This window comes from Bradyrhizobium sp. BR14999, assembly GCF_056106085.1.
In genome coordinates, this window is sequence record NZ_CM148536.1 from 5,629,940 (window position 1) to 6,541,021 (window position 911,082).

General features: G+C 63.6%; 856 protein-coding genes, 1 tRNA gene and 13 pseudogenes (2 of these 870 only partly in view). 335 read left to right on the forward strand and 535 right to left on the reverse strand.

Annotated elements, in window-relative coordinates; genetic code table 11:
• The 4 genes from sufD to ACR9YP_RS26360 form a co-directional block, all read right to left on the reverse strand.
• A protein-coding gene (gene sufD / locus ACR9YP_RS26345) for a Fe-S cluster assembly protein SufD (protein WP_438108605.1) crosses the window boundary here: on the reverse strand, positions 1–474 show its 5' end (the start). 831 nt of this gene lie to the left of the window's left edge; 474 of the gene's 1,305 nt are visible here — the first part of the coding sequence; the start codon lies at positions 472–474; the stop codon falls past the left edge of the window.
• A 12-nt stretch (positions 475–486) separates the two neighbouring features.
• Positions 487–1,239: a Fe-S cluster assembly ATPase SufC gene (sufC, locus tag ACR9YP_RS26350; protein WP_370987465.1), complete on the reverse strand. Its 753-nt coding sequence runs from the start codon at positions 1,237–1,239 to the stop codon at positions 487–489.
• A 61-nt stretch (positions 1,240–1,300) separates the two neighbouring features.
• Positions 1,301–2,797, reverse strand: a complete 1,497-nt coding sequence (sufB, locus tag ACR9YP_RS26355) for a Fe-S cluster assembly protein SufB (protein WP_474217526.1) — start codon at positions 2,795–2,797, stop codon at positions 1,301–1,303.
• A 122-nt stretch (positions 2,798–2,919) separates the two neighbouring features.
• Positions 2,920–4,059, reverse strand: coding sequence for a cysteine desulfurase family protein (locus ACR9YP_RS26360; protein WP_474217527.1), 1,140 nt, complete (start codon positions 4,057–4,059; stop codon positions 2,920–2,922).
• 336 nt (positions 4,060–4,395) lie between these two features.
• On the opposite strand from ACR9YP_RS26360, the gene ACR9YP_RS26365 reads away from it, so the two are divergent.
• A complete protein-coding gene (locus ACR9YP_RS26365; RefSeq protein ID WP_014495555.1) occupies positions 4,396–5,043 on the forward strand; it encodes an alpha/beta hydrolase in 648 nt (215 codons plus the stop codon).
• Between the two features lie 127 nt (positions 5,044–5,170).
• Here ACR9YP_RS26365 and ACR9YP_RS26370 read toward each other — a convergent pair whose 3' ends face one another.
• From ACR9YP_RS26370 to ACR9YP_RS26380, 3 genes are all read right to left on the reverse strand, one after another.
• The gene (locus ACR9YP_RS26370) at positions 5,171–5,494 is read right to left on the reverse strand and encodes a DMT family transporter (protein ID WP_474217528.1); all 324 of its coding nucleotides are present in this window, start codon (positions 5,492–5,494) and stop codon (positions 5,171–5,173) included.
• A gap of 10 nt (positions 5,495–5,504) precedes the next feature.
• Positions 5,505–6,182, reverse strand: coding sequence for a glutathione S-transferase family protein (locus ACR9YP_RS26375; protein WP_474217529.1), 678 nt, complete (start codon positions 6,180–6,182; stop codon positions 5,505–5,507).
• A gap of 96 nt (positions 6,183–6,278) precedes the next feature.
• Positions 6,279–7,382, reverse strand: coding sequence for an anhydro-N-acetylmuramic acid kinase (locus ACR9YP_RS26380; protein ID WP_474217530.1), 1,104 nt, complete (start codon positions 7,380–7,382; stop codon positions 6,279–6,281).
• 165 nt (positions 7,383–7,547) lie between these two features.
• Between ACR9YP_RS26380 and tyrS the strand changes: the two genes are divergently transcribed.
• The 4 genes from tyrS to ACR9YP_RS26400 all read left to right on the forward strand — a co-directional run bounded on the left by tyrS (position 7,548) and on the right by ACR9YP_RS26400 (position 12,822).
• On the forward strand, positions 7,548–8,801 hold the full coding sequence (tyrS, locus tag ACR9YP_RS26385; RefSeq protein WP_474217531.1) for a tyrosine--tRNA ligase: 1,254 nt from the start codon (positions 7,548–7,550) through the stop codon (positions 8,799–8,801).
• A gap of 57 nt (positions 8,802–8,858) precedes the next feature.
• Entirely contained in the window at positions 8,859–10,118 is a 1,260-nt protein-coding gene (locus tag ACR9YP_RS26390; protein WP_474217532.1) for an MFS transporter, read from the forward strand.
• Positions 10,119–10,339: 221 nt separating this feature from the next.
• Entirely contained in the window at positions 10,340–10,777 is a 438-nt protein-coding gene (locus ACR9YP_RS26395) for a DoxX family protein (RefSeq protein WP_474217533.1), read from the forward strand.
• Between the two features lie 350 nt (positions 10,778–11,127).
• Positions 11,128–12,822: a methyl-accepting chemotaxis protein gene (locus ACR9YP_RS26400; RefSeq protein ID WP_474217534.1), complete on the forward strand. Its 1,695-nt coding sequence runs from the start codon at positions 11,128–11,130 to the stop codon at positions 12,820–12,822.
• Positions 12,823–13,004: 182 nt separating this feature from the next.
• On the opposite strand, the gene ACR9YP_RS26405 is transcribed toward ACR9YP_RS26400, so the two are convergent.
• Complete coding sequence (locus ACR9YP_RS26405; protein WP_474217535.1) at positions 13,005–16,814, reverse strand: YhdP family protein; 3,810 nt, start codon at positions 16,812–16,814, stop codon at positions 13,005–13,007.
• A gap of 195 nt (positions 16,815–17,009) precedes the next feature.
• On the opposite strand from ACR9YP_RS26405, the gene ACR9YP_RS26410 reads away from it, so the two are divergent.
• Positions 17,010–17,690, forward strand: coding sequence for a peroxiredoxin (locus tag ACR9YP_RS26410; RefSeq protein WP_474217536.1), 681 nt, complete (start codon positions 17,010–17,012; stop codon positions 17,688–17,690).
• Positions 17,691–17,801: 111 nt separating this feature from the next.
• Positions 17,802–19,169, forward strand: a complete 1,368-nt coding sequence (locus ACR9YP_RS26415) for a M23 family metallopeptidase (RefSeq protein WP_474217537.1) — start codon at positions 17,802–17,804, stop codon at positions 19,167–19,169.
• Positions 19,170–19,189: 20 nt separating this feature from the next.
• Here ACR9YP_RS26415 and ACR9YP_RS26420 read toward each other — a convergent pair whose 3' ends face one another.
• A complete protein-coding gene (locus ACR9YP_RS26420) occupies positions 19,190–20,386 on the reverse strand; it encodes a DUF5666 domain-containing protein (protein WP_474217538.1) in 1,197 nt (398 codons plus the stop codon).
• Entirely contained in the window at positions 20,383–21,294 is a 912-nt protein-coding gene (locus ACR9YP_RS26425) for a DUF6502 family protein (RefSeq protein WP_474217539.1), read from the reverse strand. Before ACR9YP_RS26425 ends, ACR9YP_RS26420 begins: the two co-directional genes overlap by 4 nt.
• A 130-nt stretch (positions 21,295–21,424) precedes the next feature.
• Here ACR9YP_RS26425 and ACR9YP_RS26430 point away from each other — a divergent pair, with 130 nt between their 5' ends.
• Genes ACR9YP_RS26430 through ACR9YP_RS26450 form a run of 5 tightly spaced genes read left to right on the forward strand, consistent with a single transcriptional unit; the run spans position 21,425 to position 26,935 of the window.
• A complete protein-coding gene (locus ACR9YP_RS26430; protein WP_438108626.1) occupies positions 21,425–21,586 on the forward strand; it encodes a hypothetical protein in 162 nt (53 codons plus the stop codon).
• 8 nt (positions 21,587–21,594) lie between these two features.
• Positions 21,595–23,523: a glycosyltransferase gene (locus ACR9YP_RS26435; protein WP_474217540.1), complete on the forward strand. Its 1,929-nt coding sequence runs from the start codon at positions 21,595–21,597 to the stop codon at positions 23,521–23,523.
• 3 nt (positions 23,524–23,526) lie between these two features.
• The gene (locus ACR9YP_RS26440) at positions 23,527–24,267 is read left to right on the forward strand and encodes an ABC transporter ATP-binding protein (protein WP_474217541.1); all 741 of its coding nucleotides are present in this window, start codon (positions 23,527–23,529) and stop codon (positions 24,265–24,267) included.
• Positions 24,264–25,643, forward strand: a complete 1,380-nt coding sequence (locus ACR9YP_RS26445) for a glycosyltransferase family 4 protein (RefSeq protein ID WP_474217542.1) — start codon at positions 24,264–24,266, stop codon at positions 25,641–25,643. Before ACR9YP_RS26440 ends, ACR9YP_RS26445 begins: the two co-directional genes overlap by 4 nt.
• 11 nt (positions 25,644–25,654) lie before the next feature.
• A complete protein-coding gene (locus tag ACR9YP_RS26450) occupies positions 25,655–26,935 on the forward strand; it encodes an O-antigen ligase family protein (RefSeq protein WP_474217543.1) in 1,281 nt (426 codons plus the stop codon).
• Here the strand turns inward: ACR9YP_RS26450 and ACR9YP_RS26455 are convergent, their stop codons facing one another.
• The 6 genes from ACR9YP_RS26455 to ACR9YP_RS26480 all read right to left on the reverse strand — a co-directional run bounded on the left by ACR9YP_RS26455 (position 26,936) and on the right by ACR9YP_RS26480 (position 35,855).
• Positions 26,936–27,883 (reverse strand): DMT family transporter, encoded by a 948-nt coding sequence (locus tag ACR9YP_RS26455; protein WP_474217544.1) that lies wholly within the window; start codon positions 27,881–27,883, stop codon positions 26,936–26,938. It lies immediately after the preceding gene.
• A 145-nt stretch (positions 27,884–28,028) separates the two neighbouring features.
• Positions 28,029–29,012: an NAD(P)-dependent oxidoreductase gene (locus tag ACR9YP_RS26460; protein WP_474221118.1), complete on the reverse strand. Its 984-nt coding sequence runs from the start codon at positions 29,010–29,012 to the stop codon at positions 28,029–28,031.
• Positions 28,913–30,044, reverse strand: a protein-coding gene (gene prfB, locus ACR9YP_RS26465; protein WP_474217545.1) for a peptide chain release factor 2 whose coding sequence is annotated in 2 segments (ribosomal slippage) — positions 28,913–29,974 and positions 29,976–30,044 — 1,131 coding nt in all. Because the reading frame shifts where the segments join, the coding sequence is not laid out codon by codon here. Before prfB ends, ACR9YP_RS26460 begins: the two co-directional genes overlap by 100 nt.
• 209 nt (positions 30,045–30,253) lie before the next feature.
• Positions 30,254–32,755 carry a penicillin-binding protein 1A gene (locus ACR9YP_RS26470; RefSeq protein ID WP_091888011.1) on the reverse strand — a complete coding sequence of 834 codons (2,502 nt, stop codon included), beginning with the start codon at positions 32,753–32,755 and terminating at the stop codon, positions 30,254–30,256.
• 265 nt (positions 32,756–33,020) lie between these two features.
• On the reverse strand, positions 33,021–34,316 hold the full coding sequence (locus ACR9YP_RS26475; RefSeq protein ID WP_474217546.1) for an N-acetylmuramoyl-L-alanine amidase: 1,296 nt from the start codon (positions 34,314–34,316) through the stop codon (positions 33,021–33,023).
• 618 nt (positions 34,317–34,934) lie between these two features.
• Positions 34,935–35,855, reverse strand: a complete 921-nt coding sequence (locus tag ACR9YP_RS26480; RefSeq protein WP_474217547.1) for a hypothetical protein — start codon at positions 35,853–35,855, stop codon at positions 34,935–34,937.
• Between the two features lie 15 nt (positions 35,856–35,870).
• Between ACR9YP_RS26480 and ACR9YP_RS26485 the strand changes: the two genes are divergently transcribed.
• The 3 genes from ACR9YP_RS26485 (at position 35,871) to ACR9YP_RS26495 (ending at position 41,094) form a co-directional block, all read left to right on the forward strand.
• Positions 35,871–38,105, forward strand: coding sequence for an Rne/Rng family ribonuclease (locus ACR9YP_RS26485; RefSeq protein WP_474217548.1), 2,235 nt, complete (start codon positions 35,871–35,873; stop codon positions 38,103–38,105).
• 217 nt (positions 38,106–38,322) lie between these two features.
• Entirely contained in the window at positions 38,323–39,819 is a 1,497-nt protein-coding gene (locus ACR9YP_RS26490) for an amidase (RefSeq protein WP_474217549.1), read from the forward strand.
• Between the two features lie 42 nt (positions 39,820–39,861).
• Positions 39,862–41,094 carry an NAD(P)/FAD-dependent oxidoreductase gene (locus tag ACR9YP_RS26495; RefSeq protein ID WP_474217550.1) on the forward strand — a complete coding sequence of 411 codons (1,233 nt, stop codon included), beginning with the start codon at positions 39,862–39,864 and terminating at the stop codon, positions 41,092–41,094.
• Positions 41,095–41,220: 126 nt separating this feature from the next.
• Here ACR9YP_RS26495 and ACR9YP_RS26500 read toward each other — a convergent pair whose 3' ends face one another.
• The 3 genes from ACR9YP_RS26500 to ACR9YP_RS26510 all read right to left on the reverse strand — a co-directional run bounded on the left by ACR9YP_RS26500 (position 41,221) and on the right by ACR9YP_RS26510 (position 44,475).
• Positions 41,221–42,555: a dicarboxylate/amino acid:cation symporter gene (locus ACR9YP_RS26500; RefSeq protein ID WP_474217551.1), complete on the reverse strand. Its 1,335-nt coding sequence runs from the start codon at positions 42,553–42,555 to the stop codon at positions 41,221–41,223.
• A gap of 84 nt (positions 42,556–42,639) precedes the next feature.
• The gene (locus tag ACR9YP_RS26505) at positions 42,640–43,197 is read right to left on the reverse strand and encodes a biotin transporter BioY (RefSeq protein ID WP_474221119.1); all 558 of its coding nucleotides are present in this window, start codon (positions 43,195–43,197) and stop codon (positions 42,640–42,642) included.
• Positions 43,198–43,287: 90 nt separating this feature from the next.
• Positions 43,288–44,475, reverse strand: coding sequence for a pyridoxal phosphate-dependent aminotransferase (locus ACR9YP_RS26510; RefSeq protein WP_438108642.1), 1,188 nt, complete (start codon positions 44,473–44,475; stop codon positions 43,288–43,290).
• Between the two features lie 193 nt (positions 44,476–44,668).
• Between ACR9YP_RS26510 and ACR9YP_RS26515 the strand changes: the two genes are divergently transcribed.
• From ACR9YP_RS26515 to aat, 10 genes are all read left to right on the forward strand, one after another.
• Positions 44,669–46,069: a M48 family metalloprotease gene (locus ACR9YP_RS26515; RefSeq protein ID WP_370990326.1), complete on the forward strand. Its 1,401-nt coding sequence runs from the start codon at positions 44,669–44,671 to the stop codon at positions 46,067–46,069.
• 100 nt (positions 46,070–46,169) lie between these two features.
• Positions 46,170–46,937: a DsbA family protein gene (locus tag ACR9YP_RS26520; RefSeq protein WP_438108645.1), complete on the forward strand. Its 768-nt coding sequence runs from the start codon at positions 46,170–46,172 to the stop codon at positions 46,935–46,937.
• A gap of 217 nt (positions 46,938–47,154) precedes the next feature.
• Positions 47,155–47,958, forward strand: a complete 804-nt coding sequence (locus ACR9YP_RS26525) for a DUF1236 domain-containing protein (RefSeq protein WP_474217552.1) — start codon at positions 47,155–47,157, stop codon at positions 47,956–47,958.
• Positions 47,959–48,187: 229 nt separating this feature from the next.
• A complete protein-coding gene (gene aroQ / locus ACR9YP_RS26530) occupies positions 48,188–48,655 on the forward strand; it encodes a type II 3-dehydroquinate dehydratase (protein ID WP_018646964.1) in 468 nt (155 codons plus the stop codon).
• A 35-nt stretch (positions 48,656–48,690) separates the two neighbouring features.
• The gene (gene accB, locus ACR9YP_RS26535; RefSeq protein ID WP_091888034.1) at positions 48,691–49,185 is read left to right on the forward strand and encodes an acetyl-CoA carboxylase biotin carboxyl carrier protein; all 495 of its coding nucleotides are present in this window, start codon (positions 48,691–48,693) and stop codon (positions 49,183–49,185) included.
• Between the two features lie 62 nt (positions 49,186–49,247).
• On the forward strand, positions 49,248–50,606 hold the full coding sequence (gene accC / locus ACR9YP_RS26540; RefSeq protein WP_474217553.1) for an acetyl-CoA carboxylase biotin carboxylase subunit: 1,359 nt from the start codon (positions 49,248–49,250) through the stop codon (positions 50,604–50,606).
• 106 nt (positions 50,607–50,712) lie between these two features.
• Positions 50,713–52,239, forward strand: a complete 1,527-nt coding sequence (locus ACR9YP_RS26545; RefSeq protein WP_474217554.1) for a sensor histidine kinase — start codon at positions 50,713–50,715, stop codon at positions 52,237–52,239.
• Complete coding sequence (locus tag ACR9YP_RS26550) at positions 52,236–52,676, forward strand: response regulator (protein WP_091888040.1); 441 nt, start codon at positions 52,236–52,238, stop codon at positions 52,674–52,676. Before ACR9YP_RS26545 ends, ACR9YP_RS26550 begins: the two co-directional genes overlap by 4 nt.
• On the forward strand, positions 52,673–53,776 hold the full coding sequence (locus ACR9YP_RS26555) for a sensor histidine kinase (protein WP_474217555.1): 1,104 nt from the start codon (positions 52,673–52,675) through the stop codon (positions 53,774–53,776). The genes ACR9YP_RS26550 and ACR9YP_RS26555 overlap by 4 nt, the downstream gene beginning before the upstream one ends.
• Positions 53,777–53,838: 62 nt before the next feature.
• A complete protein-coding gene (gene aat / locus ACR9YP_RS26560; RefSeq protein WP_474217556.1) occupies positions 53,839–54,519 on the forward strand; it encodes a leucyl/phenylalanyl-tRNA--protein transferase in 681 nt (226 codons plus the stop codon).
• Positions 54,520–54,532: 13 nt separating this feature from the next.
• On the opposite strand, the gene ACR9YP_RS26565 is transcribed toward aat, so the two are convergent.
• The gene (locus ACR9YP_RS26565; protein WP_438108655.1) at positions 54,533–55,561 is read right to left on the reverse strand and encodes a DUF2155 domain-containing protein; all 1,029 of its coding nucleotides are present in this window, start codon (positions 55,559–55,561) and stop codon (positions 54,533–54,535) included.
• Between the two features lie 209 nt (positions 55,562–55,770).
• On the opposite strand from ACR9YP_RS26565, the gene ACR9YP_RS26570 reads away from it, so the two are divergent.
• Both ACR9YP_RS26570 and ACR9YP_RS26575 read left to right on the forward strand, forming a co-directional pair.
• Positions 55,771–56,718 carry an alpha/beta hydrolase gene (locus ACR9YP_RS26570; RefSeq protein WP_474217557.1) on the forward strand — a complete coding sequence of 316 codons (948 nt, stop codon included), beginning with the start codon at positions 55,771–55,773 and terminating at the stop codon, positions 56,716–56,718.
• An 11-nt stretch (positions 56,719–56,729) separates the two neighbouring features.
• Positions 56,730–57,737: a Na+-dependent transporter gene (locus tag ACR9YP_RS26575; protein WP_474221120.1), complete on the forward strand. Its 1,008-nt coding sequence runs from the start codon at positions 56,730–56,732 to the stop codon at positions 57,735–57,737.
• Positions 57,738–58,625: 888 nt separating this feature from the next.
• Here the strand turns inward: ACR9YP_RS26575 and ACR9YP_RS26580 are convergent.
• The 3 genes from ACR9YP_RS26580 to ACR9YP_RS26590 form a co-directional block, all read right to left on the reverse strand.
• Positions 58,626–59,825, reverse strand: coding sequence for an IS91 family transposase (locus ACR9YP_RS26580; protein ID WP_438104195.1), 1,200 nt, complete (start codon positions 59,823–59,825; stop codon positions 58,626–58,628).
• Positions 59,826–59,837: 12 nt separating this feature from the next.
• A complete protein-coding gene (locus ACR9YP_RS26585) occupies positions 59,838–60,713 on the reverse strand; it encodes a tyrosine-type recombinase/integrase (protein ID WP_438104197.1) in 876 nt (291 codons plus the stop codon).
• 163 nt (positions 60,714–60,876) lie between these two features.
• Positions 60,877–61,815, reverse strand: a complete 939-nt coding sequence (locus ACR9YP_RS26590; RefSeq protein ID WP_474217558.1) for a GlxA family transcriptional regulator — start codon at positions 61,813–61,815, stop codon at positions 60,877–60,879.
• Positions 61,816–61,906: 91 nt separating this feature from the next.
• Between ACR9YP_RS26590 and ACR9YP_RS26595 the strand changes: the two genes are divergently transcribed.
• A complete protein-coding gene (locus ACR9YP_RS26595) occupies positions 61,907–62,593 on the forward strand; it encodes a DJ-1/PfpI family protein (protein WP_474217559.1) in 687 nt (228 codons plus the stop codon).
• Positions 62,594–62,675: 82 nt separating this feature from the next.
• Positions 62,676–63,395, forward strand: a complete 720-nt coding sequence (locus ACR9YP_RS26600) for a DUF899 family protein (protein ID WP_091888168.1) — start codon at positions 62,676–62,678, stop codon at positions 63,393–63,395.
• A 348-nt stretch (positions 63,396–63,743) separates the two neighbouring features.
• On the opposite strand, the gene ACR9YP_RS26605 is transcribed toward ACR9YP_RS26600, so the two are convergent.
• On the reverse strand, positions 63,744–64,154 hold the full coding sequence (locus ACR9YP_RS26605) for an NADH:ubiquinone oxidoreductase subunit NDUFA12 (RefSeq protein WP_130220578.1): 411 nt from the start codon (positions 64,152–64,154) through the stop codon (positions 63,744–63,746).
• A 245-nt stretch (positions 64,155–64,399) separates the two neighbouring features.
• On the opposite strand from ACR9YP_RS26605, the gene ACR9YP_RS26610 reads away from it, so the two are divergent.
• The 3 genes from ACR9YP_RS26610 (at position 64,400) to ACR9YP_RS26620 (ending at position 68,002) form a co-directional block, all read left to right on the forward strand.
• The gene (locus tag ACR9YP_RS26610; protein ID WP_474217560.1) at positions 64,400–65,074 is read left to right on the forward strand and encodes a BA14K family protein; all 675 of its coding nucleotides are present in this window, start codon (positions 64,400–64,402) and stop codon (positions 65,072–65,074) included.
• A gap of 253 nt (positions 65,075–65,327) precedes the next feature.
• Positions 65,328–65,750, forward strand: coding sequence for a response regulator (locus tag ACR9YP_RS26615; RefSeq protein WP_091888060.1), 423 nt, complete (start codon positions 65,328–65,330; stop codon positions 65,748–65,750).
• Complete coding sequence (locus tag ACR9YP_RS26620) at positions 65,747–68,002, forward strand: CHASE3 domain-containing protein (RefSeq protein ID WP_474217561.1); 2,256 nt, start codon at positions 65,747–65,749, stop codon at positions 68,000–68,002. The genes ACR9YP_RS26615 and ACR9YP_RS26620 overlap by 4 nt, the downstream gene beginning before the upstream one ends.
• A 76-nt stretch (positions 68,003–68,078) precedes the next feature.
• Here the strand turns inward: ACR9YP_RS26620 and ACR9YP_RS26625 are convergent, their stop codons facing one another.
• Positions 68,079–68,975 carry a DMT family transporter gene (locus tag ACR9YP_RS26625; RefSeq protein WP_474217562.1) on the reverse strand — a complete coding sequence of 299 codons (897 nt, stop codon included), beginning with the start codon at positions 68,973–68,975 and terminating at the stop codon, positions 68,079–68,081.
• Between the two features lie 760 nt (positions 68,976–69,735).
• Here ACR9YP_RS26625 and ACR9YP_RS26630 point away from each other — a divergent pair.
• From ACR9YP_RS26630 to ACR9YP_RS26655, 6 genes are all read left to right on the forward strand, one after another.
• Positions 69,736–73,506 (forward strand): vitamin B12-dependent ribonucleotide reductase, encoded by a 3,771-nt coding sequence (locus tag ACR9YP_RS26630; protein ID WP_474217563.1) that lies wholly within the window; start codon positions 69,736–69,738, stop codon positions 73,504–73,506.
• A complete protein-coding gene (locus ACR9YP_RS26635) occupies positions 73,506–74,003 on the forward strand; it encodes a helix-turn-helix domain-containing protein (RefSeq protein WP_438108665.1) in 498 nt (165 codons plus the stop codon). The genes ACR9YP_RS26630 and ACR9YP_RS26635 overlap by 1 nt, the downstream gene beginning before the upstream one ends.
• On the forward strand, positions 74,000–74,728 hold the full coding sequence (locus tag ACR9YP_RS26640) for an ImmA/IrrE family metallo-endopeptidase (protein ID WP_474217564.1): 729 nt from the start codon (positions 74,000–74,002) through the stop codon (positions 74,726–74,728). Before ACR9YP_RS26635 ends, ACR9YP_RS26640 begins: the two co-directional genes overlap by 4 nt.
• Positions 74,729–74,983: 255 nt before the next feature.
• A complete protein-coding gene (locus ACR9YP_RS26645; RefSeq protein WP_474217565.1) occupies positions 74,984–76,966 on the forward strand; it encodes a hypothetical protein in 1,983 nt (660 codons plus the stop codon).
• A 445-nt stretch (positions 76,967–77,411) separates the two neighbouring features.
• A complete protein-coding gene (locus ACR9YP_RS26650) occupies positions 77,412–77,972 on the forward strand; it encodes a phasin family protein (protein WP_439356835.1) in 561 nt (186 codons plus the stop codon).
• 243 nt (positions 77,973–78,215) lie between these two features.
• Positions 78,216–79,229, forward strand: coding sequence for a hypothetical protein (locus tag ACR9YP_RS26655; protein WP_474221121.1), 1,014 nt, complete (start codon positions 78,216–78,218; stop codon positions 79,227–79,229).
• 105 nt (positions 79,230–79,334) lie between these two features.
• Here the strand turns inward: ACR9YP_RS26655 and ACR9YP_RS26660 are convergent, their stop codons facing one another.
• Complete coding sequence (locus ACR9YP_RS26660; protein ID WP_474217566.1) at positions 79,335–80,375, reverse strand: acyl-CoA desaturase; 1,041 nt, start codon at positions 80,373–80,375, stop codon at positions 79,335–79,337.
• A gap of 205 nt (positions 80,376–80,580) precedes the next feature.
• Between ACR9YP_RS26660 and ACR9YP_RS26665 the strand changes: the two genes are divergently transcribed.
• On the forward strand, positions 80,581–81,378 hold the full coding sequence (locus ACR9YP_RS26665) for a transglycosylase SLT domain-containing protein (RefSeq protein WP_474217567.1): 798 nt from the start codon (positions 80,581–80,583) through the stop codon (positions 81,376–81,378).
• A 304-nt stretch (positions 81,379–81,682) separates the two neighbouring features.
• On the opposite strand, the gene ACR9YP_RS26670 is transcribed toward ACR9YP_RS26665, so the two are convergent.
• The 5 genes and pseudogenes from ACR9YP_RS26670 to ACR9YP_RS26690 all read right to left on the reverse strand — a co-directional run bounded on the left by ACR9YP_RS26670 (position 81,683) and on the right by ACR9YP_RS26690 (position 85,948).
• A complete protein-coding gene (locus tag ACR9YP_RS26670; RefSeq protein WP_091888079.1) occupies positions 81,683–82,189 on the reverse strand; it encodes a hypothetical protein in 507 nt (168 codons plus the stop codon).
• A gap of 402 nt (positions 82,190–82,591) precedes the next feature.
• Positions 82,592–82,873 (reverse strand): hypothetical protein, encoded by a 282-nt coding sequence (locus ACR9YP_RS26675; RefSeq protein WP_091888080.1) that lies wholly within the window; start codon positions 82,871–82,873, stop codon positions 82,592–82,594.
• 250 nt (positions 82,874–83,123) lie between these two features.
• Positions 83,124–83,774 carry a cell envelope biogenesis protein TolA gene (locus tag ACR9YP_RS26680; protein ID WP_370985302.1) on the reverse strand — a complete coding sequence of 217 codons (651 nt, stop codon included), beginning with the start codon at positions 83,772–83,774 and terminating at the stop codon, positions 83,124–83,126.
• A gap of 247 nt (positions 83,775–84,021) precedes the next feature.
• Entirely contained in the window at positions 84,022–84,423 is a 402-nt protein-coding gene (locus ACR9YP_RS26685) for a VOC family protein (protein WP_370985303.1), read from the reverse strand.
• Between the two features lie 120 nt (positions 84,424–84,543).
• Positions 84,544–85,948 (reverse strand): annotated as a pseudogene (locus tag ACR9YP_RS26690) (DUF5939 domain-containing protein).
• Positions 85,949–86,162: 214 nt separating this feature from the next.
• On the opposite strand from ACR9YP_RS26690, the gene ACR9YP_RS26695 reads away from it, so the two are divergent.
• Positions 86,163–86,513, forward strand: coding sequence for a zinc ribbon domain-containing protein YjdM (locus ACR9YP_RS26695; RefSeq protein WP_091888087.1), 351 nt, complete (start codon positions 86,163–86,165; stop codon positions 86,511–86,513).
• Positions 86,514–86,521: 8 nt separating this feature from the next.
• On the opposite strand, the gene ACR9YP_RS26700 is transcribed toward ACR9YP_RS26695, so the two are convergent.
• The 4 genes from ACR9YP_RS26700 to ACR9YP_RS26715 form a co-directional block, all read right to left on the reverse strand.
• Positions 86,522–87,442, reverse strand: a complete 921-nt coding sequence (locus tag ACR9YP_RS26700) for a DMT family transporter (protein ID WP_474217568.1) — start codon at positions 87,440–87,442, stop codon at positions 86,522–86,524.
• Positions 87,443–87,553: 111 nt separating this feature from the next.
• Positions 87,554–87,718 (reverse strand): hypothetical protein, encoded by a 165-nt coding sequence (locus tag ACR9YP_RS26705; RefSeq protein ID WP_474217569.1) that lies wholly within the window; start codon positions 87,716–87,718, stop codon positions 87,554–87,556.
• Between the two features lie 36 nt (positions 87,719–87,754).
• Entirely contained in the window at positions 87,755–88,009 is a 255-nt protein-coding gene (locus ACR9YP_RS26710) for a hypothetical protein (RefSeq protein ID WP_091888091.1), read from the reverse strand.
• A gap of 170 nt (positions 88,010–88,179) precedes the next feature.
• Complete coding sequence (locus tag ACR9YP_RS26715) at positions 88,180–88,386, reverse strand: hypothetical protein (RefSeq protein ID WP_091888093.1); 207 nt, start codon at positions 88,384–88,386, stop codon at positions 88,180–88,182.
• Between the two features lie 504 nt (positions 88,387–88,890).
• On the opposite strand from ACR9YP_RS26715, the gene ACR9YP_RS26720 reads away from it, so the two are divergent.
• A complete protein-coding gene (locus ACR9YP_RS26720; RefSeq protein ID WP_370985308.1) occupies positions 88,891–90,195 on the forward strand; it encodes a hypothetical protein in 1,305 nt (434 codons plus the stop codon).
• Positions 90,196–90,200: 5 nt separating this feature from the next.
• Here the strand turns inward: ACR9YP_RS26720 and pdxY are convergent, their stop codons facing one another.
• From pdxY to ACR9YP_RS26735, 3 genes are all read right to left on the reverse strand, one after another.
• A complete protein-coding gene (pdxY, locus tag ACR9YP_RS26725; RefSeq protein WP_474217570.1) occupies positions 90,201–91,016 on the reverse strand; it encodes a pyridoxal kinase in 816 nt (271 codons plus the stop codon).
• 17 nt (positions 91,017–91,033) lie between these two features.
• A complete protein-coding gene (locus ACR9YP_RS26730) occupies positions 91,034–91,699 on the reverse strand; it encodes an FMN-binding negative transcriptional regulator (RefSeq protein ID WP_474217571.1) in 666 nt (221 codons plus the stop codon).
• A 102-nt stretch (positions 91,700–91,801) separates the two neighbouring features.
• Positions 91,802–92,434 (reverse strand): TetR/AcrR family transcriptional regulator, encoded by a 633-nt coding sequence (locus tag ACR9YP_RS26735; RefSeq protein ID WP_438108691.1) that lies wholly within the window; start codon positions 92,432–92,434, stop codon positions 91,802–91,804.
• 97 nt (positions 92,435–92,531) lie between these two features.
• On the opposite strand from ACR9YP_RS26735, the gene ACR9YP_RS26740 reads away from it, so the two are divergent.
• The 3 genes from ACR9YP_RS26740 (at position 92,532) to ACR9YP_RS26750 (ending at position 94,327) form a co-directional block, all read left to right on the forward strand.
• On the forward strand, positions 92,532–93,197 hold the full coding sequence (locus ACR9YP_RS26740) for an O-methyltransferase (RefSeq protein ID WP_370985313.1): 666 nt from the start codon (positions 92,532–92,534) through the stop codon (positions 93,195–93,197).
• Between the two features lie 216 nt (positions 93,198–93,413).
• The gene (locus tag ACR9YP_RS26745) at positions 93,414–93,758 is read left to right on the forward strand and encodes a DMT family transporter (protein ID WP_128944295.1); all 345 of its coding nucleotides are present in this window, start codon (positions 93,414–93,416) and stop codon (positions 93,756–93,758) included.
• On the forward strand, positions 93,758–94,327 hold the full coding sequence (locus ACR9YP_RS26750) for a TetR/AcrR family transcriptional regulator (RefSeq protein ID WP_438108693.1): 570 nt from the start codon (positions 93,758–93,760) through the stop codon (positions 94,325–94,327). Before ACR9YP_RS26745 ends, ACR9YP_RS26750 begins: the two co-directional genes overlap by 1 nt.
• Positions 94,328–94,346: 19 nt before the next feature.
• Here ACR9YP_RS26750 and ACR9YP_RS26755 read toward each other — a convergent pair whose 3' ends face one another.
• The 5 genes from ACR9YP_RS26755 to ACR9YP_RS26775 form a co-directional block, all read right to left on the reverse strand.
• Entirely contained in the window at positions 94,347–94,664 is a 318-nt protein-coding gene (locus tag ACR9YP_RS26755; RefSeq protein WP_370985315.1) for a hypothetical protein, read from the reverse strand.
• A 67-nt stretch (positions 94,665–94,731) separates the two neighbouring features.
• A complete protein-coding gene (locus tag ACR9YP_RS26760) occupies positions 94,732–94,911 on the reverse strand; it encodes a hypothetical protein (protein WP_128944298.1) in 180 nt (59 codons plus the stop codon).
• Positions 94,912–95,184: 273 nt separating this feature from the next.
• A complete protein-coding gene (locus ACR9YP_RS26765) occupies positions 95,185–95,463 on the reverse strand; it encodes a hypothetical protein (RefSeq protein WP_176945616.1) in 279 nt (92 codons plus the stop codon).
• Between the two features lie 162 nt (positions 95,464–95,625).
• On the reverse strand, positions 95,626–96,618 hold the full coding sequence (locus ACR9YP_RS26770) for an SH3 domain-containing protein (protein ID WP_438108695.1): 993 nt from the start codon (positions 96,616–96,618) through the stop codon (positions 95,626–95,628).
• A gap of 154 nt (positions 96,619–96,772) precedes the next feature.
• Complete coding sequence (locus tag ACR9YP_RS26775; protein WP_474217572.1) at positions 96,773–98,695, reverse strand: FAD-binding monooxygenase; 1,923 nt, start codon at positions 98,693–98,695, stop codon at positions 96,773–96,775.
• Positions 98,696–98,797: 102 nt separating this feature from the next.
• Between ACR9YP_RS26775 and ACR9YP_RS26780 the strand changes: the two genes are divergently transcribed.
• Positions 98,798–99,262 carry a MarR family winged helix-turn-helix transcriptional regulator gene (locus ACR9YP_RS26780; protein ID WP_128947721.1) on the forward strand — a complete coding sequence of 155 codons (465 nt, stop codon included), beginning with the start codon at positions 98,798–98,800 and terminating at the stop codon, positions 99,260–99,262.
• 119 nt (positions 99,263–99,381) lie between these two features.
• Positions 99,382–99,816: a COG4315 family predicted lipoprotein gene (locus ACR9YP_RS26785; protein WP_091888117.1), complete on the forward strand. Its 435-nt coding sequence runs from the start codon at positions 99,382–99,384 to the stop codon at positions 99,814–99,816.
• An 84-nt stretch (positions 99,817–99,900) separates the two neighbouring features.
• Here ACR9YP_RS26785 and ACR9YP_RS26790 read toward each other — a convergent pair whose 3' ends face one another.
• Positions 99,901–100,497, reverse strand: coding sequence for a L,D-transpeptidase (locus tag ACR9YP_RS26790; protein ID WP_165406031.1), 597 nt, complete (start codon positions 100,495–100,497; stop codon positions 99,901–99,903).
• 336 nt (positions 100,498–100,833) lie between these two features.
• Between ACR9YP_RS26790 and ACR9YP_RS26795 the strand changes: the two genes are divergently transcribed.
• Together ACR9YP_RS26795 and ACR9YP_RS26800 are read left to right on the forward strand one after the other, a co-directional pair.
• Positions 100,834–101,835 (forward strand): hypothetical protein, encoded by a 1,002-nt coding sequence (locus tag ACR9YP_RS26795; RefSeq protein WP_474217573.1) that lies wholly within the window; start codon positions 100,834–100,836, stop codon positions 101,833–101,835.
• 382 nt (positions 101,836–102,217) lie between these two features.
• Positions 102,218–102,448 carry a DUF6894 family protein gene (locus tag ACR9YP_RS26800; RefSeq protein WP_438108700.1) on the forward strand — a complete coding sequence of 77 codons (231 nt, stop codon included), beginning with the start codon at positions 102,218–102,220 and terminating at the stop codon, positions 102,446–102,448.
• Position 102,449: 1 nt separating this feature from the next.
• Here the strand turns inward: ACR9YP_RS26800 and ACR9YP_RS26805 are convergent, their stop codons facing one another.
• A complete protein-coding gene (locus ACR9YP_RS26805) occupies positions 102,450–103,232 on the reverse strand; it encodes an SDR family NAD(P)-dependent oxidoreductase (RefSeq protein ID WP_474217574.1) in 783 nt (260 codons plus the stop codon).
• 126 nt (positions 103,233–103,358) lie between these two features.
• Between ACR9YP_RS26805 and ACR9YP_RS26810 the strand changes: the two genes are divergently transcribed.
• Positions 103,359–103,751, forward strand: a complete 393-nt coding sequence (locus ACR9YP_RS26810) for a hypothetical protein (RefSeq protein ID WP_091888127.1) — start codon at positions 103,359–103,361, stop codon at positions 103,749–103,751.
• Positions 103,752–103,859: 108 nt separating this feature from the next.
• The gene (locus tag ACR9YP_RS26815) at positions 103,860–104,108 is read left to right on the forward strand and encodes a hypothetical protein (protein WP_474217575.1); all 249 of its coding nucleotides are present in this window, start codon (positions 103,860–103,862) and stop codon (positions 104,106–104,108) included.
• A gap of 21 nt (positions 104,109–104,129) precedes the next feature.
• Here the strand turns inward: ACR9YP_RS26815 and ACR9YP_RS26820 are convergent, their stop codons facing one another.
• The 6 genes from ACR9YP_RS26820 to ACR9YP_RS26845 all read right to left on the reverse strand — a co-directional run bounded on the left by ACR9YP_RS26820 (position 104,130) and on the right by ACR9YP_RS26845 (position 108,924).
• Positions 104,130–104,315, reverse strand: a complete 186-nt coding sequence (locus ACR9YP_RS26820; protein WP_027572193.1) for a hypothetical protein — start codon at positions 104,313–104,315, stop codon at positions 104,130–104,132.
• Between the two features lie 174 nt (positions 104,316–104,489).
• Entirely contained in the window at positions 104,490–104,771 is a 282-nt protein-coding gene (gene minE, locus ACR9YP_RS26825) for a cell division topological specificity factor MinE (protein WP_091888131.1), read from the reverse strand.
• Positions 104,768–105,583 carry a septum site-determining protein MinD gene (minD, locus tag ACR9YP_RS26830; RefSeq protein ID WP_018644673.1) on the reverse strand — a complete coding sequence of 272 codons (816 nt, stop codon included), beginning with the start codon at positions 105,581–105,583 and terminating at the stop codon, positions 104,768–104,770. Before minD ends, minE begins: the two co-directional genes overlap by 4 nt.
• 21 nt (positions 105,584–105,604) lie before the next feature.
• Positions 105,605–106,300 (reverse strand): septum site-determining protein MinC, encoded by a 696-nt coding sequence (gene minC, locus ACR9YP_RS26835; RefSeq protein ID WP_130220786.1) that lies wholly within the window; start codon positions 106,298–106,300, stop codon positions 105,605–105,607.
• Between the two features lie 169 nt (positions 106,301–106,469).
• Positions 106,470–107,639, reverse strand: coding sequence for an IS481 family transposase (locus tag ACR9YP_RS26840; RefSeq protein ID WP_474217576.1), 1,170 nt, complete (start codon positions 107,637–107,639; stop codon positions 106,470–106,472).
• A 268-nt stretch (positions 107,640–107,907) separates the two neighbouring features.
• Positions 107,908–108,924 carry an ABC transporter substrate-binding protein gene (locus tag ACR9YP_RS26845; RefSeq protein WP_474217577.1) on the reverse strand — a complete coding sequence of 339 codons (1,017 nt, stop codon included), beginning with the start codon at positions 108,922–108,924 and terminating at the stop codon, positions 107,908–107,910.
• A 101-nt stretch (positions 108,925–109,025) separates the two neighbouring features.
• On the opposite strand from ACR9YP_RS26845, the gene ACR9YP_RS26850 reads away from it, so the two are divergent.
• The 6 genes from ACR9YP_RS26850 (at position 109,026) to ACR9YP_RS26875 (ending at position 114,220) form a co-directional block, all read left to right on the forward strand.
• Positions 109,026–109,673: a TetR/AcrR family transcriptional regulator gene (locus ACR9YP_RS26850; RefSeq protein WP_128934164.1), complete on the forward strand. Its 648-nt coding sequence runs from the start codon at positions 109,026–109,028 to the stop codon at positions 109,671–109,673.
• An 81-nt stretch (positions 109,674–109,754) separates the two neighbouring features.
• A complete protein-coding gene (locus ACR9YP_RS26855; protein WP_474217578.1) occupies positions 109,755–110,525 on the forward strand; it encodes an ABC transporter permease in 771 nt (256 codons plus the stop codon).
• Between the two features lie 17 nt (positions 110,526–110,542).
• Positions 110,543–111,580 (forward strand): NAD-dependent epimerase/dehydratase family protein, encoded by a 1,038-nt coding sequence (locus ACR9YP_RS26860; protein WP_474217579.1) that lies wholly within the window; start codon positions 110,543–110,545, stop codon positions 111,578–111,580.
• Entirely contained in the window at positions 111,567–112,388 is an 822-nt protein-coding gene (locus tag ACR9YP_RS26865) for a GNAT family N-acetyltransferase (RefSeq protein WP_474217580.1), read from the forward strand. The genes ACR9YP_RS26860 and ACR9YP_RS26865 overlap by 14 nt, the downstream gene beginning before the upstream one ends.
• Positions 112,389–112,394: 6 nt before the next feature.
• Entirely contained in the window at positions 112,395–113,450 is a 1,056-nt protein-coding gene (locus ACR9YP_RS26870) for a dihydrodipicolinate synthase family protein (protein ID WP_438108715.1), read from the forward strand.
• Positions 113,438–114,220: an ABC transporter ATP-binding protein gene (locus tag ACR9YP_RS26875; protein WP_474217581.1), complete on the forward strand. Its 783-nt coding sequence runs from the start codon at positions 113,438–113,440 to the stop codon at positions 114,218–114,220. The genes ACR9YP_RS26870 and ACR9YP_RS26875 overlap by 13 nt, the downstream gene beginning before the upstream one ends.
• Positions 114,221–114,364: 144 nt before the next feature.
• On the opposite strand, the gene ACR9YP_RS26880 is transcribed toward ACR9YP_RS26875, so the two are convergent.
• From ACR9YP_RS26880 to ACR9YP_RS26890, 3 genes are all read right to left on the reverse strand, one after another.
• On the reverse strand, positions 114,365–115,456 hold the full coding sequence (locus ACR9YP_RS26880; RefSeq protein ID WP_474217582.1) for a TRAP transporter substrate-binding protein: 1,092 nt from the start codon (positions 115,454–115,456) through the stop codon (positions 114,365–114,367).
• 208 nt (positions 115,457–115,664) lie between these two features.
• Complete coding sequence (locus ACR9YP_RS26885) at positions 115,665–115,922, reverse strand: hypothetical protein (RefSeq protein WP_024338019.1); 258 nt, start codon at positions 115,920–115,922, stop codon at positions 115,665–115,667.
• Between the two features lie 66 nt (positions 115,923–115,988).
• Positions 115,989–116,939, reverse strand: coding sequence for a DUF2778 domain-containing protein (locus ACR9YP_RS26890; protein ID WP_370985481.1), 951 nt, complete (start codon positions 116,937–116,939; stop codon positions 115,989–115,991).
• Between the two features lie 202 nt (positions 116,940–117,141).
• Here ACR9YP_RS26890 and ACR9YP_RS26895 point away from each other — a divergent pair, with 202 nt between their 5' ends.
• Together ACR9YP_RS26895 and ACR9YP_RS26900 are read left to right on the forward strand one after the other, a co-directional pair.
• Positions 117,142–117,582 (forward strand): DUF1810 domain-containing protein, encoded by a 441-nt coding sequence (locus ACR9YP_RS26895; protein WP_438108719.1) that lies wholly within the window; start codon positions 117,142–117,144, stop codon positions 117,580–117,582.
• 91 nt (positions 117,583–117,673) lie between these two features.
• Positions 117,674–119,755 (forward strand): methyl-accepting chemotaxis protein, encoded by a 2,082-nt coding sequence (locus tag ACR9YP_RS26900; RefSeq protein ID WP_474217583.1) that lies wholly within the window; start codon positions 117,674–117,676, stop codon positions 119,753–119,755.
• A 111-nt stretch (positions 119,756–119,866) separates the two neighbouring features.
• Here ACR9YP_RS26900 and ACR9YP_RS26905 read toward each other — a convergent pair whose 3' ends face one another.
• Together ACR9YP_RS26905 and ACR9YP_RS26910 are read right to left on the reverse strand one after the other, a co-directional pair.
• Positions 119,867–120,457 carry an NADPH-dependent FMN reductase gene (locus ACR9YP_RS26905; protein ID WP_474217584.1) on the reverse strand — a complete coding sequence of 197 codons (591 nt, stop codon included), beginning with the start codon at positions 120,455–120,457 and terminating at the stop codon, positions 119,867–119,869.
• A 50-nt stretch (positions 120,458–120,507) separates the two neighbouring features.
• Positions 120,508–121,455 carry an AraC family transcriptional regulator gene (locus tag ACR9YP_RS26910; RefSeq protein ID WP_474217585.1) on the reverse strand — a complete coding sequence of 316 codons (948 nt, stop codon included), beginning with the start codon at positions 121,453–121,455 and terminating at the stop codon, positions 120,508–120,510.
• 304 nt (positions 121,456–121,759) lie between these two features.
• Between ACR9YP_RS26910 and ACR9YP_RS26915 the strand changes: the two genes are divergently transcribed.
• Genes ACR9YP_RS26915 through ACR9YP_RS26925 form a run of 3 tightly spaced genes read left to right on the forward strand, consistent with a single transcriptional unit; the run spans position 121,760 to position 124,382 of the window.
• Positions 121,760–122,884, forward strand: coding sequence for a DUF2336 domain-containing protein (locus ACR9YP_RS26915; RefSeq protein WP_474217586.1), 1,125 nt, complete (start codon positions 121,760–121,762; stop codon positions 122,882–122,884).
• Positions 122,881–123,213: a PilZ domain-containing protein gene (locus tag ACR9YP_RS26920; protein WP_091899116.1), complete on the forward strand. Its 333-nt coding sequence runs from the start codon at positions 122,881–122,883 to the stop codon at positions 123,211–123,213. Before ACR9YP_RS26915 ends, ACR9YP_RS26920 begins: the two co-directional genes overlap by 4 nt.
• A gap of 50 nt (positions 123,214–123,263) precedes the next feature.
• On the forward strand, positions 123,264–124,382 hold the full coding sequence (locus ACR9YP_RS26925) for an HD-GYP domain-containing protein (protein WP_474217587.1): 1,119 nt from the start codon (positions 123,264–123,266) through the stop codon (positions 124,380–124,382).
• Positions 124,383–124,408: 26 nt separating this feature from the next.
• On the opposite strand, the gene ACR9YP_RS26930 is transcribed toward ACR9YP_RS26925, so the two are convergent.
• Together ACR9YP_RS26930 and ACR9YP_RS26935 are read right to left on the reverse strand one after the other, a co-directional pair.
• The gene (locus tag ACR9YP_RS26930; RefSeq protein WP_091899114.1) at positions 124,409–124,612 is read right to left on the reverse strand and encodes a hypothetical protein; all 204 of its coding nucleotides are present in this window, start codon (positions 124,610–124,612) and stop codon (positions 124,409–124,411) included.
• Positions 124,613–124,746: 134 nt separating this feature from the next.
• Positions 124,747–125,424 carry a nitroreductase gene (locus tag ACR9YP_RS26935; RefSeq protein ID WP_438108729.1) on the reverse strand — a complete coding sequence of 226 codons (678 nt, stop codon included), beginning with the start codon at positions 125,422–125,424 and terminating at the stop codon, positions 124,747–124,749.
• A 117-nt stretch (positions 125,425–125,541) separates the two neighbouring features.
• Between ACR9YP_RS26935 and ACR9YP_RS26940 the strand changes: the two genes are divergently transcribed.
• Entirely contained in the window at positions 125,542–126,504 is a 963-nt protein-coding gene (locus ACR9YP_RS26940) for an alpha/beta hydrolase (RefSeq protein ID WP_438108731.1), read from the forward strand.
• Between the two features lie 127 nt (positions 126,505–126,631).
• Here the strand turns inward: ACR9YP_RS26940 and ACR9YP_RS26945 are convergent, their stop codons facing one another.
• A complete protein-coding gene (locus tag ACR9YP_RS26945) occupies positions 126,632–127,096 on the reverse strand; it encodes a cupin domain-containing protein (protein WP_438108732.1) in 465 nt (154 codons plus the stop codon).
• 205 nt (positions 127,097–127,301) lie between these two features.
• Between ACR9YP_RS26945 and ACR9YP_RS26950 the strand changes: the two genes are divergently transcribed.
• The gene (locus ACR9YP_RS26950; protein ID WP_438108734.1) at positions 127,302–127,550 is read left to right on the forward strand and encodes a hypothetical protein; all 249 of its coding nucleotides are present in this window, start codon (positions 127,302–127,304) and stop codon (positions 127,548–127,550) included.
• 144 nt (positions 127,551–127,694) lie between these two features.
• On the opposite strand, the gene ACR9YP_RS26955 is transcribed toward ACR9YP_RS26950, so the two are convergent.
• The 3 genes from ACR9YP_RS26955 to ACR9YP_RS26965 all read right to left on the reverse strand — a co-directional run bounded on the left by ACR9YP_RS26955 (position 127,695) and on the right by ACR9YP_RS26965 (position 130,799).
• Positions 127,695–128,570, reverse strand: a complete 876-nt coding sequence (locus ACR9YP_RS26955) for an MBL fold metallo-hydrolase (RefSeq protein WP_438108735.1) — start codon at positions 128,568–128,570, stop codon at positions 127,695–127,697.
• A gap of 424 nt (positions 128,571–128,994) precedes the next feature.
• Entirely contained in the window at positions 128,995–130,617 is a 1,623-nt protein-coding gene (locus tag ACR9YP_RS26960; RefSeq protein WP_438108737.1) for an ABC-F family ATP-binding cassette domain-containing protein, read from the reverse strand.
• Complete coding sequence (locus ACR9YP_RS26965) at positions 130,614–130,799, reverse strand: hypothetical protein (RefSeq protein WP_438108739.1); 186 nt, start codon at positions 130,797–130,799, stop codon at positions 130,614–130,616. The genes ACR9YP_RS26960 and ACR9YP_RS26965 overlap by 4 nt, the downstream gene beginning before the upstream one ends.
• A gap of 750 nt (positions 130,800–131,549) precedes the next feature.
• Here ACR9YP_RS26965 and ACR9YP_RS26970 point away from each other — a divergent pair.
• Together ACR9YP_RS26970 and ACR9YP_RS26975 are read left to right on the forward strand one after the other, a co-directional pair.
• Positions 131,550–132,074, forward strand: a complete 525-nt coding sequence (locus ACR9YP_RS26970) for a DUF992 domain-containing protein (protein ID WP_091893017.1) — start codon at positions 131,550–131,552, stop codon at positions 132,072–132,074.
• 239 nt (positions 132,075–132,313) lie between these two features.
• Positions 132,314–132,910: a phasin family protein gene (locus tag ACR9YP_RS26975; protein WP_091893015.1), complete on the forward strand. Its 597-nt coding sequence runs from the start codon at positions 132,314–132,316 to the stop codon at positions 132,908–132,910.
• 157 nt (positions 132,911–133,067) lie between these two features.
• Here the strand turns inward: ACR9YP_RS26975 and ACR9YP_RS26980 are convergent, their stop codons facing one another.
• Positions 133,068–133,298 (reverse strand): hypothetical protein, encoded by a 231-nt coding sequence (locus tag ACR9YP_RS26980; RefSeq protein WP_143035523.1) that lies wholly within the window; start codon positions 133,296–133,298, stop codon positions 133,068–133,070.
• Positions 133,299–133,586: 288 nt separating this feature from the next.
• Entirely contained in the window at positions 133,587–133,991 is a 405-nt protein-coding gene (locus ACR9YP_RS26985; protein WP_438108742.1) for a VOC family protein, read from the reverse strand.
• A 213-nt stretch (positions 133,992–134,204) separates the two neighbouring features.
• Here ACR9YP_RS26985 and ACR9YP_RS26990 point away from each other — a divergent pair, with 213 nt between their 5' ends.
• Positions 134,205–136,103: an adenylate/guanylate cyclase domain-containing protein gene (locus tag ACR9YP_RS26990; protein ID WP_474217588.1), complete on the forward strand. Its 1,899-nt coding sequence runs from the start codon at positions 134,205–134,207 to the stop codon at positions 136,101–136,103.
• Positions 136,104–136,219: 116 nt separating this feature from the next.
• On the opposite strand, the gene ACR9YP_RS26995 is transcribed toward ACR9YP_RS26990, so the two are convergent.
• From ACR9YP_RS26995 to ACR9YP_RS27005, 3 genes are all read right to left on the reverse strand, one after another.
• A complete protein-coding gene (locus ACR9YP_RS26995; RefSeq protein ID WP_474217589.1) occupies positions 136,220–137,005 on the reverse strand; it encodes a hypothetical protein in 786 nt (261 codons plus the stop codon).
• Positions 137,006–137,381: 376 nt separating this feature from the next.
• Positions 137,382–139,121, reverse strand: coding sequence for a vanadium-dependent haloperoxidase (locus ACR9YP_RS27000; RefSeq protein ID WP_438108747.1), 1,740 nt, complete (start codon positions 139,119–139,121; stop codon positions 137,382–137,384).
• Between the two features lie 331 nt (positions 139,122–139,452).
• Positions 139,453–139,989: a peroxiredoxin-like family protein gene (locus tag ACR9YP_RS27005; protein ID WP_128934198.1), complete on the reverse strand. Its 537-nt coding sequence runs from the start codon at positions 139,987–139,989 to the stop codon at positions 139,453–139,455.
• A 109-nt stretch (positions 139,990–140,098) separates the two neighbouring features.
• Between ACR9YP_RS27005 and ACR9YP_RS27010 the strand changes: the two genes are divergently transcribed.
• On the forward strand, positions 140,099–140,878 hold the full coding sequence (locus ACR9YP_RS27010; protein ID WP_245508814.1) for a helix-turn-helix transcriptional regulator: 780 nt from the start codon (positions 140,099–140,101) through the stop codon (positions 140,876–140,878).
• A 142-nt stretch (positions 140,879–141,020) separates the two neighbouring features.
• On the opposite strand, the gene ACR9YP_RS27015 is transcribed toward ACR9YP_RS27010, so the two are convergent.
• From ACR9YP_RS27015 to ACR9YP_RS27025, 3 genes are read right to left on the reverse strand one after another with little or no spacing between them, the layout of a single operon-like run.
• Positions 141,021–141,224 carry a GDCCVxC domain-containing (seleno)protein gene (locus ACR9YP_RS27015; protein WP_474217590.1) on the reverse strand — a complete coding sequence of 68 codons (204 nt, stop codon included), beginning with the start codon at positions 141,222–141,224 and terminating at the stop codon, positions 141,021–141,023.
• Positions 141,225–141,238: 14 nt separating this feature from the next.
• Positions 141,239–142,078, reverse strand: coding sequence for a nucleoside phosphorylase (locus tag ACR9YP_RS27020; protein ID WP_438108751.1), 840 nt, complete (start codon positions 142,076–142,078; stop codon positions 141,239–141,241).
• Between the two features lie 21 nt (positions 142,079–142,099).
• Positions 142,100–142,768: an ArsR/SmtB family transcription factor gene (locus ACR9YP_RS27025; RefSeq protein ID WP_370985352.1), complete on the reverse strand. Its 669-nt coding sequence runs from the start codon at positions 142,766–142,768 to the stop codon at positions 142,100–142,102.
• Positions 142,769–142,841: 73 nt separating this feature from the next.
• Between ACR9YP_RS27025 and ACR9YP_RS27030 the strand changes: the two genes are divergently transcribed.
• The 3 genes from ACR9YP_RS27030 to ACR9YP_RS27040 are packed head-to-tail and all read left to right on the forward strand — an operon-like array spanning position 142,842 to position 145,157.
• A complete protein-coding gene (locus ACR9YP_RS27030; protein WP_438108753.1) occupies positions 142,842–143,582 on the forward strand; it encodes an MBL fold metallo-hydrolase in 741 nt (246 codons plus the stop codon).
• Positions 143,583–143,586: 4 nt separating this feature from the next.
• The gene (locus tag ACR9YP_RS27035) at positions 143,587–144,846 is read left to right on the forward strand and encodes an MFS transporter (protein ID WP_438108755.1); all 1,260 of its coding nucleotides are present in this window, start codon (positions 143,587–143,589) and stop codon (positions 144,844–144,846) included.
• Positions 144,843–145,157 (forward strand): GFA family protein, encoded by a 315-nt coding sequence (locus ACR9YP_RS27040; RefSeq protein ID WP_370985355.1) that lies wholly within the window; start codon positions 144,843–144,845, stop codon positions 145,155–145,157. Before ACR9YP_RS27035 ends, ACR9YP_RS27040 begins: the two co-directional genes overlap by 4 nt.
• 152 nt (positions 145,158–145,309) lie before the next feature.
• Here ACR9YP_RS27040 and ACR9YP_RS27045 read toward each other — a convergent pair whose 3' ends face one another.
• Together ACR9YP_RS27045 and ACR9YP_RS27050 are read right to left on the reverse strand one after the other, a co-directional pair.
• Positions 145,310–146,014 (reverse strand): GrlR family regulatory protein, encoded by a 705-nt coding sequence (locus tag ACR9YP_RS27045; protein ID WP_438108757.1) that lies wholly within the window; start codon positions 146,012–146,014, stop codon positions 145,310–145,312.
• Positions 146,015–146,270: 256 nt separating this feature from the next.
• Complete coding sequence (locus ACR9YP_RS27050) at positions 146,271–146,420, reverse strand: hypothetical protein (protein WP_007609497.1); 150 nt, start codon at positions 146,418–146,420, stop codon at positions 146,271–146,273.
• Between the two features lie 103 nt (positions 146,421–146,523).
• Here ACR9YP_RS27050 and ACR9YP_RS27055 point away from each other — a divergent pair, with 103 nt between their 5' ends.
• Positions 146,524–146,982 (forward strand): hypothetical protein, encoded by a 459-nt coding sequence (locus ACR9YP_RS27055; protein WP_438108761.1) that lies wholly within the window; start codon positions 146,524–146,526, stop codon positions 146,980–146,982.
• 50 nt (positions 146,983–147,032) lie between these two features.
• On the opposite strand, the gene ACR9YP_RS27060 is transcribed toward ACR9YP_RS27055, so the two are convergent.
• From ACR9YP_RS27060 to ACR9YP_RS27075, 4 genes are all read right to left on the reverse strand, one after another.
• A complete protein-coding gene (locus ACR9YP_RS27060; protein ID WP_438108763.1) occupies positions 147,033–147,854 on the reverse strand; it encodes a tetratricopeptide repeat protein in 822 nt (273 codons plus the stop codon).
• 32 nt (positions 147,855–147,886) lie between these two features.
• Positions 147,887–148,570 (reverse strand): substrate-binding domain-containing protein, encoded by a 684-nt coding sequence (locus ACR9YP_RS27065; RefSeq protein ID WP_370985358.1) that lies wholly within the window; start codon positions 148,568–148,570, stop codon positions 147,887–147,889.
• A gap of 18 nt (positions 148,571–148,588) precedes the next feature.
• Entirely contained in the window at positions 148,589–149,290 is a 702-nt protein-coding gene (locus tag ACR9YP_RS27070; RefSeq protein WP_128947761.1) for a GrlR family regulatory protein, read from the reverse strand.
• A gap of 196 nt (positions 149,291–149,486) precedes the next feature.
• Positions 149,487–150,521, reverse strand: coding sequence for a glutamine synthetase beta-grasp domain-containing protein (locus ACR9YP_RS27075; RefSeq protein WP_091892958.1), 1,035 nt, complete (start codon positions 150,519–150,521; stop codon positions 149,487–149,489).
• 539 nt (positions 150,522–151,060) lie between these two features.
• On the opposite strand from ACR9YP_RS27075, the gene ACR9YP_RS27080 reads away from it, so the two are divergent.
• Positions 151,061–151,264 (forward strand): DUF2735 domain-containing protein, encoded by a 204-nt coding sequence (locus ACR9YP_RS27080; protein WP_438108765.1) that lies wholly within the window; start codon positions 151,061–151,063, stop codon positions 151,262–151,264.
• 113 nt (positions 151,265–151,377) lie between these two features.
• Here the strand turns inward: ACR9YP_RS27080 and ACR9YP_RS27085 are convergent, their stop codons facing one another.
• A complete protein-coding gene (locus ACR9YP_RS27085) occupies positions 151,378–151,689 on the reverse strand; it encodes an MliC family protein (RefSeq protein ID WP_438108767.1) in 312 nt (103 codons plus the stop codon).
• 70 nt (positions 151,690–151,759) lie between these two features.
• Here ACR9YP_RS27085 and ACR9YP_RS27090 point away from each other — a divergent pair, with 70 nt between their 5' ends.
• Entirely contained in the window at positions 151,760–152,503 is a 744-nt protein-coding gene (locus ACR9YP_RS27090) for a tyrosine-protein phosphatase (RefSeq protein ID WP_474217591.1), read from the forward strand.
• 15 nt (positions 152,504–152,518) lie between these two features.
• Here the strand turns inward: ACR9YP_RS27090 and ACR9YP_RS27095 are convergent, their stop codons facing one another.
• Entirely contained in the window at positions 152,519–153,238 is a 720-nt protein-coding gene (locus tag ACR9YP_RS27095; protein ID WP_438108769.1) for an SGNH/GDSL hydrolase family protein, read from the reverse strand.
• Positions 153,239–153,357: 119 nt separating this feature from the next.
• On the opposite strand from ACR9YP_RS27095, the gene ACR9YP_RS27100 reads away from it, so the two are divergent.
• The 3 genes from ACR9YP_RS27100 to ACR9YP_RS27110 all read left to right on the forward strand — a co-directional run bounded on the left by ACR9YP_RS27100 (position 153,358) and on the right by ACR9YP_RS27110 (position 155,230).
• Positions 153,358–154,038 carry an SDR family oxidoreductase gene (locus ACR9YP_RS27100; RefSeq protein ID WP_438108771.1) on the forward strand — a complete coding sequence of 227 codons (681 nt, stop codon included), beginning with the start codon at positions 153,358–153,360 and terminating at the stop codon, positions 154,036–154,038.
• A 104-nt stretch (positions 154,039–154,142) separates the two neighbouring features.
• Positions 154,143–154,829: a DUF2161 domain-containing phosphodiesterase gene (locus ACR9YP_RS27105; RefSeq protein WP_474221122.1), complete on the forward strand. Its 687-nt coding sequence runs from the start codon at positions 154,143–154,145 to the stop codon at positions 154,827–154,829.
• 95 nt (positions 154,830–154,924) lie between these two features.
• Entirely contained in the window at positions 154,925–155,230 is a 306-nt protein-coding gene (locus ACR9YP_RS27110) for a hypothetical protein (RefSeq protein WP_015686575.1), read from the forward strand.
• Between the two features lie 62 nt (positions 155,231–155,292).
• On the opposite strand, the gene ACR9YP_RS27115 is transcribed toward ACR9YP_RS27110, so the two are convergent.
• Together ACR9YP_RS27115 and ACR9YP_RS27120 are read right to left on the reverse strand one after the other, a co-directional pair.
• Positions 155,293–155,898, reverse strand: a complete 606-nt coding sequence (locus tag ACR9YP_RS27115; protein WP_370985366.1) for a GNAT family N-acetyltransferase — start codon at positions 155,896–155,898, stop codon at positions 155,293–155,295.
• A gap of 149 nt (positions 155,899–156,047) precedes the next feature.
• Positions 156,048–156,449, reverse strand: a complete 402-nt coding sequence (locus tag ACR9YP_RS27120) for a PaaI family thioesterase (RefSeq protein ID WP_370985367.1) — start codon at positions 156,447–156,449, stop codon at positions 156,048–156,050.
• Between the two features lie 118 nt (positions 156,450–156,567).
• On the opposite strand from ACR9YP_RS27120, the gene ACR9YP_RS27125 reads away from it, so the two are divergent.
• Positions 156,568–157,356, forward strand: a complete 789-nt coding sequence (locus tag ACR9YP_RS27125; RefSeq protein WP_438108774.1) for a cobalamin-binding protein — start codon at positions 156,568–156,570, stop codon at positions 157,354–157,356.
• Positions 157,357–157,507: 151 nt separating this feature from the next.
• Here the strand turns inward: ACR9YP_RS27125 and kynU are convergent, their stop codons facing one another.
• From kynU to ACR9YP_RS27150, 5 genes are all read right to left on the reverse strand, one after another.
• Positions 157,508–158,710, reverse strand: coding sequence for a kynureninase (gene kynU, locus ACR9YP_RS27130; protein ID WP_438108775.1), 1,203 nt, complete (start codon positions 158,708–158,710; stop codon positions 157,508–157,510).
• A gap of 8 nt (positions 158,711–158,718) precedes the next feature.
• Positions 158,719–159,558: a tryptophan 2,3-dioxygenase gene (gene kynA / locus ACR9YP_RS27135; protein WP_370985370.1), complete on the reverse strand. Its 840-nt coding sequence runs from the start codon at positions 159,556–159,558 to the stop codon at positions 158,719–158,721.
• A gap of 35 nt (positions 159,559–159,593) precedes the next feature.
• Complete coding sequence (locus ACR9YP_RS27140) at positions 159,594–160,403, reverse strand: alpha/beta hydrolase (RefSeq protein WP_438108777.1); 810 nt, start codon at positions 160,401–160,403, stop codon at positions 159,594–159,596.
• Between the two features lie 357 nt (positions 160,404–160,760).
• On the reverse strand, positions 160,761–162,038 hold the full coding sequence (locus tag ACR9YP_RS27145) for an ArgE/DapE family deacylase (protein WP_438108779.1): 1,278 nt from the start codon (positions 162,036–162,038) through the stop codon (positions 160,761–160,763).
• 54 nt (positions 162,039–162,092) lie between these two features.
• Positions 162,093–162,818, reverse strand: coding sequence for a pyridoxamine 5'-phosphate oxidase family protein (locus tag ACR9YP_RS27150; RefSeq protein WP_438108781.1), 726 nt, complete (start codon positions 162,816–162,818; stop codon positions 162,093–162,095).
• 73 nt (positions 162,819–162,891) lie between these two features.
• Between ACR9YP_RS27150 and pdxR the strand changes: the two genes are divergently transcribed.
• Positions 162,892–164,361 carry a MocR-like pyridoxine biosynthesis transcription factor PdxR gene (pdxR, locus tag ACR9YP_RS27155; protein WP_438108783.1) on the forward strand — a complete coding sequence of 490 codons (1,470 nt, stop codon included), beginning with the start codon at positions 162,892–162,894 and terminating at the stop codon, positions 164,359–164,361.
• Positions 164,362–164,428: 67 nt separating this feature from the next.
• Positions 164,429–164,674, forward strand: a complete 246-nt coding sequence (locus ACR9YP_RS27160; RefSeq protein WP_091892928.1) for a DUF6719 family protein — start codon at positions 164,429–164,431, stop codon at positions 164,672–164,674.
• 4 nt (positions 164,675–164,678) lie between these two features.
• Here ACR9YP_RS27160 and ACR9YP_RS27165 read toward each other — a convergent pair whose 3' ends face one another.
• Together ACR9YP_RS27165 and ACR9YP_RS27170 are read right to left on the reverse strand one after the other, a co-directional pair.
• The gene (locus tag ACR9YP_RS27165; protein WP_438108784.1) at positions 164,679–165,050 is read right to left on the reverse strand and encodes a hypothetical protein; all 372 of its coding nucleotides are present in this window, start codon (positions 165,048–165,050) and stop codon (positions 164,679–164,681) included.
• A 34-nt stretch (positions 165,051–165,084) separates the two neighbouring features.
• Positions 165,085–165,312 (reverse strand): hypothetical protein, encoded by a 228-nt coding sequence (locus tag ACR9YP_RS27170; RefSeq protein ID WP_438108786.1) that lies wholly within the window; start codon positions 165,310–165,312, stop codon positions 165,085–165,087.
• A 299-nt stretch (positions 165,313–165,611) separates the two neighbouring features.
• Between ACR9YP_RS27170 and ACR9YP_RS27175 the strand changes: the two genes are divergently transcribed.
• Positions 165,612–165,821, forward strand: a complete 210-nt coding sequence (locus ACR9YP_RS27175) for a hypothetical protein (RefSeq protein ID WP_370985382.1) — start codon at positions 165,612–165,614, stop codon at positions 165,819–165,821.
• Here ACR9YP_RS27175 and ACR9YP_RS27180 read toward each other — a convergent pair.
• Positions 165,815–166,363 carry a CreA family protein gene (locus ACR9YP_RS27180; protein WP_370985383.1) on the reverse strand — a complete coding sequence of 183 codons (549 nt, stop codon included), beginning with the start codon at positions 166,361–166,363 and terminating at the stop codon, positions 165,815–165,817. The genes ACR9YP_RS27175 and ACR9YP_RS27180 overlap by 7 nt on opposite strands.
• A gap of 208 nt (positions 166,364–166,571) precedes the next feature.
• Here ACR9YP_RS27180 and ACR9YP_RS27185 point away from each other — a divergent pair, with 208 nt between their 5' ends.
• From ACR9YP_RS27185 to ACR9YP_RS27200, 4 genes are all read left to right on the forward strand, one after another.
• Positions 166,572–168,179, forward strand: a complete 1,608-nt coding sequence (locus ACR9YP_RS27185) for a L,D-transpeptidase (protein ID WP_474217592.1) — start codon at positions 166,572–166,574, stop codon at positions 168,177–168,179.
• Between the two features lie 90 nt (positions 168,180–168,269).
• Complete coding sequence (locus tag ACR9YP_RS27190) at positions 168,270–168,839, forward strand: glutathione peroxidase (RefSeq protein WP_438108791.1); 570 nt, start codon at positions 168,270–168,272, stop codon at positions 168,837–168,839.
• Between the two features lie 165 nt (positions 168,840–169,004).
• Entirely contained in the window at positions 169,005–170,027 is a 1,023-nt protein-coding gene (locus ACR9YP_RS27195) for a polysaccharide deacetylase family protein (protein WP_370985386.1), read from the forward strand.
• Between the two features lie 7 nt (positions 170,028–170,034).
• A complete protein-coding gene (locus ACR9YP_RS27200; protein WP_438108793.1) occupies positions 170,035–170,586 on the forward strand; it encodes a dihydrofolate reductase family protein in 552 nt (183 codons plus the stop codon).
• Positions 170,587–170,589: 3 nt separating this feature from the next.
• Here the strand turns inward: ACR9YP_RS27200 and ACR9YP_RS27205 are convergent, their stop codons facing one another.
• Positions 170,590–171,042, reverse strand: coding sequence for a DoxX family protein (locus tag ACR9YP_RS27205; protein ID WP_438108795.1), 453 nt, complete (start codon positions 171,040–171,042; stop codon positions 170,590–170,592).
• Between the two features lie 301 nt (positions 171,043–171,343).
• Positions 171,344–173,656, reverse strand: a complete 2,313-nt coding sequence (locus ACR9YP_RS27210) for an NADP-dependent malic enzyme (protein WP_438108797.1) — start codon at positions 173,654–173,656, stop codon at positions 171,344–171,346.
• A gap of 248 nt (positions 173,657–173,904) precedes the next feature.
• On the opposite strand from ACR9YP_RS27210, the gene ACR9YP_RS27215 reads away from it, so the two are divergent.
• Positions 173,905–175,872 carry a hypothetical protein gene (locus ACR9YP_RS27215; protein WP_474217593.1) on the forward strand — a complete coding sequence of 656 codons (1,968 nt, stop codon included), beginning with the start codon at positions 173,905–173,907 and terminating at the stop codon, positions 175,870–175,872.
• A gap of 245 nt (positions 175,873–176,117) precedes the next feature.
• On the opposite strand, the gene aspS is transcribed toward ACR9YP_RS27215, so the two are convergent.
• Positions 176,118–177,890: an aspartate--tRNA ligase gene (gene aspS / locus ACR9YP_RS27220; RefSeq protein ID WP_128941888.1), complete on the reverse strand. Its 1,773-nt coding sequence runs from the start codon at positions 177,888–177,890 to the stop codon at positions 176,118–176,120.
• Positions 177,891–178,078: 188 nt separating this feature from the next.
• Between aspS and ACR9YP_RS27225 the strand changes: the two genes are divergently transcribed.
• From ACR9YP_RS27225 to rnd, 6 genes are all read left to right on the forward strand, one after another.
• Positions 178,079–179,557: a protein adenylyltransferase SelO gene (locus tag ACR9YP_RS27225; RefSeq protein ID WP_474217594.1), complete on the forward strand. Its 1,479-nt coding sequence runs from the start codon at positions 178,079–178,081 to the stop codon at positions 179,555–179,557.
• Between the two features lie 287 nt (positions 179,558–179,844).
• Positions 179,845–180,693, forward strand: a complete 849-nt coding sequence (locus ACR9YP_RS27230) for a phosphodiesterase (protein WP_474217595.1) — start codon at positions 179,845–179,847, stop codon at positions 180,691–180,693.
• A gap of 1 nt (position 180,694) precedes the next feature.
• Entirely contained in the window at positions 180,695–181,645 is a 951-nt protein-coding gene (locus ACR9YP_RS27235) for a carbohydrate ABC transporter permease (protein ID WP_474217596.1), read from the forward strand.
• Positions 181,642–182,511, forward strand: a complete 870-nt coding sequence (locus ACR9YP_RS27240) for a carbohydrate ABC transporter permease (protein WP_438108806.1) — start codon at positions 181,642–181,644, stop codon at positions 182,509–182,511. The genes ACR9YP_RS27235 and ACR9YP_RS27240 overlap by 4 nt, the downstream gene beginning before the upstream one ends.
• A gap of 11 nt (positions 182,512–182,522) precedes the next feature.
• A complete protein-coding gene (locus ACR9YP_RS27245) occupies positions 182,523–183,857 on the forward strand; it encodes an ABC transporter substrate-binding protein (protein ID WP_474217597.1) in 1,335 nt (444 codons plus the stop codon).
• A gap of 413 nt (positions 183,858–184,270) precedes the next feature.
• Positions 184,271–185,419 carry a ribonuclease D gene (gene rnd / locus ACR9YP_RS27250; protein ID WP_091892896.1) on the forward strand — a complete coding sequence of 383 codons (1,149 nt, stop codon included), beginning with the start codon at positions 184,271–184,273 and terminating at the stop codon, positions 185,417–185,419.
• A 185-nt stretch (positions 185,420–185,604) separates the two neighbouring features.
• Here the strand turns inward: rnd and ACR9YP_RS27255 are convergent, their stop codons facing one another.
• The 5 genes from ACR9YP_RS27255 to ACR9YP_RS27275 all read right to left on the reverse strand — a co-directional run bounded on the left by ACR9YP_RS27255 (position 185,605) and on the right by ACR9YP_RS27275 (position 189,161).
• Positions 185,605–186,987 carry an aspartate aminotransferase family protein gene (locus tag ACR9YP_RS27255; protein ID WP_370985398.1) on the reverse strand — a complete coding sequence of 461 codons (1,383 nt, stop codon included), beginning with the start codon at positions 186,985–186,987 and terminating at the stop codon, positions 185,605–185,607.
• Between the two features lie 166 nt (positions 186,988–187,153).
• On the reverse strand, positions 187,154–187,336 hold the full coding sequence (locus ACR9YP_RS27260) for a hypothetical protein (protein ID WP_128941882.1): 183 nt from the start codon (positions 187,334–187,336) through the stop codon (positions 187,154–187,156).
• A gap of 17 nt (positions 187,337–187,353) precedes the next feature.
• Positions 187,354–187,917: a cysteine hydrolase family protein gene (locus tag ACR9YP_RS27265; RefSeq protein WP_370985399.1), complete on the reverse strand. Its 564-nt coding sequence runs from the start codon at positions 187,915–187,917 to the stop codon at positions 187,354–187,356.
• A gap of 25 nt (positions 187,918–187,942) precedes the next feature.
• Positions 187,943–188,563 (reverse strand): GNAT family N-acetyltransferase, encoded by a 621-nt coding sequence (locus ACR9YP_RS27270; protein WP_091892890.1) that lies wholly within the window; start codon positions 188,561–188,563, stop codon positions 187,943–187,945.
• Positions 188,550–189,161, reverse strand: a complete 612-nt coding sequence (locus ACR9YP_RS27275; protein ID WP_474217598.1) for a hypothetical protein — start codon at positions 189,159–189,161, stop codon at positions 188,550–188,552. The genes ACR9YP_RS27270 and ACR9YP_RS27275 overlap by 14 nt, the downstream gene beginning before the upstream one ends.
• Before the next feature lie 77 nt (positions 189,162–189,238).
• Between ACR9YP_RS27275 and ACR9YP_RS27280 the strand changes: the two genes are divergently transcribed.
• Positions 189,239–190,279 carry a LysR family transcriptional regulator gene (locus tag ACR9YP_RS27280; protein ID WP_091892886.1) on the forward strand — a complete coding sequence of 347 codons (1,041 nt, stop codon included), beginning with the start codon at positions 189,239–189,241 and terminating at the stop codon, positions 190,277–190,279.
• Between the two features lie 8 nt (positions 190,280–190,287).
• Here ACR9YP_RS27280 and ACR9YP_RS27285 read toward each other — a convergent pair whose 3' ends face one another.
• Positions 190,288–191,466 carry an autotransporter outer membrane beta-barrel domain-containing protein gene (locus tag ACR9YP_RS27285; RefSeq protein WP_438108809.1) on the reverse strand — a complete coding sequence of 393 codons (1,179 nt, stop codon included), beginning with the start codon at positions 191,464–191,466 and terminating at the stop codon, positions 190,288–190,290.
• Positions 191,467–191,845: 379 nt separating this feature from the next.
• On the opposite strand from ACR9YP_RS27285, the gene ACR9YP_RS27290 reads away from it, so the two are divergent.
• The gene (locus tag ACR9YP_RS27290; protein WP_008551638.1) at positions 191,846–192,052 is read left to right on the forward strand and encodes a cold-shock protein; all 207 of its coding nucleotides are present in this window, start codon (positions 191,846–191,848) and stop codon (positions 192,050–192,052) included.
• A gap of 89 nt (positions 192,053–192,141) precedes the next feature.
• Here ACR9YP_RS27290 and purN read toward each other — a convergent pair whose 3' ends face one another.
• Together purN and purM are read right to left on the reverse strand one after the other, a co-directional pair.
• Positions 192,142–192,795, reverse strand: coding sequence for a phosphoribosylglycinamide formyltransferase (gene purN, locus ACR9YP_RS27295; protein WP_438108811.1), 654 nt, complete (start codon positions 192,793–192,795; stop codon positions 192,142–192,144).
• Positions 192,795–193,868 carry a phosphoribosylformylglycinamidine cyclo-ligase gene (gene purM / locus ACR9YP_RS27300; RefSeq protein ID WP_091892880.1) on the reverse strand — a complete coding sequence of 358 codons (1,074 nt, stop codon included), beginning with the start codon at positions 193,866–193,868 and terminating at the stop codon, positions 192,795–192,797. The genes purN and purM overlap by 1 nt, the downstream gene beginning before the upstream one ends.
• Before the next feature lie 154 nt (positions 193,869–194,022).
• Between purM and ACR9YP_RS27305 the strand changes: the two genes are divergently transcribed.
• The 4 genes from ACR9YP_RS27305 to ppx all read left to right on the forward strand — a co-directional run bounded on the left by ACR9YP_RS27305 (position 194,023) and on the right by ppx (position 199,191).
• Entirely contained in the window at positions 194,023–194,565 is a 543-nt protein-coding gene (locus ACR9YP_RS27305) for a CDP-alcohol phosphatidyltransferase family protein (protein ID WP_091892878.1), read from the forward strand.
• A gap of 93 nt (positions 194,566–194,658) precedes the next feature.
• Entirely contained in the window at positions 194,659–195,336 is a 678-nt protein-coding gene (locus ACR9YP_RS27310; RefSeq protein WP_370985405.1) for a P-loop NTPase family protein, read from the forward strand.
• 144 nt (positions 195,337–195,480) lie between these two features.
• On the forward strand, positions 195,481–197,673 hold the full coding sequence (locus tag ACR9YP_RS27315) for an RNA degradosome polyphosphate kinase (RefSeq protein ID WP_438108813.1): 2,193 nt from the start codon (positions 195,481–195,483) through the stop codon (positions 197,671–197,673).
• A 15-nt stretch (positions 197,674–197,688) separates the two neighbouring features.
• Positions 197,689–199,191 carry an exopolyphosphatase gene (gene ppx, locus ACR9YP_RS27320; RefSeq protein WP_438108815.1) on the forward strand — a complete coding sequence of 501 codons (1,503 nt, stop codon included), beginning with the start codon at positions 197,689–197,691 and terminating at the stop codon, positions 199,189–199,191.
• Here the strand turns inward: ppx and ACR9YP_RS27325 are convergent.
• From ACR9YP_RS27325 to ndk, 4 genes and pseudogenes are all read right to left on the reverse strand, one after another.
• A pseudogene (locus tag ACR9YP_RS27325) lies at positions 199,160–200,364 on the reverse strand (PepSY-associated TM helix domain-containing protein). The gene ppx and the pseudogene ACR9YP_RS27325 sit on opposite strands and share 32 nt — an antisense overlap.
• A gap of 99 nt (positions 200,365–200,463) precedes the next feature.
• Positions 200,464–202,395 (reverse strand): TonB-dependent receptor, encoded by a 1,932-nt coding sequence (locus ACR9YP_RS27330; protein WP_474221123.1) that lies wholly within the window; start codon positions 202,393–202,395, stop codon positions 200,464–200,466.
• Positions 202,396–203,155: 760 nt separating this feature from the next.
• On the reverse strand, positions 203,156–204,016 hold the full coding sequence (locus ACR9YP_RS27335) for a TerC family protein (RefSeq protein ID WP_474217599.1): 861 nt from the start codon (positions 204,014–204,016) through the stop codon (positions 203,156–203,158).
• Between the two features lie 44 nt (positions 204,017–204,060).
• Positions 204,061–204,483, reverse strand: coding sequence for a nucleoside-diphosphate kinase (gene ndk / locus ACR9YP_RS27340; protein ID WP_128934245.1), 423 nt, complete (start codon positions 204,481–204,483; stop codon positions 204,061–204,063).
• A gap of 312 nt (positions 204,484–204,795) precedes the next feature.
• On the opposite strand from ndk, the gene ACR9YP_RS27345 reads away from it, so the two are divergent.
• The 3 genes from ACR9YP_RS27345 (at position 204,796) to ACR9YP_RS27355 (ending at position 207,430) form a co-directional block, all read left to right on the forward strand.
• Positions 204,796–205,053 (forward strand): sulfur globule protein precursor, encoded by a 258-nt coding sequence (locus tag ACR9YP_RS27345; RefSeq protein ID WP_091893003.1) that lies wholly within the window; start codon positions 204,796–204,798, stop codon positions 205,051–205,053.
• Between the two features lie 233 nt (positions 205,054–205,286).
• A complete protein-coding gene (locus tag ACR9YP_RS27350) occupies positions 205,287–205,460 on the forward strand; it encodes a hypothetical protein (protein ID WP_164939730.1) in 174 nt (57 codons plus the stop codon).
• A 110-nt stretch (positions 205,461–205,570) separates the two neighbouring features.
• Complete coding sequence (locus ACR9YP_RS27355; RefSeq protein ID WP_438108817.1) at positions 205,571–207,430, forward strand: ABC-F family ATP-binding cassette domain-containing protein; 1,860 nt, start codon at positions 205,571–205,573, stop codon at positions 207,428–207,430.
• Positions 207,431–207,679: 249 nt separating this feature from the next.
• On the opposite strand, the gene ACR9YP_RS27360 is transcribed toward ACR9YP_RS27355, so the two are convergent.
• The 4 genes from ACR9YP_RS27360 to leuC all read right to left on the reverse strand — a co-directional run bounded on the left by ACR9YP_RS27360 (position 207,680) and on the right by leuC (position 212,184).
• On the reverse strand, positions 207,680–208,570 hold the full coding sequence (locus ACR9YP_RS27360) for an alpha/beta fold hydrolase (protein ID WP_245473800.1): 891 nt from the start codon (positions 208,568–208,570) through the stop codon (positions 207,680–207,682).
• Positions 208,571–208,765: 195 nt separating this feature from the next.
• Complete coding sequence (locus tag ACR9YP_RS27365) at positions 208,766–210,088, reverse strand: 2-hydroxycarboxylate transporter family protein (RefSeq protein WP_438108820.1); 1,323 nt, start codon at positions 210,086–210,088, stop codon at positions 208,766–208,768.
• A gap of 66 nt (positions 210,089–210,154) precedes the next feature.
• A complete protein-coding gene (gene leuD / locus ACR9YP_RS27370; protein WP_370985411.1) occupies positions 210,155–210,763 on the reverse strand; it encodes a 3-isopropylmalate dehydratase small subunit in 609 nt (202 codons plus the stop codon).
• Entirely contained in the window at positions 210,760–212,184 is a 1,425-nt protein-coding gene (gene leuC, locus ACR9YP_RS27375) for a 3-isopropylmalate dehydratase large subunit (protein ID WP_438108822.1), read from the reverse strand. Before leuC ends, leuD begins: the two co-directional genes overlap by 4 nt.
• Positions 212,185–212,311: 127 nt before the next feature.
• Between leuC and ACR9YP_RS27380 the strand changes: the two genes are divergently transcribed.
• Entirely contained in the window at positions 212,312–213,232 is a 921-nt protein-coding gene (locus ACR9YP_RS27380; RefSeq protein ID WP_438108823.1) for a LysR family transcriptional regulator, read from the forward strand.
• Positions 213,233–213,443: 211 nt separating this feature from the next.
• Here the strand turns inward: ACR9YP_RS27380 and ACR9YP_RS27385 are convergent, their stop codons facing one another.
• The 3 genes from ACR9YP_RS27385 to ACR9YP_RS27395 all read right to left on the reverse strand — a co-directional run bounded on the left by ACR9YP_RS27385 (position 213,444) and on the right by ACR9YP_RS27395 (position 216,048).
• Positions 213,444–213,935: a hypothetical protein gene (locus ACR9YP_RS27385; RefSeq protein WP_474221125.1), complete on the reverse strand. Its 492-nt coding sequence runs from the start codon at positions 213,933–213,935 to the stop codon at positions 213,444–213,446.
• Positions 213,936–214,099: 164 nt separating this feature from the next.
• A complete protein-coding gene (locus ACR9YP_RS27390; RefSeq protein ID WP_128934251.1) occupies positions 214,100–214,552 on the reverse strand; it encodes a DNA polymerase III subunit chi in 453 nt (150 codons plus the stop codon).
• Positions 214,549–216,048, reverse strand: coding sequence for a leucyl aminopeptidase (locus ACR9YP_RS27395; protein ID WP_474217600.1), 1,500 nt, complete (start codon positions 216,046–216,048; stop codon positions 214,549–214,551). The genes ACR9YP_RS27390 and ACR9YP_RS27395 overlap by 4 nt, the downstream gene beginning before the upstream one ends.
• Before the next feature lie 337 nt (positions 216,049–216,385).
• On the opposite strand from ACR9YP_RS27395, the gene lptF reads away from it, so the two are divergent.
• From lptF to ACR9YP_RS27445, 10 genes are all read left to right on the forward strand, one after another.
• Positions 216,386–217,555: an LPS export ABC transporter permease LptF gene (gene lptF / locus ACR9YP_RS27400; RefSeq protein ID WP_474217601.1), complete on the forward strand. Its 1,170-nt coding sequence runs from the start codon at positions 216,386–216,388 to the stop codon at positions 217,553–217,555.
• Complete coding sequence (gene lptG / locus ACR9YP_RS27405) at positions 217,552–218,649, forward strand: LPS export ABC transporter permease LptG (RefSeq protein ID WP_091892851.1); 1,098 nt, start codon at positions 217,552–217,554, stop codon at positions 218,647–218,649. The genes lptF and lptG overlap by 4 nt, the downstream gene beginning before the upstream one ends.
• On the forward strand, positions 218,649–221,135 hold the full coding sequence (locus tag ACR9YP_RS27410; RefSeq protein ID WP_474217602.1) for an LPS-assembly protein LptD: 2,487 nt from the start codon (positions 218,649–218,651) through the stop codon (positions 221,133–221,135). Before lptG ends, ACR9YP_RS27410 begins: the two co-directional genes overlap by 1 nt.
• A gap of 68 nt (positions 221,136–221,203) precedes the next feature.
• A complete protein-coding gene (locus ACR9YP_RS27415) occupies positions 221,204–222,130 on the forward strand; it encodes a SurA N-terminal domain-containing protein (RefSeq protein WP_370985416.1) in 927 nt (308 codons plus the stop codon).
• Entirely contained in the window at positions 222,130–223,155 is a 1,026-nt protein-coding gene (gene pdxA / locus ACR9YP_RS27420) for a 4-hydroxythreonine-4-phosphate dehydrogenase PdxA (RefSeq protein ID WP_438108829.1), read from the forward strand. Before ACR9YP_RS27415 ends, pdxA (ACR9YP_RS27420) begins: the two co-directional genes overlap by 1 nt.
• Positions 223,155–224,012 (forward strand): 16S rRNA (adenine(1518)-N(6)/adenine(1519)-N(6))-dimethyltransferase RsmA, encoded by an 858-nt coding sequence (gene rsmA, locus ACR9YP_RS27425; protein WP_438108831.1) that lies wholly within the window; start codon positions 223,155–223,157, stop codon positions 224,010–224,012. Before pdxA (ACR9YP_RS27420) ends, rsmA begins: the two co-directional genes overlap by 1 nt.
• 93 nt (positions 224,013–224,105) lie before the next feature.
• Positions 224,106–225,164 carry an alcohol dehydrogenase gene (locus tag ACR9YP_RS27430; RefSeq protein WP_128946987.1) on the forward strand — a complete coding sequence of 353 codons (1,059 nt, stop codon included), beginning with the start codon at positions 224,106–224,108 and terminating at the stop codon, positions 225,162–225,164.
• A 169-nt stretch (positions 225,165–225,333) separates the two neighbouring features.
• Positions 225,334–225,570, forward strand: a complete 237-nt coding sequence (locus ACR9YP_RS27435) for a hypothetical protein (RefSeq protein WP_438108833.1) — start codon at positions 225,334–225,336, stop codon at positions 225,568–225,570.
• Between the two features lie 235 nt (positions 225,571–225,805).
• Entirely contained in the window at positions 225,806–225,997 is a 192-nt protein-coding gene (locus ACR9YP_RS27440; RefSeq protein ID WP_128934261.1) for a hypothetical protein, read from the forward strand.
• Positions 225,998–226,000: 3 nt separating this feature from the next.
• Positions 226,001–226,189 carry a hypothetical protein gene (locus ACR9YP_RS27445; protein WP_091892838.1) on the forward strand — a complete coding sequence of 63 codons (189 nt, stop codon included), beginning with the start codon at positions 226,001–226,003 and terminating at the stop codon, positions 226,187–226,189.
• Between the two features lie 61 nt (positions 226,190–226,250).
• Here the strand turns inward: ACR9YP_RS27445 and ACR9YP_RS27450 are convergent, their stop codons facing one another.
• The 6 genes from ACR9YP_RS27450 to ACR9YP_RS27475 all read right to left on the reverse strand — a co-directional run bounded on the left by ACR9YP_RS27450 (position 226,251) and on the right by ACR9YP_RS27475 (position 231,494).
• Positions 226,251–226,478 (reverse strand): hypothetical protein, encoded by a 228-nt coding sequence (locus tag ACR9YP_RS27450; protein ID WP_438108835.1) that lies wholly within the window; start codon positions 226,476–226,478, stop codon positions 226,251–226,253.
• Between the two features lie 86 nt (positions 226,479–226,564).
• On the reverse strand, positions 226,565–227,296 hold the full coding sequence (locus tag ACR9YP_RS27455; protein ID WP_438108837.1) for a Crp/Fnr family transcriptional regulator: 732 nt from the start codon (positions 227,294–227,296) through the stop codon (positions 226,565–226,567).
• Between the two features lie 853 nt (positions 227,297–228,149).
• On the reverse strand, positions 228,150–228,839 hold the full coding sequence (locus tag ACR9YP_RS27460) for a response regulator transcription factor (RefSeq protein WP_474217603.1): 690 nt from the start codon (positions 228,837–228,839) through the stop codon (positions 228,150–228,152).
• A 94-nt stretch (positions 228,840–228,933) separates the two neighbouring features.
• Positions 228,934–229,500: a hypothetical protein gene (locus ACR9YP_RS27465; protein WP_438108838.1), complete on the reverse strand. Its 567-nt coding sequence runs from the start codon at positions 229,498–229,500 to the stop codon at positions 228,934–228,936.
• A gap of 320 nt (positions 229,501–229,820) precedes the next feature.
• A complete protein-coding gene (locus ACR9YP_RS27470; RefSeq protein WP_438108839.1) occupies positions 229,821–230,312 on the reverse strand; it encodes a cupin domain-containing protein in 492 nt (163 codons plus the stop codon).
• Between the two features lie 210 nt (positions 230,313–230,522).
• Positions 230,523–231,494 carry an ABC transporter substrate-binding protein gene (locus ACR9YP_RS27475; protein WP_438108841.1) on the reverse strand — a complete coding sequence of 324 codons (972 nt, stop codon included), beginning with the start codon at positions 231,492–231,494 and terminating at the stop codon, positions 230,523–230,525.
• A 396-nt stretch (positions 231,495–231,890) separates the two neighbouring features.
• Between ACR9YP_RS27475 and ACR9YP_RS27480 the strand changes: the two genes are divergently transcribed.
• Positions 231,891–232,496 carry a YdeI/OmpD-associated family protein gene (locus ACR9YP_RS27480; protein ID WP_438108843.1) on the forward strand — a complete coding sequence of 202 codons (606 nt, stop codon included), beginning with the start codon at positions 231,891–231,893 and terminating at the stop codon, positions 232,494–232,496.
• A 2,237-nt stretch (positions 232,497–234,733) separates the two neighbouring features.
• Here the strand turns inward: ACR9YP_RS27480 and ACR9YP_RS27485 are convergent.
• Entirely contained in the window at positions 234,734–234,955 is a 222-nt protein-coding gene (locus ACR9YP_RS27485) for a hypothetical protein (RefSeq protein WP_474217604.1), read from the reverse strand.
• A 202-nt stretch (positions 234,956–235,157) separates the two neighbouring features.
• Between ACR9YP_RS27485 and ACR9YP_RS27490 the strand changes: the two genes are divergently transcribed.
• Entirely contained in the window at positions 235,158–235,439 is a 282-nt protein-coding gene (locus tag ACR9YP_RS27490) for a hypothetical protein (protein ID WP_474217605.1), read from the forward strand.
• Positions 235,440–235,984: 545 nt separating this feature from the next.
• On the opposite strand, the gene ACR9YP_RS27495 is transcribed toward ACR9YP_RS27490, so the two are convergent.
• Positions 235,985–236,938: an ABC transporter substrate-binding protein gene (locus ACR9YP_RS27495; RefSeq protein WP_474217606.1), complete on the reverse strand. Its 954-nt coding sequence runs from the start codon at positions 236,936–236,938 to the stop codon at positions 235,985–235,987.
• Positions 236,939–237,141: 203 nt separating this feature from the next.
• Positions 237,142–237,546 carry an MAPEG family protein gene (locus ACR9YP_RS27500; RefSeq protein WP_128934268.1) on the reverse strand — a complete coding sequence of 135 codons (405 nt, stop codon included), beginning with the start codon at positions 237,544–237,546 and terminating at the stop codon, positions 237,142–237,144.
• Between the two features lie 816 nt (positions 237,547–238,362).
• Between ACR9YP_RS27500 and ACR9YP_RS27505 the strand changes: the two genes are divergently transcribed.
• Together ACR9YP_RS27505 and ACR9YP_RS27510 are read left to right on the forward strand one after the other, a co-directional pair.
• Positions 238,363–238,608 carry a hypothetical protein gene (locus tag ACR9YP_RS27505; protein ID WP_438108847.1) on the forward strand — a complete coding sequence of 82 codons (246 nt, stop codon included), beginning with the start codon at positions 238,363–238,365 and terminating at the stop codon, positions 238,606–238,608.
• Positions 238,609–238,763: 155 nt separating this feature from the next.
• Complete coding sequence (locus tag ACR9YP_RS27510; protein WP_438108849.1) at positions 238,764–239,996, forward strand: hypothetical protein; 1,233 nt, start codon at positions 238,764–238,766, stop codon at positions 239,994–239,996.
• On the opposite strand, the gene gmk is transcribed toward ACR9YP_RS27510, so the two are convergent.
• From gmk to ACR9YP_RS27555, 9 genes are all read right to left on the reverse strand, one after another.
• Positions 239,929–240,588 carry a guanylate kinase gene (gene gmk / locus ACR9YP_RS27515; protein ID WP_091895057.1) on the reverse strand — a complete coding sequence of 220 codons (660 nt, stop codon included), beginning with the start codon at positions 240,586–240,588 and terminating at the stop codon, positions 239,929–239,931. The two genes, ACR9YP_RS27510 and gmk, sit on opposite strands and share 68 nt — an antisense overlap.
• Positions 240,589–240,591: 3 nt before the next feature.
• Positions 240,592–241,479, reverse strand: coding sequence for a YicC/YloC family endoribonuclease (locus ACR9YP_RS27520; RefSeq protein WP_370985433.1), 888 nt, complete (start codon positions 241,477–241,479; stop codon positions 240,592–240,594).
• A 114-nt stretch (positions 241,480–241,593) separates the two neighbouring features.
• Entirely contained in the window at positions 241,594–242,865 is a 1,272-nt protein-coding gene (gene mltG, locus ACR9YP_RS27525) for an endolytic transglycosylase MltG (RefSeq protein WP_438108851.1), read from the reverse strand.
• A 126-nt stretch (positions 242,866–242,991) separates the two neighbouring features.
• Entirely contained in the window at positions 242,992–244,257 is a 1,266-nt protein-coding gene (gene fabF / locus ACR9YP_RS27530; protein WP_438108853.1) for a beta-ketoacyl-ACP synthase II, read from the reverse strand.
• A 108-nt stretch (positions 244,258–244,365) separates the two neighbouring features.
• A complete protein-coding gene (locus ACR9YP_RS27535; RefSeq protein WP_008551805.1) occupies positions 244,366–244,605 on the reverse strand; it encodes an acyl carrier protein in 240 nt (79 codons plus the stop codon).
• A gap of 311 nt (positions 244,606–244,916) precedes the next feature.
• Positions 244,917–245,654, reverse strand: coding sequence for a 3-oxoacyl-[acyl-carrier-protein] reductase (gene fabG / locus ACR9YP_RS27540; protein WP_438108856.1), 738 nt, complete (start codon positions 245,652–245,654; stop codon positions 244,917–244,919).
• An 11-nt stretch (positions 245,655–245,665) separates the two neighbouring features.
• Positions 245,666–246,625, reverse strand: coding sequence for an ACP S-malonyltransferase (fabD, locus tag ACR9YP_RS27545; protein ID WP_091895063.1), 960 nt, complete (start codon positions 246,623–246,625; stop codon positions 245,666–245,668).
• 173 nt (positions 246,626–246,798) lie between these two features.
• Positions 246,799–247,824 (reverse strand): fatty acid desaturase family protein, encoded by a 1,026-nt coding sequence (locus ACR9YP_RS27550; protein ID WP_438108858.1) that lies wholly within the window; start codon positions 247,822–247,824, stop codon positions 246,799–246,801.
• Positions 247,825–247,827: 3 nt separating this feature from the next.
• Positions 247,828–248,535 (reverse strand): TetR/AcrR family transcriptional regulator C-terminal domain-containing protein, encoded by a 708-nt coding sequence (locus ACR9YP_RS27555; RefSeq protein WP_474217608.1) that lies wholly within the window; start codon positions 248,533–248,535, stop codon positions 247,828–247,830.
• Positions 248,536–248,870: 335 nt separating this feature from the next.
• Between ACR9YP_RS27555 and rpsF the strand changes: the two genes are divergently transcribed.
• The 4 genes from rpsF to rplI all read left to right on the forward strand — a co-directional run bounded on the left by rpsF (position 248,871) and on the right by rplI (position 251,349).
• Positions 248,871–249,341 (forward strand): 30S ribosomal protein S6, encoded by a 471-nt coding sequence (gene rpsF / locus ACR9YP_RS27560; protein ID WP_438108860.1) that lies wholly within the window; start codon positions 248,871–248,873, stop codon positions 249,339–249,341.
• Positions 249,342–249,346: 5 nt separating this feature from the next.
• Positions 249,347–249,586: a 30S ribosomal protein S18 gene (gene rpsR / locus ACR9YP_RS27565; RefSeq protein ID WP_007592020.1), complete on the forward strand. Its 240-nt coding sequence runs from the start codon at positions 249,347–249,349 to the stop codon at positions 249,584–249,586.
• Positions 249,587–249,721: 135 nt separating this feature from the next.
• Positions 249,722–250,702 (forward strand): YybS family protein, encoded by a 981-nt coding sequence (locus ACR9YP_RS27570; RefSeq protein WP_128942990.1) that lies wholly within the window; start codon positions 249,722–249,724, stop codon positions 250,700–250,702.
• 47 nt (positions 250,703–250,749) lie between these two features.
• A complete protein-coding gene (gene rplI, locus ACR9YP_RS27575) occupies positions 250,750–251,349 on the forward strand; it encodes a 50S ribosomal protein L9 (RefSeq protein ID WP_438108866.1) in 600 nt (199 codons plus the stop codon).
• 124 nt (positions 251,350–251,473) lie between these two features.
• Here the strand turns inward: rplI and ACR9YP_RS27580 are convergent, their stop codons facing one another.
• From ACR9YP_RS27580 to ACR9YP_RS27590, 3 genes are all read right to left on the reverse strand, one after another.
• Positions 251,474–251,941, reverse strand: coding sequence for a PaaI family thioesterase (locus tag ACR9YP_RS27580; protein WP_474217609.1), 468 nt, complete (start codon positions 251,939–251,941; stop codon positions 251,474–251,476).
• A gap of 11 nt (positions 251,942–251,952) precedes the next feature.
• The gene (locus tag ACR9YP_RS27585) at positions 251,953–252,549 is read right to left on the reverse strand and encodes a TetR/AcrR family transcriptional regulator (RefSeq protein ID WP_130217699.1); all 597 of its coding nucleotides are present in this window, start codon (positions 252,547–252,549) and stop codon (positions 251,953–251,955) included.
• Positions 252,550–252,658: 109 nt separating this feature from the next.
• Positions 252,659–253,657 carry a hypothetical protein gene (locus ACR9YP_RS27590; RefSeq protein WP_438108872.1) on the reverse strand — a complete coding sequence of 333 codons (999 nt, stop codon included), beginning with the start codon at positions 253,655–253,657 and terminating at the stop codon, positions 252,659–252,661.
• A 280-nt stretch (positions 253,658–253,937) separates the two neighbouring features.
• Here ACR9YP_RS27590 and ACR9YP_RS27595 point away from each other — a divergent pair, with 280 nt between their 5' ends.
• Positions 253,938–255,188 (forward strand): class I SAM-dependent methyltransferase, encoded by a 1,251-nt coding sequence (locus ACR9YP_RS27595; RefSeq protein WP_438108874.1) that lies wholly within the window; start codon positions 253,938–253,940, stop codon positions 255,186–255,188.
• Positions 255,189–255,292: 104 nt separating this feature from the next.
• On the opposite strand, the gene ACR9YP_RS27600 is transcribed toward ACR9YP_RS27595, so the two are convergent.
• Positions 255,293–255,499 carry a transcriptional regulator gene (locus ACR9YP_RS27600; RefSeq protein ID WP_438108876.1) on the reverse strand — a complete coding sequence of 69 codons (207 nt, stop codon included), beginning with the start codon at positions 255,497–255,499 and terminating at the stop codon, positions 255,293–255,295.
• 538 nt (positions 255,500–256,037) lie between these two features.
• Here ACR9YP_RS27600 and ACR9YP_RS27605 point away from each other — a divergent pair.
• Together ACR9YP_RS27605 and alr are read left to right on the forward strand one after the other, a co-directional pair.
• Positions 256,038–257,543 (forward strand): replicative DNA helicase, encoded by a 1,506-nt coding sequence (locus ACR9YP_RS27605; RefSeq protein WP_091895028.1) that lies wholly within the window; start codon positions 256,038–256,040, stop codon positions 257,541–257,543.
• Positions 257,544–257,597: 54 nt separating this feature from the next.
• Complete coding sequence (gene alr, locus ACR9YP_RS27610) at positions 257,598–258,872, forward strand: alanine racemase (protein WP_438110793.1); 1,275 nt, start codon at positions 257,598–257,600, stop codon at positions 258,870–258,872.
• Positions 258,873–258,954: 82 nt separating this feature from the next.
• On the opposite strand, the gene ACR9YP_RS27615 is transcribed toward alr, so the two are convergent.
• Positions 258,955–259,173 (reverse strand): cysteine rich repeat-containing protein, encoded by a 219-nt coding sequence (locus tag ACR9YP_RS27615; protein ID WP_091895024.1) that lies wholly within the window; start codon positions 259,171–259,173, stop codon positions 258,955–258,957.
• 39 nt (positions 259,174–259,212) lie between these two features.
• On the opposite strand from ACR9YP_RS27615, the gene ACR9YP_RS27620 reads away from it, so the two are divergent.
• Positions 259,213–259,983, forward strand: a complete 771-nt coding sequence (locus ACR9YP_RS27620) for an exodeoxyribonuclease III (RefSeq protein ID WP_438108880.1) — start codon at positions 259,213–259,215, stop codon at positions 259,981–259,983.
• Positions 259,984–260,106: 123 nt separating this feature from the next.
• On the opposite strand, the gene ACR9YP_RS27625 is transcribed toward ACR9YP_RS27620, so the two are convergent.
• Positions 260,107–260,475, reverse strand: a complete 369-nt coding sequence (locus ACR9YP_RS27625; protein WP_438108882.1) for a GFA family protein — start codon at positions 260,473–260,475, stop codon at positions 260,107–260,109.
• 527 nt (positions 260,476–261,002) lie between these two features.
• Here ACR9YP_RS27625 and ACR9YP_RS27630 point away from each other — a divergent pair.
• The 14 genes from ACR9YP_RS27630 to ACR9YP_RS27695 all read left to right on the forward strand — a co-directional run bounded on the left by ACR9YP_RS27630 (position 261,003) and on the right by ACR9YP_RS27695 (position 274,121).
• Positions 261,003–261,743: a FadR/GntR family transcriptional regulator gene (locus ACR9YP_RS27630; protein ID WP_370985446.1), complete on the forward strand. Its 741-nt coding sequence runs from the start codon at positions 261,003–261,005 to the stop codon at positions 261,741–261,743.
• Positions 261,744–261,796: 53 nt separating this feature from the next.
• A complete protein-coding gene (locus ACR9YP_RS27635) occupies positions 261,797–262,696 on the forward strand; it encodes an NAD(P)-dependent oxidoreductase (protein ID WP_474217610.1) in 900 nt (299 codons plus the stop codon).
• 10 nt (positions 262,697–262,706) lie between these two features.
• Complete coding sequence (locus tag ACR9YP_RS27640) at positions 262,707–263,390, forward strand: amino acid ABC transporter permease (protein WP_128942530.1); 684 nt, start codon at positions 262,707–262,709, stop codon at positions 263,388–263,390.
• Positions 263,391–263,397: 7 nt separating this feature from the next.
• Complete coding sequence (locus ACR9YP_RS27645; protein ID WP_370985449.1) at positions 263,398–264,066, forward strand: amino acid ABC transporter permease; 669 nt, start codon at positions 263,398–263,400, stop codon at positions 264,064–264,066.
• Position 264,067: 1 nt separating this feature from the next.
• Positions 264,068–264,826 carry an amino acid ABC transporter ATP-binding protein gene (locus tag ACR9YP_RS27650; protein WP_438108884.1) on the forward strand — a complete coding sequence of 253 codons (759 nt, stop codon included), beginning with the start codon at positions 264,068–264,070 and terminating at the stop codon, positions 264,824–264,826.
• 19 nt (positions 264,827–264,845) lie between these two features.
• Positions 264,846–265,640 carry a transporter substrate-binding domain-containing protein gene (locus ACR9YP_RS27655; protein ID WP_474217611.1) on the forward strand — a complete coding sequence of 265 codons (795 nt, stop codon included), beginning with the start codon at positions 264,846–264,848 and terminating at the stop codon, positions 265,638–265,640.
• Positions 265,641–265,708: 68 nt separating this feature from the next.
• Positions 265,709–266,155, forward strand: a complete 447-nt coding sequence (gene rpiB, locus ACR9YP_RS27660) for a ribose 5-phosphate isomerase B (protein ID WP_474217612.1) — start codon at positions 265,709–265,711, stop codon at positions 266,153–266,155.
• Positions 266,156–266,165: 10 nt separating this feature from the next.
• Entirely contained in the window at positions 266,166–267,083 is a 918-nt protein-coding gene (locus ACR9YP_RS27665; RefSeq protein ID WP_474217613.1) for a ribokinase, read from the forward strand.
• Between the two features lie 57 nt (positions 267,084–267,140).
• Positions 267,141–267,869 carry a sulfite exporter TauE/SafE family protein gene (locus tag ACR9YP_RS27670; protein ID WP_474217614.1) on the forward strand — a complete coding sequence of 243 codons (729 nt, stop codon included), beginning with the start codon at positions 267,141–267,143 and terminating at the stop codon, positions 267,867–267,869.
• Between the two features lie 18 nt (positions 267,870–267,887).
• Positions 267,888–269,333 (forward strand): DNA repair protein RadA, encoded by a 1,446-nt coding sequence (radA, locus tag ACR9YP_RS27675; protein ID WP_474217615.1) that lies wholly within the window; start codon positions 267,888–267,890, stop codon positions 269,331–269,333.
• A 167-nt stretch (positions 269,334–269,500) separates the two neighbouring features.
• On the forward strand, positions 269,501–270,130 hold the full coding sequence (locus tag ACR9YP_RS27680) for a CvpA family protein (RefSeq protein ID WP_091895012.1): 630 nt from the start codon (positions 269,501–269,503) through the stop codon (positions 270,128–270,130).
• A 27-nt stretch (positions 270,131–270,157) separates the two neighbouring features.
• Entirely contained in the window at positions 270,158–271,681 is a 1,524-nt protein-coding gene (purF, locus tag ACR9YP_RS27685) for an amidophosphoribosyltransferase (RefSeq protein WP_474217616.1), read from the forward strand.
• A 185-nt stretch (positions 271,682–271,866) separates the two neighbouring features.
• Positions 271,867–272,607: an SDR family NAD(P)-dependent oxidoreductase gene (locus ACR9YP_RS27690; protein ID WP_438108886.1), complete on the forward strand. Its 741-nt coding sequence runs from the start codon at positions 271,867–271,869 to the stop codon at positions 272,605–272,607.
• 287 nt (positions 272,608–272,894) lie between these two features.
• The gene (locus ACR9YP_RS27695; protein WP_474217617.1) at positions 272,895–274,121 is read left to right on the forward strand and encodes an ABC transporter substrate-binding protein; all 1,227 of its coding nucleotides are present in this window, start codon (positions 272,895–272,897) and stop codon (positions 274,119–274,121) included.
• A gap of 96 nt (positions 274,122–274,217) precedes the next feature.
• Here the strand turns inward: ACR9YP_RS27695 and ACR9YP_RS27700 are convergent, their stop codons facing one another.
• The 8 genes from ACR9YP_RS27700 to ACR9YP_RS27735 form a co-directional block, all read right to left on the reverse strand.
• Positions 274,218–275,474 (reverse strand): TCR/Tet family MFS transporter, encoded by a 1,257-nt coding sequence (locus ACR9YP_RS27700; RefSeq protein WP_438108887.1) that lies wholly within the window; start codon positions 275,472–275,474, stop codon positions 274,218–274,220.
• Positions 275,471–276,853 (reverse strand): ribosome biogenesis GTPase Der, encoded by a 1,383-nt coding sequence (gene der / locus ACR9YP_RS27705; RefSeq protein ID WP_438108889.1) that lies wholly within the window; start codon positions 276,851–276,853, stop codon positions 275,471–275,473. Before der ends, ACR9YP_RS27700 begins: the two co-directional genes overlap by 4 nt.
• Positions 276,854–276,903: 50 nt before the next feature.
• The gene (locus ACR9YP_RS27710) at positions 276,904–277,452 is read right to left on the reverse strand and encodes a hypothetical protein (protein ID WP_438108891.1); all 549 of its coding nucleotides are present in this window, start codon (positions 277,450–277,452) and stop codon (positions 276,904–276,906) included.
• Positions 277,453–277,483: 31 nt separating this feature from the next.
• A complete protein-coding gene (locus ACR9YP_RS27715) occupies positions 277,484–278,137 on the reverse strand; it encodes a tetratricopeptide repeat protein (protein WP_474217618.1) in 654 nt (217 codons plus the stop codon).
• Between the two features lie 164 nt (positions 278,138–278,301).
• Positions 278,302–279,894, reverse strand: coding sequence for a class I adenylate-forming enzyme family protein (locus tag ACR9YP_RS27720; RefSeq protein WP_474217619.1), 1,593 nt, complete (start codon positions 279,892–279,894; stop codon positions 278,302–278,304).
• Positions 279,895–279,966: 72 nt separating this feature from the next.
• Complete coding sequence (locus tag ACR9YP_RS27725; protein WP_438108895.1) at positions 279,967–280,551, reverse strand: NnrU family protein; 585 nt, start codon at positions 280,549–280,551, stop codon at positions 279,967–279,969.
• Positions 280,552–280,620: 69 nt separating this feature from the next.
• Positions 280,621–281,199: a hypothetical protein gene (locus tag ACR9YP_RS27730; RefSeq protein ID WP_438108897.1), complete on the reverse strand. Its 579-nt coding sequence runs from the start codon at positions 281,197–281,199 to the stop codon at positions 280,621–280,623.
• A gap of 322 nt (positions 281,200–281,521) precedes the next feature.
• Positions 281,522–283,144: a peptide chain release factor 3 gene (locus ACR9YP_RS27735; RefSeq protein WP_474217620.1), complete on the reverse strand. Its 1,623-nt coding sequence runs from the start codon at positions 283,142–283,144 to the stop codon at positions 281,522–281,524.
• 157 nt (positions 283,145–283,301) lie between these two features.
• Between ACR9YP_RS27735 and sugE the strand changes: the two genes are divergently transcribed.
• Complete coding sequence (gene sugE / locus ACR9YP_RS27740; RefSeq protein ID WP_091894991.1) at positions 283,302–283,616, forward strand: quaternary ammonium compound efflux SMR transporter SugE; 315 nt, start codon at positions 283,302–283,304, stop codon at positions 283,614–283,616.
• Here the strand turns inward: sugE and ACR9YP_RS27745 are convergent.
• The 7 genes from ACR9YP_RS27745 to ACR9YP_RS27775 all read right to left on the reverse strand — a co-directional run bounded on the left by ACR9YP_RS27745 (position 283,609) and on the right by ACR9YP_RS27775 (position 290,153).
• Positions 283,609–284,613 (reverse strand): inorganic phosphate transporter, encoded by a 1,005-nt coding sequence (locus ACR9YP_RS27745; protein WP_370986882.1) that lies wholly within the window; start codon positions 284,611–284,613, stop codon positions 283,609–283,611. The genes sugE and ACR9YP_RS27745 overlap by 8 nt on opposite strands.
• A gap of 72 nt (positions 284,614–284,685) precedes the next feature.
• The gene (locus ACR9YP_RS27750; RefSeq protein ID WP_091894987.1) at positions 284,686–285,330 is read right to left on the reverse strand and encodes a DUF47 domain-containing protein; all 645 of its coding nucleotides are present in this window, start codon (positions 285,328–285,330) and stop codon (positions 284,686–284,688) included.
• Positions 285,331–285,486: 156 nt separating this feature from the next.
• Positions 285,487–286,455 (reverse strand): branched-chain amino acid ABC transporter permease, encoded by a 969-nt coding sequence (locus ACR9YP_RS27755; protein ID WP_438108901.1) that lies wholly within the window; start codon positions 286,453–286,455, stop codon positions 285,487–285,489.
• Position 286,456: 1 nt separating this feature from the next.
• Positions 286,457–287,320 (reverse strand): branched-chain amino acid ABC transporter permease, encoded by an 864-nt coding sequence (locus ACR9YP_RS27760; RefSeq protein ID WP_370986880.1) that lies wholly within the window; start codon positions 287,318–287,320, stop codon positions 286,457–286,459.
• A gap of 64 nt (positions 287,321–287,384) precedes the next feature.
• Positions 287,385–288,608, reverse strand: coding sequence for an ABC transporter substrate-binding protein (locus ACR9YP_RS27765; RefSeq protein WP_474217621.1), 1,224 nt, complete (start codon positions 288,606–288,608; stop codon positions 287,385–287,387).
• Positions 288,609–288,658: 50 nt separating this feature from the next.
• A complete protein-coding gene (locus ACR9YP_RS27770) occupies positions 288,659–289,405 on the reverse strand; it encodes an ABC transporter ATP-binding protein (protein ID WP_474217623.1) in 747 nt (248 codons plus the stop codon).
• Complete coding sequence (locus ACR9YP_RS27775) at positions 289,398–290,153, reverse strand: ABC transporter ATP-binding protein (RefSeq protein WP_008551999.1); 756 nt, start codon at positions 290,151–290,153, stop codon at positions 289,398–289,400. Before ACR9YP_RS27775 ends, ACR9YP_RS27770 begins: the two co-directional genes overlap by 8 nt.
• Before the next feature lie 345 nt (positions 290,154–290,498).
• Here ACR9YP_RS27775 and ACR9YP_RS27780 point away from each other — a divergent pair, with 345 nt between their 5' ends.
• Complete coding sequence (locus ACR9YP_RS27780) at positions 290,499–291,146, forward strand: hypothetical protein (protein WP_438108903.1); 648 nt, start codon at positions 290,499–290,501, stop codon at positions 291,144–291,146.
• Here the strand turns inward: ACR9YP_RS27780 and ACR9YP_RS27785 are convergent.
• Positions 291,143–291,517: an ArsC family reductase gene (locus tag ACR9YP_RS27785; protein ID WP_438108905.1), complete on the reverse strand. Its 375-nt coding sequence runs from the start codon at positions 291,515–291,517 to the stop codon at positions 291,143–291,145. The genes ACR9YP_RS27780 and ACR9YP_RS27785 overlap by 4 nt on opposite strands.
• A 102-nt stretch (positions 291,518–291,619) precedes the next feature.
• On the opposite strand from ACR9YP_RS27785, the gene ACR9YP_RS27790 reads away from it, so the two are divergent.
• From ACR9YP_RS27790 to ACR9YP_RS27800, 3 genes are all read left to right on the forward strand, one after another.
• Positions 291,620–291,991 carry a tRNA-binding protein gene (locus tag ACR9YP_RS27790; RefSeq protein ID WP_438108906.1) on the forward strand — a complete coding sequence of 124 codons (372 nt, stop codon included), beginning with the start codon at positions 291,620–291,622 and terminating at the stop codon, positions 291,989–291,991.
• Between the two features lie 215 nt (positions 291,992–292,206).
• Entirely contained in the window at positions 292,207–292,839 is a 633-nt protein-coding gene (locus ACR9YP_RS27795) for a TetR/AcrR family transcriptional regulator (RefSeq protein WP_438108907.1), read from the forward strand.
• A gap of 3 nt (positions 292,840–292,842) precedes the next feature.
• Positions 292,843–293,625: a sulfite exporter TauE/SafE family protein gene (locus tag ACR9YP_RS27800; RefSeq protein ID WP_438108909.1), complete on the forward strand. Its 783-nt coding sequence runs from the start codon at positions 292,843–292,845 to the stop codon at positions 293,623–293,625.
• 2 nt (positions 293,626–293,627) lie between these two features.
• On the opposite strand, the gene ACR9YP_RS27805 is transcribed toward ACR9YP_RS27800, so the two are convergent.
• Entirely contained in the window at positions 293,628–294,332 is a 705-nt protein-coding gene (locus ACR9YP_RS27805; RefSeq protein ID WP_438108911.1) for a glutathione S-transferase family protein, read from the reverse strand.
• Between the two features lie 179 nt (positions 294,333–294,511).
• Between ACR9YP_RS27805 and ACR9YP_RS27810 the strand changes: the two genes are divergently transcribed.
• Positions 294,512–294,973: a hypothetical protein gene (locus ACR9YP_RS27810; protein ID WP_474217624.1), complete on the forward strand. Its 462-nt coding sequence runs from the start codon at positions 294,512–294,514 to the stop codon at positions 294,971–294,973.
• On the opposite strand, the gene ACR9YP_RS27815 is transcribed toward ACR9YP_RS27810, so the two are convergent.
• On the reverse strand, positions 294,963–295,628 hold the full coding sequence (locus ACR9YP_RS27815) for a DUF429 domain-containing protein (RefSeq protein ID WP_438108915.1): 666 nt from the start codon (positions 295,626–295,628) through the stop codon (positions 294,963–294,965). The genes ACR9YP_RS27810 and ACR9YP_RS27815 overlap by 11 nt on opposite strands.
• A gap of 505 nt (positions 295,629–296,133) precedes the next feature.
• On the opposite strand from ACR9YP_RS27815, the gene ACR9YP_RS27820 reads away from it, so the two are divergent.
• Positions 296,134–297,474 carry an RtcB family protein gene (locus ACR9YP_RS27820; protein ID WP_438108916.1) on the forward strand — a complete coding sequence of 447 codons (1,341 nt, stop codon included), beginning with the start codon at positions 296,134–296,136 and terminating at the stop codon, positions 297,472–297,474.
• A gap of 78 nt (positions 297,475–297,552) precedes the next feature.
• Here the strand turns inward: ACR9YP_RS27820 and ACR9YP_RS27825 are convergent.
• The 6 genes and pseudogenes from ACR9YP_RS27825 to ACR9YP_RS27850 form a co-directional block, all read right to left on the reverse strand.
• A pseudogene (locus ACR9YP_RS27825) lies at positions 297,553–298,073 on the reverse strand (RNA polymerase sigma factor).
• Entirely contained in the window at positions 298,070–298,279 is a 210-nt protein-coding gene (locus ACR9YP_RS27830) for a YgaP family membrane protein (RefSeq protein ID WP_474217625.1), read from the reverse strand. Before ACR9YP_RS27830 ends, ACR9YP_RS27825 begins: the two are co-directional and overlap by 4 nt.
• Before the next feature lie 95 nt (positions 298,280–298,374).
• Positions 298,375–299,559, reverse strand: coding sequence for a serine hydrolase domain-containing protein (locus ACR9YP_RS27835; RefSeq protein WP_438108920.1), 1,185 nt, complete (start codon positions 299,557–299,559; stop codon positions 298,375–298,377).
• Between the two features lie 70 nt (positions 299,560–299,629).
• On the reverse strand, positions 299,630–300,322 hold the full coding sequence (locus tag ACR9YP_RS27840) for a GNAT family N-acetyltransferase (protein ID WP_370986870.1): 693 nt from the start codon (positions 300,320–300,322) through the stop codon (positions 299,630–299,632).
• 4 nt (positions 300,323–300,326) lie between these two features.
• A complete protein-coding gene (locus ACR9YP_RS27845) occupies positions 300,327–300,674 on the reverse strand; it encodes a Lin0512 family protein (protein WP_370986869.1) in 348 nt (115 codons plus the stop codon).
• A 203-nt stretch (positions 300,675–300,877) separates the two neighbouring features.
• Positions 300,878–302,542, reverse strand: coding sequence for an acetolactate synthase large subunit (locus ACR9YP_RS27850; protein ID WP_438108921.1), 1,665 nt, complete (start codon positions 302,540–302,542; stop codon positions 300,878–300,880).
• A 581-nt stretch (positions 302,543–303,123) separates the two neighbouring features.
• Here ACR9YP_RS27850 and ACR9YP_RS27855 point away from each other — a divergent pair.
• From ACR9YP_RS27855 to ACR9YP_RS27880, 6 genes are all read left to right on the forward strand, one after another.
• Positions 303,124–303,426, forward strand: a complete 303-nt coding sequence (locus ACR9YP_RS27855; RefSeq protein WP_091894953.1) for a hypothetical protein — start codon at positions 303,124–303,126, stop codon at positions 303,424–303,426.
• A 111-nt stretch (positions 303,427–303,537) separates the two neighbouring features.
• Positions 303,538–305,280, forward strand: a complete 1,743-nt coding sequence (locus ACR9YP_RS27860) for a type I secretion system permease/ATPase (protein ID WP_438108923.1) — start codon at positions 303,538–303,540, stop codon at positions 305,278–305,280.
• The gene (locus ACR9YP_RS27865) at positions 305,277–306,602 is read left to right on the forward strand and encodes an HlyD family type I secretion periplasmic adaptor subunit (RefSeq protein ID WP_474217626.1); all 1,326 of its coding nucleotides are present in this window, start codon (positions 305,277–305,279) and stop codon (positions 306,600–306,602) included. Before ACR9YP_RS27860 ends, ACR9YP_RS27865 begins: the two co-directional genes overlap by 4 nt.
• Before the next feature lie 9 nt (positions 306,603–306,611).
• Positions 306,612–307,556 (forward strand): hypothetical protein, encoded by a 945-nt coding sequence (locus tag ACR9YP_RS27870; protein WP_474217627.1) that lies wholly within the window; start codon positions 306,612–306,614, stop codon positions 307,554–307,556.
• 70 nt (positions 307,557–307,626) lie between these two features.
• Positions 307,627–308,499, forward strand: coding sequence for a bifunctional helix-turn-helix transcriptional regulator/GNAT family N-acetyltransferase (locus ACR9YP_RS27875; RefSeq protein ID WP_091894945.1), 873 nt, complete (start codon positions 307,627–307,629; stop codon positions 308,497–308,499).
• A gap of 57 nt (positions 308,500–308,556) precedes the next feature.
• Positions 308,557–308,943 (forward strand): ester cyclase, encoded by a 387-nt coding sequence (locus ACR9YP_RS27880; RefSeq protein ID WP_438108929.1) that lies wholly within the window; start codon positions 308,557–308,559, stop codon positions 308,941–308,943.
• Positions 308,944–308,964: 21 nt separating this feature from the next.
• Here ACR9YP_RS27880 and ACR9YP_RS27885 read toward each other — a convergent pair whose 3' ends face one another.
• Positions 308,965–310,185 carry an MFS transporter gene (locus ACR9YP_RS27885; RefSeq protein WP_438108931.1) on the reverse strand — a complete coding sequence of 407 codons (1,221 nt, stop codon included), beginning with the start codon at positions 310,183–310,185 and terminating at the stop codon, positions 308,965–308,967.
• A gap of 359 nt (positions 310,186–310,544) precedes the next feature.
• Between ACR9YP_RS27885 and ACR9YP_RS27890 the strand changes: the two genes are divergently transcribed.
• Positions 310,545–311,003: a cupin domain-containing protein gene (locus tag ACR9YP_RS27890; RefSeq protein ID WP_438108933.1), complete on the forward strand. Its 459-nt coding sequence runs from the start codon at positions 310,545–310,547 to the stop codon at positions 311,001–311,003.
• 76 nt (positions 311,004–311,079) lie between these two features.
• Here the strand turns inward: ACR9YP_RS27890 and ACR9YP_RS27895 are convergent, their stop codons facing one another.
• The 3 genes from ACR9YP_RS27895 to ACR9YP_RS27905 all read right to left on the reverse strand — a co-directional run bounded on the left by ACR9YP_RS27895 (position 311,080) and on the right by ACR9YP_RS27905 (position 314,347).
• On the reverse strand, positions 311,080–312,114 hold the full coding sequence (locus tag ACR9YP_RS27895) for a D-alanine--D-alanine ligase family protein (protein WP_176945956.1): 1,035 nt from the start codon (positions 312,112–312,114) through the stop codon (positions 311,080–311,082).
• Entirely contained in the window at positions 312,111–313,139 is a 1,029-nt protein-coding gene (locus tag ACR9YP_RS27900; RefSeq protein ID WP_438108935.1) for a putative zinc-binding metallopeptidase, read from the reverse strand. The genes ACR9YP_RS27895 and ACR9YP_RS27900 overlap by 4 nt, the downstream gene beginning before the upstream one ends.
• 191 nt (positions 313,140–313,330) lie before the next feature.
• A complete protein-coding gene (locus tag ACR9YP_RS27905; RefSeq protein ID WP_474217628.1) occupies positions 313,331–314,347 on the reverse strand; it encodes an alpha/beta hydrolase in 1,017 nt (338 codons plus the stop codon).
• A gap of 134 nt (positions 314,348–314,481) precedes the next feature.
• Between ACR9YP_RS27905 and ACR9YP_RS27910 the strand changes: the two are divergent.
• Positions 314,482–314,603 (forward strand): annotated as a pseudogene (locus tag ACR9YP_RS27910) (cupin domain-containing protein); the annotation flags it as partial.
• Positions 314,604–314,619: 16 nt separating this feature from the next.
• Here the strand turns inward: ACR9YP_RS27910 and ACR9YP_RS27915 are convergent.
• A complete protein-coding gene (locus ACR9YP_RS27915) occupies positions 314,620–315,198 on the reverse strand; it encodes a DUF308 domain-containing protein (protein WP_438108940.1) in 579 nt (192 codons plus the stop codon).
• Positions 315,199–315,291: 93 nt separating this feature from the next.
• On the reverse strand, positions 315,292–315,876 hold the full coding sequence (locus ACR9YP_RS27920; protein ID WP_438108942.1) for a TetR/AcrR family transcriptional regulator: 585 nt from the start codon (positions 315,874–315,876) through the stop codon (positions 315,292–315,294).
• 76 nt (positions 315,877–315,952) lie between these two features.
• Here ACR9YP_RS27920 and ACR9YP_RS27925 point away from each other — a divergent pair, with 76 nt between their 5' ends.
• Positions 315,953–316,450: a peptide deformylase gene (locus ACR9YP_RS27925; protein WP_438108943.1), complete on the forward strand. Its 498-nt coding sequence runs from the start codon at positions 315,953–315,955 to the stop codon at positions 316,448–316,450.
• 38 nt (positions 316,451–316,488) lie between these two features.
• Here the strand turns inward: ACR9YP_RS27925 and ACR9YP_RS27930 are convergent, their stop codons facing one another.
• The 5 genes from ACR9YP_RS27930 to ACR9YP_RS27950 form a co-directional block, all read right to left on the reverse strand.
• The gene (locus tag ACR9YP_RS27930; RefSeq protein ID WP_091894923.1) at positions 316,489–316,851 is read right to left on the reverse strand and encodes an ArsR/SmtB family transcription factor; all 363 of its coding nucleotides are present in this window, start codon (positions 316,849–316,851) and stop codon (positions 316,489–316,491) included.
• Entirely contained in the window at positions 316,851–317,513 is a 663-nt protein-coding gene (locus ACR9YP_RS27935; protein WP_438108945.1) for an SRPBCC family protein, read from the reverse strand. The genes ACR9YP_RS27930 and ACR9YP_RS27935 overlap by 1 nt, the downstream gene beginning before the upstream one ends.
• A gap of 129 nt (positions 317,514–317,642) precedes the next feature.
• Positions 317,643–318,524: an AraC family transcriptional regulator gene (locus tag ACR9YP_RS27940; protein ID WP_438108947.1), complete on the reverse strand. Its 882-nt coding sequence runs from the start codon at positions 318,522–318,524 to the stop codon at positions 317,643–317,645.
• A gap of 207 nt (positions 318,525–318,731) precedes the next feature.
• Complete coding sequence (locus ACR9YP_RS27945; RefSeq protein WP_474217629.1) at positions 318,732–319,985, reverse strand: serine hydrolase domain-containing protein; 1,254 nt, start codon at positions 319,983–319,985, stop codon at positions 318,732–318,734.
• A 226-nt stretch (positions 319,986–320,211) separates the two neighbouring features.
• Complete coding sequence (locus ACR9YP_RS27950) at positions 320,212–320,850, reverse strand: glutathione S-transferase family protein (RefSeq protein WP_438108948.1); 639 nt, start codon at positions 320,848–320,850, stop codon at positions 320,212–320,214.
• Here ACR9YP_RS27950 and ACR9YP_RS27955 point away from each other — a divergent pair.
• The gene (locus tag ACR9YP_RS27955; protein WP_438108950.1) at positions 320,849–321,355 is read left to right on the forward strand and encodes a MarR family winged helix-turn-helix transcriptional regulator; all 507 of its coding nucleotides are present in this window, start codon (positions 320,849–320,851) and stop codon (positions 321,353–321,355) included. The two genes, ACR9YP_RS27950 and ACR9YP_RS27955, sit on opposite strands and share 2 nt — an antisense overlap.
• A gap of 92 nt (positions 321,356–321,447) precedes the next feature.
• Positions 321,448–321,828 (forward strand): MAPEG family protein, encoded by a 381-nt coding sequence (locus ACR9YP_RS27960; protein WP_474217630.1) that lies wholly within the window; start codon positions 321,448–321,450, stop codon positions 321,826–321,828.
• A gap of 111 nt (positions 321,829–321,939) precedes the next feature.
• On the opposite strand, the gene ACR9YP_RS27965 is transcribed toward ACR9YP_RS27960, so the two are convergent.
• Positions 321,940–322,305 carry a VOC family protein gene (locus tag ACR9YP_RS27965; protein WP_438108953.1) on the reverse strand — a complete coding sequence of 122 codons (366 nt, stop codon included), beginning with the start codon at positions 322,303–322,305 and terminating at the stop codon, positions 321,940–321,942.
• 305 nt (positions 322,306–322,610) lie between these two features.
• Here ACR9YP_RS27965 and ACR9YP_RS27970 point away from each other — a divergent pair, with 305 nt between their 5' ends.
• On the forward strand, positions 322,611–323,291 hold the full coding sequence (locus ACR9YP_RS27970) for a hypothetical protein (RefSeq protein WP_438108955.1): 681 nt from the start codon (positions 322,611–322,613) through the stop codon (positions 323,289–323,291).
• Here ACR9YP_RS27970 and ACR9YP_RS27975 read toward each other — a convergent pair.
• Together ACR9YP_RS27975 and guaA are read right to left on the reverse strand one after the other, a co-directional pair.
• Positions 323,290–323,562 (reverse strand): annotated as a pseudogene (locus ACR9YP_RS27975) (HNH endonuclease); the annotation flags it as partial. The gene ACR9YP_RS27970 and the pseudogene ACR9YP_RS27975 overlap by 2 nt on opposite strands.
• Before the next feature lie 206 nt (positions 323,563–323,768).
• Positions 323,769–325,367: a glutamine-hydrolyzing GMP synthase gene (gene guaA, locus ACR9YP_RS27980; protein ID WP_438108957.1), complete on the reverse strand. Its 1,599-nt coding sequence runs from the start codon at positions 325,365–325,367 to the stop codon at positions 323,769–323,771.
• A gap of 148 nt (positions 325,368–325,515) precedes the next feature.
• On the opposite strand from guaA, the gene ACR9YP_RS27985 reads away from it, so the two are divergent.
• The 3 genes from ACR9YP_RS27985 (at position 325,516) to ACR9YP_RS27995 (ending at position 326,912) form a co-directional block, all read left to right on the forward strand.
• Entirely contained in the window at positions 325,516–325,887 is a 372-nt protein-coding gene (locus ACR9YP_RS27985; protein ID WP_370986850.1) for a nuclear transport factor 2 family protein, read from the forward strand.
• 220 nt (positions 325,888–326,107) lie between these two features.
• Entirely contained in the window at positions 326,108–326,440 is a 333-nt protein-coding gene (locus tag ACR9YP_RS27990; protein ID WP_438108959.1) for a DHCW motif cupin fold protein, read from the forward strand.
• A gap of 262 nt (positions 326,441–326,702) precedes the next feature.
• Positions 326,703–326,912, forward strand: coding sequence for a cold-shock protein (locus tag ACR9YP_RS27995; protein WP_008141931.1), 210 nt, complete (start codon positions 326,703–326,705; stop codon positions 326,910–326,912).
• A gap of 233 nt (positions 326,913–327,145) precedes the next feature.
• Here the strand turns inward: ACR9YP_RS27995 and ACR9YP_RS28000 are convergent, their stop codons facing one another.
• Positions 327,146–328,444 carry an RsmB/NOP family class I SAM-dependent RNA methyltransferase gene (locus ACR9YP_RS28000; RefSeq protein WP_438108962.1) on the reverse strand — a complete coding sequence of 433 codons (1,299 nt, stop codon included), beginning with the start codon at positions 328,442–328,444 and terminating at the stop codon, positions 327,146–327,148.
• A gap of 35 nt (positions 328,445–328,479) precedes the next feature.
• Positions 328,480–328,902, reverse strand: coding sequence for an MAPEG family protein (locus ACR9YP_RS28005; protein WP_438108963.1), 423 nt, complete (start codon positions 328,900–328,902; stop codon positions 328,480–328,482).
• A gap of 159 nt (positions 328,903–329,061) precedes the next feature.
• Here ACR9YP_RS28005 and ACR9YP_RS28010 point away from each other — a divergent pair, with 159 nt between their 5' ends.
• Together ACR9YP_RS28010 and ACR9YP_RS28015 are read left to right on the forward strand one after the other, a co-directional pair.
• Positions 329,062–329,697, forward strand: a complete 636-nt coding sequence (locus ACR9YP_RS28010; protein ID WP_438108965.1) for an acriflavin resistance protein — start codon at positions 329,062–329,064, stop codon at positions 329,695–329,697.
• Positions 329,698–329,766: 69 nt separating this feature from the next.
• On the forward strand, positions 329,767–330,609 hold the full coding sequence (locus ACR9YP_RS28015; RefSeq protein WP_438108967.1) for a metallophosphoesterase family protein: 843 nt from the start codon (positions 329,767–329,769) through the stop codon (positions 330,607–330,609).
• 15 nt (positions 330,610–330,624) lie between these two features.
• Here the strand turns inward: ACR9YP_RS28015 and ACR9YP_RS28020 are convergent, their stop codons facing one another.
• The 3 genes from ACR9YP_RS28020 to guaB all read right to left on the reverse strand — a co-directional run bounded on the left by ACR9YP_RS28020 (position 330,625) and on the right by guaB (position 333,856).
• Positions 330,625–330,921: a hypothetical protein gene (locus ACR9YP_RS28020; RefSeq protein ID WP_438108969.1), complete on the reverse strand. Its 297-nt coding sequence runs from the start codon at positions 330,919–330,921 to the stop codon at positions 330,625–330,627.
• Positions 330,922–331,071: 150 nt separating this feature from the next.
• Positions 331,072–332,094 carry an NADP-dependent oxidoreductase gene (locus ACR9YP_RS28025; protein ID WP_438108970.1) on the reverse strand — a complete coding sequence of 341 codons (1,023 nt, stop codon included), beginning with the start codon at positions 332,092–332,094 and terminating at the stop codon, positions 331,072–331,074.
• Between the two features lie 268 nt (positions 332,095–332,362).
• Positions 332,363–333,856, reverse strand: a complete 1,494-nt coding sequence (gene guaB / locus ACR9YP_RS28030) for an IMP dehydrogenase (RefSeq protein WP_128934348.1) — start codon at positions 333,854–333,856, stop codon at positions 332,363–332,365.
• Positions 333,857–334,333: 477 nt separating this feature from the next.
• Here guaB and ACR9YP_RS28035 point away from each other — a divergent pair, with 477 nt between their 5' ends.
• The 3 genes from ACR9YP_RS28035 (at position 334,334) to ACR9YP_RS28045 (ending at position 338,652) form a co-directional block, all read left to right on the forward strand.
• The gene (locus ACR9YP_RS28035) at positions 334,334–335,824 is read left to right on the forward strand and encodes an MFS transporter (RefSeq protein ID WP_438108971.1); all 1,491 of its coding nucleotides are present in this window, start codon (positions 334,334–334,336) and stop codon (positions 335,822–335,824) included.
• Positions 335,825–336,216: 392 nt separating this feature from the next.
• Positions 336,217–336,624, forward strand: coding sequence for a hypothetical protein (locus tag ACR9YP_RS28040; protein WP_438108973.1), 408 nt, complete (start codon positions 336,217–336,219; stop codon positions 336,622–336,624).
• A gap of 267 nt (positions 336,625–336,891) precedes the next feature.
• Positions 336,892–338,652 (forward strand): peptidoglycan-binding domain-containing protein, encoded by a 1,761-nt coding sequence (locus ACR9YP_RS28045; RefSeq protein WP_474217632.1) that lies wholly within the window; start codon positions 336,892–336,894, stop codon positions 338,650–338,652.
• A 167-nt stretch (positions 338,653–338,819) separates the two neighbouring features.
• Here ACR9YP_RS28045 and ACR9YP_RS28050 read toward each other — a convergent pair whose 3' ends face one another.
• Positions 338,820–339,506, reverse strand: coding sequence for an RlmE family RNA methyltransferase (locus ACR9YP_RS28050; RefSeq protein ID WP_438108977.1), 687 nt, complete (start codon positions 339,504–339,506; stop codon positions 338,820–338,822).
• 1 nt (position 339,507) lies between these two features.
• Entirely contained in the window at positions 339,508–340,578 is a 1,071-nt protein-coding gene (locus ACR9YP_RS28055; protein WP_438108979.1) for a Ppx/GppA phosphatase family protein, read from the reverse strand.
• 209 nt (positions 340,579–340,787) lie between these two features.
• Here ACR9YP_RS28055 and ACR9YP_RS28060 point away from each other — a divergent pair, with 209 nt between their 5' ends.
• Positions 340,788–343,160, forward strand: a complete 2,373-nt coding sequence (locus ACR9YP_RS28060) for a xanthine dehydrogenase family protein molybdopterin-binding subunit (RefSeq protein ID WP_474217633.1) — start codon at positions 340,788–340,790, stop codon at positions 343,158–343,160.
• A 181-nt stretch (positions 343,161–343,341) separates the two neighbouring features.
• Here ACR9YP_RS28060 and ACR9YP_RS28065 read toward each other — a convergent pair whose 3' ends face one another.
• Positions 343,342–344,142: a hypothetical protein gene (locus ACR9YP_RS28065; protein ID WP_438108982.1), complete on the reverse strand. Its 801-nt coding sequence runs from the start codon at positions 344,140–344,142 to the stop codon at positions 343,342–343,344.
• 105 nt (positions 344,143–344,247) lie between these two features.
• Between ACR9YP_RS28065 and ACR9YP_RS28070 the strand changes: the two genes are divergently transcribed.
• The 3 genes from ACR9YP_RS28070 to ACR9YP_RS28080 are packed head-to-tail and all read left to right on the forward strand — an operon-like array spanning position 344,248 to position 347,642.
• On the forward strand, positions 344,248–344,739 hold the full coding sequence (locus ACR9YP_RS28070; RefSeq protein WP_474217635.1) for a YaiI/YqxD family protein: 492 nt from the start codon (positions 344,248–344,250) through the stop codon (positions 344,737–344,739).
• A 2-nt stretch (positions 344,740–344,741) separates the two neighbouring features.
• Complete coding sequence (locus tag ACR9YP_RS28075) at positions 344,742–346,559, forward strand: ABC-F family ATP-binding cassette domain-containing protein (protein ID WP_474217636.1); 1,818 nt, start codon at positions 344,742–344,744, stop codon at positions 346,557–346,559.
• Positions 346,560–346,562: 3 nt separating this feature from the next.
• Positions 346,563–347,642, forward strand: a complete 1,080-nt coding sequence (locus ACR9YP_RS28080) for a D-TA family PLP-dependent enzyme (RefSeq protein ID WP_474217638.1) — start codon at positions 346,563–346,565, stop codon at positions 347,640–347,642.
• 90 nt (positions 347,643–347,732) lie between these two features.
• On the opposite strand, the gene ACR9YP_RS28085 is transcribed toward ACR9YP_RS28080, so the two are convergent.
• From ACR9YP_RS28085 to ACR9YP_RS28120, 8 genes are all read right to left on the reverse strand, one after another.
• Positions 347,733–348,971: a BaiN/RdsA family NAD(P)/FAD-dependent oxidoreductase gene (locus ACR9YP_RS28085; RefSeq protein WP_438110795.1), complete on the reverse strand. Its 1,239-nt coding sequence runs from the start codon at positions 348,969–348,971 to the stop codon at positions 347,733–347,735.
• On the reverse strand, positions 348,968–349,885 hold the full coding sequence (locus tag ACR9YP_RS28090; RefSeq protein ID WP_474217640.1) for an SDR family NAD(P)-dependent oxidoreductase: 918 nt from the start codon (positions 349,883–349,885) through the stop codon (positions 348,968–348,970). Before ACR9YP_RS28090 ends, ACR9YP_RS28085 begins: the two co-directional genes overlap by 4 nt.
• 230 nt (positions 349,886–350,115) lie before the next feature.
• Positions 350,116–350,595 carry a MaoC family dehydratase gene (locus ACR9YP_RS28095; RefSeq protein WP_438108987.1) on the reverse strand — a complete coding sequence of 160 codons (480 nt, stop codon included), beginning with the start codon at positions 350,593–350,595 and terminating at the stop codon, positions 350,116–350,118.
• Positions 350,596–352,314: an AMP-binding protein gene (locus tag ACR9YP_RS28100; RefSeq protein WP_438108989.1), complete on the reverse strand. Its 1,719-nt coding sequence runs from the start codon at positions 352,312–352,314 to the stop codon at positions 350,596–350,598.
• A gap of 132 nt (positions 352,315–352,446) precedes the next feature.
• A complete protein-coding gene (gene mmsB, locus ACR9YP_RS28105) occupies positions 352,447–353,334 on the reverse strand; it encodes a 3-hydroxyisobutyrate dehydrogenase (protein WP_438108990.1) in 888 nt (295 codons plus the stop codon).
• A 258-nt stretch (positions 353,335–353,592) separates the two neighbouring features.
• The gene (locus ACR9YP_RS28110) at positions 353,593–354,660 is read right to left on the reverse strand and encodes an enoyl-CoA hydratase/isomerase family protein (protein WP_438108992.1); all 1,068 of its coding nucleotides are present in this window, start codon (positions 354,658–354,660) and stop codon (positions 353,593–353,595) included.
• Positions 354,657–355,802, reverse strand: coding sequence for an isobutyryl-CoA dehydrogenase (locus ACR9YP_RS28115; protein WP_438108994.1), 1,146 nt, complete (start codon positions 355,800–355,802; stop codon positions 354,657–354,659). Before ACR9YP_RS28115 ends, ACR9YP_RS28110 begins: the two co-directional genes overlap by 4 nt.
• A gap of 151 nt (positions 355,803–355,953) precedes the next feature.
• The gene (locus ACR9YP_RS28120) at positions 355,954–357,450 is read right to left on the reverse strand and encodes a CoA-acylating methylmalonate-semialdehyde dehydrogenase (protein ID WP_128934365.1); all 1,497 of its coding nucleotides are present in this window, start codon (positions 357,448–357,450) and stop codon (positions 355,954–355,956) included.
• Between the two features lie 101 nt (positions 357,451–357,551).
• On the opposite strand from ACR9YP_RS28120, the gene ACR9YP_RS28125 reads away from it, so the two are divergent.
• Positions 357,552–358,460 carry a LysR family transcriptional regulator gene (locus tag ACR9YP_RS28125; RefSeq protein ID WP_091895838.1) on the forward strand — a complete coding sequence of 303 codons (909 nt, stop codon included), beginning with the start codon at positions 357,552–357,554 and terminating at the stop codon, positions 358,458–358,460.
• 133 nt (positions 358,461–358,593) lie between these two features.
• Here ACR9YP_RS28125 and ACR9YP_RS28130 read toward each other — a convergent pair whose 3' ends face one another.
• Positions 358,594–359,211: a TetR/AcrR family transcriptional regulator gene (locus ACR9YP_RS28130; RefSeq protein ID WP_438108995.1), complete on the reverse strand. Its 618-nt coding sequence runs from the start codon at positions 359,209–359,211 to the stop codon at positions 358,594–358,596.
• A gap of 59 nt (positions 359,212–359,270) precedes the next feature.
• Positions 359,271–359,810, reverse strand: a complete 540-nt coding sequence (locus ACR9YP_RS28135; protein WP_438108997.1) for a PaaI family thioesterase — start codon at positions 359,808–359,810, stop codon at positions 359,271–359,273.
• A gap of 149 nt (positions 359,811–359,959) precedes the next feature.
• Here ACR9YP_RS28135 and ACR9YP_RS28140 point away from each other — a divergent pair, with 149 nt between their 5' ends.
• The 3 genes from ACR9YP_RS28140 (at position 359,960) to ACR9YP_RS28150 (ending at position 363,667) form a co-directional block, all read left to right on the forward strand.
• Positions 359,960–360,730 carry an enoyl-CoA hydratase gene (locus ACR9YP_RS28140; RefSeq protein ID WP_474217641.1) on the forward strand — a complete coding sequence of 257 codons (771 nt, stop codon included), beginning with the start codon at positions 359,960–359,962 and terminating at the stop codon, positions 360,728–360,730.
• A 341-nt stretch (positions 360,731–361,071) separates the two neighbouring features.
• On the forward strand, positions 361,072–362,259 hold the full coding sequence (locus ACR9YP_RS28145; protein ID WP_438109001.1) for an acetyl-CoA C-acyltransferase: 1,188 nt from the start codon (positions 361,072–361,074) through the stop codon (positions 362,257–362,259).
• Positions 362,260–362,371: 112 nt separating this feature from the next.
• The gene (locus ACR9YP_RS28150; protein ID WP_474217642.1) at positions 362,372–363,667 is read left to right on the forward strand and encodes an MFS transporter; all 1,296 of its coding nucleotides are present in this window, start codon (positions 362,372–362,374) and stop codon (positions 363,665–363,667) included.
• Here the strand turns inward: ACR9YP_RS28150 and ACR9YP_RS28155 are convergent.
• The 3 genes from ACR9YP_RS28155 to ACR9YP_RS28165 all read right to left on the reverse strand — a co-directional run bounded on the left by ACR9YP_RS28155 (position 363,664) and on the right by ACR9YP_RS28165 (position 367,011).
• On the reverse strand, positions 363,664–365,067 hold the full coding sequence (locus ACR9YP_RS28155) for a carbohydrate porin (RefSeq protein WP_474217643.1): 1,404 nt from the start codon (positions 365,065–365,067) through the stop codon (positions 363,664–363,666). The genes ACR9YP_RS28150 and ACR9YP_RS28155 overlap by 4 nt on opposite strands.
• A 22-nt stretch (positions 365,068–365,089) precedes the next feature.
• On the reverse strand, positions 365,090–366,106 hold the full coding sequence (locus ACR9YP_RS28160) for a transporter (RefSeq protein ID WP_438109004.1): 1,017 nt from the start codon (positions 366,104–366,106) through the stop codon (positions 365,090–365,092).
• Between the two features lie 122 nt (positions 366,107–366,228).
• A complete protein-coding gene (locus ACR9YP_RS28165; protein ID WP_474217644.1) occupies positions 366,229–367,011 on the reverse strand; it encodes an acetoacetate decarboxylase in 783 nt (260 codons plus the stop codon).
• A gap of 282 nt (positions 367,012–367,293) precedes the next feature.
• On the opposite strand from ACR9YP_RS28165, the gene ACR9YP_RS28170 reads away from it, so the two are divergent.
• Positions 367,294–368,469 carry a patatin-like phospholipase family protein gene (locus ACR9YP_RS28170; protein ID WP_474217645.1) on the forward strand — a complete coding sequence of 392 codons (1,176 nt, stop codon included), beginning with the start codon at positions 367,294–367,296 and terminating at the stop codon, positions 368,467–368,469.
• A 2,079-nt stretch (positions 368,470–370,548) separates the two neighbouring features.
• On the opposite strand, the gene ACR9YP_RS28175 is transcribed toward ACR9YP_RS28170, so the two are convergent.
• Positions 370,549–371,043 carry a hypothetical protein gene (locus tag ACR9YP_RS28175; RefSeq protein WP_438109009.1) on the reverse strand — a complete coding sequence of 165 codons (495 nt, stop codon included), beginning with the start codon at positions 371,041–371,043 and terminating at the stop codon, positions 370,549–370,551.
• Between the two features lie 118 nt (positions 371,044–371,161).
• Complete coding sequence (locus ACR9YP_RS28180; protein WP_091895861.1) at positions 371,162–371,932, reverse strand: IclR family transcriptional regulator; 771 nt, start codon at positions 371,930–371,932, stop codon at positions 371,162–371,164.
• A gap of 236 nt (positions 371,933–372,168) precedes the next feature.
• On the opposite strand from ACR9YP_RS28180, the gene ACR9YP_RS28185 reads away from it, so the two are divergent.
• The 6 genes from ACR9YP_RS28185 to ACR9YP_RS28210 all read left to right on the forward strand — a co-directional run bounded on the left by ACR9YP_RS28185 (position 372,169) and on the right by ACR9YP_RS28210 (position 378,196).
• Positions 372,169–373,329 (forward strand): aminotransferase class V-fold PLP-dependent enzyme, encoded by a 1,161-nt coding sequence (locus ACR9YP_RS28185; RefSeq protein ID WP_438109011.1) that lies wholly within the window; start codon positions 372,169–372,171, stop codon positions 373,327–373,329.
• 29 nt (positions 373,330–373,358) lie between these two features.
• Complete coding sequence (locus ACR9YP_RS28190) at positions 373,359–374,270, forward strand: amino acid ABC transporter substrate-binding protein (RefSeq protein ID WP_438109012.1); 912 nt, start codon at positions 373,359–373,361, stop codon at positions 374,268–374,270.
• Between the two features lie 62 nt (positions 374,271–374,332).
• Positions 374,333–375,127 carry an amino acid ABC transporter permease gene (locus tag ACR9YP_RS28195; protein WP_438109014.1) on the forward strand — a complete coding sequence of 265 codons (795 nt, stop codon included), beginning with the start codon at positions 374,333–374,335 and terminating at the stop codon, positions 375,125–375,127.
• Positions 375,124–375,813, forward strand: coding sequence for an amino acid ABC transporter permease (locus ACR9YP_RS28200; RefSeq protein ID WP_474217646.1), 690 nt, complete (start codon positions 375,124–375,126; stop codon positions 375,811–375,813). Before ACR9YP_RS28195 ends, ACR9YP_RS28200 begins: the two co-directional genes overlap by 4 nt.
• A 26-nt stretch (positions 375,814–375,839) precedes the next feature.
• Positions 375,840–376,607: an amino acid ABC transporter ATP-binding protein gene (locus tag ACR9YP_RS28205; RefSeq protein ID WP_474217647.1), complete on the forward strand. Its 768-nt coding sequence runs from the start codon at positions 375,840–375,842 to the stop codon at positions 376,605–376,607.
• Between the two features lie 113 nt (positions 376,608–376,720).
• On the forward strand, positions 376,721–378,196 hold the full coding sequence (locus ACR9YP_RS28210; protein WP_474217648.1) for an FAD-binding oxidoreductase: 1,476 nt from the start codon (positions 376,721–376,723) through the stop codon (positions 378,194–378,196).
• A gap of 7 nt (positions 378,197–378,203) precedes the next feature.
• Here the strand turns inward: ACR9YP_RS28210 and ACR9YP_RS28215 are convergent, their stop codons facing one another.
• The 7 genes from ACR9YP_RS28215 to ACR9YP_RS28245 all read right to left on the reverse strand — a co-directional run bounded on the left by ACR9YP_RS28215 (position 378,204) and on the right by ACR9YP_RS28245 (position 386,602).
• Positions 378,204–378,857, reverse strand: coding sequence for a TadE/TadG family type IV pilus assembly protein (locus ACR9YP_RS28215; protein ID WP_438109015.1), 654 nt, complete (start codon positions 378,855–378,857; stop codon positions 378,204–378,206).
• Positions 378,857–379,417 carry a TadE/TadG family type IV pilus assembly protein gene (locus ACR9YP_RS28220; RefSeq protein ID WP_438109017.1) on the reverse strand — a complete coding sequence of 187 codons (561 nt, stop codon included), beginning with the start codon at positions 379,415–379,417 and terminating at the stop codon, positions 378,857–378,859. Before ACR9YP_RS28220 ends, ACR9YP_RS28215 begins: the two co-directional genes overlap by 1 nt.
• Positions 379,418–379,428: 11 nt before the next feature.
• Positions 379,429–380,853: a TadE/TadG family type IV pilus assembly protein gene (locus ACR9YP_RS28225; protein ID WP_438109019.1), complete on the reverse strand. Its 1,425-nt coding sequence runs from the start codon at positions 380,851–380,853 to the stop codon at positions 379,429–379,431.
• A gap of 436 nt (positions 380,854–381,289) precedes the next feature.
• On the reverse strand, positions 381,290–382,984 hold the full coding sequence (locus ACR9YP_RS28230) for a GMC family oxidoreductase (RefSeq protein ID WP_438109021.1): 1,695 nt from the start codon (positions 382,982–382,984) through the stop codon (positions 381,290–381,292).
• A 168-nt stretch (positions 382,985–383,152) separates the two neighbouring features.
• Positions 383,153–383,686 carry a hypothetical protein gene (locus tag ACR9YP_RS28235; protein WP_438109023.1) on the reverse strand — a complete coding sequence of 178 codons (534 nt, stop codon included), beginning with the start codon at positions 383,684–383,686 and terminating at the stop codon, positions 383,153–383,155.
• 452 nt (positions 383,687–384,138) lie between these two features.
• The gene (locus ACR9YP_RS28240) at positions 384,139–385,698 is read right to left on the reverse strand and encodes an acyl-CoA carboxylase subunit beta (protein WP_438109025.1); all 1,560 of its coding nucleotides are present in this window, start codon (positions 385,696–385,698) and stop codon (positions 384,139–384,141) included.
• A complete protein-coding gene (locus ACR9YP_RS28245; RefSeq protein ID WP_176946012.1) occupies positions 385,628–386,602 on the reverse strand; it encodes an IclR family transcriptional regulator in 975 nt (324 codons plus the stop codon). The genes ACR9YP_RS28240 and ACR9YP_RS28245 overlap by 71 nt, the downstream gene beginning before the upstream one ends.
• 94 nt (positions 386,603–386,696) lie before the next feature.
• Between ACR9YP_RS28245 and ACR9YP_RS28250 the strand changes: the two genes are divergently transcribed.
• From ACR9YP_RS28250 to glsA, 4 genes are all read left to right on the forward strand, one after another.
• Positions 386,697–386,918: a biotin/lipoyl-containing protein gene (locus tag ACR9YP_RS28250; protein ID WP_128934384.1), complete on the forward strand. Its 222-nt coding sequence runs from the start codon at positions 386,697–386,699 to the stop codon at positions 386,916–386,918.
• 144 nt (positions 386,919–387,062) lie between these two features.
• On the forward strand, positions 387,063–388,229 hold the full coding sequence (locus ACR9YP_RS28255; protein WP_474217649.1) for a TAXI family TRAP transporter solute-binding subunit: 1,167 nt from the start codon (positions 387,063–387,065) through the stop codon (positions 388,227–388,229).
• 247 nt (positions 388,230–388,476) lie between these two features.
• Positions 388,477–390,552: a TRAP transporter permease gene (locus ACR9YP_RS28260; RefSeq protein ID WP_474221129.1), complete on the forward strand. Its 2,076-nt coding sequence runs from the start codon at positions 388,477–388,479 to the stop codon at positions 390,550–390,552.
• A 21-nt stretch (positions 390,553–390,573) separates the two neighbouring features.
• Positions 390,574–392,421 (forward strand): glutaminase A, encoded by a 1,848-nt coding sequence (gene glsA / locus ACR9YP_RS28265; RefSeq protein WP_438109028.1) that lies wholly within the window; start codon positions 390,574–390,576, stop codon positions 392,419–392,421.
• Positions 392,422–392,763: 342 nt separating this feature from the next.
• On the opposite strand, the gene ACR9YP_RS28270 is transcribed toward glsA, so the two are convergent.
• From ACR9YP_RS28270 to ACR9YP_RS28335, 14 genes are all read right to left on the reverse strand, one after another.
• Positions 392,764–393,066, reverse strand: coding sequence for a nucleoside triphosphate pyrophosphohydrolase family protein (locus ACR9YP_RS28270; RefSeq protein ID WP_176945636.1), 303 nt, complete (start codon positions 393,064–393,066; stop codon positions 392,764–392,766).
• 27 nt (positions 393,067–393,093) lie between these two features.
• The gene (locus ACR9YP_RS28275; RefSeq protein ID WP_091888497.1) at positions 393,094–393,621 is read right to left on the reverse strand and encodes a carboxymuconolactone decarboxylase family protein; all 528 of its coding nucleotides are present in this window, start codon (positions 393,619–393,621) and stop codon (positions 393,094–393,096) included.
• Positions 393,622–394,244: 623 nt separating this feature from the next.
• Positions 394,245–394,604, reverse strand: coding sequence for a Zn-ribbon domain-containing OB-fold protein (locus tag ACR9YP_RS28280; RefSeq protein WP_438109030.1), 360 nt, complete (start codon positions 394,602–394,604; stop codon positions 394,245–394,247).
• A complete protein-coding gene (locus ACR9YP_RS28285) occupies positions 394,601–395,737 on the reverse strand; it encodes a thiolase family protein (RefSeq protein ID WP_438109032.1) in 1,137 nt (378 codons plus the stop codon). The genes ACR9YP_RS28280 and ACR9YP_RS28285 overlap by 4 nt, the downstream gene beginning before the upstream one ends.
• Before the next feature lie 8 nt (positions 395,738–395,745).
• Positions 395,746–396,945 (reverse strand): CaiB/BaiF CoA transferase family protein, encoded by a 1,200-nt coding sequence (locus ACR9YP_RS28290; RefSeq protein ID WP_438109034.1) that lies wholly within the window; start codon positions 396,943–396,945, stop codon positions 395,746–395,748.
• A gap of 124 nt (positions 396,946–397,069) precedes the next feature.
• Complete coding sequence (locus tag ACR9YP_RS28295; protein WP_091888505.1) at positions 397,070–397,276, reverse strand: hypothetical protein; 207 nt, start codon at positions 397,274–397,276, stop codon at positions 397,070–397,072.
• A gap of 127 nt (positions 397,277–397,403) precedes the next feature.
• Positions 397,404–398,573 (reverse strand): acetyl-CoA acetyltransferase, encoded by a 1,170-nt coding sequence (locus ACR9YP_RS28300; protein WP_091888507.1) that lies wholly within the window; start codon positions 398,571–398,573, stop codon positions 397,404–397,406.
• A 59-nt stretch (positions 398,574–398,632) separates the two neighbouring features.
• Positions 398,633–399,283, reverse strand: coding sequence for a bifunctional 4-hydroxy-2-oxoglutarate aldolase/2-dehydro-3-deoxy-phosphogluconate aldolase (gene eda / locus ACR9YP_RS28305; protein ID WP_438109036.1), 651 nt, complete (start codon positions 399,281–399,283; stop codon positions 398,633–398,635).
• A gap of 16 nt (positions 399,284–399,299) precedes the next feature.
• Positions 399,300–400,286: a sugar kinase gene (locus ACR9YP_RS28310; RefSeq protein WP_438109037.1), complete on the reverse strand. Its 987-nt coding sequence runs from the start codon at positions 400,284–400,286 to the stop codon at positions 399,300–399,302.
• Between the two features lie 23 nt (positions 400,287–400,309).
• A complete protein-coding gene (denD, locus tag ACR9YP_RS28315) occupies positions 400,310–401,296 on the reverse strand; it encodes a D-erythronate dehydrogenase (protein WP_438109039.1) in 987 nt (328 codons plus the stop codon).
• A gap of 64 nt (positions 401,297–401,360) precedes the next feature.
• Positions 401,361–402,287: a carbohydrate ABC transporter permease gene (locus ACR9YP_RS28320; RefSeq protein WP_128934395.1), complete on the reverse strand. Its 927-nt coding sequence runs from the start codon at positions 402,285–402,287 to the stop codon at positions 401,361–401,363.
• Positions 402,280–403,197 carry a carbohydrate ABC transporter permease gene (locus ACR9YP_RS28325; protein ID WP_206732736.1) on the reverse strand — a complete coding sequence of 306 codons (918 nt, stop codon included), beginning with the start codon at positions 403,195–403,197 and terminating at the stop codon, positions 402,280–402,282. Before ACR9YP_RS28325 ends, ACR9YP_RS28320 begins: the two co-directional genes overlap by 8 nt.
• Before the next feature lie 100 nt (positions 403,198–403,297).
• Complete coding sequence (locus ACR9YP_RS28330; RefSeq protein WP_091888517.1) at positions 403,298–404,617, reverse strand: ABC transporter substrate-binding protein; 1,320 nt, start codon at positions 404,615–404,617, stop codon at positions 403,298–403,300.
• A 42-nt stretch (positions 404,618–404,659) separates the two neighbouring features.
• The gene (locus tag ACR9YP_RS28335) at positions 404,660–405,727 is read right to left on the reverse strand and encodes an ABC transporter ATP-binding protein (protein ID WP_091888519.1); all 1,068 of its coding nucleotides are present in this window, start codon (positions 405,725–405,727) and stop codon (positions 404,660–404,662) included.
• Between the two features lie 201 nt (positions 405,728–405,928).
• Here ACR9YP_RS28335 and gntR point away from each other — a divergent pair, with 201 nt between their 5' ends.
• The 7 genes from gntR (at position 405,929) to ACR9YP_RS28370 (ending at position 412,327) form a co-directional block, all read left to right on the forward strand.
• Positions 405,929–407,029 carry an HTH-type transcriptional regulator GntR gene (gene gntR, locus ACR9YP_RS28340; RefSeq protein ID WP_438109043.1) on the forward strand — a complete coding sequence of 367 codons (1,101 nt, stop codon included), beginning with the start codon at positions 405,929–405,931 and terminating at the stop codon, positions 407,027–407,029.
• Between the two features lie 122 nt (positions 407,030–407,151).
• The gene (locus ACR9YP_RS28345; RefSeq protein ID WP_438109045.1) at positions 407,152–408,978 is read left to right on the forward strand and encodes an IlvD/Edd family dehydratase; all 1,827 of its coding nucleotides are present in this window, start codon (positions 407,152–407,154) and stop codon (positions 408,976–408,978) included.
• A 139-nt stretch (positions 408,979–409,117) separates the two neighbouring features.
• On the forward strand, positions 409,118–409,849 hold the full coding sequence (locus ACR9YP_RS28350; RefSeq protein WP_438109046.1) for an SDR family oxidoreductase: 732 nt from the start codon (positions 409,118–409,120) through the stop codon (positions 409,847–409,849).
• Between the two features lie 19 nt (positions 409,850–409,868).
• On the forward strand, positions 409,869–410,615 hold the full coding sequence (locus tag ACR9YP_RS28355) for an SDR family NAD(P)-dependent oxidoreductase (RefSeq protein WP_438109048.1): 747 nt from the start codon (positions 409,869–409,871) through the stop codon (positions 410,613–410,615).
• Between the two features lie 7 nt (positions 410,616–410,622).
• The gene (locus ACR9YP_RS28360) at positions 410,623–411,012 is read left to right on the forward strand and encodes a GFA family protein (protein ID WP_438109050.1); all 390 of its coding nucleotides are present in this window, start codon (positions 410,623–410,625) and stop codon (positions 411,010–411,012) included.
• A 147-nt stretch (positions 411,013–411,159) separates the two neighbouring features.
• Complete coding sequence (locus ACR9YP_RS28365) at positions 411,160–411,840, forward strand: site-2 protease family protein (protein WP_474217650.1); 681 nt, start codon at positions 411,160–411,162, stop codon at positions 411,838–411,840.
• A 64-nt stretch (positions 411,841–411,904) separates the two neighbouring features.
• Positions 411,905–412,327, forward strand: a complete 423-nt coding sequence (locus ACR9YP_RS28370; protein ID WP_474221132.1) for a hypothetical protein — start codon at positions 411,905–411,907, stop codon at positions 412,325–412,327.
• Here the strand turns inward: ACR9YP_RS28370 and ACR9YP_RS28375 are convergent.
• Genes ACR9YP_RS28375 through ACR9YP_RS28395 form a run of 5 tightly spaced genes read right to left on the reverse strand, consistent with a single transcriptional unit; the run spans position 412,315 to position 417,834 of the window.
• Positions 412,315–413,130 (reverse strand): energy transducer TonB, encoded by an 816-nt coding sequence (locus ACR9YP_RS28375; RefSeq protein ID WP_438109052.1) that lies wholly within the window; start codon positions 413,128–413,130, stop codon positions 412,315–412,317. The genes ACR9YP_RS28370 and ACR9YP_RS28375 overlap by 13 nt on opposite strands.
• Before the next feature lie 9 nt (positions 413,131–413,139).
• A complete protein-coding gene (exbD, locus tag ACR9YP_RS28380) occupies positions 413,140–413,598 on the reverse strand; it encodes a TonB system transport protein ExbD (protein ID WP_091888533.1) in 459 nt (152 codons plus the stop codon).
• A gap of 3 nt (positions 413,599–413,601) precedes the next feature.
• Complete coding sequence (gene exbB / locus ACR9YP_RS28385; RefSeq protein WP_438109054.1) at positions 413,602–414,579, reverse strand: tonB-system energizer ExbB; 978 nt, start codon at positions 414,577–414,579, stop codon at positions 413,602–413,604.
• Positions 414,576–415,265 (reverse strand): Fe2+-dependent dioxygenase, encoded by a 690-nt coding sequence (locus tag ACR9YP_RS28390; RefSeq protein ID WP_091888537.1) that lies wholly within the window; start codon positions 415,263–415,265, stop codon positions 414,576–414,578. Before ACR9YP_RS28390 ends, exbB begins: the two co-directional genes overlap by 4 nt.
• A 19-nt stretch (positions 415,266–415,284) precedes the next feature.
• Positions 415,285–417,834 carry a TonB-dependent receptor gene (locus tag ACR9YP_RS28395; protein ID WP_474221134.1) on the reverse strand — a complete coding sequence of 850 codons (2,550 nt, stop codon included), beginning with the start codon at positions 417,832–417,834 and terminating at the stop codon, positions 415,285–415,287.
• A 250-nt stretch (positions 417,835–418,084) separates the two neighbouring features.
• Here ACR9YP_RS28395 and ACR9YP_RS28400 point away from each other — a divergent pair.
• Positions 418,085–418,833 (forward strand): IS5 family transposase gene (locus ACR9YP_RS28400; RefSeq protein WP_474217651.1). Its coding sequence is split into 2 segments (ribosomal slippage): positions 418,085–418,415 and positions 418,415–418,833, totalling 750 coding nucleotides; the frame shifts between segments, so codons are not numbered across the junction.
• A gap of 66 nt (positions 418,834–418,899) precedes the next feature.
• On the opposite strand, the gene ACR9YP_RS28405 is transcribed toward ACR9YP_RS28400, so the two are convergent.
• Entirely contained in the window at positions 418,900–419,139 is a 240-nt protein-coding gene (locus ACR9YP_RS28405) for a hypothetical protein (RefSeq protein WP_025035676.1), read from the reverse strand.
• Positions 419,140–419,512: 373 nt separating this feature from the next.
• On the opposite strand from ACR9YP_RS28405, the gene ACR9YP_RS28410 reads away from it, so the two are divergent.
• The 3 genes from ACR9YP_RS28410 to ACR9YP_RS28420 all read left to right on the forward strand — a co-directional run bounded on the left by ACR9YP_RS28410 (position 419,513) and on the right by ACR9YP_RS28420 (position 424,461).
• On the forward strand, positions 419,513–420,685 hold the full coding sequence (locus tag ACR9YP_RS28410) for an efflux RND transporter periplasmic adaptor subunit (RefSeq protein WP_438109056.1): 1,173 nt from the start codon (positions 419,513–419,515) through the stop codon (positions 420,683–420,685).
• On the forward strand, positions 420,682–423,828 hold the full coding sequence (locus ACR9YP_RS28415; protein WP_474217652.1) for a multidrug efflux RND transporter permease subunit: 3,147 nt from the start codon (positions 420,682–420,684) through the stop codon (positions 423,826–423,828). Before ACR9YP_RS28410 ends, ACR9YP_RS28415 begins: the two co-directional genes overlap by 4 nt.
• Positions 423,829–423,891: 63 nt before the next feature.
• Positions 423,892–424,461, forward strand: a complete 570-nt coding sequence (locus tag ACR9YP_RS28420) for an invasion associated locus B family protein (protein ID WP_438109058.1) — start codon at positions 423,892–423,894, stop codon at positions 424,459–424,461.
• Positions 424,462–424,470: 9 nt separating this feature from the next.
• Here ACR9YP_RS28420 and ACR9YP_RS28425 read toward each other — a convergent pair whose 3' ends face one another.
• The 8 genes from ACR9YP_RS28425 to ACR9YP_RS28460 form a co-directional block, all read right to left on the reverse strand.
• Positions 424,471–424,833, reverse strand: a complete 363-nt coding sequence (locus tag ACR9YP_RS28425) for a DUF1428 domain-containing protein (RefSeq protein ID WP_438109060.1) — start codon at positions 424,831–424,833, stop codon at positions 424,471–424,473.
• A 170-nt stretch (positions 424,834–425,003) separates the two neighbouring features.
• Positions 425,004–425,077, reverse strand: a tRNA-Gln gene (locus ACR9YP_RS28430).
• Between the two features lie 277 nt (positions 425,078–425,354).
• Positions 425,355–426,326 carry a Bug family tripartite tricarboxylate transporter substrate binding protein gene (locus ACR9YP_RS28435; protein WP_474217653.1) on the reverse strand — a complete coding sequence of 324 codons (972 nt, stop codon included), beginning with the start codon at positions 426,324–426,326 and terminating at the stop codon, positions 425,355–425,357.
• 142 nt (positions 426,327–426,468) lie between these two features.
• Positions 426,469–427,599: an iron-containing alcohol dehydrogenase gene (locus ACR9YP_RS28440; RefSeq protein WP_438109063.1), complete on the reverse strand. Its 1,131-nt coding sequence runs from the start codon at positions 427,597–427,599 to the stop codon at positions 426,469–426,471.
• Between the two features lie 13 nt (positions 427,600–427,612).
• Entirely contained in the window at positions 427,613–428,650 is a 1,038-nt protein-coding gene (pdxA, locus tag ACR9YP_RS28445) for a 4-hydroxythreonine-4-phosphate dehydrogenase PdxA (RefSeq protein ID WP_438109065.1), read from the reverse strand.
• Positions 428,647–429,753: a four-carbon acid sugar kinase family protein gene (locus ACR9YP_RS28450; RefSeq protein ID WP_438109067.1), complete on the reverse strand. Its 1,107-nt coding sequence runs from the start codon at positions 429,751–429,753 to the stop codon at positions 428,647–428,649. Before ACR9YP_RS28450 ends, pdxA (ACR9YP_RS28445) begins: the two co-directional genes overlap by 4 nt.
• Entirely contained in the window at positions 429,750–431,195 is a 1,446-nt protein-coding gene (locus tag ACR9YP_RS28455) for an FAD-binding oxidoreductase (RefSeq protein ID WP_438109068.1), read from the reverse strand. The genes ACR9YP_RS28450 and ACR9YP_RS28455 overlap by 4 nt, the downstream gene beginning before the upstream one ends.
• Before the next feature lie 27 nt (positions 431,196–431,222).
• Positions 431,223–432,143: a dihydrodipicolinate synthase family protein gene (locus ACR9YP_RS28460; RefSeq protein ID WP_438109069.1), complete on the reverse strand. Its 921-nt coding sequence runs from the start codon at positions 432,141–432,143 to the stop codon at positions 431,223–431,225.
• A 102-nt stretch (positions 432,144–432,245) separates the two neighbouring features.
• Between ACR9YP_RS28460 and ACR9YP_RS28465 the strand changes: the two genes are divergently transcribed.
• Positions 432,246–433,097 carry an IclR family transcriptional regulator gene (locus tag ACR9YP_RS28465; protein ID WP_244551149.1) on the forward strand — a complete coding sequence of 284 codons (852 nt, stop codon included), beginning with the start codon at positions 432,246–432,248 and terminating at the stop codon, positions 433,095–433,097.
• 14 nt (positions 433,098–433,111) lie between these two features.
• On the opposite strand, the gene rnz is transcribed toward ACR9YP_RS28465, so the two are convergent.
• The 4 genes from rnz to ACR9YP_RS28485 are packed head-to-tail and all read right to left on the reverse strand — an operon-like array spanning position 433,112 to position 437,670.
• The gene (gene rnz / locus ACR9YP_RS28470) at positions 433,112–434,014 is read right to left on the reverse strand and encodes a ribonuclease Z (protein WP_438109071.1); all 903 of its coding nucleotides are present in this window, start codon (positions 434,012–434,014) and stop codon (positions 433,112–433,114) included.
• A gap of 29 nt (positions 434,015–434,043) precedes the next feature.
• Positions 434,044–435,027 carry an antibiotic biosynthesis monooxygenase gene (locus ACR9YP_RS28475; RefSeq protein WP_474217654.1) on the reverse strand — a complete coding sequence of 328 codons (984 nt, stop codon included), beginning with the start codon at positions 435,025–435,027 and terminating at the stop codon, positions 434,044–434,046.
• A 15-nt stretch (positions 435,028–435,042) separates the two neighbouring features.
• Positions 435,043–436,440 (reverse strand): guanine deaminase, encoded by a 1,398-nt coding sequence (gene guaD / locus ACR9YP_RS28480; RefSeq protein ID WP_438109074.1) that lies wholly within the window; start codon positions 436,438–436,440, stop codon positions 435,043–435,045.
• A 15-nt stretch (positions 436,441–436,455) separates the two neighbouring features.
• Positions 436,456–437,670, reverse strand: a complete 1,215-nt coding sequence (locus tag ACR9YP_RS28485) for a multidrug effflux MFS transporter (protein ID WP_438109075.1) — start codon at positions 437,668–437,670, stop codon at positions 436,456–436,458.
• A 522-nt stretch (positions 437,671–438,192) separates the two neighbouring features.
• Between ACR9YP_RS28485 and ACR9YP_RS28490 the strand changes: the two genes are divergently transcribed.
• Positions 438,193–439,701 carry an amidase gene (locus tag ACR9YP_RS28490; protein WP_474217655.1) on the forward strand — a complete coding sequence of 503 codons (1,509 nt, stop codon included), beginning with the start codon at positions 438,193–438,195 and terminating at the stop codon, positions 439,699–439,701.
• A gap of 9 nt (positions 439,702–439,710) precedes the next feature.
• Here the strand turns inward: ACR9YP_RS28490 and ACR9YP_RS28495 are convergent, their stop codons facing one another.
• On the reverse strand, positions 439,711–440,316 hold the full coding sequence (locus ACR9YP_RS28495; RefSeq protein WP_091888566.1) for a TetR/AcrR family transcriptional regulator: 606 nt from the start codon (positions 440,314–440,316) through the stop codon (positions 439,711–439,713).
• A gap of 201 nt (positions 440,317–440,517) precedes the next feature.
• Here ACR9YP_RS28495 and ACR9YP_RS28500 point away from each other — a divergent pair, with 201 nt between their 5' ends.
• A complete protein-coding gene (locus ACR9YP_RS28500) occupies positions 440,518–441,762 on the forward strand; it encodes an efflux RND transporter periplasmic adaptor subunit (RefSeq protein ID WP_438109077.1) in 1,245 nt (414 codons plus the stop codon).
• A gap of 177 nt (positions 441,763–441,939) precedes the next feature.
• Positions 441,940–445,128, forward strand: a complete 3,189-nt coding sequence (locus ACR9YP_RS28505; protein ID WP_474217656.1) for an efflux RND transporter permease subunit — start codon at positions 441,940–441,942, stop codon at positions 445,126–445,128.
• A gap of 567 nt (positions 445,129–445,695) precedes the next feature.
• On the opposite strand, the gene ACR9YP_RS28510 is transcribed toward ACR9YP_RS28505, so the two are convergent.
• The 4 genes from ACR9YP_RS28510 to ACR9YP_RS28525 form a co-directional block, all read right to left on the reverse strand.
• Complete coding sequence (locus tag ACR9YP_RS28510; RefSeq protein WP_091888572.1) at positions 445,696–446,118, reverse strand: hypothetical protein; 423 nt, start codon at positions 446,116–446,118, stop codon at positions 445,696–445,698.
• Positions 446,119–446,130: 12 nt separating this feature from the next.
• On the reverse strand, positions 446,131–446,352 hold the full coding sequence (locus tag ACR9YP_RS28515; RefSeq protein WP_091888574.1) for a hypothetical protein: 222 nt from the start codon (positions 446,350–446,352) through the stop codon (positions 446,131–446,133).
• Between the two features lie 110 nt (positions 446,353–446,462).
• A complete protein-coding gene (locus tag ACR9YP_RS28520) occupies positions 446,463–447,281 on the reverse strand; it encodes a lytic murein transglycosylase (protein WP_474217657.1) in 819 nt (272 codons plus the stop codon).
• A 38-nt stretch (positions 447,282–447,319) separates the two neighbouring features.
• Positions 447,320–449,173, reverse strand: a complete 1,854-nt coding sequence (locus ACR9YP_RS28525) for a flavin-containing monooxygenase (protein ID WP_438109081.1) — start codon at positions 449,171–449,173, stop codon at positions 447,320–447,322.
• 175 nt (positions 449,174–449,348) lie between these two features.
• Between ACR9YP_RS28525 and ACR9YP_RS28530 the strand changes: the two genes are divergently transcribed.
• Together ACR9YP_RS28530 and ACR9YP_RS28535 are read left to right on the forward strand one after the other, a co-directional pair.
• Positions 449,349–450,974: a long-chain fatty acid--CoA ligase gene (locus ACR9YP_RS28530; protein ID WP_438109082.1), complete on the forward strand. Its 1,626-nt coding sequence runs from the start codon at positions 449,349–449,351 to the stop codon at positions 450,972–450,974.
• Positions 450,975–451,022: 48 nt separating this feature from the next.
• Entirely contained in the window at positions 451,023–452,234 is a 1,212-nt protein-coding gene (locus ACR9YP_RS28535; protein WP_438109084.1) for an acyl-CoA dehydrogenase family protein, read from the forward strand.
• A 763-nt stretch (positions 452,235–452,997) separates the two neighbouring features.
• Here the strand turns inward: ACR9YP_RS28535 and ACR9YP_RS28540 are convergent.
• Entirely contained in the window at positions 452,998–453,906 is a 909-nt protein-coding gene (locus ACR9YP_RS28540; protein ID WP_474217658.1) for an amino acid ABC transporter substrate-binding protein, read from the reverse strand.
• A 178-nt stretch (positions 453,907–454,084) separates the two neighbouring features.
• Entirely contained in the window at positions 454,085–454,504 is a 420-nt protein-coding gene (locus tag ACR9YP_RS28545; protein ID WP_128946483.1) for a nuclear transport factor 2 family protein, read from the reverse strand.
• 146 nt (positions 454,505–454,650) lie between these two features.
• On the opposite strand from ACR9YP_RS28545, the gene ACR9YP_RS28550 reads away from it, so the two are divergent.
• Together ACR9YP_RS28550 and ACR9YP_RS28555 are read left to right on the forward strand one after the other, a co-directional pair.
• A complete protein-coding gene (locus tag ACR9YP_RS28550) occupies positions 454,651–455,892 on the forward strand; it encodes an amidohydrolase family protein (protein ID WP_438109086.1) in 1,242 nt (413 codons plus the stop codon).
• Positions 455,893–456,119: 227 nt separating this feature from the next.
• Positions 456,120–456,440 carry a hypothetical protein gene (locus tag ACR9YP_RS28555; RefSeq protein WP_438109088.1) on the forward strand — a complete coding sequence of 107 codons (321 nt, stop codon included), beginning with the start codon at positions 456,120–456,122 and terminating at the stop codon, positions 456,438–456,440.
• On the opposite strand, the gene ACR9YP_RS28560 is transcribed toward ACR9YP_RS28555, so the two are convergent.
• The 8 genes from ACR9YP_RS28560 to ACR9YP_RS28595 form a co-directional block, all read right to left on the reverse strand.
• Positions 456,441–457,361, reverse strand: coding sequence for a DUF1932 domain-containing protein (locus ACR9YP_RS28560; RefSeq protein ID WP_474217659.1), 921 nt, complete (start codon positions 457,359–457,361; stop codon positions 456,441–456,443). It abuts the gene before it with no gap.
• The gene (locus tag ACR9YP_RS28565; protein ID WP_438109089.1) at positions 457,361–458,230 is read right to left on the reverse strand and encodes a substrate-binding domain-containing protein; all 870 of its coding nucleotides are present in this window, start codon (positions 458,228–458,230) and stop codon (positions 457,361–457,363) included. The genes ACR9YP_RS28560 and ACR9YP_RS28565 overlap by 1 nt, the downstream gene beginning before the upstream one ends.
• Positions 458,231–458,251: 21 nt before the next feature.
• Positions 458,252–458,935, reverse strand: coding sequence for a 4-carboxy-4-hydroxy-2-oxoadipate aldolase/oxaloacetate decarboxylase (locus tag ACR9YP_RS28570; RefSeq protein WP_474217660.1), 684 nt, complete (start codon positions 458,933–458,935; stop codon positions 458,252–458,254).
• Entirely contained in the window at positions 458,932–459,645 is a 714-nt protein-coding gene (locus ACR9YP_RS28575) for a PIG-L deacetylase family protein (protein ID WP_027517331.1), read from the reverse strand. The genes ACR9YP_RS28570 and ACR9YP_RS28575 overlap by 4 nt, the downstream gene beginning before the upstream one ends.
• A 64-nt stretch (positions 459,646–459,709) precedes the next feature.
• Positions 459,710–461,014, reverse strand: a complete 1,305-nt coding sequence (gene dctA, locus ACR9YP_RS28580; RefSeq protein ID WP_474217661.1) for a C4-dicarboxylate transporter DctA — start codon at positions 461,012–461,014, stop codon at positions 459,710–459,712.
• On the reverse strand, positions 461,011–461,889 hold the full coding sequence (locus ACR9YP_RS28585; RefSeq protein ID WP_474217662.1) for an amidohydrolase family protein: 879 nt from the start codon (positions 461,887–461,889) through the stop codon (positions 461,011–461,013). Before ACR9YP_RS28585 ends, dctA begins: the two co-directional genes overlap by 4 nt.
• Positions 461,890–461,893: 4 nt before the next feature.
• Positions 461,894–462,853 (reverse strand): amidohydrolase family protein, encoded by a 960-nt coding sequence (locus tag ACR9YP_RS28590; protein WP_438109095.1) that lies wholly within the window; start codon positions 462,851–462,853, stop codon positions 461,894–461,896.
• 71 nt (positions 462,854–462,924) lie between these two features.
• Positions 462,925–463,635: a TetR/AcrR family transcriptional regulator gene (locus tag ACR9YP_RS28595; RefSeq protein ID WP_438109096.1), complete on the reverse strand. Its 711-nt coding sequence runs from the start codon at positions 463,633–463,635 to the stop codon at positions 462,925–462,927.
• Positions 463,636–463,753: 118 nt separating this feature from the next.
• Between ACR9YP_RS28595 and ACR9YP_RS28600 the strand changes: the two genes are divergently transcribed.
• The 3 genes from ACR9YP_RS28600 to ACR9YP_RS28610 all read left to right on the forward strand — a co-directional run bounded on the left by ACR9YP_RS28600 (position 463,754) and on the right by ACR9YP_RS28610 (position 466,311).
• Positions 463,754–464,734 (forward strand): tripartite tricarboxylate transporter substrate binding protein, encoded by a 981-nt coding sequence (locus ACR9YP_RS28600; RefSeq protein WP_474217663.1) that lies wholly within the window; start codon positions 463,754–463,756, stop codon positions 464,732–464,734.
• A 10-nt stretch (positions 464,735–464,744) separates the two neighbouring features.
• Positions 464,745–465,197, forward strand: coding sequence for a type 2 periplasmic-binding domain-containing protein (locus ACR9YP_RS28605; protein ID WP_438109100.1), 453 nt, complete (start codon positions 464,745–464,747; stop codon positions 465,195–465,197).
• A gap of 190 nt (positions 465,198–465,387) precedes the next feature.
• Positions 465,388–466,311, forward strand: a complete 924-nt coding sequence (locus ACR9YP_RS28610) for a PepSY domain-containing protein (protein ID WP_438109102.1) — start codon at positions 465,388–465,390, stop codon at positions 466,309–466,311.
• 6 nt (positions 466,312–466,317) lie between these two features.
• Here ACR9YP_RS28610 and ACR9YP_RS28615 read toward each other — a convergent pair whose 3' ends face one another.
• A complete protein-coding gene (locus ACR9YP_RS28615; protein ID WP_438109103.1) occupies positions 466,318–467,460 on the reverse strand; it encodes a mechanosensitive ion channel family protein in 1,143 nt (380 codons plus the stop codon).
• 127 nt (positions 467,461–467,587) lie between these two features.
• On the opposite strand from ACR9YP_RS28615, the gene ACR9YP_RS28620 reads away from it, so the two are divergent.
• A complete protein-coding gene (locus ACR9YP_RS28620; RefSeq protein ID WP_474217664.1) occupies positions 467,588–468,832 on the forward strand; it encodes a DUF763 domain-containing protein in 1,245 nt (414 codons plus the stop codon).
• A 38-nt stretch (positions 468,833–468,870) separates the two neighbouring features.
• Here the strand turns inward: ACR9YP_RS28620 and ACR9YP_RS28625 are convergent, their stop codons facing one another.
• From ACR9YP_RS28625 to ACR9YP_RS28660, 8 genes are all read right to left on the reverse strand, one after another.
• Positions 468,871–469,113, reverse strand: a complete 243-nt coding sequence (locus ACR9YP_RS28625) for a hypothetical protein (protein ID WP_165405375.1) — start codon at positions 469,111–469,113, stop codon at positions 468,871–468,873.
• Positions 469,114–469,151: 38 nt separating this feature from the next.
• On the reverse strand, positions 469,152–469,415 hold the full coding sequence (locus ACR9YP_RS28630; protein ID WP_438109106.1) for a hypothetical protein: 264 nt from the start codon (positions 469,413–469,415) through the stop codon (positions 469,152–469,154).
• A gap of 15 nt (positions 469,416–469,430) precedes the next feature.
• Positions 469,431–469,613 (reverse strand): hypothetical protein, encoded by a 183-nt coding sequence (locus tag ACR9YP_RS28635; protein WP_245471220.1) that lies wholly within the window; start codon positions 469,611–469,613, stop codon positions 469,431–469,433.
• A gap of 48 nt (positions 469,614–469,661) precedes the next feature.
• Entirely contained in the window at positions 469,662–469,862 is a 201-nt protein-coding gene (locus ACR9YP_RS28640; protein ID WP_091888628.1) for a hypothetical protein, read from the reverse strand.
• Between the two features lie 14 nt (positions 469,863–469,876).
• Complete coding sequence (locus tag ACR9YP_RS28645) at positions 469,877–470,062, reverse strand: hypothetical protein (protein WP_438110799.1); 186 nt, start codon at positions 470,060–470,062, stop codon at positions 469,877–469,879.
• 144 nt (positions 470,063–470,206) lie between these two features.
• Positions 470,207–471,475 (reverse strand): cytochrome P450, encoded by a 1,269-nt coding sequence (locus ACR9YP_RS28650; RefSeq protein WP_438109108.1) that lies wholly within the window; start codon positions 471,473–471,475, stop codon positions 470,207–470,209.
• A gap of 102 nt (positions 471,476–471,577) precedes the next feature.
• On the reverse strand, positions 471,578–471,904 hold the full coding sequence (locus ACR9YP_RS28655; protein WP_438109109.1) for a hypothetical protein: 327 nt from the start codon (positions 471,902–471,904) through the stop codon (positions 471,578–471,580).
• 209 nt (positions 471,905–472,113) lie between these two features.
• A complete protein-coding gene (locus tag ACR9YP_RS28660) occupies positions 472,114–472,887 on the reverse strand; it encodes a ferredoxin--NADP reductase (RefSeq protein WP_438109111.1) in 774 nt (257 codons plus the stop codon).
• Between the two features lie 157 nt (positions 472,888–473,044).
• On the opposite strand from ACR9YP_RS28660, the gene ACR9YP_RS28665 reads away from it, so the two are divergent.
• Positions 473,045–474,241: an amidohydrolase family protein gene (locus ACR9YP_RS28665; protein WP_438109112.1), complete on the forward strand. Its 1,197-nt coding sequence runs from the start codon at positions 473,045–473,047 to the stop codon at positions 474,239–474,241.
• A 118-nt stretch (positions 474,242–474,359) separates the two neighbouring features.
• On the opposite strand, the gene ACR9YP_RS28670 is transcribed toward ACR9YP_RS28665, so the two are convergent.
• From ACR9YP_RS28670 to ACR9YP_RS28705, 8 genes are all read right to left on the reverse strand, one after another.
• Complete coding sequence (locus ACR9YP_RS28670; protein ID WP_091888638.1) at positions 474,360–474,815, reverse strand: MarR family winged helix-turn-helix transcriptional regulator; 456 nt, start codon at positions 474,813–474,815, stop codon at positions 474,360–474,362.
• Positions 474,816–474,840: 25 nt separating this feature from the next.
• Positions 474,841–475,545, reverse strand: a complete 705-nt coding sequence (locus tag ACR9YP_RS28675) for an ABC transporter ATP-binding protein (RefSeq protein WP_474217665.1) — start codon at positions 475,543–475,545, stop codon at positions 474,841–474,843.
• Positions 475,542–476,333, reverse strand: coding sequence for an ABC transporter ATP-binding protein (locus ACR9YP_RS28680; RefSeq protein WP_128934453.1), 792 nt, complete (start codon positions 476,331–476,333; stop codon positions 475,542–475,544). The genes ACR9YP_RS28675 and ACR9YP_RS28680 overlap by 4 nt, the downstream gene beginning before the upstream one ends.
• Complete coding sequence (locus ACR9YP_RS28685; protein WP_474217666.1) at positions 476,330–478,219, reverse strand: ABC transporter permease; 1,890 nt, start codon at positions 478,217–478,219, stop codon at positions 476,330–476,332. The genes ACR9YP_RS28680 and ACR9YP_RS28685 overlap by 4 nt, the downstream gene beginning before the upstream one ends.
• A gap of 70 nt (positions 478,220–478,289) precedes the next feature.
• The gene (locus tag ACR9YP_RS28690; RefSeq protein ID WP_438109116.1) at positions 478,290–479,492 is read right to left on the reverse strand and encodes an ABC transporter substrate-binding protein; all 1,203 of its coding nucleotides are present in this window, start codon (positions 479,490–479,492) and stop codon (positions 478,290–478,292) included.
• 79 nt (positions 479,493–479,571) lie between these two features.
• A complete protein-coding gene (locus ACR9YP_RS28695) occupies positions 479,572–480,156 on the reverse strand; it encodes an amino acid synthesis family protein (protein WP_438109117.1) in 585 nt (194 codons plus the stop codon).
• Positions 480,157–480,182: 26 nt separating this feature from the next.
• Positions 480,183–481,079, reverse strand: a complete 897-nt coding sequence (locus tag ACR9YP_RS28700; protein WP_438109119.1) for a UPF0280 family protein — start codon at positions 481,077–481,079, stop codon at positions 480,183–480,185.
• Positions 481,076–482,533, reverse strand: a complete 1,458-nt coding sequence (locus ACR9YP_RS28705) for a 6-hydroxynicotinate reductase (protein WP_474217667.1) — start codon at positions 482,531–482,533, stop codon at positions 481,076–481,078. The genes ACR9YP_RS28700 and ACR9YP_RS28705 overlap by 4 nt, the downstream gene beginning before the upstream one ends.
• Positions 482,534–482,777: 244 nt before the next feature.
• Between ACR9YP_RS28705 and ACR9YP_RS28710 the strand changes: the two genes are divergently transcribed.
• Both ACR9YP_RS28710 and ACR9YP_RS28715 read left to right on the forward strand, forming a co-directional pair.
• Positions 482,778–483,260, forward strand: coding sequence for a (2Fe-2S)-binding protein (locus tag ACR9YP_RS28710; protein ID WP_438109121.1), 483 nt, complete (start codon positions 482,778–482,780; stop codon positions 483,258–483,260).
• On the forward strand, positions 483,260–486,790 hold the full coding sequence (locus ACR9YP_RS28715; RefSeq protein ID WP_474217668.1) for a molybdopterin cofactor-binding domain-containing protein: 3,531 nt from the start codon (positions 483,260–483,262) through the stop codon (positions 486,788–486,790). Before ACR9YP_RS28710 ends, ACR9YP_RS28715 begins: the two co-directional genes overlap by 1 nt.
• Here ACR9YP_RS28715 and ACR9YP_RS28720 read toward each other — a convergent pair.
• On the reverse strand, positions 486,787–487,755 hold the full coding sequence (locus tag ACR9YP_RS28720; RefSeq protein WP_474217669.1) for a catechol 2,3-dioxygenase: 969 nt from the start codon (positions 487,753–487,755) through the stop codon (positions 486,787–486,789). The two genes, ACR9YP_RS28715 and ACR9YP_RS28720, sit on opposite strands and share 4 nt — an antisense overlap.
• 464 nt (positions 487,756–488,219) lie before the next feature.
• On the opposite strand from ACR9YP_RS28720, the gene ACR9YP_RS28725 reads away from it, so the two are divergent.
• Positions 488,220–489,959, forward strand: coding sequence for an ATP-binding protein (locus tag ACR9YP_RS28725; protein ID WP_164939471.1), 1,740 nt, complete (start codon positions 488,220–488,222; stop codon positions 489,957–489,959).
• 331 nt (positions 489,960–490,290) lie between these two features.
• Positions 490,291–490,788: an MgtC/SapB family protein gene (locus tag ACR9YP_RS28730; protein ID WP_474217670.1), complete on the forward strand. Its 498-nt coding sequence runs from the start codon at positions 490,291–490,293 to the stop codon at positions 490,786–490,788.
• 34 nt (positions 490,789–490,822) lie between these two features.
• Here the strand turns inward: ACR9YP_RS28730 and ACR9YP_RS28735 are convergent, their stop codons facing one another.
• The 3 genes from ACR9YP_RS28735 to ACR9YP_RS28745 form a co-directional block, all read right to left on the reverse strand.
• A complete protein-coding gene (locus ACR9YP_RS28735; protein ID WP_165405372.1) occupies positions 490,823–490,990 on the reverse strand; it encodes a hypothetical protein in 168 nt (55 codons plus the stop codon).
• Between the two features lie 244 nt (positions 490,991–491,234).
• Entirely contained in the window at positions 491,235–491,378 is a 144-nt protein-coding gene (locus tag ACR9YP_RS28740) for a hypothetical protein (RefSeq protein WP_164934455.1), read from the reverse strand.
• Positions 491,379–491,521: 143 nt separating this feature from the next.
• Positions 491,522–492,145 carry a ParB-like protein gene (locus ACR9YP_RS28745; protein WP_091888661.1) on the reverse strand — a complete coding sequence of 208 codons (624 nt, stop codon included), beginning with the start codon at positions 492,143–492,145 and terminating at the stop codon, positions 491,522–491,524.
• A gap of 310 nt (positions 492,146–492,455) precedes the next feature.
• On the opposite strand from ACR9YP_RS28745, the gene ACR9YP_RS28750 reads away from it, so the two are divergent.
• The 6 genes from ACR9YP_RS28750 (at position 492,456) to ACR9YP_RS28775 (ending at position 497,204) form a co-directional block, all read left to right on the forward strand.
• Complete coding sequence (locus ACR9YP_RS28750) at positions 492,456–492,794, forward strand: hypothetical protein (RefSeq protein ID WP_091888663.1); 339 nt, start codon at positions 492,456–492,458, stop codon at positions 492,792–492,794.
• A gap of 203 nt (positions 492,795–492,997) precedes the next feature.
• Entirely contained in the window at positions 492,998–493,285 is a 288-nt protein-coding gene (locus ACR9YP_RS28755) for an acyl carrier protein (RefSeq protein ID WP_007592476.1), read from the forward strand.
• A gap of 10 nt (positions 493,286–493,295) precedes the next feature.
• Positions 493,296–493,766, forward strand: coding sequence for a 3-hydroxyacyl-ACP dehydratase FabZ family protein (locus ACR9YP_RS28760; protein WP_091888665.1), 471 nt, complete (start codon positions 493,296–493,298; stop codon positions 493,764–493,766).
• Positions 493,763–494,968: a beta-ketoacyl-ACP synthase gene (locus ACR9YP_RS28765; RefSeq protein WP_438109130.1), complete on the forward strand. Its 1,206-nt coding sequence runs from the start codon at positions 493,763–493,765 to the stop codon at positions 494,966–494,968. Before ACR9YP_RS28760 ends, ACR9YP_RS28765 begins: the two co-directional genes overlap by 4 nt.
• 17 nt (positions 494,969–494,985) lie before the next feature.
• Positions 494,986–496,263 (forward strand): beta-ketoacyl-ACP synthase, encoded by a 1,278-nt coding sequence (locus tag ACR9YP_RS28770; protein ID WP_128934463.1) that lies wholly within the window; start codon positions 494,986–494,988, stop codon positions 496,261–496,263.
• A gap of 8 nt (positions 496,264–496,271) precedes the next feature.
• Positions 496,272–497,204 carry a lipid A biosynthesis lauroyl acyltransferase gene (locus ACR9YP_RS28775; RefSeq protein WP_438109132.1) on the forward strand — a complete coding sequence of 311 codons (933 nt, stop codon included), beginning with the start codon at positions 496,272–496,274 and terminating at the stop codon, positions 497,202–497,204.
• A gap of 9 nt (positions 497,205–497,213) precedes the next feature.
• Here ACR9YP_RS28775 and ACR9YP_RS28780 read toward each other — a convergent pair whose 3' ends face one another.
• The 10 genes from ACR9YP_RS28780 to ACR9YP_RS28825 all read right to left on the reverse strand — a co-directional run bounded on the left by ACR9YP_RS28780 (position 497,214) and on the right by ACR9YP_RS28825 (position 507,744).
• Positions 497,214–497,603 (reverse strand): DUF5615 family PIN-like protein, encoded by a 390-nt coding sequence (locus ACR9YP_RS28780; protein ID WP_244551153.1) that lies wholly within the window; start codon positions 497,601–497,603, stop codon positions 497,214–497,216.
• Entirely contained in the window at positions 497,572–497,802 is a 231-nt protein-coding gene (locus ACR9YP_RS28785; protein ID WP_091888676.1) for a DUF433 domain-containing protein, read from the reverse strand. The genes ACR9YP_RS28780 and ACR9YP_RS28785 overlap by 32 nt, the downstream gene beginning before the upstream one ends.
• 82 nt (positions 497,803–497,884) lie before the next feature.
• On the reverse strand, positions 497,885–498,997 hold the full coding sequence (locus ACR9YP_RS28790) for a polyamine ABC transporter substrate-binding protein (protein ID WP_438109136.1): 1,113 nt from the start codon (positions 498,995–498,997) through the stop codon (positions 497,885–497,887).
• Positions 498,998–499,004: 7 nt separating this feature from the next.
• Positions 499,005–500,183 carry an aminotransferase gene (locus ACR9YP_RS28795; RefSeq protein ID WP_438109138.1) on the reverse strand — a complete coding sequence of 393 codons (1,179 nt, stop codon included), beginning with the start codon at positions 500,181–500,183 and terminating at the stop codon, positions 499,005–499,007.
• 8 nt (positions 500,184–500,191) lie between these two features.
• A complete protein-coding gene (locus ACR9YP_RS28800; RefSeq protein ID WP_027571677.1) occupies positions 500,192–500,518 on the reverse strand; it encodes a rhodanese-like domain-containing protein in 327 nt (108 codons plus the stop codon).
• Positions 500,519–500,842: 324 nt separating this feature from the next.
• Complete coding sequence (locus ACR9YP_RS28805) at positions 500,843–502,771, reverse strand: potassium transporter Kup (protein WP_438109140.1); 1,929 nt, start codon at positions 502,769–502,771, stop codon at positions 500,843–500,845.
• A 139-nt stretch (positions 502,772–502,910) separates the two neighbouring features.
• The gene (locus tag ACR9YP_RS28810) at positions 502,911–504,809 is read right to left on the reverse strand and encodes a potassium transporter Kup (RefSeq protein WP_474217671.1); all 1,899 of its coding nucleotides are present in this window, start codon (positions 504,807–504,809) and stop codon (positions 502,911–502,913) included.
• A 180-nt stretch (positions 504,810–504,989) separates the two neighbouring features.
• On the reverse strand, positions 504,990–505,820 hold the full coding sequence (locus ACR9YP_RS28815; RefSeq protein ID WP_091888688.1) for an OmpA/MotB family protein: 831 nt from the start codon (positions 505,818–505,820) through the stop codon (positions 504,990–504,992).
• A 23-nt stretch (positions 505,821–505,843) separates the two neighbouring features.
• The gene (locus ACR9YP_RS28820; protein ID WP_018645542.1) at positions 505,844–506,617 is read right to left on the reverse strand and encodes a motility protein A; all 774 of its coding nucleotides are present in this window, start codon (positions 506,615–506,617) and stop codon (positions 505,844–505,846) included.
• Positions 506,618–506,919: 302 nt separating this feature from the next.
• Complete coding sequence (locus ACR9YP_RS28825) at positions 506,920–507,744, reverse strand: SDR family NAD(P)-dependent oxidoreductase (RefSeq protein ID WP_438109142.1); 825 nt, start codon at positions 507,742–507,744, stop codon at positions 506,920–506,922.
• Positions 507,745–507,844: 100 nt separating this feature from the next.
• Between ACR9YP_RS28825 and ACR9YP_RS28830 the strand changes: the two genes are divergently transcribed.
• Complete coding sequence (locus ACR9YP_RS28830; protein WP_091888691.1) at positions 507,845–508,138, forward strand: hypothetical protein; 294 nt, start codon at positions 507,845–507,847, stop codon at positions 508,136–508,138.
• A gap of 17 nt (positions 508,139–508,155) precedes the next feature.
• Here ACR9YP_RS28830 and ACR9YP_RS28835 read toward each other — a convergent pair whose 3' ends face one another.
• The 4 genes and pseudogenes from ACR9YP_RS28835 to ACR9YP_RS28850 all read right to left on the reverse strand — a co-directional run bounded on the left by ACR9YP_RS28835 (position 508,156) and on the right by ACR9YP_RS28850 (position 512,710).
• The gene (locus ACR9YP_RS28835; protein ID WP_128934471.1) at positions 508,156–508,875 is read right to left on the reverse strand and encodes an RraA family protein; all 720 of its coding nucleotides are present in this window, start codon (positions 508,873–508,875) and stop codon (positions 508,156–508,158) included.
• 122 nt (positions 508,876–508,997) lie between these two features.
• Complete coding sequence (locus tag ACR9YP_RS28840; protein ID WP_249761034.1) at positions 508,998–509,879, reverse strand: CDP-alcohol phosphatidyltransferase family protein; 882 nt, start codon at positions 509,877–509,879, stop codon at positions 508,998–509,000.
• Between the two features lie 86 nt (positions 509,880–509,965).
• Positions 509,966–510,679: pseudogene (locus tag ACR9YP_RS28845) on the reverse strand (phosphatidylserine decarboxylase); the annotation flags it as partial.
• Between the two features lie 72 nt (positions 510,680–510,751).
• Entirely contained in the window at positions 510,752–512,710 is a 1,959-nt protein-coding gene (locus tag ACR9YP_RS28850) for an ABCB family ABC transporter ATP-binding protein/permease (protein ID WP_474221137.1), read from the reverse strand.
• A gap of 201 nt (positions 512,711–512,911) precedes the next feature.
• On the opposite strand from ACR9YP_RS28850, the gene ACR9YP_RS28855 reads away from it, so the two are divergent.
• Positions 512,912–513,517, forward strand: a complete 606-nt coding sequence (locus tag ACR9YP_RS28855; RefSeq protein ID WP_164934453.1) for an LOG family protein — start codon at positions 512,912–512,914, stop codon at positions 513,515–513,517.
• Positions 513,518–513,520: 3 nt separating this feature from the next.
• On the opposite strand, the gene ACR9YP_RS28860 is transcribed toward ACR9YP_RS28855, so the two are convergent.
• From ACR9YP_RS28860 to cysS, 4 genes are all read right to left on the reverse strand, one after another.
• Complete coding sequence (locus ACR9YP_RS28860; RefSeq protein WP_438109147.1) at positions 513,521–513,898, reverse strand: VOC family protein; 378 nt, start codon at positions 513,896–513,898, stop codon at positions 513,521–513,523.
• A 126-nt stretch (positions 513,899–514,024) separates the two neighbouring features.
• Positions 514,025–515,623, reverse strand: coding sequence for a citramalate synthase (gene cimA / locus ACR9YP_RS28865; protein ID WP_370986723.1), 1,599 nt, complete (start codon positions 515,621–515,623; stop codon positions 514,025–514,027).
• On the reverse strand, positions 515,620–516,111 hold the full coding sequence (locus tag ACR9YP_RS28870) for a GNAT family N-acetyltransferase (protein WP_438109149.1): 492 nt from the start codon (positions 516,109–516,111) through the stop codon (positions 515,620–515,622). Before ACR9YP_RS28870 ends, cimA begins: the two co-directional genes overlap by 4 nt.
• Positions 516,112–516,227: 116 nt before the next feature.
• A complete protein-coding gene (gene cysS / locus ACR9YP_RS28875; protein WP_438109151.1) occupies positions 516,228–517,610 on the reverse strand; it encodes a cysteine--tRNA ligase in 1,383 nt (460 codons plus the stop codon).
• A gap of 289 nt (positions 517,611–517,899) precedes the next feature.
• Here cysS and ACR9YP_RS28880 point away from each other — a divergent pair, with 289 nt between their 5' ends.
• Together ACR9YP_RS28880 and ACR9YP_RS28885 are read left to right on the forward strand one after the other, a co-directional pair.
• Entirely contained in the window at positions 517,900–518,205 is a 306-nt protein-coding gene (locus ACR9YP_RS28880; RefSeq protein WP_438109153.1) for a hypothetical protein, read from the forward strand.
• A gap of 143 nt (positions 518,206–518,348) precedes the next feature.
• Positions 518,349–519,536, forward strand: a complete 1,188-nt coding sequence (locus ACR9YP_RS28885) for a DUF2865 domain-containing protein (protein WP_438109155.1) — start codon at positions 518,349–518,351, stop codon at positions 519,534–519,536.
• A 180-nt stretch (positions 519,537–519,716) separates the two neighbouring features.
• On the opposite strand, the gene ACR9YP_RS28890 is transcribed toward ACR9YP_RS28885, so the two are convergent.
• On the reverse strand, positions 519,717–520,619 hold the full coding sequence (locus tag ACR9YP_RS28890; protein ID WP_438109156.1) for a DUF2189 domain-containing protein: 903 nt from the start codon (positions 520,617–520,619) through the stop codon (positions 519,717–519,719).
• Positions 520,620–521,159: 540 nt separating this feature from the next.
• On the opposite strand from ACR9YP_RS28890, the gene ACR9YP_RS28895 reads away from it, so the two are divergent.
• The 5 genes from ACR9YP_RS28895 to ACR9YP_RS28915 all read left to right on the forward strand — a co-directional run bounded on the left by ACR9YP_RS28895 (position 521,160) and on the right by ACR9YP_RS28915 (position 525,685).
• Complete coding sequence (locus ACR9YP_RS28895; protein WP_438109158.1) at positions 521,160–521,993, forward strand: cytochrome c oxidase subunit II; 834 nt, start codon at positions 521,160–521,162, stop codon at positions 521,991–521,993.
• Between the two features lie 73 nt (positions 521,994–522,066).
• Positions 522,067–523,845: a cbb3-type cytochrome c oxidase subunit I gene (locus ACR9YP_RS28900; RefSeq protein ID WP_474217672.1), complete on the forward strand. Its 1,779-nt coding sequence runs from the start codon at positions 522,067–522,069 to the stop codon at positions 523,843–523,845.
• Complete coding sequence (locus tag ACR9YP_RS28905; protein WP_370986716.1) at positions 523,842–524,546, forward strand: cytochrome c oxidase subunit 3; 705 nt, start codon at positions 523,842–523,844, stop codon at positions 524,544–524,546. Before ACR9YP_RS28900 ends, ACR9YP_RS28905 begins: the two co-directional genes overlap by 4 nt.
• Before the next feature lie 14 nt (positions 524,547–524,560).
• The gene (locus ACR9YP_RS28910) at positions 524,561–525,283 is read left to right on the forward strand and encodes a heme-copper oxidase subunit III family protein (RefSeq protein ID WP_438109162.1); all 723 of its coding nucleotides are present in this window, start codon (positions 524,561–524,563) and stop codon (positions 525,281–525,283) included.
• Positions 525,284–525,292: 9 nt separating this feature from the next.
• Complete coding sequence (locus ACR9YP_RS28915) at positions 525,293–525,685, forward strand: cytochrome C oxidase subunit IV family protein (protein WP_438109164.1); 393 nt, start codon at positions 525,293–525,295, stop codon at positions 525,683–525,685.
• A gap of 125 nt (positions 525,686–525,810) precedes the next feature.
• On the opposite strand, the gene ACR9YP_RS28920 is transcribed toward ACR9YP_RS28915, so the two are convergent.
• From ACR9YP_RS28920 to ACR9YP_RS28930, 3 genes are all read right to left on the reverse strand, one after another.
• A complete protein-coding gene (locus tag ACR9YP_RS28920) occupies positions 525,811–527,568 on the reverse strand; it encodes an NAD+ synthase (RefSeq protein WP_438109165.1) in 1,758 nt (585 codons plus the stop codon).
• Positions 527,569–527,801: 233 nt separating this feature from the next.
• Positions 527,802–528,155 carry a diacylglycerol kinase gene (locus ACR9YP_RS28925; protein WP_128934485.1) on the reverse strand — a complete coding sequence of 118 codons (354 nt, stop codon included), beginning with the start codon at positions 528,153–528,155 and terminating at the stop codon, positions 527,802–527,804.
• A gap of 4 nt (positions 528,156–528,159) precedes the next feature.
• Entirely contained in the window at positions 528,160–529,548 is a 1,389-nt protein-coding gene (locus ACR9YP_RS28930; protein WP_438109167.1) for a class II 3-deoxy-7-phosphoheptulonate synthase, read from the reverse strand.
• A gap of 192 nt (positions 529,549–529,740) precedes the next feature.
• Here ACR9YP_RS28930 and ACR9YP_RS28935 point away from each other — a divergent pair, with 192 nt between their 5' ends.
• Complete coding sequence (locus ACR9YP_RS28935; RefSeq protein WP_474217673.1) at positions 529,741–530,634, forward strand: alpha/beta hydrolase family protein; 894 nt, start codon at positions 529,741–529,743, stop codon at positions 530,632–530,634.
• Positions 530,635–530,870: 236 nt separating this feature from the next.
• Here the strand turns inward: ACR9YP_RS28935 and ACR9YP_RS28940 are convergent, their stop codons facing one another.
• The 11 genes from ACR9YP_RS28940 to rpiA all read right to left on the reverse strand — a co-directional run bounded on the left by ACR9YP_RS28940 (position 530,871) and on the right by rpiA (position 538,444).
• Positions 530,871–531,134 carry a hypothetical protein gene (locus ACR9YP_RS28940; protein WP_370986710.1) on the reverse strand — a complete coding sequence of 88 codons (264 nt, stop codon included), beginning with the start codon at positions 531,132–531,134 and terminating at the stop codon, positions 530,871–530,873.
• A gap of 204 nt (positions 531,135–531,338) precedes the next feature.
• Positions 531,339–531,923, reverse strand: coding sequence for a TIGR00645 family protein (locus ACR9YP_RS28945; RefSeq protein ID WP_091888732.1), 585 nt, complete (start codon positions 531,921–531,923; stop codon positions 531,339–531,341).
• 32 nt (positions 531,924–531,955) lie between these two features.
• Positions 531,956–532,594, reverse strand: coding sequence for a TerC family protein (locus tag ACR9YP_RS28950; RefSeq protein ID WP_091888734.1), 639 nt, complete (start codon positions 532,592–532,594; stop codon positions 531,956–531,958).
• Positions 532,591–532,953: a hypothetical protein gene (locus tag ACR9YP_RS28955; RefSeq protein ID WP_438109172.1), complete on the reverse strand. Its 363-nt coding sequence runs from the start codon at positions 532,951–532,953 to the stop codon at positions 532,591–532,593. The genes ACR9YP_RS28950 and ACR9YP_RS28955 overlap by 4 nt, the downstream gene beginning before the upstream one ends.
• 2 nt (positions 532,954–532,955) lie before the next feature.
• Positions 532,956–533,417 carry a TerB family tellurite resistance protein gene (locus tag ACR9YP_RS28960; RefSeq protein ID WP_438109174.1) on the reverse strand — a complete coding sequence of 154 codons (462 nt, stop codon included), beginning with the start codon at positions 533,415–533,417 and terminating at the stop codon, positions 532,956–532,958.
• A 408-nt stretch (positions 533,418–533,825) separates the two neighbouring features.
• On the reverse strand, positions 533,826–534,308 hold the full coding sequence (locus ACR9YP_RS28965; RefSeq protein WP_438109176.1) for a hypothetical protein: 483 nt from the start codon (positions 534,306–534,308) through the stop codon (positions 533,826–533,828).
• Positions 534,305–534,904: a hypothetical protein gene (locus ACR9YP_RS28970; RefSeq protein ID WP_438109178.1), complete on the reverse strand. Its 600-nt coding sequence runs from the start codon at positions 534,902–534,904 to the stop codon at positions 534,305–534,307. The genes ACR9YP_RS28965 and ACR9YP_RS28970 overlap by 4 nt, the downstream gene beginning before the upstream one ends.
• 435 nt (positions 534,905–535,339) lie before the next feature.
• On the reverse strand, positions 535,340–535,648 hold the full coding sequence (locus tag ACR9YP_RS28975) for a hypothetical protein (protein WP_438109180.1): 309 nt from the start codon (positions 535,646–535,648) through the stop codon (positions 535,340–535,342).
• Positions 535,649–535,753: 105 nt separating this feature from the next.
• Complete coding sequence (gene gor, locus ACR9YP_RS28980) at positions 535,754–537,142, reverse strand: glutathione-disulfide reductase (protein WP_438109182.1); 1,389 nt, start codon at positions 537,140–537,142, stop codon at positions 535,754–535,756.
• Positions 537,143–537,188: 46 nt separating this feature from the next.
• Positions 537,189–537,728: a DUF2059 domain-containing protein gene (locus ACR9YP_RS28985; protein WP_091888746.1), complete on the reverse strand. Its 540-nt coding sequence runs from the start codon at positions 537,726–537,728 to the stop codon at positions 537,189–537,191.
• 11 nt (positions 537,729–537,739) lie between these two features.
• Positions 537,740–538,444, reverse strand: coding sequence for a ribose-5-phosphate isomerase RpiA (gene rpiA / locus ACR9YP_RS28990; protein WP_438109184.1), 705 nt, complete (start codon positions 538,442–538,444; stop codon positions 537,740–537,742).
• A gap of 166 nt (positions 538,445–538,610) precedes the next feature.
• Between rpiA and gph the strand changes: the two genes are divergently transcribed.
• The 6 genes from gph (at position 538,611) to ACR9YP_RS29020 (ending at position 544,893) form a co-directional block, all read left to right on the forward strand.
• On the forward strand, positions 538,611–539,303 hold the full coding sequence (gph, locus tag ACR9YP_RS28995) for a phosphoglycolate phosphatase (protein WP_474217674.1): 693 nt from the start codon (positions 538,611–538,613) through the stop codon (positions 539,301–539,303).
• Positions 539,304–539,437: 134 nt separating this feature from the next.
• The gene (locus ACR9YP_RS29000) at positions 539,438–539,905 is read left to right on the forward strand and encodes a hypothetical protein (protein WP_438109185.1); all 468 of its coding nucleotides are present in this window, start codon (positions 539,438–539,440) and stop codon (positions 539,903–539,905) included.
• A gap of 108 nt (positions 539,906–540,013) precedes the next feature.
• On the forward strand, positions 540,014–541,048 hold the full coding sequence (gene moaA / locus ACR9YP_RS29005) for a GTP 3',8-cyclase MoaA (RefSeq protein WP_438109187.1): 1,035 nt from the start codon (positions 540,014–540,016) through the stop codon (positions 541,046–541,048).
• Between the two features lie 172 nt (positions 541,049–541,220).
• A complete protein-coding gene (locus tag ACR9YP_RS29010) occupies positions 541,221–541,802 on the forward strand; it encodes a TRAP transporter small permease subunit (protein ID WP_370986695.1) in 582 nt (193 codons plus the stop codon).
• Between the two features lie 26 nt (positions 541,803–541,828).
• Positions 541,829–543,484 (forward strand): TRAP transporter large permease, encoded by a 1,656-nt coding sequence (locus tag ACR9YP_RS29015; RefSeq protein ID WP_370986694.1) that lies wholly within the window; start codon positions 541,829–541,831, stop codon positions 543,482–543,484.
• A 119-nt stretch (positions 543,485–543,603) separates the two neighbouring features.
• Entirely contained in the window at positions 543,604–544,893 is a 1,290-nt protein-coding gene (locus ACR9YP_RS29020) for a M20/M25/M40 family metallo-hydrolase (protein ID WP_474217675.1), read from the forward strand.
• A 172-nt stretch (positions 544,894–545,065) separates the two neighbouring features.
• Here the strand turns inward: ACR9YP_RS29020 and ACR9YP_RS29025 are convergent, their stop codons facing one another.
• The 3 genes from ACR9YP_RS29025 to ACR9YP_RS29035 all read right to left on the reverse strand — a co-directional run bounded on the left by ACR9YP_RS29025 (position 545,066) and on the right by ACR9YP_RS29035 (position 547,870).
• Positions 545,066–546,454, reverse strand: coding sequence for a sensor histidine kinase (locus ACR9YP_RS29025; RefSeq protein WP_474217676.1), 1,389 nt, complete (start codon positions 546,452–546,454; stop codon positions 545,066–545,068).
• A 1-nt stretch (position 546,455) separates the two neighbouring features.
• Positions 546,456–547,130 (reverse strand): response regulator transcription factor, encoded by a 675-nt coding sequence (locus ACR9YP_RS29030; protein ID WP_438109192.1) that lies wholly within the window; start codon positions 547,128–547,130, stop codon positions 546,456–546,458.
• A 176-nt stretch (positions 547,131–547,306) separates the two neighbouring features.
• The gene (locus tag ACR9YP_RS29035; protein WP_438109194.1) at positions 547,307–547,870 is read right to left on the reverse strand and encodes a MarR family winged helix-turn-helix transcriptional regulator; all 564 of its coding nucleotides are present in this window, start codon (positions 547,868–547,870) and stop codon (positions 547,307–547,309) included.
• A 364-nt stretch (positions 547,871–548,234) separates the two neighbouring features.
• Here ACR9YP_RS29035 and ACR9YP_RS29040 point away from each other — a divergent pair, with 364 nt between their 5' ends.
• The gene (locus ACR9YP_RS29040) at positions 548,235–549,311 is read left to right on the forward strand and encodes an alpha/beta hydrolase family protein (RefSeq protein ID WP_438109195.1); all 1,077 of its coding nucleotides are present in this window, start codon (positions 548,235–548,237) and stop codon (positions 549,309–549,311) included.
• A gap of 33 nt (positions 549,312–549,344) precedes the next feature.
• Here ACR9YP_RS29040 and ACR9YP_RS29045 read toward each other — a convergent pair whose 3' ends face one another.
• The 5 genes from ACR9YP_RS29045 to ACR9YP_RS29065 all read right to left on the reverse strand — a co-directional run bounded on the left by ACR9YP_RS29045 (position 549,345) and on the right by ACR9YP_RS29065 (position 554,292).
• Positions 549,345–549,710 carry a YunG family protein gene (locus ACR9YP_RS29045; protein ID WP_438109197.1) on the reverse strand — a complete coding sequence of 122 codons (366 nt, stop codon included), beginning with the start codon at positions 549,708–549,710 and terminating at the stop codon, positions 549,345–549,347.
• Positions 549,711–550,118: 408 nt separating this feature from the next.
• The gene (locus ACR9YP_RS29050; RefSeq protein WP_128934506.1) at positions 550,119–551,207 is read right to left on the reverse strand and encodes a TRAP transporter substrate-binding protein; all 1,089 of its coding nucleotides are present in this window, start codon (positions 551,205–551,207) and stop codon (positions 550,119–550,121) included.
• 164 nt (positions 551,208–551,371) lie between these two features.
• Positions 551,372–552,460, reverse strand: coding sequence for a TRAP transporter substrate-binding protein (locus ACR9YP_RS29055; RefSeq protein WP_091888831.1), 1,089 nt, complete (start codon positions 552,458–552,460; stop codon positions 551,372–551,374).
• A gap of 205 nt (positions 552,461–552,665) precedes the next feature.
• Positions 552,666–553,802, reverse strand: a complete 1,137-nt coding sequence (locus ACR9YP_RS29060) for an Mrp/NBP35 family ATP-binding protein (RefSeq protein WP_438109199.1) — start codon at positions 553,800–553,802, stop codon at positions 552,666–552,668.
• 52 nt (positions 553,803–553,854) lie between these two features.
• The gene (locus ACR9YP_RS29065) at positions 553,855–554,292 is read right to left on the reverse strand and encodes a VOC family protein (protein ID WP_474221139.1); all 438 of its coding nucleotides are present in this window, start codon (positions 554,290–554,292) and stop codon (positions 553,855–553,857) included.
• Between the two features lie 197 nt (positions 554,293–554,489).
• On the opposite strand from ACR9YP_RS29065, the gene ACR9YP_RS29070 reads away from it, so the two are divergent.
• From ACR9YP_RS29070 to ACR9YP_RS29090, 5 genes are all read left to right on the forward strand, one after another.
• A complete protein-coding gene (locus ACR9YP_RS29070; RefSeq protein WP_130213866.1) occupies positions 554,490–555,362 on the forward strand; it encodes an NAD(P)-dependent oxidoreductase in 873 nt (290 codons plus the stop codon).
• Between the two features lie 118 nt (positions 555,363–555,480).
• Complete coding sequence (gene nhaD / locus ACR9YP_RS29075; RefSeq protein ID WP_370986684.1) at positions 555,481–556,761, forward strand: sodium:proton antiporter NhaD; 1,281 nt, start codon at positions 555,481–555,483, stop codon at positions 556,759–556,761.
• A 165-nt stretch (positions 556,762–556,926) separates the two neighbouring features.
• Complete coding sequence (locus tag ACR9YP_RS29080) at positions 556,927–558,522, forward strand: sensor histidine kinase (RefSeq protein ID WP_438109201.1); 1,596 nt, start codon at positions 556,927–556,929, stop codon at positions 558,520–558,522.
• 44 nt (positions 558,523–558,566) lie between these two features.
• On the forward strand, positions 558,567–558,770 hold the full coding sequence (locus tag ACR9YP_RS29085; RefSeq protein ID WP_128934511.1) for a DUF1289 domain-containing protein: 204 nt from the start codon (positions 558,567–558,569) through the stop codon (positions 558,768–558,770).
• A gap of 28 nt (positions 558,771–558,798) precedes the next feature.
• Positions 558,799–559,353 (forward strand): TIGR02281 family clan AA aspartic protease, encoded by a 555-nt coding sequence (locus tag ACR9YP_RS29090; RefSeq protein WP_128934512.1) that lies wholly within the window; start codon positions 558,799–558,801, stop codon positions 559,351–559,353.
• Positions 559,354–559,358: 5 nt separating this feature from the next.
• Here ACR9YP_RS29090 and dusA read toward each other — a convergent pair whose 3' ends face one another.
• From dusA to ACR9YP_RS29145, 11 genes are all read right to left on the reverse strand, one after another.
• Positions 559,359–560,351 carry a tRNA dihydrouridine(20/20a) synthase DusA gene (gene dusA, locus ACR9YP_RS29095; RefSeq protein WP_438109204.1) on the reverse strand — a complete coding sequence of 331 codons (993 nt, stop codon included), beginning with the start codon at positions 560,349–560,351 and terminating at the stop codon, positions 559,359–559,361.
• 411 nt (positions 560,352–560,762) lie between these two features.
• The gene (locus ACR9YP_RS29100) at positions 560,763–561,524 is read right to left on the reverse strand and encodes an SDR family NAD(P)-dependent oxidoreductase (RefSeq protein ID WP_438109205.1); all 762 of its coding nucleotides are present in this window, start codon (positions 561,522–561,524) and stop codon (positions 560,763–560,765) included.
• A gap of 29 nt (positions 561,525–561,553) precedes the next feature.
• Positions 561,554–563,293 (reverse strand): nitrilase-related carbon-nitrogen hydrolase, encoded by a 1,740-nt coding sequence (locus ACR9YP_RS29105; protein ID WP_474217677.1) that lies wholly within the window; start codon positions 563,291–563,293, stop codon positions 561,554–561,556.
• A gap of 11 nt (positions 563,294–563,304) precedes the next feature.
• Entirely contained in the window at positions 563,305–564,294 is a 990-nt protein-coding gene (locus tag ACR9YP_RS29110) for an acetamidase/formamidase family protein (protein ID WP_474217678.1), read from the reverse strand.
• A 31-nt stretch (positions 564,295–564,325) separates the two neighbouring features.
• Positions 564,326–565,054 (reverse strand): ABC transporter ATP-binding protein, encoded by a 729-nt coding sequence (locus tag ACR9YP_RS29115; protein ID WP_438109209.1) that lies wholly within the window; start codon positions 565,052–565,054, stop codon positions 564,326–564,328.
• A complete protein-coding gene (locus ACR9YP_RS29120; protein ID WP_474217679.1) occupies positions 565,047–565,763 on the reverse strand; it encodes an ABC transporter ATP-binding protein in 717 nt (238 codons plus the stop codon). Before ACR9YP_RS29120 ends, ACR9YP_RS29115 begins: the two co-directional genes overlap by 8 nt.
• Positions 565,763–566,809, reverse strand: coding sequence for a branched-chain amino acid ABC transporter permease (locus ACR9YP_RS29125; RefSeq protein ID WP_438110800.1), 1,047 nt, complete (start codon positions 566,807–566,809; stop codon positions 565,763–565,765). Before ACR9YP_RS29125 ends, ACR9YP_RS29120 begins: the two co-directional genes overlap by 1 nt.
• Before the next feature lie 33 nt (positions 566,810–566,842).
• Positions 566,843–567,715: an ABC transporter permease subunit gene (locus ACR9YP_RS29130; protein WP_091888800.1), complete on the reverse strand. Its 873-nt coding sequence runs from the start codon at positions 567,713–567,715 to the stop codon at positions 566,843–566,845.
• A gap of 94 nt (positions 567,716–567,809) precedes the next feature.
• A complete protein-coding gene (locus ACR9YP_RS29135; protein ID WP_438109213.1) occupies positions 567,810–569,063 on the reverse strand; it encodes an urea ABC transporter substrate-binding protein in 1,254 nt (417 codons plus the stop codon).
• A gap of 10 nt (positions 569,064–569,073) precedes the next feature.
• The gene (locus ACR9YP_RS29140) at positions 569,074–569,739 is read right to left on the reverse strand and encodes an ANTAR domain-containing response regulator (protein WP_091888804.1); all 666 of its coding nucleotides are present in this window, start codon (positions 569,737–569,739) and stop codon (positions 569,074–569,076) included.
• Positions 569,736–570,896, reverse strand: a complete 1,161-nt coding sequence (locus tag ACR9YP_RS29145) for a transporter substrate-binding domain-containing protein (RefSeq protein ID WP_091888806.1) — start codon at positions 570,894–570,896, stop codon at positions 569,736–569,738. The genes ACR9YP_RS29140 and ACR9YP_RS29145 overlap by 4 nt, the downstream gene beginning before the upstream one ends.
• A 264-nt stretch (positions 570,897–571,160) precedes the next feature.
• On the opposite strand from ACR9YP_RS29145, the gene ACR9YP_RS29150 reads away from it, so the two are divergent.
• Both ACR9YP_RS29150 and ACR9YP_RS29155 read left to right on the forward strand, forming a co-directional pair.
• On the forward strand, positions 571,161–571,304 hold the full coding sequence (locus ACR9YP_RS29150) for a hypothetical protein (RefSeq protein ID WP_176945635.1): 144 nt from the start codon (positions 571,161–571,163) through the stop codon (positions 571,302–571,304).
• 85 nt (positions 571,305–571,389) lie between these two features.
• The gene (locus ACR9YP_RS29155) at positions 571,390–572,289 is read left to right on the forward strand and encodes a LysR substrate-binding domain-containing protein (protein ID WP_438109216.1); all 900 of its coding nucleotides are present in this window, start codon (positions 571,390–571,392) and stop codon (positions 572,287–572,289) included.
• 1 nt (position 572,290) lies between these two features.
• On the opposite strand, the gene ACR9YP_RS29160 is transcribed toward ACR9YP_RS29155, so the two are convergent.
• The 15 genes and pseudogenes from ACR9YP_RS29160 to ACR9YP_RS29230 form a co-directional block, all read right to left on the reverse strand.
• Positions 572,291–573,763, reverse strand: coding sequence for an amidase (locus ACR9YP_RS29160; protein ID WP_474217680.1), 1,473 nt, complete (start codon positions 573,761–573,763; stop codon positions 572,291–572,293).
• 16 nt (positions 573,764–573,779) lie between these two features.
• Entirely contained in the window at positions 573,780–574,577 is a 798-nt protein-coding gene (locus ACR9YP_RS29165) for an FAD binding domain-containing protein (RefSeq protein WP_474217681.1), read from the reverse strand.
• Between the two features lie 11 nt (positions 574,578–574,588).
• On the reverse strand, positions 574,589–576,976 hold the full coding sequence (locus tag ACR9YP_RS29170; RefSeq protein ID WP_474217682.1) for a xanthine dehydrogenase family protein molybdopterin-binding subunit: 2,388 nt from the start codon (positions 576,974–576,976) through the stop codon (positions 574,589–574,591).
• Positions 576,977–576,978: 2 nt separating this feature from the next.
• Positions 576,979–577,470 (reverse strand): (2Fe-2S)-binding protein, encoded by a 492-nt coding sequence (locus tag ACR9YP_RS29175; RefSeq protein ID WP_438109218.1) that lies wholly within the window; start codon positions 577,468–577,470, stop codon positions 576,979–576,981.
• A gap of 21 nt (positions 577,471–577,491) precedes the next feature.
• Complete coding sequence (locus ACR9YP_RS29180) at positions 577,492–578,598, reverse strand: ABC transporter ATP-binding protein (RefSeq protein WP_438109220.1); 1,107 nt, start codon at positions 578,596–578,598, stop codon at positions 577,492–577,494.
• Positions 578,599–578,600: 2 nt separating this feature from the next.
• On the reverse strand, positions 578,601–579,491 hold the full coding sequence (locus tag ACR9YP_RS29185) for an ABC transporter permease (RefSeq protein WP_438109222.1): 891 nt from the start codon (positions 579,489–579,491) through the stop codon (positions 578,601–578,603).
• Positions 579,488–580,366: an ABC transporter permease gene (locus ACR9YP_RS29190; RefSeq protein WP_438109224.1), complete on the reverse strand. Its 879-nt coding sequence runs from the start codon at positions 580,364–580,366 to the stop codon at positions 579,488–579,490. The genes ACR9YP_RS29185 and ACR9YP_RS29190 overlap by 4 nt, the downstream gene beginning before the upstream one ends.
• Positions 580,367–580,443: 77 nt before the next feature.
• Positions 580,444–581,793 (reverse strand): ABC transporter substrate-binding protein, encoded by a 1,350-nt coding sequence (locus ACR9YP_RS29195; protein WP_474217683.1) that lies wholly within the window; start codon positions 581,791–581,793, stop codon positions 580,444–580,446.
• Between the two features lie 160 nt (positions 581,794–581,953).
• Positions 581,954–582,136: pseudogene (locus tag ACR9YP_RS29200) on the reverse strand (hypothetical protein); the annotation flags it as partial.
• A gap of 3 nt (positions 582,137–582,139) precedes the next feature.
• Positions 582,140–582,429: pseudogene (locus tag ACR9YP_RS29205) on the reverse strand (flavin reductase); the annotation flags it as partial.
• Positions 582,430–582,437: 8 nt separating this feature from the next.
• Positions 582,438–583,691 carry a Zn-dependent hydrolase gene (locus ACR9YP_RS29210; protein ID WP_438109228.1) on the reverse strand — a complete coding sequence of 418 codons (1,254 nt, stop codon included), beginning with the start codon at positions 583,689–583,691 and terminating at the stop codon, positions 582,438–582,440.
• Between the two features lie 3 nt (positions 583,692–583,694).
• Positions 583,695–584,576, reverse strand: coding sequence for an alpha/beta fold hydrolase (locus ACR9YP_RS29215; RefSeq protein WP_438109230.1), 882 nt, complete (start codon positions 584,574–584,576; stop codon positions 583,695–583,697).
• 11 nt (positions 584,577–584,587) lie between these two features.
• A complete protein-coding gene (locus ACR9YP_RS29220) occupies positions 584,588–585,733 on the reverse strand; it encodes a pyridoxal phosphate-dependent aminotransferase (protein WP_438109232.1) in 1,146 nt (381 codons plus the stop codon).
• 7 nt (positions 585,734–585,740) lie between these two features.
• Positions 585,741–586,520 (reverse strand): SDR family oxidoreductase, encoded by a 780-nt coding sequence (locus ACR9YP_RS29225; protein ID WP_438109234.1) that lies wholly within the window; start codon positions 586,518–586,520, stop codon positions 585,741–585,743.
• 67 nt (positions 586,521–586,587) lie between these two features.
• Entirely contained in the window at positions 586,588–587,226 is a 639-nt protein-coding gene (locus tag ACR9YP_RS29230) for a GntR family transcriptional regulator (protein ID WP_438109235.1), read from the reverse strand.
• A gap of 303 nt (positions 587,227–587,529) precedes the next feature.
• Between ACR9YP_RS29230 and ACR9YP_RS29235 the strand changes: the two genes are divergently transcribed.
• From ACR9YP_RS29235 to ACR9YP_RS29310, 16 genes are all read left to right on the forward strand, one after another.
• On the forward strand, positions 587,530–588,390 hold the full coding sequence (locus tag ACR9YP_RS29235) for an ABC transporter ATP-binding protein (RefSeq protein ID WP_438109237.1): 861 nt from the start codon (positions 587,530–587,532) through the stop codon (positions 588,388–588,390).
• The gene (locus tag ACR9YP_RS29240; RefSeq protein ID WP_438109239.1) at positions 588,387–589,172 is read left to right on the forward strand and encodes a class II aldolase/adducin family protein; all 786 of its coding nucleotides are present in this window, start codon (positions 588,387–588,389) and stop codon (positions 589,170–589,172) included. The genes ACR9YP_RS29235 and ACR9YP_RS29240 overlap by 4 nt, the downstream gene beginning before the upstream one ends.
• A 23-nt stretch (positions 589,173–589,195) precedes the next feature.
• Positions 589,196–590,212 (forward strand): ABC transporter substrate-binding protein, encoded by a 1,017-nt coding sequence (locus ACR9YP_RS29245; protein WP_474217684.1) that lies wholly within the window; start codon positions 589,196–589,198, stop codon positions 590,210–590,212.
• Positions 590,209–591,024: an ABC transporter permease gene (locus ACR9YP_RS29250; RefSeq protein ID WP_438109241.1), complete on the forward strand. Its 816-nt coding sequence runs from the start codon at positions 590,209–590,211 to the stop codon at positions 591,022–591,024. The genes ACR9YP_RS29245 and ACR9YP_RS29250 overlap by 4 nt, the downstream gene beginning before the upstream one ends.
• Entirely contained in the window at positions 591,021–591,779 is a 759-nt protein-coding gene (locus tag ACR9YP_RS29255; protein WP_438109243.1) for an ABC transporter permease, read from the forward strand. Before ACR9YP_RS29250 ends, ACR9YP_RS29255 begins: the two co-directional genes overlap by 4 nt.
• 4 nt (positions 591,780–591,783) lie before the next feature.
• Complete coding sequence (locus ACR9YP_RS29260; protein WP_438109244.1) at positions 591,784–593,088, forward strand: LLM class flavin-dependent oxidoreductase; 1,305 nt, start codon at positions 591,784–591,786, stop codon at positions 593,086–593,088.
• A 348-nt stretch (positions 593,089–593,436) separates the two neighbouring features.
• Positions 593,437–593,700, forward strand: coding sequence for a hypothetical protein (locus tag ACR9YP_RS29265; protein WP_438109246.1), 264 nt, complete (start codon positions 593,437–593,439; stop codon positions 593,698–593,700).
• Positions 593,697–594,452 carry an ABC transporter permease gene (locus ACR9YP_RS29270; RefSeq protein ID WP_474217685.1) on the forward strand — a complete coding sequence of 252 codons (756 nt, stop codon included), beginning with the start codon at positions 593,697–593,699 and terminating at the stop codon, positions 594,450–594,452. Before ACR9YP_RS29265 ends, ACR9YP_RS29270 begins: the two co-directional genes overlap by 4 nt.
• Positions 594,453–594,716: 264 nt before the next feature.
• Positions 594,717–595,493 (forward strand): IclR family transcriptional regulator, encoded by a 777-nt coding sequence (locus ACR9YP_RS29275; protein ID WP_438109249.1) that lies wholly within the window; start codon positions 594,717–594,719, stop codon positions 595,491–595,493.
• Positions 595,490–596,365, forward strand: a complete 876-nt coding sequence (locus tag ACR9YP_RS29280) for an ABC transporter permease (RefSeq protein WP_474217686.1) — start codon at positions 595,490–595,492, stop codon at positions 596,363–596,365. Before ACR9YP_RS29275 ends, ACR9YP_RS29280 begins: the two co-directional genes overlap by 4 nt.
• Before the next feature lie 8 nt (positions 596,366–596,373).
• On the forward strand, positions 596,374–597,240 hold the full coding sequence (locus tag ACR9YP_RS29285; protein ID WP_438109253.1) for an ABC transporter permease: 867 nt from the start codon (positions 596,374–596,376) through the stop codon (positions 597,238–597,240).
• Positions 597,241–597,268: 28 nt separating this feature from the next.
• Positions 597,269–598,333, forward strand: coding sequence for an ABC transporter substrate-binding protein (locus ACR9YP_RS29290; RefSeq protein WP_474217687.1), 1,065 nt, complete (start codon positions 597,269–597,271; stop codon positions 598,331–598,333).
• Positions 598,330–599,400, forward strand: coding sequence for an ABC transporter ATP-binding protein (locus tag ACR9YP_RS29295; RefSeq protein WP_438109257.1), 1,071 nt, complete (start codon positions 598,330–598,332; stop codon positions 599,398–599,400). Before ACR9YP_RS29290 ends, ACR9YP_RS29295 begins: the two co-directional genes overlap by 4 nt.
• A gap of 5 nt (positions 599,401–599,405) precedes the next feature.
• Positions 599,406–600,092 carry an AroM family protein gene (locus ACR9YP_RS29300; protein ID WP_438109259.1) on the forward strand — a complete coding sequence of 229 codons (687 nt, stop codon included), beginning with the start codon at positions 599,406–599,408 and terminating at the stop codon, positions 600,090–600,092.
• On the forward strand, positions 600,089–601,192 hold the full coding sequence (locus ACR9YP_RS29305; protein WP_438109260.1) for a DUF917 domain-containing protein: 1,104 nt from the start codon (positions 600,089–600,091) through the stop codon (positions 601,190–601,192). The genes ACR9YP_RS29300 and ACR9YP_RS29305 overlap by 4 nt, the downstream gene beginning before the upstream one ends.
• Before the next feature lie 7 nt (positions 601,193–601,199).
• Positions 601,200–602,753 carry a hydantoinase/oxoprolinase N-terminal domain-containing protein gene (locus tag ACR9YP_RS29310; RefSeq protein ID WP_438109262.1) on the forward strand — a complete coding sequence of 518 codons (1,554 nt, stop codon included), beginning with the start codon at positions 601,200–601,202 and terminating at the stop codon, positions 602,751–602,753.
• A 306-nt stretch (positions 602,754–603,059) separates the two neighbouring features.
• On the opposite strand, the gene ACR9YP_RS29315 is transcribed toward ACR9YP_RS29310, so the two are convergent.
• The gene (locus ACR9YP_RS29315) at positions 603,060–603,197 is read right to left on the reverse strand and encodes a hypothetical protein (RefSeq protein ID WP_438109264.1); all 138 of its coding nucleotides are present in this window, start codon (positions 603,195–603,197) and stop codon (positions 603,060–603,062) included.
• A 540-nt stretch (positions 603,198–603,737) separates the two neighbouring features.
• Here ACR9YP_RS29315 and ACR9YP_RS29320 point away from each other — a divergent pair.
• The gene (locus ACR9YP_RS29320) at positions 603,738–604,259 is read left to right on the forward strand and encodes an FAD-binding oxidoreductase (RefSeq protein WP_438110801.1); all 522 of its coding nucleotides are present in this window, start codon (positions 603,738–603,740) and stop codon (positions 604,257–604,259) included.
• A gap of 332 nt (positions 604,260–604,591) precedes the next feature.
• Here ACR9YP_RS29320 and ACR9YP_RS29325 read toward each other — a convergent pair whose 3' ends face one another.
• The 10 genes from ACR9YP_RS29325 to ACR9YP_RS29370 form a co-directional block, all read right to left on the reverse strand.
• Positions 604,592–605,914 carry an NAD(P)/FAD-dependent oxidoreductase gene (locus ACR9YP_RS29325; RefSeq protein WP_474221141.1) on the reverse strand — a complete coding sequence of 441 codons (1,323 nt, stop codon included), beginning with the start codon at positions 605,912–605,914 and terminating at the stop codon, positions 604,592–604,594.
• A gap of 306 nt (positions 605,915–606,220) precedes the next feature.
• The gene (locus ACR9YP_RS29330) at positions 606,221–607,684 is read right to left on the reverse strand and encodes an aldehyde dehydrogenase family protein (protein WP_474217688.1); all 1,464 of its coding nucleotides are present in this window, start codon (positions 607,682–607,684) and stop codon (positions 606,221–606,223) included.
• Between the two features lie 74 nt (positions 607,685–607,758).
• Positions 607,759–608,928, reverse strand: a complete 1,170-nt coding sequence (locus ACR9YP_RS29335) for an alanine racemase (protein ID WP_474221143.1) — start codon at positions 608,926–608,928, stop codon at positions 607,759–607,761.
• A gap of 26 nt (positions 608,929–608,954) precedes the next feature.
• A complete protein-coding gene (locus ACR9YP_RS29340; protein ID WP_474217689.1) occupies positions 608,955–609,803 on the reverse strand; it encodes a GNAT family N-acetyltransferase in 849 nt (282 codons plus the stop codon).
• Positions 609,804–610,012: 209 nt separating this feature from the next.
• The gene (thrC, locus tag ACR9YP_RS29345) at positions 610,013–611,437 is read right to left on the reverse strand and encodes a threonine synthase (RefSeq protein ID WP_474217690.1); all 1,425 of its coding nucleotides are present in this window, start codon (positions 611,435–611,437) and stop codon (positions 610,013–610,015) included.
• Between the two features lie 73 nt (positions 611,438–611,510).
• On the reverse strand, positions 611,511–612,821 hold the full coding sequence (locus ACR9YP_RS29350; protein ID WP_474217691.1) for an NAD(P)/FAD-dependent oxidoreductase: 1,311 nt from the start codon (positions 612,819–612,821) through the stop codon (positions 611,511–611,513).
• 53 nt (positions 612,822–612,874) lie between these two features.
• Positions 612,875–613,753: an ABC transporter permease gene (locus ACR9YP_RS29355; protein WP_438109271.1), complete on the reverse strand. Its 879-nt coding sequence runs from the start codon at positions 613,751–613,753 to the stop codon at positions 612,875–612,877.
• 38 nt (positions 613,754–613,791) lie between these two features.
• A complete protein-coding gene (locus ACR9YP_RS29360) occupies positions 613,792–614,742 on the reverse strand; it encodes an ABC transporter permease (RefSeq protein WP_438109273.1) in 951 nt (316 codons plus the stop codon).
• A gap of 55 nt (positions 614,743–614,797) precedes the next feature.
• Entirely contained in the window at positions 614,798–616,462 is a 1,665-nt protein-coding gene (locus ACR9YP_RS29365) for a peptide ABC transporter substrate-binding protein (protein ID WP_438109274.1), read from the reverse strand.
• A 9-nt stretch (positions 616,463–616,471) separates the two neighbouring features.
• Complete coding sequence (locus ACR9YP_RS29370) at positions 616,472–618,160, reverse strand: ABC transporter ATP-binding protein (RefSeq protein ID WP_474217692.1); 1,689 nt, start codon at positions 618,158–618,160, stop codon at positions 616,472–616,474.
• Positions 618,161–618,848: 688 nt separating this feature from the next.
• On the opposite strand from ACR9YP_RS29370, the gene ACR9YP_RS29375 reads away from it, so the two are divergent.
• A complete protein-coding gene (locus tag ACR9YP_RS29375) occupies positions 618,849–620,174 on the forward strand; it encodes an NAD(P)/FAD-dependent oxidoreductase (RefSeq protein WP_438109276.1) in 1,326 nt (441 codons plus the stop codon).
• A gap of 114 nt (positions 620,175–620,288) precedes the next feature.
• Entirely contained in the window at positions 620,289–620,765 is a 477-nt protein-coding gene (locus ACR9YP_RS29380; RefSeq protein WP_438109278.1) for an Lrp/AsnC family transcriptional regulator, read from the forward strand.
• 30 nt (positions 620,766–620,795) lie between these two features.
• Here the strand turns inward: ACR9YP_RS29380 and ACR9YP_RS29385 are convergent, their stop codons facing one another.
• Positions 620,796–622,172, reverse strand: coding sequence for an aminotransferase class III-fold pyridoxal phosphate-dependent enzyme (locus ACR9YP_RS29385; protein WP_474217693.1), 1,377 nt, complete (start codon positions 622,170–622,172; stop codon positions 620,796–620,798).
• Positions 622,173–622,512: 340 nt separating this feature from the next.
• On the opposite strand from ACR9YP_RS29385, the gene ACR9YP_RS29390 reads away from it, so the two are divergent.
• Complete coding sequence (locus ACR9YP_RS29390) at positions 622,513–623,202, forward strand: haloacid dehalogenase type II (protein WP_474217694.1); 690 nt, start codon at positions 622,513–622,515, stop codon at positions 623,200–623,202.
• A gap of 114 nt (positions 623,203–623,316) precedes the next feature.
• Here ACR9YP_RS29390 and ACR9YP_RS29395 read toward each other — a convergent pair whose 3' ends face one another.
• The 3 genes from ACR9YP_RS29395 to ACR9YP_RS29405 all read right to left on the reverse strand — a co-directional run bounded on the left by ACR9YP_RS29395 (position 623,317) and on the right by ACR9YP_RS29405 (position 626,279).
• On the reverse strand, positions 623,317–624,774 hold the full coding sequence (locus tag ACR9YP_RS29395; protein ID WP_474217695.1) for an NAD-dependent succinate-semialdehyde dehydrogenase: 1,458 nt from the start codon (positions 624,772–624,774) through the stop codon (positions 623,317–623,319).
• Between the two features lie 211 nt (positions 624,775–624,985).
• Positions 624,986–625,342, reverse strand: a complete 357-nt coding sequence (locus tag ACR9YP_RS29400; RefSeq protein ID WP_438109282.1) for a cupin domain-containing protein — start codon at positions 625,340–625,342, stop codon at positions 624,986–624,988.
• A 13-nt stretch (positions 625,343–625,355) separates the two neighbouring features.
• Positions 625,356–626,279 carry a 2-hydroxyacid dehydrogenase gene (locus ACR9YP_RS29405; protein WP_474221145.1) on the reverse strand — a complete coding sequence of 308 codons (924 nt, stop codon included), beginning with the start codon at positions 626,277–626,279 and terminating at the stop codon, positions 625,356–625,358.
• Between the two features lie 347 nt (positions 626,280–626,626).
• Here ACR9YP_RS29405 and ACR9YP_RS29410 point away from each other — a divergent pair, with 347 nt between their 5' ends.
• Complete coding sequence (locus tag ACR9YP_RS29410; RefSeq protein WP_474217696.1) at positions 626,627–627,505, forward strand: GNAT family N-acetyltransferase; 879 nt, start codon at positions 626,627–626,629, stop codon at positions 627,503–627,505.
• A gap of 756 nt (positions 627,506–628,261) precedes the next feature.
• On the opposite strand, the gene lhpI is transcribed toward ACR9YP_RS29410, so the two are convergent.
• The 5 genes from lhpI to hglS all read right to left on the reverse strand — a co-directional run bounded on the left by lhpI (position 628,262) and on the right by hglS (position 634,958).
• Positions 628,262–629,224, reverse strand: a complete 963-nt coding sequence (gene lhpI, locus ACR9YP_RS29415; protein ID WP_474217697.1) for a bifunctional Delta(1)-pyrroline-2-carboxylate/Delta(1)-piperideine-2-carboxylate reductase — start codon at positions 629,222–629,224, stop codon at positions 628,262–628,264.
• Between the two features lie 93 nt (positions 629,225–629,317).
• Positions 629,318–630,601, reverse strand: coding sequence for an NAD(P)/FAD-dependent oxidoreductase (locus tag ACR9YP_RS29420; protein WP_438109284.1), 1,284 nt, complete (start codon positions 630,599–630,601; stop codon positions 629,318–629,320).
• Positions 630,601–631,845 (reverse strand): pyridoxal phosphate-dependent aminotransferase, encoded by a 1,245-nt coding sequence (locus ACR9YP_RS29425; protein ID WP_438109285.1) that lies wholly within the window; start codon positions 631,843–631,845, stop codon positions 630,601–630,603. Before ACR9YP_RS29425 ends, ACR9YP_RS29420 begins: the two co-directional genes overlap by 1 nt.
• 15 nt (positions 631,846–631,860) lie before the next feature.
• Complete coding sequence (amaB, locus tag ACR9YP_RS29430) at positions 631,861–633,426, reverse strand: L-piperidine-6-carboxylate dehydrogenase (protein WP_474217698.1); 1,566 nt, start codon at positions 633,424–633,426, stop codon at positions 631,861–631,863.
• Positions 633,427–633,542: 116 nt separating this feature from the next.
• Complete coding sequence (gene hglS / locus ACR9YP_RS29435; RefSeq protein ID WP_438109287.1) at positions 633,543–634,958, reverse strand: 2-oxoadipate dioxygenase/decarboxylase HglS; 1,416 nt, start codon at positions 634,956–634,958, stop codon at positions 633,543–633,545.
• A gap of 141 nt (positions 634,959–635,099) precedes the next feature.
• Here hglS and ACR9YP_RS29440 point away from each other — a divergent pair, with 141 nt between their 5' ends.
• Positions 635,100–635,996 (forward strand): LysR family transcriptional regulator, encoded by an 897-nt coding sequence (locus ACR9YP_RS29440; RefSeq protein ID WP_474221147.1) that lies wholly within the window; start codon positions 635,100–635,102, stop codon positions 635,994–635,996.
• Here the strand turns inward: ACR9YP_RS29440 and ACR9YP_RS29445 are convergent, their stop codons facing one another.
• Positions 635,997–636,674 (reverse strand): GntR family transcriptional regulator, encoded by a 678-nt coding sequence (locus ACR9YP_RS29445; protein ID WP_438109290.1) that lies wholly within the window; start codon positions 636,672–636,674, stop codon positions 635,997–635,999. It abuts the gene before it with no gap.
• Positions 636,675–636,847: 173 nt separating this feature from the next.
• On the opposite strand from ACR9YP_RS29445, the gene ACR9YP_RS29450 reads away from it, so the two are divergent.
• Positions 636,848–640,249, forward strand: coding sequence for a molybdopterin-dependent oxidoreductase (locus tag ACR9YP_RS29450; RefSeq protein ID WP_474217699.1), 3,402 nt, complete (start codon positions 636,848–636,850; stop codon positions 640,247–640,249).
• A gap of 50 nt (positions 640,250–640,299) precedes the next feature.
• Positions 640,300–641,754 (forward strand): short-chain fatty acid transporter, encoded by a 1,455-nt coding sequence (locus ACR9YP_RS29455; protein ID WP_438109294.1) that lies wholly within the window; start codon positions 640,300–640,302, stop codon positions 641,752–641,754.
• A 199-nt stretch (positions 641,755–641,953) separates the two neighbouring features.
• Here the strand turns inward: ACR9YP_RS29455 and ACR9YP_RS29460 are convergent, their stop codons facing one another.
• Positions 641,954–642,202, reverse strand: a complete 249-nt coding sequence (locus ACR9YP_RS29460; RefSeq protein ID WP_438109296.1) for a type 2 periplasmic-binding domain-containing protein — start codon at positions 642,200–642,202, stop codon at positions 641,954–641,956.
• A gap of 368 nt (positions 642,203–642,570) precedes the next feature.
• Here ACR9YP_RS29460 and ACR9YP_RS29465 point away from each other — a divergent pair, with 368 nt between their 5' ends.
• On the forward strand, positions 642,571–643,740 hold the full coding sequence (locus ACR9YP_RS29465; protein ID WP_438109298.1) for a saccharopine dehydrogenase family protein: 1,170 nt from the start codon (positions 642,571–642,573) through the stop codon (positions 643,738–643,740).
• Between the two features lie 295 nt (positions 643,741–644,035).
• Here ACR9YP_RS29465 and ACR9YP_RS29470 read toward each other — a convergent pair whose 3' ends face one another.
• The 4 genes from ACR9YP_RS29470 to ACR9YP_RS29485 all read right to left on the reverse strand — a co-directional run bounded on the left by ACR9YP_RS29470 (position 644,036) and on the right by ACR9YP_RS29485 (position 648,340).
• Positions 644,036–644,881 (reverse strand): carbohydrate ABC transporter permease, encoded by an 846-nt coding sequence (locus ACR9YP_RS29470; protein ID WP_438109300.1) that lies wholly within the window; start codon positions 644,879–644,881, stop codon positions 644,036–644,038.
• 1 nt (position 644,882) lies between these two features.
• The gene (locus tag ACR9YP_RS29475; protein ID WP_438109301.1) at positions 644,883–645,818 is read right to left on the reverse strand and encodes a carbohydrate ABC transporter permease; all 936 of its coding nucleotides are present in this window, start codon (positions 645,816–645,818) and stop codon (positions 644,883–644,885) included.
• Entirely contained in the window at positions 645,815–646,852 is a 1,038-nt protein-coding gene (locus tag ACR9YP_RS29480) for an ABC transporter ATP-binding protein (RefSeq protein ID WP_438109303.1), read from the reverse strand. The genes ACR9YP_RS29475 and ACR9YP_RS29480 overlap by 4 nt, the downstream gene beginning before the upstream one ends.
• 135 nt (positions 646,853–646,987) lie before the next feature.
• Positions 646,988–648,340, reverse strand: coding sequence for an ABC transporter substrate-binding protein (locus tag ACR9YP_RS29485; RefSeq protein ID WP_438109304.1), 1,353 nt, complete (start codon positions 648,338–648,340; stop codon positions 646,988–646,990).
• Between the two features lie 881 nt (positions 648,341–649,221).
• Here ACR9YP_RS29485 and ACR9YP_RS29490 point away from each other — a divergent pair.
• Positions 649,222–650,220, forward strand: a complete 999-nt coding sequence (locus ACR9YP_RS29490; RefSeq protein WP_474217700.1) for an aldo/keto reductase — start codon at positions 649,222–649,224, stop codon at positions 650,218–650,220.
• 214 nt (positions 650,221–650,434) lie between these two features.
• Here the strand turns inward: ACR9YP_RS29490 and ACR9YP_RS29495 are convergent, their stop codons facing one another.
• Positions 650,435–653,779, reverse strand: a complete 3,345-nt coding sequence (locus ACR9YP_RS29495) for an adenylate/guanylate cyclase domain-containing protein (protein WP_474217701.1) — start codon at positions 653,777–653,779, stop codon at positions 650,435–650,437.
• 411 nt (positions 653,780–654,190) lie between these two features.
• Between ACR9YP_RS29495 and ACR9YP_RS29500 the strand changes: the two genes are divergently transcribed.
• Complete coding sequence (locus tag ACR9YP_RS29500; RefSeq protein WP_438109309.1) at positions 654,191–654,469, forward strand: DUF1330 domain-containing protein; 279 nt, start codon at positions 654,191–654,193, stop codon at positions 654,467–654,469.
• A 1,319-nt stretch (positions 654,470–655,788) separates the two neighbouring features.
• Complete coding sequence (locus ACR9YP_RS29505) at positions 655,789–656,004, forward strand: dodecin family protein (RefSeq protein WP_091883835.1); 216 nt, start codon at positions 655,789–655,791, stop codon at positions 656,002–656,004.
• An 806-nt stretch (positions 656,005–656,810) separates the two neighbouring features.
• Here the strand turns inward: ACR9YP_RS29505 and ACR9YP_RS29510 are convergent.
• From ACR9YP_RS29510 to ACR9YP_RS29545, 8 genes are all read right to left on the reverse strand, one after another.
• Positions 656,811–658,055, reverse strand: coding sequence for a glycerate kinase type-2 family protein (locus ACR9YP_RS29510; RefSeq protein WP_474217702.1), 1,245 nt, complete (start codon positions 658,053–658,055; stop codon positions 656,811–656,813).
• Between the two features lie 43 nt (positions 658,056–658,098).
• Positions 658,099–658,953 carry a sugar phosphate isomerase/epimerase family protein gene (locus ACR9YP_RS29515; RefSeq protein WP_438109312.1) on the reverse strand — a complete coding sequence of 285 codons (855 nt, stop codon included), beginning with the start codon at positions 658,951–658,953 and terminating at the stop codon, positions 658,099–658,101.
• A gap of 13 nt (positions 658,954–658,966) precedes the next feature.
• On the reverse strand, positions 658,967–659,752 hold the full coding sequence (locus ACR9YP_RS29520; protein ID WP_474217703.1) for an enoyl-CoA hydratase/isomerase family protein: 786 nt from the start codon (positions 659,750–659,752) through the stop codon (positions 658,967–658,969).
• A gap of 10 nt (positions 659,753–659,762) precedes the next feature.
• The gene (locus tag ACR9YP_RS29525; RefSeq protein ID WP_438109315.1) at positions 659,763–661,388 is read right to left on the reverse strand and encodes an acyl CoA:acetate/3-ketoacid CoA transferase; all 1,626 of its coding nucleotides are present in this window, start codon (positions 661,386–661,388) and stop codon (positions 659,763–659,765) included.
• 36 nt (positions 661,389–661,424) lie between these two features.
• Positions 661,425–662,267 carry an ABC transporter permease gene (locus tag ACR9YP_RS29530; RefSeq protein ID WP_438109317.1) on the reverse strand — a complete coding sequence of 281 codons (843 nt, stop codon included), beginning with the start codon at positions 662,265–662,267 and terminating at the stop codon, positions 661,425–661,427.
• 5 nt (positions 662,268–662,272) lie between these two features.
• Complete coding sequence (locus tag ACR9YP_RS29535; protein ID WP_438110805.1) at positions 662,273–663,181, reverse strand: ABC transporter permease; 909 nt, start codon at positions 663,179–663,181, stop codon at positions 662,273–662,275.
• A gap of 13 nt (positions 663,182–663,194) precedes the next feature.
• Positions 663,195–664,268 (reverse strand): ABC transporter ATP-binding protein, encoded by a 1,074-nt coding sequence (locus ACR9YP_RS29540; RefSeq protein ID WP_438109319.1) that lies wholly within the window; start codon positions 664,266–664,268, stop codon positions 663,195–663,197.
• 109 nt (positions 664,269–664,377) lie between these two features.
• Positions 664,378–665,562, reverse strand: a complete 1,185-nt coding sequence (locus tag ACR9YP_RS29545; RefSeq protein WP_474217704.1) for an extracellular solute-binding protein — start codon at positions 665,560–665,562, stop codon at positions 664,378–664,380.
• 147 nt (positions 665,563–665,709) lie between these two features.
• Here ACR9YP_RS29545 and ACR9YP_RS29550 point away from each other — a divergent pair, with 147 nt between their 5' ends.
• Genes ACR9YP_RS29550 through ACR9YP_RS29565 form a run of 4 tightly spaced genes read left to right on the forward strand, consistent with a single transcriptional unit; the run spans position 665,710 to position 669,286 of the window.
• Complete coding sequence (locus tag ACR9YP_RS29550) at positions 665,710–666,483, forward strand: 3-ketoacyl-ACP reductase (protein WP_438109322.1); 774 nt, start codon at positions 665,710–665,712, stop codon at positions 666,481–666,483.
• Positions 666,483–666,971, forward strand: coding sequence for a MaoC family dehydratase (locus ACR9YP_RS29555; RefSeq protein WP_438109324.1), 489 nt, complete (start codon positions 666,483–666,485; stop codon positions 666,969–666,971). Before ACR9YP_RS29550 ends, ACR9YP_RS29555 begins: the two co-directional genes overlap by 1 nt.
• On the forward strand, positions 666,968–668,143 hold the full coding sequence (locus ACR9YP_RS29560; RefSeq protein ID WP_474217705.1) for a dihydrodipicolinate synthase family protein: 1,176 nt from the start codon (positions 666,968–666,970) through the stop codon (positions 668,141–668,143). Before ACR9YP_RS29555 ends, ACR9YP_RS29560 begins: the two co-directional genes overlap by 4 nt.
• A 33-nt stretch (positions 668,144–668,176) precedes the next feature.
• A complete protein-coding gene (locus ACR9YP_RS29565; protein WP_474217706.1) occupies positions 668,177–669,286 on the forward strand; it encodes a LacI family DNA-binding transcriptional regulator in 1,110 nt (369 codons plus the stop codon).
• A gap of 343 nt (positions 669,287–669,629) precedes the next feature.
• Here ACR9YP_RS29565 and ACR9YP_RS29570 read toward each other — a convergent pair whose 3' ends face one another.
• The 10 genes from ACR9YP_RS29570 to ACR9YP_RS29615 are packed head-to-tail and all read right to left on the reverse strand — an operon-like array spanning position 669,630 to position 678,800.
• Complete coding sequence (locus ACR9YP_RS29570) at positions 669,630–670,958, reverse strand: amidase family protein (protein ID WP_438109332.1); 1,329 nt, start codon at positions 670,956–670,958, stop codon at positions 669,630–669,632.
• A gap of 22 nt (positions 670,959–670,980) precedes the next feature.
• On the reverse strand, positions 670,981–671,664 hold the full coding sequence (locus ACR9YP_RS29575; protein ID WP_438109333.1) for a DUF2848 domain-containing protein: 684 nt from the start codon (positions 671,662–671,664) through the stop codon (positions 670,981–670,983).
• Positions 671,648–672,340, reverse strand: a complete 693-nt coding sequence (locus ACR9YP_RS29580; RefSeq protein ID WP_474217707.1) for an ABC transporter ATP-binding protein — start codon at positions 672,338–672,340, stop codon at positions 671,648–671,650. Before ACR9YP_RS29580 ends, ACR9YP_RS29575 begins: the two co-directional genes overlap by 17 nt.
• Positions 672,340–673,086 carry an ABC transporter ATP-binding protein gene (locus tag ACR9YP_RS29585; RefSeq protein WP_474217708.1) on the reverse strand — a complete coding sequence of 249 codons (747 nt, stop codon included), beginning with the start codon at positions 673,084–673,086 and terminating at the stop codon, positions 672,340–672,342. Before ACR9YP_RS29585 ends, ACR9YP_RS29580 begins: the two co-directional genes overlap by 1 nt.
• A complete protein-coding gene (locus tag ACR9YP_RS29590) occupies positions 673,083–674,006 on the reverse strand; it encodes a branched-chain amino acid ABC transporter permease (RefSeq protein ID WP_438109335.1) in 924 nt (307 codons plus the stop codon). Before ACR9YP_RS29590 ends, ACR9YP_RS29585 begins: the two co-directional genes overlap by 4 nt.
• Positions 674,006–674,905, reverse strand: a complete 900-nt coding sequence (locus tag ACR9YP_RS29595) for a branched-chain amino acid ABC transporter permease (protein WP_474217709.1) — start codon at positions 674,903–674,905, stop codon at positions 674,006–674,008. Before ACR9YP_RS29595 ends, ACR9YP_RS29590 begins: the two co-directional genes overlap by 1 nt.
• Positions 674,906–674,951: 46 nt before the next feature.
• On the reverse strand, positions 674,952–676,340 hold the full coding sequence (locus ACR9YP_RS29600) for an ABC transporter substrate-binding protein (protein WP_438109337.1): 1,389 nt from the start codon (positions 676,338–676,340) through the stop codon (positions 674,952–674,954).
• Between the two features lie 53 nt (positions 676,341–676,393).
• Positions 676,394–676,774: a cupin gene (locus ACR9YP_RS29605; RefSeq protein ID WP_474217710.1), complete on the reverse strand. Its 381-nt coding sequence runs from the start codon at positions 676,772–676,774 to the stop codon at positions 676,394–676,396.
• Between the two features lie 17 nt (positions 676,775–676,791).
• Positions 676,792–678,261, reverse strand: a complete 1,470-nt coding sequence (locus ACR9YP_RS29610) for a 4-hydroxyphenylacetate 3-hydroxylase family protein (RefSeq protein WP_474217711.1) — start codon at positions 678,259–678,261, stop codon at positions 676,792–676,794.
• A gap of 20 nt (positions 678,262–678,281) precedes the next feature.
• Positions 678,282–678,800, reverse strand: coding sequence for a flavin reductase family protein (locus ACR9YP_RS29615; protein ID WP_438109339.1), 519 nt, complete (start codon positions 678,798–678,800; stop codon positions 678,282–678,284).
• Positions 678,801–678,942: 142 nt separating this feature from the next.
• Here ACR9YP_RS29615 and ACR9YP_RS29620 point away from each other — a divergent pair, with 142 nt between their 5' ends.
• Positions 678,943–679,551, forward strand: coding sequence for a MarR family winged helix-turn-helix transcriptional regulator (locus tag ACR9YP_RS29620; protein ID WP_438109340.1), 609 nt, complete (start codon positions 678,943–678,945; stop codon positions 679,549–679,551).
• 836 nt (positions 679,552–680,387) lie between these two features.
• Here the strand turns inward: ACR9YP_RS29620 and dhaK are convergent.
• The 25 genes and pseudogenes from dhaK to ACR9YP_RS29745 all read right to left on the reverse strand — a co-directional run bounded on the left by dhaK (position 680,388) and on the right by ACR9YP_RS29745 (position 706,324).
• The gene (gene dhaK / locus ACR9YP_RS29625; protein WP_474217712.1) at positions 680,388–681,377 is read right to left on the reverse strand and encodes a dihydroxyacetone kinase subunit DhaK; all 990 of its coding nucleotides are present in this window, start codon (positions 681,375–681,377) and stop codon (positions 680,388–680,390) included.
• A gap of 38 nt (positions 681,378–681,415) precedes the next feature.
• A complete protein-coding gene (locus tag ACR9YP_RS29630; RefSeq protein ID WP_370986680.1) occupies positions 681,416–681,847 on the reverse strand; it encodes a hypothetical protein in 432 nt (143 codons plus the stop codon).
• Positions 681,844–683,469 carry a phosphoenolpyruvate--protein phosphotransferase gene (ptsP, locus tag ACR9YP_RS29635; RefSeq protein WP_438109341.1) on the reverse strand — a complete coding sequence of 542 codons (1,626 nt, stop codon included), beginning with the start codon at positions 683,467–683,469 and terminating at the stop codon, positions 681,844–681,846. Before ptsP ends, ACR9YP_RS29630 begins: the two co-directional genes overlap by 4 nt.
• Entirely contained in the window at positions 683,447–683,761 is a 315-nt protein-coding gene (locus ACR9YP_RS29640) for an HPr family phosphocarrier protein (RefSeq protein WP_438109342.1), read from the reverse strand. The genes ptsP and ACR9YP_RS29640 overlap by 23 nt, the downstream gene beginning before the upstream one ends.
• Positions 683,754–684,140 carry a dihydroxyacetone kinase phosphoryl donor subunit DhaM gene (dhaM, locus tag ACR9YP_RS29645; RefSeq protein WP_027557143.1) on the reverse strand — a complete coding sequence of 129 codons (387 nt, stop codon included), beginning with the start codon at positions 684,138–684,140 and terminating at the stop codon, positions 683,754–683,756. Before dhaM ends, ACR9YP_RS29640 begins: the two co-directional genes overlap by 8 nt.
• Positions 684,137–684,751 (reverse strand): dihydroxyacetone kinase subunit DhaL, encoded by a 615-nt coding sequence (gene dhaL, locus ACR9YP_RS29650; RefSeq protein WP_370986677.1) that lies wholly within the window; start codon positions 684,749–684,751, stop codon positions 684,137–684,139. Before dhaL ends, dhaM begins: the two co-directional genes overlap by 4 nt.
• Positions 684,748–685,755: an ABC transporter ATP-binding protein gene (locus ACR9YP_RS29655; protein WP_438109343.1), complete on the reverse strand. Its 1,008-nt coding sequence runs from the start codon at positions 685,753–685,755 to the stop codon at positions 684,748–684,750. Before ACR9YP_RS29655 ends, dhaL begins: the two co-directional genes overlap by 4 nt.
• Positions 685,748–686,845: an ABC transporter ATP-binding protein gene (locus ACR9YP_RS29660; RefSeq protein WP_474217713.1), complete on the reverse strand. Its 1,098-nt coding sequence runs from the start codon at positions 686,843–686,845 to the stop codon at positions 685,748–685,750. Before ACR9YP_RS29660 ends, ACR9YP_RS29655 begins: the two co-directional genes overlap by 8 nt.
• A gap of 6 nt (positions 686,846–686,851) precedes the next feature.
• The gene (locus tag ACR9YP_RS29665; RefSeq protein ID WP_438109345.1) at positions 686,852–687,064 is read right to left on the reverse strand and encodes a hypothetical protein; all 213 of its coding nucleotides are present in this window, start codon (positions 687,062–687,064) and stop codon (positions 686,852–686,854) included.
• On the reverse strand, positions 687,061–688,014 hold the full coding sequence (locus ACR9YP_RS29670; RefSeq protein ID WP_438109346.1) for a carbohydrate ABC transporter permease: 954 nt from the start codon (positions 688,012–688,014) through the stop codon (positions 687,061–687,063). The genes ACR9YP_RS29665 and ACR9YP_RS29670 overlap by 4 nt, the downstream gene beginning before the upstream one ends.
• Entirely contained in the window at positions 688,011–688,970 is a 960-nt protein-coding gene (locus ACR9YP_RS29675) for a carbohydrate ABC transporter permease (protein ID WP_438109347.1), read from the reverse strand. Before ACR9YP_RS29675 ends, ACR9YP_RS29670 begins: the two co-directional genes overlap by 4 nt.
• A gap of 101 nt (positions 688,971–689,071) precedes the next feature.
• On the reverse strand, positions 689,072–690,406 hold the full coding sequence (locus ACR9YP_RS29680; protein WP_474217714.1) for an ABC transporter substrate-binding protein: 1,335 nt from the start codon (positions 690,404–690,406) through the stop codon (positions 689,072–689,074).
• Between the two features lie 379 nt (positions 690,407–690,785).
• Positions 690,786–691,072: pseudogene (locus ACR9YP_RS29685) on the reverse strand (SDR family NAD(P)-dependent oxidoreductase); the annotation flags it as partial.
• A 35-nt stretch (positions 691,073–691,107) separates the two neighbouring features.
• Positions 691,108–691,809: an HpcH/HpaI aldolase family protein gene (locus ACR9YP_RS29690; RefSeq protein WP_474217715.1), complete on the reverse strand. Its 702-nt coding sequence runs from the start codon at positions 691,807–691,809 to the stop codon at positions 691,108–691,110.
• Between the two features lie 14 nt (positions 691,810–691,823).
• A complete protein-coding gene (locus ACR9YP_RS29695; protein WP_438109350.1) occupies positions 691,824–692,627 on the reverse strand; it encodes an SDR family NAD(P)-dependent oxidoreductase in 804 nt (267 codons plus the stop codon).
• A 7-nt stretch (positions 692,628–692,634) separates the two neighbouring features.
• Positions 692,635–694,317 carry a hydantoinase B/oxoprolinase family protein gene (locus tag ACR9YP_RS29700; RefSeq protein WP_438109351.1) on the reverse strand — a complete coding sequence of 561 codons (1,683 nt, stop codon included), beginning with the start codon at positions 694,315–694,317 and terminating at the stop codon, positions 692,635–692,637.
• Positions 694,318–694,329: 12 nt separating this feature from the next.
• On the reverse strand, positions 694,330–696,396 hold the full coding sequence (locus ACR9YP_RS29705; RefSeq protein WP_474217716.1) for a hydantoinase/oxoprolinase family protein: 2,067 nt from the start codon (positions 696,394–696,396) through the stop codon (positions 694,330–694,332).
• A gap of 243 nt (positions 696,397–696,639) precedes the next feature.
• A complete protein-coding gene (gene nac / locus ACR9YP_RS29710) occupies positions 696,640–697,578 on the reverse strand; it encodes a nitrogen assimilation transcriptional regulator NAC (RefSeq protein WP_438109353.1) in 939 nt (312 codons plus the stop codon).
• Between the two features lie 124 nt (positions 697,579–697,702).
• A complete protein-coding gene (locus tag ACR9YP_RS29715) occupies positions 697,703–698,911 on the reverse strand; it encodes an aspartate transaminase (RefSeq protein ID WP_370986665.1) in 1,209 nt (402 codons plus the stop codon).
• Between the two features lie 60 nt (positions 698,912–698,971).
• The gene (locus tag ACR9YP_RS29720; protein ID WP_474217717.1) at positions 698,972–699,712 is read right to left on the reverse strand and encodes a branched-chain amino acid ABC transporter ATP-binding protein; all 741 of its coding nucleotides are present in this window, start codon (positions 699,710–699,712) and stop codon (positions 698,972–698,974) included.
• Complete coding sequence (locus tag ACR9YP_RS29725; RefSeq protein ID WP_474217718.1) at positions 699,705–700,475, reverse strand: ABC transporter ATP-binding protein; 771 nt, start codon at positions 700,473–700,475, stop codon at positions 699,705–699,707. Before ACR9YP_RS29725 ends, ACR9YP_RS29720 begins: the two co-directional genes overlap by 8 nt.
• Positions 700,472–701,458 (reverse strand): branched-chain amino acid ABC transporter permease, encoded by a 987-nt coding sequence (locus ACR9YP_RS29730; RefSeq protein ID WP_438110807.1) that lies wholly within the window; start codon positions 701,456–701,458, stop codon positions 700,472–700,474. Before ACR9YP_RS29730 ends, ACR9YP_RS29725 begins: the two co-directional genes overlap by 4 nt.
• Before the next feature lie 44 nt (positions 701,459–701,502).
• Positions 701,503–702,375, reverse strand: a complete 873-nt coding sequence (locus ACR9YP_RS29735; protein WP_370986662.1) for a branched-chain amino acid ABC transporter permease — start codon at positions 702,373–702,375, stop codon at positions 701,503–701,505.
• A 20-nt stretch (positions 702,376–702,395) separates the two neighbouring features.
• Positions 702,396–703,583 carry an ABC transporter substrate-binding protein gene (locus ACR9YP_RS29740; RefSeq protein ID WP_370986661.1) on the reverse strand — a complete coding sequence of 396 codons (1,188 nt, stop codon included), beginning with the start codon at positions 703,581–703,583 and terminating at the stop codon, positions 702,396–702,398.
• Positions 703,584–704,185: 602 nt separating this feature from the next.
• On the reverse strand, positions 704,186–706,324 hold the full coding sequence (locus tag ACR9YP_RS29745; RefSeq protein WP_474217719.1) for an alkaline phosphatase family protein: 2,139 nt from the start codon (positions 706,322–706,324) through the stop codon (positions 704,186–704,188).
• Positions 706,325–706,636: 312 nt separating this feature from the next.
• Here ACR9YP_RS29745 and ACR9YP_RS29750 point away from each other — a divergent pair, with 312 nt between their 5' ends.
• The gene (locus tag ACR9YP_RS29750; RefSeq protein ID WP_438109357.1) at positions 706,637–707,107 is read left to right on the forward strand and encodes a prepilin peptidase; all 471 of its coding nucleotides are present in this window, start codon (positions 706,637–706,639) and stop codon (positions 707,105–707,107) included.
• Here ACR9YP_RS29750 and ACR9YP_RS29755 read toward each other — a convergent pair.
• Entirely contained in the window at positions 707,104–707,379 is a 276-nt protein-coding gene (locus ACR9YP_RS29755; RefSeq protein ID WP_474217720.1) for a hypothetical protein, read from the reverse strand. The genes ACR9YP_RS29750 and ACR9YP_RS29755 overlap by 4 nt on opposite strands.
• Between ACR9YP_RS29755 and ACR9YP_RS29760 the strand changes: the two genes are divergently transcribed.
• Positions 707,369–707,623, forward strand: coding sequence for a hypothetical protein (locus tag ACR9YP_RS29760; RefSeq protein ID WP_438109359.1), 255 nt, complete (start codon positions 707,369–707,371; stop codon positions 707,621–707,623). The two genes, ACR9YP_RS29755 and ACR9YP_RS29760, sit on opposite strands and share 11 nt — an antisense overlap.
• A 166-nt stretch (positions 707,624–707,789) precedes the next feature.
• Here the strand turns inward: ACR9YP_RS29760 and gspM are convergent, their stop codons facing one another.
• The 9 genes from gspM to ACR9YP_RS29805 are packed head-to-tail and all read right to left on the reverse strand — an operon-like array spanning position 707,790 to position 715,327.
• Positions 707,790–708,344: a type II secretion system protein GspM gene (gene gspM / locus ACR9YP_RS29765; RefSeq protein WP_438109360.1), complete on the reverse strand. Its 555-nt coding sequence runs from the start codon at positions 708,342–708,344 to the stop codon at positions 707,790–707,792.
• Positions 708,341–709,372 (reverse strand): PilN domain-containing protein, encoded by a 1,032-nt coding sequence (locus ACR9YP_RS29770; protein WP_474217721.1) that lies wholly within the window; start codon positions 709,370–709,372, stop codon positions 708,341–708,343. The genes gspM and ACR9YP_RS29770 overlap by 4 nt, the downstream gene beginning before the upstream one ends.
• Before the next feature lie 39 nt (positions 709,373–709,411).
• Positions 709,412–710,278 (reverse strand): type II secretion system minor pseudopilin, encoded by an 867-nt coding sequence (locus ACR9YP_RS29775; RefSeq protein ID WP_438109362.1) that lies wholly within the window; start codon positions 710,276–710,278, stop codon positions 709,412–709,414.
• A 47-nt stretch (positions 710,279–710,325) separates the two neighbouring features.
• Positions 710,326–710,991 (reverse strand): hypothetical protein, encoded by a 666-nt coding sequence (locus ACR9YP_RS29780; RefSeq protein ID WP_474217722.1) that lies wholly within the window; start codon positions 710,989–710,991, stop codon positions 710,326–710,328.
• A 50-nt stretch (positions 710,992–711,041) separates the two neighbouring features.
• Positions 711,042–711,461, reverse strand: a complete 420-nt coding sequence (locus tag ACR9YP_RS29785) for a PulJ/GspJ family protein (RefSeq protein WP_438109364.1) — start codon at positions 711,459–711,461, stop codon at positions 711,042–711,044.
• Positions 711,433–711,897 carry a pilus assembly FimT family protein gene (locus ACR9YP_RS29790; RefSeq protein WP_438109365.1) on the reverse strand — a complete coding sequence of 155 codons (465 nt, stop codon included), beginning with the start codon at positions 711,895–711,897 and terminating at the stop codon, positions 711,433–711,435. The genes ACR9YP_RS29785 and ACR9YP_RS29790 overlap by 29 nt, the downstream gene beginning before the upstream one ends.
• Positions 711,890–712,378, reverse strand: coding sequence for a type II secretion system major pseudopilin GspG (gene gspG / locus ACR9YP_RS29795; RefSeq protein WP_438109366.1), 489 nt, complete (start codon positions 712,376–712,378; stop codon positions 711,890–711,892). Before gspG ends, ACR9YP_RS29790 begins: the two co-directional genes overlap by 8 nt.
• Before the next feature lie 18 nt (positions 712,379–712,396).
• Positions 712,397–713,605, reverse strand: a complete 1,209-nt coding sequence (locus tag ACR9YP_RS29800; RefSeq protein ID WP_474217723.1) for a type II secretion system F family protein — start codon at positions 713,603–713,605, stop codon at positions 712,397–712,399.
• Positions 713,606–713,608: 3 nt separating this feature from the next.
• A complete protein-coding gene (locus ACR9YP_RS29805) occupies positions 713,609–715,327 on the reverse strand; it encodes a GspE/PulE family protein (RefSeq protein ID WP_474217724.1) in 1,719 nt (572 codons plus the stop codon).
• A 265-nt stretch (positions 715,328–715,592) separates the two neighbouring features.
• Between ACR9YP_RS29805 and gspD the strand changes: the two genes are divergently transcribed.
• The 3 genes from gspD to ACR9YP_RS29820 all read left to right on the forward strand — a co-directional run bounded on the left by gspD (position 715,593) and on the right by ACR9YP_RS29820 (position 721,207).
• Positions 715,593–717,908 (forward strand): type II secretion system secretin GspD, encoded by a 2,316-nt coding sequence (gene gspD / locus ACR9YP_RS29810; RefSeq protein WP_474221149.1) that lies wholly within the window; start codon positions 715,593–715,595, stop codon positions 717,906–717,908.
• Entirely contained in the window at positions 717,880–718,419 is a 540-nt protein-coding gene (locus ACR9YP_RS29815) for a tetratricopeptide repeat protein (protein ID WP_438109368.1), read from the forward strand. Before gspD ends, ACR9YP_RS29815 begins: the two co-directional genes overlap by 29 nt.
• Before the next feature lie 121 nt (positions 718,420–718,540).
• Positions 718,541–721,207: a spermine/spermidine synthase domain-containing protein gene (locus tag ACR9YP_RS29820; RefSeq protein WP_474217725.1), complete on the forward strand. Its 2,667-nt coding sequence runs from the start codon at positions 718,541–718,543 to the stop codon at positions 721,205–721,207.
• A 30-nt stretch (positions 721,208–721,237) separates the two neighbouring features.
• Here the strand turns inward: ACR9YP_RS29820 and ACR9YP_RS29825 are convergent, their stop codons facing one another.
• The 3 genes from ACR9YP_RS29825 to ACR9YP_RS29835 all read right to left on the reverse strand — a co-directional run bounded on the left by ACR9YP_RS29825 (position 721,238) and on the right by ACR9YP_RS29835 (position 724,350).
• Positions 721,238–721,861 (reverse strand): putative 2OG-Fe(II) oxygenase, encoded by a 624-nt coding sequence (locus ACR9YP_RS29825; protein WP_370986647.1) that lies wholly within the window; start codon positions 721,859–721,861, stop codon positions 721,238–721,240.
• A gap of 93 nt (positions 721,862–721,954) precedes the next feature.
• Positions 721,955–722,287 carry a hypothetical protein gene (locus ACR9YP_RS29830; RefSeq protein WP_474217726.1) on the reverse strand — a complete coding sequence of 111 codons (333 nt, stop codon included), beginning with the start codon at positions 722,285–722,287 and terminating at the stop codon, positions 721,955–721,957.
• Between the two features lie 77 nt (positions 722,288–722,364).
• The gene (locus ACR9YP_RS29835) at positions 722,365–724,350 is read right to left on the reverse strand and encodes a hypothetical protein (protein ID WP_474217727.1); all 1,986 of its coding nucleotides are present in this window, start codon (positions 724,348–724,350) and stop codon (positions 722,365–722,367) included.
• Between the two features lie 346 nt (positions 724,351–724,696).
• Here ACR9YP_RS29835 and ACR9YP_RS29840 point away from each other — a divergent pair, with 346 nt between their 5' ends.
• The 5 genes from ACR9YP_RS29840 (at position 724,697) to ACR9YP_RS29860 (ending at position 730,271) form a co-directional block, all read left to right on the forward strand.
• A complete protein-coding gene (locus tag ACR9YP_RS29840) occupies positions 724,697–725,566 on the forward strand; it encodes a peptidyl-prolyl cis-trans isomerase (protein ID WP_474217728.1) in 870 nt (289 codons plus the stop codon).
• Complete coding sequence (locus ACR9YP_RS29845) at positions 725,566–726,543, forward strand: HupE/UreJ family protein (protein ID WP_438109372.1); 978 nt, start codon at positions 725,566–725,568, stop codon at positions 726,541–726,543. The genes ACR9YP_RS29840 and ACR9YP_RS29845 overlap by 1 nt, the downstream gene beginning before the upstream one ends.
• 17 nt (positions 726,544–726,560) lie before the next feature.
• Positions 726,561–727,163 carry a HupE/UreJ family protein gene (locus tag ACR9YP_RS29850; RefSeq protein WP_438109373.1) on the forward strand — a complete coding sequence of 201 codons (603 nt, stop codon included), beginning with the start codon at positions 726,561–726,563 and terminating at the stop codon, positions 727,161–727,163.
• A complete protein-coding gene (locus ACR9YP_RS29855; RefSeq protein ID WP_438109374.1) occupies positions 727,160–727,783 on the forward strand; it encodes a HupE/UreJ family protein in 624 nt (207 codons plus the stop codon). The genes ACR9YP_RS29850 and ACR9YP_RS29855 overlap by 4 nt, the downstream gene beginning before the upstream one ends.
• Before the next feature lie 145 nt (positions 727,784–727,928).
• Positions 727,929–730,271: a TonB-dependent receptor gene (locus ACR9YP_RS29860; protein ID WP_474221150.1), complete on the forward strand. Its 2,343-nt coding sequence runs from the start codon at positions 727,929–727,931 to the stop codon at positions 730,269–730,271.
• Positions 730,272–730,835: 564 nt separating this feature from the next.
• Here ACR9YP_RS29860 and ACR9YP_RS29865 read toward each other — a convergent pair.
• Positions 730,836–731,003: a hypothetical protein gene (locus ACR9YP_RS29865; RefSeq protein WP_438109375.1), complete on the reverse strand. Its 168-nt coding sequence runs from the start codon at positions 731,001–731,003 to the stop codon at positions 730,836–730,838.
• A 656-nt stretch (positions 731,004–731,659) separates the two neighbouring features.
• On the reverse strand, positions 731,660–732,985 hold the full coding sequence (locus ACR9YP_RS29870; RefSeq protein WP_438109376.1) for a glycosyltransferase family 4 protein: 1,326 nt from the start codon (positions 732,983–732,985) through the stop codon (positions 731,660–731,662).
• 738 nt (positions 732,986–733,723) lie between these two features.
• Here ACR9YP_RS29870 and ACR9YP_RS29875 point away from each other — a divergent pair.
• From ACR9YP_RS29875 to ACR9YP_RS29885, 3 genes are all read left to right on the forward strand, one after another.
• A complete protein-coding gene (locus tag ACR9YP_RS29875; RefSeq protein WP_474217729.1) occupies positions 733,724–734,599 on the forward strand; it encodes a hypothetical protein in 876 nt (291 codons plus the stop codon).
• Between the two features lie 12 nt (positions 734,600–734,611).
• Positions 734,612–737,107 (forward strand): glycosyltransferase, encoded by a 2,496-nt coding sequence (locus ACR9YP_RS29880; protein WP_474217730.1) that lies wholly within the window; start codon positions 734,612–734,614, stop codon positions 737,105–737,107.
• An 86-nt stretch (positions 737,108–737,193) separates the two neighbouring features.
• Positions 737,194–739,452 carry a glycosyltransferase family 2 protein gene (locus ACR9YP_RS29885; RefSeq protein WP_474217731.1) on the forward strand — a complete coding sequence of 753 codons (2,259 nt, stop codon included), beginning with the start codon at positions 737,194–737,196 and terminating at the stop codon, positions 739,450–739,452.
• A gap of 60 nt (positions 739,453–739,512) precedes the next feature.
• On the opposite strand, the gene rfbD is transcribed toward ACR9YP_RS29885, so the two are convergent.
• Together rfbD and rfbC are read right to left on the reverse strand one after the other, a co-directional pair.
• Positions 739,513–740,463: a dTDP-4-dehydrorhamnose reductase gene (gene rfbD / locus ACR9YP_RS29890; protein ID WP_474217732.1), complete on the reverse strand. Its 951-nt coding sequence runs from the start codon at positions 740,461–740,463 to the stop codon at positions 739,513–739,515.
• Positions 740,463–741,017, reverse strand: a complete 555-nt coding sequence (gene rfbC / locus ACR9YP_RS29895) for a dTDP-4-dehydrorhamnose 3,5-epimerase (RefSeq protein ID WP_438109383.1) — start codon at positions 741,015–741,017, stop codon at positions 740,463–740,465. Before rfbC ends, rfbD begins: the two co-directional genes overlap by 1 nt.
• Before the next feature lie 111 nt (positions 741,018–741,128).
• Here rfbC and rfbA point away from each other — a divergent pair, with 111 nt between their 5' ends.
• From rfbA to ACR9YP_RS29920, 5 genes are all read left to right on the forward strand, one after another.
• Entirely contained in the window at positions 741,129–742,007 is an 879-nt protein-coding gene (rfbA, locus tag ACR9YP_RS29900) for a glucose-1-phosphate thymidylyltransferase RfbA (RefSeq protein ID WP_474217733.1), read from the forward strand.
• Positions 742,008–742,031: 24 nt separating this feature from the next.
• A complete protein-coding gene (rfbB, locus tag ACR9YP_RS29905) occupies positions 742,032–743,099 on the forward strand; it encodes a dTDP-glucose 4,6-dehydratase (protein ID WP_438109384.1) in 1,068 nt (355 codons plus the stop codon).
• Positions 743,100–743,156: 57 nt separating this feature from the next.
• Positions 743,157–744,020 carry a class I SAM-dependent methyltransferase gene (locus tag ACR9YP_RS29910; RefSeq protein ID WP_438109385.1) on the forward strand — a complete coding sequence of 288 codons (864 nt, stop codon included), beginning with the start codon at positions 743,157–743,159 and terminating at the stop codon, positions 744,018–744,020.
• Positions 744,021–744,023: 3 nt separating this feature from the next.
• The gene (locus ACR9YP_RS29915; RefSeq protein WP_438109386.1) at positions 744,024–744,977 is read left to right on the forward strand and encodes an alginate O-acetyltransferase AlgX-related protein; all 954 of its coding nucleotides are present in this window, start codon (positions 744,024–744,026) and stop codon (positions 744,975–744,977) included.
• 409 nt (positions 744,978–745,386) lie between these two features.
• Entirely contained in the window at positions 745,387–746,310 is a 924-nt protein-coding gene (locus ACR9YP_RS29920) for a glycoside hydrolase family 71/99 protein (RefSeq protein WP_438109387.1), read from the forward strand.
• Between the two features lie 51 nt (positions 746,311–746,361).
• On the opposite strand, the gene ACR9YP_RS29925 is transcribed toward ACR9YP_RS29920, so the two are convergent.
• The 9 genes from ACR9YP_RS29925 to ACR9YP_RS29965 form a co-directional block, all read right to left on the reverse strand.
• Positions 746,362–746,646, reverse strand: a complete 285-nt coding sequence (locus tag ACR9YP_RS29925) for a hypothetical protein (protein WP_438109388.1) — start codon at positions 746,644–746,646, stop codon at positions 746,362–746,364.
• Positions 746,647–746,699: 53 nt separating this feature from the next.
• Positions 746,700–747,800 (reverse strand): polysaccharide pyruvyl transferase family protein, encoded by a 1,101-nt coding sequence (locus tag ACR9YP_RS29930; RefSeq protein WP_474217734.1) that lies wholly within the window; start codon positions 747,798–747,800, stop codon positions 746,700–746,702.
• Between the two features lie 130 nt (positions 747,801–747,930).
• Complete coding sequence (locus ACR9YP_RS29935) at positions 747,931–748,374, reverse strand: hypothetical protein (protein WP_438109390.1); 444 nt, start codon at positions 748,372–748,374, stop codon at positions 747,931–747,933.
• A gap of 40 nt (positions 748,375–748,414) precedes the next feature.
• A complete protein-coding gene (locus ACR9YP_RS29940) occupies positions 748,415–752,377 on the reverse strand; it encodes a glycoside hydrolase family 99-like domain-containing protein (RefSeq protein ID WP_474217735.1) in 3,963 nt (1,320 codons plus the stop codon).
• 44 nt (positions 752,378–752,421) lie between these two features.
• Complete coding sequence (locus tag ACR9YP_RS29945; protein WP_438109393.1) at positions 752,422–754,491, reverse strand: tetratricopeptide repeat protein; 2,070 nt, start codon at positions 754,489–754,491, stop codon at positions 752,422–752,424.
• On the reverse strand, positions 754,488–755,831 hold the full coding sequence (locus ACR9YP_RS29950) for an HlyD family type I secretion periplasmic adaptor subunit (protein ID WP_474217736.1): 1,344 nt from the start codon (positions 755,829–755,831) through the stop codon (positions 754,488–754,490). Before ACR9YP_RS29950 ends, ACR9YP_RS29945 begins: the two co-directional genes overlap by 4 nt.
• Complete coding sequence (locus tag ACR9YP_RS29955; protein ID WP_474217737.1) at positions 755,821–758,055, reverse strand: peptidase domain-containing ABC transporter; 2,235 nt, start codon at positions 758,053–758,055, stop codon at positions 755,821–755,823. The genes ACR9YP_RS29950 and ACR9YP_RS29955 overlap by 11 nt, the downstream gene beginning before the upstream one ends.
• A 129-nt stretch (positions 758,056–758,184) precedes the next feature.
• Positions 758,185–758,799, reverse strand: coding sequence for a class I SAM-dependent methyltransferase (locus ACR9YP_RS29960; protein WP_370986889.1), 615 nt, complete (start codon positions 758,797–758,799; stop codon positions 758,185–758,187).
• 204 nt (positions 758,800–759,003) lie between these two features.
• A complete protein-coding gene (locus ACR9YP_RS29965; protein WP_249760912.1) occupies positions 759,004–759,963 on the reverse strand; it encodes a calcium-binding protein in 960 nt (319 codons plus the stop codon).
• Positions 759,964–760,465: 502 nt separating this feature from the next.
• On the opposite strand from ACR9YP_RS29965, the gene ACR9YP_RS29970 reads away from it, so the two are divergent.
• Positions 760,466–761,110 carry a nucleotide-binding protein gene (locus ACR9YP_RS29970; RefSeq protein WP_474217738.1) on the forward strand — a complete coding sequence of 215 codons (645 nt, stop codon included), beginning with the start codon at positions 760,466–760,468 and terminating at the stop codon, positions 761,108–761,110.
• 99 nt (positions 761,111–761,209) lie between these two features.
• On the opposite strand, the gene ACR9YP_RS29975 is transcribed toward ACR9YP_RS29970, so the two are convergent.
• A complete protein-coding gene (locus ACR9YP_RS29975; RefSeq protein ID WP_370986619.1) occupies positions 761,210–761,569 on the reverse strand; it encodes a transposase in 360 nt (119 codons plus the stop codon).
• A 994-nt stretch (positions 761,570–762,563) separates the two neighbouring features.
• Positions 762,564–762,875, reverse strand: a complete 312-nt coding sequence (locus ACR9YP_RS29980) for a hypothetical protein (RefSeq protein ID WP_438109394.1) — start codon at positions 762,873–762,875, stop codon at positions 762,564–762,566.
• A gap of 145 nt (positions 762,876–763,020) precedes the next feature.
• Here ACR9YP_RS29980 and ACR9YP_RS29985 point away from each other — a divergent pair, with 145 nt between their 5' ends.
• Complete coding sequence (locus tag ACR9YP_RS29985; RefSeq protein WP_474217739.1) at positions 763,021–763,833, forward strand: hypothetical protein; 813 nt, start codon at positions 763,021–763,023, stop codon at positions 763,831–763,833.
• 132 nt (positions 763,834–763,965) lie between these two features.
• Here ACR9YP_RS29985 and ACR9YP_RS29990 read toward each other — a convergent pair whose 3' ends face one another.
• The 14 genes from ACR9YP_RS29990 to ACR9YP_RS30055 all read right to left on the reverse strand — a co-directional run bounded on the left by ACR9YP_RS29990 (position 763,966) and on the right by ACR9YP_RS30055 (position 776,348).
• A complete protein-coding gene (locus ACR9YP_RS29990; protein WP_438109396.1) occupies positions 763,966–764,415 on the reverse strand; it encodes a tetratricopeptide repeat protein in 450 nt (149 codons plus the stop codon).
• A 167-nt stretch (positions 764,416–764,582) separates the two neighbouring features.
• Complete coding sequence (locus ACR9YP_RS29995) at positions 764,583–764,984, reverse strand: hypothetical protein (protein WP_474217740.1); 402 nt, start codon at positions 764,982–764,984, stop codon at positions 764,583–764,585.
• Positions 764,985–764,995: 11 nt separating this feature from the next.
• On the reverse strand, positions 764,996–766,618 hold the full coding sequence (locus ACR9YP_RS30000; RefSeq protein ID WP_474217741.1) for a type II and III secretion system protein family protein: 1,623 nt from the start codon (positions 766,616–766,618) through the stop codon (positions 764,996–764,998).
• Between the two features lie 561 nt (positions 766,619–767,179).
• On the reverse strand, positions 767,180–767,596 hold the full coding sequence (locus ACR9YP_RS30005) for a TadE/TadG family type IV pilus assembly protein (RefSeq protein ID WP_438109398.1): 417 nt from the start codon (positions 767,594–767,596) through the stop codon (positions 767,180–767,182).
• On the reverse strand, positions 767,596–768,981 hold the full coding sequence (locus tag ACR9YP_RS30010; protein WP_438109399.1) for a pilus assembly protein TadG-related protein: 1,386 nt from the start codon (positions 768,979–768,981) through the stop codon (positions 767,596–767,598). Before ACR9YP_RS30010 ends, ACR9YP_RS30005 begins: the two co-directional genes overlap by 1 nt.
• 8 nt (positions 768,982–768,989) lie before the next feature.
• Complete coding sequence (locus ACR9YP_RS30015) at positions 768,990–769,508, reverse strand: hypothetical protein (protein ID WP_474217742.1); 519 nt, start codon at positions 769,506–769,508, stop codon at positions 768,990–768,992.
• A gap of 6 nt (positions 769,509–769,514) precedes the next feature.
• A complete protein-coding gene (locus ACR9YP_RS30020; RefSeq protein WP_438109400.1) occupies positions 769,515–770,162 on the reverse strand; it encodes a methyltransferase family protein in 648 nt (215 codons plus the stop codon).
• A gap of 2 nt (positions 770,163–770,164) precedes the next feature.
• Complete coding sequence (locus tag ACR9YP_RS30025) at positions 770,165–771,073, reverse strand: type II secretion system F family protein (protein ID WP_438109401.1); 909 nt, start codon at positions 771,071–771,073, stop codon at positions 770,165–770,167.
• The gene (locus ACR9YP_RS30030; protein ID WP_438109402.1) at positions 771,070–771,789 is read right to left on the reverse strand and encodes a type II secretion system F family protein; all 720 of its coding nucleotides are present in this window, start codon (positions 771,787–771,789) and stop codon (positions 771,070–771,072) included. Before ACR9YP_RS30030 ends, ACR9YP_RS30025 begins: the two co-directional genes overlap by 4 nt.
• A gap of 209 nt (positions 771,790–771,998) precedes the next feature.
• A complete protein-coding gene (locus ACR9YP_RS30035; protein ID WP_438109403.1) occupies positions 771,999–773,375 on the reverse strand; it encodes a TadA family conjugal transfer-associated ATPase in 1,377 nt (458 codons plus the stop codon).
• On the reverse strand, positions 773,372–774,574 hold the full coding sequence (locus ACR9YP_RS30040; protein ID WP_370986607.1) for a CpaE/TadZ family protein: 1,203 nt from the start codon (positions 774,572–774,574) through the stop codon (positions 773,372–773,374). The genes ACR9YP_RS30035 and ACR9YP_RS30040 overlap by 4 nt, the downstream gene beginning before the upstream one ends.
• A complete protein-coding gene (gene cpaB, locus ACR9YP_RS30045; RefSeq protein ID WP_474217743.1) occupies positions 774,574–775,530 on the reverse strand; it encodes a Flp pilus assembly protein CpaB in 957 nt (318 codons plus the stop codon). Before cpaB ends, ACR9YP_RS30040 begins: the two co-directional genes overlap by 1 nt.
• A gap of 1 nt (position 775,531) precedes the next feature.
• The gene (locus ACR9YP_RS30050) at positions 775,532–776,035 is read right to left on the reverse strand and encodes an A24 family peptidase (protein ID WP_370986605.1); all 504 of its coding nucleotides are present in this window, start codon (positions 776,033–776,035) and stop codon (positions 775,532–775,534) included.
• Between the two features lie 103 nt (positions 776,036–776,138).
• Positions 776,139–776,348, reverse strand: coding sequence for a hypothetical protein (locus ACR9YP_RS30055; RefSeq protein ID WP_370986604.1), 210 nt, complete (start codon positions 776,346–776,348; stop codon positions 776,139–776,141).
• Positions 776,349–777,257: 909 nt separating this feature from the next.
• Here ACR9YP_RS30055 and ACR9YP_RS30060 point away from each other — a divergent pair.
• The 4 genes from ACR9YP_RS30060 (at position 777,258) to ACR9YP_RS30075 (ending at position 782,709) form a co-directional block, all read left to right on the forward strand.
• Complete coding sequence (locus ACR9YP_RS30060) at positions 777,258–778,652, forward strand: hypothetical protein (protein WP_438109405.1); 1,395 nt, start codon at positions 777,258–777,260, stop codon at positions 778,650–778,652.
• Between the two features lie 251 nt (positions 778,653–778,903).
• Positions 778,904–779,362, forward strand: coding sequence for a hypothetical protein (locus tag ACR9YP_RS30065; protein ID WP_091883555.1), 459 nt, complete (start codon positions 778,904–778,906; stop codon positions 779,360–779,362).
• 141 nt (positions 779,363–779,503) lie between these two features.
• On the forward strand, positions 779,504–781,240 hold the full coding sequence (locus ACR9YP_RS30070) for a type I secretion system permease/ATPase (protein WP_438109406.1): 1,737 nt from the start codon (positions 779,504–779,506) through the stop codon (positions 781,238–781,240).
• A complete protein-coding gene (locus ACR9YP_RS30075; RefSeq protein WP_474217744.1) occupies positions 781,237–782,709 on the forward strand; it encodes an HlyD family type I secretion periplasmic adaptor subunit in 1,473 nt (490 codons plus the stop codon). Before ACR9YP_RS30070 ends, ACR9YP_RS30075 begins: the two co-directional genes overlap by 4 nt.
• A gap of 16 nt (positions 782,710–782,725) precedes the next feature.
• Here ACR9YP_RS30075 and ACR9YP_RS30080 read toward each other — a convergent pair whose 3' ends face one another.
• From ACR9YP_RS30080 to ACR9YP_RS30095, 4 genes are all read right to left on the reverse strand, one after another.
• On the reverse strand, positions 782,726–783,508 hold the full coding sequence (locus ACR9YP_RS30080) for a LuxR family transcriptional regulator (protein WP_438109408.1): 783 nt from the start codon (positions 783,506–783,508) through the stop codon (positions 782,726–782,728).
• Between the two features lie 209 nt (positions 783,509–783,717).
• The gene (locus tag ACR9YP_RS30085) at positions 783,718–784,296 is read right to left on the reverse strand and encodes a hypothetical protein (RefSeq protein WP_438109409.1); all 579 of its coding nucleotides are present in this window, start codon (positions 784,294–784,296) and stop codon (positions 783,718–783,720) included.
• A gap of 309 nt (positions 784,297–784,605) precedes the next feature.
• Complete coding sequence (locus tag ACR9YP_RS30090; protein WP_474217745.1) at positions 784,606–787,935, reverse strand: adenylate/guanylate cyclase domain-containing protein; 3,330 nt, start codon at positions 787,933–787,935, stop codon at positions 784,606–784,608.
• A gap of 46 nt (positions 787,936–787,981) precedes the next feature.
• Complete coding sequence (locus ACR9YP_RS30095; RefSeq protein ID WP_438109412.1) at positions 787,982–789,424, reverse strand: FAD-binding oxidoreductase; 1,443 nt, start codon at positions 789,422–789,424, stop codon at positions 787,982–787,984.
• Positions 789,425–790,082: 658 nt separating this feature from the next.
• Between ACR9YP_RS30095 and ACR9YP_RS30100 the strand changes: the two genes are divergently transcribed.
• Positions 790,083–791,501 (forward strand): cytosine permease, encoded by a 1,419-nt coding sequence (locus tag ACR9YP_RS30100; protein ID WP_438109413.1) that lies wholly within the window; start codon positions 790,083–790,085, stop codon positions 791,499–791,501.
• A gap of 7 nt (positions 791,502–791,508) precedes the next feature.
• Positions 791,509–791,673: pseudogene (locus ACR9YP_RS30105) on the forward strand (acetamidase/formamidase family protein); the annotation flags it as partial.
• Positions 791,674–791,676: 3 nt separating this feature from the next.
• Here ACR9YP_RS30105 and ACR9YP_RS30110 read toward each other — a convergent pair.
• From ACR9YP_RS30110 to ACR9YP_RS30145, 8 genes are read right to left on the reverse strand one after another with little or no spacing between them, the layout of a single operon-like run.
• Entirely contained in the window at positions 791,677–792,447 is a 771-nt protein-coding gene (locus tag ACR9YP_RS30110; protein WP_438109414.1) for a polysaccharide deacetylase family protein, read from the reverse strand.
• Positions 792,444–793,289, reverse strand: coding sequence for a polysaccharide deacetylase family protein (locus ACR9YP_RS30115; protein ID WP_438109415.1), 846 nt, complete (start codon positions 793,287–793,289; stop codon positions 792,444–792,446). Before ACR9YP_RS30115 ends, ACR9YP_RS30110 begins: the two co-directional genes overlap by 4 nt.
• Positions 793,286–794,827 carry an ABC transporter substrate-binding protein gene (locus ACR9YP_RS30120; protein WP_438109416.1) on the reverse strand — a complete coding sequence of 514 codons (1,542 nt, stop codon included), beginning with the start codon at positions 794,825–794,827 and terminating at the stop codon, positions 793,286–793,288. Before ACR9YP_RS30120 ends, ACR9YP_RS30115 begins: the two co-directional genes overlap by 4 nt.
• A gap of 14 nt (positions 794,828–794,841) precedes the next feature.
• Entirely contained in the window at positions 794,842–796,449 is a 1,608-nt protein-coding gene (locus ACR9YP_RS30125) for an ABC transporter ATP-binding protein (protein ID WP_474217746.1), read from the reverse strand.
• Positions 796,446–797,258: an ABC transporter permease gene (locus tag ACR9YP_RS30130; protein WP_474217747.1), complete on the reverse strand. Its 813-nt coding sequence runs from the start codon at positions 797,256–797,258 to the stop codon at positions 796,446–796,448. Before ACR9YP_RS30130 ends, ACR9YP_RS30125 begins: the two co-directional genes overlap by 4 nt.
• Positions 797,255–798,199 (reverse strand): ABC transporter permease, encoded by a 945-nt coding sequence (locus ACR9YP_RS30135; RefSeq protein ID WP_438109417.1) that lies wholly within the window; start codon positions 798,197–798,199, stop codon positions 797,255–797,257. Before ACR9YP_RS30135 ends, ACR9YP_RS30130 begins: the two co-directional genes overlap by 4 nt.
• Before the next feature lie 12 nt (positions 798,200–798,211).
• Entirely contained in the window at positions 798,212–799,777 is a 1,566-nt protein-coding gene (locus tag ACR9YP_RS30140) for an ABC transporter substrate-binding protein (protein ID WP_474217748.1), read from the reverse strand.
• A complete protein-coding gene (locus tag ACR9YP_RS30145) occupies positions 799,777–800,940 on the reverse strand; it encodes a C45 family autoproteolytic acyltransferase/hydolase (RefSeq protein ID WP_438109419.1) in 1,164 nt (387 codons plus the stop codon). The genes ACR9YP_RS30140 and ACR9YP_RS30145 overlap by 1 nt, the downstream gene beginning before the upstream one ends.
• Before the next feature lie 100 nt (positions 800,941–801,040).
• On the opposite strand from ACR9YP_RS30145, the gene ACR9YP_RS30150 reads away from it, so the two are divergent.
• Positions 801,041–801,955, forward strand: coding sequence for a GntR family transcriptional regulator (locus ACR9YP_RS30150; RefSeq protein WP_370986588.1), 915 nt, complete (start codon positions 801,041–801,043; stop codon positions 801,953–801,955).
• 23 nt (positions 801,956–801,978) lie between these two features.
• On the forward strand, positions 801,979–803,319 hold the full coding sequence (gene aptA, locus ACR9YP_RS30155) for an omega-aminotransferase AptA (RefSeq protein ID WP_438110815.1): 1,341 nt from the start codon (positions 801,979–801,981) through the stop codon (positions 803,317–803,319).
• A gap of 69 nt (positions 803,320–803,388) precedes the next feature.
• Here the strand turns inward: aptA and ACR9YP_RS30160 are convergent, their stop codons facing one another.
• The 11 genes from ACR9YP_RS30160 to dapA all read right to left on the reverse strand — a co-directional run bounded on the left by ACR9YP_RS30160 (position 803,389) and on the right by dapA (position 812,225).
• On the reverse strand, positions 803,389–804,318 hold the full coding sequence (locus tag ACR9YP_RS30160) for a dihydrodipicolinate synthase family protein (RefSeq protein WP_438109420.1): 930 nt from the start codon (positions 804,316–804,318) through the stop codon (positions 803,389–803,391).
• Between the two features lie 18 nt (positions 804,319–804,336).
• Entirely contained in the window at positions 804,337–805,128 is a 792-nt protein-coding gene (locus ACR9YP_RS30165) for an amino acid ABC transporter ATP-binding protein (RefSeq protein ID WP_438109421.1), read from the reverse strand.
• The gene (locus ACR9YP_RS30170) at positions 805,125–805,856 is read right to left on the reverse strand and encodes an amino acid ABC transporter permease (RefSeq protein WP_061882212.1); all 732 of its coding nucleotides are present in this window, start codon (positions 805,854–805,856) and stop codon (positions 805,125–805,127) included. The genes ACR9YP_RS30165 and ACR9YP_RS30170 overlap by 4 nt, the downstream gene beginning before the upstream one ends.
• A 19-nt stretch (positions 805,857–805,875) precedes the next feature.
• On the reverse strand, positions 805,876–806,712 hold the full coding sequence (locus ACR9YP_RS30175) for an ABC transporter substrate-binding protein (RefSeq protein WP_438109422.1): 837 nt from the start codon (positions 806,710–806,712) through the stop codon (positions 805,876–805,878).
• Positions 806,713–806,819: 107 nt separating this feature from the next.
• Complete coding sequence (locus ACR9YP_RS30180; protein ID WP_474217749.1) at positions 806,820–807,137, reverse strand: hypothetical protein; 318 nt, start codon at positions 807,135–807,137, stop codon at positions 806,820–806,822.
• A gap of 11 nt (positions 807,138–807,148) precedes the next feature.
• Complete coding sequence (locus ACR9YP_RS30185; RefSeq protein ID WP_438109424.1) at positions 807,149–808,090, reverse strand: dihydrodipicolinate synthase family protein; 942 nt, start codon at positions 808,088–808,090, stop codon at positions 807,149–807,151.
• Between the two features lie 8 nt (positions 808,091–808,098).
• Positions 808,099–808,530, reverse strand: a complete 432-nt coding sequence (locus tag ACR9YP_RS30190; protein ID WP_011086090.1) for a MaoC family dehydratase — start codon at positions 808,528–808,530, stop codon at positions 808,099–808,101.
• Positions 808,531–808,533: 3 nt separating this feature from the next.
• Positions 808,534–808,941, reverse strand: coding sequence for a MaoC/PaaZ C-terminal domain-containing protein (locus tag ACR9YP_RS30195; RefSeq protein ID WP_474217750.1), 408 nt, complete (start codon positions 808,939–808,941; stop codon positions 808,534–808,536).
• Positions 808,942–808,952: 11 nt separating this feature from the next.
• A complete protein-coding gene (locus ACR9YP_RS30200; RefSeq protein ID WP_438109425.1) occupies positions 808,953–810,116 on the reverse strand; it encodes an acyl-CoA dehydrogenase family protein in 1,164 nt (387 codons plus the stop codon).
• Complete coding sequence (locus ACR9YP_RS30205) at positions 810,113–811,303, reverse strand: CaiB/BaiF CoA transferase family protein (RefSeq protein WP_438109426.1); 1,191 nt, start codon at positions 811,301–811,303, stop codon at positions 810,113–810,115. The genes ACR9YP_RS30200 and ACR9YP_RS30205 overlap by 4 nt, the downstream gene beginning before the upstream one ends.
• Positions 811,304–811,319: 16 nt before the next feature.
• Positions 811,320–812,225 carry a 4-hydroxy-tetrahydrodipicolinate synthase gene (dapA, locus tag ACR9YP_RS30210; RefSeq protein ID WP_438109427.1) on the reverse strand — a complete coding sequence of 302 codons (906 nt, stop codon included), beginning with the start codon at positions 812,223–812,225 and terminating at the stop codon, positions 811,320–811,322.
• A 187-nt stretch (positions 812,226–812,412) separates the two neighbouring features.
• On the opposite strand from dapA, the gene ACR9YP_RS30215 reads away from it, so the two are divergent.
• From ACR9YP_RS30215 to ACR9YP_RS30240, 6 genes are all read left to right on the forward strand, one after another.
• Complete coding sequence (locus tag ACR9YP_RS30215; protein ID WP_438109428.1) at positions 812,413–813,504, forward strand: LacI family DNA-binding transcriptional regulator; 1,092 nt, start codon at positions 812,413–812,415, stop codon at positions 813,502–813,504.
• A gap of 3 nt (positions 813,505–813,507) precedes the next feature.
• Positions 813,508–813,876: a tautomerase family protein gene (locus ACR9YP_RS30220; protein ID WP_474217751.1), complete on the forward strand. Its 369-nt coding sequence runs from the start codon at positions 813,508–813,510 to the stop codon at positions 813,874–813,876.
• A gap of 15 nt (positions 813,877–813,891) precedes the next feature.
• The gene (locus ACR9YP_RS30225; protein WP_438109430.1) at positions 813,892–815,034 is read left to right on the forward strand and encodes an acyl-CoA dehydrogenase family protein; all 1,143 of its coding nucleotides are present in this window, start codon (positions 813,892–813,894) and stop codon (positions 815,032–815,034) included.
• A gap of 4 nt (positions 815,035–815,038) precedes the next feature.
• Positions 815,039–816,622, forward strand: coding sequence for an acyl CoA:acetate/3-ketoacid CoA transferase (locus ACR9YP_RS30230; RefSeq protein ID WP_438109431.1), 1,584 nt, complete (start codon positions 815,039–815,041; stop codon positions 816,620–816,622).
• Between the two features lie 9 nt (positions 816,623–816,631).
• A complete protein-coding gene (locus ACR9YP_RS30235) occupies positions 816,632–817,114 on the forward strand; it encodes a MaoC family dehydratase (protein WP_438109432.1) in 483 nt (160 codons plus the stop codon).
• A gap of 71 nt (positions 817,115–817,185) precedes the next feature.
• Complete coding sequence (locus tag ACR9YP_RS30240) at positions 817,186–818,022, forward strand: transporter substrate-binding domain-containing protein (RefSeq protein WP_474217752.1); 837 nt, start codon at positions 817,186–817,188, stop codon at positions 818,020–818,022.
• Between the two features lie 42 nt (positions 818,023–818,064).
• On the opposite strand, the gene hydA (ACR9YP_RS30245) is transcribed toward ACR9YP_RS30240, so the two are convergent.
• From hydA (ACR9YP_RS30245) to ACR9YP_RS30265, 5 genes are read right to left on the reverse strand one after another with little or no spacing between them, the layout of a single operon-like run.
• Entirely contained in the window at positions 818,065–819,474 is a 1,410-nt protein-coding gene (gene hydA / locus ACR9YP_RS30245; protein WP_438109433.1) for a dihydropyrimidinase, read from the reverse strand.
• A gap of 11 nt (positions 819,475–819,485) precedes the next feature.
• A complete protein-coding gene (locus ACR9YP_RS30250) occupies positions 819,486–820,217 on the reverse strand; it encodes a maleate cis-trans isomerase family protein (RefSeq protein ID WP_438109434.1) in 732 nt (243 codons plus the stop codon).
• A gap of 10 nt (positions 820,218–820,227) precedes the next feature.
• Positions 820,228–821,004: an ABC transporter ATP-binding protein gene (locus ACR9YP_RS30255; protein WP_474217753.1), complete on the reverse strand. Its 777-nt coding sequence runs from the start codon at positions 821,002–821,004 to the stop codon at positions 820,228–820,230.
• Positions 821,004–821,855 carry an ABC transporter permease gene (locus ACR9YP_RS30260; protein ID WP_370986561.1) on the reverse strand — a complete coding sequence of 284 codons (852 nt, stop codon included), beginning with the start codon at positions 821,853–821,855 and terminating at the stop codon, positions 821,004–821,006. Before ACR9YP_RS30260 ends, ACR9YP_RS30255 begins: the two co-directional genes overlap by 1 nt.
• Complete coding sequence (locus tag ACR9YP_RS30265; RefSeq protein WP_474217754.1) at positions 821,839–822,843, reverse strand: ABC transporter substrate-binding protein; 1,005 nt, start codon at positions 822,841–822,843, stop codon at positions 821,839–821,841. Before ACR9YP_RS30265 ends, ACR9YP_RS30260 begins: the two co-directional genes overlap by 17 nt.
• 198 nt (positions 822,844–823,041) lie before the next feature.
• Here ACR9YP_RS30265 and ACR9YP_RS30270 point away from each other — a divergent pair, with 198 nt between their 5' ends.
• From ACR9YP_RS30270 to ACR9YP_RS30280, 3 genes and pseudogenes are all read left to right on the forward strand, one after another.
• Positions 823,042–823,749: a GntR family transcriptional regulator gene (locus ACR9YP_RS30270; protein WP_438109438.1), complete on the forward strand. Its 708-nt coding sequence runs from the start codon at positions 823,042–823,044 to the stop codon at positions 823,747–823,749.
• Between the two features lie 2 nt (positions 823,750–823,751).
• Complete coding sequence (locus ACR9YP_RS30275) at positions 823,752–824,501, forward strand: aspartate/glutamate racemase family protein (protein WP_438110817.1); 750 nt, start codon at positions 823,752–823,754, stop codon at positions 824,499–824,501.
• A gap of 204 nt (positions 824,502–824,705) precedes the next feature.
• Positions 824,706–825,071, forward strand: a pseudogene (locus ACR9YP_RS30280) (amidase family protein); the annotation flags it as partial.
• A 192-nt stretch (positions 825,072–825,263) separates the two neighbouring features.
• Here ACR9YP_RS30280 and ACR9YP_RS30285 read toward each other — a convergent pair.
• Positions 825,264–825,392: a hypothetical protein gene (locus tag ACR9YP_RS30285; RefSeq protein ID WP_370986557.1), complete on the reverse strand. Its 129-nt coding sequence runs from the start codon at positions 825,390–825,392 to the stop codon at positions 825,264–825,266.
• Between the two features lie 86 nt (positions 825,393–825,478).
• Here ACR9YP_RS30285 and ACR9YP_RS30290 point away from each other — a divergent pair, with 86 nt between their 5' ends.
• The 4 genes from ACR9YP_RS30290 to ACR9YP_RS30305 all read left to right on the forward strand — a co-directional run bounded on the left by ACR9YP_RS30290 (position 825,479) and on the right by ACR9YP_RS30305 (position 830,095).
• Complete coding sequence (locus ACR9YP_RS30290) at positions 825,479–825,934, forward strand: RbsD/FucU family protein (protein WP_128938430.1); 456 nt, start codon at positions 825,479–825,481, stop codon at positions 825,932–825,934.
• 369 nt (positions 825,935–826,303) lie between these two features.
• A complete protein-coding gene (locus ACR9YP_RS30295; RefSeq protein ID WP_438110819.1) occupies positions 826,304–827,929 on the forward strand; it encodes a type 2 periplasmic-binding domain-containing protein in 1,626 nt (541 codons plus the stop codon).
• Positions 827,930–828,012: 83 nt separating this feature from the next.
• A complete protein-coding gene (locus ACR9YP_RS30300) occupies positions 828,013–829,146 on the forward strand; it encodes a carbohydrate ABC transporter permease (RefSeq protein WP_438109439.1) in 1,134 nt (377 codons plus the stop codon).
• Between the two features lie 43 nt (positions 829,147–829,189).
• Positions 829,190–830,095: a carbohydrate ABC transporter permease gene (locus tag ACR9YP_RS30305; protein ID WP_438110821.1), complete on the forward strand. Its 906-nt coding sequence runs from the start codon at positions 829,190–829,192 to the stop codon at positions 830,093–830,095.
• 147 nt (positions 830,096–830,242) lie between these two features.
• Here the strand turns inward: ACR9YP_RS30305 and nikE are convergent, their stop codons facing one another.
• From nikE to hydA (ACR9YP_RS30345), 8 genes are all read right to left on the reverse strand, one after another.
• Positions 830,243–831,904: a nickel ABC transporter ATP-binding protein NikE gene (gene nikE / locus ACR9YP_RS30310; protein ID WP_474217755.1), complete on the reverse strand. Its 1,662-nt coding sequence runs from the start codon at positions 831,902–831,904 to the stop codon at positions 830,243–830,245.
• Positions 831,901–832,761: an ABC transporter permease gene (locus ACR9YP_RS30315; protein WP_438109441.1), complete on the reverse strand. Its 861-nt coding sequence runs from the start codon at positions 832,759–832,761 to the stop codon at positions 831,901–831,903. The genes nikE and ACR9YP_RS30315 overlap by 4 nt, the downstream gene beginning before the upstream one ends.
• Positions 832,758–833,789: an ABC transporter permease gene (locus tag ACR9YP_RS30320; RefSeq protein WP_438109442.1), complete on the reverse strand. Its 1,032-nt coding sequence runs from the start codon at positions 833,787–833,789 to the stop codon at positions 832,758–832,760. The genes ACR9YP_RS30315 and ACR9YP_RS30320 overlap by 4 nt, the downstream gene beginning before the upstream one ends.
• Before the next feature lie 28 nt (positions 833,790–833,817).
• Positions 833,818–835,437, reverse strand: coding sequence for an ABC transporter substrate-binding protein (locus ACR9YP_RS30325; protein WP_438109443.1), 1,620 nt, complete (start codon positions 835,435–835,437; stop codon positions 833,818–833,820).
• Positions 835,438–835,565: 128 nt separating this feature from the next.
• Positions 835,566–837,002 (reverse strand): NAD(P)-binding domain-containing protein, encoded by a 1,437-nt coding sequence (locus ACR9YP_RS30330; RefSeq protein ID WP_474217756.1) that lies wholly within the window; start codon positions 837,000–837,002, stop codon positions 835,566–835,568.
• Positions 836,999–837,760, reverse strand: coding sequence for an SDR family oxidoreductase (locus tag ACR9YP_RS30335; RefSeq protein WP_438110823.1), 762 nt, complete (start codon positions 837,758–837,760; stop codon positions 836,999–837,001). The genes ACR9YP_RS30330 and ACR9YP_RS30335 overlap by 4 nt, the downstream gene beginning before the upstream one ends.
• 1 nt (position 837,761) lies before the next feature.
• On the reverse strand, positions 837,762–838,739 hold the full coding sequence (locus ACR9YP_RS30340; protein ID WP_438109445.1) for an NAD-dependent epimerase/dehydratase family protein: 978 nt from the start codon (positions 838,737–838,739) through the stop codon (positions 837,762–837,764).
• Between the two features lie 12 nt (positions 838,740–838,751).
• Positions 838,752–840,221, reverse strand: a complete 1,470-nt coding sequence (hydA, locus tag ACR9YP_RS30345) for a dihydropyrimidinase (RefSeq protein ID WP_474217757.1) — start codon at positions 840,219–840,221, stop codon at positions 838,752–838,754.
• A gap of 153 nt (positions 840,222–840,374) precedes the next feature.
• Here hydA (ACR9YP_RS30345) and ACR9YP_RS30350 point away from each other — a divergent pair, with 153 nt between their 5' ends.
• Positions 840,375–841,037 carry an aspartate/glutamate racemase family protein gene (locus ACR9YP_RS30350; RefSeq protein WP_438109446.1) on the forward strand — a complete coding sequence of 221 codons (663 nt, stop codon included), beginning with the start codon at positions 840,375–840,377 and terminating at the stop codon, positions 841,035–841,037.
• Positions 841,038–841,053: 16 nt separating this feature from the next.
• On the opposite strand, the pseudogene ACR9YP_RS30355 reads toward ACR9YP_RS30350, so the two are convergent.
• From ACR9YP_RS30355 to ACR9YP_RS30400, 10 genes and pseudogenes are all read right to left on the reverse strand, one after another.
• Positions 841,054–841,699 (reverse strand): annotated as a pseudogene (locus tag ACR9YP_RS30355) (flavin reductase family protein).
• A gap of 18 nt (positions 841,700–841,717) precedes the next feature.
• On the reverse strand, positions 841,718–842,644 hold the full coding sequence (locus ACR9YP_RS30360; RefSeq protein WP_474217758.1) for an N-carbamoyl-D-amino-acid hydrolase: 927 nt from the start codon (positions 842,642–842,644) through the stop codon (positions 841,718–841,720).
• Positions 842,645–842,680: 36 nt separating this feature from the next.
• A complete protein-coding gene (locus ACR9YP_RS30365; protein WP_474217759.1) occupies positions 842,681–844,054 on the reverse strand; it encodes an amidohydrolase family protein in 1,374 nt (457 codons plus the stop codon).
• The gene (locus tag ACR9YP_RS30370; protein WP_474221152.1) at positions 844,051–845,634 is read right to left on the reverse strand and encodes an ABC transporter substrate-binding protein; all 1,584 of its coding nucleotides are present in this window, start codon (positions 845,632–845,634) and stop codon (positions 844,051–844,053) included. Before ACR9YP_RS30370 ends, ACR9YP_RS30365 begins: the two co-directional genes overlap by 4 nt.
• 20 nt (positions 845,635–845,654) lie before the next feature.
• Positions 845,655–846,545 (reverse strand): polysaccharide deacetylase family protein, encoded by an 891-nt coding sequence (locus tag ACR9YP_RS30375; RefSeq protein ID WP_474217760.1) that lies wholly within the window; start codon positions 846,543–846,545, stop codon positions 845,655–845,657.
• Entirely contained in the window at positions 846,532–847,347 is an 816-nt protein-coding gene (locus ACR9YP_RS30380) for an ABC transporter substrate-binding protein (RefSeq protein WP_438109448.1), read from the reverse strand. The genes ACR9YP_RS30375 and ACR9YP_RS30380 overlap by 14 nt, the downstream gene beginning before the upstream one ends.
• A 13-nt stretch (positions 847,348–847,360) precedes the next feature.
• Complete coding sequence (locus ACR9YP_RS30385) at positions 847,361–848,125, reverse strand: amino acid ABC transporter ATP-binding protein (RefSeq protein WP_474217761.1); 765 nt, start codon at positions 848,123–848,125, stop codon at positions 847,361–847,363.
• Positions 848,122–848,979, reverse strand: coding sequence for an amino acid ABC transporter permease (locus ACR9YP_RS30390; protein ID WP_474217762.1), 858 nt, complete (start codon positions 848,977–848,979; stop codon positions 848,122–848,124). Before ACR9YP_RS30390 ends, ACR9YP_RS30385 begins: the two co-directional genes overlap by 4 nt.
• Positions 848,976–849,797, reverse strand: a complete 822-nt coding sequence (locus ACR9YP_RS30395; protein WP_438109451.1) for an ABC transporter substrate-binding protein — start codon at positions 849,795–849,797, stop codon at positions 848,976–848,978. The genes ACR9YP_RS30390 and ACR9YP_RS30395 overlap by 4 nt, the downstream gene beginning before the upstream one ends.
• A 35-nt stretch (positions 849,798–849,832) precedes the next feature.
• Entirely contained in the window at positions 849,833–850,756 is a 924-nt protein-coding gene (locus tag ACR9YP_RS30400) for an N-carbamoyl-D-amino-acid hydrolase (RefSeq protein WP_438110826.1), read from the reverse strand.
• Positions 850,757–850,943: 187 nt separating this feature from the next.
• Here ACR9YP_RS30400 and ACR9YP_RS30405 point away from each other — a divergent pair, with 187 nt between their 5' ends.
• Both ACR9YP_RS30405 and ACR9YP_RS30410 read left to right on the forward strand, forming a co-directional pair.
• Positions 850,944–851,831 carry a LysR family transcriptional regulator gene (locus ACR9YP_RS30405; protein ID WP_438109452.1) on the forward strand — a complete coding sequence of 296 codons (888 nt, stop codon included), beginning with the start codon at positions 850,944–850,946 and terminating at the stop codon, positions 851,829–851,831.
• Between the two features lie 460 nt (positions 851,832–852,291).
• The gene (locus tag ACR9YP_RS30410) at positions 852,292–853,188 is read left to right on the forward strand and encodes a LysR family transcriptional regulator (protein WP_438109453.1); all 897 of its coding nucleotides are present in this window, start codon (positions 852,292–852,294) and stop codon (positions 853,186–853,188) included.
• Positions 853,189–853,196: 8 nt separating this feature from the next.
• On the opposite strand, the gene ACR9YP_RS30415 is transcribed toward ACR9YP_RS30410, so the two are convergent.
• The 3 genes from ACR9YP_RS30415 to ACR9YP_RS30425 form a co-directional block, all read right to left on the reverse strand.
• On the reverse strand, positions 853,197–854,276 hold the full coding sequence (locus ACR9YP_RS30415) for an isocitrate/isopropylmalate dehydrogenase family protein (RefSeq protein WP_438109454.1): 1,080 nt from the start codon (positions 854,274–854,276) through the stop codon (positions 853,197–853,199).
• Positions 854,277–854,413: 137 nt separating this feature from the next.
• On the reverse strand, positions 854,414–855,895 hold the full coding sequence (locus ACR9YP_RS30420) for an aldehyde dehydrogenase family protein (protein WP_438109455.1): 1,482 nt from the start codon (positions 855,893–855,895) through the stop codon (positions 854,414–854,416).
• 87 nt (positions 855,896–855,982) lie between these two features.
• Positions 855,983–856,867 (reverse strand): NAD(P)-dependent oxidoreductase, encoded by an 885-nt coding sequence (locus tag ACR9YP_RS30425; RefSeq protein WP_474217763.1) that lies wholly within the window; start codon positions 856,865–856,867, stop codon positions 855,983–855,985.
• A 601-nt stretch (positions 856,868–857,468) separates the two neighbouring features.
• Here ACR9YP_RS30425 and ACR9YP_RS30430 point away from each other — a divergent pair.
• Positions 857,469–857,978 (forward strand): hypothetical protein, encoded by a 510-nt coding sequence (locus ACR9YP_RS30430; RefSeq protein ID WP_474217764.1) that lies wholly within the window; start codon positions 857,469–857,471, stop codon positions 857,976–857,978.
• A gap of 154 nt (positions 857,979–858,132) precedes the next feature.
• On the opposite strand, the gene ACR9YP_RS30435 is transcribed toward ACR9YP_RS30430, so the two are convergent.
• Both ACR9YP_RS30435 and ACR9YP_RS30440 read right to left on the reverse strand, forming a co-directional pair.
• Entirely contained in the window at positions 858,133–858,381 is a 249-nt protein-coding gene (locus tag ACR9YP_RS30435; protein WP_474217765.1) for an Lrp/AsnC ligand binding domain-containing protein, read from the reverse strand.
• Between the two features lie 75 nt (positions 858,382–858,456).
• Positions 858,457–858,657: pseudogene (locus tag ACR9YP_RS30440) on the reverse strand (Lrp/AsnC family transcriptional regulator); the annotation flags it as partial.
• Between the two features lie 95 nt (positions 858,658–858,752).
• On the opposite strand from ACR9YP_RS30440, the gene ACR9YP_RS30445 reads away from it, so the two are divergent.
• From ACR9YP_RS30445 to ACR9YP_RS30470, 6 genes are read left to right on the forward strand one after another with little or no spacing between them, the layout of a single operon-like run.
• Positions 858,753–859,013: a hypothetical protein gene (locus tag ACR9YP_RS30445; protein WP_474217766.1), complete on the forward strand. Its 261-nt coding sequence runs from the start codon at positions 858,753–858,755 to the stop codon at positions 859,011–859,013.
• Positions 859,010–860,242 (forward strand): 3-methyl-2-oxobutanoate dehydrogenase (2-methylpropanoyl-transferring) subunit alpha, encoded by a 1,233-nt coding sequence (locus ACR9YP_RS30450; RefSeq protein WP_370986530.1) that lies wholly within the window; start codon positions 859,010–859,012, stop codon positions 860,240–860,242. Before ACR9YP_RS30445 ends, ACR9YP_RS30450 begins: the two co-directional genes overlap by 4 nt.
• A 3-nt stretch (positions 860,243–860,245) precedes the next feature.
• Positions 860,246–861,259, forward strand: a complete 1,014-nt coding sequence (locus tag ACR9YP_RS30455; RefSeq protein ID WP_249760880.1) for an alpha-ketoacid dehydrogenase subunit beta — start codon at positions 860,246–860,248, stop codon at positions 861,257–861,259.
• 1 nt (position 861,260) lies between these two features.
• Positions 861,261–862,532 (forward strand): dihydrolipoamide acetyltransferase family protein, encoded by a 1,272-nt coding sequence (locus tag ACR9YP_RS30460; RefSeq protein WP_474217767.1) that lies wholly within the window; start codon positions 861,261–861,263, stop codon positions 862,530–862,532.
• Positions 862,533–862,536: 4 nt separating this feature from the next.
• A complete protein-coding gene (gene lpdA, locus ACR9YP_RS30465; RefSeq protein WP_474217768.1) occupies positions 862,537–863,934 on the forward strand; it encodes a dihydrolipoyl dehydrogenase in 1,398 nt (465 codons plus the stop codon).
• A gap of 16 nt (positions 863,935–863,950) precedes the next feature.
• Positions 863,951–865,282 carry an MFS transporter gene (locus ACR9YP_RS30470; RefSeq protein WP_438109462.1) on the forward strand — a complete coding sequence of 444 codons (1,332 nt, stop codon included), beginning with the start codon at positions 863,951–863,953 and terminating at the stop codon, positions 865,280–865,282.
• Positions 865,283–865,315: 33 nt separating this feature from the next.
• Here the strand turns inward: ACR9YP_RS30470 and ACR9YP_RS30475 are convergent, their stop codons facing one another.
• Both ACR9YP_RS30475 and ACR9YP_RS30480 read right to left on the reverse strand, forming a co-directional pair.
• Positions 865,316–866,950 (reverse strand): flavin-containing monooxygenase, encoded by a 1,635-nt coding sequence (locus ACR9YP_RS30475; RefSeq protein ID WP_438109463.1) that lies wholly within the window; start codon positions 866,948–866,950, stop codon positions 865,316–865,318.
• 43 nt (positions 866,951–866,993) lie between these two features.
• A complete protein-coding gene (locus ACR9YP_RS30480; RefSeq protein ID WP_474217769.1) occupies positions 866,994–867,524 on the reverse strand; it encodes a nuclear transport factor 2 family protein in 531 nt (176 codons plus the stop codon).
• Positions 867,525–867,682: 158 nt separating this feature from the next.
• Here ACR9YP_RS30480 and ACR9YP_RS30485 point away from each other — a divergent pair, with 158 nt between their 5' ends.
• The gene (locus ACR9YP_RS30485; protein ID WP_438109465.1) at positions 867,683–868,483 is read left to right on the forward strand and encodes an IclR family transcriptional regulator; all 801 of its coding nucleotides are present in this window, start codon (positions 867,683–867,685) and stop codon (positions 868,481–868,483) included.
• A gap of 21 nt (positions 868,484–868,504) precedes the next feature.
• Here ACR9YP_RS30485 and ACR9YP_RS30490 read toward each other — a convergent pair whose 3' ends face one another.
• The 9 genes from ACR9YP_RS30490 to ACR9YP_RS30530 form a co-directional block, all read right to left on the reverse strand.
• A complete protein-coding gene (locus tag ACR9YP_RS30490; protein WP_474217770.1) occupies positions 868,505–870,004 on the reverse strand; it encodes a tripartite tricarboxylate transporter permease in 1,500 nt (499 codons plus the stop codon).
• 12 nt (positions 870,005–870,016) lie between these two features.
• A complete protein-coding gene (locus tag ACR9YP_RS30495; RefSeq protein ID WP_370988497.1) occupies positions 870,017–870,484 on the reverse strand; it encodes a tripartite tricarboxylate transporter TctB family protein in 468 nt (155 codons plus the stop codon).
• Positions 870,485–870,501: 17 nt separating this feature from the next.
• Positions 870,502–871,287 (reverse strand): carboxymuconolactone decarboxylase family protein, encoded by a 786-nt coding sequence (locus tag ACR9YP_RS30500; protein ID WP_370988498.1) that lies wholly within the window; start codon positions 871,285–871,287, stop codon positions 870,502–870,504.
• Between the two features lie 31 nt (positions 871,288–871,318).
• On the reverse strand, positions 871,319–872,092 hold the full coding sequence (locus tag ACR9YP_RS30505; protein ID WP_370988499.1) for an SDR family NAD(P)-dependent oxidoreductase: 774 nt from the start codon (positions 872,090–872,092) through the stop codon (positions 871,319–871,321).
• Between the two features lie 15 nt (positions 872,093–872,107).
• Entirely contained in the window at positions 872,108–873,145 is a 1,038-nt protein-coding gene (locus tag ACR9YP_RS30510) for an acyl-CoA dehydrogenase family protein (protein ID WP_370988500.1), read from the reverse strand.
• Complete coding sequence (locus ACR9YP_RS30515) at positions 873,145–874,356, reverse strand: acyl-CoA dehydrogenase family protein (RefSeq protein ID WP_438109468.1); 1,212 nt, start codon at positions 874,354–874,356, stop codon at positions 873,145–873,147. Before ACR9YP_RS30515 ends, ACR9YP_RS30510 begins: the two co-directional genes overlap by 1 nt.
• Before the next feature lie 70 nt (positions 874,357–874,426).
• Positions 874,427–875,653: an ABC transporter substrate-binding protein gene (locus ACR9YP_RS30520; RefSeq protein WP_474217771.1), complete on the reverse strand. Its 1,227-nt coding sequence runs from the start codon at positions 875,651–875,653 to the stop codon at positions 874,427–874,429.
• Positions 875,654–875,707: 54 nt separating this feature from the next.
• Entirely contained in the window at positions 875,708–877,843 is a 2,136-nt protein-coding gene (locus ACR9YP_RS30525) for an acetate--CoA ligase family protein (protein WP_438109470.1), read from the reverse strand.
• Positions 877,844–877,845: 2 nt separating this feature from the next.
• Entirely contained in the window at positions 877,846–878,616 is a 771-nt protein-coding gene (locus ACR9YP_RS30530; RefSeq protein WP_091887778.1) for an enoyl-CoA hydratase/isomerase family protein, read from the reverse strand.
• A gap of 195 nt (positions 878,617–878,811) precedes the next feature.
• Between ACR9YP_RS30530 and ACR9YP_RS30535 the strand changes: the two genes are divergently transcribed.
• Positions 878,812–879,792: a tripartite tricarboxylate transporter substrate binding protein gene (locus tag ACR9YP_RS30535; protein WP_474217772.1), complete on the forward strand. Its 981-nt coding sequence runs from the start codon at positions 878,812–878,814 to the stop codon at positions 879,790–879,792.
• Positions 879,793–879,804: 12 nt separating this feature from the next.
• Here ACR9YP_RS30535 and ACR9YP_RS30540 read toward each other — a convergent pair whose 3' ends face one another.
• Complete coding sequence (locus ACR9YP_RS30540; protein ID WP_438109472.1) at positions 879,805–880,479, reverse strand: TetR/AcrR family transcriptional regulator; 675 nt, start codon at positions 880,477–880,479, stop codon at positions 879,805–879,807.
• A gap of 126 nt (positions 880,480–880,605) precedes the next feature.
• On the opposite strand from ACR9YP_RS30540, the gene ACR9YP_RS30545 reads away from it, so the two are divergent.
• On the forward strand, positions 880,606–881,493 hold the full coding sequence (locus ACR9YP_RS30545) for an SMP-30/gluconolactonase/LRE family protein (RefSeq protein WP_438109473.1): 888 nt from the start codon (positions 880,606–880,608) through the stop codon (positions 881,491–881,493).
• 15 nt (positions 881,494–881,508) lie between these two features.
• Here the strand turns inward: ACR9YP_RS30545 and ACR9YP_RS30550 are convergent, their stop codons facing one another.
• Positions 881,509–882,423, reverse strand: a complete 915-nt coding sequence (locus ACR9YP_RS30550; protein ID WP_438109474.1) for a LysR family transcriptional regulator — start codon at positions 882,421–882,423, stop codon at positions 881,509–881,511.
• A 122-nt stretch (positions 882,424–882,545) separates the two neighbouring features.
• On the opposite strand from ACR9YP_RS30550, the gene ACR9YP_RS30555 reads away from it, so the two are divergent.
• The 3 genes from ACR9YP_RS30555 to ACR9YP_RS30565 are packed head-to-tail and all read left to right on the forward strand — an operon-like array spanning position 882,546 to position 884,508.
• The gene (locus ACR9YP_RS30555; RefSeq protein WP_438109475.1) at positions 882,546–883,634 is read left to right on the forward strand and encodes an LLM class flavin-dependent oxidoreductase; all 1,089 of its coding nucleotides are present in this window, start codon (positions 882,546–882,548) and stop codon (positions 883,632–883,634) included.
• 26 nt (positions 883,635–883,660) lie between these two features.
• On the forward strand, positions 883,661–884,185 hold the full coding sequence (locus ACR9YP_RS30560; RefSeq protein ID WP_438109476.1) for a flavin reductase family protein: 525 nt from the start codon (positions 883,661–883,663) through the stop codon (positions 884,183–884,185).
• Between the two features lie 26 nt (positions 884,186–884,211).
• Positions 884,212–884,508, forward strand: a complete 297-nt coding sequence (locus tag ACR9YP_RS30565; protein ID WP_438109477.1) for a hypothetical protein — start codon at positions 884,212–884,214, stop codon at positions 884,506–884,508.
• A gap of 104 nt (positions 884,509–884,612) precedes the next feature.
• Here the strand turns inward: ACR9YP_RS30565 and ACR9YP_RS30570 are convergent, their stop codons facing one another.
• The 18 genes from ACR9YP_RS30570 to ACR9YP_RS30655 form a co-directional block, all read right to left on the reverse strand.
• Positions 884,613–885,002, reverse strand: a complete 390-nt coding sequence (locus ACR9YP_RS30570) for an NUDIX hydrolase (RefSeq protein WP_128934670.1) — start codon at positions 885,000–885,002, stop codon at positions 884,613–884,615.
• A 55-nt stretch (positions 885,003–885,057) separates the two neighbouring features.
• Positions 885,058–886,077 carry a zinc-dependent alcohol dehydrogenase gene (locus tag ACR9YP_RS30575; RefSeq protein WP_474217773.1) on the reverse strand — a complete coding sequence of 340 codons (1,020 nt, stop codon included), beginning with the start codon at positions 886,075–886,077 and terminating at the stop codon, positions 885,058–885,060.
• A 142-nt stretch (positions 886,078–886,219) separates the two neighbouring features.
• Positions 886,220–887,167: a sugar-binding transcriptional regulator gene (locus ACR9YP_RS30580; RefSeq protein ID WP_438109479.1), complete on the reverse strand. Its 948-nt coding sequence runs from the start codon at positions 887,165–887,167 to the stop codon at positions 886,220–886,222.
• 99 nt (positions 887,168–887,266) lie between these two features.
• The gene (locus ACR9YP_RS30585) at positions 887,267–888,796 is read right to left on the reverse strand and encodes an alkaline phosphatase D family protein (protein WP_474217774.1); all 1,530 of its coding nucleotides are present in this window, start codon (positions 888,794–888,796) and stop codon (positions 887,267–887,269) included.
• Positions 888,793–889,554, reverse strand: a complete 762-nt coding sequence (locus tag ACR9YP_RS30590) for a glycerophosphodiester phosphodiesterase family protein (RefSeq protein ID WP_370988515.1) — start codon at positions 889,552–889,554, stop codon at positions 888,793–888,795. The genes ACR9YP_RS30585 and ACR9YP_RS30590 overlap by 4 nt, the downstream gene beginning before the upstream one ends.
• A 9-nt stretch (positions 889,555–889,563) precedes the next feature.
• A complete protein-coding gene (locus tag ACR9YP_RS30595) occupies positions 889,564–890,484 on the reverse strand; it encodes an ABC transporter permease subunit (protein WP_474217775.1) in 921 nt (306 codons plus the stop codon).
• 4 nt (positions 890,485–890,488) lie between these two features.
• Positions 890,489–891,376 carry an ABC transporter permease subunit gene (locus tag ACR9YP_RS30600; RefSeq protein ID WP_438110830.1) on the reverse strand — a complete coding sequence of 296 codons (888 nt, stop codon included), beginning with the start codon at positions 891,374–891,376 and terminating at the stop codon, positions 890,489–890,491.
• A gap of 149 nt (positions 891,377–891,525) precedes the next feature.
• Positions 891,526–892,857, reverse strand: a complete 1,332-nt coding sequence (locus ACR9YP_RS30605; protein ID WP_474217776.1) for an extracellular solute-binding protein — start codon at positions 892,855–892,857, stop codon at positions 891,526–891,528.
• A gap of 136 nt (positions 892,858–892,993) precedes the next feature.
• The gene (locus ACR9YP_RS30610; protein ID WP_438109482.1) at positions 892,994–894,502 is read right to left on the reverse strand and encodes a glycerol-3-phosphate dehydrogenase; all 1,509 of its coding nucleotides are present in this window, start codon (positions 894,500–894,502) and stop codon (positions 892,994–892,996) included.
• Entirely contained in the window at positions 894,502–895,251 is a 750-nt protein-coding gene (locus tag ACR9YP_RS30615; protein ID WP_438109483.1) for a class II aldolase/adducin family protein, read from the reverse strand. The genes ACR9YP_RS30610 and ACR9YP_RS30615 overlap by 1 nt, the downstream gene beginning before the upstream one ends.
• 19 nt (positions 895,252–895,270) lie before the next feature.
• Positions 895,271–896,314: a 2-hydroxyacid dehydrogenase gene (locus ACR9YP_RS30620; RefSeq protein WP_438109484.1), complete on the reverse strand. Its 1,044-nt coding sequence runs from the start codon at positions 896,312–896,314 to the stop codon at positions 895,271–895,273.
• Positions 896,307–897,887, reverse strand: a complete 1,581-nt coding sequence (locus tag ACR9YP_RS30625; RefSeq protein WP_438109485.1) for an FGGY family carbohydrate kinase — start codon at positions 897,885–897,887, stop codon at positions 896,307–896,309. The genes ACR9YP_RS30620 and ACR9YP_RS30625 overlap by 8 nt, the downstream gene beginning before the upstream one ends.
• A 2-nt stretch (positions 897,888–897,889) precedes the next feature.
• Entirely contained in the window at positions 897,890–899,005 is a 1,116-nt protein-coding gene (locus ACR9YP_RS30630; RefSeq protein ID WP_474217777.1) for an ABC transporter ATP-binding protein, read from the reverse strand.
• Between the two features lie 16 nt (positions 899,006–899,021).
• Positions 899,022–900,128, reverse strand: coding sequence for an ABC transporter ATP-binding protein (locus tag ACR9YP_RS30635; protein ID WP_474217778.1), 1,107 nt, complete (start codon positions 900,126–900,128; stop codon positions 899,022–899,024).
• Positions 900,129–900,132: 4 nt separating this feature from the next.
• Entirely contained in the window at positions 900,133–900,990 is an 858-nt protein-coding gene (locus ACR9YP_RS30640; protein ID WP_091887484.1) for a carbohydrate ABC transporter permease, read from the reverse strand.
• Positions 900,991–901,007: 17 nt separating this feature from the next.
• Positions 901,008–901,934: a carbohydrate ABC transporter permease gene (locus ACR9YP_RS30645; protein ID WP_206734794.1), complete on the reverse strand. Its 927-nt coding sequence runs from the start codon at positions 901,932–901,934 to the stop codon at positions 901,008–901,010.
• 129 nt (positions 901,935–902,063) lie between these two features.
• Entirely contained in the window at positions 902,064–903,503 is a 1,440-nt protein-coding gene (locus tag ACR9YP_RS30650) for an extracellular solute-binding protein (protein ID WP_370988523.1), read from the reverse strand.
• Between the two features lie 23 nt (positions 903,504–903,526).
• Positions 903,527–904,525: a sugar-binding transcriptional regulator gene (locus tag ACR9YP_RS30655; RefSeq protein ID WP_438109488.1), complete on the reverse strand. Its 999-nt coding sequence runs from the start codon at positions 904,523–904,525 to the stop codon at positions 903,527–903,529.
• A 167-nt stretch (positions 904,526–904,692) separates the two neighbouring features.
• On the opposite strand from ACR9YP_RS30655, the gene ACR9YP_RS30660 reads away from it, so the two are divergent.
• From ACR9YP_RS30660 to ACR9YP_RS30675, 4 genes are all read left to right on the forward strand, one after another.
• Positions 904,693–905,973 carry an FGGY-family carbohydrate kinase gene (locus ACR9YP_RS30660; RefSeq protein ID WP_474217779.1) on the forward strand — a complete coding sequence of 427 codons (1,281 nt, stop codon included), beginning with the start codon at positions 904,693–904,695 and terminating at the stop codon, positions 905,971–905,973.
• Positions 905,970–906,824 (forward strand): TIGR01459 family HAD-type hydrolase, encoded by an 855-nt coding sequence (locus tag ACR9YP_RS30665; RefSeq protein ID WP_438109490.1) that lies wholly within the window; start codon positions 905,970–905,972, stop codon positions 906,822–906,824. Before ACR9YP_RS30660 ends, ACR9YP_RS30665 begins: the two co-directional genes overlap by 4 nt.
• Before the next feature lie 10 nt (positions 906,825–906,834).
• Positions 906,835–907,866, forward strand: a complete 1,032-nt coding sequence (locus ACR9YP_RS30670) for a class II aldolase/adducin family protein (protein ID WP_474217780.1) — start codon at positions 906,835–906,837, stop codon at positions 907,864–907,866.
• Between the two features lie 201 nt (positions 907,867–908,067).
• Complete coding sequence (locus ACR9YP_RS30675; protein WP_245473177.1) at positions 908,068–908,268, forward strand: hypothetical protein; 201 nt, start codon at positions 908,068–908,070, stop codon at positions 908,266–908,268.
• Positions 908,269–908,297: 29 nt separating this feature from the next.
• Here the strand turns inward: ACR9YP_RS30675 and ACR9YP_RS30680 are convergent, their stop codons facing one another.
• The 3 genes in view from ACR9YP_RS30680 to ACR9YP_RS30690 are tightly spaced (at most 31 nt apart) and all read right to left on the reverse strand, a layout consistent with a single transcriptional unit that may run on beyond the window.
• Positions 908,298–909,305: a formate dehydrogenase subunit gamma gene (locus ACR9YP_RS30680; protein WP_438109492.1), complete on the reverse strand. Its 1,008-nt coding sequence runs from the start codon at positions 909,303–909,305 to the stop codon at positions 908,298–908,300.
• Positions 909,306–909,336: 31 nt separating this feature from the next.
• Positions 909,337–909,933 carry a formate dehydrogenase FDH3 subunit beta gene (fdh3B, locus tag ACR9YP_RS30685; RefSeq protein WP_091887497.1) on the reverse strand — a complete coding sequence of 199 codons (597 nt, stop codon included), beginning with the start codon at positions 909,931–909,933 and terminating at the stop codon, positions 909,337–909,339.
• 11 nt (positions 909,934–909,944) lie between these two features.
• A protein-coding gene (locus ACR9YP_RS30690) for a formate dehydrogenase subunit alpha (RefSeq protein WP_438109493.1) crosses the window boundary here: on the reverse strand, positions 909,945–911,082 show its 3' end. Its footprint extends 1,805 nt past the window's final position; 1,138 of the gene's 2,943 nt are visible here — the last part of the coding sequence; its start codon lies off the right edge, out of view; it ends in the stop codon at positions 909,945–909,947.

Below are 911,082 nucleotides of genomic sequence, written 5' to 3' on the forward strand. Positions count from 1 at the left end.
AATCGACAGCACGACACCGTCAGTTGTCATGGCGGCGTTCAGCGCGATCACGGCATCGGTGGACGCGGTATTGAGGAGGCTGGCGTCCTTCTCCAGCGTCTCCCGCAGCGTCTTGAGGCTCGCCTCGGAGCCGAGCGCCTTCACGTCGGAGAGATCGGCCGCAAACACGCCGTCGACCAGCACCAGCTTGCGGGCGCCCGCGATCGCATGCGCCTTCACCGCTTCCGTGGCGCGCTTCAACGCGGCCGAATCGGGCGCCGCTGCCAGCGGCAGCACCTCACCGACCAGCGCACGCAGATCGGTGTACTTCCATTCCTCGATCCGGCGGTGCGGCAGGCCGAGACGCTCATAGGTCTCGAACGCCTCGCGGCGCGCCGCGATCACAGAGGGCGAACCCGGCAAGCGGCCTTCAGCGCTGGCGAAGAGATCGCTCACCGCGCGGCCGTTCCCGGTCTTTGCCACAGCAACGTTCATCTCCAAAATTCCTTACGCGGCATCCTCGAACTGGGTGTAGCCGGACGCTTCCAGCTCCAGCGCCAGTTCCTTGTCACCGCTCTTCACGACACGGCCCTTCGACATCACGTGCACGAAATCGGGCACGATGTAGTTCAGTAGCCGCTGATAATGGGTGATAACGACCATCGCGCGCCCCGGCGAACGCAGCGCGTTGACGCCGTCGGCCGCGATGCGCAGCGCATCGATGTCGAGGCCGGAATCCATCTCGTCGAGGATGCACAGGCTGGGCTCGAACAGCGCCATCTGGAGCACTTCGTTGCGCTTCTTCTCGCCGCCGGAGAAGCCGACATTGACGCCGCGCTTGAGCATGTCCTGCGGGACGTTCAGCGACTTCGAGACCTCGCGGACCTTCTTCAGAAACTCCGGCACCATCAGTTCGCTCTCCCCGCGCGCCTTGCGCTGGGCATTCAGTGCGGTACGGAGGAAATTCATGGTGGTGACACCGGGAATCTCGACCGGATACTGGAACGCCAGGAACACGCCCTTGGCCGCGCGCTCGTCGGGATCCATCTCCAGGAGGTCCTCGCCCCTAAACAGGATCTGGCCGTCGGTGACCTCGTAGCCGGGCTTGCCGGCGATGACATGAGAGAGCGTCGACTTGCCGGAGCCGTTCGGCCCCATGATCGCGTGCACCTCGCCCTCGTTCACGGTCAGCGTCAGCCCGTGGAGGATCTCACGCTCCTCGACGCGAACCTTGAGGTCTTTCACTTCAAGCAAAGCCATTTTGGTGTCCAGTCTATTCAAATGAGGCATGGAGCGCCTAAGCGCACCGCGAGGGTCGGTGTTAACCGACCGACCCTTCAAGCGAGATCGAGATCAGCTTCTGCGCTTCCACCGCGAACTCCATCGGCAGCTGCTGAAGCACATCCTTGACGAAGCCGTTGACGACGAGGCCGACGGCCTCCTCCTGGCTGAGGCCGCGCTGGATGCAGTAGAACAGCACATCCTCAGAGATCTTCGAGGTCGTCGCCTCGTGCTCGAAGGTCGCCGACGAGTTCTTCGCCTCGATGTACGGCACGGTGTGCGCGCCGCATTTGTCGCCGATCAACAAGGAATCGCAGGCGGTGAAGTTGCGCGCGCCGGTCGCTTTGCGGTGCGCCGTCACGAGCCCGCGATAGGTGTTCTGCGATTTGCCGGCGGCGATGCCCTTGGAGATGATGCGGCTCGAACTGTTCTTGCCGAGATGAATCATCTTGGTGCCCGAATCGACCTGCTGGAAGCCGTTCGAGATCGCGATCGAGTAGAACTCGCCGCGGGAATTGTCGCCGCGCAGGATGCAGCTCGGATATTTCCAGGTGATCGCCGAACCGGTTTCGACCTGGGTCCAGGAGATCTTGGAATGGTTGCCGCGGCAGTCGCCACGCTTGGTGACGAAATTGTAGATGCCGCCCTTGCCGTCCGAATTGCCGGGATACCAGTTCTGCACCGTCGAATATTTGATCTCGGCATCGTCGAGCGCCACGAGCTCGACCACGGCCGCGTGCAGCTGGTTCTCGTCGCGCTGCGGCGCGGTGCAGCCCTCGAGATAGGAGACGTAAGAGCCCTTGTCGGCGATGATCAGCGTGCGCTCGAACTGGCCGGTGTTGCGCTCGTTGATGCGGAAATAGGTCGACAGCTCCATCGGGCAGCGCACGCCCGGCGGCACATAGACGAACGAGCCGTCGGAGAACACCGCCGAGTTCAGCGTCGCGTAGAAATTGTCCGACGTCGGCACCACGGAGCCGAGATATTTCTGCACCAGTTCAGGGTGCTCGCGGATCGCCTCCGAGATCGGCATGAAGATCACGCCAGCCTTCTTCAGCTCCGCCTTGAACGTGGTCGCCACCGAGACCGAATCGAAGACCGCGTCGACCGCGATCTTGCGGCGGGCGGGGTCTTCCTCGCCCACCTTCGGCTCGACGCCTTCGAGCATGGCGACTTCCCGCAAGGGAATGCCGAGCTTTTCGTAGGTCTTCAGAATCTCCGGATCGATCTCGTCGAGCGAGGTGACCGTCTTCTTCGGCTTCGGCGCCGCGTAATAGTAGATGTCCTGGAAGTCGATCTTGGGATATTCGACGCGTGCCCAGGTCGGCTCGGTCATGGTCAGCCAGCGCCGATAGGCTTCCAGCCGCCACTGGAGCATCCAGGCGGGTTCATTCTTTTTCTGCGAGATGAACTTTACGATCTCTTCCGAAAGCCCCTTGGGGGCCTTCTCGGAGTTGATCAGGGTTTCAAACCCATAACGATACTGGTCGACGTCGATGCGCTTCACGCGCTCGACCGTCTCTTGTACGGCTGGCATTCCATCCTCCGCTCGCGGTTTCAAGGACCGCGGTGGATCAAACTCGGACGAGTATTACGTCTATTACGATGTTTTTTGGCGGAAAGCACGCACCTAGAACCATTCAAGCCGTGTTTCGTCGCCTAGCCCTTAAGTAGGTTATTACCGAGCTTTCGCCAAGCCTCTAACGCTCGATTGATCTCCTCGAGTTCCGTGGACCAGCCAAGACTGAGGCGCACCGCTCCCTGGGCCACAATGGGATCGTACCCCATGGCCGAAAGCACGTGGGACGGCTGGACCTTTCCTGATGAGCAGGCTGAACCTGACGACACGGCGACGCCCGCGAGGTCAAAGCCGATCACAGCGGTCTCGGCCTTCAGGCCTGGCGCGGTGAAAAGGACGGTATTTGGCAACCGCTCCACATCGTCCGCAAAGACGATCACCCCGGCAATTGCGCGAAGGCCATTTTCCAAATGATCCCTGAGGGTTGCCGTTCGCTTCGCATCCTCCGGCAGAGCCTGAAGCGCCGCTTTGACCGCCGCGCCAAAGCCGGCAATCCCAGCGACATTCTCGGTGCCCGCCCGGCGGCTGAGCTCCTGCCCGCCACCCCGCAGAACCGGCTCCAGACCGGCGAGCCCTTCCGCCACCACCAGCGTGCCAACGCCCTTCGGGCCGCCGATCTTGTGCGCAGAAAAGGTCGCAAGGTCTGCGCCCACAGCCTTGATATCGAACGGAATTTTGCCCAGCGCCTGGATCGCATCGACGTGCAGGAGGCCGCCGACCTCATGAACGATCCGCGCCGCCTCCGCGACCGGCTGGAGCGCGCCGGTCTCGTTATTGGCAGCCATGATGGAGACCAGCGCCGGCGGACCGCCACCGAGCTGGTCCCTCAGATCCTCGAGATCGACGACGCCGGAATGCGTCACCCGGATCTGACTGATCTTGTCCGCCGGGAACCGGCCGCCCGTCAGCACCGAAGCATGCTCGGCTGCGGAGACCAGCAGTCGCTCAACGGGTCCGCCCGACGGCCCCCGCAGGCCGGGCGACAGCGCCAGCCCGTTGGCTTCGGTTCCGGCTGAGGTGAAGATGACGTTCCGCGGCAGCGCACCTACGGCTGCGGCCAGCGTGGCACGGGCCTCCTCGACCAGGCGCCGTGCCTCCCTGCCCTCGGCATGGACCGAGGATGGATTGCCGATCAGGTCGTATGCAGCCAGCATCGCAGCCCGCGCCTCAGCACGGAGCGGCGTAGTCGCGTTCCAATCGAGATAGACCCGGGTCGGCATTGAGTAAGATATTACCTCACATTACAGGGATGGTTGCGCCGTCCCGACATGGGCCGCGGGCACGCGCTTGGCAACCATGATTCCGAATGATGCGGTCGCGGTGACGCGACCATGACACGCTAACATCTTGAACCTGTTGGGCGATGTTCAAGATGCTTGCTTTTTGACCCTGTGCCTATGTTAGAACGCGCACCGTCAAGTCACCGCGCGCCGTCAGCGCATCACCGCACGACGCGCCCTCTCACTCTTCATTGCGCTTTCGTCGGCATCTGCCGATGAAGCCACAATCGGTTGATTGCCGAGGTCGCCTCCAGGAAATCAATCAAGAGATCATCGATGCCCGAAGTCATTTTTACCGGCCCTGCCGGCCGTCTCGAAGGCCGCTACCATCCGGCCAAGCAGAAGAACGCGCCGATCGCGATGATCCTGCATCCGCATCCGCAGTTCCACGGCACGATGAACCATCAGATCGTGTACCAGTGCTACTACGCCTTTGCGCATCGCGGCTTCTCCGTGCTGCGCTTCAACTTCCGCGGCGTCGGCCGCAGCCAGGGCTCGTTCGACCATGGCACCGGCGAATTGTCGGATGCGGCGGCTGCGCTCGATTGGGCGCAGACCATCAATCCCGAAGCGCGCGCCTGCTGGGTCGCCGGCTTCTCCTTCGGCGCCTGGATCGGCATGCAGCTCCTGATGCGCCGGCCCGAGGTTGAAGGCTTCATCTCGATCGCGCCGCCCGCCAATCTCTACGACTTCTCGTTCCTCGCGCCCTGCCCGTCCTCGGGCCTGATCGTGCATGGCGAGAAGGATGCGGTGGTGCCGCCCAAGGACGTCAACACGCTGGTCGAGAAGCTGAAGACGCAGAAGGGCATCGTGATCGACCAGCAGGTCATTCCCGGCGCCAATCACTTCTTCGACGCCAAGCTCGAGCCGCTGATGGAAACCATCACGGCCTATCTCGACATGCGCCTCGCCAACGTGCGCTGAGGCCCTATAGCGCTAAGGTCCTGTAGCCCGGATGGAGCGCAAGCGAAATCCGGGAAACTCCATCCGCAGACACAGGGCCCCGGATTGCGCTTCCGCTCCATCCGGGCTACGGGACTGAGTTCGCCGCTCAAGCCAGCTTGAGTGCGACGATCCCCGTCAGCACAAGCGCGATGCCCGCAAGCTTCAGCGCGCTCAAGGTTTCGCCGAACAGAACGACACCCATCAGGAATGTGCCGGCCGCGCCAATGCCGGTCCACACCGAATAGGCAACGCTGACCTCGAGCACCTTCAAGGCACGCCCGAGCAGGAAGACGAAGGCGGCGAGCAGCACCAGCGAGGCGAGGCTCCAGCCCGCGCGCGTATAGCCTTCCGCATATTTCATCGAGATCGCCCAGCCGACATCGAGCGCGCCGGCGATCACCAGCATGAGCCAGGCCATGGACTGCGACATTGGCGTCGCCTCAGGCCGCGAGCTTCAAGAGATGCGCGTCGTGCCGCACCAGGAAGGCCCGCAGCAATTGCGGATAGTCCGCCCCGACTGCGGTGCGCACGCTGGGTCGCTTCGCGAGCTCGGCCCGCCACCCGCGGACCCTGGCCAAATCGCTGAAGATGCCAAGCTCGGTCAATTCATCGAACACATCGAAATAGCGAAAAATCGGCGCGAACACTGCGTCGACGAGGCTGAACGCATCGCCCGCGAAATACGGCCCTGCGCCAAGCGCGGCTTCCACGCGCGCGAATTTGGCCGCAAGCGCCTGGCGCTTGCTCTCGAATGTCGCCGGATCGGTCGTCGTCTCCAGCCCCCAGAGGTCGCCAAGGATCGCCGAGCCGAACTCCATCCAGGCGCGGTGCTCGGCACGCTTCAGCGCATCCGCCGGATGCAGCTTCGCGCCGCCCTGCGTCTCTTCGATGTACTCGCAGATCACGTTGCTCTCGAACAACGCAACCTCGCCCTTGTCGGTCGCAACCACCAGCACCGGCACCTTACCGAGCGGCGATAGCTTCAGGAACCATTCGGGCTTGTTGGCGAGATCGATATCGATCCGCTCGAACGGCACGCCCTTCTCCTTGAGCGCGATGACGGCACGCTGCACGTAGGGACAAAGCTTGTGGCTGATCAGTTTGAGCGAAGCGGTCATGGTGGCGATCTCGGCGGTTAAATGCAACTGCATCTATATAGATGCAGCTGCATTAACTCGTCAAGGTCGATGCATCTGCATCAACTGCATGTGACTTCAGGGCCGTGCGATCACCCCGCCCGTCATCGGCATCGGCACGCCCGTGGTCGCCGGATAGGACAGCGGCAGGCCCTTCAGTCCCCGGACAGCAAGGAAGCCGAAGGCCTGCGCCTCGATGGCGTCGGAGGCCCAGCCGAGCGTTTCGGCAGCCTCGACGGTGGCCGAGCCCACCCGCTCGCGCAGCATCCGCAGCATGGTGAGGTTGCGGGCCCCGCCGCCGCAGACGATCCAGCTACGCGGCCGCCGCGGCAGCAGCGGCATGATGCGGGCGATCGCGGCGGCGGTGAAAGCGGTCAGCGTCGCGGCGCCGTCGGCCGGCGGCATGTCGCCGAGCTTCAGCGCGGCAAAATCATTGCGGTCGAGCGACTTGGGCGGCGGAGCTGCAAAGAACGGCCGCTCCAGTGCGCGCGCGATCCAGGCTTCATCAGCCTTGCCGAGCGCGGCGAATTTTCCTTCGGCATCGAACGCTTGGTTCATGGTGCGGTACATGAAGTCGTCGAGCAGCGCATTGCCGGGCCCGGTGTCGCAGGCGATCAGCGTGTCGTTGCCGTCGATATAGGTGATGTTGGAGACGCCGCCGATATTGACCACGACAATCGGCCCCTCGCGCTCGAGCGAATTGGCCAACGCCCGGTGGTAAACCGGCACGAACGGCGCGCCCTGCCCGCCGGCCTCGACGTCGGCGGCGCGGAAATCATGCACCACCGGGATATGGATCGCCTTGGCCAGCGCCGGCCCATCGCCGATCTGCACGGTCAGCCGCTTTTCGGGCCGGTGCAGCACGGTCTGGCCGTGGAAGCCGACGATGTCGATGTCCTCCGGCCTCATCCGGTTCTGCGCGACGAAAGTGGCGACCGCCTCGGCATGGGCCCGCGTCACCACGCGCTCGGCCTCAGCCAGGATCCCCGGCCGGGCATCGCGTTGGGACAGGTGCACGGCCTCGCTCAGCGCCTGGCGCAGCAGATTGCGCTCAGCGGCGCTATAGGGCCGGTAGCCGGTCGGCCCGAACGCCTTCACCTGCTTACCGTCGGTTTCGATCAACGCGACATCCACACCGTCCAGCGAGGTGCCGCTCATCAAACCGAGTGCCGTCAACATCATGGATCAGCGTCCTCAAAAGACCTGCCCTGGCATGCCGATCTTGTGCCAGAGGGACACATCTTATAATGCCACAGCGCCAAGTGGCGGGCAGCAATCGAGTTCCCATGCAAGACTCTTAAATTGCCCCCAAAACAGTAAACCAAGAATTGTCAGGCACGCCGACAGATGACTGCATTTAAATCGGATTTCCTCAATACCCTGCAGGAACGTGGATTCATCCACCAGTGCTCCGATTTCGAGGGGCTGGACGCGCTCGCCGCCAAGGGCGAGGCGACCACCTATGTCGGTTACGATTGCACCGCACCTTCGCTGCATATCGGCAACTATCTGACCATGATGATGCTGCACTGGCTCCAACAGTCGGGCAACAAGCCGATCACGCTGATGGGCGGCGGTACCACGATGGTGGGCGATCCCTCCGGCAAGGATGAGACGCGCGCAATGCGCACCGTTGCCGAGATCGAGGCCAACAAGGCCTCGATCCGCGGCGTGTTCGCAAAGGTGCTGCACTATGGCGAGGGCAAGAGCGACGCCATCATGCTCGACAATGCGGAGTGGCTGACCAGGCTGAACTGGATCGAGATGCTGCGCGACGTCGGCCGGCACTTCTCGGTCAATCGCATGCTCACCATGGACTCCGTGCGGCTGCGCCTCGAGCGCGAGCAGGAGATGAGCTTCATAGAGTTCAACTACATGGTCTGCCAGGCCTACGACTTCGTCGAGCTCGCCAAGCGCACCGGCTGCCGTCTCCAGATGGGCGGCTCCGACCAGTGGGGCAACATCATCATGGGCGTCGATCTCGGCCGCCGCATGGGCACGCACCAACTGTTCGCGCTGACGACGCCGCTGCTGACGACCGCGTCAGGCGCCAAGATGGGGAAGACGGCGCAAGGCGCGGTCTGGCTCAACGCCGACCAGTTCTCGCCGTATGATTTCTGGCAGTACTGGCGCAACACCGAGGATGCCGACGTCGGCAAATTCATGAAACTGTTCACGACGCTGCCGATAGCTGAGATCAAGAAGCTCGAGGCGCTCGGCGGCTCCGAGATCAACGAGGCCAAGAAGGTGCTCGCGACCGAAGCGACCGCGCTCTTGCACGGCCGCGACGCTGCTAACGAGGCAGCCGAAACCGCGCGCCGCACCTTCGAGGAAGGTACGCTCGCCGAAAGCCTGCCGACGGTGGAAATTCCGCGTGGCGAGCTCGATGCAGGTTTTGGCGTGCTCAACGCTTTCGTTAAGGCGGGCTTGGTTGCCTCCAACGGCGAAGCTCGACGCCAGATCAAGGGCGGCGGCCTGCGCATCAACGACGCGCCGGTCACCGACGAGAAGATGGCGCTGTCAGGAGCCAATCTGACGCCTGAGGGCGTGATCAAGCTGTCGTTCGGCAAGAAGAAGCACGTCCTCATCAAGCCTGCATAGCCGTATGAGCTTTTCGCTGCTTGTCAGGGCGCGCTGAAGCGCGCTCCCTGACCGGCAATGGACCAGAACACGCCCAGGGAAACCAACAAGGATGGCGTCGCGGCAACGCCGCAAGGCGCCGCGCGCATCGCGCTCACCGTGCTCGCGCTCTGCTTCACATTGGCTGTGCTGGGCCGCGGGCTCGGCGACAGCTTTACGGTGTTCCTGAAGCCGATCTCGGAGAGCTTCGGCTGGGACCGAGCGCAGATCGTCTCGGTCTATTCGCTGACCTGGCTCGCCAGCGGCCTCACCGCGCCCTTCGTCGGACGCCTGTTCGATCATTCCGGACCGCGCATCGTCTACGCGCTCGGGCTGCTTTTGCTCGGCGCTGCGTTCCTGATCGCAGCGCACGCACAGCACCTGTGGCAATTCCAGCTCTCGATCGGCCTCTGCGTCGGCATCGGCATTGCCTTCATCGGCATCGTACCGAACTCGATCCTGCTTGGCCGCTGGTTCGGACCCCGCCTGCCGACTGCGATGTCGGTGGTCTATTCGGCGATGGGCGGCGGCGTGCTGGCACTGCTGCCGGCCTCGCAGCTCCTGATCGATCACATCGGCTGGCGCGGCACCTACCAGCTGTTCGGCTTCGCGGCTCTGGGCCTGCTGGTGCCGCTCATGCTGCTGCCATGGCGGCTGCTCGCTGCCGGCTCGCCGCATGTCGTGAAGAAGACCGATCCGGATTTCGTCGACAACGGCTGGACGCTCCTCCGCGCCATGCGGCACCACGCATTCTGGGCGCTGTTCTCGACCTTCTTCTTCACCGCCGTCGGCATGTATGCGATCGCCGCGCAGATCGTGGCCTATCTAATCGACGCCGGCTTTCCGCCGCTCCAGGCCGCAACCGCCTGGGGCTTCTCCGGCGTCGTGCTGGTGTTCGGCATGTTGGGAGTCTCCGCCCTCGACGGGCTGATCGGGCGCCGGCCGTCGGTGCTGCTGAGCTACGCGATCTCGATCCTCGGCATCTTCCTGCTCTGGCTCTTGCAGTATGATCCGAACATCATCCTGCTCACCGGTTTCGTCGTCTGCTTCGGCAGCATGATGGGCTCGCGTGGCCCGCTGATCAGTGCCACCGCGATGCGAATCTTCCAGGGCAAACGCGTCGGTACCATCTACGGCACCATCTCGATCGGCAGCGGCCTCGGCTCGGCATTCGGCTCCTGGAGCGGCGGCCTGATTCATGATGCAACCCACGGCTACAATGCAGTGCTCGCCTTCGCACTTGCGAGCGTGGTGCTCGGGATGATTCCGTTCCTGGTCGTGCCCGCCTTGCGGCGGTAGGTTTCTCAGGGGTAACTTGAGTTCATTGGCGTCACCGGACAATTACGGGTGGGCATGACGCAAACACGAGCAAAAAATTCGGATCGAACGCGAACCTGCGGTGTTTTGTCTGACATGACGAAAATGTCAGCTCGGAATTCATCCTGGGTGGCTTGCGAGGCCGAACCGAATGCGGTCCAAGTCGCAGCGTTGGGTCACAGCATTGGATGGAGGGCAAACCAATGAACTTTCTTTATCTCACCCGCTTTCAACCGGTTCTCCTGAGCCTGTTCCGCTTCATCACCGGCCTGTTGCTGTTCCAGTACGGTATTGCCAAGCTGTTCAAGTTTCCGGTGCTCCCGTACTTCGCGAACATCCCGCCGATCATTTACGCGGCCGGTACGCTCGAGCTTGTGCTCGGAGCGCTCCTGATGCTCGGGCTGTTCACCCGCCTCTCGGCTTTCATTCTCTCGGGTGAAATGGCCTTCGCCTACTTCATGGGCCACATGTTCAAGGGCGAAGCGCCGGTGTTCCTGCCGCTGCTCAACGGCGGCACCGCCGCGATCCTGTTCTGCTTCGCCTGTCTCTACCTCTCGGCAGCCGGCGGCGGCTCGGTCAGCGTCGATGCGGCGATGGGCAAGGAAAGCGAATCGACCGGCGGCGCCTACGCGCGGCGCTGACGCGCTCGCGGATTTCCGACGGAAAGACCGGCGCCGGCCGATTTTGCCGGCGCCGGCTCAGCGCGCCCCCAGCACGTTCCAGATGAGAACGAGAGCCGCGACGAGCAGCGCGGACATGATGATGCGGTGAACGAATCGATTCATCGCCGTCCCGGCCAGGCTCGGTCACAGCCAAAATCCAGCATCAATTCTCTCCGCCATGCGCAGGCGAAGCACGTTGCGCCTGCACATTTGCGCATGCGTCTGCGAACGCTGCGTGCGCGGCAGCGCGTCGCACGCGTCCGTTCATGATTGGTAAGAACTTCATGCTACCGACGCGTGCAAATAACAACCATTCCGTAGAGGCCGCGATGCAGCTGCTGAGTCATCTCAAGATCCGCACCAAGCTCGCCAGCATGGTCTGCCTCGCGGCGCTCACGGTCACGGCCATCATCGGGGTATCGGCCGTGCTCAGCAAGAGCCGCATGATGGAGGACCGCGTCCAGCAGATGCGGACTGCGGTGGAGCTCCTCTATAACTACGCGCAATCGCTCCAGGACGAGGTGACGGCCGGCAAGCTCACGCAAGCCGAGGCCAAGAGCTTGTTCCACCAGCGCGGCGGACGCATGAGCTTCAATGGCGGCCAGGGCTACCCGGTGGTCTATAATCAGGACACCTCCCTCGTCGTAAACGGCGCCAATCAGCAGCTCGAAGGCAAGATCACCGGCGCCAAGGATTCCAATGGCGTGCTGATCGCCGACGCCATCATCAAGGCCGGCAGCGAGACCGCGCAGGGCGGCGTGACCTCCTATCTCTATCCCCGCCCCGGCCAGACCGAGCCGGTCCGCAAGACCGTGTTCGCGCGCAAATTCGCGCCCTGGAACGTGACCATCAGCTACGGACTCTATGTCGACGACATCGACGCCGACGTGCGCGCACTGACGCTGGAACTGACCGCCGTCGGCATCGGCCTGATGCTGCTGATGGCGACGCTGTCCTGGCTGATCGCCCGCGACGTGCTCGGCGCACTCGACCGCCAGAAGAACCGCATGCAGGAGATTTCCGAAGGCGCCATCTACAAGGTGGTCGAGGAAACCGGCCGCGGCGACGAGATCGGCCGCATGGCCGAGACGCTCGAAGTGCTGCGGCAAACTGCGCTGACGGCGCGCACCCTGGAGGCCGAGCAGGTCGCCACCAAAGCCCGCAGCGAGCAGGAGAAGCGCGATGCCTTGATCGCGCTTGCCGACCGCTTCGATGCCTCCGTCGGCCAGCTCGTCGGCCTGATGGCTTCGGGCTCCGGCGAGCTCGAGGCCACCGCCAAGTCGATGTCGTCCACCGCCGAGGGCACCAACCGCCGCGCTGCCGTGGTCGGCTCGGCCGCCACCGAGGCCAGCCAGCGCGTCCAGACGGTCGCGGCCGCCGCCGAAGAGCTCTCCTCCTCCATCACCGAGATCAGCCGTCAGGTCGCGCAGTCCGCCGAAGTCACCGGACGCGCGGTGGACAGTGCCCGCCGCACCGACACCATCGTGCGCGCGCTGTCCGATGGTGCCCAGCAAATCGAGCATGTCGCCGAGCTGATCTCCAGCATCGCGGCACAGACCAATCTGCTCGCACTCAACGCCACCATCGAGGCTGCGCGCGCGGGCGATGCCGGTCGCGGCTTTGCCGTCGTCGCATCCGAGGTGAAGTCACTTGCGAGCCAGACCGCGGAGGCCACCCGCGAGATCGGCGACAAGATCGCCCAGATCCAGGGCGCGACCAAGGAAGCGGTGGACGCGATCGGCGGCATCACCGCCACCATCGAGGAGGTCAGCCGCATCGCCACCTCGATAGGCGCTGCCATCGAGGAACAAGGCGCCGCCACCGCCGAGATCGCCCGCAGCGTCTCGCAGACGGCGGAGGCGACCAAGGAGGTCACCACCAATATCGGTGGCGTCAGCACCGCTGCGAACGAGACCGGCAATGCCGCCGGCATGGTGCTAGCGGCTGCCTCGAGCCTCTCCAAGCAGGCCGAACAGCTCTCCGGCGAAGTCGGCACGTTCCTGGCCGGCGTGCGTGCGGCGTAAACGCTCTTCACCTCTCCCGCTTGCGGGAGAGGTCGGCGCGAAGCGCCGGGTGAGGGCTTTCTCCTCATTGGGAATCTCGCTGCGGAGGCACCCTCTCCCCAGCCCTCTCCCGCAAGCGGGAGAGGGAGCGCACGTGGCTACAATCGAATCTGATCAGCTGCGAACTACAATGAGCCCCGCTTCTATCGCCGCGCGAGGCTGCAGCCGCTCGACAGCTGGCGCGTCGATCCGGTCGAACCGTCATTCGACTGCGACGGGAATTCTTCGAATGGCGAGTTCTGCTTGCCAGTGTTGAATTCGAAGATCTTGCGGAACAGGCCCGGCGCCATCGCCGAGATCGGATTGACGCGCATCACGGGCGCGGCCGGCGTGCCAACGACCTCGTAGGTCACGCCGATCAGACCTTCGTTGTTGCCGCCGCCGAGGAAGATGCCGAACAACGGGATCTGGCCGAAGATGTTGTTGACGCCATACATCGGCACGAAGGTGCCGCTCATGCAGACCTGATTGCCGGGATAGTCGATCGAGCCTTCGATGGTGGCACCGATCATCGGCCCCTTGACCACGCCGTCGCGGATCGTGAGTGCGCCATTCTGGCGGGTGAACTCGGCGCGGAGCGCGCTGAAGGAGACGCCGTTGCCGGTGCCGTTCGGCGCGCCGGCAGCAACGCGCTCGAGCTGCGCCTCGCCCTTCACGGTGAAATCACGCACGTTGATGAGGCCCTCGCGCGACGTGTTCGGCTCGGATGTCGGCGGCTCCATCGCCACCACCATCTGGCCGCCGACCGCCTTGGTGTAGGTGTCGGTGAAGCGCAGCAGCGCGCCGGCATCGTTGGTCTGGAGGTAGATCACCTCGCGATTGCCTTGCGCGCGGCCGCCGCGCAGGTCGGCCGCAACAGGCGTATCGCGGCCGATCTTGCCGCTCAACGAAAATGCTTTGATGGCGCCATTGCGTTTCGACATCTTCGCGTCGACGCTGCGCATCGCCTCGCCGTTGAAACCCGCGACGGCACCGAGCTTCACGTCGATATCGAAATCGACGTTCTTCATCTTGTTCTTGCCGTCGTCCTTGGAATTGCCTGAGATCGCCGACTTCAGGAAGCCGCGGCCGTCGAACACGTCGCCGCGCATCGTGCCGCGCAGCACGCCGTCCTGACCGCGCTCGGCCTTCAATGAGGTCTTGTCGCCGTCAGACGGCGAATAGGTTGGGAAATTCACGTTCATGAGGTCGCCGTTCGCGTCGACCTCGAGCGAGCCCTTGATCGAGGCGCCGCCGCCTTCGATGACGATATCTTCCAGGCGCGTCGATTGCGCCGTCGGCACCACCTTGAAGCTGGCTTTCCCCGACTTGCCTGGCAGCTTGACCCAGCCGGGCAGGATGTTGTCGAGCTTGACCGAGGTCAGATCGGCCTCGACGCCGAGCTTCGTGGTCTGCTCCGCGCCGCTCGCGATCTTGCCCGACAGCTTGATCGGCAACGATCCGCTGACGGCGGGGCTCAGATCAAATCCCAGGCGCGCGCGGCTGGCATCGTCCAGCGTTGCCTGCAATCTGACGTCCGCATCGCCTTCAGTCGGCTTGCGATAATCGAGCGAGGCGGCCTGTCCGTTGATCTTGACGTCGCCCTTGACCTGATAGCCTTGATTGCTCGCGACGATCTTGAGGTTGTTGGCCTCCAGCTTCTGGTTCATCACCAGCTTGTCGGCGGCAAAGCCGTTGAGGTCGGCGGTCACGGCATAGGTGGTGTCGGCCTTGGTCAGCTCGCCCTTGACCGGCATGCCGAGCTGGATATTCGCCGAGAACGTTCCCTTGCTGGTGTTGGGATCGACGACGGTCGACGACAGATCGCTCAGGCGATCATTGGCGAGCATTTCGGCCGCGGCGGGCACGGGTCCTTCGACGCGGAACTTCGTGCGCGACGGCGACGGCTTGGGCGCCATGTCCGGCACTTCGAAGGTGAAGTCGGAGATCGTGATCTTGCGGCCGGCGGGCGTATCGGCAATGCCCTGCCCGATGTTCACGGTCGCGGTGCGGCCGGTCACGCGCGCCTTCAGATCGGCATCGTGCACCACCGGCATGCCGTCCACGGGACGCACGGCGACACCGTTTGCGACGATGTTGACCGACAGGCCGTCGTCGGGGATCGGAGGCCCCTTGCGCGGAAGGTTCTTCACCGGCGAGTTGATGCCGATCTCGATGCGCTGGAGCGTGCCACGCTCGATCCGCTCGATCACCCATTCACGCAGCTCGGGAACGATCAATGTGGGCCACATCCGCTTCAGCGCCGAGGCCGACATCGGCGTTCCCGCAAAGCCCAGCGTCAGCCGCGGCTCACCCGAATAGTCGATGGCGCCGGTGCCGGCGACGCCGATCTCGCCGTTGCTGATATCGGCCTGCGTCAGCAAGAGGCGCTTGTGGTCGGTGTCGAAACGGAAGCCGATCGCAATACGGTTGAAGACGAGCGGCGGCTCGTTGTCGATGCCACCGAGCAGGATCGAACCGCCACTGAAGCCGAGCTGCCAATCATTGGTAGCGCCGTTCGGTGGCTCGAGATGCCCCAGCAGCGTCAGGCGGTTGGCACCAGAGAGAACCTTGAACGGTGCGACCAACACCCGCCGGTTGGCGTCCCACTCGACGTTGATCTCGGCCTGATCGATCGCCATCGGATAATCGGGCGTGTCGGTGTCGATGATGTTGCCCGCGCCGACCGCGATCTTGCCGCGGAAGAAGGTCGGCACGCCGTCGCGGCCGAGCTCGCCCTTCAGCTCGCCTGTCAGCGGCAGGTCGGCGGTATAGGTGAGATCCTTGACCCGCAGCGCCAACAGGATGTTGGAGGTCGAGACCTTGTCGGCGCGGATGTCGACCGAGCGCACGCCGTTCTCGACCGGCCCGATCGTGGCGCGCAGCATCCACGGACGCGCGCCCTCCTCGCCGAGGCTGAGTGTGACGCCGCCACGGCTCGGCCGGCGCAGGCTCAGCGTGATGTTCTCGAACGACCATTTGCTACCACGCTGCTGGTCGTCGACGATCAGATTGCCGTTCTTCAGACCGATCTCGTTGAGGTTCTGGCCGTCGAGGCCGGTCATGCTCAGACTGTCGAGCCAGTCGAGGCCCTGCAGGATTCCGCTCTGTGCGGTCGCCTGAGGCGCGGCCTGGGACGCGTCCGGGCTCGCAGGCGCTGTGGCGAATGGCGGCGGCGGGACGCCATTGCGCGGGAATGTCGGCGGCAGGCCTGCCTCTTTCTTGGAGGCCACGCCGGTTGCCAGCGGCTTTGCGGTGTCACCGGCCGAGACCGTGACGGTACCGTCAGGCGCAATGCGGATCGCGAGCTCGGCATCGACGAGATTGAGGCTTTCGGCGCGCAGATGCCCCATGAGGAGACCCGCACCCGATAGCTTTACCTCGGCCTTCGGCGCACTGGCGACAATGGCGTGATCGCGGTCGCGGACGATGATGTCACGGATGCGGACGGCGATCCGGACCCGCCCGGCCCGCTCGATCTGGGTGCCGCCAACCTCCACGGTGTTGCCGTGGCCGATATTGTCCTCGATGGCGGCTGCCAGCCATGGCGTTGCAATGTCGAGATTGATGGGACCCGCGCCGAGCCGCCACCACAGCGCGCCGAAACAGCCGACGAAAATGACGATGAGGGCACTGACGACGATGGCAAAGCGCATCAGCCATCGACCGCCGCCCAGCCAGCGCTGCAACGAGCTGAACCCGTCACCGAAGCGATGGAAGCCCGAATTGGAACGCGACAACAGCCGGCGCGCGCGATGGCCCGCGGCCGCCTCCTGATCCGGATCCCAGTCGGCGTCGTCCCATTCCCGCGGCTCATATTGGCCGCCGTGCCGATCGAAGTCCCGGTTGTAGTCCTGGGGCGACTTATTCCTTGCCATTGCCTCTCGATACAGGCGCCCATCGTAGGATTGAGCGCCGCCGGGACCGCAGCCGTCGAGGGGGAGCGAAGACCCCCGCGCCGGCACTGCCGCCATACCTCGAATATTCCTGCTGTTCGTCATTTCGCCCCGGGAGCGCGTTCAACGAGCAGTGGGGTGGTGCGTGGAATTCCTTGTAACCATACTCCGGCGTCGTCAGACTTGCCCAGCCGAGGGCGCGATTCCGGCACACCGGACGAGAGCTGCAATACCGCTTTGGTTGACCTGCCGAAAGCGACGAAAGGAAGGCGTATGTCCAAGAAATCCCAAAAGAAATCGTCCAAAACGCCCTCCGGCAGTCCGACGGCCAAAAAGAAGACCCTGAAAACGCGGGCAACGACTCAAACAAGATCCGCGAAAACACAGCGGACGCCGGCGAGCAAATCAACCAAGACAGCAGCAAAAGCAGGATCACATAAGGCCGCATCGAAACAGTTAAATTCCTCCAAATCGCCCGGGGCGGCGAAGGCCGCCTTGACCGAGGGTCAGAAGGCTCCCGCCTTCCGCCTGCCGCGCGACGGCGGCGACGTGGTCACGCTTACGGACTACGCTGGCCAAAAGCTCGTGCTGTTCTTCTATCCCCGCGCCGACACGCCCGGCTGTACCAGGGAGGCCATCGATTTCACCCGGCTGGCGGACGCCTTTACGGCTGCCGGCACCGCCGTGCTCGGTATCTCCGCCGACCCGTTAAAGGCCCAGGAGAAGTTCCGCGACAAGCACAAGCTCGCAATGCCCCTCATCTCGGATGAGACGCATGAGATGCTGGAGGCGTATGGCGCCTGGGGCGAAAAGTCCATGTATGGCAAAAGCTTCCTTGGAATTCTTCGCACCACGGTACTGGTCGGGGGCGATGGTAGAGTGGCCAGGGTCTGGCGCAATGTCCGGGTCGACGGCCATGCCGATGAGGTGCTGGCAGCGGCAAGAAGTCTTTAACCAGTCCTTTAAATTCGAATGTTCCCGTTTCCGGAAAATTAACCATGACCGGCCCAGATTGCTGCGGCAATTAGGCCGTTACGGACTCATCCGACCGGCGCGGGAGTGCCGATGTCGAAAAGTCCTGCCCAATACTCGCAGCTCCCCCAACATCATCCTCACGACCACGGAAGGGCCTTCCATCGCCGTCCTACCGCCGCCGCGACAGCGGTTGCGATTCCCCTTCCCGCCACCGACGACGCCTACACCATCGTCCATGCCGGCAAGCAGGTCCGCTTCGGACCCGTGGTGTTCTGGATCGTGGTCGGCACGGTGGTGCTGCTCGGGCTGTGGTCGGCCGCGACCGCCACCTATTTCGCCTTCCGCGACGACGTTCTGACCCGGCTGATCGCCCGCCAGGCCGAGATGCAGTACGCCTATGAGGACCGTATCGCCGAACTGCGGGCCAAGGTCGACCGCACCACCAGCCGGCAGCTGCTCGATCAGGAGCAGTTCGACCAGAAGCTCGACCAGATCATGAAGCGCCAGACGGCGCTGGAGTCCCGGGCCACGGCGCTCGGCGCCATGCCGGACGTGACCGGATCGATCCCGCGCTCGACACCGCAGCGTGGTGACGCCGGCCAGAACGCAACGCAGGGCACGCCGAAGCCGTCGCCGATCAGCGACACCGTGATCTTCGTGGCCCCGCCGGATCGCGAAGCGCGGCTCGAATCGCGCGCGCCGACGGTCGCGGCGCCGCCGACCAGCCAATTCGCCAAGAACCAGGGCTTCGACAACGTCCTGGTCCGGCTCACGACCTCGCTTGATCAGGTCGAGCGGCGCCAGATGGCGGCGCTCAACGCCGTCGAGGAAGGCATGGATTCACGCATGCGCCGGATGCGCGGCGTCGTCAGCGATCTCGGCCTCAACCTCGCCAGTCTCGAAGCCGCCGTACCGCGCACCGCGATGGGCGGGCCTTTCGTACCCGTCAAACTGACGTCCAACGCCGGGCCGTTCGAGAAGCAGCTCTACCGCCTCAACACCACGCGCACCGAGTTGGACCGCCTCAATCGCACGCTGGCGTTGGTGCCCTATCGCAAGCCCGTCATCGGCGAGGTCGAATTCACCTCCGGCTTTGGCGTGCGCAGCGATCCGTTCCTCAGCCGGCCCGCGATGCATACCGGGCTCGACTTCCGCGCCGCCACTGGCGATCCCGTTCGCGTCACCGCCAACGGCAAGGTGGTCTCCGCCGGCTGGTCCGGCGGCTACGGCCGCATGGTCGAGGTCGACCACGGCAACGGGCTTTCGACCCGCTATGGCCATCTCTCCGAGATCAACGTCAGGGTCGGCGAGGTCGTGAAGATTGGCCAAGTGGTCGGTCTCGTCGGTTCGACCGGCCGTTCCACTGGTCCGCATTTGCATTATGAGACCCGCATCGAGGGCGAAGCGGTCGATCCGCAGAAATTTTTGCGCGCTGGCGTGCGGCTCAGCGCGGGCTAAACCCGCGCTTCTCTCTTGCCTTAGCGCCGGCCACCGCCCATCCCGCCTCCGGGACCGCCGAAACCACCTCCCATTCCTCCCCCTGGCCCCATGGACCCGCCGGGTGCACCCAGACCGCCGGGACTTGACGGGCCACCCGGTCCTGTCGGCGCCGGGCCGGACGGCGCGCCAGGGCTCGCCCCCGGCGCAGGCGCGCCCGGTGCACCGGGCTGGCCGCCACCGGGCGTTGCGGTGCCGCGATTTGGATGCAGGATCGAGCCGCCCGGCGAGCGCCCGGGCTGGCCTGCTCCGCCGGGCACCTGCCCCGGCGATCCCGGAAATTGGCCGACCGCGCGCGCCGAATCGAGCTGAAGGCCGCGCGAGCGATCGAACACGCCGTTGACCACCATGCGCGCTTCGCCGGCGGCTGGCCCGAAGCGCGAGCTATCATGGGCGATGAGCCCGGAGCCGAGCTGGAGGTTCGATCCCATCCGCTGCACATAGGCCTCGACCGACAGGCGGCTCGCGCCGACGAGATCCGAGAAATCGTCGATCCGCGTGCGCGCTGCCTGCATCGCGCCCTGGCTCGCGCTGCCCTCGATCTGGACGCGCTGGCCGACGAGCAAGGGATCGACGCCGTTCAGCTTCAACCCGCCGATTCGCAAGCCGTCCGGCCCGCGCTCGACCAGACCCGTCACGCGCGCGGCCGCATCGCGCCGCGGCTCGACCAGGCTTGCGACGATGACCCCGTCGGTACGGCGCAAGCCGTAGACGGCGACCTGCGTGCCCGTACGGAGCTTGCTCTCCTTGTCGCCGGCAACGATCTTCTGACCGAGCACTGTCAGCTCGTTGCCCTTCACCTGCTCGATCGGACCGGAGACCTCGCTCGCGATCGTGATGTTGCGCGTGACGAGCGTGCCGTCGGCCTGACGGGTCGCAACCACGCGCGCGAGCTGGCCGATGCGCAGCGCCTTGGCGCTAGCCGCTTCACCGTCGATCCGGACCGGAACGTCGCTCGCATAGGTGACGCGCTGGCCGTTGACGTAGATGCTGCCGAAACGCTGGATCACGCCGACGATGCCGGTGCCGCCGATGCCGTGATCATCGCCGCGCGTGATCCCGGTGCCGCCGATGCCCTGATCGGTGCCGCGCTTGACCTGCGCACGGGCGAGGCCCGTGCCGGCGAGCCAAAATCCCATCAGCAGCAGGCGGCGGGAGATGAGTGGCGGCCGGCTCATGTCGAAGCGCCCTCTTTGCCACCGTCTTTGCCGCCCTCCTTCGTCCCGCCCTCCTCATCGGCATCTTCGCTGTAGATGTAGAGGCCGAAATTCCAGCGCGCGTTGCCGCCCTTGTCCTTGGCGAGAGCCCGGTTGGCCTCGCGGTTGGCCGTTTTCAGCGCGTCCATGGCAAGCTCGCGCGAGCGCGCCTCGAGCTTCCGTGCCAGCTTCGGCGAGATGTTGTTGTAGTGCACCGCGCGTTCGAGGAAGCGTGGCGCCCCAGAGACGTTTTCCGCGGCGGCCGCGATATGGTCGTGCAGATTGCGGCCGAGATAGTGCCATTTGCCGTCGTCCTCGCCGCTCGGAACGAAGGCGGCCTCGACCAGCTCGATTTCGTCGGCGTCGTTGATGGTGACGAGCTTGCGGTCGATCCATTCGTCGAGCACCGCGCGCGGGCGCACGTCCTTGGTGACGGAGGCGACGAGTTGCTCGAACGAGGGCGCATCGCCCTCGGCTGTGCGCGGCAAAGCCAGCGGCTCGCCCTTGGCATCGGTGAATTCCGGCGCGGCAAGCCAGCGCGCGATCACCGCACTGGTCAGCGATACCGCCGCCGGCGCCTCGTGCACGGGTGCGCCGGCGCCGCGCAGCCGCGCCACCTCCTTGCGATGGATGCCGGTGAGCAGGCTGACCCGGCTATCGGTCTGCTCTTTTCCTTCCAGCGCGAAATCGTGCTCGGCGACGTTGACGAAAAGCTCGCGAAGCAGCTGCGCCAGCGCCGGGAAGGTCATGCCACTGCGGATGCACAGCCGCACGAGCGGGCGCAGCAGCCGCGCCAGAGGCGCGTGCAGCTTCCCGGCGGCATTCGGCTGCGGCGCCATCGGCTTGTCGGCCGACTTGTCAGCCTCCTTGGACCCGGACTTGGCATTCATGTCTGAATTGTACCGATGCCCTACGTGGGACACAATCCCACTTTTTTCCACTAGGCCGATTGACGTGGTAAATTTTCCCACATATACGAGCCCCACCACTGAGGGCGCGACGTAGAGGGACTTAAAACCCATGGTTGACCGCTTGGTCCGCATTTCCACTTCACCGCCTGCTATGCCGGCTCCCGATTGGGGGCATGGCGCGATCGAGCCGATGCTGCCGGCGCTGCTGCGCGGCGCGATCTTCATTGCGGTGCTGGCCGCACCGTTCCTTGCCGCGCTTCTCGCAGGCTGACCACCGTCATGCATCACATCCACGAAACCCCGCGCCGCCCGTCGGTGCTGCACATCTTCAAGGTCTATTATCCCGACCTGTTCGGCGGCACGCTCACGGTGATCCGCGACATCTGCGCGAGCTTGAAAGATGCCTTCGCCTCCGCCGTGCTGGTCTGCTCGCAATCGGCCGAACGGCGCGAGATCATCGTCAATGACGTCCCGGTCGAACGCGTCCGCTCGTTCGGCAATCTGTTGTCGCTGCCCGCCGCTCCCACCTATCCCTGGCGGCTGTGGCGCAAGATCGCCGCGCACGATCTGCTCGCTCTCCACGCCCCCTTCCCGCTCGCCGACCTTGTCTTTGCCTTCGGATTCGGTGCCAAGCGGCCGCTGGTGGTGCACTGGCACGCCGACATCGTCACCCATGCCGGCCTGCGCTGGTTCATCGAGCCCCTGATGCGGCGGACCTTGCGCCGCGCCAAGGCGATCATCGTCTCGGACCACGTGCTGGTCGACAACACGCCATTGCTGCGCGAATTCGAGGACAAATGCCACGTCGTGCCATTCGGCATCGACACCTCTGGCTATGACTGGCCGAAGATCGAGCCGCACCACATCAACGATCGCGGCCGACTCGTGCTGGCCTGCGGCCGGCTGGTGCCCTACAAGGGTTTCGACGTGCTGATCCGCGCCGCCGCCGCACACAATTTCGAGGTCTGGATCATCGGCGAGGGCACCGAGCGGCCGCGGCTCGAGCAATTGATCCACGAGCTCGGACTCGGTGATCGCGTCCGCCTGCTCGGCTCGGTCAACGATTGCGAGCGCATCAAGTTGATGTGCCTCGCCGACGTCTTCGTGATGCCATCGGTGACCAATGCTGAGACGTTCGGCCTCGTCCAGCTGGAAGCCATGGCCGCCGGCCGCCCGGTCGTGAATACGGCGCTCGACACCGCCGTGCCGCGCGTCGCCCGCCACGGCATGGAGGCGATCACAGTGCCGCCCGGCGACGCCGCGAAGCTGGGCGAGGCCATCGACACCCTGATCCGCGATCCCGAGCGCCGCCGCCGCATGGGACTATCGGCGCGCACGCGCGCCCTCACCCGCTATTCGGCCACGGCCTTCAAGCAAGGCATGGAGACCGTCTACCGCGAGGCCATCGCCGCACCGAGCGAGGAGCGATCGGCGATTGCCGATCCGCCGCAGGCGACGGGGTGGGTGGACACCGTCCGGATCGCGGCGGCGCTGGCCTGGTCCGACATGCGACACCGCTATGTGCGCTCGCTGCTCGGCCCGTTTTGGATGTCGCTCCAGATGGCGATCGTGGTCGCGGTGCTGGGCTCGGTGATCGGGCAGATGTCGAACGCCGACGTGCTGTCGCGCCTGCCCATGCTGGCGCTGTCGATGACGGCCTGGACCTTCCTCAACAGCGTGGTGCTCGATGCCACCACGGCGCTGCAGAACTCCGCGAGCCTGATCCGCGACCGGGCGCTGCCGCCGGTGATCTTCCTGCTGCAATGCACGTTCCGCCAGGCGCTGTTCGCTCTCCATAACGCCTGCGTGCCGCTACTCCTGTGGCTCATCCTGTCCCGCCATGATCTCTCTCACGCGATGGCAGCGCTGCCGGGCCTCCTGCTGTTCGTGGTCTGCACTTTCGCCCTGAGCCTCGTTCTCGGTGCGATGGCAACGCGCTATCGCGACCTCAAGCCGATCATCGAATCCACCATGATGCTCGCCTTTCTCGCCTCGCCCGTGATCTGGTCGTCAGAGATGATCAACCACCGCTCGACGGTGATGCGGATCAATCCGCTGACGCATCTGTTCGCGGTGTGGCGCGAGCCGCTGGCGGGTGGCCATGTCGATCCCGTCAGCATCGTCTATGTCCTCGTCGCGTTGGCGCTCCTGATCTGCGCGAGCGTGCTGACGCTGGTCCATCTGCGCAAAGCTGCATTCTGGATCTGACGCATGGTTTCGATCAGCCTTCGCAACGTCTGTCTCGACTATCCGCTCTACGGTGCCTACGACTATTCGCTGAAACGGCGGCTGCTCGGCCATCTCATTCGCGAGCCGGGCGAGATGCGGATCATCCGCGCCGTCGATAACGTCACGATCGAGGCCGAAGCCGGCGCCCGCATCGGGCTTGCCGGCCCCAACGGCTCCGGCAAATCGACGCTGCTGCGGCTGATCGCCGGCGTCTATCCGCCGAGCAGTGGCAACATCGCAATTCAAGGCAACGTCGTGCCGCTGCTCGGCCTCAACGCGGGCGTCAATCTGGATTTCGTCGCGGAAGATAACATCGCGCTGCTGCTGCGGATCAGCGGCCGCAAGCCGACCCGCCGCGTGATCGACGAGATCTGGGCCTTCACCGAGCTCGAGGCACGCATGCAGCGGCTGCCGCTGCGGATGTTCTCCTCGGGCATGCTGATGCGGGTGCTGTTTGCGACCGCCACGGCGTTTCCTGCCGATATCCTCCTGCTCGACGAATGGCTCAGCGTCGTCGATGAGCACTTTGCGGAGAAGGCCCAGCAGCGGCTGCTGAACCTCGTATCGCAGGCGGCAATCGTGATCATCGCCTCGCACGACCAGCCGCTGCTGCGCCGTACCTGCACCAGCATCATCAATCTCGATCACGGCCGCGTCGCCTCGACCGTCACGGTCACCCCACCGGCCACCCACACCTTCGAGCTCCGCGAGAAACGTGCATGAAGCAGAACATCCTTGTCGTGTCCGAAGCACTCGGCGAGCCCAACCACAAGCGCGGCATCTTCCACTTCACGCGTGAATTGATGCGCTCGCTCGCGGCCGAGGGGCACGAGCTGACGCTGCTGGTCGAGACCACGCGGCGCTATCGCAAGCTGCACCGGCGCGAGCGACGCACCAAACTCTTTCCGGCGCAGTCGCGCAACATAGAGCTGCTCGCGCTCTACCGCTTTCTCGATGAGGTCAACATGGGCGAGCCGGTCGTGCGCGGCGGACTGCGGCGCACGCTCGACTGGATCCGCCACAAGGCCACCATGTCGGTGTCGTGGGACTACATCGTCTGCTTCCTTCGCGCCGTCGGCTTGCGCGGCCTGGACGCCCGGCTGATCGAGAACAGGACCGAGGCGCTCGAATACGTCCCGCCGGACCTGCGCCATCTCGAGCTGTTCCGCGACTTTCAGCTCGAGCCCGGCTTCTACAGCTATCAGGACTCCTCGGCGTTCTTCCTGCTGCCGCCACCGCGGGTGGACGCGCGCGACTACGACGTCATCGTCGTGGATACGCCGACGAGGGTTGCGATCAGGCGTAGGCCCGACGCCAAGGTGATCTGCGTCGTCCACGATTTGTTGCCGCTCACCGACCTCAAGCTCAGCGACGTCGCAACACGGCTGTTCCTGTCGCGGCTACTCACCAGCCTGCGCCAGGCCGACGAGCTCGCCTTTGTTTCAAACTATAGCATGATGCGGTTCAGGGAACTGTTGCCGCAATTTGCGCACCTGCCGGCGCGGGTCGTGTATCCCCGCACCCGGTTCGACGCCCCGGATGTCCTGCACCTGCCAGCCCCGTCGGGGCGTCCGGGGCGGCCGAGCTTCGTCGTCATCGTTTCGAACGAGCCGCGCAAGAACGTCGCCACCGTCGTCCGCGCCTTCCGCGGCGTACCCCACGCCGATCTCGTCGTGATCGGCTATGCTGGCGAGATCAGCCGGATGCGCAATCTGCCGCCGAACGTCCGCTTCGCCGGCTATGTCGACGAGCACGAGAAGGCGGCCCTGATCGCGGAGGCGCACGGCCTGATCATGCCGAGCTTCGCCGAAGGTTTCGGCGTGCCGATCATCGAAGCGCTGGCCGCGAACACGCCGGTGCTGTGCTCCGACATTGCTGTCTTTCGCGAGGTCGCGGGCGAGCTCGCCGACTATTTCGATCCGTTCTCGACCGAGGCGATCGCAGCCTCCGTCACCCGCGTGCTGACGCGGCAGGAGGAGTGGCGCGGCAAGATCCGGGCAAGGCGCCACGAGCTCACTGAACGCTTCGGCTACGAGACCCAGGCCCGGGATTTCCTTGGTCATGAGATGCCGAGAGAAAGCCTGGTCGCAGCACAGTAGACGTCAGCCAGATGACAGCTGAACAGGCAGCATGGTCCGGTCCGGCCAGCCCGCCAACTTTCCGCGACCGATGGCAGGCCCTGGGCGATTCCGCCGCGCTGTTCCGCGCTGCCGACATGCTCGCCGTGCTGATGGCGGCGTCACTGCCCTGGTCGACCACGGCGCCTTCGATCTTCGTCGGGCTCTTTTTGCTCGCGGTCACGCCGACCATCGACTGGCGCGACTATGCGCGCAGGCTCGCACGACCGGCGCTTGCCCTGCCCCTCGCCTTCCTGCTGCTCGCCCTCATCGGTACGCTGTGGTCGGACGGCGCATGGGCCGACCGGCTGCATGCGATCAAGCCAGAGGCAAAGCTCGTGCTCATTCCGCCGCTGCTCTATCATTTCAGCCGGTCGGAACGCGGCTTGTGGGTTTGCCTCGCCTTTCTCGCCTCCTGCGCGCTGCTTGCGGTCTTCTCCTGGATCGTGCTGCTCGATCCCAGCTGGAAGATCACCGCGACGGCGTCATCAGGCGTTCCCGTCAAGAACTACATCGACCAGAGTCAGGAATTCACGCTCTGCGCGTTCGCGCTTGCACTCCCTGCGTTGACCTTCTGGCGCAGCCCAAACCTGGCTGCGACAGCCGGCTGCCTGGCGCTGATCCTGCTGTTCGCTACCAACATGGTGTTCGTCGCGTCCGCTCGCACGGCGCTGCTCTGCATCGCGGTGCTGCTGGGCCTGTTCGCTTGGAGGCATCTGAGCCGGCGCGCGGCACTGCTCGTGCTCGCAGGCTCGCTCGCCGCGAGCGCGCTGGCCTGGACGACGTCGTCCTATCTGCGCCAGCGCATCACCGATATCGCCGTCGAATACCGCCACGGCCACGAGGACATCAGCCGCGCCTCGACGGCGCAGCGGCTGACCTATTGGCGCAAGTCGCTTCACGCCTTTGTCGAGGCGCCCCTGATCGGCCACGGCACCGGCTCGATCAAGCGCCAGTTCCAGCGCGCCGCCACAAGCGGAAGCAGCCTCGATGCCGAGGTCGTCAGCAATCCGCACAACCAGACCCTCAACGTCGCCGTGCAATGGGGCCTTCTGGGCGTCGTCCTGCTCTACGCCCTCTGGATCGCACATCTTCGCCTGTTTCTGGGCGAAGGCCTCGCCGCATGGATCGGCCTCGTCGTCGTGGTGCAGAACATCACGAGCTCCCTGTTGAACTCGCACCTGTTCGATTTCCACGAGGGCTGGATGTACGTGCTCGGCGTCGGCGTCGCCGGCGGCATGGCGCTGAAGGCGAAAGCCGGCAGCCGGCCCTGACTACTGGCTGCGCTCGTGGCCGACTGGGAGCTTACGCTCTGCGACGCGGCGCACCAGGCTCAATGTGCGTCCGTCGATCACAAGCAGCGCGCTGCCGATAACGATTGCGCCCGCGATCTCACGCATCGAGATCGGCTCGCCCAGCACCAGCCATCCCAGAAGGATGGCGGTGACGGGAATGAGCAGCGTCACCAGCATGACATTGCTCGCGCCCGAGCGCCGCAGGATCTGAAAGAAGACGATGTAGGCGAGCGCCGTCGACAGGCCGGCAAGGCCAAACACCGCAAGCCAGGTTGTGAGGCTCGGCATCGGAACTCGCCACGGCTGTTCCACCACACCGGCAACGGCCGCCATCATCACGGTCGACGCTATCAGTTGAAACGTCGCCGTGCCCAGCGGAGCTGCGTCCTTCAGCAATCGCCGCGCCGCCAGTGCCGCAAAGGCATAGCTGAGTGCGCCGCCGAGGCAGAGCAGGATACCGAGCCCATGCCCCGGCCTTGTCTCGAAGCCCCATCCGCGCAAGATGATGACACCGAGCAGCCCCAGCGCCACCCCGGCCATGCGACGCATCTGCAAGGTCTCGTCGCCTGCCGCCGCCATCACCACCACAGTGAACAGCGGCGTGGTGGCGTTGAGGATCGAGGCCAGCCCACTCGGAATGAAGGTCTGGCCGATCACGATGAGCGAGAACGGAATGACGTTGTTGAGCAGCCCGATCGCGACGAACGGCCTCCAGCCCATCGTGCCCGTGGGGAAGCCGATCCCCTGCATTCGGAGCAACGGCAGGAGAATGGCCGCGCCAAGCGCAACGCGCAGGAATACCAGCGTCAGCGGCGGCAATTCCCGTAAGCCTGCTCCGTTGAAGAAGAACGAGCCACCCCAGAGCACCGACAGCACGGCGAGCAGCGACCAATCGCGCGCATCGATCCGGTTATCGTTCGGGGGCATGGCGTCTCACCTCGGCGGCCGAGCCCATCGCCTAGAACGCTGCGGTGGACAGTGCCACCCGATTTCCGAATGAAGCACCCGGCTTATAAAACCGGTGCTCGGAATGAATGGAGCGGCCAAGGCGGCCCCATGTTGATACGCTTGTCTACGACGGCTTCTTCGGCTGCGACACCAGCTCGATCATCCTGCCCTCATCATCGTCGGGCAGCACAGCCTTTGCCTGCGCGTAGGCCTCGACCGCGGCACGTGCGACCAGCGGCTTATCAGCCAGCAGACTCTCGGCGAGCTTCACCGCGTAGGCGGCATCCTTGTGCCGCAGCGCCGACGTGAAGGTCGCGCCGCTGAAATCGCGGGCGACCATGCGCTTGGAGTGGCGCTGCACCTGGGGGCTTGCGGCGACGCCCGCCTGGATCGACTCCAGCACGAGGTTCATGTCGAGCCCGGCCTGCTCGGCGATCGCAAGGCCCTCGGCAAGGCCGGCGATCTGGATCGCGCCCATCAGATTGTTGATGAGCTTGTAGACCGTTCCAGTGCCGACCGCGCCGAAATGGCGGATGGTTGAGCCGATTGGGTCGAGATAAGGCCGCGCGCGCTCGAGATCGGCCGCATTGGCACCAACCAGCAGCGTCAGCTTTCCGCTAGCGGCCGCATCGGGCAAACCGGTCACGGGGCAGTCGATGTAAATGAGCCCACGCGCGTTCAGCTCGCGGCCCATCTCGCGGACATGGTCATAGGAGACGGTCGAGCATTCGATCGCGATGGTGCCGGCCTTCGCGGTCTTGGCCGCGCCCTTGGGCCCGAGCCAGACCGCGCGCGAGGCCTCGTCATCGGCGACCATGGTCACGACCGCGTCGGCATCGATCGCGGCATCCTCAGGGGACGTCGCCCAATGCGCGCCGCGGGCGATCAGGTCTTCCGCCTTATCCTTCCTGCGATTCCACAACGTCACGGTAAAGCCGGCATCGAGATAGCGGCCGGCCATGCCGTGCCCCATCCGCCCAAGCCCGATGAAGGCGACGCGGGGCATGATCAGTCCACGTCCTCGATGTCGCCGCTGGTGGTGCCGAAGGCGCGCTGCGCCAGCGTCGCGGCCATGAAGTCGTCGAGCTCGCCATTGAGCACGCCGGATGTGTCCGAGGTCTGCACCCCCGTGCGCAAATCCTTCACCATCTGGTAGGGCTGCAGCACGTAGGAGCGGATCTGGTGGCCCCAGCCGATATCGGTCTTGGCAGCCTGGTCAGCGGCGGCTTTCTCCTCGCGCTTCTTCAGCTCGATCTCGTAAAGGCGCGCACGCAGCATGTCCCAGGCCTGCGCCCGGTTCTTGTGCTGGGAACGGCCGGCCTGGCAGACCACCGCGACACCGGTCGGAATGTGCGTCAGGCGCACCGCGGATTCGGTCTTGTTGACGTGCTGGCCGCCAGCACCGCCCGAACGCATGGTGTCGGTGCGGACGTCGGATTCCTTGATGTCGATCTTGATGCTGTCGTCGATGACGGGGAACACCTGCACGCTCGAGAATGAGGTGTGCCGCCGAGCGTTGGAGTCGAACGGCGAGATGCGCACCAGGCGATGCACACCCGCTTCGGTCTTCAGCCAGCCATAGGCGTTGTGACCGGAGACCTGGATGGTCGCCGACTTGATGCCGGCCTCTTCGCCCTCGGATTCTTCCAGGAATTCGACCTTGAAGCCGTGGGTTTCGGCCCAGCGCGTGTACATGCGCAAGAGCATCTGCGCCCAGTCCTGGCTTTCGGTGCCGCCAGCGCCGGCATGGACTTCGAGATAGGAATCGAAGCGGTCGGCCTCGCCCGACAGCAGCGCCTCGAGCTCGCGCCGCGCCACCTCCTTCTCGAGGTTCTTCAGCGCGGCTTCGGCCTCGGCAACGACACCGTCATCGCCCTCGGCCTCGCCGAGCTCGATCATGCCGATATCGTCTTCGAGTTCCTGCTCGACCTTGCCGATGCCCGACAGCGCATCCTCCAGCGAGGTGCGCTCCTGCATCAGTTTCTGGGCTTTCTGGGGATCGTTCCAGAGATCGGGATCTTCTGCGAGCTTGTTCAGCTCAGCGAGGCGCGCCGTCGATTTCTCGACGTCAAAGATGCCTCCTCAGCAGCCCGACTGACTGCTTGATCTCTTCTACCAACCGCTCGATTTCGGCGCGCATGTCGTTCTCTGATGTCGCGGAATTGTTCCGCATTCGATTGCAACGGGGATGTAACGGCGGCGGCGCCAAAGCGCAACCGCCCGCTCCTTCAAACGTCAGCGTTATCCGCTAAAGCATGATCCGGAAAAGTGCGCAGCGGCTTTCCGAAAAGATCATGCTCAAACAACAACCTAAAGCGCGATGACGATTCGTCCTAATCTCATCGCGCTTTAGTACAGCCCGCCGGTGCCTGGCCGCATGAAGAAGCCGGAATCCGGCTGCTGCTGCTGCGACGCCGGCATGCGCCCATCGGCATCGGCTACGCCGATGACCGAATAGTTATCCGGCGGCGCCGTGCCCGGCTTGAAGGCTTCGAGGATGGTTCCGCCGGTCTCGCCGGGACCTGCGCGCATGCCGGTCTTGGAGACAACGCGCACGAGCTTGATGCCGGCCGGCACCTTGAACGGAACGGCGGGCTTGTCGGCGAGCGCAAGCTTGAGGAAATCGCGCGCGATCGGAGCTGCCAGATGGCCGCCGGTCGCGGCATTGCCTTTGCCGAGCGGGCGCGGCTTGTCGTAGCCCATATAGATGGCGACGGCGACGTCGGGCGAGAAGCCGACGAACCAGGCGTCCTTGGCCTCGTTGGTGGTGCCGGTCTTACCGGCGATCGGCTTGCCGACTTCCTTGACCACGGTCGCGGTACCGGCCTGCACCACGCCTTCCATCAGCTCCGTGATCTGATAGGCGGTCATGGAATCCAGCACCTGCTCGCGGCGGTCGATCAGCTGCGGCTCGGCCTGATTCTTCCAGCCGCCCGGCGCGTCGCAGCCGCGACATTCGCGCTGGTCGTGCTTGAAGATGGTGCGGCCGTAGCGGTCCTGGATGCGGTCGATCAAGGTCGGCTTCACCCGGCGGCCGCCATTGGCGAGCATCGAGTAAGCCGTCACCATGCGCATCGCCGTCGTTTCGCCGGCGCCGAGCGCGTAGGACAGATAGTTCGGCAGCTCGTCATAGACGCCGAAGCGGCGGGCATATTCGCCGATCAGGGGCATGCCGATGTCCTGCGCGAGGCGCACCGTCACGGTGTTCAGCGACTGCCGCAGCGCGTTGCGCAGCGTCACCGGTCCCTGGAACTTGCCCGAGGAGAAGTTTTCAGGCCGCCACACGCCGGCGCCCTGGCCCTGATCGATTTCGATTGGCGCGTCGAGCACCACGGTCGACGGCGTATAGCCGTTGTCGAGCGCGGCCGAATAGACGATCGGCTTGAACGACGAACCCGGCTGCCGATAGGCCTGCGTGGCGCGATTGAACTGGCTCTGGTCGAACGAAAAGCCGCCGACCATCGCGAGCACGCGGCCGGTCCAGGGATCCATCACCACCATCGCGCCCGACACTTCGGGGATCTGACGCAGCCGGTACTGGCCCTCGACGGGCTGGCCGTCCTTGTAGAGCGGATCAGCATAAATGACGTCGCCGGGCTGGAGCACCTGCGACACCGCCGTCGGCGTCTTGCCCCTTGTGCCGCCCTGCGTGGCCCGCGCCCAGCGCACGCCGTCGACCGTGACGATGCCCGTCTCGCGCTGCTTGCTGATGGCACCGCCAAGCTCACGGCTCGGCTGGAAGCCGATGCGCGCCGACTGGTCGCTGGTCTCCAGCACCACCGCCATGCGCCACGGCGAGATGTCGGAGAGCGACTTGATCTCGGCAAGCTTCACGCCCCAGTCGCCCGAAATGTCGAGCTTGCTCATGGCACCACGATAGCCCTGCTGCTCATCATAGTTCACGAGGCCAGCGACCATGGTCTTGCGCGCCATGACCTGGATCTTCGGATCGAGCGTGGTGCGGACAGAGAGGCCGCCCTCATACAGCTTCTTCTCGCCATAGCGCTCGAAGATGTCGCGGCGGACTTCCTCGGCGAAATATTCGCCGGCGAAAGTGTGGGCCCCGTTGGAGCGGCTGGTGACGGCGAGCGGCTCCTTGCGCGCCTTCTCGGCATCGGCCTGCTTGATCCAGCCGTTCTCCTGGAGACGGTCGATCACATAGTTGCGGCGCTCGATTGCGCGGTCGCGGTTACGCACCGGATGCAGGGTCGCCGGCATCTTCGGCAGCGCGGCCAGATAAGCGGCTTCCGCAACGGTAAGCTCGTTCACCGACTTGTCGAAATAGACCAGCGACGCCGCCGCGATGCCGTAGGCGCCGAGGCCGAGATAGATTTCGTTCAGATACAGCTCGAGGATCTTGTCCTTCGAGTAGGTCTTCTCGATGCGCATCGCCAGCAAAGCTTCCTTGATCTTGCGCGCAAAGGAGACCTCGTTGGTCAGAAGGAAGTTCTTGGCGACCTGCTGGGTGATGGTCGAGGCGCCCTGCGGACGCCGATTCGAGCCGTAGTTCTGGATGTAAAGCAGACCTGCGCGCGCCATGCCGGTGTAGTCGATGCCGCCATGCTCGTAGAAATTCTTGTCCTCGGCCGCCAGGAACGCGTTGATCACGAGCTTGGGCACCGCCTGGATCGGCAGATACAGCCGCCGCTCCTTGGCGTATTCGCCGAGCAGCGAACCGTCGACCGCGTGCACGCGGGTCATCACCGGTGGCTCGTAATCCTGAAGCTGAGAGTAGTCCGGCAAGTCCTTGGAGAAATGCCAGATCAGGCCTGCCACGGCCCCGACACCGACAAGGAACACCACTGTTCCCGCGGCGAACAGGAAGCCCATGAACCGCACCAGCAAGCGCATTATCTGTTTATCCGTTCAAACTCTGGATCAGCCCAAAGCGCCCCAAACGGGCGCCGTCCTCACGTCGCGAATTCACCGGCTTACTCAATAACATCAATGCCGGACCGAACGACGCTTGCCGAACGGGATTCTCGCCGATTCCGGAACCCCCTGCGGCTTTTTTATAAAGCGCCCGCTGTGGCCAAACTAGGGCTTTTGCGGCGGGACGGAAAAACCCTTTCAGTTCGAAGACCCCCGGGTCGTCAATTTGACGATCCCCGGATCGTCAATTTGACGATCCCGCCGTGGCCATCCGCTTGGCCAAGAACCCGTCGATCGCCTGCGCCATGGAGCCCACGGCACGGGACCGCCAGCCCTCGGAGACCAGATGCTCGAGGTCACCCTTGTTCGAGACATAGCCGATCTCGACCAGCACCGAAGGCACGTCAGGCGCTTTCAGGACCCGGAAGCCGGCCGACTTCAGGGGATGCTTGTGCATCCGCACCGTCGACTTCATTTCTCCCATCAGCAGACGGGCAAAACGGTTTGAAAAAGTGCGGGTTTCCCGCTGCGTGAGATCGATCAAGATGTCGGCGACGTCGGTCGGCTCCTCCGCGAGGTTGAAGCCGGCGATCGCATCCGCCCGGTTCTCGGCGTCAGCCAGCCGCTGGGCCTCGGCGTCGGAGGCCTTATCGGAGAGCGTGTAGATGGTCGCGCCCTGCGCATCGCCCTCGGCACGAGGCAGCGCATCGGCATGAATCGAGACGAACAAAGCGGCCTTGAGGTTGCGGGCGATCTTGGTCCGGTCATTGAGCGGAATGAAGGTGTCGTCGTCCCGCGTCATCACCACGCGATATTTGCCGGCCTTTTCCAGTCTATCGCGTAGCGCCAGCCCAAAGGCCAGGACGAGGTTCTTCTCGCTTTCGCCGCTCGATTGCGTGCCGTTGTCGATGCCGCCATGGCCGGGATCGATCACGACCACCGGCCGGCCATCGGCCTTCTGCTGCGCGGTTTCCGGAGCCGCCGCGGCTGGAACCGTGGCAGGCGGCGCCTCGGCGATCGCGGGCCTCAGCTCGGGACGGTTTTCGGGGGCGAGCGAGGGCACAAAGGCGGCGCGATCGACCTCTTCCAGCTCGAGCACGAGACGGGCCGGCTGGCCATTGGCGGCGTCGACCACGTAGGAATTGGCGATCTTCGCCGGCCCGGTCAGGTCGAACACGATTCGCGAGCCGCCGGGCATGACGAGCCCGTAGCGGAAGGCCTTGACCAGCCCCCGCCCCCCGCTGCCGGTACCGGCGGGCAGCTGAAAATTGACTTGCGGCACGTCCACCACCACGCGGTAGGGGTCGGCGAGCGTGACGGCACGAAAGGTAATGGTCTGGTCGATGTCGAGGATGAAGCGGGTCTGCTTGCCATCGCCGGCCAGACGGGCGGCCGAGGCGATTGGAAAATTCGCTACCGCAACAGAGGGTTGCGGCTGGCTTTCCGCTGCGCTCAGGCGCGAGGAATCGGCATATGGCAATGCTGCGGCGCACAGCAGCACGCATCCCAGCAAAACCCTTTGATTTGTGCGGCTCGTCACCGATTCCGTGCCTCCGAGCAGCCTCTTTAACGCAATAGAACCACAGGGTTAAACGATCCTTAATGACGGATATGCGAAACTCGCTGACTGTGACCGCCGTGCGACGCTCCCTTGCACGGATGGCTCATTCCTCGTATGTACGGACTGCTGACGGCCGATATTCCCGGTTGTGTCGCATTCAGCCTCCCGGTGCAGCGCCGGAACTCTCAAGGTTTGGGAATTCCAGCGTTTTCCGTTCCCCCTCTAAGACCAGCGCGGTGCGCGGCAACGAGATGGAGCGGGTCAAGCTCCGGCGGCGGACGGTCCTGGGTTACCACTCACGTTACCCGGGCGGTTCTGACAGCGACGTAACCCATTAACCCGGTCTCTTGATCCCAAGGGACCGGTTCGTGATCCCCCAAGGCGAGCGCGCTCGCGCCATGCCTGGCCAGCAGCAACTGATTGAGGGGCGGCCTCGCCGCCCAATGTTTCATACGGGCCGACGCTTGATGCGCCAGACTGTGCCGACGAATTCTAAAGGACCATTCGCGACGCTGCGGATTGAAAATTCCGCGCGCCACATTGGTCCTGAAGCTTTCGGTTCGGCAAGGCGCGAGAGACGGCGTTTCGGCCTTCCCCTCACCCCCGAATCAGGTGGACCGTCGCGTCACCCGGCGGCGCGATACGCGCCCACGGTGAATCGCGCCCGCCGCCGCCAAGAGTTAAGACATGCCCAACAAGATGTTGATCGATGCCACCCACCCGGAAGAGACCCGGGTCGTCGTGGTCCGCGGCAATCGCGTCGAAGAGTTTGACTTCGAGACCGCACAACGCAAGCAACTGCGCGGGAATATCTACCTCGCCAAGGTCACCCGGGTCGAACCCTCGCTCCAAGCCGCTTTCGTCGAATATGGCGGCAACCGCCACGGCTTCCTCGCCTTCAGCGAAATCCATCCCGATTACTACCAGATCCCGGTCGCCGACCGGCAGGCGCTGATCGAGGCCGAGGAACAGGCTCATCGCGAGGCCGAGGAAGAGAGCGAGAACCGCTCCCACGGCCGCCGCCGTTCGCGCCACCGCAACGCCCGTCGCCGCGGTCACGGCGAACGCGTCCGCAGCGACATCGTCGAAGGCCTCGAGGCCGGCGCCGACCCCGCGGCCCAGCCGGGCGAGGGCGAGGCACTGCCGGCGCAGACTGAAGGCGCTCCGCACGAAGGCGAGCACCTGCACGCCGATGCCGAGCATCACGGCGAGTACGACGGCCACGATCATCACGAAGACGATCATGGCGATCATCAGCCCCATGATGACGATCACCAACACGCCCACGCTGATGACGACCAGGGTGATCACAGCGAGCACGATCATCACGACCATGATCAAGCCGACGAGACGCCCGCACCTGTCGCGGCCGTCGGTGCCGAGCCCGTGGTTGCGGCCGAGACCGTTTCCGAGCCGCAGGAGACCGCCGCCCCCGAAGCCCACGCCGAGGCTTTTGCCGAAGCGGTAACTGTCGCCGCTGAACCAGCCGATGCCGTTTACGCCGCCGACGCGGCGCATGCCAAGGCCGCGGAAGTGACGGCCGACGAAGAGGAAGAGGACGAAGACGGCGAGGAAGCCGAAGAGGAACTCGTCGAATCCGTCGGCGGCGACGACGTGCTGGAGGAAGTGCCGGAGCGCACCTTCCGCCCGCGCCGTCAGTACAAGATCCAGGAAGTCATCAAGCGCCGCCAGGTGATGCTGGTGCAGGTCGTCAAGGAAGAGCGCGGCAACAAGGGCGCCGCGCTGACGACCTATCTGTCGCTCGCCGGCCGCTATGCCGTCTTGATGCCCAACACCGCGCGCGGTGGCGGCATCAGCCGCAAGATCACCAGCGCCCAGGACCGGTCGCGCCTCAAGGAAGTGGTGCAGGATCTCGACGTGCCCGAGGGCATGGGCATCATCCTGCGCACCGCCGGCGCTGCCCGCACCAAGCCCGAGATCAAGCGCGACTTCGAATATCTGATCCGGATGTGGGAGACGGTGCGCGACTTGACGCTGAAGTCGCAGGCCCCGACCCTCGTCTACGAGGAAGGCTCGCTGATCAAGCGCTCGCTGCGCGACCTCTACAACAAGGAGATCGACGAGATCCAGGTTGCCGGCGAATCCGGCTACCGCGAGGCGCGCGACTTCATGAAGATGCTGATGCCCGCCAATGTCAGCGCGGTGAAGCAGTATCGCGACGGCCAGCCGCTGTTCTCGCGGATGGGCGTCGAGAGCCAGCTCGATGCGATGTTCTCGCCGACCGTGCAGCTGCGCTCCGGCGGCTACATCGTCATCAACCAGACCGAAGCGCTGGTCTCGATCGACGTCAACTCGGGACGATCGACGCGCGAGCACCATATCGAGGACACCGCGCTCAAGACCAATCTGGAAGCGGCCGAAGAGGTCGCCCGTCAGCTCCGCCTGCGCGACCTCGCCGGCCTGATCGTCATCGACTTCATCGATATGGACGAGAAGCGCAACAACCGTGCGGTCGAGCGCAAGCTGTCCGATTGCCTCAGGCAGGATCGCGCGCGCATCCAGGTCGGACGCATCTCGCATTTCGGCCTGCTGGAAATGTCGCGCCAGCGCATTCGCGCCAGCGTGCTGGAGAGTTCGACTGATCCCTGCCCGCATTGCGGCGGCACCGGTCATGTCCGCTCAGTCTCCTCGGTGGCGCTCCAGCTGCTGCGCGGCCTCGAAGAGATCCTGATGAAGGGCGCGACCCACAATCTCGTGGTCCGCACCCGCACCGACGTCGCGCTCTACGTGCTGAACCACAAGCGCGGTCATTTGCGCGATCTCGAGAACGGCTTCAAGGTCACGCTGTCGGTCATCGCCGATCAGTCCGTCAGCGGACCTCAGGCTTACGTTATCGACCGTGGCGAGCAGGTGCATACGCTGGAAGCTGCCAAGGCGCTGCTCGCGGCACAGGCGGCTGCAAGCCCACCGCCCCTGGTCGAAGACGCCTATGAGGACGAGGAGTTCGATTCGGAGCTGGAATCCGAGATCGAGACCGAGGAGACCGAAGGTCTCTCCGAGGAGCAGGCCGCCGGTGAGGCAGCCCCCGAGCAGGACGGCCAGCGCCGCAAGCGCCGCCGCCGCCGCCGCGGCCGTGGCGGCCAACGCGACGGCGATTTGCGCGAGGATAGCGCGCCCACGCTTCCTGAGGCCGCTATGGCCGCCGGCGAAGCCGAAGAGGATTCAGAGTCCGAGCAGGATGGCGAGGAAGGCGAGGAACAGGCCGCCCGCGGCGAGCAGCAGGGCGGCGGTGAGCGCCGGCGTCGGCGTGGTCGCCGTGGTGGACGCCGTCGTCGCGGTGGCGCGGAGGAAGGTCTTGCCGGTTCCATCGGCGACGAGCTCGCGGCCAATGCGCCGCCGGAGGCGACCGACGCAGTCGCCGATTTCGACAGCTTCAGCAACGAGGCCGCGCCCTCGATTGCACAGGCCGAACACATCGCCGAACCACAGGCGGCGCAGCATGAACCGCGCGCCGACGTGCAGAGTGAGGCGCCGGCCCGGCCGGAGCCGGCTCCCGTCACGGCGACCGCAGCGCCGGTCGAAGAGCCCACCGACGACAAGGCCGCGCGACGCCGCTCCACGGTCCGGGAAAAGGTGAGCTTCCTGCTGCACAGCCAGCCCGAACCCGCAACACCGGTTGCGCAGCCGACCGAACCGGTTGCTGCGCCCGCGCCAGCAGCTGAGCCCGCACCGCAAGCCGCAAATGAACCTCCGGCCGCCCCGCGCCGTGCCGGCTGGTGGTCGCGCCGCTTCGGTGGCGGCGAATAAAGCCGAATATCGAATGCAAAACGCCCGGCTCAGCCGGGCGTTTTTGTTTCGGCGCTCTCCTTGCTCGCACGACGGCGGCAGTTCGTCGTCACCAAGCGACGCGGCGTGTCTGGCGGAGCTGGAGAGAAGCTCCAAAACGCAAAAACTCGGTGGCAGCGCGTCCAACCGAGTGTCCGGTGTGCTAGATCGTCTTCACGACTTGAAAGGGGATTGGCATTTGTCAGAGCTTTGCGATTCCGGCGCGGTCGAACTGCGCCGCCTGCTGGCCGCCCGGGCGATCTCGCCCGTCGAGCTGCTGGAGTCCTGTCTGTCGCGGATCGCCGCCATCAATCCGGCCGTCAACGCCGTCGTGACGCTGGACGTATCAGGCGCACGTGCCGCGGCCAAGGAGGCCGAGGCCGCTATCCTGCGCGGCGAGGATCGTGGCGCCCTGCACGGGCTCCCCGTTCTCATCAAGGACACCCAGGACACGGCCGGGCTGCGCAGCACCTATGGCAGCCCGCTGCTCAGAGATAATGTCCCGGCGGCCGACCAGGGCTCGATCGCGCGGCTGCGTGCAGCCGGCGCCATCATCTTCGGCAAGACCAACACGCCGGAATGGGCCGCGGGCGGCAACACCCGCAACCCCGTGTTCGGCGCGACCGGCAATCCGTTCGATCCGATGCGCTCGGCGGCCGGCTCATCCGGCGGCTCAGCGGTGGCGCTCGCCTGCGGCATGGCCCCGCTCGCCTCCGGCTCGGACACCGGCGGCTCCTTGCGCAATCCGGCAGGCTACGCCGGCATTGTCGGCATGCGTCCGTCCTACGGCCTCGTGGCAAGCGAGAAGCGCGCGTTCGGCTGGTCCAATCTGTCGACCGACGGGCCGATGGCGCGCAATGTCACCGACACCGCGCTGATGCTGTCGGTGATGGCGAGTGACGATGCGCGCGATCCGCTTGCCTATACGCTGCCCGGCGAGCCGTTGCGCGGCCGCGCCGAACGCTGGGCCGCGCCGCGTGCCGCCGAGCTCGGCAAGCTGCGCCTCGCCTTCACCGAGGACTTTGGCTTCGCCCCGACCGAGCAGGCGATCCGGCGCGTGTTCCGGCAGCGCGTTGGCAAGCTTGCTCCGCTCTTCGCCGCATGCCGCGAAGCGACGCCGGATTGCGCCGGCGCGGACGACGCCTTCGCCGTGCTGCGCGCGGGCATGTTCCTGGCGACGCACGGCAAGAACTACAAGGAGCGTCCCGAGATGCTCGGCCCCAATGTCCGCGCCAATGTCGAGGAAGGTCTCGGCTACAGCCTCGAAGACCACGCGCGCGCCGCAACGACACAGACGCGGATCTATCGCGCCTATCAGAGCTTCTTCGAAACGACCGACGTGCTGATTAGCCCGACCATCACGCTGAGCCCGCGGCCGTGGTCGGAGCTCTACCCCGCCGAGATCGACGGCGCGCCGACAAAATCCTACTTCCACTGGCTCGCGCTCGCCTATGCCGTCACGCTTCCTGGCCATCCCGCCATCAGCATTCCGCTCGGCCTCGATGAAGCCGGCCTGCCCTTGGGCCTTCAGATCGTTGGCCCGCGCGGCGGCGACGCCGTCGTGCTCTCGGTTGCCGCGAGCATCGAAGCGGCGTTCGCGGATGATGTGCAATTGTGCCGGCCGGTCCCCGATCTGGCGCGGCTCGCCGCGGCGCCGCCGCTGTCGGCCGCACCAGGCTTCCTCGCCTGGGAATGACCCGACCTCGCCCACAACCAGCCTGACAGGAGATTTCTGCCAATGCAAAGCGCGATCGTTCTCGGCGGCGGCATGATCGGCGTCAGCGCGGCGCTGCACCTGCGGCAACGCGGCTGGTCCGTCACGCTGGTCGACCGCAGGGAGCCGGGCCGCGAGACCAGCTACGGCAATGCCGGGATGATCCAGGCGGAAGCGGTCCGCCCCTATCCGATGCCGCGCGACCTCGCCACGCTCCTGAAGATCGCAACCGGCCGCACCAACGACGTGCGCTACAGCTTGGCCTCGCTGCATCTCCATATCGAGCCCCTGCTCCGCTATTGGTGGCATTCGGCCCCGAAGCGGCATCGCGAGGCGATCGAGGCCTGGGCACGGCTGATCGCCTATGCGACGGCGGAGCACGACATCCTCATTCGCGAAGCCCATGCCGACAATCTCATCCGCCGCGCCGGCTATCGCATGCTGCATCGCGATCCTGCGTCATTCGATCTCGCGATCAAGACCGCGGAGGAAGACCAGCGCGAATTCGGCGTGAAATTCCGCGTGCTCTCCGGCAGCGAGCTCGCCAAGGCCGAGCCGATCCTGCGCGATGATCTTCCCGGCGCGATCCATTGGCTCGACACCTGGACCGTGTCAGATCCAGGTGCCCTCGTCACGGCCTATGCCGAGCTGTTCGAGCGCCTCGGCGGCACCATTGTGCTCGGTGATGCCCAGAGCCTGCGGCAGACCGCGACCGGCTGGTCTGTCGATACGGACCAGGGACGCCTCGATGCTCCCCACGCGGTCGTGACGCTCGGGCCGTGGTCGCCCGATCTGTTGAACAAGTTCGGCTATCGCATTCCGCTGGTACGCAAGCGCGGCTACCACATGCACTACAGCGGCGGCGCCTCACTCGACCTCCCGCTCGTCGACAAGGGCGGCGGCTACGCCATGGGCCCAATGGCCAAGGGCATCCGCATCACCACCGGCGCGGAATTGACCGGCATGGACGCGCTCGCAACACCGGTGCAGCTCGCCAGCGCCGAGGCCTCCGCACGCGAGCTGATCGATCTCGGCAAGCGGGTCGAACCGGATCCGTGGTTCGGCACGAGGCCCTGCACGCCCGACATGCTCCCGGTGCTCGGGCAAGCTCCACGCCATCCTGGCCTCTGGATGAATTTCGGTCACGGCCACCAGGGCTTTACGCTGGGGCCCGCGACCGGACGCCTGCTCGCCGAAATCATGGGCGGTGAGACGCCGGCGATCGATCCCGCGCCCTACCGGCCGGAGCGATTTTAGCGGTCGACGTTCCGATCTGAGCACGACGACGCGCGCCTTGCGCGGATGGTCGCCGAACGAAAAAGGGCTGGTCGAGGATCTCGACCAGCCCTGCTTGCTTCTGAGCCTGACGGCGCGTCGCGCCGATCAGTCCGTCGTGATCGCCGTCTCCATGTCGGTCGGATCGATCTGCTTGGAGAGGTTGGCGTTGAGCTTGTCGCGGTCGAGCTCGCGCTCCCACCAGGCGACGATCACGCAGGCGACGCCGTTGCCGCACAGATTGGTCAGCGCGCGGCATTCGCTCATGAACTTGTCGATGCCGAGCACGATCGCCATGCCCGGCACGAGGCGCGGATCGACCACGGCGAGCGTTGCCGCCAGCGTGATGAAGCCGGCACCGGTGATGCCGGAGGCGCCCTTCGAGGTCAGCATCGCCACAACCAGGATCGTCAGCTGCTGGCTGAAGGAGAGATCGTAACCGAGCGCCTGCGCAATGAAGAGTGTCGCCAGCGTCATGTAGATGTTGGTGCCGTCGAGGTTGAACGAGTAACCCGTGGGCACGACGAGGCCGACCACCGACTTGGAGCAGCCGAGCCGCTCCAGCTTTTCCATCAAGGATGGCAGCGCGCTTTCCGACGACGAAGTGCCGAGCACGATCAGGAGTTCGTCCTTGATGTAGGCCAGGAACTTGAAGATCGAGAACCCCGCCACGCGTGCGATGATGCCGAGCACGACGAACACGAACAACGCCGCGGTGAGATAGAACGTGGCGATCAGCCCGACGAGGTTGAGGATCGCGCCGGTGCCGAACTTGCCGATCGTATAGGCCATCGCACCGAACGCGCCAATCGGCGCTGCACGCATGACGATGGAGATGACGCCGAACACGGCATGAGCGGCGTCGTCGATGAAGCTGCGGATGGTGTGGCCGCGCTCGCCGAGGCTCATGATCGCGAAGCCGAACAGCACCGAGAACAGCAACACCTGGAGGATCTCGCCTTGCGCGAAGGCGCCGACCACGGTGTCCGGAATGATGTGCAGCACGAAGTCGACCGACTTCTGACCGGCAGCCTGCTTGGCGTAATTTGCAACGGCCGCCTCGCTCGCCGCGCCACTGCCGAAGCCCGCGCCGGGCTTCACCAAGTTGCCGATGATGAGTTCGATCACCAGCGCGAAGGTCGAGACGACCTCGAAATAGACCAGCGCCTTGACGCCGATGCGGCCGACCTTCTTGGCGTCCTGGATATGGGCGATGCCCGAGACGACGGTGCAGAAGATGATCGGCGCGATCACCATCTTGATCAGCTTGATGAAGCCGTCGCCGAGCGCCTTGATCCACTCATTGGTGGCGAGCTGTGGCCACAGCCAGCCGACGATGGCGCCGAGCACGATGGCAATCAGGACCTGGACGTAGAGAATTTTGTACCACGGCTTGGCGGCGGGCGGCGCGACCGGCGCTTCCGCCATCGTTGTCGTCGTCATCGTTTCACTCCCCCTCAAACTATGGGGCCAGCCAAGATCAACTTGGCCGGCCCTGTCAATTGGAACTGCTCGTTACTGCGCGTTTTACCCGCGGCGATCGACGATCCGGCGCGCTGCCGGCATCAACGCGGCGCCGAGCGCGTTCTTGACCAGCGAAGCCGCAATAAACGGCACGATGCCGACTTGCCAGGCCTTCGCGGCGCCGAGGCCAAGGCCAAACGCCAGCCAGCCGAACCCGGCGGCGAGAATGATGATATGGCCAACGGCCATCGCCGCAAACAGCAGCACCACGCTGCGATCCCAGCCGCGCTCGGCGAGCCAGCCGGTCGCGAAGGCGGCGGCAATGAAACCGAACAGATAGCCTGCAGTCGGACCAATTAGCGGTGCAATGCCCCCCACCGGACCGGCAAACACCGGCAGGCCGAACGCGCCCTCGGCGAGGTAGGCGATCATGGTTGCGCTGCCAAGGCGCCAGCCATAGGCAGCGCCGATCATCAGCACCACCAGCGTCTGCAACGTCATGGGCACATAGGGCAGCGGCAGGCTGACCTTGGCTGATAGCGCCATCAACGCGGTGCCGAGCGCAATCAGCACGAAGGCGCGCAGGACGCCGACGGTTTCGCCCGGCCGGGTCGGCCACATCAATGCGGCGAGAGGAGAATGCGATGTGGCGGCGGGCGAGAAAGATCGTTCGGACAAGATGAACTCCGGAAGTGGATCGAAAACTGGCGGCTATTTAAGCCAGTCAGCGATCCGGTCAACTGCCTCGCGCATCTCCTCGGGCGAACGTGCGTAGGAAAAACGAACGAACGAGCGTCCATGGATGGGATCGAAATCGAGGCCGGGCGTAGCCGCAACATGAGCCTGTTCCAGCATCTGCTTGGCGAACTCGAAACTGTCGGAGGTGAAGTCCGAGACGTCGGCATAAAGATAGAAGGCGCCGTCGGCGGGCAGGAACCTGGTGAGGCCGGCCTTGGGAAGTCCCTCGATCAGAATGCGCCGGTTTTCCTGATAGCCGTGCTTGATCTCCTCCATCTCGGCCGTGCCGTCGAAGGCGGCCTCGGCCGCGATCTGTGACAGCGCCGGCACCGAGATCGAGAGGTTCTGCTGCAGCCGCTCGATCGGCCGCACCAGGATCTCAGGCACGACCATCCAGCCGACGCGCCAGCCCGTCATGCAAAAATACTTCGAGAACGAGTTGATCACGAGTGCCTGGTCCGACAGCGCCGCCGCCGTCACGGCCGGAAACGCATAATCCAGCCCGTGATAGATCTCGTCCGAGATGAAGCGAATACCTGCGTCCTGCGCGGCCGCGATCAGGCCAGTGAGCGCCTCGCGCGACATCATGGTCCCCGTCGGATTGGCGGGGCTGCCGACCAGCACGCCCTTCAGCGGCGCCTTGCGATGGGCAGCAAGCAGCGCCTCGCCGGTGAGCGCGTGGCGCGTCTCGTTCGTGGTCTCGATCAGCACCGGCTCGCAGCCGAGCGCGGTGAGGATATGACGGTATGGTGGATAGCCCGGCACGGTCACCGCGACGCGATCGCCGGGCTCGAACATCGACAGGAAGGCCAGGATAAATCCGCCCGAGGAGCCGGTCGTCACCACGATCCGCTCGGGGCTGACGTCACAGCCATAGACATCGCGATAATGCCGCGCGATGCGCTCGCGCAACGAGGGGATGCCGAGCGCGGCGGTATAATCGATCCGCCCCGCTTCGAGCGCAGCATGGGCGGCCGCGATCGCGGTCCTGGGCGCGCCGGCCGCGGGCTGGCCGACCTCCATATGGATGACATGGCCGCCGGCGGCCTCGATTCGGGCCGCCGCCGCCATGACGTCCATCACCATGAACGGGGGAACATCGCTGCGGCGGGAGGGCTCGAGCCACTGTCCCAACCGGTTCCTCAATGTCGCATCGTGCATCGATTTCTGCTATTCGCTGGCAGACCGGTCCGTCCGGTCCGGAACACGGGGGCGCTTGCGCCCCAGACTAGCCGCATTGTACGGCTCATAAGGGGTAAGGCTCACAAGGGCATATCGCGTATCCGGTCCGCCGCCAATCGCCAAAACCAATCACGAAACTGCTTGACCAAGACCGTTTGACCCAGACCGCTTGATGTTGCTCCAGATCGCATTGCGCAAGAAGGCTTCTGCCCTCACCGCCCTCGTTACGGCCACGGCGATCGCGCTGACGCCGTTCTCGGCTGCGCGCGCGCAGGCCAAGGGGCCGCCGGTCCTGCGCGACACCGAAACCGAGCAGCTCCTGCGCGAGTATACCCGCCCGATCCTGCGCGTCGCCGGTCTGGAGAAGCAGAACATCCAGATGGTGATCATCAACGACGGCTCGTTCAACGCGTTCGTCGCGGACGGCCGCCGCATCTTCGTCAATTGGGGCGCGATCCTCCAATCGGAGACGCCGAACCAGATCATCGGCGTGCTCGCGCACGAGACCGGGCATCTGGCGGGCGGCCATCTGTCCAAGCTGCGCGAGCAGCTCGCGACGGCGCAGACCCAGATGATCATCGCGATGCTGCTCGGCGCCGGCGCAATAGCCGCGGGCAGCACCCAGCGCAGCAGCGCCGGCAATAACGGCCTTGCCAATGCGGGGGCGGCCGCCATCGCCGCTCCGCAGGAGATGATCCGCCGCACGCTGTTGTCCTATCAGCGCCAGCAGGAGGAGAACGCCGACCGTGCCGGCGTGAAATTCCTGACCGCGACGGGGCAGTCGCCGAAGGGCATGTACGAGACCTTCAAGCGCTTCACCAGCGAGAGCCTGTTCGCCGCGCGCGGCGCCGATCCCTATCTCCAGTCGCATCCGATGCCGGCTGAGCGCGTCGCCGCGCTGCAGGTGTTCGCAAGCTCAAGCCCCTATTGGGACAAGAAGGACGATCCCGCGCTCCAGCTCCGCCATGACATGGTGCGTGCCAAGATCTCCGCGTTCATGGAGCGGCCGGAGACGGTGTACCGCCGCTATCCCCAGACCAACGACAGCTTGCCGGCGCGCTATGCCCGCGCCATCAGCACCTATCTGCACGGGGATTTGCGCAGCGCGCTGGCCCAGATCGACGCGCTGATCCAGGTCCAGCCGAACAACCCGTACTTCTACGAGGTGCGCGGCCAGGCCTTGCTGGAGAGTGGGAAGCCCGCCGAGGCGATCGCTCCCCTGCGCAAGGCGGTGCAGCTTTCGAACAATGCGCCCCTCATCGAGATGTTACTTGGGCAGGCTCTGGTTGGAACCGATAATAAGGCCTACACCGACGACGCCGTTCGGATTCTCCGCGCCGCGGTGGCACGAGAGCCCGAGGCCGCGCTCGGCTATACCCAGCTCGCGATGGCCTATGGCCGGAAGGGAGACTATGCCGAGGCGGATCTCGCGTCGGCGCAAGCCGCCTACTTGCGCGGCGACAACAAGACCGCCCGCGAGCTCGCTACGCGCGCGAAAACCCGTTTCGCCGTCGGCACGCCCGGATGGGTCAAGGCCGACGACATCGTGGCGGCCAAGCCGCCGCGCAACTGACGCAACGCAAACGACGCCCGACACCACGACGTCACGACATCGAGCTTTGAGTCCGCCGCGACGTTTTACCGAAACCTGCTTTGGATAAGAGGATTTGACCATGCCTTCGCTGCGCCTGCTTGCTCCCGCGCTGTTTGCGCTCGCCATGTTCAGCGCAGCCGCGCCCGTGTCGGCCGACAGTTTCTCCGATAGTCAGCGCACCGACATCGAGGCGATCATCAAGAACTATCTCGTCAGCCATCCCGAGGTGCTCGAGGAGGCCATGACCGAGCTCAGCAAGCGTCAGGCCGCGGCCGAAACCCAGAAGCACGAGGCCAGCATCGCGCAGAATGCCGACGCGATCTTCAACTCGCCGCGCCAGGTCGTGCTCGGCAACAAGGACGGCGACGTCACCTTCGTCGAGTTCTTCGATTACAATTGCGGCTACTGCAAACGCGCCATGGGCGACATGCTCGATCTGATGAAGAGTGATCCGAAGCTGAAGGTCGTGCTGAAGGAATTTCCCGTGCTGAGCCAGGGCTCGGTCGAGGCGGCCCAGGTCGCCGTCGCCGTGCGCATGCAGGATCCCTCCGGCAAGAAATACCTCGACTTCCACCAGAGACTGCTCGGCGGTCGTGGCGCGGCGGACAAGGCGCGCGCGATTCAGGCCGCCAAGGAGGCTGGTCTCGACACCGCTAGAATCGAGAAGGACATCACCAGCCCCGAAGTGCGCGCCACCATCGAGGAGAACTTCAAGCTCGCCGAAGCGATGGGCATGAACGGCACGCCGAGTTACGTGATCGGCAAGCAGATCGTGGTCGGCGCCGTCGGCGTCGAAGGCCTCAGGGAAAAGATCGGCATCGCCCGCTGCGGCAAAGCGACCTGCTGATCCCACATTTTGCGATACTGAAAACGCGAAAAAGGCCGGCAGAAAAGCCGGCCTTTTTCTTGTGCCAAATCTTGGCGCGCCTCTGCAAAATCATTCATCCGGCGTTCAACAAACAAACAAAGCTGGTCGGAACCTCTTGGATTTCGGAACGACCGCGCTCTCCTTTCGTTGTCGGCGCGGGCAATGACGCAAAGAAATCACGTGAGGAGAGGTACAAATGACTAATCGCTTTTTGGTCTCGGTTGCAGCCTTGGCGCTGATCGCCGGCACCGGTTTCGCCAATGCGCAAGGAACCGGAACCAAGGACTACGGGAGTGGCCAGCAGACCCAGCACAGCACGCAGCCTTCTGGTGAGCGCAGCGGCTCCATGGGCAAGCAAGAGTCCATGGACAAGCAAGACAAGCATGACAAGGGAACGGTCGGTCAGGCCGGCGGCATGAAGGATCAGAAGGATCAGCCGAGCGCTCATGACAAGTCGACTCAGTCCGACAAGATGAACAAGGACCAGCCGGGTGCGATGCATGAGAAGTCGACGCAGTCGGAGAAGTCGTCGACGGTCGGCCAGAGCCCGCGGAGCGACGAGAAGTCCAAGGGTAGCATGAGCAAGGAAACCGAGACCAAGGGCAGCAAGGACATGAAGCCCCAAGGTCAGGAAGACCGCAGCGGTATGAATGCGCCTGGCCACCAGGGTTCCCAAACCCAGACCCAGACCCAGACCGGGACCGAGCGGTCGCAGACGACGACCGGCCAGGCTGGCGCGGCCGCCAAGCTCTCGACCGAGCAGCGCACGCAGATCACCTCAGTGATCCGCGAGGAGAAGGTGGCGCCCGTGACCAATGTGAACTTCAACATTTCGGTCGGCACCCGCATCCCGCGTGAGGGGATTACGCTCCACGCCCTGCCGTCGAAGGTCGTGACGATCTATCCGGAGTGGCGGACCTACAAGTTCGTCCTGATCCGCGAGGAAATCGTGATCATCAATCCGGATACCTATGAGATCGTGGCGATCCTGAACGCCTAAGGCCGGATCACCGCAACCTCAGGGGGCGGGCAGCGATGCCCGCCCCCTTTGCGTTCGGCCGGCAGCCATGCTTTGGACCGGTTAACAAGCAATTTCCGCAGCTTCCGCACAGGTTTTTGCGCACTGGATGAGGTACTTGAAGCCACCCGGGAGGCTCTTCAAGGCTTCCCCTCACGCGCTTTGTTACCTATAACCCCCGCCACGCCGAGGCACCTCTTCCGGGATTGGAATGGCTGAACCTGCAACCGACACGATCCTTGTCCTGAACGGGCCGAACCTCAACATGCTGGGGACGCGGGAGCCCGAAAAGTATGGCCATGCGACGCTGGCCGACGTCGAGGCGCTGTGCCGGGAGACGGCGGCGACCTTCGGCCTCAAGGCCGACTGCCGACAGTCCAACCGCGAAGGCGAGCTGATCGACTTCATCCACGAGGCACACGCCCGCAAGATGAAGGGCATCATCATCAATGCCGGCGGCTACTCCCACACCTCGATCGCGCTCCACGACGCGCTGCTCGCGGTGCAGATCCCGACGGTCGAAGTGCACGTGACCAACATCCACGCCCGCGAGAGCTTCCGTCATCACTCCTACACCGCGCGCGCGGCCTTCGCCTCGCTGTGCGGTTTCGGCATCGAAGGCTACCGCCTTGCGATCCAGGGCCTTGCCGCGAAGCTCGGCATCAAGCCCAAAGCCTGATGCCCCCTTCCAACAGAACATTCGGATCAAACAACATGGCGCGCCAGCCAGACGACAAAGCAGCCGCAAAGTTTTCCAGCGAGGATTCCGCGCTCGTCCGCGAGCTGGCCTTGCTGCTCGATGAGACCAGCCTCACCGAGATCGAGATCGAACGTGCGGGCCTGCGCCTGCGCGTTGCCCGCAACGTCAGCGTCGCCGCGACCATGCCGATGCCGGTGGCAGCCGCTCCCGCCGCCCTGCCGGCGGCGGCAGCCGCGGTCGCGCCGGCAACAGCTGCGGCCGACCTGTCGAAACATCCCGGCGCCGTGACCTCGCCGATGGTCGGTACCGCCTATTGGGCGCCGGAGCCCGGCGCAAAGCCGTTCATCGACGTCGGCACCAAGGTCTCGGTCGGCCAGACGTTGCTGATCATCGAAGCCATGAAGACGATGAACCAAATCCCGTCGCCGCGCGCCGGCACGGTGACGCAGATCCTGGTCGAGGATGGCCAGCCGGTCGAGTACGGCGAGCCGCTCGTCATCATTGAGTAACGGCCCCCGGCGGCCAGCCGCCCTCACCGCTTCCCGCGCGCTATTCGTCCCTTAAGGGCACCATGTTCGACAAGATCCTCATAGCCAATCGCGGCGAGATCGCTCTTCGCATCCTCAGGGCCTGCAAGGAGCTCGGGATTGCGACCGTGGCCGTGCACTCCACCGCCGACGCCGACGCCATGCATGTGCGCCTGTCGGACGAGAGCGTTTGCATCGGGCCGCCACCTTCAAAGGACAGCTATCTCAACGTGCCCGCGCTGCTCGCCGCCTGCGAGATCACCGGCGCGGATGCGGTGCATCCCGGCTACGGCTTCCTGTCCGAGAACGCGCGCTTTGCGGAGATCCTCGCAGAGCACAATCTGCATTTCATCGGCCCGAAGGCCGAGCACATCCGACTGATGGGCGACAAGATCGAGGCCAAGAAAACCGCCAAGCGCCTCGGCATCCCCGTGGTGCCCGGCTCCGACGGCGCCGTCGGTCCCGATGACGATGCGATGGCGATCGCGAAGAAGATCGGCTTCCCCGTGCTGGTGAAGGCTGCGGCCGGTGGTGGCGGCCGTGGCATGAAGGTCGCCCACAGCGAGGCCGATCTCCAGGTCGCGCTGTCGACCGCGGCCAACGAGGCCAAGTCCGCCTTTGGCGATGCGTCCGTCTACCTCGAAAAATACCTCCAGAAGCCGCGCCACATCGAGATCCAGATCCTTGGCGACGGCCGTGGCGGCGCCATCCATCTCGGCGAACGCGACTGCTCGCTGCAACGCCGCCACCAGAAGGTCTGGGAAGAAGGCCCCTCGCCCGTCCTCGCCGCGGCGGCGCGCGCCAAGATCGGTGAGACCTGCGCCAAGGCGATGCGCGAGATGAAATATCTCGGCGTTGGCACCATCGAATTCCTGTTCGAGGATGGCGAGTTCTACTTCATCGAGATGAACACGCGCATCCAGGTCGAGCATCCCGTTACCGAGAGCATCACCGATATCGATCTCGTGCTGGAGCAGATTCGCATCGCCGCCGGCGGCGATCTGCCGGCCAGGCAGGACGAAGTCCAGGTCATCGGCCACGCGATCGAGTGCCGCATCAACGCCGAGAATCCGCAAACCTTCCGCCCCTCGCCCGGCCGCATCCTGCAATACCACTCGCCCGGCGGCCTCGGCGTCCGCATCGATTCCGCCGTCTATCAGGGCTACACGATCCCGCCCTATTACGATTCCCTGGTCGGCAAGCTGATCGTACACGGCAAGACCCGCGCCGAATGCCTGATGCGGCTGCGCCGGGCGCTGGACGAGATGGTGGTCGAGGGCATCGAGACCACGCTGCCGCTGTTCCGCGCGCTGGTGCGCGAAGCCGATATCATCAACGGCGACTATCACATCCACTGGCTGGAACAATACCTGGCCTGCCAGGCGGAACCCGCCCCCCGATAATCTTCCTCCCCGTGGAACCCTTTGGCCCCAATCGCGTTCTGGAAGGTTGGGGCCAGTTCCAAGGGGGGCGCTTTTGAACTCCACTGAAATAGACAGGTGAACCGTCGTGAAGGCTGAAGGCCATCGACGGCGCGCATTCTGGCAGATCCTGCTGTTTTCGGCGGGCCTTTTGGTGCTGACCGTGATCAGCGCCGGCTCGGTCTACCTCGTCAACAAGGCGCGGGGAGACAGCAAATGGGTGGTCCACACCATCGAGGCGGAGAACCAGATCAACGCGTTGCTGCTCGAGGTCCGGCGCGCCGAAAGCGCCCTGCGCGGCTACCTCCTCACGCTGGGACCCGAATTCCAGACAGATTACGAAAGGTCCGTTGCGGCGATCATTCCCGCGCTCGACCGGGTCACGCGCCTGACCCGCGACAACCCCGCGCAGCGTGAGAACATCGAGAAGCTGAGCGCGGCGATTGAGACTCGTCTGGGCCAGTTCGCTCGCGAAATCGCTGCCATCAAGCAAGGCCAGCCGGACATGGCGACGGCACTGTCACGGGAGGCGGCGGCCCAGGGCGCCACCACCACGATCGGCAATGTGGCGGAGGCAATGATCGGCGAAGAGGAGCGACTGTTCCGGCTCCGGTCGGCGAATGCCGACAGCAGCCAGACCCTCGCTGCATCGATGACCGGCATCGGCTCCGGCCTCGTCGTGCTACTGGCGCTGATCTCGATCTGGCTGGTGCGGCGCTCGGCGCGCGCCCGCGACGAGGCCGAAGCGCGCCTGCGCGATGCCAACATCAATCTGGAGACCGTCGTCGATGAACGCACGGCTGACTTGCGCGAAGCCAACGACGAGATCCAGCGCTTTGCCTATATCGTGAGCCACGATCTGCGCTCGCCGCTCGTCAACATCATGGGCTTCACCAGCGAACTCGAGGAGCTCGGCAGCGACGTCTTCCGCCGCATCGGCAGCCTCACCCATGTCCCGGCCGACGGACCGCCACTGGCGCCCGGCGCCCCCGGCGAGATCGTGCTCGAAGGCGCCGACAAGCAGCTCTCGGATGACTTCTCCGAAGCGCTCGGCTTCATCAAGACGTCGATCGCCAAGATGGATCGGCTGATCTCCGCCATCCTCAACCTCACCCGCGAAGGCCGCCGCGAATTCCAGCCGGTGAAGATCGACACAAGCGAGCTGATCGGAGCCATCGTGTCGACGCTGGCGCACCAGGCCGCCGAAGCGCAGGCCGAGATTCACGTCGAGCCCCTGCCCAACCTCATCAGCGACCGCCTCGCCCTCGAGCAGATCTTCTCCAACCTGATCGACAACGCGATCAAGTACCTGAAGAGCGGCGTGCCCGGCGAGATCAGAATCCGCGGGCGCACCAAGCTCGGCTATGCCATCTTCGAGATCAGCGACAACGGCCGCGGCATCGATCCGAAGGATCACCAGCGGATATTCGACCTGTTCCGCCGCGCGGGAACCCAGGACAAGCCCGGCCAGGGCATCGGTCTTGCGCATGTACGCGCACTTGTGCGTCGCCTCGGCGGCACCATGTCGGTATCATCGGAACTGAACGCGGGCAGCACCTTCACGATCACGCTGCCGATCGCCTGGAACGTGAGTAACCGGAAGGCAGATCGATGACCAAGCCTGTGACCATCATCATGATCGAGGACGACGAGGGCCACGCCCGCCTGATCGAGCGCAACATCCGAAGGTCCGGCGTCAACAACGAGATCGTCTCCTTTGCCAACGGCACGGACGCGATGAAGCACCTGTTCGGTGCCGACGGCAGCGGGCTCGTGCAGAAGGGCAATGCGCTGCTGATCCTGCTCGATCTCAACCTCCCCGACATGACCGGGATCGACATCCTGAAGCAGATCAAAGAGAACAAATATCTGAAGGCTTCGCCCGTGGTGGTGCTGACCACCACCGACGACTCCCAGGAAATCAAGCGCTGCTACGAGCTCGGCTGCAACGTTTACATCACCAAGCCCGTCAACTACGAGAATTTCGCCAATGCCATCCGGCAGCTCGGCCTGTTCTTCTCGGTCATCCAGGTCCCGCCCGCCGCCTCATGAACCAGCACACGCCAACACTGCTCTACATCGACGACGACGAGGCGCTGTCGCGCCTGGTCGATCGCGGCCTGACGCGACGCGGCTACAGGGTCATTCATGCCGCGAGCGGCGAGGAAGGTCTCGAGCGCATCCGCCGCGCGGGCGCCGAGGGGGGCATCGATGTCGTCGCACTCGATCAGTACATGCCGGGCCTCGACGGGCTGGAGACGCTCGAGCAGATCATGGCGATCCCGGACGCGCCACCGGTCGTGTTCGTCACCGCGTCGCAGGATTCCAGCATCGCGGTCACCGCGCTGAAAGCCGGGGCGGCCGACTATCTGGTCAAGGACGTCCAGGGCGACTTCATTCCCCTCCTCCACGTCGCCGCCGAAGGCGCGCTGCGTCAGGCCGAGTTGCAGAGGGCGCGCGAGGAAGCCGAAGCCGAGATCCACGCCTCGCGCGACCGCTATGCCGCGCTCGCCGCCGAACGCGAGCTGCTGCTGCGCGAGGTCAACCACCGCGTCGGCAATTCGCTCCAGATCATCGCCTCGCTGCTGCATCTTCAGGCGAGCACCGCCGCGCAGGAGGAGGTCAAGGCGGCGCTGACCAATGCCATGGGCCGCGTCGCCGCGGTCGCGCAGGTGCACCGCCGCCTCTATACCTCGCAGGACCTGAAGAGCGTGGTCCTGAACCAGTATCTGGACTCGCTGCTGGAGGACCTCAGGCGCTCGGCCGAAGGCAACCGGATGTCGCGCCTGACGCTGAAGGCCGAGCCGATCGAGATCGATCCGGACCGTGCGGTTGCCGTCGGCATCATCGTCAACGAGCTGGTGATGAACGCGGTGAAATATGCCTATCCCGATGGCGCCGGTCCGATCCATGTCGAGCTGATCTCGCAGGGCGAGGATCTCCTGCTGTCGATCACCGACGACGGCGTCGGCGACAACGTCAAGGCCGATCCGCGCTCCACCGGCATGGGCCAGCGCATCGTCGCGGCCATGGCCTCCAAGCTCGATGCCTCCGTCGAGCGCGACCCCGCCCATAGTGGAACCCGCATCGTGCTCAGGTTCCGCCGCGTGCCTCCGGCCCCCGGCAAGACCAACGCCGCCGCCGCGAGCTGACTGGCGCGAGGCTTTGCGCCACCCATCGCAACCGCATTGCGATCCTGCTATTGTCGCGCGCCATGACGTCTCGCGACTCTGCCTCTTCTGAAATCACGCCGGCCGTGCTGCTGCGTGCCTATGCCTGCGGCATCTTTCCGATGGCGGAAAGCGCCGACGATCCGACCCTGTTCTGGGTCGAGCCGGAGCTGCGCGGCGTCATCCCGCTCGACGGATTTCGCGTGGCCTCGCGGCTCGCGCGCACGGTGCGCTCGGATACGTTTCGCGTCACCGTCAACACCGCGTTCAAGGCGACGATCGCCGGCTGCGCGGCGCCGCAGGCCGGGCGCGAGGATACCTGGATCAACAAGCGCATCCGCGACCTCTATGGCGGGCTGCACGAGCTCGGCCATTGTCACAGCGTCGAGGCCTGGCAGGGTGACGACCTCGTCGGCGGGCTCTACGGCGTCAGCTTGGGGCGCGCCTTCTTCGGCGAGAGCATGTTTCACACCGCGCGCGATGCCTCGAAGGTTGCGCTGGTGCACTTGGTCGCGCGGCTCATCCAAGGCGGCTTCGAGCTGCTCGACACGCAATATGTCACCGAGCATTTGAAGAGCTTCGGCGCGGTCGAGATCTCGCGGCGGCGCTACACCGCGCTGCTCGACAAGGCGCTCGCCGGCGAGCCCGGCGATTTCCTGAGGCTCTCTGCCGGTGAGGCGATTCTGGGGGCGCGCGCGCTCGAGATCATCGCCTCGCGGCAATGATCGATAGCCGGACTTACCGGCCGAACCCGGGGATACCGAACAAACCTGGCCGCTGCTCTGGTGGCGGAGGCGGCGGTGGGGCCGGTTGCTGCTGCTGGATTGGTGGCAGAGGCTGCGGCGGACGCTGCTGCACCTGCTTGGGCGCAGCCTTCTTCTGCGCGGGCGGCGGTGGCGGGGCCGGCTTGGCCGCGGGGTCCGGCGCGGCGGTGGCAATGGTCTGCTGCGGCTCTTTGCAGTCGGTGAGCCAGATATCGTAGATCGGATGCTCGACGCCGTGCAGGCCGGGGCTTGCGGCATACATCCAGCCCGAGAAGATGCGCTTCACCTCGCCCTGCAAGGTGATCTCGTCGACCTCGACGAAGGCGTCGGTGTTGGTGGCCTCAGTTGCCGGCCGCGTATAGCAGGCGTCGGTCTTGACCCGCAGCGCGCCGAACTGGACGGTCTCGCCGATCTCCTCGTCGAAATTGATGATACGCCCGGTGATCTTGTCGAGGCCGGAGAAGGTCGCCTTCTTGTTCACGATCTTCTGGGCCGGCGGTTCGGTCACGACCTCGTCGCCCGGCTGGAGGCTCGCCGGCGTCTGCGGGACCGTGCCAGGTGCGCCCTTCTGCTGGGGCTGGCGCTGACCCGGCGCGCCTTGCGGACTGGGCGGGGCGATCGCCGCGGAGGGCGGCTGGTTTGGCGGCGCGACGCTGGAGCCCGGCGGCGGCGCCAGGGGCTGGGTCTCGACCGGCCCGGGCATCACATTGCCCTGCCGGCCCGGAGGCGGCGGCATCGGGCGCGACGGCAGCACCCGGCCCTGCGGCGGCAGCTCCGGCACCTCTTCGTCGTCGTCGGGGATCTGCTGCGGCTGCGGCTGGCCGCGTGGAATGTTGCCGGGCGGCCGCAGCGGCGGCGGATCGGAGAAAATCGTGCCGATCTGCGCCTGGGCCGGCGTCGCAACCGTGAGCGCGGTGGCGGCCAGCAGCGCCGCAAGGCCTGTCAGGGAAAGGGTTTTGAACATCTCGCGCGGCTTCAACAGCGAATCGGGCTTGTTGGACATTCTACAGGGGATACCGCCGCTCGCAGGCCCTCCGGTTAACACGGCGAATACGGCGGGGGAAGGGCGGCATCCCTGCCCCGCCCTGCGCCGACTGGCCAGACCAGCCCCCGGATGGGATAGTCGCAAAGACCCTTCCCCGGGGCCGCGGCGGGCGTCGCCCCCCGAAACGACAGTCCAACCATAACTGGAAACCCCAGAGGCCGCCCCCCATGCCCGTTGTGCTCGATCCCGATGCCGCCGCCGTCTACAAGGCGTTCCAGGAGGCCGGCCGGCCCGCTTACGAGACCCTGACCGCACCGGAGGCGCGCGCCTATTATTCGCAGGCGCGCTTTGCCACCAACCCCGAGCCGCCGGAGCTTGCCCGCGTCGCAGAGCTCGCAATCCCGGCGCCGCATGGCGTGATCCCCGCCCGCCTCTACGTTCCGAAGGAACCGCGCCGGCGCGATGGCCTGTCGCCGGCGCTGGTGTTCTTCCACGGCGGCGGCTGGGTGATCGGCGATCTCGACTCCCATGACGTCGTCTGCCGCCAGCTCGCGGTCGAAGGCGCGCTGATCGTGATCTCGGTCGACTATCGCCTTGCGCCCGAGCACAAGTTTCCTGCCGCCATCGAGGACGCCATCGCCGCCACCAAATGGGTAGCCGCGAATGCGCATGAGCTCGGCATCGACGCCTCGCGCCTCTCGATCGGCGGCGACAGCGCCGGCGGCAATCTCACCGCGGTCGTGGCACTCGCCGCGCGTGACGCTGGCGGTCCCACGCTCGCGGGCCAGGTCCTGATCTATCCGGCCACCGATTTCGCGATGACGCACGGCTCCCACAGCGAGCCCGAGACCAGCGTGCTGCTGACCCATTCGGTGATCCGCTGGTTCCGCGACCACTATCTCAATGGCGCGGCCGACATCCACGACTGGCGCGCCTCGCCCGCGCGCGCTGCGAGCCTCATTGGCCTGCCACCGGCCTATGTGCTGACCGCCGGCGCCGATCCCCTCCGCGACGAAGGCGACGAATATGCCGAGCGTCTGAAGCAGGCCGGTGTACCCGTGACTACCAAGCACTATCCCGGTCAGTTCCACGGCTTCTTCACGATGGGAAGATTGTTGCAAGAGGCCAATGTCGCCGTGCGCGAGATCGGCGCGTGGCTGAAGGCGCTGGGCTGACGCCGTTCCGCATGCCCTCCGTTCTTCAAACCGTCTTCGCTCTCCCCCTGCGCGGGCTGACATGGCTCGGCGGTCAGGGCACGCGCGCGGTGGCGGCCATCGCGTTCATCGCGGTCGCGGTGCCGCCGCTCGGTGCGCTGCTGCGTCCCTATGTCACCGAGGCGATCTTCCTTCTGCTCTGCATCTCCTTCATGCGCGTCGATCTCGTCGCGCTGTACGGACATCTGCGCCGGCCGGCGCTGGTCGCGGCCGCCGCGGCCTGGACCACGATCGGCGTGCCGCTGATCGTCGCCCTGGCCGTTTACGCGACCGGGCTGACCAATAGCTCGCCCGGCCTTGCGCTTGCGCTGATGCTCCAGGGCATGGCCTCGCCGATGATGGCGGCGCCGGCCCTTGCCGCGCTGATGGGCCTCGATGCCACCTTGGTGCTGGTCACGCTGGTGACCTCGACCGCGCTCGTGCCTTTCACCGCCTCGCTGTTCGCCAGCCTCTTTCTCGGCGGCATGCTCAGCATCGCGCCGCTGACGCTCGGCCTGAAGCTGCTCGGCATCCTCGCCGCATCGCTGCTGGCCGCGACGATCATCCGCCGCCTGTTCGGCACCGCAGCGATTCAGCGTCACAAGCGGCCGATCGACGGCATCAACATCGTCATCCTCTTGGTGTTCGCCTCCGCGGTGATGGGCGACGTCGCCACCGACCTCATCACCGATCCCCTGTTCACGATCGCCGTCGCGCTGCTGGCTTTTGCGGTCTATTTCACGCTGCTCGCCGTCACGACGCTGATCTTCCGCCGCATCGGCACCGAGCGCGCCTTCGCGATTGGCCTGATGGTGTCACAGCGCAATCTGGGCCTGATGCTGGCGGCAACCGCCGGCGCGCTGCCGGCCACGACCTGGCTCTATTTCGCGCTGACGCAGTTTCCGATTCATCTCGCGCCGTACCTGCTGATGCCGATCGCCCGGCGCTTGACCGCGCGTGCAGATACGTCGAGCGGGGCGGCGGCAAATAGGACGATCTAAGCAGTACGCATAATCCAGGATGTCTGCTTTCTCGCGTAATCGGACAGGCGGTCCCAGCTCGGAATGTCGCCTGTGGAACCCGAAGCAGTCATGCGGCATTCAGACACACAACGCCGGTTAACTTTGGTTATTTTTTTAATTTTAAATGGCAAATAAAATGTTTTATCTTAAATCGCAGACCGCTCGGCGGAGCGCAATCTAAGCGCAACTTAGGAAGGGGAGCGGATCCATGAAGGTCACCTGGGGCGTTCTTTCCGCAGCAGCATTTGCGTTGACTCTGGCGATGACGACCGTGCCGTCTGCCTCAGCTTGCAACGGCAATGGGAATTGTCCCAGCGCGCCCGGCCAAACGAGGGGAGCCGCCGGACCGATTGCAGGTGCCGGCCTTCCTATTCTCGCGATCGGATACGGGGTGTACTGGCTGGTAAGACGGCGGCGGACTCGCTAGTTGCGTAGTCGTCGCGATCGCTCATATTCGAGCTGATCTGATCGTCCGCTTCCGGACCCAAGGCGGACATTCGCCTTTGCCTCGTTGACGTCCGCTTTTGTGAAGGGTTTCGGATGCCGGCCGCATGACTGATGGCGCGGCACATTCGGCGGCCGGCGTCCGAAAGCCTCCAAGGGAGGAAACCGCGCATGGTGGGCAGGAAGGGTGCGGCGGGCTCTATGGGGATTTGAGCTCTGCGGGCGAACTGGCCGATGGAGTTCGAAGCAATGCAGCGAGCTGCGCGAGGGTAGCGGGGCTGGTGAATGATGGGTAGATGGCTTCGAACGTGATCAATCGTCGGCGGATTGGCGACGACAGCTGACCGTTGGGGCGTATGCCGTTGTGGCCGGTCGATGAGCGGCGGGCATGGCGAACTGCTTTGCAGAGCGACGGTTGCGCGCTCATGAGGTATCGATCCTGATGGCGCTGGTTGGCGGGGTCGCTTGATGGCGAGGCGTTGTGCCTTGTTCGAAGACCTCGATGACGATCATGCGGCCGCCGCAGCATGGACACGGCGGCCTGCCGCTGTCGACGACAGTCTCGGTCGGCTCATCCTTACGATCCTTGACGACGAGCAGTTCGCGCGCGCGTGCAACGTTGTCGGCGCAGGCGCTCCGCGCGAGCAGACCGTAGTGGCGGATGCGGTGGAAGCCCTTTGGCAGCACGTGGATGAGGAAGCGGCGGATGAACTCGTCTGCAGCGATCGTCATCCGCTTTTGACGGTCGTAGCCTTCGACCCGGTAATCCTTCCAGCTGAAGGTGACGCCGTGCCGGCCGAGGGCGATCAGGCGGCTGTTGGCGATAGCGACGCGGTGGGTATAGCGCGACAGATAGGCCAGCACGGCCTCGGGACCGCCAAACGGACGCTTGGCATAAACGACCCATTCCGTCTTGCGCGACGCTGTGAGCAACGCGGCGAATGATTGTGCTCCGGCGAGATGAGCGTCGTTGCCGAAGAAGCTCAGGCGCCCGGCCTGGTGGAGGGCGGCAAGGCGCTCGAGGAACAGCCGCCGAAACAGGCGTGAGAGCACACGCACCGGCAGGAAGAACCCTGGCCGGCAGGCCACCCAGCGCTGGCCGTCGGGCGAGATGCCGCCGCCCGGCACAATCATGTGGACGTGCGGGTGGTGGGTCATGGCCGAGCCCCAGGTGTGCAGCACGGACGTAATGCCGATCCTGGCGCCGAGATGCTTCGGGTCGGCGGCGATCGTCAGCATGGTCTCGGCCGAGACCTTGAACAGCAGATCGTAGATGGTGGCCCTGTTGTGATAGGCGATGTCGGCGATCCGGGCCGGCACCGTGAACACAACGTGATAATACGGCACCGGCAGCAGTTCGGCCTCACGGTCGGCGAGCCACTGCTTCGCCGCGGCGCCCTGGCACTTCGGGCAGTGCCGATTGCGGCAGGAATTGTAGGCGATGGACGTGTAGGCACAGTCCTCGCAGCGCGCGACATGGCCGCCGAGAGCTGCCGTGCGGCAACTCTCGATCGCCGACATCACCTTCAACTGGTCGAGGCTGACATGGCCGGCATGGGCGTGACGCCATGCCGGGCCATGGCTGCGGAAGATATCCGCAACCTCCAGAGCCGGGCGAGACATAGGTGCCCAGCGTCAGCCGGGCGGCCGCGCCTCCTTGAGCTTGAGAGCGATGTGCTCCAACGGGCTCATGACCTCGCTGATGGTCTTGGTGGCGACGCGGGTGTAGAGCGCGGTGGTATCGAGCTTGGCGTGGCCGAGCAGCACCTGGATGACGCGGACGTCGACGTTCTGCTCCAGGAGGTGAGTAGCGAAGCTGTGGCGCAATGTGTGCAGCGACACGCGCTTTTTGATCTCCGCCATCTGCACGGCGGCATGACAGGCACGATTGAGCTGGCGCGTCGTCATCTGCTGCGCCGGATCGCGGCCCGGGAACAGCCAGCCTTGCGGCCGAGCCATCTTCCACCAGGCCCGTAGCAGCGCGAGCAGGCTGGGCGACAGCATGACATTGCGGTCCTTGCCGCCCTTGCCCTGCTCGACGCGGATGATCATCCGCTTGCTGTCGATATCGGAGACCTTGAGCGAGACGACCTCGTTGGCACGCAGCCCGGCACCGTAGGCCACGCTGAGAGCCGCCTTGTATTTGAGCCCCGGTGCGGCATCGAGCAGCCGTGCCACTTCCTCCACGCTCAGTACCACCGGCAGCTTGCGTGCCTCGTGAATGAATTGAGTGTGCTCGATGATATCGTGGCGCTTCAAGGTGACTTTGAAAAAGAACCGCAACGTCGAGACAGCCTGGTTGATGGTCGGCACGCCGGCGCCGCCCGTCGCCAGATGCAGCTGATAGCGACGCACGTCCTCGAAGGTCGCAAGATCGGGTGATTGCCCGAGAAACGCGGCGAAATGCTTGACCCGTTGAACATAGTCATGTTGGGTCTTGGCTGCGAACTTCCGGATCGTCATGTCTTCGATCATGCGCCGGCGCAGTGGGCTTACTGCCTCGTCGGTCATGGGGGGCTCCTGTCTTGGGTGAAGGTTGCGAACCCCTCATCTCAAGACAGGACGCCTCGTCGCGCTATCCTCTCAGCTGCGCTGCCAGCTACCATGCCCTACCGCGCGAGCGGTTTAGTCCATTGTGGCAATGCGGACCTCGCCATTCCGCAGAGCAAACGCCCTAGCCTGCCCGCGCCGCGCGCCGCAGCGCCTGCGGCGGCTGGCCGAAGGCGCGGATGAAGGCGCGCCGCATTCGCTCGGGGTCGCCGAATCCGGTCACTTCCGCAACGAGCTCGATCGCCTCGCGCGAGGACTGCACGCGTTCGCGTGCGACCTCGAGCCTGAGCCGCTCGATCGCCTTGGACGGTGTCGTGCCGGTCTCGGCGGCAAAGGCGCGGGCGAAATGTCGTGCGCTCATGCCGGCGCGATCGGCGAGGTCTTCCACCGTCAGCGGCGCGTCGAGATTTTCGCGCGCCCAGGACAACAGCGCGCCGAAGCGCCCGTTCGGCGTCTTCAGCTCCAGCAGCGAGGAGAATTGCGACTGGCCGCCGCTGCGGCGGTGATAGAGCACGAGGTGCCGCGCGGTCTGTTGCGCGATCTCCTCGCCGTGGTCCTCGGTAACCATCGCGAGCGCGAGATCGATGCCCGCGGAGATTCCCGCCGAGGTCCAGACATTGCCGTCGCGGGTAAAAATCTGGTCCGGCTCGAACTTCACCTTGGGATAGCGTGCGACGAAATCGCGCGTCCGCCCCCAATGGGTGGTGGCGCGGCGGCCGTCGAGCAGTCCCGCTTCGGCGAGCACATAGGCGCCTGAGCAGACGCTCGCGACCCGCACGCCACGCTTTGCCAGCCGCTGCACGAAGGCGCGCGTGGCCTCGCAGCGCGCGGCATCCGCAACGCCCGCGCCGCCGGCCACGACCAGCGTCGTGATCGCATTCGCCGACTTGAAATCACGTGCCATCATCTCGACGCCCGACGAGCTGCGCACGAGTCCCGCCTTCGCCGCCAGCACGCGAATGCCGGGCGCCTTGCCGGTGCAGCGCGCGGCGACCTCGAACGCCGAGATCGGGCCCGCCGCATCGAGCAGCTGAAAGTCCGGGAAGATCAGGATGCCGATCATGGTCATGTCCGAAAGTGAGGGAATTATGCCATTTTGGACAGAAGGGCACCATGCGATCCTGCCGGCGTCAAGCTCATTTTCGGAAGCTCCCATGTCGTCACCGCTCCAGATCGGAATCCTGGTGTTTCCGCGCGTCACCCAGCTCGACTTCACCGGTCCCTTGCAGGTGTTCGCGATGCTTCCGGGCGCCAAGCTGCACCTGATCTGGAAGCGGATCGAACCGGTGCCGAGCGATTCCGTCCTGACGCTGACGCCGACCACGACCTTTGCGGACTGTCCGCAACTCGACGTCATCTGTGTGCCCGGCGGCGGCGGCGTCAACGATCTGCTCAATGACGAGGAGGTGCTCGAATTCCTGCGTCGGCAGGCCGGAGACGCCAAATACGTCACCTCGGTCTGCACCGGAGCGCTGGCGCTCGGCGCCGCTGGCCTGTTGAAGGGCTACCGTGCCGCCACCCATTGGAGCGCGATGGAGATGCTCGGCCGGTTAGGCGCAACGCCGACCAGGACGCGCGTCTGCATCGACCGCAACCGCATCACCGGCGGCGGCGTCACCGCCGGCATCGATTTCGCGCTGACGCTGGTGTCGATCCTGGTTGACCGCACCGCGGCGGAAGCGATTCAGCTCCAGATGGAATACAATCCCGCTCCACCGTTCAACTCCGGCTCGCCCGACACCGCGCCCGCTGAGGTGCTGGCCCTGCTCCGGGAGCGCGGCGCGCAAAACCAGGCGCGCCGACTCGAAGCCGTGAAGCGCGCGGCGGCGCGGGTGATGTAGACGTTCCACCTTCGGTGGTGGAACTGAGGTTTTAGGGGAGGAGTTAAACCCGCACGAAACTCACGGCATCCGGAGCGCAATCATGGAGCATCTCCACTACCCCAATGAAAGCACTGAGTATCGTGCCGCGCGAAATGCGCTGCTGGATGAGGAGATTGCCCTCCGAGCTCAGATTGAGGCCGTTGCCGCCAGGCGTCGCGCGCTACCGCTCGGCGGCGAGGTGCTCCAAGATTACGTCTTCGAACGCATCGGCAAAACGAGCATGCCAGAACAGGTCAGGATGTCGGAGCTGTTCGGCCCTCATGAAACGCTGGTTCTGTACAGCTTCATGTATGGGCCGGAGCGCGAGCTGCCCTGCCCCGGCTGCACCCATTTGCTTGACGGGCTCGACGGCGCCGCACGGCATGTCGGCGAGCGTGCAGCGCTTCACATCGTTGCGAAATCGCCGATCGCGCGTCTCGCAGCCTGGGCCCACGAACGAGGTTGGGAACATCTGTCGCTGCTGTCCACGGCCGGCAACACCTTTGATGCGGACTACTTCGGCGACACCTCGAAGTTCTCTAAGGGTATGCGCGCGCAGCACCACGTTCCCGACGGGCAGAATTGGGACGAGACGATCTTCAACGTCTTCAGGAAAGCGAATGGCAAGATCAGGCACTTCTGGGGCTCGGAGATGAGTTTCGCGCCGCCCGCGCCGAAGCAGCATCATCGCGCCGGTGATCTGGTCGATCCGCTCTGGGGCCTGCTTGACATGACGCCTGAAGGCCGCGGCGACTTCTTCCCGAAGGTGCGCTACGACTGAGGCGCACAAACCGGCTGACGAAGTGCCTCAAAGAAAAAGGCCGCTCGGTTTCCCAAGCGGCCTTTCCTGTCTTACGGCGGCTGCACATTCCATCGGGCGATTTCGGAACTTCCAGACCGGGGGCCTATCTCCCGATCGAGTCCTTACTCGGCGGCCGCTGCATCTCGGGACAGTCGCGAACTGTAGCCCGAACCGAACGCGATGGTCTCCCATCTCCGTAAGATGGGACCATTGAGCCGCATCGCTCGCGTGAGCACAACGCCGGCGCATGCGGCATCCCCGCTGTTCCCGTTGTCCACAGCGGTTGCGAGGCCGATGCGCGTGCATCCAATGACGAGTGGGCAGAACTCAGTTGCCCGGGGTCCAGGGCTGATAGTCGCCGGTCGCCTTCGGCCGCCGGCCGCTGGCGAGCGTCGAGCCCGAGGGACGATAGGCCTTCGCCGTACCGGTGAGATTCGGCTGGTGCGGCTTTTCCCACTCGCGCGGCTGGTAGTTGGCCTCGGTCGGCGGCACATCGACGACGTGGTGGATCCAGCCGTGCCAGGACGGCGGGATGCGGCTCGCTTCGGCATAGCCGTTATAGACCACCCAGCGCCGCTCGAATCCGAGCGTCGGATCAATGGCCCCGCCGCGGGTCCGATAATAGAGATTGCCCTGCTCGTCCTGGCCGACCAGCTCCCCGTACCGCTTGGTCCAGAGTTGGGTGCCAAACGTCTGGCCATTCCACCAGGTGAAGAACTTGAGGAAGAATTGTTTCATGCGGCAAGGGCCCTGCTTCGTCGGGTCCTGATGCCATCCGGGCGCAGAAATGTCCAGTTCGGCAGGAGCAGCCGCGCTCTCCGCAAATGCGGTGCCCCCGACACGGGCGTTGCCGCAAATCGGACGCGATCCGTTCATCCTGGGTACAGCGGTCAGGTGAGACGCTTCCTGCACGCATGCAAACCGGCGTGATCCAGGAACCACTGCCATTTCGCAGGGTTGGCTTCCGGGAAAGGAGCTTGATCATGAAAAGTCTGAAAGTCTTGAGTGCCGCCGCGGCCATGGCGCTGGTTCTTCCGCTGGCGAGCCCGAGCTTTGCTCAGAATCGTCCTGGCGTGGGCGGTGGCGCCCATGTCGGCGGCGGTGGAGGCGGTGCTCACCTCGGCGGAGGCGGCGCACGCATGGGTGGCGGCGGTTTCGCGGCCGGCCCCGCGGCACGTCCAAGCGGCGGCAGTTTCGCGGCTGGCCCCGCGGCGCGTCCAAGCGGTGGCAGTTTCGCGGCCGGAACCGCAGTACGTCCAAGCAGTGGCAGTTTCGCGGCCGGCACGGTGAGCCGACCCGCCATCTCCCCGACCGTCAGCGGCACCAGCGTCGCAACCGCCCCGTCCGGCACTTGGAGCGGCAGTGGCGGCACTTGGAGCGGCGGCTGGCGCCATCATCATCGCGGCGGCTTCTGGCCCGGCTTTGCGGCAGGCGCCGCGATCGGCGGCCTCGGGTCGTACGCCTATTATGGCGGTGGCTATGGCTATTACGACGACCCCTACTACTACGGCGACAGCTACTATGATGAGCCGTCAGTAGCGGTGGTGCCCGACAGCGGCGACGACTCCGCGGCCTATTGCGCGCAGCGCTACAGATCGTACGACCCGGCTTCGGGGACCTATCTCGGTTATGACGGCCAGCGTCATCCCTGCCCCTAAGCCGATCGATGACATTTATCGATGACATTTGAAGCAAAGGCGTCGCAGCGATGCGGCGCCTTTCGCGTGTCGATCGACCCTCACGGGCTTTGCGGAAACGTTACTCGCCGATTGTGACGCCCCCTACGCGACGCAGTCGGACCTTTATGCACTGCGCCGTGCATATCTACGTTGACCCAATCCAAAATTGACCCGACCCACGATTCGCGGATATCACAAACCACAGTGGGGACTTCGATTACTGGGAAGTGTCATGCCGCGTATTCTCGTGGTTGATGACGATCCGATGGTCGGCGCGACCATCGAGGTCCTCCTCCAACGTCAGGGCTTCGACGTCACGTTGACCGACGGCGGAGAAGCGGGATTGGCTGCGCTCGAAACACAGACTTTCGACGTGATGCTGGTCGACATCTTCATGCCGCACATGCGCGGCTTCGAGTCCATCCGCATCTTTCACGAGCGCGCGCCCGCCACGCCGCTGATCGCGATGTCCGGCTACGCCTTCGCCTCGTCCGCCTCGCCTTCCCCCGACTTTCTCCGCATGGCGCTGGAGCTCGGCGCGACCCGCTGCCTGCGCAAGCCGTTCACTCCGGACGCGCTGCTGACCACGATCCGGGAATGCCTCACCGGCGCGGGCGGGAGCGCACAGCCGAAGGACAAGAAAGAAGCCCCTTGATCCCAACGCAGCGCGTCATTCTCGGTGCTGGACTAGCCATCCTCCTGATCATCACCGCAGCCTCGATCGCCCTCGACGTCAAGTCGCGGTCCGATGCGGCGTGGGTCAATCACACCGTCCAGGTGCAGAAGAAGATCTCCGATCTGCGCGTGCTGATGCGCCGCGCCGAGAGCGCAGCGCGCGGCTACGAGCTCTATCGCAGCCCGGGCTTCAACGACGAGTTTCAGGCGGTACGCGCCCAGATCGCGCCGGCCCTCGCCGACCTCAAGCGCGACGTGCGCGATAGTCGGGATCAAGTGGCGCTATTGGAGGGCACCGAGCCGCTGGCGCTGCGCCGGGTCGAGATTGCCGCCGCAGCGATGCGCCTGCGTGCCGAGAACGATCAGGCCGGCATTGCCGCGCTCAACAGCAAGGCCGAGGGTCGCGGCCTCATGGACACGGTGATGGGCAATCTCGACCTTTTGAGCGCCGAGGAAGAGCGCCTGCTCACAGCGCGCTCCCAGGACTCGCGCCGCACCGGGACCGTGCTGCTCGGCATCGACGTTGCAGGCGCCGTGCTGATCCTGCTCCTGGTCGCGCTGGTGATGCGCGAGAGCCAGCGCGCCACGGTACAGCTCCAGAGCACGCTGACAGAGACCACGGCCGCCAAAGAGGCACTCGAGGCGGCGGTGGCCGAGCGCACCGAGCATCTTGTCGCAGCCCATGACGAACTGCGCCTGTCGGTCAACGTGCTCCAGAGCACCTTTCGCAGCATGGCGGAAGCGGTGCTGGTCATCGATACCGAGGGCGCCGTCCTGCTGTCCAATCCGGCCGCCGAGCGCATCTTGTTACATCGCGCCGGCATGAATTTGCGCAATCTGCGCGCGCTGTCCGACGTCTATCACGGCGACGGCGTCACGCCGCTGAAGGCCGACGAACTGCCGTCGACGCGCGTGCTGCGCGGCGAGCACTTCGAAGAGCTGGAGATGATCGTCCGCCCGCACGGCGGCAATCCTCCCCGCCATCTCATGATCAGCGGCCGGCCGATGCTGGACGGGCAAGGCAATATCTCGGGCGCGGTGCTGGTCTATCATGATGCCACCACCTCGCGCGAGACCGAGCGGCAGCTGTACCAGTCGCAGAAGCTGGATGCGATCGGCAAGCTGACCGGCGGCGTCGCGCACGACTTCAACAACATGCTGACCGTGATCTCCGGCAATACCGAGACGCTGGTGGAGAGCCTGAACGGCCAGCCCGAGCTCCAGAGCACGGCACGGCTGATCGACGATGCCGCCGAGCGCTGCGCCGAGCTGATCCAGCATTTGCTGGCGTTCGCGCGCAGGCAGCCGCTCCAGCCGCGCAACGTCGAGATCAGCACTGCGGTCGCGGACATCGCAAAACTGCTTCGCCCCACCCTCGGCGAGCAGATCCAGATCGAGACCGTGCTGGAACAGGGGCCGATGACGACGCACATCGATCCGTCTCGGCTCACCAATGCCGTGCTCAACATGGCGATCAACGCCCGCGACGCCATGCCGAACGGCGGCAAGGTGCTGTTCGAGGCCCATCGGGTCGTGCTCGACGAGGCCTATGCGCAGAACAATCCGGACGTACGGCCTGGTCCTTACGTGATGCTCGCCGTCAGCGATACCGGCACGGGCATGCCGGCCGACGTCCAGCAGAAGGCGTTCGAGCCGTTCTTCACCACCAAGGAGGTCGGCAAGGGCTCGGGCCTCGGCCTGTCCATGGTCTATGGCTTCGTCAAGCAGTCCGGCGGCCACATCAAGATCTACAGCGAGGAAGGCCACGGCACCACGATCAAGCTCTATCTGCCGCCGGGCGAAGGCACGGCGGACATGGCGGCTCCGGTCGCGCCGCAGGCCGAAGGCGGCGCCGAGACCATTTTCGTGGTCGAGGACGACACGCTGGTGCGCAACTTCGTCACCGCGCAGCTCCAGAGCCTCGGCTACAAGACGGTGGCCGCGCCCGACAGCCGGGCCGCGCTGCAATTGATCGAGGCCGGCCAGCCGTTCGATCTGCTCTTCACCGACATCGTCATTCCCGGCGGCATGAGCGGCCGCGAGCTCGCCGAGGAGGTGGCCAAGCGCCGGCCGGGCCTGAAGGTGCTCTATACCTCCGGCTACACTGACAACGCCATCGTCCACCACGGCAAGCTCGACGACGGCGTGATGCTGCTGACAAAACCCTACCGCCGCAACCAGCTCGCCGAGATGATCAGGAAGGCATTGAACGGCGGGATGGCGGCGAGCTAGCGCGAGATGCGCTTTGCTAGATCGATGTGGTCGCCCCGAATTCGGATCACCTCTCCCGAAGGGAGAGGTGAAGATCTCAGCGCGTCGCCAGCACGACGGCTCCAAGCGTGAAGATCAGCGCCGCGATCTGCCCTGGCCCGAGCGGCTCGCCGAGCGCGATCGCCGAGGTGACGACGCCGATGACAGGCACCGCCATGGTGCCGATCGCGGCGACTGAGGCCGGCAGGCGCGCCAGCGCGGCGAACCAGCTGACATAGGCGATGCAGAACTGCCCGACGACCGAATAGACCAGCAGCCACCAGCCGACCGGCGTCACCTGCGAAAGATGCGTGGTCTCGACCAGGAGCCCGATGATCGAGATCGGCAGGCAGCCGATCCCGATCTGCCAGGCCGCGGCGGTGATCGGCGGCAGGTGGATCGGGTACTTCTTCGAGAACACCGTGCCGAGGGCAAAGCCGAGCGCGCCGCACAGCACCATGATGATGCCCGGCAGCTTTTCTGCGCTGGCAGCAATGCCGTTACCGCCCATGATCGAGGCAAGGCCGGCAAAGGCCATCACCAGCCCCAGCGTGCGCAAGACCGTCGGCCGCTCACCCAGCACCGGCCAGGCGATGATCGAGGCCCAGACCGGCATGGTGTAGGCGATCAACGCCGCCTCGCTCGCCGGCAGCCAGAGCAGCGCCAGGCCCATCAGCACCATCCAGCCGGTAACGTTGAGCACGGCGGCGGTCAGTAAGCGCGGCCAGATCGCGCCGTCCACCCGCAGGCTCTGCCGGCGCGTCACCGCAAGGAGCGCCAGCAGCACGGCGCCGAGCACGCCGGTCACCCCGCGTAGCGTCAGCGGCGGCAGCTCGGCGAGCAAAAATTTCGTCACCGGCCAGTTGAAGCCCCAACCGATCGAGGTAATCGCGAGGAACATCAGGCCGGCGGGGGCGATGCGCGGTCGCTGCACCGGCCTCGTCGAATCATGCATGGGGGCAGTCCGGCAAAATCGGGCTCAGCTTGGCGCGGATTCGCGGCGCAAACCACCGCCTTGGCGGGCATGCCTGCCCTCACCTTCCGTAGGGCTACGTGAGTCCCACTGACGCAATCCCATCGCCCAAAAATATAGCTGCCCTGTGAACAGCGGGATGAAGCGCCTGCTGCATCACGGCATGCAAATTTTTTCGGTTGGGAATCCCTGAGGACTCACTGATACTTGGCTCCACAACAGGCGCGGCCGAGACCCCTGTTATCCCCCACAATCCACCATATTTAGTATTTGATTCAGGAGCTCGCACTAGTTCTTGACGGGCGCAACGGAGAGTCCTAGCTTTCGGACCGTTCGGCGCGAGTGAGTTTGCGTCCCGCCGGCACTCCCCCAAAGGGTCTCGCAAATCTCAGCTCCGCCGGCCAGCCAAAGGCAGCGGGATGAGGGCTTGTCTGCCCTCGGATAGCGGACTTTTCGGGCGCCAGAACGGGCCGGCAACAGGCTCGCATGGCAAACGGCTGAAGTGACGGTGTGGGCGTTGAACGCATGTCGGGCGCATCCCCTTGGGGGCGGATGGGTCTGGGCATGCCGGCGGATGTGAGGTGCGTGCACCGAACAATCGCGTCGGGAGAAAAAGGGCCGGGTTCACCGGCTGAACTGCGATGCCCAGAGGCCGAACGGCCAAAAGGACTCGCGAAGCGAAATGTCGACCGGGACGCCTGAACGGAGGCGGTTCGGTCAAAGATAAGGACGGGGCAAGACCATGCGGATTGAGCGGCGCCACACCACGGTAGGACAGTCACCTTATGCGGGAATCGATTTCCGGCTGACCACGTCGGAGATTCGCAATCCCGACGGCTCGGTCGTGTTCAAGCTCGACAATGTCGAGGTGCCGACCGAATGGTCGCAGGTCGCCTCCGACGTGCTGGCCCAAAAGTATTTCCGCAAGGCTGGCGTTGCCGCGCGGCTGAAGAAGGTCGAGGAGGAATCCGTCCCCTCCTTCCTGTGGCGCTCCGTGCCCGACACCGAAGCGCTTTCCTCCCTGCCCGAGAAAGAACGCTACGTCAGCGAGCTCTCCGCAAAACAGGTGTTCGACCGCCTCGCCGGCTGCTGGACCTATTGGGGCTGGAAGGGGGGCTATTTCTCCACCGATGAAGACGCGCAGGCCTTCTACGACGAGCTCCGCTACATGCTCGCCATGCAGATGGTCGCGCCGAACTCGCCGCAATGGTTCAACACCGGCCTGCACTGGGCCTACGGCATCGACGGCCCCGGCCAGGGCCACTATTACGTCGACCCCTTCACCGGCAAGCTGACCAAGTCCAAGTCGGCTTATGAGCATCCGCAGCCGCACGCCTGCTTCATCCAGGGCGTCGGTGACGATCTCGTCAACGAGGGCGGCATCATGGACCTCTGGGTCCGCGAAGCCCGTCTGTTCAAATACGGCTCCGGCACCGGCTCCAACTTCTCGCGCCTGCGCGGCGAAGGCGAAAAGCTCTCGGGCGGCGGCCGCTCGAGCGGCCTGATGAGCTTTCTCAAGATCGGTGACCGCGCGGCCGGCGCCATCAAGAGCGGCGGCACCACCCGCCGCGCCGCCAAGATGGTCGTCGTCGACGTCGATCACCCCGACATCGAGACCTATATCGACTGGAAGGTGAAGGAGGAGCAGAAGGTCGCCGCCCTCGTCACCGGATCCAAGATCAACCAGAAGCACCTCAAGGCGGTGCTGAAGGCCTGCGTCAACTGCGAAGGCTCGGGCGACGATTGCTTCGATCCCGAGAAGAATCCGGCGCTCCGCCGCGAGATCAAGCTCGCGCGCCGCAGCCTCGTGCCCGACAATTACATCAAGCGCGTCATCCAGTTTGCCAAGCAGGGCTACAAGGACATCCAGTTCGAGACCTACGACACCGACTGGGATTCGGAAGCCTATCTCACCGTGTCCGGCCAGAACTCCAACAACTCGGTCTCGCTGAAGGACGACTTCCTGCGCGCCGTCGAAACGGATGGCGACTGGAATCTGAATGCCCGCACCTCCAAGAAGGTGACGAAGACGCTGAAGGCACGCGACCTCTGGGAGAAGATCGGCTACGCCGCTTGGGCCTCGGCCGATCCGGGCCTGCACTTCAACACCACGATGAACGACTGGCACACCTGCAAGGCGTCCGGCGACATCCGCGCGTCCAATCCGTGCTCGGAATACATGTTCCTGGACGACACGGCGTGCAACCTCGCCTCCGCCAATTTGCTGACGTTCTACAACACTACGACCAAGCTGTTCGATGTCGCGGGCTATGAGCATCTCTGCCGGCTCTGGACGCTCGTGCTCGAAATCTCGGTGATGATGGCGCAGTTCCCGTCCAAGGCGATCGCCGAGCTCTCCTACGAGTTCCGCACGCTCGGCCTCGGCTACGCCAATATCGGCGGCCTGCTGATGACCATGGGCCTGCCCTATGACTCAAAGGAAGGCCGCGCGCTCTGCGGCGCGCTGACCGCCGTGATGACCGGCATCACCTACAAGACCTCGGCCGAGATTGCGGCCGAGCTCGGCACCTTCCCCGGCTACAAGAAGAACGCAGCGCACATGCTGCGCGTGATCCGCAACCACCGCCGCGCCGCGCATGGCGAAGCCTCCGGCTACGAGGCCCTCTCCGTCAACCCGGTGCCGCTCGACCACGCCTCGTGCCCGCAACAAGACCTGGTCGCGCATGCCAAGGCGGCATGGGATGCGGCGCTCGCGCTCGGCGAGCAGCACGGCTATCGCAACGCCCAGACCACTGTGATCGCGCCCACCGGCACGATCGGCCTCGTGATGGATTGCGACACCACCGGCATCGAGCCCGACTTCGCGCTGGTGAAGTTCAAGAAGCTCGCCGGCGGCGGCTACTTCAAGATCATCAACCGCGCGGTCCCCGCAGCGCTGCGCGCGCTCGGCTATCGCGAGAGCGAGATCGCCGAGATCGAGGCCTACGCCGTCGGCCACGGCTCGCTCTCCAACGCGCCCGGCATCAACGCCTCGACCCTCAAGGCGAAGGGCTTCACCGATGAAGCCATCGCCAAGGTCGAGAAGGCCCTGCCGACCGCCTTCGACATCAAGTTCGCCTTCAACAAGTGGACCTTTGGCGAGGACTTCATCCGCGACCAGCTCGGCATCGGCGCTGAAGCCATTGCCGCGCCGGGCTTCGACCTGCTCCAGGCCGTCGGCTTCACCAAGCGCGAGATCGAGGCGGCCAACGTCCACATCTGCGGCGCGATGACGGTGGAAGGTGCTCCGCACCTCAAGGCCGAGCACTATCCGGTGTTCGACTGCGCCAACCCCTGCGGCAAGATCGGCAAGCGCTATTTGTCGGTCGAGAGCCACATCCGCATGATGGCAGCTAGCCAGCCCTTCATCTCGGGCGCGATCTCCAAGACCATCAACATGCCGAACGACGCCACGGTGGAGGACTGCAAGTCCGCCTACATGCTGTCGTGGAAACTGGCGCTGAAAGCCAACGCGCTTTATCGCGATGGCTCCAAGCTCAGCCAGCCGCTCAACTCGCAGCTCATCAGCGATGATGAGGACGAGGACGAAGCGGTCGAGCAGCTCTATGAGAAGCCGATGGCCGCGCGCGCGACCCAGGTCTCGGAAAAGATCGTCGAGAAGCTGGTCGAGCGCATCATCGTGATGCGCGAGCGCGAGAAGATGCCGGATCGCCGCAAGGGCTACACCCAGAAGGCGGTGGTCGGCGGCCACAAGGTCTACTTGCGCACCGGCGAATATGACGATGGCCGTCTCGGCGAGATCTTCATCGACATGCACAAGGAAGGCGCGGCGCTCCGCTCCTTCATCAACAACTTCGCCATCGCGGTCTCGCTCGGCCTGCAATACGGCGTGCCGCTCGATGAATATGTCGACGCCTTCACCTTCACCCGCTTCGAGCCGGCGGGCCCCGTGCAGGGCAACGACAGCATCAAATACGCGACCTCGATCCTCGACTACGTCTTCCGCGAGCTGGCGGTGAGCTACCTCTCTCGCTTCGACCTCGCCCACGTCGATCCCAACGAGACGGGCTTTGACGCGCTCGGCAAGGGCGTCGAGGAAGGCAAGGAGCCGGACGAGAACGGCGGCCACCACGCGACAAAACTGGTCTCGCGCGGCCTCACCCGCTCGCGCACGGACAACCTGTTCGTGATGCGCGGCGGCTCGACCGCAGTCTCGCAAGGCAACGACAGCGCCCCCGCCGGCGGCAGCAAGGTCACGGCGCTGGCCTCGCACGGCACGTCAGCCCGCGTCGGCGACGCCCTCGAAGGCGCCGTCGCCCTGAAGCAGGAGGCTAGCCACGACCTCTCCCCGACGGAGAAGCTCGAGCAGCTGCAGTGGAGCAAGGCCGGCACCGCCGCAACCGCCGCTCCCAGCAAGGCCGAGCGCCGCGCCGAAGCCAAGGCCAAGGGCTACGAGGGCGAGATGTGCTCAGAGTGCGGCAACTTCACGCTGGTGCGGAATGGGACCTGCATGAAGTGCGATACTTGCGGGTCTACAACCGGATGTAGCTGATGGCCGCCTTTTGGGGCTTTATCGCTTCCAATTTCTCGCACCTTCCCGCGACGGGTCTCTTGCTTGTCGCGGGACTATCTCTTTTCGGCTACCTTGCCTTGAAGGCGGTCAGCCTCTTCCTCGCTGTTCGGCTTTCCAGAAAGGCTATCGAGCGGGGGTACTCCGTCGAGGTCTCGGCGGGACGGGAGTTCTATTTCCGAATTCCCGCCTCCAAAGCCGCCACCATCAGTAAAGCAAGCATCGCGAAACCGCGGCTCACTGCCCCGGGTTCGCGAATTAGAATCCTGCGGCGGAAGCGGAAATGTACGCTGGCCACGCTCTCAGCCGCGAGCAATATCGCCGTACCACGCCTTTCGGCTCTTGAAACAGGAAGGGCAGAGCTCCTCACCAGTGACATTGACGCCATCTGTCAGGCTTTACATCTGTCCGAGGAAGAAGCTGCGGATCTAAAGCGGCTTGCGGGCCCGGAAGTACACAGCACGAAGAGGGCCCGATGACCAAGCAAACGAACAGGGCTTGCGCCCGTACTGATAGTGAGATCCGTGCAGTCGCTCAACGCCTGCGGCGTGCCCTGCTCCTCACAGATCAGCATGCGATCAATGTAGTGGACGTTGTCGAGTTTGGTCTCCCGAAGTTGATACCCGATTTCACCCTCAGCATTGTGAAAGACGATGACCTCCCATCCGACACCCTTGCGTTGGCGCGCGAGGACCCTCCGGAAATTATCGTTCGGGAATCTGTTTATTATGAAGCCGCCAAGCACGAACCAAGGGCCCGATGGATTATAGCCCATGAGATCGGACACATTATTCTTTTGCATGGCAAAGTCCCTTTACGGGGCTTTCCAAAAGCGCCTGTCGACGTAGCCAGCGCAGAACACCAAGCAAACCTTTTTGCCCGGTACTTTTTGGTAGCGCAAAATCTGGCTGAGGGGTGCAACTCGCCATCAGCGATCGCAACCAAGTTTCAAGTAACCAACTCCGCAGCAAGAGCGTGCTTTGAAGAGAATTACCGGCAATTTGGAGCAAACCTGAACAATGGATCGATAAGAGATTTTTCTGCGCACTGCGCCCCGGGTGAGAATCCGGAAGACTCTGCTGATTATACGGAGCAGGGCCGAACAACTCTTAAACGAGCGGAGGATGCAATGGTGGAGCAGCCCGGCCTGCACGGCCGCCATCCCGACCAGAACGGTGAAATCCGTCACAAGAAGCAACGCTAGCCCGCGCGATAGTTGATCCCAGAACACGACCTCCATCCTGACTTCATTTGCATGGGCCAACTTCGACCCTGAATACAAGGAGGACGACATTCCGTTTTGATTTCTACGACCCGTGGGATGGGTAGAGCGAAGCGATACCCATCAATCCAGGCGCGCGAAGAGATGGTTTCAAGGGCTCACCCCCGTCCTACGAGCTTCACCGCAATCTTAAATTATTGCCGACTTTGATCGATCTAGAAATCAGAGAAGACACCAGTGCCATATTCCGCGAAAGTGATCCGCGTGCTGATAGCGTCTCCATCCGATCTCGCTGAAGAACGCAAGGTCGCAATCGAAACAACCTATGAATGGAATGCCCAACACTCCGAAGCAGAGGCCATCGTTCTGCTGCCGGTAGCATGGGAAACGCATGCCACTCCACGCTCGAATGTACGACCTCAACAGGCCATAAACGAGCAGCTAGGCGATAAATGCGATATGCTCATCGGGATGTTTTGGACCAGACTGGGCACATTCACCGGTGTCGCCGAGTCCGGCACCGTCGAAGAAATAGATAGGTTCGTCAGCGCTGGGAAGCCTGCGATATTGTACTATTCGAGCAGACCAATCGACCCGAACGCCATCGACGCCAAGCAACATCGCCGGCTAAAGGCTTTCAAGGAGTCGACCAACCAAAGGGCGCTTATTGGGTCCTTCGACTCCCTGGAGAGCCTTCGACAAGTCATTAGCGCTTCGCTTCTCTCTGAAGTCCGCTCTCTCAAACTCAAGGATACACGAGAAACGGCCGAGCGCGGAACCACCACATCAGCTGCTAGTCCATCTCATGATGCCGATCGCACCGATCGACTAAACTCCATGCCTGACGAAAGTTGGGACCGCGACGACTTTGAACGAGCGATGTTCCAAGCTATTCATGCACATAATGACGAAAGGGTAGAGACGCTCGACAAGGCCTATCGAAACACTCAACAATGCGCACTAGCTGACCACGGCGTCACATGGGAAGCATTCATTGAATGGGCGCGTATAGGCTTCGGTAAAGGTGGCCAACTTAAGCGATTGAAGGTACTTGCTGAGGCGACCCCTTCAAGCGCTGAAACTCTGTTCTATTTAGGGCGTGCTTACGCACGCTTTGATCAGCACACTCTCGCAGCCAATACGTTTGATGCTGCAATGACTGTGTCAAACATCATAGAGCGTAAAGCTAAATTTGCTTCATTGGCTGTTGAGGAGTTCAGCAAAGCAAAAGACGAAAGGCATATGAACGCAGCATTGAATTCGCTTCGAAGACTTGCCGTAGAACAGCCGACCTTAGAGTTAAACCTTACTGAGACAATTAAGAACTTGCTTGAGGCGGACGACCTGGCTCCATTCTCCATTGCTGTAATGGAGCGGCAGATAGAACTGACACCGGACGATCACGACCTGAGGTTCAAGTTGGCCCATAAGCAAAGCGAAGCGGGCAATGAAGACATAGCCTTACATCACTACAGTAAAATACCGAGGGGCGACCGGGATGCTGGGACGTGGAACAATATGGGAGTGGCCGCTGACGACTTAGGCTTACCAGTGAAGTCCGTCGAATTCTACAAAAAGGCTGCGACACTGGGAAACACTTTGGCGATGAGCAACTTGGCGAACAAGCTGATCAAGAGTGGCTTCCTGGAGCTAGCCCGCGAACAATGCATTAAAGCGCTCGCCGAGCCTAGACCACACGAGAATGTCGGGCACTCCTTTGCCTCACTGGCCTCCGTCGAAGCTGGCGAACAAATTCGCCAAACGGAAATTCTTACGGCCGTTGAGGGAAGGCTAGCGCACCTTCGTCAGTTGGGCCGAGCCGCGACTTTGGAAACGCCGGATGATATAGGGGAGGACTGGCTAGGACCGCAGTGCGCATTCAAACTGTCTCGTCGAGCGGATCAGATCTCGCTAGTAGGTCAATACGAAATGTCGGCTGGCGGTCTCCTCTCTGCATTGGTGGCAAGGGACGATTCAGGTGGTGTAGCCGGAGCTGGTTCGCAATTGCCGAAGTTCAAATATACCGTCAAACTTTCAGGTCAGATTAGAGGATTAGCCATAGTTGGTGATTGCAAGCGCGAACGCGACGGCGCTTCAATCCTGGCGGACGCAGGCGAGCTGAAGATGTTTATGATTCTTAGTGATGAAGGAGACGAACTTACGGTCATCGAGAACGCCAACGCAAATACCCCAACCGTCTATTCCCTAAAGCGCCTTTGAATTTGCATCGTCTAGAGTCCGATAACCGCCCCTATTGGACTCCAAAATTGCGCGCCGGCTACTAGCCTATATGGAGGTTCCTCGACCTTGGGCTTGACGAGGTTGAGCCCGTAGGACGGTAGCGCGTAGGGTAGGTTAGCGTAGCGTAACCTACCTCTCTAGTTTCCGGGATTGCGGTGACAGTGCACTAAGTTCATTCGCTATCGTCGAGTTGCATAAAGAACCACCAAGCGCTCCCTTGCCGATCTTGTCAAAGCGAGATCGATCGCGGATGGCGGCGAGCATGGTCTCGCGCGCAGGACGCTCAAGACCCGGCAGGATGGCCCGCCGGTATCCGGCAAAATCTCACCACATGGCCGCCACGTAAGCGACAGCCCACAATCGCGATTTCAGCGCAAACGCGGCGGAGGCTTGCGGCTTCAGAGATATTCAGGAGCCATTTGCAATGTTGAGTGCGGTAGAAAACAAGCCAACGGGCAAATCCGGCCGGCGCGGCGGGAAGAAGAAGGCCAGGCAACGGTCCGGGGCCGACGAGCAACACGCAACTGCAGCGCATCAATTGCCGGATGCCTCGGCGGGGATCAGCCAAGAGAACAGGCAAGAGACCAAGCAAGAGGTAGAGGCGAGCCGACAGAGCAGTGCGGAGGTACCCTCGGCTGCAGCCTTGCCGTCCGGGATGGAGATCGTTGCCAGCGCGCCCGTTGCACCGGTGGAACCCTCCCAGGCCAGCCCGCAGGCGATTGCCGATGCCTATAGCGGCTACATCAGGACCTCCGTTGAGCACGCCTGGGCCTTCCTGGGAAAGCTCGCGACAGCGCGCTCACCCGTCGAGGCCTTCGAGCTTCAGATGGAGTACGCGAAACAGGCGTGTGAATCGTTCGTCGCCGAGTCCCAGAAGATCGCCGGGTTGCATGAACAAATGACCAGACAAAGGGTCATGCATTTTGAGGGGTTCGTGGCCAAGCTCACCCAGACGACGCTCGAAATCCGCGCGACGCGTCACTAACGACAGCTGCGTATTTCGACGGTGCGGGGACAGGATGCCCGTACGATGGGTACGTTGATCGGCTTCGCTCCGCTCGACTCATACTGCGAACTGCTTGCGCAGTCGCGGTACTAGCCCCTACGCGCTCACGCCCGCCCCACTCCCGCGCCCGCCATAATTTTTCCTTTGCACATGCGTTGTGTTGGACAGCGGCGAGACCTATCCTTCCAGTGATCGGACTGCCTCCCATTGACGCCCGACCGGATGGAGAGCGCATCGGTGCCTGAAACGAACGACCCCAAGCCTGATATCGCCAAGCCTAAGACCGCCAAGCCCGAGACCGTCAAGCCCGAGACCGTCAAGCCGGATGAGGCGCGCGCCGACGGCGGGCTGACGCGGGCCTACGACCGGATCAAGAGCGCAGAGGAAGAACTTGCGCGGCTGGATCGGCTGGTTTCCGGAATGGAACGCGACAGCGAAGGCCAGCGGACCTCGCACGCAACCGCCGGTAGGACGGCAGCCGCCACTTCCGGAAACAAGGCGCCGACGCCGGATGCCAAGGTTCCGAATGCCGGGGTTCGCGATCAAGGTTTGAAGGGAGATCGGACCATGGTGCGCGCTTTGGTTGGCCTCGTGCTGGCGATCGGCGTTCTCGGTGCCGCCTTCGCTTCGCAATATCGCGATGAGGCCAAATCGATCAGCAAGTCGATCATGGCACGATGGTCTCCGCCGGCTGCGAGCAGCTTCCAGCAAGCGTCCGCGGTGGAAAGTCCGGCGCAGCCGCCGGCAGTGCAACTGGCCGCTGCGGATGAGCCGAGCCCGATGCCCGCGCCGCCGGTCGCCAAGGACACGGAAAGCGCCCCAAAGCCTGCCGCCGCAGCGCCAGCGCCTGACCCCTCATCGTCTGATCTCGCGCAATCGCTCAAGGCCATCACGAGCGAGCTTGCGAGCATCAACGGCAAGCTCGAGCAACTGAAAAGCCGCAACGAGCAGACCCTACGTGAGCAGGCCGACACCATTCAACAGCTCAAGGCGGCGCAGGAGAAGGATGCGGCGGACAATGCGCGCCTCGCCGCGCAGGTCCAGGCGCTGCAAACGCAACTCACCGCTTCATCCGCGTCTGCAGCCACCAAGCCCGTCGCGCGGAGCGTGATGAACAACGATGCGCATCCCCGGCCGCACGTACCAGCGGCCGAACCCCGGCGGCCCAGACCGCCGCGAGGCCCCTGGATGCCTCCGCCCTATATGGCCGACCCTTACGGCTATCCGGATTGGTGACCCCCCGCAAGGCGCGGGCTTGTTTCCCGAAGGCGCGATTGGATTTGAAGCCCTACGAGCTGCGGCTTCGACTCGCCTTTAGTGGACGGCGTTAAGCGCGCAAGTCTACCTTCCAGCCGAGCGAAGGTCTTCTGCGACGCCGTCGAATGCGTTCTGACTCGCGACGGCCCCACCCTGCTGCGCATCTGGCGCTGCAGACCGCTGACGCCCGCCGACCCCGAAAATGTCGTGCACCAGCCCGAGCTTCCCAAGCCCCAGGATGATCAGGCCATTGATGTCGATCTCGTACCAGGCGTGCGAGAGGTAGGCGTCACGCGGAAAGCGATGATGGTTGTTGTGCAGCCCTTCGCCGAAGGTGAGGATCGTGGTCACGAATTCGTTGGTCGTGCCGTCATTGGTTTCGAAGCGGCGGTAGCCGTAGCGGCCGTCGCTGTGGCAGACCGAGTTCACCAGCGAGGTGGCCATGGTCATGATGTAGCTGCGGAACAGGCCGGAGAACAACACGCAGCCGATCATGCTGTGCACGCCGCCGAACGCGTAGCCGATGGCGCCGGGAATGATCACCGCCGACAGCGCGTACCAGTACCAGCGAGTCCTCGTGAAGAACATGGCGATCGGGTCGGCCAAAATATCCCTGGCGTAGTATGCGCCATCGGTGGTGGCCTGGTCCCACACCCAGCCGCCTTGCGCATGCGACATTCCCTTGAGGAAGCTCGCATAGCGGTTGCCGAAGCCGTCATAGTAAGGGCTGTGGACGTCGCCGGGCTTGTCGGAGTGAAGATGGTGCCGGCGGTGGTTGCTCACCCACTTCAGGATCGAGCCCTGCACCGCCAGCGTGGCGATCGCGGCCAACATCGCCCGCATCACCGGACCGCAGCGAAAACTCCGGTGCACGAAGTAGCGATGCATGAAGCCGATGCCGACCGTTGTCAGCAAGAACATGCCGACGAAGACCGTAACCTCCACCCAGCCGATGCCTTGCCAAAATGCCCAGATCAGCGCCGCGATCGAACCGCCGATCATGAAGCCGAACGCGATGTAGGAATCGAGAAACTTGGCGTCGACCAACGGGCCTTCGACAACCACGCCCGGTGGCATTTTCGGGTCCGCAGCTGCCTCCGGCACCACGCCTTCAATGACGGTCATTTCAGCCGATCCATTTACACAAAATTAACTGTTCTGCGGCGCAACGTACAACCGGGGGTTATTTCTCGCAAGGATTGGAGCGGCCCTAGCAGCACGGAGCCGGGACCTGAAAAGGTGCGGTCGCGTGAAATGAAGCGAGATTTCAAGGCTTGGCGGACAGCGTTAACTAAGTCCACAGGCTCCGCAATTTACGCCCACAGCGCACATGCCAAGGAAAAGCAACAGCCTCTTCCCTCGCCTTCGCAGGTTACGGCGGGCCGCCCGGTGGGCGCGGAAGAATTTCGCGCGCGCGCCGCGGATGGTTCGGATCGCGGGCAGCCTGGCGATGCTGCTTGCGGCGATCGCGCTTCTAAACATCGTCACTCAAATGGTCCGCAAGCCGACCGAGCTGTTCGTCTTTGTCGGCAATTCCCTCGACAAGGAGCCGGCAGAGACTTGGGCGAGATACGGGCCGCTCTTCCGCAGGCATTCCACCGCTGCGATCACGCCGGAATTGCTGGCCGCGCTGGCGCAGGTCGAGAGTTCAGGCAACCCGGTGGCGCGCACCTATTGGCGCTGGCGATGGAGCTTCAATCCGCTTTCGATCTACCGGCCTGCTTCCAGCGCCGTCGGCCTTTTCCAGATGACCGATCCCGCTTACGCCGAGGCCGCACGGTTTTGTGTCCGCGGCAACGCCGTGACGGAGACTGCTTGCGGGTTCACCAGTCTCTATATCCGCGCGATCCCTGGTCATGCCATCGAGCTGGCATCGGTCTATCTGGACCGCCAGGTGGCTGACGTTCTCGCCCGCACCGGCGATGTGAAGGCAAGCCCGCAGCAGAAGCAGGATCTGGCCGCCTTCATCCATCTCTGCGGCGCAGGTCCCGCCACAGCCTACGCACGCCGCAAGTTTCAGATGATCGCCGGCGAGCGCTGCGGCGATCATCTGGTTGCAGCCTACGTTGCCAGGGTCAACGCGATGAAACGGCAGTTTCAGCGTCTTGCGGCGGATGACGACGATTAGCAGCGCGCGTAGCCCGGATGGAGCGAAGCGAAATCCGGGGTCTTGCTCCAAGCTGCACTGGTCCCGGATTGCGCGGAGCCTGTCATCGGGCGGCGCTGCGCGCCGACCCGTTGGCTCCATCCGGGCTACAGGCGCTTGCCGTGAGTGACGGCGATTAGATGATGCGTTTCGCAAGACCGTAGGATGGGCGGAGCGACTTGTCCGCCGTAGCTCGACGAGCGGAAGCGATACCAACGACGCTGGCGCGCGACGACGGGTTTCGCAAGAGCTCAACCCATCCTACGAACTACGCTCTATGCCCGCCTCAGCGTATCTCGCTCATCGTCACCTGGCCGGCGATCCCGCTCAGCTCGGGCTCTTGCGGCTCAAGCTCCTCGTCGGAAGATGGACCGACCGAGACTTCGACCATTCTGCGCTTGACCTGTTCGCATGTCTTGCGGACGTCCTCTGTGAACAGCGCGCATTCTTCGATGCGCTTGAAGATCTTCCGACCCTCTTCACGATACCCGGCCGCCGTTTCTCGCATGAAGGCGATCGCATCATGGACCTGGGCTGTCAGCGCCTCGCATTTTTGCGCAGCGTCGATCAACTCGGTGCCCATGGCCTCGATTTCTTTCGCAGCGGACTCATAGTCGCGAATGACTGCCTCTGCGCTCAGCGCGCCGACGCGCGTCACGCCCGCGGTGTGCTCGACGTAATCAGGCAGAGCAATGGAAGTAATAGAGCTTCCCGAGCGTACCGACGATATGTCCGCCTCGAGTTGGACCAGGTTAACGCCGTCCCGTCTGCGCAATTGTTCAACACTTGCCATGATTGATCCTCTCAATACGCGCCCGTACCCCTTAACAGTATTGGGTGTATTACGGGGATAAATGCCATTCTACCCCGATGTGTTCTTGACAGTCGCAGGTTTGCCATTTTTTCCCAGCCGTTGACGTCGCACGCAGCGATGTTGGACTTGGAAGCGCTCAACCTCTCCGGATGGCCAGGCTGGGAGGTGCGCAAGGGCTTGAGCTGTCGAGCGAAAATGAGCGCGTACGATCGGTGCAGGCGCGTAGCGAGCGTAGCCCGGATGGAGCGAAGCGAAATCCGGGGTCTTGCCTCAAGCTGCGCCAGTCCCGGATTGCGCTTCGCTTCATCCGGGCTACAGGCGCCAGTCAATTCTGCGTCCGTCGCTGGCCAAACTCCACATGCCACAGAATGTGATGGGTGTTCACCACCAGTATGGCCACCGCCACCCCTCATAGCGAACCCACGACGACACCAGCGGCGGACCGTAGGGATCGACCCGGTCGTCTTCAGGACGATAACGATATCGTGGAACGATATAATAATCCCACGGCGTTGGCCTGAGCACGGGCGCCGTGACGATAAGTCTCTGCTGGGGTTCGCGAACGACTTGCGCCTTGCGCGCCCGGGCTTCAGCCCCTGACATCCCAAGGCTGCTCAGCACCAGGGCCGTTCCGAGCGCACACGCGACGGTCATTTTCTTCATGCGTTGGCCTCCTTCCCGCCAGAGTGCTCAAGGTCGCAAGGCAAGGCAAGCCAATTCGCGCGCGACTTTGCTGGAATGACCGATGTTGGCTCGCAACTCTCCACCGTCATTGCGAGGAGCCCTTGCGACGAAGCAATCCAGACTGCCTCGGCGGAGGAACTCTGGATTGCTTCGCTGCGCTCGCAATGACGAAGAACGCAATGACGAAGAACGCAGCGTAGAGCTTCGCCTGCCGCCCGCACCAAACCGACTACTCCCGCGCCCGACGCACCGCCTCCTCCAGCTTCCTCCTCTGCTTGTCCCACCGGCCCTGCTCCGCCTCGGCGCGTTCATCGATCGCAGTCCGTTCTGCCTCGATCTCCTCCGCCCGCGCCTCGTGCTCGCGCTTCGCCTTGTCCAGCGCCGCCTGCGCTGCCGCGACCGCCTTGTCGCGGCGCGCGCGCTCTTTGGCGCGGGCGGCCTCTTCCCTGCGGCGCTCGGCTTCGCGCCGCCGCTCTTCCTTTTCGAAGGCCGCGGCGGCCTTGCGGGCTTGTCGATCGTCGATCTTGCGGGACGGTTTCTTTGCGGTCTTGGCCGCGCGCTTGCTCGGCTTGGGCTTACGTTTTGGCTTGGCCTTACGTTCGTCGGCGAGATCGGTCGGCAGCTCGGCGCTTTCGGTGAACGGGCCGTTCGAGCCGACCGGACGCCTGAGCACGACGCCGGGGCTTGCCATGGTCGCCGCGACGATATCGGGATCGTCGGTCTCCTTGGCCACGCCCTGATGGAACAGATTGGAGCTGGCGCCCCAGGCCTCCAGCGCCGCCTTCATCGAGGGCGCGGCGACTGCCTGGTCGTAGAAGCCGATCGAGGTCTGGTAGGTCTTCAGTTTTCTTTTCGCTTTGCTTTTCGGTTCTCTTGGCATGTCGCCCCGCGGCCCGGCGACGCATCAGCTCCCCATCGCACCGGCGCCATCATGCCAGTGTGCCCCTGTTTTGCCCGACGAGTCAAATTCTATTTCGGGATCACCGAAATCGGTCCGCATCTGCGTGTCCCGGCCTTGCCCGACGGGTCACATCATTTCGGTATCGCCGAACTGTGAATTCTCAAGGAGTTCCCTACTGTGCATGGGGTTGTTTTCGCACTTATTGTTTTGACGGGCGACGCTCGGCCTACGCCCCGAGCAACGCGTCATACCCCTGCGCGCTGAACGCCAGCAGACAAAACCCGTGCCCGAACGGATCGGCCAGCATGGCGATCCGCCCATAGGGCGCATCGCTTGCGGCAACCTCGAGGATCGCGCCGGCGCGCAGCGCGCGTTCGACGGCGGCATCGACATCGTCGACGATGACGTCGATATGCACCGGCGTCCAGTGCCGCGCGTAGCGGCGGCGATCGCCGCCGGCGCCCACCGTGCCCGCTTGCTTGGTCAGCAGATACACCGGCGCCGGCCAGCCGAGCAGCTCGACGAAGTCGTTGCCGAAGCGGCGGCCGACCGTCAGGCCGAATGCGGCGGTATAGAAGCTCGTCGCTCGCTCCACGTCGGGAACGTCGATGTTGAGGAGGAAGGTCATAGCGGGAAATGTAGCCCGGATGGAGCGTCAGCGTAATCCGGGATGGCGCCGCACCAGCTGCCCCGGATTTCGCTGACGCTCCATCCGGGCTACGCAAGCCTCACGGGATCTACGCAAGCCTCACGGTATCTCGTACACCGACACCCTGTCCGCGATCCCGCTCAGCGCGACGCTGCGACGGGTCGGGTTGAGGCCGCCGGCATCCAGCAGCGTCCGCGTCTCGGCGTTGTCGACCACCGCCTCCGTCACCACGATCGCGCGCGAGGCCGCCAAGCCCTGGACGCGAGAGGCGATGTTCACGGTCTGGCCGAAATAGTCCTGCTGGCCGTTGAGGGTGACGGCGAGACATGAGCCCTCGTGGATGCCCATCTTGAGCAACAGGCCCTGGTGCTGGCGCTGGGCGCCGAGCTCGCTCATGGCCTCGCGCATGCGGATCGCAGCCGCAATGGCGCGATCGGGCGTCTCGAAGGTCGCCATCACGGCATCGCCAATGGTCTTGACCACGGCGCCCTGCTCGGAGGCGATGATCTCCTGCAGCAGGCGGAAATGCTCGTTGACGAGATCGAAGGCGACGAGGTCGCCGACATGCTCGTACAGCCCTGTGGAGTCCTTCAGGTCCGAGAAAAGGAAGGTCAGGCTGAGGATCTTGAGGCGCTGGCCAATCGCGAGCGTGTCGGTGCGGTAGAGATCGCGAAAGGTCTGGTTGGTGAGCAGGCTTTGCAGTGAGGCTCGGCTTGCGCCGGGTCAGGAGGTCGTCGAGCCGCTGGTTCATCACCCACACCGCGGGCAGCACGCGGCCGTCGGTGCGGTTCTCAAGCGTCAGCCGCAGCGGTCCCGGGCGCAGGCTGACGGCATCGACCGGAACCTCGGACTTGTTGAAGATCAGCGACAGGGTCTGGCGCTCGGCCGTCTCCTCGCCCTTCACCTCGATGTATTGCGCCGTGTGCGTCACGGGATCGAACACGATCAGCATGCCCGGCTGCACTTGCAGGGAGAGAATGGCGCGCTCGCCCGGCGGCAGGTCGACGGATTCCAGCGTCAGCTCGCGAAGCAAGCCGTCGAGATCGGGCGGAAGCTCGATCGCCGAGCTCCAGAATACCTGGCGGTAATATTCGGCGAGCGGCAGCTCGTCGGCATTGTGCGCGGCGATCCTGCGCACGCGCGGGCTGACCGCGAAGGTCACCTCGACCAGATTGTCGAGCGTCGTCTCGTAGCCGGCGGCGCAGAAGGCGCAATGATATTGCGGGCTGTTGACCGTCTTCAGGCTCTTGTTGGCCGAGAGCACGCCGGCGCAGCTCGGGCACATCACGTTCCAGGTCATCTCGAGGATGCCGAGCCCGACCGCATGCAGCAGCCCCGCGATCACCTGCTCCTCGCCGAGACCCGCCGTCCTCGCCAGATGCAGCGCGTTCATCTTGCACAGGGCATGGTCCGGCCCCTCCCGCACCATGCGCTCGAGCATGTCGACGACGGGCGCGTCGGCCGACTGACGCAGGACACCGAACAGGGTTTCGATCTCGCTCATGCCGTGATGTTACATGGAAGGGGGTGAGGCGGACATCCGCTTTCCGATCAGCTATGCTTGGTGAGGCAAAGCACAAGCCATAGCCGTCAATTGCTGCGTCACGATGATGGGAGCTTGCCGGGCCGCGCGGCAGAGGCCGGATTTTCCTTGCTTTCCCCGTTCCCGCCCCTACGGTGCGCCCGCCCACAGGGGCCGAACAGGGGATGAATCGACGATGGACGATGCCGTGAAATGTCCGAGCTGCAACTCCGAGCACGCCTATCAGGACCGCGGTCTCTGGGTCTGTCCGGAATGCGGCCATGAATGGAGCGGCACGGCCGATGCGGCCGCGGAAGCCGCGCCCGAGGCAGGCGTGCGCGATGCCAACGGCAATGTGCTGGCCGACGGCGACAGCGTCATCGTGATCAAGGACCTCAAGATCAAGGGCTCCTCCTCGGTCGTCAAAGGCGGTACCAAGGTCCGCAACATCCGCCTCCAGGACGCCAGCGACGGCCACAACATCGCCTGCAAGATCGATGGCATCGGCGCGATGAATTTGAAATCGGAGTTCGTGCGGAAGGCGTAAGGTCGCGCCTACCTTTGCCGCTGCGCCAGGTAAAACCCGCACAGCACCGTCACCAGGCCCGCGGCCTGGAGTGCCGTCGGCGGCTCCCCGAGCAGGAGCCAGCCGACCAGGAGCGTCAGCGCCGGCACGATCGCGGGAAATACCGCGGCCCGGGCGACGCCGAGACGCTGGACGGAGACGGCGTAGAGATAGAGCGCGGCGGGACCTGCGAGCACGCCCTGCGCCAGCGCCTGGATCGCGTTCTCGGTGACGCCGATCGCCGCGATGCGGGCAAGCCCGCCAGTCGCGAGGTAGATCGGCAACAGCAGCAGCGACAGCACGTTGATGACGAGCGCGGCCGACACCGCGGAGACGCGCCAGTGCCGCAGCAGCGCGCCGAAACCGGCGAACATGAATCCGGTGAGCACGAAGATCAGATCGCCCTGCACGCCGTCGGCGCCGATATGCCCGATCGATTCCGCGCCGATCACACCAAGGCCGCCCACGATGACGAGAGCGCCGGCAAGCCGCGAAACGGAGATCTTTTCTTTCAGGAACAATGCGGCGAGCAGCAGGCCGCCCAGCGTCGCGCTGGAGGGCTGGATCACGCTGCCATGTCCGAGCGGCACGAACAGGAAACCGGTGTAGGAGATCAGCGCCATCACCGGGCCGCCCAGCACCATCAGCGCAAGGCCCCTGCCCCAGCCGATGCCGCAGAGATCGGAGATGCCGGCGCGGAAGACCAAAGGCAGGAACGCGATCCCTGACCAGACATAGCGATGCACGAGCAGATCGACCGGCGTGAAGCCAAGTTTGAGCCCGTGCCGCGTGCCGACGAAGCCGAGAGCCCAGAACAGTGCTGCGGACAGCCCGCAGACGACGCCGAGCAGCGCCGGCGCCGCGTCGTTCTTCTGAATGAGAGCGTCAGCGCCGCTCGTCCGCTGATCCATGGGAGAAGCCTTATGTCAGCGGGCCAATCCGCTCAACCCATGTGGTTGCAGGGCAAAGCAACTGTTAAAAAGATCACGCTCGTTATGAACGAGCACACATAACCGGCGCCTTCACGCGAACTTGTTCGCGGCCGGATTCTCGATCAGCGCGTCGTGGCGCAATTTTCTCGTTCGCGCGATGATCGCGCACGAGAAGAGATCGCAGCATCCCCACACGCGCGCGGCGCATGCGGGCGTCGTGACGTTCATGATCGCATGAGGCGGCGGGTCGCGCACGCGGCGAGACCCGCCTGCCCTTCATGCGATGTCAGCTCAGCGGGCTGCGCCCGTCGTGACGTCCGCGGTCTTGACCTTTCGCGAGCTGAGCACCTTCACCTGGTGCGCCGAAGCAACCGTCGTGGGCGCCGCGACCTGCTGCTCGACATGACCGGCCCCGAGCACGCCAACCTGGACGGGGGAGACCGGAAATCCATTGGCCTCATAGGTCGGCAGCTCAGCGGCGAAAGCCGAAGTAGCGCCCGCGATCGTCAGGACAGCGGCGGCGATCGTCAAAGTCTTCTTGTTCATTGGTGGTGCTCCTGATGGAAGATTCCGAGCACATTTAAGCGCGTTTTGCTGCATTGCGACATGCGCTGTTGCATTGCAACAACGCATGTAGCGCATGGCGATATGTTTAACGCGTACAAAGCCTTGGCCGAATCATGCCGGCCGCGACATGGCGCTTTTATGGGCGGTGGTCAGCCACCGAGCACGTTCCCCCAGCCGTCGAAGAGGTAGGCCTTCCAGGCTACGGTTCCATCTTCGCGCGGCCGGCTGGACTGCCGGTAGTCATCAGCCTGATCGGCGGTCCAGGTGATGATCGTGTCGGACAGACGATCATGCAGGATGGCGGGCTCGGTGGGATCGAAGGCGTCCATGGGACGAAGCGAGGAATGCGTGCTCATGGGCCGATCAACGCACGGCGCTGCGCAAAGTTGCCGCGAGGCGTCGGGCAAGACACCTTGTCACAAGACACCTTGTCAACAGCCCACGGCGAAAGCCTTGTTACCGCCTATTTCAGCGCGGTCGCGAGCGATTGCAGTTTTGCGACGAGAGCGGTGCCGAGCGCATAGATGATCTCGATGATCGCGAGTGCGATGCTGGCTGCGATCAAACTGTATTCCAAGTAAATGCGGATCACTCAATTTGACGACAAGCGGGGGCTTGCCGTTGCAGGCATTTTCCGCCGCAGTCGCGTACGGAACGCCACGGAACCCGCGTTGCAACTTCGCAACACCGCTTCGAAAAGCTTGTTTTCGCTGAATTACGCCATTGCGCCGCCACACCGTCTTCCGAACAATCAACGCGCTGCGTGCCTTTCCGTGCAAGTCTGTTCGCATCAAGACTGTTTGCATCACTGACTGTTCGAACAAGACGGGTTCGAACAGAACCGTTTGGAGGCAGGGATCATGAATGATCGGCGGTCTCTTCTGGTGGCGGTCTCATGCCCCTCGGCCGTTCTCGCCAGCTGGCTGGTGCTCTCCCTGTCCGCCTACGCGCCTGCCCTTATCGAGAACAGCGGCGCCAATGCTGCTGCTGTCTCGCACGCGAAAGATCTCGATCGCCTCGACCTCGCCGACGTCCCACGCGCTGCGACCATCGAGGACGGCATCGCCTTGACCGCCGAGATCGCTGCGGCGGCGGCGAGCCTGCCAACCGTTGAAGCGGCAGCCGCGCCGGAGGTCCCAGCCGTCCAGCTCGCGTCGGCCGATCCCGCGCTGATATTGCCGGCGGAGCAGCCCGCGCCTCAGATTTCGCCTGAACCGGCACCCAGCGTCAGCGAGGCACCTAGCGTCAGCGAGGCTCCGCCTGCACCGACGCCAGAGCCCGTCAAACTCGCATCCGCCGATCCCACCGAGATCGTGACTACGGACGCATTGTCCCCCGCGGCGATCGCGGGCGGACAGGTCCCGCCCGCAAACAAGGCGCCCCCCGCGGACACCATCGCCGTGCTCGACGAATGCTTCGTCATGGACGCCTGTATCGACCGCTATCTCTGGGCGCTCTACCAGCGCACGCCCAAGGAGGATTCGATCAAGGTCGAGGAGCGCCGCCCCGTCACAGTCAAGCGCAAGGGCAAGACGGTGACCGTGATGCGCAGCTTCACCAAGCTGGTCGACGAGGATTTCGGCTGGAAGGATCCGAAGGCAGCCGAGCACGCCGGCATGTCGATGATGGATTACGTCATCGGCGGCATGGACAAGAGCTTCAAGCGAAAACTGTTTCGCACGCTGCTCGCAGCCGAGGCCGCCGGCCTCTCGCCGGGCATCACCAGCGCGTTCCGTGACGACTATCGCCAGTCGATCGCGAGCGGCCTGAAGGCCGCCTCCGACCGCTCCTATCACGGTGGCAGCACGCGTGGTGGCTACGGCCACGGCATGGCGGCGGACATCGTCAGCACCCAGGGTAGCAACCGCGCGCAGCGCTGGGTATCGACCGAAATCCTGTGGAAGTGGGTCGACGCCAACGGCAAGGAGCTCGGCATCGGCCGGCCCTATCTCGGCCGCGATCCGCCGCATGTCGGCCCGATCGACGGCAAGGAATACATCTCGCGCCGGGGCACGGCGGACCGCAAGGAAGCTGCCAATGCGAAGCCCAGGAAGATGCGCGCCGCGGCCCATGCAAAGCCGCCCAAAGCACAAGCCGCGCGCGAGCAGAAGGGCCCGGCAAAGCCGCAGAAGGCGGCGCAATCGGCCGGCAAGCGCGCGACCTGAAGTCGTTACGGCTCGCGGCCCCGCGGCAGCGGCACGAGACGCATCTCGGCTGTGCCGGCCTCCTGCGTGCGCAGCAGCACCGCGAAGGTGGTCTCCATCGCGCGCCGCACCGCCACCTCCGTCGCCTCGCCCTTGGCCAAATGCGCCGCGATCAGACCGGTGAGAAGGTCGCCCGTGCCATAGGGCCGGATCGGCAGAAGCGGCGTCGCAAAGCGCGACAGCCGGCCGTCGGCGCACAGGATCGTCTCCAACTGCCCTTCGGGCGTGTCCGCGAGCGTGCAGCCGGTGGCGACGACGTCGATGCGGCCCTGTCCCACGAGCGCCGCGCACGCCGCAAGCAGGTCCTGCGCATCGGCAATCGTGAGGTCCGCAAGCAGCTCGAGTTCGAACCGGTTCGGTGTGGTCAGCTTCGCGGCCGGCAGCAGCCGATGCCGGAGCACGTCCAGGATTCCGTCGGCGACATAGACGCGGCCGTCGTCGCCGATCACGGGATCACAGAGGTAAACGAGCTTCGAATTGCGGACCAAGGCCCGCTCGACGAAGTCGGCAACGACGGCGGCATTGCCGGGCGAGCCGAGATAGCCGGTGACGAGCACGGCCGCCTCGTCGACGAGATCGCGCTCTTCAACGCCCTTGAGCAGATCGGCGACCAGCTCGGTCTCCAGCACCCGCCCGCGCAGACTCGGATAGCGCGGATGGTTCGACAGCAGCGTCGTCGGCACCGCCGCGACATTCACACCCTCCGCCTGCACCGCATAGGCAGCCGCGCTGTTGCCGACATGGCCGTGGACCACCTGGCTTTGAATTGAGATGACGAGCATGAAGGAGGTCCGTAAGGTCAAACATCAGACGAAGCAAGGCTTGACGGGGTCTCGTACTTGAGCTCAGGTCGTAGCGCCTGCATCCTGTGCGCCAGCCGCCGGTGGCCAGTCTCCTCCGACCGCGCCAATCGATCCGCGACCGCGACATGGTCCGCATCGCTCTTGTGCTGATTGAGCTTGGCCTGGCCCTCGACTTGATCCACCACGAGATCGATGACGCGGATCGCAGCCAGCATGCTCTCGCGCTTGCTTGGGTCCATCTGCGCGAGATCCCAAGGCTGCTTGGGCAACCGCGCCTCGGAGACGGCAAGCAGCGCATCGCCATGTCGGCGATTTTCGTCCAGCCCGCGCAGATGCGCTATGCCCGATAGGTGCACCGCCTCGTAGAGCCAGGTCGAGACGTTGTCGCGGGAGGCATACCAGTCATTGGAGACGTAGGCATCGTCGCCTGCAACGATCAGCAAGAATCGCCTGACGCCGCCGGCGAGCGGCACGAGCGGATTTTTGGCGGTGAAATGGATCTGCACGATGGCGCGCCCGCCGCGCTCGCCCAGCACGAATGGCACGTGCGAGGCCCGCGGCCCGCGCTCGTCCGCCGCCACGATCACGCCGAAGCCGCGTCGCCCAGCAAATTCCAGCGCGCGCTGCTCCTCAATGCGGAACTGGGGACGGAGGACATACATGGCGCGGCGCTCGATGATTGGATGAAGGACGAGGCGAGGCTAACCCATGATCCGGCGAAATCCGAAGAACAATCGGCCCGCAACGCCGATGTCAGCAATGCCTCAGCGCCGCGCCAGCCTCGTAAGATAAGCGCAGAACATGTCGGCCATGGCATCGGCATAGGCTGCGATCTCCGCCTCGCTCCGCGTCTCTTCCGAAAAATTCTTGCCGACCTCGCTGAGCGTCGTCGTAATCAGCTCGCCGGCGAGGCTGCGCGTTGCATCCGAGGCTTTGGGCAGCGCCTCCCGCATGAAGGCGGCGACGATGCCCTCGCCGGCTGCCCGTGCCTCATGCGCCTCGGGCGCGTCGCGATAGAGCGGTGCGGTATCACTGAGCGCGATGCGGATCGCAGCCTCCTCGCATTCGGAGCGGATGAAGGCATGGACCAGCGCGCGCAGCCGCGCCGGAGGCGGCCTCGCCCGGTCCACCAGGATGCCGGCGAGCATCTCGCTGGTGCGCCGCCATTCGTCGCTCTGGAGGCGGAACAGGATGGCCGCCTTGTTCGGAAAATATTGATAGAGCGATCCGACGCTCACCCCGGCCCGCTCCGCCACCCGCGCCGTCGTGAAACGCTGCGCCCCCTCCTTCGCCAGAACCTGAACAGCGGCATCCAGGATGGCCGCCACCAGCCCGGTGGAGCGGGCCTGTTGCGGCTGTTTTCGCGAGGAAATTGAACGGCTTCGACGGTTGGCCATGGCGCCTGCGAGCAATGCGAATAGGAAATGCGACGAATTAGTCGTATTTCGATCTCCGCGCAAGCACGCGCTTCGCTGCGAACTCTGGAGACACCAAATGACCACCCCAATCATCACATCGCTTGCGCCGCTGCTGGATCGACTGTTCAGCGAGGCCGAAGCAGCAAGCGGCGCAACGCTGGCTGCCGTCGCCAATTTGTCCGATGCCGACCGGGCGCGGATGTTGCGGAGCAAGACCGCCTACCGCGATCTCTATGGACGCCTGAAGGACGCCCCGCTCGCGGTCTCGCGCGAGACCGGTACGTTGCTCTACATGCTGGCGCGCAGCTCCCGCGCCAGGACCATCGTCGAGTTCGGCACCTCGTTCGGCATCTCGACTCTGCACCTTGCTGCAGCTCTGCGCGACAATGGCGGCGGCCGCCTCATCACCAGCGAGTTCGAGTCGTCCAAGGCGGCACGGGCGCGGGACAACCTCTCGGCCGGCGGCGTGATCGATCTCGTCGAAATCCGCGAGGGCGATGCGCTGAAGACGCTCAGTGCCGATCTGCCTGACACGATCGACCTCGTGCTGCTCGACGGTGCCAAGGCGCTCTACTCCGATGTCCTGGATCTGCTCGAAGGCCATCTCAGGCCGGGCGCGATCATCGTCGCCGACAACGCCGACGACAGCCCCGACTATCTGGCGCGCGTACGCGCGCCCGGAAGCGGCTATATGTCGACGGCCTTTGCCGAAGACGTCGAGCTCTCGGTGCGGATCAACTAAGGTCCCATCGAACCGCCAGCCCCGGGCCGCCGCACGATGCATCGCGCGGCGGCTTCGTGTTGTCAGCGACCTGTCTTGGAAACTCCGGTCCTGGCGCGTGACGCGCCTGTCGCAGCCCCGTCACTCACACGTGATACCTGCTCCTGGCAAAAGCCATGTTCCGCGTGCTAAACATACCTACCGCGCGGTATCTTTTCTGCTTGCGTTCGAGCTCTCATGACATCCGCCTTCAATGCCTACGCCGCGCTTGCTCTCGCCATCGTCTTCGAGGTCACCGCCTCCGCCTTCCTGCAGCAATCGGCGCAGTTCACCCGGCCGTGGCCGACGCTGGCGATGGTGCTGTTCTACGTCGCCTCGTTCTATGCGCTGTCGGTCGCGATCCGCGTCATTCCCCTCAGCATCGCCTATGCGATCTGGGGCGGGGTCGGCATCATCCTGACCGCCACGGTCTCCTTCGTGCTGTTCCGCCAGATGCTGGATGCCGCCGCCTTCGTCGGCATTACGCTGATCGTGTCCGGGGTCGTGATCATCAACCTGTTCTCGGAGACCACGGTGCATTGATGCCGGAAAGCCGCTACACCCGCGCCAAGCAGCCCGAGCAGGTGCGGCGCGCCCTGCTCGACCACGCTGCTGCCATTGCCATGGACCATGGCGTCTCCGGCGTCACGGTGCAGGCGGTCGCTGCGGCGGCCGGCGTCACCAAGGGCGGTCTGTTTCATCATTTCGGAAGTAAGCAGGCGCTGATCGAGGGCCTGTTCGCCGATCTCCTCGCCCGCGTCGATGCCGAGATCGACAGCGCCATCGAGTCGGATCCCAAGCCGCGCGGCAGCTTCACGCGCGCCTATGTGAATGCGGTGTTCACCGGCAAGGCCTTCGGCTTCGCAACGCCCTGGGCGGCGCTGAGCATGGTCGTCGTCACCGATCCGTCGCTGCGCCGGCTCTGGAACGACTGGATCAAAGCACGGCTGAAGCGCCATCGCGCCACCGATAGCGCGCCCGACCTTCACATCGTCCGCCTCGCCGCCGACGGCGCCTGGCTGTCCTATGTCACGACGGGACAGACACGCATGAGCGCCGACCTGCGCGCCGTGCACGACCGCCTGATCGCGCAGACCTATCGACGCGCTTAGCCGGGATTCGGGACGACAGTTATTGGCTCTGTACCGCTTTGGGCGGACGTGGCGATGATCGCAGCGGTTTTGCGCCGGGCTTGGCCGCAGGACGCGGCGGCGGCCCATCGACCGACTCCAGATAGGCGGCAAGCGCCTTGGCGGAATCGGAGCTGGTCGCGTAGTGGTCCTTCAGGAACCAGGTCAGCGTCAGGCTGAAGCGTCCCTTGGCAAGGCCCCGAGGGGTGCGGTGACAGGTTGCGCAACCGTCGGCAAAGAGCTTTGCGGGCGACTTGCCGGCGTCGAGATTCTGCGCGGCCGCAACCGTCGCCGTCAGGACGGCGGCAAGAGTCGTCAAGGGCGCGATCAAGCCGCGCCCCGGTCGAAACAGCGAAATCAATGTTGTCCCCTAGCCCGTCTTGCGGTTACGCCGCCAATAGCTGATCGAATTCGGGCGGCGCGTAGGCCTTGCCATCCTGATCAGTGATGACGACCTGCCATCCCTCACTGGCCCACACCCTTGCCTTGGCCACGATGAGCAACCGGCTCTCGCGGGCGAAACTGTACTTCTCGTTGTCGCGTTCTGCGACCATTTTGTAGGCCAATGCAAATCCCCTGGCGTTGCCTGCACCCGCTCCTCTCGTGGCAGCGGGCTTTGGCGGCAATTCGCCAGGAGCGTGGCAATTTGGTGCCATCCGCAGGCAGCACTGTGCCGGGCACGCTTCCAGCCGGGTAACCGGATGAGCGCGCGCCGCGTCCGGGACGCGATCCTGCTTGTCGCGGGCTGCTTGCCGTCAGGCGCGTCGTCATATCATGCTGAATCGGCCGCCGGTCCGTCACGACTGTCACGGGGACCGATAGCGCCTGTCCGAGCCCCGCTAGTGGACCCGGATCACGTGCGGCCGGCCGAGATTGATCAGCCCCTGCACCGCCGAGAGGCGATCGTCGAGGGCTGCGATGGTGAGCTGCAGATTGTTGCGGCGCTCGTCGAGCATGCCCATCTCGGCGCCGGTGAGCTTTGCGCTCGCCCGTTCCTTGTGGATCGCTTCGAGCGATTTGCGCAATCCGGCAATCAGGCCGGACAGCTGCTTGGCCTCCTTGGTCATCGACCGCTTCGCGACATTTTGGCGGCGCGTCTCCGCCTGGCTCTGTCTCATCGTCATCCTCCCGTGCCCCGCTGCCCCGAGTGGATGCTTACAGCTTTCGGTAGAGATATTACGATCGATGAAATCTGCCGGCGAAGAACTGACTTAAATTGTAAGGGCCTTGCGATGGCCAAAGAAAAAGCCCGGCGCTGCGGCCGGGCTTTTTTGGCAACCCTAGTGCTTTTGATGGCCGCCGCCAGGACCGCCGGCCGGCGCATTGCCGCCGCGCGGCGCCGCATTGATGTGCGGAGCGCCGCCCCCGCCCGGGTGCGACATTGCGGGCGCAGCCGCTCGCGGCGCCGGCATCTGCGCACGGGCATTCATCGGCGGACCGTGGCTGACGTTCGGCTGGGCGACATGCGGCGTCGCGGGCCGGGCTGCAGGCGCGGCCGCGCGCGGCGCTTCATGGGCGCGCGTCGGCGCTTCATGAGCGCGCGTCATCGGCTGCGCGCGAACGGCGGCACGGCTCGCAGCACGGTCGTGCATCATGCGCGCCTGCGCCTCGCGCGCACTGCGGCTTTGCACGGCGGTTCGCTCATTCGCGATGCGCTCACTCCGCGCGGCGCGGGTGCGGTCGATCGTAACCGCGGCGTTGCGCTTGGCGATCGCGGCGTTGGGCCGCGCGACCGCGGTATCCCGTCCGGTGATCGCGACATTGCCCTTGGCGTGCACACCGCTGCGCTCGAGTGCGACCGCCGCGTCACGCGTCGCCGCACGACCGATGCGGGCCGCACGTGGATCAAGCGTCATCCGCGTCGCGAAGCGCTGATGCGAAGTCCAGTAACTATTCCAATAGGCGTGGCGACGGTACCAGGGACGTCCCGCATAGTAGCTCGACCAGTACGAGGTCAGCACGAACGGGACGACGGGCACGTCGATCTCGTCGACATAGTCAGGGAGATAGACGTAGTGGTTGCGATAGAGATATTCGAGATATTGCGACGACACCCAGCCGCGATCGTCGGAGAAGCTCACATCGCACCAGGCATTGCCGCGCAGGCAACCATGGATGTTGACGCGGGCGCCGCCGGGGATGCGGTCGACCAGGGGAAAGCCCGTGCCCGGCCCGGCGCGCAGACCGGTCGAGACGGTGACGATGCCCGGCGCGGCCAGCGCGGCCGTCGGGACGAGCAGCAATGCGGCAAGTAAAACGCTTTTGAGTCTCATGGCGTGTTCCTCCTCTGCCAGTCGGAACGCGCAAGCAGAACGGGCGTTCCGCGAACGGTGGTCGCATCCGTCGAAAGATCGAGATGCACACCGCGCGCGGTTCAATATTCATTCGCCGTTCATCGGCACAGCGCCCGGTCGCGCTGCCAGGCCGTCAATTTGCTGGCAACATGACGGCGTCAAAGTACGACGCAAGCGCAGCAAAGCCGTCGAGCGGCAGCACGTTCGCGACATACTGGTCCGGCCGCACCACGACCATGCAACCCGCCTTCCGGTCGATGCCGCGCATAGCGAAGACGTCGTGCCCGCTCTTGAGATCGGGACAAAACATCTTCTCGTAATCGATCAAGCCGTAGCGGCCTTTGCGCGGCAGCAGCAGCGACGGCATCGCCTCGACGGCAAGCTCGCGATGATCCTGCTGGAAGACCGCGCGCAGGTCGATCACGCTGTCGATATCGGCGCCCGTGGGCGTGTATCGCCTGATCGGCGACTCCCTGGCATCGGTGAGGAAATTGCACAGCGCGCGAATGGCTGAGCCGGCGGCGGCGGGATCTTCCGCAGGCGAAAACGCGTAGATGCGGAAGCGGCCGTCGGCCTGCGCCGCATGGCCGAGATGCACCGGCTTGGCGTCCGCCAGCCGAATCACCGGCGCGGAGTGGAAGCGCTTGCCGATGACGAGGCCTGCCGCGAGATGCTGATGTGCGGCCGTGCCGGTGAGAAGCGACGGACGGTAATGCGTCGCGGTCCCTGCCGTGTAACGGCCGTGCCGGACGAAATAGTCCTGCGTCTTCGCCGCATCGGCACCGCCGGCCTTCGCGGCGGAAGCGAGTATCCCGGCCCATTCACGATCGAAATCGATCAGCTCCTTGGCAACCGCCTGGCGTTCGGCCGAATAGGAATGCAGCAGGCTTGGGGCGCACTGCCTGCGCAGGACGGCGGCGAGCTTCCAGCCGAGATTGAAGGCATCCTGCATCGAGACGTTCATGCCCTGCCCCGCCTTCGGGCTGTGGGTATGGCAGGCATCGCCGGCGATGAAGATGCGTGGCGGGCGGGCGGCGACGTCGACCTCCGGCACGTCGTCGAACTTGTCGGTGAGGCGCTGGCCGATCTCGTAGACCGACCACCAGGCGATCTCCTTCACCTCGAGCGTATGCGGCTTCAAAATCCGCTGCGCCTTGGCGATCACGTCATCGGCGGTGATGTTGCGATTGGCGACGCGCTCGCCGATGTCGAGCTTGGCGAGCTCGACATAGAGGCGGACCATGTAACCGCCCTCGCGCGGAATGATGAGCAGGCTGCCGTCCTTCGCCGACTGGATCAGCGACTTGAAGCGGATGTCCGGGAAGTCTGTCACCGCCAGCACGTCCATCACGCCCCAGGCGTGATTGGCGGAATCACCATGCAGCTCGCGGCCGATCGACTTTCGCACCGTGCTGCGCGCGCCGTCGCAGCCGACGACATAGCGCGCCTTGATGGTTTCGATCGTGCCCTCGTTTCCGGCATCGACGCGCTCGAGGCGCACCGTCACGGCATGATCGGCGGCACCAGCGACCGGATCGACAGCGAGATCGAGCACGCGCCGGCTGTAATACGGCTCGAGCTTGGCCGGCGATTTCCGCATCACGTCGAGAAAGCCGTCATGGATGCGGGCCTGGTTGAGGATGACATGCGGGAATTCCGACAGCCCGTCCTCGACGTCCTGCACCCGGCCGCTGCGGACGATGGTCTCGGGATGCCGCTCGTCCGGCTTCCAGAACGTCGTCTCGTTGACCCAATAGGCCTCCTTCAGCACACGCTCGCTGAAGCCAAAGGCGTGAAACATCTCCATGGTGCGGCAGGCGATGCCGTCGGCCTGACCGACCAGCAGACGCCCCGGCTTCTGCTCGACGATGCAGGTCTTGATATCAGGGAATTGCGCGAGCTGGGCGGCCAGCGTCAGGCCGGCGGGCCCGCAGCCGACGATGAGGACATCGACCTCTTCGGGCACGGCGCCCGCTGCACCCGAGGCCTGAACACGCTCGGCGGGATCCGCAATCTCGGGATCGCCCGGCTGAAATCCATTCAGATGGAATTGCATGAGCACCTCTCCCGCCAAATTTCTGTTTGGATATTGCTCAGTATGCTGACTATCAGTATACTTGTCAATGATCCGCAACGCCCCTGCCAAACGGAGACCTCGGTGAAAGACAACAACGACATGCCGGGGCATCTGGCGCGCCGGTTCCAGCAGATCGCGGTCGCGGTATTCCTGGCTGAAGTCGGAGATGCCGGCTTCGATCTTACGCCGGTACAATATGCCGCGCTGGCGACCATCAAGGCCAATCCGGGGCTCGACCAGGTGACGCTCGCAGGATTGATCGCCTACGACCGCACCACCATCACCGGCGTGATCGATCGACTGGTGCAGAAGGGCCTTATCGAGCGCCGCGCCTCCAGCCGCGACCGCCGCGCGCGCGAGCTCGAGATCACTGATGAAGGCCGGCGCACGTTGCGCAAGATCACGCCCGCCGTCGAATCTGCGCAGCGCGTCATGCTGCGCGGCCTCAGCGCGAAGGAAGGCGAGGAATTGATGCGGCTGTTGCGCAAGGCGATTGCCGCCGGCAACGAGCTCAGCCGCGCGCCGTTGCGCGATGTGCAGGCATAAGCCGGTCGTTTTGTACGTAATTGTCGCAGCGCCGCGAAACCTGGAACTAACGTTCGACTGTTACGGTCGGCCCGTTCGGCGCTTAACGCGCGATTAACTTTGCGGGTCGGGAGTTTCGGATGTTCAGGTGCATTGTTGCGGCCGCGGCGATCGCGCTCGCGAGCGGTCATGCGCTCGCAAACGGCCATGGCGGCGGCGACTCCCCGCCCCCGCCGAAACCCGAGGCAACGACCGCACCGGCGAAGGTGGTCCTGACCAAGCAGGGTCCCAAGCTCGTCGACCTCAAGGGCATGACGCTCTACTATTACGAGCGCGACACCACCGGCAAGACGTCGAACTGCAACGGCAAGTGCACCGAGAGCTGGGTTCCGCTAGCCGCGACGACCGACGCCAAAGCCGTCGGCGATTTCACCGTGATCAACCGCAACGACGGTAGCAAGATGTGGGCATACCGCTATCGCCCGCTCTACACCTCGCCTGCCGACAAGGCGCCGGGCGATGCCAACGGCAATGCCATGACGCTGCAATGGCGGATCGCCAGGCCGGGCGATTAAGACGAGATCGGCCCGCGTGCGTGAGCACCAGAGGTGCTCACGATGCCGCAGATGCCGGACACATCACGCCCGAGTGAGCTTTCCTCACCCGCGCCAGAACGCGCCAGTCACGGCCTGCGCGTTTTGCCCAGGCGGCAGCACCACCACGGTCGAGCCCAGCTTCACCCGGTCATAGAGATCGATGACGTCCTCATTGCGCATCCGGATGCAGCCCGACGAGATCGCCTGCCCGATATATTCGGGCTGGTTGGTGCCGTGGATGCGATAAAGCGTGTCCTTGTTGCCGGCATAGAGATAAATCCCCCGCGCGCCCAGCGGGTTGGCGGGACCGCCGGGAACGCGCGCCGGATACGGCCCGAGCCGCGCCTGGATATCCGCTGTCGGAATCCAGTCCGGCCATTCCGCCAAGCGGCCGACCCGCGCGACGCCTGAGAACGCCATGGCTTCCTCGCCGACCGCGACGCCGTAGCGGATCGCTTTGCCCTCGGGCAGCACGAAATACAGGTAGCGCGCGTCGGTATCGACCAGGATGGTCCCTGGCTGCTCCTTGCGCTGGTAATCGACGATGTGGCGTAGATACTGCTCAGGTACGTTGGCCTTTGCGTAAGGCGTGTGCGCGAGCAACTGCCGGTCGCGAGCCGTCATGCTCGCATCCGTCGATGGCGAAAGCGTCGTCTGCATGCAGCCGCCGAGCGGCAACAAGGCGACGACGAACAAACAGAGAAGAGATCTTGGCACCACCGGCCCCCCGATAGCGCCCCCAGCCCCGCCAGATGCTGCCCAAATCGTGCTGAAAACAAGGCAAACCGGAACACGTGCACGTGTTCGACAAAACGGGTTCCATCACCACAAACGGCAGAGGAGCGTCGCATCATCTCCATCTCCTTGCCTTGCTTTGGTCAAACCCGGCTGGACTCGTGCGTCCCAGGGATTTGGGATGGGCCCACCTCAACAGATCGGCTCCGCGCCAATGCGGAGGACCAAAACTTAAACATCTGGGCTTCAAAAGGAGCTGCGATGCTCGCGACGCTCAACAGCAAGCAAATCGTCGATGAGATCGTGAAGGACACGGTCAAGGACAACGACCCGCACGACGCGGTTCAGATTTCTCCCGAGATCGTGCTGGTCTCGCGCGCGGGGAGCGCGGCGCCAGCGCTGGCGCCGGAGGTCGCGCCCCGTCCGGAGCCGAGGTTTGCTCCGAATCCCGCGCGTGCGCCGGAGCCCACGATCAACGTCGTCTACGGCAAGCCCGCTGCGGCCCCTTCGGTCGACACGGCGGTCCGCGTGACGGCCAGCGATGGTCCGGGCCATCGCAAGCGATCCGCGGTCGGCAAGTGGCTGCGCGGTGCGTTCGTCACGTTCCTGTTCGCGGGCGGCAGCGCGGCTGCCGCGATTGCCTGGGAGAAGCACGGCGACACCGCAAAGCAAATGCTCGCCGAATGGACGCCGGTAGTGACGTCGTTGATGCCTTCGATCTCGCTGACGTCTTCGACGTCGCAGACGACGCCCGTCGCGGCAGCGGAAGCCGCCCCGCCCGCAGCACCAGCGGCAACGGAACCAACGGCCGATCAACCCGCGACGCCGCCTCCGACCCAGCTTGCCGCCGCGCCCGCAACGGCGCAGCCGGACACCGCGCAAACGGTGCAATCGATGACGAACGATCTCGCCGCGATGGCGCAGCAGATCGAGCAGCTCAAGGCCAACATCGCCGAGTTGAAGGCCGGACAGGAGCAGATGGCGCGCGAGATGGCGAAGCCGCCTGCGCCGAGGCCAGTGGCTGTCGAGACCAAGCCGGTCGATCCGCGCCCACGCGCCTCTGCGCTCCCGCCGCGGCCTGCGCCGCCGGTTCGCAAGCCCAAGCCGGCCGTCACGCAGAGTTACATGCCGGCCTATAGCCCAGCGCCGCTTGCACCTCCGCCGCCATCGCAGGCTGTCGCGGCCCCGCCGCCGGCTACGACGACGCAAGCCGTAGCCGATGACGATGGACCTGTCGTGCGTCCGCCGATGCCGCTGCGCTAGCGCAGCGCCATGCGGCACACAGCGTCGCAACGTCGCCTACGCTGTCCGAGTCGATGTGATGCGTTGAGTCCGGGCGATTACGGGAAGCGATCGTCTTCCGCTCAAGAGAAAAGGCCGTCGGGATTTATGCCGGCGACCTTCTCTTGCAACTGCCGGTTCCCGGAGCCCGGTTCTGTTGCGATTCCATGCTTCATGGTCGCGCCGCATATTTAATAAAATCTTAATGAGCTCACATGCTGCACATCATTTCTGCGCTATAAGCACAGAGATTGCGCGGCCGGATCATTCGATAAATATCGACTCGTGATACCATCCCGGATGTGTCGAGATTTCCATTGAAGACTTGTTTTTCAAACTTGGGTCATCACACCGGGGAAGTCGGATGCCTTACTACTCCTTCGATCTTGTGGTTGGTGAAGAGTTCAGGAACCAGGGCGGAATCATCCTCGAAGACATCGAGGTCGCCTCCGATCGCGCCGATCAATTGGCCACCGAACTGTCGCAGGTGAAGCCGGAGCTCCAGCAGAAGGGATGCTCGGTGCGCGTCACCGATCGCGACCACAATGAGGTCTATCGCACGCCGCTCGATCCCGTGCCGGCCTGGCAGCGCTAGGCTAATCCAGCACCGGCGGATCGAACCAGTTCGTCAGCGACAATCCGCCGTCGACGACGAAGGCTGCGCCGGTGACATAACCGGACAGTTTGTTCGACAAGACGGTGAGGGCCATCGGCGCGAGATCGGCGGCCTCGCCCAGACGCCCGAGTGGAATGTGCCGCGCCAGCGAGGGATCCGCGACGAATCCGCCGGCTGCGATGGCGCCGGGCACCAGCGCGTTGACCCGGATGTCGTGCTGGCCGAACGTCTTGGCGAGCTCCTTCACCAGCATCGCCATTGCCGCCTTCGCTGTCGAATAGTGCGGCAAATTGCGCGGCGTGCCGGCATGCAGCGAGGTGAGAAACAGGAACGAGCCCGGCCGCATCGCCGCAATCAGCCGTTTCGCGATCTCGCGCGCCAGGTGAAAGCCGGCATCGAGATTGACGGCGTGCATCTCCTGCCAGGTCTTGCGATCGACCGCGAGCGCATGGTCTGCCTCTCGCCGCGGCGGAGACGCGCTGTGGACGAAATGCGTGACGTCCCCGAGCGCCCCCTGTGCGGCGGCCAGCAGCTCATCGCAGGCTTCGAGCCTGGCGAGATCGCCGATCCAGGGCACCGCCAGCTCGGGCCTCCTGCTCGCGCCGATCGCGACCTCCACCCGCTCGGCACTGATATCGGCGAAGACGGTCCGCACGCCCTCGCCAACCAGGGCCTGCGCGATCGCGCGGCCGATGCCGTTGCCTGCGCCGGTGACGAGTGCGGTGTCGCGTGCGGGATCGAATGGCGTGCTGAACAGGCTCATGTCGCGCTCCGGGGCCGGGAGCGCCAGATTAGCGCACCGCACGGAGGGACGACAATTGCGCTCTGCTCCCATTGCAGAGCGGCGCGCCGGACGCTAGCCTCTCAAAAAACGGAGGAGATACCAAGGATGCGTACCGGTTTTCTGATGACGGGCCTCTTGCTGCTGGCTGCACCGGCCCAGGCGGCCGACGCACCGCCGCGCTCGACCTATGTGACGATGGTGTTGCAGGCCTTCGCCGCCAAGGTCGAATGTCCGGGCACGGACCTCGTCTACCAGGACCTTGTGCAGAAGGCGCAGCAGATGCACCTGCCCGACGGCACCACCGAGAAGGTGCGCAAGGCGATCGCCTGGATGCACACCGGCGGCAAGATGGGCGAGAAGCAGGACGACGATTTGATGGCCGAGGTCGCAGTCGCGACCCAGGCGACCGACATGGACCAGCGCCGCCTCGGCATGCCCGGCTGGTGCGAGGCCCAGAAGACCAACCTCGCCGGATTGATCCGCAGCAAGGGCGGCTAGCAGGCCGTTGCTGCGTTAAGCACGCTGCGACGAACCGTTGCTTCGGCTAACAATCGTCACAATCCTCCACACCATGCGGCCTCTTCGAATTCGAACCGGAGAGCCCTCATGCGGAGTATCCATTTCGTTTTCGCCGGCGCGATTGCGGCCGCCACGGTGCTGACCGCGCCCGTGCTGGCGAAAAATACCGACGCCCAGAAAGGCGAGGAAAAATCCACCTCGTCGTCCTGTAGTGCCTATCAGCAGGCGCCTGACGGATCATGGGAACCGCTCCCCTGCAAGGAGACCGGCGAGCGCGCGCAGCCCCAGACACAGCATCGCACTCCGCAGCAAGGCGTTGACCGCGGGGAGCGTTGAGCACGCCCTGGCTTACAACTGTCAGCTCTGGTGCGGACCGCGCATGATCTTCATGGCGTCGACAATGTGACGCCATTCCTTGGCCTCCTCGGCCTCGCCGCGGCCCTCGCATGCCTGCGCCTGCTCGGCGGCCTTCGCAATCGCAGCGAATCCATGCTGTTCCAGCATCTGCCGCGCGACGGTGTGGACCTGGACCTCGGACATCATGGGCGCTCTCCCGGTGGACGGAAACCGCGGTGCATCGCTCCCGCGAGTCTCTCACAACGATTGAGCCCGGGGCCTCGTTCCGTGCCGCCACCTGAGCGCACAACAAAGGCGGCCCGCCATGCCCGGCGGACCGCCTTCTCACCCACCCCAATTTGGACGCGTCGGCCGTGTCCCCTACGCGACCGCCACGCGCTTGCGCTCGATATCGTTGGGCACCTCGATATCGACCTCCAGGGTCGATACCTCGTCGCCGCGCTCGAGCCGGACGATGACCTTGGTCGGGTCCAGCGTGACGTGCTTGGACACGACGGCGAGAATTTCTTCACGCAGCACACCGAGCAGATCGGGCTGGCCACGCATTCCGCGTTCATGGGCAAGCAGGATCTGCAACCGTTCGCGAGCGACGGGCGCAGTGGCTTTCTTGCCGCGGAGAAGTCGAAGCAGACCCATGCTCATGCAGCCCTCCGTCGCAGCAGGCGGTCCATCAGACCTCTGCGCTCGGCGGGAACGTGCATCGTCACGTTCTCGCCGCAGAGGCGCTTGGCCGCGTCCATATAGGCTCGCGCCGGCGCTCCATCCGCGTTCGACAGCGTCACCGGCGTGCCGACGTTGGAGGCCTTCAATACGTCCTGGCTCTCGGGGATGATGCCGAGCAAGGGCGTTGCGAGGATCTCGAGGATATCGTCGATCGTCAGCATCTCGCCGCGCGCGGCGCGGGAGGGATCGTAGCGGGTGATGAGAATGTGCTTCTCGACCCGCTCGCCCTTCTCGGCCCGCACCGTCTTGGAATCGAGCATGCCGATGATGCGATCGCTATCGCGCACCGAGGAGACTTCCGGATTGGTCACGATCACGGCCTCGTCGGCAAAGCGCATGGCCATGGAGGCGCCGCGCTCGATGCCGGCCGGGCTGTCGCAGATCACCCAGTCGAACCGGCTGCGCAGGTCGGCGATGACCTTACCCACGCCCTCTTCCGTCAACGCGTCCTTGTCGCGGGTTTGGGAAGCCGGCAGCAACCAGAGATTCTCCAGCCGCTTGTCCTTGATCAGCGCCTGCGGCAGCTTTGCCACGCCCTGCACCACGTTTATGAGGTCGAACACGACGCGGCGCTCGGCGCCCATGACGAGGTCGAGATTGCGCAGGCCGACGTCGAAATCGACCACCACGACCTTGTCGCCGCGCTGCGCGAGCGCAGCCCCCAACGCGGCGGTCGTCGTGGTCTTGCCGACCCCGCCCTTGCCTGATGTCACGACCAGTACCTTACTCATCTGAAATGTCTCCTTTGCTGGTCAGTTCAGTGCTGTAATTCGCATGGTATTCCCCTGCAGCCAGGCCTGCGCCGGCTTGCCGCGCAAGGCGGCGTCGATGTCGTCCGCAGTCTGATAAAATCCATCGATTGCAAGCAGTTCGGCCTCGATCTTCTGACAATAGATGCGCGCGCTGGTGTGACCGTTCACGCCCGCCATGGCGCGGCCGCGCAGCGCGCCGTAGACGTGGATGGAGCCCCCGGCGACCACCTCGGCACCGGAGCCGACCGAGCCGAGAATGGTGACGTCGCCTTCGGGGAAGATCACGGTCTGGCCCGAGCGCACCGGGTTTTCGAGCAGCAGCGAGGTCGGCTTGGCTTGGACTTTATCAGCCTTCTTGGGCGCGCTCGGCTCGACCACGCAGCTGCGCCCGCCCGAGAGCAGCGGCGGCATGGATGGCGTCAGCCGGCCGTCCTCCACGCCCTCGATGCCGAGCACGCGGATGTTGCGGTCCTGCAGGCTGGTCAGCAGATGGGTGATGCCGGCTTGGCTGAGGTCGACCGAGGACAGGTCGATCACCACGGGCCGGCCGGCAAAGAAGCCCGGCGAGCGCGCAATCGTGGCATCGATCTCCTGGAGCCAGTCCTGGATCGGGACCGTTGGCACGAACACGAAGGCCACATAGGAGCGCCCGCGCAGGCGCACCATTTGGCGTTGGACTTTTGCTGCAGCCTCCATAGCGGCCGACTCGTTCCCCGTTATTGAATGGTTAACGATGCGGCGGATGTGGTTAACGGCGAGTTAATTTCCCTGTCGGGTCATGTGAGACAGCGGGAGTTGGGCTGGCCAGAGGACGTTGGTCGGGAGCTCTCGCCCAGCATAAAGCTGTCATCGCCCGGCTTGATGTTCAGCCCGGGGACATGACCGACGGGTGTTCGGGGACATAGCCGACACTTTTTCCGCTCGCCAAGTCGATGATAGCGACTTGGTGGGCGGCGAAGAAGACCCCGTATTGCGCAGCGTTTGCCGAGGGGCGGATGGCAAGGCGCTCGCCGCAGAAGGCCTGGGGGACCTTCCAAAGACATCCCTTGAAGCTGACATAGGCCTTGGTCGTGGAGACGCGGCGTACGATCTCGTGGCTGTCGTATTCGACCTCCGGCAATCGATCGGGCATGGCTCGCTGGCTCGGCCGATATCGACTGGCCGGGACCTGTTGTCCGAGCGCTTCGTGCGGTCGCTCGAAGTTGTAGACTTCCCGCCAGGCGTCGAAGGCGCGCTGTGTCTCTGCGAGATCGCGGAAGTGCCGCAGCGCGAACACCTCAGCCGCGAGCGTGCGGTGGAACCGCTCATTCTTGCCACGGCTTTGCGGGTGATATGGGCGGCTGTGGATGACCGCGATGCCGAGCTTGAGCAGCCATACCGAGAACCGCGTCCATCGTTCGCCCGAAGGATCGCCCCAAGGCGAACCATTGTCGACGAAGAAGGCCTCCGGGAGGCCGTAAAGGCGAAAGGTCTTCTCCAGGCGGCTGCGCACGGTATCTGTGCGTTGATCAGCACAGGCCTGCAGGCACAGATCATAGCGCGAGTGGTCGTCCACGACCGTCAGAGGATGGCATTGGGCATCATTGCCGAGCCGAACCCAGCCTTTGAAGTCCATCTGCCACAACAGATTGGGGGCCGGCATCTCGAAACGCTGGCTGGCCACCGCGCCGCCGGCCGGAGGCTTGATGCGGCCGGACCGACGCAAGATCTGATGGACTGTTGAGACGGCTGGCGCGCGAAAGCCATCGCGCTCGAGACAACGAGCTATCTTGCGAGCTCCCCAGGCCGGATGAGCATCGCGTACCGCGGTAATGCGCGCCTCGAGCTCGCAATCGGTCTGTCCCGGGCTCGCATGCGGTCGCCGCGAGCGGTCCTCGATGTCCTGGTCGGCCTGCCATCGTGCAAGCCATTTGTAGCCCGTATCGGGATGGATATTGAACCGCCGACAGAGTTCTCGTCGGTTCGCTCCCTCCTGCATCGCAAGCCGAACGAACTCTCGCCGCTGATCCATCACCGACACCTCTCGCCAGGGCATGGACTTGGCCTCCCACACTGCCAAATCCGTGCACTATGACGTGTCGGCTATGTCCCCGAACACCCGTCGGTCATGTCCCCGGGCTGAACACTTGACCGGGCGATCCAGTATTCCGAGACGGCTGTAGATCAAACGAAGGCCGTGGCGTACTGGATGCCCCGGTCCCGGCTCCGCCAAGGCTACGCCGGGGCCACAGGGGTGCTCGGCCGCCGAAGCTTTAGCGAAGGCGGCAAGCCGGGGCATGACAGTCGCATGTGGGGCCAGCCCCCTACTTCTTCACCTTGCTCGCATCCATCTTGATGGCGGGATCGAGCATCTTGGTCGTGAACGCCGTCGTCACATCGAACGGCTTCTCCATGCCGAGATAGGTCTGCACCAGCTCGTAGTCCTTCTTCATCCGCTCGCCGTCGATCCAGCCGAGCGCCTTCGTCGTCGTGAACTCGTCGGTCATCAGGAACTTGATGCGTTCCCACTGGCGCTCCTGGTTCTCCTTGTCGAGACCGGAGACCTGATCGAGCAGCGCTTTCAGGCACGGCGTGACGTCGGCGACGCAGGCCGCAAAGGCCTTCTGCGTGACGCGCACGAACGCCTCGACCACCTTCGGATTCTTCTGGAGATAGGCGCCGTTGACGATCAGCGAATTGCCGTAAGGATTGAGCCCGATGTCCTTCCAGTTGACGTAGCCGAGATCGGGCCCGAACTCGATCACCTTCAGATCATGCTCGTTGTAGAAGTCGCTGATGATGTCGACGGTGTGGCTCTTCAGCGCCGCGATCTTCGCGGTCGGCCCGACATTGACGAAGCCGACGGAGTCCGGCGCAAGGCCTGCGGCCTTGGCGAAGGCCGGCCACATCACGCGCGAGGCATCGCCCGGCGGATTGCCGATCTTGTGCCCCGCGAAATCCTTCACCCCGTTCACGCCGTAGCTTTTCAACCAGTAGAAGGTCTGGCCGGTATTGGCGTAGACGCTCATCACCGCAACGGCGTCGGCGCCCTTGCTCTTGGCCACCAGCATGGTGGCGAGATCGGCGACGCCGAATGGCGAGCCGCCGGAGCCGACCTTGGCCGCGGAGACGCCGGAGCCCTTGCCGGTCTCGATCGTCAGGTCGATACCCGCTTTCTCGTACCAGCCTTGCGCCTTGGCGTAATAATACGGCGAGTGATCGGCCGTCGGCGTCCAGTTCAGGATCAGATTGACCGCCTCGCCCGCGCTCGCGGACACCGCCGACACACCGAGCATCAGGGCCAACACCAGGGCAGAGCCCGCCGCCTGCAAATGCTTCATCGCACCTCTCCTCATTGCCACGACCCCGGCTTGTCGCTCTCCCCATGTGAGGATACCAATGCAACAAGCCCGCCCTCAACTTGTCAACTGTTTGGTTGGAAATGCCCGCAAAACGATCTGGCGACACCGTGCCGCAGCGCCGCGATCCCGTCGCCACCCGCAACAAGCTGCTCACCGCGGCGCGCCTCGAATTCGCCCGGCACGGCTTTGCGGGGGCCCGCGTCGACGAGATCGCCGAGCGTGCCGGCGTCAACAAGCAGCTCGTCTACCACTATTTCGGCGACAAGGACGCGCTCTATCTCGCCGTGCTCGAATGGGTCTATGAGGACATCCGCGAGCAGGAGCGCAGGCTCAATCTCGAAGGCCTGCCGCCGGAAAAGGCGATCCGCAGGCTGATCGAAGCCTCATTCGACCACCTCGCGGCAAACCCTGATTTCATCGTGCTCTTGAACGACGAGAACCGCGGCGGCGCCCGCCACGTCCGCGGCTCGAGACGGCTGGAAGCGATGCATTCCCCGCTGGTGAGAAGCGTCTCTCACATCCTCAACGAGGGGGTGCGCGCGGGCGTGTTCCGCAAGGGGATCGATCCCGTCCAGCTCTATATCTCGATTGCGGGCCTCAGCTATTTCTTCTTCTCCAACACGCCGACGCTGTCGGCGATCTTCGGCAAGGACCTGTCGAGCCGCGCCCAGCGCCGCGCCCGCCGCAGGCACGTCGCCGATCTGGTGCTGCAGTCGCTCCGGCCATAATCAACCAACTGGTTGAAACTTCCCTGAAGGCCGGTTAGGCTCGTCGCAGCGGCAGGTGACCGCGGCAACAGGGAGCAACCGGTGACAGCAGACGCGGCCCGCACCTCGCGCAGCTTTGCGATCATCCTGATCGTGCACCTCGCCGTGCTCGTGCTCTGGCAGCTCGCGGTCGATGCCTTCCACGTGCCGAAATTCATCCTGCCCTCGCCGCTTGCCACCGTGCAGACGCTGGGAACCGCAGGCTACGCCTGGGGCGCCAACACGCTGGTGACAGCCATCGAGATCCTCGGCGGCTTTACACTCGGCGCTTTCGTCGGCATCGCGCTTGCGGTGATCTTCAGCTGGGCGCCGTTGCTCAGCCTCGCGCTGCTGCCGCTGTTCGTGACGCTGAACATGATCCCGAAGGTCGCGCTCGGCCCGCTCTTCATCGTCTGGTTCTCCTACGGCATCGTGCCGAACATCCTGATCGCCTTCAGCATCTGCTTCTTTCCGATCCTGCTCACCACCGCGCGGGGCCTGCGCGAGGTCGAGCCTGACCTGCTCGATCTCGTCAAATCGCTGCGCGGCTCGCGTTGGACGCTGTTCCGCAAGATCCAGCTGCCGGGATCGCTGCCTTACATCTTCTCCGGCATGAAGGTCGGCGCCATCCTCGCGGTCGCCGGCGCCATCGTCGGCGAGTTCATCGCCTCGGAGCGCGGGCTGGGCTACCTCATGATCCAGGTGCAGTCCTCGCTCGATACCCCGGCGATGGTGATGGCGGTCGTGCTGCTGACGCTGCTCGGGGTCGCTCTCTATGGCCTGGTGCTCGCCCTCGAACGCATGTTCGTGGTCGGCGACGCCAGGCAGAACTAAGACCAAGGACCAAATCCATGCTGCTCACCCGTCAGACGCTGCCGAAGACCATTCCGGATGTCGCTGCGCTCGACGAGCTCCTGTCCCGGCCGACGCAGGCGCTGGTCGACGACCTCGCCAAGGTCGAGGGCGACATCATGATCCTCGGAGTCGCCGGTAAGATGGGGCCAACGCTGGCGGGGCTCGCGAAAGCCGCCGTGCCGGACCGCCGCGTCATTGGCGTCGCGCGCTTCAGCGATGCCAGCGTCAAGGACTGGCTGCATGCGCGCGGCGTCGAGACCATCAATTGCGATCTGATGGACGAGAGCGCGATTCAAGCGCTGCCAAGGGCGCCCAACATCGTCTTCATGGCCGGCCGCAAATTCGGCGCCGAGGGCGATCTGTCGCTGACCTGGGCGATGAACGCGCATGTGCCGGCCCTGGTCGCGCAGGCCTTCCCCTCATCCCGCATCGTGGCGTTCTCGACCGGCTGCATCTATCCCTTCGTCCCCGTCGACGGCAAAGGCTCGACCGAGGACATGGCGCCGAACCCGCCCGGCGAGTACGCCCAGTCCTGCGTCGGCCGTGAGCGCATGTTCGAGTATTTTTCGCGCAAGTTTTCGACACCGGGCCGCCTGTTCCGGCTCAATTACGCGATCGACATGCGCTATGGTGTGCTGCACGATATCGCCACGAAGGTGCTCACGGGCACGCCGATCGACGTCAGCCTGGGCCATGTCAACTTCATCTGGCAGGGCGATGCGTCCTCCCAGGCGCTGCGCTGCCTTGCCCATTGCACGACGCCGACCTCGCCGATCAATGTCAGTGGCCACGAGATTTTGGCGGTGCGCGATCTCGCGCAAAAATTCGGCGCAAGGTTCGGCCGCGCGCCGGTGCTGACAGGCAAGGAAGAGCCGACGGCATGGCTGACCGACACGTCGAAGGCAGTCGAGCTGTTCGGCCTGCCCGTCGTCGACACCGAGCAGTTGATCGCCTGGACCGCGGATTGGGTCTCCCGCGCCATGCCGAGCCTCGGCAAGCCCACCAAATACGAGGTGCGCGATGGACGCTACTGACGGCCCGCCAATCATCAAGCTCGGCGTCCAGGATGCGATCGCCGGGCTGGCGCTGTCGACGGAAGCGCACTGGAACCAGACCGAAGAGGACTGGCGCATCTTCCTGCGCGACGGCATCGTGTTCGGCATCCGCGACGGCGCGCGACTGGTGGCGACCGCAGCACTGCTGCCCTATTCCGGCAACAACGCCTGGATCAGCATGGTGCTGGTGTCTGCAACACATCGCCGTCGTGGTCTCGCGACACGCCTCGTCGATGCCTGCCTGGAAACGGCGCGCAAGAACGGTCTCACGAGCTGGCTCGATGCGACGCCCGACGGCGCCGCCGTCTACGGGCCGCTCGGGTTCACGCCGACCCTGCAATTGCGCCGGCTGAAGCTGGTGAAATCTGGGCCGTCATCCGGTCCGGTGCCGTCGGCCGCAACGCTCGAGGCGCTTTGTGCCCGCGACCGGCGCGCCACAGGTTTCGACCGGACCGCTCTGCTGACCGCCTTTGCACAGCGCTCGGGGTCACGCATCGTCACTGCAAACGGATGCATCGGGTTGGTCCGCGACGGCAGAACCGCGCGCCATATCGGCCCCTTGTTCGCAAATCATGCAGCCGAAGCGCTGGCTCTCATTCACGCGATCGCGGGGTCCGAGGACCGGCCGCTCCTGCTCGACGCAGTCGCCTCGCAGGGCGCGTTCCTGGAGGGATTGACCGCCTCGGGCTGGACAATCGAGCGGCCGTTCCAGCGCATGCGGTTCGGCCCCGCCACCATCGCCGCTGAGGAAATGCCATTCGCCGTCGCCGGCCCTGAATTCGGATAGGACATCATGCACCACAGCCAGATCAACAGCGACATCCGCAAGCTGATCGCCGAGGGCACCGTGCTGCCGGCGCATCCCCTCGCCCTCACCGCCGAGCGCCAGCTCGACAAGACGCATCAGCGCGCGCTGACGCGCTATTACATCGATGCCGGCTCAGGCGGCCTTGCCGTCGGTGTGCACACGACCCAGTTCGCGATCCGCGACGTCGGCCTCTACCGTCCCGTGCTCGAGCTCGCCGCCGAGACCGCCGCGAGCTGGACCAAGCGTCCATTGGCGATGGTCGCAGGCCTTGCCGGTCCAACCAGCCAGGCAACCGCCGAAGCCCGCACTGCACGCGACATCGGCTATCACGCCGGCCTGCTCAGCCTCGCAGCGATGAAGAGCGCCTCCGAGGACGAGATCATCGCGCATTGCACCGCGATCGCCGCCGAAATACCGCTGGTCGGCTTCTACCTCCAGCCGGCCGTCGGCGGCGTCATCCTGTCGAGCCGCTTCTGGCAGCGCTTCGCCTCGATCGACAATGTCGTCGCGATCAAGATCGCGCCGTTCAACCGCTATCGCACGCTCGATGTGCTCCGCGGTGTCGCCGCCGCCGGCGCGCTCGACCGCGTTGCGCTCTACACCGGCAATGACGATCATATCCTGCTCGACCTGATGCTGCCGTTCGACCTGCGCGACAACGGCGTCACCACACGCACCTATTTCAAAGGCGGCCTGCTCGGCCATTGGTCGGTGTGGACGGCGAGCGCCATCCAACAGTTCGAGCGCTGCAAGGCCGCGCGGCACAAGGACAGCGTGCCGGCCGACCTGCTCGCACTCGATGCTCGCGTCACCGACTGCAACAGCGCGTTCTTCGACGTCGCCAATAATTTTCACGGCTGCATCGCCGGTTGCCACGAGGTGCTGCGACGCCAGGGCCTGATGAAAGGGTTGTGGTGCCTCGATCCGAACGAGGGCCTCAGCCCCGGCCAGAAGCAGGAGATCGATCGCGTCACTCGCGAGCACGCCGATCTCAGCGACGATGCCTTCGTCGCCGCCAATTTGAACAAATGGCTGGCATGACCGAAGAGCCCTTCATCAGCCTGCAAGGCGTCCGAAAAGTCTACCGCAGCGGCGGTGCCGAATTCCTGGCGGTTTCCGACGTCACCATGGACGTGCAGGAAGGTGAGCTCGTCTCGCTGGTCGGCCCGTCCGGCTGCGGCAAGACCACGGTGATGAAGATATTGGCCGGCCTGCACGGCGCCGACGGCGGCGCCGTGAGAATAGGCAATGCCAAGAGCCCGTTCGATCCGACCCGCGATATCGGCATGGTGTTCCAGCAGGCGCTGCTCTTGAAGTGGCGCACCATCCTGGACAACGTGCTCTTGCCGGCCGAGATCGTCGGCCTGCCGATGAGGGCCGCACGCGAACGGGCGCGCGATCTGCTCAATCTGGTCGGGCTGGCCGGCTACGAGCAGAAATATCCGCAGCAGCTCTCCGGCGGCATGCAGCAGCGCACCGCGATCGCGCGCGCCTTCATCCACGATCCGAAGCTGATCCTGATGGACGAGCCGTTCGGCGCGCTCGATGCGCTGACGCGCGAGCAGATGAATCTGGAGATGCTGCGGATCTGGCGCGAGAGCGGCAAGACCATCATCTTCGTCACCCATTCGATCCAGGAGGCCGTCTTCCTGTCCTCGCACTGCGCCGTGCTGACGGCGGGACCTGCGAAGATGGCCGACTATTTTGCGATCGACCTGCCCTTCCCGCGTGATCTTCCGCTGAAGACCACGGATGCGTTCGGTGCGTATGCGCGAAGGATCTATGCGAAGCTGGGGCTCGGCGCGGCGTAGACCACTTGCTCAGGTCCCGCAGGGTGGGCAAAGCGAAGCGTGCCCACCAGGGCCAGTCGAGCAAGTCGTGGTGGGCACGGCGCAAGTGCGCCTTTGCCCACCCTACGGGAGCGCGGCGCAATCGCGGCACCGCGCCCCTCAAGCTCAGCTCTTGTTGCGCGTCTTGCTGAGCAGATAGTTGTCGTAGAAGTTTTCCGCGATCTGCGTGTAGAACAGCAGCTCCTTCATGTAGGCGTCGTGGCTGTCCTTGGTCCGCTTGAACAGGTCGCTCTTGGCGGCGAGCTCGTTCAGATGGTCCTGGGTCGCGTTGTAGCAGGCTTCCAGCACCGGCTGCGGGAACGCCTTCAACTCCGCGCCATTGGCGATCAGGCGCTTGAGCGCCGCCGGATTCACGCTGTCATATTTCTCGAGCATCCAGGCACCGGCCGCCGATGCGGCCTGGTTGACGATAGCCTGGTATTGCATGGGCAGCGAGGCCCATTTCTCGTCATTGACGATCATGTGCAGCATGGCGCCGCCTTCCCACCAGCCCGGGAAATAATAGTATTTGGCGACCTTCTGGAAACCGAGCTTCTCGTCGTCATAGGGACCGACGAATTCGGCGCCATCGATCGTGCCCTTCTCGAGAGCCGGATACACATCGCCACCGGCGATCTGCTGCGGGACGACGCCGAGCCGCGCCAGCACATGGCCGCCCATGCCGGCGATGCGGAATTTGAGGCCTTTGAGGTCGTCGACGGTCTTGATCTCCTTGCGGAACCAGCCGCCCATCTGGGTGCCGGAATTGCCGCAGAGGATGGCGTGCGCCTTGAAAGGCTTGAGCGCTTCGTTGGTGAGGCCGGCGCCGCCGCCGAAGTGCCACCATGACTCCTGATGGCGATGGTTCATGCCGAAGGGCGCGCCGGTGGCATAGGCCAGCGCGGGCTCCTTGCCGATGTAGAAATAGAGCGGCGTCTGCGCCATCTCCACCGAGGCAGTGCTGACGGAATCGAGCGCCTGCAGGCCGGGCACGAGCTCGCCGGCGGCGAAGGTCTGGATCTGGAATTTGTTGTCGGTGGCTTCCGCGACGTATTTCGCAAACGTCTGCGCCGTGCCGTAGATGGTGTCGAGCGATTTGGGGAAACTCGAGGTCAGGCGCCATTTGATCTCGGGCGCGCCTTGCGCGATCGCAGGGGCCGCAACCAGCGTCGTCGCGCCCGCGACCGCGCCGCCCTTGAGGAATGTACGGCGTTTCATGATGGGGTCTCTCCCTTGAAGTCAGTTTTCAAACATATTGGTTTGGAGCTACGGTCTTCGCGGACCGTTTGCCCGTTCCTATAGCGGAGTTCAAGCTGGGACAGAAAAGGTCTGTAGCCCGGATGGAGCGCAGCGCAATCCGGGAAGGTGCCACTGACGCGCACGACCCGGATTACGCTTTCGCTCCATCCGGGCTACGAAGCTGTCGCTAGAGCAGCTTCGCGCTGACGAACAGCGCACGCACGGCGTTGGTTGCCTGCACTGCGAGCATGGCGTTACCGGCAGCGCCCTCCAGCGCCGCGACCGCATCTTCATGCAGCGAGCGGAATTCCATCCATTCCACCGACTTGAAATTGGTCAGGAACTGATAGGCTTGGCCGACGGTCGCAATCGCCAGCGTGTCACCGTTCAGCTTGATCTTGAACGTCGTGCGCAGCGGGGTCTCGGAACTTGATGGATCACTCATGGGCTGCTTCTGGACGAGGACGATTTAACGAAGGGGAAACGGCAGCCCCGCCGCGGCAGGCAAAGATCAGGAATCGGTGCTCGCGCGCTGCGAGGCGGTCGCAGACCCGCGCAGATTCGGCACCACGACCAGACGGTTGAACTCGCCATTGTCGTAGGCCTTGATGAAACGGTCATAGTCCTTGATCGAGACGCAACCGTTGGAATCGCCGCGCGGTCCGAGCATGTAATTGTGGGTGAGCAGGCCGACGCGGCCGAGCGCGCTGGTGCCTTCGACCGGAGTCATGCGCAGCGCCCGAACGCCGTGGAACAGCTTTTCGCGCGGCTTCAGCTCGTAGGTCGCCGGCGGCGTCGCACCGACCATCCGCCGATCGACATGGTCGGGATTGTCCATCATCGGGCCGAAGCCGGAATGGGCCTCGAGAGCCACGCCGCCCGGCAGGTAAACCGCCTTGGCCGAGATGTCATAGACCGCCGTCCGCGAATCGTAGCCGAGGGCCGAAAGATCGGGCGCCTTGTTGAACAACCCGCTGTCGGGCGTCAGCGAGGCCAGCTTGATTTTGTCGGTGAATTTTTCGAAGAAATTGCGGTTATCGACCCGGGGACTGGTGTCGGCATACGCCTGGCTGGATGCGATCTGGGAGGCGAGATCGGCCTGGACCGGGCGCGAGCGCGGCATCGGGACGGCGTCGGCGCGCTGCGAGGGCCTCGCCTCCTCGGCCGGGGGCTGGTCGTCTTCGGTCAGGGTCGAGCGCCAGTCATCACCCTGCAGCTTCTCGGCGAGCATGGCCTTGGCATCGCGAAGCTTGAGCTGGACCGCGTTCAGGGCGGAGCGCTCCAGCGTCCGCAGGCCGAGTTCGCGGGCCGGCGGATTGCCGGAGGCCGAAGCGAAACGGTCCTCGAATGAAGGGGCATTGGCCGGCGGCAACGCGGCGGAGACCAGCGGGGTCGAATCGCCCATATCCGCAACCCACGCGGCAGCGCCAAGCGCCAGCGCGATCGCTGCCAGAGACAGCAATATCTTTTCGGCTCGCCCGACACGGCGGCGCGACAACAGCCTCTCGGCATGTGCTGCGTCGGAAACCATCAGATCCCCAAATCGACCCCCGGGGGCGCCCAACCCCCACCCGGAGACTCTATACCAGCTACCACATTGGGAGCCAAAAGTTAGGCATAATCGCGGCCGGCAAGGGGTCCGGTACGGCTTCCTGAGGTATCCAATGACCGATCCGTTCGATCTCAACCGCTTTGTCCGGGCCCAGGACCCGGTCTATCGCGACGTCCAGGGCGAGTTAGCCCGGGGCCGGAAGCAGACTCACTGGATGTGGTTCATCTTCCCGCAGGTCGCGGGCCTCGGCTTCAGCGCCATGTCGCAGCGCTACGCCATTGGCTCCCACGCGGAGGCCGAGGCCTACCTCGCCCATCCCGTCCTCGGGGTGCGCCTGATCGAATGCACGAGGCTCGTGCTCGCCGTTCAGGGGCGGACCATCAACGCAATCCTGGGCGCGCCGGATGATGCGAAATTCCGCTCGTCGATGACACTGTTCGGTGCGGTATCTCATGAGCCCGTCTTCGATCAGGCGATCGCCCGATATTTCGCGGGCGAACGCGACGGCGCCACGCTGGAGATCCTCGCCAAGCTCGACCGGGCATCCGGCTGAGTTGCGCGGCCACCAGCGTAAACCCGGGATTAACATCGCCTGCCTATCTTTCGCGCACAATAATTCTCCCGCGCCAATTGCCGGACAGATCATGAAAATCGGTACGCTCCTGACCACCGCCATCGTCTCGCTCTCGACCGTCGGCGGCGGCCTCGCCGTCTACGTTGCCGTGACGAAATATCAGACGATGGAGCGGATCAGCGAGGCGCAAGGCCGCCTGGCGATCGTTCGCGCTGCCAGCGACATCCCGCGCTATCTCAACCCCGAGCGCGGCTTTTCCACCAACATCCTCTACGGCCCCGCCACGATCGATCCGGCGCTGCTCGCCGAGCAGGACAAGCTGCGCAAGCAGACCAACGGCGCCCGCGACAGGATGAACGCGCTGCGCAAGGAACTGCCCGGCTCCTTCGACGACGGCAGCACGATCGGCAGCAACATCGACGGCATCAATGCGAAATTCACCGCGCTGCGCGAGGCCATCGACAAGGCGCTCGCGGGGCCTGCAGAGGCGCGCAAGGATGCCGCCAAGAAGATCGTCGCCGACAATGCCGTGCTCAACGGCGGCGTGACCGCGCTGCTCAACGAGCAGGTCCGCCGCATGGCGATTCTCAACGGCGACGCCTACCGGCAGGCCAGCTACGCCAATATCGCGATGACGCTGCGCGACGTCGGCGGCTTCAATTCCAGCCTGCACAAGAATCTCGTCGGCGGCAAGAAGCCTGCGACCGACGCCGAAAAGGCCGAGATCAGCCGCTCGCAAGGCCGCAACGATCAGATCGTGATGGCGCTGCAGGAATTACGTGGCAATCCAGCGACTCCGGCGAACGTCGCCGCTGCACTGGAGAAGTTCAACGCGGTCTATGTCGAGGAGTTCGGCCGCGAGCTCAAGCTGGTGAAGGACGGTGCGGTCAGCGGCAAGTACGAGCACGACGTGGACGCCTACTACGCCGCCACGCAGCGCGGCCTCGGCACCATCATCGGCGTCCGCGACGCCTTCTACGACAATGCCGAAGAGATCCTCGCCGGCGCGTCTTCGGGCGCGCGCACCAGCTTCACCATCGCGCTTGCTGGCCTTGCCGCCGTGCTGATCGCGAGCGCCGGCCTCATCGTGACCGTGCGCCGCCGCGTCTGCGCGCCGATCGTCAGCCTGACGACGCGGATGTCGCGGCTCGCCGACGGCGAAGTTGCGGAAGGCATCCCCGGCGCCGAGCGCTCCGACGAGATCGGGGCGATGGCCGCCGCGGTCCAGGTGTTCAAGGACAACATGATCCGGGCCGACCGGCTTGCGGCCGAGAAGCAGGCCGAGAATGACGGCAAGATGCGCCGCGCCCAGGCCCTCGACGACCTCACCCGCGCCTTCGAGGCCAAGATCACCGAGCTCGTCGGCGGCCTCTCGCGGGCCTCCTCCACGATGGAGACCACCGCGCAGTCGATGACGTCAACGGCGGCCCAGACCAACAGCCAGGCCGCCATCGTCGCCGCCGCCTCCGAACAGACTTCGACCAATGTGCAGACGGTTGCCAGCGCCACCGAGGAGCTGACCTCATCGATCTCGGAGATCGGCCGTCAGGTCGCGCAATCCACCGAGATTGCCGCCCGCGCCGTCGACAATGCTCGCCGCACCGGCGATACCGCGCGCGCGCTCGCCGAGGGCGCGCAGAAGATCGGCGACGTCGTCACGCTGATCCAGAGCATCGCCGAGCAGACCAACCTGCTCGCACTGAACGCGACCATCGAGGCCGCCCGTGCGGGCGATGCCGGCCGCGGCTTTGCGGTGGTTGCTTCCGAAGTGAAGTCGCTGGCCGGCCAGACCGCCAAGGCCACGACCGAAATCTCCGAGCAGATCACCGCCATCCAGACCGCGAGCGACGAGACCGTGGCTGCGATCCGCAACGTCGCTGACGTCATCGCCGAGATCGACCAGATCGGCACCGCGATCGCGGCTGCGATCGAGGAACAGGGCTCAGCGACCAAGGAGATCGCCCGCAGCGTCCAGGAAGCCGCCCACGGCACCCAGGAGGTCAACAGCAACATATCCGGCGTGCAACGCGCCGCCGACGACACGGGAGCCGCCGCCAGGGAGGTGCTGGGCGCCGCCGAGCAGCTCTCGACCCAGTCGCGCGATCTCGCCGGCCAATTCGACCGCTTCCTCGGCGAGGTCAGGGCCGCGTAAGCGCGCGGATTCGTAGCCCGGATGGAGCGAAAGCGAAATCCGGGGCGGTGCCGTTGACGTGCGATTTCCCGGATTGCGCTTCGCTCCATCCGGGCTACGGGACTCACCGTCTCAATAAGGCGGCGCCTTGCGCGCGCGCTGTGCTTTCGCCGCCTCGATCCACCACGCCAGATCGTCGGCAAAGCGCGGGAACGAGCGCTCCAGCGCCTTGCCGCCCTCGCCGATCGGCTCCCCGTCGGCCGACAGCGTCTGCGCGATCGGGCCGACGCCGATGGTGCTCGATACCACCACCATCCCCATTTCCGACAGCGTGCCGTGCCAGGCCGTCGCGGCGCGCGCGCCGGACAGACGGCCGGCGGAATAACTCGCGATCGCGGCCGGACGCCAGAACCACTCTTCGAGGAAATGGTCGGTGAGGTTCTTCAGGCCGGGCTGGATGCCCCAATTGTACTCGCCGGTGACAAAAACAAATCCGTCGGCGCTGCGGATCTGTCCGGCCAGCTTCTCGAGCGCCTCGGGCGCCGAGCCCTCGGGATATTCCTTGTACATGCGGTCGAGCATCGGCAGACCGATTGCCTTGGCGTCGATGAATTCGACGTCCTCGCCGCGGCTGCGCAGACGATTGATGACGAAATTCGCAAGGCGGATGCCCATGCGGTCGGAACGGTAGGAACCGTAAAGGACGAGAATGCGATTGCTCATGGTCGAACGGTAGCACGAAACCGGCGTTCGGCCCTACTCGATTTGTCAAACTATCGCCCACGTCCGCGCTCCAGCGTTTGCGATGGCGTCTCGCCGAACTGGTCGCGGTAGCTTCTGGAGAAGTCGCTGAGATGCCAGAATCCGAACGCCAGCGCCACGGCCTTGACGCTGTCCGCCCCGGCGAGCAGCCGCCGTCGCACCAGCCACAGCCGGCGCAGGCGCAAGTAACGGTGCAGGCTCATGCCGCGATAGCGTCTGACGACGTCGTGCATGGTGCGGACGGACAGGCCGAGCTTGCGCGCAATCTCCTCGCTATAGATCGGTTGCGAGAGATCGTCGGACAGCAGCGCGCGGATGTCCTGGAACATCTTGAAGTGCCGCGCATCATTGGGCAGCGCGGTCCATCGCGCGCGGACAACGCTCTCAAATGCGCCGTCAACGGCCGCAAGCAGGGATTCCTTCATTGCGGCTGCCTTGAGCGGCACGTCTGATGCGTCGATGGGCTCTGACGCCGCGACCAACACCTCGCGAACCACGCCGCGCAATCGGGCGAGGCTCGCGGCGGTCGTTTCGAAAATCCGGAAGCTCAGGCTCACTCGTGGCCAGCCGCGATCCGTCACCTCCGGCCTGAACATCACCGAGGCAATTTGCCGCTGCACCTCCTCGATGCTCGTGTAGGCGGCTCCGCCGCTGCCAATGACGACGACTGGTCGCGCGCGCTGCGCGCCATTGAACCGAATAGGAACATCGAGGTCGTCCATCGTGAACCCGATCGCCGTGCAACTCTCGACGAGTTGTCCGTCAACCACGCGCGGAAATGCGCGCGTCAAATTTACGTCGCAACCGGGCAGCGACAGAATGGTCTGCTCAGCAGAAATTCTTCGTACGAAAGGCGTGAACTCGAAATCCAGGCCTCGTATGGCGTTCCGAAATTCGTCGACGTCTGAAAAGCGGAATATCTTTGGTGCCAACCTCGGCACGTCATCAATGCTGTTCATGGCAATATGAAATGCACCGTCGTAACCGACGTGTGCATCCGGCAGCGGTACCGGTTCGCTTCCCCCCTTCTGTTTCCCGTCGGACCTGAAGAACCAATCCTAATGTGTTGCGATCAGTTGGGAAGGGTCCAGGTGAAAGGACAAGCTGGGGGCGTCAAGTCTTGCCAAATTTCGATAGCATTTTCCGAAAATTCGACGGTGCATAAATACCCCGGCATTTAATTTCTAAAATCAAAAATTAACACCTTTGAGGCGCAATAGTCTTCGTTAAATCGTCAAAGTTATTTCGATTCAGGCTCCTGCCATGATGGCAAACTCGCCTGCTGATATTCTGGTCGAGTTGGAAGATGCGGTCGCAACGTGCCCGCTGGATCGCTGCGCTCGCATCCTCGCCGGTATTATACAGCTACTTACCTGCAGTCGTGACCGGCCTCAGCAATTGCTTGCCAATGTGGTCGATGGCGTTCTTCTGCGATTGGCAGAACGGGTTGATGCCAGTGCCCTGATTCAACTGGGCGCGGCGCTTGCCGAGCTCAAGGCGGCTCCGCCGAAGACCTTGCTGCGTCTTGCCGCACACCCCGATCCGGACGTGGCGTGCCCTGTCCTGCTCAAATCGAAGACCCTCTCCAGGGTCGATCTCGAGACGATCGCCGCCTCGGGCGGCGAACGACAACAATGCGCCATCGCCGCCCGCGAGCGCGTCGAGCCGCCGCTGACCGAGGCGCTGATCAAGAGCGGCGGCCGTGCCGTCCACCTTGCGTTGATCGGTAATCCCGGGGCCAAGCTCTCGGAGGCCGCCTATTCCGCGCTGATCGCCCGGACTGGGCAGGACGACGAGATCACGAAGGCGCTCGCGCTCAGGCCAGATACGCCCGAGCTCATCGTGCGGAAACTGCTGTCCGCCTCCAACGGCCAGGAAAGGCCGGCGAAGCTCAACGCCTCATCAACGCCGCCGCACAACGCGACATCGAGCGCAACTGCCACCTTGCCACCGCCCAAGCTGCCCTGCCAGGCGGCCTATGCGAGCGCGAGGCCGGAGATCGTCGCCCTCAACCGCGTCGGCAAGCTCAACGATTCCACCGTCAACCGCTTCGCGATCCGCGGCGAGACCGCCAATCTGTTCACGGCGCTGTCGGTGCTCTCGGGGGCGCCGCTCGACATCATCGAGCACGTCATGGCCGATGAGGATTGCGAAGGTCTGGTCATGGCCTGCCGTGCTTCGCGACTGAATTGGCAGACCACGCTGGCCATCCTGAGCAACCGCAGCGGCCGACGGCTTTCCTTTGCCGAGCGCGAACGCGCGCAACGGATCTTCGACACGCTGCTTCTGTCGACCAGCCAATGGACGGTGCGCTGGGGGGAAATCACCGCAAACGCCAAGACAAACGATAGGGCACATCGCAGCGCAAGATTGGGGGACAATCAATGAGATTCGATGGCCGCAAGGCGGGGCGCGTTCGGATGGACCACCGGCAGCCCGTCAACCTGATGGGCTCAGACGGCACTTGGCGGCGCAGCTGTGTTCTGCTCGACGTATCGCAGACAGGTGCGAAGGTCGAGGTCGAGGGTACGCTGGACGTGCTCCAGGCCAAAGAATTCTTCATGGTGCTGTCATCGACGGGGCTCGCCTTTCGGCGCTGCGAACTGGTCTGGATCGATGGCACCACCGCGGGACTCCACTTCGTCACCGCAGGCGGCAAGAAGAAGCCGGCGAGCGCGCCGGCAACCGCTACGCGGAATTCCGCCGGAAGCAAATAGGCCGAGAATTCATCCCGCACATTGGACCCCACGACATCGAAGGTCAAACCGTGCAGAACCCGCGAACCACGCTCAGGCCCTTCGATCGTGACGGCATCCGGGATGCCGAGGCGGCCCGTCCCTTCGTGCATGTGCTGGCCGACACGTCCGACAAGCTGGCCCGTGTCTGCTCGATTCTCGAGGAGCGTTTCGCCGTCGCGGGCGAACGGCTCGACGCCGAGGCCAAGCTGTCGCAGGTTCCGTTCGCCATCGTCATCCGCGCAGAGCTTCGCGACCTCGACAACATCGCGGCCATCAAGAAACGGGCCGGCAAATTGGCCAAAGCGAAGAAGCGGATCTTCCTCATCCAGGACACGTCTCACGTCGGCGTTTCGCAAGCCTATGCGCTTGGAGCGACGCTCGTCCTGCCCGGCACGATCAGCCGGGCCAAATTGCTGTTGGCGCTGTCTGATCCGGCCGATCCGTCCTCTGCCTCGTCAGGCGAGACTGCACAGTTTGACGACGCAGTTGAGATCGGGGCAACCGCGTTCGCCTCGATGTTCACGGCGGTCACCCTCGACCAACCCCTCGACGTGGACGGCACCAAGGAAGCCGGCCGCCAGATTGCCGATCGCATCACTGAGCATGGTCTGTCGGAATGGCTCACGACGGTGCGGCGTCATCACGAAGGAACCTATCAGCACTGCCTGATCGTGACCGGTGTCGCCATCGACTTCGGTCTGAGCCTCGGCGTCGGAAGAGCCGATCTGGAGCGCCTCTACTCGGCGGCCATGTTCCACGACATCGGCAAGGCGCAGATCCCGCTCGCCATCCTCGATAAGCCGGGTCGTCTCGATGCCGAGGAGCGCGCCGTGATCGAGACCCACCCGGCCGCTGGCTACGAGTTTCTGAAGGGTCACGGCAAGATTTCGCCGGAGATCCTCGATGCCGTGCGTCATCATCACGAATATCTCGACGGGAGCGGGTATCCGGATGCCCTCTGCGCCGAAACCATTGGCGACATCGTGCGAATTCTCACGATTTCCGACATCTTCGCAGCGCTCATCGAGCACCGGCATTACAAGCCGACCATGCCGCGCGCGGAAGCTTACGACATACTGCGCGGGATGGCCGGAAAGCTGGAGAAGGCGCTGGTGACCGCGTTCAAACCGGTCGCGCTCACGAGGTGAGCGCAGCGACGGCGCCGCAAAACCGGCTAGTGCGTCGCGCGGTATTGCGCGCGGTGCGGAATGGAGCGGCAGGCCAGCCCGTCAGCCAGCAGCTTCATGTCCTCGTGCTTGCCGCTGCGGATCAGCCGGCCGAACTCTTCGGGTGTGAAAGGAAGACTTGGATCATCATCGATCGGGCGCCGCACTCGCGGACCGAAGAACCATCGAACCAGGCTAGCCAGCCGCCGCATCTCAATTCCCTCGCGCCAGCAACAAACCTCTCAGTCTGCATATTGTTCCTCCCGCCCCTTCGAGATTGCAAGAGCTTGCCAGCGACTCCGCACCAAAAAAAATTTCGCCAGAGAACAATCTCCTCTTTGTCGTGCTAATCGGCAAAACCCACGTACCGCACGAACTCCTCGTTAAGTTCGCGGTCCGAGCGAACGGCATTCGCGGCAAAGCCGTCGTCGGGATAGCCCATCGCGACGCAGGTCATGATCACCTCGTCCTCGGGAATCTTCGCGACCTCGCGCACGATATCCGAGCGCATGATGCCCTGTCCGTTGATCACCGAACCGAGGCCGCGATCCCACGCCGCGAGCACGATGCCGTAGCAGAGCGCGCCGAGATCGAAATGGCAGACCGCGCCGGGATCGAGCACGCGGTCATAGGTCAAGACCAGCGAGACCGGGGCGTCGAACTGGCGGAAGCCGCGCAGCACCCAGTCCTGGCGCATCGGCTTGTCGTCGCGCGCGATCCCCATCGCGCCGAACAGCTTCTTGGCGATGTCGACCTGTCGCGTGCGGTGCACGCCCTGGTACTCGCCATGGCTGACGATGTCGCGCTTGACCTTGGCGCCGGCGATCATCTCCTCCATGTTGCGGCGGCGCACCTCTTCCAGCGGCCTGCCGGTGAGCACGTGGACATGCCAGGGCTGGGTGTTCATCGACGACGGCGCGCGCTTGGCGCTCTCGATGATCGCCTCGATCACCGCGCGCGGCACCGGCTCGTTCCTGAAGCCGCGCACGCTGCGGCGCGACTGGACCAGCGTTTCGAATTCCACCTTCAAGACCTCCCTGCCCTTTTCGTCCGGCGTTGCGCTAGAACCGCCGGTTGCCGATGCCGCGCGCAAAATCTATGCTAACCCGCAAGCAAGACCAAGAACCCTGGAGGACCTGTCATGGCCGCGCCGCTCGATCCCGTGATCGCCGAGATCATTCCGCTCATGCCAATGCGCGATCCCGCGGTCATGACGCCACAGAGCGCCCGCGATTCCTTGCGCGCACTGGCTGCCTCGCGCGCCGCCATCCCGCCACCGCCCGTCGACAGCGTACAGGATATCAAGGTGAAAGGCGGCGCCGGCCCGCTCGATGCACGCGTCTATCGGGTCGGCACCACGCCCGCTCCGACCGTGGTGTTCTTCCATGGCGGCGGCTGGGTTGCGGGCGATCTCGAAACCCACGACCGGCAGGCGCGCAACCTCGCGATCGAGACCGGCGCGGTCATCGTCTCCGTCGACTATCGCCGCCCGCCCGAGACGCGCTTTCCCGGCGCCTTCGAGGACGCCTTTGCCGCGGTGAGTGACATCTTCAACCGCGTCGCGGAATTTGGCGGCGATGCAAAGCGCTTGGGCGTTGCCGGCGACAGCGCCGGCGGCAATCTCGCGGCGACTGCCGCGATCGCCTGCCGCGATGCCGGCATCGAGCTCTCTGCGCAATTGCTGGTCTATCCCGTGACCGACGTCCTCGGCAGCTATGCGGATGCGCGCGAGAACGCGCGCTATCCCTCGCGCGCCGAGAATGCCGACGGCTACTTCCTCTCCCGCGCCGTGATGGAATGGTTTTGCGGCCATTATCTCGCCGATCCCGGCCATGCTTCGGACTGGCGCGTCTCACCGCTGCGCGCGGCATCCCTCGCCGACGTCGCGCCCGCCGTCGTGACCACCGCCTGGTTCGATCCGCTGCGCGACGAAGGCGCGGCCTACGCGCGGGCACTGGAGGCCGCCGGCGTGCGCGTGAAACACCATGAGGGCCCAGGCCTGATCCACGGCTATTTCGGCATGGGCGATGCCTCAGACGTCGCGCGCGCCGAGGCGCAGCGTGCACGCGCCGACTTCAAGGCCCTGCTCGCGCGGGGCGTATAGGGATGCGACAAATCCGTAGCCCGGATGGAGCGCAGCGTAATCCGGGTTTCGTCTCACGCGGACGGTCGAGCGATACGGTTGGTCTGCCCCCGGATTGCGCTTCGCTCCATCCGGGCTACAGGACCGGCTAAATGTTCCGCGCCCGCTGCGCGTCGGTGTGCCCCCAGGTCTCGTCCCAATCCTGGCCGGCGGCATCGACGACGCGGCCATCGGCTTCGAAGAACTTGTTCGGCACCTGGAAGATCGCCAGGATCAACGCGCCGTCCGGGCACCAGGCGGCGTGCCGGCTGCCCGCCTCGCGCCAGATGAATTCCCCGGCCTTGCAGGCGATCCCCTTGGCTGGCCCGTCCTTGTCGACGAGCGCGCCCTCGATGACGTAGCTCTGCTCGATGCCGACATGCTCGTGATCGGGCAGCACCGATCCCGGGGCAAAGCGCATCAAGGCGGTCATCAGACCGCTGCTGCGATCGAACAGCAGGGTCTTGGCTTCGCACCCCGGAAAGCGCGTCTTTTGCCAGTCCATCTCCTGCGGCTGAACCAGGTGAGAATGCCGGTCGGCGGCTTCCTGGTCTATCGGGATCACGGCGTCCATCACGATGCTCCCTCTCTCTATCTCAACCGTCTGAAGCTAGCAGGATCGCCCGGCCTGGTCAGCGAGCAGTGCAATAAGTGGGAGCGTTTGCCGATCGCGCCCGAAAAATCGGCAGACAGGCCGGACGACGCCCGCTCATCCTGCTTGATTGCGCCACGATTCCCGGCTCCAATCCTCCCGCCATTTCTGGTTTAGGGAGACACCCATGATGAAGCGGATTTTCCTCGCGGCGATCGTTGCCACCTTTGCAGCGGGCTCGGCCTTCGCGCAAGAAACCTGCGAGAGCAAGGCGATCGGCAAGGACGGCAAGCCCCTGGCCGGTGCCGCCAAGACCTCGTTCCTGAAGAAGTGCAAGGCCGAGGCCTGCGCGCCCAAGGCCGTCGGCTCCGACGGCAAGCCGCTCGCCGGCGCCGCCAAGAACAGCTTTATGAAGAAGTGCGAGACCAGCGCGTAAGGCGCTACGAATTCGCAGCTTTTCTAGCGAACAGTTGCTGCACAATTCGTCATGCCCGGGCTTGTCCCGGGCATCCACGTTCTTGTTTCCGTCGCAAAGATCGTGGATGGCCGGGACGAGCCCGGCCATGACGAAAGAGAAACTTCACTCCCGCTTGAAGCGATAATCGAACGCGTCGCCGAGTGGCTTGATCAGTCCGGCCGTCGGCGCCGGAAAATGCACCGGCAGGATCAACGTGTCGGTATCCGCAACGGACGCGAAGAACTTTCGCCGCGACACCGCCGACTGCTTCGGATCCCAATCCGGCTTCGCCGACCAATCCGGTTCGCGGCACTGGATCTGATGATGCATGAGATCGCCCGCGACCACCGCGCGCTGGCCCTTCGAGACAATGTTGACGCAGCAATGGCAGGGCGAATGCCCCGGCGTCGGCGTCAGCGTCACGGTGTCGTCGAGCGCGTAGTCGTCATCGACCAATAGCGCCTGTCCCGCTTCGACGATCGGCAGGCAATTGTCGCGAAACACGGTGCCCGGCGGATTGTTGCCCTTGGCGTGCTCGGCCTCCCAGGCCGCATACTCGCGCTTGTGGAAGACGTATGTCGCGTTCGGAAACGTCGGCACCCAGCGCCCGTCGCGCAAAATGGTATTCCAGCCGGTGTGGTCGATGTGCAGATGCGTGCAGAACACGTAGTCGATCTGCTCGAAGCCGATGCCGAGCGCGAACAATTCGTTGCGCCAGCGCTCCTTGCCGGGAAAATCGAACGGCGGCGGATGGCCCTTGTCCTCGCCGGTGCAGGTGTCGACCAAAATCGTGTAGCGCGGCGTGCGGACCACGAAGGTCTGGTAGGTGATCACCATCATGCCGCGCGCGGCGTCGAACACCTCCGGCTCCATCGTCGGCAGATGGCGAGCGAACACGCCCTCGTCATAGGCCGGGAAGAAATCCTGCGGCCGCCGCCACGGCCCTTCGCGCTCGATCACCGCATCGATGGTGATATCGCCGATCCGCAGTTGCTTCATGGTGGTTTCGCTCCCCTTTTTGAGGGAGCGTAACGAGAGCGCCAGGGACCTTCAAGCAAGCGAGTTCATTGAAACTCTCTCGATTTGGTTGTAGCCCGGATGGAGCGAAGCGTAATCCGGGAAAGCCCCTCGCATGGTCCGCTATCGTCGCAATTTCGTCCCGGCCGGGACCTTCTTCTTCACCGCAACGCTGGATGATCGACGATCATCCGTGCTGATCGACCATGTCGACAAACTACGCGGCGCATTCCGCATGACGCGCGTCGAACGGCCATGCTCCATCCGGGCTACGAACGACATCAAGCGGCCTCTTGTAGCCTGGATGGAGCGAAGCGCAATCCGGGGCACAATAACCACACGGTACGACCGCGCGCGTGGCACGACCCCCGGATTGCGCTGTCGCTCCATCCGGACTACCGCCCACCTACGACCGCAACCCCGGCGCCTCCTGCCCGGTGCGCGCGACATATTCCGTATAGCCGCCGCCGTACTGATGAATCCCCTCCGGGGTCAGCTCCAGCACGCGGTTCGACAGCGTCGCCAAGAAATGCCGGTCATGCGAGACGAACAGCATGGTGCCCTCGAAATCCGACAGCGCCGTGATCAGCATCTCCTTGGTGGCGAGGTCGAGATGGTTGGTCGGCTCGTCCAGCACCAAGAAGTTCGGCGGATCGAACAGCATTTTTGCCATGACCAGGCGTGCCTTCTCGCCGCCCGACAGCACCCGACAGCGCTTCTCGACGTCGTCGCCGGAGAAGCCGAAGCAGCCGGCGAGCGCGCGCAAGCTTCCCTGCCCGGCCGTCGGAAACTGGTCTTCCAGCGACTGGAACACGGTGCGTTCGCCGTCGAGCAAATCCATCGCGTGCTGGGCGAAATAGCCCATCTTGACGCTGCCCCCGAGCGCGACCGTGCCCTCGTCCGGCTCGCTCGCACCGGCAATGAGCTTGAGCAAGGTCGATTTGCCGGCGCCGTTGATGCCCATCACGCACCAGCGCTCGCGGCGGCGGATCATGAAATCGAGGCCGTCATAGATGCGCTTATTGCCGTAGCCCTTGTGGACATTCTTCAGCGCGACGACATCCTCGCCCGAGCGCGGCGCCGGCGGGAAGTCGAACGCGACGCTCTGGCGGCGGCGCGGCGGCTCGACCCGCTCGATCTTGTCGAGCTTCTTGACCCGGCTCTGCACCTGGGCCGCATGCGAGGCGCGCGCCTTGAAGCGCTCGATGAACTTGATCTCCTTGGCCAGCATGGCCTGCTGGCGCTCGAACTGCGCCTGCTGCTGCTTCTCGTTCTGCGCCCGCTGCTGCTCGTAGAATTCGTAATCGCCGGTGTAGGTGGTGAGCGAGCCGCTATCGATCTCGATCACCTTGGAGATCACGCGGTTGATGAACTCGCGGTCATGCGAGGTCATCAGTAGCGTGCCTTCGTAATCGTGCAGGAATTTTTCCAGCCAGATCAGGCTTTCGAGATCGAGATGGTTGCTCGGCTCGTCGAGCAGCATGACGTCGGGGCGCATCAGGAGGATGCGGGCCAGCGCCACGCGCATCTTCCAGCCGCCGGAGAGCTTACCGACGTCCCCGTCCATCATCTCCTGGCTGAAGCCGAGGCCTGACAGCGCTTCGCGCGCACGGCCGTCGAGCGCATAGCCGTCGAGCTCATCGAAGCGATGCTGCACTTCGCCGTAGCGGGCGATGATCTCGTCCATCGCGTCGGCCTTGTCAGGATCGGCCATCGCGGCCTCGAGCTCGCGCAGCTCGGCTGCGACCTCGCTGACAGGACCTGCGCCATTCATCACCTCGGCCACGGCGCTGCGGCCGCTCATCTCGCCGACGTCCTGGTTGAAATAGCCGATGGTGATGCCGCGATCGGTCGAGACCTGGCCTTCATCGGGCAGTTCCTCGCCGGCAATCATCCGGAACAATGTGGTCTTGCCGGCGCCGTTCGGGCCGACGAGGCCGATCTTCTCACCCTTGTTGAGGGCCGCGGAGGCTTCGATGAACAGGATCTGATGGCCGGCTTGCTTGCTGACGTTGTCGAGGCGGATCATGGGGTCTTTTGGGGGGATTTTTGCGTTGCAGCGTCATAGGCCATGCGAGCCGTCAGGGGAAGCCCGGCGGGGCCCGGATTCAGCCCTGCCGGATACCCAATTCGGTCGTTTCCCCCCGCCGCTTCGGGCTTGTCGACCTCGGCGGTCTGCATCATTGCGATCTCATGGTTGGGAGCGGACATGATCAGCTCGCCTAGCGCGTCGATTGTGCCGAGATGCGCAATCGGTGCGCAACACGACCGAGCACCGAAGCATTCGAAACTAATGTGAAGCCAAAAGCGAAATTCATTTCACGCAGGCGCGCCGCCGGAACCTAATTAACTGCCAACAAACGACAAATTTAGTTATTTCCGATAATCATGATGACTCCAGCATAAAATACAAAAATATGTTGGGGAAAACATGGGAGGTTTGGAATGGAAGCTGCCCACCGCTTTCGCGCAATGGCGTCACTTTGCCGGCAGACTGCCGCGCTTCATCCTGACAGAAGCTGGAAACTGCTCGCAGAGGCTGAGTACTGGGAGCATCTGGCGACTGCAGCTTTAGCCCACTGACTTCGGCCTAGCGAATATTCACTTCCTTGGTCTTTTCGTCGACTTCTTGGTTCAAATCATATTCTGAGGCAGCGATGTCCAGTACTGGTCAGGTCTATACTTGCGCTGTCCTGCGCGAGCGTGTGCAAGCGATTGTGGCGGGGCTTCGAGAAGTGGAGACGCTTCGAAGCAGGCTCCGAAACGCAGAAGCGAGAACAATCGGCCGAAGACGGCGTGCCAAAGTGGGCCGCAGAGCAAGAGCCGTTTGAGGACGCTCGGTCACCTCAATATTGATCCGCATTGGGCTCACTCGCACGTCTTCGACGTGTGCCACCAACGGGAACATCGCGGGCTCAGCGCGCATTGAAGGACCATCGAATACGCTCGATGGAGGCCCTCATGATTGGGACAACGCTGAACGAAACAAGGCTGACCAATTTGGCGACAGCGTGCGCGGCCCTCGCCCTCGTGCTCGCCACGGTTCCGGCAACGGCGCAGGAGGCCGGACGACCGAGAGTCGGCACACTCACGTGCAATATATCGCCCGGAGTCGGCATGATCGTTGCTGGACAACGGCAGTTGAGCTGCATCTATGCATCGGCGAGAGGCAGGGCGCGCGAGGCTTACGAAGGCACCGTCAGCACGCTTGGTCTCGATATAGGAGCCACGTCCGGCGGTCAGCTCGTTTGGGCCGTTTATGCTCCGACCGCGGTTCGCCACGCCGCGTTGGCCGGAACCTATGCGGGCGCGACCGCCGGCGGCACAGTTGGTGCCGGAGTTGGCGCCAACCTCCTGGTGGGCGGCTCGGATCGCACGATCGCCTTGCAGCCGGTATCCGTCCAGGCGCAAACAGGTATGAACATCGCAGCAGGCATATCGAGAATGGAATTGCGGCCGGCCGCTGCGCCTGTGCGCCGCAGGTGACGGCCGTCGCCGGCGAATTGAAGTAGAAATGGCGCTTGTCGGTGAGTTCGGGTCCCGCCGTGGCCACCGGTGCCCTCAGGGAAGTTGCACCGCTCGTTCCTGCGCGCAATGGCGGAGGATTGATTAAAATTCGCTCGCCCCGGAACGGTCCAGAAATGCCCACGTTTGCTCGCGTAGGATCGCACCTGTGACGGAGGGCATAGGCTCCGACCTCACCAACAACAACGATGGAGCAACTAATGGCCAATCCACGCCAGGAGGAAAAGTCTACCCAAAGCCCTGAGGACACAATCCGCCGCGCCGCCGAGAGGACCGCGGAGCAGACCAGACGGATCGGCCTAGCTACTGCTGAGGCCGGCGAAGAGGTCGCCCAAGCCAGCAGCCATCTACTGCAACAAAATGCCGAGATGCTGCAAAACACGTGGCGTTTCGGCGTCGACATGGCCACCGCGATGATGGGCCGCTCGACTGATCAGCTTGGTCTCACGTTCGGTTTGACGGGCAATGAAGCGCAGCGGGCAACGGAACGCTCGGTCCGCAACGCCGAAGCCATCATGTACTCTACGACCGCAGTCGCCAAAGGAATGAACGGCATGTCGCGCGAGTACTTCGATTTCGTTCGACAGCAGATCGATCGGACCATGGATCGCATGAATGAACTCTGGCGCTGCCGAACTCCTCACGATTTGGCGGCCGTGCAGACTGATCTGATGCGCGACACGATCAGTAGCGCCTTGGATACCAGCCGCCGGATGGCGGACATGTCTCTGAAGGTGGCTGACGATGCCGGAAACCATATAACCCAGAGTGTCGAACGCATGCGGCACGCAGCCTAGCGCGCTGGCATAATCATGGCGCACGTGCGCGGCTGAACCTCAGCCGCTCACCGCGCCGCCAAACCTGACGGCCTTGTTCTCTCGCAGGACTGAGGACCGAAACAATGAGGGCCCCGACGTACTGGACGCGTCGGGGCCCAACCGTTACTCACGGCGGTCAGTCGCAGATGCGGCGGCGAACCACAACATCCTCACCGAACCGGTTGATCCGGTGTTCGACGATGGTGCGGCAAGCGCCGTAGTAATCGTTACCGTAGTCACGGTAGTATCGGTCCGGTCCGACATAGACGCCGCCGGGACCGATGCCAAACTCAACAGCGTTGGCTGTTGTTACCGCTCCCGCAGCTAGAGCAGCCACTGCGGCGAGCGCGAGGATCGTTCGCTTCATTTGGCACTCCTCTCGCAAGTGACGGAGCATTGGGCCAACGATCGGGCCGGAGATTGGTTTCGTGACAATGAGCGGGGACCAATGCAGAAAATCGTCGTTCCACTATGAACAGCGCGTTCACGAAGGAACGCAGGATGAACGCAGAAGCAAATCTGGTCCGCCATGCCTCAACGAACGGACCTCCGTTAGACGAGGCGTTGCTTCGCTGATGGACCAAACCCGCGTGGCCTTTGCGTTACGGCTGCAAGGGGGCGATGCCCGCCGACAACATGTGCGATCCAGCCCCAATCAGGACCGGACCGGCTGCCCGATTCCAAGAAGATTGCCTTCGCTGTCGCGGAACCACGCGCCTCGCTCACCGATACCCTTGCTGGCGTAATTCCCGGCTATTTCGGCGATCCCCTCAACGGTCTTCAGACCGGGCAGGTCATATTCCTCGAACTTGACTCCCCGCGCGCGAAGCTCGCGCACCGTTGCCTCGATATCATCAACTTCCCAGCCCATCTGCGTGTGCGTGCCGGATTGCACTCCGGCCGAGATGAATATTGCAAACTCGCCGCTTGCGCAGATGTAGCGCAGTCCACCTTCGCGTTGTTCGACAGGGTCGAGCCCGAGTTTTTCGGAATAGAACGCCCGCGCCCGATCTAGGTCCTTGGCTGGAAGACGGGTGGCCACCTTCGCGTCTGCTAGCATCCTTCTCTCCCTCTGAGTTTAAATAAGAGTTGGGCGCGTCGCATCCTCAGGCAAGCCAAAGTCCGCTCAGGGTCCGATCGGCGACATAGAGGCGCCCACTGAACAATCGGTCAGGGCAGCTAACGTTTTAGCGATGGCAAGCGCTCTGGGAACATCGCACGGTTGGCACTATCGCGCATCCGTCGTAACAATGAGCGGGTTGGAGAGCCGGCGATGGTGCAGGAGCGGCCAGCCCGGATCGCGCGCAGGCTGTCGGCGATATTGGCCGCCGACGTGGCCGGCTATTCGCGGCTCATGCACAACGACGAAGAGGCAACGCATGCCAAACTGACTGCGCTTTTGACGGACGCAGTCGCCCCGGCAGTTGCCGAACATGATGGCCGCATCGTCAAGAACACCGGCGATGGCTTCTTGGCGGAATTTCCGAGCGCGGTCGAAGCGGTTCGAGCTGCGGTACAATTTCAGACCCGCGTCAAGGAACTGACAATCGATGATCCAGAAGCCAAGCGCATAGTCTTCCGTGTGGGAATTAATATCGGCGATGTGATTGTCGAGCCGAACGACATCTTTGGCGATGGCGTGAATGTCGCGGCGCGGCTTGAAGGCATCGCGAAGGCCGGCGGCATCTGCATATCTTCCGCCGCCTACGATCAAGTCCGTGGCAAGGTCGGGGTCGAGTTCGCCGATCTGGGCGAGCAGAACCTCAAAAATATCGCTCTCCCAATCCGAGCCTATGCTTCGCAGCTCTCCGATACGCTGCCGGTCATTTCGGGCTTTCCGTTTGTCCCGTGGCCTGCGCATAGCCGGCGAGCTCGGATGGGCCTTACAATGGCGCTTCTCCTGCTCATGGCTGGCGGCGGTCTTGGTTACTGGTACATGCGATGGAATGAGCCACAATTGGTGAAGCATCGTCTATCGATTGTCGTGCTGCCATTCACGAATTTGAGCAACGAACCCGAGCAGGAGTACTTTGCGGAAGGTGTTGCTGACGATCTAAGCTCCGATCTCTCGCGGATCGAGGACAGCTTCGTGATCGCGCCGAGTACAGCCCGTGCCTATAAGAACGTTGACCCAAAGCGCGTTCGCCGCGAACTCGGCGTCCGTTATATCCTCGACGGTAGCTTGCGCCGAACGGAGTCGATTGTCCGGATCAACGCCCGGCTGATCGATACGCGAACCGGCGCACAGATCTGGTCGGAGAGCGTCGACGGTGAGTGGTCCAAATCGTTGCAGCTTCAGGATGTCATCACGGGTGGATTGGCGCGGCGGCTTGATCTCGAGCTGACTAACCACGAAAGCCGCGACGCGGAGGTTGCGCGGCCCAACAATCCCGACGCGGTCGATCTTACAATGCAGGGCCTGGCCGTGCTCAATCGTCCCTATTCGCGCGAACAGGTAGCCGAGTCGGGTGCCCTCTTCGAGCGCGCACTGCAGATCGACCCCGGCTACCCTAAGGCCCTCGTGGGGTTGGCAGATACTTTGGCAATACAAGTCAATTATCGTTGGACCGATGCACCCGCCGATAAGTTGCGGCGCGCTGAGAAAACGGTGGATCAGGTTCTGTCCCAGTTTCCCAGCGACGCAATGGCGCATTTTGTAAAGGGCGAGATCCAACGCGCCAAGGGCCGGAATCTCGGCGCTGCTGTCAGCGAGTATATGGCGGCAATCGGGATAAATCCTAGTCTCGCCCCGGCTCATGGCGCGCTGGGCGCTGCCAAGATACGTGTTGGCCGATCTGCGGAGGCATTTGCCCCACTCCAAATGGCCATCCAGCTCAGCCCCCGCGATCCGCTCCTAAGCACGTGGTACTTCTATGCCTGTCATGCGCACAGCCATCTCGCTCAATATGATGAAGCGATAGACTGGTGCAGCCGCTCCATTACAGTGAATCCCTTTTGGATTGCCTATGCAGATCTCGCCGCCGCCAACGCATGGACGGGACATGAGCCTGAAGCTCTTGCCGCCGTCGGCGAGCTTCGTCGGCTCATGCCCAACTATACCGTTGCCCTTTGGTTGCAGGATGGGTCTGAGTGGTCCGATAACGTCGTTTTCCTTGCCGAATTTCAGCGCATCGCTGAGGGTCTGCGTAAGGCGGGCCTTCCTGAACGGTGAACGAACCAAGGACCGAGCCGATCCTCACGCTCGCGGCGTGCCGGATAAGAGCTCGCCGGACCTCGCTCAGGCATATTAGAAGTGGCCTGGAAGTCTGATCCGGGTCCAGAACCGGACTACCAATTACCCTGAAGTCCAGAATGCCGTTCCGTCCACGGGGGCGGAAGTGCGGCTGCCTTCTCAAGTTCGTTGTTGGGTGCAGGTTCGTTGGACCGCGCGAAAACAAAACGGGACGTGGCGGCACTTTCTGCTTCGTCTCTTCCGTCTTGGCCGATCAGGATCAATCCAGCTCCGCCATTCGCGACGTTCAGAATAGTCGGTTCGCCGCCCCACGTCTTGATTGGCTTCATTCCGATGGTGAGAAATTCGCCCATAGGCTGGTCCAGATACTGAATCCGCAATTGCGGACCGACCTCCGCGTCGGCGAGCTTAAAGCCGATCTGCATGGCGCGCGCGTAAATAGCTGCCAAAGTCACGGTATCCGTCTTGAACCCAAGCTCGGCTACTCGCACAACGACAAGCTTCACTTCGGCTGCCTTAGTAGCAACGGTGAAGGTCGGTCGAGCGAGGATTTCGGCAGCCGTGCCACCGACACCACACCTCATGGTGTCCAGCACGTTACGCAGCGCAACAGAGTTGGCAAAGGTGCCGACCCTAATTGTCTTCCACGTCGGAACATCGCGCGCCGACTTGAACTGTTGGAGCGCATAGGATGGACGCGGCCTGTGCGCCTTCATCTCGTTTTGCAGGACATCGCGAGCTGCACATTGAGCCCACGCATCCTCTGCCAATGAAACGATGCAAGCGGCGCACACTATCGAAGCGAGCAAGTGCCGGCGGTTGCGCTCTGCAGAACGCTGATTGACCGCGCCGCAATCGGCTCGACTTTCCAGAATGGACATGTCGAAAATCGATTTGTTGGTACGCTTGACTCAAAATGCCCGCCTCCGAGTCAAGGGGAATGTCGGAGGGTAACGCGTCAAGAAACATTGCCCGGCCGACTTTGAAATGAGGTCCGGAGGCGGGGCACCAGCTGAAGTATTCCAATTGCAAATGGCAGGCGGCAGTCCGTAAGCCTGATCGCGCCCGCACCATCATACCAACGAGGAATGATGTGGTTGAACGATAGCACCGTCGTTCCCATGGTTCAATTCTGAATCAAGGCCACGCTCATCGAGGCGAGCAACTTAGGGAGCAATGGATAGAGCCAGCCCGCTGCGGCAGATGCTACTGCCGCAGCGATCGAGAGCAACATTCAGTTAGGCCGGACTCTCGCGACTAAACTATTGCCGAAAGCTTTGCCGCCTCGAGAGCAGGATCAAGGTCGTCGTCACCATCGAGGACAAGGGCTCCGTCGTAGGTGACCCTGTCCTGCTCTATCTCAACGACCTTTTTGCCGAAGCTCAGGTAGCTGAACTTCCAGGGACGCTCATGGTAGTCCCGCCGGAGGTGATACAGGACGCTCGTCGCGATCCGCTGCCCTAGAAGCATGGACGCGCTGTAGTCGGTACGCCAGTGAACGCCCGCCATGTTGCGTCCGATTGCAATGTTGGACGCGACCTTGTCGAGTTCGCCTGCAATCGTTAGCTGGTCAGCATCTGGCACTCCGACAGTTGTCAGGTCTGTTCCTTGGGACGTCGGGATAACCGGCGTAATCCCAACATCCTTGAGCTTCTGTGTTCCTGCAAAATAGGCCTTCAGCGCGGTGACGCATGCGCCGGCGACAGTGGCATGGCCCGCACCGTAGGAGCCGTGCGCCGGTGAGCCGTCGGCGAAACACATCGGCAGCAAGTAGCTGTCGCTGTTGGCGCCGTGGGCGGCGTTCGCTTGCCTGATTCTTGCAACCGCGCCGCCCGAGGCGTTGGACGCCTGCAACACCGCAAGCCCGCTTGAGAGCGCCAATTGCGCCTCGGCGGCCTTCAAACCCGTGGGGTGCAGCGCACGATGGACCAAACCGCCATAGGCTTCCGGGCGCAGGCGCAGGTTTCCGATAAATTTCTGGTACCACACCGCCTTCAACGCACATGTCGCCACCTCGCAGACCAGCGAAAGTATGAACGGCGAGCCAAAGGTGCCGAAGCCCTCCTCATGCGGAAAGACCGGCGCATCCCGGTTGTAGGGATTTCCCGCATCCAGCTTAACGCCAGGGCTACCGAGCAAGATCAGGGCAGCGTTCAGGTAGGCTTCATACAGTGCGTCAAGATGGACGTATCGCGCGATGTCGCCCGCGTTCTGAATGTACCGCGGGGTGGCCGGGAGTTCGATCGATGACGGAAAGGCTTTTCCTCTCTGCACGTCGAGCCAATCGGCCCATGCGATCATGTGAGGGACGCCTCCAGACTGATAGTCGGTGTTTACAACCCGCCCTTCAGTTTGCTTGATCCGCAAAGACCCGTACGGCACGTCAAGCCAGAGAAATTGTGAAACGAGCGGCCCAAGGTGCTCCTGGTTCGTTTGTCCCGCTGGCGTCCATTCGCCGCCTCGAAAAAGCGTTGCCGGCGTGACGGGCCGGGCAGTGTAGTTGGGATGATTACTCGAGTCGGGATGGGCATATAGCTTGAGAGCGCTCAGTTCGCTGGCTGCGGCTTGTGCCAGGGCGTTGCTCGGATAATCCAGAAAATTGACGTCACGGAGCAATGCCATCCAGTAAAGCTCGATCATCTCCGCGGCTGCAGTCTCATGCTTCCCGTCCTGCTCCGGTGGTTTCGGAATGCGGAAATGCCAACCAGCCGAGGTGAGTCGATCGGCGGCCAGACCTGCTTGCGGATTTACGAGCGGACGGAGGCCGGCTGACTCGATGTTCTGAAAATCCGCCGGGCGATGTTCATTCAGAGCTGCTAAAAATGATTTGAATGAGCTCGGGATCACTCGCCCGTCGTCGTCGTGCTTTAGCGACTTGTGAAAGTGCAACTCCGCTGCCTGGACAAGATCATTGGGTGGGGTGTGGACCAGCTTATGTACAGCGGTATTAGCTGGAGCAGGTGATGGTGGATGTGGCTTTGGATAAGAAATTGCCATTTGAATTTCTCCTATAGCCATCCCGCCACAATTGACGAGACCGGGCATCGGTGCCCTTTCGGAGTCGTATCGTGAATACTACACAACCTTTGTGGGATGCCTCACAGGAGCGCTTTTTTCAATTGGGTCGAATACGGCAGCCGGACTCACCAAGTTCAGCTGAGCACTCAGAAAAGAGTAACGGCTAGGCAAAATGGCCGCAGATTGTTCTGCGGCCTAGATTGTCGCGCGCCGCCTCAGTTCTCAGCGATCACCGGCAGCGAGCCTGGAATCTTTCGGAAAGCGGTAGCGCTAACGTTTGAGCCTGCGGGATCGAGACGGGTTCAATGTCTTAAATCGCGCCGTTATATTCTCCTCTGGCTGGATAGTCGTTCTTGATGACGAAATCCAACGCCTGGACCATTTCAGAGAAGTTGGGCCTGACGAACGGCATGGATTGGACGGAGAGATAGTAGATCGTTTGATCCGGTCTGATCAGAAACACGCCGGGTTCAGAAAACAAAGAAGGTTCTTCGATTCCGATCGAGGTCTTTCCCCGAGATGTCGAAATATACAGACCCCAATTGCGAGCATCGCTCAGTCCTAGACCATATCCGACACGCAAATTCTTGGCTTGGATCTTGTCCGCCATCTGGCGAGCTCGCTCCTCCCCATCTGAACTAATAGCGACGGTGGTGACGCCGCGGATGGCAAATTCCGGCGTCAGGCGTTCTAATTCCTTCAGGTAGTTGGCACAGATCGGGCAATGCAAGCCGCGATAGAAGCAGACGAGCGACATGCGCTCTGGGCTCTCGGTTGCCAGGTCGAAGGGACCATGGTCGAGCGTGTTTACGACAAGGGGCGGCGCTTTCTGGCGAGGTATAAGCATTTGGATTCCTTTCACGGACCAAGGGGCAGCACAGGACCGGTTGCTCCCAGATCCAGCTCATGCCACACTGGAGAGCATGAATGGTCCCCGAAACATGATTGAGAGTCCTGTGACGGCCAAGCGCGACAGGCTTTCCGCCTTCTTCGATGCCTTCCAAATGTCGGTTACGGTCGCTGCGAAAGATGCCCGAGACGCGGTCGCAAACCTTGTTGTTGTTGGAGAGGGTGGCTGCGCAAGGAGCGTCGTCTTCTGCCCCCACCGTGATGCGATGCCCGATCGGGGCGGCGATATCCTGGCTGCGGCGACCATCGAGTTCGGGGGCATCACAAACCCGCTCATGAATGCAATGCCCGAGCGGATCGTGATCCCCCTCGGCGAGTCCCCTACCCTACAAGCTCTGACTGCAGCCTTTGTAACCGAGGCCTCGGACATGCGATGCGGCAGGCAAGTCGCTCTCGACCGCTTGTGCGAGGTGATCATCTTGCTTGTGCTTCGGAGAGCAATCGATATCGGCTCAACGCGACCAGGACTTCTTGCCGGCCTATCCCATCCAGCGATCCATAAGGCTCTGGTCGCTATGCACGATCAACCCTCTCGCCCGTGGCACACCGAGGAGCTTGCGAGTATCAGCGGACTCTCGCGGAGCCGCTTCATGACTCTGTTTCCCAAAGTGACCGGCACTACACCGGCTGCCTATCTTAAGGCGTGGCGGCTGACACTTGGCCAGCGTGAGCTCCAGCGCGGCGAGCGCGTCAAGTCGGTCGCGAGGCGCGTGGGTTTTGGCAGCGCAGCGGCGTTCTCGCGCGCATACGCATTGGCATTCGGCCATTCACCGATCTCTTTGCGTAAGCCAGGTCCTGCGTCGCGGGATGTCGCTGCTGCCAATTAGCTGCTACCGCCGACAGATCGTCAAGCGTCAGGCGAAAAGGTCCGTCAAGCGGTCGTCTATGCGTGAAGGCGTAATCTCGAGAATCTCGGCAGTAACAACTTCCGCCGCGACAAATGAATCGAGAGCGACGCGCCCCTCGTGTCTACGAACAGCGCACCCCGCTCGTTTGAATCGGGGGGCATGGAACGGTCCCGTAGGAACAGAAGACGCAGCAGTCGCCCGACTTGGGCTTTAGCCGTAGGCCGCACCTCCTGCAGTTGTAAAAGAACTGGCAGGCATCCGTCGGCATGGTCTCGATCTCTTGATGGCCACACGCCGGACACGTGAGGGTCGACTCTAGCTGCATTTGTTGCCTGCGGTTCAAGCGTCGTCCGAGATCCTCGCGTCATTCTGCCAGCCGCGCGCCGCAGCGGCAATGACGGCAAGCGTGGCCTTGGTGCCGTCGGCCTCGCCCTTCTCGAAGTCGCCCTCGGTCTGCGCCATCGAGTTCGTGACGTGGGCGAAGCAGACGATCGAGTTGCCGCTCGTCGTGCCGAAAGCGTAGAGCGCCGCAGCTTCCATCTCCACGGCGAGCGTCCCCAGCTCGCGCGCTCGCGAGATCGCCGCTTCGGTCTCGCGATAGGGGGCATCCGTTGTCCAGGTCGAACCGCGATGCAGTTTCTCCGGCAGCGATCGGCCCGCCCGCTCGACGCGATCCAGAAGCGACATGTCGGGTGCTGCCGCGAAAGTCGAGCCAGGCAGGTAGTGATAACTCGTCCCCTCGTCGCGCAGCGCGCGGTCGATCAGGACGAAATACGGAGTAGGTCCGATGGGATTGATCTGGCCCGCCGAGGTGACGCTGACGAGCAGCCGGCAGCTCGACGCGAAGAGCTGCTCGGCGACCAGGACGGCGAAGGGTGCCCCGACCGCGCAGCCGACGATCCCGACCTCGCCGATGTCGTCGAGATCGAAGGCAAGAAGCTCGGTGTGGTAGCAGGCCCAACCTTCATGGATGCGGCCGGCGCCGGTCCGCTTGAGGTGACGGACGACGTCACCATCCGGATCGAGCACGCAGATTTCGGGCACAGCTACGAGCGGCAACTGCCTCTGCCGGCGCGCCTCCCTCAACAGGGATTCAGGCCGGAATACCGAGGGCGCCTTGTGATCCTTTACGCCAACGATCGGCCACGCGCGTTCCGCGCGATGAGGCTTATCATCCATGATGCACCTGATCGACCTGTTTCAAGCAACGGATTCGACCGGCAGGCCGGCGGCCTTCCACTCCGGGTAACCGTCCTCAAGGCGGCGAATGCGATAGCCGCGCGCCCGCAGCGCCGCCACGGCTTCGAACGAAAGAACGCAATAGGGCCCGCGACAATACGCAATCACTTCACGGCCTTGCGGCAACTCGCCCAAACGTCTTTCCAGTTCGGCCAGAGGAATGTTGAGCGCCCCCGGCAGATGGCCCAGTGCGAACTCATCCTCGGGCCGCACATCGAGCAACGTAACCAGATCGTCCCGCAATCGCGCGACCAGGTCGTCACGCGAGACGGGCTCTAGCGCATCACGGGCCTGGAAGTAATCGGTCACAACACGACCGATCTCGGCGACATTCCGTTCACCGACCCGACCCAGCGCCTTGACCAGCGTCACTACTTCGGCGTCGCCGGCGAGGCGATAGAGAATGTGCTTGCCACGACGCTCCGTTTCGACGAGGCGCGCGCGCCTCAAAATCTGCAGGTGCCGCGACGTGTTGGCGAATGTCAGATGTGCCCGAGCCGACAGCTCCTCGACGGTGCGTATCCCCTGCGCAAGGTGCTCCAGCAGCTCAAGCCGGTGAGCATGGCCGAGCGCCTGCGCCACCTCGGCAAGGTTTTCATAGATCTCCTGTTTCGGTCCTGAGCTTGACACGGCGGTCCTTCAATATACCATTCAGCAGATTGATTGAATGTATCTAGCGTTTCTCTCGAGGGAGTGCAAGTCCATGATTCTCCGCCAGTTCTTGCATAGCGATCCAGTCGGTATCTCCTACCTTTTCGGCTGCGGCGGCAAAGCTGCCGGCGCGGTCGTTGATCCGGTCGGCGATATTCAGCCCTACCTGCAGGCGGCCGACAATACCGGCATGCGGATCCATTTCGTCATAGACACTCATGTCCATGCCGATCACCTGTCAGCGGGACGGGTGCTCGCCGCCGCAGCGGGAGCTGAGTACGTGCTCTCGACGGAGGCTGGTGTATCATTTCCCTACAAGGGTGTGCACGACGGCGACGTTCTTCCCCTCGGCAATGTGTCGGCGACGGTGATGCACACGCCGGGTCACACGCCCGAGCACATCTGCATCCTTGTTACGGACCAAACACGCGCCAACGAACCCTGGTTCGTCTTCACCGGTCACACGCTCATGGTCGGCGATCTCGGCCGCACCGAACTTGCCGTGAGCGCAGAGGAAGGCGCCAGGCAACTGTTCCGAAGCGTGAGCAGACTGAAGGAGCTTCCTGACTACGTCGAGGTGCTGCCGGGCGCCTATGCCGGCTCGGTTTGCGGTCGGCGCCTGAGCGGCAAACCATCCTCCGCGATCGGCTTCGAGAAGCGGCACAATCAGGCGTTCAAAATCGAGGATGAAGCCGAGTTTGTTCGGTTCATGGTCACCGAGATTCCGCCGGCGCCGCCAGAGGCCGCGCGGATCAGGGCAGCAAACTCAGGCATGGCGGCGGCCGCGGCCTGATCTAATGACCGAAGCTGTAACTGGTCCACAGATTGCCTCGTCTGTCCAACTGGGGCTGAAAGAGAACTGGCCGCAGTTCGCCTTGCTCGTCCTGATCAACGCCTTCGTCGGCGGGATGGTCGGGATCGAGCGGACAGTCGTGCCGTTGATCGGCTCCGAGGAATTCAGGATCAGTTCGACGACGTTCGTCGTTTCCTTCATCGTCAGCTTCGGCGTCGTGAAGGCTTGCGCCAATCTGATCTCCGGCCAGCTCGCCGACGCCTGGGGACGCAAAAATGTTCTGATCCTCGGCTGGCTCGTCGGCCTGCCGGTGCCGCTCATGATCATGTGGGCGCCGAGCTGGGGATGGGTCATCGCAGCAAACGCCCTTCTCGGCATCAACCAGGGTCTTGCCTGGTCGATGACGGTAATCATGAAAATCGATCTCGTCGGACCGAAGTCGCGGGGACTCGCCGTTGGCCTGAACGAGTTCGCCGGTTATCTTGCGGTCGGCGTGACGGCCTTCCTCACCGGATATCTCGCCTCGAAATACGGACTGCGGCCGGCACCAATCTACCTCGGCGTTGCCTATGCGGTTCTAGGCACAGTGCTCTCGATCCTGCTGGTGCGCGACACACGCGAGCACGTTCGGCTGGAGACCGCAGCGCATGCGCGTCAAGCGTCCCCGATCAGCTTCAGGGAGATATTCGTCCTCACGTCGTTCGGAGATCGCAATCTATTCGCCGCGTCGCAGGCTGGGCTCGTCAACAATCTGAATGATGGAATGAGCTGGGGCATCTTTCCGCTGTTCTTCGCCTCGTTCGGCCTCCCCGTCGACCGGATCGGCATACTGAAGGCCGTCTATCCGGCCACCTGGGGCATCCTGCAGATCGCCACGGGCCCTCTTTCTGATCGGTGGGGCCGCAAGGGCTTGATCGTGGCCGGCATGTGGGTCCAGGCCGCGGGTCTATTCTTGAGCGCTGCAACAAGCCATTTCGAATGGTGGCTGGTCGGCAGCCTGCTTCTCGGACTTGGTACGGCCATGGTGTACCCGAGCCTGATCGCTGCGGTGTCCGACGCTTCGCATCCAAGCTGGCGCGCACGCTCACTCAGCGTCTACCGCTTCTGGCGCGATCTCGGTTACGCGATCGGGGCGCTATCGGCCGGCATCATCGCCGACCTGTTCGGCATGGCCTGGGCGATCGGAGCGATCGGCGCGCTCACTTTCCTCTCGGGGGCGATAGTATTCGTCGCTATGGAGGTCAGGCCCGGAGCACGAACGTGAGCGAAACCTTTTCAGGACGTTGCCTTTGTGGGGCGGTGCGTTTCGAGGCGCGAGGCCGGCCGAAGGGAATCTTCTGGTGTCACTGCGATAGCTGCCGCCGCCATTCCGGCGCGCCCGTCAGCGTGTTCGTCGGGTTCGAGAACGACTCTGTCACGGTGACCGAAGGCGCCATCACGACGTTCAAATCATCGCCGGGAACGACGCGCGGTTTCTGTGCCCGCTGCGGCTCGACGCTGACCTGCGCTACCGTGCACTTTCCGACGGAGACGCACTATCACGTCGGTGCCTTCGACCGGGCGGCGGAGCTCTAGCCGAGGAAGCATTTTTTCGCCAACGAGCAATTGCCCTGGCTGAAGCTTAGCCACAACGAGCAAGGTAAATGACTGCGACGGTGCGGCCGATCTATCTGGATTTCAACGCGAGCACACCGGTTGATCCAGCCGTGGCGCTGTGAGTAGATGCCCTACGCCCGCCGCATCAGCTTGAGCGAAGCGGCAAGGCGCAAGCTGCGCTTGCCGGCGAGTGCGATGCCTTCGAGCTCGCCGCTATCAGCCGTGCAGGTGCCTGAGAAGCCAATCCCGACCTCGAGGCCGCCAAAGACGGGATTTTCGCCTTTCGCCGGCGTGTGCTCCTGGTTCAGCATCTCGCCCTTCCAGCGGCCGTCCGCGGAGGAATAGGAGCCGAGATAGTAGAAGAACGCATCGCCGCCGAGGATGCGGCCGTCGATCAGCAGCATCACGCCGGAGAGTCCGGCATCCACGCCATCGAGCGCGCGCAGGCTCATCCCATAGAGCCCGTTGGCGATCCCGCCCGAACCGACTGCTCCGCTCGGCGGCAGCGCCTCGTCGTCGAGCGGGGTGAGATTGGCCCAGAAATTGGCGCCCGGCATCGTGTCCGCGCTGCCCTGAAGGCGGATCTGGTTGCCGTACAGGCGGCCGCGCGCCCCGATCGAGGCGACGTCGGCGCCCATCAGCGGCTTGTAATTGGGATCCTGGTTGTGCCGCTCGGTGATGACCTCGGCGATGATCTCGCCGTCGCGCTCGACATAGGTGCCAAGATGCGCAAAGCCCGAATTGCCGCCCAGCATCTTGCCGTCATGCAGGCACATGATGCTGCGGCCGAACGCATCGTTGACGCCGTATTCAACCTTGTACAGTCCGTCCAGCAACGTCTTGAACCCGCAAAATCGAAAAAAACTGTGGCTACCTAGCATCGTCGCCGCATTGAAGCCACCCGGCTTTTCGCGCAGGGCCGCTCGCTAGACGTTCGCCGTCATGATGCCATCATGCCCCTGTTTTGCCCGACGGGTCAACCGAATTTCGATTAATCCGCAATGTGTGCGATTTCAATCCCTTGGCTACTGTGCATGGGGTTGTTTTCGCATGTTTTGTTTTGCCGGGCTCCTGCAGGGCATTCGCCGTCCATCAGTGCCGCTTGAAGTACTGCACCTCGCGCTCGTGCTTCTCGGCCGCCGCGCGGCTCTTGAAGGTGCCGAGATTGCGGCGCTTGCCGGTCTTCGGATTCACCTTGCGTGAATAGAGGCGGTATTCGCCCGATGCCAGTTTGCGGATCATGATCGCGCCTCCCGCTTGTTGGGGGTTTAACGACCGGTGCCGAAGCTGGTTCCTGCCTGCCCCCCTTTCGAACCCGCCGGCGCAAGCTTGCGACCAAAGGGGCATGAACCAGACAGAGCCATCGCCCGAAGAGCAGATCGCCGAATTCGTCGCCAGCGCGGCGAAGCAGCCGCTGCTCGATGCCGCCTTCGAACTCTGGCGCTGGCGCTTCCGATTGAATTCGATCGAGGGTCGTCCCACCGCCGAGGAGGTCCGCATCAATCGCACCCTCACGCCGCAGCAGATGGCCGAGCAATACCGCTACGAGCGCGACCATGCCCATGAAGGGCCGATGTTCGGATACCTAAAGCGCGCCCATCCGCATGCCGACGACGATGCGATCCGGCAGGCCATCATCACCGCGGTCAAGTTCGAGGGCGCGGCCGAGGCCTATTTCAAATGGGATGGCAATTTCTGGGCCTGCGTCGTGCGCGCCGTGGCGCAGGCCGCCGCCGAGTATCCCGATTTTCTCGAGACGACCTATCGCGACGCCCGCAACAATCTCGCCTACTACATGAAATGAGTTGAGACGGTGCAGCGTGAGCCCTCACTTCTCCTGAAGGGAGAGGTGAGCTAGAAGCACAGCGTGGTGACGAGCTTGCCCTGCTTGTCCTTGATGGCATAGGGGCAGCGAATGCGCTCCAGCGCCTTCTTGGCGTCATCGTCGCCGAGCGCGGCCGCGCGCTCGTAATAGGCCTTGGCGGCGTCCTTGTCCTTCGGCCCGCCGCGACCTTCCTGGGCGAAAGCGCCCATCCGCTCCAGCGCGCCGGGATGGTTCTGCGCGGCCGCCTTCTCGAACAATGCGCGCGCCGCGGCGTCGTCCCTCTCCCCGCCATTGCCGCTCGCAAGCATCAGGCCGAGCTGGTACTGCGCCTCCGCGTTGGTCTCGGCGGCCTTGCCGAGCAGCGCGCGCGCCTGCGCGGGATCGGCCGGCGCAGCGCCACCCGCGCCGCCGAGCGCGGCGAGATTGCTGACGCCGCGGGGATTGCCTGATTGCGCCGCCTTCTCGAACAGCTTGCGCGCTTGTGCTTCGTCCTTCGCAACGCCGGAGCCGGTGCCGTAGGCGACGCCGAGCTCGACCATCGCAGAGCTCGATCCCTTGTCGGCAGCCTTGCGCCAGGCGGCGATCGCCTCGCTCGTCTGCCGGTTGGCCGCATAGGCGCGGCCGAGCGCGAACATCGCCCTGCGCGCGGAGGATGCGGCCTGCTTGCAGAACTTGATGGCGGTCGCGACGTCGGAGGAAGCGATCTCCGTCACGCCCTTCACATCGGCCGGCTTGTCGGGATCACTGGGATCGGCCGCCACCCGGTCGCACAGGACGAGATCGGCCGATTGCGCCTGCGCCGCCAGGGGCGCGGCAAGCGCCAAGAGAGCTGCGAGGAGATAAGCGCGCATGGCCACTACGTTGCGTCCCCGCCCCGGCAAATTCAAGGCTCGAGTCCCGATTGGCGCAGCACGGGCACGACCTCCGGCGAGGCCAGGTAACGCAGCAGCCTGTCGGCGGCCTCGGCATGTGTCGCATTCGCCATGCGGCCGGCGGAGAACACGGCCGGCATCTGCAAATCATGCGGGATCGGGCCGACGACCTCGATGCCATCGACCTGCTTCAGCTCGCTGATCTGCTGTACGGCGAGATCGGCCTCGCCGTTGACGAGCCGCTCCGCCGTAAAGCCCTGCTGCACGATGGTGGCCTTGGCGTTGATCTCGGCCGCGATGCCCATTCGCTGGATCAACTGGGCAAAGTAGATTCCGCTGGCGCCGAGCCGCGAATAGGCGACGGACCGCGCCGCAAGCAGCGTTGCGCGCAACGCGGCTTCGTCGGCGATGTCGGGATGCGCCTGCCCTGCCCGCACCGCAATGCCGACATAGGAGCGCGCGAGGTCAGCCGCGCTGTCAGGGACCACGCGGCCCTCACTGATCACCGCGTCGAGCCCCTCGCGGGTGAGGATGACAAGATCGGCGGCCTCGCCGTCGCGGAGCCGTTTTAGCAGCGCCTGGGTCGGCGCGAAGTCGGCGTCGATGCGCACGCCCGTCGCAGCTTCATACGCAGACGACAGGCTGCGCATCGCACCCATCAGGCCGAGCGTCGAGAGCATGCGAATGTTGTCCATATGCAATTCCTGTCACGATCAGGCGCGGTGCATCAGCTTGAGCGCAGCGGTCAGGCGCAGGCTGCGCTTGCCGGCGAGCGCCGTTGCCTCCAGTACCGCCTCTTCCGCGTCATAGCGGCCGGAGAAACCGATGCCGACCTCGTGGCCGCCGAAGATCGGATCGTCCTTGGCCGGCGTGTGCTCCTGATTGAGAATCTGGCCTTTCCAGCGACCCTTCGCGGCGGTGTAGCTGCCGAGATAGTAGAAGGCCGCATCGCCGCCGAGGATGCGACCCTGGTTGAGCAGCATCACGCCGGTGAGGCCGCCATCGAGGCCGTCGAGCATCCGCAGATGAATCGAATAGAGGCCATCGGCAATCCCGGCCTCACCAACGCCGCCGACGATCGGCACCTCGTCTTCGGTGATCGGCGTCATCAGCGACTGGAAGGGTACGCCCGGCAGCTCTTTCAGCTCGCCCTTGAAGCGATAGAGATCGCCGTCGGCCCAGCCCTTCGCGATCAAGGTGGCATCGTCGGTGCCGGCCATGGCGCGGTAGTTCGGATCGGGGTTATGGCGGACGGTCTTGATCACGACGTCGACGCCGCTGTCGGTCTTGTCGTAGGTGCCGATATGGGCGAAGGCCGAATTGCCGCCGAGCATCTTGCCATTGCCGGCATGCATCACGCTCCGGCCGACGGCGTCGCCGAGCTGAAATCTCACCTTGTAGAAGCCTTCAAACACCCGCCGTGTCCCCGGCCCTGCGCGCATCCGGGGGCACTCTCCCGCATTCGAACGCAATCGACAAGCTTCGCGCGGGAAGAGGCCGGCGGGTCACAGGAACAGCTGCCATCAGAATGCAAAAATCCGCCGGAGCCTTGCAGCTCCGGCGGATTTGAGACCAACCCGGGTCAGCCCCCAGGCCCGGGCCGGGAGGATCTTAGGCCGCGGCCTTCTTGTCGGTCGGCACGGACGCGATCGTCTTCAGGATCTGCGAGGCGATCTGGTAGGGGTCGCCTTGCGAGTTCGGACGGCGGTCTTCCAGATAGCCCTTGTAGCCGTTGTTGACGAAGGAGTGCGGAACGCGGATCGAGGCGCCGCGGTCGGCCACGCCGTAGCTGAACTTGTTCCAGGGCGCGGTCTCGTGCTTGCCGGTCAGACGCTTGTCATTGTCCGGGCCGTAGACGGCGATGTGGTCCATCAGGTTCTTCTCGAAGGCCGCCATCAGCGCCTCGAAATACTCCTTGCCGCCGACTTCGCGCATATAGGCGGTCGAGAAGTTGGCATGCATGCCCGAGCCGTTCCAGTCGGTGTCGCCGAGCGGCTTGCAGTGGAACTCGATGTCGATGCCGTACTTCTCGGTGAGGCGCAGCATCAGGTAGCGGGCCATCCACATCTGGTCGGCAGCGGTCTTGGAGCCCTTGCCGAAGATCTGGAATTCCCACTGGCCCTTCGCGACTTCCGCGTTGATGCCTTCATGGTTGATGCCGGCAGCGAGGCAGAGGTCGAGATGCTCTTCGACGATCTTGCGGGCGACGTCGCCGACGTTCGAGTAGCCGACGCCGGTGTAGTACGGACCCTGCGGGGCCGGATAGCCGGCAGTCGGGAAGCCGAGCGGGCGGCCGTCCTTGTAGAAGAAGTATTCCTGCTCGAAGCCGAACCATGCGCCGGCGTCGTCGAGGATGGTGGCGCGCTTGTTTGACGGATGCGGGGTCTTGCCATCGGGCATCATGACTTCGCACATCACGAGCACGCCATTGGTGCGCGCGGCGTCCGGGAAGACGGCGACCGGCTTCAGCACGCAATCAGAGCTATGACCTTCGGCCTGCTGGGTGGAGGAGCCATCGAAGCCCCAGAGCGGAAGCTGCTCGAGCGTCGGGAACGACGCGAATTCCTTGATCTGAGTTTTGCCGCGCAAATTCGGAGTCGGCGTATATCCGTCGAGCCAAATGTACTCGAGCTTATACTTGGTCATTGAGCCTCTCTGTAGATGATGCGAAAGGTTGGGGGCCCTGGGGTCCCCGCACGTTTGTACCCGGCCACCATCGGCCGGCCCTTTACAAGCATTTAACGTGCCAAAAGGCCGCACTGCGGGAGGTTTTCCACTGCGGCAGGCGGCTCCTCGGCGCTGACAAACCGCCCCCGGCGTCGTGCGTCATAGCCGCGCACCTTCGCGTGAAGCTGCACCGCAAAAACTCCGCGGAAACCGCCCGATTCTGAAGCAGGCGGCGCGGTGCTGGAGGATGCCGATGAAACGCGCGTCAACGTCCGGCAACTTTCGTAAAGCCCCACAGCCCTGCCCAGCAACCTTTGGAATAGCCCAGGCGTTGGTCACCGACACGGTGCCTTGGGAGATGCAGCAGGCGACCTGCCTATAAATTGGGCGGCAACTGATTTCCTTTTCAGCACTTTCCAATTCGGGGCGCGCGGCCGATATGGGGATTTCAGTAACCACAATCGAACGAGTCGGGCGCACCATGGAGGCCAAGGCGCTTCGACCAAGGAGAAATCGCAATGATGAACAATGGTCTGAGTCACGGATCTGCGAAGATCTACCAATTCCCTGCCGGGGGCCGCGCAGCTCTTGGGGGACGCCGCTATGGCGAGACCAGCCTTCCCGCCGATCATGCTTCGCTTCCCACGAACGTCTCGATCTGCAGCGACAGCTGGTACCACCAGGACGCGGTGGACGAAACCAAGCCGAAATGGGATCGCTGATGCCGGTCGCTGGTTTGATAGCGCCGCGCGCTCGCGAACGCAGGCGGCAGTTTGAAAAAGGGTCGAAACCACGATGTTTCGGCCCTTTTTGATTCTTGCGGGCACAGAGACGTTCAGATCACCGCGCAGGCGGTCACCGGCCGCTTCAGATGTCTGATCGTGGTGGTCCCGGTGCTGCCGATCGTCAGCGTGATCCCGGCTCTCGAATAGCGGGCGCCAGAGACCGTCAGCCGCTTGGCAAGCGTCACCGGCTCGCCGTCGATCTGGAGGAAGGCGCGCTTGTCGCCGTCATAAAACCCGATGATGAACTGCGTACCATCGGCGCAGCGATAGGTCTGGAATGTCTGCGCATCGGCCGGCCGACTATCGAAAATTCCGGCCGACAGCATGGTGATAGCCAAAACAATGGCCTTGTGTCGGCCCATGATCGCCCCCTGTATTGGACTTTAAGGATGCCGCAGCGCATCCGGTGGAACCATAACCCAAGCTGATCTCATGTCCGACTCCCCTGCCCGCCACCTCGCCTTGCAAGGCGCCAGCAATTTTCGCGATCTCGGCGGCTATCCGACCACCGACGGCCGCATCACGCGCTGGCGGCACATCTTCCGCTCCAACCATCTCGGCCAACTCACTGCAGCCGACATCGAGATCGTCCGCGCGCTGGGGGTGCGAAGCGCATTCGATTTCCGTGGACTGGAGGAGCGCGCGGCAGGCGTCTGTGTCGTGGACGAAATCACCGTGCACTCGCTGCCGATCGAGCCGACCGTCGTGGCTGCGCTGCGCGCCGAGCTCGCTCGGGGCACGTTGACGGCACCGGTCGCGCTGGAGCTCATGCGCGAATCCTATCGCAACTACGTGCGCCACAACACGCACAGCTTTCGCGACCTGTTCGGCCATCTGCTGGAAGACCGTGCGCCGCTCGTGATCCACTGCACGGCGGGCAAGGACCGCACCGGCTTTGCCTGCGCGCTGATCCTGCATGCACTCGGCGTATCTGATGACATCATTGCCGAGGACTACCTGCTCACCAATCAGCACTACAAGCGCGATGCGACGGCTGCTACCGACCTGCCGGAGGACGTACGCAATGCCATCGGCAGCGTCGAAGCCTCTTACCTTGCTGCTGCGTTCGAAGCCGTCGGCAGGGAATACGGCGATATCGAAACCTATTTGCGCGACGGGCTCAAGCTCGGCGCGGCCGAACGGACTGCGCTGAAGGAGCGTTATCTGCAAGCGTGATCCGCGGCGGGCGCCTCAAGCCGTCAGCCCCACGGCCTTGATCATCGCGCTCTTGAGGGCCAAGGAGATCTGCTGGGTGCTCCAATCGCTTTGGTGCAGCTTGTCAGGATCACCTGTGTCCAGCAATTGCTCGAACGAAACGTTGTTTTGCACGTGCCAATGCCGCATCAGTGCCCAACGCTGAAACAGATTCACCTCGGCCTCATTGGCAGCATCGCGGATCAGCCGGACCATCTTGTCCGAAAGCTCAGCACGGTCGTCCCAGAGCATCTTCGTCGCATATTGCGGATCAATCACCAGAACCTCGAAGCCGCGAGCGCGCAATTGCGCCAGGCCCTTCCTGATATTCCCGGCAACAACGTCCACGTCGTACTGGTCGTTGTGAAAGACCGCGTTCGTTCCAACCTGCCAGATGACCAGTGCCGGATCATCATGAAAGATATCGGCCTCGAAGCGTCCGAGTTCTTCGTTTGCCTCTTCGCCGCCCTTGCCGCGGTTCAGCACGTCAATCCGAATGTCAGGCCGGTGGACAACATCCTTGAAGTATTGCCGTAGATACATCTCCAACCGATAGGGGTACGGCACAACATCGGCTCGTCCGGCCGTTGATGACGACCCCATGGCCACGATGCGAACGGGACCCTTCCCGTCCAAAGCCTGCCGGAGCCGCATCAGCGGATATTTTAGGTCGACGATGGCAGCGGGAAATTCGATGGTTGGCAAATTGTCGGACATGAACAACCTCCTCACCGATCTAAAGTTGTAACTATAGCCCAGCCTTGAAGCTGCCGCCATTGCAAGTCCAATTCGCTGGACGCAATAGTCGCCGGCAAAGCGAAACCACGGAGAGCACCGTGCAGGGAAAAGTCATTGTCGTGACCGGCGCGCAGGGAGCGCTGGGCAAGGTGGTCGCCGAGACGGCGCTGGCACGCGGCGCGCGCGTGGCCGGCATCGATTACGCGCCATCGCAAGCCCCCGCAACGCCTGAAAACATCGAGATTGGCGGCGTCGACCTGTCCGATGCGGCGCAGGCGAAGACGGCGATCGAAGCTGCGGCAAAGCACTTTGGCAAGCTCGATGCACTGATCAATATCGCGGGCGGCTTCGCCTTCGAGACCGTCGGCGACGGCGACACCGCGACGTGGCAGCGTATGCATGCGCTGAATGTCCTGACCGCACTCAACACATCGCGCGCGGCACTGCCGCATCTCGCCGCCTCCAAGGCCGGCCGCATCGTCAACATCGGCGCCATGGGCGCGCTCCAGGCCGGCTCCGGCATGGGACCCTATGCGGCGTCGAAGGCGGGCGTGCATCGCCTCACCGAGGCGCTTGCCAACGAGTGGAAGGGCAAGGTGACTGTCAACGCCGTGCTGCCGTCGATCATCGACACCAAGGCCAACCGCGCCGACATGCCGAAAGCGGATTTCTCCAAATGGGTGACGCCACAGGAGCTCGCCGAAGTCATCCTGTTTCTCGCCAGCGATGCCGCGAGCGGCGTCACCGGTGCGCTGATCCCGGTGGGTGGGCGGGTATAGGCGTATCGCTCCGAATCTCTGCCAGACAGCCCTGATTCAATCGGAGCCGAGAAGGCTCTAAACTGCCTGCAACTGATTCTCCGATCGGACATCGGAACTTGTCTTTGGAAACCGCGCTCTATCTGCCCGTCAAACGCTTCCTCGAAGAGCTCGGCTTCACCGTGAAGGGCGAGATCGGCGGCTGCGATCTCGTGGGCCTCAGCGCCGGCGATCCACCTGTCGTGGTGATCGGCGAGCTCAAGCTCGCCTTCAATCTCGAGCTGATCCTCCAGGCGGTCGACCGCGCGCCGGCCGGCGACGAAATCTGGATCGCCGCCAGAATGTCGGCCCGCGGCAAAGGGCGTGAGAGCGATGCGCGCTACCGCAATCTCTGCCGCCGGCTCGGCTTCGGCATGCTCGGGGTGACCGATCGCGGCCAGGTCGAGGTGCTGGTGAAGCCGCCGACGGCGGCTCCGCGCCGCGAGCCGAAGATTCGCTCGCGGCTCGTCGCCGAACATCAGCGCCGCCAGGGCGATCCCGTGCTCGGCGGCAGCACCCGTTCGCCGATCATGACGGCCTATCGGCAGCAGGCGCTGGCCTGCGCCTCGGCGCTCGCCGAAGGCCCGCGGCGGGTGAGCGAGTTGCGCGAACGCTGTCCCGATGCCGGTAAGATCTTGCTTAACAATGTGTATGGCTGGTTCGAGCGTGCTGAGCGGGGAATTTACGGGCTCACCGAAGCCGGGCACGCGGCGCTGAAACGCTGGCCACAGCAAGGGATTGAAGTCGGTGCAAGTGTCGCATCACCGCCCTGACACCCGACCGGTGCATAGCTGAGATGTCACACCGATTCCATATTGCAATGCAACATTCGCGGCACTAGGTATCCCGGCATCAAAACGAGGCCGTTATGAGCGCAGACTGGAATACCAAATATGGCACGCGGCGCGTGCGTCACGATCCGCCCACTCTGGACGAGGCGATCTTCGCCGCCGTCGGCATCACCGACGACCAGGAGCAGCAGGCCGAGATCGCGGCAGCGCTGATGGGCATGCCGCTCGATGTCGTGCAGGCCGAGGTCAAGAAGCAGGCCCGCACCAACAGCCGCATCACCGCAACCCGCGTGATCGCCGGCGAACAGGGCGCGCAGCGCTCAGTGGTGGTCGAGCGCCGCGTCGTCCGCCGCTTCGGCAACGACAAGCGCACCGGCACCTAAGCGCTCTTTCCTTTGATCTGAATGCAAAAGCGGACCGGCCTTGCCGGTCCGCTTTTTCGTTTTCAGGCGGCGCGATTGCCGTACATGCTGGAGATGATCTTCCAGCAGGTCGAGTTGAAGCTGAGCAGGGCCCGGCCGGCCGTGAACGGCGAGGCCGCGAGGTCAGCAAGCTCCGCCTCGGGCGTCTTGCCGAGATCGATCGTCCCGGTCGATTCGCCGTGGCGGAAAGCCAGATGCGCACCGAACTTCCTGGCGAGCGCCCTCATGGCGTGGTTTTCGGCGCCGGTGGTGACGCGCAGGCGCTTATAGCCCTTCCAGCGCGCTTCCGCGATCAGGCGGCGGAACAGCACGGTTCCGACGCCCTGACGGCGTGCGGAGGCCTCCACGCTGAAGGCAACCTCAGGCAGCGAATCGTGCTCCGCCGGATGCAGCTCGGCCGCACCGCGGACCACGCCATCGACGATGTAGGCGACGATCACGGTGCCGTCTTCGGCGCAGCGGGCGGCGTAACGCTCGATGAAGCTGTCGTCGAGAAAACCGTTGAAACGGTCGTGCCGGCTTCCGGCATCAAGCCTCAGCAGGTGATCGCGCAGAAGCGGCAATTCTTCCTGCTGGATCAGGGTCCGCACGTAGCCCGGAGCGGTGCGGACGGTCTCTTCAAGTACCACGTCAAAACTCCTCTTGGTGTCCCTCGAGGAGGCGTTCGAATCCCTAGGCCGCCTATATTGTGCATCGCAGCAAGCTTTTCAAGACGGAGGCTTGCTCAAGTAAGTGGCACCTGACGTGACTATTTCGTTAACAAAATCAAGGGCCCTAATCATACGAGGACGAGCTGCGTCTGGGTCACGACGGCCACCAGCTTGCCGTCCTCGGTCTCCAGCCGGGTGGTCCAGACCTGGGTCCGTCGGCCCCGGTGGACCGGGGTAGCGGTCGCGATCACCGTGGTTCCTTCCTTGGCCCCACCGATGAAGTTGGTCTTGCTCTCCAGCGTCGTCGTGCCCTTGGCGTCGTCCGGCAGGTTGATCACGGTCGCAGCCGCGCCGACGGAATCGGCCAGCGCCATTAGCGCGCCGCCATGGATGGTGTGATGAAGCGTGCAGAGGTCGGGCCGGACCGTCATCCGCGCCACCACGCGATCCTTCTCGGCCTCGACGAACTCGACGCCTTTGAGCTCGGCGAACGGCATCTTCATCACTTTAAGTTTCTCGAGCGGCGTCATCGGATCTGCTCCCAATTCGTTGTTGTCTCAGCGTGAATTGCTTCGCGCGGCAAAGCAATGACGTCCGAGGTAATGGGCGGGCTGACATCGGCGCAGACATTGTGCATAGGCTCCTCGCATGCGCCACTTCCCGCCCCACCGCATCGTCTGCCTGACCGAGGAGACGGTCGAAACGCTCTATTTGCTCGGCGAGCAGGACCGCATCGTCGGCGTCTCCGGCTACGCAGTGCGCCCGCCCCAGGTGCGACGGGAGAAGCCACGGGTGTCTGCCTTCGTCTCGGCCGACATCCCGAAGATCCTGGCGCTGGAACCGGAGCTGGTGCTGGCCTTTTCCGATCTGCAGGCCGGCATCGTCGCAGATCTCGTCCGCGCCGGTGTCGACGTCCATGTCTTCAACCAGCGCGATCTCGCCGGAATCTTAGCGATGATCCGCACGCTCGGTGCGCTGGTCGGTGCGGCCGGGCGCGCGGAAGACCTCGCCCAAGGTTTCGAGCGGCGCCTCGCCGCGATCGCGGCAACGCCCCGCCCCTCGCCGCGGCCAAGAGTTTACTTTGAGGAGTGGGACGATCCGCTGATCTCCGGCATCGGTTGGGTCTCCGAGCTGATCGAGGCCGCCGGCGGCGTGGATGTGTTCCCGGAGCTGCGGTCGCGGCAGGCGGCGAAGGACCGCATCGTCTCGGCGGAGATGGTGCGCGAGGCAGCGCCGGATGTGATCCTCGCGTCGTGGTGCGGCAAGAAGGTCGTCCCTGCCCGTATCCGCGCGCGCGACGGCTGGGGCGAGATTCCGGCGGTGCGCGATGATCGTATCGTCGAGATCAAGTCGCCAATCATCTTGCAGCCAGGACCGGCGGCGCTGACGGATGGGCTCGATGCGATCGTGCAGGCGCTGTGGGGCGAGCGGTCCTGATCCCTCCGCCGTCATTGCGAGCCAACGGGTCCGCGCAAAGCGCGGCCCGATGACAGGCTCCGCGAAGCAATCCAGACTGCCGCCGCAGAGACAGTCTGGATTGCTTCGTCGCAAGAGCTCCTCGCAATGACGTCTGTGGAGGCGTCCTTCCTCACGTCACCGCGTTCACGACCTGGTACTCCGGCCGGCGCCACACATCGCCCGCGATTACCTCCTCGATGATCTCGGCGGCGCGGACCATCTCATCCTCCCCGACATAAAGCGGCGTGATCCCGAACCGCATGATATCTGGTGCGCGGAAATCACCGATGACGCCGCGGGCAATCAGCGCCTGCATGGCGGCGTAGCCGCCGTCGAAGGCAAAGGAGATTTGCGAGCCGCGCCGCTCATGCGCGCGCGGGGTCACCAGCTTCAGAGCTGGGCAGCGACGCTCGACTTCGGCGATGAGGAGATCACAGAGCGCCAGCGAACGTGCACGGACCTCGGTGATATCGATCCTGTCCCAGATGTCGAGCGAGGCCTCCAGCGCCGCCATTGCTAGCACCGGGGGGGTGCCGACACGCATGCGCTCGACGCCGCCGGCGGCTGCATAGGCAAGCTCGAACGCAAATGGCTTGGCATGGCCCATCCATCCCGACAGAGCGGCGCGGGCATTGCCAGCGTTGCGCGGCGCAACGTAGAGGAAGGCCGGCGCGCCAGGGCCGGCGTTGAGATATTTGTAGGTGCAGCCCGCAGCGAAATCGGCGCCGCAGCCGGAGAGATCGACCGGCAGCGCACCGGCGGAATGGGCGAGATCCCAGACGGTGACGATGCCGAGCGCATGCGCTTTCGCGGTGAGCTTCGCCATGTCGTGGCGGCGACCGGTGCGGTAGTCGACCTCGGTGATGTAGAGCACGGCGATCTCCTCCGACAGCGCGGGCTCGATCTCCTCCGGCGCCACCAGACGCAATCGATGGCCGCGCCCGAGCGTTTCGATCAGGCCTTCGGCCATGTAGAGGTCGGTCGGGAAATTGCCGGTGTCCGACAGGATCACCTTGCGCGACGCGTTCATATCGATCGCAGCCGCGAGTGCCTGGTAAACCTTGAGCGACAGCGTGTCTCCGACCATCACCGAGCCGGCTTCCGCGCCAATCAGTCGCGCAATGCGATCGCCGACATGACGCGGTTGGGCATACCAACCTGCGGTGTTCCAGGCACGGATCAGCTCATTGCCCCATTCGGCCGTGATGACGTGATTGACGCGCTCGGCAACGCCGAGCGGCAGCGCGCCAAGCGAATTGCCGTCGAGATAAATCACGCCCTCGGGCAGATGGAACAAGGCCTTGGTGTCGTCGTAGACGCGTAGCTTGGTCATCGACATCTCTACAGAATCGTACGCACGCGCCAGAGCTCGGGGAACAGCTCGATCTCCAGCATCCGTTTGAGATAGCTGACGCCGCCGGTACCACCGGTGCCGCGCTTGAAGCCGATGACGCGCTCGACCGTCGTTACATGGTTGAAACGCCAGCGGCGGAAATAGTCTTCGAAATCGACCAGCTTCTCGGCGAGCTCGTAGAGCATCCAGTGCGTCTCCGGCGCCTCGTAGACGATACGCCAGGCCTGGAGCACGCCTTCGTTGAAGCTGTGGGTTTCGCGGACGTCGCGGGCCAGCACGGGCGCAGGCATCTTGAGCCCGTTGCGGTCGGCAAGCCGCAGCACCTCGTCATAGAGGCTTGGCGTCGCGAGCTCGGCTTCGAGCAGCTTCGTCGTCTCCGCATCGTGCGCGTGCGGCTTGAGCATGGCGTGGTTGCGGTTGCCGAGCAGGAATTCGATCAGCCGGTATTGACGTGACTGGAAGCCGGAGGACTGCCCGAGTTGCGCGCGGAAGCGCGTATACTCGCTCGGCGTCATCGTCCGCAGCACGTCCCAGGCGCCGTTGAGCTGCTCGAAGATGCGCGACACCCGCGCCAGCATCTTCATCGCCGGTTGCACCTCGTCCCTGGCGATCGCGCGGCGCGCGGCGCTGAGCTCGTGGATGGCAAGGCGCATCCACAGCTCCGTGGTCTGATGCTGGATGATGAACAGCATCTCGTCATGCGCTTCCGAGAGCGGATGCTGCGCCCCAAGGATCGCATCCAGCGCCAGGTAGTTTCCATAGGACATGCGCCGGGCGAAATCCGTCTCGGCGCCTTCGCTTGCAGGATCGTAATCGTTGGACGTCATTGACAGGCCCTCTCGATCGATCGTCCCTCGCCTCGTCAGTCGAGGCCGATCAGGCGCGCGGTGATCTGCGACGACGGATCCTTCAGCCCGTCGATCACGGTAAAATGGTTGAGGCCGGGATCGATCACGAGATGCGTCGGCACGTCGAAACCGGTCCAGACGTTGGCCATCAGGTCGGATTGGCGGATGAATTCAGGGCGCTCATTGCCGCCGACCCAGGCCGTCACGGGCGACTGCCCCCGCGGGAGATGCAGCGCCGCACTCTCGAGCGCCGCCTCCTCCATGGTCATGCGCAGCGTTTCGTTCATCTTTGTCTTCAAGAGCGGCCGCAGATCGTGCAGGCCGCTGATCGAGAGGGTGCCGGCGATGCGATCGTAGACGGCGGGCTCGAGCCGGCTGTCGTCGCACAGCATGCGCGTGACGAGATGGCCGCCGGCGGAATGGCCGGCGAGCCGGATCGGCCCTGCCACCAGCGAGGCCGCCTTGGCGATCGCTGCAGTGATTTCCGCGGTGATGTCGGAGATGCGCGCAGCCGGCGTTAGCGTGTAGCTCGGCAGCGCCACGGTCCAGCCATGATGCCGTGCGCCTTCGGCCAAATCGCTCCAGGCCGACTTGTCGAAGCGCATCCAGTAGCCGCCATGGACGAACACGACGAGGCCCTTGCTGTCGCCGTCGGGCAGGATCAGGTCGAGGCGCTGCCGCTCACCGGCGCCATAGGCGACGTCGGGATGAAAATCCTTCAACCCTGCACGGTAAGCCGCCGCCCGCTCGGCCCACAGCGCCGGCATTTTGTCGGAGCCCGGGATATGGGCCGAATTGGCATAAGCGTCATCCCAATCGCGCATCGTGATTTTCCTCGGCGGACTCAGGCCCTGCGAACCGGACGCCAGTCTGCCACCGGCAAGGCCGGCGTCCTAGTCTTTATTTTAAGCTTAAAGGATGTGTCTGCGCGTATTTGGGACAACAGATTCTGCCCCCGCCGGAGCGCGGTAGGGTGGGCAAAGCGAAGCGTGCCCACCATTCGTTCGGAATTGAGGATGGATGGTGGGCACGGCGCAAGGGCGCCTTTGCCCACCCTACGGGCCCTCCGCCCGTTATTGCGAGCGCAGCGAAGCAATCCAGAGCCTTTCCGCGGAGGGATTCTGGATTGCTTCGTCGCTTCGCTCCTCGCAATGACGGCGGAGGGAGCAAAGCCCGGCTGCTTACGCCTTCTCCACTCCGCACCACTCGGCGATGAACAGCGCCATCGCCTTGGTCGTCTTCTTCAGCGACTCCAGGTCGACGAACTCGTTGAAGCCGTGCATCTCGCCACCGCTCGCGCCGAAGCACAGGCTCGGGATGCCGTGATTGAGGCCGTAGAAGCGGGTATCGGTGAGCGCGGTGAATACGAGGTCCTCGACCGCGCCACCGTAGACCTTGTTAAAGGCCCTGCTGAACGCGGCCTCGGGCGCGGCCGCGTCGGTGAGTTCATACCCCTCCGACAGGAAGCCCGACCATTCGACCTCCGGCGGGTTGTTGGCGAGGAAGCGGTGGTTGCGCGCGGCGGCCGCGACACAAGCCACAATCTCCTTCTGGTGCTCGGCGATCGACCAGCCGGGCAATACGGCAATCCGGCAGTCGACGTCGCACCAGGCCGGCACGCTGGAGGCCCAGTCGCCGCCCTTGATGATGCCGGGGTTGAAATTGATGGGATGGTTGACCGTCTTGAAATGGCGATCGGCTTTCGCGCGCTCGTTCCACTCGATCTCGAGCTTTTGCAGGGCCTGGATCAAATGATAGGCCGCCATGATCGCATTCGCTCCGGAGCCGGCGAAGGCGACATGGGTCGGATGGCCTTTCACGCGCAGGCGAAACCAGATCACGCCGACCTGCGAGCGCACCATCTTGCCGCCGGTCGGCTCCGGGATGAAGCAGGCATCGGCGCGGTAGCCCCGCTGAAGCGTCGACAGCGCGCCGACGCCGGTGCTCTCCTCTTCAATCACGGACTGGAAATGGATCCGCGCCGTCGGCTTCAAGCCGGCGGCCTTGATCGCATCCAGCGCATAGAGCGCACCGATCGTGCCCGACTTCATGTCGCAGGCGCCACGGCCGAACATCTTGCCGTCCTTGATGACGGGCGAGAAGGGCGGTGTGTCCCACAAATCCAGCGGCCCTGCGGGCACCACATCACAGTGGCCCTGGAGGATCAGCGATTTTCCAACGTTGGTTTGCGGACGGTAGGTGCCCACCACCGAACGCGCTTTCGAAAAATCATGCTCGATCGGACCGAAACCACGCAGGTCCTTGAGGTCGTCGACATTGACGTGCCAATCGTCGACCTCATAGCCGCGTTCGCGCAGGAGGTCGCCGATCATGTCCTGGCATGGTCCCTCCGCTCCGCGGGTCGAGGGGATCGCGACGAAATCACGTGTGGTCGCAAGCTGGGCTTCGAAGCTGGCGTCGACGGCGTCAACAATCCTCTGCTGCGTTTCGGCATTCATCAGGCAACTCCAATCGGGCATTCAGATCATCGATGGAGCGCAAGCTAGCCGATTTCAGCCGTTCGGGTACTCTACAAAATAAGCATCCCGCAATGCATCGTCGAGCAGCCGGCCTTCGGAGTAGCCATTCAAACCCGCGGGCCGGCTGACGCCGTCGAGCAGGCGCGGACACGGCTCGGGCGCGCCGAGCACCGTGCGGACCGGGATGCGCTCGGCATAGATCGGCAGTTCGTAGTCCTCATCGTCATCGGCCACGCCCTTGGCCCGGATCTTGGCCGAGGCTTCCTCGATCTCCATCGCGATGAAGGAGGTCGCCTTGGTCTCCTGCGCGGTGCTCTGACGCAGGCTCGCGGTGCGGCCCGGGAAGAAGCGGTCGACCATCGCGATCACCGCGCGCTCCTTCTCCTCGGCGTCGGTGACGAGATAGGCGGTGCCGAACGCCATCACCGCGCGGTAATCGGCGGAGTGGTTGAAGCCGCAGCGCGCCAGCACGAGACTGTCGAGATGGGCGACCGTCAGACAGACGCGCTCGCCCCTGGTCTGGTTGCGCAGCATGCGGCTAGCGCTGCTCCCATGCCAGTATAGCTTCGTGCCTTCGCGCCAGAAGAAGGTTGGCGTGCAATAGGGCTGACCGTCGATCACATAGGACACGTGGCAAAGCATCGAGGAATCCAGGATGCGGTGAACGGTCGCGTGATCGTAGAAGCCGCGATCGTGACGGCGCTTCACTTGGTTGCGCGCTGATGTCGGATAGGAATTTGAAGTCTCAACCTGGCTCACGGCCGCACCTCGGAGATTGGAACAATCCAGAAGAGTTGTAGCCGCGGATTTGGTCTGCGATAGTGCCAATTCCATGCGAAAAATTCCGACCAATTCTCCCTCGCCGGCCAAGGCCGAGCTGCCGCTCGACCTCACCGGTCCGCACATCACGGCCGGCGCCTCCGCGGCGCACCGGCTCTACCAGGCGCTGTGCGAGATGATCGTCTCCGGCCTCGTCAGGCCCGGCGAGCCATTGCCGCCCTCACGGACGCTGGCGCAGCAGACCGGCTTCCGCCGCAACGCCGTCGTCACGGCCTATGAGCGGCTGATCGCCGACGGCTTTGCCGACGCAACCGTCGGCTCTGGCACCTTCGTCGCAGCGCGCATCCCGGCGCGAGCGGCCGAGGCGAAGAAACCCAAGGCGGTTGTCGAAGCGCCGCGGCAAGGCGCATTCGCGCTCGGCTGCACCCATATCGACGAGCGCGCCGTGCAGCGCTTCCGCGCCTTCGTCGGGCGTCGCATGCGCGCATTCGGACCCGAGCATCTGCATTATGGCGATCCCCGCGGCAGTCGCGAGCTGCGTGCGGCAATCGCTGATCACCTGTTGTCGGCGCGGGGCCTGCGCTGCGACCCCGATCAGATCATGCTCACATCAGGCACGCTGCATGCGCTGCGCATCGTGCTGAGCGCGATCCTGAAGGCGGGCGACCAGGTCTGGTCCGAGGACCCCGGCTATCCGATCGCGCGCCGGACGATCGGACAATGCGGATATCGCACTGTGCCCATTCCGGTCGACGCGCACGGCCTGCAGGTTGCTAGGGGTCGTGCGGCGGCACCGTCTGCGCGCGCGGCCTATGTCACGCCGTCGCACCAGTTTCCGCTAGGCGTCCAGATGTCGATGCCGCGGCGGCTCGAATTGCTGGACTGGGCGAAGCAGGCCGGCGCCTTCGTGCTCGAGGACGATTATGACAGCGAGTTCCGCTATGACGGCGCGCCGCTGATGTCGCTCGCCGGCATCGATCACCTCCAGCGCGTGATCTACCTCGGCACCTTCGCCAAGACCTTGTTTCCGGGCTTGCGCATCGGCTATTGCGCCCTGCCCGAGCGCCTGATCGCGGATGTGACGGCTGCACGGGCCGCGCTCGATCGCTTTCCCGGCACGCTGATGGAAGGCGCGGTGGCCGACATGCTCAATTCCGGCGCCTTCGCCGCGAACCTGAAGCGGGTGCGCAAGCTCTATCGCGAGGCGCGTGATGCGCTGGCCGCGACGCTGGAAGCCAAATCAGACGGCGCGCTCTCCGTGCCGGTGCCGTCGCAAGGACTGCATCTCGTCGCACGGTTCGATCCCTCGGTCGATCCGTTGCGGGCGGCCGAGGCCAAGCGCGCGGCTGGTGCAGAAGGCTGGCTCCTGGCCGACACCTATTCTCGCGCGCGTCCCCTGCCCGGTTTCGTGCTGGGATTTTCGGGGCACGCGGTTCCGCAACTGGTGGCCTCGGCCGAACGGCTCGCGCGGGAATCGCGCTCAGTCCTGCGCGCGAGAAGCAAATCGTCGCGGCGGGCGTGACCAGGCTTCACTATCAGAATCGCCTGCCGCTCCCTAGATTGCGGCATCGATGCCAGGACCTCACACCATGTTGCTGCGCCGCGCCACCTGCCTTTCGCTCCTGATTTCCCTTGCGCTTGCCTCGACGACGCGCGCAGCAACGGTCGGTCGCGAACAGGACATCGTGGACCTCAAGCTCGGCCAACGTGTGCAAGTGGATGACGGAACCTGCCCTGCCGGACAGGTCAAGGAAGTGCGCGGCGCGAAGATGACCGACAAGGGCGTGGCGCGCACGAGCACTTGCGTGCCGCGATACGGTCCGAAATCGAAGTAGCGGGCTAAGAGCCCTGCTTCGCAGGGTCGAACATGCACTGCAAGGTCGGCTTGGCGATCTTGGTGAAGGTCGAGCCGATCTCGCCCTGCTTGGACGTCGGCACCCAGTCGGTCTCGATCGTCGGCACGCCGGTCTCGCTGATGCCGCGCAGCAGCGCCTCGCGCAAATCACGGTCCTCGACGACGGCGGCGGCATGGTCATGCAGGCAGCCGCAGACCTCTTCTGGATGCTCCCAGCGCCCGAGCATGCGCGGCGCACACTGACGCACGAATTCGCTCCGGGGATCCGGCAACCTGGAGGGAGCGCGCACCTGCGCCTGGGCGGCACTGAGCGTCAGAACGGATATCAACGCTGCGGCGCAGAAACGAACAATCATGATGGGCTTTGCCGGCTGCTTTTCTTGTTGGCGATCAGAAGCGCGTGGCGACCACGATCGGCTGAGATGCCGTGATCGTCAGCGGTGAACCGCTGTACTGGAAGGTGCCGACACCGGGCAGACTGCCGTCCGGCGAGCCCGCGAACGAGGAGCCGGCGAGCACGAAGCCGAAGGCAAGGATGAAGCTGAGCGCGCGCATGATCTTGTGTCCCGATTTCGTCGGCCGGCGGTGCGCCGTCGTCGTTGTCAAGCTGATAACCATGGGCGGTTTCGCGCGTGATGCGCCAAAAGCGGAAAATGGTTTCATCTTTCGTGAGAATTGTTTCGTCCTGCCCGAGACGACGAAACATTCGCCGGAAAATCCCAATCATTTCAGGTGAGCCGCGCCACGGCCCAAAGTGGCCTGACAGGTTCCCGCTCGAGCTTGGACCGGCCGCGGACGCGGTCGCCGTCATGCTCCCGCCTTACGCGCTTCACACGCATTTTACGTTTTTCTGCTGAAGAGAAGCCGAAATCGAGACGCTGGGATCACCGGGCGCGTTCACGTGAGGGATGGCCATCATGATGGCGACAGATCGCGCACCGACGCGCGAGGCGGAGCAACGGACGGGCCGCGGAGATCAACGATCCATTCGCGACAGCGCCACATCACTTGGCAATACGTCACCTGGTGAAATGGCGCTGCAAGCGAACCGCGGCCTTGAAGCCGCGCCGCAGACATTCGTCCGGCTGACCGGTTCGCATCTTGCAAAGCCGCGCTGTCGTCAGTGAGTGAAGAACTCGCCGCACTTCTGGACGTTTGAGTCCGCCGGTCCCCATGGCATGATCGGTACCGTCGAGGTCGAGTTCTTCGGTGAGCCCTCGATCAGCTTGTCCGAATAGACCATGTAGACCAGCACGTTGCGCTTGGCGTCACAGCCGCGCACGATCTGCATCTTCTTGAAGAACAGTGAGCGACGCTGGCGGAACATGTCGTCGCCCTGCTCCATCTTGTTCTTGAACTTGATCGGGCCGACCTGGCGACAGGCCAGCGAGATGTCCGAGACCTCCTCGGCAAGGCCGAGCCAGCCCTTGAAGCCGCCCTTCTCCGGCACGGTGAAGTGACAGGCGACGCCCTCCACCTCGGGATCATCGAGACCGTAAGTCGCGAGCTTGTCGTTCGGGCTCATCCACTTGAATACGGTCGAGCGGCGGAAGATCAGATCCGGCTCGTCGGCGGCGGAGGCGGAAGCCACCGGCACGGCCAGAGCCAAGAGGAATAAAGCGAGGCCTTTCAAGCGGATGCCGGAAAGACCGGGGAAACGAGATGACATGAAGTTCTCCGGTAGGAAGTCCCCGCAATGTAGGCATCAGGCGGCCGATCAGGAAGACGAGCGGCCAGTCGCCACGGCCGCCGTTTACCGCTCTGTGAGGCTTTTTTGCTACGCGTTGAACAAAAGTAGCTGACGGCAGAACCGCCTTGGTGGTGAACGCGTATCCTCTTTGCGAGACTAACGTCTGATTTGGATTATGGATTCGAGGATGAACAGCGTGAATGAGTCCGGTTTTGCTGCCAAGCCAACGCGTTTTTGGCAAGTCGCCATTTTGACGGCGGCGGGTGCGATCGGGACGGCAAGCCAGGCTGACGCAGCGTTTTATTATTGGACGGATTATTCCGACGGCTCCTATTACGCCCGACAGGATCGGTATCCCGAAACACCGCGCCAGAAGCCGCAGAAGCGCGGCACGGCGGGCAAGAAGGAGATCGTCGCCGAGAAGGAAGCCGGCACCAAGCCGCAAGGACCGCTCGTCATTATCGTCTCGATCGACCGGCAGAAGGTGACGGTCTACGACAGCAAGGGCGTGTTCGCGGAATCCCCGGTTTCGACAGGCATGAAGGGCCATTCGACGCCGATGGGTGTGTTCAGCGTCATCCAGAAGCACAAATTCCACCATTCCAACATCTATAGCGGCGCCCCGATGCCGTACATGCAGCGGATCACTTGGTCCGGCGTCGCCATGCATGCCGGCGTGCTGCCGGGCTATCCGGCCTCGCACGGCTGCATCCGCATGCCGATGGCGTTCGCGGTGAAGATGTGGAACTGGACCAGGATGGGCGCGCGCGTCATCGTCGCGCCCGGCCAGATGTCGCCGCAAAGCTTCTCGCATCCTCTGCTTGCTGCGGTGCGCGTGCCGCCTCAGCCCGCCGCCAGCCTCGCACCGCAGATCAATGTGGGCGACAAGGCCGACAAGGGCGCAGCGCAAACCAACGTCACTGAAGCCAAGCCGGTCGAGACGAAGACCGCCAGTGCAGACAGCCTGTTCGAGCTGCGCGCCTCGGTCGGCCACACCGTGATGTCGGATGTGACCACCGGTAATGCGCCCGCCCGCGAGGAAGCGGCTGCGCCGACCGACAAGATCGAGACCAAGACCGCCGAGGCATCTGACGCAACCAAGCCGCCGCCCGAAGAAACTGCCAAGCCTGCGAGCACGGACGCGAAGCCCATTGAGGCCGCGGAAGCGCCCAAGGCCTCGACGGCGACCGACGACAAGCTCGACGCTGCCAAGACTGAAGCTGCCGAAACCGCGAAGAAGCCTGACGCCACGACGCCGGCACTCGCCACCTCGCCCGATGTGAAGAAGGACGAGACCGGCGTTACCGATCCCGCGCCGGCAGCGAAGCCGGACGCGCCGAGGCGGGCCGGCCAGATCGCCGTCTTCATCAGCCGCAAGGATTCCAAGCTCTACGTGCGGCAGAACTTTGCGCCGCTGTTCGAGGTGCCCATCACGATCGCCGCGAGCGACCGGCCTCTCGGTACGCATGTCTTCACAGCCGAAGTCGACAAGACCGACTCCAATGCGCTGCATTGGTCGGTGGTGTCGCTGCCGGTCTCCGTCCGCGCAGCTGCGCGCGATGACGACGGACGCGTGTCACGCCGCCGTGGCGCTGTCGTGATCCCAGTTGCCGCAGAGCCGGTGGTCACGCCGGACAGCCCCGCTGATGCCCTCGACCGCATCGCAATCCCCGCCGACACCATGGCGAAGATCAACGAGATGCTGACATCGGGTGGCTCGATCATCGTCTCCGACCAGGGCATCAACCAGGGCGAGACCGGCGAAGGCACCGATTTCATCGTCCGCTTGTACTAGCGCTCCTCACCGCGTCCGATAACGCGGTGTTGAGCGGCCCGGTCGTGCCGGCGGAGTAACATGAGCCCCGGATCATTTCGGGGACGCCGCATGATGAACCGCAGGACCATGCTCGCCGCGGCGCTTGCGGGCGCCATCGCGCCGGCAGCACGCGCCTTCGCGGATGGTGGCATGAGCCGGATCTCGGCCTATGCCTTCTCCTTCCCCGCATTGTCCGGCGGCGACATCCGCCTCGCCGCGTACACCGGCAAACCGCTGCTGGTGGTGAACACCGCCTCGCTCTGTGGCTACACCCCGCAATATGCCGGCCTGCAAGAACTCTGGGGCGAGTTTCGCGAGCGCGGGCTTACCGTGATCGGCGTGCCCTCCAACGATTTCGGTGGCCAGGAGCCCGGCGGCGCCAGCGAAATCTCCGACACGGCGCACCACCAATACGGCGTTACCTTCCCGGTGACGGCCAAGGCCGTGGTGGTCGGCGCGAAGGCGCATCCATTCTACAAATGGGCTGCCGACGCGCGGCCGAGGGAGGTTCCGAAGTGGAACTTCCACAAATATCTGATCAGCCGTGACGGCTACATCGCCGAGGTCTTTCCGTCCGCGGTGGCGCCGACCGATACCCGGGTCAAAACGGCCATTGCCAAGGCGCTGGCCGACAGTTGATGCGAGTTGCGCCCATCCGGTTGGGCACAATTGTGGCAGGGCACCAAACAGCCGTTGCAATGGCGAGGGCCCACCATCTAGGCTAGGATCGTTTGGGGCAGGACGGTTTTTGTCGCAGGCGAAAAGCTGCGGCGGAACAACGGGATCAATCTCGAGGACAACACCATGCGCGTGGCGGCAGGACTGATTTTGGCAAGCGCGATGTCTTTGGCCATGACGGGTGCGGCATGGTCGCAGACCGCGGCAAAACCCGCAGCAAGCACACAAGCCGCACCAGCGGCGGCACCGGCCGCTTCAGCGCCGGCGACTGCGCCGGCGGCCGCTCCCGCAGTGGCTGCCGCACCAGCGGGCTTCGTCAACCCGCCGCCACCGAAACAGGCGCCGCAGCCGGCGCGCGCAGCCTGCAACACGCCGGGCGCGCTCGGCGTCGCCCGCACCGTCGAGATCGACACCACCGGCGGCCCTGGCTTCGGCTTCGAGCATTTCAAGGAGCTCGACTTCCTGCGCGACCACGAAGTGGTACTGACCTTCGACGATGGCCCCTGGCCCAAGAACACGCCCGCGGTGCTGAAGGCGCTCGCCGACGAGTGCACCACCGGCATCTTCTTCTCCATCGGCAAGCACGCGACCTACGAGCCGGAGATCCTGAAGCAGGTCTATGCGGCCGGTCATACGATCGGCGCGCACACCTGGTCGCACGCCAACCTCAACAACAAGAAGCTCACGGAAGCGCAGCGCAAGGATGAGATCGAGAAGGGCTTCAGCGCCGTGAAATGGGCGCTCGGCGGCATCTCGCCGTCGCCGTTCTTCCGCTTCCCGGCGCTTCAGCATCCGCCGGAGATGGTCACCTATCTCGGCAACCGCAACATCGGGATCTTCTCCTGCGACATCGACTCCTTCGACTTCAAGGCCTCCAAGCCTGAGAAGGTGATCGAGACCGTGATGAAGAAGCTCGAGACCAAGGGCAAGGGCATCATCCTGATGCACGACTTTCAGAAGCACACCGCCGAAGCCCTGCCCGAATTGCTCAAGCGCCTGAAGGCCGGCGGCTACAAGGTGGTGGCGATGCGCGCAAAATTCCCGGCGTCGACGCTGCCCGAATACGACCAGGAGCTGCTCAAGGACATCAAGCTGCCGACGGTGAGCCAGCGCCCGGTCAATTCCGTTGTGACGACCGTTTCCGAATAGAAGGCAATTGTCTTTCCGGTTCGAAGGCTACGTCATCGTCTCGGCGGACGGCATGCTCGCCGACGCGGCGCACGTCATGCCGGACAGTCTGAAGTTCGACGGCGACAAGCTGTTCTTCGAGCAGGCGCTCGATCGCGCCGCGCTGATCGTGCACGGCCGCAACTCGCACGAGCACCAGCCGAATTCGCCGAAGCGCAAGCGGCTGATCCTGACCCGCAAGATCAAGGCGTTGACCGTCGACCCTGAAATGCCGAACGCGACATTGTGGAATCCGGATCACGCGCGCTTCGAAGAGGCTTGCGCCTTTGCCGACGTCGCCTCCGGCATGGTCGCCGTCATCGGCGGCCCCGTGGTGTTCGACATGTTCATGGACCGCTACGACACGTTCTGGCTGTCGGAGGCGCCGCACGTGCGACTGCCCGGCGGCGAAGGCTGTTTTGTCGGCGTGCCCAGGCGGACCCCGCACCAGGTGCTCGCCTCGCACGGGATGAAGCCAGGGGCGCCGTACCTGCTCGACGCGGCGCATGAGGTCACTGTGACCCCGTGGCGCAGGACGTAGACGCTACACGTCGCCGTAGGCCGCTTCGGCCGGACGTGTGGTGCGGCCGTAGCCGATGATCATGCACAGCGCGCCGATGATCGACAGGTTCTTCAGCGCGTCGACCACCATCTTGGCGTTGTCGGGCGGCGCCTGGTTCCAGAAGTCATCGAACAGCACGGTCGCGACCGCGACGTAGATGATCAGCAGCATCGCGAAGAATCGTGCGCCGAAATTCAGAGCGATCATCAGTCCGGCGATGATCTCGAGCCCGCCGACGGCGATCGCCAAGAGTTGCGGCGTGGTCATGGCAGTCGCCGTCTCGAGCTGCTTGGCGTAAGGCGCGACGACGTCGGGCACCACGAGTTTGGTGGCGATGAAGTCGGCGGTCGCCTGGATGGCAAAGAGCTTGGTCGCGCCCGTGTAGATGAACAGCACGGCAAACAGAATTCGCCCGAAAGTCACGAACGCTGGCATGATCGGCCTCTTGGCTCAGGCTTTTTGAAATCGGCGTCTTGACGCGAGTGCCGGGCGATTATGAAGAGTCGTGCGACGGTTTACAAACGGGGAAATCGCAAACCGTTTTGAAAAGATTGAAGCGCGGATGCGCCGGAGGTCTGCTCCCTCGCCCCGCTTGCGGGGAGAGGGTTGGGGTGAGGGGGAGCCTCTGCGGGGACGGTGAGAGTTGGACTCGCGGAGAGTCCCCCTCACCCGGATCGCATCTGTCGATGCGATCCGGCCTCTCCCCGCAAGCGGGGAGAGGCGAAGAGATCGCGCCTCAGGTAAACAACGTCGGCTGCTGCCGCGCTGCCCGTTCCTGCGCCTCCACGACTGCAACAGCCGTCATGTTGAGGATGCCGCGCGCGGTCACCGAGGGCGTCAGGATGTGCGCCGGACGCGCCGGGCCGACCAGGATCGGGCCGACGGGGAGCGCGTCCGCCAGCGACTTGATCATCTGATAGGCGACGTTGGCGGTGTCGAGGGTCGGCATGATCAGGATGTTGGCCTCGCCCTCCAGCTTGGAGTGCGGCAGCACCATTTTCCGCGCAGCAGCTGAGAGTGCGGTGTCACCCTGCATCTCGCCGTCGGCCTCGATCTCCGGATGCCTTTCCTTCAGGAGCTGGGTGGCCCGGCGCATCTTGCGCGAGGAGTCCGTGTCGTAGCTGCCGAAATCCGAATGCGAGACGAAGGCGATCTTCGGCTTGATGTTGAAGCGCTGCACATGGACTGCCGCGAGCGACGCGATCTCGGCGAGCTCTTCCGCGCTCGGATTGGGCCGCACCTGCGTGTCCGCGATGAAAAAGGCGCCCTTGCTGGTGATCAGCAGGGCTAACGCAGCATAATCGCTGATACCGGCTGAGAAGCCGATGATCTCGCGGACATGGCGCAGATGGCTCATATACCGCCCCTCGACGCCGCACAGCATGGCATCCGCCTCCCCGCGCACCACGGCAAGCGCCGCGATGACCGTGTTGTTGGTGCGCACCACCGTGCGCGCCGCATCGGGCGTCGCGCCGCGGCGGCCGGCGACCTCGACATAGGTCTGCACATAGGAACGGTAGCGTGGATCGTCCTCGGGATTGACGAGGTCGAAATCCTTGCCCGCCTTGATCGAGAGGCCGAAGCGCTTGATGCGCGCCTCCACCACCGAGGGGCGGCCGACCAGGATCGGCGTCGCCAGCTTCTCCTCCAGCACCACCTGCGTCGCGCGCAGCACGCGCTCGTCCTCGCCTTCGGCGTAAATCACGCGGACCGGCTGGGTCTTGGCCTTGGCGAACATCGGCTTCATGACGAGGCCGGAGCGGAAGGCAAAGCGCTCGAGCAGCGCGCGATACTCGTCGAAATTGGTAATGGGGCGCGTCGCGACGCCGGATTCCATCGCCGCCTTGGCAACGGCCGGCGCGATGCGCAGGATCAGGCGAGGATCGAACGGACTCGGGATCAACGAGCCGGGCCCGAAGCCACCCGCCTCACCGGTGTCGAGGCTGCCTTGGGAGACTGCATCCGACGGTGCCTCGCGCGCGAGCTGCGCGATCGCCTCGACGGCGGCATGCTTCATCTCCTCGTTGATAGCGCTGGCGCCGACATCGAGCGCGCCACGGAAGATGAAGGGGAAGCACAGGACGTTGTTGACCTGGTTCGGATAGTCGGAGCGGCCGGTGCAGATCATGGCGTCGGGGCGCACCTTGCGCGCTTCCTCCGGCATGATCTCCGGTATGGGATTGGCGAGCGCCATGATCAGCGGCTTGTCGGCCATCGCCTTGGCCATCTCAGGCTTGAGCACGCCGGGCGCGGACAGGCCGATGAAGATGTCGGCGTCGCCGATGACGTCGGCGAGCGTGCGCTTGTCGGTCTTCTGCGCATAGACCGCCTTCCAGCGGTCCATGGAGGTGTTGCGGCCCTCGTGCACGAGGCCGTCGATGTCGCAAACCCAGATGTTCTTGCGCTGCGCGCCCATCGACACCAGCAGGTTCAGCGTCGCAAGTGCCGCGGCCCCTGCCCCCGACGCCACGATCTTGACCTCGGACAGTTTCTTGCCGTTGAGCCTGAGGCCGTTGGTGATGGCGGCGGCGACGATGATGGCGGTGCCGTGCTGGTCGTCGTGGAAGACCGGGATCTTCATGCGCTCCTTCAAGCGCGCCTCGATCTCGAAGCACTCCGGTCCACGGATGTCTTCCAGGTTGATGCCGCCAAAGGTCGGCTCGAGCGCCGCCACGGTTTCGACCACGCGGTCGATGGTGTCGGCGGCGATCTCGATGTCGAACACGTCGATGCCGGCGAATTTCTTGAACAGGACCGCCTTACCCTCCATCACCGGCTTGGAGGCCAGCGGGCCGATATTGCCGAGGCCGAGCACGGCGGTGCCGTTCGAGACCACGGCGACCAGATTGGCGCGGGTGGTGAGCGAGGCGGCCTCGGCGGGATTCTTGGCGATCTCGGTGCAGGCGGCCGCGACGCCCGGCGAATAGGCCAGCGCGAGGTCGCGCTGGTTGGCAAGCGGCTTGCTTGCCTGGATCTCCAGCTTTCCGGGCCGCGGCAGACGGTGATAGGCGAGCGCCGCCTGGTGGAGATCATCAGAATAGGACGACATGCGGTGTCTCGCCTCGCGTTACCGGCCTCAAAATGCCTGATCCGGAGCGGCCGCCCGCGCGGACGGGTATTTCCGGGCCATGGAAACGGGATGAAGCACGGCAGGCGCCCCGGTGGCAACATCCGATTGCGACCCCATCAACAGGACACGTGGTCAAATACTTGAAAACCATAGCTTTCCCTGGACCGCATAGCGTTTCGCGAATATGCCAGGTTGCACGGTGCAAAACGAGCAACTGGAGCAAGGGAATGAAGCGAATCCTGATCGGCCTGATCGTGGCAGCCGTGCTCGGAGCGGGCGGATGGTTCGGCTTCAACCTCTACGCCAAGCATCGCGCCACCGCCGAGGTTGAGGCCGCGTTCGAAAGGATCCGTTCGAGCGGCGGCAAGGCGAGCCATGGCAAGATCACGTTCGAGCTTGCGACGCGGACGCTGACGATCGAGGACATCGCTGTCGAGCCCGGCCAGCCGCAGTTCGCCAACGTCAGGGTCGCAAAGGTCACGGCGGTCGGTGTACGCCAGCCAGACGAGGTCCATTTCTCGGCCGACAGCGTTGAAGTGTCGGGGGTCGAGGTCGCCTTCACGTCCAACGAGCGGGTGAAGCTGAAAGCGAACTACAAGATCCCACAGATCAGCGCGCGCGACTTTTCCGGTCCGACACGTGCAGCAGGCGCGCCGCTGTCCGGGTCGATCATCGACATGTACCGCTTCCTGCTTGCGCAATACGCGACTGTCTCGACGTCCTCGATCACGGCGCCGACCGTCGCGGTCAACGTCGATGCGGGCAACGGCAATGCCGGCAGCGGAGATTATGTCTATTCGGGTCTGTCGATCCAGAACGTCAACCACGGCAAGATCGAAACGGCGAAGACGGACCGCGTCGCCTACACGATCGACCTGGCTCAGCCGGGCAAGCCCGCAAAGATGAGCGGCGAGCTGTCCGGCCTGGCGATCTACGATTTCGACGCGACCGCTGTGAGGGCCGCGCTCGAGCAGCAAGGGTCGAGCGACGACAGTTTCCACAGGATCTATCGACGCATCTCGGTGAACTCATACGTGGTGACGACAGCACCGGGCGTGCGCGTGCAGATCGACGGCATCAGCTTCGACGACATTGCGATCCGGCCCTCGAAATTCCGCCCGGCCGAAATCATCGCGCTGGTGCCGGCTGACGGCTCGATCCCGACGCCGGCGCAGTCGCGCGACATGATCGAGAAGGTGGCCGACTTCTTCGAGGGATTTCAGATCGGCAAGGCCGAAATCGGCAAGCAAACGGTCGAGACACCGCAAGGGACGGGACGGCTCAATGCCGTCAAATACGATCAAGACAAAATAGCGCTGGAAGGCCTCGACATGCCGATGCCGCAGGGGCAGCTCAAGATCGAGCGCTTCACGCTGAAGTCCTTCAGTGCGGCAAATCTGATGCGCTGGGCGGCAAGCCTCAGAACGCCCGGACAGCCACCCTCGCCCGATCAGATGCTGGGCCTGTTCCGGGTGCTCGAAGGCGCCGAGATCAAGGGCGTGGTCTCGCCCTACAAGAATACGCGGCAGCTCGTCACCATCGACACCATCAGCCTGAACTGGGGCCAGCTGATAGGATCGATCCCGAGCAAGGCCAGCCTGGTCGTGAAAATGGTCACCCCCACCGATCCCGCCAACCCGGCGCAGCGGCCGCTGGTCATGGCGGGCGTCGACAAGCTCGCGATCGACCTCGATCTCGGCGCCGCCTGGACGGAGTCGTCAGGTGCATTTGCGCTCGCGCCCGCCACCATCGATCTTGGCAATCTCGCCCGGGCACAGGCCCGCCTCGCACTCGCCAACGTGCCGCGCACGATGTTCACCGCCGATCCGGTGCAGGCCATGAGCCAGGCCGGCCAGATCGAGACCGGCGCGATCGAGTTCTCCTTGCGCGACGGCGGCGTCGTCGATCTCGTCGTGGCGCAGTTCTCGCGCATGCAGGATGTCAGCCGCGACGCCGCGCGCAGCGCCATCGTCGAGATGATCCGGGCGCAAGGCGAGAAGATCGCGGCGTCCAATGCCGACGTTAGAATGGCCGTCGATGCGCTCGCCGGCTTCGTCGAGACCTCCGGGCAGACGCTGACCGTCAAGCTGACGCCCCGCGCCAAGGTGCCGCTGATGCAATTGATGCAGCTCTCGCAAAGCGACCCGGAGAGCGCGCTGGCGCAGTTCAGGATCGAGGCGTCGACAGGGTTGTAGGGCTTATCGCTGCGAATGAGATGACAGCTGACCTGGCGAAAATCCCTTCCCGTCATTGCGAGCGAAGCGAAGCACTCCAGGCTGCCTCCGCGGAAAGATTCTGGATTGCTTCGCTTCGCTCGCAATGACGGGTGGAGAGAGCGGATCCAAGATCAGCAGATCGAATCGCGGAGAGTCCCCTCTCACCCGCCTCGCATCTTCGGTGCGACGCGGCCTCTCCCCGCGTGCGGGGAGAGGCGAGCCACTCACTTCTGCGGCAGGTTCACCCGCACGTGCAGCTCGCGGAGCTGCTTGGTGGTGGCTTCCGACGGCGCGCCCATCAGGAGGTCCATGGCCTGCTGGTTCATCGGGAACAGCGAGATCTCGCGCAAATTCGTGGTGCCGCACAGGAGCATCACGATGCGGTCGACACCCGCGGCCATGCCGCCATGCGGCGGCGCGCCGTACTGGAAGGCGCGGTACATGCCGCCGAAGCGGTCGACCACTTCCTGCTCGCCATAGCCGGCAATCTCGAACGCCTTCACCATCGCTTCCGGCACGTGGTTGCGGATGCCGCCCGAGGCGATCTCGTAGCCGTTGCAGGTGATGTCGTACTGGAACGCCTTGATGGTCAGCGGATCCTGGCCCTTCAGCGCTTCCAGGCCGCCCTGCGGCATCGAGAACGGGTTGTGCGAGAAATCGACCTTCTTGTCGTCCTCGTTGTACTCGTACATCGGGAAGTCGACGACCCAGGCGAGCTCGAACCGCTCCTTGTCGGTGAGGTTCAACTCCTCGCCGACCTTGTTGCGGGCCAAACCGGAGAACTTCCAGAACTTGTCGGGATCGCCGGCGACGAAGAAGGCGGCATCGCCCTCCTTCACGCCGAGCTGCGCGCGGATCGCGGCAGTGCGCTCAGGACCGATGTTGTTCGCGAGCGGACCGGCACCCTCGCCGCCCTCACGCCACATGATGTAGCCGAGGCCGGGCTGGCCCTCTCCTTGCGCCCACGAGTTCATGCGGTCGCAAAAGGCACGGCTGCCGCCGCCCGGCGCCGGGATCGCCCAGACCTGGTTCTTGGGATCTTCGAGCATGCGCGCGAACACCTTGAAACCGGAGCCGCGGAAATGCTCGGAGACGTCCTGCATCTCGATGGGATTGCGCAGGTCCGGCTTGTCGCTGCCGTATTTGCGCAGTGCCTCGGCGAAGGGAATCCGGCGCCAGCCCTTCGTCACCGGCTTTCCTCTCGCGAACTCCTCGAACACGCCGGTGATGACAGGCTCCATCGCCGCGAAGACGTCTTCCTGCGTGACAAAGCTCATCTCGACGTCAAGCTGATAGAACTCGCCGGGCAGACGGTCGGCGCGCGGATCCTCGTCGCGGAAGCACGGCGCGATCTGGAAGTAGCGATCAAAGCCGCTCATCATCAAGAGCTGCTTGTACTGCTGCGGTGCCTGCGGCAGCGCGTAGAATTTGCCGGGATGGATGCGCGAGGGCACCAGGAAATCGCGCGCGCCTTCCGGCGAGGACGCGGTCAGGATCGGGGTGTTGAACTCGAAGAAGCCCTGCCCCTCCATGCGCCTGCGCATCGACTTGATAATTTCAATGCGGGTCATGATGTTCTGATGCAGCTTCTCACGGCGCAGATCGAGGAAGCGGTACTTCAGGCGGATGTCCTCGGGATATTCCTGGTCGCCGAACACCGGCAGCGGCAGGTCGCCGGCCGGACCCAAGACTTCGATCTCGCTGATGTAGACCTCGACCTTGCCGGTCGGCAGATCGTCATTGTCGGTGCCTTCTGGGCGGCGGCGGGCCTTGCCGTCCATCCGCACCACGAATTCCGAGCGCAGCTTCTCGGCCAGCGAGAATGCCGGCGAGTCCGGGTCGACCACGCACTGGGTCAGGCCGTAATGGTCGCGCAGGTCGATGAACAGCACGCCGCCATGGTCGCGAACGCGATGGACCCAGCCCGAGAGGCGGACCGTCTCGCCGATGTTGCTCTCACGGAGCGCGCCGCATGTATGTGACCGGTAGCGATGCATGGTCGTCCCAAAATCAATGTCGGAGGAAGCGAATCGGACGGCCTGTAACGGCCGGTCCGAAGTTTCGGCAGGGTTTACCCGACGAGACCCTAGGCGGCAACCAAGGGAACGCGCTGTTTTGGGCCAGAACCGCCCATTTTCAGGGGCCGAGCCTTTGCCATCAGGCGTTCCAGCCCTATCTTGAGGCCATGACGGTCCATTTCCCCTTCCAGAACTCCTATTCGGCGCTGCCGGACAGCTTCTTCGCCCGCGTCGCGCCGACCCCTGTGGCGGCGCCCCGGCTGATCAAGCTGAACCGGCCGCTGGCGGTCCAGCTCGGACTCGATCCGGATGCGCTGGAGACCCCGGAAGGCGCCGAAATCCTGGCCGGCAAGGCGGTTCCCGTCGGCGCCGATCCCATCGCCATGGCCTATGCCGGCCACCAGTTCGGGCATTTCGTGCCCCAGCTTGGCGACGGCCGCGCCATCCTGCTCGGCGAGGTCATCGATAAAGACGGCGTCCGCCGCGACATCCAGCTCAAGGGAAGCGGACCCACCCCGTTCTCCCGCCGCGGCGACGGCCGCGCCGCGCTCGGGCCGGTCCTGCGCGAATACATCGTCAGCGAAGCGATGTTCGCGCTGGGCATCCCGACCACGCGCTCGCTCGCCGCCGTCGTCACCGGCGAGCACGTCATCCGCGAGACCGCGCTACCCGGCGCGGTGCTGACGCGCATCGCCTCCAGCCATATCCGCGTCGGCACCTTCCAGTTCTTTGCCGTCCGCCGCGACACCGAGGCGATCCGCCGGCTCGCCGACCACGTGATCACCCGCCATTATCCCGAGCTGCTGCATGTCGAGCGGCCCTATCACGCCCTGCTCGCGAGCGTCGTCGCGCGCCAGGCCGATCTCGTCGCTCGCTGGCTCCTGGTCGGCTTCATCCATGGTGTGATGAACACCGACAACACGTCCATCTCCGGCGAGACCATCGATTACGGCCCCTGCGCCTTCATGGATGCCTATAACCCCGTGCAGGTGTTCTCCTCGATCGATGAGATGGGCCGCTACGCCTATGCCAACCAGCCGCGCATCGGCTTGTGGAATCTGACCCGGCTCGCCGAATGCCTGCTGCCGCTGTTCTCCGACGACCAGGAGAAGGCGGTGGCCGAAGCCCAGGACATTCTCGGCGCGTTCGCCGAGACCTTTAGTGCGGCCTATCAGGCCGGCCTGCGCAAGAAGGTCGGCCTGTTCACGGAGCGCGACGGCGACGACGCCCTGATCCAGGACCTGCTCGATGCCATGGCCAAGAACCAGGCCGACTTCACCCTCACCTTCCGCAAGCTCGGCGACGCCACAGGCGATGAGTCCGGCAACGCCGAGGTCCGCGCGCAGTTCATGGATCCCTCGGCGTTCGACGACTGGGCCAAGCGCTGGCGCGAGCGCATTGCCCTGGAGCCGCAGACCGCGGCCGAACGGCAAGCCGCCATGCACGCCGTCAACCCGATGTTTATCCCGCGCAACCACCGCGTCGAGGCCGTGATCCAGGCCGCCGTCAACGACGACGACTATGCTCCGTTCGAGGAATTGGTGAAGGTGCTGGCCAAGCCGTACGAGGTCCAGCCGGACTATGCGGCCTACGCCGATCCGCCGCTGCCGGATCAGCGGGTGTTGCAGACGTTTTGTGGGACGTGAGAAATGCCGTTCGACGGGTAGAGCGCAGCGCACCCATCTTCCTCGGCGCCTCAACCATCCCTGCACTCGCGATGCTGATGGATTTGCCTGCGCTCGTCCGACACTGCGCACTGCGATAGGCTCGATGCCGCAACGCGAGACGACCCCGTTGACCACACTCGCCGTTCTGCCCGACAATTTGCCGCGTCGGCAACCACTGTCATCAAACTGAAACAGTCTCACTCTAACCGGCTGGCGGGCCGTCTTGCCGGAGGCGACCGTCCTCCCAGAGACCTGACACGCGCGCCATGCCCTTCAAATTCATCCACCTCACCGACACGCATCTCGCGAATCCCGGGCTGAAGCTCTATGGCCTCGACCCGCGCGCCCGCCTCGATGCCGCGATCGCCGACATCAACAAGCATCAGTCCGACGCGGCTTTCGCGGTCGTGACCGGCGACCTCACCCATTGGGGCGAGCCTGACTCCTACGCCAATTTCGCAGACGCGATGGCCGCGCTGAAGATGCCTTACATCGCCATGGTCGGCAATCACGACAAGCGCGTGGCCTGCCTCGATGGCCTTCGGGCCGCACCGCGCGATCAGAACGGCTTCGTGCAGGGCACGCGCACCACCGAGCACGGCCTGTTCGTCTTCCTCGACACGCTGGACGAGACCAGCCACGCCGGCGAGATGTGCAACAAGCGCCTCGGCTGGCTCGAAAGCACGCTGGCCGCAGCGCCCGCTGATATGCCCTTCGTCGTATTCATGCATCATCCGCCCTTCCCGGTCGGCGTGCTCGCGATGGACGAGATCGCGCTGAAGCAGCGCGGGGAATTCGCCGAGGTGATCGCGCCCTATCGCAGCCGCATCCGCCACCTCTTCTTCGGCCATGTGCACCGGCCGATCTTCGGCAGCTACGGCAAGATCCCGTTCTCGACGCTGCGCGGCACCAACCACCAGGTCTGGTTCGAGCTCAATGCCAATGCGCCGCATCTGGCGAGCCACGAACCGCCGGCCTATGGCGTGGTGCTGATCGACGATGAGAACCTGGTCGTGCACAGCCACGACTTCCTCGACACCAGTCTGCGCTTCCCCTTCGACCCGCCTGCGGGAATGGACGGCCGCGACTATGCGCTCAAGTTTGCGGCGCGGTGAGATGAGCCTCGCCGAACCCGCGGCTCTCCCGGTCGCGACCTCGGCGGCACCGCGCCTGCACGTCCTGAAGCGCTTCGCCGCCGGCTTCAAGGCATCGCTACCGGCCTATCTGCTGCTGCTGCCCTCGCTGATCTTCCTCGCGCTGTTCACCTATGGCGCGATGGGGCGCGTGTTCATCGATGCGCTCTATCAGCGCACGACGCCGAAAGCGCCCGTCCGCTTCGTCGGCCTCGACAATATCAGCGCGGTGCTTGCCGACCCCGCCTTCACCGGCGCGGTCGTTAACAATCTGATCTATGCTGTCGGCACGGCGATCCCGAGCATCGGCCTCGCGCTCTTGTTCGCGCTGGCGCTCGCGCGCACCAACGCGGTGACCAGCGCACTTCGCGCCGCGCTGTTCCTGCCGGTGCTGATCCCGATGGTGGCAGCATCCGCGCTGTTCCTGTTCATCTTCCTGCCCAATGTCGGCCTGCTCGACTACTACATCGGCCGGCTGCTTCCGGTGCTGCCGAACTGGCTGGGTGACCCCGACATCGCGCTGTCGGCGATCATGGTGATCACGATCTGGAAGAACGCCGGCTACTACATGCTGTTCTTCCTCGCCGGCCTGCAGGCGGTGCCGGAGGACGTCATGGAGGCCGCCCATCTCGATGGCGCCGGTCCGTTCCAGCGCCTGCGCTACATCATCCTGCCGGAGCTTAAGCCCACCTTCCTGTTCGTCACCGTGATCGCGACGCTCAATGCGGTGACGCAAGTCGACCACGTCTTCGTCCTGACCCAGGGTGGCCCGTCCAACTCGACCAATCTCGTACTGTTCTACATCTACCAGCAGGCGGTCGAGCATTACGACGTCGGCAAGGCCTCCGCGGCGACACTGCTGACGCTGGCCGCGCTGATGGGCCTCACCGCGCTTTCGTTCCGCACGCTGGCGAACCGCGAGGGCGGGCCATGAAGCTGATCGATGCGCTTTGGAAGGACGCCCCGCTCGCCACGCGCGGCGAGATCACGCCAAAGCTCGGCTTCGTGCTGACCGTGCTGCTCGCGCTGGTCTGGTTGATTCCGTTCCTCTGGATGGGCGTGGCGACCCTGCGCCCGGCTTCCGACGGCATCAATCTGATGGCCGAGCTGATGCCGAGCCTGAAGCCGACGCTCGACAACATCAGGGATGCCTGGGAGATCGGCGACTTCCCGCGCTACACCCTCAATACCACCATCATCTGCACCGGCATTCTGCTGGTGCAGTTCGTCACGATCACGCTGGCGGGCTTTGCCTTTGCGCGGCTCGCCTTCGCCGGCAAGACGCTGATCTTCTACCTGTTCCTGATGCAGCTGATGCTGGTGCCGGTGCTGCTGATCGTGCCCAATTTGAGCCTGATCGCGCAGCTCGGCCTCTACGACACGCTCACCGGCGTGATGATGCCATTCTTTGCCTCGGCCTTCGGCACCTTCCTGATGCGGCAAGCGTTCGAGGCCATTCCGACCGAGCTGGAGGACGCCGCGCTGATCGACGGCGCGGGTCTGTTTCAGCGCATCCGCCACATCTACGTGCCGCTGTCGCTGCCGAGCTTTTCGGCCTTCGCCATCATCTCCGTGACCAGCCATTGGAATGACTTCCTGTGGCCGCTGATGGTGATCAACTCGCCGGACAAGCGGCCGCTCACGGTCGGGCTCTCCGTCTTCACCAAGACGGCCGAGGGCACCCAGGCCTGGGGCACCATCGCCGCAGGCACGCTCATGGTGATCGCACCGCTGCTCGTCACCTTCCTGATCTTCCAGAAGCGCTTCATCAGCTCTTTCGTCACCTCAGGCATCAAATAGGAGATTTTCCGATGCTGCTATCCCGCAGGCTCATGCTCGGCCTTGCCATTGCAGGCACGATGGCCGGCGCCCTCGCCTTTCCGGCTCTCGCCGGCGAAGGCCCGACCGAGATCGATTTGTTCTTCCCCGTTCCCGTCGACGGCAAGCTCGCCCGCGACATGGGGACCTTGATCAAGGAGTTCAACGAGACCCATCCCGAGGTCAAGGCAACCGCCGTCTACACCGGCTCCTATGACGACACGCTGATCAAGACGCGCGCCGCGATCAAGGCCGGCAAGCCGCCGTCAGCCGTGATCATGTCGGCCAACTTCCTGCTCGACATGCAGATCGAGAACGAGCTCACCAATCTGGATTCTCTGATCGCCGCCGACGGCACCACCAAGGAAAAGTTCTTAGGCCAGTTCTTCCCGGCGCTGCAGGGCAACGCAGTGATCAACCGCTCGGTCTATGGCGTGCCCTTCCACAATTCGACGCCGCTGCTCTACATCAACGCCGACAAGGCCAAGGAAGCGGGCCTTGATCCGAGCAAGCCGCCGCAGACCTGGGCCGAGCTCACCGACTGGGCCAAGAAGCTCACCAGGCGCGAGGGCGACAAGGTCACCCAATGGGGCATTGCGATCCCCTGCGCCTACGACTATTGCGGCTGGATGATGGAAACGCTCACCATGTCCAATGGCGGGCGCTACTACAACGAGGAGTTCGGCGGCGAGGTCTATTACGACACGCCCTCGATGCTCGGCGCGCTCTCCTGGTGGAACGACCTCATCGCCAAGCACAAGGTGCATCCGCCCGGCGCCACCCCTGGCCCCGCCGTCAGCACCTCCTTCATCTCCGGCAACGCCGCGATGATGATGCTGTCCACGGGCTCGCTCACCTATGTGCGCGACAACGCCAAATTCAACTACAAGGTCGCCTTCATCCCGCGCAACGTCCGCAACGCGGTGCCGATCGGCGGCGCCTCGCTGATCATTCCGGCTGGCCTCGAGGCCGACAAGCAGAAGGCCGCCTGGACCCTGATCAAGTGGATGACCTCGCCCGAGAAGAGCGCCTGGTGGAGCCGCGCCACCGGCTATTTCGCGCCCAACATGGCCGCCTACAAGACACCCGACATGGTCGACTTCCTGAACAAGAACCCGGATGCCAAAACCGCCGTCGAGCAGCTCGACGTCGCAAAGCCCTGGTTTGCGACCTATAAAACTGTCCCGGTGCGCAAGAACCTCGAGGACGAGGTGATGCTGGTCCTCAACGGCAAGAAGCAACCGAAGGAAGCCCTCGCCGCCGCTCAGAAGGCCGCCGACGAGACGCTCAAGCCCTACAACGCGGAGACGTCGCTGAAACTGCCGTAAGGACTGCTGCCACGTCAAACGAACATCGGCGCTCCGTCTCATGCGGGGCGCCGAATTCGTTTGGACCGCCCCTGCCCGTTAACCTGCCGTCCACCATCCGGCTGCCCGCACCGCCGGTAACCATTGGAATTAACAGACCCTCAACGCACTCCCGACAAATCTACCAATGTTTCTGGAGATTTCGCCGTGGATCTGTTGGTTTTCGAGTTCCTGGGACTGGCTCTCGTCGCCATGTGCGTGCTCGTGGTGGCGCTGCCCTGCGCCCGGAAATCCTCGCAGCGGGTCCGCTATGAATAGGATTTTTGTCGGAAAAATGCGATTTCGACCCAAATGCAAGGCTTGAATTCGCATCGAGCCCCTTGACATCACTGCACTTTCGGCAGAACGGCTGATGATCTCGTCATGGGCCGTTCATGGATTTGATTACCACCACTGCTGACCTCGCGGCTGCCTGCAGCCGGCTGGCCAAGCACCCCGTCATAACCGTCGATACCGAGTTCCTGCGCGAAACCACCTATTACCCGCTGTTGTGCGTGGTGCAGATGGCCAGCGCCGAGGAAGCCGTCGTCATCGACGCCCTGGCCGAGGGCATCGACCTCAAGCCGTTCTTCGAGCTGATGGGCAACGAGGGCGTGCTGAAGGTCTTCCACGCCGCCCGCCAGGACATCGAGATCATCTGGCACCAGGCCGGCATCATCCCGCATCCGGTGTTCGACACCCAGGTCGCGGCCATGGTGCTCGGCTATGGCGACAGCATCGCCTATGACCAGCTGGTCGAGAAGGTCACCGGTCACCGCCCGGACAAGACTCACCGCTTCACCGACTGGTCGCGCCGGCCGCTCACCAAGGAGCAGATGCACTACGCGGTGTCAGACGTCACCCACTTGCGCGACGTGTTCGCAGCGCTTGACGCCGACCTGAAGAAGCGCCGCCGCAGCGAATGGGTCTCCATCGAGATGGAGGTTTTGACCTCGCCCAGGACCTACGACTTCCACCCCGAGCGCGCCTGGGAGCGGCTGAAGACCCGGGTGCGCAAGCCGAAGGACCTCGCGGTACTGATGGAGGTCGCGGCCTGGCGCGAGCAGGAGGCGCAGAGCCGTGACGTGCCGCGCGGCCGCGTGCTGCGCGATGAAGCCATCAGCGACATCGCAACGCATGCGCCGACCACGCTTGAGAAGCTCGCCCATCTGCGCTCGGTGCCGAAGGGGTTTGAGAAATCCAAATGGGGCGCGGACATCGTCGCCGCGGTCGAGCGCGGGCTGGCGCGGGATTTCTCGACGCTGCCGAAGCTGGAGAAGCCGCGCAACAACTCCAATGGCGCCGCCATCGTCGAGCTGTTGAAGGTGCTGCTGCGCATGACCGCGGAGCGCCATGCGGTCGCCAGCAAGGTGATCGCCACCGTCGACCATCTCGAGGAGATTGCAGCCAGTGACGAGGCCGACGTGCCGGCCCTGCGCGGCTGGCGCCGCGAGCTGTTCGGCGATGCCGCGCTGAAGCTGAAGCGCGGCGAGCTGGCGCTGGCGATCGAGAAGGGCCGCGTGGTCGGGGTGCAGCGGGCGTAGGCGGCCCAAGTGCCTCCCCAATGTCGTCCTGGCGAAAGCCAGGACCCATTACCCCTGGGCGAAGATTCGCCATTCGGCACTTCTACGAATCCCGATCGATAGATCACGCGGTATGGGTCCTGGCTTTCGCCAGGACGACACCGGCGTATGTGGCTGGCTGCTTCGGCCACACTGACAACTCGATCCTACCCCGGCGTCAGCTTCGCCACTTCCCCCTTCATGTCCTCCAGCACACCCGAGATCGCCGCGACCAGCTCGTCGATCTGGGCCTTGGTGGCGATCAGCGGCGGGCAGATGGCGATGGCATCGAGCATGTTGCGGGAGATCACGCCGCGCTCCTGCAGCATGCGGCTGGCGATGCCGCCGACGGCGCCGGGCGTAGCGGCTGCCGTCTTGCGCCCCTTGTCGAGCACGAGCTCGAGAGCGGCGATCATGCCGACGCCGCGGACCTCGCCGACCAGCGGATGACTGGCGAGCTCGCGCAGCTTGCCTTGCATATAGCTCCCCAGTTCGGCGGCATGCGCGACCAGACCGCGCTCCTCAATGATCTTCAAATTCTCCAGCGCAATCGCCGAGCCGACGGGATGTCCGCCCGCGGTGAAGCCGTGGCCGAGCACGCCGATCTTGTTGCTCTCGTCCGCGATCGGCTCGAACACGCGATCGTTCAGCATGATCGCCGACAGCGGAAAATAGCTCGAAGTGATCTGCTTGGAGACCACCATCGCGTCCGGTTTGATGCCATAGGTCTCGCAGCCGAACATCTTGCCGGTGCGGCCGAAGCCGCAGATCACCTCGTCGGCGACCAGCAGGATGTCGTACTTTTTCAAGACCTTCTGGATCTTGTCCCAATAGGTCGCCGGCGGAACGATGACACCGCCCGCACCCATTACCGGCTCGCCGAAGAAGGCCGCGATCGTATCCGGGCCCTCCTTCTGGATCAGCGCGTCGAGCTCCTCGGCCCGGCGCGTCGCGAACGCCTCCTCGCTCTCGCCCGGCGCGCCGTCCTTGTAGAAATGCGGCGAGCCCGTGTGCAGGATGTTCGGCAGCGGCAGGTCGAACGAGCGGTGATTGTTCGGCAGGCCCGTGAGGCTGGCCGAGGCGATGGTGACGCCGTGATAGGCGCGCAGGCGGCTGATCACCTTCTTGCGCTGGGGCTGGCCGAGCGCGTTGGAGCGATAGGCGATCAGCTTCAGGACTGTATCGTTCGCTTCTGAGCCGGAATTGGTGAAGAACACCTTGCTCATCGGCACCGGCGCGAGTGCGACCAGCTTCTCGGCGAGGTCGATCGAGGGCCCGTGCGATTTGGCCGAGAACGTGTGATAGAACGGCAGCGCCTGCATCTGCTTGTGCGCGGCGTCGACCAGACGCTTCTCGTTGAAGCCGAGCCCGACGCTCCACAGGCCTGCCATCGCCTCGAAATAGCGCTTGCCCGCAGCATCGAACACGTAGGGACCCTCGCCGCGCTCGATCACGAGGGGACCGGCCTGCTGATGGGTGCGCGCGTTGGTGTAGGGATGGAGCTGATAGGCCACATCCCGGGCCTCTTGCGAATTCGGCAGCATGGTCATTTGCAGGGATCCCTAAAGTCGTGACGTCGCCGGCACACAGCCAGCGTCATCACTTGATGATCAAGCCACTTGGCTATTGCGATGGGACAAAGCTTGCAACGCCAATTCGTCGGCAGCAAGCGCTCAGCAGCGTTGCACAAAGCCGCATATCGGGATGGGACGGCTCTCAGGCCGCGTCGTCGTCATCCCCATCGTCAGCGGCGGCGGCCTCCCTCACCTCAACGAGCGCCATCGAGAGCAGATAGACCGTCGTGGGCAAACCGACGCGGCGCGCCGTCTCCACGGCACGCGACAAATCGCTTGCCAGCTCCTTGAGCTGTTCTCCCCGTGACAATGTCTCGACCCCCACCCGCCGATCGCGGCCGCCTACACCGCAACGGCGCCGCTGGTTCTGATCAGTTCGGCGCTGGAATGGATCGTAGCAAAATTCCCGATGACATTCACTACTGCTCGCTTGTAGGCAGCGGCATCACCCGTGCCCGGCTGCCGGCAGGCCACGGCGTCAGCGACCACCTCGTAGCGATGGCTGCGGTGAAACCCGTCCACGGCGGTGGCCAGGATGGTCTCGTCCAGGGAAAACCCGGCCAGCACGCAGCGCACATTGTGGATATTGGACATGTAGTCCACAAACCGCGACGAGCTGTAGGCCGACGGCAGCGGATGCTCAAACGTCATTTCTCCCGGACGCGGCTTCGCCTCCGCGATCCAATCGGTCAGCCTGGATGCCGGATTGAACCAGGCCGCCTGCGCGATGCGCTTCAAATGCATCACCGGCCAGAGATTGCTGCGCCACAGCGTCAGCAGTCCCAGGCAGCGCTCGGTGGCGGCATCGCCGTCGAGGATGACGTGGCGGCGCCCAGGGGTCAGATATTCGACCTGGAGGTCCGCGCAGACCAGGATCGGCGGATCATCGTGGATGGAAACCGGCATTATCTTGCGCGCAGTTGCACCTGTTTCAGCGATCGGCGAGCGCGAGATCCCGCAGCGGCGAGGTCACCGCCCGCCCCGCCGAGGCGTCGAGTACGCCCGGCCGGTCCCAATCGCCTTCGGGCCGGATGATCACATAGGGATCGCTGTCCAGCGTGATGGCGTCCGGCCCCGGCTCGATCTCCAGCAGCATCTCCGTGTAGGAGAAATCCGAGAAGGTGATCTTGCGGTTGTGGCCTAGCGGCTTGGCACCGAAATGGGCCCAGAAATCGACCAGCCGGTCCTGCGCCTGGCCGTAGATCTTGCGGAAGCCCTTGCGCTTCACATAATCGACGCTCGCCTGCACCAGCTTGAACGAGACGCGCGAGCGCCGGTACTGGTGGCGCACCGCAAGCCGCTCCACCTTGGCGAAATCGCCGAAGAAACGCACCCGCAGGCAGCCCGCGGGCTCGTTGCCGACGAAGCCGATGAAATGCGCGGCGACCATGTCGTTGCCGTCGAACTCCTCCTCGAACGGACAATCCTGCTCGGCGAGATAGACCGCAGAGCGGATCGCGGTGACCAACATCAGATCGCTGGGATCGCGCGCAAGGCGGATGGTGATGGCGCGGGAGTCGGGCTTGGCGAGAGGAATTCTAGTACCGTGCATCTGCAAAACTCCTTGCTTGGATGATCGCATCCGGCATGCGCATCGGCTGGCGATGCCAGGGGCGCTCGTAGCACCAGAGGTCGGGTTGGAAGCTTGGGACAGGCACAAAGCCGGTCGCCTTCATGATGTCGCGTCCGGCCACGGTTGACGGCTGCGCATAGCAATCGGCGCCGCGAAACCTTAGCTGTCGCAGATGAGCCGCGGCCTTGCCGAGACCCGCGATACCGCGCCCCGTCGTCGCGATCGCCCAGATGTAGATGGCCGCAACGTCGTCTTTCGCGGACGCGAGATAGCGCGTCTTGGGCGCGGTGAGGCAGATCTCGTCGAGCAGCAGCGCATCGTGCCCGCGATCGTTGAGGAACAGGAAGGCCATGCCGCCGAGCAGACGGCCCTTCCGGCTGAAAGTCAGGATGCTCTGAGGATCGAAGGTGAAATATCTTGCAAGCTCTGCTGAACCGATCTGCACGCCCGGCACCAGGCGATGCGCCATTTCCGAAAGCGCGGCGATTTCGGAAAATTGCGCGCAACGAACGTCCACGTCCGGGCTCAGCGGCAGCGCGTCGAAATCATGCCTTGCGGCAAACGAGCCTCTTTCCATACCGAGATCGCCCCTCTATCGTTTGCGGCTTTCGTACCCCGCTATGAGGACGAGCTTAGCGGTTGGGGACCAAGAGTATGCAGCAGTTATTGCACCGGGGTGCTGCGATGATGCAGCACCGTGAAGAAGTCCTGGGTGCGTCCTGGGACGATTTGAAGCTGTTTTTAGCATGCGCAAAATATAAAAGTTTTCGCAACGCGGCCGAAGAGCTCGGCCTCACCTCCACCACCTTGATGCGCCGGATCGACCGGCTCGAAGAGAGTATCGGCTGCAAGCTGTTCCTGCGCGACCAGAGCGGGCTCACGCTCAGCGACGAAGGCACCGCGATGATCGCCGACGTCGCGCATATGGAGCGTCACGCCTTCAACGTCTTCCGTCGCGCCTCGCGTTCGTCGAACGACACCGCGGGCACCGTGCGCGTCGCGGTGACGGAGGGGCCCGGCAATTTCTGGATCCTGCCGCGGCTGATCGATTTCCAGAAGACCTATCGAAGGATCACCGTCGATCTGCGCTGCGCGATGGAGCAGGCCGACGTCGCGCGGCTTGAATCCGACATCGCGATCCAGCTCGAGCCACCGACCAATCCGGATCTGATCGTCGCCAAGCTGGGCCGGCTGCACATCTATCCATTCGTCTCCAAGGAGTACGAGGACCTCTACGGCGTGCCGGCAACGCTCGCCGACCTCAAGAACCACCGCATCATCAAGCAGAGCGCGCCGCAGGTCGATGACGGCGCCTACGCCCGCGTGCTCGGGCTGAAGTCGCTGGAAGGCGTCGTCGGGATCAAAACCAACTCCTCGGTCGGCGTGCTCTATGCCGTCGAGCGCGGCGCCGGCATCGGCTTCCTGCCGACGGTGTCGATCGCGCTCGGTGCGCCGCTCGTTGCCGTCGATCTCGGCGTCAGCCACCACGCCGATCTCTGGCTCACCTATCACAAGGAGTTTCGCACCTCCGAGCGGCACAAGATCGTGGTCGACTGGCTGAAAAAGATCTTCGATCCCAAGACCTATCCCTGCTTCCGCGACGAGTTCATCCATCCGAACGCGTTGGTGCCGATGATGACGGCCGCGCGCGAGGGTTTTGGGCTGACGGGCTATGCCGCGGCAACGCCGGCGTAAGTTTCAGCTCACCATTTATATTCGAAGCCGACCGTGCCCTGGTGCGAGGTGAGCTCGTTGCGGAACTTGCCGTCGTAATTGATGTAGAGCCGCGCGACGCTGGTCAGGCTGAGCGAGGCCGAGGCGCCGGCATCCATGCCGTAGCGGCTCTCGCCGATGCCGGGGACGACGATGCTCTGGGTCCCCAGGCTGACCTGGACCGATCCGAGGTCCTGGTGGAAATTGTCGACGAACTTGCCGTAGGCGGACAGGTCGAGGATTTTCTGGTCGATGATGAAGTAGCGGCCGATCTCGGCCCCGATCATGACGCGCGCGCGCGACAGCGCCGTCGCGCCGACGTTGAGCGGATCGAGGCCACCGGCCTCCTGGAACGCCGCGCTGGTGGCGCGCACATATTCGAGCGCGCCCTTGGGCACGATGCGCATCTGGTCCTTGGTCCAGTAATAGCTGATCTCGGTCAGCGCACCATCGACCGCGGCGCGATACCCCGCGCTCGCAAGGCCGAAGCCGGTGTCGCGGCTGGAACGGACCTTGCCGAAACCGTGCACCACCGCAAAGGCCCAGGTCCAGGGCCCCTTGTCGATGGAGCCGTTGAGGCCGACCTGGGTCAGGTCGAGTGTCGCCGACTGGAGCGCCAGCGGCACGTCGATGTCGGTGTGGCTCTGGTCGACCGAAAAGCCGATATTGACACCCGGTGCGAGCCGCGCGCCGATGCCGGCGACACCGCCAAAGGTCTTGCGCTTGTCGCCGAGAAAGTCGCCTTGCGCATCGGTGCGGACCGAGATGCCGTAACCCTCGAACCAGGTGCGGTAGCGCGGATCTTCGGTGCTCGCCGATGCGCCGCCGCCGCCGGGATTGGTGCGGGATGCCCGGTTGATGCCGCTCGATGCCTGATTGCCGAGGCGCTCCAGGAAACCTGAGCCGAGATTGAGCGTGCTGTTGCCGGCCGACTGGTCGTAATTGGTCGAGGTCGGCATCGGAACCGGGGTCGGCGACGGCGTCGGTGTCGGGGTCGGCGTGGGCGTCGGCGTCGGACTTTGCGCGAGGACGGGCGTCGCCGCCGACACCGTCACGATGAGCGCAAACGTCATAAGGGCAAAGGTCGTGGCGACCGCTGCCGCGACGCGGCGGATGCGGCTCAGCCCGACAGTCTGCCGTGTCCCTGGTGGCTGCGCGGTGCAGCGCATGACGACAAATCCCAAAGCAAATGGCGGCGCGCAAAAATGCAACAGGAGCGGCGCACGCATAAGCTGATTTGCGCCGAACTGTTACGGAGGGTCAACCAGCTGACACCTCCTGACGAGGGGGATTGCTCCTGATTGTGGTTCCCGGGCCACAGGTCGAAAATTGCACTCGAGCGTGTCCGGTGCGATCTTGAAATTCGCACCCTGCTTGCTAACGCGCGCTTTTCATGTTGCAATATTGGCCACAATCGGAATTGGCCGCTCGGCTGTGCGTTTCGCGACATTAAGACTCAAGACTCGAACAGACTTCCGGAAGCCCGTTTGTGGCGTGGCACGCGAAAAGCGGCCGCGTCTTTTTTCTATCTAGTGGAGGAGATTAGCGATGCCGCAAAAGGGCACCGTCAAATGGTTCAACCCGACCAAGGGCTATGGGTTCATCAAGCCGAACGGCGGCGACAAGGACGTGTTCGTCCACATCTCCGCCGTCGAGCGCGCCGGACTCTCGACCCTCAACGAGAACCAGGTGGTTGAATACGACCTCGTGGAGAACCGCGGCAAATCATCCGCGGAGAACCTCAAGGTCTCCTGATTTCTCTCAAAGCTACGCGCGAGAGATCATGACGTTGCCCCCGGCTCTGCCGGGGGATTTTGTTTGGGAAGTCGAAAAGCGACGTCGCTTCAGCTCACCACCGGCGCAACCAAAAAATTCTCCGACGCAGAGCTGCCCGCCGTTCTGCACACCTCGCCGTCGATCCGGACCCTGCCGGCCGCGAGCAGCCGCAGCGCCTCGGGATAGATGCGGTGCTCGACTTCGAGGATGCGCTCCGAGAGCGTGTCCGACGTATCGTTGTCGCTGACGGGAACCGCGCCCTGCATCACGATCGGTCCGGCATCGGTCTCGGGGATCACGAAGTGGACCGTCGCGCCGGACAGCTTGACGCCGGCACGCAAGGCCTGGCCGTGCGGGTCGAGACCGGGGAAGGATGGCAGCAGCGAGGGATGGATGTTGAGCATCCGCCCGTACCAAGCCTGGGTGAACTCCGCCGTGAACAGGCGCATGAAGCCGCCCAGACAAATCAGCTCGATGCCGTGCCGGTCGAGCGCGGCCTGCAGCACCTTCTCAAAACCTGCGCGGTCCTTGCCGAACGGCTTGCTCTCGATCACCTCGGTTGTCACGCCGCTCGCCCTGGCCCGTTCGAGCCCCAGTGCATCGGCCTTGTTCGAGATGACCAGCGAAATCTCTGCCGGAAAATCCGCGGCAGCCGCTGCCTTGATCAGCGCAGCCATGTTGGAGCCGCGGCCGGAGATCAGGATGGCGACGCGGCGCTTCATCACAGCGCCAGGTCGAGGTGGCCGTTATAGACGACGCGGTGCTCGCCTTCGGCCGGGATCACGGTGCCGAGCTGCGCCACGGTCTCGCCGGCATCGGTGAAGACCTTGACCACCTTGTCGACCTGGTCAGGCTCAACGATCGCGATCATGCCGATACCGCAATTGAAGGTGCGCAGCATTTCCAGCTCGGCGATGCCGGCCTGCGCGGCCAGCCATTTGAACACCGGCAGCACCGGCAGCTGTGCAAGGTCGATGCCGACGCCGAGGTGCTTCGGCAGCACGCGCGGAATGTTGTCGGTGAAACCGCCGCCGGTGATGTGGGCGAGCCCCTTCACCGCGCCGGTCTCGCGGATCGCACGCAGGCAGGATTTGACGTAGAGCCGCGTCGGCGTCAGCAGCGCGCCGCCCAGCGTCATCACGGGCGCGAAAGGCGCCTGCGCCTCGAAGCCGAGACCGGATTGTTCCACGATCTTGCGCACCAGCGAGAAGCCGTTGGAATGCACGCCCGACGAGGCGAGCCCGATCACGGCGTCGCCCGCCGCGATGTCCTTGCGCGGCAGCAGCGTGCCGCGCTCGGCGGCGCCGACGGCAAAGCCGCCGAGATCATAATCGCCGTCCTTGTAGAGGCCGGGCATCTCGGCCGTTTCGCCGCCGATCAGGGCGCAGCCGGATTCGCGGCAGCCCTCCGCAACGCCAGCGACGATCGCGGCGGTGGCCTCCGGATCGAGCTTGCCGCAGGCAAAATAGTCCAGGAAGAACAGTGGCTCGGCGCCCTGGACCACGAGGTCGTTGACGCTCATGGCGACGAGGTCGATGCCGATGCCGCCATGCAGGCCGGTCTCGATCGCGATCTTGACCTTGGTGCCGACGCCGTCGGTCGCAGCAACCAGGACGGGGTCCTTGAAACCGGCCGCCTTGAGGTCGAACAGGCCGCCGAAACCGCCGATCTCGGCGTCGGCGCCCGGCCGTGCGGTGGCGCGCACCATCGGCTTGATCAGGTCGACGAGGCGGTTGCCGGCGTCGATATCGACGCCTGAATCGGCGTAAGTGAGGCCGTTTTTGCGGTCGGTCATGCCCGATTTCCAGTGGGTTTGCGGCTGGTTACGTCGAATTCCGGGGACGCGCAATGGCTCGCATGGCGCCCGGCCCTATACTATGTAGATATCAACCGGTTCAGCCTCCGAGGGGGCCGGATCTGAGGTCAATCCGGGTGCCGGGAAGCGCCGCGTGAGTATTCCGAACATCATTACCCTGGGCCGCATCATGCTGGTCCCGATCATCGTCTGGGCCATCGTGTCGAGCCAAATGGAGGTGGCGTTCGCGGTCTTCCTGATCGCCGGTATCAGCGACGCCGTCGACGGCTTCCTGGCCAAGCGCTTCAACATGACGAGTGAGCTCGGCGCCCTGCTCGATCCGCTCGCCGACAAGGCGCTGCTGGTCTCGATCTACATGGCGCTCGGCATCTGGGGGGCGATTCCGCGCTGGATCGTCATCCTCGTGGTCTCGCGCGACATCATGATCGTCGCCGCCGTGATCGTATCCTGGCTGTTCGACCGGCCGGTCGAGATGAAGCCCTCGAAGGTGTCCAAGCTCAACACTGTGGCCCAAGTGGCGTTCGCGGCCTTGGTGCTGGCCGCACTTGCCTTCGGCTTCAAGCCGCAACCCTATGATATGATCCTGATGGGCCTCGTCACGGTTTTCACGCTCTCCTCGGTGTCGCTCTATCTCGTCGAGTGGCTGCGGCACATGAGCACGATCGAGGCCAAATGAGTTGGGATGCGGCCCCGCAAAAGGCCAACTCCCGCTCGATCAAGTCGAATCTTTTCCAACGAGGCCGGCGCGCCGGCATGGAGCAAGGCAAGCGTGGCAGGCCGCGTTCATCCCCGACAATTGGCGTTTTCGCTTCCGCATGCGGAAAGTCTCAGCCGGGACAATTTTCTCGAGGGCCCGGCCAACGCGGCCGGCCTCGGCCTGATCGACGCCTGGCCGGAATGGCCGAACCGGATCATGTGGCTGGCCGGCCCCGAAGGCAGCGGCAAGAGCCATCTCGCCGCGATCTGGGCCGAGGAGGCTGGCGCCCGCTCGACCACGGCCAATGCCCTGACCGCCGCAGCGGTCCCGGGCGCGCTCGCCACCGGGGCGCTAGTGGTCGAGGACCTCAAGGCGAAAGAATTTGACGAGCGCGCGCTCTTCCACCTGATGAACCTCGCCCGTGAGGATGGCGCCTACGTCCTCTTCACCGGGCGCGAGGTCCCGGCATCGCTCGAGATCGAGCTTCGCGACCTGCGCTCGCGCCTGCGCGCCGTGCCGGCGGTCGCGCTGCTGCCGCCCGACGACCAGCTTTTCCGTGGCCTGATCGTCAAATTCTGCGCCGACCGTCAACTCACGGTGGATGAGAGCGTGGTCAGCTACCTCGCCACCCGCCTGGAGCGGTCCTCGGCCGCCGCCCGGCGGGCTGTGGAATTGCTCGACAGCGAGGCCCTGCGGCTTGGGCGCCCCGTCACCCGGGCGCTGGCCGCCGAGCTGCTTCGGGACGCCTGACCGGCCCCGCCCGCCTCCGAGGCCGCTTGACGCGGCGGAGCGGCGGAACATCAATGTCATCGAAACGTCATCGCTCTAACACATGCTCCCGCCGGTTTTGCGCGTAAGTCGCAAATTGGGGTGAACTGGATGGATCGACTTCTCATGGACTCTGCGCAAGCCGTTGAAATCAAAGAAAAACCCCCGGAAACCGAGGGCCTGCCGGCGATTGCTTCCAGCCCCGAGCGTTTCATCAACCGCGAGCTGTCCTGGCTGCATTTCAATCGCCGCGTCCTGGAGGAATCGGTCAATCCCAGCCACCCCATGCTGGAGCGGGTACGATTCCTGTCGATTTCAGCGAATAACCTCGACGAGTTCTTCATGGTCCGCGTGGCCGGCATCAAGGCCCAGGTGCGCGAGGGCATTGCCGAGCGCGCCCCCGATGGCCTCACGCCGTCGGAGCAGCTCGCGCTGATCAACCGCACCGTGTCCGAGCTTGCCTCCGACCAGCAGGCGATCTGGCGCGACCTGCGCGGCACGCTCGCCGATGTCGGCATCGTGCTGGTTGAGGGCAAGGACGTCACCAAGGCGGAGCGGAGCTGGATCGAGGACTACTTCCTCAACAACGTGTTCCCGTTGCTGACGCCGCTCGCAATCGATCCGGCCCACCCTTTCCCGTTCATCCCGAGCCTCGGCTTCACCATCGCGCTTCAGCTCACGCGCGCCGCCGACGGCAAGCAGATGAACGCGCTGATCCGCATGCCCGGCAAGATCGACCGCTTCATCCGCCTACCAGCCGAAGGCAGGGCCGTCCGGCTGATTTCGCTGGAACAGGCGACCACCCTGTTCATCAACCGCCTCTTCCCCGGATACAATCTGCACGGTCAGGGCGCCTTCCGAATCATCCGCGACTCCGAGCTCGAAATCGAGGAAGAGGCGGAAGACCTGGTCCGCCTGTTCGAGACCGCGCTGAAGCGTCGCCGCCGCGGCTCGGTGATCCGGCTCGAGATCGACGCCAAGATGCCGGAGGAATTGCGGAGCTTCGTGCAGCACGCACTATCGGCCGCCGATGACGAGGTGTTCCTGGTCGATGGCGTGCTCGCCATGAACGAGCTTTCGCAGCTCACCCGCCTCGACCGTCCCGACCTCGAATTCACCCCTTACGTGCCACGCCATCCCGAGCGGGTGCGCGAGCATGCCGGCGACATCTTCGCGGCGATCCGGCAGAAGGACCTCATCGTCCATCACCCCTACGAATCCTTCGACGTGGTGGTGCAGTTCCTGCAGCAGGCCGCGCGCGACCCGGATGTGGTCGCGATCAAGCAGACGCTCTACCGCACCTCCAACAACTCGCCGATCGTGCGCGCGCTCGCTGAAGCCGCCGAGGCCGGCAAGTCGGTGACCGCGCTGATCGAGCTGAAGGCTCGCTTCGACGAAGAGGCCAACATCCGCTGGGCGCGCGACCTCGAACGCGCCGGCGTGCAGGTCGTCTACGGCTTCCTCGAACTGAAGACGCATGCAAAGCTCTCGATGGTGGTGCGCCGCGAGGGCGGCAGCCTCACGACTTACGTCCATACCGGCACCGGCAACTATCACCCGGTGACCGCGCGCATCTACACCGACCTCTCCTACTTCACCTCGGACGCGACCATCGGCCGAGACGCGGCGCGCGTGTTCAATTTCATCACCGGCTATGCCGCGCCGAGCGATCTGGAGAAGATGGCGGTGTCGCCATTGACCTTGCGCAAGCGCATCATCGAGCACATCCAGGGCGAGACCGCGCATGCACGGCACGGGCGGCACGGCGCGGTCTGGATGAAGATGAACGCGCTTGTCGACCCCGACATCATCGACGCGCTCTACGAGGCCTCGCAGGCCGGCGTCCAGGTCGAGTTGGTGGTGCGCGGCATCTGCTGCCTCAGGCCCGGAATTCCCGGCTTGTCGGAGAACATCCGCGTCAAGTCGATCATCGGACGCTTCTTGGAACACGGCCGAATCTACTGCTTCGGCATGGGCCAGGGCCTGCCGGGCGCGAAAGCGGCTGTGTATATCTCCTCGGCCGACATGATGCCGCGCAACCTCGACCGCCGCGTCGAGGTGCTGTGTCCGCTGCAAAATCCCACGGTGCATCAGCAGGTTCTCGAACAGATCATGGTCGCGAATCTGAAGGATAATGAGCAGAGCTGGCAATTGTTGCCGGACGGGTCCTCAACGCGTATGAAGGCCGCGAAGGGCGAGGAGCCTTTCAACGTCCACAACTACTTCATGACAAATCCGAGTCTGTCTGGCCGTGGAAAGTCGCTCAAAGAATCCTCGCCGCGCCGTCTCACGCGCCGGAACGAACGTCACCAATCCTGATCCCGGATTCTCGACGTGAAGCAGCCGCGCAAGCGCGGCGCGAGCGTCGCAGTTATCGACATCGGTTCCAACTCGGTCCGCCTCGTCGTCTATGAGGCGCTCGCGCGCAGCCTCATTCCGATCTTCAACGAGAAGACGCTGTGCGGCCTCGGACGCGAGGTGCAGAGCACGGGCCTGCTCGCGCCCGACGCCGTCGACAAGGCGCTGACCTCCCTCAAGCGTTTTCGCGCGCTGTGCCGCGTGATGCAGGTCGGGCGCGTGTTCGCGATTGCGACCGCCGCCTGCCGCGACGCCTCCAACGGCCCCGACTTCATCGCGAAGGCCGAGCGCATCTGCGCCGTGAAGATCGAGATCCTGTCGGGCCAGCGCGAAGCGCGGCTGTCGGCGCTCGGCGTGATCTCCGGTATCCATCATCCCGACGGCATCGTCGGCGATCTCGGCGGCGGCTCGCTCGAGCTGATCGACGTGCGCAGGAACAGCGTGCGCAGCGGCGTGACGCTGCCGCTCGGTGGCCTCGCGCTCCAGGACCTCGCGCACAAATCTCTCAAGCGCGCCGACCGCATTGTGCGCGAGGCGCTCGACGAGGTGCCGCAGCTCGCCGCGGGCAGCGGCCGCACCTTCTACGCGGTTGGCGGCACCTGGCGCGCGCTCGCGCGCATCCACATCATCCAGAGCGGCTATCCGCTCCAGGTGATGCACGGCTATTCGATTTCGGCGGCCGAGGCGCTCGACTTCTCGCGACGTCTGCGCCGGCTTGCGGCCGCCGACATGCTGGCCGACATCGAGATCGTCGCTGATGCGCGCCGCCCGCTCCTCACCTATGCGGCACTGGTGCTCGAGCACATCATTCGGGTGGCGAAGCCGAAAACCATCGTGTTCTCGACCTTCGGCGTGCGCGAGGGCCTGCTGCACGAGAAGCTGCCGGACTCCGAACGCAACGAGGACGGGCTGATCTGCGCCGCAGAGGAGCTAAACCAGCTGCTGTCGCGTTCGGCGAAGCACGCCCGCGAGCTGATCGCCTGGACCGACCGCCTCGCCCGTGTCGTGAAGCTGCGCGAGACAGAAGCGGACCGCCGCCTGCGCCACACCGCGTGCCTACTCTCCGACATCGGCTGGCGCGTGCATCCTGATCATCGTGGCGAGCAGACGCTGAGCCTCGTCGTCAACGGCAATTTCGGCGCGATCACCCATACCGAGCGCGCCTTCGTCGGCCTGTCGGTGTTCTATCGCTACGCGGGCCTGAGCGAGGAAAACCAGCCGCCGGCCACCATGCAGAGCCTGCTGACGCCGGCGCAGCTCGAACGTGCACGCCTCTTGGGAGCAGCGTTCCGCGTCGCGCACCTGATCTCGGCGGCGCGGCCGGGTGTGCTGCCCGCCACGCATTTCCGCAATCAAGGCCGCAAGCTGATGCTGGTGTTCGAGCACCGCCTCGTCGATCTCGTCGCCGACCGCGTCGGCAGCCGCTTCCGCCAACTCGCCCGCCTGATCAACCGCGCCGGTTCGATCGTGCGACGGTGACCCTAACCCTTCCGGGACGTTTTTTGAGCCACATGATCAGGCCGCTGACGAACAGGGCGAAAGGCGCGAATCCGGCCGCGAAAACCAACAGGCGTCCTGCGAGTCCGAACGCCGCGCCGTTGTGAAGCCAGAGCTGTTCGGCCAGATAGCGGTCCCCCATCGACATGGCGACCGGACTGCGGTCGTGCACCACTGCGCCGCTCCATGGATCGAGCCAGATCGCCCCCCGTGCCCGTACGGCGGGATCAGCACCGTCGGGACGGAACTGCACGCGCCAGGTGTTGCGCGTTGCGGTCGGCGGATTGAACATAGCAATCGCAACGCCGGGCTTGGCCGCCTGCGCTAGTCGCGCGATCGCATCGGCTGGAAGCAACGGCGTCCCTGTCGGAGGCGGCATTTCGACCCGTGGCGAGCGATCAGGCGTCGTTTGCGACAGAAGGCCAACGATGGGACGCATCACGTCGGGGAAAACGATGCCGACGCCGGTGATCGAGATCCCCAAGAGCACGAGCAGGGCCCAAAAGCCGGCCGCACTATGAACATCCAGAACAAATCGAAGCAGCGAGACGTTCTTGCGCACCGAGACCGATCGCCAGAAAAGACCCGGCCTCGGCCACCACAGGACGAGTCCCGACATGGCCAAACGAGCAGCACGAACCCGGCCACGCCGACCAGCTCCTTGCCCCACAACTCATAGAGCAGCAGCGTGTAGTGGAGACGATAGACCTTGAGGGCGAACGCGTTGACGTAGTCACGCCGCCCGAGCACCTTCCCGTTCGAAGGATCGACCATGGTCGTCCAACGGTTCGGGTAGCGGCCAGGCGCGGTTTCATGCGTATGTATCACGATCCAGACCGGCCAGGTCCGATCCGGCGCAAGGATCGTGGCAATCGGCGCTGGATCCGCCGCCGCGGCGGCGCGCATCACTTCCGACAAAGTGAACTTTTGCTCCGGACCAGCGGGAGCATAGAGCGCTGGATTCAGGGCAACATCGATCTCCCGGTAGAAGACAATGAAGCTTCCGGTGAGGCCTATCAGCACCACGACGATGCCGAAGATCAATCCGAGCCATCGGTGAGCCCACAGCAGTGTGTGCCGCGTGCGCCCGGTCATCATTCGGGATCGGGCGGGCGCGGAGCCGTCCTGTCGCGGCGCCCTGATTCTTTCGTCCATTCAGAGCACCCGTCGTCTGCGCCTGATCGTGGCTCCGCGTCTGGCCTCGGTGACGTTCGGAACGCGCATCGTCGTTGCGCGCATCAAAGCCGACCCGGTTCAGAAATCCGTCGACATCGACAATAGCAGGGTTCGCGGCGTGCCTTGCGCCAATGCGGAGAAGCTCGCCACGCCAGCCCAGTAGTTGGTATCGAATACATTCTGGACCAGGGCCCGGAGCGTGACCGGCCGGTTATTGATGCGCGTGTTGTAGCGCGCACCTAGATCGAGCCTGGTCCAGGCCGGAATAACTTGCGTGTTTGCCCCATCCAGATACTGGTGCCCGGTATAGATGGTGTTTGCGACCAGCGTCAGTCCGGGTGCAAACGGCGTGTCCCATTCGGCGGACAAATTGGCCTGCACCTGAGGCACGCCGATCGGCGTCTTGCCGAGATTGGCCAGCGTGCTCGTCTTTGTCAGCTCCGCGTCGATCAACGTCACGCCGCCAAGCACGCGAATGCCCGGCTGCACTTCTCCAAACACGGTGAATTCCACGCCGCGATTGCGCTGTTCGGCGTCGGCCCGGAAGACCTTATCGGCACCCAGCTGTCCCGACGGCTTGGTGATCTCGAACAGGCTGATCGTGGTCGCGAGCATCCCGAAATCGACCTTGACGCCTGCTTCCTTCTGCTTGCTGAAATACGGCGCCAGGACCTCTCCTTGATTGCTCGCCGTCGTCGGTGCGATGTCACCCTTGCTGAGCCCTTCGATGTAGTTGGCGTACAGCGAAACGTTGCTCCAGGGCTTGACGACCACGCCGACCATCGGCGTGAGCGCCGTCTGGTCGTAGGCGGAGGTAACGGCGCCCGTGGTGGTGTTGTAGTTGTTCGACTTGACGCCCTGTTGCCTGACGCCGACGGTCAGCTGAAGGCGCTCCTGGAAAACTGACATGGTGTCGGCGAGCGCAAGACCGGTCAGCTCGGTATCCGACAGCTTCGGCACGGTCGCGGGAGCCGGAACGAGCTGCTCGGGACGGGCGATCGGCGCATAGATATTGGACAACACCGGCGTCCCGGATACAGAGCCGCGCGAGATCTGATCCGTGTAGTAGCTGCCCTGGAAGGTCACGGCGTGACTGATCGCGGCTGTTTCGAACCGGGCACGCACACCGGCATCGGCCACGTTCCTGTCGATATCGAATTTGAAATGCCCCGGCGTCGAAGTCGTGTTGCCTGCCGCGTTCAGGATCGTCGGCGTCCCGAACAGACGATCGACCTGGGTCCTGCCACCACCGCCGTCGGCGAACACTGTCACGGAGTCCGTCACATCGTATTCGGCGCGCGCCAGCAGCGAGTTGTCGTGAACCTTGGCCCACTCCCAGGCCTGCGTGACATTGCGCCGCCCGACCGGTGCGGTCGGGACGGCGACGCCTGTTGCAACCAGAAACGGCCTCGTAGGCGCGTCGAACTTTTCCTCCTGATCGATGAAGTCGAGCGAAGCTCTGAACTTCTCGCCGCGATAGTCGAACGCTGCGGCGCCGACATGCGCCTCCCGGGTCTGGTTGTCGAGCGGCGTATCGCCATTGTGGTAGCTGCCATTGACGCGAATGCCGAATTCGCGGTTCTCGCCGAACCGTCGGCTCACGTCGAGATGCGTGCCGAGCTGGGTGTTTGTCGTGTAGTCGGTCGTGACCCGGGTGAGATCGACATCCCCAGCACGTTTTGGAACGATGTTGATGGTGCCCCCGACGCTGCTGTTTGGCGCCATGCCGTAAAGCAGCGCCGTCGGGCCCTTGATGATTTCGATGCGCTCCACATAATCGGTGAACACCCGATAATTCGGTGCAACGCCATAGACGCCGTTGAAGGCAATTTCTCCGACATTCCCCTCCCCGATCGGAAATCCGCGGATGAAGAAGGAGTCGAGAATGCCACCGGTCTGGCCAGTGAAACGCACCGAAGGATCGTTGCTGACGACGTCGGCGACCGTGGTGGCCTGTTGATCTTCAATCTTCTTCGCCGTGTAGCTGGCGATGTTGAACGGCGTATCCATGAAATCCTTGTTGCCCAGCAAGCCGACCTGGCCGCCGCGGGCGACCTGCCCGCCTGCGTAGGACGGCGGAAGCGCGCCCGGCCTCGCAGCCGTGGGGGTTGCTTCCGCCTGCAACTTGGCCCGCTCATTCGCAGGCGCGCTACGGCCCGCCCTTCGGCCTGGATTGGAGCGTGGACGTGCGCGCGGCTTCGGCGCATCTGCGCTGACGGTCACCGCCGGCAACGTGCTGCCCCGCTCCGTCTCCGGCACAGCGCTTTGCGCGTTGGTGCCGTGCAGGAGGCCGTCGCTGAACAAGGCAATGGAGACCACAGAGACCGCGAAGGCTCCCGGGCTGGAGCAGGTCAGAAGGGCTTTGATGCTAGCGGCAAGAACAGCAACAGGACGGCAAATCACTCTCGACGGCATCGCACCAGCTTCCGATTTCATGAACATGAACGTCGGAGCGACGTGCCGTGGGGACCATCGTTGAGTCAACGAAAGCACCCTTTATTTTCAATAGTTTATAATAAGACAACCTCTAAATCGCGCGTTGGTTGCGAAGGAAGAATCATCGCACGCGAGCCCAAGCGCACTGCGTGCGACCGCGCAACGCAAGGTCTGCGCGCCGGTTGTACGAACGCGATGATGGGAGACTTCGGCTCTTGCGCTGAGCCCATGGCCGGTGATCGCTCGCGTACCGCGGCCAACGCGGCGAGCACATCAGTGACATGCTCGCCTCTCATCGCTGGAGAGAAGACCAAGACCGATCAGAGCGTCGAAGTCACTTCGCCGATGCCTTGGCGTGCCCCTCGGAGGATTCGAGCGCGGCCGCGCTCAGACTGCGCCGGCGCCAGATGGTGCCGACGACCAGCACGAGGACGACGCCGAGCGCGGCGCAGAAATATTCGCCGCCTCCGCCGCCATGGGCGAACTGCGGCGGGATGCGAAGTGCACCGAGTATGCTGTCCAGCGAGGCGCCGAGCGGGCCGTCGAACAGCATGTGCAGCTTCGGTGCGACGCCGGGATCGGTCGCGATCACCTCGCCCGCGATCCAGCCGAGCAGCGCCGCGCCGGCCCAGACCAGGACCGGCAGCTTTGCGAGCAGCGCCATGATCAGAGCAGCACCGGCGACGATGAGCGGCACGCTGATGGCGAGGCCGAGGATCAACAGCGGCACGCTGCCATTGGCGGCAGCAGCCACCGCAATGACGTTGTCCAGGCTCATGACGATGTCGGCGACCACGACGATCTGGACCGCCTGCAACAGATGCGAGGCGGACTCGACGTCGTCCTCGTCCTCGTTTTCGGGCACCAGCAGTTTTGCCGCGATCACGATCAGCGCAAGACCGCCGACGAGCTTGAGGTAGGGCAGCCCCATCAGGCTCGCGACGATGCCCGTGAAGATGATCCGCAGTATCACCGCGGCGCCCGCGCCGAAGATCATGCCCCACAGCCGGTGCCGCGGCTTGAGGCCGCGGCAGGCGAGCGCAATCACCAGCGCGTTGTCGCCGGAGAGCAGGATGTTGATCCAGATGATCTTGCCGACCGCGATCCAGAAGGTCGGTTCAGCCATCTCGTTGCGAAACTGGGTGAAGAACGCCCCGATCGTCGCGGGATCGAAGATCTGCCAGAGCCAGTTCACAATACGTCCTTTCGCCCCGTCGTCCTAACTTATCGGCTGATGGATCAGCCGACGATCTCGTTGCCCGAAAAAAACTGCGCGATCTCGATTACAGCCGTCTCCGGCGCATCCGAGCCGTGCACCGAATTCTCGCCGATCGACTTGGCGTAGAGCTTGCGGACGGTGCCCTCGGCAGCCTTGGCCGGATCGGTCGCACCCATCACCTCGCGGTACTTGGCTATCGCGCCCTCGCCTTCCAGCACCTGCACCACGACCGGACCCGAGGTCATGAAGTCGACGAGCTCGCCGAAGAACGGCCGCGCCTTGTGGACGGCATAGAAGGTCTCGGCCTGGTCCTTGGTCATGCGGATGCGCTTCTGCGCGACGATGCGCAGGCCCGCCTTCTCGATCACGGCGTTGACCGCGCCGGTCAGGTTACGCTCGGTCGCGTCGGGCTTGATGATCGAGAAAGTGCGTTCGATGGCCATAAATCTTGTCCTTGGAAGGAATGCGGTGGTTCGGGAGTTGCGGGGCTTATATCGGCGCCTTTGCCGGACGGCAAGCGACCGCCGAGGCGGCCGCACAGGCGCTTCGCCGCAGGCGTCGTAACCCGCGATTTCAGCTGATTACAACGATTTCACCCAGATGAACCGATCCTGAAACCCCCGTCAGGGTTCGGTTCAGCTTCGCGGGCGTAAGGTCGGGCCCATCGAAACCCAAGCCTGATTGTGAGGCAGACCGTTTCGGCGGCCTTTCCATCGACGCGACAGGCCCGCGCCGGCAGTTTGGAGGAGATCACCATGTTGAGGAAACTTTCGCTTGCCGCCGTTGCCGCGGTCGCGCTCGGTGCCGCGCTGGCGCCGACCTCCGCCTCCGCTCACTGGCATGGCGGCTGGCACGGCGGAGGCTGGCACGGAGGCGGCTGGCACCACGGCTGGGGCGGACCGCGCTTCTATGTCGGCGGCCCCGTCTCCTACGGTTATGGCGGCTGCTACGTGCGCCGGCTGGTCCCGACCCCCTGGGGACCCCGCTGGCGGCTGATCAACCGCTGCTACTGAGCCCGACAGCACCTTCCAAAGCACTTTCCTGACAAAAGGGGTCCTATGCCCCCCAAGGCACCCCTTCAGGAGAGGCCCCGGCGTTCCCCCCGCCGGGGCCTCTTATTTGGGCGGATATGGGGCGATTCATACAACTTTGACGAGAATTTCGGACATTCTCCGCGAGCAGCGAAACCATTTTGGAGGCAATGACTTGGTACCGTGTCTTTACTTTAAGAGCATGGAACCTCGCGATGGCTGGGCCTTTTGCCAATGACAGCGTACAGATCGACCGGCGCACCAGCCGCTCGATTTGCGATGCCGTGGGCGAACGGCTTCAGCAGAATCTGCGCCCCGATCCTCACCTCCCGACGCACCTCGAGCAGCTGCTCAACGAATTGAAGCAGCGCGAGCGCGAATCGCACTGACCGGCGCATGATCGGGAAAAGTGTGAAGCGGTTTTCCGATAGGATCATGCGCAAGCGATAACCACGGAAAAACGGGTTGCGTTCGTCGCGCCTTGCGGTGACAAGGCCGCATGCTGTCCATCACCGATCTCTCCATCCGCCTCGCCGGACGTCTTCTGATTGACCAGAGTTCCGTGCAGATCACGCCCGGCTCGCGCGTCGGCCTGGTCGGGCGCAACGGCACCGGCAAGTCGACGCTGTTCAAGGTGATCCGCGGCGAGCTCGCGGCCGAGCACGGCTTGGTGACGCTGCCGCCGCGCTGGCGCGTCGGCAGTCTCGCGCAAGAGGCCCCGAACGGCCCCGAAAGCCTGATCTCCGTCGTGCTCCAGGCCGACCTCGAACGCGACGCGCTGCTCGCCGAGGCCGAGCACGCGATCGATCCGCACCGGATCGCCGAGATCCAGACCCGCCTCGTCGACATCGACGCGCATTCGGCGCCGAGCCGCGCGGCCGCGATCCTCTCCGGCCTCGGCTTCTCCGCCGCCGATCAGCTCCGCCCCTGCGCCGAATTCTCCGGCGGCTGGCGCATGCGCGTCGCGCTCGCCGCGACGCTGTTCGCAGCTCCCGACCTGTTGCTGCTCGACGAGCCCACCAACTATCTCGATCTCGAAGGCACGCTGTGGCTGGAGGATCATCTCGCGCATTATCCGCGCACGGTGATCGTGATCAGCCACGACCGCGACCTCCTGGAAAGCTCGGTCGACCAGATCCTGCATCTGGAGCGCGGCAAGCTCACGCTCTACAAGGGCACCTATTCCTCCTTCGAGGAGCAGCGCGCCGCGCGCGAATTGCTCGATGCCAAGCAGGTCAAGCGCCAGGAGGCCGAACGCGCGCGGCTGCAAGCCTTCGTCGATCGCTTCAAGGCCAAGGCCTCCAAGGCGCGCCAGGCGCAGTCCCGGGTCAAGATGCTGGAGCGGCTGAAGCCGATCACCGCGCTGGTCACCGAGGACGTGCGCGAGATCAGCTTTCCGGCACCGGAAAAAATCCTGTCGCCGCCGATCATCGCCGTCGACAACGCTTCGGTCGGCTACGATCCGGCAACGCCTGTGCTGAACCGCGTCACCCTGCGCATCGACAATGACGACCGCATCGCGCTACTCGGCGCCAACGGCAACGGCAAGTCGACGCTGGTCAAGCTGCTGGCCGGACGCCTCGCGTCGTTCTCCGGCAGAGTGACCCGCGCGGACAAACTGTCGATCGCCTATTTCGCCCAGCATCAGCTCGACGAGCTCAACGAGGACGCTTCCGCCTACGATCACGTGCGCAAGCTGATGGGCGATGCGCCCGAAGCCAAGGTGCGGGCCCGCGCCGGCGCGATCGGTTTCTCCGGCAAGGCCGCCGACACCAAGGCCGGCAAACTGTCGGGCGGCGAGAAGGCTAGGCTGCTATTGGGCCTTGCGACCTTCTTCGGCCCCAACATGATCATTTTGGACGAGCCGACCAACCATCTCGACATCGACAGCCGCGCCGCGCTTGCGGAGGCGATCAACGAATTTCCCGGCGCTGTGATCATGGTCTCGCATGACCGCTACCTGATCGAGGCCTGCGCCGAACGGCTCTGGATCGTCGCCGATCGCACCGTGACCAATTACGACGGCGACCTCGACGAGTACCGCCGCCTGGTGCTGTCCGCGCGCAACGCCGAAGCGCCGCGCGAGCGCAGTCCCGCAAACGAAAAGCCGCAGCGCCCGAAGTCGGACAATCGCGGCTCGCTGAAGAAGCGCATCGCGGAAGCCGAAGCCGAGATCGCCCGCGTCGGCGAGATCATCACGAAGATCGACACGGCCCTCGCCCTGCCCGACATCTTCACCCGCGATCCCAAGCAGGCCGCGCAACTGTCAAAGGCGCGCGCCAATGCGGCGGACGCACTGGCGCGGGCGGAGGAACAGTGGCTCGAGGCGAGTACGCAGTTCGACGAAGCGGCGGGTTGACCCTCCCGACGCGATTGGCTGCATCAAAACCGGCAAAACAACCCCATGCACAGTACCGGTATTTACGCACCCTGGTCTTAGCCAAATGCCGGCAGGCTTTCGACCCGCAAGCACCTCCCTGAGGAGGATCAGCGCCTCCGAGAAAGCGGCACTCAGAGGTCTCGCCGGGCAGCGAGCCACCCAGCATCATGAGCGTGAGATAGACCGGCGAGCGATCCTGGAGACCGCTGTCGAGACGCCTCGCCGTCGTTACGCCAAGAAGGCATTGAGCTGCTCGAGGAGCAACTCAGGTGCCTCTTCCGGCAGATAATGGCCGCAAGGCAGGCTTCCGCCTCGCACGTCCTTGGCCTTGGCGCGCCATGTGTCGAGGACGTCGTAGCTCGACCCGACAACTCCCTTGCCGCCCCACAGCACGAGCAGCGGGCAACCGATTCTCTTGTCGGAATCCGCCTCATCGTGGATCAGGTCGATGCCGGCAGCGGCGCGATAATCCTCGCAGACGGCATGCAGCGTCTCGCGGGTGTAGCACCGGCGATACTCTTCGAGTGCAACCGGGTCGATGGCGCCCGGCGTCTTGTTCTGCTTGTTGATATGGGTCTGCAGATAGAATTCGAGATTGTTGCCGATCAAGGTTTCCGGAAGCGGCGCCGGCTGAATCAGAAAGAACCACCACATATATCGCGTAGCGAACTCCTTGTTCACCTTGGCGTACATCGTCGCGGTTGGCGCGATGTCGAGCAGGACCGCCCTGGAGACGGTGTCCGGATGATCAAGCATCAGGCGATGCAGAACACGCCCGCCGCGATCGTGGCCGACAGCCTGGAAGCGGTCAAAACCGAGCGCGCGCATCACTTCGACCTGATCCCGCGCCATCTCCCGCTTGGAATATGCGATACTGTCCTTGCCGCCGTCGGGCTTGCTCGAGTCGCCGTAGCCGCGCAGATCGGTCAGCACCACGGTAAAGCGCTCCGCGAGCTTGGGGGCGATCTTGTGCCAGCACGCCAATGTCTGCGGGTGTCCGTGCAGCAACAGCAGCGGCGGCCCCTCGCCCTTCACGAGCGCGTTGATCTCGGCCCCGCTGGTCTTGAGGCGCTTCTGTCGAAACCCCGGTAGCAACTTTTGCAGCGCGCTGGTCGTCACGGTATTATTCTCCTGAGCGAAAGCACCCGGCGCCAATATGGCCGAACCGAGGGCACCGGTTGTCAACGCGATCGACATCAGATGGCGGCGCGTCAACCCGGTCTCTGATCGATCGGAGCATGATTCAATCTGTTCGAATTCGAGCATTGAGATTTCCCCTGGAACATTCGTCCTGCGCGAAGGCCGCGGCCCGTATCAGGACAGCGATTTCATCAAGAGTGTCGCGATCACGATCATGATCGCGCCGCCGACGCGGGTGGCGATCTGGGCGAACGCCATCAGGCCCATGCGATCCGCGGCGCCAAGAATGGCGACGTCGCCGGTGCCCCCGAGGCCCGAGTGGCAGGCGGTCACGATCGCCGCCTCCACTGGATACATGTTCAGCCACTTGCCGACGAAGAAACCTGACACGATCATCGCCAGCACCGTGGTCGTGCAGATCATGATGTAGCCTGGATTGAAGGAGGCAACGAGCTGCTGCCATGAGACCAGCAATGTCCCCATCGCCACCAGGATCGCGAAAGTAAGGTTGGTCGACATGAACTTGTTGATCTGATAAGCGCCGAGCTCCATCTCGGCCGGTAGTAACCTGGTCAGCTTCAATGCCACTGCGGCGATGATCATCATGATCGGCCCGGGGATGCCGGTGAGCGGCGCCAAAATCATGCCGAGCACGAACAAGCCGCACGACAGCACCATGCCGGCACCGAGCAGTCCGAGATCGATCGGCAGGTCCGGCCGCGCTTCGCCGAGAATGTCGTCGTCTCCGGTTTTGACCAGCATCCCTCTGCCATTGAGGTCGGCCCGCATCTCGCCAAGGCGCGCCAGCAGGCCCGCGCTGACGATCGCGACGACGTTGCCGAGCAGCGCAGCCGGCACCATCTGCGCCACAAGCTCGGCTTGCGACCGATGCAACATCTCGGAATAAGCGATGGACAGCGGCAGGACACCTTCCGCAAGACCGCCGCCGACGATGGGGATGATGACAAAGAAGAACGTGTCCTTCGGGGTGTGGCCGAACAGAAGCCCGACGGCGATGCCGGCGGTGACGGCCGCGATCGTGCCGATCACGAGCGGAACGAACATGCGAACGAAGCCCTGAACCAGGACCCGATAGGGCATGCCGAGGATCGAGCCTGCGACAAGGCAGGCGATGAAGAAATACTGAAAGTTGGCGGTTCGGAACGTGGTCGTGATCGCCTTCAAGGCGGCTTCTGGCATCAGGCCGTAGCTCACCAGGGCCGACGGCACGAATAGACACAGGATCGCGGTGCCGCCGATCTGCTTCAGCACCGGAATGGTCTGACCGAGCTTGCCCAGCAGGAAGCCGAGCAGCATCAGGACCGAAAGGCCGCCGATCACGTCGTTCGGCAGCTTGCCGGAATAGACAGCGGCGGCGCAGACGAGCGCGGCCGCGACGTAGATGCCGATCGGCAACGGGCCGACCTTGAGACGGGCTAGATGTGTTGCAGCAACGGCGCCAGGCGCTTCGGCCGGGCGATATGTTGTGTCTACCAAAGCTTCCTCCGCTGTTTGTCGTTTTGTCGTTGGCGCGCGGATTCGAGCCGCGCAAGGTCGTGCAGGTCAGACGATCCAGGGGTTCTCCGCCCGATGCCGCGCCTCGAAGGCGCATATGTCGTCGGCGAAGACGAGCGTGGAGGCGATGAAATCGCGGCCGGTCAAGAAGGCCTCTTTCCTGTCCGGCTCGATGTCGAACCCGATCGAGCGGCGACCGCGATCGAACCGGATCGATTGCGCAGCAAGGTCGATCGTGACGTCATTGCGCGAGCTGTCGGCCACGACGCGGGCGAGTTCCGCCACCACATCGGCATCGAGCGAGATCGTCAGCAGACCGTTGTTGGCGCAATTGTCGTTGAAGATGCCGGCGAAGCTGGTGCCGATCAGCGCGCGAATGCCGAGCTGCTGCAGCCCCCAGACCGCGTGCTCGCGGCTCGACCCGCAGCCGAAATTCGGGCCGACGACGAGAAAGTTGGCGTCGCGATAGCCTTCCCGATTGAGGATGAAGTCAGCGTTGGGCTTACCGCCGCTGAAGCGCAGTAGGTTGAAGGCGCCCTCGCCCAAGCCGCTGCGGTCCACGCCCTTGAGGAACATTTTTGGCATGATGACGTCGGTGTCGACATTGGGCGCCATCATGGGCGCAGCCACGCCCGTGACCTGACCGAACGGAATCATTGGCGTGCTCCTGCCAAGAGAGAACGCACATCCGTGATGCGTCCGGTGACGGCTGCCGCCGCCACCATGGCCGGGCTCATCAGGTGCGTGCGCGCGCCCGGTCCCTGGCGGCCTTCAAAATTGCGGTTGGTCGAGGACGCGCACCGCTCGCCGGGCCTGAGCACATCGTCGTTCATCGCAAGGCACATCGAGCAGCCGGACTGCCGCCATTCGACGCCGGCCTCGGTGAACATCTTTGCGAGGCCCTCCGCCTCGGCCTGGGCCCTGACCTGGGTCGAGCCCGGCACCACGATCGCACGCACGCCATCGGCGACCCGGCGGCCGCGGAAGATCTCGGCCGCATCGCGCAGATCCTCGATCCGCGCGTTCGTGCAGGACCCGATGAAAGCGAAGTCGATCGGAACGGATTGAATGGGCAGTCCAGGCGAGAGGCCCATATAGTCCAGGGCGCGCCTTGCGGCCGCCTCGCGCTCGGGCGCAGCCTGCTGTCCAGGATCGGGAATGGTCTCAGTGACGGCGATCGCCTGGTCGGGACTGGTGCCCCAGGTCACGAGCGGCGCGACTTCGGAAACCTCGAGCGCGATCTCGCGATCGAACCGAGCGTCGGGATCCGATGCCAGGATCAGCCAGCTCCTGGCCGCCCGCTCCCACATCTCGCCCTTCGGCGCGCGCGGACGTCCCTTCAGATAATCCAGCACCTTTTGATCCGGCGCGATCACGACGCCGCGCGCACCCGCCTCGACGATCATGATCGAGATCACGATCCTGCCCTCGACGCTCATGTTGGAGACGACGGGGCCGCTGAACTCCACGGCATATCCGGTCGCACCGTCGGCACCTATCCGCCGGATCACCTCCATCACAATGTCCTTGGGCGTCACGCCGAGCGGCGCCTCCCCCGTCAGGTGGATGCGCATCGTCTTGAGGCGGCGATAGCGTACGGTCGACGTCGCGAGATAGTGCTCGATGTCGGATGTTCCGATGCCGTAGCCGAGAGCACCGAACGCGCCATAGGCGGTGCTGTGACTGTCGCCGGCCGCGATCACCATGCCTGGCATGACGAGCCCCTGCTCGGGAGCAACAACATGCTCGATGCCCTGCCGGGGGTCGAGGATGTCAAAATATTCGATGCCGAAATCCCTGGCGTTCTCGGCGAAGTAATCGACCTGCCGCGCCGCGCCTCGGTCCGGCATCGCGCGGGTGCGCTGAGCCGCGGTCGGGTTGACGTGGTCGACGACCATCAGCGCGGCCTTCGGATTCCAGACCTTGCGCCCAGCCGCGCGCAGCCCGGCGAAGGCTTGAGGACTGGTGTATTCGTTGAGCACGGTGCGGTCCACATAGAGCAACACGAGACCGCTATCATCGAGATTGCGGACGACATGAGCGTCGACCAGCTTGTCGTACAGCGTGCGCGCGGCCATCGCGCTTTCCTCCCAGAGAAGACTTGCTGCACCGTGACGCCCACGACACTGGAAATCCAATGTCGTGTTCTGATATCGTTATGCAAGTCATGCATAAGCAATGTCTTGAACATCAGGAGGCCGTGCTATGGAGATCAACTGGCTGCACGATTTCATCGCGGTGGCGACCACACGCAGCTTCTCGCGAGCGGCCGAGCAGCGGAACTGCTCGCAGCCGGCGCTGAGCCGCAGGATCCAGGCGCTGGAAGTGTGGACCGGGGCGCCGCTGCTGGACCGCACGACGCACAGCGTCAATCTCACGGCGGCCGGCGAAGGCTTTCGCGAGACGGCCGAGGACGTTCTGCGCCGGCTTGCGGCCGGCCGGCTCGACGCCCAGGAACGGGCTCGCGGCGCCTCCGACGTGCTGAAGTTCGCCTCGACCAACGCGCTATCGCTGACCTTCTTTCCGGACTGGCTGCGCGGGATCGAGACCAAGCTGGCGTTCGTTCCGAACGTGCAGCTGGTCGCCAACCACATGGAGGCCTGTGAGCGGATCTTGCTCGCGGGCGATGCGCACTTCCTGCTCTGTCATTACCACCCGGCAGCGACCACGGCGCTGGCGCCGTCGCATTTCCGCTCGCTGCATGTCGGAGACGACAGGCTGATTCCGGCATCGGTGCCGGTTTCAAGTCGAAGCCGCAAGCCCCGCTTCAAGCTCCCGGGAACGAAAGCCGCGCCGGTCCCCTTCCTGAGCTTCCGTCCTGAATCTGGCATGGGACGAATTCTCGAAGCCGTGCGCGTGACGTCGCCGTTGGACGCGCATCTGCGCACAACCTTTACCTCTCATCTCGCAAAGCTGCTGGTGACGATGGTCCAGGCCGGCCGCGGCATGGCCTGGCTGCCGGAAAGCCTGATCAGCGATCAGCTCGCCTCGGGCGAGATCGTCGCAGCAGGCGGGGCGGAATGGTTCGTGCCGATCGAGATCCACGTGTTCCGGCCGAAGCTTCGTCTGGCGCAGGCCGCGGAGGCGTTTTGGCAGCATATCGCGAAGAGCGGCCGTCAGATCTAAAGGAGCTGCGTCTTGAGACGGAAAACCGCTTCACACCTTTCCGGATCATGCTCCAATGCACTCTCGTGTCTCGGACGCGCGGCTGCACTCTTTGCACTGCTGCGCAGAGCCGGGACCGAGCGTGCCACGAGTCTGGGCCCCGGCTCAGCAGCGCATCACTATGGTGCTGCGCGGCGTCCGGGGCACGCGACCTCAACGGCAAGCGTTACGCTTACGCCGGCTTCTTCTTCGCCTTCGGCTTGGTGGCCTTCGGCACGACCTGCGGCTCAGGATTGCCCTCGATCGAGGACAGACGTCCGGCCGTGAACGTGTAGATGCCGGCGCGCGGACCGGTCGTCCAGGTCACGACGGCGACGCGGCGGCCGATGGCGTCGTTGGAGAGGTTGACGGACGAAGGCGCGCCGATGCCGCGCACCACGTCGCATTCGGTGTGGCCGAGCGCGACCGTGCCGCCCATCGGCGCCGGCGACGTCGTCGATGCATTGGCATCGGCCGGACCGGGCGGCGGCGCCATGCCGGGACAGGCGCCGTCGGCGCTGACGAGATCCTCGGCTCCCACCGGTTTGTCAGGCGTGAGTGGCGGCAACTCGATCGAGATATTCTTGATGAAGAGACGGCCGGGCTTCTGGAACCATTCTGCGTCCTTCGACAGCAGATCGCTCGCGCCCGAGCAGCCCGCGACCAGCGGTGCTACGGCGGCCAACGCAATCATGAGCGAGCCGGGAAGCTTTTGATGTCGCACGATAAACTCATTCCCCGCGTGAAGGACCAGCCCTAAACGATTGTCCCAACATCCCTTTGCGGCACGAAGGTGGCCGAAGCCAGCATCGTTCGAAAAGTGCAAATTATCATTAATTGCGAACGGCGCTAATTCCGCTTCTGCCACCGGCCCCGCTCGTCGGCCTGCCAATAGGTGACATCAAATCCCCGCGCCTTGCAATCCGTCCAGGCGCTGCGCGCGAGCGCAAGCGCGTCGGGATCATCGCCGTTGAACAATAGCACCATGCGTTCATAGCCCTCCGCGTCCTGCGGCAGCGCGGCGCTGTCGACCAGGAATCGCACATTGGCGCCGTTCGGATTGTCCGCCTCGATCGCCAGCACGATCGGCTGGTCGGCGGCATCGTTCACGCGCCATGTCGCGTGCGGCAGGAACGAATCGTCGCGATAGGTCCACAAATGCGCGTCCAGCGCATCGGCGCGCTCTTCCGAGGTCGACTGCACCACGACGCGCCAGCCGCGCTCGAGCGATTTCTCGAGAAGCGGCGGCAACACGTTCTCCACCGTCATGTTTTGCAGATGGTAGAACAGCACTTCGGTCATTTGCGCTCGTAATGATCTGCCACCAGGCGATCCAGGAGACGGACGCCATAGCCGCTTCCCCAGCTCTGGTTGATATCGGACTTTGGCGCGCCCATGGCGGTGCCGGCGATATCGAGATGCGCCCAGGGCACACCGTCGACGAAGCGCTGGAGGAACTGCGCCGCGGTGATCGAGCCGCCGTGACGGCCACCGGTGTTCTTCATGTCGGCGAACTGGGAATCGATCAGCTTGTCGTATTCGGGGCCGAGCGGCATGCGCCAGACCTTCTCCCCGCTCTCGATGCCGGCCGTGATCAGCCGGTCGGCGAGCTCGTCATTGTTGGAGAACATGCCGGCATGCTCGGTGCCTAGCGCGACCATGATGGCGCCGGTCAGCGTCGCCAGGTCCACCATGAATTTCGGCTTCACCTTCTTCGCCACGTACCAGAGCACGTCGGCGAGCACGAGGCGGCCCTCGGCGTCGGTGTTGATGATCTCGATGGTCTGGCCCGACATCGAGGTGACGATGTCGCCCGGCCGCTGCGCATTGCCGTCGGGCATGTTCTCGACGAGGCCGATGGCGCCGACCACGTTGACTTTGGCTTTACGCGCTGCCAGCGCGTGCATCAGGCCGACGACACAGGCCGCTCCCCCCATGTCGCCCTTCATGTCCTCCATGCTGCCGGCCGGCTTGATCGAAATGCCGCCGGTGTCGAAGCAGACGCCCTTGCCGACGAAGGCGACGGGCGCCTCGCCCTTCTTGGCCCCGTCCCAGCGCATGATCACGGTGCGGCTCGGCCGCATCGAGCCCTGGCCGACGCCGAGCAGCGCGCCCATGCCGAGCTTCTGCATCGCCTTGACGTCGAGCACCTCGACCTTGACGCCGAGCTTGCGGAGTTGGCCGGCACGGCGCGCGAATTCCTCGGGGAAAAGCACGTTCGGCGGCTCGTTGACGAGGTCGCGCGCGATGACGACGCCGTCGACGACGTGGCCGGCCGCGGCGAAGGCCTTTTTCGCAGCGGTGACATCGCCGACCGCAAACGAGACATCGGCACGTGAGCCGCCCTCCTCACCGTCCTTCTTCTTGGTCTTGTAGCGGTCGAACTTATAGGCGCGCAGCCGCAGGCCCGCGGCGACCGCGACCGCCTGCTCGCTCGTCATGGCGCCGTCGGGCAGTTCCGCCATCATGGTCATGGCGGCGGTCCCGGCCGGAAGCTTGCTCGCTGCCACGCCGCCGAATTTGAGGAAATCGTTCGCCTTCAGGCTGGCCGACTTGCCGGCGCCAATCACGATCAGGCGAGTGGCCTTCACCCCCTCCGGCGCCAGGATGTCCAGTGCGGCCCCGCTTTTGCCCTTGAAGGCGGTGGCGGAGGCCGCCCTCTTCACCAGGTCCGCGGCGCCGCCGAGCGCCTTGGCCGTTGCCGGGCCGAGCTTCAGACCGTCGTCGCAGAACACGACCAGGATGCCACGGGGCGCGGCAGACAACGGGACAAAGCCGACCTTGATGGCATCGGACATGGGTAACTTCTCCAAAACATGAGGCTTTTCGCCGCCCGGCGATCCCGGCCGCGGGCCGGAGCTGAACTGCGATTCACTGAGGTTTCCGTACTATGGGCCAGCGGCCCGCCAGATGCCAAGCACCCCCGTGGCCGGCGGGCCACAACGAGCGAAATATTAACCATATGTTGAGGGTGCCATGGGGCAGCCATTTTGTTGACGGATCAAAGGGATGGTAGAGAGAGTAAGCTGGCGGAACCGATGGCTGGCCGTCCCTTGGGGATCCCGTTGCGGGATTGGGGCGGGCAGCCAGATTCCCGCCGGCATTGGGGTCTTGGTGGGATTCGTGCAGTAGCGCATGGGGTCGATCGATAGGTATATCTTCCGCACGACGCTGGCGTCGTTTGCGCTGGTCCTGGTCAGCCTCACCGGCGTGATCTGGATTACGCAGGCGTTGCGCGGCATCGACCTGATGACGAGCCAGGGTCAGACCATCCTCACCTTCCTCGGCATCACCAGCCTCGTCATCCCGGCCCTGGTCCTGATCATCTCGCCGATCGCGTTGATGATCGCGATCTCGCACACGCTGAACAAGCTGGCGACCGACTCCGAGATCATCGTGATGAATGCGGCGGGCTTCTCGCCATTCCGTCTGTTCTATCCGTTCTTCTACGCCACCTGCGTGGTGGCGCTGCTGGTCGCCTTCATCGCGGCCTATCTCGCCCCCGACGGCATGCGGCGGATCAAGCAGTGGGACGCCGAGATTACCGCCGACGTGCTCACCAACATCCTTCAGCCCGGCCGCTTCGCCCAGCTCGACAAGAATCTGACGATCCGGATTCGCGAGCGCCAGCCCGGCGGCATCCTCGCCGGCATCTTCATCGACGACCGCCGCGATCCGAACGAGCGCGTCTCGATCGTCGCCGAGCATGGCGAGGTCGTGAAGAACGACACCGGATCGTTCCTGGTGCTGGAGACGGGCAATCTCCAGCGCTTCGAAGCCGGCAAGCGCGATCCGGCGCTGGTGGCGTTCGGCCGTTACGGCTTCGACATGTCGAAATTCTCGGGCCAGGGCCGCGACGTCACCCTCGGCATCCGCGAACGTTATCTCTGGGAGCTGTTCTCGCCGTCCGAGGACGATCCCGTCTACAAGCAGATTCCCGGCCAGTTCCGCTCGGCCCTGCACGACAGCATCTTGGCGCCGATCTATCCGTTCGCCTTTGCCGTGCTGACCTTCGCGTTCCTGGGTGCGCCCCGCACCACCCGCCAGAGCCGCAATTTCTCGATCGGCTCCTCGATCCTCGCGGTGTTCGGCCTGCGCATGGCCGGCTTCGCCTGCTCGGTGATGGCGGTGAAATCGCCGGGCCCGGTGCTGGTGCAATACGCGATGGTCGTGGGCGCCATCGGCGTCGGGCTCTGGATGATCATAGGCGGCGTCGTGGTCGAGCCGCCCCCCGGCCTGATGGAGGCCATCAACAGATCGAACGCGCGGATCGCGCGGCTGTTCGGACGGCCGGCCACCGCATGAGCATGCTCACCAACACACTCGGGCGCTATTTCGCCGGCCGCTTCGTGGTGGCCGCGCTCGGCGTGTTCGCCAGTATCTTCCTGCTGCTGGTGCTGGTCGACTACATCGAAATGGTGCGCAAGACCTCTGGCCTCGCATCCGCCTCGGCGATCATGGTGGCCGAGACCTCGCTATTCCGGGTGCCGCAACTGCTGGAGAAGCTGACGCCGTTCTGCATGCTGATCGGCGCCATGACCTGCTATCTCGCGCTCTCCCGCCGGCTCGAGCTCGTGGTCGCGCGCGCCGCCGGCATCTCGGCCTGGCAATTCATCTCGCCGGCGCTCGGCAGCGCGCTGCTGATCGGCGTGATCGCCACCGTCGCCTACAATCCGATGTCGGCCAATTTGCGCGAACTCTCCAAGCGCATGGAGGCGGAGCTGTTCGGCTCGGCGCCCGGCGGCGGCATCCAGGATGCGTCCGGCTTCTGGCTCAATCAGGTGACCAGCGACGGCCAGACCATCATCAATGCCGCGCGCAGCGAGCAGCAGGGCATCCGGCTCACCGGTCTCACGCTGTTCCGGTTTGACACAGAGCAGCACTTCAAGGAACGCATCGAGGCGCGCGAGGCGACGCTGGAGGCCGGCCATTGGCTGTTCAAGGACGTCCGACGCTTCTCGCTGGACTCCCCGCCGGTCGATCAGGCTCGCCTCGAGATCCCGACGACGCTGACCGAGGCGCAGGTCCGCAACAGCTTTTCCACACCCGAGACTGTGTCCTTTTGGCAACTACCGAGCTACATCCGCTCATCCGAAAGCTCGGGCTTCGCGACAGCAGGATACCGACTCCAGTATCAGAAGCTTCTGGCACAGCCGTTTTTGCTGGCGGCCATGGTGATGCTGGCGGCCTCCGTGTCGTTGCGCTTCTTCCGGATGGGCGGCGTGCAGAAGATGGTTTTGAGTGGCGTGGGCGCGGGCTTTCTGCTCTACGTCCTGTCGAAAGTAACTGAGGACTTGAGCAAGGCTGAGTTGATGCATCCGATCGCTGCGGCGTGGTTGCCCGTTGTGGTGGGCGGCCTCACCGGCTTTTTGGCCTTGCTCTATCAGGAGGACGGATAGTGACTGCCGTCCACCGAGGGCTCGTGTCTCGTTCGACGCGGCGCACATTGGTGCGCGCGAACGGATGCGGCTGGTCCGTCCGCAGGCTTCTGCTCGCTGTCGCTGCTGCCGCCTCGCTCGGCGCGCTGATCGACGTTGCCGCAGTGGTGCCCGCCTCCGCCCAATACACCTATAATCCGCTGCCGCCGCGTCCGAAGCCGCAGAGGGCTCCGAACGACAACCAGATGCTGGTGCAGGCGACCGAGGTCGACTACGACTACAACAACTCGCGCGTCTCCGCGGTCGGTAACGTCCAGCTGTTCTACAACGGCACCAGCGTCGAGGCCGACAGGGTCATCTACGACCAGAAGACCAAGCGGCTTCATGCCGAAGGCAACATCCGCATGACGGATGCCGACGGCAAGATCACCTATGCCGAGATCATGGATCTCTCCGACGATTACCGCGACGGCTTCGTCGATTCGCTGCGCGTGGATACCGCCGATCAGACCCGCATGGCCGCGAGCCGCGCCGACCGCTCCAGCGGCAATTACACGGTGTTCGAGAACGGCGTCTACACCGCCTGCGCGCCGTGTAAGGACGATCCGAAGAAGCCGCCGCTGTGGCAGGTCAAGGGTGCGCGCATCATCCACGACCAGCAGGAGAAGATGCTGTATTTCGAGACGGCACAGCTCGAATTCTTCGGCGTGCCGCTCGCCTACATGCCCTATTTCTCGACGCCCGACCCGACCGTGAAGCGCAAGTCCGGCTTCCTGATGCCGGGCTATTTCCCGGGCACGACGAACACCGGCTTTGGCGCCGAAATTCCCTATTATTGGGCGATCGCGCCCGACATGGACGCAACCATCACGCCCCGCTTCATGTCGCGGCAAGGCGTGATGCTGCAGGGCGAATTCCGGCAGCGCCTGATCGACGGCGCCTACCAGATCCGCGCTTATGGCATCGACCAGCTCGATCCGGGAGCGTTCGCCGGGCAGCCCGGTGACCGCCAATTCCGCGGCGCCGTCGACACCAAGGGTCAGTTCGCGCTGAACGACAAATGGGTCTGGGGTTGGGACGGCGTCCTGATGTCCGACTACTATTTCTTCTCGGACTATCGGCTCTATCAGTACCGCGATCCGCTCGGCTCGTTCCTGCTGCTGCCGACGGAAGCGCTGTCGCAACTCTATCTGACCGGTGTCGGCAATCGCAGCTTCTTCGATGCGCGCACGATGTACTGGCTGAGCTATTCGGGCAACCAGAGCCATGTGCCGATCGTCTATCCGGTGATCGACTACTCGAACGTGCTCAACTATCCCGTCTTCGGCGGCGAGTTCAGCTACAAGACCAATTTCGTGAACCTGTCGCGTGACGGGGCGGTGTTCGATCCGATCACGACGACCGCCAACACCAACAGCCTGTGCACGACGGCGTCGGCCGATCCGCTGGCCCGTCTGCCTTCGCAGTGCCTGCTGCGCGGCTTCCCCGGCACCTACACCCGCCTCACCGCGGAAGCGCAGTGGCGCAAGTCCTTCACCGATCCGTTCGGCCAGATCTGGACGCCGTTCGCCAGCCTGCGTGCCGACGCGATCAATTCCTCGGTCTCCAACCAGCCGGGCGTGTCGAACTTCCTGCCCGTCGGCGACACCCAGGCGTTGCGCCTGATGCCGACCGTTGGCCTGGAATACCGCTATCCCTTCATCAACATTCAGCCCTGGGGCTCGACCACCGTCGAGCCGATCGCGCAGATCATCATCCGGCCGAACGAGACCTATGCCGGCAAGCTCCCGAACGAGGACGCCCAGAGCATGGTGTTCGACGCATCGAACCTGTTCAGCGTCGACAAGTTCTCCGGCTACGACCGCGTCGAGGGCGGCGGCCGCGCCAATGTCGGCGTGCAGTCCACCACGCAGTTCGACAAGGGCGGCGCCGTCAAGGTGCTGTTCGGCCAGTCCTACCACCTGTTCGGCCTGAACTCCTTCGCGGTCCAGGACACCATCAATACCGGCCTCAATTCCGGTCTCGACAAGCCGCGTTCCGATTACGTCACGAGCGCGAGCTACTCGCCCAACAGCACCTACACATTCAGCGTCCGCTCCCGCATGGACGAGCAGACCTGGAACGTCCAGCGTTTCGAGGCGGAAGGCCGCGCCAATTTCAATCGCTGGTCGGTCGCCGTGCTGTACGGCAATTACGCAGCGCAGCCGGAACTCGGCTATCTGACCCGCCGCGAGGGCATCCTGACGACAGGCTCGCTGAAGGTCGCCTCCAACTGGGTGGTGTCGGGCTCGGCCCGCTGGGATCTGGAGGCCAACAAGATCAACCAGTATGTGCTCGGCGCCGGCTATGTCGACGATTGCTTCGTGCTGGCGGCGAACTATGTAACTTCCTATAGCTATTCCGCGGGCAGTGCACCGCCCGTGCTGAGCCACGCGTTCATGTTCCAGATCGGCCTGCGCACGCTGGCGACCTCGTCGACGACCAGCGGTTCCTCGGGCCTCCAGTGAGCGGTTTGAAGTGCTGGCCGCGCTTGCCTCACCACAGGCTCGACGCAGCTGACATGCGAGCGATAACCATGACGATTCCGTTGCCGATCTTCCGCCCCCTTCTCGTCCTCGCCGCCCTGTTCCTGGTCGGTGCGCCGGCGCGGGCGCAGAACATCGTCGTCATGGTCAACGGCGATCCGATCACCGATTTCGACATCGAGCAGCGCTCGAAGCTCGACCAGCTCACGACGCAGAAGGCGCCGAGCCGCGAGCAGGTCATCAACGAGCTGATCGACGACAAGGTGAAGATGAAGGAAGGCAAGAAGTACGGGGTCGATCCCGGCGTCTCCGACATCAACCAATCCTATGAGGGCATGGCGCAGCGCATGCGCATCACGCCGGACCAGCTCACCAAGTCGCTCGAATCCAAGGGCGTGCGCCCCGAGACGCTGAAGGCCCGCATGAAGTCCGAGATGGTCTGGACCAGCCTCGTACGCGGCCGCTACAAGGAGAAGCTGCTCGTCGGCGAGCGTGACGTCGCCCAGGCCGTGCAGGCGCAGAGCGGCGAGAAGCTCCAGATCGAGGGCACCGAATACAAGATGCAGCCGATCGTGCTGATCGTGCCGCGCGGCTCGTCCCCGGCGTTCCTTGAAACACGCAAGAAGGAAGCCGACAGCTATCGCGCGCGCGTCGGAAGCTGCGAGGAAGCCAACTCGCTGTTCCGCTCGACGCCGAACGCCACCATCCGCGACAGCGTCACCAAGACCACCGCGGAATTACCCGAGGCGCTGCGCAAGGTGCTCGACGACACGCCGATCGGCCATCTGACCGCGCCCGAAGTGACCAAGGCCGGCATCGAGATGGTGGTGCTGTGCTCGCGCAAGCCGACCATGATCGACACGCCGAAGAAACGCGAGGTCCGCGAGAAGATGTATCAGGAGAAGTACGAGAAGACCCAGAAGGCCTATCTCGAAGAGCTCCGCAAGGCGGCGATGATCGAATATCGCAACCGCTGATGGCCGAGCCTTCCGCAGCGCGCCCGGCAAAACCCCTCGCCCTGACCCTGGGAGAGCCGGCCGGCATCGGCCCCGACATCACCATCGCAGCCTGGCTCAGGCGCCGTGAGCTGAACCTGCCCGCCTTCTACCTGCTCGGCGACGAGGCGCTGATCGCCCGGCGCGCCAAGGCGCTCGGCGCCGACATCAGGATCGCCGCGGTGAGCCCCGGCGAGGCCGAGGCCGCCTTCACCGAGGCCCTGCCCGTGGTTGCCACCGGCGAGCATGCCACGGCCGAGCCCCGCAAGCCTGACGCATCGAGCGCACCGGCCGCGCTCGCCTCGATCCGCCAGGCGGTCGCTGATGTGCGCGAGGGCCGCGCCGGCGCCGTCGTCACCAATCCCATCGCCAAGAGCGTGCTCTACCGCGCAGGCTTCCGTCATCCCGGCCACACCGAATACCTCGCCGAGCTCGCCGCGACGGACGGCCACGTCCCGCAGCCGGTGATGATGCTGTGGTCGCCGCAGCTCGCCGTGGTGCCGGTGACCATTCACGTCTCGCTGCGCGAGGCGCTGGCCCAGCTCACGAGCGAGCTGATCGTCTCGACCGTTCGCATCGTCGCGACCGAACTCAAATCCCGCTTCGGCATCACGGCGCCGCGCATCGCGGTCTCCGGCCTCAATCCGCATGCCGGCGAGGACGGCTCGCTCGGCCACGAGGAGCAGACCATCATCGCGCCGGCGCTGAAAGCGCTGCGCAACGACGGCATCGAGGCCAAGGGCCCGCTGCCTGCCGACACCATGTTCCACGAGGCTGCGCGACAGACCTATGACTGCGCGGTCTGCATGTATCACGACCAGGCGCTGATCCCGATCAAGACGGTCGCTTTCGATGACGCCGTCAACGTCACGCTCGGCCTGCCCTTCATCCGCACCTCGCCCGATCACGGCACCGCCTTCGACATCGCCGGCACCGGCAAGGCCAATCCGGCGAGCCTGATCGCCGCGCTTCGGCTCGCCAGCCGCATGGCGGCTGAAGACCGCTGATGAGCGCGATCGACGACCTCCCGCCGCTGCGCGAGGTCATCCGCCAGCATGCGCTGTCGGCCCGCAAATCGCTGGGCCAGAACTTTCTGCTCGACCTCAATCTCACCGCGCGCATCGCGCGCGCCGCCGCGCCGCTCGAGGATGCCACCATCGTCGAGATCGGGCCCGGCCCGGGCGGGCTGACGCGCGCTTTGCTCGCGCTCGGCGCGAGGCGCGTCATCGCCATCGAGCATGACGATCGCGCGATCCCGGCGCTACGGGATATCGCCGCGCGTTATCCCGGCCGGCTCGAGATCGTGCATGGCGATGCCATGACCTTCGACCCGCGTCCGCTGCTCGATGGCGAAAGAGCAAAGATCGTCGCCAACCTGCCCTACAACATCGCGACCCAGCTCCTGATCAATTGGCTCACGATCGAGCCCTGGCCGCCCTGGTACGAGATGATGGTGCTGATGTTCCAGCGCGAGGTCGGCGAGCGCATCGTCGCGCATGAGGACGAGGAGGCCTATGGCCGGCTCGGCGTGCTCGCCAACTGGCGCTGCGAGACCAAGATCCTGTTCGACATTTCGCCCTCCGCCTTCGTGCCGCCGCCGAAGGTCACCTCCTCCGTGGTGCGGCTGAAGCCGCGTGCAGAACCTCTGGCCTGCGATCGCAGGCTGCTCGAGCAGGTCGCAGCCGCAGCTTTCGGCCAGCGCCGCAAGATGCTGAGGCAAAGCCTGAAATCGCTGGGCGTCGATCCCGCGCGGCTCGCACAGGCTGCCGGCGTCGATGCGACCCGTCGCGCGGAGACCATTCCGATTGCGGGCTTTGTTGCCATGGCCTGTGAATTGGCCAATATACGAAGCGAAGCAGCATGATCCGGACCCGGAGGGCCGCGCTAGCGCAAAGTGTGAAGCGGTTTTCCGAAACAGATCATGCTCAAACAATGAGATAATTTCGGAGGAAAGAATATGGCGCTGATGCGCAGGCAGTCCCTGGTCAAGTTCGACGCGCCGTTGTGCGAGACCATCGTCGACACGCCCAAGCCGCAAGGTCGCGAGGTCCTGGTGCGCATCGAGCGCTGCGGCCTCTGCCACTCCGACCTGCACATCCAGGACGGCTACGCCGATCTCGGAGGCGGCAAGAAGCTCGACACCACGCGCGGCATGACACTGCCCTTCACGCTCGGCCATGAGATCGCCGGCGTCGTCGATGAAGTCGGCCCCGACGTTCCCGCCGGACTCGTCGGCGCGAAGAAGGCGGTGTTTCCGTGGATCGGCTGCGGCCAGTGCCGCGACTGCCAGAACGGCGACGAGAATCTCTGCGTCAAGCAGCGCTTTCTCGGCGTCTCCATCGACGGCGGCTTCGCCACCCATGTGCTGGTGCCCGACGCCAAATATCTGCTCGATTACGATCCCCTGCCCGTCAACCAGGCCGCGACCTTGATGTGCTCCGGCGTGACCGCCTACGGCGCGCTCAAGCGTCTGGTCGACCGTCCGCGCCAGCGCAACCTCCTGCTGATCGGGCTCGGCGGCGTCGGCATGATGGGCCTGTCGTTCGCGCAGGCGATGTTCAAGCAGCCGATTACGGTCGCCGACCTCTCACCGGCCGCGCGCGAGACCGCGCTGAAGAACGGCGCCGCGAGCGCCTACGATCCGGCCGAGCCTGACGTGATCAAGCGCATCCTCAAGGAGACCGAGGGCGGCTTCGACGAGATCGTCGATTTCGCCGGCAACGAGAAGTCGATGGCGTTTGCCGTCGCGGTCGCCGCACGCGGCGGCAAGATTGTGGTCTCCGGCCTGATGGGCGGCCAGTTCACGCTGCCGATGGTGCAATGGGTCTACAAGCGCATGACCATCGAGGGCTTCATGGTCGGCACCCTCGCGGAAGCCCAGGAGCTGATGGCGCTGGCACGCGCCGGCAAGATCAAGCCGACGCCGATGCGCGAGGAGCCGATGGGCGACGTCCAGAAATGGATCGATGAGTTGCGCGCCGGCAAGGTGGTCGGTCGCATCGTGCTCAAGAACTGAGATGCGCTGAAATCCGCGAATCAAGCGCCGGCGTAACCACCGCCGTCGCCGTCGCGTCCATGGCGCGATCAACCGAAATCCAACGTAAGCCGGGGTTCCGCTGACACGTATTGGTCCGGGACACGACCCGGCGCGCGGAACGGGCGCGGCTGCACGGCGTTTGCAGCGCATGACCATTCGCTGCACCGTCGAGAACGCATTCTTCATTGCCTGGAGCTTCCTGGAGAAGAGCGGCGAGCTCGGTCCGCCGGATGAGTCCGCAAACGTCATCCTCGATGCCATCGAGGCGCAGCTCAAGACCGGCGAGCGCCGGCCGTTGATGCTCGCCAACAGGGCGATCGCCCGCTACCGCGAGCACGCCGCGCGAAGCTGCGCCCCGGACGAACGCAAAGCACGGCTTGGATAGAAGCACGGCTCGGACAATGGTCTTCGCTCGGCGACTGCGGCGCCGATCGCCGTCGCAGATGTGTTCACTCCTGAACGGACCGCCACGCGCAGCCGGCGCCAGATGCCCGTAGTTCTCCGGCCGAGAACAGAGTTCTATCGCGTTTAAAATGCTTTAGAACGTAACGGCACCATTTGGAACGTCGCGAACGTTCATTGCGTTGATCTCACATCAGGCAACGATGGAGTCGATGCGCATGACGAAGCCGTTGACGAAAACGGTGCGCCCCGTTCCCGAGCAGAACCGGAGTCCCAAGGGCGCCGGCAGCGCGCCGTCAGTTCCCGTCGACACCACCAAGGGTCGCCGCGACGACGAGAAGCAGAACATTCGTGAGCAGGCCGCGCATGGCAACCTCACCCAGAACACCAGCAACAGGCGCATGGGGTAGACGATGAAGGTGTTGGACGTGACGACTCCCGGCCGATGGTACGATCCCATCTCGGAGCGCTGGATTGAGCCGCGCGACACGCGGACCGCAACGCCGCCTCGTGCGGAGGACGATGCCGTCTTCGAACGTCAAAGGACATTACAGATCGAACGCATCTGGCGCGCGCTGGTCGATTGCTGCGCGCGCGAGTGAGACAGGTGATACAATTGCAAGACTGGCGCCTTGGATGGCGTTGGCCACGCCGCCGGCACCGTTATTTTTTCTTGCCGTCGGTTCTGTTCTCTCCCTTGGACATATCCTTCATGCCGGGCCGCTTTGCCTGATTTGCATTCATGCCGGTGGTGTCCATCGCCCCCTTCTCCGTGGCACCGTTGGTGTTCTCCGGCCTTTCCATGCCGCTCTGCGGAGCGGGCCCAGTATTCTGGGCAATCGCGGACCCGGTCATGGCGGCAAACGCGATCGCTGCGATGAGAGCTTTCATGGGCATCTCCCTCGTTTCATGAATGACGTGCCCGGGAGAGAGTTGTTCCCCAGCTCGAGCTGGACCTCGCACTGGCGCACACGCCGTCACGATGCCGATTGACGCTTCAGGTGCAGATACGCCGGACTGAAATCCCCGAGCCGCTGCAATTCGCGCCATTTCAGCACGATCAGCTCACCGTCGCGCAGATCCATGGCTTCGCTCCGCCTGAGATCGGCAAGCGTTCGGTTCACGGTCGCAATCGCCATGCCCAGCGTCTCGCCAAGCTGGGCCAGGCTGATCGGCATCCGGCAGCGATTGCCGCGGACCAGCTGCGCGGCGCGGGCGCGATAGAACAGCTCGCAGAACAGGTGCGCCATGCGCGCCTGCATGGGACGGGCGCTGTTGTTGGTGATGGCCTCGCGAAAGATCGCGGCATCGAGCAGCGTCTCGCGCCAGACGGCAAACCCGAAAGTGGGCCGCCGTCGGAAGGCGGCGAACAACTCGCGATGCGGGATGAAGGCGACCGAAACCGGTCCCAGCGCGCTCAGCCCATGATCCATCTCATCGATGAACAGGCCCTGCGCGTCCGGAAGATCGCCGGTGAGATGGAACGCGAGATATTGCCGCCGCCCGTTGCCGAGCAGATGGTAGCGGGTGACCATGCCGGAGACGACCAGCGCCGAATGTTCAGATTCGTCGCCTTGACGGATGAAATCCTCGTTCGGCGCAAAGTCACGAACCGTGAAGGTGAGCGCCCGGATTTCGGCGACATCCTCCTCCGCCAGCGCGGTGTGCTCCCACAGGTTCCGGATCAGCACGTCGTGGGCTTTATCCATGCGGCCGCCAAAATCGCACCGGTTCGATCAAATGATACATCTGGGCTGTATTCAGCGGACTAGAACGCAATTCGGAAGCACAGGTTGCTAACCGGTTTGCGACGGCACCGGATCGATCGCTTCCTCCCCTCCATCACTCAGCGAACTGAGCCGACCTTCTCATGAGCCCTACCACGATCCTGGAGCGCATCCGCCGCCTGTTCGCGTCGGAGCAAAGCGAGCTGTGCAGATACTTGCAGATTTTGCGCCCGACTGTCTCACCTGAGCGTCGTCAGCTAAATTTCCGGTCGGTTACCGGTGAGAAACATTGACAAGTTCCCGCCCGCAGTGATGGTGGTTCCATTGCTGAGGGGGATGCAACCCGGGCTGATGCTAATTGCCCGCATTGCTCGCGTTCGTGGAAGGCTGGTGAGATGTCGTTTGCGACGCTCGGTGCCCGGCCAAGAGGGGCACTGGGAATGTCGCAAGAAGCGAGGGCTCTGAGCCGAAGCGCGAAACGCGGTCGACTCAGCATCACGTCATTGGCCGCGCTGGCGCTGTCCCTGGCGACATTGACATGGGCGGCAACGACACCGGCGCAGGCCCAGAACTGGAATGGCGCCACGGCGTGGTTTCGCAAGCGTTCAAAACCATCCTACGGGCTAGACGAAGTCTGCTCGCAGGTCACAAGCTGACTTCAAGCCTAGCCGCAGCGATCTCAGCTAAGGGGCCACTTCCGGACTCATGCATCGCAGCAAACTACGTTCTATTCGATCAGCTCGTCGGCGCTGGCGAGCAGGGGTGGAGGCACCCGGACCTCAATCTCTCGCCGATCGCGATCAGCGCCTGCCTGAAAGTTGTTGAGCTGAGCGTCTTAGCTAGGAGCACGGAGACAGTATCCGACACCGCGAATCGTATGGATCAGCGGATAGGCTTGCTGGTCGTCCACCTTGCGGCGCAACCGTCCGACATAGACATCAATGATATTCGATGGATCCAAATGAAGATCCCAGACGTGCTGCAGCACCATCGCCCGCGACACGATGCGGTCTTCGTTGCGCACCAGATATTCCAGAATCTGGAATTCCTTGGGCAGAAGGAGAATCTCCTTGCCGCGCCGGCTGACGGTCCGCGAGATCAGGTCGATTGTGAGATCGCCGACGCGCAGGATCGCCTCCTCGGCGATGGCGTCGCTGCGCCGGCCAAGCGCTTCCAGTCGCGCCAACAGCTCGAGGAAGGAGAAAGGCTTGACCAGATAGTCGTCGCCGCCGGCCCGCAAGCCACGAACCTTGTCGTCGACTTCTCCGAGCGCGCTGATGATCAGGAAGGGCGCGGCAACGCCACCGTCGCGCAACTGGCACATCACCGCAATGCCATCGATGTCGGGAAGCATGCGGTCGATCGTGATCACGGCATAGTTGTGTGCCGCACCGTGGCTCAGCGCTTCGCTGCCGCTGGAAGCCAAATCCACCTGGTATCCGCTGATCGTGAGCTGGTCCTTGAGCTCACCGGCGGTTTCCGGATCATCCTCGACGACCAGAATGCGGCGGTAGCCACCCGTCATGGCCGTTCTCCGACGATCGCCCCAGCCTATTCAGCTTCTCTGCGCCAGAAAGTACCCAGTGGCGATCATCACAATGATGTGGGTTCGCCAGCGTTTAGTAGCCGTAGTCGTAGCAGACGTTGATCCACTGCAGTCCATATCGCGTCCACACTCTGCGCCAGCAATCGTCATAGTTATAGGCGGCGTAGGCGAAAGGCACGCCGATGAACGCAAAGCGGTGGAAGCGATGATGGAAGAAGCGGTGATGGAAGCGAGGCGTGAACGCAGCACGCGACGCAAAGAAGCGGGCGCCGCCGAAATGCGGACCGATCATGGGTCCGGTGCGCGGGCCTAGGCCCGTACCCGCGAAGCGGGCGCCGCCGAAATGCGGGCCTATCATGGGTCCGGTGCGCGGGCCTAGGCCCGCGCCGCCGAAGCGGGCGCCGCCGAAGCCACCACCGATAGCACGCCCACCACCGAAGCCGCCGCCGCCGCCGATAGCACGCCCGCCACCGAAGCCGCCACCGCCGCCGATAGCATGCCCGCCACCGAAGCCGCCACCGCCGCCGATGCCATGCCCGCCACCGCCACCACCGCCGCGCTGGGCGAGGGCCGGCGAGGCAATGGCGAGCGCGGAGGCGAGCGCACCTGCGATGAGGTAACCAAACAACTTGTTGCTCATCGAAGAATCCTCCGTTGTTGACGCGACAGCGAGAACGCCTGTCGCAGGAAGAACAACAATGAGGGGCCGAAATTATTTCTGAAAAGTCCAATGACTAATGTGACAGATTCTGACACCCAAGTTAGTGTTACTAACGAGGATAAAATTGGCCCCGGTTAGTGGCAATCGCTGGTTTGAACCCATGTCCGCCAAGGGGTCAAAAGGCAACTTCGCCGACCCATCCGCGCTTAGTCAGATCTCCACCTGAAATGATCAGCCAAACAAAATAGGCACGTCGGCTAGGGGCGTCTTAGCTCCTGTGAGTAAATGTTTGAGCCCGCCTACCTGAATTCTTGCCCATATTTGAGAGCAATCGCGTTGATCTGCTCCCGCGTCAATTCCTTTCGAGGTTCGCCGGGTCGGCTGCAGGTTTCGCGAAAGAAACCGTCGAGACCTGGGGGCACCATGACCCACAGCAGAACCAGTTGCTGATCTGGACTACTGAAGCCATGCCACGTGTTCTTGGGTATGAAAATCGTTCCACCTCTTTCGCAAGAGTGACTCACATCATTGAGTGTAACCGTGCCACTGCCTTCCAGAACGTAGAAGGCTTCGTCCCTGTCGAGGTGTCGGGGAACTGGAATGCCTGAACCCTTGGGTAACTGCTGCGTGCCAAGGCCGAAATTGTTGGATCCCGTTACGGGGTCGACCATGATGAAGATGTTGCCGCCATCACGAAAATGGATCAGGTGTTCACCCTCGCTGGCACCAAGCACATAGCCCTGCGTCAGCGGGTTGTTCGACTTCGCCTCGATCTCCTCGCTGTTTGGCATTCGCGTGCTCCATTGGCCGACATTCAACAATGAGGAAAAGCTACAATAGCAGAACGCTGCACCACGAGCGACGCCCATGGCCAAGACGGCTTTGGGTCACAAACAGCGGTCCGACCGCACAGCTCGTCAAGTCCGGTTCTCCTCCGAGACCGGCGTTGCGGCGGCTTATAAGCAGTTCGGCCGAGGGGCCAATAAGCGACGTCATAGTGTCTATTCGATCACTACATCGGCCCACGTCAGCACGGTCGGTGGCATGTTGATGCCGAGTGCTTTGGCGGTCTGGAGGTTTATGACAAGTTCGTACTTGGTCGGCCGTTCGACTGGCAGGTCGCCAGGTTTCGCACCCCTAAAAATCTTGTCGACAAAGGTCGCAGACCGGCGAAACTGATCTGGCAAGTCAATCCCGTAGCTCAAGAGGAAGCCCGCTTCGGCGTATTCTCTCACGGCAGAGATTGCAGGCAGCCGATTTCTGACGGCCATGACGCCAATCAGGCCGCGGTGGTTGAACAGCACCCCATCGCTCAGCACGAGAAGCACCTGCGCGCGTTCTCTCACCATTGTCGCAAACGCTTGTTCAAGTATGTCCGGCCCGCCCGCCTCGGCCGGGACAAGAGTCAACGCCAGCGCTTGGGCAGCTTCCCGCAGCGACGTCAGCCGGTCCTGATTGGGCGCAAAGTCCGGATTCCACAGAATGCCAACACGCGAGAGGTTCGGCAGAATGTCCTTCAGAAATTCGAGCCGCTTGCCGTTGATCTCATCGCCGGGCTCCGAGCTGAACCCGGTGACGTTGCCACCCGGGCGCGCCAGACTGGCAACAAGTCCGGCACTGACCGGCTCGGCACTGTTGGCCATCACGATCGGAATCGCCCGGGTCGCCTTCATGGCGGCAACCGTGGTCGCATTGGTTCCGGAAACGATGACGTCCACGCCGAGCCCGGCCACCTCTGTGGCAAGCGCCGCCAGCCGCCCCATGTCTCCGTCGGCAAAGCGGTACTCGATGACGACATTCTCGCCGACGCGGTAGCCAAGGCTCCGCAGGCCCTCTTCGAAGGCTCTAACATTGCGAAGTGTTTGCTCCCGCGACGCGCTCGCGAGATACCCTACCCGGTAGACCGACCTTGCCGGTTGCTGCGCATGCGCGCCGAGCGGCCACGTCGCTGCCGCGCCGCCGATCAGCCCCATGAACTCGCGCCGTCTCATTGAGCACCACGGAGGAAACGCCCGTCCATGTCCAAAGCCTAGCACTTTGCGGCGAGACAGCGAGTGAGAATGAGCAAATAATCGGATCTCCGAAGCTGCGTCCCAATGTCCGAGATGGATCAAAGTCGGCGGTCTGCCTTCCTGAAAGCCGCATCCGGTCTACGTTCGTCAGCCGAGGTTTGCACGGGCTTCGAGCCAGGCAGCATCGGGCCAGAATCGGACATCAACCGTCAGCACTTATTGCAAAATCAAAGGCCACCCGGAGGCGGCTTCGCAACTTCAATCTGGTGTTAGTGGCTAGTCCGCATGCCGGCTATACAAGCGCGGAACGGCCCGTATCCATAGGGAATCGTTTAACCGTCCATGCGAGGAGGATGCATGACCAATGTAAAGGGTCCGATCATATCATTTGCGGACCTGCCATCCATCGAAGCCTATCTGTCTGCACACGAGGGAAGCGAGAGCGGCTTTTGGCTTAAGCTCGCTAAAGCCGGCGCACCAGAAGCAACCATCACCAAGGCGCAGGCCATCGAAGCCGCTTTATGTCACGGATGGATCGATGGTCAGCTTGGGAAGTTTGATGAGCATTACTATTTAGTGAGAATGACGCCGCGGCGAAGTGCGAGCCGATGGTCCGCAATCAATCGGGATACGGCGGAGCGTCTTATTCGCGAAGGGCGCATGCAATCTGCCGGGTTGAGCGAGGTCCAGAAAGCCAAGGCCGATGGTCGCTGGAGCGCGGCGTATCAATCCCAGGGCAAAGCCGAACCTCCGTCCGATTTCCTGGCTGCGCTGGCTGCAAATTCGGAAGCAGAACGCGCGTTTGCGACGCTCGACCGTGCCAACAGGTTCGCCTTCGTCTATCGCGTGAACGATGCCAAGCGCCCCGAAACGCGGAATAAGCGAATTCGCGAGTTTGTAGAAATGCTCGCCCGGGGCGAAACTATTCATCCAACCAAAAGTAAGGGGGCTCCAAGGGCCTGACCGAGCAGCGGAGCGGAGAATGAACGCATTGGAGGTTGGCGGAGGTCCGCTCGGGGTCAAAGGCCGCCCTCGGGAGCTTACCGGAGACGGTCGGCTCATCTCCCAGAGGCAGACATCGCGGCGTCTGATTGAGCGGCCACGGGGCCATTATCCGACATCAACCGTTCGTGGATCATGTTGGCTAGGACAGGGTAACGCCACTGCAGAACGCGACGGGAACCGCAGCCGGGCTCAAAGCAATAGCTGGGAGGCCAAGCCAAAGGATTCGTCGGGACCGACCATGCGATGCACGCGTGGATGGGGTAGGTAAGCCACTCGTCCGATCAGACTGGCAAGCAGTCGGTCCCCAATCGTTGGACTCGCCGATTGGATATCCCGCCAGTCTTGCTGACAGAAATTCCATCGCCCTGTCCGACACCCCCGTCGTTCGCAGGTATTTAGGAAGTCGGTCGGTCTGGGTTGGGGACCCATTCCTCCGCGGTTGAGTCCCAATGATGGGTGTCGTCGAACTGCTTCCAGAGTGGCTGCTTTTGCTTCCTTTCGCCGTTCTGCCGGTTTGCCTGTGTGCGGACGACAAGCGCCACAGCCATCATTACCCATTCGCGAGCACTATGTCGGGAGTTCCATTTGATTGCTGCAAGCATTGGAGGTCTCCGTCAAGGTAAGAACCTTTCTTCACATTAGCGCGCGCCGCGAGCGAAGGGATGTAAGCTACTTCACAGGCAGTCAAGATCTTCGACATAGCCGAGGACGACGGCGCGGCGAACGCGAGCAAATCGTCGGCTTACCCTTTCCGTTAAGCCTCAAGGGCAGCGGTCGGCGGCCCTGGGCGGGGATTCATCGTAAGGGAGCCACAGGCGGCCCGAAAAGCCAGTCCACCTTCCATTGCAGAGGAGCAGATCGAAGCCGACAACCCGTTGGCGCGCGGGCGAGCGTCGGTTTGCTCGGCCCGGCACCTGCAAGTGTCCTTTCCGTCGCAAGATGGAATGGGCCCGGAACAGAAGCAGCAATCCCTGCAACAATGGGCTCGCCCAACGATGTCGCTGCAATCGTGATTGTCATCAAAGATATGGCGACTACAAGCACATCGATCATAATGCGCTTCGAAAAGTGTTTCGTCATGAGTTGAGCCCTCACAACCGAGATGAAATAACTGCGCAGTTACAATCTTAGTTCGTACGCAAATGGGTATCCCGAGCCATCGCCGCTTGGTTCGTTATTGCGCCTCGTCGACGAGAGCCCCATGTCTTGCGGCCGCTTCAATTCGGCGCGCCGTAGCTGAATTCGTGCTGCGTGTCCGTCCTACCAACGCTACTGTGATCAACGTTTCACGCGAGATCAGAAGCTGATTCCGCATTTCAGCTAGGCGGGCGCGGCAGTATTCGCGGTAAAGCAGGTCGAATATGGCGGGCATGGATACCCCCATCGTTAGAGCACCACTAGATTTCCAACACGGATTTCGGATAATCGTAGCCCCGGCGATGGCTGTCCGATGTGAGCCCATTTACAGGCTGAGCCAATTCAAAAAACTCAAAGAACGATTGGCTGGCTTGTCGGTGCAAAAAGGAACAGGGCTGATTACCTAAAATAGACTATAGCAGCCTTCTGTTTCAACAGAACTTCGTCAAACAACTTAAGAGCGCTGCGCTGCGAATAAATTTCCAACTACAGCGCGAAACAACTTACCAGTGGATGCAAGCACCGTTGGCTGCAACGTCGTCTGTTAGCCACCAGACCGAAGCAAGAATGGATCGACCGAGGCGGCTAGTCGGTCTGCCACTTGCATATTCGCCGTGGACTGCTTTTCGGTAGGCAGCGAGCCGAGAGAGTTGACGGCCAGCCCGGTACCAGCGGCAAGAACAGCTATCACAATCGCAGAGAGATATTCGATCCTCATGGCGATGATCCTCCATCGCTGACGACGAGACAATTGTGTTTGCTGAAAATTAGTTCCGTTGGCAGGTCGATGGTTGCGGAGAACGGCAAAAAAGCTCGGCCGGAATTGAGGGGTGCTCCGGCCGAAGCGCCATACGCGGGTCTCTCAGAACATTCCGATCGAGGCGAAAAGCGCAATCTCGATTAGGACAGTGAGGCCCATGATGGCGACTGTGAGAATTGCTTCGCCCGGCGGTAAAGAGGTCATGGCGTGCCTCGCATATTGCGAAGCCCCGAAGCCCAATAGCCAACCTCCCGATGTCGGAAATGTTTCGGGTTCTAGGGCGTTAGGTACAAGATGCCTAACGCGTTTCGAGTTCCTTGATCGCCAAAGCCGCAATTTCTGCCGGCGCGAGAACCTCCGTTTGGGCGATCCTGATGATCTTGCTTGCGACCATTTCCGTGAGCGGATCGTCGCGATCCTTGACGCAAAGCGTATGGAGCGCCTGCTGGTAGGCTGCTGTGATACGGCTGACCATTTCCGGCTTTAAATTGGCGGTTTGTAATCGCAGGTAAGTAGACATTTCTTTGCCTCCAAGCCCACGCGGGAAGGCAGGATAACATGGGAAACCCGGTTGTTGGCGAACGGAGAACTTCGGACGCTCAGAGCACCGGTATCGGTGCAAAGCCGGGATCAAGGTGGCATGTCGCACGTTACTACGGTGGCGGCAGGATCATCCGTGCACGGCAAGGAGGCGGTGCACGTCAAGGCCAACGGTGGCAGCCATGGCAGATACCCCTTCGACCGCGCCCGTGGTCCATCCGCCAGGTTTAGATCATCCGGAGCATCGCCGGGCGATCTGCAACGAGATTGGCGAGCGACTTCGCGGCACCCTCACGGACGATCTCACTCCGCTACCATTGCGACTGCAAGGCATGGTGGAGCGGCTGACCGAGTTGGATGGCGGCGCTCCGTCGGCCGCGCCGGATCGCCAGGACGATGCGCCATCCCGGCTACTCTCGAAATTTGTGTCGGCGCTTTGGCGGGTCCTTCGAAACGGGCCTTGAGGCGCGGGGACGCGCGACCGCGCCCCTTTCGTATATTTGCGATTTTCGGTTTGCCATTTCGCTTGGCGGGCTTATCTAGCGGAATCCGCAAGATAGACCCAGGCAATGACCAATCTTGATCAGGTGTGGCAGGCATGGCGAGCGCTTTCGCGAGCTGATCGGGCTCGGTTTCTGATCATGCTCCGCGACGCTTATGCCCGGGACCGCGAGGCAGTGGTGCGACAGCACGGCATCGGCGCCGATGGCGTAAGGGTATCAAGGCTCTCGGACCTGTCGTTCCGTGAGGCGGACCTCCAACGGCCTGGGCCGTAAACGGCCACTGGTGAGTTTTTCGGCCGCCGGCTACTTCCGGGCCGAGCCGCTTGCGTAAATCGCGGTAAACCGGGTTTGCGGGGCGAGGCTGCTCTAGGGAGTGTGCTCATACGCCGCGCCGGAATCGGGCGCGTGTGACCGTCCGCTGTGCCCCTGATAGCCGCGCAATACCGGACCTCACGGAAGGTCCGAGTCGGGCCACTCCCGACTAATGCGCGCAGCAAGCAGGTCCTCTATTCGATCACCTTGTCGGCCCCGGCGAGCAGCGTCGGCGGGACTTCGAGGCCGAGCGCGCTTGCGGTCCTAAGATTGATCGCCAACTCGAACTTGGTAGGCTGTTGCACCGGCAAATCGCCTGGCTTTGCGCCGTTGAAGATCTTGTCGATGAAGGCTGCGAGCTGGAAATAGAGGTCAGGATAGTTTACGGCGTAGGCGATCAGTCCCCCGGCTTCGACGAACTCGCGGGCTGGGAAGACGGTGGGCACACGGTTGCGGGCTACCCATTCAACGATCATTTGTTGATGCATTTGGGTGAGACCGTCTGCCCCAACGACGAGGCCGTCGATATGCCGTCGCATCACCAGTTCGAATGCGTGGCTCAGGTCACCCTCGCTCCGCACGTCAAGAAGCTCAGCCTCGAGACCCAGCAAGCGTGCCGCTATCTTTGTCTCCTCCCATTCGGCTGGGACAGCTGGATTGCCCATGTTGTGAAGCAACCCAACTCGCGTGAGGCCAGGAACCAGTTCTTTGAGAACCTGAACCCGTTTCGCTGTCAGTTCGGTGCTGAAAGTAATCACCCCCGTGATGTTGCCGGTCGGCCGCGCGAAGCTCGCTACGATCGCACCGGGGCCGCCCATTGTCATCATGACTACTGGAATCGTTCCGGTCGCGTTCTGAACCGCCGTGGTGGCAGGAGTGCCTCTCGCCAGGATCAGGTCGACTTTGAGGCCAACCAATTCGGATGCGAGATCCGGAAACCGCTCGCCCCGACCGTCGGCCGACCGATACTCGATGATCAAGTTGCTTCCTTCGAAGTAACCGAAATCGCGCAGACCTTTGCGCAGAGCCTCGAGGTTGGCGGCGTTCCGTGCCGCCGGTATTGGCTCCAGAATCCCGACGCGATAGACCTTCCCGCCTCGCTGCGCACGCGCTGCGAGCGGCCAAGCCGCCGCGCCGCCGAGCAGCATGATGCATGAGCGCCGGTTCACTCCCGGTCCCTCCGTGCTTCCGACTGGAAGCATAACACACCTCGGCAACAGCAGGAGACTGCTGCGCTGCGGATTTCGATGCTGCCTATGTCGCAGATGGGTCAATCGCGTCGATTGGGGCGCGTTCTCGGCACGTCCGGTCTGGCCTCAACGGCTGGGACATGCCGAGCGCGATCCAGTCCCTAGACCATCAGCTTCCATGACCAATAGATACCTATCGCCATCTGGACCGCGAACGCGGTGAAGCGGAGACTTACTGCTATCGGACTGTTCGACGCGAGATGGATAATCGACTGCACAATCCTTGCGCCGAGAAACCAAAACGCTAGAGGGTCTGTAACATCCGTTCTTGACACCATGATCGCAATCGCCAACAAGCCGCCGAAAATCGGTAGACCTTCGATGCAATTCGCGTGAGCCCGTGCGAGGCGCTGCATGAAGGGCGATAGTCCGGAGTTATCCGGCGTGAAGGCGTTGGCCGCAACCTTTCCAGTCACGACGAGATACGTTCGGATGGTTTCCATCACGACCAGCAGAAGCAGCGCCCACGAGACGAAGCCTGCCAGTGCGTAGCCCGTGTTGGACATGTCTCCTCCCAGTCATTCCTGTTGTTCATTTGTAGCCGATCCTGTCCGAACAAGACAAACAGGACTCCTCTCCTGCTGTCCGCTTCGGATCCACCTGCTGACAAAGTCACGAAATCCGGAACGACGGATGGAGTTGATGGTGGCCCCCGGGAGGCGTCGGGCAACACACCCCGTCAAGGCCTCGCCGCGAAAATATTTCACTTTTCCGAATTTCGGATTTATGGCATACACCACGCATCCCGGCCCTGCCAAAGGGGCGTTCGCGACCGTCACGCGACGCGGGCTGGGTGGCGGTGGACGCGGCAGCGCCGGCGCGGATCAGCGGGATGACGGGGCGGGCAACCGTGAGTCGTCACGCTGGCGCGGTACGACACGGCGCCGTAACAGCGGTCTCGTTGATGCCGGGGGCGAGCACACGCAAGCCTCCAGGCATTCAGGCGGGACCGTCCGCGGACGGAGAAGTCGTGTGGTCCTGACGCCCGGGGTCTGTGCGTCAAGGCTTGCGGTGATGTGGCGGCCCGACCGGGCGCGCGCATCAGCCATCTGCAAGACGACGGGGGCAATAGTGCATCGCTCCCCGGGGAGAGCACGAAGGACACCGTTAAAACCATCCGCGCAGGGAAGGCCGGGCGTTCGGCCAACCCGTGGTCCACCCCGTGTGCACTCTTCGTGGCGCACGGACATGCGGGTGCCGCCGGCGCCCGGCCTTCCCTGCGCCCTTCGGCTTCCAAAGGGCGATGAGATCAAAGCAAGACTCGGGCGAAACGCGCCGCGGGAGCGCAGAGGTATGCCCCTTCGGCCTCGGTGCGCAGGCCCGTGATCTTACCGACTGTCGCACTGCTTTTCGCGCGCGCCCCTACGTCCGGCGCGGTCGTCGTCTCCTCGGGCAAGGTCATCGGCCAAGGCGTCACCGGTACCGTCAGCCCGAACGGCGCAGTCAGAACGGTCGGTCAAGGCGAGGGCGTGACCTTCACAGGCTCCGGCCGTCTCGGGGGCCGCAGCGGTTCCGGAACCTGGCGCCGCTCCGATGGCTGCGGCGGAACCTGGAGTTCGGCGAAATAGTAACGACGTGAAAAGGCCCGATTTCGCCGCGGAACCAACGCGCCGCAGGCCCGATTCAAGCCACATCCTCTCCGGATTTGCGGCTCATTGCCACCCAAGTCTTTGATGACAAAGGGGTGGTTAAGAGTTGCGTCATGCGTAACCGGGAGACCAGGATGGGCAACCGCACCGCAAAGTTCATATCCGCGCTAGTCGGCAGCATCATTGCTGGCGCGCCATTGGCCGCCGTGTCGCAGAACGCGCAGACCGCACCGAGCACGGCCAACGCGGCCACCGACTGCCTCGCCTCGCCGAAGGGCGTCGCGCCGCAGGGGCAGCACTGGTACTATCGCGTCGAACGCGGGACCAAGCGGCAATGCTGGTATCTGCGCGCCGCCGGCGACAAGGACAGCGCGAAGTCCGTGCAGAGCGCGCAGGCCACGAGCGATACGCCGACGGCGCAGGCGCCGGCGCCGCAGCAGCAACAGCACCCGGTGCAGGATGCGCGCGCCGAATATCTGACAGCGCGGAGCGGTATCGCCCCCCAAACACCAAACGCAGTTGCGCAGGCCGCAGCCGCGACCCCGGCGCAACCATCTGCGGACCAGACCGCTGACAGCAACGCGCAACAATCCGCGGGCGACACGCCCTGGCCCGATGTCTCCACGGCGTCCGCGCCGCCCGCGCCACAGCCGGCGCCTGCCGCGGTTGCGGCAGCCGCGCAGCCGAGCGCAAAGCCGTCAAAATCCCCTGCCCCGGCGGCGCTCGCCGTGGCAGACAGCAGCGCCGACAAACCGGCCGGCTCGGTCCAGATGTTGATGCTCGTGATCGGCGGTGCGCTGGCGCTCGCCGGTATCCTCGCCAGCCTCATTTACCGCTTCGCCGGCGCGCGCACGCGCGTCCGCGTCCAGTCCGCCGAGCGTCACGGCTATTGGAACGATTGGGAGACGCAGAACCAGCACGCAAGCCGCGCGCCCTGGCGCGATGCAACGCCGGCCGTTGCGCCGCGCGCGCAGCCGGCGCATCCGATCGACTTCGATGCCGCACGTCCGCAAGCGGCAAAACAAGTGACAAAACTCGCCGCGATTGGCCGCGAGATCGATCTGATCGACGCGCGCAAGCGGCGCGCTGCGGTCCCTGCCGCAGAACCCGACGAGATCAAGCCGGCCGAGGTCGAGATCAAGTTGTTCGATCGGGCTGCTGCGCCCAAGCTAGTCACCAACGAGATTGGCGAGGATCGCGATGAGGCGCCGGCAGGCCGCGACCAGGATGCGGTCGACGTCGACGTCATCACGACCATGCTGGAACAGTTGGCGAAGGAAGGGCCGCGCCTGTCGCGGCCTAACCTTGAAGCTGACCTTGCAAAGTTCGCACGAAGCCTACGAGGCCAATCCGCCGCTCGCGCTTGAGACGTTCGGCCTTCAGGATCGACTGTACCTCGGCGAAGGCCTGGTCGACGTCGTGGTTGATGACGATGTAGTCGTACTCGGCCCAGTGGCTCATCTCGTGGCTGGCGCGGCTCATCCGCTTGCGGATCACCGCGTCGGAATCCTGCGCGCGCGAGTGCAGGCGCTTTTCGAGATCGGCCGCCGAGGGCGGCAGGATGAAGACGCTGACGACGTCGGCGCGCGCCTTTTCGCGTAGCTGCTGCGTGCCCTGCCAGTCGATGTCGAACAGCACGTCCTGCCCCGCCGAGAGCGCCGCCTCGACCGGGCCGCGCGGCGTACCGTAACTATTGTCGAACACCGTCGCCCATTCCAGGAGCTCGCCGGCCTTCACCATCGCTTCGAACGTCGGCTTGTCGACGAACGAATAATCCTTGCCGTTGACCTCGCCGGGCCGCATCTCGCGCGTGGTCGCCGAGACCGACATTTTCAAGCCGGGCATTCGCTCGATCAAGAGACGCGACAGCGTCGTCTTGCCCGCGCCCGAGGGCGAAGACAAAACGAACATCAATCCGCGGCGCTCGACACCGTCAGTTCCGTGACCGCCCGTCGTCATCGATCACTCCAGATTTTGGACCTGCTCGCGGAACTGCTCGACCACGTTCTTCATGGCGAGTCCCGTATTGGTGAGCTCGATGTCGTTCGACTTCGAGCAGCAGGTGTTGACCTCGCGGTGAAACTCCTGCGCCAGGAAATCGAGCTTGCGGCCGATCGGGCCGCCCTTGCCGATCAGCTCACGCGCCTGCGCAATGTGCGAGGCGATGCGGTCGAGCTCCTCGCGGATGTCGGCCTTGGTTGCGATCAGGATCGCCTCCTGCATCAGGCGGTCGGCATCGAAACGATCGGAGGTGTCGAGCAGGCTAGCGATCTGCTCAGTGAGCTTCGCCTTGATCGCCTCCGGTTTGCGGCCGGGCGCAGCCTCGGCTTTCTTCGCCAACTGTTCGATCTCGTCGACCCGCTGGGTCAGGATCTGCCCCAGCGAGGTGCCCTCGCGCTTGCGCATCTCGACGAGATCGGCGAGCGCTTTGTCGAACGCCTCCACTGCGGCGGCGCGCGCGGCCTTGTCCTCCTCTTCGTCGCCCTCGGGTTCGGCGACCTCGACGACGCCCTTGATGGCGAGTAGGCCATCGATGCTCGGCGCGACCGCGTCGACCTTGCCGGAGATCAGTGCGGCCGCCTTCAGCACGGCGTTGAGCACGTCCTCGTTGACGCGGACCGTGGCGGCGGCATTGGTGCGCTTGACGTTGAGATTGGCGTAGACGGTGCCGCGCGCGAGCAGCTCACCGGCGCGCTTCTTGGCGTGGGCCTCGAGCTCGTCGAACCCCTGCGGCAGCCGCACCCTGAGGTCAAAGCCCTTGGCGTTGACCGACTTCAATTCCCATTCGAACGTGTACGGCCCGCTCGCGCCGTGGCTTCGGGCAAAGCCGGTCATGGACGACAGCGCCATCGGTTGAAATTCTCCAGAAACACGGGATTCGCGAGGCCATCAAGCCACGCGAATCTTAAGACTATTTTGCCGGAAAGTGGAATCCGCAATGTCCGCGGGCAGGTCTGCGCCAACCTAGCGCTGGACCACCGGCGGCAAGGACTGCACCGCGCCCTGCCGGGCCGGCGCGGGACCAGCGGGCCGTGATGGTTGCTTTTTCTGCTGGTTGGGCCGCGCCGGCGTGGTCGCGGTCGGCGGATCGGTGGCGGCCGGCGCAGCAGCAGCCGGCGGCTGCGCGTCCTCGGCCGGCTCGACCGTGTCGTTCTGGATCTGCTTCTCCATCGCGCGGAGTTTCGCGACGTTCTTCTGGTGCGCGTCGTAGGTCTCGGTGAAAGCATGCCCGCCGGTGCCGTCGGCGACGAAATAGAGATCGCGGGTGCGGGCCGGGTTGGCGGCGGCCTCGAGCGAGGCGCGGCCCGGATTGGAGATCGGCCCCGGCGGCAGGCCCTCGATCACATAGGTGTTGTAGGGCGATGGCTGCGTGATCTCGCTGCGCTTGATCGGACGGCCCAGCGTGCCCTTGCCGCCGACGAGGCCATAGATGATCGTGGGATCGGACTGCAGCTTGATCCTCTGCTTCAGGCGGTTGACGAACACGGCAGCGACGCGGCTGCGCTCGTCCGGCTTGCCGGTCTCCTTTTCGACGATGGACGCCAGCGTCACCAGCTGCTCCGGCGTCTTCACCGGAATGTCCTGGCTACGGCGCTCCCAGATCTCGGCCAGCACGCGCTTGTGCGCCTGCTGCATGCGCTGGATCACCTGCTCGCGCGTGGTGCCGCGCGGGAACTTGTAGGTCTCCGGCAACAACGTGCCCTCGCGCGGCAGCTCGCGCACGCTGCCGGTGAAGATGTCGTTGTCGGACAGCCGCGCCACGATCTGCTCGGAGGTCAGGCCTTCCGGGATCGTCACGGCATGCTGCACCACCTTGCCCTCGACGATGGTGGCGATGACGTCGCGCAAGGAGGCGTTCTTCTGGAACGAATACTCACCGGGCTTGAGGTCCGAACTCGCCTTCAGCGCGGCGACGCTGGCGATGAACACCCACGGATTGATGTCGGTGACGCCTTCCCGGTTCAACGTCTCGGCGATGTCGCGCTTGCCCGCGCGCTGCGGGATGTTGACGATCTTGTCTTCCCTAAGCGGCCCGGGTGCTTCCAACACCTGCCGGCCGTAATAATAGACCCCGCCGGCGCCGAGCATGGCAATCAACACCAGGGTGATGATGGCGTTGCCGACCACCACGAAGGGATTGCGCGCGCGTTCCGATCGCTTCGGCGGCGGCGGGACCTGCTCGGGCTCGAGCGCTGCCCGCGGACTCCGGGGCGAAATGGGCGGCCTTTCACTCATCGAAGCAACCTGAATTCTGCCGGTTCAATCGCGGCCTGACAATCACCTTGCCGAGCCAAATGCACGCGCCCACTTCTATGACTATCGCCGAATACGGCAAAACGGTGGATTCGTCTCAAACGCAAACTAACTGGCCAAACGCCGGACGATCACCGACGCATTGGTGCCGCCAAAACCAAAAGAGTTCGACAATGCGACGTTGACCTCACGCTTCTTCGCCTTGTGCGGCACGAGATCGATCGCGGTCTCGACCGACGGATTGTCGAGGTTAATGGTGGGCGGCACGACATTATCGCGAATCGCGAGAATGGCGAAGATCGCCTCGATCGCACCGGCCGCGCCGAGGAGATGACCGGTCGACGACTTGGTCGAGGACATCGCGACCTTGGAGGCGGCATTGCCCAGCAGGCGCTCCACCGCACCAAGCTCGATCTCGTCGCCGAGCGGTGTCGAGGTGCCGTGCGCATTGATGTAGTCGAGATCGGATGCCGTGAGACCGGCGCGCTTGAGCGCTGCCGACATGCTGCGGAAACCGCCATCGCCATCGGGCGACGGTGAGGTGATGTGATAAGCATCGCCGGAGAGGCCGTAGCCGATCACCTCGGCGTAGATCTTCGCGCCACGGCGCCTGGCGTGCTCAAGCTCCTCGAGCACCAGGACGCCGGCGCCCTCGCCCATCACGAAGCCGTCGCGGTCCTTGTCATAGGGACGCGAAGCCTTCTCGGGCGTCCCGTTGAAACCAGTCGATAGCGCGCGCGCGGCATTGAAGCCGGCAATGCCGATGCGGCAGATCGGCGATTCCGCGCCGCCGGCCACCATGACGTCGGCGTCGCCGAGCGCGATCAGGCGGGCGGCATCGCCGACCGCATGCGCGCCGGTCGAGCAGGCCGTGACCACCGAATGGTTCGGTCCCTTCAGCCCGTGCGCGATCGAGACATAGCCGGAGGCGAGATTGATCAGGCGTCCCGGAATGAAGAACGGCGACACTCGGCGCGGTCCGCGCTCCTTGAGCAGAATCGCCGTATCGGCAATGCCGTTGAGGCCGCCGATACCGGACCCGATCATGGTGCCGGTCGCGCACTTGTCCTCTTCAGTCTCGGGATGCCAGTTGGCGTCATCGAGCGCCTGGCCGGCTGCGGCCATGCCGAAGATGATGAAGTCGTCGACCTTGCGCTGGTCTTTCGGCTCCATCCACTTGTCGGGATTGAAGGTGTCGTTCGAACCGTCGCCGCGCACGACCGTGCAGGCGATCTTGGTCTGGAGATCGGAGACATCGAAGCTCGCGATCCTGCGCGCACCGCTTTCGCCGTTGAGGATGCGTTTCCAGGTCGCTTCGACGCCACAGCCCAGTGGCGAGACCATGCCGAGACCCGTGACGACAACCCGCCTCATATCCGAAAACTCCGCATCGAAAGATTCACGGCCAATAACAAGAAACCGGCTGGCCGCTGCGAAGCGGCCCGTCCGGTTTCAATGTTGTCCCCGCGAAAATGAAGAGCCTTAGCTCTTCGCGTTCTTCTCGAGAAACTTCGTGGCATCGCCGACGGTGAGAATCGTTTCCGCAGCGTCGTCCGGAATCTCGCAACCGAATTCCTCTTCGAACGCCATCACCAGCTCGACGGTGTCCAGACTGTCGGCGCCGAGGTCATCGATGAAGCTCGCGTTGTCGACAACCTTCTCGGGTTCAACACCAAGGTGTTCGACCACGATCTTCTTAACCCGCTCGCCAATGTCACTCATTGCTTAACCTCGTGTTGTTCCCTGTAGACCCGACCCCCCGGGACGATACGAGCCGTCGTGGTCGTGTTACTTGCCTTCGCTTACGAACTTTGATTTGGCCCCATCCTAACCGATACAGGGCCCGGCGAACGACGGCCAAGGCTCCGCATCGCCAATATACAGGGTTTCAAAAACCTGCAATGGCGTTCTTTGCCCATCCGTTGAAGGTCCGGTTATCATACTTCAATTGCCTTGACTACAAGCCTCATTTCGCTCCGGAAACGGCCTTGCCGCATCCCGCGCCGCCCATGTGGGCAGTGCGGAATGAGGGCTTAGATCATAGCCATGCCGCCGTTGACGTGGATGGTCTGGCCGGTGACGTAGGCTGCTTCGTTCGAACTCAGGTACACGGCGGCCGCCGCGATGTCCTCGGGCGTGCCCAGACGGGCAGCCGGAACCTTGGTCAGAATCGTTTCGCGCTGCTTGTCGTTGAGCGCATCCGTCATCGGCGTCTTGATGAAGCCTGGCGCGATGCAATTGGCGGTCACGCCGCGCTTGGCGTATTCGGCACCGAGCGTCTTGATCATGCCGATCAGGCCCGCCTTCGAGGCGGTGTAGTTGCCCTGTCCGGGATTGCCGGTGACGCCGACCACCGAGGTGATGGCGATGATGCGGCCGAAGCGCTTGCGCATCATCAGCTTGGTGGCGGCGCGTGCCAGGCGGAAGGTCGCGGTCAGATTGACGTTGATGACCTCCTCCCAATCCTCGTCACGGAGTTGCACGAAGAGATTGTCGCGGGTGATGCCGGCATTGGCGATGAGGATGTCGACCTGTCCCATCGCGGCCTCCGCAGCGGGTACCAGCGCTTCGACCTCATCGGCCTTGGAGAGATTGCAGGGCAGCACAAAGGCGCGCTCGCCGAGCTTGCCGGCAAGCTCATCCAGCACTTCCTTGCGCGTTCCGGAAATTGCAACGGTAGCGCCCTGCGCGTGCAGCGCCTGCGTGATCGCGCCGCCGATGCCGCCGGTCGCGCCGGTGACGAGCGCCTTCCTGCCAGTCAGATCGAACATCGATAACTCCCTCAACCCTGCTTCGCGGCGGCCAAGGCATCCTTGGCGGCGGCAATATCGTTGGGACCGCCGACAGCAACGCCGACGGCACCGTCCGCAATGCGCTTGACGAGACCGGTCAGCACCTTGCCGGCGCCGATCTCGAAGAAGCGGGTGACGCCCTGCCCTGCCATATAGGCAACCGACTCGCGCCAGCGCACCGTACCGGTGACCTGCTCGACCAAGCGGCGCCGGATCTCGTCGGGGTCGCTAATGGCGCTCGCCAGCACGTTCGACACCAGCGGCGCGGCCGGCGCCTTGATCGTGACTTTCGAGAGCGCCTCCGCCATGGCGTCGGCGGCCGGCTGCATCAGCTTGCAATGGAACGGCGCGGATACCGGCAGCAGCATCGCGCGCTTGGCGCCCTTGGATTTGGCGATCTCGACGGCGCGATCGACCGCTGCCTTGTCGCCGGAGACCACCACCTGCCCGCCGCCATTGTCGTTGGCGGCCTGGCAGACCTGACCCTGTGCCGCCTCATGGGCGACCTCCATGGCGGCCTCGTAGTCGAGGCCCAGCAGCGCGGCCATCGCACCGGCGCCGACCGGGACGGCTTTTTGCATTGCGAGACCGCGGGTGCGAAGCAGTCGTGCGGTATCGGAGATCGTCAGGCTGCCGGCCGCAGCCAGCGCCGAATATTCACCAAGCGAGTGGCCAGCGACGAAGGCCGCGTCCCGCCCGACGGAAAAACCGGCTTCGCTCTCCAGCACGCGCAGGGTGGCCACCGAGACCGCCATCAGCGCCGGCTGGGCGTTTTCGGTGAGCTGGAGGGTCTCGGCCGGACCATCCCATATGGTCGCCGTCAATTTCTCCCCGAGCGCGGCATCGACCTCGTCGAACACGGCGCGCGCCACCGGAAAAGCGTCGGCCAGGGCCTTGCCCATGCCAACGGCCTGGGACCCCTGCCCCGGAAATGTGAATGCTGCCGTCATCGGCGCTCCCTGCTTGTCGGGCTTGATCCTCACGAGAACCGGCAGCCGATTACGCGCGGCCTTGGGCCAAGGTTCCGGATCACGCTCCAAAGGGGGCCGTAGACACTGTCCGGGGTCGGACTGTCAAGCCAAGATGGGAACCCCGGCCGGCATTCAACCGGGGATGTGGCTTCCTAGAATCCGCCGGCCGTCTGGTTGGCGTCAACCTCTGCCCCCGCCCGCGCGCGGCGCGCGCTGTTGACCAATTGCCCTGGCCGATCGTCCCGGTTCGGCTTCGCGGTGGCGAGCCGCAGCACCGCGGCGTAGCCCGGCTGCACCTCCATGCGGCCGGCATGCCGGCTGGCGCTCAGCAGGCGATGCACCTTCGGCAAATTGTAGCAGGGCACGTAGAACAACAGGTGATGCTCGAGGTGATAGTTCACGTAGTACGGCGCGACGAACAGGCGCTCGAGAAAATTGGCATGGGTGGTGCGGGTGTTGCGCAAGGGGTCATTGCTGTCAGGGACGACGGCGTGCTCGGCGATATTGCGGATACGGGTGATGACCATCATCCAGGTCAGCAGCGGCACCAGCCATAGCAGCGGATAGGCCCACCACACGCCGGCCGCCGCGAGCGCAACGAACATTGCGGCATTGACGGCGCATTGCGGGCCGAGCTTGTCCCAGAAATGCGCCGCACGCTGCCGCCACGGCCAGTCCGTCGGCCCGAGCGCGTTGAGCAATTGTGCCTTGCGTTGCTGATAACCGGTCTGTCCGGTGATGTCGCGAATGAACTTGCGGCGATAGCTCAGCTTGGTGATTGGAAACGGCGCCGACAGCACCAGATCGGGATCGTCTTCCTGTTGGGTGCGCGCGTGATGCTGCAAGTGATAGCGCCGGTAGCTCCGCGTCTCTGCAAACAGCGGATAGGCACAGAACCATTGGCTCAGCGCCAGATTGGTTTTCTCGTCGGCGGACAGGCAGCCATGCGCGCCGTCATGCATGAGGATGGCGAGCCCAAGCTGGCGCGAGCCGATGATGGCGACGGCGAGAATGTATGTCAGCGGATTGGGCCACCACGCGACCAGAGCGATCGCGCCTACGATCAGCGCCCAGGCATGCACGATCAGTGCAACGCCTTTCCACGTCACGCGCTGGCGCACGTCGGCCAATTGTTCGTCAGTCAGGAAATCGCGGGCACGCATGCGAAGCGCGGTCATGGCCTAACTCTCCCCATCCGAAGTGGTCGATGCGTCGTGCTGCTCGACGAGACGCAGGCGCGCCGCCTCGCCCGTGGATTTCGCCTGCTCACCGAGCACGCGCAGCATCTCGGCGCAGAGCTGCTCGGGCGAACGGCCCATGGCGTAGCCTTCGAGGATGACGCCGATGGCGACGGCCCAGAACCGCCGCGAGCTTTCGTCGGGCGCGCGCAGGGAGCGCCAGCCATGCCGCGCGACCTGGCTCGCATAGGCCCGCGCGCCTTCGCTGTGCAGGCGCTCGATGGTGCGCTCGACCAGTGGCGCGAGATCCTGGCGCCGCCGCGTCAGTGTCAGGGCTTCGGCGAAGAAGGCGACCGAATCGCTCGCCGTGACCGTCTCGGCCAGCGCGTGCGTGTATTCCTGCGGCGTGCGCGTCTTCAGCGCCGCCTGCTCCGTCGCGCGCGCCAGATACAGCAGCTCGCGGCAGGCGCATTCGACGAACAGCGCCTCCTTGGTGCGGAAGTAATAGGTGATCTGGCTCGGGAACGCGTCCGCCGCGGCTGCGATGTCGGTGATCGCCGTGCCCGAAAGTCCCCGCTCCCGGAACAGCGGGCTCGCGGCATCCAGCAGCAGCGACCGCATTTTGCGGCCGGCCGAGCGCGTGGCGCGCGCGGCATGCTTGGGGTCGCTGGCGCCCGGCTCGAACGGCGCATGGGCAGAATTGTCTGCCATTGGATCCTCCCGCTGCTTTCTTTGTATGCTATACAAACAAATAGATCAAGCCGGTAAGATTTGAGGGTGGTGACCACCGCCTACGGGCGGGCGAGGCCGAGACTTGGCTCCCAATCTTGCAAAGCCGGCCAAAATCCGTATAAGGCGCGCATCCGCAGACCCCGGCCGGGAGCTGAACGGACGGTCTCAGCAAATCATTCGTGATTTTGGTGTGGCAGGGCCAGTCGGCCCGTCGTCCCGTGTTTCCGCCTTCTGAGCTTGATCCCAGAGTCCTTTCCGAAGGTCTCTTAAGGGTTTGACGCCGGGCGATGCGCCAACATGAGGAAAGGACTTCCATGCCTCTTTACGAGCATGTTTTTCTCGCGCGTCAGGACGCGAGCCCGCAGCAGGTCGAAGAGCTGACTGCGCAGATGACCGGTATCGTCGAGGGTCTCGGCGGCAAGATCACCAAGACCGAGAATTGGGGCGTTCGCTCCCTCACCTACCGCATGAACAAGAACCGCAAGGCGCACTTCGTGCTGCTCAACATCGACGCGCCGTCCGCGGCGATCGCCGAGATCGAGCGCCAGGAGCGCATCAGCGAAGACGTGATCCGCTATCTCAGCGTCCGCGTCGAGGAGCTCGAGGAAGGCCCGTCCGCGATGATGCGCAAGGCCGATCGTGATCGCGAGCGTGACGACCGCGGCGGTGGCTTCCGCGGCGAGCGTGAAGGCGGCTTCCGTGGTGACCGCGAGGGCGGTTTCCGCGGTGACCGCGGCCCGCGCCGCCCGCGCGAAGAAGCTGAAACCACGACGGATGGGGAGTAAGATCAATGGCTGAAGCTGGTGCACGCCGTCCGTTTTTCCGTCGTCGCAAGAGCTGCCCGTTCACGGGCGCCAATGCTCCCAAGATCGACTACAAGGACTCCAAGCTCCTGATGCGTTACGTCTCCGAGCGCGGCAAGATCGTGCCGAGCCGCATCACCGCGGTGTCCGCGAAGAAGCAGCGTGAGCTCGCCCGCGCCATCAAGCGCGCGCGGTTCCTGGGCCTATTGCCCTACGTCATTCGCTGATACGACCAATTCGACCGGCGGCCATTGAGCCGCCGGTCGTAAACTGATCTGAACGCATAAGGCTTCCGGGTCGTCCGGTCGCCGATGGTTGGGGCAAACGATGCCTCTAACCGCTCGAAGGGAGCGGGACAGCTGATGATGGCCTTTGGACTGATAGCCCTGATCGCCGGCGCCGCGTCGGCCCTGATGTTCGCCTCGATCATTTCGGGCGCGCTGATCTCGCTCGTCCTATTCTATCTCGCACCGCTGCCGCTGATGGTCGCCGCGATCGGCTGGGGGCCGCTGTGCGCGAGCCTCGGCGGCATTGCCGCCGCAATCGGCCTCGGCGCCCTGTTCGGCCTGCCCTATTGCATCGCCTTCGCCGTCACCGTCGCATTGCCGGCCTGGTGGCTCGGCCACCTCGTCCTGCTCGGTCGGCAGGTCGGAAGCGTCGGGCCAGACGCCTCCGTCGCCGAGCCGCCGGCCGAACCCGAGATCGAGTGGTATCCGGTCGGCCGCATCCTGCTCTGGATCGCAGGTTTTGCCGCGCTGACCACGATCGCCGCCCTGCTCACGCTCGGCACCGACGCCGAGACCATCACCGGCACGCTGCGGCGCGGCCTGATGCGCCTTCTGCGCACCACCGACCCGCAAACCTCGGGCGAAGCCAGCCAGTTCGTCGACGCGCTGGTGCGCATCGCACCGGCCGCCGCCACCATCGTCGCGATGATGACGCTGACTCTCAACCTCTGGCTCAGCGCCAAGGTGACGGCGACGTCGGGCCGGCTGCGTCGTCCCTGGCCGGACATGAAGACGGCCGAGCTGCCGCCGATGACGCTCGTGGCGCTCTGCATCGCGCTCGCCTTCTGCTTCACCGGCGGGCTGCTCGCGATCGTCGCGCAGATCACCACGGCCGCGCTGATGATGGGCTATGCGCTGACCGGTTTCGCCGTGCTGCATACGCTGACGCTGACGCTGAAGAGCCGCACCTTCTGGCTCGGCTCGACCTACGCCGTCGTCGTCGTGTTCGGATGGCCCGTGATCGCGATGGTGATCCTCGGCCTTGCGGATGCCGTGTTCGGCTTCCGCGAGCGCTTCCTGCGCAGCCGGCAGCCGCCGCCACTGCCGACCCCTTAAGTCCAACCCGAAAACTGAAACTCAGACCACTTCAAAGGAGAACGAATATGGAAGTCATTTTGCTGGAACGCGTCAACAAGCTCGGCCAGATGGGCGAAGTCGTGAAGGTTCGCGACGGCTATGCCCGCAATTTCCTGCTCAAGCGCGGCAAGGCGCTGCGCGCCACCACCGACAACCGTGCCAAGTATGACGGCATGAAGGCCGAGCTCGAGGCTCGCAACCTCCAGGCCAAGGGCGAGGCGTCCAAGGTCGCCGAGAAGATCGAGGGCAAGAACATCATCGTGATCCGCCAGGCCTCCGAAGCCGGCCAGCTGTTCGGTTCGGTCACGGTGCGCGACCTCGTCGCCGCGTTCGAGACCGACGGCGTCCACCTCGACCGTCCGCAGGTGCAGCTCGACGCGCCGATCAAGACCATCGGCAAGCACACGGTCACCGTCGCCGTTCACCCCGAGGTCGAGGTCGAGATCACCGTGACGGTCGCGCGCAGCCAGGACGAAGCCGAGCGCATCAACCGCGGCGAGGACATCTCGACCCGCAACGAGGACCGCGACGCCGCCGCCGAGGCGATCGCCGCGGCCGGCGAGTTCTTCGATCCGGAAGCCCAGCACGAGGAGGTCGAGCCGGCGCCGGCTGCGGATGAGAAGTAAGCAGCACGTACAGCTCGTCATGCGCGGGCTTGACCCGCGCATCCATCAAGAGAGTTTGCTCAAGAAGATGGATTGCCGGGCCAGGCCCGGCAATGACAACAGAGAATGGATCAGCCCGGTCGCTTCAGGCGGCCGGGCTTTTCGTTTTGGCGGCGACGTCCTCGCTCAACATCGCGATCGAGGCGAGCGCGGTTGCCGTATGCTTCTCGATGCCATCGCTGACGCAGAACACGTCGGCCGCGGCCACGGCAACCTGACGGCCCGGCTTGATCACTCTTGCCCGGCAGATCAGCTTCTCGCCGACCGCGGGCGATAACAAATTGAGCTTGTATTCCGCCGTTAGCGCCGGCTGGCCGCGCGAGGTGGCGGCAGCGATCGTCGTGGCGTTGTCGACCAGGAAGGCAGTCACGCCGCCATGGAAAAAGCCGTGCTGCTGAAGCAGTTCCGGCCGCCGCTCTACGGCGATGGTACAGGTGCCGCGCGACAATTCGGACAGCTCGGCGCCGACCAGATTCATAAAACCCTGCCGGCCGACATTGGCGTGGATGCGCTCGGCAACGGCTGCGAATTCGGGGTCCGCTTCGGCTCGCATGCTGTCTCTCCCTATTGTTTGTCGATGCGATCGAGTGGCCGTAGCGCACGGATGGCGCAGGCGATCAGCGTGTCGGCCTCAATGCGCGGATCGGCGCGCTCGCGTCCCGACAGAAAGGCGCGGCAGAAGATCTGGGCCGGGCCGATCAGCTGGCTGACGAACATCACCGGCGTCATCGGCAGCAGCTCGCCGCGCGCGACCAGCGGCGCGCGCCAGCGCTCGATGCCTTCGACAAGGCGCGCGTTCTGCGCGCGCTGGCCGTCGCGCACGTCCTCGCCCCATTCGCTGCGCGAGATCTCGAAGAGATAGCGCGCCTCGCGCCGGCTGGTGACGACCCAGTCGAGATGCGCCCGGATCAGGCGATCGATACCCTGCTCCGCATCGGGCACGGGATCGAGCGCGGCCAGCACCGCGGCGTGATAGTGTCGCAGCACTTCCAGGAACAACGCGCCGGCGAGCTCCTTCTTCGAGCCGAAGGCATGAAAGAAGCTGCCATTGGAGGCACGCGCCCGGGTACGGATCGCGGCCACCGTCGCAGCCTCGAAGCCGACGCGGTCGAACACGATTAGTCCCGCCTCCAACAGGTCATCACGCATGCTCGCCGTCATCGAGACCTCCTAGAGCGTTACTCTAGAGCAGCACTCTACAATCGGTCAAGACGGTGCGGAGGACGCGATGCGCGGCCTCCGCACCGTCGATTGGAAAATGTGGATTGGCTTAGCGCGAGATCGGCGGCGCCGGCAGGCCGGAGGACTCGGCTGGCGCTGCGGGCGGGGCTGCAGCGGTCGCGGGCGGCGCCGATTCCTGCGGTTTGACCGCGGGTGCCGGTTCGGAACTGGCGGCAGGCGCGGCTGGCTTGGGAGCGGCCTCTTCTGCCGGCTTCGGCGCGGCCGGCTCGGCCGGCTTCACGACGGCTGGTGCGGACGGCGTCACCTGCGGGACCGGATCGGGGCGCAGCGCTGGAGCTTCGCTGCCGCGCGGCTCGACCTTCGCGCTATCAGGCTTGGCCTCGGCGGGCTTCTCGGATGCCTTGCTGCTGTCGGGCTTGGCCTCGTCACGACCCGGCTCGACCTTGGCGCTGTCGGGCTTGGCCGTCTCAGGCTTTGACTCGACCTTCGGCTCGCTCTTCTTGTCTTCAGTGGCCGGCGCGGCGGCGTCGATCTTCGGTGCTTCCTCAGTCCCGGGCTTGCCTCGGCGCTTGGCCTTGCGTCCCTCCGGTGCTGCCTGGCCCTCGGACTTCGCGCCGTCCTCGGCCGGCCGCGCAGCACGCTTCTGGCGCGCGCCCTCGGCCGCCGGAGCGGCACCCTCGCCCTCCGGCTTGGCGGCCTCCTGCGACCGCTGGCGGCGGCCCTGATGTTCGGACTGGCCCGGAGCCGTATTGGCTTCCTTATCCTTGGCGCCGTCCTTCTTGTCCCTGCCGTCCTTGGCCTGGTAGCGGGTATCGGTGGCACCGTTGGAGACGAGGTAGGAGGCGAGGATGCCCGCCATGTCCGAGCTCGTGGTGTAGTGCTGGCGCAGGAAGCCCGGCAGCGAACCCGGCGCCACGGATTTCAGAAGCCCGCGGGGGCTCTTGTGGCAGGCATTGCAGGTCTGCGCGAAGAGCTGGGACGGAGACTTGCCGGCCTCGAGGTTCGTTGCCTGCGCAAGAACGGTATCGGTCGCGCCGAAGCCGATCAGAAGCAGTACCGTCGCGAGACTGAGCGCTCGGCTCGACATTTCCCATCATCTCCATTGAAATCCGAGAGGTGCAGCCGGCATCCCGCGCGGCGGCGGTCACCTTTTAGCCGATTGAGCCGCGAATGGAAGCGGGCCCGCGCGCAAGGATGTGATTAAGCGCTTTTCGAATATCGGCTTTGAACACAGCGCAATAGCGGAGCCGGACCCGCTCCCCTAGATTTAGATGCAAACGCATAGGAACCCGAGCGGGACCCTGAGCGTCAAATGTAAAGGCCGGGTTAGTCGCATCTCTTCGGGTCCGCTCGAGAGGAAGGTGTCGATGGACCGTTTGTTGCGTAGATTCCTGTCTCAATTCATCCGCCGCGGGTCGATGATGCTGACCAGCGCGAGCGGGGCGACGTTCACTGTCGGCGACGGCTCTGGCGAACCGGTCGCGGTGCGCTTCATGACCGCGGACGCGGAGCGCAAGATCCTCATCAATCCCGAGCTCGGGCTTGGCGAGGCCTATATGGACGGCGAGTTCGTGGTCGAACGCGGCACCATAGCTGATGCCCTCGCGATCCTGCTTGATCAACCCGACCTATTGCCGCAGTGGGCAAAACCGTGGTGGCACCTGCGCTATCTGACGCGCCACCTGAAGCAGTTCAATCCGCGCTCGCGCGCCCGCAGCAATGTGGCGCACCACTACGATCTCGACGCCCGGCTCTATTCACTCTTCCTCGATGCCGACAAGCAATATAGCTGCGCCTATTTCGAGACGCCGGAGACGACGCTCGACGATGCACAGCTCGCCAAAAAGCGGCACATCGCCGCGAAGCTGCTCGTCAGGAACGGCCAGCGCGTGCTCGACATCGGCTCGGGCTGGGGCGGGCTCGGGCTCTATCTCGCCGAGATCGCAGGCGCCGACGTCACCGGCATCACCCTGTCGACCGAGCAATTGCAGATCGCCAATGCGCGCGCCGCCGAAAAGGGCCTGGCGGGCTCGGCCAAATTCCTGCTGCAGGACTACCGCGACATCGACGGCCCATTCGACCGCATCGTCTCGGTCGGCATGTTCGAGCATGTCGGCGCCCGCTTCTACGACACCTACTTCCAGCGCTGCGCCGAGCTCCTGAGCGAGGACGGCGTCATGCTGCTGCACTCGATCGGCCGCTCGCAGGGGCCGGACTCGACCAATCCCTGGATCGCCAAATACATCTTCCCCGGCGGCTACATCCCCGCTCTGTCCGAGGTGCTGCCGGCGATCGAGCGGGCGGGCCTGCTGGTCTGCGATATCGAGATCCTGCGCCTGCATTACGCAGAGACGCTGAAAGCCTGGCGGGAGCGCTTCATGGCACGGCGCGAGGAGGCCGTGCAGCTCTACGACGAGCGCTTCGCGTTGATGTGGGAGTTCTACCTGGCGGCCTGCGAAATGACCTTCCGCAAGCAGGCGATGATGAACTTCCAGATCCAGCTCACCCGTCGCCAGGGCGTGGTGCCGATCACGCGCGACTACGTCACGCGCGAAGAAGCCCGGCTGCGGGCCCTCGAGGGCGGCGCCAAGCCCAGGCTGAAGCTGGCAGGTGAATAAGCCCTAAAGCGCGATGAGATTAGGATGAATCGTCATCGCGCTTTAGGTTATTGTTTGAGCATGATCTTTTCGGAAAACCGCTGCACACTTTTCCGGATCATGCTCTAGTGACGCAGGGTCGAAATCTGGGAGAGCCGGAAAGAGGCGTTTAACGCCAGTTGCGCCCGCAATTCGACGAGAAGTTCGGGTGCGACCGGCTGACGCCGCACGTCAGGCCGCTCGGCGTGCTCCATGGCCGCGATCAGTCCCGCGAGCCAGAGCCGGCTGCCTGCTTCGCTCCGCCATATCTGCTGCTGCCGTTCTGGCCGCATTGCTTGCCTCGTCTTCCCGCTGGCGCGTCGGGGACAACCCCCTGCCCGCCGGCCCGTTCCGGCTCTACCCCGAAAGAATCCGGGAAGATGTGATCTGTTTCACATAAGTCTGGTCGGACCTGACTTAGATCGTCGCCATGAGCAAAAAGACCCAAACCTCATTCGACGTGCAGGACGACCTCCGCACCGATTACGCCCTGATCGTCACCGGCGTCGGCGCGGCCCTGGTTGCGCTGGTCTACCTCCTGCTGGTCTGAAGCCGAGCGGAAAGCTCCCAGCGTGCGTCAATTCGCGCGTTCTTCGATGGGTCTATGTGCCAATCCATAAGGTTCACGACTCGAGCATTTTTCCGTGGCGCGGTTGCGGCCGCTCCCGGTTCCGCGAAAATCCGTCAAGCACGCGGCGTGCTGCGGCTGCCAATCATCCACCATTTTCACTGAGCGGTTGATAGCGGTCAGCTTTTGCTTCCGCTTTGGGCCGAGGCGGCGCTTTATCGCGCCCCGCATCCGCCCAAGAAAATTGCTAAGCACGTCCGACCATGGCCCTGACTGATTCGAACGTTCTCAAACTCGCGCCCGACGCCGGGACTCCCGCCTATCGGAGCGCGCCGCATAATATCGAGGCGGAACAGAGCCTCCTGGGCGCGATCCTGGTCAACAACGACGCCTTCTACCGCGTCTCCGACTTTCTGGAGGCGAAGCATTTCTTCGAGCCGCTGCACCAGACGATCTTCGAGACCGCCGGCAGCCTGATCCGGATGGGCAAGATCGCGACGCCCGTCACGCTGAAGACGTTCCTCCCCGCCGATACCGACGTCGGCGGCATGACCATCGGGCAATATCTGGCGCGGCTCGCGGCCGAAGCGACCACCATCATCAATGCCCAGGACTACGGCCGCACCATCTATGACCTATCGTTGCGGCGCGACCTGATCGGCATCGGCGAGGACATGGTCAACGTCGCCTATGACGCACCGGTCGATTTCCAGCCGCGGGCGCAGATCGAGGACGCCGAGCGCCGCCTCTACGAACTCGCCGAGTCCGGCCGCTACGACGGCGGCTTCCAGAAATTCTCGCAGGCGCTGACAGTCGCCGTCGATCTTGCGGCGAAAGCATTCCAGCGCGACGGAAAGCTGTCGGGCATCTCGACGGGCCTGCGCGACCTCGACACCAAGATGGGCGGCTTGCAGCACTCCGACCTCATCATCGTGGCGGGACGTCCCGGCATGGGCAAGACCTCGCTTGCGACCAACATCGCCTACAACGTCGCACAAGCCTATGTTCCGGAACTCCAGGCCGACGGCACCATGAAGGCCGCCAACGGCGGCGTGATCGGCTTCTTCTCCTGCGAAATGTCGGCCGACCAGCTCGCCACGCGTATCGTGGCCGAGCGCACCGGCATCCCTTCCTCCCACATCCGCCGCGGCGGCATCTCGGAAGCCGATTTCGAAAAGATCCGGCAGGTCTCGATCGAGCTGCAATCGCTGCCGTTCTATGTCGACGCCACCGGTGGCCTGTCGATCGCGCAGCTGATGGCGCGCGCCCGGCGGCTCAAGCGCCAGAAGGGCCTCGACCTCCTGGTGATCGACTACATCCAACTGTTGTCCGGCTCGGGCAAGCGCGCCAGCGACAGCCGCGTGCAGGAAATCACGGAGATCACGACCAGCCTGAAGGCGCTGGCGAAGGAGCTCAACGTCCCCGTGATCGCGCTGTCGCAGCTGTCGCGTCAGGTGGAATCGCGTGACGACAAACGGCCGCAGCTCTCGGACCTGCGCGAATCCGGCTCGATCGAGCAGGACGCCGACGTCGTGCTGTTCGTGTTCCGCGAGGAATATTACCTCGCCATGAAGGAGCCTCGCCCCGGCACCGAGGAGCACGCCAAATGGCAGGCCGACATGGAACGCACGGTCGGCCGGGCCGAAGTCATCATCGGCAAGCAGCGCCACGGTCCGACCGGCACGGTCGAGCTGCACTTCGATGCCTCGGTCACCCGCTTCGGCGACCTCGCCCATGACGGCCAGTTGCCGGATCGCAGCGACTACTAGAGTGTTCCCCGGGTTGAACCACTCGGGTCTCTTGCGTAAAACGGCGTCATGACAATGGCGTCCGCTCCGAAAACGATCCCGCAACCCGGTCCTCTCTCCGCGGAGGCCAATCAGGCTGCCGCGCTCGCAGCCTATGGCGGCGTGCTCACCGTCGATCTCGACGCCATCATCGCCAACTGGCGCAAGCTCGAGAAGACGGCGGTGCCGGCCGAATGCGCGGCGGTGATCAAGGCCGACGCCTATGGCTGCGGCGCCCCCGAAGTCGCGCGTGCGCTGAGCAGGGCCGGCTGCAAGACCTTCTTCGTTGCCACCATCGAGGAAGCGCGCAAGGTGCGGGAGGCGGTGCCGGAGCCCACGATCTACGTGCTCGGCGGCTATTTCCAGAACACCGGCGAGCACTATGCGAAGATCAACTGCCGGCCGGTGATCGGCGATCTCAACGAGCTCGCCGAATGGGACGTGTTCTGCCGCCGCAGCGGCTGGACCGGAGGCGCCGCCGTTCACATCGACACCGGCATGAACCGGCTGGGCCTGACGCTTGCAGAAGCGCAGGCCATCATTCCCCGCATCAATGCCGGCGATCACGGCATTACGCTGGTGATGAGCCATCTGGTCTCGGGCGAGCAGCTCAACAGTCCGGTCAATGCAAGACAACTCGCAGCCTTCCGCAGCATCGCCAGCGAATTCTCAGGCGTGCCGGCCGCGCTCGCCAACTCGTCCGGCATCTTCCTCGGTGCCCCCTTCCAGTTCGACATGGTGCGACCGGGGGCTGCGCTCTACGGCGTCAACCCGACGCCGGAGGCCGACAATCCGATGCAGCAGGTGGTCGACCTCAAGGCGCGCATCGTGCAGATCCGCAGCATCGATCGCGGCGAGAGCGTCGGCTATGGCGGCACCTGGACCGCACGGCGGCCGACCAAGCTCGCGATCATCGCGGTCGGCTATGCCGACGGCTATTTCCGCGCCGCCAGCTCCAATGACGGCACCCGCGGCGCCGAGGTCATCGTGGCCGGAAAACGCTGCCCGGTCGCGGGCCGCATCTCGATGGACCTGATCGCGATCGACATCACCGACCTGCCGCCGAACGCGGCGCGGCGCGGCCACATGGTGACGCTGCTCGGAGAGGGCATCACCGTCGACGAGCTCGCGCATCATTTCGGCACGATCGGCTATGAGGTGCTGACCAGCCTCGGCCACCGCTACGCCCGCATCTACAAGGGCGGCAATGTCGTGGAGCCGCTGGCAAAGGCGGTTGCCGCGGCGGCCGAGCAACCGCCGTCACCGCCACCCATCGAGCAGCCGACAGCCCCGCCGCCGCTGCCGTCCTAGCGGATACACGCGTGCCCCGGATGCAGCGCAGCGCGCCTTCAGCTGTGCGCTTGCGCGCTACGGCTTGTCCGGGACACGAGACTTATTTCTTCTTCCTGCTATCCAGCGCCGCCTTGCAGGTCGCAGTGAGCTGGTCGCGCTTGCCGTTGAGGCATGCGACGATGCCGCCGCCCGGCGCGATGCCGGCGCAGAATTTGTCATAGTCCGCCTTGCACGCGCCGCGCGGATCGGACGATTGTGCCGATACGGCTCCGGAGAACGCGATGACGAGTGCGACGGCAACAAAGCTCAACTTGGACATTGTGTCTCCGGTATCGGAAGGCAGTAGCGTTAGCCCTACATGAAGATTGCGACATTCAACATCAACAACATCAATCGCCGCCTGCCCAATCTGTTGGCATGGCTGCGCGTGGCGAAGCCCGATGTCGTCGCGCTTCAGGAGTTGAAGGCAAGTGATGGCGAATTTCCGGCAGCGGCCATCGAAAAGGCCGGCTATGGCGCAGTCTGGCGTGGACAAAAGACCTGGAGCGGCGTCGCCCTCCTCGCTCGCAACGCCGAGCCGGTGCTCACCCGCGATCGCTTGCCGGGGAAGGCCGACGATCACGAAGCACGCTACATCGAGGCCGCCGTGCGCGGCATCATCGTCACCAGCATCTACCTGCCAAACGGCAATCCGCAGCCCGGGCCGAAATTCGACTACAAGCTCGACTGGTTCGCGCGGCTCAAGCGCCACGCCAAGAGCTTCATCAAGCAGGATCTGCCGGTGGTGCTCGCCGGCGACTACAACGTCGCCCCCACGGAGATCGACATCTATCCGACCCGATCATGGGACAAGGATGCACTGATCCAGCCGAAGAGCCGCGCGGCATTTGCCTCGCTGGTCGACCAAGGCTGGTGCGATGCGATCCGCGAACTGCATCCCGAACAGCGCGTCTACACGTTCTGGGACTACAAGCGAAACCGCTGGCCGCGCGATGCGGGCCTGCGGCTCGATCATCTCCTGCTCAGCCCTGCCCTCGCCCCGCGGCTGGTCAAAGCTGGCGTCGACAAGAAGATCCGCGGCGAGGATGGCGCCAGCGATCACGCGCCGGCGTGGGTGGAGTTGAAATAGGTCGACGATGCCGTAGCCGTAGGGTGGGCAAAGGCGCATAGCGCCGTGCCCACCATCTCTATCCTCACCGAGGTCGAAATGGTGGGCACGCTAACGCTTTGCCCACCCTACGAAACTGTGGGCTCACCACAAATTCCTGCCGTCGATCACGGTCACCGGCACGGCCTCCAGATCGAAATCGTCGAACAGGCGCGCATTCACAGCGACCTTGGGATTGTCGAAATCGGGTTTGCCGGTCGACCAGTCCGGCGACTCCGAATAGGTGCCGCAGCCGCAGCTCGCGCAGAAATGATGTTTGACGGTGCGGCTGCCCCAGAGATAGGTCGCAACGTTCTCCGCCGGCGACAGCCGGCGGAACTGCGCCGGCGTGTAATAGGCCCACAGCGCGCCGCGCTTGGCACATAGCGTGCAGGTGCAGCGCGTCACGCTCGAAGGCGCCTCCGTCACCTCGAACACCGTCTCACCGCAATGACAGCTTGCCTCGATCGGCATGATCCTCGCTCCGTTTTGTCAGGAGGTGGTCGTAGCCGGTCCCTGCTGCCAACATGCTGTCAGCAGCGGGACGCCTAAAACAAAAACCTGAAAAACAACCCCATGCACAGTAGCCGACCCCTGTGCGCTCAATGGCTTACGCAAAATCCGAAATCCCATTTGACTCGTCGGGCAAAACACTGGCAGAATGTCATCATCGAAGAATTCTCCCGACGCTGCCAACATGCGCTCGCGCGGTCCCTATCGCGTTTCAGCCGCCGTACTTCGCCAGCGAACCTCCTTGTCACCGCCAAATCAACGTATCGGTTCAACACCGCGTCGGCGCGGTACGCCAAAATCGGATGTAATTGTCGGGCCCGCGGAACAGAGCCCTGATCGCGGCCCACCAGCGGGGCATGAATGTTGGCTCCGAAGCCCGCCGCCTCAAAGCCGGTCGCCGATTTCCACCCTCGATTAGTTAAGGCCTCTTGACCTCCGCGCCTTGGTTATCATACTGGTCTGACCAAGATCAGACCAAGAGGACTGGGATGGAACTCAAGCGGGCCACCGAGGGCGAAAAGGGGTTCGAGAAGGTGTTCGCCTTCTTGCGCGAACGCCTGCTTGCGGGCTCGCTCAAGCCCGGCGACCGCCTGATCTCCGAGCGCGAGCTGGCGACCTTGCTCGGTGTCAGCCGGCCGATCGTCCGCGAGGCGCTGCGCGCCCTCACCGTGCTCGGCATCGTCGAGATCCGCGACCGCATCGGCACCGTGGTGACGCGGCCAGACGTCTCCGTGCTGAATGACTTCTTCACCTTCGCGCTCGCCCAACAGGCGGACATGCTCGACGATGTCATGCAGGCCCGCGTCGCGATCGAATGCCAGGCGATCAGGCTCGCCTGCGAACGTGCCAACATCGCCGATTTCGAACGCCTGCAGCGCGCGCTGGCAAAAATCGGAGAAACGATCGACGAAGCCGATGCCGGCGGCATGGCCGACTTCGAATTCCATCGCGCCATCGTCGTGGCCTCGCATTCGGAGACGCTGACGGTTTTGCACAGTTCGATGGCGGGCCTGTTGACGCATTCGCATCGCAGCCGCCGCGAGCTGGTGCAGGCCTTCCCGTCGATGAAGACCTATCTGATCGACGATCACCGGCGCATCTTCGAAGCGGTCATTGCACGTGACCCGGAGCGCGCGGATGCGACGCTGCGCAAGCATTTTGCCATCGGCGACGAATACCGGCGGCGCGCCGTCGTCGGCGACATCGACAAGACCAGCGCCTCGGGCTGATCACGGACGGCGAGCCAACCAAGAAGCAATCAATCAAGAAACGGACTGACAATATGGGACGGAACGACAAGGGCAATGTCGGCTTCATCGGCATCGGCACGATGGGACGGGAGATGGTGCGCAACCTCCTGGTGGCCGGCCACGCGGTCCGCGTCTTCGATTTGAACGAAGCCGCGCTGGCGGACAGCGTCAAGGAAGGCGCGACCCGCGCCAAGGGCCCTGCCGATGCCGCGCAAGGCGCCGATATCGTCATCACCATGCTGCCCGACACCCCCCATGTCGAGGCGACCATTTACGGCGAGCACGGCCTGCTGAAATCCCCTCCTCCCGGCAAGCTGATCGTCGACATGAGCACGATCTCGCCGGTTGCCGTCCGCCGCATCCATGCCGACCTGCAAAGGGCCGGTGTCAGCTTCATCGACGCGCCGGTCTCGGGTGGGCCCGTGGGTGCCAAGAACGCTGCGCTCTCGATCATGGCCGGCGGCGATCCGGCCGCCTTCGCTCAGGCCGAGCCGTTCTTCCGCGCGATGGGCACGACCATCACGCATGTCGGCGCGTCCGGCGCCGGCCAGACCGTCAAGCTCTGCAATCAGCTGATCTGCGGCATCAACATCCAGGCGATCTGCGAGGCGCTCGCGCTTGGGCGGGCCTCAGGGGTCGACCTCAACCTGCTACGCCGGGTGCTGCTCGGAGGCTCTGCGGCGTCCTGGATGCTGGACAAGCTCGGTCCCTCCATGATCGCAGGCGACGACGGCGCCGGCTTTCGCATCGATCTGATGCTGAAGGACCTCCGCCTGGTGCAGGAGCACGCGCAGGCGCTGAGCGTGCCGCTGCCCGGCACCGCGCTCGTCACCAGCCAGTACGTCGATGCGCGCGCCCATGGCGAAGGCAGCAACGGCAACCAGGCGCTGTTCCGCGTCTATGACCGCATGACCAACCAGGTCACCGGCTGAACCGACGACGATGAGCCTCCAACTCGACTTTCCCGCAGTGCTGGAGCGTTGGCCGAGCTTCCTGGCCGGCGCCGCGCTCACGTTGGAGTTGGCATTCTTCGCGACCGTGCTCGGCGCCCTGCTCGGCACCCTCGCGGCGGTCGGACGCGGCACGCACAACGCGCTGATCGCGGGCGCCTGCAAGGTCTATGTCGAAACCATCCGGAATACGCCGCTGCTGGTGCAGATCTTCCTGGTCTATTTCGGCCTCGCCAGCCTTGGCCTGAAATACTCCGCCTTCACCGTGGCCGTGGCCGCGCTGACGATCAATGTCGGCGCCTATACCGCCGAGATCATGCGCGCCGGCTTCGAGGCGATCCCGCGCGGACAGATCGAGGCCGCCGAGGGGCTGGCGCTGTCGCGCCTGCAGATCTACTGGCACATCATCCTGCTGCCGGCGATCGAAAAGGTCTATCCGGCGCTGACCAGCCAGTTCGTGCTGCTGATGCTGGCCTCCTCGGTCTGTTCGCAGATCTCGGCCGAGGAGCTCACCGCGGTCGCGAATTACATCCAGTCGGACACGTATCGCGCGTTCGAGACCTACATCATCGTCGCCGTGCTCTACGTCATCCTCTCGCTGGTGATGCGCGCGGGCTTCTGGGGCCTCGGCCTCGTGCTGTTTCCGCGCCGGCGCCGGCTCGGCACGCCGTTGTGAGATGACCATGGGCGGACATCTCAACATCAATCATCTGATGTTCCTCGGCCAGGGCGCGCTGTGGACAATCGGGCTGTCCATGATCGCGCTGATCGGCGGCGGCATCGTCGGCTTCGTCATTGCGCTGGCGCGCATATCGCCGCTCAAATCGGTGCGGATCGCCAGCACCATCTACGTTCAGCTTGTCCAGGGCACGCCGCTGCTCGTCATCCTGTTCCTCGGCTATTTCGGCCTCGCCGCCATCGGCCTCAAGGTCTCGCCGCTCGCCGCCGCCGGCGCTTCTCTCACGCTCTACGTCGCCGCCTATCTCGGCGAGATCTGGCGCGGCTGCATCCAGTCCGTACCGAAGCCGCAATGGGAGGCCGCCGAGGGCCTGGCGCTGAGCCGGACCCAGCGCATGATGAAAGTGATCCTGCCGCAGGCGATCCGTATCGCGACGCCGCCGACCGTCGGCTTCATGGTGCAGATCATCAAGAATACCTCGCTCGCCTCCGTCGTCGGTTTCGTCGAGCTGATGCGCTCGGGCCAGATCGTCAACAACTCGCTGTTCGAGCCGTTCGCCATCTACGCCATCATCGCCGTCACCTACTTCGCCATGTGCTATCCCCTGTCGCTGTTCAGCCAGAGGCTGGAACGGCGGATGGGGCGTGGCAGGTCCAACCTCGCGACAGCCTGACATGCATCAGAACGCCCTCTCCTCCGAACCGATCGTGTCGCTCCGCGACGTGCAGAAGAGCTTTGGTCCGCTCCGGGTGCTCGATGGCGTCTCCTTTGCCGTCGCGCGCGGCGAGGTGCTGGCGCTGATCGGCCGCTCCGGCTCCGGCAAGAGCACGGCACTGCGCTGCATCGATCGCTTCGAGAAGGTCGACGGCGGCGAGATCGTCGTCTGCGGGCATCGCGTCGACCGGCCCGATATCGATCTACGCGCGCTGCGCCAGGACGTCGGCATCGTGTTCCAGAGCTACAATCTGTTTCCGCACCTCACGATCGAGCAGAACATCACGCTCGCGCCGTGCGCGGTGAAGGGCATGCCAAGTTCGCACGCCAAGGAGCTCGCGCGAAAAGTGCTCGCGCAGGTCGGGCTCGAGGAGAAGCTGCACGCCTATCCCGAGCAGCTCTCGGGCGGACAGCAGCAGCGCGCCGCGATCGCCCGCTCCCTCGCCATGCAGCCCAAGGTCATGCTGTTCGACGAGGTCACCTCCGCGCTCGATCCCGAACTCACCGCCGAAGTGCTGAAGGTGATCGAGCAGCTGGCGGCTGACGGCATGACCATGGTGATGGTCACCCACGAGATGGGCTTTGCCAAGGGCATCGCTGACCGGATCGTGTTCATGCATCGCGGCAAGGTCCACGAGACCGGCCCCGCCTCGATCCTGACATCGCCGACGACGCCCGAACTCACGCAATTCGTGGGCACTGGAAACCTGAAATCATAACAGGAGAGGAGAACTAGGGATGACCAACAAGACCTTGCTGGGCACGGCCGCCGCGCTGTGCTGCCTCGTCATGATATCCGCGACGCCGGCATCGGCCGATTTGCTGGACGACATCACGAAGGCGAAGAAAATCCGCATCTCGACGGACCTCGCCATCCCGCCCTCGGGGATGATGGATTCCAGCATGAAGCCGACCGGCTCCGACGTCGAAGTGGCCCAGCTGCTCGCCAAGGATTGGGGGCTCGAGCTGGAGTTCATCCAGACCACCGGCGCGACCCGTATCCCCAACGTCCTGACCGGCAAGGCCGACATCATCATCTCGACCCTGTCGGTGACGCCGGACCGCGCCAAGGTGATCGACTTCACCAAGCGCTACGCGACGCTGCAATCCGATGTCGGCTGCCTGAAGTCATCGACCGTCAAGGACTGGCCCGACGTGAAGGACAAGTCGATTGGCGTCTCACGCGGCACCACCCAGGACACCACCCTGTCCAACATGAAGGACAAGGACCTCAAGATCGCCCGTTACGACGACGATGCCACCATGGTGACGGCGGCCGTCTCCGGCCAGGTCGACTGCGTCGCCTCGTCCGCGACGATCATCAACCAGATCGGGGTGAAGAATCCCTCGCGCGTGTTCGAATCCAGGATTCCGCTGGCGACCTTCGATCTCGCCATCGGCCTGAAGAAGGGCGAGCAGCGCCTGATGGACAAGCTCAACGCCTGGATCACCGAGAACGTCAAGAACGGCAAGCTCAACGCGATCTACAAGAAGTTCCACGGGGTCGAGCTGCCGCCCGAGATGCGCAGCTGAACCAAAACGGAAACCGTGACAGCCGCACGCGGCTGTCACGGTCAATGCAAGATCAAGAAGGACATTACATGCGTCTCGTCATCGGATCCGACCACGCCGGCTGGCCGCTCAAGCAGACCGTCATCGATCACATCCGCAAGCTCGGCCACGACATCATCGACGTCGGCTCCCATGACGACAAGCCGGTGGACTTCCCCGACATCGCGCGCGCGGTGGCGCAGAAGGTGACGTCGGGCGAAGCCGCGCGCGGCATCATGGTGTGCGGCACTGGCGTCGGCGCCTCGATCGCGGCCAACAAGATGAAGGGCATCCGCGCCGCGGTCTGCCACGACGTCCATTCCGCCCATCAGAGCGTCGAGCATGACGACGTCAACGTCATGTGCATCGGCGCGCAAATCGTCGGCGCCTGGCTCGCCGTGGATCTGGTCTCGTCCTATCTCTCCGCCGAATTCTCCACCGACGAGGATTTTCGCCGCCGCGTCGACAAGCTGCGCGTCATGGACGAGCAAGGCTGACGGGCTGTCCATGATCCTGGTGTTCGGATCGCTCAACATCGATCTCGTCGCGGAGGTGCCCGTCATTCCGGGTCCTGGCCGGACTGTGCTGGCGCCGTCCTACCGGACCCATTTCGGCGGCAAGGGAGCCAATCAGGCCGTCGCCGCCGCGCGGATCGCCGGACCGGGACGCGTGCGCATGGCGGGCCGCGTCGGCCGGGATGGGTTTGGCGACAGCGCGATCGAGAATCTCAGGGCCAATGGCGTCGACGCCGATCTCATCTCCAGGGCCCATGAACCGACCGGCTGTGCGTTCATCACGGTCGATCAGGCCGGCGAGAACGCGATCACGGTGGCAAGCGGCGCCAATATCACTGCGAGTGCCAGTGATATTCCTGCCGAACTGTTTAATTGCGACACGGTGCTGGTGCTTCAAATGGAGGTGCCCTTTGCACAAGCGCTGGAGGCTGCGCGCAAAACCAAATCGGCTCCCGGCACCGTGATCTGGAATCTCGCACCGGTCCCGGAGAAGATGACCGGTGAGATGGTGACAGAGCTTCTCGCTGTGACCGACTATCTGCTCGTCAACGAACACGAGGCAATGGATGCCGCAGCGGCCATCGGCCTTGCGGCGGCCAGCTACGAAACGGCTGCTATGCACCTCGCCAAGGCCGGCAACCTCACCTGCATCGTGACCGCAGGTGCGCAGGGCGCGCTGGCAATAACCACCGACGGCGCCCCGCTGCACGCCGCCACGCCGCGCATCACCCCGGTCGACACGACCGGCGCCGGCGACACCTTCGTCGGCACGTTCGCAGCGATGGTCAGCGAGGGCGTGCCGCTGCAACGCGCGCTCGAGGTGAGCTGCGAAGCGGCCGCGTTGAAGTGCCTCAAGGCCGGCGCACAGACCGGCATGCCGATGCGCAGCGCATTGGGTTCCCTCGCTTAGAACGGATCGCCCGCATCGCTGACCACGGCTAAACTCTCCCGATTCGCGGAGATCGTCTTGGCCTTTCTCTTCGTCCTCAGCGTCGGCCTCGTCGCCGGCACCATTTCCGGCATCGTCGGCACGGGCTCGTCGATCATGCTGATGCCGGTGCTGGTCTATGCCTATGGGCCGAAGGAAGCCGTGCCGATCATGGCGGTGGCCTCCGTGATGGCGAACTTTTCGCGCATCCTGGCGTGGTGGCGCGAGGTCGACTGGCGGGCTTGCGCAGCCTATTCGGTGACGGGCATTCCGGCCGCAGCGCTCGGCGCGCGGACGCTGCTGGCGCTGCCCTCGCATGCCGTCGATCTCACCATCGGCATCTTCCTGATCGCGATGGTGCCGGTGCGGCATTGGCTAGCGCGGCACGACCTCAAGGCCAATCTCTGGCACCTCGCCATCAGCGGCGCAATCATCGGCTATCTCACCGGCATCGTGGTTTCGACCGGCCCGCTCAGCGTGCCGCTGTTCCTGTTCTACGGGCTCAGCAAGGGCGCATTCCTCGCCACTGAAGCGGCCTCCTCGCTCGGGCTCTATTTCGCGAAATCCGTGACGTTCGAGCGCTTCGGCGCGCTGACCGGCGAGGTCTTCGTCAAGGGCCTGATCGCGGGCGGCTCGCTGATGTCGGGCGCTTTCATCGCGAAGCGCTTCGTGCTGCACCTGAAGCCGGAGATGTTTCGCCTGCTGATGGACGCGATCATGGTCGCGGCCGGGCTCTCCATGCTATGGAACGCGACGCAATCTCCTTGAGCACGACTCGCTATCCCCATGGCCAAATCCAGTCTTTCCTTCGTCTGCCAGAACTGCGGCGCGGCCTATAACCGCTGGCAGGGCAAGTGCGAGTCGTGCGGCGAGTGGAACACGCTGGCCGAGGAGGACACCAGCGGCAGCGTGCCGGTGTCGATCCGCTCCAAGCGCAAGGGGCGCACCTTTGCGCTGGAGAGCCTCGCCGGGAAAAGCCCGGATGCGCCGCGCCTCTCGTCAGGGATGACCGAGTTCGACCGCGTCACCGGCGGCGGTTTTGTCCGCGGCTCGGTGCTGCTGGTCGGCGGCGATCCCGGCATCGGCAAATCGACGCTGCTGACGCAGGCGACCAGCCTGCTGGCGCGCGCCGGTCACCGCGTCGTCTACATCTCCGGCGAAGAGGCGGTCGCGCAGGTGCGCCTGCGCGCCGAGCGGCTCGGCCTGTCGGATGCGCCGGTGCAGCTCGCCGCCGAGACCTCGGTCGAGGACATCGTCTCGACGCTGTCGGAGGGCGCGGTGCCGCGGCTGATCGTGATCGACTCGATCCAGACCATGTGGACCGATACGGTGGAATCCGCGCCCGGCACCGTGACCCAGGTCCGCGCCTCGGCACAGGCGCTGATCCGTTTCGCCAAGAAGACCGGCGCCGCCATCATCCTGGTCGGCCACGTCACCAAGGACGGCCAGATCGCCGGCCCCCGCGTGGTCGAGCACATGGTCGATGCCGTGATGTCGTTCGAGGGCGAAGGCTCGCAGCAATTCCGCATCCTGCGCGCCGTGAAGAACCGGTTCGGGCCGACCGACGAGATCGGCGTGTTCGAGATGACGGGCCTCGGCCTGCGCGAGGTCACCAACCCCTCCGAGCTGTTCCTGTCCGAGCGCGATCTCGGCACGCCCGGCACCGCCGTCTTCGCGGGGATCGAGGGCACAAGGCCTGTCCTGGTCGAATTGCAGGCGCTGGTGGCCCCGACCTCGCTCGGCACCCCGCGCCGGGCCGTGGTCGGCTGGGACCCGAGCCGGCTCTCGATGGTGCTGGCGGTGCTGGAAGCCCATTGCGGGGTCAAGCTGTCCGGGCACGACGTCTATCTGAACGTCGCGGGCGGCCTGCGCATCAACGAGCCGGCGGCGGATCTCGCCGCGGCCGCGGCGCTGGTATCATCCCTGGTTAATGCGCAGTTACCGACCGATGCCGTCTATTTCGGCGAGATCTCGCTCTCCGGCGTGGTCCGCCCGGTGGCGCAGACCCCGGCCCGGCTGAAGGAAGCGGCAAAACTCGGCTTCCAGCGCGCCGTGCTGCCCGAATCGGCCCGCGGCGAGACCGGTGGAGACGCCGGACTGTCGCTGAACGCGGTCAACAGCCTGACGACACTGGTCGCCGAAATCGCCGCCCGCGGCTCGCGCCGGGGCGAATCGAACGGGCCGGCAGAGAAAAATGCCACACCAGCAAGATTCCGCCGCGGAGATGGTTAGCCGGAGGTGACGTCGGAGGCCCCCGCCGCTATACAGCCGTCACAAAAGCAGCACGGGATTGCGTGGTTGCGGCCTTGCCGGGAACGCCGTCTGCCCCTCTTTTAGGGCAGCGGCCAAACACCGATTCGCTGAGCACCTTTGAGAGTACGAGCGGACCAGACCAGCCGATGCCAGTTACACTCCTCGACCTGATCCTGCTCGGTGTGATGCTGATCTCGGGCCTGCTCGCGATGGTCCGCGGCTTCATGCGCGAAATCCTGTCGATCGCCGCCTGGGGCGCAGCCGCGATCGTGACGCTGTATTCCTTCTCGAAGCTGCTGCCGACCGCCAAGGCCTATTTCAACAACGACACGGTCGCGAGCGTGGTCGTGGTCGCCGGCGTGTTCGTGGGCACCCTGATCGTGGTCTCCGTGATCACGGTGCGGATCTCCGACATGATCCTGGATTCGCGCATCGGCGCGCTGGACCGCACCCTCGGCTTCCTGTTTGGCCTTGCTCGCGGGCTTTTGATCGTCGTGGTCGCCTTCCTGTTCTTCACCTGGCTGGTTCCGGACAAGCAGCGTCCAGACTGGGTCACCGGGGCGAAATCCCGCGTGGTGCTCCAGGGAACCGGGGATTGGCTGATGGCCCTCTTGCCCGACGACCCCGAGAACACCATCTTGAAGAGATTCAAGAAAAACAAACCAGATGATGATCAAGCTGAATCCGAGCAGCAGCCTTCGGGCAGTGGCGACGGATACAGTAAACCCGCTCGTGACAGCCTGAAAAAGCTGATCGAGAAACCTGCAGCGCGTTGATTGGCCCTAGAGAAAGGCGCGGACGAGATGCGACACCCTGACCAGGACGCCCAGCTTGATCTCGATCCAACGGCCGGTTTGGGCCCGGCCGCTCTGGAGGTCCAGGACGATCTGGAGGGGGATACGCTCCGCGAGGAATGCGGCGTCTTCGGCATCTATGGCCATCCAGATGCCGCCGCCATCACCGCGCTCGGTCTCCACGCCCTTCAGCACCGCGGCCAGGAAGCCGCCGGCATCGTCTCCTACGACGGCAACCGCTTTCACTCAGAACGCCGCCTCGGCCTCGTCGGCGACACCTTCTCCCGCCACGAGGTGATCGACCGCCTGCCCGGCAACATGGCGGTCGGCCATGTCCGCTACTCCACCACTGGCGCCACCATCCTGCGCAACGTGCAGCCGCTGTTCGCCGAGCTGAATGCCGGCGGCCTCGCGGTCGCCCATAACGGCAACCTCACCAATGGCCTGACGTTGCGCCGCGAGCTGGTGAAGAGCGGTGCAATGATGCAGTCGACCACCGACACCGAGGTGATCCTGCACCTGGTCGCGCGCTCCAAGCGCAGCCGCTTCATCGAGCGCTATGTCGACGCGCTGCGTGAGATCGAGGGCGCCTATGCGCTGGTCTCGCTGACCAACAAGAAGCTGGTCGGCGCGCGCGATCCGCGCGGCATCCGTCCGCTCGTGCTCGGCGAGCTCGACGGCTGCCCGATCCTGACCTCGGAGACCTGCGCCCTCGACATCATCGGCGCGCGCTTCGTGCGCGACATCGAGCCGGGCGAAGTCATCGTGTTCGACGAGAACGGCCAGGACATCCACAAGCCGTTCCCGCCGATGGCGCCGCGCCCCTGCATCTTCGAATACATCTACTTCTCCCGTCCGGATTCCGTCGTCCACGGCCGCTCGGTCTACGAGGTGCGCAAGAATTTCGGCGCGCAGCTCGCGCGCGAGAGCCACGTGCCGGTCGACGTCGTGGTGCCGGTGCCGGACTCCGGCGTGCCCGCCGCGGTCGGCTACAGCCAGTTCTCCGGCGTGCCGTTCGAGCTCGGCATCATCCGCAACCACTATGTCGGCCGCACCTTCATCCAGCCGACGCAGGCGATCCGCGAATCCGGCGTGCGCATGAAGCACTCGGCCAACCGCGCCGCGATCGAAGGCAAGCGCATCATCCTGATCGACGACTCGCTGGTGCGCGGCACCACCTCGAAGAAGATCGTGCGCATGATGCGCGATGCGGGTGCAACCGAAGTGCACTTCCGCCTCGCCTCGCCCCCGATCCTCTATCCCGACTATTACGGCATCGACCTGCCCGACCGCGGCGGCCTGCTCGCCGCGACGCATTCGCTGGAGGAGATGCGCGAGATCATCGGCGCCAACTCGCTCGCGTTCCTGTCGATCGACGGCATGTACCGCGCCATGGGCGAGCCCGGCCGCGATCCCGCCAATCCGAAATTCTCGGATCACTGCTTCACCGGGGCCTATCCGACCCACCTCACCGACCAGAGCCAGACCGAGCCGCAGCCGCGGCAATTGTCGCTGCTGGCGGAGGCGAGCTGATCCTGTCGTCCTGGCCTGGTGCGCAGTTGCGCATGGGAGCCAGGACCCATAACCACGGATCTGCGTTGTTCGAAGAGGATGGCCGTGGCCATCTTCATCCAATCATCGCCGTCACGGCGTATGGGTCCCGGCTCCCGTGCGCAATTGCGCACTAGGCCGCGACGACGCTGGATAGAGCTGCTTTAATGACAAAACCCCTGGCCAACCGCATCGCTCTCGTCACCGGCGCCTCGCGCGGCATCGGCTATGCCACGGCACGCGCGCTGGCCAAGGCCGGCGCGCATATCGTTGCGGTGGCGCGCACGCAGGGCGGGCTGGAAGAGCTCGACGACGAGATCCGGAAAGACGGCGGCAGCGCCACCCTGGTGCCGCTCAACCTCACCGATTCCGACGGCATCGCGCGGCTGGGCGCCGGCCTGCACGAGCGCTACGGCAAGCTCGACATTCTCATCGGCAATGCGGGCGTGCTCGGCCCGTCCTCGCCGATCGGCCATATCGAGCTGAAGGCCTTCAACGACGTGATGGCCTTGAACGTCTCCGCGAACTTCCAGCTGATCCGCTGCATGGAGCCACTGCTGAAGCAGTCCGATGCCGGCCGTGCCGTGTTCATCACTTCGGGTGCCGCCAACAAGGCCACCGCCTATGTCAGCCCCTACGCGGCGTCCAAGGCCGCGCTGGAAACGCTGGCCCGCGCCTGGGCGCAGGAGACCGCGAACACGAAGCTGCGCGTCAATCTGTTCAATCCCGGCCCGATCCGCACCCGGATGCGCGCCACCCTGATGCCGGGCGAGGATCCAGCGACGCTCGACACGCCCGAGCAGGTCGCCGAATTCATCGTGCCGATGTGCGCGCCCGAATGGACCGAGACCGGCAAGTTCTACGATTACAAGACGCGCAGCCTGATGAGCTTCCGCGCGCCGGCTTGATTGACTCGGACCGACAACGCAATCTTGACGTTCACGCAAAACGGCAAGTTCGTGGCCCGGATCGGCAAGATCGAAAGCGCATCCAGAAATTCAAGCTGACATCGGACGCGCTCAAATAGCGTCTCAACGCATTTTTCCCAAAAGTTAACCGATGGATGACGCTACGACGCATCGTCATCCGGCTTTAGGCGCATTGCCGCCGGCCGTGGGACAGGCTAGAGCCATCAGCCGGAAGCAAGGCTCCGCAAGAGAGCCGTCCGCATATTTGACAATGGAGGAAACCTTTTATGACCACGACATTCGCACGCCGCTCCGCGGCCCTTCTGGCCTGTGCCGCTTTCGGTTTTGCCACATCCGCCTACGCGCAGGACAAGACCGTCAAGATCGGCGTGCTCAACGACATGTCGAGCCTCTATGCCGACATCGGCGGCCCGAACTCGGTCGCCGCGGTGAAGATGGCAGTCGAGGATTCCGGATTGAAGGCCAAGGGCTGGACCATCGAGGTCCTCTCCGGTGACCACCAGAACAAGCCCGACATCGGCGTCAACATTGCCCGGCAATGGATCGACGCCGACAAGGTCGACGCCATCGCGGATACTCCGAGCTCAGGCGTGGCACTCGCAGTGAGCAACCTCGTCAGGGAAAAGAACTCGGTGCTGCTCAATTCGGGCGCTGCCACCGCCGATCTCACCGGCAAGGCCTGCACGCCCAACACCGTCTCCTTCACCTACGACACCTACATGCTCGCCAACGGCACCGGCAAGGCGCTGACCAAGGCGGGCGGCGACAGCTGGTTCTTCCTGACCGCGGACTATGCCTTCGGCCACGCGCTGGAGCGCGATACCAGCGCCGTGGTCACGGCCACCGGCGGCAAGGTGCTCGGTGGCGTCAAGCACCCGCTCAACACGGCCGACTTCTCCTCGTTCCTGCTCCAGGCGCAGTCCTCCAAGGCCAAGATCATCGGCCTTGCCAATGCCGGCGGTGACACCACGAACGCGATCAAGCAGGCCGCCGAGTTCGGCATCGTCTCCGGCGGCCAGAAGCTCGCGGCGCTGCTGCTGTTCATCAACGACGTGCACTCGCTCGGCCTGAAGACCGCGCAGGGCCTGACCTTCACCGAGTCCTTCTATTGGGATCTCAACGACAAGACGCGCGAATGGTCGAAGCGCTTCCAGAAGGTCTCGCCGAAGGGATCGATGCCCTCGATGACGGTCGCGGGCCTCTATGCCGAGATCCTGCATTACCTGAAGGCGATGGACGCGCTCGGCGGCAATCCACATGACGGCGCCAAGGTCGTTGCCAAGATGAAGGAGCTGCCGACCGACGACCCGCTGTTCGGCAAGGGCCCACTGCGCGCCGATGGCCGCCGCCTCATCCCGGCCTATCTGTTCGAGGTGAAGAAGCCGGAAGAGTCGAAGGGACCGTGGGACTATTACAAGCTGGTCGCCACCATCGCACCGGAAGACGCGGCCAAGCCGCTCAAGGACAGCGATTGCCCGCTGGTGAAGAAGTAAGCGAGATCCCGTAGGGTGGGCAAAGGCGCCTAAGCGCCGTGCCCACCATCTCTCCGCGACATTGAGATGCGGTGGGCACGCTCCGCTTTGCCCACCCTACGAGACCATCTTCGCCGCCGCCAGCGACCGCATCGCGATCGCCACGCACACCACCATCAGCACCGCCGCAAGCAGGAACGGCGCGCCGGGCAGATGCAGCGGGGCGCTGGCGCCGATGAAATAGGAAAAGGTCAGCGTGAACAGGAACGGGCCGACGAGCTGCGACACGCTCTGCACGCTTGCGGTCGCGCCCTGCAACTGGCCCTGCTGATCGGGTGCGACCAGCCGCGTCATCAGCGATTGCGAGGCGGCACCGGAGATGCCCCATAGCGACAAAATGGGAATGCCGAGCCAGGATAGCGGACCGGTCGGCGCAGCGCCCAAGACCACGAAGCCGATCGCGCCACAGCACAAGCCCAGCAGCAGCGCGTTCCGCTCGCCGAGCGCGCGCACGATCGGGCCGATGGCGAGCCCTTGCACCACCATGGCGCAGATGCCGACCATGGCGAGGGTCAGGCCCACGGTCTTGGAATCCCAACCGTAGCGATAGGTCGCATAGAGCACGAAGGTCGATGGCAGCACGACATGCGCGACCTGCGCGATGAAATTGACCACCGACAAGGCGGCCAGCACCTCATTGGACCGCAGCAGGCGCAGCGCGCCGATCGGATTGGCACTTCTCCAGCGGAACGGCGCGCGCTTGTCGGGCGAAAGCGATTCCGGCAGGACGAAGAGCCCATAGAGCGCATTGGCCAAGCTTAGGGCGGCCGAGGCCCAGAACGGCAGGCGCGGATCGATGTCGCCGAGCAGGCCGCCCAGCGCCGGGCCCAGGATGAAGCCGGCACCGAAGGCCGCACCAATCCTGCCGAAGATTGCCGCACGCCGTTCCGGCGGCGTGACATCCGAGATATAGGCGAACGCGGTCGAGATGCTCGCCGAGGTGATGCCGGAGATCACGCGGCCGATGAACAGCCACACCAGCGACGGCGCCAGCGCCATCAGCACGTAGTCAGCCGCGAGCCCGAAATTCGACAGCAGCACCACCGGCCTGCGCCCGAAACGATCCGACAGCGCGCCGAGCAGCGGCGAGAACACGAACTGCATCAGCGCCCAGGCGGTGCCGAACAGGCCGAAGATGCGGGCCGCGTGCGCGGTGTCGTTATCGACGAAGCTCTCGATCAGCTTCGGCAGGATCGGCATGATCACGCCGAGCGCGAGCATGTCGAGCAGGATGGTGACGAAGATGAAGGCGACCGCGCCGCGCCGGACCGGCGCCGCGCCTTGCGCCATCGCCTCGCCGGCCCCGTCGCTCACGACGGCCGCTTGCGCTTGTGCGCGAAGGGATTGGCCTTTTCGCGCAAGGTGATGCGCACCGGCGTACCCGGCAGCTCGAAAGTCTCGCGCATGGAATTGGTCAGGTAGCGCAGATAGGACTGCGGCACCGCATCGGCACGCGAGCAGAACAGCACGAAGCTCGGCGGGCGCGCCTTGTTCTGGGTGATGTAGTTCAGCTTCAGCCTGCGGCCGGACACCGCGGGCGGCGGATTGGCCTGGATCGCCTGCTCGAACCAGCGATTGAGCGCCGACGTCGGCACGCGCCGGTTCCAGATCGCGTAGGCATCCTGGATCGCCTGCATCAGGCGGTCGATGCCCTCGCCCATCAGGCCGGAGACGGCGACGATTGGCACGCCCTTGAGCTGTGGCAGCCAATGGTCGGCATCGCGGCGCAGGCTCGAGATCGCGCCACCGCCCTTGGTCTCCATCAGGTCCCATTTATTGACGGCGAGCACGACAGCCCGGCCCTCACGCTCGATCAGATCGGCGATGCGCAGATCCTGCTCCTCGAAGCGGTTCTGCGTATCCATCATCAGCACGACGACTTCGGCAAAGCGCACCGCACGCAGCGCGTCGGCGACCGAGAGCTTTTCCAGCTTCTCCTCGATGCGGGAGCGCCGGCGCAGACCTGCGGTGTCGAACACCCGGAAATCGCGGCCCTTCCAATTGATCTCGACCGCGATGGAATCCCGCGTGGTGCCGGCTTCCGGGCTCGTCAGCAGGCGCTCCTCGCCGAGCAGGTGGTTGATCAACGTCGACTTGCCGGCATTGGGCCGACCGACGATGGCGACCCGGATCGGGCGCGTCGCCGCCTCTTCCTCCGAGAGCGGCGCGTCGTCCTCAGCCTCGTCCTCGTCGACGGGCTCCGGCATCAGCTGGCTGAGCGCATCGTAAAGCTCGCCCATGCCCTCGCCATGCTCGGCCGAGATCTGGATGGGATCGCCGAGGCCGAGCGCAAAGGCCTCCATCGCACCGGCATCGCCATGCTTGCCTTCGCTCTTGTTGGCGACCAGCAGCACCGGCTTGTTGGCCTTGCGGGCGAAATCGGCGAAGGCGCGATCGGTGGGCGTGAGGCCGATGCGGGCATCGATGACGAAGAACAGCGCGTCGGCCTGCGCAATCGCGGTCTCGGTCTGCTCCTGCATGCGCGCGGTCAGCGAGCCCTTGGCACCCTCGTCGAGGCCGGCGGTGTCGATGATGATGAACTGGAGGTCGCCGAGCTTGGCCTCACCCTCGCGGCGGTCGCGGGTGACACCCGGCAGGTCATCGACGAGCGCGAGCTTCTGTCCGACCAGGCGGTTGAACAGCGTCGATTTGCCGACATTGGGCCGGCCGATGATGGCGATCGTGAAGGACATCGGTCATTCGTGCGCTGCCGGGGCTGCGCCTGTCAATGCAATGAAGAATATCAGCGCGAGAAGCTGCCGCTCGGCAGCGGCGCCGGGAAAGCGCCTTGCGATTGCTGCTGCGTGGTCTGGGTCGGTTGCGCCTGCTGGACAGGCTGATCCGGCGGCGGCGCGGTGGTGCGCTTGCGGACAATCTTGTGCTTGGGCGGCGGAGCGGCCGTGGGTGGCGCAGCCTCCGGCTGGGCCTCGCCATCGACCTCGCCGGCTGCGGGCGCGGCCGCCGTGGCGGCTGGCTGTCGGGACTTCGTCGCCTTGGCCCCCTTCGCAGGCTTGGCCGGCTCGGGCGGTGGCTCTGCAGGCAGAGCCGCGACGGCAGGTGCGTTCGGGTCCGGCTGCTGCTGCGCGCCCTTGTACATCTCCTTCGGCACGCCCTGCTCGAGGCCCGGCACGCCCTCCGGGAACACCGGCTTGCGGTCACCCGGCAGCTTCTTCTTGGTGTCGAGGAAGTCGAGCATGTCGCTCGGATCGAATCCGCCGCTGGAGCAGCCGCCCAACAGGCCCGTGAAGGCGATCAGGACGGTGGCTGCGATCAAACGTGGCGTGCGGCGCATCTTGTGTCTCGTTTGCGTCAGAGGGCCGTCGTCAGCTTTTGGCGACGGGCGGCAGCAGAGCCTGCAGCGCCTCGGCGCGCGAGCGCAGGCTGGGCGGCGTTTCACCGTCTTCGGTAATCGCGTCGAGCCATTTGCGGGCCGCGGTCATGTCGTTGTTGCGCCATGCCGACAGCGCCAGCATCTCGCGGGCGCTGTGGCGGAACGTCGATTTCGGCGCGGCGGAGGCTTCCAGCCGCTGCTGCATGTCGGCATAGCTGGCGCTGTCGAGCAGCAAGCCGGCGGCCCGGATCTTGGCCAGATCCTGCCACTCGCCACCCACGCTGCGATCGGCGGCAATGTCGTCGTACATCTTCGCGGCGGCCTTGGGATCGCGGCTGGCGGCCTCGCCCGCAGCGCGCAACCGCGCCAGGGTGCGATAGCCGGACGGGGCCTTGGCGGCGAGCTCGGTGAAGGCCTTCTCGGCGTCCGCGTGCTTGTCCTGCTCGGACAGCTCGACGGCCTTCTCGAAGGCCGCGCCGGCCTCGGCGGCCTTCTTGGACTCGAGATATTGGTAGCCGCGCCAGCCGCCGACGGCGGCCACGATCAGCACCATCAGGGCGATGAAGTAGATCGAATACTTGTCCCACAGCTTCTTGAGCTGTTCGCGACGTACTTCCTCGTCGACTTCGTCAAATAATTCAGACACTTAAGCTAATCCCATGCCCGTCCGGGTGCGCGCGCCAAAGCGTTCGCGTCAGGAATCCCGTCCCTCGTGGCGGCGAGGTACCCTAACGATATGGCGGTGGCAAGGCAAAGCGAGCCCGATCAAGGCGTTAACCACCCGGGAGAGCCCGGAGCCGCCTGCCCGGCTCAGCTTCCGAGCAGCTCCCGCAACTGCCGCTTCAGCACCTTGCCATTGGCGTTCCGCGGCAATGGCTCGGCGGTGATCGCCATGGTTTCGGGGACCTTGTAGTCGGACAGCCGCTCCGCGCACCAGGCCCGCAGGGCCTCGCTGGCGACCGGGCTGCGCGTCACCACCACGGCGTAGACGCGCTCGCCCAGGACCGGGCAGGCCTTGGCAATGATCGCGCTCTCGATCACGGCGGGATGGCCGGCCAGCACGGATTCGACCTCGGCCGAATAGATCTTCAGCCCGCCGCGATTGATCATGTCCTTCTGCCGGTCGAACACCCGGACAAATCCCTTGGCGTCGACCGAGCCGAGGTCGCCGGAGTGCCAGAAGCCGCCAGTGAAGCTCTCGGCCGTGGCCTTCGGGTTGTTCCAATAGCCCTTGATCACGGAAGCGCCTTGGATCCAGAGCTCGCCGATCTCGCCATGCGGCAGCTCGCGCCCATCCGTTCCCATCGCGACGATGCGCGCGCCCGGGCACGGCAGGCCGACGCTGTCGATATGGCTCTCCGTCAGCTCGCCCGGCATGATGGTCGAGGGCGACGTTGTCTCGGTCGCGCCATAGCAGTTCATCAGCTTCAGGCCGGGGATCTTCGCCTTGAGCTTCTCGATGGTCGCGACCGGCATCGGCGCGCCGCCAAAGCCGCCGATGCGCCAGCTCGACAGATCGTAGCCGTCGAAATCGGGCTGCAGCAGGCAGAGATTGTACATCGCCGGCACCATCACGGTGTAGGTGACGCGCTCGCGCGCGGCGAGCTTGAGATAATCGGCCGCCTTGAACTCCGGCATGATGATCAGCGCACCGGCGCAGCGGATCATGGTCGTGATGTTGGCGACGATGCCGGTGACATGGCCGAGCGGCACCGCGGCGATCGAGCGGTCTCTCTCCGTCAATTGCAGGCAGGACACGAACACCATCGAAGAATGGATGATGTTGCAATGGGCCAGCATTGCGCCCTTCGGCTTGCCCGTCGTGCCCGAGGTGTAGAGGATCATCGCGGTGTCCTCCTCATTGACCTCGACCGGCGCAGGCGCCGGCGTGTTGTCGGCGAGAGCGGAGAAGCGCGACCGGGCCGGATCGTCGTCGATGGCGATGCGGTGGATCACAGCGGGCACATCGCCCGGATCGGGCAGTCGCTCGGCGAGCGCGGCCTCATGGATCAGGATCTTGGCGCCGCAATCCGTGAGCACATAGGCGATCTCCGGCTTCTGCTGGCGCGTGCTGAGCAGCACTGTGACCAGCCCCTCATGTGCGGCGGCGAACAGCAGCAGCGGAAACTCGATGCGATTGCCAAGCAGGATGGCGATGCGGTCGCCGCGTTGCAGGCCGAGCTTGCGAAGACCGGTCGCAATCCGCGCGGCCTGCTCGATGGCTTCTCGCCAGCTGAGGCGGACGCCGCCGCAAATCAGCGCCTCACCATCGCCATTGCGCGCGCAGGCTTCCGCAATCATTGCCCATAGGCTCGACGGCCGATCGCAAAATGCCGGCACCACTCGATCGCCAAAGCGCGCCTCGAACCGCATCGGCGGGATCTGAGATTGCGACCAGTCCATCGAAGGGTCCTCGGCTTGTTGCTCTTGTTATCTTCCGCGCATGGACACCGGGTGTCGTCTTGTGCTGACCGGCTAGACGCCGATCACGGGAACACCGATCACGACGGGGTGGAACGCAAACGCCAGCGCCAGGTAGGCGACGACGCCGACAGCGATCGCAATCAGATCGTTGGTGACGCCGCCCACCGGGATCGGCGGGCCACCGCTGTCGGTGCGATGCTTCAGCGTAATGCGATCATACACCGCCCAACCCAGGAACGAGCCGAACAGGATGATGGAGCCGAGGTCGCCATTGGCGAGCAGATGCGCCGCCGCCCACAGCTTGATGCCGGCCAGCATCGGATGCTTCAGCGTCGCATAGATGCGGCCGCGCAGGTACGAGGCGACCACCAGGATGACGGCGGGCAGCATCAAGGCGAGCGTGATGTGCTTCAGCGCCTTCGGCGGATACCAGACGTCGATCCAGCCGGAACTGCGGTAATGGGCAAAGCCCCAGATGATCAGCACGAGCCCCGCGAGCGAAACCAGCGAATAGAGGATCTTGTAGGTCCCCTCACCTAGTCGTGCGATCGCCTCTGCGCGTGCCTTTCGTTTCGTCGTGAAAATATGGGCGGCAAAAAACAGCACCAGCCCCAGGATCATGACCACAAGACCCACGACATCCTCCCCTAAAGCAGCCCCCGCCTCTGAGGTACCATCGATTGGCCGCCGTTCGCAACTTATGCGCTACTTACCGATCTGCCGATTGTCGACGTACCGGATCGCGATTGGCCGTCCGGCCAACGCGCCGCCGAGTCCGCCAGTGAATTTCAGCGGCAGACATGCCTGCAGCGATGCGTTGATGGCATTGAGATAGGTCGTGCGGGTGCCGGCCGGCACGCCCGCGGTCGCGTATGTGAGGCGCGGCGGGCCGATCAGGCCACCGGCCTTGTTGAAGCTGAAGCGCACCGACATCTGCATGCCGGCGCGCGCATTGTCCGAGGGCGGCGACCAGCAGCTGCGCAGCTCGGCAAAGAGATCGCCGATCGTGTCGAGATCGTGATCAGGCTTCCGGTATTTGGCGCGGTCCGGCTCGGACGGCACGCTCTCGATCGTGAGCTGGAGGTTCTGGCCGTAGGGGTAATCGATCTCGGGAATGCAGGGGCCGGGCTCGAGCGGGCTGCAATAGGATGGCGTGCATGGCCGGCCGTCCAGCACGCTGCACGGCTCGTGCGAAAACGGGATCGGGTTGATCTGGCGGGGCCGCGCGTCGGCGGCGCCCACGGCCAAGAAGGTCAGCAACAGAACCAAGATTGCGCGCAGCATTGAGAAGCACCGCGATGAGCGACCGCAATCATGTTGGGAGATCTTGGAGCGGCTTCAAGCCTACCTTGTGTTCACATGCGCGCGTTCGAACGCGGTGTCGTCGCCCGGCTTGCCGTCTTCGCTAAAGCTACGCCGGCCCAACACCGAAAGCCCGGCGAAGCCTTGGCGGAGCCGGGACCGGGCGACCCAGTACTCCGAGACGGATGTGATTAAATCGAGAGGCCGCGGCGTACTGGATGCCCCGGTCAAGCCGGGGCATGACAGTGGAGGGTGTGGCTGCGTAGCGGAGGGTGTGGCTGCGGCAGCCGGGCGCGCGGCCATCCTACCCCTTCTTCTTGACGTCCTTGACGTTGGTGAACTCGATGCCCTCGGCGCGTTCCCTGGTGTAGCCGAGATAGAACTCGTTTCGCGCCAGATACACGGGATCGCCGTCGACATCGTCGGCGATGCTCGAGGTGTTGGCGGCGATGAAGGTGTCGAGCTTCTTGCGATCCTCCGAGGAGACCCAGCGCGCGAGCTGGAACTCGCTCACCTCGAACTCGACCGGCAGCGAATATTCGGCCTCGAGCCGGGCCTTCAGCACGTCGAGCTGGAGCGCGCCGACGACGCCGACCAGCGCGGGCGCGCCGTCGCGCGGACGGAACACCTGGACCACGCCCTCCTCCGACATCTGCTGGAGCGCTTCCTTCAGCTTCTTCGCTTTCATCGCGTCGGTGAGACGGACGCGGCGGACGATTTCCGGCGCAAAGCTCGGCACGCCGACGAAGTTGAAATCCTCGCCCTCGGTCAGCGTGTCGCCGATGCGCAGCGTGCCGTGATTGGGAATGCCGACCACGTCGCCGGCAAAGGCCTCATCAGCGACCGAACGATCCTGCGCGAAGAAGAATTGCGGACTCGACAGCGGCATGCTCTTGCCGGTGCGCACCAGCTTCGCCTTCATGCCGCGGCTGAGCTTGCCCGAACAGAGCCGCGCAAACGCAATGCGGTCGCGATGGTTGGGATCCATGTTGGCCTGGATCTTGAACACGAAGGCGCTCATGCGCGGATCGGTGGCCTCGACCTTGCGCTGGTCGCTGTCCTGCGCGCGCGGCTCGGGCGCGAACTTGCCGAGGCCTTCCAGCAAGTCGCCGACGCCGAAATTGCGCAGCGCGCTGCCGAAATACACCGGCGTCAAATGACCCTCGCGGAATGCTTCGAGCTCGAACGGTTTTGACGCTTCGGTGACGAGCTCGAGCTCGTCCTTCACCGCCGACGCGTCGAGGTTCGCATTGAGCTTGGCGAGTTCTTCGATCTCGATCTGCTGCGCTGCGCCGGTCTTGGCGCCGCCGCCTTCGAGCAGGCGCACGCCGCCATTGACAACGTCATAGGTTCCGAGGAAGTCGCGGCCGCGGCCGACCGGCCAGGTCATCGGCGTGGTGTCGAGCGCCAGCGTCTTCTCGATCTCGTCGAGCAGCTCGAAGACGTCGCGGCTCTCGCGGTCCATCTTGTTGATGAAGGTGATGATCGGGATATCCCGAAGACGACACACCTCGAACAGCTTCCGGGTGCGCGCCTCGATGCCCTTGGCGGCGTCGATCACCATCACGGCGGAATCGACCGCCGTCAGCGTGCGATAGGTGTCTTCCGAAAAGTCCTCGTGGCCCGGCGTGTCCAGCAGGTTGAAGACGAGGCCTTCGAACTCGAAGGTCATCACCGAGGTCACGACCGAGATGCCGCGCTCGCGCTCGATCTTCATCCAGTCCGAGCGCGTGTTGCGCCGCTCGCCCTTGGCCTTGACCTGGCCGGCGAGGTTAATGGCGCCGCCGAACAGCAGCAGCTTCTCGGTCAGCGTGGTCTTGCCGGCGTCGGGGTGGGAGATGATCGCAAAGGTCCGCCGCCGCGACACTTCAGCGGCAAGCGGAGAACGGGCCGGCGATTCGGCTGCGGTGGTGGCGATGTCGGACATGGCGGGAGCGTTTGGCAGGGAAAATGGGCCTGATCAAGCCTCATTTGGTGATTGCGGAGCCCTCCGGCCAGCCCCATATCGGCCTTTGGGAGGGACGGCTCTCCCTTTCATAGGTCATTGCCTGCGGGGACGGCCCTGCCTTGCACGGAGGGTCGTCATGGCCTGGAGCATCTTGTTCGTCGCCGGTCTTCTCGAGATCACCTGGGCGATCGGCCTGAAATATACCGAGGGCTTTAGCAAGTTTGTTCCGTCGGTCGTCACGCTCGCGGCCATGGCCGGCAGCATCATCCTGCTCGGGGTTGCTCTCAAATCACTGCCCGTCGGAACCGCCTACGCAGTCTGGACCGGAATCGGCGCGGTCGGCACCGCGACGCTGGGCATCATCCTGTTCGGTGAGCCCGCGACAGCTTTCCGGCTCGCCAGCATCGCCTTGATCATCGCCGGAATTATCGGATTGAAGCTCGTTACTTGACGATCTGGACCGCCCACCAGCTCAGCGCGGCCACGATTGCCGCGGCCGGGATCGTGATCACCCAGGCATAGACGATCGAGCTCGCGACATTCCAGCGCACCGCCGAGACACGGCGCGCCGCGCCGACGCCGACGATCGCGCCGGTGATGGTGTGGGTGGTCGAGACGGGAACGCCGAGGAAGGTCGCCATGAACAGGGTCGCAGCGCCGCCGGTCTCGGCGCAAAAGCCCTGCATCGGGGTCAATTTGGTGATGCGCAGGCCCATGGTGCGGACGATGCGCCAACCACCCATCAGCGTGCCCAGCGCCATCGCGGCCTGGCAGGACAGCACCACCCAGAACGGTACGGAGAATTCGCTGCCGAGATGGCCCTGCGAATAGAGCAGCACCGCGATGATGCCCATGGTCTTCTGGGCATCATTGCCGCCATGGCCGAGCGAATAGAGCGAGGCGGAGGCGAATTGCAGGATGCGGAAGGCGCGGTCGACCGCGAACGGTGTCGAGCGCACTGAGGCCCAGGACACGATCGCCACCAGCATCATCGCGAGCAGGAAGCCGACCAGCGGCGACAGCACGATCGCCAGCACCGTCTTGGACAACCCGCTCCACACCGCCGCCGAAATGCCCGCCTTGGCCATGCCGCCACCGACGAGGCCGCCGATCAGCGCATGCGACGACGAGGACGGGATGCCGAGCGCCCAGGTCACGATGTTCCAGACGATGGCCCCGACCAGGGCCGCGAAGATCACCTGGGCGTCGACGATCGAGGGATCGATGATGCCGGTGCCGATGGTCTGGGCGACGTGCAGCCCGAACACCATGAAGGCGACGAAATTGAAGAATGCGGCCCAGAACACCGCGAATTGGGGCCGCAGCACGCGGGTCGAGACGATGGTCGCGATCGAATTGGCGGCGTCATGCAGGCCGTTCAGGAAATCGAACAGCAGCGCGACGGCGATCAAGCCGACCAGGACGGGAAAACCCAACGCAGCATCCACGGCGCGGCCCCTGCCTTAAAGCTTACGCATGATTTGAGCGGAAAACCGCTGCACACTTTTCCGCATCATGCGCTACACTTGCTCGATGACGATGCTGTTGATCTCGTTGGCGACGTCATCAAAGCGGTCGGCAACCTTTTCGAGATGGTCGTAGATCTCGACACCGACGATGAAGTCCATCGCGTTGCCGTTGCGATGCTTGAGGAACAGCTCCTTCAGCCCGATGTCGTGGAGATCGTCGACACGGCCCTCCAGCTTGCCCAGCTCTTCCGTGATCGCGCTCAGCATGGCGACGTTCGGGCCGATCGACTGCATCAGCGGCAGCGCGCGTCCCACCAGATTGGCGCATTCGATCAGAAGCCCGCCGATCTCGCGCATCGGCGGCTCGAAGGCGCGGACCTCGAACAGCATCACGGCCTTCGCCGTCTGCTGCATCTGGTCGATGGCGTCATCCATCGAGGTGATCAGGTTCTTGATGTCACCGCGGTCGAACGGGGTGATGAAGGTACGGCGCACTGCCGTCAGCACCTCGCGGGTGATGTTGTCGGCGTCGTTCTCGAACTGATTGACGCGCTGGCAATAGACCGGCGTCTCCTCGCCCCCGTTGAGCATGCCCTGGAGCGCGATCGAGCCCTGGATCACAGTCTGGGCATGACGGTCGAACAGGTCGAAGAACCGTTCTTCCTTGGGCAGGAAAGCACGAAACCATCGCATCATGGGGACAGGCTACCGGTTGGAAATGGCCCGGCCCGGGAGGGCCGTCATGAAACTGTCATAGACCATTTTCGATCCACGCGCGTGTCATCTCGCGCCCGCGGAGCCGGGTCATCCACCGCTTTCAAGCGACTGGTAAATCGATTTAAAATCAGCTACTTAGAGCGATCGCCGGAAGTAATGCGCGATTTCACCGATGACGCCGCGGCGGAAGGTGAGCACGCAGATCACGAAGATCCCACCCTGGATCACCGTCACCCACTGGCCGAAGCCCGCCAGATATTGCTGCATGGCGATGATCACGAAGGCGCCGATCACGGGACCGAAAATGGTTCCGAGACCGCCGACCAGCGTCATCAGCACGACTTCGCCCGACATCGACCAGTGCACGTCGGTGAGCGAGGCGTTCTGCGCCACGAATACTTTCAGCGCCCCGGCAAAGCCGGCCAGCGTGCCCGACAGGATGAAGGCCAGGAACTTGTACTGGTCGGTGCGGTAGCCGAGCGAGATCGCCCGCTGCTCGTTCTCACGGATCGACTTCAGGACCTCGCCGAATGGCGAGTTGATGATGCGGAAGATCAAGAGGAAGCCGGCGAGGAAGCCGATCAGCACGACGTAATAAAGCACCGTCGGCTTGGACAGATCGAACACGCCGAACATGTGACCTTGCGGGATGCCCTGGATGCCGTCCTCGCCGTGGGTGAACGGCGCCTGGAGGTAGATGAAGTAGAGGAGCTGCGACAGCGCCAGGGTGATCATCGAGAAATAGATGCCCTGGCGGCGGATCGAGATGTAGCCCGTGATGATCGACAGCACGAACGCCGCGGCGATGCCGACGAGAATGCCGAGCTCGGGCGGCAGCGCCCACACCTTCAGCGCATGCGCACTACAATAGCCCGCGGTTCCCAGGAACATGGCGTGGCCGAACGACAGCAGCCCGCCATAGCCGACCAGCAGATTGAAGGCGCAGGCGAGCAGCGCAAAGCACAGCGCCTGCATCACGAAGAACGGATAGACTCCCGTGAACGGCACCGCCGCCAACAGCAGGGCCATCACCACGAACACGATCATCTCGTCGCGCATGGCGCGAGGGGTTGTCGGCAGCGTGTCGTCCGTCAGGGTCGTCATGTCAGGCTGCCCTTCCCGTCAATCCCGTTGGCTTCACCAAGAGCACCAGCACCATCAGCACGAACACGACGGTGTTGGAGGCCTCGGGGTAGAAATACTTGGTCAGGCCCTCGATCACGCCGAGCGCAAAGCCGGTGATGATGGAGCCCATGATCGATCCCATGCCGCCGATCACGACCACCGCGAACACGACGATGATGAGGTCCGCGCCCATCAGCGGTCGCACCTGGTTGATCGGCGCCGACAGCACGCCCGCGAGCGCGGCAAGGCCGACACCGAGACCGTAAGTCAGCGTGATCATGCGCGGTACGTTGATGCCGAAGGCGCGCACCAGCGTCGGGTTTTCAGTGGCGGCGCGCAGGTATGCCCCGAGCTGGGTCTTCTCGATCAGGAACCAGGTCGCAAGGCACACCGCCAGCGAGAACACGACGACCCAGCCGCGATAGACGGGTAAGAACATGAAGCCGAGATTCATGCCGCCCCTGAGCTGGTCCGGAATGGCATAAGGCAGACCGGAGGAGCCGAAGTAGTTCTGGAACACGCCCTGCACGATCAGCGCAATGCCGAAGGTCAGGAGCAGGCCGTAGAGATGATCGAGCCCGGTCAGCCATTGCAGCATGGTCCGCTCAAGGATCATGCCGAAGATGCCGACGATGATGGGCGCGAGCAGCAACGCCCACCAATAGTTGATGCCGCCGAGGCTCAACAGGAAATAGGCGACGAACGCGCCCATCATGTAGAGCGCACCATGGGCGAAATTGATGATGTTGAGCATGCCGAAGATCACGGCAAGCCCGAGACTGAGCAGCGCGTAGAACGAGCCGTTGATCAGTCCCACCAGTAGCTGAGCGTATAGAGCCTGCATCGATCGATCTCGTACCCAGTCCCGTTTTGTTGACGACGGTGCCCGCCAGCGGACGCTGTCGGTACTACTTCTTCACCAGCGGACAGGCGCTTTCCGAAAGCGGCCTGAAAGCCTGGTCTGCCGCCGTCGTGCCGATCAGCTTGTAGTAGTCCCACGGCCCCTTGGATTCCTCGGGCTTCTTGACCTCGAACAGATAGGCGGGATGGAGCTTGCGGCCGTCCGCGCGGATCGTGCCCTTGCCGAACAGTGGATCGTCCGTCGGAATTTCCTTCATCTTGGCGACGACCTTGGCGCCATCGTGCGGATTGCCACCCAACGCTTCCAGCGTCTTGAAATAATGGATCAGGCCCGAATAGACGCCGGCCTGCACCATCGAAGGCATCGCCTTGTTCTTCATCTTTTCGGAGAAACGCTTGGAGAAGGCCCGGGTGCCGTCGTTCAAATCCCAATAGAAGGTTTCGGTGAAGTTCAGCCCCTGCGCCACTTTCAATCCGAGCGCATGGACGTCGGTGATGAACAGCAGAAGCCCGGCGAGCTTCTGGCCGCCTGCAACGATGCCGAATTCCGCCGCCTGCTTGATCGTGTTGGTGGTGTCGCCACCGGCGTTCGCCATACCGATGATCTTCGCTTTCGACGCCTGCGCCTGCAGGAGGAACGAGGAGAAGTCCGCGGTATTGAGCGGATGCTTGACGCTCCCGATCACCTTGCCGCCTGATTTGACCACCACCGCAGCGGTGTCGCGCTCGAGCGCGTGACCAAAGGCGTAGTCGGCGGTCAGAAAGTACCAGGTGTCGCCGCCGGCCTTCACCAGCGCCTGTCCCGTGCTGTTGGCCAGCATGTAGGTGTCGTAGACCCAGTGGATCGTGTTCGGCGAACATTGCGCGTTTGTCAGATCGGACGTCGCCGCACCCGTGTCGATCAGAATCGAATTCTTTTCCCTGACGACATTGTTCACCGCCAGCGCCACGCCGGAGTTCAGCACGTCCATGAAGACGTCGACCTTCTCGACATCGATCCACTGCCGCGCGATCGCGGTGCCAATGTCGGGCTTGTTCTGATGGTCGGCGGAGATGAGATCGACCTTCCAACCCTTGGCTGCAAGCCCGGAATCCTCGATCGCCATCTGCGCGGCCAGCGTCGAGCCGGGACCTCCAAGGTCGGCGTAGAGCCCGGAGTTGTCGGTGAGCACGCCGATCTTGATGGTCTTGTCCTGCGCTATCGCGCCGCTTGTCGCGGCAAGTGCCAGCGCGGTGCCGAGCAAAAATGAAGCGATCGACCGGGTGTTCATGCGGCTTCCCTCTCTAAGTATTCTCGTTGGTTCTAACTTCTTTGGCAGTTCTAGACGCCGAGATAGGTGTGGAGCTTGTCCATGTTGGCGGCAAGCTCGGCGTTGGAAAAACCGTCAATGATCTTGCCGTGCTCGACCACGTAATAGCGGTCGGCGACGGTCGATGCGAAACGGAAGTTCTGCTCGACCAGGAGGATGGTGAAGCCCTCCTTCTTGAGCCGTGCAATGGTGTGGCCGATCTGCTGGATGATGACGGGCGCAAGGCCCTCGGTCGGCTCGTCCAGCATCAGGAAGCTCGCGCCGGTGCGCAGGATGCGCGCGATCGCGAGCATCTGCTGCTCGCCGCCCGACAGCTTGGTGCCCTGGCTGTTGAGCCGCTCCTTCAGGTTCGGGAACAGGTCGAAGATCTGATCGAGCGGCAGCCCGCCTTCGCGGACCACCGGCGGCAGCATCAGATTCTCCCGCACGTCGAGGCTGGAGAATATGCCCCGCTCCTCGGGGCAGAACGCGATGCCCATGCGCGCGATCTTGTCGGAGGTCGCGCGGATGATGTCCTGGTTGTTGAACTTCACCGAGCCCGAGCGCTTGCCGATGATGCCCATGATCGACTTCAACGTGGTCGTCTTGCCGGCGCCGTTGCGCCCGAGCAGGGTGACGACCTCGCCCGCACTCACGTCGAAGTTGATCCCGTGCAGGATGTGAGACTCGCCGTACCAGGCTTCGAGGTTGCGGACTTGAAGGATGTTTCCGCCGGTCGCAGCCTTTGCCGGAGCCTGGGCGATCGCAGTGTCAGGCATGACCGGCTCCCAGATAGGCTTCCTTGACGCGCTCGTCCTTGGTGAGCTCGGAGTAATGGCCTTGCGCGAGCACCTGCCCGCGCGTCAGCACGGTGATGATGTCGGAGAGATTGGCCACGACGCTCAAATTATGCTCGACCATCAGAATGGTATATTTCGCGGAGATGCGCTTGATCAGCGCCGCGATCTTGTCGATGTCCTCGTGACCCATGCCGGCCATCGGCTCGTCCAGCAGCATCATCTCGGGGTCGAGCGCGAGCGTGGTTGCGATCTCTAGTGCGCGCTTGCGCCCGTAGGGCATCTCGACCGCGGGCGTATTGGCAAACTCGCTGAGGCCGACATCGTTCAACAGCTCGCGCGCGCGATCGTTGAAGCGGTTGAGCACGGACTTGGAACGCCAGAAGTCGAACGAAGAGCCGTGCTGGCGCTGAAGTGCGACGCGGACGTTTTCCAGCGCCGTGAGATGCGGAAACACGGCCGAAATCTGGAAGGAGCGAACCAGGCCCATACGGGCCACATCCGCCGGCGCCATCGCAGTGATGTCCTGCCCCTTGTACAGGATCTTTCCGGCAGACGGTTTAAGGAACTTGGTCAAAAGATTGAAGCACGTCGTCTTGCCGGCGCCGTTCGGCCCGATCAACGCATGAATGCTCCCACGGCGAACCTTGAGCGCAACGTCGCGGACGGCGAAGAAGCCCGCGAACTCCTTGGTCAAGCCTTCCGTTTCGAGAATGAACTCATCGGCCAAACAGATTTCCCCCTGCCCGCGCGTGCCGCGCGTGGCTGTCCTTGTTGACTTCGGCTTTCCGGAGGCCTTGGAGCCCATTCGGAACGCCGCCTCCCGGCGCGGAATATGCCGGAGGTGACGGGGGTTAGGCAAGGCGGAAAGCTGAGCAGATCAGGCCTCCGGCTGGGATACAAATGCTCCCTTAGTCGGAGATGCTTTGATGTCGTGCCTGCCCGGCCTCCCGGTTCGCGAAGCACCGGTCATCAAGCCGTCGTTAACGGTCTTTCGTCTCCCGCGCCAGCCTTCATAGAAAATTTTCCCGCGGCGAGGATCATGTGCGGGTTTTGACATGCCGGGAATATTGTTTTGGATTTCGCAAGCACCGCGCCCTCCGTCGTCAAGTCGATCAGGCAGCGTGATCTCCTGAACACGTGGCTGCGACTTTATGCGCGCCAGCAGGTCGCACCGGCGATCTGGGAGTACCAGCCTGCGCGACTCGAGGAAGAGCTGTCCGATCTCATCTATTACACGGTGGACAATTCGACGCCGACGCCGCACCTGACCATCCAGAGCGAAGGCACGCGCATCTCGCGCGCTTATGGAAATACCGGCAAGGGCACCCTGCTGCACGACTATGTCGGACCGCGGCTCGCGCCCTTCGTGATGCCGATCTATCACGAATGCGTCGCGCGCGCGCTTCCGATCTATAGCGTTGCCGACATCGATGACATCTACGGTCGCATCGTCGCCTATGAACGGCTGCTGCTGCCGTTCCTGACCGAGGACAAGGTCAGCCACGTCATCGCGTCGGTGAAGACCTTCTGCGAAGACGGCGGCTTCGAGATCAAGAATCTGATGCGCGGAAATGACGCGCCGCCGCGTCCGAGGCTGCGGGCCGTAATTGACCGCGACCTCTTTCATCGTGCGCCCGGCCGCATCGCAGCGGCCGATGTGGTCGAGCTCGCCGATCAGCCCGGGCCAAGCATCACCGCCGAGATCATCGAGCTAAGCTAGCGCGCCTTTGCTCCAACGTTCTTGGCCGCGATTTCCTTGGTATAAATGTCGGGCTTGAAGCCGACCAGCAGCTTGCCGCCGATTTCCAGCACCGGCCGCTTGATCATTGATGGTTGCGCTAGCATCAACGCCAGCGCCTTCTTCTCACCGAGGCCTTCCTTGTCGGAATCGGAGAGCTTCTTGAAGGTCGTGCCGGCGCGATTGAGCAACGTCTCCCAGCCGACCTTGTCACTCCACTGCTTGAGCTTGTCCTTCTCGACTCCCGCCGTCTTGTAGTCGTGAAACTCGTAAGGCACGCCATGGCTGTCGAGCCAGGTGCGCGCCTTTTTCATGGTGTCGCAGTTCTTGATACCGTAGATGATGTTGGGCAAGTCGTTCCTCGCGCATGCGTCGTATCGTGACCGCCGCGTTGTACGAAACTCCGGTTCGCGCGACAATATTGCGAACGACGCCACTTCCCGAACGGATAGATCATGCACGTCACCCACGATCCCGCGGCCGCCGCCTCGCCGACCATCGACTTCAACAGCTTTCTTGCGGTCGATATCCGCGTCGGCACCATCGTCGACGCCAAGCCGTTCCCGGAGGCGCGCAAACCGGCCTGGCGGCTATGGATCGACTTCGGTCCTGTGATCGGCGTCCGCAAGAGCTCGGCGCAGATCACCGAAAATCATCCGATCGAGTCGCTGGTCGGGCTGCAGGTCGCGGCCGTCGTCAATTTCCCGCCGCGCCAGATCGGCCCGGTCGTATCCGAGGTGCTGACACTCGGTTTCCCCGATGCTGCCGGCAAGGTCGTACTGGTGCAGCCAAGCAAGCCCGTGCCGAACGGCGGACGGCTGTTCTAGCGGCACACGATCAAGGACCGGGCCGCCGCCTCTGTCGGCGTCCCGCAACGACTCAATCCGCTTTTTCACGGCGTCGGGAGGTCCGGACTTGACCGAAACATCTTTTGGCAATAAAAATGACTGACTAGTCATTTTTTATTTGGATCGGCTTGTCTTGGCTTTCATTGGCCGATTACTAAAACGATCGATCGGTCAGCTATTTAAGGGACCACCAAATGCCCAAGATCAGCGACAAGCAACGCGAAGGCCGGCGCCAGCAGATCCTCGAAGCTGCCCTCGCCTGCTTCGCTGAAGACGGTTTTCACCAGACCGGCATGGCCGACATCGTCAAGCGATCCGGACTGAGCCATGGCGCGGTCTATCTCTACTTCCAGAGCAAGGACGATCTGATCGAAGCGCTCGCCGATGACCGGCACCGCCGCGAAGCCGTGCTCAACTCGGTCGCGCAAGGATCGGGCGATCCGATCGAAGGACTTCACGCGCTGGTCCGCGTCTATGCGCAATGGCTCACCGATCCCACCGGCGAAGCGCGGCGTCGCGTCGGCATCCATGGCTGGGCCGAGGCGCTGCGCAACCGCCGCGTCCGTACCAGCGTCGTCGAGGGCATCGACATGCCTCGCGCGCTGATCGTCGCACTCATCGAGCGTGGCCAGCATGCCGGCCTCATCAAGCGCGACCTCAGTGCGGACGCGATCGCGCGCGTGCTGATCGCGATCTTCCAGGGTTTTGTGCTGCAAAAGTGCTGGGGCGAGGATGTTGACGTCGAGGCCTGCATGGCAGCCGTGACCGGCGTGATCGAGGGCTTTCGCGCGACCAAGTCTGATATGAAGCGACGAACCAGGACGTGAGCGATGTCCTGGATTAACGACCTCCTCGCTGGCGCCGGTGTCGGCCTCGTCGGCGGGCTGACATCGGGCTTCATGGGCGTGAGCCCGGGTGGCGGCCTCGTGATCTTCTCCGTCCTGCTGCTCGGCGCCGAGCAGCACGTCGCGCAGGGCACGTCGCTGATCGCGCAGGTGCCTCCGACGGGCCTTGCGGGCGTGCGCCGCTACTGGCAGAGCGGCAAGCGCAGCCGGTTGCCATGGATCGGCTGGATCGGCCTCGGATTCCTGATCGGTGGCGCCGGCGGCGGTTACGCCGCGGCCGCGGTCTCCGACTCGGTCCTGCAATGGACTTATGTCGTGTACCTCGTCGCGCTGATCGCTCTGCTGATCCTGCGCCGCGAGCGGAAGGACGCGAGCAACGAGGCCGGCGACCGCAATGATCTGCCCTGGCTACCCCTGCTTCTGATCGGCATGCTTGCCGGATTTTCGTCCGGCTTCATGGGCATCGGCGGAGGCCTCGCGATCACCGTCGGCCTCGCCGCGGGTCTTCGCGTCCCGCAGCATCAGGCGCAACTCGTCAGCCTCATCTTCTCGGTGATCCCGACCAACATTCCGGCCGCCTGGATCTACTGGAGCAAGGGCTTGATGGTCGGCTGGCCCGCCATCATCGGCATTTTGGCCGGACTCTGGATCGGCACCGATCTCGGCGCACGCGCGGCCAATGGCGTCAGCAAATCGCTGCTGCGCCGGATGATGATCGGCTTCGTCGCATTGATGGCGCTCTACATGAGTTACAAGGCGCTGTTCTAGCCTCACGGCCGCTTCGGAATATTCAGCCCTCGCTGCACCGCCGGACGCGCAAGGCCCCGTTCGAGCCAGGCACCGACCGACTTGAACTGGCTGAATGCGACGAGATCGCCGGCGCCGTAGAAGCCGATGAGATTGCGCACCCAGCCGAGCATGGAGATGTCGGCGATCGTGAAGTCGTCATCCATGAACCATTGCCGACCGGCGAGATGCGTCTCCATCACGCCGAGCAGGCGCTTGGACTCGTCCACGTAGCGTTCGAGCGGCCGCTTGTCCTCGAACTCCTTGCCGGCGAATTTGTGGAAGAAGCCGACCTGGCCGAACATCGGCCCGATGCCGCCCATCTGGAAATGCACCCACTGGATGGTCTGGTAGCGGCGTGCGGCGTCTTCCGGCAGAAGCTTGCCGGTCTTCTCAGCGAGGTATTGCAGGATCGCGCCGGACTCGAACAGCGGCAGCGGCCTGCCGCCGGGGCCGTTGGGATCGAGAATCGCCGGGATCTTGCCGTTCGGATTGAGCGAGAGGAATTCGGTCGTCTTCTGGTCGTCCTTGCCGAAATCGACAAGATGGACTTCGTAGGGCAATCCGATCTCCTTCAGCATGATCGAGACCTTGACGCCGTTCGGCGTCGGCAGCGAATAGAGCTGAAGCAGTTCGGGATGTTTCGCCGGCCAACGTTTGGTGATGGGAAAAGCAGATAGAGCGGACATCGGGACCTTTGATGCATGGACTGAGGCGTGCTCAATCTAGGCAGGACGCCGTGCGGCGCAAGTCACTATTCGTCCCTGCGAGGTCCCTGCGAGCCCTCGCTTATGGCGGCAGCGTTGCCATCGCCACGACCGGAGTCATTGCGTCGTGTTGCAGTCGGTACTCGATGAACCGTTGACCCGTGATCAACAGCAGAGCCGTAAAGGCAATCGCCAGCATCGCGGTCGCCAATTGGCAGACGTCGTACATGGTGTTTTGTCCCTCAACAGTCATTGGCCAACGACCGTTCAAGGACCATGTTCCTCGCCCGCTTGAAAATATTGCCGCTTTTTCCCACTCCCCGAGACAAGGCCATCGCACTGTTCCAACCGCCCGCGCAGGGACCATTGAGGCTTCCAAGCGTTATCGCCGGATGAGCATCGAGAAGCGCGCCCTGCTCGACCATGCTGAGCGGTGTCGCCGTGTCGCCGGCGAACTCGCGCATAACGCTGCCGCGCGGCGGTTGCAGTCAATGGCCGAGGAGTACGAGGAGAGAGCAGCAAGACTGGACGACGATGGCGTTGATGTGAAGCAGAGCCATGCCCGTCGCTGCCACGCGGGAGACGGAAGCGATCGCGAGGGCCACGGAGGCCTCAATAGTTGATCTCCATTCTCAGCCCCCGCGGATCGATCTCGTCGTCGCCGACACGTTGCGTGCTATCGCGCGCCGCGACCGCGCAGGCGCAGGCATCGATGAGATCATCGCGGCCGATACCGGTGCGGTAGCGAAGCGTCAACCATTTCGGCAGGCGCGTGAATCCGCGCTGCTCCAGGAGCGCGATGCGCTGTTCGCGGCCTTGCGCCGATGTCTTCTTCGCAAGATGGACTCGTCCTGCCAGATTCCAGAAAATCAATTCCGGATGGGCTTCGCCGATGCTGGCTTGACGCGCCGGCGTCATGATCGCGTCGACGTCCCTAATCTTGTCTCTGATGTTCCAGAGCTGCGCGGACACGCCCCTGCCCTCGCCCTCATGCGCCCAATAATGGCGATTGGCCGCCGCCATATCCGGAAACGTCCAGAGGTCGCGGCGCGCGCCGAGAAATACGGCAGGCCCGATCAATTCGCGTGCACGCAGATCGCAAGCGCGATAGCCGCTCGGATTCAACCCGATCGGCATGTCGATCATCGCACGCGCATGCGGCATCGCGAGCAGGCGCGTCAGGCCCGGTGAATAATCGAAGCCGTGATCGCCGCGCTCATCGATCCAGGCCGCGACCCAACCGAAGCGAAATCCATCGAGACCGAGATAGGTTGGCACGTCGTGCGTCCGTCATTTCCAATTTCTCACGCGCGCCGCTTGACGCCCGCAAGTTGCGGGCGTATGTCCCGCGCCCTCGCGATCACTTCCGTTCGCGAAAACAGTGAACCCAGTGATGAAGCACAGCTACGAAAGATTTGCGCGACTGTCGAATGGCCTGCGGCCAATCGATTGCGCCTGCCCGGCTCATGGGAGCGATCTTGCCTGACCGCAAGATCGACACTCCACTTCTCACGGACCCTCCCGAGCCTGCCGCTCCGGAGGGTTTTTTGTTGCCCGCCGCGCGGCCCATTCAGACATCCCGGCAATGGCCGGAACCGGAGACCCGGATCCCGGGGCTCGCGCAAACGATGCGCGTGCCAAACCGCCTGGACTCGCGTCAGCGGCTTCTCTGAGGCGCCCCGGTTGCGTGGATCGCTGCGTCGGAGACGGCGTTTAATTGATGCGCAACGACAACGACCCCGGACGCGGGACTGCGCCCCGGGGCCAAGCAGGACTCAAGGCCATGCGACGACCCGATCCCTACACGGAACGCGCCCGCGAGCTCTGCCTCGCCGCCGGCATCGATCCCGACTCGCGCGTCGGCGAAGGACGCGGCCAGCCGGCCTGGTGCTCGTACCGGGACGCCGCGCGCAAGGAGCAGCTCGCCCGCGAGGCCAACACCGCCGCGAGCGAGATCGCGAACCTGCGTCCGCAGGAGGCGCGCTTCCAGAACGCGCCGCTGAAGATCTTCGGCCCGCATGAGGAGGCGACCGTGGCGCAGATGCGCAACTGCATGGCGGTCGGCAATGTCGTATCCGGCGTGATCTGCGCCGATGGCCATCTCGGCTACGCCCAGCCGGTCGGCGGGGTCATCGCCTACGAGAAGCAGATCAGCATCTCCGGCGTCGGCTTCGACATCGGCTGCGGCAACATGGCCGCAAAGCTCGACACGCGCTTCGACGACATCGCCAACATCGTGCCCACGATCATCCGCGACGTCGCCAAGACAATCTCGTTCGGTGTCGGCCGCGCCAATGCCGAGCGGGCCGAGCACGCGCTGTTCGACGACGGCGATGCCTGGCGCGAGAGCGACATGGAGGCCTACCGTCAGAAGGCGATGAGCCAGCTCGGCACGGTCGGATCGGGCAATCACTATGTCGACCTCATGCGTGACGAGGAAGGCTTTGTCTGGATCGGCGTCCACTTCGGAAGCCGCGGCCTCGGACACACCTCCGCGACGCGCTACCTCAAGGCCGCCGGCGGCAAGGATGGCATGAACGTCCCGCCCGCCGTGGTCGACGAGGAGTCCGAGCTCGGCCGCCGCTACATCGCGGCGATGCATCTCGCCGGGCGTTACGCCTATGCGGGTCGCGAGTGGGTCGTCGAGCGAGTCCGCCAGATCATCGGCGGCAGCGTGATCGAGAGCGTGCACAACCACCACAATTACGCCTGGCGTGAGACCCACGAGGGCAAGGATCTGTGGGTGGTGCGCAAGGGCGCGACGCCGGCGTTTCCCGGCCAGAAGGGATTCGTCGGCGGCTCGATGGGCGACGATGCCGTCATCCTCGAAGGCGTCGACAGTCCGGAGGCCAAGGCTTCGCTGTACTCGACCGTGCACGGCGCCGGCCGCCTGTTCGGACGACGAGAGGCGAAGCGGCGCTTCTCGCGCGCGGAAATGGACCGATGGCTGAGCGAGCGCGGCGTCACCCTTGTTGGTGCCGACCTCGATGAGAGCCCGATGGCCTATCGCCGCCTGCCGGACGTGCTGGCGCAGCACGCCGGCACCGTGCGGGTGCTGCACACGCTGCGGCCGTTCGCCGTCGCCATGGCCGGCGAAGGCGAGTTCGATCCGTGGAAGGACTGACGCAAACAGCGAGTGGGAGGTAAGCTCCCCACTCGCAACACTTTCGTGTCTTTGCCCGGTGACGCGTTGCGCCGTGTCTCATCTCGTCAGATATTCGCGCGTCAGGGCGCGGGCGCGATGCAGGCGGGCCTTGACGGTCTGCCTGGAAGCTCCGAGCGCGGCGGCGATCTCGTCGATGGTCATTTCCTTGACGTCGCGCATCAGGGCGACATCGCGATAGTGCGGCGGCAGGCCTCGAAGGCGGCGGCCACATCGAGCCGCAGATCGGCTTCCGGGCGAGCCAGCAGCGCCGCCTCCGCCTCGCCGTCGTCGATCGCCGGCGCAAGGCCTGCCTTGCGCGCGAGCCGCAGGCATTCGCGGCGGACCGCGCTGAACAGCCAGGCCGAAAACGCCAGCAGCGAGCGGATCGTCCCGACATGGCGGAACAGGATCCACATCGCTTCCTGCGTCGCATCCTCGGCATCGGCCGAGCTGCGGCAGGTCGCCCGCGCATAGCGGCGGATGTCGGGCTGTGCCGTCTCCAGCAGACACGCGATCGCCTGGGGGTCGCCGAGCCGCGCGGCCTCGAACAGATTTGGCGAGATCGCAGCCGCGCTCACGATGTCCCTCCCTTGCCGATGCCGGCCATCGCGCACATCGGGCAATAGCCGACGAGGCCGGTCACTGCTAAGCGCGCGCCGCCGAGCGCGACCAGCCACGCCGCGGAGCCGGCGAGATAGACCAACGCTGCGACCGCGACCCCGATACCCAAGACGACCCGCACCACCTGATGCGGGCCGCCGATGTTCTTCCTGTAAAATCCCATCACATCCTCCGATATGGGCCGAGACTGATCGTCTCGACCATCTAGAGGGCGCGATCCCCAAAAAGGATTCGCAGCGTCGGAAGATTTTTTCGGGATCAGCCTCCGGCCGCCTGATAAGCTAGGCGCTTGAACTCGAAGAAGAAGGGATTCCAGAATCCCATGTAGCGCTGGGCCATCAGCACGCCGGCGGTGTTGGCCTCAGGGCAGATCCACCAATGGGTGCCAGCAAGCCCGCCCCACTGGAATTCGCCAATCGAATTCGGCGGATCGAACGACGTCGGTGCGAAGGTGACGGCACCGCCGAGGCCAAAGCCCTTGCCGGGGATCGGCCCGAGATTGGCGAAGCGGATGGTCTGGCCGGCGGGCAGTTGGTTCGTCATCATCTGCCGCAGCGTCTCCGGCTTCAGCAGCGCATCAGAACCGGGCAGCAGCGCGCGCACCAGCGCCAGCATGTCGGCCAAGGTCGAGACCAGACCGCCGCCGCCGGACAACCGCGGCAACGGCCGCCGATAGGCCTGAGGATAAGGCAGATGATCGGCCCGCGTGAGGCCGGGCTTCATCGGATCAAGCACATCAGCGCCGTTATAGAGTGCGACCAGCCTGCCCTGCTGCGCTTCCGGCACGTGGAAGCCGGTATCGATCATGCCGAGCGGATCGAAGATGCGCGCCTTGAGGAAGGCGTCGAGCGGCTGGCCGGAGACGACCTCGACGACACGGCCGAGCACGTCGGTCGCCACCGAATATTCCCAGCCGGTGCCGGGATGATAGGACAACGGCAGATCGGCAAGCCGGTCGATCATGTCGGCGAGCGGCGTCAGCGGATTGAGCACGCGCGCCTCGTTGTAGCCTTTGAACAGCACCGTGCCGGGATCGAAGATGCCGTAGCTGAGCCCGGACGTGTGGGTCAGCAGCTGGCGGATCGTGATCGCGCTCCTCGCCGGCTCGACATCGCTAAGGCTCGCAGCACCCGGCTTCAACACCTTGCGATGGCCGAGCTGCGGCAGAAATTTCTCGACGGCATCATCGAGCCCGACGCGGCCTTCCTCGACCAGCAGCATGATGGCGCAGGTGATGAAGATCTTGGTGTTGGAGAAGGCGCGGAAGATGTGGTCGGGCCGCAGCGCAGTGCTGCTCTCGCGGTCGGCGAACCCGACGCATTGCTGGTCGACGACATCGCGGCCCCGCAGCACCGCCCAGGATGCACCCGGGATGATCTCCTGATCGACGTAACGCTGCATCGCCGTCCGTGCGGCGGAAAAATCTGGTGTCCTGGCGTCCATGTGTTTTCCCCAATGATCGTCGGGTCGGATATAGCGGGAATTCGCGGGAAATGAAGATCCCCCGCGAGCGCTATCCTCCCTTCATGAACGCAGTGACATGCAGGCGACGCCGAATCCGCATGCCCTGCCGCTCGTACAGCGCAATCGCAGACGTATTCTTGGTAAACACGTGCAGGAACGGAAATTCGCCGCGGGCCTCGATCTGCCGCGCGACCGTCGCGAGCAGCGCCTGCGCATAGCCGCGCCCGCGATGATCAGGGTGGACGCAGACGGCCGTCATCTCCGTGAAATTGCCTGGCTTCATCCGCTCGCCGGCCATCGCGATCAGTTCGCCGCCGGCACGGATGCCGAAGAACGTGCCGAGTTCGTGCGTGCGCAGCGCGAATGGACCGGGCTTGGTCAGCTCGGTCAGCGCCATCATGGCAGGCACGTCGGCGGGCCCCAGCGTGACGATCTCGGCATCGCGGAGCGGACTGTCGGCCGGCGATCCGATCATCTGCTCGCCGCTCTCGGCGAGCACGACCTTGAAGCCGGCGGGGACATCGACGGGCTCCGGCGTGAACAATGCAGCGACCTGCGAGCCCGACATGAGATCACCGAGCGCGGCGAAGCTCGCCGCCGACATGTCGACCATGTCGGCAAAGGGCGTCATGTCCACGGGATAGCGCAGCGCGCGCGGGCCGCCTTCGGCCAGATGTTTCTGGCTGGTTGTCAGCGCGCTCCAAATCGGACGATCCAGCAGCGCCACATCGCTGTCGGACACCGGCCTAGTCCTTGTCGAAGCTGACGATCACCGCCGCATTGGCGATGAGAATGGGGTCGTTGGCCACTTCCGTGGCCGAGGGAATCTCCAGCCCGCCCTTGACTGCGTTGACGGTCACCGTGCCGTAAGGCAGCTCCTTGGCGACCGCTTCCTTGTCGACGGCTTCCGGATTCGGCACGCCGATCGTGACGTCGACGTACATGTCGTTCGCGGTCTTGCCGATCATCCGGAAAAATCCGAGGCTCGAATGCCTGATCGCGTCCGACACCGCCCGCTTCGCCGCCTTGGTGGCGTCCCTGCCGTGGACGTCGACGCCCATGCCCATCTCGGTGACACAACGAACGCGAGTCATTTCCTGATTCCTGTCATTGGTTTGGTGATTGAGAGTGTCGGCGATCGGAGATCGCGACACAAGTGAGATCCTCACGTTGGTAGGAGGTCTCAGCCGAAAGCTCCGTCATTGCGAGCGCAGCGAAGCAATCCAGACTGTGGCCGCGGAAAGATTCTGGATTGCTTCGCTGCGCTCGCAATGACGAGTGTGGTGAGAGCATCGACTCACGCCTTCGATTTCTCATGCGCCCGCAGCTCGTCGACAAGCACGCGCACGTTCTCCGAATAATCGATTGGGATCGAGACCAGGTGCACGCCGCCCTCCTTGAAGGCCGCCTCCAGCGTCGGGCCGAAGCTGTCGATGCTCGCGATACGATGCCCCTTGGCGCCGTAGGCCTTCGCATAGACGACAAAGTCCGGATTTCCAAAGGTCATGCCGTAATCGGCAAAATGATCGACCGCCTGCTTCCAGCGGATCATGCCATAGGCGTTGTCCTCGAGCACCAGCACGACGAGATTGAGCTTGAGGCGAACGGCGGTCTCCATCTCCTGGCTGTTCATCATGAAGCCGCCGTCGCCGGCGACCGCGAGCACGCGGCGGTCCGGATGGAGCATCGCGGCCATCATCGCCGACGGCAGGCCGGCACCCATCGTCGCCAGCGCGTTGTCGAGCAGCAGCGTGTTGGCGACACGGGTGCGGTAATTCCGCGCGAACCAGATCTTGTACATGCCGTTGTCGAGCGCGACGATGCCGTTCTCCGGGATCACTTGGCGGATCTCGTGCACGATCCGCTGCGGCGTCGGCGGCCAGCGCGCCTCGGTGGCGCGATCGCCGATGTGACTGAGGATCTCTTCGCGCAACGGCAAGAGCGCCGCCGCCTGCGGCAGCTTGCCTTCGAGCCGGTCGGCGAGCAGCTCCAGGCTCGGGCCGACGTCGCCGACGACCTCGGCGTCGGGAAAATAGACCAGCTCGACGCTCGCCGGCGTGTAGCTCACGTGAATCACCTTCGGCCCCGCCGGCCCCATGATGAAAGGCGGCTTCTCGACGGGGTCGTGGCCGATCGCGACGATCAGGTCGGCGGCATCGATCGCGTCATGGACGTAGTCGCGTTCGGACAGCGCGGCAGTCCCCATATAGAGATTGGTGCCGCCGGGCACGGTGCCCTTGCCCATCTGCGTGGTGAAGAAGGGAATGCCGGTCCGCCGCACGAAGCTTGCGATGCCATGCGTCGACCGCGGACGGCTGGTCGCAGCGCCCATCATCACCAGCGGACGCTTTGCGGTCAGGATCATCTCGGCGGCCCGATCGAGCGCGGCGCGATGGGCGACCGGAATTTCGATCGGGTGAACCGGAATGACCGGCGCGGCGGGCACTTCATCGCCGGCGATATCCTCGGGCAATTCGAGATGCACCGGCCCTGGCCGCTCTTCCATCGCGACGCGAAAGGCATCGCGCACCACGGTCGGGATGCTGGAGGCGCTGACGATCTGCCGCGACAATTTCGTCAGCGGCTTCATGGTCGCGACCACGTCGACGATCTGGAATCGCGCCTGCCGGCTGCTCATGATCGGCTTCTGCCCGGTGATCAGGATCATCGGCATCGCGCCGAGATGCGCATAGGCCGCGCCGGTCGACAGATTGAGTGCGCCAGGCCCAAGCGTCGACAGACATACGCCGGGCTTGCCGGTCAACCGCCCATGCGTGGCGGCCATGAAGGCGGCGGCCTGCTCGTGGCGGGTCAAGACCAGCTCGATCCTGGAGGTGCGGAGCGATTCGACGAGATCGAGATTCTCCTCCCCGGGGACACCGAAGATGCGGTCGACGCCCTCGTTCTCCAGCGCTGCGACAAACAGGTCCGATCCTTTGACTTTGCGATCCTGTCCGCTCATGTTGTCCCCGCTTGCTGTGCTGACTCCTGCATGTCACAGGAAGGGCCTATGGTAGCGGCTCGCGCTGCGGACACAACTCACAAAGCGGCGCGCGACCGCTTTAACATCGTCATGCGAGCGCAGCGAAGCACTCCAGACTTTTTCGGCGGATAGATTTCTGGATTGCTTCGCTGCACTCGCAATGACGGAGTTGTCGAGTGGCGGCATACCTCCCTCTCGTGTCCCGGACGCGCTGCAACGCTCTTGGCGTTGCAGCGCGTCCGGGACCCAGCAGGCCGCGCACTCGCTGATGCATGGGCCCCGGCTCTGCAGCGCATCACTTCGTGCTGCGCAGCGTCCGGGGCACGAGACCGTTACGGCGCGCAGCGCAGTCCGAGGTTTTCTGATTTCCCTTCGCTCCATCCGCGTTGCGAATCTCTTCTGCGAGCTCAGGCGCGCTGCCCTTCCCGGCTCGAAGTTCCTCGCCCAACAAATCAGCACCAAATGGCCGCATATGAGTCCGCAACCTTTGGCGGCGTGGAGGATTCATGGTCAGCGACTCTTCTGTCGCGATCTCAACTGCCAACCTCAAAGGAGTTCACATGGCTCTTCTCGGAAACCTGCTCGGCACGGTCGATGGCCTGCTTGGAACAGCAACGGGTGCGCTGTCAGGCGTCGCCGATGCAGGTGGAAGTGCAACGGCCGGCGCCAGCGGCTCGGTCGATCTGTCCCACACGCTCGATGTGGGAGCGCTGATCGAGACCAACCCCAGCATCGACGTGTCCGCGCCCGGGCTTGCGGGAACCGGCGGCATCGACGCATCGATCTCCGCGCCGACCGCGGTCGGCCTTAGTGCGGACGTCGGCCATCTCGATGTCGGTGGCCTCCTCCACGGTCTGGTCTGAGTAGCAATTCCCCAATGACCGATAGTGACGTGGGGCCTCGGCCCCACGTCACGCCATGCGTAGCCGCCAGCGCCCCGGCGCAGGCTCTTTTGACACCTTAAGGACATTCAGATGGCGGCAGCGCTCTTGACGGTCGCGGACGAGGCGGCGGAGCAGCCCTATCGTCGCGGCGACGACGTGCGCGAGGCGCTGAAGAAGCTCTGGCCACACTTTCTCTGGGCCGGACTGTTCTCGAGCGCGATCAACCTGCTCTACCTCTCTTCACCGCTCTATCTGATGCAGGTCTATAACCGCGTCCTGCTCAATGAAAACATCTCCACGCTCGTTCTGCTCACCCTCATCCTCGCCATCGCGCTTCTGACCATGGCAGGCCTCGACGCCGTCCGCGCCTGGATCCTGATCCGCTGCGGCATACGGCTCGACATGGAGCTGTCGACGCGCGTGTTCGAAGCGCTGGTGGTACGATCGGCCGAGCGCGGCGCCTCGCGTGGCGCCCAGCAGCTGCGCGATCTCGACCAGCTCCGCACCTTCGTGACGGGCTCCGGCATTTATTTTGCGTTCGACTTGCCCTGGATTCCGATCTATCTGCTGCTGCTGTTCTTCATCCATCCCCTGCTCGGCCTCGTCGCCACCATCGGCGCGCTGTTGCTGCTGGGGCTCGCAGGCGTGAACGAGGTCCTGACCCGCAATCCCATGAAGCAGGCCGAGGCGTCCGGCAACCAGTCCTACGTCTTCACCGAGAATGTGCTGCGCCACGCCGACGTGATCCGCGCCATGGGCATGCAGCCGGCGGTCGAACGCAACTGGCAGAGCCAGCGCTCCGCGATGCTGGTGCAGCAGGCGGTCGCCAGCGACAAGAATGCGGTGATGACCTCGTCGATCCGGTTCTTCCGCCTGCTGCTGCAATCCCTCATGCTCGGCGCCGGCGCCTGGCTCGCCATCGACCATGCCATCACGCCCGCGACCATTTTTGCGGCCAGCATCGTCATGGGCCGTGCGCTGGTCCCGGTCGAGCAAGCGGTCGGCACCTGGAAGCAGTTCATCGGCGCGCGCGACGCCTACACGCAGGTGCGCGACCTGCTCGCCACCATCGACCTCTCTACCCCGCAGACGATCGTGCCGAAGCAGCGCAACACGGTCGAGGTGCGCGAGCTGGTCTGCGAATTGCCGTCACGGCCCGAACCGGTGCTGAAAGGCCTGTCCTTCGAGCTCGCGGGCGGGAAGGCGCTCGGCATCGTCGGGCCGAGCGGCTCGGGAAAGAGCACGCTGGCGCGCCTCCTGGTCGGCGCGATGGCACCCGCTGCCGGACGGCTGCGCTTCGGCGGGCTCGACTACAATCACTGGGATCCCGTCGAATTCGGCCGTCATGTCGGCTATTTGCCGCAGGATGTCGGCCTGTTCGCCGGCACCGTACGCGAAAACATCGCGCGGTTCGGCGATGCCTCGACCGACGAGATCATCGAAGCTGCCGTTCGCGCCGGCATTCACGACATGGTGCTCGACCTGCCCCGGCAGTACGACACGCGGCTCGGCGTCGGCGGCGTCGGTCTCTCCGGCGGCCAGCGGCAGCGGCTCGGCCTCGCGCGCGCCCTGCTCGGCCGCCCGCCGCTGCTGGTGCTGGATGAGCCCAACGCCAATCTCGATGGGCCCGGCGAAGAGGCGCTGAAGGCCGCGCTGCTCAGCGCCAAGGCCGACGGCGCAGCCGTCATCGTCATCACTCACCGCACCACGATCCTCGACATCGTCGACGTCATGATGGTGCTGCGAAGCGGCATGCTCGACATGCTCGGCCCGCCCGGCGAGGTCTATCAGGCCTTGCAGCAGCAGGCCGCCGCACGGGCGGCCGCATCATGAGCACGCTCGGTGCAACCTATATCGCCGACCGCGAGCGCGCCCATTACGCGCGGCCGGGACGGCCCGCCCTGGTCGGCGCGATCGTGGTCGGCGCATTCGCTTCGGCCATGACGTTGTGGGGCACACTCGCCCCGATCTCGGGCGCGGCCATCGCCAGCGGCAATCTCCAGGTCGAGGGACGACGCCAGAGCGTGCAGCATCCCTATGGCGGCGTGATCCGCCAGCTTCTGGTCCGCGACGGCGCTCACGTCGAAAAGGGGCAGCTACTGCTCGTGCTCGACGACAGTGATCGCCGCGCCAAGCTCGACGTGCTGGTCGCCGACCGCGACGCCTCGCGCGCGGCGCAAGCGCGGCTGATGGCCGAGCGCGACGGCCAGGCCGCGCCGGAGTTCGGCGTCGATCCGAAGGATGCAAGGCCCGCGCTGCGCCAGGCGATGGCGAACGAGATTGCGATGATGGCCGCGCGAAAGCACCAGTTCGAAGCGGAGACCGCCGTGCTCCGGCGCAAGATCGCCGAGCTGAACGCGCAGATCGACGGCACTCAGGCGCAGCTCACCGGCGCCGAGAAGCAACGCGAATTGCTCTCTGACGAGATGACCGGTGCGCAGCATCTGTATGAACAGGGCTACACGCCGAAGACGCGAATCCTGGCCTTGCAGCGCGAGGACGCCAAGCTCCAGGCCGACATCGGCGCGCAGCGTGCCAGTATCGCCGGCATGCAGCAGCAGATCGCGCAGAACGAGGCCGAGATCGCCAAGGCCGAGCGTGCCCGGATGAGCGAGATCACCGATCAGCTGCGCTCGACCGAAAACAAGCTGGCCGAGCTCGCCCCGAAGATCGACGCCGCGACCGACGTCGTCACCCGTACGCAAATCCGCGCGCCTGCGACCGGATCCGTGGTCGGGCTCGACGTGTTCACCGAAGGCGGCGTGATCCAGCCCGGCGCAAAGCTCATGGACATCGTGCCGTCGGACAATCCGCTGATCGCGGATGCGCAACTCAAGCTGTCCGACATCAACGACGTCACGGTCGGCCGCCGCGCCGAAATCCGGTTGACCGGCGTCAACTATGTCGAGCGGCCCCGCCTCTACGGCACCGTGCGAACGGTCTCTGCCGACCGCGTCACCAACGACAAGGCCGGCGGCCCCGGCTATTACGCCGTCGAAGTCTCGCTGGAGCCGGAGGACGTCAAGAAGTCGCGCATCGAATTGCAATCGGGCATGCCGGCCGAGGTGATCGTGCCGACGCGGCCGCGCACGCTGTTCGAATATCTGTTCGGGCCGCTGCGCGACGAGCTGACCCGCGCCTTCCGCGAACGCTGACGAGGAACAATGGCAGCATCCGAGCAGAACAACCGCCGCGCCGAAAAGGCCGAGATTGCCCGCAACATCACGACGGAAGAGACGGTCGCATTCATGACCGCTCTGGTCGCCTTCCTGAAGGAGGCCGAGGCCGCCGGACATCATGGCAGCAGCGATGCTCAACCGAGACCGGTGGATCTGCCGTCCGCCCCCGCGCACCTTGGCGATCCGACGCCGGCTGAGACGACGCCGGGCGACCGCCAACCGATCTCTGGCGATCAGCATGACGCGAGCGCACCTCCGACGGACGAAACGTCAACAGCGCTTCATGCCGACGTCGCGGCTGCCGCCGTGTCGCATGCCGATGGGGGCGTCGATGTCGCCGCCACCCGGGTCGTCCCGGTCAGCGCGACGGCTCCCGCCGACAGTCACGCCGCGACTCCCATTGCTCCCGTCGCGTCCGATCATCCTGGAGGAATCAGCACCAGCTCCACTCACGCCGAAGTCGCGACCTCCGTCTCCATCGATCCGGCGTCGTCCCTGCACGAGCTCGGCAGCACAATCACGAACCTTGTCGACACCTCGCTGGCGGCGGTGTCGCACACGCTGGACAGTCTGAGCACGACAGTGACCCAGTTGACGTCGGCCGTAACCGGAACGATTGGCCAGCTCACCGACAGTGTCACTGGCCTCGTCGGCGGCTTGCTGCATTCCGTCGGTGGCGACACACATGACGCGTCCACCCCCGACCTGTTCAACGCGCTGGTCACGGATATCGTGAGCACGCCGCCGGCCTCGCATCATGACGGCGCCGCGACGCACCATGCCGATATCAGCGGACTCGATACCGCCGGCGCGGTGCCGATGGCGGCGCTGCCACCGCTGACGATGCATCTCGGCTTTCTCGGGCAGCCGAGCGACAGCCATGATCTTCATGACGGCGCGTTCTCGGCGCTCGGCGTGCATCATTTCTAGGGGCATTCCAAATCGACGCCGAAGGCAGTTTGCGTTGACAGCGGGGCATATCTGACTAAAGTCAGACATTATGCTCGACCCCGTCTCCCGCGTCCGCCGCTTCAACCGCGCCGTCACCTCTGCCGTCGGTGCGCTCGATACCTCGTTCCTGGGGCGTGGCCGGCCGCTCGGGGCGGCGCGGGTGCTCAACGCGATCGGGCACGGACGCTCGGACGTGGCGGAGATCCGCGACTATCTCGGCCTCGACTCCGGGCTGATGAGCCGGCTGCTCCGCAGCCTCGAGGACGAAGGGCTGATCGAGACCAACGCGCGTGAGGACGATGCGCGCCGGCGGATGGCAAAACTCACGCGCGCGGGCCGGCGCGAGTTCGCGGCCTATGAGGCGCTGTCGAACGCGCAGGCCGACGGCATCCTGGCGCAACACTCGCAAGCCGAGGCGCTGCTGGCGGCGATGGACCTGATCGCCTCCGCGCTGACGCGCGAGCGAGTCACGCTGGACGAGATGGACCCGCAAAGCGCGGAGGCCCGCCATTGCCTCGGCGAGTACTATGCCGAGCTCGGGCGCCGCTTCAAGCAGGGGTTTGATGTCTCGCGCTCGCGCGATCCCGATGCCAAGGACATGCGCCGGCCGCGCGGCACCTTCATCGTTGCGATCTCGGACACGCTGCCGATCGGCTGCGTCGGATTGAAGGGCACCGATCACGGCTATGCCGAGATCAAGCGTCTGTGGGTGGCGCCCGCCGCGCGCGGATTGCGGCTCGGCCGCCGCCTGATGGATGCGACCGAGGATGCTGCGCGCGAGCTCGGCATCACGCTGCTGCGGCTCGATACCAACAGCGCGCTGCCCGAGGCCGGCCAGCTCTACCGCAGCACCGGCTGGCGTGAGATCCCGCGCTTCAATGACGATCCCTACCCCGATCTGTTTTTCGAAAAGCAGCTGTGACGACGCGAGGCGAATTCGCCTCCTGCTGCGTTGTGCTTGCAGCATGGGAGCTTCCCGATGAACAGCGCCGATCTCGCCGAGACCTATCGCAGCTACATCGCCTGCCTGAACCGGCAGGACTGGCCGGCCCTCGGCCGGTTCGTGCATGACGATGTCGTCCACAACGGCCGGCCGCTCGGGCTGTCCGGCTATCGCGCGATGCTGGAGCAGGATTTCCGCGAGATTCCGGATCTGCGCTTCAACATCGCGCTGCTCACCTCAGATCCGCCCACCATCGCCTGCCGGCTGACATTCAACTGCACGCCGGCCGGAAAATTCCTGGGCCTCGACGTGAACGGCAAGCGCGTATCCTTTTGCGAGCACGTCTTCTATGCGTTCCACGATGGACGGATCCGGCAGGTCTGGTCGCTGATCGACAAGGCGGCGATCGAGGCGCAGCTCTGACGCTGCGCCTCGATCTCGAACTTACGCCGGCACCGGTGCCGCCTCGCCTTGCGGCTTTGCGAAGGGGCGGAACGTCATTGCCATCAGGAAGGCGCCGAGGCCCATCGCCCAGGAGGCGATATAGAGCCAGGCATAGCTCGAGAACGCGTCGTAGATCAGGCCGCCGGCGAGCGGGCCGGTCGCCATGCCGAGGCTGCCGGCCATCGCGGAGCCGCCGATCACCGTGCCCATCATCTTGAGCGGAAAGTTCTCGCGAATGAGAACGGCGTAGAGCGGCATGGTGCCGGCATAGATGAAGCCGAAGACGGCGCCGACCGCGTAGAACGTGGCGAGCTGATGCGCGAAGACATAGGCGAGCGCGCCGAACGCCTGGAGCAGGAGGCCCGACACCAGCACGCGCTTGGCGCCGAAGCGGTCGCCGAGCACGCCGAAGGCGATGCGGCCGCCCAGGCCGGCAAAACCCTCGATGCTGTAGATCGTCACCGCCGCGACCAGCGGAATGCCGCAGCTCACCGCATAGCTGACGGTGTGGATGATGGGACCGGAATGAGTGGCGCAGCAGAAGAAGTTGGTGGCGAGCAGGATCAAGAATTGCGGCGAGCGCAGCGCCTCGCCCATTGACAACTCGCCCTGCGCCGCGCCCTCGCCCTTTGGTGCAGCGGCAGCATGCGCCAGAGCCGGCGGACGGCGCACCAGGAACGAGACCGGGATCATGATGGCGCCGACCACCAGCGCGACGATCTGCATGGAGGTGCGCCAATCGTGGCCGGAGACGAGCCAGGCCGCGAACGGTGCCATCGTCATCGGCGCCATGCCCATGCCGGCCGAGACCAGCGACACGGCGAGGCTGCGTTGGGTCTCGAACCAGCCGGTCACGGTCGCCATCATCGGCGCGAAGATCGCCGCGCAGGCCGCCCCGACCAGGAGGCCGAATACGAACTGGAACACGACCAGCGAGGTCGCATGGCTCGCGGCGAACAGGCTCAGTGCCAGCACCGTCGATCCCGTCAGCACCACCGGCCGCGGCCCGAATCTATCCGTCAGCGTGCCCCAGACCATGCTGGTGAAGGCCATGGCCAGAAAGCCGATCGTCATCGCGCTGGAGATGCCGGTCACCGACCAGCCGGTGTCCTTCGCGATCGGCTGCAGGAACACCGGCAACGAAAACATGCCGCCGATCGCGACGCAGCCAAGCAGGCCGCCGGCGGCGACGATCACCCAGCGGTAGGGGGATTGAGTCATTTTGGTCTCCCGTCAGATCTGTCTGGGTGGAAGACGAACGGGAACAGCGCCGGCCGACAGCGCAACGTCATTTTTGCCGCACGCTTTTGTGACCTGCCAATAAAATGTGCGAAAACAACCCCATGCACAGTAGCCGGCCCCTGCCGGATCAATGACTTACGGCCTTGCGACTGCGGTTTGACGCGTCGGGCAAAACACCGACACAATGGCATCATTCGATAGATCCTGATCTCGTCCACGATTTCTGATCGTGACCATCGGTCCGTCCCTCTCCAGACGCGCGCCGCGCGGCCGCGGCACGCGGCTGTGTCCGACCATGCGCCTTGCCATCTGCTCCGTGAATTGCAGGAAATCCATCGATGCCAAAGATCGATCTCGCCACAGTGCCGGCTCGCAAGGGCTCCGGCTATCCCGCGCCCTTCAGCGCCCCATGCGCCGACCGCATCCGGCAGCGGCTCGGCAATGCCGGAGGCCTGTCAGATTTCGGCGTCAACCTGATGCGCCTGCCGCCGGGCGGCTGGTCGAGCCAGCGGCACTGGCATTCGCACGAGGACGAGTTCGTCTACATCCTTGAAGGCGAAGTGACGCTGATCGAGGACGACGGCGAAACCGTGTTGTGCGCAGGCGACTGCGCGGCTTTCCCAAAGGCAAGCGGCAACGGCCATCACATGATCAACAGGTCGAACACGACGGCCGTCTATCTCGAAGTCGGCTCGCGCTCGCAAGCCGACCTCATCACCTGCTCCGACATCGACATGATGAGCCCGGCATCCGACGGCCGTTTCCTGCACAAGGACGGCACGCCGTATCCGGACTAGGTGGATTCATGAGCCCGCGCAGCCTGCCATCCGGGTCGGGAGATGCAACGACATGCTGCCCGTCTCGCGTTGCCTCTCAGCCTACGGATACGCCCGCCTTTGCCCGGCTAATTCCGAGAGCCAGAATGCGATGCAGCAGGTCCGGGTAGTCAAGTCCGTCGTGCCGAGCCGCTGTAGCGAACTCTTGGCTCTTTGCGATCTCGGGATTGGGGTTCGCCTCGATGAAATACGGCGTGCCATCGGCCGTGAGGCGAAAATCGATGCGCGCGTATCCATCGAGCCCAAGCGCTCGGTAGATGCGCTTTGCGGCTCGCTGAATGCGAGCGGTGACTTCGGGTGCGAGGTCCGTCGCCGGTCCGTCGACTATCCCGACACGCTCCTGATAATCGGTATCGTGCTTGGCTTTTTCGGTGGCGATATGCCGTGACCTGCGCCCGCCCATGCTGCCGAACTTTAGCTCCCAAATGGGCAGAACTCGCAGCCGATTATTGCCGAGCACGCCGACATAAAGCTCCCGCCCCTCGATAAACTGCTCGGCGATGGCGGCGGTTTCGCTCCGGTCGTGGATGAACGCGACCCGCTCTGCGAGCTTCTCGTCCGTATCGACGATGGATGCCTGCGAGATGCCGAAGGATCCATCCAGGTTCAGGCTCTTGACGATCAGCGGCAGCGCGAGATGCGCAGGTCGCTTGACCTTGCGGCGCATCGGGAAGACAGCGAAGGCCGGGACCGCGATCCGGCGATGATGCACCAGCGTCTTAGACAGGTCCTTGCCGCGCGCCAGGATCAGGCCACGCGGGTTGCAGCCCGTATACGGGACCTTCATCAGCTCGAGATAGCTCGCGATGTGCTGGTCATAGGCAACGTTATAGTGGAACTCCTCCAGCAACGTGAAGGCCACGTGCGGCTTGAAGCTCTCGATCTCGTCGCGCACCGGCCTGATTTCCTCCTGCGCGCCGAGGGGGCGAACCTCATGGCCGGCCGCGCGCAAGGTGCTCACCACGTCATATTCTGTTTTCCATTCGTTGATCTGTTGCGCGGTGTATCCGTCGGTCGAGTCCGGTGGCATGAAGTCCGGATGCATGAGCACCAGAATGCGAAGTCGTCTCATAGTGCGATCCATTTGCGGCGCGATGGGCCGAACAGCGCGTGCATGGTCTTGGCGGTCACGAGGACGGTGAAGTCGAGGACGAGCTTCTGCTCCGGTCCGACGGCACGCAGATCGAGCTCGCGGCACCGAGAGATCATGTCGTCAAGCACCGCATCAAGCGTGAGCTGGTTCTCGCCCGTCCACCGCGCGACCAATTGCCTGATTTGGGCACGGTGTCGCCTGATCAAGACCGAAGCCGGTTTTCCACGTTTATGCCGTGAGTCGGCGGAAAAGAGCCTGGAGAGGTCGCGGTCGTAGGTCTTCGGCGGCGTGAAGGCGTAGAACGCCTGCTTCTTCTTGTAATGGTCTTCGAGTGTTTCGCTGAGCTGGCGCAGCGGGTCGACACGCTCTCGCGTGGTGATCAGCGGTCGCTTTCCCGCAATCTCGCCCATCAGCTCGTCGACATATTCGAGTTTCTTCAGCGCTGGCCAACCGGCATATCGCGTCCGCCAGTTCGAGCGCGGCCGCAGCCACACTGCAAAAGTTTCGGCGAAGTCTTCGTCGGGATGGCTCTGCGCGTACCAGAGGCGCAGATGCTGGACATAGCGCCGGCTGGCCGGATTGGGCCGGTAGTAGCGCGGGTAGTGTTTCGATGACGGGCCGAACAGCTGCTGCCAGCGCCGGCGGCGCTGCAATTGGTAGCCGTGCTGCATGGCATGGCCCGCCTCGTGACGGAGGATGGCCATGCACTCGCGCCAAGTTCCACCCTCGACATCGAACATCATCTTCTTCTCGAGCTTCATCAAGCGGGGATGGGCGAGATAAAATGGGATGGCAATGCCGGGAACGCCTGCCGGACTAAACCATTCGCTCGAGATCCATGTATGTGGCCGCAGCCGGATGCCCCGCTCTTCGAGCTCTTCGTGGAGAGTGCGGACACAATCCTCGAGCCAAGTGCCTTCGACCGCAACCCTCAGGCTGCTGAGCCGTTGCTTGAGCAACTGATCATCCGACAGCCGTTCCCAATGATATTTCCGGCGTGGCATAGCGGATCTGGAAGTCCTAACAACCCGGTAGTTAGATGATGTCATAGGATGCTGCTGGCAACAACTCGAGCCTTCGCAACGTGCCGTTGTTCAGCAGCCCGCATCGGCTTCGGGTCATCGGCCGCCATTAACGTCCAGGCGGGACGACTTCCGGTTTGGGCTCGGAAGCCCAACGCTTGTGAGTACATGCCCTAGTTGGCGAGGCCCTGCTTCCCGATCCAATCGTTGACCAGCCTGGCGATGTCGTCGGAGTTGCGGTCCATCATCATCATGTGGGTATTGCCCTTGATCCCCATCTTGGGCAGCTCGAACGTATCGACCTTGCCGCCGGCCGCCGCGATCGCCTGCCCCCATTTCGTCGGATTGACCACGAGCTTCGACCACACCGGGACCTTGTCCAGGAAATCGCCCCACACGATCAGATGCGGCACGCCCTTGAGTTTTGCGGCATCGGCTTTGGCGGGATCAGGCGCGCCTGACGGTTCGACGGCGATCAGCGCCTTGACTTTGTCGGGCGCATTGAGCGCGGCAGTAAAGCCGAAATTGCCGCCCTGGCTGTGCACTACGATGATGCAGGGGCACACCTTCTGCACCAGCGCGTCATAGGCTTTTTGCGTGGCAGCGTCGTTCGTGGCCCAGCGTGGAATGCCCTGCTTGGCGAACTGGTCGAACGCCTCGATCGGGAACTGCTCGCCCTCGAACGCCTCGCGCTTGCCGCCGACCTCGTAGCTCGGTCCGATCCGGAACAGCTCCCACGCTTCTTTCTTGGGCCGGAAGAACGGCTCGCTCTTGAAGATTTCAGGATAGCGCGCCCAGGAGGCGCGGCCACGCTCGACCGCATCCGAGACGTAGACGTCATAACCGGCATTGAGGAAGAACTGCTGCCAGCCCGGCTTGCCGTCGGGCTTGGTCTCCCAGGTCACACCGGAGAGGCCGCCGCCGTGCCAGAGCAGCAGCGGCAGCTTCGACTTCGGCTGCGCGAGCTTGACGAACTGGACATACATCTGCTCGACCTCGAACTCGCCGTTCGGATCGACCTTGATCGGCGGCGCGCCGGGCGAGAACACGATCTCCTTCGAGGCAAGCCCGTTCAGCGTCTCGGTGCGACCACCGATGTGGAAGCTGCCGACCTCCTTGACGAGATAGTCGGCCGCGGCCGGCGTTGCTGTTGCGATGGCTGTTGCCAGGGCGATCAGGGTCCTGCGCATGAGGCGCTTCCTCCGTTCTCGATGTTTCTTGTTGGCAGCATTGTTATGCGAAGCGCCGATGCAGGGCAAATTCGGCCGCGCCAACAAAAATTCGAGAATCCCCATGTGCAGTAGCCGCCCCTGCGTTCTCAGTGATTTATCTCGAAGTCGGCTCGCGTTCGCAAGAGGACGGCATCACCTGCTCCGACATCGACATGATGAGCCCAGCATCCGACGGTCGCTTCTGCACAAGGACGGCACGCCGTATCCGGCGTGACGTCAGCAGCGCAGCTTCACATGGCAGCGCTGCGGCGCCACGTGCTGACGGTGAGCCAGACCGCCGAGACCAGGAAGTAGAGCGCGCCGACCGCAGCATAGCCAGCGACGTTCGCGATCGACGGCACTGCAGGCATCGAGGCCTGGAAGATGAAGAAGCCGCCCGCCAGAGCCGACTGGCCACCGCTGAGCACCATGGTCCACTGCGCGCCGAAACGCTTCCAGCGCCGCACGGCCGTGCCGAGCTGAAGCAATCCGGACAGGATCGCCCAGGCCCCGAAGATTCCGAGCACCCAGTTCATGCTCACCTGCAAGGCCAGGATGACCGCGATGGTGGTCGCCAGGCTGACCAGCACGTTGAGGACCTGCGTGCGGTTTTGGGTCACCCCGCCGCTGCAGAGCGCGTCGAGATAATTGGCCGCGGCGTCCCATGCCGGATAGGCGACGAGCAACGTCGCGGTGATCACCGCAGACGACGGCGCGATCGCAAAGGCCGCGATGACCCAGGCGACGGAAAACGCCGCACGCAGGAAATAATAGTGCTTTAGCCATTGTGCATCGTCGGCCGCGTCCAAGACCATCTCACGATCACTCATTGTCTGCTCCTTACCTACTAGTTGGTAGATTTACATGCGAAGCCGAATCACCGCGCCGCCGCGATGCTTTGCAGCCTGTATCGACCTTGTCCGTCAGTGCCTGGTGGAAAGCCGGTCCAGCAGTGGCCGGGTGATGGTCCCGAACATCTTGGGATCGCCATAGGCGCGCGCCGACAGCATCGCGCCGTGAACGGTCGCCATGAATCCTTCCGCCTCGACCCGCGCGGTGCTGGAGAGCTGGAGCCGCCCCTGCCGTTTGCCGCGCTCCATCACCGCTGTCAGCCATGAGGCCAGCGCGCGGAAATGAGCCCGGACCTCGACTGCCACGTCCTCGGGCAGGATCGGAAGCTCGCTGGCCAGGAGCGCACACACGCAGAAGGGCGCCGTCGCGTCCTTGATGCACGTTTCCCAGTACGCAACGTAGCTTTTGAGCTGCTCACCGGGGTCTGGAATGTTGCGTTCGAGTGCAGCCAATCCAGCCTGAGCTTCCTCGCGATAGCGCGACACGAGGGTGCGGACCAGATCGACCTTGCTGGCGAAATGGTGGTGGATGCTCGGCTTGCGGATGCCGACCACTTCAGCCACATCGGCGTAGCTGAAGCCGTTGTAGCCGCCTGCAATGATCAGCGTACGTGCGCAGGCCAGAATGTCGTCGGCCGTGGATGAAGTATTGCTCATGTCAAGCTATCTACCTTCCAGTTGGTAGACAATCAAGAAGGGGCGCTTCAACGATCCGTGAGTGGTAGGAGCCTGCATGACCATCCGCCCGATCATCCGCTATCCCGACCGCCGGCTCGCGAGCCCTGCCCGCCCCGTCACCGTCTTCGACGACGGCTTGCGCGAACTCGCGCAGGACCTGCTCGACACGATGCGCGCTGCGCCCGGCATCGGCATCACCGCGCCACATATCGGCGTGCCCCTGCGGGTCGTGGTGCTCGAGCTCGACTCGAAAGACGGCCCGCAGACCTATGTCAATCCGGAGATCACATGGGCCTCGCCCGAGATGATCCTGCACCGGGAGGGCAGCGTCTCGATGCCTGGAGTCAACGACGAGGTGCAGCGCCACGCCCGCGTGCGGATCGACTATCAGGATGTTGACGGCAATATGCAGTCCGAGGAATCGGATGGCTTGCGCGCGGTGTGCCACCAGCACGAGATCGACCAGCTCGACGGCATGTTCTGGATCCAGCGGCTGTCGCGGCTGAAACGGGAGCGGCTGGTGAAGCGGTTCGAGAAGATATCGCGAGAGTGACCGTGATGTGATGGCGGCTTCCGCCCATCGCCACGTCCTCAAGCCCTCTTCCCGCTCCGCTTGGTCATTGGCGCGTTACGACGCTCGCGTTTGCCGCGCGCGATCTCGGTTGCCAGCGCGTCCAGCTTCGGCTCCCAGAAATTCCTGAACTGGCCGATCCAGGCATCCACCGCGCGAAGCCCGGCAACGTCGACCGAATAGAGGCGTCTTTGCGCCTCCGCCCGAACGCTTGCAAAGCCGCTCTCGCGCAGCACCTTGAGGTGCTGCGAGACCGCCGCCTGCGTGATTCCGAATTCGGCCCCGATCACGTCGACGACCTCGCCGGACGCCATTTCCTGAAGCGCCAGCAGCTCGAGGATGCGACGGCGCACGGGATCGGCAAGGACTTCGAAGACGTGCATCAGCTTCCCGTGCCGGGATGCGCGATGTCGGGCGGCATCTCGCCGCGATAGAACGCAATGGTGCGGTCCGAGCGCTGCTTTGCCGAGGCAGGATCCACCCCGCTTGCGACATGCGCTGCGCGCCAAAGCTCGCCGCTTGTCGTCATGAATTCCTTGCCCTCAGGCGAGCCCATCCATGCCTCGGCCGTCTCGTGATCGACCGATGCCCCGGTCGCAACATATCGCTCAAGTCCCGCAAGAGCGAGATCCCAACCGATACCCACCGCACCCGGACCGAACTGATTCCAATGATCCTCGATGATCGCGGTATGCTCGAGCGTCAAACGCGCCTGACTACGTTCTGCTGCCAGCTTGACATCGATCCAACTCACCGCGCCTGCAAATTCCCACGTCGCGGCGAAATGGGTCGGAGGCGTGCACGCCGTGATGGTGCCGCCCGCATTGCCCCTAAGCTGGTACCTTCCTCCGAGCTGGAGATCGCCCTCGACCGGCAGGAACCAGCGTGGAATGCGCTCGCTGCTGGTCACGGCGTCCCAGAGATCGTCGACGCTCGTGTCGTAAAGACGCGTGAGAGTCACCGCGCTCGCCGGTTTTCCGTCCTTCTCGAAATTGCGCACTGAACGCGTGACAAGCCCCAAGACCCTGGCGACGTCGATCTCCATTGCGTTCCTCCCTATTGCTTTGCGCGACAAGGAATATCGATCCGCACTAATATAAGTCAAGCCTTATATTATCGCGTAGATTGCGGCCTGCCCGCTTCTTGCGATCGGACAGGCCGCCGCCAGCAGATCCTATTTCAGCGGCAGGAAGAGTTCCGCGACCGTCTCATGCTCCGGCACCTCCGGGAAGAAGCTCAGCCGCTGGCAATAGATCGGGAAGTCGCGGGCTTCCTCGCCGCTGGCCGGGAGCCAGTCGCGATAGAGATAGAGCGCGGCGGGCTCCAGATTGTCGGTGTAGCCGACGACGCGCAGCACGGCGCAGCGTCCACCAGGGATCTCGCCGGCTTTGATCTCCTCGCCATTGGCCGCGATCGGCCGGTCGGTGCCGACGCAAAGGTCGATGCTGTAACCGGCGGGCGAGGCAGGCCGGCGCTCGGAGCGCCAGACATTGAAGGTCGGATTCGTCTTGGGGTGCACGCCCGCTGCCTTGCGCCAGGCGATGAAGCGCTGGATGGTGGCAGGAAGCGTCGCCGGGTCGCCCCGGTGCTCCATGATCGCCACCTTGGTGGTGGGCACATCGCGGATCGTCACGTCGTCAGCGGTAAAGGTCGTCTGCATGAGCTTGCTCCTGGCGTTGTCGAGAGGCCCGAAGGCCGCAAGCCACGGCTCCCAGTCGGGAGATTTCCGGAACGACGACGGCGATTGTCCGAACCGTTGCCGAAAGGCGCGGGCGAAGGCATCCGGAGCGTCGTAGCCGGCATCCATCGCGATGTCAGTGACATCAAGGGCGTCGATGTAGGCGAGCTGATGCGAAGCACGCTTCATGCGGGCCAGCTGGACATAGCGATGCACGGATAGCCCGAAGGTCGCCGCGAACTGCCGGTGGAAATGAAATTTCGAGAAGGCCGCAACACCGCTTAGGGTTTCCAGGTCCAGATCGTCGTCGAGATGCCGGTCGATATGGTCCAGCACGCGTCGCATCCGGTCCCGATAGTTTTGCAGCGCCGCCTTCATCGTCCCTCCTCCGTGGCGGCTCCATCTCGTCGCTGACGGCCGAGGCGTGCTCGACCGATCTTGCGGTTTGGCAAAGATCCGTAGCCCGGATGGAGCGCAGCGCAATCCGGGATTCTTGCCACAGAGGCAGCCGCGCGATGCGGCTGGCCAGTCCCGGATTACGCTTTCGCTCCATCCGGGCTACGAGGACCGGCGTCCCGACGCGCCCTACCCGCCCGCCATCAGCGCCTTTGCCAGCGCCATGTAGGCCGGCAGCGTCACGGGATCGTTGGCGGCGTTGCCCGCCATGGGATGCGAGGCGTAGCGCGCGATCACCATCTCGGCCCTGGGATCGATATAAATGCCCTGGCCATAGACGCCGCGCGCCATGTAGGCGCCGTGCGCGTTGTGCGTGACCCACCATTGGTTGCGATAGGAGGCGCCCGGCAGCGTGGTGTAGCCGGCCGGCTTGAATTTTTCGGGATCGCCGCCGCGCGCGATGTCCTCGACCACGGACGAGGGCACGATCTGGCGGCCGTTGAAGCGGCCGTGATTGCGCATGGTCTCGCCGAAGCGGGCGAGATCGCGCAAGCTGGTGGAGAGACCGCCACCGCCACTCTCGGTGCCGATGCGGTCGACGTGATAATGCGCGTCCTCCTCCGCACCCATCGGCTGCCAGATGCGCTCGGAGAGGAGATCGGACAGCGTCATGCCGCTGGTGCGCCTGATGATCCAGGCCAGCACGTCCGTGTTGACGGTCTTGTAGGCAAAGGCCTTGCCGTGCTCGCCCTGCTTCTTCTGTGCGACGAGGAAATCGAAGATCGTGGTAGGGCCTTCATAACCGGGCGGGATCGGCGCCATGCCGTTGGCGCGCCGCAGCCCCCACACATCCGAATTCTTGTCGGTATAGACCTCGGTGTAGGCGAGCCCCGTGGTCATATCCATGACCTCGTGCACGCGCGCGTCCCCAAACGCGCTCGCTTTCAGCTCCGGCACATAATCCGTGACCGGCGCCTGCGGATCGATCCTGCCCTCGCTGACCAGCATGCCCGCGAGCACGCCGGTGAACGATTTCGTCACCGACATCGCGATATGCGGCTTCTGCGGCTTCAATGCGCCAAAGTAGCGCTCATAGATCAGCCTGCCCCGATGCAGCACCGCGATGCCGTCGGTGTACGTCTCCTCCAGCATCTTCGCGAACGTCATGGGCCGCCCGTCCATCGTGGTCGAGGCCACCGCGCCGATGTCATGATCCTCGCGCGGCAGGGGTGATGCGGGCCCCGCCCCGCGCCAGACGTTCACAGTGGGGACGAGCTGGCGGATGTTGCTCCAGGCCCAGCGCAGCTCGGGGAAACTGCGGAATGAGCCGTCCTGGAAGGTGATGGTGCGCTCGGGCGCCGGCGGGAAGCCGCGCATCCAGCCAAAGGATTCGGGGTCAGTTTCGGCAACGGGCGGTTGATTGGGGGCGGCAATGACTGACATGAGGACGGGCTCCGGAAGCAGCGAGCTGGTGTCGTAGCATGGGACCGGGTGGCGGAGATCCTATGTTTGTGCCGAGGTGCTGCGCGGTGATCAGGATGACGGCAACTTGCTGAAGAGATCCCGTTTTGCCGCGCACGATCTCCGTTGCCAGCGCATCCAGTTTCGGCTCCCGATGGCTTCCCACGCTTATGTAAGTCAAATCTTACATCAACAAGAGCCGCATCGCTCAGCTCAACATCGGCGCCAGGTTCGGCTCTGCCTTGGCCATCGCCCGCTGATACGCGGGTCGGGCACCGACACGCTGCAGATAGGCCTGGATGGCGGGATAGCCGGAGATGTCACGGGGACTGAAGCGGCGCATCGTGGTGAGTGGAAACAGCATGAGGATGTCCGCGCCCGTCAGCTCCTCACCGGCAAAATATGGAACGTTCTTCAGGCGAGCCTCGACCATGTCGTACGCAAGGTCGAGCCTCGCGCTCAGCGACCGAGCGAGGGGATCGTCTCCGCCGCCAAGCCTCGCCACGAGCCCATTCGTCATCGCAGCCGGCATCATCGAGCCGTTGGCAAAGTGCCACCAGAACAAAAAGTCCGCGTAGTTTGGCGCGCCCGGACGGAGCGAGAACCGCCCTGCTCCGTGAGTGTGGATCACATATTCGACGATCGCGCCGGATTCGGTCAGTCGCAGGTCGCCGTCATCCAGCACCGGCGCGGTGCCGAACGCGTGGAGGGCCTTGTACGCGCTCGGCGCGAGCCTGGTGGCGGGGTCGCGCTCGTAACGCACGAGCCGATACGGCAGCGCCAGTTCCTCCAGCAGCCAAACGACACGTTCGGACTGGGAGTTGCCGAGGTGATGCACGATCAGCATGATCAATCTTCCAAAACAGTCAGCAGGGGGATATAAGGCTCATGATATTAAATATCAGGGTCCTTATATGTCAAGCCGCAATGGCAAGCAGCCCGGGCTGGCCTTCCTTCTGAAGCGGGCGCAGCACAGTTTTCGCACGCGTGTGGACGACAGGCTCCGGCCTCTGAAGCTAACTGCCCCGCAATTCGCGGTCCTCGCTGCGGTTCATGCCGATGCCGGCATTTCCAATGCGGCACTCGCGCGACTGGCCTTCGTCACGCCCCAGAGCATGCAAGGCATCCTGGCCGGCCTCGAGCGCGCAAGGCTGCTTACGCGCAGCCCGGACCCCCGGCACGGCCGTATTCTACGAAGCACGCTTACTGAGAAGGGGCGGAAACTATTCCAAGAGGCCCGCCTGCGCGTGGACGAGGTCGAGCGCCTGATCTACGACAGCGTCGGAGCGGAGAATGTCGCGCTGTTCGGCGATATGCTCGCCAGGTGCGCAGATGGGCTCGCGCCCAGATAGACGGATGCCGTTCTGATTGCACCGGGCTTGGGAAGCATGGTCGAAGGAAAGCGCGCCTTTCAAGAGGGACACAGATGAGCTTCGAGTTATCGATGCTGACAGCCGCAGTCGTTTGGGGCTTCATCCAGCTTGTCGCCGCGGCGCAAGCCACAAACGCGCAGTACGGCCTTAGATGGGCTGCGAGCCCGCGCGACGCCGAAATGCCGCCTCTCAAGCCCATCCCCGGCCGCATCAACCGGAATTTCCGCAATTATATGGAGACGTTTCCATTCTTTGCCGCTGCGATCCTCACCGCTCACGCAGCAGGTGCTCACAACGAGCTAACCCATTGGGGGGCGATCGCCTATGTCGGCGGGCGCATCGCTTACACCGCGCTTTATATCTCCGGGATACCGCTCATCCGCTCGCTGTTCTGGAACATCGCCGCCTTTGGCATGCTCGCCGTTCTGGCGGCCCCCTTCGTGCCTCACTAAAGCGAGCCAACCGGCCTATCCATTGCCAGCCGGGCAGCTCACTTGGCTGCATTCGGTCGGCATTGCGAACTGCATGAACATGAACGTCGTTGTCGACGATCTGCACGCCACTCATTTCTTTTTGAACTCAAACAATTCAACCAGATTGCCCGACGGATCTTCCAGAAGTCTTGCACGACCAGCTCCCGCCTCGCTGACTCCTCCTCTGAATTTGGCGCCAGCATCGTTCAACCGACCGACGAGGACATCTATGTCTTTCGTGACGATCATGAATCGGTTCCATCCGCCGGGCTCCGGTTTACCGCCGGCAGTTCCCCCACTGCCAGCCCCCGGAGCGCTAAGGTAAAGGGTGAGATCATCGCGAATGAGCGCGGCGAACTTGCCAGGGTTGTGCATGTCAACCTTGAACTCGAGTTTATCGCGATAAAATGCGACCGAACTGTCAATGTCTGTCACAATGTACCGGATGGATGCCATGGTCCGTTCTCCTTTCACCATAGAAAGTGAACTGGCTAATGCGAATGTGGTTGCCTTGACATTGGCAATCGCGGCCAATAGTCGGCCAGCCGACTGATGAGAACACGACCTGGCCTTTTACGGCCTGCGGAACCGCGTCGCTCGATTTCTATCGGCTGCTGTCGCCGGCCTACCCGGCGGCGACGCGCGCATCAATCTGCGCTTGAAGCGCCGTTCGCATACGGCTGAGTGTGCCGTCACCGTTGAGCCGCTGAGCGGCATCGAGGAACTGAGCCGCCCGCTCCGGCGTCTGACTGATTTCCCCGATGATGTATGCATGGAAGATGAGGCGTCTGCGAAAGGGTGACGAGCTCGATTTTCACCACCGGGCGGACCTTTTCTTCAATGCTGGCGTCGGACGCGAGAACTTTTACAACCGGCGGAAAAAGCTGCGCCGCGGCTTGCGCGAAGACGGCATCCGCGAGCTGCGCCTTCGATCCGAAGTAATAGTGCAGGCGTGCACGAGATGTGTGGGAGCCGTTACGATGAGCACACTTAATCGTCAGGGTCACCGCCTGATTCAGGCTGGTGTTGCTCTCTTCCTTTTCACCTCCTTCGAGGGCTTTGCGATCCCGTTTTTCGCCGCACCGCTCCTCGGAAGGTCGGTCCATACGCTGAGCGCCCTGTTGGGCCTCATTCTGCTGACGTTGGGGCTGGTGTGGCCAAGGCTCGTTCTCGGGGCGGCGACATCGCGGATTGCGTTCTGGTTCCTCCTCTACTCAGGTCTCGCCATTGTGGCTGCGTTCCTAATGGCGGCCCTCTGGGGAGCCGGCAACGCCAGCATGCCACTCGCGGCCGCCGCGCGCGGGACTCCTTTGGAGGAGACGTTGATCATGATCGTGGCTTACTCGTCCGCACCCACAGGGATCATCTCTTTCGCCCTCATTCTTTGGGGCCTGCGCATCGTGCCGCCTCAGCAGGGACTATCCTCGGACTCTGCACGATGAAGGCGACCGGATTGGCGAAATCGAGATAACTTCCGGGCTCGATCAGAGCGAGATACATCCCCGAAGTACCGGGGTCTGGAATAACCCGCCGAACGCGAGCAATCGCAAAGTAGCCGCGCGTCTCGGCGACCTTGCTCGGTTCGTAATAGATGATCCAATCGCCGATTCAGGCTTCGACGCGACGCAAATACTGACTAGGAAACTGGTATCGCTCAGCCGGGCTGTCATCGTAGATCGAGTCCGATCGATGGATGAAGACACCAAATCCCATGATTCAGTTCAGCCCGTCGGAAGAGACATCCATCAACTTGTCCGCAATCGCGATGGGCTTCGCCGCGCCCTACCCATCCTACGCGCTGTAACCACCGCAAGTGCTCTCACACCATAGAGAGGGCTTCGCTCAAGATGGTCTGGCGCTTCAATCGGTCCATCATCTTGAACGTCGAGACCGCCAGTACGTTGGACAGGATACCGCCCCTACTCCCACTCAATCGTCCCAGGCGGCTTGCTGGTGACGTCGTACACCACCCTGTTCACGCCCTTCACCTCGTTGATGATGCGCGTGGCGGTCTCGCCCAAAAACTTCATGTCGAACTGATAGAAGTCCGCGGTCATGCCGTCGGTGGAGGTCACGGCGCGGAGGCCCACGACGTAGTCATAGGTGCGGCCGTCGCCCATGACGCCGACGGTCTTGACGGGGAGCAGCACGGCAAAGGCCTGCCAGATCTCATCGTAGAGGCCTGCTTTCCGGATCTGGTCGATGTAGACGGCGTCGGCCTTGCGCAGGATGTCGAGCTTGTCGCGGGTGATCTCGCCGGGGCAACGGATGGCGAGGCCCGGGCCCGGGAACGGGTGGCGGCCGACGAAGATTTCGGGAAGGCCGAGCTCGCGGCCGAGCTTGCGCACCTCGTCCTTGAACAGCTCGCGCAGGGGCTCGACGAGCTTCATGTTCATGCGCTCGGGCAGCCCGCCGACATTGTGGTGCGACTTGATCGTCACCGAGGGGCCGCCGGTGAAGGAGACGCTCTCGATCACGTCGGGATAGAGCGTGCCTTGCGCCAGGAAGTCGGCGCCGCCGATCTTCTTCGCTTCAGCTTCGAACACCTCGATGAAGAGGCGGCCGATGGTCTTGCGCTTCACTTCCGGATCGGTGACGCCTTCGAGCTCGCCCAGGAATTGCTTGGAGGCATCCACGTGCACGAGCGGGATGTTGTAGTGGTGGCGGAACAGGTCGACTACGGTCTTGGCTTCGTCGAGGCGCAGCAGGCCATGATCGACGAAGACGCAGGTGAGCTGGTCGCCGATCGCCTCGTGAATCAGCACGGCCGCGACGGCGGAATCGACGCCGCCGGAAAGGCCGCAGATCACCTTGCGACTGCCGACCTGCTGGCGGATTTTTTGGATCTCCTCCTCGCGGAAGGCGCGCATGGTCCAGTCGCCGGTGAGGCCGGCGATCTTGCGCACGAAATTGCGGATCAGCTTGGCGCCGTCGGGCGTGTGCACCACTTCGGGGTGGAACATCAGGCCGTAATATTTGCGCGTCTCGTCCTGGATGACCGCGAAGGGCGCGTTCGGCGAGGTGCCGGCGACGGAGAAGCCCGGCGGCATCTTGGTGATGCGGTCGCCATGGCTCATCCAAACCTGGTGCTTGCCGCCTGATGACCAGACGCCCTCGAACAGCTGGCTCTTGGCCTTGACCTCGACATCGGCGCGGCCGAATTCGCGGTGATGGCCGCCCTCGACCTCGCCGCCGAGCTGCGCCGCCATGGTCATCTGGCCGTAGCAGATGCCCATCACGGGCACGCCGGAATCGAAGATCGATTGCGGGGCGCGGGGCGAGCCGGCCTCATGCACCGATTCCGGCCCGCCGGAGAGGATCACCGCCTTCGGCTTCATCTCGTCGAAGGCAGCTTCTGCCTTGTTGAACGGGACGATCTCGCAATAGACGCCGTCCTCGCGCACGCGACGCGCGATGAGCTGCGTCACCTGGCTGCCGAAGTCGACGATGAGAATCTTGTCGTGCGCCGAGGCCACCGAGGGCGTCGACGCGGAGCGGTCGTTTTGTGCTGCTGTCATGGCCAGCAGATACGCGACCGCGCGCCGGCCCGCAACCGCGCGGCCGCGCGCCCCACATTCTTCTTTGGGCATGGACAAATGGATATAGGTAAGTAATATTGACCTATTGTGCCCTCCGCTCAAACAAGGGCCGATCAGGGAGAATGCCATGTCACAGCATCACCAGCCATCATCGCTTGCCGCGCTCGGCCGGACCTGGGTCGAAGCCTGGAACGCACGCGACCTCGAACGCGTGCTCAGGCTCTATGACGAGGACGCGGTGATGACCTCGGACCGCATCCCGGTGATGGGGTTCGACGCCAGCGGAACCGTGCGCGGCAAGGACGCGCTTCGCGCCTATTGGGGCAAGGCGCTCGGGCTGCTGCCGGAGCTGCATTTCTCGCTGATCGATGTGTTCGTCAGCCCCGATAGTGTCGTGGTGTTCTACGCGAACGAGCGTGGGAAGAAGATCTGCGAATATCTGCGGGTGAATGCGGCGGGGCTGATCGTGCAGGGGTCGGCGAACCATTTGGTGCAGTGACGCCCCACCCACCGCCGTCATTCCCCGCGAAAGCGGGGAATCCAGTACGCCGCGGCTCATCGGTTTAATCACGACCGCTGGTGGAATACTGGATTGCCCGCCTTCGCGGGCAATGACACCGCGGACGAGGAACGTTCGTGGCCCAGGCTCGCAATGACGGAGACTGGGGCGACAGCGTGCGCTAACAGAAGCCCGGCCGGCTCAGAGACAGGACCTCCCCATGAAACTCCCCGCTTCCCCCTTCACCGTCACCGACTGGAGCCAGGTTGAGCCGACGACGCATCCCGGCGAGACCGGCCAGGCGCAGTGGCGCACGCTCAACATCGGCGATCTCCGGGTGCGGATGGTGGAGTATTCGCCGGGCTATCTCGCCGATCATTGGTGCGATCGCGGTCACGTGCTCTACGTGCTGAAGGGCGAGCTCGACACCGAGCTGCACGACGGGCGCAAATTCAAGCTGACGGCCGGGATGAGCTACCAGGTCTCGGATTTCGGCGACGCCGCGCATCGGTCCTCGACGGCGGTGGGCGCGACACTCTTCATCGTCGACTGAGACGCGCGAGTGCGGTGAACTTGCACCGCAAAATAGCAAACCCGCGCGGTATCCCGAAGCGCGGGTGGTGCCTTGAAGAAGCCCCAAATCCTCGCTATATTGTGATCATCGATACTTGGCCGAACGACTGGGCCGCTTCGCTTCGTTGCTGACGGGCGCGCACGCTTCAGATGAATTCTCCAAACATCAACTCATCAGGACTATGGGCGCAATGCTGCGTACCGGTCTGCGTGCGTATCCTCTCTAACTAAAGGAAATTCCCATGGCTATGGGCACCGTGAAGTGGTTCAACACCCAAAAGGGTTATGGTTTCATCCAGCCGGATGACGGCCAGAAGGACGTGTTCGTGCACATCAGCGCCGTCGAGCGCGCTGGCCTCTCCTCCCTCAACGAGGGCCAGAAGGTCTCGTTCGACATCGTCGCCGATCGTCGCAGCGGCAAGTCCTCGGCTGACAATCTCCGCGTCGGCTAAACGCCAGCGCACCAGCGCTTCTGACCACGGACGTACCGGCAGAAGCGCTACGAATACAGGCCCCGCGACCGGATTCGGTTCGCGGGGCTTTCGTTTTGGGGTGGAACTGTGCCGCGTCAGCCGCGGTGCGGTAGGGTGGACAAAGCGAAGCGTGCCCACCGTTGGCAGCGACAATTGCGGGAAAATGGTGGGCACGGCGCGCGAAGGGCGCGCCTTTGCCCACCCTACGAGAGCTACGCCTTCCGCAGCACCGACACGAAGAAACCGTCCGTTCCGGTCCGCCGCGGTGTCATCAGCCAGCCTTCATCTGACTGCAGCGCGGCCTCGCCAAAAGCCTCCGCCTTGTCCCAGAGCACGCTCGCGGTCTGCCCCGGCGGCACCACCGCAAACTCGGGATGGCGGGCGACGAACGCCCTCACCTGCTCGCCGTTCTCCTCCGACAGCACCGAACAGGTGATGTAGGCGATGCGGCCGCCCGGCTTCACCAGCGGAACCGCGCGCTCCAGCACTTCGGCCTGGTCCCGCAGGCGGATCTCCAGCGCGCCCGGCCGCATGCGCCATTTGGCGTCGGGGTTGCGGCGCCAGGTACCGGTTCCCGTGCAGGGCGCGTCGATCACGACCAGATCAGCCGAGGCGCGGATGTCGGCGAGCGGATCGGCCTCGCCCTTGGGCGTGCGGACATCGGCATTGTGGACGCCGGCGCGCGACAGCCGCTCGTGGATCGGGGCGAGCTGGCGCTTGTCGCGGTCGGTGGCGATCAGCCGGCCCTTGCCCTGCATCAGGGCGGCGAGCGCCAGCGTCTTGCCGCCGGCGCCGGCGCAGAGGTCGATCACCTGCTCGCCGGGTTTTGTCGCGGTGAATTGGGCTGCAAGCTGCGATCCCTCATCCTGCACTTCAATGGCGCCCTTGATGAAATCCTCCTCGGCCTGGATGCCGGGGTTGCGCGCATCGGCCGAAAGCTCGATGCGCAAGCCCGTTGCGGACCAAGGCGTCGGTTTCGCATGAAGATGAGCAAGATTGCGCAGCACCTTGTCGCGATTGGATTTTAGCGTGTTGACGCGCAGGTCGAGCGGCGCCCGGCTCGCCATCGCGGCGGCTTCCGCTGCGCGGTCCTCGCCGAACACTTTTGCCAGATGCGGATCGAGCCATTCCGGGTAGTCGCCGGCAACGGCCGCCGGGGCGTCCTTCAGGGAGCGCTGGCTGAGTGCCGCCTGCTCGGCTTCGGTCAGCGGCGCCGGCGCGAAGCGGCTGCCATCGAACAAAGCGGCCATGGTGGCCGTGTCCATGTCGCGTTCGAGGCGGAGCATGCCAATCAGCCTGGCACGCACGGTGTCTGCATCCATGAGCCAGGCGCTCGAGGCGTAGCGGCGCAGCACGTCCCAGACGAGGCCGGCGATGGCGGCGCGGTCGCCCGAGCCGGCGAAGCGGTGCGCGGTGCCCCACTCCTTCAGCGCCTTGGCCGCGGGCACGCGGTCCCTCTCGATGGTGTCGATCAGTTCGATGGCTGCGGACAGCCGGGCAGCGGGGGTCATTTCAAATCTTTCAGATTAGGTCCGACAGCTAAACGTCAGATCACCAACAGCATTCTCAGCGCGAAGTAGATCCACATCACCAGCAGCACCAGCACGCCGGCGAGCCAGATCGTGGAGCGGCGGCCGAGATCGTTGGAGGAGACGAACACGGCGGCATGGGCAAAGCGCGCCACCACGAACAGCCAGGACATCAGCACGATGAAGAGATCGGCATGGCGCAACGGCAGCGCCAGCGCTATCAGGGCGTAGAACAGCACCGGCAGCTCGAACTGGTTGCGGTAGCAATTGGCGATCTGAGTGGCGTCCTTGGGCCAGTTCGGCTCGCCGAGTGCAATGTCGCGGATCTTGGTCTCGCCGGAGACCAACGAGCGGCGGCGCGCGAAGACCATGCCGATCAGGAGTGCGAAGGTGAGACCGACCTGCACGAAGACAGGCAGCAGGACCATTTGGACGGACATCGGAACTTTCCCGTAAGGCGGAACGCCGCGGACCGTCATTAGCCGCGACTTCTGACGCTGACAATCAGCGAGTTGAACCGGTGTTCCCGCTCTTGCGACCAACCGCTGATTGTTAAAGCAATTTCGCCCCTTTTTCGGGGCGCAAGGCGAGAGCCCGCCATGAACACCCTCTCAAGCCAGATCGCCAGCCTGATCGGCTCGTCGGCCGAATCCGCTGACGGCCAGCTCGGCATCCTGATGTCGGCGCTGGCAGGCATCGCCACGGCGCTCGCGGTGGCGCTGGCAATGACGGTGTACTTCCGCCTCGGCTACCGAAGCAGGCGCGATGTCGTCAGGCACGGCCTCGCCACGCTCGCCGCCATCGCCCTGCTCGCCTTTGCCGCCTACGACATGCGTCACGCCGCCCTCGCCTATCTCGGCCTCAACCCGTCCAAGCCGGCGGTCGAGTTCGAGATCCGCATGCCCAGGGAGATGCTGGCGGCGGTCACCGACAGCCAGATCGAGCTGCACACCGACCGCAACCAGACGCTGGCGCTGGTCGACGGCGTGCGCGACCTCTCCGACGGGCGCGCGCTGCTGCGTGGCGCGGTGGCGCTCAACCACCGTACCGCCGACCGCGTGCTGGTGGTGAGCCTGCCAGGAAAGGGCACGTTCGAATTCCGCCTCCGCCTGCACGCCGAGCCGCATCGCTCCGAGCAGTTCGGCCCCTGGCACCTCGCCGACCGCATCGCCTCGCCGCTGGCCGGCCCCGTCGCCCCGCAGGACAGCTACACGATCCGCTATCGTGTGCTTTAAACTTTGTTCGTTGCGATGCATGCCCGTGCCGTCATCGTTCCGACGCGCGACAACGGGTATGATGGTCGCATGTCCGAATTTCGCCTCACGCAGATTTCCGACACCCATCTCGGCCGGCGCTTTCCCGGCCTGATCGCCAACTTCCAGCGCGTCAGCGAGCACATCGACGCCAACCGGCCCGATCTCATCGTCAATACCGGCGATGTCTCGTTCGACGGCCCGACCGGCCGCGACGATGTCGTATTCGCGAAAAGCCTGCACGACGCCCTGCCCGTCGCCTGCCGCTACCTGCCCGGCAATCACGACATCGGCGACAATCCGACCATGATCGGACCGGCGCCGAAGCCGCCGGTCAGCGAGGCACACCGCCGGCAATTTTGCGACATCATCGGCGAAGATCACTGGTCATTCGAGGCCGCGGGCTGGCGCTTCATCGGCCTCAATTCCCTTGTCATGAATTCAGGGCTCGCCTTCGAGACCGAGCAGTTCGACTGGCTGGCACGGGAGCTCGCGCGCACCGCCGGGAAGCCGGTCGCGCTGTTCCTGCACAAGCCGGTGTTTCTCAACCTGCCCGACGATGCCGAGATGGCGGAGACCGCGATCCGCTACGTGCCGCAGCCGGCCCGGGCGCGATTGATCGAGATGTTTGCGCATGTCGATCTGCGCCTCATCGCCAGCGGCCATGTGCATCAGCGGCGCGACTTCACCTATCGCCACACCCGCCATGTCTGGGCGCCGTCCACCGGCTTCGTCATCAACGACGCGCGCCAGGACCGGATTGCGATCAAGGAAGTCGGGCTCGTCGAGTACCGTTTCCAGCCTGACAGCCTCGAGGTTCACCACGTCAGGGCCGCGGGCCAGATCGATGTCGATATCGAGGAGATCCTCGCCCAGATGGGCGGCGAGCACTAGCGCGAACTTGGCGGTTCAGGCGACGCTCTTGAGGTCCTGCTGGATCGCGGCCAGCAGGGATTGCAGCGCCGCACTGTTTACCGGCTTGGTCTCGGCGATCGCGGGCTGGACCATGGTTGGCTGCGCAGCCTTGACCGGACGCTTCGGGAATGGCGGCGGTGGCGGCGGCATCGCGGGACGAACGACATCGCTCTCCTCGTCAACATGCACGAACTTGCCATGGATGACGTCGTCGCGCCGGCCCATGACGAACATCGCCACCCAATAGCTGGCCGCCAGCACGATGACGCAGAAAACACTGATCTCTAACATCGCAACACCTAAAATATGCGCGATGATTCAATGCCTTCGCCTTGGGGTCAATGAACCGGCGGTCACACCTGCGGGTTTTACGAACAGGTGTGGCCGATCGGTGACTCTTTCTTAACCATTTCCGCCCCCTCGGTGGCTCGAAGCGGCGGTTCAGGCCTTATCCGGCCCCACCCGCACCAGCTGCTTGCCGAAATTGGCCCCCTTCAGCAGCCCCATGAAGGCGCCGGGCGCGCTCTCCAGACCCTCGGTGACAAACTCCTTGTATTTCACCTTTCCGTCGCGGACCCAGGCCGACATGTCGCGCAGGAAGTCGCCGTGGCGGGCGGCGAAGTCGGAGACGATGAAGCCGCGGAAGGTCAGCCGCTTGGTCAGGGTCGCACGCATCATGCTGGCGGCCCATTTCGGCGGCTTGGCCTCGGTGTCGTTGTAATGCGCGATCAGGCCGCAGACCGGCACGCGGGCGAATGGATTGAGCAGCGGGAACACCGCCTCGAACACCGCGCCGCCGACATTCTCGAAATAGACGTCGATGCCCTTCGGGCAGGCGTCCTTCAGCTTGGCCGCGAGATCGGGGTTGCGGTGATCGATGCAGGCATCGAAGCCGAGTTCCTTGACGACGTAGTCGCACTTGTCCTTGCCGCCGGCGATGCCGACCGCGCGGGCGCCCTTGATCTTGGCGATCTGGCCGACGGCGGAGCCGACTGCACCGGAGGCGCCGGCGACGACGACGGTCTCGCCCGCTTGCGGTTTGCCGATGTCGAGCAGGCCCGTGTACGCCGTCATGCCGGGCATGCCGAGCACGCCGATCGAAGTCGAGATCGGACCGAGCTTGGGATCGACCTTGATCAATCCCTTGCCGTTCGAGATGGCGTGGGTCTGCCAGCCGGAGCGGATGCGCACGATGTCGCCTACCGCGAAATCAGGATTGTTGGAGGCCGCGACCTCGCTGACCGCCTCGCCTTCCATCACGCCGCCGATCGGCACCGGTGCGGCATAGGACGGCCCCTCACTCATGCGCCCGCGCATATAGGGATCGAGCGACAGCCAGATCGTGCGCAGCAGGACCTCGCCTGCCGCAGGCGTCGGAACAGCGAATTCCTCCAGGCGAAAATCGGACGGCTTGGGCTCGCCGACGGGACGCGCGGCGAGAACGATGCGTTTGCCTTGGGACATGGCTTCCTCCACTTTTCTGTCATTGCGAGCGAAGCGAAGCAATCCAGTTGCGTCAACACAAAAGCTCTGGATTGCTTCGCTTGCAATGACGAGCTTGCGGCAGGTGCGAACCACAAACACGCTGTCATCGCCCGCCCTGTGCGCAGTTGCGCACTGGGGCGGGCGATCCAGTACTCCGAGACGGTTGTGACTGAGTGGAAGGGCCGCGGCGTACTGGATGCCCCGCCTTCGCGGGGCATGACGCCGTCATTTTGGTACGAGCGAGCGACTAACCCCCGCCCGGATAGTTCGGGCTCTCGCGCGTGATGGTGACGTCGTGGACGTGACTTTCGCGCAGGCCTGCTCCGGTGATGCGGACGAACTGGGCCTTCTGGTGCAGATCCTTCATGTCACGCGCACCGACATAGCCCATCGCGGCGCGCAAGCCGCCGGCGAGCTGGTGCATAACGTTGCCGACCGGGCCCTTGTACGGCACCTGGCCCTCGATGCCCTCAGGCACGAGCTTGAGCGCGTCCTTGATGTCCTGCTGGAAGTAGCGGTCGGCCGATCCGCGCGCCATCGCGCCGACCGAGCCCATGCCGCGATAGGCCTTGTAGGAGCGGCCCTGCCACAGGAACACTTCGCCCGGCGTCTCGTCGGTGCCGGCCAGCAGCGAGCCGACCATGGCGATGTCGGCGCCGGCTGCGAGCGCCTTGGCGAGATCGCCGGAGAACTTGATGCCGCCGTCGGCGATGACGGGAATGTCGGACTTCTTCGCAGCTTCCACCGCATCCATGATCGCGGTGAGCTGCGGCACGCCGACGCCGGCGACGATGCGGGTGGTGCAGATCGAGCCCGGGCCGATGCCGACCTTGATGCAATCCGCACCCGCGTCGATCAGTGCCTGCGCGCCTTCGGTGGTGGCAACGTTGCCGGCAACGACCTGCACGGAATTGGAGAGACGCTTGATGCGGTTTACGGCGTGCAGCACGTGGCGGGAATGGCCGTGCGCGGTGTCGACGACGACGAGGTCGACGCCGGCATCGATCAGCCGCTCGGTGCGCTCGAAGCCGGTGTCGCCGACGGTGGTGGCGGCAGCGACGCGCAGGCGGCCCTGCGCGTCCTTGCAGGCGAGCGGATGGGCGACCGCCTTCTCCATGTCCTTCACGGTGATGAGGCCGACGCAGCGATATTGCTCGTCGACCACGAGCAGCTTCTCGATGCGATGCTGGTGCAGCATCCGCCGCGCCTCGTCCTGGCTGACGTTCTCGCGCACCGTGACGAGATTTTCGTGCGTCATCAGCTCGGAGATTTTCTGCTGCCGGTTCGTCGCAAACCGCACGTCACGGTTGGTGAGAATGCCGACCAGCTTGCCGGGCGTGGACTTGCCGGCGCCGGTGACGACGGGAATGCCGGAGATGCCGTGATCGCTCATCAGCTTCAGCGCGTCATCGAGCGTCGCCTCGGGGCTGATCGTGAGCGGGTTCACCACCATGCCCGATTCGTAGCGCTTGACCTGCCGCACCTGGGCGGCCTGCCCTTCGGGATCGAAATTGCGGTGGATGACGCCGAGGCCGCCGGCCTGCGCCATGGCGATCGCCATGCGCGCCTCGGTGACAGTGTCCATGGCGGAGGCCATGATCGGGATGTTGAGCGGAATGGCGCGGGTGACGCGGGACCGGATGTCGACCTCGCCCGGCATGACCTCGGACAGGCCCGGCTTCAGCAGCACGTCGTCGAACGTGAAGGCTTCGCGAATGCCTTGAAGTTGCACCGTGGCCATCTGCCAACTCCTTCCTGCGGCCCTGCCGCAAATGCTTATGGATGAGCGCCGCCCTCGGCGTACCTTGCGGCAACGCCGGAGAATCGGAGCCCATCGGTGGGGTTGACGCGGGTCGATAGCACGGCTGCGTGACGAATCAAAGCAATTCGGACCGCCGGCCAGCCATGCACAGGCTTTTTAGGCAAATTCGGCTGGGACAGCCCCGCGGCGCCCCCACCCATCGTCATTCCGGGGCGCGACGAAGTCGCGAGCCCGGAAGCCATTCCCCAGCGATTCCTACGGCCCAATGGATTCTCAGGTGCGCAATTGCGCACCATAGCCCGCGCCAAGCGGCGCACCCCGGAATGACGAGGGAGAGGGTCACACCGTTGTTACGCGGGACTTAGGTGCTATGCGTTGATCCGCAATGGTCCCCGGCAGGAGGCGGTGATAAGCCGCAAGTCCGCCCCTCCTTCCGATTTTCATTACCAATCCGTCATGGTCGACAAGCAACGCGTCATTCCGCTGATCGTGGCCACCGCGCTCTTCATGGAGAACATGGACTCGACGGTGATCGCGACCTCGCTGCCGGCGATCGCGGCCGACATCGGCACCAGCCCCCTGACGCTGAAGCTCGCGATCACCTCCTACCTGCTGTCGCTGGCGGTGTTCATCCCGGCGAGCGGCTGGACCGCCGACCGCTTCGGCGCGCGCATGGTGTTCGCGATCGCGGTCGGCGTGTTCATGGTCGGCTCGGTCGGCTGCGCGCTTTCGACCTCGGTCACCGACTTCGTGTTCGCGCGCATCCTGCAAGGCATGGGCGGGGCGATGATGACCCCGGTCGGGCGTCTCGTGCTGCTGCGCTCGGTCGACAAGAGCGCGCTGGTCAATGCGATGGCCTGGGTGACGGTCCCTGCCCTGATCGGCCCCGTGATCGGGCCGCCGCTCGGCGGCTTCATTACGACGTACGCCTCCTGGCACTGGATCTTCCTGATCAACATCCCGATCGGGCTGCTCGGCATCTTCATGGCGCTGCGCTTCATCGACCCCATCAAGAGTGAGACGCAGGAGCCGTTCGATCTCTACGGCATGGTGCTGGCGGGCATCGGGCTTGCCGGCATCGCGTTTGGTCTCTCCGTCGCCGGGCTCAACCTGCTGCCCTGGAGCACGGTTGCGGCCCTGGTCGTGGGCGGCGCGATCTCGATGACACTGTATGTCCTGCACGCGCGGCGGACGGGATCGCCGGTGCTGGACTTTTCGCTTCTGAAGCTGCCGACGCTGCGCGCGGCCATCTTCGGCGGCTTTCTGTTCCGTCTCGGCATCGGCGCGCTGCCGTTCCTGCTGCCGCTGTTGATGCAGATCGGCTTCGGCCTGTCGCCATTCCACTCGGGCCTGGTCACTTTTGCCTCCTCGCTCGGCGCCATGGGCATGAAGACGCTGGCGGCGCGCCTCATCCGCACCTTCGGCTTCCGCAACCTGATGACGGTGAACGCGGTCGTCAGCGCGTTCTTCCTCGGCGTCTGCGCCCTGTTCACGGTGACGACACCGCTGCTCATCATCATGGTGATCCTGGTGGTGGGTGGCTTCTTCCGTTCGCTGGAGTTCACCGCGATCAACACGGTCGCCTATGCCGACGTCGAGACCGCGCAGATGAGCCGCGCCACCACGCTGGTCAGCGTCAACCAGCAGCTCGCGGTCTCAGCCGGCGTCGCCGTCGGCGCGGCGTGCGTCGAGACGACGATGTGGTTCAGCCATGTCAGCGAGCTCAACGCCACCGTATTCGCGCCGGCCTTCGTCGTGGTGGCGCTGACCTCGGCAGCATCGAGCTGGTTCTTCTGGCAGATGCCCGTTGATGCCGGCTACGAGATCTCCGGCCGCAAGGCGGTGGAGATCGCGAGCCGCAAGGGTGCGGGCAAAGGCGCAGCCAAGGCTGCCGTCAAGGTGGCGACGGAGGACACGCAGGACGTGCGGGATCAGCGGCTGGGGTAACGGAAAGCAGGATGCCGGCTCTCCCCCGGACAAGAGTCCAAAACAGCCCCCTGCACAGCAGCCGATCATTTACATCTTTCCGAAATTAGCTTTGACCTGACCCTCGTGGACCACGCGAAAAGGATAGTCCGAAGCGAGGTCGCCGAGTGGCTTCTTGCTCCCGCGCGTACCCCTGTGGCGCGAGGTCGAACGAACGCCCGCGGAACGGCGGGCATGTGGATCTCTCCAGCCAACGCGATCGCTCAGAGGCGCCCCATCAGCACGCGCGCGTTCACCGAGATGAACGCTCGTTTATGTTCGTGACTCTTGTTCCTCGCCGGCGCGCGCTTGCAACTTTTGCCCTTCGGCAATGTTGGCACGATGTCGAAACACCAACGTAAGGAGGGACGCGCATGAAAAAGACCGCACTTGTCCTGGCAACCGTCGGCGCGCTCGGCGTGAGCGCGCTGGCGGCACCGACGCCGGCGGAGGCTCGCTGGCACGGTGGTTTTGGGCCGGCGCTGGCAGGCGGATTGCTCGCAGGTGCCCTGATCGGCGGCCTCGCCTCGTCCGCTTACGCCTACGGTCCGGGCTACGGCTACTACGGGTATCCGGGCTATTATGACGACTACTACGCACCGGCGTATTACGGCGGTTACTATCCGTGGGGCGGCTACACCAGGACTTACTACAGCACCAGTTACGCCCCTGCCTACTACGGCTACCGCTATCACCGTGTCGTGCGGCCGGCCTTCGCCTATTACGGCGGACCGTTCCCGCGGCGGCACTTCTATCACCATCGCTGGCACCCTTACTGGTGAAGCGACGCGGCAAGAGAAGGGCTGGCGCGAGGCGCTGAGCCTGCAAAGTGGATTTTTGGTCGATGTCTTTATCGCTTCGATCAAGAGAGTCCCGCGCGCAGTATCACCGAAACGGAACCGCGCGACTCTCCCGCCTGATAGGAACGATGGCATCGGCGCATCGTTCACAGGCATCGGAAAACTCGAATGAGGGCTCGTTTGTCTCGAGCCCCAAGCTTCGAAGGTTCCCCATCAACGGATGCTGCAAAGCAAATGGAGGAGGTTCAGGTGAACACGAGAAAGAACAGGTTCCTATTGACCACAGCTGTGCTGCTCGCCGGCGTCAGCCTGGCATCGGCTCAAGGCATGCGTGAAGGCGCCGGTGGCGGGATGAGCGGAGGCGCGGCCGCTGGTGCGGAATCCGGCCGATCGGGCGGCGGAATGTCGCATGGTGCAGGTGGTGCCTCTCACGGCGAAGGAATGACCCAGGGCCGCGCAGGTGGTCGGGCCGAGGGCCCCGCTGCGGCGCCGTCGCGTTCTGAGCGTAGCGAGGGAATGCCTGCTAGTGGCAAGGCCGATAGGGGCGAACGTAAGGCCGTCGATCAGGGCCGCGGCGCCCGCGACAACGCGCGTCAGTCCCAATCTGAAGGCGAGAAGCGTGGCAAGGACCAAACCGTTGGTCAGAGCCGAGGCGGCCCCGACCAAGCGCGTCAGTCCAGGTCCGAGCGCGACAAGAGCGGAATGAAGGACCAAACCACCGGTCAGAGCCGCAGCGACCGCGACGCTACGCGTCAGTCGCAAGGCGCAGAACAGGGTAGGAGCGCGACCACAGGCGCTAACACCAAGGACAATGTCCAAGGCAAGAAGGCGCAGGGTCAGAGCACGACGACGACTGGCGCGAACACCAAGGACAATGCCCAAGGCAAGAACGTGCAGGGTCAGAGCACGACGACGACTGGCGCCAAGGGCAACGCCCAGGGCCAGAGCGCGCCAACGACTGGCGCGAACACCAACAACGCGCAAGCCCCGAGTGCCCAGCAGGGCACGACGACCGGCGCCAACACTCAAGGACAGGTCAACACCCAGGCGCAGGCCCAGGGTGGGACTACCCAGAGCTTGTCCGGCCGCGTGCAAGTGAGCGCACAGCAGCAGACAACGCTGCAGCAATCGGTGTTGAGCTCACGCAATGTGGATCGCGTGCGGGTCAACTTCAATTCCATCAACTTCCGGATCAATACTGGCGTGGTGGTGCCGCGGAACATCTCCGTGGTCGCCATCTCGACATTCCCGGTGCTGATCGACATCTATCCGGCCTATCGGGACGACAGCTTCTTCGTCGTGGATGATGAGATCATCGTCGTCGACCGAAGCCACAGGATCGTCGACGCCATTCCCGCCGGCCCAAGGACGCACTTCGCCCGGCGCGGCAGCGTGAGCGGTGGCGGCGGCAACATCGCCGCGCTGGATCTCAGCCCCGACGATATCCGCATTGTTCAACGGGTGCTGATTGAACGCGGCCTGATGTCTGGCCAAGCAGACGGCATCCTCGGGCCCGCTACGCGCGAAGCGCTGATCACCTTCCAGAGACGGGAAGGTTTCCAGACCACCGGCTCGATCGATACCCGGACGGTCGCTGCACTAGGCGTCTCCAACCAGATCCGCGCCACGCAGGGCCAATCGACGACCACTGGTCAGGGGGCGACTGGCCAGTCGACGCAGCAGAACACGACCGGGCAAAGCACCGATCAGACCAACGCGCCGGCGCAGCAGAACCAGACCAATGCGCCGGCACAGCAGAACCAGACCACCGGACAGGCTGGGCAGAACCAACCATCCACAACCGGACAGGCCCAGCAGAACCAACCGGCGCCGTCGGGCCAGGCAGGCACACAACCGCCTGCTGGTCAGACCACCGGACAGGCGCCGGCCCAAAGCAACAGTCAGTCTACCAACCAGCCCAGCAACACGCCGTCTGGGCAAACCAACCAAAATAATGCCCCGCCGCCTTCGACGTCGGGTCAGCCGGCTCAGAATCAACCCAACCGGTAAGATGCCCCCAAAGCCCCGCCTCTGGCGGGGCTCTTTTTTACGGCCTGCACGGCGCCCCGGGGCGATGCGGAGCATCGAACGCGGAATCCACTTTGCCGCAGGAATACGCGGAGAAATGGATTCCGGGCTCGCCTCTGCGAGGCGCCCCGGAATGACAGAGCTTGTGGTTATGCCTTCGCCTCGCCCCGAAACCCCGTCGCCAGCACGTAGCGTTCCGAGGAATCCTGCCGGCTCGCGGCGGGCTTGACATGGCGCACGGTGGCAAAATCGCGCTTGAGCTGGGCGAGCAGGTCGGCGTCGGCGCCGCTCTGGAACGTCTTGGCGAGGAACGTGCCGCCGGGCTTGAGCACGTCGCAGGCGAACGCGGCCGCGGTCTCGACAAGGCCAACGATGCGGAGTTGGTCGGTCTTGCGGTGGCCGGTGGTGTTGGCGGCCATGTCGGACATTACGACGTCGGCGCCGCCACCCAGCATCGCGGTGAGCTTCTCGGGCGCGTCATTGTCCATGAAATCGAGCTGCGCGAAATCGACGCCGGGAATTTCGGGCATCTCCAGCAGGTCGATCGCGACGACCTTGCCCTTGCCTTCGGTAGAGCCGACGCGCTTGGCCGCGATCTGGCTCCAGCCGCCGGGCGCGGCGCCAAGATCGACCACGGCCATGCCGGGCTTCAGAAGACGAAACTTGTCGTCCATCTCCAGGAGCTTGAACGCCGCGCGCGAGCGATAGCCCGCCGCCTTGGCCTTGGCGACATAGGGATCGTTGAGCTGCCGCTCCAGCCACAGCTTGGACGAGAGCTTGCGCTTGCCGCCGGTCTTGACCTGGACGTGCAAGCGGCCGGTGGTGTCTTTCGCCATCTCACCAGCTCCTGAGCGCGCCGTCCTCGCGCATCATCTCGACCAGCATGCCCTCGCGCAGGCCGCGATCGGCGACGCGCAGGCGCGGTAGCGGGAAGGCGTGCCTGATCGCATCGAGGATGGCGCAGCCGGCCAGCACGAGGTCGGCGCGCTCGACGCTGATGCAATTGTTGCCGGCGCGCTCCTCGTAGCTCATGCCGAGCAGCTTGTTCGTGGTCGCGGTGATGTCGGCATCGTTCATCCAGATGCTGTCGATGCGGCGGCGATCATAGCGCGCGAGGTTGAGATGGATGCCGGCAAGCGTCGTCACCGTGCCGGAGGTGCCGAGCAGATGCATGTCGGTGAGATCGCGGCCGTGCTCTGCCGCGAACGGCGCGACGTGATTGGCGACCTCGCGCTCCATCGCGGCATAGATTTCCGGCGTGACGTCGCGGCCGCCGAACTGCTCGGCAAGCGTGACCACGCCGAACGGGATCGACATCCAGGCCCGGATCCGCGGCTCCGGATTTGTGGGATCGCGCTCGATCCGCACCAGTTCGGTCGAGCCGCCGCCGATGTCGAACAGGATCGCGCCGCGCCCCCTGGGATCGACCAGCGGCGAACAGCCGAGTACGGCGAGCGCCGCCTCGGTCTCGCGGTCGATCACCTCGAGCTCGATGCCGGTCTCGGCCGCGACGCGGCTGCGGAAACCTTCCGCATTCGAGGCCGCGCGACAGGCTTCGGTCGCGATCAGCCGCAGCCGCCGCGCCTTGCGCAGATTGATCTTGTCACGGCAGATGCTGAGCGCGGCGACGGCGCGCTCGATCGCGGCATCGCTGATGCAGCCCGTCGCCGAGACGCCCTCGCCGAGCCGGATGATGCGCGAGAAGGAATCGACCACGCGAAAGCCGTCGTGGGTCGGACAGGCGATCAGGAGCCGGCAATTGTTGGTGCCGAGGTCCAGCGCCGCATAGACGCCGGTTCCCGACTGTGCGGGGACGACCGGTCCAGTGGCCAATGCCACCGCCGCCATCGCCCCCTCCAGCTCACCGTGCAGCCCGTGGCCATCGCGGAGCCGCGTGTGGTCATTCATACAAACTGTCTTTCCGCGGCCCGTTGGGCCGATCTGGAATTGCTTTTTCGCCTGAAACATTAGCAGCGCGGCAGGTCTGCGCAACATCGCATCACATGGGACCATGTCCATTCGTGCGTTGTCGTGAACGGGGGCGTGGGTTATCTGAGGGGGGTCCGGTCCCCCGCTGCCGCGAAAATGCGCAAATACCGGCTTTTCAGGTCTTTCCCATGCAAGAACACACCAAATCGTCCACGCTCGAAAACGCTATTGCACTGCAAAAATATGGCGTCGGGCAGCCCGTCCGCCGCAAGGAGGACGACACACTGGTGCGCGGCAAGGGCCGCTACACCGACGATTTCAACCTACCCGGCCAGGCCTATGCCGTGATCGTCCGTTCCACTCACGCCCATGGCATCATCCGCGGCATCGGCATTGACACCGCCAAGGCGATGCCAGGCGTGCTGGGGGTGTGGACCGGCACGGATCTCGATGCGGCCGGCTACGGCCCCTTCACCTGCGGCCTGCCGCTGAAGAGCCGCGACGGCTCGCCCCTGCTCCAGACCAACCGTCAGCCGCTGGCGACCGACAAGGTCCGCTTCGTCGGTGATCCCGTCGCTTTCGTGGTGGCAGAGACGCTGGCGCAGGCGCGCGATGCGGCCGAAGCCGTCGAGGTCGACGTCGAGCCACTGCCGGCAGTGACCGACCCTGAGGAAGCGGCCAAGCCCGGCGCGCCGCAGCTCTATGACCATATCCCTGATAACGTCGCGCTCGACTACCACTATGGCGACATGGAGAAGGTGAACGCGGCGTTTGCCAGCGCCGCCCATGTCACCAAGATCGACATCGAGAACACCCGCGTCGCCGTGGTCTCGATGGAGCCGCGCGTGGGCCTTGCCTCCTACGACAAGACGACCGAGCGCTACACGCTTCAGGTGCCGACGCAGGGCGTCGCCGGCAACCGCGCCAACCTCGCCAAGAACCTGAAAGTGCCGAACGAGAAGGTGCGCATCCTCACCGCCAATGTCGGCGGCTCCTTCGGCATGAAGAACATCAACTATCCCGAATACATGTGCATCCTGTACGGGGCGAAGGCGCTGGGTCGGCCGGTGAAATGGCTGGACGAGCGCTCCACCAGCTTCCTCTCCGACAGCCACGGCCGTGCGCAAAAAATCCACGCCGAGCTCGCGCTCGATGCCGAGGGGCATTTCCTCGCGGCGAAGCTGTCCGGCTACGGCAATCTCGGCGCTTACATCACCGGCGTTGCGCCGGGGCCGCTCTCGCTGAACACCGGCAAGAACTTTTCCAGCGTCTATCGCACGCCGCTGATGGCGGTCGACATCAAGACAGTGCTGACCAACACCACGCTGATGGGCGCCTATCGCGGCGCCGGCCGGCCCGAGGCGAACTATTACATGGAGCGGCTGATCGACCGCGCCGCCGCCGAGATGGGCATCAACCGGCTGACCTTGCGCAAGCGCAACTTCATCAAGCCGAACCAGATGCCGTTCCCGGCCTCCTCCGGCGTGACCTATGACAGCGGCGACTTCCAGGCCGTGTTCAACAAGGCGCTCGAGATCTCCGACCACGAGAATTTCTCCAAGCGCAAGAAGGAGAGCAAGAAGGCCGGCAAGCTGCGCGGCATCGCGGTCGGCTCCTATCTCGAGGTCACCGCACCGCCGAGCCCGGAGCTCGGCAAGATCGTGTTCGATGCTGACGGCAGCGTGCAGCTCATCACCGGCACGCTCGACTACGGCCAGGGCCATGCCACCCCGTTCGCGCAGGTGCTGTGCGATCAGCTCGGCGTTCCCTTCGAGCGCGTCAAGCTCGTCCAGGGCGACAGCGACATCGTCCACACCGGCAGCGGCACCGGCGGTTCGCGCTCAATCACCGCGAGCGGCATGGCGATCGTGGGCGCCGCCAAGCTTGTGATCGAGAAGGGCAAGCGCGCAGCCGCGCACATGCTGGAAGCATCCGAAGCCGACATCGAGTTCGCTGACGGCAGCTTCACCATCGCCGGCACCGACCGCAGCATCGACATCATGGAGCTCGCCAGGAAGCTGCATGACAGCAAGACGCCGGAGGGCGTGCCCGACAGCCTCGACGTCGACCACACCAGCGAGCCGGTACCCTCGGCGTTCCCGAACGGCTGCCACGTCGCCGAGGTCGAGATCGATCCGGAGACCGGCGTGGTGCAGATCGTGCGCTACAGCGCGGTCAACGATTTCGGCACGGTGATCAATCCGATGCTGGTCGCGGGCCAGCTCCATGGCGGCGTCGTCCAGGGCATCGGCCAGGCGCTGATGGAGCACGTCCGCTACGACGAGAGCGGCCAGCCGATCACGGGCTCGCTGATGGACTATGCCCTGCCGCGCGCAGAGGACGTGCCAAACATGACGGTCGGCGATCACCCGATGCCGGCGACGACCAATCCGCTCGGCAGCAAGGGCTGCGGCGAAGCCGGCTGCGCCGGCAGCCTGTCGACGGTAGTGAATGCGGTGCTCGATGCGCTCTCCGACTACGGCATCAAGCACATCGACATGCCGCTGACCCCGGAGCGGGTATGGCGCGCGATCCAGGAGGCGAAGGCCAAGGCGGCGTAAGGGCCTCTTTCGCAGACGATCACTCGCCGCCGCCACACGCACAACTGTCATCGCCCGACTTGATCGGGCGATCCAGTACTCCGAGGCAGCAGTTGCTCACGGATGGGTCGCGGCGTACTGGATGCCCCGGTCAAGCCGGGGCATGACACCGCGTTTTGTGGTGACAGGCTTGCCTTCTCCATTACGCCGCCGCCTGCTCACGTGGCTGGTAGATCGCGGTGTGCTGGCAGTGCGCGAGTGGCGTCGTGCCGTTGGCAACGACGAGCGCGTCGAGCTCGACGAAGCGGTGGCCTTTCTTCTCGTAGTTCTCGGTGACTTTTGCCCGCGCGGTGATCTCGTCACCGATGCGTGCGGCTGACAAGAGCTGCATGCGGCTGCCGACGTGGATCCACGGGCCGAGGATGGTGTTGTCAACCAGCACGCGGTTCATCACCCGCTGGATCAGGCCGGGATGGCCCAGGCCCTCGCGCGCGAAGATCGGATCGGTCTCCCTGATATCCGCGAGATAATCGGTCGCATCCTGTCCCGCCCAGCGGCGCGGCGTCGTGCCGAACCACTTGCCGATCTCGAACGTCGTCGGGCTGACCGGCTTGCGCTCGGCAACCGCGGGGACCGCGACATAGTCGCTCAACGACACCGCAGGCGGGGCCGCCGGCAGCGAGGCCGTTCCGGTCGCGCACAGCTCAGTGCGGCTGAATACTTCGATCGTGAGCAGGCCATTGTGCTCGGTGGCGTCGACATCGGCGCTCTCGCCGTCATAGACCGGTTTGATGAACCGCGCCTCGACCAGCCCGCGCGACAAGAAATCGCGACCCCAGCGCGCCAACGGCACGTGCATCATGTAGGCGAACACATCGACGCCCGGCACCAGCCCGCCCTCGAAGCCGAAACGGCGCGCCACCGTGTCGTCATGCATCTTGTTCTCGGACTGTTTTGCGGTGTTGTAGGCCTCGACGCGATAGGTTTCGAGCCGGTTCGGCATGGGTCGCCTTCCCTGTGTTCTCATTGTTTCAGAGCGATCGTAGGCCCCAGGGAACACCGGTCAATCCCCTCGCCTTTGCGGCCCGAATGGGGTACCACGCGGCCAATGACTGACACCCCCACCCGCATCTATGTCGACGCCGACGCCTGTCCGGTGAAGGACGAAATCTACCGCGTCGCGCTCCGCCATGGCGTGCCCGTGAGCGTCGTCGCCGGCAATTTCATCCGCGTGCCGCAGGACCCGCTGATCGAGCGTATCGCGGCCGGCACCGGCATGGATGCAGCCGACGACTGGATCGCGGAGCGCGCCCGGCCCGGCGACGTCGTCGTGACATCAGACATTCCGCTGGCCAGCCGCTGCGTGAAAGCAGGTGCCGACGTGATCGCGCCGAACGGAAAACCGTTCACGGAAGAGTCGATCGGGATGACGCTGGCGGTGCGCAACCTGATGACGGATCTGCGTTCGGCCGGCGAAGTCACCGGCGGCCCGCGCTCGTTCGCGCCGCGCGACCGTTCCGCATTCCTCTCGGCCCTCGACCAGACCCTGCGCCGGATCCAGCGCCGCCGCACTGACGCGGCCGCAACGAGCCAGAGCTGACCATGGCGCCGCCGCTGATCCAACTGAAAGACATCAGGCTGACCTTTGGCGGTACGCCGCTGCTGAGCGGTGTCGAACTCAATGTCGCACCAAGCGAGCGCGTCTGTCTGATCGGCCGCAACGGCTCGGGCAAATCGACGCTGCTGAAGATCGCAGCGGGCCTCATCGAGCCCGATGGCGGCACGCGCTTCGTGCAGCCCGGCGCCACGGTCCGTTATCTGCCGCAGGAGCCGGATTTCGGCGAACTCAAGACCACGCTCGCCTATGTCGAGGCGGGGCTTGCGCCCGGCGACGACCAGCACCAGGCGCGTTATCTCTTGGAGCAGCTTGGCCTCACCGGCGAGGAGAATCCGCATAATCTCTCCGGCGGCGAGGCCCGCCGCGCGGCGCTCGCCCGCGTGCTGGCGCCCTCGCCCGACATCCTGCTGCTGGACGAGCCGACCAACCATCTCGATCTCTCCACCATCGAGTGGCTGGAACAGGAGCTCGACAGCCGGCGCAGTGCGCTGGTGCTAATCAGCCACGACCGCCGCTTCCTCACCAATCTGTCGCGCTCCACCGCCTGGCTCGATCGCGGCAAGATCAAGCAGATCGACCGCGGCTTTGCCTCGTTCGAGAGCTGGCGCGACGAGGTGCTGGCGGAGGAAGAGCGCGACCAGCACAAGCTCGACCGCAAGATCGTCGACGAGGAGCATTGGCTGCGCCACGGCGTCTCCGGCCGGCGCAAGCGCAACGTCAAGCGCCTCGCCAATCTGCATGCCCTGCGCGACCAGCGCCGCAATTATCGCGGCACCGCCGGCAGCGCCAATCTCGCAGCGGCGGAAGCGGAGCAATCCGGCAAGCTGGTGATCGAGGCCAAGGGCATCACCAAGGCTTATGGCGAGCGCAACATCGTCGAGAATTTTTCAACCCGCATCCAGCGCGGCGACCGGCTCGGCGTCATCGGGCCGAACGGCGCCGGCAAGACCACGCTGGTCAATCTGCTGACCGGCGGCGCGCAGCCTGATACCGGCACCGTGCGGCTTGGGGCCAATCTGGAAATGGCCACGCTCGACCAGCACCGCGAGAGCCTCGATCCCAAATCGACGCTAGCCGAAGCGCTCACCGGCGGCCGCGGCGACCAAATCATGGTCGGCGGCAAGCCGAAGCATGTCGTTGGCTACATGAAGGACTTCCTGTTCGCGCAGGAGCAGCGCGGCACGCCGCTGGAGGTGCTCTCCGGCGGTGAGCGCGGCCGACTGATGCTGGCCCGCGCGCTGGCAAAACCCTCGAATCTCTTGGTGCTGGACGAACCGACCAACGATCTCGACCTCGATACGCTCGACGTGCTCGAGGAGATGCTCGGCGATTACGAGGGCACGGTGATCCTGATCAGCCATGACCGCGACTTCCTCGATCGCGTCGTCACCTCCGTGATCGCGCCTGAGGGCAACGGCAAATGGATCGAATATGCCGGCGGTTACAGCGACATGCTGGCGCAACGCGGCGCGGACCTGAAGCGCGACACGGCGAAGGCGCAGGCGCAGACACCGGCGGAGAAAAAAGAGGAGCGCGCTGTTGCTCCCGCTCCTGCATCAAAACGGCGCCTGAGCTTCAACGAGAAGCACGCGCTGGAAACGCTGCCGAAGAAGATCGAGACGTTGCAGGCCGACATTGCAAAACTGCAGCACGTGCTCGACGATCACAACCTCTACGCCAGGGATCGCAAGACGTTTGACGACACCTCAGCCGCTATCGCCAAGGCGCATGAAGAGCTGTCTGCCGCCGAAGAGCGCTGGCTCGAACTGGAAATGCTCCGCGAAGAGATTGAACAGGCTTAAATTATGACCACTCCCCTCGCTGCTAAAATCGCCCGCGAATACGGCACCCCCTGCGCCGTCATCGACATGGACAGGGTCGAGCGCAACATCGCGCGCATCCAGAAGGCGTGCGACGACGCCGGAATCGCCAACCGTCCCCACATCAAGACGCACAAAAATCCGACCATCGCGAAAATGCAGGTCGCGGCGGGGGCGAAAGGCATCACCTGCCAGAAGCTCGGCGAGGCCGAGATCATGGCCAATGCCGGCATCGACGACATCCTGATCAGCTACAATCTGCTCGGCGACGAGAAGATGGCGCGGCTCGGCGCGCTCCAGGCGAAGGCGAACATGACGGTCGCCGCTGATAATTCGACCGTCGTTGCAGGGCTGCCCAAGGCCGCCGCCGCATCAGGCCGCCCACTCTCGGTCGTGGTCGAATGCGACACCGGCCGCAAGCGCGCCGGCGTCGAGACGCCCGCCGAAGCGGTTGCGCTGGCGCGCGAGATCGCGGCATCCAAGGGGCTGCAATTCGCCGGCTTCATGCTCTACCCGACCGAAACGGGCTGGGCTGACGCACAGAAGTTTTACGACGAGGCGCTGGCCGGCGTGCGCGCGCATGGGCTCGAAGCGAAAATCGTCTCGACCGGCGGCACGCCGAACCTGAAGAACCTCGGCAAGCTCAAGGGCGGCACCGAACACCGCTTCGGCACCTATATCTACAACGACCGCATGCAGGTCGCCGCCGGCGTCGCCAGCTGGGACGATTGCGCTCTGCACATCTATTCGACGGTGGTGAGCCGCGCCGCGCCCGAGCGCGGCATCCTCGATGCCGGCTCGAAGACGCTGACCTCGGACACCGGCGGGCTCGACGGCCACGGCCTGATCCTGGAGCATCCCGAGGCGAAGATCGCGCGCTTTGCCGAGGAGCACGGCTTCCTCGACCTCTCCCGCAGCAACACGCGCCCCAATGTCGGCGACGTCGTCCGCATCGTGCCGAACCATGTCTGCGTCGTCGTCAACATGATGGACGAGGTCGTGATGGTGCGCGGCGAGGAGATCATCGGCACGCTGCCGGTCGCGGCACGGGGGAAGCTGCGGTAGGGGCGCGCTGCTCCCACAGCCGTCATTGCGAGGAGCTCTTGCGACGAAGCAATCCAGACTACCTCCGCGGATGAATTCTGGATTGCTTCGCTACGCTCGCAATGACGATGGTGAGCTAGCGAGCCATTTCAGCACGCCCCTGCCCGCGGCCCCGCCGGTCGCAAACGAGGCCTGCAGCAGATAGCCGCCGGTCGGCGCTTCCCAGTCCAGCATCTCGCCGGCGGCGAACACGCCGGGCAGCTTGCGGATCATGTAATCCGCGTCGAGTTCGTCGAAAGAGATGCCGCCAGCACTGGAGATCGCACGCGCGATTGCCGCCACGCCGGTGAGCTTGATCGGCACGGCGTTGATGAGCTCGGCCAATCGTTGGGGCGGCATTGCCGACAGCGATTGGCCGGCGCCAGCTGCGGCCTCCTGCAACAACCCAACGGCGATGGGCGAGAGCTGCGCAGCCTTGCGCAGGAAGTTGGAGAACGACTGTTTGCCGCGCGAGGCGGACAGGCGCTCGACGAGTTCGGCCTCACCGACATCCGGGCGCAAGGCGACGTGCAGCACCGCCTCGCCATTCGCCGCGATCGCCTCACGCAATTCGGCCGACAGCGCATAGATCGCCCCGCCTTCGATGCCGGCCCGCGTGATGATTGCCTCGCCGCGCAGGCTGTGCGGACCGAAGTTTAGCGCAATCCCTTTGAGCGGCTGCCCTTCGAAGCGGGACCGAAAGACATCGGACCAGGCGACGATGAAGCCGCAATTGGCAGGCCGTAGCGGCGATATCGCGATGCCTTTGTCCGCCAGAATTGTCGTCCAGCCGCCATCGGAGCCAAGCCGCGGCCAGCTTGCGCCGCCGAGCGCCAGCACTGTCGCTTTGGCAGCGATGACAGCCGTTCCATGGCGCGTTTGAAACCGGAGCCGCCCCTCGCCATCCCAACCGGTCCAGCGATGACGAAAGGCGAACCGCACCCCGGCAGCATCAAGGCGCCGAAGCCAAGCGCGCAGCAAGGGCGAGGCCTTGAACGCCTTCGGGAACACCCGCCCGCTGCTGCCGACGAAAGTCGGCTCGCCCAGCGCCTCGCTCCAGGTGCGCAGCGCGTCGGGCGGAAAGGCGTCGATGGCACCCTTCAGCTTCGGCGCCGCGGCGCGATAGTGCGCCATGAACTGCGGCAGCGGCTCGCTGTGGGTGAGATTGAGCCCGCCGCGGCCGGCCATCAGAAACTTGCGGCCGGCGGACGGCATCGCGTCATAGACGGTGACCCGGGCGCCGCCCTGCGCCAGCACCTCCGCCGCCATCAGCCCGGCGGGACCGGCGCCGATGACGGCGACGGCTGTCAGAGCTTTACCCCCGCCCGCGCCGCGGCCTGCGCCACGTACTTCTGCGTCTGCTCGAACGCCCCCGTCAGCGCCTTGGCCTTCGACATGTCGCTGATCTCGGCAAAATGCGCGGCGACCGCGTCCGGCGTCCATTCGGGCTCCGGCAGGTTGATGCCTTCGCTCTCCAAGATCTTGATCACCGCGAAGGAGCCGGCGCCGGCGCCCATGATGGTGCGGGTCGGCGCATCCTCGCTCAGCATGTACTCGACCGCGGGCGTGATCGCGTTCGGCTTCATCAGTTGCAGCGCCTGCGGCGGCAGCAGCTCTTCGGTCATGCGGGTCGCCGCCGTCGGCGAGATGATGTTGACGCGAATGTCGTTCTTGCGGCCTTCCTCGGCCAGCACGTTCATCAGGCCGACCATGCCTGATTTCGCCGCGCCGTAATTGGCCTGGCCGAAATTGCCGTAGAGGCCGGAGGATGACGTCGTCAGCACGATGCGGCCGTAATTGCGGTCGCGCATGCCGGCCCAGGCCGCCTTGCAGCAATAGAAGGTGCCGACGAGATGCACGTCGAGCACCTTCTGGAAATCGGCCGCTTCCATCTTGCCAAACGACTTGTCGCGCAGGATGCCGGCATTGGCGCACAAGAGATCGACGCTGCCCCACTCCTTGGTGGCGCGCTCGACCATGGCGGTGACCTGCTCGAAGTTGGAGACGTCGGCGCCGTCGGCCATCGCGGTGCCGCCGGCTTTGCGGATCTCCTCGACCACGGCCTCGGCCGGCGACAGCGAGCCGCCGGTGCCGTCACGCGCGCCGCCGAAATCGTTGACCACGACCTTGGCGCCGCGGCTGGCCAATCCCAACGCATGCGCGCGACCCAGACCATTGCCCGCGCCGGTGACGATGGCGACGCGTCCGTCGAACCTGATTGCCATGAGTAAGGGTCTCTATTCTTCTTCCCTTCTCCCCTTGTGGGAGAAGGTGGCGCGAAGCGCCGGATGAGGGGTCTCTCTCTACAGATGCGCTCGCGGAGAGAGACCCCTCACCCGCCTCGCGTTCCGCGAGGCACCCTCTCCCACAAGGGGAGAGGGTGAAACCCCGCTCTGGGTTTCCTTTTTGAGCAGCGATGGATGGCCGGGTCAAGCCCGGCCATGACGGCTTGGGCTTACTCGAAGTAGATCAACCCGAGCCAGTCCGCAACCAGCGCGGGCTTGTCCTCGCCTTCGATCTCCACCGTGACGTTGGTGCGGGACTGCAATTCGTTCGGCTTGCGCAGCTTGGCTTCCGCCAGCACGAAACGGCCGCGGACGCGCCTGCCGGAGCGCACCGGCGAAATGAAGCGCAGCTTGTCGAAGCCGTAGTTCACGCCCATCGTGGTGCCCGCGATCACCGGCATCACCTCATAGGACATGATCGACATCAGCGACATCGTGAGAAAACCGTGCGCGATGGTGGTGCCGAACGCGGTTTCCTTCCTCGCCCTTTCAGGGTCGACATGGATGAACTGGTGATCCTCGATCACGTCGGCATAGGTGTCGATGCGGGGCTGATCGATCAGGTGCCACGACGACACGCCGATCTCCTTGCCGACCATGGACTGATAGGCGTCGAGCGTAATCGGCGGCTTCTTCCAGACTTCGTTCACTTAGGTCTCACTCCGTGTTTTCGCCAGCTCCGGAAAATCCTCCTCGCGGAATTCCCGGCCGCGCAGCGGATCGGTGCGGTCGTCGTCGCGCTCCAGCCTGCGTAGCTGCACGCGGCGGATTTTTCCAGAGATCGTCTTCGGCAGCTCGGTGACGATTTCGAGGCGGCGGATGCGCTTGAATGGTGCGAGACGCGTGTGCAGGTGCTTGAAGATCGACAGCGCGGTCTCGGGCGAGCGCTCTGCGCCCGACGCCAGCAGTACGAAGGCCTTGGGGACCGCGAGCCGGATCGGATCCGGGCTCGGCACCACGGCGGCCTCGGCGACGAGCTCATGCTCGAGCAGCACGCTCTCCAGCTCGAACGGGCTGATTCGGTAGTCGGACGATTTGAACACGTCGTCGGAGCGGCCGACGAAGGTGAGATAGCCATCCTCATCCGCGAACACGACGTCGCCGCTGCGATAGAGCTCGCCTTCCGCACCGGAGAGCTTGCCGTCATCACTCTGATAGCCCTGCATCAATCCGGCGGGACGGTTCACGCCCAGCACCAGCGTCACCTCGCCCTCCTTCGCCGGGTTGCCGTCGGCATCGCTGATCTGCACGCGATAGCCCGGCAGCGGCCGGCCCATCGAGCCGATCTTGATAGGCTGGCCCGGCGAATTGCCGGCGAGTGCAGTCGTTTCAGTCTGGCCGTAGCCGTCGCGGATGGTCAGCCCCCAGGCGGCCTGTACCTGGTCGATCACTTCAGGATTGAGCGGCTCGCCGGCGCCGCAGACCTCGCGAAGCGACACCTTGAACGATGCGAGATTCTCCTGGATGAACAGCCGCCACACCGTCGGCGGCGCGCATAGCGTGGTGACGCCACTGCGGCCGATGGTGGCGAGCAGGCCCTTGGCGTCGAAACGCGGCTGGTTGACCACGAACACGGTCGCACCCGCATTCCACGGCGCGAAAAAACAGCTCCAGGCATGCTTGGCCCAGCCGGGCGACGAGATGTTGAGATGGACGTCGCCGGGCTTCAGCCCGATCCAGTACATGGTGGAGAGATGGCCGACCGGATAGCTGCGCTGACTGTGCCGCACCAGTTTTGGTTTTGCGGTCGTGCCCGAGGTGAAATAGAGCAGCATCGGGTCGTCGGCCTTGGTCGGACCGTCAGGCGCAAAGCTCTCCGAAGCGGTCGCCGCCTCGTCATAGGCCAGCCAGCCATCGGACGTCGTGCCGACCACGATGCGGACGATACTCTCGGTACCGAGGCTGGCGAATTTCGCGACCTGGTCCTCGGCGGCCACCACCGCCTTCGCCTTGCCGCGATCGAGCCGATCGCGCAGTTCTTCTGCGGTGAGCAGCGTGGTCGCGGGAATCACGACGACGCCGAGCTTCATCGCCGCCAGCATCGTCTCCCACAGCGGAACCACATTGCCGAGCAGCAGCAGGAGATGATCGCCGCGCTTCAAGCCCTGCGCGCGGAGGAAGTTTGCGACCTGGTTCGAGCGCTTCGAGAGAGTCGCGAAAGAGAGCTTGGTCTGCCGGTCCTGCGCGGCATCGACGATCCAGAGCGCAGGCCTGTCCCTGCTCTCCGCATTCGTCGCGAGGTCGGCATCGAACCAGTCGAGCGCCCAGTTGAAGGGAACCGGATCGGGCCAGCGGAAGCCCTTGACCGCTGTCTCGTAATCCGTGCGGTGCTTTAGCAAAAACGCGCGCGCTTCCTGAAATGTCGTCATGATCCGGGCCCGTCGAATTGACCTTCGACTGTAGCCCGGATGGAGCGAAGCACAATCGGGGGACGGTCGCGCCAATTGAAAGAGCTGTCCCGGATTGCGCTTCGCTCCATCCGGGCTACGAGCAAAGCCTCGCTATTTTCCAGCGAGGCTGCGAACGTGCTTGATAATTCCGGAAAAATCCACCCCGCCCTGCCCGGCTGCGTCGAAAGACTGATAGATCTCCTGCGCATGCTTGCCGAGCGGCGTCGCCGCACCCGCGGCTTTCGCGGCGTCCTGCGCCAGCGTCAGGTCCTTCACCATCAGCGCCGAGGCAAAGCCCGGCTTGTAATCGTTGTTGGCCGGCGAGGTCGGCACCGGGCCCGGCACCGGGCAATAGGTCGTCAGCGACCAGCACTGGCCCGACGAGGTCGAGGCGACGTCGAACAGCGCCTGATGCGAGAGCCCGAGCTTCTCAGCCAATGCAAACGCCTCGCTCACCGCGATCATGGAGATGCCGAGGATCATGTTGTTGCAGATCTTTGCGGCCTGCCCCGCGCCGGCGCCGCCGCAATGCACGATCTTCTTGCCCATCTTCTCCAGCACGGGCTTCGCCGCCGCGAAGGCACTCTCCTCGCCGCCGCACATGAAGGTGAGCGTCGCGCCCTTGGCGCCACCCGTGCCGCCGGAGACCGGCGCATCGACCGAGAGCACGCCGTACTTGGCGGCCAACGTATGCGCCTGCCGCGCGCTCTCGACGTCGATGGTGGAGCTGTCGATGATCAGCGCCCCCTTGGCCATGGCAGGAACGACCTCGTTCCAGACGGAGAGCACGTGCTTGCCGGCCGGCAGCATGGTGACGACGACGTCCGCGCCCTTCACAGCACCCGCAGCGCTGTCGGCAATGCTGGCGCCGTCGGCCTTGGCTTGCGCGCGCGAGGCCTCGACGAGGTCGAAGGCGACGACCTTGTGGCTGGCCTTGACCAGGTTGGCGGCCATCGGGCCGCCCATATTGCCGAGACCGATGAATGCGATCGTGGCCATTGTCGTTTCCTCCGCTTGAGATGTCTCGCTGATTATAGATCGAAGAAATTAGGCACAATTGGCGGCATTGGGGTCACCTCTCCCCAACGGGGAGAGGTCGGATTGCGCCTGGCGATGCGCAGCATCGTCCAGAGCAATCCGGGTGAGGGGCCGCCGCACCCAGTGACACTGTAGCCCCTCACCCGGATCGCATCTCTTGATGCGATCCGACCTCTCCCTACGGGAGAGGTGATCCGAGTCCTTGGCTGCATCCACATACTAGTTGAACTTCAGCTCGTCGGCGCCGATTTCGGCGAAATATGGCGCCAGCATCTGCGGCGTCACGTCCTCGATGCGCGGCGGCGACCACGACGGATTGCGATCCTTGTCGATCACGGCCGCGCGCACGCCCTCGCGGAAATCGTCGCTGCGGAAGACCTCCAGCGCGGCGCGATATTCGCGCACCAGGCACTCTTCAAGGCTCGATGATTTGCGCGCGAGCCGCAGCAGGTTCAGCGTCACCACCATGCCGCGCGGCGATTTTTCGTTGAGCGTCTTCAGCGTCGTCAGAGCGAATTCGGAGCCGTCGCGCTTGAGCGCTGTGAAGATGTCTTCCATGCGGTCGAAGCCAAACAATGCGTCGATAGTCGGCTCTTTTGCGGCGACCGGGCCTGCGGTTTCACCGGTCGCAAAACCGTTGATGAGCTTGCTAACGTCGGCGGCGGTCGGGCCCGAGTGCAGCTTCGTCAGGGCTTCGCGCAGCTCCGGCAGCCTCACGGCCGGCACGACCCAGTCGGCGAACTTCGCATGGATCGCATCCGGCCCGTTCATGGTCTGGCCGGTTAGCCCGAAATAGGTGCCGATCTCGCCCGGCGAATGCGACAACAAATAGGTGCCGCCGACATCCGGGAAGAAGCCGAGCCCAACCTCGGGCATCGCCAGCTTGGTGCGATCGGTGACGACGCGGTGGCTGGCATGGGCTGACAAACCGACGCCACCACCCATCACGATGCCGTCCATGAACGCCACATACGGCTTCGGGAATTTCTTGATCCGGGCGTTGAGGATGTACTCCTCGCGCCACAGGATCTTGCCGAGGTCGCCATTGACTTTGGAGCTTTCCCAGAGCGTGCGAATGTCGCCGCCGGCGCACAAGCCACGCTCGCCGGCACCTTCCAGCAGGATCACGGCGATGCCCGGATCGGCCTCGAAGCGGTCGAGCGCCTTGTCGATGTCGCGAAACATCTCCAGCGTCACGGCGTTGAGCGCCTTCGGACGGTTGAGGCGGATCACGCCGGCTGCGCCCTCGACACGGGCGATCAGGTCGCCCTCTTCCACGCCGCTCATCGCGCGCCCTCGATCAGTTTGCGCGCCACGATGAGCCGCATGATTTCATTGGTGCCTTCGAGGATCTGGTGCACGCGCAAATCGCGCACGATCTTCTCGATGCCGTATTCGCTGAGGTAGCCGTAGCCGCCGTGAAGCTGCAGCGCATGGTTGGCGACCTCGAAGCCGACGTCAGTGCCAAACCGCTTGGCCATGGCACACAGCATGGTGGCGTCGGGGTCCTTGCGGTCGAGCGCCGCGGCGGCGCGCCACAAAAACGTGCGCGCGGCCTCGAGCTCGATCGCCATGTCGGCAAGACGGAATTGCAGCGCCTGGAATTCGTCGAGGCGCTTTCCAAACGCCTTGCGCTCCTTCATGTAGGCGCGCGCCTTGTCGAGCGCTATTTGCGCACCACCGAGCGAGCACGCGGTGATATTGAGGCGGCCGCCATCGAGGCCGGCCATCGCGATCTTGAAGCCGGCGCCCTCCTCGCTGAGGCGGTTGGCGACCGGCACGCGGGCGTTCTCGAACATCACGGCGCGGGTCGGCTGCGCGTTCCAGCCCATCTTGCGCTCATTGGCACCGAACGAGACGCCCGGCGTCTTGCCGTCGACGACGAGGGTCGAAATGCCGCCGGGACCATCGCCACCGGTCCTGACCATCGCGACCAGGAGGTCGGTGCCGCCGGCGCCCGAGATGAACTGCTTCTGGCCGTTGAGCACATAATGGTCGCCATCGCGCACCGCGCGGGTGCGCAGCGCTGCCGCGTCCGAGCCGGCGCCCGGCTCCGTCAGGCAGTAGCTCGCGATCAGCTCCATGGTACAGAGCTTTGGCAGCCATGTGTGGCGCTGGGTATCGCTGCCGAAGGCATCGATCATCCAGGACGCCATGTTGTGGATGGAGATGAAGGCCGAGGTGGTCGGGCAGCCCGTCGCCAGCGCCTCGAAGATCAGCGCCGCGTCGAACCGCGTCATGGCGGAGCCGCCGACATCGTCGCGGATGTAGATGCCGCCCATGCCAAGCGTGGCGGCCTCGCGCATCACGTCGACCGGAAAATGCTTCTCCTCGTCCCAGCGTAACGCGTGCGGCGCGATCTTTTCCGCTGCAAACGCCAAAGCCATGTCGCGAATTGCGACCTGATCCTCGTTCAGAGCGAACTGCATGCTGCCGCCTAACCTTTCACTCCACCGTCATTGCGAGCGCAGCGAAGCAATCCAGCATCCCTCCGCGGAGACAGTCCGGATTGCTTCGTCGCACCCGCGCAAAATTGCTTCGCAATATTGTCGCGGGCTCCTCGCAATGACGTTCAGAAAATCACTTCATCAGCGGGATCGAGAACTCCGCACCTTCCTTGACGCCGGACGGCCAGCGCGAGGTCACCGTCTTGGTCTTGGTGTAGAAGCGAACCGAATCCGGACCGTGCTGGTTGAGATCGCCGAAACCCGACTTCTTCCAGCCGCCGAAGGTGTAATAGGCGATCGGCACCGGGATCGGCACGTTAATGCCGACCATGCCGACGTTCACCTTGGCCGCGAAGTCGCGTGCGGCGTCGCCGTCGCGGGTGAAGATGGCCACGCCGTTGCCGTAATCATGATCTGACGGCAACGCCAGCGCTTCCTTGTAGTCGTGCGCACGCACGACGGAGAGCACCGGGCCAAAGATCTCTTCCTTGTAGATCCGCATGTCCTTGGTGACGTTGTCGAACAGCGAACCGCCGAGATAGAAGCCGTTCTCGTAGCCCTGCATCTTGAAGCCGCGGCCGTCGACGGCGAGCGTCGCGCCTTCTTTGATGCCGATGTCGATGTAGCTCTTGACCTTCTCGACCGCCTCGCGCGTGACCAGCGGACCGTAGTCGGCCGACGGGTCGATCGAGGTGCCGATCTTGAGGCTCTCGACGCGCGGGATCAGCTTTTCCATCAGACGGTCGGCGGCGGTCTTGCCGACGGGAACGGCGACGGAAATAGCCATGCAGCGCTCGCCGGCGGAGCCGTAGCCGGCGCCGATCAGCGCATCGACCGTCTGATCCATGTCGGCGTCGGGCATCACGATGGCGTGGTTCTTGGCGCCGCCGAAGCACTGGCAGCGCTTGCCGGTCTGCGCTGCGCGCTCGTAGATGTACTGCGCAATCGGCGTGGAGCCGACGAAGCCGATCGCCTTGATATCGGGATCGTCGAGGATGGCGTCGACCGCTTCCTTGTCGCCGTTGACGACGTTGAGGATGCCGGCCGGCAGGCCCGCCTCCATCATCAGCTCGGCGAGCTTCATCGGCACGCCGGGATCGCGCTCCGACGGTTTGAGGATGAAGGCATTGCCGCAGGCAATCGCGGGGGCAAACTTCCACATCGGAATCATCGCCGGGAAATTGAACGGCGTGATGCCGGCGACGACACCGAGCGGCTGGCGCATGGAATAGATGTCGATGCCGGGGCCGGCGCCCTCGGTGTATTCGCCCTTCATCAGGTGCGGAATACCGCAGGCGAACTCGGCGACCTCCAGGCCGCGCTGGATGTCGCCCTTGGCGTCAGGAACGGTCTTGCCATGCTCGCGCGCGAGCAGCTCGGCGAGCTTGTCGTAGTCGCGTTGCACCAGCTCCAGAAACTTCATCATGACGCGGGCGCGTCGCTGCGGATTCGTCGCGGCCCACTCCGGCTGTGCGGCGCGGGCGTTCTCGACGGCTGCACGGACCTCCGCTTTCGATGCCAGCGCCACCTTGGCCTGGACGTCACCGGTCATCGGCTCGAAAACGTCGGCGGTGCGGCCTGAGGTGCCCTTGACCTCCTTGCCACCGATGAAATGTCCGATTGAACGCATGGAATGATCTCCTTCAGGCTCAGCTGATCGCTTTGACAAATCCTATCGACCTGCATTTTATAGGATTCAAGTCTGAGATAATGCACCATAGATGTGCGAAAATGCTGGATCAAGGCGCTATCGACTGGGACGACTTTCGCTTCGTGCTGGCCATCGTGCGGGGCGGCTCGGTCTCGGCTGCGGCAAAACAGCTCGGGGTCGACCATGCCACGGTGATCCGCCGTGTCGATCGGCTGGAGAAGCACCTCTCGGCCAAGCTGTTTGACCGGCGCAAGACCGGCTACCTCCTCACCGAGGCCGGCCAGCGCGTCGCCGACAGCGCGGAAGCCATGGAATCCACCATCGTCGCCAACCAGGAGCAAGTCGGTGGCTCCGTGGCACGGCTGACCGGCACGGTGCGGATCGGCGCACCCGACGGTTTCGGCACCGCCTTCCTGGCACCGCGCCTCGCCCCCTTTGCCGACCGCTATCCCGATCTCGACCTGCAACTTGTGGCCACCGCGCGGCTGTTCAGCCTCTCCAAGCGCGAGGCCGACATCGCCATCAGCCTGACCATGCCCAAGGAAGGCCGCATCGTCGGCCGCAAGCTGCTCGACTACCGCCTCGGGCTCTATGCCGCGCCTGCCTATCTCGACCGCTTCCCAGAGATCGCCTCGCGGCAGGACCTGCCGCAGCACCGCTTCGTCGGTTACATCGAGGAATTGCTGTTCACGCCGGAGCTCGACTATCTGCCTCAGGTGTCGCCGAAGATTTCCGCACGTTTCCGCAGTGCCAATCTGATCGCGCAGCTCAATGCCACGCTCTCGGGGTTCGGCATCGCGGTGCTGCCGCACTTCATGGCGACCGACTATCCGCAGCTCGTTCCGGTGCTGCCGGAGGAGATCTCGATTACGCGCACGTTCTGGATGCTGATGCACGCCGACAGCAAGGACCTCGCGCGGATCAGGGCCGTGGCGGATTACATCAGCGAGATCGTGGAGCGCGAGCGGGCGTTGTTTGCGGGACGGTGAGTTGATGATTTCGTAGGGTGGGCAAAGTGACGAGACGCGCAAATGCGCGGCTCGTGGCGTGCCCACCGTATCAGCCGCGAGCGTGGAGTGATGGTGGGCACGGCGCAAATGCGCCTTGCCCACCCTACGGCACTTAGTTCTTTGTCTTCTTCACCGCCGACACCTTCGGCTCGCGCTTCGCGCCGTCGAGCGCGCTTTCCCGGCCCGCCTTCAGCACCTCGTCCGACAGCTCGCTTGAGCCCGCGATGCGCGCCAGCAGCATGGCGCCGGCCATCGTGGCGAGTGTCGCAATCGCCTGTTTTCGTGCGGCCTTGCGCGGCATGTTCGGGATATAGTCGGTCATCATCTCGATCATCTCGTCGAGCTTGCCGGCAAAGGCCTTGCGCGTCTTTGGGCTCTCGCGGGCGATCTCGGCGCCGAGCGAGGGGATCGAGCAGCCATGACCTGGATTGTCGCGATGCAGCGCGGAGAGATAGCTCTCGGCGATCAGCGCCAACCGCTTTTCAGGAGCGGCCTCGCCGGTGAGCTTGCGCCAATGGTCCATCGAGCGATCCATGGCGTAGGCGAAGGCCTCGATCACCAGCGCCTCGCGGGAATCGAAATGCGCGTAGAAGCCGCCATGGGTCAGGCCCGCCTCCTTCATGAGGTCGGCGACGCCGATGCCGTGGGCGCCCTTTTCGCGCAGCCGCACGGAGGCCTTCTTCACGATGCGGTCGTGGGTTTCCTGCTTGTGTTCCCGGGAATAGCGCATGCGCATCTCATTGAATGTCGGAGATCATCTCATAACACGCAAATGCCGCGAACGGCGCATTAATTCGCAGTTAGATTGTTGCCGATCATAGAAAAGGTTGCAGTTGCATGCACCGCCAGCGCGCCCTTCCCGTCGCGAACGAAGCCTTCGGTATAGCTGGTCTGGCGCCCCAGCTTGATCACCTTGCCTTCGGCCGAGATCAGCCCCGAACGGACCGAGAGTGGACGCAGGAAGGTCAGCTTCAAATCGAGGGTCACGGAGCCCTGCCCGGCCTCCAGTCGGGTCGAGATCGCGCACCCCATGGCCGTATCCAGCAACCCCGCGGCGGTCGCGCCGTGCAGGAGGCCGATGGTATTTTCGAGATCTTCACGCGGCTCCAGTTCCATGACGATCCGGCCCGGCTCGACCACGGCCATCGTGAAGCCGATCAGTTTTGCGAAGGGCGGCGGCGGCAAGCGGCCGTCGCGAATGCCCATCATGGCGTCCATGCCCGACAGGCCCATCACCACTTTCGCAACCGGTGCAGGCGCCTGCCAATCCACCACGCGCTCGCGCCGCTGGTCGGGCGAAAACAGGTCTAGTTGATCGGCTTGGGTCATGACGGCCTCGTTATATGACATATATCATGCTATGCTACGGACTTCCCGCTGGCAACTCCGGTCCGCCCGCTTGACAAGCCGGGCGTTTCGGCCCGGAAGTGACTTCGACCCGGCGCCTTGCGCCTGCCACGAACCGTTCGGGATGCATAATGGAAATGCTCAATCACCACTGCGGCGTGACGCGTGACGCGCGCGGCGTTGTTCACGTCGCGATCTGCAACGCCGGCCCACTCAACATTCTCGGCTCGCCCGTGACCGATGCCGTGCGCGAAGGCTTGCAGCGGCTTGCCACCGACCGCAACATCCGCGTCGTGGTGCTGCGCGGCCAGAGCGAGAAGAGCATGATCGGCGGCGCCGACATCAAGGAGATGGCGAAGCTCGACCAGAAGTCGGCCGAAGCCTTCATCGGCCGCCTGCGCGATCTCTGTGAGGCCGTGCGCGCCTTCCCGGCTCCGGTGATCGCGCGCATGCCCGGCTGGTGCCTCGGCGGCGGGCTCGAGGTCGCCGCCGCCTGCGACTTCCGCATCGCCGCGCATGATGCGCATTTCGGCATGCCGGAGGTGCGCGTCGGCATCCCCTCGGTGATCCATGCCGCGCTCCTGCCGCGCCTGATTGGCTGGGCCCGCGCGCGCTGGCTGGTGATGACGGCGGAGAACATCGACGCAGCCACCGCGCTGGCCTGGGGCCTGATCGACAAGGTCGCGCCGGAAGGCGGGCTGGATGCGGAGATCGAGCACCTGGTGAACGCGTTGCTCGAATGCGGCCCCGAGGCGCTGAGGTCGCAGAAGGCGCTGCTGCGGCAATGGGAGGAGTTGCCGCTGACGGAGTCGGTGAATTTGAGCGTGAAGGTGTTCGGCGAGTCGTTCCTGACGGACGAGCCGACGCGGCTAATGCAGGCGTTCGTGAACAGGAAGCGGTAGGTCTGCCGCCACTGTGCTGAAGAAGCTCTCGCCAAGCTAAAGGCGTCATGCCCCGGCTTGACCGGGCATCCAGTACGCCGCGGCGCCAGTTGCAAGAGCGAGTTCGCCAACACGGGTCTCTGGAATACTGGATTGCCGGCTTTCGCGGGCAATGACAGCAGAGTGTGGGGCGGTCACCGCCTACAACCGCAACTCCGTCACAACCACATCCCTGCCTCACCCAATCGAACGACCAAATCTCATCCGAACCACGACATTTTCTCATCCCCGGCGCGGGTTGCATTTTTTGCATTGCATCATATGATGATCATAATCTTACTTGTCAGCACAGGGAGTTTGTCATGGCCGATCCCGTCGTCATCGTCTCCGCCGTTCGCACCCCGCTCGGCCGCTTCATGGGCGAATTGTCGCCCTTCCCCGCGCACAAGCTCGGATCGCATGTGATCGGCGCGGCGCTGGAGCGCGCAAAACTTGCGCCCGAGAAGGTCGACGAGGTCTTCATGGGCTGCGTGCTGCCGGCCGGTCAGGGCCAGGCACCGGCACGCCAGGCCGCACGCGCGGCCGGACTGCCCGATGCCACTGGCGCCACCACCGTGAACAAGGTCTGCGGCTCCGGCATGAAAGCGACCATGCTGGCGCACGACATCATCCGCGCCGGCTCTGCCGACATCGTCGTTTCCGGCGGCATGGAGAGCATGAGCAACGCGCCGTATCTTTTGGCCAAGGCGCGCGGCGGCTACCGCGCCGGCCATGACCGCATCATCGACCACATGATGATGGACGGGCTGGAGGACGCCTACGAGACCGGCCGCTCCATGGGTGATTTCGGCGAGGCCACCGCGGAAGCCTACCAGTTCACCCGCAAGGACCAGGACGCCTACGCGATGGAGACACTCAGCCGCGCGCGCAAGGCCGTCGAGGGTGGCGCGTTCAAGGCCGAGATCGCACCGATTACGCTCACCGAGAAAGCGGGTCCCCGCGTCATCACCAATGACGAGCATCCGCTGAAGGTCGATCCCGCAAAAATCCCCGGCTTGAAGCCGGCGTTCCGCGCCAACGGCACCATCACGCCGGCTGCCTCCTCCGCCAATGCCGACGGCGCTGCCGCGCTGGTGCTGACCAAGCGCTCGCTCGCCGATCGGAGCGGCTTGCCGGTTCTGGCCGAGATCAAGGGCCACGCCACCCACAGCCAGGAGCCGCAATGGTTCACCACGGCGCCGATCCCGGCGATCCGCAAGCTGCTCGACAAGGTCGGCTGGAGCGCCAGCGATGTCGATCTGTTCGAGATCAATGAGGCTTTCGCCGTGGTGGCGATGGCGGCGCAGCGCGATCTCGGCATTCCCCGCGACAAGCTCAACATCAACGGCGGCGCCTGCGCGCTCGGCCATCCCATCGGCGCGACCGGCGCGCGGCTGATCGTGACGCTGCTGCACGCGCTAGAGACGCAGAACCTCAAGCGCGGCGTCGCGGCGCTCTGCATCGGCGGCGGCGAAGCCACGGCGATTGCGGTGGAGCGGCTGGCGCACTGACGCGAGGACGTCCGAAAACGAGGGAACTCTGTCATTTTCGACAGACGCGTCCCGTGCCATCCTGCAAGCTGACGCAGGTCTGTTGCGACCTGCCCATCAACGTTGAGGCCCAATGATCTCGAACTGGCTCGCGGCAGCACTTTCCCGCCGCAACATCCACTACGGCTGGGTGATGGTCGGCGTGACCTTCCTCGCCGCGCTGATCGGCGCCGGCACGGTCGGCGCGCCCGGCGTGTTCATCGTTCCCCTGCAAAAGGAGTTCGGCTGGAGCACGGCGGAGATTTCCTCCGCGCTGTCGATCCGCTTCATCCTGTTCGGGCTGATGGCGCCGTTCGCGGCCGCCCTGCTCAACCGCTATGGCCTGCGCAACGTCACGCTCGCCGCGCAGCTGATCGTCGTGTCGGCGCTCGTGCTCTCGCTCGGCATGACCGAGGTCTGGCAACTCGTGGCGCTGTGGGGCGTGGTGATCGGGATCGGCACCGGCATGACCGCGCTGGTGCTGGGCGCGACCATCGCCACGCGCTGGTTCGCCGCAAGACGCGGCCTCGTCGTCGGCATCATGACGGCGAGCGTCGCCACGGGCCAGCTCGTGTTCCTGCCGCTGCTCGCAAGCCTGACCGAGCGCTTCGGCTGGCGTCTCGCGCTCGGCTTCGTCTGCATCATGCTCGGCGTCTCGGCCCTGGCAGTCCTGCTCGCGATGCGCGACCGGCCGAGCGATGTCGGCCTGCGCCCGTTCGGCGATGAAGGCACCGCGCCCCTGCCCGCTCCGCCCGTGAGCCATGGCTCGATCACGGGCGTTGCGCTCGGCACGCTGCGCGATGCCTCGAAGTCGACTGCGTTCTGGATCCTGTTTGCGACCTTCTTCGTTTGCGGCGCCTCAACCAATGGTCTCGTCCAGGTGCACCTGATCCCGATGTGCCTCGATTTCGGCATCCCGCAAGTGCAGGCGGCGAGCCTGTTAGCTGCGATGGGCATCTTCGATTTCTTCGGCACCATCATGTCGGGCTGGCTGTCGGACCGCTACGACAATCGCTGGCTCTTGTTCTGGTACTACGGCCTGCGCGGGCTCTCGCTGATCTTCCTGCCCTTCAGCGATTTCTCGTTCTACGGCCTGTCGGTGTTCGCGATGTTCTACGGACTCGACTGGATCGCCACGGTGCCGCCGACCGTGCGGCTCACAGCTCAAAAATTCGGACCCGAGCGCGCCAATCTGGTGTTCGGCTGGATCTTTGCCGGCCATCAGCTCGGTGCCGGTACTGCCGCCTTCGGTGCCGGTTTTTCGCGGACGGTCTATCAGAGCTATTTGCCCGCCTTCTTCATCGCCGGCGCGCTGTGCGTGTTCGCTTCGCTGATCGTGCTGGCGCTGTCGCGGCAACCCAAGCCGAATCCGCAAGCGGCCATGGCCTAGTACCTGATCGTGGTGGTGACGCCGAACACCGCGGCGTCACCGATCCACGAGATGCCGGTCGGATCGTTCGGGTTCGGGACGCCGCCAGAGGGGCGGAACACGTACTGAAAGTAAGGCGCGATCAGCCAGCCCGGCTTGACGTGCGCCTCGTAGATCATCTCGATCAGGGTCTCGTTGCTGCGCACCGGACTCTGGATGCCCGTGAAGGCCTGCGTGTCGAGATCGAGATTGCGGGCGGTGTTCGAAATCCGCATGTAGGCCATCGCCACGCCGAATCGGTCGAGGGGACGGCCAGGCGTGAAGCCGACGAAGCCGATGCCGCCGTCCATATACAGGTCGATCAGATTGCGGTCCGGCGGGCTGTAGGCGATACGGCCGAACGCCGTGATGCCAGGGAGCGAGGCTGAGGTGCTGTTGTCCCTCACCTCGGGCGGACGATAAAGCACCTGTTCGATCACCGCGAAGATTCCGTAGTTGCCGCGAAGTTTTGCGGCAATGCCGCTGCCGCTGGGATCGGCGATCGAGACGCCCTCGGCGGTAAAACGCTGGCTGTCGAACGAGCCATAATGCTTCCAGGCGCCCGGTGTGAAATTGCCCGCGAGCGGACGGCCACCGACATCGATGTCGTAGGTGAAGCGGACCTGCCCGATCACCCAGGGCGGATCGTTGACACGAAACGCGAGGCCATGGTGGTCGCGCAATTGCGGATCGGCATCGCCCGGCCCTGAGGGATCACCATTGAAGACCGCACCGTAGGCCGTGATCTTGTCCGTCAGCGCCGCCTTGATACGAATGCCGGGCACCGCGATCGGTGGCGCCGGGCCGCCGGCCGGAAGGTTGGATGCCTTGATCGCCGGCCAGCCGAAGGTGCCGTTGATGAAGAGGTCGTCGGTCTGGCTGTCGAAGAACTCGACGTCCGCGGCCTGCTGGCCGGCCCTGATGTTCAGGCGATCATTGAAGAAGCTCTGCTCGAAATACGCATTGTAGAGCCGCTGGTCCGGCAGCGCCTCGATCTCGCTGATGGTGGCGAGATTCATCACGTAGTTGCGCGACAGCCCGCGGCCGTAGATCACCAAGGCATTGGCGTAGAAGCGGCCGCCAGTCCAGCCGACCAGCTTGTCGAGATCGGCATCGACCGACAGATCGAGACGGCCGAAATGGATGGCGCCGCGCTTCACGCCGCCGGAGACGTTGGCGATATTGTCGGCGATATAGGTCGCGCCGAAGTTCAGGCCCTTGTTGGCGAGGCCGTCATGCCATTCGTTGAACCATTTTGGAAACAGCCACTCGGCCGCGCTCTCGTCCTTGGCGCCAGCCAATGCACTTGTGCTTGCTGCCGTGCACGCCAGCGCGATTGCGGCCGCGCCTCGCAATGCAGATGTATGGGGACGCCAACTCACGATCGATACTGGCTGGCACACGCTATTTGAATATGCCCGTGCGCCGCATAAACAGGTAGGCCGCGCCGACCGAGGAGGCCATCAGCACCGCCGCCCAGAGAAACCCGCTCTCGACGTCGGTGAGCGGCAGGCCCTTGGTGTTCATACCGAAGATGCCGGTGACCAGCGTCGGCGGCAGCAGCAGCGAGGTCACGATGGAGAGCGTGTGGAGGTGGCGGTTGCTTTCCTCCTCGTTCTTGAAGCGCAGCTCCTCTTCGAGCAGGCGGCTGCGCTCGCGCAGCTCGACGATGTCGTGATCGAGCCCGTCCAGCCGCTGCGCCAGCTTGCCGGCGTGGATCCGCAAGGCCGGCGACAGATGGTCGGTGTTCTTCTGGTCGAGGCGGTGGAACAGTACGCGAAGGCCCGTGAGCTGACGATGCAGCCGCACGCAGGTCCGGCGTAGCCGGCCGAGATTGCGGCGCATCTCCGGCTTGCTATCGTCGGCGAGGATCCGCTCCTCGATGTCGTCGATCTCCTGCCCGAGCTTGTCGGCCATCCTGTCAAGCGTGTCGGCGACCTCGTCGACGATCTTTTCCAGGAGATGGGCGACATTGTCGATGCGATAGCCGCCTTCGAGCACGCGGCGCGTTGCGTCCGCCGAGCACAGCGCCTGATGGCGTCCGCTGACCAGGAGATGCTCGGTCATGGCGAAGCGCAGGAACGCGGTCTCTTCCGTCGCGCTGTCGATCTCGCGCACAAGGTCGGAGAACACGCCGTAGACGCAGTGATCGATGACGTGAAGCTGCTGGAACGTGTCGTTCGACAGCAGCAGCTCGCGCGCAAGCGGCGGCAGCGTTGATGCCGCAATCCACGGCCGTACGCGCGCATCGGTCAGGTTGAAATGCAGCCAGAGCCGGCCGTCATGACTGAACTCGATCGGCTGGTCGATCGGCAGCGCCTCAGTGCTGCCGTCGCTGTGCAGACGGAAGGCCCACACGAGACCGGCAATGGCGGGTTCGGCATTCGTTATCGCGCTGACTAGCTTTGCCGGCTCAGCCATGGCCAATCCCAACCGTCAACAATGCCCCGTATCCGGAAGATGGCTGACGGCATCTTCCGGACCCCGCGCGGCTACTCAATTACGGCTTTGTTACAGTTTGATGATGCAGAGCGACGGCCGCCCTACTCCGCGGCCAGCCCCGTCGTGGCCAATGCCGCGGCTTCCCTGACGTAGTCGTGCACGACGCGGCCGAACGGCAGCGTCAGGTCGGCGATGTAATGGTGCGCGCCGAGACAGCGGCGAACCGGGAAGTCGGCGACCGGCGCATTGACGTGCGGCACCAGATGCAAACGGCCGGGCCCCATCCAGGAGCCCTTCGGCACGATGTCGGTGAGGTTGATGGCGACGAGCTGGCAGACTTCGAGGCGACCGTCGACGCCCGGAATCATCTTCAGATTGATTTGCGTCTTCGACAGCGTGGCGCGGGTGAGATTGCCGTTGCCGGCCATGCTCTCATGCTTGTAGCCCATCGTGCCCATGGCAACGAGCTGGCCGGCATATTCCAGCGTGCCCGTCAGCGTGTCCTTGACGATCTCGAGCTTGGGATGGGCGTACTTCTTCGGAAAGCCCCAGATCTCGCGGCCGGCGGCGATCGGCGGATCGTCGTCCAGGTACATCTGCGAGACGAAATTGACCTCTTCGCCGTTGAGGCGCGCGGGAATGACGAGGCCGGACTCGGTGTAGCTACCGAAGCCGGAGGAGTCAGGCATCTTGATCCATTCGTAATGCACGATCGGCTGGTCGATCGGCTCCAGCGGCTCGGGCAGGCCGGCGCGGATCAGGTCCGGATCGGTCTCGTAGCTGATGACGAGGAATTCGCGGTTGACGAAGCGATAGGGCCCGGCGGGATAGCTCGGCCCGGCCGCTGGCATGGACGGAAGTCTCAGCACGTCTTCCCTGCGCATCGCTGGTCTCCTGTGTGATGCCTTATGTGATGCCCGCCCGGCCGCGTCAGGCTCGATGCAAATTGCTAGCCGCCGTCATTGACTGCGATGTGAAGGAATTCCGTCAGGCGCACGACCTCGGGCCATTCGCGTTTCGGTTGATCTGCAGCCGATGCATCGGCGCCGAAATTGTCATCACGCCGTCACTGCCGGACGTAATCGTCTGGCTTGTCATTGAAGCATGATCCTTTCGGAAAACCGCTGCACACTTTTCCGGCGCATGCTCGGCAGGAGGCATCGGCCATGGACGCCCGCACGTCGCAACCGACCTATCAGACCCATCAGCCGCCCGCGCGGGGCTGGCGTCCAGAGCGCTGCGACCGCGTCGCGCTGGTGCTGCAAGGCGGCGGCGCGCTCGGCGCCTACCAGGCCGGCGTCTACCAGGCGCTGCACGAGGTGGGGATCGAGCCCGACTGGGTCTGCGGCGTCTCGATCGGTGCGATCAACTCCGCCATCATCGCCGGCAACAAACCGGAGAAGCGGCTGGAGGCGCTGCGCATCTTCTGGGAGCGCATCACCAACCGCAAGATCTGGCACTACACGCCCGATGGCGACGTCTTCCGCCAGTGGCGCAATCTCTGTAGCGCGTGGATGACGTCGGCGATGGGCCAGCCGGGCTTCTTCACCCCGCACCGGGTCAATCCCTGGTTCAGCCCGATCGGCGCACGCACCGCCACCAGCTATTACGACACGATGCCGCTCAAGGAGAGCCTGCTCGAGCTCGTCGACTTCGATCTCATCAACGAGAAGAGGGTCCGCTTCGCGGTCGGCGCGGTCAACGTGCTCTCCGGCAATTTCATCTATTTCGACAACGCCCATGACGAGATCGAGCCGGAGCATGTCATGGCCTCAGGCGCCCTGCCCCCGGCGCTGCCGATGGTGCGGATCGGCACTGATCATTTCTGGGACGGCGGCATCGTCTCCAACACACCGCTCCAGCATCTGCTCGACCAGGAGGACGCGCTCAACTCGCTGGTGTTCCAGGTCGACCTCTTCAGCGCACGCGGCGTGCTGCCGCGTTCGATCCAGGACGTCATGGCCCGCCACAAGGACATCATGTATTCCTCGCGCACGCGCCACAACACCGACGTCTATCGCCGCACGCACAACCTCAAGATCCTGCTCTACAAGGCGCTGGCGAAGCTGCCGGACGAGCAGCTCTCCGAGGAGGAGCGCAAGCTCAAGGCGAGCCTGCGCAACATGCCGGAGATCGCGATTCTGCATCTGATCTACCAGCAGAAGGCCTATGAGGGAGACGCCAAGGACCACGAGTTCTCGGGCACCTCGATGCGCGAGCATTGGACAAGCGGTTACGAGGACACCAAGCGCACCCTGAAGCGTCGCGACTGGATCAGGATGCCGGACGAAGGCATGGGGCTCGTGGTGCACGACGTGCACCGGGAGACGGAGAGCGCGTGAGGCGCCTTCCGGCGAGCGCTCAAACAAAAAGTGCGAAAACAACCCCATGCACAGTAGCCCGTGCGTGGCGGATCAATGGCTTAGCCTGGTGCGTCCGCAGCGCCGTTTGACACGTCGGGCAAAACAGGGCTATAATGCGATTATTCCGAATTGACACAGACAGTGGACTTGTGACGAAAATTTCTCACATCGCGCGTGAGGCAAAAGGCTGCCGCAATACAATCGGTGTCGTCCCGGCCGGGGGCCAACTACCCCAGGCGATCATTGTGGCGCGGGAGAGGGGTCAACAGTCTACGCCAAACGTCTCCCTGTGATTATGGGTCCTGGATTTGCGCTTCTAGGCGAGTACAAGAAGGACGAGGCGCACACCAATTCGGTTGAATCGGTTTGGGCGCTCCTCAAGCGGCAGATTGTGGGAACCCATCATTGGGTCAGGCGAAGCACCTGCAACAGTATGTGCAGGAAATGACTTGGCGCCTGAATCGGCGTAGCATGAGCTCTACGGAGCGCATGAACGCCCCGTTTGACGGCGTCGTCGGTCCGCAGCCTGACAAAGTGCCGATCGCCGATGAGTAGGAAGATAAGAAGCACTCCGCCGGAGCCGCCCCTTGGCCTCAATATGCCCTTTGATGGGGCGCTAAAGCGTTTCATCGGCGCTGATCCGAGCGAGGTGGAGGCGAGCGTTACGCGGTCCAAAAAGAAAATGCCGCCGGGCAGAAAGCTGAAGGCTCCGTCCGACGGCGATGTCAGTCAAGCGAACGTGGTGTCTCTACGCGACCGACGGATGCGGAAACGGAATTGCGGTCGCTGACGTGCGGCGACGCGGCAAGCGTCGCCAATGCCCGCAAACCTGCTGAATCCGCCCATCGCGAATGCGATTATAGGTATCGATCCAAATAGAGCCGTTCATGCGTGTAGTTCCTTTCATTCGGTTGATGGGACGCAAACGCGCACGCGCGACAGCGCGCTCGGTCGTGAGGGACTGAGCGCGCTGTCGCGGCCTCGAACTGATTTTGAGGACTTGGGGAGGGCGTCGAACCTGGTTACGACGCAGCTCCTACATCCGGGCATGAAAAAACCCGGCGCGAAGGCCGGGTTCGGACGCAGTTAGCGAGTTTGCGTTTCGAGAGTGGCGCAACTCTCCTAATAGGGAGGAAATCGTCGGCTGAGTTATCATAAGCAGCGAAGCCCGGCGCTGGCCGGGCTTCGCATCTCGGTTGCATGGAGGGCAACCCAAGCTACCGTTAGCAAAGCCAGCTTTGCAGACTGGCCTAGAAGTCGAAGCTGAGTTGGTTCGGCCAAGAGCGCCAGTGCTCGCACACATGCTCTAAACGACCGAGCCGCTTCCGTGTGTACGAATTCACGTGCACACGCTTCGACCCCGAAGTGGGGTGCATTCCCATTTCGGTTCTCCACGACTTTGGCGGGCTGAAGCCCGCCTGCTCCGGACTGCGGTATTGCAGCCGCGCGGCGTGGAGCCCGACTGTCGTCGGTTCTGGAGAAGCCGCTGACGGTAGCTTGGGTGTTCTATCTGATTTGGCCGAAACCCGATTCTCAGGGCAACTACGGACAATTCTTCTAACGAGAGAATGAATCGGCTTTCGATCCATTCACTTTAGTGAGCAAGCGAACTTGCCGTCGAAGAGACCAGAGGTAGGAATCCCGCAATAGCGGAGCGCTGGAACGTAATCTCTTCGATCTAGGCACGGGACGTTTGACCGTGGCGTGCTCTACACCTGTTTTGAACTCGATACGCAGTACACCGTTCGTGGACAGACCGTTTTCTGCCCTATCCGCCAAGCCCTCAGCATCCAGTGCCTCTGAAGGGTGACTTCGCGGGCCTGTCCCGCGCATCGGTTTAGTCAACGCAAAAACTCCGGGTGGCCGGAGGGGTGGCTACAAGGGTGGCTGCGGTAATACGTGCAAAGCTTCGCATTACGCGTGGCCCCCGCGTGATCTGGCCGTGACGACTAGTGTGGCTGCCACGGTCGAATCGACCTTTCGTAAATCTGTGCCGCAACTTAGTCCTATGTCAGCTCGTATATAGGTCCCCATTGTTGCGGATGAGCGAAATCGAGGTCACTTCGCTTCCTTGTTCAATTCGATCGCGACCTCCGACATCCAGGAGCCCGGTGCTTCCATCAGAAAGGATTGATGATTGCTCCTGGTCTGGATCGTCACCAGCGCAGCCACCGTGTTTCCCTCAATTCGCGCCTCGATCAGGCCGTCCTTGTTCGTGCCATAGACCTTGCCGCCCTGTCGGTATTCGCTCTCGAACCAGTTGCCGGAAAGCTCCGTCCCGCTCTGCTCGATGTTCGCGGACAGGACCATCTTGTACGCATCGCTTGCGCAGCGCAGATCAAGTGTCAGCGACCGTCCCGGCTTGGTAACGTTGTACGCCACTTTGCAGCGAACCTTCTCACGCGGACCGTCCGACGGCTTCATGGTGCCGATGCCCGACCATGCGCCGGCCAAACTGTCGAACACCGGCTCTGCGCACAATGGGCTGATGCCGATCAGCACGAGGCAGGCCGCGCCAATGCCCATGCGCGCTGCCGGAAACTTCAATAGCATTCTGCCAATCCTGATCCGTAAAGTCTGAGCGCGTCCTATGCCTGAACAGCCGCGGGATGTTGACGAAGATGTTTAGAAATGTTGCAAAGATTGCCTGAACGTTGCCGGGATCGGCGCATCAATCAACTTGCAGAATGGTCTCCGACAGCAGAGCGGCAGCCTTTTGGAGCGGCGGTATGAACCGGTCCAGTTCGACGAAGCTCACGCGCGCCACCGGCACAGAGACACCCAAGCAAGCTATCAATTCTCGATCCGGTGACAGAATGGGGACGGCACACCCCACAACTCCCTTCACATACTCTTCGTTGGTTTTGGCCCAGCCTCGTTGCCGCGTGTCCTCCAGGACCTTCATCAGCCCGTGGACGTCGACGATTGTCGTTTCCGTGAATTTGGTCAGAGGTAGTGCGCGGCACAACTTCGCCCGGGTCCGCTCGGGCAGTCTGCTCATGTAGATTTTTCCGGTCGACGTGCAGTGTAACGGCGCCGCCTCTCCCGGATTGAACTGAAGGCCTTGCGGCTCCGAAACGCGAACGCTGTCGACATAGGCAACGAAGTTGTCGCGTACGACGCCGATCTCGCATTGTTCGCCGATTTCTCCCGCAACCGCCTGAAGCACCGCATGCCGCCGCGCAGTGCGGAAGGCCGCGCCGATAACAGTGGCGGACAGTGTGACGAGCTGGTTTCCCACAACGTAACGCTTGGTCCCCAACGCCTTCTGAAGAAGTCCGCGGTCCTCGAGATTTCCGATCAACCTGTGCGCCGTTGGAAGAGGCAGCGAGAGAGCCTTTGCGATCTCTGCCGCTGAGACCGCTTTGCGTTGGTCGGCAACGTGCCGAACGATCGCGAAGACACGATCCAATGGCCCGTCCTTCTCGCTGCGTTTCGTCATTTTCCCTCCGGCCAAATCGGCAGCAAAATCAAGACTTACGCCACATATTATCATTTTTCGGAATAAAATATATTGAAAATCGACAAAGTTGTTTGTCGAAATTCTGAAAGCTCATATTCTTGGCGTTGCCGGTGATTGACCAGAAATTGTGCAACGCAGTCTCACCGTTCCCAGAATCTCGCTCCGCCGCTTGGCCGAGAGCCAAGTCCCGACGGCGCGCCCAACAGGAGATGCGTATGTCTCGTCACTACGACGTGGACGCCGTGAGGAAGGAATTCCCCGCCGTCGAACGGATGGTCTATCTGGACTCCGGGTTTCAAACGCCGCTTGCGCGCCCGGTGAAGGCCGCGATCGAGCTCTTCCTTCGCGAGGGCTTCGAGACGGCCGGCCCGAAAAGCGTATGGCTCGACCGGGTGGAGCAGACCCGCGCCAAGGTCGCTCGCTTTCTCGGCGTGGCCGCGGATGAAATCGCCTTCACGAAAAATACGTCGGAAAGCATGAACATCGCGGCAAACGCACTGCCGCTCCGGGCCGGCGACAATGTCCTGCTGATCCACGGCGATCATCCGAACAACGCCTACGCGTTCCTCCATCTGCAACGGAAGGACGTCGAGGTCCGCTTCATCCCGATGACCGATATCGTCGATGCCGACAGCTTTGCTCCTTTCATCGACGAAAACACGCGCGCGATTTCGATGTCACACGTCACGTTCCACGCTGGTCACCGCTTTGACATCGAGAGCGTCGGCGCGATGTGCGCCAGGAAGAAACTCTACTTCGTCGTGGACGTGATGCAGTCGATCGGCGTCGTGCCTGTCAACGCGAAGGCGATTGGCGCGAGCTTCGTCGGCTCCGGAAGTCACAAGGGATTGCTGGTTCCGCAAGGGCTCGGGCTTCTGTATTGGGACAAGGCGCTCAAAGAGCTGGAGCCGGCCTATCTGGCTGCCGCGAGCCTCGCCGAGATCCCTGATGATCTCATCGCGCGCCCGGACAAGATGGCGCCCTCGCCCACCGCTAGGCGATTCGAGCTGGGCAACTTCAATCTGCCCGCGGTCCATGCACTGGGTGCTTCCCTCGACATGATCGAGCAGATCGGGGGGCAGAACATCCAGAACCACTGCTTTGATCTCGGCGATCACCTCATCGCGCGCCTGGACGAGCTGGACATCCGCCTCGTTGGCCCGCGCGATCGAAAGCATCGCGCGCCGCACATCTACGTCATCGCCCTGCCCCCATCGGACTGGCTCGGCCATTTCGAGGAGAACGATGTGCGCGTATCGCCCGAACGAGATGGCATTCGCGTCTCGCTCGGCATGTTCAACACCGCCAACGACATCGATCGCCTGATCGACGTCATCCGTCGGCGAGGGCTCGGACGCCCTTCCGCCGCAGCTTGAATTCGACAAACGAGGGAAAGGCAAAGACCATGAAGAAGCTTGTTCAGGCGCTCGGACTTCTCCCAGGACTCCTGGTTTCAGGACTCCTGGCCGTCAGCCCAAGCCCCTCGGCAGCAGCCGACAGCCCGACGCTTGATAAGATCAAATCCAGCGGCGCAATCACGATCGGCCACCGTGAGGCTTCGATACCGTTCTCGTATCTCGGGCCCGATCAGAAGCCCATCGGCTTCTCGCTCGATCTCTGCGCGGCGATCGTCGATCGCATCAAGGAGGAGCTGAAGTTGCCCAACCTCAAGGTCAACTACACGCCGGTGAATTCCTCGAACCGGATTCCGCTGATCCAGAGCGGGACGGTCGACATTGAATGCGGCGGCACTGCGAACGACAAGAAGCGGCAAGAACAGGTCTCGTTTTCCGTCGCGACGTTCGTCAGTCAGCCGCGATGGCTCGTCAAGGCCGCCAGTGGCGTGAAGACCGCCGGCGAGCTGAAAGGCAAGACGATTGTCGTCACGCAAGGCTCCAACGCGGTGGGTTTCGCGCAGAGCGTCAACGCCATGGAGCACCTCGGCCTCAACATCGTCCAGGCCAAGGACCACGCTGAATCCTTCCTGATGTTGAACACCGGCCGTGCGGCCGCCTTCATGGAAGACGATATCCTCCTCGCCGGGCTCAAGGCTGCGGCGCCGAATCCGGATGCGCTCTTGTTCCTTCCCGAGGGTTACGCAAAGATCTATTATGGACTGATGTTCGCGAAGGGTGATGCCGGCTTCAAGGGCCTCGTCGACGACGTTCTCTCCAAACAAATGGCATCCGGCCAATTCGAGAAGACCTACGCGAAATGGTTCACCAAGCCGATCCCGCCCAAGGGTGAGAACCTCGCATTCCCGCTCACGGACGAATTGATGGCGCGGATCGCGCATCCCAGCGATGCCGTTGACTGATTGACGGAGCTGACCGCCTCGCAAGGAAATCCTCGTTCGCACTTGAAACCTGAGGGCTCGCGATGTTCGGAGTGCTTTTTGAACAGACGGCGGACGGCCAGCGCTATATCGACTGGCTTGTGTCGGGTCTCGGTTGGACGCTGGCTCTTGCCTTCTTCGGCTGGTGGATCGCCTTCGGCATCGGTGTGGTCGTCGGCGTGGGCCGCACAGTCCAGAATCGCTTCTTTTCGATCCTGGCCCGGCTTTATGTCGAGATATTCAGAAACATCCCGGTCCTGGTGCAGATGTTCCTCTGGTACTTCGTCTTCCCGGAGGTCGTGCCCACCGCGCTGGGCGATGCCATCAAGCAGATTCCTCCGCCCTGGGCATCTTTCTTCCCGGCACTCCTTTGCCTTGGACTCTACACGGCTTCCCGAATAGCCGAGCAGGTCCGGGCGGGTATCGAAGCGCTCCCAAAGGGACAGATCGAGGCGGCCAATGCTCTCGGCCTCAGTGGTTACCTCACCTATCGATATGTTGTCGTGCCGCAAGCTCTGCGCCTCATCGTGCCGAGCCTCACCAGCGAGGTGATGGGCATATACAAGAACACCTCGGTCGCACTCACGATCGGCTTGATGGAGCTCACCGCGCAGGCTCGCCAGATCAGCGAGGCCACGTTCCAGACATTCTCGGCATTTGGCGCGGCGACGATTATCTACCTTTGTCTGGCGCTCGTTGCGTATCAGGCCATGACGTTCATCGACAAAGCAGTCCGCATTCCGGGGAGCGCTCCCGTCAAGCTCACTGCTGGCCAGGATCTGGCCGACGAGATGCAGCAAAGCGGCGCTCTGCCCGGTGCCATGGAGGTCGTGAAATGAACACCCTCGATTTCTCGATTCTAGCGCAATCCTGGCCCTATCTCTGGTCGGGCCTGCTCTTCTCGCTTGCGCTCACGGCCGCCGCATTCGCCATCGGCATGGTTCTCGGAACCTGCCTTGCGCTCGTCCAGCATTTCGAGATTCCGGTGTTCGCCCAGATCATCCGCGGCTACGTTGCGGTCATCCGGTCGATCCCGCTGATCCTCGTGCTGTTCTGGTTTTTCTTCCTGGTGCCAATCGTGCTTGGGCATCTCAGCGGCAACGGCCGCCCGATCCCGATCGGCGCAACCTATACCGCCTTTATCACCTTCGGCTTGTTTGAGGCGGCCTACTACTCCGAGATCATCCGTGTCGGGCTGCGGGCCGTGAACAAGGGCCAGTTCGAGGCCTGCCAGGCACTCGCATTGTCCACCTATGATACCTACCGCCATGTCGTCCTCCCGCAGGTCGTGCGCGTGGCCAGTCCGATCATCCTGAGCCAGACCATCATCCTGTTTCAGGACACTTCTCTGGTTTACGTGCTTTCGCTGACGGATCTTCTGGGCGCCGCTTCCAAGCTTGCGCAGCTCAACGGCCGCCTCGTCGAAATGTACCTCGTCGTAGCAGTGGCCTACCTCGCCATCAGTTCTGCAGCTTCCCAGTGTGTCGCTGCCCTTCGCAAACGATACGCACTCGCCACATCGTGATAACGCCTCGAATTTGGGAGAGAAACATGCCTCGGGAGAACTTGAGCGATGCCACGCAGCCCGGCGCAATCGTCGTCGTCGAGAATGTCGTGAAGCGGTTCGGCGCGTTCACTGCGCTGAACGACGTCAATCTCGAGGTCGGCAGGGGCGAGAAAATCGTTCTGTGCGGACCTTCCGGCTCCGGCAAGTCAACGCTCATCCGGTGTATCAACCATATCGAGAAGCACGACGAAGGCCGGATCATCGTCGACGGCGTCGAGTTGAGCAATCGCGTCGCCGACATCAACAGTGTGCGCTGCGAAGTCGGCATGGTGTTTCAGAGCTTCAACCTCTTCCCGCATCTCACGGTGGCCGAGAACTGCATGCTGGCTCCGATGAAGGTTCGCGGCCTGTCGGAAGCAGAAGCGCGCGATCGCGCACTCGGCTTGTTGCGGAAAGTCCGCATTCAGGATCAGGCAGACAAGTATCCCGCACAATTGTCGGGTGGTCAGCAGCAACGCGTCGCGATCGCGCGGGCGCTGTGCATGCAGCCCAAGATCATGCTGTTCGACGAACCGACATCCGCTCTCGACCCTGAGATGGTCAAGGAAGTGCTGGACACCATGGTCGAGCTGGCGCGAGAGGGCATGACGATGGTGTGCGTGACGCACGAGATGGGATTCGCCCGCGAGGTCGCCGACCGGGTGGTCTTCATGGATCGTGGAAGCATCGTTGAGGAGGCAAATCCGGAAACGTTCTTTCGGGCTCCGCGCACGGACCGGGCGAAGGGCTTCCTGAACCAGATCATCCACTAGGCCCTGCCCGGCTGACATCAGGGTACGTCGCTAGACTCCTCGGCGCAAACGTGGACAATGTCCCGACGCACGTCACGTGCGCAGTGCACACCAAGATGCGCCAGAGGAAACAAATGCCGGCTGCCTTCCCGTCGTCCCTACCCGCTATCCCGACCGCTCCCTTGACCACCGAGATCAGCGATGCGTTGCGCGCGATCGTGGGCGAGAAGGGTTTTATCGAGGACGAGCACGGCAAGCAGCCGTTCGTGACGGATTGGCGCGGATTGCTGGTCGGGGGTGCTGGCGCCGTCGTTCGTCCAGGTAGCACCGAGGAAGTGTCCAAAGTGGTCCGGCTTTGCCATGAGCACGGCGTCGCGATCGTGCCGCAGGGCGGCAACACCGGCCTGATGGGTGGGGCAACGCCCTGGCCAGCGCACACCGGCATCGTGTTGTCGCTTGGCCGCATGAACCGCATTCTGGAGGTCGATCCCGTCGGCTATTCGATGACGGTCGAGGCCGGCTGCGTGCTGCAGACGCTGCAGGAGACCGCGGCCAGTCACGACAGGTTCCTGCCCCTCAGTCTTGGCGCCCAGGGCTCGTGCATGATCGGCGGCAATCTGTCGACGAACGCCGGCGGCGTGCAGGTGCTGCGCTATGGCAATGCCCGCAATCTCGTCTTGGGGCTCGAAGTCGTGTTGGCCAATGGCGATGTCTGGGACGGACTGCGTGCGCTCAAGAAGGACAACACCGGCTACGACCTCAAGCACCTGTTCATGGGCGCCGAAGGCACGCTGGGCATCATCACCAAGGCCGTGCTCAAGCTATGGCCCGCTCCGAAGGACGTCAGCACCGCGTGGCTGGCGATCCGCGATCCGCGCGCATCCCTGGAGATCCTGTCCGAAGCGCACGCAGCGTCCGAGGATAATGTCGGCTCTTGCGAGCTGATGAGCCGCGCCGCCATCGACATGGTGCTGCGTCACATTCCCGGCACCCAGGATCCGCTGAAGGCGGATACGCCATGGTACCTTCTGCTCGAATGGTCGTCCGCGCGCCCACGCCGGGACGGGACTGAGGGCATGTCCGAGAAGATGGAGCAGTTTCTGGCCGATCAGCTCGAGGCCGGCCGCGTGCTCGATGCGGCGATCGCGCACACGGTCAGTCAGTCGCGCAACATGTGGCGCATCCGCGAGGGTGTTGCCGAGGCCTCACGGGCCGAGGGACCTGGGCTCAGCTACGACGTCTCAGTGGCGATTTCCAGGATTCCGGAGTTCATCGACCAGGGGCTCAAGGCCGTGCTCGGTATTCTCCCGACTATCAGGCCCTACCCGCTGGGGCACATTGGCGACGGCAATCTGCATTTTTCGTTCATGGGGCCCAAGGGCATGGATCAGCAGACGCTGACCCACTACAAGGGCGCCATCACGCGGGCCGTGAACGATCTGATCACCTCCATGGGCGGCTCGATCTCGGCGGAGCACGGCATCGGCATCGACAAGCTCGACGAGCTCAGCCACTACCGGTCGAAGACCGAGCTCGACATCATGCGCACGATCAAGCGCGCGCTCGATCCGCAAAACATCATGAATCCCGGCAAGGTGCTGCGGCTGTAACTGATGATCAACAGGTCTTCTGCTGCAAATGCTGGACGCAGGTGCAGGTCGACGTCGCCGGATATTTCACGTCGTAATAGGGAAAGCTCGAGGTGGCCGGGCTGTTGGTCGAACAACGCGGGAACAGATAGTAGCTGTCGGACAGCTTCACGGTGCCGGCGATGGTGAAGCCGAGGTTGGGCGCGTAATCGTAGGACACCTCGCTCAGAATGAGCGAGATATTGGCGTTGCTGGTACCGCTCGGCGCGGTAAAGGATGACAAGGTCAGCTGCTGACCGACGGCTCTCGCTCCCGAGGAGCTCGTCGACTTGCTCCACTGCACCGTCGCCTTCCCCGCGCTGTCGGTCGAGACTTCCGAGACTGTGATCGTCATCAAGGAGGTCGAGCCGTTCTTGGTCGGATATGGGGCCATGATGGCGGTCGCCGCCGCGAGAATGCCGTCCATTTGAGACGAGGTAACTGCCGTGTTCTGCGTGATCATGTCGGCGACACTGTGCGCGGTCGCGCTGACCTTTACGTTCATGGCGAGGCCGTTGCCGAGCTCGACACCGCCGACATAGAGCACCAGCATGAACGGCGCCACCATGGCGAACTCCGTCGCTGCAACGGCGCGGACATCGATCAACAGGTGCCGAGCGCGAGACGACAGGGCGGAGATCATCAGGAAGCTCCTGGCTCGTTCTGGAACGCGGCGGACGACATGATCAGCCGGTTGCCGTTGCTGAGGTTCGAGAGATTGAAACCGAGCGGCCCGAGCACGACCGGCCACACATACATGACGCGGAGAACGACGATGTCGCCGGCGTCGCCCGGGTCGTACTGCCAGGTGTTCTGGACTGTTCCCGATGCGTCGAAGGTCAAGGTCGGCATCCCCGTGTTCGCGGACGTCCACGAGGTCGCCACCTGCATGTCCACCATCAGGCCGCTGCAATTGAACAGGATCACGATCTGATCGCAGACCTTCTGCTTGAAGGCATCCTTCGTCATCTGTGCGGACTGAACCTGTCCGGTCATGACGAGGCGCGCCGACTGATGCACGACGGATTCGAGCATCTGCTGGGCGAAGAAGACCAGAAACGTCTGGATCAGTGCGATGATAAGGGCGAGGAACGGCACGGCCACGAGCGCGAATTCGACGGCCGTGGCGCCCCTGCTGTCCCGCGCGAAAACGGCGCAGCGATTGCGGCGTCTTTTCGTTGTTGCAACATCCGGTCCGGTCATGGCGCGTTTCTCTACTGCACGAGGCTGGCCGTGCTCGACGCGACCTTGAGGAAAAGGTTCGTCAGCGCCGCGGAAATGTCGCCACCATTCTGAACACTCGCGTACAGACCGGGCGAGGCGCATGATTGCAGCCGTTTCGCGATCGTGCCCGTGGACGAGGACGGATTGTTGAATTGCGAGATGCGAGTTGTGTACCAGCTGTCGCTCAGCTGCAGATATTCGGTGTAGAGGATCGCGATGCGAATGTTCCGCTTCTTGATGGTATCGCATACCGTCGTGTTGAGCGGTTGCTGGCATCGCAAAGTCGTCGAGTTGGCTGTCGGAAGCGCATAGGTGGCATTGGGGTCGCAGCTGCCCCCCGTCTTCGGGATGAGCTTGTCCTCGACGCCGTCGGTGACGAGGAAGACCACTTCCTGCGGCGTATCGCCCGACTGATTGGTGCCGGTGCCGGGATCGGGCATGGCGGCGTTGAGGTTCGTCAGCCCCTTCGAGATATCGGTGCCGTAGTCGGTGGTGTAGATGCAGTTGCCCTTGCTGTCGAGAACGGGGCAGTTCTGGTGGTCGACCGTCAGGAGCTGAATGTTGGCGATCTTCGTGCCGGCGGTGGTCGGGGTGGTCAGCGTCTGGATCGTGTTCAGGGCGTAGTCGAAGGTGTAGATGGCGGCCTTGTAGGTCGTGTTGTTGAGCGCCGACATGCACTGCATGACGCCGCCCGACACACCTGACTGCGGGCACGACCAGGGTCCGACCATCAATTGCTTGACGGCATTGGTCACGAGATCGATGCGCAGCGTGACGTTGTTCGCACGCGCGACCGTGAGATTGTCCTTGTTCGTCGAGCTGGGGTTTGCGTTGTTGGGATGCGCCTCATGGCAGGCGAATGCGCAATTCTTCGCGTAGGTGGGTTGGTTTTTCGTGGCGAGAATCATGTTGTCGATGTCGGTCTGGGTCGCCGCCAGCGCCATCGACGGGGAGTCATCCAGCAACAGGTAGAAGTTCATGTTGGGCGCACTGGACGCCCGCGCCGTCGCGGATCCGGCGACCTGCCAGGTCTGCTTGCCGAGAACGCCGGGGAAATTATTGATGGACTCCGCGGTGTAGGAGACCGTGATGGTCCGCGCGAGACCGGAATCGGTGACCGTGACCGTCGGCGTCGGCACCGCCGACAGGCCGGGAAGATTCGCCTTCGCTGCGAAGACGGCTTCCGCGGTCGACTTGACGACGGCCGTGTCGGTCTGCGTCAGCATCGCCGGCCTCACGGCCGCGATCGCGGCGGCGTCGGCGGCTGCGTTCAATTGCTCGCGCTTGCGCAAGGCGAGCGTGTAGTCGAGCGTCATGCCCAGGAGAAAGACGGTCGGAACCATCATGAGCGCGAAGATAATGGCGACGTTGGCCTTCCGATCTCTGGCGAAACGGAGCACTACCCGGCGGAGCATGACCTTCATCCTGATTGCCGTCGTGACGGCAAGAATACTTCCCTGAAATCTCACGATGCAGGAGGCCGCAGCATTCCTGCCGCCGACCACCTGCGCATCGCAGGCCGGAATATGGATTTGGCCTCTTAATCAACACTTACGTGCAATCCACAAACATGGACTGCGACAAATTGAGATGTCTCATATTGAGAAAGCATCATTAACGCCGGATAAACGCGATCATAGAGATCGCAGGCAGGAGCATCCGGACGGTCGGATGGTAGCTTCCAGGCCGGCGCCAGGCTGCGTCAATCCTGTCGATTGAGGTGGATCGCAATCGGCCGCAGGCCAGGATGACGGCATCCTGTCCTGGCTCGGCGCATCTGCCCTGAGACACGGAGGGCCCGCGGCTGCTCCGGCAAGCCGGCCGCTGATAATCCCGGAGAGCGCTTGCAGTTCACTGGATCGCGGCAGCGATCTTTTCCGCCGACATCAGGACCGGGAAGTTGGTGTTGGCGCATGGCACCACCGGGAAGATCGAGGCGTCGACGACCCGCAGGCCCTGCACACCCTTGACGCGGCCCTGGTTGTCGACCACCGCCATCGGATCGTCGTCCCGACCCATGCGGCATGAGCACGAGGCATGCCACACGCCGATGGTCGCCTTGCGCACGAAGGCTTCCAGCGCCTCATCGTCATTCATGACCTGATCGAAGGTGAAGCCTTCGACCACGAAATTGTCGATCATGTAGTGGCGCAGCGCCGACGGCCCGTCCATCAGGGCCGCGGCGATCGTGGTGAGGATTTTGTTCTTGGTGTTGACCACGCCGATCTTGCGGACGCGGTCGGTATAGGCGGCCGGGAACGGCTTGTCCGTCACCTTCCTGACGACTTCGCTCATCTGCACCGCCGCCATCTTGCGGAAGCCGCTCATCAGGCGATCGAGGTCGCGCCGGTCGGACAACAAATTGAACTCGACGATCGGCTCCGCGGAGGGATCGCGCGAGGCAAGCTTGACCTGTCCGGTCTCGGAATAGGTCTTGTTGACGAACGTCAGCAGCGAGCCGATCTGCTCCCCGACCGCATGCCAGGCCGACTTGCTGAGCAGGACGACGAACATGTCGCCCTTCGGCACGCCCGGCAGCCCAGAGGAATAACGCAGGCCAAGCTGCATGTGGCGCCGGGTGTGCTCGTTCATGCGCGCGCCGCGGCGGACGAAGGACGACAGCGAGATCGAGGGATGATCCATCAGGCGCTGGCCGACGCCCGGCAAGCCCATCAGCACGGGAATGCCTAGATCCTTGAGGTGACCGACCGGACCGATGCCGGCGCGCAACAGATGCGCCGGCGAATGAATGGCGCCGCTGGAGAGAATGATCTCGCGTCCGCGGAATTCCTGCTCCCGCCCGTCGACCATAGCTTTCACGCCGACGCATTGCGTGCCCTCGAACAACAGCTCGCGAACCTGCGTGTTGGTGGAGATCGTGAGGTTGGCGCGCTTGCGGGTGTCGCGGTCGAGATAGCCCATGGCGGCCGAGACGCGTTGCTCGGCCTGGTTGGAATGCGTCACCGGGAAGTAGCCGTCGACGAACTCGCCGTTCTGGTCGGGCACGAACTGATGGCCGGCCTGCTGGAAGGCCGCGGCGAAGGCCTGTGAATGCCGCGTCCAGTGCTCCCGCGGGATGCGGCGGACCGGGATCCTGCCGTCCTTGCCGTGGTACGGCCCGTCGAAATCGAGGTCGCGCTCGACCTTCTTGAAGAAGGGCAGCACGTCGTTCCAGCTCCAGCCCTCGGCGCCCCGCGCCTGCCATTCGTCGTAGTCGGTCGGCGCGCCGCGATTGGCCATCTGGCCGTTGATCGACGAGCCGCCGCCGAGCACCCGCGCCTGCTCGTATTTGCGCAAAGGCGGACGCCCCTCGTTCGGATTGTTGTGGCTGACAACTTGCGTCGTGACCTTGAGCTCGGTCCAGTGGAAGCGCGGATCGAAATAGGCCGTGCCCGGATAGCTGTCCCTGATCTCGGCCGGCTCGTTGCCCGGTGGCGTGTCCTGTCCGGCTTCGCACAGCAGGACCTTGTTGGCGCTCTTTGCGGAGAGCCGGTGGGCCAGCACGGACCCTGCCGAGCCGCCGCCCACGATAATGAAGTCATACACGATTGGCGCTTCCTCTTGTTCTTGCCGGAGGAGCGTAGCGCGTTATTGTTGTGAGGTCACGCCGCATGGATTCATCGCGCGCGTTCGTGGGAACGCGCGCTCAATCCGCAAACGAATTTCGGCAAGGTGTGACGGCTCTAGTTGAAGCCGGGCAATCCCGCCATTTTCTCAGCCGCGCGGGTTGACGACCGTGTAGCCCCGCAGCGAGCGCGCATGCATTCGCGTTGTGTGACCGCCCGAATTGGCGTCGTACGCCATCCACATGTCGCCTCCGAGGTGCTGCTCCAGGACGAAGACATGCCCGCGCCGGGCCGCGACCATTCCCGGTGCCGGTGACGTGCGCGGAAAGCGCAGCCAGTTCGCGGCGAGATTCAATTCCGGCACCACACGACCGAACACGCGCAGAGCTGCGCCGCAGCCGCAGAAGGATGAGGGGCAACCAGCCGGCCGCCCTCCAATGATGCGCGTGCCGGAGACACTCGTCGCCGCGGCGCCGCCTGCGTCGGTCACTGTCAGTTGCGTTGAGCGATAGGCTTGCAGTGAGGATCTGGGCGTCCGCTCAGGGCGCGTTTGCGAATACGAGAAGTCGCAGGGCATCGTGACGTTGCATTCAGGTACTTGATGAATGCGATAGGGCCGGGCTTCGGAGGCAACGGAGCTAAAGGCAACGAAAAGGCACGCAGAAAGAACTGACTTGAACATTGCAGGCTCCAAATTGTGAGATCCCTGCCCCACAGCGAGCAACCAATAACAGTTTGGCTGAAATCGGCCTAAAGAGCGGCTGAAAGTGGTTGCATTTGCGGGCTGGCCTCCGCAATCGTTGTAAACCAGACGTTGCGGCCGGAATGATTAACTCGCAGAGAACGAACGGCGTGTCATCGAAACTGAGACTTGACCACATGTGCATCAGCCACGGCTATGTCGCTGCAAACCGCGGTCAAGCGTCCCCAGCTAGCGCGCAGGCGCGTGGGGAATTTCCCATCGCTCGAGACGATCGATTGACGCTTGCCGTTCGTGCTGGCCCAGCCAAATCGTGAGGAGGACCAGCGCGCCGGCGAGAGCGCCGATGCCGAAATACAAGCTCCTCATGCGCGACGAATGCGGCACGCCAGGAAAGGTTCCTCGCGTTGCCGGCTGCAATCACGGCTTGAGCGCTACGGCCTGATCGAAAAATTCTCCGGCGGCCCGGGCTTGCGCAGCGGCTCGGCCAGCCGGGCGAACTCGCACAGCAATGATCGCGTCCTTCTGGGATCGATGATCTCCTCGACCCAGAACTTTTCGGCCGACCGGAACGGCGAGCGCAGCTTGTTGAGGCGCGCTTCGATCTCCTTCAGCTTCGCGGCCTTGTCCTCGGCCGCGTCGATATCGGCGCGGTAGGCGGCTTCGATGCCGCCTTCGAGCGGCAGCGAACCCCAATAGGCGGACGGCCAGGCGTAGCGGATCGAGAAGCGGTCGGCGGGCTGATGCACGACCCCGGCGACGCCGAAGGCGTTGCGCAGAATCACCGTGCACCAGGGCACGGTGGTCTGGTTCACCGCGGCCATGGCGCGGACGCCGTGGCGGATGGTGGCGGCCTTCTCGGCGTCGAGGCCGATCATGAAGCCGGGGCAGTCCATGAGATAGACGATCGGCAGGTGGAAGGTCTCGGCGAAGTCGACCCAGCGCACCACCTTCTGGCAGGCATCTGCGGTCCAGGAGCCGCCATAATGAAAACTGTCGCTGGCGAGCAGCAGCACCGCCCTGCCCTCGAGCCGCGCGAGACCGACGATGATTGGCTTGCCGAAATTCTTGGCGACCTCGAAGAACGAGCCCTTGTCGACGACGGCGTCGATGATCGGCCGCATCTTATAGACCTGCTTGCGGTTGCGCGGCACCGCGCTCAGCAGCGCTTCCTCGGTGCGCTCCGGATTGTCGGTGCAGGGCAAGGTCGCCGGCAGCTCGTACACCGAGGACGGCAAATACGACAGGAAGCGCCGCGCGCAGGCAAACGCCTCCTCCTCGGTCTCGACCGCATGATCGATCGCGCCGGCGCGGGTCTGGATGTCGGCGCCGCCGAGCTCCTCCTTCGAGAGGTCCTGCCCCAGCGCCTTCACCACCGGCGGGCCCGCCACGAACATCGCGGACTTCCGGGTCATGATGGAATAGTGGCTTGCGGCAAGACGCGCGGCACCTAAGCCCGCGACGGAGCCGAGGCCGAGCGCGACGACCGGCACGCGCGACAGGTTCTCCGTCGTGAAGCGATACCAGCGCGTGCCGCCGATGCCGCCCGGCAGATTGGCCGCGCCCTTGGTCTCGATGGTCTTGACCGAGCCGCCGCCGCCGGAGCCCTCGACGATGCGGACGATGGGCAGGCGGAAGTCGCGCGCCATCTCCTCCGCCATCAGCGGCTTGGCCGAGATCGACGCGTCCGCCGAGCCGCCGCGCACCGTGAAATCGTCGCCGACCACGACCACGGTACGGCCTTCGATGCGCGCACGACCGAACACGCAGTTCGCCGGCGTCACTTTCTGCAGCTCGCCGCTGGAATCGTACTCACCGATGCCGGAGACGGCACCGATCTCGTGAAAGCTGCCTTTGTCGATCAGTCCGTCGATGCGCTCCCGAACACTCAGCCGGCCCTGGTCATGCTGTCGCTTGACCTTGTCAACGCCGCCCATCTCCCGCGCGAAGGCTTCGCGCCGGGCGAGCTCGTCGAGTTCCGGCTTCCAGTTCATTCACTCCCTCCGAGTTGATCGGCTTGTTATTGTTGCGCACGGCCATTGCGACCGGCTTACGCGAGAGACGGTTGTTGAAGGCATCGCCCTCCGCGCCTTCCATCAGGCTGCCGAGCGAGCGGCCGAGCGTGAGCATCAACGGGGCGACTTCGTCATGCAGCCGCTGCTCGTCATACATCGCAGCCAGCAGGCCGATCGTGATGACGACGAAGGTCTGATACTGCGGCGACCAGATCGGCACGGCGAGGCCGTTGATGTGCGGACTCCACAGGCCGCAGGCCACGACATAACCGCGCTCGCGCAGCGACTGCCGGTTGGCCTCGATGCGGGGCCTCAAGATTTTTGCAGCCTCGGGCGCTTCCCGCTCCATGTCCGCAATGAAGGCGTCGCCGACCTCGGGCGACAGCGCAGCGGTGTAGGCCGCGCCTGCCGCGGTCGAAGCCATCGAGATGCGGCTGCCGGTGCCCTCGTGCAGGCCGAGCGCGCTCGCCGAGCGCGCGAACTGGAGATAGACGAGATGGAAGCGATCGGGAACGACGAAGCCGACCGTGCCCGGAAGCTGCTCGGCGACTTCCTGAAGCCGCTGGCGGATCATGCTGCGCAGCTGCGCGCCCTTCATCATCGAAGCGCTCATCGCCACCGCGCTCGGGCCGATGCGATATTTCTGATCGCGCGGCAGGTAGACGAGCTGGCCCATCCGCGTCAGCGTGTGCGTGAGCCGCGACACCGTCGAGCGCGGCAGGCCGCAGCGATTCGATATCTCGAGATTGCCGAGCCTGCTATCGTGGCCCTCGAAGCATCGCAACACGTCGAACGCGCGCGACACCACCTGGATGACATCACCCTCACCGGCATCGCCAGCGAGCACACCTTGCCTACTCAACCGCTCCGATCGTCGTCCCATGTTCCCTACCAGCTTGTTTCGCTCTGCGGAATTAAATTCCACTTGCAGACGACGCTACCTCAGGCATCTTGCGACGACAACAAAAAGGGATGGCATGCCAGAAATTAAGATCGTCACGGAGGTCGCGGGGCGCATCTGCGCAACTCCCGTGCAAGTTGGAGGAACCGTCGCAGATGGCGATGACGTTGTGGTCGTCGAAGCCATGAAGATGGAGATACCCGTGCAGTCGCCCGCGAGCGGCACGATCACGTCGCTTCTGGTGAAGCTCGACGACGTCGTTGCCGAGGGACAAGCGATCGCGATCGTCGCGAACTGACTGCATAATCCCTGGATTCCGCGACATTCTGTCAGCCTGGTTTCTGCATTCGCGCTCCGGCGTTGCCATCGCGGATGCCCGGTGACATGATCCGATTCAAGCAAGAAGGTCTTCGCGCTTAAGCGAAGATGATGGAGGGAAAACATGCTTCGTGGGCTGCTCATGCTTGCGCCTGCCTTGGTGGCAGGCATTTCTTTTGCGTCTACACGCTATGCGTTCGCCGAGGATATCAAGCTGCCGGCGACATTGACGTTCACCGCCTATGACACCGGCACCGCCGGCTTCAACATCGCGGTCGGCGTCGGCAAGATGATGAAGGACAAATATGGCACCGACGTGCGCGTGCTCCCCGCAGGCAACGACGTCGCCCGCCTCGCGCCGCTGCGCGCCAAGCGCGCGGCCTCCTCGGCGATGGGCTCGGGGACCTATTTCGCGCAGGAGGGCGTGTTCGAGTTCGGATCGAAGGAATGGGGGCCGCAGCCGCTCCAGATCCTGCTCTCGACGGTCGACTGCAATTGCGGCTCGCTCGGCGTCGCTGCCGACACCGGCGTGAAGGAGCTGAAGGACCTCAGAGGCAAGCGCGTCGGCTTCGTCGTCGGCTCGCCGGCGCTGAACCAGAACTCGCTCGCGGTGCTCGCCTTCGCAGGGCTGACGCAGAAGGACGTCAAGGCCGTCGAGTTCGCAAGCTACGGCGCGATGTGGAAGGGCCTGATCAACAACGACGTCGATGCCGCGTTCGGCACTACCATCACCGGCCCCGCCAAGGAGGCCGAGACCTCGCCGCGCGGCCTGATCTGGCCGCCGCTCCCCGCCAAGGACAAGGAAGGCTGGGCGCGGATGCAAAAGGTCGGCTCGTTCTTCTTCCCGCAGCTTGCGACCTGCGGCGCCGGCATCTCGCCGGACAAGCCGGTCGAGCTCGGTAACTATCCCTACCCGATCTTCGTCGCCTACGCCTCGCAGCCGGCCGATCAGGTCTATGCGATCACCAAGGCGATGATCGTGAACTACGACGCCTACAAGGATTCCGCGCCCGGTGCCGGCGGTCTTGCCGCCGACCGGCAGACCAAGAACTGGGTGGTGCCGGTACATCCCGGTGCGGTGCAGGCGCTCAAGGAGGCCGGGCAATGGAGCGATGCGCAGGAGGCGCACAACAACAAGCTGATCAAGCGGCAAGAGGTGCTTGGCGCGGCGTGGGCGGCGTACGGTAAGTCAAATCCGCCATCGGATGACAGGGCATTCCTCGACGGCTGGATGAAGGCCCGCGCGGCAGCGCTTGCCAAGGCCGACATGCCGAACGGATTTGAGGAATAGAACGCGATGCTGTTGGGTTTGATCGTTGCCGCGCGGGAAGTGCGCTCCCTCTCCCGCTTGCGGGAGAGGGTTGGGGAGAGGGTGTCTCCACGGCGGGATTCCCCCAGAGCAGGAAACCCTCACCCGGCGCTGGCGCGCCGACCTCTCCCGCAAGCGGGAGAGGTTGAGCGAGCCCGCGACGCGATCGATGCAAAACAACACCCATTCGCATTAGCCAGCGTTCAATAGCCCACGCGCGGGATCGATGATGCCTTCTGCTTCCACCTCCACCGGCTCGCAGGACGAGGCCAAGCGGATCGTGTTCGACGATCCGCACGGCGCCGCCGCCAACATGCAGGAGGCGGAGGTCACGCGCGTGCGTACGCTGCGCGGCGCCTGGCGCTGGACGCTGGTGGTTGCGACCGCGGCCACCATCCTGCTCTGCATCAACCAGCAATTCTCGCTGCGCTTCTTCGTCGGCTACACCCAGCTCAACACGGAGTATTTCTATCTCCTGATCGCGTTGATGCTGCCGTTCACCTTCCTGATCTTCCCAGGGACTGAACGCGCCCCGCTCGACCGCATCCCCTGGTACGACCTCGTCTTGTTCGTCGCGACCTTCGCGGCGGCGCTGATGCTGATGTCCAACGTACGCAAGGCGGCGGAGGCCGGCTGGGAGTTCGGCGGCGCGCCCAACAGTGTGATCGCAGCCGGCCTCGTGATGTGGGTGATGCTGATGGAAGCGCTGCGCCGCACCGGTGGCTGGAGCCTGCTGCTGAGCGTCTTGCCTTTCACCGTCTATCCGCTGTTCGCCGAATCCAGCTGGCTCGGGCCGTTCCGCGGCACACAATCGACACTCGAGCAGGCAACGGCCTATCACGTGCTCTCCGGCGAGAGCCTGCTCGGCATTCCGATCCAGGCCTTCGCCGACACCGTGATCGGCTTCCTGGTGTTCGGCACTGCGCTGATGATGACGGGCGCCGGGAAATTCTTCATCAACCTCGCCTTTGCACTGTGCGGTACCTTCCGCGGCGGTGCGGCGAAGGTCTGCATCTTTGCCAGCGGCCTGCTCGGCATGATGTCGGGCTCGATCATCTCCAACGTGCTCACCGCCGGTACCATGACCATTCCCGTCATGAAGAAGAGCGGTTTTCGCGCATCCTATGCCGGTGCGATCGAGGCCTGCGCCTCGACCGGCGCGGTGTTGGCGCCGCCGGTGATGGGCGCGACTGCTTTCGTGATCGCGCAATTCCTCAATGTCAGTTACGCCGATGTCGCACTCGCCGCGATCATTCCGGCGGCCCTCTATTACGTCGGCCTGTTCATGCAGGTCGATGCCTATGCCGCGCGCCACGGGCTGAAGGGGATTCCGCGCGCCGAGCTGCCCCGCATCATGGATACGATCAAGGACGGCTGGTACTACGTCTTCGTGATCGCGCTCCTGATCGTGATGCTGCTCTACTTCAAGCGCGAGAGCCACGCGCCGTTCTACGCCACCGCGCTGCTGCTCGTTCTGAACCAGTTCTTCTCCAAGGACACGCGCTGGACCTTTGCGACCATCGGCAAGTTCCTGGAGGTCAACGGCCGCACCTTCGTCGAGCTGGTCGGCATCCTCGCCGGCTGCGGCCTGCTGATCGGCGCATTCTCGATGACTGGCGTGGTGTCGAGCCTTGCCAACGACCTCCTGCACATTGCCGGCGACAACGCCTTCCTGCTGCTCGGCATGTGCGCGCTCACCAGCCTGATCCTCGGACTCGGCCTGACGACCACGGCCTGCTACATCTTCCTCGCCATCCTGGTCGCGCCCGCGCTGGAGAAGCTCGGGCTCAATCGCATGGCTGTGCACATGTTCATCTTCTATTGGGGCATGCTGTCCTCGATCACGCCGCCGGTTGCCATCGCCTCGTTCGCCGCCGCCGGCATTGCCGGCTCGCCGGCGATGAAGACCGGGTGGGAATCGATGTGGGTGGGCAGCATCATCTATTTCATCCCATTCTTCTTCGTGCTCAATCCGGCGCTGGTGCTGCAGGGGCCGAGCCCCTACCTCGCCGGGCTCGGCCTTATGGGGCTCGCCGCGTTCGGCACGCTGTTCATCTGCGGCGGCATCCAGGGCTACCAGCCCTTCGTCGGTAACTTGCGCGGCGCTGGCGCGCTGGAATGGCCGATCCGTGTGCTGCTGGTGATCGGCGGCTTCGTGGTCGCGACGCCCGGCGGCGGGATCATGCCGCTGTCGCAGATGCAGGTGACGCTGCTTGGCCTCGCGATCCTCGTGCCCACGGCTTTGCTCGCCCTTGTCCTGGTCCGCCGGCAGACCATCGTGCCGGACGGGTTGCGCGCGCCCTGATTGCGTTGCACAAGTGAGGCGATGAAGCCGCTATCGCCCGCCGCCTCCGCCTGGACCCGCTCGAAACCGCCCTTGCTGCGGTTTCTGGACAATTGCCTCAACGAATTCTCGGCCGAGACCTCAGGCAGCGTTGCTGACTACATCCCCGAGCTGGGCAAGGCCGACCCTGCCCATTTCGGCATCAGCCTCGCGACGCTGGACGGGCATGTCTACGAAGTCGGCGACAGCCGGGTGCCCTTCACCATCCAGTCGATGTCCAAGCCGTTCGTGTTCGCGCTGGCGCTGGACCTTTTGGGAGCCGGCAAAGTCGAGAGCGCGATTGGCGTCGAACCTTCCGGAGATCCCTTCAACTCGATCCGGCTCAATTCCGAAAACCATCCGTTCAACCCGATGGTCAATGCCGGCGCGATCGCCTGCACCGGGCTGATCTACGACAGCAAGGGCGCGGACGCTTTCGAGCAGATCCGCCTTGCGCTCGGCCGTTTCGCCGGACGCGAACTCGCTGTCGATGAATCGGTCTACGCTTCGGAGAGCCAGACCGGCGACCGCAACCGTGCCATCGGCTATCTCCTCAAGACCAACGCCGTGATCTCCGACAACGTCGCGGCCGTGCTCGACGTCTATTTCCGGCAATGCGCCGTGCTGGTCACGGCGCGCGACATCGCGGTGATGGCGGCGACGCTCGCCAATCGCGGCATCAATCCGCTGACGGGCGAGCAGGTGCTGACGCCGTACGCGATCTCGCGCACGCTCTCGGTGATGACATCGTCGGGTATGTACGATTATGCCGGCGAATGGGTCTACCGGATCGGCATCCCCGCCAAGAGTGGCGTCGGCGGCGGCATCCTCGCCGCACTCCCTGCCCGGCTCGGGCTCGGCAGCTATTCGCCCAAGCTCGACAAGCACGGCAACAGCGTGCGCGGCATCAAGGTCTGCGAGGCGCTGTCCTCGCATTACGATCTGCACATGCTCAACCGCAGCGACGACGCGCGCAATGCCGTCATTGCCGACTATGACATCGGCAAGAGCCCGTCGCGGCGCGTGCGCCGCCCCCAGGAGCGCGAGATTCTGGCGGCGCACGAGCAGGAGGTGCGGGTCATCGAGCTGGTCGGTACGCTGTCGCTGTCGGCGGTCGACTACGTCTCGCGCCGGCTCGCGGGACGGCCGCGGCCGCAATTCGTGATCTTCGATCTGCACCGCGTCACCTCCACCACGCGCGCCGGTGCGCGCCTCGTCGCCGAAGCCTTCGAAGAGCTCGCCGCACTCAACGTCACGGTGGTGCTGTCGGGAGTCAGGCGCGCCTCCAAGGAATGGGACAGCTTGCGGGAATGGACGGCGGAGCTGAAGAACGTCCGCGACTTCTACCTGCTCGACACCGCGATCGAATGGGCCGAAGACCAGATCGTCTACCGCTATGGCGGCTCGATCGACTTCCACGAGACCACCGAGCTTGCCGAGCAGCCGCTGCTCGCAGGGCTGAGCGAGAACGAGCTGTCCGACCTCGCCGCAATCTGCACCGTCAGGAGTTATCCGTCCGGCGCAAAGATCGTCACGACCGGCGACCTTGCCGATGCCGTGTTCTTCCTGCGCAGCGGCGCGGTCCACGTCACGCTGCCCGATGGCGTCAGGCTGGCAACACTCACTGCCGGCATGGCCTTTGGCGAGATGGCGCTGCTGGAGGCAACGCGCTCCGCCGACGTATTCGCCGACATGGCCGCAACCGTGTTCGAAGCGCCTTTGAAGGATTTCGAGCGCTTCCGCGAGCAGCATCCCCGCGCCAGCGAGCGCATCATGCGCAATCTGGCCCAGCTATTGGCCGACCGCCTGATCGTCGCCAACGCCAAGGTGGATATTCTGACGTCGACGTAGCGGCGGCCGAGCTCTTCACCTCTCCCCGGCGGGTAGGGCTATCGCATATGCATTTCGCGGGGACCACCCGCGAGTTTGCTCCGCCTCTCCCGCTTGCGGGAGAGGCCGACGCGTCCCGGGCGATGCGAAGCATCGTCCCGAGCGCGGCGGGTGAGGGCTCTCACCGCACTGGGATCGCCTCCGCAATTCTCGACAATCCCCACGCGGAGGCACCCCCACCCCAGCCCTCCCCCGCAAGCGGGAGAGGGAGCCCACTGCCGATGCCGAAGCATTATTCACGCCATATGCGATAGCCCTACCCCGGCGGGGAGAGGTGACCGGGGCCTTCAGCTCACGCTTGCGTCAGCGGCTCGCGGCCTCGCTCAGCCGCCGGTTGATCCTGGCTGCGCTGGTCTTGAGCACTTCGGACGGCTGCTGGCCGGTGGCCGCGCACAGGCACGCCCAGTAGTAGACGACGTCGCCGAGCTCATTGACGAGACCCGCCTGATCCAGCCAGCCGTCGCGGAGCAGCTTCTTGATGTGATCGGCGACCTCGCCGGCTTCGCCGGCAAGGCCGAGACCGAGATAGGACAGCCGCTCGTTGGACGGATGCTCTTCGACTTTCGCAATGGTCGCGGCCCAGGCCGCATATTCATCGATCGTCATCGGCATTCCTCGCCGCTTCTAATCTGATCAGCCCACCACTTCCGTCACCGGCTGCAGGTCGATCTCGAACGTCTCCAAGAATTTCGAGGTCATAACGTAGAAGCCGACCGAGAGCTGGAGCTCGACCAGCGCGGCCGGCGTCAGCTTCGATGCGATCGCTTTGAAGGTCGCATCCGTCGGCTTGTTCAGTTTCACGATCTCGTCGGTGAAGGCCAGAGCGGCGCGCTGCACCTCGTTGAAGCAGCTCGCCGCCTGCCAGTTTGCGATCGCCTCGTTCTGCTCGTCGGTGACACCGACATTCTTGCCGATGCGCTTGTGCGCGACGATCTCGTAAGGTGCCTCACATAGGATGCCGGTGCGCGTGATCGCAAGCTCGCGTACCACCGGATCGAGCTCGCCCTTGTGGCGGATGGCGCCGCCAAGGCGGCAGTACTGCTCGAAATAGCTCGGCGAGTGCGCCATCATGCGAAAAATATTGGCGTTGCGGTTCTTGTCGAGGATTTCGCGGGTGCGGTCGGAGGCCTTGGACGGGTCGCTGTACTGAATGCGGGCCATGATTTTCCTGAAGTTTTCCCTGAAGTTTGTCTCTAAAGTTTTCTTGGGCTTTTGATGCTTTTTGTCGTTGCCGGTGAGAGTTCCCCCAAAACTCTATTCTTGCGCCGACGCAGGAGCAACATCATCGAGTCAAATTGCCGCCGCATTGCTGATCGACCCTGACACAGTCGATATTCGCCGCGTGGGGACAAATTGCGGTGGGTACTCGTGAGTGGGGTGTTCCGAGTAAAACAATTGGCCGTCTTTGCGCTCACCACGCAACGATGAGTCACGCCCAAGTCTAGGGAGAACAAGGCATGAAGGAAGCCACCAAGGGGGCGGCCTCGGGAGCGCTCGCGCATATGCTGGCGGTGACAGCGATGCTCGTCATCGCCAGCATCTTGTTCTACGGGCGTTAGAGCATGATCCGGAAAAGCGCGTAACGGTTTTCCGAAAAGATCATGCTGAAACAATAACCTAAAGCGCGATGACGATTCATCCTAATCTCGTCGCGCTTGAGTTGGAGTTTTAGAGTTTTCGTCATTCCGGGGTGGCCCTCGCACAGGCCAGGCCCAGAATCCCGTTCCAGGCTCGGTCCTTTGGACCGCCCCCGAATGACGAATCCCTCTATTCGCCCTTAGCTGCTATTTCTCTTTGGTGAAGAACGGCACGAGCTTGCCGGCAAAAGGTTTGAAGCTCGCGGTGACCGAATCGCCGATGACAAGCCCGTTCTCGCCATGCGCCATCATGCGAAAACCCTCGGCGCAATCGACCAGCAGGATGTTGTAGGGCACGTGGGCGCGCGTCTCGGGCGTCGCGGCGCGGCAGACCAGCGAGGTCGCATACACCCTGCCCTTGCCGCTGGCGCGCGTTTCGTGCGGATCGGGCACGCCGCAGGCGGCGCAGAAGGCGCGGTGGAAATACTGCACATGGCCGCAGGCGGCGCAGGCTTGGTAGGTGATGGCCTGCTCGCCCTTGGTCCAGTCGGCCAGACGCTCGCTCATCGCACCCGCTCCAGGAACATGCTGACATGGGACGACAGCACGCCGCCATCGCCGTGCAGGAGCGCGACCGAGGCATCGCGCACCTGCCGATTCGCCGCCCGTCCCGTCATCTGCAAATGCGCCTCGACCAGATGCGCCATGGCGCCGCCGACGCCGCAATGGCCGTAGCTGAGCAGGCCGCCATGGGTGTTCAGCGGCATCGCGCCGTCACGGTTGAAATGGCCTGATCGTATGCGGGCTGCCGCCTCGCCGCGGCCGGCGAGGCCGAGGTCCTCCAGCAGCATCGCGAGCGTGATCGTGAAACTGTCGTAGATGGCAGCATAGCGCACGTCGGAGATCGCAAGGCCCGCGGCCGCCTTGGCGCGCGCGATCGAGATTTCGGCGCCGAGTTCGCTGAGGCCGGGTGCGGCCGTGACATGCTGATGGGTATGGGCCTGCGCGCAGCCACGAATACGCACGCCCGCCTCCCCGGTCCGCTCGCGACTGACGATGAACGCAGCACCGCCGTCGGACACTGGGCAGCAATCCAGCAGCTTCAGCGGCATCGCCACCGGCTTGGAGGCCATGACGTCGGCAACCGTGATGGGATCGTGGAATTGCGCGCCGGGATGAGTGCAGGCGTGCTTGCGCATCAGCACCGCGAACTCGGCAAGGTCCTCTTCGGTCACGCCGTATTCATGCATGTAGCGGGTGGCGACGAGGCCGTAATAGGCGGGAATGGTCGGGCCGAGCGGAACCTCGTAGTCGGGATGTCCGACCTGCGCCAGCGCCTGGATCGAGGCATCGCGGCTCTGGCCCGTAAGCCGGTTCTCGCCGGCGACCACGAGCACGTGGCGCGCGACGCCTGCCTCGACGAGATGATGTGCGAGCATCGTCATCGCGAGGCCCGTGGCGCCGCCGACCTGGACGGCGTGGGCGTAAGCAGGGCGGATGCCAAAGTGCTCGGTGAAGACGGTCGCCAGCATGATGTGCGGCGAGACGGTGGAGTAGCCGCAGAGGATGCCGTCGATTTCAGTGCGCTTCAGCCCGGCATCGTCGAGCGCGGCTTGCGCGGCCTTGCTCATCAGGTCGAGCGAGGATGAGCCTTCGTGCTTGCCGTAAGGCGTGAGGCCGACGCCGGTGATGAAGCTCATAATGCCCCCTACTCCGGCGCGGGTCGCGTCACGCCATCGCGGATCATGGTTGCGATCTCGTCGGCGGAATAGCCGATCTCGCCCAGGATCTCCGCGCCATGCTCGTTGAGCCGCGGCGCGAGCCGATCCGGCTCGGCTTCCGTCTCCGACCAGGTCGCCGTCACTTTCATGCTGCGGATCGGGCCTTCCGTCGGATGCTCCACGACGGGGAAGAAATTCGTCGCCTCCAGATGCGGATCGTGCAGGATCGAGGCGAGGTCGTGCATCGGCATGACCGGCACGTCGGCCTTGGTCAAAAGCTCGATCCACTCGGCGGTGGTACGCGTCTCGAAAATGCGCGCGAGCTCGGCATAGACGACGTCGATATTGGCGGCGCGGCCGGCGAAAGTTGCGAATTTGGGATCGGCGCGCAGATCGTCGCGCCCCGTCGCCTCAAAGAAATTCTCCCATTGCTTGTCGTTGTAGACGATGACGCTGAGATGGCCGTCCGAGGTCTTGTAGGGCCTGCGGTCGCGCGAGAGGTGGCGGGCGTAACCGCCTTTGTCGAGCGGCGGCTCATAGGTGAGCCCGCCCATGTGATCGCCCATGACGAAGCCGGCCATGGTCTCGAACATCGGGATGTCGACGCGCTGGCCGCGCCCGGTGCGGTCGCGATGCACGAGGCTGGCGCAGATCGCGCCGACCGCGGTGAGACCGACGATGCGGTCGACCAGCGCGTTCGGCACATAGCGCGGCACACCATCGCCGGTCTGCGCCATCAGCGCCGGCAGCGCGGTCGCCCCTTGGATCAGATCGTCATAGGCGGGTTTTGCGGCATAGGGCCCGTCCTGGCCGAAGCCGAACACGCCGGCATAGACCAGACGTGGATTGATCGCGGAAACGACGTCGTAGCCGAGCTGAAGCCGCGCCATCGCCTGAGGGCGGACGTTGTAGACGAGAACATCCGCATTCTTCAGCAATCGCAGCACGGCATCGCGACCGGCAGGCTTCTTCAGGTCGAGACAGATCGAGCGCTTGCTACGGTTGGTGTTGAGGAATACCGGGCCCATGCCGGCGTGCCGCGTCGGGCCAATCAGGCGGGTGACGTCGCCGTCGAGCGATTCCACCTTGATGACGTCGGCGCCGTAATCGCCGAGCATCTGGGTCGCATAAGGCCCCATCAGCACGGTGGTCATGTCGATGACCTTGATGCCCTTCAGCGGCCCCATCGTTCGCTCCCGATTGCGCAGGGCTCAAGCGCCCTCGCGATTTCGGTCCAGCTAACGGCAGTGCCGCCGGTCGCGCAAGGGCGACCGGCGTATGGCGGCATGCATCGCGCGGCGATATCGCCCGCTATTTCTTCTGGCGGGATTCGCGGATCTTGATGAGACGGTCGAGCTCGTCGTTCTGCTGATTGATGCGGTCGGCGATCCGCGACTCGTTCTGCTCACCCGAGGCGGCAGCGGCCTGCTCGATGAGCTGGCGGATGTTATCCTCGAGGATCGCGATGCGATCGTTGAGGGCATCCATCGACAGTGAAGTTTCGTAGTCCTTGCTCATGATGCTTTTCCCGCAAACCAATCAGGAGCCCTAGGGTGGGCAAAGCGAAGCGTGCTCACCATGATCTAGCGCAAGAAAGAAGGTGGGCACAGCGCATGGCGCCTTTGCCCACCCTACAGGACCGAGCTTACTTCAACGGCTCCAGCACGGAAACGTAATTGGCGACCGCCGCACCGCCCATGTTGAAGATGCCGCCGAGTTTTGCGTTCTTGAGCTGCATGCCCTCGGGCGCCTGTCCGGCGAGCTGCATCGCGGTCATCACATGCATGGAGACGCCGGTGGCGCCGATCGGATGGCCCTTGGCCTTGAGGCCGCCGGACGGATTGACCGGCAGCTTGCCGTCCTTGAGCGTCCAGCCTTCCTTGATGGCGCGGGCACCCTGCCCCCTCGGCGTCAGGCCCATGGCTTCGTACTCGATCAGCTCGGCGACGGTGAAGCAGTCATGGGTCTCGACGAAGGAGAGATCCGAGAGCGTCACGCCCGCCTGCTCCAGCGCGCGCTGCCAGGCGACGGTGCAGCCCTCGAACTGGAGGATGTCGCGCTTGCTCATCGGCAGGAAGTCCTGGGCGTGGGCGGTGGCGCGGAAGCCGATCGACTTGCTCATGCCCTTGGCGGTCTCGGCGTCGGCCAGCACCAGCGCCGCGGCACCGTCGGAGACCAGCGAGCAGTCGGTCCGCTTCAAGGGACCGGCGACATACGGGTTCTTCTCGCTCTCGGCCCGGCAGAAGTCGAAGCCAAAATCCTTGCGCATCTGAGCGAAGGGATTGGCGACGCCGTTCTTGTGGTTCTTGGCCGCGATCAGCGCCAGCGCATCGGACTGGTCGCCGTATTTCTGGAAATACGAGCTGGCGATCTTGCCGAACACGCCGGCGAAGCCGCCGACCGTGTCGCCGTCCTCGGGCAGGTAAGACGCCTTGAGCAGGTTCTTGCCGATCTCCGGCCCCGGCGTCCGGGTCATCTGCTCGACGCCGACGACCAGCACGATCTTGGCCGCACCTGCGGCAATCGCGCGCAGGCCCTGATGCACGGCCGCCGAGCCGGTGGCGCAGGCGTTCTCGACCCGGGTCGCCGGCTTGAAGCGCAGCTTCGGGTCGGCCTGGAGCACCAGCGAGGCGGTAAAATCCTGCGGCGAGAAGCCGGCGTTGAAATGGCCGAGCACGATCTCGTCGACATCACTGGCCGAAATGCCGGCATCCGCCATCGCCTCGTTGGCCACGCGGGTGACGAGGCTTTCGACGGTTTCGGTGTCGAACTTGCCGAACGGCGTATGCGCCCATCCGACGATGCTGGCGGTCATGGTCATTTCTCCCTGGGGTCTCTTCCTGAGTTAAGTCTTAGCCCAGGGATGGCAAGACTTCACGCGGCTTTCAGGGCCTTGAGGGTGCGCTGGCAGATGGCAGTTATGCCGGCCCAGTTCCCGGCCCTGATCTCGGCCGTCGGGCACAGCCAGGAACCGCCGACCGCGACCACATTGGGCTCGGCGAGCCAGGTCGCCGCATTGGCCTCGCCGACCCCGCCGGTTGGGCAGAACCGCACGTTCGGGAACGGCCCGCCGAGGGCGCGCAGGCCCTTGATGCCGCCGGCCTGCTCCGCCGGGAAGAATTTGGCGACGTCGAACCCCTGCGCCAGCGCCATCATCAGCTCGGAGGCGGTGGCGATGCCCGGCGCGAACGGCAAGGCGCTGTCGGCAGCGGCCTTGAGGAGATCGGGGGTCAGGCCCGGGCTGATGCCGAACTTGACGCCGAGCTTCTCGACGCGGCTGAAGTCGGCCGGATTGAGAATCGTGCCGATGCCGACGACCGCCTCGGGCACTTCGGCCATCATTGCCCTCGCCGCCTCGATCGCAACGGGGGTGCGCAGGGTCACCTCCAGCGTGCGGACGCCGCCGGCGACCAGCGCACGTGCCAGCGGCACCGCATCCTGGATACGCTCGATGGTGAGGACGGGAATGACGGTCGCCGCCTTGAACAGCGCGACGAGATGATTCTGTTGGGCACTCGTGGTCATCGTTGTTGTCGCTTCTTCACTTGGTCACCTGGCGTGAGGCCGCCGGCCGATGCCGCTTCTTCGGCGGCATGGAATAGCTTGGAATGATGGCGCCGGGATAGCAGATCACGAGGCTGGCGAGACGATGCCCGGCCTGGGCGGCCTCGACCGGCTCGGAGCCGGCGAGCCGGGCCGCAATATAGGCTGCCGCGAAGCTATCGCCGGCGGCTGTGGTGTCCACCACCGGCTTGGTCATGGGGTCGGCGCGGACCTCGTGGGTAGCCCCCGGAACGCGCAACAGGCTCACCGGCTCGGCGAGCCGGAACACCAGCTCCGGAGACGGGATGCGGGCCATCAGCTGCTCGTGGCTCTCGCCGGGATAGAGTGCAAGCAGGTCCTCGGTCGAGGTCAGCACGATGTCGGCGGCCGCGAAGGCGGCAGCAAACACCTCGCGCGCGACCTCGCGGTCCGGCCAGCCGCGCGCGCGAAAATTGGTGTCGAACACAAAGCGGGTGCCGAGCAGGCGCGCGCGCTTGATCGCCGCGAACAGACGCTCGCGCCCGGGCGCGTCGTAAATCGAGAGCGTGATCGCGGAGAGATAGACGATATCGTAGCTCATCAGCGAGTTGAGGAGCTCGTCCGTCTCCGGCAGGCTCATCAGCTGGCGCGCCGCCGCGCTGTCCCGCCAGTGGAAGAACTGGCGCTCGCCCTTTGCATCGAGCTGGATCATGTAGAGGCCGGGCAGCTTGCCCGGCAGCCGCACGACGCGCCTCGTGCCAACGCCCTCGGCATTCCAGGCCGCGATCATCTCATCACTCAGGGCGTCATCACCCAGCGCGGTGAGATAGTCGACCTTGACCTCGAGCCGCGCCAGGTACACCGCCGTGTTGAGCGTGTCGCCGCCGAAGCCGCGCGAGTACAGGCCGCCGCCCTGCCCTTGCGCCGCGGACGATCCGGTGGAATGTCCGCCCTGGGCCTGCCGGAGCTCGACCATGCATTCGCCCATGCAAGCAACGCTCGCCATCATGTGACCCGCTCAGTGCGCGATCAGGCGACGAAATTGCCGCCGAGCTCGTCTTCGATGTGAATGCGGATGATGTCGTCGAAGTTCTTCTCGGCGGTGGTGAAGCCGAGCTCGCGCGACCGCTTCGCGTCGAAATTGCGCGGCCAGCCGCCGACGATGCCGACGATGAAGGGATCCGGCTCGCGCTTGATGCGCGCGGCGACCTTCTCGCCCGCAACGCGCTTCAAGGCCGCAATCTGCTCGCCCACGGTTGCGGACAGGCCGGGCATGGTGAGGTTGCGGCGCGGACCGACGGTCGCAAGGTCCATGGTGCCGGCGTGGAGCAGGAAGCCGACCGCGGAGCGCGGCGTCGCGTGCCAGTGGCGGACATCCTCGGACACCGGGAGGATCGCTTCCTTGCCGGCCAGTGGCTCGCGCAGGATGTTGGAGAAGAAGCCCGATGCCGCCTTGTTCGGCAGGCCCGGGCGGATGCAGATAGTCGGCAGGCGGATGCCGATGCCGTCGAGGAAACCGCGGCGCGAATAGTCGGCGAGCAGGAGTTCGCCGATTGCCTTCTGGGCGCCGTAGCTGAGCAGCGGGGTGTGGAAGAACTCGTCGCCGATCGCATCGGGGAACGGCGCGCCGAACACCGCGATCGACGAGGTGAAGACCACGCGCGGCTTGTAGCCACCGCCGACGAGCCTGATCGCATCAAGCAGCATCCGCGTGCCGTCGAGATTGATGCGGTAGCCCTTGTCGAAATCGAGCTCGGCTTCGCCAGAGACGATCGCGGCAAGATGGAAGATCACATCGGGGCGGCCGGCGATCAGCTTTTCGGCCGCGCCGGGCACGGCGAAATCGCCCGAAACGGTCTCGACGGGGAAGCCGGCCTTTTCCGGCTTCTTGGGCTCGACCACGTCATGCATGGTCAATTTCGTGATGTCGCTCTTGCCGAGCCGACCGTCGCGCAGCAGCCGTTCACAGAGTTTGCGGCCGACCATGCCGGCGGCGCCCAGAACCAGAATGTGCAAGAGCCTACTCCTTCTTATTGGCCGGAGCGCGCCGCTCCTGACGCGCCCTCGGCAAGCCCCGCGATCACTCCTTCACGGCGCCGGTCATCGCCGACACATAATGCTCCACGAAGAAGGCGTAAAGGATGACGAGCGGCAGCGAGCCGGCCAGCGCTCCCGCCATCAGCGAACCCCAACGATAGATGTCACCATCCACGAACTCGTTGACGATCGCGACCGGCACCGTCTTGTTGCTGGTCGACTGCAGGAAGGTCAGGGCGTAGATGAACTCATTCCAGCACAGCGTGAAACAGAAGATGAAGGCCGAGATCAGGCCGGGGATTGCAAGCGGCACGACGATCTTGATCAGGATCTGCCAGCGGCTCGCCCCGTCGATCAGCGCGCATTCCTCGAGCTCGAACGGGATGGTCTTGAAATAGCCCATCAACAGCCAGGTCGAGAACGGGATCAGGATCGTCGGATAGGTCAGAATCAGGGCCAGCGGTGAATCGAACAGGCCGTACTGATACACGACGGTGGCGAGCGGAATGAACAGGATCGACGGCGGCACGAGATAGGCGAGGAAGATCAGGCCCCCGACGAGATTGGCGCCCTTGTAACGCAACCGCACGATAGCGTAGGCCGCGAACACCGATGCAACGATCGAGAGTACCGTGGCGCAGATCGCCACGTACATCGTGTTCCAGAGCCAGTGCGGATAGTAGCTCTCGAACAGCAGCTTGTGGAAGTGCTTGAAGGTCGGATTCCAGGTCCAGAACGGATTGTACTTGTCGAGATCGAGCAGTTGCTCGTCGGGCTTCACCGAGGTCAGCGCCATCCAATAGAACGGGAACAGCAGGATGAAGACGATGATCGCCAGCGGCAGATAGAGCGTCACGATCCTGCGCGGCACCGACTGCAGATAGCTCATGCCCTCGCTGTGATCGGCCGTAGGCGCCGAGCCCGACAGCACGTTCTTGAGATCGATGGATCTGGTGGGCAGGTCAGTCATTGCTCTCTCCCTGCTGCCATTTCCGGCGCTGCAGGCCGAACCAGGAAACCATGATCGCAGCGAGCAGGAATGGAATCATGGCGCTGGAGATCGCGGCCCCCTCGCCCAGCTGCCCGGCGATGATCGCGCGCTGGTAGGACAGGGTTGCCATCAGGTGGGTGGCATTGACCGGGCCGCCACGGGTCATCGCCCAGATCAGCTGGAAGTCGGTGAAGGTGAAGAGCACGGAGAAGGTCATCACGACAGCGATGATCGGCGTCAGCAGCGGATAGGTGATGTACCGGAAATTCTGCCAACGCGTGGCGCCGTCGAGCGTTGCTGCTTCATAGAGCGACGGCGAAACGGTCTGCAGGCCCGCGAGCAGCGTGATCGCCACGAACGGTACGCCGCGCCAGATATTGGCGAAGATCACGCAAATGCGCGCCCAGGTCGTGTCGCCGAGGAAGTTGATGTTCTGGCTGATCAGGCCGAGATGCCTCAGCGACCAGGAGATGATCGAGAATTGCGAGTCGAAGATCCACCAGAAGGCGAGTGCCGAGAGCACGGTCGGAACGATGAAGGGGACGAGCACCATCGCGCGCAGCATCGCCTTGAAGGGCATGTGCTCGTTGAGCAGCAGCGCGAGATAGAGCCCGATCGCGAATTTGAGAGCGCTGGCGACAAAGGTGTAGAGCAGCGTATTGAACACCGACAGCCAGAAGATGGAGTCGTCCCAGAGCCACTCGTAGTTCTCGGTGGCGATGAAGTGCCCGACCCTGCCGATGCGCGTGTCCGTGAAGGACAGCCAGATGCCGAGCCCGAGCGGATAGGCCAGGAAGAAGATCAGGAACGCCATGGCCGGCACCATGAACCAGAAGCCGAGCCAGTTACGATTGTGTTTGAGCTGGGTCCAGGCGCTCGCCTCGCTCATCTGAGGCTTGGCCCGGGGAATTGCGACATCAGCCATGCCCGATATCCCTGATCGAAATGTTGACGAGCGGGCGGCCGGACGGCCGCCCGCCCCGTGACCGTCAGCGATAGATGCGCTTCAGCTGGCGCTCGGCTTCCGCCATCGCGCCCTTCGCATCCTTGGCGCCGGTGCAGTAGTTGGCGAACATGTCGACGACGATGAAATCGGCGATTGCAGTTGCCGCCTTTTCGCCGACCGTGCCGATACCGGATGCCGGCAGAGTGCGCTTGGAGGCCTGCGAGAACACGGCATTCTTGGGATCAGCCGTCCAGATCGGTGCCGACTCATAGGCATTCAACGTTTGCGTCAGATAGCCTTGCGCGCCATCCAGCCACTTCTCGTAGTTCTCCTTCTCCAGCATGAAGGCGACGAAGGCCTTCGCCGCGTTCGGATATTTGGTGAAGTTGAAGGCGAGGATCGGCAGCGCAAGCTGCAGCTCGGTCGGCTTGCCGACCGGACCAACCGGCCAGAGCGCGTGATAGGTGTCCGCGGTAAGCTCCTTCTTGGACGGATCGGTCTTGGCGGCCACGTAGATCGAGATGCCGTTCGCCGTGCAATAGAGCTCGCCGGCGAGGAACGCCTTGTTGTTGGAGGAATCGTTCCAGGACGCGGTGCCCGGGATGAAGCTCTCGTACAGCGCCTTGCAATATTCCAGCGCCTTCGCCGTCTCCGGCGAATTGATGATGATCTTGTCGTTCTGATCGACCGTGTAGGCGCCGTGCCCCCACAGCACCCAGTGCAGCCACGAATTGCCGTCGCCCGACGCATGCCCGAGAGCGAAGCCGGCCGGCGTGTTGTTCGCCTTCAGGGCCTTGCACATCTCGAGGAAGCCGGGGAAGTCCTTCGGAAACTCCTTGAAACCCGCCTTGTCGAGCGCCGACTTGCGGTAGGTCATGTAACCGCCGTTGGTCGCCACGGGGATGCCCAGCCAGTCGTTGCCGAGCTTGCAGGTCTTGGCGGCCGCATCTGTCCAACCGCCATATTTCTTGCCGAGATAATCGGCGACGTCGTTCATCTTCAGCACTTTGGTCGGAAACAGCTGCGGCAGCGTATGCAAGCCCCAGGCGAGATCGAGGCCGGAGCCGGTATTGGCCGCGACCGATGCCTTCGGCTGCACGTCCTCGAAGGATTCGCTGAACACGTTCATCTCCGTGCCGGTCGCGGCCTTGAACGCCGCAACCATCGCGTTGAACGCATCGTCCTCCGCCGGCACGAACCGCTTCCACCGCATCACAGTCAGCTTGGCGCCGGGCTCGGCCTTCCAGGGCGCGCTCTGCGCCCAGGCCTTCGCAAACTCGAACAGTGCCGGCCCGGTCAGCATGCCGGTTGCAGCCAGAGCCGTTCCGCCCTGAAGCAGAGTCCGGCGGGTAAAGTCTTGCATATCGTCCTCCCTGTGATGCTTTTTCTTGTCTTACGTCTTGCGCTAGGCGTTGAGGCGTTTGCCTGTCGCCTCGTCGAACAAATGCACCAGCGACGGGTCGGGCTTCAGCCGCACCTTGTCGCCGGGATTGAACTGGTGGCGCTCGCGGAACACCGCGACGACCTGCTCGCCGCCGACATTGGCGAACACCTGCGTCTCCGAGCCCGTCGGCTCGACCACGATGATCTCGGCCTCGGCGCCGTCATCGGCGATGGTGAAATGCTCAGGCCGCACGCCGTAGACGGCAGGACGGCCGTCGGACGCCGTCGGCGCATTCTTGAGCGGCAGCTTGACGCCGTTCGGTCCCTCGAAGGTGGCAACGCCGTTGGCGCGCACATGGCCCTTCAGGAAGTTCATGGCGGGCGAGCCGATGAAGCCGGCGACGAACTGGTTGTCGGGCTTGTCGTAGAGCTCGAGCGGCGTGCCCATCTGCTCGACGATGCCGTCATGCATGACCACGATCTTGTCGGCCATGGTCATGGCTTCGATCTGGTCGTGGGTGACGTAGACGGTCGTCGTCTTCAGCCGCTGGTGCAGCTCCTTGATCTCGGTGCGCATGGCGACGCGCAGCTTGGCGTCGAGATTCGACAAGGGTTCGTCGAACAGGAAGACCTGCGGATCGCGCACGATGGCGCGGCCCATGGCGACGCGCTGGCGCTGGCCGCCCGAGAGCTGGCGCGGATAGCGATCGAGCAGCGGCGACAGCGCCAGGATCTCGGCGGCGCGCTTGACGCGCTTGTTGATCTCGTCGGAACCGGCATTCCGCAGCTTCAGCGAGAAGCCCATGTTGTCGGCCACCGTCATGTGCGGATAGAGCGCGTAATTCTGGAACACCATCGCAATGTCCCGCTCCTTGGGCTGGACATTGTTGACGACGCGGTCGCCGATCGAGATCGTGCCGGAGGTGATGTTCTCGAGACCGGCGAGCATGCGCAGAAGCGTCGACTTGCCGCAGCCGGAGGGACCGACCAGAACGACGAACTGGCCGTCCTCGATCGGAATCGTCACGCCGTGCAGGACTTCAAAGTTGCCGAACGATTTCCGCACATCGCGGATTTGCACAGACGACATCTAGCTCCCTCCTCGTAGTCCACGGCGCCTCTCGGGCCGCGACCGTCTTGTTTTTCAGACTTCACCGAACGAAGCCCGACCAATAGCGGGCGACATTGTCGGCAGTTTGTGCGGTTTTGGCAATTTGTCTTTGGTTAGTCGTTGCTGGTAGCGCTGTCAACGTTCCTTTGTTTGCGACCGTGACTGTGTTAAGAGCAACAAATGGGTCGAAAACGCACCAAGTCAGGCAAAATCCGGCTGGCGGAAGTCGCCGAGCTTGCCGGCGTCAGCCCGATCACGGCGTCCCGCTTCTTCCGCAATCCGGAAGCGCTGTCGGTTGCCAAGCGGACGCGGGTCGAGAGCGCCGCCAAGGAGCTTGGCTATGTGCCGAACCTTGCGGCCCGCGCGCTGGCCTCGCAACGCACCGAGGTGATCGGTGTATTGATCCCATCGCTCACTAATAACGTGTTCTCGGACGTGCTGCGCGGCATCTATGACGCCTCCGAAGGCGGCCGTTACTCGATCCAGCTGTCCAACACACGCTACAGCATCCTGCAGGAGGAGAAGCTGCTGCGCCTCTTTCTGGCGCAGAAGCCGGCCGGGCTGATCGTCACCGGCATCGACCAGACCGCGGAATCGCGAGCGATGCTGGAGGCCGCCGACTGCCCGATCGTGCAGATCATGGAGATCGGCCCCCATCCGGTCGATATGATGATCGGCTTTTCGCACTATGATGCAGCACGCGCGGCGGTTGCCCACCTGTTCGCGCAGGGTCACCGCAAGATCGGCTTCGTCGGCGCACGGATGGACCCGCGGGTGCAGCGGCGGCTGGACGGATATGTCTCGGCCATGAAGGACGCCGCGCTGTTCGAGCCGCGCCTCGTGGTCACGACGGCGACGCCGACATCGGTGACGCTCGGCGGCGCCCTGTTCACCGACCTCCTCGCGCGGGATCCCGACCTCGATGCGGTGTTCTGCGCCAATGACGACCTCGCGCTCGGCGTGCTGTTCGAATGCCGGCGCCGGGAGATCGCGGTCCCCGAGCAGATCGCGATCGTCGGATTCAACGACCTCGAATTCATGGCCTCCGCGGTCCCCACCCTCACCAGCGTGCGCACCAACCGCTACGAGATGGGGAAAACCGCCGCGACCATGCTGATCGATGCGATCGACGGACGGCGGCCAGAGCAGCCCGTGCTCGATCTCGGCTTCAAGGTGATCGAGCGGCAAAGCTCGTCGTCGCGGCGTTCGGACAATAGGTCGGCCGCTTCCGGCGCCGGCGCCGCGAACAAAATGGTAGCGTTACCAAGTAGCCATGACTAGTATCGCACTTGTGAGGAAATGACCCGCCAGCCGGCCGGCAGACCATCGCTCGCGCCGCTGGGCATCGCACCAGCCGACACTTCGAGACGGACGCCAGTGCGTTTGCATTGCAGGAGAGACCAATGACAAAAAAGCCAACCAATGGGCACGCTGCCGGCAACGGCGCTCGCCGCCACCTTCGCTCGCAGGACTGGTTCAACAACCCGCATAATCCGGGCATGACCGCTCTCTATATGGAGCGCTATCTGAACTACGGCCTCACCCGCGCCGAGCTTCAATCCGGCAAGCCGATCATCGGCATCGCGCAAACCGGCAACGACCTCTCCCCCTGCAACCGCCACCATATCGAACTCGCGCACCGCGTCCGCGAAGGCATCCGCGAAGCCGGCGGCATCGCGATGGAATTCCCGACCCATCCGATCCAGGAGACCGGCAAGCGCCCGACCGCGGCGCTCGACCGCAACCTCGCCTATCTCGGCCTGGTCGAGATCCTCTACGGCTATCCGCTCGACGGCGTTGTGTTGACCACCGGCTGCGACAAGACCACGCCGGCCTGCATGATGGCCGCGGCGACCGTGAACCTGCCCGCGATCGTGCTGTCGGGCGGCCCGATGCTGAACGGCTGGCATGCCGGCGAGCGCACCGGCTCCGGCACCATCGTCTGGAAGTCGCGCGAGCGGCTGGCCGCCGGCGAGATCGACTATGAAGAGTTCATGGAGATCGTGGCCTCCTCGGCGCCCTCGGTCGGCCATTGCAACACCATGGGCACTGCCTCGACCATGAACGGGCTCGCCGAAGCGCTCGGCTTCTCGCTGCCGGGCTGCGCGGCGATCCCCGCCCCCTACCGCGAGCGCGGCCAGATCGCCTATGAGACCGGCAAGCGCATCGTCGAAATGGTGTGGGAGGACCTCAAGCCCTCGGACATCCTGACTCGCAAGGCGTTCGAGAACTGCATCGTGATCAATTCGGCGATCGGCGGCTCGACCAACGCGCCGATCCACATCAACGCCCTCGCCCGCCATATCGGCGTCGAGCTCTCGATCGACGACTGGCAGAAATTCGGCCACGACGTGCCGCTGCTGGTCAACATGCAGCCGGCCGGCTTCTATCTCGGCGAGGAATTCCACCGCGCCGGCGGCGTGCCGGCCGTGGTGCGCGAGTTGATGAAGCACAAGCGCATCCATGAGGACGCGGTGACGGTCAACGGCCGCGGCATCGGCGAGAACTGCAAGAATGCGCCCGCGCCCGACAATGACGTGATCTGGGCCTACGACAAGCCGCTGGTGAAGGACGCCGGCTTCCTAGTGCTGAAGGGCAATCTGTTCGATTCCGCGATCATGAAGACCAGCGTGATCTCCAAGGAATTCCGCGACCGCTATCTCAGCAACCCAAAGGACCTCAACGCCTTCGAGGGCCGCGCCGTCGTGTTCGAGGGCCCCGAGGATTATCACGAGCGGATCGACGATCCCTCGCTCGACATCGACGAGCGCTGCGTGCTGTTCATCCGCGGCACCGGGCCGATCGGCTACCCCGGCGGCGCCGAGGTCGTGAACATGCAGCCGCCGGCAGCCCTGATCAAACGCGGCATCCTGTCCCTGCCCTGCATCGGCGACGGCCGCCAGTCCGGCACCTCGGGCTCGCCCTCGATCCTGAACGCCTCGCCGGAAGCTGCCGCCAATGGCGGTCTTGCGATCCTCAAGACCGGCGACAAGGTGCGCATCGACCTCAACAAGGGCAGCGCCAACATCCTGATCTCGGACGAGGAGCTGAAGAAGCGCCATGCCGAGCTCAAGGCCAATGGCGGCTTCAAGCATCCGCCGAACCAGACGCCGTGGCAGGAGATCTACCGCAACACCGTCGGCCAGCAGTCGACCGGCGCCTGCATGGAGCTCGCCACGCGCTACCAGAACGTCGCCGGCGCCTTTGGCGTGGCGCGGGATAATCACTGAGTAGGCACTGTCATTCCGGGGCGCGACGTAGTCGCGAGCCCGGAATCCATCTGGCCATAGAACTCGTCGCATAATGGATTCCGGGCTCGCGCCAAGAGGCGCGCCCCGGAATGACGAACTCACAAAGGAGAACAAGAAAATGGCAGACCGCCTCAAGGGAAAGCGCGCCGTCGTCACGGCTGCTGCGGCAGGCATCGGGCGCGCATGCGCCGTCGCATTCGCGCGTGAGGGCGCAACCGTCATCGCCACCGACATCAACGAGAGCGGGATTGCGAGCCTCGCCAAGGAAGGCATTGCCGAAGTCGCAAAACTCGACGTCCGCAATACCGCCGACGTCAACGCCTTCGCCAAGCGCGTCGGCAAGATCGACATCCTGCTCAACGCGGCGGGCTTCGTGCATCACGGCACCATCCTGGAGTGCTCGGAAGAGGATTTCGACTTCTCGTTCGACCTCAACGTCAAGTCCATGCACCGGACCATCAGGGCCTTCCTGCCTGAGATGCTGGCAGGCGGCGGCGGCAGCATCGTCAACATCTCCTCATGCGCGGCGCTGCGGCCGCCGGCCAACCGTTACGTCTACAGCGCGTCGAAGGCGGCGGTATCGCTGCTGACGCGCGCGGTGGCGCTCGACTTCATCACCAAGGGCATCCGCTGTAACAGCATCTGCCCCGGCACCGTCGAGACGCCCTCGATGCTCGACCGCGCCGCCGCGCAGGGGCCGCAAGGCAAGGAGATGTTCATCTCCCGCCAGAAGATGGGCCGGCTCGGCACCGCCGACGAGATCGCGGCGATGGCGGTCTATCTCGGCAGTGACGAAAGCGCCTTCACCACCGGCGTCGACCTCGTCGTCGACGGCGGCTACATGCTCTGACGTCCGGGGATCAGGTCTCATGAACAAGATCGATCTCAACGGCCGCGTCGCCGTCGTCACCGGCGGCGCGCAGGGCTTTGGCCGCGCGATCACCGAGCGCTTCGTCGCCTCCGGCGCGAAGGTCGCGATTTGGGATTTCGATGCCGTGCTGGCCGAGAAGACGGCGAAGGAGATCGGCGACAGCGTCCGCGTCTTCAAGGTCGACGTCACCGATACCGCGGCCGTCGAGCAGGCCCGCGATGCCACGCTCGGCGCCTTTGGCAAGATCGACATCCTCGTCAACAATGCCGGCATCGCCGGCGTCAACAAGCCGGTCTGGGAGACCGATCTCGAGGAATGGCGCAAGGTGCTGCGCATCAATCTCGACGGTCCCTTCATCTGCTGCAAGGCGATCGTGCCCGCCATGCTCAAGCAGAAATACGGGCGGATCGTGAACATCGCCTCCATCGCCGGCAAGGAAGGCAACCCGAACGCCTCGCATTATTCGGCCTCCAAGGCCGGCCTGATCGCGCTGACGAAATCGCTCGGCAAGGAGCTCGCCGCACATGACATCCTCGTCAACGCGGTGACGCCGGCCGCCGCGAAGACCGCGATCTTCGACCAGATGACGCAGCAGCATATCGACTTCATGCTGTCGAAGATCCCGAAGGGGCGCTTCGTGCTGGTCGAAGAGCTCGCCGCGATGGTGAGCTGGCTCGCGTCCGAGGATTGCGCGTTCTCCACCGGCGCCGTCTTCGACATCTCGGGCGGACGCGCAACCTATTGAGGACATCATGATCCGGGAAGGTGGATGCCTGTGCGGCGCGGTGCGGTTCAAGGCGGAGGGCGAGCCGCTCAATGTCCGCATCTGCCATTGCCGCCTCTGCCAGAAGGCGATGGGCTCGCCCTTCTTCGCCCGCGCGCAGTTCGATCAGCGCGCATTGACGGTCGAGGGCGACACGGAGCGATACGCGTCCTCCGAGAATATCGACCGCGTGTTCTGCAAGCGCTGCGGCACGCGCCTGTTCGCCTGGCGCCGCAACGGTACGCTCGCCGGCGTCGCGCTGGCCACCTTCGATGATCGCAACGCCTTCGCGCCGACCGAGCACATCTGGGTCTCGGAAAAGCTCGCCTGGGTGAAGCTCGACGACGGCTTGACGCAGTATCAGACGACGATTCCATAAATTGCGCGATGGCACGGCGGCGTGCCGCTGGCGGACCATTTGCAGCGTGGCATTTCGGAACCGGTCCCCCTATGTTGAGCTGAAGCGTTGCTGCACCACCGCTCTGGCTGGGATGGCTGCAAGGCCGCAAATCGGGACGGACGAGCCGTGAACATTTCGCTTTATGACTTATCGGTGTGGGTGCTCCCCCTCGTGCTTGCCATCACCTTCCATGAGGCAGCGCACGCCTTCGTCGCGGACCGGCTCGGGGACAACACGGCCGCGCAGCTCGGTCGCGTCAGCTTCAATCCTATCAGGCACATCGACCCGTTCGGGACCCTGATCCTGCCGGCGATGCTGCTGTTCGCGCATTCGCCGTTCCTGTTCGGCTACGCCAAGCCGGTGCCGGTGAACTTCCGCAAGCTCAATAATCCCCGGCTCGACATGGTCTGGGTGGCGCTGGCCGGGCCCGTCACCAACATCCTGCTGGCGCTCGCCGCCGCCCTCGCCTTCCGTGCCCTGCCCCTGGTGCCCGCGAGCTCGGCGAAATGGGTTGCGGACAACCTCAAGAATGCCCTCGTGATCAACGCGATCCTGGCGGTGTTCAACATGATGCCGATCCCGCCGCTCGATGGCGGGCGGGTCGCGGTCGGGCTGTTGCCGCGGGCGCTCGCCGTGCCTTTGGCCCGGCTCGAGCCGGTCGGAATGCTGATCCTGATCGGCCTCCTGATCCTGCTACCGCTGGCGGGTTCGCAGTTCGGTCTAAATCTTGATGTTATTTCAGCAATACTGCGAACGTTGACCGGTTATGTGATTCAGGCTGTTCTGTTCCTGACCGGCAATGTGTAGTTGAACAGCGACATCCGAACGTAGGCCTGAAGGGCCAGAGGCCGACTTGGTCAAAGCTGCCGATATGCTGATCGCGCGACGCGCCGACACCCGCGCCCGCGCCGATTTTGCCACCTGGAAGATGATGGCGAAGCTCAACGGGGCGTCCGCGCTGCCTCCGGAGGCCCAGGAGTTCCTCGCGAGCTACAAGAACCTGCTAGCGCAGATGAGCGAGGGCGAGGCCACCGAGGCCACCATCGGCGCGATCTACAAGGCCTATTATACCGAGATGGGCGGCGCGGGAACCCCGCCGGACGTCCGCACCCGTCCGCCTGAAACGGCGGCGGACAATGTTACCGCCTTCCGTCGCCCCGCCCCCAAGCCGAAGAAGTCCGCTTCCTTCGGGGCGGCGGCATTCGCCGGAACCCAGAAGCGGCCGCTGCCGGTGGCGCTGATCTTCGCCTGCTTGGTCGTGGTCTATGTCGGGATCCGGCTCTACTGGCGCTGAGCCGTCTTCTTCTTTTTCTTCGCGTCCGGCGGCGTGAAGATGATGTCGACGGTGCGCTCGAACCGGTCGTCAGTCAGCCCGGCCGGCGGCTGCGGAATGGGATCGGACTTGCGGACAATCGAGACCGCGGCCGCATCGTAAGCCGCATCCCCCGACGACTCCACGACGTCGACCGACAGCACGTTTCCCTTGCGGTTGATCGCAAAGCTCACTTTGACCTTCTGGTTATTGGGCTCTTTGCCCTCCGGATTGACCTTGTGGGCCGTCAGATGCGCGCTGATCTTGCGGTTCCAGTCCGCCGTAATCTTCAGGATGTCCTTGCCAAGCCCAAGCACCGGCGCCAGGGCCTTCTCGGCCTCTCGCGCGTCTTCATCGAGTGTCTGCCGTGCCGTCGCAACCGACTTCGGCGATGCCTCGGCAGCGGGAGTTTCGACCGCCGCGATCTTCGGATCCTCGTCCTGCGGCTTCTTCGAGATGTTCTCGGTGACAACCCGATCGGGATCGTCGACCTGCTGCGACTGATCCTTTGGCAGCTCGGTTTCCTTGGTCTCGGCCTTTTGCTCGGGAAGCGCCTGCTGCTCCTGCATCGCTTCACTGTCAGGCCCCGGCGGAAGGTCGGTATCGGGCGCCTTTGGCGAGGCCATCTCGACCGCAAACTCGGCACCCGCCGCACCCAGACCATCGTCGCCGTCATCGGCTTGCAGGTGTGCCAGCGCGAGCGCGGCGCCACCCAGATGAAGCGCGAGCGCCGCCACTGCCGCCAAGATCCAAAGCTTCCTGGATGGTCTGGGTTCGTTCGACATCGCGCGTCTCTAAGGCTGAGCGGCGCCCGCCGCAGGCGCCCCCGGAGCGCCTTCCAGCGCGACCAGCTTGACCCGCGTATAGCCGCCTGAGCGCAACAGCTCCATGACCCCCATCAACTCGCCATACGGCACCGAGCGATCGGCGCGCAGGAAGACATACTTATCCTTGCTCATGTCGGACAGGCCGTCGAGGGTGCCGATCAATTCGGCCCGGTGGACCGGGTTCTCTCCGATCGCGAGCGTCAGATCGGGCTTGATGCTGAGATAGGTCGGCTTGTCCGGCTTCTTCTGCGGCGTCGCGCTCGACGTCGGCAGATCGATCGGCAGGTCGACGGTCGAGAGCGGCGCTGCGACCATGAAGATGATCAGCAGCACCAGGATGACGTCGATGAACGGCGTGACGTTGATGTCATGCGTTTCCGAGAAATCGTCGTCTTCGCCGTCGTTGTCTGCGAGCGAAACGCCCATGGTTCACTCCGCTGCGCGCGAATGTACGCTGCCGTGGCTGCGATCGAGATCGCGCGAGAGCAGCCGCCCCGCCGCGCCCGAGGCGCGGCTGACGAGCTCGAGATAGCCTTTCGTCACGCGCGCGAAATGGTTGTAGATGATGACGGCGGGGATGGCGGCGACGAGACCGATTGCGGTGGCGAGCAGCGCCTCGGCGATGCCGGGCGCGACCACGGCGAGGTTCGTGGTCTGCGACTTCGAGATGCCGATGAAGCTGTTCATGATGCCCCAGACCGTGCCGAACAGGCCGACGAAGGGCGAGGTGGAGCCGATGGTCGCGAGCACGCCCATGCCGATGCGGATGCGGCGCTGTTCCGCGCGCACGATCTCGGCAAAGCTCGAGGCCGCGCGCTCCTTGATGCCGGCATCGCTGGACAGGCCGGCCGACATCCGCGCCTCACGCAGCGCCGCCACGAGGAAGGACGGCAGGATCCCTTCCTTGGCTCCGAGCGCCATCTGGGCTTCCGCGAGCGAACGTGCCTCTGCGGTCTTCTTCAACGCCGAACGCAGCTTGGTGGAAGCGACCGACAGTTCGATCGACTTGGCGATGAAGACGGTCCAGGTCACCAGCGAGGCAAAGGCGAGCCCGATCATCACCGCCTTCACGATGACGTCCGCCGACATGAACATCACCCAGGGCGACAATTCCTTCATGGCCGGCGCGACAGCGGTCGCCACATCGGCCTTGGGGGTGGTCGGACCGGCGGCCGCGGGGGGCGCCGCCGGAGCAGCGGGCGCGGTTGCCGTCGAGGCCGAAGGCGCCGGGGCGCTAGGTGCGGTGGCCGCTGGCGCCGCGGGAGCCGGACTGGCCGGGACCGGCTGAGCCACCGATTGCGCCGGGGCCGGCGGGGTTTGTGTCTGGGCGGAAACTGGAGATGCGAGCCAGGCGGCCGCCAGCATGGCGGCGGCGGCAAGGCTGGCTTGGAAGGTCATGCTCTTCATACTTCGGCCCAGTAGCGAATGAGGTTGTGATAGATACCCGTCAATTTGACCGTTTCGGGATCGTCACGCCCGAGCCGTTCCACCAGCGCCTGAATCGCGGTGTCGAGGTCAAAGATCATGCTTCGGGCTTGATCGTCCCGTATCATGCTCTGAAGCCAGAAGAAAGACGCAACCCGCGTTCCCCTCGTCACCGGCGTGACCAGATGGAGGCTGGTCGAGGGATAGAGCACGCAGTCGCCGGCTGGCAACTTGACTTCGTGCGAACCGTAGCTGTCCTCGATCACAAGTTCGCCACCGTCGTACTCGTCCGGCTCGGCGAGGAACAGCGTGACCGACAGGTCTGTGCGGATGCGAAGGCCGGTCAGGCGATCGCCGCGGATCGCATTGTCGACGTGCAGGCCGAAATGGTGGCCGCTGCTCGCCGCATAGCGGTTGAACAGCGGCGGGAAGATCTGGAGCGGGATCGCCGCCGCGATGAAGCGCGGGTTCGACGTCAGCGCCGAGATGATGCGGTTGCCGAGCTTGCGCGCGACCTCGCTGTCAGGCGGCAATTGCTCGTTGCGCTTGACCATGGCCGACTGCGCGCCGGCGGTGGAGCGGCCGTCCTCCCAGTCGCTGGCGTCCATGATGCGGCGGAAATCCGCCACATCATCCTTGCTGAGAACGTTTTCTATGCATGTCAGCATGAAACTCGTTGTTACTCCATCAGTAGCGCGCGGAGAGCACCACATAGGCGGCACGGCCCGGTGCCTCCAGCACGAACGGTGCTGCGCTTTGGTACAGCGCGTCGTAGTAGCGCTTGTCGAAGATGTTGTTCACGAACAGCTTGAGCTTCCAGTGCTCGTCGAGCTTCGCCTCGGCGAACGCGTCAAAGCGCCAGTAGCTCGGCAGCGACGTGCCCTGATTGGCCGCGAGCAAAGTGCCGCCATAGATCTTGGAGCGGTATACCGCCTGCCCGCCCAGTTCCCAGGTGTCGTTGAGCTGATATTTCGACAGCAGGCTGAACGACTCGTGCGCGATATTGGCGAGGGGACGCCCAACGTTGGTCGGATACAATGTCTTGTTGGCCGACGGTGCCAGCGACTGCGTCACTTCCGACTGCATCAGCACGAGACCGCCGAACACACTCCACTTGTCTGTGATCTTGCCACCGACGCCGAGATCGATACCGCGGATGCGGTAGGCGGCCCCGGCCGTGATGCAAGACACCGTGCCGGTTGTCGCTGGAACGGTCACTGGATAGGGACAGGTCGCAGTTGCCGTCGCCGCAGTGATATTCTGCGACTCGCGTGCGTTCTCCTTTTCGGTCTGGAACAACGCCGCCGTCAGCAACAGGTGACGGTCGAACAACTCCCATTTCGTGCCGATCTCGATCGCCTTGTTCTTCTCCGGCCCGAAAATCTGGTTCGAGTTGCCGTTGAGGACCGGTGTGAGACCGCCATAGGCCGTGCTGGTCCCATCGAACTCGGCACCGACGGGATTGGCCGAGGTCGCATACGCCACGTAGACGCTGCCGTTCGGCAGCGGCTTGAGCGTGAGACCGAGATTGAAATTCGGAATCAGGAACTCGGCGGATTGCTGGCCGAACCGGCTCACCCCACCGATCGTTCCGTATCCCGACGTGTTGATCTTGTAGTTGTCGTAACGGAAACCGCCGTTGAGGATCAGCAGGTCATTGTAGTTCGCGCTATCCATGACATAGCCGCTGACGGTATCGATGCCGACCTTTGTCGGCAGTCCCGAAAGCGACGGGATTCCGAACGGCAGATACGTGTTCTGAGGAAAGAAGACGCTGGTGTTGGTCGGCGAGCCCGATGGGCTCGAAGGAATGCCGGTGGCCTCCGAGGTCAGCCCAAGATACCTGTCGATCGACGATCGCTCACGATCGACCTCAATACCCGCAAGCGCAGTGTGCTTGAACCCTGCCCCGTCCAGGAACTTGTAGGTCGCCTCCGTCTGGTTGGCGAGCACGTCGGTGATCTGAAAACGGCTCTGCGGATTGGACGTCAGCGTCGAAGCTGAGAGCGGGTCCTTCAGCGAGGGCGATTCCGGCAGCGTTCCGATGTAATTTTGGGTCGAACGCGACGCGCGGAACTTGTTGCTGATCATGAGATCGGGAGTGATCTGCACTTCCGCGTTGATCGTGCCGATGTCCTGGCCGGTGCGGAAGAAATCGCGATTGACGAAACCGTACCAGTTCTTGCGGCTCGCTCCGAAATCCGGGAACGGACCGCCAGCGGTGGACGCGGTGCTCGGCCGATAATAGGGCACGCCGAAGTCCGGAAGACCGGTCAGTTCGGTGTGGATGTAGTTGCCGGTGACCTTGATCGTGTCGGTCGGCTTCCAGGTCGTGGCGACGAAGGCGCCGTTCCGGTTGTCGGTGACGTAGTCGCGGCCAGCGACATTGGCATCCTGAAACAGGCCGCCGACACGAACGGCGAGTGTCGGGTCGATCACCTGATTGACGTCGAGGGTGACACGCTTGGTCTGGTCGGTGCCAAACGTGGTGTCCATGTTGTAGAAGCTCTTTTCCGTCGCCGCCTGTTTGGTGACGATGTTGATCGCGCCACCGGCGACACCACGTCCGGAAAAAGTCGAGCCGGGACCGCGCAGGATCTCGACCTGCTCGGTGAAGAAGTTTTCACGCACGCTGACACCGGAGTCACGAACACCGTCGATGAAGATGTCATTGCGGGCATCGAAGCCGCGGATGAAGAAGCGATCACCGAACGCGTTGCCGCCCTCGCCCGAGCCGAGCGTCACGCCGGCCGTGCTGAGGATCGCCTGCTTCAGCGTCGTGGCGTTCTTGTCCTCGAGGACTTCCTTGCTGAGAACCGTGATCGACTTGGGAGTGTCGACCAGCTTCTCCGGGAATTTGCCGCCGGCCTGCACGTGATCGACCTTGTAGGGCGCAGCCGGATCGGCATAGGGATTTGCGTCGGCGGGACCTGACGGCGTGACGGGAGCCGTCTGCTGGGCCTGCTGCCGCTGTGCGGCGCGGCGAAGCGCGTTGCGGGCGCGGACCTGCTCCGGCGAAGGCTTCGAGGCCACCGGACGCGGACGCTGCACCGGAGCATCAACCGTCACCGGCGGCAGGTTCGACTGCTGCGCCTCTGCGCCGCTCGAGACCGACGCCACGGCGATCAAGCTCGCGACGGCCGAGACCTTCTTGCCGGAAATCCCCGAAGACTTTTCATCCACCGGATCGAATACTGCGACCGAACGCAACGACTTCGGTGCGACCACCTGCCCCATCACAACACGCCCCATCTTCCTGTTCGCTCACTCACTTCGACGAGCGATTGGGCTGTTGGTATCGGCGGCAAAATAGTGGGTCAATGCGGGCAAGCCGCGAGAGCCTTTGAATAAGTCCAGATCAAAACGATTCTAAGTTGAAGTTTGAAACGGTTCTAAAGATAGATTGGACTCGTTCTAAGGCCTGTTTACAGACAGGATTCCCAAATCAGTAGAAAATTGATTCAAGGCTGAAAATTGGAGATCAGCCTTGATTCGATTGATGTTGAGCGATGCGCAGTGGGAGCGGATTGCGCCGGAATTGTCTGGCAAAGCCGGTGATCCCGGCGGCACCGGGCGTAACAACCGGCTCTTTATCGAAGCAGTTCTTTGGATTGCGCGCACGGGCTCGCCGTGGCGAGATCTGCCGGAAGCGTTCGGCAAGTGGTTCACAGTGTATACGCGCTTCTGGCGCTGGGCGCAGAAGGGGGTCTGGGAGCGGGTCTTCAAAGCTCTCTGTGACGATCCCGATTTCGAATATGTCCTGATCGACGGCACACTCGTCCGGGTCCACCAACATGGCACCGGGGCAAAAGGGGGACTCAAAATCAGGCCATAGGCCGCTCGCGTGGTGGCCTGACTACCAAAATCATGGCTCTGGTCGACGCACTCGGCAATCTCATTCGCTTCACCCTGCTGCCCGGCCAGCGTCACGACAGCATTGGCGTCGAGCCTTTGATCACTGGCCTCGATTTTGAAGCGCTGATCGGCGACAAGGCCTTCGATAATAACTGGCTGCGCGCCAATCTGAACCAACGCGGCGCCGCAGCGGTCATCCCGTCCAAGGCCGACCGCGCCGGGCGCATCCCGCACGACGCCGAAATGTACAAATGGCGCCACCTGGTCGAGAACTTCTTCTGCCAGCTCAAGGCATTCCGCCGCATCGCAACTCGCTACGAAAAGACAGACGCCTGCTTTGCCGGCCTCCTCAATCTCGTCGCGGCTTTCCTCGCAAACTAGCGACTGTAAACAGGCCTTAAAGCGTGCGCGAAAAATGCCGCCAGAATGGCGGTGATGCTCGCACCATCAGTCGCTGCTCGGCGGCTTCATCAGCGAGAACAATTCGTCGACGGTTTTCTGCGCGACCGCGCGCACACGATCGGTGTTGTCCATCCCGGCGATGTTGACGCCGTTGACGACGGCTTTGATTTCGTCGCGGAAGTCGGTGAGGAAGCGCAAGGGATCGCGCTGCTCGTTGGCGACGCGTGCGATCAGCCCCGTGATCAGAATCTGACACGCGATCAGCTTGCCGTTCAGTTCGTCCATCCCTGCGCTCCCGTTGTGGCGGCGCCGATATGACCGATGCTGATTTTCCTGACAACCGAAACGGCCGGTGCGCGATTTAGAACCGTTCTCGTGACGCGCCGGCGTGGTGGTTGTCCGCCGCGCCCTCAGCGCGGGACACGGTCTGCGGGCATTGTCCAAGGTTCGCACGCGGATCGTTCGGGCTCCGGAAAATGCAGCCTTGCCCACCGCCGCGCCAGCCTGCTCCACGCGGTGCAAAGCTTTCCAATTGTTTAGGATTCTCGACCGATAGTGCTGTTTACACTGGAACTTGGCGTGTATTATACAAGCGCGCTGGAACCCTATGATTGCCCCATAATTCGTAGCTTGGGGGCACGAGCGCCGCCGAGCCGATATGAAAAAAACACGGCCGATCCTCTGGATTCTGATCATCGCGGCCGTGGCCTCCGCGGGTTATTATGGCTGGCAAAAATACGGCTCGCCCGGGGCCGGAAAAACCCAGACGACACAAAAAGCAGCGCCTCGCCCGCAGGCCGTTCCCGTCAGCGTTGCGCCGGTTCAGAAGACCGACTTCCCAGTGTATCTGACCGGTCTCGGCACGGTGCAGGGCTTCAACACCGTCCAAGTCCGCAGCCGAGTGGATGGTCAGATCGACAAGCTCGCCTTCCGCGAAGGCCAGATCGTCCAGCAGGGCGACCTTCTGGTCTCGATCGATCCCCGCCCCTATCAAGCCGCGCTCGATCAGGCCAAAGCCAAGAAGGCGCAGGACGAGGCGAACCTCGCCAACGCCAATCTCGAACTGCAGCGCGCCATGAGGCTCGGCGAATTCGCGACCGCTCAGCGGGTCGATACCCAGCGCTCCACTGTCGCTCAGCTCACCGCCCAGATCGCGGCCGACGAAGCGGCGATCGCCAACGCCCAGACCCAACTCGACTACACGCAGATCAAGGCGCCGATCACGGGCGTCGCAGGGCTGCGCCAAGTCGACATCGGCAACATCGTCAACGCCTCGACGCAGACCGGCATCGTCACGATCTCTCAGGTCGAACCGATCGCCGTGATCTTCACGGCACCGGAAGACCAGCTCCCCTACATCACCGAAGGCCAGCAGGCCGGCGCGCTCAAGGTGATCGCCTTCACCACCGACGGCAAGAAGACGCTGGCCGAAGGCAAGCTCGCGGTCATCAACAACCAGGTCGACACGACCAGCGGGACTATTCGGCTCAAGGCTGTGTTCGACAACAAAGACCACACACTGTGGCCGGGCCAGTCGGTTTCGACGCGTCTTCTGGTGCGGACGCTGAAAGATGCGACCGTGGTTCCCGATGATGCGGTCCAGCATTCGACCAACGGCCTGTACGCCTATACCGTCAATCAGGACAACAAGGCCGAAGTGCACAAGATCAAGGTCAGCTATGGCATCGATGGACGTTCGGTCATCGATGAAGGCCTCACGCCCGGGCAGCAGGTCATCACCGGCGGTCAGTTCAAGGTGCAGCCTGGAAGCCTCGTCTCGACAGCGGTGGCGAGCTCGGATCCGGCCCAGAACAAGGTTCGACACGAATGATCGCGGGCGGGATTTCGGCACCCTTCATCCGTTATCCCATCGGCACCTCGCTGCTGATGGCCGGCATCCTCTTCGTCGGCCTCGTCGCCTACCCCCTGCTGCCGGTCGCGCCGCTGCCGCAGGTGGACTTCCCGACCATCCAGATCACCGCCAACCTGCCGGGCGGCAGCCCCGAGACGATGGCCTCGTCGGTGGCGCAGCCGCTCGAGCGGCAATTCGCCCAGATCCCCGGTATCGCCCAGATGACCTCGACGAGCTATCTGGGCACGGCGTCGATCACCATCCAATTCGACCTCAATCGCAGCATCGACGGCGCGGCCAACGACGTTCAGGGTGCCATCAACGCCGCCAGCGGTCAGCTGCCGAAGAACCTGCCCTCGCCGCCGACCTACCGCAAGGTCAACCCGGCGGACGCCCCGATCCTGCTGCTGTCGGCAACCTCCGAGACACTGCCGCTGACCAGCGTTAGCGACGCCGTCGACGCCCAGCTCGCCCAGCAGATCAGCCAGCTCTCCGGCGTCGCGCAGGTCTTCATCGGCGGCCAGCAGAAGCCGTCCATCCGCGTTCAGATCGACCCGGCGAAACTCGTCGCCAAGGGCCTGTCGATGGAGGACGTCCGCAGCCAGATCGCCATCACCACGGTCGACAGCCCCAAAGGCAATATCGACGGGCCCAAGCGCGCCTACACGATCTACGCCAACGACCAGCTCACCCACGCCAAGGACTGGAACGACGTCATCATCGCCTATCGCAATGGCGGCCCCTTGCGAATCCGCGACATCGGCCAGGCCGTCAGCGGCGCTGAAGACGCCAAGCAGGCGGCCTGGGCCAACGGCAAGCGCGGCGTGTTCCTGGTGATCTTCAAGCAACCCGGTGCCAACGTCATCGAGACTGTCGACCGGATCAAGGCCACCCTGCCCCGGCTGGTGGCCGCTATTCCGCCCGCAATCAAGATCGAGCTGATCAGTGACCGCACCACGACAATCCGTGCCGCGGTCGAGGACGTCCAGTTCACGCTGCTGCTGACCATCGCGCTCGTGGTCATGGTCATCTTCATCTTCCTGCGCAGCTTCTGGGCGACGGTCATCCCCACGGTCACGGTGCCATTGGCGCTATTGGGCGCTTGCGCCTTGATGTGGGTGGCTGGCTATTCGCTCGACAATCTGTCGCTGATGGCACTCACCATTGCGGTCGGCTTCGTGGTCGATGACGCCATCGTGATGCTCGAGAACATCACCCGCTACATCGAGGAAGGCGAATCCCCGCTCGCGGCCGCCTTCAAGGGCTCCAAGGAAATCGGTTTCACCATCGTCTCGATCAGCATCTCGCTGGTCGCGGTGCTGATCCCCCTGCTGCTGATGGGGGGCATCATCGGACGCCTGTTCCGCGAGTTCGCCGTGGTGCTGGCGATGACGATCTTCGTCTCGATGTTCGTGTCGCTGACGCTGACGCCGATGATGGCCTCGCGCTTCCTGCGCGCGCATGGCGAAGTGACCCACGGCAAGTTCTACCAATGGAGCGAGCGCGCCTTCGACGGGATGCTGCGCGGCTACGAATATGTGCTCGACCACGCCCTGGCGTGGCGCCGCACCACGCTCGCAATCTTCTTCGCCACGCTCGGACTGTCGATCTACCTGTTCGTCCTGATCCCGAAGGGCTTCTTCCCGCAACAGGACGTCGGCCTGATCACGGCCACGTCCGAAGCCTCGCAGGACATTTCGTTCGCCGAAATGCAGCGGCGCCAGGTCGAGCTTGGCAAGATCGTGATGGAGGATCCCGGCGTCGCCACGATCGCGATGAACATCGGCGGCAGCGGCCGTGCCGGCAACAACGGCAACATGTTCATCACGCTGAAGCCGCGCAACGAGCGCGAGGCCTCGGCGCAGCAGATCATCGCGCGGCTGCGTCCCAAGCTCGAGAAGGTGTCCGGCGCCCGCCTCTACATGCAGGCGGCCCAGGACGTCCGGCTCGGCGGCCGGCCGACCCGTACGCAGTTCGAGTTCACCTTGCAGGACGCCGATCTCGCCGAGCTCAATGACTGGGCGCCAAAAATCCTCGCCAAAATGCAGACGCTGCCGGAGCTGCGCGACGTCGCGACCGACCAGCAGACGCAGGGCACAACGGTGCAGCTCAAGATCAACCGTGACACCGCCTCGCGCTACGGCATCCAGCCGCAGATGATCGACGATACGCTGTATGACGCCTTCGGCCAGCGGCAGGTCACGCAGTATTTCACCCAGCTCAACACCTACAAGGTGATCCTCGAGATCCTGCCGGAGATGCAGGGCGATCTCGAGAGCCTGAACAAGCTCTATCTGAAGTCGCCGCTGACCGGCGAACAGGTGCCGCTGTCGACCTTCGCGACCTGGACCACCGACCCGGTCCGCCCGCTCTCGATCAGCCATCAGGGTCAGTTCCCCGCGATCACGATCAGCTTCAACCTCGCGCAAGGCGTCGCGCTCGGCCAGGCCACTGAGGCCGTGCAGCGGGCGATGGCCGAGCTCGGCGCGCCGCCGACGCTGAATTCGAGTTTCCAGGGCACCGCGCAGGCGTTCCAGCAATCGCTCGGCACCGTGCCGCTGTTGATCCTCGCCGCGCTCGTCGTGGTCTACCTGATCCTCGGCATCCTCTACGAGAGCTACATCCATCCGATCACGATCCTGTCGACCCTGCCCTCGGCCGGCGTCGGCGCGCTCGCGATCCTGATGGCGGCCGGCTTCGACTTCAGCCTGATCGCGCTGATCGGCATCATCCTCCTGATCGGCATCGTGAAGAAGAACGGCATCATGATGGTCGACTTCGCGATCGCCGCCGAGCGCGACGAACACAAGACGCCGGCGGAATCGATCCGCCAGGCCGCGCTGCTGCGCTTCCGCCCGATCATGATGACGACGATGGCCGCGCTGCTGGGCGGCGTGCCGCTGATGCTCGGCCACGGCACCGGCGCAGAGATCCGCCAACCGCTCGGCTACGCCATGGTCGGCGGCCTGATCGTCAGCCAGGCGCTGACGCTGTTCACCACGCCGGTGGTTTATCTCTATCTCGACGAGCTCAACAACTGGTTCTCGGGTTGGGGCCGTTCGGGTGACGGCGAAGGCGACGAGGCGGCCGAGCGCCGCAGCGTCAAGCAAGCCGCCGAGTAAGCTTGCGCCGCACCTTCCGCGACGCTACAGCGAGACCTCGGTTCACGCCAACGCGGTTTCGTCATGCTCATGCAATCCAGACTTGTCGCCCTCGCCGCCGCTGTCCTGTTGTCGACCAGCACCGCACATGCCCAGCAGGGCGCCAAGAAGAACGCCGTTTCTCCTACCCCGGCCACGCAGCCCGCGCCTGCTCCGACGCAAGCACAGGCGGACGGCGCTCCGGGACAGCCCGGCTGGATCGTGCGCTGCACCAGCGCAAGCCGCGAGGCGCCGCTCGAATGCGCGATGGAGCAGAACGCGGTGCTGACCAAGACCGGCCAGACCGTCATCCTGATCAACATCCGCATCGCGCCCGACACCCGCACACCGATTGCGCTGCTGCAATTGCCGCTCGGCCTCAACCTGCCCGTCGGCGCCAAGCTCCAGGTCGACGAAGGCAAGGCGTTCGATCTCCAGATCCAGACCTGCGAGAACCGCGGCTGCTACGCCTCGACGCCGGTCGCGCCGGACCTGCTCACGGCCTTGCGGTCGGGCAAGCAGTTGAAGGTCTCCTTCCAGAACATGGCCAAGGAGACGATCGCGATCCCGATGCCGCTCAACGATTTCGCCGCGGCCTACGACAAGATCAAGTAACGGACGCCGTCAGGTCGCGATGTCGCCTGCCCGAAGCAGCGTCGTGAAGCCGCCATAGATCATGCGCTTGCCGTCGAACGGCATGCCGTCCATTTTCAGCCGCGGGTCCGCCATCACCTTCTTGTTGACGGCATCGCGGGTCTCCCGGTCGCGGTAGACGATCCAGGAGAAAACCACGATCTCGTCCTCCTTTGCCATGACCGCGCGCGGAAACGAGGTGAGCTCGCCATAGGGAACGTCGTCACCGATGCATTCGACATAGTCGAGCGCGCCATGCTCCAGCCAGAGCGCGCAGGCGGTCGTTGCCAGCGTCTTGTAGGCCTCGATCTTCTCCTTCGGCACGGCCAGCGCGAAACCATCGACATAGGACATCACGGATTCTCCTTGGGTTGTGTAACTCAAGGACGATGGAGTGCGCGGAGATCCGACCCGGAAACGCGATTTTTCAGATGAGGCAAACGGTCGCGAGCGGCGGTACCGCCAACGAACCGTCGCTGCCGCGCAGATGCCGAAGGTTTAGGTCTGGGAAAGAGCGCCGGAACTGGCTGGGGAACCTGGATTCGAACCAAGACAAACAGAGTCAGAGTCTGTTGTGCTACCGTTACACCATTCCCCAACGGAATAGTCGAACAAATTCAAGGTCTTGCCGATTTGCTCGACTGTGGCCGGAAGCGCGTTTGGCGCAAATCACGGCTCAGGCGTGGCAGCGTTCTACCCGCTCGAACTTGGGCTGGCAAGCGCTGCGGTGGATGGGTTGTGTCTCAACGGGGGATAGGACGAGAGGTCGGAAGTCCGCGGCGACAAAGCACGGGCCGCGCCCGACCGCATGAAGCGGTCGGGTCACGCTGCGGCCCGCGGACGTCTCAAATATCGCCAAGCAGCGCCTTCGGCGCCTAGTCCAGCTTGATGTTCGCCGCCTCGATCACCTTCTTCCACCGCGCCGTCTCAGCGGTGATGTAGGCCGCAAACGGCTCGGAATCCACCGCGACCGCGGTGGCGCCGAGCTCGGCCAATTTCTGTACCGTGTCCGGCTGCTGCATGAAGGCGCGGATCTCGGCCGAGAGCTTTTCGACGATCGGTTTCGGCGTCCCGGCCGGGACAAAGAAGCCGTGCCAGGCTACGGCCTCGAAGCCCGGCAGGAATTCGGCGACGGCGGGAGCTTCGGGATCGAAGGCGGCCCGCTTCGGCGTCGCTGTCGCCAGCAGCGCGAGCTGGCCGGTCTTCACCTGCGGCAGCAGCAGCGGCACGTTGTCGAAGGCGAGATCGATCTGACCGCTCAACAGGTCCGTCAGCATCTGGCTGGAGCCCTTGTAGGGTACGTGCACCATCTTGGTGCCGGTCATCTGCTGAAACAGCTCGGCGGCCAGATGCTGCGAGGTGCCGACGCCGGCCGAGCCGAACGAGACCTTGTCCGGATTCGCCTTCAGATAAGCGATCAGCTCCGGCACGGTGCGCGCCTTGATCTTGTTGGGGTTCACGACAAGCACGTTGGGCACGACGCTGATCTGGGCAACCGGCGCAAGATCCTTGTCCGGCTGGTAGCTGAGCTTCGGACCATAGAGCGAGGGGTTGATCGCGAGCGCGGACGTGCTCGCAAGCCCGAGCGTGATGCCATCAGGCGCCGACTTCGCCAACCGCGTCACGCCAAGGATCGAGCCGGCGCCGCCGACATTCTCGACCACGAACGGCTTGCCGAGCTTCGCTTGCAAATGGTTGGAGACCATGCGGGCGAAGATATCGGCGGTACCGCCGGCGGCGAAGGGAACGATCACCGTCACCTGCTTGGACGGATAACCGTCCTGCGCCTTTGCCGGCGATGCCGCCAGCAGCATGAGTGAGGCAAGAACAAGCCACGTCGATCTCATCGAAGTTTCCTCTTTTCAGTGTTGTTGATTGGCTGCCGCGAACGAGCGGCGGAGATGGCTAAAGCGCGATGCATCGCGCCTTAGCTTATTGTTTGAGCATGATCTCTTCGGAAAACCGCTACACACTTTTCCGGATCATGCTCTAGAACGCGACCTCGTACATGTTCAGGATCGCATCCCGGCTAAGGTCGCGCGGACTGTTGTCGAGCAGGCGGCGAATGGCGTGCGCCTCGTCGGCCATCACGCCGAGATCGTCCTTGGGCACGCCGAGCGCCGACAGCCGCATCTCGATACCGAGATCGGCGCAGAACTTGTAGGTTGCGTCGAACGCCAGCTTTGCATCGGCCGGCTCCCGCAATCCAAGCGCCTGGAGCACCGCGACGGTCTTCGCCTCCACGGCCGGCATGTTGAAGGCCAGCGTGTGCGGGAAGATCACCGCGCAGGCGAGCCCATGCGCCACATGGTGACGCGTGCCGAGCGGATACGCGACCGCATGACCGGCGGTCGTGTTCACCGGTCCGAGGCAATAGCCGCCATAGAGCGAGGCCAGCGCCAGGCCCGCACGCGCCTCGCGATCGCTGCCATCGACCACCGCCCGCTTGAGATACTGCCCGACCAGCCGCGCGCCTTCGAGCGCATAGAGATCGATCGTCGGATGCGCCTTGCGGCTGGTATAGGCCTCGACGCAATGTGCCAGCGCGTCGACGCCGGTCGCTGCGGTGACCTCTTTCGGCACCGTCATCGTCAGATCCGGATCGACGATGGCGATGTCAGCCAGCATGAAGCGGCTCTGCACCGCCTGCTTGTTCTGGCTCAAGGGGTCGGTGACGAGCGCGCGGGTGCCGGCTTCGCTGCCGGTGCCCGAGGTGGTGGGAATCTGCATCAGCGCCACGCTGCGGCCGGCCACTTTCTCCGGCCCAACGATGTCGGCGAAGGCCACGTCGTTCGTGCACATCACCGCCACCAGCTTGGCCAGATCCATCGCGCTGCCGCCGCCGAACCCGACGACGAGATCGGGCTTGGCGTCGCGCGCCATCGCGACCGCCTTCTCGAGATTGGGCAGGTCCGGCTCGGGCTTCACATCGCCGAACAGCTTGACTGCACCCGGCAGCCCCAGCGTGTCGACGCGGCGCGCGTTGAATGGATCCGAGATCACCAGCGGCCGTTTGGCGCCAATCCGTTCGGCGAAACGCGCCGCAGCGGCGATCGTGCCGCAACCGAACTCCAGGATAGTGGGGCGAAGAATTTCGATGGGCGTGAAGGCGTTGGTCATCGTGCGTTCGATCTCATGACTTGGATGCGGAGGCGCCGGCGGCCAGCCGCTCGGCATAGTCGATGGCCTCGATCAGGCTGTGCTCGTTGGCAATGCCCTTGCCGGCGATGTCGAAGGCGGTGCCGTGATCGACGGACGTGCGGATGATCGGCAGGCCCAGCGTGATGTTGACGCCCGAGAGCTCCTGCCAGCGGCCGGTCGCGGGATCGACCTGGAAGCCGAGCAGCTTGACAGGGATGTGGCCCTGGTCGTGATACATCGCGACCGCAGCATCGTACTGTCCGGCGCGCAGCTTGACGAAGATGGTGTCACCCGGCACGGGGCCGACAATGTCGAGACCGTCAGCGACTGCCTTGGCGATCGTCGGCGCCGAGACATCGATGTCCTGCCGGCCGAACAGGCCGCCCTCGCCGGCATGCGGATTGAGCGCGGCGATCGCGATCTTCGGCTTTTCGATGCCGAGCCGACGCAGCGCGTCGTTGGTGAGGTCGATCACCATGCGCAGGCGCTCCGGCGTCAGACGCTTCGGCACGTCCTCCAGCGCCACATGCGTCGAGACGTGGCTAACGCGCATGTTGCCATGGGCAAGCAGCATCACCGAGCCGCGCACGCCGGTGAGATGCGCGAGCATCTCGGTATGTCCGGGGAAATGATAGCCGGCCTTGTTGAGGGCTTCCTTGTTGAGCGGTGCCGTGACGATGGCCGCGGTGCGGCCCGCCTGCGTCAGGCGCACGCCCTGCTCGATCGCCTTGTAGGCAAAACGGCCGCCATCAGCGCTGAGCACGCCGGGCCTGATGGGATCGCCCTCGGCGTCGGCCTGGAGGAAGCACAGATTAGGCCAATCGCGATCCTCGTCGCTCACCTCGGGGATGGCAATGTCAGCGCCGAGCGCGGCCTTTGCGCCATCAAGCGCCGCGCCGCTGCCGATGATCAGCAGGCGCAGATCGCCCTTCGTGATTCGGTCCTTCAATCCGACGCAAGCCTTGACGATGATCTCCGGTCCGATCCCGGCGGGATCACCCATGGTGATGGCAAGATGACGAGAGGTCATGTCGGACTCCTCATGTTGAGCAAATGATTGTCCCGAAGCAGATCGCGCCAGAGTTCGCTGGGTCCGAATGCACCGGACTTCGAGATGACATCGACGCCGGCCCACTGGCCGCCCTGCAAGATCGAGCGCGGCAACCCCGGCACGATACGTCCCGTCACCTGGAGCGCATGCGCGCCAAGGGCAACGCACGCGGCCTTCAGGGTCTCGCCGCCAGCAACAATCAGCGTGCCCGGTGGTTCGAGCGCCGCGATCAGTGCCGTCATTTCGCGCGCGATCCGCTGCGCCGCCTCGGCGCGCGTCAGGCCGTCGGCGAGCGAGAATTTAACCAGTGCCACGGCGTCATCGGCCAGCTTGCGCCGCACAGGCGCCGCGCCCTCGCCTTCCGCAAGCGCGATGGTTGCCTCGCCGCACGCAGCCAGCTGAGACGCAGTCGCGGGCTGATCCGAGCCGAACAGCCCCAGCACCGGCAGCTTCAATTGGGTCGGCGCAGCGGCGTCATGGCTGCGGGCGAGCGCGCCGGCGAGCCCACCGCTGCCGCACCATAGCACGGGTCCCGGCATGCGCTGCCCCATCTCGACGATACGATCGAGGTCGATGTCGCTTTCGGCGTCGAAGACCTGAACGCCGCCCTGCGACAGCGTGTCGGCCCCGCCCTGCCGCGCCTCGATGCCGTCCTGCTGCAGCTGGGCCAGGAGATTGTCGCCGACGCGGAGCCACTCGCCTTGCACCGTGCGCGCAAATTGCTGGCCACCCGCGGTGCGGCGCCCCTGATAGTCGAAGGCGGGCGCGACCACGCAGGACGCCCAATCGCCGCTGCGCAGGCAGGCGTCAAGCTCGGCCGCCCACGCGCCGCGAAGGAGGCTATCGACCTTCTTGTAGGCGATCGTCGCCCCGCGGAGCTGCGCTGCCAGTCGTCCGACGATCTCGATGCTCTCGGCTTTGGAGCGTTCGCGTGTGCCGCTGTCGATCGCCAGGCTTTCAGAGTCCTGCCCCGCAAACGCCTCTGGCCACGTGACGTCGAACGGCCCGCACAGACCGACGAACTCCGCCGCGGTGTCGAGCGCACCGGTAAGGTCGTCGGCAAGAAGACGGACGCTCGTCATCGTCGCGCGCCTCCGGCATTAAAGATCTTGCCCGGGTTCATCAGGCCATTCGGATCGAGCAGTTGCTTGATGTCACGCATCAGCTCGATGTCGAGAGGATCGGTGACGCGCGCAAGCCGGCCGCGATTCGTAATGCCAATGCCGTGCTCGGCACTGATGGCTCCGCCTTGCGCTGCGGTCTCGTCATCGACGATCTCGTTGATCTCGGCCACCAGCGCGGCCGTTGCAGCGGGGTCCTGACAAAGCGCGCGGTCGATCAGCGCGATCACGTGGATATTGCCGTCGCCGATATGGCCATGCATCACGACGCGCGCATGCGGCACGGCAGCCTTGATCCGGGCCTCGACATTGGCGACGAAGGCCGCCTGACGCTCCAACGGCACCACGCTGTCATGCGACACGACATAGCCGCTGCGCTTGTTGCCTTCGGACACGCTGTGCCTGACCGCCCAGATCGCCTTGGCCTGCGCCAGGTTCGACGCCAGGATGACGTCGTCAGTGAGCCCGGCCTCCATCGCCTCCGCGAGCACCGTGGCGAGCGGCTCGTTGAGGTCAACGCCTGCGAGCGTGTCGGTCAGCTCGACGATCAGATACCACGGCGTCGTCAACTCGAATGGGATCGTGACATGCGGCACGGTCTCCGCAATCGCCTCGATTTGCGAGCGCGACATGATCTCAAGGCTGCCGAGCCGGTCGCCGACCGCGCCGCGCAGACGCTGCATGATCTCGAGCGCCTGCTCGACGCCCTGCAATTTCAGCAGCGCCAGCGCGGAGCTGCGCGGCGGTGCAAACAGTTTCAGGACCGCCGCCGTGACGATGCCGAGCGTGCCCTCTGCGCCGATGAAGAGCTGCTTGAGCGCGTAACCGGTGTTGTCCTTGCGCAGCGCGCGCAGGCCGTTGAAGACACGCCCGTCGGGCAGCACGACCTCCAACCCGAGCACGAGGTCGCGTGTCGGTCCGTAGCGAAGCACTGCCGTGCCGCCGGCATTGGTGGAAATGTTGCCGCCGATCTGGCAAGAACCCTCGGCACCCAGGCTCAAGGGAAAATAGCGATCGACGCTCCGAGCTGCGTTCTGCACCTCGGCGAGGATGCAGCCGCCTTCCACCGTGATCGTATTAGCGAGCGGGCTGACGTCGCGCACGGCCCGCATGCGGTCGAGCCGGATCACGACATTGCCCGCACGATCGTCCGGCGTCGCGGCCCCGCACATGCCGGTGTTGCCGCCCTGCGGCACGATCGCAAGCTGCCTTTCCGCGCAGTATTTGACGACGGCGGCGACCTCAGCGGTCGAGCCAGGTTTCACCACCGCGACCGCGCGACCGTGATAGCGGCCTCGCCAGTCCACCACATAGGCCTCCTGGTCGGCTCTGGAGGCGATGACGTGCTTGTCGCCGACGATGGCGGCGAGCCCCGACAGCGCATCCTGGAAAGAGTCGGACATCGGATCGCCTCGTCGCCGGCCTCGCGGCTAAATGGCGGCTGCGAATGCAGTGGCATCCGCAAGCAGCTCTTTCACGTGAGCCGATGGCAAGGATTCCAGCGGCGGACGCAGCCGCTGCCAGCCGGCATGGCCGGTGCGCTCGGCCACCAGCGCTTTGAGCGAGGCCATCTGCGGGAAGCGCGAGACCAATTCGCGTGCCCTGACGATGCGCGCCTGCGCCGCCTTGAGCGCTGCGTCGTCGTCGCTGTCGCGAAAATGCTTGTAGACATAGGCAAGGTCACGCGCCACGAGATTGGACGTTGCAGTGATGCAGCCGGCGCCGCCCTTGCGGAGCAGCGGCAGCAGCAAAGGATCGGCGCCGACCAGGACCGAAAAGCCGGGAAAGCGTTCGACCATCGCGGTCATGTTGGCGAAATCACCGGAGGAATCCTTGATGCCGGTGAACGTCGCTGGATAAGCCGCGCGCAGCCGCTCGATCAGCGCATGCGAGATTGGCTGCGCCGACATCTGCGGGATGTGATAGAGCACGACCTTGAGCTTGGCATCGCCGATGCGCTGCACGACCTCGCTGTAGGACGCGAAAATGCCGTCGTCGCTAACGCCCTTGTAGTAGAACGGCGGCAGCATCACCACGGTGTCGACGCCGACCGAGAGCGCATGACGCGTCAGGGCGATGGTCTCGCTGAGCGCGGTGACACCAGTGCCCGGCAGAAGCCGCTGCGGCGCGATGCCGGCGGCGACCACCGCTTCGAGCAGCGCGGTGCGCTCAGTGGCCGAGAACGAGTTCGCCTCGCCGGTCGTGCCGAGCAGCGCGATGCCGTCGCAGCCTTCGTCGAGCAGATAGCGGCAATGCGCGACGAAGCGCGCATGATCGGGGGCGAGCTCGGCATCGAGCGGTGTCAGCGCGGCGGAGAACACACCATGAGGGTGCAGCGATGATGTCGACAAACTTCCTCCGATCGTCAAATCGATGTTGTTCGGAATGCGAACATTTGTTATTGGATTGTCCCGTCGTAAAATCAGCTTGCCGCCACGTCAAGGGGACATGTCATGGCGAGACATTCGAGCATGGCCAAGGTCGAAAAGAAGGCCACGAAACGCGTATCGGACACTGACGCGAAAAATCCAAAGAATTACGTCGCTTCCGTCGGCAAGGCCTTTGCCGTGCTCAAGAGCTTCACCAGCGAGGCCTTCGAGCTGACCCTGAGTGAGATTGCCGCACGGGCCGACCTCGATCGCGGGACGGCGTTCCGCCTGATCCAGACCTTGATCGAACTCGGCTACCTCCAGGCCGTTCCGCAGAGCCGCCGGTTCCGCCTCGGCGTTGCCTGTCTCGATCTCGGCTACACCGTGCTGTCGCACGGATCGCTGAGGCCGATCGTCGAGCCGCTGCTGCGCGACCTCGTGCCTGACGTCGGCGATGCGGCTTCGCTCGGCATCCTCGACGGCGGCGACGTGGTTTATCTCGCACGGGTCGGTGCGGGCCTCGACCGCCACAAGATGGATCGTCGGCCGGGCACGCGGATTCCCGCCTATAGCGCGGCGCTCGGCCACGTCATGCTGGCGCATCTGGCGCGGGACGAGCAGATCGCACGGCTGGAGTCGCGACCGCGCGTCAAACTGTCGGAGCGAACGCTCACCGATCTCGACGCCCTGCTCGCCCGGCTCGATCAGGTGAAGAAGAAAGGGCACGCTGTCTCCGACGGCGAGAACGCCTATGGCCTGCGCACGCTGGCAGCGCCGATCTTCGACGCCCAGGGTCTCGTGATCGCCGGATTGAGCGTCACCATCGATGCGGTGCGCATGGACATGCCGGCCTTTCGCGACCAGGCGCTGCCGCGCCTGATGCAGGTGACGCGCCAGGTGCAGGACCTCGCCATCAAGTCCGGATTGACGAGCTGAACGGCTTCTCGAGGCTAGATGGCAATGCGATCGAAGTCGGCAGCGATCCGGGTGTTCGGAAAAATCCTGGCTGCCTCTGCAAGGACCTCATCGTCCTCATAGCGGCCCGACTGATGCGTGAGCACGAGCTGGCCGACGTTGGTCGCGGCCGCAAACGCAGCCGCATCGCGCGCAGTGAGGTGCCCATAGTCCCGCGCGGTCGATGCGTCGCGATCGAGGAACGTTGCCTCGATCACCAGCAGATCGGCACCAGAAACGTATTTGGAGAGGTCTTCGGTGGTCTCGGTGTCGCCGATCACGACGAGCTTCCTGCCGCCGCTCGGCGGTCCCAGGACGTCTTCCGGATCGATCGTTCGATCGGCGATCACGACTGGTCGTCCCGCGGCCAACTCTCCGCGCATCGGCCCGTCTGGAACACCAAGCTCGGCAAGGCGCTCCGGCCGAAGATGGCGGCGTGCGGGGCTCTTGAAGGAAAAACCAAAACTGTCGGTGTCGCGATGGCGAACCGGAAAGCAGTCGATGGTGAAGTCGCCGGCGACCATGACCTGCCCTTCGGTCAGGGCTGAGAACTCCACCGCGATCGGCGCCCTGCCAGCACCCCACAGGCCCGCAAGCATCCGGATCACGAGATCGAGCGTGCCCTGCCCGCCATGAATGGTCATCACGTCGGCGCTCTGCCGTAAGCCCAGCGTCGAAAAGAGACCGGGGATGCCGAGCACGTGATCGAGATGGGCATGCGTCAGCAGGATGCGGTCGAGCCGCCGAAAGCCGGCACCACTGCGCAGCAACTGGCGCTGCGTGCCCTCGCCGCAATCGACCAGAATGCGCTTACCCGCCGCCTCCACCAGGAGCGCCGGATGGTTGCGCTCCACCGACGGAACGCTGGCCGAGGTTCCGAGAAACGTCAGGGCGAACATGGTCGTCACGTGTCCAGTTGTGGACGGTCTCACCGTCCCCAATGCCACGCGATCAGTAGCGCGTACAGGCCCATCGACGCGGCATAGAGCGCGGCAAGGAGTGCATATCCTGCGATCTGGCGTCCGATCTTCGCCTTCGGCGAGATCCACCAAACGAGCGCCCTAAAAGCGGCAGGCACTAGCCACCAGCCGAGCAGCTGGGTGCTGACGAGATTGCCGACGAAGAGCGACAGCCAGACCGGCACGCCGTGACTGTCGATCAAGGGCGCGCTGATGAAGTAGCCCCAGAGGTAGACCACGGGATAGAGCACCAGAAGGACGATGAGGTTGCTCTTCCAGATCAGGCCAGGCCCTTGCTCCGGAGCCTGCGCCTTTCCGGCCGGGAACCAGAAATTGAAGCCGTAGCTCGCCCGCTTCACATTCATGCCGGCGTTGAAGCGCTCGCCTTCCCGCAGCAGCGACTGCCGCAACGGCGAGTCCAGCCATGCATTGAGGTTGGCATCACTGTCGAACGACAGGATGATGATCCATTCGTCGTGCAGGCCTGGAATCGGCCGCTCGATCTTGTGGCGCAAAAATCCCTTGAACTCGGCTTCTGCGGCCTGGATGCGCTGCTGCCATTTGAGGAAAGCGTCTTCGAGTCCGTCCGGGACCTTGAAGGAGATCACGGCGGAGACTGCGCTGTCGCGCTGCACGCCGGTGTCGGGCAGGATGTGGACGTCCTCCGAACCGACGAAGAAGCGCTGCACCTCTGCGATGAGCCGCGCCCGCACATCGCTCTGAAGCCAGGCGCGGGCCGCGGCCGGGCTCGCAAAGCGCAGGATCGTCACCCAGTCGACATGGGCCGGCGGCTGGGGCGGCACCACCTCCTGGCTGAGGAAGCCGGGCCAGGCCTTGAGCGCCTCGCCGACCTCGCCGTTCCACCGCGCGAACGCGGCAAAGCCATCGTCGGCGATGCGGCGCTGGATCACGAGGGCGACCGGCTGGCCGGCCGTGTCAGAAGATGCGCTCATTGGCAGCGGTCCGCCTCAGTCCTTCTTGTAGAGACGCTTGCCCATCACCCAGGTCTCGTCGACGCAGCGATCATCGCCGACCATCATGACGGCGAACAGCATGCTCGCGGCCTCGTCGATCGTACGCGGCCCGGCACCGTCGGCGATCAGCGACTGGTGCCACGCTTGCGCGACTTGCCCGCCGTTCGGATCGAGCGCGACGAAATCGGCCTCCTTGCCGGGCTCGAAATTGCCGAGCTTGTCGTCGATGTAGAGACCCTCGGCACCGCCGAGGGTGATCGACCAGAAGCCGCGATACGGCGAGAGCTTGTTACGCTCGGCCTCGGCGAGATCCTTGCGCGTCGGATCAATGCTGCCGTCGAGCAGCGTGTTGTTGCACATGCCGACCTTGTAGGCGTCGTCGAGCACGGAGATCATCGAGAAGCGGTTGCCGCCGCCGACGTCGGTGCCGAACGACATCTTCACGCGATGCTCCGGATCGGTGGCGCGGCCGAGGCGGAACAGGCCGCTGCCGAGGAACAGGTTCGAGCACGGGCAGAACACTACCGCCGCGCCCTTCTTCGACATGCGGCCGAACTCGTTGTTGGAGAGATAGACGCCGTGGCCGCCGGAGAATTTCGGGCCGACGAGGTCGAACTTCTCGTAGACGCCGAGATAGTCCTGGCAATCCGGGTGCTCGACGAGCACGCCACTGCATTCGGCCGGGTTCTCGGAGATGTGGGTGTTGACCCAGCAATCCGGATGCTCGTGCTTGAGGCGCTGACACGCCCTCAGCAGGTCCGGCGAGGCGCCGAAGGCGAAGCGCGGCGTGATGGCGTAGAGGTTGCGGCCCTTGTTGTGGTACTGCGCGATCAGCCGCTTGCTATCGCGATAGAAATTCTCCGGGGTATCGATGAAATCGGCCGGCGCGTTGCGATCGATGCCGGTGAGGCCCGCGATGACGCGCATGTTGCGGCGGGCCGCTTCCTCGAACAGTTCCTCGGTTGAAACAGGCGACGAGCTTGTGAAGGCCTGGCAGGTGGTGGTGCCGGACGCCAGCAGCGCGTCGAGGAAACGCTTCACGCCCTCGCGTGCATAGTTGCGATCCCGGTATTTAAGCTCTTCCGGATAGACCCACTTCTGGAGCCACGGCAGCAGTTGCTCGCCATAGGCCCCGAGCACGCGGGTCTGCGGCAGATGGATGTGGCCGTCGATGAAGCCCGGGACGATGATGCGGTCCTTGATATGGGTGATCTCAACGCCCGGATGCGCGGCGGCGACCTTGTCATAAGGGCCGAACGCCTTGATGATGCCGTCGGTGACAACCATGAGGCCGTCCTGGTGAAAGCGCGCGGCGGCCTGCTCGTTGCCGATGTGCTTCCAGGGATCGTCGACGAAGTCGAAGAACGTGCCGCGAATACCGATGGTGGTCATGATTTGGTTCCTTCCTCAATTCTGTGTGGCGTGGCGCGCCGAGGGCAGCGAGATCGCAAGCAGCGTGCCCGCGATGGCGCAGAGGCCAAGGTAGAGCCCTCCGATCGGTGCCTGGGTCGCCTCGGGCAACACCGCCGCGATTGCCATGGCACCACTCACGGCGAGGTAGCAGAGCGAGCTGATGAGGCCGCCGATCAGGCCGTGGTCGCGCTCGAACAGGCCGAGCGCCATGCCGTACATCATCGGGCACAGCACGCCGCAGCCGCCGAGCACCAGCGCGCCGCCGATCGTGATCGACGCAAGATCGAGACCAAGGACCATGCCGGTTGCGGTCAGGAGCGCGGCGCCGGCGAGAAACAGCGCGAAGGCGCCGAAGCCCAGCACGCGGGCCGGCATGAAGCGCACGAAATGCGCGCAGCCGAGCTCGCCGGCGAGATTAACCCCGCCAAGTCCCAGTGCGACGAGGCCATAGATGGCCGCCGAATAACCAAGGCCGGTCTGGTAGAAGAACGGCGCGACGACGCCGAACGCCAACTGCGCGCTGGCTGTGGCAGCAAACACCAGCACGAAGGCGAGGAAGCCCGGGCGAACGAGAGCCTCGCGCAGAATGCCGGCGGTGCGGCGCGGATCGAACGGCGCTCGCCGCTCCGCCGGCAATGTTTCCGGCAGCAGTAGCATGACGATCGCGGCGACGATTGCCGCGGCGATGGCAATGACGACGAAAACTCCGCGCCACGACGTCAGCTCGACGATGAAGCCGCCGGCTGCAGGCGCCAGCACGGGCGCGAGACCCCAGGCAGCGCCAAGCAGACCGGAGATCGCCGTGAGCTCGCGGCCACGAAAACAGTCGGCTCCGACCGCATAGGCAACGACGAGACAGGTGCAGCCGCCGATGCCTTGCAGGAAACGCAGCGCAAGCAGCAGCGATGCGCTGGTGGCCAGCGCGCAGGCAACGCTCATCGCGATGAGCACCGACAGCCCTGCGAGCAGGACGTTGCGACGGCCAAGCGTATCGGAAGCGATGCCCACCGGCACCAGTGCGAGAGACATGCCGAGCATGTAGGCGGTGACGGTGTTCTGCATCGAAGCCGCGTCAGTGGCGAGGTCCACGACCATCTGCGGCAGGCCCGGCGTATAGGCATCGAGCGGAATCTGGCTGAACGGCACGACGCACAGCAGGATCGGCACGATCCCCTTCGCGCGACCGGCGTCCGACGCAACTGCAGTCATGGCTTACGCCCCCTCGATGGCCGCGGGCCTGTCTTTTCGTGCGCGCAATGAGATGCGACGATGCAGGCTGCGGTCTTGACGCGTGGAGCGTGCCAGAACTGTGTATAAAAACTCTTAGGCGTTCCCGTATCGGTACCGATTTTGACTGGCCGACGTTGCGATCTTTGCTGCCAGCCGGGCGCTTAAACAAAAAACGCGAAAACAACCCCATGCACAGTACAAATCATTGAAGAATTTCGCACCACGCCGCGCGAGCCCTGCGCGGGGGAACGTTTGACACGTCGGGCAAAGCAGGCGCAGAATTACATGATCGCCGATTGTGAATTCGCAAGTCGAGCCGGCGCCGTTAACCGCTCAGAAGGCATCGCGGATCGCGACCGCCTCCGCCCCGACCGGCGGGCAGATCTGGTTCCCACAACGGCCGCCTTCTCATCCCATTCCCGAGATTGCATGTTCGATCCCCCGGACCAGTTCGCGGCCGGAAGAGCCTCGACACGACGATGAGAGACCATGGAGACCGTGATGCAACGAGCGCCGGCTGCAGATGCCGCTGACTTGGACTACGGCTCGATCAGCGCACTGCTGAGCGCCCTGCACGCGCGCAAGATCTCCGCGTCAGAGCTGCTCGCGCATACGATTGCGCGCATCGAGGCGCTGGACGGGCAGATCAATGCCATCATCGTCCGCGATTTCGATCGCGCGCGAGACGCCGCACGCGCCGCCGATGCCACGCTTGGCCGCGGCGAGCGGCGGCCGCTCCTCGGCATTCCCGTGACCATGAAAGAGCCGTTCAACGTCGCCGGCCTGCGGACGACATGGGGCTTTCCGCATTTCAGGGATTTCCAGCCAGCGGAGGACGCCCTGGTCGTCTCGCGATTGAAGGCGGCGGGCGCCGTCATCATCGGCAAGACCAACATCCCGATCGGCTTACGGGATTTTCAGAGCTACAACGATATCCATGGGACGACGAACAATCCGTGGGACCTCGGCCGGTCGCCCGGCGGCTCCTCAGGCGGATCGGGCGCGGCACTGGCCGCAGGGTTCGGTCCGCTCTCGATCGGCTCGGATATCGGCGGCTCGATCCGGGTGCCTGCGCATTTCTGTGGTGTATTCGGACATAAGCCGAGTCTCGGCCTGGTCCCGCTGCGCGGATACAGCCTGCCGCCGGCACCGCCCGTCCCTAGCCAGGGGGACCTGGCTGTCATTGGGCCGATGACGCGGACTGCCGCGGACCTGGCGCTGGCGCTCGACGTGATTGCCGGCCCCGACGAGACGCGCGACGGGATCGGCTATCGCCTGACGCTTCCTGCTCCGCGACATGACCAGCTCAGGGATTTCAGAATCCTCGTGATCGATACCCATCCGCTGATGCCGACGGGCGAGGCCGTGCGTTCAGCCATTGGACGTTTGACCGAGCGGATCGAACGGTCGGGCGCACGAGTCGCGCGTTCAAGTGCGTCGCTACCCGATCTCGCCGAGTCCGCGCGGCTCTACATGAAGCTGCTGAACGCAGCGCGAAGTCCACGCCTGACACCGGCCGCCCTCGCAGAGGCGCAAGGCCTTGCCGCCGCGTTGACGCCCGACGACCGCAGCCTGGCGGCCGAACGCGCACGCGGCTGGGCCATCATCCATCGTGAATGGCTGGCGACCGACGCGGCCCGTCTGCAGCTGCAACAACGGTGGCATGAGCTCTTCCGCGAATTCGACGCGGTGATCTACCCGGCCGCTGCCGTGCCGGCCTTTCCACACGACCAGTCCGAGCCGTTCGATGCGCGGCAACTCGACATCGATGGAAAGCTCTATCCTTACGTCGATGCGTGCTTCATCTGGGCAGACCCCGCTTCGACCTGCGGACTGCCGGCAACCGCCGTTCCGATCGAGCGCACACCTGCGGGCTTGCCGATTGGCGTGCAGATCATCGGCCCCTATCTCGAGGACCGCACGACGATTGCGCTGGCTGGCCTGCTCGAGCGCGAGTTCGGCGGCTTTGTGCCGCCACCGTCACTGCCCTCAACGCAATTCGCGAAATAGCAAAGGCCGTTACGTTTTGTCGGCCGACTGCGCCTCGACCGCCTCTACGGCGACGCTCGCGACCTGCCGCAGCGCTTCGCGGTCCGCGCCTGAGGACGCCATCACGCCCATGCCGACCGCGACGGCCGAAACATAGCGCGCGAGCGCGGCGGGATCGGCGCCTTCCCTGAGATCGCCTTCGGCCTTGGCGCGAACAAAGCGGTCGCGGAGCTGGTCCTCGTTCTGGGCGCGGCGGGCGGCGAGCTCGAAGGGGACGTTCTCGGAGCCGGTGCCGCAGGCGATGCCGCCCTGCACGAGCAGGCAGCCGGGCGGGTTGGCGGGATCGGTCTGCTTGTCGGCGATACCCATCAGCATCCGCTCGGCGACGGCGCGGGCAGTCGGTGCTGCCACCACCTCGTCCATCCAGACGCCCCGCAGCTTGGTGTAGCGGTCGAGCGCAGCCTTCAGCAGGCCTTCCTTGTTGCCGAAGCAGGCGTAGAGACTGGGGGGATTGATGCCCATGGCCTCGGTGAGCTGGGCAATGGTGGCGCCCTCATAGCCGTGGCGCCAAAACACTTCCATCGCCTGGTCCAACGCCACCTCGGCGTCGAATTCGCGGGGGCGTCCCATGCCCATCTGCCTCTCTCCTCCGAATTCGCGTTCTGCTGGAAGCTTAACGCCAAATCCTATCTATTTGTTCTAGCTTTATTTTCTCTGCCGTCTTCCAATTCTTGCGGTATGCAGCTACAATTTTCTTAGCGAACGGTACATAAGTATCTTGCGCTGCGATATCCAGCTCCACATCTGTAGTGAACACTACATATCTGGAGCGCGCAAATGCCCCCCTCCCAAAATACCGCCCGCACCGGCCGTTTTCGCCGCCTTCTCGGTGGCGTCGCCATCGTGGGCGCCCTCGCCGTGGCCGGTTCGATCGCGACCGGTCACTATTTTCGTACGGCCCAGGCGACCGCACCGGCTGCCGCGGCCGAACAAGCCGTTTCCGTCACCGTCGCGATGATTGAGCCACGGCAGACCGTGCTGTGGGACGATTTCTCCGGCCGGCTCGAGGCGATCAACCGTGTCGAGCTGCGCCCGCGCGTGGCTGGTGCGATCCTGTCGACCAACTTCACCGAAGGCGCGCTGGTGAAGGCCGGCGACGTGCTGTTCAAGATTGATCCCGCGCCGTACGCGGCCGAGGTCGACAAGGCCGCCGCCCAGCTCGAGGCCGCCAAAGCGCGCGTCGTCTTCACCCAGAGCGAGCTCGAGCGCGGCGCGCAGCTAGTCGGCAACGCCGTGGTGACGCGGCGCGATTTCGACCAGCGCGAGAATGCCAATCGTGAAGCGATCGCCAACGTGAAGGCGGCCGAGGCAACGCTCCAAACCGCAAAGCTCAATCTCGACTACACCGAGGTGCGCGCGCCCGTGGACGGTCGCGTCGGCAAGATCGAGGTCACCGTCGGCAATCTCGTCGCCGCCGGCACCGCCTCCCCGGTGCTGACCTCGCTGGTCTCGATCAATCCGATCTACGCCTCGTTCGATGCGGACGAAGAGGTCGTGCTGCGCGCGCTGAATTCCATTGCAGATGGCTCCGGCCGGCGCGGCAAGCTCGACCAGATCCCCGTGGAGATGACGACCTCCGGCGGCCTCTCGGCCAAGGGCCACATCCAGCTGATCGACAATCAGGTCAACGGCCAGAGCGGCACCATCCGCGTCCGCGCGGTATTCCAGAACGACGACGGCCGCCTCATCCCCGGCCAGTTCGCCCGCGTGCGCATGGGGCAACCGAAGCAGCAGACGCTGGTGATGATCGACGAACGCGCGATCGGCACCGACCAGGACAAGAAGTTCGTGATGGCGGTCGGTGACGACAGCCGCGCCGTCTACCGGCCAGTCACGCTCGGCGGTGCCGTCGATGGGCTGCGCATCGTCACCGCGGGCCTGAAGTCCGGCGACCGCATCGTGGTCAATGGTTTGCAGCGCGTGCGTCCCGGCGCCCTCCTCAAGACGGAGGTGGCGGCGATGGGAGCGCGAGGGCCGCAGCAGGCATCCAACCACAGCAATCAGGACGTGGTGCAACGCTAGTTACGTCGTTCCGGTTCGCGCGGCTTGTCGAGCCGAAGCTCGAAGAGCGAAGACGGAGCCGCGCGCCCGGAATGACGAAGTCATAACGACCAAGACATCGCATCTCGATTCCGGGTTCATGGGCGACACCTGCGTCCCGGACAACGGGAGAGTTGTCTCTCGCGCAGGGGCAAAGCCATGAATCTCTCAAAATTCTTCATCGATCGTCCGATTTTTGCCGGCGTGCTGTCGGTCCTGATCTTCCTCGCCGGCCTGATCTCGCTGTTCGCAATGCCGATCTCGGAATATCCCGATGTCGTGCCGCCGTCCGTCGTGGTGCGCGCGACCTATCCCGGCGCCAATCCCAAGGTTATCGCGGAGACGGTGGCGACGCCGATCGAGGAGCAGATCAACGGCGTCGAGAACATGCTCTACATGTCGAGCCAGGCGACCACCGACGGCGCGATGACGCTGACGGTGACGTTCCGCCTCGGCACCGACCCCGACAAGGCGACGCAGCTGGTGCAGAACCGCGTGCAGCAGGCCGAGCCGCGCCTGCCCGCCGTGGTGCGGCAGCTCGGCATCATCACCAAGAAATCATCGCCCGACCTCACCATGGTCGTGCACCTCTTGTCGCCGAACGGCCGCTACGACATGACGTATTTGCGCAACTACGCCGTGCTCAACGTCAAGGACCGGCTGGCGCGGATCGACGGCGTCGGCGACGTGCAGCTTTATGGTGCGGGCGACTATTCGATGCGGGTCTGGGTCGATCCGCAGAAGGCCGCCGAGCACGGCCTGACCGCGAGCGACATCGTCAAAGCGATCCAGGCGCAGAACGTCGAGGCCGCCGCCGGCGTGGTCGGCTCCTCCCCGAACGTCAGGGGTATCGACCTGCAACTGTCCGTCAATGCCGAAGGGCGGCTCGCGAATGAGGAGCAGTTCGGCGACATCGTGGTCAAGACCGGCGCGCGCGGTGAAGTGGTGCGGTTGCGCGACGTCGCGCGCATCGAGCTTGGCGCCTCCGAATACGGCCTGCGCTCGCTGCTCGACAACAAGCAGGCGGTGGCCATTCCGATCTTCCAGGCGCCGGGCTCCAACGCGCTGCAGATCTCCGACAACGTCCGCGCCACCATGGCCGAGATCAAGAAGAACATGCCGGAGGGCGTGTCCTACCAGATCGTCTACGATCCCACCCAGTTCGTGCGCTCCTCGATCGAGGCTGTCATCCACACGCTGCTGGAAGCGATCGCGCTGGTGGTGCTGGTCGTGATCCTGTTCCTCCAGACCTGGCGCGCCTCGATCATTCCGCTGCTGGCCGTTCCGGTGTCGATCGTCGGCACCTTCGCAGTGATGCACGTGTTCGGCTTCTCCATCAACGCGCTCAGCCTGTTCGGTCTCGTGCTCGCGATCGGCATCGTCGTCGACGACGCCATCGTCGTTGTCGAGAACGTCGAGCGCAACATCGAGGCCGGGCTGTCGCCGCGCGATGCCACGTATCAGGCGATGCGTGAGGTTTCCGGTCCGATCATCGCGATCGCGCTGGTGCTGATCGCGGTGTTCGTGCCGCTCGCCTTCATCTCCGGCCTCACCGGACAGTTCTACAAGCAGTTCGCGCTGACGATCGCGATCTCGACCGTGATCTCCGCTGTCAACTCGCTGACGCTGTCCCCGGCGCTGTCGGCGCTGCTGCTGAAAGGCCATAACGAGCCGAAGGACCGGCTGACGCTCATCATGGAAAAGAGCCTTGGCTGGTTCTTCCGTGGCTTCAACAAGGCCTTCACACGCTCCTCGGAGAACTACAGCGGCAGCGTCACCAGGGTGATCTCGGGCAAGGCCGCGGTGATGGGCCTCTACGCGGTGCTGGTCGGCCTCACCGCCCTCTTGTTCCAGCAGGTGCCGAGCGGCTTCGTGCCGGGCCAGGACAAGCAATATCTGGTCGGCTTCGCCCGCCTGCCCGATGGCGCGACGCTCGATCGCACCGAAGAGGTGATCCGCAAGATGAGCGACATCGCGCTGACCCAGCCTGGTGTCGAGAGCTCGGTCGCCTTCCCGGGCCTGTCGATTTCCGGCTTCACCAACTCGTCCAACGCCGGCATCGTGTTCTCGACGCTCAAACCGTTCGACGAGCGCAAGGATCCCTCGCTCAGCGGGCCCGCGATCGCGGCCGAACTGAACAAGAAATATGCCGGGATCCAGGAAGCCTTCATAGCCATGTTCCCGCCGCCGCCGGTCAACGGTCTCGGCACCATCGGCGGCTTCAAGCTCCAGATCGAGGATCGTGCCGGTCTCGGCTATGAGGCGCTGAACGAGGCGACCAAGGCGTTCATGGCGGCGATGCAGAAGGCACCGGAGATCGCCGGCGTGTTCTCGAGCTTCCAGGTCAACGTGCCCCAGCTGTTCGCCGACATCGACCGCACCAAGGCGCTCCAGCTCGGCGTGCCCGTGACGGAGGTGTTCAACACGCTCCAGATTTACCTCGGCTCCTACTACGTCAACGACTTCAACAAGTTCGGCCGCACCTATTCCGTCCGTGTGCAGGCTGATGCGCCGTTCCGCGCTCGCGCCGACGACATCAGGCAGCTCAAGGTGCGCTCGTCCTCGGGCGACATGGTGCCATTGTCGGCGCTGCTCAAGATTCGCCAGAGCGCGGGGCCGGAGCGCGCGATCCGCTACAACGGCTTCCTGTCCTCCGACATCAACGCGGCGGCTGCGCCCGGTTTTTCGTCGGGCCAGGCGCAGGAGGCGGCAACGCGGATCGCGGCGGAAGTGCTGCCGCCGGGCTTTGCCTTCGAATGGACCGACCTGACCTATCAGGAGTTCATCGCCGGCAATTCCGGCATCTGGGTGTTCCCGCTGGCCATCCTGCTGGTGTTCCTGGTGCTGGCCGCGCTCTATGAGAGCCTGACCTTGCCGCTCTCGATCATCATGATCGTGCCGATGGGCCTCTTGGCAGCGATGTTCGGCGTCTGGATCTCCAAGGGCGACAACAACGTCTTCACCCAGATCGGCTTGATCGTGCTCGTCGGCCTGTCGGCCAAGAACGCGATCCTGATCGTCGAATTCGCGCGCGAGCTCGAATTCGCAGGCCGCACGCCGATCCGCGCCGCGATCGAGGCGAGCCGGCTGCGGCTGCGCCCGATCCTGATGACGTCGATGGCGTTCATCATGGGCGTGCTGCCGCTGGTGCTCTCGACCGGCGCGGGCTCGGAGATGCGGCGCGCCATGGGTGTTGCCGTGTTCTCCGGCATGATCGGCGTCACCGTGTTCGGCCTGTTCCTGACGCCGGTGTTCTATGTGCTGCTGCGGACCGTCACCGGCATGAAGCCGCTGACGCATCACGGCAGCGACACCAGCGCGGCGCCGGTCCAGACTGTGGGTCACTAGATCAGGGAAATCCTCAAGAGCAGCAACACACGAGCACGGTCTTGCGAAAGACCGTCTCGTTGACGTGATGAAAGGCGATCACGCCGGCCGCGGAGCCGGCGACCGGCGCCATGATTTTGCTTCGCAACATGATGCGACGTCCGCCGGAGGCGCATGGCGAAAGAGGATGGAGAAGGACCAGATGTAGCGGGTCCGCGGAGCACAAAACAGGCCCGGGGGTTCCCGGCGAAACCCCTTTCCCGATGGGACGAAACACGCCTGAAACAGATGGCCGGTTAAGTGGTTGTCAAAATAAATACAGGGACGGCCACCATGCAATTCTTCCTCGACCTGATCTACGAATATTCATGCTGCCAGAATCTCGTCGCCCACCCGCTGCGGGAGGACGTGCTATGATCGAACTGATCTCTGCCCTGCTCGCCCTTTGCAGCATCGGCGTCTTCGCGGCGCATGCGCTGGACGCCTACCGCACCACACACTTCTGACAGACATCGTTGCCGAGTTCGCTCCACCTCTCCCGAGGGAGAGGTGGAGCCTCGTAGCCGGCTCGAATCCATCCTCCCGGCGCTAGAATGGGCGCCGGTAAAAGTGCTCGGAATGCGTTGCAGCAGGAAACCGATTGGCGAGCGCAAGCGCGCCCCTTTCGTCGGTCTCGAGCGCAATCTTCTGCGCCAGCATCACGTCGCCGGGCACGAGGAAGCCTGACGGGACGAAGCACCATCCCATCGTCGCTCGGCCTTCATCGTCGACTTCGTGGACGTTGGCTGCGGTGCCGTAGTGAATGCGATAGGTCTTGCCGGTGTCGCAGCCGACGACGTCGAAATACCGGTGCTGTTCGAATTGCGCGCGTTGAGCGGACGAGAGCCATTCGGCGAGCAGCCGGCGGCCCCGGGCATCCGGCGTGTTCTCGCCGAAGAAGCGCCGATAGAGTTCGCGCAGCGCATGCAGGCGCGCACGCGCCGGGCCGCGGAGCCAAACTGCCGCGATCATGATCAGCTCAGATCAACCGCCGACCAGGCGCGGATAGAACAGCGTTTCCTCCGCGGTCGGATCGAACGATCTGATACGAGTGACCTCGCCGGGTCCGGTTCGAAGCGCGGCGGTGAAGCCGGCTCCGGTCAGCTCCCGAAAGCGCCGTTCGGCTCGCGCCAGCGCTTCGGCATTGCCAGGATCAAACTCGTGGCGTGTATCGCCGGTCTGGTCCATCACAATCTGGGTTGCCATGTTGAGTCTCCTCATGCCCACCCCTGAACCTGATCAAAGCAAACGTCGTGCCGTCAGTTCCCGATGGCAACAACTTTCTCGCGCCGGCGCATCACGCCTTGCTGAACGACTTAGCGCGAGGCTGCCGCCCCTCCTCCTTCGTCGATCTGTCGACCCATCAGCGCAATCGCCTTCTGATAGACCCCGGCCGCATTCCAAGCCTCGATAGCGGCGAAATTCGGCTCGCCCGGCTGGTAACCGGCTCCTGCGCGCCAACCATGGGCTTTGAGGAAATTCGCCGTCGAATTCAGCGCGTTGGCAGCCACATCGAGATTGCCGGTGCCATAGGCCAGGATGTTCTTGGGCATGAACTGGGTCTGGCCGACCTCGCCATGCATGGAGCCGCGGGTCGATCCCGACAGCGTGCCGCGGTCGATCAGCTTCAAGGCGGCATAGAGCTGGTCGGTAAAGAATTCGGGACGGCGGCAGTCATAGGCAAGGGTCGCGATCGACGACAGCATGTTCTGGTTGCCGCGCTGGCTGCCGAATCCGGTCTCCATGCCCCAGATCGCGATCAGCGGCCCCGGCGGCACCCCGTAACGCTGCTGGATCGAGGCGAACAAGGCGGCCTGCGACTGCTTGAGCTGCCGTCCCTTGGCGACGATGGTGGTGGCGCCGCGCTTGGCAAGGAACTGGTCGAGTGTCAGCGAAAAGCTGCGCTGGCCGCGATCGGCTGCGATGGTTGCACTGGCATAATTGGCCTGCATCAGGGCCGACAGCGCGGTCGGGCCGATGCCCTTGCCCTGCGCCTCCGCACCGAATTCGCGCTTCCAGGCCTCGAACCCGGCGGGCGAGCTGCCGCATTGCGCGGCCTCGGCGGTGGGCGCCAGGCAACCAAGCAGCGCCATCGCGCCAAAAACCGCCCCCGCAACGGCCCTGCCCCTGATCATACCCACTGTCTCCCGTCCTGACCAATCCGGGCGCGATCTTACCCGCTCGAAAGCGCCGACTCCATGGCGCGATCATAGGACAATTCGAGGCCTTCCAGATTGCCCTCCTTCCGCCATGTATCGAGCAGCCGCAGGAACGCCACAGGCCCGCGCCAATATTGGCTGTTTCTTGCCGCGATCGGATCGAGCACGCCTTCATTGTTGTAATAGCCGGGCGTGCATTCGGCGAGATAGGTCTGGCGGCCGAGCGCGGCCTTGACGACCTCGTCGACCCAGGCCCTTTCGGCCGCGAGCGTCGGCTCCAGCGTTCGCGCTTTGCGCTTGCGCGCTTCCGCGATGACATAGGCAATGTGCTGCGACTGCTCGTCGATGATGTGCGGAAAATTGGCGCTCTGGCCGGCCTGCACCGTGACGATCAGGAAGCAGTTCGGGAAACCGCGGCTGTAGAAACCGTGCAGCGTCTTGACGCCGTCGCGCCAGCGCTCGGACAGGCTGATGCCATCGCGGCCATAGACCTCAAAGCCCATGCGGCGGGCGTAATCAGTGCCGACCTCGAAGCCGCTGGCATAGATCAGGCAATCGAGCTCATAGGCCTTGCCGTCGACCACGACCGCATTCTCGGTGATGCGCTCGACCCCCTGCCCTTTGCTGTCGACGAGGTGCACGTTGGGACGATTGAACGTGTCGAGATATTCGTCGTGGAAGCACGGCCGCTTGCAGAACGCTTTGTACCAGGGTTTGAGCGCCGCAGCTGCCGCCTCGTCCTTAACGATCGCATCGACGCGGGCGCGGATCTCCTCCATCTTGCGGTAGTCGGCCTGCTCGATCACCCTGAGCGCCTCTTCCAGCGAGGTCACCGGCTGCGGCTGGCGACGCGGCGCCAGCAGGATCTCGCCGAGCAGACCGGTCCAGCCGTCCTGCACCAGATCCCGTTCGAACGGCTCGCCCGAGATCACGGCGGTGAAATTGTCCATGCGCTCGCGCTGCCAGCCCGGCCTGAGGCTTTGCGCCCAGGCTTGATCCGTCGGTCGGTCGTCGCGCACGCCGATCGCGGACGGTGTGCGCTGGAAGACGTAAAGCGCCTTTGCCGAACGGCCGAGATGCGGCACGCATTGCACGGCTGTCGCACCGGTGCCGATGATGCCGACGCGCCTGTCGGCAAGGCCGGTGAGACCGCCCTCCGCAGTGCCGCCGGTGTAGTCATAGTCCCAGCGGCTGGTGTGAAAGCTGTGGCCTTTGAACGTCTCGATGCCGGGAATGCCCGGCAGCTTCGGCCGGCTCAGCGGGCCGCCGGCGAGAATGACGAAGCGCGCGCGGATGCGATCGCCGCGATCAGTCTCGACCAGCCAGCGCGCCTCCTGCTCCTGCCATTCCATCCGTGAGATGATGGTCTGAAACAGCGCACGCGCGTAGAGATCGAAATGACGGCCGATGCGGCGGGAGTGCTCGTAGATTTCCGGAGCCCGCGCGTATTTGCGCACCGGCATGTAGCCGGTCTCTTCCAACAGCGGCAGGTAGATGTAGCTCTCGGTGTCGCAGGCAGCTCCAGGGTAACGATTCCAGTACCAGGTGCCGCCGAAATCGGCCGCCTTTTCCACGATCCGGAAATCGTCGATGCCGGCCGCGCGCAGGCGCGCACCGCACAAGAGGCCACCGAAGCCGCCACCGACGATGAGCACTTCGGTCTCTTCACTGACAGGTGCGCGCGTGAAGCCGGGATCGGCCCAGGGATCGTCGAGATAGCGAGCGAAGTCGCCTGATACCTCGACATACTGTGCCTTGCCTTCGCTGCGCAAACGGCGGTCGCGCTCGTCGCGATAGCGCGCACGAAGGGCGGAGATATCAACCGTAGATTCGCCCGCTGCGCGGGTCTTGTGTTTTTCCGCTGACATTCGTCTCCTCCACGGCACACACCGCTGCGCCGACCGTTCGCATGAAGTTAGCCCTGAAAAAGTGCGGCATGCAATCACGCGGCTTCTTTTTTGCGTGAACGTCGCGGGGCGTTCCGTTAACCTCGCGCGTAATCACAAGCGTGCGCATGCAACGACGTGGCGTCTGGAGGAGACCATGCAGGGATTGATGATGGACATGCCGCTCCTGATCAGCGGCCTGATCCAATATGCCGCCGACTATCACGGCGAGGCTGAGATCGTCGCGCGCGAGATCGAGGGCGATATCCATCGCTACACCTATGCTGACGCCCATCCGCGCATCAAGCGCATGGCGCTCGCCTTGAAGCGGCTCGGCATGAGATCCGGCGATCGCGTCGGCACGCTGGCCTGGAATACCCACCGCCATTTCGAGATGTTCTATGCCGCGCCGGGCATGGGCTATGTGCTACACACCGTCAACCCGCGGCTGTTTCCCGAGCAGCTCGTCTACATCATCAACCACGCGGAAGACCGGCTGCTGTTCATCGACCGGGCCACGCTGCCGATCGTCGAGGCGATCGCGCCGCAACTATCGAGGATCGAGGGCTACGTCGTGATGTCCTCGCGCGAGCGAATGCCGGAGACGAAGCTGGCGAACGTGCATTGCTACGAGGAGCTTCTGGACAGCGAGAACGAGGCCGGTTTCGCCTGGCCCGAGTTCGACGAAAAGTCCGCCTCCACCATCTGCTACACGTCGGGCACGACGGGCAATCCCAAGGGCGTGATCTATTCGCACCGCGCCGCGATCTTGCAGACCATGACCTGCTGCAGTTTCGACTTCCTGCCGGGCCATGTCGAAGGCGTGCGCGAGGTGATGATGCCGATGGCGCCGCTGTTTCACGGCAACGGCTGGAACATGCCGTTCACTGCGCCCTATACCGGCTCCAAGCTGGTGCTGCCCGGCCGCAACTATGAGCCGGACAAGCTCTATGAGTTGCTCGAAGGCGAGAAGGTGACGCTGTCGGCGGGCGTGCCGAGCTTCTGGCTGATCCTGCTCGACTGGCTCGGGCGCACCGGCAACAAATTCTCGACGCTGCGCGCAACGCTGTCGTCGGGCTCGGCCCCGCCGCGCGCGATGGTCGAGAAGCTCAAGCGCGACTACAATATCGACTACATCCAGGCCTGGGGCATGACCGAAGCCTTGGGCTGCTCGATGCCGGGCTTGCGGCCCGGCTCGGAGCACCTCAGCGAGAACGAAAAATTCGACCGGCGCCAGGTGTCCGGCCGCGCCTGTTTCGGCACGGCCTTGCGCATCGTCGATGACGCCGGCAATGAATTGCCGCGTGACGGCAAGACCGTCGGCCATCTGCGCGCTCGCGGCCCGTGGGTCGCCTCCGGCTACATGAAGCTAGAGGAAGGCCTCGACCGCGACGGCTGGCTGATCACCGGCGACATGGCCGTGATCGACAGCCAAGGCCACGTCACGCTGACCGATCGCTCCAAGGACGTGATCAAGTCCGGCGGCGAATGGATCTCCTCGATCCAGCTCGAGGACGTCGCCTTGTCCCATCCCGATGTGCTTCAGGCCGCCGTGGTCGCGATATCGCACGACAAATGGCAGGAGCGCCCCCTGCTCCTCGTCGTCCGCAAGAAGGGCGCGACCGTCGACGGCAAGGGTCTGCTCGACCACATGCGCCCGAAGATTGCGAGCTGGTGGCTGCCGGACGCTGTCGAATTCCTGGACGAATTTCCGATGACCGGCACCGGCAAGGTGCTCAAATCCGCGCTGCGCGAGAAGTTCAGGGAATACCGCGTCGCGTGAGCCGCCGCGCTCGGAACAAATGCCGTCCACCGATCAATGAGACGAAAAATGCTCTACCCGATGTCGCCAAAAGTCGTCGAGCTCAAGCGCAAGCTCGAGAGCTTCATGGACCGTCACGTCTATCCGAACGAGGACCGCTTCTATCGCGAGGCGGAAGAGCTCGGACCGTGGAAGATCTATCCCGTCGTCGAGGAGCTGAAGCCGCTGGCACGCGCCGAGGGGCTCTGGAATCTGTTCCTGCCGGAGTCGAGCCGCGGTGCGGGTCTCACCAATCTCGAATATGCCCCGCTCTGCGAAGTGATGGGCCGCTCGCACCTTGCGCCCGAAGTATTCAACTGCTCGGCGCCCGACACCGGCAACATGGAGGTGCTGGAGCGCTACGGCACCGAGAAGGACAAGGAGCGCTGGCTGAAGCCGCTACTCGCGGGCGAAATCCGCTCCTGCTTCGCCATGACCGAGCCGGCGGTCGCATCATCCGATGCGACCAACATCGAAAGCTCGATCGTGCGCGACGGCGACCATTACGTCATCAACGGGCGCAAATGGTATACGACCAACGCGACCGACCCGCGCTGCAAGATCTGCATCTTCATGGGCAAGACCGATCCTGACAATCCGGACCGGCACAAGCAGCAATCCATGATCCTGGTGCCGATGGACACACCGGGCATCGAGGTGAAACGTCCCCTCCCCGTGTTCGGCTTCTACGGCGTGCCCGACCGCGCCTCCGAGGTGGTCTTCACCAACGTCCGCGTCCCGAAGGAAAACATGCTGCTCGGCGAAGGCCGCGGCTTCGAGATCGCGCAGGGCCGTCTCGGCCCCGGCCGCATCCATCACTGCATGCGGCTGATTGGGCTATCCGAACGCACGCTGGAAAAGATGTGCCGCCGCGTGCGCAGCCGCGTCGCCTTCGGCAAGCCGGTCTCGGAGCAGACCGTGACGCAGGAGCGCATCGCCGAAGCGCGCATCATGATCGAGCAGGCCCGGCTGCTGACGTTGAACGCGGCTTACGCGATGGACACTGTCGGCAACAAGGTGGCGAAGGCCGAGATCGCGATGATCAAGGTCGCCGTGCCCAACATGGCCTGCCAGATCATCGACTGGGCGATTCAGGCCCATGGCGGCGGCGGGACCTCGAACGATTTTGGACTGACACAAGCGTACGCCACCGCACGGTTGCTGCGGCTCGCGGACGGGCCGGACGAGGTGCACAGGAACCAGATCGCGCGGTTCGAGCTGAAGAAATACTCGAACGCCTAAGGAGGCGTTGGCTCATGGTGCTGGAGAATACGCATTGGGGATCGCAGTCTAATCGACGCTTGGCGGCTCCTGGGTGGATCCAGACACACGCTGCTTCGAAATTCCTTCGAGTATCGCTCCGAAGATTATGATCGGCAGATAGAATGCAAGCATGATCGTATTCCTCCTGCTGTGACCTGCAGGTCAAGTTCCTCAAATTGAAATTCGCCCGCCTCGGAACATTGTCGTCACTTGCATAGACTAGCGACCCGAACCGCTGCGAATATCAAGAACGCATCGCGTCAATCGCATGAGCGATCAGAACGACTGCGCTCGCGGCAATGAGAAACGCAAACAACCAACTCACGTCCGCCTCCAATCCCGGAAGTGAACGCGCTCATCCATGCACAGTCAAAAGCCATCGGCCTGGAACCGCTATTCAGCGGCTCGCTGATGCTTCGCAGCAACAAGTGCATCCGCTGTCGGCCCTATCGGCAGAATGCCAAAAGGAGCAACGTGCCAACGACGCAGGTTGCTAGGACTAAAAACCAAACGCCCATACAGCTTCCCCGACTCACATACGCCAGTCAGGATTAGCCCTACGATTTGGCATTGAAACGCTTGTTGCCGGTTTTTCCCCAAGCCAAGCGTGATCCATCTGCTCGCTGCGTTAGTCCAATACCTCTATCGTCGCCGAACGTCGCGAATGGCGAGCGGCGCGCTGATCCTCAGCCCGGCGCACTGTCTTCACCTCTCCTTACGGGAGGTGAAAGCCGCCCTCGCCTCAGTTCACCACATAGACATCAGGATCGGCGCTCGAGCTCGGCTTCTTGAAGGCGTTGCGCAAAGCCGGCGACATCGGGACGTTGTAGTTGAGGCCGTTCGGCGGCGTCGGCGATTGCAACCATTTCTTGTAGAGCACCTCGATCTCGGGGCTTGCATAGAGCTCCGCGGTCGCGCGATCGGCGAGCGCCTTGAACGGCGCATCCTCCCGCCGCAGCATGATCCCGTAAGGCTCCGGCTTCGAGAACGCCTCCTCGCTGATCATGTAGAGCTGCGGCTCCTTCGATCGCGCGATCGCGACCGCAAGCTGGACATCGTCGAGCGCATAGGCCTGGGCGCGGTCGGTCTCCAGCAACAGGAAGGCCTCGGCCTGATCCTTGGCCGGCATCACATTGATGCCGAGATTGCGTTCGGTGTTGACCTTGGCGAGTTGCGTCAGGTTGACCGAGCCGGCCACCGCCGTGACGGCCTTGCCCTTGAGATCGTCGATGGTGTTGATCTTGGCCGCCTTCTTCGCCGCGAATCGCGTCGCGCTGAGGAAGTGCGTGTTGGTGAAGGCGACCTGCTTCTGGCGATCGGCGTTGTTGGTGGTCGCCGAGCAATGCAGATCGAGCGTGCCGTTGACCATCAGCGGAATCCGGTTCGACGACGTCACCGCGAGCGTGTCGATGGCGATGTCGGGCATGCCGAGCTGCTTCTTCACGGCGTCGACGATTCTGAGACAGATATCCATGGCAAAGCCGACCGGCTTCTGGTTGCCGTCGAGATAGCTGAACGGGACCGAGGCCTCCTGATAGCCGAGCGTGATCTTCTTCGTCTCCTTGATCTTCTGGAGCGTGCCCGACAGGTCTTCGGCTGACGCTGCGCCCGCAAGACATGTCAGGGCCAGGATAATTGTGGGTAGACGCATCGGGTGCTCCTCAAGGCGCTTGCGCCTCCATGCCGGGCGCAATCACGAGCGTTGATAGCGCAGGCACGCGCCAGCCGCCAGACGGGCTTGCGACTAGCAGCTATCGCGGCTTTCGATATGATGCGCGGCAGTTCGTCTCCGCAGAAAGCGAGCTTCGCCTCTCGGCCCCGAGAAGGGCTTACGCGTCGATGCCGCGCTGGACCAGGATGCGCTCGGCGCTGTCGTTCCAGACATCCATCTTCGTGATCTTGCCGTTCCGCACCACGAAGCGGTCGACGTAGCGGTTGCCTTCGAAGGCAGTCCCGTCCTTCCATTCGCCATACAGCGTTCCGACGCTGTACACGATGGTCTCGCCATGACCCGGACAGACGTCGAACCGGTCCATCTTCTTCTTGACCCAGCGGTAGCGTTTGGCGTTGAAGGCGGTAGGCCCCCGGGGATGGTCGAACTCGCGGCCACCCGTGAACGTGATGATCGTGCCCGGCGCGACATAGGCTGCCGCGGCATCGGGATCAGGAATCATCGATGCCGTGAGATAGGCCTTCACGATCTCGGCGTCCGACAACGATCCGGTCTCGGCTTCGGCGGTTACGGACATGGCGCATTCTCCTTACTTTGGCGGATACTATCGCCGACCTCTCGGAATGCATGCATATATTTTGAACATCTGCCCTGCTGCTCTGGGGCCCTCCGACCCCGTGTCGCGATTGACTGCGGCATTCTCCCGCCGCAAAAGTCGCTGCCATGAGCACGCAGACTGCCTTCGACCTGATCCTTCGCCGCGCGTTGTTGCGATCATCCGCCGCACCCGTCGATATCGGCGTGAAGGATGGCCGCATCGCCGCGATCGAACCGCGGCTCGTCTGCGACGCGGTCGAGGTTGATCTCGGCGGCCATCTCGCTTTGCCCGGCTTCGTCGATACCCACATCCATCTGGACAAGGCCTGCCTGCTCGGCCGCTGTGGGCATGACCACGGCAGCGTTTCGGACGCCATCCGCGCCGTTGCCGGGATGAAGCGCGAATTCACGGTCGAGGACATCTATGCCCGCGGCGCCCGGGTGCTCGAACGTGCGATCGTGCACGGCACGACGCGCATGCGCACCCATGTCGAGATCGATCCGCGCATCGCCTTGCGCGGCTTCGCGGCGGTCAAGGCGCTGAAGCGCGATTATGCCTGGGCGATCGATCTGTCGCTCTGCGTCTTCCCACAGGAGGGCCTGACCAACGACCCCGGAGCTGAGGAGTTGCTGATCCAGGCGCTTCGCGACGGCGGCGAGGTGATCGGCGGCTGTCCCTATACGGACACCGACCCGATCGCCCATCTCGAACGCATTTTCGATCTCGCGCAGGAATTCGATATCGATGTCGACCTCCATCTCGATTTCGATCTCGATCCCTCCTGGTGGCACCTCGATGAGGTCTGCCGCCAGACCGAGCGGCGCAATTATGGGGGACGCGTGGCGATCGGTCACGCCACGAAGCTCTCGGCGTTGCCACCCGAGCGGATGAAGGCTGCCACCGCGCAGCTGGCGACATCAGGCGTTGCCGTCACCGTGCTGCCCGCGACCGACCTCTATCTGATGGGGCGCGAGGCCACCCACAATGCGCCGCGCGGACTGACGCTCGCCCACAAGCTCGCAGGCGACGGCGTGTTGTGCTCGGTTGCCACCAACAATGTGCTCAATCCCTTCACGCCGTTCGGCGACGCCTCGCTGCTGCGGATGGCGAACTTCTACGCCAATGTCGCGCACGCCTCCGTGGGCGATTTCGACACCTGCCTCGATCTCGTGACCGAACTGCCGGCCCGGCTGATGAACCTTGGCGATTACGGCATCAAGGTCGGCAACCCCGCCGATCTCGTCGTGCTCGATACGCGAGACAGCCGCTTCGCCATCGCGGAGCTGCCTGACGTCGTGATAGGCTTCAAGGCGGGCCGACAGACATTTGAGCGCCAGCGGCCGAATCTGTTCCGCCCCCAGAGCTGACGTCGCAGGGTCGCACCATTCACAGGCGAGGCCGGCCCGCCGCTTCCAGCGGTAAGATTGTCGGGATGCGTACCTGGCTGTTGACGAATTCCGTTCGACTATACCGCCGATCCAGCCAAAGTCCGGTAGAATCCCGGACCGTAGCCCTACGCGTTGCAAGGCCCACCGCGCTCACCATAACTAGGACTTTGCACTGATCATTTGCGTGCGATCGGGAAAGTATGGATATGTTCAGCGCATTCAGCAGCATCGACTATCATTCCATCCAGGCCAGAACGCCCACCGATCGCGCGGTGAAGCGGCTCGACGGCATCGGCCTTGTTCTGTCGGATCTCGATATCTCGGGAATCCAGACGCAGGACGACGTCAACCGTACGCTCTGGACGCTCGACGCTGCCAACAAATGCGTTCGCGCGGTGCTGGCCGAATTCCGCACGCAACCGGCCACGGAACAGCTCGCCCGCAAAGCACGAAATCTCACCAACTTGATCGAACGCGCCCGCGACCAAGTCGTGAGCTTCCAGGCCGGCGATGCGGTCGTAGGCTGATTATTTTGCGCGATTGATCTTCGCGAGGATCCGGTCCGCCTCGGTGCGCCAATCGGCGCTGCGGGCGAATTCCTTGGTGCCCCTGGCGCCGAACAGCCCTTCATCGGCGAGATCGGCCACCCAGGCCTGCCGCTCAGCCGTGCCCTGCGCGGACCACGGCGTCAGTCCCGCCTCGCGCACGGTCTCGGCGACCTCACGCACTTCTTCAGCGCGACGGCGGCCGTGCTCGATCACGCGCTGAAAGAAATAGGCACCCTGCTTCTCCCAATTGATGCCGGGAAAGGTTTCCGCGAGCGACGCCAGCACGGCATCCTCCACGCCATAGGCACGCGCCGTGGTGAAGCTCTCAATGACCATGGCTTCCAGGCCCTTGATCATGATGCTGCGGCACATTTTCACCGCCGAGGATACACCGAGCTTGTCGCTGGCAACCTTCGCCGCAAAGCCGATCGCATTCAGAAGCGGCTCGAGCTCCTTCGCGCCGGGGCCGCCGAGCAGCAGCGGCACCTTGATGCGGTACGGCGGCACCGAGGTCATCACCGCGCCCTCGACATAGCGACCGGCAGCGCCATCGATCAGCGCAGCAGCGCGCTGCTTGGCGCCCGGTGAAGCCGAATTGAAATCCAGGAACCAGGTGCCCTGGTTAATCGCGGCCGCACAGGCTTTCGCCACCGGAACAGCCTGGCTTGCCGTGACTGCCGAGACGATGAAATCGGATTTCGCGGTCAGCTCGGCATGAGAGGCTGCAAGCACCACACCGAATTTCGCCGCATGCTCCTGCAGCGAAGCGCCCTGCTCGCCTCCAAGCTTGATGTCATAGGCGGCGACCTTGATGTCCTGCTGGCGCAAATCCTCGGCCAAGATCCTGCCGACCTCGCCATAGCCGACCAGCCCGATCTGCCATCGCCTCGGATCCGCCATCAGTTCAATCCCCGTGTCGTTTCATCGAAGAGCTCCTCGACCGCGTAGCGGCGCGGGATCAGCGCCTGCTGGAACGCGTAGTCGACGATCAGCTCCAACGGTTTCCTGTTCGCTTCGATGCCAAACGGAACAAGGTCCGGCATAGCCGCGGCTCCCACCTGTTCCTTGTTTCGCTTGAGCAGATCATAGACGCCTGCGACCACGTCGGGGCGTGATCTGGCGAGCTGCTCGGTCACGACCACGAAATGATTGACCGGCACGACGCCGCGCCGGGCGCACCATTTGGCGGCTTCCGCGGCGGGATCAGGGAATAGCGGCTTCAGCTTGGGATCATCAGAGGTCTCACCGAGGACGGCGTCGAGCTCGCCGTCGAGCAGCATCTGGAGGATCTTCTTGTCCTTCGGGGCGCGCTCGGTGGTGTCGACATATTCGGCGACGTGCGGATCCTCGAACGTCACCCAGCGGATGTTGTCGAGATTGACGCCGTAGTCGTTGGCGAGGATGCCCCTGATCCAGGCGCCGGTCGTGGTCGTAAACGAGCGGATGCCGACGCGCTTGCCCTCGAGGTCGGACGGGCCGAGCGTTCCTCTCGCGGGATTGTAGAGCGCGTAGGCATGCTGGAAGCGGCCGAGCATGGTGGCCGGCAGCAGCACCAACGGCTTGCCGTGCGCCTTCGCCATCAGATAGGTCACGATTGCCATCTCGCAGACGTCGAACGCCTGCTCGCGCACCATCGGCTTGAATGCCGTGTTGGTCGGCACATACTCGACGAAGTCGAGGTCGAAAAGGTCGGAGCGGAGCTCGCCGCTCTTCACCGCCTGGACATGGAGGTGATTGCCGAGCACGGCCTTCAGCTTGAGACGATCCATCCGCCCGCTCCCGCCGTTGCCTCAGACGTCCTCGGGATTGTCGACATAGACGAGCCCGGCTTTCGCCAGCGCCTCGCGCATGCTGTACATGTCGAGGCCGAGCTCGCCTGAGGCGAGACGCGTGCGCTTTCCGCCTTCATCCGCATTGCGCTTCTTCGCCTTCTCGGCGACTTCGGCCGCGTAGCGCTTGGGCACCACGACGACGCCGTCGTCATCGGCGACAACGATGTCACCGGGATCGACATTGACGCCGGCGCAGACCACGGGGACATTGACCGAGCCGAGCGTGGCCTTCACCGTGCCCTTGGCCGAGACCGCGCGCGACCACACCGGAAACTTCATCTCGTGCAGCGCTTTGACGTCGCGGCAGCCGGCATCGATGACCAATCCCTGCACGCCGCGGGCCTGGAGCGAGGTCGCCAGCAGCTCGCCGAACATGCCGTCGGTATTGTCGGTGGTGCAGCCGACGACGAGGATGTCGCCCTTTTTGCACTGCTCGACGGCAACATGGATCATCCAGTTGTCGCCAGGCTGCGCCAGTACGGTGACGGCGGGGCCGGCAATCGACGCCCCCGCCCAGACGGGACGCAAGTAAGGCTTCATCAGGCCGAGGCGACCATAGGCTTCATGTACGGTCGAAACGCCGTATTCCGCCATTCCGGCGGGATCGGCACGCTTGATGTTGCGAACGACGACCGGCTTCATGCGAGTTCCTCCGCGACGGTCGGAAACAGACGTTGATAGGCCTCGCCATAGGTCATGGGCACGCCGGTGTTGCGGCTGCCCTGGATGCCGCGGTTGAGCGCGACGCGCTCGTAATAGCCCCACAGATGCTTCTGCGCGGCCAGGATCTGGAACGCCTCGTACTTTTCCTTCCAGACCTCGTCGATCTTGAGGAGAAGGTCCGGCTTGTAATTGCATTGCTCCGGCTGGTGCGGCTCGAACAGGAACACCGGCGGTGCCGAATATTTGTACTGCGCGCCGGGCTTATGGCCCATCGCCTGCGCGACCACGCGGGTCTCCTGCGCGAAATGCGCCGCGTTCGGATGGTCGAAATTGTAGGGGTCTTCCAGTGCGTGCGTCAGCACGAAGCTCGGATTGAGCTCGCGGTAAATGTCGACCATGCGGTCGAAATGCGCCTCGGTGAGTTTCAACGGATAGTCGCCGCAATCGAAGAACTCGATCTCGGCACCTAACAGCTTTGCGGCCCGCTCTGCCTCGTCCTTGCGACCGGCCTTGACCGATTCCAGCGTCGCCCCCTTCTCCTTCCAGGCGAACTGGCTCTCGCCGCGTTCGCCGAAGGACATGCACACGATCTTCATGCGATAGCCTTTCTTCGCATGCAGCGCGATGGCGCCGCCGGCGCGCCAGACGAAATCGCCGGGATGGGCGGTGATCACGAGACCGGTTTTCATGGGACAAACTCCCCTCTTTCGTTCGTAAGCATCATAGGCCGTCTGCCTCAGGCAGAAAGCCGGTTCATCGAGCCGCGGCGGCCGCTTGTTCCTCGCCGTCGAGCACACGCCGGAGGCGCTCGCCGTCGAGCGCGCCTTCCCATTTGGCAATTGCGATCGTCGCAACCGCATTCCCGATCAGATTGGTCGGCGTCAACCCCTGCGACATCAGACGATGAATGCCGAGCACCAGCGCAACGCTCGTCACCGGAATGGTGCCGGTGGCCGACAGCGTCGCCGCCAGCACGACGAAGGCCGCGCCGGCAATTCCCGCCGCGCCCTTGGAGGTCACGAGCAGGATCAGGAGCAGCTCGATCTGCTCGGCAAGGCCGAACGGCGTGTTGGTTGCCTGCGCCAGGAAAACCGAGGCCGCGGCGAGGTAGAGACAGGTACCGTCGAGATTGAAGGAATAGCCGGTCGGGATCACGAGCCCCACGACGCTCTTCTCGCAGCCGGCCCTTTCCAGCTTCGTCAGCATCCGCGGCAACACCGTCTCGGACGATGTGGTGGCGATGCAGATCAGTAGCTCTTCCCAGATGTAGCGGATCAGCTTGAGCAGCGAGAAGCCGCAGAGACGCGCGACGGGGCCGAGCGCGACAATGATGAAGACTACGCAGGTGAGATAGAAGCCACCCAGCAGCTTGCCGAGCGAGGCCAGCGAGCCGACGCCGAACTTGCCGACCGTAAAGGCGATGGCGCCGAACGCGCCGATCGGCGCCGCCCACATCACGAACCCGACCACGGCGAACACCATCTTGGCAGCGATGTCGATCAGATGCACCAGGGGCGCGGCCCGCTCGCCGAGCTGCACCAGCGCAAAGCCGCACAGCACGGAGATGAACAGTACCTGGAGAATGTTGCCCTCGGCAAAGGCGCCAATGAACGTTGCGGGCACGATGTTCATCAGGAACGGCACGAAGCCGATCGCACCGGTCTGCTTGACGTAAGGCTCGATCGCGCTGGCATTGATGCTGGCGGGATCGATGTTCATGCCGACGCCGGGCTTGAGCAGGTTCACCGCGACGAGGCCGATGATCAGCGCGATCGTGGTCATGACCTCGAAATAGACGATCGCCTTTACTGCGACACGTCCGACGCGCGCCATGTCGGCCATATGCGCGATGCCATGCACGACGGTGCAGAAGATGATCGGCGCGATCAGCATCCGGATCGCCTTGATGAAGGCATCGCCCAGCGGCTGCATCTTGGCGCCCGCCTCGGGGCTGGCGATCCCAAGCGCGATGCCGGCTGCCATGGCGATGAGCACCTGGATCCAGAGCTCCTTCCACCAGGCGCGGCCGCGCGGTTTGTCGATCGCGAGCGCCGTCATTGGTCGAACCCGAACAGGCGCGCGGGATTGTCGACCAGGATCCTCTGCTGGAACTCCGGCTCGGGCGCGAACAGCGGGATCAGATCGACGAGGTCGCCGTCATTCGGCATCGCCTTGACGTTGGGATGCGGCCAGTCGGTGCCCCAGATGACGCGGTCGGGCGCGGTCTCGACGATTTTGCGCGCGAACGGCACCGCATCCGCGAACGGCGGACCGGCCGAGGACACACGCTCCGAGCCACAGATCTTGACCCAGCATTTCTCGTCGCGCTGCATCAGCTCGATCAAAATCCTGAACGGAAGCTGATCGAGCCCATCGGAGGCCTTCACCCGTCCCATGTGGTCGATGGTGTAGCTCAGCGGCAGCCTTGTCAGCATGTCGGCATATTCAGGCAGATCGATTGCATCGAAATGCAGATTGATATGCCAGCCGAGCGGTGCGACCATGGCGATGATGCGGTCGAACACGCCCTTATCTGGGACGCCGCCGAGGTGGCGGACGAAATTGAAACGGCAGCCGCGGAAGCCGCCGTCATGCAGATCGCGCAGGCCCCGCTCGGTGATGGTGTCGTCGATGTTTGCGACGGCCCGGTAGGCGCCGTTGCTCTGCGCGATGGCATCGAGCGCCACCGTGTTGTCGGTGCCGTGCACGCTGGCATTGACGATGACGGCGCGCTCGACGCCGAGCTTGGCATGCAGCGCGCGGAAATCCTCCAGCGGCGCATCCGGCGGCGTGTAGGAACGGTCAGGCGCGTACGGATATTTCGCGCCGGGACCGAAGATGTGGCAATGCGCGTCACACGAAAGCTTCGGCAGCTTGAATTTCGGCGTGCGCGTGTTCGGGTCGGGCGGCGGAATGGTCGGCTTGTACATCATCGTCTCAGGTGAACTTGAACAGGCGCGCGGGATTGTCGACCAGCAGCTTCTGTTGCACCTTTGCGTCGGGCGCGTAGCGCGGGATCAGGTCGACGATCTCGCCGTCATTCGGCATGACCTTGACATTGGGATGCGGCCAATCGGTGCCCCACAGCACGCGATCGGGCGCATTGTCGATCAGCGCCTTGGCGAATGGCACGGCGTCGTGGAACGGCTTGCCGGCCGACGACGCACGTTCGAGGCCGGTGATCTTGACCCAGCACTTCTCGTCCTTCCTCTGGAGATCGAGCAAGGCCGTGAAGCCGGGATCGTCGAGGCCCTTCCCCGCCTGCACCGTGCCCATGTGATCAATCACATAGGGCGTCGGCAGCGCGGAGAGGATGGGCGCGAATTCGGCGATCGTACCCGGCTCGAAATAGACGTCGATATGCCAGCCGAGCTCGGCGACGCGATGCACGATGCGCTGGAATTTTCCCATGTCGCCGACGCCGCCGAGGCGCCTGAGGAAGGCGAAGCGGCAACCGCAGATGCCGGCCTGATCGAGCGCCGCCAGCTCCTTCTCGGTCATCTCGTCATTGACGTTGGCGATGCCCCTATAAGCGCCCTCGCTCTGGGCGATGGCGTCGGTGACGACGCGATTGTCAGTGCCGTGAACGGTGGCATTGACGATGACGCAGCGTTCGACGCCGATCTTCTCGTGCACGCTGCGGAATGCCTCCAGCGGCGCATCGGCCGTGTTGTAGGGGCGCTTCTCGGAGAACGGATAGCGGGACGCCGGGCCGAAAATGTGGGTATGGCTGTCACAGGATTTTGCCGGCAGCTTGAACGACGGCGTTTTCGGACTTGGGTCCGGCGGTTCAATGGTCGGAATCGATCTCTGCTCGCCGCCTTGCGCGCGGGCTTCGCTCGCGAGCGCTGCGCCGGCCAGTCCAGTCAAGAGATGCAAGCACTCCCGCCTGTTCATATCCTCAACACCCCATCACGTGGTCCACTTGCGAGCGGAAGCGCGAGGCGCCTCCGCTCGGGCGGCTTCTTTCAAGTCTTGCTGCTGACGACCGGCCGCCGCCGCGCCGGCGCGGCTTGATCCAGCGCGGGAGCCTGGAACGCGGCAACGGTGGCCTGCACCAATTGTTCGATGGCATTGGCGGCGTCGCCGCCGTCGGCCTCACCGCGCGACAGGCGCGAGACGCGCTCGGGCGTCACCAGCGAATAATAGAGTGCGCCGAGCAGGAAATGGCTGCGCCAGACGATGTCGGTGCGCGGGATATGCGGCAGGCTCTCGTGGATCGCGTCGATGAAGGCGTGGCTGGTGTCATCAAAGGTCTGCGCGATGATCTTTCGCGCGACCTCGTTGCCTTCCGCCGACATCACGGCGCGCAACCGCGTGAAGCGCGCCCCGCCGCCGGCGAGATCGCTGCCCGAGGTGAAGGCCGGCACCACATAAGCGCGCACGATCGCCTCCAGCCGGTCCTGGAGATCGCGCACGCGCTTGGCGGCCGCGAGCAGCTCCGATCGGCGCAAATTCATCGGCCCGCAATGGCGCCGGTAGATCTCCAGCAGCAGGCCGTCCTTGGTCTTGAAATGATAGGTCACGCTGCCGGGATTGGCCCCGGCGGCCTGCGCGATGTCGCGTACCGAGACGGCATTGAAGCCGTTGGTGGCGAACAGCTCCTCGGCCGCGGCGAGGATCGCCTCGCGCATGTTCGGCTTGCGGACCGTTTCCTTGCTGGTGGGCTTGCGTACCATGTGATTTGTACTATCGTACAAAAGATCAGGTCTCGTCAACAAAAACCACGGGTGGCCTCCGGGAACGGCATGGAGACCGCCGGCAGGCGCGCGAATGCCTTTTAAGGAGTGCTGGGAAATGCTGCGTTTGAACAAGAAGATCGGCGGGTTGATGCTGGGTGCCGGTCTGCTGCTGGCGGGCGGCGCCGCGCAGGCCGCCGAAAGTTACCCGAACAAGCCGGTCCACATTCTGGTCCCCTACGCCGCCGGCGGCGCGGTCGACGTGCTCGCGCGCACGCTGGGCCAGGCACTGGCGAAGACCTGGGGCCAGCAGCCGGTGATCGACAACCGTCCGGGCGCCGGCGGCATCGTCGCCTCGCAAGCGCTGACGCAGGCCGCACCCGACGGCTACACGCTGATCCTGGTGGCGAGTGGTCATCCGCTCAACCAATTCATCTATCCGAGCGTGCCCTACGACACCTTCAAGGATTTCACTGGGATCGCCGAGGTCGCCTCCTCGCCGCTCGCGATCGTCGTGGCCAAGGATAGCCCGTACGAGACGCTTGGCGATCTCCTGGCTGCGGCGAAGAAGGAGCCGGACAAGCTCTCCTACGGCATGTCCGGCAACGGCACCTCGGCGCATCTGGCCGGCGAGCTGCTCAAATACATGTCGGGCAGCAAGATCGTGGCGATCCCCTACAAGGGCGGCGCTCCGGCGCTCACGGCGGTGATCGCCGGCGAGATTCCGCTCAGCATCAATCCGCTCGCGGAAGCGATCGGCCAGCTCGAAGGCGGCCCGGTGCGCGCACTCGCGGTGACCTCGGCCCAGCGCTCCAAGGCGTTGCCGGATGTTCCGACCGTCGCGGAAGCCGGCGTGCCCGGCTACGACGTCTCGGTCTGGTGGGGTGTGCTCGGCCCGGCGAAGATGCCGCCGGAGATCGTCGCCAAGCTCGAAACCGACCTCAAGGCGGCATTGCAGGATCCAAGCGTCCTGTCGACGCTCAGCAAGATCGGCGCCACCCCAGTCGGCTCCTCCGCCAAGGACTTCGACGCCTATATGCATGCCGAGGCGACGAAATGGGAGCCGGTGCTGAAGGCCGCCAACATCCGCGCCCAGTGAGGCTCGCCTCATGAGCCAACCGGTGCTGGCGATCGAGCTCGGCTTTCTCGTCCCGGCCAATTCGCCGATCGGCAAGGTGGAGGACATCGACAAGCCCGGCGTGAAGATCGGCGTCACCAAGGGTTCGACCTCCGAGCGCACGCTGCCGGCCAAGCTCAAAAACGCGACCATCGTTCCCACCGAAAGCGTCAAGATGGCCGTCGGCATGTTCGGCCGTGGCGAGATCGATCTCTACGCGACCAACAAGCCGACGCTGTTCGAGATCTCCGACCAGATGCCGGGCGCAAGGATTCTCGACGGCAATTGGGGCGTCGAGCATATGGCGATCGCAATTCCGAAAGGACGCGAAGACGCGCTCCCGCTGCTCAACCGCTTCGTGGCGGACGAGCAGTCATCCGGCGCGCTCGACACGATCCAGCGGCAGGCCGGCTTGCGCGGCGCGACTGGGGCGACGCGCGAGTAGGTGTTGCCGATCTCGAACGCACGACGCGGCTGCTGCAGCCTGTCGAAAACATGCGAACGATTGGCGATCGCAGCATCGCCGATAGCCTCGGCTCCATTTGCTGCAGATCAACGCTGCAACATGGACAAAGCGTCATTTGTCTTCGGGCCTGCGTTAGGCGACCAAAACCTGGCATCGCCGGAGACAGAGAATGAGCAAGCCTTTATTGTTGACACTCCATCGCTGGATCACGCTGGTCTTTGCGCTTCCCCTGTTCGCGATCATCGCCACCGGCCTGATCCTGTCCTTCGAGCCCGTGGTGCAAGTCAGTGGCATCGGCGGTCCGGAGATCGATCCCGGACGCGTCGTCGAGCTGGTGAAGAGGTACGATCCGGACAGCAAGGCGCGCGGGCTTTCGATCAATGCGGCCGGTCAACGGATGACGTTGCAGGGCACCGGCATGCCGGCAATCGACCTCGTGACCGGCGCGCCTGCCGCCGCCAGCTCCGGCCTCAGCGATCTCTTCCTGTGGGCGCGGATCACGCATGAGCGACTGCTCGGCCAGGCGTGGCTGGTGACGAGTTCGACCATAGCCATGATGGCCCTGATGGTGCTCGGCATCCTCATGGGGCTGCCGCGGCTGCGCAACACGCTGTCCGGATGGCACAAGGGCACGGCCTGGTTCGCGCTACCGCTCGTCCTCTTGAGCCCGCTGACCGGCCTGTGCATGGCCTTCGGCCTCACCTTTCAGAGCGCGACCGCGCCGGCCGGCGCCGGCCGTCCTCTTCTCCTGCCCGACGCGATTCGGATGGTCGCGGCCTCCCATGACATGTCGCATGTGATCTCGATCGGCACACGCGGAGGCCGCGTCATGGCGCGCATCTATGACGGCGGAGAACTGCGCGCCTATGCCGTGAGCTCGTCCGACGTCACACCGCTGCCGCGCAACTGGCCGCGCCTGATCCATGAGGGAAACTGGTCGGCGCTGATCGCCTCGCCGCTCAACGTCGTCACGTCGATCGCACTGCTCACGCTGCTCTCGACCGGCCTCCTGATCTGGGCGCGGCGGAAATTGCGTAAGCGGCGACCGCGCTCCGAGCGGCAAACCGACGCGGCCGTGGTTGGTGCCGGCTGATCGGCTTCAGTCGCGTGCACTCGCCCGCATCTTCTCCGGTGGCGCGACGCGCTGGAGAAGATCGCCGTCATCGTCGGCCGACGGGATCAGGATCGCGCGATCGCGCGGCAGCGCCTCCGGCATCTCGTCGCGGATGAACGCCACCAGCTTTTCCCTGATCTCGCAGCGCAGGTCCCAGGATTGCGGCGCATTGCGCGCGCTGACCAGCGCGCGAAGCTCGATGGTGCGCGAATCCGCGTCGATCACCTGGAGATTGACCACCGCGCCATCCCAGAGCTTGGAGTGCTTCACCGCCTCCTCCAGCCAGCCACGGATGCGCGCCACATCGGCACGGTAATCGACGTGGAGCGCGATGATGCCGATCAGGGAGGCGGTGTCGCGGGTCCAGTTCTGGAACGGCTTTTCGATGAAATAGGACAGCGGCACCACCATGCGGCGCCAGTCCCATAGCCGGATCACGACATAGGTCGCGGCGATGTCCTCGACCCATCCCCACTCGTTCTCGATGATCACGGCATCCTCGATGCGGATCGGCTGGGTGATGGCGATCTGCAAGCCCGCGATCAGATTGCTCAGCAGCGGCCGCGCGGCAAGACCGACGATGATACCGGCGGCACCGGCGGAGGCGAACAGGCTGACGCCATATTGCTTCACCGAATCGAACGTCATCAACGCGGCGGACACCGTGATGATGACGATGATGGTGTCGGTGACGCGCTTGAACACGCGCACCTGCGTGACGTGCTTGCGCGCGATGAAGTTCTCGGTGACGTCGCGAAAGTTCTGGAGATAGCGCGCCGCACTCATGTCGACGATCCGGATCGAGATCCAGCCGATCAGCGCGATGACGGCGACGACGAACAGCCGCATCAGCGGCGTTCGGATCATATCGTCGAGTGGCGCAAGCGGCAGCACCAGCGCGACGGCAGCGAGGCAAAGGGCGAGTTGGGCCGGACCGGCGGTCCGGTCGATGAACACGCTCAGAAGCGGCAGACGAGTTCCGAAGGCGCGCTTGAGCAGCCAGGCCGCGAACCGATAGAGAGAAAGGGCAAGCAGGATCGCGCCGGCAACCAGGCCGAGGCCGACAAACCAAGACGGTATCCAGCCGAACATCCCGTCGATGTCGGCCATGAGGGCCTGCCAACTCATTGCTGTCCCCAACATTGCATTCGCATAGCCCGCTCAACGCCTGCCGGTCAGCTTGGCTCCCCCATCCGTTGCAACGCATCATTCCGCTGATGCAACCGTTGCCGAATTGCGCTAACTTGAGATGCTCATGACTCGACGTACCGGCAGCGCCGATCTTCCTCTCCACACCGGGCGGGTTCCGGCGTGGCTTGCGAGCCGCATGGCTTCCCTTGGCGCGATCGTCACTGAGGCGATCGTTCATCATTACGGCCGTGATGCGTTTCTTCAGCGGCTGTCGCATCCGTTCTGGTTTCAATCATTTGGCGCCGTGATGGGGATGGACTGGCACTCCTCGGGCATCACGACCTCCGTGATCGGCGCGCTGAAGCGTGGACTCGGACCGCTCCAGGACGAACTCGGCATCTATGTCTGTGGCGGCCGCGGCCAGCATTCGCGCAAGACGCCGGGCGAGCTGTTGCAGCTCGGCGAGCGCGTCGGCTTCGACGGCGCCAAGCTGACGCGTGCCAGCCGCCTGGTGGCGAAAGTCGACAGCGCGGCGGTGCAAGACGGCTTCGACCTCTATCTCCACGGATTCTTCGTCACCGCGGACGGCAAATGGACCGTGGTGCAGCAGGGCATGAACGGCGACAAGCGGCAGGCCCGCCGCTATCACTGGCATTCCGAGGCGCTGAAGAGTTTTGTCGATACGCCGCACAGTGCGATCGACGGTCCGCAGCAAGGCGAGATCGTCAATCTCACCGACCATCGCGCCGACGTCTCGCGCACCGCGCAGCTCGAGCTGTTGAGCGGCCTCGGCCCGGATCGCATCGTCTCCGAGTTCGAACGGCTCACCGGCCTCGAGCCGGCGCAAGCCATGCTGCCGCACCTGATCATGCCCGCGCATCACGACGTCCGCCCCAAGGACGTGTTCGCACGCCGCCTGCACGGCACCCTCGCTGCCGCGGCCGAGCGCGGCCCGGTCGATTTCCCGGAGCTGTTGCTGACGCCCGGCGTCGGTGCGCGCACGGTGCGCTCACTTGCGATGGTCGCCGAGGTCGTGCACGGCGCGCCCTATCGTTTCAAAGATCCCGCGCGCTTTTCGCTCGCCCATGGCGGCAAGGACCGGCATCCCTACCCCGTTCCGATCAAAGTCTATGACGAGACTATCCGCGTGCTGAAGGGCGCGATCCAGACCGCCAAGCTCGGGCGCGAAGAAGAGATGCAGGCGATCAAGCGCCTCGACGACCAGGCGCGGCGGCTGGAGCGGACCGCACGAGGTCCCTCGGTCGAAGCCTACATCGCCGGCGAGCGCGCCGCCTCGCCCGATCTCGACGGCCGCTCGGTGTTCGGCTGGGAGCGCGATCTCGCGCCGACAAAAAAGCGGACCGGCTGAACACCGGTCCGCGAGTTGATCGGGAGGAACGCCCCCTATCAGGTCTCGTCAGTCCCTGGCTCCTCGTCGAGCCGGTTGGCTGCGTGATCCTGATACTGCTCGGTCTGGATGAATTTGCCATCCATGCCACGAATGTCCGAATGTTGCGTCTTGTCGCGATTGGACAGCACCATGTTGTCGCCGATCTTGTCCTTGGGAATATCGGCCATGGCGCCAGTGCCATCGCCCTTGCCATGCATGCCCGATCTGAAGTGCGTCTTACTGCCGTTCCCAGCTGGCATCGGTTTCTCCTCTTGCAGTGATCGCCCCCTTTGAAGGCTCACTGTTTCTGTTGTGCCGGCATTGGCTTCGGCGGCTTGTGGCCGCTCTGGCCGGGATCGTTGTGCTTGTTGTGGTCGCTCTCCTGATTGAGGCCGCCGCGACTTACCGCGTATTCGCTGTGCCTGACGTCCGGACGCGCGTGATGGATGGCAGCGTCCCGGGACTTGCGACCGATCGCCTGATCGAGCTCGCGCGCGTTCGGAACATCGGGCTTGCGCTCGAGGATGCGAACCTGCTGCTCGTGGGTCTTTTTGCCTTGCATGCTCGTTCTCCGAAGCTACCGACCTCTTCGGTGCGCGCCGCCATGTGCGACGTCCTTGTCGATGCCGCCGCCGATGCCGACATCGTTCTCGCGATCGCCTTCGATCGTGTTCTCGCCGAGAGCATCTTCGAGATCGTCGGGTGACACGCCCGCCATGGTGGCCCCCTTCGATCCTCCGATCAGAGGATTGTCACGCATGTCCTTTTCGCTCGGCCTGTACAATTTGGGTTGCTTGCTGCTCATGAACTACCTGCCTCCGCCCTTTCCGGCTTCATCGTGACTGTGATGAGAATCGCGCTCGCCGCCTCCGCCGGAGATCCGGCTATGGCTGCGCTGCAAATCGTCCGCCGGCGGCTTCTTCACCTCCAACGGGGCCTTCGCATTCTCATGCGAAGCGCCAGGTCCGCCCTGACGAATGCTGTTCGGTGTCTTGGTGGATGTCGACATGAACGTCACCCTCCTCAGCGATCTTGCTGATAGCCTTGATTGGTCGTGTTCTGCTTGATGTTGCCCTGCTGTCCCTGCTGATCGGGATTTTCCACGCGCTGTTGACCGCGCGGGGTCTGATTGGGCGACTCTTGCTTGGTATCGCCGGTTCCCTTCGGGCTCTGATTATCCGGCGGAACAGGTGGCATCTTGCTGGCCATGATCTTGTCTCCCGTTAAGACGTCGATCTGCGACATGCGGCCAAGGAACTCCCGTCGTCTCCGACGTCCTAATGACAACAGGACCAACGGCACACCGTTCCTGGCTGATAACGCTCGACCAAGATTTTCCGAAGGGAGCCGATCTCAGCCCGCCGCGGTGAGGGAACGATCAATCATCGCTTCCGCGCGCGCCGCCGGTGTTCCGCGACCCTCAGTCGAGACGGGAAGATTTGCAATCGCGCGCAAACCCGGCCGCCTGCGCCAGCGGACCGCGGCGGGATCGACGGCCAAGCCAAGCTTCGGCCATCGCACGAACAGCGCTTCCAACGCGCACGCCGCCTCGATGCGCGCGAGCTGGTGGCCAAGGCAGAAATGGATTCCTGTTCCGAACGAGAGGTGGCGGTTAGGTTTGCGTTCGAGATCGAGCTTCTCGGGACGATCGTGCACCGTGGGATCCATGTTCGCCGCGGCGAGCATCACCATGACGCGATCGCCCTTCTTCAGGCGCACGCCGTCGACCTCGACATCCCGCCGCCCATAGCGCGGCTTGGAGAATTGCACTGGCGAGACGAAGCGCAGGAACTCCTCGACGGCGAGGCCGACGCGGCTCCAGTCTCCTTCGAGCCAATCGCGCAACCCAGGATTCCTGAGCAGTTCGTAAGCCGAACCGCTGATGAGATGCGTGGTGGTCTCCGAGCCGGCCGCAAGCAGCAGAAACACCATCGAGACCATTTCATCCGGCGTGATCTGGCCACCCTCGCGCTCGACCTGGACCAGCTCCGCGATCAGGCCTTCGCCGCCCTTTAGACGCGCGATCTGCAACTGCCGTTCGAGGTAGGCGCGCATCTTGCGGAACGCGAACAGCAGGCGGAAGAAGCTGACGGCATTGGTCAGCGAGGACATCGTGTTGGCCCAGGCGATGAATCGCGGACGGTCCGCCGGAGGCAGGCCCAGGAGCTCGGAGATCACCGCGAGCGGCAGGATACGCGCGTAGCGCTGGACGAGATCGACCGGACTTCCGTTCGCAAAGAGTTCGTCGGCGAGATCGTCGGCGATGGCGCGGATGCGCGGCTCCATCGCGACGATGGCGCGCCGACGAAAAGCCTCGTCCACGATGCTGCGCAGCCTGGTGTGATCCGGCTCGTCCATCGTCAGCATGTTGTTGGCGATGGTCCTGACGTATCTCGGCATCCACCAGCGCAGACCGGCGACGTCGCCATCCTCCTTGCGCAGCGTGAAGGTGGTGCCGTCCTTCAGGACCTGCGCGGTAGCGTCATGGGTCGTGGTGATCCAGACGTCGCCGACGAGAGGAAATCGCGTCGCGACCACGGGGCCGGACATGCGCAGCGTCGCGATCGCCTTGGCCGGATCGCGAAAGAAGGCCTCGCTGGTGAAATCGAGACGCGCTGTCATGGGTTCACCGGAGTGATTGCTGGCGTCTCAACCAGATGGTGCGCGGCGCGGCCGATGCAAGGTCGCAACGTGCACCTGCTTCGGCCGCAGACGTCGCAAGACCTATCCGCGTCCCGGAGATCGCTGCCCGGTCTTGCGCTGCTGCTGGCTGGTGTAGGCGTCCCAATGGCTCCAGCTGCCATTGCTGAGGCTTTGCAGGTCGGTTGCGAGCGGTCGGCGCGTGCGCTTGTCGTGATCGGCGATCACGCGCTCGGACTGCGCGATCTTGCGCTTGAGTTCCGCGATGGTCTTCTGGGTGTGGCCGTTCCGCTTCGACGAGGCGATCTCGCCCATCGTGAAGCGCGCAGTCTCCAGCGCCTTCAACTCGGCGCGATTCTTCTTCAACTGGACCCGGTGCCAGGCGATGTTGCTGTCGCTGTCCGCAACCATGTGGGAACTCCGCTGATTCGCTCCCATATAGTATCGTGCGCCGAATCGGCGCCGCAACGGGCGCCCGGCGGCGAAAATGCGACCTTATTGGGCAGGAATTACGGGGCCTATAGCGTTTTCGAGCGAAGCGGACATCGGTTCGCGTAAAGAAAACGCGTCAAAATGAGAATCCAGAGCCCCCCGTTCCGACTCATCGGAAGGGAAATGGCTCAGCGTTCGGCAAAGGCCTTTTCGACCACGAACTGGGCCGGCTCGCCGTGATTGCCCTCGACGAAGCCGCGTTCGCCCAGCAGCACGCGGGTGTCCGCGACCAGGGCCGGACTGCCGCAGATCATGACGCGGTCGTGGGCGGCTTCCAGGGCCGGCAGGCCGATGTCGGTGAACAGCTTACCTGACGTGATGAGGTCGGTGATGCGGCCGCGGTTGCGGAAGGGATCGCGAGTCACGGTCGGGTAGTAGATCAGCTGGTTCTGGATGTACTCGCCGATCAGCTCGTCCTTGGGCAGCGTCTCAGTGATCATCTCGCCATAGGCGAGCTCCCTGACGTGCCGGCAGCCGTGCAGCAGCACCACCTTCTCGAAGCGCTCGTAGGTCTCGGGGTCCTTGATCACGCTCAGGAACGGCGCAAGGCCGGTGCCGGTGCCGATGAGATAGAGGTTACGGCCCTCTTCCAGATTGTCGATCACCAGCGTGCCGGTGGCCTTGCGGCTGACGATGATCTCGTCGCCTTCCTTCAGGTGCTGAAGCCGCGAGGTCAGCGGGCCGTCCGGCACCTTGATCGAGAAGAACTCCAGCGTGTCCTCGTAATTGGCGCTGGCGACGCTGTAGGCCCGCAGCAGCGGCTTCTCGCCGACCTTGAGCCCGATCATGGTGAATTCGCCGTTGCGGAAACGGAAGGTCGGGCTGCGGGTGGTCTTGAAGGAGAACAGCGTGTCGGTCCAGTGGTGGACGCTCAAAACGCTTTCCTGATTGAAATTGCTCATCTCACCTTCCCTGTCGCTTCCAATGCGGTTCCGAGGCGGGCAGCTATGCGTCGTTTGTACACGATCATTCGTATACTAATGAATAATCCGGCTTGATCCCGCGGTCAAGGCTGCCCAAGATCGGAAGCGTTGCAGTTAGGAATAAGGAGCCCCTTCCATGGCGCATGACGCACCCCAGGCCACCGGACCCTCGAAGCTCGTGATCCGGAATATCGGCCTGATCCTGTCCGGCGCCCTGGAAAGGCCGATCCTGGACGGCGACACCATCGTTGCCGAGAACGGCAAGATCACCGCGATCGGCCGCTTCAAGGACGTCGATACCGAAGGCGCGACCACCATCGTCGACGCCCACGGCACCACGGTCGCGCCGGGCCTGATCGACAGCCACGTCCATCCCGTTGCCGGCGACTGGACGCCGCGGCAGAACCAGATCAACTGGATCGACAGCTACCTCCATGGCGGCGTCACCACCATGATCTCGGCCGGCGAAGTGCATATGCCCGGCCGCCCCCGCGACGTTGTCGGTCTCAAGGCCATGGCCGTATACGCCCAGCGCGCGTTCTGGACCTTGCGCCCCGGCGGCGTGAAGGTTCACGCCGGCGCGCCGGTGATCGAGTGCGAGATGGTCGAGGAGGATTTCAAGGAGATGGCCGCCAACGGCGTCAAGCTGCTCGGCGAAGTCGGGCTCGGTGGCGTCAAGGATGGTCCGACCGCGCGGAAAATGGTCGGCTGGGCGCGTAAATACGGCATCCAGAGCACGATCCATACCGGCGGCCCCTCGATCCCCGGCTCCGGCCTGATCGACAAGGACGTGGTGCTGGAGGCCGATACCGACGTGGTTGGCCACATCAATGGCGGCCACACGGCGCTTCCCGACGACCAGATCCGCTGCATCTGCGAGGGCTGCAAGCGCGGCCTCGAGCTCGTGCACAACGGCAACGAGCGCTCGGCCCTGTTCACGCTGCGCACCGCCCGCGATATGGGCGATCTGCACCGCGTCATCCTCGGCACCGACGCGCCGGCCGGCTCCGGCGTGCAGCCGCTCGGTATCTTGCGCATGGTGTCGATGCTATCCTCGCTCGGCGAGCTGCCGGCCGAGATCGCCTTCTGCCTTGCCACCGGCAACACTGCGCGGATGCGCGAGCTCGATTGCGGCCTGATCGAGGTCGGCCGCTCCGCCGACTTCGTCATCATGGACAAGGCGCAGCACTCGCCGGGCAAGACCATTTTGGAGAGCGTTCAACTCGGCGATCTCCCCGGCATCGGCATGACCATCATCGACGGCATCGTCCGCACCCAGCGCAGCCGCAACACGCCGCCGGCGGGCAAGGTACCGGAAGTGGTAGCGAAGTAGGCCAGGGGAGCGGTGCCGTAGGGTGGGCAAAGCGAAAGCGTGCCCACCATTCTTTCTCCAGTCGCAGAAATGGTGGGCACGGCGCCAGCGCGCCTTTGCCCACCCTACGAGACCGACATCACCGGAGCTTATTGAGCAGCGCCATCAGCGTCTCGCGCTCTTTTGCGTCGAGCGGCGCCAGCGTCTCGCGGGTGATCGCAAGCGCGTTCGGCGCCAGCTTCTCGGCAAGCTGCTGACCGGCGCGCGTCAAGCTGACCAGCAAACGCCGTCCATCTTCGGGATCCTGGCTCGTTTCCGTCAGGCCGCGCGCCGTCAGGCGGTCGATCACGCCCTTGATGGTCGCAACGTCCATCGCCGTCAGACGTCCGAGCTGGTTCTGCGAGCACGGCCCGGTCTCGGCGAGCTTCGACAGCGCCGCCCATTGGGTCGGTGTCAAATTGGTGCCGATGTCACGGGAGAAGATCGAACTGTGACGCTGCCACACCTGGCGCAGGATGAAGCCAACCTGCTCGTCGAGCACGTAAGGCGGTTTTGCCGGTTTGGCGTTCTTCTTTGCCGCAACGCTTCTCGCCATCCGTTCGCTGCCCTTCCCTTTGCCCTCACAACGACAGATGCGCGTCGCGGATATCCGGACGTGCGTCGAGCTCAACCATGGTGCCGCCGAAGCAGATGCGGCCGCGCTCGATGATGTAGGCGCGATCGGAAATCAGCCGCGCGAAATGCAGATTCTGCTCGGAGACGACGATGCTGACGCCTTCCTTCTTCATGGTCAGGATGGCATCGACCATCTGCTCCACGATCTTCGGCGACAGGCCCTCCGAAGGCTCGTCCAGCAGCACCAGCGACGGATTGCCCATCAGCGTGCGCGCGATGGTGAGCATCTGCTGCTCGCCGCCGCTCATGCGCCCGCCCGGACGATTCTTCATCTCACCCAGGTTTGGAAACAGCGCGAACAGTTTTTCGCGCGTCCAGTGCGGCGCGTTCGGACGCTTGGGCTGGCGGCCGACCTCGAGATTCTCCTCGACGGTCAGGTCCGTGAAGATGCGCCGCTCCTCCGGCACATAGCCGAGCCCTTCGCGCACGATCTCATGCGTCGGACGCACCGAGACGTCCTTCCCTTCGAACGTGATGCGGCCGGTTCGCTGCGCGACGAGGCCGACAATGGAGCGAAAGGTCGTCGACTTGCCGGCGCCGTTGCGCCCGAGCAGCGCGACGACCTCGCCCTCGCCGACCTCGAAGCCGATATCGAACAGGATATGCGCCGGACCATAATGGCTGTTGAGCGCTTCGACCGTCAGCTTCATGTCGAGGCTCCCTCGCGATGGCGGGCATCGTAGACAAGGCCCTCGCCGAGATAGACCGCCTGCACCTGCGGATTGCCGCGCACCTCGGCCGGCGAACCCTCGGCGATCAGCGTGCCGCGGTTGAGCACGATGATGCGGTCGGCATGCTCGAACACGACGTCCATGTCGTGCTCGGTGAAGAGCACGCCGATCGATTTCTCCCGCGCGATCTGCGCGGTCAGCCGCATCAGGTCGACGCGCTCGCGCGGCGCCATGCCGGCGGTCGGTTCGTCCATCAAGAGCAGCTTTGGCTGGTTGGCAAGCGCGACCGCAAGCTCGAGCCGCTTGAGGTCGCCATAGGCGAGCTCGCCGCAGGGCCGATCCGCGTAGCCGCTCATGCCGACCAGCTCGAGCAGACGGCCGGCCTCGCCGCGGTCGAACTTCGGCGCCGAGCCGAACAGATTGAACAGCTGCTTCCCGTGCGAGATCAGCGCGACCTGCACGTTCTCGCGCACGGTCATGGTAGCGAAGGTCGCCGTGATCTGAAACGTGCGCCCGACGCCGAGGCGCCAGACATCGCGCGGCTTCCTGCCGGTGATCTCTTCGCCGAGCAGACGGACATGGCCGGAATCCGGCTTGTTCTGGCCGTTGAGCATGTCGAAGCAGGTGCTCTTGCCGGCGCCATTCGGCCCGATCAGCGCCAGGATCTCGCCGGCGCGCAGCGAGAACGAGACACCGCGCACGGCATGGATGCCGCCATAGGATTTGGTCAGGCCTTCGACCGCGAGAAGTGGGGGTGCGACGCTCATTCGGCGGACTCGATCGGCTTGGCAAGCAAGGGGGATCCCGGCGGCGATGCTTTCTTACGGCGCTGCGCCAGCAGCTCCAGCATGCCGACGATGCCCTTGGGGAAGACGACGACGATCAGCATGATGAAGCCACCGAGCACGAGCTTCGATAGATCGGTCTGGCTGACCAGCCAGATGTTCAAAGCCTTGTAGACGATGGCGCCGATCACCGCGCCCGATACAGTTTCGACGCCCCCGAGCAGCACCATGACCAGCGCATCGACCGACAGCGAGATGCCGAGATTATCAGGGAAGACGCTGCCCTTGAGGTAGGCGAACAGCGCGCCGCCGATACCGGCAGTGGTGCCTGCGATCACGAAGGCAGTCCACTGGATACGCTTCGCGTCGATACCGATCGCTTCGCTGCGCAGCGCCGAGTCACGCGTCGCCCGGAGTGCATAGCCGAACGGCGAGAACACCATGGCTCGCAGCGCGATGGTCACCAGCGCCGCGACGCCGAGCGCGAGCCAATAGAAATGCGATGGGCTCGCGGCCCAGCTCGACGGCCAAAGGCCCAGAATACCGTTGTCACCGCCTGTCACGTTCACCCACTGGAATGCGATCGACCACACGATCTGCGCGAAGGCGAGCGTCAGCATGGCGAAATAGACGCCGGATAGCTGCACTGCGAAGAAGCCGAACACGGCCGCGCCCAGGCAGCCGAGCAGCGGGCCGAGCAACAGACACACGATCATCGGCAGCCCCGCCATCTTGGCGAGGAAGGCGATGCCGTAGGCACCAAGCCCGAAATAGGCGGCATGGCCGAACGAGGCGAGCCCGCCGACGGACATCAGGAAGTGCAGGCTGACGGCGAAGATGACGAAGATCGCGATCTCCGAGCCGACCGTCAGCGCGTAATTGCCGGCGAACAGCGGCAGCGTCGCTGCGATGACGAGCGCGGCAAGAGCCGCCAGCCGTTCATTCGACGTCAGCGGGCGCCAGGGATTGACGGTGAGACCAGGCGTCTTGCGCGCGGCCGCCTCGGGCTTGCCGAACAGGCCCCAGGGCCGGACGATCAGCACCACCGCCATCACCAGGAAGACCAGGATGATGGAGATCTTCGGAAAGATCAGGATGCCGAAGGCATTGAGCTCGGACACCAGCACCGCCGCAACGAACGCACCGACGATGCTGCCGAGACCGCCGATCACGACCACGACGAACACTTCCACGATGATCCGAAGATCCATGGCGTGATGCACGGCATCGCGCGGGATCTGGAGCGCGCCGCCGAGGGCGGCGAGGAAGACGCCGACCGCGAACACGCTCGTAAACAGCCACTTCTGGTTCACGCCGAGCGCGGCGACCATGTCGCGGTCCTGCGTCGCGGCGCGCACCAGGACGCCCCAGCGCGTGCGCTGGAACAGCAGCCAGAGAATGCCGAGCACCACGGGTCCAAGCACGATCAGGAACAGATCATAACTCGGAATGTTCTGGCCGAAGAAATCGATCGCGCCCTTGAAGCCGGGCGCGCGGCGGCCGACGAGGTCGTCAGGCCCCCAGATCAGCACCACGAGATCTTCGACCATCAGGGTCAGGCCGAAGGTCGCGAGCAGCTGGAACAATTCGGGCGCGTGATAGATGCGCCGCAGCAGCACCATCTCGACGATGACGCCGATCAGCGCCACCGCCAGCGCCGCCAGCACGATCCCGCCCCAGAAGCCGAACGCACCCGACAGCCGCTCGGTGAGCGTGAAGGCGATGTAGGCGCCGATCATGTAGAAGGCGCCATGCGCGAAATTCACGATCCGCGTCACGCCGAAGATGATCGACAGGCCCGAGGCCACCAGGAACAGCGACGCTGCGCTGGCGAGACCGGTCAGAAACTGTACGACATAAAAGGCCATCGGCGGTCCGGGTTAGGTTTGAAGTCACCTCTCCCCGCTCTTGCGGGGAGAGGTAGGGGATAAAGAGAGATCAATCCTTCGGACGCAGCTTCTCGACTTCGGCGTCACCAGGCAGATAGTCCGCGCCCTTCTTGTAGGACGAGTCCACCATCACACCCTTGCCGTCCTTCAGCGCGGTCTTGCCGACATAGGCACCAAGCGTCGACTGATGGTCGATCTTGCGGAAGGTGATCTCGCCGAACGGCGACGGCATCGACAGCCCTTCAGCTGCCGCGATCAGCTTCTCCGGATCGGCCGAGCCGGCCTTCGCCAGGATTGCCGCCGCCGATTTGATGGTCTGGTAGCCGACGATCGAGCCGAGGCGCGGATAGTCGTTGTACTTGACCTGGTAGGCCTTCAGGAACGCGTCATGCTCGGGCGACTTGATCGAGTACCAGGGATAGCCGGTGACGATCCAACCCTCCGGCGTCTCGTCCTTGAGCGGATCGAGATATTCGGGCTCGCCGGTCAGGAAGGAGACGACCTCGCGCCCCTTGAACAGGCCGCGGGTGTTGCCTTCGCGCACGAGCTTGACGAGATCGGCGCCGAAGGTGACGTTGAGGATTGCTTCCGGGTTGGCCGCGGCCACCGCCTGCACCACCGGGCCCGCGTCGATCTTGCCCTGCGGCGGCCATTGCTCGTCGACCCACTGGATGTCCGGGCGCTTCTCCGACATCAGCTTCTTGAACACCGCGACCGCCGATTGACCGTATTCGTAGTTCGGCGCGATCGTCGCCCAGCGTTTCGCGGGCAGCTTGCTGGCTGCTTCCACCAGCATCGCTGCCTGCATATAGTTGGAGGGACGCAGGCGGAAGGTGTATTTGTTGCCCTTGGACCAGGTGATCGCGTCCGTGAGCGGCTCGGCCGCGAGGAAGAACACCTTCTTCTGGTTGGCGAAGTCGCTGACGGCGAGGCCGATGTTCGACAGGAACGTGCCCGTGAGCATCGCAACACCCTCGCTCGAGACGAGCTCATTGGCCGCGGTCTGCGCATCCGCCGGCTTGCCGCCATCGTCCTTGGAGATGACGACGAGCTTCTTGCCGTTGATGCCGCCGGCCGCGTTGATCTGTTCGACCGCGAGCTGCCATCCCTTGCGATAGGGCTCGGTGAAGGCCGGCAGCAACGAATAGCTGTTGATCTCGCCGATCTTGATGTCCTGCGCCAGGGCCGAATGGGCCATGCCGCCGGCCAGAAGCGCGAAGGCCGCGCCGACAAAAACGTTTCTTGCTCGCATCCCAACCTCCAGTTTTGAACTTCTCTGTCGTTCGCACACGATTTGATCGGAGAACCCGTGCCCGGCTCTCCGGATCGCGTTATCTCAAACCGTCCTCGCCCTTGATCTCCGCAATCGTCAGCCCGCCGACGCGCGGCAGCGGACGGCCGCTGTCGGTGACGGCAACCGCAACCATGATCTCGTTGGCGCGCGGCGCATCGTTGATCTGTACTTCCATGCCGTCGAAATGGCTGCGTACGAAGGCTGCGTCCTTGTGCCCCAGAGGGATGTCCAGCGTCGTGCCGGGACCGCTGCGCTTCTTCGACGATGGGATCAGCGCCGCGCCCTTGCTCAGCACCTTGCGCACGGGCACCCCCATCTTCGGATGCAGGATCGCGGCGGCATGCTCCAGCTCGCCGTTCTCGCCGACGGCTGCGGCCTTGCCGTAGCTCTGCGCCTTCGCGCCATCGATGCCGAGCGCCGCCACCGCGCGCTTCGACAGCAGCTCGCCCAGCTCCTCGCCGATCGCGATCAGCGGGGAAAGGTCTTCGACATATTTCCCCGCAAAGGGATTCTCGATCACGGCGATCGCCGCGGCGCGCCGGGTCGGCGGCGACACCTGACGCCCCATCTCCATCTGGGTCTCTTCGACGACGGTGACGATCTTGCGGATGATCGCGCTCATGATTGCTTCCTCAGGCTCTTCCCTGTTCAGGCATGAACCGCGTTCTCCAGCATGGGCCGGCGCGATCGTTGCCGTTCAATATCTTTCGGTCCGATGACAAGCATATCACCACAAAGCTGCAACACGGCACCCTCGATCAATCCGCGATCGAATAATTGCCGTGCACATTCCGCGCCAGATTCCAGCGCGGCCGCGATCTCATTGTGCGACAACTGGCCGACCTCGCGGGTGACAAGGCGCACCCCGAGATCGCTGTCAGGCTGAAGCTCGTTGGCGGGCTTGCGGATGATGGCCGGATGTCCCGGCAGATCCACCGCGTTGGCGATGATGGTGGCCGCCGCATCGGCCTGCGATGCCGTTGCAGCCAACACGGTCACCGCGTCGGCGATCCCGAGCGAAAAACTGCGACCGTGGCGTCCACTGGTCGCGATCCCGCGTATGGGGTCGGCTGAATAGACCCTCAGGGTCCGCATCACGCCGGAGCGATCGGGCCGGTCTATCAGACCGACCGAAAAATGCTCGCCTTCGCCGAGATGAAGCGCGATATCGCCGCCATTGTTGACGTAGGCTTGATTGAGGGTTGCGGCTCCGAGCATTGCGCCAAGGATCTCTTCCGCTACGCTGCCGGCCACCGCGGCCATCGGCGTGATGAAGCAATCAGCGGCATAGGGCGCGACGGCGGCGTGCATCCGCCGCGCGACCACGCCCTTCAGCGAAGTCCGCCCCGCAGCGGCCATCCGCAGCTCCGGCAATTCCGCGCAGAGTTCGTCGAGCAGTCCGGTGAACCGCCGCGCGGCCGCCTCATAGGCGGCACGCACCTCGTCCGCGCGGCCCCTCGCCTCCACGATCAAATCAATCGGTCCATCCTGCAAATGCAGCCGCCGGCCATCAGACAGCAATGCGATTTGCGGGCGCCGTGTCATGCCCGACGTCCCGGAATCGGATTCTGCCAGGGCAGCTGGCGGACATCGTCACCGCCCTTCACCTCCGCCAGCGGCTTCACATAATCCATGTGCCCGCCGAGCGCGGCATAGTCGGACAGCTTCATCGTGAACTCGATCGGCGCGACCAGCGCCGGCGTCGGCACGTAGCCAAAGGCGCCCGCCGGCATCTGCGTTACGTCGACCATGTAGGTGATGCCGCCGCCGGGCCAGACATAGACCGGCGCGCCGCCGCTGGTGACGCGCGTCAGCGCGTCCTTCACCGAGCGCGTCAGCCGCACCGGATTGTCGGTGACACCCGCGCGCAGCGAGCCGCCGGCGCCCGCCATGAACAGCACCGTGCACAGCGCCGGCTCGCAATTCTCCTGGATGCGCTCGACCGAAAACTTCAGGTCATCAGGCATCTCGGTCTCAACCGGCTTCAAGGCCTCGTCGAGCACATAATAGGACGAATGCTCGCCGGTGGTGGAGACCATCAGCATGGTCAGACCGGGCTTGGCTTCCTTGGCATCAAATGGGCCGAGGATCGAGAGCGGATCCGAGATATTGGTACCGCCCCAGCCGGTGCCGGGATCGGCGACCTGGAAATAGCGGCCGGGCGTCGAACGGCGGCCCTTCATCTTGATGCCGGTATCGGCGATGTCGAGCAGCTTGCCGGCCTGATGTTCCGAGAGCACGCCGGTGATGTGGTCGTCGACCACGACGACCTCATCGACCTTGCCGTGCCACTGCTTCGCGAACATGCCGATCGTCGCCGAGCCGCAGCCGACCCGCATGCGCTCTTCCTTCACGCCGTTGACGACCGGCGGCTGGCCGGCCTGCACCACCACGCTCGCGCCGCCGTCGATGGTGAGCTCGACCGCCTTGCAATTGGCGAGATCCATCAGCGTGTCGCAGGTGACGCGCCCCTCTTTCTTGGAGCCGCCGGTGAGATGATGCACGCCGCCGAGCGAGAGCATCTGCGAGCCGTACTCGCTGGTGGTGACGTGGCCGACCGCCTCGCCCTGCGCGCGAACGGTCGCGGTCTCCGGCCCGAGATAGCGGTCGGTGTCGATCTTCACCTTGATGCCGCAATAGGAGAAGATTCCCTCGGTAACGACAGTCACCATGTCGACGCCGTCGACCTCCGCGGAGACGATGAATGGCGCCGGCTTGTAGTCGGGATAGGTCGTGCCCGCTCCGATCGCCGTCACAAAGGTTGAAGGCTCGTGGACGATCTTGCCGTCCCAGTCTTCCGTGCGGCTGAAGGGGACGAGCTTGCCGCCATGCGAGACGGTGCGCTCCAGGATCACGTGCGGATCGACGCGAACGAGCTTGCCGTCGTGGTTGGCGTAACGGTCGCAGGCGCCCGCCGCGCCCGGCTTGATGTAGCACATCACCGGACAGGCATCGCAGCGGATCTTGTCGACGGCAGCGCTCGTTGTTTCCATCACCATGTCAGAGCCAGCGGAGACCGCGGTTATCATTCGTATACGAACGATGTTGCGCGCGGTCCCGATAGCTGTCAAGCGGCGGTGCGGCGCAAAAGATGCGCCTGCCGCATAAAACCTCATATGCCTATCCGCTCTGTCCACAAAGAAGGCAGTCGCGCTGCAGTGCGGCATGACGGCTTGCACGTTTGTGTACAAACGGTATCGTCGCGACTTACAAATCGCGTGATGACAGGGCTTGGGAACGAGGATGACGCAGACACCGATCCGCCTCACCGTAAACGGCAGGATCCACGAGGTCACTGCGGCGCGAGACACGCCTCTGCTCTACGTGCTGCGCAACGACCTCGCACTCAACGGGCCGAAATATGGCTGCGGCCTCGGTGAATGCGGCACCTGTACTGTCCTGATCGACGGGGCCGCGGCGCGATCCTGCGTGATTCCCGTGAGCGGCTGCGCCGGCCGCGACATCGTGACGCTCGAAGGCCTCGGTACGCGCGACAGGCCTGATGTCGTGCAACAGGCCTTCATCGACGAGCAGGCCGCGCAATGCGGCTATTGCCTCAACGGCATGATCATGACCACCAAAGCGCTGCTCGCGATCAATCCGCGTCCGACCGAACAGGAGGCGCTGGCGGCGCTGCGCTACAATCTCTGCCGCTGCGGCACGCATGTCGAAATCCTGCGCGCCGTGATGCGCGCCTCCGGCCAGCTCACCGAGGCCGTTGATTGATGGCCTCCCCGCATCCGAACGGAACTGAGCGGCCATCCGGTTCGCTCGTCGTCATCAGCACCGTGGACGAGGTCACAACCGAGACCTATGTCCGCATCACCGCCGACGGCGCGGTCACTGCCTATAACGGCCATGTCGATCTCGGCACCGGCATCCGCACTGCGCTGGGCCAGATCGTTGCCGAGGAGCTGGATGTATCCTTTGCGCGCGTCGTCGTCGTGCTCGGCGATACCGCATTGGTGCCGAACCAGGGCGCGACGATCGCGAGCGAGACGATCCAGATCACGGCCGTGCCCTTGCGCAAGGCCGCAGCCCAGGCGCGCCACTTCTTGATCGCACGCGCGGCCGAGCGGCTCGAACTGCCGGCGGCCGACCTTAGGATCGACGACGGTCTCGTCCGGGGCCCCGACAATCGCAGCGTCAGCTATGGCGAACTGATCGGCGACGAGACGATCAGCCTCGAGCTTGCCGACGTCGTCGCGGTCAAGGCGGCCAGCGATTATGCCATCGTCGGCCAGTCGATGCCGCGGGTCGACGTGCCGGCCAAGGCCACGGGCGAGCTGACTTTCGTGCACGACGTCCGGGTATCAGGCATGCTCCACGGCCGCGTGGTGCGTCCGCCCTATGCCGGCGTCGATGCCGGTCCGTTCGTCGGCACCAGCCTGATCGCGGTGGACGAATCCTCCGTGCGCGACATTCCCGGCCTGGTGGCCGTGGTGCGGATCGGCGATTTCGTCGGCGTGGTCGCCGAGCGCGAGGAGAACGCGATCCGTGCGGCAGAGCAGCTCAAGGTGAGCTGGAAGCCGACGCCTGCGCTGACCGATCTCGCCGATGTCGAGACCGCGCTGCGCGCCAATCCATCGACGCCGCGCACGCTGATCGACAAGGGCGACGTCGATGCGGCAATATCAGGCGCGGCCAAGCCGATGCAGCGCACTTATGTCTGGCCATATCAGATGCACGCCTCGATCGGTCCGTCCTGCGCGGTCGCCGACTTCCAGGACGGCAACATCCGCGTCTGGTCCGGCACGCAGAACCCGCACGTGCTGCGCAGCGATCTGGCGCTGCTGATCGAGCGTCCCGAGAGCGAGATCGAGGTCGTCAGGCTCGAGGCCGCCGGCTGCTACGGCCGCAACTGTGCCGACGACGTCACGGCCGACGCGCTGCTGCTGTCGCGCGCGGTCGGCCGGCCCGTGCGCGTGCAATTGACGCGCGAGCAGGAGCACGCCTGGGAGCCCAAGGGCACCGCGCAGCTGATTGATGTCAATGGCGGCCTCGACGCGGACGGCGGCGTTGCTGCCTACGATCTCGCCACGCGTTATCCGTCGAATGCGGCGCCGACGCTGGCGCTGCTGCTGACGGGCCGCATCTCGCCCGAGCCTGCCGTGCTCCAGATGGGCGATCGCACCGCGATCCCGCCTTACGACTACGACAACATGCGTGTGGTCGCCCACGACATGCCGCCGATCGTGCGCGCGTCCTGGTTCCGCGGCGTCTCGGCGCTGCCGAACACCTTTGCGCATGAATCCTACATCGACGAGGCCGCGACCGAGGCTGGCGTCGACCCGATCGACTATCGCCTGCGCTACCTGAAGGAGCAGCGCGCGATCGATCTCGTCAATGCGGTCGCCGAGCGCGCTGGCTGGACGCCGCGACCGGTCCGCGAGGAGAAAGACGGCGAGGTCGTGCACGGGCGTGGCTTTGCCTATGCGCTCTATGTCCACAGCAAGTTCCCCGGCTATGGCGCTGCGTGGTCGGCCTGGGTCGCCGACGTCGCGGTGAACAAGACCACCGGCGACGTCAGCGTCACGCGCGTGGTCGCCGGGCAGGATTCCGGCTTGATGATCAATCCGGACGGCGTGCGCCACCAGATCCACGGCAACGTCATCCAGTCCACCAGCCGCGCGCTGATGGAGGAGGTCTCGTTCGAGCGCGGCACGGTGGCGGCGCGCGAATGGGGCGCCTATCCGATCATCCCCTTCCCCGACATGCCCAAGATCGACGTGCTGATGCTGCCGCGTCAGGACCAGCCGCCGCTCGGCGTCGGCGAGTCCGCATCGGTGCCGAGCGCGGCGGCGATCGCCAACGCGATCTTCGATGCCACCGGCGTACGCTTTCGCGAGCCGCCATTCACGCCGGAGCGCATTCTCAGGGGATTGCACGGCGATGCTGCGGCCACGCCGCAGGCCCTGCCCGCGCCTGCCACCCCGCCGCCATCACGCATCTGGGAGAACCCGTTCGCCAAACGCGCCGGCATCTTCGCGGCGATTGCGGCGGTCTGCACCGCTGCGATCGGCATCGGCGCGGCGCTTCTGCCGGGGCGCGCAATTCCCCCGATCGCCCGGCCCGACGCATCGGTCTATTCCGCAGCGACGATCGCGCGCGGCGAGCAGCTTGCAGCGCTCGGCAACTGCGCGGAGTGCCACACCAGTCTCACGGGCGTGCTCAATGCGGGCGGCCGCGCGCTGGAAACGCCGTTCGGCACGATCTACTCGACCAACATCACGCCCGATGTCGAGACCGGCATCGGCGCCTGGTCCTACCCCGCCTTCGAGCGCGCGATGCGCGACGGGCTGCATCGCGACGGACGGCAGCTCTATCCTGCCTTCCCCTACACGCATTTTTCGAAGACCAGCGAGGCCGACCTGCAGGCGCTCTATGCCTACCTGATGGCGCAGCCAGCGGTGCGCGCGACACAGCCTGCGAACACGCTAACCTTCCCTTTCAATCTTCGGCCGCTGCTCGCGGGATGGAACGCGCTGTTTCATGAGGCGGGTGAATTCAAGCCCGATCCCGTGAAGTCGGAGCTTTGGAATCGCGGCGCCTATCTGGTCGAAAGCCTCGGCCATTGCAGCGCCTGCCATTCGCCGCGCAATGCGCTCGCTGCCGAGCAGCGCGGGGCCTATCTCGCCGGCGGCTTTGCCGAGGGCTGGGAAGCGCCGGCGCTGACCTCGCTCTCCCGCGCACCGATCCCGTGGAGCGAGGACGAGCTGTTCGCGTATTTGCGCACCGGCCATTCCCGCTATCATGGCGTCGCGGCCGGCCCAATGGCGCCGATCGTCCGGGACCTCAAGGCCCTGCCCGACCAGGACCTCCGCGCAATGGCGGTCTATCTCAATTCGTTCAATGACACCGCGAGTGACAGACAAACCCAAGACGCGCTCGCGACGAAACTCGAGAACGCGACGCAAGTCATCGTCGCCGCGTCCACCGGCGCGCGGCTCTATCAGGGCGCCTGCGCCGTCTGCCACGAGGTCGGCGGCCTGCCGCTGTTTGGCACCCGGCCCCCGCTCGCGCTCAACAGCAATCTGCACAGCGAATCGCCGGACAATCTCGTGCAGGTCATCCTGCACGGCATCACCGAACCCGTCTCCAGCGATCTCGGCTACATGCCCGCCTTCAAGGGCAGCATGAGCGACGCGCAGGTCGAGGAGCTCGTCGCCTTCCTGCGCAAGCAGTTCGCGCCGGACAAGCCGGCGTGGACGGGCGTGCGCGAGACGATCGCGCGCGCACGCGCATCCGCAAATTAGCCGTGCTTCTTGATCTCCACCGGCGGCGTGCCGTGGATGTGGAATGACTCGATCGTCTTCAGGCCCCAGGCCTGGCCCTTCTTGCGCTCCTCCTCGGTCCACACGATCGGCTTCCAGTCCGGCGCGAGGATGAGACGTGCGCCAGCATTGGCGACCTCGACGCGGTTGCCGCCGGGTTCGTAGACATAGAGGAAGAAAGTCTGCTGGATCGCGTGCTTGTGCGGGCCGGTCTCGATATGCACGCCGTTCTCCAGGAAGATATCTGCCGCGCGAAGAATCTCCTCGCGGCTGTCGAGCGCGTAGGTGACGTGGTGGAATCGGCCGGGCGTGCCTGAATGATCGAGTGAATAGGCGAAGTCGTAGCTCTTGTTCGACATCGTCAGCCACATTGCGGCTTCACGGCCGTCGTTGAGCACGATCTGCTCGGTGAGACGGCAGCCGAGATAATTCTCGAAGAACTCGCGGTTGGCCTTGATGTCGACGGCGAGGCAGTTGAGATGGTCGAGCCGGCGGACGTTGACGCCGCGCGCCGGAAAACGCTGGGCCTGGTTCTTCAATGCGGGCTTCAGCTCCGGCGGCGCCTGGTACCATTCGGTCTCGTAATAGAGCTCGACGATGTGACCATCGGGATCGCGGCAGCGGAAGGTCGGCCCCTGCCCCATGTCGCCATCGATCCAGCCGATGTCGAAGCCGGAGCCCTTCAACGCGGCGACGCGGCGCTCCAGCGCCTGCTGGCTGCGCGCGCGCAGCGCCATGTGCTCCATGCCCGACGTCTTCGACGCCGTGAGCTTGAGCGAATAGCGCTCGTAATCGTCCCAGCCGCGCAAATAGACCGACTCGCCTTTCTGCCCGCTGACGGTCATGCCCATGACATCGACGAAGAACTTCAGGCTTTCGTCAGGCTTGGGCGTCAAGAGCTCCATGTGGCCGAGATGGGCGAGATCGAGGATCGGTTCGGGCTGCATGCTTTCCTCCAAACGTGGCCGCCAAGCGTGGCTACGATCAAGCGTGGCTGCGATCCGCGGGACCGGATCACGCAATCGGGCGCGGGACGCAAATCGGCGCGCGGGGGCGCTGTGGGACGCGGCCCATTTGTACTAATGTACAAATGATTAGGTCTCGTCAACAAATCTAAGTCGTCACCCGAACCGGATGACCCGACTTGCAGGATGACAATTGTTCCCCGCGCGTCGCGCCTGATGCCCGAATGGTAAAATATTCCCTAAGACCGCCGCGCCACCCCAACGGAACGTAGAAATTGCAGCATTTTTCCCGACGATTCCGCCCATAACTATGTATTGGCGACACGGCTCCCGACCGAATTACGGCGGATTTAACGAAGCGGCCGGGCCTGCGGCTTAACCGTTTGTGCAGCGACGGCCGCGCATAGTCCGGATCAAATCCCTTGCTCTTGCCAGGTTCATTGATCGTGACATCCTTTGGACGCGTGATTTCGGTTCGCGGATCGCTCGCCCGGGTCGGGCTTCTGGCGGAAGGCCGGATGCCGATCTCGGAGGTTCGGGCGACCGTCGGCCGTTTCGTCAGTATCCGCTGCGCCAGCTCGGTCATCGTCGCGATGATCACCGAGGTCTCCTGCGAAAACCTGTCGAGCACCGACAATTACATCGCGATCGCCTCGGTCGACCTGCTCGGCGAGATCCTCAACGCCGCCGACAAGGCCAAATTCCAGCGCGGCGTGACCAACTATCCGACCATCGGCGATGCCGTTGACCTGATCACGAGCCAGGAGCTGCGCACGATCTATGCTCCGACCGGGTCGGACCAGATCAATGTCGGCTTCCTTCAGCAGGACCGCTCGGTCGTCGCCTATGTCGACGTCGAGGAAATGCTGTCCAAGCACTTCGCGGTGCTGGGATCGACCGGCGTCGGCAAATCGACCGGCGTCTCGCTCCTGCTCAACGAGATCCTGAAGGCGCGCCCGAACCTGCGCATCTTCCTGCTCGACGTGCACAACGAATATGGCCGCTGCTTCGGCGATCGCGCGCTGGTGCTCAACCCACGAAACCTGAAGCTGCCGTTCTGGCTGTTCAACTTCGAGGAAATCGTCGACGTGCTGTTCGGCGGCCGCGCCGGCGTGCCCGAGGAGCTCGACATCCTCGCCGAGGTGATCCCGCTCGCCAAGGGCGTCTACACCCAGTACCAGAACGCCGACCGCATCGGTCTCAAGCGCATCGATCCCAAGCAGATCGGCTACACCGTCGACACGCCGGTGCCCTATCGCCTGGTCGACCTGCTGTCGCTGATCGACGAACGCATGGGCAAGCTCGAGAACCGCTCCTCGCGCATCATCTATCACAAGCTGATCTCGCGCATTGAGGCCGTCCGCAACGACCCGCGCTACGCCTTCATGTTCGACAACGCCAATGTCGGCGGTGACACCATGGCGGAGGTGATCAGCCATCTGTTCCGCCTGCCGGCTAACGGCAAGCCGATGACGGTGATGCAGCTCGCCGGCTTCCCGGCCGAGGTGATCGATTCCGTCGTCTCGGTGCTGTGCCGTATGGCCTTCGACTTCGGCCTGTGGAGCGACGGCGTCTCGCCGCTGCTGTTCGTCTGCGAGGAAGCGCATCGCTACGCCTCCGCCGACCGCAACATCGGCTTCGGCCCGACCCGCAAGGCGGTGTCGCGCATCGCCAAGGAGGGGCGCAAATACGGCGTCTATCTCGGCCTCATCACGCAGCGCCCCGCAGAGCTCGACGCCACCATCATCTCCCAGTGCAATACGCTGTTCACGATGCGTCTTGCCAACGATCGCGACCAGGCGCTGCTGCGCGCCGCCGTGTCAGACGCGGCCGCGAACCTCCTGTCCTTCGTGCCCTCGCTCGGCACCCGCGAGGTGCTGGCGTTCGGCGAAGGCGTCGCGCTGCCGACGCGGCTGCGTTTCAAGGAGGTGCCGCCGCACCAATTGCCGCGCGGCGAAGCCACCATCAGCAGCGTGCCCTCGGTCACCTCCGGTCACGACATGCATTTCGTCAGCGCCGTGCTCGAACGCTGGCGCGGCGCCACCTCGCAGCGCGACGTTCCGAACGATCCGGTTTTCGCGGCACCGCCTGCCAAGACGATGTCCAGCCTCGAGGCCCCGATGCTGCAACCCTCGATGGGGCTCGATCCCGACCGCTTCTCGCTGCTGAAGAAGCCGTTGCGGTAAGGCCGCGCTCGCGCTTCAAGCACACTGCCATGCCCCGCGACCCGGCTACGCCAAGGCTTCGCCGAGGTTGTGGTCTAGGGGCGCCGAAGCTTTAGCGTAGGCGGCAGGCGGGGCATCCCGTACGCCGCAGCTTCTCGGTTCAATCACACCCGCCTCTGGAATACTGGATCGCCCGATTAAATCGAGCGATGACAGCCAGGATGTGGCACGTTGAGACGGCCGCCCGCATCGATTATGTTTGCCGGACCAAGCCGCGCTGTCGACCCGGCTGGCGAATTTCACGGGCATGCGACCGAACGGGGACGACTGCCGAAGAAGTGATCGACCGGCTATGACCGAACTCGACTGGCCCGAAATCCTGCTGCGTCTCGGCAGCGCCACGCTCGCCGGCGGCGCGATCGGCCTGAACCGCGATCTGCAGGGCAAGCCGATCGGGCTGAAGACGCTCGGCATCGTCGGGCTCTCCACCGCGGCCGTCGTGCTGCTCGCCGTCGAGTTCGCCGAGCCCGGCAGCATCAACGATGCGGCAAGTCGGGTGATCCAGGGCATCCTGACGGGGATCGGCTTCCTCGGTGCCGGCGTCATTGTCCACGAGAGCAAAGGTTTTCGCGTGAGCGGCCTGACCAGTGCGGCCTGTACGTTCCTTGCCGCCTGCCTCGGCATTATCTGCGGCGCCGGACAATGGAAGATCGTCGCAGCCGCGCTGGCGCTCGCCTTCGTTCTGCTGACGGTCGGCCGCCCCGTCGAGAGCTGGCTGCACCGGATCCTCGGTGGCAAGGACGAGTCGCACGAAGCGGCCTCAGAGCAGGGGCCTGAACGCAGCGCTTAGGCGGCTCCGGCTAACCTCGCACTCTCCGCGCCGCTCAGGTCTTGCGCCGCAGGCTCCAGAGACTCCCGGCGAGCAGGACGGCGGTCACGAGCAGGATGGCGACGAAGGTCTGGATGATGGTGAAGTTCAGCGCATCCCGCGCGACGAACAGCGCGGTGATGGCTCCGGCCAGAACAAACAGAATGCGAAGGATCAGGCTCATCGCCGCGTCTCCGGGTCGGCATGATCCGGAGCCCACTAGCCTTCCGCATTGGACACAATGCGTGTTCGCCCCTCATGCATCGTGACCCTAGCGGCCTGCGCCAGACAGGATTTGCGACATATCAAGGACCCGCGCGCCATCAGGACGCAGGACCTGAGAACCCGCGGATGCGGCTCACCGGCGCGCGAGGCCCGAAGTGATCGCGCGACCGATGCGTTGCGTGCGGCTGCGAAGCGCTATGCCGCTAGTGCTTTGCCATCAACTCGAGTGCCGGAGCAAAGCGCTCGGCGAACGTCAATGTCTTGGCGTGGTGAACTGCGGCAAACGAGGCCGAAACCCCTGCTGACGCGAGGGCGAGCAAGGCAACAGCGAAAAACAGACGGCGCATTCCTGCCTCCTGTGTGAGCCCGATCACCCCAAAGGATGGGACGGCTCTGTTTCAGGAGCGCTTCATGCGGGCGGAAAATGATTTCGCTCAAGAGGCTGTGATGAGGTCCGGATTGCGGTACCGCATGCGGTACAGATGCGCCCCTAATCATCGTCCGCCGGCCCACACCAGCCGGGCAGATAGATCGCATCCTTGCTTCTCGCCGAGGACAGGGCCTTCTCGAGCGCCTTGTCGAAATCGGCATCGATCACCTTGCGCGAGAGTTTTCGGCGCAGATAGTCGGCCCACAGGAATTCGGAGAACGGCGTCGTATCCTTGGCGAAGCCGCCGATGCGGCGGAGCTCGCCGGCGAGGCTGCGGAAGGGGTCATCCTTGAGGTCGGCCACCGATTTCGGCAGGTCGCGGAACGGCCGCCTTTCGCCCTTGGCGTCATAGGGATAGACCCAGCGCTTGTTGTCCATGACGCCCCAGAAGGCCTCGCGCTCGACCATTCTGAGGTCGCCAACGATGGTCACCAGCACGTCCTTGACGCCCTCGTCATGCAGCGCGCGGCCGAGATGATGATGGTCGATCACGTAATAGCGCAGGTCCGGACCGTAGACGACGGGGATCATGTGCTTGCCGAGCAGGTCGGCCTGCTTGTTGCTGTCGCGCTGGCGCCAGCGCTTGCGCTTCTCCTTGACCTCTCGCATGCCGACCGTCATCTGCGTCGGCCGAAGCGACAGGATCGGGACCGGATGCACTCTCGGCTCGCGCGTATTGGTCATGGTCGAACGGTCCCTTGCAATTGGTGGAAACAGGTTCCCTGGACTATGCCATGGTCCGAGGGGAGGCAAAATGCGTTGGGCTGCAGGCCGAGATCACAAGCCGATGTGGACGGGAAATGCCGGCGCGAGCTTCCCAGCCGTTGTTGCAACGCAATCCGCGCATTCCTGACCGCGTCGCGGCCGGCTGTTTGACAGCGCCTATGCAGAATAGTGCGAACAGGAAATGCAGCTACGCGTTGAGAAGATTTTCTGCAACAGGTTCGTCGCGTGTGCTATCTAAAAATCGCTGCTTCGGAGTGATCCCCGCCCCATGACAACCCAGCGGCCCATAAGCTCTGATGACGAGCACCGGGTGCTCCAGTTCAGGCCGCGCACCTCGCCTTCCCCGGTGGTTCGCCGGGGCAACGGCACCGTGCAGCAATTGCGCGCACCCGAGCCACTCGACCTGACGCGCTACGAGCAGCCTCGCACCGAACCGGACGATTTCCGCCACCGCATGCTCGCCAATATCGCGGCGCTCGCCTTCACCATCGCGCTGACCGCGATCGGAATCTGGCTCGCCGTGAGCATCGCGGACCTGCGCCGGACCCAGGATTGCGTGCTGATGGGCCGCCGCGACTGCGTCAAGATCACGACGCCGCATATTTAGCCCCGGCGGACGGGCTATGGCGGGCATCCCCAGCCCTGGTCTGCTCGCCGGCCCGGCTCCATTGAACTCAGGGCGGCGCTCCGATATACGGGCTTTCGACCCGGCCAGAGGGGGGTTTGAGGGCGTCATCAGGGGCGCGATGCCCACCCACCGCGCCACTCTGGAAATCTGACAAATACATGCAATATATCAAAGGCTTAGTGATGTCTTCCACATTCGATCAGGTCGCCACGATCATCGCTGAAACCTGCGACATCCCGCGCGACACGATCACGCCGGATAGTCATGCCATCGATGATCTCGGCATCGACAGCCTCGATTTCCTTGATATCGCCTTCGCAATCGACAAGCAGTTCGGCATCAAGCTGCCGCTGGAAAAGTGGACCCAGGAGGTCAACGACGGCAAGGCGACCACTGAGCAGTATTTCGTGCTGAAGAACCTGTGCGCGCGGATCGACGAGCTCGTCGCGGCCAAGGGCGCGAGCGCCTAAGCGCGCGGCCATGCAACTCGAATACTTCCACATGATCGATCGTATCGTCGACCTCAAGGTCGACGAAAAGACGATCGTCGTCGAGGCCCAAGTCCCGAAGGAGAGCACCGTCTTCGAGGGGCACTTCCCAGGTTATCCCTTGATGCCCGGCGTGCTCCTGATCGAATCGATGGCGCAAGCCTCCGGCTGGCTTCAGCTCGGCGTGTTCAAGTTCGAGCGCATGCCGATCCTGGCCGCCGTGAAGGAGGCCAAGGTCCGCGGTTCGGTCTACCCGGGCGATCTCATGAGCATCGAAGCGAGCCTTACCCATGAAGGCTCGGGCTATGCCATGACCGAAGCCAAGATCAGGGTCGGCGGCAAGCTGCGCGCAAACTCGGCACTCACCTTCACACTGATCCCCTTCCCCAATGCGGATATGCGCGGCTACATGGACGCGTTCGCCAAGCGCATCGGCTTTCCGCAACAGACTGTATCGCCATGACTGAGACTGCTTCGAAGCCCGCCCAGACGGAAGTCTGGATCACCGGCATTGGCCTTGCCACCTCGCTCGGCGAAGGGCTCGACGCCAACTGGGCCGCGCTCCAGGAGAAGCGCATCAATGTCGACGAGAAGGGCTTTGCGCCCTACATCGTGCATCCCTTGATGCCGGTCTCTTTCGACAGCCAGATTCCGAAGAAGGGCGACCAGCGCCAGATGGAAGCCTGGCAGCGTATCGGCACCTATGCCGCGGGCCTTGCGCTCGATTCCGCCGGGATCAAGGGCAACAAGGACATCCTGTCGAAGATCGACATGGTGATCGCCGCCGGCGGCGGCGAGCGCGACCTCAACGTCGACACCGGCGTGCTCACGGCCGAGGCCAAGGGCGCCAACGCGCCCGGCTTCCTCAACGAGCGGCTGATGAGCGATCTGCGCCCCACCCTGTTCCTGGCCCAGCTTTCCAACCTACTCGCCGGCAACATCGCCATCGTCCATGGTCTCGGCGGCACCTCGCGCACCTTCATGGGTGAAGAGGTCGCCGGCGCCGACGCCGCCCGCATTGCGCTCGCGCGCATTGCCTCGGGCGAGAGCGACATCGCGCTGGTCGGCGGCTCGCACAATGGCGAGCGCAAGGACCTGCTGGTCCTCTACGAATTCGGCGACTTCAACCTGAAGGACAAGTTCGCTCCGGTGTGGGCGCGCAAGGACCATCCCGGCTTCGCGCTCGGTTCGGCCGGCGCCTTCCTGGTGCTGGAATCGCGGGCGCATGCAGAGGCGCGCGGCGCCAAGCCGTTCGCGAAGCTGTCGAGCGTCGTTGCCGACCTCGCCCGGCGCAAGCAGGGTGGCGACATGACTGCGACGCTGGAGAAGCTTTGGGAAAAGCTGCCCAAGCGCGCGGGCAAGGGCGCGATCATATCGGGCGCGACCGGCGCCGAGCCCGCGACCTCGGAAGAGCGCAGCTTCCTGAAGAGCCATGCCGATCTCCCGGTGCGCTCGACCGGCACGATGTTCGGCCACACCATGGAAACGCAATTCCCGCTCGGCATTGCCCTCGCCGCACTGTCGATCTCGCGCGGCGCGCTGTTCCCGCCGAATGATTCGACGGGGACCGAGATTGAAATGCAGGGCGCACCCACCCAGATCGTGGTGGTAGGGGCCGGACACTGGCGCGGCGAAGGCATGGCGCTGGTCGAGGCAGTGAGCTAGCTGAATCGGGGATCGACATGACTGCACCACGCGACAAATTCGGGCGTCCCGTCGTCGTCGTCACCGGCATGGGCATCATGACCTCGCTCGGCGCCGGCAAGGCCGACAATTGGGCGAAGCTGGTCGCCGGCGAATCCGGTATTCGCACCATCACGCGCTTTCCGATCGACGGCCTCAGGACCACGATGGCCGGTACGGTGGATTTCGTCAGCGTCGATCCGTTCTCCTCCACCGCGCTCTCGGAGCGGATGGCCGAGCTGGTGACGGAGGAAGCGCTCGAGCAGGCCGGCATCGGCGCCAAGGCGGATTTCCCTGGTCCCCTCTTCCTCGCGGTTGCACCGGTCGAGGTCGAATGGCCGCAGCGTCGCGAACTCGGTCGCGCCGTCGGCCAGCTCGACATCACCTATGACGATCTGCTGCGCATTTCCGGCGGCGGCAAGTACAGCGCCTACCATCATCGCTTCATGTTCGGCTCTGTCGCCGCGCATCTCGCCGAGACGTTCGGCACCAAGGGCTCGCCGATCTCGCTGTCGACGGCCTGCGCCTCGGGCGCGACCTCGATCCAGCTCGGCGTCGAGGCGATCCGCCGCGGCGAGACAGACGCCGCGCTGTGCGTCGCGACCGACGGCACCGTGAACCCGGAAGCGCTGGTGCGCTTCTCGCTGCTTTCGGCGCTGTCGACCCAGAACGATCCGCCGCAGGCGGCCTCCCGCCCCTTCTCCAAGAACCGCGATGGTTTTGTGATGGCCGAAGGCGCCGGCGCGCTGGTGCTCGAAAGCTACGAGGCGGCGACTGCGCGCGGCGCAAAGATCCTCGGCGTGATCGCCGGCTGCGGCGAGCTCACCGATTCCTTCCATCGCACCCGCTCCTCGCCCGATGGCAAGCCGATCATCGGCTGCATGAACAAGACGCTGGCCGATGCCGGCATGACGCCGGACCAGATCGACCACATCAACGCGCACGGCACCTCGACACCCGAAAACGACAAGATGGAGTTCAACACGACATCGGCGGTGTTCGGCGAGCTCGCGCAGAAGATTCCGGTCACCTCCAACAAATCGATGGTCGGCCACACGATCTCGGCTGCCGGCGCGGTCGAGGCGATCTTCTCGCTGCTCACGCTCGAGCACCAGCGCATCCCGCCGACGATCAACTACGAGACCCCGGATCCCACGATCCTGTTCAACGTCGTCGGCAACAAGGCGCGCGATGCCCGCGTCACTGCGGTGATGTCGAACTCGTTCGGCTTCGGCGGCCAGAACGCCTCGCTGATCCTGACTCGCGAACCGGCCTGACCGGACGCATGGCGCTGCTGACTGCGAGGACGAAAGCCCGCGCGCGGGAGGCTGCCAAATCGATCGGAGGCAGCCTGATCGGCGCCGCCACGGTCGGCCTGCTGCGCACCACGCGCTATTTCGATCCGGTCAAGACCTCGGATTTTTTCGCACGCGTCGTAAAGCTGATCGGGCCGCGCCTGCGTGAGCATCGCATCGGCCGCGCCAACCTCACCGCGGCCTTCCCCGAGAAGTCGCCGGAAGAGATCGAAAACATCCTGATGGGCGTGTGGGACAATCTCGGCCGCGTCGGCGCCGAGTTCGCCCATATCGACCATGTCTGGGATTATGACCGCGATCACCCGGAAAAGAGCCGGATCGAATTGTCGCCGCGCAGCATCGAGTTGTTCGACCAGATCCGCGACGACGGCAAGCCTGCGCTGATCTTCGCCGCGCATCTCGCCAACTGGGAATTGCCGGCGCTCGCCGCCGTCGCGCATGGGCTGGATACCGCGATCCTCTATCGCCGGCCGAACATCGCCGCTGCCGACCGCATCATCCAGGAGATGCGTCAGGTCAACATGGGCACGCTGATCCCTGCGGGGCGCGACGCGCCGCTTCGCCTTGCGCAGGCGCTGAAGGACGGCAAGCACGTCGCCATGCTGATCGACCAGTACCTCACCGCCGGCGTCGAGGTCACCTTCTTCGGGCGCAAGACCCGCGCCAACCCGATGCTGGCCCGCCTGCTGCGCCAGATCGAATGCCCGATCCACGGCGTCCGCATCATACGCCTGCCTGGTGGCCGCTTTCGCGGCGAGCTGACCGAGGAGATCAAACCGGTCCGCGATGCCGACGGCAAGATCGACATCCAGGGTACGACGCAGGCGATCACGAGCGTCGTGGAAAGCTGGGTGCGCGAGCATCCCGAGCAGTGGCTGTGGTTGCATAGAAGGTGGCGGTAGGCGCGGACGTTACTTGGCAAGAGGTCGCATTCGGACTCGACCGGGCTCGATCACCGAGAAATGTCCCGCCCAATCGTCACGACCCAAGACCAGATCGGCGATCACTTTGCCGATCCGCCCAGGAGCAGGCGGAGGAACACGCAAGAGCACGATGCCGCATGTGGAGGGAAGCGAAGACGCTTTCGCCAGCTCCCCAAAATCCTTGTCGAAGGTGAGCAAGATTCGTCTTTCTTTCGACGCTTGCGCCAACACTTCGTGGTCGCTGCTGCCGGGTGCAGACGTCCTGATCCAGACGACATCATGACCAGACGCACGAAGTGCGGCTACTGCGGAACCAGGAAAATTCTCATCGGCCAGGAAGCGCATCTCAGGCAGCGCTTGGATGAACCCTTTCGACACTCAGCGAATCGCGTGCGTAAGCCAGGCACGCAAGAATGTCGTCGCGTGAAATGCCGGGGTAATTGGCCAAGATGTCGGCCTCGCTCCAGCCGTCCGCCATCAACCCAATGATGAACTCCACCGCAATGCGCGTCCCGGTGATCACCGGCTTGCCGGCAAGCACATCAGGCGCAAGCGAGATGCGAGGATGATCCGTCATTGCTCAAGGCCTAGTCTGTTCAGCTGAGGCAGATAATACACCAATTCGGGCGGGATAGCGAATTTGGAACCTGCCTTTCGATCTACCTTCCCGTCTTCACCTTGGTCCAGAGCCTATTGATGATGCGCTGGGTCGCCGGCTCGCGCGCCGTGATGACGAACAGTTTTGCGAGCGTCGCCTCGTCCGGATAGATGTTCTTGTCGTTCAGGATATTCGGATCGACCAGCTTCTGGCTGGCGAGGTTACCGTTGGCGTAGGACAAAAAGTCCGAGTTCTTGGCGGCGACGTCGGGCCGGTAGAGATAGTTGATCAGCTCGTAGGCCTCATTGACGTTCTTGGCATCGGCGGGGATCGCAAGATTGTCGAAAAACATCTGCGCGCCCTCTTTGGGAATCGCGTAGCCGATCTCGATGCCGCTCTTGGCTTCCGCAGCGCGGGCGCGAGCCTGCATGATGTCGCCGGACCAGCCGACCACGAAGCAGATCTCGCCAGTCGCGAGCGCGCTCAGATATTCGGAGGAGTGGAACTTGCGCACGGACGGGCGGACCTTGGCGACGGCGTCGGCGGCCTTCTCGAGGTCGGCCTGCTTGGTCGAGTTCGGATCGAGCCCGAGATAGTTTAGCGCCGCCGGAAAGATGTCGTCGGCGGAGTCGAGCATGTGCACGCCGCAGTCTCTGAATTTTGCCAGGTTCTCTGGCTTGAACACGATGTCCCAGCTGTCGATCTTCGCGTCCGGTCCCAGGATCTGCTTCACCTTGGCGACGTTGTAGCCGATGCCCGTCGTGCCCCACATGTAGTTGGCGGCGTAGACATTGCCGGGATCGTAGGTCGCAAGATGCTTGGTCACCATCGGCCAGGCATTGGCGAGGTTCGGCAGCTTCGACTTGTCGAGCTTCTGGAAGATGTTGGCCTTGATCTGGCGCTGCAGGAAATAGGCGGTGGGCACCACGACGTCGTAGCCGGACTTGCCGGCCATCAGGCGTGTCTCCAGCGTCTCGTTGGCATCGAAGGTGTCGTAGACCACCTTGATGCCTGTCTCCTTGGTGAAGGCCTCAAGGACATCCGGCGCCATGTAGTTGGACCAGTTGTAGAAGTTGACGACCCGCTCCTCGGCCTTGGCGGGAGCGGAGAGCAACGTCAGCGCTGCGGCGATTGCAAGACCGAGGCAAAGCCTGGAGCGGCCGACGTTTGTCATCTCAAATCTACCTCTTGCGGCCGCGCACCGCGTCCGACAGCCGCTCCAGTGCGGTGTCGAGGGTCTCGTCCTTCTTGGCAAAACAGAAGCGGACCACTGATGTCACCGGGTCCTGCTCGTAGAAGGCCGAGACCGGGATCGCCGCCACCTTGTAATCCCTGACGATCCGCCAGCAGAACTCGGTGTCGCTCTCGTTGAGTCCGAGCGGCGACAGGTCGACGGTGAGGAAGTAGGTGCCTTGCGACTTCAGCACGGGGAAGCCGAGGCTCTCCAGCCCCCTGGTCAGACGGTCCCTGCTCCGCGTCAAATCCTTGCGCATCGACAGGAAGTAGTCGTCGGATTTGCCGAGGCCGTAGGCGACGGCGGCCTGCAGGTTCGGCGCGGTGGTGAAGGTCAGGAACTGGTGCACCTTGGCAGCAACGCGCAACAGCGGCGGCGCGGCGCAGACGAAGCCGATCTTCCAACCCGTGAGCGAGAAGATCTTGCCGGCCGAGCCGACCTTGATGGTGCGCTCGCGCATGCCGGGGATGGTGATCAGCGGAATGTGCTTGTGCTCGTCGAAGGTGACGTGCTCCCAGACCTCGTCGCAGATCGCGATGACGTCGAATTCCTGGCAGTAGCGCGCCAGCAGCTCGAGGTCCTCGCGCGGATACACAACCGCCGAGGGATTCAAGGGGTTGTTGAACAGCACCGCCTTGGTCTTTGAATTGAAGACGCTTTTCAGCATGTCCTCATTCAACCGCCAATGCGGCGGCTCGAGGCGGACGAGGCGCGGAATGCCGCCGGCCTGGCGGATGATCGGCAAATAGGAATCATAGACCGGCTGGAAGCAGACCACCTCGTCGCCGGGCTGGACCACCGCGAGAATCGCCGAGGTCAGCGCCTCGGTGCCGCCGGAGGTCACCATCACCTCGCTCATCGGATCGAGCTTGAGCCCGTGCCAATGGCCGTAATGGGTCGCGATCGCCTGGCGCAGCTCCGGCAGGCCCATCATCGAGGGGTATTGGTTGTAGCCGTTCAGCGAGGCCTCGGCCGCGGCGCGGCGGATGTCCTCGGGGCCGGGATCGTCGGGAAAGCCCTGGCCGAGATTGATGGCGGCATTGTCGCGCGCAGCCTGCGACATCGCCTCGAAGATGGTGACGGGAAGGTCGGCGAAGACCTTGTTCAGGGAAGAGCCTTTGGACATCGGGTGGGTCAGCCACCGACCTTGCTGGGAAGACCGGCCGCCTTCCAGCCCAGCATGCCGCCGGCCAGATGCTTGTCGTAAGGCAGGCCCGCCGCCTGCGCGGCCAGCGAGGCTGTCACCGAGCGCTTGCCCGAGCGGCAGGCGAACACGACCTCCTTGCCTTGGGGATCAGGGATCGCCTTGGGATCGAAGGTCGAGAGCGGAACCACGACGCCATAGGGATAGGCTTCGGCCTGAACCTCGTTCGGCTCACGGACATCGACAAGCAGATAGCGCCCTTCCGCGACACCTTTGGAGACCTCGTCCGGGGTCAGATCCTGTACCTGATTTGCCACATCATCCTCCAACGTCGCAGGCATATGCCGGGGCGCCCCCGGCCGGCGGGCAACCTCGCCTCTCGGGACGCGAAAATCAAGCGCTACAAAGGCTTGAGCCACGCGGCGCAAGTTAAAGCTAAATCGCAGCGACTTGAAGTGCAGGTTTCAGATGCCTGAAACTCCTGCTTCAACTCCCGCCACGCATTCGGTGTCATTCCCCGCGAAGGCGGGGAATCCAGTACGCCGCGGCTCCTCGGTTCTAGCCGCACCGTCTCTGGAATACTGGATCGCCCGGTCCAGTGCGCAAGTGCGCACAAGGCCGGGCGACGACAGCGATGGGAGCTAGATCGTCACCTGCGTGCCGACCTCGACCACGCGGCCTGAGGGGATCTGGAAATAGTCGGTGGCATCGTTCGCCGAGCGGCTCAGCGAGATGAACAGCCGGTCCTGCCAGCGCGGCATGCCGGAATGCGCGGCGGGCTTCAGCGCCCTGCGCGACAGGAAGAACGAGGTCGACATGATGTCGAACTGCCAGCCGAGCTTGCGCGCGATCGCCAGCGCCTTGGGCACGTTGGGCGATTCCATGAAGCCGAACTTCAGCGTCACCTTGGTGAAGGTCGGTGAGATCTGCTCCAGCCTCACCCGCTCGGTCGGGTCGATGCGCGGGGTCTGCGCGGTCTCGATGGTGAGAATGACGTTCTTCTCGTGCAGCACCTTGTAGTGCTTCAGACTATGCATCAGCGCGGTCGGCGCGCTGAGCGGGTCCGAGGTCAGGAACACGGCGGTGCCGGGCACGCGCTGGGGCGGTCGCTTCTCCAGCATTGCAACGAGGTCGGCGAGCGGGAACTCGAGCTTGCGCGACTTATCGAACAAGAGCCGGCTGCCGCGCCGCCACGTATACATCAGGAGGATCATGAGCGCGCCGAGCGCCAGGGGCACCCAGCCGCCTTCGAAGACCTTGAGCAAGTTCGCGGCGAGGAAGGTCAGGTCGAGGAATAGGAACGGCACAATCAGGGCGGCGGCCGCGACCGGCGACCACCGCCAGACCTTCCAGATCACGACAAAGCCCATCATCGCCGTGACCACCATGGTGCCGGTGACGGAGATGCCGTAGGCCGACGCCAGCGCGCTGGAGGAGCGGAACAGCAGCACCAGCAGCACCACCGCGACTAGCAGCAACTGGTTGATGCGCGGGATGAAGATCTGGCCGGAATGGGCTTCCGACGTATGGCGAATTTCGAAGCGTGGCAGCAGCCCGAGCTGGATCGCCTGGCGCGTCAGCGAATAGGCACCGGTGATCACCGCCTGGCTCGCGATCACCGTCGCCATGGTGGCCAGCACAACCATGCTGCCGCGGAAAAAGCCTTGCGGAAACAGCTGGAAGAACGGGCTCACGATCGCGCCGGGATCGCCGAGCACGAGAGCGCCCTGCCCCAGATAATTCAGCGCCAGCGATGGCAGCACGATCGACAGCCAAGCGGTCTGGATCGGCCGCTTGCCGAAATGACCAAGGTCGGCATAGAGCGCCTCGGCGCCGGTCACAGCCAGAAACACCGCACCCAGCGTGATGAAGCCGATGATGCCATGGTGCAGCATGAATGACACGGCGTAGAGGGGGTTCAACGCGAGCAGCACCTGCGGCTGCTGGATAATCGGATGGATCGCCGCCGCCGCGAGGACTGCGAACCAGACGCACATGATCGGCCCGAAGAAGGCCGCAACGCGCGCCGTGCCGCGTGACTGCACGGCGAACAGACAAACCAGGATAAGGACGGTCAGCGGAACGATGTAAGGCTCGAACGTCAAGGTGACGTCCTTCATGCCTTCGATCGCCGACAGAACCGAGAGCGCCGGTGTGATCACGGCATCGCCGTAGAACAGCGCGCCGGAGATGATGCCGAGCAGGACGATGGTCGCCCCGCCCGTGCCGACCGCGCGCTGGGCCAGTGCCATCAGTGCGAGCGTGCCGCCCTCGCCATTGTTGTCGGCGCGGAGCAGGATCACGACGTATTTGAGTGTCACCACGACGATGAGCGCCCACAGGATCAGCGAGAGCACGCCGAGCACGGCGGCCTGCGTCGGCAACCCGTCTGCGCCTGAGGCGGCCATCACCGCCTCGCGGAATGCGTAGAGCGGGCTGGTGCCGATATCGCCATAGACGACGCCGATGCTGCCAAGCGTCAGCGCACCGAATCCGGCTGTGGTGTGGGCGTCGCCATGCCCGTTGGCCGCCGCCGTCTCCGGGGCGGGAACTGCTACGTCACTGGTCATGGGAGAGCCCGATGGCCTCAAAATGCTTCACTGCACAACGGCGGAAGAGCGCGCGGGCTTATAGTCCTGCGCTGCCAGCATAGCCTAGCCCGATTCTGGGCCCTTACCATGCAAATTAGCATAGGTCCGCCAATTGCGGTCAAATGGTGACTTGGGTGCCGACTTCAACCACCCGCCCGGTGGGAATCTGGAAATAGTCGGTAGCGTCATTGGCGGACCGGCTCAGCGCAATGAAGAGATGGTCCTGCCAGAGCGGCATGCCCGATTGCGCCGAGGCCTTCAGCGACCTCCGCGACACGAAGAACGACGTCGACATGATGTCGAACTGCCAACCCTGCTTGCGCGCAATCGCGAGCGCCTTGGGCACGTTCGGCTGCTCCATGAAGCCGAAGCGCAGGCGGACCTTCGAGAATTTGTCGCTGATCTTCTCCATGCGGAACCGCTCCGACAGGTCGACCCGCGGCGTATGCGCGGTCTCGATGGTCAGGATCACGTTGTGCTCGTGCAGCACCTTATTGTGCTTGAGATTGTGCAGCAGCGCGGTCGGGACGAACGAGGGATCGCTGGTCAGGAACACCGCGGTGCCCTTGACGATGTGCGGCGGCCGCTTCTCCAGGCTCCGGATCAGATCGTCCAGCGGCACCTCGATCCGGCGCGTCTTCTGGATCAGGATTCCCGAGCCGCGCCGCCAGGTCCAGATCGTCCCCGCCATGAGCACGCCGAACAGCAGCGGCACCCAGGCGCCTTCGAGCAGCTTGAGCAGGTTGGCGCTGAAGAAGCTCATATCGACGACGACGAAGGGCACGATGACGGCAGCGGCGGTGGCGGCGCGCCAGTTCCACAATTTCCAGATCACGACGAAGCCCATGATGCCGTCGGCGACCATGGTGGTGGAGACCGCGATGCCATAGGCCGAAGCCAGATTGCTGGGGGTGTGGAACAGCAGCACCAGCAGCATCACGCCGATCAGCAGCAACCGGTTCACGCGCGGCAGATAGATCTGGCCAGCGTGAGTCTCGGAGGTGTAGCGCACCTCGAAGCGTGGCAGCAGGCCAAGCTGCACCGCCTGATAGACCAGCGAATAGGCGCCGGTAATCACCGCCTGGCTCGCGATCACCGTGGCGGCGGTCGCAAGCCCGACCAGCGGCAGCACCAGACCTTCAGGCACCATGCGGTAGAAGGAATGCTCGATCGCGCTGGGATCGGACAGCACCAACGCGCCCTGCCCGAAATAGTTGATCAAGAGCGCGGGCAGCACGAAGAACATCCAGGCCGACTGGATCGGCTTGCGGCCGAAATGACCGAGATCGGCATAGAGCGCCTCGCCGCCGGTCACCGCCAGGAACACGGCGCCGAGGGTCACAAGGCCAATCGTGCCGTGCGACAGCAGGAATTGTAGCGCGTAGTAGGGATTGATCGCCGCAAGCACCGAGGGATCGTCGGCGATGTGGACGGCGCCCATCACCGCAAGGCAGGTGAACCAGACCACCATCACCGGCCCGAAGGCGGAGGCCACCAGCGCCGTCCCCTTGCTCTGGACCGCGAACAGCAGCGCCAGGATGAGAACGGTGAGCGGCACGACATAGTGCTCGAACGCGGGGGTTGCGAGCTTGAGGCCTTCGACCGCCGACAGCACCGAAATCGCCGGCGTGATCATGGAATCGCCGATGAACATGGAGGCGCCGACCACGCCGAGCGCGAGCAGGAACCAGCTCCGCCACCCTAGCGCGCGCTGGCCGAGCGCCATCAGCGAGAGCGTGCCGCCCTCCCCGTTGTTGTCGGCGCGCAGCAGCAGCAGGACATATTTGGCAGTGACGACAATCAGGAGCGCCCACAGGATCAGCGAGAGTACGCCGAGCACCATGACCCGTGAGACCGGCTCGCCATGCGCCGCGCCCCTGACGGCCTCGTGGAATGCGTAGAGCGGCGAGGTGCCGATGTCGCCGAAGACGACGCCGATGCTCCCGAGCGTGAGGGACCAAAAGCCCGCGGTGACCGGCCCTTCCTGGGTCTCAGTCGATGTGATGCTCGCCGTCATGAGGGTGGAAAACGCTTCGTCCCTGAATTTGATCCGGCGCCTTTTGACGCTTCCGGCGCGCCTGTCAATCGGCACCCCACCTTAGCAGGTTAGCAGGCGCCGAGGCGGATGCTGTGACGGCGCGGCCACGCCGTCACCTGCGCGACGACATGCCTCAGGTAAGATGGTAACGCAAGAGACCTACGGCTTCAGATTCGGCGGCAGCGGCGGATCTTCGCGCATCAAGGTGATGGTCACCCGCCGGTTGGCTGCGAGCGAGGGATCGTCCGGAAACAGCGGCTGGGTGTCCGCCTTGCCGGAAACAGCGAAGATGTGCGACGGCGGCAGTCCCTCGCGTTCGAGGATCTGGCGCACGGCATTGGCGCGGTCGGCCGACAGATCGAAGGCGCCGTAGTCGCTGCGGACCGGCACGAAACCCGCCGCGGTGTGGCCGGCGATGGAGACGCGCAGCGGCGTCGCCTTGAGCGGGACAGCGAGCTTTTCGACCAGGCGGCGGGTGCGGTCATACGGCACCTTGGAGCCGTCGGCGAACATCGAGCGGCCGTCCTGGTCGACGATCTCCAGATTGAGGCCCTGCTTGGTCTCCTCGAACATGATGTGCTTGGACATCTCGGTCAGTTCCGGCATGTCCTGCAACGCCTGGCGCAGCGAGGCCGCAGCGAGCGCGAAATTGCGGTCGACCTTGATCTTCGCGCCCGAGGTGCGGTCGCGGTCCTCCTGGTCGGGCGTCGGCGTGTTGGAGGCATCCTCGGGCTGGATGTGGTCGACGTTCTTCAGCCGCGGGCGGGTCGGCAGACCGTCGGACTCGACGATGCCGGCATAGCGCGCCTCGCTCTGCACGCCGAAGGCGTCGCGCATCGATCCGGCGACGATCTTCAGCTTGTTGGCATCCTGGGTCGAGAAGGCGACGAGCATCACGAAGAAGCTCATCATCAGGCCCATCAAGTCGGCGAAGGTCACGAACCAGCCGTGACCGCCGCCGTGGGCATCGCCGCGTTTCTTCTTGGCCATGGCCTAAATCCGGATGCGCGCGATCAGGCCGGCACCGGCTCACCCTCGGCGTGACGATGCTTCTCCGGCAGATAGGCCAGCAGCATTTCACGCACCAGGGTCGGGCTCTTGGAGTCGCGGATCATCAGGATGCCGTCGATGATGAGGGTGCGGTTGGTCTCTTCATCCAGCAGCTTGCCGTGCAGCTTGTCGGCGATCGGCAGACAGAACAGGTTCGCAACCAGCGCGCCGTAGAGCGTGGCGAGCAGCGCGGTCGCCATGAACGGGCCGAGCTTGGAGGGATCGGTCATGTTGGCGAACATCTGCACCATGCCGATCAGCGTGCCGATCATGCCGAAGGCCGGGGCACAGTCGCCGATGGCACGGTAGATCTTGCTGCCCTCGTCCAGATGCATCAGGAAGTTGTCGCGGTCGCGCTCGAGATTGTCGCGGATGAAGTCGAGGTCATAGCCGTCGGCGACGTAGCGGATGCCCTTGGCGAGGAAGGGTTCGTCGGTCTCGACCTTTTCGAGACCCACCGGGCCCTGCTTGCGGGCAATCTCGGCGATGCGGGCGAGCTCGTCGACGAGGTCGTGGGCCGACAGCCGGCTCATGGTGAAGGCGAACTTCGCGCCGAGCGGAAGGCCGTGCAGGAGCGCCGAGAGCGGGAAGCGGATCATGGTGGCGGAGATCGAGCCGCCGAAGATGATGATCATGGCATGTTCGGAGATGAACATGTGGAGATCGCCACCCATGAAGATCATCGCGGTGATGACGATGATGCCGGCCGTGAGCCCAACGCCCGTCATGATATCCATGGGAGACTCCAACGCGTACGCAACAACGGCCGTCCTGGCCGCTGGCGCGGCCCAACCCCGAACCGCAGCGGAAACCCTAGAGCGCCGCCCTTAAAGCCGCGTAAAGGTTAAGTCCGGACAGTGGGGGTACGCCGTGCTGCAGGCGCTGCGATTGCCGGCCGGCGGCAGGAATCTCAACATTTCGCTAACCATAACCGGCCACGCTAGCATGATCCGGAAAAGTGTGCAGCGGTTTTCCGAAAAGATCATGCTCATACAATAACCTAAAGCGCGATGACGATTCATCCTGATCTCATCGCGCTTTAGGGCGATAGCCCCGTCAGCTCCAGGCTGAGCGCGCGCAGGCGCTTGCGTGCGTCGGCATCGTAGGCCTGCGGATTTGCGCGTGCCTCGTTCATGCCGTTGAAAAACAATCCGCTTCTATCAGCGACGTCGTCGCCCTCGACAAGGTGCAAGATCGCCGCACCGCCTTGCTCCACCGTAGACATCGGCGTGATGCCGCCGGCGCGCACCATCGTGGTGTTCATGTAGGTCGCGGGATGCAGCGCGTTCACGGTGATGCCGGTGCCCTTCAATTCCCGCGCCAGATCGATCGTGAACATGATCTGCGCGAGCTTGCTCTGCGCATAGGCGCGCGAGCCGCTGTAGCCCCTGGTGATCATGACGTCGTCGAAATCGATCGGGTGCTGGCCGAGCGAGGCGACGTTGACGATGCGCGACGGCGCCGCCGTTTTCAAAAATGGCAGCAACAGATGGACGAGCAGGAAGCCAGCGAGATAGTTCACGGCAAATCGCAGCTCGTGACCGTCGGCACTGACCTGCCGCTGCGGCCCGTCATTCTGCGAGCCAATGCCGGCATTGCTGACCAGGACGTCGAGGCGCTGGTGATCACGCATCACGGCCTCCGCCAGCGCACGTGTGCCCGACATCGATGACAGGTCGGCCTGGTAGAAAGTCGGCGCGATACCGCCGGCCTTGACGATCTCGTCGCTCAACGTCTTCGCACGCGCCGCGTCGCGGCCATGAATCAGGACGCTCGCACCTTCTTCAACCAGCCGGCGCGCAACGTAGCGGCCGACGCCGTCGGTCGAGCCGGTGATCAGAACCGTTTTGCCCTTCATCCTCATTGCGCGTCCTCCGACTGCGGCCCTGCGTCACATCCGTGACGCGCCATCATGCGGTATTCTCCGGCTGTGCGGCATGCTCCATCGCAGGAGCCGATTTGCCATGTTGACGTTGTTCAGTCTTCTCACCGCGCTGCCCGCGGTGTTAGCACTCCACCTGCTCGAGCCGGAACTGGTTCTGCCGGCATTCAGCGTCCTGCTTTTTGTCGAGGCCGGCTTCGCCGTGATCGCGGCGCGCTTGATTCATCTCCCGGACAATGCGGACAACATCACCCTTTGGGATCTTGCCGGCGGCTTCACCCTGATCGGATGCGCCGCCGCAGTGTTCGGTGAGCCGGATCAAGCCGCCCTGCTTCTGACGGAACAAGGCGACCCACGGCCGGCATCGCCGCCGTAGGCCGCTTCGTCACGCGTTTAGTGAATCTCCGCCGAGCGCTTCAGCGCGGCCTTGAGCTTCTCCAGCGAGAAGTCGGGACTGCGCGCGATCTCCAGGATCGGCGTCTCGCGGCGGCCGCAGAGCTCGGCGGCTTCGGGCAGCTTTGCCGCGACGTCGAGCGGAATCACGATGGCGCCGTGCTGGTCGGCATGGATCAGATCGTCCGACTTCACGGTCATGCCGGCGACGCGCACCTCGCCGCCAAAGCTCTCGGCATGCACCCAGGCATGCGAAGGACCGATCGAGCCAGCGAGCGCCTGGAAACCAGGGGCCCATTGCGGGATGTCGCGGATCGAGCCGTCGGTGATCACGCCGAGGCAGCCGAGCGCCTTGTGCACATTGCTCTGCACCTCGCCCCAGAACGCGCCGTAGCCGACATCAGGACCGTCGATATCCTGGATCACCGAGATGCGCGGGCCGTGACCGGTGCCGACATATTCGTAATATTCGATGCGGCGCTTGGACTGCTCCTCGGCAGGAAGCGAGGATTTCAACACCGAGCGGATCGCAACCGTGCGGGCATAGCCGACGATCGGCGGCAAATCGGGGAACGGACAGACCAGCTGCTTGGTGGTGTAGCCGATCAGCCGTCGCTCCGGCGCCACGATCTCCATGGCATTGCAGATCGTCGGCGTGTCGTAGCGGCCCAGCGCTTCGAGGACGGAAGCGGGCAGCGGCCCGGTCGCGGAATTGGTCACGGCGTTCTCTCCCACATTGGCGGCCGCTGTTGGCGCGGTGCCGCCGGCACAGGGCGATATAGCCGAGATCAGGCTTCAACCCAACTCGGCGCGCCTCATGGCAGATATCCGCGTGTGGCCGCTTAGTGCAGCCGGCCGGGCCGGTCGTCGTCGTGCGGCGGCTCCGACAAATTCGCCAGCGTCGGTGCCGAAGGCGGTGACGGGACCTCGCCTCCCGCCGGCGCGGTGGTTTCCATCGCACGCGCCTGATCGCGGTAGGATTTGTAGCCGAGCGGCAGGCAGAGCAGATAAAGCACCGTGCCGATCGACAGCACGTGCCAGGGATAGGCGATCAAGATCGCGATAAAGACGATCACGGCGACGAACGCCGGCAGCACCAGTTCCGGCGGCACGCGCATGCGCTTGGTCTTGCCGGAGAACACCGGCAGGCGCGACACCATCAGGAACGCGATCAAAAGCGTATAGGCCGCCGTTACCGCCGCCGGCCAGCGCCCGAGATCGAGGAACGCGACATAGATCGGCAGCAGCACGGTGATCGCGCCGGCCGGCGCCGGCACGCCGGTGAAGAAATTGGCGGCGAAGGCCGGCTTGTTGGGATCGTCCATGGTGGCGTTGAAGCGCGCCAGGCGCAGGCCGCCAGAGATCGCGAACACCATCGCGGCGATCCAACCGGCATTGCCGAGCTCGTGCAATTGCCAGAAATACAGCATCAGGCCGGGCGCCACGCCGAAATTGACGAAATCGGCGAGGCTGTCGAGCTCGGCGCCGAATTTGGACTGGCCCTTGATCATGCGCGCGATGCGGCCGTCGATGCCGTCGAGTGCCGCCGCGAACACGATGGCGTAGACGGCGAGCGACATCCGCCCCTCGATCGACAGCCGGATCGAGGTCAGGCCGGCGCAGATCGCCAGCAGCGTGATGACGTTGGGCACCAGCATCCGCACCGGAATCGGACGGAACCGCCGCCGGCGCGTGTCAGGATCTCTCAAATCGTAGGGCGTCATGGCTCGTCCTCACCTCAAGGCGAGATATAGCAAGCCGCGCTCCCCTCCGCCATTGCGGCGGAAGGGCCACATGCACCGACTATTGGTTAATTGGCGCGATAGCTGCGGCTCGGGTCATCCCCGGCAAGATCGGCCAAAATCGTCTCGCCGGCGATCGCGGTCTGCCCTTCCGACACCAGCGCCTTGGTGCCAACAGGCAAATAGACGTCGAGGCGCGAGCCGAAGCGGATCAGGCCGAAGCGCTCACCGGCACCGATCGCCTGCCCTTCCTTGACGAAGCAGACGATGCGCTTGGCCACGAGGCCGGCGATCTGGATCACGCCGATCCGCGCGGTCGGTGTCGTGATCACCAGTGAGTTGCGCTCATTGTCCTCGCTCGCCTTGTCCAGCTCGGCATTGATGAACAGGCCAGGCCGGTAGGCGATGCGGTCCACCCTGCCCGCTACGGGAGCGCGATTCACGTGGCAGTTGAACACGCTCATGAACACCGAGACGCGCGGCAGCGGCCGGTCGCCTAGCCCGAGCTCGGCCGGCGGCAGCGCCATGGTGATCATCGAGATGCGGCCATCCGCCGGCGACACCACGAGCCCCTCGCGCACCGGCGTGACCCGGACGGGATCGCGGAAGAACAGCGCGCACCAGACGGTCAGGATCGTGCCGATCCACCCCAGAGGGGACCACAGCCAGAACAGGATCAGGCTTGCCAGCGCAAAGCCGCCGATGAAGGGATAGCCCTCCTTGTGGATCGGCGGGATCTGACGCTGGATCGAATCGAGAATGGACATCGCTCTCTGCCGCTGAAGGGTTGACGGCGCACGGGGCCGTCCCGCGCGGTGGAGTTGTTTAGGCCAGAGTTGGGACCGGAGACAAGGTCACTCCGCCGCCGCAGGCGCCGTCAGGGCGTCGTCGACGGGCGGCGGCTGCCGGTTGGGCGCCTCGCTGGCGTCGGCCATCTTGGCCAGTTTCTCCCGTGCCGCCTCGGCCTCGCGCTGCCTGTTCCACATGCTGGCATAGAGGCCGGCCTGCGCGAGCAGCTTTGCGTGGGTGCCGCGCTCGGCGATGCGGCCCTGGTCCAGCACGATGATCTCGTCGGCGCCGACGATGGTCGAGAGCCGGTGCGCGATCACCAGCGAGGTGCGGTTCTTGGCGACGCGGTCGAGCGCACCCTGGATCTCGTGCTCGGTGTGGGTGTCGAGCGCCGACGTTGCTTCGTCGAGCACCAGGATCGGCGGTGCCTTCAAGACGGTGCGTGCGATCGCGACGCGCTGCTTCTCGCCGCCGGACAGCTTCAGGCCGCGCTCGCCGACCTGGGTCTCGTAGCCCATCGGCGCCAGGCGGATGAAATGATCGATCTGCGCCAGCCGCGCCGCCTCCTCGACTTCGGCATCGCTGGCGTCCCAGCGGCCGTAGCGGATGTTGTAGCGGATGGTGTCGTTGAACAGCACGGTATCCTGCGGCACCATGCCGATCGAGGCGCGCAGCGAACCCTGCGTGACCTCGCGAATGTCCTGGCCGTCGATCAGGATCTTACCGCCGGAGACATCGTAGAGACGGAACAGCAGACGCGAGATCGTCGACTTGCCCGCGCCCGACGGTCCCACGATCGCAACCGTCTTGCCAGCCGGTACCTCGAAGCTGATGCCCTTCAGGATCGGCCGCGTCGGCTCATAGGCAAAGCGCACGTCCTCGAAGCGCACGGTGCCGGCGGAGACGACCAGCGGCTGCGCATCGGATGCGTCCTTGATCTCGGCCTCGCGGCCGAGCACACCAAACATCTTCTCGATGTCGATGATCGCCTGCTTGATCTCGCGGTAGACCATGCCCATGAAGTTCAGGGGCTGATAGAGCTGGATCATCATGGCATTGACCAGCACGAAATCGCCGACCGTGTTGGTGCCGTTGCGCACGCCGATCGCGCACATCAGCATGGTCGCGGTCAGACCGAGCGTGAAGATCACGGCCTGGCCGGTGTTGAGCACTGCGAGCGAAGTATAGGTGCGGACGCTCGCCTCCTCGTAACGCTCCACCGACTTGTCGTAGCGTCGTGCCTCGCGCGCCTCAGCGCCGAAATACTTCACCGTCTCGTAGTTGAGCAGCGAGTCGATCGCCTTGGTGTTCGCCTCGGTGTCGGAATCGTTCATCTTGCGGCGGATGCCGATCCGCCACTCGGTCGCGATGTAGGTGTAATACATGTAGAGGGTGACCGTGATCAGGGTCGCGACCACGTAGCGCCAATCGAACTGCCAGAGCAGCACGGCCATCAGCAGCGAGACCTCGACGATGGTCGGGATCAGCTGCAGGATCACCATGCGGACGATGACCTCGATGCCCTCGCGGCCGCGCTCGAGCACGCGCGTCAGACCGCCGGTCTTGCGCTCGAGGTGGAAGCGCAGCGACAGCTCGTGCATGTGAATGAAGGTGATGGTCGCCAGCTTGCGCACCGCATGCATGGCGACGCGCGCGAAGATGCCGTCGCGCCATTGCGTCAGCACCGCCATCAGGATGCGCATCGCGCCGTAGCTCGCGGTGAGCAGCAGCGGTGGGGCGATCACCCAAAGATGCCAATTGTCCGCCAGCACCGGCGCGGTGTTGGCGCCGGTCAGCGCATCCGTCGCCCATTTGAAGCTGAACGGCACGGCGAGCGTGATCAGCTTGGCGGCGAGCAGCAGCACCAGCGACCAGACCACCCGCATCTTCAGATCGAAGCGGTCGCCCGGCCAGATATAGGGCCACAGATGCGCCAACGTGCCCATCAGCGTGGCCCGCTCCAATGGTCCCCCCGCAGGAGGATCAGGAACGTCGGCGCCGTCGAACGATTGAGGTTGGTCCATCAAGAAGCCTGAAAGCCCGCCGGATGCGGGCGTCGCTACCATTAACGATTTTCGTTCGTCATATAGAGCCTTCCCGATGTCCGCGCACCCCGCCAGATGGCGAATCTTTGATTGTTTATCGCCATTTACCGGTAGATTTCCGGGGGATCCGAATCACCGATTGGGCTTGACGCCTCTTCGTTGCAATGCATCATGGCACCAATGAGCACAATCAAAACTGTCTGTGTCTATTGCGGCTCCGGCCCAGGAACCAATCCCCGCTTCACCGAAGGCGCCAAGGCATTCGGCAAGGCACTCGCCGAAAACAACATCCGCCTGGTCTATGGCGGCGGCTCGCTCGGCCTGATGGGCGCGGTCGCAACCTCCGTGCTCGATCACGGCGGCACCGTCACCGGCATCATCCCCGACTTCCTGCGGCTGCGCGAAAACGCGCTGACCCGCGTGCAGGAGATGATCGTCACCCCCGACATGCATGAGCGCAAGCGGCTGATGTTCGAACGCTCCGACGCCTTCGTGGCGCTGCCGGGCGGCGTCGGCACGCTGGAGGAGCTGGTCGAGCAAATGACCTGGAAGCAGCTCGGCCGTCACGCCAAGCCGGTGCTGCTCGCCAACATCGACAATTTCTGGGAGCCGCTGTTCTCGCTCTTGTCGCACATGCGCCAGACCGAGTTCATCCGCGCCGGCCTTTCGATCGACATTCTCAAGGCCGATCGCGTCGAAGAGATTCTGCCGAAGCTGAAGACGGCTGCCGCCCAGGTCGCCGAGGCAGAAAAGCAGCTCGCACCGGAAGTGGCACGCAGGCTTTAACGGCTACTCGCTCGGAAACGTCACCGCCTCGATCCGGTTACCGTCGGGGTCGGTGACGAACGCCGCGTAATAGCGCACGCGATCGTGCGGGCGGATGCCCGGCGCGCCGTCGGAGGCACCGCCGGCCGACAGCGCGGCGGCGTGAAACGCGTCGACCTCATTAGTCGTCTTCGCCCGCAGGCAGATGTGCACACCGCTCTCCAGCGCGACGCGCGGCATGCCCTCGCGCAAGTTGATCCAGAACTCCGGATAGGCCTTGCCGAAGCCGATAGTCCGCGGCCGCGTCACGAGGCGCGTGAGACCGAGCGCGGCAAGCGCGGCCTCATAGAATTTCGCGGCGCGATCGAGATCGCTGACGCCGACGGAGATGTGGTCGATCATTGGTCGCGCTCCCTTTCTCCTCCTCGTCATTGCGAGCGTAGCGAAGCAATCCAGCGTGTGGACCGCGGAGGGATTCTGGATTGCTTCGCTTCGCTCGCAATAACGGCGCTGTTGCGCCGCCGTCGCTTACGCCGGCGCGCCCGACTTCACGAGCTTGTAGATCACCGAATCCATCAGCGCCTGGAACGAGGCGTCGATGATGTTCGGGGACACGCCGACCGTGGTCCAGCTGTCGCCGTTCTCGTCCTCGCTCTCGATCAAGACGCGCGTAACCGCGCCGGTGCCGCCATTGAGGATACGCACGCGATAATCGATCAGTTTCAAGCCCTCGATGTACTTCTGGTACTTGCCGAGGTCCTTTCGCAAGGCGACGTCGAGGGCGTTGACGGGACCATTGCCTTCGGCGGCCGAGATCAGATGCTCGCCGGCGACGTCGACCTTGACCACGGCCAAAGCGACGGTGACGCGCTCACCGTGCGAATTGTAACGCTGCTCGACATTGACGTCGAACTGCTCGACCTCGAAATAGTGCGGCACCTTGCCGAGCGTCCGGCGCGCCAGAAGCTCGAACGAGGCGTTTGCGGATTCATAGGCGTAGCCCGCCGCCTCGCGTGCCTTCAATTCCTCGACGAGGCGCGTCAGCTTGGGATCGCTCTTTTCATAAGCGATGCCGGCGCGATCGAGCTCGGCGATGACATTGGAGCGTCCGGCCTGGTCGGAGACCAGCACCTTGCGGTGATTGCCGACCAACTCCGGCAGGACGTGCTCGTAGGTCTGCGGATCCTTCAGCACGGCGGAGGCATGAATGCCAGTCTTGGTGACGAAGGCGCTCTCGCCGATATAGGCCGCGTGCCGGTTCGGCACACGGTTGAGCATGTCGTCGAGCGTGCGCGAGACCTTGACCAGCGTTGCCAGCTTCTCGGCCGTGACGCCGATCTCGAAGGCGTCGGCAAAATTCTTCTTCAGCTTCAGAGTCGGAATCAGCGAGCAGAGATTGGCGTTGCCGCAGCGCTCGCCGAGGCCGTTCAGCGTGCCCTGGATCTGCCGCGCACCAGCGCGCACCGCGGCGAGCGAATTCGCCACCGCCTGCTCGGTATCGTTATGGGCGTGGATGCCGACATGATCGCCGGGAATGTGCCTCGTCACCTCGGTGACGATGGCCTCGACCTCATCAGGCATGGTGCCGCCATTGGTGTCGCACAGCACCACCCAGCGTGCGCCGGCCTCATAAGCGGCCTTGGCGCAGGCGAGCGCGAACGCCGCGTCTTCCTTGTAGCCGTCGAAAAAATGCTCGCAGTCGAGCATCACTTCACGTCCAGCAGCCTTCGCGGCCGCAACGCTGTCGCGGATCGAGGCGAGGTTTTCCTCCTTCGTCGTCTCCAGCGCGACGCGCACCTGATAGGCCGATGACTTCGCCACGAAGCAGATCGCGTCGGCCTTGGCTTCCAGCAGCCCGGCGACGCCGGGATCGTTGGAAACCGAGCGCCCGGCTCGCCGCGTCATGCCGAAGGCGGTGAAGCGCGCATGGGCGAGCTTTGGCTTGGTTGCAAAGAATTCGCTGTCGAGTGGATTGGCGCCGGGATAGCCACCCTCGACATAGTCGATGCCGAGATCATCGAGCATCGCCGCGATGACCTGCTTGTCGGCCAACGTGAAATCGACCCCGTTGGTCTGCGCGCCGTCGCGCAGCGTGGTGTCGAAGAGATAGAGACGCTCCTTGCTCATTGCGGAGCTCCGAGCATCTTCTTCATGGTGGTGTTGGCGAGCCACTCGTCGTTGATGGTGACGCTGTTGCGCTGCTGGGCGATGTAGCCGCGCTTGGCGAAGAAGCCCTGCGCGGTGTCGCTGGCGTCGACCGAGAGGCTCGTGGCACCTCGGCCGCCGGCAAGCTTTTCCAGCGCATCGACCAGCATGGTCGCAACGCCCTGCCCGCTCACTCCCGGATGCACATAGAGCATGCGGATGTGATCGTTGCCGCGCAGCGAGGCGAAACCGATGGGCGAGCCTTCCAGCGTCGCGACCAGGGTCAGGTCGGCGGCGAGCCGCTTGCCGAACTCTTCGCTTTCCGCCGTCTCCATCCAGGCCTGCTGCTGCGCCTCGCTATAGTCGTCACCGGTCAGCTCCTCGATGCTCGCGGTGAAGATCGCGGCGAGCACCGGCACGTCATCAGGCAGGAACGGCCGCAAGCCGGGTTTTGGCAAAGTCTGTCCCATCGGTCTTCACCACATCCCATAGAGTTTCAGCACCAGCGCCACGGCACCAGCGAGCAGCGCGATCTTCAGTACGATGTAATAGAGCCAGTGCCGTGGAAAAGGCGTGTCGGGCCGCTTCATCGCGCAATCTCCCAGGTCGTGCCCTCCTTGGAGTCCTTGATCGCAACGCCCATCGCGGTGAGCAGATCGCGGATGCGATCGGATTCCCCAAAGTCCTTGCGGCTACGGGCCGCCGTTCGCTCCGCGATCAGGCGCTCGACTTCCTTCGCATCGATGCCGCTCGCCTGCTGCTTGCGGCCTTCCCATTGCGCAGCGCTCTCGGAGAGGAAACCGAGTAGCCGCAATGATCCTGCCAAGGCGTTCACGTCGCTGCCGCGCAAGCCGTGCAGCGCTGCGATCGCCAGGGACGTGTTGAGGTCGTCCAGTAGCGGCTCGACCACGGAAGCCGCCGGCCTGCCGGGCTCGACGTCGGCCGCGACGCGATACCAATCGTCGAGCGTCTTGGCGCTCTCCTCCAGCGACTTCATGGTCCAGTCGATCGGCGAGCGGTAATGCGTCTTCAGCATGTTCAGACGCAACACCTCGCCCGGCCAATCCTGCAGCAGCTCGTGGATGGTGATGAAGTTGCCGAGGCTCTTCGACATCTTCTCACTCTCGACCTGGAGGAAGCCGTTGTGCATCCAGTAGTTCGCCATGCGCTGCTGGTGGAAGGCGCAGCAGGTTTGCGCGACCTCGTTCTCGTGATGCGGAAACACGAGATCGATGCCGCCGCCATGGATGTCGAAATGCTCGCCGAGGTGCTTCCAGGCCATGGCCGAGCACTCGATGTGCCAGCCCGGACGTCCCTGCGCAGCGATGCCGGCCGGCGACGGCCATGACGGCTCACCCGGCTTGGACGGCTTCCACAGCACGAAGTCGGTATTGCCCTTCTTGTAGGGCGCGACATCGACACGCGCACCGGCGACCATCTCGTCCAGCGATCGATTGGACAGCGCGCCATAGCGCGGCAGGCCTGCATCGGCCGCGTTCATCGCCTGCGGCGAGAACAGCACATGGTCTTCGGCGACATAGGCAAAGCCGCCGCCGACGAGCTTCTCGATGATCTCGCGCATCTCGCCGATATGCTCGGTCGCGCGCGGCTCCACGCTCGGCCGCAGCGCGCCCAGCGCATCGACGTCGGCGTGAAACTGTTTTCCCGTCTGCTCCGTGACCTTGCGAATGGCCTCGTTCAGCGGCAGGCCAGGAAAATCCCGCGCGGCACGGTCGTTGATCTTGTCGTCGACGTCGGTGATGTTGCGGACATATTTGACATGCGCCTCGCCATAGAGATGGCGCAGCAGCCGAAACAGCACGTCAAACACGATCACCGGCCGTGCATTGCCGATATGGGCGAAGTCATAGACGGTCGGTCCGCAGACATACATACGGACGTTCTTCGCATCGAGCGGTACAAAGGTCCGCTTTTCCCGGCTCAGCGTATCGTAAAGGCGCAATTCCATATGGATACCCGTCGGCTGTTGGCCGGGCGTCCAGGGCTCTCAATGTGTTTGAGAAAAGACGGCTCCAGCCAGCGAATCGCTAGCTCGTAATCTCGCGGCAAATGGCGCAAATGGCGAGGAGACCGTTCATGCGGCCACATATGGGCTATGAGGCGGCCCCGCGTCAAGAGAGCCGCGAAAACGCCGCTTTATCTCCGCAAAGCGCCCGGCTCGTCCTGATGGTTCATGATCCTTAACCATTTGGGCCCATTCTGGAACTGGCGGTTCCTTTTTTGCCCCCGGTGTTTTCATGCGATCCTTGTTCGCGCTCATTTTCGGCGCCTCCATCATTGCGGCATCCAGCGCTTGCGCCGAGACCCGCGTCTTCATCATCGCCAACCAGGCGGACGGCTACGGGGTCGACCAGTGCCTGGCCAAGGGCGACAAATGCGGCGCCTCCATCGCGCGCACCTATTGCCAGTCACGGGATTTTGCCCAGGCCTCGGCCTATCGCCGGGTCGATCCCGACGAAATTACCGGCTCCGTCCCCAAATCCGGCGCAAACTGCTCCCATGGCCGTTGCGACGAATATGTCGCAATCACCTGCCAGCGCTGAATTCGCTCGGAACTGGCGGACCTTAGGCCCAATCTTTGGCCGTTGAAACGACGTGACGATGCCGCAGGAAGCGGCTATGGGAGGGCGCGCTTCGGCCCTCCAAAGTCACTTGGAAAGTCACATTGGGCCGTGACCTCGCTAGAATGGCGGATATGCCTGAATTGTTGTCCCTGCCTCGTGCCCGCTTCCTCCTTGCCTGCACCCTGCTCCTAAGCACGGTCGTGCTCGCCACCGGCGCTTTCGCGCAGGCCGGCCCGCCCGGACCGCCGCCTCAGCCCGGCCAGAACGGACTCGGCCCCAATCCGATGTGCGTGCGGCTGGAAGGCCAGCTCGCCGCGCTCGACCGCGGCGGCGGTGGCGACCCCGCGCGCGAAGAGCAGATCCGCCGCTACCAGGATTCCCAGAGCCGTCAGCAGGCCGAGCTCGACCGCGTCACCATGCAGGCCAAGCGCATGGGCTGCGATTCCTCCGGCTTCTTCTCGCTGTTCAACGGCCAGTCCGCGCAATGCGGCCCGGTCAACACCCAGATCCAGCAGATGCGCGCCAATCTGGACCAGATCACCGGCAATCTCGAGCGGCTGCGCGGCGGCGGCCCCGGCGGCTTCAGCCCCGAGCGCGACAACCAGCGCCGCTCGGTGCTGGCGGCGCTGGCGCAGAACAATTGCGGCCCGCAATATGCCAACGCTGCGCAATCACAGGGCGGCGGCAACTTCCTCAGCAATTTGTTCGGCGGCAACAGCGCGGGCAATCCGCAAGCCGTGCCGCCCGCCGATCTCGGCCCGCAATCCGGCACCTTCCGCACGGTATGCGTGCGCACCTGCGACGGCGCCTATTTCCCGATCTCGTTTGCGACCGTGCCGGCGCGCTTCCCCGACGACGAGAAGACCTGCAAGGCGCTGTGCCCGGCCGCGGAAGCCGTGCTCTATACCCATCGCAATCCCGGCGAAGACATGAACTCGGCGGTCTCGATCGGCGGCCAGCCCTACACGGCGCTGCCGACCGCGTTCAAATTCCGCAGCGAGTTCAACCCGTCCTGCTCCTGCAAGGCCGCGGGCCAGACCTGGGCGGATGCGTTGAAATCGGCCGACGACAAGGCGGCGGCCGAGCAGCAGGGCGACATCATCGTCACCGAAGAGAGCGCCAGGAAGATGCAGCAGCAGCGGCTCAACAAGGGCACGCCTGCCAATGCCAAGAAGGGCGCAGCTCCGGCGCCGACGACGTCCACCGCGCCCGCCGCGCCGCCGCCGGCGGATACTGGCGCCCCTGCTAACTCCGAGAACAAGCCGATCCGCTCGGTCGGCCCGACCTTCCTGCCGCAGCAGCAGAAGTAGGCAGCCCTGCTTTTACTGTCATGCCCCGCGAAGGCGGGGCATACAGTACTCCGTAACGCCAGTCGTGCACACAAGCAGCGCCGCAGGGTACTGGATCATCCGCTTTCGCGGATGATGACAGCAATCCAGGGGCACAATCGCCCGTCTCACTCGCAACCGTTATCCCTCAAACGCGCGCTACTACTCGCCCTCGCGGCTCCACGGGAAGAGATTGGCCGGAAAGTCTGCTGCGTAGCGCTTTCCCTTCGGGGGCGGCGGCGGTGCGTCCGGTGGGTTCGGATTCGGCTCGACCACCCGCCGATAGAGGTGCCAGGTGGCATGACCGAGCACCGGCAGAACGACAGCGAGACCGACGAAGAGCGGCAGCGAGCCGATCACGAGCAGCGCTGCCACGATGAGGCCCCATCCGGCCATCGCAACCGGATTCGCCGCGACCGCTCGAAGCGACGTGCGGATCGCGTCGATCGCAGTCGCATGCCTGTCGAGCATCAACGGAAATGACACGACGCTGACGCACAATGCCACAACCGCAAACAGGAAGCCGACACCGCAACCGACGATGATGAGCGACCACCCTTCCGGTGTCGTCAGCACGCGCGTTGCGAAGTCGGGAATGCTTGCGGCCGCCGCGTGACCGAAGATTGCGACATAGATTGCGTTCGCGGCACCGATCCAGGCCCCGAACAGGACCAGCAGGAGCACGCCGAGTTCTACCATGGCGCCGAACGAAGGTGCGCGCAGCACCTTGAACGCATCCCATGCATCGACCTCCTCGCCGCGCTCGCGACGACGGCTGAGTTCGTAGAGACCGATCGCGGCAAAAGGCCCGACCAAGGCAAAGCCGGCGGCCAGCGGAAACAGTAGCGGCAGCACCGAATAGCCGAGCACCATCCTGAACAGGACGAGACCGAGAACGGGATAAATCACGCACACGACGATCGCGTGACTCGGCATCGCCTGGAAATCCTCCCAACCCAGGCGCAGGGCGTCGGACAGGTCGGACAAGCTGATCTTGCGAATGGGATAGGAGGCCGCTTCGCCGAATACGTGCCGCCTGATGTCGTGGGAGTACAGAGTGGCCATGAACGGACCTCCCGTCCTGAAAATCGCGGTTTCGATAACACGCGCTTTCCAGCCACGCGTGTCCGCCGGATGAGCAGGAAACGCGATGGGTCGAGTACGGTAACCCAGGTTCAGCGAACGAGCCTGGCCGGACGGAACCCGTCGCGACCTGCCTCGCAAGCTTAGCGCGCGCGGGGCAAGGCTGAACTCACGGTTCGGTGAATTGCGGGACCTGATTTGTGCGTTGCATCACCCCGGACGCTGAGCACACCCGATGCTTTGTCGACCTTCCGGGCGACGGCAACGTCCACGCCGCGCGTTGACACGCCGATATGCTCTATTGACGCCGGATTAGGCTGGGACCATTTTACACACAGACGCCCTTAGCTCCGATGAGATTGATGGTCGCGAGCGTTCCCTTGATTTCGCGACCAGTGGAATGGGCGAAGCAACAGGCCGGCGATGGCACGAATGCCGACCAAGAAAGGCCAGCCATCGCGACAGACATGAGCTCCGCCCTGGATTCGTATCCGTAGCCTTCAATGGCAAGGATGGATCAGGATGGCTGTCGCACTGATATTGCTTCTGGTCGCGATCGGCTCGGTGCTGTTTCACCTCTACAGCCCGTGGTGGTGGACGCCGATCGCCACGAACTGGGCCTATATCGACCACACCATCAACATCACGTTCTGGATCACGGGCTTTGTTTTCGTCGCGGTCATCGCCTTCATGGCCTACTGCGTCTTCCGCTTTCACCACAAAGAGGGAAGACGGGCCGACTACAATCCGGAAAACAAAAAGCTCGAATGGTGGCTGAGCGTCGGGACCGGCGTCGGCGTCGCGGCCATGCTGGCGCCTGGCCTCGTGGTCTGGCACCAGTTCGTGACGGTGCCTGCGGATGCCACCGAGGTCGAGGTCATGGGGCAGCAATGGCAATGGAGCTTCCGCCTTCCGGGCAAGGATGGGCAATTGGGCACATCCGATGTCCGCAACATCGCTTCCGACAATCCGATGGGACTCAATCGTGACGACCAACACGGGCAGGACGACGTCGTGATCGAGAGCGGCGAGCTGCACCTTCAAGTGGGAAAGCCGGTCAAGGTTCTCCTCCGCTCGGTCGATGTCCTGCACGATTTCTACGTGCCCGAATTCCGGGCCAAGATGGACATGGTTCCAGGCATGGTGACCTATTTCTGGATAAAGCCGATCCGAACCGGAACGTTCGACGTTCTCTGTGCGGAGCTTTGTGGCGCTGCTCACTATCAGATGCGCGCCAAGGTCATCGTCGACGAAGAGCGTGAATATCACGCTTGGCTGGAGCAACAAAAAACGTTTGCAGAATTGTCGCCGGCAAAAGCCGTCGTGAAGGCGACGTACCAATCCGGCGGCAAGTAGTAAGCCGCCGCCAAGATAGATCGGGTGCATGAGGCCAAGGTCTCACCCGATGGAAACGACCGAGGAGGTTTCTATGGTCGATATTCCATATGAAGGGATCCCCGGCATTCCGCCTGCCGAAGTGCCTGATGTCGAGCTCTATCATCCGCGGAGCTGGTGGACACGCTATGTCTTCTCGCAGGACGCCAAGGTGATCGCCATTCAGTATTCGCTGACGGCCACGGCCATCGGGCTGGTGGCCCTGGTGCTATCGTGGCTGATGCGGCTGCAACTGGGATTCCCCGGCACCTTCTCCTTCATCGATGCCAACCAGTATCTCCAGTTCATCACCATGCACGGCATGATCATGGTGATCTATCTGCTCACCGCGTTGTTCCTGGGTGGCTTCGGCAACTACCTGATCCCGCTGATGGTCGGCGCCCGGGACATGGTCTTCCCTTATGTGAACATGCTGAGCTACTGGGTCTACCTGCTCGCAGTCCTGGTGCTGGCCTCGGCCTTCTTCGTGCCCGGCGGCCCCACCGGCGCCGGCTGGACGCTGTACCCGCCGCAAGCGATCCTCTCCGGAACGCCCGGGCAGGATTGGGGCATCATTCTCATGATGTCGTCCCTGATCCTGTTCATCATCGGCTTCACCATGGGCGGACTGAATTACGTGGTCACGGTGCTCCAGGCGCGCACCCGCGGCATGACGTTGATGCGCTTGCCGCTGACGGTGTGGGGCATTTTCACGGCGACCGTGATGGCGCTCTTGGCATTCCCTGCACTGTTCGTTGCCTCGGTCATGCTGCTGCTCGACCGTCTCTTGGGAACCAGCTTCTTCATGCCTTCGCTCGTCGAGATGGGCACGCTGTCGAAATATGGCGGCGGCAGCCCGCTGCTCTTCCAGCACCTGTTCTGGTTCTTCGGCCATCCCGAAGTCTACATCGTCGCCCTGCCCGCCTTCGGCATCGTCTCCGATCTGATCAGCACGCATGCGCGCAAGAACATCTTTGGTTACCGCATGATGGTCTGGGCGATCGTGGCCATCGGCGCGCTCAGCTTCATCGTATGGGCGCACCACATGTATGTGAGCGGCATGTTCCCGCAATTCGGGTACTTCTTCGCCACCACGACGCTCATCATCGCAATCCCCACCGCGATCAAGGTCTACAACTGGGTGCTGACCCTGTGGCGCGGCGACATCCATCTCACGGTGCCGATGCTGTTCGCCCTCGGCTTCATCATCACCTTCGTGAACGGCGGGCTCACCGGCCTTTTCCTCGGCAACGTCGTCGTGGACGTGCCCCTCTCTGACACCATGTTCGTGGTCGCGCATTTCCACATGGTGATGGGCGTGGCGCCGATCATGGTCGTGCTCGGCGCGATCTATCATTGGTACCCCAAGGTCACGGGGCGGATGCTGAACCAGGCTCTCGGCAAGTTTCACTTCTGGGTCACCTTCCTCGGCGCCTACCTGATCTTCTTCCCCATGCACTATCTTGGACTGCTCGGGGTTCCGCGCCGCTATTTCGAACTCGGGGATGCGGCGTTCATCCCGTCCTCGGCCCATTCACTGAACGCGTTCATCTCCGTGGTGGCCTTGACCGTCGGCTTCAGCCAGATGGTGTTCCTGTTCAACCTTGCTTGGAGCTTGTTCAAAGGTGAGGCCTCGGGCGGCAATCCGTGGCGGGCGACGACGCTGGAATGGCAGACGCCGGAGACGCCTCCAGGGCACGGCAATTGGGGCAAGGAGCTCCCGGTCGTGTACCGCTGGGCCTATGACTACAGTGTCCCCGGCGCCGCGAAGGACTTCATTCCGCAGAACCAGCCGCCGCACGCGACGCAGCTCGTTCAGGGAGCTGCTTCGTGAGCGCCATCATCCTGTTCCTGGCTGTGCTTGCGGTGATCGCCGGATGGTGGCTGTCGCAGCAGCGGCTGACGGCCAAGCCATGGCTGGAGGAAGGCCCGATCGGTGACTTCCCGGGCGGCGATGCCATGACCTGGCCGGCAGCGAAGGTCGGACTTGGCGTGTTTCTCGCCGTCGCGAGCACATTATTCGTCCTCTTCATCAGCGCCTACTCGATGCGCATGAGCGTGGTGGACTGGCGGCCGCTGCCGATACCGCGACTGCTGTGGGTCAACACGGGCGTCCTGGTCCTGAGCAGTGCCGCGCTGCAATGGTCATACGTGGCCGCGCGCCGAGACGATGCTGAAGGCGTCATGATCGGCCTGCTCGCGGGCGGAGCATCTGCCGTGATCTTCCTCGCCGGACAGCTCCTGGCCTGGCAACGGCTCGGGGCTGCCGGATATTTCGTGGCGTCCAATCCGGCGAATTCCTTCTTCTACCTGTTGACCGCGGTGCACGGGCTGCATCTGACGGGCGGTCTGGTGGCCTTGGGCCGAACCTCAGCCAAGATGTGGCGCGGCGTCGAGATCGCCGACATGCGCTTGAGCGTAGAGCTGTGCGCCATCTACTGGCACTTCCTGCTGCTGGTCTGGCTTGTCCTGCTCGGCCTTCTCACGGGATGGACCGACGATTTCGTCAACATCTGCCGCCAATTGCTGAGCTAGGGAGGCGAGACCAGATGGCTGCGACCATGCTGACAAATCCGGGCCAATCGCCTGCGCGGCTTGAAGGCTGGCGCGGCATCGCCGCCGACTGGGCGTCCGATCAGCGCGCCTTCAAGAACGTGTCCTGGGGCAAGGCCATGATGTGGATCTTCCTCCTCAGCGACACCTTCATCTTCAGTTGCTTCCTGCTCTCCTACATGACGGCGCGGATGTCGACGACCGTGCCCTGGCCCAATCCCAGCGAGGTCTTCGCTCTCAACATCGCTGGCAGGCACATTCCGCTGATCCTGATCGCCATCATGACGTTTATCCTGATCAGCAGCAGCGGCACGATGGCGATGGCCGTCAATTTCGGCTACCGCCGCGATCGCGTCAGAACCGCGGCCTTAATGCTGGCCACGGCAGCTTTCGGCGCAACCTTCGTTGGAATGCAGGCCTTCGAATGGACCAAGCTGATCATGGAGGGCGTTCGGCCCTGGGGCAATCCATGGGGTGCCCCGCAGTTTGGTGCGAGCTTCTTCATGATCACCGGGTTTCACGGCACCCATGTGACGATCGGTGTGATCTTCCTGATCGCCATTGCGCGGAAGGTCTTTCGCGGCGACTTCGACGTCGAGAGGCGCGGTTTCTTCACGAGCCGCAAGGGGTACTACGAGATCGTCGAGATCATGGGCCTGTACTGGCACTTCGTCGATCTCGTGTGGGTGTTCATCTTTGCATTCTTCTATCTTTGGTGAGGTCGGCGCATGACAAACGCGGCGGTACACATGGAAGGACAGCTTCACGCTCCGGTGCATAGCGCAATCGCAACGGGAGCCGTTCACGCCAAGGGTCAACAGCACCCGATCAAGCTCTACCTCGTGGTGTGGGGCTGGTTGTTCGTCCTCAGCACGTGCTCCTACCTCGTCGATTACTTTGGCCTACATGGCTATCTCAGATGGTCGCTGATCCTGCTGTTCATGGTGTTGAAGGCCGGCCTGATCGTCGCCGTCTTCATGCACATGGCCTGGGAGCGACTGGCCCTGGCCTATGCCATCCTGCTGCCGCCGGTCGCGGTCTTGGTATTCGTGTCGATCATGGTGCTCGAATCCGAATACACCCACTTCCTTCGGGTGCTCTTCTTCGCAACCCCGTCGTAGCGGCAATCCGAGTTCTCACTGTCATGCCCCGCGAAGGCGGGGCATCCAGTACTCCGCGGGAGGAGTCGGTTTCTACAATGTCCGCCGCGGAGTATTGTAGCGAGACTGCCCGTCTCTCTCCGATGCTAACCCTCGAACGCGTCAATCGAAGCGCGGCTGCCGCGCGAGACCAGCGTCTCGTCGGGCACCGGCAACGGCTCGCCCTTGTCACGAAAGCGGTTGGTGATGGGATAGCGGCGGTCGCGGCCGAAATTCTTAGGTGTCACCTTCACGCCGGGTGCGGCTTGGCGGCGCTTGTATTCGGCTACGTTGAGGAGATGGTCGATGCGGGTGACGGTCTCGCGGTCGAAGCCGGCCGCGATGATTTGATCAAGCGGCTCCTCGCGTTCGACCAGGCGTTCCAGGATGGCATCGAGCACGTCGTAAGGCGGCAGCGAGTCCTCATCCCGCTGGTTCTCGCGCAACTCCGCGGTCGGCGGCCGCGTGATGATATCGGGCGGAATGATCTCGCCAACCGGCCCGAGCGCGCCTTCCGGCTTCCAGGAATTGCGCAGTGCCGCCAGCCGAAACACCTGCGTCTTATAGATGTCCTTGATCGGATTGAAGCCGCCGTTCATGTCGCCATACAGCGTGGCGTAGCCGACCGACATTTCGGACTTGTTGCCTGTCGTCACCACCATCAAGCCGGTCTTGTTGGAGATCGCCATCAAGAGCGTGCCGCGGGTGCGGGACTGGAGATTCTCCTCGGTGATGTCAGGCGGCAGGTTCTTGAAGATGCCGGACAGGATGGTCTCGAACCCGTTGACGGCTTCCGCGATCGGCAAAACCTCGTAGCGGATGCCGAGATGGCCTGCGAGCTCGCCGGCATCCGCAACCGAGTGTGGTGCGGTGTAGCGATAAGGCAGCATCACGCCATGCACCTGATCGGCGCCGAGCGCATCGACCGCGATCGCGGCGCAGAGCGCGGAATCGATGCCGCCGGAGATACCGAGCAGTACGCCCGGAAAGCCATTCTTGGCGACGTAATCGCGGAGGCCCAGCACGCAGGCGGCGTAATCGGCCTTGTCACCCTCGGGTTGCTCGGCGACTGGCCCCGCGCAGCGCCAGTCGTCACCATTTCTGGTGAAGCGCAGCGTGACGATGCTCTCTTCGAACGCCGGCAGTTGCGCCGCGAGTGAGAGGTCCCCGTTGAGCACGAAGGAAGCACCGTCGAACACCAGCTCGTCCTGGCCGCAGACCTGATTGAGATAAACCAGCGGCAGCCCGCTTTCGGTGACCCGCGCCACCGCGACCGACAAGCGAACGTCGTTCTTGTCGCGGGCGTAAGGCGAGCCGTTCGGCACCAGGATGATCTCGGCGCCAGTCTCCGCCAGTGTCTCGACCACGTTCTCGTAGTCCTCGGATTCTTCCAGCCAGATGTCCTCGCAGATCGGCACGCCGATGCGCACGCCGCGCACCGTCACAGGGCCGGCGGCAGGGCCCTGCGAAAACAGCCGCTTCTCATCGAACACGCCGTAGTTCGGCAGATTGCACTTGAAGCGCAGCGCGGAGATACGGCCGCCATCGATCAGCGCACAGGCATTGTAAAGCCTGCCCTCCTCGACCCAGGGCGTGCCGACCAGCATCGCCGGACCACCGTCCGCCGTCTCGCGCGCCAGCGCCTCGATCGCCGCGCGGCAGGCGGCCTGGAACGCCGGCTTCTGCACCAGGTCCTCCGGCGGATAGCCGGCGATGAACAGTTCCGGAAACAGCACGAGATCGGCGCCGTCGGCGGCGGCTCGCGCGCGCGCCGCCCGCGCCTTGGCGGCGTTGCCCTCGATATCGCCCACGGTCGGATTGAGCTGGGCGAGCGTGACCGCGAATGCGTTGAGACGTTCGGTCATGGGCGCGCTCGCTGTCACCTCTCCCAAAGGGAGAGGTCGGATTGCACCTGGCGATGCGAAGCATGCCCAGGGCAATCCGGGTGAGGGGTTACGGTCTCTCGTGGGACCTGCTCCCCCTCACCCGATTTACGCTCGACGATGCTGCGCATCGCGAGGCGCAAATCGACCTCTCCCCGTTGGGGAGAGGTGAAGGAGGAGCCTCGGATTCCCACGCTCAATGGATATTCTCCGGGCTAGACGAAACCCAATCGCTCGACGAGCGCAAAGATCCAGAACGCGCCGGCCATCAGCAGCGCAACGCCGACTGCGGCCGAGCCCATGTCCTTGACCCGGCCGATCTGCTTGTCGTGGTCCATGGTGAGGCGGTCGGCGAGTTTTTCGATCGCGGTGTTGAGCAGCTCGACCACCAGCACGAACGCGACCGCACAGACCAGCTCGACCGCGCGCATCGCGGTCGCGCCGATGAACCAGGCCAGCGGCAGCGACAGCAGGAGCGCAAAAATCTCCTCGCGGACGGCCTGCTCCGATCGAAACGCAAAGGCCAGACCGTTCCGGGAATTGATCGTGGCCTTCCAGATCCGCAGCAAGATCTTAGAGCCCCGCTGCGGCCGGCATCGGCTTGGTCTTGCCGGCGCGTTCCTGCTTCAGCAGCTCGGCGATCAGGAAAGCCATGTCGATGGATTGCTCGGCATTGAGACGGGGATCGCAGACCGTGTGGTAGCGGTCGTTGAGATCCTCGTCGGTGATGGCGCGGGCGCCACCGAGGCATTCGGTGACGTCCTGGCCGGTCATCTCCAGATGCACGCCGCCGGCATGGGTGCCTTCGGCGCCGTGGATCGCGAAGAACGATTTCACCTCGGACAGGATGCGGTCGAAGGGGCGCGTCTTGTAGCCTGACGTCGAGGTGATGGTGTTGCCGTGCATGGGATCGCACGACCAGACCACAACCCTGCCCTCGCGCTGCACGGCGCGGATCATGTTGGGCAGATGCTCGGCGACCTTGTCGGCGCCGAAGCGGCCGATCAGCGTCAGCCGGCCGGGCTCGTTGTCGGGGTTGAGCACGTCGATCAACTTGAGCAATTCGTCGGGCTTGAGCGACGGGCCGCATTTGAGCCCGATCGGGTTCTTGATGCCGCGGAAATATTCGATGTGGCCGTGATCGAGCTGGCGGGTGCGGTCGCCGATCCAGATCATGTGGCCCGAGGTCGCGTACCAGTCGCCGGTGGTGGAATCGACGCGGGTCAGGGCCTGCTCGTAGCCGAGCAGCAGCGCCTCATGGCTGGTGTAGAAATCGGTGGCGCGCAGCTCGGGGTGGGCCTCGAGGTCGAGGCCACAGGCGCGCATGAAATTCAGCGCGTCCGAGATGCGGTCGGCCAATTCCTTGTAGCGGCGGGACTGCGGGCTATCCTTCAGGAAGCCGAGCATCCATTGGTGCACGCTGCCGAGATTGGCGTAGCCGCCGGTGGCGAAGGCGCGGAGCAGGTTCAGCGTCGCGGCCGACTGGCGATAGGCCATCAGCTGGCGCTGCGGATCCGGCACGCGCGCTTCCTTGGTGAAGGCGATGTCGTTGACGATGTCGCCGCGATAGCTCGGCAGCTCGACGCCGTTCACATTCTCGGTCGGCGACGACCGCGGCTTTGCGAACTGGCCGGCGATGCGGCCGACTTTCACCACGGGGACGGCGCCGGCGTAAGTGAGCACCACCGCCATCTGAAGCAGCACGCGGAAGAAGTCGCGGATGTTGTTGGCGCCATGCTCGGCAAAGCTCTCGGCGCAGTCGCCGCCCTGGAGCAGGAAGGCCTCGCCGGCCGCAACCCGCGCTAAGGCCTTCTTCAGGTTGCGCGCTTCGCCCGCGAACACCAGCGGCGGAAAGGTCGCAAGCTGCGCCTCGACGTCGGCCAAAGCCTTGGCGTCGGGATAATCGGGCACCTGTAGCACCGGCTTGCTGCGCCAGGACTCGGGCGTCCACCGCTCGGACATCGCAATCTCTCCGTGAAGCAAAAAGTGCAACCTGATCTGTGGGTTGCGAGGGCCGCCTTATACACAGGCTGGCGCCGCCCCGCCAGTTGTAAATCCATTCCGCATTGCAAACCCTTGCGGGCAAAGCCAAATTCGCATTTGCTGGGAACGGCAAGAAAACTGGTAAGTAAACCGGCAGGACACCTTCTGCCCATGGACGCGGCACTGGACGACGTTTTCATCGACGAGATCAGCTTCCCGGCGACCGACGGGTATGCACTGACCGGCACCCTGTTTCTGCCGCGCGGCGCCAAGCGCCATGCCGTGCTGATCAACTCCGCCACCGCCGTCCCGCGAAAAATCTACCGCGGCTTCGCCTCCTATCTCGCCCATCGCGGCTGCGCCGTCCTGACCTACGACTATCGCGGCATCGGCGATTCCCGGCAGCCGGTGGTCGGCTACAACCGGCCGAAATCGCTGGTCGGCTTCAAGGCCTCGATGTCCGACTGGGCCGCTCTCGACGTCACCGCCGCGGTGCGCTGGATGCGCGAGCGCTACCACACCCTGCCCCTTGCCTATGTCGGCCATTCCTTCGGCGGCCAGGCGCTCGGACTGATCGCCAACAACACGGACATCTCGCGCGCCGCCTTCGTGGCTTCGCAGGCGGCGACCTGGCGGCTGATGACCTCGCCGGAGAAATATCGCGTCTTCGCCTTCATGAATTTTGTCGGTGTGCCGCTGGTCCACGCGCTGGGCTACGCGCCCGGCTGGGTCGGCATTGGCGAGGACTTGCCCAAGGGCGTTTTCCTGCAATGGGCCCAGTGGGTCTCGAGCCCCCGCTATCTCTTCGATTCACGGCTGCCGGCGCTGGAGAACTTTGCGAGGTTCAAGGGCGAATTGCGCGCGCTGTGCTTCTCGGACGATCCCTGGGCGACGCGCCCCGCGGTCGAGTTGCTCACCAGCGGGTTCACCGCGATCAAGCCGGAGGTGTTGACGGTCAAACCGTCCGACGTCGGCGCCAAGGCCATCGGCCATTTCGGCTTCTTCCGCCCCGATCACCGCAATACGCTGTGGCGCGGCGTCGCCGAATGGATCCAGGGCGAGTGAGGGTGCGCTGAAGCCGGACTGAATCAATGCGAGCCGAGGGTTCACCTCTCCCGTAGGGAGAGGTCGGATCGCATCGAAAGATGCGATCCGGGTGAGGGGTTATAGTCTCACCGAATGCTGCGGCCCCTCACCCGGATTGCACTGGACGATGCTTCGCATCGCCAGGCGCAATCCGACCTCTCCCCGCCGGGGAGAGGTGGACCCCGAACAAACGACGGGCGTACTTCCAACATTCACTAACGGATGATCGTCGTCAGCGACGAGTAACGTCTGTTCGGCCTGGCTTCGCCCGGCGCAAATTGCGCAAATGCGTCGCTGACACGCACCGCCGGCGGCGTATCGCTCGCAAAGCGAAATTCCTTCGGCCGCGGCGCGTAGAAGCTGGCGCGGAAATAGGCGTCGTCGAAGCGTGCCTCGCCGACCCCGAACAATGCGTCGCAGACGAACAGGAGCGCGTACACCCCTGCGATCGCAGCGACGATCTCCCTGAGAATAGACATGCGGATGCCCTGCCCTTTTGCCGGCAGGATGCACGCGGGTTCCAAAGTCGAGGTTTAAGGCCGCACGTTTCTTGTGCGCAGGGTTTGCCGCTGCTGTGCGGATTGCAGACAATTTTATCGATCCGGAAAAGAGAGCCCGCCTGATCGCGCGATCAGGCGGGCTTCAGGCTTGGCCGCTCGGGAGGTATCAGACGGCCAGGTCCATCAGCCGTGGCGTGCCTCCTTGCGATGGCCGCTCTCGCTGAGGCGGTCGACCCAGGCGATGCCGATCGCCGAGATGATGAAGGTCAGGTGGATCAGCACCTGCCACATCACGCCGCTCTCGGTGAAATTGCTGCGCGTCGTGCCGAGATTGCCCGCCTCGATGAAGGTCCTGAGCAGCGAGATCGAGGAGATGCCGATGATCGCCATCGCCAGCTTGATCTTGAGCACGCTGGCATTGACGTGGCTCAGCCATTCCGGCTCGTCGGGATGACCGGTCAGGTTCAGCCGGGAGACGAAGGTCTCGTAGCCGCCGACGATCACCATCACCAGCAGGTTCGAGATCATGACGACGTCGATCAGCCCGAGCACGACCAGCATGATCTGCTGCTCACTGGCGTCGAACGAGTGCGCGACCAGGTGCCAGAGCTCTTTCAGGAACAGCAGCACATAAACGCCTTGCGCGATGATCAGGCCGACATAGAGCGGCACTTGCAGCCAGCGCGAGCCAAAGATGAGCTGCGCAAACGGACCGATCTGCGGCGCTGGCGCGGAATGCGCCGAAAGTGCTTTGGTTTCAGACGTCATTGATCACTCCGGAGTGAGACAGGGAATGCGCCTCAGAGACTCGCGATGACAGGCGCGAGCTCGAGCGAGCCGCGATAGATCATCTCGAAGGCGACGTAAACGATGATGGCGAGACCGACATAGGCGATCCAGCGCTGCTTCTGCAGCACGCGGCCGAGCAGGTCTGCGGCAACGCCCATCATCGCCACCGACAATAGCAGGCCGAACGCAAGGATGTAGGGATGCTCGCGCGCGGCGCCCGCGACCGCGAGCACGTTGTCGAGCGACATCGAGACGTCGGCGGCGACGATTTGCAAGGCAGCCTGCCCGAAAGTCTTATGCGGCGCAGCTGCGTCGCTCGCGCCGCCGCCATGGCTGAACGCAAGCTGACGCGAATGTGCGGCCCGCTCGCGCAGCTCGCGCCACATCTTCCAGCAGACCCAGAGCAGCAGCACGCCGCCGGCGAGCAGGAGGCCGATCACTTGCAGGAGCTGGGTCGCAACGCCGGCGAAGACGATGCGGAGCGCAGTAGCGGCGACGATGCCGACCACGATGGCGCGCCGGCGCTGCTCGGCCGGCAGCCCTGCCGCGGCAAGGCCGATGACGACGGCGTTGTCGCCGGCCAGCACGAGGTCGATCAGGACGACCTGGAGCAGCGCGGCCAGCGCCTCGGTGGTGATGAGTTCAGTCATGATCGATCATGCTTCGATGCGGACGGATCGAGCCATTGCGGCTTCTTCCGCTCGACCCAGTCCAGGACCTTCGAACGTGAGGAGCGCAACGCAGGCACGTCCTCCGCAAGCAGCGCGAGGCCGAGTGGCAGCATCCAGACACCCAGTATCGGCAGGAAGGAGAACACGCCGCCGACGACGAGCAGCGCGCCCGAGGGGATCCTGACCCAGCGGCTCGACGGCTTGAGCAGATAGGTGACGGTGTCGCCCACGCGCGGCGGCATGCAATTGACGAGTTTGTCGAGGCGCGGGTCGCCGCCGGCCATCTGGCTGGCAGCACCCTCGGCTCCCGTCGTACGCTGGTCCGAGGCAGTGGACATGCTCATTCCTCGGCGACAGCGCGGGCCGCGGCCGGTGCGACCCGCTTTGCACGCGGCAGCGCCAGCGTCAGCAGGCGCAACAGCTTGATCGCCTGCACCTCATGGGGATGGACGTCTTCGTCGGCGGCCGCGACGCGCTCCGACAACTCCATCAGATGAGACGACAGCGGCATGTCCGATACCGGCCGCAGCGTTTCGATCACGACGTTGGCAAAATCCGGCTCCTCGAGTCGTTCGGCGAGTGCGTCGAACATCGCAAGCAGCCTTTCGTCGTCGATATGAGGTGCCAATCCGCGATCCCGGATGAAGCGGATCACTTCGTCGCGCTCGACCGGCGAAACGCGCCGGTCGGCCACGGCGACCAGCGCGCCGGCAATGACCAGCGCCGCCGCAGCCTGCTCATTCAGGCTGGACGGATCCGCGATCTCGATCTCGTTCGGATTTGAATGCTTGGCGTCAGACATCGTTGCTCCTCGATCTTGCGAAATGGCCGCACGGAGCTGCGATGGAGCGACTGGTCGGAGAGAACCGAAGAAGGCCCGGCGATCGGCCGATCCATCGCATTCGCGCGGGACAGGTCATCCGACATCACGAGGTTTGCCGACATCGTCGGCGTCCTCGCCAGAGGGGCCCGGATTCTTGTTCACCGACACATAAAGACCGGTCTGTCGGAATCAAGGCGATGCGACTGCGACCAGCCGCCGCATCGGGTTCCACTCGTTGCGGCGAGCAGGCCGAGCCGCGCGGCACCGTTACCGAACCGTCATCCTGAGGCGTGAGGCTTGCGATGCGAACGCATCGCAAGCCGAGCCTCGAAGGATGACGGCTCGTGCTTGTAATACAACGCAGGATGGGAGGCCGTTCCGCCGATTTCAGCTGGCGCAGGACCGAACCGTGACGCGCTCGCTCCTGACGACGGTTTCGACTGCCTTGCGCGCTACGGCGCCAAAGTCCGACGGTTGCAGATAGCCCTGGGCATAAGCTTCCTGCGTCAGGCGATCGATGCGCTTGTCCTCGCCGGTCGACCATTGCCTGGCGATGTAGTCCGCACCGGGTTTGCCAAAGGTTTCAGGATAACGTTCGGCCTCGTTCTGACGATGGTAGTAATATTCGCCGACGGAGCTGATGAACTGCTTCCGCCCCTCGCCGGCGCAGCGCGATCCATAGGGGCGCTCCAATGCCCGCGCGACCGCACGGCGCTTGCTTACCCTCCCTTCCACGAAGATCGCCTCGTTGGACCCGTAGCCCGGACCGTCGATTGGAGGTGCGGGCTGAGGTGACTTTTGCGGTGCGAATGCCCATGCGGCGACCTGATAGACGACGAGGGCCCAGAGGATGAACCAGGCACGGCTCATCTTGCGTTCGTCCCACGTTGCTTCGGCAGGCATACAGGAGACGGATCGGACCACAGGCCGGGCCCGGCAAACTGGAGCACCGTGAGGCGGATATCCTCCGGAAAATCGTCCTCGACGATACCTTTTTGTTCAAACGCCTCGGCGAGCTGCGCCTGGACGCGAACGTCCAGCGGCGTCGAGTACGCAGCGTTGGCCTGATCGCGCTTCTTTTCGCTACAGAACATCGCCAGTGCCGGATTTGGGCAGTCGAAAATCTTCATGTAGCCCCGCGCATAGGCCGACGTGGCCGCGATGAGGTTCGCTTTCATCGTCCTGTCGCATGGCGACATCGCGTAGGCGGTGCCTGCCTGCAGCGCGTTCATCCGCAGCGCATCGAGTTGCGGATCCTTGTCGCTTTGCAGGGTGTGCTTGGCTTCCCACGCCTTGCGTTCATAGGCCTTGGCACTCTCGTCGCCAAACGAGGCCGTGAGTGTCGGCTTCAACTGGCCGACCGGCGAAGAGGAAGCGACGGTCATGGGAAAGCCACGCATCGCCCAGGAGATGCCTACGAAGGTCGTGACGAACGCCATACATGTGAAAAGAACGAAGCGGCCCATGATGTGCACCCAAATATCGAGCGCAACCTAACCGTGTCGAGTTAAGAGATGTAACTCATGTATGGGTTCCAGCTCTGAAGGGTAAATGAACGTCTAAGGGCGGCGCTGGATCGCAGCCTCGACGATCTCAGGCACGAGCACTCCGATCGGAAGCGTTCCTGCTCCGTCATAACGCCCACGCAAGCTTCGGCAACGAAATGTCGTCCCGAATTCGGGTATCGTGGAGAACCGCATGAATCATGTCACGTCTTGCTCCGGCTGCGGCCACGGACTTGTCCCAATGCTTTCGGCAAAGGGCCGCGCGGAGCTCAGCTGCCTCTGGTGCGAAGGCATCGACGTGCGAACGATGGACATGGCGAAATGGGCGGACAGTCCGTCCGGCAAACCTGAACGGGCTGCCCGTCAGTCGTTCGAATGACGGTCGTCCTGCTCCTGTCAGATTCCCGCCGCCACGCGTTGCGGAGGCATATTACCCGACTCCGGGAGACGATCAGCCGATGACTGTCGGGGCGGCCGGCGCCGCCGCACGTAGAGGCAGTTGACGAGGATCGGCTCGTCATCGCCGAGCGTTGTACGCTCCTTGACGAGCAAGCTCATGACCGAACGCATCTTGAGGATTTCCTGCGCAACGAAGCTGCAGTCCTCGTCCCGGTCAACTTGCTCACGCATGATGGCTTCGGCCTCGAGCATGCTGACACGAAGCGCTCGAATGGTTCTGCGGATTTCGTTGATGCGGTTGTCCATCGCTGCCTCCCATCATGGTTGCAGCATAAGAACAAAACATGAACAACGCGTCAAGGCCTCAAAACGTCAAGCCCTCAAAACCGTCAAGGCCGCACGGGTGAAAGGCTACTCCGCCGCCTGGCGCACGTGGCGTGCGGTCGGCGAGCGCATGGTGACGAGCTCTTCGGCCGCGGTCGGATGCAGCGCGATCGTGGCGTCGAAATCGGCCTTGGTCGCCTTCATCTTCACGGCGATCGCGACCGCCTGGGTGATCTCGGCGGCGGCATCGCCGACGATGTGGCAGCCGAGCACGCGGTCGGTGGCCCCGTCGACGACGAGCTTCATCAGCACGCGCGTGTCGCGGCCCGACATCGTCGCCTTGATGGGGCGGAACGTCGTCTTGTAGATGTCGACGTGGCTGTACTGCGCTCGCGCCTCGGTTTCCGTGAGGCCGACGGTGCCGACTTCCGGCTGCGAGAACACGGCGGTCGGAATGTTGGCGTGATCGACCCTGACCTCACGCTTGCCGAACACCGTGTCGGCGAAGGCATGGCCCTCGCGGATCGCGACCGGCGTCAGGTTGAAGCGGTGGGTGACGTCGCCGATCGCATAGATGCTGTCGACCGAGCTCTTCGAGAAATGATCGACCGCGATGCCGCCATTCCTCGGATTGATGACGACGCCGGCATTCTCCAGCCCGAGATTGGCGACGTTGGGATGGCGGCCGATCGCGAACATCACCTGCTCGGAGGCGAGGCTCGATCCGTTCGACAGATGGGTGGTGAATTCCTCGCCGTGGCGGTCGACCTTGGTCACGGTGCAGCCGGTGAGAATGGTGATGCCCTGCTTCTCCATCTCGGCACGAACATGGGTCCGAACATCCTCGTCAAAACCGCGAAGGATGTTGTCGCCGCGATAGATCACGGTGACGTCGGAGCCGAAGCCGGCGAAGATGCCGGCGAATTCCAGCGCGATGTAGCCGCCGCCCTGGATCACGATCCGCTTCGGCAGCCTCGCAAGATGGAACGCCTCGTTGGAGGAGATCACGTGCTCGATGCCGGGAATTGCTGCGCCGTGGTTCGGCGCGCCGCCGGTGGCGATCAGGATGTATTTCGCCGTGATCTTCCTGTCGTTCTCGAGCAGGCGGACGGTGTGCGCGTCCTCGATCGCCGCGCGGCTCTTGACGATCTGCGCGCCCGACTTCTCGACGTTTGCGGTGTAGGCCGCCTCCAGCCGCGCGATCTCCTTGTCCTTGTTGGCGATCAGCGTCGGCCAGTCGAAGCTGGCGGGCGGGACGGTCCAGCCGAAGCCGGCGGCATCCTCAAGTTCGTGACGGACATGCGAGCCGATCACGAACAGCTTCTTCGGCACGCAGCCGCGGATCACGCAGGTGCCGCCCATGCGGTACTCTTCCGCGATCGTCACGCGGGCGCCGTGACCGGCCGCGATGCGGGCGGCACGCACGCCGCCCGAGCCGCCACCGATGACGAAGAGGTCGACGTCGAATTCAGCCATTGTCCACTCCGACCCCTTTCAGCGATTTCTGATCAGATAGTATCGATCAGATCTCCTTGCCACGCTTGCGCATCTCGGCGCGGAAGGCTCCCATCACGGTTTCGGAGAAGTTCTGGGCCCAGGAGTTCATGAAGGCCATGCTGAGGCCGATGGCGCGCGGCTCGGCCTCGATCAGCTTTTTACCCAGCGGCGACTTGTAGAAGGTGACGAGGTCCTTCAGCTCCTGCTCGGTGAACTCGCTGGCATAGATCTGCGCCATGCCTTCGCCGATCTCGTTCTGGCGGCCGGCGAGCTGCTGGGCCACGATCGGCGCGACCTCGTTGAGGTCCTTCTGGTAGTTGAGGTTCTGCTGCGTCAGCGCGATCTTGGTCTTCTCGACGAGGCCGGGCACGGCGCCTTGATACATCGCGGTCGCGTTCTTGATCTGCAGGATCTCCCTGGCCGCGGCAATCGCCGCCGGCGAGGCCTTCGGCTGGGCCGGCGCCGCAGCCTTAGGCGCGCCCTGCTGGGCCACAGCCGGGGCGACCGAGAGGGCCAGCCCCACAGCAAGGGTCGCGGCCGGCAACAATTTCAAAACGCTCTTCATTCCTAGTCTCCTTAGGGCTTTCGCCGTTCAATCACGCGGATTCCCTCACCGCCCGCCAGAACGGCCGAGCTGGCCAGGCCGATGAACAATCCATGCTCGACCACACCGGGGATGGCGCTCAACGCCTTGGCGAGACTGGGTGGATCCACAATACGTCCGAGCTGGGCATCGACGATCCAGTGGCCGCCGTCAGTGACGAAAACGTGGCCGTCCTTGGCCTTGCGGACCGCCATTTGCCCGGAAACGCCGCAGTCCGCAAATGCCTTCTCGATCGCGCGGCGCGTCGCGCCAAGCCCGAACGGGATGACCTCGACCGGCAGCGGAAACTTGCCGAGCGCCGGCACCCATTTGCTGTCGTCGGCAATCACGATCATGCGATCCGAGGCGGCCGCCACGATCTTCTCGCGCAGCAGCGCGCCGCCACCGCCCTTGATCAAATTGAGTTCGGGATCGATCTCGTCGGCGCCGTCGACGGCGATGTCGAGATGGTCGATCTCGTCCAGCGTGGTCAGCGGCACGCCGCAACGCATCGCGTCCGCGCGCGTCGCCTCCGAGGTCGGCACGCCGATCACCTTGAGCCCGGCGGCAACGCGCTCGCCGAGCAGCTCGACGAAATGTTTTGCAGTCGAGCCGGTGCCGAGCCCGAGCTGCATGCCGTCGCGCACTTCCTCGAGGGCGCGCGCTGCAGCCTGCCGCTTCAACTGGTCCATGTTCACGTTTGCGCCCGCCTTTGGATCGAGAATGTGCCGCCGGTGTGGCCGGTTGCGGCGGCCTATGTAGCCTCGTTTTTCCCCGGAGAACAGGGTCTGGGAACAGGTCTATAAGCGGATATTATGGCCCCGCCCCTTGCTTCGACGCGACCGCGCCGGTAGCGCTTCGCCCATGACCTCCCCTCACACCATCGTCTTCGATCTCGACGGCACGCTTGTGGATACGGCGCCCGACCTGATCACCGCGCTGAATCACGTGCTCGACCGCGAAGGGCTGCCGCCCGTGCCGATGGCCTCGGCCCGCAACATGATCGGCGCCGGCGCCCGCAAGCTGATCGAGCGGGGCCTGGAGGCCGAGGGTCGCACCGTCACCCCCGCAAACATGAACCGGATGACCGCCGATTTCATCGCCTATTATGCCGACCATATCGCAGTCGAATCCCGCCCCTTCGAGGGACTCGAGGCCGCGCTCGACCATTTAGCCGCCCAGGGCCACCGCCTCGCGGTCTGCACCAACAAGCTGGAATGGCTGTCGCAGCGGCTTTTGGACCAGCTCGACCTCAGTCGCCGCTTTGCGGCGATCTGCGGCGCCGACACGTTTGGCGTCCAGAAGCCCGATCCGACCATTTTCCGCGAGACCGTGGCCCGCGCCGGCGGAGAGGTCAGAGCCTCCATCATGGTCGGTGACGCCGGAACCGACGTTGGCGTCGCCCGGCGGGCCGGCGTGCCCGTCATCGGGGTCAGCTTCGGCTATACGGACGTGCCGATCGCCGAACTGAAGCCGGACCGGCTGATCCATCACATGCGCGACCTGCCCGCCGCAGCGCACAGCCTGATGAATACCCGGACTCCCGCAAGCCACTGATTAAGCTATATTATTCCGCAGAACCCCGCATTAACCATCTATTACCTATGCGCAGCCCGCCGGTTGCCTGCCCCAAACGACACTCCTAAGGTCCGGCTGGGGTAGGTGGCGGTTCGTCGCAGAAATGGGTGGTCATGCGTCGTGTCATCGCGATTGCGTTAGCAGGAGCGAGCCTTGGTGGCTGCTCCTCGATGTCCTGGGACATGTTCAAATCGGCCCCGCCGACCGTCCAGGTCAGGCTCGAATCAAGTCCTCCGGGGGCTGACGCCACAACCTCGCTCGGTCCGGGCTGCAAGACCCCCTGCTCCGTCTCGGTTCCCGCCCCCGATGCTCCGTTTACGGTCGCTTTCGCGCTGGCCAAGTACCAGGTGGCGAACGTGCCGGTGAACGTGATCAAGAATCCCGGCGATTTCACCACGCCCGCCTCGGTGACCACCGACCCGAATCCGGTGTTCGCGGAGCTCCAGCCGGCCACTCCGCCCAAACCGGTCCGCAAGCCGCACCGGCCGAAGAAGCCGAAACCGGCCGCTGCCGCAGCCCCGGCGGATGCCGCACAGACCGCGGCCTCGCCCTTCCCCGATCCGAACGCGGGCAAGCGCTGACCTTACGTATCCAACCCGATTGTCCTCGGCCAGCGCGATGCTTAGATTGCTTCCCAAGCACCGCTAAGCATCGGTGCGCGAGTCGCCCAAAGTGACAAGGCCTCCCGTATGAACGGATCTTCCGCGAGTCCCCTCGCCGCGCTGTCGAGCCCCATGACCGATCCGTTCGGGCGGACCATCAGCTATTTGCGCGTCTCCGTCACCGACCGCTGCGACTTGCGCTGCTTCTATTGCATGTCGGAGGACATGACGTTCCTGCCCAAGGCGGACCTGCTGACACTTGAGGAACTCGACCGGCTCTGCTCGGCCTTCATCGCCAAGGGCGTGAAGAAGCTGCGGCTCACCGGCGGCGAGCCCTTGGTCCGCCGCAACGTGATGACGCTGGTGCGCTCGCTGTCGCGGCATCTTTCCAGCGGCGCCCTGAACGAGCTGACGCTGACCACCAACGGCACCCAGCTTGCGAAACATGCGAGCGAGCTTGCCGATTGCGGCGTCCGCCGCATCAACGTCTCGCTCGACACGCTCGATCCGCGGAAGTTTCGCGAGATCACCCGCTGGGGCGAGATCGACAAGGTTCTGGAAGGCATCGAAGCCGCACGCGCCGCAGGGCTCAGCGTGAAGATCAACGCGGTGGCGCTGAAGAACCTCAACGAAGACGAACTGCCCGAGCTGATGCGCTGGGCCCACGGCAACGGCATGGGCCTGACGCTGATCGAGGTGATGCCGATGGGCGAGATCGGATCGGGACGGATCGACCAATATCTGCCGTTGTCGCTGGTGCGCGCCCGCCTCGCCCAGCAATTCACGCTGACGGATCTGGCCGAGACCACGGGCGGACCGGCGCGCTATGTCAGTGTCGCCGAGACCGGCGGCAAGCTCGGCTTCATCACGCCGATGACCCATAATTTCTGCGAATCCTGCAACCGGGTGCGCATCACCTGCACGGGAACGCTGCACACCTGCCTCGGCCACGAGGATGCCTCGGATTTACGCAAACCTCTGCGTGCATCGAACGAGGATGTGCTGCTTGCGGATGCGATCGACCGCGCGATCGGGCTGAAGCCCAAGGGCCACGACTTCATCATCGACCGCCGCCACGACCGTCCCAGCGTCTCCAGGCACATGAGCGTCACCGGCGGGTAGTCCTTAACCTGCTCGCGGGTGTTATTCCCCTTAACTATCAACAAACTTCCAATTGACTGGCGGCACGCCCGCTGGTTTGGTGCGGCTGCCTTATGCCTGCGCGGCGAGACAAGCCACGCGCCAACTCGGCGCAGTCAAGACGGCCGGGGCACAATCGGGGGAGGACCTATCGTTGCAAGCGCTCCTAAAGCTGAGCCGAGGAATTGACGCGTTCACGCGCTGGACGGGCAAACGCCTGGCGTGGTTGATCGTGGTCGCCGTCATCATTTCGGCGGTCAATGCGATCGTCCGCAAGACGTTCGACACGTCGTCCAATTCGTGGCTCGAGCTGCAATGGGTGCTGTTCAGCATCGTCTTCCTGCTGTGCTCGCCCTGGACGCTGCTCGATAACGAACACATCCGCATCGACATCGTGAACAATGCGCTGCCGAAGACGGCCCGCAATGTCATCGACGTGATCGGTCATCTGTTCTTCCTCATTCCGCTGTGCATCGTCATGATCATCACGGGCGTGCCGTTCTTCGAGCGCTCGTTCCAGATCAACGAACAATCCGGCAATGCCGGCGGTCTGCCGCAATGGCCCGCCAAATCCCTGATCATGATCGGGTTCGCTTTGCTGCTCGTTCAAGGCATCTCCGAGCTGATCAAGCGAATTGCGGTCATGCGCGGAATGATGCCGGACCCGCATGAATCCCAGGTGTCGGCGCTGGAGGCGGAAGTCGAGCATCTCGTCGAAGCGATCGAGAAGAAGTAGCCGTTGGCGACGGTTTAGGGGGAATTATGACCGCGTTTATCATCGCCAATATGGCGCCCATCATGTTCGCGTCGCTGGTCGTCATGCTGCTGCTCGGCTATCCCGCAGCATTCTCGCTCGGCGCTGTCGGCCTGTTCTACGCCGTAGTCGGCATCGAGCTCGGCGAGTTCCGCCCGGACTTCCTTCAGGCCCTTCCGGAGCGGGTCTATGGCGTGATGAACAACGACACGCTGCTCGCCATTCCGTTCTTCACCTTCATGGGACTGGTGCTGGAGCGGTCGGGCATGGCCGAGGACCTGCTCGACACCATCGGCCAACTGTTCGGTACCATCCGCGGCGGCCTTGCCTATGCCGTGATCTTCGTCGGCGCGCTGCTTGCCGCGACGACGGGCGTGGTCGCCGCCTCCGTGATCTCAATGGGTCTGATCTCGCTCCCGATCATGCTGCGCTATGGCTATGACCGCCGCGTGGCAGCCGGCGTCATCGCCGCGTCCGGCACGCTCGCGCAGATCATTCCGCCCTCGCTCGTTCTGATCGTGATGGCCGACCAGCTCGGCAAATCCGTCGGCGACATGTACGAGGGCGCCTTCATCCCGGGCCTCGTGCTCGCCGGCCTCTACGCCGCCTACGCCTTCCTCGTCAGCGTGATCTTCCCGAAGGCCACGCCGGGCCTGCCGAAGGAGGCCATCGGCTTCCGCGAGGAGAGTGGCAGCCGCGGCCTCGGTTCGCTCGGCGTGCTGTTCCTCGCCAGCGGCGTGTTCGGCTGGTTCATGATGCGCGATTCGAGCGTGCATGGCGCCGATTACGTCGTGCTCAGCATGTTCTACGGCATCATCTTCGCATTCGTCGTCGCCGTGGTGAACTGGGTCATCGACAAGCTCACCGGCTTCCGTTTCCTCTCGAAGATGGCGCAGCAGACCACTTTCGTCATGGTGCCGCCGCTGTTCCTGATCTTCCTGGTGCTGGGCACGATCTTCATCGGCATCGCGACCCCGACCGAAGGCGGCGCGATGGGTGCCGCCGGCGCCCTCATCCTCGGTGCCGCGAAGCGGCGGCTGAGCTGGGACTTGATCCGGCAGGCCACGGAATCGACCGCCAAGCTGTCGGCTTTCGTCGTGTTCATCCTGGTCGGCGCCCGCGTGTTCTCGCTGACCTTCTACGGCGTCAACGGGCACGTCTGGGTCGAGCACCTGCTCACCTCCCTGCCCGGCGGCCAGGTCGGCTTCCTGATCTTCGTCAACGCCTTCGTCTTCGTGCTGGCCTTCTTCCTCGACTTCTTCGAGCTGGCCTTCATCGTGATCCCGCTGCTCGGACCTGCCGCCGAGCACCTCGGCATCGACCTGATCTGGTTCGGCGTCATCCTCGGCGTCAACATGCAGACCTCGTTCATGCATCCGCCGTTCGGCTTCGCCCTGTTCTATCTCCGATCGGTCGCGCCGAAGGAGCGATACACCGATCGCGTCACCGGCAAGCGGATGGACCCTGTCACCACGGGCCAGATCTATTGGGGTGCGGTCCCGTTCGTCGTCATCCAGGTCATCATGGTCGGTCTGGTGATCGCGTTCCCCGCGATGGTGATGCACTACAAGGGCGTCCAGACCAACATCGACCCCAACACGATCAAGATCGAGGTGCCACAGATCGAGCTGCCGCCGCTGGATTTGGGACCACCGCAGAAATAGCGGGGACGACACTCGCCGTCATGCTCCGCTCAAGCGGCGCATGACGCACGACGGCGCGCGTGACAAGCACCGGAAACGCAGGCATACCGGGCCATCCTCCACCCCATGGATGGCCGCTCATGCCCCGCTTGCACCCTGTTCCATCGCTCGTTGGCCCGTTGATCGCCTCGCTCTGGCTGGCATGTGCCGCCACGACGGCGCAGGCCGAGCCGATCGCCGATATCCATACACTGGCGCAAAAGGAGCAGCAGCCGCTGCTCGACACGCTGCGCGATCTCGTCAACATCGAATCCGGCAGCAAGGACATCGAAGGCCTGAACCAGATCGCTGAGCGCGTTGCCGGCCAACTCAGGCAGCTCGGCGGCACGGTGGAGATCCTGCAACCCACCGACATCTATCGCCTCGACGACACGCCTGAGAAGATCGGGCCTGCCGTGCACGCCGTGTTCAAGGGCACGGGCAGCAAGAAGATCATGCTGATCGCCCACATGGACACGGTGTACCTGAAGGGCATGCTGAAGGACCAGCCGTTCCGCATCGACGGCGACAAGGCTTACGGCCTCGGCATCGCCGACGACAAGCAGGGCGTCGCGCTCATTCTCCATACCGTGGCATTGCTGCAGAAGCTGAGCTTCAAGGATTACGGCACGCTCACGGTGCTCACGAACGGCGACGAGGAGATCTCCTCGCCCGGCTGGCGCAGCACCATCACCCGGTTCGCCGAGGATCAGGACGTGGTGTTCTCGTTCGAAGGCGGCGGGACTGACGGCACTCTGCGCCTCGCCACCAGCGGCATCGGTTCGGCCTATCTCACCGTGCATGGCAAGTCGTCACATGCCGGCGCAAGGCCTGAGGGCGGCGTGAATGCGCTGTACGAGCTCTCGCACCAGGTGCTCCAGATGAAGGACCTGTCCAAGCCCGAGCAAGGCCTGAAGCTGAACTGGACGGTCTCCAAATCCGGCACTAATCGCAATGTGATCCCTGCCGACGCCACGGCCCAGGCCGATGCGCGTGCGCTCAAGGTGGCCGACTTTGACGAGTTGGAGAAGGCGCTTCAGGACAAGATCAAGAATCGCCTGCTGCCCAACTCCAAGGTCGACCTGAAGTTCGAGGTGCGTCGCCCGCCGTTGGAGGCCAACGAGGCCTCGCGCCACGTGGCGGCCTACGGCAAGACGATCTATCAGGAGCTCGGAATGTCCCTCAAGGTCGACGAGAAGGCGACCGGCGGCGGCACCGACGCCGCGTTTGCCGCGCTCAAGACAAGAGGAGCCGTGGTGGAAGGCATGGGCCTGTCAGGCTTCGGTGCACACTCCAACGATGCCGAATATGTGCAGCTCAACAGCATCGTGCCGCGTTTGTATCTGGCCACACGCATGATCATGGATCGGTCCACCGGCAAGCTGAAATAGCGGTTGTTTTCTTCCTCCTCTCCTTGTGGGAGAGGGTGGCATAGGCGGCCTTCGGCCGCCGTTCTTAAGAACGCCGAAGCGAAGCTTCGGCTATGGCGCCGGATGAGGGGTTGCTTCCGCGCACTTCATGGCTAAGGGAACTCGCGGAGCGAGACCCTCACCCGTCTCGCCGCTATCGCGGCGAGCCACCCTCTCCCACACGGGGAGAGGGAAAAGAGACTGTCTCGTCCGCCAGCCGAAACCGCAGCGTGAACTCTGCGCCGCCGCCGGGGAGATTCTCCACCGCGACCGTCGCCGCATGATCGTCCGCGACCCCGCGCACGATCGAGAGCCCCAGGCCGGCGCCGTCGCTGCGCTGGCGGTCACGGCGCCAGAAGCGCTGGAAGATCAGCTCGCGCTCGGCCTCGGCGATGCCCGGACCGCAATCGCGCACCCGCACTGAGCCGTCCTCGCCCACCTCGACCTCGACGGCGGTATCCCTGGCCGTGAACTTGATGGCGTTTTCGGCGAGGTTGAAGATTGCGCGCTGAAGCATCTCCGAATTGCCGTGGATCATGACCGGCGCGTCGCTGCCCCGCAGCGCGATCTCCTTGTGCTGCGCGATCGCGAGCGGGGCGATCGCGCCGACCACATCGGCGCAGACGGCGCGCAAGTCAGCGGTCTCGCCGGGATCGAGCACCAGCGTGTCGAGCTCGGCGATCTCCAGCAGCTGGGCGACGATCCGGCTCATGGCTTCGATGTCGGCATGCAGCGCCTGGCGTGCGGCGCCGTCGCCAAGCGTCTCGATCCGTGTGCGCAGGATCGCGAGCGGCGTGCGCAGTTGATGCGCGGCGTCGGCCGTGAACTGCCGCTGCAGCCGAAAGCCGTCCTCGAGGCGGTCGAGCGCCTGGTTGACGGCGGTGACGAGCGGCATGATCTCGCGCGGGATCTGCTTGGTCGGCAGGCGGATGTCGGTGCGCGCCGGGCCGATATTGCTGGCCTCCTCCGAGGCCCTCCACAGCGGCGCGATCGCGCGGCGGAAGATGATGATGTCGGTTGCGAGCAGGACCAGAAGGATCGGGATGGTGATCCACCCGACCCGCCGGAAGAAATTCGAAATGATGTCGTCGATGATGACGTCGCGATGCGCGAGATCCTCGGCGACCCGGATGCGTACCATCTTGCCGTCGATGATCCGAGTGACGCCAGCGCCGGAAATCGTTTCGGACGGCCGAAGAGCTGCGGCGCCGGCCCGCCGGTGCGAGGAAAACAGCAGCCGGCCTTCGCCGTCGCGAATGTCGTATTGATAGCGGCCGTAAGCGTCCGAATAGAGCCCGCGCAGGCTGTCGGGCAGGTTGAACGTCAGCGAGCCGTCCGGCTGGGCAACGATGCGCTCCGCCAGCACCTCGGCCTGGGCACGCATGCCGTCGCGGTGCAACTGGTCAATCTCGGAGTTGAGCAGCCAGAACAGCACCAGCGGCAGGACGATCGCGACCATCGCGACCGCCACGATGTGCAGGAAGACGATCCGCCAGATCAGCGATTTGAACGTGAGCGATCTGACATGGCCGCCGGCAGCCACGCTATTTTTCCTCGGCCATGAGATAGCCGACGCCGCGAACGGTGTGGATCACCACCTTGGCGCCGTGCTCGGTGAGCTGCTTGCGCAGCCGCGAGACGTAGACCTCGACCGCATTGGAGGCGACCTCGCCTTCGAGCCCGAAGATGTGGTCCTCGACGTTCTTCTTCGGCACCACCCGCCCCTGCCGGCGCAGCAGGATCTCCAGCACCGAGGTCTCGCGCGCGGAGATGATCCGCGGCTGGTCGTCGACGAAGATCTGGCGGCTCTCGGTGTCGTAGACGAGATTGGCAAGGCGCAGCGAGCGTCCGAGCAGCTGGCCCGGCCGGCGCAGGATCGCCTCCAGCCGCGCCACCAGTTCCTCCATCGCGAACGGCTTTGCGAGATAGTCGTCGGCGCCGCTGCGCAGGCCGCTGACGCGGTCCTGCAGGCCGCCGCGCGCGGTCAGCACCAGGACCGGCAGCGGCTCCATCTTAAGGCGCAGCTCGCGCAGCACCGACAGACCGTCGCCGTCGGGCAGGCCGAGGTCGAGGATCATCGCGGCATAGCTGACGCTGCTCACGGCCTCGCGCGCCTCGGCGGCGCTTCCGACGATGTCGCTCTCATAGCCGGCTGCCGCCAGCCCGCCGGCCACGAGCCGCGACAGCTCGACATTGTCCTCGACGATCAGAAGGCGCATCAAAGTCCCGTGTATCACCGCGCGGCTCGCGCCGCCTCTGCGCCCTTTTCCAGCATTCGGGAGGCCTCGGCCAGCAAAAAAGCACCCAGCGGAACTGGTCACCGGTCAGGTTCGTGTAAGCCAATCAGGTGTGCACTCGTAAGGCGGGGACGGCGGACGTAGCAAGCTGGCCCCTTTTAGCCCCGCCCCTCGAAATAGGCGCAAAGCAGGGTCGTCTCCTTTTGGGCTATGGATTTCCGAAAGAGCCGGCACTTGAAACGGCGGTCCTTCCCCTCTCCGCTCTCGATCAGGAACATGCATTCACTGCAAACGTCACTACGGTGACGGCGCTTGGCAACATCGAGCCCAACCAGGACGCGGCGAAGTGTATCGCGCAGCCGAGATTGATCGGGGAGCTCAAGGGCCACAAGCTGATCGCGCAGGGCGTTCATCGGATCGCGCTCCAGGAACCTCTCGCCTTCACTTGTAACGCAGAGCGAAATCGAGCGCTTATCCTCTGCAGATGGCTTGCGGACCATCAGTCCCTTGCTCAGCAGTACGGCGGCAATCTGCGATGCGGCGCTGCGGGTCGTGCCCAAAAAGCTGGCGAGAGCAGTCGGCGTCCGCGAAAACTTGTTTGCGCGAGCGAGAAAGCGCAAGGCCATCCATTCGCGATCGCTAAGACCCGAACGATTACCTTCAAAAAGCCAACTGTCGGCAGATTGTATCAGGAGTTGTACGATCTCAATTGCCACGCTCATCGATAAGTCCCCACGGGAAACGGCCGCCCTGGCATCTCGATCAAAGATCGAGAGCCGCCGTGTCAGGTGAAAGCTGAATTCCCGTCGGAACTGGTTGAGTCCGGTATGCCGTACCGTGAAGTCGGAACGACGGTGAACGAACCGCCGCGACTTCAGCCCGATTGCCGGATTCCGATAGCCTGATCGTTCCGCGAAAGGAACACCGAAGAACTACGCATCACGCTAGCGTTGAGATGGCACCAAATCTCGCGCGTTCGATTGACATCGACAGCCTCTGCTGCCGCACCGCTGATGAGCAGGCATCGAGAGGGCAGAGGCACTCTTGTCAGGTTCGTGTAAGCCATGGCCGCGCACAGGTCGTAGGATGCCGCAGCCAAACCCCATTCTGCAGACCGATCCGCTCCAAACAGAGACTCCGGCAGAACTCAAACGAGAGCAACGCATGCACCTCCTCAGATTTACACTCGCATTCGCCCTCTGTCTGATGACGACGTTGGCCCAGGCGGCCGGCTTTCGCTTCATCACGGTGCCGGCCGAGGCTGGCTTGCCAGCATTCCAGGCGGCCGTGTGGTCGCCGTGCCAGGAGCAGGTGGGCGAGGTCAAACTTCGCACGATCACTTTGCCTGCGACGCGGGACTGTGCGGTCTCAGGTGACAAGCTGCCATTGATCGTGATCTCGCATGGCTATGGGGGATCCTTCATCGGCCATCATGACACGGCCGAGGTGCTCGCCGATGCCGGGTTCGTCGTCGTCGCGCTCGACCATCCCGTCGACGCCGGCGGTGGCGACATGAGCCGTGCGGACACGCTCGCCGCATTGACGGAGCGACCCGCAGACATCACGAGATTGATCGACCATATGCTCACCGCATGGTCCGATCATGCGAAGCTCGGCCGTGACCATGTCGGGTTCTTTGGTTTTTCGAGGGGCGGCTATACCGGCCTGGTGGTCGCGGGCGCCAATCCCGATCTGCGAAAGGCCATCGCCTTGTGCCCGGAAAATTCTCCAAAACCCAGCTGCGCCGAACTGCGACGAAGCGAGATCCCGGCACAAGCATTGGCGCATGACCCGCGCGTCAAGGCCCTTGTCGTTGCCGACCCCGCCTTCGGTCCATTGTTCGACCGGGAGGCTCTGAAGGACGTAAAAATTCCGATCCAGCTTTGGGCGTCGGCGCTGAGCGGAGACGACAAGACGGGCGGCGAAGTCACGCTGGATTATGTTTCACTGATTGAGCGCGACCTGCCGGTCAGATCCGACTATCATCTCGTGCCGAATGCCGGTCATTATGCATTCCTTCCGCCCTGCACGCCGGATCTGGCGAACAAGCGTCCCGACATCTGCACCGACAGACCGGGGTTCGACCGCGCCGCCTTTCACGAACAGCTCAACGCCGCCGCACTGGCCTTCTTCCGGACGCATCTGGTGAGAGGTGGTCCGTAGCTCGCGGGATGCAGTGGTGAAGCGAAACGACGATTATTGCGGCTCCAGCGGCCGCCAATCTCCGATGTGACATTCGAACGCCGCTCTAAGCTCAGCCAGTTGGCCGTTCGTTGCCCCCAACTCTGCGTCGGCTCTATTCGCAGGCACGTCCATGTACGCGATCGGCTGATCGAACTGACACGCCGTGAAGTCGTACCGCCGCCCCTCGATCCGGTTGTAAAAATGATCGCCTTGCGGCAGAGGCGTCTTCAGCAACTCGCCGCCAAAGAGGTCATGAATGAGCAGCGCGGTGACGTTGCATTGCCCCGCCGCCGGATTATCCGCGGTCCATTGGCTGGCCGTCGACAATGACCATGCCTTGCGCAGTGCGCCTTGGACCTCATCGGGATCGAAGTCCATGGTCACTCCCAAGGATCGGCCAAGGATGGGCCAAGGATCGGCACCGCGACAGGATTTTCGGATTTTTCGATGATGGCTTTTTGCCACTGTGTTGCCCGACGAGTTAAGCGGCTTCGCAACTAGCAGCATCGGGAGATGCCGAAACGAATCCGCCGCTCGGCGGTCCCTACCCCACTTTCGCTCTCAAAACGCAGCGCGGGCCGCGGCTGCACGAGGATCGTAGCATCCCGCAGATTTACGTCGACGCATCAGTCTGTTGGCAGCATCGACAGGACGTACCGCCGTGACCCCTCGTCTACTGTGCATGGGGTTGTTTTTGCATATTTTGAGTTTGGCACTCTCCAAACGCGGACACGACAACGCCCCGGAGCCTTCGCTCCGGGGCGTTGCAGGCAGCAAGTGGCGTGATCAGCTCTGCGAGCGCCGCGCCATGAAGATGTCGTAGCCGACCTCGGCGACCTGGAACCAGGCGTAGCCGTCGCTCGTGAACTTGGCGAGGGAATCGTGCACCTTCTTGAAGCTGGCGTTGGTCGCGCCGACTTCGGCATGCAGCTCCTTGGCGGCCTTGTGGCAGGCATCCATGATCGACGGCGAGAAGGCGTGCAGCTTGGTGCCGCTCGCAAGCAGCTTCTTCAGCGCCAGCGGATTGGCGTTGTCGTAGCGCGCCATCATGTAGTTGTTGGCGTAGTGGCCGGCCTGCTCCAGCACGCTCTGGTAATATTTCGGCAGCGCGTTCCACTTGTCGAGGTTGACGAAGGCCAGCAGCATCGGTCCGCCTTCCCACCAACCGGGATAGTAGTAGTGCGGCGCGATCTTGTAGAAGCCGAGCTTCTCGTCGTCATAGGGGCCGACCCATTCGGCGGCGTCGATGGTGCCCTTCTCCAGCGCCGGATAGATATCGCCGCCGGCGAGCTGCTGCGGCACCACGCCGAGCTTCTGGAGCACGCGGCCGGCAAAGCCGCCAATGCGGAATTTCATGCCCTTCATGTCGTCGGGCGTGTTGACCTCCTTCCTGAACCAGCCGCCCATCTGGCAGCCGGTGTTGCCCGCGAGCAGCGAGACGACGTTGTAGCCCTTGTAGAATTCGTTGAGCACGTCGCGCCCGCCGCCCAGCATGTACCAGGCCTGGTTGATGCGCATGTTGGGACCGAACGGCACGGCCGAGCCGAAGGTGAAGGTCGGGTCCTTGCCGAAATAGTAGTAGGACGCGGTGTGGCCGATCTCGCAGGTGCCGTTCTGCACGGCGTCGAGCACCTGGAGACCCGGCACGATCTCGCCGGCGGCGAAGATCTGGATCTGGAATTTGTTGTCGGTCGCTTCCGCGACCATCTTGCACATCATCTCGGCGCCGCCGAACAGCGTATCGAGCGATTTCGGCCAGCTCGTCGGCATGCGCCATTTGATTTCCGGCATCGACTGCGCGATCGCGGGCGCCGCGAGCGTGGCGGCGCCGGCCGCACCAAGTCCCGTGACCTTGATGAAGTCTCTTCTCTTCATGATTTCCTACCCTCTTGGATCTGCTTGTTGGGCCTTCTTGCCGAGGCTTGAGGACAGCATGGATCATCGCTCCGCCGAATGCCATCCCGATCGCACTGCGGCAAAGAAAAAGCCCGGCCTCCTTGAGGAGGCCGGGCTACTCGTCTTACGACTTAAGCCGTAGATCAGCCGCGGGTGCGCGAGCGGATCATGAAGCTGTCGTAGGTATACTCGGCGACCTGCCACCACAGATATTCGTCGGAGCGGTAGGCCTGCATGGCGTCGATCGACTTCTTGAAGTCGGCGTTCTTGCCCGAGATCTCAGCCCACAGCTCGTTGGTCGCCTTGAGGCAGGCTTCCAGAACCTCATTGGTGAAGGGACGAAGCTGGGTGCCGCCGGCGACCAGACGCTTCAGCGCCGCCGGGTTCTGCATGTCGTAACGCGCGGCCATCCAGCTGTTGGCGTTGGCCGTCGCGTTGGTGAGGATCGCCTGATAGTTCTTCGGCAGCGCATTCCACTTTTCCAGATTGGCGAAGGCGTGGACGGTCGGACCGCCTTCCCAGAAGCCCGGATAATAGTAGTACTTGGCGACCTTGGCGAAGCCGAGCTTCTCGTCATCGTAGGGACCGACCCACTCGGCCGCGTCGATGGTGCCCTTCTCCAGCGCCGGATAGATATCGCCGCCGGCGAGCTGCTGCGGCACCACGCCGACCTTCTGGAGCACCTGGCCGGCAATGCCGCCGATGCGCATCTTCAGGCCGGAGAGGTCGGCAACGGTCTTGATCTCCTTGCGGAACCAGCCGCCCATCTGGGTGCCGGTGTTGCCGCAGGGGAAGCCGATTACGTTCGACTTCTTGAAGAACTCGTTGGCGAGCTCGTTGCCGCCGCCCTGATAGAGCCACGAATTCTGCTGGCGCGCGTTGAGGCCGAACGGCACCGAGGCGAAGATCGCGAAGGTCGGGTCCTTGCCGACATAGTAGTAGGACACGGTGTGGCACATCTCGACCGTGCCGCTCGAAGTCGCATCCAGCGCCTGCAGGCCGGGGACGATTTCACCGGCGGCGAACACCTGGATCTGGAACTTGTTGTCAGTCATCTCGGCGACGTATTTCGCCACCTGCTCGGCGCCGCCATAGATGGTGTCGAGCGACTTCGGGAAGCTCGAAGTCAGGCGCCACTTCACCTCCGGCGAGGACTGCGCGATTGCCGGCGAGGCCACTGCGGTCGCCGCCGCGCCTGCTGCCGACACTTTGAGAAAATCACGACGCTTCATCTTCATCTCTCTCCTTGCTGGGGCGTTTCCCCTCAACTTCTCTTTTGCTGCCGCTCATTCCGGCGACGCGTGAAGGCCGCGTCGAACCGAAGGGGCTTGACTGCCGTGGGCCTTTAACACGGACCGCCCAGTTTCGGAACGCGACAATGGCATGACGGGGCTCTACGAAAGTCGCATGTCCCCGGAGCTTGCCGCGGCGGCCGGTTCAGGCCGCGGCGATGACACCCTTGAGCTGGTCCCGGACCTGGCCTGCAATGGCGCGGTAGATCGCCGCATGAGGTCCGTCCGGCTCGCTGTCGACCACGGGATTGCCGGCATCCGAGGTGGCGCGAATCGCCATGTGCAGCGGGATCTCGCCCAGGAACGGGACTCCAAGCTTCTCGGCCTCGTGCCGCGCCCCGCCATGTCCGAAAATGTCCGACTTGGTGCCGCAATGTGGGCACTGGAAGTAGCTCATGTTCTCGACGATGCCGAGCACGGGCACGTTGACCTTCTTGAACATGGCAAGCCCCCGTCTTGCGTCGATCAGGGACAGGTCCTGCGGGGTCGAGACGATCACGGCGCCCTTCAACGGCACGTTCTGCGCCAGCGTGAGCTGGGCATCGCCGGTGCCCGGCGGCATGTCGACGACCAGCACGTCGAGCTTGCCCCATTCGACGTCGCGCAGCATCTGCGTCACCGCCGACATCACCATGGGACCGCGCCAAATCATCGCGGTCTCCTCCTCCACCAAAAAGCCGATCGACATAATGGCGAGGCCGAAGCGCCGGAGCGGAATCATCTTGCGCTCGTCGTTCAGCTCCGGCTTGTCGCGCAGGCCGGTCAGCCGCGGCACCGAGGGGCCGTAGATGTCGGCGTCGAGCAGCCCGACCTTGAGGCCGACGTCACGCAGGCCGAGCGCCAGATTGAGCGCGGTGGTCGACTTGCCCACCCCGCCCTTGCCGGAGGCGACCGCGATCACGGCGGCGACGCCGGGGATCTCAGACTGCCGCGCCATCGGCGATTGGCCACCCTGCGGCGGCTTATGAGCATGGGCGGGCTGCACGCCGGGCGTGCCACGGCTCGGCTGCGGGGGTGGCGGCGGCGCGGAGCCCGGCTTGCGCTCGGCGGTGAGCGCCACCATCGCGGTGGTGACGCCGGGAATGGCACGGACGGCGGCTTCCGCTTCGGCCCGGACGGACTCCCATGCCCGCGCCTCGGCGGCATCGACATTGATCGAGAAGAACACCTTGCCGTCAGAGGCGCTGATCGCGCTCAGCACGTTGGCATTGGTGAGCGCGACCCCGCGCGGCGACTTGATCCGGCCAAGGCTGTCGAGAACCTGTTGCTGCGTCACGCTCAAAGCGCATCTCCTGATTTCAAGATGCCCCATTAGAGCGGAAACGCCCAAAAGGCTACTGCCTGCCGATATCGTCAGCCATCTCCGCGGGCGCCGCCCCCTGCTCCCTGGCCGCCTCGTAATTCAGCTCGATCATCACCCCGTTGGGGTCGTGGACGAAGATCTGCCAGAGCTCGCCGCCAGGCACCTGGCGGGACTCGAACTTCATCCCCTTGGACGTCAGCCGCTGCTTCATACCGTCAAAGCCGCGGCTGACGAAGGCGACATGGTGGACAACGCCGGAATCCGGCTTTTGTGGCTCGGCGGTCGGAGAAATATCGACGAGGTGCACCACCGGTTTCCCCTCGCTGTACATCCAGGCGCCCGGGAAGGCGAAATTCGGCCGGGCGCCATTTTCCAGGCCCAGCACGTCCTCGTAGAAGCGGATCGTCTCGGCCAGTTTCCGGGTTCGGATGTTGAAATGATCGAGCACGCCCACGCTCACGCCGCCCAAACCCATGCCCATGCCTTCGCTCCCTTTTTTGAAGTCCTTGAGGTCCGCCATCCTAGCACAGGGGACCGCCAAACGAAGCCGTTGCCCTCTGGCCTCAAGGGTTTATGGTGCGCCCCAATCCGCCCACACGGCGGAACCAGGCGCCCTGCTCGCCCGGCAAGAACCGTAAAACCCAAACTACGGACAAGGTACCATACATGGCAAAAGTCGCTTTCCTCGGTCTCGGTGTCATGGGCTTCCCCATGGCCGGACACCTCGTGAAAAAAGGGGGCCATGAGGTCACCGTCTATAACCGCACCGCGGCCAAGGCGAAGGAGTGGGCAGACAAGTTCGGCGGCAAGACCGCACCGACCCCAAAGGCCGCCGCCGAAGGCCAGGATTTCGTGATGTGCTGCGTCGGCAACGACAACGATCTGCGCGCGGTCACGATCGGACCCGACGGCGCGTTTGCCGGCGTCAAGAAGGGCGCAACCTTCGTCGACCACACCACCGCTTCGGCCGAAGTCGCACGCGAGCTCGATGCGGCCGCGACCAAGGCCGGCTTCAAGTTCATCGATGCCCCCGTCTCCGGCGGCCAGGCCGGCGCCGAGAACGGCGTGCTGACGGTGATGTGCGGCGGCGCGCAGGACGCCTATGCCGGTGCCGAGCCGATCATCACGGGCGCCTATGCGCGGATGTGCAAACTGCTTGGGCCCGCCGGCTCCGGCCAGCTGACGAAAATGGTCAACCAGATCTGCATCGCCGGTCTGGTGCAGGGTCTTTCCGAAGGTATCCACTTCGCCAAGAAGAGTGGCCTCGACGTCGCCGCAGTGATCGAGACCATCTCAAAAGGGGCAGCGCAGTCCTGGCAGATGGAGAATCGCTACAAGACCATGAACGAGGACAAGTACGATTTCGGCTTCGCGGTGGAATGGATGCGCAAGGACCTCTCGATCTCGCTGGCTGAAGCCCGCCGCAACGGCGCCAACCTGCCGGTGACCGCACTGGTCGACCAGTTCTACTCCGAGGTGGAGAAAATGGGCGGCAAGCGCTGGGACACGTCGAGCCTGCTCGCGCGTCTGCAACGCTGAGGAACATCTTGACTGTTTGCTGCCGGGCACGGCGCCGTCCCAGACCTCGACGCGGCCTGCACCGCGACGAGGTCTGGCGAGCACATTGAGCTGAAAGAACAAGTTCGGGGGGACTGACTTGCTGAGCGTGATCGCCGCCGTTTTCATCGTTGCGTATGCTGCCATCGCGCTCGAACACCCGCTCGGCATCAACAAGAGCGCTACGGCTCTCCTGGGAGCGGGCCTGCTCTGGACCATCTACGCGATGTCCGTCGGCGACGCCTCGCTCGTCAACCACCAGCTCGACGAATCCGTCGCCTCGACGGCGCAGATCGTCTTCTTCCTGATTGGCGCCATGACGATCGTCGAGGTGATCGACGCCCACAACGGCTTCGAAGTCATCACCTCGGTCATCCGCACCACGAAGCAGACCACGCTGATGTGGATCATCGGCTTCGTGACGTTCTTCCTGAGCGCGATCCTCGACAACCTCACGACCACCATCGTGATGGTCTCGCTGGTTCAGAAGCTGATCGGCAACAGGAGCGACCGCCTGCTGTTCGCTTCCCTGATCGTCATCGCCGCCAATGCGGGCGGCGCCTGGACCGTCATCGGCGACGTCACGACGACGATGCTCTGGATCGGAGGGCAGATCTCGCCTGTCAGCATCATGGGAGCGGTATTCCTGCCGTCTCTGCTCAACCTGCTGATACCGCTGCTCATCATTGGCTACTCCGTCAAAGGGAAGGACATCGTCCCGCCGCTGCAACGAGAAGCGCAGGCTCTCAAGGTCGAGCTGTTCGAGCGCAATCTGATGTTCTATCTCGGCCTCGGCACACTGGTCGCCGTCCCGGTTTTCAAGGCCGTGACGCACCTCGCACCCTTCATCGGGATCTTGTTCGGGCTGGGCATCCTCTGGCTGGTCGGCGAGATCGTTCACCGCCACAAGGACGAGGATGCGCGTCGTCCCCTCACCCTCGTCCATGCGCTGACGCGCATCGACATGAGTTCCATCGTGTTCTTCGTCGGCATTCTCCTGGCCGTCGCCTGCCTGGAGCACGCCCGCGTGCTGGAGCTGCTGGCCAAATGGCTCGATACCACGGTCGGCCGTCTCGACATCATCGTCATCCTGCTCGGCCTGTTGAGCGCCATCATCGACAACGTGCCGCTCGTCGCGGCGACGATGGGCATGTACAATCTGGTGCAATACCCGCCGGACAGCTTCATCTGGGAATTCATCGCCTATTGCGCCGGCACCGGCGGCTCGATCCTGATCATCGGCTCGGCGGCCGGCGTCGCCGCGATGGGGCTCGAGAAGATCGAATTCTTCTGGTACGCCCGCCGGATCGCAGGTCCCGCGCTTGTGGGATATCTCGCGGGTGCACTGGTCTACATTGCGCAGCACTCGCTGCTGTATTGATCCGTCGTGACCGGACGTTCGGCACTGCCGGTTCCGGCAGAGGTGTTTCTTAATCATCCGTTAACGTAATTCTTTAGCTCCTTAAGTCACCTCTTAAGGATTTCTTGCCAGAGATAGACAATGCAGAAGGCCCGCGTCCGGCGTGGGCAGGAATCGTGTTGCTTGATGAGTAACCCCGCTGAAAAGCCCGAGGTTGTGCAGCTTCCGGCCGAGCCGGTGAGCGCTCCATCGGCGAGCAGCCGCAGGGCTGCGGCGCAGCGGGTGCGCGAGGCGCGCGACAAGTTAACCTCGACCAGCGGAACCCGGCCGGCCTTCGACGCCGAGATGCTGCGCCAATATGCGCAGACGCGGCTGTCGGCTTCCTATGTCGTGATGCTGCTGGTGGTCGCCACCGGCGTGCTGTTCGGGCTCTGGATGCAGCCGATTCCGGCCGCGGCCTGGACCGCGGGCATGCTCTGCATCCACAGCGCGATGATCCGCAGCTGCCGGCGGTTCCTGACTGAGGCCACCTCTCCGGCCGCGACGCGCGCATGGCGAACGCGCTTCGTCGTGCTCGACCTGCTCTATGGCCTGTGCTGGATGGCGATCCTGATCCACCCCGTGCTCGACATGGTCACGGAAACACTGATGATGTTCCTGATGCTGCTGGTGATCGCGGTATCGAGCATGCTGGCCGCCAATCTGCCGATCGCCGCCGTTGCCGCCACCGCGCCGGTCGCGGTCGCAATGGCCCTGAGCTTCGTGATGACCGGCTCACTGGACAATTACATCCTGGCGGCACTCGCGCTCGCGGCCGAAGGCTATTTCGTCCTGCTGGCCCACCGCCTGCACTCCTCGACCTTCGCCACGCTCGAGGCACGCGCCGAGAAGGACGCACTGATCGGCGAGCTCGAACAGGCCAAGGCAATCTCGGACGAAGCACGTCACCGCGCCGAATCCGCCAATGTCGCCAAGTCACGCTTCCTCGCGCAGATGAGCCACGAGCTGCGCACGCCGCTGAACGCCATCCTCGGTTTCTCCGAGGTGATGAAGAGCGAGATTTTTGGCGCACACGCGGTGCCGGTCTACAAGGAGTACTCGGCGGACATCCATAATTCCGGCGTGCACCTGCTCAACCTCATCAACGAGATCCTCGATTTGTCGCGGATCGAGGCCGGCCGCTACGAACTCAACGAGGAAGCGGTGTCGTTGGTCGGCATCGTCGCCGACTGCCATCATTTGATGAAGCTGCGCGCCTCGAGCCGCGGCATCACCATCCACGAAGTGTTCGAGCAGGCCATGCCGCGGCTCTGGGCCGACGAGCGCGCGATCCGCCAGGTCGTGCTCAACCTGCTCTCCAACTCGATCAAGTTCACGCCGCAGGGCGGAGAGATCTGGCTCAAGGCGGGATGGACCGCTTCGGGTGGACAATATCTATCGGTGAAGGATTCCGGCTCCGGAATCCCCGAGGACGAGATCCCGGTCGTGCTCGCCTCGTTCGGCCAGGGCTCCAACTCGATCAAATCGGCCGAACAGGGCGCAGGCCTCGGCCTGCCCATCGCCAAGAATCTGATCGACCTGCATGGCGGCACGTTCACGCTGAAATCGAAGCTGCGCATCGGCACCGAGGTGATCGTCACCTTCCCGCCGGAGCGCGTGATGAGCGCGCTGGCGCCGCTGTCGGATGATTCTCCGCCGCTGCAGCCCGAGAGTTCGCTCGTTCCCGACGAGAAGCGCCGGCCGCGCCACAAGCCGATCATGAGCGCAGGCACGGGCTCTTAACGAGATGCTTGCAGACATGCCCGACGATCCCTCACAATGTCCGTATGAGCAAAGAAACGCCGTGCGTCGCCGTCTGCATGATCGATCCCAAGACCAAGCTTTGCTTCGGCTGCGGCCGGACTTTGCCGGAGATCGCGCGCTGGCACGCCATGGACAGCGCGGAGCGGCTGACGGTCATGGCGCTGTTGCCGGCGCGCATGGATCAGGCAGGACTCGCACCGATCGCGGCATCGCCGAAACGTACCTGATCGGCACGCGCGCATCTGGAGGCGCGCAATGATCCGCTTCCTGCTTGTACTCATCATGCTCGCCGGCACCGCAGGTGCGGTCGTCGCCTATGGCGATCCCGACCAGATCGCGCGCGCCAGCCACAGGGTCTCGCACATCTTCCGCGCGCAGACCGCCGCCCCGGCCCCCGCCGTGCATATCCCGCGCGGCCAGGGTGGCGAGTTCGCACTGCGTGCGAAGATCAACGGCGTCACCGCGCCGATGGTGATCGATACAGGTGCGACCTCCGTGGTGCTGACCTGGGAAACCGCGAAAGCGATCGGACTGCCGCTCGAGATGCTCGAATACGACGTCGACCTGGAGACCGCGGGTGGCCACACCAAGGCGGCGCGGCTCACGCTCGACCGTCTCGCGGTCGGCAAGCTGGTCGAGAAGTCGGTGCCGGCCCTGGTCGTGCAACGTGGCCAGATGAAGACCAATCTGCTCGGCATGAGCTTCCTCGACCGCCTGGAAAGCTGGGGCGTGCGCGCGGACACGCTGATGCTGACAGGTTATCCGGAGCTCCAGAAGGGCCCCCGCCGCTCGCGCATCGCGATCGACTAGACGAGCTACGCCGCCTCCGCTGGCGCAGGTGCACCGATACGCGCGATCGCCTCGCGCAGCACGTCGAGACTGGCGCCCGGCTTCACCCCCTGCTCGGCAAGATGGCGGCGGAAGGCGCGCGCGCCGGGAACGGCGTGGAATGCGCCGACGAAATGCCGCGTGATCGCGTGCAGCCGGGTGCCGCGCGCGAGCTGCTGTTCGATGTAGGGCATCATCGCCTCGAGCGCGTCCTGCATGGACGCGTGCGGCGCCGCCTCGCCGAAGATGTCGGTATCGACGCTGAGCAGCCGCCACGGCTCCTGATAGGCGGCGCGGCCGAGCATCACACCGTCGACATGGGCAAGATGCGCCTTCGCATCGTCGATGCCCGGGATGCCGCCATTGATGATGACGGGCACACTAGGCATTGCGCGTTTGAGCCGATAGACGCGATCATAGTCGAGCGGCGGGATGTCGCGGTTCTCCTTCGGCGACAGGCCGTTGAGCCAGGCTTTGCGGGCGTGCACGATCAGTGCATCGGAGCCGGACGCCACCACCGCGCGCGAGAGCGTATCGAGCGCCAATTCAGGGTCCTGGTTGTCGATCCCGATACGGCACTTCACAGTGACGGGAACCGCGACCGCGCACTTCATGGCGTCGACGCACCTCGCCACCAGTTCCGGCTCCGCCATGAGGCAGGCGCCGAACCGGCCATCCTTCACGCGATCGGACGGGCAGCCGACATTGAGATTGATCTCATCATAACCGAACGCCTCACCGATCCGCGCAGCTAGCGCGAGCTCGTGCGGATCCGACCCGCCAAGCTGAAGCGCCACCGGATGCTCGCACGCGTCGAACCCAAGCAGCCGCTCCCGATCGCCATGAATAATCGCACCCGTGGTCAGCATCTCCGTATAAAGCAGCGCCCGCCGCGTCAGTTGACGGTGGAACACCCGGCAATGCCGCTCGGTCCAGTCCATCATAGGCGCCACGGAAAAGCGATAGTTTTGCGATTTCAATTGGTTATAGAATCCTCTATGCACTCACCCCGGTTATACTATTTCCGCGACAATAGTATAGCCGCCGGACGTGCACATAACCGCCTGCCGTCGATAACCAATTGCTGCGCGTTGAACCCATCATGTTGGAACGACGATCCAAAGGGCAATGTCGGTTTGCGACGAACCGGATTTCGACACCTCGGCGCCCAATGCAAACGCGACGAAAGCCGCTTACTCGCTCCGGCAAATAGGCCCCCAAACAGGTCATCTCGACAATCGCGCCTTCGAATCTTCGGCTGCAAGACAAAGCACGCTGCAGGCCTCAAGTGCGACAGGGATCTCGGCGGTACGCGATGACTTCGCTCCGATCCATCATGGGCCAGTTTGAGCTAGCGAGGTCGAATGCAAGGCAAACGCCAATACGTTTTGCTACAACTGCACCCCACGCGTGAGTGCACCGTCGACGACAAGATTTGTGCCCGTGATGAAGCTCGCCGCGCGGCTGGCGAGAAACACCACGGCGTTAGCCATTTCCTGCGGCGTTCCCATCCGCCCCATCGGGTTGAGGGCTAATGCGGTCTTGTAGAGCTCGGGATTGTTGTCCTTGATCATGTTCCAGACCCCACCCTCGAAATAGGTGTTGCCAGGCGAGACCGAATTGGCGCGGATGCCCTTCGCCGCGAGCTGATTGGCGAGCCCTTGCGTGTAATGGATGATCGCCGCCTTGAATGTGCCGTAGGGACCAGCCGCGAAATCGACCTCGCGCCCGGAGACGCTGGAGATGGTGACGATCGCGCCGGCCTTGCTCTTCTCCAGATACGGCATGGCCCCGTTCACCAGCCGCACCGTGCCCATCATGTCTGTCGAGAACTCCTTTTGCCAACTTTCGTCGTCCTGTCCGATCGCGAGTGCGCTGACATTGGCGACGACGACGTCGATGCCGCCAAGCCTTGCCGCCATATCGCCGACCCAGGCATTCAGGACGGCCGCGTCGGCGACGTCGACCGCACCACCATAGGCTGCGACGCCCTTGGCCTTGAGCGCAGCCACCGTGCTTTCGACCTCGGCCAGATTGCGCGAGCACACACCGACATCGGCGCCCTCGGCGGCGAATGTCTCGGCGATCGCGCGGCCAATCCCCTTGGTACTTCCGGTGACGAGAACCTTGGCGCCCTTCAGTCCCAAATCCATGGTCGGCTTCCTTTTCTTGGTTTCTTGGTTCAGTAATTGATCGCAGCCACTTTGACCAATCCGCGATAGCTGTGCGGCATGCGCATCGACACCAGATCCTTTCGCCGCACGACATTCGTCGGATAGACGCTGTCGAGATTGGTGGTGTCGACCAGCGCCGTAGCAAGCCCCGTGCCGCCGGCCGCGATCGCCTCCTGCCGCGGGAATGCGAACGTGTCAGGGCCGAATACGCCGCTCAGCCCAGGATAGCCGCGTTCTGGATCGACGACATTGGCGAAAGCGAAGAACAAGTTATTCTCGCCGGCGCGAACGCGGAAATGATGCCAGTGGTGCGGATCCGGGCCGGTTGGAATCGGCTTCGGCTGCTCGACCTGCGTGCCGGGATGCGACGAACTGAAGCGTCCCTTGATCGCGGCAGGACACGCGACGAGATCGCAGCCGCGAAGCGCCAGCACCCGGCCCACCTCCGGAAACGACGCATCGTGACCGATCAACAGCCCGATGCGGCCGATTGGCGTGTCGACAACGGTCCAGCCGTCACCGGCGGTCGCCCAGCTTCGCTCGTCGGCGGTGAGATGCGTCTTGCGATAGACCGAGATGTCCCCATCCGGCGTGATGAGGCAAGCGCTGTTGTAGACCAGATCGCCGTCACGTTCGGCGAGGCCGTAGACAAGATAGAGGTCGAGCTCCTCTGCAAGCCTGCCAAGGCTGTCGGTCGCCGGCCCCGGAATCGGTTGTGCCCTTCTTGCAGGATCGGCAAGGCCCGTCAGGGCGAGTTCCGGGAAGACGACGAGCTCCGCGCCTTCGGCGCGGGCCTTGCGGGTGAGCACCGAGATTTTCTCATGATTCTGGCTGATGTCATCGCCGGGCGCAAACTGCGCGACACTGACGCGCGAAACCTTGCCGGTCGGCCAGGGCTCGTGGCCATAGAGGCCGAAAAAGTCGCGCGGATTCCAGCTGAACGTGTCGGTAAGCAACTCCGGATAGAGCTCCGGCCGGCGCTGCACGAAGACGGCTTCCCCAAGCACGCGGCGGGCGCGTGCGGCGTCGAGATCGATCTCCGACAGCAGCACCCCGTCGCCTTTGTCGAGCACAGCCGTCACATGCCCGTCCGGCGCGATCACGCAGCTCCCGCCACTGAACTGCACCGTTCGTTCGAGCCCCCATCGATTGCTCTCGATGACGTAGCAGCCGTTCTCGAAGGCGCGGCTGATCCAGTAAGGCGCCGGCGTACGCTCCGCCAGCCAGTTCGAGATGTGGCAGATAACATCCGCGCCGCCCAGCGCCATCAGCCGCGCGGTTTCGACGAAATGAATGTCCATGCAGATAAGCAGCGCGATCCGTCCGATCGGCGTCTCGAACACCTGATTATGCAGATCGCCCGCCGCAGCCCATTTCGGCTCAGAAATGTAGGGGTGGGTCTTGCGGTGGCGACCGATGATGCCGTCGGGCCCGATCAGGACGGCGCTGTTGAAGTAGATGCCGTCCTCGTCGACCTCGGGCATGCCGACGACCATGTAGCAATCATATTTGCGCGCCAGCGCCACAAAGCGATTTGTTGTCGGTCCGGGGATCGACTCGACGAACGGCGCGACCTCGGCCCGGTCGAACCAACAATAACCCGTCGTTCCCATTTCCGGTGTGACGATGAGTCTTGCACCGGCCGCCGCCGCCTGCTCGCAGAGCTCGACCAGGCGCGCGACGTTGCGTTCCTTCTCGAACGCGATCGGCTCGAACTGGACGGCGGCGACCTTGTGAATGATGGGCATTCCGATCGGCCTCAACCGAGATAGGACTTCTTGATGGAGGCGCCCAACGTGTATTTGGGATCGACCATGTTGCCGAGCCTGACACGGCCGGCCTGGGTCAGCAGCATATAGGCGTCGATCTCGTCGAAGCCGTAGTCGGCCGCCATCCAGCGGCAGAGCTCGCGATAGGCGATGCGGGCTGCATCTTCCATCGGGCGCGCCGAACCAATCGTCATGATGAAGTCCCTGGTCTCGAGCCGCGGCCAGGCGATGGTCCAGTTCTTGATGAGATCGACCTGAACCGTGGTCACGGTCGGATGCTCAATGGCGACGCCGCAGAGCTCGCCATCGCCCTGCGCCGCATGGCAGTCGCCGAGATAGAGCAAGGCCCCCTTGGTGTTGACGGGCAGGTAGATGATGGCCCCGACACCGACGTCGGGAAGATCCATGTTGCCGCCGTAGTAGTCCGGGACCAGCGAAGATATCGCCTCGATCTCCGGCGAGGTGCCGATGGTGCCGATGAACGGCTCATAGGGCAGCGTGATCTTGTCGTTCCATTTGGTTCCGGTCTTGGCGTCGATCTCGAGCTTCTTGACCCGCTCCGGCAGCGCCGGGTTGAGCAGCGCCGTGTTGCCCGTACTGACCAAGCCACCGAATTCCGGCATGATCACCGTGGTGCCACGCGGCTGCGGCCCGCGCGGCACTATGCTCTCGATATAGACCGCGAGCGTATCGCCCTTCTCGGCGCCGTTGACGTGGATCGGCCCGTTCTGCGGATTGAGGAACGGGAAGTTGAGCATCTTTGACGGGCTGTCGGTCTCCTTCTTGATGGCGCCCTCGAACGCATCATGGGTCTCTGCCGAGACGACGGCGCCGGGATCGACGGTCAGCACCGGCTTCACATAGGGGCCGTAGACATAGTGGTACTTGCCCTGCTCGCTCTCCGTGATGGTGTGCGTCGTGCCGCGCTCGCCCTTGGCGACGCCCTTGCGGGCCATGATGGAGTCTTTCTGCCAGGACATTTGCTTTTCTCCTTCTGTCGTTGGCTAGTCTTCAAACCGCAAGATGACGGCGCATCTCGGCCGCATCGTCGAGCGCCGTGCGATCGAGGTTCGCGACGATGCGTCCCTTGTCCATGACGTAGCAACGCTGCGCCATGGCGCGGATCATGTCGAGATTCTGCTCGACCAGGATGATGGTCACCCCGGTCCTATGGTTGAGCTCGACCATGTTGCGCGCAATGTCCTGGACGATGTTGGGCTGGATGCCCTCCGAGGGCTCGTCGAGCAGGACGAGGTTGGGATCGGCGATCAGTACCCGGCCGATCGCGAGCTGCTGCTGCTGGCCGCCGGACATGGTGCCGGCGCGCTGATGCCAGCGCTCTTCGAGGATCGGAAAAGCCTCGACGATCTTGCGCCGGCCCGCTTCGAGAATGCCGCCGCCCCTGATCGCTGCGCCGACCGCGACGTTCTCGCCGACGGTCAGCCGCGGAAACACGTCGCGCCCCTGCGGCACATAGCCCATGCCGAGGCGCGCCCGCTTGTGCGCTGGCAGAGATTCGACGGCCTCGCCGCGATAGACGATCGAGCCGCTCATCGCCGGCACGAGCCCGATCAGGCTCTTCATCAGCGTGGACTTGCCGACGCCGTTGCGGCCGATGACGGCAACGATCTCGCCTTCGCGCACCTCGATCTCGAGGCCCTGGAGCACCGGCTTGCCGCCATAGCCGGCGCGCAGAGCCAGCGTCGACAGGATCACTTCCTTGCGCGGCTGATCAAGCATGAGCCTGCCCGAGATAGATCGCCGCCACGCGTTCGTCGGCCACGATCTCGTCGATCGAGCCTTGTGCAAACACCTGGCCGAGATGCAGCACGGTAACGCGTTGAGCCACCTGGCGAACGAAGGCCATGTCGTGCTCGATCGCCAGCACCGTCATGCCGTCGGCATTGAGCCGCTGCACCATCTCGCCAGTCATGTGGGTTTCCTCGGGCGACATGCCGGCGGTGGGCTCGTCCAGCAGCAGAAGGCGCGGCTTCAGGCTGATCGCCATGCCGATCTCGAGCCATTGCTTCTGACCATGGCTGAGATTGCCGGCAATCTGCGCTTGCTCCGACTCCAGTCCGAGGAAGCTCAGCAGCCGACCGATCTCCGCTTCGAGCTCCGCACCGCGATGCCGGCTCTGCAGGGCGATCTCGAGATTCTGGCGGACCGACAGGCCCTTGAACACACCAGGCACCTGGAACTTAACCGAGAGACCGCGATGAATCCGCGCAAAGGATTTGAGCGACGTGATGTTCTCTCCGGCGAAGAGAATGTCACCGCTGCCGGGATGATGTTCGCCGAGGATCAGGCGGAATAGCGTGCTCTTTCCAGCGCCATTCGGGCCGATCAGGCAATGGATCTCGCCGGCCAGCAGCGTGAGATCCACGGAATTGGTGACGTGCAGACCACCGAAATGCTTGTTCAGCTTGCGCAGTTCGAGCAGCGACATCAGCCGGCCCTCTGCGTGAGGCGAGTGGCGATGCGGCCGAGCCAGTTCATCACCCCGAGCACGAGACCGTTCGGGGCGATCAGAACCGTGAGCACCAGCAGCACGCCCATGAAGACCAGCGCGTACTGGCTACCGTAGATCGTGAGCGCCTGGAACGCGGCGAGCACCACTAGCGTGCCGATCACGGTCGACGTCAGGTCGCTGCGGCCGCCGACTGCGACCCATATCAGCGGCAGCGCCGCGGCCGTCATGCCCATGCTCGACGGCGTGATGTACTGTCCCCACACCGTGTACAGCACGCCGGACAGACCCGCGAGCGCGGCGCCGATGACGAAGGTGATGAGCTGGTACTTGCGCACGTCGTAGCCCAGCATCTCGGCCCTTTCAGGGTTCTCGCGGATCGCGACGATGACGTTGCCAAACGACGAATTCATCAGGATACGCAAGGCCAGATAGACAAAGACCAGAAGGCCAAGCACGAGGTAGTAGAGACCGACATCGGCGAACAGCACGATGGGCTCGCCCGGCCAGGGGATGGTCAGAGGTGGCATCGCGCTCATGCCGTTGAAGCCGTTGAGCCGCGCAGCTCCGATGTGCCATTCCGGCCCCGCGGTCTGTGCCATGAAGCGTTCCAGCATCAAGGTGACGGCGAGCGTGACGATGCCGAGGAAGACGCCGGCGATGCGGCCGAAGAACATGAAGTAGCCGAGCAGGACCGCGAACAGCGCGGCGATCGCCACCGCCGCGACCAGCGCCACCAGCGTGAAGCCGTAGGCCGAGCCGAAATTGATGGTGAGGATGCCGTAGCCATAGCCCGCAATCCCGAAAAAGGCCGTCTGGCCGAAGGAGAGCGAGCCGCCATAGCCCCAGATCAGGCACAGGCTGAGCGCGATGAACACCCAGACGAAGAAATAGACGGTGTTGCCGACCGTGTAGCCGTCGCTGAACAGCGGATAAGCGAGTGCGACGGCGAGCACAAGTGCGAACAGGCCCCAGAAGGCCGGACCGCGACCAGCGGTCTGCGGGCCTTCGAGACGACGGAACATTGCGAGAAGACCGGTCACGACGCCATCACTCCGTCAGGTGCGCTCGCGCAGCACGAAGCCGGAAATGCCCTTCGGCAGCACCCGGACCACGATGATGACGGCGACCAGCAGACCGATCTGACCGAACAGCTGCCCCTGCCAGGACGTCATCGCCGATTTCACCACCGCGAGTACGCCACCCGCAGGCGCCGTGCCGAGGAAGACGTCCGCGCCGCCGATCACGACGGTAACGAAGGCCTCCATGATGAAGGTCGCGCCCATGGTCGGCACCAGCGTCATGGTCGGCGCGTAGAGCCCGCCGGCAAGGCCGGCGAGCCCTGCGCCGCAGGCGAAGGTGAGGCTGTAGATCAGGCGCGTATCGACGCCGAGCGCGGCCGCCATATGCGGCACCTGGATGGTGGCACGTGCCAGCACGCCGAAGCGCGTCCAGTTGAACAGCGCATAGAGCCCCGCCAGCACACCGAGTGCGGCACAGAACAGCACGATGCGATAGATCGAATAGGAGTAGTCACCGACCTGGAAGCTGCCGAACGGCGTGCCGACGCCTGCCATGGTCGAGCCCACCATGATCAGCGTGCCCTGCGTCGCAATCAAGCTGAGCCCCCAGGTCGCGACGATGGTATCGAGCGGCCGGTCGTAGAGATGACGGATCACTGCGAGCTCCACCACGACGCCGACCAGCGCCGAGACGAGAGTGCCGGCAAGTATTCCCAGTGGGAGCGGCAGGCCGGCATGCACAGTCGCGGCCGTGACGTAGGCGCCGCACATGATGAACTCGCCATGGGCAAGATTGATCACGCCCATCATGCCGAAGATCACCGCGAGCCCGCAGGCCGAAAGCACCAGAAACGCGAAGGCGTCGCCGAATTGATAGAGCGCCGAGAATACGTGGGTCGCGATGTCCATGAATCAACCAGGAAGTGGGAGGATGCGGCGTTGCCGTCGCAGATATCCGTAATCGCCCCGGCGCGCCGCGAGCGCCGGAGCGATCAGCCGCCGGTCAGGGTTTCGGCGGCGGATTCGACGGCGTGTACTGGGCCATCGGATCCTTCTTGGTGAGATCGCAGCCGGCTTCACCGAGCCAGTACGGCTTGATGTCCTCCCAGGTCTTCGGGAACGAGATCGAGTGATCGGCACCGACTTTGGCGAGATAGATCGTGTGCGACATGTGCTGGCTCTTAGGGTCGATGCAGACCTTGCCTTCCGGCGCGTCCATGCAGACGTCGCCGAGCGCGATCACCTTGCGGATCTCCTCGCGCTTGGTCGACTTCGCGCGCTCCACCATCTGCTTGTAGAGATAGACCGCCAGATAGGAGTTCTCCGCCTCCTGGTTCACATACGGCTCGCTCGGGAACTTCGCCTTGAACTTGGCGTAAAATTCCTTGCTCTTGGGCGAGTCGATCTCCTCGATGTAGTTGGTGGTGACATACATGTCCTTCAGGCTCGGCGGCTTGAAGCGCTTGTGCTCGTAGCCCTGCCCGACGTTCACCGAGGACGCCATCGGCAGGTTGACGTTGGCGGAAGCCGCCTGCTCGTAATAGGAGGCCTGCGCGGTGCCGACCAGCAGCGTGACCACGAAGTCCGGCTTGGCCTTCTGGATGTTCTGGATACTCTGGGAGAATTGCGACACGCCGAGCGGGATGAACTCCTCGCCGGCCATCTTGCCGCCGTTCTCCTTGACGATCTTGCGCACCCATTCCGCCGAGATCTGGCCGAAATTGTAGTCGGCTGCGAGCGTGTAGACGTTCTTGCCGTACTTCTCCATCATGTAGGGAATGAGGGTCGAGAACTGCTGCTCCGGCACGGCGCCGGTCACGATCATGTGGCCGTCGCACACGCCGCCTTCGTACTGGTTGTTGTAGAAGGCGAAGCCGTTGAACTGGTCGACGATCGGGCGGTACGCCTCGCGCGAGGCCGAAGAGAAGCCCGCGAACACGACGTCGACCTTGTCGCGCTGGAGCACGCGCCGCATGAACTCCTGGTAGCGGGTGTTGTCGGACTGGGTGTCGTAGGCAACGAGCTCCAGCGGCCGGCCCATGATGCCGCCTGCCTTGTTGATCTCGTCGGCGGCGAGCTGGATGGCGTGAACCTTGCCGATCGTCGCCGCGGCGAAGTCGCCAGACTGATCCTCCAGAACGCCGAGCTTGATCGGGTTTTCCGCCGCGAGCGCCAATTGTGATCCAAGGGATGATCCGAGGACAAGCGTCCCCGTGAGGGCTGCGGCGCGCAGCCCCCGCAATACAGACTTGCTCATTTTGCTTCTCCTAGATGGCCTGCTTCTTACCGCCTTGCAGCGTAATGCCGGTCGTGCGGCCGGACGTGTCGGGCGGCTTCGCCCGCTTGCTCAGAAACTCCTCGCAATAGAGTTCCATGTTCTGCCGCGCGCGCATGCTGTCGCGACGGAGCTGGGAATAGGCACCTTCCTCGTCGAGGCCATCCTGCTGCATTAGCAGGATGACCGCCCGGATCACCGCCCGGCGGCCGCGGCGGCGCTCCTCGAGGCCTTGCAGGCGCTCATACATTTCGGCGCGCAGCAGGAACTGGTTGATGCCCATGAACAGGGACGTGTAGACCGCACCGCCATGCACCGGTTTGCGCAGAAACGAGGTGGCACCGAGATTGACCAGCGCCTTCAGCCGGCTGGGCGCTTCGACGCCGACGAGACCGACCACCGGAACCGGCGGCAGCCGCGAAGCCGGGTTGACCTCGATCGCGACCGCGCCTTCGAGATCGCCGTCGACGAACAGGATGTCGCGATCGGCCTGAAGGCCAACAACGTCGATCTGGGCCTGGCCGTCGATGATTTCAGGGTATTCAGTGGAGACGCCGAGCTTGGCCAGCGTGGTTTCGAGCGTGCTCTCCCATCCCCCTCGCCGGGTGACTACGATGGCACGGCCGCCCTTGAAGTTCTGTAGCAGTCGGGAGCTCATGATTGCACCACCTTCAACAGCGGAGAGCGCATCGCGCTGGCGAAGCGCGGCGACGACTGGACGAGATATGGATCGGGCGCGATCGGCTCGCGCGATTCCAGCAGCACTTCGAACTGCCCGTGGGCCGCCGAGCGGCCGATCCGCGGCGTGAGCCAGGCGTGAAAGGTCTGCCGGTCGATGCGGACCTCCCCTTGCGGCGCGCGCAGCCGCTGGTCGGCGACCGCGGCCCGCACCGTGCGAGCGTCGTCGCTGCCGGCCTGCGATAAGGCCGCTGCGAGCAGCTTGACGGCGATGTAGGAAGCTTCGGCATCGGCCGACGACACCGGCCCTTCCGGAAAGGATCGCGTATAGGCTGCGATGAAGGCGGCATTTTCAGGGGAGTTCAGCGACGAGAAATAGACGCTCGACGACAAATGTCCATCGACCGCATCAGGGCCGATCTCCGGCAACTCCGGCTCCGAAAGCGTGCAGCTGGCAACCGGGATTTCCGCAGCCTGATCGATGCCACGCGCGCGACAGGCGGCGCGGAACGCGCGAAAGAAGGCGTAGGCGCTGGTGCCAATCAAGTTATTGAAGACGAAGTCGGGCCGCTGGTCGATGATCGCCGCGATCACCTGGTCGACCTCCGTATCGCCGACCGAGAGATAGCGCTCGGCGAGCACGGTGCCGCCACGCGCGGCGAGCGCCTCGCGGAAGATGCGGTTGTTCTCCCACGCCCAGATGTAGTTGGAGCCGACGCAGAAGGCGCGCTTGCCGACGCGCGTGGCGAGATAGTCAACCAGCGGGAGGACGTGCTGATTTGGCGCGGCCCCCGTATAGACGACGTTGTCGGAGCTCTCGAAACCTTCGTAGTGCGACGGATACCAGAGCATGCCGTCGAACTTCTCGAAGCAGGGAATGACCTCCTTCCGGCTCGAGGAGGTGTAGCAGCCGACGACGTGACGGATCCCGGAGTTGAGCAGGTCGCGGCTGAGCGAGCGGTACCGGGCGAGATCGCCGGTGGGATCGACCACGACCGGCTCAAGCGCAATCGTGTCGGAGCCGGCGTTCATCTCATTGAACGCGAGCAGCGCTCCATTGAGCATCGAACGTGCGACGACGCTGTACGACCCCGTGGTCGAGAACATCACACCGATACGATATCGCGTCCGCGCCATCACTCGATCCAAAACAAAAAAAGCGCCCGCCGGCCGTTAAGCCGAGGGCGCCCTCGCCGCCAACCGAACACGCGAGATGCGCGTGGTGTTGGAAATGATTTGAACTCGTCGCGTTGACGGGCCGAGCTGCCCAACGCTTGGACGACACGGTCGTTGAGATCGAAAGCGAAGTCAAGCGCGTTATTGCAGCGCAGACTGCTGTAATTCATATCGCCATGCAGCAAATCTGTGCAGCGCCATTGCGCCCGATCAGATCAGCTCGGCATGCCGCAAGCCGAGAACGCCGCCTGCACCTTCGTCTCGCAGACCGACGACATTAGCGGTCAGCGCATCGCGCTCTCGCCGCGCCTCGGTCTCGATGTCGCGATTGATGACGTCGTCGCGAATGGGCTAGCTTCCTCTGATTGAAGCGGGTCCGGCTGCGTCGCCATGACCGCGACGCTACGTGCGCTAGCATGGATTTTGCATAAATTCTGGGCGATATGGACGCCGCATGAACCTGATCAGTCTCGACATCCGCATGCTCCGGTCGCTGATCTCGGTGGTCGAGACCGGCAGCATCACCGAGACAGCGCGACGGCTGGGCCGCACGCAGCCGGCGATCACTCTGCAATTGCAGCGGCTGGAGGAACTGACCGGAAAGCAATTGTTCGAGCATGGCGGCCGCAGGCTGACGCTGACCGACGACGGCACCATCGTCCTAACCTACGCCAAATCCATCCTGAGGTTGCATGACGAGCTGATTTCGCAATTGGCGTCACAGGAGATCGAGGGCCAAGTCGTGCTCGGCACGCCCGATCTCTATGCCGCTTTCATGCTGCCTCAGATCCTCAGCGTGTTCCGGAAATCCTTTCCGCGCGTGCAGGTCGAGCTCAACTGCGCGCTCTCGACACCGCTAGTCGGCCTCGTCAAGCGCGGCGACGTCGACATCGCGCTGGTTACGCGCATGAACGATTTCACCGGCGGCCAGGTGGTGCGGCGCGAGCAACTGGTCTGGATGACCGGCGAGCAATCCGCCGCGCATCAGGAGCGCCCGATTCCGCTGGCGCTCTTGCCGCCCGGCAACATCTATCGCGACTACGCCATCGACACGCTGGAGCGCGCGAATTTGCGCTGGCGCATCGCCTGCGTCAGCGAAAGCGTCGGTGGTCTTCAGGCCGCGGCCTTCGCGGGCATAGCCGTGACCGTGCTGGGCCGCAGCGCGCTGGTGCCGGCGATGCGCGAAATCGGGCCGAATGAGGGGCTACCGCCGCTGCCGAAGATCGAGCTCTTGCTCTACAAGTCGAGCGGCGCAACGTCCAAGGCCGCGACGGCGCTGCACGACTATCTCGCGCACTATCTGCGGCTCGATGAAGAGCTCGGCGGCCGCGGGGCGCCGATCGAGCTGTCCTAGCTCACGCCTTCTGGCGCAGCGCCAGCTGCGGCCAGAACTTCGCCCAGGGCTGCGCCGCCTCGAACGCGGCGGCGATGCGGAAGATCGTAGGCTCGTCGAGCCAGGTCGCGACAATCTGGAGGCCAATCGGCATGCCGTCGCTGTCGAAGCCGCAGGGGAGCGTTGCCGCCGGAAGGCCGGCGAGATTGATCGGCCAGGTGAAGGGCGACCAGCCAAGATGCGGGTCCACCTCGCGGCCGTCGATCGAGCCGACGCCGATCTGCCCAGCCTCGAACGCGGTCACCGCGACGGTCGGGGTCACCAGCGCATCGACGCGCTCGAACAACTTCAGGAACGCATTGCGCGCCTGGCCGCGCCGGTAGCCGGCCTCGATATAGTCCGTGCCGCTGTAGTGCCGACCGGCGCTGACGACGTCGCGATAGTCGGCCTCGGAGCTCGCGAGTTCGGCCGAGGTCCTGGTCGCGACCGCCGCCGCCTGCTCGGTGAAGGCGATCGGCTTCAAGGTGTGTTCGAGAATACCGGGGTCGAGGCCCGGACCATCCATGGTCACCTGCGCGCCGCAAGAATCGAGAATGGCAAGCGCCTTGTTGAACGCTGCTCTCACTTCGGGACTGACGGCGCCGTAGCCGAGATCGACGCTGGCGCCGATGCGGATTCCGTTCAACGGCGCGGCGTTGGTGTCGAAGCGGCGGGATGGTACCGGCAGGCTTGCGGCATCGCGCATATCATAGCCGGCAATAATCTCCAGCGTGAGCGCGGCGTCCGCCACCGTGCGCGTGATCGGTCCGGTATGGGCGAGCGAAGCCCAGGACGGCGGCGAGAAGCCGGGCGAGCGCGGCACGAGGCCGAATGTCGGCTTCAGGCCGAATACGCCGCAGAAGGACGAGGGCACGCGGATCGAGCCGACGCCGTCGGTGCCGATCGCGATCGGGCCGCAGCCGGCGGCCACGCCCGCCGCCGCACCGCCGCTCGAGCCGCCGCTGGTGCGGCCGAGATTCCAAGGATTGCGCGTCGTGCCGGTGACCGGGCTGTCCGCGGTCAGCTTGTAACCGGACTCGCAGGTGGTGGTCTTGCAAGTGATGATGGCGCCCGAAGCCTTCAGCGCCGACACCACGGCAGCATCGACATCGGGCACGAACGCCTTGTTCATCGGCGAGCCGGCATAAGCCGGCACGCCTGCGACGAAGACGAGATCCTTGATCGTAACAGGCACGCCGGCAAGTGGCCCCGTGGCCTCCCCCGCCCGCATCTCCCGGGTGAGACGATCGGCCTCCGCCCTCGCCTGCTCGTACATCGGCGTCACCACCGCGTTGCAGGCCTCGTTCGTCGCCTGAAGCGCGGCGATGGTGTCGTCGACGACATCGCGCGGGGTGAACGTCTTGCGCCGGTAGCCGGCCATGATCTCGGTAACAGAGAGCGCGCCAAGATCAGTCGGCGCCGGCGGGAAGGCCGTTCGGCCGGGACCATCAGTCATCATCAACCCTGAAGAATTAGCTGAGCGCCGCGTCGACGGCGCGCTTGGCCATCACCGTGACGAGATGCGCCCGGTAATCGGCTTCGGCATGGATGTCGGAGGTGAGGCCGTCATTGTCGATCTTGATCGCCGCGATCGCGGAGGGATCGAAATTGCCCGACAGCGCCGCCTCCATCGGCGGCACACGGAACACGCCCGGCCCCGCGCCGGTGACGGCGACGCGAACGCCATCGGCAAATTTCGCGACGAACACGCCGACCAGCGCGTAACGCGAAGCCGGCGCTTTGAATTTTTCGTAGCCTGCCTTGAGCGGCACCGGAAAGCGGATGGCAGTAATGATCTCGCCGGGTTCAAGCGCCGTCTCGAACAGCCCGAGGAAGAACTTGTCGGCAGCGATCTCACGCGTGCTGGTGATGACGGTCGCGCCGAGACCGAGCACGCCGGCGGGATAGTCAGCCGCCGGATCATTGTTGGCGACCGAGCCGCCGATGGTGCCGCGGCTGCGCACGGCGGGATCGCCGATCATCGAGGCCAACGCCGCCAGCCCCGGAATTTTCGTCTGTACCAGCTTGGACGCTGCGACCACCGCATGCGGGGTCATCGCGCCAATCGTGATGGTCGCGCCGCCGTCGGTGATGCCCTTCAGCGAGCCGAGCTTCGACAGATCGATCAGCGCAGGCGGATTGGCCAGCCGTTGCTTCAGCGTCGGGATCAGCGTCATCCCGCCGGCAACGAGCTTGCTGTCCGCGATCGAGGTCAGGAGCTTCGCCGCGCCGGGAATCTGATCCGGCTGATGATAGGCAAACGGTTTCATTTTGGTCCTCCCTATTCCGCCGCGACCGGCAGCGACGCGTTTTGCAGCAGGCGCCAGATCCGGTTCGGCGTCGCCGGCATGTCGACATGGGTGACGCCGAGATGCGAGAGTGCATCGACCACCGCATTGATGACGGCGGCGGGCGATCCGATGGTGCCGACCTCGCCGCAGCCCTTTACGCCCATCGGGGTGTGCGTGCAGAGCGTCGAATGCGTCGCGACCTTCATCATCGGCAAATGGTCGGCGCGCGGCATGCAGTAATCCATCAGCGAACCCGACAGCAGCTGGCCCGATCCTTCGTCATAGACCGCGTTCTCGAACAACGCCTGGCCGACACCCTGCACGATACCGCCATGCAGCTGGCCCTCGACGATCATCGGGTTGATGACCGTGCCGACGTCGTCGACCGCGGTGTAGTTCACCAGCGTCACCGTACCGGTCTCGGGATCGACCTCGACCTCGGCGATGTGGCAACCGCCGGGATAGGTGAAGTTGACGGGGTCGTAATAGGCCTGCTCCTCCAGCCCCGGCTCCAGCACCTCGAGCGGATAATTGTGCGGCACATAGGCCGCACCTGCGATCTCCTCGAAGGTCTTGATGCGGTCCGTGCCGGCGACGGAAAACTTGCCGGCCTCGAAGTGGATATCGGCTTCGGACGCTTCGAGCAGATGCGCGGCGATCTTCTTGCCCTTGACGATCACCTTGTCGGTCGCCTTCGACAGGGCGGCGCCGCCGACGACCAGTGAGCGCGAGCCGTAGGTGCCCATGCCGAACTGCACACGGTCGGTGTCGCCGAACACGATGTCGACATTCTCGAACGCGACGCCGAGCTTGTCTGAAACGATCTGCGCGAAGGTCGTCTCGTGGCCCTGGCCGTGATTGTGCGTGCCGACCATGACCGTCACCTGGCCGGTCGGATGCACACGCACCGTGGCGCTCTCATAGAGACCGCCGCGCGCACCGAGCCGTCCGGCGAAGCGCGACGGCGCGAGGCCGCAAGCCTCGACATAGGTGGAGTAACCGAGCCCGCGAAACTTGCCCTTGCTGGCGGATGCCGCCTTGCGTACGCCAAAATTCTTGACCTCGGCGGCGACCAGGGCGCCGTCGAGGCAGCCCATGGGATCGCCGGAATCATACTGCACCAGCACCGGCGTCTGGTACGGATAGGCTTCCTTCGGGATCATGTTGCGGCGGCGGATCTCCACGCGGTCAATCCCCATCTCGCTGGCCGCGACGTCAACGATGCGCTCCAGCACGAAGGTCGCCTCGGGCCGTCCTGCGCCACGATAGGCGTCGACCGGTACGGTGTTGGTGAAGACCACCTTCACGTTGCAGTAGATCGCTGGCGTGGTGTAGACGCCGCCGAGCAGCGGTCCATAAAGATTGGTCGGGATGTTTGGTCCGAAGGTCGAGAGATAGCCGCCCATATTGGCGAGCGTGTTGACGCGGAAGGCGAGGAATTTTCCAGTCTCGTCGAGCGCGAGCTCGGCCTCGGTGACGTGATCGCGGCCGTGACGATCTGAGACGTAGCCCTCCGATCGGCTCGCGACCCATTTCACCGGCCGCCTCACGCGCTTGGCCGCCCATGTGACTACGGCCTCCTCGCCGTAATGGAACTGCTTGACGCCAAACCCGCCGCCGACATCGGGCGCGACCACGCGCAGCTTGTGCTGGGGAATGTTCAGCACCAGCGCCCCCATCAGGAAGCGCACGACATGCGGGAACTGGCTCGTGGTCCACAGCGTGAAGCGATCAGTGCCCGGCTCATATTCGGCGATCGCCGCCCGCGGCTCCATGGGATTGCCGATCAGGCGGTTGTTGACGAGGCTCAGCTTGGCGACATGCGCCGCCTTCTTGAATGCAGCCTCGACCGCGACCTTGTCACCGAGCTCCCAGTCGCAGCAAATGTTGTTCGGCACGTCGTCGAACAATTGCGGCGCGTCCGGCCGGATCGCCTCGAGCACGCCGACGACGGAGGGCAGCACCTCGTAGTCGACCTTCAGCAGTTCAGCCGCCGCATTGGCCTGCTCCGGCGTCTCCGCGACGACGAAACCGACCATGTCGCCGGCGAAGCGCACCTTGTTCTGGGCCAGCATCGGGAACGGCGGCTCCTTCATCGGCACGCCCTTGGCGTCCGTGATGCCCCAACCGCAGGGCAGTGAACCCAGTCCATCGTCGGCGACATCGTCGCCGGTCAGCACCGCGATGACGCCGGGCGAAGCCAGCGCTGCGCTCTTGTCGATGCCGCGCAGCACCGCGTGGCCGTGCGGCGAGCGCACGAACACGCCCGCCGTCATGCCGGGGCGCTTGATGTCGGAGACGTAATTGCCGCGGCCGGTGAGAAAGCGTTGGTCCTCTTTCCGCTTCGGTGCGGCGCCGATGCCGATCACATTGCCCATGGTCACTCTCCCTTGGCGGCGTTCATGGCGGCGGCGCCGGCCATGACCGAGACGACGATGTTCTGGTAGCCGGTGCAGCGGCAGATGTTGCCTTCGAGGCCATGACGGACATCGGCCTCCGTCAGGTCCGGCTTCTCGGTCGCGAGCGCCACGGCCGTCATCAGCATGCCCGGCGTGCAGAAGCCGCATTGCAGGCCGTGATGCTCGCGAAACGCCTCTTGCATCGGATGCATCCGGTTCGCGCCCGGCGCGCCTTGCAAACCTTCGATCGTGAGCAGTGTCGCGCCATCCAGCGCGGGCGCCAACAACGTGCAGCTCTTAACGGGAAGACCATTGAGGTGCACCACGCAGGCGCCGCACTGGCTGGTATCGCAGCCGATATGCGTGCCGGTGAGATTGAGCTGCTCGCGCAAGAAATCGGCGACGAGCGTTGCGGGCTCGACATCGACAGTGGTTGGCCGTCCGTTGAGTGTGAAGGATATTTGCACGGTCATACTCCTGTGCGCGACGGGTCTTTAGGCGAGTGGAAGCGCGCTGCCGGTGGCCCATGTGGCCATCACGACATCGCCGACGGTGAAGGGATCTGCGAAGAAGGTCTTCTCGGGCACATAGGCGACGAACTCGTCGTCCGGCACGGTGTCGAGCATGACCTTGACAAAATAGCCCTGGTATTCGATCGCGAGCACCCGGCTCGGCAGCGACGTGGTGCAACCCGGCGGCAAGTCCCTGCCCGGCCTGACCAGCGCGACATCGTCGCGGCGCACCGCGATATCGACCTTGTCGCCGACGCTGACGGACGGGCGCGCCTGAAGCGGCACCTCGATGCCTGAGGGAGTCGCCTGCGCGAGCGTGAAGCTTGCGCCGTTGACCTTCTCGACGCGGCCCGACAGCACGTTCTGGCCACCCATGAACTCCGCGACGTAACGGTCGTGCGGATGAGCGTAGACCTCACGCGCCGGTCCGGCTTGCTTGATCTTGCCTTGCTCCATCACCACGACGAGGTCGGCGAGCGCAATCGCCTCGAGCTGGGTATGGGTGACGTGGATGAAGGTGATGCCGAGCTCCTGCTGCATCCGCCTGAGCTCCTGCCGCATCTGGACGCGGAGCTGCTCATCGAGCGCCGACAGCGGCTCGTCGAGCAGCAGCACGCGCGGCTCGGTGATCGCCGCACGCGCCAGCGCCACCCGTTGTTGCTGGCCGCCGGAGAGCTGGGCCGGCAAGCGATCGGCGAATTGCGTCAGCCGCACCTTCTCGATCATCGCGTCTGCCGCACGCAGACGATCAGCCTTGGACATGCCGCGCGCGCGCAGGGCAAAGGCAATATTCTCCCGCACGGTCAGATGAGGGAACAACGCATAGGACTGGAACATCATCGCCGTGCGCCGCTGCACCGGCGCGAGCCCGACGACGCTCTGGCCGCCGATGGCGATCTCGCCCGCAGTCGGGTCCTCATGGCCTGCAATCATGCGCAGGATCGTGGTCTTGCCGCAGCCGGAGGGGCCGATGAAGCAGCAATAGGCGCCGTCCGCGATCTTCAAATTGACGCCGTCGACCACATTGGTGACGCCGTCGAAGCTCTTGCAGACACCCGCCAGTTCGATATCGCCGCGATCGTTCTTCATTCCTATCCCTTTGCCCGGCTGCCGCGCGTCTTCTGGATCAGCACGATGGTGCCGAGGCTGGCACCGATCACGATGAAGGAGACGATGGTGGTCACCGTGCCGAGCGCGTAGAGCGAGGGCGAGGTGACGTTCAGCGTCATGCTCCAGATTTCCAGCGGCAGCGTGTTCAGCGAGCCCGCGGTCTGAAGGCTGCGGGCGAATTCGTCATAGGACAGCGTGAAGCCGAACAGCGCGACCGCAACGAGGCCGGGCGCCAGCACCGGGATCGTCACCAGCCGGATCGACTGCCAGCGGCTGGCGCCGAGATCGTAGGCCGCCTCCTCCCAGACGTGGTTGAAGCGCGACATCACGGCGAACATCACGAGCACGCCGAATGGCAGCGTCCAGGACAGCTGGGCGCCGAGTGCCGAGGTGTACCAGCTGGCATTCAGGCCGAGCGCCTGGAACAGCAGGCCGGTGCCGAGACCGAGCACGAGGCCGGGCGCAACCAGGCTGCCGATCATCATGTAGAAGACGATCGTGTCGCCGTGAAAGCGCTTGCGGAAGCCGAGGCCGGCGAGGAACGACACCACCACCGTGATGATGGTGACGATGACCGCGAGCTTGATCGAGCGGTCGAACGAGCCCTTGACGTCGCCGGTGCGCACCTGGGTGAAAAGATCGACGAACCAGTGCATCGAATGGCCCTTCATCGGGAATACGAGGCCGCCGCGGATGTCCTGGAACGACAGGATATAGATGCAAAACATCGGCCCGTAGAGCGCGAGTACATAGAACGTGAACAGCGCTGCCAACACGTAGAACGTCCAAGGGCGCCCGCCCTTGCTCGGCGCGATCGCCCTGCTGGTTGCAGGCGCGATCGTCTCCGGCATGTCGGCGAGAACGGCGCTCATCGCGTGATCTCCTGCCGGATATCGACGGTGCGCAGGATCAGCGACACGATTGCGATCAGCACCAGCGTCAGCAGCACGGCGCTCGCGGCCGCGATCGGATATTGCAGTACGCCGACGTCCTCGTAGAACGCGCTGACCACCGAGGCGGAGCCACCGCCGGACATCACCTTGACCACGAAGAAATCGCCCATCACGATCGAGACCACGAAGATGGTGCCGAGCGCGATGCCGCTCTTGGACATCGGCACCACGATCAGGCGCATGATGTCGAATCGGCTGGCGCCGGCGTCGATCGCCGCCTCGATCAGCTTCTTGTCGATCCGCGCCATCGAATTGAAGATCGGCACGATCATGAAGATCGTGAGCTGGTGGACATAGGCGATGACCACCGCGAGGTCGGAGAACAGCAGCACGTCCAGTGGCTGGCGGATCACGCCCATTCCAAGCAGCGCCTGGTTGATCAGACCTTCCTTTCCCAGAAGTGGAATCCAGGAAATCATCCGGATGATGTTCGAGGTCCAGAACGGCACCGTGCACAACAGGAACAGGCCGATGGCGAGCAGCTGGTTGCGGACGTGGAACACCAGGAAGTAGGCGACGAAGAAGCCGATGATCAGCGTGAAGATCCAGGTCAGCACCGTGAACTTGATCGTCGCCAGATACAGTTTCAGCGTCAGCGCCGAGTGCAGAACCTCGACGTAGCTCGCCAGCGTGAAGCCCGGCGTCAGCCCGCCAAAGCCGTCGGTGGCGAAGAAGCTCGCGGCCAGCACGACAAGGATCGGCGCCACGAAGAAGGGCACGAGCACCAGGACGAGCGGCGAGACGTAGAGCCAGCCGGCCAGATTGGATCGCGATGGAGTTGGACTCGGCTGCATGTCAGCGAACGCCTCGACGTCAATCTCACCCGCCGGCGCGTCGCCGCGCCGGCGCCTTTCGTCAGGGAAAGCAGGTTTCAGGCCACCTTGAAGTCGTTCCAGCGCTTGTTCATGTAGGCGGCCTCGTCCATCAGCGTGTTCCAGCAGGAGATGTTCTTGACGCGGTCGAGGAACGAGCCGCCGTCACGCTTGGTGCCGGCCTTCTCCATCGCAACGCCGTAGGGATCGTTGACCACCTCTGGCGCGGGCTGGCCCTCGTACCAGAACGCCCATTCCGCCGGTGTCAGGAATTTCTTCGCGGTCGAGGGCACCGGGCTGTAATAGCCGTAGCGCGCGACGAAGCCGCCCTGCCAGCCCGAGAGGTACCAGTTGAGATATTCATAGGCCGCATCCAATTTCTTGCCGGAGAGATGCTTCATCAGGCCCATGCCGTTGCACCAGCCGCGGTACCCTTCCTTGCCGTTCTTGACGTTGACGGGCGCGTAGACGCAGGGAATTTCCTTGACGCGGACCGCCGCGACCGCCGGCGACCACATCGACTGAATGATGACCTCGCCCGCCGCCATCAGCTGCACCGATTGGTCGAAGGTGGTCCAGGTCGCGCGGAACTGGCCCTGCTTCTTCAGCTCGATCAGCTTGTTGCAAGTGAAGTCGATTTCCTCCTTGGTCATGTTGCCCTTGTTGCCGTACTTGATCAGCCCGGCGCTCTCGAAGCAGAGCGCCGCATCCATGATGCCGATCGCGGGCACGTCGAGGATAGCGGCCTTGCCCTTGAACTTGGGATCGATCAGGTCCTTCCACTCGGTCACCTCATGGCCGACGAGGTCGGGGCGATAGCCGATGGAGTCGGCGTTGTAGACCTGCGGCAGGAAGGTCGCCCATTCGGTGACGCCGTCGTTGAGATCAGTCGCATCGGGCTTGGCGATGTACATGGCTTCATAGGGCGAGATGCCCTGGCGCGGGATCTTGTGGCCGTCGATCTCACCCTTGGTGAAGATCGGCAGGATGTTGTCGAACTCCTTGATCTTCTTGACCTCGATGCCCTGGATCACGCCGCGCTTGGCGGCGAGTTTCGCCTGCCAGCCCTCGAGATCGGCGATATCGACCGTATTAGGCTGGCTTATGAAGCGGTTGATGGCGGCGGAGGTGTCAAGGTTCTGCATCGTCACCTTGAAGCCGAGATCCTTGGCGGCCTGGTCGCCGATCGCCTTCACCACCGAATAGGACACGCCGACATGGCGGAGCTCGATGTCCTTGATCTCCTGCGCCCAGATGGTCGGGAATCCACGGATCGCGTCCGACCCCGCGGCCGCGCCCGCAACTGCGGCTACCCCCTTCAACAGCGTGCGCCGGCTCAGCTTTTTGGCAGATCTCGCTTCCGTTCCCGCCGGATCGGAAGTGGATGCCCCCTTAATCCTGTCAGACATGGCAACCCCCATTGGTTACGATGAACGCTCGCCCCGATCGCCATTGACCGGCTGCGGATGTGATCAGTTGCGCGTGAGGCTAGGGGCGGGATTTTGCGAAGTAAAATTGGAAGTAACAATTCACGGTATAAGCGCCACTAATGACTCAACTCTCTGCACTTCATCTCGGCAGGCGGCTCATCAACGCAGCAGGGCATATGTACCGGTCGCGATGAAGAGAAGATTCTCTGGTCCTTCGTTTCGACGAAAACCCGCTGGGAAACCAGAACACGAGCCCGAGCAGGAAGAAGCCATGGGCGATCATGCGCAGCTCCGGCGCGACTCGTAGCGCTTCGGTGAGACCCGCGGCGGCGAAGCGTTGCTCGGCAGGCACCTTCCGCCGAACAGGCGGGACAGTTGCTCGTGCCTCGCCGAGAGCACGTTGACGCACACCACCTTGTTGCGAGTCACGCTGGAATAGGTCGAGGAGGAACGATTGATGCAAACCAGAAGCGTCGGCGGATCATCTGTAACGCTGCAAATCGCGGAGGCCGTGAATCCGGCGCGGCCCGCAGCACCGTCGGTCGTGACGATGTTGACGGCCGCGCCGAGACAGGCCATCGCGTCACGGTAGTCCCGAGGAGCCACATCCAGCATCGATGTCCTCACACCTCGATGGCAGGCGCGAGGGCGAGCTCGCGCAGCACCTGTGCCAGCACGGCGGCGCCGGCAGCGACGTGATCGGGCTCGGCCCATTCGTGCTCGACATGGCTCGCCCCGTCGCGGCACGGGATGAAGATCATCGCGGCCGGACAGACTTTTGCGAGATGACGGGCATCGTGACCGGCGGCGGAGAGAATCGCCATGGCGGAATGCCTCTGCTCCCGCGCTGCCTTCGCGATGCTCGCGCGCAGGCGCGGATCGAAGACGTTCGATGGCGCATCCACGAGCGGCGTCACCGTGACCGTGCACGGCGGGGCATTCTCCTGGCACAGAGCCGTGATGCGCGCGCCAGCCGCATCGAGCACCGTATTATCGGGATGACGCAGATCGATGCTGAAGCTGACGCGCGACGGCACCACCGACGGCGCGTTCGGCACGACAGCAACCCGGCCGATGGTGAACTTGATGTCGACATCGACGGCGCCGATCTCGGCATGGAGCGCAGCCGCCACACGAGCAAAGGCCGCGAGCGCATCGCGCCGCTCCGACTGCGCCAGCGTACCGGCGTGGCCTTCGGCGCCCTCGACCACCACCTGAAAGGTCTTCTTGCCTTGGATGCCGGTAACGACTCCGATGGTGCAGGCGGCCGCTTCCAGCAGCGGTCCCTGCTCGATGTGCAGTTCGAGATAGGCCTCGGCAGCAAAGCCGAGCGGCCGGTGCGGCACATCAGGGAAAGCCTGGTGAAGGCGGTCGAGCGCCTCGCCGACACTGATGCCGTCTGTATCGCGCGCGGCGCGGATGACCGTCATGTCGCGCTCACCCGTGAAGGCCTCCGAGCCCATCATGCCCGGGGCGAAGCGTGAGCCTTCCTCGTTCATCCAGGCGACGACGATGATACCGCGCGCAGGCTTTTCGCCGTGCTCAGCGAGCGAGACCGCCGCTTCGAGTGCCGCCATCACGCCGGCGGCGCCGTCGAACTTCCCGCCTGTCGGCTGGCTGTCGAGATGACTGCCGAACAGAAGCGGCGGTGCGGCGCGGTGGCGGCCGGCCAGCGTCAGGAACAGGTTTCCCGCAGCATCCGTCGACGGCGTCAATCCCGCTTCGAGCGCCCAGCCGATGACAAGGCGCCAGGCGGCGATCTCACCGTCGCTCAGCGCCTGGCGGTTGACCCCGCCGGCCGCCGTCGCGCCGATCTCGGCGAGCGCCATCAAACGGGTCCAGAGCCGGTTGGCGTTGATCAGAGGCTGGCTCGTCATCGACTACTTCGTGCGCATGATCTGGCCCGGCAGTGCGCGCGAATCGCGCGGCAGCCAGCGTCCCGCCTCGACCTGGGCGATGAACTCGGCGAGCAGCGTGTTGAATGCCGCCGGCTCTTCGAGATTGAGCGTGTGGCCGGTCTTGGGGAAGACCGAGAGGCCGCAGGCGGGAATGGTCTTCTTCAGGAAGATGCCGGGCTGGAGACAGTGGTCGTCCTCGTCGCCGACGATAACCAGCGTCGGCACCATCATCTTTTTCAAACCGTCTTCGAGATCATAGAACGACGGCCGCCGCGCCTGCACGCCACGCATGGTATTGGCAGCGCCGCGATCGGAATGGGTGGCGAGGCGATCGGCGAATTCCTGCCAGCCGCGCGGATCCTTGTTCTGGAACTGCACCCGGCTCGCACCGAGCGCGTAGATCTTCGAAAACTCCTTCGCACCCTGCTTCTCGAAATTGTCAGCCACTTCGCGCGAGACGCCGCGAAAATACTCCTCGAACTCTTTCTCGCAGCCATAGCCTGCACCGGCCACGGTGAGTGACAGCGCGCGCTCCGGCGTGCGCAGGCCGAAATGCACCGTGCAGAACCCGCCCATGGAAAGGCCAACGATGTGCGCCTTCTCTATACCGAGCGCATCGAGCACGGCGACCGCGTCGTCCGCGGCGATCGCCTGTGAATAGCCCTCCACGCTGTCAGGCACGTCCGACGGCGGATAGCCTCGCGCGGCATAGGTGATGCAGCGATGGCGACGGCTAAAATAGCGCAGTTGCGGCTCCCAGCTTGCGTGATTACCGCCGAATTCATGGATGAAGAGGATCGGCGTGCCCTCGCCGGCCTCTTCCACATGGAGCTTCACGCCGTCCTTCGCAGTGATCATCTTCATCGGCATCGTCCCTAGAATTGCGGCGGCAGGTCGTTGAGCTCGCGCGCTTGCGCCACCATCTCCGGCAGCAGCGTGCAGAGTTTTTCGACCCACGCCTGCGGCACCGAGGTGCTGATCTTCACGAAGCGGTCGCCAAAGCGCTGGGTGTGATAGGTGCCCTGGCGGATCATGATGCCCTGCCGGCGAAAGCATTCGACCAGCGCCTCCGGGCGGATGCCGGCTGCGATGGTTTCCAGCACTAGGAAGTTGCCATGCGAAGGCATGATCGGCAGCGCCAATCCGTCGATCGCGGCCGCCGCCTCCTGGATCATCGCTTTGTTGGCCCGGTCGGTGCTGCGGACCTTCTTCATCCATTCGGCCTTGACCGACAAGCCCGCCTGCGCCGCGCGCTGGGCGATGACGCTTGCGCCCAGCACGCTGGTCGAAGTCTGGGCCAGCACCTCGAACAGATCGGGCGCGGCGACGAGCGCACCGATGCGCAGGCCGGCGAGCCCGAGCCATTTCGAGAAGCTGGTCGAGACGACGGAGCCTTTCGGGGCCACATGAAGCGCCGGCGTGTGGCCGTCGGAGAAATCGCGATAGGTGCAGTCGTGCACCAGCAGCGCGCCGCAATCGCGCGCGATCGCGGCAAAACTCTCGATCTCCTCTCGCGTGTAGCGAATGCCTAGCGGATTGTTGGGGTCGACGAGATAAATGATCGCGGTGCGCTCATCGACATTCGCCTTCAAGGCTTCGGGCGTCAGGCGGTAGTCGCAGGCGGGATCGTAGATCGGAATCTCGATCACTTCGGCGCCCTGCTGGCGCGCGAACAGGCACGGCCATTTCCAGGTCGGATCGGTCGTGACCAGCGTGGTGCCCGGCTTGCAGCGCGCGCGGCAGATCATCGCCAGTGCGTTGACGCCGCCCTCGGTTACCAGCGCCTCGGCGCCGGGCGTGCCGAGATCGGCGACGATCGCCGCGCGCAACGCCTCGAAGCCGAGCGGCGGGGCATAGGCGTTGAACTCGCCCACCTCGATCGAGCGTAGCATCGCCTCGCGCACCGCGGGGTGGCTCTCGATATGGTTGGTGTTCTGGCCGAGCCAGTAGAGTCCCGGCGTCGCCGAGAGCTCGTCGAAATAGCGGTTGCGGACCAGCGCCGCCGATTGCGCTCCTGACATCGACGCCTCAGATCACCGAGCCGCGCGCAGCGATGCCGCCGTCGATCGTCACCACCGTCCCAGTGATGTAGCCGGACCGCGGCGAGGACAGGAAGGCGACGAGATCGGCGACCTCTTCCGACGTCGCCGGGCGCTTGCCCGGATATTTGTCGAACAGCTCTTCCCAGCGGCTTTCGTCGCCGAGCATGTCGATCGCCTTGCGCTTCATGATCTTGAGCATGCGGTCGGTGGCCACCGGCCCCGGATTGACCGCGACGACGCGCACGCCGTGATCGAGGCTGCGGCCGCCGAGCGCCTTGGTGAAGGACATCAGCGCCGCATTGCCGGTCGAGCCCGCGATGTAGCTCGCGTCCCAGTTCTCACCGGAATTGCCGATGATGTTGATGATGACGCCGTCCTTGCCCTTCATGCGCGGATAATAGAGACGCGACAGCGTGATGTAGCCGAACACCTTGAGATCGAAGCCGCGTCGCCAGGCTGCATCGTCGAGGACTTCCAGCGACCCGGCCGGGATGTCGCCGGCATTATTGATGAGAATATCGATGTCGCCGACCTCGGCCGCGAGCCTTTCCATCGCAGCCGTGCTCGACAAATCGAGCGCATGGATCGTGATCTTCACGCCATGGCGGGCTTCGAGCTGCTTCTTCGCCTCCAGCATCGCCTCGCCGTTGCGGGCGGCGAGATGCAGATGACACCCTTCCGCGGCGAAGAGTTCGGCCACCGCAAGTCCAATTCCTTTCGACGCACCGGTAATGAGCGCGGTCTTGTTCGTCAGCTTCAGGTCCACTCCGGGTCTCCAGGATGCAAGCTAGATATACAAGGTCTAGCAATTTGCATACCAAGCGGCCCCTAGGTCATTCGAAGGCGGCGAGGAAGTCCAGCAGGTTGTCGCCCAGCAGGTTGACGTGGTCGCGCATGGCGCTGTGCGCCCGCTCCGGGTCGTGCGCCAGGATCGCTTGCATGATCGCCTCGTGCTCGCGGACAGTATCGGTAATCCGGTTCGGCATCCGCGTGACCCGGCGGCGATAGGCAGCCACCTGATTGCGCAGCTTGCGGGTCTGCTCGGCGAGGAAGGTATTGCGCGAAGCCTCATAGATCGCTTCGTGGAAGTCCTGGTTGATGTCGTAGAAGAGGTCGACGTCGCCGCTCTCGCCTGCCGCCACAAGCCGTTGGTGAATCTTGCCAATTTCTACCCCCCAAACCTGCGAGACGCGCCGGGCGGCGAGCCGCGCGCAGAGCCCCTCGAGCTCGGCCATGACCTGGAACATCTCAATCAGCGCCTGCGCCTTGATGCTGCGGACCGTCGCACCCTGCCGGCCGCGCAGCTCGACCAGATTGTTGGCAGCCATCAGGCGGAACGCCTCTCGCACCGGCGTGCGCGAGACGCCGAAGCGCTGGGCGATCTCCTGCTCATCGAGCCGGCTGCCCGGCTCCAGGTGGCCGGCTGCGATCGCACCCTCGAGCCTCTGGCGCAGGCTTTCGGCGAGCGTCATGCCGGGGCTCGCGGTGAGAGTTTCGTGCCCATTTTTGACGCGCTTGCCTGCACCATGTGCACCAATACTCGCCATTATGTTTCTCCAATACCAATACAAGTATATATACCGTCACCCATATTCCAACCAATCGACCTGTTTTCTGTCGGAGATGCGGAGCAATTCCGACATTTGCGCTGCGGTTCTCGCAAGTCTTATGCCTGATTTGCCGGAAAATCATACTGGCACACGAGTTGCTAAGAGATTTCGACGCGGTCCGCTCTCGTATGCGAATGGCCGCCACCATTATACAAGGACATCCCGGTGCAGGCTGCCCGCCTTACCAATCCCGGACTGACCGAACCCCCGCAGGCTCACCCGAAGCCTGAGTCGCTGCTCGAACTGCGCGCGGTCAACAAGACCTTCGGCCCCGTCGCGGCACTCTCGGGACTTCAGGCGAGCGCCGCGCCCGGCGAGTTCGTCACCGTCGTCGGCCCCAGCGGCTGCGGTAAGAGCACCCTTTTCAACATCGTCGCCGGCCTCGATGAGCCCGATGCCGGCGGCATCCTGCGCTTTGAGGGCAAGAGCTGCCATTCGGCCGACTTGCTCGGCCGCGTCTCCTTCATGCCGCAGCGCGACTTGCTGTTTCCATGGCGCAACGTGGTCGACAATGCCATCCTCGCGCTCGAGATCGAAGGCATGCCGCGCGACCAGGCGCGCGCCAAGGCGCTGAAGATGCTGCCCGAGTTCGGCCTCGCCGGCTTCGAGAAGCAGTACCCCAATCAATTGTCCGGCGGCATGCGCCAGCGCGTCGCGCTAATGCGCACCTTCCTGTTCGAACGCGACCTGATGCTGCTGGACGAGCCGTTCGGCGCGCTCGATGCGCTGACGCGGGCGATGATGCAGCGCTGGCTGCTCGATGTCTGGCAGAAATACCGCCGCACCATTCTCTTCATTACCCATGACGTCGACGAGGCAATCTTCCTCGGCGACCGTGTGCTGGTCATGACGGCGCGCCCCGGCTCGGTGAAACTCGAACAGGTCGTCGACCTCCCGCGCCCGCGCCGGCCCGAGATCGTCACCTCGCCCGAATTCGTCCGCCTCAAGCGCACGCTGCTCGATGCGATCGAGGAAGAAAGCATGAAATCGTTCCAATCCTCCATCGCGCAGGAGAAGACGCAGTGAACGCGATGTCAGCGAAAGAGCCCGCGCCGCGCGGGATCGAAACCGCCGAGTGGGATGCCCGGATCAAGCTTGCGGCCTGCTATCGCATGGTCGCCAGGCTCGGCATGGACGACCTGATCTACAACCACATCTCCCTGCGCGTGCCCGGCCATGACGATCAGTTCCTGATCAATCCCTATGGGCTGCTGTTCGACGAGATCACGGCATCGAGCCTGGTGAAGATCGACACCAAGGGCAACAAGCTCGACGACACGCCTCACGCCGTCAACGTTGCGGCGTTCGTGATCCATGCCGCGATCCACACGTCGAACCACGACGCGGCCTGCGTGCTGCACACCCATTCGGACGCAAGCGTTGCGGTCTCCGGGCAAGAGAAAGGCCTGTTGCCGCTCAGCCAGTTCGCGATGCGCTTCTACGACCGCCAGGCCTTCCACGACTACGAAGGCGTCGCCATCGACCTCGACGAGCAGACACGCCTCGTGCGCGACCTCGGCCCGCACAAGGTGATGCTGATGCGCAACCATGGCATCCTCACCGTCGGCCGGACGCCGGGCGAGGCCTTCATGCTGCTCTATTATTTCGAGCGCGCCGCGCGGATCCAGCTTCAGATGCAGGCGGCAGCCGCGGCTGGCGCCACGCTGGTGATGCCGCCACACGAGGTCTGCGAGAAGGCCGCGCGCCAGTTCTGGGAATTGCAGGGCGACATTCTCGTACCCGGCGAACGCGAATGGCCCGCGCTGATGCGACAGCTCGATCGCACCGATCCTTCTTACCGCAATTGATTTTCATCGCCTGGAGTATGACCATGTTGAGCCGACGCCACGCCTTCTCCGTCCTCTCCGCCATCGCTCTGGCGACCGGCTCGCTTGTCACGGCCGCGCCGGCAGCCGAGTTGCAGAAGGCGAGCCTGCGCCTGAAATGGCTGCCGCAGGCGCAGTTCGCCGGCTTCTATGTCGCCGCAGCCAAGGGCTATTACAAGGCCGAGGGCATCGACCTCACCATCAATCCCGGCGGGCCCAATCTGCTCACCGAGAACCTGGTCGCGACCGGCGCCGACACGTTCGGCCTGTCCGGCGGCACCGACAGCGTGTTCGCCGCGCGCGACAAGGGACTGCCGATCGTCTGCATCGGCGTCTCGCACCAGATCACGCCGTTCATCTTCGTCACCCGCAAGGGCGGGCCGGTGAAGACGATCCAGGACTTCAAGGGCAAGACCGTCACCACCTGGTTCACCGGTGCCAACCACGTGCTCAACGGCATGCTGGCCAAGGAAGGCATCAAGCCGGATGAATTGAAGATCCAGCCGCAGCAGGTGTCGGTGACGCCTTTCGTCGACGGCAGCGTCGATGTGGTCACGGCGACCTATTACAACGAGTTCTACACCATCCAGTCGCGCATGCCGAAGGACAGCCTGAAGACCTTCGTCGCCGAAGATTACGGCATCACCTTCCCGCGCGACACGCTGATCGTGGCCGAGGCGACCGCCAAGGAGAAGCCGGAGCTGGTCAAGGCGTTTTTGCGCGCTTCGCTGAAGGGCTGGAAGGACGCCTTCTCCGATCCCAAGGGCGCCGTCGACACCGTGATGGCCGCAGCCCCGACGCTCGACCGCGCGCAGCAGGAATTCATGCTCAGCGAGGTGAAGCGCCTGATGACATCAGGCGCGGCGGCGAAGAACGGCCTGTTCTGGATCGACGCGGACGCGGTCAAGACCGCGCACGACTTCTTCCTGAAGTACGGCGTGATCTCCAAGCCGGTCGATCTCGCCGCTGCCTATGACGCAAGCTTCATCCAGAGCGTCCCCGTGGCGGACAGGCTGCCGTGAGCAGCCCTGCCGCGACATCGCTCAGTGAGGCCGCCGCCGCGACGCGGCCGATCACGATGCCGGATTCGCTGCGCAGGCTGATCCGGCTCCTGCTCGGCCTCGCCATTGCGGCGGTGATCTGGGAAGGCGCGGTGCTGCTGTTCGGCATCCGCCCCTATTATCTGCCGCGCCTCAGCACGATCCTGATGGCGATGGCGGCGACACCGCGCGCCTATGTCGACGGTTTCCTACGCACGCTTGCGGAGACGCTGATCGGCTTTGCGTCCGGCTGCGCTTTCGGCGTGCTCATGGGGATCGTATTCTTCCGCGTCCGCGCGCTGCGCGAGATGGTCTTTCCGATCTTCGTGGTGTCGCAGACCATTCCGGTCATCGCCTTCGGCGCGCTGGTGGTGCTGTGGTTCGGCAACACGCTGCTCGCCAAGGCGATCATTGCGTTCTATCTGACCTTCTTTCCGGTGACGGTAAATACGCTGCTGGGCCTCGAGACCGTCGATCCCAAGCAGGTCGCGCTGATGCGCAGCTTCGGCGCCTCCAACCGCCAGCTCCTGCTGCGGTTGCAGCTGCCGACCGCGTTGCCGCAGATCTTCGTGGCGCTGCGGCTCGCTGCGTCACTGAGCCTCGTCGGCGCCATCGTCGGCGAATGGTTCGGCGACACCACAGGCCTCGGTGTGCTGCTGCTCCAGGCCATGTTCACCGAGAACGTCGTCGCGATCTGGGGCGCCCTGCTCGCCGCGGCCCTGCTCGGCACCGGCTTCTATGCGGTGGTCGCGGCGGTCGAGCGGCGGCTGGTGTTCTGGAACGCCGAGCAATGAGCCGCGCGCTCGCCTCCCCCTCGCTCGCCGTCCAGCGCGGCATTCTGGGCGCCGTGCTCCTGATCGCGTGCTGGGAGGGCGTGGCGCGCGGACTGCATCTGCCGGCCTATGTCCTGCCCGCCGCGAGCGACATCCTCCTCGGTCTCTGGTCCAAACGCGCAATCCTTATCGACGCTGCCGGCTACACACTGCTCGAAGCACTCGCAGGCTACGGGCTCGGCTGCCTGATCGGCATCGGCCTTGCCGTTGCGATCGCCCTGGTGCCGGCATTGCGCAGCGCGATCCTGCCGCTTGCAACCGCGATCAATTCGGTGCCCGTGGTCGGCTATTCGCCGCTGATCCTGCTCTGGTTCGGCATTGGAATCAGCTCGAAGATCGTGATGGTGGCGATGGCGGTGAGCTTCACCATCCTGCTGTCGATGCTGGCCGGGCTCGACCGGGTCGATCGCCGCGCTGTCGACCTGATGAAGAGTTTTGGTGCGAGCCGCCTCAGCGTGCTGTGGCGATTGCGCCTGCCGACCGCTCTGCCGCTCCTGCTCGCCGGCATGCGCGTTTCCACCGTGCGCAGCGTGATCGTGGCGATCGTCACCGAAATGCTCGGCGCCCATGGCGGGCTCGGCTGGGTGATCTACCAGGCCGTGCTCCAGATCGACTTCGTCCAGGTCTGGTCGGCGATCTTCTTGGCTTCCGCCGCGAGCCTCGCCTTCTTCGGCCTGGTCGGCCTCCTCGAGCGAAAGATCCTGTTCTGGAGATGACGCCATGAAACGACAGATGCATCTCGGCCTGTTCATCCTCGGCACCGGCAGTCATGTCGCGGGATGGCGCTATCCCGGCGCGGTCGACAGCTTCCAGGACTTTGCGGCGATTCAGGAGATCGGCCGCACCGCCGAGCGCGGTAAGTTCGACCTGATCTTCATGGGCGACAATCTCTATGCCGACGCGGCGGCCCATCCCTCCTACACGCTGCGGCTGGAGCCTCTGACCATGCTGGCGGCGCTTTCGACATCAACCAGCCATATCGGGCTCGGCGCCACCGTCTCCACCACCTACAGCGATCCGTTCTCGGTCGCGCGCGTGTTCGCTTCGCTCGATCACATCTCCAACGGGCGCGCGGCGTGGAACGCGGTGACGACGGCCAATCCGGCGACGGCAGCGAATTTCGGCACCACCCATCCCGACCACGCCCGCCGCTACGAGATGGCAGGCGAGTTCCTCGACGTGGTCAAGGGCCTGTGGGACGGCTGGGCGGATGACGCCATCGTCGCCGACCGCACCAGCGGTCTCTACATCGATCCGGCAAGGCTCCGCCCGATCGACCATGACGGTGCCTTCTTCAAGGTGAAGGGCCCGCTCAACATCGGTCGCAGCCCGCAAGGCCAGCCCGTCGTGCTCCAGGCCGGCGGCTCCGAGGCCGGCCAGGCGCTCGCCGCGCGCACCGCCGACATCGTATTCTCGGTGGTGCAGGACATCGAGGAAGCCAGGGCCGGCTACGCCTCGCTGAAGACGCGCCTGCCGGCGTTCGGACGCAGGCCCGAGGATGTCACCGTGCTGCCGGGCGTGATGCCCGTGGTGGGCCGCACCGACAAGGAGGCGTTCGAGAAGCTCAACACGCTCCAGAGCTTCGTCAGCGGCAGCAATGCGCTCGCCATCCTGTCAGACCGCTTTGGCAGCGACATGTCGGCCTACGATCTCGACGGGCCGATCCCCGATATCGCGCCGTCGGACAGCTATCACAGCTTTGCCAGTGTCATGCTCGCCAAGGGCCGCCGCGAGAACATGATGCTGCGCGACCTCTACAATCTCACCGCCGCCGCTCGCGGCCATTGGGTGCTGTGCGGCTCGGCCGAACGCATCGCCGATACTCTCCAGCTCTGGTTCGAGGAGCGTGCCGCCGACGGTTTCAACGTGATGCCGCCCTATTTCCACGAAGGCTTCGAGGACTTTGTCGAGCTCGTGGTGCCGGTCTTGCAGGAGCGCGGGCTGTTCCGCAGCGGCTATGAGGGCACGACATTGCGCGATCATCTCGGCCTCGCGCGGCCGGCCAATCCGTTCTTCACGGCTTAGAGCACGCCGGCAGTTCGCAGTGCATGCAACTCGCCGCGTTTCGCTGGCGGCTGCGGTGGCCGCGCGGCGTCACATGACAGGCGTCCAAGCAGTTTCAGACCGGCCTTTAGCCGCACGGTTGCCCGTCCTCCCGGAGAGTCGCGATAGATCGAGATCGGCCGACATGTTCGATTCGATCCTCCACACGTCGAAGATCGAGCGGGCGCGACCAAGCCAGCGCTATCGCATTTCCCTCTGTCTCCGTTACTCGGAGCCATCCGATAGACATTCGCGTCCGCCGCTGAAGCCAAGAGGCTGCGGCTGGAGATCGGCGGCAGCGGGGCATGAGTCGAAAGCGATCAATTGCTCTTGCAACGCATTCTGCAGAACTTGGTGTCGAACGCTATTCGTTACACGGGTTCCGCCGGCGAGGATCAGACTGATGGCCCCAAGCGCCGCTGCGCGGGGCCAGGATCGGATCTGCTACTGTCGCGGCACCCGGCACGCGCCGTCGAATTCGTTCCGTTCGACGTCCCCCGGCCGCGAACCGATCGCACCATGTCCGAGCCCGGCTTCGTCGCCACCAAAGCCCATTGCCTGAAGCTGTTCCAGCGCGAGGTGCATCGCGGATGAGACGCGCCAATGCCCTGTTGCCGCTCGTCGGCATCGCGATCCTGCTGGCGATCTGGTCGCTCGTCAGCTTCCTCAAGCTGGTCGATCCGGTGCTGTTGCCCTCGCCGCTTGCGACCTTCCGCACGCTGTGGGAGGGCATGCAGTCCGGCAAGCTCGGCGTCGACTTCGCCAGGACCGTGGTGCGGACAATCACCTCAACAGCAATTGCGGCCGTCATCGCCATTCCGCTCGGGATCCTGCTCGGCTCGTCCGAAAAGGTCTACCGCTCGGTCGAATTCCTGATCGACTTCTTCCGCTCGACGCCGGCCTCGGCCATGTTCCCGCTATTCCTGGTGTTGTTCGGCGTGGGCGACCGCACCAAGATCTCGGTGGCGGCCTTCGGCGCGGCCCTGGTGATCCTGTTCAACGTCGCCTATGGCGTCATGAACGCACGCAAGACGCGACTGCTGGCGGCCAAGGTGATGGGCGCCTCACGTGCGCGCGTCCTGTTTGACGTCATGCTCAAGGAATTGCTGCCGCAGACCTTTGTGGGACTGCGCAACGGCGTGTCGCTGGCTCTCGTCATCATCGTCGTCGCCGAGATGTTCATCGGCTCGACCGACGGGCTCGGCCAGCGCGTGTTCGAGGCCCAGCAGCTCTTCGACATGCCCGCGATGTATGCCGCAATCTTCGCCGCGAGCGCGCTGGGCTATTCCCTGAACCTCATGTTCCTCGTGATCGAGCGCCGATTCGTTCACTGGACCGGAGGCTGATCCCCAGAGGCGGCCATCAATTGTCGCAGGCCGAGGTGACGCTCGCCCGCGAATGGATCGGCAAGGTCACCGCAATAGCTGCCTGACTCCGAGACATGGCGCACCGCCACACGCAGTGCGCCCTTCGCCATCCCTGCAAGCGACCTTCCGCTGCATCTGAGCAATCGGGCGCCACCTGCCAGAAATTTCCGCTTGCCCGCTTCCGTGTTGGCCTTAGAATTTGGGACATGGTTCCGAAATATGGAACCGTGTGGACCGACCTTCATGAGCGCTCTCACCAACGCGATCGAGATCCTGCGCTGCTTCTCCAGCGCGCGACCCGATCTGTCTTTTGCGGACGTGATGGCGTTGACAGGCAAGCCGAAGAGCTCGACCTCGCGGCTTCTGCGTTCCTTGCGCGATTGCGGCCTGCTCGAGCAGGATCCGCACACCCGCCGCTACCGCCCCGGCCTGCTCACCTTCGAGCTCGGCCGGCTGCACCGCGCCCATGACGATCTCATCAGCATGGCCGAGCGCGAGCTGCGCGAGGTCTGCGCGCGCACCGGACACACCGGCTACATCGCCGTGCTCGACGGCTACGAACAGGTCGTGCTCAGGATCGTTCCGGGCTCGAATCCCTTGCGCGTCGTCAATCCGCCGGGCCAGCGCACGCCGGCGCTCGCGACCTCAAACGGCCGCGCCATGCTCGCGCGCCTCTCGGATGAGGAGATTCGCGCGCGCGTGCCGGCGAGCTATCCCAGGCTGCCGCGCAACTCGCCACAAAACTTCAAGCAACTGACGGCGCGCCTCGACGAGATCCGCCGCACCGGTATTTCGGAAGCCGCCGACGAATCCATCGAAGGCGTCGGCTCGCAAGGCTTTGCGCTCAAGAGTGGCGAGACCGGCGAGATGATCGGCATCGCGGTGTCCTATTCAGTGCAGGCGACCACTGCCGCCGATCGCGCCAATGTCCGCCGCGAGCTGGCGGCGATGGCGGCAAAGCTGCGGCGGATGACCGGCGATCCACTCAATCAAGATGCCGCGCAGACGGGGACGCGATGAGCAGCGCTTCGACAACCCGCCCCAACGGCCTTGCACTCTTCATTCTGCCGAGCGCATTCCTGTTCGCCCTGTTCTTCTTCCTGCCGATCGGCCTGATGGCGCTGATGAGCGCATTGACCGGCAATCCGGTGGTGATGCCGAAGGTCGCATTCACCACGCGGCACTACGCCCGTATCGTCAACGACCCCTATTATCTGGAAGTGATCTGGACCACGATCCGGATCGGGCTCGTGACCACGCTGGTTGCACTCGCAATCGGCTATCCGCTGGCGCACTGGATGGCGCGCATCAAGAGCCGCACCGGGCATGCGCTGCTGCTGATGGCCGTGCTGGCGCCGATGCTGACCGGCATCGTGGTGCGCACCTTCGCCTGGATGACGCTGCTCTCAGACAAGGGCGTGATCAATCAGACCCTCATGTCGCTCGGCCTTATCGCTCAACCGTTGAAACTGATGTACACGGAGACCGGCATCGTGATCGGCCTCGTCCACATCTACGTCCCGTTCATGGTGCTGACGCTGACCGGCGTGATCGGCCGCATCGACGAACGGCTCGAGCAGGCCGCGGAAAATCTCGGCGCGAGTCCCTTGCGCGCCTTTCTCGAGGTGACGTTGCCGCTCAGCCTGCCCGGCATTCTCGCCGGATCGCTGCTGGTCTTCGCGCTCGCGATCAGCGCCTACGTCACGCCGATCCTGCTCGGTGGCTTCCAGATCATGACGCTGCCGATCCTGATCTACCAGCAGATCTCGGCAAACTTCAACGTCGGCTTCGCCGCTGCGCTCGGCATCGTGCTGCTCGTGATCTCGCTCATGCTCGTCATCGCCTATAACCGCGCGCTCGGCCTCGTCTCCGGCCAGCGCGAATTGCAGTGAGGTCGGAGATGCAAACCGCGGCCTCGAACAGCGCAGCGCTCGCAGCAAGCCGGCAGGCAGCATCCGCACGAGCGGCTGCAGCCGCATGGCCTTACGGCCGCACCCTCTATCTCGTCCTCAACATCGCCATCCTGGTCTTCCTACTGGCGCCCATCGCGATCGTCGTGGTCTTCGCGCTGAACCCGACGCCGTTCATCCAGTTTCCGCCGGTCGGCGTGTCCTTGCGCTGGTTCGAAAAATTCTTCGCTACGCGCGACTTCATGCACGCGCTCGGCTTCAGCCTCGAAGTCGCCGTGCTCACCACCGTGTCCGCAACTATGCTGGGCGCCTGCGCGGCGCTGGCGCTCGCGCGCGGCAACCTGCCGGGCACCCGGCTTATCGTCGCAACGATGCTTTCGCCCCTGATGCTGCCGGCGATCCTCACCGGCCTTGCGCTGTTCCAGACCTATGTGCTGCTCGATGTCGGGCGGCCGACCTGGGGCCTCATTGGCGGCCACACGCTGGTGACGCTGCCTTACGTGGTGCGCACCACCCTCGCCGTGCTGCATAATTTCGACACGCGCCTGGAAGAAGCCGCGCGCAATCTCGGCGCCAGTCCCTTGCGCACTTTCTTCGAGGTGACTCTGCCGCTGATCAAGCCCGGTGTGCTCGCAGGCGCGATCTTCTCTTTCATCGTCTCGTTCGACCAGTTCCCGGTGTCGCTGTTCCTGGTTAGCCCGGGCAACGAGACGCTGCCGGTCACGCTGTTCAACTATCTCAAGTTCGATCTCGACGGCACCATCGGCGCCGCCTCGGTGGTCTCGATCGTGCTCGCCTTTGTCGTCGTCATCGGGCTCGATCGCACGGTCGGCCTGCGCTCCTACGTCAAATTGTAACCGCTCATTCCAACGAAGGAATCGACACATGATGAAAGCTCTGGGATCGTCACGGCTCAGCCGCCGCCGCTTTCTGACCGCGAGCGCCTCGCTCGGCATCGGCACCATCGCCGCGCCTTACGTCGCGCGCGCCGAAGATCCGACGCTGCGCATCACCGGCTGGGGCGGCAAGTGGGGCGAGATCATGAAGGCCGAGATCGGCCCCGCCTTCGAGAGCGAGTTCAAGTGCAAGCTCCAGACCGACTCTGCCTTTCCATACTTGCCGAAACTCCAGGCGAGCTCGCGCTCGGCGCCGATCTACGACGTGCTGCACACCAACTCCAACGAGCAGTGGGCAGCCGCCGAGATGGGTCTTGTCGAGCCGAAGATCGATCCTAAGCTGGTGCCGAACGTCGCCGACGTCTATCCCTACGCGGTCAGCGAGAAGATCGTCGGCGTCTCGATCTTCACGAGCGCGATCGGCCTCGGTATGCGCACCGACAAAGGCTACGGCAACGTCACGTCCTGGAAGGAGCTGTGGGACGCTAAATACAACGGCGTGCGCGGCGGCTATGTCATTCCGGTCAACAGTCTCGGCCAGGCCTTCCTGATGATGTGCGGCACGCTGTTCGGCAAGGGCCAGACCGATCTCGATGCCGCCTATGCGGCGCTCGAGAAGCTGAAGCCGATCAAGATCGTCGATTTCACCGGCGCGATGGAGAAGATGCTGCTGTCCGGCGAAGTCGGCCTCTGCGTCATCCACGATTCCGGCATCTATCGCTATGACGGCCAGAACCAGCCGATCGATTTCGTGGCGCCGAGCGAAGGCGTCTTGTCGCTGGAGCAGGTCCTGACCATCACGCCCGGCAGCAAGATGAAGGAGCTCGCCAACGCCTACGTCAACTACATGCTCCGGCCGGAAGTGCAGAAGCGCCTGGCTGAAACGGTCTGGTATTCGCCGGCCAACAAGAAGGTGAAGCTCGACGCCAAATATGATGCCAAGCTGCTCACCACGCCTGAGAAGGTCTCGAAGCTGATCCAGGTCGACTGGAAATGGTACAATGAGCGCAAGGACGAGATCGACCAGCGCGTCAACCGGATCTTCCGCGCATGAGCGCGTCGATCGAGATCGCCGGCGTCAGCAAGGTCTATGACGGCGGCGTCCGCGCGGTGGACGCGGTCGCGATGGACATCCGGCAGGGCGAGTTCTTCTCCCTGCTCGGTCCGTCCGGCTGCGGCAAGACCACGACGCTGCGCATGATCGCCGGCTTCGAGACGCCGAGCGCGGGCGCGATCCGTGTCGACGGCGCCGACATCACCCACGTGCCCGCGCACAAACGCGACATGGGCATGGTGTTCCAGAACTACGCACTGTTCCCGCATCGCACCGTCGCCGAGAACGTCGCTTTTGGCCTGCGCATGCGCGGGCTCGACAAGGCGAGCATCGCAGCGAAGGTGAAGGCGGCGCTCGCCATGGTGGAGCTGTCCGGGCTGGAAGATCGCCGCCCGGCGCAGCTCTCCGGCGGCCAGCAGCAGCGCGTCGCGCTTGCCCGCGCCATCGTGATCGCGCCGCGCGTCCTGCTCTGCGACGAGCCGCTCGGGGCGCTCGACAAGAAGCTGCGCCAGCAGATGCAATTCGAGCTCAAGCAGCTCCAGAAGAAGCTCGGCCTCACTCTCGTCTTTGTCACCCACGACCAGGAAGAGGCGCTGGCAATGTCCGACCGGATCGCCGTGATGAATGGCGGCCGAGTCGAGCAGGTCGGCACGCCCAGCGAGATCTACAACCAGCCGACCACGCGCTTCGTGGCCGACTTCATCGGTGACACCAACATCTTTCGCGGCGAACGCGTCGGGCCGAACCTCAACGTCGGCAAAGACCTGATCCTGGCGCTGCCGCCCGCCGAGACGCAGGGCACCGGCGTTCTCTCGGTGGCGCTGCGCCCGGAAAAGATCCGGCTCTCGCCACGCATCGATGCGGCCATCGCAGCCGGCAGCTCCGCGCATGGCACCGTCGAGAACACCAACTTCCTCGGCGGCGCCGTGCTCTATCGCATCACGCTCGAGAGCGGCCATCGCGTGCTCGTGCAGCAGCCCAATGCAGGCACAGGCCGCCTGTTCGTTCCCGGCGACACCGTCACGCTTGAGTGGACGCTGGCCGATCTCGTCGTCTTGAAGGACTAGACCAGATGAACATACCATTGAAACACCAGCGCATCGGGGTGGTCGTGATCGGCCAGAGCCCGCGCCCCACCGTCGCTGCCGAGATCGCCGCCGTGCTGTCGCCGGGCATCCAGATCGAGCTGCGCGGCGCGCTCGACGGCATGAGCCGCGCCGAGATCGACGCGATCCCGCCGATGGACGGCTACGACACGCTGTTCACGCTGCTGCCGAACGGCGACGCGGTCACCATCAGCAAGAAGGAGGTGGAGCGGCGCGCGAGCCAGCAGATCACCCGCTTCAAGCACGAGGGCGTCGGCGTGACGCTGATGGCGTGCACCGGCAAATTCCCAAATCTCGCGGCCGACGGCCTCGTCATCCTGCCCTCGGCCATCCTGCACAACCTCGCCGAGGCCGTGCTGCCAAAGGGACGGCTCGGCGTGTTCTCGCCGCTGCCCGAACAGACCGCGCTGATCGACAAGAAATGGCAGCGCGAGGGCGTCGAGGTGGTCGGCATCACGCTGCGTCCCGGCTCAAGCGACACCACAGTGGACGAAGCCGCGCGCACGATGGCGGACCTCGAGCCGGATCTCGTGGTGATGGACTGCATCAGCTACACCAGCGCCAACAAGGCGCGCGTGCGCACCGCCTATCCCGGCCCCGTGATCCTCGGCATTGCCGCGGCCGCCCGCATCGTCGAGGAGCTGGTATCGTGAGCAAGGCAGAGAAGACGATCAGCCTCGAGGAGATCGAGGCGCTCGCGGTCGGCGCCTGGATCCTCGGCACCGGCGGCGGCGGCAGCCCCTATCTCGGCCTGCTCAACCTGCGCCGGCTCTATGCCGAGGGCCACCGCGTACAATTGATGTCGCCGCTCGACCTCGACGACGAGGACTGGGTCGCCGTAGTCTCCAACATGGGCGCGCCCCTGGTCGGGCAGGAGCGCCTCGCCGACAGCCGCAACATCGCGCGCGCCGTGCGCATGCAGGAGGAGATCAACAACGTCAAGTTCCGCGCCGTGATGTCGGTCGAGATCGGCGGCGGCAACGGCGTTCAGGCCCTGATGGCGGCCGCCCATCTCGGCATTCCCGTCGTCGATGCCGACTGCATGGGCCGCGCGTTCCCGGAGGCACAGATGACGTCGGTCGCAATCGGTGACCTGCGTCCCTATCCCTGCACGCTCTACGATCCCCGCGGCATCGAAGCCGTCGTGACCAAGGTGCCCACCTGGAAATGGATGGAGCGGGCAAGCCGCAAGATCTGCGTCGAGATGGGCTCGATCGCCTCCACCAGCAAGGCGCCGCGCACGGGGCGCGAGGTCAAGGACTGGGGCATCCATTTCACCACGACCAAGGCGATCCGCATCGGCCGCGCCGTGCAGGAGGCCAACCGCCGTCACGAGGATCCGATCGCCGCACTGCTCGCGACCGAAGGCGGCCAAAAACTGTTCACCGGCAAGATCGTCGACGTCGCTCGGCGCACCACGGAAGGGTTCTTGCGCGGCACAGCCATGGTCGACGGCAGCGACGCCGACCGCGGTACCAAGCTCAAGCTCTCGTTCCAGAACGAATGGATCGTGGCCTGGCGTGACGAGAAGGCGATCGCGACCTCGCCCGATTTGATCTGCGTGCTCGACAGCGTCAACGGCCACGGCATCGGCACCGAGACCATCCGCTACGGCCAGCGCGTCACCGTCGTCGCTCTGCCTGCGCCGCCGGTGCTGACGAGCCAGCGCGGCCTCGAATTCGTCGGTCCGCGCGCCTTCGGCTACGACCTCGACTTCCGTTCCCTCTTCTCGCCCGCAGCGGCCGGAGCTTAAGACCCCCATGAAGCGTATTGGCATCGATGTCGGCGGCACCAACACGGACGCCGTGCTGATCGTCGACGAGAAGGTCGTTCATTCCGTCAAGCGGCCGACCACGGCCGACGTGACCTCGGGTATCCTGGACGCGCTTAGGGCGTTGCGCGCCGAGCCGTCCGCCGCGGTGAAGGTCGATGCGGTCGTGATCGGCACCACGCATTTCATCAACGCGGTGGTGCAGCGCCGCCATGTACAGAAGATCGGGGCGATCCGGATCGGCATGCCCGCCAGCGCCTCGCTGCCGCCGTTCTGCGACTGGCCGGCGGACCTCGCCAGCCTCGTTAACGGCGAGATCTTCATGCTGGAAGGCGGCCATGACTACGACGGCCGCCCGTTCATGCCGCTCGACATCGCGGGCCTTAAGAACGCCGCGAGGAAGATCAACGACGCCGGCCTGCGCTCGGTCGCGGTGTGCTCGAGCTTCTCCCCGCTCGATCCCTCCTGCGAGACGACCGCACGCGAAATCCTCGCCGAGATCTGCCCCGAGGTCGCGGTAACGCTGTCGCACGATCTCGGCCGCATAGGCCTGCTCGAGCGCGAGAACGCCGCGCTGCTCAATGCCTCGCTGCACGACCTCGCCGTCACCACCGTCGCGGCGTTCCGTAAGGCCATCGCCGACAGCGGCATCGACGCGCCGCTGTTTCTGACCCAGAACGACGGCACCGTGATGCAGGCCGAGATCGCCATCGCCTTCCCGGTGATGAGCTTCGCCTCCGGCGCCACCAACTCCATGCGCGGTGCCGCCCATCTCTCCGGCCTCGACGACGCCATGGTCGTCGACGTCGGCGGCACCACTTCCGATATCGGCCAGCTGCGTCACGGTTTCCCGCGTGAAGCCAATGCCGTGGTCGAGGTCGGCGGCGTGCGCACGCTGTTCCGTATGCCCGACCTGCTCTCGATCGGGCTCGGCGGCGGCAGCCATGTCGACGAGGACCCGCTCCGCGTCGGCCCGCTCAGCGTCGGCTACCGCCTGACGTCGGATGCGCTGGTGTTCGGCGGCTCGCGCCTCACCGCCACCGACATCGCCGTCGCGGCCGGCCTGATCGACATCGGCGACCGCTCGCGCGTCGCGAACTTGTCGAAGCGCCTGATCGAGGCCGCACTGCGCGACGCCTGGCGCAAGCTGGAGGAGGACATCGACCGCATGAAGACAGAGGCCGGCGACGTGCCGCTGCTCGCGGTCGGCGGCGGCGCCTTCCTGGTGCCGGATCGCCTCCCTGGCATTTCCGAGATCGTGCGCGTGCCGTATGGCGACTGCGCCAATGCGGTAGGCGCCGCGATCGCGCAGGTCTCGGGCGAAGCCGATCAGGTGTTCCGCGACCTCTGCCGCGAGGACGCGATCGCAGCCGCGCGCGACATCGCAGCCGATCGCGCCGTGCAGGCCGGCGCTGCTCGCGACAGCCTCAAGACCGTCGACGTCGAGGACATGCCCATCGCCTACCTGCCCGGCAACGCGCTGCGGGTGCGCGTCCGTGTTGCAGGTGCGATTGCCGATCCGGATCTGCCCGCGGCGGCCTAGCAAAAAGCAGGTCGGAACGCGGAGATGTCGCAACCCGGCCGAACAAGGAGATGGCCAATAAGGAAAGCCTTGACACCAATCGCCCCATACAAGTCCATCGGCCCGTTGCGGACCTTGGCTCGGAGTGCCGATAGGTCTGCTTTGCGGAAGGTAGCCGACCAAGAGTGCGGCTGGTGCCTCTCGCCGCAGTCGCTTTAGGAAGATTGGCGCCGCAGCAACATTGAGCCCTGCCGGGTCCCATAGACGCACGGCACTGGCGGCCTCGCACTCACGTTGCACACGCATGAATTCGCAAGCGAATTGACGCTAGTCGGACATCGCCGGGATATTCTTGTGCGCGGCCACGAGCGGATGATCGAGCGTGCTTATGTGTCGCGCATCCGCGCCACCGGGCGAACCCCAGCCGGTGACCGAGGTCCCAAAAAATTCGGCGTTGGCGCGCATGAAATCACGCTCGTGTTCAGGCAATTCATCCTGCGCGTAAATCGCCGGAAGGACGGCGGGACGTCACGTTACCCAAGGACCGATCGCCAACACTTGCCCTCAGTAGATTTTTCTTGATCTCCCTGTGCATACGTCGTGCACACACCGCTACTTAACCAGTTGAAAAAATTTAACTCTCGCTCCAATCCATCATGGGCAAGGTTGAGCTAGCTCCAGCAATCGATGTCCGATTGGAGCCAATTCAAGAAGGTTTCGTCCATGACGAGCCACCGCACGTTCAAATCGCAAAGTCCGCCCCCGGTCCAACCTCAAGCGGCTGGGGCTTTGAGCGCTATGTGAAATGCGCGCCACGGGTTGCGCGGGGACTAGTTTGATGGACAAATAGTGGGGTAGAGAGAGTGTCAGTCAATCCTCGTTGAAATATTTACCGTTTTTCAATTCAGCACAGGGCAACCTACGATCTTGGCTACCGGTAGCGACCCGGCGAGCGAGCGACGCCCCACTTCAAGCACCACGGCGCGATAGATTACCCGTGAAGTCATCGATTGCTCGCAGAGCGGATCGCAGCGGACCGCGATGTGGCGGCTCCGCGAGACCATCCCGAAGGGCGAGAAGCGCCGGAACGGATCGGTCAAGCACGACATCTCGGTACCGCTTTCCTCCATTCAACGCTTTCTGGATCTAGCCGGCTCGCAGGTGCGATCGTATGACGCCGACCTTCAGCTCTCCGTGTACGGCCATGTCGGCGACGGCAACCTGCACTACAACGTGCTCGTTCCTGCCGGCGTCGACCGGATCGAGTTCACCAAGCGGATCGAAAGCAGCCTGTCTCTGCAACTCTACGACACGGCCGCGGCGCTCGGCGGCACGTTCAGCGCGGAGCACGGCGTCGGCCGTTTTAAGAGGCACCTTCTGGAACGGTACGGTGATGTCGGGCGTATCGCGGCGATGAGCCGGATCAAGACCGCCTTTGATCCGGCGGACATCATGAACGCCGGCGCGATCGTTTGCCCATTGGGAGACGCGATCGTTTGCCCATTGGGAGAGAAGTCTGCCCGTTGAACCATCGGCCGGCGAGTTGGCGATGCTTTCCAAACGGTGGGTCTTCGGCCGATGCACCTCGATCAGCCAAATCGCCTTGTCCATAAAGAAAGAGGCACTCCGAAGGAGTGGCTCAAGTTGGGGAGGAAACACCCCTTAGCGACTGCTAAATCGCGATCAGGCCGCGACCAGTTCGATCGGGAGCATGGCAGACAGAGACTCTCGGCCGCGGGCCTTGAAGGTAGCCGTCTGCGATGAACATTAAGTCCCGCACGCAGATGGGGATCTTCGAGCACAGCTCCGAATCCTTTGCTCGCCACGGTACGCGTCGGGCCTGACTTCCGGCTCGATCTTCAGATGGCGGCGATGTCCAGCTTCGAGCCGTCGATCAGACGCGACAGCCGGAACGGTGTGGGATCGACGCAACGCGTGTCGTTTACGACAAGCTCTGCGGCCAGATAGCCGAGCCCCGGGCCCAGACCGAAGCCGTGACCCGAGCAGCCCGCCGCGAGGACGAGGCCATCCACCCCGTCCACCTGCGATACCACAGGCACTGCGTCCGGCGTGCAATCGACGAAGCCGCCCCAGGCGCTGTCGATCTTAATCTCGCCGAGTTGGGGGAAGGTTTTCCGGACACTCTCCACCACTTGGCTCACCAGCCATTTCAAGGGCGGCGGGTCCAACACGCGATTCTGTTCGAAGATCCGGTCGTCGTTGGTCAGCAGCGCCGGCAATGAATCCGGCCCCGAAACGAACGATTGGCCGATGCCGAGCCTGACGTTCTTCAGGCGACGCAAGAACTGCGGCATGAACTCCCGGCTATACCGGATAGCCCGGGGCGTGATTTCGAGGTTCGCCTTGCCGCTAATCGCAAGCGTATAGCTGCCGTCCAGTCGGCGCGTGATCGTGCAGTAGGGTGTGGAGACCGCGTCGCCTATGTTGATTGTCGGCGTGGAACGCAGCGCGGTCTGCCGGATGCTCGCTTGGGGGAAACTGACCCCGAGTGGCCGAAGGAAGCGCGAGGACCAGGCGCCGGCGGCGCACAGGACCGCGCTGGTTCTGATGTAGCCCTTCTCCGTGTGCACGCCCGCAATCTTGCCATTGGCCAAGTCGAGCGCCCGCGCGGCACATCCCTGGTGGATCGTGGCGCCCAGAACTCTGGCCCCCCCAGCGATAGCCGGCGCGGCGAGCGCAGGTTCGGCCTTGCCGTCTCGCTCCGAATAGGTCCCGCCCACCCATTTGTCGCGCGCTTCGGGGACGCGCTCGGCCACCTCCGCCCGACTCAGCACGCGGGTATCGACGTCGTACTCCCTGGCGACCTCGCGCCACTTTTCCCAGCCGGCGAGCACAGCCTCGTCGTGGGTCGCATAGACGAGACCGCAGCGACGAAATCCGAGGTCCCGATTGATATCGCGCGTGAGTTCGTCCCACAGCCGCATGGAGAGCACCGATAGCGGCAGTTCGCGCCGGTCGCGGTTCTGCTGGCGGCACCAACCCCAGTTTCGGCTCGATTGTTCACAGGCGACGTGGCCCTTCTCGAGGAGCGCCACGGAGAGGCTGCGCTTCGCCAGGTAATAGGCGGCCGTAGAGCCGAGGATGCCGCCGCCGACGATGACGACGTCGGCCTCGGCCGGGAGACGCTCATCGCTGTGAATGCGCTCGACGTGGGGCGACATGTTCCAACGAACCTTGGCTGCCAAGAATGCGGAAGCAAACTTCCGATCAGGCATTTCATCGCATCGCGCGCTCGGTAGAATGTGCTGAAATCATCCAGGACTTCGCAAGATATTCGGTTTTTTGGCCGCTTGATTGAACGAAGCTGCTCAAGCGCGAGAGTGATATCGTCCGCGCGATCCTGCCGGAACAGCGCCGTTCGAGCACCGCGCCGATTGCGTTCAAAACCAAATCGCCGCGTTCGATCTTTTCGCGAACATGCTAAAATTCCCCTATTCGAATGGATTGCTTCGGTAGATCGCTGGCTTTCACCGGTAAAATCCGAGGACGGCCTTGGTCTCAAGATACTCCTCCATGCCCTCGATGCCGTATTCGCGACCGTTGCCAGAACGCTTGTATCCGCCAAAGGGAGCATTGGGGTCCCAGTCAGGATAATTGAGATGAACTTGACCCGACTGGATCTGCCCGGCGACGGTTCGCACCGTGTCCGTATCGGTGCCCTGCACGTGGGCGCCGAGGCCGTAGACGGTGTCATTGGCGATCGCGATCGCCTCGTCCACGGTGTCGTAGGGAATGATCGACAGCACCGGGCCGAATATCTCCTCCTGCGCGATCCTCATGTCGGGACGGACGTTCGAGAAGATGGTCGGCCGCGCATAGAAGCCAACCTGAAGATCGCCGGGCCGCCTGGGGCCGCCTATGACGAGCTTGGCGCCTTCTTCCAGGCCGACACCGATCATGGCCTGGACTCGCTCGAACTGTGGACGGTTCGCAACCGGACCATGAGTCGTGTTTTCCGCAAGCGGATCGCCGACCACCAGTTCAGAAGCGGCTGCCGCTGCCAGGTTCTCGACCTCTTCCATGTGTGAGCGAGACACGAGCATGCGCGTCGGCGCGCTGCAGGATTGGCCGAGATTGCGGAAGGCGGCGGCGACGCCAAGCGGAACAGAACGGCTGAGATCGGCGTCCGGCAAGATGATGTTCGGCGATTTTCCGCCGAGCTCCTGGGCAACGCGCTTGACGGTGGGCGCCGCCGCTTGCGCCACGAGCACCCCTGCCCGCGTCGAGCCGGTGATCGAGATCATGTCGACCAGCGGATGCGACGCGAGAGCGGCGCCAACGATCGGACCTGTCCCATTGACGAGGTTGAAGACGCCGGGCGGACAATCGGCATCGTCCATTACCTCAGCGAATAGCAAGGCGCTCAGCGGCGATAATTCGCTCGGCTTCAACACCACCGTGCAACCGGCCGCAATCGCCGGGCCCACCTTCGCAGTAATCTGATAAAGTGGCCAGTTCCATGGCGTGATGAGGCCGCAGACGCCGATTGCCTCGCGCATGATCGCGGTGCTGCCGCGCGCGGCGATGAACGGATAATTCGCGAGATTGTCGCGGGCGACGCGGATATGCTCGGCGGCCAACGGCACCTGAGCGCGGCGCGCATAGGTGATCGCAGCTCCCATCTCGCAGGTAAGTGCCTGCGCGAACAGCTCCAGCCGCTCAAGGAGCAAAGCGTGCATCCGGTCGAGCAGCGCCGCCCTCTCAGCAGGCGGTGTCGTGGACCAGCCGGCGAAGGCTTGTCTGGCGGCTGCGATCGCGCAGTCCACATCATCGTCATCGCCGAGCGCGACGTCAGCGATCGGCTGCTCCGTCGCCGGATTGACGACGGTTGCTGCTGCCGCGACCGATCCGATCGGCTTTCGCCATTCTCCGTCGATGTAAAATTTTCCAAGGAAGCCGGCTTCCGTCAGATGTCGAAGGGGCGAGGTCATTGGAAGCGATCCTTGATCCGGTAATGGGCGCCGATTAGCGGCAGGAACCAGGGGCCGGGAATGGCCGGCCAGCCCTACCAGCCGCGCATGCGGGGCCATCGGGCGTGAATCGCGTCGCTGCTGGCGGAGACGACGTTGTACAACTCATGTTGCGACGCCGTCGCACAGGCGTGATTGGGGAGAATCCTGACCTTCGCGCCGATTGGAAGATTGGGCAAAGCGTGCGCCGACCCGGGCCTGATGGCGAGGATCCCGTGCTCCTGGCTTGCTTGCGAAGCGATCAGGTCCGGATAAACCTTGCCGGCCACGTCGCAGACCAGACCATATCCCTGGTCGACCCGCTGCGCCGCGGTGCCGCGGTCGCGCGACAGCGCCATCCACCCGGCATCGACCAAAATCCAGCCCTTCTCGGGCTTGGTGCCGATCACGGTGGCGAGCACCGAGATCGCGATGTCGTTGGTCGTGCAGACGCCAACACCGTGCATGACCAAGTCGAAAAACATGTAGACGCCCGCCCGCATTTCCGTGACGCCGGTCAGGTCTTCGGCGAAATGCGCGGTCGGCGTCGAGCCGACGCTCACGATGGGGCATTGCTGCCCGACCGCCCGCAAGGCCTCCGCCGCGGCAACCGCCACCGCCCTTTCATTCTCCGCGGCCGCGACGAGAGCCTCGGGCGTGAAGAGGCTGTAGGATTCGCCGGCATGGGTGAGAACGCCGGCAAGCTTGACCTCGGCCTCGCCTAGCGCGGCCGCGACTGCAATGAGCTTTGGATCGTTCGCGGTCAGCCCGCCGCGGTGACCATCGCAGTCGATCTCGATGAAAGCGGTCGGTGTCACACCAGCGGCACGACCGGCGGCGCCGAGCATTCTTGCCTGCTCCGGCGAATCAAGCAGTACCTTAAGGTCAACGCCTGCTTTGCGCAGACGCATCGTCCTTTCAGCTGTGTGGGGCGCCAGACCCACCGCATAAGTCATGTCGCGAAAACCGTGCCGCGCGAAATACTCGGCTTCCGCCAGGGTAGAGACAGTGATCGGCCCCGATCCGGACGGATAGGCCCGTCGGGCCACGTCGATGGATTTCGCGGTTTTCATGTGGGGACGCAGCACGACGCCCCGCTCCGCCATGCGCGAGGACAGGCGGGCGAGATTGCGATCGAGCCGATGCTCGTCGAGCAGGAGAGCCGGCGTTGCCAGCGTGCCGAGCGTTGCAGCCGTCTCGGAGTTCTGGTGATCCGTTCCGCTCATCTCATCGCGCAGCACGTCGATGTCTCCTAGCCGAAAGACTGATTGGGAATCGCAAACACGCGCGCCGGCCCGCTCGATGGTGCCGGCGTGCCCAAGATCATGGTGGTGGCATCGCCGACCTGCTCTAGGCCGACGCCTTCGAGCCAATCCCCGAGTTGCGGTGTGGCAGAGGTGTCGATGCGGACAAGAACACTGCCGAGCCGCGCGAGCGCAGCCTCGATCAGAGCCTGTGCATCGGTCGCGGTTTCGGCGACGACAGGACCGATGACATGCCCGCGGCCGAAAAGCCGGGAGATGGCGTAGCCGCGGGCCATGCCGTCACGCTGCAGGACATAGCCATCACCGCTGTGGAGCAGCTTTTCGAGCATCTGTCGTCTCTCCAAACCCGTAGCGTCGCGATCGAGTCGCATGATCACCTCGAAATCCGAGGCAGCCATTGGCCTGACGAGCTCGGACGGCCGCAGCTCATGGCGTCCTCTGGGAATTCCTTGATGCTGGTGGATGACCCCGATGGGGACGAAACCGCGCCGCTGGTAAAGCGCCTGGCCTTCGGCGGTCGAATTCAGCGCAATGCTTCGTGGACGCGCGGACGCCAGCAGCGCATCCATCAGCCGGGCCCCGTAGCCACGGCCTTGAGCGGCTTTCGCGATGATGATCATCCCCGCGGAAGCATGGGTCTCGCCATAGGGCCACCAGGCCGCGGTGCCGATCACCACCCCGGCGCGCTGCAGAACAAAGCCTTGGCCCAACTGTAGCGCGACATCCCAATCCTCGAGCCGATAGGGCCAGGACATCTCCTGCGAGAGCTTTAGGGCGCCTTCCAGATGCGATCTGGCGAATGGAAGCAGCGCCACGTCATCGTTGTCGCGATCCAAGGCCTGGTAAGCTGCCGTTGACATGATGGGGCGAAGTCTTCTTGCTCGGGTTGCCCTGACCAGGCGCGAGTGCCTGACAGGACGAGGACCATGGGGTGACCCTCGCATCATCTGCAGCGTAGCTCAGGCTCGACAGCATTACGCAATCAGACGGGAACAAAGTTCGGCATAGTATTTCGTTGATGATCCGACAGGAGGACCATCTGCTGTCAGTTCGCATCGTGCACAATATCGGCGATGTAGTCCTTGACCGCCTGTGTATCCGGGGGAAGGACTTTGGCTCGCCGCGGCAAGTCTTCGATGCCGTCGAAACGTTGCAGACGATCCGGCTCGCGGCCCAGCGCCTCCCTGATCGTCGCCGCGAATTTGACTGGCAACGCTGTTTCGAGCACGATCATCAGCATCTCAGGCGAGGTGTGCATGCGCGCAACCGTCACCCCATCGGCAGTGTGGGGGTCGATCACGGTGTTGTAGCGCTCCCAAATGTCACGGATGGTGGCAAGCCGATCCGCATGGGTGCTCTTGCCGCTGCGGAAGCCAAAACGGATTGCTGCCTCCTCGAAGCGGTGATCTCCACTTAGGTCGAACGTCCCTCGTTCCCTGAGCTGATCGTCAAACAGGGATTTCGTCCGTCTGGCATCGCGGCCGAGCAGATCGAACACGAAACGCTCGAGATTCGATGCCTTGGAAATGTCCATGGATGGGCTCGAGGTTTCCAGCGTGTCCGCCCGGCTTCGGACGCGATAGGCGCCGGTGCGGAAAAACTCGTCGAGCACGTCGTTCTCGTTGGTCGCAAGAACGAGATTGGAGACGGGAAGCCCCATCATCCGCGCAACATGCCCTGCGCAGATGTTTCCGAAATTCCCCGAAGGCACTGCAAAGCTTACACTTGTCGCCCCCCGTTCGGACGCCTGCAGATAACCGGAGAAGTAATAGACGACCTGCGCAAGCAGCCTCGCCCAGTTGATCGAATTCACCGCACCGATCTTGTATTGCTGCTTGAACTCCAGATCGCTCGCCACCCGCTTGACGATGTCCTGGCAATCGTCGAAGACGCCATCTATCGCGATGTTGTGGATGTTGTGGTCCTGGAGGCTGAACATCTGAGCTTGTTGAAAGGCGCTCATTCGTCCGCGGGGCGAGAGCATGAACACCCGCACCCCTTTCTTGCCGCGCATGGCGTATTCTGCCGCGCTTCCGGTGTCGCCACTGGTCGCACCAAGAATGTTCAAGTTCTCCTGCCGGCGCGCCAGCTCGTACTCGAGCAGATTGCCGAGCAACTGCATGGCCATGTCCTTGAACGCCAACGTGGGACCATTCGACAGCTCCTGGAGATAAAGTCCCCTCTCCAGCTTTCGCAGCGGCGCGATGTCAGGCTTTCCGAATATCTCCGGCGTGTAGGTCTTTGCACAGATGGCTTTCAGGTCGGCGGAGGGAATATCGCCGACATAGAGCGAAAGGATCTCGAAAGCCAAGTTGGCATAGGACAGCGTACGCCACGCATCCAGCGTGGCGTGGTCCACGCGAGGATAGCTCTCGGGCACGTACAGCCCGCCATCCGGGGCGAGGCCTTCAAGCAATGCCTCGCAGAATTGCTTGCGGCCTGAATGGCCGCGCGTGGACACGTACTGCATCGTCAATCTTCTTTCGAGAGGCGGAAGTGCCTCCGGAAGTCACACCCTGGGTTGTAAGCTGTGCTGCCGGCCGTCAACGGCTGGCGCGCCACATCGCGATCCGGTCACGCATCCGGTAGCCCTGAATGAAGGCAGGCATGAACCACGGATTGCCTCGATAGAACGGGATGAAGGCCGGTGGCCTGAAGTCGAACGCGGTGCGCGCCCGCTCCTCGTGTCCCATGAGCTTGCGGGCCGCATGCATACCGACCCATGGCGCCCAGACCACGCCCGACCCGCAGAAGCCGCTGGCATAGACGATACCTTCCTTCTCGAAGATGCGCGGAATCATGTCGCGGTTCATGGCCACATTGCCGAACCAGCTGTGTGAGAGGCGGACGGCATCCAGCTCAGGAAACAGATTCACCAGGCCCTTGCGCAGAAGCAGCTTCGGAGCGACGGGATCGCCGACCCGAGCGCTGTCGCGGCCGCCGAGCAAGATGCATTTGCCATCAGGCGAGGGCCGATAATAGAAGCCGACCTCCCGGTTCTCCGTGATCATCATGCGTTTCGGCATCAGCCGCGCCATGACTTCGGGCGCAAGCTCCTCCGTCGCAATGATCCGGCTGCGAACCGGGACCAGCCGGCGGCGTAGGAAGGGCACGGCGCCATCGGTGTAACCGTTGGTACACACCAGCACCTGACGCGCCTGCACCGGACCGGCCGCGGTGACGACGCGGAAACCGGAGCCATCTCTGTCGATCGAGATCACGGGCGTCCGCGCGTGGACTGTCAATCCGGAAGCGAGCGCGACCCGCAGCAGTTCGGCGTGGAATTTCGCCGGGTGCAGCCCGCCGATGTCCATCCGAACCGTACCGCCGCGATAGACATCGGTGCCAATGTACTTGCGCTGCTCGGCATAGGGAACTGCGCAAGCTTCGATTCCAAGTTTCTTTGCGAGCCTCTCCGCGGTGCGCGCCATGGCCTCGTATTGCTCATAGCCGAAGGCGCCCTTGAACTGCCCCACCGGCTGGAAGTCGCAGGCGAGGCCTTCCGTCCTGATGAAATCGTACAGGAACTCGCGCGCGGCCTTGCCTTCCGCCTCGATCGCCAGCGCCTTCTCTTCTCCGAACCGGCGCGTGAGCGTCGCGTAGTCGGGCCGAATGGATCCGCTGGTGATACCGCCGTTGCGCGTCGAAGCTCCTTCGCCAGGGTCCATGGCATCATAGGCCGCAACCGAGCGGCCCTCGCGCGCTAGCACCAGACCGGCCGAGAGCCCTGCATAGCCCGCGCCCACGATCAACACGTCGAGCTTCTTGGCTATTGGCTGCTGAGGCGGCGGCTTAAGCGGCGCGGCTTCCCACCAATAGGGCGTGGCCTTCTCGGCAACTCTCGGCGCGTGCATGGCTTTGCTTCTCGTAGGGTCGCTGGGTTCAGCCGCGACTCGGTTAACATCGCTCAGATGTGGTCGTTTCGAACGTCGAGGGCATCTCGCAGGCCGTCACCGATGAAATTGAAGCTCGTTACCGCCATCGTAATGGCGGCACCGGGAATGATGGCAAGCCAGGGAGCGCTCGCCAGATATTGCTGGGCGCCATTGAGCATGTTGCCCCAGCTGGGCAGCGGCGGCTGGATGCCGTAGCCGAGAAAGCTGATATAGGCCTCCAGAAGGATCGCGCGCGCGACGGCCAGACTTGCGGCGACGATGATGGGACCCATGGCATTGGGAAGGATCTCGCGGAACATGATGTGCGCCCTGCTAAGCCCGACCATGCGCGCAGCTTGGACGAACTCGCGCTCGCGTAGCGAACGGACCTCGGCCTCGACGATTCGCGCAGTCTCCATCCAGCTCGTGACGGCAATGATCACGGTGATCATAACCGGGCTCGGCCGCAGCGTTGCGGCCAACGCCAGCACGAGAAAGATCGAGGGATAGGACAGGAAGCCATCCACCGTCCGCATCAGTGCCGCCCCGACCCAGCCCCCGCGATAGCCGGCCGTCACGCCGATTAGCGTACCGATCAACGTCGACAGCAACATGGCGGAGAACCCCACCGCCAGCGAGACGCGCCCGGCCATCAACAGCCGCACCGCGAGGTCTCGCCCTAAGGGATCCGTGCCGAAGTAATGGTGGCCTGTCAGGGGCGGAGCAAAGCGGGCGCGCAGATCGATATGGAGCGAGTCGTAGGGCAAGGCATAGGGACCGATGGCGCACGCCAGCACGAGCAGGGTTATCATCGCGATTCCCAGGAGTGCCAGATGGTGACGCATGAAGCGGTTAACAGCGCGGCTGTTCCACCAGCGGGTCGGAGCTGCGTGGGCGACGATGGCGGTCATATCTACTGGCTCCTCTTATCTGGCGTGAGTCGGCAGGCTCAGGCCAAGCGAATGCGCGGATCGACGGTTGCGATCACGATGTCTGCGATCAGATTGCCCAACACGACCAGGATGGCCGAGAAGATCAACAGCCCCATCACGACCGGATAGTCGCTGTAGCCAAGGCTGTCGAGAAACAGCCGCCCCATGCCCGGCCAGGTGAACACGGTCTCCGTGACCAGCGCGCCGGTGAGAATGCTGGGCAATTGCATTCCTGCCAGCGTGATCATCGGCAACAGCGCATTGCCGATGACATGTTTCAGCAAGATCCGGCGTTCGCTCACGCCCTTGGCTCGCGCCGTCTTGACGAAATCCTGACTCAACGCATCGAGCGTTGCGGTCCGCATGTAACGGCTCCAGATAGCGACGTGAACGAGCGACAGCACCAAGCTCGGCAGGATCAGGTGATGCAGGTAGTCCAGCACCGAGCCGTCGCCGATCGTGTACATGTTGCCTGCGGGCACCCAACCCAGCTTCAGGGTGAAGATGTAGATGCCGATCAGGCCGAACCAGAAGGTCGGAACCGACAGCGCCACCATGGCGCCGACCGTCGCGCAGTAGTCGAACAGCGAATAGCGGTGGGTGGCGCCGCGGATTCCGATCCAGGCACCGACCCCGATCGCGAATGCGGTGGACGTACCCATAAGCAGTAGCGTCGCCAGCAAGTGTCGACCAATCACCGCCAGCACCGAAGAGCCATCGCGGAACGAGTGTCCCCAATCGCCCTGGAGCAGCCGCCAGGCCCAATCGAGATACTGCATCCATAGCGGCCGGTTCAACCCGAGCTGCGCTGCGAGCCGCTCCACATCCTTCTGGGTCATGCCCGGATCAAGCCCGAACTGCGCGAGAGGACCGCCCGGCATGAGGTTGAGAACCGTGAAGCCGATGATCGAGACGATCACCAGCAGCACGATGCTCTGCAAGAGACGATTCAGCAGGAAGGCGGACATTCGAGTCCTCCATTAGCGTGACAACACCGTCCGCCGCGGTCCGTAAGGCAAGACATCAGCTCGCCCAGTACCAGGCCAGCGCGTTCCAGGATTCCGTGCGCGTGTTGCCGTTCGGCACGAATCCGTTGATCCCCTTCTTGAGACCTTCGACCGAGTTGCTCTGATACAGCGGCAGGAACGGCAGATCGCGACGCACGAGTTCCTGGACCTGGAAGTAGATCTCGCGCCGCGCTTCCGGATCGAAGGTGCGTGCGCCCTTATCGAGCAAAGCATCAACCTCCGGATTTGCGTATTGCGCATTATTCGAGCCGCGGCCCCCCTTCGCTCCGATCGAACGCGAGTGCAGGCGATTGGTGACATCCGGGTCGGCGCCGATCAGATAGGTGCTGCCGACGATCACGGAATCGAATTGCGATTGCTGCCAGAACTCGCCCCACATCACGGCGGCGGGCAGGTTGGATATCTTCATCTCGACGCCCAGTTGCGCAAACGTCTGCTGCAGGAACTGCTGAACCTGTTCGCGAAGGGGATCGCCCGACGTGGTCGAATTGGCGAAGGACAGACGGACGCCGTTTTTGGCGCGGATACCGTCCCGTCCCGGCAGCCAGCCTGCCTTCTCGAGAATCTGGCCCGCGCGGTTGAGGTTGAATTCGTGAAGTGGCAAATGGGCGTTGAAGTAGAAGGACTGCCTCGGCATGAAAGTTTCTGTCGAGGTCGGCACTCCGTAATAGAGCCCCTGTATGATGGCCTCCTTGTCGATCGCCGCGTAGAGCGCCTCGCGGACGGCAAGTTCCTTGAACTGCGGTCGTTCGAGATTCAGGTAAAAGGACTCGAACGAGGTCCTTGGGATGAGCGTCACCACGCGGTTCGGCAGCGCCTTGGCTTCGCCGTAGTGGTCCGGCGTGATGTAGGGCTGACCCACGAGATCCACGTCGCCGCTCTTGAACTGAGTATAGAGCACGGTGAGATCGGGAATGTATTTGAAGACCAGCCTTTCGATGTGAGGACCCTCACCGAAATAGTCGGGGTTAGCCAGGAGCTCGAGATGATCGCCGGCGACTCGCTGGCCCCACTTGAATGGGCCGGTGCCGACCGGCGCCTGGTTGAAGGCGGCGTTGTTTGGATTGGTTTCCTTCTCGAGGATGTGCTTGGGCACGATGAAGGTTTCGGTCAGAAACGACAGATACGGCGCAAAGGGCTCTTCCATTCGCCACGAGATCTCCGCGGGCGAGATCACCGTGATGTCGCGCACGAGAGCATGGCCGGCCGTGCGCCAACTTCGGAAGCTGGGATTCGTGATGAGTTCGAGAGTGAACTTCACGTCCTCGGCGCTGAACGGCTTGCCGTCGTGCCAGCGGACATCGTCACGCAAACGAACGCGCCATTTGAGACCGTCCTCTGAAATGCCGCCGTTCTTCTGGTCCGGCACTTCAACGGCAAGGTTGGGCTGAATGGCGCCTTGAGGATCGATGCGGAAGAGCGCGTCGAACACCGAGAAGTGCACGCCGTCATCGACTTCAATGTGTACCATCAGCGGATTGAAGACGGTCGGCTCCTGTCCAAGCCCGACGATCACGCGGCCGGTCGGCTTTGTCGGAGAGGTGCGAGCGAGGGCCGGATTACCCAACAGGTTTGATCCGGCCAGGCCGGCCGCCCCGGCGATCATCAGTTGGAGTGCGCTGCGGCGCGAATAGATCGGTGCAGTCCGAGCTTCAGTCATGACCCCTCCTCATTTGTGGCTATGTCCGGCCAATGTCGATTGATTTCCCACCGCGCGGGCGCTGCTTTGCTGCTCGCCGGGGATCGCAGCAACGAGTTCTCGCGTATAGGCCGATTTTGAGTTCAGGAAAATCTGCGATGGGGGTCCGTGCTCGACGATCTGCCCCCGATGCATGACCGCGATTTCATCGCAGATCTGACTGGCCACGCGCAGATCGTGCGTGATGAAGATCATCGATACCCCGGTCTCCCGCTGAATCTGGTCCAGCAGCTTCAAGATCTGCGCCTGAATCGATACGTCGAGCGCGGAAACCGCCTCGTCCGCGATCAGCAGCTTAGGCTTGAACATCAGCGCTCGAGCGATTCCGATGCGCTGACGTTGACCACCGGAGAACTCGTGCGGATAGCGATCAAAGGTTCCCGCATCCAGGCCGACATGGGCCAAGAGCTCACGCCCCTGCTCACAAGCCAGCTTGCGAGGCACCCCATGCGCAATTGGACCGACCGTCAGAATTTGACCGACCGTCGATCGCGGATTGAGCGATGCAAATGGATCCTGGAAAATCATCTGGATCTTTGGTCGAAGCGGCCGAAACTCGGCTTCGGATAGCCGGGCAAGGTCGCGTCCCTCGAAGAGGATAGAGCCGCCGTCGCTGTCGAGGAGCTTGATCAACAATCGCCCGAGCGATGATTTACCGGAGCCGCTTTCTCCAACGACGCCCAAGGTGCGTCCCGGCGAAAGCTCGAACGAGACGCCATTGACCGCGGGTACGATCCGCTGCCTGCCGAACAGCGCACTGCCGCTGCGGTAGGTCTTGACCAGACATTCGACCTTCAGAATGGAGGACGCGGCCGCAGCTTCCGCCGGGACGCGGTCCTTGCCCGTCAGATGCGGCACGGCCGCGATCAGGCGACGCGTATAGAGATGGTTCGGGGACTTCAACACCTGCTCGGCGCTCCCCTGCTCCACGCAGTGACCCTTCTCCATCACCACAACGGAATCGGCAATCTCAGCCACAACTCCGAAGTCATGGGTGATAAACATCACGCTCATGCCCTTGCGGCGTTGAATATCGCGGATCAGTTGCAGAATCTGCGCCTGGGTCGTCACGTCGAGTGCGGTGGTCGGCTCGTCGGCAATCAGGATCGCAGGCTCGAGAGCCAGAGCCATGGCGATCATCACCCGCTGTCGTTGCCCGCCCGACAGCCGAAACGGATATTGATGATACATGAGCGGCGGATCCGGCAGGCCCACCTCAGCCAATAATTCTATGGCGCGGCTACGACGGGATTTCGGCGTTCCCGCACCGTGCGCCGCCATCACTTCCTCGATCTGCGCGCCCACCGTCATCAGCGGATTGAGCGCGGAGAGCGGGTCTTGGAAGATCATCGAGACGACACGGCCACGGAGGTCTCGCAAACTCTCCGGCGAGAGTCCTACGAGGTCCATGCCTTCCAGACGGATTGCTCCCGAAGTCACGCGGATCGACTTGGGCACGAGCCCCATGATCGCATTGGCCGTGACGGACTTGCCAGAACCGGATTCTCCTATGATGCAGAGGATCTGACCGCGCTTCAGTTCAAAGGAGACGTTCTCGACCGCGTGCGCCCGCTCCATGCCCGCCGGCAAGCTCACGGTCAGGTCGCGGACCGCGAGTGCCACATCTTCCGAGGCTAAAGGCTGCGGGGCAGAGGTCATTTGAACATTTTCCCCTTGCAAGCCCGTCGCATTATCTTGTTGCGGATTGGCTCTTCGGCCCCTTTTGCCGGCGATACGCTCGGACAGATCAACAACTCGTCGCTCATTTTGCCATTCTCCGCGCGGTGAATACGACATGATTCAGAGGTGGCTGCTCTACAGGCAAAGGCGTCGCTGAGCGCGGGCGATCAGTCGAATGGATCGCTCGAACCATGAATCGAGGTCCGAGAGGCTGCCATCGGCGCCTAGCTCGATCGCTTCGGCAAAGGTCTCCTCCCAGACAAGGCACATTGCGCGTCACCTTTTGAATTCTGCCCGTTGATCGCCATTGATCCGGTACTCACAAGTCTGGCCGCTTCAATCACCCCGGAGTCGCCGAAACGCGCCAGATAGGCAGCACGAAGTTCTAAAAACGAAGCCCGATTTGGCATTTCGGTCTGCGACTGCCAAGACTGCCGATGCAGGCGCCGGGTTGGGGCATGCCTGCCGACGACGAAGGGCCGATCCGATTGGAGAGGCTATCCGTTGGATTTCTCAACTACGATTTGCCGTGCAAGCGAAGCACCCCGCAACAATTGCCTGTGCCAGAAGCAGCAAACCGCAGGATATTCCGCCCGAACCTGAAAGACCGCGGCGTGTCTGCCGCACCTCTTCGGATACGATAGAGCCATACGGAGATTCCTGCCCAATGAGCGCGCCGCTCCTGCATATCGAATCCAGTCCATCCCTGCCTCGTGAGGCGGACGTCGTCGTCATCGGCGGCGGCGTCGTGGGCGTGTTCACAAGCTACTATCTCGCGCGTCGCGGCCTCAAGGTTGCCTTGCTCGAGAAGGGCCGCGTCGCCGCCGAGCAGTCCAGCCGCAACTGGGGATGGTGCCGCCAACAGAACCGCGATGCACGCGAGCTGCCGCTTGCGACCAAGAGCCTCGACCTCTGGGAACGAGTTGCGCAGGAAACGGGTGAAGACACGGGCTTTCGCCGCTGCGGCCTATTGTATTTGTCGAACGACGAGAATGAGCTGGCAGGTTGGGCCAAGTGGCGAGACTTCGCCAGGACCGTTGGCGTCACGACGCATATGTTGAGCTCGGAAGAGGCGAGCGGTCGGGGCAAGGCGACGCGTCGCAAGTGGAAGGGCGGCGTCTTCTCGCCGACAGACGGGACGGCGGACGCTTCAAAGGCCGTCCCCATCGCCGCGCGTGCGATCATGGCGGCGGGCGGCACGGTGCACCAGCTCTGCGCCGCGCGCGGCATCGAGCTCAGTGCCGGCCGGGTCAGCGGCGTGGTGACCGAGGCGGGCACGATCCGGACGAAGACGGTGGTCATGGCAGGAGGCGCATGGGCCTCTTCGTTCTGCAACCAGCTCGGAATTCGCTTCCCGCAGGCATCCGTGCGCTCTTCGATTCTCGCCCTGGCCCCGGGCGCGGCCGGCCTGCCTGACGCCCTTTGCGCCGGGCTCGTGTCGGCCACGCGACGCGGCAATGGCGGCTACACGCTGGCAATCAGCGGGCGTGCGCGACTAGATCCGACACCGCAGCAATTCAGGTTCGGCCGCGAATTCCTGCCCATGTTCGCCCGCCGATGGCGAAGTCTCAGCCCCGGGGCCTTCGAGGGCTGGAGGCACGGTCATGAATCCCTGGCGAAATGGACACTCGACGAAGTGACCCCGATGGAGCTGAACCGGACCCTCGATCCTCGTCCCGACATGAGGCAGATCCGGCAGACACATCGACGAGCTTGCGAGTTGCTGCCGGAACTCCGGGACCTCACTATCTCAAACGTCTGGGCCGGCTACATCGACAGCACACCGGACGGCATTCCGGCAATCGGCGAAGTTGAATCCATTCCAGGCTTCATCCTTGCGGCGGGGTTCAGCGGCCACGGCTTCGGGATTGGGCCCGGCACCGGCCACATGATCGCCGACATCATCACCGGTCGTGCGCCGATCGTCGATCCGTGTCCCTACAGGCCGGAGCGGCTGAAAGGGAGCGCCTGGGGCAAGGTCAGCGAGTTCTAGATCCGGTGTCTGCCCCAGTTGGGAAAAGCTGCCGGTTGATGCTATGACATGACCTATGACGCTGGATCCTGGAAGTCTTGACGCCGTTGTCTTCCCCCATCACGTGGCATTGCTATGAAGCTCGATAAGATCGACATCAGGATTTTGTGCGAATTGCAGAAGAACGGGCGGATTTCCAACGTCGAGCTCGCAGAGCTGATAAACCTTTCCCCGAGCCCGTGCCTGATGCGCGTCAAAAGGCTCCAGACGGAGGGCTTCATCACCGGCTATTCCGCCCAGATCGATGTTGCCAAGCTCGGACAAACCTTGACGGTCTTCGCTGAAATCACTCTCAAGAATCATCGGCAAATCGATTTCGCTCGCTTTCTCACGACGGTCGAAAAGATCGATTCTGTGGTCGAGTGCCATCTGGTTTCGGGCGGATACGACTATCTCGTCAAGTTCATCACGGCAGGGATCAGCGAATATCAGACTGTCATGGAACGTCTGGTCGAGATGGATATCGGTATCGACAAGTACTTCAGTTTCGTCGTGCTGAAGTCCCCGATCGTGAAATCCCATCTGCCGCTCGAAAGCATCTTCGATAGCTAAGAACAATGGCGCCGACCGGCAGCGCGGTAATCATCCCTTCATCGCCGCGCGGACGTCCTTGTCTTCGAGCGTTTGGTCCAGCGTAGTCTTTGTCCGCTCAATAATGCCGTCGATGTCGTCATCGGTGCAGCACAGCGGCGGCGCATAGCCCAGCACGCCTTGCGCGAAGGCGCGGATCACGAGACCATTGTCCCATGCGCGGTCGAAGATGCGGCGCGCCGCGTCGGCTTCCGCCGGCAGAGGCGTCTTGAGCTCCTTGTCAGTCACGAGCTCGATTGCAGCCAGCATGCCGCGACCGCGGACATCGCCGACAAGCGGATGATCGGCAAGCGCGCGAAGACCTTCCATCAGCCGGTGCCCGGCCTTCCGGCCGTTTTCCAGCAAGCCGTTTTCATAGAGATCAAGGCACGCGAGCCCAATGGCTGCGCTGACGGGATGAGCGGAATAGGTGTAGCCGTGGCCGACGGCCGCCTTGCCGGCGCCATCGGCAATCGTGTTGTAGACGCGGTCGGACATGAGAACGGCCCCCATCGGCACGTAGCCCGAGGTCAGCCCCTTTGCCGTGGTCATGAGATCCGGCACGACGTCGTCCTCTTCACAGGCGAAGAGCGGACCGACACGGCCAAAGCCGGTGATGACCTCGTCAGCAACGAACAGAATATCGTGATCCTTGCAGACTGCATGCATGGCCTTCAGCCAGGACGGCGGCGGAACGAGGACGCCTCCTGACCCCTGTATCGGCTCGACATAGAAGGCGGCGACGCGTTCGGCGCCGAGTTCGGCGATCTTGGCCCGCAGAGCAGCGACCGACGCCGCAATGATAGCCTGGGGATGGAAACCGACAGGATTGCGATAGGCGTAGTGCGAGGGGATTTTGTGCTGCCAGTTGTATGGCACTCCGAAACCCGCATGAAAGACCGACAGCGCGGTCAAGCCGGCCCCTGCCGTCGACGATCCATGGTAGCCAGACTCGAGGGAAATGAACTGATCCTTCTGCGGCCTACCTTTGGAATGATAGTAGTACCTGATAAACCGGATCGTACTGTCGATGGCATCGGAGCCACCCAGCGTGAAGTAGACATGGTTCAGATCGCCAGGCGCCAATTCAGCCAACCTGGCCGCCAGCCGGATCGCCGGGTCCGAGCCCAAACCGAAATAGCCCGTCGCATAAGGCAGCTCCTGCAGCTGCCGCGTAGCCGCTTCAACGATGCTGTCCTGTCCGTAGCCGGCATTGACACACCACAGACCCGCAAAGCCGTCCAGCAATTGACGTCCCGAGACATCGGTCAGCGTCGCGCCCTTGCCTGACTTCAGCACGCGGACCCCCGCCGCCTCGTGGCTTCGATAAGAAGAGACCGGGTGAATCAGATGCGCGCGATCGAGCTCAATCAGCGAGTTGCTCAGCATATTGTCCTCCAGATCGGCCGCGATGTTTGTGCGAGCAGCCCGTTGTGTCCAGGCTCAACATAAGTTGCCGAAGACAGCAGTTGCTCCCAGGCAGGACATGGACGGAGGGCGTTTTGACTTTGATTGGGCACCACTGCGGCATCTTATGCCGGCATGGTGCGGCAACGGCATTGCGGCTAAACGAGGAGAGCCGATCGTCGCGCAACTCTCTGCCACGGCTCCGATGCGATACGACACAATCTGCTCCCGACCACCGTGACATCGGCGCTTTATCTCGTCGGCTGCTCGCTAGGGTGCGTGTCGTACCGGCAAGCGGTGCGAGATCGCAAGGATTGGAGCTATGGCGACATTCAGACCGAAATACATCACCTTCGACTGCTACGGCACGCTGACCAATTTCGACATGGCCGGCGCGGCGACGCGAGTCTATGGCTCGGAGCTTTCGAGCGCGGCGATGGCAAAGCTCATCAAGGACTTTTCAGCCTATCGCCTGGACGAGGTTCTCGGCGCCTGGAAGCCGTACTTCGAGGTGGTGCACAACGCGCTGGAGCGCGCCTGCAAGCGCAATGGTGTCGTCTTTCAGCCGGAGCATGCCCAGCGCATCAATGAAGAGATCCACACGTGGGGTCCACATGCCGATGTCCCAGCTGGTCTGGCCAAGGTTGCCAAAGAGATCCCGCTGGTCATCTTGTCGAACTCCATGAAGAACCTCATCATGTCCAACGTGGAGAAGCTCGGCGCTCCCTTCCACATGGTCATCACGGCCGAGGAGACTGGCGCCTACAAGCCGCACATGAAAGGCTTCGAATACATGTTCGACAAGCTGGGCTGCGGCCCGGAAGATATCACGCACGTCTCCTCCTCGTTCCGCTACGATCTGATGACCGCCTACGATCTGGGTATCAAGAGCAAGGTCTGGGTGAACCGCGGTCACGAGCCGGCGAACCCCTTCTATGAATACACCGAGGTCTCTGGCATCGGCGGCCTGGCTGCCGCAGTCGGCCTGGAGCCTCTTCGCAAAAGCGCCTGAGCGCAGTTCTTTCGGGATCGCGGCCCTTCAGTAATAGAGATCTGCGCTGGTCAAGGAAAAGGGGACGGTTCAGCCGTCCCCTTTTCTTGTTTCAGATACAGATCCGATGGACGCTCAGTCCAGGCCGCCGACATGGAGAGCCTTGCTCTCGAGATATTCTTCTATCCCGACCTGAGATCCCTCGCGTCCCAGTCCCGACTGTTTGACACCGCCGAAAGGCGCGACCTCCGTCGAGATCAGGCCGGTGTTCAGGCCGACCATGCCGAACTCCAGCGCTTCGGCAACACGCCAGGAACGCTTCAGGTTTTCGGTGTAAAAATACGCCGCAAGACCGAAGGGCGTACCGTTTGCGATCGCTATCGCCTCATCCTCCGTCTCGAATCGGAAAAGCGGCGCGACCGGCCCGAAGGTCTCCTCCGAAGCCAGGAGCATCTCAGTCGTCGCGCCGCCGAGCACGAGAGGCCGGGCATATTGTCGACCTTCCGGCACCGCCTCACTCTCCGAGATGATCTTTGCGCCCTTGTCCAGGGCATCCATGACGTGCCGCCTGATCTTGTCGATCGCCGCGCCATTGATCATCGGCCCGATTGCGACTCCTTCTTCCGTACCGGCGCCGACCTTCATTTTCGCGACCTTGCCGGCGAGCTTCTCTGCGAACGCATCGTAGACGCCCGATTGGACGAGAATGCGATTGCAGCAGACGCATGTCTGTCCGCCGTTGCGGAACTTCGACGCAATCGCGCCCTCGACGGCGCGGTCGATATCGGCATCGTCGAAGACGATGAACGGCGCATTGCCGCCGAGCTCGAGGCTGAGCCGCTTGATGTTGTCGGCGGCGCCTTTCATCAGCAGCGCGCCGACGCGGGTCGATCCCGTGAACGAGATCTTGCGGACGGTCTCATTGGCCATTAGCTCCTTGCCAATGTCCGCCGGCATGCCCGTCACGATGTTGATAACGCCAGGTGGAATCCCCGCCCGCTCCGCCAGCACACCGATCGCGAGGGCCGAAAACGGTGTGAATTCAGAGGGCTTGATGACAACGGTGCAGCCCGCGGCAAGCGCAGGTGCCACTTTGCGTGTAATCATTGCGTTGGGGAAATTCCAGGGCGTGATGATCCCGCAGACGCCGACCGGCTCTTTCAGAACCAGAATGCGGCGATCGATCGTGGGTGACGGGATCGTCGATCCGTTGATCCGGCGCGCCTCTTCCGCAAACCATTTGACGAAGGAGGCCCCATAGCGGATTTCGCCGAGCGATTCCGCCAGTGGCTTGCCCTGCTCCAACGTCAGCAACAGCGCCAGGTCCTGCTCGTGGCGCCGCATGAGATCATACCAGCGCTCCAGCAGAACTGCACGTTCCGCATGAGCCATGGTCTTCCAATGCTTGAACGCGTCGGCCGCAGCGTTGATGGCAGCCCTGGTCTCCTCGCACCCCATATCGGGGATAGTGCCAAGAACCTGCTGGCTAGCAGGATCGATGACATCAACCGTCGCCTTCGCACTCGCGTCGCGCCAGTGGCCGCCGATCAGTGCCTGCTGGCGAAACAGATCCTTGTCTTTCAATGCAACCATGTATTTGTTCCCTTGCCCTTGGGGTCAAACCGCCATCACTGCCGGATATGCGATTGGCGAGACAAAGCCGTCTCAACTGAGCCATACAGGATCGCGCGCCGCATTTTTCATCGAGAAGGAAGCGTCTGACGGCGTTGAATCCGGTCAGATGGGATCTCGAAAGTCGATTGTTCTGGCCGTCGTTTAGTGAGGCCGCCGTCAGGCATCGTGCTCAGTCATAGTGGCAGACATAGATCTTCCGCACGGTCTCGATCGTGCGCCAGACGCCGACAAAGCCCGGCTTCATCACAAAGCTGTCGCCGGCGCGGAAAGTCTTCGTCTCACCACCTTTTTCCTCGATTTCGATAAGACCCGAGATGATGTGGCAGAACTCGAAGGTGGTGCCCTTGATGGAATGGGTCTCGCCGGGGGTTGCCTCCCAGACGCCCGTCAGCACTTTCTCACCCTTCGAGGCGTCCTGCGCCCAGGTCTTGAAGGACGGATTGCCCGAAATGAGCCGTTCTGGAGTTGGCACGGCCTTCTTCGGTACAAAATCCGGATTGGTGTCGATGGCAATCAGAAGTGACATGGCATCTTTCCTGTTAGTAGCCGAGCGTTCGATCGACGAGGCCGATCGGATTTCGTCCGGCGCGGTGGCGCCGGATGTTCTCTAAGACGGATTGCGCGGCGGTATGCGGTTGCGTCACGGACGCGATATGCGGCGTGATGATCACCTTCGGATGCAACCAGAGCGCATGGGCTTCCGGCAGCGGCTCGGGATCGGTCACGTCGAGCATCGCTGCGGCGAGGCGCCCGCTTTCGAGCGCTTCGATGAGTGCGCCCTGGTCAAGCTGCGGACCGCGGCCGACATGCAGCAGCCTTGCTCCCGCTGGCAGAAGAGAGAACAGCTGTGCGTTCAGGATGCCGCGTGTTTGCTCCGTCAGGGGAAGAAGACAGACGAGGATATCGGTTCCTCGCAGGAAGTCGCCAAGCTGACCATCGCCGTGGAAGCAGGTGACGCTCTCGATCTTCTTGTTGCTGCGGCTCCACGCGAAAAGCGGAAATCCAAACGGCTTCAGGCGATCAATCGCAGCTTGCGCCAACATGCCGAGGCCCAGAAAGCCTACGCGCCGATCGGCCGCCTGGGGCGTTGCAAGAGCCTGCCATAGGCCTTTTCCCTGCTGCTCCTGATAGGCAAGCATCTCGCGATGGAGTGTCAGCACCCCAAGCACGACGTACTCCTGCATCATGCGTATGATGCCATCCTCGATCATGCGCACGAGCTTGACGTGGCCAGGTATGGTCTCCGGCTTGAATTGATCGACCCCCGCACCGACGGAAAAGAGCATTTCCAGATTTCGAAAGCGCGAGAGATCGTCGGGCACGTTCCAGGTCAGCAGGTACCGTACCTTTTCCGGCTCGAAGCATTCGCTGGAATGATAGAATTCGAGCTCAGGGAGCTCGCGCGCAAAGGCCTGCCGGAAAATAGCCGCCCGAGCAGCATCGGAATTGAAAAGGAACGCCATCGACCTGGTCCTCTCAGGTCCTCGCCCGGGATGCGGCGCGTTGAGACCGGCCTGGCCGGCCACCGAGGGCTGGAAAGGCGGCGAGTCCTCCAGCGAAGCCTTCAACGTTCACTGGGGCTCACCCTGCCTGCTGTTGCCGGCTATCGATAGGCCGCAACCAGTAGCTTTCCCTGCTGAATCGAGTTGCACTGGCGGTGAAACATTCCGAATACCGCCTGCCAAACAGGCGAAACCTGCTGGCCTTCCGCGCTATGCTGCTGCAAAAGAGGGCTTGTGCGGTACGCAGCAGAAGGTCGGCGGGAGATAGGCCGCGGGCTTTGAGTCCCGCAAAGGAATGGATGAGCTGAATGGGACGAACGGTACGCGTGAAGTCCTTTGAACTGGTGGCCAAGGACATTAACGACGTTGATGTGAAGCTGCTCCACGCGCTTTCGATCGGTGTCGGCTGGCCGCATCGCCCCAAGGACTGGGATTTCCTCCGCCGCGCCGGCCACGGCATCGTCGCCGTTGATGGCATAGGCCGCGTTTTCGGCAGCGCGATGTGGTTCCCTTATAGCCAGGAATTCGCGACGATTGGCCTGGTGATCACATCGCCCCGAACCCAGGCACAAGGTACTGGCCGCTGGCTCATGGAACAGGTTTTCGAGCGGTGTGGCGACCGGAATTTGACCCTCAACTCAACCCATGCCGCCTATCATCTATATCTGTCGCTGGGGTTCACGAAGGAAGCCACCGTATATCTGTGGCAAGGAGAGATCATCTCACCACCTCCGCCGGTGCCGGCTCTGGCCGGTGAAGTGAGTTCGCTGTCCACGGCGAACATCGGAGAGATCGCGGCACTGGATGAACGCGCGTTCGGAACTAACCGGCAGAAGCTGCTCGCATTGCTTTCTGAAGGTGCGTCAATCTCCGTCTTACGCCGCGGCGGAGAGGCGGTCGGCTTTTCGATGAAGCGCGAATTCGGGCGCGGTCATGTGATCGGCCCCATTATTGCCAGCAATGATTGTGACGCGATCCATCTCACCGCCGTGCATCTTAAGGATCTCGCGGGACAATTCGTCCGAGTCGATACGCGGGAGCAGACGGGTCTGTTTGCCGACTTCCTTCAACAGAGCCGCCTCGGAATGACTGATACCGTCACAACGATGTCTAAGGGCCGGCGATTTCTGAACCGCAAGGACAGCGAGCCATGGGTTTACGGGCTAGCCGGTCACGCGTTGAGTTGAGGATATGAAGCGAAGCTCTGTGGAGACTGGTGCCAACGGTGCCGATCGCGACCCTACAGAGATGGGCCGTGGCTAGGGCGACCAGCAGAGGGACTAGACGCTCGCGAAGCGAACCCAAGCGCACGAGATCGTAGTTTGGCGAACAAAGTCGTGCAAATGGCGGAGAGAGTGGGAGTCAAACCCACAATTTTCGATTATCCCGCTTCGGACAGCCGAGGCCGCACGTAAGCACTCGCCCGCCTCCTGCCCTCACAAATTCAGATCGTGCACATGCGCCACAAGCCTGCTCAAGTTGGTCGTAGCGAGATTTTTCTTGATCTCCCGGTGCACACGTCGTGCACACGACGCGGTCTAACCAATTGAAAAACTTGAACTCTCGCTCCAATCCATCATGGGCAAGTTTGAGCTAGCTCCAGCAATCTTTGTCCGATTGGAGCCAACCAGAGAAAGGTGCGTTCGCTAAAGACAATGTAGACGACCGTGTTTCACCCTGCCCCCATGGGCCCAAAATATTGGCCTAGCCCTTCAATTTCCGTCGGCATCGACGCCGTTGGAAGAGCAATCTCGCTCGAAGCGATGTCGGCCATGATCTGGTATGGTCATAGACTGAGGTTACGCACTTGCCGCTCGCAGGGCCTCCTTTCCGCAACGCGCCGCCTATGATGCAATTGCTGTTCTCCTATTTCGGCCTCGGTACCGTGACGCCGTAGTTGACATAGGAGCTACTACCAGCTCCTGATCTCGTCGTCTGACGGCTCAGGAAGCGGCTCCAGGAACCACGGAATCCCACCCGCCGACGAGCAGGGAAGCGGCCGCAAGATCCTCCATCGCCGCCCCGACTGATTTGAACAGCGTGATCTCGTGCTCGTCGACCCGGCCGGGGCGCACTCCGCTGGTCAATTCGTGCAGATCGCCGCAGACCTTGTCCGCTTGAAAGCAGCCGGCCGCGATCGGCTGGAGCAGATCGCCGGCCTCGGCGAGCGCCCCACCATAGGTGTCTACAAAAACTCGACTGCGGCAGACCGCCTCGTCATCACTCTCGCGCATCTTGGGCGTGAATGCGCCGACAAGATCGAGATGCGTGCCGGGCCGCAGATGCCGGCCCATGACAAGCGGCTCAGTCGATGTCGTGGCACAACTGACGATGTCCGCCTTGGCCACGGCCGCCGACAGATCGGTGACGGCCGTCGCCTCGAATCCCTGCTGGGAGAAAGTGCCCGCGAGCGCGCCGGCGCGCTCGGTATTGCGGCCCCAGACGAGCACCCGCCGGATCGGCCGCACTGCGCGATGCGCGCTCGGCAGACAGGCAGCAACGCGGCCGGTGCCCACGAGGAGCAGCGTTGCGCTGTTTTCGCGCGAGAGATGTCGCGAGGCGAGCGCAGAGGCGGCGGCTGTGCGCCGGTTGGTCAGCGCCTCGCCGTCAATCATTGCGCGCGGCTGGCCGGTCGCTCCATCGAACAGAGTATAGAGTGATGACACCGCCCCGAGACCACGCGAGGCATTGCCCGGAAACACCGTGACGAGTTTCACGCCGAGCGCCTTTCCGCGCTCCCAGGCCGGCATCAGCAAGAGATGACCACGACTGCCGGACGCCCCAATCTCATGGCTTTGCCGCACCGGCATGGCCTCGCCGCTACGCCGGAAAGCCTCGCCCAGCGCGTCGATCAGCCGGGGATAGTCGAGACCCGCCTCGACGTCAGCCACAGAAAAATAATGCAACAACTTTCCCTCGCGCTCAGATCATCGGATCGACGTGATGCCCGTGCAAGGCTTTCGATCTGCATGAGCAACATATCATGGACCGCTCCCGGTTCAGCGCCGGGCTTCGGTCAAATGAACGAGCTGCGATCCGGTGCGATAAAGCTGCTCCCGCGCCGTACGAAAGCGCGGCGCCTCGACCGCGGCGACCGGAAGCGGAAGGTCTTGCTCTGCGACATGCCCCAGCACATAGGATGCGAGCACACCGCCAAATACCGTACCCGGCGCGATGCCGCGGCCATTGTATCCGCTGAACGCAACCACATTGCGGTCGAGCTTGTGAAAGCGCGGCAGGTTGTCCGAGGTCATGCCGATCATGCCGAACCAGCCGGCCTCGAATTCGACATCGGCGAGTTGCGGAAACAGTTTGCGCAACGAGCGGATCGCCCAAGCGCGGTGGATCGCCGCGCCGCTGCCCTCGAGCGCCCCGACGCTGCCATACACGAGACGGCCGGCACGGTCGAAGCGGAAGGAGCTGAGCACTTGCTTCGTATCCCAGGCGCCCTGCCGCTCCGGCAGGATCGATGCGCGCAGATTGTCGGACAAGGGTTGAGTCGCGAAGTTGAAATATGGCAGATGAATCTGCTCCTGCCGGACCTGCGACCATGGTCCGCGCGCATAGGCATCGGTGGCCACGATTACCCAATCCGCGCGCACCGAACCCGAGGCCGTACGGACAGTCCAGCGCGCGCCATCGTCCGCAGCCGAGATAACCCGGCTCCCGGTGAATATCTTAGCACCGGCCGCGAGCGCGGCACGTGCTAGGCCACGGACATAGGCGAGCGGTTGAATCGTGCCGGCACGCTTGTCGAGCAAGGCGCACGTGTAGTCGCCACCGCCGGTTTTGCGCCGCGTCTCCTCCGCGTCAAGCACCTCGACGGGCGCACCACGCCGCTGCCATTGCTTGGCCCGCGCCTCGATCTCGTCGCGGCCCTTGTGTCCGACGGCGCAATGCAGCGTGCCGGCGCGCTCCACCTCGCATTCAATGCCGTGTTTTTCGATCAAGTCGAACACCTTCTGCGGCCCGTTGCCGAGCAGCTCGATCAGGCGCTCGCCGAAGGTTTGGCCAAGCGTTCCCACGAGCGTATCCGGCATTACCCACATCCCGGCATTCACCAGGCCAACATTGCGCCCCGAACCACCGAAACCGATCTCGGATGCTTCCAGCACGGCCACGCGCGCGCCGGCCTCGGCAAGATGAAGCGACGATGATAGGCCGGTATACCCACCACCGATGATGACGACATCGACGTCGACCTCGCCGGCCAGGGCCGCTGTCTGCGGCGCGGCCGGCGCGGTCAGCTCCCATAGTCCGTGCGATGTCGGATCACCCTGCATCAGGCAAGCTCCCCCGGGCTCAACCGGCCAGCCGCAGCGGCAATGCGCCGACAGGCTTCCTCGAGTTCGGCCGTCGAAGTGGCGTAGGAAATCCGGAAGTAAGGTGCAAGCCCGAAGGCCGAGCCCGGCACCACGGCGACACCGACGCTGCGCAGCAGATACTCGGCAAAAGCCGTATCGCTTGCGATGCGCGCGCCGTCTGGCGTGGTGCGGCCGATCAACCCTGCGCAGCTTGCGAAGGTATAGAACGCGCCTTCCGGCACCCGGCAGGTGATGCCGTCAATTCCGTTCAGGGCAGCGACGACGAGATCGCGCCGTGCCTCGAAGGTGCGGCATCGCTCTGTCACGATGTCCATCGGACCATCGAGCGCCGCGATCGCGGCGGCCTGGCTGATCGACGACGGACAGGATGTCGACTGACTCTGCACCACGGCCATCGCGCGGATCAGGGCACGCGGGCCGCCCGCATAGCCGATCCGCCAGCCCGTCATCGCATAAGCTTTGGAGACGCCATTGACGGTGAGGATGCGGCCGCGCAATCCGGGCGCGATTGCAGCCGGTGTCGTGAACCGGAAATCGTCGTAAACGATGTGCTCGTAGATGTCGTCGACCATCAGCCAGACATGCGGATGCGCGGTCAGCACATCCAGCAGCGGCCGGTAGTCCGCCTCCGCATAAGCGGCGCCAGACGGATTGGACGGCGAGTTCAGCATCACCCAGCGGGTCCGCGGCGTGATCGAGCGCGCCAGATCATCCGCCGTGAGGCGAAAGCCGTTGGCCTCCTCGCACGGCACCAGCACCGGCTTGCCGCCGGCGATCAGCACGATATCGGCATAAGTCACCCAATAGGGCGTCGGGATGATGACTTCGTCGCCGGCATCGAGCGTCGCCATCATGGCATTGAACAGGATCTGCTTCGCCCCGGCTGCGACCGTGATCTCGTCGGATGCGAAGTCGAGGCCATTGTCGCGCTTGAATTTCGCCCGGATCGCCGCCTTCAATTCGAGCGTGCCGTCGAGCGCGGTGTATTTCGTCGCGCCCGCCTGCATGGCGCGCGCCGCCGCGTCCTTGATGTGATCGGGCGTATCGAAATCCGGCTCGCCAGTGCCGAGGACGATGACATCCCGCCCCTCGCGCTTTAGTTCGGTGGCAAGATCGGTGATCTTCAGGATCTCCGAGACGCCGATTGCCGACAGGCGGCTCGAGGGCCGGAACAGCGACCAAGTTGCAACGGGAGCGTTCACGTCCTCGAGCCTTTCTTACACCACGTCGAACTTAACACCCTGCGCCAGCGGCAAGGTCCGGCCGTAATTGATGGTGTTGGTGGCGCGGCGCATATAGGCCTTCCACGAATCGGAGCCGGACTCGCGCCCGCCGCCGGTTTCCTTCTCGCCGCCGAATGCGCCGCCGATTTCCGCACCGGAAGGGCCGATGTTGACATTGGCGATGCCGCAATCGGAGCCGCGCGCCGACAGGAAGGTTTCGGCCTCACGTAGATCGTTGGTGAAGATCGATGACGACAATCCCTGCGGCACGGCATTGTGCAGAGCGAGCACGGCATCGAAATCGCTGTATTTGATCACGTAGAGGATCGGCGCGAAGGTCTCGTGCTCGACCGGTCCCGCCTGCGTCGCCATCTCGACCAGCGCCGGACGGACATAATAGGCATCCGCAGCGCCATCGATCGCAACGCGTTCGCCACCGTGCACTTGCCCACCTGCGGCCTTGGCGGCTTCGAGCGCACCCTGCATGGCGCGATAGGCTGCGCCGTCGATCAGTGGGCCGACCAGCGTTCCGCTTTCGAGGGGATTCCCGACCGTCACCGACGCGTAGGCGCGGTTCAAACGCGGCACGAATTTGTCATAGAGGCTCTCGTGCACGAACAACCGGCGCAGCGTCGTGCAGCGCTGGCCGGCCGTGCCCATCGCCGCAAAGGAAACGCCACGCAGCGTCAGGTCGAGATCGGCGGTCGGCGCGACGATCGCAGCGTTGTTGCCGCCGAGTTCGAGAATGGCGCGAGCGAACCGCTTGGCAAGCCGCGGGCCGACCGCACGGCCCATCGCGGTGGAGCCGGTCGCCGAAACCAGCGGCACCTTGGCATGATCGACCAGTGTCTCACCGATGTCACGGCCGCCGATCAATACCGTCGAAAGCCCATCCGGCGCGCTACCGCCGTCCTGCCTGAAGCGCGCCAGCGCGCGCTCGAACAGCGCCTGGGTGGCGAGCGCGGTCAGCGGAGTCTTTTCCGACGGCTTCCACACGGTGCTGTTGCCGCACACCAGCGCCAGCGCCGCATTCCACGCCCATACGGCGACCGGAAAGTTGAACGCGGAAATGATGCCGGTCACGCCGAGCGGGTACCAGCTTTCCATCATGCGATGCTCGCCGCGTTCGGTCGCGATGGTGAGGCCGTAGAGCTGGCGCGACAGACCGACCGCGTAATCGCAGATGTCGATCATCTCCTGGACCTCGCCGAGGCCTTCGGACGTGATCTTGCCGACCTCGATCGAGACCAGCCGGCCGAGCGCCGCCTTGTGGGCGCGCAGCTCCTCGCCGAACAGCCGCACCAGCTCGCCGCGCTTCGGCGCCGGCACCAGCCTCCAGCTGCGAAAGGCCAGTTCGGCGCGCTCGATATCCGCATTGGCGGCGGCGACGCTGGTCTCTTGGACCTCCGCGATGACCTTGCCGGTGATCGGCGTGCGAACCGCGAGCGACCCCTTCGTGTAGCTGCCCCGGTCGACACCGAGCGTCGAAAGAAGCGTGCCGATCTCGCTGGCGAGATCGATGTTGCGGGCCTGTGTTTGCACGGCGGGTGTGGCGGACATGGCGGTTTTCCGAAGCTCGGCGTTGATTGAATTTGGGTCCCGTTCGCGCCGGTCATGCGCGCGCGACGGCTCTTTGATCGAACTGAAGTGGTGCTTTCGTCAATCCCTATTCCTGCTCACGCGGTCGCATGGATCTGGAATTCGGACAAGCCAAGCTCATTGAGGGCCCGGTCGAGCGAGGCCCTCTCGGTTTGCGCATAGAGTTCCAGCTCGTCATGGGGGACCGCACCCAACGCCGCCTCGAACGCGCCGCGATTCGAATCCGCGGTGTAGCTCTTTTGAGCGTCGCCGCCGAGATTGGATTGGAAGATACCGGCCGCGCTGACCGGGAGGAAATCCTCGTACACGATCGGATCAATCCGCAGATGACCTGCCGCGACCAGCTCATGCACCGACATCGCCGAGGCCGAGCTCCCGCGCCGCGCAATGCCGGCTTTTGTCGCCGAGTAGCGGAAGAACGCCAGCTCCTCGGCGCGGAGCTCGGCCCAATCGTCGGGAAACGATCCGAACCGTCGCGACAGCTCCGCTCCATACTCGCCTGCATTCGCGCCCGTGGCGCCGACCTGAACATCGTGGCGGACGGATGCGAGCAGCGCGTCATAGAGCCTGCGTCCCTTGGCGGTGAGCGCCACGCCGCGCTGCTCGATCTCGCCAAAACGCGCGGTATGGGTGCCCGCGATGCCTGCGCCAGCATCGTCCTTGAAAGCGATCGGCTCTTCCAGTGCCTTGAAGCTTGTCTGGCGCAGCAGGATCGGACATTTGCGTCGCGGCGGTCCCTCGATCACCGCTTTGGGCGCAATCCCGTAGCCGGGCATGCCGGCCTGGACGGCGTCGATATCGAGAGTGCGCGGCGTGAGATGGTTTATATGCGGGCCGCGGAAGCTGACGACGTCGGCGATCAGGCGATGGGCCTCGTGCAGCTTGCGATAGGTCGCCAGACTGACCGTTGCATCGCTGTGCCAGCGGAACGTCTCCAGCGCCTCTCTGACGAATTCCCCCGCCTGCCCCTGCGGCAGACCGCCCTCGGCCTCGCAGATCGCCACCAGCTCGAGCGCGCGCGGCGTGAAGATCCGCCGCGCCGCCAGGATGGCTTCGGCCTCGGCACGAAGCGCGAGATCATCGATAAGGTCGAGACGCAGCAGCGACGTGAACACCCGGAACGGATTACGACGGAGCCCTGCATCGGCAATCGGGCGAAAGGCCGTCGCATGCACCGGCACGCCGGCGACCGACAGGTCGTAATAGCCGACCGGATGCATGCCCATCACGGCGAAGACGCGCCGGATGTCGAACAGCTCCTGCGCAGTGCCGAGCCGGATGGCGCCGTGACGCTCGACGCTCAGCCGCTCCGTTTCGCCGTTCTGCTCGAGGCTGGCGCGCAATCCGGCATCGGCGCGCATTGTCGCGGCATTGACCTCGGCGACCAGGTCCAGAAGCGCGCCGTATTGGGGGACCTCGGTCCGGTACATCTCGGACATCGCACGTGAGAACATGGTGCGGATGTCGTCGGGTCGGATCGGCCGCGCGGCCATCGCCATCTCCTCGCTACAGCCGAGGCCTTATGGCGCCTCGGCCAGATCATGCCATTTGCGTATGCTCGATCTGGATTATCCTTGTGTTTTCAGGGCAATCAAACGATGATTGCTCAACAGTTCATTCTAAATCGGAATATGATGCAGACGTCCCGCCGCTTCCTCCCGTCCACCGCGCTGCTTGCCGCCTTCGAGGCGGCAGCGCGAACCGGCAGCGTGACGCTGGCCGCGCGCGAGCTCAGCCTGACCCAGAGCGCGGTCAGCCGGCAGATCAAGCTGCTGGAGGAGCAGCTCGAGGTGGAGCTGTTCGCCCGCGAACGCCAAACCATCCGCCTGACCACAGCGGGCGAGGCCTATGCACGCGAGATCCGCGATGCGCTGCGCAAGATCAGCACCGCGTCATTCAATCTGCGCGCCAATCCGCGCGGCGGCACGCTCAATCTCGCGATCCTGCCCACCTTCGGCACGCGCTGGCTCGCGCCGCGGCTGCCCGAATTCCTGGCCAAGAATCCGGGCGTCACGATCAACCTCGCAACGCGCCTGTCCTATTTCGATTTCCGCACCGAAGCGCTGGATGCCGCGATCCATTTCGGACCGCGGGACTGGCCCGGCGCGGAGATGGTGCTGCTGCGCGCGGAGCAAGTCGTCCCCGCATGCAGCCCCGCGCTGAAGCAGCAGCATGGCTTTCGCGCAGCAGAAGACCTGAAGCGAGCGTCGCTGCTGAGCATATCGACGCGTCCGAATGCCTGGGACCACTGGTTCCAGGCCCACAGTGTGCCGGGCGGATCGGGACAGACGATGTATTTCGATCAGTTCGCAACCGTCGCCCAGGCGGCGATGGTGGGCGTTGGCGTCGCACTGCTGCCGACCTTCCTGATCCAGGATGAGCTCGCCAGCGGCAAGCTGGTTTGCGCGCTCGACCTGCCGATGGAGAGCGCCCAGCGATATTATCTGGTGTGGCCGCCGGAACGGTCGAGCCACCCTCCCCTCGTCGTGTTCAAGGATTGGCTGCTGGCCGAGACCGCCGCTGACCGCTGATCAGCGGCCGCGACTGGCGACGATCGGCTCGCGCGGGCTCGCCATCCGGGACAAGGCTTCGACGAAGATCGGCTCCCAGGCCCTGATATGGCGCCTGAGAAGATTGGTAAGGGCTTCTTCCTTGCCGGCCGTTGCGAGCTCAATGATCTGGTAGTGCTCGGCGGCGGATTCGTTCTGGCGGGCAAGACCCGCGCGCGACTTGATGCCATAGAGCCGCATCTGATCGCGCAATCCCATCACCATGTCGGTCAGGCGCGCATTGTCCGCCTCTGCCGTCAGTAATCGGTGAAAGTTCCGATCCGCTTCGAGATAGAGCTTCATGTCTTCCGCCTTGACCGCGCGCGCGACCTCATCGGCAAAGGGAATAAGCTTCTTGAGATTCTTCTTCGGCTTGCGCGCAACGATCGCCGCCGCATGCAGCTCCAGCACTTCGCGCAGATCAAACAAATTGCGGAGCTCGGTCAGCGTCGGCTCGACCACCTTGAAGCCGCGATTGCGCATCGGCTCGATCAATCCGCTGCGCGCCAGCTCGAGCAACGCTTCCCTGACCGGGGTGCTCGAGACGCCGAGACTCGCCGCCAGCGTCGGCACCGAATACATCGATCCCGGCATGCTCTGACCGGAAATGATCTCCGCACGCACCTGCTGCAGCACCTGCTCCCGTAAATTCTGGTCCATTCCCATCCCGCTTCGCCGGCTCCGGAATCATCCGGGTCGTCGCCGGCACAATAGTCTGGTTTTGCCACAGCACAATAAAAGGGCTTGACGACGGGTGCACCCCAGATGATGTTGATGTAGCGCCTTACAGTAATGCACTACTATTGGCCCTTCGGATGGTGTGACCTCTCCTGATGCAACGCGTACCCGGTTATTGCACGCTCTGCCGATCCCGCTGCGGCTCGACCATGGTGATCGAGGATGGGCGGCTGATCGGTGTCGAGCCCCTGCCCGGACATCCGACCGGCGGCGCGCTCTGTGCGAAAGGCCGCGCCGCACCCGAGATGGTGCACAGCCCGCGCCGCCTGACCAAGCCGCTTCGCCGGACCGCGCCACGCGATGCTGCCGATCCCGGCTGGACCGAGATTTCCTGGGACGAGGCCCTGGACGAGATCGCGCAAAAGCTCGCCGACATTCGCAAGACATCCGGTGCCGAAGCGGTGGCCTTCGCCCTCACCACGCCGAGCGGCACGCCCATGGTCGACAGTTCCGAATGGGTCGAGCACTTCATCCGCTGCTTCGGCAGCCCAAACCTCGTCTACGCCATCGAAATCTGCGGCTGGCACAAGGACTTTGCCCATGCCCTGACCTTCGGACGCGGCATCGGCGTGCCCGATTACGAGCGAGCCGATGCCATCGTGCTGTGGGGGCATAATCCCGCCCGGACCTGGCTGGCCCAGGCAACCCGCGTTGCGGATGCACGGCGGCGCGGCGCGCGCGTCGCGGTGGTCGATCCGAAACCGAACGGATCCGGGCAACAAGCCGACATCTGGCTGCGGATCCGTCCCGGCGCCGACGGCGCGCTGGCCATGGGCGCGATCCGTCACCTGATCACCACGCAAACCCACGACGCAGATTTCGTGACGCGTTGGACCAATGGACCGCTGCTGATCGATACCGCTACGGGCCGCTTCGTCCGTGCGAGCGAGCTCTGGGCAGATCAATCCAACGACAATTTCGTCGTGCTGGATCGGTCCGGATCGGCGCGCGCGGTCGATACCCGCGCCGCGACGCCCGATCCGGCCTGCTGCACACTTGATGGTCGGATCACGCTGGCCGCACGAGATGGCCGTGCGATCGCGGCCGCGACGGCCTTCTGCCTGCTGGCCGCCGAGGCAGCGCCCTACACGATCGCTCGCGTGGCGGAATTGACCTGGCTCGAGGCGAACAAGATCGCGGCCTTCTACGCGCTGTTCGAGAACAGCCCGCGGCTCGCATACCATTCCTGGACGGGCGTCGGTCAGCACACCAATGCGACCATGATCGAGCGCGCCATCGCGACGCTTTACGCGCTCACGGGCGCCTGCGATATCCCGGGAGGCAATGTCTGGCCGGCACCGCCGCCAACGCGCAGCGTCAACGATTATGCCTTGCTGGCGCCGGAGCAGAAGGCCAAGGCGCTCGGCCTCGACGAATTGCCGCTCGGCCCGCCGAAGCATGGATGGATCACCGCACGGGACTTCAGCCGCGCAGTTCTGACCGGCGAACCCTACCGGGTCCAGGCGCTGATGAGCTTCGGCACCAATTTCGCCGTGTCGCAGGGGCATTCGTCGCGCAATCGCGAGGCGCTGCGGGCGCTCGATTTCCACGTCCATGTCGACATGTTCCTCAACCCGACCGGCGAAAACGCCGACATCCTGCTGCCAGCCAACATGCCGTGGGAACGGGATGCCCTCAAGATCGGCTTCGAGATCACGCAAGAGGCCGTCGAGACGATCCAGTTCCGCCCGCAGATGTTGCCGCAGCTCGGCGCCTGCAAGGCCGACTATGAGATCGTGACCGAACTTGCGGTCAGGCTGGGCCTGGCCGATGAGTTGTTCGGCGGCGACATTCACGCCGGCTGGAATTATCAGCTCGCGCCCCTCGGCGTGACGGTCGAGGAATTGCGGCTGCATCCCGAAGGCCTGCGCTTCCCGCAGCTGCTGCGCCATCAAAAATATGCGCTGCCGCAACAGGACGGCACGGTCGCGGGCTTTGCCACACCCACGCGCCGCGTCGAGATCTATTCGGAGCTGATGCTCGAACACGGCTACGCGCCGCTGCCGGGCCATGTCGAGCCTGCCGAGAGCCCGCTGGCAGCGCGCAGCGACAGCCGCTTTCCGCTGGTGCTCACGACGGCCAAGAGCGGCTGGTTCGTCCACACCTCGCACCGTCACGTGGCTTCCCTTCGCCGGAAGACGCCCGATCCGGCGATCGAGATCAGCCCGACGCTCGCAGCCGGACGCGGCCTGAAGGACGGCGATTGGGCGATCGTCACGACCTCGACCGGCAACGTCCGCCTGCGCGTGCGGCTGAACGAAGCGCTCGACGATCGCGTCGCCGTCGCCGAGTTCGGCTGGTGGGAGGATTGTCCACCGCTGGGACGCGATGCGATGCCCTCCGCCGGATCCCTGACGTCGAACATGAACGATGGCTTGAGCGATGCCACGCGCGATCCGGTGAGCGGTTCGGTACCGCTGCGCGCGACGACTTGCGACATCCGCAAGGACGAGATCGCGAGCCGCGGTCACTGGAGCGGCAAGCGCAGCTTCACGGTCGCCGCCATTCAGCGCGAGGCCGACAATGTCGTCGCGCTGGACCTCGCCCCAGGCGATGGCGGGGCGCTGCCCGCATTTCGCCCGGGACAACACGTCCTGCTCAGTCTACCCGGCGTCGATATTGCCCGCGCCTATTCGCTGACGGGGCACGACGGCCGCGACGTGCTGTCGATCGCCGTCAAGAAACGCCCCGCCGACGATCCTGGACTTGCGCCCGACGCGGCTCGCCTGTCCGATCAGCTCCACCGCCTGTCGGTCGGCGATAAGGTTCAGATCGAGCCGCCGAAGGGTATTTTCACGCCTCCGCTCAGCGGCCGCCGGCCGGTGATGCTTCTTGCCGCCGGGATCGGCATCACGCCCTTTGTCGGTTATCTCGAGGCGTTGGCGAGACGGCAGCCGGCCGAGCGCGCAGCAAAGGTTCTGCTGCTCTATGGCTGCCGCAATGGCGGCGAGCATGCCTTTGCCCGCCGGTTGCGGGAGCTCGCTCGCCTGTTGCCAGAGCTCGAGCTTGTCACAGCGTATTCGGTGCCGTGCCCGCAAGACCGCTGCCCTGGGGACTACGATTACGCGGGCCGGCTGGACTTATCGGCCATCGATCCGTTGCTGCCGCAGAGACCCCTAACCTATCTCTGCGGCTCGCCGGACTTCACGACGTCGTTGACGACCCGCCTGGTCGAGCGGGGCGTGCCGCGCTTCGACATATTCACCGAAGCCTTCGCCTCGCCGCCACCGGTGCCGCGGACACTGAAGCCGCAGACGGTCCACATCGCGGACAGCAAGAAGAGCTTCACCTGGACGCCGGAGCTCGGAACGCTTCTCGATGCGGCCCAGGCGGCCGGTCTGCCCTTGCCGAGCGGCTGTCGCGTCGGCCAGTGCGAGAGCTGCCTGATGCGCATCGTCGACGGCAACGTCGCCCGGCTCGGCGGCGAGCACGACGCGAGCGACCACTGCCTGACCTGCCAATCCGTTCCGCTCTCCGAGCTCACGCTCGCACTCTGATCGGTATCGATGAACTGAACGCAACATCAACGCGACTATGGGGGCCGCAAATGACCGACACGACGGACAGAGCCATCTTTCTGGATAAATCGCCGACACAGGCCAATGTGCTTGCGCGGTTCTCGCAATACATGGTCAGCTTCGCCGAGCGATGGTTTCCGGATGCCTACGTGTTCGTCCTTGTCGCCGTGGTCACCGTCGCGCTCGGGACGATCGCGCATGGCGGCTCCCCCCTCGCTGTCAGTCGCGCATTTGGCGACGGGTTTTGGAATCTCATTCCGTTCACCATGCAGCTGGCGCTGGCCGCCGTCGGTGGTTACGTGGTTGCGATGTCACCGCCCGTTTCGGCCTTGATGCGGTGGCTGGCCGGCGTTCCCTCCAGCGCGCGCGGCGCCGTGGTTTTCGTCGGCGTGCTCAGCATCCTTCTCTCACTCCTGAACTGGAGTCTGAGCCTGATCTTCTCGGGCCTCCTGGTGCGCGAGATCGCGCGGCGCAAGGACATCAAGCTGGACTATCGTGCAGCGGGTGCGGCCGGCTATCTGGGTCTGGGCTGCGGCTTCACGCTCGGCATTACCTCATCGGTCGCGCAGCTTCAGGCCAACGCGGCCAGTATTCCGAGCTCGCTGCTGCCGATCACCGGCGTCATCAGCTTCTCCGAGACGATCCTGACGTGGCAAAACCTGGTGACGATCATCGTCGTGACAGCGCTGTCCGCAGCGATCTGCTATCTGACCGCGCCGGACGAGGCGCTGACCAGAACCGCGGAAGATCTCGGCGTCTCTCTCGACGACGACCGGATCGAGCCCAAGAAGCCGTCACGGCCGGGCGATTTCCTCGAGTTCAGCCCCGTCTTGACCATTCTGATCGCAGCCCTGGCATCGGGCTGGCTCTGGCAGACCTTTCAATCCGGCAATCCGCTGATCACGCTGTCCGGCCTGAACACCTATAATTTCGTGTTTCTGGTGCTTGGCATTCTCTTGCACTGGCGCCCCCGCAGTCTCCTCGACGCCTTTTCCAAGGGAACGCCGAGCATCTCGGGCCTGCTGTTGCAGTTTCCTTTCTATGCAGGCATCGCCCACATGCTGACCAAGGTGCCAAACAGCAGCGGTCTGACGCTTTCCGATACCATCGCTCACTGGTTCGCACACGTCTCGGTCAACTCCACCGTTTTCTCATTCCTGATCGGGATCTATTCTGCGGTCCTCGGCTTCTTCATCCCGTCGGCCGGTGGCAAGTGGCTCATTGAGGCGCCGTACATCATGAAGGCGGCCAATGAGATCGGAGCTCATCTGGGCTGGACCACCATGGTCTACAACATCGCCGAGACGCTGCCGAACTTCATCAACCCATTCTGGATGCTTCCCCTGCTGGGCGTGCTCGGCTTGAAGTCAAAAGATCTGATCGGCTACACTTCCGTGCAATTCTTCGTGCACTTCCCGATCGTCATGATTCTGGCTGCAATTTTAATGGCGACTTTCACCTATCACCCACCCATTTTGCCGTGATCGATCGAAGAGCCTAGCACGCGGGATGCCCGTCCTGGCGTCCCGCGGCGATCGCTTTCACATCAGGTAAAGCGCCCGATCCATAATTGGCCAAGCTGCGCAAGCTCTAGCCAATGAAGGGCAATGGGAAGCGCGTCTCGGTAGGCCGACCTGGGTTGCCGGTCGAACCCGATCGGCGATCCGGGATAGGAATGAGCGATCAAGTCGCACAACGCGAGTTGCCTGAGAGAGCTTCCGCCTTGCGCTTCCAGGCACGCCGCACGCCGACCGTATTGAAATCGATACGATGTCGCCCAAGCGACCACTGGCGATAAACCATGTCCGAAAGAGCGGCGATGCTCACGCCGATTGCGACCATGCTGCGGACAATCTCAACCCTACAGGATGCGAGGAACGCGCATGTGCTGCCGATACCATATTGCTGATCCGCCCTGTAGAGACGCACCACCAATTAGCTCATTTGGCAGTCCGCGGCCCCAAGGCGGAACTGTGGTATCCTCCGTCAAACGCGATGGGCGTTCAAAGAAGCAGCTGCACGTGCTGAGTGTCCTTGTGTCCTCGCCGGGCCCCACACAGTACAAAGTGACCTGGCATCCCCACCCCTTAGGCGCTGCTCGCCCACGCCGACGAGGTGATCGAATGAGTGCGTCAGATTAACCTGGTGCGATCCAGCCGGTGGAAGACCGGTCCGAGTAAGGGGTAGCGCCCGCTTGGTAGCGAATGTTGCGTGGCCCCTGGTGACAGTGGCCACGAATCGTACAAAGCGATTACACACGGATCTGAAGATAGCCCCGGGTCTCGAGAAGGACCAACGTCGTGAAGCGGGACTCCGACCTCATCGTCTATGGCGCGACAGGTTACACCGGCCGTCTCATCGCCGAATATCTGGCGACGTCCTATCGCGGCGACGATGCTCCGTCCTGGGCGATCGCAGGACGCTCGACCGATAAGCTCCAGAAGGTGCGTGCCGACATCGGCGCACCGGACGATTTGCCGTTGGTCAAGGCGGATGCCGCCGAGCCGACCAGCCTGCAGTCGATGTGCGAGCGTGCAGCCGTGATCATCACGACGGTCGGGCCTTATCAGCTCCACGGTCAAGAGCTTGTGGCGGCCTGCGCGGCTACGGGCACGGCCTATGTTGATCTGTGCGGCGAACCGGTTTGGATGCGACGCATGATCGACGCCCATCAAGATGACGCAAAACGGACCGGCGCGCGCATCGTGTTCTCCTGCGGCTTCGATTCCATCCCGTTCGACCTCGGCGTGCTCACGCTGCAGGAGAAGGCGCGCGAGAAATTCGGACGCCCGGCGCGGCGGGTCAAAGCCCGCCTGCGCAAGGTGAAAGGCGGCATGTCTGGCGGCACCGCGGCGAGTGCTCAGGCGACGCTGGCCGCCGCCGCGCGCGACCCGGCCCTGATCCGGCTGCTGACCGATCCCTTCGCGTTGACGCCGGGATTCACCGGGCCGTCTCAGCCGTCGGGCCTCATCCCCGAATACGACCCGAGCATGAACGTGTGGCTCGTGCCATTCCCCATGGCGCCGATCAACACCAAGAACGTGCACCGCACGAATTTCCTGTTGGGTCATCCCTACGGCACGAACTTCGTTTACGACGAGATGATGGTCGCGCCGGGATTTGGGGAAATCGCTCGCGTGACAACTGAGACATTCGCCACGGTGGTTTCCTTGTTCGGAACCGGCGGTCTCAAACCCGGCGCAGGCCCGACTCGGGAGGAGCGCGAGAAGGGCTTCTACGACATCCTCTTCCTGGGCGAGCTGCCGGATGGCGGACGGGTCGAGGCGGTGGTCACGGGCGACCGCGATCCGGGCTACGGCTCGACCAGCAAGATGATCGCCGAGAGCGCTCTCTGCCTCTTGCGCGACGTACAGGGCGAGGGCGGCACCTGGACGCCGGGCGCGCTGATGGGTCCGGCGTTGCGCAAGCGTCTGAAGCAGCGCGCCGGCCTCACCTTCAGCGCGCGTTGAGGTAACGCTCAGAACTGCAGCGGCGTGCCGGCTTGGCGAGTTCGAGCCTCAACTCCGGTTCAATGGCCGCTTCTGGCCCTTCCGAGACACGCACATCGGGCCGAACGTCCACTTTGCGCCAAAGGCCGCTCTCCCCTGCCAAGTCGCAGTTTGACCCAAGGCGAACATGTTGCGCTCAACATGTACTGTTGCGCGATTGCGCGTCATCCCGCCTGAATTCTCCATCGACCTTGCAGCCTGATGATCTCGCGGCATCGGAAGCCATGCGGGCTGGGCGCAGGACGGAAACGGTCGATTATTTGACCGCGCCGCCCGTGATGCCGCTGATGAATCGGTCCAAAAAGAGATTGTAGGCGATCGCCACCGGGACGCTGGAAATGAGCGCCGCGCCCATCAATTCGCCCCAATAGAAAATATCTCCGCGGATCAAATCCGTCGCAACTCCCAAGGTAACGGGCTTCTCGCTGGAAGAGGAGATAAAGGTCAGCGCGTACACGAACTCCTGCACCGTTAGCGTGAACGCAAAGATCACTACGGTCAGAATGGCAGGCACGGAAAGAGGAAGGACCGTTTTCACGAATGCTCCCACGACAGTGCAGCCGTCGACGATTGCGGCCTCCTCGATCTCTCGCGGCACCGATTTGAAGAAGCCCATAAGCAGCCAGGTGCAGAACGGGATGGTGAAAGTGGGGTAGACGACGACAAGAGCCCACATGCTGTCCTGCAATCCGAGCAACGTAACCACCCGCGCGAGAGGAAGAAACAGAAGCGTCGGCGGCACCAGATAGGTCAGGAAGATGCCGATGCTCAGATTTTCGCCGCTCCGGCCCGGCATGCGGGCTAGCCCATAGCCGGCTGGGAGGGCCACAACAAGAGTGATAGCCACGACACAAAGCCCGATAAGGGCGCTATTGGACAGCCACTGCACAAACAGCGTGTCTTCAAACAAATACTTGAGATGCTCGAGCGTAGGCGGCGCGTTGAACCAATAAGGGATGGACTTGAGATTGTAGAGGTCGCCATCTGTCTTGAAGGTCGTGATCAGCATCCAGTAGAAAGGAAACGCGGCGAATACGACCAGAGTAACCACCGCGGCATAAAACGAACTTTGCCCAACTACCTTTCCGGCAAGCCGCGGCATCTCAAATCTCCCGCCGCCGCAGCGACCGCAAGAGCAGGATCACCGCGACCAAGAGGAAGGGGAACAGGAACAGACAAATGGCGGCTCCGTGAGCGACATCGCCCGAGAGGATGCCCACCTGAAACGCTAGCGAGCCGAGCACCTGCGTGCTGTTGATCGGTCCGCCCTTCGTCAGCAAATAGACGACGCTGAGATCCGTGAAGGTGAACACAGTGCCAAAGATCAGAGCGATCATGATGATCGGGGCGATGATTGGCAGGATGATCTGATAGTTGCGCCGCCAGAAGCCCGCACCGTCGATCGTAGCGGCATCAAGCACATCCTGCGGCACCGACGTGAATCCGGCAAGAAAGATCACGACACCGAAGGGAAACAACCGCCAGGCATGCACTGTCGCCACGGCAATCATCGCCAAATCCTCTTGCCCCAGCCATTGTGGCCGGTGTGCCGGATCGATCAATCCTACCGCGACCAGCGTCCAGTTGATGACGCTGTAGAGCGAATCGAACATCCACACCCAGGCCAGCGTCGCCAGTGAAACCGGTACTGCCCAAGGCAGAACGATAAGCGCGCGGGCAAGACGGCGCCCCGGGAACTCCTGCATGAGGAGCATGGCGCCGATCTTGCCCAGCAGCAGACCGATGATTTGGGCACTAATCGTGAAGATGAGGGTGTTGGCCAGGGTCCGCCGGAAGATCTCGCTGTCGATGACCTCGCGGAAGTTCTTCAACCCGACAAACGTGTAGCTCGGATTGAAGATGCTGTAGGCGCTGACGCTGTAATACAGGGCCAGCAGGAATGGCAACCCGACGAGCACGACGACATAAAGGATCGCGGGGATGATGAACAGCGGCCCGAGCACATCGAGCCGATCGAACGCAGTAAACCGCGATCGTATCGTTCGACGGGGCGCACCTGCTTCGGCGATCGCGCTCATCGAGATTGCTCCCTGGGGCTGACGATACGCCGACCATCCCGATCGAAATAGCGTAGCTCCGCGTTCCGAACCGCAAATTTGTGCCATTCACCGGCGCGGATGCCAGACAGTGGAACGTGGGCCGGCAGCTTCGCCGTGACTTCGCGCTTCGCCTGGAAGCCATCCAACGCACCGTACAAGATGCGCTCCGATCCGAGATATTCCATGCGATCAATGCGGAAGGGCAGTTCGGAGAGCGCGGCTCCGTCGAGCATCTCCCGCGGCAGAAAATGCTCCGGCCGAAAACCCAAGAGTCCACAGCTATGCTCGACCAGGTTCATGGGCGGGGTCCCGAGGAAACTCGCGACAAAATCGTCAGCGGGGTGGTCGTAAATCTCGCTTGGAGTTCCGACTTGTCGGAGCTTGCCATGGTCGATAACCGCGATGCGATCGCCCATGCCCATGGCCTCGACCTGGTCATGCGTGACGTAAATGGTGGTCGTTCCCACCTTCTGCTGGAACTGCTTCAGCTCACTACGCGCGCTTGCCCGCAGCTTCGCGTCCAGATTGGACAGCGGTTCATCCAGCAAGAACACGGTTGGATTGCGTACTAGCGCACGGGCCAGCGCCACACGTTGGCGTTCGCCTCCCGAAAGCTGGCGGGGACGCCGGTGAAGCAGGTGGTCGATCCCGAGCAGGCCGGCGGCCCAATCGACCTTGCGCTTGATGTCAGGCCGCGGCGTACCCTGCGTCCTCAGCGGAAATGCAATGTTGTTGGCGACAGTCAGGTGGGGATAGAGGCCATAGCTCTGAAACACCATGGCGACGCCACGCGCGCGCGGCGTGATGTCATTGACGATTTCGTCATTGATCAGGATGTCGCCGGACGTTTGCCGCTCGAGACCGGCGATGATCCTAAGGAAAGTAGTCTTGCCGCAGCCCGATGGACCGAGCAGCACCAGAAACTCGCCGTCGCGGACCGATAAGCTGACACCATCGAGGGCAGCGACGTCACCGAAAACCTTTCTGAGGTCTTTGACAACAACCGCGGCCATCTGCACTTCCTCCATCCTTGAACAAGGAACGCCTAAAGCTGTCCTCCACGGCCCGCAGGCTGCAGTTGCCTTGCCCGATCGGTATCGATGTGCCGCGAGGCGAGCAGTTATCCACTCGCTCGCGGGGCGCCGCGGTTATGCCGCCGACCACTTCCGGTAGATCAGTTCGGTCTCCTTCTGTGCCCAGGCGACCGCTTCCTCTGGTGTCGCTTTGTCGGTCGCGGCCTTGGCCATCATGTCGACGATGACGAAATTGTCCGCGACCTCGTCCGAGGCTGGCCCGGCCGGTCCCGGATAGCCATAAGTGGCGTGCCACTCATCGGCGGTCTCCAGCACCTGCAGCTTGTCGGCCGGGTGCGAGGTTGGATCGTTCGACAAGATCGGCATGGGCTTGGGCACGAGGTTCTCGAACAGCGGATGATTGTAGCCCGTGCTCGCCTCGAAGACAGCGACCCAATTGTCAGTCCAGTAGCGCAGGAACTCGATTGCCGTGTCCTTGCTGCGCGCGAAACGCCAGACTCCATAGGAGTTGGGCGATCCACATGCCAACCTACGCACAGGGCCGGCCGGCGTTTTCCAGACGTGGATCCTGTCGGCCAATTCGGGGTTGGCCTTCTGTATCGACCGGTATGCGGAGATCGGGTTGTGGATCCATGATCCTCGACCGGATGCCAGTAACCGGTTGTTGCTGGCATCGTCCCAGGACAAGACTTCCGGTTCCATGGCGTCTTTATAAATGGCGCGAACGAGCTTCACGACCTCGAGCGTCTCTTTGGAGTTGAGGGTGACGCGCTTGCCCGTCTGGTCGCATTCAGAGGCGCCATAGCTCCACAGCATGCTGCGGTACGAGAGGTTCGGGTCGACGGAGTGCCCAAGCGAGATCCCAATCGGGGTGCCCTTCGCTTTCAGCTTGGCGCCACCGACGCGGATGTCTTCCCAGCTATCTGGTTTGATCCCGACCTCGTCCCAAAGGTCCTTCCGGTAAAGGCCGGGGAACGAGATGTAGTAGGCCGGAAGGGCGCTCCAGACCTTCGTATCGTCGTTGTACCCGATCTGGCGACCGACCTGATGGACCTTGCCGTGCTTCTTCTCCACCTCGCTGACGAGACTGCTGAGATCGACGACATGTTTTTCGTACAAATGCGGGCCGCCCGATCCACTGAAGGCAAAAATGTCATGTCCGGCACCCGCGGAGACCTCGGCCGCAGCACGCGCTGGTAGCTCCAGATGCGGTATGTGATCAACGGTCACCGTGATGCCGTTCCTCTTTCCCCACTCCGCTGCAAACCCATCGAACCACTTATCGTACTGCGGCACGAAATGGCTCCACTGGAGGATCTTTAGCGTCTTAGCCTGTGCAAGCGCGGTAGACACGAACGGCAACGAAACCGCCGGCGCCAGAGCCGCAGTTCCAGCCGTTGCTCCCACCCGCTTCAAAAACCCGCGTCGCGTGACGGATGATCTGGAAATTTCTCGTTCTGACCGCATGTTCGTCTCCTCCTGACAGTCGTTGTTCTGACCAACCACATTGCAACGTGGCGAGGCTTTGCAGGCTGGCGTTGCAAACGCCTTCGCCTGGTTCCTCGACTGTGGTGGGCGCCGATGTAAGTGCCTCGCCCCCTAGGTCGGCTGGCGCTCTCCAGGACTGACCTCCTGGTTGGTCTCGCGACCAGCTGGTCCAAGAATGGCTATTCGGGCTGCGATCGAATACGTCGATACTAGGAGCCCACCAGTCGTGGCAGCTGGCTCTGACGACAGCCCAATCCTGCCTAAGTCAGTCGGCGCGCTCCACCACTCTTGAGCGCGAGCCAAGCCCGCGGCCAGGGATAGAAGTAGTGGCAGCTACAGCACCTGCGTAACCCATCGTTTCCCCTAACAGCGGCAAGACGAGGTCACCGGGCAACTCGTATTATCGTACTCCTGCTTCAGCACGGCCACAAATACTCCTTAAGAATGGCCGACGTGGAGGGGACACTCAGGTGCTGCACCGCATCCAAGGTGCGCGACGCGTGCCCCTGGAGCGACCGAGGCAGGAACGCCGGAGTCTGTGATCTCCTCTCTCCGATCTGCGGCTGGTTCAAGGGCTTCGGCATGCCCAACTTGAGGAAGGCCACAATCTTGCTCGACGCTGTGGCGCCACAAGGACACTTGTGGTCGCGAGGCCCCGGTAAGATATCTGGTCCGATCAGCACTTGAGGCACGATGTGAGCCATTTCTCACGCGTCCGGCAGTCGAAAAGTGCTAGTCTTAGAAGAAGACTGCGCAAGGCCCGGTTCTTACGGGACACATGCGACGGCGGAAATTCATCAGGGTGCCGGAAGGAGCCGTGACCGTTTGGCCGCTCGCTGCATGCAGTCGGAGAAACAACGATGCAATTGCGGGCCTTTGGGCGTACGGGGATGCAGCTCTCGGTGCTGGGCTTCGGCTGCGGCGCAGTGGGGGGACTTATGGTACGCGGCGATGCTGCCGAACAGGAGCGTACCATCGCGCGGGCGATCGCTGCTGGCGTGAACTACTTCGACACCGCGGTGCTGTACGGCAATGGCCAATCAGAAAGGAACCTTGGCCGAGTCTTGCAAAAGCTGAAACCTGCTAACGTGGCCGTCGGCACCAAAGTCCGGTTGCTGCCCAGCGAGTTCAGTCGCATCGCCGACGCCGTAGCGATGTCGCTCGAAGGCAGTCTGGCGCGACTACGTCTTGACCGGGTCGACATCTTTCACCTGCACAATCCGATTACCGAGACGGGAGGCGGATTGGCGCTGAGTGTCCAACAGGTGCTCGGCGAAGTAGTACCAGCGTTCGAGCGCCTGCGTCAGCACGGGAAAACTCGTTTCCTCGGGATTACGGCAGTAGGCGACACCGCGACACTGCATCAGGTGATCGACTCACGCGCCTTCGACAGCGCTCAGGTCGTCTACAACGTGCTCAATCCATCTGCCGCCGAGGAATTGCCGACGAACTATCCGGCACAAGATTACGGACGATTATTCGATCACGCCAAGGCGGCCGGCGTTGGAGTAGTGGGCATCCGCGTGCTTGCCGGTGGCGCATTGTCGGGCTCAGCCGAGCGTCACCCGATCGCAGGTCCAGCGCCCGAGCCGATTGGATCGGCTATGAGCTACGATGCCGACGTCGATCGCGCACGCCGTCTAATCCCGCTGGTAAAGGAAGGGATCGTCACCAGCCTGACCGAAGCCGCCACGCGTTTTGCGCTGTCTCACCCGGCGATGTGCACTATCTTGGTCGGCATAGCGACGCGGCAACAGTTCGAGGACGCACTCGCCGCGGTCCAGAAAGGCCCGTTACCACGAGCTGCGCTCGACCGGCTATCAGCACTGCGGCAGGCATTCTCCGGCGAACCACGATGATCGCCCAGGTTGCGCATACACGATTGCAGCTAGAAATTGGCTGCCTGCCGCCTTCAAATCAAAAAACGATGACTTCCGAGTTTGTGAAGGGTTTCGGACGCCGGCCGCCGAATACGCGGCGCCGTCCATCAAGCGGCCGGCATCCGAAACCCTTCACAAGAGCGGCCCGCCCTGCCCGGTCGCGTTCGACCCCAAACTGGTCCAAAGCTGAGCACTACCACGCACTTTCTAATCTTGCCTTGGCTCTGACCAGGTCTGGAGTTTCAAAACCTTCGCGAAACGATCCGTAGATCTTGTCGAGTTGTAAGCGACACCTTTCAACGTTGTGTGTCAGTGCGCTCAAACCACACATGCTCAAACAAAGTCGAAGTTCTAGAGATTTAGCCTTCTGTTCGCGCGCAACCTCAAGGCCTTTGCAAAAATAGTACTCCGCCTGATCCACATCCTGGTTCGATCGGAGGTGGGCTTCGGCGAACAAACGATATATCTCAGCCGCGTAAAATCGTTCGGAATTCTCCCCACTAAGCCTCAATTGCGCCTGCTTCAAAACGTCGAACGCTTTCGCGTAGCGTTCGTACTCTATGCATGCATCCGCCAATAGCCCCAAAGCGTAGGATTCAAATAGCAGCGCGCCAGTGGCTCGTTCTTGTTCCAAGCCCTCCTGAATTTCGGCGATACCTTTCTCAAAATTGCCTTGATAGGCGCTAGCCCATCCACGCAAAATCAGGGCCATGGCCAAATAGTGCGCAAACTGATGTTCTTCGCAGAACGCAACTGCGGCGTTCGCCTCCGCGGCGACAGCGGTGGCATCGCCCCGAAGCTGATGCACGCGAAGGCTTATCGTTCGTGCGATTGCCTCACTGAAGGGATGTTGAGATGCATCTGCGTATCGGCGAGCCTCCGTGCACATTCGCAAAGCTCGATCTGGATGACCGAGCAAACAGAGTGTCATGCCGTCGTATACCCGGACATGAACGCGGGGGTCTTGTGCCGACAGGTCAAGGTATTCTGCAGCCTTACTGTCCTCACAGAGGCCAATACTACGCTCCAGCTCCGCGTGAGCATCGGCAAATTTCCCTTGTGCAAACAAGGTAAACCCTACAGCCTCGTGGGCAAGAACCCTGAAAACCTGGTTATCCGCCCTCTCGGCGCTATCCAGCAAATGTTCTGCAAGGCCTTGAGCTTCACCAAGCGATGCGTGAACGAAGTTCCACGTCCATAAACCAAAGATCGCAGGGAAAACATGTTCGTCAAACCCACTCTCTTTGCAGAGTTGAAGCGCTCGCGTGTACGCATGCTTCACGCTGTCAGTGCTCCAGCCCTTAATTGCCCGAAGAGAGTTGCCGAGTGATATCTGAAGCAGCAACTCCGACTTGTTGCGTAGAATCGGGTCGTCGATCTTACGGATCTGATCCAACCCTTGCTTCAGGTGACGGACCGCTTCATTGTGCGCCGAGCGCGCCGCTGACTGTCTGCCTGCTTCATACCAGTAGTGTAAGGCCCGTTCGTGGTTCTTCGCCTGAGTGTAGTGGTATGCAATAATCTCGGGCTGGGTTCGTACAGATTCGGGGAATTTCTGCTCGAGCGCCTTCGCTATAAGGGCGTGCAGATGCACGCGGCGGCTCTTTAGAAGTCCAGCATATGCGGCATCCCGCACCAAAGCGTGCTTGAAGGTGTATACCGCATGTGGATTTTCACCCCTGCAGAACATCAGATCCGAACGGACCAACTGCTCAAGAGCCTCGTCCAACCTCTGCTTCGGCAGCCCGGCGACGGCGCTCACAAGCTCGTAGTGAAATTCTCGCCCCGCGACGGCGCCGATTTGGGCCACATCCCGCACCGGTGACAACCGATCAAGTCGAGCCATCAGTGAAGCCTGTAAGGTGGTCGGGATTGCGAATGACGGCAAAGGCCCGTCAAGAACATATTCCCCGTCGTGCTCTCGCAACAGCCCACCTTCCAGCACCATCTTCGTTAACTCCTCGACGAAGAGGGGCACGCCATCGGTATGCGCGAGAATATGCTCCATTACCTCCTTGGGAAGGGTTTTGCCTCCGGTCACCCGCAGTACCAACGCCGTGCCATCGCGTCGGCCAAGTCGGGTGAGCGGGATGGTGGTGGTGTGAGGATAACTCGGCCAGGGGCGAGTGAATTCGGCTCTCGCCGTAATCAGCACCAGTGCCCCAAGCTGCGGCACATGCTCCACCGTAGCTGCGAGCAGATCAAGCGAGGTAGGATCAATCCAGTGCACATCTTCGAAAATGAGTAAGACCGGCTGCCTCGCCGCCAATCCATCAAGCTGGGCCAATAATGCGGCGAAGGTCTTCTCTTTACGTTTTTGTGGAGTGAGGTCCTGCAGCCGGTAGTGATCATCGGTCGGCAGCACCAACAAGTTTGCCAGAATCGCCAAGTGTTCGGGATGACGCGTGGATTGCGCCAGCAGAGCGTCGAGCTTGGATAGCTTCTCTCGAGGCGAGTCGCCGTGCTTGAATCCGGCGGCACGTTCGAGCTGGTTGATGAATGGGAACAGCGCGCTGTGGGTATGATGCTCAGAGCAGAAATAGCGTAGGGTGACGTGTGATTCACCCTGGAGCCGCTCATTAAGCGCCGACGCAATGTGGGACTTGCCAATACCCGGCTCGCCCGTAAGGGTCACTACCCGTCCTTCTTCCCGGATAGCTTGTTGCCAGCGGCGTAACAGCAGCTCCATCTCCTCGTCACGCCCGAACAGCGGCGGCAGCTTGGTGGTGTGCATCGCCTCAAAGCGGCTCTCGACACCGCTCGCCCGCAGCACCTGATAGGCCCGGACCGGCTCCGCCCAGCCTTTCAGCGCGACGGGACCTAGGTCGCAGTAATCGAACTCACCCCCGGTGAGCCGACGCGTGCTCGCGCAGATCAACACAGACCCTGGCTCGGCCATCGTTTGCAGCCGCGCAGCGAGGTTCGGCGTCTCACCAACAACTGCTTGCTCCGCCGGAACACTCTCAATCAGAAGCTCGGTGACCACCACAGTGCCTGTCGCAATGCCGACGCGAACCTCCAGGGCAGCGGCGACATTCCGGATGTTCGCAACTGCATCGATGATTGCGAGGGCGGCACGCACAGCCTGTTCGGCATCATCCTCATGCGCTTGCGGATAGCCGAAATAGACCAACACCCCGTCGCCCATGTAACGGGCAATCTTTCCGTGATAGCGGCTTATGACCTCGGTGATGCAGGTATGGTACGCGCCAATCAGCGTTCGCATATCCTCAGGGTCCAATCGCGCCGCAAGGGCTGTGGAACCAACCAAGTCACAAAACATCACTGTAAGGTGACGCCGCTCGCCTTCGTCCGGTCGGCCCGGGTAAAGCTCTGTTTTAGCCGGAGGCCTAATTTCGTCATCAAGCTCTGCGATGGCGCGCAGCAGCTTGCGGCGGTGACCTAGCAGGACACCCAGCTCCTTTAGGTCCTGCTCTGTCAGGTCGCGGACGACTGAGAGGTCAATGCCGTTTTCGGCGAAGCGCTGGGCATACTCCGATAAGCCGATTGATTCGAGCCACTCCGTGACGCCTCTCATGGCACCCCGCTCGTTCTCGGTGTCCGAACAATCGTATACTAGATGAACATATCACACACGAAGAAAGAGCGAACGCGCAGCGAATGAGTGGAGCGGCGGGCGACCGCGGCTAGTGAGCCTCTCGCAGCCTGCGCGGAGATCCCATGGGATGAAGTCAGTTTTGGAGCTTGGCCAAGTACGGCCGAAATATTGACCATTACGCAAGCCGCTCCCTGGGGCGCCTGCAAGCTCGCCCGTGGTCGCTTGCGCGAGGCAAGATTGGGAAGCAGGCGTGAGGTGTTGTCAGGGCGGGCCGTCGCGCGTCCCCGCACGAAATTTTGTATCGCGCAATACCGGGCGCTGCGCCTTCCTCTGGTCGGCTGGTGGGCGTGATAATTTCCCGGCATGCAAATCAAGAGCGGAGACTGGCCTATGCCAAAGGCCTACCTAATCGCCGAACACATCATCACGGAGCCCGCTATATTCGAAGAATATCGGGTCAAGGTTGGACCTGTGATCGAAAAATACGGTGAGCGGTATCTGGCAAAGCGCAACGCGCATCAGTTCCTGGAGGGCGGCCATTGGGAGCCGCATCGCGTCGTCGTCATCGAATTTCCTGACAAGCAATCACTAGCCGCTTGGTACAACTCACCGAGTACCAGCCACCGATTAAGCTGCGCAAGGAAAGCACGAGCGATCTCGACATGCTGATCACGCTTGAGGGCCACTAGGCGGCTCGGGAACCACTTCTGAGACGTCCGGTTAGTTCGTAGGGCGATGAAAAGGACCATCGCCATGAGGATTCACTATCTCTCTGCGATCGCAATAGCTCTTCTTGCCGGCACTGGGCTGGCAACCCATTCTGTCGGTTCGCTGCCCCTTCAGTCCACACCGGCCATGCAAGTGGCCGGCCGACTAGCTGCGTCGGTCGATGCGTTTTTGCTCGGGTCTGGTGGCTAACAGCCGGCGTTGCGGATGGCGCCACTGACATCGGGTGAGAAAACCGTCACCGCAATAGATCAGCCTATCTCGCCCTCGGGCATTGCGGTCCCGGCGACGTCCGATTGGGCCCGTAAATTATCGATGCCTCGGGGGCGCACTCGTGGTTGTGGAATTCTCTCGGTCTGAGCCTGCATATCACTACTGTTTCTGCACAAGGCGGACGTGCCGGTCAGAAGGAGCTATTCACGCCGCGCATCGGCCCTTATGCCGTCGGATGTAATTTCATACTCGTCGCCGCGATGCCTGAGCCAGCCTGCCTTTACCATCGCGATCGCGGTCTCTTCACTGCATAACCGGTGGTTCCCGCCGGGATAGTACAATTTCCCACCATGTGCGACCAAACGGCCGTACACGTGCGCTTGCCGCAGCACTCTCCGCATTCCGGGCGTGGGGGTGACCATGATGCCCATAAACCTTGGGGCTCAGCAGTCCTTCCGACCGGAAATATATCGCAGCGCGCTGCCCGCGGCGAGGAGTATTACTGAATTAATCACTGCATTGCATAACGATGGCGCAACTGACGTTGCCAGACGGGGAGATGGGTGGCTGCCTGACGAAGGCCGGCAGACCACCGTCAAGCCGAAATGGATTGCGGCCTCAAGGAACTTGAAATGCAGTAAGGTGGGCACCGCCCGTCTTTCGTGTGCAAAGCCCGACAGCTGCGAAGCCACACTATTGAGAGCATCTGCAACGTCCGCAAGTGATTCACTGAAATCAGCGTTCGAATCGTCTCTTTGCCCGCTACCTGGCGCGGCGCCGCGAGCCGCCGCCAGCATCAGCGCCTCGACCGCCGCCTGCCAATTCAACGCATTTCTACTTGCGCTTCGACACTCCGGCGTGCGGGTCCGACCGGATGTCCGCTTCGCGCCAAGAGCCATCCTCCCCTCCAAGTCCCGGCTTGCCCCTTCTCAACTCCGAGCGAAGTCCCTGAGACCATATCGCGTCGTATAAGCGCCGATATCTTGATGCTAGATTCCACAAGGCAGGGGGCGCCCTGCTTCCTGCTTCATACCGAACAGGAGGACGACATGCCTGATAGCGTCTACAAGATCATTGAACTAGTCGGTACCAGCAACGATTCTTGGGAGAAGGCCGCCGCTAACGCGGTCGAGCAAGCTGCAAAATCTCTTCGGGATCTTCGCGTTGCAGAGGTCGTCAAACTAGATATGCAACTGGATGCCATGGGAAAAGTGGAGGCCTATCGCGCCAAACTCAACGTATCGTTCAAGTTCGAGGGCTCCTGAGCCTCATACCTCGCCCGCTTGCGTGGCGAGGATGGCTCGGTGGAGAAAGACGCGTCGAGCGGCCCGCCAAACTGTCACCCGATTTGGAAAGAGTCCCGCTTTGCGCCGATTGTGTCGAAGACGTCCACGAAGTCATGATCCAGGGTCGTACGACGCGCTGGGCGCGTGGGCCGTTTGATTGTGCCTAAGCGGGCTGGATCGTGGGCGACGGGATCAGCTTTGTGAGCTTACGTAGGTTCTGCGCTTTGCAGGCGCCACATTGGAGGCGCGACTACTCGAGTCGAAAACGAAAGCTTCGGGGCGAGACGACGGAGCGACTCGAACCCTCGACGTTATTTTTCACTTTCGGTGCAGTCAGCATGCCTTCACCGGCAGGCGAAAAGCCAAGCCATTCGTGAAACTATCAGCTCGGACAGGAGTACCCTGCCCGTCCAAGCTTTCTGCCGATGCCACATCAGTCCAAAGCGCAAGGCCACACTTGCCCTCAATAGATTTTTCTTGATCTCCCGGTGCACACGTCGTGCACACGCCGCCTCTTAAATCATTGAGAAACTTGAAGTCTCGGTCCAGTCCATCATGGGCAAGTTTGAGCTAGCTCGAGCAACCAAGGTCCCACTAGAGCCCATTAACAATAGCGTCGTATCGCATGAAGTGAATTCTGAGGCTCGAATCGTCTCGCCCGAAGAGCTGTGGGGTTTCGGGTCGGTGGAGCGCTACCGCCTTTCCACACACCAAACAAACCTACGATATCTGATCCAATCTTACGCATAGGCAGTCGTGAGCCTTGAAGCCAGAGGAGCTTACGCTCACTGAACCAAGATTGCGCGGAAATCGTTGACATTGGTCAGTGTTGGCCCTGTCATCACGAGACGGTTCATCTTGGCAAACGCCCCATAGGCGTCATTTCGGGCTAGATGCGCAGCAAGATCGACTTCGGAGTCGCGGGCCGACGGGACAAACATGGGATCGAACCAAGCGCCGGCGTTATCCTCAGATCCATCGATGCCGTCCGTGTCCACAGCGATCGCGGAGACGCCCTCCGCGCCGTCAAGGGCCAATGCCAGTGAAAGAAGGAATTCGGTGTTTCGGCCGCCTCGTCCCTCCCCGCGCATCGTGACTGTTGCCTCGCCTCCCGACAGGATCACACAGGGGCGCTTCGCCGGAGTTCCGTAGCTCAGAACAGACCGTGCAATGCCGGCCATGACGATGCCGACCTCGCGTGCCTCGCCTTCGATTTCATCGCCCAATATCAGGGGCTCAATGCCCAGCCGGCGCGCAGCGAGAGCGGCTGCGTCAAGCGCCATCCTCGCAGTCGCGATGACGTGAGTCTCGCCGTCGACCGTGGTAGGCGCAACGTTGGCTGCGATTACCTTCGCGACGTGGGCCGGCACATTGATTCCATGGCGATCAAGGATTGCGCGGACATCAACCAAGTGGGATGATTTTCCCGCGACCGTTGGACCAGAACCGACGATGGTCGGATCATCTCCGGGTACGTCGGAAATCACGAAGGTGACCAACTTAGCGCGGCAGGCTGCCGCGAGACGTCCCCCTTTAATTGCCGAGAGCGCTTTCCGAACCTCGTTCATGGCGCTGATCGGCGCACCCGAGCGAAGCAACTGGGAAGTCAACGCTCGTTTCTCATCCAGGGTCACGCCAGGCGCAGGCAGACTCAGGAGCGAGGATGCCCCTCCTGAGATCAGGGCAACAACGAGATCGTTGGGGCGAGCGCTCCTGACGAGTTCTAGTATTCTCTGCGCTGCTCGCAGTCCGGCAGCATCCGGCACAGGGTGAGATGCCTCCACCACCTCGATCGATCGCGTCTTTGCAGCATGACCGTAGCGAGTGACAACGAGCCCCTCGAGCGAATGCGGCCATTCGGCCTCAAACGCTTGAGCCATGCTCGCGGCGGCTTTGCCTGCCCCCACGACGATCGTGCGGCCCGATGGCGGGCCAGGGAGACGTCCGGCGAACTTACCGGCCGGGCGAGCAGCATCTAGCGCTGCTTGCAGCAGGGCATCGAGAATCACTCGAACGTCCGAATTGCCCATTTCCGTCCTCGATTGCAGTTTGGCGCTAGTTCAAGCCGTGTTCTCAAATCGAGGAAAAGCCCTTGGCGCAAGCAACGAGGACGTCGTCCTCGGGCGTGGACCACCAACGTCTGGAAAAGACCTCTACTTCCGTGAAGCCGCTATAGCCTGTGGCTTCAATTTCGCGCCGGATATGCTTGATGTCGATGACACCATCTGCCGTCATTCCACGGTCGAGCAGAAGATCGCTGGTCGGGACGAGCCAATCGCAGACGTGGAAAGCCATGATCCGCCTCGATGGTCCGGCGGCGGCGATATCCTCGCTCAAGCGCCAGTCCCACCAGACGTGATAGACGTCTATGGCCACTCCGATCCCACCTTCGCGCGACGGATCCAGACGTTCGCATAGCGCCAAAGCTTCTCCGAGGCTCGTTATGCATGAGCGGTCACCCGCATACATGGGATGGAGGGGCTCAACCGCGAGGCCGACGCCCGCCTTTTTGGCGTAAGGCAGGAGGATATCAAGATCTTCGGCCACTTGCGCCCGAGCTGAATTCAGATCTTTGCTCCCCTCTGGGAGACTCCCGACCACCAAGACAAAGCACGGCGCGCCCAATTCGGCCGCCTCATCGATTGCACGACGATTATCGGCAACGTTCGCTTCGAAATTGCTCCGGTTTGCGCCTGGAAAGTAGGTTCCGCGACAGTACCCGCTCAACGCCAGACCAGCGTCTCGAATGTGCTTGCCGATGAGGCGATGGTCCTCTCCTTCGAGATCCCGGCGCCATGGCGCAATTCCACCGAAGCCGTGACGGGCCACACGTTCGATGACATCTCCAATAGGAGAGCGGTGCCCGAGAGTGGCAGTGTTGATCGAACAGCGCGACAGCGGCAGGGGGCGGATCGAAATTTCGGGCATCGCAGTCACTTCTCTACTTAAACCTGGGGGCGCGCTTCTCTACGAAAGCTGCCTTACCTTCGATCGCGTCGTCCGAGAGCCCAAGGGGAACGGTGATTTCAGACTCCATCGCCAGCCCTGCGTGATATCCGAGCCGCAATGTAGCCGAAACACAGCGCCGAGATGCGCTAACCGCTTGCGGCGACACCGCCGCGATTTGACCTGCGACCTCCAATGCGCGATCGAGCAGCTTGTCATCATCGACCAGCTCATCGAAGATGCCGATCCGATACGCCTCTTCTGCATCGATCGGCTGTGCCGTCAGCATCAAACGGAGAGCTTGACCGCGGCCGACGAGGAGCGGCAGCCGCATGGTCCCTGTCGCGGTCGGCATCGCTCCGAGCTTGGCCTCGGGCACACCGAACTTCGCACTGCGTCCCGCGATCCGGATATCGCAGGCGAGTGCCATGACCGCGCCGCCGCCAAGCGTATGCCCATTGCAGGCGGCGATGACTGGCACCGGTCCGAGTTCAATGGCTTCGTTCAATGCCGTCTCCGCGAGGCGAGCAGATTCAATCCACTCCGCCGTCGCCTCAAACTCCCGGATGTTTGAACCAACCGAGAAGGCCGCCCCCGTTCCGATCAGGACGATGCATCGTGCCGAATAGTCGACCCGGGCCCGCTCCAGCAGCGCCTTCAGTTCGCGACGGGCCTCCACCGTGAAGACGCCGAGAGGCTGGGACACGATTCGGACCAGCAGCACGCCGGGACGAGGCACGCTCGTTTCGAAGACGGAATTTGCGACAATCTGCTTCGACATTTCGATTTCCTCAGGCGGCGCGTTGTTTGCTCTGCGGCTTCGTGCCTGTTCGGTCTTGCAATTTCAGACCGAACCGCTCCGGACGAAATAGTCGTTCGTCCATCAGCTTCAGATCGTCAGCCACGAAAAGGGGCGTGCCCGCCCTCGCGATGATGTCGCGTTCGAGGTCAACGCCCGGGGCTATCTCTACGACGGTCAGACCGCTTGGCTTGAGCGCCAACACGCACCGTTCGGTTACGTAGGTGACATCGCATCCCCGATCCACAGCCCGCCGGCCACTGAACGTGACGTGGCTGACCTCGGGAATGAACTTTGCGATCTTGCCTTCTTGCTCGATGCGCAGTCTGCCTTCGCCTGCGGACACCCTAAGGCCGCCCGCCATGAAGTAACCGCTGAAAACGATCTTGCGGGCGTTTGCCGTAATATCAACGAACCCTCCGCATCCCGCGGTCAAATAAGGCCGTGCGGCAAGACGCGACACGTTGACGTTTCCGAGCGCGTCGACCTCCAGAAATGAAAGGAACGAGCTGTCGAAGCCTCCGCCCTGAAAATAGGTGAACTGTTGCGGTGTCGGAACAATTGCCTGCGCATTCGCCGCGCATCCAAATGCGAATCCGGTAAGCGGCACGCCCCCGACCGCTCCCTGCTCGATAGCCCATGTGACCGCCTCGGCATGGCCTTCTTCAACGAGAATTTGGGGGACCATGGCCGAAATGCCGAAGCCGAGATTAACGGCGCTGTCGTCCATCAATTCCATCGCTGCACGACGGGCGATGACTTTCTCGACGCTCCACGGCTCGGGCTCAAACGAGGAAAGCGGGCGGCGCGTCTCACCGCTTATCGCGGGATCGTAAGAGATCTCGGTTGCCTGCGCCTGCTCCGGGTCAACCACAATGTAGTCTACCAGCGTCGAGGGCACGTGGACGCGGTGTGTCGGAATCGAACCTGATGCAGTCGACCGCTTGACTTGGCAGATGACGATTCCGCCGGAATTACGTGCCGCAAGCGCGAGATCGACCATACCCAAGACAGCGCCTTCATGCTCCATCGAGATGTTGCCACGCTCATCGGCGGTAGTGCCGCGGATGATGGCGACTTGAGGGGCGTGATTGGGAAAATGCAGCCAGGGCTCTCCGCCGAACTCGACGAGGTGTACGATTTCTCCGCGCTTAGCTGCCGCCTCATTCATCTTGCAGCCATCGAGCCGCGGGTCCACGAACGTGTCGAGGCCAACCTTGGTCAGTACGCCAGCCTGCTTTGCCGCAACGTCCCTCGCCATATCGTACATGACGCCCGAGGGCAGGTTATATGCGGCGACCTCGTTCCTGCCGATCATCTCCCAAATCGCCGGAGATGGGAGCGACGAAGGGCCGCTTGGGTAGGAGCCGGCGAGGATCGTCGACAGCAATCCCTTCTGGGCGAGATGGTCGATTCCCTTGATCCCGTACATGTCGCCGGCCGCGATGGGAGAGAATACCGTGAGATCGCGCGGGTGCCCCTCCGAGCGGAACCGTTCGCCGATGGCGGCGAGCACGAAATCGGGGCAATTCAATCCCGCAGAGGCCCCGATGCAAACGACGTCTCTGTCGCCGACAAGTTTCGCAGCGTCGGACGCTGTGATAATCTTTTGCTTCACTTTCGATCTCCCAAGTGATCGTCGAACGGACTGGAGTCAGTGGGCCGGCTGCTGCTTGGCACGAGTGACGATCTGCGTTGGGTTCACGAACCTCAGCGCGATGATCAGCCAGGCAAGCGTTGTCACCATGTAAACGACGGCCATCGCATCGATCGACTGAACGGCCCGCACACCCGCGGCGAACACAGCATAATAGAGAGCGACTACGAGTGTCTGGCTCGTGGGGCCGGCGACCAGGAAGGTGAGCTCGAACATTGCGATTGTCCGAACGAGCACCAGCAACAGGGCGGCCAGAATGCCGGGAAGAAGTAATGGCATCAGAACGTGCACAAACAACTTGAACGTATTCGCGCCGAACACTCGTGCGGCCGCCTCGAGCCTTGGATCGATCTGCTCGATAAACGGGATCATGACCAAGATAACAAACGGCACGGTCGGGACCAGGTTAGCCGCGACGACGCCCCAGAACGTTCCTGCAAACCCAGTCTGATAGAGGGCGGTGGCGAGCGGGATGCCGAAGGTGATCGGTGGCACGATCAACGGTAGGAGGATGACCAGCATGATCATCTTCTTCCCAGCGAAGTCTCGGCGGGCGAGCGCATATGCCGCGGTGACACCCAACAGCCCCGATATGACGACGACCGCCCCGACGACTTCGAAGGTAACGAGCAGGACGTCCTGAAGCTGGAATTCGCTCCAGGCCGATGAATACCAACGCGTGGTCCAGCCAGCAGGAAACCATGTGCCAAGCCAGCGGGTCGCGAACGAACTCGTCACGACCGAGGCGATCATCGCGAACAGGTTGAGAATGAAGAATCCGACAAAAATCCAGACCGCTCGGATCCACAGCTTTGATGAGAGAGATGTGTCGCGGATCATCGATCTTACCCCTTCGTCCCTGCGACGGGGCCCCGATAGAACAGGCCGCGGGTCGCCATCATGCCGACGACAATCGCGAGCTGAACGAAGCCCATGATCATCGCGATCGCAGATGCCATCGAATAGTCGTACTCCTCGAACGTAGCTTGATAGGCCGCAATCGAAATCACCCGGGTTTGTCCCGCCGGCTCACCCAGCAGGACGGCGGAGGGAAAAACCGAAAACGCCTGCACGAAGCTCAGGCAGAAGGTGATTGCAAGCCCGGGCATCAAGATCGGCAGAAATACGCTGGTGAAGCGTTGCCGAGCGTTGGCGCCCAAAGTCGCAGCGGCCTGTTCGAGTGCTGGATCGATCCCTGTCACATAGGACAGGACAAGAAGGAAGGTGAACGGGAAGCCGTTGATCACCAGCGACGCGAACACACCCCAATAATTGTGCACGAGGCGCAGCGGATGATCGATCAGCCCGACCGCTATCAAGGTGCGATTAAACCACCCTTGTGGCCCCAGATAGTTCAGGAGTCCTTCAGCGATCAGAACCGTTCCAAGCGTGATCGGGACAACCAGAATCGTCGTCAACAGCCGCTGCCGGTACATAAGCCGCACGCGGAACGCGACCGGCAGCGAAACGACGAGATTCAGCACCGTGACTGGAACCGATAGAAGGAGCGTCTTCCAGATCGTGGTGTAGAGGTATGGATCAGTGAAGAATCGCTCATAGTTCGACCAGGCAGATCCGGCCTTCGGCTCGAACGACAGGATCAGCCCGTATGCGAACGGATAGAGAAAGAGAAGCGCTAATAAGGCGAACGCCGGGATCACAAGAAGAGTCACCGCATCGAAGCCTCGTGCGGCGATCCGCTGACGCAAACTCGGACCAGATTCAATAGTTTGCTTCTCGGCGAGGACCGTCATCGTCATGGACGCCTCACATCGCTTCGCTGAACACGAGGACACGTTCCGGTGCGGCCCGCAGGTGGACATTTGCGCCGAGTGCCACTGCATGGTCTGATCTGAAGATCAGATCAATGCCGTCTGACGTACGGGCCGTTCCGACAAACTCGCGCCCCCGATACTCGATGGTCTCGATCCGCGCGGCGAACGCGTTCTGCCCGGGTTCGCCAGTCATCAGGTCATCCGCGCGGATCGCTGCGTAGGCTTCGGAGCCGTCCGCCACTGAACTTCGCAAGACGCCCGTGACCTCGCTACCGCCAACGGCAAGCGTGGCGCTGTTGCCAACCTGACGGACGACCCGACCCTTGATACGATTTCGGAAGCCCATGAAGTCCGCGACGTCGATGTGAGCCGGCTTCTCATAGAGTTCATTGGGGGTGCCGACCTGGCGGATAACGCCATCCTTTAGCACGACGATTCGATCGGCGAGAGAGAGCGCCTCGTCCTGATCGTGTGTGACGTAGATCGTGGTCGCGCCGAGCGTGTTGTGGATCCGTCTTATCTCGGCTCGCATCTCGAGGCGTAGCTTGGCGTCAAGGTTCGATAAGGGTTCGTCCATCAGAACGAGTGGCGGCTCGATGACGATCGCTCGCGCGATTGCGACGCGCTGCTGCTGTCCTCCTGAGAGTTGGCCGGGCAGCTTCTGCGCTTGCCCAGTGAGGCGGACGAGCGCCAGCGCTTCGTTCACCTTTCGCGAAATTTCTGCTTTCGGCACGCCGCGCATCTTCAGCCCGAACCCCACGTTCTGCTTCACGGTGAGGTGAGGGAAAAGCGCATAGCTCTGAAACACCATCCCAAAGCCACGCTCTTCCGGTCGAAGCGTGTCAATGCGCCGCTTGTCGAGCCAAATAGACCCGCCCGTAACCGGAAGGAGCCCGGCAATGCAGTTAAGGGTCGTCGACTTTCCGCAACCGGAGGGCCCGAGCAGGGCTATGAATTCGCCGCGCTTCACGGTGAGCGTCACATCCTTGAGCGCGTTCAATCCTCCGAACTCGCGGCGAACCTGCTCGAGGCGGAGCTCGTCAAACTTCTGGAGGGCGATGGTCATGGATCCTAATCCCGTGTGTCGACCGTTCTGATTCCGTCGACTTGAAATTGCGAAAAAGGGGGCTGCCAATCGCGTCGGGCAGCCCCAGTTTGGGAGCTTTTCGCGCGGGCTATTTGCGCTTGGCGGCGCCGATTTCCTCGTCCCAGCGCCGGAACGCCGCCACGAGTTGATCCGCCTGGAGCTGTATTTCGAGCGGTGCGGACGCGGTCACGCGGTCGTAGTCAGGCCAACCGAACTCCTTGATGGCGTCCTGGCTTTCCTGCGGAGCCATTGCGAGCGTCGACCCCTTCACGGATGGCCCTGGATAGAAATAGCCCTCGTCGTACGCAAAGGCTTGCTGCTCAGGCTTGAGCAGATGCTTGAGCAGATCGATCACGACCGGCATTTTCTCTGCCGCCACGCCTTTCGGCACGGCAAAGAACATTGCGTCCGCGACCCAATGGAAGCCCTCCAGAGCACAGAGCGCTGCCTCCTTGGGTACAATGCCGAGCACCCGCGGGTTGATGTACCAACCGACCGTCGAAACGATCATGTCCCGCGTACCGTCACCGAGCTCCTTCATCGTCTGCCCAGTTCCGGAAGGATAGTATTCAATGTTCTCGCCGAGAGCCTTCAGATAGGCCCAGGTCTTGTCCCACCCTTTTTGCGGATCCGAGGGATCTTTGTCCCCGAGAAGATAGGGTAACCCCATCAGGAAGGTGCGCCCCGGCCCGGAGTTGGCAGGCCTCGCATAGAGGAAGCGGTTCTTGTTCTCACGAGCGTAAGCAAGCAAATCGTCGGCGGTTTTCGGAACTTTCTTGACGCGCCCGGGCATGTACTCAAACAGCGGACCCGACGGCGTATAGGCGATCTCCATACCCTGCCCCTTTGCCAGGCCCTGCATTTTGAGGGCGCCGCCATCGTAAATTTCTTCGGGCTTGGGCAACGCGCCCGCATACTGCGGCAGTAGCTCCTGCCACAATTGCTGCTCGATCCCGGCAAACAGGCCGTCCGTGCCGGTAAGCACGACATCGATATCGACGCGATTGGCTGACTGCTGCGCCTTCAGTTTGCTGGCGAGCTCCGGCGCTGGCGCCTTCGAATAAGCGATCCGCGAGACGAGCTTGGAATTTTGCTGCCTGTAGGCGTCGATGGATTTCTGGCTCAGAGCGAGATTGCCAGCCACGTCGATAATGTTGAGCGCGACAGGTGACGAGGGCATCGGACCAAGCCGTTGGGCTCGTGCGCCCACGGCCATGAGCCCGAGGGCACCCATCCCGGTTACGACAGTTCGGCGATCTACAGGGCGATTCATGTGGCTCCTCCGTGCCGCGACTAGTTTTCTCTTGCTTGTGTTACTAGAACGATATAGTAGAACGATCTAGTAGATCGATCTAGTAACAGCTCTTACGGGCTTTGGCAAGTGCCATTCCACGGCTGAGCAGAGACACAGGAAACGCGCATGAACAATCAGGGGCGCCCGCGCGCTTTGGTCACCGGGGCGGGTCGCGGGATAGGTAGGGCCATCGCTGCTGCCCTATCCGGCGCAGGGTTCGCTGTTGTCGTGAACGATCTGCCCGGTTCGACAGATCTTTCCGAAACCGTGGACGCCATCCGCAGAAGCGGCGGAGAAGCACAGGCCGTCGCTTTCGATATCTCGAGCGTAGGTGCGCATCAGCAGTTTGTGGAAGAAGCGTGGGGCGCCTTCGGTGGCCTCGAATGCCTGGTCAACAATGCAGGCGTGTCCGTCGGAATCCGGGATGACCTCCTGAAAGTGACCCCCGACAGCTACGATCGCGTCATGGCGATCAACCTACGCGGCCCGTTCTTCCTCACCCAGGAGGTCGCGCGTCGAATGATCGGTGCGGACACATCCTCGTTTCGCAGCATCATCACTGTGTCATCCATCAATGCCGAATTCGCGTCGATTGATCGCGGAGAGTACTGCATCTCCAAAACAGGGCTTTCCATGCAGGTTCAACTCTTTGCGGTCCGCCTCGCCGAGCATGGCATCGGATCTTACGAGATCCGCCCCGGGATTATCCGCACTCAGATGACCGCCGTGGCGAGAGATAAATACGACCGCCTGATCGCCGCGGGGCTGACCCCCATCAAGCGCTGGGGCGAGCCCGATGACATCGGAAGGGCGGCAGCCATGTTGGCGAAGGGGCAGCTTGGCTATTCGACCGGCGAAGTCGTTCGCGTCGATGGCGGCCTTGCACTGCGGAGCCTGTGATGGGAAGGCCGGGACGCCGGCTCGAGGCCGGCGAATATTGGTTTGAAGATATCGCCGAGGGCGACTGCTACGAAACAGGCCGCCTCGTTGTGACGGATGCCCATATCGTCAGTTTTGCAGGCCTGTCCGGAGATTTCTTCGACGTCCATATGGATGACGAATTTGCCAAGTCACTGGGATTCCCGGCCAGAGTTGCACACGGGTTATTAGGATTGGCGCTTGTGGATGGGCTCAAGAACCGATCCGCAGTTCGCGTTATGGCGATCGCGTCACTCGGTTGGAATTGGAGATTTCGGGCGCCAATCTTCGCAGGGGATCGGATCGGAGCCAACGTACGCATCGCAAGCGCCCGGCTCTCGAGCAAGGGCCGCGGCATTCTCGCCCTCGCTTTCGAAGTTACGAAGCAAGATGGAACAGTCGTGCAGGATGGTGAAACCACCCTGCTCGCCCGCCGTCGAACAACCAACGAAGGAGGCAACGTCCAATGACTCTCATTCGATTGCCGCGTGACGACGGTCGCATGGATGAATACACCGTGCCCGCTCCCGCCAAATGGCGCACGTCAAAGCTGAACCAGCCCATGGCGCGGATCGCCCTGTCCGCCGGACATGTTGTTTCCGATCCCCGCGCCGATATTTCCCCAATGCGGGACATCGCAATTGACTTCGAGGCCACTCAACGCTTCCGAGATTATCTTTGGGATCTCGGATTGGGCGTCGCGGAGGCTATGGACACAGCCCAACGGGGCATGGGCCTTGACTGGGCCTCTGCTCAAACCTTGATCCGAAACACAGTCCAGAGCGCCAAGGCGCGGCCGGGCGCAATCGTCTTCTCCGGCGTCGGGACAGACCACATTGATCTCGTCGGCGCGAGCCTGGACAAGGTCGTGAAGGCATATTCCGAGCAATTGTCCTTCGTCCAAAAACTCGGAGGGCGAGTAATTCTCATGGCCAGCCGGGCATTGGTAAGCGCGGCGGGCGGTCCCGCCGACTATGCCGAGGTCTACAGGCGAGTGCTGGCTGAGGCTGATCAGGCCGTAATCCTTCATTGGCTTGGCGACATGTTCGACCCTGCGCTTGCCGGCTATTGGGGACACCACGACATCAGCGCGGCCATGGATGTTTGCCTTGGGATGATCGCGGACAATGCTCACAAGATCGACGGGATCAAAATCTCGCTTCTCCATGAGAAGTACGAAATTGCCATGCGCAGGCGGCTGCCGCCCGGCGTCAAAATGTACACGGGCGACGACTTCAACTACCCTGAGCTGATTGCGGGAGACGATCAGGGGTTCAGCCATGCACTTCTCGGCATCTTCGACGCGATCGCGCCCGCCGCTTCCGCAGCACTGCTGGCACTGAGCGATGAGGACCGGACGGCTGGCACCAAAGCCTTTCGTGAAATCCTGGATCCGACCGTCGCCCTATCGCGCGAACTGTTTCGAGCGCCAACCCAATACTACAAGACGGGTATCGTCTTCCTGGCATATTTGAATGGTCACCAGGACCACTTTACGATGCTCGGAGCTCAGCAAGGCGCCCGCTCCATCCTGCATCTCTCCCGCGTCTTTCGGCACGCGGCGTCGATCGGGCTCTTTGCAGATCCCGAGTGTGCAGCTGCGCGCATGCGGACTATACTGGCTCTTCACGGGGTGGGATGACACTCGCCCCTTGACGATCGTCGGACATTGTGAATGCTGCCCAGCGGCAGCTTCAAACGGCGGGTTAGGGACGTCGAGATAGTGGACGCGAAAGCAAGAAAGGGCGACTCTCGACCGACGCTCGTGGACATCGCCAAGGCCAGCGGCGTGTCCAAGGCGACGGTCTCTCTCGTGCTTCGGAACAGCCCTACCATTCCCGAGCGAACCCGCGAGAAGGTGCTGGAAGCGGCCAGAAGCATCGGCTACGTGTACAATCGCGGTGCCGCGAGCTTGCGCCTGCCTCACACGCGAATGATCGCGATGGCGGTCAACAATCTCACGAATCCATACTTTGCCGAAATCGTCGCTGCAATTGAGGATGCACTCACAGCCGAGAACCGCATCGTTCTCATGTCCAATACCGGCGAGTCGGTGGCAAGGCAGAGCGCCTTCATCGAGACGGTGCGAGAATACAACGTTGATGGATTGCTCATCGTACCAGCGGTCGGCACGGATGCATCCTTCGTCAACTCTTTGCATTCGCTGCACCTGCCGTGCGTACTTGTCTCGCGAACGGTGCCGGGTGCGAAGGTCGACTACGTCTCTCCTGACCATCGCGGTGGAATGATCAAGGCGGTGGATCATCTCATCAAGCTTGGTCACACGCGTATCGGAATGATCGGCTCGAACGAGAACATTTCAACCGGGCGCGATCGTTTTGCCGGCTATCGGCAAGCTTTGGCCAAACACGGCATTCCGCTTGAGCCGAGGCTAGTTCTATCCGGCGCAGAGACGCGCGACGTCGGAATGGCACACGTCCTCCAACTGCTGGATTTGCCTGAACCACCGACGGCCGTCGTATGCTTCAACGATATCGTCGCTTTCGGCGCCATGCTCGGCCTTCGCTCGCGAAATTTAACTCCAGGCGAAGACTTTTCTGTCGTGGGCTTCGATGACATTGCCGAAGCGACCCTGTGGCGTCCAGCCTTAACTACTGTCGCGATTCCCAGGCCGAACGTTGGCAAGGCCGCAGTCCAATTGCTGTTGCGGCGCATCGGCAACAGGGACGCACCTTTCGAGTCAGTCCTTATTCCGACAGAACTCGTTGTGCGTGACACGACCTGCGCGCCGCCAAAGAAGTCGCGAAGCAAACGCAAGCACTGATCCTGACGCGTAAACCAGGCTGGGCCGGATCGATGAGGGTCCTCGGCAGAAAGTCAGCTTCGTCCTGAATTCAGCAAAATCCTTCGTCCTAGAAGGAGAGCGATATCAACCTACCTGATCGATAGTCTGCCGCTCGTAACGGTCTGGTTGCAAGTTCGAGTCCTGCCGGGCCCACCAGTGAAAATCAGCGGGTTATCATATCTCCTTTTGCCTCCGCGGGACCGCCGCACCTCCAACCGCCTCGCCGTCTCCATTTGGCATCGGCAAGCTACAGCTTCAGAGGCGGCCTTGCCACAGCCCATCCAAGCAATGGTAGATTCGGCGGCCCTGTCGCGCGAAAGGGCTACGCAGTATGCCGATGTCCCCGCAGCAGCGTTTCCACACTGGACGCGATCTCCAGCAACCGCCGGTCGGCATTCCGGCGGCCGATCAGCATCAGACCCACGGGAAGACCTTCGAGCGGCAACGGCAGCGAAATCGACGGACAGTCGAGCAAATTGGCGACGCGCGGGTTGCGCAGCACGAGGCCATTGAGCTCATGGAATGCCGCATCCGCCGCGACAGAGGAAAGAAGCGGCGCCCGGATAGGTGTCGTCGGCAGGATGAAAACCTCGTTGTTGCCGAAAGACTGTTCGAAGGATCGGATCGCGGCGTGTCTGAACCGAACCATGCGCACATAGTCCGTACCGAGGATGCCGGCGCCGGCTTCGATGCGAACGCGCGTTCGAGGATCGACCCCATCCAGGCCTGGAAGCCCCAGACTGCGCAGCGTTGCGCCGACCTCGATCGACGGGAACGTGCCGAGCTTGTCGATCTGTGCAACATCATCGAGAGCAGCCTCGATGGATCCATCCTTGATCTGCAAGCCGCCCGATCGCAGCCACTCTATGGCCTTCTCGAACGCAGCGAGCACCTCGGGTTCGCAGCGATCAAACAGGCGCCCGCGGGCAACCACAAGGCGGAACGTGCCGGGAGATGCTGGCCGCAGGCGCGACGGCGCGCCTTCACCTGAAAGTACCTGATCCGCCACGAAACAATCCTCGACGTTCGCGGCGATCGGACCGACTGTGTCGAGACTAGATGAGAGCGAGAACGCCCCGGCGGTCGGCACGAATCCACTGGTCGGCTTGAAACCGACGGCGCCTGACAGCGCGGCCGGGATTCGGATGGAGCCGCCGGTATCGCTACCGATGGCTATGTCGGCCATGCCGTCAATCACGGACACGGCAGCGCCCGATGACGATCCTCCAGGAACGCGGGCGCGATCTCGAGGATTGCCCGGCATCCCGTCATGCGGATTCGTACCCAGCGCGGAAAAGGCAAATTCCGTCATCTGTGTCTTGCCGATGACGATGGCACCCGCAGCCCGCAACCGCTTCACGACCTCGGCGTCTTCAACCGCCGGTGCCAAACGGCGCAGGACAGCAGACCCGGAACTCGTGACCGTACCGGCGACGTCGAACAACGCTTTTATCGAAACGATACGACCATCGAGCGGACCGCGGGGCGTTCCCGCAGCGGCACGCCGATCCGCCGCTTCAGCCTCCCACCGGGCGCTGTCCGGGAAGACCGCCGTGAAGACGTTCTTTGCTTCCGGTGAGTGGATGCGCGCAAGTGCCGCCTCCAGCCGTGCGACGGCGGAAGGGTGCGATTGATCCTGCGTTACTGTCATGACACCCGCCTAGGGAAAAGGATCAGGAGACGACTGGCAGGACGTCGATGTCGTAGCCATGGGTCAGGGAGCGGTTGAGGACCGGGTCCTTTAGCTCCATCTCGAAACGCGTCCCCGGCCGAATGCCGCCGATCGCACCGGGCGTTCCGCAGAACATCAGTGTGCCAGCCGCTAGCGAGTCCGTGCCGGTGTAGCGACGGATGAGATCGCGCGGCGTCCTGAGCGAGGAGACCGGGCTGTCCTGGTAGAGAACCCGTTTCCCATCGATCGTCGCCCACGAGCGAAGGACCAGCTCATCCCAATGCCCCTCGACATCAGCATATGACCAGAGCTGTGGGCCGAGCGGCTTGCCGCAGAGCTGCTTCGAAAGAGCAATGCCCGACGCTTCGGCCTTGCGGTCGGTATGGTCGGAGCCGATGCCGACCCAAAGCCCGTCGGCCATGGCGACGATGATCGGCTCGACCTCGCCGGAACTGTCCGGACCAAGAACGGTCAGGCGGCTGTCCTGGGTCAAGGTTTGTGCCGCGACACGATAGTAGAGCGGTGTCGTTGAGGGCCGCGGAATGCCGAGCGCGGCAAGCTCCTCGATGTGGTGCTCGATCGCCGCCGCGTCCCTGCCCGCCCAGCCGGCGATGACGAGGGAATCGATCTCGATCCCGACACGGTCGGTCCGGTCATTTGCGAGGCGGTCAAATTGCAGCAACATGGAATTCCCTATCCTTGGTCGATGTGGTCAGGACTTCGCCGCGCTCGATCTGCAGCGTCCTGTCGGCGATCCGGTCGAGCAGCGCGGGCGAGGATTCGGTGATCAGCATGGCGAGCTCTGGCCGGTGCTTGCGCAATTCGCCGAGCGTCCGCGCGTAGTCGAGCGCGAGGGCCGGCGCCAGACCCTGGAAGGGCTCGTCGAGCAGCAAAACCTTGCGTGCCACCGTCAGCGCGCGCCCCAACGCGACCATCTTTCCCTGCCCTCCGGAAACGCCACCGGCGGGCCGGGAGCGCATCACGTGCAATTCGGGGAGCAGCTGGTAGATCTCATCGAGCCTGCGCGCGATCTCGGCACGATCGAGCTTCAGCGCCAATGCCGGAAGGCGGATGTTCTCTTCCACGCTCAACTCCGGAATCAGGCGCCGGTCTTCCGGCGCGTAGCCAATCCCGGCACGGGCGCGCGTGTGGGCGGGCCTGCTGCCGAGATCGTCGGCATCGAGCCGGACCGAGCCCTCTTCAAGCGCGATGAGGCCCATGATTGCACGCAATGTCGTGGTCTTGCCGGCGCCGTTGCGCCCGATCAACACCGTCGCCTTGCGCGCGATGATCTCGCAACTGACTGCGCGGAGCACGCGGACGCCCTCGATCGAGACGCTGACCTTGTCGAGCCTGAGCATCAGGCCACCCCTACGACACGTTGGCGGACTTGCGCATTGCTGAACACCTCGTCGGGCCGGCCCTCGGCCATGATGTTGCCGGCGTTCCACACCAGGACTCGGCTTGCGTAACGTGCGACCACGTCCATGTCGTGCTCCACGAACAGCGCCGTGATGCGTCGCTGGCGCAGCGCGCTCATGAGCGCCTCCATGAGCGGGAAGCGCTCGAGGGCGCTCACGCCACTGGTCGGCTCGTCGAGCAGCAGCAGCCGCGGCTTCAAGGCCAGCGCAACCGCGATGTCCAGCAGCTTGCGATGCCCTTCGGGAAGCGTGCTGCTGATCCGGTCGGCATCGTCGGCGAGCCCGACGAGATCGAGCAACGCCCTTGCCTCCTCTCGTCGCTTCGCTGTCTCAAGCGGCTGGACCACGCTCCACAGACCGTCCGTTGCCGCCAGCGCCAGCATCATGTTGTCGATCACACGCTGTGCGGAGAACAGCTGCGGAATCTGGAATGCGCGAGCGACGCCACGGCGCGCAATGGCGCGTGGCGACAGACGCGTGATGTCGTGGCCGTCGAGCAGCACACTGCCCGATCTCGGACGAATATAGCCCGTGCAGATGTTGAGCAGCGTCGTCTTGCCCGATCCGTTCGGACCGATGATCGCGAGGAACTCGCCGTCATGGATCGCGATGCTGACGTCATCAGCGGCCTTGACGCCGTTGAATGCGACGTGGAGACCTTTTGCTTCCAGGATGGGAGGCGTCATAGGCTCGTCGCCTCCTTGCGCGCGAACAATCCATAGATCCCTTGCGGCATGAACATGATCACGACGATCAGCGTCATGCCCACGATCAAATTCCACGAATCCGTGACGGTCACAGCGGCGCTGTGCAGCAACTCCAGGAACAAGGCCCCGATGAACGCGCCCGGCACGCCGCCGATGCCGCCGAGCACGGCGATCAGCACGAGGTGGCCCGATGCGGTCCAGAACGCGAAATCGGGGACCACGCGACCGATCGCAAAGCCGGCGATCGCGCCGCCAAGGCCAGCAAGCGCCGCCGAAACGACATAGGCGATCAGCAGGATCGCCCAGACCGGGATGCCCAGATATTCGAGCCGGATCTCGTTGGTATGGACGGCCGAGAGCGCATGACCGAGCGGGCTGTTCAGGTAGCGCTGCACGGCAAGACCGACGAGCACCATCAGTCCCAGGCTGAGATAGAACAGCACGCTCTTGAACGCCGGCTCGCCAATCACGACGCCGAAGACAGCCGGGACCGGCACGGGCATGCCGTCGGTCCCGCCGGTGACGCCGTATAGCTTGGCGCACAGCGCGTAGAACACCATGGAGACCGCGAGATTCAACATCGCGAAGAAGATCGCGCGATAGCGGACGAGAAACGATCCGGCGATGGCGCCGACGAGTGCTCCGCCCAGCACCGAGAGGATCAGCAGCAGGCCAAGATCATTGATGCTGGCGCGCGCCAGGAAGGCGACTGCATAGGCACTCGCGGCAAAGAACATCGCATGGCCGATCGAGATCAGCCCGGCGCGGAGCAGCACGGCGACGCCGAGCGCCGCAAAGCCCTTGGCGATCGCAAGCGTCAGCACGAATTGCAGCCAGGGAGCGGCAACAGGCAGCAGCGCAATGACGAGGACCGCCGCAGCGGCAACGATCGTTGGCATCAGATCCTCCGCGCCGTGACCGATCCGAACAGGCCGTAGGGACGGATCAGGAGAACGACAACCATCGCCGCATAGGGCGCCACCGCATCCAGCGACGGCACCAGATAGATCGCCAGCACGCGCGCCAGGCCGACGATCAGCGAGGCCAAGGCGGCGCCCTCGATCTGTCCGAGGCCGCCGATCGCCGCAACGGCAAAGGCGAGCACCATGGTGTCGGCCCCAAGACCAGGCGCGATGCCTGACGTCGGCGTCGCCAGCGCACCGCCCAACGCTGCCAGGAACACGCCCAGCGAAAACGCCAGGATGAAGATCCGGTTGGTATCGATGCCGATCGACTGCGCCATCTCGCGGTCGGTGACCACGGCCGTGATCAGGCGCCCCAACCTTGTGTGATTGATCAAAAGCCGCAGGCCGATGACGACGAGGAGCGCCATGGCGATCAGGAGGATCTGGTAGTTGAGATAGACGACGCCGCCGATGCTCGTGGTGCCGAGCAGGCGCATCGGCGCGTCTTCGTAGAAGGACTGGACGCCGAAGATCACGCGCTGAAGGTCCTCCAGGACGAGGAACAGCCCGAACGTGATCAGGATCTGCACGGCTTCCGATTTGCCATAGGTCCAGCGGACCAGCCCGCGCTCGATCAGGGGGCCGAATATCGCCGCGACGCACACGGCGCTGAATAGCAGCGCCAGGAACGACAAATACGGGTTGAGCTGGCGGCTCGCGATGAACAGGCAGATCGAAGCCGCGACATAGCCGCCTATCGAATACAGGCTGCCATGGGCGACGTTGAGGACGCGCAGCACGCTGAAGACCAGCGTCAGGCCGACCGCCGCGAAGAAGATCAGCGCGGCGCTGGCCAGACTGTCCAGCAGCAGGGGGATGATTGCATTCGACATCGGCTTACGCCTTCCGTGACTGGAATCAGGTGAACGCTATCCAGACCTATTTGTAGCTGCCCGGCTTCGGCAGGCTTTTGGCAAACTCGGGCTTGAGGGTCGCAATCCACGCCAGCGGATCCTGGCCGGCCTGCGGCATCAGGCTGTCGCCCTTGTAGCGAACCATGTCGCCGATCACGGGAAACTGCTGCGCCGGTATCTTCGCGGTGACGCCGACGATCTGGTCGACGAGGCCGTCATTGTCGGCGCGCGTCTGCGCGGTGCCGGTCAGGGTCTCGACCTTGCTACGCTTCATGGCGGCGGCGAGCTCGGCACGTGTCGGCCATTTGCCGCCGTTCTTCTGCATCGCGGCGTCGTAGGCGGCTTTCACGTAAATCAGCGCGTTGGCCATCTTGATCGACGGGAACACCGGATACTCGGCGAAGCGCGCCTTGTAGGCTTCGGCAAACTTCACCGTCTCCGGCTTCGCCTTGGCGTCCGGCGACATCCACCAGCCGTCGCCGAGAACGCCGACGATCACGCCGTCAGGCAAGGGCACGCGTTGCAGCACGGTCTCGCCGAGTGCGAGGATGACTTGGCTGGAGGTGAAGATCCCACGCGGAGCGGCCTGGCGAACGAAGTTCTCGAGATCGGCGCCCCAAAGGTTTGAGAAGACCACGTCCGGTCGCGCGGTGGTGAGGCGCGAGATTTCGGTCTGGTAGTTCGGTGAGCCGAGCTTCGGATAGAGTTCGGCGACGATCTCGACGTCCGGCTTCAAGGCTTTCAACGCTGCGGTGAAGATCTTGGCCGCGTCATGACCGAACGCATAGTCCGGGTTGATGATCGCAACTGTCTTCACGTCGGGTTTGCGATCCAGCAGGTAGATCGCGTAGGCGATGAATTCGGGCACGGTGTTGCCGTTGGGGCGGAACACATATTTGCTCTTGCCGTCCATCAGCAGCTGGTGGGTGTCGCAGTTCCAGCCCACGGTGGGGATCTCGAGCTGCTCGGCGAGCGGCGCCAGCGCCAGGCAATTCGCGCTCGACAAGGCGGCGACCATGACCTGGTTCTTCGCATCCCCGGCGAGCCGGCGATATTCCGCGATCACACCCTGCGCGCCCTGCGCCTCGTCGACATAGGTCGCGCTGACCGGCACGCCTCCAATGCCGCCCTTTGCATTGATCTCGTCGATCATGAGGTCGGCTGCGTTCTTGCCCGGCATGCCGTAGGCTGCGGCAGGACCTGACGTGAATGTGAAGATGCCCAGCCCCAACGCGCTCGGCTTGTCCTGCGCAGCCGCCGGCGTGACCGCGACGACACCAAGCGCGAGTGCCCCGGCCAGTCCATCCACGACCCATCGGATATTGCCCTGCGGCAGGCCGCGATCCAGCCTGAAGAGCCATTCAAGTGACGACAGGCAACGCGCAACGACGATGGAAATACCTCTGGACGTCATGACTTCTCTTTCCCCTGGGTCGATCGAATGATGTTGTGCGGCAGCGATCCGGATCAGACCGGATCGAAATAGTGTATCTCCAGAAGCAGGCAGCCGTTCACCGACTTGAACGGCCCATGTGGCGCATGCGGGGGCCGGCAGGCGTACGTGTTCGGCGGGAAGCTCTTGCCGCCCTCACCCTTTGCATCATTGCCGACGATCAAATCGCCCGAGACCAGATAAACCTCTTCCCAATACTCGTGCGAGAACGGCGCGGTGGTGTAGACGCCGGGCGCGAAGCGGAGCAGCCGCGTCCGCGTCCCGCGCCGGTTCTCCTCATCCAACCCGCCCGCGATGATCTTCTGCTGGATGCCGGCCGGATATCCCGCCGGCACTTCCCAGCCGGTGGTCATATCGAGCGTATGGAATTCGTCGTGCTTCTTGTTGACGGGCATGGATTGTCTCCTTCGGATCAGGCGGCTTTGCTGGCGGTCGAGACGCCGTTGAGGTCGTAGGAATCGAGCATGGTCTGCACCAGCCGGTCGGCGCCGGCCCAGTCGTAGGTCCGATAAGAATGACCTTTCGTGACGAAGGTCGCGCCGGCGTAGAACATCTCGTATTGCTGATGGCGCGAGCCGAACTCCGAGCCGACGGCATCCCAGGCAAGCTTGTAGAATTTCACCCGGTCGTGCGAGTTGGCTTTCGGCGACTGCTGAGTCTTGCCGATGAGGGCCGCGATCTCCGGATTGTCGAAGTCCGCAACCGACGAAGGCAGCATGATCATGCCGCCGCCAGCGAGCTCGCGAAGCGTGTTGATGACGTGCGCGTAGAGCTGCTGCGTCAGCACCTGCGCGGAATAGAGCGTGTGCCGGTCCGGGATGAAATAGGGACCGACCTGCGCGCCCTTGGCCTCCATCGCGGCTACCAGCGCGTCGACCATGCCGGTCTCGGCCGCGAGCTGGCCGAGCATTTCGCGCACTTGCGGGAACTGGGTGACCCCGTTCATGTCGGCGGTCCGATGCGCAAGGCCGGTCAGGAACTTGAGCTTAACGCTCAGGCGCACCATCGCCTGGTAGTTCTGGTAGACGTGGCAGGGCGTGGCGTGAAACTGCTTCTGGCACATCTCGACATTGCCTTCGATGAAGACGCGGTCCCACGGCACTTTCACGTCATCGAAATAGAGAACCGAGTCGTTCTCGTCGAAACGGCTCGACAGAGGGTTGTCGAACACTGCGCCCGCGGCATCTTCGTAAGATTTCCGCGACAGCATCTTGAGGCCCTTCGTGTTCATCGGAATTGCGAAGGACATCGCATAACGCTCTTCGCCTGGACGCATCGGCTGGATGGTCGTGACGAAGACCTCGTCGGCGACCACGCCGCCGGTGGCGAGCATCTTGGCGCCGCGAATCGTGATGCCTTCTGCGTCGCGATCGACGACGCCGGCGGTGAGGAACGGGTCGGCCTGTTCGGCCGCACCCTTGGAACGATCGGCCTGCGGATTGATGATGACGTAGGTGAGGTAGAGATCCTTGTCGCGAGCGTAGCGGTAGTAGCTCTCGAGCGCGCCGGCACGGGCGGGATCATACGCCTTGAAGACATCGAGCCCCATGTAGAGCCCGGAGATGCAGGACGCCACGTGGTCCGGCGCGCGACCCATGAAGCCGGCGTGCAGCGAGGCCCACGCCTCGAGCGCCTTTCGTCGCGTCACGAGCTCGGCATAGGAGGTCGGAAGCTGCCAGATGCGGTTGGCCCGACCTGCGCCCGTGTCGAACGTCATCAGCTCCGCATTCGCCGGCGCGTTAGCGAAGTCAAACAGGCCCGCCATGGAGCTGGCGAGGTTGCGGAAGGCATGGTGCGTTGTGACATCGCCGACTGACGCGCCGTTGATGTAGATGGTCCGGCCGTCCTTCAGGCCTGACAGATATTCCTTTGCGCCACGCATCGCAGGTCTCCGGTTCAAAGCTAGTAGTGAATGGGGAGCGGCCAGGTCGGCTCGCGCTGGGTTTCATCGACCAGATCGCGGTATCGGCCGCGAAAGAAGATCAGGGGAGCGGCGGCCTCGGCGCGGCTCGCATGGCGAACGACACGGACAACGAAGATGACGTGGTCGCCGCCCTCGTAGATCGCGTACGGCGCGCATTCGAAATGCGCCATCGCGCCCGAGATCAGTGGCGCCTCGGCATGGCCGACTGACGTCTTCACCTGGTCCCATTTGTTGGAGAGAGCGCGCGCAAACTGGTTGGAGATGTTTTCCTGGTCGCGCGCCAGGATGTTCACGGCAAAACCCTTGGCCTCGATCATCGCGGGCAGGCTGCGCGCCTTGCGATCGACACTGAAGAGAACGAGCGGCGGATCGAGCGAGACGGAGTTGAACGAGCTCATGGTCATGCCGATGAGCTCTTCCCCCTTGCCGCGCGCGGTCACCACCGCAACGCCGGTGGCGAATTCGCCAAGAGCACGCCTGAATGCACGATCCTCCATGGACACCGCCTCGTCGCCCGGTCTTGATTTATAATTCTCAAATAGCTTTCTGACAAAGCTACTTGAGAATGTCAATACCCTTGCTGACGGGGCGCATGCGTGCTCTTTAGTCAACTTCCAACGCTATGATTTTGCGGAGAGAATGCCCGTGTCCGATGCGCTGTTGACGGCGACGAAGCCTGAGTTGCTCGACAAGGATGGAGATCGCACGCTTCGCGGTGTCCTCTACGACTATTTTGCCTTCGGACGAAGCCTGGAAGCCGCTCGCGAGACATTCGCGAGCTTTGTCGGCCTATCGCCGACCCAGTATCTGATCCTGATCGCGATCAAGAATTCGACAGCGGAAAAGCCGATGGGTGTTAATCAGGTCGCCGAGCGGCTGTATCTAAGTGGCGCCTTCGTCACCAACGAGATCAACAAGCTGGTCTCTGACGGTCTGATAGAGAAAAGCCCACATCCTGGCGACGGACGCCGCGTGCAGCTCACGCTGACCGAACACGGGATAAACCTATTGATCCGGCTCGCCGCCTTGCAACGCCCGGTGAATGACGCGCTATTTGGAATGCTCACGCGCGAGGAGTTCAGAGTGCTCTCCCAAATGCTGTCTCGTCTTGCTTCCAACGCCGATAGCGCGTTGAAGCTTGCCGAGCACGTCCGGGCGACGCTCACGTCTCAAAATAACGAAGCGTCCCGCGCCGAGCCGGAGAGAGTTCGCAAGAAGCGACGAGCAAGCCGTCAAAGCCTGCGGTAGTGACTATTTAGACCAAGGCGTTGGGTGCTTCTGACCGCCCTGGACTAGCGACTGCGTCGTCAAAACGAGGGCAGCGCGAGCAACCCAGCGAGAGTCTTTGGCTCTCGATTGGGTCCGTGAGTCGCCCAACCGCATTGAGGTGGAAACGACTTCAGCCGCAGGACTGAGACTGTTGGTCAGCACTTGCCCTTCCCTTCCGTCAGAATTTGGCGTGTAGGCGCCCCCTCACGTTGGCTGTCATGAGATTTTTCTTGATTTCCCGGTGCACACGTCGTGCACACGCCGCCTTCTAACCCTTTGAACAAGTTGAACTCTCGCTCCAATCCATCATGGGGGCTGTGGAAAATTTTCGATCTAAGCCGTTCATTTTACTGAGATATTTTCGCTCCGATCGACCCTTCATGCTATTGGACCGATTGAGAAATCTGGTTTGACGAGGCTTCCGCAGCTTGGCTCTTCTAGGACCATATATGCATGAATTGGAAGCGGAAATCGCTCCTTCGGATTCTCAGTGCACACGTCACGCACACGAGGGGAGGAGTGCGCAGGCTGTCTCGCTTATACTCATTTCGCGATGTGAGTATATTCGCGGCCCGGTGCGCCCCTTAGGAACTGGCGGCCATTGGAGCGGCGCGCTGCGGCGATAATACAGCAGCGAACAGGGCGTCACGCCAAGGACGGCCCGGTTTGAGCAAAACGCCCTGTCATCAACTTTGGAGAAAGTACTCTACACTCCACCGATGGCGTCTATGGGGCAAACGACTTGGCCGACGGCCGCATAGCGAGCCTCAGGATTATCCTATCATCGCGCATGATTAACCTTGCGCTCCCGTCCATCAGATACCCCAGCGTATCGCTGCGGTATGCACCGGGGCGTCCCACAATTCCTTTGATTGGCTGTCGAGCACCGAGACGGTGATCGAGGCGCCGGCCATGTCGAGCGACGTGACATAAGAACCCGTCAGGAAACGGGTCGCCGTGATGCCCGCCCCATCCAGAATGCGCTTGGCGCTATTGACCATCAGATAGAGTTCGATCAGTGGCGTTGCGCCGAACCCGTTAACCAGAAGCAGGACTTCGCTGCCCCTGCTTGGTGCGAGGTCATCTAGGATCGCATTGAGCATCTCGCCAGCGATTTCATCGGCGGACGCCAGCGGCACCCTGCGGCGCCCCGGCTCCCCGTGAATACCGACACCCATTTCCATTTCGTTATCAGCCAGGGTGAAGTTCGGCCGGCCTGCTGCCGGAACAGTACACGGCAGCAGCGCCACACCCATCGAGCGGGTGCGCTGATTAACGCCATCGCCGAGCGTCTTGAGCGCGGCGAGCGGCATGCCCTTTTCGGCGGCGGCGCCGACCATCTTTTCCACGATCAACGTTCCCGCGACGCCGCGACGGCCGGTCGTGTAGGTGGATTTCTCGACCGCGACGTCGTCGTTGGTTACCACGCTGGCGACGTCGCGCCCGGCCATCTCGGCGGCCATGGTGAAATTCATCACATCGCCTTCGTAATTCTTGACGATGAAGAGCACGCCCGCTCCGGTGTCGACGGCTTCGGCTGCCTCGATCATCTGGTCCGGCGTTGGTGACGTGAAGACCTGCCCCGGACAGGCTGCATCGAGCATGCCGTGGCCGACGAAGCCCGCATGAAGCGGTTCATGGCCGGAGCCGCCGCCCGAGATGAGCGCGACCTTGCCCGGCTTCAGGCTGCGACGGCGCACGAATTTCCGCTCAGTGCCGAGCAGCAGGATATCGGCATGGGCCGCCGCCAATCCGTCGAGACTCTCTTCAAGCATCGTGTCGGCGCTGTTGATCAGTTTTTTCATGGCGTCCTCCCGATTATCTTTTTTACTGTTCGAATTCGTCAGCCGATGCTTTCGGCGTAGCGCGCGAGCTGAGCAGCAAAGTCGACGATGAGCTGCTCCAGCGCGCGATTTTTCTTGTCATCGCCGAGGTCGGGCACCGTCACAGTAACGACGCGCGTGCGCGCCTCGCGATGGGCGCCGCGTAGCCGCCCCGGATGCGCGCGCCCATAGGCTTCGAGGAAAGCCGCACGCTCGGCACCCGAGAGATGGCAGACCTCGAAGATGATCGCGACATGCTTGGCCGGGATCGGTACCAGATAGGCCGGATTTGTGATCTGGCTGACGAAGGAGCGGTTCTTGCCGAGCGCCGCCGCGAGCTTCAGCCGCGTCCCGGATGGTCGGTTGTCGAGCGCTCGGCGCAAGATAAGCTTGTAATCCGCGACATTGCTATCGCCCGGCCGGCTTGTGTCTTCGTCTTTATCATCCGTCATGCAGTCACCCCGGCGATGGCAGCCTTGAGCCTAGCCACCGCAATCGGCGAGACCGAGAGCGTCGTCAAGCCCGTCGTCAGCAACGCCTTGGTCAGACGCGTGTCCGCCGCGGCATCGCCGCAGAGCGAGACCTCGACGCCACGCTTGCGTCCGGCCTCGACCGTCCGCGCAATCAGCGCCAGCACCGCAGGATGGCCGGCATCGTTGAGGTCTGCGACAGCGCCGATATCGCGTGCCGCAGCCATTGTGTATTGGGTCAGGTCGTTGGACCCGACGGAATAGAATGCCGCACTGAAGTCCTCTGCACATAACGCGGCCGACGGGACCTCGACCATGATGCCGAGCGGTGGCCGGGCGCAGGCGATGCCCTCTGCCTTGAGGGCTGCAAACTCCGCATCCAGCATGGCGTTGGCGCGGTCAAGCTCCGCGGGGACCGCGACCATCGGCAACATCACCTTCAGCGTCCCATGGACGGCCGCCCGGCACAGCGCTCGCAACTGCACACGAAACACGTCCGGCCGCGCCAGCGAGAGCCGGATTCCGCGCAAGCCCAGGAATGGATTGCGCTCGCCATCGACCGTCAGGCCCGGGATTGGCTTATCGCCGCCGGCATCAAGCGTGCGGATCGTCACCGGCCGTCCTGCGCCCCATTCGAGAATGCGGCGGTAGACCGCGTATTGCGCATCCTCACCGGGCAGGCCTCTCGACCCCTCGAACAGAAACTCCGTCCGCACGAGGCCGATGCCGTCGCAGATGGCGGGATCGAGGCTCGCAAGGTCTTCAGGCGCGGCAACATTAAGCAGGACGGCGATGCGCCTGCCATCGGCCGTCACCGCCGGCTTGAGGCGCCCGGCGTCGGCAGCAATCTGCGCGGCATTCGCTGCCGCCATGCGATGCTCGAACCGGCGGCGCGTCTCGGGTTTGGGATCAAAGATTACGGTACCGTTGTCGCCATCGACCAGCGCCAGTGACGGCGGCTGCCCATTCCATGGCAATGGCCCCAATCCAACCACCATGGGAGCGCCGCGCGACCGTGCAAGCATCGCGACATGCGACGACGGCGATCCGCTGGCGAGCGCAATGGCGCCGCCGCGGGTCCAGTCAACGGCGAGGAACGTCGACGGAGAAATATCATCACCTGTGACGACGGAATCGCCGGAGATCTTTGCGATCGCATCAGTACCATTCAGCCTCGCGAACACGCGGTCACGAATGTCGACCAGATCCGCGGCCCGGGCCCGGAAGTATTCCTCATCCGCGGCGCGATAGCCGGCGATCTCCGCATCGAGTGCCGCGCGCCAGGCCTCATCGGCAGCTGTACCGCCCGCAATAGCTTGATAAGCCCCCTCCGCAAGCGCATCGTCACCGAGCATCGCGACCTGGAATTCCAGGATCTCCGCGGCCTCGCCATGAACAGTCGCGATCAATTCGGCGAGCTCTGCGGCTGCCACCTCGATCGCCCCCCTCAACGCTGCGGCTTCCTGAGCTGGATCACCCTTCGTCGCCCTGCTCGCCACTGCACTCGTCAGTACGACAACCGGGCCGATGGCGAGGCCTGGCGATGCGGGATGACCGGTGAGATGGATCTCGCCCACGATCTCACGCCTCGCCGAAGCCGTCATGGACCAGCGCCAGCATGGCCGCGAGTGCCGCCTCTCCATCCGGACCACCGATGCGGAAATGCAGCGTCGCACCCTGCGGTGCCTTCACACGCATCACCTTCACCGGGCTCTTGGCATCGGTCCAGGGCCCGTCGGCAGCGAGGGCAATTTCGATCTTTGCGACAAAACCCTTCGCGCATTGCGTCAGCTTTACCGATGGCCGCGCGTGCAGGCCGACCGGATTGACAAGAACCGCCGAGGCGGTCAGCCGTGCAAAGTTCTTAGCCGCCCGGTTGGCGTTGACATCATGCATAGAATTCCTCCGCACTGCGCTTGACAGCGGCCAGCGACGAGCCGCCCGAAGACTCGGTCGCAGCGATCACAGCCCCTTCGACGACCGGGGCATTGCAGACCAGGACGCGCGCGCGCCGATCTTCAGGGAGCATCTCCACCGCCATCTCGGAATTGGTCTCGGCTCCGCCGAGATCGACCAAGATCGCAACGCCTGCTGGTGACCAGGCTGTTTCGATCGCTTCGAGGATTCCTGCGACATTCGTACCTAGCCCGCCATCGACATCGCCACCGGTCCAGGCCAGCGGCACTGCGTCTCCAACCATCTGGCGCACCATATCGGCCGCGCCTTCCGCGATCTTCGGCGAATGCGACACGATGACAATTCCGACATTGCTCATGTATTGACCTCGAACTCCAGTGTCTCAACTGCTGCGCCGATCAGAAGGGACGCCGAGCGCGCCCCCGGGTCCATATGACCGATGGAGCGTTCGCCAAGAAACGACGCGCGGCCGCGGATCGCCTGCATCGGCGTGGTGCGATCGGCCGCTTGTGCCGCCTCGGCCGCGATCGACCTGGCATCGCCGCCTGCCGCAAGCAAGGCGTGCACCGGCACCAGGACATCCAGCAGCGTCTTCTGCCCCGCTTCGGAACGGCCGCGCGCCTTGACGGCCTCGATCGCCTTCTCCGTTGCCGCAACCAGATCAGCCCGGCTCGGCTGCTCTGGAACGGCCTTGCCCAGTTCCATGAAGAAAGTTCCGACCAACGGTCCCGAAGCACCGCCGACCTTCATGACCAGGGTCATTCCGATCGCCTTCAGCATTTCCGGGAGCGACTTGTCGGCAAGGCCCGGCAGTGCCGCGAGCACCGCTTCGAAACCGCGCTTCATGTTCAGCCCATGATCGCCATCGCCAATCGCCTGGTCGAGGCTCGTCAATTCGTCCGCGTGCTCGATCACCGACGCCGCCAGCGCTCGCACCAATCTTTCCCTGGCTACCCGATCAAGGCTCATGCCGCTACCCTCCAGCCCTTCGCATCGAAAAACAGCGGTTTATTCAGACGGAGCGACACAATGTCCCCGGCGCCAAAGCCCACCTCGGGATCCGCCAGGGTCACGACCGGCCGACCAGCGACGTCGAGATGGAGATGGCTCTGGTCGCCGAGATGTTCGACGCGCTTGACGGTTGCCGAGACGTCGCCGCTGCCGCGCGCAATCGTCAGATGCTCGGTCCGCGCGCCGATCGTCTCGGCGCCATCAGGCGCGCCGGCGAACAGGGCCGCCGGCAGCAGATTGATCACCGGCTGGCCCAGCCGCGCCGCGACATGCGCGTTGATCGGGTTCTCGTAAATCTCCCGCGGCGTACCGATCTGCATCAGCCGCCCGCCTTCGATCACGCCGATACGCGACGCCATGGTCATCGCCTCGGTCTGATCGTGGGTGACATAGAGGATCGTCGCGCCGAGATCGACCTGAATCCGCTTGAGCTCGAGGCGCAGCTCGCCGCGAAGCTTGGCATCCAGCGAGGAGAGCGGCTCGTCCATCAGATAGATCGAGGGCGAACGGACCAGAGCCCGGCCGATCGCAACGCGCTGCATCTGCCCGCCCGACAGCTGCGTCGCCTTGTTGTCAAGCTTGGTCTCGATATGAAGCAGACGCGCTACCTCCTGCACCTTCGCGCGGATGTCAGCTTCGGGCACACGGCGCGTCGGCGCGCGCAGCGCGAAGGCCATGTTCTCGAACACGGTGAGGTGCGGATACAGCGAATATTGCTGGAAGACAAAGGCAACGTCGCGATCGGCCGGCGCATCGGCGGTCACGTTGCGCCCGTCGATGCGGATCGAGCCAGAATCCGGCTGCTCCAATCCGGCGATCAAGCGCAATGCCGTGGTCTTGCCGGCACCGGTCGGCCCGAGCAGTGCCACGAACTCGCCGTCACCAACGGTCAGCGACAGATCGCTCAACGCGTGAGTCTTGCCGAAGGCCTTTGAGACGGAGTTGATCTCGACCTCAGCCATGCGCGCCTCCTTCATGCAACGCGGTGCGTATAGCCCGGCCGGATGCCTTGTCGAAGATCGACAGCGTATCGGGCCGGAAGTCGAACCCGACGGTCTCGCCGGTCCGAAACGATCTGCTGCTGGGTGAGCGGGCCTTGAGCGCACCGTAGTGCGTCGTCACGGTCACGATCTGCGTCGTGCCCAGATATTCCGTGCCATAGACTTCGCCGCGCACCATGCCGCGATCGGTAAAGCGCACATGCTCGGGCCGTACCCCGAGCACGAGCTCGCTTTCCGCCATCGCCTCCCGCACCGCAGGAATTGCCACATCGCGCTCGCCGAGCCTGATCGCCTCTGCGCCGGTTTGCAGGCCGCCACGGAACGACAGGAAATTCATGGGCGGCGAGCCGATGAAGTCGGCGACGAACAGCGAAGCAGGCCGGTCATAGATGTCACGCGGGCTCGCCACCTGCTCGACGACGCCATTGTTCATCACCGCGATCCTGTCAGCCATCGCCATGGCCTCGAGCTGATCATGCGTAACATAGACGGTCGTCGCGCCGAGCCGGTCGTGCAGGGCGCGCAGTTCATGAATCATGGCCTCGCGCATCTCGGTATCGAGCGCGCCGAGCGGCTCGTCCATCAGGAAGCATTTTGGCTTGCGCACAATCGCCCGCCCCAGCGCAACACGCTGCCGGTCGCCGCCGGCAAGGCCGGAGACGGAGCGGTCGAGAAGGTGCGAGATCCGCAGGATGCGCGCGGCCTCGACGACCCGCCGGTTGCGCTCGGCCGCACCGATGCCCTCGCATTTCAGGGGAAAGCTTATGTTGCGCCGGACATTCATATGCGGATAGAGCGCAAAGAGCTGGAACACGAAGGCAATGTCGCGCGCCGATGCGCGGTTCATCGTCACGTCCTCGCCGTCGAGCCTGATTGTGCCCGCCGTCGGCAGCTCCAGCCCCGCGATCATGCGGAGCGTCGTGGTCTTGCCGCAACCGGACGGGCCCAGCAGGCAAAGGAACTGGCCGTCCTCCACCGTGAAGCTGGCGGACTTGACCGCATGGAAGTTACCGAAGGATTTGTCGAGCGCCTCGACCTTGATCTGTGCCATCGCGCCCTACTCCCGGACCTTGGACACGATGGTGAACATCACCGTGCCGAACAGGGTCGTCGCAAACGACCAGGAATACAATGTCAGAGACAATGGCTGCATCAGCATTACGACGCCGGCGGCGATGATCGTCGTCGCGATGGCTTCGAGCGGGCCGCGGCGCAGGACGCGATCGGCGAGACCATGACGTGCGATGGTTGGGGTGAGATCGAGACTCATTTGCGAACGGCTCCAAAGGTGATGCCGCGCAGCAGATGCTTGCGTAGAAGCACCGTGAACACCACGATCGGCACCAGGAACAGTGTCGTCCCGGCGGCGACCGCGGGCCAATCCTGTCCGCCCTCGCCGATGATGATCGGAATGAATGGCGGCGCCGTCTGCGCGTTGCCCGAGGTGAGAAGCACCGCAAAGGCGTATTCGTTCCAGGCGAAGATCAGGCAGAAGATCGCGGTTGCCGCGATTCCCGTGGTGGCCTGCGGCAGCACCACCTTCACGAAGGCCTGGAAGCGGGTGTAACCGTCGATCATCGCGGCTTCCTCGTACTCGCGCGGGATTTCGTCGATGAAACCCTTGAGCAGCCAAACCGCGAGCGAGACGTTGACCGAGGTGTAAAGCAAGATCATCCCGAGCCTTGTGTCCGACAGACCGATGGTGCGGTACATCAGATAGATCGGGATTGCGACCGCGATCGGCGGCATCATCCGGGTCGACAGGATGAAGAACAGCAGATCGTCCTTCAGCGGCACGCGGAAGCGCGAGAAGCCGTAGGCCGACAAGGTACCCAAAGCGACAGCGAGCACCGTCGAGCCGAACGCGATGATCAGCGAGTTGACGAAGCGCGGCACATAGTTCGAGGGACCTGCGACCACCATGTTGCGGTCGCGCGCGATACTATCGCAAAGCCCCTGCGGCGGCTCCAGCGAGCGGATGAATTCCGGCGTCTGGCGCGAGCGGGTCGTGAACAGATTGCAGAAGCCTTCAAGCGACGGCTTGAACATCACCTTGGGCGGATAGGAGATCGCATCGTCAGGCGACTTGAACGCGGTGAGCATGATCCAGACCAGCGGGATCATGGTGATGATGGCATAGAGCACGACCAGCGTGCCGGCAAAGCGCCGCGTCGTGGCCGATGGCTCGACGACCGAATGGGCTGTGGTGGCTGATGTCATCGGCTTTTCACCTTGTTCAGCGCCTTGACGTAGATATTGGCGAGGCCGAAGACCGTCACGAACAGGATGATCGCGAAGGCCGAGGAATAGCCGGTGCGCCAGCTCTCGAAGGCCGCACGCTTGAGCGTGATCGAGGCGACTTCCGTGGTCGATCCCGGCCCGCCGCCGGTGAGCAGGTTGACCATGTCGAACATCTTGAAATTCTCGATGCCGCGGAACAGCACCGCAAGCATGATGAATGGCAACGCCATCGGCAGCGTGATCGACCATAACTGCCGCCATTTCGACGCGCGGTCGACCTCCGCCGCCTCATAGATGTAATCAGGGATCGAACGCAGGCCTGCGAGACAAATCAGCATCACATAGGGCGTCCACATCCACGCATCGACGATAACGATGGCCCAGGGGGTCAGCGTGACGTCGCCCAGCATCTGGAAGGACGAGGCTGCACGGCCGGTGAAGAAGGCGACCACGTAATTGAACAGTCCGATCTGCGGCTGGTACAAGAACGTCCAAAAATTGCCGACGACGGCGGGCGACAGCATCATGGGCAGCAAGATGATCGTGGTCCACATCCCGTGGCCGCGGAATTTCTTGTCGATGAGGTAAGCAAGCCCAAATCCAAGGACGGTCTCGATCACCACCGTCCAGATCACGAAATGCGCCGTCACCTGCATCGCGGCCCAGATGTCGGGATCGGTCAGGATCGACTGGTACCAGTCGGCGCCCAGCCAGATCATCGGCACGTTGGCCCGGTTGGCGCGGTAGTTCGTGAACGACAGATAGATCGTCCAGAGCAGCGGGAAGATATTGATCGCCAGCAGCAGCACGATCGTCGGCGTGATGAAAAGCCAGGCGAGCGTCCTGTCCGACAGGCCCCGGATACGACGCGCCACGCCTGGCCGGACCGGGACGGCCCGATAGGTGATCCGCGAAGAGGCACTCAATTCATTCATTACAGCGACCGATCCTGGCACCCGGCGTCGACACTACGACGAATTCCGGTCATCTCGAAGGAAACCCGGAGCGCGAGCGCTCGCGCTCCGGGCAGCTGATTTCAGAACTTCTTGCCTTCTTCCTTGAAGATCGCCTTCCAGTCCTTCACGAGACCGTCGAGCGCTTCCTGCGCGGTGCCCTTGTCGGCCACCACATAGTCATGCACGCGCTTCTGCTCGGCTTGCAGCAGCTGGGCGTAGGAAGGTTCGGCCCAGAAGTCGACGACCATGCCCATCGACTGCAGGAACTCCTTGGCGAAGGGCGCGCTGTTCGGGAAGCTCGGGTCGTTCAGCACGGACTTGGCGCAGGAATAGCCGCCGAGCGCCCACCACTTCTTCTGGACGTCGCCGCCGGAAAACCATTTGATGTATTGCAGCGCTTCGGCCTGGTTCTTGGAGTAGGAGACGACCGAGATGCCCTGTCCGCCGAGCTGCGTCGCCTGTGCGGCGGGACCGGCCGGATTGACGAAGAAGCCGATCTTGTCGCCGCCGACATTCGGGTCCTTGTAGAGGCCCGGGAAGAAGGCAAAGAAGTTCATCTGCAGGGCGACTTGGCCGGACTTGAAGGCGTCAAGCCCCTCCGACATGTAGGAATTGGAGGCGCCGGGCGGCGTGCAGCACTTGTAGAGCTCCTTGTAGGCCTCGAGCCCCTTCACGGCACTGGCTGAGTTCACAAACCCGTCCATCGCATAGGGCTTCTTCGGATCGTCGTATTTGAAGCCGTAGTCGTAGAGGTAGTTCGAGACACCCATCGTGATGCCTTCGGAGCCACGCTCGGTATAGATCGAGGCGCCATAGACCTTCTTGCCGTCGATCTCACGACCCTGGAAGAATTGCGCGATGTCCTTGAGCTCATCGAGCGTCTTCGGCACCGCGATATCGCGGCCGTACTTGGCCTTGAAATCTTTCTGCACGTCCGGCCGCGCGAACCAGTCCTTCCGATAGGTCCAGCCCACCGCATCGCCCATCGCCGGCAGCGCCCAGTAGTTCGGCGTGTTCTTCGGCCACTCGGAATAACCGACCACCGTGGCCGGCATGTAGTCGTCCATGCTGATTCCTTCCTTCTTGAAGAAATCATTGAGCTTGACGTACTGGCCGTTCTCCGCAGCGCCGCCGATCCATTGTGAATCGCCGATGATGAGGTCGCAGAGCGAGCCGTGCGAATTGAGCTCGTTCAGGAAGCGATCGGCGTAATTGGTCCACGGCACGAATTCGAACTTCATACCAATGCCGGACTTGGCGGTGAAGTCCTTCGACAATTCGACCAGCGCGTTGGCCGGGTCCCATGCGGCCCAGCACAGCGTGATGGTCTTGCCTTGCGCCTGCGCGGAGGTCGTCCCCGCTCCGACACCGAATGCGGCGGCAACAGCTCCGCATGCCACAACAAGCGTCTTCATTGTCCGTTTCATTACACGTTCCCTCCGAGTGGGCCGGCCATCGACATGGCGCGGCTTTCCTACCCGCTCGAATGCCTCGAGCAGAGCGACACAGTCCGTAACGAGCTGAATAACTAAACTTGCGTTTCCTCGCGCCACCCGGATTCTAGAGGCCCGGCAGGCTCGATTTGTTTAGTGAAACACCATTTACTAAACATTGCAAGCGCAGCTTGGCTGGTTATCCCCTCGGCCGCCGGCAAGTTTGGTTTCGTCACGAGTTGATCGCTGTTGCAGACAAGCAGGAGCGTCGCCGGAGCAAGGCTGATCACCAGGTCCAGGTGATGACAGTTAGCTTGATAGCTTCAGATGAATGGCATCGACCAGTAAGCAACGTGCTGGAGCCGGCATTGTTGACGAGAATGTCGATCGGCCCGATCGCCTCTTCAATGCGCGAGATCCCGCCGCGAACGGCCTCGGCGCGGGTTACATCGGAGCTATGACTGCGACGTCATGGCCGCCGGCTCTGATGCTCGTCGCGGCCGCATCCAGTTTATTGCGGTCGCGGTCATTCAGGACGACCGATGCGCCGTGCTCGGCCAGCCCTCGCGCGATCGCAAGCCCAATCCCTTGCGCCGATCCCGTAACCAGCGCGCGTCGCCCGGCGAGATTGAACAATACGAATGCCATGGCTTCTCTCTCACAGCAGGGTGTGGCGTCCGAACTCAGCGAGCGAGCGACTTCTTGATGCCGGCCAGACCGACACGCAGGAACGGGTCGGAGTGGATGTAGAAATACCGCACACCTTGTTCGAGCAGGGAGGGCAACTCGTCCGACGTCACGAGCGTGCCAGCGACCTTACCCGCTGCGCGAATCTTCTTCACGGCGTAGGCAACCCGCTCCATCACGGCCTGCGGACGCGGCTGCCCGAACGGCGGCGCCGGCGGATAACCCATGTTCTGCGAGAGGTCGCCGGGCCCGATGAAGAACACGTCGATCCCTTCGACCGCGAGTAGTTCGTCGATGCCATCGATCGCCTTCGGCGTCTCGATCATGGCAATGACGAGCCGCCTCTCGTGATCGGCCGGGCATGCATAGCGCACCGCATCGACGATCGCGCGCGCCTGGTCTGCGGTATCGACCATCGGCACCATCAGGCCGTCGGCGCCGGCATTGAGATAGCGGATCAGGACCGGCCGCTCATGGGAATGCGGGCGAACGATCGCGGCGCCGCCGGCACCGCGGATAGCTTGGGCCGTGACCCGCACATCCTCAAAGCTCCAGGTGCCGTGCTCGCAATCGAGGAAGATGGCATCGGCTCCGAGCTCGACCAGCCGGACAGCCAGTCCCGAGGACGAGTGATGCGGCGTGAACATGGTGACCGCCTCGCACTTCGCAAGGCGCTCGCGCAACTTGGCTCCGTTCATGGGAATCCTCTTCTCTAGCTCTTCGGCTTGTCGGTGAGGCCCGCGGGCGCGCCGACCCAGCGGGCCGTCTCGATATCCGCGGACGTATCGCGCATGAAAGTCGGGCAGATGTGCAACTCGGGTATCATCGCGCCCTTTTGCAGGCTCGCGCAGAGCAGAACCGCGCGCGCGACGTCGTGCGGATTGAGCATCACGGCGCGTTCGCTATCCAAAGGCGCACGGGCGCGATTATCCATGATCGGCGTGTCGGTCTCGCCTGGGAGGATCGTCGTCGCACGGATGCCCTGATTGCGAAACGTGTTGTGCAGGAAAGTCATGAAGTTCTTCACGCCCGCCTTGGCCGCGCCGTAGGCGGCTCCGCCGAGCAGGTTCGGATTGACGACCGCCAGGGAGGAGACCGTGATGATCGTGCCTTCCTTCCTGGCAATCATGTCCTCCAGCACGGCCTGCGTCAGGTTGAACACGGCGGTAAGATTGACGTTGATCGTAGCGTTCCACTCCGCCTCGCTGATGAACCGCGCGTTGGGCACCTTGCTGGCACTGCCGGCGTTGTTGACGAGGATGTCGACCGACCCGATATGGCCCTTGACCCAGGCAACGATTTCCAAGATCGCATCCCGCGACGCAACGTCGAGCGCGCGAGCGACGGCATTGCCGCCCACCTTCTCGATCACGGACACAACCTCCTGCAGCGGCGCGACACGCCGCCCGGTCAGGACAACCGTCGCGCCTTCCTGGGCGAGCAGAATCGCGGTCTCGCGCCCAATCCCCGTTCCCGCACCCGTGACGAGTGCGATCTTTCCGTCGAGCAGGCCCATGGCTCTCCTATTCGGCGGCCGTCGCCGCCCGGCTTGAATGTTGATAGCCGTAAATCTGCCTCGCGGCCGCGGGCGTAATCAACCCTTCCGCGAGGTCGAGTTCGATCGATGCCGCACTGCGTTCGGACGTCTTGCCCCACCCGCCGCCGCCGGGCGTTTCGACCTGGAGACGATCGCCGGTTTTCAGGACGACCCTGCCCTTGGGGAACTGTGGCTCACCGTTCTTGTGCACCTTGCCGGCAGTGCCGGACTGGCCGCCAACGACACCAAAGCAGGGATGGCGCACGCGCTCGGACGCCAGATAAATGTTCATGGGATTGCGACCGAGGTTGCGCAGCACCACGCGCTGGCCGAGACCGCCGCGGGTCTTTCCGGCTCCGCCGGAATCCGGGATCAGCTCCTTGCACTCGGTGAGCGCCGGCACGGCAATCTCGAACATCTCGATCGCCGTGACTTTGCAGTTGGACGGGAAGCTCAGCGTATCGAGGCCGTCGAATTCGGCACGCGCACCCTGCCCGCCGTGGAAATTCTGCACCGAGCCGTATTGCGAACCATCGTCGCGCCGACCGACGCAGTTGGCGGCCCAGATCGGCGCGCCGCCGCTGTCGCCCATCACCTTGCCCGGCACCACGCCCTCCAGCGCCTTGAAAATCAGCGACGGAATGACGTGCCCAATCAGGTTGCGCGAATTGCCCGCCGTCCATTGTTGCGGATTGAGGATCGAGCCAAGCGGCGCCTCGTCGGTAATCGGGGTGATGCACCCCTCGTTGTTCGGCGTGTCCGGATCGAGCAGGCATTTCAATGCGTAGACCGAATGGGCGTAGCGATAATTGGTCCGGCAATTGATCGAGTGAAGGATCTGGTCGGACGTCCCGGCGTAGTCGACATGGATGGAATCGTCGCGGACGATGACAGCCGCTTTGAGCTTCACGTCAGTGTCGTAGCCGTCGAGCAGGACCTCTGCAGTATAGGTTCCGTTCGGCCATTCCCGAATTGCCTTGCGGGTCTGCGCCTCGGATCGAGAATGGATCGCGTCCGCGAGCTCATCAATGCCGTCGAGATCGTACTCGTCGAGGAATTTCTGCAATTCGCGGCCCATGACGTTGTTGGCAGCGATCATGGATTCCAGGTCGCCTATCACCTCGGTCGGAAGGCGCACGGAAGCCCCAATGATGTCGAGCACATCCTGGTTGGGAACGCCCGCCTTGTGCAGCTTCACGATCGGAAAGCGTATGCCTTCCTCGAAGATGTCGCTCGCTTCGGAATGCAAGGGAGCGCCGCCGATATCGGGCAGATGGGCGATCGAGCCGGCATAGGCCACGACCTTACCCTTCTTGAAGATCGGCGTGATCATCGTCACGTCAGGGAGGTGACCCGTGCCGATCTCGGGATCATTGGTGGCGAGCACGTCGCCTTCCTGCAGGGTCTCGGCCGGAAACTTCGGCAGGAAGTACTTTTGTGCGGCCACCGGCAGCGATGAGATGAACACCGGAATCGACCAGGTGCATTGGGCGAGTGCGCGGCCACGGCTGTCCATCAGCACGGTCACGTAGTCGTGGTTCTCGCGCACGATCGGCGAGAACGCGGTCCGGCCGAGCACGATGTCGGCCTGGTCTGCGATGAAGATCAACCTGTTCCACATCACCTGGAGGTTGATGGGATCGTTGAAGTCGGCGGCGTTCACGGACATGAGGCGTCGTCCTTAGGCGATGTTGATCACGAGATTGCCGTTGATGTCGACGTGAGCGGCGCCACTCGGTCCCACGACCGCGGTCGACTCACGCTGCTCGACGATGGCGGGACCCTGGATTTCCAGGCCGGCTGGCAGTTTGTAATGATCATAGACCGGCGTATCGGTATAGCCGCCGAGCTCGTTGAAGTAGACGGAGCGCGTGCCCTTCCTGGCCTCCGCAGTCTGCCTGCTATGCGGCCGGGCGACCTGATCCTTCTCTCCGCTCGAGCGCAGGCGCCACGTGATGACCTCGACAGAGGAGCCCGCAACAGTCCGGCCGAACAGCTCGCGATACAGTTTGTAGAAATTGTCGAGGAGTTGACCGAGAAATTCGTTCGACGGCAGGCTGCGATCCGGCAAGGCCACCGTGATCTCATGCCCCTGGCCGACATGGCGCATATCAACAGTATAAGTGTTGTTGATCGTCTCCATCGCAACGCCGGCGGCGCTGACGACTTCGGCGCCTTGCGCCGCGAGGTCCCCGAGCAGCCGATCCATCGCGTCGAAATCCCAGTTATCGACCTGCATCGGGAAGCTCGCCGAAAGGTCGACCGCGACCGGCGCTATGAGCAGGCCGATCGCCGAGGTGACGCCGGCACCCGTCGGACAGATGATGCGCTTGATGCCGAGCTTGCGCGCGATGCCATAGGCGTGAACGGGACCCGCGCCGCCGAAGGCGACCATCGGCAGGCTGCGCGGATCGACGCCGAGATCGGTCGCATGAACGGCCGCGGCTTTGCTCATCGATTCATTGACGAGGTCGTGAATGCCCCAGGCGCAGCGGGCAACGCTGACGTCCAGGGAAGCCGCGAGCTTCGCCATGGTCGTCTGCGCCGCGTCCTTGGAGACCTTGAACGAGCCGCCGACGAAGGATTCGGTACCCATGTAGCCGAGCAGAATATCGGCGTCGGTGACGGTCGGCTCGGTGCCGCCGCGCTGATAGGCGGCGGGTCCCGGGAGCGCGCCCGCCGAGCGCGGACCGACGTCGAGGAGGCCAAGCGGATTCTTCGCGGCGATCGAGCCACCACCGGCGCCGATCTCGATCATGCGGATCGACTGGATTTTCAGCGGAAAGCCCGAACCCTTGCGGAAGCGATGATAGTGCGCGACCTCGAGGTCCGTCCCGACCGTCGGCTCGCCGTTGGGGATCAGGCACAATTTGGCGGTGGTGCCGCCCATGTCGAAGGACAGCACGCTGCCCTCGCCTGCGATGCGACCGAACTGTGCCGCCGCAACGGCACCGGCGGCCGGCCCCGATTCAATCAGGCGAACCGGCAACTCGGCGGCACGATGACTCGGTACGAGACCACCCGACGAGGTCATCCAGAGCACCTGGCGATCGATACCTTTCGCAGCAAATTCGCGCTCAAGGTGTGCGACATGGCCCGACATCTGCGGGCGCGTATAGGCGTTGATCACGGTAGTCGAGGCCCGATCGAACTCGCGAACCTCCGGGCAGACGTCCGAGGACAGCGACACGAAGACGTCGGGGTTTTCTTCCCGAAGCAGCGCCGCGATGCGCTGCTCGTGCGCCGGATATTTGTAGGCATGGAGCAGGCACACGGCGACGGACTTGATGCCTTCGTCGCGCAGCCGGCCGGCGATCTCGCGGACGGTCTCCTCCTTCAGCGCCGTTATGACCTCGCCATTCGCCGTGATGCGTTCCACCGCGCCAAAGCTGTGGGCGCGTGTGATCAGCGGATCGGGATACTTGAGGTTCAGGTCGTAGAGGTCATAGCGCCCCTCGTTGCGGATGCGCAGCATGTCCTGGAAGCCGGCCGTCGAGATGAACCCGGTCTTGACACCTTTGCGCTCCAGCACGGCATTGGTGACCACCGTGGTCGCCCCCAACACCTGGAGCTTGCCGAGATCGACCACGTCGCCAAACTGCTCGAGCAATTCGGTCACACCGCGAACGACGGCTTCGGCAGGATTATTCGGCGTGCTCAGCACCTTGTGGAGATGCAGTTCGCCTTGGTCGTCAAGCAATGCGAAATCTGTAAACGTTCCTCCGGTATCGAATGCGAGCTTGGCCATCTTTTTCCTCGAAGCGATCGTCGTGCAGATGACGGGGATTTCCGATCTGTCTGCTGAACCGTACGATCAAGACGTGAATCGAGAACGCCGGCTTCGACGATGGCTGTGAGGGTAGGAAATGCACCCGCTGCTGGCCAACATAACTCCGGTCTGCCGCCATAGGTTTTGCTTATGGCGTAGGCACAGCAACGTTCGGCCGCGGAGAGGCGACAATAGCCGAGGGAGCCCAAATGGATTTTCCGTTTAGACGGAGCGAATGCCCTGCGGATGGCTGCGCATCAACTTTTCCACGACCGTGAGAAGCACGGATCGCGTCGCCAAGGCGGGCTCCGAGAGCGGAAGGTGATCGGACACACACAACGAAACGGTCGCCTCGATGGCGGGACGAACGAGCCTCCGGACCTCAATGCTGCCAAAGCTCGATGCGCTGGCGGCCACGGACGCCGGCAGGATGGTCGAGCCAAGCCCTTCGGTGACCGCCGCTCCGAGCGCCGACACGGATTCGATTTCCGAGGCGACATTCGGCGTCACCCGCGCCCGCGCCAGCGATTCGTCGATCAGGCGTCGGAGGAAATGGCCCTGGCTCGGCAGCAGCAACTTGACGTCGGCGAGCGCCGAAAGCGGGAGCGGCTCATCCGCCTGCTTCTTCACCGTCGGATCAACTCGGGAGACCAAATACAGCTCCTCCCGAAACAACGGCTGAAGCTTGACGCCCTTGATGGGACCGGAGCCGTAGATCATGGCCATATCCATCTTGCCGGTCATGATGAGCTCGCTGAGCACATGGCCGAAACTATCGTTGATATGGACGATGATCTGCGGATGCAGCGCCGACATCTCCTTCAGGATCGGCAGCGACAACGTGCTCGATGCCGAATAGGTCGCGAGACCGATGGAAACGCGCCCGGCCAACGCCTTGGTTGATTGATCGATGTCGATCTGGGCCTGCTCGATCTGCTTCAGGAGCAGTTGGGCATGGCGATAGAGAATGAGCCCCGCTTCGGTCGGGACGATGCCGTGATTGCTGCGCAGAAGCAGCTTGTGCTTGAAATGGCTTTCAAGAGCAGCGATCTGCTGCGACAGCGCCGGCTGTGCGGTCCGCAATAGGCCGGCGGCGCGCGAAACGCTGCCGGCGTCAACGACTTTGACAAAGCTCTTCAGCTTCCTGAAATCGACGCTCATAGGGGCCGAACGCTGGTCCTGAAAAAACAGTCTGGAGCGGCACTATCCTTTATCTAGCCTATTGATTTCAATGAGATTCTTGCCGATACGGCCCGGTTTTCGGATGCAGCCGCGCGCCCCGCGCTCAGGATAGCGCCTTGCAGGCCTTCTCGATGCGGTCGCAGGCTTCCTTGATCGCCTCCATCGAGGTCGCAATCGACAAACGGAAATACGGCGAGAGCCCGTAAGCCGTGCCCTGCACGGCCGCCACGCCGACGTCGTCTAGCAGATAGAGCACGAAATCGAGATCGTTCTTGATCACCTTGCCGTCCGGCGTGGTCTTGCCGATGACCCCGGCGCATCCGGGATAGAGATAGAACGCCCCATCCGGCACGAGACAGGACAGGCCTGGGATCGCATTCAGCCGTGCGCACGCGTAGTCGCGACGTTCCCTGTAGAGCTTGACGCTATTGCGCACGAACGATTGGTCGCTGGTGAGCGCATGGGCGGCAGCCGCCTGGCTGATCGATGAGGGGCAAGACGAGATCTGCGACTGCAGCTTGTTGATCGCGGCAATCAAAGGCGCCGGGCCCGCGGCGTAGCCGATCCGCCATCCGGTCATGGCATAGGTCTTGGAGACACCGTTGGCGAGCAGAACGCGTTCCTTCAGGGCGGGGACGGCAGCCGCCAACGTGGTTGCCGGCTCGTCGCGGTACCAGATCTGGTCATAGATGTCGTCGGAGAGCACCATCACATTCGGATGGCGCAGCAGCACTTCGCCGAGCGCCTGCAGGTCCGATCGCGAATACGCCGCGCCCGTCGGATTGGAGGGCGCATTGAGGATCAGCCAGCGGGTTTTCGGCGTGATGGCGGCCTCGAGCGCCTCCGCCGTCAGCTTGAAGCCTTGGTTTTCGGAGCAGCGCACGATGACCGGCTTGCCATCGTTGGCAATGACCATGTCGGGATAGGAGACCCAATAGGGTGCGGGGATGATGACTTCCGTCCCCTCCTCCACGCTCGCCATCAGCGCAAGAAACAGGATCTGCTTCGCGCCGCCGCCGACGCAGATCTCGTTGTCTGCGTATTCCAATCCAAGGCGCCGCTTGTAGTCGGCGACGATCGCCTTGCGCAGCGCGACGGTGCCGTTCACCGCGGTGTATTTCGTCTCTCCGCGGTCGATCGCCTCATGCGCCGCTGTCTTGACGTGATCGGGCGTGTCGAAATCCGGCTCGCCGATCGCCATGTCGATGATGTCGCGTCCGGCCGCCTTCAGCTCGCGAACCCGCGCGGAAGCTGCCGTCGTGGGGGAGATCTTGATGCGCGAGACGCGCGCAGCCGGCACGAAAATCGTCACTTTGGTCGTCCTTTGGGTTTCGAATGTGTCCGCGCCCGCTCGCGGCGAACGCCGTGAATTCTAGTGCTCGACCTCGATTTCGCCGCGCATGCGGCCCGTGAGGAACAGCTCGCCGAGCTCGTCGTGGGTGATATCCGCAGGCCTGCCGTCCCAGATCACCTTGCCGAGGCGCAGGATGACGGCGCGCTGGGCGACCTCCATGGCCTTCTTGGTGTTCTGCTCGACGAGCAGGATGGTCTGACCGCTCGCGTTGATGCGGAGCAGCTCGTCGAAGACAATCCCGATAGCGCTCGGCGAAAGTCCCACGGACGGCTCGTCGACCAGCAGAATCTTGGGGCGCTGAAGCACGGCCATGGCCACCTCCAGCAATTGCTGCTCGCCGCCGGACATATTTCCGGCGAGCGTATTGCGTCGTGTCTTCAGGATCGGGAACAGGTCGTAGACATAGTCCCGCTCGGCCCTCACCTGACTGTCACGCAACGTATAGGCGGCCATCTGGAGATTTTCGTCCACGGTCATCACGGGAAAGTTGCAGCGCCCCTGCGGCACCCACGAAATGCCCTCCGCCAGGATCGCGCGCGACTTGTAGGATGTGATCTCCTTGCCACGCCAGTTGATGCTGCCGCCCTTGATGGTCGTCATGCCATAGAGCGTCTTCAAGAGCGTCGACTTGCCGGCGCCGTTCGGGCCCATTAGCGCCACGAACTGCCCCTGGGGAACGTCGAGATCGACGCCGTTGAGGATGTCGAGCAAGCCGTAGCCGGCGCGCAATCCCTTGATCGAGAGTGAGGGTTCAGCCACCGAGATAGGCCTCCCGGACCGCCTGGTTCTGGACGATGTCGTCCGGCGTGCCTTCCGCAAGTTTGCGCCCCTGGTCGAGCACGACGACGCGCTTGCAGAGGCTCGTCACCACGTCGATATTGTGCTCGATGATGAGAAAACTGACGCCGAAGGAGGTGTTGGCGAGACGGATGCTCTCGACCACGCGCTCGATTAGCTTCGGATTGATACCGGCCATCGGCTCATCGAGCAGAATGAGTTTTGGCTCCGGCATTAGCATGGAGGCGAACTGGATCAGCTTCTGCTGACCGCCCGACAGCTTACCCGCCAGCTGGAATCGCACGTCCCAGAGGCCGGCGATCTTGATCAGCTCTCGCGCGCGCTCCCGCAGCGCCGCGACTCGATTGCGGGCCGCGGATCCGACGCCGAAGGTCGACCAGATGCCGGGGAAGGTGAACATCTGGCCGGCGATGACGAGATTCTCCTCGACGTCCAGCGCGCCGAATACCACCGTCTTCTGGAACGAGCGCAGCATGCGACCTTCGCGGGCGATGTCGTTCAGCGAACAGCCCGTGATGTCCTGACCATCGAGCTTCACCGCCCCCGCGTTGGGCTTGGCGAGCCCCGTCACGCAATCGAAGAAGGTGGACTTGCCGGAGCCGTTTGGGCCGATGAGTCCGCAAATCTCTCCGCGGTCCACGTGAAGGTCGACCCCGTCGACCGCACGAATGGCGCCGTAAGACTTGCAGAGGCCGGAGATGTCGAGGATCGGGAGCCCGGTCATTTGCGCCTCTCGAGGAAGGACCAGAAACGGCCGATGAGCGGCGCGAACCCGCTCGGAAACCAGAAGACGAGCCCGAGCAGGAAGAAGCCATAGGCGATCATGCGCAGCTCCGGCGTCACGCGAAGTGCTTCCGTGAGCCCGACGAACAGCAGGCTGCCGAAGATGACGCCCGAAATGGTCCCCGCCCCGCCGCCGAGCACGATGATCAGCATCGTCGTCGAATAGTACATCTGGAAGGTGAGCGGGCTGACGACGGTCAGGTAGTGCGCATAGAGACTGCCACCGAGGCCGGCGAAGGCGGCGCTGATCATGAACACGACCAGCTTGTAGTGCCAGGTCGGGATGCCGACGGATTCAGCCAGCGTTTCGTTCTCGCGGATCGCGATCATGTTCCGCCCCGCCGGCGAGCGAACGATGAGGTAGGCGAGCAGCGTGGCAATCGCGGCGATGGCCAGGACCAGATAATAGAAGCCGACCGTGCCGGAGACGGTGAACGAAGCCGGCCCCAGCGCAAAGTAGGGCTTGGGAATGGCCGCCAACCCCATGTCGCCGCGCGTCAGGCTGATCCAGTTCTTGGCGATGGCTTGGCCGATGATGACGAAACCCAGCGTGCACATCACGAACGACGTCGCGCGCAGCCGTAGCGCCGGAATGCCGAGCGGCAGCGCAATGGCACCGGCCGCAAGTCCCGCGGCCAGGAAGTTCACATAGAAAGGTGTGCCGAAATGCACCGCGAGCAGCGCGGACGTGTAGGCGCCGATGCCGAAGAAGGCGGCTTGCGCCAGCGACAGCAGCCCGGTATAGCCGAGCAGCAGGTTGAGCCCGTGCGCCGGCAACAGGAAGATCAGCGCGATGATCATCGCGTGCAACGGATAGTTGCCGAGAAATAGCGGCGCGACACAGGTCAGCGCCGCGAGCGCGAGACCGACGGGAAGGCGGAGATCCCGTCCCGTCGTCGCGGCTGAGAGTTCAGCGGGCGTCATGTTCGGCTCTCGGGCGATCTCGCTCACCTGTCATCACCCCCGATCTAGAAGCGCGCCTGCGCGGAAAAGAGCCCGTGGGGACGCCACATCAAGATCAGCATCAGGGTCGCAAAGCCGACCGTGTCGCGGAATTGCAGGCCGACATAGGTGGCGACCAGGCTCTCGGCGATACCAAGGATCATGGCGGCGACGAACGTGCCGCGCACGTTGCCGAGCCCACCCATGATGATGATCGGCAGCGTCTTGAAGGTGATCAGCTCGCCCATGCCGCCGTAGACGCTCACGTTCACCGGCGCCGTCAGCACGCCCGAAAGCGCGGCAAGACAGGCTCCGAGGATGAACGTCCACAGCGCGATGTGGCGAACATCGATACCCACCACCGCGCAGCACTCGATGTTCTGGGAGACCGCGCGCATGGCCTTGCCCATCCGGCTGTAGGTGACCATCAACTCGAGCCCGACGAACACGATCAGACCGACGATGATGATCAGAATACGCTGTTCGGCCAGGGTGAAGCCAAGAACGCTCACCGGCTCGATGTAACCGCCGGAGAAGAACTTGTAGCTGCCGCCGAACAGCAGGATGACCGTGTTCTGCAGGATCAGCGCGACGCCGAGCGTGGCGAGAACGCCGGCTTCGGCCGGCGCGCCTACTATCCGCTGCATCACGAAGTTGCCGACCACGACGGCGATGACCGCCGTCGCAACCACGCCGATCACGACCGCGACCGGATAGGGCAGATCGAAATAGTCTATCGCGAACCAGGCCCCGAAGGTCCCGAGCATGTAGTATTCGCCGTGGGCGAAATTGATGGCTCGCAGGACGCCGAAGATCATCGTCATGCCGACGGCAACGATCGCGTAGACCGATCCGGAAACGATGCCGTTAACGACCTGTTCGATGATCGTGTAGAACATGGGGCCACCGTTTCGCGGGCTTACTTGGGATAGTCAATCTCGGCCTTGTAGGCGCCCTTGATCACGGGCTTGCCGCCCTCGATCTCGACTAGGATCATCGGCAGGCGCGCCTGGTTGTGATCGTCGAAGGAGACCTCGCCGACCGCGCTATCATAGTGGATGCCGGAGAGTGCGGCCCGGACTTTCTCGCGATCGATGCTCTTGGCCTGCTCGATCGCCTTGGCGAGCAGGTGCACCGTCTCCCAATGCACGTAAGCGTGATTGTTGGGAGCCTCGCGGTATTCGGCCGTGAACTTCTCGACGAAGGCCTTGCTCTTCGGAGAGTCGTACCCCGGAAGCCAGGCTGCGGCCTCGATCGCCCCCTCCATCGCCTTCGGCGCGGCCTTGATGGTGCTCGCGGTATTGAACTCGGCATTGCCGATCAACGGGATCTTGCCTGCGATCCCGACTTCAATCATCTGGCGCCCGACGATGGGCGCGGAATCGGCATTGCCGTACATGATGATGGCCTGAGCGCCGGAATCGCGGATCTTGGAGAGCACGCTGCGGAAATCCACCTCGCCCTCCTTGTAATAGTCTTCCGTCAGGATCTCGCTCTTGAAGCGCGGCAGGTATTTCTTGGTGAACTGAATGGCGGCGCGGCCGTAGTCGCTGTCGACCGAGAGCACGGCGTATTTGGTGTATCCCTTCTTCTCGGCCGCGTATTGCAGCACGAGCAGTGAGCGGTTCTCGTCGGTCGGATAGTTACGGAAGGTCCATTTGAAGCCACCGACGCCCGCCTTGTAGGTGATCATCGGGTTGGACGAGGCCGCGTTGAGAAGCAGGACGCCGGCGTCCTCGACGACCGGCTGCATGGCCAGCGTCACGGAACTCGAGACGTCGCCAATAATGAAGTCGACCTGATCCTGATCGATCAGACGGCGGGTCGCCGAGACACCCTCGACCGGCGTGCCCTGGCTGTCCCCCGGCATGACATTGATCTTGCGTCCGCCCACGCCGCCCGCATCGTTGATTTCCTTTGCAGCCATCTGGGCGCCGCGCAGCGAAAAGGCCCCGTACCGGGCGTTCGGGCCGCTCATCGGCGCGACGAGACCCAGCCTGACCGCGCCATCTTCGCTTCGCGCTGCAAAGGCGCCGGAGGAAGCGGTCTGGAGTCCAATCAGCGCGGCTCCGATGCAAAACCCACGTCGGCTCAACTCGATCGTCATTTCCCCGCTCCGCTGCTGCTACCAAATGATGCGACCGCGAACCCCGCCACTTCAGTGGTCTTGCCCTTGGAATTTTTTGTTGCGGCCGACGGCAAAAAATAGATTTACGTTTGATGACAGGGGAAGCACGACTGTAGTCTGCCGCCATAGCGAATTCTTATGGCCGTCCGGGGCCTCGGGACGGGCGTTGGTCCCGGCTGCGGTCTAAACTCTGCTCCCGCGCGTTGATCTTCACAATGCTTTCGGATTGGCTGAGGCGACCGGCCGAAATTGGCAACGGCGGAGTCAAAACCTGCTTGATTTTCAACGAAAAAGCTCACGTTTCGAAAACGGACAAAATGCTTTGCAGCAAATTCGATAGCTTGGTAGCCGTTTCGAAATGAAGAAGCCGCCTTTGCGGAGCGGATCAACTGCCAAAGGTTGGCGAGCCCGCGCGCCCGCCGACCCGGAAGAAGAACGCGTCAGCACGTGACCTTCCCACCTTCCCAAGCGCCGTTGCTGGCCGTGACCATGGCCTGAGATAGTCCCGCCCCACTCCCAGAGTTGCGATGGGCGCGTGTGAGCGCCCATCAGCCAAGTATGAGGATCCCGCGCGCCGCTTTTCAGCGCAGGATTTCCTGCAGCACCTCGCCGTCGACCTGGCGGGGCTTGACATCGAGGAGCCGCATGATCGTCGGCGCCACGTCGACGTTGCGCATGCGCGAGATCGTGGTCCTCGGGCGGATCTGCGGGCCGACGGCGATGAAGGTCGCGCTCATCTCCGTCAGCTCGGGATCGTGGCCATGGGCACCGTAGAAGTTCGGCATCGACAGCGTGGTCGTCGCCGCATTGAATGGCGCATCACCGAGGCGGGCGACGCCGGGGTTCTGGATGCCGTCGAAGTTGTAGCCCGGAGCCATCAGCGCGAACACATCGCCAAAATCCTGGCTGATGGTCTTGCTAGTGCACAGCCCGGTACCGTCTTCGCAGTGCAGCGGCCGGGTTTCGACCACCGTGAATATCCGCCCGTTCCTAAGCGAAAAGTTGAACCGCGAGTTGGGATCGACCGCGTTCTTCACCGCGTCGGCGATCTGCGTCACCAGCGCGTTGTAGGTCGCCGGATCGACGGTGCCGCCCTGCTCGCGGTTCTGCAGATTGACGTAGATATTGACCGCCGGCCCCGAGGTGCGGATCGCCACCTTGCTGGTGTCGATGCCGGCATTGTGCAAAATGTTGGTCATGCTCACCGAGGTGTGGAACGGTGCGAAGCCGTGATCCGACACCACGAAGATGTTGCTGTCACGGCCCGCAGCATCGATGATCCGCTTCACCGCCGCGTCGGCGGTCTGATAGGCGAAGCGGATGTAGGACGCGTACCGCGCGACCTTGGCGGGATCCTGGTTGTCGCCGATCGAGTTCGGGTCGGTCGAGCTGGTGCCCTGGCGGCTGTCGGTGAGCAGGAACTGGTGCTCGGAGCCGTCGGGCTGCTCGATGTAGACCATCACCAGGTCGGCGTCGGGATGCTTGCGGATCGCGTGCTCGGCGATGTTCGCCTGGTAGCGCACGAAGGTCTTCACCATGTCCTCATACATCGCCTCGATCTCGGTATCGGGGAAGTTGGTGAAGCCCGGACTCAGCCGCTCCGGAATGCGGAAGTCGGCCTGCGGACGCCAGAACCCGATATTGTTGTTAATGTCGTCAACATCGGCCAGCACCGCCGCGTTGCGCGGGATGAAGTTGGCGCCGTAGCGGGCAAAGCGCACGACCGACAGATCGGGCGCAAGCGCCGAGACGAAGTATGCGGCACCGACCTTGGCCCCGCTGCCCTCGAAGAAGAACGGCGCATTCGCGCTGCCGACCTTGGCGTAGGCCGGTCCGGTCGACGGCGCGTGGAAAGGTCCTGCCGTGATGCCGCCAGTCGTGTCGAAGAACACCAGGGTATCGTAGTTCACCGTGTTGTCATTGGTGGTATCGAGCGCCGCCACCCGGATCGCATACTTGACGTCGAACGTGGCGGCATTGGTGCAGGTCGCGGTCGGTGCCGACGCGCACGAGAGCGTCTCGATCGCCGTCGGCGTCGCCAGCACCGGGCTGAACGAGAAGTGGCCAGCCACCTGGAGCGCCGCGGCGATCGCAGGATCGGGCGCGAAGTCGGCCTGGGACAGCGAAAAGCCCCGCGCCCCGATGCCGCCAAACGCCCCGAATGGCACGGTGTAGTCGGTGACGCGGGTCGGCTGGGCTGACTGCACGACCGTGTTGTTGATGGAGATGTCGGCGCCGTCGCTGCCCGGCCACGTCGCGGTGATCACCTTCTTGCCCTGCTGACGCAGCTGTACCCACAGCGGCACGGCTGTCGGCTGCGACGTAGGACCGAGCGGGCTCAGGCGATAGCCGCCGATCGGCGCCCCGAAGCCGCTGATGCTTGATGAGATCGGCGCGACGATCGCCTGGAAAGTGTTCGAGGGAATGTCGTTATGAACGGCCGTCGAGCCGGTGGCGATCTCGATGTGCGACACTGCCGTGAGCGACGGCGAGGCAGTCACGTTCTGCTCCGCAATCGCGCCATGATGGCTCAGCCACGCCAGGCCGCCGTCACGCGGCAGCACGCCCTCTTTGATAAATTTCTGAATGAAGTCGGGCTTGGCACCGTCGAGCGAGATCAGCACCACCCGCCGCGGCTTGCGGCCATGGCCATGCTGGTCGTTGCCATCATCGGCGCGGGCCGGTGCCGCAACGCCGTTCAGTGATAGAGCAAGCGACATCACCGTTATCGAGACAAAGGTCTTTAAATTCATAACAACGCCCCATGTTCGCTGCGCGACTACGTGGATTTGTCGGGAACGAGAGGCAATGATTAACGGGCTCGCCTAACGCGCATGTGACGTTCAGGCGATGTGCGTAAGTGGCGGCGACGCCGCCGCGAGCTGGCAAGGTGCGCAACAAATTCGGCTGTTCGAATATAATTGCGGCCGGATGGAAAAACGCATTGACGACCAAGTCAAATCCTGCGTGAAGTCTCATGCCCCGCACTCGGTCGGGGAAGGCCTCTCGCACCTCTTTGCAATCTTTTTCCCATGATCACAGCCGTCAGCTTCGCCTTCCTTGGCATCGCAGGCGCTGGGCTTGCATGGATCGACCTGCGGCGCGGCATTATTCCCAACTGGCTAAATCTTGCGCTTGCGGTGGCCGGGTTTGTCAGGAGCGCGATCCTCAATGGCGGGACCGCTGCATTCAGCGCCGCCGCGCAAGCTGTCATCGTTGGCGCGGTCATATGGCTGCTGCGTCGATTTTATTTCATGCTTCGGCAAGTTCAGGGGCTTGGTCTCGGCGACGTCAAGCTGCTTGCTGCGTCCACCATCTGGATCGGCATTGTGGGCGTTCCGACGCAGCTCCTTATTGCGTCGTTGTCCGCACTCGCGGCGGCTGGTGCGATGCAGTTCGCGGGCAAAACCATGACACGGCAGACGTCGCTTCCATTCGGTCCTTTTCTTGTTTTTGGCCTGGTGTTCACGCTCGCGCTTCAGCAGGCCGACTGGATTGATTAGTCCTGTTCGGCTCGGTCCGGCGGCTTTTGGCTTCCCTGCGCAATCGTGCTCTCAGCTTGGACACGGGCAGGTGCGGCCGGTCCGGTCCCGGGCTGCGGCAGGTTCAGCGTTGCGCTCTGCTCGTCGCGCACGAGCGTGACCTCGCGGCCGTGCACTGAGCGCAGCTTCCAGCCCTGATACTCCTCGCCTAGCCTGAGGCGCATAGCCGCCCTGGTGGTATGATCGACAAAAATCGCAAAACTCTGATCATCGCCGGCGATCGTGCCCACCAACGATAGTGGCGGACGCTCCATCGGCGGCGGCTTGGGCGGCGGCGGTGGCGGTCTTGTCGCCGGCACCGCGGCAACCGCTGGCGGCGGTGGTCGCCGCGACGGCGAAAAGACCGGCCGCTCGCGCGTGTTCGACAAGGAGGTGAGCGGGATCGCCCACAGCGGATTAGCGCTCACCGCACGTTCTGGTGCTGAGGGGACCTGGGTGGGCATCATGGGCGTGACCACAGCTCCGGGAGTGGCGTGATTATCCCAGGGTGACGGATCGGAGACTATTCCCGTGCGGCCCGGACCGGGGGCATCAGCGCCGGAAAAATCCGTCGGCAACGCCAAAGCCAAGCCTGGGACGGCGAGCGCAGACGCCAGCAACAAGGTGGCGCAAAGCGAATGTGGTCCCGTCGCGGCGTGCTTTTTCATTTACTACCTCGCCACTGGCCAGAGACAGCGAGCAACACCCGCAACTTTCCTTCGCCGGAACCAGAGAAACTGGACGGCGATTGCACGACCAGCTGATCGACGAACAGGAACGGCATGCCGGCCTCCAGATCGTACAGCAATTGCTGCAGGCCAGGCTGATCAATCTCGCAGCTTGCGATCATGGACAAGAAATCGGCCTTCGTGCCCTTCAGGTCGACCTGGGAAGATAACACGTTACCGCCGAGCCTGGTCACCGCAGCAGTGACGCGCTGCAAGAGCGCGGCGCCTGCAATCGTCACGGTCGTACCTTCAAGGAATGGCGAGCCGGATCGCGCCGCAGCGGCGGCATCCAGGGCGCGCGCGGACATAGGCCGTCGTCCTTCGAGTTGTTCGAGCATCGCTGCCGATGCCGCGACTTCGGCGCGCTCACCAAGCAAATCGGCCATCGAGCTTGCAATCACGAACACCAACAGAGCCGCGATTGTGAAGTAGAGTGCTGCTGCGGGGAACGGTCTGGACAACAATTTCAGCAAGGTTGCTGTCTGATTCATGAGCCGTCCCCGAAGTAAGGCGTCATGCGAGCCTCGATGTGGAAGCGTTCACCCGGATCGCTTTGGCCTCGCGTGGTCGGCGCAAAGAAAGTGGCGCGGGTGAAGTGCGGCGACTGCTCGATCAACCGGATCAATGACGGTGCATCCTGCGTCATTCCGACCACCTGCATCTTGTCGCCTTCGACCCGCAGCTCGGTCACATAGGTGGTATCCGGCAACACACGCGATACTGCCTCGAGCACCACCACACTCGATGGGGTCGTCTGCTTGAGCTTGGCAAGCAATGTCTCCGCCGATCCGCCCGTTTGGTTGATCCGCAAGGCGGCGCGACGTTGCGCGATGTGTTGCTGCAGCTCGTGCTGCTCCGCGTCGAGCATGCCACCGACATAGGTGGACACAATAAGCGAGGCCGCCGCCCCTGCTGCCGCGAGGCCCAACCCGAGCCGCAATAGCCTGGGCACATCGACCGTGCGGCCGGCGCCGCTCGGCTGAGCCTCGAACAGCCTGATGCGCGTCCCCTCGCTTTCCGCCTCGTGGAGGTCGACCAGACCAGCCACGGATGAAACGCGGAGATCGCCGGCCAGTCTAACCAGCGGCTCGATCTTTTGTCTTGACGTTGCCGCCAACATCAGTCCGATCCGTTCATTCGCGAGCGGGGCCGGCGGACTGGTGCCGAACACGGCGTCGCTCGCGGTCCATGGCGTCAGACGATCGATCTGCGTCCGGATCATGCCGTCAAGAAAATCCGCCGCCTGTTTTGGGAAATCGAGCGGACGGACCAGCACGTGATCCCGCCTCATCACGATATCGAGTTGGCTGCCACGTAGCGCGGCTGCCCACTCAGGCGGCACAGCAGGTTCGGGACGGTTCTGCACCAGCCGGAACGACAGCTCAGGCAGGCTCGCGCCCGTTCCCGTCGAAGTGACCCGCGCGGTGAAGCCGTTCCCCTGCCCCTCGATCAAGACGATCTGCCGCCGTCGCACAAGCTTCGCACCGACCGCATCGATTGCGGCCGCCACAGCTGCCATCCACGTCGCAAACAACTCCTTGAGTTCCGAAATCATCGGTCACAGCTTTCTGTAGGCTTGCGAGCTCACATCGCCTTGCCACGACAGCACTCGATAGAGCTCCGTGTCGCCACCCAACCTGATCACCATCTCAGAGGCCGTGTGGCGGCCGTTGGGAAAGCGGATTAAAGTCAGGATGCGATAGGCCTTGCTCTTTTCTGCGTTAGCGCTCGCCCTGGCCGGGCCAAGCGCTGCCGCGATGGCGCTGCGGTCACTTCCGATTTGCGCACGCTCACTGAGAAATTGTTTGAGGATCAGCGGCGTCATGCCGGGCAAGGCCGCTATCACTTCCGGCGCCGCAATGGTTGCGTCGATGCCCTCCGCGCCGCTAAACACGGTGACAAAGGGCAGCGCACGCTGCACGAGTGCCGGGGCCAGACCGAGCACCAGGCCGAGCTCATTGACATGCGCGAAGGGCGCCTGACGCGGCGAGTAGGCGCGGCCCGCGGCGCGATAGAGCGCTTCTTCATTTGCGGCGGTCTGCGCCGTCGCGCGGCTCCGCCAGGCGACGATGCGCTCAGCGCCCTCGCGAGCATCCTCGGCCGCCGCACCAAGCGCGGAGAGAAGCCCCTCGAGCAGTTCCTTGGGCGCTCTGTTGAGATCGACGCGGGAGGTCTCCGCAATAAAAGATACCGCGAGATCGGCGCCATTCAGCCGCATGCGAAAGGCGCCTTGCATCGGACGCGCCTCTTCGGCGCCGAGCTGCAATCGATAGGCTGTCAGTTCAGCGCTTGCAGATACCAGCGCCTCCGTCTGCAAGGCAACGTCGTTGAGCGAAAGCGCGCGCGCCGAGCTTGACAGGTAGGCCGAGAAGATCATCGCAAGCGCGGCAAGTGCTGCCACTAGCCATAGCACGGCCACCAGCACGAACCCTTGCTGGGAGGAACGCCCTGCGCTGTGCCCGGCCAACCCCGTCACGATCCGTCCTGCTTTCTTCCGGCGCTACTGGCGCCGCCATTGTTCTTCGCCCCCTCATCCGCGCTTTCCTTGACCGCATCGTCCGCATCGCCTGCCGCTGCATCGATGTGGACCGGCGCCACCGAGGAAGCTGACAACATCCGCCCGGTCGCGCCATCGCGTATCGTCAGCATGATCGTGACCGGCAACTTTTCCTGCCCCTTCCAGCTGTCCCGGAAAACGCGATCCGGACCGGCGTAAGAGAAAGACAGGCGCAACGGAGAGCGCAGCAGCACCACCGGATCGGACAGATGTATCTGCTCAGACGGCGACGCGCCGGCCGGCAATGGCCCGAAGGGCGCGCGGGAGCGCACGGTCACCATCCGGCCCCGATCGTCGGCTTCCCCGATCCGCACGACGTCGAGCCCGATGCCGCTGTTGGGACCGAGCGCCGTGCGCACGAAGGTGAGCGCGAATGCCGAGCCGTCGAACAGCGGCCGCGGCAGCTCGCGGCTGGCCGGCACGAATTCGGCGGCCGCAAGATCGCCAGCGATCCGCTGAATGGCGATGCCGACCTGCTCGGTCTCTTGAACGCGGTCGATGCCGCGATTCCAGTTCGGCAGCCACTGTGCCGTGATGTTCGCAAGCGCCGAGAGTATGAGCCCGGTCAGTGCAAGTGCCACCAGCGCCTCGATCAGCGAAAATCCCGATTGGCCGCTCTCTGTATTCCTGCTCATGTTCGATGCTGCGGCCTCGGTATCAAGCGCACGGTTTCGATGTCGACCGTCGCCCCGCTGGCTGCGCGGACGCGAATCCTGACCAGTTCGGGTATCCAGGCCACCCGCTCGTCGTTGGCCTCCCAGCCGCCGGCAAGCGGGCTGACATCGACCTGCCAACGGTAGTTGCGGAGCTGGCCGGACAAGCTGCCGGGACTGATGTCCTTGCGCGGCGGAATGGCCGTCGCCAATACGGTCTGCGCGGTTTGCATCAACGCCAAGTGATCCTCCAGCGCCCGCACGCTCCGGGCGTTGGTCGACATGACCGATCCGATCGCCATGATGCTGCCAGCAACGACCGCAAGCGCGATCAGCACCTCGATGATGGTGAAGCCGGCCTCATTCCGGTCAATTGGCGATTTTGGAGCGGGAGACAATTTCGATTCTTCCGGTCAGCCAGTTGACGCGAATTTCATAAGCCGTGTCGAGCCGCGCGAGTGCGATCGTGCCACCACAGGACATGCCGTCGGCAAAGAAGCTGATGGTCGAAAGCGCAGGCCGCTGGCGACAGGTCTGCGGCAGCAGCGCGTCGAGACGAACGTCATCGGGAACCCGGATGATCCTGCCGGATGCGCCGGATCGGATCGCGCGGGAGGGCGCGTCGACCGTCGTCGCAACATTGGCGCCGCGTGCCACTGCGGCATTTCGATCGCCTTTGAGCAAGGTTGCCGTTTCCAGCGCGTAGGCCTGCAGGCGAGAGCGCGAGGTGTGACGGGGCACAAACGGCATCAGCACGGAAGCGAGCATCGCGATCAGTGCAATGACACACACCATTTCGAGCAGCGTAAAGCCACGTTGCGGCGTATCATTCATTGCTCGCGCTCGTCATGTTGTTCAGCGAGATATCCGCGGCGGCAGCGCTGCCTCCTTCCTGGCCGTCGGAGCCGTAGGAGATGATGTCGTAGGCGCTGTGCTCACCCGGCGCGCGGTAGACGTAGGGGTGATTCCATGGATCGTTCGGAACTACGCTGCCCTTCAGGTAAGGACCGTTCCAGGCGGCAACACCGGGCGTCCGGCGCACCAGGGCGGTCAGCCCTTCCGCGGTTGACGGGTAGCGGCCGGTGTCGAGATTGAACAGGTCGAGCGCGCTGGCAAAGCTCTGCATCTGGATCTTCGCCGCCTTGACCTTGGACTCGCTCAGATAATTCAGCACCCGTGGGCCGATCAGGCCCATGATCAAGCCGATGATGGTGATGACGACAAGCATCTCGACCAGCGTGAAGCCCTGCTCGCCGTGCCTGCGCGCATCCCCAATGGCACACTGCGCAATTCTGACCGAAGGCTGCTTCGACATGGCGACTAGTCCTCACATTCATCCGACGAGTTGCGTGACCGACAGAAGGGCTGTCATCACGGAGACAATCAGCCCGCCGACAACGGCGCTGATTGTCACGATTGCCAGCGGCCCGATGATGCCGACGATGCGGTCGAGGCTGCGCTGCAGTTTGGCTTCGTAAAATTCCGCCACGCGACCGGCGAGCGTCGGCAACTGGCCGGTTTCCTCGCCGAGCCGCAGCATGCGAAGTGCCATCGGCGGCAGGCTCATCGAAGCCGAAAGCGCTTCGGACAGTTTGCCGCCGTGCCGCACGCGGTCGGCGGCCTCGCTCCACGCGTCGACCTCTCCGGTCACCGCCATGATGTCGACCAGGATGCGCAGGCTCGCGGTCAGGCTGACGCCGCTGCCGAGCAGGACGCCGAGATTGCGACAGAAGAGGCTCGTCCGGTAATAGCCGAAGATGCCGGCGATGCCCGGCATTCGCGCCAGGCCGCCGATGACGCCGGTTCTCGTCCCTGGTCGACGCAGCAGAGTCCACGCCGCGGCAACCAGGGCTGCGCTCGCCAGCATTAGCGCCGTGCCGTTCGCGCGCATGAACTCCGAAATCGAGATAAACATGCCGAGCGCAGAGTCCGACCTGCTGCCGAAGTCCTGCAGCACGCTGGAAAATTGCGGGAGCACGAACAACATGAAGAACAGCATGACGCCGATGGCTGCAATCAGCACGAAGAGCGGATATTGCATGGCATCGGCAAGCCTGCGGCGCATCTGTTCGGCGCGCGCGCGCTCGGTACCGAGCATCTCCAGGACCTGATCCAACGTACCCGACAGTTCACCCACCCGCACCAGCGCGACATACATCCGCGGAAACAGCGCGGGGTGCGTCGCCACCGCATCAGCCAGGCTCTCCCCGCTCAGCAGCGCACCCCGCAGCTTGCCCACCACCGGCCGGAGGCGGCCGACATCGGCGTCGCTCGCGAGCAGTTCAAGCGCATCGTCGAGGCGCGCGCCCGCTTTCAGCAACAGCGCAAGATCGCGGGTGAAGGTCGTCACTTCCGCCGCGCTCGGCTTGTTGAACCGACCCCAGCCTCCGGACGAGGCGATGCGCTTCTCCTCGACGGTTTCGATCGGCAGCAAGCGAAGATACTCGATCCGGGCCGCGACCTCAGCGGCAGTCGGCGCCGAGATCGTGCCGTTTACCAATTCGCCGGTTTGCGTCAGTGCTCGGTAGCGGAAATTTGGCACGAGCTATCTCACGGTCGTAACGCGCAGGATTTCCGCAGGCGAGGTCACTCCAGCGCGGCACTTGGCGATTCCGTCGTCGAGCATCGTGGTCATGCCGGCGCGAATGGCAGCCTGATCGATCCTGAGTCCGTCAGCGTTGTCTCCGATCAGTTCGCGCAGCTCGTTATCGAGCTCGAGGATCTCGAACACTCCGAGCCGACCACGATAGCCTAGGCCGGCGCAGCGTTCGCACCCGCGCGGTTGATGAATCGTCTCGCCTTCCTTGAAGCCAAGCGAGACAAGCCGTGGATCTTCGGCGAGGTCATCCCCGCTCAAGACGATCGGCGCTTTGCAGCGATCGCAGAGCTGGCGAACAAGACGTTGCGCGATGACCGCCCGCAAGGTCGAGCGCAACAAATACCCTTCGACGCCGAGGTCGAGCAGGCGTGGTACCGCCGCAGCTGCCGTTTCGGTGTGCAGGGTCGTGAGAACGAGGTGCCCCGTCAGCGCCGCATGGACAGCGACATGTGCAGTTTCGGAGTCGCGCACCTCACCGACCATGATGACGTCGGGGTCCTGGCGCACGAAAGAGCGCAGTGCGTTCGCAAAGGTCAACCCGATCACAGGCTTTACCTGCGACTGATTGACACCCGGGATTTCATATTCGACCGGATCCTCGATCGTCAGAATTTTGCGGATCGGCTCATTCAGTACCGACAAGATAGTGGCGAGCGTTGTGGTCTTGCCGCTGCCGGTCGGTCCGGTGATAACGACCATGCCATGGGGCAGCTTCAAAAGTCGCCTCAGCTTGGCTTCGTCGGTCGGCGCGAAACCGAGCTTATCGATCACCAGCAGCCCGCGATCTTTCGGCAGGATGCGGATCACGGCGGACTCGCCGTGCTGGGTAGGCATGATCGCCACACGGATATCGATGTCACCGCGGCTGACGCGCAGGCGCGCGGCGCCGTCCTGCGGCAGGCGGCGTTCGGCAATATTGAGGCTAGCGATTATCTTGATACGCGAGATCACAGCTTGCGGCAGCACGCCAGTGGGAGCCGCAATGGGCCGCAGCATGCCGTCGATCCTCAGCCGGACCACAAGGCCAGCCAGAAACGGCTCGATGTGGATATCGCTCGCCCTGAGCTCGATGGCCTTTTCGAGCAGGTCATTGACCGCGCGCACGACGGGGGCGCCGCTTGCGAGATCGCGCAGGCTCTCGATGTCATCCTCGCGCAGCTGGCGAAGACTGCCCGCCTCATCCCGGCCGCTCAGAACCTCGTCCGAAAGCTGTCGGTCCAGGACAATACCGAGATCTTCGAATGAGGCTGCGGTAATCTGAAGGTCGGGACCCAGCACGATTTCGGCTGCCCGCCTTGCCGCCTGATCGCCCGGATCGGCCATGGCGAGCTCAACGCTGTCTTCCGTCGTCCGATAGGGATAGACCAGCGTTTCCCGAAGAAACCGCTGCGAGAACGCGGCGGTCAGTGGCGTGGATGCCAGCAAGTCCTGCAGCGTCACGCGTTTGAGGCCAAAAAAACGAGCCGCCTCGTCGGCGAATTCGCCGGCCGACAGATCGGTAGCCTCCCAAAGCTTGACCTGTGCGCCGGAGGGCAAGCTGGCTTGCTGACCGTCGCCCGGGTGGCGGCCCCCGCTCTCCTGCTCAGCCTCTTGTGCCTGAGGCATTTTCAGGTGCCGAGCCCGGCGAAGATGCTCGACGAAATGCGATGAGTAATGACCGGTCATGCCTGTTTCCAGTCAGACTCCTGGCGTGAGCGAATAAGAATAAAGAGGCGCCAGCGCTGCCAATGATCGCCGGAGATAGAGTTATTGACCCCCAATGTGACACCTGTACGAAGCCGCGGACATCGTGGACAACTCATACCAAGAGTGGTCGCATCAGCCTGGTAAACATTACTGTCATATTTCCCGCTTAAGGGATGCGTACTGGTCCGGATCGGCGACGGCACGGTCCGAGACCCGCATGTTCAAGAGTGGGATCGGCGAAGGTATGGTGCGTATCGGCAATCAGGGCCGATCCCGGATGATTGCGCGCAGCATCTGCGTGGCGGCATTGATACTTTGCGCCGCAGCTGTACTGTCATCGTGCAATTTCGTGAGCGTCGGAGCTCCGCCGCCGGCGGAAGTCGACGTGCTCGACAAGGTGCGCTCGCTAGACATTCTGCCCCGGCAGACCCAGAACGTGAACGCCGTGCAGACCAATGCCGGCGAACGCAGCCGCGCCGCCGTCTATGAGGGGACGATCATCTCCGATGTCGCGGAAGTACGCGCGCAACGGCCGGCGACCGGCAACGGCTACGACCTCAATTTCGAAACGACACCGATTGCGACCGTTGCAAAAGTTGTCCTGGGCGACATCCTCAATACCGGCTACACGATCGACCCACGCGTGCAGGGCACGGTGACACTGGTTTCTGTTCGCCCCGTCGCAAAGTCAGACATCGTCTTTGTACTCGAAAATGCGTTGCGGCTCTCGGGCGTCGTGCTGGTCCGCGACACGGCCGGATATCGGCTGACGCCACTTGGCGATGCCGTCGGGTCCGGACAGATGGACGCGCAGGTCGCCAGTGCCGAGCCGGGCTATGGCGTCTCGATCGTGCCTCTACAATACGTGTCGGCACCGACCATACTGAAGCTGATGGACAGCTTTGCCACCAAGCCTGGCATGGTCCGCGCAGATGCAACGCGAAATCTCCTTCTGATTCAGGGCACTGGCGGCGAGCGCCGCACCGCTGTCGAAACCGCCATGAGCTTCGACGTCGACTGGATGCGCGGCCAATCCGTCGGCATCTTCCCGGTCAGCAACAGTGCGCCGGAACCGATCATCTCCGAACTGGAAAAGATCATGGATTCCGGCGAAGCCGGGCTCAGCCAAAGCCTCGTCAAGCTGCAACCGATCAGCCGGCTCAATGCCATCATGGTCGTCAGCCGGAAGCCCGCGCTTCTGCGCACGGCTGCGACCTGGATCAAACGGCTCGACCAAGCGGATACCGCGCGCACCAGCGTGCACGTTTACCGCGTCAAATATGGCGAGGCCCGCCAGATTGCGCAGGTGCTGACGGAGATGTTTGTCGGCGGGTCATCGGCCTCGCTCGAAAGCGCCGACAATCAGCTCGCGCCGGGATCGGGGTCAACGACGACGTCCAGCCCGGCCGACCGCCTGTCGCTGAACGCGAACTCCCCCACTTCAACCGGCGGCTTCGCCTCGCGCCCGTCCACCGGCATGAGCGGGGCCACACCGCAAGGGTTCGGCCAACCGCAGCAGGCGAACGGGAATTCACCCAATGGCAGCGCGCTCGATTCCCGAAGCACCGGCAGCACAGGACAACCGCTGATGCCGGGCGTACGCATCACGCCTGACACCGTCAACAACACCCTTCTGATCTATGCCGATCAGGGCAACTACAAGATCATCGAAGCCACCCTGCAGCAGATCGATCGTCCCGCTCTGCAGGTCGCGATTGATGCCACGATCGCGGAAGTCACGCTCAACAACGAGTTGAACTATGGGGTGCAGTTGTACCTGACCAGCCGTGATTTCGGCCTGCGGCCGGACAAGGGCTCCGTTCTGAACACCCAATCCACCCAGGCGCCGGGCACGACAACGAGCTCGGTCGCGGGTGCCGTCACCAACGCTTTTATCAACCGCGCCTTTCCCGGGTTCAACTTCCTGGTCGGTTCAGAGGCGCAGCCGAGCGCTATTCTCGACGCGCTGCATTCCGTTACCAGCGTGAAAGTACTGTCCAATCCGTCGCTGGTCGTTATCAACAACCAGGCCGCAACGCTTCAGGTCGGCGATGTCGTGCCGATCTCGACCGGCAGCGCCACGGTGCTGACCACGAACAATACAGTCGTCAATACGATCGACTATCGAAACACCGGCATCATTCTCCGCGTATCCCCGCGCATCAACGTCAACGGCAATGTCAGGCTCGAGGTCGAGCAGGAGATCAGCAACGTCTCGCCTGCGACCGCTGCGAGTCTGACGCCGACCGTATCCCAACGCCGGGTCAAGAGCTCGATCTCGGTGGCCACGGGACAGACGGTTTTGCTCGCAGGGCTGATCAGCGAGCAGCAGAACGGCGACCGCAACGGCATTCCGCTGCTGGATCAGATTCCGGGAATCGGCGACGCCTTCTCGCATCAGGGCAAGAAGGGAACGCGCACCGAATTGATCATCTTCATCCGCCCCCAGATCATCCGCGACAGCCTCGACGCTCACCAGGTAGCGGAGGAATTGCGGTCGAAATTGCGGGGCAGCGTGGGAGCGAGCACCGATGATCTGCGGGTCCCGACGGTACGCTAGGGCATTCGGGCTCGCGCGCCCGCGCCGCTTCGCGGCGAGCCTCATCGTTATCGCCTGTTGCTCGGCGGGGACGGCTCCGGCGCGTGCCGATGCGCTTGCCCGCGCCAACACAGCTTACGTGCGGGGAGATCATGTCCGTGCGGTCAATCTGTTGATGCCGCTTGCGCTGAATGGCAACTCGAGGGCGCAGGCCTTCCTGGGCTTCATGTCGGAGAACGGCTTCGGCGTGCCGCAGGCCTATGATGCCGCTGCTGATATGTATTGTCAGGCCGCGCTCCGCGGAAATCCGTTCGCACAGGCCATGCTCGGCCTGCTCTATGACAAGGGCCACGGCGTGCCACAGGATTTCGTACTGGCGTATAAATGGCTGAACCTTGCCGCCGCGCGGGCGCCGAAACGCGATCGCGACTATTACCTGCGGCTGCGCAACGCGGTCGCCTCGAAAATGTCGCAGGATCAGATCGCGGAGGGACAGCATCTGGCGCTCCGTTTCGCAGCTGGTCGCCCCTGACCTTGCCGTCACATTGCAAAAACGTGACAAGCTTCGATAGATGCCGGTGAGCGCGAAAAGCTCGAACCGCGAGCAGTCTCGGTTGAGCCATCATGGTCCCTACCCGTCCGACAGGTGATGAATGGACAACAACGCGGTCGCAGATATCTCCTCGCCTGGAATGACGATGCAATCCAATCCCGACAACGGCGCGACACTTTCCTCGGCCGACTTCGCGCCGCCCTCGGCTGACGCCCGGGATCATTCATCGATCAGTTCAGGCTGGGTTCTGATGTCGATCGTCGCCCCCTCCGGCTTCGCGGGCCTTGGCTATGAGATTGTGTGGACGCGCCAGCTGAGCCTTGCGCTCGGCACCGAGATGATGGCGGTGTTGGGCGCGATCGCCGGCTTCTTCGGCGGGCTTGCGCTTGGCGCCTTCGTGCTGGACCGGCCGATCCGCCGCACCAGGTCGCCGCGAACGGCCTATGCGGTGTTGGAAGCTATCATCGGAATATGGGGATTGCTCTGCATATGGCTGTTACCTGCGGCTGGCCGCTCCTTGGCGCCGCTTCTCGGCCCAGAGCCGGCGCCAGCGCTGCTGTGGGCGGCTAGCTTTGGACTGCCGACTTTGATTCTGCTCCCAGCAACCGCAGCCATGGGCGGGACATTGACCGCGCTCGAGCGCATGGTGAGGGAGGCCCGCCACGGCTCCCGGGTAACCGCCGCCGTCTATGGAGCAAACACCGCCGGTGCCGTGGCCGGAACGTTGGTTTCCACGTTCGCCCTGCTGCCGGCTTTGGGCTTTTCCGTGACGCTCGCCTGTCTCGCCGGCATGAATGCGCTGTGTGCCCTGGGTGCGCTCATGCTCGGCGTGCGGAATACTGAAATGCCCTTGCAAGCCGTGCAACGATCCGAACGGATGGCATTGGAGTCGCGCCTAACACTCACCCTGCTTGCAACCGGTGTGCTCGGAATTGGCTTCGAAGTACTTGTCGTCAGGCTCGCGGCGCAGGTACTGCAGGATACGATCTATACTTTTGCGGGGTTGCTCGCGGCTTATCTGCTCGGCACCGCGGCTGGCAGCTTGGCCTGGCAACGCGCGGGCAACCGTGTCGATGACGCAAGCCTCGGGTTGCTCCTTGCAGGCACCGCGCTCACCTGCCTGCTGACCGCCTTGTTCATGCCGTCGATCGCCCGCGTCACGGACAGCCTGCTCGCGTGGGGTGTCGTCGGAGAACTCGCGGTTGCGGCCGCGCTGTTCCTGGCGCCATCGGCCGCAATGGGCGCGTTGTTCGGTCTGTTGGCAGAGCGGGTGCGCGAACAACGGGGGTCGCTGGGATGGGCAGTTGGCGTCAACAGCATTGGCGCGGCAATGGCGCCTATGCTGGCGGCAATCTTGATCATTCCTGCCCTTGGCGCATGGACGGCGCTGATTGCGGTCGCGCTCGGCTATTTGTTGCTGATCCCACTGCGCCGCGCAGCACTGATGTGGTCGGCGCTACCAGCGACGTTCGCGGTGATCCTGCTGCTGCTCCCTCACCCGTCCCTCACACGGGTGCCGGGTGGTGGCGCGCTGCTGGCTGTCAGGGAAGGTCCGATGGTCACGGCGAGCGTTGTCGATGATGCTTCCGGCGCCCGATATCTGGAAGTGAACGGCCGTTTCCGCATGGGTGGTACCAGTTCAGCACGGTCGGACTATCGGCAGGCGGTCTTACCGCTGCTCCTACATCCGGCCCCGCATCACGCCTTGTTCCTTGGCATCGGCACGGGCGCCACCCTGGCCGGGGGAGCGCAGGTGCCGGGACTTTCGGTGCACGGCGTCGAACTGTCGAAGGAGGTCGTCGAGCTGCTTCCCTGGTTCGCCGATCCGACCCTCAAAGGTCCGGCGCCTCGAATCACGGTTGCCGATGCGCGCCGCCATGTCGCGGCGGACAGCCGTCACTACGACGTCATCGTGGCGGATCTGTTTCATCCGGCGCTGGACGGGAGCGGCGCGCTCTACACGACTGAACATTTCGCCGCGATACGAAACAGATTGGCCCCCGAGGGCGTATTCTGCCAATGGCTTCCGCTCTATCAGCTCGATTTGCCATCCTTGCGCGCCATCGTGCGCTCGTTCCTGGAGGTCTATCCGGCTGGATCGGCATGGCTCAACCACTACAGCGTGCGCACGCCGATGCTCGCCCTGATTGGCCCTCGCGGCGGCGGCGGCGGCCCCGACCTGGATACGCTTGATCAGAGGCTCGCCGAATCGTCCATCGCATCCATGGCGCGACAGATCGGATTTGAGACCGACATGGATTTGCTTGGCCAATATCTCGGAGGATCACGCGCGCTGTCTGCCTTCGCCGGCTCGGGACCTCGGAACACCGACGATCGTCCGTTCGTCACATTCGACGCAAACCGCAACGTAAAAGCCTTGAGCGAGCCACCGTGGAAATTGCTGCTTGCAGTGATCCAGGTGATGCAGCCCGATCCGGCCGAGCTCTTGCCTTTGTCGATACGTGACGCGCTAGGCCCGCGCCTGCTCGCGTATTGGCGCGCGCGCGATCGCTTCCTCGAGGCCGGCGCAACGCTGCCGGGAGATCCTCGCGGCGCGGCGCTGATCACGGCAGCAGCTCCGGGATTGCTGAACGCGGTGCGTCTTAGCCCGGAGTTCGAGCCCGCCTACCGCCCGCTGATCGCGATGGCGCGATCGCTGATGGCCTCCGATCCGGCGGCGGCGACGCACCTGCTCCATGAAATCGAGAAGGCGGCGCCCTCACGCATCGAGGCGCGGGAGCTGCTGGCGCATCAGGGCCGGCGGTGACCATGCCGTCCCGCTGGAGCGAACTCCGGCTCAAGGTGCAAAGTTGATGCGATAGCCCCAGCAATCCAGACTGTCGGGAATAGCGTTGAACGCGATGGTGATGCGCTGTTCGCCCTGGTTTCTTGGCACCTCGTGATACAGATAGCTGGGGAATAGGACGAGATCGCCCGGCTCGGCTTCCGGCAATACGTATTTGCCGGCATTGAATGGTCCAATGGCAGCGGTTCGCGTGTGGTGGCGAAAGGAGAAATCAAATCCACCGGGTGGCCGCACGAAAACCGTCTTGCAGGCCGGATGCGATGGCGTAAGGTACAATATGCCGGAAACAAAACTGTTGGCATGCGAATGCAGTGCCTGACTGCCGCCGTTTTCCAGCATGTTCGTCCACATCTCCTTGACCGTCCAGCGCAGCTTCTCGCCGAACAGGAGGTAGCCGAACTCCACCAGCTTCGGGATGGTCAGCTCAGCGATCTCGCGGAACAGACTGTTGTCGCGCGGATCGGCCACCTGCGTATGGAACAGCTGGTCAGAGCGCAGATTATTCTCAATGCGCGCATTGCGGATTGCTGCGACGGCGGCTTCGTTCAGCACCTGCGGCAGCAGTCGCGGCGAACGCAACAAGGGGATCGGGAAAAGCGGCTCGATCTGATCCATTTCGCAAATCTACCTGTTCTTGGGGCGGACCCGACAATGCGCGATCAAAGATGACACTGCGATGACGGCAAGGATGATTTGCGAAGCCCTCCCCTATTCGTCGGGCTTGAGCACTTTCAGCTTTTCGCCGGGCGGGACGTCATGGCGTCGTTCGCGGACCTGTTCAACAGCACGCGCGGCCATCTCCAGGCACTCGTCGAATTCACCATTGCCGGCTTCAACCAGGGCTTGCTGCAGGTGACGCTCGGCAAAGTAGCGGGAGAGATTGTCCGGGGGCAAGTCTGCGGCCAAGGTGCGCGCCTCGCCGACCGCAGCCTTGCAATCTTCCAGCGTGGGTTCGTCCGAGGCGGGCGCAACGTCGGCCGCAGCGGCCGTGCCGCAGCTGGCGCCAATGACAAGGCACAGCGCGCAGACACTAATTCGCAAGCAAGAGTGGCACATTTCGCAATCAAAGGTTCCGGCGGGAAAGCTGTAGCTTCCCGCCGGACGACCTCGTTGTACCGTTATTGATGGCCGTCGTGGTGTCCCTCGTCGTGGCCGTTATCGGCCCGACGCGACAGCCTGCGCGCCAAATCAGCGTTCGTTTCGACCAGCAGCTTGGGCGAGCCCTCCGGACGGACGAAGATGGGATTGGCGTAGAACCATACGTTCGAGTAGGCCTGAACGTCGTGGGTCACTTTCTTGACGCCATTCACCGCTTCCAAATGTGCCGGGCAGGCCGGGTCGGTGCAGCTCACCTGCGCATTGTTGGCGTCGAGCAGCGGATTGCCTGCCGAGTCCGAGACATTCGGGGTGCCAACCGGAATATTGGTTCCGCGTGCGCGGATATAGAAGGGAGTCTGGCCAGCGGTGAACGTCGTCGTGAACCGCAGCCGGACCGAACCATCCCGACCGTGTTCGCGATGCATCTGCGTCGCATTGATCTGCTGCGCGATCTTCGCCGACGGATTGTACACAATCGACGCACCGGCCGTGCCCGCCGCATTCGGAACCGCATACCCCGGAGCATCCGGTGCAATCACGCCGGTGATGTCCCCCGTGATCAGATCGACATGGTCGACCGCCGGCTTGTCGAGCGGCTGCTTGATCCCCACCGGCACCAGCAGAGGATTGTTGAAGCTGTAGGGGCTGTTGTTCTTGGGGGGGATGGTCATCGCCATCTCGAGCGTCACTCGATCGCCCGGCCTCACGACCAGCGTTTCGCCCATGCCCTTCCATTCCTCGCCACGTGCTCGGGCACGGAACACCAGATCGGGACCGATAAGCTCGGCGTTAACCGAGTAAGAGTTGCCCGAACGCATGCCGTCGATGACCGATTGCGCCGAGTGATGTCCGGCATTCGGAACGTACAGTTTGGTGTACTCGCCGGGAATAAAATCGGCTGTCGTGAACGAATCGCGCGCGCCGCCCGCGCCGCGGTTATGCCAGTCGGAGCTTACATAGACGAAGAAGTTGCGACCTTCCCCCAGCAGACCATCCCAGAGTCCGCCTACCTTCGCGGTGTAAATGCCCGCCATGCCGTATGTGCCGCCGCCAACCGCACCGCTCCCGTAAGATCCGGATCCGCCGCTGAGTCCGCCCTCGGCAAAGTGACCGGGCGACTCGATGCCGAACGCGACGGTCGGTCCGGCATTGTTGAAACTGCGGAAGTGCTCGATGTTGTAGCCTTTGGTGCCCGTCGGACTGAACGGTCCCTGGCGCTCGGTGTGGGTGGGAATGACATAGGATTGCAGCGGATAATTCGCCTGCAACCACTTGATGCCTTCCAGCGCCTTCTGGTGGCCGGCCGTGCCCGTATTGTTGACGTTGTCCTTACCCGGCCAGAGCTGGTTTTCGCCGTCCACGAGACCGATCGCGTCGGTATCGGCGCGGTCGAAGCGATATTCGAATTCCGCCATCTTGTCGGCACTGCCGTGGCCCCTCGGGTGCTGGCCGGCAATGACCGCCACGTCGACGTGCTCGTGGCCGGGCGCGATCCACTCGAGACCCTCGATCAGCACCTTGTTGTACATCGGCGTACGATTGACGATGATCGGGTATTCGACCTCCCGGATCGACTGCCAGCGCCACATCTTCGCATCGCTGCCGGTGCCGTTTGGCGTGCCCTTCAGGCTGGTAATCGTGATGCCATCGATGGTTTGGCCGAGCGTCTGATTCCACGTCCTCGTGGTGTCGCCCGGAAGGTTGGCGCTCGTGTCGCTGAAGCGGCAGTCGCGGTTACCCGAACCGCCGTGATTGCCGAGAGTGAACCAGTCGAGATCGAAGTTGTTGCCACCGCCGGCCGCGACGCCCCTTCCGACCGCGCGGTCGATCGCATAGCCCGCGGACACCGAACCATCCGTGCAGGTGTTGTGATTGTGCATGTCGCCGGCAACGTAAGGATTGCCCCTGTGCCCATCGCTGCCCCACTGCTGGGCTTCAGCGCTCTGGGTTAGCGCCAATGACGCCGATGCTGCGGTCAACAGAATCGCTTTGGTAAATGGAAACATCTATCGCCCCTCTTCGGATTTAATTTCGTCGGTACGGCAGGAAGGAAAGGAATCTCAAGCGGCCGTAGCGAGCCGCGTTTGATTGCACTCTCTGCAGTCCGGACAACAGCAGACTTCAGAGACAATTGCGTGAAGCTTTTGTGTTGGCGCGCAGAGCGCCCACGGAAGCCCAGACACTTCCACCTGCGAACACTTCCGTCTGCAAATTTTCTCTTGCACGAGACACACGATTGTGGATGACAGATGGAGAGCTCTGTCGGCTGTCAGCGGCCGCCAGTTACCCTCTGAGAATTGTAAAGCTTTTATGTCAATGTCAGCGACACAGATTGAAGTGCAGTCCTCTCAGATGTTGCACGCCGGACGCTCCGACCATGAGAGCGCGGAAGCTGCGCAGGGCGTGACGCGTCATTCGCGCTCTATCATCTCAACGCTCATGCGCTTATCGCGCGAACCGCTACTGCATTTCGCTCTGCTTGGAGGGATGATCTTCGCAGCCGACGCGGCTTTGCATCCGGCCGCCAAGGACGAAAAGGTGATCACCGTTACCAAGGCGTTGCGCCAATCCTTCGTCGAGAACTTCGACGAGGATAAAGAACGCACGCCTTCCGACGACCAGCTTCAGAAACGGATTGACGCCTGGATCGCGAGCGAAATCCTTTACCGCGAGGGCAAGGCGCTTGCCGTGGACCGCGGCGACGAGATGATCCGCGACCGAATTGCGTTCAAGATGCAGTTGCTGATTTTCGATCAGATTCGGATCGCGAAACCGACCGAAGAGCAACTGCAGGCTTGGTTTGCCGAAAATCACGCCCGCTTCGACGAGCCGGAACGCGTTTCGTTTTACATTACCCCGCCGACGGATCAGACCACGGCGCAACGTCAGCTCGAGGACATTGTCCAACAACACGAATCAGCGGAGTTGCAGCAGCAAACTCGCGCAATTCTCGCCCGGCCCGTCGGAAGCCTGGCCGCATCTTTCGGCGAGGATTTCCGCGATGCGCTGCTGAGCATGCCGCAGGAGCAGTGGAAGGTGTTGCGGTCCAAGGAGGGTTGGCACGTTGTTCGCCTCGACTCGCGGCGTGAAGGAGCGCTTGCTAGTCTCGAGAAGGTGCGGGATGAGGCCGCCAGGACTTGGCAGACGGAAGAAACGCGCAATCTCGCCTGGGAAGCGGTCAAGCGGCTCAAGGCTTCCTATCAGGTGCGGTACGAGCAGTGATGGCGTCCCTGTATTTGCGATTGGCGCTGCTCATCCTCGCCGTGCTCGTGCAACCCTGCGCGCTCCGCGCGCATGAGGCAACGCTCGGCGTGCTCGAATTCCGCGAGGTTCGATCGGGTGCGTTCGTCGGCCGCTGGACCATGCAGCCGTCGATCGGCGCTGGACGGGTCGATCTGCGGGTGCCGCCCCATTGCTTCCTCCGGCTGCCCGAAATGAACTGCGGCCAAAAAGGGTTGGTCGGCCCGATCACCATTACCAACCTCGGCGCCAACATGTCGGCTGTGCTGATCAAGATCATTCCGATCGAAGGTGAGCCGCGCAGCTACACGATTTCGACTGCGAATCCAGTGGTGTCCGTACTCGGCACTGGCGCACCGACGCTTCAGACCTGGATCGAGCTCGCCAAGAGCTATGTAAACTACGGAATCGATCACATCCTTTTGGGCGCCGATCATCTGTTGTTCGTGTTGGGCCTGATCTGGATCGTCGGCGGCGGGTGGCGGCTGGTGAAAACGATCACCGCCTTCACAATCGGACACAGCGCTTCGCTTGCTGCGGCGGCTTTCGGCCTGATCGGTGTGCCGGAACGCCCACTCAACGCCTGCATCGCATTGAGCATCGCGTTCCTCGCAGTCGAAATCGTTAAGCAACAGCGTGGAGAGATGGGCCTTACCGCTCGCCATCCGTGGGCTGTCGCATTTACGTTCGGGCTCGTTCATGGCATCGGGTTCGCTGGCGCTCTGGCAGGACTTGGGCTCGAAAGCCGTCTCCTGCCGGCGGCGCTGCTCTTTTTCAATGTCGGCGTGGAGATCGGCCAGCTTGCCTTTGTGCTGCTTGTGCTCGCGTTGATCTGGGCGCATCGCCGGCTCGGCGCCGTCTTGCCACGCTGGGGAGACGCTCTCCCGGCCTACGCCATCGGTACCGTTTCGATGTTCTGGTTCTTCGGCCGTCTTGCGCGCGTGCTCGCGACCATGTGAGAGCAAGGAGTAAGCTCATGTCACCGCGCATCATAACGTGCCTGGCTGCGCTTGCCGCGCTCTGCCTCGCACACCCCGCACTCGCGCACGAGCAAACCGGCGAGCAGGGCGGCTTGGTCAGTGGGCTGCTGCATCCATTGACGGGGATGGACCATCTGGTTGCGATGGTCGCAGTCGGAATCTGGGGGGCGCAACTCGGCGCGCCGGCGATCTGGGTACTGCCTATCACCTTTCCGCTCGTGATGGCACTGGGCGGCGTCGTGGGTGTGCTGAAAATTCCGCTGCCGGTGCCCGAGATCGTGATCGCGCTGTCGGCGCTCGCGCTGGGTGCCGCGGTCGCGATGCGTCTGAAGCTGCCGTTTTCCGTCGCGGCTGCGGTGGTTGCCGTGTTCGCGATCTTTCACGGACACGCGCACGGGGTCGAGCTTCCGGGTTCGGCCAATCCGCTGGCCTACGGCATCGGCTTTGTCGTTGCCACGGGCATGCTCCACCTCTGCGGAATTGTCATTGGAATCCTGACGCGGTGGCCTGCCGGAGCGCGCGTTGTTCAGGCTCTCGGTGCAGTCATTGCGGCGCTCGGATGCTACTTCCTCGTGCACAGTCTCGGAGCCACCGCATGAACATTCGGCTCGGCGGTGTTTGGATTGCGGCTGCCACCCTGCTTGCCTCCACAACCGCATCAGAAGCGCACGTCATTGCTGCGCGACTTGGCGATTTCTACGTCGGTGCCGTGCATCCTTTCACCGACCTCCATGATATCATCCTTTGGCTGGCGATCGGGATTCTCGGAGGCTCGCTCGGAGCTTCAAAAGGACGGTGGCTTGTCCTGGCGTTTCCTCTGGGGCTGCTCGCCGGACTTTCCCTTGTTGCGGGCCTCGGATTCGTGCCGTCCGAGTCGTCGGCCTTGCCTGCAGCAATGATTCTGCTCGTCGGACTGCTGCTGGCGGCGGCAATGCCAGTTCCAGCAACGCTCTTGTGCGTCATCGTTTTCGCCTTGGCAGCGGCGCGTGGCGCGGCGAATGCAAGCAATCTCGAGCCGGAAACCAATCGGCTGCTGTTCGCGGCAGGATTGGCCAGTGCGGGTTACGCAGTCACCACATTGATCATGGCCCTCACGCTCACGTTCCAGCGACCGGTTAGCGCCGGCCCAACTGCATGGCGCACGATCGCAATTCGCGCGTTCGGCGGCTGGGTCGCCGCAATCGGGTTGATGATGACCGGACTCGCGTTCGCTTCCTGAGTCGGTCGTTGGTGCGGACACCTTAGCCTGAAGCGAGAGAGTGCTCCGAGCCACCGGGCAACGAGTTAACCGGTAAGCGCAGCCATCGCCAGCCGCCCGCTTTTGCTGGCGCATCGATTCCCGCGAGCGGGGCGTATTGGCTGGTGTGGTGCCCGCTCGATCTTGGTCTTTAGGTATGACATTGTTGTTCAATCGTCATACCGGCTTGCTACGTGAGTGGGCTGGCTTGGGTGCGTGCAGTGGTCATCGACTGTACCAGGTATTGTGCGGGGGCGTGTCAGTGCGTGGGGCCTTGTTGTTGCGGATATTTGCCGCCACCACTTCGTCCGTCGTGTGCGCGTTCCCGGCAGTGGCGCACGAAGTAGCCACAACAGCTAACTCCAATCAGCTTCCGCCCGTCACCGTCACTGCAGCCGGTGTGCAGCCCAATCGGGTCGCCCGGCCCAAACGGGTCCAAAATCGCGGGACGCACCGCGCTACCGCAGCCCGGTCCGAGCTGCCAGTCGCAGTCGGCGCCAACGACGTCACTGCCGGCGATTCGTCCGACAAGACCGCTGCCCTGCAGCCCACGGCCGTCAGCGCTATGAAGATCAGCGGCGCCGAAGTGAACGCGGTGCCGTTCGCGCGGGTCGGCGAGGCCTTGGAAGCCGTGCCCGGCCTGATCGTCACCCAGCATTCCGGGGAGGGTAAAGCCAATCAATATTTCCTGCGCGGCTTCAATCTCGACCACGGCACCGATCTCGCCATCAGCGTCGATGGTATGCCGGTCAACATGCCAACGCACGGTCATGGGCAGGGCTATGCCGACATCAATTTCCTCATTCCCGAGCTGATCCAGTCGGTCAATGTCCGCAAGGGTCCGTACTTCGCCGATGTGGGCGATTTCGGCACCGCCGGTGCAGTGGCGATCGACTACCTCAACAAGCTGCCGAAGAATATCGCGGAGATGACATTTGGCAGTTTTGGATATCGCCGTGGATTGGCGGCAGGCTCGACCGCCATCGGCGACGGCACGCTGCTCACGGCGATCGAGGCTACCAAATACAATGGCCCTTGGGAGTTGCCGGACGACGTACGCAAGATCAACGGCGTGTTGCGCTATAGCCAAGGCACCGCCACCGACGGATTTACGCTCACCGGAATGGCCTATTCCAACGGCTGGAATTCGACCGACCAGGTCGCGCAGCGCGCCATCGACCAGGGCATCATCAGCCGTTTCGGCACACTCGATCCGACCGACGGCGGCACCTCCAGCCGCTTCAGCCTATCCGGCAATTGGGCGCAGTCGAGCGCGTATGGGCAGAGCAAGATCAGCGCTTATATCGTGCGCTCGGATCTGGAGCTCTTCAACAATTTCACTTACTTCCTCGACAATCCCGTCAACGGCGACCAGTTCAACCAGCTCGATCGCCGTACCTTCGGCGGTTTCGATGCGCGGCACGCCTTCGACTGGCGGTTTGGCGGCTTGGTGACGCAAACCCGTGTTGGCGTGCAGAGCCGCTACGACGACATCCATGTCGGCCTGTTCAAGACCGAACAGCGCAATGTGCTCTCGACCGTTCGTGACGATCGCGTGCAGGAAGGCAACGTCGGCATCTGGACGGACAGCACCACGCACTGGAACGACTGGCTGCACACGACCGTCGGGGTCCGCGAGGACATCTTTGCCGGACACGTGCTGAGCGACACGCCACAAAATTCCGGCAATGCGCAGGCGACGATGGCAAGCCCAAAGACCGGCATCGTGCTCGGTCCCTGGTTCAAGACCGAATTCTTTGGCAATGCCGGCTATGGCCTGCACAGCAATGATATTAGAGGCGCGACCATCACAGTCGATCCAAACGACAAGGTGACGCCGCTCGAGCGCGTGCCGCTGCTGGTGCGCTCGCGCGGCGCCGAGCTCGGCATCCGCACCAGGGCGATCGAAGGCCTCACCAGCTCGGTCGCGGTGTTCGTGCTCGATTTCGACTCGGAACTGCTGTTCGTCGGCGATGCCGGTACCACCGAGCCGAGCCGGCCGAGCCGTCGCATCGGCGTGGAATGGACGAACAAATACAAGCCGGTGCCGTGGCTGTCGTTCGATCTCGACATTGCCTATACCCGCGCGCGCTTCACCGATTTCGATCCCGCAGGCGATCGCATTCCCGGTGCGCCGGCGTGGGTGGCGAGTGGCGCAGTTACCTTTGGCAGCGAGACCGGCTGGTTCGGGGCACTCAAGGCGCGCTATTTCGGCCCGCGTCCGCTGATCGAGGATGACAGCGTGCGGTCGCTGTCCTCGCTGATTTTCAATGCCCGGGCGGGGTATCAATTTGAAAACGGCGTGAAGCTGCAGCTCGACGTGCTCAATCTCTTCAACACGCAGACCAATCAAATCGAATACTATTACCTGTCGCGCCTACCGGGCGAGCCGATCGGCGGTTTCGCCGATCGCCATATTCATCCCGCCGAGCCGCGCGCCGTGCGGTTGACAATAGCAGCTCGGTTCTGACGGTCCGCTTCGGTCAATTGCGCCTTTTCGCTGATCGAATTGGCCCTAAGTACGGGCCGATCGTCCGAAGGTCGACGTGGGTTCTGAAGGCGCGAGAGAATGTCGTTTGCGAGCCGCGGCGGCTTCTGGGGGCACACCAAAAGCGAGAGCATCGTCCGGAACATCGGAATTGAATTTGACAACGCGCCCGCAATAGCAGAGCAGGTCGACCTCTGGACCGACTGGGCAGAGCAAACTCTGTCCCTCCATTGCAGCCTGCTTCAGGTCAGAAGCTGAATTATCAGGCTGAAGAACGGGCGGCCTTCGGCTAACTGCCCAGAAACTTATCGAACCCAACCAAGGCACCAAAAACGGCCGCAGTGACGGTAAGGAAGGCGACGAAATACCAAAGGCGATACATGCCGGGATAACCGGCTGATCGATGATTGGTTCATACCCGGCAAGCTCCTCGCCCGTCTGGTGATCTAGGCCGAGGATGGACGAGGAGCTGCAGCGTCGGTCCTTGGTCGCGCAACTAAGCTAAAAACGTGCCATGACAGTCCTGTCAAACTATCGGCCTCGCAATCAATGAATATTGAGTTTATCCAGCGGCGGTTGAAGTTCGGCCGCTCTCTCCGCGCGATCCTTCTTGCGGAACTCGTTTTCTTTGCGTTCGAACTTGATCATCTCCTGTTGGGCTGCTTCGAGCAGGCGATTGCGTCTAGCCGCGTCGTGCTGGGTACTGTCGGTCATGACCAGGTCCTTTTGCGGTCCCACTCCCAGACAAATCGGGAGACGGCGCCAAGCTTCGGTGCCTGAAAATTACGGATTTATGACGGCGGGAGATCAGCATGGCTGTTAGAAGAAGCGCGGCCGGGCTCGAAATAACTGGTCAGTTACCGCCGCCGCCCAGATCCGTCCGGTTTGGATCATAAAGTCAGGTTCGGAACTGATCGGCGCGATGATCCGAAACGCGCCTAGTCCGGACTCATGCGGCTCGCCGGAACCGGTGCACACGTCGTGCGCACGCCACCCTTCAACCGATTGAAACGCTTGAGCTCTCGCTCCAATCCATCATGGGCTAACTCGGGCTAAGCTGAGCAAAACAGAGGCAACATGAGCAACCTTCAAGAAGCGAGCGATATCGCCATAGGTTCAAGTCGAGAGTGCGTTGCCTCATTTCGTCATACATGTCGGAGCTGCGATACGCTCTTCAACGTTCCAGCTCGGCGAGAACTGTCAGCATGGGGCAAGAATTCTCGCGGAGATTGCGCGATCGCCCTTGTCAGGTGACGTGACAGGCAACCAGATGCTCGCCCCCTCCGCCGCCTCTTCGAGCGATGGCTCACTTTCGCCAGGCGCGTCCTGATCGGCAACTTGACAACGGATTAAGAACGACATCGACTGCATCACAGTTGGCGACCTGCCGGCATGTTGCGCGACGCTCGCTTGGCGCTCTTGGTCCGCCACTCAGAAACCGGACGCGCTGGCCAGAATACGCGCGGTGATGACGCGGCCTTTCCCCTCAGATCTATAAGGCGGCGCATTCGGGGCACGCAGACCTGCTCCGCGTCGTAATTATCGACAACATAGCGGCGGGCGCTTTCGCGGAGCACGGAAAATTTTGCCGGCTGCTCGAGCACTTCGACGACCCGCCCGGCAAGCTCGTTAACTGCGAAGAATGGGACCAGCAGGCCATTTTCGCCCGAATTGATGACTTCGCGCACCGGCGACGTGTCAGAACCGATGACGAGGCAGCCAGTGCTCATCGCCTCCAGCATCGACCAAGACAGCACGAAGGGGTATGTAAAATAGACGTGCGCCGATGATACCTGAAGGGCTGCAATGAAGGTCTGGTACGAGACTCCTCCCATGAAATGAACACGCGACAGGTCCAGGCGATCGCGCATCTCGTCAAGGAAGATCGACTTCCAGTTTGTGCCCGCCGGGGGCGGAAGTCCGTAGGATACGCCATCCCTGCCGATGATGACGATCTGTGCGTTCGGCCGCCGTCTCAAGATCTCAGGCAGCGCGCGCATGAAGATATGGTAGCCCCTAAGCGGCTCGAGATTGCGCGCGACAAACGTCACGACCTCGTCGGACGGTCGGACGTGCTGTCCATTCGGCAGCAGCAGGCGCGCCTGCTGATTCGGCCGCATGCGCGCCGTGTCGACGCCCTCGTGAATTACGTCGATCTTGCCCTGGTAATGTGCGGGAAACGTCGATTGCTGCCATTTCGTTGGCGAGATGCCCATCTCGCAATCCTCAAGCGCGAGCAGGGTCGTCGCATTTTTCAACTGGAGCCCGATGTGACCATCGAGCCCAGGCATTGGAAATTCCGGATCAAATCCGATGTCACGCCCATCGGCCCCGTAAAAAAATTCGCAATAGATCAGCAAACGTGCCTTGGGAAACATCGTACGCAACGGCAGCGTCTCGCCCCACCCGGGATGGGCGAGAATCAGATCCGGCTTGAATCCAGACGTCGCTAGACTCGAAAGACTGTACAGCACCTGTTCGGCACGCCGGCACTCGACATCGAAGCGCCGTGCAAATGGATGCGTTCCTGAAACGTCAGCGTCAGGAAGCGCGTATTTGATCAATCGTACGGACGGCATCGATCTTGCAGTCGATGCACCGACGGCTACGACCTCGAAGCCAGGCTCCTTGGCCAAAGCAGCCGCAATGTTGCGATACTGTGCCGGGAAATTGTTGTGAACGATTAGGATCTTCATCGACGCCGCTCTCGGCCCAGCCCCTCGTGGCATGCAATCAATCGGGAATGAATGCAAGCATGGGAGATATCTATAGCAAGAGTTGGCGACAGCGAAGCACGCAGATTCCAACAGGCAATTGAGTTCAAGATTTATCTGTTCTCGTCTTGCTCGCTTCGTGAGCAAAGGCGCCATCTGATTGAACAGACTCAAACCAATCCGTCATGACACGACTGTGTCACTCGTCCACAAGTTCCCGATGATTAAACTGCTGAAGTATCTCTTCGCCTCGAAGCTTTCGATATGCCTGACATTTTCCTGCCCCAAATTAGAGCGATTAAGTCCAAACGTATGCCACTTTGGGTTTTGTTCTCGCCACGCGAGTTTTTGATGATTGCTTTAGTCTTAGAGGCCCAAGTCCAAGCGCGCGGTGAGCCATCCGATGACGATTAAACACCCCCCTTTCGACCGTGAGTTGTGCAGCTGGCATCCTGACTTGATCGGGGTCGATGATATCGCGAATACCATCGCGCTGCTGAGAGACGAGAATGAAAGGCTCCGTCAAATCGCGGAGCTGCTCAGCGCAGAAACCGAATACATACGCCGATCTCTATTGCCGCCGGATTGGCGTCCTGCCGTTCGCTTGAGAAGCGTTCCTTAAGCCGTCTTGTTTGCGGACCGGTTCGTCAGAGCGACGCTCACGCAAGATCGTCAAGCGAGAAGAAACAATCTTTGGTTCATCGAATCTGATTGGGGGCAATGATGGATGATGTTGAGCAGCAGAAGGTCGTAAGTCTCGATCGGGGACTCTTCTTCGTGAGCTACAAGAGTGCGGACGATCTCGCTTCGCCGCCGCACGTGACGGTTGTACCGACGCAGGGACATGAAGGGCGCATGGAGCTCATCATGCATCCCGACGCAACGGAGCCGACGCTTTGGGAGCCGAATTCGGGCCTGATGGTCCGGGTCAACACACCCGGCACGTTGCAGATTCAGGTTCAGCCGATGCGACCCGGGGGATCGCGCGCGGCCATGGTTCGTATCGAACCGATTCAATCCGGCCGAGCGCCGCTCGGCGCGCAAAATGAGAGCGTGGTCATGCACGCAAATGTTGCAATGGACGGTCTTAAGATCCTCGGCCACGTCGCAGGTCGCGGCGATGTTGTCGTCGCGTCTAATGCTTGGATTGCAGGTCCAACGGCCCCATCGCGCATCGAAGGAATTGCCCTTGAATGGCCGGAGAAGCCGGCGGGTCTCGATATTCGCTATGCGGTCCAATTCCCCATTAGCCAGGCGGGGAGCGGCAAAATGGTGTCGCTCGGGACCTATGCCGGCACGCGTGGACGAGCCTTGCCGATTACAGGCGTCGTGCTGGAAATCAGTGGCGCCGGGGGATTCGAGTTCGTGGCGGAAGCGACGTTCTTGAACGCGCCGACCTTGCGCGCCATCGGAAAACGCGTCGTTCTGTCGGGGCCGACCAGCCGCGAGCCTCTGGTTGGCATTCGCATCGGCGTCAACCGGTTAGCAGCCCCAGACAATGTCGTCGTTCCCGCAAAACCGTCACGAAAACCGGTCGGCTCCAGCCGGGTCCGCGTCTTCCGCAGCCGGGCGCGCCAAGAGAGCTCCATCGGCTAGGGCAATCCGAAAATGGAGCCGCGTAGCGTGGGTGAGCGATCGGCTGGGTCGGACCACCATCGCAAGATTCCCGATGTTTCCTTCCTTGTCGGGCCTCACGCGCATATCGCGCTCGAACGCCTCGCAGCCGAGGCGTTGACCACGCAGGAGTTCGCGACGGCGCTCAAATACGCCGATCGACGCATTCGAGTTTCGCCTCCACCAGCAGCTCACTGCTTCGTTCTCCGCGCCGAAGCCGCTTGGAGGCTTGGACTTAACGAAGCTGCGCTGTCCGATCTTGCGCGGGCGCTTCTTGTCGATCCTTACGATGTCGGCGCCAACCGCCGGATGCTGGCGTGGGCTGTCGACGAACGACGACTGGCCGCAGCCGCTCAACTAATACGCCGCGAAGGCAATCCGGCCATCCTTCGAGCTGCCATCGCGGAGCTGCGGCGTGCCGGGGGCCGCCACTGGGCGGCCTGCTCTGTGTTCGACAATCACGTGACGGGCTGGGTCGCCTGGACCAACGCCCTTTCCGTCGAAGTTAGCCTTGCAACCGAAGACGGCACGCTGACGAGCATTCTCGAATCCAATCCGTTTCACCCCCTGGCGAGCGCAGATGTGCAGGCAACAACCTTCTTGGTTCGGCGGCCACCGTCCACTACAGCTCAAATCGTGACGCTGAGATGCGGCGAAGACGTCGTCCAGGTTCGACGCGTGGCGCCCAACCTCACCTCGACGATGAACCTCCGAGCCGCTCGCGATTCTTCCATCAGAATCGGACCGAACGTCGACCTGCCGACCGTTATTGTCCCCGTCTATGGGGATGCGCGGGCAACGATCGAATGCTTCGAGAGCCTCGACAAGGCAAGGCGTCAACGAAGGACTGGTAAGGACGCCTTTCAGGTTCTCGCCATCGACGATGCCAGTCCGGAAGTGGAGCTGCGGCCCCATCTGAGCGAGCTTGCGGCGGCAGGCAAGATTCGTCTCCTCGTAAACCCGGTCAATCTCGGCTTTGTCGGCGCGATCAATCGGGCGCTGAACGAGATCCAGAGGGGCGACGTAGTACTGCTCAACTCCGACACGCTCGTTCCGCCCGGCTTCGTCGATCGGCTAGCCAACGTGGCATATTCGGCGCCAAACATCGGAACCGTCACACCACTTTCCAACAACGGCGACATCTTTTCATTTCCAACGCCGAACGACGTTAATCCGATGCCGCGCTATGACGAGATTGTCGCAATCGACCGCGTCGCCAGCGCAGCTAATGCGGGGAAAGCGATCGATGTCGCAAGCGGCATCGGATTCTGCCTCTATGTTACACGGGCCTGCCTCGACAGTGTGGGCAAGCTCTCGGACAATTTCGATCGCGGTTATCTCGAAGACATCGATCTCTGCCTCCGCGCGCGGACCAACGGCTTCCGGAATGTTTGCGCGCCGTCGGTCTATGTCGGACATCACGGCTCGAAATCTTTTCAAGAGGAGAAGCGCGGTCTCGTGCTTCGCAATCTTAACTTTTTGGACCAGCGATTCCCGAACTACCGGGAGGAATGCCGCGCCTTTGAAATCGCCGATCCTTTACGGCCGGCGCGCGCTGCGCTCGAGCGTGCGCTGCCATGGCCCGCTGAGCCATCGGTACTAGTTCTCGCGGGAGCGCGGACCTGCCCTGCCGTGACCGACGCGCTGATACGCCATCTGCGCCTGCATGGCGAGCGCACGGTCCTGCTCTCGCGGGACGACAATGTGCTTCACCTCCGAGCTGCCGACGGAGGTTTGCCGCAAACCACGTGTTTGAGGCTCGACACAGAGGCAAATCTCGCCAGCGCTGGCGACATCCTGAGGCGGCTATCCCCAACGCGTGTCGAGATCCTTGAGCCAAACCCGCCGCCGCGGCTCATCGAGCTGATCCGGTGCCTCGATGTTCCGATCGATCGCTGGCTGATATCGGAGAGCATTGGCGAGATTGCTTCCCTGCCCTCCGGCACAACTCCACTTTTCGTTCCCAGCAAAATGGCAAAGGCCTATGCACAAAGCAGGTGGCCCGATCGCAAGATCCTGCTGCATGACTGGCCCACATGTTTCATGACACTGCCGCCAATCTCCGCCAATGACAAGTCCCTTGTAATCGTTCCCTCGACGCCAACGCTCGCATCCCTGCGTATGATAAACACATTGGCCGATCGTCTGTGGCGGCGCGAACCATCGCTACCGATCGTCGTTGCCGGGGCGACCTGCGGCGATGATCGCCTGATGTCACGGCCCAATATCTTCGTCACGGGCGCGATTGCCGCGGACGAACTTGGCGATGTCCTGAGACCGCATAATCCGGGCTGGATCCTCACCGATTTTGAGCAGCCCGTCTTCGGCCATCCTCTCGTCGAGACCGCCAGACAGGCGACAAGGCCAGTCGCCTACCGCGACTGGTCCGGCGGTGCGCTGAAGCCCCGCAAAGGCGACCTCGCCATTTCTGCCATTGTGAACGCGGCAGCGCTTGCCGATCTCGTGGTCGACTGGGTCGCGCGGTCCTGAGTATGTCGCGTCTCTCTCGCCACCCATCCGAATTGTCGATCAGACCAAAGCTCGTCAGCCGGCTTGAGCTCGCGCGCGATGGCACGTTGTCCGGCTTCGTCTACGACGCGCAGGCGCCGGAGCGCCGCTATAGCGTCGAGATTTTGCTCGACGGCCTCGTGTTCAGCACAACCTATGCCGACGCCTTCGTTCCGGAGCTTGCTGAACAAGCGCATCAGGCGAGTTGCGGATTCGCGATCACGATTGAGCCCGATCTGCTGCGCGCCGCACGCACCCTCGAGGCCCGCCTCGCCAATCTCGGCACGCCTGTCGGCCAACCGGTCGATTTGGAGAGCGAGTACGCAAATCGCGCCGATCTGCGCAAGACGTGCCAGTTGCGCTGGCTCGGCGGGCTGCATTTCCAGGGTTGGATCGATAGCGACTCCGCGCTCTTTCTGGAGGCAATCGTCGACGGAGAGGCCGTCGCCCAGGTTAATGCAACCGCCTGGACGCATGTTGGCGAAGCTGCGGCACACCGGAATGCGCGCGCTTTTGATTTCCACGTCCCGCAACGCTTTGCCGACGGCCGCGTTCACCGCGTTTCGTTGCGCAGGGAGGACGGTGAGCCAATTCCAGCGACGGCCGTCTTTGTCGCCTTTCCCGACGGCCTTGCCGGAATGATCGACGCGCTCGGCGGCTACGGTGCCGAGCGCCTGCGCGGCCAGCTGTATGATCAACTGATTCCCGCCTCGCTTCCGTTCTCCGACTACGTGAATTGGCGCGACCGCTTCCCGCTGCCGATCCCGCGAGTAAGTGCCCTTTCGCTCGCGGTCGTCGTCGCCGGCGCCCCCGGCGCAGAGCAAACGCTTGCCGCGCTGCAGACCCAGACCCACGAAAGCTGGACGGCAGGCGTCATTGACGGGGAGCTACTCTCCGTCGACAGCGACGCTCTGTTGGAGTTTCTGGACGGCGCCGCCTCCGATTCACATCACATCGTCATCGCGATGGCGGGTGTGGTGGTCGAGCCGAATGCTCTGGCCCGCATTGCCGCAGCATTCGACGCCTATCCGGATGCGATCGCCCTGTACGGCGACCTCGATTTTCTCGCCGAGGATGGCCGGCTCTGGCCGCTGGCCTTTCCTGCATTCGACTACGAAAGGATGCTGGAGCAAGGCTATTGTGCGCATCTGTTTGCTGTTCGACGAGACGCCCTGCTCGCCGGCCTTGAGGCCCGTCCCGACAATCTTTACCGCCTCTTCAACTGCCTGCTCGATCACGCTGGTCCACGTGAGGACAACATCCTTCATCTGCCGGGAGCACTGGCGACGCTTCCTAAACTCGATCGAACGTATGCCAGCCATCAGCTTGCCGCGGCGAGCCAAATGCACCTCGACGCACGTGCCGTCAGTGCCGATGTCACCCCGCAACAAGTTAACCTCTTTCCTGCGGTTCGAATTGGTCGAGCGATTCCGCGCCAGCGCGTGACAGTGGTCATCCCGACCCGAGATCGTCTCCCGCTCTTGCGCACCTGTATCGACAGCATCTCGCCGGCGGTCGAGTGCTGCCGCGCAGATATTCTCGTCGTCGACAATGACAGTGCCGACCCCAAGACGATCGCCTATCTTGCAGGCTTGGCGAGACGCGGCGTGCGGACTTTGCGGGTCGAAGGTCCCTTCAATTTCGCGAGGCTGAACAATCAAGCCGCAGCAACACTCGACAGTGACGTGCTCTGTCTCCTCAACAACGACATCGAGGCGAGTTCCGAAGACTGGCTCGAGGAGATGCTCACGCGGCTCGCCGAGCCTGATGTCGGTGCGGTCGGCGCGCTCCTGACTTGGCCTGGCGGCGTCGTTCAGCATGGCGGTGTCGTCCTGGGAATGAATTTCGCGGCGACTCACGCCTTTACCGACAGATTCGGTGATGATCCCGGGTTTCTCGACCAGCTCCTTGTCGCGCACCAATGCAGCGCCGTGACTGCGGCCTGCCTCGCAACCAGACGCAGCGACTATCTTGCCGTCGGCGGGATGGACGAGTTGCGCTTCGCGGTCGCCTTCAACGACGTCGACTATTGCTTACGGTTGCGCCAAGCGGGCAAGCGTATCGTTTTCACGCCGCATGCGAAGTTGGTTCACGCCGAATCAGCCAGCCGCGGGCGGGATGATCGCGCCGACCGGCGCAGCCGGTTCGAGCATGAACTTAATCTGCTTCGGGCGCGCTGGGGTGAATGGCTCAACGAGGACCCTACCTACAATCCGCAGCTCTCGCGCGACGGGATTCCCTACAGCGCCCTCGCCTGGCCGCCCGGGCCACGCGCCCCTCGCTACAATCATCTCAAACCGGCGCGCGACGTGCCGTTGGGGTTCTGAGGCGGCGCCTCATCGTCCTTCAGGCCGCCGCGCGCCCCCTTCGCTCGATCCGCCGTTCAGTCACGAATAAACTCGCTGCTGGAGCTGGCGCGCCGGCTCGGCGCGTGCTGCTTTTTCTTGCAAGGCAACGAAATCGTCGAGCTCGACCGATAACGCCTCCTGCCAATTCGGCATGGTCACTCCAAACTGTTTCTTCAGGCGCGACAGGTCGAGCCGTGAATTGCCGGGCCGTATCGCCTTGGTCGGGAAATCGGCCGTGGCGATCGGAATGACGCTTTCAACCTCGAGTCTTAGGCCGCGCGACCTCAGGCCGGCGACGATCGCGCTCGCAAAGCCATGCCAACTGGTCTCGCCGGCGCAGACGAGATTGACGACGCCGCCTTTGCGCGCAAAGAGCTCATTAAGGTTCGACAAATTTGGCAGCACGATATCTGCAATGGCGTTGGCGATCGTCCTCGCAGTGGTCGGCGCGCCGATCTGATCAGCAACGATGCGCAGCTCTTTGCGCTCTGCCGCAAGCCGCGCGATCGTGCGTAGGAAGTTGGCGCCCTTGGCGGCGTAGACCCAAGAGGTACGTGCAATCAGATGCGGACCGCCTGCTGCGCAAATGGCGGTGTCACCGGCGAGCTTGCTTGCGCCGTAGACCGACAACGGCCCCGTTTGACTATCCTCGTGCCATGGCGCCTTCCCGGAGCCGTCGAAGACGTAGTCTGTGGAAAAATGCACCAGCGGTACGCGACGTTTCGCAGCCCATTTGGCGATCACCTCGGGTCCCCCGGCATTGATGCGGAATGCGAGCTCGCGCTCGTCCTCCGCGCGGTCCACGGCGGTATAGGCCGCGGGGTTGATGATGAGATCCGGCTGGAACGTGTCGAGCGCCCCGACGAGTTTGTCAGGCTTCGACAGATCGAAATCATTGAGGTTAGGCGCGATGATTGTGCCGAGTCGAGCCAGGACTGGTTGCAATGCACCTCCGACCTGCCCGCCGGTTCCCGTCAACAGTATCCGCATCAGACTTGCCCATACAATGGAAGGTTTTTGATGTCCGCAAGCAGCGGCGCGTCCGCGTCCTTGGCCGAGAGCGACGGCTTTTCGATACCCCAGTTGATACCGATCGCCGGGTCGTCCCAGCGGATCGAAACCTCGTTCTCCGGACTATAGAAATCATCGCATTTGTAGAAAAAGTCCGCGGTCTCTGAGAGCACCAGGAAACCGTGCGCGAATCCCCGCGGAACCCATAGCTGCCGCCGGTTCTGCTCGCTCAACTCGACGGCAACGTGACGTCCGAAATTCGGGCTCCCGACGCGGATGTCGACGGCGACGTCGAGCACCTTGCCCCGTAGCACGGCGACCAATTTGCCCTGGGTAACGGGATTTTGCAGATGCAGACCCCGCAGCACGCCGCAGCGCGAACGGGACATGTTGTCCTGCACGAAGGGCCGCGTGATGCCGTATGTGATGTAACGAGTGAATTGATAGCTCTCGACGAAGAAGCCACGGTCGTCGCCGAAGAACTTGGGCTCGATGATGAGCACTTCAGGAAGCTCGGTCCGGATCACATTCATTTTCGTAGCACTGCGAATTTTTGCCGACCGACACCGGTGTTTCGGCGTCGTCACTAACTTGTACTCTTCACATTATATGTTATGGTTGTGATAAGTAAACTGTGAGGAGCAATGAAAGGCATCATTCTCGCAGGCGGCACCGGCTCTCGCCTCTATCCCGTGACGACCGTCGTCTCGAAGCAACTTCTGCCGGTCTTCGACAAACCCATGATCTACTATCCGCTCTCGACGCTAATGCTCGGCGGAATCAGGGAAATTCTGGTCATTTCCACGCCCCAGGACAAGGCGCTCTTTGAGCGGTTGCTCGGTGATGGCAGCGAAATCGGCCTACATTTTTCCTACGCCACGCAGGAGACGCCGCGGGGGTTGGCTGACGCATTCATCGTCGGGCGTGACTTTATCGGCGACGATCCGGTGGCCCTAGTGTTAGGAGATAACATTTTCTACGGGCACAGCCTGCCAGGAATGTTAACAAAGGCATCCCTGCGCAATAAGGGCGCCACCATCTTTGGTTATGTCGTCAACACGCCTGAGCAATATGGCGTGGTCGAGCTCGACCAGGCCGGTCGCGCGCTTTCGATCGAGGAGAAGCCGAAGCAGCCGAAGTCCAACGTCGCGGTCACCGGGCTCTATTTCTACGACAACGACGTCGTCGACATCGCCGCGCGGATCAAGCCATCGGCACGCGGCGAGATCGAGATTACGGACGTCAACAAGGCCTATATGGAGCGGGGCGATCTCTATGTCGACGTGCTCGGTCGCGGCTTTGCCTGGCTCGACACCGGTACGCACTCCTCGCTTGTCGAAGCCAGCCATTTCGTCCAGATCCTCGAGCAACGCCAGGGCCTGCGCATCGCCTGCCCCGAGGAAATCGCGTTGCGACAGGGCTACATCACGGTTGAAGCGTTCGACCGGGTGGCCGCGAAGACCGCAAAGAGCAGCTACGGCGAATATCTACAGTCCGTCGCACGCGCGCACAGAGCGGCCTAATTTGCCGCACGGAGTTGATTGATCATGCGTTTGAAGGGGTTGACCATCTTCGTGACGGGCGGGGCCGGCTTCATCGGTTCCGCGGTCGTGCGCTACCTCCTGCGCAACAGCCACGCACGCGTCGTCAACATCGACAAGCTCACCTACGCCGCAAACCTCGATTCCCTCCCCGGCGCGACCGAAAACCTCCACTACGCCTTCGAGAAGCAATGCATCTGCGACGCCCCGGGACTGCGCCGGCTGTTCGAGCACTATCAGCCCGACGCTGTGTTGAATCTTGCCGCAGAGAGCCACGTCGACCGCTCGATCGACGGCCCCGGCGAATTCATGCAGACCAATATCGTGGGGACGTTCACACTGCTCCAGGAGACCCTACGCTACTGGAGGACGCTATCTCCGGACAAGCGGGCGCGGTTCCGCTTCCAGCATATCTCCACGGACGAAGTGTTCGGCTCGCTTGGCGAGGAGGGCTTCTTCACGGAAGCCACGCCCTACTCGCCCAATTCACCCTACTCCGCAAGCAAAGCTTCATCCGACCATTTGGTGCGCGCCTGGCATGAGACCTACGAGCTGCCGACGCTCCTGACCAACTGCTCGAACAATTACGGCCCCTATCACTTCCCTGAAAAGCTGATCCCGCACATGATCATCAAGGGCCTGGCCGGAGAGCAGCTTCCCGTCTACGGCGACGGAAAAAATGTTCGAGATTGGCTCTATGTCGAGGATCACGCCAAAGCCCTCACACTCGTGCTCGAGCACGCAGCCGTCGGCGAGACCTATAATATCGGCGGCCGAAACGAGCGCACCAATCTCCATGTGGTTGAAAGTATCTGCGATCTCCTCGACGAGATTAGTCCGAGTCAAAGCGGGCGGCGCCGCGATCTCATCACCTTCGTCGCCGACCGCCCCGGCCACGATCGCCGCTACGCGATCGACGCCTCGAAGCTCGAACGCGATCTCGGCTGGCGCGCGGAGGAGACTTTCGAGACCGGCATCCGGAAGACCGTGCACTGGTACGTCGATCAACAGCCGTGGTGGCAGGCGATCCTGGAGCGCGGATATCAGACCAAGCGGGTCGGACTCGCCCAGTAGGTCTGAAAGAGGCGGCATTCTGCCTCAAAACCCGGCGTTTTCTCAATCGAGGACGAGATGCACAACACCGAGATCAACAAGATATATGAGACCTATGCGCCTCTTACCGACCAGGAATGGCGGTCCGATCTGGTCAGGAGCATCAGAGAGCCTTCGATACGGGGCATCGCCTTCCCCTCATTTCCGTCAGCGGACCTGCAGCGCCATCTGCAGGGAAACTCGAATGAGATGGCGATCAGAGGTGCGCTCAGCTTTCGCGAGCACTGCGTCGGCGTCTTGAACGCCAACGGCGCCTCCCTCTCCAAGGACAGCATCCTGATCGACTTTGGAACCGGCTGGGGCCGCATCGCGCGCGCTTTTATGAAGGATGTGCCCGCGGCGAACATCTACGCGATTGAACCGTTCGACTTCATCGTCGAAGCGCGCAAGGCGAACAGCTATATCAGCTTCGTCAAAACCGATCCGTTGCCACCGCTCCCGTTCCGTGACGGATTTGCGACCCACTTCGTCACGTGGTCGACTTTTTCACACTTTAACCAGCACTATTTTGATCGGTGGATTTCCGAAATTGCCCGCATTCTCAGACCAGGTGGCATTTGCTTCATAACGACTCTCGGCATTCGGTTCTTGGAGGACCTGAAGGAAGCACACCGAAAAAAGATCAATGGTCAAGAGATACACTTCTGGATAGATCTCATTCTGAAGCGGCTTCCCCATGACGCGATCGACACCGCAATAGCGGAAGTCAGGTCCGGCAATTTCTTTTGGCTGCCCTCGGACTCAGTGGCACGCAGTGAGTTTGCAGAATGCTTCGTAACGGACAGATATCTCTCCGATAAGTTCTCCAATCTATTCGCTGTCATCGACTATGCTGATCACGGACAGTTAGCCCAAGATTGCATAGCACTGAGACGAAAGTAGAGCGTGGTGCCGCAGCTCTCAAAAGACGTTTTCGAGGGAGACGACGGCCATCTCTTCCTGGTCGGTGGCAGCAACGACGTCGCACGTCTTTTCTCCGAATCCGACCACAATCTCCAATTGATCTGTTCTGCATGGAAAGCTCTCCTGACCAGCAGAAAGAGAGCTGCTACGGATAGAGGAATCAAATATCTTCATTGTTTTGTTCCGGACAAACTCTCGATTCTCAGGACGAAGGCACTCGCCGTCACAGCTCAAATGAGATTTCCAGCCGAAATCCTGGAAGAAAGCGATGATGCCGAGTTGCGCGGGATCTTGGTGCCGCTAACCAAGTATCTCAGAAAGCAGGCAGGCAACTACGAAGTATTCCATCGGACCGATACTCATTGGACGGTGGAGGGCTGTTTCAGCGCCTATCAGATGCTGTGCTCTTACATGGTGATACCGCAAAAGGCAGATCTGATCATGCGGAACGCACCAGCCCGCGAGGGTAGCTGGGATCTCGGCTCTAAGTTGACGCCAAAACGGTCCGAGACGATCCGGTTCGGACGTTTTGGCATCGGAGCATCCCGGGTCGAGGCCAACGATATCGTGACCGCGCGTGAAACCGCCCAAGTGCCGAACGATCTGTTACTGCACGTCGGATCGATCGTCGAATATCGCAATGAAAGACACCCTCTGGCGAAAGTGCGGATGCTCGTGTTCGGTGATTCCTTTTTTGAGTATCGGCCTCATATGCTCACCGGAATGTTTGCCGAGACCGTCGATGTCGTGATGTTTGTCTGGTCGGCCGCCATCGACTGGAAATTGGTCGACGAGTTCAAGCCGGATATTCTCCTGACAGAGATTGCGGAGCGATTTGTCCGCGTCATACCAATGGATGACATCGATATCAGGCGCCATGCAACCAACAAACTTCAGTCTGTCTTGCGTTCGCAGTCCGAACGGAGAGCATCATGACCTGAAACGGGAACCGCGCATGCCTCCAAGCGTGGAACAAACTCCCGTGGCGCGAGTTCTTGTCCCTCACGTCTACGAGTCGTGTGCAGCTTGTTCTGGAACGATCAGCAGCTGCGTGGATGTCCTCCGAGGCAAATGAATGGCCCCACCTATCTGGTCGTAACAGTAGATGTCAGCCATCTCGTACATATCAACGCGTCGGACTCTTCTGCGAGCGTTTCTCGCCAGCCTTCTGCTTCCCACCCGCAGTTACGCAAGAACTCGATGCCCTATCTTCGGAGCCATAAGGTGGGACGCACAATACTGCGACACGAGGGGGGAGCCCTGTTATGAAGAAGAAAAAGCTCTGAGTCCCCAACGCTGGCAGTTTCGTGCGCCGCTCCATAGCCGTCTGACTGATTCCAAAACGTTGCAATTCAACGCTACCGAGGCCTCGTTCGACCAAGAGATACGGGTCGCTCATGCGGCCGGTCTCGGCTATTGGGCATATCTAGCGTACGGCAGCGATGGTAAACTGGACCTCGCGCACTCGATGATGCAGGGGCTGAAGTACCATCGTCGAAGCGGCATTGCCGATCAGATGAACTATTGTCTGATAGCGACCTTGGACACGCTAGGTCGCGCTAACGGATTCGACGAAGCGACAAAGCGCATTCACGGTCTCTTTTCGGACCACAACTACCAGAGAACGCAAGACGGCAGACCGCTTCTGTTCCTCTACTACCTCGATGCCCTATTGCCCTCATACTGGAATGGTTCGCTCGCCGAACTCGGGAAATCGCTGTCTCACCTGCGAAATCAGGCGACTTCTTCGGGTGGTAGAACTCCCTACATCGTACTTCTGCACACACCACCTGCTACAGCTGAAACGATCCGAAAGCAGATAGGCGCCGATGCCGTTTCGGCATATGGGATAAATTTCGGGCCAAACAGGTCTGGCACTTATCCCGAGCTCCAACGACACGTAGAACAATATTGGGAACATGAGTTGGCCCACACCTCGGGCAGTGTGGTGCCGACCGTCATGGTCGGCTGGGATTCGCGACCGCGAAAGGAGACCCCTCCCGCTTATGACAAACGGGATTACACGCGCATCGACAAGAGTGCGCATGTCGCGATCGCAACCCCTAGCGAGTTCTCTTTCGCCTGCCGACAGGCGTCGCGCTTCATGTCGAACCATCCGGATCGATGCCCCTATCAGATTGCGCTGATCTATTCCTGGAATGAATACAGCGAAGGTGGAGCACTGGCCCCGACCTTGGGTGATCCGTCCGCCTCAATGTTGAGAACCGCGAGCGAGGTTCTGAAGGCTTGTCGCGCGGGAGAGAACTAAACATCACACGCGCTCCAGGTCCAACGACGGCACCCGCGATCAGCCTCGGCCTTACAAATCAGATCGTACGATAGCAACAACTTGAAAAATATTGGGTAACGCGTCGATGTACCCGGCAAGGAAGCGGTCACTCGTCACTGCAAGCACACGCTTTCCGCTTATGACCGGCTGTTCGATCTGGAACGACGGATCAACCGCAATGGCACCGCACGGCATCATTGCCATGACACCATTTTGGTATCTCAGTCTGGAGATCCCGTTCAACCATAAGGGACCACGATAAGGCTTTACTGATTTGTACTTGATGCCGGAATGAGTGATCAGTGCATCGGTCACTCTGGACGCGCTTACATGCCCGCTGCAGTCCCGGGATCTGAGGCTAGAGACGGTCAGTTCCTGACGATGAGTTTGTTAGCCGAGAGAAATCGCGTGTATGCTGGATAGAGCCCTTGATAGCGTCGCGCGAGACTGCCGAGCCCAACACGACTATAGAGTTGCGCCACATCAATTTTATCAAGATCAACGATGGAGACGAATGGCATACCCAGGAACCGACACATATCCTCGGTCCTTGTATCGTGACAGATGACAAGAGCAGGAACGCCGCGTTGTAGAGCGGCCATGCAGCCGTGAAAGCGACTCCCGAACACGAAATCATAGTTCTGAACGGTATCGAGCCAGTCATCCACGTCGAAAAAGACCCGCACGTGATCGGCCGCCCACTTCCGCACGTCGACCTCGGGGGCGACGTTCGCCAAGAATGTTGAAATTTCCTTCAACGCTTCTTCAGAATTCCGAGCCTGCTTGTCTGCCAACCTGATTTCGGCCTGCTCGCTTTGAGCAACGAAATCCGCTTTCCAGACTATTCCCGTGCCGTAGATTTCGCGCACGAGCCGGAGCATCCTTTCCTTGTCGAACGAATGACCGACGACGTCTCGCGACGCGTTGATGGAAAGGCGCTTGACCTCTTCAAACGGCCGCCGAGGGATGTTCATGCCGTGAGGTCCTCCCATGTAGTAGGAAGGGCATCCGGTCACAGTCACATTGTGCACACCGCGAAGCGCGAGAACTTCTTGGGTGTAGGGGCCGCGAACGCCGATGCTGACGGCTCTTTCGGCAATAACTTTTACGAACCGCTCGGTGCCAGGCATCAAGCTTATGTTCGGATCGTAGTTGTTTGATTGAGCTCCGAGACCAACTACCGCCACCGGCAAGTCGGCGCGCTCGATGTATTGCGCCATGCCGCCCAAATCGAATTGTGGAAACAGAAAGTTGGCCGCCGCAACGGCAATCATGTCGAAGCGCTCATGCACTTCCCTGGGGTCGATACTGTGATCCCACGAGAGGTCGTCGTAGACGATACGATCAAGCAGCCCGCGCGCAATCAACTGGTTCCCGGTATTACCTCCGGTCTTCGCCAATTTTGACATCGGATCTTCGCCAACTTCCGCAGAAAAGCTCGGCGTTGCTCCAAGCAGAAAAATTTTCACTGTGCTCCTCCGGAGGCGATATCGATCCTAAACCAATCTGTAGCGCGCTTATTCCCACCCATATTGCTCTTGACCACCATCATCCAAATAACTTTGCGGCCACAACAAGGATCGTCACCGTATCTTCATCCTACCTTCCCCTGATCGCTGATTTCCATTGCGCCGCCTCTCCCTCGTAGTCAGCCGCCGGCGATCGCCCTTCGCCGCCACCAATTGAAAGAAAGTGTGCTTCCGCAGATTTTACTCGACCATCCCTTACGGCTGCCGCGACGTCGGGATATTTGCCGAGATACCATTCGGCATCCACGGCTGGCCCTCCTCCACGGCGGCCCTCAAAGTAGCCGAAGCCTATGTAGTGCAAGTGTGCACTCTCGACCTCCCCACGAGAAACCGCTTTTGCGACGTCGGGATTCTCCCGCAAATAACCGTCCCCGTCGAACTCGGCAGCGGCTATGGCGATCTGTAACAACAGCTTGAGCAAGCCTGCCGGCACGTTGACATGGCCGGAACCATCCAAAGCGGATTTGTCGAGGTTTAACGCGCTCATCAACGATTCAGCAGAAGGTACAAACATCAAGTCACCCCAAAACGCCCATTAGTTGCAGTCACCACGATCACCTTTCGCCCGCAGCGCGCGACGCAGCTTTTGCTGTCCGCTTCGGCTTCTCAGCGTCGGCGGCTGTTGCCAGCAATTGCGCCGACACTTCCTGGAGATAGGAGGCCTGGGCTCCGAGTTCCCGCTCGCCAAAGCCGATCCGCTCCCGAGCCAGACGGTGTATGGCGTCGATCTCTTCGATGTGCTTTTGCGCTTTCAACGAATGGGTGACGCTCGCCGCATGGCGGCGGTGAACGTTGAGTGGATCCGCGATATAGGCGATTTTCGCGCCCTGAACCTCAAGGGCCTTGAGATAGAGCAGCCAATCGCCAGCCATCCGGAATTCACTAAGACGGTCATGGCAGGCATTGAGCGCGCGCAACAACGCCTCTCGGCGCCACAGGACCGAGCTGACATTCAGGATCGTATTCCGGACGCCGAGGTAGCGGGCCACGAAATCGCGACCATCGAACACCTCGGTCCGCGACAATGCGCCTGGCTCTATTGTAGCGTAATAAGGCTTATAGCTCGCATAGAGATGGGCGCCATCGGCATCGATGGATTTGGAGTCGGTGAAGCCGAACGCGATGTCGGGGTCACCGCTCATCAGCGCCAGCAGGCTCGAGATGAAGGTCGGCTCCGAGAGATCGTCGGCCTCAGCGATCCAAAGGAACTCTCCCTTCGCCATCTCTGCAGCCTTGGCCCATTGCGCGAACACCGAGCCGGAATTCTGTTCGTTGATCACGAGCGTCAGATCGCGCTGGCGCTGATCGGCAAGCTTCACGATGACGGAAATGCTGTCGTCGGACGAGCAGTCATCGAGCACGATGACCTCCTCGACCGGATGGTTCTGGTCGAAAATGGTGTAAAGCCGCTCCGGCAGGCAGTGCGCGTAGTTGTAGTTCGGCACCGCAACCGACACGGTGGGTAGTGACGGAACGGCAAGCCGCCAGAGATCGCGGACATAGTCCGCAAATGCGAACTTGGTCTGAATGATTTCCGTCATGCGAGTACGCTCGGCGTCCGATGGCGTCGAGCGCAGAAGGTTCTCCACGGCCTGCGCCATCGCCGGCACATCGCAATAGGGTACTACGCGACCGACGTTCTCCTTGAGAAGGAAGCCCGGGATACCGCCAGAGTCCTGGAACGCAACGACGGGCACGCCGACGCTGAGCGCCTCCAGCGCCACCGTCGGAAACGGATCCTCGCGCGAGGTCAGCGCGTAAACGTCGGACGCGGAATAGAGGCCCTGCATGTCCGAACGATAACCGGCGAGATGAAAGTGGCCCGTGGCCTCAGCACGCTTGATCTCCGGCCCCAGCCATTCCTGGAGGCTTGGATCGATGCCGCCGGCCCAGCAAAAATGGACATTTTCATTGTGTCGTCGCACCAAGTTCCAGACTTGCAGAAACAGATCAAAGCCTTTTCGCAGGTCGGCATAGCCGACGCCGAGCACCATCTTGTCGGCAGCCGCAACGCCAAATTCCTTGCGAACGAGCCCGGCTTCCGTCGGCGCCGGCTCGATCTGCTTGTAACTGCCCTGCGCGCGAATGAGGAAACGCTCATCGGTCCCATCAAGCCCAAGCGCTTCGACGAGCTTGTCGCGCACGAAATCCGAGGCGAACACCACACGATGCGCACTCCCAATCGCCGCCCGCGCGAGCTCTTCCAGGTGCTTCTCGTGCAGGATCCGCGGCAATTCGTGGACCAGGGAAACGGTCCGAAAGCCCATTTCGACGAGGAATTTTGCGGCGCGACCGCTCGCGGCCGTGTTGGCGATCGCCGCTGTAAAGCCCTTTTCTCGAAAATGTCGTAGGGTCGCAGGGATCTCGGAAGCCTGCTTGAGTACGGTGAGCGGCGCGACCGAGGCGTATTCGGCTTCCATTGCTCCGCCCTGAAGCAGCAGAAAGTCGATCTCGATATTGAAGCCGCTGCGCAGCGTCTTGCCGATGTTCAGCAAGAGATGCTGCGCGCCGCTGGGGAACGCATCATGTCCAACCAGCAGAATCTTGGGCACTGACAGGTCGCGGGTCAGACCAGTGGCCGCGCGCGCGGTGGCATTCAGGTAAGCCGAACCGAAGTGGAGATCGGGCTCGAGATACGCGCCCTCGCACCATTCGTTCCAGGCGTTGATACAGACGAACGATTCACCGAAAAAGGTGTGGGTCTGCGCTTGCTCGACCAGCGCCGACAACCACGCCTCGTATTTCTGCGGGGTCGAGCCCTGGATCACGAGGCCCGAGCCTTGCCGGCGCGCATCGTTGTCCCAGCTCGGCACCACCGTCTTGATCAGCGGAAAATTCGGACGCGGCTCGTCAAGCGAATATTTGGCGACGTCGTCGTAACTGTAGATCTGCCCCGCATAAGTATCGTCCAGGATCTTGGCTTCGGAGTTCACCAGCGGCACGTATTTGGTAAGCTTGTGCGGCGGAAATTCGATCGCGCCGTCCATGCCGTTAACAGTTGGATCGTAATCATCAAAACTCTGGCTCATGATGATGATCGGATCTTCGTTGAATTTCTTCGCGAAGATCGCGCGCCAGCGCGCGATGACGTTTGCCGTGTCCGGAATGAGGCGCGGCCGATAGATCATCAGGAGCGGACGGCCCTGGACACGGATGTAGCGTTTGTCCTTGAAGTGCCGATTGAAGTCCGACAACAGGCGCTCGTCATCGTCGGACAGGTAGTCCTGCGAAATCAGGACCTCGCCCTCCATGCCGTCCCACCGCCGCGTCCAGTTCTCGTTGGCCCACATCAGGCAGAACGGCATGTTGATATCGCGCGTCTTCAGGAATTGCTCCAGCGGCTTTTCCAAGAGGCGCCTGCCGTTGAACCAGTAGTAGTAATAGACGAAACCGTGGATGCCCGCCGCCTTGGCGAACTTCGCCTGCTTGCGCATGGTTTCGATGTCGGCGAGCGAGTAGAAACCCAGGTCGCGCGGAATCCGCGGCTGGTAGTGATCCTTGAATCGAGGTATGCCGCGCGCGATGTTCGTCCACTCGGTGAAGCCGGTGCCCCACCATTTGTCGTTCTCAGGGAAAGCGTGAAACTGCGTCAGATAGTAGGCCAGCACCTTGGCGCGCGGTTTTGCGCCGGCCGGCAATGGACGCAGTTCCTCGAACAGCGAGCTCGGACGGGTGAACCGCTTGATCTCGGCTGGAATCGTGGCTTCGTTCTCCGGAGGTGACGGATAGATGCCATCCTCGTGGCGATGCTCGAGATAGTGCAGAAGCGGATTCTGGTCCGTCTTACCCCTGAAGTAGCGCTGAATGTAGAACTTGGTGTCGAACTCTGCCGACGGGTTGCGCCCTTCCTTATAGCCATGAAAGATGAAGTGCTCGAACGGATCGACGCCGGCCGCTGCGACGTCCTGATAGGTCTGACGATAATATTGCGCGTCAAATTCCGGGATCGGGCTGAAGGGGCCCAGGCGGTTCTTCAGATAGTGTGCGAGCGGGCTCTCACCTTCCGGAATGCCGTACTTCTCCCGATACCAGGCCGGCTGAAAATAGGGGCTTGGCCGCCGCCCATCGCGCTCGCCGACCGTCGCATAGTGCAGGAACGGATGCGCCTCCGCGTCCTGCACATCGGGATAGGTTGTGACGTACCAGATCGGGTCGAAGATCGGATTTGGCTTACGACCTTCCCTGTAGCCATAGAGAAAGAAATGCTCGAACGGATCGGCGCCGACCGCGATCACGTCCGGATAACTCGCGGCGTAGAAATCCTCGTCGAACAGACCGAGGCCCTTGAGGGTGCGCGCGGCATCTGCAAGGTCGACGGCTGGCGCTGGCTGCTCGACCTCGCGCGGCGGCTCCGTCTGCCTGCTCGCCGGTCCTTCGGCGGCGAGCTCCTTCGCAGAACTGTTTACTTTTGTGGCGCCCGGCTCTGACCTGGATTGCAGCCTTGCGGCAGCACTGCGCCTTGCCCGAGGTTCTCTCTGACCGGCGTCGCGCGCGAGCTTCGAAAGGAAATCAGCCATTGTTACTCATTCATGCATTGGACGCTTCGTTCCGCACTGGCAGACTAGCGCAAAGTTTCTGTCTCCGATGTGAAGGCCCGATCGCGTGTCGCGCCGATCGACTGGAGGCGCCGCACGGCGCCTTCATTGCGTTGCCGCGCCGCGTATTGATACCAATTGACCGCCGCGTCGCGATCTTGCGCGGTGCCTCGGCCCGACATCAACGCGTCGCCCAGCGCAACCTGCGCTTCCGCCATGCCGCGCTCGGCGGCCCTCTGAAACCATTCCGTCGCCTTCGTCACGTCAGCCTGGCGCCCCTGTCCCCTCCCGAGCATCACGGCGAGGTTGTACTGCGCAACCGTATGTCCCTGCTCTGCAGCGGCCTCGTACCAGTTCACACCCTCAGCAAGATCCAGGCCCACTCCGTAGCCTGTGCAGTACATGACGGCGAGCTGGAATTGTGCGGCTGCATGCCCCGCGCGCGCCGCCTTGGCCATCCATGATGATGCTGCCTGCGCATTCCCCACCCCGCTCTTCGGATCCATATGGAGAAGCCCCAGCATGTACTGCGCCTCGACATGGCCAGCATCCGCCGCGCGCGTGAGCCATGGAGTGGCACCTAGTATATCGGCGGTTCCGCCGAACTTACCTATCTTCAGCGCGCCCAGTTGAAACGCCGCCGGAGGATGACCGGCCTCCGCGGCCTCTCTCAGCAAAGAGTGCGCGCGTGCAACGTTATCATCAGACGCATCCTGATGAAGCAGGAAGAGCGCGTAGGCGGTCTTGGCGTCAGGATCTCCGCTACCGGCGGCCCTGCTCAACCATTCCGACGCCATTTCCTGATCTTTGGGAACGCCGGCACCGGTTGAATAGAGCTTTCCGAGTTGCACCTGTGCGGCGCTGATACCGCCATCTGCGGCACGTTCGAACCATTTGATCGCGGCCTCCACGTTGCGCTGAACGCCGGAGCCGTTGAGATAGAAGATCGCAACGTTGAATGCCGCAGTGGCATGGCCATTTTCGGCCGCGCGCTCGAACCACTTCGCGGCCTGACGAATGTTGGGCGAGACACCGACACCAGTCGCATAGAACCGGCCGACGAAGAATTGCGCCTGCGCATCGCCCCGCTCGGCGGCCTTCTCGTACCAAACCGCCGCCTCCCGCAAATTGGGCTCGGCATCGGCTCCGTTCGAATAGAATTCCGCGAGTGCCTGAATTGCCGGAAGGTAATCCTTCCGCGCCGCCTTGCGCAGCGCGGACTCGGCCCGATCGAGGTCTTTGGCGACGCCCTTGCCGCTGAGCCGTAACAGGCCGATGTTGTAGAGTGCGATCGGATCATCATGCGTGGCCGCACTCTGGAACAGGCGAGCGGCCTCAGTCGGGTTCTCGGGCAAGCCCATACCCTTCAACGTCATGAATGCGAGCCCAATCTGCGCCCTCACGTGATCGTGCGCCGCGGCCTTGCCATACCAGATCGCAGCCTGCGCGAAATCGACGAGTACGCCGCGTCCCTGATAATAGACGTCGCCGAGCGCGAATTCGGCCGGCGCAAATTTCTGATCGGCCGCCGCCTGATACCAACGAAGTGCAGCAGCGAGGTCCTTCGTGCACCCCTGCCCTTCGCTGTAGAGATTGCCCAGGATGGTCTGAGCATCCGCTTTGCCGGCTTCGGCCGCGGCCGATATCCAGCGAAACGCGGCGCAAATATCCTTAGCGACACTGGTCCCGTGCGGGAATATCAGGTGATGCACATTCGACGCGGTATCGCCCAATCGGGCGGCGGAGGATTGACGCCAGGTCTCCGGCCTATTCGGTCCGAGGCTGGCGTTGACACCGTACAGATAAATCAGGCCGAGTTGATATTGCGCCTCGGCGTGACCTCGCTGCGCCGCGCGTTCGTACCACACCGCGGCATCGGGAATGCTGCCCGCCACTCCCTGGTTCTTGGCGTAGAGCATGCCGATCCGATAGTCCGCTTCCGCGTCGCCGTTTTGCGAGGCACGCTTCCAGAACTTTAGTGCCTCCAGATAGTGACCGCGCTCGAACGCCGCCTCCGCCGGACCAAGCCGCCTTTTGTCAGATCCGTGAGACGCGGGCCGAAGCCATTGGAGGAGCGATCGGGTCAATGCCGTCATGGCTCACGCATGGCCTCCCGGATGCCCTTCAGCATTCCGCCAAGCAGATACATTCCGACCGCCCGCGTGCCGACATGGACGTCTCCCGCAAGCGTCATGCCAGGAATCAGGCGGAAGTTTTTCGGGACATCCTTGAAGTTGGTCGAATCCACCGAGCACCGCGCCTTGTAGTACGCTTCGATAGGCTTTCCATCGTCGTCGGTTGTGAAGGCACCCTCGCTGATCCAGCGCACTTTGCCCTCGGCTGTACCATGCTCCGCGGCATTGAACGCATCGATCCGCATCGTGCAGGGGTCTCCGGGCCGGATAAAACCGACATCGCGCGAGGCGATGCGAATTTCAGCCTCGAGCTTGGTGTCGGTCGGCATCAGAGTAATGAAGGGATCGCCGGGCTTCAGCACCGACCCGACCGAGAGCCTTGCCATCGTCAACACGACCGAGTCTTCGGCGGCGGTCAATCGGACCAGATCCTGGTGCCTGAGCGCCTTCTCATATGAGGCTCTCGCCTCGTCGAGCTTGTTGCGAGTCGTCACGAGATCCTGACTCAGTTGCGCAAACCATTGCTGCTTGAAGGCGTCACGGTCCGCGATTGACGCGGCGAGCGTATTCTGGGCTTCGATTAGGCTGTTATGGGTGTTCTCCAGGGTCCGCAGCAATTCAAGCCTTGTGTCCTGGGAGATAAACATATTGAGTTGCGAGCCCGTGCCGTGCTCGGCCAGCGTCGTGCGCATGGTCTCGATCTTCTGCAAGATCTCGTCACGCTGCCGATATCTCGCATCGTCCCCGCGAAGCTTCTCCATCGTCGCCTGCGTCTGCTTGATCTTCGAATCGAAACTATTGATCTGCGCGGTATATTGCGCCATCCGCTGATCATAGAGCGCCTTCTGCAAGGCTGCGTATTTCTGGTAGTTCTGGTCTGGCTTGCTCGCAAAGACCAGCGGATGCTGGTTCAGCTCGGCTTCATCGCGCGCCACCTGAGTCTCGAGACTAGCGATCTGCAACTTCGCCTGGGTCAGGTCCGCCGACGTAAAAGTCGCGTCCAGGGTCGCAATAAGCTGTCCCGGTTGCACCTGCTCGCCTTCCCGCACGTCAATCGTCTTAATGATCGATGGATCCAGCGCCTGAAGGACGCTGATCTGTCCCACCGGCACGATTCGCCCCCCAACGCTGGTGATGACGCGATCTATCCGCGTCAGAGCGAGAATGGCAACGATCGTGACCAGGAAGGCCGAGAGCACAAACAGCGTTGCTCGCGCGATCAGAGGCTCAGCCTCCTCTCGGATCGCATCCGTTTCCGATTGAAATTGGCGAACGGTCGCAAGCGCACCATCAGGAGACAAGCGTCGGACTCCCAAATTTTGACCGATCGCTGCGGGCTGCCGGCGCCAGATGCGTGTTCTGCTGATACCACAGCGAGCTGTAGATATCGTTGCGCGCCAGGAGCTCCTCATGCCGCCCGATATCGTCGACCACACCACGATTAAGCACGAGAATTGCGTCCGCCTTTGTCAGGGACGACAGGCGATGCGAGATGATGATCAGCGTCCGGCCATGCGCGATGCGCGTTATGTTGGCGTTCACGATCGCCTCGCTGTCGGCGTCGAGCGCGCTTGTCGCCTCATCGAGAATCAGGATGGGCGGGTTGACGATCAACGCACGCGCGATCGCAAGCCGCTGCCGCTGCCCTCCCGAGAGGTTCGGCGAACCTTCATAGATATGCGTCTCGTAGCCACGCGGCAGCTTGTCGATGAATTCTTCGGCGCCCGCCAGCCTCGCCGCCCTGACCACATCATCGAATGACGCGTCCGGCTTGGCCGCGGTGATGTTTTCGCGGATGGTTCCACTGAACAGAAAATTCTCCTGGAGCACCACACCCACGTTACGACGGAGATGGTCGATGTCATACTCGCGAACGTCGATACCATCTATCTTGATCAATCCCTCATAATCGGAATGCAGCCGCTGCAGCAGACGCGTAATCGTGGTCTTGCCGGATCCGCTCTTGCCCATCACGCCCAAAGTAGTCCCCAGCGGGATTTCGAAGGAGATGTTGTTCAGCGTGGGCGATAGCGCTCCCTTGTATTTGAAGGTGACGCCGGAGAACTCCACCTTGCCCTCGAGCGGCGAACGCACGCCATGGCCGGAACGCCCCTCTTCCGCCGGCCGGTTGACGAGATTGCCGACGATTGCAACCGCACTTCGCGCCTCGTCGTATTGATTGATGAGCTGCGCCATCTGCATCAGCGGACCCGAGACGCGCTGCGACAGCAGCAGGAATGAGAACAGGGCCCCGATATAGACAGGATCGTTGCTTTCGAGCGCGAGATAGACGCCGAGCGCATAGGAGCCGCTGACGGCCAGCCGCTCCAGCGGACGCACCACCGACTGGATGGCGTTTCCAGTCATGCCTTCCACGAGCCGGGCCTTGGCAACGCGTGCGACCAGAACATCCCACATGTGGCGCTGCCGCGTATCGAGCGCGAGCGACTTGATCGTCCGGATGCCATTCAAGGTCTGAACCAAAAATGCGCCCTGCGCGCCCTCCGCGGCCAGCACCGCAGTCGACGCCTTGCGGTAATTCGGCAACATCAGGACGAGCCACGCGACGATCAATGCCGACAAGGCGAGAACCACGATCGTCATGACGGGGCTGAAGAAGAACATGACGGGCAGGAAGAATATCAGCGTCGTAGAGTCGAGAATGGTGCCGAACAATTGCCCCATCAGGAACGAGCGAATGCGAAAGACTTCCCGAATGTCGCGCGCGACGAGGCCGACGGCCGTCTGCTCGAAATAGTCGATGGGAAGATTGAGGACCTTCTCGAAGACGTAGGTCGACAATTTGACGTCTAGCCTGGTCGTCAAGCGATGGACAAGGAACTGTCTCAAGAACGAGAAAGCCGCCTCGAAGGCTATGACCACCAGCATCGCGACGCAGAGCACATAGAACGTGTTGTACGCCTTGTAGAAGATCACCTTGTCGGACAACAAGCGCCAGAACATGATCGGCGCCAGGCCGAGAAGCCCGAGGATCACGGCGGCAATCGCGACGTCGCGGACCATGCGGCGTTCGCGGAACAACAGCGCGGCTACGAGGCCGAAACTGAACGGCTGCGCTTCGTCCGATATCTCGTAGTTGCGCTTGATCAGGACGAGATCGCCGGACCAAATATCTTCAAATCGTGGTTGGTCGATCACGAGCAGCGCGTCTTCCGCGGCATTCGGATCCCTCAGCACGATGCGCGTATTGTGTGCGCCTCCCTCGACACGCAGGAGCACCATATGGCTCCCATTGCGAAGCCGAACGATGACCGGGAGCGCCTTCTTGAGATGAGACAGTCCGCCCCAATCGAGCTTGACGCACTTCGCGCGCATGCCCGCTTTCTCCGCGCAGCGGATAAGCTGATGGAGCGTGACGTTCTCGTCCGGCAGAAGGTTGTCTTGAATGAGCTGTGAGGACGTGAGGTGCAGCCCGTGCTGTCGTGCGACGATGATCAGGCACCCCAGTGCCGATGCCGGTGCTGCATCGGCAAGGTTCTGGTCATCGACACCGTGGACGGTCATGGATGTCAAGCTACCTGCCATCTATGTTAATACTTTCACATTCGACTGTGAGCATAACATTTTGTGGCAAAAAGGCCAGCAGCACTTATCGTTGAATTTGAGAAATGGTTGGCCACACTCGCAGATACGTCAGGACCGGGCTTCCTGAAAATTGAAGCCGGATTCTAACAAAGACCTCTGGATGGCCTCGCCGTCGGCCTCGGGCATGAGCGCGAGCGCACAGACCTCGAAATTTTGGGTGCTGACCGAAACGGTCGGAAAACCGGCCATCAGCAGGAGATTGCCGAGTCGCTCGGCTGTAAATCCGGTGCGGTGGGCCATGTGGACGCGCCCCTCCTCGATCGCGCGCGAATGGCCGTAGAGCATGTCGAGCGGCCTGATCGGCCCCGCCGGCGAATGATAGGCTATCGCGGCAATGCCATGCTCGACGATGAACTGAGCAACCGATTCCACATCCGGGCTCATAATTAAGGCGAATCCCCCTGGTTTCAGGACTTGGTGGAACTGACGCAGCGTCGGATAGACCTCGTGGGCATAGAGGTGTTCGAGCACGTGCGACGACCAAACCGCGTCGAAAGACTGAGACTCGAACGCACCGCTCAAACCAAGAATCGAGCCGAGCACATCTGGCTTGACGTCCGGGTCGATGTCGAACCGGGTCTCCTCCCAGCCATGGTCGACGATCATCCGGGCAATGCGCTGGGCCGTACCGGGTCCCGAGCCCGCATTGAGCAAGCGTTTCATCTTGGCAGACAAGATCTGTTCCTGGCATCGGGCGCCCGGTGAGCGCCAGGTGATAATATTAGCAAATCAGAACTTCTCCAGCATCGAAGCAAGACATGGCAATGATAAGACGACAGGAGGCGGAGGACGGCTTAACTCTCGAACTCCAAAGCAAAAGCCCCGCCGTGAGCGGGGCTTTCACACACGTAGCTTGCAGGAGCCGGATCAAAGCTTCGGCAGATGGACGTCCTGATCGGTGAAGTGGAGATCCTCGACGCCACTGACCGCGACCGTCTGGTTGTCGCTGAAGTGTAGGGTGTAGGTGCTCGTTTTCGCGTCGACGTCGATCTTCGTGACATCGAAGAAAGAGCGATTGGCAAAGTCCACAGTGTCCGTGCCGGTGCCGCCGACGATCGTATCGTTTCCGGTGTGGGTCTGGACGTGGAACGTATCGTCGCCGCTTCCGCCTTGCAGCGTCGAGTTCGCAGCAGCCCCGCCGCCGTAGACCCAGAACACGTCCTTGCCGTCACCGCCTTGGAAGACATCGCCCTGCGCGCCGACCAGCGTATCGTTGCCGTCGCCACCGGACAGCGTGCTGTGCCCCGACGCCAGATCTTTCAGGAAGTCGTTGCCACCGTCGCCTTCGAGCAACTGAGCGCCGGAGCCCGCCTCGAGACGGTCGTTGCCGGTGCCGCCGGTCAACGTATCGTTGCCAGTGCCGCCATAGATGCTGTCATTGCCGGCGCCGCCGAACAGCGAGCTATTGCCGTGCCCGCCGTGGATCGCATCGTTGCCGCTGCCGCCATAGACCGTGTCGTCGCCGCTATCGTACAGGTTCACGCTGTCGGAACCCTTGCCCATGGCGACGAACACGTCGTTATCGCCGCCGATCACGTCGAGCGTCTTGCCGCCGGCGTCATCGAGGATGATCGCCTTCAGGTTCGGCGTGGTCTCGACCGTGGTGGACTGCGAAACGTCGAGGACGTTAACGACCGGCGGAACGCTCCCTCCGGAGAACGGTCCGGACTCGAACCATGCTCTCGAAGCATCCCCGGGATCGTCACTGAATACACCGCTTTGCTCGAGCGAGTCGATCAACGCCGATCTGACGCTCGCCTCGATGTGGTTTCCGTTCTGGTGAAGAAATTGGCCCAGCTCAGTCTTCGTCAGGTACGAGACGGCCATGGTACCCCCTTTCAAGTTTTACTGATGATGATCCGACGCGCCAATCAGCGGCAAAGGTGCTTGAGGCTGAATGTGCTGCGACTTGAACGGGAGCAAACAGGTTGCATCCGCCCGGCTCACCAGCGCCTTATGTTAGAATGTTAAGGCGCCGGCTATTTTTGTTATGATGAATGTTAGTCGCGGCGCACAATCACTGTCAAGGATCAAATTCACGCGCTGTTAACTCGAATTTGAGGCAATGTCATATTGTGTTAACTATCGCCCGGCGATGCAGGGGAATCCGTGATCGAATGACGCTTTTCTCGCCATGTGCCGGCGGTTTGATCCGTACCCATACGAAATTCGTCGACGAGGCATGTGTGGAGACCATATGTACGAGCTTCGCCCGCCTCACTGCACGAGGAGCAAGCGGTCGGCAGCCCGCGAGATGAAGGGCACCGACCGAATCTGCCGAGAATACGATCACTTGTTATTGTAGCGCCGCATGAATTCTCCCCGACCGATGCGGACAACCATCACAGTCACCCAACGCAAGGGCGGGGTCGGCAAAACGACGATCGCGATCTGTATCGCCGCCGAGTTGACCCGCAGGGGTCACGATGTCGCGCTGGTCGACAGCGATCCTCAGCGCTCCGCCGCTCATTGGGCGGAGTTGGGCAATCTGGAATTCCCGGTCTACGAGATGGCCCTGGAGGACATTTCCGTATCCGCTTGGGCTCAGGAGGTCCGAAACGTTGAGGCCGGCATGGTGGTGATCGATACTGCCCCCAACGCGCGCGGAATGGGAGCATCGATCGCGGTGGCAGACTTGATCCTAGTCCCCTGCACTGCCTCAGGGCTGGATCTCGATGCAACGACGCAGACGCTGGCCATCATTGAGGCGGCGCGCGAGCGCCGGCGAGATCGAGTTCAGGTCATTCTGGTTCCGAACCGGGTCGATGGCCGTACCCTTGAGGGGCGCCAGCTTGTCGAGGAACTGAGTGAATTCGGCGAGATCGTTGGGCCCCCGATCGCAAGCCGCCTCGCGTTCGTTCGGTCCTTCACTTACGGACAGTCGGTCGCGAGCTTCGTGGCTGGCGATCCGGCCGATCGAGAAATTCAAGCCCTGGCAGACGAAATCGAGAAAATCGTCGGAATCGCGCGATAGCAGCAGCCGACAATCGCACGACGCGCGCTCAGCACATCCACTGCATGATCCGCAGAGATGCAGGTACTCGTTCGACCAGTGAGATGAATGATATTCGAATCAGGCTTTGCGTGCCTGGCCAGCGCGGAGCGCCGGTGTCGAAGTCTCTTCAAGCCTCATCTTCTCGAGCATAAGATCCGTGACAAGCTTGCGCAGGCGCTGGTTCTCGACCGTGAGTTCTTCCAGCACACGACGCATTTCGCTCATAGTCGGGAGATCGGTGGGCGCGTTCGTGCCAGCTTCGCGAAGGTTCGAAGATTGCGCCTCGTCCTTGCCTAGCGACAGTTTCCGCCAACGATGCAGTGTCATGATGCTCACCCCAAGCGCTTTGCAAATCTCCACCTGGGAATTGCCCGCTCGGGCCAGTTCATCTGCCCGGACAAGTTTCAGCATGATTTCTTCGTGAGAATGCTTCTTCATATTCGCGCCTAGTATTCGTTGCGGCCCGTAAGCTCGCGCAGAATTCGCTGTCTGGCTTGGCCAGGGCTCGACCTGACCAGCGTCAAATAACATATACGCCGGGATTCGGAAAATGACTCAAGGTGATGCTATCATACTTATGCCAAGTTCATGAATGATATTTTTGGTTATGCAAACTAATTCCTAAGTGTTAGCTGCAGTGCAATTAACGTTTTCGGAACTTTAATTGCAATTCGGACGCCGCTTTCAGTCGGGCACCTGCCTAAGTTGCGGAGGTCGCGTGTCGCGCCGTCGACATGGGTGAAGCGAGTTGTATTGGGCTTCCTCAGCCATCCGAGCTGGACGATAGTTTGTGCTTCATGCCAGTGCCGGCCAGTCGGGCGATGTGACGTTTGCCCAAAAGATCGCGCCCGAAACATGAGAGCAAAGTGAACGCGGTCGCCACTAGGTTTACTCGAGCGGCTTTTAATTCAGATTGGCTAGGCCTCTCCGTTAGAACAGAGAATAATCGCGAAACTGAGTCGCTGTGGTCCCGCCTGCGCTGCGTGATAGGAGCCCACTTCGCCGCCGCTCGTTCGGCAGACTTCCTTCCGACGGTCAGCAGCGCTTCGCACTTCTGGCAAATGTCCGCTTCGCGCCGCCAACAGCAGACCTCTCGCTCTAAAACGGCGAGCGAACTCGCCGCCCACGTTGCGCCGACTGGGGCGGGTATGGATCATGTCCCGTGGCATGGTGTAGCTGAGTGCGGGTCGCATTCGCCGGCATGGGGCCGGATCGGTCAGCTGGCGATTGCCGGGAAGCTGATGGCTCTCGCTCCAATCCATCATGGGCCAATTTGAGCAACCTCCAGCCAAACGACGCAAGCTAGAGCATGCCGCCAGAGCTCCTCCCAATGCGGCGAAAAAGACACCGAGCGAGAACGCCAAGATGAGGGTCCGGTTGATATCGATGCCAATTGACTACGCCATCTCGCGGTCGCTGGTGACCGCCGGGATCAGCGCCCAAGCCGGATATGGTTGATCAGGAGCCGCAGGCCGATGACGACGAGGATGGCCATCCCGACAAGCAGAATCTGGTAGCTTGGATTCATGACGCCATCAATGCTCGACGTGCAAAGCAATCGTATCGGTGCATCTTCGTAGAACGATTGCAAGCAGATCAGGCGCTCGAAGTCCTCCAGAAGGCGGCGAAGTCGTTCGTCTGTAAGGCGAACCGTTGTGCGCGCGCATAGGGCTGGTGCTACGAAACGATATCTGTGGTTCCGATGTCCTGATCCAATGCTGCCGCCGTTGTCCTCAATTGACATAAGCTTTGCCTTTCGGCACGCTTTGCGCCCACGGAAATGGTGAATGATTTACAGACCCGGCGACGTCGGCACGCAAACGCAGCGTGCAAACGACCGTTTGGTGCCCTATTCGAAGCCGCGTCGGCGCACCCGCTAAAGTTGATAGATGACTCTTTCGAGAAAAACTATCGGCCAGCCTGATCAGCCGATGGGGCGTGATCCGTTCCACACCGCCGCTCATCGGCCGGTGGAGCGTCACCTCGCCGAGAACCAAAAGCCGGAGCCACGCGCCGAGCAAAGCAACAAAGCACCTATAGTTCATCCGGCCCAGGAGGCCTCTGCTGCGTCATCCGCACATTTCGGTTCTGTACGAGGTGTGTCCGCCAGTGTGACCGCCTATACAGATTGGATGAAGCGAGGACGCCAAATTTGGCACGAGCATTTGCAGCGCGGTCAACTACCCGAGGGGCCCACAGGGTCGATGGGAAACATCGAGCGCTGGTTGCTCGGATTGCTGAGCGTTGTTGTTCTCGTGAGCTGCGTTTGCGCGACGATTGTCTTCACGCAGGTCAAGTCGCTCAAAGTGGAGATCGCCACGCTGCAACGCGAGATTATCGCGCTCAAGCTCCGCGTAGCCAGGCTTGATCAGATCGCAACCGCCAACGAGGCACGTGAGAAGCTAATCAGTGAACCGCCTAAGCCGCCGCCAGAGACCCGGCCTGATCAGGCTTCGCTCATCCTGTCGCGCGAAGAGATTCAGCTGATCCGCGACTATATCAAGCCTGCCCCGGTTGCGGGGTCCGTGACTGAGTCGATCAAGGTCGGCGATCCCGTCTCGGGAGAAACCATCCCCTTCCCTTCTCCGATCACGGAGAAGGTGCGAAAACTGCTTGGCGCGAGATTTACCATTCGCAACGGCGTCATTGTCATTACGCGAAATGGGAGCCACTACGCTGATGCTGTGATCGGGTCCAATTGACGAGCGGCGGGCCAACGCCCTGCAACGACTGTGAAGCTTATAGAATGGCGCGCAAGGTTCGGTAACCGATCTGCACGTTCAAGGGCGAGCGCCAAAGCCCGCCTGCAATAGCTTTGCAGGTAGTTATTCGACTTATGGCTGGTTGTTCGGCGGCCGTTCAATGAACCGTCGGCTGCCGTTCAGTAGCTCAAGGTTATTGGCGATAACCGGGTTACCTGGATCGAGCGAATAGGCCTTCTCAAATTTCCGCCGCGCCGCACTCAGATTGCCACGCAGCATGTACGAATAACCCTGATCATTCAGGACTTGCACGGTTTCGCCTCCCAGCCGGATCGCCTGGGCATAGGCCTGGTCAGCCAGATCAAAACGACGTATCCGATCATAGCTCGCAGCCAACCCGATCCAAGCGGTCACGTCCTTGGGCGATTTCTCGACGCCGTCCTTGAAATAGCGCTGGGCAATCCCGTAATTGCCGCGGTTGAAATGCTCCAAGCCCAGCCGTACCGGTTCGTCCGAGGGATAATATTTGACGTCGGTTGGCTCCTGCACGGAATCCCCGCCAGGCGGCTCGACGGGAGCCACGACGGCGGCCTCCCTTAGTGTCTGGTCACAGGCTGCAAGGCCTGGTGCCAGCCAGCAACAGGTCAGCAATACAATGGCACGTCGCATAACTCTTGTCCCCCGCCCGGCCTAGCGGACTCACTGCAGCTTTGGCCAGTAGCGTCGCAAAGTTCACTTATCAAACGCCGTTACCTAGCCCCTGCCGGCGCGCCAACCGGTACCGATACTCCAGCAGTCGATCCAGCCCCCAATCCGGTTACGTTAACATTCTGGGTCACGGGAGGCTTCTGGCCCATTTGTTTCGTCGGATCGCCCATGTCGGGAAGCTGATCCACCGGCTGTTGCGTGTTGCCGTAACGCGAAACGGCTGCCCCCACGCGCCGCGCATCGTACGCGATCCTGCGATCACCGACGTTGCGCGGCCATGGATGGATTGTGTGGGTAGCGGCGTTAACCTCTTTGGCGTTGCCGGCGCTCATCGTGATGGTGTCAGAACGCTGGAAGTAGCGGTCGACCTCATCATGACCGGCGAGGCCGTAACATCCCCCGAGCAGGATGGGCGCGAACAGAATCAGATTCCTTATGGCCATCTCTCGCACCTCTAGTTGAGGGTTTTCACGACTGGCTGGTCGGTAACAGCTGCCGGTGCTGGAACGGGCACCCTGACCTCGGGAGCGATGATGTGGCCGTACGGCCCTTTCACCTCGCCGCCGGAATTGACGTAGTCATTGTAACGCTTGCGGACTTCCATCTGGCCATTGAGGAAGAAATCGACATCGTTGGCTGGAAGGCGGGAATCGAGCGGAGACGCCAGTTGCTGGCCGGGTGCAGCCGGTGCGACCAGCCGCGGCGTCACGATGATCACCAGATCCGTTTCCTGCTGCTGGTACGACTTGCTGCTAAACAAGGTTCCGATGACCGGCACCGAGCCGATCCAGGGCAATTGCGAAACGTCCTGCCGGTTGCGAGTCTGGAGCAGGCCGGCGATCGCAAAGCTCTGGCCGTCGCGCAGCTCGACCGTGGTCCGCGCGTCGCGCCGCGACAGCGCCGGGATGGTCGTCCCCGCGATCGTCACCGCGTTCTGGAAATCAAGTTCGCTGACCGTTGGCTCAACCCGAAGGTTGATCACGCCGCGCGAGAGAACGGTGGGCACGAAGGCCAACTCAACACCGAACTTCTTGAATTCTATAGTAACAGTCGGCAATGCGCCCGCAACCGCCGTAGAGGCGACCGGCACTGGAAATTCACCGCCGGCCAGGAAGCGCGCGGCGTCGCCCGATAGCGCCATCAGGTTAGGCTCCGCCAACCGGCGCAATAGGCCCTTGGTTTCCAGTGCCGACACCAGCAGATCAACCGAGGCGCCATTGCTCGTTCTCAGCACGCTGGTGAGTAAGTTACCAAACGGCACAGCTCCACTGGCCAGCGTACCTACGGTGCCAAGCAATGGTAAGGTCCCGGCCGGTGGCCCCACATTTGGTTGTGGTACACGACCACTTCCGGGGACTATTGCGCCATTGACGGTACTTCTGCTGCCGAGACCGGAATTTGCTAGGTTCGATCCACTCGCATTACCCGCATAAAGGTTCATGCCGAGGTCGCGGCCCGCCTCGCGATTGACCTCGAGGAAGCGCACTTCGAGCATCACTTGTTGCGGCGCGGCGACGCTCATGGCGTTGACGACGACGCCGCCTTTCGCGACGGTGCTGGTGGCGATCGCCATGGCCCGCTCGGCTGCGACCGCGTCAGCGGCGGTTCCGCTGAGCACCACCTGTCCCTCGGAAGCCGAGACTCGAATGCCCTGCATGCCGGTGCTGGACCGGATGTTCTGCTGCAGATTCCCGGTGTCGATCACAACCTCGATGTCGAGGATTCCGATCTGCTTCATCGACGAGTCGAACAGGATGACGTTGGTGGTACCGGTCTGCTTACCCTGGATGTAGATCATGTGATCGCTCAGGGACTTCACGTCGATGATGTCGGACGAGCCCGCGACGATGGTCGAAAAAGCCGTGTCGACCTTGAAGGTGCGTGACTTGTTGACGACCACCCTGACCCGCTGGACGTCGCTCATTTCGCTGACGATCACGCCGCCGGAGGAGCCCCGCCGGTCTGCAGCCGCCGCGAGGTCTGCGGACCCAAGCAAGGCGAGCGCCGCGCCAAAACTCATCACGCTGAAGGCGAGAAGCCCCCCTACCGCCTTATCCGAAACGCGACCGCCACCCATTCGAGTCCCCCCGCCGCGATCCGCGGCATCCCCGCAAATCTACGTGCTCGACGTCCCTCAACAGTTCCCCTCTGCGCACCACGTCGCAGAGCTTACAATCTGTCCCACTACAATTCGTTACTTCATGTTTCCAAGATCATCGCCCTTCATCCTGCCTCCTTGCAACAAGAGATACTTACCGCACAGCCACAAGCTGCAAAGAAAACTTTCCAATGTTGCCAGCGAGCATCATTTTCTCTGCAGCTCTGTTCAGAACTATCCGGCAGCACAACCACCTTGCGCGAGGTTCCGTCGTCGCCCCGCCATCGAACGGGGGTCGATTCGCAGTCTTGAGATGCGCTTGGCCAGGCGCGAATTGCTCTGACGCAGTTCGATGCCAAGCGTTTGGCCAGTTCCACCGGCGCCACCGCGAAGCGGCGTCCGCCCAATATGCGTCAGGTACACTGCCATATTCGGGCCTGCGGCAGGGTGGCACTTGCCATGGCATGTCTTGGCTTCGCGTCCGGCATCATCGCCATCGCCAGGGGGGCGGGTGTTCATCGGCCGATGTTCGGGAGTGCGCTAGAAGGGAATTTGCGTGGACGCGCTCGGCGCATTGAGCGCTGTGCCCCATATCGGCATCAGCATGGTGAAGCCGGCTTGAGAAGCTGTAACAGTCAAATTGTTGCCGCTAGACGCCACACTCAATGTTGGCGTGAGACCGCCGAAGTACAGGAACGGCGCCGCGTTCTGCTTGTCGGTAGTGGGCATGGGATCGCCGGTGCAGCCGGACGGCGACTGAGGCGGGCTCTGAAGCAAGGCAGGCGTATAGCAGTTGATCATGACCGCCCGGGCGCCGGCACTCGCGAGCGTCCGCAAAGACTGCATCGTGATGGCATAGCGTCCGAGATCGAAGATGGCGAAGATCAACATGAAAAGCGGCACGAAGACGAGGACGAATTCGAACGCCGCGATACCCCGCTGATCGAGCTTTCTCATCACTGCACCAAGCGGACAACTTGGGTGTAAGGGACGGTGACCGGATTACATCCATCCGTGCTCAGGAAGCCGCCACCGCCCATGGTGAGTGTTTTGGCGATCACTTGTGAACAGGTCGTATTGGAACTGCTAGTCGATCCGTTCCACGTAACGTCGACATTCGGGAAATACATCGCACCACCCAGTTTAACGGTACCACCGTTGATGTCGACTTTGTTGCTGCTCTTGCTTGGTGCCTGATCATCAATCAGAACGCCGTTCAGATCAGAAGAGAAAGGGTTGGTGTAAGGCGCGGACAGCTCAACTACAGCGCCGGCCGCGATGGAAAGGCTGGAATCCCCGAGTAGTACGAGGGTTACACCTTTACCTGTGCCCGATGGTGAAGCGGTCGGCCAGGGCGTGCAGGCGGTGCAGGTGACCGTTCCGGCAAAAGTTATCGTTGCATTGTAGAAAAAGTACGTTCCGGGAGCAAAATCTACGGTGCCTCCGGCGTTCACCTTCAGACTGCTGTACACCCCGCTAGCGCTGTTCTCGCTCAGCGAACATTTATTACCATTGGTAACATTGCCACTACCGCATGGTTTTGTTGACGGGCCAGTCCTGCTGTTGAACGATTCACTGTCCAATTTGCCGAGCGGATTGTTGGCGTACGGCATGAAATAGTTGTGCGTAACGCCGGGATTGGCGCAGGTGCTGGCTGGACTACAGCCCGTTGCACCCAAGACGGCCCATCCCGAACCTGTGAAAGTGGCAGTGCTGGCAAATTGAACACTGTAATCCGACATTATCGGGCAACCCGTTCCGTTGTTGCTGACGTTGCCGGCAATTTTAAGCGCCCCTCCGCCGCCGCTCGGATCAGGCCCAAGCGCCAAGGCGCACACTTTGCTCGGCAACTCGACCAGAGCGATTGCTTGAGCGGGGATGTTGACGGTCGTCAAACCCAGCACTCCCGACAAGTAGGCCGGCTGTTGCTGACTGACCCTGGCGCGAACAGCGTTGCCGCCTCCTGTAGCCGGCGTTGTGAACGCGCCAGCACTGTAGCTGCCGATATCGATCTGCACGGCCCGCGAGATTCCTGTCGGAAGGCTGGTCGCACAATTGGTGCCCGGATAGGCCGTGTCGCCGGAGTTACAGAACCCGTTCTGTGCCGCGAATTCCTTTGCTTGATAGTCCACTGATGTATCGCAGAGCACACCAGCATTCGAGCACGCAAGCCGCAAGGCGCCCGAGTAGGCCGCCGCGTCGGCAGCATTCTGCGCCTGTTGCCTGGTAACGTACCACGATCCGGCCTCGGCCCCGAGTGCGACCACGCCGATGAGGGGCACGAGCGCGATGACTGTTGCGAATGCGGCGGAGCCTTGTCTGGAACGGAGCAGACTACGCATGGAAACACCTACTGGAAGCGTTCAGAGTAAGGCAGCGTGTAGGTACAACCGCTGGGACACAGCACCGACGTCAACACAATCGGGGCCAAAGTGACAGTTGTCGAAAACGTAAAGTACTTTGGAGTCGAACCAAGATTGCCGGAGTTGCAGGCAGTGCTTCCGCACATGACCTGGATGTTGCCGATCGTATGCCCTGCGACTGTTGTCTGCAGCGTTGACACCCAGGTCCCCGGGTTCGCCGGGTCGGGCGGATTCTTGTACTGGATATATTGCCCGAAGGAGCGCAACGCGGTCCACGCGGAGATAAAGCGGAAGCCCGCGGCGGCTACGTCGGCGAGCGGCATCAGCAGGAACGACACCAAGAATATGTAGACGAACACTGTCTCAAACGCGACGGCGCCGCGCTGATCTGCGATGAAGGACTCCCTACGGCACGCGCGCCTGACTTGACCGATACCTACGACTTCCGATCGCGGAGCCCGAGCCTTGGCGATTTGGACCATGTCCATGACAATTCGGCCACGCATGGCGGCTCACCAAACATACGGGATCACGCGCCAACGTGATGCTTCGTAGCTGGAATACTCAGGGCAATTGCGCCGAAGCAGATCTTCCTCGTAAAGAATTCGGCAGACCTGGATGCCGATATGCAGGACCAGTACGATCACCGTAACCGGTGTCAGGTATTGCAGCACGACGCCGACGACCACGATCTCTTCTGCGACATAGAGTGGGTGCTTGATCCATCGATACGGACCGGTCTGCACTACCGAACGCGCCTGCGGCACCAAACTGAACGACCGACCTAGATGTCGGATGGTGACAAGCATCATGATCGTGCCGACCAGCACACAAGCTGTCGATGCCAGGTTTGGCAGCGTTTCGTCGGTTTTGCCCAGGAAGCTGATCGTCCATGGCAAATAGCTCCCGACGAACGCAGCTATTCTCGGAAGTAGGCCGTCTGCATGCGCCTTTGCTGGAGAGCGAGTGATGATCAACAGCGCCAGGAGCATGTAGAAAATGGCAAGGCAAAAACCCGACAGAAGCGATGGCCAGGGATCGGCAAGCGATGCCCCAATCTTGACGGCCACGCAAAGCGCCAGCAACAAGAACCACATGCTGCCGAACAGTCGCATGATCCGATCGTGCGAATAGTTTTTCGAAAGGGCGATTGTGCTCATGGCTACTTACCGAAGCTTGCGAACGAACGCACGAGGTGCAAAACGGGGCTTCCTCCCATGATGACAAACATGGCTGGAAGCAGGAAAAGCACCATAGGAATGGTCAGCTTGGCGCCCAATTTGTGTGCTCTTTCCTCGAGCTTGGTAATACGTTCTCGCCGCAGGTCGACCGCTATACTGCGTAGTGCTTGGCTCAAGGGCGTTCCGTATTGCAGGCTCTGGCTGATCATGGTGCCGAACCGGCGAAGCCCCTCTGAGGTATTTGCCAAATTCTCGAATGCGTCGATGCGATTTGGCAATATCCGGAGATCATCAAGGAGACGGTGCAATACCCAAGCCATGGCAGGATTGGTCTGCTTCATTTCTTCCGCTACACGTCCCAGCGCGCTCTCCATGCCCATTCCCGCTTCGCTGCACACGACCAGCAAGTCGATCATGTCCGGCGCGCCCAGCCGAATGGCCGCATCAAAACGGCGCTTCAGCACAGTCAGAATCAATCGTGGCCCCATAATACCGATCACGACGCCCACCAGCGTGAAGACCAGCACGTCGGCAGGTCCCCTTCCCGAGAGTTGCGCAAGAAGCAGCGCAATCACCGGGAACAAGAACATGCTGACGACCTTGACGCCGATCCAGATCGGCAAGCTTCGATGATGATTGAAACCAGATGAGTGAAGGATCGTTCGCAGTTCTTCCAAATTCTCCTCGGCGTAGAAGCGCCGATACCGCACGCCGAGCCATGAAAACCAGCTGGTCACGTCTTGGAAGGTCGCTGACCGGTAAGGGATACCCATCACGGCGTTTGACACCCGCGTATCCATTGCGCGGACGTGCATTTCGCGGATGATCAACAGGCAGGCCGCAGTTCCAGCTGCTACTGCGAGGGCCACCAGACTGAGACCAAACGTCATAGTTCTGTTTCCCGTCTGACCATCCAGCTTATCACTAGGTGTCCGATAAGGACCGAGGCTATTGCGTAAGCCAGAAGCTTGTTTCCCATCGGATCAGAGAACAACAGATCGACATTTTGCGGATTGGCGGCGTAGAGCAACGCTCCGGCAATCAGGGGCGAGACCGTAAGTGCCCGCGAGGAGAAAATCACCTCTCCTGCCAGCGCCTTGGCGCGAGCAGCTAGCGCAACACGCTGACTTACTGTGTCGCCTAGCGTCTGCAAGGTTTCACCCAAGCTGCCGCCTGACTTCAATTGGACTGCAAGTGTCACCGCGAACATCGCATACTCTGCCACCTTCGTTCGCCGATAGATGGCTTCGACGGCTTCCTCCGGAGGTCTACCCAGATTCACTTCGCTGCATACGATGGCAAACTGTCCAGCCGTTGGTTGCGGCATCTCGCGCGCGATGGTACGAAATGCTTCGTGCACCGGAAGACCCGATCGAACCGTACTTGTTACCAGCTGGATCGCGTCAGGCAGCTGTCGAAAAAGTTGACCGGCGAAGCGACGTTGCTGCCATCCAAACAAACCGCGTACGACCACTATTGCGGCAATTGCAGCCGCGACAGACACGTAGAGAATGGAAAATCCCAGCAGGCTATTGGCGTAGAAGATTGCGGCTACCGTGATGGCGGAGGCCAGTAGCACATACGCCGGATGCCAGACGTGAACCATCTCAGGCCTGTAGTTCGCCAGGTGCTGGAGAAGCAGAGACCGGGACCCGGTCTCCGACCGGCGAATGGACGGAAGGCTAGCCGGATGTGAAGGTGGTAAAGCTACCGCCAGCCGGCGATGCATGCGTCGTTCTCGGGCGTCGAGCGACAACGAACCGACTGCTGCGCAGATCGCGAGCACCAGAACAGCGACGATCACGAACTCAGGTATCATATTTGCCTCATGACCTCGGCCCAAGCGCGATCAAGGCCGAAATAGACAAGACGGCTTTTGAATTTCGGGACTGCAAGGGTAGACTTGTAAGTGCCCGATATCCGCCCATGCTCATCCTCCTCCTGGTACTCGAAGGCTGCGATGTCATTGGTGGTGACCACATCCCCTTCCAGCCCCATCACCTCGGTGATCTGGATAATGCGACGTTGTCCATCGCGCATGCGTTCGACTTGCACGATGAGATCCAGCGCAGCGACGATCTGAGCTCGAATGGCCCGCGACGGCAGATTGACCTGTCCCATCTGCACCATGTTCTCGATGCGGGTCAGGGCATCGCGGGCACTATTGGCATGGACCGTGGAGATCGAACCATCATGGCCCGTGTTCATCGCCTGCAGCATGTCAAACGCTTCGGCGCCGCGCACCTCGCCCACGACGATCCGGTCAGGACGCATGCGCAGGGCATTCCACAACAGATCGCGTTGTGTCACCTGCCCAGTGCCTTCAAGGCTGGGAGGCCGGGTCTCCAGGCTGATCACGTGCGGCTGCTGAAGCTGCAACTCTGCCGCATCCTCGATGGTGACGACGCGTTCACTGTGATCAATGAACTGGCTCATGGCATTGAGCAGCGTGGTCTTGCCGGAGCCGGTGCCGCCGGAGACCAGAACATTGAGCCGAGACCGAGCGGCAATCTCCAGTAATTGTCCGATGGCTGCGGTCATTGAGCCGTTTTCGACCATTCCGGCGATGTCCAAACGGCGGCTTGGAAATTTTCGGATCGAAATACAGGGGCTGTGGATCGCTAGCGGCGGAAAAATGATGTTGACCCGGCTGCCGTCGGGCAAGCGGCAATCCACCATCGGACTGGATTCGTCAACGCGTCGCCCAACCTGACCGGCGATTTTCTGCGCCACCGACGCAATGTGATCATTGTCGCGGAATCGCACCGCGACCCGTTCCAGCCTGCCAGCTCGTTCCACGTAAACGTTACTCGGTCCATTGATCATGATATCGTTGATCGATTGATCGAGCAGAAGCGGGCGCAGCGGCCCGTAGCCGGTCATGTCATCCGCAATCTCGTCAGCCAGCTGAAGCTGCTCGCGACCTGACAGTTCGAGCCGTTCCTCATTGGCGATTCCATGAATGATTTCCTCGATCTGCCGGCGAAGGACATCGCGCGAAACAGTCGCGGCCACCGACGGCTCAATCTGCTCAATGACCCGTTCGCGGAGCGATGCTGACATCAGGGGCCGCTGAGGCAATGGCTCGTGCCTGGGCGCAGTTGCAGGCAAGCTCGGCGTCGACGCGGGCCGTGGCATCGATGCAGGCAAACGAGCTGGCGTGTCGTCGTCGCGCCGACCAAAGGTCTTCATAATCCGAGCAGCCTCCTCAGCCGTCCCTTCCGCTCGGCGCCGAGCCCTGTAATCTCGCGCACAATCGGGGCGAGGTGACGTCGCAGTCCTGATACGTGCTTCAGCGCTGGAATTCCGAGATTGACCGCCTGGGTCATCCCCTTGCCGAGATCGGGTACCACCATGTCTGGTTCTGCGCCCAAAGCCTTGACAATCGCAGCCCTGGGAAGGCCGCCGGGGCGATTGGCGCGGTTGAGCAAAGTAAAGACCCGATCTTTGCCGGCGATGTTCGTGACAGCGGTACGCAGTGCGTGGGCATTGCGAAGTCCGGTTATCTCGGCTTCCAGCAGCACCAGCACGTGACGAGAATGAGTGATCACCGGATGGATAGATGGCGGAAACGGGACCGGTACATCGACAACGATGTAATTGAACCGTTGGCGGAGCAGACCCAGCACGTGTCTCACGCCCGCTTCAGTGATGTCGAGCTGCGCATCCAGTTCCTCATCGGCGGAGATCAGGCAAACCCGTTCATTGACCTCAATTGCCGCGCGCTCCAGGAACAGTGTGTCCGCCCGCATGGGATTTTCCAGAGCGATGCGCAGCCCTGGTCCGGGCTGAACACCCAGCATCACGGCCGTCTCGCCGGCTTGCAGGTGAAGGTCGAGCAGCGCGACCTTGGCCTTGGTGGTCTCGGCCAGCTGCAGCGCGAGATTGATTGCGATACTCGTTGCGCCGGCACCGCCCTGCGCACCGCAGATCGAGATCACATGTCCGCCCCGATCAATCGAACCGGCCGTCACGTCGCCAAGCAGCTTCGGACGCAGCTGGTCCAGCACCATGTCCCGCGTGAGCGGCCTGGGCAGGTACTCGGTCAAGCCGAGTTCCATAAGCTCGCGGTAGAAGGTGATCTCCCTGCTCTCACCGATCAGAGCCACCCGGACATCGGGTGGGCAGACGCCGGCCAGCCTCTCCAGTTCGGCAAATGGATCATCGATTCCACTGATGTCCGTCACCAACGCGAATAGTTCGGTGTCGGTTTCGAGCATCCGTATGGCATTACGGATCGTGCCACGCTTGATCGATATGTTACTGCCTTCGAGGCCCTTGCGCAGAGCCGCAGCACTAAGCTCGTCATTTACAAAACAGACGATCCGGTTGCGCGCTACGACAGATGTGGCGTCTTCAGGCGAACTGACGACTGCAATGTTAGCGCTCATCAATGTTTCTCCAGCAACTTGCCTGCCTGAACCACCATCGTCGTACCCCGGCGGGAAACTTCCGACCCATCGCAGTTGACCATCGTGTCGCCGTCGCCTGAATCCTGTTTCCTGACCGAGTATTGCTTGACCTGACCGCCAGCATGAACGACCACCGCCGCTGTGCGGCCGGCAATTGCATTCTGGCGAGCAATTTCCGGCGACACATCGCAGCTGGACATGGCGCCAGTGTCCGCCGTATCCCACTGCTCGACTGCTGCCCGTACGGCCAGAGAGAGCGTTCCGAGCTGCCTTGCGACAGTGATCTTTTTGACCTGGTCTGGCGCAAGCTCCAACGACACTGTTTGCGCTTGCTTGCCAGCCACCGAGCTTATGGTTCGCCCGCCTTGCACAATCTCCTGGTCAATCGCAATGACTCGGACGTTGCCTAGGACGGTTTCACTCAGGGCCCGACGCGCGGGTTCTGCCTTTTCGAACACCTGGGTCAATAAGACATCAACATAATCACCCGGCCTGATCAGCCCCGAGACGCCAAACTCCTCGTCCACCTTGATGCTGATTGCACGGCTATCCGGTGCCAAGACGCTGGCCAGGAAACCCCGATCCCGCGGCCGCAATACGTCCTGCAAGGTGATCGGACTGCCGGCGTCGACGAACTTGCGAACCAGAGAGCCGGGAAGTCCGATCTTGGAGTCTGGCGTTTCAAGAATCGCCCCTGCTGGAAGACGTTCAGGCGGCACCGAGCGTACTGCGAAATCTTCTTCGCGGGCCAATGTACCTTTCGACAGCGGACGTGCCGCAACAAAATAGCCGACGGTCGAAGGAGGCGCCGGCGCCGGCTCCGCGACCGCCACCGGAACCTGCTTCGGCAGGTTCATGTTGTAGCCAATCAGCCCGAACGCAGCGGTTGCGAGCAATAGCACCAGGATAATTGAGAGACGCAACGCGGATGACATGTCACAATCCTTTGCTCAAGATGGCCCAGATGCCACCGCACGCTATGGCCACGCCGTAAGGGAGCGGCGCGTGTCGCACGTGGCGCCAGCGCTCGATCGCGTAGACTCGGCGTGCGAGCGATGATCCGACTGGCGCCAGCTTCGGATATGGCAGGACGCGCATCATCAGATGCACCAGGGCCAGCACGCCGCCGGCCAACGAGGTTACGGTCACCAACTGCATCAACGCTGTCGGCGGCAGACCAATGGCCAAAGCTACCAGCAATTTGACGTCGCCCCCGCCAATCCACCTCCGCTGGAAAATCATGAAAAGCAACAAGAACAGGATCGTCGCGGCAGTCAGGGATTCGATCAGTTGCATCGGGCTAGCAAGTTGCCCAGCAATCCCGAGGAGCGCCAGCACCAGACAGACGTCATTTCTGATCAAGCGGGTCGCGACATCGAGCGTTGCGACGTACAGCAACAACAAGATTTCCAGTATTGAGACTATGTAAACCCAGCCCATAGGAATGCATGCCTCAAGGAGGTGGTAGGCACACTAAAATCAAGGGAGCCCATTCAGGAGGGGGACACGTTCCAATGCCCCCCTCTGGCGTCAGTTGGTAGAATCAAACTGCCGCAGTGAAAGCGGTGGTGATGGCGGTAATCCCGCCTGTCAGCGCCGTCCCGATCGCACCACCAGCCCCAACACCGAACACCGCCGACACTGCGCCAATGATACAAACCGCGACGATGATGTACTCGAACGACACCACGCCATCCTGGTCCGTCCGCAGACGCTTCAACGCTTCCTTGGTCTCGACGTAATACTTCAACATAGGAGAAACCCCTTCTTTCAACATGGATTTGTAGACACCTCGGCAACTTTTAGCGGCTGCGGCTTTTAAATCCCAGCCGCCACCGATAAACTCTTCATTAAATATCCGCCCCAGTCAATATTTAAAATAAAATTGTCCTTAAATTAACCAATTTGAATTTTATCGCCAAAGCGAGTCATCGTTGGATCGCGCCTAGGACGAACAGAAACTCCCGTGATACGAATACGATAGCTACCCCCTCCCTTCCGGTCAGACTGTTGGCAGAGAGCCGGAAGCGTTCTCCGGAATAATACGGGGCACGTCCGAGAGATAATAATCGGAATATTGGAGAAAGACCGCCTGTTGTGCGGCGGCATTTAATTTGCGTGCCACGCCGATGTGTCAGGCTCCCACAATCGCGAGGACGCTGCGAGGAAGCACTCGGCCGGCACGCCCGGAGCAGTTTCGCAAGGACGATCGACGTGCAAGGGCGCGAAGCGGTACACCTACCCACGAGGCTCAGGCGCGATCCTTCTGAAGGCCCTGATCGCTGCGTTGCAGCCACATGATTTCGCCAGTTGTACTAGGGTGACGCAATCATCGATTCGAGCTCGCTCATCGATATCCGCACCGTCAGCCAGCAGAAGCTCGACTACCTCGTCATCATCCCGCGCTTGCGGCATAGTGCAGCGGTGTCCAGTCGCTCAATCCGCGTTGCTGCACGTCAGCACCTCGCGCGCCACATCAAACTTAGTCCGCTCTGCGCCCCAAGAGCGGCCCACTCGAACGGATGTAGCCGATGTAACGGCTGTCACCCGAAGCGCTATATCCGAACTGACGACTGGGCTTTCGATCTTCCCAGGATGACATTCCGTCCGGACTGCAGAATCCCTCCGATTGCGCGGAGCGATTGCGATGAGGGAGGTTACAATGGATTTTTCACGAGTGTCGGATGGAATCCGGCTGCATCACGCCTCCCATCACCACCATGGCTACGATGGTGACGACGACTCCGGTCCGGCACCGCGTGTCCCGCACCTGATCGACAGTGGCGTCAAGGTCCATAGTCCAAGCCCGATTGCGGGCCATGGAGCCGCTCATGCCCTGCCCCATGACTCTGGCCCAATTCAATTCGAACATCTCACCACATCGGTGGGGCACTTCGGCCACCACACCGCGGCGGGCCAGAATCCTTGGGCCACCGAGTCGGCTTCGGGCGCAGGCCATTTCGGGATGGGCGCCGCCACGGTCGAGAGCGGAACGAACACGGCTGGGAACGGCGGAGACGGCTACTTCTACGGCGGCATCGTTCACGCGTCTTTGCTGATCTATGAGCCGATCAACATCTCGGTGAGTTCAGGATACGGTTCGGTCGCCCTGGCCAACCAGTCCAACAATTTGAATGTCGACCAATCCGCCTTTCAGATGGCCGGCGTCGGCGGACATGGCGGCAGTGAAAACATTGCGTCGGGAGAGAGCGTCAATCCTTCCTCTGGGACGAATGTGATCGCCAGCGGCGACAACAGTGCCGGTAACGGCGGCAGCGGCTATTTCTCGGGTGCGTTGGTGGACGTTCCTGTGGTGATCTATCATCCGATCAACATTGCGTTGGCGAACTCGGGCGGCTCTGCTCATGCAAGTCAATCGAACACGGTCGACATCGATCAATCGGTCTCGCAGATCGCGGGCGTCGGCGGAAATGGCGGACATGGCAATGTGGCGGCCGGCGGTAGCATCCTCACGCTCGACCCTAGCTGGGGATCAAGCACCGGAGTGAGCGCCTGGGACGTTCAAACCGGCGGGAGCCAGGCCGGCAATGGCGGGGACGGCGCGTTTTACGGGGAGCTCGTCCATACCTCGTTCGTGCTGTACAACCCGATCAACATCGCGATCGCGGGCTATGGCTCCGGCGCCTACGCGGTCCAGACAAATGATGTTTCCGTGGATCAATCCGCGGTTCAGATCGCCGGCATTGGCGTACACGGCGGCAACGACAACGCCGCAACGGGCGGCCATGCAAACCTTCTCTCCCATAATCTGTGGGGCGGCTCCGATACGGTCGCGACCGGTTCGAACAGCGCAGGCAATGGCGGCAACGGCTATTTTGCCGGCAGTCTGATCGATGTCAGCGTCGCGATCTATGCGCCCATCAATATAGCCATCGCAGGTCCACATTCGACGGCCGTGGCCGATCAGGTCAACAACGTGCACATCGACCAGAGTGCGGTTCAGATCGCCGGAGTTGGCGGGGACGGCGGCTACGGCAATCTTGCGCTAGCTGACGATGCCGCGCATCTCTTGTCAGATCTTCACCTGGTGGCATAGCGACACTTCGTACCGCTTGCATGATCGATCGCATGGCGGCACGTGCAGTTGCCACTCCTCGCTTGCAAAGCCCCGCGTAGAGGCACCCTCGCCTGACGAATGGCGTACTTTCGTACGTAGGCCCACCAAGCCGGATGGTGTCCGATTTGACATCTATCGCACTCGCGCACGGGCGGATCAGACTTGCCGCGCGCGTCCGCCTGATCGGGATGGATGTTGCACGACAGCCAACAGAACGACGGAGGCCTCAAATGATGCCAAAGGCAATCAACATCACGGATACGATCGACTTCAAATCGATCAACACCGGTGGTCAAAGTGCCGGAAATGGCGGCGACGGTACTTTCAAGGGAGCCATCATCAGCAAGCCGACCCTCAACTTCGATCCAACCAACAAAGCCGACGGTGCCGATGTGCATGTGAACACCGGCGATCACGTCAAACAGACGGCGGATTGGGACGCCGGGGGCGCAAACACCAAGGCCTCATGGTTTTCCAAGGCCCATGGCGGAGACGCCGAGTCGAATGGAAGCCAGAAATCCTACAGCGGTCACGATACCTCCAAGGTATACGCCAATACGGATGCCACCCAGATCAACAAGCTCATTGTGGACCAGCACCAGGAAGTCGTGGCTGGCATCGGCGGCGATGGTGGAGACGGCAACTTCGCGTGGGGTGGAGGAGTGACCTTCCATCTCGATACGCTCTGACCAGCGGCTCGTCCGACTGGCGGGACCGGCGGCCACTGCCGCCGGTCCTGGATTTCACGTCAATGCCCCCGTGATGCCGTTGCCAGATTGCATTGGCCGTCGGGCAAGTGCGCCGGACCTCGATTTCAGGCGGTGACGATCATGCTGGTGCCGCCCACTCGATTGCCCATCCTGCCGCCAATCCGTACGCCGCTGCACGCGGCCCTCTGGTCCTGCGCGGGGCCGCTTGGTCTCGTATTCGCATATAGCTGCAGCTACAATTTGCTTCTGTTTGCGCCCCCCATCTACCTTCTTCAAATCTACGACAGGGTTTTGTCGAGCCGGAGTGCCGACACGCTGCTTCTGCTCACCCTCATTGTCGCGATCACGGTCGTGGTCGGCGGTGTGTTCGATGCACTGCGGCGTGCCGTCCTGGGCCGCCTCGGCTCCTGGCTCGACGGTCGGCTTCGTCCTTGCGTGCTTTCGGCCAGCCTCGAATTCGCGCTTCGCAGCGATTGGACGCGGGCGTCGGACGCATATCGGGATCTCACGGTCCTGCGCCAGTTCGTGGAGTCCGGCGCATGTCCGATGCTGTTCGACGCGCTCTGGGCGCCCCTGTTCCTCCTGGTCCTCTTTCTGATCCATCCCCTGCTTGGCATGGTGGGCGCCTGCTGCGTGGCGTTCCTGTTCGCTCTCACGGTTGCCGGAGATCTGCTGACCGAGAACGTTCTGCTCAAATCCAACGCCGCGCTGTCCAGAAGCTACGGCCGCCTTCAGGCTGCCGCCGGCAACGTCCACATGATCCGCGCCATGGGAATGTTCGATAGTGCAGCGCGAGCGATCTACCACGACGCGCAGGACGCCCGCAGAGAGCACGACGAGGCACTCCGCCGAGGCGAGATCGTCATGCTGGCCACCAAACCGGTCCGCGCGCTGTCGCAAGTCCTGATCATGGGAGCAGCCGCGTGGCTCGTCCTTGATCACGGGAAAAGTCCGGCGATCATCTTTGCCTCTACGCTGATGTTCAGCCGGGCGCTCGCGCCAGTCGAGAGTGCAATCGCAGGCTGGAAATCACTCGTTACGGCCGTGAGTGCCTGTCAGCGGCTCGGCGCTCTTCTCGCCGCATTCCCCGCCACCGAGCAGCAGGATACGGAGATCTCGCCGCAACAAGCGCGGAGCGGTCTCCTCGTCGATAACGTTGGCGTAAAGCTACCGGAGCCCGACCACTTTCTGCTGAAAGATGTCTCGTTCAGCCTCGCGCCCGGAGAGTGCCTTGGCATTATCGGTCCGTCCGGTTCTGGCAAGTCGCTGCTTGGCCAAGTGATCGCCGGGCTATCGATGCCAACGCATGGCGGTGTCCGCCTCGACAATACCGACGTCTCGCTGCTTCGCGAGCAACGGAGCGGCCAACATCTGGGATATCTGCCCCAGGACATCAATCTGCTCGGCGACACCATAAACGACATCATCGCAAGGCTTGATGATGCCGATCGGCGGAAGGTGGTCGATGCGGCCAAGCTCGTCGGAATCCATGAGGCGATCATGCGCCTACCGCTCGGGTACGACACGGTGGTTCACAGTGAAAAATCATTCTCGCGCGGATATCGGCAGCGCCTCGGTCTGGCCCGAGCCTTTTTCGGCAGTCCGCGTCTCGTTGTTCTAGACGAGCCGAACGCCAGCCTCGACTACGGGGGCGAGCGAATGCTGCTGGATGCCATCGAGCGCATGAAGCGCGAAAATGTCGTCCTGGTCGTCGTCACTCACCGGATGGGTCTCCTCGCAGCCACGGACAAGATCGCCATCATGGAAGACGGTGCGGTCGTCGCGTTCGGCGACAGCGAGGAAATCTTTGAACGGCACTTGGCTCGGCCCCAGGTTACGTCGCAAGTTGCGCCATGATCTGGCATTTTCCCACAAGCTGGAAGCTTCCCGCGGTTTCGCAACTTCCCATGATCTGGGGCCAGATCACGCGAACACCCGTACGCCCCCCGCTCGCCGGGCGACTTGGAGGCGTTGTTACCGCAATCGACGATTTCGAGCCTCTCGAATTTCCATGGTGCTCGCCCCCCACACCGGTCTCTCCGCGCGCCAGGCTTCGCGGGATCACCCTCGCGGGCAATCTGCTGGTGCTCGGCTTCATGCTTGGGCTTGGCACATGGGCGAGCTTCGCGCCACTTGAGAGCGCCGCAATCGCGTCTGGCGTCGTGGAATCGGAATCGAACCGCAAGACGATCCAGCATCTGGAAGGCGGTATCGTCAGGAGCATCTTGGTTTCCGACGGCGATGTCGTGCGAAGCGGGCAAACACTGATCACGCTGGACGACACCCGCGCCGATTCGGAGGTGCAAAGTCTGCAAGGCCAGTTGTGGGATGCAATTGCTCGTGCCGCACGGCTTCAGGCCGAGCAGCAGAGATTTGAGAGGATCGCAGTCCCGAGCACGCTGGACCAGGACAGCCAACAGAATGGGGCGGCGGCCGCTGCGCTATCGGCGCAGCAGTTCATTTTCCAGGCACGCCGGCAGGTTCACGAGTCGCAGCTTGCGGTCATTCGCGAGCGGAGGCATCAGGTCGAGAAGGAGATCGAAGGTCTCAAGGCTCAGGAGAGCGCCACCGGGCAGCGAAGCGACATCGTCCGGGAAGAACTCGATATGGTCACGACCCTCGTCAACAAGGGACTCGAACGGCGGCCACGGCTTCTGAATCTGCAGCGTGAACTGGCCGACGTTGAGGGACGTCGTGGTGAGATCGCGGCGCAGATTTCCCGCGCCGGGCAGGTCATCAACGAGTCGCAGGCAAATTTGTTCAAGCTCGAGAGCGAAAGGCAGAACGAGATCGCACAATCGCTTCGCGAAGCACAGAACCAGATATTCCAACTCCGCGAACGGTTGCTTGCGGCCAGGGACCAACTAACCCGAACGGAGGTCAAGGCGCCCGAGGACGGCGTGATAACTGACCTGCGGATTCATACGACCGGCGGCGTCATCGGGGCTGGTGCTCCGCTCATGGACCTCGTGCCGCGGCAAGACCGCCTCATCGTGACCGCCCGCCTGCGACCGGAGGACATTGACGTGGTTCATCCCGGTCTTAATGCCAAAGTGCATCTCGTACCGTATAATCAGCGTCGCGTACCGCGTCTGAAGGGAACCGTCGTGCACGTATCCGCTGACCGGCTTCTCGACAAGCGTACCGACCAGCCATACTACGCGACCAGGATTCGGATCGACGACGCCCAGATGGCTGCAAACGGCATCCGGATTGTTCCCGGCATGCCCGTTCAAGTGTTCATCACCACGGGGCGCGGCACCGTTGCACTTTATGCGCTGAGCCCCCTGCTCGACAGCTTCCGCGGTGCATTCAGAGAGGATTGATCCAGCTCCGCGTGATTTAGGTCTCCGGCGTTGAGGCTGCGCCCGGATCGTGATCGCGACTCTGCGCGGGCAACCGGCCGCGCCAGCGGAGGACCGCTTCCGTGCGATTGTGAGCGGCACATTTCCTCATGATATGCTGAATGTGCATTTTAACGGTGCTTTCCGAGAGGTTCATTTTGGCGGCGATCAGCTTGTTGGGCAGGCCGAGCTCCAGTTCCGCCAGAACCTGCTGCTCTCGAGGCGTGAAATCGGTCAAGCTCCTGTCGATAGCCGCCCTGGCTGCTTCGTTCGTCAGATATGCGGACGCGAACCGACGCGCATCCGGTGGCTCGAAACCCGGTATCCTGTTTATTCCAGCGACGGGCAACGGCCTGTAGCAGCCTCCGACAAGAACAAGGCGCAGGCCGGCGACGACGACCTCTATTGGCAGCGAGGTGGGGAGAAAACCGCGCACACCCCGCTGCATCGCGGCCTGCGCGGTCGGCTCGTCGTCATGGTTTGACAGGATTGCAACGGCCGCGTTGGGACAGCACTCCGCGACGAAGGCGAGATCGTCCTCAACCGAGGGATCGCCGATGGGCTTGTCCGCGATACTCAGCAACACCAGACGAACGTCGCGAGCTGACGCGCTGTCCAGGCTTTGGACCGTTGCCATGTCAAGGATGTCGAATTCGGCCAACTCCCGCCTGAAGACGTTCAGAATGCATGTGCGAGGCAATAGAAGGGGCTCGATGATCACCAGAACCGGCAAGTGAAGCGATCCATTGAGCCGTTTTGAGAAGTTGGTTAGGTCATCCATGATTTCCTCGGAATGAAAAGAATCTCTGCCACAGTCCCACGATCCGTGCTGTGTATTCCCGTTGCGGCATTCATCCTGAATGCATCGTCGCGCGCGGCGCCAACATTAGGATCGTATCCACTGCGGGATAGTCTGACGCCCGGGTGGAAATTCTTTCCGCTCAAATCACATGGACGCGTGCCGCGCCGTGGCGCGGTCGACGCATCCCCTTAATTGCAGATATTTCGATACGCGGTTGACGCCGCCGACCCCGACTTGCCGTCGACGACATATGCTTCATTCTCCTTCACGAGATACAGAAACGGTCTCTCTCCAGTCTCGCCACCTGACGCATTTCTTCCCTTCACACGACCGCAAATCGTATCCACAGCGCGCCCAAACATGTTCAATCGCATTGCGCGCTTCATGTCGCTGAACTCGGCCGATCCTGGATCGTCCATCTTCGATGCGATCGTGACCTTTGCCTTGTCCAGGACAGTATCTGATCTTGCCGCCGGGCGTTCGGGCGCCGGGTCGCTGATCCTCGTGCGCGGGGTGGCCGCCTTGGCGAGATCGGCCGATCCGCGTCTCTTCGGGGATGGCCTCTTGCCGGACTTTGCCGAGGTTGCAGAATTCGATTTGACAATCGCAGGAGTTGGCGCCAATGGCGTTGGCTCTGCGGGTCGGGCGACTGCAACCCTGTCGAAACAGGGTCGCGCCGCACACCCAAGGAAATATCCTCGGGACGGCGCGAACCAGCCAAAGCCGACCAGAATTCCTGCCAGCACTCCAACAAAAAGCAGTCCCATCCGATTCCCCTCCTCGGGAGCTCGGCTCGCAATCGTAACTAGGACTAATTCCGCGCTGGTGATCTATCTGTTGCGCAAAAGCGTTAAGCGCTCATTAAGCGCGGAAGGTTGCCCGGCATCTGCCTGGGCGGGCCGGTCCGGCTCCAGGCCATGCGGAAAGCCCGTTTTGTCATCTCGCCGAGCGACAGCCGGGGGATGAAATCTTCCCCGATTGCTGCTCAACCCAGGTCAGCGCACAACCCTTACCGAACTGATCACCGCATTACCGAACGATGGACGGGGAGATGGGTCGCTATTGCGGTAACTTCGTCACAGGTCTGCCAGCAACTTGCGAGCTTCCACGAGATCGCGTGTTTCCAAGCCCTCGCTGAACCAGCTGTAGATCGGCACAAGAGCGTCGCGCGCCTCTCGCCGCATGCCGCGTGCCGCCTGGAGTCTGGCGCGCGCAACGCTTGCGCGAAGCTCGGGCAGCCTTGCTCCCTGGGCAGCGGCAATTTCAATCGCGGCCTCGAACTCCGCATCCGCTTGATTTTCGGCCTCCTCCCCGCCTGCCAGCAACAGCAGTTCACCGCGCTCCCGGTGAAGCTCGACGGCGCACCAGCTCTCGAGACTTGCGTCCGCAATTGCCACCGCTTCGTCGATGACGCGAAGCCCAGCCATGGCGTTTCCAGCCTTGCGATGAAGCGCCGCGAGCAAGCCAAGATGGTGCGGAATGCGTAGTCCCGCGCTGGTTCGCCGGAGATCCTCAAGCCCAGCATCAAAGTCCGCAAGACCTTCCTCAAGCCTGCCGGATTCAGCGATCGCCCAGGCGCGAACGAGGCTGGCCCATGCACCATAGTAGTCGAAGCGGTACTCGGCGCAGATGTCGCGTGACTCTGCAGCGGCTTTCAGTGCGGCATCGGGCTCTTGCCTGAACTGATACAGCATCGCCAGATAGTTGAGCGCGAGCGCGATGCTGAATGGATGTGAAATCTCACGTGCGACGGCGAGCCCTTTCTCAGCAATCCCAAGGCTACGAACGGGATAGCCGAGATGCCAATCGCAATGACTCATGTAGGCGCGGCAGAATACGCTCATATCAATTCCGTAGACCTCGGAATAATAGCGGCCGCGGTATTCGCCGGCTTGTGCGCTTCTCTCGAACCGGTCGCGCGAGAGTTGAAACTGGCCGAGGTGGAACGAGAGCACTCCCGCAAGATGATCGGCTTCGGCTTGACGTACGGGATCACCGCTTCGTTTCGCGAGCGCCTCCGTCTCCTCAACGAGGCTTGTGACCTCGCGCAGGTTGGCGCGCACGTGATAGACGTGGCCGAGCCCCTTCAACGCGGCGGAGAGATCAACCTCGCTCTGCAGCTCGCGGCTGAGCTCCTGTGCGCGCTGGAACGCCGCTTCTGCCTCGCGTGAAGCAAATCCTTTTGTTGCAATCAGCGGGCCGCCAAGCCCAAGCTGCAGGGCAAGCTCGAAGCGCGAGCGTGATGCTCCAGGAGGAAGCGCATTGGCGCACTCGAGCCCCGATCTCAGATGGGCAATTGCCTCCATATTCGCCGATCGGGCGGCTGCGAGGCGGCCGGCCCTCAACCAGTATGGAATGGCCTTCTCGGCCAATCCCGCCTCGCCAAAGTGACGAGCGACGAGCTCCGGCTGTGCTTCGACAAGTTGCGGAAAGAGCGCTTCGATCGATGTGGCAATCCGCGCGTGCAGCTCCTGGCGGCGCCGCTTGAGCAGGCTTTCGTAGGCGGCATCGCGCACCAGGGCGTGCTTGAAGACATAGGTAGCGGCAGGCGCGAGGCCGCGCCGGAAAACGAGCTCTGCCGCTACCAGGCGGTCAAGCGCCGCGGCAAGCTCCCCTGCTGGCATCGACACGACTGCAGCAAGCAATTCGTGATCGAACTCGCGGCCGATACAGGCTCCGATCTGGGCGACCTCCTTGACTGGAGCAAGACGGTCAAGCCGCGACATCAACGAATCGTGCAGCGTCGCTGGGATCGCCAAGGACGGGAACGCGCCGGCGAGGACGTAGCGAGCGCCGGTGTAGCGGAGGATCCCGGCTTCAAGAACGGCCTTCGTGAGCTCCTCGGTAAAGAGCGGCACACCCTCGGTCCGCGCCAGAATCTGGTCGAGGACCTCGGCGGGAAGCGCTTTGCCTTCGGTGATCCGGTCAACGAGTACAACCACCTGCGCCTGCGGCAGGCGGTTTAGCATGAGCAACGTGACGTGCGGAAACCCGGTCCATGGTGGCGGGAGTTCCGGACGGAACGTGGCGACGACCAGCACCGGCAGGTTCTGAAGACGATCCACGATCTGGTCGAACAGCTCGCGCGAGGTGGGATCGAGCCAGTGCGCATCTTCAAGCACCATCAGCACCGGGCCGCGAGCGGCAAGTCGATTGAGCCGGGCCAGAAATGTGCGGAACAGGAGCGCCTTCCTTTGCTGCGGCGACATCTCTGGCTGGGTGCTCGGCCTCTCAGTTGGAATGCCGAGCAGATCGGCAAGAAGCTGGATTGCATCACTGGACAGCCCTTCGCCGTTTTCGCCGAGGAGTAATTCGAGGCGCTTGAGCCGTGTTTCCGCGGTATCCTCAGGTGCGAACCGCGCCTCCCGCTCAAGCTGCGAGATGAAGGGAAAGAGCGGGCTGTTTAGGTGATGCGGCGAACAGGCGTAGCTAACGAGCGTGATTTGTTCGGCCTGTAGCCGTTCTCGCAGCGCGAGCACCAATCGTGATTTTCCGATTCCTGGCTCGCCAAAAATCAAGACGACCTGTCCAGCCCCTCCTTTGGCAAGCTGCCACCGTGACAGCGTCAAATCGAGCTCCTCGCTGCGCCCGACGAGTGGCGTGACGTGGGCTCCGTGCAGGGCCTCGAACCTGCTTTCTGCCCGGCCTTCGCCGGTGACACTCCAAGCTTGCACCGGCTCCGCAAAGCCCTTGAGCCGAAGGGAACCGAGCTCAACAAACTCGAAGAGATCGCCGACCAGGCGGCGCGTGCTGTCGGCGATAACGACCGTACCAGGCTCCGCAACCTGTTGCAGACGGGCCGCGAGATTAGGCGTTTCCCCAGTGATTGCTTCCTCCTTCGCAGCACCTTCCCCGAGCAGATCACCCACCACGACAAGCCCGGTGGCGATGCCGACGCGTGCTGCCAGCAGGCCTCCTGCGCCTGACGACATGCCGCTGACCGCTGTTGCGACCGCAAGTCCCGCCCGGACAGCTTGTTCTGCCGCATCTTCGCTTGCGCGCGGCCAGCCGAAATAGGCCTGCACGCCGTCTCCCAGAAACTTCGCGACGTGGCCCTCCAGTCGCGCAATCTCTCCCGCCACCGTGTTCGAGTAGGCCCGCATGACCTCGCGCAGCTCCTCGGGATCGAGACGGCGGCTGAGGTCGGTCGAGCCGACGAGGTCGACGAACATGAGCGTAAGCTGACGGCGCTCCACCGACGCGGGAGGCCGCGCCGCCGCCAGGTCCGCTGGTAGCAGGCCGATTGCACCGAGAAGCTTCCGCCGGTGGCCGACAGCCAGGACTCCAATCTCCTTGAGATCTTCAACCGTCAGGTGGGGCAGGATCTCAAGGTCAATTCCGTTGTCGCGGAACGTCTGCTCATAGGATTGCAGGCCCAGGCTGCGCAGCCATTCTCCGATGTCCAACTTCGTCTCCGTAGCCCCCTCGATTACGGATCCCCTCCTCCTCTTGTCAGGCGGCCGGTCGCTGTGCAGCGGCCGGCCTGACGTTCTGGTTTAGCCGGAACAGGTTGCCAGGATCGTACTTGGCCTTCAGCGCGGCAAGACGAGCGTAGTTCGGGCCGTAGGCGCCGGCTACGCGATCGGTCTCGTCCTCCGGCATGAAGTTGACGTAGACGCCGCCGGTTGCGTGAGGCGCAGTCTCAGCAAAGAGCCTGCGCGCCCAGGCGATCGAACGTTGCTCATCCGCCGGATCGCGCCATCGCGTGTGAACGTTCATGACAAACTTCGCATCGCGGTGGGGAAACGCCGTAGCGTCGACGGCCATGCGACTGGTGGCGCCACCAAGCTGACCGATGAAAATCTCGCACTCCCCGGTCGGCAGGCTTGTCGTATGGCTCACCAGCGTATCGAGAAGACCGTCGTTGAGTTCAACGAAATTGTGCGACTTCCAGTAATTATAGGCGCCGGGCGCGAGAAGTGGGTCAAACGCGGTCTGCCAAGCCGCGAAGGGCTGCATGCCGATCACGTCTGCGATCGGCTCTCCGAGCGCGCGCAACGGCTCCAATGCGTGCTTGCCCTCGTTCTCATCTCCCGCATAGCAGACGGCGAACGCGACGATCTCCTTGCCGTGAACCTCAGCGGGCAAGAACGGCAGCGGCGGTGCCTGCCTGAGCACCACCCACACCGTCAGTTCGTCGGGCGCCTTGGCGGCGACGTCGCGATAGCCCGTCAGCAGCTCCTTCGCCCGCGAAAAGGGATGGACGATGAGTCCGGCCAGAACCATCGGACCAACAGGATGCAGGCGGAACTCGAACGAACTCACCACCCCGAAATTGGCTCCGCCTCCGCGCAGCGCCCAGAACAGGTCGGTCTTCTCGGCGATGTTTGCCCGGACGAGCTCGCCTTCGGCCGTCACCACGTCGGCCGAGATCAGGTTGTCGACGGCAAGCCCGAACTTGCGGCTAAGCCACCCGAAGCCGCCGCCCAGCGTCAATCCTGCAACGCCGGTCGTCGAGTTGATCCCGAGCGGGGTAGCAAGGCCGAAAGCTTGCGCCTCCTTGTCGAAGTCGCCAAGCGTTGCCCCCGGGTCCACGCGCGCGGTGCGGTGAAATGGATCAACCCGGACGGAGCGCATCAGCGAAAGATCGATCAAGAGCCCGCCGTCACAAACAGCATTGCCCGCGATGTTATGGCCGCCGCCGCGCACGGCGACCAAGAGGCCGTGCTCACGCGCAAGCCGTACAGCACGAATGATGTCTGCGGCCCCTCTGCAGCGCACGACCGCGCCTGGGCGGCGATCGATCATCGCATTCCAGATCGTGCGTGCTTCATCGTAGCCCGGCTCCTCGGCCAGACAGACGTTGCCTCGCAAGGTTTGGCGAAAGGCAGCAATTGCATCGCTTTCAAGCGTAATCGCCCCGCCGTGCAGCGAGGCCAGCCGGATCTCTGCCATGGCATCTCCTCCGTGACTAGCGGTCAGAATTTCGGCAGTCAGCTCTCATGCTCTTGGACGGATCAGCAGAAGGGGCGGCCACGCCCACGGCTCTTGCAACCGACGCGGCGCAGAATCGCCCCGCTGCACGCCGTTCGACATTGCGAACGGTAGATTTCCGCCTAGAGGTTAGTCCTCCGGCAAAACAAATGGTTCTGCGACAGAGTGTCTCGCGGGTGAGGAGCGCTGACAAGCCCGCGCGGGTCGCGCTTTCCGTCACCTGCAAACCAAACCAAGAAAATCCGGTCCGCAAGGGAGCTCGGAGGTCCGCTCTTGATGCTGTGGACGGCTCCTCCACGGGCACGAGCTGCCTCCCAGTCGGAGTGCAGCGGATTAAAAACCTGCGAAAACAACCCCATGCACAGTAGAACGCCGTTGTTTTCAAAGACGAATCTTGACCGCTAATCGACGCCGTCGACGGCTTTGACTCGTCGGGCAAAACAGGGGCATCATGCCATCATCGCCCTGGCTGCCGCTCCTGCACCCCGATCCAGATTTGCCCGCCCGCGATCCGCACGCCGCGGCCGGCATCGGCGCGCACCCGGCCCCAAGCGCTCTGCAACCAATGGCACGATTGATGCTGCCATGATGCGAAGCGTGCTTCGTATTGGGGGATGTCATGACGGATTCCGAACTTCGCGCTGATATTCACAGCATCGAGCCAATTCCCGATGCGGACCGGGACTCGACCGGCCCGCAGCAGATGTGGATCTGGGCCGGCGCCAATATCGCACCGGTCAACTGGGCGCTCGGTGCGCTCGGCATCATCTTGAAACTCGGCCTGATGGAGACGATCGCGGTCATCGTGCTCGGCAACATCGTGGGATGCGCGATCTTCGCGACCTTCACGGTGATGGGACACAAGACCGGCGTCAACCAGATGGTGCTGAGCCGCTCCGCCTTCGGCGTCCGCGGCGCCTACCTGCCCAGCATCCTGATGTTCCTGATGACGCTGGGCTGGATCGGCGTGAACACCTACTTCCCGGTGAAGGTGTCGATGGGCATCCTCGGCCAGTTCGGCGTGCCCGATACCTGGTTCATCGAGATCGTCGTCATCACGCTGGTGATGGCCGTGCAGGTGCTGCTCGGCATCTACGGCTTCTACGCGATCCGCACCTTCGAGAAATACACGGTGCCGCCGACCATCGCCATCATGGTGCTGATGAGCGTGCTCGCGTGGACGCGACCCGGCGTCGTCAACTGGAGCCTGACGACCTCGCTGCCGCCGGGCGCGCATCTGGCGATGCTGTCGTTGCTGATGACCGCGATCGGCGTCGGCTGGGGCATCTCCTGGGTGACTTGGGCCTCCGACTATTCGCGCTTCGTGCCGAAAAGCGTGCCGTCGAAATCAGTGTTCTGGTACAGCTATGTCGGCATGTTCGTGCCGACGGTCGGGCTTGGCATCTTAGGTGCGACCATCGCCTCGACGACGCTGGACACCGATCCTGCGAAAATGGTCAGTGCGGTATTCGGCGGACCGGTCAGCATCCTCGTGCTCTTGATGGTGCTGCACGGCCCGATCGCGACCAACATCCTCAACGTCTACTCGGCGACGCTGGCGGCGCTGAGCGCGGGACTGAAATTCTCGCGCTTCTGGCTCACCGTCATCGTCGGCGTCGCAGGCTATCTGGTCACGCTCTACTTCATCTTCGCGCCGTCCTTTGCGAAGGCGTTCGACAACTGGATGATTAGCCTGTTGCTGTGGATGAGCCCGTGGGCCGGCGTCGTGCTCGCGGACTACTTCATCAAGCGCAAATGCAAGATCGACGTCGCCGAGCTCTATCGCTCGCCGGAGACCAGCGCTTATGGCGACATCAACTGGGCCGCCATGGTCGCGTTCTTCGCGGGCCTCGTTGCGGGATGGCTGGTGGAGGACGGCCTCGTCGGCGCGCTCCAGGGTCCGATCTCGATCAACCTGCTCGGCGGCGCGGATCTGAGCTGGCTGTTCGGCATCGGGATTGCAGGCCTCGTCTATCTTGGGCTCAGCAAGCTCGTGACGTCGCCCTCCTCGGTCGTCGTGAGCAGCGCAGGCAGCTAGCGGCAAGCTCCGCGACATGATCGCGCTGCTCCGGGAAAAATGCGGTCTCAGCGCGCGGGATGCCTACACGCTCTGCTCGATCGCTGCGGACCTCAGGGTCACGCAGCTGGTCGACGGCAACAAGGGCATTCACGGCGTGCTGGCCAAATCCCGCACGCCGCAGCGAACGTAAGGTTCAAGCCCCCAACCGTTGGGCGACCTCTTCGCAGGTCAGGAAAGCAACACCATCGAGACCGCGCAGCCAGCTCAACAGGTCGTCGAGCGCGGCAATGCGGCTGGCCCGCGCGCTGCCGTAGTCGCTGCGCGGATGCAGCGTCAGCGTGATCAGGCAGCGCTCGCGATGCATCGCCTCGATCTCCTCGCGCCACATCTTCATGACGCGAGCGTGCGTCTGGCGCTGGGCGTAGAGCGTCGCGTCGATCAGGATCTCCGCATGCGGCACCTCGACCATGTCGCGGCCGCCATCGACGTCCAGCCGATACGGATGGTCGTCGTCCTGAAAGCTTGAATCATAGCGATAGCCGAGATCGGCGAGGTGCCCGAGCGTACGCTCCGTGAAGCGGCCATGCGGCGCCCGAAAGCCGCGCGGCGCGCGTCCGACGATCCGCGACAGCGTCGCATGCGTGCGCTCCAGCAGCGCTCGCTCGTCGATCCCGGCCGCGTCCATCTCCTCCATCGCCCAGCCATGCGCGGCGATCTCATGCCCGCGGCCGCCAAGCGCCGCGATATAGGCGGGATTGGCTTCCGCCTCTGCGCCGGGCACGAACACGGTGGATTTGATGCCGTGGCGATCGAGCAGTCCGAACAGCCGCTCGCAGCCGACGGCATAGGCGTATTTTCCGTAAGAAGCGCGGCCGAACAGGGCGTCCTCCCCGAGCTGGGTCAGCTCCACCGTCTTGCCCTGGAGATTGACGGTGACGACGACGGGAACGATCGGCTTGCTCATTGTCCGCTCCAGTCCCGCCGCCAGTCGGACGGACGCTTCAGGCACCATTCCGCCAGCTCCAGCATGCCGACGAAGCGAACGCCTTCGTGGCGCTTGGCATATTTAATGAGCCCTTCGACCGCCGCGACGCGCGCAGGCGAGCCCGAGCCATAGCCGACGCGCGGATGGAAGGTCAGGTTGTAGTAACCGCCCTCGGCGTAGATGGCATCGAACTCCTGCTCCCAGTGCGTCAACACTTCGGATGGTGGCGTGTAGCTGACGCGGTAGAACGGAAAGTCGTCGAGGCTCGAGGTGTTGTTGGGCAGGCAGACATAGTCGCTGCGCTCCTCGCCGTCGTAGCGCGCGAGATAAGGCAGGTCAAAATCCTTGTCGCTGGAATCGTAGACATAGCCGAGCTCACGGAGCTTGCTCAGCGTGCGCGCGGTCTTGTGTCCGGACGGCGAGCGCCATCCCCGTGGCGCGACGCCGGTGATCTCCGTGAGCAGCCGGTGCGTCCGTTCCAGCAGCTCCGGCTCGGCATCGCCGGGATCGACGCCCTCGTGAAAATAGCCGTGCGAGCCGATCTCGATGCCGGAGCGCGAGATGTCGCGGACGAGATCCGGGCTTTCCTCCGCGTCATAGCCGGAGACGTAGAACGTCCAAGGCACGCTGTGCCGCGTGAACATGTCGACGAAACGCGGGATGCCGCATTTGGCGGAGTAGCGGCCGTGCGAGCGCGCGCCGAGCGGCAACTGACCGCGGCCGCGTTCCAGCGACGTGCCGTCGAAATCGAGCGTAAGGCCGACGACGCAGCGCGCGCCATCCGGCCAGGCATGTTGCTTGCGCTGGGCAAGAGAGATCATCTGACAACCTCGACGTTCCAGAAACGGGGTTTGCGGCCGGCCCATGGCGCATACCCGCGCACCTTGGGTGAGACCGCGGAGACGTTGACGCCGGAGCTCCACACGATCATCGGCGCATCATCCACGAACAGCTTGTGGAGCGCATCGAACAGCGGCTGACGGGCCTCAGGCGCGGCCGTCTCCATCAGCCTGCCGAGCAGGTCGATCGCCTCACGATTACCCCAGACGCGGTCTGGCTGCGCGGCCTTGTCGCCGATGAAGCGATCAAGACCGAAAGCCGGATCGAGATAAGGCGTGTAATTCCACACCATGAGCTGATAATCGCCCTTGTTGTAACGGCTCAGCTGGGCCGCGAATTCGACGACCTCGACAGTGAGGTTGAGGCCGGCCTGCTGCGTCATCGCCTGCGCCAGCACGGCCACGTCGTTCATGACGGGAAAGCGCGAATTGGTGGTGATCTTGATCGGCTCGCCCTTGTAGCCCGCCTCGGTCAGCAGCTTCTTCGCACGCGCGACGTCGAGGCTGAAGCCCGCCTGCTCCACCGCGCCATAGTAGCGGCTCGACAGCGGCACCAGAGACGTACTCGGCTTGGCATAGCCGTCGGTCAGGCTGTCGCTCATACTGGGGTAATCGAGCGAGGCGGCAATGGCTTCACGGATGCGCTTGTCCTTCAGAAGCGGATCGTTCGTCTGCATCACGATCGCGTTCAGCGAGGCGACGGGCGCCGCGCTGATCACGAGACCAGCCGACTTCAACTCGCCCGCGAATTTGGGATCGGCCGACGGCCAGAGATCGAGATTGCCGGACTGGATCGCCGCTTTCGCCGCCGCCGGGTCGGGCACGATGGACAGCCTGACACCGTCAACCTTGGGCGACTTGGCCCCAGCGAGGCCGTCGGCCGGCTCGCTACGCGCGGCATAGGCCTCGTTGCGGGCAAGCTCGATGAACTGGCCGCGGCGCCATTCGGCGAGCTTGAACGGACCGGTGCCGATCGCCTTCTGCCAGGAGCCGTCGGCTCCGGCTGAGTCCGGATGCGCGATGCCGGTGCCGTCGCAATCGGCTCGCGCCATCGTGCTGAGGAAGGCGCCGCTCGGCTCAGCCAGACGGAACACGACCTGCTCCGGCGACGGCGCCGTGATCTCGGCGATCTTGATCTTGTGCGTGCCGTCGAAATTGGTCCGGCATGGCCAGCCGGATTTCGGATCGAGGAAGCGCTCCCAGGTCCATGCCACCTCCCGCGAGGTCAACGGCGCACCATTGTGGAACGTCACGCCCTCGCGCAGTGTGAAAGTGTAGGTGCGCCCATCCGCTGATGTCTCAATCGCCTTGGCCAGCATCGGGGCGACGGTCCCGTCGGCGCGCCAGGCAACGAGGCCCTCGTAGATCTGCTGCAACACGAGGCCGGTGTTGTCGTCAGGGCTGTTGCCCGGCATCAGGCCGCGGATGTCTGTGGTCACCATGCTGCGCAGGACGCTCTCGGCGCGGGCCGCGGACAGCGACGCAATGATCAGACACAACGCCACGACAGAACGCTTCATACGCATTATCCTGATTAACCCGAGGCACGCGCCGCCGCCGCACCAGCGAAGTCCAGAACGGGCGCGGCCGCGAGCAGCGCCTTGGTGTAATCATGCTGCGGGTGATCGAACACGTCGTCACGCGAGCCTTGCTCGACGATCTTGCCGCCCTGCATCACCACGACGCGGTCAGCGACCTGCTCGACGGCGGCGAGGTCATGGCTGATGAACAGGCAGGCAAAGCCGTATTGCGTCTGCAACCGCTCGAACAGTTTCAGCACCTGCGCCTGAATGGTCATATCGAGCGCCGAGACCGGCTCGTCCGCCACGACGAAGGCCGGCTCGCGCACGATGGCGCGGGCGATGGCGATCCGCTGGCGCTGTCCACCGGACAATTCATGCGGCCAGCGCTTGCCGAGACCGGCAAGCCCGACCTCGTCCAGCATCGCCTCCACCCGAGTGTCGCGCTCGGCTGTCGTCAATTGCGGGACGTGGCGCAGTGGCTCGGCGACAATCTCGCCGACGCGCATGCGTGGATCGAGCGAGGAGTAAGGATCCTGGAACACCAGTTGCGAGGCGAGACGGAAGTCGCGATCGATCGTTGCCGTGACATCCCTGCCCCGGAACCTGATCTCACCGCCCGACGTCGGGATCAGGCGCAGCATGGCCCGGCCAAGCGTGGTCTTGCCGGAGCCGCTGCCGCCGACGACGGCGACCGTTTCTCCGGCGGCGATGTCGAGATCGACGCCGTTGACGGCGGAGACGCCGGTGTCGCGGCGGAACAGCCGCTGCCGCCCGGCGAAGCCTACCTTGAGATCACGTACGCTAACGAGGGGTTCGCCGCCCCGTCGCGCTTTGGTCGTGGCGCCGCGCCGCGGCAGCGCCTCGACCAGTCGCCTGGTATAGGCTTCGCGCGGCGAGAACAGGATCTGCCGGGTCGTGCCGGTCTCGACCATCTTGCCTTGCCGCAGCACCAGCGCGCGCTGCGCGTAGCGCGAGACCAGGCCGAGATTGTGGGTGATCAGCATCACCGACGTGCCGTGGTCACGGGCGAGCCCGACCAGGAGGTCGAGCACCTCGCGCTGGGTCAGCGTATCCAGCGCCGTGGTCGGCTCGTCCGCGATCAGCAGCTTCGGCTTCAGCAGCATCACCGAGGCCAGCATGATGCGCTGGCGCATGCCGCCGGAGAATTCGTGCGGATAGGCGTCAAAAGTCCGTTCGGGATCACGGATCTGCACCCGCGCCAGCATGTCGAGACAGCGGCGCCTGATCTCGCGCTTACCGAGCCGCTCGTGCAGGCCGATCCCTTCCGCCATCTGCGCGCCGACGCTGATGGCGGGATTGAGCGAGACCATCGGCTCCTGGAACACCATGCCGACGGTAGGCCCACGCATGGTGCGCATCTGGCGCGCCGAGACGTTGGCGAGATCGACGCCATCAAGCACGATGCGGCCGCCGGCCTTGCGCAGACCCGGCGGCAACAGGCCGAGCACGGCACGCGCCGCCGCTGTCTTGCCGCTGCCGGATTCGCCGACGACGGCGAGAAACTCGCCGCGCTCGACGGCGAAGGAGACGTTGTCGACGATCACGGCATTGCTGGCGGCAACCTCGATGCGCAGATTTTCGACCGACAGCAGCGTCATCCGTGCGCCATCCTGGGATCGAGGCGATCGCGCAGCGAATCGCCGAGCAGATTGATGCCGAGCAGCGTCAGCGCGATGCAGAGGCCCGGTGCGATCGAGAGCCAGGCCGCCGTCTCCATGAATGGACGACTTGCCGCCAGCATGTTGCCCCAGGTCGGCGCCGGCGGCGGCACGCCGAGGCCGAGGAAGCTCAGCGCGCTCTCGGCCAGCAGCACCCAGCCGAACATACTCGTCGCGAGCACCGCAACTGGCGCGACCGCGTTCGGCATCACGTGGCGGAGCATCGAATAGACCTCGGAATTGCCGATGACGCGCGAGGCCTCGACATATTCCTTCTCGCGGATCGACAGCACGGTGCCGCGCACCACCCGGACCACCGAGGGAATGTAGGCAAGACCAAGCGCCAGAATGAGCCCGACCTTGTTGGCGCCGACCACGATCATCACGGCCAGAGCCAGTAGGATGCCGGGAAATGCCAGCAGCGCGTCGTTGACGGCCATGATGATGCGGTCAACCCAGCCGCGGATGTAACCCGCCGCGCAGCCGATCACCATGCCGGCGGCTACGGCGAGCGAAACCGTAACCAGAGCGATCACCACACTGGCGCCCGCGCCGACCATGATGCGACTCAGCACGTCACGGCCGAATTCGTCGGTGCCGAGCCAGTGCAGTGACGACGGCGCCTGAAGTCTTGCCCGCAGATTGATGCGCAGCGGATCGAACGGCGTCCAGAAAGCACCGGTGACGGCAGCGCCCAGCAGGAGCGCAATCAGGACGCCGCCGATCGCGGTATTGGCGCGCATCCTCATGCCACCGTCACCCTCGGATCGAACAGCGGATAGCAGAGATCGACGATCAGATTGACGACGACGTAGATCACGGCGGTGAACAGCAGGCAGCCCTGCACCACCGGATAGTCACGCGCGAAGATGGAATCGACCAGGAGACGGCCGAGGCCGGGCAGCGTGAACACGGTCTCGATGACCGCGATGCCGCCGAGGAGATGGCCGAGCACGAGACCGATCAGCGTCCAGGTCGGCGCGAAGGCGTTCGGCAGCACGTGGCGGGCGAGCACGCGCCATTCCGGCACGCCTTTGGCGCGTGCGTGGGTGACATATTCGAGCCTGAGCACCTCGATCGAGGCGGCTCGCGCCATGCGCGTGAGCACGCCGATCTCAACCATGGTCAGCGTCGCGATCGGCAACACGATGAAGGTCGCCGCCTGCCAGAAATTCTCGGCGAACGGCACGTAGCCGATCACCGGCAACCATTTCAGCTTGAGCCCAAAAAGAAGCAGCAGCAGAAGACCGAGCCAGAAGCTCGGGATCGACAGCAGCAGCGTGGCCCCGCCGACGACGGAGAGATCGAGCAGGCTGTTCTGCTTCCACGCGGCCACAAGGCCGGCCGGAACCGCGATGCACGCGGACGCCGCGACCGCCACCAGCACGATGACGGCGCTGACCTGGAAACGATCGAGGATCAGCGGCAGCACCGCGAGGTTGTTGGTGATGGAGTGACCGAAGTCACCGGCCGCAAGCTTGGCGATCCAGTGCATGAACTGCACCGGGATCGGCTGATCGAGGCCGAGCTGGGCGCGCAGCTGTGCGGCCTGTGCTGGATCGGCGGCATCGCCGAGCATGACCTGCACGGGGTCACCGGGGATGAGACGCACCAGCGCAAATACTGCGATCGCGACCAGCAGCAGTGTCGGGATCGTCATGGCCAGCCGTCTTGCGAGGTAACCCAACATGGTGCGCCTTGCCTACTGCACCGTGACGCCCCAGAACCGCGGCTGGGGATAAAGCCAGCCGGCATAGCCCTTGATGCTCTTGCGCAGCGCCGTCAGCTCGGCGCCGTTGAACAGCACGATCATCGGCACGTCGGCGATGAAGCGCTTGTGCATCTCGTCGAACAGCGCCTGCCGCGTCGTGGTATCGTCGATCATCATGGACTGGCGCAGCATCCCCTGCGCCTCCGGATTGTCCCAGACCTTGCGCGGCTGCGACGCCTTCGGCCCGGTCAGCATCTCGAAGCTCAGCGAGGGATCGAGTCGGGCCGAATAGACGAAGGCCATCGACTGGTAGTCGCCGCGGTTGTAGCGATCGAGCTGAGCCGCCCAATCCATCACCTCGAGCTCGATGTTGATCCCGACGGTCTGCGCCATCGCCTGCACCAGCACGGACGCATCGAACACGAAGCTGTAACGCTTGTTGGTGATCATCTTGATCGGCTGGCCGCGATAACCGGCCTCCGCCAGAAGCTTCTTCGCTTCCGCGATATTCTGCACATAGCCGTGCGACTGCGCCTCGCCGTAGAAGGGGCTGCCGAGCGGCAACGCCGAATTGTTGGGACGCGCCGTGCCCATCATCACGGCATCGACGATCTGCGCGGTGTCGATCGACAGCGCGATGGCGCGGCGGATCCGGACATCCTTCAGCAGCGGGTCCCTGGTCTGGAACAGGATGCCGGTGAGGCCGAGCGCAGGCGTGATGCTGAGCTGCACGTCGGAGCGCGACTTGAGCTCTTCGAGATCGGGGATCGACAGGCTCAGGATCACGTCGAGCGAGCCACTGAGCAACCCCGCTTTCGCGGCAGAACTATCCGGGATCACGTTGAAGCGCACGCGATCGACCTTGACGTCCTTGGCGCCGGTGTAGCCGGTGCGCGGCTCGCTGCGCGAGACATAGCCGTCGAAACGGACGATATCGATATATTGTCCCCGCTTCCACTCGGCGAGCTTGAACGGGCCGGTGCCAATAGGGGCGATCCACTTGCCGTCCGCGCCGACAGAGTCGCGATGAATGATTGCGGTCTGCCCGCAATCGGGCCGCGCCAGCGTCGGAAGGAACAAGGCCGTCGGCTGATCAAGCGTGATGGCAACGGTCTGTGGATCGGGCGCCTCGACCTTCTCGATCCGCGCGATGCCGGTGGCGCTGAATTCAGACAGGCAGCGCCATTGCGTCGCCGGATCGAGCCAGCGCTTCAGCGACCAGACCACGTCATCCGCGGTCATGGTCGCGCCGTTGTGGAACTTGACGCCCTGCCGCAGGCGGAATGTATAGGTCTTTCCCTCGTTCGAAATCGTCCAGCTGTCCGCCAGCATGGGTCCGATGGACGTATCGTCGCGGAAGGCGACCAGCCCTTCCACCACATGCGCGATCACGCCATCGGTGTTGGCGTCGCGATTGGTGCCGGGATCGGTCGAGCGGATGTCCGCGTTGAGCCGGGTCCTCAGTAATGTCTCGGCGCCGGCTTTCCCCAGCATGGCCCACAGGGCGAGCGCAGCCAGACCGACCGCCCACGCCGGCGATGGCCGACGCCGCCCCATCACGCTGCCCCCGCCGCCGCGACCGACCGCTTGAACGCGGCCCGCCCGATCTCGTCGATCTCGAGCCGGTATGTGGTGAATTCGCGGTTGAGCGCCGGCAGCGGCGCCGCCTGCATCAACCCGCTCGCCGGCTCCATCAGGATCATCGCCACGGTGGCGCTGAGATTGTTGCTGAGATTGCGGCGCGGCGGGCGGCACACCGACCAAGGATAGGCGAACTCGTCGAACAGGGCGTTCTTGACGGTATCGAAGGTGATGCTGCCGATGTGCGGCTGAAGCAGATCGCGAACGCGAATGTCGCGGTAGAGACTATCAGGCGTGTTGAAGATGCCGGTGTCCTTCAACTTGCTGAGCGCGACGGGGCTGAGGAAGTTGTTGGCGTGGACCAGCAGGCCGTTCTGCGGATGCACCTGGAAGGTCTCGTCCGGGGCGCACTCGAAATCGATCGCCACGCCCTCGCGGTGGCTGACGATCATGTTGTTGGCCGCCGACTTCTTCGTGCAATAGACCGCCCGCATCGCCAGCGCCAGATGCTCGTTCTCCAGCACCTTGCGGCGGATCAGCGCCAGCGGCACGCCGACCTGGCGATAGTCGCGGTCGCTCTCGAGATAGTTGGCCGTGATCGCGATGCCGACGGCATTGAAGCCGCAGCGACCGAGCGCGCCGGCTTCGGTGAAGGTCATGAGATCAGGACCGTCGTCGCGCCGCACCTTCAGCACCACCGCGGTCTCCGCGCATTCGCGCTTCCAGTCCCAGTTCTGGGCGTGGATCAGGCGGCCGCTGGCGGCCGCCTGCGGCATCACGACGACGCCGGTGCAGCCATCGGGATCTTCCGGTGTCTTCAGGCGCGCGCGGATCGCGGGATTGGCGAGCTTGATGATCTCGGTGCGGGCATTGAGCAACACGACATCCTCGAACGGAACGTCGGCGCCTTCCGCAATGCCGCGCATCTCCTCGATATAATCAGGCTCGAACCCTTCGATGACCGGCACATAGTCGCGCACCAGCGCGGCGACACCGTTTGCGTCGAGCGAAAGCTCCTTCAGCTGCGCGAAGTAATGCGTCGTCCCCTTCTTGATGCGGCCCGCCGCCTTCTGCCCGTACTGACGTCCACGCTCGCGCGGGGGGCCGGAGATTTCGATCAGGGGAAAGGGTTCGATCATGGGACGCCAAGTTCCTTCGTGAAGTTCCTTTTGCTTTCCCGGGAAGGCTAATGTATTTTGTAATGACATGAAACAAAAATCTTCAGCCTCGAAATTGACCTTGGAAAAGGCGCCCCCAAGCCGTCTTCAGCGCGAACTGTCGGCCGGGATCATGGACCTGATCCGGAGCGAAGGGCTCGCGCCCGGCACGCGCCTTGCCGAAGTCGCGCTCGCCGAGCGCCTCCAGGTCTCGCGCACGCCGGTGCGCGCCGCGCTGAAGCTGCTGGCGCGGCGCAAGCTCGTGCATGCCGGCGCCAGTCGTGGCTATTTCGTCGCCGAGGCCGCCCCCGCCTCGCACAAGGCACCGCCAAAGCCGAACCCCGACGATACCGACCGGCTGTTCCTCGCAATCGCGCGCGACCGCCGCGCCGGCCGGCTGCCGGAGGAAGTTTCCGAGCGCGACCTGATGCAGCGCTACGATGCGACACGGCCGATCGTGCAGCGCGTGCTCACCAAGCTTGCCGAAGTTGCTGCCGTGCAGCGCAAGCCCGGCCACGGCTGGCGCTTCCAGCCGACGCTCGCGGACACGCAGGCGCGCGACGAGAGCTATCGGTACCGTCTGCTGATCGAGCCGGCCGGCCTGCTCGAGCCGGGCTTCCGGCTCGACCCGGCCTGGGCCGCCGAGATGCGCCGCCGGCATCAGGAGATGCTGGCGATGCCGTGGAGCGACACGGCCAGCATCGCGCTGTACGAAATGAACGCGGCCTTTCACGAGGGCCTCGCCGCCGCATCAGGCAACCGCTATCTGCTGGTCGCGGTCCAGCAGCAGAACCGGCTGCGTCGCTTCGGCAACTACGACTGGACCTTCGGCCATGAGCGCGTGATCGTGAACTGCCGCGAGCATCTCGCCATTCTCGACCAGCTCGAAGCCGGCCAGAACGAGGCTGCCGCCGCGCTGCTCCGCCGGCATCTCGAAGGCGCAGCAAAGCTCAAGCGCAGCCCGGCCAATTCCAACACGCCATCCAAAGCCTCCTGACGTTTGCAAGAGTTGCCATGACCATGAATGCCTTCGCTTCCTCCAACAGCCCCCTCACCCGCGAGGCCATGGAGCCGTTCTGGCTGCCGATGACGCCGAACCGGCAGTTCAAGCAGAAGCCGCGCATCTTCGTCGGCGCCGAAGGCATGCACTACATCACCGATGACAGCAGGCGCATTCTCGACGGCATGGCGGGGCTGTGGTGCGTGAACGCGGGACATGCGCAAAGGCGCATCGTCGAGGCGATCCAGGCGCAGGCGGCAAAGCTCGACTTCGTCTCCTCGTTCCAGATGAGCCATCCGGCCGCCTTCGAGCTCGCCCGCCGCATCACCGAGATCGCGCCCGCCGGCCTCGACCATGTCTTCTTCACCAATTCCGGCTCGGAATCCGTCGACACTGCCCTGAAGATCGCGCGCGGCTATCACCGCGCGCGCGGGGAAGCCAGCCGCATCCGCTTCATCTCTCGCGCCAAGGCCTATCACGGCATGGGCTGGGGCGGCCTGTCGGTGAGCGGCATCGTCCGCCACCGCCGGGATTTCGGCCCGCTGCTGCCGGAGGTCGACCACCTCCCGCATACGCACGATCCCGAGCACGCGGCGTTCTCGCGCGGGCAGCCGCAATGGGGCGCGCATCTCGCCGACGAGCTTTCAAAGCTGCTGCAGGTGCACGATCCCTCGACGATTGCCGCCGTCATCGTCGAGCCCGTGACCGGCTCCGGCGGCGTGCTGCCGCCACCTGTCGGCTATCTCGAGCGGCTGCGAAAGATCTGCGACCGGCACGGCATTCTCCTGATCTTCGACGAGGTGATCACCGGCTTCGGACGCCTCGGCGCCGCGTTCGGCGCCAACGCCTTCGGCGTGACACCCGATATCATCACCTGCGCCAAGGGCATGACCAATGCTGCCGTGCCGATGGGCGGCGTCATCACCAGCGGCAAGGTCTATGATGCGCTGATGCAAGGGCCGGATAACACGATCGAGCTGTTCCACGGCTACACCTATTCGGCCCATCCGCTCGCCTGCGCGGCCGGTCTTGCCGCACTCGACGTGTACCAGGATCTCGGCCTGTTCGAGCGTGCCCGCCGCCTCGCGCCGGCGTGGGAAACCCAAGCGCATGGCTTGCGCGACCTTCCCCATGTCGTCGACATTCGCAACATCGGCCTGCTCGCCGCGATCGACCTGAAGCCGCGTGACGGCGCAGCAGGTGCACGCGGAGTCGAATGTGCCAGCCGCTGCTATGACGATGGCGTCCTGATCCGCAGCAGCGGCGATACGCTCCTGATCTCACCGCCTCTGATCATCACCGAGGAGCAGATCGACGAGATCTTTGCCGCGATCCGCCGTGCATTGATCGCCATCAGCTGACCGCCGGCCGGGAGCATCACGGCGATCTGACAGTCGAAGGCAACCGCGCAGCCGGCGAGAACGGGTGGCTTAGAGCACGCCGGCGACGCGCAGTGCCTGCTCTAGCGCCTGCAACTCACCGCGTGTCGCCGCCGGTTGCGGCGGCCGCGCCGAGTCGCATGGCAGACGCCCGAGCAGCTTCAGGCAGGCCTTGAGCCGCACGGTCGCGCGTCCTCCCGGAGGGTCGCGGTAGATCGCGACCGCCAGTGGATACAGCTTCTCATGCGCGGCGCGTGAACGCTCCCAATCGCCGGCTTCGGCCGCAACCCAGAGGTCGACCACAAGCTCCGGTACCACACAGGCGAGGCTGACCTGGCTGCCGGCCGAGCCGATGAGATAGCTCGCCAGCAGATGTTCGTCGCCCGAGCCGAGCACGACGAAGTCCGGTCGCAGCTTCCCAATCAGCCGCAGATTCTGTTCGTAGGCCGCAACCTCCCAGCTGCCTTCCTTCACCGCAACGAAACGGGGATCGGCGACAAGCCGCATAAGCAGCGGCGGCGCGTAGGCCATCGCGCCCGCGCCGACGGGCGCGGCGTAGAGCATCAAGGGCACCGTCGTGGCGTCGCGGATGCGGCGGTGATGCTCGATCACGCAGTCGTCGGCATGGCCGAGCGCCCAGCTGTTGGGAGGGAACACCAGCAGCCCGTCCGCGCCGGCCTCTTCCAGCGCAGCCGCCTCGCGCGCGGCCTCCAGGCTCGATTCATGATTGACCCCGGAGACGATCAGGCAGTCCTTCGGCGCGTGCTGGCGCGCAAGCCCCACCACGCGCCGCTTCTCGGCCAGCGACAGCATGAAGTTCTCGCCGGCGTGGCCGTTGACGAGGATCCCATTGATGCCGCGTGTGGACGAAACCGACGCGAGATGCGCTGCGAGCTGCGCCTCGTCGACCTCGAAATCGGGAGTCATCGGCACGATGGTGGCGGCGTGAATGCCGCGCAGGCGATCGCTGAATCTCCGCATCCCGGCCGACATCGCCACCTAGTGAATGATCTGGTCGAGGAACGTCCGCGCCCGTTCGGACTTCGGATGCTTGAAGAATTCCTCGGGCGCGGCCTGCTCGACCACCTTGCCCTCGTTCATGAACACGATACGGTCGGCGACCTCGCGGGCAAAGCCCATTTCGTGGGTCACGCACAGCATGGTCATGCCCTCTTCCGCCAGCTTCTTCATGGTCTCCAACACCTCCTTGACCATTTCCGGGTCGAGCGCGGAAGTCGGCTCGTCGAACAGCATGATCTTCGGCCGCATGCACAGCGCGCGTGCGATCGCGACGCGCTGCTGCTGGCCGCCGGAGAGCTGCCCGGGAAATTTTTCGGCCTGGTCGGGAATCCGGACTTTTGTGAGGAAATACATGGCGAGGTCCTTCGCCTCCGCCTCGCTCATGCCGTTCGCGGTCATCGGCGCCAGGGTGCAGTTCTCCAGCACCGTCATGTGCGGAAACAGATTAAAGCTCTGAAACACCATGCCGGTGTCGCGCCTGACGGCGTCGATGTTCTTGCGCTGATGATCGAGCTCGACGCCGTTGACGTAGATCAGGCCCTCGTCGTGCTTCTCGATGTGGTTGATGCAGCGAATGAGCGTCGACTTGCCCGAGCCGGAGGGACCGCAGACCACGATCTTCTCGCCCTTGGCGACCTTGAGATCGACCTCGTTCAGCGCGGTGAAGTCGCCATAGTGCTTGTAGACCGCCTCCATGTGGACCGCAGGAACCTCGCGGATTTGCGGTTGCACTGTTCCACCTTCGGCCGTAGTCATCGATATCTCGCTCATGCGCGGGCCTCCACACTCGCCTGCGCAACCGGCGCGCTCGCTGCGACGCGCCTGGTTTTCGCCGCGCTCGAGCGACCGAAATGCTTCTCAAGCCGGCGTTGAACCGCGTCCCAGACCGAGGTGAGGATCAGGTAATACGCCGTTGCCGCCGCATAGACTTCCAAGATCTGGAAATGCTCCTGCATCAGCATGTCGCTGCGGCGCATGAGCTCCTCGACCGAGATCACGGAGGCGAGCGAGGTCGCCTTCAGCAGCGAGTTGATGGAGTTGCCTAGCGGCGGGATCATCAACCGGAACGCCTGCGGCAAGGTCACGCGGCGGAACGTGACCCAGGGCGACAGGCTGAGCGCCCAGGCGGCCTCGCGCTGTCCCGCCGACACCGCCATGAAGCCGCTGCGCACGATCTCGGCGAGATAGGCCGCCTCATTGAGGATCAGGCCGACGAGCGCGCAGGTGATCACGCTGAACTTGATGCCCAGCTGCGGCAAGCCGCTGTAGATCACCACCAGCTGGATCAGGAGCGGCGTGCCGCGGAAGAACCAGATGTAGAAGCGCGCTGCACCCGCGAGCACCGGATTGGACGACATGCGCAGCAACGCGATGCCCATGCCGAGGATCAATCCGCCGACGACCGCCGCCACCGTCAAGCCGATGGTGACGAGCACTCCTTTCATCAGGAAGTAATTGAAGAAATAGCTGACGGCGGCCGTCGGACTGAAATGGCTCATCGGCTCGTCTCCGTAAGAATCAGGCCGGACCGGGGCCGGCGATCGCAAGCGGCTGGTCGGCCGGCATGCTGGTCAGGCCGAACTTGTCGAACAGCGCCTGGTAGCTGCCGTCGGCCCGCATAGCGTTCAGCGCCTTGACGACGGCATCGACCACCGTCTTGTTGCGGAAGCCGAGCGTCGTGCGGGCGGTGCCGAGGCCGCTCAGCACTTCCTTGACGCGGCCGCGGCTGGTGAGGTCGCGCGCCACGCTATCGACGAGCAAGGCGTTGTCGACCTGTCCCGCCAGCAGCGCGCTGACGACGTTGGTGGCAGTGGGGAACGTCCGCATCTCGACGGCGGCTCCGCCTTTCGCGGCGCTGGCATCGCTGAGCTTCTTGAGCCAGTTCATCTGGTAACTGCTGACCTCAACGGCGGATGATTTTCCGATCAGATCGTTTTCGGTAGCAATTTTTGTGCCGCTGTCGGGAGCAACCACGACCGAAATGGCCTGAATCGCGTAAGGCACCATGTACATCAGCTTGGAACGTTCCTCGGTCCAGAACATGCCGGTGTCGATGCCGTCGATGCGGGCCGCGTTGAGCGCAGGGATCATCGCCGGAAAATCCATCCGGACGAGTTCGACCGGAAGACACAACCGCTTGCCGAGTTCGGCGGCGAGCTCGACGTTGAGGCCCTGCAGCTGGCCGTCCTTGTCGACGAATTGCTGCGGCGGATTGGTCGGGTTGATGGAGAGCTGCAATTTGCCGGGCGCAATCAGATTGTCGTCGGTGATTGCGGGCGTACAGACGGCATGCACTGCCGTGGATGCGAGAACGAGCGCGGCGGCCGCACTCAAGCGAAGCAGTGTCGAGACCATGAATTCCTCCAGTAAGACGCCAATGACCGATGCAGTTCCTCGCCCGGGATTCCCCCTCGCCGTTTCTTGGATGCGGCCTGCCGGATCTCGCGACACGGCAGGCAGCATCATCTTCGATCTGCTCCGGCCGGTCCCGACATCGGCCTCAGCTCGATGCGCATGAAATTCTTCACCAGGGATTCGAACGGACCAAAACCCTTCACCTTAAGGAACTCCGGCGTCTCGAACGCCCATCGCCCCGCGACTTCGTACATGGCGGCGTATTTGGGACCGTCGCCGATCGAGACGAAGCGCTGAGCCGAGAGCCAGCCGGGACAGGCGAGCAGATCAGGAAAATGCCGATGCTCGTACCAGGTGTTGAACGCATCCTCGTGCTCGGGATCGATGTCGACCCGCACGATGTGGATGAAGGCTTCGTCCGGCATCGGCTCGCCCCTCATGCCAGGCGGATGTCGCCGGCCGCGCGCGCCGCGCCGACCGTCGTTGCAATGGCATCGCACAGCGCAGGCAGAACCGGCAGCAGCGGTGGCCGCGGATCGGCGTTGCCGATCAGGCCGAGCGCCTTCAGCCCGACCTTCATGCGCGTGTGCATGTCCATGATCGGCGCAGGTCCGTAGATTGCGCGGACGATCGGATAGAGCCGCTCGTTGACGGCGCGCATGGCCTTGAGGTCGTCGGCGAGCGAGGCCTGCCACAGCGCGACGAACAGATGCGGCGCGAGGCTGACGAGGCCGGAGAGAATGCCGTCGCCTCCGACGGCGAGCTGCGGCAGGAACCAGTTGAAGTTCGACGGCAGGATCGCGACGGAAGGATCGGCCTGCTTCACCGCCCGCCGGTTCTCGTCATAGGCGAAGATGGTGTCGCTGCCTTCCTTGATGGCGATAACGCTATCGATCGCCGCGATCTTCGCCAGCGTCTCCGGCGAATAGCCAAAGCCTGATGCCAGCGGATACTGGAAGATCGATACCGGGATTCGGATCGCGGAGCTGACCGCCTGCACAAAAGCCACCGGCGCGCGCGAGGTCGCCGAGGCTCCGCCGCCGAGCGGTGCGGGCGGGAACAACACGGCGCAATCGGCGCCGGCCGCTTCCGCGAGCTGGGCCTGATGGATCGCTTTCGCGGTGGAATGCGCGATGATGCCGGCCAGTAGCGGCTTGCCGCCGATCTGCCGGCGCGTCCGCTCGATTACCGCCTGGCGCTCGTCGTCCGAAAGCGATCCGCCCTCGCCCGCGTGGCCATTGACGAACACCGCCGCGATTCCATCCGGGCAGGCGCAATAGTCCAGCACGCGGGCGTAGCCGTCCCAGTCGATCGAGCTGTCGTCTTTAAAGGGCAGCACGGTCGCGACCGTGACGCCGCGCAAGTCTGGTTTTTTCATCGCCTTGCTCATGACGGTTTGCGCCGCGGAAATTTCAGGCTCGCCCGTGCCTTCAGCACTTCGAGGCCGCCCTCGTTGCGCGCGCTCGCTTCCCAGATGATGGTGCGGGTCTCGTCGTGCTGCTCGGCGATCCAGACGTCGAAGGTGAGCGTGTCGCCGTAGAACACGGGCCCGGTGAACCAGAAGCGGTCCTCCACCGACACGCCGATGGTGCCGACCAGCTCAGAGGTGAGGATGCTGGTGCAGAGGCCAGCAACCATGATCCCCGGCGCCAGCCTGCGGCCGAAGCGCGTCGCGCCGGCATAGACCTCGTCGACATGAACGGGGCCGAAATCGCCGGTCGCGGCGATATAGAGCGCGCCATCCGCCTCGGTGATGGTCTTGCTCAGGCTGACCCTGTCATTCACCTTGAGATCGTCGAAGGATTTCGGCTCGTACATGGTTCAGCCCTTCGCGAAGGGAACCAGCGTCGCGGTGCCGTCGACAACGGTCGTGCCGGATGGCGACAGGGTGCAAGTCACGCGGCAGGTTGCCTCGTCACCGGCGACCGAAACGATCTCGGCCCTCGCTTCGACGGACTCGCCGACGATCACGGGCGCAGCAAAGTTGAGCGCGATGCTGCCGATCCGCCGCGTCGGCCCGCCGAGCTGGCTGAGGCACGTCGTGGCAAGACCGCCGACGGCGAGCTCAAAGGCGACCATGTTGGAGGCGCCCGCCTTTTTTGCGCGGACGGCATCGACATAGAGACCGCCGAGATTGCCGCTGATGCCGGTGAACATCGCCTGCTCGGCCACCGTCATGGTCTTCCGAAAGGCGAAGGCGGTGCCGGGCTTGAGAAGTGCGTGAGACATCGGTCGCTTCCCTAGAGCTGCAAGCCGTTCTTGATGGTGCTGCGCGCAACCAGCATGCGGTGGATTTCGGAGGTGCCGTCGTAGATGCGGGTGACGCGAGCGTCGCGATACATGCGCTCCAGCGGCAGGTCCTTGCTGAAACCCATGCCGCCGAACACCTGGATGGCGCGGTCGACCACGCGGCCCTGCATCTCGGAGGCCGCGACCTTGATCATCGAGACCTTGTCGCGCGCATCCCTGCCCTGATCGATGTCCCAGGCGGCGTTCATCACCATCATCTTGACGCCAAAGATCTCGGTGGCGGAATCGGCGATCAGCTTCTGCACCATCTGGAAGTCGCCAATCAGCTGGCCGAACTGGCGCCGCTCGCCGGCATGCTTGCGCATCATCTCGAGCGCGCGCTGCGCCATGCCGACGGCGCGCGCGCCGATATGGGCGAGCCGGATCTGCAGCACGCTCTGCATGATCAGCTTGAAACCACCGCCGACCTCGCCGAGCACGGCCGCTTTCGGAATGCGGCAGTCCTCAAAGCTCAGCTCGGCATGGCCGTAGCCGCGATGGCCCATCATCGGCTGGGTGCGCGCGACCTTGAAGCCGGGCGTGCCGCGGTCGACCAGGAACAGGGTGATGCCGCCGCGGGCACGCTTGTCCTTGTCGGTCAGCGCCATCAGGATCACGTAGTCGGCAATGTCGCCGTCGCTGATGAAATGCTTGGTGCCGTTGAGGACCCATTCGTCGCCGTCGAGATGCGCCGTGGTGCTGATCGACGCCGCATCGGACCCGGCGCCCGGCTCAGTGATCGCCATGGCGCAGATCTTGTCGCCCTTGACCGTGGGCAGCAGATAGCGCTCGACCTGATCGCCCTTGCAGGCCATCAGCATCGGATAGACCTGGCCGAACACGCGGCGGATCAACGCATCGGAGGTCTTGCCGAACTCCTCCTCGACCAGGCAATGCTCGACGCAAGTTAGTCCACCGCCGCCGACATCCGCCGGCATGTTCATGGCGTAAAGGCCGAGCTTCTGTGCCTTGGCCTTGGTGACCGCAAGCACGTCGGCCGGCACCTTGGCCGTCAGCTCCACCTCGTCTTCGAGCGGCTGCACCTCCGTCTCGACGAAGCGGCGAACGGTATCGACCAGGAGGCGCGTCTCTTCGGGGACAGAAAAATCGATCATCGCGCCACTCCGACGGCCTTGCCGGCGACCATCGCGTCGATCTCCGCGGCGCCGTAGCCGATCTCGCCGAGCACCTCGCGCGTCTGCGCACCGAGCCGCTGCGGCACCAGCCGCACCTCCGGCATCCGGCCATCATAGCGCGCGGGATGCGCGACCATCCGGATCGGCGCGCCCCCCGCACTCTCGGCGCTCTTGAACACGCCGAGATGCTCGAGCTGGGGATCGGTCTCGAGGTCGCGATAATCCTGCACCGGCGCGTGCCAGACCCGCGCGGCTTCCAGCGCCGGCAGCCAATCGGCCGTCGACTTCTGTTTCAGCTTGGCTGCAACGATCCGCGTGATCTCCTCGCGCTTCGAAAAACTGTCGGCCTCCCCGAACGGCTTCAATGCCTCGCTCTCCAGCGCGACCGCGAGCGTCTTGGGCGACGCCATGGAAATCGCGAGATGGCCGTCCGCCGTGGCGTGAATGCCGTAAGGACCGGGGCTGAACCACGCCGCGATGCCCGCCGGACCGCGCGACGTCGGCGACGGCGCACCGTTGAGCCAGGCGGTCAGCGGCTCGACCTGGAGATCGAGCGCGGCCTGATAAAGATTGACCTCGACGATCTGCCCCTTGCCGGTTTTCGTTCGGGCAAACAGCGCCGCGAGGATGCTCATGGCATAGAGCGAGGCGGCATGCTGATCGACGATGACAGCGCCGACCGCCGTCGGTTCGCCGTCCGCCCGCCCGGTCCGCATCGCAAGGCCAGACATCGCCTGGAGCAGAAGGTCCTGGCCGGGGCGATCCTTGTAGGGCCCTTCCGACCCGAATCCGGTCGCTACCGCATAGATCAGGCCGGGATTGATTGCCTTGAGCGTGTCGTAACCAAGACCGAGCTTGGCCATGGTGCCGGGGCGAAAATTCTCCATCACGACGTCGGCGGTCGCGACCAGCTTCTTCACCGCGGCAATGCCGTCGGGATGCTTGAGATCGACGGCGAGACTGCGCTTGTTACGTCCGGTCGCCAGATGATTGACGCTGTCGCCTGCGACGAAATGATTGGCGACCGCCCAGTTGCGCTGAAACGCTCCCTCGATCGGCTCGACCGCGATGACGTCCGCGCCGAGATCGGCGAGCGTCTGCGCGGCCAGGGGACCAGCGAGATAGTGATTGAAGCTGAGGATCTTGACGCCGTCGAGCAGGTTCATCCGTTCACACCTCAATTCAAGCAACTGCAATTGGCGCGCTGCGCCACACGAGATCGAACGTCTTGACCAGGGCACGTGCGGCTGCATCCTGTGCAGCCGGCAGCGGTAGGCGCGGCGGGCGCGGATGGCCGGCTGCAAAGCCCATATGACCGAGCAGCGCCTTGCTGCCGGCGACATAGGCCTGGCCGCCGACGAATTCGATCACCGGCAGGTATTTGAGATAGAGCTCGCGCGCTTCCTTGATCGCGCCGTGGTCGGCGACGAGGCTGAAGATGCGGGCCATTTCCGCCGGGACCACGTTGGAGGCCACGGCCACCCAGCCCTGCGCTCCTTCGACGAAGGATTCGAAGCCGAGGATGCCGCCGAACACGGTCATCCTGTCGCCGCAGAGGCGGATGATGTCGCGCACCCGCGTCACCTCCAACGTTGACTCCTTGATATAGAGACAGTTGTCGATCTCGGCGATGCGCTCCACGAGCTGCGGCTTGAGGTCGACGTTGGCGGTTGCCGGATTGTTGTAGACCATGATCGGCAGCGCGATCGCGTCGGCAACCGTCTTGTAATGATGGACGAGTTCGTCGTCGGTCGGCGTCGAATAGAACGGCGGGATGATCATCACGCCGTCGGCGCCCAGTTTTTCGGCACGGCGGCTGAGGCGCACCACCTCACGCGTATCCTCTGCGCCGGTGCCGATCAGCACCGGCACGCGGCCCGCGGCCTGGCGAATGACGACCTCCGCAACCAGCGCCTTCTCGTCATCGTCCATGGACAGGAACTCACCGGTCGAGCCAAGCGGGATCAATCCATGAATACCCTGCGCGATCTGCCAGTCGACGAAGGCGCGCAAGGCCGCGACATCGACCGCCCCCGCTGCCGTGAACGGGGTGATCATTACGGTGTAGGTGCCGCGGAACGTCTTCATCGGGGAACTGCCGGGTACTCGGGTGGATTCAAGCGATAAGTGCTGCCTGCGGAATATCCGCACGCCTTATGCAATCGTTTGCATAAATGGCTCTGCATTGGGCAACACCATCCATTTTTTGAGCTTGATCCGCGTAGAATAAGCTCATAGCGTTTCTGCAATCGTTTGCAGTCTATCGGCAGGTTGGATGAGCGTCACGCTCAAAGATGTGGCACAGGCGGCCCGGGTTTCAGTCAGCACTGCTTCCCGAGCGCTGACGGGAACCGGCCTGACCAGCGAGCGCACGCAGCAGCGCCTGGTGCGCATCGCGCGCGAGCTCGGCTATCGACCGAACCCGATCGCGCGCGGCCTCAAGACCGGGCAGTCGCGGCTCGTGGCACTCCTCGTCCACAATCTCACCAACGCCTCGTTCCAGGTGATGGCCGAAGTGGTGCAGGCGCGCCTGAAGGCGCTGGGTTATCAGATGCTTCTGTGCATCGGTGGCGACGATCCGCAGCAAGAGAGCGACACCCTCACCACGCTGGTCGATCACCGCATCGACGGACTGATCGTGGTGCCGACAGGCAAGAACGGCGCGCAGCTCAAGGCACTCTCCAAGGACGTCCCCATCGTCTGCCTAGTGCGGCGCGATGACGCGACCGATCTCGAGACCGTGCTCGCCGACGATCCGCAAGGCGCTTATCTGGGCACACGCCATCTGATCGAGCTCGGGCACAAACACATCGGGCTGATCGTCGGCCGCCAGGACACGACGTCCGGCCGCGAACGGTTGTCCGGCTATGTCCGCGCCCTGCGCGAGGCCGGAATCGCCAGGGACGACACATTGATTCATGCCGGCCATTTCGTGCCCGAGACCGGCGCGACCTGCGCCCGCAAGCTGCTCGACCTTCCCCGCCCGCCCAGCGCGATCTTCGTCGCCAACCATGAGGCCACGCTCGGCGTGCTTCGCGTGACGGCGGAGCGGAACATCGCGATCCCCCAGGATCTCTCGCTGCTCTGCTATGAAGACATGCCCTGGTTCGAATGGCATCGCCCGGCCATCAGCATCGTCGACAACGGCGCGCGAGATCTTGCCAATCTTGCCGTCGACCGGCTGCTGCATCGCATGGATGCCAAAGGCAATGGCAATGACGGCGTGCGCGAATATCGCGTCGGCGCCCGTTTGGTGCAGCGCGACTCCTGCCGCCGGATCGAATCCACAGGCACCGCCAAGGCCGGCAAATCCAGGCCGTCGGCTTCCAAATCCAAATCGTCTGCGACCAAGCCCGCGAAGGTCTGATCGATGCCCTATGTCGAAGTGCTCGCCCCGCAAGTCCCAAGGCAGCGCAAGGCGGCGCTGGCGAAGTCCGTGACCGACGGCCTGATGACGGCATTCGGCGTGACCGCCGATACGGTCACTCTCTATTTTCTCCCGATCTCACCCGACGACTACGCCCATGCGGGCGAATTCGAACCGCAGGGCGCCGGCCAGCGCATCCTGCTCAAGGTGCACGCCTTCCGGCGAACCGAGGCCGAGCGCCGGGCTGCCGCCATCGCGCTGACTCGCGGGGTGTGCAGCGCCTATGGCGTGCCTGGCGACGACGTCGCCGTCTATTTCCTCGATCGCGACCGCAGCGAGGTCGCTCACGATTCCAAGCTCGCCAGCGACTGACGGGAGCCACACGCCATGGATCGCTTCTACTCCCAGGACCAGAAAGCCCTGCGCGAGACCGCCCGACGCTTCGCCGAAGCGGAGATCCTACCCCGCGCGGCCGCGATCGACCGCGAGGACCGCTTCGACCGCACGCTCTACAAGGGCATGGCTGACCTCGGCCTGTTCGGCATTTGCCTGCGCGAAGGCGCTGGCGGTGCTGGGCTTGATGCAGTGGCAGCCTGCATTGCGATGGAGGAACTGGCGCGCTGCTCCGGCGCGGTCGCCAACGCCTTCGCCATTCCGGTCGAGGCCGTACTGTTCTTCGACCATCACGGCACCGAGGCGCACAAGGCGCTGATCCCAAAAATCCTGAGCGGCGACATCATTCCCGCCACCGCCGTCTCCGAGCCCGATCACGGCTCCGACGTCGCGAGTATCCGCACCAATGCGGTGCGCGAAGGCAATGGCTGGCGGCTCACCGGCACCAAGGCCTGGGTGACGCTCGGCGGCGTCGCCGATCGCATCATGGTGTTCGCGCGAACCGGCAGCGAGGCGGGCCACCGCTCCATCTCGTGCCTTCTCGTCGACGGCGGCCTGCCCGGCATCGCGCGCGGCAAGAACGAAGAGTTGCTCGGCATGCACGGCCTCGACGACTGCCAGATCACCTTCTCCGACGTGCGCCTGCCTTCGGACAGTGTGATGGGGCCGGAGAACCAGGCCTTCAAGATGGCCATGAGCAATTTCAACTTCAGCCGGCTGATGATGGCCTCGATGGCACTCGGCATGGCGCAGGCGGCGTTCGAGGATGCCACCAAGTACGCCCGCGACCGCAAGCAGTTCGGCCAGTCCATCATCGGCTTCCAGGCGGTGCAGTTCATGCTCGCGGATATGTCGACCGACATCGCCGCTGCGCGCCTCCTTATCCACCACGCCGCGCGCCTGCACGATGCCGGCGAGCCGATCGCCAAGGAGGCGGCGCAGGCAAAGCTGTTCACCACCGACATGGCGATGAAGCATGTCTCCAACGCGCTGCAGATCCACGGCGGCAACGGTTATTCGCGCGAATACCGCATCGAGCGGATCTTCCGCGACGTGCGCCTCGCCCAGATCTACGAGGGCACCAACCAGATCCAGCGGCTGATCATCGCCCGCCAGGTCGAGAAGGAGGCCGCGTGAGGGCATGCTGAGCATCATCACGGCGAACGAGGCCGCCGGCCTGATCCGCAACGCCGACACGCTGATCGTCGGCGGCAATGGCGGCACGGGCGCGGCCGAAGCTATTCTCGACGCGCTGGAGCAGCGCTTTCTCGGCGGCCAGGGCCCACACGATCTGACGCTGATCAACATCACCGGCGTCGGCGCCGTCTCCGAGAAAGGCCTCTGCCATCTCGCCCATGAAGGCCTGATCGCGCGCGTGATCGGCGGCAATTTCGGCCTGCAGGTGCCCTTCATGCGCCTCGTCCGCGACGAGCTGATCGACGCCTACAATTTCCCGCAAGGCGTGATGAGCCAGCTCTGCCGCGCCATGGCGGCAAAGCATCCGGGCGTGCTCACCCATGTCGGCCTCAACACCTACATGGACCCGCGCCAGGACGGCGGGCGCATGAACAAGCGCACCACCGCGCCGCTGGTCGATTTGCTCGAGCTGCACGGCCAGTCCTGGCTGCTCTACCGTGTCCCCGCCCCGCCCGATGTCGCCATCATTCGCGGCACGTCGGCCGATGAGGACGGCTACATCAGCATGGAGCACGAGGGCACGACGCGCGAGGATCTTTCGATCGCGCAGGCCGTGCACAATGCGGGCGGCACCGTGATCTGCCAGGTCAAGCGCATCGTGAAGCGCGGCTCGCTCCATCCGCAGATGGTGAAGATCCCCGGCTTCCTGATTGACCACGTCGTGCTCGAGCCCGAGCAGATGCAAACCTACGGCACCGTCTACGATCCGGCGCGCTGCGGCGAGACGCGCGTGCCGGTGGCGATGATCACGCCCGATCCGCTGACCGAGCGTCGCGTGATCGCTCGCCGCGCCGCCTTCGAATTGCGCCCGCGCGACGTCGTCAATCTCGGCGTCGGCATCTCCGCGATGATCCCCAATGTCGCGGCCGAGGAAGGCATCTCCGACCTGATCACGCTGACGGTGGAATCCGGCGTCGTCGGCGGCGTGCCGGGTCATGCGCGCGAATTCGGCACCGCCATCAATCCGCGCGTCATTCTCGACCAGGCCTACCAGTTCGACTTCTACGACGGCGGCGGCCTCTCCTGCGCCTTCCTCTCCTTCGCGGAGGTGGACGAAGCTGGCAACGTCAACGTCACCCGTTTCGGCGAACGCCGCGACGGCTCCGGCGGCTTCATCGACATCACTCAGAACGCCAAGCGGCTGATCTTCAGCGGCACCATGACTGGCGGCAAGTTCGACATCGGCGTCGAGAACGGCCGCCTCGCGATCCGGCGCGACGGAGCCTTCCGCAAATTCGTTCCGCAAGTGGGCCAGATCAGCTTCAGCGCGTCGCTCGCGGCGCAGCGCGGCCAGCATGTCAGCTACGTCACCGAGCGCGCCGTGTTCGAGCTGGAGAACGGATACGTGACGTTGACCGAGATCGCGCCGGGCGTTCGCCTTGAGGAGGACATCCTCGCCCATATGGGCTTCAAGCCACGTATCAGCCCGCAGCTGAAAGACATGGATCCGCGCATCTTCCGGTCCGGGCCGATGGGGATTGCGCAGAGCTTCAAGGCGCTGCCGGCGCGGCCACGGAAGGTCGCCTGAGGGATCAGCATGAACGCCAACGGCCCGATCAATCTCCGTTACGAGGACATCGCGCTCGGTGCGGAGTTCGAGACCGCCGTGCACACCGTGACGGAGGCCGATATCGCGGCCTTCGCCGACGTCACGCGCGACCACCACCCGCTTCATGTCGATGGCGCCTATGCGCGCTCCCGCGGTTTTCCCGCGGTGATCGGCCACGGCCTGTACGGTCTGTCACTGATGGAAGGGCTGAAGTCTGAGCTGAAGCTATACGAGGAGACCTCTGTCGCCTCGCTCGGCTGGGTCGAGGTGAAGTTCAAGGCTCCCATCGTCGCCGGCGATACCTTGCGTGTGCGCTTCCGCTTCGTCGAGAAGCGCCCGACCAAAAATCCCGAGCGCGGCATCGTCATCGAGACGCTCGACCTCATCAACCAGCGCGACGAGGTGGTGACCGCTGCCCGCCACATCTCGCTGATCCTGACCCGGCAAGCCGATGGATCGGCGGCCATGTGACGAGACATTGAAGAAGACGTCGGACCGGAGAACGGCTCCTCTGCCACCCACGATTTGATCGGAGTATTCAAATGCGATTTCCCAAGACCTTCTCCGCCCTCGTCCTTCTGGTCGGCCTGACGCAGGCCGCCGGTGCCCAGACCTGCACGCCGAAAGTACCGGCGTCGAGCCTGATCGAGGCGCCGAAATGGCAGATGTCGATCAACCCGACGCTGCCGCCGCAGCAATTCGTCGACGACAAGGGCGAGTTGCAGGGCCTCAATGTCGAGCTCGCCCGCGAGATCGCCAAGCGCATCTGCGTCGAGGCAGTGTTCCTGCGCATGGATTTCCCGCCGATGATCCCGGCGCTGCGCTCGGGGCGTTTCGATGCCATCAACACCGGCCTGTTCTGGACCGAGGAGCGCTCCAAGATGCTCTACCTCGTGCCTTATGCGCAGCAGGCGATCAGCATCTACACCGATCCCTCCTCCAGCCTAAAGCTGGAGAGGTTTGAGGATCTCGCCGGCCGCGTGGTGGGCGTGGAATCGGCGACGTACACCGAGCGCAAAGCGCGCGAATTCAGCAGTGAGATGGTCGCCAAGGGCCTCAAACCAGTCGAGCTGCGCACATTTGCGACCGTCACCGCGACGTCGGCGGCGCTGCGCGCCGGCCAGCTCGAAGCGGCGCTCAACATCAACGAGACCGCCAACTCGCTCGAGCAGAAGGGCATCGCCAAGATCTGGGTCCGCGGCATTGCTGGCACCGACATCACCTTCGCCTTCCGCGACAAGCTGCTTGCCCAGGCGGCCGCCGATGCCCTGACGGCAATCCGCGCTGATGGCACCTATGACAAGCTGTTCGACAAGTTCGGCATGACCAAGCTGAAGACCAGCACGTTCGCGATCCGCGGCGATGGTCCGACAAATTGACGGCAGGCGCCGTTACGACACGCCACTTGGTGGCGTGTCGAATCAGATCAGGCTCGACCTGCCCCGGCTCAGCACTTCGCCTGCGCCCTTGGCTCCGACGATCCGTCCCTGGTCACAGACCACCCGGCCGCGGGCGATTGTGGTCACCGGCCATCCCGTGACGTCGAACCCTTCCCATGGCGTGTAGTCTGAGCCGTGATGCAGATCGGTCTGCCGGATGGGCTTCTTCAAATTGGGGTCCCAGAGAACGATATCGGCATCAAAGCCGACGCCGATCGAGCCCTTGCGCGGATAGAGGCCGTAGATGCGGGCGTGGTTGGTCGCGGTCAGTTCGACGAACTTCTGCAGCGTGATGCGTCCCTTCGAGACGCCCTCGGAGAACAGTATCGGCAGCCGCGTCTCGACGCCGGGGATGCCGTTCGGCACCCAGCGGAACGAGGTGCGGGCGTTCGGCGTCAGCTTGCCCTTGGGATCGTCGTAGCGGAACGGGCAGTGGTCGGACGAGAAGGTCTGGAACACACCGGTGGTGATGCCCTCCCAGATCGCCTGCTGGCTCTCGACGTCGCGCGGCGGCGGCGAGCAGACGTATTTCGCGCCGGTGATGTCCATGTTGAGGCCCTTCATATCGTCGGCCGTCAGCGTGATGTATTGCGGGCAGGTCTCCGCATGCACCGGCAACCCGCGCTGCTGGGCCCAGCGCACCTGCTCCATCGCCTCGCGCCCGGAGACATGGACGATCATGATGGGAACGCCGATCACCTCGGCATGGCTGATGGCGCGATGCGTCGCCTCGCGCTCGACGGCCTGGGGCCGCGAGGTGCCATGGTAATAGGGCGCGATGTGGCCCTCGCGCTCGAGCTTGGTGGTGAGGAAGCGGATCGCGTCATAGCCCTCGCAGTGGACCATCACCAGCGCCTCCTCGCGGCGCGCGACGTCAAAGACCTCGAGCAACTGCTTGTCGCTGAGCACCAGGTCGTCATAGGTCATGAACACCTTGAACGAGGTGTAGCCGTCCTTGACCAGCGCCGGCAGTTCCTGCCCGAGCACGACGGCGGTCGGATCGGAAATGATGAGGTGAAAGGCGGCGTCGATATAGCACTCGCCCTCGGCGAGCTTGCGGTAGTTCTCGACGCAGGTGCGCAGCGACGTGCCCTTCTCCTGAAGCGCGAAAGGCAGCACCATGGTGTTGCCGCCGGCCGCCGCCGCGCGCGTCGCCGAGGCAAAGTCGTCGGCCATGACCACGTCCGGACCGGAGGGTTGAGAAATGTGGACGTGGCTGTCGATGCCGCCGGGCAGCGCAAGGAGGCCCGTCGCGTCGATCTCGCGCGCCGCGCCCTCGAGATGATCGGCAATGCTGACGATACGGCCGTCGCGAATGCCGATATCGGCGCGAAACTCGTCGCTGGCCGTCACGATGGTGCCGCCGCGAATGGCGAGATCGAGCTGGGTCACAGGCATCTCCGTTACTTGATGTCCGCTGATGTCTGGAAGATCCGGCCCCACTCCGCAAGAGCCGCGATGTCGCCGCCGGCGAGCGCCAGCGTCCGCCACAGCGACACCGCCACCGAATCCAGCACAGCGATGTTCAATTCCTGTTCGAGTGAGGCCGCAAGCCCGGCTCCGGCGAGATTGGTGCAGAGAATCACGGCGGCGTCCGCCCCCTCCGCCGCCACGTCACGGATCATGCCTGCGATCGTCGCAGGCGCGACCTCCCCGAAAGAAAAATTGTCGCGCAAGCCGAGGTGCCGCTCTGCGTGCGGAGCGATGCCCTCCTCGGCCCAGACGTCGCTAATCCGCCGCTGGACGTCGTGCGTATAGGGCGAAACGAGGCCGACGCGCTTGGCTCCGAGCGCACGGGCAGCGTCGATGCAGGCGAGCGTGGACGTCGTCGCCGGGATGCCCGTGCGCGCCGTGATGGCTTCGCACAGGCTCCTGTCGCGGCCAATCCCGAGCCAACTCGCCGACGTGCCGTTCCAGGCGATGGCGTCGACCTTGGCATCTGCGAGCAGATCCGCCGCCGGCAGCATTACCGAGGCGTCGAACTGGCTCAGCGCGGCCGCGTCAAGCGCAATCTCAGTGACGCGGAAGCGCGAGAAATGCGCCGTGACGCCGGGGGCTCCGGCTAGCATGGTGCAGGTGACGGGCTCAAGTACCGAATTGGAGGACGGCGTGATCATGCCGAGACGCTTGCGCATGGCCTTAACCTTACGACGCCTGCGCAAGGCGCGTCGACTCCTCCCGGATCAAGGCCAGGATGTGGCGCTTTGCGTCGTTGAATTCGGGGCTGGTGATGTCGCGCGGGCGCGGCAGGTCGAAATTGACGGCCTCGCGGATCCGGCCCGGCCGCTTCGTCATCACCACGATCTTGTTGCCGAGGACCAGGGCCTCGTCGACGCTATGGGTAACGAACACGATGGTACAGCGCCTCTTCTGCCAGATCGCGACCAGCTCCTCCTGCATTTCGAGCTTGGTCTGGGCGTCCAGCGCCGCGAACGGCTCGTCCATCAGGATCACGCTGGGGTTCATCAGCAGCGCGCGGGCGATGCCGACGCGCTGGTTCATGCCGCCGGACATCTCGGAGGGATGGTGGTGCTCGAAGCCGCGCAGGCCCACGAGATCGATGAACTCCATGGCGCGGCCGTGGCGTTCGGCCTTGGGGATACCCTTGAGCTTGAGGTGGAAGGCGATGTTGTCGATCGCCGTCAGCCACGGCATCAGGGTCGGCTGCTGGAACACCACGCCGCGGTCTGAGCCGGGCCGCTCGACTTGCTTGCCATCCACCAGCGTGCGGCCGGAGGTCGCCTGCTCGAAGCCGGCGATGATGTTCAGGAGTGTCGACTTGCCGCAGCCGGAGGGGCCGAGCAGGCAGACGAAGTCGTTGGCCTCGATGTCGAGATTGATGTTGTCCAGCGTCAGCAGGTCGCGGCCGCGCCTCTTGTCGGAGAACACCTTGACGATGTTGCGAAGCTCGATTGCCGCCATCAGCCCGCCCTGCCCTGCACGGTGGTCGTCTGCTGCCAGCGCAGCGTGTGCGCCATGATCGCCTTGAGGCCGAGGTCGGAGAGATAGCCGAGCAGCCCGATCGAGATCATCGCCGCCAGCACGATGTCGTAGCGCAGGAAGTAATAGGAATCCCACAAGACATAGCCGAGGCCGCTCTTCACCGCGACCATCTCGGCCGTGACCGTCAGCATCCAGGCCGAGCCGACCGCGATGCGCAGGCCTGCGAAGATCGATGGCAGCGCCGCCGGCAGGACGATGTCGGTCAGCATCTGCCGTCCGTTCGCCCCCATCATCGCGCCGGCGCGCACGAGATTGTGGTCCACCGTCTTGACGCCATGGATGCTGTTCATCAGCACTGGAAAGAAGGCACCGAGGAAGACGAGGAAGATCGCCGGCTTGTCGGCAATGCCGAACCAGATGATCGCCAGCGGAATCCACGACACCGGCGGAATCGGCCGCAGCATCTGCAGCGTCGGCTCCAGCGTCTTCTCGAACAGGCGCGACCAGCCGATGGCGACGCCGGCGAGGATGCCGAGAAGGCTAGCCAGCGCAAAGCCGCCGAAGACGCGAAGAGCACTCGCAAGCGCATCGCTCAGCCAGTGGCCGGAATAGGTCTGCGTGGTCTCGTCGAAGCCGAATACCCAGTCGCCGAGCGCATGCAGCACCGCGCTCGGCGCCGGCAGCAGCGCGGGCGGAAGCATGCCGCTGCGGGCAAAGGCCTCCCAGCCTGCGATCAGCAGCGCGGGCACGATGAGGCGCTCGAGCCCCTGGAACGCCCGCGTCAGTCGGAACGCCGACTTCGCCGGCGAGACGTCAGTAACCGAGGTCATTCTTGGCCTTTCCCGTGGCCTGCTCCAGGAACGAATAGTCCATGTTCTTCTCCGCCTCCGCGGAGACGTCCTTGGAGATGTATTTGAGGTCGCGCATCATCGCGGCGATCGCCAGCGTCTGCGAGCGATGGATCGCGGGATCGGGCGAGGCATTCTTCAGCGCCTCGGTCGCCACATTCTTGTCGAGGCCGGTCAGCTTGTTGATGACGTCGATCCACGGCGCCTTGTCGGCGATCAGCTTGTTGTCGAGCTCGACCACGGCGCTGACGACGCCCTGGACGCCGGCGCGCTGACTCGCGATCACGTCTGAACGGGTGACGATAATGTTGGTCAGATTGCCGGCGGCCTGGTCGTACGGCAGCACGAAGTGCTTGCCGGTGCCGGCGAGCCGGATCTGCGAGGCGAACGGCTCGACCGAGCAGATCATGTCGACTTCGCCGCGCTGCAGCGCCGCGAGATGGTCGGACGGATTGGGGATATTGATGAACTGGATGTCCTTGTTGGGATCGACGCCCTGCTTCAGGAACGCGCCGCGCATGTGGATGTCCTGCGCGTTGCCGCGCGACGCCGCGACCTTCAGCGGCTGACCGTCGCTCTTCGACTTCAGAGCGGTCGTCTTGAAAGTGGCCCAGTCCTCGGGCGGCAGGTTCAGCTTCGTGGAGGAGAGACATTCCGAGCCGCCGTTGATCTGGCCGGATACGGCAACGACGTCAAAACCCTTGTCGAGCGCGGTGATGTAGTGGAGGTAGGTGACCTGCGCGACGTCGATGCTCTTCGAGACCAGCGCGGTGAGCACGTCATTGCCTGAGTTGAAGCCGGTGGCCTCGACCTCGACGCCCTTCGCCATGCCTGGAATCAGCGACATCGGCAGGCAGTGCGCGCATTTGGCGTAGCCGAGCTTGATCTTCGCTGTCTGCGCGGACGCGAGATCGCTTCCCCCAAGTATTGCCGCCATCGCCAAGAGGCCCAGTCGCAATCTCGTCCGCATCGCTCACTCCGTTTCGAAGGCGCGAGATTTCGCGCGTCTTGCGCGATCATCGGTCGACCTTTGCGGCAGCGCAACGGGGATTCTGCATGCTGCATACAATTTGCGCGCTATGCCATTGTTTTCAGCTACATGCGTCAGTATTTTGGGCAAGCCAAGCAGTCGGAAACGGCTAGGATGAACTGAAGCAACGAGGCGCGCGTGCAGCAGAAGTCGGAAACCCCGAAGGGACGAAAGTCGCCCAAACTCAAGCGGATGGCCCTGCATGAGCGCGCCGCCGCGCGGATGCGGACGATGATCATTCGCGGCGAGTTGCCGCCGGGATCGCAGACCCAGGAGACCAAACTGTCGAAGGAGCTGGGCGTGTCGCGCACGCCGCTGCGCGAGGCAATGAAGGTGCTCGCGGCTGAAGGCTTGATCGAGCTCCGCCCCAACCGCAGCCCGCGCATCGCCGACATCGCGGTTGACGGCATCTCGGAGTTGTTCGAGGCGCTCGCTGGCATCGAGCGGATTGCCGCCGAGCTGGCGGCGGAGCGCGCCACCGAGCGCGACCTCGCCCGCCTGCGCACGCTGCAGACCCGCATGGAGGGTCATCACCGCAACGGCAAGCTCGACGACTATTTCGCCATCAACGGCGAGATCCACAACACCATCGTCCGTATGGCCCGCAACACGCCGCTCCGCGAGGCGCACGAGACGTTGATCTCCCGTGCCGAACGCGCGCGCTATCTGGCGCTTGGCGCCGACAAGCGCTGGAGCAATTCGGTGGACGAGCACGCCGGCATCCTCGCCGCCCTTGAGGCGCGTGACAGTGAAGCGGCCGGCCGCCTGCTCGGCGCCCATGTCCGACAGACCGGCACCGCGCTGCTCGAGACTCTTGCTCCCAAGCCCAAGCTGACGGCGGCATGACCATGAAGCTGCTGCTGCTCAACCCCAACACCAGCACCGACGTCACGCACCTGATGATGGGTGTCGGGCAGCGCGCCGCCTCCCCCGGGACCGAGCTGATCCCCTGCACCGCGACCCGCGGCGTGCCCTATATCGCGACGCGCACCGAGGCCCAGATCGGCGGCGCCATCGCACTGGAGATGCTGGCCGAGCAGCATCGGAAGGTCGACGCCGCGATCATCGCGGCGTTCGGCGATCCCGGCCTGTTCGCCGCGCGCGAGACCTTCGACATTCCCGTGGTCGGCATGGCGGAGGCGGCGATGCTGACCGCCTGCATGGCCGGACGCCGTTTTGCCATCGTCACCTTCGCGCAAGCTTTGGGCCCCTGGTACGAGGAATGCGTCCGCGCCCATGGGCTGTGGGAGCGCTGCGCCGGCATCCGCATGCTCGACACGCCGTTCCAGGCGATCTCGGAGGTCGCCACCGAGAAGGAGGATTTGCTCGTCGAACTCGCGCAGCGCGCCATCGTCGAGGACGAGGCCGATGTCCTGATCTTTGCCGGCGCCCCGCTCTCGGGCCTCGCCGAGCGCGTCGCCGACCGGATTCCGGTCCCCGTGGTCGATCAGGTCATCGCCGCGGTAAAGCAAGCCGAGGTGCTTCATGCGCTGCGCCTGCGCAAGGGAACGGCGGGCACGTTCCGCCGCCCCGCCGCGAAGCCGACAATCGGTCTTGCCGAGACGCTCGCCGCCCGGCTCGAGCACCGCGACAGCTGATCAGAGAGGCGGCCGGCGATGCGAAAACCCAATTCGTTTTCGATGGCACGGCCGAAGGCAAACAGGCGGGATTCGCAGCCCGGCGGCGCGATGATCTGGATGCCGAAGGGCAGCTCGTGCGCCTCCCGGCGCGCCGGCAAGGTCAGGACCGGGAAACCGACCAGCGACACGATGAAGGTGACCGCGAGATAGTCGATCGGCTAGATCGAACGCGGCCTGTCCTGTTCGGGCACCGAAGTCGCCGGCGCGCTTGGCGCAAGCGCCGCAATCGCCACCGCGTTTGCAGCCTTCTTCGGCGAGATCGATCTATTGCTGGCGCCAACCGTCCCATGCGTGGCGTGGCCACTGACGCGGCTCGGACCAGACATGATTGGCGGAAAGCCGGCCAGCCCGCGAGCGCACGCGGTGTTCACGCCCTTCGTCAATCACGCTCGTCTGCCGGCGATTTCGATTCCGTGCGGGACGGATCGGTACGGGCTTCCATTCGGCCTTCAGATCATCGCCACGCGCGGACAAGACCGCACGCTGCTTGAAGCAGCGCAAGAGGTTGAGGCCGTGTTGCGAACGTAAATCCTGCCGTTGGATGTCTCTTCCGAAGGCCTGCTCACGTTGGCTGTCATGAGCTTTTTCCTTGATCTCCCGGTGCACACGCCGCCTCTTAAATCATTGAGAAACTTGAAGTCTCGCTCCAATCCATCATGGACGCCGCGGAAAAGCGCAATCAGTTCGAAGATGCCAGCCATCAAGGGAGAGCAATTCCGACTACAAGGGCCGCGCCATGCTCTCAGGGACAAACAGCGATGAGGCGGCGATGGCCATCACACTGCGCGTCAGCTCCTTGCTCGTCATCATGGCTCGGAACAGCGCGATCTGGTCGGCATTGAAGGCCATGCCGAGCGGTCGATATGGACGACAGCGCGGAGACGTCAGATATTGGGCCGATCAGAGAGGCCTGAACATTTCAAGGGAGGCGCGCCATGCTGAAGTCGATCGACCCTGTTCTGAATGCTGATGTGCTTTATGCGTTGCGGTCCATGGGTCATGGCGACGACCTCGTGCTCTGCGATACGAATTTCCCGGCCGATTCCGTCGCCCGCCAGACCGCCCTCGGAAAGCTACTCCGCATTGACAACGTCAGTGCGGGCCGCGCCGCGCGCGCGATCCTGTCGGTGCTACCGCTCGATTCCTTTGTCGACAAGCCGGCGTTGCGCATGGAGATCGTTGGGCAGCCGAACGAAATCCCGGACGTGCAAGCCGAGGTGCAGAAGGAGATCGACGCCGCCGAAGGCCGCTCGCTTCCGCTGGCGTCGATCGAGCGGTTTGCCTTCTACGAGCTTGCGAAAAAGTCCTACTGCGTGGTCCAGACCGGCGAACGGCGCTTCTATGGCTGCTTCATCTTCAAGAAGGGCGTGATCCCGCCTGATGCGACTTAAGTCGCGCCAAGGCATTGGCGGCGGCACGGGCTGCGCGACACATTCGGCGCAAATGTGACGGCGACGCGACATCCCTCGCCGGAGCCAGCTCACACATGATGGGCTACTGCAGCGCGAGATCGACAGCATCGTTTGCATCGCATTCGGTCGACCGCGTCCGCTTTGCGCGGATTCGTTGACATTGATCGGTGCCGTTGCATACTCGACGCGGCTTCCCGCACCGCCGCCGCGACATGAACTTCCGCGAGCGTCACTTCTCCACGGTGCTTAGGCAGCCCAATCTGACCTGACCAAGACTTTGACATAAGCAACGTCAAAAAACGGGAGGATTTCGTGGTGAAGCAGCAAGAGCATGATCAGCATCCCGCAATGCACCCCAACAGGCGCACGGTGCTCAAGAGCGCGGCCGGAGCCGCCGCACTTGGCACGAGCGGCGCGCTTGGCACCTTCTCCGAGCTTGCATTCGCGCAAGCCAATCTGCGCGCCGAGATCACGAAAATTCCAGGCGTCGGCAAGGGTGCTCCGACCGACGCCGACTGGCAAAAGGTCGGTGAGCTCTGCCTTGGCCCGACCAAGGCCAGCATCAAGGAGGGCGAGTTCAAAGGTGTCGAACTCTCCTTCATGGGACTGAACAATCAGAATCTGCATAATCTGTTGTTCCGCGGCTTCCTGAAGCCGTGGGAGGCCTATACGGGCGCAAGGATATCCTGGATTGATCTGGCGCAGGCCGACTACAACCCACGCCTGCAACAGGCGATCGCGACCGGCACGGTCGACTTCGACATCCTCGAGATGGGAGCGCCGTTCGAGGGCGACGTCTGTGGCAAGGGACTGGCGTCGGAGATGCCGGACTGGGTCAAGAAGCAGATAGATGTTGACGATTATGTCGATTACCTGAAGCCGCCGGTTGGAACTTGGAACGGCAAGACTTATCGGGTCACCATCGACGGCGACTGCCACAACTTCAACTACCGCACCGACGTCTTCTCCGACCCAACCATTGCCAAGGCCTGGAAGGACGCGGGAAATTCGACCGACTGGGGCGTGCCAAAAACCTGGCAGCAGGTGCAGGCAGTGACGAAATTCCTCAAGGGCAAGAAGATAAAGAACCAGAACGCGTTCGGCTATCTCGACGCGCCAAAGCCCTGGGGCGGGTTCGGCTTCTATTTCCTCGGCAGCCGCGCCTCGGCCTATGCCAAGCATCCCGACGACAAGGCCTGGCTGTTCGACATCGACACGATGAAGCCGCGCATCAACAATCCGGCTTGGGTCCGCGCCATCCAGGACGTGATTGACGCGCTGCCGTTCGAACCTGCCGACCAGCTCAATGCCGATCCGAACACGACCGGCTTCCAGCAGTTCCTCGCCGGCATCGGCTCGATGATCCCCTGGTGGGGCGACATCGGCCAGGTCGCGAAGGCGAGCGACACCTCCGTCATCGGCGACGTCGTCGCCTTCGACATCCTGCCGGGCTCGGACGATGTCTACAACTCCAAGACCGGAAAGTGGGACAAGCTCTCAAGCGGCCCGAACCATGCGCCGAACTGCGCCTATCTCGGCTGGGGCGTTTACGTCATGGCGCGGGTCAATGGCGACGAGAAGAAGCATAAGGCGGCGTGGAGCGCGGCCGCGCATCTCGGTGGCAAGGATCTGTCGCTTTGGATGGTGATGTATCCTTCGGGCTTCCAGGCTCACCGCACCAGCCACTTCCAGTACGACGAATGGGTGGCGGCGGGCTATGACCGCAAATACATCACCTCCTACCTGAACTCGCAGCTCGCCTCCTACAACCATCCAAACCGCGCCGTGGAGCCGCGCATCCCCGGCATCTTCCAGTACTACAGCATCGCGGAAGACGAGCTCACCAAGATCTTCGCCGGCAAGGTTGATGCGCAAACCGGCGCGAACAACATCGCCGCCGCCTGGGAGAAGCTGACCGACCAGATCGGCCGCGAGCGGCAGATCGGGCTCTACAAGGCCTCGCTCGGCGTATAGCGGCGCTTGCGCGAAGCCATCCACCTTCGGCTGGCGCCTCCGGCGCCAGCCGAGGACTTGCCCGGCGACAGAGCCGGTACAGAATGCGGCTCATCTCGATGCAGAATTCCGTACCCGTGAGCGACGACCTGCACCACCAGCCCGCGGCGAAGCGCGCACGCGGCAGCAGGAAGATCGCCGGCCGCGCGCTCGTCCTGCTGGCGTCTCTCGGCTTCCTGCTTGTCCTCCTCATTCAGATCTTGCATACGACCGGCGCGATGACTGCCGGATTTTCCGATTGGCGGCCGATCCTCATCGCCTATCTCGTCTGGGCCGTTGCGTTTGGCATCGGACAAGTTCTGACCCGCGGCGAACGTGGCCAGCGCGCGCTGTTCCTGCTGCCGGCGGTGTTCTTCACCGTCGCCGTCGTGATCTTCCCGACGATCTTCGGGATCTATATCGCCTCTCTCGACTGGAATCTGAGCTCGATCGAAGGGCCGCGCTTCAGCGGCTTCGACAACGTCAGGGGCATGCTGAACGACACCTATTACTGGAATGCGCTCGGCAACATGGTCTTTTACACCGCCGCAGTGCTTGGCGAATACGCGATCGCGTTCGGACTGGCGCTCTTGCTCAGCGCCGAGATCCGTGCGCGAAAATTCTTCCGCGTGGTCTTCCTGCTGCCGATGATGCTCAGCCCCGTCGCCGTGAGCTGGATGATCGGCAAGTCGCTGATGGAATATCGCTTCGGACCGGCAGCGACGCTGGCGCGCTATCTCGGCTGGGACAACCCGGCCTTCTTCGCCTCGCCGTGGATGGCGCGCTTCAGCATCCAGGCGATGGACGCGTGGGTGTCGATCCCTTTCATCATGATCATCCTTCTCGCAGGTCTGCAGGCGATGCCAAAGGAGGTGCAGGAGGCGGCCAAAGTCGACGGCGCGAATGGCTGGCAGTCGTTCTGGCACGTCACGTTTCCGATCATGCTGCCGGTGAGCATCACCGTCCTCATTATCCGCATCATCTTCAAGCTGAAGCTCGCCGACCTCGTGATCAACGTCACCGCTGGCGGGCCGGGAGGCGCAACCGACACGGTCTCGAGCTTCATCTACCGCGTCTACCGCGACCGCTCGAACGTCGGATACGGCACGGCGCTCGCTATGGTTTACCTGCTTATGATCATCGTGCTCCTGACCGTCCTGTTGCGCCTGTCCAAGCGCTGGACGCAGAAGGTCGTCTAGGGCTTCAAACGGAGTTTCTCGATTGACTAGATCGACCTTGGCATTGAAGCCCGTGCAGAGGCGTCCGGCGGCCCCCCGCGCAAAGCGGACGCTAAGCCGCGTACTGATCTACGCAGCACTCCTGTTCTGGACGATTATCTGCCTGTTCCCGATCTACTGGACCGTCACGACGTCGTTCAAATCGGCGGTCGATGTGACGCAAGCCCACTTGGTTCCCTGGGTCGATTTTCAGCCGGACTGGAAGGGATGGCGCTCGCTCGGCCTGTCGCCAGATACACTGTTCGGAACCTCGACGGCACGCTCCGAATTCGCGAATCGCTTCGTCAACAGCATCATCACCTCGGTCGGCGCATCCTTGCTGGCACTGATCCTCGGATCTCTGGCGGCCTACGGCCTGAGCCGCTTCCGCTACAAGTTCGCCTGGATGCGCAACGATGACATCCTGTTCTTCTTCATGTCCCAGCTGATCCTGCCGCCGGTCGTGCTCGCGCTGCCGTTCCTCGTCCTCTACAAGGCATTGGCCCTGCTCGACACGCGATTTGGCCTTGTCTTGCTCTACACGCTGACCGTGCTTCCGATCGTCATCTGGATCATGCGCGATCAGTTCAATGCAATTCCGATCGAGCTCGACGAAGCCGCCTTCGTGGACGGCCTGTCGACCTGGGGCGCCTTTCTGCGGATCATTCTGCCGCTCGCTGTCCCCGGAATGATGGCCGCATTCATTCTCTCGCTGGTGCTGTGCTGGAACGAATATTTCTTCGCGGCGCTGCTCACGAGCACCGATGCGAAGACGCTCCCCGTTATGGTGGCGAGCCAGACTGGCTCGCAAGGCATCAATTGGTGGTCGATGGCGGCGCTGTCGACGGCGGCGATCGCACCGCTCGTCCTGGTCGGCATTTTCCTTGAGCGCTACATCGTCAGCGGCTTGACTACAGGAGCCGGAAAGTAGCCGGAGGCCGAGCCGGGGACTAATCGCGTTGCGAACTCGGTCGGAGAGGCTGATCGAAGCGGGCGACCACAGGGAACCGCGTACCATCGATGCGTGTCCCGGTCGGGTGAGCGCCAGCCCCATCAACGAAACACCGAGATCGCGAAATCAGGCGGGCAGAAGCGAAGCAGGCGAACCAATGTGTGGAATAGCTTCGATCAGCTCGCGCGTGTAATCAGTCTGCGGATTGGTAAACAGAGCGAGGCTCTCGCCCTGCTCGACGACGCCGCCGGCGCGCAGCACGATGGTACGGCTGCACATCATGCGCACCACGTTGAGGTCGTGACTAACGAACAGGAAGGCGAGATTGTCCTCGCGCCGAAGCCGGTCCAGCAGCTGCAGCACCACGGCCTGCACCGAGACATCGAGCGCCGCAGTGGGCTCATCGAGCACCAGTAAACGCGGCCGGCACGCAATGGCGCGGGCAATGCCGATACGTGCCTTCTGGCCACCCGACAATTGATGCGGGAAGCGTGACAACAACTCTCGCGGCAGACCGACGCGGTCGGCGCACTCCTCGACCCGGGAACGCAACGCGTCGCCGGGGCGCAGGCCGGTGAGTCGCAGCAGCGGATGGGCAATGCAGTCGAACGCGGTGAAGCGCGGATTGAGGCTCTCATGCGGATCCTGAAAGACGATCTGGATCTCCTTGCGCAGCGACGAGCGATGAAAATCGCGCGCCGGCAACTTTGCGATCGAATAGCCGTCGAACAGGATATCGCCCTCGCTCGGATCGATCAGCCGGCAGATCATGCGCGCGGTGGTGCTCTTGCCGGAGCCGGACTCACCGACCAGGCCGACGCTCTCGCCCGCCGCCATGGTCATCGAGAAATCCGCCACTGCGGCGGCGCCGTCGTCAAAACGCTTGACGATGTGCTGGACGTCGAGCAGCGGCGGCGTGCCCGGCGCGGGCGTCGGCCGCTCCTTCACCTCGACAACCGACAGAGCTTCGTCAGCCGGCACGAGGTCGCCGACACGCGATGTCGCGGTCGGCGATGACGCCACCAGTCGCTTGGTATAGGCGTGCTGCGGCGCGCGAAACAATGTCTGTGGCGCGCCCTCTTCCACGAGCCGCCCCTGCTCCATCACCACCACGCGTCGGCAATAGTGTGCCGCGAGACCAAGGTCGTGGGTAATGAGGATTGTTGTCATGCCGCGCTCGGCGACGACGCGCGCCAAAAGGTCCATTACCACTTTCTGTGTCGTAACATCGAGGCCGGTGGTCGGCTCGTCGGCAATCAGAAGCGATGGATTGCAGGAAATCGCGATCGCGATCATCACGCGCTGGCACATGCCGCCGGAGAGCTCGTGCGGATAGGCGTCCAGCCGTCGCTCCGGATCGCGGATCTGCACCGCGTGCAACAGCTTCAGCGCCTCGGTCCGCGCCTCCTGTTTCGAGAGCCGCCGATGCGAAAGGATGGCATCGGAGATCTGGGCACCGACGGGACGGATCGGATTGAGCGCGGCGCGCGGATTCTGGAAGATCATCGCCATGTTGGCGCCGTGCAAGTTGCGGAGCTCCGCCCCCGACGCGCGCGTGATGTCCTGGCCCTTGAACTTGACACGACCGGCCGTGATGCGGCCCGCTTTGTCGAGCAGGCCCGTGACCGCGACTCCGGTCACGGATTTGCCGGACCCGCTCTCGCCGACGAGGCCGAGCATTTCACCCGGCTGCAGCGACAGCGAGACGCCCCGCAGCGCCTCGACGAGCCCGCGTCGGGTCGAGAACGTCACGCCGAGATTATCGATTTCGAGCAGTGGCGACATCATGTGCGCATGCGCGGATCGAGGATATCGCGCAACCCGTCGCCGAGAAGATTGAAGCAGAGCACGGCCAGCATCAGGGCCAGACCCGGAAACGACACCAGCCACCAGCGGCCGGTCGAGATGAAGCGCGCGCCCTCGGCGACCATGATGCCCCACTCCGGCGTCGGCGGCTTGACGCCCAGGCCGATGAAGGAGAGGCCCGCGGCATTGAGGATCGCCCAGCCGAGATTGAGCGACATCTGCACTGCCATCGCCGGCAGCACGTTGGGTAGCAAGAAGCGCAGCACGACGGAGACATGCCCGTCGCCGCAGGCACGCGCCGCCTCGACCCATCCGAGATTGCGGCGGATGTTCACCTCCGCGCGAGCGAAGCGGATGTAGAACGGCAGATTGATGATCGCGGTCGCGATGACGATATTCTCGACCCGGTTGCCGAGCGCGGCGACCATGGCCATGGCGAGCACGAACAGCGGAAAGGCCATCAGCACGTCGACGAACCGGCCGGTCGCACGATCGAGCTTGCCGCCGACATAGCCGCAGAGCGAGCCGATCACCGCGCCGATCACGAAGGAGACACTGACGGCGGTCACGGCAATGGCAAGATCGAGCCGGGTGGCGACGATCAATCGGCTGAAGACATCGCGGCCGAGTTGGTCGGTGCCGGCCCAATGTAATGCGCTCGGCGGCTGCAGTGCGCGGGGCACGTCCGAAGCGACGGGATCATAGGGCACCAGCATGGAGCCGAAGATCGCGATCAGCGCCAGCAATATCGCCCCCGCGGCGGCGGTCGCGGTGACGAGATTGCCGCGCAGCACCCACACGGCGTGACGCAGCCCCGACGATGTTCCTGTCAGGCTCATGCGACCGTCGCCCTGGGATCGGCGATGCCGTAGAGCACATCGACCAGGAGATTGACCACGACGAAGATGCTGGCCATCAGCAGCACGAAGCCCTGCACCGGCGCATAGTCGGAGACCAACAGCGCATCGAGCGCGTAGGCCGCAACGCCCGGCCAGGAGAACACTTTCTCGACCAGCACATTGGCACCGAGCATGGTCGAGAACACGATGCCGGCGATGGTGATCACGGGCAGGATTGCATTCCGCAGCGCATAGGTCACCACGATCTGCCAGCGCGACAGGCCGATCGAACGCGCGGTGCGCACGAAATCGCTGCCGAGCGACACCAGCATCGAAGCGCGGGTGATGCGGGCGAGCGGCGCGACCACGAACAGCGCCATCGTGAAGGCCGGCAGCATCAACTGACGTGCCGCGGCCCACCAGCCCTCGAAGTCACCCGCGAGCAGGAAATCCACCATCAGGAAGCCGGTGCGCGCCGGCGGCACCGAGGCGAAGACGTCGAGCCGTCCCGTCGGATCGGGGGCAAGGCCCAGCAGATAGTAGAACACATAGATCAGCAGCAGTCCGGAGACGAAGGTCGGCACGCAGACACCGAGCGAGCAGAACAGCCGTACGCCGTGATCGATCAGCGAGTTCGGCCGCAGCGCGGCCAGCACGCCGAGCGGCACCGCCGCGATCAGCGCGATCACGAGCGCGGTCAGCGTGAGCTCGAGCGAGGCCGGCAGCCGCTGCCGCAGGTCCTTGGCGACCGGCTGCCCCGTCATCATGGACCGACCGAGATTGCCGCGGCCGACATCGTAGAGATAGATGCCAAGCTGCTCCGGCAACGACCGGTCCAGCCCGAGCTGCTTGCGGACGATCTCGATCTCCTCCTTGCCGGCACTGGGACCGGAGGCAAAGAACACGGCGGGATCGCCTGGCAACACCCGCATCAGGAGGAAGGTGAAGACCAGCACGCCGAACAGCGCCGGCAGCGACGAGAGAAACCGCCGCCCGGCCCGGATCAAAGTTGCACCGATCGTGCCCATGGTCTCCGCCGCGCTCCCAGCTCCGCTGCTATTTTCGGCTCAGGTTACGGTAATCCACCTGGCGGGTGAATTGGTAGACGTAGCCGTCGAGATTGGCGGCCATCACCGCGTCCTGCGCCGGCTGCCAGAGCGGGACCTGGAACATTTGCTCGAAATGGATGGCGTTGAGCTCCTTGCCTTCCGCCTCGTACTTCGCCTTGTCCGGCTCGAAGCGCGCCGCCTGCGCAATCTTCTCCAACTCGGCATTGTCCGTGGAGGAATAGTTCCAGCGCTGATTGCCGGTGTAGAAGTTGCGGTAGAAATAATCGGTCGACGGCAGCCAGGCGACGATGCCTTCGGTGAAGAAGGGCAGCTTCTTCTCATTGATCGCGGTCGACATCTGCGCATCCGGCAGCTTCTGGATATCGACCTTGATACCGATCTTCTCCAGCGATTCCTTAACCAGGGCGGCCATCGGCTCGGCAGTCGAGGCCTGGCCGACGTTGAAGCTGAAGGTCGTGGCAAAACCTTCGGGCACGCCAGCCTCCTTCAGATAAGCCCGCGCCTTCTCCAGATCGAGCTTGACCGGTTGCGGAATCGGATAGCCGCCGCTCGGTGGCTTGCCGTCGGCCCAGCTGGCACCGAACAGCGGCGCACCACGGCCGAACAGCGCCGCCTTGAACATGTCATCGTAGGGTAGCGCCGCGGCGACTGCCCGGCGGACGTTGACGTTGTCGAACGGTGGGATCTTGTTGTTCATCGAGATGAAGGTCACCGCATTGTATTGCGGCGTCGAAATCACCTTCAGCTTGCCTTTGGCTTCCAGCGCCTGCACGTCGCTGGCCTGCAGGTCGATCACGAGGTCGGCGTCGCCGCGCTCGACCAGATTGGCGCGCGTCGCCGGCTCCGGTACCGACTGGATGATCAGCCGCTTGAAGGACGCCGGCTTGTCCGACGAGCCGCGATTCCAGGCCTCGTTGCGCTTTGCGATCGCCTGCTCGCCCGGCTTGAAGGTTTCGACGATATAGGCGCCGCTGCCCGCCTCGTTCTCCTTCAGCCAGCTCAGCGCCCAGGGATCCTCAGGCGTCGCGTGCGACTTGGCGAGCTTGGAATTGATGATGATGGGATACACGGTCGCAAGGTTCGGCAGCGCCAGCTTGTCGGGCCGCGGCAACGTCACTTCAAAGGTCAGGGGATCGATCACCTTGAACTGGTCGGCGCTGGTCATCGAGCCCGTCAGCAATTGCGCCTTGCCGAGCACCGGCGCGGTGACGCAGCGGTCGAGCGACCATTTCACGTCTTCTGCAGTGACCGGCGAGCCGTCATGGAACTTGGCCTCGGGACGGAGCTTGAAGGTGAGCTTCAAGCCATCGGGGCTGACGCTGAAGGACTCCGCGAGCTCGCCATTCATGGTATCGAGATCGAACACCCATTTGCCGTTGAGCTGCTTGCGGCCGAACGACACCAGCCGGTCATAGCTGCTCATACTGAGCGCGAAGGCTTCGCGGGTCGAGCCGGGAATGTTGGGATCGAGCGTGTTGACCGTTGCCGCCGTCACGTAGCGCAAGGTCTCAGCGCGGCTCTGCGCATGGGCCGCGGGCGCAATCAATGTCACCGAAAGAAGAACGGCGGACGCCGAAATCAGATGCCTGGAAATCACGGGGTACATCGCTTCTGTCCTTTGTTAGGCCGCGCACGCCCGAGATGGCAGCAAATCATGTGCCAGAAACGGGCAGTTTGGCATGCTTCTTCGTCGCAGTGGAATGCATCGGCAGGATGCTCGTTTGCTTGCCGTCGTCACGCGTCCCCCGCCGCAGTCGCCGGCGTGCGCCGGATCACGGCCTGAGGTACATCATAGGCTTGGAATGCCGCCCAGTACTTGTCGATATCGGCGCGGAACAGGCCGCGCGTGAGGCCGTGGATCAGCTTCGGCACCGCCGTCGTCATCGCATTGATCGAGGAGCCGGACGGACCAAAGCTCATGGTCGAGGCGATGGCGAACAGGTGAATGTCGGAGATCCACGGCGTTCGCCCAGCCGCGCGCTCGCGGAAGGCATAATCGTCCGACAGATAAGGAAAGGCGCCAAGGCGCGGGCTCTGTTCCTGCGGCGGCGGCGTATAGCAGTCGGCCCAGCGCGCGATGTTATCGGCGCACCGCTTCAGTTCGGGGCGACCGGCGAAATCCATCATGACGCCGGTGGCGCAGATAACGAAATCGACCGCGATCTCGCCACGTGGCGTGCGCAGCAGCACGTCGTCAACGGTGTCCCACGCTCCCTCGACAGGTGCGCCCTCGTGCAGATGGAATGTCGCATGTTGGGCGCAGCGATCATAGGTGGCTTGCGGAAATCCCTCGCGCAGCTCGAGGATCGCACGCATGAAGCGCCAGCGCCAGGAATCGTCGAGCTCGGAGAAATGCCTGAGGAAGCCGCGGAAGGTCAGCCATCGATAGGGCTGCACCAGCTGGATCGCAGCGCGCCGGCATAGCAAATGCACGGCGCCCGCACCTGCCTCGAGTGCCATCGCCGCGTTATCGAAGGCCGAGGCGCCTGCGCCAATCACCGCGACTCGCCTGCCGCGTAGCGCGGTAAAATCTGTCGGCGCCGCGCAGGTGACGCATCGCGACGACGGCAGATGCTGCAACGGTTCGGGAATGCCCCAACCGCCCATGCCTTCCTGTCCTGTCGCGAGCACGATCTTGCGGGCGTAAAGCATCTCCTCGCCACGAGCAGTCCTCACTATTGCCTGCAGCAGGCCGTTTACCCCGGGTGCGATATCGGTCACCTCGCAGCCATTGCGCACCGGCAAATCAAGCACCTTGCGGTACCACAACAAATAGGCCGCCCAATATTCGCGCGGGATCAGACCAAGATCGCGCCAGCTCTCCATTCCGAACTTGGCCTCATGCCAGGCCTGATAGGTCAGGCTTGGCAGGTCGAGATCAGGTCCGGTGTAATCCTTTGGACTGCGCAGGGTCGGCATCCGCGCATAGGTCAGCCAGGGGCCTCCGAAGTCCTTATCCGCCTTGTCGAGCACGAGGATGTTGGTGACCTTTGAGCGCTGCAGGCCGAAAGCCGTCGCAAGACCCGATTGACCGGCCCCAACAATGAGCACATCCAGAGCGTGGCCGCCATCGGGAGCAGTCATCGGCGTCAGCCAGGGCATGCTCGGATGCGCCGTCTTGGCAAGATCGGCGCGGACCTGAACCGCGAGTGCTGCAAGACCATCCCTCATGCCGCGAGCCACCCGCCATCGACTGGAAGCACCGTACCGGTGACGAAGGAGGAATCGTCACCGGCGAGATAGAGCGCGGCCGCGGCCACTTCGTCGGCGCTGCCGAATCGCTTCATGGCGTGACGTTGCCGCGAGGCTTCGCGCACCGGCTCGGGATCGGCATGGCGTGCAAAACTGCGGCGCAGCAGCGGCGTGTCGATCGCGCCGGGCGCCAACGCGTTGACGCGGATGCCATCGGTGGCGAAATCGACCGCCATGGTGCGGGTCAGGCTGACGATGGCCCCCTTGGCAGCAATATAGGCGCTGTTGCCCTTGCCGCCGGCGATCGCCAGCTGCGACGCCAGCGTGACGATGGCGCCCTTGCCTTGCCGCTGCATGACCGGCACGGCCGCTCGCGCCCACAACCAGGTGCCGCCGACATTGGCGCGGAATACCGCGTCCCAATCCGTTGGTGAGGTCGTGATCACGGTGCCACCGCAGGAGAAGCCGGCAGAGGTCATCAACACGTCGAGCCTGCCGCGGCTTGTTGCGACACTTTCGACGGTGGCGCTTGCAAAATCGGCGTCACCGACATCACCGACATGGACGCTGCCGCTGCCATCCTGTTGGCGAAGCATGGCCAGCGTTTCGGCGGCACCGTCAGCATCGCGATCGACCAGCGCAACGAAGGCGCCTTCGCGGGCGAACAGAACGGCGCTGGCCCGGCCGATCCCGGAGCCGCCGCCTGTAATGATGGCCACCCTGCCCGCCAGCTTCATCTCAGGCGCCTCCCCGATCATGATCATGCAACCAGCGCCGCATATGCTCCGCGGACTCCTCGCAGCCATATTTGGCGCGCCATCCGAATTCGTCGGCCATGCGCTGTACCGATAGCGGCGCCCGGGTCGGGCCGTGCACCGTCACGGTTGGTGTCTCGCCGGAGACAGCCACGCGGCAAACGAAACCGCCGTCCGGGTCAGCAAAAGCCCTGCCCCAGGCTTCGGCGGTGAAGGTTACGCCGCTCGAGATATTGTAAAGCATGTGGCGAGGCTGGGCGGCATCGAGCAGCACGCCGACGGCATCGGCGACGTCGGCTGCATAGACCCAGTCCCGCGCGCCGGGCTCGCTGAGCAACGCCGGCGCGCCCCGCCGCGCGCAATCCACGATCAGCGCCTGCGGCGACGGCGTGTCGCGGAAACCGCCGGCACGCTCGTGCGGGCCGAACACGCCCGAGAGCCGGACGCTGATCACATCAGCCTGCCACAGGTCGGAGAGCCGCGCCATCACACGCTCGGAGGCGAATTTCGTGATCGCATACAGCGATTGCGGATCGCAGGTCGTCGTCTCTTCGAGCAGCGGATAATGCCGGCCGCTCGCGCCATAGCTTGCAGCGGACGACAAGTTGATCACCCGCCGCACGTTTGCTTTGCTCGCAGCGGTCAGGATCGGCACCTGCGCCAGCAGATTGACGGCCAGGATACGCTCCGGCTCGGCGGCATCGCGCGCTGCGCCTGCCGTAATCGCGGCGCCCAGCACCACGGCATCGCATGCCGCCCCGACTGCGGCCTCAACCGCGCTGCGGTCAGTCACGTCCCCTCGCAGCACATGCAAGCGTTCCCCGTAAGGTGCAAAGGCGCAGCGCGCCTCCGCCGGCAATTCGGCCTGATCGAACAGCGTGACCTCATAGCCGCGGGCAAGCAGCAGCTCCGCGATATTGAGCCCGACAAAACCTGCGCCGCCGAAGATCACCACGTTCATCGCGCTGACCGCTCACAATAGCTTGGCGCCAAAATTCTGCTCCGGGCTCATGTCCGCGACCAATCGACCGGTCGGCTTCGCCGCCTCGCCGCCGCTGCGGGCAAGGAAGCGGCCGGAGCCCGGCGACGCGTTCAGTTTGCCACTCTCGACGATGACGCGGCCGCGGGAGAGCACCGTCACCGGCCAGCCCTGCAGCGAACGGCCGGCGAACGGCGTGTAGCCGGCCAGATCATGCATCATCGCGTCGGTGACGGTAACGCGGCGATCGGGATCCCAGATCGCGATATCGGCGTCAGCGCCAACGGCGATCGAGCCCTTGCGCGGATGCAGATTGTAGATCTTGGCCGGCGCGGTCGCGGTCAGCTCGACGAATTTCTCCAGGCCGAGCCGCCCCTTGGAAACCATCGCGTCGAACAGCAGCGGCAGCCGCATCTCGAGGCCCGGCAGGCCGTTGGCCACCTGCTTGAAGTTAGGGTTCGGCCCGGCGCGCAGCTTGCCGGTCTCGTCGAAGCGATACGGCGCATGGTCGGAGGAGATGGTTTGCAAGTCGCCGAGCGCCAACGCCTTCCACAGCGCCTCCTGGTCGTCCTTGCGGCGCGGTGGCGGGCTGCACATCCATTTGGCCCCCTCCGCGCCCGGCTTGTCGAGATCGTCGGCGGTGAGGAACAGATATTGCGGGCAGGTCTCGGCAAACACTTTCAACCCCTGACCGCGGGCATCGCGGATTGTCTGCGCGCCCTCGGCGGTCGATACATGGAAGATCATGATCGGCTGGTCGACCAGCGCCGCCATGCCGATCAGGCGGTTGAACGCCTCGGTTTCCGAAAAGCGCGCATGGCTGATCGCGTGATATTTCGGATGAGAGTAGCCGCGCGCCAACAGCCGTTTCACCATCCAGGAGATGATGCCGTGGTTCTCGGCGTGGGCGCAGAGCATCGCGCCGCCCTCGCGCGCGGCAACGAGAATGTCGAGCAGCGGCTCGTCGTCGATCTTCAGTCGGTCATAGGTCATGAAGATCTTGATCGAGCCATGGCCCTGACGGATCAGCAGCGGAAGGTCGCGCTCCAGCGTTTCCTTGGTCGGATCAGCGATGATCATGTGAAAGGCGTAGTCGATCACCGCGCCCCTGCGTGCCAGCGCGTGATAGTCCTCCAGCACCTGCCCCAATTGCATGCCGACATGCTGCGCGGCAAAGGAGATGACCGAGGTCGTGCCGCCGAAGGCCGCCGACGTCGTGGCACTCTCGAAGGTATCGGCATTCATGATGCCGGCAGCAGACAACTGCTCGATATGACAATGGCTGTCGACGCCGCCGGGCAGCACGAGCTTGCCGCGCGCGTCGATCTCGCGTTTGGCCGGACCGAGCCCGCGCCCGACCGCGACGATGGCCTCGCCTGCGATCGCCACGTCTGCCTCGAATACGTCGGTGGTCGTGGCGACGCGCCCACCGCGGATGATCAGGTCATAGGCGGGTTCGGTCATGACGGTGTCTCCTTGCGTAACTTTCGAAATTCATCGGCGCCTGTTTTCGTCGCGGCGCGCCCTTGCGCCCTGCGCATGACCGCTTCATGCTGTCCATGGCATAGTGATTGCCTCTGTTTCGCACCGTCAACACTGCCCAAACAGGAACCTCCCATGCCCCGACCGCGCATCATGGTCATCAACCCGAACTCCAACCGCGTGGTCACTGCCGGCCTTGCCGAGGCGTTGAAGCCGCTGTCCTTTGCCGACGGTCCAGAGATCGTGTGCGAGACCTTGGCCGAAGGACCCTACGGCATCGAAAGCCAGGCCGATGCCGAAAGCGTGGTGATGCCGCTGCGGCGCACCGTCGCCGGCGACAACGAGTCGGCAGCCTTCGTGATCGCCTGCTACAGCGATCCCGGCCTGCATGTTTGCCGCGAGGCGACCACGCGGCCGGTGCTGGGCATTGCCGAATGCGGCGTGCTGACTGCACTGACCCGCGCCGAGACTTTTGGCGTGATTGCGATCGCGCAGCGCTCGATCCGCCGGCACATGCGCTATCTGCGCCAGATGGGCCTGATGGATCGGCTGGCCGGCGAGCGTCCGCTCGACATGAGCGTTGCGGAAACCGCATCGGGCGAAGGCACGCTCGCGAAGATGATCGCGGTCGGCCGCGCCCTGAAAGAAGAAGATGGTGCCGGCGCCATCGTGATGGGCTGCGCGGGCATGGCGCGCCATCGCAAGCCGCTCGAGGACGCACTCGGCATTCCCGTGATCGATCCGACCCAGGCCGCCGTCACCATGGCGCTGGGCGCCGTGCAATTCGGCGCGTCGTGACGCGGTGATTGGCGGGCTAGCGTGCTTCACGCGCCCGCCTCTCTTGCCAATCGTCGTAGCTCTCGCGGTCCATCGCGAACATGTCGCGCTGGGTCGAATAGAGATTGCCGAACAGCCGTCCGATGGGCTGATAGGTCGCCATGTCGACATGCATCCGCGCCGGATCGAGCAGACCTTCGCGGGCATGCAGATGCAAGACCTCGCCGACCAGCAACTCGCGGCCTGGACCAAATGCGAGCGAGACCTGCCGCCGGCACTCCAGCGCAAAGGGTGCCGCAGCCAGCCGCGGCACCTTGACCTCGGCACTGGCCTGCGTCGTCAGACCCACGGCCGCCACCTCGCTCTCGCCGGAGGGGAAGTCCACCGCGCAGTCGTTCATTGCTTTCGCCAGCGCCTCGTCCACCATATGCAGGACGAATTCGCCGGTGCGGTGAATGTTGCGCGTGGTGTCCTTGAACCGGCCGTCGGGATGATGCTGCAGGCCGAGCACGATCAACGGCGGGTCCTCGGAGAACACGTTGAAGAAGCTGAACGGCGCCGCGTTCAGCGAGCTGTTCTCGTCCATCGTCGTGACGAAAGGCGATCGGTCGCGGCACCACCACGCCGCACAGCAGCTTGTAGCGGTCCCGAGGCGCAAGGTCGCGAAAGGAAAGGCTCGTCATCGCTACACGACCTTCAGCTCACGGCGGCGGGATCGCGCCGGTACGGCTGGTGATCAGGCCATAATGCTCGGTGCGACGATGGGCGGCGAAATTGAAGATCGTCTCTTTGCCGAACGCGGTGGCGTCGAGATCGCAGGGATGCACCAGCAGCTCGTCATCCTCCGTCTTGGCCTCGGCGACAATCTCGCCGTCCGGATTGACGATGATGCTGCCGCCGATCAAGCGATGACCGTCCTCGTCACCGGCCTTGGCGACCGCAATCACCCAGCAGGAATTCTGGTAGGCACCGGCCTGCGCCGAAAGGCGGTTGTGGAACAGCCGCTTCTCCGGCCCTTCGTCACCCTTCTGCGCGTTGACCGACGGCGTGTTGTAGCCGATCAGCACCATCTCGACGCCCTGCAGGCCCATCACGCGATAGGTTTCCGGCCAACGGCGGTCGTTGCAGACGGCCATGCCCATGATGCCGTCGAGATTGCGCCAGACCGGAAAGCCGAGATCGCCCGGCTCGAAATAGCGTTTCTCCAAATGTTGGTGCGTACGTTCCGGATCAAACTCGGCATGGCCGGGCAAATGGATCTTGCGGTATTTGCCAACGATATTGCCGCTGCGGTCGGTGAGGATCGCGGTGTTGAAATGATGGCCGTCCGGCGTCAGTTCGGCATAGCCAAAGCTCATCGCCATCTCGTGGCGGGCCGCGCGATCGAACAGCGGCCGCACGGCGTCATTGGGCATCTCGCGCTCGAACCAGCCATCGGCGTCGGCGCGGTTCTCCATGTACCAGCGCGGGAAGAAAGTGGTCAGCGCGAGCTCGGGATAGACGATCAGGTCCGCGCCTTCCGCCTTGGCCTCATCCATCAGCGCGAGCATGCGCCTGACCACGACATCGCGCCCCTCCGCGCTTTGGATCGGGCCCATCTGGGCCGCGGCGACGTTGATCATGCGCATGGTTGTTGTTCTCCTTGCAAATCGTGCGGCGGGACCTCAGCCATTGAACGCGGCCTGCGCTTCCGGCAGGTCCCAGATCTTGCCGATCGCGGCAGCCCCCGCGGTGGTGATCGCAGCCTCGTCGCCGTGAACATAGCGCCCCGCATCGATCAGCAAGCGGCCGTCGACGATGACCTGATCGACATTGGCGCGGTTGCCGAGCGCGATCAGCGCGCGGCGCGGATCGAACAGCGGCTGCAGGTGCGGATGGGTCATGTCAATGACTGTCAGATCGGCCGTTGCGCCGGGCGCAATCGCCCCGATATCCGGACGCTTCACCAGCGCAGCCGCGGTCGCTGTCACCGCTTCGATCAGGTCAGGCGCGCTCGCGACCTCGGCCCGCTGCAGCGCAAGCTTGGAGATCATCGAGGCCGCATTGAGCTCGCCAAGCAGGTCCATGTTGTAGCCGTCGGTGCCGACCACGGTGCGCACGCCATGTTCGGCAAACCGGCCGAACGCCGCCGTGACGCCGGATCGCGCAAACACCCGCGGGCAATTCAACACCGCAGCGCCCCGCGCCGCCATCAGCTTCAGATCGCTGTCGGAGCTTGCGATGCAATGCGCTGCGAGAAGATCAGGAGCCAGCAGGCCCAGCCAATCGAGATATTCGGCCGGCGTGCGGCCGTCATAACGCTTGCCAATCGTTTCCACCTCGGCACGGCTTTGCGCCAGGTGGGTAGTGATGGGAACGCCAAGCTCGCGGGCCCGTGCCGCACAAGCACGCAGCAGATCGGGTCCGCAGGTGTCGGTCGCATGCGGGCTCATCGCGAGGCCAATCCGTCCCTCACCACACCCGTTCCAGCGCTGATAGAGCATGTTCCAGGTGGCGAGGTCGACCGCGCCGTCGTCACCGGCGTATCTGACCACACCGTCCGGGCCGGCCTTGGCGTCCGAGGTCGAGAACAGATACGGCGCGCCATAGAATTGGATTCCCATCTCCTCGGCGGCGTCGAACATCTCGGGGATCGTGTTGCGGAACGGCTCCATCACCGTGGTCGCCCCGCCCTTGAGTAACTGCAATATGCCGAGCCGCGCGACCGCAAGGCGCTCCTCGGCCGAGAGCAGATCGGCGCCGCGTTTGGTCAGCGGCAGCAGCACCGTATAGACGATGCTCTGATTGTTGCGCCGGCCGTTGCCATCCTCGGTGTGGCTGCGCGCCACCGCCTCGCTGAAACAGTGATTGTGCAAGTTCATCAGGCCCGGCAGGATGAAGCGCCCGGGACGATCATGTACCTCGGCGGCGAACGGCCTGTCCTTGGTGATAGCCGCGACCTTCTTTCCTTCGATCAGCACCCAATGATCGCGAAGCACGTCCTGCGTATCGTCGCAGCGTGATAACACGTAGCTGCCGAAGATCGCGATGCTGCTCATGATGGACGCACATTCCAGAAGACTGTGGTGCCGTCGAGGATGCCGGTGATACTCTTGCGGTAAGCGGTCGGTTGCTTGTACAGGCCGATCGGGAAATACGGAATCTCTTCAAACGCCAGCGCCTGGATCTCGCGGCATATCCGCTGTTGCTCTTCGAGCGAGGAAGCCGCGAGCCACTGGCCGCGCAGGCCGCCCATCTTCTCGCTGCTATACCATCCGGCGACTTTGCCTTCGCCGCGCAGATTGGTGTTACCGGCCGGGTTGAGCCAGTCGATGCCTTGCCAATTGCCGACGGCAGCGCTCCAACCGCCCTTGTCGATTGGATCCTTCTTGAGCTGGCGCTGCAGCACGACCGCGAAGTCGAGCGCCTGATGGTCGACGTTCATCCCGGCCCTCCGCAGCATGTCGGCGGCGATCTGGCCAAGCGGCTTTTGCGCGGCCGAATTGCTCGGCGACAGCAGCACGACCCTCTCGCCATTGTAGCCAGCCGCCGCCAGATCGGCCTTCACCTTAGCCATATCGCGCGGGCCGCGGAAGACGTTGAGCCCGACGTCATTGGCCATCGGCGTTCCCGGTGCGAAGTAGCCGATCGGCGAGAGCTGGTACGCCGGATCTCCGCCCGCGACCGCGGTCATGAAGTCGGCCTGATCGATCGCGCCGAGCAGCGCACGGCGGATCGCCGGATCGTCGAACGGCGGCTGCAGGTGATTGACGCGGAGCATGCACGCATAGCCGCGGGGATCGAGCACACGCGTTTCGACCTCATCGGACTGCTTCAGCACGGGTAGCAAATCGTGCGGCGTGGTTTCCTGCCAATCCTGCTCGCCAGTCTGGAGGGCCGCCACAGCGGTCCCCGGGTCCGGCGTCGTGGTCCACACAACGCGGTCATAGTGCACGACCTTGGGACCGGCGGTCCAATCCGGCTTGCCGTCCTGGCGAGGTTGATAGCGCTCGAACCGGGCATAGGCGTTGCGTACGCCCGGCACGCGCTCATCCGCGATGAAACGGAACGGCCCGCTGCCGATCACTTCGGTGATCGGCTTGAGTGGATCCTGGCTCGCAAACCGCTCGGGCATCATGAAAGCGGCATGCACCGCGGCCTTGCCGAGCGCCTGCGGCAGCAGCGGGAACGGCCGCCGCAAGCGAAAGCGGATGGTACGGTCATCCGGCGCGGACAGCTCCTCGGTTGCCGCCATCAATTCGCCGCCGAATCCGTCGCGCGAGGCCCAGCGTCGGATACTGGCAACGCAGTCCCGCGCCAGCACTCGCTCGCCGTCATGCCAGAACAGCCCATCGCGCAGCGTTAGGTCCCATTGCTTGCTGTCATTGGAGACGACGTGGCCCGAGACCATCTGCGGCGAGACTTCCAGCGCCGAATTGATGCCATAGAGCGTGTCGTAGACCATGAAGCCATGGTTGCGCGACACCTGTGCGGTGGAATAAATCGGGTCGACGAACGCCAGATCGATCACCGGGATGAAGCGCAGCGTTGACTGCGATTGCGCGCGCACGATACCCGGAAACGACAGCGCGGGCGCCACCGCCGCAGCGCGCAACAGGGACCGGCGGGAGAGCTGCATCGACGACTTGCCCCTGCTCATCAGCGCGATTGACCCGCCGTTTCGTGGTGCTGGAAGTTTGCTGCGATCGCCTCCCCGGTCGTGATCCACACGTCCGGGCAGGATTTGGCGTAGGTCAGGAACTCGCGGAGCAGACGGAGTCGCATCGGACGGCCGCTGCATTGCGGATGCAGCACGGTGGTCACCATCGCGCCCCAGTCGCGGACCTCGTCAAGCTCGTCCTTCCAGATCGAGAGCACATGCTCCTTGGGAAAGATCGAGCGCGGGCTGAACCGCGCCGAGAGGCCGTGCATCCAGTCGTCATAGCTCGCGGTGACCGGCAGCTCGATCGTGCCGGGCTTGCCGTCGGCGAGGCGATGACGATAGGGCCGGACGTCGTCGCGGAACGAGGAGGTGTAGACGATGCCGTGCCGGACCAGCGCTCGACGCAGCTCCTCAGTGAACTCGCCATAGGGTGCGCGATAGCCGATCGGCTTGACGCCGAGCCGGCGCTTCAGCGCCTCAAACCCCCGCTCCAGCTCTTCCTCGATCCAGGGATCGCCGGGGTCGGGCAGCAGATGGTGGTAGCCATGATGGCCGATCTCATGGCCCGCCTTGAGGATGGATTCCGCCATTGCGGGATGCGCGTCGACCGACCATCCCGTAACGAAGAACGTCGCCTTCAGATCGAGCTGGTCGAGCAGCTCCAAAAGCTTCGGCGTGCCGACCCGCGCCTCATAGCCGCCATAGCTCATGGTGATCAGACGCTGCGCGTGGACGGCGTCCTTACTGGTCCAGGCGCTTTCCGCGTCGACGTCGAACGACAGGAACATGGCCGACGTCCACGGCTTCGGCCAGGGATAGTTCGGTGCCGGGTCCGCGGTGTTCGCCGGGACGAGCGGGATGCTCTGGAGTGCCTTACTGTCCAGCATTGATGGTCGCCTTCTCTACGCCGTTGTCGGTCAATTTCCACTTTGCAAGCAGGCCGCGGTAGGTGCCGTCGGCGATCAACGCATCGAGTGCCTCTACAAAGGCCTGCTGCAGTGCCTTCTCCTTGACCGGCAACGCGATCCCGGTGAACTGCGCCGCGATCGCCTGGCCAACCGGCGCATAGGCGCCGGGTTCCTGGTCCATGATGTAGGGCAGCGTCTCATTGCCCTGGACCGCCGCGTCGATCCGCCCCTGCTTCAGTTGCGTGCGCGCGTCGGCGGAGCCCTCCGTGCCGACGAATACGATCGCGTTGCTGCCGCAATGCGCCGTGCTCCACGCCGCGATCTGATCCGGAAACATAGTGCGGCGGCTGGCGCCGACCTTCTTGCCGCACAGCGCCGCCATGTCCTTGAACTCGGCCGCACGAGATTTCTGCACAAAGAACTGCGGGCCGCTGCGCAGATAATCGACGAAGGTTGCCGCCTCATGCCGCGTCGCGTAGTCGGTAAAGCCCGACAGGACCGCATCCACCCGCCCGGACGAGATCGACGGCATGAACTGCGCGAAGCTGGTCTCTTCCCACTCCAGCTTGACGCCGAGCTTGCGGCCGAGCGCCTCGCCGAGATCGACGTCGAATCCGGCCAGCGCATTGGTGGCGGGATCACGGAACTCCATCGGCGGATAGTTCGGCACGATTGCGACCTTGATGCTGCCGCGCTTCGCAATCTCCGCTGGCAGCTCGATCGCAAAGGCCTCCCCGGCCAGGACCACTCCAAGCACGCCTGCGACAATCAGTCTGATCATCAAACTCCCCCCATCAAATCACCGCCGCCAGAAATGCCTGCGTGCGCGCCTCGCGCGGCGCCCCGAGAACATCAGCGGCGCGCCCGGACTCCAGGATTGCGCCATGGTCCATGTAGACGACGCGATCAGCGACCTCGCGGGCAAAACCAAGCTCATGTGTCACCACCATCATGGTCATGCCGCTCTGCGCGAGCTCCTTCATAACCGACAGCACCTCGCCCACGAGCTCGGGATCCAGCGCGCTGGTTGGCTCGTCGAACAGCATCAGCATCGGCTTCATCGCCAGTGCGCGCGCGATCGCCACGCGCTGCTGCTGACCGCCTGAGAGCTGCGACGGATAGGAGTCTGCTTTCGTCGCAAGCTCGACCCGGCGCAGCAGCTCGATCGCCTCGGCGCGGACCTCATCCAGCGAGCGGCCCTGCACCTGCACCGGTCCTTCCGTGATGTTCTCCAGCGCCGTCTTGTGCGGAAACAGGTTGAATTGCTGGAACACCATCCCGGTTTTCAGCCGCTGGCGCGCGATCTGCCGTTCGGTCAGGCGGCGCAGCTTGCCACCCTCTTCGCGTACGCCGAGCAGTTCACCATCCAGCCAGATGCCGCCGCTATCGATCTCGGTGAGCTGGTTGATACAACGAAGCAGCGTCGTCTTGCCCGAGCCCGACGCACCGATCAGGCAAAGCACCTCGCCGGGCCACACGTCGAGCGAGACATTCTTGAGAGCCTGGAACTCTCCAAAGGCCTTGCTGACGGAGCGGATCGCGACGAGGGGCTTCGTCATCGGTTGATCCGTGCCGTTCCACGCGCAAAGCGGCGCTCGAGCAGCATCTGCAGCGGGGTCAGGATCGATACCACCAGCAGATACCAGCAGCCGGCGACGATCAGGAGTTCGATGACGCGCGAATTGGCGTAGTAGATATTCTCGGCGTTATGCAGCACCTCGGGATACTGGATCACGCTGGCGAGCGAGGTCGCCTTCACCATGCCGATGAATTCATTGCCGAGCGGCGGTATCACCACGCGCATCGCCTGCGGCAGGATGATCCGCCGCAGCGCGCGGAGCCGCCCCATCCCGATCGCCTGCGCCGCCTCATACTGCCCGGCATCGACCGACAGCATGCCGGCGCGCATCACCTCCGACGTATAGGCGCCCTGGTTGATGCCGAGTCCGAGCAGCGCTGCGAGGAAGGGCGTCATGACGTCGACGGCACGTGCCGTCCACAGGCCGGGAATGCCGATGGTCGGAAACACCAGTGCGAGATTGAACCAGAGCAGCAGTTGCAGGATCAGCGGCGTGCCACGGAACAGCCAGGTGTAGCCTGCAGCGACCGACTTCAGCACCGGATTGGGGGACAGCCGCATGATCGCCACGACCACGCCGAGGATGATGCCGAGCACCATGGCGAGCACCGCCATCACCATGGTGTTGACGATACCCTCAAGGATCACCTTCGCGGTCAGGAAGCGGCTGACATAGGACCATTCGATCTGGCCGGCGGCAAAGGCACGGGCGATGGCCGCCAGCACCACGACGATCGCGGCCGCAGCCAGCCACCGCCGCCAGTGGATCTCCCGCGCGATCTGCATCTGCGAGAGATCGGGAAAGCCTTCCGCAAGCGTCGGGGCCGCCCTCATTGCGGCGCCGCATTCATCATCGGCTTGGCGACGGCATTCGCCTCCAAACCAAATTTGTCGAGGATCTTCTTGTAGGAGCCGTCAGCGATCATCGCCGCGAGATGCTCCGTCACCACCTCGCGTAGGGCAGCATCGTCCTTGCGGAACATGATGCCCTGATAGCCGATTGCGAAGGGCTCGCCGACAACACGGTACTTGCCTGCCTCCTGCTGCTGGGCATAGGGCAGCGTCTCGCTGCCCTGCACCGCGGCGTCGATGCGGCCCTGCTTGAGCTGGTTGCGGACGTCGATCGAGTTCTCGCCCGGAACATACTGAATGGCCGCCTTGCCTGCAGCCTCGCAGTTCTGCTTGCTCCACTTCTCGATCTCGACCGGAAAGCTCGTGCTGCGCGTGGTGCCGACCTTCTTGCCGCAGAGATCGGCGGCGACCTTTGCCTCATGCCCGTCCAGAACGAAGAACTGCGGTCCGGTGGTCAGGTAGTCGATGAAGTCGGCGGTCTCGCGCCGTGAGTTACGGTCGGAAATGCCGCTGATGATGAAATCGGCGCGCTTGGTCTGCAGCGACGGGATGAGTTCAGCGAACGGCGTTTCGCTCCAGACGATTTTGACGCCGAGCCGCTTGGCAAGTTCATTGGCCAGATCGATGTCGAGGCCGACGAGTTCGTTCGTCGTGGGATCACGGTACTCCATTGGAGCATAGGTCGAATTGACCGTCAGCTTCAATGTGCCGGTCTGCTTGATCTCCGCCGGTAGTTCGCCCGCCCGCACGGAGGCGGCAGCGAATGCGGCAAGGCCGAGGAAAAGCGAGAGGCGTGTCATGTCAGCTCCTTTGCCAACGCGCGACTGGCCGCATGTCAGTCCATGTCGAGAACGGCCGGCTCGACCACGCCGGCGCGCTCAGTGATCATCCTGTATTGCTCGGGCCGCCGGTGGGCGGCAAAATTGAACATCTTGTCCTTGCCCTGGCGGCAGAGATCGAGATCGATGTCGGCAACGACGACCTCGTCCGCCAGTGTCTTCGCCTGTGCGACGATCCTGCCGTTCGGATCGACAATGCATGAGCCTCCGATCAGGCCAGAGCCATCTTCCTCGCCGGCCTTCGCTACTGCAATCGCCCAGGTCGCGTTCATGTAGGCGTTGGCCTGCGCGACCAGCGTCGAATGAAAGGTGCGCAGTGCCGCGTCCTCGGTGGCGCCGCCGTTCGGATCGTAGGCCGCCGAATTGTAGCCGATGCAGACCAGTTCGACTCCCTGCAGGCCCAGCACGCGCCAGGCTTCCGGCCAGCGGCGATCGTTGCAAATCATCATGCCCATGATGGCGTGGCTCCACGCCGATCCTGCGCGGAAGGCGGGAAAGCCGAGATCGCCATATTCGAAGTAGCGTTTTTCCAACTGCTGGTAGCGCGCGCCCGATCGCGGTTCGACCGATCCGGGCAGATGCACCTTGCGATATCGACCCATGATCTCGCCGCTGTCGCCAACCAGGATCGCACAATTGTAACGACGGCCATCCGGGGTAAGTTCGGCATAGCCGACATAGAAGCCGACGCGCAGTTCGCGGGCTCGGTCGAATAGCGCCTGGACAGCCGGATTCGGCATGCCGCGCTCGAAATACTGATCGAGCCCATCGCCTTCGAGCAGCCAGCGCGGAAAGAATGTCGTGAAGGCGAGTTCGGGAAACACCACCAGCCGCGCCCCCCGCGCGGCCGCCTCTTCGAGCAACCGGAGCATGCGATCAAGTGTGTGCGCACGGGCATCAGCTCTTTGCGTCGGCCCCATCTGGGCTGCGGCAGCACGAAGAACGCGAGTCAACATTGCCTCCAAATGATGCGGACTGCTGCCTCGATAGGCGGACCGATATTCCCTCGGCAGCGCTCATTCCGCACCGCATTACAAGAAATGAGAGCGGCGTTGGCAATCACTCGTGCTATGATATTTTCGGTCGGACTATAACGGGCACGAATAGATGAACCTGCGCCAACTCGAAATTTTGCGTGCGGTCGTTCGACACCGGACGACAGTCGCAGCAGCCGAGGAGCTGTCGCTGTCACAGCCGGCGATCAGCAACGCGTTGAAGGCGATGGAGACGCAGGCGGGCTTCGCCTTGTTCGAGCGCGTCAACAACCGCCTGTTTCCGACCGCCGAGGCGATGGCGCTCTACAAGGAAAGCGAGACGATTTTTGCGCTGCATGCCAAGCTGGAAAACCGCGTCCGTGATCTCAGGGAATGTCGCACGGGGCATCTCTCGATCGTCGCAACGCCGCCGCTGGCCTACAGCATCATCCCGCCCGCATTGTCGGACTTCCTGCGCCGGCGGCCGCAGACGCGGATGTTCTTCGACGTTCGCCGCTATGAGGGCATCATCGACGGGCTCCTGAGCCGGGTCGCCGAGCTCGGCTTCGCGCTCGGCTTCTCGCATCATCCGGGCATCGCGCATGAAGTGGTACACACCGGCGAGATGGTCTGCGTCGTGCCGCCGCGGCATCCGCTGGCGGACCGCGCGGTGATCACCGCGTCCGATCTCGCCGATCTCCCCTTCATCGGGCTCGAGCGCGGAACGCAGTTGGGTGAAGCCGTGCGTGCGAGTTTTGCTTCGGCCGGCGCTCCATTCCAGCCAACTGTCGAGGTGCGATACTGCAACACCGCCTGCGTGCTCGCCGCAGCAGGCGTCGGCGCGGCGGTGGTGGATCCGTTCTCACCGCACCAGGCTGGCAGTCAGGAGCTGGTCATACGCCCCTTCCTTCCCGAAACACCTGCGCTAGCATACATGCTGTGGTCCGAAGCGGAGCCGCTCTCGCGTCTTGCAAGAGCGTTCCTCGACGAAGTCCGCCGAGCAAGCCGACAACTGGAATGATCAGGGCACCGTACTGCCGACACGAAGAGCTCAGCGGCCGCGCCGATCGCGCTTGGCTAGGCCAACAGAACATCGAAAATAACTCCATGCACAGTAGACATGGCATTGTCAGCAAAGGGGTTTTCGCCCGCCCTTCTTCGGAGAACTGCTGCGCACTCTTCCGGATCGTGGTCTGGATATTTGACACGTCAGGCAAAACACCGGCACTATTCCATCATGCCCGCTTCACCCCTTGGCACGCCCCCCGGCCAGCCCACGTAACGCCAGCGACGGCCAGAACTCCGCCCAGGGTTGCGCCGCCTCGAAGGCCGCAGCGATACGGAAGATCGTGGGTTCGTCGAGCCAGGGCGCGATGATCTGGTTTGATCAAGACTGCCGCCTTCTTGGCCAGATATACATGTCAATCCGCGTTGGGGTCATTCCGCATGGAGCGCATGAGCGCTGAACGAGGTATTCGGACTTGCCGAACATCAACCTGAAGCTTCTCCATACTTTCCTGCTCGCGGCCGAGCACGAAAGCTTCCGAAAGGCTGCAGAGGAATCCAACCGGTCGCCGTCTGCCATCAGCATGCAGGTTCGCGACCTGGAGGAGCAGATCGGCGTCCTGCTCTTTCGCAGGACACCGCAGAAGGTGTTGCTTACACCTGAGGGTCGGATCCTGTTCGAACAGGCAAAGCGAGCCCTCCAGGAAGTTCAGTCCGGGTTGGATCTGCTGACCGAATCAGCGCAATCCCGCAGCCGTCACATTCGAATGGCTTGCGTTCCGACACTTGCGTCCGGATGGCTGCCCAACATCCTGGCGACATTCAAGGTCCGCTATCCGCGGAGCCAGGTCCAGCTCATGGAGCTCTCCACGACACCGATGCTCGAACTGCTGAAGCGGCAAGATGTCGAGTTCGGCATTGGTCCGGAGGTCCCCGACATGGGGGATTGTGAGTTCGAGCCGATCCTTGAAGATCCCCTCTTTGCCTGTGTACCGCCGGTATTCGACGAGGGCCAATCAAGCATCGGATTCGCCGATCTCGTCGAAAAGCCGGTTATCCTGCTGTCGAAGACGACAGCGGTCCGAGGGCTGATCGACGAGACGCTGGAGATCCTCGCCGTCCGCCTCGATGTGCAATTCGAGGTCCAGGCCGCTACGACGGCGCTGGCCCTGGCAGCGTCCGGCCTCGGCATCGCAATCGTACCGCGGGTCGCTCTGGTGCAGGCCGGCGTGCAGCAGTTTCGTGTCGTCCCGATCTCGGACCACGTCAAGCTTCGCCAGATCGGCTTGATCACCCCGCGCGGCCCTGTCAGGCGCCCGAACACCGAACAACTGATTTCATTGATCCGCTCGAGCCTGGCCCAGCTGCGCTGACGCCGCGCTTAGAGCAACTTCAGAAGCGCATCGACGACCTGACTGGTCGTTGCGCTGCCGCCGATGTCACGGGTCCTCAGCGCTGCATCCTCCAGCCCGGCACGGACCGCGGCCTCGATCCTGTCGGCACCAAGCCGCAGCCGGCTGTCCCGATAGCGCTGATCGAGCCGCCGCAGCATCAGGATCGCCGCCAGGATCGTCCCATAGGGATTGGCGAGCCCCTTTCCTGCGATGTCGGGCGCCGAGCCATGCGAGGCCTGGAAGAAACCGATCCCGTCCCCAACCTCTTCCGATGGCGACATGCCCATGCCGCCGACCGTCGCCGCACCGAGATCGGAAATGATGTCGCCGAACATGTTCTCGGTGACGATGACGTCGAAATGCGAGGGCTTGTTGACCAGATGAACCGTCATCGCGTCGACAAGGACGTGCTCGGCTTCGATGTCGGGATAGTCTTTGGCGACCTCGTCGAAGACGGCACGAAAGAACGCGTAAGTGCGCAGCACATTGGCCTTGTCGCAGCAGGTCACCCGGCGCCGACCGTCCTTTGGTGAACCATTCCGTGTTCTCGCAAGCTCGAATGCGAACCGGACGATGCGTTCGATGCCCTTCCGGGTCTGGACGAGCGTGTCGACTGCGACTTCCTCCCTGAGCAGCGCGCCGGCGCCGCGCGCGGCGTAGAGGCCCTCGCTGTTCTCCCTGACGATGACGTAGTCGATCGATCCCGGCCGCCCGAGCGGGGACGGCACGCCCTTGTACAGCTTGATCGGCCTCACATTGGCGAACAGGTCGAGCTTGAAGCGAAGCGAGAGCGTGAAATCGAGTCCGGCTTCGGTTCCATCACGGTGAACCACACCGGGAATGCCGGCCGCACCATGGAGAATAGCATCGGCTGTGCGGCAGCCCTCGAACGAGGTGGCCGGAAACGAATCCCCGGTTTCGAGAAAGTGCGTGGCGCCCGCGGGATATTCCGCAAAATGGAGCGTCCCGGCCTGGACACCGGCTTGCAGCACCGCGACCGCCGCACCAGCGACTTCGGGCCCGATACCGTCTCCATGCACGACGGCGATCTTGTAAGTATCCTTCATGATGCTCGCTCGACAAATTATCCTGTGATGGTGACGTCACTTCGCCCGTGGCAGGACATGCACGATGTGGCATGGCCTCTCGCTGCTCTCGTCCGGCGGCGCGGTCACTGCCACGATCGGCCGCGCCGGACGATCGATCAATCCAGCTTGATCCAGACCCCCTTCGTGTTCAGGTATTCGTCGAGCTGTTCGGTGCCACCTTCGCGGCCATATCCGCTCATCTTGTAGCCGCCGAACGGCAACGCAGGATCGATGGCGTGATAGGTGTTCACCCACACCGACCCGGCGCGTAGGCTCCTCGAGATGACGTGGGCCTTGCTCACATCGCGCGTGAAAACACCTGCCGCAAGTCCGTATGGCGTCGCGTTGGCGCGCGTCACGGCCTCATCGAGCGTGTCGAACGGCAGCGCGGAAATGACCGGGCCAAAGATTTCATCACGGGCAATCTGCATGTTGTCGGAGACGCCGGCGAACACGGTTGGCGCGACGAAATTACCCTTCGCGAGGGCGCCTTCTCTCAGCCTGCTGCCACCGGTCACGACCTTCGCGCCCTCGTCGCGCCCGCTCCGCAGGAAGCCTTCGACCTTGTCGAGCTGGCACTCGGAGACCAGCGGTCCAATCTCCGTCGTGGGATCGGCACCATCACCGATCTTCAGGGCCGCGGCAAATTTCCCGAGCCGTTCGACCAGTTCGTCGTGGATCGCGCGCTCGACGAACAGGCGGGAGCCGGCGATGCAAATCTGGCCCGAATTGGCAAACGCCGCCATCGCGGCAATCGGCACGGCCTTGTCGAGGTCCGCGTCCGCGCAGACGATCACCGGTGACTTGCCGCCGAGTTCGAGCGACACCCGCTTGAGGTTGCCGGCCGAGGCGCGAACGATCGCCTGCCCGGTTGCGGTGGATCCGGTGAAGACGATCTTGTCGACACCGGAGTGCTCGGCCAGCGGCGCCCCGGCCTCCGGCCCGGTCCCGGTCACGACATTGACCACGCCCGGCGGCACCCCTGCCTCGCTCATTAAATCCGCGATCAGCAATGGCGTCAGCGGCGCCTCTTCGGACGGCTTGAGCACGATGGTGCAGCCGGTCGCCAGCGCGGGCCCGATCTTCCAGACCGATGCAGCCGTCGGCGCGTTCCAGGGAATGATGGCGCCAACGACGCCGACCGGCTCCTTGCGCGTGAACGAGACGATATCGCCCGGCAGCGAATTGTCGATCGTCTGCCCGTGGATCGCGGTTGCCATGCCGGCGTAGTATCTGAGCATGCCGAGCACGCGAAGCTTGTTCGCCCGCGTTCTGACGATCGGCATTCCCATGTCTGCTGTATCGGACTGGCTGATCTCCTCCCAGTGCTTCTCGAACAGGTCGGCGATCCGCAACAGCAGGGCCTGCCGCTCGAACGGCTTGAAGCGGCTCCACGGGCCCTCGAAGGCGCGGCGGGCCGCGGCGACGGCAAGACCGATGTCGGCCGCGTCTGCCCGCGGCACGCGTCCGATCACCTCGCCGGTCGCGGGGTTGCGCGTCTCGAAGACTTTACCCGAGCGGGCTTCGACCCACGCGCCGTCCACAAACATCTTTCGGGTTCGGCCGTCGATGGGAAATCGGATCTCAGCTTTTGTCATCGGTCTACTCCTGTCAGAGGCGATTGTCGGATGTCCGCCTTGTTTGATGTCGTGCTTACCTTGCAGCAATCGTCTCGGGAATGGGTTCTACGCAGCTGGCTGCTGTTTGCGGAGGAAGTGCGCCAGTTCCGGAATATAGGCCTGCCCGTGCCCGCTCTCGACCACCGCTGCCATCGCGCCGGCAACACCGTCGGCGATCGTCCGGCATGCGCCGGATGTGCCCGCCATCGTCCTGTAGTAGTTGATGTCCTTCAATGCATTGGCGATGAAGAACGGGACCGTCTCGACGTCGCCAGCCACGATGGCCGGCGCCAACCGCTGCAGCGCCACGCCGGCGCCACCGCCTTTGGCGAGAACATCGACGAAAACCGCGGGATCGACGCCTGCATCGGCCGCCTGCGCGGCTGCTTCGCTGAGAAGCGCCATGAAGCCGATTGAAACGTAGTTGTGGAGCAGCTTGAGCCGATGGCCGAAGCTCACGGGTCCGACCCGTTCGAGGCTCTCGGTGAACGCGGCAAGGACGGCACGGACGCTTTGAAAGTCTGCTTCATCGCCGCCAACCAGAAGGTTCAGCGTTCCCTCTTCCGCATGCTTCGCTGTGCGTGTCATCGGCGCGTCGAGGAAGCTTCCACCGGCGGCCCGGACCGCAGCGGCCATCCGCAACGTCGATTCCGGCAGCGCGGTCGAGCAATCGACGATGATTGTCCCCCTTCGCAGCCGGGGCAAGACGCCGGCATCGCCGGTGAGAATTGCTTCGACCTGCGGAGAGCCGGTCACGCAGAGGATGATGACATCGGACACGTCTGCCACGTCGCCCGGAGTCTTGCAGGCTACGGCGCCGAGACCGACGAGGTCGTCCACCGGCTGATTGCCGGGATGGTCGAGAAAGGCAAGAGGATAGCCGCCCCGCACCAGAACGTTCTTCGCGATTCCGTGTCCCATCAGGCCGACACCAATAATTCCCACCTTCATTGCGATACCTCGCTGATCATTCGCATCTCTGGTTGGACTGGGCGACGTTGCCTACCCACGATCATGTTGGAAAACCATCTAGTAGACGGCGGCGTACATGCGTCAGCTTGAACGAGGGCGTTCGTCGCACCAGAGCGCTCATCGTCCGATCCAACGTTGCCGCAAGGCCGCGCTGCCGACGGCTCTGAATGCGAAGGCGCGACCGAGCCGAACCGTTGCGCAAGATTAATCGCTCGCGACCATCGTTTCCTGCCTGCAATTGGTTGTTGTTTGTGCGGCAAGATGAGCGACGCTACCCCCGCTTCGTGCAAGGCGCTTTTTCTGACCCCCTGTTTGGTTTTTCTGATGTACCGGTGTTTTGATACGAACCGCCAAGGGAAGCAAGAGACCACTCACTTGGAGCGGCCGCGCGTTTCGGCCCGCGCAAGCCTCGCGTCACCTTCCAGCCTTCAGCGATTGAGAAAAACTGACGCCCCCTTCAGAAATACTGCGCCGCTTCGGCATTGCCTTGGCGCTCTGTCCATCTAAGATCGGACCTCGATCGACGTCTCTGTCAATCAAAATGAACCAAGCTGACTTGGTCGATTAGGGAGGTACCCGCATGAAACTTCGCATGCTGCTGGCGCTTGCGGGCGTGTTCTTTGGCATGAGCACGGTTGCACTGGCTCAAGGTCAACCCGACGACGAGTGCCAAAATCCGGGAAACGACGAGCTTCTGAAGCAAGGATGCGCTTATCTCGACGAGTTCATGAAGGCGTTCAACTCGCGAGATGCGGAAGCCTGGTCCAAGACGGTTCACTATCCGCATATAAGAATCGCTGGCGGGCAGGTGCAGGTCTGGAACACGCCGGAAGAATATGCGCAATCGAACGATGCGAAACAGTTGGCGCAGGCTTCGACATGGGCTCGCTCAGCGTGGACGTCTCGCAAATTGGTGCAGAAATCCGACGACAAACTCCACTTTGTCACGAGATTCACGCGCTATGACGCCAATGACAAGCCGATACTTTCCGCCGACTCTTTCTACGTGATCGTCAAGAGGGATGGCCGCTGGGGAGCTCTGGTACGATCGAGCTACGTCGGCATCATCGGCAAGAAGACCGCCTTCTGACGAACGATATTTTCCACAGTGAACGCAAGGAGCAGACGTCCAATCGAGTGGCGTCTGCGTGTTCACACCGCCATCGGCGCGATTTGGCCTTCGCGACTGCGCCCGAGCCGAAGGGCGACCAGCCCGATACCTTCGCGCTGATGAGCCGCACACATTAGACCTGGACCGAGGTCAGCTTCTTCAGGCAGCGCAACGCGAAGGACGATCGGCTGTGGCGAATGCCGGGAATACGATAGAGCTTTTCGCGCAGGAAGCGTTCGTATCCGGCGGTGCTTTCGACGGCCACCTTCACCACGTAGTCGTAGTCGCCGGTCGTGAGATAGGCTTCGATCACCTCCGGCAGGTTCGTGAGCAGCTGGCCGAAACGTTCGAGCACCTCATCGTCATGGTGATCGAGCGTCACTTCTATGATGACCGTTTCGGGCAGGCCGAGCTTCTCCTGATTGAGCAGTGCGACATAGCCATCGATATAGCCCTGGGTTTCGAGCCGCTTCAGTCTGTTCCAGCACGGCGTGGTGGAGAGCCCGATTTCGTCGGCAAGCTGCGCCGTCGTCAGTCGCGCATCCTGCTGCAGTGCGCGGAGGATTTTGCGGTCGATCTCGTCCAGGCGAAGCGAATCCTTGCGCGGAGCCTTAGCTGGCCGCGCCGCACGTCCACGTCGAATGACCGAATTACCCAGATAATTGGAACAAAAATCCGGTTGTTGGCCAGTACAAACATACTACGTTTAGGGAGGAGCGGACGGTGTTTTTTCTGGAGCTCAGGAGCAGCGATATGCATGCCGCCCTCGGCCGGCTGCTCGATCAGGCGCGCGTCGCCGGCCTTAAGCTCGCGGCCGTCAGCGCCCAAGCCGACGCCGACGTGTACCGGATATCAGCGTCCATCGACATCACGGATCGTGACGCTGTTGATCGTCTCGCCCGCCGCGTTGGTACTGTGGTCTGCATTGGTGCCGTCGAGGTGCGCGGCGAATGCGACGTCGCGCTGCCGGGCCCGGCGCCGCATCTCTCGCTTGAAATGAGGTCGCGCCCATGACCGACAACGCGCCACTTTCCCTTCACGTCCCCGAACCGGCCGTGCGCCCGGGCGACACACCCGATTTCTCCAACATCCGCATCCCTCGCGCAGGCCAGGTCGCACGCCCCGAAGTCGACGTCGATGCCGAGGCGATCCGCGACCTCGCCTTCTCCGTCATCCGCGTGCTCAATCGCGACGGCGAAGCCGTCGGCCCCTGGGCGGGATCGCTCTCCGATGATGAATTGCTGGAAGGCCTGCGTCACATGATGACGTTGCGCGCCTTCGATGCGCGGATGCAGATGGCGCAGCGGCAGGGCAAGACGTCCTTCTACATGCAGCACATGGGCGAGGAAGCCGTGAGCTGCGCCTTCCGCAAGGCGCTGTCGCCGGGCGACATGAACTTTCCGACCTATCGCCAGGCGGGACTGCTGATCGCGGGCGGCTATCCGCTGGTGGACATGGCCTGCCAGATCTATTCCAACACCCATGATCCCCTGAAGGGACGCCAGCTGCCGGTGATGTATTCCTCGAGGGAGCACGGCTTCTTCTCGATCTCCGGCAATCTCGCCACCCAGTACATCCAGGCGGTCGGCTGGGCGATGGCGTCCGCGATCAAGAACGATACCAAGATCGCCGTCGGCTGGATCGGCGACGGCGCCACCGCCGAGTCCGACTTCCATGCCGCGCTGGTATTCGCCTCGACCTATCGCGCGCCGGTCGTGCTCAACATCGTCAATAATCAATGGGCCATCTCGACCTTCCAGGGCATCGCGCGCGGCGGTTCCGGCACCTTCGCGGCGCGCGGCCTCGGCTTCGGCATTCCGGCGCTGCGGGTGGACGGCAACGACTATCTCGCGGTCCATGCCGTGGCGAAATGGGCCTGCGAGCGCGCCCGCCGCAATCTCGGCCCGACGCTGATCGAGCACGTGACCTATCGGGTCGGCGCGCATTCCACCTCGGATGATCCGGCGGGCTATCGGCCGAAGACGGAATCCGAAGCATGGCCGCTCGGAGATCCTGTGATCCGGCTGAAGAACCATTTGATCGTGCGCGGCGCCTGGTCGGACGAACGGCACAAGCAGACCGAGGCCGAGATCATGGACACCGTGATCGCGGCGCAGAAGGAGGCCGAGAGCTACGGCACGCTGCATTCCCCCAAGCATGCCTCTGCGCGCGACATGTTCGAGGGTGTATTCTCGCAGATGCCGCCGCACCTGCGCCGGCAGCGCCAGGAAGCAGGAGTCTAAGCCATGCCGCGGCGAACCATGATCGAGGCGATTCGCGAGGCCATGGACGTGATGATGTCGCGCGATGACGACGTCGTCGTGTTCGGCGAGGACGTCGGCTATTTTGGCGGCGTATTTCGCGCGAGCCAAGGGCTGCAGGCGAAATACGGCAAGAGCCGCTGCTTTGATACCCCGATCAGCGAGCTCGGCATCGTCGGCGCCGCGGTCGGCATGGCGGCCTACGGCCTAAAACCCTGCGTCGAGATCCAGTTCGCCGACTACATGTATCCGGCTTACGACCAGATAGTCTCCGAGGCCGCCCGACTGCGGTATCGCTCGAACGGCCAGTTCACCTGTCCGGTTGTGGTGCGCATGCCGACAGGCGGCGGCATCTTCGGTGGACAGACGCACAGCCAAAGCCCGGAAGCGCTGTTCACCCATGTCTGTGGCATCAAGACCGTGGTGCCCTCGAATCCGAGCGACGCCAAGGGCCTCCTGATCGCCGCGATCGAGGATCCCGACCCGGTCATTTTCCTTGAGCCAAAGCGGCTCTACAACGGCCCGTTCGACGGCCACCATGACCGTCCCGTGACGCCGTGGTCGAAGCACGATCTCGGCGAGGTCGCCGAGGGGTACTACACCGTGCCGCTCGGCCGCGCCGCGATCCGCCGGCAGGGCGAAGCCGTCACGATCCTGGCCTATGGCACGATGGTCCATGTCGCCGAAAGCGCGGCAGCCGAGACCGGCATCGATGCCGAGATCATCGATCTCCGCACCCTTCTGCCGCTCGACCTCGACACCATTGAGGCCTCGGTCAAGAAGACCGGACGCTGCGTGATCGTGCATGAGGCAACGTTGACGTCCGGCTTCGGCGCCGAGCTCTGCGCGCTGGTGCAGACGCGCTGCTTCTATCATCTGGAAGCGCCGATCGCGCGCGTCGCGGGCTGGGACACGCCCTACCCGCATGCCCAGGAATGGGACTACTTCCCGGGCCCGGCGCGAGTCAGTCGCGCGCTGGCCGAAACGCTGGAGGCCTGAGATGACCGAGCGTGTCGTCAGACTGCCCGACGTCGGCGAAGGCATCGCCGAAGCCGAGCTGGTGGAGTGGCAGGTACAGGTCGGCGATCTCGTGCGCGAGGATGCCGTGCTCGGCGCCGTCATGACCGACAAGGCCACGGTCGAGATTCCCTCTCCAGCCGAAGGACGTGTGGTCTGGCTTGCCGGCAAGGTTGGCGACATGCTTGCGATCGGCTCCGACTTCGTCCGGCTCGACGTGGACGGCAAGGGCGAAACGTCCACCACGACTGCGGCGCGGGCAGTGCAAACGACGAGCGCGCCAGCGCGAAAAGCGGGTCATGCGGCGCGCGCCACACCAGCGATTGCACCCGCGCATGTCGCACCCTCCCTGCAGCCTCTGGGGACACCGTCCCGTCGCGAAGGCGAACGGCCATTGGCAGCGCCCGCAGTTCGGCTCCGCGCGCGCGAGGCGGGAATCGACCTGCGTCAGTTGCACGGCTCCGGCCCGGCCGGTCGAATCACCCACGACGATCTCGACAGCTACATCGCACGTGGCTCCGACGAAGCGCCCGCGCTGCGGAGCCGACCCAAGACCGCCGTCACGGATACCAAGGTCGTCGGCCTGCGCCGCAAGATCGCCGAGAAAATGTCGATCGCAAATGCGCGGATCCCGCACATTACCTATGTCGAGGAGGTCGACGTCACCGCGCTCGAAGATCTTCGCGCAAAACTCAACGAGCAAAAGCGCACCGACTGGCCCAAGCTGACGCTGCTGCCGTTCCTGATGCAAGCTATCGTGCGTGCCGTCGCCATACAGCCCGAGCTCAATGCCCATTTCGATGACGAGGCCGGCATCGTGCACCAGCACGCCGCCGTCCACATGGGGATTGCGACGCAAACCGGGGCTGGGCTCATGGTGCCGGTCGTCCGCCACACGGAGGCGCGCGATCTCTTCGACTGCGCGGCCGAGGTGATCCGTGTCACCGAGGCGGCACGAAACGGCACGGCTACGCGCGACGAGCTCATCGGTTCGACCATCACGATCACTTCACTCGGCGCGTTAGGTGGGCTTGCGACGACGCCGATCATCAATCACCCCGAGGTCGCGATCGTCGGTGTCAATCGAATCGCAATACGTCCGCACTGGGACGGCGCAGGCTTCGTGCCGCGCAAGATGATGAACCTATCGTCGAGCTTCGATCACCGCGTGATCGACGGTTTCAACGCCGCGCTGTTCGTGCAGCGGATCAAGACGCAGCTCGAAACGCCCGCCATGATCTTCATTTACGCATAAGACTATGACCGACACCACCTGTAAGCTTCTCGTCATAGGCGCGGGCCCCGGCGGCTATACCTGTGCGATCCGGGCCGGCCAGCTCGGCATCGACACCGTGGTCGTAGAGTCCGAAAAGCCGGGAGGAACCTGCCTCAACATCGGCTGCATCCCCTCGAAGGCCCTGATCCACGCGGCCGACACTTACGAGACGGTCGCACGTGCCGCCGACGGCAAGGCCTCGCTCGGCATCTCCGCCCAAAAGCCGTCACTCGACTTCACCAAAACCATCGCCTGGAAGGACGATATCGTGCGGCGTCTCAATGGCGGCGTGAGCGGATTGTTGAAGCGCGCCGGTGTCAGATACACGGCCGGACACGCGAGCTTTCACGACGGCAAGACCGTCGAGGTTCACACGAGCAACGGCGTTCAGCTGATCCATGCCGAAACCATCGTGATCGCCACGGGCTCGGCGCCAATCGAGCTACCGTCCCTTCCTTTCGGCGGCCGCATCATCTCATCGACAGGTGCCCTGGCGCTTGCTGAGGTGCCGAAGCGGCTGATCGTCGTCGGTGGCGGCTATATCGGCCTCGAACTCGGCACGGCCTTTGCTAAACTCGGCGCCGACGTCACCGTGGTCGAGGCCACGCCGCGCATCCTGCCGCAATATGACGGCGAGCTGAGCGACCCCGTTGCCAGGCGGCTCCGTGCGCTGGGCGTTACGATCCTGACAAGCGCGAAAGCCAAGGGGCTGGTCGCAGAAGGCACGGCGCTTCTGATCGAAACCGCCGACGGCGGACAGACAACGCTCGAAGCCGACAAGATCCTGGTCACGGTCGGCCGTAAGCCCGCGACGTCAGACTTCGGCCTCGAGCTGCTCGATCTCGATATGGACGGCCCCTACATCCGCATCGACGATCGATGCCGAACCTCGATGCGCGGCGTCTTCGCGATCGGCGACGTCACGGGCGAGCCGATGCTGGCGCACCGCGCCATGGCGCAAGGCGAGATGGTCGCCGAAATCGTCGCCGGCCAACGTCGCGCCTGGGACCGCGTCGCAATTCCCGCGATCTGCTTCACCGATCCCGAGATCGTCACGGTCGGCCTCTCACCAAGCGAGGCGCGGGACAAAGGTCTTGAGGTCAAGACCGATCTGTTTCCGTTCAAGGCCAGCGGTCGTGCGCTCACGCTGGATCGGGACGACGGCTTCATCCGCACCGTGGCGCGTGCCGACAATCATGTCCTGCTCGGGATTCAGGGCGTGGGCCCTGGCCTCGCCGAGCTGTCAGCGGCGTTCAGCCTGGCGCTGGAGATGGGCGCGCGCCTCGAGGACATCGCCCTGACCATCCATGCCCATCCGACTCTAAGTGAGAGCTTTCATGAGGCCGCGCTGAGATCACTAGGCCATGCAATTCATGTCTAAAACATAGGGGGGAACCATGAGCCAGACCACGACCTTTGCCGGCGCTGCAAGCGGTGCGAGAAGCAGCATCGAGACCTCGACCATCCGTGCCATCTCCTGGCGCCTGATTCCGTTCCTGGTGCTGGCCTACTTCTTCTCCTATCTCGACCGCGTCAATCTCGGCTTCGCCGCGCTGACCATGAATGCCGAGCTGAAGTTCACGCCGTTGATCTTCTCCTGGGGCGCCGGCATCTTCTTCATCGGCTACTTCATCTTCGAGGTGCCGAGCAACCTTGCGCTGGAAAAATTCGGCGCCAGCCGCTGGATCGCCCGCATCATGGTGACCTGGGGCATCATCTCGGCGCTGATGGCGCTGGTCAGCGGCGTCACGAGCTTCTACGTCTTGCGCTTCCTGCTCGGCGTCGCCGAGGCCGGCTTCTTCCCGGGCATCATCCTGTATCTGACCTACTGGTACCCGGCCGAATATCGTGCCCGCTTCCTGGCGGCCTTCGCCATTGCCGTGCCGGTCTCGACCGTGATCGGCGCGCCGGTCTCGGGCCTGCTGCTCGGGCTCGACGGCATGATGGGGCTGAAGGGCTGGCAGTGGCTGTTCATCATCGAGGGCATCCCTTCGGTGCTGCTCGGCCTCGTCACCTGGTTCTATCTCACCGACAGACCGGAGAAGGCGAATTGGCTCTCGGCCGAGCAGAAGGCCTGGCTCAAAGCCAAGCTCGATTCCGAGATCGCCGCCAAGCAGGCGGTGAAGCATCCCTCGCTCGGCCAGGCGCTGTCCTCGCCGAAGGTGATCGCGCTCAGCCTGATCTATTTCGGCTTCGTCGGCGCGCTCTATGGCATGCAGTTCTGGCTGCCACAGATCGTCAAGGCCTTCGGCCTCACCAACGCGCAGACCGGCTTCGTCACCGCGATCCCCTATCTGTTCGGCACCATCGCCATGATCCTGTGGGCGCGGCATTCGGATGCGAGCCGCGAGCGCGTGATGCATGTCGGCGCGCCGCTGCTGCTCACCGCCGTTGCGCTCGGCATCTCCTCCTATCTCACCGATCCCACCCTCACGATGGTGGTGCTGACGGTCGCCGCCATTGGGGTGTTCTGCTGCTTCGGCGTGTTTTGGACCCTGCCAACCGCCTGGCTGTCCGGCACGGCGGCGGCCGGTGCCATCGCCCTGATCAACTCGATCGGCAATCTCGCCGGGTTCGGTGGGCCCTATCTGATCGGCTGGGTCAAGGAAGCCACCGGCCAGACCTCGACCGGCTTGCTCGTCCTTGCCGTCCTACCGCTGATCGCCGGCCTCCTGGTCTTCATCGGGGGCCACGACAGCAAGCACGAGTTTGCTGAACAGGGGCGGTAAGCAGCGTGCACGCGGTCTCCTCGGTTGCGGCTGTCAGGCCGCGACCGTCGTTCGTCCGCGCTCGAACACGAAGTCGCGGTACCCGGCCTCGATCGCGGCGGCACAATACTCCCGGTATTTTGGAAAGCCGCCCGTGAACAGCGACAGCCCTTGCGCCTTGTCCTTGACATTGGTGCCGACGTACCAGGTCTTCGCCTTGGTCAGCAGCGAACGCTGGGCAAGCTTGAATACCAGCGCCATCCATTCGTCTTCCGCCTGCCTGGTCGGTTCGATGGTGTCGAGACCCTGGTCCGCCATATGCGTGATCGTGTGCGCGATCCAGTCGACGTCGTTCTCGCTGATCCTGACGATATTGGCGAGCGCGGCGGGGCCGTTGGGTCCGGTGGTCATGAAGAGGTTCGGAAACCCTTCCATCATGAGACCGAGATACGACCGTGCTCCTGCCTTCCATTTCTCATTGATTGTCCGGCCGTCGCGGCCGACGACGTCGAACGCAGTCAACGCTCCCGTCAGCCCGTCATAGCCGGTCGCGAAGATCAGCATGTCGAGTGCGGTTTCACTCGATTGCGTCCGCACGCCTTGCGCCGTGATCTCTACGATCGGATCGGTGACGCAATCGATCAGCTGGACATTCGGCCGGTTGAAGGTCTCGTAGTAGCCTGTATCCAGGCACGGACGGCGGGCGAAGATCGGATAGCCGCGCGGCTTCAGCCTCTCCGCAGTGACGGGATCGGCGACGACGCCGTTGATCTTGCCGCGCACGAACTCCGCCACGTGCTCGTTGGCTTCCTCGTTGCTCAGAAGATCCGTGAAAGTGCCGAGCATGGCCAGCCCTCCGGCCTTCCAGGCGTCTTCGAGCAATTCGCGGCGGCGCGACGGCGTCACACTGAAGAAGGCCCGCGTCGTCCACGGGCGCACGCCGCCATTCGGGCTGTTGCGGGCCGCCTCGCGAATGCCGGTATAGTTACGCTTGACCTCGGCCACGTAGTCGGGATCGAGCTTCTGGTTGCGCATCGGCATCGTGAAGCTCGGCGTGCGCTGGAACACGTAGAGCTCGCCGGCCTGCCTGCCCACCTCCTGCACGATCTGAATGCCGGTCGATCCCGTGCCGATCACGCCGACGCGCTTGCCTTCATAGCTGATGGGATGATGCGGCCATCGGCCGGCCCGCAACAACTCGCCCGCGTAGCGCGCGACGCCGGGGATCTCGGGATCCCGGGGCACCGAGAGCGGGCCGGTCGCCATCACGCAATACGTCGCTTCGACCATCTCGCCGCGATCCGACGTCACCGACCAGAGTTTTCGCGTCTCGTCCCAGACGGCGCTCACGATGCGCGTGTTGAACTGATAGTGCTTGCGCAGGTCGAGGCGATCGGCGACGAAGTTGAAGTAGGCCAAGAGCTCTGGCTGCGAGGCGAATTCTTCCGACCAGGTCCATTCCTGCTCGATCTCGGGCGAGAACGAATAGCTGTAGTCGATGCTCGGCAGGTCGACGCGCGCCCCGGGATAACGGTTCCAGTACCACACGCCCCCGACATCGCCGCCCGCTTCGTAGGCCGCGATGTTCAGACCCATCTCGCGGAACTTATAGACGGCGTAGAGACCGCCGAATCCCGCGCCAACGACGACCACGTCCAGGCGCCGCCCCCTCACATCTGCATGGCTCATATCGGCATTCCCTCAAAGGCTGGTTCGTGCAAGTCAGTGTCCACTAGCTCCGGCGGAGCAGATCGTAGATGGGATCGTCGGGATATCGCGCGCCCAACGGCAACCGCGGACCGAAGCGGACCGCCTCGGACTCGGTCGCAGCGACCTGCTCGTCCACCCAGTCGTAGGCGACGACACGGCGCGCAACTCGCCATTCGCTATCGCGCTTTGTGAAGACATCGCAGTACCGGCCGTCGATCAGAAACTGCCGAACGCCACCATCTGTTGAAGGCCCGCGCTGCAAGGCGAGGAAGTAGGTTTCGACGACAGCGTGCCCGGGCGCGGTGAATTCGATCAGGATATTGCCGACGGTATGGACGTTGCGCGCATCGGTCTTGAAGATATCCTTGGCCCATTCAAAGAAGCCTTCGATCGGCCCCGAATATGGTCCATGCTGGTCGGTGGCATCCGGCCAGTAGGCGCTGCGGAGCGCGGCTTCATCGGCGCGATCAACGCCGCGGCAATAGCGATAGATGCAATCGCGGATCGCCTCCCTGTCGAGCAGCTCCGCGATCTTCTCGTGCGTTACGGTCATTTTCGAGCCTCGAAGCTCCGGCTCGATCCGCCATCAGCGGACCGGCCCTCCCTTGACGGCAGCGACCATCTCATGTGCAGTGGGAGGCCACCAACAAATGTTCATATGTGAAGCTGAATTTCACATCCGTGAATTTACTGCGGCCAAGGGAGGGACGATTGCCATCGCAGCTGACGACCTCCGCTTCGATTTCCGCGGCCGGATCGACCGTGAAATCCGCGCTGCGCTCCATCGAAATTCTCGAATTCTTCATGCGGGAGCGCCAGCCGCGTGCGATGTCCGAAATCGGCGAGGCGCTGGGCTATCCAGCATCCAGCACAACCGTCCTGCTCAAGACCCTGGTAGGTCTCGGCTACCTGAATTTCGACCGCAGGACGAAACTCTATTTCCCAACCCCAAAAGTGACCTCACTGGGCGACTGGATTCCCAAATCCCTGTTCGGCAACAGCCGCGTGCTGGAGGCGATGCGCGACGTGCACGCCGCAACGGGCGAAGCCGTTTCAATCGGCACGACCAACGACGTGTATCTGCAATACGTCAAGATCATCCAGTCGACCCACCCGCTGCGATTCCACGTCGACGAGGGAACGCTGCGGCCGCTGACGCAGTCCGCGCTCGGCTGGCTGTTGATGTCGACGATGTCCGACGAGAAGCTCGACACGATCGTGCGCCGCGCCAATATCGCGACGCCGAACGCAGCAGACAGAGTCAAGCCTCAGGACATGATCCGGCGGATTCGGGAGATCCGGGGCAAGGGACATTGCTCGGCGGAGAACGTCCCGATGCTGGGCGGGGCGACGATCTGCGTCCTGCTCCCAATCACAATTCAGAATCAACCCGTCGCTCTCGGGCTTGGCGGCGTCGCTGAGCGGATCAAGCAAAACGCCAGTCGCTACCTGAATATTCTGCGGCAGGCCGCCAGATCGGTCAAAGCCGGCGACAGCGACACAGACGTTTGACGCCGGGCGGGCCCGCGGCACCTACTCCTGCAGCGCCTCCTCCCGCCGCGACCGGATCGTCGGCAGCATGATCATGACGATCGCGATTGCGGCTGCGGCCAGCAGCGTTGCCGACAATGGCGAGGTCACGAACACGCTGACATCGCCGCGCGACAGCACCATGGCGCGGCGGAAGTTCTCTTCGATCGCTGGTCCGAGCACCAGGCCCAGCAGCAGCGGCGCGGCCGGCAGCTGCAGCTTGATCAGGATATAGCCGAATACGCAGAACACCGCCGCTTCATACACCTCGAAGGTCCCGCTGTTGATCGAATAGACGCCGATCGAGCAAAACACCATGATCGCCGGGAACAGATTGCGATAGGGAATGGTGAGAAGTTTCACCCACAATCCAACCAGCGGCAGATTGAGGACGAGCAGCATGAGATTGCCGACCCACATCGAGGCGATCAGGCCCCAGAATAGGGTCGGGTTCTTGGTCATGACCTCCGGACCGGGCTGGATGTTGTGGATGTTCATCGCACCGACCATCAGCGCCATAACCACATTGGAGGGCACGCCAAGTGTCAGCAGCGGAATGAAGGAGGTCTGGGCGCCTGCGTTGTTGGCCGATTCCGGGCCGGCAACGCCTTCGATCGCACCCTTGCCGAACTGTTCGGGGTGCTTCGACAGCTTCTTCTCCAGCGTGTAGGAGGCAAACGACGACAGCACCGCACCGCCGCCCGGCAGCACGCCGAGCAGCGTGCCGAGCGTGGTGCCGCGCAGCATCGCCGGGATCATGCGGCGGAAATCCTCGCGCGTCGGAAACAAATTGGCGATCTTTTGCGTCACCAGCGACAGCTTGTCGTCTTGCTCGAGATTCTTCACGATCTCGGCAAAGCCATAGATGCCCATCGCCAACGGCACGAAATCGAGGCCATCGAACAGCTGCGGGATGCCGAACGCGAAGCGCTGCGTGCCCGTGCTGAGATCGGTGCCGACGAGACTCAACAACATGCCGAGTACGACCATGCCGATGCCTTCAATGAAGGGGCCACTGGATAGCACCGAGGCGAGGATGAGGCCGAGGAGCATCAGCGCGAAAAACTCCTTCGGCCCGAACAGCAACGCTGCCGCCGTCAGCGGCCCGGCCAGCGCCGCCAGCGCCAGCGTCGCCACGCAGCCGGCGAAGAACGAACCGATCGCGGCTGTCGAGAGCGCGACACCCGCCCGGCCCTGCTTGGCCATCTGATAGCCGTCTATCGTGGTGACGACGGAGGAGGATTCGCCGGGCAGATTGACCACGATGGCGGTGGTCGAGCCGCCATATTGCGCGCCGTAATAGATGCCGGCGAGCATGATCAGTGCCGAATCCGGCTGCAGCGCGTAGGTGATCGGTAGCAGCATCGCGATGGTGGCGAGTGGGCCCAGGCCCGGGAGGACGCCGATCAGCGTCCCCAACAGGCAGCCGAAGAAGGCGTAGAGCAGATTGGCCGGCTGGGCCGCGGTGGAGAATCCGATCGCCAGGTTATGAAACAGGTCCATCGTCACGGCCCGTCAATTGAGCAGCACCGGCCACACCGGCAGCTGCAGCCCGAGGCCATAGACGAATACGAGGAGACACAGCGCGATCAGGACGGCTGCATTGGCCAACGCGCCCTTCCAGGCAAACTCGGGACTAGCCCTGCTCGACACCACGATCAGGACCAGCAGCGCACCGACCAGACCGACCGGAAACAGCAGAAGCGCAAACAGGACCACCGAGCCCGTGACCCAGGCGAGGCCCTTTACGTCCCAACTCCGCAACCTCTGCCGCTCTGCCGTCCTCAGCACGGCACCCAGCATCACGGCGAGCCCGATGGCCGCAAGCACGATCGCCAGCAGCCGAGGAAAATAGCCCGGCCCCATCCGCGCCGCGGTGCCGGCCGGATAATTCAGTGCCATCACGAAGAAGAAGATCGCAAAGGCAAGAAACAATGCGCCCGATGCGAAGGCGCGCTGATCTCTGATGGTTGGCCTCGCCATCGTCGTCGACCTCCCTGCTATCCCGTTACGTCGACGGAAGACGACTTGCCTGCCGCCGGGCTGATCGCTTCCATCAGAACCGGCACCCCGATCGCGCAGGCATGCACGCCCAGATGTGCCGTCATCTGCAGCACCTGGAGGATTTCGCGCTTCTCGATCCCGAGCCGCAACGCGCGCCTGATCTGCAGGCGAAGGCCGTGTGGATTGAGGGCCGTGAAGCATCCGTTCAAGGCCAGCGAGATCAGGCAACGCGAGCGCTGGTCGAGCCCGCCGGCCTTCGCTCCCGCTGTCAGCAGGTCGAGCATCATCGCGAAATAGCCGGGATCGGCGCGCAGCCAGAGATCGCAGAAGTCCGGCCAATCGGCGAATTGCGCGACATAGGCGTCGCGAAGCGCCATCTGCTCGCGCGACAGCGGCGCCTGGTCCGAATCCAGCCCCGCCAGCGCCAGTTCTTCGGCGAGAATGCCGATGCCGAGATTACAGCCGTCGAGCCCTTGCGCCGTGGCCAGCCGCAGCACGTCGACGATCTCCTGCGTGGTCGCGCCCTGCTCGAGGGCCAGCTGCATGTGCAGCGCGAGCCCTGAGCGAAACAGATGCGCCGCCGATCCATCCAGCGCCACATAGATCAATTCGCACATCTTCCGCGACAGTGGACCGGTTTCCGCGGGATAGCCGCCATAGCGGGCATAGCTCGCAAGAAACGCCGGATCGAGCCGCAGCAGCCCCTCCGTCCACGGCCGCCAGTAACCGCGGGCGCGAATGAATTGCTGCTTCAGCGCCTGCTCATCTGCGGTGAGAATCATATAGCGTATCCTGCAGCGGCCTCGGTGGCGCTTAGGCGATGTTGGTGAAGACAATCCCGCCGTCGACCGTCAGCACCTGCGCCGAGATGAAGCCGCTGTCGTCGCCGGCGAGGAAAGCGATTGCCTTGGCAATATCGTCCACTGTGCCGAGCCGTCCGAGCGGCGTGCGCGCGATCCGCCGTGCGTCGAGCTCGGCGTTGCGGTTGCGCATCGTTCCTTCGGTCGGAATCGCTGATGGCGCAACGGCGTTCACGCGGATCTTGCGTTCGCCGAGCTCGGCTGCCGCGGCACGCGTAATCCCCATCACGCCGGCCTTGATGCCGCTATACACGATGCTGTTCTTGGCCGAGATCAATCCGGCAACGGAGGCGACATTGACGATCGCGCCACCGCGCTCGGCATCCATCACTTCGGCCGCGGCCTGAATGCCCCAGATGATCGCCTTGAAGCCGATATTGAGCATGCGGTCGACGGTCTCCGGCGCGATGTCGGCCACCGACTGATAGCGGACCCAGGCCGCATTGTTGACGAGGATATCGAGCCGGCCCTGCCCTTCGGCAAAGCCGATCACCGCCATGCGCATTCCGTCGCGGCTGGCGACGTCCTGGGTGATCGCAACGGCCTCGCCGCCGGCCATCTTGATCGCATCGACAGTCCCGGCAACGAACTCAGGCTTGAGGTCGTTGACGCCGACGATCGCGCCGCGCGAGGCCAGCAGAAGAGCGGTCGCGCGTCCGATTCCGTTTCCGGCCCCGGTGACCAGCGCAGCACGGCCAGCGAGGGGCTTGTCCTTGGCATCAGTCATTGCGGTCTTCCTTTCTTATCCCGACACGGCGAGATCGGACGCCGGAGCTATTGCGGCGATGGTACGGCGGCCGAGCGCGGCCAGGCTTCCGCTGGCATCGCCTTGCGCCTGTAAGGCGCGGACGCGACGCAGATGCCGATGCACCGGCACGTCCCAGGTGAATCCCATGCCGCCGTGAACCTGCAGCGCGCCTTCACTGATCGCGCAACCATAGGCGGCCGCGGCGAGAAACACAGCGTCGCGTTCGAGCGGACCGGACTCGTCTTCGACGCTACGGGTGATCGCATGCCTTATGCCTTCGAGCGCCAGCTTCTGCCGCGCCAGCGAATGCCGCAGCGCCTGGTTATAGGACAGCGCTCGGCCGAACTGCCGGCGCGTCGAGGCGTGCTCTTGTGCGAGTGCGAGGCACGTCTCGGCCGAGCCGAGAATGGCGGCGGCACGCAGCACGTTGGCATCCGAGCTCAAGAGAGCCCACGTGCCGTCAGGCAATACACTTGCGGCCGGTATGGTGACGCCCTGCAAGCGAACCGAGTGTTCGGGCACGGTCAAATCCAGCCCTGCCGCGTCCTCGACAACGACTCCCTCGCTGTCAGTCGGAACCAGCGCCGCCGCGGCCGTGCCAATCCGTACCAGGATGCAATCGGCGTCGCGGGCGCAGGCCGCTCGCGCAACCCAGCCATTGAGCACGACCGATTCACCTTCGCGCTCGGCGCTCACGCTGCCTTGCCACGCGATCGTCGCCAGCATGCCGCCGGACACGACCGCATCCGCCACGCGCGGCAACGCGGCCTGCAGCGTCCGCCCAAGCAGCAGTGCTTCCATCAGCGGAAAACCGAGCAGGCCCGAGCCGGCGGCGGCCACCACCGGAACTGCAAAGGCCAGCGGCAGATCGAGCCCGCCGACGTCCTGCGAGGCAAGCACCCCGAGCAATCCGTCGTCGGCGAGGTGTTTCGCCTGCTCGCGCGGCCCCAACGCCGCGCAATCCGCCACGGCTCGCGCCGCGGTGACCGCGAACTCGCTCGGCTGCAATCCTTCGCCGCTCAATGTCGTCATCACTTGCCTTTCGAGAGCTGCAGGATCCTGTCGGCGATGATGCCGAGTTGAATTTCGGTGGTACCGGCGTAGATAGTCTCGGCGCGCGCCTGCAGATAGATCGCGTCGAAACGGCGGCGCGCGACTTGCACGGCCGGAAGCTGCGGCAACGAGGCCTGCGCCAGCAGCTCGAGCGCGAGCGCGGCAAAACGCTGGTGCGCTTCACTCCAGTGCAGTTTTGCCAAACTGCCGCGTGCGCCGATCCTGTCGCCGTTTACGAGCGCGTCGACAGCTGTCTCGACGTGCGCCTTCAGCACCTCGATATCCACGACGACCTCGCCAATCTTGGCCTCGTAACATCGGTTTGCAACCAGCTGCGCCAGCGCCGGATCACTCTTGCAGACCGCAATCAGATGCCGCAGCTCATTCTCGAAGCGCCAGGCCCGGTACATGCGGTTGGTTGCGCGCTCGATCTCGAGCACGCGGATCGCCGCGTTCCAGCCTTCATCGGGCGCGCCGAGCGCATCGGATTGCAAGACCTCCACGTCGTCGAAGAAGACCTCGCAAAAGCTCTCGCGCCCATCGATCGATCTGATCGGCCGCACGCGCACGCCCTTGGCATCGAGCCGCACCGCGAACATGGCGAGGCCGCGATGCCGATCCTCCAGCGGGCCGGTCCGCGCCAGCACCAAGCAGCGCTGGGCGCGATAGGCGCCGCTGGTCCAGATCTTCTGCCCGCTGATCCGCCAGATATCACCATCGCGCGTGGCGCGCGTCCGCAGGCCCGCCAGATCGGAACCTGCTTCCGGCTCTGAAAAGCCCTGGCACCAGATGTCGCGCATCTCCAGGATTGCCGGCAGGAAGCGATGCTTCTGCTCCTCGGTGCCGACCGCGAGGATGATCGGACCGGCAAGCTCCTTGCCGATCGAATTGACGCTCTCCGGCATCGCGAGCGCGCCGATTTCCTGGTTGGCGATCAGGTGCTCGCGCAAGGTGCGGCCGTGCCCGCCATACGCTTTTGGCCAAGTGATGCCGGCCAGGCCGGCGCGATACATCGCCGCTTCCCAGGCGATCTGCTCTTGCAGGCCGGGCGCCGAGAACGCCGCGCTGTCACCGCGAAAGCTCGCCGGCAGATTGGCGCGCAGCCAGCGACGCATCGCCACCCGATAGGCCTCGCCGGATAATTCTCCGGCCGTGGCGGTTACCGGCGGCTCTGTTTCAATGACTGTCATCGTGGATCTCTCGCTTTGGCTGTACCGTCGGGCGCCAGCCATGCATCGGCCGGACGCCCTTTCTTTCCGATCACTGCGACTTGAGCAGATCGCAGGCGCTGTCCGAGGCCGGACGCCATGCGTCCTCGGGGGCAATCGTCCCCGTGATCTCGTAATAGTCGAAGGCGTATTTGGACTCGGGCGGCGTCTTGATGCGGGCCACATAGAGCGGACGCATCACCTGCCCGTCGGCGCGAATGCTGACATCCTTCATTTCGAAGTCGTTGATCGGCGTGTTCTTCATCTGCTTCATCACGGCTTCGCCATCATCCGTTCCGGTCGCCGCGACGGCCTTCAGGTAATGCGTGATGGCGCTGTAGGTGGCGGACTTGGCCTCGTTCAGAATTTGCCCGCCGGACGCCTCGGTGAAACGCTTGGCAAAGGCCCGCGTCTCCGGCGTCATGTCCCAGTAGAACGGCGTGGTCAGGCGCACGTTCTGTAGGTCGCGCAGACCGATGCCGTGGGTCTGGCTGATCATAAGTCCAAGCGGCACCAGCAGCTGCTTCTGCGATAGGCCGAACTCCTGGGCCTGCTTGATGGCATTGCCGAAGTCAGAACCAGAATTGGCAAGCGCGATCGCCCTGGCGCCACTCGCCTGCGCCGTCAGCAGGAACGAGGAAAAGTCCGACGAGTTCAGCGGATGCAGCACCGATCCCACGACCTTGCCGCCGCCGGCCTTGATGAAGTTGGTGGCATCAGCCTGCCATCCCTTGCCGAAGGCATAGTCGACAGTCAGGAAGAACCAGGTGTCGACGCGCTGCGACAGCAGCGCCTTCACCGTGGCCTTCGGCTGCGCATAGGTGTCGACCATCCATTGCGTAGTCATCGGCGAGCACTTGTCGTTGGTGAAGAACGAACCCGCTGTCCCCGCCAGCATGTAGGGCTTCTTCCGCGCCTTCATGATGTCCTGCACGCCGAGCGCAATCGACGAGGCCGAGCAGCCGACGATGGCATCGACGCCTTCATTGTCGAGCCAGCGCAGTGCCACCGCAACGCCGATGTCCGGCTTGTTCTGGTCGTCGGCGACAACGAGCTCGATCTTCTTGCCATTGACCGCACCACCGAAGTCGCTGACCGCGAGCTTTGCCGCGGCCACCGCACCGGGGCCGCAATTGTCGGCATACGGACCATTCTGGTCGTTCATGATGCCTATCTTGATCACATCGCCGGACCCACCTTGGGCGCGCAGCGGCGTCGCCAGCATCAGCAACGCTCCCAGCATCACGGCGATTTCGAGGAGACGGGTATTGAGCTTCATCACAAAATCCTCCCAGCAATCATTGAGCCGACTTCGCGGTTCTTCTTGTTGTGTTCAGTGGTGCTGCTGCGTTGCCTTGCCCGCGTGTGGGATCAGCAGCGCATCGAGCGCGAGGGCGCCCTCGCCGTCCGCTTTCAGCAGCAGCGGATTGATGTCGATTTCCGACACGGAATCGGCATGCGCGACGGCAAAACGCGAGAGCGCCGCGATCGCTTGCGCTGCGGCCTTGAGGTCGGTGCGACGCCGCCCGCGCGCGCCGTCGAGAACGGCGAACGCCTTCAGCGACCTCAGCATCGCCATTGCTTGCGTCTCGCTCACCGGCGCCGTCTGCACGGCGGTGTCCTGTACGATCTCGGCAAAGATGCCCCCCAGGCCGACCATCACAACCGGCCCGAACACAGGATCGATCCGGCTGCCGAGGATCAACTCGGACAGGCCATTCGCCATGGGAGCAACGATCGTGCCGTCGATCACCGCGCGTGGCGCCTTCTCCGCAACACGCGCCAGCAACCGGGCATAGGCCTGCCGCACCTCTTCCTCGGAGCGAAGATCCATGACAACGCCGTCCACCTCCGTCTTGTGCGGCAGATCGGGCGAAGCGATTTTCAAGACGACCGGGAAACCGATCTCGCGCGCTGCCCGCGCCGCGGCCTCGGCGTCCGATACCAGCTGCTCGGCCAGCACGGGGATGCCGGCCTCCGCCAGCGCGCGCTTGGCGCCGAGCTCATGGCGGAACGCATCAGCCGCGAGCGGTGCAGCCCTCGCAATGGCAGGCCGGCTCACAGCCTTTGGCGCAGTCGCCAGCGCCTGTAATCGCGCCAGCGCTGCGACGATGGCGCAGCAGCCGTCAAAGCTCGCAATGGTGGGATAACCCATGGCATGCAGTTCGGCGAGCGCATCGGGCGGGCCCTCCACGCACAGAATGACGGGACGATCGGGGTACTGCGCGCGGATGGTGCGCAATGTCTCCATGTAAACCGAGCGCAGGCGCGGCATGTGCAGCGAGAACGGCAGCGGCAGCACGATCGCATCGGTGCGGTCGTCGGCCACGACCGCCGACAGAATCTTCTGCAGCATATCGGGCCGGCTGGACATCTGCGCGGTGGCATCGACCGGATTGCGCGCGGACGCAAATGGCACGAGATCGAGGATCGCGCGCTGAGTCGCCTCGCTCAGTTCCGGCAACGATAGGCCGACCGCCTGCGCGGCATCCGCAAGCAGCACGCCAAAACCGCCGGATGCCGTCACGACCGCAAGGCGCCGCCCCTTTGGCAACTGATCCGGCAACAGGATGGAGGCGGCATGACCGAGATCAATCAGCTCCTCGATGCTCCGCACCCGTACGGCGCCATAGCGCTCCAACAGCGCATTAAACACCGCATCCGATCCCGCCATGGCACCAGTATGGGACGCCGCCGCGGCTTGCCCGGCCTCTGAGGTGCCGACTTTCAACGCAATGACCGGCTTGCCGGCATCGCGCGCCTCGGTCAGTGCAGCGATGAGCCGGCCGGCATCACGGCAGGCCTCGAAGCAGCAAAGAATGACTTTGGTCGCGGGATCGCGGGCCAGCCAGGCAATACCGTCGGCGATATCGATGTCGCACTCATTGCCGGTGGTCATGAAACGGCTGATGCCGGCGCCGCGATCGCTCGCCATGCGCATGGTGTAGCTGCCGAGATTGCCGCTTTGCGAGACGATGCCGAGCGAGCCGGCGGCCGGCATGCTGTGCTCGAGCACGATCGAGAATGTTGCGATGGCCTTTTCGGGAATGCTGACCGCGCCGAGGCAATTCGGGCCGAGCAGCCGCATGCCGGTGCGGCGCGCAGCCGTGCGAAGCCGATCCTGCATCGCGCGCCCCTCTTCGCCCAGCTCGGCAAAGCCGGAAGAGAACACGACGACGCTGCGGACGCCGCGATCGGCGCACTGCTCGATCGCTTCGGGCGCCCGCTCGGCATCGACGGCGATGACGGCGAGATCGGGCGCCTCGGGCAGCGCGCCCACCGACGCGTAGGCCTGCAGCCCCTGCACCATCGCGGCCTTTGGGTTGACCGGATAGATCTTGCCCGCGTAGCCGTAGCGGCGCAACAGGTCCACCGGTCGGCCCCCGATCTTGGTCGCATCCTGCGATGCGCCGATGATCGCGATCGAGCGCGGCGCCATCAGCGCGTCGAGACCTTCTCCCGGCCGCATCGTCAGCGCCCCTTGAATACCGGCGCGCGCTTCTCAAGAAACGCCATGCGCGCTTCCTTGGCATCCTCGGTCTTCGACAGCGCCATCGTGATGTTCTGCTCGAAGCGATAGGCATCACGCGGCGGCATCAGCTCGACCATGTTGGCCGCATTCTTGGCGTACTCCATCGCAATCGGGCTTTTGGCTGCGATCTCACGCGCGATCTTCATCGCTTCGGGAATGAGATCTTCCTTGCTGGTACAGGCCTCGATAATGCCAAGGCGATACAGCTCGGCCGCGGAAATCCGGACGCCGGTGAAGAACATCCGGCGCATCAGCGAACGGCCGAACAAAGTGTTGAGCATCGCCGCACCGCCGGCGAGGCCGACATTGATCTCGGGCATGCCGAATACAGCCTCTTCGGACGCGTAGAAGATGTCGCAGGATGCCATCAGACCGAGGCCGGCGCCGAGCGCGACGCCGTTGATCGCTGCGATCACCGGCTTGGAGCACTCGCGAATGCAGTTGCCGGTCTCGCGGGTGATGCGGTTGTGATCATGGAATGCACCGACCTTGGCCGGGTCTGGACGGTCCTTGAGATCGGCGCCGCTGCAAAACACCTTGCCGTTGCCAGTGAGGATCGCCACGCGAACATCGCTACGTTCCGAAATCTGATCGAACACCGCGACGATGCGATCGCGCATCGCGCGGTTGAGCGCGTTCACCGGAGGGCGGTTCAGCGTCACGATTGCGATGTGGTCGGATACTTCGAGCGTCACGATGTCATCGGACATGGCTTCCTCCTGGCGCTTGCTTGATCTTGTTTCCGCGACCTCGGACGGCAGCTTCAAGCCACCTGACCGATCGGTCAGTCGATGTGCTGATAACACCAAGCTCGTGAGCTTGCAATAGCCGCGACGTTTGACCTGTTGACTGACCGATCGGTCGGGACGTAGATTTCGACCAAATCAAATGAAGGAGGAACCGCCGTGGCACCCATCAGCCGACGTCAGGCCGCAACGCTCATGGCCGGCGCTATCGTTGCGCCGTTTGCTGCACCTGTGATCGTCAGCGCGCGCTCGTCGCAAACCGTCTTCATCATCGTGCCCTATGCGAGCGGCGGCTCGATCGACAGCCTGATGCGCGCGATCGCCAAGGGCATGTCGGAGGCGCTCGATCAGCCCGTGCTGGTCGACAACAAGCCAGGCGCGAACGGCATCGTCGGATCGCAATATGTGGCGCGTGCGGCCAAGGATGGTTCGGTGCTCCTCGCCGGCGGCACCGGTCCGATCTCTCTCAACGTGCTGCTGCGCAAGAACTTGCCGTACAAGCTTGCGGATTTCGCATCCGTCGCCATGCTCTGCAATGGCCCGCTGTCGCTGACCGTGAACGCGAAGATGCCGGTCACGGATATGAAGAGTTTTGTCGGTTACGCCAAGGGTCGCGACAAGCCGATGTTCTATGCCACACTGGGACCGGGCAGCGTGACGCACCTGTTTGGGATCATGATGGGGAAATCGATGGGCTTTGCAGTTACCGACGTCGCCTATCGCAACAATCCGGCCTCGGTGATGGAACTGCTGTCGGGCGAGTGCGACCTCAACTTTGCGACGCCGGCTGCCGTGATCGAGCACGTCAAGGCCGGCAAGCTCCGCTTGCTCGCCGTTTCCTCCGACCAGCGCAGGCCAAACCTGCCTGATATCCCGACCTTTGCCGAGTCAGGCTATCCCGAGCTTTCGGCATCGTTCTGGACTGCGCTGCACGCGCCCGCTGGCACACCGCGCGAGGCGATCGACCGGCTGAACGCCGCCGCCAACGCGGCGATGCAAAAGCCGGAGATCGCCAGGCAGCTCGCGATCGACGGCCTGCAGGCCGATCTCGGGCCGCCTCAATTGCTCGATTCCCAGCTGAGCAAGGATGCCGCCCTGTGGGGACCGGTCATCACGGCGCAGCACATCGCGCTTGATTGAAGGCAGGCGCCTCTAGCGCGCCTTTCGCCGGGGCGACTTCGGAGGCTCGATGGTTGGCGGCCCCGCATGACCGTCGGTCCGAAGGCCGTTGAATACCATGTCAAAAAAGATGTCGGCGATCTGCTCGGGTGTTGCCGATTTGTTGGGATTGTACCAGCGATGCATCCAATTCAGCGACGACAGGATCAACCGCCCCGTCATGGCAACGTCGAGCTTGCGGATCTCGCCGGCGTCGATCGCTTCCTGGATCAATCCGCGCAGAAAGTGCTCGAACCGGTCGCGGCGCGTCATCCGCTCCTTCTGCCGGTGGCGATCGGGATCGTTCCAGAAGGCGGTCGTCGATGCGATCCATGCCCAGCGATAGCGCCGGAAATATTCCGCGGTCGCAACCATGAAGGCCCGGATCTTCTGCGACGGCGGTCCGTCGGGAATCCGGTCCCGCACGAAGAGATACAATTCCAGCGTGGAGCCGACAGCGACGCGCGCGTAGATTTCATCCTTGTTGGAGAAGTGATGATACAGCAGCGACTTCGAGATGCCGCAGGCCATCGCGATGTCGCGCATCGAGGTGCCGTCATAGCCCTTGGTGGCGAACAGACGCCCGGCCTCGCTCAGGATCTGCAGGACGCGATCGGACGCCTCCGCCTGATTGGCGACCCCGTCCTTTGTTGTCGACAATTCAACCATCGAACCCGCAAATCTGGCCGGACATCTGGGCCGGCCGAATACTGATCTTCATGTGAAAACCAACGTAGTTTTTCGCTGACCGATCGGTCAAGTCCGCTCTGCAGAAGGGATCAACGAGGTGCTCCCATGAACGCGCTCCCGCGCATCACCCGTATCGGCAAGACCAGGGACCGGCTTGGCGAGAGCCCGGTCTGGGATGATCGGACCCAGTCGCTCTACTGGATCGATTCGCTCGCCGGACTGATCCGCAGGCTATTGCCTGCGACCGGCGCAATCGATGAATTCTCGGTGCCCGCCCCGATCGGATCGCTCGCGCTCGCGCATGACGACCGCGCCGTGCTGGCGCTGCGCCACGGCTTTGCGCATTACAATTTCAGCACGCGGGAATTGGCCAAGGGCCCCTCGATCGGCCTCGATCATCCGATGCTCCGCCTGAACGACGGCAAGGCCGACCCGTTCGGGCGCTTCCTGGCGGGCACAATGCACGGCGGGCGCGCGGAGGATGAAAAGCCGCTCGGCGGCCTGTATCGCGTCGATGCGGCGGGCGCGATCGAGCAGCTCGAAACCGATCTCGCCGTGACCAACGGCCCCTGCTTCAGTCCGGACGGCCGGATATTCTATCTTGCGGACACGGCACGACGTGTGATCTGGGCCTACGACTATCACCGCGACGGCCCGCTGCGGAACAAGCGCGTGTTCGCTGAGATGGACGCGCATGGCTCGGGCGGCGACGGCGCGACCGTCGATGCGGACGGCTATCTCTGGACCGTTCTGGTGCGGATCGGCGCCATTGCACGGTTCGCACCCGACGGAGCGATGGTGCGCAAGATCGAGATGCCCGTCCGGCATCCGACCAGCGTGACCTTCGGCGGCCCCGGTCTCGACGTGCTTTATGTGACCTCGATCTCGCGCAGCACCCATCTTTTCGATGACAGCCCGGACGCCGGCGGATTGTTCGCCGTCGAGAATCTCGGTGTGACGGGACTCCCTGCCCACAGGTTTGGCACACGCTGAAGGCGGCGCGTGGTGCTAGCCGGATCGCTTGATCAGCCGAGGCACGCTCTCGGCCATATAGTCGACGAACACCCTGATTTTTTCAGGCAGATAGCTGCTCTGCTGGAACGTGGCGTAGATGCCTTCGTCAAAGGTCGAGTTGGTGACGCGAAAGCCCGGCAACAGACGTACCAGCCTCCCGCTCTTCACTTCGTCCGCGACCGTGTAGTCGTCGAGCAGCGCAATGCCGTGCCCGCGCACCGCGAGGTCGCACAGGATGATGCCATTATTGCTGCTGAACGAAGACGGCACGACGATCTCGCGCAGCCTGCTCTTGCGCATGAACTTCCAGACCACATCGTCGGGCCCCATCCAGTAGGTCAGGCAATTGTGGCCGACGAGATCATCCGGTCCGCGCAACTTTGGCTTCCGCGCGACGTAGTCGGGTGACGCCACGAGGATGCGTTCGCTCCGCACCAGCCGGCGCTGCATCAGGCCTGGATCCTTGGGCGCGGCGATCTGGAAATCGATGTCGAACTCCTCCTCGCGAAGCTGGACGCGCCGTTCCGACAGCCGCAGTTCCACCTTCAGCTCCGGGTACAGCTCCTGGAACTGCGGGATCAATGGTGACAGCACCTTGATGCCGAACAGCGTCCGAGAGTGAACGCGTAGCGTCCCCCGCGGCGCGGTCTGCAGCGCGAGCGCTGCAGCCTCCGCGTCCTCGATCCCGTGCAGCACCTGCTCGGTGCGCTGGAAGAAGATCTTGCCGGCATCGGTCAATCCGAGATGGCGCGTGCTGCGGTTGAGCAATTGCACGCCAAGCTGCGCCTCGAGCTCGCCGATATAGCGCGACACGGATGCCGGCGAGAGCCCCGCGCGGCGTCCGGCCGCGGAAAAGCTGCCCTCGCGGACGGCAGCGACGAACAATTCCATGGCTTGGAGGCGATTCATCGACCTTTTCAGATTCTGCAAAAGACATGATCAGATTACGCCAATTGTTCGAAAAATCTCAAGTCGGTAGCCTGATGAGAACAGGTCGCAAAAGCGACTAGCCATTGGCGGAGGATGCATCCATGGAATTCGGCGTATTCATCTTGGCTCAGCAGCGCGGCTATCATCAAAGCTCGCAGCAGGTCATCCACAACGCTGTCGAACAGACCGTGGCGGCTGAAGAGGCCGGCTTCGATACCGCATGGTACGCCGAGCATCACTTCAACAATTACAGCCTGTGCCCCTCGCCGCTGATGATGGTGGCGCACTGCGCCGGCCTCACCAAGCGCATCCGGCTCGGCACCGCGGTCTGCGTGCTGCCGCTGTATCATCCGGCGCGGCTGCTCGGCGAGATCGGCTTTGCCGACACCGTTTCGAACGGCCGCCTCGATCTCGGCATCGGCTCGGGCTATCAGCAATTCGAGTTCGACCGCTTCGGTGTCGACCTCAAGGATTCGCACTCGCTGTTTGCCGAGTTCTACGACGTGCTGCATGCCGGCATGCAGGAGCGGATCTTTTCCTATGCCGGCCAGCACCTGAAGATTCCGCCGACCTCGATTGCCGTGCGCACCGTGCAGACCCCGATGCCGCCGATCTGGGTAACGTCCGGCCATGCCGAGACCCTCGGCCGCGCCATCCGCGACAACCACAATCTGTTCGTGACCGCTCTCCTCAATGGCACCGATGCCATCAAGGCACTGCGCGAGCGGCTCGAAGGCATTGCGGCCCAGGAAGGCCGGTCGATCGACGCCACCCGCTTCGGCTTCCTGCGCTGCGCCTATGCCAGCGACAATGACAGCGAGGTCACCTCCTATCTCGACAATGCCCGCTTCCAGCGCCGGCTCTCCGAAAGCCTGAAATTCCGCCGCGCCCAGAGCGACGACGGCTATCTGATCAAGGAACAGGCCGGGCCCAACGACATGAGCCTGGAGACGATGCGCAAGAACCTGCCGGTCGGCAGCGTCAATCAGGTGATCGACCGCATGCTGGAGGAAATCAGCATCCTCAAGCCGTCGCATATCGCGGTGCAGACCCAACTCGGCGACTTTGACCAGCGCACCATGCTGAAGCAGATCGAGCTGTGGGGCAGCAAGATCATCCCGGCGATCCGGAAGGAACTGCGCAGCGGCCGCAAGGATGCGAAGGTCGCCGGCGAAGCGGTGTCGGCTTGACGTCGGCAAGTCCGGAGGTGTTGGCCATGGCTCACCAGAAGTTTCCGCAAGGAACCGGTCGCCACTCGGTCGATGCGGCGGAGTTTCGTCGTGCCATGGGCAATCTGGCCGGCGGCGTCGCCATCGTGGCGACCGGCACGGATGCCGACCGGCGAGGGCTGACGGTCAGCTCGGTCACCTCGCTCTGCATGGATCCGCCCTGCCTGCTGGTCGGCATCAATGCGAGCTCCGAGACTCATGACGCGATCCTCGCCAATGGCAGCTTTGCCGTCAGCCTGCTCGGCAGCGGCCAGCAGGATCTGGCCCTGCGCTTCGCCGGCCGCGACGGCGTCAAGGGCGCCCAGCGTTTTGCGACCGCGCCCTGGGACCAGGGTCTGCTCGACGTTCCGGTGCTGCGGGATGCGATCGGCGCGGTCGAATGCGAGCTCTACCAACACCAGGCGGTCGGCACTCACGGCATCTTCATCGGCCGGATCGTGGCGACGCGCGGCGGCGACGGCGGCCCTCTGGTCAATTTCCAGGGCGCGCTGCGCACCCTGCTGCATTCGTGATAGAGACGGCGCGAAAGGGCAGAACCATGATCATCGCTTGCTCGTCCAACGAGGTCCGGCTGACCGAGCCGTCCGACTTCCGCAAGTTCAAGCTGGTGCTGAAAGGCAAAGCCGCCGCGCGAGCCGCCACGACGAGCGGAATCATCTTCGTCGATGACAGCAACGTGCTTGTCCCCATCGACCTTGCCCCGACACTGCCCGGACGCCCCGACGACAGGACGTGGGACGCGGCTTACGCCGACATGGTTGCGAAGGCTCGTGAGCATGGGTGGATCGAAACGACGAGCAATGCCATCCGAGCACATGTCGAACGCGAGCCCTAGCTTCGCGCCGTGATGTTTTTTTTGGAGACCTTCACCAGGGAGGAAATCGGGGAACGGCTCAGGCTCACCGGGGCACGCACCATCGCAGAACGGTCGCCAACAATTTAACGACGTCCTCGCCTTGGAAACAACCTATCGCGAATGTAGCGCGAGGTCGGAGTCAATCTCGCGCCATGCGGCTTACGCCAAACTGCTCTATCGATCTCCTTCTTGTCGCCGACCTTCAAGCGCCCTGACACCTTCTTTGCCAGGAAAATCGCATCACTCATGCGGCGACCAGACCGGCGATTCTTCGCCTTCACTTCCTTCCAGAGTTTCAGCGGCCCAAGCTTCAGCTTGGGGAGCTCCTCCTTGATCTCACGACGAAGGCAGCGCCTGTCGCTCTCGCCGGCTCGCCGGCGGCCGCCTGGAAACATCCAGAGCCCGTCGCGCCTGCGTCTTACCATCAGGACGCGGCCTTTCTTTGCGACGACCAGCTTCGACGATTTCGCCATCACGACCAGTCCTGCTGCACCCGCTCTGCCAAGCTCTAGGCAAGATCGCGCTCATCTACGGGCAAATGATCGCCTTGATGATTCCATCTCGTCGCGCGACCTGTTGCTCGAAGGCGGCAGGCGTCTGGTCGAGCGAGAAGTGGTGCGTCGCCAGCGGCGTGAGCTTGACCTGCCCTCCCTGCGCAAGCGCGATGGCCCGCGGATAAACCTCCGGCATGCGACGCGAAAACTTGATCGACAAGCCCTTTCGGCGCGACTCCGCACCGCTCAGGATGTACTGGTTGTTCTCGGGAATGCCGACGAGAACGAGCCGGCCGCCGATACGCGCACAGCGCGCCGCATGCTCGAAACCGTGCGATGAGTCGGTCGCCTCGATCACCAGATCGACGCCGCGGCCTTCGGTGACGTCCGCGACCCCGGCGTAGCTACGGCACGCCACATCCGCGCCGAGGTCGCACGCCAGCGCAGTACGCTGCTCGACCGGGTCGATCGCAATGATCTTTCCGGCACCGGCGAGCCGCGCGAGTTGCACCAACAACACCCCCACCGGCCCGCAACCAAGCACCGCCACGGATTCAAGAAGTCGCGGACGCGCCAGGTCCATGGCGTGGATGGCGACGCCGAGTGTCTCCAGGATTGCTGCACCGGCCGGGTCGATGCTGTCAGGCACCAAATGCACGGCGGATCTCGGCACGCAGACAAATTCGGCCATGGCGCCGTTGTGGGGCGCATAGCCGAGGAACTTCACGTTGGGGCAAAGATTGGTATGGCCGCGGTGACACCATTCACAATGGCCGCAAGGAATGGAAGGATCGACCGCCACCAGCGCATCGGCCGACAGTCCCGCCTTGCGCGCCGAGTCCGGCGTGAGGACACCCGAGAATTCATGGCCCAGGACGAACGGCTTGACGCGCGTCGGGCCCGTCGTTCCACCCTCGAGGTAGGAATGCAGATCGCTGCCGCAGACACCGACCGCTTTGACGCGGACGATGAGATCGTCCTCCGCCACCGGCCTCGGTTCGGGAATATCGAGGACGCGGATATCGCGAATGTCCTGGAGCACCGCAGCGCGCATGTCGACGCCATCTCTCATTGAGCAATTGTCGTCCTTATATTACATATGTAATCATGACGTGACAAATGCTTTTGCACCTCTCCGGGACAGCACGGTGCGATCGCGCCAGGGTACGGATTTGACACTCGTTGCGAAAACGGGGCTATTTTTGCTTGTCGATCAGCTTCAGCGCGGCGACGGCGGCGTTCTCGTCCGTCACCAGGACCTTACCGATCCGGCCGCGTAGTACCGCGGCGATGATCGGCGCCTTGTTGAGGCCCCCGGCGATCAGCATCGAGGTCGGCACGCGCGCCAACTTTTCGAGCGGCAGCGCGATGGCGCGGCTGTTGATGCCGTGATCGATCGGCCGACCAGACTTGTCGAGAAATTGCGCGAGCACGTCGCCGACGGCGCCTGCGGCCCGCAAATGCTCGATGCGTACGTCCGGCGGCAGACCGTGCCGCACCAGCAGCGACCGCGGGGTCAGATCTCCCATGCTCAACAGCGCAAGATCGATCTGCTCGACGCTGTTCAGCACCTCCTGATAGACCTCCTGGGCCAGGAACGTATCGCGCGAGCGTCGGCTGCTGGCAAAAATCGGGGCGGCCAGATAGCTGCACTGGGCGTGCAGCCGGTGCGCGAGCTCGCCCGCGATTTCGAAGGTGTTGAGCTCGAGTCCGCGCGACAGGCCGCCCATCATGGAGACGATCGAGAGCTCGGGATAGTCCGCCGGCGTGACGTAGCGGATGGTCTCGCGCAAGGTAGCGCCCCAGCCGATACCGATGATACGCGGGCGCTTCTGCTCAAGGAATTTCGACAAATACGCTCCCGCCGCCATCCCGATCAGGCTTCCGACCTGCTCGGGGTTCTCCGGGGTCGGGATGACGACTGCGTCCTCGAGGCCGCACTCGCGACGCAACCGGTGCTCCAGCTCCGTGCAGCTCGCAAAGGCGGAGTTGAGGCTGATGTTGACGATGCCGGTCTGCCGGGCATCCGACAACATGCGGTTGACGCGCGCACGCGTCAGCCCCAGCCGCTCGCCGATCTCGGCCTGGGTCATGTTCTCCATGTAGTAGAGCCAAGCGACCCGCAGGATGGTTTGATCAGTCACGGCGCAGCCCCCCGCAGCGGCCTCAAGGCATAATCAGACGTCGAAGCATTTGAGGCGATCTTTCGGTGGTCGTCAAATGCGGGGCCATGCGGACGCTCGTCATGCGGCCTTCGCCCCCGGCACGCCGTCCTCGACCACAAAGGTCGTCAGCCGGCGTACGGCGCTCTTGACGTCCTTGACGTCGTCGAGCGCCTCGAATCCTACAGTGCAATGCCGGGTGTCGAGCTCGACGGTCGCATAGCCGCGCTTGTCGCCACGCGCATAGACGAGATGTTGATTTTCCGCCAGCGCCTTGCGCACACCGGTATCGCTCGGCCCGTCCGAGCTGATGGAGGTGCCGACGAACTCGGTCGCGATGGTCGGACCATCCGGCCGGGCAAAATCATGCTTCAGATCGGCGGTAAAGAACGCGTGACGGTCGCCGCCGATCACGATCGGATTGCGTCGGCGAGGCGTGACGAGCGAATCAAGGAGACGACGGCGGGCATTGGGATAGCCGTCCCAGCCGTCCATCCAGAAATGCGCGCCATCGTCCCCTTCCCGCTTGTCCTGCGCCATCAATGTCTGCTGCGCGACGATCGTCCAGCGGCCGCGACAGTCGCGCAGGCGCGCATCAAGCCATTGTTCCTGTCGCTCGCCCAGCATCGTCCGCGCCTCGTCCGTCCGGCCTGCACAGTCGGTCGCCCAAGTCGGACGCCTGCTTCCGACACAGGCCGATGCCGAGCGATATTGCCGGTCGTCGAGCAGCAGCACGTCGAGCATGTCGCCGAAGCGATAGTGCTCGTAGATCGTGGCATCCGCGCCCCGTGGGCGGGCCGAAGGCGGCAGTGGCATGTGCTCGTAATAGGCCTGATAGGCTGCCGCACGGATCTTCAGGAGCTGGCCGGGATCGCGCACGGTGTAGGAGCGATCATTGGCATAGTCGTCCATCACCTCATGGTCATCCCAGACCGAAAGCCAAGGAAAGGCAGCGTGCGCCGCTTGCAGGTCAAGATCGCTCTTGTAGAGCGCGTAGCGGTTCCGAAATTCCTCCAGCGTCGTCGGGACCCCGACGCCGTGCTGGCGGACGTGGTGCGATCCCCAGGATTTCTCATAGATGTAGTCGCCGAGATGCACGACCAGGTCGAGATCGCGTGCGGCCATGTCGCGGTAGGCGGTAAAATAGCCTTGCTCGTATTGCTGGCAGGATGCGAAGGCAAAACGGAAAGGACGCCCGGACTCGGCCGGTGCGGTTCGAGTGCGACCGACCGGGCTAAGTGCCGGACCGGCGCGGAAGCGGTACCAGTAGACGCGATCGGGCCGCAATCCCGTCGCCTCGGCATGCACGGAATGTCCAAGCTCTGCGGTCGCACGCACGACGCCGCGGGAGGCGATGCGCGAGAAGGCCTCGTCCTCAGCAACCTGCCACTCGACGTCCACCGGAGCGTCCCGCATGCCGCCGCCTTCGAGAGGTTGTGGCGCAAGGCGGGTCCACAGGATGACGCCATCCTGTCGCGGGCATCCGGACGCAACACCGAGAGTGAACGGATCTGCACTGAAAGAGACCGGCGCTCCCCGTACGAACCCGGCCGGCGCAGCGAAGGCGACGCTCGCCAATGATCCCGCGAGAAAGCGGCGGCGGGCAATCATGGATGCGCGGGCGCGGTTGCGAGCTTGCGGCGAATGCTCACGGCGAGATCGGGCCGGTCGGTCGTGATCTGCCGCACTGGTTGGGCAAGCCAGTAGGCGATATCCTCCGGCTCATTCGTCACCCATGCGCCGAGACGCTCGGATCCCAGCACTTTGAGGGCGAGCGGCAGCGTGAGCCCCAGAAGCGATTTTTCAACCGCGACGATGCAGCCGGGAATGGCGGCAAATTGCGCCAGCGCCGACGCTATCCCGCCCATCATCTCCGCCGAACGGCGGTCGAGCGAGGCGAGCACCCGCGCCTCCGGCCATAGCCGGCGCACGGTCTCGATCACGCCCGGCACGAAGCAGGTGATGACGGCACGCCGTTCCAGACCCCGGCGCCTGATGTCGTCGATCAGCCGCGCCTCGAGACCCGAATAGGGATTGCCGAGCGCATCCGTCTTGATCTCGATGTGGAGCTCAAGCGTCGTTTCGACGAACACGTCGAGCACGTCGTCCAAGGTCGGAATGCACTCGTCGCCGGCGTCGCGAAGACGCGTCGCCGTCAAGCGTCTCAGGCTGCGCTCGCCAACCGGCCCGCTATCGAACGTGGTGCGGTCGAGCAGCGGATCATGAATCACGACCAGCCCGCCATCCGCGCTTTGATGGACGTCGAACTCGACCGCATCGACACCCTCCCTGCATAAGTTGCGGAAGCCCGTCAGGCTGTTCTCCGGCCAAAGATTGCGCGCGCCGCGATGCCCGGCGATGAAAACCATGATCGATCCCTACTTGCTGCTGTCGATAAGACCCTTGATGAACCAGCGCTGCAACAGCAGGACGACCAGCGCCGGCGGCAACATTGTGAGGAGCGCGCCGCTCATGGCGATGTTCCAGGCCGGCTCGCTGTCGGAGCGCGGAATCAGCCCCTTCAATGCAATGACCGCTGTGGCCATGTCCTTGTCGGTCGTGAACAGCAACGGCCAGAGATACTGATTCCAGCCGAACAGGAACAGGATGATGGCGAGCGCCACCATGTTCGGCACCGACAGCGGCAGCAGGATGCTCCAGAAGAAATGCAGCGGCGACGCACCGTCCAGCCTCGCCGCCTCGCACAGCTCGTCTGGCACCGTCAGGAAGAATTGCCGAAACAGGAAAGTGGCGGTGGCCGAGGCGATCAGCGGCAGGATCAGCCCGGGATAGGTGTTGACCATGTTCCATTCGAGCGAGATCGCGATGTCGTGACCGCTGATCCGACCCCACAGATCCGCCACATGCAGGGTGTCGACGAGCCATTGCAGAGGCAGTGCTGCATTGGCCACGGCTTCGAAGGTCGGCACGATCCGAACCTCGATTGGCAGCATCAGCGAGACGAAGATGAGCCAGAATGCGAGCATTCGGTAGCGGAATCGAAAGTAGGTGATCGCGAAGGCCGACAGCAGCGATACCGCGATCTTTCCGGCGGTGATGCCGAGCGCCACGACGATAGAGTTGGTGAAGGTGCGGCTGAAATTGCCCTTGCTCCACGCCAATTGCAGATTGTCGAAGAACTGGCTGCCCGGGAGCCACGGCAGCGGCACCTTCTGCACCTCGGCGACCGTAAGCGAGCCCGCTACGAACGCGAAATACAGCGGAATGCAGACCGTCAGCGCACCGGCGATCAGGATCGCGTGGCAGACCATGCTAAGGACCGGTGAGCGCTCGACCATACTGCTAGACTCCGTAATTGACCTTGCGGTCGAAGTAGCGGAACTGCAGCAGCGTGCAGATCAGCGCGAAGCTCATCAAAAGAACCGATTGCGCGGCCGACGAGCCGAGGTCGAGATTGACGAAGCCATCGACGAAGACTTTGTAGACCAGGATGTTGGTTGCGCCGGCCGGACCGCCTTTGGTGACGGCATCGATGATGGCGAAGGTTTCGAAGAAGCCATAGATGAAGTTCATCACGGTGAGAAAGAAGATGGTAGGCCCGAGCATCGGCAGCGCGATCGAGACGAAGCGCCGGATCGGACCGGCGCCGTCCACCGCGGCGGCCTCCGTGAGCGATACCGGCACCGCGAGCAGACCCACGACCAGGAAGATGTAGTCGTAGCAGATGTGCTTCCATGACGCTGCGAGTGTAACCAGGATCAGTGCGTCGGTCGGATTGAGGTTGGGATCCCAGGCAATGCCGAACCCGTGCAGCACCTGAGCGAGCGGGCCAACCGCCGGATTGAACAGGAAGGCCCACAGGATACCGGCGATCGCGGGCGCAATCGCATAGGGCAACAGAATGATCGTGCGATAGATCGAACGACCGCGCACGATCCTGTCAGTGGCAAAGGCGAGCACCAGCGCGCTCCCCAGCGTGAGCACGTTCTGCCCCACCGTGAACCAGAACGTCACCGCGATCGACTGGCGATACTCGGTACTCGCAAACAGCATCTTGAAATTGTCGAACCACACGAACTGGACGCTGGTTCCAAAGGGATCACTGAGCAAGACGGATTGCATCAGCGCCCGCAGCGACGGGATGAAGAAGAAGAACAGTAGGATCAGCAATTGCGGCAGCAACAGCAACGTCGGCAGGCCGGGGCCATCGCCGAAATTGGCTCGCTTCAGTCCTGCCTCTTGCTCACGGCGCCGCGCCTTTGCGGGCGCTCGGGATCCGCCAGCCGTCGCACCGGTCCCGACCTTGGACTGGCCGCCCCCGTGCCTTCTCTGAAGCACGGGTGCGCGCCCATCACGCCAAGGAATGGATAGTCGTAAAGTCATGGACGCTCGGTTTCCGGAGTCTTCCCGGCGTTGAGCTTCTCGAATTGCCGCAAGATCTCGTTGCCTCGCTTGACCGCGTCATCCATCGCCTGTTGCGGCTGCTTCTGACCGGCAAAGACGGCCTCCACCTCCTGGCGCTGGGCCAGCATCGTCTGCACGAAATTGCCGAAGCGGAAGCCGCGCGAGTTCTCATTCGGCGTGCCACGCGAGAGCTGTAGCACAGCAATTTCTCTGGTCGGGTGATCCTTGTAGTAGCCACGTTCCCACGCAAGCGCATAGGCCCGGTTCGTGGCGGGAACGTAGCCGGTTGCGCCATGCCACCACACCTGGGTTTCCGGCTGGGCGACAAAGTTCAGAAAGGCCGCGACGGCCTCGTATCGATCCGGCGTGTGGCCCTTCAGGACCCAGATGGCGCCGCCGCCGATGGTGCTGTTGAGGGGCGGATTGACATCGCTCTCGTGCGGCAGGAAGCTGGCGCTCCAGTTGATGGTCGCATTGCGCTCGATATTGCCGTGCGATGCGGTCGAATTGACGAACGTCGCGCACCGTCCCGACGTGAACAATTGTTCTGGGCTGAAGCCCTGGCCCGCGATCTGCATCACGCCGTCGTCGAGCCACTTCTTCAAGCGCGCGACTTGCGAGACCACCTTGGTTTTGTTGTAGACGAACTCGGTCCCAAGCCCGTCAAAGCCGTTTGCGAGCGTGCCGTAAGGCTGGTTGTTGATGGCGCTGTAGTTCTCAAGCAGGCTCCAGTAGAAATCGCCGGGCAGCACCGTGCCGCATTCGCTAATCCCCTTGGACTTGATGGTGTAGAGCTGCTTCTCCAACTCCTGCCAGGTGTCGGCCGGCTTGTCGAAACCGGCCTTCTGGAAGTGATCCTTGTTGTACCAGAAGATCGGCGTCGACGAGTTGAAGGGCATCGCCGACATCCGACCCTTATAGCTCCAGAAGCTTGCCACGGGCTTGATGAAGTCCGAGAAGTCGATCTTGTAACCCTTCTGGTCCATCAAGTCCTGTACGGGTACTACGGCCCCCGAGAGCAGCATCGTCATGTAACCGCGCTCGGCGATCTGCACCATTTCCGGTGGCCGCTTGGCGCGATAAGCGGCGATCACCCCGTTGGTCACCTCGTCATAGTTGCCCTTGGCGACGGCGACGACGGTGTATTTGTCCTGCGATGTGTTGAACTTCTCGACAAGCTCATTGAGCCGGTCGGCCAGGACGCCGCTCATGGCGTGCCACCATTGCACCTCGACCCGCGCCTGTACCGGACCGACCAATGCCAACGCGCCGAACAAGGCCGCAATGAATGCGACTTTCCTACCCATAGGCAGCCCTCCCTGGCCGGGCAGGACGCCCGGCTTTTACATTTGTATTCCTATCATGACATATGTGTCGCGATGATGAAAGAGGGTCGGCTCGCGCCGGGCAGCTTTCGCCCGGCCTGGCGCGGGCACAGGCGAATTAGATAAAGCTTGCAAAGGCGTCCCGTTGCGCCGCTGTCAGATGCAAGCCATGTTTGGTACGCCGATCCAGAAAGTCCTGAGGCTCTCTGGCCCACTCGCTCTCGCGTAAAAACGTGGCCTCACGTTCGTAAAAGTCTCCACCGAAATGCCGACCGAGATCGGCCGAGACGCGGGCCGAACCAAGCAGTTCGCGCGCCCGCGTGCCATACAGGCGCGCATAATGGTGGATCAGCTTGCGCGGAAGGTCGGAATATTCGCCTGCCAGCTGGACGATGAAGGCATCGAAGTCACCACCGATGTCGCCGCCGGGCAGCGGCCTTCCCGCCGTCCAGCCCGGCGACATCTTCGGAAACCATGCCTCAAGTCGCTGCAACGCATGCTCCGCGAGCCGACGGTAGGTCGTGATCTTGCCACCGAAGATCGAGAGCAGCGGCGGCACGCCCTGCTCGCCGTGAACCTCGAAAACATAGTCGCGCGTCACCGCAGACGGGTTTTCGGCATTGTCGTCATAGAGCGGCCGAACACCGGAAAATGCATGGACGATCTCCTGCTCCGACGGGGGGACACGAAAGTAACGGCCCAACACGCCGAGCAGATAGGCGATCTCGGTGTCGTCGATCTCGACGTCCTCGGCGCGGCCATCATAGGAGATGTCCGTCGTGCCGATCAGTGCGAGGTCTTTCTCGTAAGGATTGACGAAGATGACGCGACGGTCCTCGTTCTGGAGCAGATAGGCCTGCGCTCCGCTCCAGAATTTCGGCACCACGATATGGCTGCCCTTGACCAGCCGCACATTGTGCGACGAATTCAGCCCGACGACATCTTGCACAACGTCCTGGACCCACGGCCCCGCCGCGTTGACCAGCGCGCGCGCCCGGACGGTGTGCCTGCCGCCGTCATCCCCCTGCATCTCCAGCTGCCATGCGTCACCTTCCCGGCGCGCACTTAGGGCGCGGGTGCGGGGCAGGATGATGGCGCCGTTGCGCGCGGCATCAACCAGATTGAGGATCACGAGCCGTGCGTCATCGACCCAGCAATCCGAATATTCAAAGCCGCGCCTGAATTCGGAGCGCAGCGGCGCGCCCTCCGACGCATGCGCGAGATCGAGACCCCTGCTCGACGGCAGCCGCTTGCGGCCGCCGAGATGGTCGTAGAGAAACAAGCCGGTGCGGATCAGCCAGGCCGGCCGCTGCTCCGGCGAATGCGGCAGCACGAAGCGCATCGGCCAGATGATGTGCGGCGCGGACGCGAGCAGCACCTCGCGCTCGATCAAGGCTTCGCGCACCAAGCGAAATTCATAATATTCAAGATAGCGCAAACCGCCGTGAACGAGCTTGCCCGAGCGCGACGAGGTGCCTTCGGCGAAGTCACCCTTCTCGCATAGCAGGACCTTCAGGCCGCGGCCCGCCGCATCGCGCGCGATGCCGGCTCCGTTGATGCCACCGCCAATAATCGCGATGTCGACCAGCCCATGATCCCTGCCCGCGTGCGGCGCAGCCTGCGTCATCACGTCCTGCTGCGCTTCTTCTCGATCCGTTGTCGCGCGGCCGCCCTTGCCGATGCGCCTGCCTTACCCGGCTTTGCCTTCGCCGTCTTGGATTTGGGCTGCTGGAGACCGTAGGTCGAGAAGCCCTTCGCCGTGTCGGCGATCTCCGCTTCGCTGAGAATGTGCGGCGATCCCAATGCCAGCGAGAGGTAATATTGGCGTGCGATGGTCTCGAGCTCGACCGCCAGCCACATCGCCTTGTCGAGGTTGGCGCCCACCGCGATCATGCCATGATTGGCCAGCAGGCAGCCGTTGCGGCCTTCGAGCGCGGCGAGCGCCAGCTCGGATAATTCCGCCGTGCCGTAGCGCGCGTAGCCGGCGCAGCGGATGTCATTGCCCCCGAACGCTGCCATCATGTAGTGGCACGCCGGGATCGGCTTGCGCGCGATCGCAAGCACCGTCGCGTAGGTGGAATGGGTATGGACGACGCTGCCGACGTCGGGACGGCCGCGCATGATGTCGAGATGGAAGCGCCATTCGGTCGACGGCTGCAACGGCCCATCCCAGGAGCCGTAGTCACTTTCAAGCGGCATCGAGGCGATCATCTCCGGCTTCATCGCGTCATAGGGCGTCGCCGATGGCGTGATCAGCATCCGATCCTTGTACCGGGCGGAGATGTTGCCTGACGTCCCCTGATTAAGCCCTGAAGCGTTCATCCATCGGCACTTGGCGATGATCGCCTCGCGCAACTGTCGCTCCTCACGGGTCATGGCAAGATACCTTTCGTCTTCAGCACGGATTGAGTGGCGGCTCGCCGGCGAGATAGCGGCGAACCTCCTCGGCTGCCTGATCGGCAGCAATGGTGACGGTGCGCAACGAGGCCCCCGCAATGTGGGGCGTCAGCGTGACGTTGGGCAGCTGCAGGAGCGGCCAGTCGGCCGGCACCGGCTCCACGGCAAAGGTGTCGAGCATGGCCCCGCCGAGCCGCCCGGTGGAAAGCGCCTCGTAGAGCGCCGTGTAGTCGACCAAGGGCCCGCGCGCCGTATTGATGAAGATGGCGCCCGGCTTGACCTGCGCCAACGCCGCGCGATCGATGAAGCCGGTGGTCTCGGCGGTCACCCGCGCATGCAGGCTGATCACGTCGGCGCGCGCCAAGAGCTTGCTCAAGCCGACGTGCTCGACGCCGTCATTGCGATCTTGCACACTGAGCTGGACGTATGGGTCCGCCACCAGGATCCTACAGCCGAATGCCTTGAGCAGTTTCACCACGCGGGTGCCAATCGCGCCATAGCCGACGATGCCGACGGTCATCTCGCCGAGCTCGCGCCCGGTGCGATCGGCGCGGTAGAGATCGCCACGCCATTCGCCGCCGCGTAAGGATTCGTGCCCGCTGCGGATCAGGCGCGTTTCGGCGAGAATGGCGCCGATGGTGAACTCGGCCACAGCACTGGCATTGCGGCCGGGCGTGTTGACCACGAGCACCTTGTGATCGCGCGCTGCCTGCATGTCAATGTTGACCGGACCGCCGCGCGACACCGCAATGAACTTAAGCTTCGGCAGCCGCTGCAGCATCGACCGCGAGATCGGCGCGAGATGCGTGACCAGCAGCGCGGCGTCGCCGATGAAATCCGCGACCTCGTCGGGGTCGCCCATGAACTCCTTCAATCCGTCGAGCTTGGAGCCGGCATAGCCGTGCTCCATCGGCTCGTCCGGCCAGGGCTGCTCCAGGATGCGGATGTCGATGCCGTTGCTGCCGCAAGCCGCCGTGATCCGTTCGGCAAAGACGCTCGGCAGCATGAAGCGGTCACCGACGATGGCAATGATCTTAGGCATGACCGGCTCCCGCACGCACGGCCGCGAGTTGCTTCCAGACCGGCCGCGCCGCGAGCCTGGCCTCGAGATAGGCCGGAAACAGCCGCGCATAGTGCGACGCCAAGACCGCATCCGGCGTTTGCGGCGCGGCGAGATACGGCCGCACCCACACATCCGCACAGGCCGCCATGTCCGGATAGAGGCCGGTCGCCACTGCCGCGATCATGGCGGCGCCCGCAGCTCCCGCTTCGCCGCGACTACAGACACGAACGTTGCATTCCAGCGCAGCACCGAGGATCGCGCCGAGCGCCCGGCTTCGCGCCGCGCCACCGGTGATGCGCACGTCCCGCGGCAGCGCGCCCATCGCGGCGTAGCAATCACGGGCGGCGAAGGCGAGCCCTTCCATGACCGCGCGCATCAGATCCCAATAGCCGTGGCGTGTGCGCAAGCCCAGGAATTGTGCGCAGGCTTCATGGGCGACGAATGGGCCGCGCTCGCCGGCATCGGAAATGAAGGGATGGAATAGGAGCTCGCCGGGCCGCGCCTCGAGCACGTGGTCGTCGAGTCGACGGATCAGGTCGGCGCGCGAACGCGTAATGCCCTCGGCGGCGAGCAGGTCGCGCGCGAGGTCGAGGAGCCAGTCGATGTTCAGCGTCGCCGCCATGTTCGATTGCATCTGGGCATAGTGACCGGAGACCGGAAACGGCATGGTATAGCCGGTCGCCTCGGCGTTGAGGACCACCGCATCGGCGCTTGGCGCCAGCCGCATATGCATGCCGGTCGATCCGATGATGGTGCAACCGACATCCGGCGCCGGATCGTAGAGCCCGGCCCCCAGCGCGTTGCAGATGACGTCGACATAGCCGAGCGAGACCGGAACGCCCTGCGGCAGTCCGATCTCGAGCGCCGCGCTGGCATTCAGCGGATGCGTAGTCACGACGCCGTCGACGACGTCCGGAAACAGGGCCATGCAATCGGTGATACCGATCAAGCGCGCCGTTTCCGCGTCAAAGCGGCGCTTGCGGAAATCGCCGCAGGAGAACGTCGCCTCCGACGGATCGGTCGCACGCTCGCCGGTGAGCAGGAAATAGAGCCAGTCCTTGCAATGAAAGGCCGTGCGGGCGCGCGACAGGCTGTCGGGCGCATGCGCCTGCAACCAGGCCAGTTGCGGCCCCTGCTGGCAGGCGTTCAGCCCCGAGCCGGTCCGCCGATAGAGCGCCGCATTGCGCTCGCTGGCGCGGATGTCCCCGACGAGACTGGCAGCACGCGAGTCGAGCCAGAGCAGGGCCGGCGCGACGGGATGCCCATCATCGTCGATCAGCCAGGTGCCATCGCCCTGCCCTGTCACCGCGATGGCGGCGAGCCGTGAGGCAAGATCGGGTATCGCCGCTCCCAGACCGCGCAGTGCGGCGATAGTATCGTTCCAGGTCCGCGCCATGTCCTGCTCGACATGTCCGCCGGTCGACGTCGTGTAGCTGTTCGGAAGCGCGTATTCGCCGAGCTGCCGGCCATCGCGCGTGAACGCGACCGTCTTGATCAAGGACGTGCCGGCATCAATGCCGATGATGACGTCGCGACCCGGCTCGGTGCTCATGATCAAGCTGCCTCCGCGTGGCGAATGCAGTTGCCGTCGGCGCCGAACACATGAAGGTGCCGCGTCTCCAGCGCGAAGGGAATAATGTCTCCGGGTCGCGCGGCGATCTTGTTCGGCGTCACCGCGATGAGGAGACGGCCCTCGCGTTCGCCTGCGACATGCGACTGGTCGCCGAGCCACTGGTTTGAGACGACGCGCACGCGCACATCCCCGTGGCCGACGGAAATCTTCTGCGGCCTGATGCCGATCCGGACACGCGGGCTCTGCTCGAGCGCGCGGCCCGCGGCCGGGTCGAGCGTCCGCCCGTCGAGCTGGAACGCGACATCCGGGCCGATCGAGAGACGGAAGCCGCCATCGGCGCGAGCGACTTCGGTCTCGAGCAGGTTCATCGGTGGCTCGCCGATGAAGCTCGCAACGAACAGATTCGCGGGATGATCCTTCAACTCCCGTTCGCTTGCGAACTGCTGAAGCACGCCGTCTTCCATGACTGCGATACGGTCGGCGAGCGCGCTCGCCTCGGTCTGGTCATGGGTGACGAATATCGCCGTCATCCCCCGCTCGGCAAGCAGCCCCTTGATCCGGCCGCGCAGCACCGCGCGGAGCTGCGGCTCGAGCTGGCCCATCGGCTCGTCCAACAGATACAGATCGGCGTCGCGCACCAAGGCGCGCGCCAGCGAGACGCGTTGCTGCTGCCCCCCGGAGATCGAGCGCGGATAGCTGTCGAGAATGTCCTCGATTTCCACCAGCCGCGCGATCGCTTCGACCCGGCGGGAAACCTCGCCATGCGAGAGCTGCTGCGCCTTCAAGGCGAAGGCGATGTTTTCGCGAACGGTGAGCGGCGGGTAGAGCGAATAGCCTTCAAAGGCCATCGCCACCTTGCGCCTCGCCGGCGGCAATTCGTCGATTCGGCGCTGGCCGAGCGTGATCGTCCCCGAGGTGACGCTCTCGAAGCCCGCGATCATCCGCAGGGTCGAGGTCTTGCCGCAGCCCGACGACCCCAACAGCGCGACGATCTCCCCCTTGTCGACCTCCATATCCAGCGCGCGCACGGCGTGAACCGGCGGCTTGCCGCGGCTCTGGTAGACCTTGTCGACCTTCCTGATCTCCAGCACGCCCATGCTCACAGCGCTCCCATCATGCGGCCTGCCGCCGAGGCGACAGGTCCAAACGCAGGCCTGTCGTGCGGTCAAATAAGAGAGCCGCCTCCGGCGCGAACCGAACGAAGACGCCATCCTCCGCACTTGCCATGGCGGAGTCCTGTGGCAGGGCGGCCAGCCATTCGGTCCCGTCGGAGAAGCGCAGAAGCAGCACGGCTTTCTCGTGCATCGGTGTGATGGCGACGATGCGCGCCGGAATGGCATTTTCGCTTGGTTGGCGGGTGATGACGAGATCATCCGGGCGCACACCAAGCCAGCACGCACCATGATCGACGGCCGCGCGATCGGCAGCATCGAGGCGAACGAACGTCCCCGCCACCTCCGCACCGAGACCGCCCTGCGCCGCGGCCGGCTCGACCTCTGCCAGATTGATGCTGGGATCGCCGAACAGGCGCGCGACGGCAACGGATGCCGGCCTGGCATAGATCTCCTCGGGACGCGCGACCTGCACCAGATGCCCGTCAACCAGGACCGCGATCCGGTCGGCGATCGCCATCGCCTCCCGATAGTCCTGAGTGACATAGAGAACGGCGGCCGAGCTCCGCCGGAGCAGGCTCGGCAATTCGAGCCGCATTTCGTAGCGAAGCTTGGCATCGACGTTGCGCAAGGGATCATCGAGCAGCAGCACATCGGGATTGCCGATCAGCGCGCGGGCAAGCGCGGTGCGTTGCTTCTGCCCGTTCGACAATTCGCGGGGCATGTGGCCAAGCACATGCTCGATCTTCAGAAGCCGGCTGATCGACTTGACCCGGCTCGCGACTTCGGCCGCGCCCGCCCTGGCACGCAAGCCGCTTGCGATGTTGGCCTGCGCACTCATGTGAGGAAACAGGGCGAAGTTCTGGAAGGCCATGCCGATCCCGCGCTGCTCGGGCGGCGCCCCCACGATCGATTGACCGCCGACCAGAATGTCGCCTTCGTCCGGTTCGAACATGCCGGCGATCATGCGCAAGAGCACGGTCTTGCCGCTGCCGGACGGGCCGAACACCGCGACGATCTCGCCGGGTTCGACGGCCAAGGAAACATCCTCGGCGCAGCGGACCGGGCCGAATGACTTGCCGACGGCGTTGAGTTCAAGACGCGCCATGGCCTCAGCCTTTCACCGCACCGAGCGACAACCCCTCGACCAGATAGCGTTGCGCGTAGAGCGCGAGCAAGAGGGTCGGCGTGACGGAGAGCACGATCGCGGCTGCGATCTGGCCGTACTGAATGCCTGAGGCGGTGACGAATGCCAGCGCACCAACAGTCACTGGCTGCTTGTCGGCCGAGGCCAGGATCAGCGCGAACACGAAATTGTTCCAGCAGAAGATGAAGGAGAGCAGACCGGCCGCCGCGATGCCGGGCCCGGCGAGCGGCACCGCGATCCGTGTGAACGCCTCGCGCCAGGTATGACCGGCAAGACGATAGGCGTGCTCGATGTCCGGACTGATGTCTTCGAAATAGCCGCGCACGATCCACAGGATCAGCGGCAGTGCGATGAGCTGATAGACCCAGACGATGCCGAAATACGTGTCGTTGAGCCCGAGCTGCTGGTAGTAGAGCGACAATGGCAGCAGCACCAGCAGCGGCGGGGCGAAGCGAAACGACAACAGCGTGAATGCGATGGTTTCACCGAGCCGAAACTTGAACCGCGCAAAGGCGTAGGCCGCGGGCACGCCGAGCAGCAAGGCAAGGACCACGGCCGCGCTCGACAGCGCGAAACTATTCACGAGGTTGCGCATGAACGATATTTCGAGATTGCCGGCGGCGGTCCGGAGCTGTCCTGAAATCAGCGCCTGGTAATTGGCGAGCGTCGGCTCGAAGAGGATGCGCGGCGGAATCCGCAGGATCTGCTCATTGGTCTGGAACGACATCAGGAAGATCCAGACGATCGGAAACATGAAGAAGACCAGCACAAGCGCGAGCGCGACGCCGCGGAAGATACGACCTGCGAGACTGGAATGATCCATCGCCGTCTTCCCGTCCCTCACGCGTGGCCGTGGGCGCGCGCCCGCAGCCGCAGCCAGTTCTTGATGAAGATGTTCGAGAGGATATTGGTGATCAGCCACAGGATCATCAGCAACGCCGCCGAACGTCCGACATTGGTATATTGAAAGAATTCGAGATAGGCCTGGACCTGGAACACCATCAGCCGATCGCCGGGGCCGCCTTGTGTCATCGCGTAGACGATGTCGAATTGCTGGATCGAATCCAGCAGGCGAAACAGCGAGGCGGTGATGATGTAGGGCGCAAGCATCGGCAGCGTGATGCGGAAGAAGACAAAGCTTGCCGGCACGCCGTCCAGCGCCGCGGCTTCGAACGGCTGGCGCGGCAGCGAGCGCAGGCCCGCCAGGAGCAGGATCATGATGAAGGGCGTATAGACCCAGACATCCACCAGCACCACCGTGAACAATGCAGTCGACGGATCGGATGCCCATTTGAAATCATGCACGCCGAACAGGCTCACGAGATAGGATAGGATGCCGAAGCTCGGGTTGGTCATGAGCTTCCACATCAGCGCGGCGATCGCGGGCGCCGTCATCAGCGGCAACAGCAGGACGATCGACACTGCATTATGGAAGCGTGTGGGACGCCGCAGCAGCAAGGCGATGCCGAGGCCGAGCAGCAGTTCGAGCACCACTGTCAGTGCGGTATAGATGAGCGAGATGCGAAGCGTATTCCAGAAGGCGGGGTCGGAGAGAAAATCGATGTAATTGTCGATCCCAATGAAGCCGCGCAGATATGGCAGGTTCAGGCGGTAGCGCTGGAGCGAATAAACTGCCGCCGTCACGAAGGGAACCAGGATGGCGATGCAAACGAGCAGAGCCGGCAGGCTCAGCACATAGGGCAGCATCCGCCCGCGCAGCCTCGTGGCGCGGCGCGGTAGCACATTCGTCTGGGACAATTGGACCATGCTCATGACGATACCGGATCACGCATTGGCTTCAACACCGCCGGCCCGGATCGGATAGGCGTTCCGAACCGGCGGGTTGGCGTGGCGCGGAGGAATCGGGCACCACGCGAGGCGTCGATGGCGGCAAAGTCAGCCAAGGCCTGCCTGCTTGAGCTGACGATTGATGCTGTCGGCTAGCTTGTCGAGCCCCTCGTCTACGCTGACCTCCTTCGCCACCATCTTCTGGAGCGAGGCGGCCCATTCCGTCGTCAGGTCGAAGAACAACGGCTGGGCCGTGAAGTAGATCTTGGCACCCGGCGACGACAGATCATGCTGCTCGAGATAGCCCGGATAGGACTTCGCGATGCGGTCACGGAATTCGCTGTCCTTCCACACCGACGCGCGCACCGGATTGACGAAATCCATCTTGCGGGCTCCGAACAGATCGTGCTCGGTCGAGGCTGCCCATTGCATGAACAGCCAGGCCGCGTCCTTCTGCTTGGAGAAGCTGGAGAGCGCGAGCGACCAGATCCAGACGTTCGGCGTCGGCGCCTTGGCGGCCGGATTTGCCGCGAACGGCGCGTAGCCGAGATGACCCCTCTCCTTGTTCTCGCCACCGTTCATGAAGTAGCCGAGAATATCGGCGTCGAAGATCATGCCGGAGGCGCCGGCGCCAAGGTCCGTGCCGACCTGGTACCAGGTGTAGGTCGACCAGTTCTTCGGCCCAGAGGTCTGGATCATCTTGACCCATTTCTCGTGGAACTCCTTGGAGGCCTTGGTGTTCATGGCGGCCTTCAGCTTTCCGCCTTCCATCACGAAGTCCTTCTGGCCGAAATTCGAGTAGGCCGAGAGGAATCCGGGATGGATCGTGGCCCAGGAGCGTGAGCCGCGGACGCCGACGCCATAAGGCCCGCCTGCATCCTTGGTGATCTTGGCGGCGACATCGAGCATCTCGTCGAGATTCTTCGGCGGCTTGACACCAACCTTGTCGAAGATGTTGCGGTTGTAGGCGATATTGTTGAGCTCATAACCCCAGGGAATGCACCATTGCTTGGCCTTGCCCGAGCCGAGCTCGGAGCCGGCAACGCCGTCCCACGCCGTCGAGGACCGAAGGCCGGGAAGCACGTCGTCCCAAGCAAAGGCCGGGTTAGTCTTTGCGGGGTCCTTGATATAGGCGTTGAGATCCTCGATCCACCCGGCCGGACCGTAGGTCCAGGTCATGTAGGCGCCGGTCATGAAGGCGTCGTACTGGTCCGATTTCGAGGACAGCGCCGCGGTGACCTTGTCGAAATAGACATCCTCCGGGAAGATATCGTAGGCGACGTTCATCCCCGTAAGCGACTTGAAGGCTTCGATATCGCCAATCATCGCATCGACGTAGGGATGCTTGTTCAACAGCAGCTTGACGGTCTTGCCGCTATAGGCCTTCCAATTGAAGTCCGCCGCCATGGCCCGCGACATCGCGGCGACGTAGGCGGAGTTGGCGGCAACGCCGGCGATGCCGAGCTTTGCGGCACCATCCAGCAGATCACGCCGGTTGATGCGTTTGGCGGCGTAGGAATCGAATAGATTCTTCTCGCGATCGTGCATGAGCAACCTCCCGTTATGAGCGTTTACTTTCCCTTCCGACCTTTATTCCTGGTCTTGGTAGTCTTGCCGGATGTTGCCTCCGGCTTTTCCGTCGCGAGGGCCTGAGCGGTCGCCTCGTCGATGATGAGACCGTGCAGGAGACGGCTGCGCAGCACCGCGCGCAGAGCCGTGACCTTGGCCAGCCCGCCGCCGATGGCGACGATGCGATGCTTCCTGAGGTCTGCCGCTTCCATCGAGGTCGCGCGCGCCGACAGGTCGATGTCGAGCACTTCGCCATCGGCGTTGAAAAAATGTCCAAGCAGGTCGGCGCAAGCGCCGGCACGCTTCAATTCGACGACCTCGTCCGGCCTGATCATGCCGCTCGAAACCAGGAAGCCTTCGGCATGGATTTGTCCGATGCCGACGAACAGGAGCGAGGCCTTGCGCGCGAGCGCGAACACGTCCGCGATGCCATATTGCTTCATCAACACGGCACGATCGGCGACCGAATTGGCGAACACCGGCACCGGCAGAAGATAGGCCTCCGCCCCGGTGCGCTCCGCCAGCCGATGAATGACGTCGAACGGATTTGCGGCGAATTTCCGCGTCAATCCGCCGAGCAAAGAGACGAATTGCGCGTCCCGCGCCGGCGTCTGCGGCAACTGCTCGACGACCGCGGCGAGCGTGCGGCCGTGACCGACGCCGATGATCTTGTCCTCGCCGCGCTCCAGGACCTGCCGCAGGAAGCTCGCGCCTTCGAGCGCCAGCGCTTTCAGCGGCAAGTCGCCCTCGCCGAGATCCGGCGCGACGCGGCAGAAAGAAAGGCCGTAGCGCTCGGCCAATGTGTTCTCCAGCGCGACGCATTCGGCCACGGGCCCCTCGACGAAGACGCGGATCATGCCCTCGCGGCTCGCGCGCGCGATCAGCCGATGCGCCTTTGTGCTCTGGATGTTGAGGCGATCGGCGACCTCGGACTGGGTCAGCCCGGCGGCGAAATAGAGCCACGCCGCCCGCGTTGCGAGCGACGCCTCACCGTCAACCATCGGCAGCCTGTCGGAAGGTATCGCCACGCCGGAAAAGCCCGCTTGCAATTTTCTTCACATCTTGCAAAAAATTGCAGAGGCGGATTGGAACGTCAATCCCCCAAACGTGCTGCGGTGCAATCTTGTTGCGCTATCAGCAATGGTTGCCATCACGCTGTGGAGGTCGAATGGCAGGCGTGTTCCTCGGCGTCGACGTCGGAACCGGCGGCGTTCGCGCCTGCGCCGTCGATGCGCGCGGCGCCAAGCTCGGAATGGAATCGGCGCCTCTTCCCCCGCCACGACAGAACGGCAACGCGATCGATCAGGATCCGGAACTCTGGTGGGATGCGACGGCTGTCGCGATCCGCAAGCTCGGCCGCACGATCGATCTCCAGACCGTCGAGCGCGTCAGCGTCGACGGCACGTCAGGCACGCTGCTGATGATCGACGCCGCGGGTCGGCCCTGCACGCCGGGGCTGATGTACAACGATGCGCGCGCGGCAGCGGAGGCCGCCCGCATTGGGGCCGTGGCCCCCGCGGACAGCGGTGCGCACGACGCGAGCAGCGCGTTGGCGAAGCTGCTGTATCTGTCGGATCGTGCGGAAGCGGGCCCGGCGCGTTTTGCCGTGCATCAGGCCGATTGGATCGCGGGGCGGCTCGCCGGACGTCACGGCATCAGCGACGAGAACAACGTCCTGAAGCTCGGCTACGATCCCGTGACACGCACTTGGCCGGCCTGGCTCGACGAGCTCGGCGTATCCCGCGAACTGCTGCCGAAGGTGCTGGTACCGGGAACCCCCTTTGCGGATATTGATCCCGAAATCGCAGCCACGCTGGGCCTGTCACCGGCAGTGCGCATCGCGGCCGGCACCACCGATGGTGTCGCCGCCTTCATCGCGACGCGCGCCGATACACCCGGCGATGCCGTGACCTCGCTCGGAACGACGCTGGTCGTGAAGCTGCTGGCGACCCGGCCGATTTTCGCCGCCAATCAGGGCGTCTACTCGCACCGGCTTGGCGAGCGCTGGCTCGCAGGCGGCGCCTCCAATTCCGGAGGCGGAGCACTGCTCGCGCATTTCACCGCCGCCGATATGGACCGATTGACACCGCAATTGCAGCCGGAGACGCCGACCGGGCTCGACTACTACCCACTGCCCAAGCCCGGCGAGCGCTTTCCAATCGCCGATCCGGCGTTGCCGGCAAGGGTCGCACCGCGCCCAGCGGACGACCACCGCTTCTTCCAGGCGCTACTCGAAGGCATCGCGGGGATCGAAGCGCTCGCCTATCGGCGCCTGGCCGAGCTCGGAGCGCCAAGGCTGCGACGCGTCATTAGCATCGGCGGCGGGGCGAAGAACGCGGCCTGGACCGAGATCAGGCGGCGCTCCCTTGGCGTTCCCGTGAGCGTTGCCGAAGAGACGGAGGCAAGTTACGGCGCGGCGCTATTGGCAGTGCGAGGCGGCCCACCATGATCGCCGGTATCATCGACATCGAAGGTCTCGCCATGATCGCGGACCGCTTCGATCACGTGCTGCTCGATCAATGGGGCACGCTGCACGAAGGCCAGGCCGTCTTTCCCCTGGCGCGCGACTGCGTTGTGCGGCTGCGCCAGGCCGGCAAGCGCACCCTTGTGCTGTCGAACTCCGGCAAGCGCGCGAGCAGCAACGCGGCACGGCTTGCCTCGCTGGGCCTTCCAGCGGACGCCTATGACGGCATCCTGACGTCCGGTGAGGTCACCTGGCACGGCCTGAAGGCGCGTGCGCAACAGCCCTTCATCGCATTCGGCCGCACCTGCTTCCTGGTCGCTCGCGGCGGCGATCATGCGATCGTCGATGGGCTCGACCTCAATCTCGTCGCAGACGTTGGCAAGGCCGACTTCATCCTGCTCGCGGGTCTCGACGACGCAGTCGCCGAGCCCGAGCACTGGCGCGCATGGCTGACTGAAGCCGCTGCACGCGGCTTGCCGATGCTGTGCGCCAATCCCGACCTCGCAATGTTCGGCGCCGCCGGATTGATCCCCGCCCCCGGCGTATTGGCCCGCTTCTACGAAACGCTGGGCGGCCGTGTGACCTATGTCGGCAAGCCGCACGCGCCGATCTTTACGGCAGCGCTCGAACGGTTGGGCCAACCGAATCCGGCGCGCGTGCTGATGATCGGTGACAGCCTCGACCACGATGTCGCCGGCGCCCGCCGCGCCGGGATGCTGACACTGCTGCTCAGGTCCGGCGTGCACCGCGATCAGACGCCGGGTGAATTGGTACGACAACCGCCCGGTGCGGATGCGCGGATGCCGCACTGGACGATGGACCATCTGGCCTGGTGAGAGGCGCGCGATGCAACAGCAACCTGCCCTGCTCCACGAGCTTCGCCGCATGTCGGCGCGCGTCGGCCGCAACATCCTCCTGGTCCAGGGCGCCGGCGGCAACTCCTCGATCAAGCATGACGACCTGCTGTGGGTGAAGGCCTCCGGCACCTGGCTTGCGGATGCCGAGCACAAGGACATCTTCGTGCCGGTGTCGCTCGGTGCGGCACGCGCGGCGCTGTCGCAAGGCGACGAACGGGTGCCCCTCGCGTCTGGCGCCGGCACGGCCTTGCGCGCCTCGATCGAAACCTCCCTCCATGCCCTCATGCCGCATCCGGTCGTGCTACACGTCCATTCGGTCAACACCATCGCCTGGGCGGTGCGGACCGATGCGCGCGCCGAGTTCGCCGAGCGACTGGATGGACTGGCCTGGCGCTGGCTCGATTATCATCATCCGGGACTGCCACTGGCCAAGGCCGTAGACCATGCCCTGACGCAGGACAGAGTAGATGTACTGGTCCTCGGCAATCATGGCCTGGTGGTCGGCGCCAAGACCTGTGCCGGCGCAGAGGCGCTGGTCGACGAGGTCGAGAGCCGCCTCGCGCTTGCGCCGCGCTCCGCAATTGGCGCAGATGAAGACGCGCTTCGTTCAATCTGTGGCGGCACAGGGTATCGACTGCCAAAGGATCCGCGATCCCATAGCATCGCAATCGACTCTTGCAGCCGCGCCATTGCGACCAACGGTTCGCTCTATCCGGACCATGTGGTCTTCCTCGGTCCGGCCCTACCCGTTCTGGACCAAGCCCAGGATCTTCGCGCCCAGGAATCGCTGGTGCGGCCGGACGGGCTGCCGCAGCCGGTCGCGCTGCTCGTTCCAGGTCTCGGTTGCATCGTTCGCAAGGACGCGAGCGACGGCGCCGAGGCGATGCTGAGCTGTCTCGCCCTGGTGACCGGCCGCCTACCTCTGACCGCGCAGGTTCGCTATCTGACGCGGGAGAACGAGTGCGCGCTGCTGAATTGGGATGCCGAGCGATACCGTCAGCAACTGACAGCAAATCGCTGACCGGCTGAAACGGAACAATTCCGTAACTTGCTCGCGAAGCTTCCCGCGGTATCGGCCACTCTGCGGGCTCCCACCCGCGCGGGTCTCGCTGCGCAGGTCAAGCCGACGACTGTGGAACCGCTGGCTGTGAAGTGGCCCACACCGCGCAAGACGGTTGAGGTGTATCCCTCGTGTCGGGTGGAATGGCAGACGGAGATACGCATGAAACGTCTCATGCCCTCGCTCATCGCAGCCCTGCTTCTCGCCGGTGCCGCCAGCAGCGTGCTCAGATCGCACGTGCTGCATATCGGTCAGAGCAGCATGCCATCTATCAAGGAACTGCAGACCGGTCAGGCCAGCAAGCTGCCTGAGCTGGAGATGCAGGACCGCTCTGTCCTGTTTGCGAGAGAGCCGGCTCAGTAGAACGCATCTCCGCTTTCAGGCTGTCCGCCTTACTCGGCCGCCGCGGTCGCGTGTTGAGGCTGTCCGTCGTTCGGACCCGTTCGCGCCGTCTGCTCGTCGAGCCAGAGACGGTGGTGCTCGCGGGCCCAATTGACGTCGACGTCGCCCGAACCCATGGCCTCGAACGCACCTTCCATCCCAATGGTGCCGATATAGATGTGGGCGATCATCGCCGCGACGAACAGCACAGCCACGATGGAGTGGACGATCTGGGCCAGCTGCATGCCTTCGATCCCCGTCGTGTAGAACGGGAACATGAGGACATAGCCACTCGCAGCGACGAGACCGCCGCCGATCACGACGATCCAGTAGATCGCCTTCTGGCCGGCGTTGAAGCGGTAGGCCGGCGGATGATCATGCCCGACGATGCCGCCGCCTCGTTTCATCCACGCGACGTCCACCTTGTTCGGAATATTGCCGCCGATCCACATCAGAAAGATCAGAACCACCCCAATGGTGAACGGGAAGCTCAGATAGTTGTGGGCGTACTTTGCCCATTGCGACCATTCGGAGAAAGCCTCGAAGCCGATCAGCGGCAATAGCAGCGGTCGCCCAAAGGTGATGTTTAGTCCGGAGATCGCCAGAATGATGAAGCAGGTGGCAGTCATCCAATGCACGAAACGCTCATAGATGTTAAAGCGCACGATGGTGCGGCCGGACCGTCCGCTTTCGAGGCGGACCATGCCGCGGGTGAGATAGAAGATCACGATCACCGCCAGCATGCCGATGATCGCGATGCCGCCGATCCAGCGCAGCGTGACATTGTGGAACTCGCGCCATTCCCGCCCCTGCGGCTGCTCGAGAACGCCGGACCTCTGATCAGGGATGCTGACGCGGCCCTGGATCCGGTTCAGCTCCTGCAAGAGCTGCTGCTCCTTGACCGAGCTCGCGGTCGGATTGACCTGCTGGGCGCCTACCGGTGCTGGAGCTGCCACGATGAGGAGGAGTAAAGCACCGGCCCCGACAGCCGCCCGAACGAGTTTTGCAAACGACACCATGAGCTCCTCCTCAATGTTCGCGCGACCTTCGTCAGGATTCAATCGTCTCGCGATAGGCCGTCTTCCACCCCCAGGCACCCGAACCGTAGCCGCGCTTCATCACACGCTCCTTGTAGATCTGCGCGATGATCTCGCCGTCGCCTGCGAGCAGCGATTTTGTCGAGCACATTTCGGCACACAGCGGCAGCTTGCCCTCGGCCAGCCGGTTCGCGCCGTATTTCTCGTATTCCTCCTTGCTGCCGTCCGCCTCCGGACCGCCGGCGCAATAGGTGCACTTGTCCATCTTGCCGCGGGAGCCGAAGTTGCCGACCTTCGGATATTGCGGCGCGCCGAACGGACAGGCGTAGAAGCAATAGCCGCAGCCGATGCAGAGATCCTTGGAGTGCAGCACCACGCCGTCAGCGGTGGTGTAGAAGCAGTTCACCGGGCACACCGCAGCGCACGGCGCATCGGTGCAATGCATGCAGGCCATCGTGACCGAGCGTTCGCCGGGCTTGCCGTCATTGATGGTCACAACGCGACGCCGGTTGATGCCCCAGGGCACCTCGTGCTCGTTCTTGCAGGCGGTGACGCAAGCGTTGCACTCGATGCAGCGGTCGGCGTCGCAGAGAAATTTCATACGTGCCATCGTCGTTACTCCTAAGCCGCCGCGATTTGGCAGAGAGTGACTTTGGGCTCCTGCATGCCCGTCGCGGGGTCGTATCCGTACGTAGTGATCGTGTTGGCGCTTTCGCCCAGCACGATCGGGTCGGTGCCCTTCGGGTAATTGCCGCGAAGATCCTTGCCCGCGAACCAGCCGCCGAAGTGGAATGGCATCCAGGCGACGCCCTTGCCAACGCGCTCGGTGACGAGCGCTTTCATCTTCGCCCTCGAATTATTCTCTGCACCCGTGACCCACACCCAGCCACCGTCCTTGACACCGCGCTCGGCGGCATCGGCAGGATTGATCTCGATGAACATGTCTTGCTGCAATTCGGCAAGCCACGGGTTAGTGCGGGTCTCCTCGCCGCCGCCCTCATATTCGACCAGACGGCCGGACGACAGGATGAGCGGGAACTGTTTTGCAATTCCCTTCTCTACCGCTGCCTTCTGCACGGAGAACCCGATATTCGGCATCCGGAACTGCTTGGCGTCGGGCAGCGTCGGATACTTGGCGACGAGGTCGACGCGCGGCGTGTAGATCGGCTCGCGGTGAACAGGGATAGGATCGGGCAAGCCGAAGGCATTCATGCGCGCCTTGCCGTTGCCGTAGGGAACGCAGCCATGCGCCAGCGCTACGCGCTGGATGCCTCCCGACAGGTCGAGCGCCCACGACACCGTGTCCGGATTGGCAGGATTGATCTTGTTGATCACGGCCATTTCCGCTTCGGTGAGCTCGGTGTCCCAGCCGAGCTTCTTCAGGCTTGCCAGCGTGAACTCCGGATAGCCGTCCTGAATTCCCGAACCCAACGAATACGAGCCGTCCGCGAGCAAGCTCACCTTCCGCGTCGTGCCGTCCGGCAGCTTCTCCTCACGCTCGATGCCGAACCGCGGCCGGAACGTACCGCCGCCGTCCATCACGTTCAGATTGGTGTTGTAGAGCAGCGGCGTGCCGGGATGCTTGACCTCAGGTGATCCCCAGCACGGCCAGGGCAGACCGTAATAGTCGCCGCCGACCTCGGGATCGTCCTTCGGTGCCCGCATGCTCAGCATGTCGAACTTGGCCTGGTTCTTCATGTGCGCCTTGAGGCGCTCGGGCGATTGCCCGCAATAGCCAGTCGACCAGCTGCCGCGGTTC

Coding starts and splice junctions, on each gene's coding strand:
- sufC (WP_370987465.1), bottom strand. CDS start 1,239: ATGGCTTTGCTTGAAGTGAAAGACCTCAAGGTTCGCGTCGAGGAGCGT.
- sufB (WP_474217526.1), bottom strand. CDS start 2,797: ATGCCAGCCGTACAAGAGACGGTCGAGCGCGTGAAGCGCATCGACGTC.
- ACR9YP_RS26360 (WP_474217527.1), bottom strand. CDS start 4,059: ATGCCGACCCGGGTCTATCTCGATTGGAACGCGACTACGCCGCTCCGT.
- ACR9YP_RS26365 (WP_014495555.1), top strand. CDS start 4,396: ATGCCCGAAGTCATTTTTACCGGCCCTGCCGGCCGTCTCGAAGGCCGC.
- ACR9YP_RS26370 (WP_474217528.1), bottom strand. CDS start 5,494: ATGTCGCAGTCCATGGCCTGGCTCATGCTGGTGATCGCCGGCGCGCTC.
- ACR9YP_RS26375 (WP_474217529.1), bottom strand. CDS start 6,182: ATGACCGCTTCGCTCAAACTGATCAGCCACAAGCTTTGTCCCTACGTG.
- ACR9YP_RS26380 (WP_474217530.1), bottom strand. CDS start 7,382: ATGATGTTGACGGCACTCGGTTTGATGAGCGGCACCTCGCTGGACGGT.
- tyrS (WP_474217531.1), top strand. CDS start 7,548: ATGACTGCATTTAAATCGGATTTCCTCAATACCCTGCAGGAACGTGGA.
- ACR9YP_RS26390 (WP_474217532.1), top strand. CDS start 8,859: ATGGACCAGAACACGCCCAGGGAAACCAACAAGGATGGCGTCGCGGCA.
- ACR9YP_RS26395 (WP_474217533.1), top strand. CDS start 10,340: ATGAACTTTCTTTATCTCACCCGCTTTCAACCGGTTCTCCTGAGCCTG.
- ACR9YP_RS26400 (WP_474217534.1), top strand. CDS start 11,128: ATGCAGCTGCTGAGTCATCTCAAGATCCGCACCAAGCTCGCCAGCATG.
- ACR9YP_RS26405 (WP_474217535.1), bottom strand. CDS start 16,814: ATGGCGGCAGTGCCGGCGCGGGGGTCTTCGCTCCCCCTCGACGGCTGC.
- ACR9YP_RS26410 (WP_474217536.1), top strand. CDS start 17,010: ATGTCCAAGAAATCCCAAAAGAAATCGTCCAAAACGCCCTCCGGCAGT.
- ACR9YP_RS26415 (WP_474217537.1), top strand. CDS start 17,802: ATGTCGAAAAGTCCTGCCCAATACTCGCAGCTCCCCCAACATCATCCT.
- ACR9YP_RS26420 (WP_474217538.1), bottom strand. CDS start 20,386: ATGAGCCGGCCGCCACTCATCTCCCGCCGCCTGCTGCTGATGGGATTT.
- ACR9YP_RS26425 (WP_474217539.1), bottom strand. CDS start 21,294: ATGAATGCCAAGTCCGGGTCCAAGGAGGCTGACAAGTCGGCCGACAAG.
- ACR9YP_RS26430 (WP_438108626.1), top strand. CDS start 21,425: ATGGTTGACCGCTTGGTCCGCATTTCCACTTCACCGCCTGCTATGCCG.
- ACR9YP_RS26435 (WP_474217540.1), top strand. CDS start 21,595: ATGCATCACATCCACGAAACCCCGCGCCGCCCGTCGGTGCTGCACATC.
- ACR9YP_RS26440 (WP_474217541.1), top strand. CDS start 23,527: ATGGTTTCGATCAGCCTTCGCAACGTCTGTCTCGACTATCCGCTCTAC.
- ACR9YP_RS26445 (WP_474217542.1), top strand. CDS start 24,264: ATGAAGCAGAACATCCTTGTCGTGTCCGAAGCACTCGGCGAGCCCAAC.
- ACR9YP_RS26450 (WP_474217543.1), top strand. CDS start 25,655: ATGACAGCTGAACAGGCAGCATGGTCCGGTCCGGCCAGCCCGCCAACT.
- ACR9YP_RS26455 (WP_474217544.1), bottom strand. CDS start 27,883: ATGCCCCCGAACGATAACCGGATCGATGCGCGCGATTGGTCGCTGCTC.
- ACR9YP_RS26470 (WP_091888011.1), bottom strand. CDS start 32,755: ATGCGCTTGCTGGTGCGGTTCATGGGCTTCCTGTTCGCCGCGGGAACA.
- ACR9YP_RS26480 (WP_474217547.1), bottom strand. CDS start 35,855: ATGCGCCGCGTCGGCGGCGTAAACGGCATCGGCTGGTTCAGCGGCGAC.
- ACR9YP_RS26495 (WP_474217550.1), top strand. CDS start 39,862: ATGCAAAGCGCGATCGTTCTCGGCGGCGGCATGATCGGCGTCAGCGCG.
- ACR9YP_RS26500 (WP_474217551.1), bottom strand. CDS start 42,555: ATGACGACGACAACGATGGCGGAAGCGCCGGTCGCGCCGCCCGCCGCC.
- ACR9YP_RS26505 (WP_474221119.1), bottom strand. CDS start 43,197: ATGTGGCCGACCCGGCCGGGCGAAACCGTCGGCGTCCTGCGCGCCTTC.
- ACR9YP_RS26510 (WP_438108642.1), bottom strand. CDS start 44,475: ATGCACGATGCGACATTGAGGAACCGGTTGGGACAGTGGCTCGAGCCC.
- ACR9YP_RS26515 (WP_370990326.1), top strand. CDS start 44,669: ATGTTGCTCCAGATCGCATTGCGCAAGAAGGCTTCTGCCCTCACCGCC.
- ACR9YP_RS26520 (WP_438108645.1), top strand. CDS start 46,170: ATGCCTTCGCTGCGCCTGCTTGCTCCCGCGCTGTTTGCGCTCGCCATG.
- ACR9YP_RS26525 (WP_474217552.1), top strand. CDS start 47,155: ATGACTAATCGCTTTTTGGTCTCGGTTGCAGCCTTGGCGCTGATCGCC.
- aroQ (WP_018646964.1), top strand. CDS start 48,188: ATGGCTGAACCTGCAACCGACACGATCCTTGTCCTGAACGGGCCGAAC.
- accB (WP_091888034.1), top strand. CDS start 48,691: ATGGCGCGCCAGCCAGACGACAAAGCAGCCGCAAAGTTTTCCAGCGAG.
- accC (WP_474217553.1), top strand. CDS start 49,248: ATGTTCGACAAGATCCTCATAGCCAATCGCGGCGAGATCGCTCTTCGC.
- ACR9YP_RS26550 (WP_091888040.1), top strand. CDS start 52,236: ATGACCAAGCCTGTGACCATCATCATGATCGAGGACGACGAGGGCCAC.
- ACR9YP_RS26555 (WP_474217555.1), top strand. CDS start 52,673: ATGAACCAGCACACGCCAACACTGCTCTACATCGACGACGACGAGGCG.
- aat (WP_474217556.1), top strand. CDS start 53,839: ATGACGTCTCGCGACTCTGCCTCTTCTGAAATCACGCCGGCCGTGCTG.
- ACR9YP_RS26565 (WP_438108655.1), bottom strand. CDS start 55,561: ATGTCCAACAAGCCCGATTCGCTGTTGAAGCCGCGCGAGATGTTCAAA.
- ACR9YP_RS26570 (WP_474217557.1), top strand. CDS start 55,771: ATGCCCGTTGTGCTCGATCCCGATGCCGCCGCCGTCTACAAGGCGTTC.
- ACR9YP_RS26575 (WP_474221120.1), top strand. CDS start 56,730: ATGCCCTCCGTTCTTCAAACCGTCTTCGCTCTCCCCCTGCGCGGGCTG.
- ACR9YP_RS26580 (WP_438104195.1), bottom strand. CDS start 59,825: ATGTCTCGCCCGGCTCTGGAGGTTGCGGATATCTTCCGCAGCCATGGC.
- ACR9YP_RS26585 (WP_438104197.1), bottom strand. CDS start 60,713: ATGACCGACGAGGCAGTAAGCCCACTGCGCCGGCGCATGATCGAAGAC.
- ACR9YP_RS26590 (WP_474217558.1), bottom strand. CDS start 61,815: ATGATCGGCATCCTGATCTTCCCGGACTTTCAGCTGCTCGATGCGGCG.
- ACR9YP_RS26595 (WP_474217559.1), top strand. CDS start 61,907: ATGTCGTCACCGCTCCAGATCGGAATCCTGGTGTTTCCGCGCGTCACC.
- ACR9YP_RS26600 (WP_091888168.1), top strand. CDS start 62,676: ATGGAGCATCTCCACTACCCCAATGAAAGCACTGAGTATCGTGCCGCG.
- ACR9YP_RS26605 (WP_130220578.1), bottom strand. CDS start 64,154: ATGAAACAATTCTTCCTCAAGTTCTTCACCTGGTGGAATGGCCAGACG.
- ACR9YP_RS26610 (WP_474217560.1), top strand. CDS start 64,400: ATGAAAAGTCTGAAAGTCTTGAGTGCCGCCGCGGCCATGGCGCTGGTT.
- ACR9YP_RS26615 (WP_091888060.1), top strand. CDS start 65,328: ATGCCGCGTATTCTCGTGGTTGATGACGATCCGATGGTCGGCGCGACC.
- ACR9YP_RS26625 (WP_474217562.1), bottom strand. CDS start 68,975: ATGCATGATTCGACGAGGCCGGTGCAGCGACCGCGCATCGCCCCCGCC.
- ACR9YP_RS26630 (WP_474217563.1), top strand. CDS start 69,736: ATGCGGATTGAGCGGCGCCACACCACGGTAGGACAGTCACCTTATGCG.
- ACR9YP_RS26635 (WP_438108665.1), top strand. CDS start 73,506: ATGGCCGCCTTTTGGGGCTTTATCGCTTCCAATTTCTCGCACCTTCCC.
- ACR9YP_RS26640 (WP_474217564.1), top strand. CDS start 74,000: ATGACCAAGCAAACGAACAGGGCTTGCGCCCGTACTGATAGTGAGATC.
- ACR9YP_RS26650 (WP_439356835.1), top strand. CDS start 77,412: ATGTTGAGTGCGGTAGAAAACAAGCCAACGGGCAAATCCGGCCGGCGC.
- ACR9YP_RS26655 (WP_474221121.1), top strand. CDS start 78,216: ATGGAGAGCGCATCGGTGCCTGAAACGAACGACCCCAAGCCTGATATC.
- ACR9YP_RS26660 (WP_474217566.1), bottom strand. CDS start 80,375: ATGACCGTCATTGAAGGCGTGGTGCCGGAGGCAGCTGCGGACCCGAAA.
- ACR9YP_RS26665 (WP_474217567.1), top strand. CDS start 80,581: ATGCCAAGGAAAAGCAACAGCCTCTTCCCTCGCCTTCGCAGGTTACGG.
- ACR9YP_RS26670 (WP_091888079.1), bottom strand. CDS start 82,189: ATGGCAAGTGTTGAACAATTGCGCAGACGGGACGGCGTTAACCTGGTC.
- ACR9YP_RS26675 (WP_091888080.1), bottom strand. CDS start 82,873: ATGAAGAAAATGACCGTCGCGTGTGCGCTCGGAACGGCCCTGGTGCTG.
- ACR9YP_RS26680 (WP_370985302.1), bottom strand. CDS start 83,774: ATGCCAAGAGAACCGAAAAGCAAAGCGAAAAGAAAACTGAAGACCTAC.
- ACR9YP_RS26685 (WP_370985303.1), bottom strand. CDS start 84,423: ATGACCTTCCTCCTCAACATCGACGTTCCCGACGTGGAGCGAGCGACG.
- ACR9YP_RS26695 (WP_091888087.1), top strand. CDS start 86,163: ATGGACGATGCCGTGAAATGTCCGAGCTGCAACTCCGAGCACGCCTAT.
- ACR9YP_RS26700 (WP_474217568.1), bottom strand. CDS start 87,442: ATGGATCAGCGGACGAGCGGCGCTGACGCTCTCATTCAGAAGAACGAC.
- ACR9YP_RS26710 (WP_091888091.1), bottom strand. CDS start 88,009: ATGAACAAGAAGACTTTGACGATCGCCGCCGCTGTCCTGACGATCGCG.
- ACR9YP_RS26715 (WP_091888093.1), bottom strand. CDS start 88,386: ATGAGCACGCATTCCTCGCTTCGTCCCATGGACGCCTTCGATCCCACC.
- ACR9YP_RS26720 (WP_370985308.1), top strand. CDS start 88,891: ATGAATGATCGGCGGTCTCTTCTGGTGGCGGTCTCATGCCCCTCGGCC.
- pdxY (WP_474217570.1), bottom strand. CDS start 91,016: ATGCTCGTCATCTCAATTCAAAGCCAGGTGGTCCACGGCCATGTCGGC.
- ACR9YP_RS26730 (WP_474217571.1), bottom strand. CDS start 91,699: ATGTATGTCCTCCGTCCCCAGTTCCGCATTGAGGAGCAGCGCGCGCTG.
- ACR9YP_RS26735 (WP_438108691.1), bottom strand. CDS start 92,434: ATGGCCAACCGTCGAAGCCGTTCAATTTCCTCGCGAAAACAGCCGCAA.
- ACR9YP_RS26740 (WP_370985313.1), top strand. CDS start 92,532: ATGACCACCCCAATCATCACATCGCTTGCGCCGCTGCTGGATCGACTG.
- ACR9YP_RS26745 (WP_128944295.1), top strand. CDS start 93,414: ATGACATCCGCCTTCAATGCCTACGCCGCGCTTGCTCTCGCCATCGTC.
- ACR9YP_RS26750 (WP_438108693.1), top strand. CDS start 93,758: ATGCCGGAAAGCCGCTACACCCGCGCCAAGCAGCCCGAGCAGGTGCGG.
- ACR9YP_RS26765 (WP_176945616.1), bottom strand. CDS start 95,463: ATGAGACAGAGCCAGGCGGAGACGCGCCGCCAAAATGTCGCGAAGCGG.
- ACR9YP_RS26770 (WP_438108695.1), bottom strand. CDS start 96,618: ATGAGACTCAAAAGCGTTTTACTTGCCGCATTGCTGCTCGTCCCGACG.
- ACR9YP_RS26775 (WP_474217572.1), bottom strand. CDS start 98,695: ATGCAATTCCATCTGAATGGATTTCAGCCGGGCGATCCCGAGATTGCG.
- ACR9YP_RS26785 (WP_091888117.1), top strand. CDS start 99,382: ATGTTCAGGTGCATTGTTGCGGCCGCGGCGATCGCGCTCGCGAGCGGT.
- ACR9YP_RS26790 (WP_165406031.1), bottom strand. CDS start 100,497: ATGCAGACGACGCTTTCGCCATCGACGGATGCGAGCATGACGGCTCGC.
- ACR9YP_RS26795 (WP_474217573.1), top strand. CDS start 100,834: ATGCTCGCGACGCTCAACAGCAAGCAAATCGTCGATGAGATCGTGAAG.
- ACR9YP_RS26800 (WP_438108700.1), top strand. CDS start 102,218: ATGCCTTACTACTCCTTCGATCTTGTGGTTGGTGAAGAGTTCAGGAAC.
- ACR9YP_RS26805 (WP_474217574.1), bottom strand. CDS start 103,232: ATGAGCCTGTTCAGCACGCCATTCGATCCCGCACGCGACACCGCACTC.
- ACR9YP_RS26810 (WP_091888127.1), top strand. CDS start 103,359: ATGCGTACCGGTTTTCTGATGACGGGCCTCTTGCTGCTGGCTGCACCG.
- ACR9YP_RS26815 (WP_474217575.1), top strand. CDS start 103,860: ATGCGGAGTATCCATTTCGTTTTCGCCGGCGCGATTGCGGCCGCCACG.
- ACR9YP_RS26820 (WP_027572193.1), bottom strand. CDS start 104,315: ATGATGTCCGAGGTCCAGGTCCACACCGTCGCGCGGCAGATGCTGGAA.
- minE (WP_091888131.1), bottom strand. CDS start 104,771: ATGAGCATGGGTCTGCTTCGACTTCTCCGCGGCAAGAAAGCCACTGCG.
- minD (WP_018644673.1), bottom strand. CDS start 105,583: ATGAGTAAGGTACTGGTCGTGACATCAGGCAAGGGCGGGGTCGGCAAG.
- minC (WP_130220786.1), bottom strand. CDS start 106,300: ATGGAGGCTGCAGCAAAAGTCCAACGCCAAATGGTGCGCCTGCGCGGG.
- ACR9YP_RS26840 (WP_474217576.1), bottom strand. CDS start 107,639: ATGCCCTGGCGAGAGGTGTCGGTGATGGATCAGCGGCGAGAGTTCGTT.
- ACR9YP_RS26845 (WP_474217577.1), bottom strand. CDS start 108,924: ATGAAGCATTTGCAGGCGGCGGGCTCTGCCCTGGTGTTGGCCCTGATG.
- ACR9YP_RS26850 (WP_128934164.1), top strand. CDS start 109,026: ATGCCCGCAAAACGATCTGGCGACACCGTGCCGCAGCGCCGCGATCCC.
- ACR9YP_RS26860 (WP_474217579.1), top strand. CDS start 110,543: ATGCTGCTCACCCGTCAGACGCTGCCGAAGACCATTCCGGATGTCGCT.
- ACR9YP_RS26865 (WP_474217580.1), top strand. CDS start 111,567: ATGGACGCTACTGACGGCCCGCCAATCATCAAGCTCGGCGTCCAGGAT.
- ACR9YP_RS26870 (WP_438108715.1), top strand. CDS start 112,395: ATGCACCACAGCCAGATCAACAGCGACATCCGCAAGCTGATCGCCGAG.
- ACR9YP_RS26875 (WP_474217581.1), top strand. CDS start 113,438: ATGGCTGGCATGACCGAAGAGCCCTTCATCAGCCTGCAAGGCGTCCGA.
- ACR9YP_RS26880 (WP_474217582.1), bottom strand. CDS start 115,456: ATGAAACGCCGTACATTCCTCAAGGGCGGCGCGGTCGCGGGCGCGACG.
- ACR9YP_RS26885 (WP_024338019.1), bottom strand. CDS start 115,922: ATGAGTGATCCATCAAGTTCCGAGACCCCGCTGCGCACGACGTTCAAG.
- ACR9YP_RS26895 (WP_438108719.1), top strand. CDS start 117,142: ATGACCGATCCGTTCGATCTCAACCGCTTTGTCCGGGCCCAGGACCCG.
- ACR9YP_RS26900 (WP_474217583.1), top strand. CDS start 117,674: ATGAAAATCGGTACGCTCCTGACCACCGCCATCGTCTCGCTCTCGACC.
- ACR9YP_RS26905 (WP_474217584.1), bottom strand. CDS start 120,457: ATGAGCAATCGCATTCTCGTCCTTTACGGTTCCTACCGTTCCGACCGC.
- ACR9YP_RS26910 (WP_474217585.1), bottom strand. CDS start 121,455: ATGAACAGCATTGATGACGTGCCGAGGTTGGCACCAAAGATATTCCGC.
- ACR9YP_RS26915 (WP_474217586.1), top strand. CDS start 121,760: ATGATGGCAAACTCGCCTGCTGATATTCTGGTCGAGTTGGAAGATGCG.
- ACR9YP_RS26920 (WP_091899116.1), top strand. CDS start 122,881: ATGAGATTCGATGGCCGCAAGGCGGGGCGCGTTCGGATGGACCACCGG.
- ACR9YP_RS26930 (WP_091899114.1), bottom strand. CDS start 124,612: ATGCGGCGGCTGGCTAGCCTGGTTCGATGGTTCTTCGGTCCGCGAGTG.
- ACR9YP_RS26940 (WP_438108731.1), top strand. CDS start 125,542: ATGGCCGCGCCGCTCGATCCCGTGATCGCCGAGATCATTCCGCTCATG.
- ACR9YP_RS26945 (WP_438108732.1), bottom strand. CDS start 127,096: ATGGACGCCGTGATCCCGATAGACCAGGAAGCCGCCGACCGGCATTCT.
- ACR9YP_RS26950 (WP_438108734.1), top strand. CDS start 127,302: ATGATGAAGCGGATTTTCCTCGCGGCGATCGTTGCCACCTTTGCAGCG.
- ACR9YP_RS26955 (WP_438108735.1), bottom strand. CDS start 128,570: ATGAAGCAACTGCGGATCGGCGATATCACCATCGATGCGGTGATCGAG.
- ACR9YP_RS26960 (WP_438108737.1), bottom strand. CDS start 130,617: ATGATCCGCCTCGACAACGTCAGCAAGCAAGCCGGCCATCAGATCCTG.
- ACR9YP_RS26965 (WP_438108739.1), bottom strand. CDS start 130,799: ATGTCCGCTCCCAACCATGAGATCGCAATGATGCAGACCGCCGAGGTC.
- ACR9YP_RS26970 (WP_091893017.1), top strand. CDS start 131,550: ATGATTGGGACAACGCTGAACGAAACAAGGCTGACCAATTTGGCGACA.
- ACR9YP_RS26975 (WP_091893015.1), top strand. CDS start 132,314: ATGGCCAATCCACGCCAGGAGGAAAAGTCTACCCAAAGCCCTGAGGAC.
- ACR9YP_RS26980 (WP_143035523.1), bottom strand. CDS start 133,298: ATGAAGCGAACGATCCTCGCGCTCGCCGCAGTGGCTGCTCTAGCTGCG.
- ACR9YP_RS26985 (WP_438108742.1), bottom strand. CDS start 133,991: ATGCTAGCAGACGCGAAGGTGGCCACCCGTCTTCCAGCCAAGGACCTA.
- ACR9YP_RS26990 (WP_474217588.1), top strand. CDS start 134,205: ATGGTGCAGGAGCGGCCAGCCCGGATCGCGCGCAGGCTGTCGGCGATA.
- ACR9YP_RS26995 (WP_474217589.1), bottom strand. CDS start 137,005: ATGTCCATTCTGGAAAGTCGAGCCGATTGCGGCGCGGTCAATCAGCGT.
- ACR9YP_RS27000 (WP_438108747.1), bottom strand. CDS start 139,121: ATGGCAATTTCTTATCCAAAGCCACATCCACCATCACCTGCTCCAGCT.
- ACR9YP_RS27005 (WP_128934198.1), bottom strand. CDS start 139,989: ATGCTTATACCTCGCCAGAAAGCGCCGCCCCTTGTCGTAAACACGCTC.
- ACR9YP_RS27015 (WP_474217590.1), bottom strand. CDS start 141,224: ATGCAGCTAGAGTCGACCCTCACGTGTCCGGCGTGTGGCCATCAAGAG.
- ACR9YP_RS27020 (WP_438108751.1), bottom strand. CDS start 142,078: ATGGATGATAAGCCTCATCGCGCGGAACGCGCGTGGCCGATCGTTGGC.
- ACR9YP_RS27030 (WP_438108753.1), top strand. CDS start 142,842: ATGATTCTCCGCCAGTTCTTGCATAGCGATCCAGTCGGTATCTCCTAC.
- ACR9YP_RS27035 (WP_438108755.1), top strand. CDS start 143,587: ATGACCGAAGCTGTAACTGGTCCACAGATTGCCTCGTCTGTCCAACTG.
- ACR9YP_RS27050 (WP_007609497.1), bottom strand. CDS start 146,420: ATGATCCGCAAACTGGCATCGGGCGAATACCGCCTCTATTCACGCAAG.
- ACR9YP_RS27055 (WP_438108761.1), top strand. CDS start 146,524: ATGAACCAGACAGAGCCATCGCCCGAAGAGCAGATCGCCGAATTCGTC.
- ACR9YP_RS27060 (WP_438108763.1), bottom strand. CDS start 147,854: ATGCGCGCTTATCTCCTCGCAGCTCTCTTGGCGCTTGCCGCGCCCCTG.
- ACR9YP_RS27065 (WP_370985358.1), bottom strand. CDS start 148,570: ATGGACAACATTCGCATGCTCTCGACGCTCGGCCTGATGGGTGCGATG.
- ACR9YP_RS27075 (WP_091892958.1), bottom strand. CDS start 150,521: ATGACCAAGTATAAGCTCGAGTACATTTGGCTCGACGGATATACGCCG.
- ACR9YP_RS27080 (WP_438108765.1), top strand. CDS start 151,061: ATGATGAACAATGGTCTGAGTCACGGATCTGCGAAGATCTACCAATTC.
- ACR9YP_RS27085 (WP_438108767.1), bottom strand. CDS start 151,689: ATGGGCCGACACAAGGCCATTGTTTTGGCTATCACCATGCTGTCGGCC.
- ACR9YP_RS27090 (WP_474217591.1), top strand. CDS start 151,760: ATGTCCGACTCCCCTGCCCGCCACCTCGCCTTGCAAGGCGCCAGCAAT.
- ACR9YP_RS27095 (WP_438108769.1), bottom strand. CDS start 153,238: ATGTCCGACAATTTGCCAACCATCGAATTTCCCGCTGCCATCGTCGAC.
- ACR9YP_RS27110 (WP_015686575.1), top strand. CDS start 154,925: ATGAGCGCAGACTGGAATACCAAATATGGCACGCGGCGCGTGCGTCAC.
- ACR9YP_RS27120 (WP_370985367.1), bottom strand. CDS start 156,449: ATGACGCCGCTCGAGAAACTTAAAGTGATGAAGATGCCGTTCGCCGAG.
- ACR9YP_RS27125 (WP_438108774.1), top strand. CDS start 156,568: ATGCGCCACTTCCCGCCCCACCGCATCGTCTGCCTGACCGAGGAGACG.
- kynU (WP_438108775.1), bottom strand. CDS start 158,710: ATGACCAAGCTACGCGTCTACGACGACACCAAGGCCTTGTTCCATCTG.
- kynA (WP_370985370.1), bottom strand. CDS start 159,558: ATGACGTCCAACGATTACGATCCTGCAAGCGAAGGCGCCGAGACGGAT.
- ACR9YP_RS27140 (WP_438108777.1), bottom strand. CDS start 160,403: ATGCGCGATTGGGATGACGCTTATGCCAATTCGGCCCATATCCCGGGC.
- ACR9YP_RS27145 (WP_438108779.1), bottom strand. CDS start 162,038: ATGAATGCCGAAACGCAGCAGAGGATTGTTGACGCCGTCGACGCCAGC.
- pdxR (WP_438108783.1), top strand. CDS start 162,892: ATGCGAAAAATTCCGACCAATTCTCCCTCGCCGGCCAAGGCCGAGCTG.
- ACR9YP_RS27160 (WP_091892928.1), top strand. CDS start 164,429: ATGTTGCTGCGCCGCGCCACCTGCCTTTCGCTCCTGATTTCCCTTGCG.
- ACR9YP_RS27165 (WP_438108784.1), bottom strand. CDS start 165,050: ATGATTGTTCGTTTCTGCGCCGCAGCGTTGATATCCGTTCTGACGCTC.
- ACR9YP_RS27170 (WP_438108786.1), bottom strand. CDS start 165,312: ATGGTTATCAGCTTGACAACGACGACGGCGCACCGCCGGCCGACGAAA.
- ACR9YP_RS27175 (WP_370985382.1), top strand. CDS start 165,612: ATGATGGCGACAGATCGCGCACCGACGCGCGAGGCGGAGCAACGGACG.
- ACR9YP_RS27180 (WP_370985383.1), bottom strand. CDS start 166,363: ATGTCATCTCGTTTCCCCGGTCTTTCCGGCATCCGCTTGAAAGGCCTC.
- ACR9YP_RS27185 (WP_474217592.1), top strand. CDS start 166,572: ATGAACAGCGTGAATGAGTCCGGTTTTGCTGCCAAGCCAACGCGTTTT.
- ACR9YP_RS27190 (WP_438108791.1), top strand. CDS start 168,270: ATGATGAACCGCAGGACCATGCTCGCCGCGGCGCTTGCGGGCGCCATC.
- ACR9YP_RS27195 (WP_370985386.1), top strand. CDS start 169,005: ATGCGCGTGGCGGCAGGACTGATTTTGGCAAGCGCGATGTCTTTGGCC.
- ACR9YP_RS27205 (WP_438108795.1), bottom strand. CDS start 171,042: ATGCCAGCGTTCGTGACTTTCGGGCGAATTCTGTTTGCCGTGCTGTTC.
- ACR9YP_RS27210 (WP_438108797.1), bottom strand. CDS start 173,656: ATGTCGTCCTATTCTGATGATCTCCACCAGGCGGCGCTCGCCTATCAC.
- ACR9YP_RS27215 (WP_474217593.1), top strand. CDS start 173,905: ATGAAGCGAATCCTGATCGGCCTGATCGTGGCAGCCGTGCTCGGAGCG.
- aspS (WP_128941888.1), bottom strand. CDS start 177,890: ATGCATCGCTACCGGTCACATACATGCGGCGCGCTCCGTGAGAGCAAC.
- ACR9YP_RS27225 (WP_474217594.1), top strand. CDS start 178,079: ATGACGGTCCATTTCCCCTTCCAGAACTCCTATTCGGCGCTGCCGGAC.
- ACR9YP_RS27230 (WP_474217595.1), top strand. CDS start 179,845: ATGCCCTTCAAATTCATCCACCTCACCGACACGCATCTCGCGAATCCC.
- ACR9YP_RS27235 (WP_474217596.1), top strand. CDS start 180,695: ATGAGCCTCGCCGAACCCGCGGCTCTCCCGGTCGCGACCTCGGCGGCA.
- ACR9YP_RS27240 (WP_438108806.1), top strand. CDS start 181,642: ATGAAGCTGATCGATGCGCTTTGGAAGGACGCCCCGCTCGCCACGCGC.
- ACR9YP_RS27245 (WP_474217597.1), top strand. CDS start 182,523: ATGCTGCTATCCCGCAGGCTCATGCTCGGCCTTGCCATTGCAGGCACG.
- rnd (WP_091892896.1), top strand. CDS start 184,271: ATGGATTTGATTACCACCACTGCTGACCTCGCGGCTGCCTGCAGCCGG.
- ACR9YP_RS27255 (WP_370985398.1), bottom strand. CDS start 186,987: ATGACCATGCTGCCGAATTCGCAAGAGGCCCGGGATGTGGCCTATCAG.
- ACR9YP_RS27265 (WP_370985399.1), bottom strand. CDS start 187,917: ATGCCGGTTTCCATCCACGATGATCCGCCGATCCTGGTCTGCGCGGAC.
- ACR9YP_RS27270 (WP_091892890.1), bottom strand. CDS start 188,563: ATGCACGGTACTAGAATTCCTCTCGCCAAGCCCGACTCCCGCGCCATC.
- ACR9YP_RS27275 (WP_474217598.1), bottom strand. CDS start 189,161: ATGGAAAGAGGCTCGTTTGCCGCAAGGCATGATTTCGACGCGCTGCCG.
- ACR9YP_RS27280 (WP_091892886.1), top strand. CDS start 189,239: ATGCAGCAGTTATTGCACCGGGGTGCTGCGATGATGCAGCACCGTGAA.
- ACR9YP_RS27285 (WP_438108809.1), bottom strand. CDS start 191,466: ATGCGCTGCACCGCGCAGCCACCAGGGACACGGCAGACTGTCGGGCTG.
- ACR9YP_RS27290 (WP_008551638.1), top strand. CDS start 191,846: ATGCCGCAAAAGGGCACCGTCAAATGGTTCAACCCGACCAAGGGCTAT.
- purN (WP_438108811.1), bottom strand. CDS start 192,795: ATGAAGCGCCGCGTCGCCATCCTGATCTCCGGCCGCGGCTCCAACATG.
- purM (WP_091892880.1), bottom strand. CDS start 193,868: ATGACCGACCGCAAAAACGGCCTCACTTACGCCGATTCAGGCGTCGAT.
- ACR9YP_RS27315 (WP_438108813.1), top strand. CDS start 195,481: ATGGACTCTGCGCAAGCCGTTGAAATCAAAGAAAAACCCCCGGAAACC.
- ACR9YP_RS27330 (WP_474221123.1), bottom strand. CDS start 202,395: ATGGATACGCCGTTCAACATCGCCAGCTACACGGCGAAGAAGATTGAA.
- ndk (WP_128934245.1), bottom strand. CDS start 204,483: ATGGCCATCGAACGCACTTTCTCGATCATCAAGCCCGACGCGACCGAG.
- ACR9YP_RS27345 (WP_091893003.1), top strand. CDS start 204,796: ATGTTGAGGAAACTTTCGCTTGCCGCCGTTGCCGCGGTCGCGCTCGGT.
- ACR9YP_RS27350 (WP_164939730.1), top strand. CDS start 205,287: ATGGCTGGGCCTTTTGCCAATGACAGCGTACAGATCGACCGGCGCACC.
- ACR9YP_RS27355 (WP_438108817.1), top strand. CDS start 205,571: ATGCTGTCCATCACCGATCTCTCCATCCGCCTCGCCGGACGTCTTCTG.
- leuD (WP_370985411.1), bottom strand. CDS start 210,763: ATGATTCCGTTCGGTCAGGTCACGGGCGTGGCTGCGCCCATGATGGCG.
- leuC (WP_438108822.1), bottom strand. CDS start 212,184: ATGGCCGCGCGCACGCTGTACGACAAGCTGGTCGACGCTCATGTCGTC.
- ACR9YP_RS27380 (WP_438108823.1), top strand. CDS start 212,312: ATGGAGATCAACTGGCTGCACGATTTCATCGCGGTGGCGACCACACGC.
- ACR9YP_RS27390 (WP_128934251.1), bottom strand. CDS start 214,552: ATGACCGAAGTGCTGTTCTACCATCTGCAAAACATGACGGTGGAGAAC.
- ACR9YP_RS27395 (WP_474217600.1), bottom strand. CDS start 216,048: ATGTCCGATGCCATCAAGGTCGGCTTTGTCCCGTTGTCTGCCGCGCCC.
- lptF (WP_474217601.1), top strand. CDS start 216,386: ATGGGGTCGATCGATAGGTATATCTTCCGCACGACGCTGGCGTCGTTT.
- lptG (WP_091892851.1), top strand. CDS start 217,552: ATGAGCATGCTCACCAACACACTCGGGCGCTATTTCGCCGGCCGCTTC.
- ACR9YP_RS27415 (WP_370985416.1), top strand. CDS start 221,204: ATGACGATTCCGTTGCCGATCTTCCGCCCCCTTCTCGTCCTCGCCGCC.
- pdxA (WP_438108829.1), top strand. CDS start 222,130: ATGGCCGAGCCTTCCGCAGCGCGCCCGGCAAAACCCCTCGCCCTGACC.
- rsmA (WP_438108831.1), top strand. CDS start 223,155: ATGAGCGCGATCGACGACCTCCCGCCGCTGCGCGAGGTCATCCGCCAG.
- ACR9YP_RS27430 (WP_128946987.1), top strand. CDS start 224,106: ATGGCGCTGATGCGCAGGCAGTCCCTGGTCAAGTTCGACGCGCCGTTG.
- ACR9YP_RS27435 (WP_438108833.1), top strand. CDS start 225,334: ATGACCATTCGCTGCACCGTCGAGAACGCATTCTTCATTGCCTGGAGC.
- ACR9YP_RS27440 (WP_128934261.1), top strand. CDS start 225,806: ATGACGAAGCCGTTGACGAAAACGGTGCGCCCCGTTCCCGAGCAGAAC.
- ACR9YP_RS27445 (WP_091892838.1), top strand. CDS start 226,001: ATGAAGGTGTTGGACGTGACGACTCCCGGCCGATGGTACGATCCCATC.
- ACR9YP_RS27450 (WP_438108835.1), bottom strand. CDS start 226,478: ATGAAAGCTCTCATCGCAGCGATCGCGTTTGCCGCCATGACCGGGTCC.
- ACR9YP_RS27455 (WP_438108837.1), bottom strand. CDS start 227,296: ATGGATAAAGCCCACGACGTGCTGATCCGGAACCTGTGGGAGCACACC.
- ACR9YP_RS27460 (WP_474217603.1), bottom strand. CDS start 228,839: ATGACGGGTGGCTACCGCCGCATTCTGGTCGTCGAGGATGATCCGGAA.
- ACR9YP_RS27465 (WP_438108838.1), bottom strand. CDS start 229,500: ATGAGCAACAAGTTGTTTGGTTACCTCATCGCAGGTGCGCTCGCCTCC.
- ACR9YP_RS27470 (WP_438108839.1), bottom strand. CDS start 230,312: ATGCCAAACAGCGAGGAGATCGAGGCGAAGTCGAACAACCCGCTGACG.
- ACR9YP_RS27475 (WP_438108841.1), bottom strand. CDS start 231,494: ATGGGGCTGATCGGCGGCGCGGCAGCGACGTGGCCGCTCGGCGCGCAT.
- ACR9YP_RS27480 (WP_438108843.1), top strand. CDS start 231,891: ATGACCAATGTAAAGGGTCCGATCATATCATTTGCGGACCTGCCATCC.
- ACR9YP_RS27485 (WP_474217604.1), bottom strand. CDS start 234,955: ATGTCTACTTACCTGCGATTACAAACCGCCAATTTAAAGCCGGAAATG.
- ACR9YP_RS27490 (WP_474217605.1), top strand. CDS start 235,158: ATGGCAGATACCCCTTCGACCGCGCCCGTGGTCCATCCGCCAGGTTTA.
- ACR9YP_RS27495 (WP_474217606.1), bottom strand. CDS start 236,938: ATGCTGCTCGGCGGCGCGGCGGCTTGGCCGCTCGCAGCGCGTGCGCAG.
- ACR9YP_RS27500 (WP_128934268.1), bottom strand. CDS start 237,546: ATGTCCAACACGGGCTACGCACTGGCAGGCTTCGTCTCGTGGGCGCTG.
- ACR9YP_RS27510 (WP_438108849.1), top strand. CDS start 238,764: ATGGGCAACCGCACCGCAAAGTTCATATCCGCGCTAGTCGGCAGCATC.
- gmk (WP_091895057.1), bottom strand. CDS start 240,588: ATGACGACGGGCGGTCACGGAACTGACGGTGTCGAGCGCCGCGGATTG.
- ACR9YP_RS27520 (WP_370985433.1), bottom strand. CDS start 241,479: ATGGCGCTGTCGTCCATGACCGGCTTTGCCCGAAGCCACGGCGCGAGC.
- mltG (WP_438108851.1), bottom strand. CDS start 242,865: ATGAGTGAAAGGCCGCCCATTTCGCCCCGGAGTCCGCGGGCAGCGCTC.
- fabF (WP_438108853.1), bottom strand. CDS start 244,257: ATGAGGCGGGTTGTCGTCACGGGTCTCGGCATGGTCTCGCCACTGGGC.
- ACR9YP_RS27535 (WP_008551805.1), bottom strand. CDS start 244,605: ATGAGTGACATTGGCGAGCGGGTTAAGAAGATCGTGGTCGAACACCTT.
- fabG (WP_438108856.1), bottom strand. CDS start 245,654: ATGTTCGATCTGACTGGCAGGAAGGCGCTCGTCACCGGCGCGACCGGC.
- fabD (WP_091895063.1), bottom strand. CDS start 246,625: ATGACGGCAGCATTCACATTTCCGGGGCAGGGGTCCCAGGCCGTTGGC.
- ACR9YP_RS27550 (WP_438108858.1), bottom strand. CDS start 247,824: ATGACCGCGCTTCGCATGCGTGCCCGCGATTTCCTGACTGACGAACAA.
- ACR9YP_RS27555 (WP_474217608.1), bottom strand. CDS start 248,535: ATGGCAGACAATTCTGCCCATGCGCCGTTCGAGCCGGGCGCCAGCGAC.
- rpsF (WP_438108860.1), top strand. CDS start 248,871: ATGCCTCTTTACGAGCATGTTTTTCTCGCGCGTCAGGACGCGAGCCCG.
- rpsR (WP_007592020.1), top strand. CDS start 249,347: ATGGCTGAAGCTGGTGCACGCCGTCCGTTTTTCCGTCGTCGCAAGAGC.
- ACR9YP_RS27570 (WP_128942990.1), top strand. CDS start 249,722: ATGATGGCCTTTGGACTGATAGCCCTGATCGCCGGCGCCGCGTCGGCC.
- rplI (WP_438108866.1), top strand. CDS start 250,750: ATGGAAGTCATTTTGCTGGAACGCGTCAACAAGCTCGGCCAGATGGGC.
- ACR9YP_RS27580 (WP_474217609.1), bottom strand. CDS start 251,941: ATGCGAGCCGAAGCGGACCCCGAATTCGCAGCCGTTGCCGAGCGCATC.
- ACR9YP_RS27585 (WP_130217699.1), bottom strand. CDS start 252,549: ATGACGGCGAGCATGCGTGATGACCTGTTGGAGGCGGGACTAATCGTG.
- ACR9YP_RS27590 (WP_438108872.1), bottom strand. CDS start 253,657: ATGTCGAGCCGAGCGCTCAGTCTCGCGACGGTACTGCTTCTGATCGGC.
- ACR9YP_RS27595 (WP_438108874.1), top strand. CDS start 253,938: ATGGACCGTTTGTTGCGTAGATTCCTGTCTCAATTCATCCGCCGCGGG.
- ACR9YP_RS27600 (WP_438108876.1), bottom strand. CDS start 255,499: ATGCGGCCAGAACGGCAGCAGCAGATATGGCGGAGCGAAGCAGGCAGC.
- ACR9YP_RS27605 (WP_091895028.1), top strand. CDS start 256,038: ATGGCCCTGACTGATTCGAACGTTCTCAAACTCGCGCCCGACGCCGGG.
- alr (WP_438110793.1), top strand. CDS start 257,598: ATGGCGTCCGCTCCGAAAACGATCCCGCAACCCGGTCCTCTCTCCGCG.
- ACR9YP_RS27615 (WP_091895024.1), bottom strand. CDS start 259,173: ATGTCCAAGTTGAGCTTTGTTGCCGTCGCACTCGTCATCGCGTTCTCC.
- ACR9YP_RS27620 (WP_438108880.1), top strand. CDS start 259,213: ATGAAGATTGCGACATTCAACATCAACAACATCAATCGCCGCCTGCCC.
- ACR9YP_RS27625 (WP_438108882.1), bottom strand. CDS start 260,475: ATGCCGATCGAGGCAAGCTGTCATTGCGGTGAGACGGTGTTCGAGGTG.
- ACR9YP_RS27630 (WP_370985446.1), top strand. CDS start 261,003: ATGGAACTCAAGCGGGCCACCGAGGGCGAAAAGGGGTTCGAGAAGGTG.
- ACR9YP_RS27635 (WP_474217610.1), top strand. CDS start 261,797: ATGGGACGGAACGACAAGGGCAATGTCGGCTTCATCGGCATCGGCACG.
- ACR9YP_RS27640 (WP_128942530.1), top strand. CDS start 262,707: ATGAGCCTCCAACTCGACTTTCCCGCAGTGCTGGAGCGTTGGCCGAGC.
- ACR9YP_RS27645 (WP_370985449.1), top strand. CDS start 263,398: ATGGGCGGACATCTCAACATCAATCATCTGATGTTCCTCGGCCAGGGC.
- ACR9YP_RS27650 (WP_438108884.1), top strand. CDS start 264,068: ATGCATCAGAACGCCCTCTCCTCCGAACCGATCGTGTCGCTCCGCGAC.
- ACR9YP_RS27655 (WP_474217611.1), top strand. CDS start 264,846: ATGACCAACAAGACCTTGCTGGGCACGGCCGCCGCGCTGTGCTGCCTC.
- rpiB (WP_474217612.1), top strand. CDS start 265,709: ATGCGTCTCGTCATCGGATCCGACCACGCCGGCTGGCCGCTCAAGCAG.
- ACR9YP_RS27665 (WP_474217613.1), top strand. CDS start 266,166: ATGATCCTGGTGTTCGGATCGCTCAACATCGATCTCGTCGCGGAGGTG.
- radA (WP_474217615.1), top strand. CDS start 267,888: ATGGCCAAATCCAGTCTTTCCTTCGTCTGCCAGAACTGCGGCGCGGCC.
- ACR9YP_RS27680 (WP_091895012.1), top strand. CDS start 269,501: ATGCCAGTTACACTCCTCGACCTGATCCTGCTCGGTGTGATGCTGATC.
- purF (WP_474217616.1), top strand. CDS start 270,158: ATGCGACACCCTGACCAGGACGCCCAGCTTGATCTCGATCCAACGGCC.
- ACR9YP_RS27690 (WP_438108886.1), top strand. CDS start 271,867: ATGACAAAACCCCTGGCCAACCGCATCGCTCTCGTCACCGGCGCCTCG.
- ACR9YP_RS27695 (WP_474217617.1), top strand. CDS start 272,895: ATGACCACGACATTCGCACGCCGCTCCGCGGCCCTTCTGGCCTGTGCC.
- der (WP_438108889.1), bottom strand. CDS start 276,853: ATGTCCTTCACGATCGCCATCATCGGCCGGCCCAATGTCGGCAAATCG.
- ACR9YP_RS27710 (WP_438108891.1), bottom strand. CDS start 277,452: ATGCGCCGCACGCCACGTTTGATCGCAGCCACCGTCCTGATCGCCTTC.
- ACR9YP_RS27720 (WP_474217619.1), bottom strand. CDS start 279,894: ATGGACTGGTCGCAATCTCAGATCCCGCCGATGCGGTTCGAGGCGCGC.
- ACR9YP_RS27730 (WP_438108897.1), bottom strand. CDS start 281,199: ATGCTGCGCGCAATCTTGGTTCTGTTGCTGACCTTCTTGGCCGTGGGC.
- ACR9YP_RS27735 (WP_474217620.1), bottom strand. CDS start 283,144: ATGTCCGACATCGCCACCACCGCAGCCGAATCGCCGGCCCGTTCTCCG.
- sugE (WP_091894991.1), top strand. CDS start 283,302: ATGGCCTGGAGCATCTTGTTCGTCGCCGGTCTTCTCGAGATCACCTGG.
- ACR9YP_RS27750 (WP_091894987.1), bottom strand. CDS start 285,330: ATGATGCGATGGTTTCGTGCTTTCCTGCCCAAGGAAGAACGGTTCTTC.
- ACR9YP_RS27755 (WP_438108901.1), bottom strand. CDS start 286,455: ATGACGACCCTGACGGACGACACGCTGCCGACAACCCCTCGCGCCATG.
- ACR9YP_RS27760 (WP_370986880.1), bottom strand. CDS start 287,320: ATGCAGGCTCTATACGCTCAGCTACTGGTGGGACTGATCAACGGCTCG.
- ACR9YP_RS27765 (WP_474217621.1), bottom strand. CDS start 288,608: ATGAACACCCGGTCGATCGCTTCATTTTTGCTCGGCACCGCGCTGGCA.
- ACR9YP_RS27770 (WP_474217623.1), bottom strand. CDS start 289,405: ATGCCTGACACTGCGATCGCCCAGGCTCCGGCAAAGGCTGCGACCGGC.
- ACR9YP_RS27790 (WP_438108906.1), top strand. CDS start 291,620: ATGCACGTCACCCACGATCCCGCGGCCGCCGCCTCGCCGACCATCGAC.
- ACR9YP_RS27795 (WP_438108907.1), top strand. CDS start 292,207: ATGCCCAAGATCAGCGACAAGCAACGCGAAGGCCGGCGCCAGCAGATC.
- ACR9YP_RS27800 (WP_438108909.1), top strand. CDS start 292,843: ATGTCCTGGATTAACGACCTCCTCGCTGGCGCCGGTGTCGGCCTCGTC.
- ACR9YP_RS27805 (WP_438108911.1), bottom strand. CDS start 294,332: ATGTCCGCTCTATCTGCTTTTCCCATCACCAAACGTTGGCCGGCGAAA.
- ACR9YP_RS27820 (WP_438108916.1), top strand. CDS start 296,134: ATGCGACGACCCGATCCCTACACGGAACGCGCCCGCGAGCTCTGCCTC.
- ACR9YP_RS27830 (WP_474217625.1), bottom strand. CDS start 298,279: ATGGGATTTTACAGGAAGAACATCGGCGGCCCGCATCAGGTGGTGCGG.
- ACR9YP_RS27835 (WP_438108920.1), bottom strand. CDS start 299,559: ATGGACGCCAGGACACCAGATTTTTCCGCCGCACGGACGGCGATGCAG.
- ACR9YP_RS27845 (WP_370986869.1), bottom strand. CDS start 300,674: ATGACTCGCGTTCGTTGTGTCACCGAGATGGGCATGGGCGTCGACGTC.
- ACR9YP_RS27850 (WP_438108921.1), bottom strand. CDS start 302,542: ATGAGCGGACAGGATCGCAAAGTCAAAGGATCGGACCTGTTTGTCGCA.
- ACR9YP_RS27855 (WP_091894953.1), top strand. CDS start 303,124: ATGGCTCTTCTCGGAAACCTGCTCGGCACGGTCGATGGCCTGCTTGGA.
- ACR9YP_RS27860 (WP_438108923.1), top strand. CDS start 303,538: ATGGCGGCAGCGCTCTTGACGGTCGCGGACGAGGCGGCGGAGCAGCCC.
- ACR9YP_RS27865 (WP_474217626.1), top strand. CDS start 305,277: ATGAGCACGCTCGGTGCAACCTATATCGCCGACCGCGAGCGCGCCCAT.
- ACR9YP_RS27870 (WP_474217627.1), top strand. CDS start 306,612: ATGGCAGCATCCGAGCAGAACAACCGCCGCGCCGAAAAGGCCGAGATT.
- ACR9YP_RS27875 (WP_091894945.1), top strand. CDS start 307,627: ATGCTCGACCCCGTCTCCCGCGTCCGCCGCTTCAACCGCGCCGTCACC.
- ACR9YP_RS27880 (WP_438108929.1), top strand. CDS start 308,557: ATGAACAGCGCCGATCTCGCCGAGACCTATCGCAGCTACATCGCCTGC.
- ACR9YP_RS27885 (WP_438108931.1), bottom strand. CDS start 310,185: ATGACTCAATCCCCCTACCGCTGGGTGATCGTCGCCGCCGGCGGCCTG.
- ACR9YP_RS27890 (WP_438108933.1), top strand. CDS start 310,545: ATGCCAAAGATCGATCTCGCCACAGTGCCGGCTCGCAAGGGCTCCGGC.
- ACR9YP_RS27895 (WP_176945956.1), bottom strand. CDS start 312,114: ATGAGACGACTTCGCATTCTGGTGCTCATGCATCCGGACTTCATGCCA.
- ACR9YP_RS27900 (WP_438108935.1), bottom strand. CDS start 313,139: ATGCCACGCCGGAAATATCATTGGGAACGGCTGTCGGATGATCAGTTG.
- ACR9YP_RS27905 (WP_474217628.1), bottom strand. CDS start 314,347: ATGCGCAGGACCCTGATCGCCCTGGCAACAGCCATCGCAACAGCAACG.
- ACR9YP_RS27915 (WP_438108940.1), bottom strand. CDS start 315,198: ATGAGTGATCGTGAGATGGTCTTGGACGCGGCCGACGATGCACAATGG.
- ACR9YP_RS27920 (WP_438108942.1), bottom strand. CDS start 315,876: ATGAGCAATACTTCATCCACGGCCGACGACATTCTGGCCTGCGCACGT.
- ACR9YP_RS27925 (WP_438108943.1), top strand. CDS start 315,953: ATGACCATCCGCCCGATCATCCGCTATCCCGACCGCCGGCTCGCGAGC.
- ACR9YP_RS27930 (WP_091894923.1), bottom strand. CDS start 316,851: ATGCACGTCTTCGAAGTCCTTGCCGATCCCGTGCGCCGTCGCATCCTC.
- ACR9YP_RS27935 (WP_438108945.1), bottom strand. CDS start 317,513: ATGGAGATCGACGTCGCCAGGGTCTTGGGGCTTGTCACGCGTTCAGTG.
- ACR9YP_RS27940 (WP_438108947.1), bottom strand. CDS start 318,524: ATGAAGGCGGCGCTGCAAAACTATCGGGACCGGATGCGACGCGTGCTG.
- ACR9YP_RS27945 (WP_474217629.1), bottom strand. CDS start 319,985: ATGTCAGTCATTGCCGCCCCCAATCAACCGCCCGTTGCCGAAACTGAC.
- ACR9YP_RS27955 (WP_438108950.1), top strand. CDS start 320,849: ATGATCAATCTTCCAAAACAGTCAGCAGGGGGATATAAGGCTCATGAT.
- ACR9YP_RS27950 (WP_438108948.1), bottom strand. CDS start 320,850: ATGCTGATCGTGCATCACCTCGGCAACTCCCAGTCCGAACGTGTCGTT.
- ACR9YP_RS27960 (WP_474217630.1), top strand. CDS start 321,448: ATGCTGACAGCCGCAGTCGTTTGGGGCTTCATCCAGCTTGTCGCCGCG.
- ACR9YP_RS27965 (WP_438108953.1), bottom strand. CDS start 322,305: ATGGCATCCATCCGGTACATTGTGACAGACATTGACAGTTCGGTCGCA.
- ACR9YP_RS27970 (WP_438108955.1), top strand. CDS start 322,611: ATGATGTATGCATGGAAGATGAGGCGTCTGCGAAAGGGTGACGAGCTC.
- guaA (WP_438108957.1), bottom strand. CDS start 325,367: ATGACAGCAGCACAAAACGACCGCTCCGCGTCGACGCCCTCGGTGGCC.
- ACR9YP_RS27985 (WP_370986850.1), top strand. CDS start 325,516: ATGTCACAGCATCACCAGCCATCATCGCTTGCCGCGCTCGGCCGGACC.
- ACR9YP_RS27990 (WP_438108959.1), top strand. CDS start 326,108: ATGAAACTCCCCGCTTCCCCCTTCACCGTCACCGACTGGAGCCAGGTT.
- ACR9YP_RS27995 (WP_008141931.1), top strand. CDS start 326,703: ATGGCTATGGGCACCGTGAAGTGGTTCAACACCCAAAAGGGTTATGGT.
- ACR9YP_RS28000 (WP_438108962.1), bottom strand. CDS start 328,444: ATGACCCCCGCTGCCCGGCTGTCCGCAGCCATCGAACTGATCGACACC.
- ACR9YP_RS28005 (WP_438108963.1), bottom strand. CDS start 328,902: ATGTCCGTCCAAATGGTCCTGCTGCCTGTCTTCGTGCAGGTCGGTCTC.
- ACR9YP_RS28010 (WP_438108965.1), top strand. CDS start 329,062: ATGAACACCCTCTCAAGCCAGATCGCCAGCCTGATCGGCTCGTCGGCC.
- ACR9YP_RS28015 (WP_438108967.1), top strand. CDS start 329,767: ATGTCCGAATTTCGCCTCACGCAGATTTCCGACACCCATCTCGGCCGG.
- ACR9YP_RS28020 (WP_438108969.1), bottom strand. CDS start 330,921: ATGTTAGAGATCAGTGTTTTCTGCGTCATCGTGCTGGCGGCCAGCTAT.
- ACR9YP_RS28025 (WP_438108970.1), bottom strand. CDS start 332,094: ATGTCCCAAGGCAAACGCATCGTTCTCGCCGCGCGTCCCGTCGGCGAG.
- guaB (WP_128934348.1), bottom strand. CDS start 333,856: ATGGCCACGGTGCAACTTCAAGGCATTCGCGAAGCCTTCACGTTCGAC.
- ACR9YP_RS28035 (WP_438108971.1), top strand. CDS start 334,334: ATGGTCGACAAGCAACGCGTCATTCCGCTGATCGTGGCCACCGCGCTC.
- ACR9YP_RS28040 (WP_438108973.1), top strand. CDS start 336,217: ATGAAAAAGACCGCACTTGTCCTGGCAACCGTCGGCGCGCTCGGCGTG.
- ACR9YP_RS28050 (WP_438108977.1), bottom strand. CDS start 339,506: ATGGCGAAAGACACCACCGGCCGCTTGCACGTCCAGGTCAAGACCGGC.
- ACR9YP_RS28055 (WP_438108979.1), bottom strand. CDS start 340,578: ATGAATGACCACACGCGGCTCCGCGATGGCCACGGGCTGCACGGTGAG.
- ACR9YP_RS28060 (WP_474217633.1), top strand. CDS start 340,788: ATGCAAGAACACACCAAATCGTCCACGCTCGAAAACGCTATTGCACTG.
- ACR9YP_RS28065 (WP_438108982.1), bottom strand. CDS start 344,142: ATGCCGAACCGGCTCGAAACCTATCGCGTCGAGGCCTACAACACCGCA.
- ACR9YP_RS28070 (WP_474217635.1), top strand. CDS start 344,248: ATGACTGACACCCCCACCCGCATCTATGTCGACGCCGACGCCTGTCCG.
- ACR9YP_RS28075 (WP_474217636.1), top strand. CDS start 344,742: ATGGCGCCGCCGCTGATCCAACTGAAAGACATCAGGCTGACCTTTGGC.
- ACR9YP_RS28080 (WP_474217638.1), top strand. CDS start 346,563: ATGACCACTCCCCTCGCTGCTAAAATCGCCCGCGAATACGGCACCCCC.
- ACR9YP_RS28090 (WP_474217640.1), bottom strand. CDS start 349,885: ATGGCAATCAGGTTCGACGGACGCGTCGCCATCGTCACCGGCGCGGGC.
- ACR9YP_RS28100 (WP_438108989.1), bottom strand. CDS start 352,314: ATGACGACATTTCAGGAAGCGCGCGCGTTTTTGCTAAAGCACCGCACG.
- mmsB (WP_438108990.1), bottom strand. CDS start 353,334: ATGGCCACGATCGCATTCATCGGTCTCGGCAATATGGGCGGCCCGATG.
- ACR9YP_RS28110 (WP_438108992.1), bottom strand. CDS start 354,660: ATGAGCGGCGTGGAAGAGGGCGACCTGATCGCCCGTGTCGAGGGCGCA.
- ACR9YP_RS28115 (WP_438108994.1), bottom strand. CDS start 355,802: ATGCAGTTCGCTCTGAACGAGGATCAGGTCGCAATTCGCGACATGGCT.
- ACR9YP_RS28120 (WP_128934365.1), bottom strand. CDS start 357,450: ATGCGTTCAATCGGACATTTCATCGGTGGCAAGGAGGTCAAGGGCACC.
- ACR9YP_RS28125 (WP_091895838.1), top strand. CDS start 357,552: ATGCTGGATCAAGGCGCTATCGACTGGGACGACTTTCGCTTCGTGCTG.
- ACR9YP_RS28130 (WP_438108995.1), bottom strand. CDS start 359,211: ATGCGCTATTCCCGGGAACACAAGCAGGAAACCCACGACCGCATCGTG.
- ACR9YP_RS28135 (WP_438108997.1), bottom strand. CDS start 359,810: ATGACCCAAGCCGATCAACTAGACCTGTTTTCGCCCGACCAGCGGCGC.
- ACR9YP_RS28140 (WP_474217641.1), top strand. CDS start 359,960: ATGGAAATGCTCAATCACCACTGCGGCGTGACGCGTGACGCGCGCGGC.
- ACR9YP_RS28145 (WP_438109001.1), top strand. CDS start 361,072: ATGGCCGATCCCGTCGTCATCGTCTCCGCCGTTCGCACCCCGCTCGGC.
- ACR9YP_RS28150 (WP_474217642.1), top strand. CDS start 362,372: ATGATCTCGAACTGGCTCGCGGCAGCACTTTCCCGCCGCAACATCCAC.
- ACR9YP_RS28160 (WP_438109004.1), bottom strand. CDS start 366,106: ATGGCTGAGCCGGCAAAGCTAGTCAGCGCGATAACGAATGCCGAACCC.
- ACR9YP_RS28165 (WP_474217644.1), bottom strand. CDS start 367,011: ATGCGCAGGGAAGACGTGCTGAGACTTCCGTCCATGCCAGCGGCCGGG.
- ACR9YP_RS28170 (WP_474217645.1), top strand. CDS start 367,294: ATGGACGCCCGCACGTCGCAACCGACCTATCAGACCCATCAGCCGCCC.
- ACR9YP_RS28175 (WP_438109009.1), bottom strand. CDS start 371,043: ATGCTATTGAAGTTTCCGGCAGCGCGCATGGGCATTGGCGCGGCCTGC.
- ACR9YP_RS28180 (WP_091895861.1), bottom strand. CDS start 371,932: ATGACGAAACGCAGCGAGAAGGACGGGCCATTGGATCGTGTCTTCGCG.
- ACR9YP_RS28185 (WP_438109011.1), top strand. CDS start 372,169: ATGTCTCGTCACTACGACGTGGACGCCGTGAGGAAGGAATTCCCCGCC.
- ACR9YP_RS28190 (WP_438109012.1), top strand. CDS start 373,359: ATGAAGAAGCTTGTTCAGGCGCTCGGACTTCTCCCAGGACTCCTGGTT.
- ACR9YP_RS28195 (WP_438109014.1), top strand. CDS start 374,333: ATGTTCGGAGTGCTTTTTGAACAGACGGCGGACGGCCAGCGCTATATC.
- ACR9YP_RS28200 (WP_474217646.1), top strand. CDS start 375,124: ATGAACACCCTCGATTTCTCGATTCTAGCGCAATCCTGGCCCTATCTC.
- ACR9YP_RS28205 (WP_474217647.1), top strand. CDS start 375,840: ATGCCTCGGGAGAACTTGAGCGATGCCACGCAGCCCGGCGCAATCGTC.
- ACR9YP_RS28210 (WP_474217648.1), top strand. CDS start 376,721: ATGCCGGCTGCCTTCCCGTCGTCCCTACCCGCTATCCCGACCGCTCCC.
- ACR9YP_RS28215 (WP_438109015.1), bottom strand. CDS start 378,857: ATGATCTCCGCCCTGTCGTCTCGCGCTCGGCACCTGTTGATCGATGTC.
- ACR9YP_RS28220 (WP_438109017.1), bottom strand. CDS start 379,417: ATGACCGGACCGGATGTTGCAACAACGAAAAGACGCCGCAATCGCTGC.
- ACR9YP_RS28225 (WP_438109019.1), bottom strand. CDS start 380,853: ATGCTCCGCCGGGTAGTGCTCCGTTTCGCCAGAGATCGGAAGGCCAAC.
- ACR9YP_RS28235 (WP_438109023.1), bottom strand. CDS start 383,686: ATGTTCAAGTCAGTTCTTTCTGCGTGCCTTTTCGTTGCCTTTAGCTCC.
- ACR9YP_RS28240 (WP_438109025.1), bottom strand. CDS start 385,698: ATGAACTGGAAGCCGGAACTCGACGAGCTCGCCCGGCGCGAAGCCTTC.
- ACR9YP_RS28245 (WP_176946012.1), bottom strand. CDS start 386,602: ATGGGACGACGATCGGAGCGGTTGAGTAGGCAAGGTGTGCTCGCTGGC.
- ACR9YP_RS28250 (WP_128934384.1), top strand. CDS start 386,697: ATGCCAGAAATTAAGATCGTCACGGAGGTCGCGGGGCGCATCTGCGCA.
- ACR9YP_RS28255 (WP_474217649.1), top strand. CDS start 387,063: ATGCTTCGTGGGCTGCTCATGCTTGCGCCTGCCTTGGTGGCAGGCATT.
- ACR9YP_RS28260 (WP_474221129.1), top strand. CDS start 388,477: ATGCCTTCTGCTTCCACCTCCACCGGCTCGCAGGACGAGGCCAAGCGG.
- glsA (WP_438109028.1), top strand. CDS start 390,574: ATGAAGCCGCTATCGCCCGCCGCCTCCGCCTGGACCCGCTCGAAACCG.
- ACR9YP_RS28270 (WP_176945636.1), bottom strand. CDS start 393,066: ATGACGATCGATGAATATGCGGCCTGGGCCGCGACCATTGCGAAAGTC.
- ACR9YP_RS28275 (WP_091888497.1), bottom strand. CDS start 393,621: ATGGCCCGCATTCAGTACAGCGACCCGTCCAAGGCCTCCGACCGCACC.
- ACR9YP_RS28280 (WP_438109030.1), bottom strand. CDS start 394,604: ATGAGCGAGCGTCTGGCCGACTGGACCAAGGGCGAGCAGGCCATCACC.
- ACR9YP_RS28285 (WP_438109032.1), bottom strand. CDS start 395,737: ATGAGCTTCATCACCGGCGTCGGCCTCACGCCTTACGGCAAGCACGAA.
- ACR9YP_RS28290 (WP_438109034.1), bottom strand. CDS start 396,945: ATGGGGCCGCTGAAGGGCATCAAGGTCATCGACATGACCACCGTGCTG.
- ACR9YP_RS28295 (WP_091888505.1), bottom strand. CDS start 397,276: ATGAGCAAGGACTACGAAACTTCACTGTCGATGGATGCCCTCAACGAT.
- ACR9YP_RS28300 (WP_091888507.1), bottom strand. CDS start 398,573: ATGACCGCCAGCATCGTCGGATGGGCGCATACGCCGTTCGGCAAGTTC.
- eda (WP_438109036.1), bottom strand. CDS start 399,283: ATGACCACGAGTGCCCAACAGAATCATCTCGTCGCGCTGTTCAAGGCG.
- ACR9YP_RS28310 (WP_438109037.1), bottom strand. CDS start 400,286: ATGGCGAGCGTTGCTTGCATGGGCGAATGCATGGTCGAGCTCCGGCAG.
- ACR9YP_RS28320 (WP_128934395.1), bottom strand. CDS start 402,287: ATGACTGACCTGCCCACCAGATCCATCGATCTCAAGAACGTGCTGTCG.
- ACR9YP_RS28325 (WP_206732736.1), bottom strand. CDS start 403,197: ATGAGCGAGGCGAGCGCCTGGACCCAGCTCAAACACAATCGTAACTGG.
- ACR9YP_RS28330 (WP_091888517.1), bottom strand. CDS start 404,617: ATGCAAGACTTTACCCGCCGGACTCTGCTTCAGGGCGGAACGGCTCTG.
- ACR9YP_RS28335 (WP_091888519.1), bottom strand. CDS start 405,727: ATGTCGTCTGTGCAAATCCGCGATGTGCGGAAATCGTTCGGCAACTTT.
- gntR (WP_438109043.1), top strand. CDS start 405,929: ATGGGTCGAAAACGCACCAAGTCAGGCAAAATCCGGCTGGCGGAAGTC.
- ACR9YP_RS28345 (WP_438109045.1), top strand. CDS start 407,152: ATGACAAAAAAGCCAACCAATGGGCACGCTGCCGGCAACGGCGCTCGC.
- ACR9YP_RS28350 (WP_438109046.1), top strand. CDS start 409,118: ATGGCAGACCGCCTCAAGGGAAAGCGCGCCGTCGTCACGGCTGCTGCG.
- ACR9YP_RS28355 (WP_438109048.1), top strand. CDS start 409,869: ATGAACAAGATCGATCTCAACGGCCGCGTCGCCGTCGTCACCGGCGGC.
- ACR9YP_RS28360 (WP_438109050.1), top strand. CDS start 410,623: ATGATCCGGGAAGGTGGATGCCTGTGCGGCGCGGTGCGGTTCAAGGCG.
- ACR9YP_RS28370 (WP_474221132.1), top strand. CDS start 411,905: ATGCTGATCGCGCGACGCGCCGACACCCGCGCCCGCGCCGATTTTGCC.
- ACR9YP_RS28375 (WP_438109052.1), bottom strand. CDS start 413,130: ATGTCGAACGAACCCAGACCATCCAGGAAGCTTTGGATCTTGGCGGCA.
- exbD (WP_091888533.1), bottom strand. CDS start 413,598: ATGGGCGTTTCGCTCGCAGACAACGACGGCGAAGACGACGATTTCTCG.
- exbB (WP_438109054.1), bottom strand. CDS start 414,579: ATGAAGAGCATGACCTTCCAAGCCAGCCTTGCCGCCGCCGCCATGCTG.
- ACR9YP_RS28390 (WP_091888537.1), bottom strand. CDS start 415,265: ATGCTGACATGCATAGAAAACGTTCTCAGCAAGGATGATGTGGCGGAT.
- ACR9YP_RS28395 (WP_474221134.1), bottom strand. CDS start 417,834: ATGGGGCAGGTGGTCGCACCGAAGTCGTTGCGTTCGGTCGCAGTATTC.
- ACR9YP_RS28405 (WP_025035676.1), bottom strand. CDS start 419,139: ATGGACGAACTGAACGGCAAGCTGATCGCGTGTCAGATTCTGATCACG.
- ACR9YP_RS28410 (WP_438109056.1), top strand. CDS start 419,513: ATGAAAAAAACACGGCCGATCCTCTGGATTCTGATCATCGCGGCCGTG.
- ACR9YP_RS28415 (WP_474217652.1), top strand. CDS start 420,682: ATGATCGCGGGCGGGATTTCGGCACCCTTCATCCGTTATCCCATCGGC.
- ACR9YP_RS28420 (WP_438109058.1), top strand. CDS start 423,892: ATGCTCATGCAATCCAGACTTGTCGCCCTCGCCGCCGCTGTCCTGTTG.
- ACR9YP_RS28425 (WP_438109060.1), bottom strand. CDS start 424,833: ATGTCCTATGTCGATGGTTTCGCGCTGGCCGTGCCGAAGGAGAAGATC.
- ACR9YP_RS28435 (WP_474217653.1), bottom strand. CDS start 426,326: ATGAGATCGACGTGGCTTGTTCTTGCCTCACTCATGCTGCTGGCGGCA.
- ACR9YP_RS28440 (WP_438109063.1), bottom strand. CDS start 427,599: ATGACCAACGCCTTCACGCCCATCGAAATTCTTCGCCCCACTATCCTG.
- pdxA (WP_438109065.1), bottom strand. CDS start 428,650: ATGACCTCTCGTCATCTTGCCATCACCATGGGTGATCCCGCCGGGATC.
- ACR9YP_RS28450 (WP_438109067.1), bottom strand. CDS start 429,753: ATGACGAGCGTCCGTCTTCTTGCCGACGACCTTACCGGTGCGCTCGAC.
- ACR9YP_RS28455 (WP_438109068.1), bottom strand. CDS start 431,195: ATGTCCGACTCTTTCCAGGATGCGCTGTCGGGGCTCGCCGCCATCGTC.
- ACR9YP_RS28465 (WP_244551149.1), top strand. CDS start 432,246: ATGGCGAGACATTCGAGCATGGCCAAGGTCGAAAAGAAGGCCACGAAA.
- rnz (WP_438109071.1), bottom strand. CDS start 434,014: ATGTTCGCCCTGACGTTTCTCGGAACCTCGGCCAGCGTTCCGTCGGTG.
- ACR9YP_RS28475 (WP_474217654.1), bottom strand. CDS start 435,027: ATGAGCGCATCTTCTGACACGGCCGGCCAGCCGGTCGCCCTCGTGATC.
- guaD (WP_438109074.1), bottom strand. CDS start 436,440: ATGACCACCATCGGTATTCGCGGCACGTTCTTCGACTTCGTCGACGAT.
- ACR9YP_RS28485 (WP_438109075.1), bottom strand. CDS start 437,670: ATGACTGCAGTTGCGTCGGACGCCGGTCGCGCGAAGGGGATCGTGCCG.
- ACR9YP_RS28490 (WP_474217655.1), top strand. CDS start 438,193: ATGCAACGAGCGCCGGCTGCAGATGCCGCTGACTTGGACTACGGCTCG.
- ACR9YP_RS28495 (WP_091888566.1), bottom strand. CDS start 440,316: ATGGGCATGGGACGCCCCCGCGAATTCGACGCCGAGGTGGCGTTGGAC.
- ACR9YP_RS28500 (WP_438109077.1), top strand. CDS start 440,518: ATGCCCCCCTCCCAAAATACCGCCCGCACCGGCCGTTTTCGCCGCCTT.
- ACR9YP_RS28505 (WP_474217656.1), top strand. CDS start 441,940: ATGAATCTCTCAAAATTCTTCATCGATCGTCCGATTTTTGCCGGCGTG.
- ACR9YP_RS28510 (WP_091888572.1), bottom strand. CDS start 446,118: ATGATCGCGGCAGTTTGGCTCCGCGGCCCGGCGCGTGCGCGCCTGCAT.
- ACR9YP_RS28515 (WP_091888574.1), bottom strand. CDS start 446,352: ATGGCAACCCAGATTGTGATGGACCAGACCGGCGATACACGCCACGAG.
- ACR9YP_RS28520 (WP_474217657.1), bottom strand. CDS start 447,281: ATGATCAGGGGCAGGGCCGTTGCGGGGGCGGTTTTTGGCGCGATGGCG.
- ACR9YP_RS28525 (WP_438109081.1), bottom strand. CDS start 449,173: ATGTCAGCGGAAAAACACAAGACCCGCGCAGCGGGCGAATCTACGGTT.
- ACR9YP_RS28530 (WP_438109082.1), top strand. CDS start 449,349: ATGCAGGGATTGATGATGGACATGCCGCTCCTGATCAGCGGCCTGATC.
- ACR9YP_RS28535 (WP_438109084.1), top strand. CDS start 451,023: ATGCTCTACCCGATGTCGCCAAAAGTCGTCGAGCTCAAGCGCAAGCTC.
- ACR9YP_RS28540 (WP_474217658.1), bottom strand. CDS start 453,906: ATGCGTCTACCCACAATTATCCTGGCCCTGACATGTCTTGCGGGCGCA.
- ACR9YP_RS28545 (WP_128946483.1), bottom strand. CDS start 454,504: ATGTCCGTAACCGCCGAAGCCGAGACCGGATCGTTGTCGGACGCCGAG.
- ACR9YP_RS28550 (WP_438109086.1), top strand. CDS start 454,651: ATGAGCACGCAGACTGCCTTCGACCTGATCCTTCGCCGCGCGTTGTTG.
- ACR9YP_RS28555 (WP_438109088.1), top strand. CDS start 456,120: ATGTTCAGCGCATTCAGCAGCATCGACTATCATTCCATCCAGGCCAGA.
- ACR9YP_RS28560 (WP_474217659.1), bottom strand. CDS start 457,361: ATGGCGGATCCGAGGCGATGGCAGATCGGGCTGGTCGGCTATGGCGAG.
- ACR9YP_RS28565 (WP_438109089.1), bottom strand. CDS start 458,230: ATGGATCGTCTCAAGCTGAAGGCCGTGCTCGGCAATCACCTCCATGTC.
- ACR9YP_RS28570 (WP_474217660.1), bottom strand. CDS start 458,935: ATGAAGCCGGTCGTCGTTCGCAACATCAAGCGTGCCGATCCCGCCGGA.
- ACR9YP_RS28575 (WP_027517331.1), bottom strand. CDS start 459,645: ATGAAAACCGGTCTCGTGATCACCGCCCATCCCGGCGATTTCGTCTGG.
- dctA (WP_474217661.1), bottom strand. CDS start 461,014: ATGACGGCGCTCGCGATCGACAAACCGCGCGGCCGCGCCTGGTGGAAG.
- ACR9YP_RS28585 (WP_474217662.1), bottom strand. CDS start 461,889: ATGATGTACAAGCCGACCATTCCGCCGCCCGACCCGAACACGCGCACG.
- ACR9YP_RS28590 (WP_438109095.1), bottom strand. CDS start 462,853: ATGAACAGGCGGGAGTGCTTGCATCTCTTGACTGGACTGGCCGGCGCA.
- ACR9YP_RS28595 (WP_438109096.1), bottom strand. CDS start 463,635: ATGGTACGCAAGCCCACCAGCAAGGAAACGGTCCGCAAGCCGAACATG.
- ACR9YP_RS28600 (WP_474217663.1), top strand. CDS start 463,754: ATGCTGCGTTTGAACAAGAAGATCGGCGGGTTGATGCTGGGTGCCGGT.
- ACR9YP_RS28605 (WP_438109100.1), top strand. CDS start 464,745: ATGAGCCAACCGGTGCTGGCGATCGAGCTCGGCTTTCTCGTCCCGGCC.
- ACR9YP_RS28610 (WP_438109102.1), top strand. CDS start 465,388: ATGAGCAAGCCTTTATTGTTGACACTCCATCGCTGGATCACGCTGGTC.
- ACR9YP_RS28615 (WP_438109103.1), bottom strand. CDS start 467,460: ATGAGTTGGCAGGCCCTCATGGCCGACATCGACGGGATGTTCGGCTGG.
- ACR9YP_RS28620 (WP_474217664.1), top strand. CDS start 467,588: ATGACTCGACGTACCGGCAGCGCCGATCTTCCTCTCCACACCGGGCGG.
- ACR9YP_RS28625 (WP_165405375.1), bottom strand. CDS start 469,113: ATGCCAGCTGGGAACGGCAGTAAGACGCACTTCAGATCGGGCATGCAT.
- ACR9YP_RS28630 (WP_438109106.1), bottom strand. CDS start 469,415: ATGCAAGGCAAAAAGACCCACGAGCAGCAGGTTCGCATCCTCGAGCGC.
- ACR9YP_RS28635 (WP_245471220.1), bottom strand. CDS start 469,613: ATGCGTGACAATCCTCTGATCGGAGGATCGAAGGGGGCCACCATGGCG.
- ACR9YP_RS28640 (WP_091888628.1), bottom strand. CDS start 469,862: ATGTCGACATCCACCAAGACACCGAACAGCATTCGTCAGGGCGGACCT.
- ACR9YP_RS28645 (WP_438110799.1), bottom strand. CDS start 470,062: ATGGCCAGCAAGATGCCACCTGTTCCGCCGGATAATCAGAGCCCGAAG.
- ACR9YP_RS28650 (WP_438109108.1), bottom strand. CDS start 471,475: ATGACAGCGCGTCTCGATTTCACCAGCGAGGCCTTCTTTCGCGATCCG.
- ACR9YP_RS28655 (WP_438109109.1), bottom strand. CDS start 471,904: ATGGTTGCGGACAGCGACAGCAACATCGCCTGGCACCGGGTCCAGTTG.
- ACR9YP_RS28660 (WP_438109111.1), bottom strand. CDS start 472,887: ATGAGCAATTTCAATCAGGAAAGCGTTTTGAGCGTCCACCACTGGACC.
- ACR9YP_RS28665 (WP_438109112.1), top strand. CDS start 473,045: ATGGCGCATGACGCACCCCAGGCCACCGGACCCTCGAAGCTCGTGATC.
- ACR9YP_RS28670 (WP_091888638.1), bottom strand. CDS start 474,815: ATGGCGAGAAGCGTTGCGGCAAAGAAGAACGCCAAACCGGCAAAACCG.
- ACR9YP_RS28675 (WP_474217665.1), bottom strand. CDS start 475,545: ATGAAGCTGACGGTCGAAGCGCTCAACAGCCATTATGGTCCGGCGCAT.
- ACR9YP_RS28680 (WP_128934453.1), bottom strand. CDS start 476,333: ATGAGCGTCGCACCCCCACTTCTCGCGGTCGAAGGCCTGACCAAATCC.
- ACR9YP_RS28685 (WP_474217666.1), bottom strand. CDS start 478,219: ATGGCCTTTTATGTCGTACAGTTTCTGACCGGTCTCGCCAGCGCAGCG.
- ACR9YP_RS28690 (WP_438109116.1), bottom strand. CDS start 479,492: ATGCGAGCAAGAAACGTTTTTGTCGGCGCGGCCTTCGCGCTTCTGGCC.
- ACR9YP_RS28695 (WP_438109117.1), bottom strand. CDS start 480,156: ATGAGCGCGATCATCCGCAAGATCGTCACCGTCGTCGAAGAGACCCAG.
- ACR9YP_RS28700 (WP_438109119.1), bottom strand. CDS start 481,079: ATGACACGGCGCCCGCAAATCGCATTGCTGTCTGATGGCCGGCGGCTG.
- ACR9YP_RS28705 (WP_474217667.1), bottom strand. CDS start 482,533: ATGGTGATGGAAACAACGAGCGCTGCCGTCGACAAGATCCGCTGCGAT.
- ACR9YP_RS28710 (WP_438109121.1), top strand. CDS start 482,778: ATGACGCAGACACCGATCCGCCTCACCGTAAACGGCAGGATCCACGAG.
- ACR9YP_RS28715 (WP_474217668.1), top strand. CDS start 483,260: ATGGCCTCCCCGCATCCGAACGGAACTGAGCGGCCATCCGGTTCGCTC.
- ACR9YP_RS28720 (WP_474217669.1), bottom strand. CDS start 487,755: ATGCAGCCCGAACCGATCCTCGATCTCGCCCATCTCGGCCACATGGAG.
- ACR9YP_RS28730 (WP_474217670.1), top strand. CDS start 490,291: ATGACCGAACTCGACTGGCCCGAAATCCTGCTGCGTCTCGGCAGCGCC.
- ACR9YP_RS28735 (WP_165405372.1), bottom strand. CDS start 490,990: ATGAGCCTGATCCTTCGCATTCTGTTTGTTCTGGCCGGAGCCATCACC.
- ACR9YP_RS28740 (WP_164934455.1), bottom strand. CDS start 491,378: ATGCGCCGTCTGTTTTTCGCTGTTGCCTTGCTCGCCCTCGCGTCAGCA.
- ACR9YP_RS28745 (WP_091888661.1), bottom strand. CDS start 492,145: ATGACCAATACGCGCGAGCCGAGAGTGCATCCGGTCCCGATCCTGTCG.
- ACR9YP_RS28750 (WP_091888663.1), top strand. CDS start 492,456: ATGACAACCCAGCGGCCCATAAGCTCTGATGACGAGCACCGGGTGCTC.
- ACR9YP_RS28755 (WP_007592476.1), top strand. CDS start 492,998: ATGTCTTCCACATTCGATCAGGTCGCCACGATCATCGCTGAAACCTGC.
- ACR9YP_RS28760 (WP_091888665.1), top strand. CDS start 493,296: ATGCAACTCGAATACTTCCACATGATCGATCGTATCGTCGACCTCAAG.
- ACR9YP_RS28765 (WP_438109130.1), top strand. CDS start 493,763: ATGACTGAGACTGCTTCGAAGCCCGCCCAGACGGAAGTCTGGATCACC.
- ACR9YP_RS28770 (WP_128934463.1), top strand. CDS start 494,986: ATGACTGCACCACGCGACAAATTCGGGCGTCCCGTCGTCGTCGTCACC.
- ACR9YP_RS28775 (WP_438109132.1), top strand. CDS start 496,272: ATGGCGCTGCTGACTGCGAGGACGAAAGCCCGCGCGCGGGAGGCTGCC.
- ACR9YP_RS28785 (WP_091888676.1), bottom strand. CDS start 497,802: ATGACGGATCATCCTCGCATCTCGCTTGCGCCTGATGTGCTTGCCGGC.
- ACR9YP_RS28790 (WP_438109136.1), bottom strand. CDS start 498,997: ATGACAAACGTCGGCCGCTCCAGGCTTTGCCTCGGTCTTGCAATCGCC.
- ACR9YP_RS28795 (WP_438109138.1), bottom strand. CDS start 500,183: ATGTCCAAAGGCTCTTCCCTGAACAAGGTCTTCGCCGACCTTCCCGTC.
- ACR9YP_RS28805 (WP_438109140.1), bottom strand. CDS start 502,771: ATGACCAGTGACGTAGCAGTTCCCGCCCCGGAGACGGCGGCGGCCAAC.
- ACR9YP_RS28810 (WP_474217671.1), bottom strand. CDS start 504,809: ATGACGGCGAGCATCACATCGACTGAGACCCAGGAAGGGCCGGTCACC.
- ACR9YP_RS28815 (WP_091888688.1), bottom strand. CDS start 505,820: ATGGCCAAGAAGAAACGCGGCGATGCCCACGGCGGCGGTCACGGCTGG.
- ACR9YP_RS28820 (WP_018645542.1), bottom strand. CDS start 506,617: ATGGATATCATGACGGGCGTTGGGCTCACGGCCGGCATCATCGTCATC.
- ACR9YP_RS28825 (WP_438109142.1), bottom strand. CDS start 507,744: ATGAGGATGAAGGGCAAAACGGTTCTGATCACCGGCTCGACCGACGGC.
- ACR9YP_RS28830 (WP_091888691.1), top strand. CDS start 507,845: ATGTTGACGTTGTTCAGTCTTCTCACCGCGCTGCCCGCGGTGTTAGCA.
- ACR9YP_RS28840 (WP_249761034.1), bottom strand. CDS start 509,879: ATGACGCCCTACGATTTGAGAGATCCTGACACGCGCCGGCGGCGGTTC.
- ACR9YP_RS28850 (WP_474221137.1), bottom strand. CDS start 512,710: ATGGACCAACCTCAATCGTTCGACGGCGCCGACGTTCCTGATCCTCCT.
- ACR9YP_RS28855 (WP_164934453.1), top strand. CDS start 512,912: ATGAGCACAATCAAAACTGTCTGTGTCTATTGCGGCTCCGGCCCAGGA.
- ACR9YP_RS28860 (WP_438109147.1), bottom strand. CDS start 513,898: ATGATCGACCACATCTCCGTCGGCGTCAGCGATCTCGATCGCGCCGCG.
- cimA (WP_370986723.1), bottom strand. CDS start 515,623: ATGAGCAAGGAGCGTCTCTATCTCTTCGACACCACGCTGCGCGACGGC.
- ACR9YP_RS28870 (WP_438109149.1), bottom strand. CDS start 516,111: ATGGGACAGACTTTGCCAAAACCCGGCTTGCGGCCGTTCCTGCCTGAT.
- cysS (WP_438109151.1), bottom strand. CDS start 517,610: ATGGAATTGCGCCTTTACGATACGCTGAGCCGGGAAAAGCGGACCTTT.
- ACR9YP_RS28880 (WP_438109153.1), top strand. CDS start 517,900: ATGCGATCCTTGTTCGCGCTCATTTTCGGCGCCTCCATCATTGCGGCA.
- ACR9YP_RS28885 (WP_438109155.1), top strand. CDS start 518,349: ATGGCGGATATGCCTGAATTGTTGTCCCTGCCTCGTGCCCGCTTCCTC.
- ACR9YP_RS28890 (WP_438109156.1), bottom strand. CDS start 520,619: ATGGCCACTCTGTACTCCCACGACATCAGGCGGCACGTATTCGGCGAA.
- ACR9YP_RS28895 (WP_438109158.1), top strand. CDS start 521,160: ATGGCTGTCGCACTGATATTGCTTCTGGTCGCGATCGGCTCGGTGCTG.
- ACR9YP_RS28900 (WP_474217672.1), top strand. CDS start 522,067: ATGGTCGATATTCCATATGAAGGGATCCCCGGCATTCCGCCTGCCGAA.
- ACR9YP_RS28910 (WP_438109162.1), top strand. CDS start 524,561: ATGGCTGCGACCATGCTGACAAATCCGGGCCAATCGCCTGCGCGGCTT.
- ACR9YP_RS28915 (WP_438109164.1), top strand. CDS start 525,293: ATGACAAACGCGGCGGTACACATGGAAGGACAGCTTCACGCTCCGGTG.
- ACR9YP_RS28920 (WP_438109165.1), bottom strand. CDS start 527,568: ATGACCGAACGTCTCAACGCATTCGCGGTCACGCTCGCCCAGCTCAAT.
- ACR9YP_RS28930 (WP_438109167.1), bottom strand. CDS start 529,548: ATGTCCGAGCGGTGGACGCCCGAGTCCTGGCGCAGCAAGCCGGTGCTA.
- ACR9YP_RS28935 (WP_474217673.1), top strand. CDS start 529,741: ATGGACGCGGCACTGGACGACGTTTTCATCGACGAGATCAGCTTCCCG.
- ACR9YP_RS28940 (WP_370986710.1), bottom strand. CDS start 531,134: ATGTCTATTCTCAGGGAGATCGTCGCTGCGATCGCAGGGGTGTACGCG.
- ACR9YP_RS28945 (WP_091888732.1), bottom strand. CDS start 531,923: ATGACGTCTGAAACCAAAGCACTTTCGGCGCATTCCGCGCCAGCGCCG.
- ACR9YP_RS28950 (WP_091888734.1), bottom strand. CDS start 532,594: ATGACTGAACTCATCACCACCGAGGCGCTGGCCGCGCTGCTCCAGGTC.
- ACR9YP_RS28955 (WP_438109172.1), bottom strand. CDS start 532,953: ATGTCCACTGCCTCGGACCAGCGTACGACGGGAGCCGAGGGTGCTGCC.
- ACR9YP_RS28960 (WP_438109174.1), bottom strand. CDS start 533,417: ATGTCTGACGCCAAGCATTCAAATCCGAACGAGATCGAGATCGCGGAT.
- ACR9YP_RS28965 (WP_438109176.1), bottom strand. CDS start 534,308: ATGAGCCGTGCCTGGTTCATCCTCTGGGCCCTCGTCGTCTATCAGGTC.
- ACR9YP_RS28970 (WP_438109178.1), bottom strand. CDS start 534,904: ATGGGCCGCTTCGTTCTTTTCACATGTATGGCGTTCGTCACGACCTTC.
- ACR9YP_RS28975 (WP_438109180.1), bottom strand. CDS start 535,648: ATGGACAACCGCATCAACGAAATCCGCAGAACCATTCGAGCGCTTCGT.
- gor (WP_438109182.1), bottom strand. CDS start 537,142: ATGGCTGAATTCGACGTCGACCTCTTCGTCATCGGTGGCGGCTCGGGC.
- ACR9YP_RS28985 (WP_091888746.1), bottom strand. CDS start 537,728: ATGAAGAGCGTTTTGAAATTGTTGCCGGCCGCGACCCTTGCTGTGGGG.
- gph (WP_474217674.1), top strand. CDS start 538,611: ATGACCTCCCCTCACACCATCGTCTTCGATCTCGACGGCACGCTTGTG.
- ACR9YP_RS29000 (WP_438109185.1), top strand. CDS start 539,438: ATGCGTCGTGTCATCGCGATTGCGTTAGCAGGAGCGAGCCTTGGTGGC.
- moaA (WP_438109187.1), top strand. CDS start 540,014: ATGAACGGATCTTCCGCGAGTCCCCTCGCCGCGCTGTCGAGCCCCATG.
- ACR9YP_RS29015 (WP_370986694.1), top strand. CDS start 541,829: ATGACCGCGTTTATCATCGCCAATATGGCGCCCATCATGTTCGCGTCG.
- ACR9YP_RS29020 (WP_474217675.1), top strand. CDS start 543,604: ATGCCCCGCTTGCACCCTGTTCCATCGCTCGTTGGCCCGTTGATCGCC.
- ACR9YP_RS29030 (WP_438109192.1), bottom strand. CDS start 547,130: ATGCGCCTTCTGATCGTCGAGGACAATGTCGAGCTGTCGCGGCTCGTG.
- ACR9YP_RS29035 (WP_438109194.1), bottom strand. CDS start 547,870: ATGAGCGTGGCAATTGAGATCGTACAACTCCTGATACAATCTGCCGAC.
- ACR9YP_RS29040 (WP_438109195.1), top strand. CDS start 548,235: ATGCCGCAGCCAAACCCCATTCTGCAGACCGATCCGCTCCAAACAGAG.
- ACR9YP_RS29045 (WP_438109197.1), bottom strand. CDS start 549,710: ATGGACTTCGATCCCGATGAGGTCCAAGGCGCACTGCGCAAGGCATGG.
- ACR9YP_RS29050 (WP_128934506.1), bottom strand. CDS start 551,207: ATGAAGAGAAGAGACTTCATCAAGGTCACGGGACTTGGTGCGGCCGGC.
- ACR9YP_RS29055 (WP_091888831.1), bottom strand. CDS start 552,460: ATGAAGCGTCGTGATTTTCTCAAAGTGTCGGCAGCAGGCGCGGCGGCG.
- ACR9YP_RS29070 (WP_130213866.1), top strand. CDS start 554,490: ATGGCAAAAGTCGCTTTCCTCGGTCTCGGTGTCATGGGCTTCCCCATG.
- ACR9YP_RS29080 (WP_438109201.1), top strand. CDS start 556,927: ATGAGTAACCCCGCTGAAAAGCCCGAGGTTGTGCAGCTTCCGGCCGAG.
- ACR9YP_RS29085 (WP_128934511.1), top strand. CDS start 558,567: ATGAGCAAAGAAACGCCGTGCGTCGCCGTCTGCATGATCGATCCCAAG.
- ACR9YP_RS29090 (WP_128934512.1), top strand. CDS start 558,799: ATGATCCGCTTCCTGCTTGTACTCATCATGCTCGCCGGCACCGCAGGT.
- ACR9YP_RS29100 (WP_438109205.1), bottom strand. CDS start 561,524: ATGGATTTGGGACTGAAGGGCGCCAAGGTTCTCGTCACCGGAAGTACC.
- ACR9YP_RS29105 (WP_474217677.1), bottom strand. CDS start 563,293: ATGCCCATCATTCACAAGGTCGCCGCCGTCCAGTTCGAGCCGATCGCG.
- ACR9YP_RS29110 (WP_474217678.1), bottom strand. CDS start 564,294: ATGTCCTGGCAGAAAGACTCCATCATGGCCCGCAAGGGCGTCGCCAAG.
- ACR9YP_RS29115 (WP_438109209.1), bottom strand. CDS start 565,054: ATGCTTGATCAGCCGCGCAAGGAAGTGATCCTGTCGACGCTGGCTCTG.
- ACR9YP_RS29120 (WP_474217679.1), bottom strand. CDS start 565,763: ATGTCGCTGCTCGAACTGCGCAAGCTGAACAAGCATTTCGGTGGTCTG.
- ACR9YP_RS29125 (WP_438110800.1), bottom strand. CDS start 566,809: ATGTTCCGTCGTCTCGAAGGCCCGCAGACCGCTGGTCGCGGTCCGGCC.
- ACR9YP_RS29130 (WP_091888800.1), bottom strand. CDS start 567,715: ATGGACATCGCGACCCACGTATTCTCGGCGCTCTATCAATTCGGCGAC.
- ACR9YP_RS29135 (WP_438109213.1), bottom strand. CDS start 569,063: ATGAGCAAGTCTGTATTGCGGGGGCTGCGCGCCGCAGCCCTCACGGGG.
- ACR9YP_RS29140 (WP_091888804.1), bottom strand. CDS start 569,739: ATGAGCTCCCGACTGCTACAGAACTTCAAGGGCGGCCGTGCCATCGTA.
- ACR9YP_RS29145 (WP_091888806.1), bottom strand. CDS start 570,896: ATGGCGCGGACGCGATATCGTATCGGTGTGATGTTCTCGACCACGGGG.
- ACR9YP_RS29150 (WP_176945635.1), top strand. CDS start 571,161: ATGCCGCAAGCCGAGAACGCCGCCTGCACCTTCGTCTCGCAGACCGAC.
- ACR9YP_RS29155 (WP_438109216.1), top strand. CDS start 571,390: ATGAACCTGATCAGTCTCGACATCCGCATGCTCCGGTCGCTGATCTCG.
- ACR9YP_RS29160 (WP_474217680.1), bottom strand. CDS start 573,763: ATGACTGATGGTCCCGGCCGAACGGCCTTCCCGCCGGCGCCGACTGAT.
- ACR9YP_RS29165 (WP_474217681.1), bottom strand. CDS start 574,577: ATGAAACCGTTTGCCTATCATCAGCCGGATCAGATTCCCGGCGCGGCG.
- ACR9YP_RS29170 (WP_474217682.1), bottom strand. CDS start 576,976: ATGGGCAATGTGATCGGCATCGGCGCCGCACCGAAGCGGAAAGAGGAC.
- ACR9YP_RS29175 (WP_438109218.1), bottom strand. CDS start 577,470: ATGACCGTGCAAATATCCTTCACACTCAACGGACGGCCAACCACTGTC.
- ACR9YP_RS29180 (WP_438109220.1), bottom strand. CDS start 578,598: ATGAAGAACGATCGCGGCGATATCGAACTGGCGGGTGTCTGCAAGAGC.
- ACR9YP_RS29185 (WP_438109222.1), bottom strand. CDS start 579,491: ATGAGCGCCGTTCTCGCCGACATGCCGGAGACGATCGCGCCTGCAACC.
- ACR9YP_RS29190 (WP_438109224.1), bottom strand. CDS start 580,366: ATGCAGCCGAGTCCAACTCCATCGCGATCCAATCTGGCCGGCTGGCTC.
- ACR9YP_RS29195 (WP_474217683.1), bottom strand. CDS start 581,793: ATGTCTGACAGGATTAAGGGGGCATCCACTTCCGATCCGGCGGGAACG.
- ACR9YP_RS29210 (WP_438109228.1), bottom strand. CDS start 583,691: ATGACGAGCCAGCCTCTGATCAACGCCAACCGGCTCTGGACCCGTTTG.
- ACR9YP_RS29215 (WP_438109230.1), bottom strand. CDS start 584,576: ATGAAGATGATCACTGCGAAGGACGGCGTGAAGCTCCATGTGGAAGAG.
- ACR9YP_RS29220 (WP_438109232.1), bottom strand. CDS start 585,733: ATGTCAGGAGCGCAATCGGCGGCGCTGGTCCGCAACCGCTATTTCGAC.
- ACR9YP_RS29230 (WP_438109235.1), bottom strand. CDS start 587,226: ATGACGCTCGCCGAAAGCCTGCGCCAGAGGCTCGAGGGTGCGATCGCA.
- ACR9YP_RS29245 (WP_474217684.1), top strand. CDS start 589,196: ATGTTGAGCCGACGCCACGCCTTCTCCGTCCTCTCCGCCATCGCTCTG.
- ACR9YP_RS29255 (WP_438109243.1), top strand. CDS start 591,021: ATGAGCCGCGCGCTCGCCTCCCCCTCGCTCGCCGTCCAGCGCGGCATT.
- ACR9YP_RS29260 (WP_438109244.1), top strand. CDS start 591,784: ATGAAACGACAGATGCATCTCGGCCTGTTCATCCTCGGCACCGGCAGT.
- ACR9YP_RS29270 (WP_474217685.1), top strand. CDS start 593,697: ATGAGACGCGCCAATGCCCTGTTGCCGCTCGTCGGCATCGCGATCCTG.
- ACR9YP_RS29275 (WP_438109249.1), top strand. CDS start 594,717: ATGAGCGCTCTCACCAACGCGATCGAGATCCTGCGCTGCTTCTCCAGC.
- ACR9YP_RS29280 (WP_474217686.1), top strand. CDS start 595,490: ATGAGCAGCGCTTCGACAACCCGCCCCAACGGCCTTGCACTCTTCATT.
- ACR9YP_RS29285 (WP_438109253.1), top strand. CDS start 596,374: ATGCAAACCGCGGCCTCGAACAGCGCAGCGCTCGCAGCAAGCCGGCAG.
- ACR9YP_RS29290 (WP_474217687.1), top strand. CDS start 597,269: ATGATGAAAGCTCTGGGATCGTCACGGCTCAGCCGCCGCCGCTTTCTG.
- ACR9YP_RS29295 (WP_438109257.1), top strand. CDS start 598,330: ATGAGCGCGTCGATCGAGATCGCCGGCGTCAGCAAGGTCTATGACGGC.
- ACR9YP_RS29300 (WP_438109259.1), top strand. CDS start 599,406: ATGAACATACCATTGAAACACCAGCGCATCGGGGTGGTCGTGATCGGC.
- ACR9YP_RS29310 (WP_438109262.1), top strand. CDS start 601,200: ATGAAGCGTATTGGCATCGATGTCGGCGGCACCAACACGGACGCCGTG.
- ACR9YP_RS29315 (WP_438109264.1), bottom strand. CDS start 603,197: ATGCGCGCCAACGCCGAATTTTTTGGGACCTCGGTCACCGGCTGGGGT.
- ACR9YP_RS29325 (WP_474221141.1), bottom strand. CDS start 605,914: ATGTCGCCCCACGTCGAGCGCATTCACAGCGATGAGCGTCTCCCGGCC.
- ACR9YP_RS29330 (WP_474217688.1), bottom strand. CDS start 607,684: ATGACCTCGCCCCTTCGACATCTGACGGAAGCCGGCTTCCTTGGAAAA.
- ACR9YP_RS29335 (WP_474221143.1), bottom strand. CDS start 608,928: ATGAGCGGAACGGATCACCAGAACTCCGAGACGGCTGCAACGCTCGGC.
- thrC (WP_474217690.1), bottom strand. CDS start 611,437: ATGCAGTACGTGTCCACGCGCGGCCATTCAGGCCGCAAGCAATTCTGC.
- ACR9YP_RS29350 (WP_474217691.1), bottom strand. CDS start 612,821: ATGCACGCGCCGAGAGTTGCCGAGAAGGCCACGCCCTATTGGTGGGAA.
- ACR9YP_RS29355 (WP_438109271.1), bottom strand. CDS start 613,753: ATGACCGCCATCGTCGCCCACGCAGCTCCGACCCGCTGGTGGAACAGC.
- ACR9YP_RS29360 (WP_438109273.1), bottom strand. CDS start 614,742: ATGTCCGCCTTCCTGCTGAATCGTCTCTTGCAGAGCATCGTGCTGCTG.
- ACR9YP_RS29365 (WP_438109274.1), bottom strand. CDS start 616,462: ATGACTGAAGCTCGGACTGCACCGATCTATTCGCGCCGCAGCGCACTC.
- ACR9YP_RS29370 (WP_474217692.1), bottom strand. CDS start 618,160: ATGACCTCTGCCCCGCAGCCTTTAGCCTCGGAAGATGTGGCACTCGCG.
- ACR9YP_RS29375 (WP_438109276.1), top strand. CDS start 618,849: ATGAGCGCGCCGCTCCTGCATATCGAATCCAGTCCATCCCTGCCTCGT.
- ACR9YP_RS29380 (WP_438109278.1), top strand. CDS start 620,289: ATGAAGCTCGATAAGATCGACATCAGGATTTTGTGCGAATTGCAGAAG.
- ACR9YP_RS29385 (WP_474217693.1), bottom strand. CDS start 622,172: ATGCTGAGCAACTCGCTGATTGAGCTCGATCGCGCGCATCTGATTCAC.
- ACR9YP_RS29390 (WP_474217694.1), top strand. CDS start 622,513: ATGGCGACATTCAGACCGAAATACATCACCTTCGACTGCTACGGCACG.
- ACR9YP_RS29395 (WP_474217695.1), bottom strand. CDS start 624,774: ATGGTTGCATTGAAAGACAAGGATCTGTTTCGCCAGCAGGCACTGATC.
- ACR9YP_RS29400 (WP_438109282.1), bottom strand. CDS start 625,342: ATGTCACTTCTGATTGCCATCGACACCAATCCGGATTTTGTACCGAAG.
- ACR9YP_RS29405 (WP_474221145.1), bottom strand. CDS start 626,279: ATGGCGTTCCTTTTCAATTCCGATGCTGCTCGGGCGGCTATTTTCCGG.
- ACR9YP_RS29410 (WP_474217696.1), top strand. CDS start 626,627: ATGGGACGAACGGTACGCGTGAAGTCCTTTGAACTGGTGGCCAAGGAC.
- ACR9YP_RS29420 (WP_438109284.1), bottom strand. CDS start 630,601: ATGCAGGGTGATCCGACATCGCACGGACTATGGGAGCTGACCGCGCCG.
- amaB (WP_474217698.1), bottom strand. CDS start 633,426: ATGTCCGCCACACCCGCCGTGCAAACACAGGCCCGCAACATCGATCTC.
- hglS (WP_438109287.1), bottom strand. CDS start 634,958: ATGGCCGCGCGGCCGATCCGACCCGACGACATCCGCACCATGTTCTCA.
- ACR9YP_RS29440 (WP_474221147.1), top strand. CDS start 635,100: ATGCAGACGTCCCGCCGCTTCCTCCCGTCCACCGCGCTGCTTGCCGCC.
- ACR9YP_RS29445 (WP_438109290.1), bottom strand. CDS start 636,674: ATGGACCAGAATTTACGGGAGCAGGTGCTGCAGCAGGTGCGTGCGGAG.
- ACR9YP_RS29450 (WP_474217699.1), top strand. CDS start 636,848: ATGCAACGCGTACCCGGTTATTGCACGCTCTGCCGATCCCGCTGCGGC.
- ACR9YP_RS29455 (WP_438109294.1), top strand. CDS start 640,300: ATGACCGACACGACGGACAGAGCCATCTTTCTGGATAAATCGCCGACA.
- ACR9YP_RS29470 (WP_438109300.1), bottom strand. CDS start 644,881: ATGCCGCGGCTTGCCGGAAAGGTAGTTGGGCAAAGTTCGTTTTATGCC.
- ACR9YP_RS29475 (WP_438109301.1), bottom strand. CDS start 645,818: ATGAGCGCGATCGCCGAAGCAGGTGCGCCCCGTCGAACGATACGATCG.
- ACR9YP_RS29480 (WP_438109303.1), bottom strand. CDS start 646,852: ATGGCCGCGGTTGTTGTCAAAGACCTCAGAAAGGTTTTCGGTGACGTC.
- ACR9YP_RS29485 (WP_438109304.1), bottom strand. CDS start 648,340: ATGCGGTCAGAACGAGAAATTTCCAGATCATCCGTCACGCGACGCGGG.
- ACR9YP_RS29490 (WP_474217700.1), top strand. CDS start 649,222: ATGCAATTGCGGGCCTTTGGGCGTACGGGGATGCAGCTCTCGGTGCTG.
- ACR9YP_RS29495 (WP_474217701.1), bottom strand. CDS start 653,779: ATGAGAGGCGTCACGGAGTGGCTCGAATCAATCGGCTTATCGGAGTAT.
- ACR9YP_RS29500 (WP_438109309.1), top strand. CDS start 654,191: ATGCCAAAGGCCTACCTAATCGCCGAACACATCATCACGGAGCCCGCT.
- ACR9YP_RS29505 (WP_091883835.1), top strand. CDS start 655,789: ATGCCTGATAGCGTCTACAAGATCATTGAACTAGTCGGTACCAGCAAC.
- ACR9YP_RS29510 (WP_474217702.1), bottom strand. CDS start 658,055: ATGGGCAATTCGGACGTTCGAGTGATTCTCGATGCCCTGCTGCAAGCA.
- ACR9YP_RS29515 (WP_438109312.1), bottom strand. CDS start 658,953: ATGCCCGAAATTTCGATCCGCCCCCTGCCGCTGTCGCGCTGTTCGATC.
- ACR9YP_RS29520 (WP_474217703.1), bottom strand. CDS start 659,752: ATGTCGAAGCAGATTGTCGCAAATTCCGTCTTCGAAACGAGCGTGCCT.
- ACR9YP_RS29530 (WP_438109317.1), bottom strand. CDS start 662,267: ATGATCCGCGACACATCTCTCTCATCAAAGCTGTGGATCCGAGCGGTC.
- ACR9YP_RS29535 (WP_438110805.1), bottom strand. CDS start 663,181: ATGACGGTCCTCGCCGAGAAGCAAACTATTGAATCTGGTCCGAGTTTG.
- ACR9YP_RS29540 (WP_438109319.1), bottom strand. CDS start 664,268: ATGACCATCGCCCTCCAGAAGTTTGACGAGCTCCGCCTCGAGCAGGTT.
- ACR9YP_RS29545 (WP_474217704.1), bottom strand. CDS start 665,562: ATGAATCGCCCTGTAGATCGCCGAACTGTCGTAACCGGGATGGGTGCC.
- ACR9YP_RS29550 (WP_438109322.1), top strand. CDS start 665,710: ATGAACAATCAGGGGCGCCCGCGCGCTTTGGTCACCGGGGCGGGTCGC.
- ACR9YP_RS29555 (WP_438109324.1), top strand. CDS start 666,483: ATGGGAAGGCCGGGACGCCGGCTCGAGGCCGGCGAATATTGGTTTGAA.
- ACR9YP_RS29560 (WP_474217705.1), top strand. CDS start 666,968: ATGACTCTCATTCGATTGCCGCGTGACGACGGTCGCATGGATGAATAC.
- ACR9YP_RS29565 (WP_474217706.1), top strand. CDS start 668,177: ATGCTGCCCAGCGGCAGCTTCAAACGGCGGGTTAGGGACGTCGAGATA.
- ACR9YP_RS29570 (WP_438109332.1), bottom strand. CDS start 670,958: ATGACAGTAACGCAGGATCAATCGCACCCTTCCGCCGTCGCACGGCTG.
- ACR9YP_RS29575 (WP_438109333.1), bottom strand. CDS start 671,664: ATGTTGCTGCAATTTGACCGCCTCGCAAATGACCGGACCGACCGTGTC.
- ACR9YP_RS29580 (WP_474217707.1), bottom strand. CDS start 672,340: ATGCTCAGGCTCGACAAGGTCAGCGTCTCGATCGAGGGCGTCCGCGTG.
- ACR9YP_RS29585 (WP_474217708.1), bottom strand. CDS start 673,086: ATGACGCCTCCCATCCTGGAAGCAAAAGGTCTCCACGTCGCATTCAAC.
- ACR9YP_RS29590 (WP_438109335.1), bottom strand. CDS start 674,006: ATGCCAACGATCGTTGCCGCTGCGGCGGTCCTCGTCATTGCGCTGCTG.
- ACR9YP_RS29595 (WP_474217709.1), bottom strand. CDS start 674,905: ATGTCGAATGCAATCATCCCCCTGCTGCTGGACAGTCTGGCCAGCGCC.
- ACR9YP_RS29600 (WP_438109337.1), bottom strand. CDS start 676,340: ATGACGTCCAGAGGTATTTCCATCGTCGTTGCGCGTTGCCTGTCGTCA.
- ACR9YP_RS29605 (WP_474217710.1), bottom strand. CDS start 676,774: ATGCCCGTCAACAAGAAGCACGACGAATTCCATACGCTCGATATGACC.
- ACR9YP_RS29610 (WP_474217711.1), bottom strand. CDS start 678,261: ATGCGTGGCGCAAAGGAATATCTGTCAGGCCTGAAGGACGGCCGGACC.
- ACR9YP_RS29615 (WP_438109339.1), bottom strand. CDS start 678,800: ATGGAGGATCGTGCATTCAGGCGTGCTCTTGGCGAATTCGCCACCGGC.
- ACR9YP_RS29620 (WP_438109340.1), top strand. CDS start 678,943: ATGCCCGTGTCCGATGCGCTGTTGACGGCGACGAAGCCTGAGTTGCTC.
- dhaK (WP_474217712.1), bottom strand. CDS start 681,377: ATGAAAAAACTGATCAACAGCGCCGACACGATGCTTGAAGAGAGTCTC.
- ACR9YP_RS29630 (WP_370986680.1), bottom strand. CDS start 681,847: ATGACGGATGATAAAGACGAAGACACAAGCCGGCCGGGCGATAGCAAT.
- ptsP (WP_438109341.1), bottom strand. CDS start 683,469: ATGACGGCTTCGGCGAGGCGTGAGATCGTGGGCGAGATCCATCTCACC.
- ACR9YP_RS29640 (WP_438109342.1), bottom strand. CDS start 683,761: ATGCATGATGTCAACGCCAACCGGGCGGCTAAGAACTTTGCACGGCTG.
- dhaM (WP_027557143.1), bottom strand. CDS start 684,140: ATGAGCAATGTCGGAATTGTCATCGTGTCGCATTCGCCGAAGATCGCG.
- dhaL (WP_370986677.1), bottom strand. CDS start 684,751: ATGAGCCTTGATCGGGTAGCCAGGGAAAGATTGGTGCGAGCGCTGGCG.
- ACR9YP_RS29655 (WP_438109343.1), bottom strand. CDS start 685,755: ATGGCTGAGGTCGAGATCAACTCCGTCTCAAAGGCCTTCGGCAAGACT.
- ACR9YP_RS29660 (WP_474217713.1), bottom strand. CDS start 686,845: ATGGCACAGATCAAGGTCGAGGCGCTCGACAAATCCTTCGGTAACTTC.
- ACR9YP_RS29665 (WP_438109345.1), bottom strand. CDS start 687,064: ATGAGTCTCGATCTCACCCCAACCATCGCACGTCATGGTCTCGCCGAT.
- ACR9YP_RS29670 (WP_438109346.1), bottom strand. CDS start 688,014: ATGACATCAGCCACCACAGCCCATTCGGTCGTCGAGCCATCGGCCACG.
- ACR9YP_RS29675 (WP_438109347.1), bottom strand. CDS start 688,970: ATGAATGAATTGAGTGCCTCTTCGCGGATCACCTATCGGGCCGTCCCG.
- ACR9YP_RS29680 (WP_474217714.1), bottom strand. CDS start 690,406: ATGAAGACGCTTGTTGTGGCATGCGGAGCTGTTGCCGCCGCATTCGGT.
- ACR9YP_RS29690 (WP_474217715.1), bottom strand. CDS start 691,809: ATGAACGGAGCCAAGTTGCGCGAGCGCCTTGCGAAGTGCGAGGCGGTC.
- ACR9YP_RS29695 (WP_438109350.1), bottom strand. CDS start 692,627: ATGGGCCTGCTCGACGGAAAGATCGCACTCGTCACGGGTGCGGGAACG.
- ACR9YP_RS29700 (WP_438109351.1), bottom strand. CDS start 694,317: ATGTCCGTGAACGCCGCCGACTTCAACGATCCCATCAACCTCCAGGTG.
- ACR9YP_RS29705 (WP_474217716.1), bottom strand. CDS start 696,396: ATGGCCAAGCTCGCATTCGATACCGGAGGAACGTTTACAGATTTCGCA.
- nac (WP_438109353.1), bottom strand. CDS start 697,578: ATGAGCGTCGATTTCAGGAAGCTGAAGAGCTTTGTCAAAGTCGTTGAC.
- ACR9YP_RS29725 (WP_474217718.1), bottom strand. CDS start 700,475: ATGACCGGGCTCCCGATCCTCGACATCTCCGGCCTCTGCAAGTCTTAC.
- ACR9YP_RS29730 (WP_438110807.1), bottom strand. CDS start 701,458: ATGACGCCCGCTGAACTCTCAGCCGCGACGACGGGACGGGATCTCCGC.
- ACR9YP_RS29735 (WP_370986662.1), bottom strand. CDS start 702,375: ATGTTCTACACGATCATCGAACAGGTCGTTAACGGCATCGTTTCCGGA.
- ACR9YP_RS29740 (WP_370986661.1), bottom strand. CDS start 703,583: ATGACGATCGAGTTGAGCCGACGTGGGTTTTGCATCGGAGCCGCGCTG.
- ACR9YP_RS29745 (WP_474217719.1), bottom strand. CDS start 706,324: ATGTCGCTTGCTCTATCACTGAACGGCGTTGCGGCACCGGCCCGCGCC.
- ACR9YP_RS29750 (WP_438109357.1), top strand. CDS start 706,637: ATGATCACAGCCGTCAGCTTCGCCTTCCTTGGCATCGCAGGCGCTGGG.
- gspM (WP_438109360.1), bottom strand. CDS start 708,344: ATGAATCAGACAGCAACCTTGCTGAAATTGTTGTCCAGACCGTTCCCC.
- ACR9YP_RS29770 (WP_474217721.1), bottom strand. CDS start 709,372: ATGGCAGCTGTGGCGGCCGCAATCGATGCGGTCGGTGCGAAGCTTGTG.
- ACR9YP_RS29790 (WP_438109365.1), bottom strand. CDS start 711,897: ATGAATGATACGCCGCAACGTGGCTTTACGCTGCTCGAAATGGTGTGT.
- gspG (WP_438109366.1), bottom strand. CDS start 712,378: ATGTCGAAGCAGCCTTCGGTCAGAATTGCGCAGTGTGCCATTGGGGAT.
- ACR9YP_RS29805 (WP_474217724.1), bottom strand. CDS start 715,327: ATGACCGGTCATTACTCATCGCATTTCGTCGAGCATCTTCGCCGGGCT.
- gspD (WP_474221149.1), top strand. CDS start 715,593: ATGGTGCGTATCGGCAATCAGGGCCGATCCCGGATGATTGCGCGCAGC.
- ACR9YP_RS29815 (WP_438109368.1), top strand. CDS start 717,880: ATGATCTGCGGGTCCCGACGGTACGCTAGGGCATTCGGGCTCGCGCGC.
- ACR9YP_RS29820 (WP_474217725.1), top strand. CDS start 718,541: ATGGACAACAACGCGGTCGCAGATATCTCCTCGCCTGGAATGACGATG.
- ACR9YP_RS29825 (WP_370986647.1), bottom strand. CDS start 721,861: ATGGATCAGATCGAGCCGCTTTTCCCGATCCCCTTGTTGCGTTCGCCG.
- ACR9YP_RS29835 (WP_474217727.1), bottom strand. CDS start 724,350: ATGTTTCCATTTACCAAAGCGATTCTGTTGACCGCAGCATCGGCGTCA.
- ACR9YP_RS29840 (WP_474217728.1), top strand. CDS start 724,697: ATGTTGCACGCCGGACGCTCCGACCATGAGAGCGCGGAAGCTGCGCAG.
- ACR9YP_RS29845 (WP_438109372.1), top strand. CDS start 725,566: ATGGCGTCCCTGTATTTGCGATTGGCGCTGCTCATCCTCGCCGTGCTC.
- ACR9YP_RS29850 (WP_438109373.1), top strand. CDS start 726,561: ATGTCACCGCGCATCATAACGTGCCTGGCTGCGCTTGCCGCGCTCTGC.
- ACR9YP_RS29855 (WP_438109374.1), top strand. CDS start 727,160: ATGAACATTCGGCTCGGCGGTGTTTGGATTGCGGCTGCCACCCTGCTT.
- ACR9YP_RS29865 (WP_438109375.1), bottom strand. CDS start 731,003: ATGACCGACAGTACCCAGCACGACGCGGCTAGACGCAATCGCCTGCTC.
- ACR9YP_RS29870 (WP_438109376.1), bottom strand. CDS start 732,985: ATGAAGATCCTAATCGTTCACAACAATTTCCCGGCACAGTATCGCAAC.
- ACR9YP_RS29875 (WP_474217729.1), top strand. CDS start 733,724: ATGATGGATGATGTTGAGCAGCAGAAGGTCGTAAGTCTCGATCGGGGA.
- ACR9YP_RS29880 (WP_474217730.1), top strand. CDS start 734,612: ATGGAGCCGCGTAGCGTGGGTGAGCGATCGGCTGGGTCGGACCACCAT.
- rfbD (WP_474217732.1), bottom strand. CDS start 740,463: ATGCGGATACTGTTGACGGGAACCGGCGGGCAGGTCGGAGGTGCATTG.
- rfbC (WP_438109383.1), bottom strand. CDS start 741,017: ATGAATGTGATCCGGACCGAGCTTCCTGAAGTGCTCATCATCGAGCCC.
- rfbA (WP_474217733.1), top strand. CDS start 741,129: ATGAAAGGCATCATTCTCGCAGGCGGCACCGGCTCTCGCCTCTATCCC.
- rfbB (WP_438109384.1), top strand. CDS start 742,032: ATGCGTTTGAAGGGGTTGACCATCTTCGTGACGGGCGGGGCCGGCTTC.
- ACR9YP_RS29910 (WP_438109385.1), top strand. CDS start 743,157: ATGCACAACACCGAGATCAACAAGATATATGAGACCTATGCGCCTCTT.
- ACR9YP_RS29935 (WP_438109390.1), bottom strand. CDS start 748,374: ATGTTTGTACCTTCTGCTGAATCGTTGATGAGCGCGTTAAACCTCGAC.
- ACR9YP_RS29940 (WP_474217735.1), bottom strand. CDS start 752,377: ATGGCTGATTTCCTTTCGAAGCTCGCGCGCGACGCCGGTCAGAGAGAA.
- ACR9YP_RS29945 (WP_438109393.1), bottom strand. CDS start 754,491: ATGACGGCATTGACCCGATCGCTCCTCCAATGGCTTCGGCCCGCGTCT.
- ACR9YP_RS29955 (WP_474217737.1), bottom strand. CDS start 758,055: ATGACCGTCCACGGTGTCGATGACCAGAACCTTGCCGATGCAGCACCG.
- ACR9YP_RS29960 (WP_370986889.1), bottom strand. CDS start 758,799: ATGAAACGCTTGCTCAATGCGGGCTCGGGACCCGGTACGGCCCAGCGC.
- ACR9YP_RS29965 (WP_249760912.1), bottom strand. CDS start 759,963: ATGGCCGTCTCGTACCTGACGAAGACTGAGCTGGGCCAATTTCTTCAC.
- ACR9YP_RS29970 (WP_474217738.1), top strand. CDS start 760,466: ATGCGGACAACCATCACAGTCACCCAACGCAAGGGCGGGGTCGGCAAA.
- ACR9YP_RS29975 (WP_370986619.1), bottom strand. CDS start 761,569: ATGAAGAAGCATTCTCACGAAGAAATCATGCTGAAACTTGTCCGGGCA.
- ACR9YP_RS29980 (WP_438109394.1), bottom strand. CDS start 762,875: ATGTCAATTGAGGACAACGGCGGCAGCATTGGATCAGGACATCGGAAC.
- ACR9YP_RS29985 (WP_474217739.1), top strand. CDS start 763,021: ATGACTCTTTCGAGAAAAACTATCGGCCAGCCTGATCAGCCGATGGGG.
- ACR9YP_RS29995 (WP_474217740.1), bottom strand. CDS start 764,984: ATGGCCATAAGGAATCTGATTCTGTTCGCGCCCATCCTGCTCGGGGGA.
- ACR9YP_RS30000 (WP_474217741.1), bottom strand. CDS start 766,618: ATGGGTGGCGGTCGCGTTTCGGATAAGGCGGTAGGGGGGCTTCTCGCC.
- ACR9YP_RS30005 (WP_438109398.1), bottom strand. CDS start 767,596: ATGAGAAAGCTCGATCAGCGGGGTATCGCGGCGTTCGAATTCGTCCTC.
- ACR9YP_RS30010 (WP_438109399.1), bottom strand. CDS start 768,981: ATGCGTAGTCTGCTCCGTTCCAGACAAGGCTCCGCCGCATTCGCAACA.
- ACR9YP_RS30015 (WP_474217742.1), bottom strand. CDS start 769,508: ATGCGTGGCCGAATTGTCATGGACATGGTCCAAATCGCCAAGGCTCGG.
- ACR9YP_RS30020 (WP_438109400.1), bottom strand. CDS start 770,162: ATGAGCACAATCGCCCTTTCGAAAAACTATTCGCACGATCGGATCATG.
- ACR9YP_RS30025 (WP_438109401.1), bottom strand. CDS start 771,073: ATGACGTTTGGTCTCAGTCTGGTGGCCCTCGCAGTAGCAGCTGGAACT.
- ACR9YP_RS30030 (WP_438109402.1), bottom strand. CDS start 771,789: ATGGTTCACGTCTGGCATCCGGCGTATGTGCTACTGGCCTCCGCCATC.
- ACR9YP_RS30035 (WP_438109403.1), bottom strand. CDS start 773,375: ATGAAGACCTTTGGTCGGCGCGACGACGACACGCCAGCTCGTTTGCCT.
- ACR9YP_RS30040 (WP_370986607.1), bottom strand. CDS start 774,574: ATGAGCGCTAACATTGCAGTCGTCAGTTCGCCTGAAGACGCCACATCT.
- cpaB (WP_474217743.1), bottom strand. CDS start 775,530: ATGTCATCCGCGTTGCGTCTCTCAATTATCCTGGTGCTATTGCTCGCA.
- ACR9YP_RS30050 (WP_370986605.1), bottom strand. CDS start 776,035: ATGGGCTGGGTTTACATAGTCTCAATACTGGAAATCTTGTTGTTGCTG.
- ACR9YP_RS30055 (WP_370986604.1), bottom strand. CDS start 776,348: ATGTTGAAGTATTACGTCGAGACCAAGGAAGCGTTGAAGCGTCTGCGG.
- ACR9YP_RS30060 (WP_438109405.1), top strand. CDS start 777,258: ATGGATTTTTCACGAGTGTCGGATGGAATCCGGCTGCATCACGCCTCC.
- ACR9YP_RS30065 (WP_091883555.1), top strand. CDS start 778,904: ATGATGCCAAAGGCAATCAACATCACGGATACGATCGACTTCAAATCG.
- ACR9YP_RS30070 (WP_438109406.1), top strand. CDS start 779,504: ATGCTGGTGCCGCCCACTCGATTGCCCATCCTGCCGCCAATCCGTACG.
- ACR9YP_RS30075 (WP_474217744.1), top strand. CDS start 781,237: ATGATCTGGCATTTTCCCACAAGCTGGAAGCTTCCCGCGGTTTCGCAA.
- ACR9YP_RS30080 (WP_438109408.1), bottom strand. CDS start 783,508: ATGGATGACCTAACCAACTTCTCAAAACGGCTCAATGGATCGCTTCAC.
- ACR9YP_RS30085 (WP_438109409.1), bottom strand. CDS start 784,296: ATGGGACTGCTTTTTGTTGGAGTGCTGGCAGGAATTCTGGTCGGCTTT.
- ACR9YP_RS30095 (WP_438109412.1), bottom strand. CDS start 789,424: ATGGCAGAGATCCGGCTGGCCTCGCTGCACGGCGGGGCGATTACGCTT.
- ACR9YP_RS30100 (WP_438109413.1), top strand. CDS start 790,083: ATGACGGATTCCGAACTTCGCGCTGATATTCACAGCATCGAGCCAATT.
- ACR9YP_RS30110 (WP_438109414.1), bottom strand. CDS start 792,447: ATGAGCAAGCCGATCGTTCCCGTCGTCGTCACCGTCAATCTCCAGGGC.
- ACR9YP_RS30115 (WP_438109415.1), bottom strand. CDS start 793,289: ATGATCTCTCTTGCCCAGCGCAAGCAACATGCCTGGCCGGATGGCGCG.
- ACR9YP_RS30120 (WP_438109416.1), bottom strand. CDS start 794,827: ATGAAGCGTTCTGTCGTGGCGTTGTGTCTGATCATTGCGTCGCTGTCC.
- ACR9YP_RS30125 (WP_474217746.1), bottom strand. CDS start 796,449: ATGACGCTGCTGTCGGTCGAAAATCTGCGCATCGAGGTTGCCGCCAGC.
- ACR9YP_RS30130 (WP_474217747.1), bottom strand. CDS start 797,258: ATGAGGATGCGCGCCAATACCGCGATCGGCGGCGTCCTGATTGCGCTC.
- ACR9YP_RS30135 (WP_438109417.1), bottom strand. CDS start 798,199: ATGTTGGGTTACCTCGCAAGACGGCTGGCCATGACGATCCCGACACTG.
- ACR9YP_RS30140 (WP_474217748.1), bottom strand. CDS start 799,777: ATGGGGCGGCGTCGGCCATCGCCGGCGTGGGCGGTCGGTCTGGCTGCG.
- ACR9YP_RS30145 (WP_438109419.1), bottom strand. CDS start 800,940: ATGATCGAACCCTTTCCCCTGATCGAAATCTCCGGCCCCCCGCGCGAG.
- aptA (WP_438110815.1), top strand. CDS start 801,979: ATGAATGCCTTCGCTTCCTCCAACAGCCCCCTCACCCGCGAGGCCATG.
- ACR9YP_RS30160 (WP_438109420.1), bottom strand. CDS start 804,318: ATGCGGAGATTCAGCGATCGCCTGCGCGGCATTCACGCCGCCACCATC.
- ACR9YP_RS30165 (WP_438109421.1), bottom strand. CDS start 805,128: ATGAGCGAGATATCGATGACTACGGCCGAAGGTGGAACAGTGCAACCG.
- ACR9YP_RS30170 (WP_061882212.1), bottom strand. CDS start 805,856: ATGAGCCATTTCAGTCCGACGGCCGCCGTCAGCTATTTCTTCAATTAC.
- ACR9YP_RS30175 (WP_438109422.1), bottom strand. CDS start 806,712: ATGGTCTCGACACTGCTTCGCTTGAGTGCGGCCGCCGCGCTCGTTCTC.
- ACR9YP_RS30180 (WP_474217749.1), bottom strand. CDS start 807,137: ATGCCGGACGAAGCCTTCATCCACATCGTGCGGGTCGACATCGATCCC.
- ACR9YP_RS30185 (WP_438109424.1), bottom strand. CDS start 808,090: ATGAAAAAACCAGACTTGCGCGGCGTCACGGTCGCGACCGTGCTGCCC.
- ACR9YP_RS30190 (WP_011086090.1), bottom strand. CDS start 808,530: ATGTACGAGCCGAAATCCTTCGACGATCTCAAGGTGAATGACAGGGTC.
- ACR9YP_RS30195 (WP_474217750.1), bottom strand. CDS start 808,941: ATGTCTCACGCACTTCTCAAGCCCGGCACCGCCTTCGCCTTTCGGAAG.
- ACR9YP_RS30200 (WP_438109425.1), bottom strand. CDS start 810,116: ATGATCGATTTTTCTGTCCCCGAAGAGACGCGCCTCCTGGTCGATACC.
- ACR9YP_RS30205 (WP_438109426.1), bottom strand. CDS start 811,303: ATGAACCTGCTCGACGGCGTCAAGATCCTCAGCTTCAATCACTATCTC.
- dapA (WP_438109427.1), bottom strand. CDS start 812,225: ATGAAGACGTTCCGCGGCACCTACACCGTAATGATCACCCCGTTCACG.
- ACR9YP_RS30215 (WP_438109428.1), top strand. CDS start 812,413: ATGAGCGTCACGCTCAAAGATGTGGCACAGGCGGCCCGGGTTTCAGTC.
- ACR9YP_RS30220 (WP_474217751.1), top strand. CDS start 813,508: ATGCCCTATGTCGAAGTGCTCGCCCCGCAAGTCCCAAGGCAGCGCAAG.
- ACR9YP_RS30225 (WP_438109430.1), top strand. CDS start 813,892: ATGGATCGCTTCTACTCCCAGGACCAGAAAGCCCTGCGCGAGACCGCC.
- ACR9YP_RS30230 (WP_438109431.1), top strand. CDS start 815,039: ATGCTGAGCATCATCACGGCGAACGAGGCCGCCGGCCTGATCCGCAAC.
- ACR9YP_RS30235 (WP_438109432.1), top strand. CDS start 816,632: ATGAACGCCAACGGCCCGATCAATCTCCGTTACGAGGACATCGCGCTC.
- ACR9YP_RS30240 (WP_474217752.1), top strand. CDS start 817,186: ATGCGATTTCCCAAGACCTTCTCCGCCCTCGTCCTTCTGGTCGGCCTG.
- ACR9YP_RS30250 (WP_438109434.1), bottom strand. CDS start 820,217: ATGCGCAAGCGTCTCGGCATGATCACGCCGTCCTCCAATTCGGTACTT.
- ACR9YP_RS30255 (WP_474217753.1), bottom strand. CDS start 821,004: ATGGCGGCAATCGAGCTTCGCAACATCGTCAAGGTGTTCTCCGACAAG.
- ACR9YP_RS30260 (WP_370986561.1), bottom strand. CDS start 821,855: ATGACCTCGGTTACTGACGTCTCGCCGGCGAAGTCGGCGTTCCGACTG.
- ACR9YP_RS30265 (WP_474217754.1), bottom strand. CDS start 822,843: ATGCGGACGAGATTGCGACTGGGCCTCTTGGCGATGGCGGCAATACTT.
- ACR9YP_RS30275 (WP_438110817.1), top strand. CDS start 823,752: ATGAAGCTGCTGCTGCTCAACCCCAACACCAGCACCGACGTCACGCAC.
- ACR9YP_RS30285 (WP_370986557.1), bottom strand. CDS start 825,392: ATGGCCTTCAATGCCGACCAGATCGCGCTGTTCCGAGCCATGATGACG.
- ACR9YP_RS30290 (WP_128938430.1), top strand. CDS start 825,479: ATGCTGAAGTCGATCGACCCTGTTCTGAATGCTGATGTGCTTTATGCG.
- ACR9YP_RS30295 (WP_438110819.1), top strand. CDS start 826,304: ATGCACCCCAACAGGCGCACGGTGCTCAAGAGCGCGGCCGGAGCCGCC.
- ACR9YP_RS30300 (WP_438109439.1), top strand. CDS start 828,013: ATGCGGCTCATCTCGATGCAGAATTCCGTACCCGTGAGCGACGACCTG.
- nikE (WP_474217755.1), bottom strand. CDS start 831,904: ATGATGTCGCCACTGCTCGAAATCGATAATCTCGGCGTGACGTTCTCG.
- ACR9YP_RS30315 (WP_438109441.1), bottom strand. CDS start 832,761: ATGAGCCTGACAGGAACATCGTCGGGGCTGCGTCACGCCGTGTGGGTG.
- ACR9YP_RS30320 (WP_438109442.1), bottom strand. CDS start 833,789: ATGGGCACGATCGGTGCAACTTTGATCCGGGCCGGGCGGCGGTTTCTC.
- ACR9YP_RS30325 (WP_438109443.1), bottom strand. CDS start 835,437: ATGTACCCCGTGATTTCCAGGCATCTGATTTCGGCGTCCGCCGTTCTT.
- ACR9YP_RS30330 (WP_474217756.1), bottom strand. CDS start 837,002: ATGAGGGATGGTCTTGCAGCACTCGCGGTTCAGGTCCGCGCCGATCTT.
- ACR9YP_RS30335 (WP_438110823.1), bottom strand. CDS start 837,760: ATGAAGCTGGCGGGCAGGGTGGCCATCATTACAGGCGGCGGCTCCGGG.
- ACR9YP_RS30340 (WP_438109445.1), bottom strand. CDS start 838,739: ATGAACGTGGTGATCTTCGGCGGCGCAGGTTTTGTCGGGCTCAATATC.
- hydA (WP_474217757.1), bottom strand. CDS start 840,221: ATGACCGAACCCGCCTATGACCTGATCATCCGCGGTGGGCGCGTCGCC.
- ACR9YP_RS30350 (WP_438109446.1), top strand. CDS start 840,375: ATGCCCCGACCGCGCATCATGGTCATCAACCCGAACTCCAACCGCGTG.
- ACR9YP_RS30360 (WP_474217758.1), bottom strand. CDS start 842,644: ATGCGCATGATCAACGTCGCCGCGGCCCAGATGGGCCCGATCCAAAGC.
- ACR9YP_RS30365 (WP_474217759.1), bottom strand. CDS start 844,054: ATGAGCAGCATCGCGATCTTCGGCAGCTACGTGTTATCACGCTGCGAC.
- ACR9YP_RS30370 (WP_474221152.1), bottom strand. CDS start 845,634: ATGCAGCTCTCCCGCCGGTCCCTGTTGCGCGCTGCGGCGGTGGCGCCC.
- ACR9YP_RS30375 (WP_474217760.1), bottom strand. CDS start 846,545: ATGCTGGACAGTAAGGCACTCCAGAGCATCCCGCTCGTCCCGGCGAAC.
- ACR9YP_RS30380 (WP_438109448.1), bottom strand. CDS start 847,347: ATGATCAGACTGATTGTCGCAGGCGTGCTTGGAGTGGTCCTGGCCGGG.
- ACR9YP_RS30385 (WP_474217761.1), bottom strand. CDS start 848,125: ATGACGAAGCCCCTCGTCGCGATCCGCTCCGTCAGCAAGGCCTTTGGA.
- ACR9YP_RS30390 (WP_474217762.1), bottom strand. CDS start 848,979: ATGAGGGCGGCCCCGACGCTTGCGGAAGGCTTTCCCGATCTCTCGCAG.
- ACR9YP_RS30395 (WP_438109451.1), bottom strand. CDS start 849,797: ATGACACGCCTCTCGCTTTTCCTCGGCCTTGCCGCATTCGCTGCCGCC.
- ACR9YP_RS30400 (WP_438110826.1), bottom strand. CDS start 850,756: ATGGGGCCGACGCAAAGAGCTGATGCCCGTGCGCACACACTTGATCGC.
- ACR9YP_RS30405 (WP_438109452.1), top strand. CDS start 850,944: ATGAACCTGCGCCAACTCGAAATTTTGCGTGCGGTCGTTCGACACCGG.
- ACR9YP_RS30415 (WP_438109454.1), bottom strand. CDS start 854,276: ATGAAGGATACTTACAAGATCGCCGTCGTGCATGGAGACGGTATCGGG.
- ACR9YP_RS30420 (WP_438109455.1), bottom strand. CDS start 855,895: ATGACAAAAGCTGAGATCCGATTTCCCATCGACGGCCGAACCCGAAAG.
- ACR9YP_RS30425 (WP_474217763.1), bottom strand. CDS start 856,867: ATGAAGGTGGGAATTATTGGTGTCGGCCTGATGGGACACGGAATCGCG.
- ACR9YP_RS30430 (WP_474217764.1), top strand. CDS start 857,469: ATGAAACTTCGCATGCTGCTGGCGCTTGCGGGCGTGTTCTTTGGCATG.
- ACR9YP_RS30445 (WP_474217766.1), top strand. CDS start 858,753: ATGCATGCCGCCCTCGGCCGGCTGCTCGATCAGGCGCGCGTCGCCGGC.
- ACR9YP_RS30450 (WP_370986530.1), top strand. CDS start 859,010: ATGACCGACAACGCGCCACTTTCCCTTCACGTCCCCGAACCGGCCGTG.
- ACR9YP_RS30455 (WP_249760880.1), top strand. CDS start 860,246: ATGCCGCGGCGAACCATGATCGAGGCGATTCGCGAGGCCATGGACGTG.
- ACR9YP_RS30460 (WP_474217767.1), top strand. CDS start 861,261: ATGACCGAGCGTGTCGTCAGACTGCCCGACGTCGGCGAAGGCATCGCC.
- lpdA (WP_474217768.1), top strand. CDS start 862,537: ATGACCGACACCACCTGTAAGCTTCTCGTCATAGGCGCGGGCCCCGGC.
- ACR9YP_RS30470 (WP_438109462.1), top strand. CDS start 863,951: ATGAGCCAGACCACGACCTTTGCCGGCGCTGCAAGCGGTGCGAGAAGC.
- ACR9YP_RS30475 (WP_438109463.1), bottom strand. CDS start 866,950: ATGAGCCATGCAGATGTGAGGGGGCGGCGCCTGGACGTGGTCGTCGTT.
- ACR9YP_RS30480 (WP_474217769.1), bottom strand. CDS start 867,524: ATGACCGTAACGCACGAGAAGATCGCGGAGCTGCTCGACAGGGAGGCG.
- ACR9YP_RS30490 (WP_474217770.1), bottom strand. CDS start 870,004: ATGGACCTGTTTCATAACCTGGCGATCGGATTCTCCACCGCGGCCCAG.
- ACR9YP_RS30495 (WP_370988497.1), bottom strand. CDS start 870,484: ATGGCGAGGCCAACCATCAGAGATCAGCGCGCCTTCGCATCGGGCGCA.
- ACR9YP_RS30500 (WP_370988498.1), bottom strand. CDS start 871,287: ATGATTCTCACCGCAGATGAGCAGGCGCTGAAGCAGCAATTCATTCGC.
- ACR9YP_RS30505 (WP_370988499.1), bottom strand. CDS start 872,092: ATGACTGATGCCAAGGACAAGCCCCTCGCTGGCCGTGCTGCGCTGGTC.
- ACR9YP_RS30510 (WP_370988500.1), bottom strand. CDS start 873,145: ATGACGACATTGAGCGGCGAAGGATTGCAGCCGAGCGAGTTCGCGGTC.
- ACR9YP_RS30515 (WP_438109468.1), bottom strand. CDS start 874,356: ATGACAGTCATTGAAACAGAGCCGCCGGTAACCGCCACGGCCGGAGAA.
- ACR9YP_RS30520 (WP_474217771.1), bottom strand. CDS start 875,653: ATGAAGCTCAATACCCGTCTCCTCGAAATCGCCGTGATGCTGGGAGCG.
- ACR9YP_RS30525 (WP_438109470.1), bottom strand. CDS start 877,843: ATGCGGCCGGGAGAAGGTCTCGACGCGCTGATGGCGCCGCGCTCGATC.
- ACR9YP_RS30530 (WP_091887778.1), bottom strand. CDS start 878,616: ATGTCCGATGACATCGTGACGCTCGAAGTATCCGACCACATCGCAATC.
- ACR9YP_RS30540 (WP_438109472.1), bottom strand. CDS start 880,479: ATGGTTGAATTGTCGACAACAAAGGACGGGGTCGCCAATCAGGCGGAG.
- ACR9YP_RS30545 (WP_438109473.1), top strand. CDS start 880,606: ATGAACGCGCTCCCGCGCATCACCCGTATCGGCAAGACCAGGGACCGG.
- ACR9YP_RS30550 (WP_438109474.1), bottom strand. CDS start 882,423: ATGAATCGCCTCCAAGCCATGGAATTGTTCGTCGCTGCCGTCCGCGAG.
- ACR9YP_RS30555 (WP_438109475.1), top strand. CDS start 882,546: ATGGAATTCGGCGTATTCATCTTGGCTCAGCAGCGCGGCTATCATCAA.
- ACR9YP_RS30560 (WP_438109476.1), top strand. CDS start 883,661: ATGGCTCACCAGAAGTTTCCGCAAGGAACCGGTCGCCACTCGGTCGAT.
- ACR9YP_RS30565 (WP_438109477.1), top strand. CDS start 884,212: ATGATCATCGCTTGCTCGTCCAACGAGGTCCGGCTGACCGAGCCGTCC.
- ACR9YP_RS30570 (WP_128934670.1), bottom strand. CDS start 885,002: ATGGCGAAATCGTCGAAGCTGGTCGTCGCAAAGAAAGGCCGCGTCCTG.
- ACR9YP_RS30575 (WP_474217773.1), bottom strand. CDS start 886,077: ATGCGCGCTGCGGTGCTCCAGGACATTCGCGATATCCGCGTCCTCGAT.
- ACR9YP_RS30585 (WP_474217774.1), bottom strand. CDS start 888,796: ATGATTGCCCGCCGCCGCTTTCTCGCGGGATCATTGGCGAGCGTCGCC.
- ACR9YP_RS30590 (WP_370988515.1), bottom strand. CDS start 889,554: ATGGTTTTCATCGCCGGGCATCGCGGCGCGCGCAATCTTTGGCCGGAG.
- ACR9YP_RS30595 (WP_474217775.1), bottom strand. CDS start 890,484: ATGGTCGAGCGCTCACCGGTCCTTAGCATGGTCTGCCACGCGATCCTG.
- ACR9YP_RS30605 (WP_474217776.1), bottom strand. CDS start 892,857: ATGGGTAGGAAAGTCGCATTCATTGCGGCCTTGTTCGGCGCGTTGGCA.
- ACR9YP_RS30610 (WP_438109482.1), bottom strand. CDS start 894,502: ATGACGCAGGCTGCGCCGCACGCGGGCAGGGATCATGGGCTGGTCGAC.
- ACR9YP_RS30615 (WP_438109483.1), bottom strand. CDS start 895,251: ATGACCCGTGAGGAGCGACAGTTGCGCGAGGCGATCATCGCCAAGTGC.
- ACR9YP_RS30620 (WP_438109484.1), bottom strand. CDS start 896,314: ATGCCTAAGATCATTGCCATCGTCGGTGACCGCTTCATGCTGCCGAGC.
- ACR9YP_RS30625 (WP_438109485.1), bottom strand. CDS start 897,887: ATGAGCACCGAGCCGGGTCGCGACGTCATCATCGGCATTGATGCCGGC.
- ACR9YP_RS30630 (WP_474217777.1), bottom strand. CDS start 899,005: ATGGGCGTGCTGGAGATCAGGAAGGTCGACAAGGTCTACCAGAGCCGC.
- ACR9YP_RS30635 (WP_474217778.1), bottom strand. CDS start 900,128: ATGGCGCGTCTTGAACTCAACGCCGTCGGCAAGTCATTCGGCCCGGTC.
- ACR9YP_RS30640 (WP_091887484.1), bottom strand. CDS start 900,990: ATGGATCATTCCAGTCTCGCAGGTCGTATCTTCCGCGGCGTCGCGCTC.
- ACR9YP_RS30645 (WP_206734794.1), bottom strand. CDS start 901,934: ATGGTCCAATTGTCCCAGACGAATGTGCTACCGCGCCGCGCCACGAGG.
- ACR9YP_RS30650 (WP_370988523.1), bottom strand. CDS start 903,503: ATGCACGATCGCGAGAAGAATCTATTCGATTCCTACGCCGCCAAACGC.
- ACR9YP_RS30655 (WP_438109488.1), bottom strand. CDS start 904,525: ATGGTTGACGGTGAGGCGTCGCTCGCAACGCGGGCGGCGTGGCTCTAT.
- ACR9YP_RS30660 (WP_474217779.1), top strand. CDS start 904,693: ATGGCAGGCGTGTTCCTCGGCGTCGACGTCGGAACCGGCGGCGTTCGC.
- ACR9YP_RS30665 (WP_438109490.1), top strand. CDS start 905,970: ATGATCGCCGGTATCATCGACATCGAAGGTCTCGCCATGATCGCGGAC.
- ACR9YP_RS30670 (WP_474217780.1), top strand. CDS start 906,835: ATGCAACAGCAACCTGCCCTGCTCCACGAGCTTCGCCGCATGTCGGCG.
- ACR9YP_RS30675 (WP_245473177.1), top strand. CDS start 908,068: ATGAAACGTCTCATGCCCTCGCTCATCGCAGCCCTGCTTCTCGCCGGT.
- ACR9YP_RS30680 (WP_438109492.1), bottom strand. CDS start 909,305: ATGGTGTCGTTTGCAAAACTCGTTCGGGCGGCTGTCGGGGCCGGTGCT.
- fdh3B (WP_091887497.1), bottom strand. CDS start 909,933: ATGGCACGTATGAAATTTCTCTGCGACGCCGACCGCTGCATCGAGTGC.